Annotated in this window: 764 protein-coding genes, 6 tRNA genes, 3 pseudogenes and 3 riboswitches (2 of these 776 only partly in view); of the genes and pseudogenes, 386 read left to right on the plus strand and 387 right to left on the minus strand. The window is 53.0% G+C overall.

Annotated elements, in window-relative coordinates; all coding sequences use genetic code 11:
• The 5 genes from OQ371_RS01265 to OQ371_RS01285 form a co-directional block, all read left to right on the plus strand.
• On the plus strand, positions 1–591 hold the 3' portion of the coding sequence (locus OQ371_RS01265; RefSeq protein ID WP_265991843.1) for a transglutaminase family protein. Its footprint begins 252 nt before the window's first position; 591 of the gene's 843 nt are visible here — the last part of the coding sequence; its start codon lies beyond the left edge, outside the window; its stop codon occupies positions 589–591.
• Between the two features lie 207 nt (positions 592–798).
• Entirely contained in the window at positions 799–2,208 is a 1,410-nt protein-coding gene (gene glmM / locus OQ371_RS01270) for a phosphoglucosamine mutase (protein ID WP_265991844.1), read from the plus strand.
• A 139-nt stretch (positions 2,209–2,347) separates the two neighbouring features.
• Positions 2,348–3,517, plus strand: coding sequence for a cysteine desulfurase family protein (locus OQ371_RS01275; protein ID WP_265991846.1), 1,170 nt, complete (start codon positions 2,348–2,350; stop codon positions 3,515–3,517).
• Positions 3,518–3,649: 132 nt separating this feature from the next.
• The gene (locus tag OQ371_RS01280; protein ID WP_265991847.1) at positions 3,650–4,543 is read left to right on the plus strand and encodes an SDR family NAD(P)-dependent oxidoreductase; all 894 of its coding nucleotides are present in this window, start codon (positions 3,650–3,652) and stop codon (positions 4,541–4,543) included.
• A 10-nt stretch (positions 4,544–4,553) separates the two neighbouring features.
• A complete protein-coding gene (locus OQ371_RS01285; RefSeq protein ID WP_265991849.1) occupies positions 4,554–5,417 on the plus strand; it encodes an SDR family oxidoreductase in 864 nt (287 codons plus the stop codon).
• On the opposite strand, the gene OQ371_RS01290 is transcribed toward OQ371_RS01285, so the two are convergent.
• Complete coding sequence (locus OQ371_RS01290) at positions 5,414–6,547, minus strand: trans-sulfuration enzyme family protein (protein ID WP_265991851.1); 1,134 nt, start codon at positions 6,545–6,547, stop codon at positions 5,414–5,416. The genes OQ371_RS01285 and OQ371_RS01290 overlap by 4 nt on opposite strands.
• A 111-nt stretch (positions 6,548–6,658) precedes the next feature.
• Between OQ371_RS01290 and OQ371_RS01295 the strand changes: the two genes are divergently transcribed.
• The 4 genes from OQ371_RS01295 to rlmB all read left to right on the plus strand — a co-directional run bounded on the left by OQ371_RS01295 (position 6,659) and on the right by rlmB (position 10,687).
• Positions 6,659–7,543 (plus strand): SDR family oxidoreductase, encoded by an 885-nt coding sequence (locus tag OQ371_RS01295; protein ID WP_265991852.1) that lies wholly within the window; start codon positions 6,659–6,661, stop codon positions 7,541–7,543.
• 139 nt (positions 7,544–7,682) lie between these two features.
• Positions 7,683–8,450, plus strand: a complete 768-nt coding sequence (locus OQ371_RS01300) for a class I SAM-dependent methyltransferase (RefSeq protein WP_265991854.1) — start codon at positions 7,683–7,685, stop codon at positions 8,448–8,450.
• Between the two features lie 63 nt (positions 8,451–8,513).
• On the plus strand, positions 8,514–9,902 hold the full coding sequence (locus OQ371_RS01305; RefSeq protein ID WP_265991855.1) for a GWxTD domain-containing protein: 1,389 nt from the start codon (positions 8,514–8,516) through the stop codon (positions 9,900–9,902).
• Entirely contained in the window at positions 9,875–10,687 is an 813-nt protein-coding gene (rlmB, locus tag OQ371_RS01310) for a 23S rRNA (guanosine(2251)-2'-O)-methyltransferase RlmB (protein WP_265991856.1), read from the plus strand. The genes OQ371_RS01305 and rlmB overlap by 28 nt, the downstream gene beginning before the upstream one ends.
• Positions 10,688–10,764: 77 nt before the next feature.
• On the opposite strand, the gene OQ371_RS01315 is transcribed toward rlmB, so the two are convergent.
• Both OQ371_RS01315 and OQ371_RS01320 read right to left on the minus strand, forming a co-directional pair.
• Entirely contained in the window at positions 10,765–11,136 is a 372-nt protein-coding gene (locus OQ371_RS01315) for a c-type cytochrome (RefSeq protein WP_265991858.1), read from the minus strand.
• A 326-nt stretch (positions 11,137–11,462) separates the two neighbouring features.
• Positions 11,463–13,154: a VRR-NUC domain-containing protein gene (locus tag OQ371_RS01320; RefSeq protein WP_265991859.1), complete on the minus strand. Its 1,692-nt coding sequence runs from the start codon at positions 13,152–13,154 to the stop codon at positions 11,463–11,465.
• Positions 13,155–13,290: 136 nt separating this feature from the next.
• On the opposite strand from OQ371_RS01320, the gene OQ371_RS01325 reads away from it, so the two are divergent.
• The 8 genes from OQ371_RS01325 (at position 13,291) to OQ371_RS01360 (ending at position 20,512) form a co-directional block, all read left to right on the plus strand.
• Positions 13,291–14,280: a DUF2157 domain-containing protein gene (locus OQ371_RS01325; RefSeq protein ID WP_265991861.1), complete on the plus strand. Its 990-nt coding sequence runs from the start codon at positions 13,291–13,293 to the stop codon at positions 14,278–14,280.
• 51 nt (positions 14,281–14,331) lie between these two features.
• Positions 14,332–15,501, plus strand: coding sequence for a hypothetical protein (locus OQ371_RS01330; RefSeq protein WP_265991863.1), 1,170 nt, complete (start codon positions 14,332–14,334; stop codon positions 15,499–15,501).
• A 148-nt stretch (positions 15,502–15,649) separates the two neighbouring features.
• Entirely contained in the window at positions 15,650–16,042 is a 393-nt protein-coding gene (locus OQ371_RS01335) for a RidA family protein (protein ID WP_265991865.1), read from the plus strand.
• 19 nt (positions 16,043–16,061) lie between these two features.
• Positions 16,062–16,745: a hemerythrin domain-containing protein gene (locus OQ371_RS01340; RefSeq protein WP_265991866.1), complete on the plus strand. Its 684-nt coding sequence runs from the start codon at positions 16,062–16,064 to the stop codon at positions 16,743–16,745.
• Between the two features lie 80 nt (positions 16,746–16,825).
• Positions 16,826–17,671: a helix-turn-helix domain-containing protein gene (locus OQ371_RS01345; RefSeq protein ID WP_265991868.1), complete on the plus strand. Its 846-nt coding sequence runs from the start codon at positions 16,826–16,828 to the stop codon at positions 17,669–17,671.
• Between the two features lie 131 nt (positions 17,672–17,802).
• Entirely contained in the window at positions 17,803–18,396 is a 594-nt protein-coding gene (locus OQ371_RS01350) for a diheme cytochrome c-553 (RefSeq protein WP_265991870.1), read from the plus strand.
• Positions 18,397–18,464: 68 nt separating this feature from the next.
• Positions 18,465–19,088 carry a YceI family protein gene (locus OQ371_RS01355; RefSeq protein WP_265991872.1) on the plus strand — a complete coding sequence of 208 codons (624 nt, stop codon included), beginning with the start codon at positions 18,465–18,467 and terminating at the stop codon, positions 19,086–19,088.
• A 236-nt stretch (positions 19,089–19,324) separates the two neighbouring features.
• The gene (locus OQ371_RS01360) at positions 19,325–20,512 is read left to right on the plus strand and encodes a phosphoglycerate kinase (protein ID WP_265991873.1); all 1,188 of its coding nucleotides are present in this window, start codon (positions 19,325–19,327) and stop codon (positions 20,510–20,512) included.
• 328 nt (positions 20,513–20,840) lie between these two features.
• Here OQ371_RS01360 and OQ371_RS01365 read toward each other — a convergent pair whose 3' ends face one another.
• Entirely contained in the window at positions 20,841–23,294 is a 2,454-nt protein-coding gene (locus tag OQ371_RS01365; RefSeq protein WP_265991874.1) for a TonB-dependent receptor, read from the minus strand.
• 313 nt (positions 23,295–23,607) lie between these two features.
• Here OQ371_RS01365 and OQ371_RS01370 point away from each other — a divergent pair, with 313 nt between their 5' ends.
• From OQ371_RS01370 to OQ371_RS01420, 11 genes are all read left to right on the plus strand, one after another.
• Positions 23,608–25,068, plus strand: coding sequence for a nicotinate phosphoribosyltransferase (locus OQ371_RS01370; protein WP_265991875.1), 1,461 nt, complete (start codon positions 23,608–23,610; stop codon positions 25,066–25,068).
• 174 nt (positions 25,069–25,242) lie between these two features.
• Positions 25,243–25,677 (plus strand): MarR family winged helix-turn-helix transcriptional regulator, encoded by a 435-nt coding sequence (locus OQ371_RS01375; protein WP_265991876.1) that lies wholly within the window; start codon positions 25,243–25,245, stop codon positions 25,675–25,677.
• Positions 25,678–25,685: 8 nt separating this feature from the next.
• Positions 25,686–27,026 (plus strand): TolC family protein, encoded by a 1,341-nt coding sequence (locus OQ371_RS01380; protein WP_265991877.1) that lies wholly within the window; start codon positions 25,686–25,688, stop codon positions 27,024–27,026.
• Positions 27,027–27,044: 18 nt separating this feature from the next.
• A complete protein-coding gene (locus OQ371_RS01385; protein ID WP_265991878.1) occupies positions 27,045–28,178 on the plus strand; it encodes an HlyD family secretion protein in 1,134 nt (377 codons plus the stop codon).
• Between the two features lie 3 nt (positions 28,179–28,181).
• On the plus strand, positions 28,182–29,738 hold the full coding sequence (locus OQ371_RS01390; protein ID WP_265991879.1) for a DHA2 family efflux MFS transporter permease subunit: 1,557 nt from the start codon (positions 28,182–28,184) through the stop codon (positions 29,736–29,738).
• Positions 29,739–29,742: 4 nt separating this feature from the next.
• Positions 29,743–30,243 (plus strand): MarR family winged helix-turn-helix transcriptional regulator, encoded by a 501-nt coding sequence (locus tag OQ371_RS01395; protein ID WP_265991880.1) that lies wholly within the window; start codon positions 29,743–29,745, stop codon positions 30,241–30,243.
• Between the two features lie 123 nt (positions 30,244–30,366).
• The gene (gene nadE / locus OQ371_RS01400) at positions 30,367–32,391 is read left to right on the plus strand and encodes an NAD(+) synthase (protein WP_265991881.1); all 2,025 of its coding nucleotides are present in this window, start codon (positions 30,367–30,369) and stop codon (positions 32,389–32,391) included.
• 54 nt (positions 32,392–32,445) lie between these two features.
• Positions 32,446–32,595, plus strand: a complete 150-nt coding sequence (locus OQ371_RS01405; protein WP_265994368.1) for a DUF433 domain-containing protein — start codon at positions 32,446–32,448, stop codon at positions 32,593–32,595.
• Positions 32,596–32,654: 59 nt separating this feature from the next.
• Complete coding sequence (locus OQ371_RS01410) at positions 32,655–32,882, plus strand: DUF5615 family PIN-like protein (protein ID WP_265991882.1); 228 nt, start codon at positions 32,655–32,657, stop codon at positions 32,880–32,882.
• Positions 32,883–33,165: 283 nt separating this feature from the next.
• Entirely contained in the window at positions 33,166–34,770 is a 1,605-nt protein-coding gene (locus OQ371_RS01415; RefSeq protein ID WP_265991883.1) for a carbohydrate-binding domain-containing protein, read from the plus strand.
• A gap of 126 nt (positions 34,771–34,896) precedes the next feature.
• Positions 34,897–35,775 carry a DMT family transporter gene (locus OQ371_RS01420; RefSeq protein ID WP_265991884.1) on the plus strand — a complete coding sequence of 293 codons (879 nt, stop codon included), beginning with the start codon at positions 34,897–34,899 and terminating at the stop codon, positions 35,773–35,775.
• A 6-nt stretch (positions 35,776–35,781) separates the two neighbouring features.
• Here the strand turns inward: OQ371_RS01420 and OQ371_RS01425 are convergent, their stop codons facing one another.
• Positions 35,782–37,203, minus strand: coding sequence for a M56 family metallopeptidase (locus tag OQ371_RS01425; RefSeq protein ID WP_265991885.1), 1,422 nt, complete (start codon positions 37,201–37,203; stop codon positions 35,782–35,784).
• Positions 37,193–37,582, minus strand: coding sequence for a BlaI/MecI/CopY family transcriptional regulator (locus tag OQ371_RS01430; RefSeq protein ID WP_265991887.1), 390 nt, complete (start codon positions 37,580–37,582; stop codon positions 37,193–37,195). Before OQ371_RS01430 ends, OQ371_RS01425 begins: the two co-directional genes overlap by 11 nt.
• A gap of 290 nt (positions 37,583–37,872) precedes the next feature.
• Here OQ371_RS01430 and OQ371_RS01435 point away from each other — a divergent pair, with 290 nt between their 5' ends.
• Complete coding sequence (locus tag OQ371_RS01435; RefSeq protein WP_265991888.1) at positions 37,873–38,901, plus strand: hypothetical protein; 1,029 nt, start codon at positions 37,873–37,875, stop codon at positions 38,899–38,901.
• A gap of 54 nt (positions 38,902–38,955) precedes the next feature.
• On the opposite strand, the gene OQ371_RS01440 is transcribed toward OQ371_RS01435, so the two are convergent.
• The 4 genes from OQ371_RS01440 to OQ371_RS01455 all read right to left on the minus strand — a co-directional run bounded on the left by OQ371_RS01440 (position 38,956) and on the right by OQ371_RS01455 (position 45,784).
• On the minus strand, positions 38,956–39,522 hold the full coding sequence (locus tag OQ371_RS01440; protein WP_265994369.1) for a phosphonate degradation HD-domain oxygenase: 567 nt from the start codon (positions 39,520–39,522) through the stop codon (positions 38,956–38,958).
• A gap of 99 nt (positions 39,523–39,621) precedes the next feature.
• A complete protein-coding gene (locus OQ371_RS01445; RefSeq protein WP_265991889.1) occupies positions 39,622–41,067 on the minus strand; it encodes a SusD/RagB family nutrient-binding outer membrane lipoprotein in 1,446 nt (481 codons plus the stop codon).
• A 44-nt stretch (positions 41,068–41,111) separates the two neighbouring features.
• Positions 41,112–44,432: a SusC/RagA family TonB-linked outer membrane protein gene (locus OQ371_RS01450; protein ID WP_265991890.1), complete on the minus strand. Its 3,321-nt coding sequence runs from the start codon at positions 44,430–44,432 to the stop codon at positions 41,112–41,114.
• A 332-nt stretch (positions 44,433–44,764) separates the two neighbouring features.
• Positions 44,765–45,784 (minus strand): LacI family DNA-binding transcriptional regulator, encoded by a 1,020-nt coding sequence (locus tag OQ371_RS01455; protein WP_265991892.1) that lies wholly within the window; start codon positions 45,782–45,784, stop codon positions 44,765–44,767.
• 326 nt (positions 45,785–46,110) lie between these two features.
• Between OQ371_RS01455 and OQ371_RS01460 the strand changes: the two genes are divergently transcribed.
• The 9 genes from OQ371_RS01460 to OQ371_RS01500 all read left to right on the plus strand — a co-directional run bounded on the left by OQ371_RS01460 (position 46,111) and on the right by OQ371_RS01500 (position 62,078).
• The gene (locus tag OQ371_RS01460) at positions 46,111–49,152 is read left to right on the plus strand and encodes a SusC/RagA family TonB-linked outer membrane protein (RefSeq protein ID WP_265991893.1); all 3,042 of its coding nucleotides are present in this window, start codon (positions 46,111–46,113) and stop codon (positions 49,150–49,152) included.
• Positions 49,153–49,229: 77 nt separating this feature from the next.
• Positions 49,230–50,705, plus strand: a complete 1,476-nt coding sequence (locus OQ371_RS01465; RefSeq protein WP_265991894.1) for a RagB/SusD family nutrient uptake outer membrane protein — start codon at positions 49,230–49,232, stop codon at positions 50,703–50,705.
• A gap of 65 nt (positions 50,706–50,770) precedes the next feature.
• Complete coding sequence (locus tag OQ371_RS01470; protein ID WP_265991895.1) at positions 50,771–53,296, plus strand: glycerophosphoryl diester phosphodiesterase; 2,526 nt, start codon at positions 50,771–50,773, stop codon at positions 53,294–53,296.
• Positions 53,297–53,305: 9 nt separating this feature from the next.
• Positions 53,306–55,030, plus strand: coding sequence for a sodium:solute symporter family protein (locus OQ371_RS01475; protein ID WP_265991897.1), 1,725 nt, complete (start codon positions 53,306–53,308; stop codon positions 55,028–55,030).
• Positions 55,031–55,059: 29 nt separating this feature from the next.
• Entirely contained in the window at positions 55,060–57,105 is a 2,046-nt protein-coding gene (locus OQ371_RS01480; RefSeq protein ID WP_265991898.1) for a glycoside hydrolase family 2 protein, read from the plus strand.
• The gene (locus OQ371_RS01485) at positions 57,080–59,356 is read left to right on the plus strand and encodes an FAD-dependent oxidoreductase (RefSeq protein ID WP_265991899.1); all 2,277 of its coding nucleotides are present in this window, start codon (positions 57,080–57,082) and stop codon (positions 59,354–59,356) included. Before OQ371_RS01480 ends, OQ371_RS01485 begins: the two co-directional genes overlap by 26 nt.
• A 298-nt stretch (positions 59,357–59,654) precedes the next feature.
• Positions 59,655–60,209, plus strand: a complete 555-nt coding sequence (locus OQ371_RS01490; protein WP_265991901.1) for a peroxiredoxin — start codon at positions 59,655–59,657, stop codon at positions 60,207–60,209.
• 113 nt (positions 60,210–60,322) lie between these two features.
• Positions 60,323–60,913: a carboxymuconolactone decarboxylase family protein gene (locus OQ371_RS01495; RefSeq protein WP_265991902.1), complete on the plus strand. Its 591-nt coding sequence runs from the start codon at positions 60,323–60,325 to the stop codon at positions 60,911–60,913.
• Positions 60,914–61,073: 160 nt separating this feature from the next.
• The gene (locus OQ371_RS01500; protein ID WP_265991903.1) at positions 61,074–62,078 is read left to right on the plus strand and encodes a c-type cytochrome; all 1,005 of its coding nucleotides are present in this window, start codon (positions 61,074–61,076) and stop codon (positions 62,076–62,078) included.
• 125 nt (positions 62,079–62,203) lie between these two features.
• Here the strand turns inward: OQ371_RS01500 and hemH are convergent, their stop codons facing one another.
• Positions 62,204–63,268, minus strand: coding sequence for a ferrochelatase (gene hemH / locus OQ371_RS01505; protein ID WP_265994370.1), 1,065 nt, complete (start codon positions 63,266–63,268; stop codon positions 62,204–62,206).
• A gap of 277 nt (positions 63,269–63,545) precedes the next feature.
• Between hemH and OQ371_RS01510 the strand changes: the two genes are divergently transcribed.
• Positions 63,546–64,481: a hydrogen peroxide-inducible genes activator gene (locus OQ371_RS01510; RefSeq protein WP_265991905.1), complete on the plus strand. Its 936-nt coding sequence runs from the start codon at positions 63,546–63,548 to the stop codon at positions 64,479–64,481.
• Here the strand turns inward: OQ371_RS01510 and OQ371_RS01515 are convergent.
• The 4 genes from OQ371_RS01515 to OQ371_RS01530 all read right to left on the minus strand — a co-directional run bounded on the left by OQ371_RS01515 (position 64,478) and on the right by OQ371_RS01530 (position 68,846).
• Positions 64,478–65,746 carry a DEAD/DEAH box helicase gene (locus OQ371_RS01515; RefSeq protein ID WP_265991907.1) on the minus strand — a complete coding sequence of 423 codons (1,269 nt, stop codon included), beginning with the start codon at positions 65,744–65,746 and terminating at the stop codon, positions 64,478–64,480. The two genes, OQ371_RS01510 and OQ371_RS01515, sit on opposite strands and share 4 nt — an antisense overlap.
• Positions 65,747–65,834: 88 nt before the next feature.
• The gene (gene ybiA / locus OQ371_RS01520; RefSeq protein ID WP_265991909.1) at positions 65,835–66,380 is read right to left on the minus strand and encodes a riboflavin biosynthesis intermediates N-glycosidase; all 546 of its coding nucleotides are present in this window, start codon (positions 66,378–66,380) and stop codon (positions 65,835–65,837) included.
• Between the two features lie 13 nt (positions 66,381–66,393).
• Positions 66,394–67,476, minus strand: coding sequence for a complex I subunit 1/NuoH family protein (locus OQ371_RS01525; protein WP_265991910.1), 1,083 nt, complete (start codon positions 67,474–67,476; stop codon positions 66,394–66,396).
• A 200-nt stretch (positions 67,477–67,676) separates the two neighbouring features.
• Positions 67,677–68,846, minus strand: a complete 1,170-nt coding sequence (locus OQ371_RS01530; protein ID WP_265991912.1) for a lytic transglycosylase domain-containing protein — start codon at positions 68,844–68,846, stop codon at positions 67,677–67,679.
• Positions 68,847–69,131: 285 nt separating this feature from the next.
• Here OQ371_RS01530 and OQ371_RS01535 point away from each other — a divergent pair, with 285 nt between their 5' ends.
• Positions 69,132–70,736: a sensor histidine kinase gene (locus OQ371_RS01535; protein WP_265991913.1), complete on the plus strand. Its 1,605-nt coding sequence runs from the start codon at positions 69,132–69,134 to the stop codon at positions 70,734–70,736.
• 83 nt (positions 70,737–70,819) lie between these two features.
• Here OQ371_RS01535 and OQ371_RS01540 read toward each other — a convergent pair whose 3' ends face one another.
• Together OQ371_RS01540 and recQ are read right to left on the minus strand one after the other, a co-directional pair.
• Positions 70,820–71,782, minus strand: a complete 963-nt coding sequence (locus tag OQ371_RS01540) for a lytic transglycosylase domain-containing protein (protein WP_310586640.1) — start codon at positions 71,780–71,782, stop codon at positions 70,820–70,822.
• A 264-nt stretch (positions 71,783–72,046) separates the two neighbouring features.
• A complete protein-coding gene (gene recQ / locus OQ371_RS01545) occupies positions 72,047–74,179 on the minus strand; it encodes a DNA helicase RecQ (protein ID WP_265991914.1) in 2,133 nt (710 codons plus the stop codon).
• Between the two features lie 330 nt (positions 74,180–74,509).
• On the opposite strand from recQ, the gene OQ371_RS01550 reads away from it, so the two are divergent.
• On the plus strand, positions 74,510–76,423 hold the full coding sequence (locus OQ371_RS01550; protein ID WP_265991915.1) for a S9 family peptidase: 1,914 nt from the start codon (positions 74,510–74,512) through the stop codon (positions 76,421–76,423).
• 35 nt (positions 76,424–76,458) lie between these two features.
• Here the strand turns inward: OQ371_RS01550 and OQ371_RS01555 are convergent, their stop codons facing one another.
• Positions 76,459–77,658, minus strand: a complete 1,200-nt coding sequence (locus OQ371_RS01555) for a cytochrome-c peroxidase (protein WP_265991917.1) — start codon at positions 77,656–77,658, stop codon at positions 76,459–76,461.
• 161 nt (positions 77,659–77,819) lie between these two features.
• A complete protein-coding gene (gene asnS / locus OQ371_RS01560) occupies positions 77,820–79,274 on the minus strand; it encodes an asparagine--tRNA ligase (RefSeq protein WP_265991919.1) in 1,455 nt (484 codons plus the stop codon).
• Between the two features lie 253 nt (positions 79,275–79,527).
• Here asnS and rpoN point away from each other — a divergent pair, with 253 nt between their 5' ends.
• The 4 genes from rpoN to OQ371_RS01580 all read left to right on the plus strand — a co-directional run bounded on the left by rpoN (position 79,528) and on the right by OQ371_RS01580 (position 82,746).
• Positions 79,528–80,985, plus strand: coding sequence for an RNA polymerase factor sigma-54 (gene rpoN, locus OQ371_RS01565; protein ID WP_265991921.1), 1,458 nt, complete (start codon positions 79,528–79,530; stop codon positions 80,983–80,985).
• A 67-nt stretch (positions 80,986–81,052) separates the two neighbouring features.
• Complete coding sequence (locus OQ371_RS01570) at positions 81,053–81,742, plus strand: hypothetical protein (protein WP_265991923.1); 690 nt, start codon at positions 81,053–81,055, stop codon at positions 81,740–81,742.
• Positions 81,743–81,807: 65 nt separating this feature from the next.
• A complete protein-coding gene (locus OQ371_RS01575) occupies positions 81,808–82,602 on the plus strand; it encodes an enoyl-CoA hydratase/isomerase family protein (RefSeq protein WP_265991925.1) in 795 nt (264 codons plus the stop codon).
• Positions 82,603–82,672: 70 nt separating this feature from the next.
• Positions 82,673–82,746: transfer RNA gene (locus OQ371_RS01580), tRNA-Arg, on the plus strand.
• A 98-nt stretch (positions 82,747–82,844) separates the two neighbouring features.
• Here OQ371_RS01580 and OQ371_RS01585 read toward each other — a convergent pair.
• Positions 82,845–83,228 carry a DoxX family protein gene (locus OQ371_RS01585; RefSeq protein ID WP_265991926.1) on the minus strand — a complete coding sequence of 128 codons (384 nt, stop codon included), beginning with the start codon at positions 83,226–83,228 and terminating at the stop codon, positions 82,845–82,847.
• Between the two features lie 162 nt (positions 83,229–83,390).
• On the opposite strand from OQ371_RS01585, the gene OQ371_RS01590 reads away from it, so the two are divergent.
• The 3 genes from OQ371_RS01590 to OQ371_RS01600 all read left to right on the plus strand — a co-directional run bounded on the left by OQ371_RS01590 (position 83,391) and on the right by OQ371_RS01600 (position 85,403).
• Complete coding sequence (locus tag OQ371_RS01590) at positions 83,391–83,729, plus strand: winged helix-turn-helix transcriptional regulator (RefSeq protein WP_265991928.1); 339 nt, start codon at positions 83,391–83,393, stop codon at positions 83,727–83,729.
• 107 nt (positions 83,730–83,836) lie between these two features.
• Positions 83,837–84,532 carry a ferredoxin reductase domain-containing protein gene (locus tag OQ371_RS01595; RefSeq protein ID WP_265991930.1) on the plus strand — a complete coding sequence of 232 codons (696 nt, stop codon included), beginning with the start codon at positions 83,837–83,839 and terminating at the stop codon, positions 84,530–84,532.
• 4 nt (positions 84,533–84,536) lie between these two features.
• Positions 84,537–85,403, plus strand: coding sequence for an AraC family transcriptional regulator (locus OQ371_RS01600; RefSeq protein WP_265991931.1), 867 nt, complete (start codon positions 84,537–84,539; stop codon positions 85,401–85,403).
• Between the two features lie 255 nt (positions 85,404–85,658).
• Here OQ371_RS01600 and OQ371_RS01605 read toward each other — a convergent pair.
• Positions 85,659–86,237, minus strand: a pseudogene (locus tag OQ371_RS01605) (RagB/SusD family nutrient uptake outer membrane protein).
• Positions 86,238–86,424: 187 nt separating this feature from the next.
• On the opposite strand from OQ371_RS01605, the gene OQ371_RS01610 reads away from it, so the two are divergent.
• The 5 genes from OQ371_RS01610 to OQ371_RS01630 are packed head-to-tail and all read left to right on the plus strand — an operon-like array spanning position 86,425 to position 90,791.
• Positions 86,425–87,288, plus strand: coding sequence for an STAS domain-containing protein (locus tag OQ371_RS01610; RefSeq protein WP_265991933.1), 864 nt, complete (start codon positions 86,425–86,427; stop codon positions 87,286–87,288).
• Positions 87,289–87,295: 7 nt separating this feature from the next.
• Positions 87,296–87,694 (plus strand): STAS domain-containing protein, encoded by a 399-nt coding sequence (locus OQ371_RS01615; protein WP_265991935.1) that lies wholly within the window; start codon positions 87,296–87,298, stop codon positions 87,692–87,694.
• A 7-nt stretch (positions 87,695–87,701) separates the two neighbouring features.
• A complete protein-coding gene (locus tag OQ371_RS01620) occupies positions 87,702–88,088 on the plus strand; it encodes an anti-sigma regulatory factor (RefSeq protein ID WP_265991936.1) in 387 nt (128 codons plus the stop codon).
• Positions 88,081–89,091, plus strand: a complete 1,011-nt coding sequence (locus tag OQ371_RS01625) for an ATP-binding SpoIIE family protein phosphatase (protein ID WP_265991937.1) — start codon at positions 88,081–88,083, stop codon at positions 89,089–89,091. Before OQ371_RS01620 ends, OQ371_RS01625 begins: the two co-directional genes overlap by 8 nt.
• A 5-nt stretch (positions 89,092–89,096) precedes the next feature.
• Complete coding sequence (locus OQ371_RS01630; RefSeq protein ID WP_265991938.1) at positions 89,097–90,791, plus strand: ATP-binding protein; 1,695 nt, start codon at positions 89,097–89,099, stop codon at positions 90,789–90,791.
• Between the two features lie 142 nt (positions 90,792–90,933).
• On the opposite strand, the gene OQ371_RS01635 is transcribed toward OQ371_RS01630, so the two are convergent.
• From OQ371_RS01635 to OQ371_RS01650, 4 genes are all read right to left on the minus strand, one after another.
• Positions 90,934–92,532: a RagB/SusD family nutrient uptake outer membrane protein gene (locus OQ371_RS01635; RefSeq protein WP_265991940.1), complete on the minus strand. Its 1,599-nt coding sequence runs from the start codon at positions 92,530–92,532 to the stop codon at positions 90,934–90,936.
• Between the two features lie 30 nt (positions 92,533–92,562).
• Positions 92,563–95,739, minus strand: coding sequence for a SusC/RagA family TonB-linked outer membrane protein (locus OQ371_RS01640; RefSeq protein ID WP_265991941.1), 3,177 nt, complete (start codon positions 95,737–95,739; stop codon positions 92,563–92,565).
• A 446-nt stretch (positions 95,740–96,185) separates the two neighbouring features.
• Positions 96,186–97,844 carry a RagB/SusD family nutrient uptake outer membrane protein gene (locus OQ371_RS01645; RefSeq protein WP_265991942.1) on the minus strand — a complete coding sequence of 553 codons (1,659 nt, stop codon included), beginning with the start codon at positions 97,842–97,844 and terminating at the stop codon, positions 96,186–96,188.
• A 42-nt stretch (positions 97,845–97,886) separates the two neighbouring features.
• Positions 97,887–101,195 carry a SusC/RagA family TonB-linked outer membrane protein gene (locus tag OQ371_RS01650; protein WP_265991943.1) on the minus strand — a complete coding sequence of 1,103 codons (3,309 nt, stop codon included), beginning with the start codon at positions 101,193–101,195 and terminating at the stop codon, positions 97,887–97,889.
• 454 nt (positions 101,196–101,649) lie between these two features.
• Between OQ371_RS01650 and OQ371_RS01655 the strand changes: the two genes are divergently transcribed.
• Positions 101,650–102,621: a sugar phosphate isomerase/epimerase family protein gene (locus OQ371_RS01655; RefSeq protein WP_265991944.1), complete on the plus strand. Its 972-nt coding sequence runs from the start codon at positions 101,650–101,652 to the stop codon at positions 102,619–102,621.
• Between the two features lie 310 nt (positions 102,622–102,931).
• Here OQ371_RS01655 and OQ371_RS01660 read toward each other — a convergent pair whose 3' ends face one another.
• Positions 102,932–103,531 (minus strand): sugar O-acetyltransferase, encoded by a 600-nt coding sequence (locus OQ371_RS01660; protein ID WP_265991945.1) that lies wholly within the window; start codon positions 103,529–103,531, stop codon positions 102,932–102,934.
• Positions 103,532–103,653: 122 nt separating this feature from the next.
• Between OQ371_RS01660 and OQ371_RS01665 the strand changes: the two genes are divergently transcribed.
• The 3 genes from OQ371_RS01665 (at position 103,654) to OQ371_RS01675 (ending at position 107,434) form a co-directional block, all read left to right on the plus strand.
• Entirely contained in the window at positions 103,654–104,430 is a 777-nt protein-coding gene (locus OQ371_RS01665; protein WP_265991946.1) for a 3-hydroxybutyrate dehydrogenase, read from the plus strand.
• 107 nt (positions 104,431–104,537) lie between these two features.
• Entirely contained in the window at positions 104,538–105,983 is a 1,446-nt protein-coding gene (locus OQ371_RS01670) for an arylsulfatase (RefSeq protein ID WP_265991947.1), read from the plus strand.
• A 104-nt stretch (positions 105,984–106,087) separates the two neighbouring features.
• The gene (locus OQ371_RS01675; protein ID WP_265991948.1) at positions 106,088–107,434 is read left to right on the plus strand and encodes a hypothetical protein; all 1,347 of its coding nucleotides are present in this window, start codon (positions 106,088–106,090) and stop codon (positions 107,432–107,434) included.
• 103 nt (positions 107,435–107,537) lie between these two features.
• Here the strand turns inward: OQ371_RS01675 and OQ371_RS01680 are convergent, their stop codons facing one another.
• Positions 107,538–107,789 carry a hypothetical protein gene (locus OQ371_RS01680; RefSeq protein WP_265991949.1) on the minus strand — a complete coding sequence of 84 codons (252 nt, stop codon included), beginning with the start codon at positions 107,787–107,789 and terminating at the stop codon, positions 107,538–107,540.
• 15 nt (positions 107,790–107,804) lie between these two features.
• Positions 107,805–108,239: pseudogene (tnpA, locus tag OQ371_RS01685) on the minus strand (IS200/IS605 family transposase).
• A gap of 203 nt (positions 108,240–108,442) precedes the next feature.
• On the opposite strand from tnpA, the gene OQ371_RS01690 reads away from it, so the two are divergent.
• A complete protein-coding gene (locus OQ371_RS01690) occupies positions 108,443–110,548 on the plus strand; it encodes an alpha-amylase family protein (protein WP_265991952.1) in 2,106 nt (701 codons plus the stop codon).
• Between the two features lie 24 nt (positions 110,549–110,572).
• Here OQ371_RS01690 and OQ371_RS01695 read toward each other — a convergent pair whose 3' ends face one another.
• The gene (locus tag OQ371_RS01695) at positions 110,573–110,941 is read right to left on the minus strand and encodes a hypothetical protein (protein WP_265991953.1); all 369 of its coding nucleotides are present in this window, start codon (positions 110,939–110,941) and stop codon (positions 110,573–110,575) included.
• Between the two features lie 144 nt (positions 110,942–111,085).
• Between OQ371_RS01695 and OQ371_RS01700 the strand changes: the two genes are divergently transcribed.
• A complete protein-coding gene (locus OQ371_RS01700; protein ID WP_265991955.1) occupies positions 111,086–111,577 on the plus strand; it encodes a DinB family protein in 492 nt (163 codons plus the stop codon).
• 137 nt (positions 111,578–111,714) lie between these two features.
• Here the strand turns inward: OQ371_RS01700 and OQ371_RS01705 are convergent, their stop codons facing one another.
• Together OQ371_RS01705 and OQ371_RS01710 are read right to left on the minus strand one after the other, a co-directional pair.
• A complete protein-coding gene (locus tag OQ371_RS01705; protein ID WP_265991956.1) occupies positions 111,715–112,857 on the minus strand; it encodes a DEAD/DEAH box helicase in 1,143 nt (380 codons plus the stop codon).
• Between the two features lie 11 nt (positions 112,858–112,868).
• Positions 112,869–114,200, minus strand: a complete 1,332-nt coding sequence (locus tag OQ371_RS01710) for a DEAD/DEAH box helicase (RefSeq protein ID WP_265991957.1) — start codon at positions 114,198–114,200, stop codon at positions 112,869–112,871.
• Between the two features lie 68 nt (positions 114,201–114,268).
• On the opposite strand from OQ371_RS01710, the gene OQ371_RS01715 reads away from it, so the two are divergent.
• The 3 genes from OQ371_RS01715 to OQ371_RS01725 all read left to right on the plus strand — a co-directional run bounded on the left by OQ371_RS01715 (position 114,269) and on the right by OQ371_RS01725 (position 117,915).
• On the plus strand, positions 114,269–114,706 hold the full coding sequence (locus OQ371_RS01715; protein WP_265991959.1) for a DUF6526 family protein: 438 nt from the start codon (positions 114,269–114,271) through the stop codon (positions 114,704–114,706).
• A gap of 10 nt (positions 114,707–114,716) precedes the next feature.
• Positions 114,717–115,175 (plus strand): lipocalin/fatty acid-binding family protein, encoded by a 459-nt coding sequence (locus OQ371_RS01720; RefSeq protein ID WP_265991961.1) that lies wholly within the window; start codon positions 114,717–114,719, stop codon positions 115,173–115,175.
• A 268-nt stretch (positions 115,176–115,443) separates the two neighbouring features.
• Positions 115,444–117,915: a TonB-dependent receptor gene (locus tag OQ371_RS01725; RefSeq protein ID WP_265991963.1), complete on the plus strand. Its 2,472-nt coding sequence runs from the start codon at positions 115,444–115,446 to the stop codon at positions 117,913–117,915.
• Between the two features lie 193 nt (positions 117,916–118,108).
• Here the strand turns inward: OQ371_RS01725 and OQ371_RS01730 are convergent, their stop codons facing one another.
• Entirely contained in the window at positions 118,109–118,900 is a 792-nt protein-coding gene (locus tag OQ371_RS01730) for a 3-keto-disaccharide hydrolase (RefSeq protein ID WP_265991964.1), read from the minus strand.
• 179 nt (positions 118,901–119,079) lie between these two features.
• Between OQ371_RS01730 and OQ371_RS01735 the strand changes: the two genes are divergently transcribed.
• Positions 119,080–120,450, plus strand: coding sequence for a Gfo/Idh/MocA family protein (locus OQ371_RS01735; RefSeq protein WP_265991966.1), 1,371 nt, complete (start codon positions 119,080–119,082; stop codon positions 120,448–120,450).
• 64 nt (positions 120,451–120,514) lie between these two features.
• On the opposite strand, the gene OQ371_RS01740 is transcribed toward OQ371_RS01735, so the two are convergent.
• From OQ371_RS01740 to OQ371_RS01765, 6 genes are all read right to left on the minus strand, one after another.
• Positions 120,515–121,453, minus strand: a complete 939-nt coding sequence (locus tag OQ371_RS01740; RefSeq protein ID WP_265991967.1) for a glycerophosphodiester phosphodiesterase family protein — start codon at positions 121,451–121,453, stop codon at positions 120,515–120,517.
• Between the two features lie 93 nt (positions 121,454–121,546).
• On the minus strand, positions 121,547–122,398 hold the full coding sequence (locus OQ371_RS01745; protein ID WP_265991969.1) for an HD domain-containing protein: 852 nt from the start codon (positions 122,396–122,398) through the stop codon (positions 121,547–121,549).
• 37 nt (positions 122,399–122,435) lie between these two features.
• A complete protein-coding gene (locus OQ371_RS01750) occupies positions 122,436–123,356 on the minus strand; it encodes a helix-turn-helix domain-containing protein (RefSeq protein WP_265991970.1) in 921 nt (306 codons plus the stop codon).
• A 76-nt stretch (positions 123,357–123,432) separates the two neighbouring features.
• On the minus strand, positions 123,433–124,443 hold the full coding sequence (locus OQ371_RS01755; RefSeq protein WP_265991972.1) for an aldo/keto reductase: 1,011 nt from the start codon (positions 124,441–124,443) through the stop codon (positions 123,433–123,435).
• Between the two features lie 182 nt (positions 124,444–124,625).
• Positions 124,626–124,805 (minus strand): hypothetical protein, encoded by a 180-nt coding sequence (locus OQ371_RS01760; RefSeq protein ID WP_265991974.1) that lies wholly within the window; start codon positions 124,803–124,805, stop codon positions 124,626–124,628.
• A 132-nt stretch (positions 124,806–124,937) separates the two neighbouring features.
• On the minus strand, positions 124,938–125,870 hold the full coding sequence (locus OQ371_RS01765) for a M20/M25/M40 family metallo-hydrolase (RefSeq protein WP_265991976.1): 933 nt from the start codon (positions 125,868–125,870) through the stop codon (positions 124,938–124,940).
• 135 nt (positions 125,871–126,005) lie between these two features.
• Between OQ371_RS01765 and bla the strand changes: the two genes are divergently transcribed.
• On the plus strand, positions 126,006–126,758 hold the full coding sequence (gene bla / locus OQ371_RS01770) for a subclass B1 metallo-beta-lactamase (RefSeq protein WP_265991977.1): 753 nt from the start codon (positions 126,006–126,008) through the stop codon (positions 126,756–126,758).
• 34 nt (positions 126,759–126,792) lie between these two features.
• Here the strand turns inward: bla and OQ371_RS01775 are convergent, their stop codons facing one another.
• The 4 genes from OQ371_RS01775 to OQ371_RS01790 all read right to left on the minus strand — a co-directional run bounded on the left by OQ371_RS01775 (position 126,793) and on the right by OQ371_RS01790 (position 132,532).
• Positions 126,793–127,098: a helix-turn-helix domain-containing protein gene (locus OQ371_RS01775; protein ID WP_265991979.1), complete on the minus strand. Its 306-nt coding sequence runs from the start codon at positions 127,096–127,098 to the stop codon at positions 126,793–126,795.
• A complete protein-coding gene (locus OQ371_RS01780) occupies positions 127,079–127,429 on the minus strand; it encodes a type II toxin-antitoxin system RelE/ParE family toxin (RefSeq protein ID WP_265991980.1) in 351 nt (116 codons plus the stop codon). Before OQ371_RS01780 ends, OQ371_RS01775 begins: the two co-directional genes overlap by 20 nt.
• A 181-nt stretch (positions 127,430–127,610) precedes the next feature.
• Positions 127,611–131,033, minus strand: a complete 3,423-nt coding sequence (locus OQ371_RS01785; protein ID WP_265991981.1) for a ThuA domain-containing protein — start codon at positions 131,031–131,033, stop codon at positions 127,611–127,613.
• Between the two features lie 161 nt (positions 131,034–131,194).
• Positions 131,195–132,532: a Gfo/Idh/MocA family protein gene (locus OQ371_RS01790; RefSeq protein WP_265991982.1), complete on the minus strand. Its 1,338-nt coding sequence runs from the start codon at positions 132,530–132,532 to the stop codon at positions 131,195–131,197.
• 192 nt (positions 132,533–132,724) lie between these two features.
• Between OQ371_RS01790 and OQ371_RS01795 the strand changes: the two genes are divergently transcribed.
• Positions 132,725–133,258, plus strand: a complete 534-nt coding sequence (locus OQ371_RS01795; RefSeq protein WP_265991983.1) for a hypothetical protein — start codon at positions 132,725–132,727, stop codon at positions 133,256–133,258.
• A gap of 20 nt (positions 133,259–133,278) precedes the next feature.
• On the opposite strand, the gene OQ371_RS01800 is transcribed toward OQ371_RS01795, so the two are convergent.
• On the minus strand, positions 133,279–135,219 hold the full coding sequence (locus OQ371_RS01800) for an SGNH/GDSL hydrolase family protein (protein WP_265991984.1): 1,941 nt from the start codon (positions 135,217–135,219) through the stop codon (positions 133,279–133,281).
• 178 nt (positions 135,220–135,397) lie between these two features.
• Here OQ371_RS01800 and OQ371_RS01805 point away from each other — a divergent pair, with 178 nt between their 5' ends.
• The 3 genes from OQ371_RS01805 to OQ371_RS01815 all read left to right on the plus strand — a co-directional run bounded on the left by OQ371_RS01805 (position 135,398) and on the right by OQ371_RS01815 (position 140,319).
• Positions 135,398–136,879 carry an arabinose isomerase gene (locus OQ371_RS01805; protein WP_265991986.1) on the plus strand — a complete coding sequence of 494 codons (1,482 nt, stop codon included), beginning with the start codon at positions 135,398–135,400 and terminating at the stop codon, positions 136,877–136,879.
• Positions 136,880–137,128: 249 nt separating this feature from the next.
• Positions 137,129–137,368: a hypothetical protein gene (locus tag OQ371_RS01810; RefSeq protein WP_265991988.1), complete on the plus strand. Its 240-nt coding sequence runs from the start codon at positions 137,129–137,131 to the stop codon at positions 137,366–137,368.
• A gap of 152 nt (positions 137,369–137,520) precedes the next feature.
• Entirely contained in the window at positions 137,521–140,319 is a 2,799-nt protein-coding gene (locus tag OQ371_RS01815) for a TonB-dependent receptor (RefSeq protein ID WP_265991990.1), read from the plus strand.
• Between the two features lie 114 nt (positions 140,320–140,433).
• On the opposite strand, the gene OQ371_RS01820 is transcribed toward OQ371_RS01815, so the two are convergent.
• Both OQ371_RS01820 and OQ371_RS01825 read right to left on the minus strand, forming a co-directional pair.
• Positions 140,434–142,110 carry a RagB/SusD family nutrient uptake outer membrane protein gene (locus OQ371_RS01820; RefSeq protein WP_265991992.1) on the minus strand — a complete coding sequence of 559 codons (1,677 nt, stop codon included), beginning with the start codon at positions 142,108–142,110 and terminating at the stop codon, positions 140,434–140,436.
• Positions 142,111–142,177: 67 nt separating this feature from the next.
• Positions 142,178–145,240 (minus strand): SusC/RagA family TonB-linked outer membrane protein, encoded by a 3,063-nt coding sequence (locus OQ371_RS01825; protein ID WP_265991994.1) that lies wholly within the window; start codon positions 145,238–145,240, stop codon positions 142,178–142,180.
• A gap of 228 nt (positions 145,241–145,468) precedes the next feature.
• Here OQ371_RS01825 and OQ371_RS01830 point away from each other — a divergent pair, with 228 nt between their 5' ends.
• Positions 145,469–145,981 carry a PPC domain-containing DNA-binding protein gene (locus tag OQ371_RS01830; protein WP_265991995.1) on the plus strand — a complete coding sequence of 171 codons (513 nt, stop codon included), beginning with the start codon at positions 145,469–145,471 and terminating at the stop codon, positions 145,979–145,981.
• Between the two features lie 130 nt (positions 145,982–146,111).
• Complete coding sequence (locus tag OQ371_RS01835; RefSeq protein ID WP_265991997.1) at positions 146,112–147,161, plus strand: Atu2307/SP_0267 family LLM class monooxygenase; 1,050 nt, start codon at positions 146,112–146,114, stop codon at positions 147,159–147,161.
• Between the two features lie 67 nt (positions 147,162–147,228).
• Here OQ371_RS01835 and OQ371_RS01840 read toward each other — a convergent pair whose 3' ends face one another.
• The 9 genes from OQ371_RS01840 to OQ371_RS01880 form a co-directional block, all read right to left on the minus strand.
• The gene (locus tag OQ371_RS01840; protein ID WP_265991999.1) at positions 147,229–148,131 is read right to left on the minus strand and encodes a manganese catalase family protein; all 903 of its coding nucleotides are present in this window, start codon (positions 148,129–148,131) and stop codon (positions 147,229–147,231) included.
• Positions 148,132–148,296: 165 nt separating this feature from the next.
• Positions 148,297–148,860, minus strand: a complete 564-nt coding sequence (locus OQ371_RS01845) for a hypothetical protein (protein ID WP_265992001.1) — start codon at positions 148,858–148,860, stop codon at positions 148,297–148,299.
• A gap of 34 nt (positions 148,861–148,894) precedes the next feature.
• Complete coding sequence (locus OQ371_RS01850; RefSeq protein ID WP_265992003.1) at positions 148,895–149,491, minus strand: hypothetical protein; 597 nt, start codon at positions 149,489–149,491, stop codon at positions 148,895–148,897.
• A 135-nt stretch (positions 149,492–149,626) separates the two neighbouring features.
• Positions 149,627–150,316, minus strand: coding sequence for a deoxyribonuclease V (gene nfi, locus OQ371_RS01855; RefSeq protein WP_265992004.1), 690 nt, complete (start codon positions 150,314–150,316; stop codon positions 149,627–149,629).
• Between the two features lie 94 nt (positions 150,317–150,410).
• Positions 150,411–151,793 (minus strand): serine hydrolase, encoded by a 1,383-nt coding sequence (locus OQ371_RS01860; protein WP_265992005.1) that lies wholly within the window; start codon positions 151,791–151,793, stop codon positions 150,411–150,413.
• A gap of 61 nt (positions 151,794–151,854) precedes the next feature.
• Complete coding sequence (locus tag OQ371_RS01865) at positions 151,855–154,788, minus strand: M1 family metallopeptidase (protein WP_265992006.1); 2,934 nt, start codon at positions 154,786–154,788, stop codon at positions 151,855–151,857.
• Positions 154,789–154,904: 116 nt separating this feature from the next.
• On the minus strand, positions 154,905–156,041 hold the full coding sequence (locus OQ371_RS01870; protein ID WP_265992008.1) for a helix-turn-helix domain-containing protein: 1,137 nt from the start codon (positions 156,039–156,041) through the stop codon (positions 154,905–154,907).
• Positions 156,042–156,155: 114 nt separating this feature from the next.
• Complete coding sequence (locus tag OQ371_RS01875; RefSeq protein WP_265992009.1) at positions 156,156–156,563, minus strand: hypothetical protein; 408 nt, start codon at positions 156,561–156,563, stop codon at positions 156,156–156,158.
• Positions 156,564–156,681: 118 nt separating this feature from the next.
• On the minus strand, positions 156,682–157,149 hold the full coding sequence (locus OQ371_RS01880; protein WP_265992010.1) for a hypothetical protein: 468 nt from the start codon (positions 157,147–157,149) through the stop codon (positions 156,682–156,684).
• A 189-nt stretch (positions 157,150–157,338) separates the two neighbouring features.
• On the opposite strand from OQ371_RS01880, the gene OQ371_RS01885 reads away from it, so the two are divergent.
• From OQ371_RS01885 to OQ371_RS01900, 4 genes are all read left to right on the plus strand, one after another.
• On the plus strand, positions 157,339–158,133 hold the full coding sequence (locus OQ371_RS01885) for a sialate O-acetylesterase (protein WP_265992012.1): 795 nt from the start codon (positions 157,339–157,341) through the stop codon (positions 158,131–158,133).
• Between the two features lie 18 nt (positions 158,134–158,151).
• Positions 158,152–159,018: a CE1 family esterase gene (locus OQ371_RS01890; RefSeq protein WP_265992013.1), complete on the plus strand. Its 867-nt coding sequence runs from the start codon at positions 158,152–158,154 to the stop codon at positions 159,016–159,018.
• 113 nt (positions 159,019–159,131) lie between these two features.
• Positions 159,132–160,148 carry a bile acid:sodium symporter family protein gene (locus tag OQ371_RS01895; protein ID WP_265992015.1) on the plus strand — a complete coding sequence of 339 codons (1,017 nt, stop codon included), beginning with the start codon at positions 159,132–159,134 and terminating at the stop codon, positions 160,146–160,148.
• 34 nt (positions 160,149–160,182) lie between these two features.
• Positions 160,183–161,868 carry an arylsulfatase gene (locus OQ371_RS01900; RefSeq protein WP_265992016.1) on the plus strand — a complete coding sequence of 562 codons (1,686 nt, stop codon included), beginning with the start codon at positions 160,183–160,185 and terminating at the stop codon, positions 161,866–161,868.
• Between the two features lie 16 nt (positions 161,869–161,884).
• Here the strand turns inward: OQ371_RS01900 and OQ371_RS01905 are convergent, their stop codons facing one another.
• On the minus strand, positions 161,885–162,118 hold the full coding sequence (locus tag OQ371_RS01905) for a hypothetical protein (protein ID WP_265992017.1): 234 nt from the start codon (positions 162,116–162,118) through the stop codon (positions 161,885–161,887).
• A 234-nt stretch (positions 162,119–162,352) separates the two neighbouring features.
• On the opposite strand from OQ371_RS01905, the gene OQ371_RS01910 reads away from it, so the two are divergent.
• Positions 162,353–162,754, plus strand: coding sequence for a hypothetical protein (locus OQ371_RS01910; RefSeq protein WP_265992018.1), 402 nt, complete (start codon positions 162,353–162,355; stop codon positions 162,752–162,754).
• 167 nt (positions 162,755–162,921) lie between these two features.
• Entirely contained in the window at positions 162,922–163,413 is a 492-nt protein-coding gene (locus tag OQ371_RS01915) for an META domain-containing protein (protein WP_265992019.1), read from the plus strand.
• A gap of 126 nt (positions 163,414–163,539) precedes the next feature.
• Here OQ371_RS01915 and OQ371_RS01920 read toward each other — a convergent pair whose 3' ends face one another.
• The gene (locus OQ371_RS01920; protein WP_265992020.1) at positions 163,540–163,965 is read right to left on the minus strand and encodes a hypothetical protein; all 426 of its coding nucleotides are present in this window, start codon (positions 163,963–163,965) and stop codon (positions 163,540–163,542) included.
• A gap of 284 nt (positions 163,966–164,249) precedes the next feature.
• On the opposite strand from OQ371_RS01920, the gene OQ371_RS01925 reads away from it, so the two are divergent.
• On the plus strand, positions 164,250–165,281 hold the full coding sequence (locus OQ371_RS01925) for an SDR family NAD(P)-dependent oxidoreductase (protein WP_265992021.1): 1,032 nt from the start codon (positions 164,250–164,252) through the stop codon (positions 165,279–165,281).
• A gap of 133 nt (positions 165,282–165,414) precedes the next feature.
• Positions 165,415–166,485: an alpha/beta hydrolase gene (locus OQ371_RS01930; protein WP_265992022.1), complete on the plus strand. Its 1,071-nt coding sequence runs from the start codon at positions 165,415–165,417 to the stop codon at positions 166,483–166,485.
• A 64-nt stretch (positions 166,486–166,549) separates the two neighbouring features.
• Here OQ371_RS01930 and OQ371_RS01935 read toward each other — a convergent pair whose 3' ends face one another.
• Complete coding sequence (locus OQ371_RS01935) at positions 166,550–166,786, minus strand: hypothetical protein (RefSeq protein ID WP_265992023.1); 237 nt, start codon at positions 166,784–166,786, stop codon at positions 166,550–166,552.
• A 78-nt stretch (positions 166,787–166,864) separates the two neighbouring features.
• Here OQ371_RS01935 and OQ371_RS01940 point away from each other — a divergent pair, with 78 nt between their 5' ends.
• A complete protein-coding gene (locus OQ371_RS01940; protein ID WP_265992024.1) occupies positions 166,865–168,580 on the plus strand; it encodes an arylsulfatase in 1,716 nt (571 codons plus the stop codon).
• Positions 168,581–168,687: 107 nt separating this feature from the next.
• Positions 168,688–170,211, plus strand: a complete 1,524-nt coding sequence (locus OQ371_RS01945) for a GH3 family acyl-acid amido synthetase (protein WP_265992025.1) — start codon at positions 168,688–168,690, stop codon at positions 170,209–170,211.
• 42 nt (positions 170,212–170,253) lie between these two features.
• Here the strand turns inward: OQ371_RS01945 and OQ371_RS01950 are convergent, their stop codons facing one another.
• Entirely contained in the window at positions 170,254–170,895 is a 642-nt protein-coding gene (locus tag OQ371_RS01950) for a hypothetical protein (protein ID WP_265992026.1), read from the minus strand.
• Positions 170,896–171,102: 207 nt separating this feature from the next.
• Between OQ371_RS01950 and OQ371_RS01955 the strand changes: the two genes are divergently transcribed.
• The gene (locus tag OQ371_RS01955; protein WP_265992027.1) at positions 171,103–171,564 is read left to right on the plus strand and encodes a hypothetical protein; all 462 of its coding nucleotides are present in this window, start codon (positions 171,103–171,105) and stop codon (positions 171,562–171,564) included.
• Between the two features lie 75 nt (positions 171,565–171,639).
• Here OQ371_RS01955 and OQ371_RS01960 read toward each other — a convergent pair whose 3' ends face one another.
• Positions 171,640–172,221 carry a HEAT repeat domain-containing protein gene (locus OQ371_RS01960; protein ID WP_265992028.1) on the minus strand — a complete coding sequence of 194 codons (582 nt, stop codon included), beginning with the start codon at positions 172,219–172,221 and terminating at the stop codon, positions 171,640–171,642.
• Positions 172,222–172,241: 20 nt separating this feature from the next.
• Positions 172,242–173,801, minus strand: a complete 1,560-nt coding sequence (locus OQ371_RS01965) for a zinc-dependent metalloprotease family protein (protein WP_265992029.1) — start codon at positions 173,799–173,801, stop codon at positions 172,242–172,244.
• Positions 173,802–174,362: 561 nt separating this feature from the next.
• On the opposite strand from OQ371_RS01965, the gene OQ371_RS01970 reads away from it, so the two are divergent.
• Positions 174,363–175,625, plus strand: a complete 1,263-nt coding sequence (locus OQ371_RS01970; RefSeq protein WP_265992030.1) for an Hsp70 family protein — start codon at positions 174,363–174,365, stop codon at positions 175,623–175,625.
• 233 nt (positions 175,626–175,858) lie between these two features.
• Positions 175,859–176,320 (plus strand): Hsp20/alpha crystallin family protein, encoded by a 462-nt coding sequence (locus OQ371_RS01975; RefSeq protein ID WP_265992031.1) that lies wholly within the window; start codon positions 175,859–175,861, stop codon positions 176,318–176,320.
• Between the two features lie 245 nt (positions 176,321–176,565).
• Here OQ371_RS01975 and OQ371_RS01980 read toward each other — a convergent pair whose 3' ends face one another.
• Positions 176,566–177,804, minus strand: coding sequence for a DEAD/DEAH box helicase (locus tag OQ371_RS01980; RefSeq protein WP_265992032.1), 1,239 nt, complete (start codon positions 177,802–177,804; stop codon positions 176,566–176,568).
• Positions 177,805–178,097: 293 nt separating this feature from the next.
• Positions 178,098–178,490 carry a DUF3244 domain-containing protein gene (locus tag OQ371_RS01985; RefSeq protein ID WP_265992033.1) on the minus strand — a complete coding sequence of 131 codons (393 nt, stop codon included), beginning with the start codon at positions 178,488–178,490 and terminating at the stop codon, positions 178,098–178,100.
• Positions 178,491–178,951: 461 nt separating this feature from the next.
• Here OQ371_RS01985 and OQ371_RS01990 point away from each other — a divergent pair, with 461 nt between their 5' ends.
• From OQ371_RS01990 to OQ371_RS02000, 3 genes are all read left to right on the plus strand, one after another.
• The gene (locus OQ371_RS01990; RefSeq protein ID WP_265992034.1) at positions 178,952–181,072 is read left to right on the plus strand and encodes a M3 family metallopeptidase; all 2,121 of its coding nucleotides are present in this window, start codon (positions 178,952–178,954) and stop codon (positions 181,070–181,072) included.
• Between the two features lie 61 nt (positions 181,073–181,133).
• A complete protein-coding gene (locus OQ371_RS01995) occupies positions 181,134–182,096 on the plus strand; it encodes a hypothetical protein (RefSeq protein ID WP_265992035.1) in 963 nt (320 codons plus the stop codon).
• 68 nt (positions 182,097–182,164) lie between these two features.
• Positions 182,165–182,965, plus strand: coding sequence for an alpha/beta fold hydrolase (locus OQ371_RS02000; protein ID WP_265992036.1), 801 nt, complete (start codon positions 182,165–182,167; stop codon positions 182,963–182,965).
• Positions 182,966–183,036: 71 nt separating this feature from the next.
• Here the strand turns inward: OQ371_RS02000 and OQ371_RS02005 are convergent, their stop codons facing one another.
• The 5 genes from OQ371_RS02005 to OQ371_RS02025 all read right to left on the minus strand — a co-directional run bounded on the left by OQ371_RS02005 (position 183,037) and on the right by OQ371_RS02025 (position 188,615).
• Positions 183,037–183,540: an ankyrin repeat domain-containing protein gene (locus tag OQ371_RS02005; RefSeq protein WP_265992037.1), complete on the minus strand. Its 504-nt coding sequence runs from the start codon at positions 183,538–183,540 to the stop codon at positions 183,037–183,039.
• On the minus strand, positions 183,540–185,171 hold the full coding sequence (locus tag OQ371_RS02010; protein WP_265992038.1) for a catalase: 1,632 nt from the start codon (positions 185,169–185,171) through the stop codon (positions 183,540–183,542). The genes OQ371_RS02005 and OQ371_RS02010 overlap by 1 nt, the downstream gene beginning before the upstream one ends.
• 164 nt (positions 185,172–185,335) lie before the next feature.
• Complete coding sequence (locus OQ371_RS02015) at positions 185,336–185,920, minus strand: GrpB family protein (protein ID WP_265992039.1); 585 nt, start codon at positions 185,918–185,920, stop codon at positions 185,336–185,338.
• 61 nt (positions 185,921–185,981) lie between these two features.
• Complete coding sequence (locus OQ371_RS02020) at positions 185,982–186,812, minus strand: CvfB family protein (protein WP_265992040.1); 831 nt, start codon at positions 186,810–186,812, stop codon at positions 185,982–185,984.
• Positions 186,813–186,836: 24 nt separating this feature from the next.
• Complete coding sequence (locus OQ371_RS02025; protein ID WP_265992042.1) at positions 186,837–188,615, minus strand: DUF885 domain-containing protein; 1,779 nt, start codon at positions 188,613–188,615, stop codon at positions 186,837–186,839.
• Positions 188,616–188,741: 126 nt separating this feature from the next.
• Between OQ371_RS02025 and OQ371_RS02030 the strand changes: the two genes are divergently transcribed.
• The 5 genes from OQ371_RS02030 to OQ371_RS02050 all read left to right on the plus strand — a co-directional run bounded on the left by OQ371_RS02030 (position 188,742) and on the right by OQ371_RS02050 (position 193,477).
• Positions 188,742–188,990, plus strand: a complete 249-nt coding sequence (locus OQ371_RS02030) for a DUF6582 domain-containing protein (protein ID WP_265992044.1) — start codon at positions 188,742–188,744, stop codon at positions 188,988–188,990.
• A gap of 147 nt (positions 188,991–189,137) precedes the next feature.
• Positions 189,138–190,334, plus strand: a complete 1,197-nt coding sequence (locus OQ371_RS02035; protein WP_265992045.1) for a hypothetical protein — start codon at positions 189,138–189,140, stop codon at positions 190,332–190,334.
• A 47-nt stretch (positions 190,335–190,381) separates the two neighbouring features.
• Complete coding sequence (locus OQ371_RS02040) at positions 190,382–192,043, plus strand: DUF8832 domain-containing protein (protein ID WP_265992046.1); 1,662 nt, start codon at positions 190,382–190,384, stop codon at positions 192,041–192,043.
• A gap of 180 nt (positions 192,044–192,223) precedes the next feature.
• The gene (locus tag OQ371_RS02045) at positions 192,224–192,559 is read left to right on the plus strand and encodes a c-type cytochrome (protein ID WP_265992047.1); all 336 of its coding nucleotides are present in this window, start codon (positions 192,224–192,226) and stop codon (positions 192,557–192,559) included.
• Between the two features lie 81 nt (positions 192,560–192,640).
• Positions 192,641–193,477, plus strand: a complete 837-nt coding sequence (locus OQ371_RS02050) for a sugar phosphate isomerase/epimerase family protein (protein WP_265992048.1) — start codon at positions 192,641–192,643, stop codon at positions 193,475–193,477.
• A 70-nt stretch (positions 193,478–193,547) separates the two neighbouring features.
• Here the strand turns inward: OQ371_RS02050 and OQ371_RS02055 are convergent, their stop codons facing one another.
• From OQ371_RS02055 to OQ371_RS02100, 10 genes are all read right to left on the minus strand, one after another.
• Entirely contained in the window at positions 193,548–193,955 is a 408-nt protein-coding gene (locus OQ371_RS02055) for a DUF983 domain-containing protein (RefSeq protein WP_265992049.1), read from the minus strand.
• Positions 193,956–194,069: 114 nt separating this feature from the next.
• Positions 194,070–194,933, minus strand: coding sequence for a helix-turn-helix domain-containing protein (locus OQ371_RS02060; RefSeq protein ID WP_265992050.1), 864 nt, complete (start codon positions 194,931–194,933; stop codon positions 194,070–194,072).
• A 96-nt stretch (positions 194,934–195,029) separates the two neighbouring features.
• Positions 195,030–196,157 (minus strand): C40 family peptidase, encoded by a 1,128-nt coding sequence (locus tag OQ371_RS02065; RefSeq protein ID WP_265992051.1) that lies wholly within the window; start codon positions 196,155–196,157, stop codon positions 195,030–195,032.
• A 96-nt stretch (positions 196,158–196,253) separates the two neighbouring features.
• Positions 196,254–196,736 (minus strand): hypothetical protein, encoded by a 483-nt coding sequence (locus tag OQ371_RS02070; RefSeq protein ID WP_265992052.1) that lies wholly within the window; start codon positions 196,734–196,736, stop codon positions 196,254–196,256.
• 129 nt (positions 196,737–196,865) lie between these two features.
• The gene (locus OQ371_RS02075; RefSeq protein ID WP_265992053.1) at positions 196,866–198,149 is read right to left on the minus strand and encodes a serine hydrolase; all 1,284 of its coding nucleotides are present in this window, start codon (positions 198,147–198,149) and stop codon (positions 196,866–196,868) included.
• Positions 198,133–199,197: an aminotransferase class I/II-fold pyridoxal phosphate-dependent enzyme gene (locus tag OQ371_RS02080; RefSeq protein WP_265992054.1), complete on the minus strand. Its 1,065-nt coding sequence runs from the start codon at positions 199,195–199,197 to the stop codon at positions 198,133–198,135. The genes OQ371_RS02075 and OQ371_RS02080 overlap by 17 nt, the downstream gene beginning before the upstream one ends.
• 36 nt (positions 199,198–199,233) lie before the next feature.
• Positions 199,234–200,253, minus strand: a complete 1,020-nt coding sequence (locus tag OQ371_RS02085) for a dipeptide epimerase (RefSeq protein WP_265992055.1) — start codon at positions 200,251–200,253, stop codon at positions 199,234–199,236.
• 44 nt (positions 200,254–200,297) lie between these two features.
• Positions 200,298–201,401 (minus strand): DUF922 domain-containing protein, encoded by a 1,104-nt coding sequence (locus OQ371_RS02090; RefSeq protein WP_265992056.1) that lies wholly within the window; start codon positions 201,399–201,401, stop codon positions 200,298–200,300.
• 105 nt (positions 201,402–201,506) lie between these two features.
• Complete coding sequence (locus OQ371_RS02095) at positions 201,507–202,730, minus strand: molybdopterin molybdotransferase MoeA (protein WP_265992057.1); 1,224 nt, start codon at positions 202,728–202,730, stop codon at positions 201,507–201,509.
• 89 nt (positions 202,731–202,819) lie between these two features.
• The gene (locus OQ371_RS02100) at positions 202,820–203,674 is read right to left on the minus strand and encodes a pirin family protein (protein ID WP_265992058.1); all 855 of its coding nucleotides are present in this window, start codon (positions 203,672–203,674) and stop codon (positions 202,820–202,822) included.
• A gap of 250 nt (positions 203,675–203,924) precedes the next feature.
• Between OQ371_RS02100 and OQ371_RS02105 the strand changes: the two genes are divergently transcribed.
• Together OQ371_RS02105 and OQ371_RS02110 are read left to right on the plus strand one after the other, a co-directional pair.
• Positions 203,925–205,484, plus strand: a complete 1,560-nt coding sequence (locus tag OQ371_RS02105; protein WP_265992059.1) for an alpha-amylase family glycosyl hydrolase — start codon at positions 203,925–203,927, stop codon at positions 205,482–205,484.
• 105 nt (positions 205,485–205,589) lie between these two features.
• Positions 205,590–206,153 carry a hypothetical protein gene (locus tag OQ371_RS02110; RefSeq protein ID WP_265992060.1) on the plus strand — a complete coding sequence of 188 codons (564 nt, stop codon included), beginning with the start codon at positions 205,590–205,592 and terminating at the stop codon, positions 206,151–206,153.
• Here the strand turns inward: OQ371_RS02110 and OQ371_RS02115 are convergent, their stop codons facing one another.
• Entirely contained in the window at positions 206,154–207,101 is a 948-nt protein-coding gene (locus OQ371_RS02115) for a carbohydrate kinase family protein (protein ID WP_265992061.1), read from the minus strand.
• An 8-nt stretch (positions 207,102–207,109) separates the two neighbouring features.
• Positions 207,110–208,462 carry an MFS transporter gene (locus OQ371_RS02120; RefSeq protein WP_265992062.1) on the minus strand — a complete coding sequence of 451 codons (1,353 nt, stop codon included), beginning with the start codon at positions 208,460–208,462 and terminating at the stop codon, positions 207,110–207,112.
• A 152-nt stretch (positions 208,463–208,614) separates the two neighbouring features.
• On the opposite strand from OQ371_RS02120, the gene OQ371_RS02125 reads away from it, so the two are divergent.
• The 3 genes from OQ371_RS02125 (at position 208,615) to OQ371_RS02135 (ending at position 212,402) form a co-directional block, all read left to right on the plus strand.
• On the plus strand, positions 208,615–210,021 hold the full coding sequence (locus OQ371_RS02125; protein WP_265992063.1) for a BamA/TamA family outer membrane protein: 1,407 nt from the start codon (positions 208,615–208,617) through the stop codon (positions 210,019–210,021).
• Between the two features lie 21 nt (positions 210,022–210,042).
• Positions 210,043–211,869, plus strand: a complete 1,827-nt coding sequence (locus OQ371_RS02130; protein ID WP_265992064.1) for an ABC transporter ATP-binding protein — start codon at positions 210,043–210,045, stop codon at positions 211,867–211,869.
• Between the two features lie 161 nt (positions 211,870–212,030).
• The gene (locus OQ371_RS02135) at positions 212,031–212,402 is read left to right on the plus strand and encodes an iron chaperone (RefSeq protein WP_265992065.1); all 372 of its coding nucleotides are present in this window, start codon (positions 212,031–212,033) and stop codon (positions 212,400–212,402) included.
• A gap of 3 nt (positions 212,403–212,405) precedes the next feature.
• Here the strand turns inward: OQ371_RS02135 and OQ371_RS02140 are convergent, their stop codons facing one another.
• Positions 212,406–213,422 carry an App1 family protein phosphatidate phosphatase gene (locus tag OQ371_RS02140; RefSeq protein WP_265992066.1) on the minus strand — a complete coding sequence of 339 codons (1,017 nt, stop codon included), beginning with the start codon at positions 213,420–213,422 and terminating at the stop codon, positions 212,406–212,408.
• 171 nt (positions 213,423–213,593) lie between these two features.
• Here OQ371_RS02140 and OQ371_RS02145 point away from each other — a divergent pair, with 171 nt between their 5' ends.
• Positions 213,594–214,478 (plus strand): diacylglycerol/lipid kinase family protein, encoded by an 885-nt coding sequence (locus tag OQ371_RS02145; protein ID WP_265992067.1) that lies wholly within the window; start codon positions 213,594–213,596, stop codon positions 214,476–214,478.
• A gap of 84 nt (positions 214,479–214,562) precedes the next feature.
• On the plus strand, positions 214,563–215,597 hold the full coding sequence (locus OQ371_RS02150; RefSeq protein WP_265992068.1) for a hypothetical protein: 1,035 nt from the start codon (positions 214,563–214,565) through the stop codon (positions 215,595–215,597).
• A 9-nt stretch (positions 215,598–215,606) separates the two neighbouring features.
• Here the strand turns inward: OQ371_RS02150 and OQ371_RS02155 are convergent, their stop codons facing one another.
• The 8 genes from OQ371_RS02155 to OQ371_RS02190 form a co-directional block, all read right to left on the minus strand.
• On the minus strand, positions 215,607–216,023 hold the full coding sequence (locus OQ371_RS02155) for a hypothetical protein (RefSeq protein WP_265992070.1): 417 nt from the start codon (positions 216,021–216,023) through the stop codon (positions 215,607–215,609).
• 151 nt (positions 216,024–216,174) lie between these two features.
• Positions 216,175–216,843 (minus strand): SGNH/GDSL hydrolase family protein, encoded by a 669-nt coding sequence (locus tag OQ371_RS02160; RefSeq protein ID WP_265992072.1) that lies wholly within the window; start codon positions 216,841–216,843, stop codon positions 216,175–216,177.
• A 39-nt stretch (positions 216,844–216,882) separates the two neighbouring features.
• Entirely contained in the window at positions 216,883–217,992 is a 1,110-nt protein-coding gene (locus tag OQ371_RS02165; RefSeq protein WP_265992074.1) for a D-TA family PLP-dependent enzyme, read from the minus strand.
• A gap of 53 nt (positions 217,993–218,045) precedes the next feature.
• Positions 218,046–218,510 carry a RidA family protein gene (locus OQ371_RS02170; protein ID WP_111629873.1) on the minus strand — a complete coding sequence of 155 codons (465 nt, stop codon included), beginning with the start codon at positions 218,508–218,510 and terminating at the stop codon, positions 218,046–218,048.
• Between the two features lie 142 nt (positions 218,511–218,652).
• A complete protein-coding gene (locus OQ371_RS02175; RefSeq protein WP_265992076.1) occupies positions 218,653–219,972 on the minus strand; it encodes a gluconate:H+ symporter in 1,320 nt (439 codons plus the stop codon).
• 102 nt (positions 219,973–220,074) lie between these two features.
• The gene (locus OQ371_RS02180) at positions 220,075–221,337 is read right to left on the minus strand and encodes an McrC family protein (protein ID WP_265992078.1); all 1,263 of its coding nucleotides are present in this window, start codon (positions 221,335–221,337) and stop codon (positions 220,075–220,077) included.
• A 51-nt stretch (positions 221,338–221,388) separates the two neighbouring features.
• Complete coding sequence (locus tag OQ371_RS02185) at positions 221,389–222,258, minus strand: META domain-containing protein (protein WP_265992080.1); 870 nt, start codon at positions 222,256–222,258, stop codon at positions 221,389–221,391.
• Positions 222,259–222,315: 57 nt separating this feature from the next.
• Positions 222,316–223,392: a Gfo/Idh/MocA family protein gene (locus OQ371_RS02190; RefSeq protein WP_265992082.1), complete on the minus strand. Its 1,077-nt coding sequence runs from the start codon at positions 223,390–223,392 to the stop codon at positions 222,316–222,318.
• A 107-nt stretch (positions 223,393–223,499) separates the two neighbouring features.
• Between OQ371_RS02190 and OQ371_RS02195 the strand changes: the two genes are divergently transcribed.
• The gene (locus OQ371_RS02195; RefSeq protein WP_265992084.1) at positions 223,500–223,925 is read left to right on the plus strand and encodes a hypothetical protein; all 426 of its coding nucleotides are present in this window, start codon (positions 223,500–223,502) and stop codon (positions 223,923–223,925) included.
• A 69-nt stretch (positions 223,926–223,994) separates the two neighbouring features.
• Here OQ371_RS02195 and OQ371_RS02200 read toward each other — a convergent pair whose 3' ends face one another.
• Together OQ371_RS02200 and OQ371_RS02205 are read right to left on the minus strand one after the other, a co-directional pair.
• On the minus strand, positions 223,995–225,026 hold the full coding sequence (locus tag OQ371_RS02200; RefSeq protein WP_265992085.1) for a galactitol-1-phosphate 5-dehydrogenase: 1,032 nt from the start codon (positions 225,024–225,026) through the stop codon (positions 223,995–223,997).
• Positions 225,027–225,057: 31 nt separating this feature from the next.
• The gene (locus OQ371_RS02205; RefSeq protein WP_265992087.1) at positions 225,058–226,644 is read right to left on the minus strand and encodes an McrB family protein; all 1,587 of its coding nucleotides are present in this window, start codon (positions 226,642–226,644) and stop codon (positions 225,058–225,060) included.
• 190 nt (positions 226,645–226,834) lie between these two features.
• On the opposite strand from OQ371_RS02205, the gene OQ371_RS02210 reads away from it, so the two are divergent.
• Positions 226,835–227,617 (plus strand): hypothetical protein, encoded by a 783-nt coding sequence (locus OQ371_RS02210; protein ID WP_265992089.1) that lies wholly within the window; start codon positions 226,835–226,837, stop codon positions 227,615–227,617.
• A gap of 21 nt (positions 227,618–227,638) precedes the next feature.
• Here the strand turns inward: OQ371_RS02210 and OQ371_RS02215 are convergent, their stop codons facing one another.
• On the minus strand, positions 227,639–230,602 hold the full coding sequence (locus OQ371_RS02215) for an FAD-binding and (Fe-S)-binding domain-containing protein (protein WP_265992091.1): 2,964 nt from the start codon (positions 230,600–230,602) through the stop codon (positions 227,639–227,641).
• 156 nt (positions 230,603–230,758) lie between these two features.
• On the opposite strand from OQ371_RS02215, the gene OQ371_RS02220 reads away from it, so the two are divergent.
• Positions 230,759–230,941 (plus strand): hypothetical protein, encoded by a 183-nt coding sequence (locus tag OQ371_RS02220; protein ID WP_265992093.1) that lies wholly within the window; start codon positions 230,759–230,761, stop codon positions 230,939–230,941.
• Between the two features lie 10 nt (positions 230,942–230,951).
• Here OQ371_RS02220 and OQ371_RS02225 read toward each other — a convergent pair whose 3' ends face one another.
• Positions 230,952–231,449, minus strand: coding sequence for a DUF1648 domain-containing protein (locus tag OQ371_RS02225; RefSeq protein WP_265992095.1), 498 nt, complete (start codon positions 231,447–231,449; stop codon positions 230,952–230,954).
• A 12-nt stretch (positions 231,450–231,461) separates the two neighbouring features.
• Complete coding sequence (locus tag OQ371_RS02230; protein ID WP_265992097.1) at positions 231,462–232,841, minus strand: MATE family efflux transporter; 1,380 nt, start codon at positions 232,839–232,841, stop codon at positions 231,462–231,464.
• A 110-nt stretch (positions 232,842–232,951) separates the two neighbouring features.
• Here OQ371_RS02230 and OQ371_RS02235 point away from each other — a divergent pair, with 110 nt between their 5' ends.
• From OQ371_RS02235 to OQ371_RS02290, 12 genes and pseudogenes are all read left to right on the plus strand, one after another.
• Positions 232,952–233,722, plus strand: coding sequence for a DUF4290 domain-containing protein (locus tag OQ371_RS02235; protein ID WP_265992099.1), 771 nt, complete (start codon positions 232,952–232,954; stop codon positions 233,720–233,722).
• A gap of 92 nt (positions 233,723–233,814) precedes the next feature.
• A complete protein-coding gene (murA, locus tag OQ371_RS02240) occupies positions 233,815–235,122 on the plus strand; it encodes a UDP-N-acetylglucosamine 1-carboxyvinyltransferase (RefSeq protein ID WP_265992101.1) in 1,308 nt (435 codons plus the stop codon).
• A gap of 251 nt (positions 235,123–235,373) precedes the next feature.
• A complete protein-coding gene (locus OQ371_RS02245) occupies positions 235,374–235,565 on the plus strand; it encodes a hypothetical protein (RefSeq protein WP_265992103.1) in 192 nt (63 codons plus the stop codon).
• A gap of 639 nt (positions 235,566–236,204) precedes the next feature.
• Positions 236,205–236,837 (plus strand): ribonuclease H1 domain-containing protein, encoded by a 633-nt coding sequence (locus OQ371_RS02250; RefSeq protein WP_265992105.1) that lies wholly within the window; start codon positions 236,205–236,207, stop codon positions 236,835–236,837.
• A 52-nt stretch (positions 236,838–236,889) separates the two neighbouring features.
• Positions 236,890–237,597, plus strand: a pseudogene (locus OQ371_RS02255) (tRNA1(Val) (adenine(37)-N6)-methyltransferase); the annotation flags it as partial.
• Positions 237,598–237,679: 82 nt separating this feature from the next.
• On the plus strand, positions 237,680–238,648 hold the full coding sequence (locus OQ371_RS02260; RefSeq protein ID WP_265992106.1) for a glycosyltransferase family 2 protein: 969 nt from the start codon (positions 237,680–237,682) through the stop codon (positions 238,646–238,648).
• A gap of 154 nt (positions 238,649–238,802) precedes the next feature.
• A complete protein-coding gene (locus OQ371_RS02265; RefSeq protein WP_265992108.1) occupies positions 238,803–239,432 on the plus strand; it encodes an inorganic pyrophosphatase in 630 nt (209 codons plus the stop codon).
• A gap of 263 nt (positions 239,433–239,695) precedes the next feature.
• On the plus strand, positions 239,696–241,459 hold the full coding sequence (gene sppA / locus OQ371_RS02270; protein WP_265992109.1) for a signal peptide peptidase SppA: 1,764 nt from the start codon (positions 239,696–239,698) through the stop codon (positions 241,457–241,459).
• A 97-nt stretch (positions 241,460–241,556) separates the two neighbouring features.
• A complete protein-coding gene (locus OQ371_RS02275) occupies positions 241,557–242,753 on the plus strand; it encodes a helix-turn-helix domain-containing protein (RefSeq protein WP_265992110.1) in 1,197 nt (398 codons plus the stop codon).
• 75 nt (positions 242,754–242,828) lie between these two features.
• On the plus strand, positions 242,829–244,019 hold the full coding sequence (locus OQ371_RS02280) for an acyltransferase family protein (RefSeq protein ID WP_265992112.1): 1,191 nt from the start codon (positions 242,829–242,831) through the stop codon (positions 244,017–244,019).
• Positions 244,020–244,028: 9 nt separating this feature from the next.
• On the plus strand, positions 244,029–245,966 hold the full coding sequence (locus tag OQ371_RS02285; protein ID WP_265992113.1) for a pyrroloquinoline quinone-dependent dehydrogenase: 1,938 nt from the start codon (positions 244,029–244,031) through the stop codon (positions 245,964–245,966).
• Positions 245,967–246,245: 279 nt separating this feature from the next.
• A complete protein-coding gene (locus tag OQ371_RS02290) occupies positions 246,246–248,546 on the plus strand; it encodes a S9 family peptidase (RefSeq protein ID WP_374761433.1) in 2,301 nt (766 codons plus the stop codon).
• Here OQ371_RS02290 and OQ371_RS02295 read toward each other — a convergent pair whose 3' ends face one another.
• From OQ371_RS02295 to metE, 3 genes are read right to left on the minus strand one after another with little or no spacing between them, the layout of a single operon-like run.
• Positions 248,547–248,933, minus strand: a complete 387-nt coding sequence (locus tag OQ371_RS02295) for an acyl-CoA thioesterase (RefSeq protein WP_111629461.1) — start codon at positions 248,931–248,933, stop codon at positions 248,547–248,549.
• A 21-nt stretch (positions 248,934–248,954) separates the two neighbouring features.
• On the minus strand, positions 248,955–249,200 hold the full coding sequence (locus OQ371_RS02300; protein WP_265992114.1) for a cysteine-rich CWC family protein: 246 nt from the start codon (positions 249,198–249,200) through the stop codon (positions 248,955–248,957).
• A gap of 48 nt (positions 249,201–249,248) precedes the next feature.
• Positions 249,249–251,576, minus strand: a complete 2,328-nt coding sequence (gene metE, locus OQ371_RS02305; protein WP_265992115.1) for a 5-methyltetrahydropteroyltriglutamate--homocysteine S-methyltransferase — start codon at positions 251,574–251,576, stop codon at positions 249,249–249,251.
• A 161-nt stretch (positions 251,577–251,737) separates the two neighbouring features.
• A riboswitch (cobalamin riboswitch) is annotated at positions 251,738–251,939 on the minus strand.
• A 122-nt stretch (positions 251,940–252,061) separates the two neighbouring features.
• Between metE and OQ371_RS02310 the strand changes: the two genes are divergently transcribed.
• From OQ371_RS02310 to bioB, 4 genes are all read left to right on the plus strand, one after another.
• Entirely contained in the window at positions 252,062–252,514 is a 453-nt protein-coding gene (locus OQ371_RS02310) for a hypothetical protein (protein WP_265992116.1), read from the plus strand.
• A gap of 183 nt (positions 252,515–252,697) precedes the next feature.
• Positions 252,698–254,014, plus strand: coding sequence for a hypothetical protein (locus OQ371_RS02315; RefSeq protein WP_265992117.1), 1,317 nt, complete (start codon positions 252,698–252,700; stop codon positions 254,012–254,014).
• Between the two features lie 30 nt (positions 254,015–254,044).
• Positions 254,045–255,295: a hypothetical protein gene (locus tag OQ371_RS02320; protein WP_265992118.1), complete on the plus strand. Its 1,251-nt coding sequence runs from the start codon at positions 254,045–254,047 to the stop codon at positions 255,293–255,295.
• Positions 255,296–255,327: 32 nt separating this feature from the next.
• Positions 255,328–256,329: a biotin synthase BioB gene (gene bioB, locus OQ371_RS02325; protein WP_265992120.1), complete on the plus strand. Its 1,002-nt coding sequence runs from the start codon at positions 255,328–255,330 to the stop codon at positions 256,327–256,329.
• 68 nt (positions 256,330–256,397) lie between these two features.
• Here the strand turns inward: bioB and OQ371_RS02330 are convergent, their stop codons facing one another.
• The 9 genes from OQ371_RS02330 to gyrB form a co-directional block, all read right to left on the minus strand.
• Complete coding sequence (locus OQ371_RS02330) at positions 256,398–257,648, minus strand: glycosyltransferase family 4 protein (RefSeq protein ID WP_265992121.1); 1,251 nt, start codon at positions 257,646–257,648, stop codon at positions 256,398–256,400.
• A 60-nt stretch (positions 257,649–257,708) separates the two neighbouring features.
• The gene (locus OQ371_RS02335; RefSeq protein WP_265992122.1) at positions 257,709–258,206 is read right to left on the minus strand and encodes a metallophosphoesterase family protein; all 498 of its coding nucleotides are present in this window, start codon (positions 258,204–258,206) and stop codon (positions 257,709–257,711) included.
• 97 nt (positions 258,207–258,303) lie between these two features.
• On the minus strand, positions 258,304–259,761 hold the full coding sequence (locus OQ371_RS02340; RefSeq protein ID WP_265994256.1) for a TolC family protein: 1,458 nt from the start codon (positions 259,759–259,761) through the stop codon (positions 258,304–258,306).
• Positions 259,739–262,927, minus strand: a complete 3,189-nt coding sequence (locus OQ371_RS02345; RefSeq protein ID WP_265992124.1) for an efflux RND transporter permease subunit — start codon at positions 262,925–262,927, stop codon at positions 259,739–259,741. Before OQ371_RS02345 ends, OQ371_RS02340 begins: the two co-directional genes overlap by 23 nt.
• Before the next feature lie 109 nt (positions 262,928–263,036).
• The gene (locus OQ371_RS02350) at positions 263,037–264,197 is read right to left on the minus strand and encodes an efflux RND transporter periplasmic adaptor subunit (protein ID WP_265992126.1); all 1,161 of its coding nucleotides are present in this window, start codon (positions 264,195–264,197) and stop codon (positions 263,037–263,039) included.
• 146 nt (positions 264,198–264,343) lie between these two features.
• Positions 264,344–264,688, minus strand: coding sequence for a hypothetical protein (locus OQ371_RS02355; RefSeq protein WP_265992128.1), 345 nt, complete (start codon positions 264,686–264,688; stop codon positions 264,344–264,346).
• A 364-nt stretch (positions 264,689–265,052) separates the two neighbouring features.
• Positions 265,053–266,294: a NupC/NupG family nucleoside CNT transporter gene (locus tag OQ371_RS02360; RefSeq protein WP_265992129.1), complete on the minus strand. Its 1,242-nt coding sequence runs from the start codon at positions 266,292–266,294 to the stop codon at positions 265,053–265,055.
• Between the two features lie 259 nt (positions 266,295–266,553).
• Positions 266,554–268,749 carry a polyphosphate kinase 1 gene (gene ppk1 / locus OQ371_RS02365; RefSeq protein ID WP_265992130.1) on the minus strand — a complete coding sequence of 732 codons (2,196 nt, stop codon included), beginning with the start codon at positions 268,747–268,749 and terminating at the stop codon, positions 266,554–266,556.
• Positions 268,750–269,023: 274 nt separating this feature from the next.
• The gene (gene gyrB / locus OQ371_RS02370; protein WP_265992132.1) at positions 269,024–271,021 is read right to left on the minus strand and encodes a DNA topoisomerase (ATP-hydrolyzing) subunit B; all 1,998 of its coding nucleotides are present in this window, start codon (positions 271,019–271,021) and stop codon (positions 269,024–269,026) included.
• 351 nt (positions 271,022–271,372) lie between these two features.
• Here gyrB and OQ371_RS02375 point away from each other — a divergent pair, with 351 nt between their 5' ends.
• The 7 genes from OQ371_RS02375 to OQ371_RS02405 all read left to right on the plus strand — a co-directional run bounded on the left by OQ371_RS02375 (position 271,373) and on the right by OQ371_RS02405 (position 284,245).
• Positions 271,373–271,993: an LEA/WHy family protein gene (locus tag OQ371_RS02375; protein WP_265992134.1), complete on the plus strand. Its 621-nt coding sequence runs from the start codon at positions 271,373–271,375 to the stop codon at positions 271,991–271,993.
• A 598-nt stretch (positions 271,994–272,591) separates the two neighbouring features.
• Positions 272,592–275,756 (plus strand): SusC/RagA family TonB-linked outer membrane protein, encoded by a 3,165-nt coding sequence (locus OQ371_RS02380; RefSeq protein ID WP_265992135.1) that lies wholly within the window; start codon positions 272,592–272,594, stop codon positions 275,754–275,756.
• Positions 275,757–275,791: 35 nt separating this feature from the next.
• A complete protein-coding gene (locus tag OQ371_RS02385) occupies positions 275,792–277,411 on the plus strand; it encodes a RagB/SusD family nutrient uptake outer membrane protein (RefSeq protein ID WP_265992136.1) in 1,620 nt (539 codons plus the stop codon).
• Positions 277,412–277,579: 168 nt separating this feature from the next.
• Positions 277,580–278,158 carry an RNA polymerase sigma-70 factor gene (locus OQ371_RS02390; RefSeq protein ID WP_265992138.1) on the plus strand — a complete coding sequence of 193 codons (579 nt, stop codon included), beginning with the start codon at positions 277,580–277,582 and terminating at the stop codon, positions 278,156–278,158.
• Between the two features lie 182 nt (positions 278,159–278,340).
• Positions 278,341–279,321 carry a FecR family protein gene (locus OQ371_RS02395; protein ID WP_265992139.1) on the plus strand — a complete coding sequence of 327 codons (981 nt, stop codon included), beginning with the start codon at positions 278,341–278,343 and terminating at the stop codon, positions 279,319–279,321.
• A gap of 53 nt (positions 279,322–279,374) precedes the next feature.
• On the plus strand, positions 279,375–282,614 hold the full coding sequence (locus tag OQ371_RS02400) for a SusC/RagA family TonB-linked outer membrane protein (protein WP_265992140.1): 3,240 nt from the start codon (positions 279,375–279,377) through the stop codon (positions 282,612–282,614).
• A 20-nt stretch (positions 282,615–282,634) separates the two neighbouring features.
• Complete coding sequence (locus OQ371_RS02405) at positions 282,635–284,245, plus strand: RagB/SusD family nutrient uptake outer membrane protein (RefSeq protein ID WP_265992141.1); 1,611 nt, start codon at positions 282,635–282,637, stop codon at positions 284,243–284,245.
• A gap of 37 nt (positions 284,246–284,282) precedes the next feature.
• Here the strand turns inward: OQ371_RS02405 and OQ371_RS02410 are convergent, their stop codons facing one another.
• The 10 genes from OQ371_RS02410 to OQ371_RS02455 form a co-directional block, all read right to left on the minus strand.
• A complete protein-coding gene (locus OQ371_RS02410; RefSeq protein WP_265992142.1) occupies positions 284,283–285,086 on the minus strand; it encodes a LytR/AlgR family response regulator transcription factor in 804 nt (267 codons plus the stop codon).
• A 33-nt stretch (positions 285,087–285,119) separates the two neighbouring features.
• Entirely contained in the window at positions 285,120–288,251 is a 3,132-nt protein-coding gene (locus OQ371_RS02415) for a sensor histidine kinase (protein WP_265992144.1), read from the minus strand.
• A gap of 248 nt (positions 288,252–288,499) precedes the next feature.
• Positions 288,500–288,871, minus strand: coding sequence for a hypothetical protein (locus tag OQ371_RS02420; protein ID WP_265992145.1), 372 nt, complete (start codon positions 288,869–288,871; stop codon positions 288,500–288,502).
• A gap of 230 nt (positions 288,872–289,101) precedes the next feature.
• Positions 289,102–289,890, minus strand: coding sequence for a M23 family metallopeptidase (locus OQ371_RS02425; protein ID WP_265992146.1), 789 nt, complete (start codon positions 289,888–289,890; stop codon positions 289,102–289,104).
• A gap of 88 nt (positions 289,891–289,978) precedes the next feature.
• The gene (gene porG, locus OQ371_RS02430; protein ID WP_265992148.1) at positions 289,979–290,680 is read right to left on the minus strand and encodes a type IX secretion system protein PorG; all 702 of its coding nucleotides are present in this window, start codon (positions 290,678–290,680) and stop codon (positions 289,979–289,981) included.
• Between the two features lie 41 nt (positions 290,681–290,721).
• The gene (locus OQ371_RS02435; RefSeq protein WP_265992150.1) at positions 290,722–291,711 is read right to left on the minus strand and encodes a DUF6089 family protein; all 990 of its coding nucleotides are present in this window, start codon (positions 291,709–291,711) and stop codon (positions 290,722–290,724) included.
• A 197-nt stretch (positions 291,712–291,908) separates the two neighbouring features.
• The gene (locus OQ371_RS02440; protein WP_265992151.1) at positions 291,909–292,793 is read right to left on the minus strand and encodes an NAD kinase; all 885 of its coding nucleotides are present in this window, start codon (positions 292,791–292,793) and stop codon (positions 291,909–291,911) included.
• A gap of 83 nt (positions 292,794–292,876) precedes the next feature.
• Positions 292,877–293,545 (minus strand): CBS domain-containing protein, encoded by a 669-nt coding sequence (locus OQ371_RS02445; RefSeq protein ID WP_265992153.1) that lies wholly within the window; start codon positions 293,543–293,545, stop codon positions 292,877–292,879.
• A gap of 154 nt (positions 293,546–293,699) precedes the next feature.
• Positions 293,700–294,497 (minus strand): alpha/beta fold hydrolase, encoded by a 798-nt coding sequence (locus OQ371_RS02450; protein WP_265992155.1) that lies wholly within the window; start codon positions 294,495–294,497, stop codon positions 293,700–293,702.
• A gap of 52 nt (positions 294,498–294,549) precedes the next feature.
• Positions 294,550–295,125, minus strand: a complete 576-nt coding sequence (locus OQ371_RS02455; RefSeq protein WP_265992156.1) for an anthranilate synthase component II — start codon at positions 295,123–295,125, stop codon at positions 294,550–294,552.
• 81 nt (positions 295,126–295,206) lie between these two features.
• On the opposite strand from OQ371_RS02455, the gene OQ371_RS02460 reads away from it, so the two are divergent.
• From OQ371_RS02460 to OQ371_RS02475, 4 genes are all read left to right on the plus strand, one after another.
• The gene (locus tag OQ371_RS02460; RefSeq protein ID WP_265992157.1) at positions 295,207–296,496 is read left to right on the plus strand and encodes an NAD(P)/FAD-dependent oxidoreductase; all 1,290 of its coding nucleotides are present in this window, start codon (positions 295,207–295,209) and stop codon (positions 296,494–296,496) included.
• Positions 296,497–296,582: 86 nt separating this feature from the next.
• Positions 296,583–297,380 (plus strand): hypothetical protein, encoded by a 798-nt coding sequence (locus OQ371_RS02465; protein ID WP_265992159.1) that lies wholly within the window; start codon positions 296,583–296,585, stop codon positions 297,378–297,380.
• A 152-nt stretch (positions 297,381–297,532) separates the two neighbouring features.
• Positions 297,533–298,471 carry an esterase-like activity of phytase family protein gene (locus OQ371_RS02470; RefSeq protein WP_265992161.1) on the plus strand — a complete coding sequence of 313 codons (939 nt, stop codon included), beginning with the start codon at positions 297,533–297,535 and terminating at the stop codon, positions 298,469–298,471.
• A 238-nt stretch (positions 298,472–298,709) separates the two neighbouring features.
• A complete protein-coding gene (locus tag OQ371_RS02475) occupies positions 298,710–299,255 on the plus strand; it encodes a C40 family peptidase (RefSeq protein ID WP_265992163.1) in 546 nt (181 codons plus the stop codon).
• Here OQ371_RS02475 and argB read toward each other — a convergent pair.
• The 9 genes from argB to OQ371_RS02520 all read right to left on the minus strand — a co-directional run bounded on the left by argB (position 299,252) and on the right by OQ371_RS02520 (position 308,468).
• Positions 299,252–300,052: an acetylglutamate kinase gene (gene argB, locus OQ371_RS02480; RefSeq protein WP_265992164.1), complete on the minus strand. Its 801-nt coding sequence runs from the start codon at positions 300,050–300,052 to the stop codon at positions 299,252–299,254. The genes OQ371_RS02475 and argB overlap by 4 nt on opposite strands.
• A complete protein-coding gene (locus OQ371_RS02485; RefSeq protein ID WP_265992166.1) occupies positions 300,049–300,996 on the minus strand; it encodes an N-acetylornithine carbamoyltransferase in 948 nt (315 codons plus the stop codon). The genes argB and OQ371_RS02485 overlap by 4 nt, the downstream gene beginning before the upstream one ends.
• A 27-nt stretch (positions 300,997–301,023) precedes the next feature.
• Positions 301,024–302,151, minus strand: coding sequence for an aspartate aminotransferase family protein (locus tag OQ371_RS02490; RefSeq protein WP_265992168.1), 1,128 nt, complete (start codon positions 302,149–302,151; stop codon positions 301,024–301,026).
• Positions 302,152–302,298: 147 nt separating this feature from the next.
• Positions 302,299–303,468: a hypothetical protein gene (locus tag OQ371_RS02495; RefSeq protein WP_265992169.1), complete on the minus strand. Its 1,170-nt coding sequence runs from the start codon at positions 303,466–303,468 to the stop codon at positions 302,299–302,301.
• A 291-nt stretch (positions 303,469–303,759) separates the two neighbouring features.
• Positions 303,760–304,488, minus strand: coding sequence for an alpha/beta fold hydrolase (locus OQ371_RS02500; RefSeq protein ID WP_265992170.1), 729 nt, complete (start codon positions 304,486–304,488; stop codon positions 303,760–303,762).
• 151 nt (positions 304,489–304,639) lie between these two features.
• The gene (locus tag OQ371_RS02505) at positions 304,640–305,287 is read right to left on the minus strand and encodes a hypothetical protein (protein WP_265992172.1); all 648 of its coding nucleotides are present in this window, start codon (positions 305,285–305,287) and stop codon (positions 304,640–304,642) included.
• 226 nt (positions 305,288–305,513) lie between these two features.
• The gene (locus OQ371_RS02510) at positions 305,514–306,137 is read right to left on the minus strand and encodes a hypothetical protein (protein WP_265992174.1); all 624 of its coding nucleotides are present in this window, start codon (positions 306,135–306,137) and stop codon (positions 305,514–305,516) included.
• Between the two features lie 134 nt (positions 306,138–306,271).
• Positions 306,272–307,507 (minus strand): ATP-dependent Clp protease ATP-binding subunit ClpX, encoded by a 1,236-nt coding sequence (clpX, locus tag OQ371_RS02515; protein ID WP_265992176.1) that lies wholly within the window; start codon positions 307,505–307,507, stop codon positions 306,272–306,274.
• A gap of 286 nt (positions 307,508–307,793) precedes the next feature.
• Complete coding sequence (locus tag OQ371_RS02520; protein ID WP_265992178.1) at positions 307,794–308,468, minus strand: ClpP family protease; 675 nt, start codon at positions 308,466–308,468, stop codon at positions 307,794–307,796.
• 223 nt (positions 308,469–308,691) lie between these two features.
• On the opposite strand from OQ371_RS02520, the gene OQ371_RS02525 reads away from it, so the two are divergent.
• Positions 308,692–309,090, plus strand: a complete 399-nt coding sequence (locus OQ371_RS02525; RefSeq protein WP_265992179.1) for a helix-turn-helix domain-containing protein — start codon at positions 308,692–308,694, stop codon at positions 309,088–309,090.
• 60 nt (positions 309,091–309,150) lie between these two features.
• On the opposite strand, the gene tig is transcribed toward OQ371_RS02525, so the two are convergent.
• Together tig and OQ371_RS02535 are read right to left on the minus strand one after the other, a co-directional pair.
• A complete protein-coding gene (tig, locus tag OQ371_RS02530) occupies positions 309,151–310,512 on the minus strand; it encodes a trigger factor (protein WP_265992181.1) in 1,362 nt (453 codons plus the stop codon).
• 101 nt (positions 310,513–310,613) lie between these two features.
• Positions 310,614–310,695, minus strand: a tRNA-Leu gene (locus tag OQ371_RS02535).
• 255 nt (positions 310,696–310,950) lie between these two features.
• On the opposite strand from OQ371_RS02535, the gene OQ371_RS02540 reads away from it, so the two are divergent.
• The 4 genes from OQ371_RS02540 to OQ371_RS02555 all read left to right on the plus strand — a co-directional run bounded on the left by OQ371_RS02540 (position 310,951) and on the right by OQ371_RS02555 (position 316,566).
• The gene (locus tag OQ371_RS02540) at positions 310,951–313,197 is read left to right on the plus strand and encodes a RelA/SpoT family protein (protein WP_265994257.1); all 2,247 of its coding nucleotides are present in this window, start codon (positions 310,951–310,953) and stop codon (positions 313,195–313,197) included.
• A 120-nt stretch (positions 313,198–313,317) separates the two neighbouring features.
• On the plus strand, positions 313,318–313,836 hold the full coding sequence (locus OQ371_RS02545; RefSeq protein ID WP_265992182.1) for a Fur family transcriptional regulator: 519 nt from the start codon (positions 313,318–313,320) through the stop codon (positions 313,834–313,836).
• A 98-nt stretch (positions 313,837–313,934) separates the two neighbouring features.
• Complete coding sequence (locus tag OQ371_RS02550; protein WP_265992183.1) at positions 313,935–315,218, plus strand: adenylosuccinate synthase; 1,284 nt, start codon at positions 313,935–313,937, stop codon at positions 315,216–315,218.
• 106 nt (positions 315,219–315,324) lie between these two features.
• The gene (locus OQ371_RS02555) at positions 315,325–316,566 is read left to right on the plus strand and encodes a sulfite oxidase (RefSeq protein ID WP_265992184.1); all 1,242 of its coding nucleotides are present in this window, start codon (positions 315,325–315,327) and stop codon (positions 316,564–316,566) included.
• A gap of 3 nt (positions 316,567–316,569) precedes the next feature.
• Here the strand turns inward: OQ371_RS02555 and rodA are convergent, their stop codons facing one another.
• From rodA to OQ371_RS02575, 4 genes are all read right to left on the minus strand, one after another.
• Positions 316,570–317,850, minus strand: coding sequence for a rod shape-determining protein RodA (rodA, locus tag OQ371_RS02560; RefSeq protein ID WP_265992185.1), 1,281 nt, complete (start codon positions 317,848–317,850; stop codon positions 316,570–316,572).
• A 31-nt stretch (positions 317,851–317,881) separates the two neighbouring features.
• Positions 317,882–319,861, minus strand: a complete 1,980-nt coding sequence (mrdA, locus tag OQ371_RS02565; RefSeq protein WP_265992186.1) for a penicillin-binding protein 2 — start codon at positions 319,859–319,861, stop codon at positions 317,882–317,884.
• Between the two features lie 197 nt (positions 319,862–320,058).
• Positions 320,059–321,096 (minus strand): SMP-30/gluconolactonase/LRE family protein, encoded by a 1,038-nt coding sequence (locus tag OQ371_RS02570; RefSeq protein ID WP_265992188.1) that lies wholly within the window; start codon positions 321,094–321,096, stop codon positions 320,059–320,061.
• Between the two features lie 129 nt (positions 321,097–321,225).
• Positions 321,226–323,694, minus strand: coding sequence for a TonB-dependent receptor plug domain-containing protein (locus OQ371_RS02575; protein WP_265992190.1), 2,469 nt, complete (start codon positions 323,692–323,694; stop codon positions 321,226–321,228).
• A 79-nt stretch (positions 323,695–323,773) separates the two neighbouring features.
• Between OQ371_RS02575 and OQ371_RS02580 the strand changes: the two genes are divergently transcribed.
• The gene (locus tag OQ371_RS02580) at positions 323,774–324,424 is read left to right on the plus strand and encodes an oxidoreductase (protein WP_265992191.1); all 651 of its coding nucleotides are present in this window, start codon (positions 323,774–323,776) and stop codon (positions 324,422–324,424) included.
• 6 nt (positions 324,425–324,430) lie between these two features.
• Positions 324,431–326,359 carry a D-apionate lactonase family protein gene (locus tag OQ371_RS02585; RefSeq protein WP_265992192.1) on the plus strand — a complete coding sequence of 643 codons (1,929 nt, stop codon included), beginning with the start codon at positions 324,431–324,433 and terminating at the stop codon, positions 326,357–326,359.
• A gap of 28 nt (positions 326,360–326,387) precedes the next feature.
• On the opposite strand, the gene OQ371_RS02590 is transcribed toward OQ371_RS02585, so the two are convergent.
• Positions 326,388–327,626 (minus strand): DUF6786 family protein, encoded by a 1,239-nt coding sequence (locus OQ371_RS02590; protein ID WP_265992194.1) that lies wholly within the window; start codon positions 327,624–327,626, stop codon positions 326,388–326,390.
• Positions 327,627–327,714: 88 nt separating this feature from the next.
• Here OQ371_RS02590 and OQ371_RS02595 point away from each other — a divergent pair, with 88 nt between their 5' ends.
• Positions 327,715–328,155, plus strand: a complete 441-nt coding sequence (locus OQ371_RS02595; protein ID WP_265992195.1) for a GNAT family N-acetyltransferase — start codon at positions 327,715–327,717, stop codon at positions 328,153–328,155.
• A 4-nt stretch (positions 328,156–328,159) separates the two neighbouring features.
• Here OQ371_RS02595 and OQ371_RS02600 read toward each other — a convergent pair whose 3' ends face one another.
• The 7 genes from OQ371_RS02600 to OQ371_RS02630 all read right to left on the minus strand — a co-directional run bounded on the left by OQ371_RS02600 (position 328,160) and on the right by OQ371_RS02630 (position 332,706).
• Entirely contained in the window at positions 328,160–329,218 is a 1,059-nt protein-coding gene (locus OQ371_RS02600) for a CHC2 zinc finger domain-containing protein (RefSeq protein ID WP_265992196.1), read from the minus strand.
• Between the two features lie 147 nt (positions 329,219–329,365).
• Positions 329,366–329,902, minus strand: coding sequence for an ATP synthase F1 subunit delta (gene atpH / locus OQ371_RS02605; protein WP_265992197.1), 537 nt, complete (start codon positions 329,900–329,902; stop codon positions 329,366–329,368).
• An 84-nt stretch (positions 329,903–329,986) separates the two neighbouring features.
• Positions 329,987–330,481, minus strand: coding sequence for a F0F1 ATP synthase subunit B (locus OQ371_RS02610; protein ID WP_265992198.1), 495 nt, complete (start codon positions 330,479–330,481; stop codon positions 329,987–329,989).
• Between the two features lie 176 nt (positions 330,482–330,657).
• Positions 330,658–330,930 (minus strand): ATP synthase F0 subunit C, encoded by a 273-nt coding sequence (gene atpE / locus OQ371_RS02615; protein ID WP_111629403.1) that lies wholly within the window; start codon positions 330,928–330,930, stop codon positions 330,658–330,660.
• A gap of 40 nt (positions 330,931–330,970) precedes the next feature.
• On the minus strand, positions 330,971–332,068 hold the full coding sequence (atpB, locus tag OQ371_RS02620) for a F0F1 ATP synthase subunit A (protein WP_265992199.1): 1,098 nt from the start codon (positions 332,066–332,068) through the stop codon (positions 330,971–330,973).
• Between the two features lie 19 nt (positions 332,069–332,087).
• The gene (locus OQ371_RS02625) at positions 332,088–332,450 is read right to left on the minus strand and encodes a hypothetical protein (protein WP_265992200.1); all 363 of its coding nucleotides are present in this window, start codon (positions 332,448–332,450) and stop codon (positions 332,088–332,090) included.
• Between the two features lies 1 nt (position 332,451).
• Positions 332,452–332,706 carry an AtpZ/AtpI family protein gene (locus tag OQ371_RS02630; RefSeq protein WP_265992201.1) on the minus strand — a complete coding sequence of 85 codons (255 nt, stop codon included), beginning with the start codon at positions 332,704–332,706 and terminating at the stop codon, positions 332,452–332,454.
• Positions 332,707–332,944: 238 nt separating this feature from the next.
• On the opposite strand from OQ371_RS02630, the gene porW reads away from it, so the two are divergent.
• From porW to uvrC, 4 genes are all read left to right on the plus strand, one after another.
• Entirely contained in the window at positions 332,945–335,077 is a 2,133-nt protein-coding gene (gene porW / locus OQ371_RS02635) for a type IX secretion system periplasmic lipoprotein PorW/SprE (protein WP_265992202.1), read from the plus strand.
• 77 nt (positions 335,078–335,154) lie between these two features.
• Positions 335,155–337,509, plus strand: coding sequence for a penicillin-binding protein 1A (locus OQ371_RS02640; RefSeq protein WP_265992203.1), 2,355 nt, complete (start codon positions 335,155–335,157; stop codon positions 337,507–337,509).
• A 99-nt stretch (positions 337,510–337,608) separates the two neighbouring features.
• Complete coding sequence (locus OQ371_RS02645; RefSeq protein ID WP_265992204.1) at positions 337,609–338,742, plus strand: glycerate kinase; 1,134 nt, start codon at positions 337,609–337,611, stop codon at positions 338,740–338,742.
• Between the two features lie 26 nt (positions 338,743–338,768).
• The gene (gene uvrC / locus OQ371_RS02650) at positions 338,769–340,577 is read left to right on the plus strand and encodes an excinuclease ABC subunit UvrC (protein ID WP_265992205.1); all 1,809 of its coding nucleotides are present in this window, start codon (positions 338,769–338,771) and stop codon (positions 340,575–340,577) included.
• Between the two features lie 53 nt (positions 340,578–340,630).
• Here the strand turns inward: uvrC and porN are convergent, their stop codons facing one another.
• The 8 genes from porN to sucD form a co-directional block, all read right to left on the minus strand.
• Positions 340,631–341,695 (minus strand): type IX secretion system ring subunit PorN/GldN, encoded by a 1,065-nt coding sequence (gene porN / locus OQ371_RS02655; RefSeq protein WP_265992206.1) that lies wholly within the window; start codon positions 341,693–341,695, stop codon positions 340,631–340,633.
• A gap of 61 nt (positions 341,696–341,756) precedes the next feature.
• A complete protein-coding gene (gene porM / locus OQ371_RS02660; RefSeq protein WP_265992207.1) occupies positions 341,757–343,352 on the minus strand; it encodes a type IX secretion system motor protein PorM/GldM in 1,596 nt (531 codons plus the stop codon).
• Positions 343,353–343,394: 42 nt separating this feature from the next.
• The gene (gene porL, locus OQ371_RS02665) at positions 343,395–344,222 is read right to left on the minus strand and encodes a type IX secretion system motor protein PorL/GldL (protein WP_265992208.1); all 828 of its coding nucleotides are present in this window, start codon (positions 344,220–344,222) and stop codon (positions 343,395–343,397) included.
• 68 nt (positions 344,223–344,290) lie between these two features.
• Positions 344,291–345,361 (minus strand): T9SS ring complex lipoprotein PorK/GldK, encoded by a 1,071-nt coding sequence (porK, locus tag OQ371_RS02670; RefSeq protein ID WP_265992209.1) that lies wholly within the window; start codon positions 345,359–345,361, stop codon positions 344,291–344,293.
• Positions 345,362–345,624: 263 nt separating this feature from the next.
• A complete protein-coding gene (locus tag OQ371_RS02675) occupies positions 345,625–346,593 on the minus strand; it encodes a PorP/SprF family type IX secretion system membrane protein (protein ID WP_265992211.1) in 969 nt (322 codons plus the stop codon).
• A 258-nt stretch (positions 346,594–346,851) separates the two neighbouring features.
• Positions 346,852–347,637, minus strand: a complete 786-nt coding sequence (locus OQ371_RS02680; protein ID WP_265992212.1) for a uroporphyrinogen-III synthase — start codon at positions 347,635–347,637, stop codon at positions 346,852–346,854.
• 40 nt (positions 347,638–347,677) lie between these two features.
• Positions 347,678–348,832 (minus strand): DUF4271 domain-containing protein, encoded by a 1,155-nt coding sequence (locus OQ371_RS02685; RefSeq protein WP_265992213.1) that lies wholly within the window; start codon positions 348,830–348,832, stop codon positions 347,678–347,680.
• Between the two features lie 75 nt (positions 348,833–348,907).
• Positions 348,908–349,786 carry a succinate--CoA ligase subunit alpha gene (gene sucD / locus OQ371_RS02690; protein WP_265992214.1) on the minus strand — a complete coding sequence of 293 codons (879 nt, stop codon included), beginning with the start codon at positions 349,784–349,786 and terminating at the stop codon, positions 348,908–348,910.
• Between the two features lie 146 nt (positions 349,787–349,932).
• On the opposite strand from sucD, the gene OQ371_RS02695 reads away from it, so the two are divergent.
• Both OQ371_RS02695 and OQ371_RS02700 read left to right on the plus strand, forming a co-directional pair.
• Positions 349,933–350,583 carry a DUF6962 family protein gene (locus OQ371_RS02695; RefSeq protein WP_265992215.1) on the plus strand — a complete coding sequence of 217 codons (651 nt, stop codon included), beginning with the start codon at positions 349,933–349,935 and terminating at the stop codon, positions 350,581–350,583.
• Between the two features lie 51 nt (positions 350,584–350,634).
• Positions 350,635–352,488 carry a DNA polymerase III subunit gamma/tau gene (locus tag OQ371_RS02700; protein WP_265992216.1) on the plus strand — a complete coding sequence of 618 codons (1,854 nt, stop codon included), beginning with the start codon at positions 350,635–350,637 and terminating at the stop codon, positions 352,486–352,488.
• Between the two features lie 87 nt (positions 352,489–352,575).
• Here OQ371_RS02700 and OQ371_RS02705 read toward each other — a convergent pair whose 3' ends face one another.
• From OQ371_RS02705 to OQ371_RS02715, 3 genes are all read right to left on the minus strand, one after another.
• Positions 352,576–352,995 (minus strand): hypothetical protein, encoded by a 420-nt coding sequence (locus OQ371_RS02705; RefSeq protein WP_265992217.1) that lies wholly within the window; start codon positions 352,993–352,995, stop codon positions 352,576–352,578.
• 183 nt (positions 352,996–353,178) lie between these two features.
• Positions 353,179–354,165, minus strand: coding sequence for a phosphotriesterase family protein (locus OQ371_RS02710; RefSeq protein WP_265992218.1), 987 nt, complete (start codon positions 354,163–354,165; stop codon positions 353,179–353,181).
• 12 nt (positions 354,166–354,177) lie between these two features.
• Positions 354,178–355,287 (minus strand): tetratricopeptide repeat protein, encoded by a 1,110-nt coding sequence (locus OQ371_RS02715; protein ID WP_265992219.1) that lies wholly within the window; start codon positions 355,285–355,287, stop codon positions 354,178–354,180.
• A gap of 113 nt (positions 355,288–355,400) precedes the next feature.
• On the opposite strand from OQ371_RS02715, the gene OQ371_RS02720 reads away from it, so the two are divergent.
• From OQ371_RS02720 to OQ371_RS02750, 7 genes are all read left to right on the plus strand, one after another.
• The gene (locus OQ371_RS02720; protein ID WP_265992220.1) at positions 355,401–356,636 is read left to right on the plus strand and encodes a M16 family metallopeptidase; all 1,236 of its coding nucleotides are present in this window, start codon (positions 355,401–355,403) and stop codon (positions 356,634–356,636) included.
• 22 nt (positions 356,637–356,658) lie between these two features.
• Positions 356,659–357,135: a 2-C-methyl-D-erythritol 2,4-cyclodiphosphate synthase gene (ispF, locus tag OQ371_RS02725; RefSeq protein WP_265992221.1), complete on the plus strand. Its 477-nt coding sequence runs from the start codon at positions 356,659–356,661 to the stop codon at positions 357,133–357,135.
• Positions 357,136–357,180: 45 nt separating this feature from the next.
• Positions 357,181–358,332 (plus strand): amidohydrolase family protein, encoded by a 1,152-nt coding sequence (locus OQ371_RS02730; RefSeq protein WP_265992222.1) that lies wholly within the window; start codon positions 357,181–357,183, stop codon positions 358,330–358,332.
• Positions 358,333–358,431: 99 nt separating this feature from the next.
• Complete coding sequence (locus OQ371_RS02735; protein WP_265992224.1) at positions 358,432–359,529, plus strand: dipeptide epimerase; 1,098 nt, start codon at positions 358,432–358,434, stop codon at positions 359,527–359,529.
• A gap of 108 nt (positions 359,530–359,637) precedes the next feature.
• Positions 359,638–366,312: a polyketide synthase gene (locus OQ371_RS02740; protein ID WP_265992226.1), complete on the plus strand. Its 6,675-nt coding sequence runs from the start codon at positions 359,638–359,640 to the stop codon at positions 366,310–366,312.
• A 6-nt stretch (positions 366,313–366,318) separates the two neighbouring features.
• Complete coding sequence (locus tag OQ371_RS02745; RefSeq protein ID WP_265992228.1) at positions 366,319–371,571, plus strand: non-ribosomal peptide synthetase; 5,253 nt, start codon at positions 366,319–366,321, stop codon at positions 371,569–371,571.
• Between the two features lie 27 nt (positions 371,572–371,598).
• Positions 371,599–372,357, plus strand: a complete 759-nt coding sequence (locus OQ371_RS02750; protein WP_265992229.1) for a 4'-phosphopantetheinyl transferase family protein — start codon at positions 371,599–371,601, stop codon at positions 372,355–372,357.
• Between the two features lie 4 nt (positions 372,358–372,361).
• Here OQ371_RS02750 and OQ371_RS02755 read toward each other — a convergent pair whose 3' ends face one another.
• The gene (locus tag OQ371_RS02755) at positions 372,362–374,143 is read right to left on the minus strand and encodes an ABC transporter ATP-binding protein (protein ID WP_265992230.1); all 1,782 of its coding nucleotides are present in this window, start codon (positions 374,141–374,143) and stop codon (positions 372,362–372,364) included.
• A 134-nt stretch (positions 374,144–374,277) separates the two neighbouring features.
• Positions 374,278–375,243 (minus strand): NmrA family NAD(P)-binding protein, encoded by a 966-nt coding sequence (locus OQ371_RS02760; RefSeq protein WP_310586608.1) that lies wholly within the window; start codon positions 375,241–375,243, stop codon positions 374,278–374,280.
• A 294-nt stretch (positions 375,244–375,537) separates the two neighbouring features.
• On the opposite strand from OQ371_RS02760, the gene nusB reads away from it, so the two are divergent.
• From nusB to OQ371_RS02805, 9 genes are all read left to right on the plus strand, one after another.
• Positions 375,538–376,713 carry a transcription antitermination factor NusB gene (gene nusB, locus OQ371_RS02765; RefSeq protein ID WP_265992232.1) on the plus strand — a complete coding sequence of 392 codons (1,176 nt, stop codon included), beginning with the start codon at positions 375,538–375,540 and terminating at the stop codon, positions 376,711–376,713.
• A gap of 50 nt (positions 376,714–376,763) precedes the next feature.
• Positions 376,764–377,066, plus strand: a complete 303-nt coding sequence (locus OQ371_RS02770; RefSeq protein ID WP_265992234.1) for a YtxH domain-containing protein — start codon at positions 376,764–376,766, stop codon at positions 377,064–377,066.
• Positions 377,067–377,123: 57 nt separating this feature from the next.
• Positions 377,124–377,564 (plus strand): DUF1573 domain-containing protein, encoded by a 441-nt coding sequence (locus OQ371_RS02775; RefSeq protein WP_265992235.1) that lies wholly within the window; start codon positions 377,124–377,126, stop codon positions 377,562–377,564.
• Between the two features lie 55 nt (positions 377,565–377,619).
• Positions 377,620–377,937, plus strand: coding sequence for a preprotein translocase subunit YajC (gene yajC, locus OQ371_RS02780; protein WP_265992236.1), 318 nt, complete (start codon positions 377,620–377,622; stop codon positions 377,935–377,937).
• A 101-nt stretch (positions 377,938–378,038) separates the two neighbouring features.
• Complete coding sequence (locus OQ371_RS02785) at positions 378,039–378,821, plus strand: YbbR-like domain-containing protein (RefSeq protein WP_265992237.1); 783 nt, start codon at positions 378,039–378,041, stop codon at positions 378,819–378,821.
• Positions 378,818–379,438 carry a dephospho-CoA kinase gene (gene coaE, locus OQ371_RS02790; RefSeq protein ID WP_265992239.1) on the plus strand — a complete coding sequence of 207 codons (621 nt, stop codon included), beginning with the start codon at positions 378,818–378,820 and terminating at the stop codon, positions 379,436–379,438. Before OQ371_RS02785 ends, coaE begins: the two co-directional genes overlap by 4 nt.
• A gap of 115 nt (positions 379,439–379,553) precedes the next feature.
• Complete coding sequence (locus OQ371_RS02795) at positions 379,554–381,206, plus strand: amidase (RefSeq protein ID WP_265992240.1); 1,653 nt, start codon at positions 379,554–379,556, stop codon at positions 381,204–381,206.
• A gap of 30 nt (positions 381,207–381,236) precedes the next feature.
• On the plus strand, positions 381,237–381,803 hold the full coding sequence (locus tag OQ371_RS02800; RefSeq protein WP_265992241.1) for a pentapeptide repeat-containing protein: 567 nt from the start codon (positions 381,237–381,239) through the stop codon (positions 381,801–381,803).
• A gap of 76 nt (positions 381,804–381,879) precedes the next feature.
• On the plus strand, positions 381,880–384,093 hold the full coding sequence (locus tag OQ371_RS02805) for a S9 family peptidase (RefSeq protein WP_265992242.1): 2,214 nt from the start codon (positions 381,880–381,882) through the stop codon (positions 384,091–384,093).
• Here OQ371_RS02805 and OQ371_RS02810 read toward each other — a convergent pair whose 3' ends face one another.
• The 3 genes from OQ371_RS02810 to OQ371_RS02820 form a co-directional block, all read right to left on the minus strand.
• Positions 384,094–384,540: a PepSY-like domain-containing protein gene (locus tag OQ371_RS02810; RefSeq protein WP_265992243.1), complete on the minus strand. Its 447-nt coding sequence runs from the start codon at positions 384,538–384,540 to the stop codon at positions 384,094–384,096.
• 97 nt (positions 384,541–384,637) lie between these two features.
• Positions 384,638–385,384, minus strand: a complete 747-nt coding sequence (locus OQ371_RS02815) for a LytR/AlgR family response regulator transcription factor (protein ID WP_265992244.1) — start codon at positions 385,382–385,384, stop codon at positions 384,638–384,640.
• Between the two features lie 33 nt (positions 385,385–385,417).
• Positions 385,418–386,605: a sensor histidine kinase gene (locus tag OQ371_RS02820; protein ID WP_265992245.1), complete on the minus strand. Its 1,188-nt coding sequence runs from the start codon at positions 386,603–386,605 to the stop codon at positions 385,418–385,420.
• A gap of 263 nt (positions 386,606–386,868) precedes the next feature.
• On the opposite strand from OQ371_RS02820, the gene OQ371_RS02825 reads away from it, so the two are divergent.
• The 9 genes from OQ371_RS02825 (at position 386,869) to OQ371_RS02865 (ending at position 396,753) form a co-directional block, all read left to right on the plus strand.
• On the plus strand, positions 386,869–387,204 hold the full coding sequence (locus tag OQ371_RS02825) for a hypothetical protein (RefSeq protein WP_265992246.1): 336 nt from the start codon (positions 386,869–386,871) through the stop codon (positions 387,202–387,204).
• A 208-nt stretch (positions 387,205–387,412) separates the two neighbouring features.
• Positions 387,413–388,729 carry an NCS2 family permease gene (locus tag OQ371_RS02830; RefSeq protein WP_265992247.1) on the plus strand — a complete coding sequence of 439 codons (1,317 nt, stop codon included), beginning with the start codon at positions 387,413–387,415 and terminating at the stop codon, positions 388,727–388,729.
• Between the two features lie 34 nt (positions 388,730–388,763).
• Entirely contained in the window at positions 388,764–389,606 is an 843-nt protein-coding gene (locus OQ371_RS02835) for a 5'-methylthioadenosine/adenosylhomocysteine nucleosidase (RefSeq protein WP_265992248.1), read from the plus strand.
• A gap of 27 nt (positions 389,607–389,633) precedes the next feature.
• Positions 389,634–391,187 (plus strand): neutral/alkaline non-lysosomal ceramidase N-terminal domain-containing protein, encoded by a 1,554-nt coding sequence (locus OQ371_RS02840; protein WP_265992249.1) that lies wholly within the window; start codon positions 389,634–389,636, stop codon positions 391,185–391,187.
• A gap of 17 nt (positions 391,188–391,204) precedes the next feature.
• Positions 391,205–391,885 carry a response regulator transcription factor gene (locus OQ371_RS02845; RefSeq protein WP_265992250.1) on the plus strand — a complete coding sequence of 227 codons (681 nt, stop codon included), beginning with the start codon at positions 391,205–391,207 and terminating at the stop codon, positions 391,883–391,885.
• Positions 391,886–391,888: 3 nt separating this feature from the next.
• Entirely contained in the window at positions 391,889–393,265 is a 1,377-nt protein-coding gene (locus tag OQ371_RS02850; RefSeq protein ID WP_265992251.1) for a sensor histidine kinase, read from the plus strand.
• A gap of 115 nt (positions 393,266–393,380) precedes the next feature.
• Complete coding sequence (locus OQ371_RS02855) at positions 393,381–393,695, plus strand: hypothetical protein (RefSeq protein ID WP_265992252.1); 315 nt, start codon at positions 393,381–393,383, stop codon at positions 393,693–393,695.
• A gap of 169 nt (positions 393,696–393,864) precedes the next feature.
• On the plus strand, positions 393,865–395,502 hold the full coding sequence (locus tag OQ371_RS02860; protein ID WP_265992253.1) for a SulP family inorganic anion transporter: 1,638 nt from the start codon (positions 393,865–393,867) through the stop codon (positions 395,500–395,502).
• A gap of 189 nt (positions 395,503–395,691) precedes the next feature.
• Positions 395,692–396,753, plus strand: a complete 1,062-nt coding sequence (locus tag OQ371_RS02865; protein ID WP_265992254.1) for a DNA topoisomerase IB — start codon at positions 395,692–395,694, stop codon at positions 396,751–396,753.
• A gap of 13 nt (positions 396,754–396,766) precedes the next feature.
• Here the strand turns inward: OQ371_RS02865 and OQ371_RS02870 are convergent, their stop codons facing one another.
• From OQ371_RS02870 to OQ371_RS02880, 3 genes are all read right to left on the minus strand, one after another.
• The gene (locus tag OQ371_RS02870) at positions 396,767–397,462 is read right to left on the minus strand and encodes a DUF421 domain-containing protein (protein WP_265992255.1); all 696 of its coding nucleotides are present in this window, start codon (positions 397,460–397,462) and stop codon (positions 396,767–396,769) included.
• 18 nt (positions 397,463–397,480) lie between these two features.
• Positions 397,481–397,678, minus strand: a complete 198-nt coding sequence (locus OQ371_RS02875; RefSeq protein WP_265992256.1) for a DUF2188 domain-containing protein — start codon at positions 397,676–397,678, stop codon at positions 397,481–397,483.
• 83 nt (positions 397,679–397,761) lie between these two features.
• Positions 397,762–399,135 (minus strand): TolC family protein, encoded by a 1,374-nt coding sequence (locus OQ371_RS02880; RefSeq protein ID WP_265992257.1) that lies wholly within the window; start codon positions 399,133–399,135, stop codon positions 397,762–397,764.
• Between the two features lie 141 nt (positions 399,136–399,276).
• Between OQ371_RS02880 and OQ371_RS02885 the strand changes: the two genes are divergently transcribed.
• Complete coding sequence (locus OQ371_RS02885) at positions 399,277–400,914, plus strand: amidohydrolase (protein WP_265992258.1); 1,638 nt, start codon at positions 399,277–399,279, stop codon at positions 400,912–400,914.
• A 3-nt stretch (positions 400,915–400,917) separates the two neighbouring features.
• Here OQ371_RS02885 and OQ371_RS02890 read toward each other — a convergent pair whose 3' ends face one another.
• The 9 genes from OQ371_RS02890 to OQ371_RS02930 all read right to left on the minus strand — a co-directional run bounded on the left by OQ371_RS02890 (position 400,918) and on the right by OQ371_RS02930 (position 413,248).
• The gene (locus OQ371_RS02890; protein WP_265992259.1) at positions 400,918–401,703 is read right to left on the minus strand and encodes a M48 family metallopeptidase; all 786 of its coding nucleotides are present in this window, start codon (positions 401,701–401,703) and stop codon (positions 400,918–400,920) included.
• A gap of 99 nt (positions 401,704–401,802) precedes the next feature.
• A complete protein-coding gene (locus OQ371_RS02895) occupies positions 401,803–402,981 on the minus strand; it encodes an acyltransferase family protein (protein ID WP_265992260.1) in 1,179 nt (392 codons plus the stop codon).
• Between the two features lie 150 nt (positions 402,982–403,131).
• Positions 403,132–404,028 (minus strand): SAM hydrolase/SAM-dependent halogenase family protein, encoded by an 897-nt coding sequence (locus OQ371_RS02900; RefSeq protein WP_265992261.1) that lies wholly within the window; start codon positions 404,026–404,028, stop codon positions 403,132–403,134.
• A gap of 86 nt (positions 404,029–404,114) precedes the next feature.
• Positions 404,115–405,413 (minus strand): acetylxylan esterase, encoded by a 1,299-nt coding sequence (locus OQ371_RS02905; RefSeq protein ID WP_265992262.1) that lies wholly within the window; start codon positions 405,411–405,413, stop codon positions 404,115–404,117.
• Positions 405,414–405,640: 227 nt separating this feature from the next.
• The gene (locus OQ371_RS02910) at positions 405,641–407,305 is read right to left on the minus strand and encodes a beta-N-acetylhexosaminidase (RefSeq protein ID WP_265992263.1); all 1,665 of its coding nucleotides are present in this window, start codon (positions 407,303–407,305) and stop codon (positions 405,641–405,643) included.
• A gap of 17 nt (positions 407,306–407,322) precedes the next feature.
• Positions 407,323–408,462 carry an ROK family protein gene (locus OQ371_RS02915; RefSeq protein WP_265992264.1) on the minus strand — a complete coding sequence of 380 codons (1,140 nt, stop codon included), beginning with the start codon at positions 408,460–408,462 and terminating at the stop codon, positions 407,323–407,325.
• Between the two features lie 285 nt (positions 408,463–408,747).
• On the minus strand, positions 408,748–409,794 hold the full coding sequence (metX, locus tag OQ371_RS02920) for a homoserine O-acetyltransferase MetX (protein WP_265992265.1): 1,047 nt from the start codon (positions 409,792–409,794) through the stop codon (positions 408,748–408,750).
• A gap of 65 nt (positions 409,795–409,859) precedes the next feature.
• Positions 409,860–411,164, minus strand: a complete 1,305-nt coding sequence (locus OQ371_RS02925; protein ID WP_265992266.1) for an O-acetylhomoserine aminocarboxypropyltransferase/cysteine synthase family protein — start codon at positions 411,162–411,164, stop codon at positions 409,860–409,862.
• A gap of 234 nt (positions 411,165–411,398) precedes the next feature.
• Positions 411,399–411,517, minus strand: a riboswitch (SAM riboswitch).
• 252 nt (positions 411,518–411,769) lie between these two features.
• Positions 411,770–413,248, minus strand: coding sequence for a Gfo/Idh/MocA family protein (locus OQ371_RS02930; protein WP_265992267.1), 1,479 nt, complete (start codon positions 413,246–413,248; stop codon positions 411,770–411,772).
• Between the two features lie 328 nt (positions 413,249–413,576).
• Between OQ371_RS02930 and OQ371_RS02935 the strand changes: the two genes are divergently transcribed.
• Together OQ371_RS02935 and OQ371_RS02940 are read left to right on the plus strand one after the other, a co-directional pair.
• On the plus strand, positions 413,577–413,903 hold the full coding sequence (locus OQ371_RS02935) for a DciA family protein (RefSeq protein WP_265992268.1): 327 nt from the start codon (positions 413,577–413,579) through the stop codon (positions 413,901–413,903).
• A gap of 6 nt (positions 413,904–413,909) precedes the next feature.
• The gene (locus tag OQ371_RS02940; RefSeq protein WP_265992269.1) at positions 413,910–414,845 is read left to right on the plus strand and encodes a S66 peptidase family protein; all 936 of its coding nucleotides are present in this window, start codon (positions 413,910–413,912) and stop codon (positions 414,843–414,845) included.
• Here the strand turns inward: OQ371_RS02940 and OQ371_RS02945 are convergent.
• The 12 genes from OQ371_RS02945 to OQ371_RS02995 all read right to left on the minus strand — a co-directional run bounded on the left by OQ371_RS02945 (position 414,820) and on the right by OQ371_RS02995 (position 427,742).
• Positions 414,820–416,199 (minus strand): DUF4932 domain-containing protein, encoded by a 1,380-nt coding sequence (locus OQ371_RS02945; RefSeq protein WP_265992270.1) that lies wholly within the window; start codon positions 416,197–416,199, stop codon positions 414,820–414,822. The two genes, OQ371_RS02940 and OQ371_RS02945, sit on opposite strands and share 26 nt — an antisense overlap.
• Before the next feature lie 97 nt (positions 416,200–416,296).
• Positions 416,297–417,025 (minus strand): esterase family protein, encoded by a 729-nt coding sequence (locus tag OQ371_RS02950; RefSeq protein ID WP_265992271.1) that lies wholly within the window; start codon positions 417,023–417,025, stop codon positions 416,297–416,299.
• A gap of 70 nt (positions 417,026–417,095) precedes the next feature.
• On the minus strand, positions 417,096–417,689 hold the full coding sequence (locus OQ371_RS02955; RefSeq protein ID WP_265992272.1) for an SGNH/GDSL hydrolase family protein: 594 nt from the start codon (positions 417,687–417,689) through the stop codon (positions 417,096–417,098).
• A gap of 154 nt (positions 417,690–417,843) precedes the next feature.
• Entirely contained in the window at positions 417,844–419,583 is a 1,740-nt protein-coding gene (locus tag OQ371_RS02960; protein ID WP_265992273.1) for a sensor histidine kinase, read from the minus strand.
• Positions 419,580–420,707 carry a sensor protein KdpD gene (locus OQ371_RS02965; protein ID WP_265992274.1) on the minus strand — a complete coding sequence of 376 codons (1,128 nt, stop codon included), beginning with the start codon at positions 420,705–420,707 and terminating at the stop codon, positions 419,580–419,582. The genes OQ371_RS02960 and OQ371_RS02965 overlap by 4 nt, the downstream gene beginning before the upstream one ends.
• A 108-nt stretch (positions 420,708–420,815) precedes the next feature.
• Positions 420,816–421,949 carry a porin gene (locus tag OQ371_RS02970; protein ID WP_265992275.1) on the minus strand — a complete coding sequence of 378 codons (1,134 nt, stop codon included), beginning with the start codon at positions 421,947–421,949 and terminating at the stop codon, positions 420,816–420,818.
• 110 nt (positions 421,950–422,059) lie between these two features.
• Positions 422,060–422,623, minus strand: a complete 564-nt coding sequence (locus OQ371_RS02975; RefSeq protein ID WP_265992276.1) for a K(+)-transporting ATPase subunit C — start codon at positions 422,621–422,623, stop codon at positions 422,060–422,062.
• Positions 422,624–422,635: 12 nt separating this feature from the next.
• On the minus strand, positions 422,636–424,705 hold the full coding sequence (gene kdpB / locus OQ371_RS02980) for a potassium-transporting ATPase subunit KdpB (RefSeq protein WP_265992277.1): 2,070 nt from the start codon (positions 424,703–424,705) through the stop codon (positions 422,636–422,638).
• Positions 424,706–424,717: 12 nt separating this feature from the next.
• A complete protein-coding gene (gene kdpA / locus OQ371_RS02985) occupies positions 424,718–426,436 on the minus strand; it encodes a potassium-transporting ATPase subunit KdpA (RefSeq protein WP_265992278.1) in 1,719 nt (572 codons plus the stop codon).
• Between the two features lie 11 nt (positions 426,437–426,447).
• Positions 426,448–426,528, minus strand: a complete 81-nt coding sequence (locus OQ371_RS26335) for a potassium-transporting ATPase subunit F (protein WP_111629337.1) — start codon at positions 426,526–426,528, stop codon at positions 426,448–426,450.
• Positions 426,529–426,814: 286 nt separating this feature from the next.
• Positions 426,815–427,360, minus strand: a complete 546-nt coding sequence (locus OQ371_RS02990) for a GNAT family N-acetyltransferase (protein WP_265992279.1) — start codon at positions 427,358–427,360, stop codon at positions 426,815–426,817.
• 13 nt (positions 427,361–427,373) lie between these two features.
• Positions 427,374–427,742 (minus strand): DUF7674 family protein, encoded by a 369-nt coding sequence (locus tag OQ371_RS02995; protein WP_265992280.1) that lies wholly within the window; start codon positions 427,740–427,742, stop codon positions 427,374–427,376.
• Positions 427,743–428,034: 292 nt separating this feature from the next.
• Here OQ371_RS02995 and OQ371_RS03000 point away from each other — a divergent pair, with 292 nt between their 5' ends.
• Complete coding sequence (locus OQ371_RS03000) at positions 428,035–429,441, plus strand: mercuric reductase (RefSeq protein ID WP_265992281.1); 1,407 nt, start codon at positions 428,035–428,037, stop codon at positions 429,439–429,441.
• A 109-nt stretch (positions 429,442–429,550) separates the two neighbouring features.
• On the opposite strand, the gene OQ371_RS03005 is transcribed toward OQ371_RS03000, so the two are convergent.
• From OQ371_RS03005 to OQ371_RS03020, 4 genes are read right to left on the minus strand one after another with little or no spacing between them, the layout of a single operon-like run.
• The gene (locus OQ371_RS03005) at positions 429,551–429,892 is read right to left on the minus strand and encodes an L-rhamnose mutarotase (RefSeq protein ID WP_265992282.1); all 342 of its coding nucleotides are present in this window, start codon (positions 429,890–429,892) and stop codon (positions 429,551–429,553) included.
• Positions 429,893–429,918: 26 nt separating this feature from the next.
• Complete coding sequence (locus tag OQ371_RS03010; protein WP_265992283.1) at positions 429,919–430,731, minus strand: sugar phosphate isomerase/epimerase family protein; 813 nt, start codon at positions 430,729–430,731, stop codon at positions 429,919–429,921.
• Complete coding sequence (locus OQ371_RS03015) at positions 430,728–431,768, minus strand: zinc-binding alcohol dehydrogenase family protein (protein ID WP_265992284.1); 1,041 nt, start codon at positions 431,766–431,768, stop codon at positions 430,728–430,730. Before OQ371_RS03015 ends, OQ371_RS03010 begins: the two co-directional genes overlap by 4 nt.
• Complete coding sequence (locus OQ371_RS03020) at positions 431,765–432,718, minus strand: aldo/keto reductase (protein WP_265992285.1); 954 nt, start codon at positions 432,716–432,718, stop codon at positions 431,765–431,767. The genes OQ371_RS03015 and OQ371_RS03020 overlap by 4 nt, the downstream gene beginning before the upstream one ends.
• A gap of 234 nt (positions 432,719–432,952) precedes the next feature.
• Between OQ371_RS03020 and OQ371_RS03025 the strand changes: the two genes are divergently transcribed.
• The gene (locus OQ371_RS03025) at positions 432,953–433,201 is read left to right on the plus strand and encodes a hypothetical protein (protein ID WP_265992286.1); all 249 of its coding nucleotides are present in this window, start codon (positions 432,953–432,955) and stop codon (positions 433,199–433,201) included.
• Between the two features lie 17 nt (positions 433,202–433,218).
• Here OQ371_RS03025 and OQ371_RS03030 read toward each other — a convergent pair whose 3' ends face one another.
• Together OQ371_RS03030 and OQ371_RS03035 are read right to left on the minus strand one after the other, a co-directional pair.
• A complete protein-coding gene (locus OQ371_RS03030) occupies positions 433,219–434,301 on the minus strand; it encodes an NAD(P)H-dependent flavin oxidoreductase (RefSeq protein WP_265992287.1) in 1,083 nt (360 codons plus the stop codon).
• Positions 434,302–434,410: 109 nt separating this feature from the next.
• Positions 434,411–435,115 (minus strand): TetR/AcrR family transcriptional regulator, encoded by a 705-nt coding sequence (locus OQ371_RS03035; protein ID WP_265992288.1) that lies wholly within the window; start codon positions 435,113–435,115, stop codon positions 434,411–434,413.
• A 118-nt stretch (positions 435,116–435,233) separates the two neighbouring features.
• On the opposite strand from OQ371_RS03035, the gene OQ371_RS03040 reads away from it, so the two are divergent.
• The 3 genes from OQ371_RS03040 to OQ371_RS03050 are packed head-to-tail and all read left to right on the plus strand — an operon-like array spanning position 435,234 to position 439,058.
• The gene (locus tag OQ371_RS03040; protein ID WP_265992290.1) at positions 435,234–436,235 is read left to right on the plus strand and encodes an ABC transporter transmembrane domain-containing protein; all 1,002 of its coding nucleotides are present in this window, start codon (positions 435,234–435,236) and stop codon (positions 436,233–436,235) included.
• Complete coding sequence (locus OQ371_RS03045; RefSeq protein ID WP_265992292.1) at positions 436,228–437,583, plus strand: HlyD family secretion protein; 1,356 nt, start codon at positions 436,228–436,230, stop codon at positions 437,581–437,583. Before OQ371_RS03040 ends, OQ371_RS03045 begins: the two co-directional genes overlap by 8 nt.
• Positions 437,580–439,058: a TolC family protein gene (locus tag OQ371_RS03050; protein WP_265992293.1), complete on the plus strand. Its 1,479-nt coding sequence runs from the start codon at positions 437,580–437,582 to the stop codon at positions 439,056–439,058. Before OQ371_RS03045 ends, OQ371_RS03050 begins: the two co-directional genes overlap by 4 nt.
• A 65-nt stretch (positions 439,059–439,123) precedes the next feature.
• Here OQ371_RS03050 and OQ371_RS03055 read toward each other — a convergent pair whose 3' ends face one another.
• The 5 genes from OQ371_RS03055 to OQ371_RS03075 form a co-directional block, all read right to left on the minus strand.
• Complete coding sequence (locus OQ371_RS03055) at positions 439,124–442,648, minus strand: VCBS repeat-containing protein (protein WP_265992294.1); 3,525 nt, start codon at positions 442,646–442,648, stop codon at positions 439,124–439,126.
• Positions 442,649–442,761: 113 nt separating this feature from the next.
• Positions 442,762–444,294, minus strand: coding sequence for a RagB/SusD family nutrient uptake outer membrane protein (locus tag OQ371_RS03060; RefSeq protein ID WP_265992295.1), 1,533 nt, complete (start codon positions 444,292–444,294; stop codon positions 442,762–442,764).
• Positions 444,295–444,339: 45 nt separating this feature from the next.
• Positions 444,340–447,864, minus strand: coding sequence for a SusC/RagA family TonB-linked outer membrane protein (locus OQ371_RS03065; protein WP_265992296.1), 3,525 nt, complete (start codon positions 447,862–447,864; stop codon positions 444,340–444,342).
• An 11-nt stretch (positions 447,865–447,875) separates the two neighbouring features.
• On the minus strand, positions 447,876–448,856 hold the full coding sequence (locus tag OQ371_RS03070; protein WP_265992297.1) for a FecR family protein: 981 nt from the start codon (positions 448,854–448,856) through the stop codon (positions 447,876–447,878).
• Between the two features lie 84 nt (positions 448,857–448,940).
• On the minus strand, positions 448,941–449,558 hold the full coding sequence (locus OQ371_RS03075) for an RNA polymerase sigma factor (protein ID WP_265992298.1): 618 nt from the start codon (positions 449,556–449,558) through the stop codon (positions 448,941–448,943).
• Between the two features lie 273 nt (positions 449,559–449,831).
• Between OQ371_RS03075 and OQ371_RS03080 the strand changes: the two genes are divergently transcribed.
• Positions 449,832–453,671, plus strand: a complete 3,840-nt coding sequence (locus OQ371_RS03080) for a PVC-type heme-binding CxxCH protein (protein WP_265992300.1) — start codon at positions 449,832–449,834, stop codon at positions 453,669–453,671.
• A 16-nt stretch (positions 453,672–453,687) separates the two neighbouring features.
• On the opposite strand, the gene OQ371_RS03085 is transcribed toward OQ371_RS03080, so the two are convergent.
• The 6 genes from OQ371_RS03085 to OQ371_RS03110 form a co-directional block, all read right to left on the minus strand.
• Entirely contained in the window at positions 453,688–455,196 is a 1,509-nt protein-coding gene (locus tag OQ371_RS03085) for a glycosyl hydrolase (protein ID WP_265992301.1), read from the minus strand.
• A gap of 72 nt (positions 455,197–455,268) precedes the next feature.
• Positions 455,269–456,351 (minus strand): IPT/TIG domain-containing protein, encoded by a 1,083-nt coding sequence (locus OQ371_RS03090; protein ID WP_265992302.1) that lies wholly within the window; start codon positions 456,349–456,351, stop codon positions 455,269–455,271.
• A 92-nt stretch (positions 456,352–456,443) separates the two neighbouring features.
• Positions 456,444–458,012 carry a RagB/SusD family nutrient uptake outer membrane protein gene (locus tag OQ371_RS03095; protein ID WP_265992303.1) on the minus strand — a complete coding sequence of 523 codons (1,569 nt, stop codon included), beginning with the start codon at positions 458,010–458,012 and terminating at the stop codon, positions 456,444–456,446.
• Between the two features lie 99 nt (positions 458,013–458,111).
• On the minus strand, positions 458,112–461,330 hold the full coding sequence (locus tag OQ371_RS03100) for a SusC/RagA family TonB-linked outer membrane protein (protein WP_265992304.1): 3,219 nt from the start codon (positions 461,328–461,330) through the stop codon (positions 458,112–458,114).
• 204 nt (positions 461,331–461,534) lie between these two features.
• A complete protein-coding gene (locus OQ371_RS03105) occupies positions 461,535–463,316 on the minus strand; it encodes an ATP-binding protein (RefSeq protein ID WP_265992306.1) in 1,782 nt (593 codons plus the stop codon).
• A 93-nt stretch (positions 463,317–463,409) separates the two neighbouring features.
• Positions 463,410–464,057: a response regulator transcription factor gene (locus OQ371_RS03110; RefSeq protein ID WP_265992307.1), complete on the minus strand. Its 648-nt coding sequence runs from the start codon at positions 464,055–464,057 to the stop codon at positions 463,410–463,412.
• 399 nt (positions 464,058–464,456) lie between these two features.
• On the opposite strand from OQ371_RS03110, the gene OQ371_RS03115 reads away from it, so the two are divergent.
• The 5 genes from OQ371_RS03115 to OQ371_RS03135 all read left to right on the plus strand — a co-directional run bounded on the left by OQ371_RS03115 (position 464,457) and on the right by OQ371_RS03135 (position 475,473).
• A complete protein-coding gene (locus OQ371_RS03115) occupies positions 464,457–465,620 on the plus strand; it encodes an oxygenase MpaB family protein (RefSeq protein WP_265992308.1) in 1,164 nt (387 codons plus the stop codon).
• The gene (locus tag OQ371_RS03120) at positions 465,617–466,342 is read left to right on the plus strand and encodes a transmembrane-type terpene cyclase (protein ID WP_265992309.1); all 726 of its coding nucleotides are present in this window, start codon (positions 465,617–465,619) and stop codon (positions 466,340–466,342) included. The genes OQ371_RS03115 and OQ371_RS03120 overlap by 4 nt, the downstream gene beginning before the upstream one ends.
• Positions 466,275–468,182: a histidine kinase dimerization/phosphoacceptor domain -containing protein gene (locus tag OQ371_RS03125; protein ID WP_265992310.1), complete on the plus strand. Its 1,908-nt coding sequence runs from the start codon at positions 466,275–466,277 to the stop codon at positions 468,180–468,182. Before OQ371_RS03120 ends, OQ371_RS03125 begins: the two co-directional genes overlap by 68 nt.
• 154 nt (positions 468,183–468,336) lie before the next feature.
• Positions 468,337–471,759: a DUF7133 domain-containing protein gene (locus OQ371_RS03130; protein WP_265992311.1), complete on the plus strand. Its 3,423-nt coding sequence runs from the start codon at positions 468,337–468,339 to the stop codon at positions 471,757–471,759.
• A gap of 225 nt (positions 471,760–471,984) precedes the next feature.
• A complete protein-coding gene (locus OQ371_RS03135) occupies positions 471,985–475,473 on the plus strand; it encodes a CotH kinase family protein (protein WP_265992312.1) in 3,489 nt (1,162 codons plus the stop codon).
• A gap of 54 nt (positions 475,474–475,527) precedes the next feature.
• On the opposite strand, the gene OQ371_RS03140 is transcribed toward OQ371_RS03135, so the two are convergent.
• From OQ371_RS03140 to OQ371_RS03150, 3 genes are all read right to left on the minus strand, one after another.
• Positions 475,528–476,298, minus strand: a complete 771-nt coding sequence (locus tag OQ371_RS03140) for a glycosyltransferase family 2 protein (protein ID WP_265992313.1) — start codon at positions 476,296–476,298, stop codon at positions 475,528–475,530.
• Positions 476,299–476,366: 68 nt separating this feature from the next.
• A complete protein-coding gene (locus OQ371_RS03145) occupies positions 476,367–478,088 on the minus strand; it encodes an LIC_10190 family membrane protein (protein WP_265992314.1) in 1,722 nt (573 codons plus the stop codon).
• A 403-nt stretch (positions 478,089–478,491) separates the two neighbouring features.
• Positions 478,492–480,324 (minus strand): SGNH/GDSL hydrolase family protein, encoded by a 1,833-nt coding sequence (locus OQ371_RS03150; RefSeq protein WP_265992315.1) that lies wholly within the window; start codon positions 480,322–480,324, stop codon positions 478,492–478,494.
• 170 nt (positions 480,325–480,494) lie between these two features.
• Between OQ371_RS03150 and OQ371_RS03155 the strand changes: the two genes are divergently transcribed.
• The gene (locus OQ371_RS03155; RefSeq protein WP_265992316.1) at positions 480,495–481,361 is read left to right on the plus strand and encodes an NmrA family NAD(P)-binding protein; all 867 of its coding nucleotides are present in this window, start codon (positions 480,495–480,497) and stop codon (positions 481,359–481,361) included.
• A gap of 110 nt (positions 481,362–481,471) precedes the next feature.
• Here the strand turns inward: OQ371_RS03155 and OQ371_RS03160 are convergent, their stop codons facing one another.
• Complete coding sequence (locus OQ371_RS03160; protein ID WP_265992317.1) at positions 481,472–481,963, minus strand: hypothetical protein; 492 nt, start codon at positions 481,961–481,963, stop codon at positions 481,472–481,474.
• A 47-nt stretch (positions 481,964–482,010) separates the two neighbouring features.
• Here OQ371_RS03160 and OQ371_RS03165 point away from each other — a divergent pair, with 47 nt between their 5' ends.
• The gene (locus OQ371_RS03165) at positions 482,011–482,415 is read left to right on the plus strand and encodes a hypothetical protein (protein ID WP_265992318.1); all 405 of its coding nucleotides are present in this window, start codon (positions 482,011–482,013) and stop codon (positions 482,413–482,415) included.
• Between the two features lie 84 nt (positions 482,416–482,499).
• Here the strand turns inward: OQ371_RS03165 and OQ371_RS03170 are convergent, their stop codons facing one another.
• From OQ371_RS03170 to OQ371_RS03180, 3 genes are read right to left on the minus strand one after another with little or no spacing between them, the layout of a single operon-like run.
• The gene (locus OQ371_RS03170) at positions 482,500–483,633 is read right to left on the minus strand and encodes a serine hydrolase domain-containing protein (protein WP_265992319.1); all 1,134 of its coding nucleotides are present in this window, start codon (positions 483,631–483,633) and stop codon (positions 482,500–482,502) included.
• A 6-nt stretch (positions 483,634–483,639) separates the two neighbouring features.
• Positions 483,640–484,236: a hypothetical protein gene (locus OQ371_RS03175; protein ID WP_265992320.1), complete on the minus strand. Its 597-nt coding sequence runs from the start codon at positions 484,234–484,236 to the stop codon at positions 483,640–483,642.
• Positions 484,237–484,288: 52 nt separating this feature from the next.
• Positions 484,289–485,242 (minus strand): helix-turn-helix transcriptional regulator, encoded by a 954-nt coding sequence (locus tag OQ371_RS03180; protein ID WP_265992321.1) that lies wholly within the window; start codon positions 485,240–485,242, stop codon positions 484,289–484,291.
• 535 nt (positions 485,243–485,777) lie between these two features.
• Here OQ371_RS03180 and OQ371_RS03185 point away from each other — a divergent pair.
• Together OQ371_RS03185 and OQ371_RS03190 are read left to right on the plus strand one after the other, a co-directional pair.
• The gene (locus OQ371_RS03185; RefSeq protein ID WP_265992322.1) at positions 485,778–485,984 is read left to right on the plus strand and encodes a DUF4287 domain-containing protein; all 207 of its coding nucleotides are present in this window, start codon (positions 485,778–485,780) and stop codon (positions 485,982–485,984) included.
• 99 nt (positions 485,985–486,083) lie between these two features.
• Positions 486,084–486,749, plus strand: coding sequence for a GNAT family N-acetyltransferase (locus OQ371_RS03190; protein WP_265992323.1), 666 nt, complete (start codon positions 486,084–486,086; stop codon positions 486,747–486,749).
• A gap of 12 nt (positions 486,750–486,761) precedes the next feature.
• Here OQ371_RS03190 and tenA read toward each other — a convergent pair whose 3' ends face one another.
• The 7 genes from tenA to ggt all read right to left on the minus strand — a co-directional run bounded on the left by tenA (position 486,762) and on the right by ggt (position 493,675).
• Positions 486,762–487,412: a thiaminase II gene (tenA, locus tag OQ371_RS03195; RefSeq protein ID WP_265992324.1), complete on the minus strand. Its 651-nt coding sequence runs from the start codon at positions 487,410–487,412 to the stop codon at positions 486,762–486,764.
• A 9-nt stretch (positions 487,413–487,421) separates the two neighbouring features.
• Positions 487,422–488,228: a bifunctional hydroxymethylpyrimidine kinase/phosphomethylpyrimidine kinase gene (thiD, locus tag OQ371_RS03200; protein ID WP_265992325.1), complete on the minus strand. Its 807-nt coding sequence runs from the start codon at positions 488,226–488,228 to the stop codon at positions 487,422–487,424.
• A complete protein-coding gene (thiE, locus tag OQ371_RS03205; protein ID WP_265992326.1) occupies positions 488,228–488,845 on the minus strand; it encodes a thiamine phosphate synthase in 618 nt (205 codons plus the stop codon). The genes thiD and thiE overlap by 1 nt, the downstream gene beginning before the upstream one ends.
• The gene (gene thiM / locus OQ371_RS03210; protein WP_265992327.1) at positions 488,842–489,648 is read right to left on the minus strand and encodes a hydroxyethylthiazole kinase; all 807 of its coding nucleotides are present in this window, start codon (positions 489,646–489,648) and stop codon (positions 488,842–488,844) included. Before thiM ends, thiE begins: the two co-directional genes overlap by 4 nt.
• A 46-nt stretch (positions 489,649–489,694) precedes the next feature.
• Positions 489,695–489,796: riboswitch (TPP riboswitch) on the minus strand.
• Between the two features lie 32 nt (positions 489,797–489,828).
• Positions 489,829–491,073, minus strand: coding sequence for a beta-ketoacyl-ACP synthase II (gene fabF, locus OQ371_RS03215; protein WP_265992328.1), 1,245 nt, complete (start codon positions 491,071–491,073; stop codon positions 489,829–489,831).
• A gap of 123 nt (positions 491,074–491,196) precedes the next feature.
• Positions 491,197–491,808: a DUF6624 domain-containing protein gene (locus OQ371_RS03220; protein ID WP_265992329.1), complete on the minus strand. Its 612-nt coding sequence runs from the start codon at positions 491,806–491,808 to the stop codon at positions 491,197–491,199.
• Positions 491,809–491,875: 67 nt separating this feature from the next.
• Positions 491,876–493,675: a gamma-glutamyltransferase gene (gene ggt / locus OQ371_RS03225; protein WP_265992330.1), complete on the minus strand. Its 1,800-nt coding sequence runs from the start codon at positions 493,673–493,675 to the stop codon at positions 491,876–491,878.
• Positions 493,676–493,806: 131 nt separating this feature from the next.
• Here ggt and OQ371_RS03230 point away from each other — a divergent pair, with 131 nt between their 5' ends.
• From OQ371_RS03230 to OQ371_RS03305, 16 genes are all read left to right on the plus strand, one after another.
• Positions 493,807–495,051 (plus strand): ABC transporter permease, encoded by a 1,245-nt coding sequence (locus OQ371_RS03230; RefSeq protein WP_265992331.1) that lies wholly within the window; start codon positions 493,807–493,809, stop codon positions 495,049–495,051.
• Positions 495,052–495,101: 50 nt separating this feature from the next.
• Complete coding sequence (locus tag OQ371_RS03235) at positions 495,102–495,599, plus strand: DUF8785 domain-containing protein (protein WP_265992332.1); 498 nt, start codon at positions 495,102–495,104, stop codon at positions 495,597–495,599.
• An 84-nt stretch (positions 495,600–495,683) separates the two neighbouring features.
• Complete coding sequence (locus OQ371_RS03240; RefSeq protein ID WP_265992333.1) at positions 495,684–496,685, plus strand: oxygenase MpaB family protein; 1,002 nt, start codon at positions 495,684–495,686, stop codon at positions 496,683–496,685.
• Positions 496,686–496,772: 87 nt separating this feature from the next.
• Positions 496,773–498,149: a tRNA uridine-5-carboxymethylaminomethyl(34) synthesis GTPase MnmE gene (gene mnmE, locus OQ371_RS03245; protein ID WP_265992334.1), complete on the plus strand. Its 1,377-nt coding sequence runs from the start codon at positions 496,773–496,775 to the stop codon at positions 498,147–498,149.
• Positions 498,150–498,390: 241 nt separating this feature from the next.
• Positions 498,391–498,954, plus strand: coding sequence for a helix-turn-helix domain-containing protein (locus OQ371_RS03250; protein WP_265992335.1), 564 nt, complete (start codon positions 498,391–498,393; stop codon positions 498,952–498,954).
• The gene (locus OQ371_RS03255; RefSeq protein WP_265992336.1) at positions 498,951–500,066 is read left to right on the plus strand and encodes a site-specific integrase; all 1,116 of its coding nucleotides are present in this window, start codon (positions 498,951–498,953) and stop codon (positions 500,064–500,066) included. Before OQ371_RS03250 ends, OQ371_RS03255 begins: the two co-directional genes overlap by 4 nt.
• 17 nt (positions 500,067–500,083) lie before the next feature.
• Complete coding sequence (locus tag OQ371_RS03260; RefSeq protein WP_265992337.1) at positions 500,084–500,965, plus strand: hypothetical protein; 882 nt, start codon at positions 500,084–500,086, stop codon at positions 500,963–500,965.
• 81 nt (positions 500,966–501,046) lie between these two features.
• Positions 501,047–501,439: a helix-turn-helix domain-containing protein gene (locus OQ371_RS03265; protein ID WP_265992338.1), complete on the plus strand. Its 393-nt coding sequence runs from the start codon at positions 501,047–501,049 to the stop codon at positions 501,437–501,439.
• A gap of 68 nt (positions 501,440–501,507) precedes the next feature.
• Entirely contained in the window at positions 501,508–501,918 is a 411-nt protein-coding gene (locus OQ371_RS03270) for a VRR-NUC domain-containing protein (RefSeq protein WP_265992339.1), read from the plus strand.
• 121 nt (positions 501,919–502,039) lie between these two features.
• The gene (locus tag OQ371_RS03275) at positions 502,040–502,435 is read left to right on the plus strand and encodes a hypothetical protein (RefSeq protein WP_265992340.1); all 396 of its coding nucleotides are present in this window, start codon (positions 502,040–502,042) and stop codon (positions 502,433–502,435) included.
• Positions 502,436–502,443: 8 nt separating this feature from the next.
• On the plus strand, positions 502,444–504,081 hold the full coding sequence (locus OQ371_RS03280) for a hypothetical protein (RefSeq protein ID WP_265992341.1): 1,638 nt from the start codon (positions 502,444–502,446) through the stop codon (positions 504,079–504,081).
• Between the two features lie 315 nt (positions 504,082–504,396).
• A complete protein-coding gene (locus tag OQ371_RS03285) occupies positions 504,397–505,581 on the plus strand; it encodes a BT4734/BF3469 family protein (RefSeq protein WP_265992342.1) in 1,185 nt (394 codons plus the stop codon).
• Positions 505,578–505,958, plus strand: coding sequence for a hypothetical protein (locus OQ371_RS03290; protein WP_265992343.1), 381 nt, complete (start codon positions 505,578–505,580; stop codon positions 505,956–505,958). The genes OQ371_RS03285 and OQ371_RS03290 overlap by 4 nt, the downstream gene beginning before the upstream one ends.
• Before the next feature lie 122 nt (positions 505,959–506,080).
• Positions 506,081–506,551, plus strand: a complete 471-nt coding sequence (locus OQ371_RS03295; protein ID WP_265992344.1) for a phage terminase small subunit P27 family — start codon at positions 506,081–506,083, stop codon at positions 506,549–506,551.
• A gap of 420 nt (positions 506,552–506,971) precedes the next feature.
• On the plus strand, positions 506,972–507,445 hold the full coding sequence (locus tag OQ371_RS03300; RefSeq protein ID WP_265992345.1) for a hypothetical protein: 474 nt from the start codon (positions 506,972–506,974) through the stop codon (positions 507,443–507,445).
• Positions 507,446–507,451: 6 nt separating this feature from the next.
• Complete coding sequence (locus tag OQ371_RS03305) at positions 507,452–507,808, plus strand: hypothetical protein (RefSeq protein WP_265992346.1); 357 nt, start codon at positions 507,452–507,454, stop codon at positions 507,806–507,808.
• Between the two features lie 11 nt (positions 507,809–507,819).
• On the opposite strand, the gene OQ371_RS03310 is transcribed toward OQ371_RS03305, so the two are convergent.
• The 4 genes from OQ371_RS03310 to OQ371_RS03325 all read right to left on the minus strand — a co-directional run bounded on the left by OQ371_RS03310 (position 507,820) and on the right by OQ371_RS03325 (position 510,040).
• Positions 507,820–508,134, minus strand: a complete 315-nt coding sequence (locus tag OQ371_RS03310; protein WP_265992347.1) for an HNH endonuclease signature motif containing protein — start codon at positions 508,132–508,134, stop codon at positions 507,820–507,822.
• Positions 508,135–508,148: 14 nt separating this feature from the next.
• Positions 508,149–508,376, minus strand: coding sequence for a hypothetical protein (locus OQ371_RS03315; RefSeq protein WP_265992348.1), 228 nt, complete (start codon positions 508,374–508,376; stop codon positions 508,149–508,151).
• A 44-nt stretch (positions 508,377–508,420) separates the two neighbouring features.
• Complete coding sequence (locus OQ371_RS03320; RefSeq protein WP_265992350.1) at positions 508,421–508,735, minus strand: hypothetical protein; 315 nt, start codon at positions 508,733–508,735, stop codon at positions 508,421–508,423.
• A 510-nt stretch (positions 508,736–509,245) separates the two neighbouring features.
• The gene (locus OQ371_RS03325; RefSeq protein WP_265992352.1) at positions 509,246–510,040 is read right to left on the minus strand and encodes a DUF4760 domain-containing protein; all 795 of its coding nucleotides are present in this window, start codon (positions 510,038–510,040) and stop codon (positions 509,246–509,248) included.
• Positions 510,041–510,365: 325 nt separating this feature from the next.
• On the opposite strand from OQ371_RS03325, the gene OQ371_RS03330 reads away from it, so the two are divergent.
• From OQ371_RS03330 to OQ371_RS03340, 3 genes are all read left to right on the plus strand, one after another.
• Positions 510,366–512,909, plus strand: a complete 2,544-nt coding sequence (locus OQ371_RS03330) for a tape measure protein (RefSeq protein WP_265992354.1) — start codon at positions 510,366–510,368, stop codon at positions 512,907–512,909.
• A 412-nt stretch (positions 512,910–513,321) separates the two neighbouring features.
• Positions 513,322–513,636: a hypothetical protein gene (locus OQ371_RS03335; protein ID WP_265992355.1), complete on the plus strand. Its 315-nt coding sequence runs from the start codon at positions 513,322–513,324 to the stop codon at positions 513,634–513,636.
• Between the two features lie 261 nt (positions 513,637–513,897).
• Positions 513,898–514,473 (plus strand): hypothetical protein, encoded by a 576-nt coding sequence (locus OQ371_RS03340; protein ID WP_265992357.1) that lies wholly within the window; start codon positions 513,898–513,900, stop codon positions 514,471–514,473.
• Positions 514,474–514,624: 151 nt separating this feature from the next.
• On the opposite strand, the gene OQ371_RS03345 is transcribed toward OQ371_RS03340, so the two are convergent.
• From OQ371_RS03345 to OQ371_RS03360, 4 genes are all read right to left on the minus strand, one after another.
• A complete protein-coding gene (locus OQ371_RS03345; RefSeq protein ID WP_265992358.1) occupies positions 514,625–514,999 on the minus strand; it encodes a hypothetical protein in 375 nt (124 codons plus the stop codon).
• Positions 515,000–515,033: 34 nt separating this feature from the next.
• Entirely contained in the window at positions 515,034–515,771 is a 738-nt protein-coding gene (locus OQ371_RS03350) for a hypothetical protein (RefSeq protein WP_265992359.1), read from the minus strand.
• A gap of 82 nt (positions 515,772–515,853) precedes the next feature.
• Positions 515,854–517,284, minus strand: coding sequence for an SNIPE associated domain-containing protein (locus tag OQ371_RS03355; RefSeq protein WP_265992360.1), 1,431 nt, complete (start codon positions 517,282–517,284; stop codon positions 515,854–515,856).
• A 216-nt stretch (positions 517,285–517,500) separates the two neighbouring features.
• Positions 517,501–518,637, minus strand: coding sequence for an outer membrane protein assembly factor BamB family protein (locus tag OQ371_RS03360; RefSeq protein WP_265992362.1), 1,137 nt, complete (start codon positions 518,635–518,637; stop codon positions 517,501–517,503).
• 205 nt (positions 518,638–518,842) lie between these two features.
• Here OQ371_RS03360 and OQ371_RS03365 point away from each other — a divergent pair, with 205 nt between their 5' ends.
• From OQ371_RS03365 to OQ371_RS03400, 8 genes are all read left to right on the plus strand, one after another.
• Positions 518,843–519,031 (plus strand): hypothetical protein, encoded by a 189-nt coding sequence (locus OQ371_RS03365; RefSeq protein WP_265992364.1) that lies wholly within the window; start codon positions 518,843–518,845, stop codon positions 519,029–519,031.
• A gap of 270 nt (positions 519,032–519,301) precedes the next feature.
• Positions 519,302–520,258, plus strand: coding sequence for a hypothetical protein (locus OQ371_RS03370; RefSeq protein WP_265992366.1), 957 nt, complete (start codon positions 519,302–519,304; stop codon positions 520,256–520,258).
• Positions 520,259–520,820: 562 nt separating this feature from the next.
• The gene (locus OQ371_RS03375; protein WP_265992368.1) at positions 520,821–522,308 is read left to right on the plus strand and encodes a phage integrase SAM-like domain-containing protein; all 1,488 of its coding nucleotides are present in this window, start codon (positions 520,821–520,823) and stop codon (positions 522,306–522,308) included.
• A 187-nt stretch (positions 522,309–522,495) separates the two neighbouring features.
• Complete coding sequence (locus OQ371_RS03380; protein WP_265992370.1) at positions 522,496–522,792, plus strand: hypothetical protein; 297 nt, start codon at positions 522,496–522,498, stop codon at positions 522,790–522,792.
• 609 nt (positions 522,793–523,401) lie between these two features.
• Complete coding sequence (locus tag OQ371_RS03385) at positions 523,402–523,920, plus strand: outer membrane protein assembly factor BamB family protein (RefSeq protein ID WP_265992372.1); 519 nt, start codon at positions 523,402–523,404, stop codon at positions 523,918–523,920.
• A gap of 17 nt (positions 523,921–523,937) precedes the next feature.
• A complete protein-coding gene (locus tag OQ371_RS03390) occupies positions 523,938–524,609 on the plus strand; it encodes a PQQ-binding-like beta-propeller repeat protein (RefSeq protein WP_265992374.1) in 672 nt (223 codons plus the stop codon).
• Between the two features lie 1,123 nt (positions 524,610–525,732).
• Positions 525,733–526,707, plus strand: coding sequence for an ATP-binding protein (locus OQ371_RS03395; protein ID WP_265992376.1), 975 nt, complete (start codon positions 525,733–525,735; stop codon positions 526,705–526,707).
• A 47-nt stretch (positions 526,708–526,754) separates the two neighbouring features.
• The gene (locus tag OQ371_RS03400; protein WP_265992378.1) at positions 526,755–527,069 is read left to right on the plus strand and encodes an STAS-like domain-containing protein; all 315 of its coding nucleotides are present in this window, start codon (positions 526,755–526,757) and stop codon (positions 527,067–527,069) included.
• 110 nt (positions 527,070–527,179) lie between these two features.
• On the opposite strand, the gene OQ371_RS03405 is transcribed toward OQ371_RS03400, so the two are convergent.
• From OQ371_RS03405 to OQ371_RS03415, 3 genes are all read right to left on the minus strand, one after another.
• Complete coding sequence (locus OQ371_RS03405; protein ID WP_265992379.1) at positions 527,180–527,503, minus strand: hypothetical protein; 324 nt, start codon at positions 527,501–527,503, stop codon at positions 527,180–527,182.
• 146 nt (positions 527,504–527,649) lie between these two features.
• The gene (locus OQ371_RS03410) at positions 527,650–528,486 is read right to left on the minus strand and encodes a hypothetical protein (protein ID WP_265992380.1); all 837 of its coding nucleotides are present in this window, start codon (positions 528,484–528,486) and stop codon (positions 527,650–527,652) included.
• A gap of 240 nt (positions 528,487–528,726) precedes the next feature.
• Positions 528,727–529,344 (minus strand): hypothetical protein, encoded by a 618-nt coding sequence (locus OQ371_RS03415; RefSeq protein ID WP_265992381.1) that lies wholly within the window; start codon positions 529,342–529,344, stop codon positions 528,727–528,729.
• A gap of 129 nt (positions 529,345–529,473) precedes the next feature.
• Here OQ371_RS03415 and OQ371_RS03420 point away from each other — a divergent pair, with 129 nt between their 5' ends.
• The 5 genes from OQ371_RS03420 to OQ371_RS03440 all read left to right on the plus strand — a co-directional run bounded on the left by OQ371_RS03420 (position 529,474) and on the right by OQ371_RS03440 (position 534,749).
• Complete coding sequence (locus OQ371_RS03420) at positions 529,474–530,721, plus strand: M16 family metallopeptidase (protein ID WP_265992382.1); 1,248 nt, start codon at positions 529,474–529,476, stop codon at positions 530,719–530,721.
• Between the two features lie 137 nt (positions 530,722–530,858).
• On the plus strand, positions 530,859–531,524 hold the full coding sequence (locus tag OQ371_RS03425) for an O-methyltransferase (protein WP_265992383.1): 666 nt from the start codon (positions 530,859–530,861) through the stop codon (positions 531,522–531,524).
• Positions 531,525–531,530: 6 nt separating this feature from the next.
• Positions 531,531–533,822 carry a LysM peptidoglycan-binding domain-containing protein gene (locus OQ371_RS03430; protein WP_265992384.1) on the plus strand — a complete coding sequence of 764 codons (2,292 nt, stop codon included), beginning with the start codon at positions 531,531–531,533 and terminating at the stop codon, positions 533,820–533,822.
• A 16-nt stretch (positions 533,823–533,838) separates the two neighbouring features.
• The gene (locus OQ371_RS03435) at positions 533,839–534,402 is read left to right on the plus strand and encodes a DUF3109 family protein (protein WP_265992385.1); all 564 of its coding nucleotides are present in this window, start codon (positions 533,839–533,841) and stop codon (positions 534,400–534,402) included.
• A 20-nt stretch (positions 534,403–534,422) separates the two neighbouring features.
• A complete protein-coding gene (locus OQ371_RS03440) occupies positions 534,423–534,749 on the plus strand; it encodes an MGMT family protein (protein ID WP_265992386.1) in 327 nt (108 codons plus the stop codon).
• Positions 534,750–534,756: 7 nt separating this feature from the next.
• On the opposite strand, the gene OQ371_RS03445 is transcribed toward OQ371_RS03440, so the two are convergent.
• The 4 genes from OQ371_RS03445 to OQ371_RS03460 form a co-directional block, all read right to left on the minus strand.
• Positions 534,757–535,233, minus strand: coding sequence for a response regulator (locus OQ371_RS03445; protein ID WP_265992387.1), 477 nt, complete (start codon positions 535,231–535,233; stop codon positions 534,757–534,759).
• A gap of 220 nt (positions 535,234–535,453) precedes the next feature.
• On the minus strand, positions 535,454–536,254 hold the full coding sequence (mtgA, locus tag OQ371_RS03450) for a monofunctional biosynthetic peptidoglycan transglycosylase (RefSeq protein ID WP_265992388.1): 801 nt from the start codon (positions 536,252–536,254) through the stop codon (positions 535,454–535,456).
• An 89-nt stretch (positions 536,255–536,343) separates the two neighbouring features.
• Positions 536,344–537,495 (minus strand): radical SAM family heme chaperone HemW, encoded by a 1,152-nt coding sequence (hemW, locus tag OQ371_RS03455; protein ID WP_265992389.1) that lies wholly within the window; start codon positions 537,493–537,495, stop codon positions 536,344–536,346.
• Positions 537,496–537,560: 65 nt separating this feature from the next.
• The gene (locus tag OQ371_RS03460) at positions 537,561–538,013 is read right to left on the minus strand and encodes a GNAT family N-acetyltransferase (RefSeq protein WP_265992390.1); all 453 of its coding nucleotides are present in this window, start codon (positions 538,011–538,013) and stop codon (positions 537,561–537,563) included.
• A 332-nt stretch (positions 538,014–538,345) separates the two neighbouring features.
• Between OQ371_RS03460 and OQ371_RS03465 the strand changes: the two genes are divergently transcribed.
• Positions 538,346–538,786: a DoxX family protein gene (locus OQ371_RS03465; protein WP_265992391.1), complete on the plus strand. Its 441-nt coding sequence runs from the start codon at positions 538,346–538,348 to the stop codon at positions 538,784–538,786.
• A gap of 9 nt (positions 538,787–538,795) precedes the next feature.
• Here OQ371_RS03465 and OQ371_RS03470 read toward each other — a convergent pair whose 3' ends face one another.
• The 3 genes from OQ371_RS03470 to OQ371_RS03480 form a co-directional block, all read right to left on the minus strand.
• On the minus strand, positions 538,796–539,596 hold the full coding sequence (locus OQ371_RS03470) for a PhzF family protein (protein WP_265992392.1): 801 nt from the start codon (positions 539,594–539,596) through the stop codon (positions 538,796–538,798).
• Between the two features lie 15 nt (positions 539,597–539,611).
• A complete protein-coding gene (gene hxpB / locus OQ371_RS03475; RefSeq protein ID WP_265992393.1) occupies positions 539,612–540,298 on the minus strand; it encodes a hexitol phosphatase HxpB in 687 nt (228 codons plus the stop codon).
• An 84-nt stretch (positions 540,299–540,382) separates the two neighbouring features.
• Complete coding sequence (locus OQ371_RS03480) at positions 540,383–540,670, minus strand: YciI family protein (protein WP_265992394.1); 288 nt, start codon at positions 540,668–540,670, stop codon at positions 540,383–540,385.
• Positions 540,671–540,801: 131 nt separating this feature from the next.
• On the opposite strand from OQ371_RS03480, the gene OQ371_RS03485 reads away from it, so the two are divergent.
• The 3 genes from OQ371_RS03485 to OQ371_RS03495 all read left to right on the plus strand — a co-directional run bounded on the left by OQ371_RS03485 (position 540,802) and on the right by OQ371_RS03495 (position 545,036).
• Entirely contained in the window at positions 540,802–543,270 is a 2,469-nt protein-coding gene (locus OQ371_RS03485; RefSeq protein WP_265992395.1) for a prolyl oligopeptidase family serine peptidase, read from the plus strand.
• A 98-nt stretch (positions 543,271–543,368) separates the two neighbouring features.
• Positions 543,369–544,577, plus strand: a complete 1,209-nt coding sequence (locus OQ371_RS03490) for an alpha/beta hydrolase family protein (protein WP_265992396.1) — start codon at positions 543,369–543,371, stop codon at positions 544,575–544,577.
• 129 nt (positions 544,578–544,706) lie between these two features.
• Positions 544,707–545,036 carry a hypothetical protein gene (locus OQ371_RS03495; RefSeq protein ID WP_265992397.1) on the plus strand — a complete coding sequence of 110 codons (330 nt, stop codon included), beginning with the start codon at positions 544,707–544,709 and terminating at the stop codon, positions 545,034–545,036.
• 105 nt (positions 545,037–545,141) lie between these two features.
• On the opposite strand, the gene OQ371_RS03500 is transcribed toward OQ371_RS03495, so the two are convergent.
• Both OQ371_RS03500 and OQ371_RS03505 read right to left on the minus strand, forming a co-directional pair.
• A complete protein-coding gene (locus tag OQ371_RS03500; RefSeq protein ID WP_265992398.1) occupies positions 545,142–546,275 on the minus strand; it encodes an endo-1,4-beta-xylanase in 1,134 nt (377 codons plus the stop codon).
• Between the two features lie 54 nt (positions 546,276–546,329).
• A complete protein-coding gene (locus OQ371_RS03505; protein WP_265992399.1) occupies positions 546,330–547,508 on the minus strand; it encodes an aldose epimerase family protein in 1,179 nt (392 codons plus the stop codon).
• A gap of 529 nt (positions 547,509–548,037) precedes the next feature.
• On the opposite strand from OQ371_RS03505, the gene OQ371_RS03510 reads away from it, so the two are divergent.
• A complete protein-coding gene (locus OQ371_RS03510; RefSeq protein WP_265992400.1) occupies positions 548,038–548,286 on the plus strand; it encodes a MoaD/ThiS family protein in 249 nt (82 codons plus the stop codon).
• A 108-nt stretch (positions 548,287–548,394) separates the two neighbouring features.
• Complete coding sequence (locus OQ371_RS03515; protein ID WP_265992401.1) at positions 548,395–548,805, plus strand: molybdenum cofactor biosynthesis protein MoaE; 411 nt, start codon at positions 548,395–548,397, stop codon at positions 548,803–548,805.
• Between the two features lie 5 nt (positions 548,806–548,810).
• Here OQ371_RS03515 and OQ371_RS03520 read toward each other — a convergent pair whose 3' ends face one another.
• The gene (locus OQ371_RS03520; protein WP_265992402.1) at positions 548,811–549,992 is read right to left on the minus strand and encodes an endonuclease/exonuclease/phosphatase family protein; all 1,182 of its coding nucleotides are present in this window, start codon (positions 549,990–549,992) and stop codon (positions 548,811–548,813) included.
• Positions 549,993–550,235: 243 nt separating this feature from the next.
• On the opposite strand from OQ371_RS03520, the gene rimP reads away from it, so the two are divergent.
• From rimP to OQ371_RS03545, 5 genes are all read left to right on the plus strand, one after another.
• Positions 550,236–550,715, plus strand: coding sequence for a ribosome maturation factor RimP (gene rimP, locus OQ371_RS03525; protein ID WP_265992403.1), 480 nt, complete (start codon positions 550,236–550,238; stop codon positions 550,713–550,715).
• Positions 550,716–550,816: 101 nt separating this feature from the next.
• Positions 550,817–552,061 (plus strand): transcription termination factor NusA, encoded by a 1,245-nt coding sequence (gene nusA / locus OQ371_RS03530; RefSeq protein WP_265994260.1) that lies wholly within the window; start codon positions 550,817–550,819, stop codon positions 552,059–552,061.
• Between the two features lie 103 nt (positions 552,062–552,164).
• Complete coding sequence (gene infB, locus OQ371_RS03535; protein WP_265992404.1) at positions 552,165–555,518, plus strand: translation initiation factor IF-2; 3,354 nt, start codon at positions 552,165–552,167, stop codon at positions 555,516–555,518.
• Between the two features lie 75 nt (positions 555,519–555,593).
• Positions 555,594–556,304 (plus strand): metallophosphoesterase, encoded by a 711-nt coding sequence (locus OQ371_RS03540; RefSeq protein ID WP_265992405.1) that lies wholly within the window; start codon positions 555,594–555,596, stop codon positions 556,302–556,304.
• Positions 556,305–556,446: 142 nt separating this feature from the next.
• Positions 556,447–558,522, plus strand: a complete 2,076-nt coding sequence (locus tag OQ371_RS03545) for a BatA domain-containing protein (protein WP_265992406.1) — start codon at positions 556,447–556,449, stop codon at positions 558,520–558,522.
• Positions 558,523–558,536: 14 nt separating this feature from the next.
• Here the strand turns inward: OQ371_RS03545 and OQ371_RS03550 are convergent, their stop codons facing one another.
• Positions 558,537–559,028 carry a dihydrofolate reductase gene (locus tag OQ371_RS03550; protein WP_265992407.1) on the minus strand — a complete coding sequence of 164 codons (492 nt, stop codon included), beginning with the start codon at positions 559,026–559,028 and terminating at the stop codon, positions 558,537–558,539.
• Between the two features lie 4 nt (positions 559,029–559,032).
• On the minus strand, positions 559,033–559,944 hold the full coding sequence (fmt, locus tag OQ371_RS03555; RefSeq protein ID WP_265992408.1) for a methionyl-tRNA formyltransferase: 912 nt from the start codon (positions 559,942–559,944) through the stop codon (positions 559,033–559,035).
• A 311-nt stretch (positions 559,945–560,255) separates the two neighbouring features.
• Here fmt and greA point away from each other — a divergent pair, with 311 nt between their 5' ends.
• Both greA and OQ371_RS03565 read left to right on the plus strand, forming a co-directional pair.
• The gene (gene greA, locus OQ371_RS03560; protein WP_265992409.1) at positions 560,256–560,729 is read left to right on the plus strand and encodes a transcription elongation factor GreA; all 474 of its coding nucleotides are present in this window, start codon (positions 560,256–560,258) and stop codon (positions 560,727–560,729) included.
• Between the two features lie 92 nt (positions 560,730–560,821).
• Positions 560,822–561,211: an HIT family protein gene (locus OQ371_RS03565; protein WP_265992410.1), complete on the plus strand. Its 390-nt coding sequence runs from the start codon at positions 560,822–560,824 to the stop codon at positions 561,209–561,211.
• A 39-nt stretch (positions 561,212–561,250) separates the two neighbouring features.
• Here the strand turns inward: OQ371_RS03565 and OQ371_RS03570 are convergent, their stop codons facing one another.
• From OQ371_RS03570 to OQ371_RS03580, 3 genes are all read right to left on the minus strand, one after another.
• Positions 561,251–562,249, minus strand: a complete 999-nt coding sequence (locus OQ371_RS03570; RefSeq protein ID WP_265992411.1) for an NAD(P)H-dependent glycerol-3-phosphate dehydrogenase — start codon at positions 562,247–562,249, stop codon at positions 561,251–561,253.
• A 189-nt stretch (positions 562,250–562,438) separates the two neighbouring features.
• Entirely contained in the window at positions 562,439–563,857 is a 1,419-nt protein-coding gene (locus tag OQ371_RS03575; RefSeq protein WP_265992412.1) for an efflux RND transporter periplasmic adaptor subunit, read from the minus strand.
• Between the two features lie 110 nt (positions 563,858–563,967).
• Positions 563,968–565,488 carry a TolC family protein gene (locus tag OQ371_RS03580; RefSeq protein WP_265992413.1) on the minus strand — a complete coding sequence of 507 codons (1,521 nt, stop codon included), beginning with the start codon at positions 565,486–565,488 and terminating at the stop codon, positions 563,968–563,970.
• Positions 565,489–565,549: 61 nt separating this feature from the next.
• On the opposite strand from OQ371_RS03580, the gene OQ371_RS03585 reads away from it, so the two are divergent.
• Positions 565,550–566,377: an aminotransferase class IV gene (locus tag OQ371_RS03585; protein WP_265992414.1), complete on the plus strand. Its 828-nt coding sequence runs from the start codon at positions 565,550–565,552 to the stop codon at positions 566,375–566,377.
• Positions 566,378–566,386: 9 nt separating this feature from the next.
• Here OQ371_RS03585 and OQ371_RS03590 read toward each other — a convergent pair whose 3' ends face one another.
• The 7 genes from OQ371_RS03590 to rbsK form a co-directional block, all read right to left on the minus strand.
• Positions 566,387–567,076, minus strand: coding sequence for an ABC transporter ATP-binding protein (locus OQ371_RS03590; protein ID WP_265992415.1), 690 nt, complete (start codon positions 567,074–567,076; stop codon positions 566,387–566,389).
• Positions 567,077–567,175: 99 nt separating this feature from the next.
• On the minus strand, positions 567,176–569,545 hold the full coding sequence (locus tag OQ371_RS03595) for an ABC transporter permease (protein ID WP_265992416.1): 2,370 nt from the start codon (positions 569,543–569,545) through the stop codon (positions 567,176–567,178).
• A gap of 213 nt (positions 569,546–569,758) precedes the next feature.
• A complete protein-coding gene (locus tag OQ371_RS03600) occupies positions 569,759–571,312 on the minus strand; it encodes an ADP-ribosylglycohydrolase family protein (RefSeq protein ID WP_265992417.1) in 1,554 nt (517 codons plus the stop codon).
• A 17-nt stretch (positions 571,313–571,329) separates the two neighbouring features.
• Positions 571,330–572,910: a RagB/SusD family nutrient uptake outer membrane protein gene (locus tag OQ371_RS03605; protein ID WP_265992418.1), complete on the minus strand. Its 1,581-nt coding sequence runs from the start codon at positions 572,908–572,910 to the stop codon at positions 571,330–571,332.
• 29 nt (positions 572,911–572,939) lie between these two features.
• Positions 572,940–576,023, minus strand: a complete 3,084-nt coding sequence (locus tag OQ371_RS03610; RefSeq protein ID WP_265992419.1) for a SusC/RagA family TonB-linked outer membrane protein — start codon at positions 576,021–576,023, stop codon at positions 572,940–572,942.
• 147 nt (positions 576,024–576,170) lie between these two features.
• On the minus strand, positions 576,171–577,166 hold the full coding sequence (locus OQ371_RS03615) for a GRP family sugar transporter (protein WP_265992420.1): 996 nt from the start codon (positions 577,164–577,166) through the stop codon (positions 576,171–576,173).
• Positions 577,167–577,201: 35 nt separating this feature from the next.
• Complete coding sequence (rbsK, locus tag OQ371_RS03620; protein WP_265992421.1) at positions 577,202–578,140, minus strand: ribokinase; 939 nt, start codon at positions 578,138–578,140, stop codon at positions 577,202–577,204.
• A gap of 163 nt (positions 578,141–578,303) precedes the next feature.
• Between rbsK and OQ371_RS03625 the strand changes: the two genes are divergently transcribed.
• On the plus strand, positions 578,304–579,764 hold the full coding sequence (locus tag OQ371_RS03625) for a hypothetical protein (protein WP_265992422.1): 1,461 nt from the start codon (positions 578,304–578,306) through the stop codon (positions 579,762–579,764).
• A gap of 67 nt (positions 579,765–579,831) precedes the next feature.
• On the opposite strand, the gene OQ371_RS03630 is transcribed toward OQ371_RS03625, so the two are convergent.
• Entirely contained in the window at positions 579,832–580,872 is a 1,041-nt protein-coding gene (locus OQ371_RS03630; protein WP_265992423.1) for a DUF4097 family beta strand repeat-containing protein, read from the minus strand.
• A gap of 189 nt (positions 580,873–581,061) precedes the next feature.
• The gene (locus OQ371_RS03635) at positions 581,062–581,832 is read right to left on the minus strand and encodes a YdcF family protein (protein WP_265992424.1); all 771 of its coding nucleotides are present in this window, start codon (positions 581,830–581,832) and stop codon (positions 581,062–581,064) included.
• An 81-nt stretch (positions 581,833–581,913) separates the two neighbouring features.
• Between OQ371_RS03635 and OQ371_RS03640 the strand changes: the two genes are divergently transcribed.
• Positions 581,914–583,347 carry a TlpA family protein disulfide reductase gene (locus tag OQ371_RS03640; RefSeq protein ID WP_265992425.1) on the plus strand — a complete coding sequence of 478 codons (1,434 nt, stop codon included), beginning with the start codon at positions 581,914–581,916 and terminating at the stop codon, positions 583,345–583,347.
• Positions 583,348–583,356: 9 nt separating this feature from the next.
• Here the strand turns inward: OQ371_RS03640 and OQ371_RS03645 are convergent, their stop codons facing one another.
• The 3 genes from OQ371_RS03645 to OQ371_RS03655 all read right to left on the minus strand — a co-directional run bounded on the left by OQ371_RS03645 (position 583,357) and on the right by OQ371_RS03655 (position 585,993).
• Entirely contained in the window at positions 583,357–584,367 is a 1,011-nt protein-coding gene (locus OQ371_RS03645; RefSeq protein WP_265992426.1) for a hypothetical protein, read from the minus strand.
• Positions 584,368–584,482: 115 nt separating this feature from the next.
• The gene (locus OQ371_RS03650) at positions 584,483–585,394 is read right to left on the minus strand and encodes a DUF58 domain-containing protein (protein ID WP_265992427.1); all 912 of its coding nucleotides are present in this window, start codon (positions 585,392–585,394) and stop codon (positions 584,483–584,485) included.
• Between the two features lie 155 nt (positions 585,395–585,549).
• Positions 585,550–585,993 (minus strand): septal ring lytic transglycosylase RlpA family protein, encoded by a 444-nt coding sequence (locus OQ371_RS03655; protein ID WP_265992428.1) that lies wholly within the window; start codon positions 585,991–585,993, stop codon positions 585,550–585,552.
• A gap of 264 nt (positions 585,994–586,257) precedes the next feature.
• Between OQ371_RS03655 and OQ371_RS03660 the strand changes: the two genes are divergently transcribed.
• From OQ371_RS03660 to OQ371_RS03680, 5 genes are all read left to right on the plus strand, one after another.
• Positions 586,258–586,581, plus strand: coding sequence for a DUF3276 family protein (locus OQ371_RS03660; RefSeq protein ID WP_265992429.1), 324 nt, complete (start codon positions 586,258–586,260; stop codon positions 586,579–586,581).
• Positions 586,582–586,799: 218 nt separating this feature from the next.
• Positions 586,800–587,903, plus strand: a complete 1,104-nt coding sequence (ychF, locus tag OQ371_RS03665) for a redox-regulated ATPase YchF (RefSeq protein ID WP_265992430.1) — start codon at positions 586,800–586,802, stop codon at positions 587,901–587,903.
• 39 nt (positions 587,904–587,942) lie between these two features.
• Complete coding sequence (locus OQ371_RS03670; protein ID WP_265992431.1) at positions 587,943–588,770, plus strand: LytR/AlgR family response regulator transcription factor; 828 nt, start codon at positions 587,943–587,945, stop codon at positions 588,768–588,770.
• 113 nt (positions 588,771–588,883) lie between these two features.
• Positions 588,884–589,492 (plus strand): hypothetical protein, encoded by a 609-nt coding sequence (locus OQ371_RS03675; protein ID WP_265992432.1) that lies wholly within the window; start codon positions 588,884–588,886, stop codon positions 589,490–589,492.
• Between the two features lie 19 nt (positions 589,493–589,511).
• The gene (locus OQ371_RS03680; RefSeq protein WP_265992433.1) at positions 589,512–590,672 is read left to right on the plus strand and encodes a serine hydrolase domain-containing protein; all 1,161 of its coding nucleotides are present in this window, start codon (positions 589,512–589,514) and stop codon (positions 590,670–590,672) included.
• A gap of 1 nt (position 590,673) precedes the next feature.
• On the opposite strand, the gene OQ371_RS03685 is transcribed toward OQ371_RS03680, so the two are convergent.
• Positions 590,674–591,990 (minus strand): type IX secretion system plug protein, encoded by a 1,317-nt coding sequence (locus OQ371_RS03685; RefSeq protein ID WP_265992434.1) that lies wholly within the window; start codon positions 591,988–591,990, stop codon positions 590,674–590,676.
• A gap of 67 nt (positions 591,991–592,057) precedes the next feature.
• On the opposite strand from OQ371_RS03685, the gene OQ371_RS03690 reads away from it, so the two are divergent.
• Positions 592,058–593,005, plus strand: a complete 948-nt coding sequence (locus tag OQ371_RS03690; RefSeq protein ID WP_265992435.1) for a bestrophin family protein — start codon at positions 592,058–592,060, stop codon at positions 593,003–593,005.
• A gap of 60 nt (positions 593,006–593,065) precedes the next feature.
• Here OQ371_RS03690 and OQ371_RS03695 read toward each other — a convergent pair whose 3' ends face one another.
• Positions 593,066–595,015: an ABC-F family ATP-binding cassette domain-containing protein gene (locus OQ371_RS03695; protein ID WP_265992436.1), complete on the minus strand. Its 1,950-nt coding sequence runs from the start codon at positions 595,013–595,015 to the stop codon at positions 593,066–593,068.
• Positions 595,016–595,108: 93 nt separating this feature from the next.
• Here OQ371_RS03695 and OQ371_RS03700 point away from each other — a divergent pair.
• The 4 genes from OQ371_RS03700 (at position 595,109) to OQ371_RS03720 (ending at position 599,191) form a co-directional block, all read left to right on the plus strand.
• A tRNA-Thr gene (locus OQ371_RS03700) sits at positions 595,109–595,181 on the plus strand.
• A 183-nt stretch (positions 595,182–595,364) separates the two neighbouring features.
• On the plus strand, positions 595,365–596,702 hold the full coding sequence (locus tag OQ371_RS03705) for a site-specific integrase (protein WP_265992437.1): 1,338 nt from the start codon (positions 595,365–595,367) through the stop codon (positions 596,700–596,702).
• A 119-nt stretch (positions 596,703–596,821) separates the two neighbouring features.
• Positions 596,822–597,619, plus strand: coding sequence for a hypothetical protein (locus tag OQ371_RS03710; RefSeq protein ID WP_265992438.1), 798 nt, complete (start codon positions 596,822–596,824; stop codon positions 597,617–597,619).
• A 603-nt stretch (positions 597,620–598,222) separates the two neighbouring features.
• On the plus strand, positions 598,223–599,191 hold the full coding sequence (locus OQ371_RS03720; protein WP_265992439.1) for a hypothetical protein: 969 nt from the start codon (positions 598,223–598,225) through the stop codon (positions 599,189–599,191).
• A gap of 96 nt (positions 599,192–599,287) precedes the next feature.
• Here the strand turns inward: OQ371_RS03720 and OQ371_RS03725 are convergent, their stop codons facing one another.
• The 7 genes from OQ371_RS03725 to dinB form a co-directional block, all read right to left on the minus strand.
• On the minus strand, positions 599,288–601,915 hold the full coding sequence (locus tag OQ371_RS03725) for a restriction endonuclease (RefSeq protein ID WP_265992440.1): 2,628 nt from the start codon (positions 601,913–601,915) through the stop codon (positions 599,288–599,290).
• Between the two features lie 4 nt (positions 601,916–601,919).
• Positions 601,920–603,449, minus strand: coding sequence for an AAA family ATPase (locus OQ371_RS03730; protein ID WP_265992441.1), 1,530 nt, complete (start codon positions 603,447–603,449; stop codon positions 601,920–601,922).
• 63 nt (positions 603,450–603,512) lie between these two features.
• Complete coding sequence (locus tag OQ371_RS03735; RefSeq protein WP_265992442.1) at positions 603,513–605,390, minus strand: site-specific DNA-methyltransferase; 1,878 nt, start codon at positions 605,388–605,390, stop codon at positions 603,513–603,515.
• 1,192 nt (positions 605,391–606,582) lie between these two features.
• Positions 606,583–606,924: a hypothetical protein gene (locus tag OQ371_RS03740; RefSeq protein ID WP_265992443.1), complete on the minus strand. Its 342-nt coding sequence runs from the start codon at positions 606,922–606,924 to the stop codon at positions 606,583–606,585.
• Positions 606,914–609,871 carry a DNA polymerase III subunit alpha gene (locus OQ371_RS03745; RefSeq protein ID WP_265992444.1) on the minus strand — a complete coding sequence of 986 codons (2,958 nt, stop codon included), beginning with the start codon at positions 609,869–609,871 and terminating at the stop codon, positions 606,914–606,916. The genes OQ371_RS03740 and OQ371_RS03745 overlap by 11 nt, the downstream gene beginning before the upstream one ends.
• Before the next feature lie 13 nt (positions 609,872–609,884).
• The gene (locus tag OQ371_RS03750; RefSeq protein WP_265992445.1) at positions 609,885–610,310 is read right to left on the minus strand and encodes a YopX family protein; all 426 of its coding nucleotides are present in this window, start codon (positions 610,308–610,310) and stop codon (positions 609,885–609,887) included.
• Positions 610,311–610,321: 11 nt separating this feature from the next.
• Entirely contained in the window at positions 610,322–611,488 is a 1,167-nt protein-coding gene (dinB, locus tag OQ371_RS03755) for a DNA polymerase IV (protein ID WP_265992446.1), read from the minus strand.
• Between the two features lie 217 nt (positions 611,489–611,705).
• Here dinB and OQ371_RS03760 point away from each other — a divergent pair, with 217 nt between their 5' ends.
• The 5 genes from OQ371_RS03760 to OQ371_RS03780 all read left to right on the plus strand — a co-directional run bounded on the left by OQ371_RS03760 (position 611,706) and on the right by OQ371_RS03780 (position 616,949).
• Positions 611,706–612,539 (plus strand): LexA family transcriptional regulator, encoded by an 834-nt coding sequence (locus OQ371_RS03760; RefSeq protein ID WP_265992447.1) that lies wholly within the window; start codon positions 611,706–611,708, stop codon positions 612,537–612,539.
• A 61-nt stretch (positions 612,540–612,600) separates the two neighbouring features.
• On the plus strand, positions 612,601–612,819 hold the full coding sequence (locus tag OQ371_RS03765) for a hypothetical protein (RefSeq protein ID WP_265992448.1): 219 nt from the start codon (positions 612,601–612,603) through the stop codon (positions 612,817–612,819).
• A 466-nt stretch (positions 612,820–613,285) separates the two neighbouring features.
• Positions 613,286–613,681 carry a hypothetical protein gene (locus tag OQ371_RS03770; protein WP_265992449.1) on the plus strand — a complete coding sequence of 132 codons (396 nt, stop codon included), beginning with the start codon at positions 613,286–613,288 and terminating at the stop codon, positions 613,679–613,681.
• A 194-nt stretch (positions 613,682–613,875) separates the two neighbouring features.
• Entirely contained in the window at positions 613,876–614,214 is a 339-nt protein-coding gene (locus OQ371_RS03775; protein ID WP_265992450.1) for a PadR family transcriptional regulator, read from the plus strand.
• Positions 614,211–616,949: an ABC transporter permease gene (locus tag OQ371_RS03780; protein WP_265992451.1), complete on the plus strand. Its 2,739-nt coding sequence runs from the start codon at positions 614,211–614,213 to the stop codon at positions 616,947–616,949. Before OQ371_RS03775 ends, OQ371_RS03780 begins: the two co-directional genes overlap by 4 nt.
• A 388-nt stretch (positions 616,950–617,337) precedes the next feature.
• Here OQ371_RS03780 and OQ371_RS03785 read toward each other — a convergent pair whose 3' ends face one another.
• Positions 617,338–618,126, minus strand: a complete 789-nt coding sequence (locus OQ371_RS03785; protein ID WP_265992452.1) for a carbohydrate-binding family 9-like protein — start codon at positions 618,124–618,126, stop codon at positions 617,338–617,340.
• A 329-nt stretch (positions 618,127–618,455) separates the two neighbouring features.
• Here OQ371_RS03785 and OQ371_RS03790 point away from each other — a divergent pair, with 329 nt between their 5' ends.
• Positions 618,456–619,124, plus strand: coding sequence for a YdcF family protein (locus OQ371_RS03790; RefSeq protein WP_265992453.1), 669 nt, complete (start codon positions 618,456–618,458; stop codon positions 619,122–619,124).
• Positions 619,125–619,400: 276 nt separating this feature from the next.
• Here OQ371_RS03790 and OQ371_RS03795 read toward each other — a convergent pair whose 3' ends face one another.
• Positions 619,401–619,859 (minus strand): hypothetical protein, encoded by a 459-nt coding sequence (locus tag OQ371_RS03795; RefSeq protein ID WP_265992454.1) that lies wholly within the window; start codon positions 619,857–619,859, stop codon positions 619,401–619,403.
• A gap of 255 nt (positions 619,860–620,114) precedes the next feature.
• Here OQ371_RS03795 and OQ371_RS03800 point away from each other — a divergent pair, with 255 nt between their 5' ends.
• Both OQ371_RS03800 and OQ371_RS03805 read left to right on the plus strand, forming a co-directional pair.
• Complete coding sequence (locus OQ371_RS03800; protein ID WP_265992455.1) at positions 620,115–620,264, plus strand: hypothetical protein; 150 nt, start codon at positions 620,115–620,117, stop codon at positions 620,262–620,264.
• Complete coding sequence (locus tag OQ371_RS03805; protein ID WP_265992456.1) at positions 620,261–620,581, plus strand: hypothetical protein; 321 nt, start codon at positions 620,261–620,263, stop codon at positions 620,579–620,581. The genes OQ371_RS03800 and OQ371_RS03805 overlap by 4 nt, the downstream gene beginning before the upstream one ends.
• A 66-nt stretch (positions 620,582–620,647) precedes the next feature.
• On the opposite strand, the gene OQ371_RS03810 is transcribed toward OQ371_RS03805, so the two are convergent.
• Together OQ371_RS03810 and OQ371_RS03815 are read right to left on the minus strand one after the other, a co-directional pair.
• Complete coding sequence (locus OQ371_RS03810; RefSeq protein WP_265992457.1) at positions 620,648–620,902, minus strand: hypothetical protein; 255 nt, start codon at positions 620,900–620,902, stop codon at positions 620,648–620,650.
• Positions 620,903–621,227: 325 nt separating this feature from the next.
• The gene (locus tag OQ371_RS03815) at positions 621,228–621,710 is read right to left on the minus strand and encodes a response regulator (protein WP_265992458.1); all 483 of its coding nucleotides are present in this window, start codon (positions 621,708–621,710) and stop codon (positions 621,228–621,230) included.
• A gap of 217 nt (positions 621,711–621,927) precedes the next feature.
• On the opposite strand from OQ371_RS03815, the gene OQ371_RS03820 reads away from it, so the two are divergent.
• Entirely contained in the window at positions 621,928–623,217 is a 1,290-nt protein-coding gene (locus OQ371_RS03820) for a sensor histidine kinase (RefSeq protein WP_265992459.1), read from the plus strand.
• Here OQ371_RS03820 and OQ371_RS03825 read toward each other — a convergent pair.
• Positions 623,214–623,723, minus strand: a complete 510-nt coding sequence (locus OQ371_RS03825) for a hypothetical protein (RefSeq protein WP_265992460.1) — start codon at positions 623,721–623,723, stop codon at positions 623,214–623,216. The genes OQ371_RS03820 and OQ371_RS03825 overlap by 4 nt on opposite strands.
• Before the next feature lie 161 nt (positions 623,724–623,884).
• Complete coding sequence (locus OQ371_RS03830) at positions 623,885–624,844, minus strand: MBL fold metallo-hydrolase (RefSeq protein WP_265992461.1); 960 nt, start codon at positions 624,842–624,844, stop codon at positions 623,885–623,887.
• A gap of 158 nt (positions 624,845–625,002) precedes the next feature.
• Here OQ371_RS03830 and OQ371_RS03835 point away from each other — a divergent pair, with 158 nt between their 5' ends.
• Positions 625,003–626,031, plus strand: coding sequence for a 3-hydroxyacyl-CoA dehydrogenase family protein (locus OQ371_RS03835; RefSeq protein ID WP_265992462.1), 1,029 nt, complete (start codon positions 625,003–625,005; stop codon positions 626,029–626,031).
• On the opposite strand, the gene OQ371_RS03840 is transcribed toward OQ371_RS03835, so the two are convergent.
• From OQ371_RS03840 to OQ371_RS03850, 3 genes are all read right to left on the minus strand, one after another.
• The gene (locus OQ371_RS03840) at positions 626,028–626,351 is read right to left on the minus strand and encodes a hypothetical protein (RefSeq protein ID WP_265992463.1); all 324 of its coding nucleotides are present in this window, start codon (positions 626,349–626,351) and stop codon (positions 626,028–626,030) included. The two genes, OQ371_RS03835 and OQ371_RS03840, sit on opposite strands and share 4 nt — an antisense overlap.
• Before the next feature lie 107 nt (positions 626,352–626,458).
• Positions 626,459–627,394 carry a DUF4249 domain-containing protein gene (locus tag OQ371_RS03845; RefSeq protein ID WP_265992464.1) on the minus strand — a complete coding sequence of 312 codons (936 nt, stop codon included), beginning with the start codon at positions 627,392–627,394 and terminating at the stop codon, positions 626,459–626,461.
• A 51-nt stretch (positions 627,395–627,445) separates the two neighbouring features.
• Positions 627,446–629,800 (minus strand): TonB-dependent receptor, encoded by a 2,355-nt coding sequence (locus OQ371_RS03850; RefSeq protein ID WP_265992465.1) that lies wholly within the window; start codon positions 629,798–629,800, stop codon positions 627,446–627,448.
• Positions 629,801–630,444: 644 nt separating this feature from the next.
• On the opposite strand from OQ371_RS03850, the gene OQ371_RS03855 reads away from it, so the two are divergent.
• Positions 630,445–631,095, plus strand: coding sequence for a sugar transferase (locus OQ371_RS03855; protein WP_265992466.1), 651 nt, complete (start codon positions 630,445–630,447; stop codon positions 631,093–631,095).
• A gap of 94 nt (positions 631,096–631,189) precedes the next feature.
• Positions 631,190–631,558 carry a LytR/AlgR family response regulator transcription factor gene (locus OQ371_RS26340; protein WP_374761434.1) on the plus strand — a complete coding sequence of 123 codons (369 nt, stop codon included), beginning with the start codon at positions 631,190–631,192 and terminating at the stop codon, positions 631,556–631,558.
• Between the two features lie 1,166 nt (positions 631,559–632,724).
• On the opposite strand, the gene OQ371_RS03860 is transcribed toward OQ371_RS26340, so the two are convergent.
• From OQ371_RS03860 to OQ371_RS03875, 4 genes are all read right to left on the minus strand, one after another.
• Positions 632,725–636,861 carry a putative Ig domain-containing protein gene (locus OQ371_RS03860; protein ID WP_265992467.1) on the minus strand — a complete coding sequence of 1,379 codons (4,137 nt, stop codon included), beginning with the start codon at positions 636,859–636,861 and terminating at the stop codon, positions 632,725–632,727.
• A gap of 485 nt (positions 636,862–637,346) precedes the next feature.
• Positions 637,347–637,826, minus strand: a complete 480-nt coding sequence (locus OQ371_RS03865) for a group II truncated hemoglobin (RefSeq protein ID WP_265992468.1) — start codon at positions 637,824–637,826, stop codon at positions 637,347–637,349.
• A 35-nt stretch (positions 637,827–637,861) separates the two neighbouring features.
• Entirely contained in the window at positions 637,862–638,587 is a 726-nt protein-coding gene (locus OQ371_RS03870; protein WP_265992469.1) for a LytR/AlgR family response regulator transcription factor, read from the minus strand.
• Between the two features lie 41 nt (positions 638,588–638,628).
• Positions 638,629–639,747, minus strand: a complete 1,119-nt coding sequence (locus OQ371_RS03875) for a sensor histidine kinase (protein ID WP_265992470.1) — start codon at positions 639,745–639,747, stop codon at positions 638,629–638,631.
• 251 nt (positions 639,748–639,998) lie between these two features.
• Here OQ371_RS03875 and OQ371_RS03880 point away from each other — a divergent pair, with 251 nt between their 5' ends.
• Complete coding sequence (locus OQ371_RS03880; RefSeq protein WP_265992471.1) at positions 639,999–640,724, plus strand: T9SS type A sorting domain-containing protein; 726 nt, start codon at positions 639,999–640,001, stop codon at positions 640,722–640,724.
• Here the strand turns inward: OQ371_RS03880 and OQ371_RS03885 are convergent.
• Together OQ371_RS03885 and OQ371_RS03890 are read right to left on the minus strand one after the other, a co-directional pair.
• On the minus strand, positions 640,716–641,069 hold the full coding sequence (locus OQ371_RS03885; protein ID WP_265992472.1) for a DUF1304 domain-containing protein: 354 nt from the start codon (positions 641,067–641,069) through the stop codon (positions 640,716–640,718). The genes OQ371_RS03880 and OQ371_RS03885 overlap by 9 nt on opposite strands.
• Positions 641,070–641,301: 232 nt before the next feature.
• Positions 641,302–641,541, minus strand: a complete 240-nt coding sequence (locus OQ371_RS03890; protein WP_265992473.1) for a hypothetical protein — start codon at positions 641,539–641,541, stop codon at positions 641,302–641,304.
• A 262-nt stretch (positions 641,542–641,803) separates the two neighbouring features.
• Between OQ371_RS03890 and OQ371_RS03895 the strand changes: the two genes are divergently transcribed.
• Genes OQ371_RS03895 through OQ371_RS03905 form a run of 3 tightly spaced genes read left to right on the plus strand, consistent with a single transcriptional unit; the run spans position 641,804 to position 645,243 of the window.
• The gene (locus OQ371_RS03895; RefSeq protein ID WP_265992474.1) at positions 641,804–643,240 is read left to right on the plus strand and encodes a sensor histidine kinase; all 1,437 of its coding nucleotides are present in this window, start codon (positions 641,804–641,806) and stop codon (positions 643,238–643,240) included.
• 51 nt (positions 643,241–643,291) lie between these two features.
• Complete coding sequence (locus tag OQ371_RS03900) at positions 643,292–644,953, plus strand: NAD(P)/FAD-dependent oxidoreductase (protein ID WP_265992475.1); 1,662 nt, start codon at positions 643,292–643,294, stop codon at positions 644,951–644,953.
• 8 nt (positions 644,954–644,961) lie between these two features.
• Positions 644,962–645,243: a UBP-type zinc finger domain-containing protein gene (locus OQ371_RS03905; protein WP_265992476.1), complete on the plus strand. Its 282-nt coding sequence runs from the start codon at positions 644,962–644,964 to the stop codon at positions 645,241–645,243.
• Positions 645,244–645,284: 41 nt separating this feature from the next.
• Here OQ371_RS03905 and OQ371_RS03910 read toward each other — a convergent pair whose 3' ends face one another.
• From OQ371_RS03910 to OQ371_RS03920, 3 genes are read right to left on the minus strand one after another with little or no spacing between them, the layout of a single operon-like run.
• Positions 645,285–646,310 carry a glycoside hydrolase family 43 protein gene (locus tag OQ371_RS03910; protein ID WP_265992477.1) on the minus strand — a complete coding sequence of 342 codons (1,026 nt, stop codon included), beginning with the start codon at positions 646,308–646,310 and terminating at the stop codon, positions 645,285–645,287.
• A 21-nt stretch (positions 646,311–646,331) separates the two neighbouring features.
• Positions 646,332–647,261, minus strand: coding sequence for a D-2-hydroxyacid dehydrogenase (locus OQ371_RS03915; RefSeq protein ID WP_265992478.1), 930 nt, complete (start codon positions 647,259–647,261; stop codon positions 646,332–646,334).
• A 40-nt stretch (positions 647,262–647,301) separates the two neighbouring features.
• Positions 647,302–649,563, minus strand: coding sequence for an FG-GAP-like repeat-containing protein (locus OQ371_RS03920; protein WP_265992479.1), 2,262 nt, complete (start codon positions 649,561–649,563; stop codon positions 647,302–647,304).
• 106 nt (positions 649,564–649,669) lie between these two features.
• Between OQ371_RS03920 and OQ371_RS03925 the strand changes: the two genes are divergently transcribed.
• From OQ371_RS03925 to OQ371_RS03940, 4 genes are all read left to right on the plus strand, one after another.
• A complete protein-coding gene (locus OQ371_RS03925) occupies positions 649,670–650,956 on the plus strand; it encodes a UDP-N-acetylmuramoyl-tripeptide--D-alanyl-D-alanine ligase (protein ID WP_265992480.1) in 1,287 nt (428 codons plus the stop codon).
• 70 nt (positions 650,957–651,026) lie between these two features.
• Entirely contained in the window at positions 651,027–651,683 is a 657-nt protein-coding gene (locus tag OQ371_RS03930) for an SGNH/GDSL hydrolase family protein (protein WP_265992481.1), read from the plus strand.
• A 30-nt stretch (positions 651,684–651,713) separates the two neighbouring features.
• On the plus strand, positions 651,714–652,718 hold the full coding sequence (locus OQ371_RS03935) for a bifunctional heptose 7-phosphate kinase/heptose 1-phosphate adenyltransferase (protein WP_265992482.1): 1,005 nt from the start codon (positions 651,714–651,716) through the stop codon (positions 652,716–652,718).
• A 4-nt stretch (positions 652,719–652,722) separates the two neighbouring features.
• Positions 652,723–653,163, plus strand: coding sequence for a GNAT family N-acetyltransferase (locus tag OQ371_RS03940; protein ID WP_265992483.1), 441 nt, complete (start codon positions 652,723–652,725; stop codon positions 653,161–653,163).
• Between the two features lie 21 nt (positions 653,164–653,184).
• Here the strand turns inward: OQ371_RS03940 and OQ371_RS03945 are convergent, their stop codons facing one another.
• The 3 genes from OQ371_RS03945 to hemE form a co-directional block, all read right to left on the minus strand.
• A complete protein-coding gene (locus OQ371_RS03945) occupies positions 653,185–653,658 on the minus strand; it encodes a low affinity iron permease family protein (protein WP_265992484.1) in 474 nt (157 codons plus the stop codon).
• A 133-nt stretch (positions 653,659–653,791) separates the two neighbouring features.
• On the minus strand, positions 653,792–654,028 hold the full coding sequence (locus OQ371_RS03950) for a hypothetical protein (RefSeq protein WP_265992485.1): 237 nt from the start codon (positions 654,026–654,028) through the stop codon (positions 653,792–653,794).
• A complete protein-coding gene (gene hemE, locus OQ371_RS03955; protein ID WP_265992486.1) occupies positions 654,025–655,059 on the minus strand; it encodes a uroporphyrinogen decarboxylase in 1,035 nt (344 codons plus the stop codon). The genes OQ371_RS03950 and hemE overlap by 4 nt, the downstream gene beginning before the upstream one ends.
• Before the next feature lie 225 nt (positions 655,060–655,284).
• On the opposite strand from hemE, the gene OQ371_RS03960 reads away from it, so the two are divergent.
• Genes OQ371_RS03960 through OQ371_RS03970 form a run of 3 tightly spaced genes read left to right on the plus strand, consistent with a single transcriptional unit; the run spans position 655,285 to position 657,748 of the window.
• Positions 655,285–655,839 carry a TetR/AcrR family transcriptional regulator gene (locus OQ371_RS03960; protein ID WP_265992487.1) on the plus strand — a complete coding sequence of 185 codons (555 nt, stop codon included), beginning with the start codon at positions 655,285–655,287 and terminating at the stop codon, positions 655,837–655,839.
• A gap of 50 nt (positions 655,840–655,889) precedes the next feature.
• Positions 655,890–657,131, plus strand: coding sequence for a beta-ketoacyl-ACP synthase II (fabF, locus tag OQ371_RS03965; protein WP_265992488.1), 1,242 nt, complete (start codon positions 655,890–655,892; stop codon positions 657,129–657,131).
• Positions 657,132–657,190: 59 nt separating this feature from the next.
• Positions 657,191–657,748: a hypothetical protein gene (locus tag OQ371_RS03970; RefSeq protein ID WP_265992489.1), complete on the plus strand. Its 558-nt coding sequence runs from the start codon at positions 657,191–657,193 to the stop codon at positions 657,746–657,748.
• Between the two features lie 10 nt (positions 657,749–657,758).
• Here OQ371_RS03970 and lgt read toward each other — a convergent pair whose 3' ends face one another.
• The 7 genes from lgt to OQ371_RS04005 form a co-directional block, all read right to left on the minus strand.
• Complete coding sequence (gene lgt / locus OQ371_RS03975) at positions 657,759–658,613, minus strand: prolipoprotein diacylglyceryl transferase (protein WP_265992490.1); 855 nt, start codon at positions 658,611–658,613, stop codon at positions 657,759–657,761.
• A 2-nt stretch (positions 658,614–658,615) separates the two neighbouring features.
• Positions 658,616–658,819 carry a hypothetical protein gene (locus tag OQ371_RS03980; protein ID WP_265992491.1) on the minus strand — a complete coding sequence of 68 codons (204 nt, stop codon included), beginning with the start codon at positions 658,817–658,819 and terminating at the stop codon, positions 658,616–658,618.
• Entirely contained in the window at positions 658,810–659,334 is a 525-nt protein-coding gene (locus OQ371_RS03985) for an RNA polymerase sigma factor (protein WP_265992492.1), read from the minus strand. Before OQ371_RS03985 ends, OQ371_RS03980 begins: the two co-directional genes overlap by 10 nt.
• Before the next feature lie 66 nt (positions 659,335–659,400).
• Positions 659,401–659,670 carry a DUF167 domain-containing protein gene (locus OQ371_RS03990; RefSeq protein ID WP_265992493.1) on the minus strand — a complete coding sequence of 90 codons (270 nt, stop codon included), beginning with the start codon at positions 659,668–659,670 and terminating at the stop codon, positions 659,401–659,403.
• Between the two features lie 2 nt (positions 659,671–659,672).
• The gene (locus OQ371_RS03995) at positions 659,673–660,062 is read right to left on the minus strand and encodes a tautomerase family protein (RefSeq protein ID WP_265992494.1); all 390 of its coding nucleotides are present in this window, start codon (positions 660,060–660,062) and stop codon (positions 659,673–659,675) included.
• A gap of 52 nt (positions 660,063–660,114) precedes the next feature.
• Positions 660,115–661,287 carry an AIR synthase related protein gene (locus tag OQ371_RS04000; protein WP_265992495.1) on the minus strand — a complete coding sequence of 391 codons (1,173 nt, stop codon included), beginning with the start codon at positions 661,285–661,287 and terminating at the stop codon, positions 660,115–660,117.
• A 38-nt stretch (positions 661,288–661,325) separates the two neighbouring features.
• Complete coding sequence (locus OQ371_RS04005; protein WP_265992496.1) at positions 661,326–662,294, minus strand: Kelch repeat-containing protein; 969 nt, start codon at positions 662,292–662,294, stop codon at positions 661,326–661,328.
• 113 nt (positions 662,295–662,407) lie between these two features.
• Here OQ371_RS04005 and OQ371_RS04010 point away from each other — a divergent pair, with 113 nt between their 5' ends.
• Positions 662,408–663,268, plus strand: a complete 861-nt coding sequence (locus tag OQ371_RS04010) for a DUF481 domain-containing protein (RefSeq protein WP_265992497.1) — start codon at positions 662,408–662,410, stop codon at positions 663,266–663,268.
• A gap of 103 nt (positions 663,269–663,371) precedes the next feature.
• Positions 663,372–663,899 (plus strand): PAS domain-containing protein, encoded by a 528-nt coding sequence (locus tag OQ371_RS04015; protein ID WP_265992498.1) that lies wholly within the window; start codon positions 663,372–663,374, stop codon positions 663,897–663,899.
• 74 nt (positions 663,900–663,973) lie between these two features.
• Here OQ371_RS04015 and OQ371_RS04020 read toward each other — a convergent pair whose 3' ends face one another.
• On the minus strand, positions 663,974–665,500 hold the full coding sequence (locus OQ371_RS04020) for an aldehyde dehydrogenase (NADP(+)) (protein ID WP_265992499.1): 1,527 nt from the start codon (positions 665,498–665,500) through the stop codon (positions 663,974–663,976).
• Positions 665,501–665,504: 4 nt separating this feature from the next.
• Positions 665,505–666,344, minus strand: coding sequence for a fumarylacetoacetate hydrolase family protein (locus OQ371_RS04025; RefSeq protein ID WP_265992500.1), 840 nt, complete (start codon positions 666,342–666,344; stop codon positions 665,505–665,507).
• A gap of 232 nt (positions 666,345–666,576) precedes the next feature.
• On the opposite strand from OQ371_RS04025, the gene OQ371_RS04030 reads away from it, so the two are divergent.
• Both OQ371_RS04030 and recO read left to right on the plus strand, forming a co-directional pair.
• Positions 666,577–669,453, plus strand: a complete 2,877-nt coding sequence (locus OQ371_RS04030) for a PVC-type heme-binding CxxCH protein (protein WP_265992501.1) — start codon at positions 666,577–666,579, stop codon at positions 669,451–669,453.
• A 215-nt stretch (positions 669,454–669,668) separates the two neighbouring features.
• Complete coding sequence (gene recO / locus OQ371_RS04035; RefSeq protein WP_265992502.1) at positions 669,669–670,361, plus strand: DNA repair protein RecO; 693 nt, start codon at positions 669,669–669,671, stop codon at positions 670,359–670,361.
• Here the strand turns inward: recO and OQ371_RS04040 are convergent.
• The 5 genes from OQ371_RS04040 to mazG form a co-directional block, all read right to left on the minus strand.
• On the minus strand, positions 670,358–670,720 hold the full coding sequence (locus tag OQ371_RS04040) for a cupin domain-containing protein (RefSeq protein WP_265992503.1): 363 nt from the start codon (positions 670,718–670,720) through the stop codon (positions 670,358–670,360). The genes recO and OQ371_RS04040 overlap by 4 nt on opposite strands.
• A 4-nt stretch (positions 670,721–670,724) precedes the next feature.
• Positions 670,725–671,459 (minus strand): LPS export ABC transporter ATP-binding protein, encoded by a 735-nt coding sequence (gene lptB / locus OQ371_RS04045; RefSeq protein WP_265992504.1) that lies wholly within the window; start codon positions 671,457–671,459, stop codon positions 670,725–670,727.
• A 5-nt stretch (positions 671,460–671,464) separates the two neighbouring features.
• Positions 671,465–673,198, minus strand: coding sequence for a single-stranded-DNA-specific exonuclease RecJ (recJ, locus tag OQ371_RS04050; protein ID WP_265992505.1), 1,734 nt, complete (start codon positions 673,196–673,198; stop codon positions 671,465–671,467).
• 171 nt (positions 673,199–673,369) lie between these two features.
• A complete protein-coding gene (locus OQ371_RS04055; protein ID WP_265992506.1) occupies positions 673,370–674,524 on the minus strand; it encodes a T9SS type A sorting domain-containing protein in 1,155 nt (384 codons plus the stop codon).
• 71 nt (positions 674,525–674,595) lie between these two features.
• Positions 674,596–675,432 carry a nucleoside triphosphate pyrophosphohydrolase gene (gene mazG, locus OQ371_RS04060; RefSeq protein ID WP_265992507.1) on the minus strand — a complete coding sequence of 279 codons (837 nt, stop codon included), beginning with the start codon at positions 675,430–675,432 and terminating at the stop codon, positions 674,596–674,598.
• Between the two features lie 174 nt (positions 675,433–675,606).
• Between mazG and OQ371_RS04065 the strand changes: the two genes are divergently transcribed.
• The 4 genes from OQ371_RS04065 to OQ371_RS04080 all read left to right on the plus strand — a co-directional run bounded on the left by OQ371_RS04065 (position 675,607) and on the right by OQ371_RS04080 (position 677,705).
• On the plus strand, positions 675,607–676,272 hold the full coding sequence (locus tag OQ371_RS04065; RefSeq protein WP_265992508.1) for a DUF1361 domain-containing protein: 666 nt from the start codon (positions 675,607–675,609) through the stop codon (positions 676,270–676,272).
• Entirely contained in the window at positions 676,256–676,648 is a 393-nt protein-coding gene (locus tag OQ371_RS04070; RefSeq protein WP_265992509.1) for a diacylglycerol kinase family protein, read from the plus strand. Before OQ371_RS04065 ends, OQ371_RS04070 begins: the two co-directional genes overlap by 17 nt.
• 104 nt (positions 676,649–676,752) lie before the next feature.
• Positions 676,753–677,406, plus strand: coding sequence for a hypothetical protein (locus OQ371_RS04075; protein ID WP_265992510.1), 654 nt, complete (start codon positions 676,753–676,755; stop codon positions 677,404–677,406).
• Entirely contained in the window at positions 677,406–677,705 is a 300-nt protein-coding gene (locus tag OQ371_RS04080) for a winged helix-turn-helix domain-containing protein (protein ID WP_111628436.1), read from the plus strand. Before OQ371_RS04075 ends, OQ371_RS04080 begins: the two co-directional genes overlap by 1 nt.
• Positions 677,706–677,819: 114 nt before the next feature.
• Here OQ371_RS04080 and OQ371_RS04085 read toward each other — a convergent pair whose 3' ends face one another.
• Entirely contained in the window at positions 677,820–678,212 is a 393-nt protein-coding gene (locus tag OQ371_RS04085) for an Hsp20/alpha crystallin family protein (RefSeq protein WP_265992511.1), read from the minus strand.
• Between the two features lie 267 nt (positions 678,213–678,479).
• Between OQ371_RS04085 and OQ371_RS04090 the strand changes: the two genes are divergently transcribed.
• The 3 genes from OQ371_RS04090 (at position 678,480) to aspS (ending at position 682,043) form a co-directional block, all read left to right on the plus strand.
• Positions 678,480–679,169, plus strand: coding sequence for a polysaccharide deacetylase family protein (locus OQ371_RS04090; RefSeq protein ID WP_265992512.1), 690 nt, complete (start codon positions 678,480–678,482; stop codon positions 679,167–679,169).
• Between the two features lie 3 nt (positions 679,170–679,172).
• Entirely contained in the window at positions 679,173–680,210 is a 1,038-nt protein-coding gene (locus OQ371_RS04095) for a glycosyltransferase family 4 protein (protein ID WP_265992513.1), read from the plus strand.
• Between the two features lie 63 nt (positions 680,211–680,273).
• Positions 680,274–682,043 (plus strand): aspartate--tRNA ligase, encoded by a 1,770-nt coding sequence (gene aspS, locus OQ371_RS04100; RefSeq protein WP_265992514.1) that lies wholly within the window; start codon positions 680,274–680,276, stop codon positions 682,041–682,043.
• Between the two features lie 33 nt (positions 682,044–682,076).
• Here aspS and OQ371_RS04105 read toward each other — a convergent pair whose 3' ends face one another.
• Complete coding sequence (locus tag OQ371_RS04105) at positions 682,077–682,577, minus strand: DinB family protein (RefSeq protein WP_265994262.1); 501 nt, start codon at positions 682,575–682,577, stop codon at positions 682,077–682,079.
• 207 nt (positions 682,578–682,784) lie between these two features.
• On the opposite strand from OQ371_RS04105, the gene moeB reads away from it, so the two are divergent.
• Positions 682,785–683,930 carry a molybdopterin-synthase adenylyltransferase MoeB gene (gene moeB / locus OQ371_RS04110; RefSeq protein ID WP_265992515.1) on the plus strand — a complete coding sequence of 382 codons (1,146 nt, stop codon included), beginning with the start codon at positions 682,785–682,787 and terminating at the stop codon, positions 683,928–683,930.
• A 176-nt stretch (positions 683,931–684,106) separates the two neighbouring features.
• Here the strand turns inward: moeB and OQ371_RS04115 are convergent, their stop codons facing one another.
• Both OQ371_RS04115 and OQ371_RS04120 read right to left on the minus strand, forming a co-directional pair.
• Entirely contained in the window at positions 684,107–684,898 is a 792-nt protein-coding gene (locus OQ371_RS04115; RefSeq protein ID WP_265992516.1) for a hypothetical protein, read from the minus strand.
• Positions 684,899–685,027: 129 nt separating this feature from the next.
• Positions 685,028–685,984, minus strand: a complete 957-nt coding sequence (locus OQ371_RS04120) for a DUF6624 domain-containing protein (RefSeq protein ID WP_265992517.1) — start codon at positions 685,982–685,984, stop codon at positions 685,028–685,030.
• Positions 685,985–686,282: 298 nt separating this feature from the next.
• Here OQ371_RS04120 and fbp point away from each other — a divergent pair, with 298 nt between their 5' ends.
• On the plus strand, positions 686,283–687,284 hold the full coding sequence (fbp, locus tag OQ371_RS04125; protein WP_265992518.1) for a class 1 fructose-bisphosphatase: 1,002 nt from the start codon (positions 686,283–686,285) through the stop codon (positions 687,282–687,284).
• Here fbp and OQ371_RS04130 read toward each other — a convergent pair.
• Positions 687,256–687,609: a hypothetical protein gene (locus tag OQ371_RS04130; RefSeq protein ID WP_265992519.1), complete on the minus strand. Its 354-nt coding sequence runs from the start codon at positions 687,607–687,609 to the stop codon at positions 687,256–687,258. The two genes, fbp and OQ371_RS04130, sit on opposite strands and share 29 nt — an antisense overlap.
• Before the next feature lie 271 nt (positions 687,610–687,880).
• Here OQ371_RS04130 and OQ371_RS04135 point away from each other — a divergent pair, with 271 nt between their 5' ends.
• Positions 687,881–688,213 (plus strand): hypothetical protein, encoded by a 333-nt coding sequence (locus tag OQ371_RS04135; RefSeq protein ID WP_265992520.1) that lies wholly within the window; start codon positions 687,881–687,883, stop codon positions 688,211–688,213.
• A 95-nt stretch (positions 688,214–688,308) separates the two neighbouring features.
• Here the strand turns inward: OQ371_RS04135 and OQ371_RS04140 are convergent, their stop codons facing one another.
• Complete coding sequence (locus tag OQ371_RS04140; RefSeq protein ID WP_265992521.1) at positions 688,309–688,563, minus strand: hypothetical protein; 255 nt, start codon at positions 688,561–688,563, stop codon at positions 688,309–688,311.
• 337 nt (positions 688,564–688,900) lie between these two features.
• Complete coding sequence (locus tag OQ371_RS04145) at positions 688,901–689,437, minus strand: Rad52/Rad22 family DNA repair protein (RefSeq protein ID WP_265992522.1); 537 nt, start codon at positions 689,435–689,437, stop codon at positions 688,901–688,903.
• A gap of 440 nt (positions 689,438–689,877) precedes the next feature.
• On the opposite strand from OQ371_RS04145, the gene OQ371_RS04150 reads away from it, so the two are divergent.
• Entirely contained in the window at positions 689,878–690,612 is a 735-nt protein-coding gene (locus OQ371_RS04150; RefSeq protein WP_265992523.1) for a hypothetical protein, read from the plus strand.
• Positions 690,613–690,735: 123 nt separating this feature from the next.
• On the opposite strand, the gene OQ371_RS04155 is transcribed toward OQ371_RS04150, so the two are convergent.
• Both OQ371_RS04155 and OQ371_RS04160 read right to left on the minus strand, forming a co-directional pair.
• Positions 690,736–691,575 (minus strand): S1 family serine peptidase, encoded by an 840-nt coding sequence (locus tag OQ371_RS04155; RefSeq protein WP_265992524.1) that lies wholly within the window; start codon positions 691,573–691,575, stop codon positions 690,736–690,738.
• A 202-nt stretch (positions 691,576–691,777) separates the two neighbouring features.
• Positions 691,778–692,071, minus strand: a complete 294-nt coding sequence (locus OQ371_RS04160; protein WP_265992525.1) for a DUF3861 domain-containing protein — start codon at positions 692,069–692,071, stop codon at positions 691,778–691,780.
• 244 nt (positions 692,072–692,315) lie between these two features.
• Here OQ371_RS04160 and OQ371_RS04165 point away from each other — a divergent pair, with 244 nt between their 5' ends.
• Positions 692,316–692,459 carry a hypothetical protein gene (locus OQ371_RS04165; protein ID WP_265992526.1) on the plus strand — a complete coding sequence of 48 codons (144 nt, stop codon included), beginning with the start codon at positions 692,316–692,318 and terminating at the stop codon, positions 692,457–692,459.
• Between the two features lie 4 nt (positions 692,460–692,463).
• Here the strand turns inward: OQ371_RS04165 and OQ371_RS04170 are convergent, their stop codons facing one another.
• Positions 692,464–693,852 (minus strand): sensor histidine kinase, encoded by a 1,389-nt coding sequence (locus tag OQ371_RS04170; protein ID WP_265992527.1) that lies wholly within the window; start codon positions 693,850–693,852, stop codon positions 692,464–692,466.
• Between the two features lie 145 nt (positions 693,853–693,997).
• On the opposite strand from OQ371_RS04170, the gene OQ371_RS04175 reads away from it, so the two are divergent.
• From OQ371_RS04175 to OQ371_RS04190, 4 genes are all read left to right on the plus strand, one after another.
• A complete protein-coding gene (locus tag OQ371_RS04175) occupies positions 693,998–695,314 on the plus strand; it encodes a glycosyltransferase (protein WP_265992528.1) in 1,317 nt (438 codons plus the stop codon).
• A 240-nt stretch (positions 695,315–695,554) separates the two neighbouring features.
• Positions 695,555–697,213 carry a carboxylesterase/lipase family protein gene (locus OQ371_RS04180; RefSeq protein ID WP_265992529.1) on the plus strand — a complete coding sequence of 553 codons (1,659 nt, stop codon included), beginning with the start codon at positions 695,555–695,557 and terminating at the stop codon, positions 697,211–697,213.
• A gap of 273 nt (positions 697,214–697,486) precedes the next feature.
• Positions 697,487–701,407 carry a PAS domain S-box protein gene (locus OQ371_RS04185; protein WP_265992530.1) on the plus strand — a complete coding sequence of 1,307 codons (3,921 nt, stop codon included), beginning with the start codon at positions 697,487–697,489 and terminating at the stop codon, positions 701,405–701,407.
• 355 nt (positions 701,408–701,762) lie between these two features.
• Positions 701,763–702,467, plus strand: coding sequence for a TolC family protein (locus OQ371_RS04190; protein ID WP_265992531.1), 705 nt, complete (start codon positions 701,763–701,765; stop codon positions 702,465–702,467).
• Positions 702,468–702,470: 3 nt separating this feature from the next.
• Here OQ371_RS04190 and OQ371_RS04195 read toward each other — a convergent pair whose 3' ends face one another.
• The 10 genes from OQ371_RS04195 to OQ371_RS04240 all read right to left on the minus strand — a co-directional run bounded on the left by OQ371_RS04195 (position 702,471) and on the right by OQ371_RS04240 (position 714,316).
• A complete protein-coding gene (locus OQ371_RS04195) occupies positions 702,471–704,132 on the minus strand; it encodes an FAD-dependent oxidoreductase (RefSeq protein WP_265992532.1) in 1,662 nt (553 codons plus the stop codon).
• Positions 704,133–704,202: 70 nt separating this feature from the next.
• Positions 704,203–704,922, minus strand: a complete 720-nt coding sequence (locus OQ371_RS04200) for an SGNH/GDSL hydrolase family protein (RefSeq protein WP_265992533.1) — start codon at positions 704,920–704,922, stop codon at positions 704,203–704,205.
• A 66-nt stretch (positions 704,923–704,988) separates the two neighbouring features.
• Positions 704,989–706,422 carry a RagB/SusD family nutrient uptake outer membrane protein gene (locus OQ371_RS04205; RefSeq protein WP_265992534.1) on the minus strand — a complete coding sequence of 478 codons (1,434 nt, stop codon included), beginning with the start codon at positions 706,420–706,422 and terminating at the stop codon, positions 704,989–704,991.
• A 19-nt stretch (positions 706,423–706,441) separates the two neighbouring features.
• Positions 706,442–709,897 (minus strand): SusC/RagA family TonB-linked outer membrane protein, encoded by a 3,456-nt coding sequence (locus OQ371_RS04210; RefSeq protein WP_265992535.1) that lies wholly within the window; start codon positions 709,895–709,897, stop codon positions 706,442–706,444.
• Positions 709,898–709,924: 27 nt separating this feature from the next.
• Positions 709,925–710,929, minus strand: a complete 1,005-nt coding sequence (locus tag OQ371_RS04215; protein ID WP_265992536.1) for a FecR family protein — start codon at positions 710,927–710,929, stop codon at positions 709,925–709,927.
• Positions 710,926–711,660: an RNA polymerase sigma-70 factor gene (locus OQ371_RS04220; RefSeq protein WP_265992537.1), complete on the minus strand. Its 735-nt coding sequence runs from the start codon at positions 711,658–711,660 to the stop codon at positions 710,926–710,928. Before OQ371_RS04220 ends, OQ371_RS04215 begins: the two co-directional genes overlap by 4 nt.
• Before the next feature lie 677 nt (positions 711,661–712,337).
• The gene (locus OQ371_RS04225; protein WP_265992538.1) at positions 712,338–712,799 is read right to left on the minus strand and encodes a response regulator; all 462 of its coding nucleotides are present in this window, start codon (positions 712,797–712,799) and stop codon (positions 712,338–712,340) included.
• A gap of 28 nt (positions 712,800–712,827) precedes the next feature.
• A complete protein-coding gene (locus OQ371_RS04230) occupies positions 712,828–713,307 on the minus strand; it encodes a response regulator (protein ID WP_265992539.1) in 480 nt (159 codons plus the stop codon).
• 34 nt (positions 713,308–713,341) lie between these two features.
• On the minus strand, positions 713,342–713,770 hold the full coding sequence (locus tag OQ371_RS04235; protein ID WP_265992540.1) for a response regulator: 429 nt from the start codon (positions 713,768–713,770) through the stop codon (positions 713,342–713,344).
• A gap of 105 nt (positions 713,771–713,875) precedes the next feature.
• The gene (locus OQ371_RS04240) at positions 713,876–714,316 is read right to left on the minus strand and encodes a response regulator (protein WP_265992541.1); all 441 of its coding nucleotides are present in this window, start codon (positions 714,314–714,316) and stop codon (positions 713,876–713,878) included.
• 444 nt (positions 714,317–714,760) lie between these two features.
• Here OQ371_RS04240 and map point away from each other — a divergent pair, with 444 nt between their 5' ends.
• Positions 714,761–715,522 (plus strand): type I methionyl aminopeptidase, encoded by a 762-nt coding sequence (gene map, locus OQ371_RS04245; protein ID WP_265992542.1) that lies wholly within the window; start codon positions 714,761–714,763, stop codon positions 715,520–715,522.
• Positions 715,523–715,857: 335 nt separating this feature from the next.
• On the opposite strand, the gene OQ371_RS04250 is transcribed toward map, so the two are convergent.
• Complete coding sequence (locus tag OQ371_RS04250; RefSeq protein ID WP_265992543.1) at positions 715,858–716,310, minus strand: hypothetical protein; 453 nt, start codon at positions 716,308–716,310, stop codon at positions 715,858–715,860.
• A 691-nt stretch (positions 716,311–717,001) separates the two neighbouring features.
• On the opposite strand from OQ371_RS04250, the gene egtB reads away from it, so the two are divergent.
• Both egtB and egtD read left to right on the plus strand, forming a co-directional pair.
• Positions 717,002–718,180 (plus strand): ergothioneine biosynthesis protein EgtB, encoded by a 1,179-nt coding sequence (egtB, locus tag OQ371_RS04255; RefSeq protein WP_265992544.1) that lies wholly within the window; start codon positions 717,002–717,004, stop codon positions 718,178–718,180.
• A 6-nt stretch (positions 718,181–718,186) separates the two neighbouring features.
• Positions 718,187–719,143: an L-histidine N(alpha)-methyltransferase gene (egtD, locus tag OQ371_RS04260; protein ID WP_265992545.1), complete on the plus strand. Its 957-nt coding sequence runs from the start codon at positions 718,187–718,189 to the stop codon at positions 719,141–719,143.
• A 236-nt stretch (positions 719,144–719,379) separates the two neighbouring features.
• Here egtD and OQ371_RS04265 read toward each other — a convergent pair.
• From OQ371_RS04265 to OQ371_RS04275, 3 genes are all read right to left on the minus strand, one after another.
• A tRNA-Leu gene (locus OQ371_RS04265) sits at positions 719,380–719,465 on the minus strand.
• Between the two features lie 46 nt (positions 719,466–719,511).
• Positions 719,512–719,584: transfer RNA gene (locus tag OQ371_RS04270), tRNA-Gly, on the minus strand.
• 117 nt (positions 719,585–719,701) lie between these two features.
• Positions 719,702–720,580 (minus strand): UbiA family prenyltransferase, encoded by an 879-nt coding sequence (locus tag OQ371_RS04275; protein ID WP_265992546.1) that lies wholly within the window; start codon positions 720,578–720,580, stop codon positions 719,702–719,704.
• A gap of 96 nt (positions 720,581–720,676) precedes the next feature.
• On the opposite strand from OQ371_RS04275, the gene OQ371_RS04280 reads away from it, so the two are divergent.
• The 3 genes from OQ371_RS04280 (at position 720,677) to OQ371_RS04290 (ending at position 727,186) form a co-directional block, all read left to right on the plus strand.
• Positions 720,677–721,849, plus strand: a complete 1,173-nt coding sequence (locus OQ371_RS04280; protein WP_265992547.1) for a type III polyketide synthase — start codon at positions 720,677–720,679, stop codon at positions 721,847–721,849.
• A 96-nt stretch (positions 721,850–721,945) separates the two neighbouring features.
• Positions 721,946–723,019 (plus strand): TerC/Alx family metal homeostasis membrane protein, encoded by a 1,074-nt coding sequence (locus OQ371_RS04285; protein ID WP_265992548.1) that lies wholly within the window; start codon positions 721,946–721,948, stop codon positions 723,017–723,019.
• Between the two features lie 111 nt (positions 723,020–723,130).
• The gene (locus OQ371_RS04290) at positions 723,131–727,186 is read left to right on the plus strand and encodes an AAA domain-containing protein (RefSeq protein ID WP_265992549.1); all 4,056 of its coding nucleotides are present in this window, start codon (positions 723,131–723,133) and stop codon (positions 727,184–727,186) included.
• Here the strand turns inward: OQ371_RS04290 and OQ371_RS04295 are convergent.
• Together OQ371_RS04295 and OQ371_RS04300 are read right to left on the minus strand one after the other, a co-directional pair.
• A complete protein-coding gene (locus tag OQ371_RS04295) occupies positions 727,155–728,543 on the minus strand; it encodes an APC family permease (protein WP_265992550.1) in 1,389 nt (462 codons plus the stop codon). The genes OQ371_RS04290 and OQ371_RS04295 overlap by 32 nt on opposite strands.
• 60 nt (positions 728,544–728,603) lie before the next feature.
• A complete protein-coding gene (locus OQ371_RS04300) occupies positions 728,604–729,512 on the minus strand; it encodes a LysR family transcriptional regulator (protein WP_265992551.1) in 909 nt (302 codons plus the stop codon).
• A 122-nt stretch (positions 729,513–729,634) separates the two neighbouring features.
• On the opposite strand from OQ371_RS04300, the gene OQ371_RS04305 reads away from it, so the two are divergent.
• A complete protein-coding gene (locus OQ371_RS04305; protein WP_265992552.1) occupies positions 729,635–730,009 on the plus strand; it encodes a T9SS type A sorting domain-containing protein in 375 nt (124 codons plus the stop codon).
• Between the two features lie 84 nt (positions 730,010–730,093).
• On the opposite strand, the gene OQ371_RS04310 is transcribed toward OQ371_RS04305, so the two are convergent.
• Both OQ371_RS04310 and OQ371_RS04315 read right to left on the minus strand, forming a co-directional pair.
• Positions 730,094–730,975, minus strand: coding sequence for a hydroxypyruvate isomerase family protein (locus OQ371_RS04310; RefSeq protein WP_265992553.1), 882 nt, complete (start codon positions 730,973–730,975; stop codon positions 730,094–730,096).
• 111 nt (positions 730,976–731,086) lie between these two features.
• Positions 731,087–731,740: a 3-keto-disaccharide hydrolase gene (locus OQ371_RS04315; protein WP_265994263.1), complete on the minus strand. Its 654-nt coding sequence runs from the start codon at positions 731,738–731,740 to the stop codon at positions 731,087–731,089.
• A 239-nt stretch (positions 731,741–731,979) separates the two neighbouring features.
• Between OQ371_RS04315 and OQ371_RS04320 the strand changes: the two genes are divergently transcribed.
• From OQ371_RS04320 to OQ371_RS04330, 3 genes are read left to right on the plus strand one after another with little or no spacing between them, the layout of a single operon-like run.
• A complete protein-coding gene (locus tag OQ371_RS04320) occupies positions 731,980–732,534 on the plus strand; it encodes a GNAT family N-acetyltransferase (protein ID WP_265992554.1) in 555 nt (184 codons plus the stop codon).
• Entirely contained in the window at positions 732,531–733,469 is a 939-nt protein-coding gene (locus OQ371_RS04325; RefSeq protein ID WP_265992555.1) for a hypothetical protein, read from the plus strand. Before OQ371_RS04320 ends, OQ371_RS04325 begins: the two co-directional genes overlap by 4 nt.
• Positions 733,466–734,278 (plus strand): helix-turn-helix domain-containing protein, encoded by an 813-nt coding sequence (locus OQ371_RS04330; protein WP_265992556.1) that lies wholly within the window; start codon positions 733,466–733,468, stop codon positions 734,276–734,278. Before OQ371_RS04325 ends, OQ371_RS04330 begins: the two co-directional genes overlap by 4 nt.
• A 56-nt stretch (positions 734,279–734,334) precedes the next feature.
• Here the strand turns inward: OQ371_RS04330 and OQ371_RS04335 are convergent, their stop codons facing one another.
• Both OQ371_RS04335 and OQ371_RS04340 read right to left on the minus strand, forming a co-directional pair.
• Complete coding sequence (locus OQ371_RS04335; RefSeq protein WP_265992557.1) at positions 734,335–734,832, minus strand: hypothetical protein; 498 nt, start codon at positions 734,830–734,832, stop codon at positions 734,335–734,337.
• A 60-nt stretch (positions 734,833–734,892) separates the two neighbouring features.
• Positions 734,893–735,666 (minus strand): SDR family oxidoreductase, encoded by a 774-nt coding sequence (locus OQ371_RS04340; RefSeq protein WP_310586609.1) that lies wholly within the window; start codon positions 735,664–735,666, stop codon positions 734,893–734,895.
• A gap of 205 nt (positions 735,667–735,871) precedes the next feature.
• On the opposite strand from OQ371_RS04340, the gene OQ371_RS04345 reads away from it, so the two are divergent.
• Both OQ371_RS04345 and OQ371_RS04350 read left to right on the plus strand, forming a co-directional pair.
• Entirely contained in the window at positions 735,872–736,750 is an 879-nt protein-coding gene (locus tag OQ371_RS04345; protein ID WP_265992558.1) for a c-type cytochrome, read from the plus strand.
• An 83-nt stretch (positions 736,751–736,833) separates the two neighbouring features.
• Positions 736,834–738,123 carry a hypothetical protein gene (locus OQ371_RS04350; RefSeq protein ID WP_265992559.1) on the plus strand — a complete coding sequence of 430 codons (1,290 nt, stop codon included), beginning with the start codon at positions 736,834–736,836 and terminating at the stop codon, positions 738,121–738,123.
• Positions 738,124–738,312: 189 nt separating this feature from the next.
• On the opposite strand, the gene OQ371_RS04355 is transcribed toward OQ371_RS04350, so the two are convergent.
• From OQ371_RS04355 to OQ371_RS04370, 4 genes are all read right to left on the minus strand, one after another.
• The gene (locus tag OQ371_RS04355) at positions 738,313–739,332 is read right to left on the minus strand and encodes a DUF2278 family protein (RefSeq protein WP_265992560.1); all 1,020 of its coding nucleotides are present in this window, start codon (positions 739,330–739,332) and stop codon (positions 738,313–738,315) included.
• A 234-nt stretch (positions 739,333–739,566) separates the two neighbouring features.
• A complete protein-coding gene (locus tag OQ371_RS04360; RefSeq protein ID WP_265992561.1) occupies positions 739,567–740,799 on the minus strand; it encodes a PQQ-dependent sugar dehydrogenase in 1,233 nt (410 codons plus the stop codon).
• 138 nt (positions 740,800–740,937) lie between these two features.
• Positions 740,938–742,938 (minus strand): FAD-dependent oxidoreductase, encoded by a 2,001-nt coding sequence (locus OQ371_RS04365; RefSeq protein ID WP_265992562.1) that lies wholly within the window; start codon positions 742,936–742,938, stop codon positions 740,938–740,940.
• A 110-nt stretch (positions 742,939–743,048) separates the two neighbouring features.
• Positions 743,049–746,219 carry a PVC-type heme-binding CxxCH protein gene (locus OQ371_RS04370; RefSeq protein WP_265992563.1) on the minus strand — a complete coding sequence of 1,057 codons (3,171 nt, stop codon included), beginning with the start codon at positions 746,217–746,219 and terminating at the stop codon, positions 743,049–743,051.
• A 350-nt stretch (positions 746,220–746,569) separates the two neighbouring features.
• On the opposite strand from OQ371_RS04370, the gene OQ371_RS04375 reads away from it, so the two are divergent.
• Positions 746,570–747,115, plus strand: coding sequence for a hypothetical protein (locus tag OQ371_RS04375; RefSeq protein ID WP_265992564.1), 546 nt, complete (start codon positions 746,570–746,572; stop codon positions 747,113–747,115).
• A gap of 112 nt (positions 747,116–747,227) precedes the next feature.
• Here the strand turns inward: OQ371_RS04375 and OQ371_RS04380 are convergent, their stop codons facing one another.
• The 3 genes from OQ371_RS04380 to OQ371_RS04390 form a co-directional block, all read right to left on the minus strand.
• Entirely contained in the window at positions 747,228–748,916 is a 1,689-nt protein-coding gene (locus OQ371_RS04380) for a PLP-dependent transferase (RefSeq protein ID WP_265992565.1), read from the minus strand.
• Between the two features lie 405 nt (positions 748,917–749,321).
• On the minus strand, positions 749,322–749,645 hold the full coding sequence (locus OQ371_RS04385) for a hypothetical protein (protein ID WP_265992566.1): 324 nt from the start codon (positions 749,643–749,645) through the stop codon (positions 749,322–749,324).
• Between the two features lie 121 nt (positions 749,646–749,766).
• Entirely contained in the window at positions 749,767–751,329 is a 1,563-nt protein-coding gene (locus OQ371_RS04390) for an FG-GAP repeat domain-containing protein (RefSeq protein WP_265992567.1), read from the minus strand.
• A gap of 132 nt (positions 751,330–751,461) precedes the next feature.
• Between OQ371_RS04390 and OQ371_RS04395 the strand changes: the two genes are divergently transcribed.
• Together OQ371_RS04395 and OQ371_RS04400 are read left to right on the plus strand one after the other, a co-directional pair.
• On the plus strand, positions 751,462–752,940 hold the full coding sequence (locus tag OQ371_RS04395) for a gluconokinase (RefSeq protein WP_265992568.1): 1,479 nt from the start codon (positions 751,462–751,464) through the stop codon (positions 752,938–752,940).
• Between the two features lie 14 nt (positions 752,941–752,954).
• On the plus strand, positions 752,955–754,370 hold the full coding sequence (locus OQ371_RS04400; RefSeq protein WP_265992569.1) for an RtcB family protein: 1,416 nt from the start codon (positions 752,955–752,957) through the stop codon (positions 754,368–754,370).
• Here the strand turns inward: OQ371_RS04400 and OQ371_RS04405 are convergent, their stop codons facing one another.
• Positions 754,371–754,859 carry an RNA polymerase sigma factor gene (locus OQ371_RS04405; protein ID WP_265992570.1) on the minus strand — a complete coding sequence of 163 codons (489 nt, stop codon included), beginning with the start codon at positions 754,857–754,859 and terminating at the stop codon, positions 754,371–754,373.
• A gap of 529 nt (positions 754,860–755,388) precedes the next feature.
• On the opposite strand from OQ371_RS04405, the gene OQ371_RS04410 reads away from it, so the two are divergent.
• The 10 genes from OQ371_RS04410 (at position 755,389) to argH (ending at position 764,543) form a co-directional block, all read left to right on the plus strand.
• The gene (locus tag OQ371_RS04410; protein WP_265992571.1) at positions 755,389–756,099 is read left to right on the plus strand and encodes a LytR/AlgR family response regulator transcription factor; all 711 of its coding nucleotides are present in this window, start codon (positions 755,389–755,391) and stop codon (positions 756,097–756,099) included.
• Positions 756,100–756,230: 131 nt separating this feature from the next.
• A complete protein-coding gene (locus OQ371_RS04415) occupies positions 756,231–757,115 on the plus strand; it encodes a trypsin-like peptidase domain-containing protein (protein WP_265992572.1) in 885 nt (294 codons plus the stop codon).
• A 64-nt stretch (positions 757,116–757,179) separates the two neighbouring features.
• Complete coding sequence (locus OQ371_RS04420) at positions 757,180–758,262, plus strand: M20 family metallo-hydrolase (protein WP_265992573.1); 1,083 nt, start codon at positions 757,180–757,182, stop codon at positions 758,260–758,262.
• Positions 758,263–758,265: 3 nt separating this feature from the next.
• Positions 758,266–759,243, plus strand: a complete 978-nt coding sequence (locus OQ371_RS04425) for a type I phosphomannose isomerase catalytic subunit (RefSeq protein WP_265992574.1) — start codon at positions 758,266–758,268, stop codon at positions 759,241–759,243.
• 108 nt (positions 759,244–759,351) lie between these two features.
• Positions 759,352–759,795 (plus strand): DMT family transporter, encoded by a 444-nt coding sequence (locus OQ371_RS04430; protein WP_265992575.1) that lies wholly within the window; start codon positions 759,352–759,354, stop codon positions 759,793–759,795.
• An 8-nt stretch (positions 759,796–759,803) separates the two neighbouring features.
• The gene (locus tag OQ371_RS04435; protein WP_265992576.1) at positions 759,804–760,382 is read left to right on the plus strand and encodes a PD-(D/E)XK nuclease family protein; all 579 of its coding nucleotides are present in this window, start codon (positions 759,804–759,806) and stop codon (positions 760,380–760,382) included.
• Positions 760,383–760,473: 91 nt separating this feature from the next.
• Positions 760,474–761,118: a 3-keto-disaccharide hydrolase gene (locus tag OQ371_RS04440; protein WP_265992577.1), complete on the plus strand. Its 645-nt coding sequence runs from the start codon at positions 760,474–760,476 to the stop codon at positions 761,116–761,118.
• A gap of 60 nt (positions 761,119–761,178) precedes the next feature.
• The gene (locus OQ371_RS04445; protein ID WP_265992578.1) at positions 761,179–762,408 is read left to right on the plus strand and encodes an MFS transporter; all 1,230 of its coding nucleotides are present in this window, start codon (positions 761,179–761,181) and stop codon (positions 762,406–762,408) included.
• 102 nt (positions 762,409–762,510) lie between these two features.
• Entirely contained in the window at positions 762,511–762,987 is a 477-nt protein-coding gene (locus OQ371_RS04450; RefSeq protein ID WP_265992579.1) for a Dps family protein, read from the plus strand.
• Positions 762,988–763,184: 197 nt separating this feature from the next.
• Entirely contained in the window at positions 763,185–764,543 is a 1,359-nt protein-coding gene (gene argH, locus OQ371_RS04455; protein ID WP_265992580.1) for an argininosuccinate lyase, read from the plus strand.
• A 20-nt stretch (positions 764,544–764,563) separates the two neighbouring features.
• Here argH and OQ371_RS04460 read toward each other — a convergent pair whose 3' ends face one another.
• Together OQ371_RS04460 and OQ371_RS04465 are read right to left on the minus strand one after the other, a co-directional pair.
• A complete protein-coding gene (locus tag OQ371_RS04460) occupies positions 764,564–765,424 on the minus strand; it encodes an SMP-30/gluconolactonase/LRE family protein (protein ID WP_265992581.1) in 861 nt (286 codons plus the stop codon).
• Positions 765,425–765,521: 97 nt separating this feature from the next.
• Positions 765,522–766,766: an MFS transporter gene (locus tag OQ371_RS04465; protein ID WP_265992582.1), complete on the minus strand. Its 1,245-nt coding sequence runs from the start codon at positions 766,764–766,766 to the stop codon at positions 765,522–765,524.
• Between the two features lie 111 nt (positions 766,767–766,877).
• Between OQ371_RS04465 and OQ371_RS04470 the strand changes: the two genes are divergently transcribed.
• Complete coding sequence (locus OQ371_RS04470) at positions 766,878–767,531, plus strand: phosphoribosylanthranilate isomerase (protein WP_265992583.1); 654 nt, start codon at positions 766,878–766,880, stop codon at positions 767,529–767,531.
• 99 nt (positions 767,532–767,630) lie between these two features.
• Here the strand turns inward: OQ371_RS04470 and OQ371_RS04475 are convergent, their stop codons facing one another.
• Positions 767,631–768,062, minus strand: a complete 432-nt coding sequence (locus OQ371_RS04475; protein WP_265992584.1) for an Hsp20/alpha crystallin family protein — start codon at positions 768,060–768,062, stop codon at positions 767,631–767,633.
• A 384-nt stretch (positions 768,063–768,446) separates the two neighbouring features.
• On the opposite strand from OQ371_RS04475, the gene OQ371_RS04480 reads away from it, so the two are divergent.
• Positions 768,447–769,787 carry a tetratricopeptide repeat protein gene (locus OQ371_RS04480; RefSeq protein ID WP_265992585.1) on the plus strand — a complete coding sequence of 447 codons (1,341 nt, stop codon included), beginning with the start codon at positions 768,447–768,449 and terminating at the stop codon, positions 769,785–769,787.
• A 48-nt stretch (positions 769,788–769,835) separates the two neighbouring features.
• On the opposite strand, the gene OQ371_RS04485 is transcribed toward OQ371_RS04480, so the two are convergent.
• Positions 769,836–770,606 (minus strand): AMP nucleosidase, encoded by a 771-nt coding sequence (locus OQ371_RS04485; RefSeq protein WP_265992586.1) that lies wholly within the window; start codon positions 770,604–770,606, stop codon positions 769,836–769,838.
• Positions 770,607–770,705: 99 nt separating this feature from the next.
• Between OQ371_RS04485 and OQ371_RS04490 the strand changes: the two genes are divergently transcribed.
• The gene (locus tag OQ371_RS04490) at positions 770,706–771,149 is read left to right on the plus strand and encodes a type I restriction enzyme HsdR N-terminal domain-containing protein (RefSeq protein ID WP_265994265.1); all 444 of its coding nucleotides are present in this window, start codon (positions 770,706–770,708) and stop codon (positions 771,147–771,149) included.
• Positions 771,150–771,236: 87 nt separating this feature from the next.
• Here the strand turns inward: OQ371_RS04490 and OQ371_RS04495 are convergent, their stop codons facing one another.
• From OQ371_RS04495 to OQ371_RS04510, 4 genes are all read right to left on the minus strand, one after another.
• The gene (locus tag OQ371_RS04495; RefSeq protein WP_265992587.1) at positions 771,237–771,899 is read right to left on the minus strand and encodes a YceI family protein; all 663 of its coding nucleotides are present in this window, start codon (positions 771,897–771,899) and stop codon (positions 771,237–771,239) included.
• 61 nt (positions 771,900–771,960) lie between these two features.
• Complete coding sequence (locus OQ371_RS04500) at positions 771,961–772,422, minus strand: MarR family winged helix-turn-helix transcriptional regulator (protein ID WP_265992588.1); 462 nt, start codon at positions 772,420–772,422, stop codon at positions 771,961–771,963.
• A gap of 142 nt (positions 772,423–772,564) precedes the next feature.
• Positions 772,565–774,535, minus strand: a complete 1,971-nt coding sequence (locus OQ371_RS04505) for a BamA/TamA family outer membrane protein (RefSeq protein WP_265992589.1) — start codon at positions 774,533–774,535, stop codon at positions 772,565–772,567.
• Positions 774,532–775,059 (minus strand): GNAT family N-acetyltransferase, encoded by a 528-nt coding sequence (locus OQ371_RS04510; protein ID WP_265992590.1) that lies wholly within the window; start codon positions 775,057–775,059, stop codon positions 774,532–774,534. The genes OQ371_RS04505 and OQ371_RS04510 overlap by 4 nt, the downstream gene beginning before the upstream one ends.
• A gap of 85 nt (positions 775,060–775,144) precedes the next feature.
• Between OQ371_RS04510 and OQ371_RS04515 the strand changes: the two genes are divergently transcribed.
• From OQ371_RS04515 to OQ371_RS04535, 5 genes are all read left to right on the plus strand, one after another.
• Complete coding sequence (locus OQ371_RS04515) at positions 775,145–775,723, plus strand: Maf family nucleotide pyrophosphatase (protein ID WP_265992591.1); 579 nt, start codon at positions 775,145–775,147, stop codon at positions 775,721–775,723.
• Positions 775,724–775,827: 104 nt separating this feature from the next.
• On the plus strand, positions 775,828–776,298 hold the full coding sequence (gene moaC / locus OQ371_RS04520; RefSeq protein WP_265992592.1) for a cyclic pyranopterin monophosphate synthase MoaC: 471 nt from the start codon (positions 775,828–775,830) through the stop codon (positions 776,296–776,298).
• Complete coding sequence (locus tag OQ371_RS04525; protein WP_265992593.1) at positions 776,276–776,896, plus strand: NTP transferase domain-containing protein; 621 nt, start codon at positions 776,276–776,278, stop codon at positions 776,894–776,896. Before moaC ends, OQ371_RS04525 begins: the two co-directional genes overlap by 23 nt.
• 15 nt (positions 776,897–776,911) lie before the next feature.
• Entirely contained in the window at positions 776,912–777,388 is a 477-nt protein-coding gene (locus tag OQ371_RS04530) for a nucleoside deaminase (RefSeq protein ID WP_265992594.1), read from the plus strand.
• 120 nt (positions 777,389–777,508) lie between these two features.
• A complete protein-coding gene (locus tag OQ371_RS04535; RefSeq protein ID WP_265992595.1) occupies positions 777,509–778,171 on the plus strand; it encodes a thiamine diphosphokinase in 663 nt (220 codons plus the stop codon).
• 9 nt (positions 778,172–778,180) lie between these two features.
• On the opposite strand, the gene OQ371_RS04540 is transcribed toward OQ371_RS04535, so the two are convergent.
• A complete protein-coding gene (locus OQ371_RS04540) occupies positions 778,181–779,065 on the minus strand; it encodes a DMT family transporter (RefSeq protein WP_265992596.1) in 885 nt (294 codons plus the stop codon).
• A gap of 121 nt (positions 779,066–779,186) precedes the next feature.
• Positions 779,187–782,576 carry a putative type IX secretion system sortase PorU2 gene (gene porU2, locus OQ371_RS04545; protein ID WP_265992597.1) on the minus strand — a complete coding sequence of 1,130 codons (3,390 nt, stop codon included), beginning with the start codon at positions 782,574–782,576 and terminating at the stop codon, positions 779,187–779,189.
• A gap of 297 nt (positions 782,577–782,873) precedes the next feature.
• On the opposite strand from porU2, the gene OQ371_RS04550 reads away from it, so the two are divergent.
• The 3 genes from OQ371_RS04550 (at position 782,874) to OQ371_RS04560 (ending at position 786,734) form a co-directional block, all read left to right on the plus strand.
• Complete coding sequence (locus tag OQ371_RS04550) at positions 782,874–783,296, plus strand: PadR family transcriptional regulator (RefSeq protein WP_265992598.1); 423 nt, start codon at positions 782,874–782,876, stop codon at positions 783,294–783,296.
• 38 nt (positions 783,297–783,334) lie between these two features.
• Positions 783,335–785,902 carry a PspC domain-containing protein gene (locus OQ371_RS04555; RefSeq protein WP_265992599.1) on the plus strand — a complete coding sequence of 856 codons (2,568 nt, stop codon included), beginning with the start codon at positions 783,335–783,337 and terminating at the stop codon, positions 785,900–785,902.
• A 79-nt stretch (positions 785,903–785,981) separates the two neighbouring features.
• Positions 785,982–786,734: a head GIN domain-containing protein gene (locus OQ371_RS04560; protein ID WP_265992600.1), complete on the plus strand. Its 753-nt coding sequence runs from the start codon at positions 785,982–785,984 to the stop codon at positions 786,732–786,734.
• An 84-nt stretch (positions 786,735–786,818) separates the two neighbouring features.
• Here the strand turns inward: OQ371_RS04560 and OQ371_RS04565 are convergent, their stop codons facing one another.
• From OQ371_RS04565 to kdsA, 3 genes are all read right to left on the minus strand, one after another.
• Positions 786,819–787,853, minus strand: a complete 1,035-nt coding sequence (locus tag OQ371_RS04565; protein WP_265992601.1) for a phytanoyl-CoA dioxygenase family protein — start codon at positions 787,851–787,853, stop codon at positions 786,819–786,821.
• Between the two features lie 256 nt (positions 787,854–788,109).
• The gene (kduI, locus tag OQ371_RS04570; RefSeq protein ID WP_265992602.1) at positions 788,110–788,940 is read right to left on the minus strand and encodes a 5-dehydro-4-deoxy-D-glucuronate isomerase; all 831 of its coding nucleotides are present in this window, start codon (positions 788,938–788,940) and stop codon (positions 788,110–788,112) included.
• 56 nt (positions 788,941–788,996) lie between these two features.
• Positions 788,997–789,806, minus strand: a complete 810-nt coding sequence (gene kdsA, locus OQ371_RS04575) for a 3-deoxy-8-phosphooctulonate synthase (RefSeq protein ID WP_265992603.1) — start codon at positions 789,804–789,806, stop codon at positions 788,997–788,999.
• A gap of 385 nt (positions 789,807–790,191) precedes the next feature.
• Here kdsA and OQ371_RS04580 point away from each other — a divergent pair, with 385 nt between their 5' ends.
• From OQ371_RS04580 to OQ371_RS04595, 4 genes are all read left to right on the plus strand, one after another.
• A complete protein-coding gene (locus OQ371_RS04580) occupies positions 790,192–790,428 on the plus strand; it encodes an acyl carrier protein (RefSeq protein ID WP_038121612.1) in 237 nt (78 codons plus the stop codon).
• 23 nt (positions 790,429–790,451) lie between these two features.
• Positions 790,452–791,705, plus strand: coding sequence for a beta-ketoacyl-ACP synthase II (fabF, locus tag OQ371_RS04585; protein WP_265992604.1), 1,254 nt, complete (start codon positions 790,452–790,454; stop codon positions 791,703–791,705).
• Positions 791,706–791,722: 17 nt separating this feature from the next.
• Positions 791,723–792,502: a ribonuclease III gene (rnc, locus tag OQ371_RS04590; protein ID WP_265992605.1), complete on the plus strand. Its 780-nt coding sequence runs from the start codon at positions 791,723–791,725 to the stop codon at positions 792,500–792,502.
• Between the two features lie 458 nt (positions 792,503–792,960).
• Positions 792,961–794,487: a Do family serine endopeptidase gene (locus OQ371_RS04595; protein ID WP_265992606.1), complete on the plus strand. Its 1,527-nt coding sequence runs from the start codon at positions 792,961–792,963 to the stop codon at positions 794,485–794,487.
• Between the two features lie 88 nt (positions 794,488–794,575).
• Here OQ371_RS04595 and gmd read toward each other — a convergent pair whose 3' ends face one another.
• Together gmd and OQ371_RS04605 are read right to left on the minus strand one after the other, a co-directional pair.
• A complete protein-coding gene (gmd, locus tag OQ371_RS04600) occupies positions 794,576–795,688 on the minus strand; it encodes a GDP-mannose 4,6-dehydratase (RefSeq protein ID WP_265992607.1) in 1,113 nt (370 codons plus the stop codon).
• A 26-nt stretch (positions 795,689–795,714) separates the two neighbouring features.
• A complete protein-coding gene (locus OQ371_RS04605; protein WP_265992608.1) occupies positions 795,715–796,332 on the minus strand; it encodes an SPOR domain-containing protein in 618 nt (205 codons plus the stop codon).
• A 120-nt stretch (positions 796,333–796,452) separates the two neighbouring features.
• Here OQ371_RS04605 and murB point away from each other — a divergent pair, with 120 nt between their 5' ends.
• Positions 796,453–797,478 (plus strand): UDP-N-acetylmuramate dehydrogenase, encoded by a 1,026-nt coding sequence (gene murB, locus OQ371_RS04610; RefSeq protein WP_265992609.1) that lies wholly within the window; start codon positions 796,453–796,455, stop codon positions 797,476–797,478.
• Positions 797,479–797,563: 85 nt separating this feature from the next.
• On the opposite strand, the gene OQ371_RS04615 is transcribed toward murB, so the two are convergent.
• Positions 797,564–798,478, minus strand: a complete 915-nt coding sequence (locus OQ371_RS04615) for an ROK family protein (protein WP_265992610.1) — start codon at positions 798,476–798,478, stop codon at positions 797,564–797,566.
• A gap of 174 nt (positions 798,479–798,652) precedes the next feature.
• A complete protein-coding gene (locus tag OQ371_RS04620) occupies positions 798,653–799,393 on the minus strand; it encodes an SDR family oxidoreductase (protein ID WP_265992611.1) in 741 nt (246 codons plus the stop codon).
• Positions 799,394–799,540: 147 nt separating this feature from the next.
• Here OQ371_RS04620 and OQ371_RS04625 point away from each other — a divergent pair, with 147 nt between their 5' ends.
• The 3 genes from OQ371_RS04625 (at position 799,541) to OQ371_RS04635 (ending at position 803,328) form a co-directional block, all read left to right on the plus strand.
• A complete protein-coding gene (locus OQ371_RS04625; protein ID WP_265992612.1) occupies positions 799,541–800,269 on the plus strand; it encodes an MlaE family ABC transporter permease in 729 nt (242 codons plus the stop codon).
• Between the two features lie 82 nt (positions 800,270–800,351).
• Positions 800,352–801,104, plus strand: coding sequence for an ABC transporter ATP-binding protein (locus OQ371_RS04630; RefSeq protein ID WP_265992613.1), 753 nt, complete (start codon positions 800,352–800,354; stop codon positions 801,102–801,104).
• Positions 801,052–803,328 (plus strand): sensor histidine kinase, encoded by a 2,277-nt coding sequence (locus OQ371_RS04635; protein ID WP_265992614.1) that lies wholly within the window; start codon positions 801,052–801,054, stop codon positions 803,326–803,328. Before OQ371_RS04630 ends, OQ371_RS04635 begins: the two co-directional genes overlap by 53 nt.
• On the opposite strand, the gene OQ371_RS04640 is transcribed toward OQ371_RS04635, so the two are convergent.
• A complete protein-coding gene (locus OQ371_RS04640) occupies positions 803,314–804,867 on the minus strand; it encodes a polysaccharide biosynthesis C-terminal domain-containing protein (protein ID WP_265992615.1) in 1,554 nt (517 codons plus the stop codon). The two genes, OQ371_RS04635 and OQ371_RS04640, sit on opposite strands and share 15 nt — an antisense overlap.
• 388 nt (positions 804,868–805,255) lie before the next feature.
• Between OQ371_RS04640 and OQ371_RS04645 the strand changes: the two genes are divergently transcribed.
• The 3 genes from OQ371_RS04645 to folK all read left to right on the plus strand — a co-directional run bounded on the left by OQ371_RS04645 (position 805,256) and on the right by folK (position 808,771).
• Positions 805,256–807,244: a CHU_0125 family OmpA-like outer membrane integrity protein gene (locus OQ371_RS04645; protein WP_265992616.1), complete on the plus strand. Its 1,989-nt coding sequence runs from the start codon at positions 805,256–805,258 to the stop codon at positions 807,242–807,244.
• A gap of 71 nt (positions 807,245–807,315) precedes the next feature.
• A complete protein-coding gene (locus OQ371_RS04650) occupies positions 807,316–808,098 on the plus strand; it encodes a TspO-related membrane protein (protein ID WP_265992617.1) in 783 nt (260 codons plus the stop codon).
• A 181-nt stretch (positions 808,099–808,279) separates the two neighbouring features.
• Positions 808,280–808,771 carry a 2-amino-4-hydroxy-6-hydroxymethyldihydropteridine diphosphokinase gene (gene folK / locus OQ371_RS04655; RefSeq protein ID WP_265992618.1) on the plus strand — a complete coding sequence of 164 codons (492 nt, stop codon included), beginning with the start codon at positions 808,280–808,282 and terminating at the stop codon, positions 808,769–808,771.
• 26 nt (positions 808,772–808,797) lie between these two features.
• Here the strand turns inward: folK and gatC are convergent, their stop codons facing one another.
• The 3 genes from gatC to purH are packed head-to-tail and all read right to left on the minus strand — an operon-like array spanning position 808,798 to position 811,351.
• A complete protein-coding gene (gene gatC / locus OQ371_RS04660) occupies positions 808,798–809,085 on the minus strand; it encodes an Asp-tRNA(Asn)/Glu-tRNA(Gln) amidotransferase subunit GatC (RefSeq protein WP_265992619.1) in 288 nt (95 codons plus the stop codon).
• Between the two features lie 11 nt (positions 809,086–809,096).
• The gene (locus OQ371_RS04665; protein ID WP_265992620.1) at positions 809,097–809,831 is read right to left on the minus strand and encodes a lysophospholipid acyltransferase family protein; all 735 of its coding nucleotides are present in this window, start codon (positions 809,829–809,831) and stop codon (positions 809,097–809,099) included.
• A 2-nt stretch (positions 809,832–809,833) separates the two neighbouring features.
• Positions 809,834–811,351 carry a bifunctional phosphoribosylaminoimidazolecarboxamide formyltransferase/IMP cyclohydrolase gene (gene purH / locus OQ371_RS04670; RefSeq protein ID WP_265992621.1) on the minus strand — a complete coding sequence of 506 codons (1,518 nt, stop codon included), beginning with the start codon at positions 811,349–811,351 and terminating at the stop codon, positions 809,834–809,836.
• A 322-nt stretch (positions 811,352–811,673) separates the two neighbouring features.
• Here purH and OQ371_RS04675 point away from each other — a divergent pair, with 322 nt between their 5' ends.
• Positions 811,674–812,654 (plus strand): pyruvate dehydrogenase complex E1 component subunit beta, encoded by a 981-nt coding sequence (locus tag OQ371_RS04675; RefSeq protein ID WP_265992622.1) that lies wholly within the window; start codon positions 811,674–811,676, stop codon positions 812,652–812,654.
• Between the two features lie 54 nt (positions 812,655–812,708).
• On the opposite strand, the gene OQ371_RS04680 is transcribed toward OQ371_RS04675, so the two are convergent.
• Together OQ371_RS04680 and OQ371_RS04685 are read right to left on the minus strand one after the other, a co-directional pair.
• Entirely contained in the window at positions 812,709–814,241 is a 1,533-nt protein-coding gene (locus OQ371_RS04680) for a SusD/RagB family nutrient-binding outer membrane lipoprotein (RefSeq protein ID WP_265992623.1), read from the minus strand.
• A gap of 2 nt (positions 814,242–814,243) precedes the next feature.
• Positions 814,244–817,423: a SusC/RagA family TonB-linked outer membrane protein gene (locus OQ371_RS04685; protein WP_265992624.1), complete on the minus strand. Its 3,180-nt coding sequence runs from the start codon at positions 817,421–817,423 to the stop codon at positions 814,244–814,246.
• Positions 817,424–817,822: 399 nt separating this feature from the next.
• Here OQ371_RS04685 and OQ371_RS04690 point away from each other — a divergent pair, with 399 nt between their 5' ends.
• Entirely contained in the window at positions 817,823–818,974 is a 1,152-nt protein-coding gene (locus tag OQ371_RS04690) for a sigma-54-dependent transcriptional regulator (RefSeq protein WP_265992625.1), read from the plus strand.
• Here the strand turns inward: OQ371_RS04690 and OQ371_RS04695 are convergent.
• Positions 818,971–820,062 carry a LuxE/PaaK family acyltransferase gene (locus OQ371_RS04695; RefSeq protein ID WP_265992626.1) on the minus strand — a complete coding sequence of 364 codons (1,092 nt, stop codon included), beginning with the start codon at positions 820,060–820,062 and terminating at the stop codon, positions 818,971–818,973. The genes OQ371_RS04690 and OQ371_RS04695 overlap by 4 nt on opposite strands.
• Before the next feature lie 76 nt (positions 820,063–820,138).
• Between OQ371_RS04695 and OQ371_RS04700 the strand changes: the two genes are divergently transcribed.
• Positions 820,139–820,663, plus strand: a complete 525-nt coding sequence (locus tag OQ371_RS04700) for a hypothetical protein (protein WP_265992627.1) — start codon at positions 820,139–820,141, stop codon at positions 820,661–820,663.
• A gap of 21 nt (positions 820,664–820,684) precedes the next feature.
• Here OQ371_RS04700 and OQ371_RS04705 read toward each other — a convergent pair whose 3' ends face one another.
• Positions 820,685–821,935 carry a sensor histidine kinase gene (locus OQ371_RS04705; protein WP_265992628.1) on the minus strand — a complete coding sequence of 417 codons (1,251 nt, stop codon included), beginning with the start codon at positions 821,933–821,935 and terminating at the stop codon, positions 820,685–820,687.
• 322 nt (positions 821,936–822,257) lie between these two features.
• On the opposite strand from OQ371_RS04705, the gene hemA reads away from it, so the two are divergent.
• Both hemA and OQ371_RS04715 read left to right on the plus strand, forming a co-directional pair.
• Positions 822,258–823,571, plus strand: a complete 1,314-nt coding sequence (hemA, locus tag OQ371_RS04710; protein WP_265992629.1) for a glutamyl-tRNA reductase — start codon at positions 822,258–822,260, stop codon at positions 823,569–823,571.
• Between the two features lie 81 nt (positions 823,572–823,652).
• Positions 823,653–824,270: a DUF4230 domain-containing protein gene (locus tag OQ371_RS04715; RefSeq protein WP_265992630.1), complete on the plus strand. Its 618-nt coding sequence runs from the start codon at positions 823,653–823,655 to the stop codon at positions 824,268–824,270.
• Here OQ371_RS04715 and eutC read toward each other — a convergent pair.
• Positions 824,267–825,022 (minus strand): ethanolamine ammonia-lyase subunit EutC, encoded by a 756-nt coding sequence (gene eutC, locus OQ371_RS04720; protein WP_265992631.1) that lies wholly within the window; start codon positions 825,020–825,022, stop codon positions 824,267–824,269. The two genes, OQ371_RS04715 and eutC, sit on opposite strands and share 4 nt — an antisense overlap.
• A complete protein-coding gene (locus OQ371_RS04725) occupies positions 825,019–826,398 on the minus strand; it encodes an ethanolamine ammonia-lyase subunit EutB (RefSeq protein WP_265992632.1) in 1,380 nt (459 codons plus the stop codon). The genes eutC and OQ371_RS04725 overlap by 4 nt, the downstream gene beginning before the upstream one ends.
• A 184-nt stretch (positions 826,399–826,582) precedes the next feature.
• On the opposite strand from OQ371_RS04725, the gene OQ371_RS04730 reads away from it, so the two are divergent.
• Together OQ371_RS04730 and OQ371_RS04735 are read left to right on the plus strand one after the other, a co-directional pair.
• Entirely contained in the window at positions 826,583–827,344 is a 762-nt protein-coding gene (locus OQ371_RS04730) for an HAD family hydrolase (protein ID WP_265992633.1), read from the plus strand.
• Positions 827,345–827,356: 12 nt separating this feature from the next.
• Positions 827,357–828,499 carry a TIGR03364 family FAD-dependent oxidoreductase gene (locus tag OQ371_RS04735; protein ID WP_265992634.1) on the plus strand — a complete coding sequence of 381 codons (1,143 nt, stop codon included), beginning with the start codon at positions 827,357–827,359 and terminating at the stop codon, positions 828,497–828,499.
• A gap of 147 nt (positions 828,500–828,646) precedes the next feature.
• Here the strand turns inward: OQ371_RS04735 and OQ371_RS04740 are convergent, their stop codons facing one another.
• Entirely contained in the window at positions 828,647–829,132 is a 486-nt protein-coding gene (locus tag OQ371_RS04740; RefSeq protein WP_265992635.1) for a DUF5606 family protein, read from the minus strand.
• 144 nt (positions 829,133–829,276) lie between these two features.
• A complete protein-coding gene (yihA, locus tag OQ371_RS04745; protein ID WP_310586610.1) occupies positions 829,277–829,870 on the minus strand; it encodes a ribosome biogenesis GTP-binding protein YihA/YsxC in 594 nt (197 codons plus the stop codon).
• Between the two features lie 249 nt (positions 829,871–830,119).
• Here yihA and OQ371_RS04750 point away from each other — a divergent pair, with 249 nt between their 5' ends.
• Positions 830,120–830,662 carry a thioredoxin family protein gene (locus OQ371_RS04750; RefSeq protein WP_265992637.1) on the plus strand — a complete coding sequence of 181 codons (543 nt, stop codon included), beginning with the start codon at positions 830,120–830,122 and terminating at the stop codon, positions 830,660–830,662.
• A gap of 55 nt (positions 830,663–830,717) precedes the next feature.
• On the opposite strand, the gene OQ371_RS04755 is transcribed toward OQ371_RS04750, so the two are convergent.
• From OQ371_RS04755 to tgt, 17 genes are all read right to left on the minus strand, one after another.
• Positions 830,718–831,839 carry a glycosyltransferase gene (locus OQ371_RS04755; protein ID WP_265992638.1) on the minus strand — a complete coding sequence of 374 codons (1,122 nt, stop codon included), beginning with the start codon at positions 831,837–831,839 and terminating at the stop codon, positions 830,718–830,720.
• Positions 831,840–831,863: 24 nt separating this feature from the next.
• Positions 831,864–833,030 carry a DegT/DnrJ/EryC1/StrS family aminotransferase gene (locus OQ371_RS04760; RefSeq protein ID WP_265992639.1) on the minus strand — a complete coding sequence of 389 codons (1,167 nt, stop codon included), beginning with the start codon at positions 833,028–833,030 and terminating at the stop codon, positions 831,864–831,866.
• Positions 833,027–833,632 (minus strand): acetyltransferase, encoded by a 606-nt coding sequence (locus OQ371_RS04765; RefSeq protein ID WP_265992640.1) that lies wholly within the window; start codon positions 833,630–833,632, stop codon positions 833,027–833,029. The genes OQ371_RS04760 and OQ371_RS04765 overlap by 4 nt, the downstream gene beginning before the upstream one ends.
• Position 833,633: 1 nt before the next feature.
• The gene (locus OQ371_RS04770) at positions 833,634–834,239 is read right to left on the minus strand and encodes a sugar transferase (protein ID WP_265992641.1); all 606 of its coding nucleotides are present in this window, start codon (positions 834,237–834,239) and stop codon (positions 833,634–833,636) included.
• The gene (locus OQ371_RS04775) at positions 834,208–835,464 is read right to left on the minus strand and encodes a glycosyltransferase family 4 protein (protein WP_265992642.1); all 1,257 of its coding nucleotides are present in this window, start codon (positions 835,462–835,464) and stop codon (positions 834,208–834,210) included. The genes OQ371_RS04770 and OQ371_RS04775 overlap by 32 nt, the downstream gene beginning before the upstream one ends.
• Positions 835,461–836,660, minus strand: a complete 1,200-nt coding sequence (locus tag OQ371_RS04780) for a glycosyltransferase family 4 protein (RefSeq protein ID WP_265992643.1) — start codon at positions 836,658–836,660, stop codon at positions 835,461–835,463. The genes OQ371_RS04775 and OQ371_RS04780 overlap by 4 nt, the downstream gene beginning before the upstream one ends.
• Positions 836,657–837,544 (minus strand): glycosyltransferase family 2 protein, encoded by an 888-nt coding sequence (locus OQ371_RS04785; RefSeq protein ID WP_265992644.1) that lies wholly within the window; start codon positions 837,542–837,544, stop codon positions 836,657–836,659. The genes OQ371_RS04780 and OQ371_RS04785 overlap by 4 nt, the downstream gene beginning before the upstream one ends.
• Before the next feature lie 139 nt (positions 837,545–837,683).
• Positions 837,684–838,541 (minus strand): glycosyltransferase family 2 protein, encoded by an 858-nt coding sequence (locus tag OQ371_RS04790; protein WP_265992645.1) that lies wholly within the window; start codon positions 838,539–838,541, stop codon positions 837,684–837,686.
• A 15-nt stretch (positions 838,542–838,556) separates the two neighbouring features.
• Positions 838,557–839,456 (minus strand): alpha-1,2-fucosyltransferase, encoded by a 900-nt coding sequence (locus OQ371_RS04795; protein ID WP_265992646.1) that lies wholly within the window; start codon positions 839,454–839,456, stop codon positions 838,557–838,559.
• Positions 839,443–840,696 (minus strand): O-antigen polymerase, encoded by a 1,254-nt coding sequence (locus tag OQ371_RS04800; RefSeq protein ID WP_265992647.1) that lies wholly within the window; start codon positions 840,694–840,696, stop codon positions 839,443–839,445. Before OQ371_RS04800 ends, OQ371_RS04795 begins: the two co-directional genes overlap by 14 nt.
• 12 nt (positions 840,697–840,708) lie before the next feature.
• Positions 840,709–841,605: a glycosyltransferase family 2 protein gene (locus OQ371_RS04805; RefSeq protein WP_265992648.1), complete on the minus strand. Its 897-nt coding sequence runs from the start codon at positions 841,603–841,605 to the stop codon at positions 840,709–840,711.
• Positions 841,602–842,948, minus strand: a complete 1,347-nt coding sequence (locus OQ371_RS04810; protein WP_265992649.1) for an oligosaccharide flippase family protein — start codon at positions 842,946–842,948, stop codon at positions 841,602–841,604. Before OQ371_RS04810 ends, OQ371_RS04805 begins: the two co-directional genes overlap by 4 nt.
• 10 nt (positions 842,949–842,958) lie before the next feature.
• Positions 842,959–844,233, minus strand: a complete 1,275-nt coding sequence (locus tag OQ371_RS04815; protein WP_265992650.1) for a nucleotide sugar dehydrogenase — start codon at positions 844,231–844,233, stop codon at positions 842,959–842,961.
• Positions 844,234–844,245: 12 nt separating this feature from the next.
• The gene (locus OQ371_RS04820; protein ID WP_265992651.1) at positions 844,246–845,307 is read right to left on the minus strand and encodes a GNVR domain-containing protein; all 1,062 of its coding nucleotides are present in this window, start codon (positions 845,305–845,307) and stop codon (positions 844,246–844,248) included.
• Entirely contained in the window at positions 845,307–847,610 is a 2,304-nt protein-coding gene (locus OQ371_RS04825) for an SLBB domain-containing protein (RefSeq protein ID WP_265992652.1), read from the minus strand. Before OQ371_RS04825 ends, OQ371_RS04820 begins: the two co-directional genes overlap by 1 nt.
• 266 nt (positions 847,611–847,876) lie before the next feature.
• Positions 847,877–849,337 (minus strand): OmpA family protein, encoded by a 1,461-nt coding sequence (locus OQ371_RS04830; protein WP_265992653.1) that lies wholly within the window; start codon positions 849,335–849,337, stop codon positions 847,877–847,879.
• 232 nt (positions 849,338–849,569) lie between these two features.
• On the minus strand, positions 849,570–850,700 hold the full coding sequence (gene tgt / locus OQ371_RS04835) for a tRNA guanosine(34) transglycosylase Tgt (RefSeq protein WP_265992654.1): 1,131 nt from the start codon (positions 850,698–850,700) through the stop codon (positions 849,570–849,572).
• A 121-nt stretch (positions 850,701–850,821) separates the two neighbouring features.
• On the opposite strand from tgt, the gene OQ371_RS04840 reads away from it, so the two are divergent.
• From OQ371_RS04840 to OQ371_RS04865, 6 genes are all read left to right on the plus strand, one after another.
• A complete protein-coding gene (locus OQ371_RS04840; RefSeq protein ID WP_265992655.1) occupies positions 850,822–852,024 on the plus strand; it encodes a glycosyltransferase in 1,203 nt (400 codons plus the stop codon).
• Positions 852,025–852,105: 81 nt separating this feature from the next.
• Positions 852,106–852,726 carry a 16S rRNA (guanine(527)-N(7))-methyltransferase RsmG gene (gene rsmG, locus OQ371_RS04845; protein WP_265992656.1) on the plus strand — a complete coding sequence of 207 codons (621 nt, stop codon included), beginning with the start codon at positions 852,106–852,108 and terminating at the stop codon, positions 852,724–852,726.
• 60 nt (positions 852,727–852,786) lie between these two features.
• On the plus strand, positions 852,787–853,074 hold the full coding sequence (locus tag OQ371_RS04850) for a hypothetical protein (RefSeq protein ID WP_265992657.1): 288 nt from the start codon (positions 852,787–852,789) through the stop codon (positions 853,072–853,074).
• 110 nt (positions 853,075–853,184) lie between these two features.
• Positions 853,185–853,258: transfer RNA gene (locus OQ371_RS04855), tRNA-Asn, on the plus strand.
• Between the two features lie 84 nt (positions 853,259–853,342).
• The gene (locus OQ371_RS04860; RefSeq protein WP_265992658.1) at positions 853,343–855,982 is read left to right on the plus strand and encodes an HD domain-containing protein; all 2,640 of its coding nucleotides are present in this window, start codon (positions 853,343–853,345) and stop codon (positions 855,980–855,982) included.
• A gap of 180 nt (positions 855,983–856,162) precedes the next feature.
• Positions 856,163–857,392 carry a DUF5677 domain-containing protein gene (locus tag OQ371_RS04865; RefSeq protein WP_265992659.1) on the plus strand — a complete coding sequence of 410 codons (1,230 nt, stop codon included), beginning with the start codon at positions 856,163–856,165 and terminating at the stop codon, positions 857,390–857,392.
• Between the two features lie 3 nt (positions 857,393–857,395).
• Here the strand turns inward: OQ371_RS04865 and OQ371_RS04870 are convergent, their stop codons facing one another.
• From OQ371_RS04870 to OQ371_RS04890, 5 genes are all read right to left on the minus strand, one after another.
• On the minus strand, positions 857,396–858,085 hold the full coding sequence (locus OQ371_RS04870) for a hypothetical protein (protein WP_265992660.1): 690 nt from the start codon (positions 858,083–858,085) through the stop codon (positions 857,396–857,398).
• A 248-nt stretch (positions 858,086–858,333) separates the two neighbouring features.
• Positions 858,334–858,597, minus strand: coding sequence for a hypothetical protein (locus OQ371_RS04875; RefSeq protein WP_265992661.1), 264 nt, complete (start codon positions 858,595–858,597; stop codon positions 858,334–858,336).
• A gap of 94 nt (positions 858,598–858,691) precedes the next feature.
• Complete coding sequence (locus OQ371_RS04880; RefSeq protein WP_265992662.1) at positions 858,692–859,558, minus strand: DUF8464 domain-containing protein; 867 nt, start codon at positions 859,556–859,558, stop codon at positions 858,692–858,694.
• Positions 859,559–859,798: 240 nt separating this feature from the next.
• Positions 859,799–860,992, minus strand: a complete 1,194-nt coding sequence (locus OQ371_RS04885) for a VapE domain-containing protein (protein ID WP_265992663.1) — start codon at positions 860,990–860,992, stop codon at positions 859,799–859,801.
• Between the two features lie 68 nt (positions 860,993–861,060).
• Positions 861,061–862,317 (minus strand): site-specific integrase, encoded by a 1,257-nt coding sequence (locus tag OQ371_RS04890; RefSeq protein ID WP_265992664.1) that lies wholly within the window; start codon positions 862,315–862,317, stop codon positions 861,061–861,063.
• Between the two features lie 430 nt (positions 862,318–862,747).
• On the opposite strand from OQ371_RS04890, the gene OQ371_RS04895 reads away from it, so the two are divergent.
• The 3 genes from OQ371_RS04895 (at position 862,748) to OQ371_RS04905 (ending at position 866,408) form a co-directional block, all read left to right on the plus strand.
• On the plus strand, positions 862,748–863,191 hold the full coding sequence (locus tag OQ371_RS04895) for a helix-turn-helix domain-containing protein (protein ID WP_265992665.1): 444 nt from the start codon (positions 862,748–862,750) through the stop codon (positions 863,189–863,191).
• 221 nt (positions 863,192–863,412) lie between these two features.
• Positions 863,413–865,566, plus strand: a complete 2,154-nt coding sequence (locus OQ371_RS04900) for an AAA family ATPase (RefSeq protein WP_265992666.1) — start codon at positions 863,413–863,415, stop codon at positions 865,564–865,566.
• On the plus strand, positions 865,566–866,408 hold the full coding sequence (locus OQ371_RS04905; protein ID WP_265992667.1) for a DUF3226 domain-containing protein: 843 nt from the start codon (positions 865,566–865,568) through the stop codon (positions 866,406–866,408). Before OQ371_RS04900 ends, OQ371_RS04905 begins: the two co-directional genes overlap by 1 nt.
• Before the next feature lie 326 nt (positions 866,409–866,734).
• On the opposite strand, the gene OQ371_RS04910 is transcribed toward OQ371_RS04905, so the two are convergent.
• Together OQ371_RS04910 and OQ371_RS04915 are read right to left on the minus strand one after the other, a co-directional pair.
• Positions 866,735–867,601, minus strand: coding sequence for a T9SS type B sorting domain-containing protein (locus OQ371_RS04910; protein ID WP_265992668.1), 867 nt, complete (start codon positions 867,599–867,601; stop codon positions 866,735–866,737).
• Between the two features lie 417 nt (positions 867,602–868,018).
• The gene (locus OQ371_RS04915; RefSeq protein WP_265992669.1) at positions 868,019–869,335 is read right to left on the minus strand and encodes an esterase-like activity of phytase family protein; all 1,317 of its coding nucleotides are present in this window, start codon (positions 869,333–869,335) and stop codon (positions 868,019–868,021) included.
• A gap of 268 nt (positions 869,336–869,603) precedes the next feature.
• On the opposite strand from OQ371_RS04915, the gene OQ371_RS04920 reads away from it, so the two are divergent.
• From OQ371_RS04920 to OQ371_RS04960, 9 genes are all read left to right on the plus strand, one after another.
• A complete protein-coding gene (locus OQ371_RS04920) occupies positions 869,604–871,067 on the plus strand; it encodes an alkaline phosphatase PhoX (protein ID WP_265992670.1) in 1,464 nt (487 codons plus the stop codon).
• 70 nt (positions 871,068–871,137) lie between these two features.
• Positions 871,138–872,964, plus strand: coding sequence for a cytochrome c peroxidase (locus tag OQ371_RS04925; RefSeq protein ID WP_265992671.1), 1,827 nt, complete (start codon positions 871,138–871,140; stop codon positions 872,962–872,964).
• 217 nt (positions 872,965–873,181) lie between these two features.
• On the plus strand, positions 873,182–873,514 hold the full coding sequence (locus OQ371_RS04930; protein WP_265992672.1) for a hypothetical protein: 333 nt from the start codon (positions 873,182–873,184) through the stop codon (positions 873,512–873,514).
• Between the two features lie 45 nt (positions 873,515–873,559).
• Positions 873,560–873,805 carry a hypothetical protein gene (locus OQ371_RS04935; RefSeq protein WP_265992673.1) on the plus strand — a complete coding sequence of 82 codons (246 nt, stop codon included), beginning with the start codon at positions 873,560–873,562 and terminating at the stop codon, positions 873,803–873,805.
• A gap of 151 nt (positions 873,806–873,956) precedes the next feature.
• A complete protein-coding gene (locus tag OQ371_RS04940; RefSeq protein WP_265992674.1) occupies positions 873,957–874,928 on the plus strand; it encodes a Na/Pi cotransporter family protein in 972 nt (323 codons plus the stop codon).
• 294 nt (positions 874,929–875,222) lie between these two features.
• Positions 875,223–875,702: a hypothetical protein gene (locus tag OQ371_RS04945; RefSeq protein ID WP_265992675.1), complete on the plus strand. Its 480-nt coding sequence runs from the start codon at positions 875,223–875,225 to the stop codon at positions 875,700–875,702.
• A gap of 353 nt (positions 875,703–876,055) precedes the next feature.
• Positions 876,056–876,907, plus strand: coding sequence for a hypothetical protein (locus tag OQ371_RS04950; RefSeq protein ID WP_265992676.1), 852 nt, complete (start codon positions 876,056–876,058; stop codon positions 876,905–876,907).
• A 5-nt stretch (positions 876,908–876,912) separates the two neighbouring features.
• Positions 876,913–877,359, plus strand: coding sequence for a hypothetical protein (locus OQ371_RS04955; protein WP_265992677.1), 447 nt, complete (start codon positions 876,913–876,915; stop codon positions 877,357–877,359).
• A 131-nt stretch (positions 877,360–877,490) separates the two neighbouring features.
• Positions 877,491–879,662 (plus strand): outer membrane protein assembly factor BamB family protein, encoded by a 2,172-nt coding sequence (locus OQ371_RS04960; RefSeq protein ID WP_265992678.1) that lies wholly within the window; start codon positions 877,491–877,493, stop codon positions 879,660–879,662.
• Positions 879,663–879,724: 62 nt separating this feature from the next.
• Here OQ371_RS04960 and OQ371_RS04965 read toward each other — a convergent pair whose 3' ends face one another.
• Positions 879,725–880,642, minus strand: a complete 918-nt coding sequence (locus OQ371_RS04965) for a pirin family protein (protein ID WP_265992679.1) — start codon at positions 880,640–880,642, stop codon at positions 879,725–879,727.
• A 137-nt stretch (positions 880,643–880,779) separates the two neighbouring features.
• On the opposite strand from OQ371_RS04965, the gene OQ371_RS04970 reads away from it, so the two are divergent.
• From OQ371_RS04970 to OQ371_RS05075, 22 genes are all read left to right on the plus strand, one after another.
• Positions 880,780–881,148 carry a winged helix-turn-helix transcriptional regulator gene (locus tag OQ371_RS04970; protein ID WP_265992680.1) on the plus strand — a complete coding sequence of 123 codons (369 nt, stop codon included), beginning with the start codon at positions 880,780–880,782 and terminating at the stop codon, positions 881,146–881,148.
• Positions 881,149–881,929: 781 nt separating this feature from the next.
• Complete coding sequence (locus tag OQ371_RS04975; RefSeq protein ID WP_265992681.1) at positions 881,930–885,001, plus strand: SusC/RagA family TonB-linked outer membrane protein; 3,072 nt, start codon at positions 881,930–881,932, stop codon at positions 884,999–885,001.
• 24 nt (positions 885,002–885,025) lie between these two features.
• Positions 885,026–886,588 carry a RagB/SusD family nutrient uptake outer membrane protein gene (locus tag OQ371_RS04980; RefSeq protein WP_265992682.1) on the plus strand — a complete coding sequence of 521 codons (1,563 nt, stop codon included), beginning with the start codon at positions 885,026–885,028 and terminating at the stop codon, positions 886,586–886,588.
• Between the two features lie 36 nt (positions 886,589–886,624).
• Positions 886,625–886,777, plus strand: a complete 153-nt coding sequence (locus tag OQ371_RS04985; protein ID WP_265992683.1) for a hypothetical protein — start codon at positions 886,625–886,627, stop codon at positions 886,775–886,777.
• Between the two features lie 13 nt (positions 886,778–886,790).
• Positions 886,791–886,982, plus strand: coding sequence for a hypothetical protein (locus OQ371_RS04990; RefSeq protein ID WP_265992684.1), 192 nt, complete (start codon positions 886,791–886,793; stop codon positions 886,980–886,982).
• Positions 886,983–886,986: 4 nt separating this feature from the next.
• Positions 886,987–887,940: a sterol desaturase family protein gene (locus OQ371_RS04995; protein WP_265992685.1), complete on the plus strand. Its 954-nt coding sequence runs from the start codon at positions 886,987–886,989 to the stop codon at positions 887,938–887,940.
• 126 nt (positions 887,941–888,066) lie between these two features.
• On the plus strand, positions 888,067–888,219 hold the full coding sequence (locus tag OQ371_RS05000) for a hypothetical protein (RefSeq protein WP_265992686.1): 153 nt from the start codon (positions 888,067–888,069) through the stop codon (positions 888,217–888,219).
• A 65-nt stretch (positions 888,220–888,284) separates the two neighbouring features.
• The gene (locus OQ371_RS05005) at positions 888,285–889,712 is read left to right on the plus strand and encodes a sulfatase family protein (RefSeq protein WP_265992687.1); all 1,428 of its coding nucleotides are present in this window, start codon (positions 888,285–888,287) and stop codon (positions 889,710–889,712) included.
• A gap of 25 nt (positions 889,713–889,737) precedes the next feature.
• A complete protein-coding gene (locus OQ371_RS05010) occupies positions 889,738–891,573 on the plus strand; it encodes a sulfatase-like hydrolase/transferase (RefSeq protein WP_265992688.1) in 1,836 nt (611 codons plus the stop codon).
• A gap of 13 nt (positions 891,574–891,586) precedes the next feature.
• Positions 891,587–891,985 carry a rhodanese-like domain-containing protein gene (locus OQ371_RS05015; protein ID WP_265992689.1) on the plus strand — a complete coding sequence of 133 codons (399 nt, stop codon included), beginning with the start codon at positions 891,587–891,589 and terminating at the stop codon, positions 891,983–891,985.
• A 145-nt stretch (positions 891,986–892,130) separates the two neighbouring features.
• Positions 892,131–893,537: a sulfatase family protein gene (locus OQ371_RS05020; protein ID WP_265992690.1), complete on the plus strand. Its 1,407-nt coding sequence runs from the start codon at positions 892,131–892,133 to the stop codon at positions 893,535–893,537.
• 3 nt (positions 893,538–893,540) lie between these two features.
• Positions 893,541–894,950 carry a sulfatase gene (locus OQ371_RS05025; RefSeq protein WP_265992691.1) on the plus strand — a complete coding sequence of 470 codons (1,410 nt, stop codon included), beginning with the start codon at positions 893,541–893,543 and terminating at the stop codon, positions 894,948–894,950.
• Between the two features lie 28 nt (positions 894,951–894,978).
• Positions 894,979–896,649: an arylsulfatase gene (locus tag OQ371_RS05030; RefSeq protein WP_265992692.1), complete on the plus strand. Its 1,671-nt coding sequence runs from the start codon at positions 894,979–894,981 to the stop codon at positions 896,647–896,649.
• A 22-nt stretch (positions 896,650–896,671) separates the two neighbouring features.
• Complete coding sequence (locus OQ371_RS05035) at positions 896,672–898,372, plus strand: arylsulfatase (RefSeq protein ID WP_265992693.1); 1,701 nt, start codon at positions 896,672–896,674, stop codon at positions 898,370–898,372.
• Positions 898,373–898,392: 20 nt separating this feature from the next.
• The gene (locus tag OQ371_RS05040) at positions 898,393–899,451 is read left to right on the plus strand and encodes a glycoside hydrolase family protein (RefSeq protein ID WP_265992694.1); all 1,059 of its coding nucleotides are present in this window, start codon (positions 898,393–898,395) and stop codon (positions 899,449–899,451) included.
• Positions 899,452–899,476: 25 nt separating this feature from the next.
• Positions 899,477–900,193, plus strand: coding sequence for a thioredoxin domain-containing protein (locus OQ371_RS05045; protein ID WP_265992695.1), 717 nt, complete (start codon positions 899,477–899,479; stop codon positions 900,191–900,193).
• Between the two features lie 85 nt (positions 900,194–900,278).
• Positions 900,279–901,541, plus strand: a complete 1,263-nt coding sequence (locus tag OQ371_RS05050) for a mandelate racemase/muconate lactonizing enzyme family protein (protein ID WP_265992696.1) — start codon at positions 900,279–900,281, stop codon at positions 901,539–901,541.
• 23 nt (positions 901,542–901,564) lie between these two features.
• Complete coding sequence (locus OQ371_RS05055) at positions 901,565–903,064, plus strand: sulfatase (RefSeq protein WP_265992697.1); 1,500 nt, start codon at positions 901,565–901,567, stop codon at positions 903,062–903,064.
• A 75-nt stretch (positions 903,065–903,139) separates the two neighbouring features.
• Positions 903,140–904,528, plus strand: coding sequence for a sulfatase (locus OQ371_RS05060; RefSeq protein ID WP_265992698.1), 1,389 nt, complete (start codon positions 903,140–903,142; stop codon positions 904,526–904,528).
• 10 nt (positions 904,529–904,538) lie between these two features.
• Positions 904,539–905,861, plus strand: coding sequence for a sulfatase (locus OQ371_RS05065; RefSeq protein ID WP_265992699.1), 1,323 nt, complete (start codon positions 904,539–904,541; stop codon positions 905,859–905,861).
• A gap of 237 nt (positions 905,862–906,098) precedes the next feature.
• Entirely contained in the window at positions 906,099–906,956 is an 858-nt protein-coding gene (locus OQ371_RS05070) for a DUF2306 domain-containing protein (protein ID WP_265992700.1), read from the plus strand.
• A gap of 179 nt (positions 906,957–907,135) precedes the next feature.
• Positions 907,136–908,677: a sensor histidine kinase gene (locus OQ371_RS05075; protein WP_265992701.1), complete on the plus strand. Its 1,542-nt coding sequence runs from the start codon at positions 907,136–907,138 to the stop codon at positions 908,675–908,677.
• Between the two features lie 210 nt (positions 908,678–908,887).
• Here the strand turns inward: OQ371_RS05075 and OQ371_RS05080 are convergent, their stop codons facing one another.
• The 3 genes from OQ371_RS05080 to OQ371_RS05090 all read right to left on the minus strand — a co-directional run bounded on the left by OQ371_RS05080 (position 908,888) and on the right by OQ371_RS05090 (position 914,245).
• Complete coding sequence (locus OQ371_RS05080) at positions 908,888–909,829, minus strand: sugar phosphate isomerase/epimerase family protein (RefSeq protein ID WP_265992702.1); 942 nt, start codon at positions 909,827–909,829, stop codon at positions 908,888–908,890.
• A gap of 169 nt (positions 909,830–909,998) precedes the next feature.
• Positions 909,999–911,495, minus strand: a complete 1,497-nt coding sequence (locus OQ371_RS05085) for a DUF1501 domain-containing protein (RefSeq protein ID WP_265992703.1) — start codon at positions 911,493–911,495, stop codon at positions 909,999–910,001.
• A 5-nt stretch (positions 911,496–911,500) separates the two neighbouring features.
• Positions 911,501–914,245, minus strand: a complete 2,745-nt coding sequence (locus OQ371_RS05090; protein WP_265992704.1) for a DUF1553 domain-containing protein — start codon at positions 914,243–914,245, stop codon at positions 911,501–911,503.
• 457 nt (positions 914,246–914,702) lie between these two features.
• On the opposite strand from OQ371_RS05090, the gene nagB reads away from it, so the two are divergent.
• From nagB to OQ371_RS05105, 3 genes are all read left to right on the plus strand, one after another.
• On the plus strand, positions 914,703–916,661 hold the full coding sequence (gene nagB, locus OQ371_RS05095; RefSeq protein ID WP_265992705.1) for a glucosamine-6-phosphate deaminase: 1,959 nt from the start codon (positions 914,703–914,705) through the stop codon (positions 916,659–916,661).
• A gap of 124 nt (positions 916,662–916,785) precedes the next feature.
• Positions 916,786–917,943, plus strand: coding sequence for an acyltransferase family protein (locus tag OQ371_RS05100; protein WP_265992706.1), 1,158 nt, complete (start codon positions 916,786–916,788; stop codon positions 917,941–917,943).
• A 66-nt stretch (positions 917,944–918,009) separates the two neighbouring features.
• Positions 918,010–920,907, plus strand: coding sequence for a M16 family metallopeptidase (locus OQ371_RS05105; RefSeq protein ID WP_265992707.1), 2,898 nt, complete (start codon positions 918,010–918,012; stop codon positions 920,905–920,907).
• Between the two features lie 106 nt (positions 920,908–921,013).
• Here the strand turns inward: OQ371_RS05105 and OQ371_RS05110 are convergent, their stop codons facing one another.
• Positions 921,014–921,370 carry a VOC family protein gene (locus tag OQ371_RS05110; RefSeq protein ID WP_265992708.1) on the minus strand — a complete coding sequence of 119 codons (357 nt, stop codon included), beginning with the start codon at positions 921,368–921,370 and terminating at the stop codon, positions 921,014–921,016.
• A gap of 105 nt (positions 921,371–921,475) precedes the next feature.
• On the opposite strand from OQ371_RS05110, the gene OQ371_RS05115 reads away from it, so the two are divergent.
• Entirely contained in the window at positions 921,476–922,615 is a 1,140-nt protein-coding gene (locus tag OQ371_RS05115) for an amidohydrolase (RefSeq protein ID WP_265992709.1), read from the plus strand.
• 128 nt (positions 922,616–922,743) lie between these two features.
• Positions 922,744–922,746, plus strand: the start of a protein-coding gene (locus OQ371_RS05120; RefSeq protein WP_265992710.1) for a c-type cytochrome. The gene runs 876 nt beyond the window's last position; the window shows 3 of its 879 coding nt (coding positions 1–3); the start codon lies at positions 922,744–922,746; its stop codon lies beyond the right edge, outside the window.

The raw sequence follows: 922,746 nt of genomic DNA on the forward strand, positions 1-922,746 counted from the left end.
CTGTACAACGCCTACGATTTCGTCCTGTTTCCGTTTGAAACCCAGCGCATCCCGTTCAACTATTCCGAAGCCGACCGGAAACTGCTGGAACCCTACCTGGAACGCTCAGCCGTGACGACCCTGATTGAACAGTACGCCCGGCAGATTGCGTCGGAAGCCAAATGGCAGACCGTACCGTTTTTGTCGCACCTTTGCACGACGATTTGCAACAACTTTGTCTATGAAACCCGCGATGTGGGTCCGGCTACGTCGGCCGAAGCAACCTTGATCAACCGGAAGGGTTCGTGCCGCGACTATGCCGTGCTGTACATTGCCGCCTGCCGGAGCATCGGTCTGGCCGCCCGGTTTGTCAGCGGGTACCTGTACGGAAATCCGCAGCAGGAGCACGAACTCCACGCCTGGGCGGAAGTTTACCTGCCCGGCGCAGGCTGGCGCGGCTTTGATCCCACGGAGGGCTCGGTGGTCATCAATCACCATGTTTCGCTGGCCGCTTCTTTTTTTCACGACCGGCTGGCCCCCGTGGCCGGTATCTTCCGCGGGACCGCTCGCTCAACGTTGACGGCAACGGTGGCGATAACCGGCGAGGAATGACCAGCGGATGAAAAAAGCGACTATATTTGCTGCCGATGGCTGAATGACCAAATTGTTGCCGGGCCAAATTGTTAAATGGTTAAGAAGTAAATGACTGAATACTCTCTAGTTCTTCTCAAGTCATCCAACCATCAGAACTGTTTGACCATGCATATCATCTGACAATTAAATCATCCATCCATTTAGTGTTTTAATCATTCCTCTAACGTGGCATTAATCAAGTCGATTTCCGGGATACGCGGAACAATTGGTGGACGAAGTGGCGACGGTCTGACGCCTTTGGATGTAGTCAAGTTTACGGCTGCCTATGGACAATGGCTCCGGCAGCGGCATCCAAATAACCGCCTGGTTGTGATTGGGCGGGATGGCCGGCTGTCGGGCGAGATGGTGTCCAAATTGGTGTCGGGCACCCTGCAGGGGCTGGGCCTCAACGTGGTTGACCTGGGTTTATCCACCACCCCGACGGTTGAAATGGCCGTCACGGGCGAACAGGCCGCCGGTGGAATTATTCTGACCGCCAGCCACAACCCCATTCAGTGGAATGCCCTCAAGTTACTGAACGAAAAAGGTGAGTTTCTTTCCGAAAAGGACGGTTCCGAGATGCTGGCCATTGCGGAAGCAGAGGCCATCGACTTTGCGGATATTCGTAAACTGGGAAGCTGCCGAACCGATACTACCTGGCTCCAGAAACACATCGACGCCATTCTGGCCCTGCCCCTCGTGGATAAAGATGCCATTGCGGCCCGTAAATTCCGGCTGGTGGTCGATGCCGTCAATTCAACCGGCGGTATTGTCGTGCCGATGCTGCTCGAAGCCCTGGGCGTCGAAACCGTGCAGAAACTGCACTGTGAGCCAACGGGCAATTTTGCGCACAACCCCGAACCGCTGCCGGAAAATTTGCACGACATCATCCGCGAAATTCAAAAGAACGAATACGACCTCGGTATTGTCGTTGATCCGGACGTCGACCGGCTCGCGCTCATCTGCGAAGACGGTTCACCGTTTGGCGAAGAATACACGCTGGTTGCCGTAGCCGATTACGTCCTGAAAAACCGGGACGCAAGCCAGGGGCCCGGCAATACGGTGTCGAACCTGTCGTCGACGGTAGCGCTGCGCGATGTGACGCAAAGATACGGCGGCAAACATGCGGCTTCGGCGGTCGGGGAAGTCAACGTTGTGGAAAAGATGAAGGAAGTGGGCGCGGCCATCGGTGGCGAAGGCAACGGCGGTATCATTTACCCCGATTTGCACCTGGGCCGCGATGCGCTGGTTGGCATTGCGCTGTTTCTGACGCACCTGGCCAAGTTCGGCAAATCCGCTTCGATGCTGCGCCGGACCTACCCCAACTATTACATTTCCAAGAATAAAATCGAGTTGACGCCCAATATCGACGTCGACGCGGTGCTGGAGCAAATCAAGACCAAGTACGCCAAAAATCCCATCAACACGATTGACGGGGTTAAGATCGAATTTGACAGAGAGTGGGTGCACCTGCGCAAGTCGAATACCGAACCCATCATCCGGATTTATTCCGAATCCGATACCCTGTCAACGGCGGATTACCTGGCGAATAAAATCATTTCGGACATCAAGGAAGTGCTCGCAGCCAAGCGGTAACTTAGTTTTTCAAGGCCATCAGAAAGCGCTCGACGGGAGCGCTTTCTGATGGCCTTTTTCTCTCATTTCCAGATCGTCCAAAGAAATTGGGGGTAGCTTTCTAATTTCGTACCTTTGTGGTGTTATTACACGACATCACATGCGCGCTTACCTTGACAATGCCGCCACCACCCGGCTCGATCCGGCGGTGCTGGAAGCCATGCTTCCCCTGATGACCGAAGATTTCGGCAATCCGTCATCCATTCACGCCCACGGACGAAAAGTACGGACAGTGATCGAACGCGCCCGAAAAACCGTGGCAACGCTGCTCCATACCTCGCCAGCGGAGATCTTTTTCACTTCCGGCGGCACCGAAGCCGACAACACCGCCCTCCGTGGCTCCATTGAAACCTACGGCCTCACCCACGCCATCACCTCCCCGCTCGAACACCATGCCGTGCTCCACACGCTGGAACACCTGGCCAAGCGCGGAACCATCAAGCTAAGCTTGGTTGACGTTGATGAAAAAGGCCGTCTGAACCTGGCGCATCTGGAGGAATTGCTCCGCACCCACCTGGATACGCTCGTGTCGCTGATGCACGGCAACAACGAAATTGGCAATCTGCTCGATCTGGAAACCGTCGGCAACCTGTGCCGGGAATACAACGCCGTGTTCCATTCCGATACGGTACAGACGATGGGGCACTACCGCCATGACCTGCAACAGCTCCCGGTTGATTTCATTGTTGGTTCAGCCCATAAATTTCATGGTCCCAAAGGCGTCGGATTTTTGTACGTAAACGCCAACACCAAATCCGGACGGGGCCCGATTCATCCGTTTGTGCACGGCGGTTCGCAGGAGCGGAACATGCGGGGCGGAACAGAAAACGTGTATGGTATTGTGGGGCTGGCCAAAGCGCTGGAAATTGCCTACGCTGAAATGGAGCATCACCGGCAATACATCGAAAGTCTGAAGCTCCGGATGATTCAGCAACTGCGCGAAAAACTGGAAGGGGTGGCCTTCAACGGCTGTTCGGACAATCTTTCCGCCAGTTTGTATACGGTATTGAACGTCAGCCTGCCTTCTTCGGAAATGAGTGATATGCTGCTGTTCAACCTCGACATTGCCGGTATTTCGGCTTCGGGCGGCAGTGCCTGCACCAGCGGCTCTAACCTCGGCTCGCACGTCCTGTCGGCTCTCCCCGGCAACGATGCCGACCGGGGGGCCATCCGGTTTTCGTTCAGCAAATACAACACCCCGGAAGAAGTCGACTACGTTGTCCATACGCTGGTCGAACTGTTCCAGCGCGAACAGGAAGCGGTAAAGTGAAATTTTGAATGATAAACGATAAACGATGAATGGGCTAATCGTTCATCGTTTATCATTCAAAATAACCTTCTTCCTCCCCGGCGGGTTACTTACTCTGTTGAAACAAAGACCGTGTAAAACCCGATAACCGCCATGCAATCCCGAACATGCCTGATCACCGGTGCCAATTCCGGTGTTGGGCGAGTAACGGCCCTTGAACTAGCCAAAAAAGGCTTCAACATCATCATGTTGTGCCGCAACATGGAGCGCAGCCGACCGGTTCAGCAGGAAATACTGGCCGCTGCCCGTCAGGCCGGCCCGAATATTCCGACCGTTGCCTTGATTCCGTGCGACCTCGGCAGTCAGCAGTCCATCCGCCAGGCAGCCCAAAGGGTGCACAACCAGTTTGAGCGCATTGATGTGCTGATCAACAATGCCGGACGGGTGGTTGATCCGCTCCAGTACTCTCCGGAGGGCATCGAGTTGACGTTCCAGACCAACTACCTGAGTCACTTCCTGCTTACGCACCTGCTGCTGGATTTGCTGCGCCGTAGCGATGAACCCCGCATCATCAACGTAGCCTCCGAGTTTCACCGGCTCGCGCGTTTCAGGGAAATTCCTAACCGGGATGAAAAGCATTACAACGCAATCGGCGCCTACAACGATTCGAAACTGGCCAAAATGCTGTTCACGTTTGAACTGGCCGACCGGCTCATGGGCGAAGGCATCACGGTAAACGCCCTGCATCCGTGGCTGGTCGACACCCACTTCGCCGAAGACGGCGATGCGAAGGGCGTGTTGTACCTGACCTTTCAGTTTTTTAAGCTATTTGCGCCCGGTCCGGAAGTGTTGGCGAAAACGCATATCTACCTGGCCTCCTCACCGGAAGTGCGGCATGTAACGGGTTTGTATTTTGCCAACTGCCGCTGGGAGCCGCCGAGCCAGATGGCTCAAAACCGTGCGTTGGGCCGGAAACTTTGGACCCTGAGTGAACAATTGACCGGTATCTCCGAGTATGTAGCCTCACCCTATTCACTAACCTATTGATCTGAAATTCATGAATTCATCCCGAACATGCCTGATTACTGGCGCCAATTCCGGTATCGGGCGGGTAACGGCCCTCGAATTAGCCAGCAAGGGCTTTGATATCATTATGTTGTGCCGGAATCTGGAGAAAGCCCGGCCCATTCGTCAGGAAATTAAAAAGGTGAGTAAAACCGGCCATGTTGATCTGGTTTGGTGCGATATGGCGAGTCAGTTATCGGTGATGCAGGCCGCCCGCGAGGTCTCAGACCGCCATAACCGGCTGGACGTGCTGCTCAACAACGCCGGTTTGTACATCGACAAAGAACAGTTTTCACCCGAGGGCATTGAACTGACCTTTGCCACCAATCACCTCGGCCCGTTTTTGCTGACCAACCTCCTGCTGAATCTGCTCCGCAAGGGCACCGACCCGCGCATCATCACGGTTTCATCCGAAGCCCACCGCTGGGACGGCGGATTTATCCTTGAAGAACTGGCCAAACCGCGTAAATACAACGGCCTGTGGGCATACGGCGCGTCCAAACTGTGCAACATTCTCTTCGCAAGCGAGCTGGCAAAACGGCTGGCAGGCGACGGTATCACGTCCAACAGCCTGCACCCAGGAGCCGTCAAAACCAACTTTGGTCAATCTATCAGCAGTGTGCAAAGTTTTATCTTTAACCTGATGCGGCCCTTTTTCATCAGCCCAGAGAGAGGGGCCGAAACCAGTATTTACCTGGCTTCTTCCCCTGACGTACAGGGGCAAACGGGACTGTATTTTGCCAAATGCCGTCCTAAAGTGCCCAGCGCAGCCGCCCAGAGCCAGCACAATGCCAGCCAACTCTGGGCGCTGAGCGAGCAGTTAACCCAGTTGAAAAGCCGTCTGGTAGCGGTTTAGAGCGATTTTGCGTGAAAAAGAGCCTGCTCTAAATCCGCAATCAGATCGTCGGGGTGCTCAAGACCCACCGAAATACGCAGCAAATTCTGGGGCGTCTTGGTGGTTGGCCCTTCCACGGATGCCCGGTGTTCAATCAGGCTCTCGACTCCGCCCAAGCTCGTGGCCCGCGTGAAAAGCTGAACGTGCCCGGCCACCGCCATGGCGGCTTCGGCGCCATCTTTGATCTGCACGGAAAGCATGGCCCCAAACATGGCCATCTGTTTCTGCGCGATTTCGTAGCCCGGATGCGTTTCCAGACCCGGGTAATAAACGGCTTCCACCGCCGGATGCCGGTCCAGAAATTCAGCCAGTTGCAAAGCCGTGTCCGATTGCGCCCGAATGCGCGTCGTTAGGGTCTTGATGCCCCTCAGCAACATCCAGGAGTCAAACGGAGCGGCCACGGCTCCCCCCAGCGTCTGGCACCGCCGAACCCGCTGGTAAAGCTCGCCATCCTCCTTAAAGACCAGCGCCCCGCTGAGCACATCGCTATGGCCGCCGATGTATTTGGTGGTTGAGTGCATCACCACATCGCACCCCAGATCAAGCGGGCGTTGCAGGATGGGCGTCGCCCAGGTGTTGTCGCAGGCGCACCAGGCCCCGGCTTCGTGTGCCAGATCAGCGATGGCCTGAATATCGGCGATTTTCAGCAACGGATTGGAGGGCGTTTCAATCCAGATCAAGCGCGTATTTTCGTGAATGGAAGCCCGAATCTCGTCGAGATTGGTAAAGTCGGCGCGGGTGTAGGTCAGCCCCCACGGATGGAATAGCTCTTCGAGCAACGCCGGAGTTCCGTGGTAGGCATCGTCGCCAATGACAACGTGGTCACCGGGTCGCAGGCCCAGCAGCAGGGTCATGGTGGCGGCCTGTCCGGAGCTGAAGGCCAGTCCGGCAAAACCGCCTTCGAGAGACGCCAGCGCGGCTTCAAGCGCATCGCGGTTCGGGTTGCTGGTCCGGGCATATACGTGGCCGTGCGGAAAGGTTCCGTCGGCGTCCCGCTCAAAGGTAGTACTGAGGGAAATAGGCGGTACAACGGCCCCGGCATTGGCGTCGACCGCACGGTTCTGGTATATGGCAAGTGTTTCGGGATGCATACGATTTTGGTTTACGTGCGAAAATACGGTTAGTTTACCAGTAGTTTATCACTTGTGCCCCCAACGCATCGGATAAACGGTGAACCCTATCCAAATCCAAACTGCTCTGGTATGCTAAAAACAGATGGAATGCTTCGCGAGGACGCGTTGAAAGACAAAACTATACTTGTTACGGGCGGGGGCACTGGCCTCGGCAAGTCGATGACCCGGTATTTTTTGCAACTGGGGGCCAACGTCGTCATTTGCAGCCGCAAACTCCCCGTTCTGGAAGCCGCAGCCGCCGAACTGATGGACGAAACGGGCGGATCGGTGCTGCCGCTGGCCTGCGATGTCCGGAACCCGCAGGAAATCGAAACCGTCATCGCCCAGACGGTTGAACGGTTTGGCCGGATCGACGGCCTGCTGAACAACTCGGCGGGTAACTTCATCAGTCCGACGGAGCGGTTATCGTACAAGGCGTTTGATGTGGTGGTCGACATTGTGCTGCGCGGAACGTATTATTTTACGCTGGCGGTCGGCAAGTACTGGATTGAGAATCAGATTCCCGGTACGGTTTTAAACATTTCAACAACCTACGCCACCACGGGTTCGGGTTACGTGGTCCCGTCGGCGGTGGCCAAGGGCGGGGCGCTGATTCTGGTCAAATCGCTGGCGGCAGAATGGGCCAAATACGGCATCCGTCTGAACGCCATCGCCCCCGGTCCATTTCCGACCAAAGGAGCCTGGGACCGGCTTTTCCCCGAACCGCTGCTCAGGATGATGGACCCCGCCAGCCGCGTTCCGCTTAAGCGCGTGGGCGAACATCAGGAGCTGGCCAATCTGGCGGCCTACCTCCTGTCGGATTACTCGGCCTACATGACCGGCGAATGCATCACCATCGACGGCGGGGAAGTCCTGGCGTCGGGGGAGTTCAATCACCTCGACGCGCTCCGTCCGGAGCAATGGGATGAAATCGGGAAGGCTATTAAGCAGTCCAACAAACCCGATAAAGCGTAAGCCAACGGCCCAAAGAATTTTAAAGCTCTGGCAAATACCGTAACTTTACGTAAAATTCAGAACTGGAAGTAGGGGAGTTTTCCGGATGGGCGGTATCGCATTCCTCCCGTCCGCCCAATCTCGCCAATCCGGCCCAATTATGTATAAAACCACTGAAATTACCTCCGCCGAAATTGCTTCCGATAACCCCGTTCACCAGCGGTTGCTGTTTCCGTACGTTGAAGCCGCCCGGCTTGTGCGCGGCAAAGTGCTGGAAATCGGCTGCGGCTGGGGGCGCGGTCTGGAGCTACTGACCCAGGCGGCTGATCATTATACCGGGATCGACAAGAATGACGCCCTGATTCAGTCGCTGCGTCAGGAATACCCCAAATCAACGTTTATTCAGGCCAACATCCCACCCCTGAGCGGTCTGGCCGACAACACGTTCGATTACATCGTTACGTTTCAGGTAATCGAGCACATCCAGAACGATGATTTGTTTGTGAAGGAAGCCTACCGCGTGCTGAAACCCGGCGGTACGCTGCTGTTAACAACGGTAAACCGGCTTTTTTCGCTGACCCGCAATCCGTGGCACGTTCGGGAATACACGGCGGAAGAGCTGAAGAACCTGCTGCTGCGGTATTTTTCAACGGTCGAAACGCAGGGCATCCACGGCAATGGCAAAGTGATGGACTACTACGAGCAGAACAAAAAGTCCGTTGAGAAGATCACGCGCTACGATGTGTTCGATCTGCAACACCGGCTGCCCCGCTGGATGCTCCAGGTTCCGTATGATTTATTGAACCGTTTGAACCGAAACAAGTTACTGGAAGCAGATAGTCTGGCGGCCGAAATCCGGCACACGGATTATCAGTTAACAAACACCCCGGCCGGTAGTCTGGATTTCTTCTATCTGGCGAAGAAATAACGTCCTGAAGTTGACGGGTTTGGCGGGTTTGTTCGTTGTATGGAAGAATACCCCAAAATCAGTATGAGAATAGCAGTTATCCTACTCTGTGCGGCTTTGCTCGGAGCCTGCGCGTCCGGAAAACGGAATCAGAACACGGACAGTGCGGCCAACCGAATGGAACGTACCAACGAACGACCAGCCGAGCGGTCCAGCGAGCGTACGACCGGCCGGCCAACAGAACGGCCCGGCACCCGGACGGCCCCGGAATCCGCCCAGACGCCCCCGCAACCGGCTGAAAGCAACTGGCGCGTGGTGTCAACCAAAGGTCGGTTTTTAGGGAAAGATTCGTCCACGATCCGGATTTATATGAACGTGATGGTACGGAAAGGCAGCGACCACGCCACCGTGGAAGACTTTACGTCCCAGTTCATGTATAACTACGTGATCTACCCCGACTACAACAGCCGCGAACGGCTCGGTTACGGCAACATCCCGCTCAACGCCGAATCGGTGATCCGCGAAAACTCGCCGGAAACCGGCGACGTACTGACGGTTTTCTTCGATGTAAAGAAACCAGCCAATGCCGCCAACGGCGTGATGCTGAACGAAATCACCGAAATCAGCACCGGTCGGAAAGTCCTGAACGACCTGCCGGTTCGGTTTAAAACCGTTAAACTGAGCGACCGATTTGCGCTGTTTGACCCAAAAACCAACCTGCCGCAGCAGCACCACTTCATCAATGCCGGTGATACCGTCGTGATTCGGGACGTAAACGGGGCGGCTTCCAAATCGCTGCACCTCTACCGGTACCGGCACGATTTCGACCCCGCGCAGTCGCCGATGAATACTACGCCCCGACCTTCTTCCAAAACGCTGGACATTGACTCGACGATGAACATCACGACCAACCAGCCTTTTTCGCTGCCGGAAGAGGGTTTGTATTATTTTGTGGAAGATACCGCGGATGCATCGGGTATCGGGCTGGTTGTGGCCGACCGCCGGTTTCCCAAACTGACCCGCCCCGAAAAGCTGGTTAAACCCGTTCTGTATGTGAGCACCAACACTGAAATCAACGGGCTGAACTCGGCTACGGATTTCAAAAAAGCGCTCGATCGATACTGGCTGACCATGATGGGCGGTGATCAGAGTCTGGCGCGAGGAGCCATCAAAGCCTACTACGGGCGCGTTGAAGAAGCCAACCGACTTTTTACTACGTACAAAGAAGGCTGGAAAACCGACAAAGGCATGATTTACATCGTGCTTGGACCACCCGACCGCGTCCAACGCAGCCGCGACCGCGAGGTGTGGGTGTATAACCAGCGGGCCAACGTGTCGGAAATTAACTTTACATTTAATCGAAAACCTAATCAATTTGTGGAGGATCACTACGAACTGGTGCGATACGTTGAGTATCAACCCGTCTGGTATCCCGTCGTTGAAGCATGGAGAACCGGCGCAATTCGCGAGTAAATCCGTATCATCACAATAAGCCCAAACAATACTCCAGCGAGGAGATGGTGTTTGGCATTCAGTCTGTCACCGAGATTCTGCGTTCGGGCAAAGACATCGACCGGCTTTATCTGGTCAAAGAAGGCAGTTTTCCCGAAATTCAGCAGCTGGCGTTTGAGCGTCGCGTGACCATTCAGCGGGTTCCGGCCGAAAAGCTGGACCGGATTACGCGCAAAAATCACCAGGGGGCCATCTGTTTCGTATCGGCCATTCATTACGCCAAACTCTCGAACGTCATTGCGGGTGTGTACGAACAGGGGCAAATACCGCTCCTGCTGGTTCTCGACCGGATCACGGACGTCCGCAACTTCGGCGCCATTGCCCGAACGGCCGAATGCGCCGGTGCGCAGGGCATTGTTATTCCGGCGCGGGGCACGGCCCTGATCAACGCTGATGCCATGAAAACCTCATCGGGGGCATTGAGTCACTTGCCGGTTTGCCGCGAAGTGCATCTGGAAGAGACGATAAAATATTTAAAGGATTCGGGCATTAAAGTTGTGGCCTGTACCGAGAAAACTGATCACTACCTTTACGACGTGGATATGTCCGGCCCGACGGCCATCATCATGGGGTCGGAAGACGACGGTATTTCGGAAGACCTGATGCGTCTGGCCGATCACCACGCCCGCATCCCGCTGGTGGGGCAGGTGGAGTCGCTGAACGTGTCGGTCGCTACGGGTGTGGTTCTGTACGAAGCCGTTCGTCAGCGAATTTTCAACGAGCCGCCGATTGATGAAGGGTTTTAGCCATTGCTGACTCTGTACCACTCTAAACAAGAAAACCCGCTAGCAGCGGGTTTTTCTCGTTAGGAACAGTCAGAAGATTAGGCTTTCTTCTTGGCTGCGGGTTTCTTGGCCGGAGCTTTCGAACCGCCATCCAGTGAATTAATCCACTTGGCCATTTTAAGGGCTTCGTCCTTCGGCACGTTTTTCAGCGGAGCCATTGGAGGATAACCGGGCCAGTGTTCTGGTTTAGGGTCATAGATCAGCTCGACAATCTGAGCGTCGGTGTATTTTTTCTTCGCAACCTCTTTGTAAGGAGGACCCACCAAACGCGTATCCGGATTGTGACAGGCCAGACAAGCGTTCTTTTGCAGCAACGCTTTGATATCGTCAGGAATAACAGTTTGCGCGTTACTGTCGAAGGAGATTGCGGCCAAAACCCCTGCAATAAGGATTCCGAATGTTTTTTTCATGAAAATGCGATTAAAAGCTAATGAGTTAAGATTAATAACGATCATCCGACCAACAAAGTTACGAGGCAACGCCGTATACGCCAATACTCTATCGGGTTTTTAAACTTAGATTGTCAACTTCGCCGATAGTTTAATGACATCCAATAAAAAAGTTGATAAAACGGCCTCGAAGCCTTTCAACACAGGAGTCAAGAGTCCAATAAGTCGACAAATAGTTATCCGGATAGAAACAAAAATACGGGACACTCGCTAGAAATTTACATTTCCGGGCCAAAATTGAGGTAATACGTCTTTGCGATTCGCTTTTTTTTTCTTTCATGCGCGGATCAGGCCGTCCAGATCACCCGCAGGACTCGGGCGTGCACGCCGATCATCTGAAAGAATTCGAGCCAGTGGAGTTGCTGCGCGCCCAGGTGGTCGGTCGGTGATTTGACTTCAACAAACTCGTATTCACCCTGTTCGTTCCAGATCATTAAATCGGGAAAGCCGCGGGTGTTCTCGCGCAGGTTCCGGGAAATTTCGAGCAGAATTAGGCCCAACTGCTTTGGTTCAAGCAGATTGATCATCTGAAGATTGAGGTTCAGCAACTCCTCGCTCCAGTCGACGAGCACGTTGGTGATTCCGTATTTTTCGAAGAAAACCGTTTCGATGTGTCTCTTCCAGTCGTCGCGCGTTTGCAGGTCGGCCAGGCGTTTTTTTAACTGCGCTTCCCGCTTCACGTAAAAATCGGGCAGGTAAAAATCCGACGGCATCCGTTGCAGCGGGTGGTGAATGGCCTGCACGTTCGCGTCGTGGATGATATCCCAGAACACCAGCCCGAACAGCCCGCGCCAGGGGTAGTTTTCGGTAAAAGCCGCTTCCCAGCCCGCTTCCAGAAAGTGGTTCATGACGCCCGCTTCGACGTGGTGCCGGTAAATGGCCGGGATATCAACGCTTTCGGCATCCGACAAAAAGCGGGTGGTGGCCTTGCGGCTGCGTTTTTTCTCCCCCGCGCTCATGATCTTCTCCCGAAAATCGGTAGCGAAATACCGCTCATCGGCATTCTGCGGACTCAGGGCCATTTCGTCGCACAGCGCCAGGGCTTCTTCGACCAGACCCGAGCGGAAGAGCAGCCGCACACGCCGTTCGCGGGCCGGAACCCGGTCGGTGAGGTTATAAACCTGCATGGCCTGCTCGGGCATTTTCTGGCGTTCGAGATACCCGCCGACGTTTGTCACCAGCTTAGCGTAACCGGGCATCGCAATCTCGCTCAGGTCGGGCTTGACCTCGTCCCAGTTCATAAACCAGTTGTAGACGTCTTCCGGGGGCATCACCGAATCCCGCAGCTCCCGAAACTCTTCGCTTGTCAGCGAAATCAGCAACTTATCCTCCACTTCCTTACGGCTCCGGAACCGGGCCGACAGTTTCGATTCGTCATACCGCTCAAACGTGACCATTCCCAGATCGCGAATCACAAACTCCGTCATATCGGCCGAGCGGTTTCCGAAGAAAAAATATTTCAGCATCATCACCTCCGCGTCGAAATTCGGCTTTACCACCGTTTCGTACTGCGTCAGGCTTTCGACAATCCGGGCAAAATCCAACTCGTGGAGGGCATACCGTACGATGTTTTCCTTCTTGGCTTTTCCCAGCGGTTTGATTTCCTCCGGCTCCAGCGGGAGCAGTTCCAGCAGCTCGGGTTTCGTGAAGGTGTTCAGGACGTCCTCTCCCATGGCTTCGTGTACGGGGGTCAGCCGTTCCAGGAAACCGTTCAGGAGCAGTTCGCCCACGGCCGCTGGCAGGTCTTCGATTTCCTTGTACTGGAGTTTTTGAATCCGGAAAAACGTACCCCGGCGGTTGCTGAACCGAACGTACATGCACTGCGCATCTTCGGTCAGCGCCCGGAACCGATGGATAAATTCTTTCTCGTCGTCATTCAATAAATGATCATACATCCGCTGGACAAATCCGATCAGATAGCGGAAATATTCGAGGTAGTATTTAGGAGGTAGTTCGACCTGCTGCGGTTTTGTTGCCATGTTTTGCCCGAAAGAAAAGAAAAAAGACGCCGGGTGAAAAGCCAAATAGCGATTCCGTTTATCCTTTCACTGCCTTCTTTTTTCAATCCATTTGTTCATCTTTGCTGTTATATCTATAACACCATTTTTAGTTAATATGTCCCCGGAAAGGGTCTTACAAGAACTGACCGATCAGCAATTAATCAATGATCAGCAACGATCTGGCATTCAGCAGGTAGAAGACCAGAAACTATTCTCGGTTCACTGGGAATTGCGGTCGCTGATCTACGTCGGCATTCTGTTGTTTACCACCGGAGCGGGCTGGCTGATTTACAAATACATCGATCAGATTGGCCATACGGTGCTGATTATCACCCTGTCGGTGATCTGTGCCGCCAGCTTTGTGTTTGCCGTCCGTAACAAAGGCCCTTTCACGACGGGCCGCAGCCACAGCCGTTCGCCGTTTGGCGACTACGCCCTGCTGCTGGCCTGCCTGCTTTTCCTGACGCTCGAGGGGTACTTGCAATACCAGTATACCATCTTCGGTACGCGCTACGGTCTGGTAACCTTTATTCCCGCCATCCTGTTTCTGAGCCTGGCTTACGTGTTCGATCACTGGGGCGTCTTGGCAATGGGTCTAACGGCCTTGATTTCGTGGATTGGCGTAACGGTTCGGCCGCTGGAGTTTTACTTCAAAGGCAACCTGAAAGACATGACGGTGCTGCTCTCGGCCCTGGCCCTGAGTGTTTTCCTGATGGTTGGCGCCCTGGTCCTGGACCGTCAGCGCATCAAACAACATTTTACCATCACAACGCTCAGTTTTGCCGGAAACCTGCTGCTGGTGGCGCTGCTGGCGGGGCTTTTCAACTTCGAGAATCTCCACCTCCTGTTTGCCCTGGCCCTGGCGCTGGCCTGCGCGGGTTTCGACTGGTACGCCCGGCGGGAACGGTCGTTTCTGTTTTTACTGATGAGTACCTTTTACGGCTACATCGGCGCGACGTACTTGGTGTTTCATTACCTGCATTTGCGCGACGAAGCCACTTATCTGTACTGGCTTATAACCGGTATAGCCGTCACCGTTTACCTATCGGCCAACCGAAAGATCGACGCGGTTCCGAGGGCAAAAAGCGAAGAAAGCAAAGGCTAGCAGCCTGAGATTGGGGCCAAGAAGCTGGCCATTACTCAATGACGTAGTTCCATGAAAGCATATAACGAAACCTGGGTGCACAACAAACGCATTATGGAGTATGCCGCTCGCTGGCAACGGCAGGGGTTGTTCGATGCGGCCAAACTGGCGCAGATTCAGGAAAAATTTCCGGTTGGCTTTCGCGAGTCCAACGGTTTTATCGAGATCGGATTATTTGTTTTTTCCATCGTGGCCACCAGCGGGAGTTATTTTCTGCTGGCTACGTTGCTGGGGCAACTGTTTGATCACGACATCTTTTACCATTTTTTCAACATTGGCTTCGGCCTGGCGGTTGGGTTTCTGGCGGGCAGACTGATCAGTGGTCGGAACTACTACCGCTCGGGGGTTGACAATGCGCTCGTTATCGCGGCTGTTGCGCTCGTTACGGCGGGCGTTGTCGGTCTTCTTCCCAATAACCTTTCCACCTGGCAGTATTGTCTGGTCATTTTGCCGCTGGTGCTGCTCGGGGTTTGGTACTACAGTGATTTGCTGCTGACCATGGCCGCCTTTGCCACCCTCATCACGGCTTTGTTCGATTTTTTTCTGGACTTTTCTTTCGGGAAAACCTTGCTGCCTTTTGTCCTGATGGCCGTCTCAGCGGGCTTATACGTGCTGGCCCGGCTGTACGAAAACCGTGATCATCTGGTGTATTGGCGCGATAACTTCATTCTGCTGGAATGGCTGGCACTGACTCAACTGCTGGTTAGCTGCAATTATTTCGCCGTTCGGCAACTGAATTACTGGACGCTGGACCAACGGCCCGCCGAAACGCCCGAAATTACCCTGGCGCCCCTGTTCTGGCTCCTGACCACCGCTGTCCCGATTGCCTTTATCTACCTGGGTATTCGTCAGAAGGAACGCCCGTTGCTGATCATGGGGGCTATTGGCTGGGGCCTGGCCCTAGCGACCTGGCGGTATTACTACCCCCTGTTTTCGCTGGAATTTTACCTGATCAGCAATGGCATCGTCCTGGTCCTGATCGCCATTTTTTTGATTCGCTACCTGCGGGTGCCGCACAACGGTTTTACCGACCGGCCCGACGAAGATTCGCCCAAAGAACTGCTCCTGAACGCCGAAACGCTGTCAACCATCCAGACCACCTCGGGTCACCTCGGCCCCAAGGAAGGGATGCAGTTCGGGGGTGGCGACTTCGGCGGGGGCGGCAGCGGAGATCGCTATTGAAACTGGACTAGCATTGATTTTCTCAACGCGCCGGGGCCCCGGCGCGTTTTTTTGTCTCTAATCTTACATCTGTCGCATTTCTTCAATACCGGGGTTAGGCGCGGGCTTACTTTTGCATGCAGTTAGAAACAGTAAACAACAATCACTCATGCAAAAAGCGATCATCAATCCCTGGCAATGGCAGGACAACCTGGGTTACGCCCAGGCCATAGAAGTCAGCCACGCCAGCCACACACTTTACTGCGCCGGGCAGGCCGCCATGACACCTGACGGCCAACCCGTTGCTGCCGACATGGCCGAACAAATTGGTTTATGCTTCGATAACCTCGAAACGGTTTTGCGGCAAGCGGACTATTCCCTGGCGAATGTCGTGCGGCTGAATTTTTACACCACATCCACCGAGCAGTTTTTTGTGGCCTACGGGCATGTCCTGCGCCGACTGGGTGCTCTGGGCTGTACGCCCGCCAGCACGCTCACGGAAGTCCGGGCCCTGGCTTTCCCTGAACTCCTGATTGAAATTGAGGCTACCGCCGTGAAATAACCTTTTCCAAAACAAAATCATGCAAGAGCAACGCTATAACGTGTTTAATCAGATTCATAAAGGGCTACGGGGAATGCTGTACAACACAGCCCTCCAGTTGCAGCAAACCGATTTTACCCAGCCCGAAGCCAACGCCGTTGTCGAGCAACTTGAGCAGGTTCTGGCGTTTTTCGACGAACACGCCGAGAATGAAGACCGCTTCATTCTGCCCCACGTCCGGAAACACAATGCGTCGCTGATCGACGAACTCGAAAAAGACCACGAAATCGATCACCGCCTGACCCAGACGCTGTTCGATCACATCCGCGACTGGAAGGCGGCCCAGACCGCCGATCAGAAAGAAGCGGCCGGACAACGGATCAGCTTCGCTTTCAACGAGTTTATTGCCTTCAATCTGTATCACATGAACAAGGAGGAAAACGTACTGATGTATTTGCTCTGGAAGCACTATACCGATGCGGAAATCCGGCAGATGGAAGGTGAAATCCTCCAGTCTATTCCGCCCCAGACGCTGCTGGCCGAAAGCCGTTGGATGATGCGCTCCATCAACGACCGCGAAGTGATCAGGTGGCTGACCGGCCTGAAGCAGGGCGCTCCGGCGGAGGTTTTCAACGGTTTTCTGCGGATGGCCGAGGAAGAACTGCCCGCCGATCGGCTGGCAAAGGTACACACGGCGCTGGAGCTTGCTGAACCGTTTGCATGAATGTCGCTTTTTTTCAATACTCAGCCCAATTACCGTATTATTTTTGAAGTATCTTACGCAATGATACGACTGTAAACCAGATGCAAACGAGTTACCAGGAGTTTAAACCGTCAGCCGCGCTGCAACCTTTTGTTGAATGTTACTGGCTGCATCATTTTAAAGCCAACAGTAACGAAGAATCGCCGGTTCAGCGCTGTCTCCCCTTCGGTACGTTGGAACTCATTATTCACCTGGACGATACGCGTGCTTACGTCTATTTTGACAACATCTGGCAAAAACTGCCGCAGGCGTTTTTCGCTGGTCTTTATCAGGATACAGTGCAGTGGAAATCGGTGGGAACGGTGCGAAAATTCGGGATTCAGCTGAAGCCGGAGAGCCTGCCCCAGTTGTTCAAGGTGCCGGTTGCGTCGATGTTCAACAACTTCACGGACCTGGAAACTTTCTTCGGCAAAGAAATCAACCGGCTGGTCGACACTATATACGGTTTGCCGAACGTCGACGAAGTGGTTCAGATCGTCGAAACGTTTCTGCTGGCGCGGCTCCAGAACCTGAAGGCCGAACGAAACTACGTGTTTGAAGCAACCCGGCTGATCCGGCAGTCGAAAGGCAGCTTGTCGATTGAGGCCCTGAGCGAACACCTAGCCATCAGCAAGCGGCAGTTGGAACGCAGTTTCAAAGACAATTACGGGCCGACACCCAAGATGTACCAGCGCATCATTCGGTTCCGGAGCGCCTACGAATCGTTGCACCAGAAGGCCACGATGCCCAACTGGCTGGATGTTTCCTACCGCTTTGGTTATTCGGATCAGGCCCATTTTATCCGGGATTTCAAGGAATTTACCAACGACGCCCCGGCCACGCTCTTTCAGGATACGGACCAGTACTACCGGCAACCGGGGCGGCAACTGATCCGGATGCGGGCCTAGAAGAGTAGCCAGGCGTTGGCTCCGTCAGCTCCTTTTTCTTCCCATTTTTCAAGTTAATGACGGTCTTTCCGACCTGTGTCGGAGGGACCGCAGGAGTCTCTTTTTCTTCTCTAAAAACAAAAATACAAACCATGAAACGTATGTATCTGGCGGCCGTAGCCGTCGTGGGGCTGCTTTGTGCCTTTACTCAAGTGCAGGATGCTCCCAAACCAGCGAAGCGTCCGGCTTCCATCAACCAGCAACCGTCTCAGGGCGAACTGGTCAACCGGGGTGAATACCTGGTTACCATTATGGGCTGTGGCGACTGCCATTCGCCCAAGAAAATGACACCCCGCGGCCCCGCTCCCGACCCGGACCGCCTTCTTTCCGGCTATAACAGTACCCAGCCGCTGGGCGACTACGACAAAAATCTGGCGAAGAGCGGACAGTGGGTAGTTTTCAACGGCCAGAACACGGCTTTTGCGGGACCCTGGGGCGTGTCATTCGCGGCCAATCTGACGCCCGATGCCACCGGTATCGGAAGCTGGTCGCTGGAGCAGTTTATCAAAGCTATGCGGCAGGGCAAATTCAAAGGACTGGACAACACGAGGCCCCTGCTCCCACCCATGCCCTGGCCTAACTACGTCGGCATGGCCGATGCGGATATGAAAGCCGTATTCACGTATCTGAAGTCACTCAAACCCGTTGCCAATGCTGTACCGGCCGCCATTCCACCCGGTCTGTAACCGTATCCTCCGTAATCCATTGTAAACGCTTTAGCCACGTAACACAACAAATTCTAATGATCCAGTGCATGAAAAAAGTAGCTTTATTGAGTGCCATCGCCGTACTGGCAGCCGGGTTGTGGAATTGCACCACCGACCACCTGGACCCGTCGCAGGAAGCCTACCAACTCGACGAGACCAAATCTGTGGCAGTCTGGAAGGGCAGCCAGCGCACCGGTAATTTTAATGAAGGGGCCATTACCGTAAAAAGCGATCAGTTGACCGTGCAGAACGGCCAGGTAACCGGTGGGTCGTTTACCATTCCGGTTTCATCCATCGTTAACTACAATTTACTGGATTCGCTCAAACCAATACTGGTGGGCCACCTTCAAAGTGCCGACTTCTTCAACATGGCCCTGCATCCCAACATTACCTATACCATCACGGGTATCGCTCCTTACGCGGGCAGCAACGGCCTGGCGGGGTCGAACTACCAGGTTTCGGGTAACCTGACGATGCTGGGCAAGACGAATCCCGTTGTTTTTCCGGCCCGAATTCAGCTAAACGACAACCAATTAACCGTAGAAGCCACGCTCGAGGTGGACCGGACCAACTGGGGGATCACGTACGCATCCGATCCCGCTCTGCCCGACGATCACTATATCCTGCCGAATCTGGGCATTCATCTCAAACTGTTCGGAAATAAAAAATAACCCAGACCGTGCTCTTAAAAATGCCTGGCCCAGATAGGATTCGATCTCACGGTCAGGCATTTTATGCTTCATACCTACCAACAAAACTCGGCCAGAAGGCTGGTCTTCTGCCGGTAAAATTGCACCCATACCTTTAAAATTATGACAAATCCAATAAGCTGATTTACGGATTGCTTCGTTTGGTTAAAAACCCCTAAGTTCGGGCCGATTTTACTAGCCAACAGAGAATCTCTTGTATGAAAACATTAGACGCTTATAATTTTTCCGGCAAACGCGCCCTGATCCGGGTGGATTTCAACGTTCCGCTGAACAGTAAATTCGAGATTACGGATGACACCCGTATGAAGGCCACGCTGCCGACGATCACCAAAATCCTGAAAGATGGCGGCTCGTGCGTGCTGATGTCGCACTTGGGTCGGCCTAAAGGAGGGCCGGAAGATAAGTTCTCGCTCAAACACCTCGTTGGCCCGCTGTCGATCATGCTCGGCGTTGATGTCAAATTTGCCGACGACTGCATCGGTGAATCCGCGAAAGAGCAGGCCGACGCGCTGCAGCCGGGTGAAGTGCTACTGCTGGAAAACCTGCGTTTTTACAAAGAAGAAGAAAAAGGCGACGTTGGCTTCGCCGAAAAACTGTCGAAACTGGGTGATGTCTGGGTAAACGATGCCTTCGGTACTGCCCACCGCGCCCACGCTTCTACGGCGGTTATCGCACAGTTCTTTACGGATAAAGTTTGCGGATACGTCATGCAGGCTGAATTGGACAACGCCCAGCGGGTGCTGGACAACGCCGACCGTCCGTTCACGGCCATCATGGGTGGAGCCAAAATTTCGGATAAAATCCTGATCATTGAGAAACTGCTGGACAAAGTCGACAACCTGATCATCGGCGGGGGCATGGCTTACACGTTCTCCAAAGCTCAGGGCGGCAGCATTGGTAAATCGCTGCTCGAAGCCGATAAGCAGGATCTGGCGCTTGAACTGCTCGAGAAAGCTAAAACCAAAGGGGTTCAGGTTTATCTGCCGGTCGACAACGTGATCGCCGATGATTTCTCGAACGATGCAAACCGTCAGGTGGTGGCAACCGGCCAAATCCCCGACGAATGGGAAGGACTAGACATTGGCCCTGAAACCGTTAAGCAATTTGCCGAAGTGGTTTCAGCCTCAAAAACGATTCTCTGGAACGGACCGATGGGCGTGTTTGAGTTCCCCAACTTTGCCATTGGAACCAACGCCATCGCAGACGCAGTGGTAAAGGCCACGGAAGAAAACGGCGCCTTCTCGCTGATTGGTGGGGGTGATTCAGCCTCGGCCGTTAACAACGCCGGTTATGGCGACCGCGTCAGCTACGTGTCAACGGGCGGGGGCGCTTTGCTGGAATACATGGAGGGCAAAACTCTGCCGGGTGTTGCCGCTCTCGACTAAGCCATACGTCGTTGAGCGCTTAAAATTGTATTTTGCTGAATGAAAATTATTCATTCACATATTCACAAAAAAGGCCGTTTACAGCGGCCTTTTTTTATGACTTTTGAATTTAATTGCCCAAATCGCTACAATTTCATCAATCGTCGGGGAGGTGAATCACCAAATCATATTTTGAATTTCCTTGTTGATACATTATTTTTAAAAATGAAAAAGCCACTCCTCAACGTGGGAATGGCTTTCTGCTTTCTTAACCTAAACTAATTATCTGTATAGTGTAACGGCGGAGCGGTGAAAAACTGTCCGCCGTTTTCATTTATTTAACGTTTATTTAATTATTTCCACCCCCGGCGCGGTTCCGTTCGGCCTCCGTGCTGGTACTGCGCTGGCGAGCCGCTTTCACATTCTGGTTGCCGAAGCGGTACGTAAACGTCAGACGGGCAATCCGGCTTTCCCAACGCGCCCGAATCTTGAAATCAATATCCTGGTACTTGGCGTATCCCTGGAATTTATTCAGCCAGAACGGGTCGTTGACGTTCAATTTCAGCGTCGCCTTGTTGTTCATCAGCGATTTCTGTACGCCAAGTCCAAAAGCTCCCTGCGGACGGACCGTGTAAAAACCGTAGATGTTTTTTGAGTTGTACCACCCGAATACCTCGGCCGTAAAGCCTTTCGACAGGACAAAGTTTTGTGAAGTGTATACATTAAAGGCAACGAAGTCAACATTATACTGTGCTCCGAGGTACGGAGATTGGTATTTGTTGTAAAAAATGTTGACGTTGTTCTGCATATTCCACCACTTGGTCACCGCCACCGGGGCACTCATCGTCAAACTAACGTTATCCAGCGTTGCCAGGTTGTCCGTCGTTACGTAAGTGATGTTTTGGTCCGGAATCTGACCCGGCACTTCATCCACGATCACGTCGATGGTCCGGCTGTAACCCAGCGAGGTCGAAAACTTGCCTTTGTAGACGTGGGTCAGCTGAAACGAATTTGTAAACTGCGGCTTCAGGTACGGGTTGCCCTGCTGATACGTATACGGGTCGAGGTAAAACCGGAACGGGTTCAGATTTTGGTAGTTCGGGCGGTCGATCCGGCGGCTGAAGGAAAGGTTCAGCACGTTGTTGGTATCAAGTTGCCGCGACACAAACAACGTCGGGAACAGGTTGGTATAATCCCGGTCAACCACTCGGTTCAGGGTCAGCGAATTTCCCCGCGAGAACGTGTGCTCGAGCCGCAAACCGGCCTGAATGCTGGTTTTCTTGTCCAGCTTACCCGCAAAGTTGACGTAACCCGCGTTGATGCGTTCGGTGTACTTGAAGCGGTTGCTCTGGCCCGGATTCACGATCCAGCGGCCGTCGGTAAAGTCCTCGTAGATCAGGTTATTATCCGACTGCACCGAACTGCTTTTCACACCGGCCTCCAGTTTACCGCCTTTTTTCAGAGGGTGAACGTAATCGGATTTGAAGGCCCAGATGTTAATGGCCGACGGCATATCGTTCCGAACCAGGGCCGGGGCCTGGGCAATGCTGTCATTGGCGTTTCGGTACGTTGTATTCAGGCTGTTGTACGAATCGCCGTTGAAGCGCGAATAGTCAAGGTCGGCGGTCAGTTCACGGCCTTTCCCGTCGAAATCGTACTTGTAGTTGACGTTCCCCGTTAGGTTCGACCACTTATTTTTCACCGAGACGGCCGTCGTCGGTTTGAGTGTAATCTGGCCCTGTTCGTTCCGGATTATGGCGTTGTTGATCCCGTTATCCTGCCGCCAGTCGTTGAGAAAACCCGTTGCCAGCACCCCGATGGTGCTTTTCTTGTTCAGAAAATAATCGACGCCGGTCCGGAACGTGTGCCCATCGAAGCGGTTGGGGCGGTACGATGCCTGGTCAAAGTACGTAACCTTGCCGTTATATGGTATGATTCGGTTGAGTTCGTTTTCCTGAAAACGGCGGTTGTGGAAGTAGCTGTAGTTTCCGAAAGCGTTGATTTTACCGACCCGGTGGTTCAGGTTCAGGCTGGCGTTGGCTTTCTCGTACCGCCCATACCCTACCCCGGCAATGGCCGTTCCGTTGGTACCGAAGTTCTTGTTTTTCTTCATCCGGATGTTGATGATCCCCACGTTTCCGGCGGCATCGTATTTGGACGAAGGATTGGTAATAATTTCGATTTTCTCGATGTTGTCGCTCGGCGTGTTTTTCAGCAGATTAGCCACTTCCTGGCCCGACAGATACGTCTGCTTGCCGTCGATCATTACCATCACACCCGATTTACCTTTCAACTGGATGTTGTCGTTCTGGCGGTCGATGGTAACACCGGGAGCCTTTTCCAGCACCTCCAGAGCCGTGTTGCCGCTCGCAACAATGCTGTTTTCAACGTTGACGACGGTTCGGTCGATTTCCTGTTCAATGAACGGCTTTTTAGCCACCACCTTGACCTCGTTCAGCTTTTTACTTTCTTCCAGCATCGTCAGTGTTTTGACCTGAACATCTGGATTGGCCGCATCAATCGCGAACGGTTCTGAATATACTTTCTGGTATCCCATCAGGGAGGTCGCTACCCGGTAACGGCCTTCGGCCACATTGTCAAGTTCGTATAGTCCCTTATCGTTGGTAACGGCCCCTTTGACCAGCGTAGAATCCTTGGCTTTCAGGAGTAAAATGGTGACAAATTCCGCTGGTTTCTGACTCGGGTCGATAACCAGCCCGCGCACTTTTCCCTTGACGGGAGCCTGGGCTAGTGCCGATGTCATAACCAGCCACGCACACACGGCGGTGATAAACGTTTTCATGAGATGTAGTATTAGGCTGTTGTTTACTGCTGACGATTCAATGACGTTGTTTACTGTTCGGCTCCTGAGGAGTATGTGGCAAAGTTAAGTAGTATGTATTGCATAGAACCTGATCTTACATAGATGGTCAATTTACAAGGATGACCGGTCAAAGGCGGTAGACTGCCGGAAATGGTTTCGATTGGCAGATGCAAAGATGGGCAGCCAGGTTGCATTCATCAAGAAAAAAGATGTTAACGGGTGTTAAAAGAGGTTAAACGGAACCGGCGTTTGCTAGTTAATAAAGGATCACTGGAAACCCATTCGTATTAAAATGCTTCATTCCTTGTACAACACATCGCTCAGCCTCCTCACCGATCTTTACCAACTTACAATGGCCTACGGATACTGGAAATCCGGCACGGCCCAGAAAGAAACCGTATTCAATTTGTATTTTCGCAAACACCCCTTCCAGGGCGGCTTCACGGTGGCCTGTGGTCTGTCGAGCGCCATTGAGTATCTGAACGCCTTTTCGTTTTCCAGTGACGATGTTCGCTACCTGAGCACGTTAACCGGCACCGACGGCCAACCGTTGTTCGACCCCGCTTTTCTGGATTATCTGCAAACGTTGCGCTTTACCGGCGACATTGATGCCGTGCCGGAGGGAACCGTCGTTTTCCCCAACGAACCCTTGATCCGGGTGCGCGGGCCGATTCTGCAGTGCCAGTTGCTCGAAACGCCCCTGCTGACGCTAATCAATTTTCAGTCGCTGATTGCCACGAAAGCCGCCCGGATGCGGCTGGCCGCCCACGACGACACCCTGCTGGAATTTGGTCTGCGTCGGGCGCAGGGCATCGATGGGGGCATGACCGCCAGCCGGGCCGCCTACATCGGCGGGTGCGACGCCACGTCCAACGTACTGGCCGGCAAGCTGTACGGCATTCCGGTGCGCGGTACACACGCCCACAGTTGGGTGATGTCGTTCGACAGCGAACTGGAATCCTTTAACGTGTACGCGGACGTGCTGCCCAACAACGTCACCCTGCTGGTCGACACCTACGATACTATCCAGGGCGTCAGAAATGCCGTTGAAGCCGGAAAGAAGCTCAGAGAAAGAGGTTATCAGCTCAGCGCCATTCGGCTGGATTCGGGGGATCTGGCTTACCTCAGCATGGAAGCTCGTAAATTATTGGATGAAGCCGGTTTTCGGGAAACGGCCATTGTCGGCAGCAACGATCTGGATGAATACCTCGTTACCAGCCTGAAAGAACAGGGGGCTAAAATAAACATCTGGGGAATTGGCACCAAACTGGTGACGGCCTACGACCAGCCCGCGCTGGGTGGGGTGTACAAGCTGGCGGCCATTCAAAACCCGGCGGGGCAGTGGGACTACAAGCTGAAACTGTCGGAACAGACCATCAAGATTTCCACGCCGGGCATCCAGCAGGTGCGACGGTATTACAACGAACGCGGCTTTATTTCCGATATGATTTACAACGAGGAAACCCCGCCCGCCGGCCCGTCCACGATGATCGACCCCTACGATTTTACCCGCCAGCGTCGTTTTGCCGACGCAACCACGTTTGAAGATTTGCTGGTCCCCGTCTTCCGAAATGGACAAACCGTATATACTACTCCGGACATTCAGACGGTTCGGAACCGCGTCACAACACAACTGAGCCAGCTCCATCCGGGGATCAAACGGTTTACCAACCCCCATGCGTACCCCGTTGGTCTCGAACAGAACCTGCATCAGTTAAGAACCGATCTGATTCTCAAATTACGCCAGAAATAACGGTGAGGGGCTAACGAAAACTTAGCCCCTTCTTCTTTTCGTCCTATCAAATAGCGCCTTTTGGGCATCAAATCACTTTTAATTGAAATTTAATTCAGAAAAGACGTTAGGCATAAACCTGTTTAAACAAATTTTGTTTAAACATATATAAAACAGCACCACAGCCAACCTCCCATGAAAAGCCGTCCGTTTAGAAATAGCTATCACGAGTTACTGGTCAATCTGCATTCCACCCAGAGCCAGATTAGTAATGAATTTCAGAAGAAGCTGGAACCGTTCGATCTCTCCTCGCAACAGTATTTCATTCTGCGGCTTTTGTCGGAAGCCCACCCTCACCCGCTAACGGTGAGCGAACTGAAAAACCAGATGGTAGACCGGAGTTCTGACATCACCCGCCTGATTGACCGGCTCGTGAAGAAAAGTCTGGTGATCCGGGAGAACGATCCGGAAAACCGGCGCAAGGTAAACCTGCGGCTTAGCGAAGACTCGTACGCCTTTGCGCAAAAAGTCATCGGCCAGTTTCAAAACTTCGAATCCATCGTGAGTCACTTGAGCGAACCGGAGGTGCAAACCCTGAATGAACTGTTGAACAAAATCAGAAATCAGTAATTCTCAGTATGAAAACAATCCATAAACCGTTGCTGGCTCTGCTGCTCACCGCCGGAATTGGCGGGGAAATGGCTGCAGCCCAGACGCCCCCGGTTGTCTCGCTGGATCAGGCGGTGCAGTCCGCTCTCCAGAACAACAACGCGTTCAAACTTTCCACTACCCGGGTTAAACTGGCCGAAGCCCGGCTGCAGCAGACGAAAGAAAACGAACTCCCGCAGGCTTCGGCTTCGCTGTCGTATTCCCGTTATGACCTTTTGAACGCATTTTCGCTGGGTGCCCCCGGTTCGTCGGAAGCGGCCCTGACCATCCCGAAAGGTGCCTTCAACGCCACGATGGGCGGTGTAACCGTTCGGAAGGAATTATTTGGTGGTTTTGCCGAAAAATCGGCGCGGGTTTCGGCCGAACTGCTGGCCCAGGCCAGTCACCTGGATGCTGATAAAGATCAGGCCGAACTGACGTACAACGTAGCCGCATCGTATTTCAACATAGTCAAAATTATCAAATCAGCGTCCATCATTGCCCAGAACATTCGCCAGACGGAAGAGCGTGAGCGCGAAGTGAAGAACCTGGAAAAAGAAGGGATCGTGACCGCCAACGAAGTGCTGAAGATTCAGTTGCAGAAAAACAACCTTCAACTCAGTCAGCTTGAGGTAAATAAGGCGCGGGAAACGGCCCTGTTCAATTTTGCGTTACTGATCGGGCATCCGGAGCAGCAAGCCTTTACCGTAGATACGACCCTGAACGAGCAATTGGTGGCCCTGGCACCGGTGAACGATTACATCGTCCGGGCCCTGCGCGACCGCCAGGAAGTGAAAGCCAACGACCTGCGCATCCGGGCGGCTGAATCGGCATTCCGCACCACCAAAAGCGCCTTTTATCCGCATCTGGGACTCTCAGCCGGTTATAATTACATCAACCCCACGAAAGAATTGTTTCCCAAAGCCAATTCGTTTGTCAACGCCTGGAACGTCGGGCTGGGGTTGAGCTACAACATCGGCACGCTGTACGGCTGGAAAGGCCGGGTGCACGAATCCAAGCTGAACATTGAAGCGGCCAACCTGCAGCAGAATCAGCAGTCGGAGCAGATCAGAAATGAAGTATTCAGCAACTACAACGCCTATCAGCTCGCCCACGAGAAACTGACGGTAATCCGCACCGCCGTTACCCAAGCGACCGAAAATTACCGGCTGACCGAATCGCGGTTCCGCAACGGCCTGGTCCTCGCCAGTGATTTGCTGGATGCGGAAGATTTTCTGCTTCAGGCGCAACTTAACCTTGTCAACTCAACCATTGACGCCCGGCTGGCTTATCACCGGCTCCAGAAAGCCGTGGGCGAAACCATTAAATAACACACAGGAAGTAAAATCATGGAAAACAGTAGAAAAACCATCATTCGTGTTGTCATCGGCCTGGTGCTGCTGGTCGCTCTTTTCTTCGGCTACAGCGAGTTCCGGCAATTACAACGCTTCGAAACGACCGATAATGCCCAGATCGACGGCGATGTAGACCCAATCATCCCGAAAGTGGGTGGCTACGTCAAAAGCATCCGTTTCCAGGACAACCAACGCGTTAAAAAGGGCGACACCCTGGTCGTGCTGGACGATGCCGATTATAAAATTCGGGTAACCCAAGCCGAAGCCGCCCTGCAAAGTGCACAGGCCGGGCTGGGGGTCAGTCGCTCGAATATCGGTACGGCTTCGGCCACCATTCAAACTTCGCAGGCCGGGGTTCTGACCGCCCGCGAATCCGTGGCGTCGGCCCAGGCCAACCTGGAAGCCACCCAGGCGCGGTTGTGGAGAGCCAATCAGGATTACCAGCGGTACGAACGCCTATTGGCCGAACGGACAGTTCCGCAGCAACAGTTTGATGCCGCCAAAGCCGAACGGGATGCCGCCCAGGCGCAGGTGAATGCCGCCCGGGCGCAGGTGCAAACCGCCCAGGCCCAGGTCAATGCCGCCGGTACGCAGACGTCCGTAACCAGTGCCCAGCGCCGGTCGGTGGAACAGCAAATTACCGTGGCCCAGGCCACCATCAAGCAACGGCAGACCGAACTGGATCTGGCAAAATTGCAACTTTCGTACACCGTGCTGCTGGCTCCCGTCGACGGCGTGGTTTCCAAACGAGCCATTCAGGTAGGCCAGCTGGTGCAACCGGGCCAGGCGCTCTGCTCCGTGGTTCCGGACAAAGAACTGTGGGTAACGGCCAATTTTAAGGAAACCCAACTGGAAAAAATGCAGCCGGGCCAACCCGTTGACATCGAAGTTGATGCATTCCCCAGTGAGCCCATCCGAGGTTACGTGAGTTCCTTCTCGGGCGCAACGGGCGCCAAATTTACGCTGCTGCCTCCCGACAACGCCACCGGTAACTACGTGAAAGTGGTGCAACGCATCCCGGTTCGGATTGAACTGGACAAAAACAGTCCCCTGTTCTCCCGCATCAAACCGGGCATGAGCGTGACGGTGCGCGTGGATATTGAAAGTAAAGGCGAACGAAAAGGGTAATCCATGAAATTAGGCTTTGATAAATGGGTCATCATCTTTACGGTGACCTCGGCGGCTTTGCTGCAAATGATTGATACCTCGATTGTTAACGTGACGCTCACGCAGATGATGGGGAACCTCGGCGCATCGCTGGGGGACATTAGCTGGGTCGTGACCGGCTACGCGGCCGCCAACGCCGTAATGATTACGCTGTCGGGCTGGCTGTCGGCCAAGTTCGGTCGGCGCAACTATTTTGCGGCTTCCATCGTCCTGTTCACGATTGCGTCGATTTTCTGCGGAACGGCCACCAACGTCTGGGAACTGGTCTTTTTCCGGGTCATTCAGGGCATCGGCGGGGGCGGCTTGCTGACGACGGCCCAATCCATTCTGATCCAGACGTTTCCGAAAGAAGACCTGGGAATGGCGAACGCCATCTACGGGCTGGGGGTCATCATCGGTCCGACGATTGGCCCGACGCTGGGCGGATACATCACCGACAACCTGTCGTGGAACTGGGTGTTTTTCATCAACATCCCGTTTGGTATCTTGGCCACGGTCCTGACGTTCCTGTTCATTAAAGAACCGGCCGAAAAAATTCCCGCCGGACGCATGGACTGGCTGGCGCTGATTCTGCTGACGGCCGGAATCGGCGGTTTGCAGATCGTGCTCGAAAAAGGCGAAAGCGAAGACTGGTTTGAAACCCGGTACATCGTGGTCATGTCGGTCATGGCTGTAGTCGGCATTATCGGTTTTATCTGGCGTGAACTGGCCGTCGATAATCCGGTGGTCGACCTGCGCCTGCTGCGAAAACGACGGTTTGCCGTCGGAACGCTGTTCAACTTCATTCTCGGTTTCGGACTATTTGCGTCGGTGTTCATCATTCCGGTTTACTGCCAGAACCTACTGGGCTTTACGGCCAGTCAGACGGGTTGGCTGCTGATGCCGGGCGCATTGATGAGCGGGGCCATGATGCCCGTGGTCGGAACGTTGCTGCGGAAAAATTACATTTCGCCGGTTTGGTACAGCGCCCTCGGCTTTCTGCTTTTCTTTATTTTCTGCTACCAGTTATCCGGCCTGAGTCTGGATACGGGAGCCGATTCGTTTTTCTGGCCGCTGATCATCCGGGGCATCGGCATGGGCTTCATTTTTATTCCGCTGACTACCATCACCGTAGCCGACCTGAGCAACCTGGAAGTGCCGCAGGGTTCGGCCCTGACGAACATGGTCCGGCAATTGGGCGGTACGTTCGGAACGGCCATCATCACGACGTATATCTCGACGCGCTCGGTTTTTCACCAAACTATTCTGGCCGACAACGTCACGAATTACAACCCACTTTCGGTCGAGCGCATCCGGCAGTACACAGCCCTGTTTGTTTCGAGAGGCAACGATCTGGCCACGGCGACTCAGAAAGCCTACACCCTGCTGAAAGGGGCCGTGACGCGGCAGGCGATGGTCATGACGTACGGGGATGCCATGCTGATTATTGGCGGCTTTTTCCTGATCTGTCTGCCGCTGCTGCTGCTGTTTATTGGCAAGAAAATCAAGACGCAGGAACACATGGAAATGTCAATGGAGTAAGCGCATGAATCGAAAGCACAGGCATTCGGAGAAATGCAGTCCCGTGGAGCCGCCCGCCGAGAAAAAGCAACTGGTTGGGCGGCTGCTCCACAAATCATCGCGGTTTTTCCGGGAGCTGGCGGCCCAGCGGCTGGCGCAGGCGGGGTACGCCCACATCTGGATCGGCCACATTGTCCTGATGCTCCACATCCGTCCGGGCGGCTCGACCATCAACCAGCTGGCGCAGGAGACGAGCATCAGCAAACAGGCGGTTTCGCGGTTTGTGAAGGAACTGGAAACGAATCACTACGTGAGCACCGGCCAACACCCCGACGATGCGCGCTCTGTTCTGGTCGGCATTACCGCATCCGGGCATCAACTGCTGGCGGCCTGGCAAACCGCCACCGATCGGGCTTACCAGCAGTTTATCGAGATTGTGGGCGAAAAATCAATGCAGGAGTTGGTGGGCACGCTGGATAAACTGGTCACCTTTTTTGAAGAACCGCCGACGGATTCGGCAGCCTGATTGCTGCACGGCTAAAACTTCACAAAACCGTACCTGATGGGTACGGTTTTTTAGTATCATCTTTTCATTAAACCTATTTGCGCTTCATATTTGTTATCTACTTAAAGCAGAAAAACCACGTACATGAAGCTCATAAAAGTTGCCGCCGGTGTTGTCAACCAGATTCCCATGGCCTGGGAACACAATCGCCGGACGATCATCGACGCCATTGAAGATGCCAAAAAACAGAACGTCAGCATTTTATGCTTACCCGAACTGTGTATCACCGGCTACGGTTGTGAAGACATGTTCTTCTCGAACGAGGTCATCGAGCAGTCCAAACAAAGTCTGCTGGAGATTGTGCCGTACACCGGCGGCATCATCGTGGCCGTCAGTCTGCCGCTGCGGCTGGCCAACAACCGCACTTACGACACGGCCTGTCTGATTGCCGACAAACGCATTCTGGGCTTCGTTTGCAAGCAGGTAGTAGCCAACAACGGTGTTCACTACGAAAGCCGCTGGTTTCAGCCCTGGACGGCGGGGTTGCGCGACGAAATTCAGATTGGCGAATTTACCTATCCGGTCGGTGATTTGTTGTTCGACGTGTCGGGCGTGAAGATCGGCTTCGAGATTTGCGAAGATGCTTGGATTGCCAACCGACCGGGCCGCAGCCTGCACGAGCGCGGAGTCGATATTATTCTGAACCCGAGTGCGAGTCACTTTTCGTTTTTCAAATCCGTGGTCCGCGAGCGGTTTGTCATCGACGGCTCGCGGGCGTTTGGCGTGAGTTACATTTACTGCAACCTGCTGGGCAACGAGTCGGGCCGGACGATTTTCGACGGTGATGCCATGATTGCCGCCAACGGCCAGTTGCTGGTATCGGGGCCGCGCTTCAGCTACGCCGATCACATGCTGGTCTGCGCCGTCATTGATGTCGACGATACCCGTCTGAGTCAGGTGCAGAACAAGGCCAATCTGGCTTATTTGTACCCCAACCTGCGCGTAGCCGCCCAGTTCGATTTTCCGCCGATTAAACCCGTGGTCCAGAAGGCGGAACTGGAATATTGGGAGCGGGGTAATTACCTGAAAGAAGAAGAATTTGCGCGGGCCGTGGCGCTGGCGTTGTTCGATTACCTGCGCAAAAGCCGTTCGCACGGTTTTGTCCTGTCGCTGAGCGGGGGGGCGGATTCATCGGCCATTGCGGCTCTGGTGTCGCTCATGATCCGGCTGGCCGACGAAAGCATTGGTCTGGAAGCTTTCAAAAAGAAACTGAGCTACATTAAAGCGATTCAGGACCTGAATACCGTCGAGGAAATCTGCGGTGCGTTGCTGACGACCATCTACCAGGGTACCGAAAACAGCTCGACGGATACGCTGAATTCTGCCGAATCGCTGGCAAAATCCATTGGTGCCACGTTTTATAACATCAACATCAACGGGCTGGTCGAAACGTACACGAAGCTGATCGAAGACCAGATTGGCCGGAAATTAAGCTGGGATACCGACGACATTGCCCTGCAAAACATTCAGGCGCGGGTCCGGGCCCCAAGCGCCTGGTTGCTGGCCAACATCCACAACGCCCTGCTGCTATCGACCTCCAACCGTTCGGAAGCGTCGGTTGGGTACGCGACGATGGACGGCGATACGGCGGGCAGCATCTCGCCCATTGCCGGGATCGACAAGCATTACCTGCGAAGCTGGCTCCGCTGGGCCGAAACCGAGGGCGTGGGTGGCACCATCAAAGTGGAAGGATTAAAGGCCGTCAACAACCTGCAACCCACCGCCGAACTTCGCCCGCTCGACAAGAAGCAGACCGACGAGGAAGACCTGATGCCGTACGGGGTGCTGAACGCCATTGAAAAAGCCGCCATCCGGGACAAGCAGTCGCCGAAGGAGGTTATGCAGCACATGGAAGTCATCTTCGAGGGGCAGTACAGCCGCGAGCAGCTTTACGTATCGGTCGAGCGGTTTTTCCGGCTCTGGAGCCGCAACCAGTGGAAGCGCGAACGGTATGCGCCCTCGTTCCACGTCGACGACGAAAACGTTGATCCGAAAACCTGGTGCCGTTTCCCGATTCTCAGCAGCGGTTTTGAAAAAGAACTGGCCGAACTGAAGGAATACGTAGAAGGCAAGGACGGTCGGGGCCGGAAGGGAAAGATCGGGTTTTAAGCGTATAGTTGTCTAAAACAGAACGGCCATGAACCAATCAACTGGCGTGATTACATCACAACGGATCCCAAGATTATGATGGATAAGCCGATCATCAAAGGCACCCGGATTACCGTAGAATTGATTGTTGATAAAATCGCAAGCGGTGAACCCATTGACGAAATACTGATCGACTATCCACGTTTAACGCGAGAATCCATCTAGGCTTGCTTGCAGTATGCGGCAGATGCGGTTTGTAAGGATATTATATTTGACTTAGCAGCATGATAACCATTCTGGCAGATGAAAATGTTGAGAGTCGGATTGTCGATCTGTTACGTAAAAGTGGCTACCAGGTCAGCTATATATCGGAGTTAAGTCAGGGTATTTCCGATACAGACGTTTTGGATCAAGCTGTCAGGGATGTTCATATATTACTTACAGCCGATAAAGGTTTTGAAGAACTACCTTACATGGTCAAAAGCATCGGGGAGTTTTGTTTTATCGATTAGCTAAAATGACCACGTTAGAAAAAGCTCAACTTATTTTGGAAACAATAAAAGCCAATCACAAAGAATTAGAGGACGCTTTTACCGTTTTAACCAATAATAAAATTCGAATCCGCAGACTTTGAGGTTTGTTCAGCAGCGCGTTTTAGTTTGAGCTACACATCCAGTTGGTGATTCCTCACCTTACTGGGTGTGTAGCTGTTTTGGTGTTCTCATTCACCGCAAAAATCTTCATTCGAGCAACGTTTGCCCGGCTTTGAGCGTATGGGCAGATAGACAACCGAATATGAAGACCATAATGAAGAGCAACCCATCTCAAGTACGACGTTTTTTCCACCGGCTGCGCCAACAGGGCCTTGGCGCACTGGCCGTCAACCTGCTGGTTTTGACCGTCCTTTTTTCCTGTTCCAAGGAATCCGAAGAGCTAACCCCGGGTAGCACCACCACACCGGGCGGGTCGGCAACCGGCAGCACCATCGTCATCGACAGCACCACTACCTCGTCCGGCACACCGGAAGGCAGTACGGAAACGGCCGCCAACGAAGAAGACCTATTAGCCAACGCTCCGTTTTCTTCCACGGTAACCATCACGTTTGGCAGCACCGTCAGTATTTCTAACCCTCTGGAAGGCAGTGGTATAGCTGTGGCGGTAGCCAACGGCGATGTCGTTGTTAATGCTACCGTTGCGGAAGTGGCCTACGTCATTTCCGGAACCACCGCCAACGGCTCGTTGAAAATATACAGCGATAAGAAATTCAAGCTGACGCTGAACGGGGCCAACATCACCAACCCCGACGGTCCGGCCATCAACATCCAGTCCAGCAAACGGGCGTTTGTCGTGCTGGCCGATAACACCACCAGCACCCTGACCGACGGCGCAACGTATACGGCCAGCGGTGCCGAAGACATGAAGGGAGCCTTTTTCAGCGAGGGTCAGCTAATTTTCAGCGGCACCGGCACGTTGAACGTCACTGGCCACTCCAAACACGCCATTTGCAGCGACGACTACGTCCGGGTCATCAGCGGGACCATCACCGTACCGGCGGCCGCTTCCGACGGGATTCACACCAACGACGCGTTCATTGCCGACGGTGGCACGCTGAACATCACGACAGCGGGCGACGGTATTCAGTGTGAAGAAGGCTTCATCGTAATCAACAACGGTAGCTTTACCATCAACGTAGCCGATAAAGCCCTCACCGCTTCGTACGATACCGACGACACCATCGACCCTTACCTGACCATCAACGGCGGCAGGTTTACCATCAACTCGTCGGCGGGTGAAGGCATCGAAAGCAAAAGTACGCTGACGATCAACAACGGAAATTTTGTTATCAAAACCGCCGACGACGGTATCAACGCGGGCAAAGCCATCTACATCAATGGCGGCATCATGTATGTGTACGCAACTTCCAACGACGGCATTGACTCCAACGGACCGCTCACGGTAACGGGCGGCAACATCGTCTCTGTCGGAGCCGGTGGCGCGGAAGCCGGAATTGACTGCGACCGCAGTACGTTTAAAATAACCGGCGGTGTTCTGGTCGGTATCGGCGGATCCAGCAGCGTACCCACCGCGAGCGTCAGCAAACAAGCGTCGGTGCTGCTCGGCAGCGGATCGGCCAATCAGGTGATTCACATCCAGTCGAGCGACGGAGCCGAAGCGCTAACGTTCCAGATTCCGCGAAGCTACTCCACCCTGCTGTTTTCAAGCCCCAAGCTGAAAACCGGTCAAACGTATACAGTCTTTACGGGCGGTAGCGTCGCGGGCGGCACCAGCCTGAACGGCCTGTATACCAGCGGTACGTACACCGTGGGCACGCAGTCGACAAGTTTCACAACCGCCAGTCTGGTAACCCAGGCTGGCGGCAGCTCCGGGCCGGGCCGGTAACCCCCAGGCATTGCGATCACCCTGCCCGGATGGCTTAAACGGCGGTTTGGGCAGGGGGTCAAACGGTTTTCCGCAAATTCAGCGGGCCGACTGGTACAACAACAAGCTTCCCTGTACCTTTGCGGCATGAAATTTTTCCTTCCCGGTTTGCTCTTTGCCGCGCTTTGGGCTTCGGCATCGGCGGCCACCAAATTCGGCGTTCTGTCGGTCGACCCACTCATTCTGGCGCAAATGCGGTTTTTTATTGCCGGTCCGCTGATGCTGCTGGTAGCACACGGCATTCAGCGCCACGCCCTGCCCAACCGGCTGGAATTTACCCGACTGACAATATTTGCCCTGCTCAACACCACCATCTACCTCGGCGCTTTTGTGCTGGCGCTCAAGCAGGTTTCGGCCGGTATTGGCAGTCTCTCAACGGCCACCAACCCCCTGTTTATTACGTTGATTTCCGCCCTGTGGCTCCGACGGCCCATCCGATGGTACGAAGGGCTGGGCATCGCGCTCGGGATGGCGGGGGTGCTGCTGGCGACCTATCCCCTACTCGAAGGCAGTTACGCCACGCTGTCGGGTCTGCTGATTCTTCTGGCGGGGATGGTGTCGATTTCGGCGGCTACGGTTTATTACGCCCGGTTTACGTGGCAGTTGCCCAACCTGGTGATCAACGGCTGGCAGGTTCTGATTGGCGGTATTTTGCTGCTGCCCTTTACGTTGCTCTTTGCCAATTTTGAAAATTCGCACTACGACGCCCGGTTCTGGGGATCGGTGTTTTGGCTGATCATCCCGGTTTCGGTCATCGCGCTGCAGCTCTGGTTTTACCTGGTCCGGCAGGATGCCGTTCAGGCGTCGCTCTGGCTGTTTCTTTGTCCGATTTTTGGCTTTGCCTACTCCTCCCTTCTACTCGACGAACCGCTGACGGTTTACACCTTCCTGGGCACGGCGCTGGTGCTGGCGGGCTTGTATCTGGGCCAGCGCGAAAAGTTTAGCAAAGGCAAAAAAACGGCCTAAACGCTCCTATTTTTCGACCACGACAAACTCCAGATCAACGGTGTTGCGCTCCAGATTGGGAACGGGGTTGATACCAATTCGCGCTGGATCGAAGTGCCCGGATTCAGCCAAGGCCTTCTGCGACTGAACCAGTTTGGAACGGCTGAACAGTTCGCCCGGGCGGATGGCAACGGTTTTAAGCAATTGCTCGTTTGTAACCGTATTGTTTCCTTTGAAAACTACTTTTTCAATATTTACCGGCTTTCCTTCGTAAATCTGAATCTCCAGATTTACCGCATTCCCCGCGTGCTTTTCGTGCACCTCGGCGTTATAAAACAAATATCCTTTATCCATGTAAAGAGAAGCGAGGTCTGCGCCGGGGTGACCACTCAACCGATCGGCAAACGCTTCTTTGTCGTACAGATCCCCGGGCTGAACGCCCACTATCTGGTCTAAATAGTCAGCCGAATACAGCGTGTTTCCTTTCCAGGTAATGGTACCCATGGGAGTGCCTTTGTGCGATTTTACCGCCTGAAATGCAGGGTGGGTATCCTGCCGGAAGCAGGAACAGACGACCAGCGAAAGGGCCAACAGGGGCAGTATGATCAGGAATCTTAATTTTTTCATGGGTCCGGATGGTTTTTGAGTGAGCATGTGAATGCGTTGAAAAATGGGTTTGTTCGAAAAGGATGCGAGCAACGGAAGGGGATTTTGGGCCGTCATTTTCAGGAGCAAATAACCGTACTGCCTGACATTGCCCGATAGCCGGGTCACGACGGAATCGACGGTGTATTCGTGGACCTGACGAATGGCCAAATGCAGGTACCTGACAACCGGATGAAACCAGAACAGAATGCTCACCAGTTCGAAAAGCAGCAAGTCGAGCGTGTGCCAGTGCCGCACGTGAATTTCTTCGTGCAGCAACACCTGCGCCTGTTCTTCCGGCGTTAGCGAATTATGGTCGGGGTTGAGAAAGATAAATCGCCAGAAGGAAAACGTTGGCAAACGGGATTGAACGTAAACGGAATACATCACCCCTTCATCAACCTTCTGACTTGTTTGAATGAACCCGTAGACGGCTCTCAGGTTGCGGTAAAGTTGCCAGCTCCGGTAGAGAAAACCCGCCAGATACACGCCCAGAAAGGCATAAACAGCCCACTCCATCCCGCGCATGGTTTGGCCAGCCTGTGCCGCCGATTCCGCTGCAAACCCATCATGCAAAGGCGACGCGGTATTGAGCCGTAATTCCAGCCCGGCCGGAGCCACCGTTCCAAACAGGGCAAAGGCGGGCAGCAACGGCAGCAGGCAACTGATTAGCACGCCCGCCAGCAAGTACGCCCGGTTCCAGTGAAAGTGGGTAAGGCGGCAAAAGAAAAGCCGGTAAGCCAGGGCAAAAACCGTCAACAGCAGCGTGCCCTGCAGCAGATAGACAACGAAATCAGTGAGCATCTTCGTCCGGTTTAGCGGGTTTTTCGGCCTCGTCGAGTAAACTCTTCAGGCGCTGAACCTCCGCCGGGTCCAGCTTTTCTTCATTGACCATGAATGACACGACTTTCTCGGGCGAGCCTTCGAAGTAATTCATCAGAAAATTCCTGAAGGTAAATTTCCGGTACGCCAGCTTCGATACCGTCGGGAAATATTCGTGCGTTTTGCCGTAGGCTTTATGCCCAATAAATCCTTTCTTCTCCAGAATCCGGATCAGCGACGATACCGTGTTGTAAGGCGGTTTTGGCTCCGGCATCTGATCAATAACGTCCTTTACAAATCCCCTCCGGATGGCCCAGAGAATCTGCATAACCTTCTCTTCGGTTTTCGTTAATCCTTCCATGAAACAAAGATAAACGTACAAATCAGTTATTCAACTATCAACACAGTTAAATAACGTTAAAACCCGTTATAGTGCATAGAACGTCAGGCAATTTTTTGATGGAAAGTACCGAAAAGCAGCGGAGGAAAGCAGAAATAATGCGTTGTTTCCGGATCATTTTCTAAAGCAAATAAAAGCCGTACAAATTCGCTGTAATTCAACTAGTTAACCCCCTAAAATAATTGTCAAATCCGGAACACTGACTGGCTGTTTTTTGTTCTATTTACATGAACACGAACACAGACAATACAATGAACACGGAACACAAAATGGTGCCTTTTACACCTGGTCAACCTTCGGATGAAACCTGGCGGAAATCCATTCCGGCTCAGGTATTTCTGAACCACTTCTTCGCGATTGACTTCCACATTCAGCGACTGGACGACCTGTTTGATCTGGCCCGTTTTCCGCTGTTTCAGGAGTTTGCCCCGGCCATCACCGACGAGCAACGGAAGGCCCTGGAAAAGCTGTTGCTCAACAGCTGGAGCGCCGAATATGCGCTGCGGATTACGCCGGTCGTGAATGACAACCAGTACCTGCAAAGCTCCCTGCACTGGACGTTTCCGCAGGCGTATTACAGCGTCTTGTTCAGCGTACGGGCTTTTCTCCAAATGATGGGTGAACCCGTCAGCAACGAAGAGATTATCCGCCGTCGCATCGGCAACATGGTCGTGCGCGGTTATTACCCGGCTTCGATTGGCTTTTATGCCTCGGGTCCGCTCAACAATTACCGGACCATGCGGCTTCCGTTGGCGAAGTTTGATATTGCCAAACCGGATCTGACCCTGCCTTCGCGTGAATCGGCGGCTCAGATCGAGATTGCCCAATTCCTGAAAACCTCTCGCGACCGGCACATCAAAGCCCTGCGGCAGGCCATTCAGAACAACCCGAAGACCGCTTTACGCAGTCCCAAAACAGGGAAGATTCTGCAGAAATTTGGCGCCGATCAGTACAAGCAGCTGGGCAAACAAATCGGTTACACGACCTTTTTCGACGCCCTCAGCCGACTGCGGATTTCGTCTACCAACCGCGAGATCGAGCGGTTTGTGGAGTCAGAAATCGATGTGCGGCTGTTCCACGAAAGTTTGGTAAAGATTGTTTCACACATCAATGCCGTGCATGAAGCGTACATTGCCAAGGCATTGGGTATTCAGGGTTACAAGCAGTTGATTGCAAAACTGCCTTCGTACCTTCAGGAGGGTTTTCTGCGGGAGCGCCTGCAAAACGTCATCGAGCCGATGCTGGAATCGGGCGAACAGACACTCCGCATGGCGGCTTAATCCCGCATATCACATAGATGAAAAAGCCCCGGCCGTGTTGCCGGGGCTTTTGTTTTAGGAACGGCTTTCCAGGTAGGTTCGGCACAAGTCGAGGTAATGGTTGGCCGACGGCATAGCCACGTCCGTTTCTTTGGCCTGCTCATCCCAGCCGCGCACCTGCAGAATACCCCGGAAATACGGGTTCTGCTCGAAAGACTGCGCTTCCTCCCCGCTCATGGGTCCACCCTGAAATTCCAGTGTTTTCAGGCTGGCTTCCGAGAGTTTCTCCAAATAGGCCGGATGCTTGTACGTCAGATACCGCTTCGCGTTGACGTGGTGTTCGATCAGTTGGGCCACTTTCTCCGAAAATCCACGCTCCCGCAGCCAGTCGGCACCCAGTTTCTCGTGATCGACGCGGCCGTAGTTGTCCATGTGATCCTCCGCCAGCTCCGACGGCAGTAAATGCCCGATGTCGTGCAGAAAAGCCGCAATGATTGTCTCGTCGTCGGCCCCGGCCCGTTCGGCCAGCATGGCCGATTGCAGCATGTGTTCGAGTTGTGAAACCGGTTCGCCGTAATAATCATCGGCCCCGTGCTTTTCAAACAACTCCGTGATTTCGGAAATCGTCTGCTCGGTTGTCATGTTTTCATTGAGCGAATGAGTGATTGATTGAGTCAGATCGAAGAGCATGCTTTTGCTGATCGCGGTAGCCAATCACTCATTCGCTTATTCACAATTAATTTATTTATCCCACCATACGGGTGTGTTGATATCGTTCGGTCCCTGGCGCTTAACGGCTTCGTCGATCGACGGTTTGTTCAGGCTTAGCTCCGAGCTTGGATAGGTAAACCGCACCGGCACCCGGTTCTGGTTCAGGTTCGACGGTCCCGGCTTGATAGCGGGAATGCCCGTCCGGCGCCAGTCGAACCAAGGTTCCAGGCCGTTGTAAAATAACGCAATCCATTTCTGAGTTCCAATCAGTTCGAGCGCTTTTGCATCCGTAAAAGCCACATCCGGCTGCGTCAGGTAACCCGCCGGAACATCCAGCGCGTAGTAGTTGAACGACGCCGTAACGCCTTTTTCGTAATACTCTTTCGCGTTGCCGGTGATCAGCTTCTTCTGCGCGGCTTCGGCCAGAATAAATTGCAGTTCGGCATAGGTCATGATGATGCCCTTGGCGATGTTCAGGTTGGCGTCCGTGGGAGTGCCGAAACCGTCGATGTAATAGTTCGATCCCACGCGCGAAACATTCTGAGCCCCACCGTTGTACGTCAGCGCCGAGTTATCGTCAAGTCCGTTCGGAACACCCACATAGGCCGGTTTTCCGGCGGCTACCGAGGCAACGGTCGGACGGGCAAAAATACCCAGCCGCGGATCGCTCAGTTGCGTCAACTTGTCGCCCAGCGTTTTGCTCAGCCGGAATTCGTCGAACGATCCCACCCGCGAGGTGTACAGCGGAAACTGGTTGGGCACCGTCGGCAAATACCGCAGGGCCGCATTGTCGGCATTGCTGTCGAAAATCGGCGTGGCCGTCGGGTTGCTCAGAATGGCCTGCATGTCGGCCTTCACGTCGCGCTTGTTGGAAATCCGCATCAGATACCGCAGCCGCAGCGAGTTGGCCATCTTCTTCCACTTCGTTACGTCGCCCCCAAACAGAATATCGCCGTTGACCGCCCCGTTTTCCGTCGCCAGCAGACCATTGGCATCGGCCAGGTCCTTCAGAATTCCGTTATAAATGGTTTCTTGGGTGTCGTATTTTGGAAAATACGTCTGGTCTTTGCCTTTGGTAGCCTCCGTGTACGGCGCATCACCGTAGGCATCCGTCACCATCGACATCATCCACGACTTCATAATCAGCGCGATGGCCTGATAGTTTTTCTGAACCGGCGATGAGCTGGTGGCGATGTTGTACATGTTCTGCACTTCCCGGAGCGTCGAGTAGGTCGTGTTCCAGATGCCGTTCTGCTCCCCCCACAGATACCGGTCTTCGTTCACGAACTGAATTTTGGCCGTATACTGCATCACGCTGTTGCCGATTCCCCAGGCCGTTCCCATGTTTTCGTTGATCGGAGCCCGAATGATGTTCGGCAGCAGCAGATCGGGGGTTACCGTGTTGGGAACGTTTGGATTGGTGTTTACTTCTTCAAAATTGTTGTCGCAGGAGGTGCCGGCGGCTATCAGCAGCATACAAGCGAACAAACGGATGTATCTTCTTTTCATGAGTCAGTTTCTTAGAGGTTAAACGACAGGTTGACGCCGTAATTCCGCGCCGATGGAATAGCGACCGATTCGGCTCCCGGAATGACGGTTCCGCCCGCCACCGAGGACGTTTCCGGATCGATGTGCGGCACTTTCGTCCACAGGAACAAGTTCCGGCCTACCAGCGAGATATTGACGTTGCGGAACGGCAGTTTCCGGCCCATGATGCTGTTGGGTAGCGAATAACCCAGTTTGATTTCGCGCAGCTTGGTAAACGACGCATCGAAGATGGCACCTTCCAGCACCCGGCGGCCGAGGGTAAAAGCCGAATGCCACTCCCGGGCCGAAATCCGGCGCTGGTTCGGGGCAAACTGGCCCTCGCCGGTTTTCACCGCGCCCGGCACCACATAGTAGGTCCCTTCGGGCGCATTCTTGAATTCTGTATCCGTCGAATTGTCGTAATAACCGGTTTCGCGGCCCTGCAACGTTTCCACCAGCTGACCCGCTTCCCGGCCCACGACGTACGTGTGCGAGTACACCTCGCCACCCTTCCGGATATCAAACAGAAAGCTCAGGTTGAAACCTTTGTAGGTCAGGGAGTTGTTGATACCAGCCAGCCAGTCGGGGTTGTAGTTTCCGAGTTTTTTCAGGTCCGTGGTTGAAATGGGCCGCCCGTCGGTGGTGGTCACCATCTGGCCCACATACTGCCCCGTCGGATCGTAGTACGGGCTGCTGGGGTCGCTGCTTACGCGCTCATAGGCATAGCCGTACATATCGCCCATGCGCTCGTTGACGCGGGCCTGCACCGAGAAATACCGGTCGGCCAGTTCGTAGGTCGAAACCCCGTTGGCCAGCTCGAGCACCTTGCTGCGGTTGCGCGAGAAGTTAACGTTCATGTCCCAGCGGAACCCAACGTTGTCCAGCCGAACGGGCGTCAGGTTCAGCATCACCTCCACCCCACTGTTCTGAATCCGGCCGGCGTTCTGCACAATCTGGCTGTAACCTGTCGTTCCCGACAGCGGCAGGAAGATAATCTGGTTGCGGCTGATGGTGTTGTAGTAGGTCACATCCAGGCCAACCCGGTTTTTGAGGAAACGAATATCCACCCCGTATTCCTGCGAACTGCTGATTTCCGGTTTCAGGCTCAGGTTCGGAATCCGCGTCGATTCACCGAAGGTCGGGGTGGTCCCCCAGGGCGTTCCGGGGTTGTACGGCTGCGAAAACTGGTACGGATCGGTGTCGTTTCCCACCTGCGCGTAACCCGCCCGAACCTTGGCAAACGAAACCCACGACGGCATTTTCACCCAGTCGCTCACCACGGCGCTCAGCGTTCCCGACCAGTAGAAGTACGAATTGTCGGCCGCCCCCACCACGCCCGTCGGCAGGGTCAGCGTGCTCGACCAGTCGTTACGGCCCGTCATTTCGAGCGTCAGTTTATCCTGATAGGTCAGTTGACCCGATGCAAACAAACTATTGATCCGGCGATTCGAGTTGTTCTGCGAATATTCCAGCGGAACCCGGCTGTTGTTCAGGCTATAAACGCCCGGAACCGTCAGCTGGGGGGCAAAGTTATCGACGTAATCGTACGTGTTCAGGCGTTGGTTGCCACCGGCCGTACCGCTCAGTGTAAAGTTCTCATTGATGCGTTTGTCGACCAGAAACAGCAAATCCGTGTTGCGTTCCAGCGTTTTGACGGCTTCCCGGCGGTAGGAACCGTAGGGATAGCGTTGCGTACTGAACGCCCGGCGCCGGGTCCGCAATTCATCCTGGTAATCCACCTGCGTCCGGCCCTGCACCGACAGCCAGTCTGTCAGTTGGTACGACAGCGTCACGTTTCCGATCACGCGGTTTACATCTTGCCCGTTCGTATTTTCGTAGAGGTTGAAATACGGGTTGTCGTGGTAGTTGTAGTTGAAGTTAAACTGCTGAACGTCCTCCAGACCCGGCTGCCAGTAGTTCCGCATCGACTTCATATCGATGTGGCGGCCCCACCAGCAGTTGAGCAGGTACATAATGTTCTCGGTTCCGTAGCTCAGGTTGGGGCGGTTGTCGCTGTGGTTGCGAATGTAGCTGACGTTCGTGCGGGCCGTAAAACGGTCGGTCAGTTTGTAACCGGCATTGAGGTTGAAGCTGTTGCGGGTCAGATCGGTATTGGGTACGTAGCCTTTCTGCGCCAGGTTGGTGAACGACAGACGGAAATCGCCCTTGTCGTTGCTGCCCGTCACGGCCACGTTGTTGGTCAGGATGCGGCCCGTTTCGAAGAAGTCGCGGATGTTGTTCGGATGCGCAATAAACGGCGTTGGAGTAGCCACACCCGGGCCACCGGGCACGCGCGTATCCCCGGCGCGGTAGCCTTTGTCGGTGGGCGAATCGTGCTGAACGATCAGCCGTCCGTCCATTTTGGGGCCCCAGCTTTCGTCCACGCCGTCGCGCAAACCGCCCCCGGAACCGTCTTTAAACGAAAATTCACCGTTTAATCCCTGTCCGTACACGTTCTGGTAGTCGGGCAGACGCAAGACCGATTCAAACGTCAGGTTTGAGTTGACGCTCACGCCGATGCCTTTCGTACCTTTCCCGCTTTTGGTCGTAATCACCACCACGCCGTTGGCCGCCCGCGAGCCGTAGAGGGCCGTGGCGCTGGCTCCTTTCAAAACCGTCATGGTTTCTACGTCGTCGGGGTTGATAAAACCCGCCCCGTTGCCGTAGTCAGCGTCCTGGTTGTTGCGGCCCGACGAACCGACGAAGTTGTTGTTGATCGGCAAACCGTCGATCACAAACAGGGGCTGGTTGGCGTTGATGTTCAGTGATTTTTCACCCCGGATGGTTACGCGCGACGAGCCGCCGATTCCCGAAGGACTATTAACCACCGTTACCCCCGCAATTTTCCCCGCCAACTGGCTCACCAGGTTGGTTTCCCGCGCTTGAACCAAGGCCGAATTGTCGATTTTCTGGGTCACGTAACCCAGATTGCGTTGCTGTTTGGAAATCCCCAAAGCCGTAACGACCACCTCGTTCAGCGCCTGGGTTGAAGGGGTCAGGGTAACATTGATCGTTGTCTGATTGCCAACCGGCACCTCTTTGGCCTCAAAGCCGATAAACGAATAAATCAGCACCGCCGATTTATCGGGTACGGTCAGCGAGTAGGTGCCATCGTTGCGGCTGGTTGTTCCGGTAGAGGTGCCTTTCACCACGATCGAGACACCGGGCAAGCCTTCCCTGGCCTCAGCCGAAATCACCCTGCCGGTAATGGTTTGCGCCAGAAGGGGCAGTGCTAAGAATAGATTGGCCAGCGTGAGGAATGCACGACAGCAACTAGACCTTCGCACGTCAGTAGAAAGTAGCTTTTTTTTCATAGTTTAGTTAGGGATGTTCCGACACGGCAGAACCGTTGAAAAGATGACGAATAAGCAGGATTGATTCATTGCGAAACCGCAAAGGTATTGGGCACTTATTGCGCTAGTATTAAGGAAATATGAACTTAATACTACCAAGAAAGGATATATTACAAAATATGCATATTTCACTATCTGGCAGTATAATCAGGAAGTAATGTAGCAAATAAAAAAATATACTATCGATAATTTCGGAAAATATTACCAATACAATTCCGGGCGGCAATGAAGTATTGCCACCGGAATTGTATCCCTTCATTTCTAATCTGATTCTTGCCTTCGGAATACCTCCCTCAGCTCACCGTCGAGCCGCGTACAATCAGTTGGGTGGGCAGTACCACCAGTTCCGGCTCCGGTCGTTCGTCATCGGCAGCCAGCTGATGCAACAGCAGTTGGGCGGCCTGCTGCCCAATTTCATCAACCGGCTGGGCCACTGTTGTCAGGCCGGGTTCAATCAGGGCCGAAATCGGATCATCACTGAAACCTACCACGGCGATGTCATCCGGAATCCGCAGGCCCCGGCTTTTAATCACCTTCAGGGCTTCGATGGCCGTGGGGTCGTTGATGGCAAACAGGGCGTCGGGCGGCTGGGGCAGGTTAAGCAGGTGATTGACGTAAATGTTGGCCTTATCGAGCGTCAGGTCGTAGGAAATAATCAGCGCCGGGTCAATCAGTATCTGGTGGTTTGCCAGGGCATCCCGGTAGCCGTTGAGCCGGTGGCGGCTGTTCGTCAGCGAATCGGGTCCTGACAGGTGGGCAATGCGCCGTTTACCGGTTTTGATCAGGTGCTCAACCGCCCGGTACGCGCCCTCGTAATCATCCACGGCTACTTTCGACACACTCAGCTCCTCGACAATCCGGTTGAAGAACACCACCGGGATGCCTTTCCGCTCAAAGATCTTAAAGTGCTCAAAATTCCGCGTCTCTTTCGTGTGCGAAACCAGAATACCGTCTACCCGGCTGGCCAGCAGCAGCCGGGTGTTGGCGACCTCCGTTTCGTACGACTCGTTCGAGTGACAGATAATCACGTTATAACCGGCTTTCGCCAGCACCTCCTGCGCACCAATAATCACCTTCGGAAAAAAAGGACTCAGAAACTCCGGCACCATGATGCCAATCGTCTGCGTCCGGTTGGTCAGCAAGGAAATAGCCAGTTGGTTACGCTGGTAGTCCAGTTGATTCGCCAGTTCCAGTACCCGCTCGCGGGTTTTCGGCTTCACGTTAGGGTGTCCGGTCAAAGCCCGGGAAACCGTCGACTTAGACAGATTCAGCGTTTTTGCGATGTCAATAATCGTCGTCTGATGACTTTTCATAAACTATAACTATTCCAATTTTTACCAAATCCCCCAAAAATAACTACCAGGTTTCCCGCTCTAAATATTCCAGCTTTTTGGGAATGTTCCCATAAAATTGGGAACATTCCCAAAAATATAAGTCAATTTTTTCTTTGTAAAATTACTATCTGAGCGTAATATCAAGTAAAAGAAGCAAAAAACGGAGATTTCGCTGGTTATACGACGATTCTGAATCAATCCAACCCGCAAAATAGCCACAAGCTCTTCTTCAAAACCGCAACCCTAGAAATTGAACATTTTCCAGTACCAACCTTTAACCATAAGGACCATGTCCGACTTTACGTATGCTATTCTCTAAACCCGTCCGGGCAGCAAAGAGCCTGATTTGGCTCTTTTTACTGTCACTCACCCTTCCCTGCATTGCGCAGAACAACCGGAGTCTGACCGTTCGCGGTCGGGTTACGTCCGGAACCGAAGCCCTGCCGGGCGTCAACGTCATTATTAAGGGGACGCAGCAAGGTACCACCACCGATGTTGATGGGCAGTATAGCCTGGCCGTACCCAACAGCGGAGCCACGCTCACCTTCTCGTATATTGGCTACGTTTCGCAGGAAATTGCCGTGGGCAACCGCAGCACTATCGACGTTGCGCTCCAATCGGACGAACGGTCGCTGAGTGAAGTGGTGGTGGTGGGTTACGGAACGCAGCGCAAGGTGGAAACCACAGGTTCCATTGCCTCCATCAAAGCCGACGAACTGGTGCAAACGCCCGTGGTCAACGTGGCGCAGGGCCTGCAGGCCCGGGTGGCCGGGGTGCAGGTCAACCAGAACACCGGGGCGCCGGGCGGCAACGTCAGCGTCCGGGTGCGCGGTACAAACTCCATCAACGGCAACTCCGAACCGCTGTACGTCGTCGACGGTATCCAGATTTCCAACGGGGGCGGTATTACCGACGTGAGTCCGCTGTCGACCATTAACCCGAACGACATCGAGTCGGTTGAGATCCTGAAAGACGCTTCGGCCTCGGCTATTTACGGTTCGCGGGCGGCCAACGGGGTCGTGCTGATCACCACCAAACGCGGCAAAAGCGGGGCTACCCGGGTGACATTCGATAGCTACTACGGGGTTCAGAAAGTAAACAAGACCCTGCCGGTTCTGAACGCGGCCGAATTTGCCCAACTGGAAAATGAAGTATTCAAAAACAACTATTACCCCAATCCGGCGTCGCTGGGCGAAGGCATCAACTGGCAAAACGAGATTTTCCGGCAGGCCCCGATCCAGAACCACCAGCTTTCGATCAACGGCGGCAATGAAAAAACGCAGCTGGCCCTGTCGCTGAACTACTTCGATCAGGACGGCATCATCATCAGTTCCGGCTTCAAACGGTATTCGCTGCGGCTGAACCTCGACCACAAAATCAGCAATCGGTTCAAAGTCGGAACCAGCATCATGGGCAGTTATTCGATCAGCGACGGTATCACCACCGGCAGCCAGACCATCGGCGACGCGGCCGTGGTAACCGGCTCCATCCTGGGGGCGGCCCTGGGTGCGCCCCCGACGCTGCTGCCCTACCGCCCGGACGGCACGGTTTTCCCCTTCGGCGAACAGGCCGCGCAATACCGGGAAGTAGCCAACCCGCTGGGTTTTGCGGTGGCCCTGAACGAACGAAACATCAAACGGACGCTGGCGAATGTCTACGGAGAAGCCAACATTGCCAGGGGATTAACGTACCGGGCGTCGTTCAACGCCGATCAGCGCAGCGAGCTTTACAACGGGTATTCTCCGCGCTCCATCGTGAACCGTTCCGACCTGAACGACAACTCGGGTTCGGCGTCTAAAAACAACGTCAATTACATGGCCCTGCTGCACGAAAGCATCCTGACGTACAATACCGCCTTCGGCAAAGACCACACCCTGAAAGGAACCGCCGTTTTTGCGACCCAGGCCGAACTGTACAACGACAACACCATCAGTGCAACGGGTTTTCCGAACGATGCCACCCAGAACGAAGCGCTCCAGCTCGGCCTGACCCGCACGGTGAGCAGCAACCGCAACCGCCAGCGGCTGGATTCGTATATGGCGCGCGTCAATTACGGTTTCAAAGACAAATTGTTTATCGATTTCACAACCCGGATCGACGGTTCGAGTAAGTTCGGATCGAATCATAAATACGGCGTCTTTCCGGCGGTTTCGGCGGCCTGGCGGCTGATCGAAGAACCGTTCCTGAAGCCAATCACCTGGATTTCGGACCTCAAGCTGCGGGCCAGCTACGGCATTACCGGAAACGCGGGCGGTATCAGTCCGTACCAATCCCTGGCGACGGTTTCGGCTTCCGGCAGCGACTATAATTTCAACCACATGTACGTGACCGGCATCAATCCCTCCGGCATTGCCAACCCGGATCTGCGCTGGGAGCGTTCGGCCCAGACCAACCTTGGTTTCGATCTGAGCCTGTTCAACAACCGCGTCAGCCTGATTGCCGACCTGTACCACAAGAAAACCAACGACCTTTTGTACGTCAAGGCGCTGCCCCTGAGTTCGGGGTACGGCACCATTACCGGCAACTTTGCTTCGCTGGAAAACAAGGGACTCGAACTGGCCGCCAACGCCCGGATTCTGGACGGTCCGCTGAAGTGGGATGTTTCGGCCAACGCGACGTTTAACCGCAACAAGGTGCTGGGGCTGGACGGTGGCGTGACGAGCGAACGGTTTGTGACCACCTACACCATCCTGAAAGTGGGCGAGCCGCTCGGCCTGTTTAAAACCTACGTTTTCGACGGAATCAACCAGACGGGCGAAACCATTCTGCCGGGCTACGACGGACGGCTGGGCGGCCACAAAGTAAAAGATATTACGGGCGACGGCCAGATTACCGCCAATGATCAGGTTGTTACCGGCAACCCGAACCCCAATTTCATCTACGGTTTTTCGAGTAATCTTTCCTACAAAGGATTCGATTTGAGCGTGTTTTTTTCCGGTTCGCAGGGCAACGACATTTACAACGCCAGCCGGTTGTCGTTTGAGAATCCAGCGGGGCAGCGCAACCTGCTGAAAGGCGTGGTCAATCGCTGGTCGCCCACCAACCCGAACAACGAGTATGCCAGCGCCTTTGTATCGGGCCGTCTGCCGATTTCAGACTACGTCGTGGAAGACGGTTCGTACCTGCGGATGAAGAACCTGACGCTTGGCTACAACCTGCCGCGCATCAAGGGTATCCAGGGCGTCCGGGTGTACGTGAGTGGTAACAACCTGCTCACCTTCACCAAATACAGCGGTTTTGACCCGGAAGTAAACACCTTTGCGGGTTCCAATACCGTCATCGGTGTCGACAACCTGGTGTACCCGCAGGCCAAATCCTTTCTGGGCGGCATTCAAATCACTCTATAATCGTTGAACTGGGACTCTGTGAGAGTAAAGATGCCTTCGCCGTCCTGTTCAATCTTTCCAGTTCAGCAATCATTCCTATGAAAAAGATATTCCTCCCCTTACTCGCAGCCATCGGTCTGACGTCCTGCGAACTGGACGAAACGATTTACTCGTCCATTTATACGGAAGCCTTCTACAAAACGGCCGCCGATGCCGAGAAAGCGCTGGTGGCGGCTTACGGCTCCCTGGGCGATCTGGGCAACGGCCCCGCCCTCACGCTGGTGGCCGATATGAGCGATGATCAGACGTACCCGCGCTCGGTGGTGGGCCGCAGTACGCTGACGCTTTTTACCTACGATGTCAATTACACCAACCAAAAAAGCAACGGCCGATTGATGGAATCGCCCCAGCAAATCTGGCAGTCGTCGTACAGCGGCATCGAGAAGGCCAACTGGATTATTGCCAAAGTACCGGAAGCATCGATGGACGAAACCCGGAAAAAACAAATCATCGGCGAGGCCCACTTCCTGCGCGCCTTTTACCACTGGCTGCTGGTGAAAAACTTCGGCGATGTGCCGATCAAAACGACGCCCAGCTACACCGAAGCCGAAGCCATAACGGCCAAAAGTCCGAAAGCCGAGGTCTTCAGGCAGATTTACGCGGATCTGGAGCAGGCCGAAGCCGCGGGGCTCCTCTCCTACCCGGCCGTCGAGAAAGGCCGCCCGGCCAAGGAAGTCGCTACTGCGCTGTACGCCAAAGCGGCCCTCTACAACGAAGACTGGGCAAAGGCGCTGGAAAAAGCGCAGGCCGTCATCAACTCCGGCAAATACCGGCTGATGCCGGACGTACGCGACGTCTACCGGTACGACAAAGAAGACGAAGCCCGAATTGAAAACATGTGGGCCTACGAAGTCGATCCGGTCTCGCCGGGCCGGAGCCACCAGCTCGTGGGTTTGTTTGGCCCCAGTGGCAGCGCCGGAGCCGAGTACGCCCGGACGTCCTACGGGTCGATGTTTGCCTACCAGTCGTTTTTCAATTCGTTCGATCCAACGGACAAACGGCGCACGCTGCTGGACACCAACTACCTCAACAAGAGCGGCAAGATCGTGGCCCAGAAAGACATCACGCCCATCACGACCAAGGGTGTCCTGGTGAAAAAATACCAGGATCCGGTTTCGACCATCGGCTTTATTCCGAACGTCCCGATTCTGAGGCTGCCCGATATGTACCTGATTGCCGCCGAAGCCGAAGCCCGGCTGAACGGCCCGACCGCAGCGGCTTACGGTTTCGTCAATACCGTTCGCAAACGGGCCGGTCTGGCCGACCTGAAAACCGGTCTGTTGAAGGATGCCTTCGTGGATGCCGTGCTTCAGGAACGAGCCTGGGAGTTTTTTGCCGAGGGTGATCGCTGGTACGATCTGACCCGGACGGGCAAGTTCCTGACCGTGATTCCGAACGCCGTCAACGATGTGTATCCGGTGCGGAACGTCCAGCCGAAAAACCGGTACTTCCCGATTCCGCAGGACGAGCTGAACGCCAACCTGAAACTGGAACAGAATCCGGATTGGAAGTAACCATGAGTAGTTCGTTTACGGTATTCGGTTTATTCCGATAGCGTTCAGCAAACCAGACTTTTCCAATGAAATACAGTCTCAGTTTATTACTCACCGTATGGAGTCTTAGCGGTTTTGCCCAGAAGCCGAAAACCGTCAGCCTGACGAACGACCGGATTCAGTTGGTCTGGGAATCGACGGCCAGCGGCTGGCGGTTGCAGAAGGTGGCCGCGCAGAAAAGCAAACAATGGCAGACGCTGGCAAAGCCGTCGGGGGAAAACACCTTGTTGTACGCGGCCGAAAAACCCTCGGATAACGCCAGCGGCCGACCGTCCGAAACAACGTTCAAGACCATTACCGGCGAGGTTTTTCCGGGAAAAGAATACCATTATCAGCAAGTCCAATGGGCCGAATGCACCAGCCCGGTTGCGCTCAACACGGCCGGACAGGCCCTCCACTTTTTCCCGAAAGAAGCCCGGCAGACTGGCAAAAACAGCCTGACCTTCCGGCAGGAAACCGACGCGGCCACCGTCCAGACGGACTGGACCATCGACCCGAAATTCCCGCAGGATGTGGTGGTAAAGCAAACGCTGACGGCCAAAAAAGGGGGCTATTTTTCGCTAGCCAGCCCGACGCTTGCCGAGATTCCTGAACAGAACCTGACTTGGGCGACGGTGCCGGGGTATTTTCAGGGCAACAAGCTCCAGCCGAATTTTGTCTTGGCCTACGCCTACGGTCACGGCATTCCGACCCTGCCGGTGCTGTACCGCGAACGTTGCGCCAGCACGCTTTCGCCGATGATCAGCACCCAAAATGGCCTGACGCTCTCGGTCGTTCCCGAACCGGGTCTGGCGCGCGACCCGTGGGCAGCCGACAAAATCACGCAGCTCGACTGGAACATCGGCCTGTCGCACATGAACCGCAAGGCGCAGCTTTCGCCGACCTTGTATTTCCCCGTTCTGGGCGAACCAAAATCGGCGCTGAAACCGGGCGAAACCGTGAGCTACACCTTCCGCTACAGCCTGACCGACGGCGACTGGTTTAAAGCCCTGAACCACACGGTTTACGACATTTACCAGTTCAAAGAGACGCTGGCCCTGCGGAAAAGCAAGCAATCGCTGACCGACCGCATCCAGAAAATGCACCACTACCTGACCGACCCCAAAACATCGCTCTGGAACGTGGAAGAATTTGAGGACAAGAAAATCGGCGCGCAGTCGTACCTGGGCGGGGTCGTTGGTTCGAACAAAGACGCCATGAAAAACTCGGATTACGGCGCGATGTGGATGCTGGCAACGGCCACCGGCGACTCGCTCCTGACCCAGAATGTGCTGCCCTACGCCGAAAATTTCAAATTGGTTCAGCAGGAAACCGCCAACAACTTTTTCAAGGGTGCCGTTGAGGGCCAGTATTACCTGGCGAAATCGAAGAAGTTTGTCGAAGAATGGGGGGCGGTGGTCGAGCCGATTGCGCTGACGTATTACACCATGCTCGACATTGGTAACATGCTGTTGTTTGAACCCAACGATCAGGAATTGAAGGAGCGGCTGCGTCTGGGCGCCGAACGACTGCTGACCTGGCAGAAACCGGACGGTAGCTGGGCCGTGGCCTACGACAAACAAACCGAGCAGGAAGTTTTCAAAGACATTCAGGACGTTCGGCCGACGTTTTACGGAATGATCGTTGCAAACCGCATCCTGAAAGACCCGAAATACCTCGCGGCCGCCCGCAAGGGAGCCGACTGGCTAATCAAAAATGCCGTCGAAACCGGGAGTTTTCTGGGTGTTTGTGGCGACGCCCGCTACGCGCCCGACTTTGCCACCGGTCAGTCGGCCCAGGCGTTTCTGGATTTGTACGATTTGACCAAAGACGAACGCTACAAGCAAGCCGCCATTACCTGCGCCAAAATTTACACGACTTCGATTTATACGCACCCGATTGCCAGCCACCAACCAAAAACCGTCAACGGCACCCCGCGCGAGGATTGGGAAATCAGCCAGTCGGGCCTAAGTTTTGAACACGGCGGCATTTTCGGGTCGGCGGGTCGGCACGGTCCGATTCAGTTGTGCAGCCACGCGGGTTTGTTTATCCGGATGTACGGGCTGACCAAAGAGCCGATTTTTGCCGACATGGCCCGCGCCGGAGCCATTGGCCGGGATGCGTTTGTGGACGCCAAAACCAGCGTTGCTTCCTACTACTGGAATGCCATGAACCGGGGCGCGGGGCCGTATCCGCACCACGCCTGGTGGCAGATCGGCTGGCTGACGGATTACCTGCTGGCCGAAGCCGAACTGCGCTCGAAGGGCAACGTGACGTTTCCGCGCGGGTTTGTTACGCCCAAAGTCGGACCGCACCAGACGTACGGCTTTGCCGCCGGAACCGTCAACGGCGAAAAAGCAACGCTGCTGATTGATGAAAACCGGGTGAAGATCGACAACCCGTCGATTGATTACATTCTGGCGAAAGCCGAAAAGCAGGACAAGATTTTTGTCATCCTGCTGAACAACAGCGCCCAGGCGTCTGACTTTCAGCTCACGGCGTCAGGCCAACCCGCAAGTCGCAAACAACTGCCGCCGTTCGGCTTGGAAGTGATCACGCTCGAGAACAAGTAACGTACCGATATGAATACAACCATTGATACCCTCGTCATCCTCGTTTTCTCGGCTTTCGTGCTGGGAATCGGGATGCTGTTTGCCCGGACCGGCCGCAACCTGAAGTCGTTTTTCGCGGGCGGTGAAGCCGTGCCGTGGTTCATCGGCGGCTTATCGCTGTTCATGAGTTTTTTCTCCGCCGGAACATTCGTGGCCTGGGGCTCCATTGCCTACAAACACGGCTGGGTAGCCATCACGATTCAGTGGACCATGTGCATCGGCGCGCTGGTGACGGGCTTGTTTCTGGCTCCCCGCTGGAAAGCCACGGGCGCGTTGACAGCCGCCGAGTTCATCCGCGACCGGCTGGGCACGACGGTTCAGAAAGCATATATTTTCATCTTTACGCTGGTATCGCTGTTTATCAAAGGCTCAGTCTTGTATCCGGTGGCCAAGCTGGTTAGCTCGTCGCTGAACCTGCCGCTGGTGCCCTGCACGATTGGATTGGGTATTTTCATGATTGCCTACACCGCTGTGGGTGGACTTTGGGCCGTGATGGTCACCGACATTTTGCAGTTCGTGGTGCTCTCGGCCGCGGTGTTCATTCTCCTGCCGCTTTCGCTGGACCGCGTCGGCGGATTCGACGGTTTTACGCAGGCCGTTCCCGACGACTTTTTCAACCTCCTTAACGGCGAATATACCTTTGGCTTCGTCATGGCTTTTGTGATCTACCACATCTGTTACATCGGCGGCAACTGGACGTTCGTGCAGCGGTACACCAGCGTCGACAGCCCGAAGTCGGCCCGCAAAGTGGCGTTTCTGTTTGCCGGTTTGTACCTCGTCAGCCCCGTCATCTGGATGTTGCCGCCGATGATTTACAAAGCCATTAATCCCTCGCTGACGGGTCTGGACACGGAAAACGCCTACCTGATGATCTGTAAACTGGTTCTGCCGCCGGGGCTGCTGGGCCTGATGCTGACGGGCATGTATTTTTCCACCTCGGCCAGCGCCAACACGGCGTTGAACGTAGTCTCGGCGGTTTTTACCAACGACATCTACAAAGGACTCATCAACCCGCAGGCGTCGGACCGGCAACTGATGCGGGTCGCGCGTGGTTCGTCCTGGTTTTTCGGTTTGGGCATGATCGTCATTGCGCTGCTGGTTCCGGCGGCTGGCGGAATCGTGGAAGTGGTCTTGAGCATTTCGTCTATTTCGGGCGGGCCGCTGCTGGCTCCCCCGCTCTGGGCCTTGTTTTCCAAACGTTTGACCGGCAAAGCCACGCTCTGGATCACAAGCATCGGTTTGCTGGTCAACCTGTTTTTCAAAGCGGTTTCGCCCTGGCTGCTGGATTTCAAACTGACGCGTGGAGCCGAAACCATCATCGGCGTTGGCCTGCCGCTCCTACTTTTGCTGGCCTACGAACTCTGGGCGGCCCGTTCGCGCAGCAAAATAGCCGCGGAAGAACTGTCGTACCAACAAACTAAAACGCAAGCCGCCGAAACCGTCAGCCCGGAAGAAGCCATCGAAGTCAAAAAGCAAAACCGGTTTGGACTGCGGATCATTGCCGTCTCGCTGGCTTTTACGGCGGTGATGCTGCTCGGTCTAAGTTTCCTGACGACAAAAGGAGCCACGATAACGGCCGTCATTTCCGGGGTTGTTCTGGTGGCTTCGCTCATTCCCTGGCGGGCGTCCCGGCGCGTCCAGATCCCGTCGCTTCCATCCCATTCCGAAACGTTAGCCCAATCCAGTCACGAATAATTCAGGGAAAATCATTTCCCATATCTTCCATGAAATCAATTCATCACCTGCTTTTTTTTCTTCTTTTCCCCCTGTCCACGGTCTCGTTTGGGCAGTATTCTGTCCGCGATCCGAAGGCCATTCCGCTTAATGGCGAGTGGGTTTTTGCGATGGACCCGAACGACGTGGGCCAAACCGCCCAATGGTACCGGGAAGATGCCCCGCTCAATCGCTGGAACAAGGTGACGGTGCCGCATTGTTTTTCGGTCGATCCGCGCTACCAGTTTTACACCGGAACCGTCTGGTACCGCCGGGGATTCCCCTGGCAGCCGACCACCGGCAAACGGGTGTTGCTGCACTTCGACGCAGCCTACTACGAAACCGCCGTCTGGATTAATAACCAGAAAGTCGGCACGCACGAGGGCGGGTATACTCCCTTTCATTTCGACGTTACCGATTACCTGAAAGCCGGTACCAACACCCTGGCTGTTTCGGTCAATAACAACACCTGGCGGACCGGCACCATTCCCGGGTCAAAGGACAACAACCAACCCAACGACCCGTTTCCCGGCTGGATTAATTACGGCGGTCTGATTCGCCCGGTTTACCTGACCGTTGAACCCGCCGTTTACGTCGAAAACGTTAAAGTGGACGCCACGCCCGATCTGGCGAAAGGGACGGCTGCGCTGAAAATCAAAACCCGGATTCGCAACACCACCGGCCAACCGACCACGCCGAAGCTGACGTTCCGACTCGAACAAAACGGCAAACCCGTTAACGTTACCTGGAAACAGCAAGCCGGCCCGACGACCAACCAGACCACGGTTTGGGAAGCCGAAACGGGCCTGAAAGCCACCGACGTAAAACTCTGGAGCGTCGATCAGCCGACCTTGTATGAACTTCAGGTGGTAGCCGCAACCGATACCGTCCGCACGCATTTCGGCATCCGGAAGGTGGAAGTGAAAGGCACGCAGTTGCTGCTTAACGGGCAGCCGATCAAGGTTGCGGGCGGAAACCGGGTGGTCGATTATCCGAAGCTGGGGTCGCTGGAACCGGACTGGCTGGTGGAAAAAGACCTGCGGCTGATGAAGGAAGCAGGCATGGAACTGCACCGCCTGACGCACTACACACCCGCCGAAACCATCTACGACTGGGCCGACCGCAACGGAATGCTCATCATCACCGAAGCCGGTAACTGGCAACTGACGCCCCGGCAGATGGACAACGACACCATCCGCACCAAGTTTCGGCAGCAGTTTCGCGAGATGGCCGAGCGCGACTGGAACCACCCCAGCGTGATTGCCTACAGCGTGGGGAATGAATATCTTTCCGAGCAACCCGCCGGGCAGCGCTGGACCAAAGACATGATTGCCTACGCCCGCGAGCTCGACCCCACGCGCTTGTACACCTTCGCGTCCATGCGCCTGAACATTCTGCCCAAAAAGCCAGAAGACGAAGCCAGCCAGTACTGCGATTTTATCTCGACCAACACCTACGGCAATCACGCGCCGATTCTGAAACACATTCACGCGCTGTACCCCGACAAGCCAATTTTCATCAGTGAGTACGGCACCCGCGCCGACGGGAAAGACGGCGAAGCGGGGCAGGTCGCGCACCTCGAAAAGTTTCTGAGCGACATTCGCCAGTTGCCGTATGTGATCGGTGCGTCGTGGTGGTCGTACAACGATTACCTGAGCCGACACGACGGCACCAACCCGGACGGTACCCGCCCCTGGGGGCTGGTGCGGCACGACCGCTCGAAACGGCCTTTGTACGACACCCACCGCAGCGGCATGGCTCCCGTAACGGTCGAAAAAGTGAGTTGGACGCCCGGCCCGGAAGGTGTGCACCAACTCAAACTCCGGATCACGGCCCGAAACGACTTCCCGGCGTATGCCATCAAACAGTACCAGTTGAAAACCGGGGCTTCAACCCGGCGCATCCCCGATTTGCAGCCGGGCCAAACCGCCGACTTCACACTGCCGGTCAGCGGCTTTGACAAAACCCTGACCATCGAAATCTTAAAACCAACGGGCTTTTCTATTCTAGAACAAACGATTGATCTAACGAATGATACGCGAACAAGCAACCGATAAACGAACGCCAAAAACCGTTCGGTACGAAGCTGATTTGATTGTGGTGGGCGGAGGGCTTTCCGGTACCTGTTGCGCCATTACGGCCGCCCGCGCGGGCACCCGCGTGGTGCTGGTGCAGGACCGTCCGGTACTGGGCGGCAATTCGTCCAGCGAAGTCCGGCTGTGGGTGCTGGGGGCCACTTCCCACATGGGCAACAACAACCGCTGGGCCCGTGAAGGCGGTTTCATCGACGAGGTGTTGCTGGAAAACCTGTACCGCAATCCCGAAGGCAACCCGCTCATTTTCGACACCATTTTGCTCGAAAACGTGATGAATGAGCCCAATATTACCCTCCTGCTGAACACGGCGGTGTATGAGGTCGAGAAGTCGGGGCCGGAAACCATCAGCGGAATAAAAGCTTTTTGTACGCAAAACAGCACATCGTACGAACTGGTGGCTCCGCTGTTCTGCGATGCCTCGGGCGACGGTATTGTAGCGTTTCAGGCCGGGGCGGCTTTCCGGATGGGGGCCGAATCGACGGAAGAATTTGGTGAAAAATTCGCCCCTACGGCTGAATATGGCGAGTTGCTCGGCCATTCGCTGTATTTCTACACGAAAGATACCGGCAAACCCGTCCGGTTTGTGCCCCCGGCCTACGCCTTGCAGGACATTACCAAAATCCCGCGTTACCGGCGGTTCAACGCCAAAGAATTCGGTTGCCAGTTGTGGTGGATTGAATACGGCGGGCGGCTCGATACCGTACACGATACGGAAACAATCAAATGGGAACTCTGGAAAGTGGTGTACGGCGTCTGGAACCACATCAAAAATTCCGGCCAGTTTCCCGAAGCCGAAACCATGACGCTCGAATGGGTCGGCCAGATTCCCGGCAAGCGCGAAAGCCGTCGGTTTGAAGGCGACTATATGCTAAAACAACAGGACGTGGTCGAACAACGCACACACCCCGATGCCGTGGCTTTCGGCGGCTGGTCGCTGGATTTGCACCCCGCCGACGGCGTATTTTCCGAAAAACCGGGCTGTAACCAATGGCATAGCAAAGGCCTGTACCAGATTCCGTACCGTTGTTTATACAGCCGCAACGTTAAAAACCTGTTCGTGGCCGGGCGAATCATCAGTGCCTCGCACGTGGCTTTTGCCTCGTCAAGGGTGATGGGGACCAGCGCGCACGGCGGACAGGCGGTGGGTATGGCGGCCGCTCTCTGTACGCGCGACGGCCTGCTTCCCCGCGATTTAACCGAGCCCGTCCGGATGCACGAATTGCAACAGGAACTGCTCAAAACCGGGCAGCACATTCCGGGTCTGCACCTGTACGACAGTTCCGATCTGGCCCAGAGCGCTACCCTGACGGCTTCCAGCGAACTGCGGCTGAACGAGCTACCGGCCGACGGTCCGTTGACGCCGTTAACCTCGTCCGTTGGTCAGATGCTTCCTCTGCCTGCCGGGCCGGTTCCGCAGCTAACGGTTGGGGTGAGCGCCGACGAGGATACCACGCTGACCGTGGAACTGCGCCGGAGCAGCAAGCCGGAAAACCACACACCGGACGTGACGCTGCAAACCCTGACGGTTCCAGTCCCGAAAGGTCGGCAGGAAGTGGCCCTGAATTTTGAGGCAAACCTCGAAGAACCTGCCTATGTGTTTGTCTTGTTCATGAAAAACGAGCACATCCGACTGCCATACAGCACCTTGCGGGTAACGGGTATTTTGTCGGTTTTCAACAAGGTGAACGCGGCTGTTTCCAACTTCGGGAAGCAGGAGCCCACCGAAGACATTGGCGTAGAAGCGTTTGAATTCTGGACCCCGGAGCGACGGCCCAAAGGACTGAATCTGGCGATGAACATCAACCCCGGCATTGCGCTGTTCGGCGTCGAGAACCTGCGCAACGGGGTGCAGCGGCCCACGAATCAGCCCAACGGTTACGTAGCCAGCCCAACCGACCCGAACCCGACGGTAACACTGGCGTGGCCGGATGCGCAGCGCATCAGCCGCGTGGAACTGTTTTTCGACGGTGATTTTGACCATCCGCTCGAAACCGTCATCATGACGCACCCCGAAACGGAAGTGCCCTTCTGCGTCCGGGATTACATGCTCTGCAACGACCGGAAAGAACGCATTTTCCAGAAAACGGACAACCACCAGACCCGCAACACCATTCGGTTTGACCAGCCCGCTGAAACCCGGAGTCTGACGATTCATTTAAAAACCATGAACGGACCGGCCCCGGCGGCTTTAATGGAAGTGCGGGTTTATTAAAAAAACTGCTATTTGTTCCTCAAGATCGGATACAATCTGCCAAGAGCGCGGATTATATCCGATCTTTCTATTTTCATATTTTATAAACTCTTGTATCATTATTGCTACATCGGATTGGCTTATTCCAAAATATGATCTTGCAAAGCTGGAATAAATGTGCCTTAGCCGCTTATTTAATGACAATTCTCATCATTTTTATCTATCATAAATCAATTAATTCAATAAGGTCGGCATCGAATTTCTTCTCATTTTTGTCAGGAAATGATTTCCTGACAACCTGTATAAAATTCTTCAAACTATGAAAAATCATATTGTATCCGTAGGTTCACAGTTCCCGGAGTTCAAAAAACTGGCGGTTGTTTCCCTGGAGAAAGGCAACGAGTTTTACGAAATTTCTTCCGACGACCACAAATCGGCTGGCAAATGGCTGGTAATGTTCTGGTGGCCGAAAGACTTTACGTTTGTTTGCCCGACCGAAATCGCCGAGTTCAATAACAAATACGAAGACTTTACCGACCGCGACACGATGGTGATCGGTGCTTCAACCGACAGCGAATTTGTTCACCTGGCATGGCGTAAAAACCACGACGATCTGCGTGGTTTAAAATTCCCGATGCTGGCCGATACGTCGAAGTCACTGGCCGACGAACTGGGTATCCTGGAAGCCAACGAAAAAGTAGCTTACCGCGTAACGTACATCGTTGATCCCCAAGGCATCGTTCGTTGGTTATCGGTTAACGACCTGTCGGTTGGCCGGAACGTTAACGAAGTAATCCGCGTACTGGACGCCCTGCAAACCGATGAGCTTTGCCCCTGCAACTGGGTAAAAGGCGAAGAAACGCTGAACGCATAATTTCAATTTTGACCGGGTCACCGGCGCGATGATGGAATGAGTGAATGATAGAATATTCTTCCAGTGTATTTTATTCACTCATTCTATCATTTAGTCATTCTATCATTAAAACCATGACCACTTCCATTCAAAACGAAACGGTTCTGTCGTTACTGACCAATCTGGGGCTGGATACGACGGCTTCTTATCCGGTTCTGGAAACGCTCGCCCAGGTTGACCAACGGTATCTGCGCGATCTGAAAATCAACGTTGGCAACGTGCTGAATAACAGCCAGCACCTGACGAAGAAAGAAGCCAGCCTGCTGGCGTTGTCAGTAGCAGTCAACGAAAAATACCAGTCACTGATCGACAGCTTTTCGGCGCTGGCTCGTCAGGAAGGCGCTACGGACGCTGAAATTGCTGAAACAGTTGCCTGCACTTCGCTGTTAAGTACAAACAACGTTTTCTACCGGTTCCGGCATTTCACCGGGAAAGACTACTACCAGCAAACGCAACCCGGTATCCGGATGAGCATCATGATGAACCCGGTGTTGGGCAAAGAGTTTTTCGAACTGGTGAGTCTGGTGGTTTCCGCCGTAAACGGTTGCGAATTGTGCGTTCGTTCGCACGAAGAAAGTGTCCTGAAACACGGCGCTACGGAAGCACGGGTTTTCGACGCCATCCGGTTAGGTTCGGTCGTTAAAGGCTTAATTACCGTTCTATAAGTTATAAATTACACTTCATCGACAAACCGGCAGGGCTTCTCAAGCTCTGCCGGTTTTTTTGTGACCAGATAATCAGTTAGCGACGTCTGGTGGAGCCTGCACTAGTCCAGATTGGCTCCGCTGGCGTATTCTACCATACCTCCTCTTTTTTAACTATAGCATGAAAAAAGTTTTGCGTATTCTGGCCCTTGTCGTCGGCGTTTTTGTCCTGCTGATCGCCGGTAGTGTTGCTTACATCAAAACGGCACTCCCCAACGTGGGTCCTGCGCCGGCGTTAACCATCCAGGCGGACTCCGCACAAATTTCGCGCGGAAAGTACCTGGCCAATCACGTTGCGGTCTGCATCGATTGCCATTCTGAACGGGATTGGAAAGTAGTGGCGGGTCCGCTGGTGCCGGGAACGGAAGGAAAAGGCGGAGAACCCTTCACCCACGACATGGGCTTTCCGGGCAGTTATTACGCAAAAAACCTGACGCCGGCCCACCTGAGCGGCTGGAGCGACGGCGAAATTTACCGGGCCATCACAACCGGGGTGAGCAAAGACGGTCACGCCCTGTTTCCGGTGATGCCGTACCTGAATTATGGCAAGGTTGACCCGGATGACATCAAGGCCATTATTGCCTACGTCCGGACGCTGAAACCCATCGAAAATCCGTCCATTCCCGCGTCGCAGTCGGACTTTCCGATGAATGTAATTATCAACACAATGCCCGCGAAAGCCGAGGGCGGGAAGCGTCCTGACCCAGCGGATTCGGTGGCTTATGGCCACTATGTGCTAACGTTTGCGGGTTGTGGCGAGTGTCATACGCCGGTAGACGACAAGGGGCAACCGTTGCCGGGCATGACGCTGGCGGGCGGCCGCGCGTTTGCTATGCCGCCTGGTACGGTCCGCTCGTCAAACCTAACTTCCGATCCGGAAACGGGCATTGGCAGCTGGACCAAGGAAGCGTTTGTTTCGCGGTTCAAAGCAGCCCAAAAAGACGATTTTAAGCATCCTGCGACGCTTGAACACGCCGGATTCAATACGATCATGCCGTGGCGGATGTACAGCGGCATGAGCGAACAGGACCTGGGAGCGATCTTTGCGTACCTGAAAACCGTCACACCAGTAAAAAACAAGGTTACCGTGTTTACGCCGAGGGGAAAAGAAATTGCCTCACGCTAAAAGAAAAGACCCGCCGAGAAGCGGGTCTTTTTTCCTTCTATCTCTTCCCGAACGTCAACGTATCAATGCGTTCTGTACTTTTATATCGGCTAAAGTAAAGTTTGAAAATGGTCAGGCCGGTTCTATTACGCAGCCTTTTTGACCAAATCAACCAGTAATTCAATCCAGAGGGGGCTGTCGTTCAGGCTCTCGACCAGTTGCCAGCGTTTGCCGCCGTGTTTTTCAAATAACTCTTTGTACTCCTCTCCCACTTCAATCGTTGTTTCCAGGCAGTCGGCCACAAAGGCGGGTGAGAAAGCCAGCACACTTTTTACGCCTTTTTCGGCCAATTCCTGCACCACATCTTCGGTGTAGGGCCGAATCCAGGGATCTTTTCCGAGCCGCGATTGAAATGTCGTCGTGTACTTTCCCTCCGGTATGCCCAGCGCCCGCACCAGCAGCCGGGTGGTTTCAAAACACTGCGCCCGGTAACAATACTGGTTCATGGCGTGGAGCGATGAGCAACACTCGCCCAATTTGCAGACCTGCCCCGTCACATCACCTTTCCGGATTTGCCGTTCGGGCAGGCCGTGGTAGCTGAACAGGTAGTGCTCAAACGATTCCTTCTGCATGTACGGGCGGGCGCGCTGCACGAAGCCCTCAATAAACTTGGGATGATCCAGGAAGCTGTTGGTAAATTCAATCCGCGGAATAATCTGCCATTTCCCCACAATCTCCATCACCTTTTCGTACACCGAACCCGTGGTGGCCGAGGCATATTGCGGAAAGAAGGGAATGACAACCAGATCGGTTAAGCCCAACTTCTGAAATTCCGAAAGACCAGCTTCTATGCTCGGATTCTGATACCGCATCGCCAGTTTGACCACGTAATCGTCGCCCAGTTGCTTCTGCAGTTCCCGCTCGACAACCTCGCCGTAATACTTTAACGGGGAACCATTTTCGGTCCACACCTCCCGGTATACCTTCGCGGACTTGGGCGCCCGAAAGGGGGCAATGATGCCGTTCACCAGCGCATAACGCTGCACGTACGGAATGTCGATGACCCGCCCATCCATTAAAAACTCCCTGAGGTATTTCCGGACGTCCGGCACCGACGGGCTGTCGGGCGTTCCAAGGTTGACGATCAGAACGCCGGTTTTGCCGATCGACTTGCGGGCAGCCGGAGATTGTTTCAAGACGGGGACATCCATACCGGGTACTTCCATGACTTAATAGTGAATTGATAAATCAAAATTACAACGGAAAACCGTATCAATTCAATCAATATCTTTTATTTTTACATCGAAAAAATTTATATCCGTTCGATGATGCATCCTGACCGTTGACGGATGGCTAACAAAAAGCAGTTTAGAAAGTCTTTATGCCTTCGTACCGAACTCATCCGACCCAGCGTCGTCTTTTCATCCACCATCAATTTGACCATCCGATTCCTTTTCAAACCGTTTTATCACCACAACCACACTGTTAATGACTCTTTCGCAGCTCGAATACATTGTTGCCGTTGACACCTACCGCCATTTTGCCACAGCCGCCGACCACTGCCACGTTACCCAGCCGACTCTCAGCATGCAAATCCAGAAGCTGGAGGACGAGCTGGGCGTTCTGCTGTTTGATCGCTCGAAGCAGCCCGTCGTACCGACCGAAACCGGTCAGGTTATTTTAGATCAGGCGCGCGATGTTCTGCGGGCGGCCCGGCGTATTCCGGAAATTGTGAAAGAATCACGGGAAGATTTCAGCGGAGAACTCAGGCTGGGCATCATCCCGACCTTAGCGCCCTACCTGCTACCCTATTTCATTGGTCAGTTCATCGACCAGTATCCGGCCGTAACCGTACAAATCCAGGAAATGATGACGGAACAAATTCTGGAACGGCTTAAAAACGGTTTAATCGACGTGGGTATCGTAGTAACTCCGCTGGATGAAAACGGTTTGCTGGAAATTCCGCTGTTCTACGAACCGTTCGTACTCTACGCGGCCAATTCACACCCGCTTTTTGAGAAACCCGCCATTGCTTCCAACGACCTCAAAACTGAAGGATTGTGGCTTTTAACTGAAGGGCACTGCTTTCGGAACCAAGTAGTTAGCCTCTGCGGAACCGACAAACGGCAGAGCGGCAGCCAGCCGCTCCGCTACGAAACCGGTTCACTTGAAACCCTGATCAAACTGATTGATAAACAGAACGGTTTTACCCTTCTTCCTTATCTGGCAACGGTGGACATGGACGATACCCGCAAAGCTCGCATCCGGCCTTTCGAAGACCCTCAACCCGTGCGGGAAGTCAGCCTGGTCACGCATCGCAGCTTTCTCAAACGGAAACTGATCGACGCGCTCAAGCATGAAATTTTGGCTCACCTACCCGCCGAGCTGACTACAAAGAAAAAGAACACCGTTGTTCACATTTAACGACGGCCAAACCGGCGACGGTTGCCGTTGCGGAAACCGTTGCCGGCCGCTTCACTTCGGTTGCCGGTAGTATTTCCGGCCGTCTGCGGGCGGGTTGGCTGCTCCGGTGCTGCAACGGCCGGTGCCGTTCCCAGCGGATACGGGTGGTTATCAACCACCGGAATGGTCTTGGCAATCAGCTTATTGATGTCGCGCAGGTATTCTTTCTCCTCCGCATCGCAGAACGAGTAAGCGACCCCATTGTTACCGGCGCGGCCCGTCCGGCCAATCCGGTGAACGTAGGTTTCGGGAACGTTGGGTAATTCGTAATTGATTACGTGCGAAAGTTCTTCCACGTCGATGCCCCGGGCGGCAATGTCGGTAGCAACCAGTACGCGGGTCTGGCGGGTTTTGAAGTTGGAAAGGGCGCGTTGGCGGGCGTTCTGTGACTTGTTCCCGTGGATCGCTTCGGCCTGAATTCCCGCTTTCGCCAGATCTTTGGCCACTTTATCCGCTCCGTGCTTCGTTCGGGCAAATACCAGCGCCGAGCCAATCGTTGGGTCATCCAGCAGGTGAATCAGCAGCCGTTTTTTGTTGGCTTTATCAACAAAATAGACGGATTGCTTCACGGTCTCGGCGGTGGACGACACCGGTGTTACTTCTACTTTAACCGGTCTTTTCAGAATGCTATCGGCCAGTTTAGCCACATCCGGCGGCATGGTTGCCGAGAAAAACAGCGACTGCCGCTGGGCTGGCAGCTTGGCAATCACTTTCTTAACGTCGTGCACGAAACCCATGTCGAGCATCCGGTCGGCTTCGTCGAGTACAAAGAGTTCAATGGTCCGCAGGTCGATAAACCGCTGGTTCATCAGATCGAGCAGGCGGCCCGGCGTGGCAATCAAAATATCAACCCCAGCTTTCAGGGCCTGCGTTTGGGCGTGTTGCGATACACCCCCAAAAATAACCGTATGACGCAGGTTAAGGTATTTTCCGTAAGCCGTGAAGCTTTCGCCAATCTGAATGGCGAGTTCACGCGTAGGGGTCAGAATGAGGGCTTTAATGGGGCGTTGACCGCGCTCGCTCCCTTTCTGTTCGCTCAGAATTTGCAGGATGGGAATGGCAAAAGCAGCCGTTTTCCCGGTGCCGGTTTGGGCGCAACCCAGCAAGTCCTGGCGGTCCAATAAGACGGGAATGGCTTGTTCCTGGATAGGTGTGGGAGTGGTATAACCTTCGGCGCTCAGCGCCTTTAAAATAGGCTCAATGAGCGGTAATTTCGTAAAAGACATGTGTTGAAGTTAGGTACTTACATCTGTACAACTGTTTTGCGACAAATAAAGTGCCATGCAACTTCTACTCACCCATTCAATTGCCAGTTTAGGCTAATTCATCGCGGACTTCCATCAAGGCAAAACCTAATAAATTCTGGCCGGGCCATTTGACCGGAGTAGCCCGGTCGGGATGATCACTGGCCAGGCCGATACCCCATATCGGATCAACCGGACTAGCTTCAACCAGAATTTGTTCTTTCGTCCGCAACAGAAATTCTCTCAGTACCTGATTTTGAGAAAACTTATAGAAATTACCTTTCTTGACCACGCCGTAGCAGCTATTGTTCCAGACGATCGAATCGAAGTTTTGCACGGTTCTGCCCATTTTTTTCGCTTCGGCTGGCGTTTGACAACATAGAATAGCCATCAAGGCCGCTTCGTCTCCAAACAAGCGGGCCTTCTCAGCCATCATCCAGTGTTCAGCGGTTTTATAAACGACGTCCGAAACGGTAAAGGGAGACTCCCACCACTGACTAAAACAACTTTCGCTGATCTGTCCGTCTTTTCGGGGTTGATGTCCCCAGAAAAAAACGTATTCCAGCCGGTTCTGCCGGTTATACTGATCGATTAGCCAAGGCAAATTATAGTTCATATTCCTCCATAAATCAAATCATCAGCAACCGCCAGACGCCGGAAATCAGCAGCAGAACCAGGCTAATGGGCGTCAGAACTTTCCAGCACAGAAACATCATCTGATCAACCCGCACGCGGGGGAAAGTCCAGCGAACCCACATTTGCAGCAGAATCGCCAGCATGGCTTTGGAGAAAAGCCAGAAAAACCCGGTAATGTTGCCCCAGGCCGTACCCGGCAAACCGCTCGTCCAGTCGGCCAGCCGCAGAGGACCGATGTTGGGTAAAGGCGTATTCCAGCTTCCCAGAAATAGAATTGCGCCCAGAAACGACACCAGCAGCATCATGGCGTACTCCGACAGCATCAGCAGCGCAAACCGCATACCGCTGTACTCGGTATTATACCCCCCCACCAGCTCGGATTCTCCTTCGGGCAGGTCGAACGGCGCCCGGTTGCTCTCGGCCAGGGTGGTGATAAAGAAAATAACGTAGGCAATCAGCAGAAACGGGTTGCGAAAGATGTTCCAGCTAAAAATACCGCCCCAGTTGGTAACGTCAATGTTCAGAAATTTCAGACCAAATAGGTAGTTGGTTTCTTCGGCATAAATACCCTGCTGAAAGCTCATCTCCTGCAAATTCAACGTCTGCCCGATCATGACGGCGCACAGAATCGTCAGTCCCAGCGGTATTTCGTACGACACAATCTGGGCCACCGAGCGCATGGCCCCCAGGAGCGAGTACTTGTTGTTGGAACCCCAGCCCGCCATCATGATCCCGATAACATCGACTGACACAATCGCCATCAGGTAAAAAACCCCCACCTCGGTTGTGGCTCCCTGCAGATCGGGCGAAAGCGGCAGAACGGCATATCCGGCAAAAACCGAGGCAAAAATCACCATTGGCGCCAGTAGAAAAAGCCGTCGGTCGGCGGCCTTGGGCACAATGTCTTCCTTTTGCATCAGTTTCAGCAAATCCGCAATCAACTGCAGCAAACCGTATTTCCCGACTTCCATTGGGCCGAGCCGGTCCTGAATAAAGGCCGAAACTTTGCGTTCGAGATAAACCCCGACCACCACAAAACTAACGGCAAGCACTAACGAAATGGGAAGAGCGAGCATATCTGTACGCACGGACTTCAGCCCGTGTTTGGATCCTGAGCATCGGCGCAATTTCTGATTATCGCCGAAAAACCGTATTGGCTCTCAAAGATAGGTACGTCCGGGCAATATCGTGGACTTTAGCCCGCGCAGACATGAAACATTTCTGCCAAATAGCCCTTCCTTCCCGCAAACAGGTCAGGAACCAAACCAGCTTGAACTCACAAAACCTTCCAGCCCACCGCCCAGACCCGGCCCCCCGGCTTGAGTTGGTCTGCTTTCGGCAGCGGCACCCCCGCCAGCCCGGTCTGGGGATTCAGGCCGATCAGGGTGAGTTTGTAAGGCCGCTGGTCAGCGGCCGAAACCAGTTTAGTTGACCGTAGAAAAATCTGACCCGAACGCCGATCCACATCGTCTACGAGGGCGTACAACAGGTCATTTTTATCGAGTTTCTGATCGCCAATCTGCGTTGTTTCCGTCAACCGAAACTGCCACATTTGCCCAACGGCCACCTTACCCGGTTTGACGAGTTCGGCCTGCACATCCCCTTTGAACAAGGCCGAAGGAACGGGTTTCGGGCGCGACAAGGCCCCCAATAGGCTGTCCACCGAAGCGCTTTCAAACCGCAGTTCCAGACTTTCTTTCGGCTCGATGGCAAAACCGACCGGCTCCGGTTCTTCGGCCGGAATAATTCCTTTGGCAATGGCCTCGGCCCGTTCGCGTTCGTACGAGTTGGCTGCGGCCATCAGGTTACTGGTCAGGTACTGTCCCGGAAATTGAAAAAACTCCTTGACGGCCACAATCTTGTAGAGATAGTCGCTCGTTTCCTGGTTCATCGACAGAAAATAGTAATTCGTTTCGTGCTGCTTTTTCATGTGCGACTGCATCCGGCCAATGCCGCCGTTGTAGGCCGCGGCCACCATCGTCCACGAACCCAGGTTCCGGTATAGAATCCGCAGGTAGCGACAGGCCGCGTCAGTCGATTTGAGCAGATCCTTGCGTTCATCCACTTTATCGCTCAGTTTCAAACCCAGCTCCGTGGCCGTTTCCGGCATGAGTTGCCAGTACCCCACGGCCCCCTTATGCGAAACGGCATCGGCCTGCAAGCCACTTTCGACCACCGCCAGGTACTTAAAATCGTCGGGAATCCGGTATTTTTTCAGAATCGGTTCAATGATCGGGAAATACTGCGCAAGGGCCCGGCGACGGAAGCTGATGAGGTAGTTTTGCGACGACACATTCCGCATCAGCGCCACGGACAAGTTGTGAGCCACGGCCCCGCTTTCGACCGGAACGGGTTCCCCGCAGAAATGAACACCGGCTGGTTTGGGAACCGAAGCCGTTCGAACCGGCAATTTGCCCGGCCCACTGCGGGATTTACGTTGGCCCAACGCCGTGGTTGTAACACCAATACTGAAGAAACTAACGAGGAAAATAATACTATAAAACCGTTGTTGATGCACGCCCTAAAACCTTGGTTGTCATTGCAAAAACGCCCACAAATCGTGATGCGTTCCGGTTAGACGGATATTTTGTAAAAGGTCACGGCAAAGGGCCATGAAAATCAGATTATTCCTTTTAGTTGACTCGTAAGTTAATGTCTATTAATTTTTACAACCAAATTTGACACAAAAGCTCGCTTCTCGTAGTTACCCTACTGGAAGACGATGGATTCTATGACCACACCCATCAGTAATATAACTGCCGAAAGGCTGGCTACCCAACCGTTGCGGGAGCAAAGTACAATGATGCAGGCCGTTATGGATGCATCCCAGAATGCTCTTGTCTACTGCGTGGCGGTTCGGGATGAACAGGACCGGATTGTCGACTTCAGCTACCTGATTTTCAATCAACGGATGGTTGAACTCACCGGATTTAACCGCGATCAGCTCGCGGGCCAATACCTGACCAAGCTCTTTCCGGACGTCAAACCGAACGGCTTGCTCCAACGGTACATTGACGTAGTCGAACGGCAGCAATCCCAGACGGTTGAATTTTCTTTCCTGATTAACGGGCGTATCACCTGGTTTCTGATTTCCGCAAAGCCCTTGTACGACGGAGTTGTGCTTTCTTTCGAGGATATTTCCGACCGGAAATGGGTCGAGCAGATGCAACAGGAACAGGCCGAACGTCTACAGGCCACACTGGATGCTTCCCTGAGCAGCATCATTACCATGCGGGCCATTCGGGACTCCACCGGACAAATCGTTGATTTCCTGATGCAGACTGCCAACCAGGCCGTCGAACGCGATTTGTTTTTGAAATCCAGTGAAATTACCGGCCACCGATTGCTGGAAGTGTTTCCCGGTAATGTCGAGTCCGGTTTATTCGACTTCTACAAACAGGTTACTGAAACCGGCAAAACCGATCAGACAACCCAATTTTACATCGATGAGAACGGTCTGGAAGCCTGGTTCACGGTAGCGGCCGTTCGACACGGACCTGATCAGATTGTGATCACGTTCATGAACATCACGGAAAGCAAACTTCAGGAGTTGCAGTTGAAGAAATCCAACGAAGACCTGATCCGGTCGAATGAAGCTCTGGAGCAATTTGCCTACGCGGCCAGCCATGACTTACAGGAACCCCTGCGAAAAATTCAGGCGTTCTGCGATCTGCTGCGTGAAAAGCTGGGTGTTCAGGAAGACGACAGTGTCGATCTGATCGAGCGTATGCAATCGGCAGCGGGTCGCATGTCTGCCCTCGTCGCCGATTTGCTAACTTATTCTCGGCTTTCAACCCAGCAACCCGAGCCGGTTCCGCTTTCGCTCGACAATCTGATCAGCGATGTACTGACCGACCTGGAATGGGCAATTCAGCAGAAAAAAGCGGTGGTGCACGTCGATTCGCTCCCGATCATCAAGGGCAATGTGAGTCAGTTGCGGCAACTGTTTCAGAATTTATTGAGCAACGCCCTGAAATTTTCGTACCCCGATGTGCCACCCCACGTTCGGGTGTCGTTTCGGGAAATCCGATTGGGCGAACTACCGCCAGGATTGGCGTTCCCGGTTATGCCTGTTGTCCTCGAACCCTTACAAAAAAGTGTTCGGTTCTACGAGATTACGGTGCAGGATAACGGAATTGGCTTTAAACCGGAATACCGTCAGCAGATTTTCCGGGCTTTCCAGCGCCTGCACAGCCAGAAAGGGCCGTATTCCGGAACCGGGCTGGGCCTGACCATTGTCAAGAAGGTTGTTGAAAATCACTATGGCGCCATCATGGCCGAAAGCGAGGAAGGTCAGGGGGCGCTTTTCAAAATTTACCTGCCCATCAGCTACTGACCCGCATTTACTTTTTCCTGAGCAGGGGGTTACCAATCAAAAAGGGGCGCTAGCGCCCCTTTTTGATTGGATCGGTAAACCCGTTACACCCAGTCCCAATCGAACAGGGGCTGAATTTTCCTTCGGGCAGCCAGGAAAACCTGGTACAACCGCGACCGGCGGAACCGCAACACCCGACCACCCAGCAAGGCAGCTGCGGACATCGGCGCATGACCGGGCGATGTCATCATCGAACCTGAATCGTCAACCGGTACATCGCTGCCATCCGATCCGTTGACAATCTGCGCCAGGGCTTCTTCCAACAGGTTTCGGCTACGGGGTCCCCAGGTTGGCTCAGGTTCAACACCCGGCTCGGTGCTTTGCCGAACAAAAGGCATCACGCCCGGCTGGAAACGCTCGCCCGGCAGCGGCTTGGTCAGATCGGCCAGCACGGCCGGATGCAGCATATCGCTGTACATCCGCGGACGCGTCAGCAGTTCTTTGTAGGCCAGGACTCGGTACAAGTACGTACTGGTTTCGCGGTGGAGCTTCAGATTGTAATAACTCCGAATTCCCTGCTGATCGATGCGTTTTTGTACGTGGGTGACGCCACTGTTGTAAGCGGCTGCGACCAGCGTCCAGGAACCCAGTTCACGGTGTAATTCGCGCAGATACAGACAGGCAGCAACGGTTGATTTATACAAATCCCGCCGATCATCCCGGCCCGATCTGACAATCAGTCCATAATTTCGAGCCGTCTGTGGCATCAACTGCCAGTAACCACCGGCTCCCTTGTGGGAGGTACTGGATCCTGACAGGTCGCTTTCGACCAAGGGCAGGTACTTGAAATCCCGGGGGATTTTGTACTTTGCCAGGATAGGCTCAATGACTGGAAAAAAATGAACGGCTCGCTTCCGAAGCCGGAGTAAATAATCCCGGTGACGGGTTTGTTGTAATAAAACGGTTACCCAACGACGGGTAACATTAGATTGTCTAAGGGGAACGGATTCCCCGCAAAATTGAACCGGCTGTAAACTTTGAATGGTCGCGGTTCCGGGCACCCTCACACTGACGGTGCCGTTGGAATGGGACGTGAACTCTCTTGAATGAACGTCCTTCGCTGTCGCAAAACTGATTGATTTTAAAGTAGACAGCAGCAGAATTACACTCGCTTCTTTTATCAAAACAGACTTAGTTGTTGTTTACGTCAACACGACGGTCACGGATTAATAAAAAGACCTTTCTACGAAGCTAGTTGATTTTCTGCACTTTACCAAATATAGGTTCTATAAAAATTACTAAACGGCCTTCCTACTAACGCCATAGAGCACTCAGAGAATACGTCCCATCAGAGCCGCCACAATTCGGATTTTTGCGTAATCATACCGGCCGTGCAGCGAGTCGTAAACCGGCTTTAACCCGTTGTTTTCCACGCTGACACGGGCAATGGCGCGTTCGATATCCAGGCGTTCGGCCGTGTCGACCAGTTCGGCCAGCTCGACCTCGTAGCCGTTATCGGAAAGGTAGATCAGGTGCGACGCAACTGTGGAGGATGAAAGTTTTCGCTCCTGGGCGATTTCATCAACCGTCAGTCCCTGTAGGTAGAGGTCGTAGGTCAGCAAATGGGTCGCACCTCTGAGGTTCGTTCCCTCCCGCGCCTGTTCGGTGAGAAATGAGGCAATGGCCTGCATGAACGGTTTACCGAAAACCTGCAATTTTCGGTCGCCAACGCCACTTACGTTGCGAAACGCATCGGGCGTGGTGGGCCGCAAACGGCTCATTTCTTCCAGGGTTGAGTCCGTGAAGATAACATACGGTGGTACATTCTGCTCGTCGGCCAGCTGTTTCCGCAATTGCCGCAGCCGCTCGAACAGCCCGTCGCGTGCCGTTTCCGTTTTGGTTTTCGGTTTTTGCTCGGCTTTGAGCTGGGCAGCCTCCTCGGGCTTGATTAATTGTACTTTTCGGTTTTGAAACAATACGGCGTCGGCCAGAATACCCCGGCGTAGGAAATAGTGATCGTCGTAGGCAATTTCAACGACGCCGATGTTAATGAGCTGCTGCAGGTAACTCCGCCATTCGTCAAACTTCAAGTCGCTGCCAGCACCGTAGGTTTTGATCAGGTGGTAGTTATTCTGCATCACGGTCTGGTTACGCGAACCGCGTAGCACGTCAATCAGGGTATTCATGGGTACCTGCTCTTTCAACCGCACCAGCGCCGACAGGGCCTTTTGGGCCAGCACCGTGCCGTCGAAGGTCACCCGCGGATTCCGGCAAACGTCGCAGTTCCCGCAGGCTTCCGAAAAATCTTCGGAGAAGTAGCTCAGCAAAATCTGGCGTCGGCACGAGTGGGCCTCGGCGTATTGCTGCATCCGCTCCAGTTTGGCCATTTGCAGGCCCAGGTTGGCCGGGGCGTTTTCGGACAGCATGTCCTTCCAGTTGGCTACGTCGGCAAAGCTGTAAAACAACACCGTCTCGGCAGCCGAACCGTCGCGACCCGCCCGCCCGATTTCCTGGTAAAAACTTTCCAGGTTTTTGGGCATGTTGTAATGAATCACCCAGCGCACGTTGGATTTGTCGATGCCCATCCCGAAAGCAATGGTTGCGCAGATGATCCGAACATCGTCGCGGACAAACTCTTCCTGCACGCGCGAACGGTTTTCGGCGCTCATTCCGGCGTGGTAAAAATCGGCCCGAAACCCTTTTTCCTGCAGTTTAGCCGCCAGGCTTTCCGTCGATTTACGGCTCTGGCAATAGATAATCCCCGACTCATCCGGCTTCTGGGCCACAAATCGTTCGATCTGCTGCATCCGTTTCAGGCCGGGCAACACCCGCAGACTCAGGTTCGGGCGGTTAAACGACGCGATAAAAACCGCCGGATCGTTCAGGTGCAGTTGATTGATGATGTCCTGCCGCGTCAGTTTGTCGGCGGTGGCGGTCAGGGCCACCACGGGGACATCGGGAAAATGATTTTTCAGCAGGTTTAACTGGGTGTATTCCGGTCGGAAATCATGGCCCCAGGACGAGATACAGTGCGCTTCGTCGATGGCGAAAAAACTGATCTGCAACGTATTCAGAAACACAAAGAACGATTCCGATAGCATTTTCTCGGGCGAAACGTAAAGCAGTTTCAGCCGCCCGGCCTGACAATCCTGTTCAATTTCGCGCTGCTCCTTGCTGCTCTGCGTGCTGTTCAGGTAAGCCGCCGAAATACCGTTCAAAAGCAGAGCCTCGACCTGATCTTTCATGAGCGCAATCAGGGGTGAAACCACGATGCAGACACCGGGCTTTATCAGCGCCGGAACCTGAAAACAAACCGACTTCCCTCCCCCCGTCGGCATCAGCACGAGCGTATCCCGACCGTCGAGCAGCGTCCGGATGATTTCCTCCTGCATGGGCCGGAAACGATCGTAGCCGTAGTATTGCTTCAGAAAATCAACCGGTTGCCGTATTGCTGTTTCGTTCATTGTATTCTGTTTCTATTACCAACCTCTGAGTGCCGCTCTCCCGGACAACATGCAGTAGACGTTTTGACCTATCGTTTGTCACATACCCCTTACCCAAACGCCTAAAAGCGTTCCCATTGGTCGTTTCGCCAAAGAAAGAGAGGTACGCCGGAGTGGCTTCGGGAGATTTAACCCATCAGATTCAGTTTTCAAAAATACGAAAATCGGCCCGCTTATCCCACGAAACGGGCGATAAACATCCGGTCCGGCCGGACAAAACAGCGTAGCAAAAAATTGCGGATTATCTGTAAGTTTGAGGTTCAAACACTTCGCAATCTTTCCGAAACTCGCATGAAAAAAATAAGCTTGATGGGCGGTTTTCTGCTGCTGTCGCTGACCACCCAGGCCCAAACGCCCCTTACGCCCGAACAGCTCTGGAAATGGGGCCGGGTGTCGGGACTGGGCATTTCAAAGAACCAACAGTCGGTTGTTTATGCGGTCAGCACGCCCAACGCCGAGGAAAATAAAAGCGCGCGAAAAACCTACAAAATACCGCTGGCGGGTGGCCCGGCGGTGGAGGTGGCCAATACCGATGAACTGCTGACCAACTCCCGGATTTCGCCGGACAGCAAACACCTCATCAGCAGCGAAGCCGTGAAGCTGGAAGACCTAACCAGCACCGACAAATACCCGGACCTTAAGAAATCCAGTGCGTACATCTACACTTCGCTGAATTACCGCCACTGGGACACCTGGGAAGACGGCAAATACGACCATGTTTTTGTGGCTCCGCTGGTGAACGGGAAAGCCGGTAAAGCCAAAGACATCATGCCGGGCGAGAAGTTTGACTGCCCGCAGAAACCGTTCGGCGGTGATGAGGATTTTATCTGGCACCCCGATGGCAAACGCATTCTGTACGTCACCAAGAAAAAATCGGGAACGGATTACGCCGTCAGCACCAACACCGACCTGTACGAATACGACCTGGCGACCGGTGCTACCAAAAACCTGACGGAAGAAAACAAGGGGTACGATGTCAGCCCCGAGTACAACGCCAAGGGGCAACTGGCTTGGCTGCAAATGAAACGCGACGGTTACGAAGCCGATAAGCAGGATATTGTGGTCATGAACGGCCCCGCCAAACTGAACCTCACCCAGCAGCGCGACGATATTCACGTCAACAGTTTCAAGTGGAGCCAGGACGGCAAGGCGCTGTTCTTTACCGCAGCCGTCGATGGAACAATCCAGCTTTTCAACGTAACTTATCCGGGGCTGACGAAAATGATGCCCATCATCACGCAGATTACTAAGGGCGATTTCGACATCACCGGCATTGTCGGGCAGGTGGGCAACACCCTGGTCGTTTCCCGGACGGACATGAACCATCCAACCGAACTCTACACCGTCGATTTAGGCAACGGTTCGCTGAAACAACTCACGCACGTTAACGACGCGGTGCTGAAAAATACCGGTATCTGCAAAACCGAACGCCGGATGGTTAAAACCACCGACAACAAGCAAATGCTGGTCTGGATGATTTACCCGCCGGGCTTCGATGCATCCAAAAAGTACCCCACGCTGCTCTACTGCCAGGGCGGCCCGCAGTCGGCCCTGACGCAGATGTACTCCTACCGCTGGAACTTCCAGTTGATGGCGTCGCAGGGCTACATCATTGTGGCTCCCAACCGCCGGGGGATGCCGGGGCACGGCACCGAGTGGAACGAACAGGTCAGCAAGGATTGGGGCGGTCAGGTGCTCAACGATTACCTGAGCGCAATTGACGACGTAGCGAAAGAACCGTACGTGGATAAAAACCGGCTGGGGTGCGTTGGACCGAGTTTCGGCGGCTACTCGGTGTACGCGCTGGCCGGAAGGCACGACAAACGGTTTAAGACATTTATCTCGCACGACGGTATTTTCGACTTCCGGAGCATGTACGGCACCACCGAAGAAGTCTTTTTTGTCAACTGGGATTTAGGCGGACCGTACTGGGATCAGAAAAACAAGGCCGCCCAGCGTACGTACGAACAGTCGCCGAGCAACTTCGTGGACAAGTGGGACACGCCGATTTTTATCATTCAGGGGGGCAAAGACTACCGGGTTCCCATCGAACAGGGGTTGCAGGCTTTCCAGGCGGCTCAGTTGCGCGGCATCAAAAGCAAACTGCTCTACCTGCCCGACGAAAACCACTGGGTGCTGACCGCCCAGAACGCGCTGGTCTGGCAGCGGGAGTTTTTCGCGTGGCTGAAAGAGACGCTGCCATAAGCCAGGGATAACGGGCAAATCCGAGCATTTGCCCGTTAATCCACGTTTCCTTTGACGTTCAGGCCGCTGGGCACACGGGTCGGAACGGTTTTGTCGAACGAATCGTCGTTGAGCGTATTCAGAAATTCGACGATGCCGGAAATGTCCCGGAAATTCACGTCCATTTTCCGGGACAAAGGGTCCATCTGGTGGGCCGTAACGTGCGGATTTTCGATTTTCCCACCGGCCACATCCTCGTAAAACAACAGCACCTGGTCCAGCGTAGTGAATCGGCCACTGTGCATGTAGGGCGCCGTATACCGGAGGTTGCGCAGCGACGGTGTTCGAAAGGCGTAATTCCCCTGAATACCGGCGTCTGACTCCTGCCGGTTCTGCGTATCCGGAACGCCCAGCGTGTGAAGCTTAAAGTCGGACAGCATCGGGCCGTTGTGGCATTTGGCGCAGCCGGTTCGCAGAAACAGATTCATACCGTCCTTTTCGCTCAGCGAAAGCGCGTTGCTGTCCCCCCGCATGTACTGATCAAACCGCGACTGGTTGGCCACCAGCGATCGTTCGTAGGCAGCAATGGCTCGGGCCAGGTTTTGCGCGTGGACGGGATTGGTTTCGCCCGCAAAAGCCTCCCCAAACCGCGTTCGATATTCCGGAATGCTGCGAATCCGGGCAATCACCTCCTCCAGAATGGTTGCCTCCGAAAACGAATGGCCGCGCATTTCCTCCAGGGTTTTGATGGGAATCAGCGCCTGTTCTTCCAGCCCTTTCGCCCGTAAATCCCAAAACATGGGAGCCGATGCGGGATTATACGTACCGTGGTTGGTAATACCGTTGAACGCCGTATTCAGGATGGACTGCGAGTTGCGTTTGACAAACGGAATGGAATTGGGCGTTCGAAACTGCCGTTTGCTGCCGCTGCCGGCTCCGTTCACGCCAATCGACGTTTCCAGAAATTCGGCGTAGTTGAAATCCGGCTGGTGGCAGGTGGCACAGGCCACATCCCGATTACCGGACAAAATCGGATCGTAAAAAAGCAACCGCCCCAACTCGACTTTTTGGGGATTCGTCGGGTTGTCCGGCGGATCGACGACCGACTCGGGCAGGGCGGCCAACACGTCGATGGATTCGGAAACCTTCTTTTCCTTCTTTTTCAGGGTTTTGCCCTCGTTGCCGCACGAAATCGAGATCAGCAGAACAAGACTCAGGATGGGCAGCCGAAAGAAGAGAATGGAAAAGCACTTCATAAGAACCGGAATTCAACACCTGCAAAAGCAACTCATGCCTGAGATTTACTAGTGAAAAGGCCACTTTTAGTGTCCACATTCATACCACCTGGGTATGATATCAAAAAGGGGAATGATACCGAAACGGCCATTCCCCTGCTGTATGGTGCTTTTCTTCCGGTCTAGAACTCCGCGCTCTTGGGCGTTCTGGGGAACGGAATCACATCGCGGATGTTGCTCATGCCCGTCACGAACAGCACCAGCCGCTCGAAGCCCAGGCCGAAGCCAGAGTGCGGAGCCGAGCCAAACTGACGGGTTTCGAGGAACCACCAGATGTTGGCCGGATCAACACCGACTTCCTCTACCCGCGCCATGAGTTTTTCGTAATTATCTTCACGCTGCGAACCGCCAATGATTTCGCCAATGCCTGGAAACAGCACGTCCATCGCCCGCACGGTAGGCCCGGGAGCCGACGCCGACGGTTCGTCCTGCTTCATGTAGAACGACTTGATTTCGCGCGGGTAGTTGGTCAGAATGACGGGTTTCTTAAAGTGTTTTTCGACCAGGAACCGCTCGTGTTCCGATTGCAGGTCAATGCCCCAGCCGACGGGATACTGAAACTTCTTTTCCTTGTGCGGCTTCGATTGCAGCAGAATGTTGATGGCTTCCGTGTAGGTTACCCGTTCAAAGTTGCTGTTGACCACAAACCCGAGTTTTTCGAGCAGCGGCATCGGGCTTCGTTCGGCCTGCGGCTTGGCCTTTTCCTCTTCCTGAAGCCGGCTTTCCAGGAATTTCAGATCGTCGGCGCAGTGTTGCAGGGCGTAGCCAATGACGGATTTAACGAAATCTTCGGCCAGATCCATGTTGTCTTCCAGTTCATAGAAGGCCATTTCCGGCTCCACCATCCAGAATTCGGCCAGGTGGCGCGTTGTATTGGAGTTTTCGGCCCGGAACGTCGGCCCGAACGTGTAAATTTTTGATAACGCCAGGGCGCCCAGTTCGCCCTCCAGTTGTCCCGAAACCGTCAGGTTGGTTTCGCGGCCAAAAAAGTCCTGTTTATAGTCAATAGCTCCTTCTTCCGTCCGCGGCAGGTTATCTAGTTCCAGCGTCGTAACGCGGAACATCTCCCCGGCCCCTTCCGCATCGGACGCCGTGATGATGGGCGTGTGCAGGTAGAAAAAGCCGTTGTCGTTAAAATACCGGTGAATCGCAAACGCCAGCGCGTGCCGGATTCGGAGCACGGCACTGAACGTATTGGTGCGCGGGCGCAGGTGGGCAATTTCCCGCAAAAACTCCATGGAGTGCTTCTTGGGCTGCAACGGGTATTTATCCGGATCAGCAGGCCCGTAGATATGAATGTCAGTTGCCTTTACTTCTACTTTCTGCCCCGATCCCTGCGACTCCACCAGCGTTCCGGTAATGGCTACGCAGGCGCCCGTGGTTACCAGCCGGATGGTTTCTTCGTTGAACTGCCCCGGTTCGGCAACGGCCTGTACGTTGTGGATGGTTGAGCCGTCGTTGATGGCGATGAAAATGGCGTTTTTGCTTTCCCGCTTGGTTCGAACCCAGCCTTTGACGGTAACGGTTTGGCCGGTTGTGTCAGACGCGAGCAATTGTTTAACAGGTAAAAGACTCATTCTAAAAAGTAAATAAGTGAAAGACAGCCGCAAAGTTACGTCATTCGCCGAAATATGAAGCGAATTCTTACACGGGTTGGTGGGCGTTGCCTGAAAAATATCTCAAACAATATCTTAATTATCAGACTTAAGTAGTCATCTAAGATAAAATTAAGTAGGACGGATAACATTATTTTTTTAAAATTGGTCTGGAATTTGATAGGCGCGGCTAAAAACCGTGCGACGAGGTTGTGGACCCGAATATTGTTACCTTATGCAAAGACTTAGCCTTACCCAATCACTCCAGCAAAAGCTGTCCCCGCAACAGATTCAGTTTATTAAACTGTTGCAAATTCCGACGGCCGAGCTGGATACCCGCATTGAAGAAGAACTGGAAATTAATCCGGCTCTGGAAGAGGGTCTTGATACTGATTTTGACGAGCCCAATTCCGACGATCCGTTTGCGGATGACTATAACGACGACGACTACAAGGACCGAAACGACGAGGTTGACCTGGGCAGTTATCTGAACGAAGACGACTACAACGGGTATAAAATGCAGGGCGACGGCAACTACGGCGAGGAAGAACGCGAAATGCCGGTGGCCAACCGCTCAACGCTGACCGACACGCTGATGCAGCAGTTTGGCTACCTGAACCTTGACGAGCGGCAGGAACTCATCGGTATGCAGCTCATTGGCAGCATCGAAAACGACGGCTACATCCGACGGTCGATGCAGGCCATTGTCAACGACCTGGCTTTTTCGCACAGCATTTTCACCGATACCGAGGAACTGGAAACGGTGTTGAAGCGGGTTCAAACCTTCGATCCGCCGGGCATTGCCGCCCGCTCGTTACAGGAATGTCTGCTGCTGCAACTCCAGCGGAAAGATATGTCGGACCCCGCCGTTCCGCTGGCAATCCGGATCATTGAAGACCTGTTTGAAGAATTTTCGAAAAAGCACTACGACAAAATCCAGAAGCGGCTCAACATCAGCGAAGAACAGCTCAAGAAAGTTATTCAGATCATCACCAAACTGAATCCGAAACCGGGCTCAGTGGAGGGGGAAGACAGCGCGGTTCAGTACCTGATTCCGGATTTCATTCTGACCAACAACAACGGCAAACTGGAACTGACGCTCAACTCCCGCAACGCCCCCGAACTCCGCATCAGCCGGTCGTTTGCCGAAATGCTCGACACCTACGAGAAGAGCGATAAAAACAACCGGTCGTTAAAAGAAACCGTTTCGTTTGTCAAACAGAAACTCGACGCGGCCAAGTGGTTTATCGACGCCATCAAGCAACGCCAGGCTACGCTGCTCAAGACGATGAACGCCATCGTTAAATTCCAGTACGACTTTTTCCTGGAAGGTGACGAAACCAAGCTCCGGCCCATGATTCTGAAAGACATCGCGACCATGATCGACATGGACGTTTCGACGATTTCGCGCGTGGCCAACAGCAAATCCGTTCAGACGGAATTTGGCATTTATCCCCTTAAATACTTTTTCTCCGAAGGAATTTCGACGGATTCGGGCGAGGATGTCAGCAGCCGCGAGGTCAAGAACATTCTGAAAGAATTTATCGATCAGGAACCCAAAGGCAATCCGCTTTCGGACGACAAACTCGAGAAAATGCTCAACGAGCGCGGCTACAACATTGCCCGTCGGACGGTAGCCAAATACCGGGAGCAGTTAAACATTCCGGTAGCGCGTTTGCGGAAACAGTTATGACATTTTTGGTTTTCGGTTGACGGTTTTAGCGCTACGATTAATCGTTTCGCTTTGTTAATTTTGCTAAATGATTGAAGAGCAACGGTTGACCGAGGACCGAAATTTAAAAACCGGGAAGGTGAGCATTACACTGGCCCGCGCACTGTCGGTGGTTTTCCACCCGCTGTTGATGCCCACCATTCTGTTCAGCATTCTGTTGTTCCGGACACCGGCTGTCCTGGGCGTCGACACGTTTACTGCAACCTTCAGGCTGAGTCTGCTGGTGCTGATTGGCATCAGTACGTTCATCATTCCGGCCTGTCTTATTTATTTCATGCACCGCATGGGGCACGTCCGCAGCCTGCACATGGATGAGCTGCGCGACCGGCGGTTGCCGTACTTCCTGACCGCTTTGCTGTACACCACCACCACCCTGGTATTTGCGTTTCGGCTTTCTCCGCTTTCGGACATTGCGCCCGAAATCGGCATTGTGCTGGGCAGCATAACGGTATCGGTTACACTGGTGGGGCTCATTAGTCTGTTCTGGAAGATCAGCGCCCACAGCGTCGGCATCAGCGGCATGGTGGGCGCCCTGCTCGGAATGGCCATCAAAGCCAGCGAAATGACGCTGCTGCACCCGCTGCTGCTGCTGATCGTTCTGGCGGGTTTACTGGCCAGCGCCCGGCTGCACCTCAACGCCCACACGCCCGCCCAGGTTTCGGCGGGTCTGGCGCTGGGTCTGGTGGTAAGTCTGCTCACGGTCATGCTGATGCTTTAAGCAGGCGCTTCGGAGCTAAATGCCTGATCCATAGCCGTATCTCCTACCTTCAAACCAACTAACGCATGTTTCACCACCTGCTGTTTTCCGTTTCGAACGGTATTTGCCAGATTACCCTCAACCGCCCGCAGGTGCACAACGCGCTGAGTCCCGACTTGATCCGGGAGATTGCGAGCGCCTTCGAAACCGCCGGGGCCGACGAGACCGTGCGCGTGGTGGTCCTGACGGGGGCGGGCGACCGGGCATTTTGTTCGGGCGCCGATTTGAAAGAAGCCGCCGGGCAACTCCAGGGCACGGACGGCTTTTCGATGGGCGACCTGCTGCGCTCGACCTATCACCCCATGATCCGGGCGATCCGGAAGCTGCCCAAACCGGTGGTTTGCCGGTTGAACGGAGTGGCCGCCGGGGCGGGTTGTTCGCTCGCGCTGGCCTGCGACGTGGTGATTGCCGCCGAGGAAGCGTATCTGTCGCTCCTGTTCGTTGGGATCGGGCTGATGCCCGACGCCGGTTCAACGTTTTTCCTGCCGCGTCTGGTGGGTTCGCAGAAGGCGTTTGAGTTATGCAGCACCGGTCGGCGGGTATACGGCCCGGAAGCTGCGCAACTGGGGTTGATCACCCGCTCGGTTCCGGCCGCCGAACTGGACCAGGCCGTGGCCGAAACCGTTGCGTATTACGCCAGCGCCCCTACCCAAGCCATCGGTTTGATGAAATTAGCGCTGAACCAATCGCTGTACACCGATCTGGAAGCGCAGCTGGAGCAAGAAGCTCAGTATCAGAATCAATTGGGGCAGTCGCCGGATGCAGCTGAGGGCATCATGGCCTTTTTGCAGAAGCGAAAACCCATTTTCCAGGGAAAATAGGCTATAAATTTTTGCCGCTCATTTGAATCTTATCTTTTTTGTTTTACTTTTGCAGTCCCAACACGGGAATGCATTCGTAGCTCAATTGGATAGAGCACCTGACTACGGATCAGGAGGTTTGGGGTTCGAATCCCTACGAGTGCACAGAAATAACCAGCCACTTACCGCTACCATGCCGTGAGTGGCTTTTTTCATGCCCATTCAGCAGTAGCCTGGCAGCAGCTGGCGACCTTGAATCACCGCTATCCTTCAGACGATCCAGGCGATTTCCGGAGTCTTCCCCAGGCTATAAAAGCGGCTATGAGGGCAAAAAACAGATTGACCCCAATGACCGACGTTTCGCCCCGTATACTGTGAAAAACGCTGGCGCAGGCCATCAGGATTACAATGCCAATTGCAGCAATGGCTGTCAGTTTGGGTTTTACGCGAAGCAAGGTTGGTGCCAGTAGGCCAACCGCCCCCAACAAGTCCACCAGACCGGTCAGTTTTACCAAACTAACCGGAACCTGTCCGGCCCAGGGCCACAAGGCGGCTAACTTTTCAATCGGTTGAAACAATTTCAGGCCGGCAGCCCAGAACAGGCTGGCAGCCAGTATACCCTGCGCGGCCCAAAGGAGAAGGTGCATTGCGTTGAAAGACTTTTGTGGAGTGATCATTCGGTGTAGTTTTTTCGTGAATGACACAAAAGTCTTTACATTCGCTTTCTAATCGAAAGCACTTCCATAGGGGATAGCGCTTTCCCGTGAGATAGTAACGCGGAGACACACGTAGCTAAACCGTCAAAAAAAATGCTGACAGCCGAAGGATGCCCTAAAACCATGCTTTCCATCCGGGACGCCCTGGAAGCCGTGGAAGGGCGGTGGAAACTATTGATTCTGTTTGCATTAGCTCAATCTCCTAAACGATTCAAGCAACTGGCCAAAGAGGTGCCGGGCATTACGGATAAAACGCTTTCAAAGGAGCTGAAAAGCCTGGAGAGCAATAAACTGGTGCAGCGGAACGTCTACGATACCTTCCCTCCGACGGTCCAGTATTCCATTACGGCCCACGGCAAGTCACTGGAGAAGGTCATCGAAGAACTGCACTACTGGGGCCTGGCCCATCGCCGAGAAATCATGGGGAAATAACGCAGTATGCCAACGGCTCTTCCCTGCCATTCGTCCACCTATTCCGGCCATTTGTAGGACAAATACCGTGTTTCCGGTAGCTAGTTTTGCCGAAACATGTAGAGAAAATGGCCAATATTCTAAAAAAAACAGTTGCTGGTTTGCTGGATAAGATGCTGACACCCGCCCGGGTGTTAGCCGTTCGTGCCTGGCAACCCGCCACGCTGTATGAAGTCGATGCTCACCTTCCAACGGTTGATATGGCGAAGTGGGACACCATAAAACGGGTAAAGTGCAAGGTAGATGACTTTGCGTTCCGGGACTACACCCCGGCGTTGTGGAATGCCGACCAGAACATATGCACCCTGTACATCGAAGCCGGGCATAACGGCGCTGGTAGTCGGTGGGTGCAACGACTGAAAACGGGCGACGAAATTTTATTGAGCGTTGCCCATGCCGCCCCCCTGCCCGCTCAGGAAGGGAAAATACTGTGCCTTGCCGATGGAAGCGCGTTAGGGCATTGTCTGGGTCTGAAGCAATTAACCGATCGACAGAAATACCCCATGGACGTTGCCGTTTATTTGCATGATCCGTACGAAATACCGACCTCCCTGACCGAAAACAACACCGAGTTTGAGTTTATCACCCAGCCGCACGGTGATCGTCTCGCCCTGCTGGAAAAGTGGTATACCGCTAGAGATGTAAGCGCTTATTCCTCCATTTATATCGCGGGTAATATTCCGATGGTGACGGCTTTACGGAGAAAGTTAAAAGCGTTACCGGCGGTACGCGCCAGGATTTATTCGCACGGCTTTTGGTCCTAAACAAATGGCGAAAGAAGATATTCAGATTTATCATTTAGAAAAAACACTGTCCGGTATAGCCATTTTTTCGTTGTCGGATGAAATTATTCCGGCGCATTTGAATGAGAACGTCATTCTCCCCCACCGCCACGATCATTATTGCTGTTTTTTTGTTGAGAATGGGCACCTGAATTTCAATGTCGATTTCCAGAATCTGGCCATTCAACCGGCCTCGCTTTTGCTATCCTGCCCGGGGCAAGTTCATCAACCCGGCGAGGCCAAGGACCTTACTGGATGGGCTATGGCATTTGAGGCTCAATTGATTGACCAAAACGCCCGGCTGATCATCGAACAATCGTTTGCAAAAGTTGCCCTGATTTCATTACAGCCGTCCGAAAAAGAATGGTTTGCCAACGTGTTCCGCTTGATTCACTCAACGGTAGAAGACAAGTCTCCCAGTTTTCATTTTCAATTGCTCCAGACGTTATTAAACGCTTTTTTTTACAAAGCCGTCATCCTTTTTCAAACGCAGGAAAATGAACAGATCCGGAACCTGTCTTTACGCAGTATTGAGATCGTTAAAACGTTTCAGTTGTTAATCAGGAAGCATTTTCTTGTCCTGAAAAAACCAGCGGATTATGCGTCAAAAATGAACATAACCGTCAGCTATTTAAACGACACGGTAAAGTCAGTAACCGGTTTTTCCACTACTTATTTCATCCAGCAGGAAGTCTTCCGGGAGGCTCAGCGATTGTTGTTTTACACCGCGAAAAGTGTCAAGGAGATTGCTTATCAACTAGGTTACGACGATTATAAATACTTCATCCGGTTGTTCCGCAAAATCGCCGGTACGTCGCCCGCCCATTTCAGGAAAGCCACTAACCAACCCTGACCAGCCGACGGGATTCAACCAAAATTCAAAGCCCGGCCAAATGCCGGGCCTGAATCCACGTTGAAGAGGGTACAGAGAGGTTCTGCCGGAAGCCGCCAGCCTGTCTTCTATTGAGATGCACAATTCTATGACGCAACACGGAGCGGCAAGGCCCCGCTCCGTCCCCTCCGCACCTGGAAGGAGACCCTTCGTGGAGCAGGGACTTATAGGCCGGCCTAAAATTAGACCGAAACCGCCGTTCCGCAGGTTACCAAATCATGAAGGAATAATCAATTTTTTGCGATCGGACCGACAACGGTTCGGTCCAACTGCCCTTCGTCCGTAACCGGGATTCTGGTACATTTTATCCGGATTCAATTTGTACTCGTCGAACGGTATGGGATAATCATAATCTTTCGTACCGAAGTCGGAAAGCTTCGCAATTCCGAAATCAGCCTGCGATTTGGTTTTCATGTACGCGACCAGTTCAGCCGGGTTGAACGTCCGCAGCAGATCGAACCAGCGGTGGTTTTCAAACGCCAGCTCCACCCGGCGCTCGTGCAGAATAGCCAGCTTCAGCGTCGGTTACTTGCTGCTGTAGGCCGGGTTGGCTTTCGATAGCTCGTACCGGGGCAAACCGGCCCGCTCCCAGACCAGGTACTGAATGGCCGCGGCTTCTTCGCCCAGCAACTGGTGGGTTTCGGCCAGCATCAGCAGCACGTCGGCGTAACGGATCAGAACCCAGTCGTTTCCGCCGTAGCCGTTGGTTCCGGCGGCTGCGCTGGCATCCCGGTAGTTGGTAATGAAGTAATCCTTCACCGTTGCGGCATTGGCCGGACAAGGGCTAATCCTCATTCCGTAGTCGCTTCGACTTCCTTCTTTCTATATTAACGACGGAAACGTACGGAATGTCACTGCGCTTGGTGGATTTCCGGTCCTCCCAGGGAGGCCCTGTCACCGACTCATTTGGCAGTACCGCATCAAGAATTGACCTCAATCTAAATAATTCTGCTAATATTGTAGTTTGTCAATCACCTTCCTTATGGCTAATAGCGTTATTCAACTCATCCAATCAAACAGAGCACAATTGCTGGATCTCTGGATCCAACGACAACTGACCAGTGACAGTCTTCGGGACGACTTAATGACCAACGACGAACTGCGTGCTCAATCCGAAGAATTAGTAAATGCCTTAGCCAGGGGTTTGACGGAAGAAAACATCAACGAGGTTGATTCTCCTCAATTTGATGAAGTATACGAGATCCTATCCGGAATTTCGGTTTCCCGCGCCCAGCAGGGTTTTTCGCCCCGCGAAACAGGTTTGTATATTTTCAGTTTAAAGGAAGCCATCCTGGATTTGCTCCGGCAGGAAGTAACCGACGCCAACCAGCTCTTTGAGGAAAGCCTGAAAGTCAATCGTTTACTAGACGGCCTGGGCGTGATTACGTTTGAAACCTTCATCAAAGGCCGTGAAGAGGTAATTCTGCGGCAGACCGAGGAGATCAGCGACATTTCAACCCCGGTTATCCAGATCTGGGAAGGGATCCTGGCACTGCCGATCATTGGTACGCTGGATAGTTCGCGAACGCAGGTGGTGATGGAAAACCTGCTTCAAAAAATTGTCGACACGGGCAGCAACATCGCCATTCTGGACATCTCGGGGGTCCCCGCCGTTGACTCGCTGGTGGCCCAGCACCTGATCAAAACCGTAAGCGCTACGCGTTTGATGGGCGCCGAGTGCATCATCAGCGGTATCCGGCCCGAAATTGCGCAGACCGTCGTTCATTTGGGCATCGATTTGTCAAATATTATCACGAAAGCATCCCTGGCCAGCGCCCTTAAGCACGCCTTTGCCATGAGCAAAATGGTCGTCAAGCGGACCGATGCAGATAAGAAGTCCTTCTAGACTGTTTATGGATAAAATACCCATCCTGCGAATGGGGCCCTTTCTGCTGGTCACCATTCAAGTTGATCTCTACGACCGGCTGGCCTTAAACCTGGAAAGCGACCTGGTTCAGAGGGTTCACCAAACCGGGGCCCGGGGGGTGCTCATTGACATTTCGGCGGTATCCATCGTTGATTCGTTTATGGGCCGCATCCTGGGCAACATTGCCAGTATGACCCGCGTACTGGACGCCGAAACCGTTGTCGTGGGCATGCAGCCCGCGGTAGCCATTACCCTGATCGAACTCGGCTTATCGTTGAAAGGCGTCCATACCGCCCTCGACGTTGAACGAGGAATGGCCCTCCTGCAAGCGAAGCTTGACTGGGATAATGACGTGGCGGATGACGATGGTGATGACATTGAGTAAAGACCGAATGTCCATCACACGCGAACAGGACATGGTCCCCTTTCGAAATCGCGTCAAAGAAGCCGCCGTTAAAATTGGCATGGGCATTGTCAACCAAACCAAACTCATTACGGCCGCCAGCGAACTGGTCCGCAACATGTTTCGCTACGCGGGCGGGGGTGAAGTGCTGATCGAAGTGGTCAGCAAAGGGCGCGAATCGGGCGTACGGCTTACGTTTATTGATAAAGGACCCGGCATTGCCGACCTGAACCTGGCCATGCAGGACGGTTACTCAACCGGGAGAAGTCTGGGGCTGGGCCTTCCCGGCACCAAACGGCTGGTCAACGAATTTGATCTCAAAAGTACCGTGGGTCAGGGCACAACCGTGACCATTTTAAAGTGGAAGAATGGATAACTCCCCGCACGTACGATTTCAGGCCACGGATCGGAGTTATCTGGCGCTCGCCAAAAAAGGAATCACGCAAATTGCCACTCAAGTGGGCTTTGCTGCCCAGCGGTTGAACGAGGTCGATCTGATTACCGCCGAACTGGCCTCCAACTTGGTCAAACACGGCGGAGGGGGCGAAATTCTGGCCCGGGCTTTTCAGACCAGCAGCCAGGCGGGTCTCGAACTCATCAGCATCGACAACGGCCCGGGCATGGCCGACCCTGCGCGCATGATGCAGGACGGCGTTTCGACCACCGGCACGCTGGGAAACGGGCTGGGCTCCATCAACCGGCTGGCCGATCAGTTTCAGCTTTATTCCCAGAAAGGGTGGGGCACCATCCAATTGGCCCGGATTTTTAAAGACCCGGCACCGGATGTTCTTTCGACGGGCGGCTTTGAGTTTCGCTCCCTGCTGGTGCCCAAACCCGGCGAAACCGTCTGTGGCGACGGCTGCTACGTAAAACGCACCCCGGATCACATCAAACTGTTTCTGGGCGACGGCCTGGGGCACGGTCCGGAAGCAAACCGGGCGGTGCTGGAAGCGATCAAGGCCCTGCGTATTTGTCCGCACCACCATCCGGCGGACATCATTCGGTACATTCACCAGTCAGTTACCAAAACCCGGGGACTGGTCGGTTCGGTTATCGTCTTCGACGCGAAAACCCAGCAGTGGACCTGGTGTGGTGTGGGCAACATATCAACCCGGCTCAACGGCCCCTCGTATACCAAGAATGTGCTGTCCTACAACGGCATTATCGGCATGAACCTGCCCAATACCATGAACAACCACGTTATTCCGTTTACCCGCGGGCAGCACGTGGTGATGTGTTCGGACGGCCTGCAATCCCGGTGGGATGTTTCAAAATATCCGCAGATTCACCGGTACGATTTAACAATTTTGGCGGCTGCCTTGTATAAAGATTACGCCCGACGAACGGATGACACCTCGGTATTGATCGGACGTTTATAAACAGAATGGAGGAAATAGCGAAGGTATCCCTTGATAACGAGATGGATTTGATTCTGGCCCACAAACGGACCATGAAGCTGGCTGAACTGGCGGGCCTGTCCCTGGCGTCGCAGACCACGTTTGCCACGGCGGTTTCGGAAGTGGCCCGGTACGCCATGGAGCAGGGCACCCGGCCGCAGCTCACCCTGGGGGCAGTTACCGCCCCCAGAAAGCACTATTTAGCCGCCAGCATTGAAAGCCCGAATCTGCCCGTAGCCAATCCGCTTCATCAGGGGCTGTTGTACGCCCAGCGACTGGTGGAGAAACTGGAGATCGCCAGCAGCACCAAAGGAAACCGAATCACCTTATACTACAACCTGCCTCCAACCCGCAAAATCAGCGACGCTCACCTGACCACCTGGCGGGCGCAGTTCAGTACGGACCTGCCCCTGTCGGCGTACGATGAGATTAAAAACAAAAACGAGCAGTTGCAGGAACTGGCCGGAAGGCTTCAGGATAGTGAGCAGCATTACAAACGGGTAACCGACGCCCTGCCTCTCATGATTTTCACGGCCAACCAGACCGGGCAGCTGCTGTACGCCAACGCCTGGGTGAGCGAATTCACCGGGCAGTCCATTCAAAACCTGAACCAGACTAAATGGGCCAAGGTGATGCACCCGGACGATTATGCCGCCTATTGGAAAGAATGGACCAAACAGGCCGCCAAAGGTCTCCCCTTCCACTACGAATGCCGGCTCAAAGAACAGGCCGGTCAAGACTACCAGTGGCACCTTTTCTCGGCGTTGCCCGTGAACAGCGAACCGGCGCGGGTTGCCGCCTGGACGGGTTTCGCGGTCAACATTCATGCCCAGAAGATTGTAGGGCAGACCTTGCAGGAAAAAGAAGAGCTGGCACTGGCGAAAACCAAACTCGAACAATCGCAGCGCGAACTGCAGGCAACGGTCAGCGAACTCAACCGGAGTAATGCCGAACTTAGCCAGTTTGCCTACGTGGCCTCGCACGACCTCCAGGAACCCCTGCGCAAAATTCAGGCGTTTGGTGACCTGCTCATCAGTCAGTATGCCCCCAAACTCGACGAGCCCGGGGCGGATCTGATCACCCGGATGCAGAGTGCGGCCGGACGCATGAAAGTCCTGGTAAAGGATCTGCTTTCCTATTCCCGACTCACGACGCAGCAACAGCCGTTTGAACCCCTGAATCTCAACCAGATTCTGTCTGAAGTGCTCGTTGATATTGAAACCAGCATTCTCCAGAAACAGGCTACGGTAGAAACCCAGCAACTTCCTGTTATTCAGGGCGACCCGCTGCAGTTACGACAGCTTTTTCAGAACCTGCTGTCCAATGCCCTGAAATTCTCCAATCCCGGCCAGCGTCCGGTTATTCAAATCACCTCTTCCCTACTGCCAGCGGACCAACTCCCCGCGACGGTCGTGCCGAACGGTTCGCATACGTACGCTTTTATTTCTGTGACAGACAACGGCATCGGGTTTGAACAGAAATATGAAGACCGTATTTTCCGGTTGTTTCAGCGGCTGCATGGCAACAGCAAATACCAGGGTACCGGCATGGGACTGGCCATCTGCAAGAAAGTCATCGACAACCACCAGGGATTTATTGCCGTACGCAGCCAACTGAATCAGGGCAGTACGTTCATGATCTACCTGCCCACGGAGAGCCATCTGACCGGCTCACCAACCTAACGAAAAGAAGTCCAAACGCCCGGCCGAGCAGGCTGGAGCAGGCAGCTGAGCAACGGCCTGCTCCAACACTGATTCGGCAAACGCCCCTTTCACTTCCCGGCAGCACCCGCAAAAGGTCAAACCGTTCTTTCTGCTTTTGGGCTCACCAGCCGGAATTCTGGGATAAGTTCGGGTTCAGATCCCGTTCTTTCTGCGGAATGGGCCACAGGTAATGGCGGTTTTTGTCAAACACCCGGTTAGATGAAACCGCCTGCACCGTGATCAGCTTGCCGGTCTGGTCGGGGTACGTGATGCCGTATACAGGACCCACCATGACTGTTTCGGCCGTTTTCCACCGGCGGATGTCGAACAGGTGTTGTCCCTCAAAAGCCAATTCCACCGTCCGTTCGCGCCGGACGATCTCCCGCAGAGCAGCTTGGGTAGTGGCCGTTACGGAAGGCTGCTTCACGTCCGTCCGACCGTTCCGAACGGCATTAATGGCCGCCAGCACCGTGGGATCAATCTGATTGAGCTCGATTCGGGCTTCGGCGTAGGTCAGCAGAATTTCGGCGTAGCGCAGCAGGATGATGTTGATGCCGCCGTTGGCCGGATTCGCAAAATCTTCCGCGTTAATGTACTTCTTGATGTTGAAACCGGTCGTTGAAGCAATGTAGGTGCTGCCAATGGCGTCGGCGGTTCCACTGGTCGGGCGGGGCTGGAAGGTGATCCCGCTGGGCAACGGATCGCCCTCCAGGATGATGGAAAACCGCAGGCGATTGTCCCGGTTGACGTACGGTTTGGCCGGGTCGTAGCCGCTGGCGGCATCCGTTATCTGTTTCCCGTCAAGGGTTTCGTAGGTATCCACCAGCGCTTTGGTCGGCACCACGTTGCTGCTGCTGTTTCGCTGGCTGTAGGGCCCCAGGTACGCAAAAACGTTGTTTGGATAGGCATCTTTCAGGTACTGTTTGTCAAGAATCACTTCTTTGTTGTTTTCAGCCACATAGCTGAACAGTTTTTCGTAGGATTCGTACAAACCGTATACTCCCAGTTTCATCACCTGATCGGCTGCGTCGGCCGCTTTCTGATACCGCCCGGCGTACAGGCTGGCCCGGGCCAGCAGCCCCAGTGCCGCACCTTTGGTGATTCGGCCTTTGTCGGCGGTCCCGTACGAAAGGGGCAGCAGTCCGGCGGATTCGGTCAGTTCCTTGTCCACAAAATTCCAGATTTCCTCCACCGGCGTGCTGGTCAGGGTCCGCCCCTGCTCAATTGAAACGGAGGATGTAATCAGCGGCACCGACCCGAACAAACTGGCCAATTTGATGTACTGGTAAGCCCGCAGGGTTTTAGCCTCCCCTTTGTACTGGTTGATCAGCGCCGTGTTGGTCGACGGAATTTTATCCACGTTTTCCAGGAAATAATTGACGGCCCGGATTCCGCGGTAAGCCCGGCGCCATTCCCCGTAAATCTTGGAACTGGTTGCGTCGTAACTTCCCAGTTCAATGTAGGCTTCCACGTTAAAGTTGGTGTTGGTATGGGCGATGTCGGTCATCCCGTCCCACGAAATGACGTTGGTGCTGTCCAGGTCGGTGTAGAGCGAATTGACCGCCAGTTTCGCGTCGTTTTCCGTTCTCCAGAAAATATCCACGGAAAGCCGGTCGTTCGGCACCGTTTCCAGCAGTTCCCGGTCACAGGCAGTCAGGCCCAGGCCGGCAAAAACTGCCATTCCGGCGTACAAGACGGTTTTGGTTATATAAGTTTTCATACGAATCGAGGGAATCTTCAGGGCTTTCAATCAGAATTGCAGGTTTAATCCAAAGGTGTAGAGGGCCGTTTGCGGGAAATACACCGCCCGGCCCGACGGTACTTCCGGGTCCAGGTTCCATTCGTTGAGTTTGGAAATCGTGAACACGTTGGTGGCGGAGGTGTACACCCGAACCCGGTTTACCCGCAGCTTACTCGTCAGGCTGGCTGGCAGGTTGTAGGCCAGTTGCACGTTTTTCAGACGGAGGTATGAGCCGTCGATGATCAGCCGGTCGGAAGTAGCCACGTTGCGCAGATCAAACTTGACCGGGCGGGGAAACCGGGCACCCGGGTTTTCCGGAGTCCAGTAGTTGTTGGCGTAAATCTCGTGCGTAAACCCTTCCTGATTGCCCATTTCGGCCAGCGCACCCGCCAGCCGGGCGTCCACTTTAGCCGCACCCTGGAAGAGAATGTTCAGTTCGAAGTTTCGGTAGGAGAAGTCGGCGTTTACCCCAAAGGTGTATTTCGGAAAAGAATTTCCGATGGTGGTCATGTCGTTGGCGTCAATTTTCCCATCCCCGTTCAGGTCACTGTATTTGACATCACCCGGCTTGGTGTTGGAAGCGTACGTCGCCTTATAATCAATGATTTCCGGCTGACTCTGGAAAAGCCCGTCGGTTTTGTACCCCCAGAGTGTGTTGATCGGCAGGCCCTTGGCAATGATGTACCGGGGGTCAATGTCGGACCCGGCAATGTACGGCCCGGTGCCTTTCAGGTCGACCACCTTGTTTTCGTTGATGCTCAAATTTCCGCCCAGGCTGTACCGAAACCCGGAAGCCGCCGGATTACCCCGGTAATTGGCACTGAACTCCCAGCCTTTGTTTTCGACCGAACCGGCGTTCTGCGGTGGCGCAATCAGACCAACGGTGGCCGGAATATCCAGGTTTAGCAGAATGTCGTCGGTCAGTTTGCGGTAGTAATCCACCGTTACATTCAGCCGCCGGTTCAGCAGCGAAGCATCCAGCCCCAAGTCCAGCTGGGTGGTCGACTCCCAGCCTAAATTGGTGTTGGCCAACGTGGTCGGGCGGTACCCCTGCACCGGCAACCCGCCAAACGTATAACCGTTGGTCGTCAGGGCCGCGTAGTAGCTGTACAAGTCCACCGACTGGTTGCCGGTAATTCCCCACGAGCCGCGCAGCTTCAGATCGTTAACGCTGTTGGCCAGCCCCTGCCAGAAGGCTTCTTTCGAGATTCGCCAGCCCGCCGAGAAGGACGGGAAGAAACTGTATTGCCGGGCCCCCGTAAATTTGGAAGATCCGTCGTACCGGCCGTTGGCTTCAAACAAATACTTTTCCTGGTAGTCATAGTTGACCCGGCCAAAATACGAGCGCAGGCCATATTGGGCGTCGTTACCGGCGTTGCTCTTGGTGCCATCGTTGGCCCCCTGCCCGATCGACCCCAGGTCGTTGTTGTAAAACCGTTCGCGGTAGGCCGACAGGAAAGTCTGGGTGTTGCCAATCTGGGAGTACCCCAGCAAGCCCTTCACGTTGTGCGGCCCGAAGCCTTTTTCGTACGTCAGCAGGCTGTTGATCGTGTATTCGCGCAGGGTGTTGCGCACTTCCGTCAGCGAGTTGTTGACAACGGTTTTGACGATGTTGGTGTTTTTGTCAACGTTCGTGTAGGCGTTGGTAAAGTTCTTCTGGTAAATAAACGTTCCCCGGCCCGCAATCTGAGTCGAGAACGTCAGGCCATCCACAAGATCGATATCGCCTTTTACGTAACCGGCCAGGTAGTCGGTATTCTGGCGCGACATACCGCCGATCTCGTTGTACATCAACGGGTTGTTACCCTGCGTACTCAGTCCGTAGGTTCCATCCGCGTATTTGGGTACGGCCCACAATGAACCGTGGAAAAACGTATTCAAAGGTGTAGGATTAGCCCCACTGTTGTTAAACGTCGGGTTATCAGCGCGGCTGTATCGGTAATTGATGTCGCCACTCACCCGAATTCGTTTGGAAACCGTGTAATCCGAATTCAGACGAAACTCCCCAATTTTGTTGGAATATTCCTTGATAACGCCCTGCTGATCCTGATACCGAACGCTGAGCCGGGTCCGGAGTGCTTCGGTACCGCCCGCCACCGACAGCGTATGGTTTTGCTGGGGAGCCGCCTGCAGCATGGTTTCAAACCAGGTGTTGGGCAGGGGGTATTTCTCCCGATCCGTTGCGTTGATGTACGCCTGAATGGATTCCTCCGTAAACCGCGCCGGTAGCGTGGCCCCCGCGTTGGTGTAAGCCCTGACCTGCAAACGCATGTAATCCTCCAGTCCCATCATTTGGGGCACGTTATTGGATTTCTGAATGGCGTAATAACCGTGGTAATCGACCTGCACCTTGCCGCCTTTAGCCCGTTTGGTTGTAATCAGCACCACCCCGTTGGTAGCGCGGGAGCCGTAAATGGCCGTCGAAGAAGCATCTTTCAGGATCGAAACCGATTCAATGTCGTCCGGGTTGATGTCGCTCAGCCGCTGCTCAATACCGTCCACAATCACCAGGGCGTCATTTTTTCCCAGATCGTACCCGCTGGTGCTGCTGCTGTTGATGTTGAAGGTAGTAATCCCGCGGACCCGGATGTTGGTATTGGACTTCCCCGGCGAACCGCCCTGGTCGAGCACCGTCACCCCCGGCATCAGTCCCTGAAACGACTGCTGGACGTTCGACACCGGCCGGCGGGTGATTTCATCGCCACTGATCTGCGAAACGGAGTTCGTCAGGCTGTTGCGCTTCTGGGTGCCGTAACCCACCACCACCACTTCCTCCAACTGGCTTTGATCCGGTTCGAGCTGAATGGTCAGGCTGGTGCGGGAACCCACGCGAACTTCCTGCCTTTTGTAGCCCAGAAACGAGATCACCAGCGTTGCATTCTCATCCGGAACCACGAGTTGAAACTCGCCCTTAACGTCGGTTGACGTTCCCTTGTCGGTTCCTTTCAGGATGACGTTTACTCCCGGTAGCCCCTCCCCTTTTTCGTCGGTTATTTTCCCCGTCACCGTCGCGGCCACGTTCTGTTTAGGCGCCGTTACCATATTTGATTTCCGGGGCAGCTCCGTGAATCGATTGGCCAGGCTCACCTGCGTACCCAGCAGCAGGTAAGCGCTTCCCACAACCAGCCTGTCCCGGATTCTCAGCCGGAGAGCGGTTGTTGCATACTTTGATAGATGTAACTTCATAGAATTAATGGATTAATTGAGTATTAATGGCTTGATGCCGGTTAAATACGCGGGTATCAAAGATCGGTAAAATACTGATTAATAGGCGTGTGCCCTCTGTATCCCTGGTAAGGGCTTCCGGTAACGGTCCTAACCCACAGCACAGAACATCATCCCTATTCCTATATACTTTCTAGACAAAAACTTAAAAAGCAAAGCCAGCCGCAGAGAACTGGCTTTGGCCTGCAAACTTGAATGATTTCTTTCGATCCGCAAAAATAAAAGGCACAGCCCGGGGCAAAAAAGTCATAATTTACAATCATTAACTTGCAATATCCTATTCGTATGGCGTAAGCCTTCAGCCCTGTTTAAACGATAAAGGAGCAGCCAATGGATTTTTACCATAAAGCTGCTCCTTGAGGAAGTGATGAATAACCGGCTCCAAAAGCCGGAACGCTGCTCCCGGACTAGTTTTGCGTTAATACATTGGCACCCATGATGTCAATCTGGGCCTGCGGAATGGGGAAGTATTCATTTTTCCCTTTTACAAACGTAGAACCCGACAAGTACGTGCGCTTCTGACTTTCCTTGGCGATGTAGGCGTTCAACACCTGATCGGCCACACCCCAGCGCACCAGGTCAAAGAAGCGGTGGCCTTCCATCGCCAGCTCCACCCGACGCTCAAACCGGACCGCTTTGCGGGCGTACTCCTGGTTGGCAAAGGCCGGGTACGGCTTGACCAGGTAATTGGCCGCGGGTTTCCCGCTGGCGTCCATGACCACCACATTCCCGGCGCGGGTCCGGATCTGGTTGACGATTTTTAACGCCGTGGCCAGGTCGTTTTCCTCCACGGCCACTTCGGCGCGCATCAGCAGCAGGTCCGAGAACCGGAAAGCCCGGTAGTTGTTGGCGTTGGCCCGGGGCGATTCGGCACCGGCGTTTTCCCCGCTGTAGGCAAAGAATTTCTTGAACGTATACGGTCCCCCGAAGCTCTGGTCACGAATCCAGTTCCGGCCCGGATGCACGCCCCAGTTCAGAAACGGAATACCCCGGCGGCCCACCGTCCAGTCCAGGCGGGGGTCGAGCGTGCCTTCGTAGGGCGTAAACGCATCGGCAGACGCCAGACCTTCGTCATTCTTTACGTCCGCGTTGTTGAACGTATCGAGCAGCGGCAACCCGTTGGCGTCGGTTTTGAACGCGTTCACCAGATTCTGGGACGGCTGGTAAAAACCGCAGCAACCGCCCGGCGCCGACCCGTACGGAAAGTTCCAGTTGTCGCCCCAGCTTCCGTTTTCTCCGACTCCACCGTCGCCAACCGACATCTGCACTTCAAACACCGACTCGCTGTTGTTCTCGGTCGGAATCCGGAAGTTGTCGTGAAAGCTCGTCACCAGCGCGAACGGACCATTATTAATCACATCGTCGAGCAGCGGTTTGGCAGCTGCGTAATCCTGCTGGTACATGTGGGCTTTGGCCAGGTAGGCTTTGGCTGTCCATTTGCTGACGCGGCCCACCTGCGCCTTGGTGGCCGCAACATTGTCGATGGCATACTGCAAATCCGCTTCAATCAACGGCCAGATGTCCTTGTCGTTGGGCAGGTTGATGAAATCGGTTACGGTTTCGTCGACGAAAGGCACGCGGTTCCAGATTTTCTTGGCTTCAAAATGGTACCACGCCCGCAGAAAACGGGCTTCACCGGCCGCCTGCGCCTTTTCGGCTTCGTTCATATCCGTAACTTTCGGCAGCAGCTTCAGCACGTCGTTGGCCCGCGAAACCCCGTCGTACAGGGTTACCCATTTGTCGTTGTAAAGCCCCAGGTCGGCCTGAAATGAATACCGTTCGAGGGTGGTTATCTGGGCCTGATCGCCCACGTCGCTGCCCTTGTAGGCATCGTCCGACGCCACGGAGCCGAAGATCCAGTTGCTAACCGAGGAAGTCGTACTGAAGCCGGAACCGACGCCGTCCAGCAGGCTGTAAGCGGCAATCAGGACGGCATTGACCCCGTTTTTATTCGATAACAGCTGCTGGTTGGCTACCCCCAAGGGCGTTTTCTCCAGAAAGGTTTCGCTGCACGAGCTCATGAGCCCCATGCAAACCGTGGTTATAAGCAAGAACTTCTTTTTCATGATTGATGAGCCGGTTGACCGGGCAGAATATAAAGTCGTTAATTAAAACCCGAAGTTGATTCCAATCTGGTACATTTTGGCGTACGGATAGTTGCCCTGATCGACGCCCAGAACGGTGCTGCCGGGGGTTGATCCCACCGAGGTCACTTCCGGATCAATACCGCTGTATTTGGTAATCGTAAAGAGGTTCTGCGCCTGCAGGTACACCCTAACGTTTTCAAACTTGATTTTCGACGCCACGGCGGCCGGCAGCGTGTAGCCCAGAGTCAGGTTTTTCATCCGGAAGTACGAACCGTCTTCGATGAAGTAGCTCGACGGCTGCTGGCTGCGGCTGTCGTTGGCATCCAGAATCGGCAGAACAGCATCGGGGTTTTCGGGCGTCCAGGAATCGTACAGCATCCGCAGGCTTCGGTTACCGGCCTGGTTGTTGAAGTCCACCCAACGTTTGACCATGTTCAGCAGTTGATTGCCCTGCACCCCCTGGAAGAAAGCCGACAGATCGAAGTTCCTGTACCCCAGATTCAGGTTGATTCCGTACGTAAAATCGGGGTGCGGATTGCCGATGAACATCCGGTCGCTGTCGGTAATGGTGCCGTCCCCGTCCGTGTCGTGGTATTTGTACTTGCCCACAGCGGCATAACCGGGATACTTCGGACCCGCGTCTACTTCCCCCTGATTTTGGTAAATTCCGTCGATTTGCAGACCGTAGAACGAAAACAGCGGCATTCCGGCCACCGAGCGGGTCCAGGTGTAGCTCCGGATGGCGGGTCCGAGCAGCACCGCCGAAGCGCTGTTGTTCAGTTTGACCACCCGGTTTTTGTAGGTCGAGAAATTGACGCCAATGCCATAGGTCAGCGCCCCGTTCATGGCTTTGTCGTTGAAGTTCAGGGCCAGGTCAATGCCCTTGTTGTTCATCTCACCCACGTTGACAAACGGAATGGTGGCAACACCCTGCGTGGCAGGCAGCGCGACTTGGTAGAGCATGTCGGAAGTTGTCCGGTCGTAGAGGTCCAGGTTAAAGCCCAGTTTGCCTTTCAGGAACGTAGCATCCAGACCAATGTTGGTTTGGGTGGTGGTTTCCCATTTGGCATCCGGGTTACCAAACGCCTGTGTATCAAACCCGGCCTGCGTTGAGTTGTTCGACCCGTCAATGGCGTACGACGACTGGTTGAGGCTGGAGCGGTAGGTACTAAACCCGTTGTAGTTTCCAATTTCCTGATTTCCCGTCTGGCCCCAACCCGCTCTCAGTTTCAGATCGTTGATCCAGGTCAGACCCTTCATGAACGATTCTTCCGAAACACGCCAGCCGAGACTGAACGCCGGGAAGGTTCCGTACCGGTTGTTCTGACCAAACCGCGAGGAGCCGTCGCGCCGGACGGTCGCTTCGAGCAGATACCGGTCTTTCAGGGAGTAGTTTACTTTCCCAAACAGCGAAAACAGCGCCCATTCATAGCCCGCGCCCGAGTTGTTGATCCCGGCCGTTCCGGAGCTCAGGTACATGTACTGCGGGTCTTCGGAAAAAAAGGTGGTCCGGGTGGCGGAGAAATCGCGGCCCATGCCCTTGATGGCTTCGCTTCCGACCAGCACGCTCAGCCGATGATCCGTGCCGAAGGCTTTGTTGTAATTCAGCGTATTCGACCAGGTCCAGTTGATGTCGTAGGCGTTGGCGTTGGTCATGGCGTTGTTCGCTTCAATCTCGGCTTCTTCCAGGTCCAGCAGGGTGTACCCAACCCGGTTGCCGCTGGTGATGTCAATGCCGATGCTCGAGCGGGCCGTCAGATCTTTTATGATGTCAACTTCCGCGTACGCGTTCCCGAAGGCCCGGAACGTATTCAGCTGGTTGTTCCGGGTTCGCCACAACTGGGCTACGGGGTTGGTGGCGGGTCCGAGACCGGCCGCGCGGGTTGCCGCAAAGTTACCCATGATGTCGTACACCGGAATGATGGTCGGAATGCGGTATCCGTTCCCGATGGGGTTGCCGTCCTGGTTATTGCTCGAACTGGCCGTACCGTTGTTGTTGTAATAGCCTTTGTTCTGCGTGTAGCTCACCTCCAGATTTTCGCCCAGGCGAATCCGTTTCAGAAACTGAAATTCGGTGTTGGAACGGAGCGAATAGCGGTCGAATGAGGTATGAATCAGCACCCCGTCCTGCTTGAAGTAGTTCAGGGCGATGGCGTAGCGACCGTTCTCGGTACCGCCGTTGGCGCCGATGTTGTAGTCCTGAATGGCGGCCGGGCGCAGGATTTCCTGGTGCCAGTCGGTGCCTTCCTTGTTGGCCCGCACGATCTGGTAGAAGCCGTTGCGGTTGTAATTGTACAGGGCCGGATCGGTTCGGGGATCGCCCTCCTTCAGACCGTAGCTGGCACCGGCCAGGATGTAATCCGGCACCACCGCCGACGGGCCGTTGCCGTACTGCTGGTGCGACGGGTTGCCGTTGGTCAACACCCCGGCGTTCCGGCGCTGAATCCAGAGCAGGTTTCCAAACTCCTGCGGGTTCTTGATCAGGCCCAGGTCTACTTTACCCACCTGCACCCCGGTCCGGGAGTTGAACGTAAACTGCGGTGCGCCCACCTTGCCTTTTTTGGTAGTAATGATAATGACCCCGTTACCGGCCCTCGAACCGTAAATGGAAGCCGCCGACGCATCCTTCAGCACCTGCATCGACTCGATGTTGCTCGGGTTGATGCTGTTCAAACCGCCTTTGGTCGGCACCCCGTCAATGATGTACAGCGGGTCGTTGTTGTTGATCGTACCGAAACCCCGAATCCGGACGGTGGCCTCCCCGCCCGGTGAGTTGTTGGACGTGACGGTTACCCCCGAAACCCTTCCCTGCAATTGCTGGGCCACGTTCGGAGCGGTTACCTTCGTTAGTTCTTTGGTATCAACCGTAGCGACGGCCCCCGTGATGTCCCGGCGCGATTGAGACGAATACCCCGTCACCACCACTTCACTCAACGCCTTGACGTCGGATTGCAGCGTCACCTGAAGCTGGCTCTGGTTACCGATTGTCACTTCCTGCGTTACAAACCCGATCGACGACACCACCAGCGCGGTACTGCCTTCGGGTACATTGAGCACAAAACTTCCTTCACCATCCGTGCTCGTTCCGACGGATGTACTGCCCTTGAGTACTACCGTAGCACCGGGAATGGCCGCGCCGGACGCATCGACGACTTTTCCCCGAATCGGCAGGAGAGCCGCCTGCCCCACCCTGGTTGTGGTCGCCGTTGCCGTCGGAACGGTCTCGGCGGCATAAGAAATCCCCGAAAACTGGCTAAGCAGCACCAATTGGACTAGCCCCATGCGTTTGATGTGCGGCCAGGAGTTCTGCGGGTAGAAGCGTTTTTTCATAATAGGCTGATTTTTTAAATCAAAACAGTAAGCACAATAGGATTTCTGTCTCTTTCTGAAAGAGATTAAGACAAGCTGATAAAATCGGATTTACAGACAAGCGACTACCGAAGACGCTTTGCTCGATTTTTTACTGCCGGAAAAAAATTAATCTATCCTGAGCTGGATCATGAAAATGAGTTGGGGTTAAAAATAGGCGATGGTTTGTAGACTGCGCATCCGTCCAAAAATAAGAACTCGCCGTTGTATTCAAAATATAATTCTGACTGTTATTAGAATATCAAAATTTAATTACGATATTTTTCAAATAACATGACCCATGTTCACCTTTTAATCTAATTTTTTGCCCGCCGGCTTTGTAACTATGTCTTTTCGCAACAACTTGCACCCCGTCAACCGCCGATGTTCCTTCAACGTCTCTTATCTTCACTTGCAACAATTAACCGACATACTCATGCAGCATATTGATGGTACTTCAGCCCCGAACGCCCGGCGGGAATGGCTTAAAAAAGCGTCCTTGCTGGGATCGGCCCTGCTGGCTGGCCACGCCCCCGAAGCCGCACCTCAACCGGCTCCCGTCGTCCGGCGGATTCCGATCAGTGTTTCGAGCTATTCGTACTGGCATTTTACCCCCGATAAGTTTCCGATCGAAAAAGTCATTGAAGAAGCCGCCCGGCTGGGGTTTGACGGCGTTGAAGTACTCCACCGCCAGATGGCCGACGAATCCGTTGCCTACCAGAACAAGCTGAAGCGCCTGGCTTTCGACAGTGGTCTTTCCATGCCGCTGCTCTCGATTCACCAGAATTTCCTTCAGCCGGATCTGACGAAACGAAAAGCCGATATTGAGCATACGTTTAAGTGCATCAACATCGCGACCCAGATGGGTATTCCCTGCGTTCGGATGAATACCGGCAGTTGGGGAACCATCAAGAATAAACGGCAAACGGATTATTATCAAACCGGTATTGAGCCGCCCATTCAGGGGTATACGGACGAGGACGGCATCAAGTGGGTGATTGACGGCATGGGTGAATGCCTGAAATACGCGGAAAAGGCGGGCGTCGTGCTGGCGCTGGAAAATCACTGGGGCCTTTCGTCGAATACGGAGTATCTGCTGCGCATGTACAATGCGCTAAAAAGCTCCCCGGCTATGGGCCTGAACGTCGACACGGGCAATTTTGTCGGGGAACCGTACAGCGGCCTCGAAAAACTGGCCCCCTACGCCACCATCGTTCAGGCGAAAACCTACTACGGCGGGGGCACCTTCTACGACAAGGACATGGACTACACCCGCATCGGGCGAATTTTCCAGAAAGCCAATTTTAAAGGATTTGTTTCGCTGGAGTTTGAAGGGAAAGAGGACCCGAATACGGCCGTTCCGAAAAGCCTGGAAGTGCTCCGGAAAGCGTTTACCTACACGGTTTAAAATAGGCCGGATAACATCATCGAACCAAACCGGTGAAGCTCCACCGGTTTGGTTCGTTTTGGGCGGGTGCATACCATTTCGCGCTCGGATGTTTCAACGCCAGCTTGGGTAAGTCGCTGGGAAACAGCGCATCCATGAAGGCCAGAATGTCCTCACCGGATTCCTTTCCAACTCCGGTGAGGCAAAAAAGTCCATTTTCCCATCGGTCCCCGCGGCAAAGCCGTCGATGGTGACCCACTCCGGAAGAATTAAGTTTCTCATGAACCGTTTCGGACGGTTGTCGCAATCCCGGTGTCAGTGATTGATTCGTTCAGACGGGTTTTTCCTCTGCCCCCGGCCGCCCCTGCTCGTCGGAACTCAGGTGGCGGATTACCCGGCAAGGATTCCCGGCGGCAAACACATCCGACGGAATATCCCGCGTCACGACGCTACCCGCTCCAATAATGGTCCGGTCGCCGATGGTGACGCCCGGACAAATGACGGCACTGCCCCCCACCCAGACATCCTCCCCGATCACAATCGGTTTGGCAAACTCCAGCCCCGACGCCCGCACCTGCCAGTCGGTCGGGTGGGTTGCGGTGTAAATCTGGACGTTTGGTCCGAACAGGGTCCGGCTGCCGATGGTCACGTACGTCACATCCAGCACGATGCAGTTGAAATTGAAAAAGACCCTTTCCCCGGCGATGATGTTGCTGCCGTAATCGCAGTAAAAGGGCGGTTGTAACCACAACCCTTCCCCCGCCTGCGGAATGAGTTCCTTCAGGATGCGGGCCCGTTCGTCCGGCTGATCTTCCGGGCAGGCATTCAGTTCCTGAATCAACAGGCGGGTGCGAACCCGTTCTTCGGCCAGTTGCGGATCCACGGCATCGTACAACTCGCCGGCCAGCATTTTTTCTTTTTCCGTTTTCATCCAATAAGGGAAAGTAGCAATACGGTATGAACCGGGGAACGCGGGTCACGGTTTTACGAAATTTCCGGGTATGCCATTAGGTTGCGGTTCAAATGCGCTTTATTGACGAAATACGTCATGAAATGATGCCGAAGAAAACCGTTCTGATCACCGGAAGCACCAGCGGAATCGGACTGGCCCTGGCCCGCGCCTTTGCCCGCGAAGGGTATAACCTGATTTTTAACGGGCTCGAACCGGATGGTGACCAGATTGCCGCCACGGTAGCCCGGGAACACCGCATCGAGCATGTTTTCGACGGGGCCAATATGCTGAATCCTCAGGCCCTGCGGGCTATGATCGGACGGGCGCAGGAGCGGTTTGGTACGATTGACGTGCTAATTAACAACGCCGGAATTCAGCATGTGTCGCCGGTCGAGACGTTTCCGGAGGAAAAATGGGACGCCATTATCGGCATCAACCTGACGGCGGCTTTCCACCTGACGAAAGCCGTCTGGCCCGCCATGAAGGAGCAGCGGTTTGGCCGCATCATCAACATCGCGTCGGCCCACGGCCTGGTGGCTTCGGCGTACAAAAGCGCCTACGTGGCCGCCAAACACGGTCTGGTGGGTTTCACCAAAACCGTGGCCCTGGAAGGTGCACCCCACGGCATTACCGCCAACGCCATCTGCCCCGGTTACGTCCGGACACCGCTGGTCGAAAAACAGATTGCCGACCAGGCCCGAACGCACCAGATTCCCGAGCAGGATGTGGTTGAAAAAGTAATCCTGACCAAACAGGCTATCAAGGATTTTATTTCGCCCGAATCCATTGCGGCACTCTGCCTGTTTCTGGCTTCCGACGGGGCGGCTACGCTCACCGGCGCAGCCCTGCCCATCGACGGGGGCTGGTCGGCTCAGTAACCCAATCAAACCCAGCGTTTGTCTACAAAGTAAGTAGAACTAGTAGCCCATTCTTTTTTTGAAGAAATAGGTTTCTTACTTTTACCGCTCCTTGTCCCAGCCGAATTATGTCTAAACGCATCGTCACCCTCCTTTTACTGCTTGCCCTGTCGCCCCTTGCAATCGCCCAGAACCGCCCGAATGCAACGGCCCAGCGACCCAACATCATCTTTATTCTGGCCGATGACCTGGGCTACGGCGACATTGGCGTCAACGGCCAGAAGCTGATCAAAACCCCGAACATCGACCGGTTGGCGGCTGAGGGAATGCGGTTTACGCAATTTTACGCGGGCACCTCGGTTTGCGCCCCTTCGCGGTCGGCGCTCATGACGGGCCAGCACACGGGTCACACCTACATCCGGGGCAACAAAAGCGTGGAGCCGGAGGGCCAGCAACCCATCGCCGACTCGGTCGTTACGATGGGCGAAATTCTGCAAAAAGCGGGTTACACAACGGCGGCTTTCGGCAAGTGGGGGCTGGGGCCGGTCGGGTCGGAAGGAGACCCGAACAAGCAGGGGTTCGACCGGTTTTACGGCTACAACTGCCAGAGTCTGGCCCACCGCTATTACCCCAACCACCTCTGGAACAACAGCGAAAAAATCGTTTTAAAGGAAAACGAAAATCTGACCCGGCAGAAGCAGTATGCACCCGATCTGATTCAGCAGCAGGCCCTGAATTTTGTGCAATCCAGCGACGCGCAAAAGCCGTTTTTCCTGTTTTTACCCTACATCCTGCCCCACGCTGAACTGCTGGTTCCCAACGACAGCATTTTCCAGTATTACAAAGGCCAGTTTGCGGAGAAGCCGTTCAAGGGGGCTGACTATGGCCCCGACGCCAAGGATGGCGGCTACGCATCGCAGGAATTTCCGCATGCCACCTTCGCGGCTATGGTAACGCGGCTCGACCTGTACGTCGGGCAGATTCTGGCGGCTCTGAAAGCCAAAGGGCTGGACCAGAACACGCTTATAATTTTTTCCAGCGACAACGGTCCGCACCTGGAAGGGGGCGCCGATCCGAAATTTTTCAACAGCGGGGGCGGGTTTCGCGGGTTTAAACGCGACCTCTACGAAGGCGGTATCCGCGAACCAATGATTGCCCGCTGGCCCGGAACCATCAAGGCCGGCACCCAGAACGATTACGTTGGCGCCTTCTGGGATTTACTGCCCACCTTTGCCGAACTGGCCGGTACGAAAGCCCCCGCTCCCGTCGACGGCATTTCGTTTGTGCCGGCGCTGACTGGCAAAGGCAAGCAACCAAAACACGATTTCCTTTACTGGGAATTTCACGAGCAGGGCGGGAAGCAGGCCGTGCGGCAGGGCAACTGGAAAGCCGTGCGGCTCAACGCAGCCGCCAATCCGGGCGGTGCTGTCGAGTTGTATGACCTGGCGAAAGACCCGACCGAAACAACCAACCTGGCCGCGAAAAATCCGGCCAAGGCTCAGGAACTGGGTCGTCTGATGAACCAGTCGCACGTAGCGTCGGCCCTGTTTCCGTTCGGGAGTGAGAAGAACTGACCGGTTTCGCCCAATCCGTTTCGCGTAGGTTTTGTTCCGGCCCTCGTAGTTTCGGTCCGTTTCGGCCCCTTACCTTTGTACCGAACAACCAATACGATGCTACGATGAACGTTAAACACTTCCTGCTGGCGGGCTGGGCTTTTCTGGCTGCGCTGACCTCCTGCAAACACGAACCTTCCAAGATTGAACCCGTTGAAAAACCGCCGGCTGAAGAAAGTAAGCCGTTTCCCATTGGCAAACCTACCGGCGTCCTGAAAACGTTTGCGGTTGGCCCGGCCGGGGGCGAGTTGAACGACCTGGACAATGGCCTTAAACTAACAGTTCCAGCGGGGGCGCTGAAAACCGAAACCGTTATTTCCGTGCAAACGGTCGAAAGCACCTGTCCGGCGAGGGTTGGAAAAAGCGTACGGTTACTGCCCCACGATGTTGAATTTGCCAAACCCGTTACGATCGAGTTTTCGTATGCGGCCTTCAAAGATTCCCTGGCTTCGACCAAGGCACTGAGTCTGGCGTATCAGGACGAAAAAGGCGTCTGGAGCCTGATGATGAACCGGGCCGTCAACCAAAAGACGCAGACCGTTCGGGTGGCAACGACCCACTTTAGCGACTGGAGCCTTGCCACGGCGGTTCGTCTGTTGCCTTTTTCGGTGACGTTGTCGGAAAAACAGGAACAGAAGTTTCAGCTCATTCAGTACGTCAAGATTAATTCATACGAAGAGTTTGCTACTACCCTGGAAACGGATGAAGAACTGGCTCCGCTGGTTCAGCCGGAAGTAAAGGTGATTTACGAAGGTCAGCCCCTAAATCCTGCCTACGCCAAAGAAGGCGCCTGGCAACTGCATAGCGTCGACCCAGACGCTGAGGAAGGGGAAATTCACCCGCAAACCAACCAGTCATACGCGCTTTACAAAGCGCCGGCCTTTATCCCCCAACCGCAAAACGTCGGTGTTTCGGTCGGCTTCAACGTCAGAAAAGGAAAAGTCATATTCGTTGCCAACGTGATGCTGATGCCGAAAAATTCGCTGGTCTATCGAATTGGCAACGGTCCCTGGAAAACTATTCACGATACGTTTGTGGTCCGGCAGAAAGGCGAGTATGCGCTGGGTGGATTTGATGCCGTTAGCGACATCAGTGTTGCCATCATTTGGACGGGGGAAGTTGGCACCTACCGCTGGTCGATGGTCGATCAGCCCAAAAATGCGACGACTTTTGGCCTCAATGACATGAAAGGAAATAATCATTACGAAGCTCGATACTGGAAGGAAAAAGAAGGATTTCTCAACAGTGGAGGTTCACTGACCATCACGAAGGTTGGAAAAGTTACCGAAACCGTCAGCGGCAAATTTACCGTCTCGCCCACGGGCCTCGGAAAAATCGGGGTGCCCAACGGCATGATCGGGCCCGCCATCGAGGGCTATTTTACGGTCACCCGAATGCCGGACGTTCAGTAAACCAAACCAGCGGGCGTTTTCTTCTGCGGAGAGAAACGCCCCACTTTTTATTATTCCGGCCAAATTTCACCCAGCGGATTGGCACCGCTCACTGCGGTGCTGATCAGGACGATAAACCCAGCTTCCGGGCTTCCTGGTTGGAGATGCGTCTCAGCCGGGCAAACGCATCTTTACGGCCTTTCACCGATGCATCATCGAAGCGTTTGAAGGTGACCCAGTCGACATAAGCCCGGTTGGATTCCGGGTCCAGAAAACCACCATACTCAAGCTGATGACGATCCAGTTCGGCAACGTAAAAGACGGTGAGGGTAATCGCCGGTTCCGTTTTGGAGTAGAAAGTCCAGGTGAGTTTCATGGCCTTTGATTCGTTTTACAACGATACGAATTTTTCATCGTATGCGATACCGTGTTCGGCCAGTAACGCTTTGCATTCGTCCGTAAACGGAATTTTCTGATGATGCCGTTTTTGCTTTTTAATGTATCGGATAACGGTATCGCGCTCCCGAATTGACTACGTAAAAGCGCTGTAGCCAACGGCCCACCCTTCAAAATCAGGAAACAATCCACTTTGTTTCATCCAGATCGAACTGCCGGCTTTGACGTCTTTGACCAGATTGGCGAGGGCAACGGCCGGGTGCAGGTCGCAGAGGATATGAACGTGATCTCCGACGCCGTTGATGCGGAACAAGCGGCAGTTCTTATTTTCTAGGACGCCCCAGATGTACCGGTACAACGCTTCGTTGGTGGTTGGCTTGCGGTATTTGGTTCCAAACACGATTTGGTAGAGGATTTGCCAGTACGCCATAGCATAAGGTGGTTTGATGCATTGTCTAGAACGTTTGTCTCACTGGCCTGGTCACTTTTTGACATCGTGTGTCCACGGGGCTGGTCAACGACGACACCAGGAACCGTTGGTTAACGATTACTTTCTCGCTATTTTTAGTCCCGTCGTTCACCCTGAGCCATTCGCCCGTGAGAAAAATACCGTTCCTATTCCTTCTGTCTTTTTTGCTTTTCTTCCATACCGGTTTTGCCCAAAAAACCGCTTCGCCTGTTACTACGGCTAAATGGCCCAACAACCTTCCGTGGTGGAAACCGAATAACCTGCGCGTTATCCAGACCAACCTTCCTGCCTACGAGGCCGCCACGCTAAACCCGGATTCGCTGCTGCAAGACCTGCTGGACTGCTCGGCCAACACCCTGCTGATCAACGCGGGCGGCATCATGGCCTTCTACCCGACTCAGCTTGATTTTCAGTACACCAACCCGTACATGAAACCCAACACGCTGGCCGAGGTCATCCGGAAATGCCACCAGCACGGCATTCGGGTCATCGTCCGGTTTGACTTTAGCCGGGTACACGAAAGCATTTTCAAAGCCCACCCCGACTGGTGTTACATTTCCCCCAAAGGTGAGCGCATCATCAACACCGATATGTATGTGGTGTCCATCAACGCGCCTTACGTGCAGGACCGGGCGTTTAAGATTATCGGGGAGGTGATCGACCAATTTCCGGTCGACGGAATTTTCCTGAACATGCCCGGCTACCAGGTCAACAATCCTTACGAGGGGAAATACCACGGAATCGACCAGAACGAGTACGACAAAAAAGCCTTCGCGGCTTACAGCAACGGCCTGGCGCTGCCGACCGCCGAAAACAAAGCCGATCCGGTGTTTCAGAAGTACTTGGCCTTCAAGAAAGCAACCGTGGAAGACTGGTCGAAACGGCTGCACGAACTCGTAAAATCCAAAAACAGTCAGATCGCCATCTGCACCTACATGGACAAATACGTGGACATTATCCGGCACGAGTCGCAGTCGAACACCAGCCTTCCCTACTGGCCGTATACGGCATCCGACAACGTGGGAAATGCCGTCAACTCTTTTCCCGACCACGTCATCAGCAACGCCAGCATCCAGCAGATTTCGTTCCAGTCGCGCTACAACGCCGTGGAACCGGAGGAAGTCGGCATTCGGCTGTACGAGAATATCGCCAACGGTTCGGGTCTGGATATCAGCCTGATGGGCGATCTGCGCGGCTACGAAGACGAGCGCAACTTTGGGGTGGTAAAAAAGATCTACGCCCACCACAAAAAGTATGAACCGTATTTTGGCAAGTATAAATCGGTTGCCAAAGTTGCCGTCGTGGCGCCGGGGGCCTGGCCCAGTGGCGAACCCATGCAGGAATACCGCGGCATTCAACTCATGCTGAAAGAAGCGCACATTCCGTTCGACATCATCGAAGACGCCCAACTGGCCAACCAGGCCGAAAAAGTTAAATCGTACCAACTCCTGATTCTGCCGGAAATCACCTACCTGAGCGCCGACGCCATCCGGACGCTGAAAGAAGCGAGTCAGCAGGGCACCAACCTGATTGCCACCAACCGCACGCTGTTCGACAGCCCCGAAACCTTGCTGGAACTATTTGGTGCCAAAATCGTCAACAAAGATCATGACGGCGCCGGTTTTTACCTGAATCCGGATCAGAAAACCGTTTTTAAACGGTTTCAAAAGCAGAAAATGCTGTTCTGGAAATTCAATCTGGGCCTGTACGACCTGAAGGGCGCCGACCAGACGTTTTTGCCCGTTCTGGCGAAGGGCCGTCCGGGTCCGCCCGAAATCATCGGTGGTCACGATCCAACGGGCTATTTCGCGATGGGCGTTAAAAACCACCCGAAGAGCAAAGCCGTCATCCTGCCGGTCAACCTGGGTCGGCTGTACTACATGCACGGCTACGAACAGCACAAAAACATTCTGCTGGATGCCATCGATTCCGTTTTTCCGGAAGCGACCCACCTGGTAACCACCAATGCCCCGGAGCGCGTTGAAGTGATTTTGCAGGAATACACCCGGAACGTTCCGGCCAACCTGACCAAGAAAACCACCGACGGCCAGATTCTGCACCTGGTCAACCTGACGGGTTTCAGCGGGAACACCTACTTCGAACCGCTGCCGGTGTACGACCTGACCTTCCGCGTCAAATCCGCCTTCAAACCGTCAAAAGTCTTTTCAATGGTAACCGAAAAACCGATCCCGTTTACCTGGAAAGACGGTTTTGTGGAGTTTAAGCTCGGAAAACTGGGTGCGTTTGAGGGCCTGGTAATGGACAAATAACCCTTCCGAACTCCACCGGGGACCTTACGTTTTCCTTCGTTCTTCCGCGTGGGCGTCGGCCAGGTAAAAGCCGTACATGCTGATTCCGGCAATGACCACCGCCAGGATGCTGGTGATTGAAAGCTTATAGGGGTGCATTTTCCCGGCTTCGTCGGTACGGCCCCAGTCGTCCGGGATAAAATCCAGAAACTGGCGTAGGCCCCCGTACAGCAAAATCGTCAGCACCATGAAAATCAGAAAGCGATGAAACAGGCCCGACCGCATTTTCTTGACGATAGGCAGTTTTTCGTTTAGCCACGTTCCGGTGAGCAGTTTCCAGCCAAAGTCAAGGTAGTGCACAACAAAGCAAATGATTCCGTACAAAATCAGAATGGCAAGAACTATGTACAGCACCGTACGCCCGGTTTCCAGCATCTTTCCTCGTTAATTTAAATTCGTCATTAGCGCTCAAATTTATCGCTTTCGGGCGAAAAGCTACTGACATAGGGCTGTCACCCGGTCGCGTTTACTTTGCATAGTAAACAAACCCCAACAACTATGTCACCGATCGAAACGCTTTTGAAGGAAATGGATCAGGAAGCTCAAACCACCCGGAAGATGCTGAGCCGCGTTCCGGACGACCAATTCGACTGGCAGCCCCACCCCAAAAGCATGACCGTCCGCTCGCTGGCAACGCACATTGCCGAACTGCCCTCGTGGGTCACGCTGACCCTGACCACCGACGAGCTGGACTTTGCTACCTCGCCGTACCAACCCGTCCAGATCAACGATACCAACCAATTGCTGGATTACTTTGAACGTTCGCTGGCCGACGGGAAAACGCATCTTGAAAAAGCCACGGAAGAGCAACTGGAAGGGCGCTGGGTGCTTCGCGACGGCAATGCCATTTTCAGCGATACCTCGAAGGGAGAAATGATCCGGATTTCGTACAGCCAGATTGTCCACCACCGCGCCCAGCTTGGCGTTTACCTCCGCCTGCTGAACATCCCCATTCCGGGCAGTTACGGCCCCAGTGCTGATGAACAATAAGGATTAAAAAGTGAAGACAAGGAAACAATAAACGAGATGAGACAAGGGGCAAAAGAAGTTACTGCATACCGGAGGATTGTCGCGTCGGTTTCATTGTTCCCTTGTCTCTGCTCACTTTTCGCTATTCTGCTGCCCCATCAATATCCCGTTAGGCTCAGGTCTTCGGTATCGATCATCTCCACCCGTTTGCCCATTTTTTTCTGGATGATTTTAAAATGGTGTTCGTCGTCGGGCGTAATCAGGGAAATGGCTTCGCCTTCGGCTTCGGCGCGGCCCGTGCGGCCAATCCGGTGTACGTAATCTTTGGGCGAACGCGGCAGTTCGAAATTGACCACGTAGGGCAGCAACTGGATGTCGATCCCCCTTGAGATCAGGTCCGTTGCGACCATTACCGGCAGCGATCCGGCTTTGAACTTCCGCAGCGTTTCGGTGCGGGCGCCCTGGCTTTTATCGCCGTGGATGGCCTCGGCCTGGATCCCGTTCTTGCGGAGTTTCCCCACCACATTGTCCGCCGTCCGGGTAGACGAAACAAACACCAGCACCTGCTTCATTTTCTTTTCCTTGATCAGATACCGCAGCAACGGCCCTTTGCGTTCGGGGTCGATGCGGTAAGCGACCTGCTTGATCTGATCCAGGTTTTGCGGTTCCTCGGCGATTTCAATCTTGATCGGATTGTGCAGAACATGATCCCGAATTTCCTGAATGGAATCTTTCAGCGTGGCCGAAAAGAGCAGCGTCTGCCGTTTTTTGGGCAGCATTTCGAAAATCTGGTTCATCTCGTCGGCAAAGCCCAGTTCCAGCATTTTATCCGCTTCGTCGAGCACCAGCACTTCCACATCCCACAGATGCAGGGCGTTGGAAGCCACTAGGTCCAGCAAACGCCCCGGCGTAGCCACCACCACTTCGGCATCGCGCACGCCAATCATCTGCGGGTTGATCGACACCCCGCCGTAAACGGCCAGCGTTTTTATTTTTCGGGGCAGGTACGTTCCCAACGCCTGAAAAACTTCGGCGACCTGAACGGCCAGTTCGCGGGTCGGCGCCAGCACCAGGGCTTTGACACTCCGGTTAATCGTGGTTTTCCGGCGCTGCAACCGGTCCAGAATCGGCAGGACGAAGCTGGCGGTTTTGCCTGATCCGGTTTTGGCGATTCCCAGCACATCGTGGCCTTTCAGAATCACCGGAATGGCTTCCTGCTGAATCGGGTACGGGTTGATGTACTGCTGGGCCTCAATGGCTTTCAGCAGGGGTTCGGCTAAATTCAGAGAAGAAAAAGACATACTTGTAATCATCAGTTGTTCTTCCGCGTTTTTTTGATCGGCTTACCGTATTTTTTCATCATTTCCTTGGCGTGGTCCCGGCGGACGTTCACCTTCTTGTTTTTCTCGGCTTTTTCGTGAAAAGCCCCGCCAAACGTCTCACTTCTGTGGATCTTCTCGACGGCGTTTTTCATGGTAACCCGCGGCTTCTCCTCGTCGATCAGCTCGTCCGAAATTTCAAGCCCTTTCGGCAACGCCAGCATCGGAATTTCGTAATTCATCAGGGCTTCTATGGCCGCCTGCCGCTCTTTCTGCGATTCGGTCACAAACGCGATGGCAATCCCGTTTTTGTCGGCCCGACCCGTACGGCCAATCCGGTGGATGTAGTTTTCCGGCGTTTCGGGCAGATCGAAATTGACCACGTGCGATACCTCGGCGATGTCCAGCCCGCGGGCAATGATGTCGGTCGCGATCAGAATCCGGTACGTGCCGTCCTGAAACTGCCGGACGGCGTTGAACCGGTAATTCTGTTCTTTGTTGGAGTGAATCACACCGACCCGGTCCGGAAACTCCTTGATCAGTTCGTCGTAGAGGTGATTGGCCAGTTCTTTCGTGGCCACAAATACCAGCACCCGGTTCATCTCGTCATCGCGGAACAGCAGAGCCTCCAGCAGGTTGACTTTCGTGTAAAAATTCGGCACTTCGTAGGCCGACTGCTGAATGTTTTCCAGGGGCGTTCCGACCGGCGCGGCTTCCACCCGGGCCGGGTTGTTGAAATACGTCTGGATCAGTGTTTCCACCTCCTCGGTCAGCGTGGCCGAAAACAGCAGGTTCTGGCGCTTGGCCGGCAACAAATCCAGAATGGTTTCGAGCTGCGTCCGGAATCCAAGGTTCAGCATTTCATCCACCTCATCGATCACCAGCCGCTTGACGCTTTTCGTTTTCAGCAATCCCTTGATCGACAGGTCAATCAACCGGCCGGGCGTCGACACCAGCACGTCCATGCCTTTTTCCACTTCGGCAATCTGCGGTTTGATATTCACCCCGCCGTACAGCCCCACGACCGTCAGACTCAGGTATTTGCTCAACTGCTGCACCGCTTCCACCACCTGCACCACCAGCTCGCGCGTTGGCACGATGATCAGCAGTTGCGGAGAACGATCCTTCGAAAACTGGAATTGCCGCAGACTCGGTAACAGGTACGCAAACGTTTTCCCCGTTCCGGTTTGGGCAATACCGCACACATCCTTGCCCGACATCACCACCGAAAACACCTTCTGCTGAATGGGCGTGGGGGTGGTATAGCCTCCATCCGCCAGGGCGTTCAGGAGCGGTTTATTTAAATTTAAGTCCTCAAATATCATATCCGTAAACAATGCAGGTCATTTTGTTCTTTACAAGGAAAGCTGCCTACAACGTTCCATCGACCCGCATGAAAACGCAAAATTACGAAAACCACGTTCGATATTACCCTCCCCATCATTTTGTATTTTATCCGGTTGTGCTGCTTTTGCTCGGCGTCAGTATCTATTTCACCCTGAACGACAAAGAGCATTCGGCGCTGTGGCTCTTTCTTGCACTTTTGGTGGCGGTCGTCACCGGACTGGCGCTGATGCTCCGACAACACTACGCCCTCAACAACCAGAACCGCCTTGTGCGGCTGGAAATGCGGTTTCGGTATTACGTCCTGACGCACCAACGGCTTGAACTTTTGGAAGACCGGCTTTCCTTCGGCCAGCTTGCCGCCCTCCGGTTTGCCTCCGATGCCGAACTGCCGGGTTTGGTGCAGCGCGCGCTGGCCGAGAATTTAAATCCGGACCAAATCAAGAAATCAATTACCCACTGGCAACCGGACCACATGCGGGTGTAAATTCCGTTTCATGAAATCCCTCCTTCACACCCTGGCCGGTACCTGGTTTATCTGTTCCACCAACTTTCCCATGTGGCTGAAGGGCGACAAAACGCACCCGACCTTTACCTACACGGTTGTTCAGAAAGACAACGACATCGTTTTGCTGGATGAAGTCCGCTACCTGAAAAACGGCAGCTCCAAAACCCTCATCGGCTACGATTATCCCGACAAAACCGACCCGATGGGATTTGTCTGGCGCGGGAAAGGATTTTTGAGGATCGCCAAAAGCAACTGGAAAGTGGCCCTGCTGGACCCGGCCGGTCAGTGGGCGGTAATCTGGTTCTCCAAAACCCTGTTTACCCCGGAGGGCGTCGACATCATCAGCCGTACGGCCAAGTTATCTCCCGAAACGCTCCGCTACATCCATGCGCTGATGGAAAAAGACCCTCTGTTGAAGAAACAGCTACCCACCCTGAAAGCGCTTTGATTTTCAAGGCTCCCCTGCTTTTTTCGGTCCGAATAACAACCGGCCCCGCTGGTTGGATGACTATCATTAAATCGGCCGGACGAGATCACTTTTATTGTATCCAATTCCAGAAAAATCCTATTTTTGCTCTACCATACGGTTTGACCCCGTAAATCCCATCTCTATCATCTGAATACGGGCCGGAAGAATGATCCGACGGTTCGGACCTGCGCAGTAAAAAAGGCTCTTCCGCGCCTTATGATCGTATATTTTTAGAAACTAAAACTGAATGAACCCAACCTTTACGACCTTTTCGGGCCGGTTGCTGCTGACTGCCCAACGGTATTTTCTTTGCCTGCTGCTCGCCGGACTGCTATACGGTCTTACCCTGCCCTCCGCCCAGGCGCAGGAAAGTAAGCTGAAAGTGAAAGGCAAAGCCCTCGATGCGCAGTCCAACGCGCCCCTTATTTACGCCAGCATTCGGCTTTTCAAACAAACCGACAGCTCGTTTGTGGCGGGGGCTATCACCACAGAAACCGGTGATTTTTCGGTTGATGCCGCAGCCGGAAATTACTACGCCGTGCTGGAATTCATCGGGTATAAATCGCTGAAGAAGCCCGGCATCCGCCTGAGCCGCGAAAATTCCCCGCTTGACCTAGGCACCATCAAACTCGCGGCTTCGGCCAGCACGCTGGCCGAGGTGGTGGTGCAGGGCGAAAAAAGCACGATGGAATTTTCGCTGGACAAACGCATTTTCAACGTCGGCAAAGACCTCGCCAACGCGGGCGGAACCGCCGTGGATATTCTGAGCAACGTGCCGTCGGTGGCTGTGGACGTAGAGGGCAACGTCAGCCTGCGGGGCAGCAGCAGCGTCCGGATTCTGATCGACGGAAAGCCGTCGGGGCTGGTCAGCTTCAAGGGCGGCAGCGGGTTGCAGCAGTTGCAGGGCAGCATGATCGAACGCATTGAGGTCATTACCAACCCGTCGGCCCGCTACGAAGCGGAAGGCATGGGTGGAGTGATCAACATCGTTCTGAAAAAAGAGCGGAAAGAAGGTTTTAACGGTTCGTTTGACGTGATTCTGGGCAATCCGGCCAATTACGGGCTGGCGGCCAACGTCAACTACCGGCGCAAAAACCTGAATTTCTTCGTCAACTACACGGCTTCGTACCGCAACACGCCGGGCCGGAGTTCGCAGTATCAGGAAGTGTACCGCAACGACTCGACGTTTCTGACGCAGCAAAATTCGACGAGCAAACTGAAAGGCCAGAACAACAACGCCCGCGCCGGAATTGACTATTTTTTCAACGACAAAAATGTCCTGACGGGTTCGTACACCTGGCGCATCAGCAAGGGAAAACGGTTTACGGATATTCGTTACCTGGATTTTCTAAATAGCCTAAGCAATCCGCTGAGTACCACCTACCGCACGCAGGATGAAACCGAAACCGAACCGAACTCAGAATATGCCCTCACTTACAAACGGTCGTTTAAACGCCAGGGCCACGAACTAACCGCCGACGTGCGGTTTCTGGACAACTGGGAAAAATCCGACCAGTATTTCAGCCAGCGGACGGTGTTGCCCAGCGGCCAGCCTTCTTCCATCCCGAACAGCCTGCAACGGTCGGTCAACGACGAAACCGAAAAGCAGCTTCTGGTACAGATCGACTACATTCAGCCTTTTGCCAAAGACGGAAAATTCGAAGCCGGTTTGCGAAGCAGCTTCCGGGACATGACCAACGACTACTGGGTTCGTGAGCAAACGCCGGAAGGCGGCTGGGTTCCGCTGCCGGGCCTGACCAACGACTTTCTCTACGAAGAAAACATCAACGCCCTGTACGGTATTATTGGCAACAAAACCCGTAAATTATCGTACCAGGCCGGTTTACGGGCCGAGTGGACGGACGTAACCACCACGCTCCGGCAAACCAACGACGTTAATCCGCGCAGCTACGCCAACCTGTTCCCGAGCGTCCACGTCACCTACGACCTGCCGCGCCAGAACGCCCTGCAGGTGAGCTACAGCCGCCGGGTCCGCCGGCCCACGTACAACGACCTAAGCCCGTTTTCGACTTTTAGTGACAACCGGAACTTCTGGAGCGGCAACCCCGACCTGAACCCCGAATTTACGGACGCTTTCGAGGTTGGTCACATCAAGTACTTTCCGAAAGGCTCCATTGGTTCGTCGCTGTATTACCGGTATACCACCGGCAAAATCGTGCGGATTCGTCGGGTCGACGCCAACGGTTTTGCCAACACGCGCCCCGAAAACCTGGCTACAGAAGATTCTTACGGAGCCGAATTCACAACTTCCTATTCCTTTTTCAAGTGGTGGAAATTGGATGGCAGCGTCAACTTTTTCCGGGCCATCATCAACGGCGACAATCTCGACACCGACTTCCAGAGCGATACGTATAGCTGGTTTGTGCGGGCCAACAACCGGGTAACCGTCTGGAAAAACACCGATTTGCAGTTCCGGGGTAATTACGAAGCGCCCCAGCTAACCCCCCAGGGCCGTCGCAAAGCCATTGCCACCCTGGATTTTGCCGCCAGCAAAGACATTATGAAGGGCAACGCCACGCTGACACTCAACGTGCTCGACGTGTTCAACTCGCGCCGGTTCCGCTCGATCACCGAAGGCGGCAATTTTTACACTGAAAACAACTCGCAGGGCCGACTCCGGCAAGTGAACCTGACGTTCAATTACCGTCTGCGGCAGGCCAAGAAGAAAACCAAAGACGTGGGCGAAGGCGATTATTAGTCGCACGGTTTATGACTCCACCCGGACTCACGCGGTGTTATCAGCCAGAAAGCGCAGGGGCTGTCGGCACCGCTGAAACGTAGCGGAAGAAGATGGAACGGTATCCAGCCGAAAGTCCAGAGAAGACCTGGGCTGGCGTCCTGCTTTCCGGTTAATATCAAATTGCAGTTCTGAAAAACCGGCAGCGATTCCGTCAAAAGTTCGTTTCCGGTTTTTTCAGGTCCAGTTCTTTGATCCAGATATTGCGGTACAGAACATCGTGCCCTTCAGCCTGGAGTTTCAGTCCTCCCGGTGTGTCCGTAATGCCCTTGCCACCGTCGTTTCCCCCGTCGATGCCGGAATTGGCCCCGCCCCAAACCTGGTTGATCGGCTGATTGGTATGAACTTTTTTGCCGTTGAAGTACATCGTCAGCATGGCTTTCTCGGTGCGCTTGCCATTCTCGAATCGGGCCGCCCGAAACACGATGTCGTACGAATTCCACTGACCAACACCGTTGTAGGCATGGTACGGCGAAGGCGTTTCGTTGATCACCGCTGCCATACCGTGCGAAGTGGTATCACCGTCGAGCACCTGAATTTCGTAGCGATTTTGCAGGTAAACACCGCTGTTGCCGCCCGGTTTGGTAATGTAAAATTCGACGTGCAGCCGGAAGTCCCGGAACGCTTGCTTGGTCACAATGTCGGCGGTGCCGTATTTACCACCGGCTGCCGATGGGTCGTTGCTGTTCAGAACCGTTCCACGGCCCGCCGGATCCTTTTCAATCGTCCATTTGATGGGCAGCGTAGCCGCAAAGCGCGGCCCTTCCCAGTAGGTCCACTTCGAGTCGAGCATCTGCCGCGATCCGTCAAACAGCACCTCGGCCCCTTTCGGCGCTTTTGTGCCTACCCCTACCTGCGCACTCACCGTCGGAATGCCGCCCAGCGTAAAGAGCGCCAGCAATAAAACATGGAAAAGCAGAGGAAAAGCAGGGGTCGAACGTTTCATCAGGAACCGGGTTTAGTTGTAAATGCCGTAAGGTCGACTAAAGATAAGCGGCTTTCCCCTAAAGTGCTCATTGGATCTTTCGAAATCTCCGAGTAACTTACAACTACCTGTGCGTGAGCGCAACAACGGTCTTCCCGGTTTTGCGACCGCTCACCTAGTTTACTAAACCCGCATCCTTCATGAACGAAAATCCCTTTACCGTCTCCCGGCGGAAGTTTCTGCTGGCGGCTGCCGCAACCGCCCTGGCTCCACCCCTGGCCCTGAAGGCGTCAAAGCGAAAACTCGGCCCCGGCGACAAACTCAACCATGCCTGCATCGGCGTAGGCGGCATGGGCGGGGTTGATTTGCAGAATTTTGCCAAGCACCCCAACGTCAACATCGTGGCCCTGTGCGACGTGGACGAAATCCGGCTGAAAAGAGCCGCCGAAGCGTTTCCGCAGGCCCGTACCTACACCGACTGGCGGGAACTGCTCGAAAAAGAAAACACCAACATCGACTCGGTCAACGTGACGGTGCCGGACCATAACCACTTCGCCATCGCCATGCAGGCCATCCGGGCGGGCAAGCACGTCTATTGCCAGAAACCGATGTGCCACGACGTGGTGGAAGTCCGGGTGCTGACCGAAGCCGCCGTCAAAGCGGGCGTTGTTACCCAACTCGGTACACAGATCGCTTCGGGCCAAGGCGACCGCACGGCCGTGCAGTGGATCAGAGAAGGCGCCATTGGGAAAGTAAAGCACGCGTACCTCTGCTCCAACCGGCCGGGGGCGGTCAAGGATTACCGGCTCGTTGGCCCGCGACCCGCCGAAGGCCAGGATCCGCCTTCTACGCTGAACTGGGACCTGTGGATCGGCACGGCCCCCCAGCGTCCGTTCGCGCCGGACATCTACCACCCCGCCAAATGGCGGGCCTGGCAGGATTTCGGAACCGGCTGGTCGGGCGACATTGGCTGCCACATTTTTGATGCCGTCTGGAAGGGGCTGGGTCTGAAAGCGCCCAAAACCGTTATCGCCGAGGTGCAGAAATCCTGGGAGGAATCCCCCGAGCGCCGGGGCGACACCTGGCCGCAGGGCGACCACATTACCTGGGAATTTCCGGGAACAAAACGAACCACCCGGACACTGACGCTGGAATGGTTCGACGGGGAATTTTATCCGCCCGAAGAAATCCGCGCGCTGTATCCGGGACCGGAATACCCCGCCGAATCGGCCATGCTGGTTGGAACGAAAGGGGCGCTGCTGATTCCGCACGGCGGGATGCCCGTGTTGCTGCCGGGCGACCAATTCAAGGAATACAAAGCGCCGGAGCTGGAAGAACGCAATCACTACCACCATTTTGTGGATGCTTGTTTAGGCGGCCCCAAAACCGAGTCGCATTTTGCGCAGTCCGGCCCCATGACCGAAGCCATTATTCTGGGTACGGTAGCCATCCGGGTGCCGGGTAAACGGCTGGAGTGGGATGCCGCCAACTTAAAAATTCCGAATCATCCCGAAGCCGAAAAATACCTCAGCCGCATCTACCGCGACGGCTGGCAGATTGCCGGACGGTAAGAAATAACCAACGGGGTAAAGATTGGGACCATGATCATCTGGCCCAGTTTTTACCCCTCTTCTGTCAAAACCGGTCGCTGATGACGGCTTTTTTGAAGTACACGGCTTTCGGGCTTTTGGCCGGAATTAGCGCCTGAATGGCCTCGGCGGTTTCGATGGGCCGGTCGGATTCCAGGATGCTGGCGCCGTCGGCAAAGATAGCGCGGTAGGCGTCGGCCCGCTCCGCCGGGGTGTTGAGTTTGTCGTAGGTGGGCGCGGCCGAAATCATGCACATCACCCCTTTTGCGTTCAGCAGTTTGTACATTTGTTTGTTTTCGGGTTTAATGTCCGGCCCGATGTAGGCAATCAGCTGCGACCACGGAATACCGGCTTTTTCGTATTCCTTCATGGCTTCCGGTGTTTTGACGAAGGCCGAAAACATGCGGCTTTTGTTGTCCTTGTAGTAATAGGCGGCTTCGGCGGCCGTGTGGACCGTCAGCATCATGAACGCGTCGGCCTGGCGTTCCCGAATGATGGCGGCAATCATCGGAAAGGGTACGTCTTTCTTGTCCAGGTTCAGAACGGTTTTGCCCCGCGCCCACTCGATGGCTTCGGCCAGCGTCGGAATGCGGTGTTCGGTTAGGTTGCCTTCGGCGTCTTTCAGTTTCAGTTTCTTCAGTTCGGCCCAAGTGTAGTCCGCCACTTTTCCGGTGCCGGTGGTGGTGCGGTCGAGGGTGGCGTCGTGCATCAAGACAATCACGCTGTCTTTGGTCAGCCGCGGGTCAATCTCGAAGAACGCCGGGGTGTGCTTCAGCGTATTTTCAAACGTCGCCAGCGAGTTTTCTGGGAAACCTTTCACCATGCCGCCCCGGTGGCCGCTGACGATGGGAACATCTTTGCCGGTCCATCGAAAAAAACTGTGCAGGTCTTTGGGCGTTTTGAGCGCCAGTACATGCAGGGGTTGCTGGGCGCGTAAAATAGTCGTGGTGAGCAGAAAGCCAAAAAAGCAGATTATTCGCAGCATAAAACGTTGCGGTTTGGGTCCGTTAAGAAAAACTGGTTCAGGATTCCCAAAAGTACGGCGCAGGGGCCGCTCCGACAAGCAAGGCCCAATTTCTTACGAAACCACCGTCGGCTTTAAACTTCGCGGCTTGAAAGCCGCGCCTTCGTCCGGCGCAAACGCTTCGATACCTTCCCGCTTTTGAATGGCTTCCAGCCGACGCCGTAGTTCCGCATCCGTGCGAAGTTTGGCGAGCAGTTGAAAATCATCACCGAGCAAATCCGCGGTGGTAATGGTTGCTTTCGCGAGTGCCAGACTCAGCAAGTCGGCAAACCGGGTATTGGCGTAGACGTGTTCTTTTTTCCGGAAATATTCCTTGTTTAGCACTTCGTACTGCCGCGTAATCCAGTCCGCCATGTCGGCGGAGTTGACCACCATTTTGTGCTGATAAACAGAAAGGCTATTCAGGAAACGGTGAATTTGGTCGATGGAAATGCGATTGGCGTAAAACAGATCGCGCAAGGTATAATCAAGCCGGTCGGCGCACAAATGCGGCAACGGCAGCTCCAGTAACGTGTAGGAATCGTCCGCCAATACCGACGGAGTAAAGCCGAATGTTTCCAGGATCGAGGGAATCTCGGACTGATTAATAATCTCGTCAAAAATGGCTTCGTGGTAGTCCTCACCCTCGTTTTTAAAAACGTAATCGGTGACGTGCGAAAAGGCGGTATGGGAAACATCGTGCAGCAGGGCAGCAATTTGTTCTTCCAGTGATCCGCCGAGCTTTCTGACCAGATAGTATACGCCAATGGAGTGCTCAAATCGGGTGTGATTAAGTGTAGGATCAACCAGAAAAATGGCTCCGCCCTGGTGCACCGACTTCAGCCGCTGAAACGGTTTTGACTGAATTAATGCTTCAATAACCGGCTGAACCGCAAACGTTCCGTACAATTTGTCGTTGATTACCATTAATTTACTGAGTTGCGTTTCAATCCAGCTTTTCCGTTTAATTAAACGATTGCCGAAACTCCAGCGGGGAGATATTCATTTTATTTTTAAACAGTTTGCTGAACGATTGCGGGTACTCAAAACCGAGCTGGTAGGCAATTTCACTAACGGATAACGAGGTGGTGGTCAGAATCTGCTGGGCCTTCTCGATGAGTTTGTTGTGAATGTGTTGCTGGGTATTCTGGCCGGTTAGCGAGCGCAGCATGTCGCTTAAATAATTGGGTGAAATCGCCAGCTGCTCCGAGACGTACTGAACGGTCGGCAGGCCCAGTTCCTGCACTTTGTCGCCGTCGAAATAATCGTCCAGCATGGTTTCCAGCTTGACTAACAAATCGTTGCTGGCGCTTTTTCGGGTAATAAACTGACGGTTATAAAACCGGTTGCAGTAGTTGAGCAGCAGTTCGATGTGCGAAATAATAACATCCTGGCTAAAGCCGTCGATAATCGAGCGGTATTCCTGGTCGATTTGCTGCATCAGATTGGTGATCAGCACTTCTTCCCTTTCCGAAACGTGCAGCGCTTCATTGACCGCGTACGAGAAATAACCGTAGGTTTTGAGTTTCTGCCCCAACGTAGAATGGCGGATATAATCCGGGTGAAACACCAGCCACCAACCAACACAGGACCGATCTTCTTCCGTGATTGTTGACAGAACCTGCCCCGGTGAGAAAAAAGTCATTACGCCGTGGTCGAAATCATAATAATGCTGACCGTACTTCATTTTACCTCGAAAATCTTTTTTGATGCAAACCGAATAAAAGTTATACATGTAACTCTTCATAACTTCCTCGGGAAAGCACATCGTCTGGCCTAAATCAATAACGCTGACCAGCGGATGCGCCGGTGTGGGCAAGCCCAGCAGGCGGTGCAGTTCGGAAATAGAATGAATCAGATAGGGCGATTGGGCCGTTTTTTTCATCGCGGGTTCACGGTTATACCGAATGGGTAAAGCCGTCTGCAACAGACGGCTTTACCCATTCGGTTTTAGCTGTATTTTACAAGTTTATCATAGCCATACCACTGCCGTCGTAGCGGTCGCCCACCGAAAGTCCCACCGGAACAATGGCTTCCAGTTTCGCCAGTTCTTGCGGGGTTAGCTGAACGTCAATGGCCGCGATATTTTGCTCCACGTACTCAACGTGTTTGGTACCGGGAATGGGCACAAATCCTTTGGAAATCACCCAGGCGATGGCCAGTTGCGTAGGTGTTACGCCTTTCTGGTCAGCCAGTTCTTTGATGGCATCGACCAGTTCGATGTTTTTGTAAAACTGCTCGCCCTGAAACCGCGGAATGCTGCGCCGGAAATCGTCCGCCGGGAAATCGTCCGGACTTTTAATTGCGCCCGTCAGAAACCCACGACCTACCGGCGAATACGCCACGAAACCGATGCCCAATTCCTGCAACACCTCGCTAATCCCGTTTTCCTCCACGCTGCGTTCGAAAAACGAGTACTCGGTTTGCACTGCCGTTATCGGATGAACACGATGCGCTTTGCGAATGGTTTCCGCCGACACTTCCGAAAGCCCAATATACCGTACTTTTCCTTCTTTGACCAGTTCAGCCATTGCGCCGACGGTTTCTTCAATGGGCGTGTTCGGGTCCTGGCGGTGCAGGTAATATAGGTCGATGTAATCCGAGCGCAGGTTTTTCAGCGACCGCTCAATGGACTTTCTGACGTAATCCGGCTGGCCGTTGATCCGCCAGGTCAGTTGTTCGTTGTCATCGATCTCAAAGCCAAATTTGGTGGCAAGGATGTATTGGCTGCGGTTGCCCTGGATGGCTTTGGCCACCAGCCGTTCATTCAGCATGGGGCCGTACAGATCGGCGGTGTCCAGGAAGTTACCGCCCAGTTCGAGCGAGCGGTGAATGGTGGCGATGGACTCGGCTTCGTCGGCTTTTCCGTAAATATCCGCCCCGGCAAGGGTTGTCATGCCCATGCAACCTAAACCAATTTTGGGTACTACCAGCCCTTGGCTGCCCAGTTTCGTTGTTTGAATACCGTTCATGATTTGTTTTTAAGTCTGTGTTGTCACGAGAACGGTACAAAGGTCCGGCGGCTGACCCGGAAAAAAGTAACCAAATCCCTTGGGATTGTATCCAAAATGGAGAAGCGGATACCGGGAGGGTTGAGCCGGGTTTTGGTTGTTGTCCGGGACTCATCGAACGGACAAGCCCCGGACAAAAGCCGTTAATCGACGCTGTTGGCGTTTTTTTTCGTGGGCTGAACCGAGTCGTCGGGCTTCTCGGTGGTTTTCTTCGTGGTGCGCGAGTTCGCCCCGTCCTTACCCGCTTTGCCTTCTTCCTTTTGGTTCTTTGAACTGTTTCCTCCACCCGACTGCGGAGAATAGTACTTGATGAATCGGTTCATAACGCTTGTGGTTTTATGGTGCAACGGCTTCATCGCGAAGCTTTTCCTAGTAACCCGCCAGTGCACCGGCTGTTGCCCCAAGTAATCGAATGGTTCCCGCGAAACCGAAGCCACGGAACCAATCCGCATTTGTCACTTCACCGGCGTAAACGTCATTTTGGGCAGTTTCATGGCGTTATCGATCACCTTGATTTCCAGCCGCAGAATTTCCTCTTCCGCCTTGGCGTCGATTTTCTCGGGATCGTCGCCCGGCTTGTGGTAATCCGGGTGACCGCCGGTATGGAAAAACAGCACGGGAATCTGTTTGGCGTAGAAAGCCGCATTGTCGGAGCCACCGTTTCCGGCCCGGTCGGTAAAGAATTTAATGCCCGCCGTCACGTCTTTGAACACGTCCGGCCAGGCGTCGGCGGTGCCGTAACCCCCGATACCCACGCCCCGGTTTGGGTCATACCGGCCAATCATGTCCATGCAAATCATGAAATTCAGCCGGTCCAGCGGCAGCGTCGGGTGGTTCAGAAAGTGCCGCGAACCCAGCAAACCGAGTTCTTCCGCGCCAAACCCCATAAACAGGATGTTGTACGGTTCTTTCACGCCATTGTTGGCGTAATACTGGGCCAGTTCCAGCAACCCGGCCACGCCCGAAGCATTGTCGTCGGCGCCGTTGTGAATCTGCCCCTGTGCGTTTTCCGCCAGCGAACTGCCCTGATTGCCCGTGCCCAGGTGATCGTAGTGAGCACCGATCAAGATGGTGTTGGTGGCGCCGTTGTCCAGAAACCCGATGACGTTGGCGGCTTTGCGCACGCTGTCGGTCACCACCACCCGCCGGACCCGGGCCGTAAAGTGCTGGTAGTAGCCATCGTCGCCCAGCGGTTTCAGGCCGTATTTTCGGAAATGCCGGGCGATGTAGGTAGCCGCTTTGGCATTTTCGCGGCTGCCCGTTCCCCGCCCTTTCATTTTATCGGAAGCGAGTTTTTCAATGTGTTTTTGAATGCGGTCGGCCGAGGGTTCCTGCGCCAGAAGCGGGGCCGTCAGAAAAAGTAAAAAGGCAAGCAAGCGGTAGTTCATGCCCGCAAAAGTAACGGATTTTGGCGGTTCCGAAACCGTGGTCAGGGGCCGATGATATTCGGAAACATTTTTGCAACTTTGCCCTTACGGGCATCCAGGGTGCCACTCATCAGCAATTTCTTCCTCTTCAGCCTCATGCGCATTCTGACAGCATTCCTTTTGGCGGTCCTTTTTCACGGCTTTACCCAGGCGCAAACGGCGTCGAAACCCAAGCTGGTGGTTACGCCCCTTAACGACCAGGTGCTCGTTCATACGACCTACGGGGTTTACCAGAACAACAGCATTCCTTCCAACGGACTAATTATCAAAACGAAAGACGGCATTGTCCTGGTGGACACGGGTTGGGACAGCGACGGCAATACCGACAACACCCGGCAACTGCTCCAGTGGGTGGCCGACAACCTGCATCAACCCGTCCGGCTTTGCATTGTCACGCACGCCCACGAAGACCGCATCGGCGGGGTCAGCGAATTGCGAAAAGCGGGGGTCCGGGTGGTTGGTACCCCGTTGACGGCTCAGAAAACCGTTAAGCTGGGTTACGAAGCGCCCGAAGGCAGCCTACCAAACGATACGACTTTCACGATCGGGCAGGAACCGATTCGCTGTTATTTTCCGGGCGAAGGGCACACCAGCGACAACATTGTGGTCTGGCTACCCAGGCAGAAGATTCTGCACGGCGGCTGTTTTGTCAAAAGTGTGGCGGCTTTCGGCATGGGCAACGTCGCCGACGCCAACCTGAAGGCGTGGTCTACCTCCATCCGCAACGTGATGCAGCAGTTCGGTACGGCGACGATTGTGGTGCCCGGTCACGAGGAATGGAGCGACACCAAGGCGCTGGAGCACACGCTGCGGTTACTGGAGAAGCATGGTGCAAAGCAACAGCGGTGAGAAAGCGGAGCTTTTGTTTACAGAACGCTGAGTATTAAAGTTTAATCGATAGCTCTAAATGCCCGCCCAAACCGCTTTCAACAATTTTTTGAAGCGTTGAAAGGCGAACCTCTTTTACGTTGTTCTCGATTTTTGAAATGTAAGACTTTGTCGTTCCCACTTTTTCGGCAAGCTGCTCTTGAGTCAATCCTTTTGCAAGCCGAGCTTCGTGAAGTAATGCACCAATTTTGAAGTTCTCGTAACCTGCTTCGAGGGCCTCCCGTTTTGCCGTACCCCGCTGACCGTAGTGCTGATCCTTAAACTGTTCCAGCGTGGTAAAATTATTTTCTTCCGTCTTCATATTCTTCCTTTATGTTGAGTGCTTTCTCAATTTCTTGTTTTGGAGTCTTTTGCGCTTTCTTTTGAAAACCGTTTGCCAAAACCACCAATTTTCCTTGATCGAAGAAGCAAAAGATTCGGAAAATATCACTACCTACCTGAACCCGAATTTCAAAAAGTCCATCCGTATTTTCGATGTGCTTGAGGTATGTTTCCGGAACTCGTGGGAGATCTTCGATCAGCTCCAGTGTCCAGATGATCTTCTCTTTCACTTTGTCCCGCTGCTTTACGAAGAACTCCTGAAAGAAATCCCTGTAAAAAATAATGGTCCGGTGCTTCTGATTTTCACTCACAAAGCAAATATACGAAAGTTGTCCTTAAGGGCAACTTTTAAGTAGCTCCTTTGAACTGGCTAAAATCAAGCAAATTGTTACTCTTGTAAGATTAGCCAATTTGCTCGTGATACCATCAAATAAAGAAGCCACCGCAGTTTTCCAACCACGGTGGCTTCTTCACTCAAAACCGTATCTCAACTTACTTCTCAAACGCCACCCAGCTCAGGGCGCCGATGTTCTGGGCTTTCGGGTCGTCTTTCAGGAAAACGAAGTAGAGGTCCTGCTTGCCGCCGGGGTTCTGAATCGGGGCGGTTAGCTCGGTGGTTTTGTTCCAGGCACCGGTGGCCGTGTAGTTCACCGTGCTGATCACCGGCCCTTTCAGCGACCCCGTCCGCACCTCAATCGTGCCGTCCTGGTCTTTCGACGCAATCTCGTAGGTCAGCTTCTGGATGCCTTTCAAATCCACCCCCTTCAGCACAAAATACGCCTTGTTGCGGGTGGCCGCCAGCCGTCCGCGCTGACGGTTCATGTTGTACACCTCGTCGGCTTCCCCCGCCGACACTTTGGCCGGACGCAAAATCAGGCTCTGGCTGCTGGTCAGGGGCGTAATGGCCCCGCCCCGGTCGGTGTACGACGCCGACAGAATGTAGCGGCCCGTCTGCTCCTTGCCCACGTGCTCCTTCAACACCGTTGCGCCCTGCTGCGGCAAGGTCACGTCCGGCTGCTGCATCGACAGTGCCAGCACGTACTTCACAATTTCGGTGGCGTCTTCCTTCGACAACTGCGGGTGGGCATTCATGGCGTGTTCTCCCCAGACACCGCCCCCGCCGGTAATCACCTTGTTGGCCAGCCGCGCCACCGCGCCCTTGTCGCCCCGGTATTTTTTGGAAACTTCCATAAACGCCGGTCCAACCGATTTGCCGTTGATCTGGTGGCAGGCTTTGCAGTCGCTGCCCTGCATCAGACTCTTGCCCAGGTTGAAGGTGCTCGTAATCTGCTGGTGGCCCACCAGCGGCTCGTTACCGGCCACTTTCGGGATGTAATTCAGGGCCACTTTGACCTTCTTCTTATCAATCGTTTTATCTTCGTTGTCGGTCACGTTCACCGTGTATCTGAACGGCGTCTGATCGGCGAAGAAGAACGTGCTGTTGTCGGTTGTGGCGATGGCCACCTGCGGCAGTGTGTTTCCAACTTTGATTTCCAGCGTGTCCACGGAACTGGCTCCCGTTGGGTCGGTTACCTTCAGCGTGACGTGGTAAATACCGTTCTTCTGGAACGTATAGGTCGGATTGGCCTCGGTCGAACCAATCTGAGCCCCTTCAAACCGCCATTCGTAACTCAGTTTGTCGTCCTCGTCAAAATCGTAGCTCTGGCGACTGTTGAAAGCCACTTTCAACGGAGCCAGACCGATGGTATCCCGCGCCATGACCCGGGCGACGGGCGCGCGGTTGCCGGGGTTGTATTCGATCTTGACCAGCCGCGCATCGTCGTTGTCAATGCCGTACACCGACCCGTATTCCAGCATGTAAATCTCGCCTTTCGGCCCAATTTCCATGTCAACCGGACGGCGGAAATCCCCGCGGGCGGGCATGAAGGCTTCCATCCGTTTGTAGTTCTGGTTTTCGTCCAGCCGCACCGCATAGACCCAGTTCCGCATCCAGTCGTACATGAACAGCGCCTTGTCGTAGTACTGCGGCAGTTTCACGTCCGATTGCAGGTTCGCGTTGAAGTGGTACACCGGACCACCCATGGCGCACCGACCGCCCGTTCCCAGTTCCGGAAACTCCGTCGATTTGCTGTACGGGTACCAGACCATCGCCTTCGTCACTGGCGGCAGATTTTTCAGCCCGGTGTTGTTCGGCGAATTATTGACCGGTGCGTTCGGGTCGAACTCCGCGCCCACGGCTTTGGTCGCAAAATCGTAGGCTTTGTACGGTTTGCTGTCACCGACGAAAAACGGCCAGCCGAAATTCCCGGCTTTTTTAGCCTGGTTGAATTCGTCGTAACCGCGCGGTCCCTGGGGGCCGTCGGTACCCGAATCCGGGCCAATTTCGCCCCAATACACCACCGACGTTTCCGGATCGACCGAAATCCGGTACGGGTTCCGGCAGCCCATCACGTAGATTTCGGGCCGCGTTCCGGCCGTACCTTTCGGGAACAGGTTGCCGTCAGGAATGGTGTACGAACCGTCGGGTTCAACGTGAATGCGCAGGATTTTGCCCCGCAGATCGTTCGTGTTTCCCGCCGAACGGGCCGCATCAAACGTCAGCCGCCCGGCCTGCCAGTCGGTTGGTGAAAAGCCGCTCGACTCAAACGGCACGGTATTGTCGCCCGTCGAAATAAACAGGTTGCCGTGCTTGTCCCAGGCCATCGACCCGCCGGTGTGCGCGCTCACTTCCAGATCAATCGGAAACTCAATGATGGATTTCTCCGACTTGAGGTCCAGCGTGCCGTCGTCATTCATCACAAACCGCCCGATGCGCTGCTTCGTCTGCTCGCCATCCTGAATCGTGTAGAAGAAATACAGGTAGTGGTTTTTGGCAAAATTCGGGTCGATGGTCATGCCCAGCAGACCGTTCAGGTATTTCTCCACGGCTTTGACCGGAAAATCGTAGACCAGTTTGGTGCTTTTGGTTTTCGGGTCGTACATGTAAAACTTACCGGGCCGCTCGACCATAAACACCCGGCCATCGGGCGCCACGGCCAGTTCCATCGGTTCGTTGAGATCATTGGACAAAACGGTCTTGACAAACCGCGTTTCGTCCGGTGTTTTCACGGCGTACGACTTCGAATAATCGAGGTCTTTGTTGTCGCCCATCACGTATTTCAAACCGCCGAGCAGGTGCTGCACAAACAGCGGTTCGCTGAAGCTCTCGTGGGTATGGCCCCCGCCCGTGTAGAAAGCCCGGCCCCCGTCAAACTCGTGGTACCAGACAAACGGGTGGTTATCGCCGTTGCGGCCTCCTTCGTACGTCGTTTCGTCGAGTTTCGCCAGCACCTTCACGTCGGGATTAATGCTTTTGTAGCTGTAGAGTTCGTCAAAACGCTCCCATCGGTCGGGCAGAAAGCTCGTCGACGGGTGGTTTTTGTCGACCACATCAATGGCGGCTTTCTGCTGTTTGGGGTGGTGCAAAAAGTACGCGCCGGCGAGTTTGTTGTACCAGGGCCAGTCGTACTCAGTATCGGCAGCCGCGTGAATCCCCATGTAACCGCCCCCGGCCTGAATGTAGCGTTCAAAGGCCACCTGCTGATCGGCATTCAGGACGTTGCCGGTGGTGCTCAGAAAGACCACGGCGCTGTAATTTTTCAGGCTGTCTTCCACGAAATACGCCCCGCTCTTGGTCGTATCCACCCGAAAACCGTTCTCCTGGCCCATCTTCTGGAGAGCCGCGATGCCGGTCGGAATGGATTCGTGGTAAAAGCCTTTGGTCCGTGAGAACACCAGAATGCGGGGCGTTTTCGGCGCCGGAGCCGGAGCTGCGGCAACGGTTTGCGCAGCCGCTTGATTTTGGTTTTGGCCAGTAGCCGCCCTGGGCGATTTACAGCCGTAAAAACTCCAGGCCGTTGCAGCCGTCACAAGTAGAGCGGTCGCAATCGTCCTGGTTTTAGTAGAGGTTAGCATAAAGGGATTGGTAAAAATTCAGGTAAATTAAACGGTTAAAACCGTCCGTAAAAAATGGATGACCGGATAATATTAACCCACGGTTGAATCGCACCGGCGACTCCTCCGTGGGCTGATCCTATAAAACTGTTATCACTATCCGTTTCAGCGGTTTTGGTTTGTTACAACTTGATGGCCCACTCGTCTCTGAGTGACCGTTCCAGCCGGGCGTTGGCGTCTTTGTCTTTTTTAAACTGCTCCTTCTTCGGGTTCCATTCCAGCGGACGTTTCAGCTCGTAAGCGATGTTGCCGATGGTACAAACCGTGGCCGTGCGGTGCCCGATTTCCACGTCGCAGATCGGTTTGCTGCGTTTGCGCATCGCATCCAGAAAATCCTTGTAATGGTTTTCGCTGCGGTAAACGTGTTTTTCGTCCGGGCCAATCACTTTGGCTGCGAGCGTAGCCGGATTGGTTTCGAGCTTTTTCCGCTGGATGTTCAGGGTTCCTTCCGAACCGACAAACTGAATGGCGTTGTTCCACTCCCAGGGCTCGTGGGTCATTGTGATCCCGTTGTCGTAGCGGTAGGTCAGGAACTTGTGGTCTTTGCCGTCCGGCGGAATCACCTCGACCGGTCCGCTGTCGTCTTTGTCCAGCGCCCACTGCACGATGTCGAACATGTGCGCGCCCCAGTCGGTCACCATGCCGCCCCCAAATTCCTTGTAATTCCGCCAGTTGGGAAACACGTCCTTCGACAAGGGCGGAGCCAGTTCAGTATTGAAGGCCACCGGCTGATTGGGTCCCAGCCACAGGTTCCAGTCCAGCCCTTCCGGAATCGTTTCGGCCGGTAAATCATACGCTTTCGGCGGAGGGCCAACGTTTACCCGAATGTTCTTGATGTCACCCAGATACCCGTTGCGGACCAGTTCGGCGGTTTGCCGGAATTCGGGCCAGGAGCGCTGCATGCTGCCGGTCTGAAACACCCGGTCGTGTTTGCGGGCCGCGTTCACCATGGCCCGGCCCTCCTTGATGGTTAGGGCCAGCGGTTTTTCGCAGTAGATATCCTTCCCGGCTTCGGCGGCTTTGACGGCCATAACGGCGTGCCAATGATCGGGCGCGGCAATAACCACGGCGTCGATGTCTTTGCGGTCGAGTAGTTGACGGAAGTCGTTATACGCCTGAATGGCGGGGTGCTCGCCCTTTACTTTTGCCCTCCCCTCCTCACTGGTATAATACGTTTTGGTCTGTTCGATAAACAAATCCCGTTTGGCCTTGTACACCTCGGCAGCCGCCAGGATTTTGGTTTCGCCGGTCGCCAGAAAGTTGCGGGCCAGTCCGCGGCTTTGTTTGCCGGTTCCGATAAAACCGAGGCTGATGATGTCACTCGGTGCCAGATAGGCCGAACCGTCCGCCCGTTTTCCACCCAGCACAAACCGGGGAACAATCAGAAAAGCCGACAGGGTTGCCGATGCCTGACCAATGAATTTACGCCGGGACAAGGCGCTGAACGTGTCTTTTTCCATGTGGTTTGGAATGAGGGTCTTGATTTCCTACTAAAAGCGTTCAAGCAGCCGGATTTACTACTCTGATTTTCTCTATCTGGCCCTCAAAACCCGCTTCACATCCTTCTTTTTACGTTTCAACTGACTTGTTATTAACAATTTAACCGCAACGCTCCAACTTTGACCATTCAGTAAACACAAATCACTACGCCAATGAAAATGATTCTGATGACGCTGCTGGCGGTTGTTCTGCTTGGCAGTTGCAAAAAAGACCCCGACGCCGTGATTCCGGGTGGTTATGTACCGACGGCAACCGCCGGAAAATGGATGTATGGCTCGTTTGCCATGAGCGAGTTCTGGTCGTACGACGGCACCTACCAGGGCAGCCCCTTTGAACTGGCTGTGATGTTTGATTTCAAAACCGACGGTACTTACGAGAAGTATTTCGTAGCCCACACCCGCGATTATGCCGGATGCAAAACGGAAACGCTCAGCTTTGAGAAAGGCAGCGTGGACTTTGACGAAGCCAACGGCTCTTTTACGACCACCCCAACAGAAGGGCATTACCGGGCCTTTTATTCCTGCTTTCCGAAGCAAAACGTCAACCAGAAAATGAACCGCCCGGATTTAGAGCCGCAGACCTATTATTACGAAACAACGACGGCCCCCAACGGCCAGCCCAACCTGGTGGTACGGTTTAAAGAGGGCGATACCAACACAAGCCTTTTTCAGCCCACCTCCTGGTGATACGAAGCGGAAACCGGCGCCTAATTAGCCAGAAAATAGACAATCCGGCAGGCGGTGCCGGTGCTTTTGGGATTTTTGGTGGTCGCCATCCGCAGGTGCAGCACGTGCTTTTTATCCGGCAAATTTCCGGCGAACAGCTTGTACCAGGGCAAGTGCAACTGCTGGCTCCACTGCGTTTGCAGGTCCATTTTCTGATACGGGCCGTTGTCGATGCGGTATTCCACCTCGCCTGCGTCCGGCCCCGACACGATGGCCATGCCCACGGCGCTCCCCGTAAAATTCAGCGTCAGCGTGGCGCCCGGCGTGGTGGCTTCCAGCATGGGCCGGTCGACAAAACCGGCCCGGGTGCCAACCTGATCCGCCGGTTTCCAGCTTTCGACCCGTTTCCAACCGCTGCCGAGCTTAGCGTCCTGAATCGGCACGTACCGCCCCCGCTCGAAATTGCCCCGGTTCAACGGAGCAATTGACACCGACGGTTTGCCGTCCTTGTCGGCTGATCGAAAACCGGCCTCCAGCAAATACCGGATCGTCTGAAAATAGATTTCCTGCCCAAACGGCGAGGGGTGCAGGTCTTTGAAATCAAATTCCCACGTAAACTCTTTGGCGGCAATGCGGTCGTAAACTTCGCGCGCCAGATCGATGGAAGGCAGGCCGTAATGGGCGGCCACGCGCTCGTGGTTGGCCAGCTCGACCGGTTTTTTGCCCTGCCGAAAGTCACCAAACTTATCCGGGTCGGCGAATTCCATCAGCACCACGTCCGCCAGCGGATTATTCCGGCGGGTGTGCCGCACAATGCCTTCCAGCGCCCGGAGCTGCGTCAGGCTGTCAGTTTCGTTGGTGCGGTCGTTGACGGCGGCTTCCAGAAACAGCAGGTCAATTTTTCCCTGGCTCAGCACATCCTGCTCCACCCGGAATGCGTGCGGCAAACTCCCCAAAGACGGGATTCCGGCCCGGATAAATGTGAATTCTGTTTGCGGAAACCGTTCCTGCAAATACCGGCTTACCTTGTCACGCCAGCCCGGATTGTGCGTAATGGAACCGCCCAGAAACGCCACCGTGGCCTTTTTCTGCTCTGTAATGGCTCGGTACACGTTCGGCAAGCCGTTCCGGAGTTGCCCGTACGGTTGGTGTTCCAGCGGTTTTTGAACCGGGTAGGAATGTTGCTGAATGAAATCGGCCCACCATTCGGGGTGTTCAATCGGGAAGTGGTGGCCTTCCAGCGTTTGCCCTCCCCGCGACATCGAATAAACCGTGGCCGGGCCTCCCAGTTTCTGATACCGTTCAACGAGCGGGAATGTATTTTCATCATTCGGCACCAGCTTGTCGTGCAGGCTGATGACGTGCAGAATGGGCACTTTGTAAGCCGCCAGTCCGGCCAGGTTGTCCATCGGCTGATCGGCGTAATCCAGCGCCTGCTGCTCCGAAAAGCCGTAGACTTCCAGCAATTGCTGCCACGACTTGGCGTCGCCTTTTCCCCCGCCTTTTCCGCCGGGCCAGCTTTTGAAATCGCAGACCGGCGCTTCGGCGTAAATGCAGCTCACCCTGGCGGGGTTGCGTTTGGCCCAGCCGTAGACGTACAGTCCACCCCGACTCACCCCTTCGAGCGCCACTTTGGGGGCAAACCCTTTGGCTGAGACGAGATACTGGTAAAAATCGTCCCAGGTCATCATGGCTTTGGGCGCACCGTATTGATCGTTGGTGTTGATGTAGGCGATGTGAAAGCCGCGTTCGAGCAGAATGCTGTCCATTTCGACGTGCCAGTCGGGAAAGTGCGCCCGCCAGACCCAGGGATTCCCGGGCAACGGCTTTCGGGGTTTGACGTACCGGGCCGGGATGCCGTTGAGCTTAAATTCTACTTTTTCGAAGCTATGCCACGGCGTGGTTGTTTCTTGAACTTGAGCCGACAAAACCGTCGCGGATGCGATCAGAAAAAACGTACAGAAAACAAGAGGAAAACGCATGGTGGAATAAAGAATCAACGTATCTTGGTAAGCCGCCCGGTATGACATTCTACTCAATTTAAGGGTTTTGCGGGCAATAAAAAGAGAAATCCGCTTCGTCGGTATACGGCATGAGAGTTCTGTACCGTCAGACCGTACTTTTGCTGCGTAATCACGTTGACGCACCCATTCCTATACTATGCCTACTTCTTCCCACGACCGAACCGCCCAGACAACCTCCCCAATAAGTGCGTCCTTGTTTCCCTTTAAAATCGGCTTATTCGGCATTGGCCTGGACACGTACTGGGCGCAGTTCGACGGCCTGGAAGAGCGGCTGAAAGGCTATCTTCAGCGGGTGGAAGACCGGTTTTGGCGCCCGGACGTGGACGTGGTGAATCTGGGACTGGTTGATTCCCCGGAAAAAGCGCTGGCGGCTGGTCACCGGTTTCGGCAGGCCGACATTGACCTGCTGTTTGTTTACGTGACGACATACGCGCTCTCGGCCACGGTATTGCCCGTCGTGCAGCGGGCCAAAGTGCCGGTAATTATCCTGAACCTCTCGCCCGAACCGGCCATCAACTACGCGTGGTTCAACCAGTTAAACGACCGCACCCGCATGACCGGCGAATGGCTGGCTTACTGCTCGGCCTGCCCCGTTCCCGAAATTGCCAACGTGTTCCGGCGGGCCCACATTCCGTTTCAGCAGGTGACGGGAATGCTCGAAAACGACCCCGAGGGCTGGCGAGAAATCGACGACTGGATTGAAGCCGGGCGGGTGGTCCACATCATGGCGCACAATTGCCTGGGCCTGATGGGCAACTACTACAGCGGAATGCTCGATATCTATTCGGACCTGACGCTCCAAAACGCCACCTTCGGCGGGCACATGAAAATTATCGAAGTCGATGAACTCTCGGCGCTGCGCGAAGCCGTCTCCGCCGACCAGATTCACGAACGGACGCATCTCTTTGCCGAAACCTTCGACGTGCAGGACGACTGCCTGCCCGAAGAACTCGACCGGGCCGCCCGCACGTCGGTAGCGCTGGATCAACTGGTCGAAACGCACGGGTTGGGCTCGCTGGCGTATTACCACAAAGGCAGCGGTAACCCGGCCAACGAAGACACAATGAGTTCGGTTATTCTGGGTAATTCGCTGCTGACGGCGCGGGGCATTCCGGTAGCCGGGGAATACGAAGTCAAGAACGCCCAGGCTATGAAAATCATGGACAGCTTTGGCGTGGGCGGTTCTTTTACCGAGTATTACGCGATGGACTTCGCCGACGATGTGGTGCTGATGGGCCACGACGGCCCGGGCCACATCCGGATTGCGGAAGGCAAAACCAAAGTTCGTCCGCTGTACGTCTACCACGGCAAAGTCGGGAAAGGGCTTTCGGTGGAAATGTCGGTAAAAAACGGGCCGGTGACGCTGTTGTCGGTGGTGGAAAACGGTAACGGAAAAATCAGTCTGCTGGTGGCCGAGGGCGAATCTGTGCCCGGCCCCATTCTACAAATCGGCAACACCAACAGCCGCTACCGGTTCTCGCTGGGTGCCCGGCACTTCGTTCAGACCTGGAACAGCCACGGTCCGGCCCACCACTGCGCGGTCGGAGTAGGTCACATTGCGGCCAAGCTGGCGAAGCTGGGGGCTCTATTAAACATTGAGGTGATTCGGGTTTGCTAACCCCCCAGCCGGGGAATGTGCTGTAAGCCAACTCTCTCTTCTCCCCTTCTTTACGGCGCCCATCCGTTGGCTCAATCGTCTGCTTTCCGCACCATCTTGCGTTCTGGCGGACGGCTTTAGTCGGCCCGCTACCGTGTCCATCCGCCAGCTGCTCCAGCTTCCGCTACCTTTGTGACAACCGCAATCGGATTGTGCTTTCGATCGGCACGCCCGGATAACGGCGGTCAGCTAGTTCACACCTTTGCAACTATGACACGGATAACCACACTGCTCTTTACCCTCCTGCGACGCCCCGAAGCGAACAATCAGGAAGCCCCTCTCGTTTTAACCGGCGCCGTTTTATTGGGTCTGGCAGCTCCGTTTACTACGTATTGGATCTGGATCACCGGTCAACCGGCTGCCGCCCTGTGGGTGGGCCTGACGCTCTGGCTGACGATCCTGGTTGCTGGCACAGCTTTCTGGCTGCTGGCGCTCGGCCGACAATCCTAAAAAGCGCTTTGATAGGCTGAATACCCCACCGCTCCCCGCTAGTTTATCAAACACCGTCTTTTAGAACCGGAACAAATGCGCACTTTATTGAAAAGTTTGCATCTAAAACTTCGCTTCGGTAGTTATACCACTACTTCAAAACCATAGAACCTATGAAGAAGCGTTATCTCCGTTCTAAAATCAACTTTTTATTCACATTCAGTCTTGCCTTATGGAGCAGTTGGGCTCTTGGACAAGGCGTTCGCGGGCGCGTACTGGACGCCCAAAGCCGAGCAGCACTGCCGGGCGTATCCGTCGCGGTCGAAGGAACCAATAACGGTACTTCTACGGATCCCGACGGCAATTTCACCCTTGCGCTTCAACCGGGCAGTTATTCCCTCCGCGTTAGCTTCATTGGGTACTCAACCCAAACCGTCAACGCTCAGGTCAGCGGCAGCGAGTTCACGACGGTGAACGTTGCCTTGCGGGAAGAAGCCTCCAGCCTGAGCGAGGTGGTCGTGATCGGTTCGCGGTCGACCCAGACCCGCACCAGCACCGAAACCGTATCGCCGGTGGACGTCATCCAGTCGCGCGATCTGCTGGCGACGGGACAAGTAGAGCCTACCCAGCAGCTCAATTTTGTAGCGCCCTCCTTCAACTCGTCCCGTCAGACCATTGCCGACGGCACCGACCACATTGACCCGGCCACCCTGCGCGGCCTCGGCCCCGATCAGGTGCTGGTCCTGCTGAACGGCAAACGGCGACACAATCAGGCGCTGATCAACATCAACGGAACCGTCGGACGCGGCTCGGTGGGCACCGACCTGAACGCCATTCCCTCGGCGGCCATCGAACGCATTGAAGTCCTGCGCGACGGGGCTGCGTCCCAATACGGTTCTGATGCCATTGCGGGCGTGATCAACCTCCGGCTGAAGGAGCGACCCGGCACCTCCGTCAACGCCCAGTTGGGCCAGCAGTACGAAGGCGACGGCGAAGTGGCCCAGATCGGCGTCAACCACGGTTTTAAACTGGGAAAAAGCGGTTTTCTGAGTCTAACCGGCGAATTCCGGCACCGGGGCGCCACCAACCGCGCCGGTACCTACAACGGGCCGGTGTACGTAAACTGGAACGTGGGCCGGGCAACGGGCGAATCCGATGCTGCTTACATCGCCCGTCGGCAGGCCCTGTACAATCAGGATCAGTCCCTGATTCAGCAGAACAATTTTAGTCTGGAAAACAACATGCAGGTCGGCAATTCGCGGGTCGACAACGCCGGTTTGTTTCTCAACATGCGGCTTCCGCTGGGAGCCACAACCAGCTTCTACGCGTCGGGGGGCCTGAATTACCGGAAGGGCAAGGCCGCCGGTTTTTACCGGTATCCCTTCCAGACCACGCAGGTTATCGCGGAAATTTACCCAAATGGCTTTCTGCCCAACATCGAGTCGACGATCAACGACCAGTCGTTGCTGGTGGGGGTCAACGGGGAGTCGAACGGCTGGCGGTGGGACATCAGTAACGTTTACGGCGGCAACGCATTCCGCTACGACATTACCAACACCAACAACGCATCGCAGTTTGCGCTCGGAGCCAACGCCCCGACCGATTTTTATGCCGGTACACTGAGCTTTTACCAGAATACCGCCGACGCCAGCGCGGCCAAAGACTTCGGTTCGCAACTCGGCCTGAAATCCTTCAACGTGGCCGCCGGGCTGACGTACCGCAATGACCGGTACAAGATCGAAGCCGGGGAGGAAGCGTCTTACACCAACTACAATCCGGCTTCGGGCCGTGGCGGGGGTGCGCAGGTTTTTCCGGGTTATCAGCCCGCCAATGCCATCAATGCCAGCCGGAACATGGTGGGCGGCTACGTCGATCTGGAAACCGACCTGACGGAAAAACTGCTGGTCAATGCCGCAGCCCGGTATGAATACTACAGCGATTTCGGCGGAAATCTGGCGGGTAAACTGGCCGCCCGTTACAAATTCAGCGACGCCTTTTCGCTGCGGGGTTCCATCAGCAACGGCTTCCGGGCACCTTCGCTGCACCAACGGTATTTCAGCGCCATCAGCACGGTTTTCGTTTCTACGGGCCAAGGACTCGAACCCCGCCAGACCGGCACGTTCCGCAACGACAGCCCCATCGCCCAGGCGTTTGGCGTGCCGGAGCTGACGGCCGAACGCTCGACCAACTACAGCATCGGGATTACCTCACAGCCCGGCCGGGCGGTCAGCATTACCCTCGATGCGTATCAGATCAATATCCGCGACCGGATCATCTACAGCAATCAGTTTGCGCGCGGCACCTCGGCAGCGGGCGTCATTATTGGCAACATTCTGAACCAGGCCGGCCAACAGGAAGTACAGGCGGCCCAGTTTTTTGCCAACGCGATCAACACCCAGACGCGCGGCATCGATCTGGTGGTGGCAACCAGTCCGCGGCTGGGTAAAGGCTCGATTGACCTGACGCTGGCGGCCAATTTTAACGAAACGAAAGTAGTCGGCAACATTCAGCGGCCCAGCGCCCTGCCCAACGATGCGGCCCTGGGCAACTTTCTGTTCAACCGGCAGGACAGCGCCCGGCTGACGGTGGGCCAGCCCCGTAGCAAAATCGCTCTGACGGCGAACTACCGGCTGAATAAATTCGGGGCGGTGCTCCGGCTGACGCGGTTTGGGGAAGTACAGGCGTTTGACCCTGCTAATCCCCGGCTGGATGAATTTGCCGATCCCCGACTCGTAACCGATTTCAGTGTTTCCTACCGGATTCAGCCAACCATTACCCTGACGCTGGGCGCGAACAACATTTTCGATGTTTACCCGGACAAACTCCGGATGACGCAGCAACCGACGCCGGAACGGTTTGGCACAGCCGTGCTGGACAATTCCTCCTTCGGACGGTTCGTCTACGGTCGGTCGGCCACGCAATTCGGCTTCAACGGCGGTTATTATTTCCTGAACGTATCGGCTAATTTCTGAGTTAATCAACCTCTAAACGAAGAAGGAGCGCGGACTTCCGCGCTCCTTCTTCGTTTTTCCAGCCAGCTCCATGCACCGGTTTCGGGACAGAGCTTTCTGCACCAATCGGCAAAATCAATACCCCGGATTCTGAACCAGGTAACCCGGCAAACTCGAGGCTCCGTCGATGGTGGTTTGCGGAATCGGGAAAATACGTTTTTGCGGGTTAGCATCCGTTTTTTCCGTCCACTTGCCCTCATACTTTCCGAAGCGGATCAGGTCGGTCCGGCGCACCATTTCCCAGTACAATTCAAAACCCCGCTCCCGCAGCAGCAGGTCAAGGTTCATGCTGGTCAGCGCGGGGGCGGGCGTGCTCGAGGTTCGGGCGGCTCGAACCGTGTTCACATCGGCCAGCGCAGCCCCCGCATCGTTGCCTTTGCGCAGTTTGGCTTCGGCCCGCATCAGGTACACGTCGGCCAGCCGCACAATGGGAATATCAACATCACCCAGGTTTCGGCCCGATTGTGATTTGGGGCTGAACTCGTATTTCAACACCCGGTAGCCGGTGTTGTAGTCACTGCCCACAACCGTAAAGTCAACCTTCTCCGTGAAAGTGACCGGCAACGTGGGTCGGTTACGCGTTACGTTAAACAGCCTCCCAACCCGGTAGTTGCTGCCGCAGCGGACAAACGCGCCGTTTACCCGCACCAACCCGTATTGCTGCCCGCGCAAAATACCCCGGTCCATGGCGATGTCAGCGGCCGCCATGCAGGAGTCGGCGGGGATATTCATGTTTTTCTTGTAGAAACGCGGATCACGACCGGCGGGGTCTCCCGGGGCGTAGGCCCCTACCCAACTCTGGTAAAAATCGGGCGTGATGGCCGGTCCATCGGTACCGTTGGCGCCCGGAAAAGCCGGCAGCGGAAACTGGTCGCCCGACAGGGAGAAGTACGCCAGCCGGTTGTGGCCGTTCAATTCGGCCCGCTGATCGACCGCAAAAATTAACTCTTTGTTGCCGTGGTTGTCGGCGTTGAAGATCGAGAAGTAATCCGCCGACAACTGATACTGACCGGAACTGATGATCTTGTCGCAGTATTCAACCACCTTGTCCATGTCTTCCGCCTTAAAAGCAAACTGCGTGGCGTAGCGATCGCGGTACACACTGGCGTTCAGGTGCAACCGGGCCAGCAAACCCCAAACACCCGCCTTGGTCAGTCGGCCGGGGCCCACGTTCGTCGCCAGGTCCGGTTCAGCGGCCAGAAACTCGGCCTTGATGTATTCCAGCGCTTCTTCACCCCGCAGGATTTGCGAAACGCCCTGCGGATCGTCTTTGACAAACACCAGGCCGAACAGATCGAGCAGCACCATGTTGTAGTAGGCCCGCATCCCCCGCGCTTCGGCAATGTACGTTTTCGCGTTGGAATCGTTGATGCCCGGCAAGGTGTTGATGGCCGTAACGGCCCGCGAAATACCCTGGGTCAGGTGCCCCCAGGTGTTCCGCAGGTTCGGGTCGGTGCTCGTGTGCGTGTGCTGGTGCAGGGCCAGGTAAATTCCGTTGTCCCCCCAGTCGGTTCCACCCCGGTACGGCAGAATGGCTTCGTCGGTTGAAATCTCCTGGATGGCGAAGTAATTAGTATGGTAGAAAATATCCGGCAGACGGGCATACACCGGGGCCAGGTTTCCATCGGCGGCCTGTTTGTCGGTCAGGCCGGTGGACGATGATTCGTCCAGTACGTTTTCGGTCAGATTCGTACAGCCGTTCAGCATGGTGAGCCCAACGAGCACGGCGGTTGAAATGAATAATCGTTTCATAATTTGGGTACGGGAAGCCGCTTTCATCAACGTATACCGTCTTTAAAAGCTGCGTTCTATCGTTTTTTTAGAATGTCACATTTAAACCAAAGACGAACGAGCGGGCTTTGGGGTAGCTCAGATAATCAATCCCGTACGAGGAGATTCCGTTGACGGTCCGGTCGGTATTTACTTCCGGATCGTAGCCGTTGTACTTGGTAATCACGAACAGGTTCTGACCGGTGGCCGAGAGCCGAACGTTCGAAATCCACCGCTTCATCCCGATCAGTTGGGGGTTCAGGTTGTAGCCCAGGGTCAGGTTGTTCAGCCGGAAAAAGCCGCCGTCTTTCAGGAAACGGGTTGACACCGGTGCCGAGTTGTTGATCGACTCGTTCGGTTCGCCAATTCCCTCGGGTGTTGTGTTAAGTCCTTTGACCAGCCGGGCCCGGTAGAAAAGCGAATTGGCCGTGTTGTCGTAGATTTTATTGCCGGAAACACCGTTGAAGTTGGCCGTCAGGTCGAAGCCCTTGTAAGACGCACTGGCGTTGAAGTTGAATTGCCGGGTGGGCAAGGCGCTACCAGCCGCAATCCGGTCTTTGTCAGTTCCGGCGTTGCCATCGCCGTCCGTATCCCGGTACCGGCTGATCCCGTTTTCGTCGATGCCCAGGTATTCGCGCAGGAAGAAGGTCCCGATGGGCTGGCCGTTGACGTAGCCGTTAACGGTTGCCGACGTCAGGCCCGAACCCGAAGCGGACCCCGATGTAATGACGGAGTAGGGCGATTTATTGACCCGGTTTTTGATGAAGGTGATGTTACCGCCCAAATCGAGCCGAAAACCGCCCTTGCTGGCATACCGATAGTTCAGGCCCAGTTCCACGCCCTGGTTCGTGATGGTCATATCCGGCACGTTGGTCCAGTAAGTGGCCGCCGGTTGAATGGGGTCAGCGGGAATCACTTCCAGCAAGATTTTACCCGATACCTTGCGGAAATAATCCAGCGTACCCGTCAAAGCACCCTTGAACAAGCCAAAATCCAGTCCTACGTCGGTTTGGGTCGACACCTCCCACTGAATGTCGGGGTTGGCAAACCGGGTGTAAGTCGTACCGGCCGGATACGTTGTTGTGCCATCGAGCGGATAGCTGGTTGATGCACTCACCTGCGAGGTAAACAGCGCCTGCGTGATTTTTGCCGGAATCTCCTGGTTACCCGTCTGGCCCCAGCCCGCCCGAATTTTCAGATCCGTGAAAGGACCGGACCGCAGGAACGGTTCATCCGACAACCGCCAGCCCGCCGAGAACGACGGGAACACCCCGTATTTGTTGTTGGCGCCGAATTTACTCGAGCCGTCGGCCCGCACCGTGGCCGTAAGCAGGTAGCGGTCCTTGTACTGGTAGTTGACCCGCGAGAAAAAAGATTGCAGTTCGTTCTCGAGCGCCGAACCACTGGGTCGGTTGTTGGCCAGCGTCAGGTCCTGCCCCAACCCGGCGTTGTTGATGGGCTCAATGGGCGAAATGGGGAATTTGTTGATGCTCCAGATGCGCTCCCGGATCATAAACTTCTGGTATGAGTGTCCCAACAGCGCCGTCAGGCTGTGGTTATCCCAGCTCCGGTTGTAGGTGAAATAATTCTCAATCAGGATGTTCTGGTTGGTTCCGTAGATACTCTCAAGCCGCCCGTCCTGCTGGGGAACCAGATTCGCCAGCGATTGCAGATCGCGGGTCGAGCTGGCGTTGTCTACGCCCAGATTCAGCTTGTAAACCAGGTCATCCGTAATTTTGAACGAAGGCGATATGTTGGCCACAACGCGGTTGATGGTCGTGATGTCTTTCTGTAAATCCAGCGTCAGCACCGGGTTCGTGAAGGCCTGATACCGCGCCGGGGCGCCCGTCGCATCGTAGGCTGGGAAGGTTGGGTTGGCCGCCAGAGCCGCTCCCACAATACTTTCGGTGGGTGGCCGCTGGTTGCGGGTCTGCGAAGCCGTCAGGTTCACATCCAGGACCAGCCGGTCTTCCAGAAATTTCTGGGAAGCATTGAAGCGGCCCGTGTAGCGGTTGAACTGGCTGTTTTTCAAAACGCCCTCCTGATTCTGAACGCTCAGTGAGCCGTAGTACGTCAGCTTTTCGGCGCCCCCGCTCAAACTCAGGTTGTAATCCTGGGTGATGGCCGTCCGGCTGATTTCCCGCTGCCAGTCGGTCGAAGCCTTCTGGTCGTCCAGGGTGCCGTTGAGCCCAGTTACCTGCTGGCGGTACTCATCCGCCGAGAACACAGGCAGGTAATTTGCCACGTTCGAGACGCCGACGTTGGCCGAAACCGTCAGGTTGGAAGTTCCGGACTTGCCTTTCTTGGTTGTGATCAAAATAACGCCATTGGCACCGCGGGCCCCGTAGATGGCGGTGGCCGAAGCGTCCTTCAACACGTCAATGGATTCGATGTCCTGCGGATTCAGAAAGTTCAGCGGGTTCAGCGGACTGGAAGACCCGCCGGTGCTGGAATTATCGAGCGGAATACCGTCGAGGACAAACAGCGGTGTGCTGCCCGTGCGAACGCCACCCGGCCCGCGCACCGTAATCGTTTGCCGCCCGCCCGGTTCGCCACTCGCCGAGGTCACGTTTACCCCGGCCACTTTGCCTTGCAGCAACTGCTCCGGTGAGTTAATAATCCCCCGGTTGAACTCGGTGCTTTTCAGGGTGGTCAGGGCGCCCGTGGCGTCTTTCTTGGTGGTGGTTCCGTAGCCGATCACGACCACCTGATTCAGCTCGGAGGCCGACGCTTTCAGCGCCACATTGATGGTGGTGCGACTCCCCACCGTCAGTTCCTGAGAAACAAAACCGATGAATCCAAAAACCAGAACAGAGCCAGCATCGGGGACCGCGATGCGGTAATCGCCGTTGGCGTCGGTGGTGGCGCCCCGTTGGGTGCCTTTCAGCACAACGTTACAACCGGCCAGGGGTTCGTTGGTTGCCGCGTCGGTTACGCGTCCGCTGACCGTTATTTCAACAACCGTCTTATTCTTTGAAGAAACGGGCGTTTTAGTGGCCGCCAGGATTTGGCTTTTGCCCTCCACCGTCAGCAACAAGATCGCCAGCAGAATACAGCAGATTCTCCTCGCAACATTCATGGCTGGAGGAGAAAACAGGTAAAAAATCATCATAGTTGGTAAATGTTAAGGGTGGCAAAGTTCCTGGAATCTGCCTGATTCCAACTTCCGTCGTCAAATATTTAAAAATAATTTAACATAGCAATAAGTCCCCCAAAAGGTTCAGCTGCCCGACCTTTGGCACGTTAAACGGGATGGTGGTAAGCACGTTGGGAAACTTTTATACTCCTTCCCGGTTCATTTTGATGGGTAATTCCTCACCACTCCTCTTAAACGGATGCTATGAAAAGTAACAAATGGCTTTTACTGCTGCTGTTTACGCTCCAGACGGCGCCAATTCTGGCACAAAACGAAAATAGAACATCCATGAAACGGTATATCCAAGTCCCGGCGGGGTATCTGATGGTGTTGCGGCAGGGAGATGATGTGTTTGCGCACTTGGAAGAACTGGCCCAGAAAGAAAAAATTCCGTCGGCCAACTTCACCGGCATGGGCTTTGTCAACGCCAAGTTTGGGTATTTCAACCGCAAAACGAAGCAGTACGACCCCAAAGAATTCGACGATGTGGAGTTGGCGAGCCTGAGCGGGTCGATTGCCTGGCAGGATCAGAAACCGTCACTGCACGTGCATGGCGTCGTAACGGACAAGAATTTTCGGGCGTTTGGCGGTCACCTGCTGGAGGCTACCGTCGGCACCGGATCGGTGGAAATTATGGTGACGGTTCACGACAAACCGCTGAAACGCGTGATGGAACAGCCGCTGGGCGCCAATGTGCTGAATCTGGAGTCGAATTGATTTTGCCCGTACCTACCTTTCTTATACGTTGAAACCACCAATCTGATGGCCGGTCAACTTTTCTCCGATCAAATTTGTTGTAGCTACATCAAATAGTCTTGAACCACCTTCCGTTTTAACGCGAAACACAATGGAATTAGGAATCAGTAGCTTCGGGGAAGTTGTACCCGACAACGGGGCCGGGAAAGCCGTTAACGCCCACCAGCGGATGCAGGACCTGCTGGAAGAAATTAAGCTGGCCGACGAAGTAGGGCTGGATGTATACGCCCTGGGTGAACACCACCGGCCCGATTTTATGGTATCGGCGCCCGAGGTGATCCTGGCGGCTGCGGCTGCGCAGACCAAAACCATCCGGCTGTCGAGTTCGGTCACGGTATTGAGTTCTGCCGATCCGGTGCGGGTTTTTCAGAACTTTGCGACCCTGGACCTGATTTCCAGCGGCCGGGCCGAGATCATGGCCGGGCGCGGGTCGTTCATCGAATCGTTTCCGCTGTTCGGCTACGACCTTAAAGACTACGACGAACTGTTTACCGAGAAACTTGATCTGCTGATCAACATCAATAAAAACGAAGTGGTCACCTGGCAGGGCACACACCGGGCCGGTATCGACGGGTTGGGCGTTTACCCCCGCCCCTTCCAGGCCGAACTGCCCATCTGGCTGGCCGTGGGCGGCACGCCGGCTTCGGCGGTCCGGGCGGGCACGATGAACCTGCCGATGACGGTGGCGATTCTGGGTGGAACGCCCGACCGGTTCGTGCCGTTTGTGAACCTGTTCCGGCAATCCGCGCAGAAAGCGGGGCACGATGTGTCGAAATTACCGCTGGCGATCAACTCCCATTTCTATTTGTCCGACGATTCCCAGCAGGCGGGTGATGAACTTTTTCCGGCCTACGCGTCGATGATGAACCGGATTGGCCGGGAACGCGGCTGGTCACCGCTGGGGCGGGAGCAGTACGAATACATGCGGCAATACGGCCCGTTGATGGTAGGCAGTCCGCAGCAGATCATCGATAAAATTCTGTATTTCCACGAGCTATTCAACAACACCCGTTATCTGGCGCAGGTGATTGGGGGAGCCCAGCTTCCGCACGCGAAAATTATGCGCTCCATTGAGTTGTTCGGGACGAAAGTAGCGCCGGAGGTACGAAAAGCTCTGAAAGCCAAGGAAGTCAGCGCGTAAGCGGGCTGCGTGTAATGTTATTCGCAGAAAATCAGGGGCGCAACGGTTTGTTGTGCCCCTGATGCATTTATAATTTGATGCCCAGCTTCTTGGCGATGTCCGCAAACATTTCCGGATCGATTTCATCGTCGCCGGGGGCGTTCAGTTGCGGCTCTTCTTCCAGATCCGGCACCGGGAAGCCTTCAGGATGGCCGAAAACCACCTCCACTTCCTGGCCGTCGTCGGGGTGTGTACCGTTCCAGATCAGCCCCGCTTTCTGGTAATCGTCTTTGCTGAATGTATACAGTTTCAGGTGCAGTTTGTTTTCCATGAACTTCTTCGCTTCCGGGAAAGCGTTGTTGCTCAGGTTGGGGATCGGCAGCAGCTTGGTCACTTCCACGCCGGTTAGCTTTTCGAGCGCTTTGGCATACGCCACGACGTGTAAACCGCCCCGCACCAGCAGGTAACCGATCATGGTCCGGGCCGTCGGGTCGCTGACCATTTCGTAGACCCGCATCTTATTGGCGCGTGCCCCACACTCCAGGAAGAAATTGTGCAACAGATCGAGCTTCAGGTTACCGCTGTTGAACACATTTTGCCCCGTCCAGAAGTGCCCCATCGAGTCCATCGGCAACGCCGACTGTCCACTGGCAATAAAATGGTGTGTGTTGCGCGCGTTTACGGCATCGGCCAGGGGTGTTGTCGTCGGGTCCATACCGCGTTTGCTGGTGCCGGTCAGCAGCAGATTGACGGTGTAAGCGACCACCTCGATATGGCCGTACTCCTCGCCCGCGATGCTGCTGATGACATCGTAAAAAGGACGGATTTTCTTGCGGCCTCTGAAGTTGAACGACTGGTAGGTGTAGTTCATCAGGGTCGACATCTCTCCGAACTTTCCACCAAGAAGTTCCTGTACGGCAGCCGCATCGTTTGGCGACGGGTTACTCGGGGTAGGCAGCTCAATCGGCAGCCGGTCCATCTTCAAAATCATAACTTGAGTTGATTAGAGTAAGAACACCATGTTTCACTTCTTCAACTCTTCCTGCATCAGATGGTTAGTAACGACCCATTCTGAAAAAGGAACCACTCGCTAACTCGCTAAACAAAAGCCCTTTTCACCGTACTCTCAAAAAACTTATTAGCCAACGGCCCATTTTTAAACTTTTGAAATCGCCACCCGTTCCTCCGCGGAATAAACCGCATAGCCCATTAAAAACCAGGTGACGGCCGAGTAAATGCCCCCGATGTACATGCCGACCGGCGCCCGCCCGACAACCACCATCAGCACCATGCCCAACGGAAACCACAGCCCCACCAGCAGCGGCACAAGGCGTCGCCAGCCATTCAGTCGCCGAGCAACCCAGACGGTAATACCCAGCGGTAACATCAGAATGTTGCTGATTGGCCAGAAGGCGTCGATGGCGTAGAAGAATTGGTTCTTCTGGCCCGGCCATACGATTTGGTATACATTTGAAACGTTAGCGATGGTCAGACATCCTACTACCGCCCACAGCATGGCGCGACCAAACCGCGTCGTTCCGGGTCCTTCCAACTGGTGCAATCCTACCAGACTCGCTGTCCAGCCCAGCATATACAGTAGCCCCCAGGCACCGGTAAACCAGGAAAAGTTTAGATTCCGCATCTGGTCTTCCAGCGAAAATCCAATCAGCAAAAAGGGCGCGCCCACCATCGCCAGGGCGCCTAATAGTTTATGGTTCATTGGTTTGTTGTTGACGACACAAATGAAGGAAGCTTCAACGGATCTCGTCAGTGTCCTGCTGCGACGGAACCAGCGACAGTTCAGGCTGGCTCGTGTACACGACGTACGCCAGCAACGTCCAGGTAATGATCGAATAAACCGCCGAAAGACTACCCGCCCACGTTCCCTGCGCCCCTCCGCCGGGAATGGATACCAGAATTGAAAACGGCAACCACAGCCCGACCACCAGCGGGATGTAACGGTTCCAGCCCGTCAGCCGCCGGGCCCGGATCACCGCAATACCGATTACCAGCATCATCAGATTGCTCAGTGGCCAGTTCAAATCCAAGGCCCGGTACAGAAAGGTGTTGGCGTTAGGCACAAGGGCATCGTATACGTTCCAGACGTTTGCCAGGGTAAGTGAGCCAAAAATAACCCCCAGACTGGCGCGCCCGAAACGGCTGTCGCCCGTGGCCCGGATGTTCCACAGACCCACCATGCTGCACAGCCAGCCCGCCATGTAGAGAACGCTCAGGACTCCGCCAAAAAGGTCCGATTCAAAGTTGTCGTTCAGGATGAGAGCCCGGATCATGCTCAGGCCCAGACAGGGCGCGCCGAGCATAGCCAGGGCGCCGAGTAAGCGATTGTTCATTGTCGTTGTGTTGTTGTGTAAGGGTAAAACGCATGGGGCAAAGATACGGTAGACCCACGCCCGCTGTCAATGTACCTTACTACAACTCAACCACTTAAAACCGCAACTCAAGCATAAACCGCCGGGCCGGAGTCTTTAACTCGGGGCTCGCTCGCCCCGGCGCAGGGCATTGACGAGGTTGTGCGCCCGGCGGGTGGGTTCGGGGATGCGGTAGCCGCCATCGCAGCGCAGGGTCAGGTCGATGGCCGTCTGGAAGTCGATCCGATGGCCGGACGAAACGTAGACGGGATTGACCTTATTTTTCGTCCGCAAAGCCGCGCCGATGGTTTCGCCGTAGTGCTTCATGGGCGACCAGGCGCCCCGCTCCGGTGCCGGTTCGTCGTACTTACCCACCAACACCGACTTGGCGCATCCGAATGTAGGCCGGTCCAGAAACAAACCGCCGTGGGAGGCAATTCCGATCCGGCGCGGGTGGGCAATGCCCTGCCCGTCGAACATCACCACATCGGGTTCGGTCCTGAGTTTTGCCCAGGCTTCGAGCAGCGACGGTATTTCGCGGAACGACAGCAAACCGGGAATGTACGGGAAAGTCGCTGAACTGATTACGCCCGCTTCTTCGATCACCTGCAAGGTCGCCAGTTCTAACACCACAATCCCGGCATACACCGTCTCCTCGAACTTATTGAACGAAATATCGCAGCCCGCAATCGTCTCGACCGGTTTGGTCAGCGGTTCAATCCGAATCTGGTGCCGCAGTTGCTGTTGCAGGGCCACGGCTTCGGTGGGGGTAACGGTCCAGTCGTGGAGGAGTTGGTAGCTTGCCATAGGGTTGCTCGTTGTCCCTCCCTAACTCCAATTCCGGCGCTGTGGTTTGCAGACGTGCGGTAATAAACGGCCTGTAGCCGGAACCTGCTCCGGATTACAGGCGCTTGGCAACGTGATCTCCACCCTGATGGACAACCACTTGCGTCACCTTCCCGGCAGCGTCTTTGAAGAAGGTTAGTTGCGCATCCACGGCTTTGAGGAAAAACCGGGTTGGGCTCTCGGCAAACAACTCAAATTTGGGTTGCCCAGTCACCTGCAGAAAGAGACTTCCGGTTTCGTAGGTGATGGCGATCGTACGCGCGGCATCCAGCCTGTAGGTGCCCGCATACTGCCGCAGGACGGTTTCATCGACCCGAACAACCTTCCGGTTGATTGGCAACTTATACGGTTCCTCGTAGACAATTTTCAGCACGTCCGTTGCAATCGGGTCCAGCGTCGTCAGGTCCGACGCATCGTCGACATTGCACAACAGAATCACTACCACGTCATCCTCGGGCACCTGTACGTAGAACGTTGCAAAACCGTAGATGTTACCGTTCTGATAAATAAGCTTTTTCCCTTCGGCAAAGTAACTGATGCCCCAGCCGTAACCCCAATGTCCCTGGTTTGGTGGCGTCAGGGCCGCTTCCCAGGTTTCCGGTTTGAGGAGCTGACGGTTTTGCACCACCCGCGACCAGCGGTATAAATCCCCCACCGAACTGTACAGGCCACCGGCCGCGTAAGCCACGGTGGAATCAACAATCAGCGTTTTAACCAGCACCGAATCTTTCCGGAATGTGTACCCCGTTGTTTTTCCACGGTCTTTCAGATTGATAAAATCAAAACCCGTCCGGGTCAGTTGCAGGGGTTTCAAAAACCGTTCGCGCACGACGGTTTCAAACGGTTTGCCGGTTATTTTTTCGACGATCAGGCCCAGCAAATAATACCCGGAGTTGGTGTAATTGACGGCCGTTCCCGGCGGGGCCGCCAGTGGCTTGTCTTTAAACTGAGCCACCACCCATTCTTTGGCAACCGGCCGCGTCACCCGAACGCTGTCCGGGCCGTAGAGGATGCTCTTGAAATCATAAATACCGGACGTGTGGAAAAACAACTGTTCCAGCGTGATCTGATCGCCCTGCGGATAGTCCGGCAAATACTTCGTCAGCTTGTCGTTCAGCGACAGTTTTTTTTCTTCCTGCAATTGCAGAACGACCGCCCCGGTAAACGTCTTGGTGATCGAACCGAGTTGGTAGAGGCTGTTGGTATCATTGGGAATTTTACGGTCAACATCCCGCCAGCCGAAGCCCTTTTTGAGTAGAACCGTGCCTTTCTGAGCCACCAGCGCCGTGCCGTTGAAGCGGTGTAGATGAGCCGAAACCGTCAGGTATTCTTCTAACTTTTGGACCGTCGTTTTCGGATTTGGCCGCTGCTGCGCCCCGACCGGGACCAATGGTATACAGACCAGCAAACTGAGTATGAGTCGAATAAGGTTTTTCATGGCTAGGTTGTCAGGGACAAAAGTAGGATCGAAACCGGTCTTTAGCCGCCATCGTTCGGTATTATTGTTTTAGAAACTCCGGCTCAATTTCTTCAATGTTTACGTAAAACCGGATTTCGTCTGCTTCAAAATCGTCGGCGGTCATGTTGGGCAGCGTCATGGTCTGCCAGTCGTTCGTGGGCGTGATGAATTCGAACTGATCCGGCTTCTGGGTGACCAGAATTGGCATCCGGAAATTCGGCACGTCGGTCTGCCAGCGGTAATTCACTACCAGCGCCTGCGGTTTTTCCACCAGTTTGACCTGCAGGGTGGGCGGGGCCGTGTGGTTCAGGTACTGGTCAAAAAACGGGGTGTAGTCGGCGCAGGTTCTTTCGTTCAGGTAATCAATAAGGTCCTTTGTGGAAACCGTCTGAAGCCGAAACCGCTCCTGAATGTCTTTCAACATAGCCGCCCAAAGCGAATCATTCCGGAGCGTATGGCGGAGCGTATAGAGCACCAAGGCACCTTTGGCGTATAGATCCCCAATTTCGTAGTGGATATGGTTTACATCGCGAACGCCGATGATGGGTTCCCGACCGATGACCTGCGGTAACAACGAAGCGACATACCCTAACTCACCGTCCTCGACCACCGAATCCAGGTAAAACCCTTCCGAATACGTCGCAAACGCTTCGTGAATCCACAGGTCGGCCATGTCGCGGCAACTGACGTTGTTGCCCCACCATTCGTGCGACACTTCGTGCCAGACCAGTTTCATCAAAGCCAGGCTATCGGCCGCCGTCAGCGAATCGGGCCGGCGGGCGGGCAGCTTCCCAAACGATACGGCGCTCTGGTGCTCCATCGGATACAGTGATTCCATCAGCGTAAAGCCGTCGCGCGGGAACGGGTAGTTGCCGTAGTGCTTTTCCAGCGTCGCCAGCATCGGTTTAACGCCGTCGAAAACCCAGCGAAACTGTTCCGCATTGTAGGGCATATAATAGTAATTCAGCGTCAGCGAATCCGGGCCGTAAGTCTCCCGCCGGTGGGCGTATTTCCCAATGTTCAGGGTCACGTTGTAATTGTTGATCGGGTAACTAACGTACCAGTCATATTGCGTCCAGTTGCCCGGCAGGGCGGTTTTGCCCACCAGCCGCCCGTTGGAAATATTCATCAGTTTTCCCGGAACGGTCACGCGGATTCGCATGCTGTCGGGTTCGTCGGACAGGTGGTCTTTGTTGGGCCACCACAGGCTGGCGCCCGACCCCTGACAAACCACCTGCACCCACGGATTGCCGTCCCGGTCCTTTTCCCATAGAAAACCGCCCATCATCGGCACGGCTAAATCCGGCACCTGCGGTTTTCCGGCGTACTCAATTTCCAGTTCGTGCTCGCTGCCCGCTTGTAAGGTTTCCGGAAACTGCACAAAAACCGCATCATGTTCCCGCGTGTAGGTAAGCGGCTTTCCGGCGTGCTGAATCCGGTGAATCGCCATATTGGCGTATAAATCCACCTGGAGTTTATCCAGCGCAGCCAGCACCCGAAAGCGCATTTTATTGGTTCCGCTGATGGCCTGGTCGGCAATGTCTACTTTCACAGCCAGGTCGTAGAAGGTCACGTCGTAGTTGCTGCGCAATGGCGTCAGTTTGCCCCGCAGCGTGTCGGCCCGGGTAAAGCCGTTCTGCCGATTTCCAACCGGGTTTCCAACCCGGTTTTTTGACGAGTCCGGTTTCGAGACGGCTCTTGGCGGTTCGGGTAGCCCGGAATGGGTCGCCGGCTGCTGCGGGGTAAGGTTACTTTCCCAGGAATTCAGGTTACTCTCGTTGTTGACCAGGGAGCTGAAGGGGCTCTGGTTTTCGGCCAAATTGGCCTCCGTAAACGGCAATACGCCTTTGGGTCCTACTTCCGTGATGGTGAAACGGGTTGCTACCTCCCAGGCTTTTTCGATTAGATTTCGTGATCTGCTGTCAATCTGAAAGCTGTATTGCCGCTCGGCATGGCTCAGGTTCCACTGGCCCGACCCCTCGGGCTGGCTGTAGGTCACCACTTCTTTGAGCCCCGTAAACTTCAAATTCATTCTGTGCACCGCCGACGCCAGCTTCTTTAGAAGCCACTGCCGCTTGTTCTCCGCGTCAACGCCCGCTTGCGTCATCTGAAATTCGGCCCGGACAAACACCATCGTTTGAGCGTCAATGTATAGCTTACCCGTACCAAACGCTTTTCGCTTCCGTTTACCCGGTTTAAACGTGATGAGATACATCAGCCGGTCGCCTTTGAGGGTGCTCAGCGTAAAATCGTAGTACTTGAAATTTCGTTCGTTAATGATGTTGCGTTTATGCGAAGCCAGCTTTACAAAATCGCTGTATAGAAGCAAATTCCGCGCTCCGTTGCTTAAGTTGATGATGAGCGGAAGTTTATGAATGGCCCGGTCATACTCTTTTTTCCGGCCTTTAATCAACTTCAGGCCATCTTTGATTTCGGCCTGGTTGTAGGCCGCTTTGTAGACGGACAGCACCGCTTCGCTGGAAACAACCGGTTGAGCGTCAAATTGCTGGTCTTCCCGGTATAAAGCCGTTAGCTGCCTGGAGGTCGTATCGTAATTGCGCGGTATGGCGGCTACGGCTTCTCGCAGAATGTCGACGGCGGTTTTCCGGCGGGCTCGCACCCGCACTTCGTCCAGCGTCACGGCGGCCGGTTTCAGCCGAATGGTCAGCTTTTGCCGCCCAACTTCCGGAATTTTCCGGGTCACGGACCGAAACCCGACACTCGAAATCCGTAGGCTATCGGAGGCAGACACCGACGGAATCGTGAGCCGGAATGCGCCATTGTCATTCGTCACCGCCCCGGCGGTTCGCCCGACAACCGTGATGTTTGCCGAAGGGATTGGCTCGCCGGTGGCCTGGCTGACAACCTTTCCGGCCAGCGTCAGGGAGCCGGATTGGGCCCGGGCAAACAAGGTAAAAAGTGCAAAAGAGATTCCCGACAGAAGGCGGTAGAAGAAATGGGCTAAATATGGCATTGTCGTATTGTTTGGGCCAAAACAGGCCAAAAACAATGCGACAATCTGCTCAAATCCGGATTTGAGAGGTAATTTCGAAAAAATAAGGTTCCACAACCCTGCAAGGGTTGTGTAGCTTAAGCGGTTTCGCGGTTGAGGTATTCTTTGGGTGAAACGCCGGTCATCTGCTTGAACGTCCGCTGGAAGGTGGCCTGGGAGTTAAAGCCGCACTCGAACGCAATACCGGTTAAGGTCAGGTTGGCATTGCCCGGATCGTTTAGCCGCCGTTTAACTTCCTCCAGCCGGTATTCATTCACAAAGGTGTTGAAACTCTTGCCGAGGTGCTGGTTCAACACGGCGGAAATCGTTTTGGGCGATACCTGCAAATGCCGCCCCACTTTCTCAACGCTCAGTTCCGGGTCAAGGTACAGCCGGTCGGTTTCCATCGCCCGGATTAGTCCGCCCGACGTTTCCCGAACAAGTTCGTCGGCCAAGACCGTGGCGCTTGCTTTCCGCACCGGTTCGGGCAGCACCGGCGTCCGCGAATGCAGGTACCCCCACAAGCCCAGCCAGTAAATCATGACCACAATGGGAATGTAGATTGGATACCAGCCCAACGCATCGAGCAGGCCATTGCGGGTTGCCGGAATGATGTACGGAACCAGATGAATAAACCAGATAACCTGAAAGCCCAGAAACACCTTGAGAAACATCCGTAACCAGCGCAGGTTTACCCGTTGAGGTTCATTGAGATACGGATTTGCGTTCTGAAACCGGGTCAGCCAGCGGTAGGTCAGGAGCAGGTAAACCGTTACCGAAATCCAGCGGGGAATGTCGGAGTAAACATTGTATTCGTCTATCAGATAGCTCACCTTCTGATTGTCGCGCGGATCAAATTTGCCGATCAAAACTCCGATGACAAAAACCCAGGCAATCAGTTTGGCCCCCAGGTCAATGACAACCGGCCAGAAATGCCGCCGTTCGCGTTTGCCCAGCCGAAACTCTAGATCAAGCAGCGATCGGGTATAAAAATAGATTAGCGGCCCAAAAGGCATCGTTATGATCAACGGGACCAGATCTATAAACAGGCTGATTTGCCAGTTCGCAACCGGAATACCGACGGCCAGGCTCGCCAGCGCCAGCAAACCGACCAGCGCAGCCAGCAGCCGGTTCGAGAGCCGGTTGCCCTTTCGGTTGAACCACAGCAAAATCGCCAGGATGAAGCCCTGCGCCGTCCCGAGCAGGAGAATTAAATTCAGGGGTGGAATCGTCATACGGCAAATTACCGAAAAGATAGCCACTGCTCAAGAGCCCCGGAATCACTTTTCTAAAATAGAAAAACCCGTCCTCCGGTTGAGAAGACGGGCTTGGGGAATCAGCGCCGGACGTTAGCTTCTGCGGCCGTAACCGTTGCCGCGATCGAAGCGGTTGGACTGCTGAAATGCAAACCATTTTTCACGCTGCTTGTTGGTCAGCACCTCCAGGATTTCTTTCTGTTTTTGAACCTGAAACCGTTGGTACATCTTCGGATTGCGACGTTGCTGGCTCGCCATTTCCATTCGGTCGTAACGGTCTTCGATGCGCTTGATTTCTTTTTCCTGTTTCCGCGACAGATTGACGATGGCATCCAGACGGTCGATCTTGATATCTTCCTTCACGTCGTCGTAGCGCGAACCGGGCAGTGTTTGCGGAGCCGGATGGCGGTTTACATTGGGGTTGTTGTATCCGCGTTGCGCCATGGAAACACCGGTGCTTAACAGGGCTATGGTTGCGAGGGCGAAGATTGTCTTTTTCATGGTCGTAAATGGTTTATTTGTTCGTTTCTGTTGGTTAGAGGCCCTTTTTGCCCCCGCGTTTAACGACCTTTTCCTCCATTCGACCAGCAGACGGTTTTCACCGATTAGCCGGATGTTTTTACCGATTACTGCGTCCAAACAACTGATAGACGGCAGCCGCAGCCAGCCCACCAACCAGATACCAGCCAATGGTCATGGCCGCCGTGGCCGGCGTGCGGGCACTTGGCTCCGTTCCCAGGCCCATCGGACCGGGCAGCGCCACCGCCCCTACCCCAGCCGCAGCCCCCAGCGTGGAGCCAAGCAGCCAGGCATTCTCGCGACCGCCAAGGCCCACCAAACTATAATACAAGGTATTGGCTACAATATCCCCGCCCAGCGCCAGGGTATGTAGTTTGTCGTCCGGTGGCGGTTGTTGCCCGGCGGCTTTTAGTCCTTTGGCAATGGCCCGCATTCCCAGCAGGTCGGCCCGGGGGGCTTCGGGTACCACCCGGCGAACCGATTCGTGCAACACCGTTAATACGAAAGCGCCCGCCAGTCCGCTGCCGAGCGATTGAGCGATCGTTTCAGCCGTCAGTTTTTCGTTCATAGCATTCAACTTGAAAAGATTTGTTTCCTTGATTTCTGTATGCTAGTAACCACACGGACCGTCAGAAGTTGGGCCAAGGCCAAATTTTCTACCGTCCCGCCCCGGGTTTCATTCGTGGGGCGCTTACCAGACTTCGGGTAAAATACAGTATAATTGAAAGTCCGACGGATTTTACCGAAAACCGAACCGATGAAAACAGTCTCCAAGCTTGCTTTTTTCTCGTTGATGGGCTGCCTGCTGCTGGCGTTCCAACAGGGTGGGCCGCCCCGCCTGAAGGTGTTTCTGCTCATTGGACAGTCGAACATGGCGGGACGCGGAGTGCCCGAAATCGCCGATCAGCAGACCCATCCGCGCATCTGGATGCTGACCAGCGACCAAACCTGGACGCTGGCCCGCGACCCGATGCACTTCGACAAACCGGCCGTGATTGGCGTCGGGCCGGGTTTTTCGTTTGCCAAGCGCCTGGCCGACACGTATCCGAAGCTGAACATTGGACTGGTACCCTGCGCGGTGGGCGGCTCGGGCATTGATGTCTGGAAACCGGGTGCTTATTACGAACCGACCAACTCTCACCCGTACGACGACGCCCTTCGCCGGGCGAAAAAGGCGCTGGAAAACGGCGAGCTGGCCGGTTTTCTCTGGCATCAGGGTGAATCGGACTCCAAACCGGAGCTTACCGCGGCTTACGGGCAAAAACTGGCCGAACTGGTGCAACGGTTTCGGACTGACCTGAACGCGCCCGACGTGCCGTTTGTCGTCGGAACGCTGGGGGATTTCATCGTTAGCCGCAACCCCGACGCCGGAGCCATCAACCAAACCCTGCAAAATGCGACCAAACGCATTCCGAATTCGTATTGCGTTCTGGCAACCGGTCTGACGCACAAGGGCGATTCCACCCACTTCGACACGCCTTCCGCCCGGAGCCTGGGCCAGCGGTATGCCGACGTGTTTATTCAGCACAAACTTCTTAAAACCAACCCCTGATTTTCTTTCGCATTGATCATGAATTGCATTCGGTTAACCCTACTTTTTTTATCCATAATCAGCGGTTCAGCTTACAGTCAGACCGTTACAGACTCCGTTTTAATTGAAGGTCATTACCGTACCTTTCATTTCTTAAAACCGGCCAAACCCGGGGCGTCGCTGGTTTTTGTCCTGCACGGTTCGGGCGGTAACGGCTTGGGCAACCGCAAGGGGGCCAGCAAACTCGAAGCCATCGCGCCGGATGAAAACATCCTGCTCGTTTATCCCGACGGTTACAAACGCTACTGGAACGAATGCCGCAAAACCGCCCAGTCGGCGGCCAATCTGGAGAACATCAACGACAACGCGTTTTTTGACGCCATGATCGCTTATTTTCGCAAAAACCACCGGATTGATCCGAAGCGGGTTTTTGCCGTCGGCACTTCCGGAGGTGGCCACATGGCCTACAAGCTGGCCCTGACGATGCCCGAAAAATTCCGGGCGGTTACGGCCCTGATTGCCAACCTCCCCGACACGAATAACCTGGATTGCCCCGAAAAACGCGTGGCCGTTCCGATCCTGATCGTCAACGGAACGGCGGATCAAACCAATCCGTACGAAGGCGGGGAAGTCCGCAGCAACGGCATCAGCCTGGGCCTGGTGCGGTCAACGGATCGGACGTTCCGTTACTGGTCCGAACTGGCGGGGTATCGCCAGCAACCCACCCAAACGCTGCTGCCCGACAATGATCCCAACGACGGCAAAACCATTGAACGGTATACCCATCAGGCGAAGGGCAAACCCGAAGTTACGCTGCTGAAAGTCATCGGCGGCAAGCACGATTACCCCAACGACATCGACGTGTACCTGGAAGCCTGGGCGTTTTTCAAACGGCAGATGAAGTAAACACAATGTTTATTGCGCAAGTTATTCCGTGGAACGAAGATCACCGGAATAACTCCGCTTAACGCGGATAGACTCCGTTCGACTCTGCGCAATACGTTACAACCCGAAAGTCAGTGAAAAATCAACCCGCTTCCTCTTTTTCGTTTTCCTCCATCAGTGCCCTGGCCGCCAGAGCCGGATTAGACTGGTTTTTGCTGGCGCTGCTCGGCATGATCGGGCTGGCGTACCTCTGGCCGACACCCGGTATTCAGGAAGGGCCGTTTTCGTTGTCGAATCTGGCCAACATCGGCGTCTCGGTCATCTTTTTTTTCTACGGCCTGCGGCTCAGTGGCGATAAACTGCGGGCGGGGCTGAGCAACTGGAAACTGCACTTCACAATCCACCTCACGACGTTTGTTATCTTTCCGCTGGTTGTTCTGGCCGGGCTACACCTGTTCGGCACCGACGAAAACCGGCTGCTGTGGCTGGGGGCTTTTTACGTGGCGGCCCTGCCCTCAACGGTTTCGTCGTCCGTAGTCATGGTGTCTCTGGCGGGCGGCAATATTCCGGCGGCCATTTTCAACGCCAGCATCTCCAGCCTGATCGGCGTCTTTATAACGCCCCTGTGGATGGGGCTGTTTCTGTCGACCGATTCGGCAGATTACGACCTGGGCAGTGTCATCGGCAAACTGGCCCTGCAGGTCATTGTGCCGGTGGTGCTGGGAATTGTGCTCAACCGCTGGCTGGGTGCCTGGGCCGAACAATACAAAAAGGCGCTGAGTAACTTCGACAAAATTGTCATTCTGGTGATCGTCTATACTTCGTTTTGCGAGTCTTTCGAGCGCCGGATGTTTCAGAGCCTGACGGCTTCGGATCTGGTGGTAGTGGGTGCCTGCATGCTGGGCCTGTTTTTCTTGATCTACGGCCTGGTCAATCTGGCGAGTCGGCTGCTGGGCTTCAACCGCGCGGACCGGATTACGGCCTTATTCTGCGGCTCGAAAAAATCACTGGTGCAGGGCAGCGTCATGGTGACGGTTCTGTTTCCGGACAATGTTGTTGGTATCGTCCTGCTGCCCATCATGATGTACCACGCCTTGCAGTTAATTGCCGCCAGTGTGTTGGCGCAGAGCATGGCCCGGCGGCTGGCCTAGTTCTACGCAAAAATATCTCTTGGCTGATTGATACATGAAAAAGAAGCGCTTCCCATCCTCTTTCGTCGGCGTTCTGCTGCTGGCGGCAACGGCTTTTCTGATGGCTTTCAGCACAAGCCGATTGTATTTTCCGACGGCTGACAGCGGTTTGTCGTCTCCGAAAGCCGGCAAACGGCCCAACATTGTCCTGATCATGGCCGACGACATGGGTTACTCGGATCTGGGCTGCTACGGTTCGGAGATTCCAACCCCGAACCTGGATCAATTGGCGGGCAACGGTGTCCGGTTCACCCAGTTTTACAACACCGCCCGCTGCTGCCCCACCCGGGCGGCCCTGATGACCGGTTTGTTTCAGCACCAGGCGGGTATCGGCCACATGACCAAAGAACCCGCCAACACCGTCAATTACGACTACGGCGTGTACGGCTACCGGGGCGAACTCAACCGCAACTGCGTCACGCTGGCGGAAGTACTGAAGTCGGCGGGCTACCATACGTACATGGCCGGTAAGTGGCACCTGGGTTCCAGCAATCCGGATTTGTACCCCCGCCAACGCGGATTCGACCGGTTTTACGGTTTGTTGTCGGGCGCCAGCAGCTACCTGAACCCCACGCAACCGCGCGGCATCTGGAACGAAAACGAACGGGTTGAAAAAGTAAACCAGCCGTTTTACACCACCGACGCCTTCACCGATAAAGCCATCTCGTTTCTGAGCGATCAGAAAGACGACCAGCCGTTTTTCCTGTACCTGGCCTTCACGGCTCCGCACTGGCCGCTGCACGCCCTGCAAAACGACATTGACAAATTCCGGGGGCACTACCGGCAGGGCTGGGATGCGCTCCGGCAGCAACGGTTTCGGAAACAGGTAAAAATGGGCCTGGCGTCCGAGAAGTGGGGTCTTTCAGCGCGCCCGGAAACGTACCCGGCCTGGACGGCGCAGGACTCAGCCAAGCAGGGAGAAATGGATTACCGCATGGCGGTGTATGCCGCCCAGATTTCCCGCATTGACCAGAACGTCGGCAAGGTGGTTAGTTACCTTAAAAAGGCCGGACAGCTGGACAATACGCTGCTGGTGTTTCTTTCCGACAACGGCGCCTGTCAGGAAGGCGGTATCCTGGGTGGCGGCAAGGTGACGGATATCAACGACGCGTCGAAGTGGGGCGCTATTTCGTACGGGGCGGTGTGGGCCAACGCGTCGAACACGCCGTTCAAGGGTTTCAAGCACGTTTCCTACGAAGGCGGTATTTCCACCCCGCTGATTGTGCATTACCCGGCAGGATTTAAACAGAAAGGCACAATTTCGACCACGCCGGGGTACCTGATCGACATCATGCCCACGTTTATGGAAGTCAGCGGAGCTACTTACCCGACGGAAGCCAACGGGCAGGCGATTCAGCCGATTGAGGGCAAAAGCCTGATGCCGGTGCTGACGAAGGGCGCGCGGCAGTTGCACGAGTACATGTACTGGGAGCACGAAAATCACCGCGCCATCCGGTTCGGCAAGTGGAAAGCCGTGAGTGCCATCGGTGCGCCGTGGGAATTGTACGACCTGGAAGCCGACCGCAGCGAGCAGCACAACCGGGCCGATGAGCAGCCCGACCTGATTAAAAAGCTCGACCAGCAGTGGACGACCTGGGCCAACACCCACCACGTTTTTCCGAAAGGAACCATGAAGGCCGACTTCCGCAAGGAGTGGAATTTCTTTAAAACGGCGGAGTGATAGCCACGGGCAATTTTTAGAATTCAACGGTTACATCCAGTTTACCTTCTTTCGCACTAATGGGTACGTAGACAAAACTCAGTGAATAGTTTGTCGGCAAGGTGATGGTCCGGCTTTGTGTTTTTCGGTTTCGGCCTTTGTGTATTTTGATTTCGAAGTTACCCTTGCCTGATGGTAGAATCTCCCGTTCGGCCCCTCGGAGGTAAATGTAACCGTCGCCGTCCACTTCTCCTTCAACGGACAACTTCATTGGACTGTCAAACCGGGCTCTTCCTTCGTTTTTGAAGGAAAAGTACTGAACCTTACTCACATCTTCGATAGTATACTCTCGGGTCGATTGACAGCTTATAAGTAAAAGGAGGAATAAATAGAAAATATTTCGCTTCATTGCTGTAGTATGGCGGTTCATAACCCCGCCAAAGTTAAAGAGAAGGTTTCTGTTCCTATGCGACTCTAACTTGTTAGAATTGTCAAACCATTTGTAATGGATCTTTCAACGGGCAGATTTTCAAAAACGATTAGTCATGAAAAAAGTCCTTCTCCTATTCAGTTTTTAGCCGCCCTCTCTTATCATGATTTGCCCTCTAATGCAGCAACCCATCCGTTTAGCAATCCAATAAAAGACTTAGGTTGGCTAGAAGACACGCTAGCCAATTATGATAGATACCCCGGAAGCTTAGTAGTTATGCAGGCTACGTATCAAAAACAACCCGTTTTTTGGATTAATACTTTTTCGCGTCCGGACGGCGGAATCGCAACTATGTACCGGTGTAACGGGTCTATCCTCTGCAAGTTTAGCTTCACCAGATGGGGTGAGTCAGGCGGTTGTGGCGCTATTTTCAAAGCACTGAAATGCTCGAAAATGATTTACGAGGAGAAACGGTAACAGTGTCCTTCTGCCCCACCACAATAAATCCCATCGCCCAAACCTCGAACTCATGACCAACTGAGTTTTGAATGGTCAGGCTGTTCTTGCTTCAACCAGGGGCATTCCCCAACCTTTCTACGCTTATGGGAATCTCTATACCAAAAGTTATCTCAAATGCCGGAAGAATGCGCCTGTCAACATTTGCCTCGCTACTCGCCGTAGCCGCCCTGTTCGGTCTTGGGGCCTGCAACAAAAGTAACGACGCAGTGACCGGGGGACCGGCGGTGGCCGCCATGCGGGCTAGGCTGCAGTTACTGGAGGGAACGTGGCGCCTGGCCAACTACCGGAAGCAGCCGTTGCCGCCAAAGCAGCAGAACCGGGTGACGCTGAACCTGGCCAACCATTCGGGCGACTCCCTGCCGGCTCGCGGTACCAGCTTTGTGAATCGGTACGGAGGAACCCTGAAAATCGACCAAGCCAACGGGTTGTCGGTTCTGAAAGACGGCTTCTTTACCACCGAAAGAGCCGGGCCGCGGGACGATCAGCAGGCCGAAGAGCAGTATTACCGCAACTTGTCGAAAGCAACGTATTTCGATTTCAATGGTTCCGGTCAGTTGCTGCTGTACCTCGGCGATAAAGATCACCCCGACACGGAAGTGCTGATTTTCGCGCGGTAAAAACAAAAACGGGAAAGCGAAAACCGCTTCCCCGTTCCAACGAGACGGTGGGTATGCTACTCAGGAAACGGCCTGATCCTCCAACCAGAACCGTACCCTGAGTATGGACTCAACTACTACTGTTCATTAGTACCGGCGACCGTAGTAACCCCGGTCGTTCCGGCGGTATTGTTGTTGGTAAGCAAAAAGTCTTTCGCGTTGCGACGGGGTCAGTACCGACATCATTTCCTGATTTTTCCGGCGCAGGGTATATTGATAGGCTCGCGGATCACGACGGCGGGCCGCTTCCATTTCGCGGTAGTCGTACCGGTCTTCAATGCGTTTCAGTTCGCGCTCCTGCCGACGCGACAGGCCGACAATGGCGTCCAGCCGGTCGATCCGGATGTCTTCCTGAAAATCGTCACGCCGTTGGTTGTCATAATCCCGCCGTTGGTTATCGTAACTCCGGCTGTCGTACCGGGGGTCGGGGTAACGATCATATCCGCGTTGCGCCATGGCGCTTCCAGTGCTTAATACGGCTAAGGTAAAGAGAGTGACGAGGGTCGTTTTCATGGTTGGTCGTGTTAACTTGTTGTTTATGTCTCTTAGAAGCACAACCAGAGAAAACGTTTAATCCACTTTTATCTTTTTTTCTCACAATCCGGTTTTCACCGACCAACGGCTCTTTTTTACCCCTTAACTCCGGATTTTTATCGGTTAATAATTTATGGCCAATCCCGGCAACAGAAACAGTCGGGATTGGCAAGCGTTTTAAGCTGTTTGCTCAGAAAAGCGGTTGATTGGCAACATTCCGCGGCCGGGGCGGTTGAGTATAATCAACACAAAGACAAGACACAATGAATTTATCCAGCACGAACAAAATAGGCTTGTGGGGATTAGCCGGAATCGGCGCCATTCTGGCGACCAAGGCGCTGCTGAACCACTTGCGGAAAATGGAATTTCGGGGTAAAACCGTAGTGATAACTGGCGGTTCGCGGGGGCTCGGCCTGGTGCTGGCCCGTCAGTTTGCCCAGGAAGGGGCCAATCTGGCCATTTGTGCCCGGGATCAGGACGAACTGGAACGTGCCCAGGCCGATCTTGAGTTGAACGGCGTCACGGTTTTTACGTATACCTGCGATGTTACTGACCGAGACGAGGTTACCGAATTCATTCAGACCGTTGAGCAGGAAGTCGGCCCGATCGACGTGTTGGTCAACAACGCGGGTACCATTCTGGTAACTCCTGTTGAACACGCCACGGAAGAAGATTTCCGGGAGGTGATGGAAACAAACTTCTGGTCGGCTTTTCACACGATCAACGCGGTGTTGCCCCGAATGCAGACACGCCGGGCGGGCCGCATCGTCAACATTGCGTCCTTTGGCGGAAAAGTATCTTTCCCGCATCTGTTGCCCTATACAACCAGCAAGTTTGCGCTCGTGGGCTACTCCGAAGGTTTGCGCGCCGAATTGATGAAAGACGGTATTTATGTCACGACGGTTTGTCCGGGACTGATGCGGACGGGCAGCCCGCGGAACGCTTACTTCAAAGGGCAGAACGAGAAGGAATACGCCTGGTTTAAAATTGGCGACTCGCTGCCGGGTTTGTCGAAAAGCGCCGAGGAAAGCGCCCGGCAGATTCTGGAAGCGTGCCGTTACGGCCAGGCCGAACTGATTATTTCGCTGCCCGCCAAACTGGCCACGGCCATACACGGTTTTGCGCCGGGTCTGACGGCCGAAGTCTTATCCGTTATTAACATGTTGTTACCGGCTCCCGGTGGCATCGGTGATCAACGCGCTCAGGGCAAAGACAGCGAAACGTCCGTCACCCGTTCGGTGTTCACAACCCTGACCGACGATGCGGCCGAAGCCAACAACCAGTATCAGTGGTAACCACTCAAGCGGCTTCTAAAAAAGACAACACCTAATAGTCTGGCGATTGCCCCTGGGGTGATCGCCTTTTTTGCATTTGCTCCTTCCCAAACTTCTCTGTAAGTTGTCCGTCCAATGCATTCCTGAACGGCCTATGAAACGATTTATTCTACCCGCGCTGACCCTCTTTTTGGCGCTTCTGATCACCTGCCGCGCCCATAGCCAGACCGCTCCGCCCCGTAAAGGCACCGCCGAACGCATCAACGTGCACGGTAAGGGACTGGAGGGTAACCTCTCCGGCGATTCGCCCGACCGCGAGGTTTCGGTTTACCTGCCGCCGAGTTACAAAAGCGATAAAAACCGTCGCTACCCGGTGCTGTACCTGCTGCACGGTTTTACGGACAACGACGCGCAGTGGTACGGCTTCACCAAACACTGGATCAACCTGCCGGACGTGGTCGATAAAGCCTTTGCGGACCCCGCCGTGCGCGAGATGATCATTGTAACGCCCAACGCCTACACCCGGTTTTTCGGTAGTTTTTACTCCAACTCCATCACCACCGGCAACTGGGAGGACTTCGTCGCCAAAGAACTGGTGAGTTACATCGACAGCCACTACCGCACCATCCCGAATGCCGCCAGCCGGGGCCTGACGGGCCACTCGATGGGCGGTTACGGTACGATGCGGATCGGCCAGAAATACCCGGAGATTTTCTCCAGCATCTACCTGCTGAGCCCTTGTTGCATGAACATCGGCATTCACACCAACCGCTCGGAAGAAGCCGCCCGAAAACTGGAAGCCATCCAGACGATTGAGGAAGTTCAAAAGGCCGATTTCGGCACCAAAGCCGCTTTTGCGACCTCGGCTTCCTGGTCGCCCAATCCTTCAAACCCGCCTTTTTACCTGGATTTACCGACGAAAAACGGCCAGCTTCAGCCGATGGTCATGGCCAAGTGGGCCGCCAACACGCCGTTGGCGATGATTGATCAGTACATCCCGAATTTAAAGAAATTAAACGCGATTGCGTTCGATGCCGGCTCGAAGGACGAGAGCATTGCCGCCAGCATCAAAGTTCTGGACGGTGTGCTGAACGAATACAAAATCAAACACACCTACGAAGAATACGAGGGCGATCACGTTAACCGGATTGCGGAGCGGATGGAGAAAAAGGTGCTGCAATTTTTTTCAAAAAATCTGTCGTTCGAGCAGCCCAAACGAAAGTAAAATCCATAAGAAAGCCCAATGCAGTTTCTTGATGAGACTACACTGGGCTTTTTGTCAACAAAAACTACTCTTTGCGTGTCGAGTCTTTTGCCAATTCTCTATAATCCTGACGAGCGGAGTCCAGCTCGGCCTGTTCTTCTCTTACCTCGCTGGTGTCGCCTTCTTTCTGTTCCTCAACGACATCTTTGTATTCTTCCCGGACTTCTTCGGATTTTTTCTCCGTCTTAGACTGACAGGCCAACTGGGTGGTCGCTGCCAAAAGGGCCAGTGACAGCCCGCATATCCATTGTTTCGTTTTCATAGCCTTGCTAAAAATTGCTTTCGGGAATAACTTCCGGCCCTTGCGGTTTGTTTGAAAACCGGCTAACAAATTGATAGGATGAAAAAAAGACCATTCGTTGCCTTATTTCCCCTCCTGCTCCTCGTGTTCGTTCTGGCGCTGGGTGGCTTTAGCCTGAAAAAGGGTCACACCGGAGTAACTCCGGCGGTCCGTCGCCCGAACATTCTTTTGATCATGGCCGACGATTTGGGCTACTCGGATCTGGGCTGCTACGGCAGCGAAATCAAGACGCCTAACCTCGATTATCTCGCCCGGAACGGCATTCGGTATACCCAGTTTTACAACACCTCGCGCTGCTGCCCCACCCGGGCGGCCCTGCTGACGGGTCTGTACAACCACCAGGCCGGAATTGGCAAAATGACCGACGCCGAAGACCAGCCCGGTTACCGGGGGCACCTGACGGACAATACCGTAACGCTGGCCGAGGTGCTTAAATCGGCGGGCTACCAGACGGCGATGGTGGGTAAATGGCACGTTTCCAACACCACCGTTCAGAAAAATCCGCAGGACCAACTGGCCTGGCTCAACCACCAGAAGGATTTCGGCGATTTTGCGCCCATCGAGCAGTACCCCACCCGGCGCGGCTTCGACAAATACTTTGGCAACATCTGGGGCGTGGTCGACTTCTTCGATCCGTTCAGTCTGGTAAACGGTACCGAGCCGGTGAAAACCGTTCCGAAAAACTACTACCACACCGACGCCATCAACGACACGGCGGTGGCTTACATTCGCTCCTACGCAAAAACGGCCGCTCCGTTTTTTATGTATGTGGCCCACACGGCTCCGCACTGGCCGCTGATGGCGCTGCCCGAAGACATTGCCAAGTACGAGGACACCTACAAACCGGGCTGGGATGTAATCCGGAAAAACCGGTACGACCGCATGGTCAAAATGGGGCTGATCGACCCGAAAACAACGCCGTTTTCCAGGCGCTGGCAGGATGATCTGAGCTGGGAAGCCAACCCGGACAAGGAATGGGACGCCCGGGCGATGGCGGTTCACGCGGCCATGATCGACCGGATGGATCAGGGCATTGGCCGGATTATCAAAACACTGCGGGAAACCGGTCAACTGGAAAACACGCTTATTCTGTTTCTGTCGGACAACGGCGCGAGTCCGGAAAACTGCGCGGCTTACGGCCCCGGCTTCGACCGCCCGAACCAGACGCGCGACGGTCGCCCGATCAGCTACGACTTGAAAAAGCAGGTGATGCCCGGCCCGCAGACCACCTACGCGTCCATCGGTCAGCGCTGGGCGAACGTTGCCAACACACCCTACCAATACTGGAAAGCCGAATCGTCCGAAGGCGGAGTTCGCACCCCGCTGGTGGCTTTCTGGCCCGCCGGAATCTCGGCTAAAAAAGGCGGTTTCAGCGCTCAGGTTGGCCACGTCATGGATTTTATGCCGACGCTGGTGGCCGTGGCCGGTGCCACCTATCCGACCACTTTCCGGGGACACACCATCACGCCAACCCCCGGCCTGAGTCTGGTGCCATCGTTCCAGGGCAAAAAAGCCGCCGGACACGAAGCGCTCTTTAACGAGCATTTTGGAGCCCGCTTTGTCCGTTCCGGCCACTGGAAGCTGGTTTCCGGCAGCCGCGACACCACCTGGCAGTTGTACAACCTGAGCGCCGACGCCAGCGAAACGCAGAATCTGGCCGCGCAGCAGCCCGAAAAGGTCCGGCAACTGGCTGCGTTGTGGCAGCAGTGGGCCGCTGAACACCGGGTATTTCCGAAGCCGGGTAAAAAGAACTGAGTTGCTTTCGTCCGGCCGGTTCGCAGGTTGCTAATTTGCCGAGCCAGCCGCCGAACAATAGGCCAGAAAAGCGGTTTTATCGGTTGAAATCCTATCCGAAATCACCGATGGCTGTTATTGGCGAATTAATTAGAAAAGCAATTGACATGTATGGCTTTATTGCGTCCGATACCGATCCGGTAAAGGCGCAACGGGCCGAATTGAAAAACCTCCTGGAAAAAGCCAGGCTGACGGCTTTTGGCAAAAAACACAACTTTACGGACATCCTGGCCAGCGCGGATATCGTCAGGGCTTTTCAGCAGGCGGTTCCTGTTCACGATTACGATAAACTGTACAACGACTGGTGGCACTACCTGCTGGAAGGCCACCAGAACGTTACCTGGCCCGGTGGGCAGAGCTATTTCGCCCTGAGCAGCGGCACGACCAGCAACAGCAAGTCCATCCCGGTGACGGACGACATGCTGGACTCAATCCGGAAATCGGGCCTTCAGCAGGTAATGAGCCTGAAAAACTTTGGTATGCTGCCCTCGGATTTCTTCGAAAAGCAGATCATGATGCTTGGCAGCAGCGTCAGCCTGATCGAAAAAGACGATCACCAGGAGGGCGAAATCAGCGGCATCAGCGCGGCCAATCTGCCGGCCTGGTTCCGTACGTTTTACAAACCCGGTGCAGAGATTGCTTCGATCAAGGACTGGGACCAGAAAGTGCGACGAATTGCCCAGGAAGCCCCCAAATGGGACATCGGCAGCATGAGCGGTATTCCGTCGTGGGTAGAAATGATGCTCAAAGAAATCGTTTCGTACAACCGGGTCAACACCATTCACGACATCTGGCCCAACCTGCACGTTTACACCACCGGCGGGGTGGCGTTTGAACCGTACCGGAAAAGCCTCGAAAAGTTGTTTGCCCGCCCGCTGATTTACATTGACACCTACCTGACGTCGGAAGGCTACCTGGCAACCCAGAAACGGCCCGATACCTCGTCGATGGCCCTGATTCTGGACAACGGTATTTTCTTCGAGTTTGTGCCGTTTACCGACGACAACATGGACGAGCAGGGCCGCGTCAAACCGGATGCGAAGGTGCTTTCGCTGGAAGAAGCCGAAGAGAACGTCGATTACGTGCTGCTGATTTCAACGGTTTCGGGGACCTGGCGGTACATGATCGGCGATACGATGATGATTACCGACAAACACCGCTCCGAAATCAAAATTACGGGCCGGACAAAGCACTTCCTGAACGTGGTGGGCGAGCAGTTGTCGGTGTTTCAGATGAACCAGGCCATGGAGCAAATGCAGCAGCAGTTCGACGTAGAAATCAAGGAATTTGTGGTTTCAGCCGTTCAGCGCGATGGGGTTTACATCAACAAATGGTACATCGGTGCCAACCGCGTCATCGACGGCCCGGAGTTTATGAACGCGCTGGACCAGGCCCTGTGCGAAGCCAACAAAAATTACAAAGTTGCCCGGAGTAAATCGTTGAAAACCGTGGAAGCTGAGGTGATTCCGGTTGAGAAATTCTACCGCTGGAGCGAGGAATTTAAAAAGCTGGGCGGCCAGGCCAAAATTCCGCGGGTTATGAAGGAAGCCGATTTTCTGGAGTTTGAACAGTACATTAAAAGTCTTGCCTAAAAGCCGTTCCGGGTTGCGGTTGTGTTATAGCCGCAATCCGGACTACCCTCCGAGCGCCTTTTTCTGCCTTTCAACTTTCTCTTCTTCCAGCTTTTTCACCTGCTCCACAATCTCCTCCGGCGACACATACAGCCGGGCGATTTTGGCCTTATAAGACTGCGGCAATTCAGCGTGGTCGAGAATAAACCGTTTGGTTTCAACCAGGTATTTCCCAAGGCCGTGCGTGACGGCGTACCAGTCGGCAATGCGCTCAACTTTTTTGATGTACTCGGCCGAGAAAACGTAGCCAATCCCAAACTTGACCATACCGAAATTACTCCGGCATTCGTAGTCCATGATATGGCCCAGTTCGTGGCCGATCCAGCCGATCATGATTGAATCCGGGATCTGGTGGATGGGAATGGCGGTGTGGGTGAGCTTAAACATCGCGCTGATGTTGATGCGGTACTGACGGTCTTCCCGACGCTTCAGCAGGCTGCGAAAAACCGGCTGGGCCTGCATCACCGACGACCGTATTTTTTGCTTGAAACAAAAGCGGATGCAGGTATTTTTCAGCTCCGGATAGAACGACAAGGCCGTCAGGACATTTTTTTCAATCACGGACGGAATGATCTTGTTGGCTTTAAACTTCGCCAGCTCGGGCGTGATTTCATTCTTTTGTGCGTTGATGTCGGATGCCAGCATAACCGTTGTTGTGAGTCCAGGTTTTTTCTTAACGCTTGAGACACCGATTGGTTTTTGCAGCGGACTCAACCCGTCGTTTGGATGGTTTGCTAATCACCCTGGCGGGCTGACAATCCAAACGGCAAAACTGACGCTTCATGGCGTTTGTCGTTGATCTCCAGGGTGCTTGTTTCGTACGTTTGCAACGAACGATAAACAACTACTCTAATGAAAAAAGTCTTAATTTTCCTGTTTGCACTGGTTACCTTTGCCGCCTGTAAGAAAGACACCGAGAAAGCGGAAGTGACGCCCAAAGACCCGGCCTCCGCCATCGCCGGGAAATACAACCTATCGTCATTCTCACTCGAAAACGACGGCGAAACCGCCCTGGAATACAGAAGATTACCCGTTACCGAAGACGGTGTGACGGTATCGGCCATTGCTACCGTCGAGAAGATAGCAGACGGTAAGGTTTCGCTGGTTCTGCTGCTCAAAGCTACCGGCGAGCAGGATCGGGAACTTGATTTGAGCGAGTACGAAGTACGGGCCAACGGTTCTACCTACGGCCTTTATTTCAGCGGAACGGGCGATCAGATTGGTGAAATCAAAGATGGTCGGCTGAGCTATCAGGCGTCTGCCACTTCGACCGACGGGTCGTCCCTCCAGATTCTGTTCGAGGCTAAAAAATAAAGAATTGTTTTCCAATAAAAGAAGCCGGCCCCGCGGGGCCGGCTTTTTACGTTTCTGCCACCAAGTAAGCCCCACTCAGTGCAGCCGCCCGTTCAGGTTCCGATCAGGTTGCGGGACCGCCTGCCGGCCACTGGGCTTTTGGCTCTGTTCCCAAGCCTGCCGGATGCGTTCATTCTTCCTGAGCGCCAAAAACCGGTCCGCCAGTTGACGGCCTTCCGGCTCGCCGGTCTGGTACAGGTAACGCACAATCGACAGGGCCAACTCGGGCACGCCGGCATTGAGTTGTTTCTCCAGCATCACCCGTCCCAGGCGCGGAGACATGCGGTGAATCGCCTGCAAGGCTTCGGTTCGGACACTGATCTCTTCGTGGTCCGTTTCGGCCAGCTGCACCAGGTCGTCCACGGTTTCGACGCTTTTCTGTTGGCCCAGCGCGGCAATGGCGCGTTTTCTCCGCAGGGTATTGACCGAGAAGCGCTCGGAGGCCATGACCTTCAACACCGGAAGTTCGGCTTCCCGAAACGCCAGTTCCAGCGGTTTGGCAAAAGCGCAGGTTCCGGCCATCAGCTTCTGATTCAGCTCCATGCGCAACTTGATGGCCGCTAACTGATCGAGGTTCACCAGGCGCGAAGGCCGGGTGGGAAGTTTGGTATTTTCCATTGTGATTAAAATACAGTTGCTTAAACAAAGACCATAAACCCGTGTCCCATCATTGTCCGGTACTGCTCATAATTGAGGACCGGCCCGCGCACCCCGGTATTGGAACGCATCAGATTGTCGGCATCTTCCAGGTGAGAAAGGCCCAGGTAGTGCCCGACTTCGTGCCCGATCAGTTTGCTGAGCACATCAGTATTGAGCCGCCGAACACCCAGCGCATCGGTGTAGCCGGTTTTGTCAACCGCCACGCCATCGGTGTTTCCGGTTTTGGAGGTCGGCCCCGGAACGTCGCCCGCGTACCCGTTAAACGTACTCCAGTTGAAACCCTGGCAAACGTAGACGTCCACAAAATCGTTGGCAACCGACCAGTCCCTCAGCAGGTTCCGAAATTCGGTTTCGCTGTCGATGGTCGTGTAGCCGCCAGCCAGCGAATTGTTGATGATGTAGCGTTGCACCCCGCGAAAGGTAATGTCCCGCTGCTCAAAAATCTGGCGCATGATGTTGACCGAATCGTAGAGATCGATGTGCTCCTGCGCGTCAAAATCACCGACCTTGATGATGTTCACCCCGTAAGCGAGCATCACCCGGCAGGTAATCTGCCCCCTGATGATTCGCCCGTCGTTGGCTTCCATCTGAATTTCCAGCGCCAGATCTTCCTTGGCGTGGTACTTGTTGTAAATACCGCTGCCGCTGGGCGAACTAAACCAGAACGAACCCTGCCAGACGGAATAGGCCGGTACAACCGGATTGCTGGACAAATCGAAACTGCCCGCTTCCACCAGAGAGCCGCTGCCGATACCGCCGTCCCAAAAGCTCCAGTTGACCCGCCGTTTCATGGTGACGTCCGACGCGTCGCCGTTGGCGATGGTCACCTGGCATTCGGTCAAGAATGTGTTGCTACTCGGCTGAAAGGCGCCCCGGGCGCTCCACGTTCCCGTTACGGTAGCGCCCGCCGGGTTCACCTGGAGCGATAGCGGATTGGAAGGCAGCACGTAAAACGATTTAATAAAAGAAGCCTGTCCGCCGTCCCGACGGTATAAATCGACGATGAACCGCACCAGCCCCACCGGCAGTGTCTGCGTTTCGTCGAACGTCACCGTCACCCGATTGTTGCGCCGGTCTTCGTCGGTTAGTGTCTGCTGGATCGTGAACGGTTCGCTCGCCCAGTCAACCTCCATGTTCACCAGTTCAACCGGCTGCTCGAAGTCGTTCTGAAAGGTGATTTGGAGCGCGAAGGGAAGATTACTGAGCACCTGGGCTTTTTCCGCTTTTACATCGGTAACAATAAATTTGGGCGTCGTCCGGAACGCAAAATGACGGTCCAGCAATTCCGCCGTTGCTTGGCTGACGGCGCGGGGTCGGCGCAGGGCTCTTTGCAGTTCCTCCGGACTGGCGTGTTGCTGGGCCAGCCTTTGGAGCTTTGCCCCCTCCGCCCTGGAAAGGCCGAACGTCCGGACGATGTCTTCGGTGGAAGCCTTGGTGAAATCGGGCACTTGATACGCTGGTGTATCGCTCAGCGCGAACGCATTGCCGGGAGCCGTTCGCAGAAAAGCCGTCCGGACAGTTGTTGCAGTTGTTGCCATAAGGTGTAGATTAATGTACGAGCTTAAATGCAACACCAAGGTAGGAAGCTATCCAACGGATGGATAGAGGGCAAGTACGGCTTTGCGAGCGTATAAATACCTGATTTGTTGGAAAGTAGGAAGCGGCTGTAAAATAATCGGAATCATAAAATGGCGCTTCTGGCCCTCCACGCTAGACGTTTCCAGGTAGAAGAGGTGCCCGTTAAAGTCCTGATCAGGTTATTTTTTAGCGGGCCACAGTGTCTTTTTCAACAACCCGTTATCCAAGCAAGGTGACGTTGTTTCTCAGATCGAGCTCGACCAGGATGTAGCCAGATAAGAATCGTGGTACCCTTGTAGTTAATTATCCAATCCTTCCCGATTACGGAACGTGGCACTTGGCGGAGCGCTTCATTCCAGACGGTAAGTCATAAAACTGGGCGCTTTTTCGAACCAAATCCATTTTTAATCGTAGATTTGCCGCCCTTTTATCCACCAACAGCTGTCTTGTGCCGTCTTCGTCCGATTTCGTTTTCGGAGGTTAGGCGGCTTTTGCCGGTAAAAAACTTCTTGTAAACAACAATGACCCGGTTATCCTGCGGAATCGACTTCGGTACTTCCAACTCCAGCATCGCCCTTGCTAAAGACGGCACCATCAGCCTTGTGCCGGTTGAACAGACACACGTCACCATTCCCAGTGCCATTTTCTTCCAGCTCGCCGACAACAAAGCCTTCTACGGCCGAACGGCTATTAACCTGTTTTTCAGCCGGCAACCGGGCCGGTTTATGCGAAGTTTAAAGCGGGTATTGGGCACTCCCCTGATGAAGCAGGGCACGGTCGTCAACGGCACGGCCATGAATTTCTCCAACATCATTGCTTCTTTTCTACGGAGCCTGAAGCAGAAAGCCGACGCCGTGGCCGGTCAGGAACTCGAAAATGTGGTGATGGGGCGGCCCGTCCATTTTGTGGATAATTCGCCGGAGTCCGACGCCCGGGCCCAGAACGAGTTACTGGAAATTGCCCGGCGCATTGGGTTTAAAAATATTGAGTTTCAGTTTGAACCCATTGCTGCGGCCTTTGCGCACGAAGCCCGGATTGCCGGCGAAAAACTGGCGATTGTCGTTGACTTGGGCGGGGGTACTTCCGATTTCACGGTAATTCGGTTGTCGGGCCAGTCTGTTCATAAAACCGATCGTTCGTCGGACATTCTCGCTAATACGGGTGTGCGGGTCGGGGGCAATGATTTTGACAAGGATCTGAGTCTGGCCGCCATCATGCCCGAACTCGGCTACCGGAGCACATACGGCGAGAAAAACCTCGAAGTGCCTCTAAAACCGTTTCACGATCTGGCCGAGTGGAGCAAAGTTAATTTGCTGTATACGCCCAAACTGATTACGCAAACCCGGCAATTACTTTACCAATCGCACGACAAACAGCGGTACCGGCGGCTGTTGAGCGTGCTTGAAAACGAAACCGGACACGCGCTGCTGGCGGCTACCGAAGGAGCTAAAATCGCTCTGACAGACCAGGAGGTGTACGAAACCCCGTTTGATTTTGTGGAAGAAGGCTTTATGGTGCCCGTTAAACGGTTGCTGTTTGAGGACGCCATTCGTCTGGAAGTCGAGAAGATTGTGGCTTCGGCCACGCAGTGTCTGCAGGATGCGGGTGTCAGCAACGAAGCCATTGAGCTTGTCATTCTCACGGGCGGCTCCACTGAAGTACCGCTTGTGCAGGCTGAGTTTCGGCGGCTTTTCCCGAATGCGGCCGTAGCCGACGAAAATAAACTTTCCAGCGTCGGTCTGGGGTTAGCCTACGATAGCCAGAATAAATTCGGCTCTATCTAACAGCAAAATGAAAAAGCTGCTTAGCGGACAGGTTAACGCAGTTACAGGCATTTTCAATCTTCCATTCTGACAAAAATTTCTTCTTAAAAAGGTCTTTAATGACTTCTTTTCAGCCTAAAAATGACATTTTGTCAGAAACGTGCGGAGTCAGAAAAGCAAGATGGCATTGGCATTCAAGTTGTTTGAAGAAAGGGTGAAAACGCTTCATGTTTCACTTTAAACTTTAACAAACAATGTCACTGGTTAAATTCAATGGAAACGGGAACCGCCCCTCTCTGCTGGATGAATTCATGGGCAGAGACATGGACGAATTGTTTAACTTCAACTGGCCGGGCGTAACCCGGTCGCGGGTAGGTGCTACGGTACCGGCAGTCAACATCAAAGAAGATGCCGACCGGTACTCCCTTGAGTTAGCAGCTCCGGGCATGAGGAAGGAAGATTTCAACCTGACCCTCGATAACGGGAAACTGACGGTATCTTCGCAGCAGCAACACCACAACGAAGAGAAAGACCCGAACGGTCAGTATACCAAACGGGAATTCAGCTACCACGCGTTCTCCCGTTCATTCTGGTTGCCGGAAACCTGCGATCAGCAGCGGATTGAGGCCCGTTACATCGACGGTATTCTGCACATCTCGCTTCCCAAAAAAGAAGAAGCGAAACAAAAAGCGCCCACTCAAATTCAGATTTCGTAAAAATGCCCTGCTATTTCACCGACCGGACGTACCGTTCCGGTCGGTGAAATAGCATTTTTGATTCAATAGTTCGGGCGGTAAGCCGCTCTTCAGACCATCCGTTTACACACAGGAAAATAGGAAGACGCACGGTTTGGGTCAACTTTGCAAGCACCCTCACCAAATTCGTCAGGCCATCTGACCGCTCTTGATTGGCCCTATCCTGAAAATGTGCCGCGAAACGGACTTGTGGCTGATTACCTCTCCTACTTCTTCCGCTTTTTCCGGCTCCGGTTCATCTCAAACTCCTCAGCTTCCTTCATCAAGGCTTTCAGGTCAAACTGAGCCGCGTCGCTGGTATCGACAGTTTCCTTGTAGGTATTGTTATCAATGTAAACGACCTTGATCGGCTTGGTCAGGTATTGTTCTATTTCGGCCAGAATCGGCTTTTCATCCGGACTACAGAACGAAAACGCCTGCCCTTTCTGCGTACCCCGGCCGGTTCGCCCGACGCGGTGCACGTAGTTTTCGGGTTGCTCCGGCAGGTCATAATTCACCACGTAGTCTACGTTGGCAATATCAATACCGCGTGCGCTGACATCCGTGGCAATCAGCACTTTAACTTCCCCGTTTCGAAACTGGTTCAAAACCTGCAACCGGTCTTTCTGTTCCTTGTCGCCGTGAATCGTCTGGCTCGAAATAGTAACGCGTTCCAGGGCTTTCATCACCCGCTCGGCGCGGACTTTCGTCCGGACGAATACCAGAATTTTGCTGTCGGGGTGTTCGCGGATAAGTCGTTCCAGAAAAAACCGTTTGTCGTCCATGCCGACGAAAGCCACTGAATGGTCGATGTTTCTGGCCACCGGGTCTTTGGGCGAAATCTGAATCCGGATGGCGTTATGCACCAGCGAATACGCCAGTTTTTTGATTTTTTCGTTGATTGTAGCCGAGAAAAACAGCGTTTGCCGCTTGCGGGGCAAAAATTTCATCAGATCCTGGATGTCCTTGATAAAACCCAGATCGAGCATGTGATCGGCTTCGTCCAGAATCAGGATTTCAACGCGTTGCAACCGAATGTAACCCTGGCTGACCAGATCGAACATGCGGCCCGGCGTCGCAATCAGAATATCAATTCCGTTTTCCAGCCGGGCAATCTGCGGTCCCTGTTCCACTCCCCCGAATACCGAAAAAACTTTCAGGCTGGTGTAGCGGGCAATTTTTTCAAACACACTCGTAATCTGGATCGCCAGTTCGCGCGTCGGCACCATCACCAGACATTTAATGCCTTCGATGCGCCGGGCCATTTTACGTTCGTGAAGGATACTAACCACCGGAATGGCAAAAGCTGCGGTTTTTCCGGTGCCGGTCTGGGCAATCGCCAACACATCCTCCCCTTTCAGAATGGGCGGTATCGACCGATACTGAATGTCGGTGGGTTTGGTGAAACCTAAACCTTCCAGGTTCCGCTTGATTTCGGGGGCAATATGGTAATCCTCAAATTTCATGATAAAGCACGTTGAAGTCGGGTCCGTTGCCGGTTTGCCCCGACGTACCGCGAAGTAAAGAGAATATTTTCGAAAACCGTTCCAACCCTTTCTACTTCCCCGGAGTCATTCCTTAAAACAACAGATACGTAATGAATAAGTTTCCTGCGTAACCGGAACAGTCACGTAAGCGAACTAACCTGATTCTCACCGGTATTCTTAAATTATCCACACCGAATAAGCGCCAGTCTGGCAAAAAACAAAAAACCACCTCCGGACAGCCGGGGTGGTTTTTCTGTTTTTATAATCTTCTATTATTCCGCCGGCGCGTTCATAACGACCATCCGGGTCGGGGCGGTTACGGCTACGGGTTTGGTGGCCAGATTCACCTGCTTCCGGATGGCGCCCTGCGACGATTTGAATTCCAGTTCGTACGCACCATCTTCCAGGTTATGCACATCCAGCTTGGCCGCGTATTTCAGTTCTTTTTTCGAGATCGTTTCCTGAAAAACGATTTGATTTTGTTTGTTCCGCAGCAGCAGTACCACCGACTCAGGAGCCGACTTCTGAACGGCCACCCGAATATGATTTTGCGAAGTTACGTACGCACTCACTTCAAAAGGCAATGCCTTCGGGGCAGTTGTTTCACCATTGGCAGGAACGCTCAGAAGAGCTGTGCAGATCAGATTACTCAGGAGATTTAACATGGCGTTTCTTGTTTAGTATTTGTTGTTGTTTGTGGTTACTTATGTTCAAAAGTGCTGTTTACGTGTTCGTTCAGTAAGAATCCAAATGCCGTGCCATTTATATAACATACTCATAATCAATTATTTAAAAAATATATCAGATTCTAAACTGTACGCTGGCGGACATTTGCTGTTCGCTGGCGGACAAAATACGGCGGCCATTAGTTACCGCGGGCCAAAGTCTGTCAAACCGATGACCTCTTTGCCGGGCAATTCGCTCACGACCCGAAATCCGTTGCTCTGGCCTGCTTTGTACATTACAAAGGTAGAGACACACCGAACCGGCTTTCAACTACTCCCTACTGAAGTCGCTAAAAAACCGGATGAAGTGGCCGGTCCGGTGTACCAACCCGACGGGACTTTGCTTGCCTTTCGCCCTGCGATTCTGTAGTTTTGAATCACCCCAACCAACGCGTTCATGTATGAAAGCAACGCATCTTTTTCTGGCATCCACTATGTTTCTGACGGCTTTCGCATCGGCAAACGGTCAACCGACGGCCAACAACCCTTTTTTTAGCGCCTACACGACTCCGTTTGGCGTACCGGATTTCACTAAAATCAAACCGGAACACTACGAACCGGCTTTTGACGAAGGCATCAAACAGCAGGCGGCTGAAATTGCGAAGATCACCGGCCAGACCCAGGCCCCGACGTTCGCCAACACCATTGAGGCCCTGGAAGCCAGCGGTGATCTGCTCAACCGGGTCAGTACGGTCTTTTTCAACCTCAACAACGCCAATACGAGCGATGCGCTTCAGAAAATTGCGCAGGCCGTTGCCCCCAAACTGGCGAAAAATGGCGATGACATTTCGCTCAATCCGGCCCTGTTCAAGCGCGTCAAAGCCGTATACGACCAACGGGCTACGCTCAAACTAACCGGCGAACAACAACGTCTGCTCGAAAAGACGTATAAGAACTTCGTGCGGGGCGGTGCCGCCCTGACACCGGAAAAACAGGAACGGCTGCGAAAAATCAATGGTGAACTCTCGGTATTGACCATAAAATTCGGGCAAAATCTGCTGGCCGAAAACAACGCCTATACGCTGGTGATCGACAAACCGGAAGACCTCAGCGGTCTGCCAGCTGCTCTGGTCAGCGCAGCCGCCGACGAAGCCAAAAAGCGCAGCCAGCCGAACAAGTGGATTTTTACCCTGCAAAACCCCAGCATCATGCCGTTCCTGGAGTATGCCGACAACCGGGCGCTCCGCGAACAGATTTTCAAAGCCTACCTCGAACGCGGTAACCACAACGACGAACGCGACAACAAGGCGATCATGGCTCAGATGGTAAAGCTCCGGGCCGAAAAGGCGCAGTTGCTGGGGTATGAAAACCACGCTGCCTATATTCTGGAAGAAAGCATGGCGCAGACGCCGGCGAAAGTAAGCGAACTGCTCAACCAGCTCTGGGCGGCCACCGTGCCCGTCACCAAACAGGAAGCCGCCGAATTGCAGGCCCTGATGGACAAAGAAGGGAAAAATCAGAAGCTGGAAAGCTGGGACTGGCGGTATTACGCCGAAAAACTGCGCAAGGAAAAATATGCTCTGAACGCCGAAGAACTCAAACCGTATTTCTCGCTCGACAACGTGCGAGACGGTATTTTCATGCTCACCAACCGGCTCTACGGACTGCGCTTTGAACTTCGGAAGGATTTGCCGGTTTACCACGACGAGGTACTGGCGTACGAGGTTAAGGAAGCTGACGGACGGCACGTGGGCATTTTTTACATGGATTTTCACCCGCGGGCCAGCAAACGCGGAGGTGCCTGGATGACCAGTTTCCGGCGGCAGGAAGTCCAGAACGGCAAGAAAATAACGCCGGTGGTGTCTATTGTCTGCAACTTCTCGCGTCCGGCGGGCGACGCTCCGGCCCTGCTCAGTCTGGACGAAACCCGCACGTTCTTCCACGAATTTGGTCATGCTCTGCACGGTCTGCTTTCTAACGTTACCTACGGCAGTTTGTCGGGAACATCGGTACCGCGCGACTTTGTGGAATTGCCCTCGCAGATCATGGAAAACTGGTCGGAGGAAGCGCAGATGCTGAAACTGTACGCCAAGCACTACAAAACCGGTGAAGTGATTCCGGACGCCCTGATCGACAAGATCAACAAAAGCAGCCTGTTCAATCAGGGTTTTGCCACGACCGAATACCTGGCCGCTTCGCTGCTCGATATGAATTATCACACGCTCAAACCCGACCAGACGCCCACCGACGTGCTGGCGTTCGAGAAAGAGTCGATGGACAAAATCGGGTTGATTCCGCAGATTCCCCCGCGTTACCGGAGCACGTACTTCCAGCACATTTTTGCGGGTGGTTACTCGGCGGGCTATTATAGTTACATCTGGTCGGCGGTGCTGGATGCGGATGCCTTCGAGGTCTTCAAACAGAAGGGCCTGTTCGATCCGAAATCGGCGCAGTCGTTCCGGAAAAACGTCCTGGAACGCGGAGGAACCGACGAACCGATGACGCTCTACAAAAATTTCCGGGGGGCCGAACCCGACATCAAACCGCTGCTCCGGCGTCGGGGGTTGCTAAAGGCTTTATAGTGTGTCCGTATTCCAAACTCATAACCCGTTCTAAAACACGGCTAACGTCCATCGTACGAAAATGACAAAATACCTGCTTGGCCTGCTGACGGCTTCTTGCCTGGTTGCGGCCACCCTCGTTGACATTCCGCAAGCGCAGATTTCCAACGATTCCGTCAAAGCGACGATCTATCTGCCCGATGCCGAAAACGGGTACTACCGGGGTACGCGCTTCGACTGGGCCGGGGTTATTGCGAACCTGGAGTACAAAGGCCACACGTACTTTGGAAAATGGTTTCAGCAGTATGATCCGTATCTGCACGACGCCATCATTGGTCCGGTTGAAGCCTTCGACCCCATCGGCTACGATCAGGCCAAACCGGGTGAGTTATTTGTCAAGATCGGGGTGGGCAGCCTCCAGAAAATTGACGACGGCCCCTACAAGTTTGTGGCCCCCTACAAACACGTCGATAGCGGCAAATGGTCGGTGCAGAAGAAAGCCGATCAGGTCCGGTTTACCCACGTGTTGAAGGATGCCGCCGGGTATTCGTACGAGTACGAAAAAACCGTTAAACTCACCAAAGGCAAACCCGAACTGGTGCTGGAACACCGGCTGAAAAATACCGGGAAGCAGAAAATCGAAACCGCCGTTTACAACCACAATTTTCTGGTGATTGACGAGCAGCCATCGGGTCCGGATTTCCGGGTGCAGTTTCCGTTTGCCATTAAACCGACTGATGATTTGAAGGATATTCTGGCCAGCACCCGTCAGGAACTGAAGTTTTTACGCCCGCTCCAAAGCCGGGAAAGCATCTACACGATCATCGAAGGGTACGGACCCAACGCCAGCGATTATGACATCAAGGTAGAAAACACTAAAACCGGCGCGGGCGTCCGAATTCGAGCCGACCGACCGCTGTCGAAACTGGCTTTCTGGTCAAATCCGAAAAATCTCTCGCCCGAACCGTTCATTGCCGTCAACGTGGAGCCGGGCAAGGAGTTCACCTGGAAAATCATGTACGAATTTTACACGCTCGACAAGTAATCACGCCCGTTATCCGGGGGTTCGGCCCCGCCGGTTGACGATTGACCGAAAAACCAACACCGGTTCCTATGAAAGAAATTCAGCGCGACGGAGCAACGATCCACTACCGCATGGAGGGCGAAGGCGACACGACGCTGCTGTTTGTGCACGGTGCGTTTACCAACCAAACGTACTGGGACAATCAGGTAGCCTTTTTCAGTCCTGATTTTAAAGTTGTCACGCTGGATTTGCCGGGTCACGGGGAGTCGGGCCGCGACCGCACGGAATGGTCGGTCGAAGGCTTCGGGCAGGATGTAGTAACGGTCATCAGGGAACTGGAGCTGCAAAACGTGATTCTGATCGGGCATTCGATGGGAGCCTGCGCTACGCTGGAAGCGGCCGTGGCGTATCCCGACCCCATCATCGGCTTTATTGTCGTCGATATGTTCAAGACTGCCGGGACGCCCCTGCCCGACGAGTACCAGGATCAGGTCGAAGCGCTGAAGGAAAATCTGAAATCGGATTTCGGGAACACCAGTGAGCAGTATGCCTATCTGGCTCTGGTGACGCCCCAAACGCCCGAGCCCGTTGCCAAGCGTGTGGCGGTTGATTACCGTTACGCGCATCCGCCGATGGGCCGTCCCATCATTGCGCAGGTTTTCGACTATTACCAGCGGGAGCGCGAACTGCTGCCCCAGCTGAAATTCAAATTTTACGTCATCAACGCGGATTACATGCCGTTCAACGAAGAGCCGCTGAAACGGTATTTAACCGTCGATTACCAGATTTTTCACGTTCCGAGCACCAGCCACTACCCCATGCTCGAAGATCCTGACCGGTTTAATCAGACGCTGATGGAAGTAATCGACAACGTTCTTGCCGGTAAATAACCAGAGGGCACCACTGATAAGATGGTGCCCTCTTTGCATTTTTTAATTATTATGTTCTGCCTAACCAGCTATCAGTTCTGGTAGGCTTCCATGATTTCAATGGCTTCTACGTTTCCCTGCTGAACGGCCAGATCGATGGCCGTTAAACCACGATTTTCCCGCAGGGCTGGATTCGCCCCGTGTTCCATCACCAGTTTGACCAAGTTGTTTCGGCCAAACATGGTCGCAAACATCAGCGCCGTTCCGCCATTCCCGTGTTGCAGGTTGAGGTCTGCACCGTGGGCGATCAGGAGTTCCGCGATGGGCGCGTACCCTTTGAAGCAGGCCCCCATCAGAGCGGTATTTCCGCCCGCATCACCGGCATTCACGTCGGCTCCCGCTTCGAGCAAAACCCGGGTAGCTTCCAGCTGCTCATTATACGCAGCCAGGATGAGGGGCGTGTACCCTCTGGCATCCCGGATGTTGGTGTCCACGCCCGCAGCAATTAATTCGTTCAGCAGGGCAATGTCGCCGTTTCTGGCCGCATTGAACAGGGCATTAACCTGGCTATCCATGCTTGTCTCGTGCGACGACATCAGTACGGTTTTGATTCGGTTGACTCCTGTTCAGCCTGCTGTACCGCCTGCCCTTCTTTTTCTACCAGGGATGCTTCCACCTTCTGACCATTGGAACCAGCGGCCGCTTTCAGCCCTTCCGCTACCTGCCGACCGTAGTCTTCGTCGCATTTCGTGAACATCTCGACCATCTTTTCCTGGATGTGCTTTTCGGACGCCGAGAGTGCCCCAACCAGGTTGGAGATCAGCTCATCCCGCTCCCAGTCCTCAAAATTGCGGTACGTTTCGCCAGCCTGTTTGAAATCGTTCTGCCGACTGATTTTCTCCCGGACCAGCCGGGCCTGATACAGCGGGGTGTGATCCTTGCCGGAACGCGGTGCTTCTTTCAGGCCGCCCAAACTGGAGGGTTCGTAATTGACGTGCGGGTTAGTGCCGGGGGCAATATCCTGGTGGTAGGCCATTTGACCGTCCCGCTGGTTGGTAGCCGCGTGTTTGCGGGGTGAATTGATCGGTAATTGCAGGTAGTTGGTTCCAACCCGGTAACGCTGCGTATCCGAGTACGAGAACGTTCGTCCCTGCAACATTTTATCGTCCGAGAAATCCAGTCCATCGACCAGAACACCCGTACCAAAAGCCGACTGCTCCACCTCGGCAAAGTAGTTGACCGGGTTCCGGTTCAGGGTCATTTTACCGACCAGGTGCCAGGGGAACTGCTCTTTGGGCCAGAGTTTGGTGTCGTCCAGCGGATCAAAATCCAGTTCATCGTGTTCGTCGTCGCTCATGATCTGGACGTACAGTTCCCATTCCGGAAACTCCCCGCGCTCGATGGCTTCATACAGATCCTGCGTGGCATGGTTGAAGTTTTTGGCTTGTATTTCTTCCGCCTGCTTCTGGGTCAGGTTTTTGATGCCCTGCACCGGTTCCCAGTGGTATTTCACCAGAAAACCCTCACCCTCGCTGTTGACCCATTTGTAGGTGTTGACGCCGGAACCCTGCATGTGCCGGTAATTCGCCGGAATCCCCCAGGGCGAAAACAGGAAGGTAATCATGTGCATGGCCTCGGGCGTGTGACTGATGAAGTCAAATTGCCGGTTTGGGTCCTGCCGGTTGGTGACTGGATCGGGCTTAAAGGCGTGGATGAAATCCGGAAACTTCAGAGCGTCGCGAATAAAGAAGATCTTGAGGTTGTTGCCCACCAAATCCCAGTTACCGTCTTCCGTATACATTTTTACGGCAAATCCCCGGGGGTCCCGCAGGGTTTCGGGCGAATGACCGCCGTGAATAACCGTCGAAAAACGCACGAACAACGGCGTGACTTTTCCTTTTTCAAAAACTTTGGCCCGCGTATATTTTGAAACGGGATCGTCGCCAATCGTTCCGTAGGCTTCGAAGATGCCGTGAGCACCGGCCCCCCGGGCGTGAACCACGCGTTCGGGTACCCGTTCCCGGTCGAAGTGAGACATCTTTTCCAGCAACTGATAATTTTCAAGTGTTGCGGGTCCGCGGTTGCCCACCGTCCGGGTATTCTGATTATCGTAAATTGGGTGGCCCTGCCGGGTGGTCAGGATGGTTGTGCCTCCACCTGCCGATTCCTGCTCAGGCAGTTTATTGTTTTCGGAGGTGTTTTGGTTGTTGTCCTTTGGCTCGATCATGGCGTTCGTTTTTAGTGTGCTACAGTAAGCAACAATCGAATTAAGCAACAATCCAGAAAGTAGTTGGTTTAAATTTTTTCCACCTTTTTTACTAAAGTTTTTTTTCAGCCCGCCTTTGGCGGCCTTCTAATCCTCACAAGCCAGAAGCCTGCTTCCCGCTTCTGTTACTGTCCGGAAAATGCCCGCTCGTAGATCTCATAAATCAGGGAAGCCTTGGCATTGTTGTACTCATAGATATACGTAAAGGGCTGCCTGGCTACTTCTTTTTTCAATTGGCCATACCGTTCCCGATCTTCGGGATGGGTCCGCAGCCAGTCGCGAAAGACCACATGCCGCTGGGCTTCGATGCTGCCCAGGGTCCACACGTGCAGGTTAATGTCGGTTGCGGGGCCTTTCAACATACGGTGTTGCTGCCAGTCCGGTTCCCGGATGAGCAGTCGGTAACCAGCCCGCTCCAAAGGGGGCAGGTAGCTGGCTTCGTCGGCAGAGTCGGCCACCATCAAATCCATGTCGATAATGGGTTTGGCCGCTAAACCCGGCACCGAGGTCGACCCCACGTGTTCAAGCCCTAACACGACCGGGCCGAGTAGCCGGCGGATTCTGGTGGCTTCCTGCTGAAACAACGCGGGCCACTGAGGCTGGTAATCAACCACCTCAACCCGGTCTGTCAGGGGCGGCATTTCACCGACGAAAGCCGCCCGGGTCTGGCTTTCATCAACCAGCTGAAAGGGTTGGTGCAACGGATGCATAACAGTCAAAATTCGTCGGTGTTCACGCCGGGGTTTTAGCGGTACGGACGCCCAAGCGCCATCAGGCCCGGTAAATACCGTCGTACTTGATCACAATCTTGCGTTCTTTAAACAGCGCCCCTACGGCCTTCTTGAAGGTTTTTTTGCTCATTTCCAGCACCCGGTAGATTTCGTCCGGGTTGCTTTTGTCGTGGAGTGGCAGAAAACCGCGCCGGTCGTCCAGAGCTTCCAGGATGCGCTGTGCGCTCGACTCAACGTTTTCGTAACCCGGTTTTTGCAGGCTCACATCCACGCGGTTGTCTTCACGAATCTGCTTGATGTAGCCCGTCATCCGGTCGCCGGGGTACACTTCCTGGAAAATTTCGTTGGCGTACACCAGCCCCCGGTACCGGTTGTTGATGATGACATTGATGCCGAGGTCGGTGGATTCGTAGGCCAGCAGCGATACTTCCTGCCCTTCGTCCAGGTTTGGCTTGGCCGTGTCCAGAAATCGGTTCAGGCGGTTGGAAGCCACCAGCCGGTCGGTTTCGTGGTCGAGGTAAAGATAAACCACGTACCAGCGCCCGACTTCCATCGGGCGGACCTGCTCCCGGTACGGCACCAGCAAATCTTTTTCCAGCCCCCAGTCCAGAAACGCCCCCACCCGCGTGACCGAAACCACCTGCAACCGCGCAAATTCATTGCGTTTGATTTTGGGTGTCAGCGTAGTTGCGATAATGCGGTCTTCCGAATCGGTATAGACAAACACATCGATCGAGTCGCCGATTTGCAGCGTCCGGGGCACGTATTTGTTGGGCAGCAGGACATCATTTTCTTCGTCGTCGCCCAGAAAAACACCAACGCTGGTTTCGCGCAGGGCTCTGAGGGTATTCATTTTTCCAATCTGTATCATTCGCCACTCACGTTCAACCGTTTGTTATTTCGCCTGCCGACTGGCCCAGGCATCCATTTTGCGTTCCAGCACATCCAGCGGCATACAACCGTCTTTCAGAAATTCGTCGTGGAAAGCCGCCAGACTAAACTTGTCGCCCAGTTGCTGCTCGTATTTAGCGCGCAGTTCCCGGATTTTCAGCGCCCCGATCTTGTACGACAACGCCTGACCGGGGAGGGCCATGTACCGTTCAATTTCGGCCACCGCGCCATCTTCCGCAATCGGTTCGTTGGCCATCATGTACTGAATGGCCTGCTCGCGGGTCATTTGTTTGGTATGAATCGCCACGTCGACCACCAGCCGGATGGCCCGGTGAATTTCGTCGTTCAGCGCGCCCATGTACTGGTACGGATCAGTGTAAAGACCCAGCTCCCGGCCCAGCGACTCGCAATACAGCGCCCAGCCTTCGCCGTAGGCCCCGTACCACGCAAACCGCCGGAACTTGGGCAGATCGGTGTTCTCCTGTTGCAGCGAAATCTGGTAGTGGTGCCCCGGAATGGCTTCGTGCAGAAACAGCGACTCCATGCCCGAGGTCACGTTAAACTTGGTCGCATCCGGAATGGGCACGTAGAAAATGCCGGGACGGCTGCCGTCGGCCGAAGCCGGGTTGTATTCGGCGCTGGCCGATGCCTCCCGAAACTTCTCCGTCTGCCGGATTTCGAATTTCGACTTCGGCGTTTGGGTGAACATCGTTTCCAGGTGCGGCTCAATTTTGGCCAGAATGGCGTTGAAAGCCGCCAGCACGTCCTTCGGTTGTTTGTAGGGATACAGCTTCGGATCGGTTTTCAGGTGCGTAAAAAACCGGTCCAGCGTGCCGGTGAAGCCCACCTGCGCTTTCACCTTTTCCATTTCGCCCCGAATCCGGGCCACTTCTTTCAGGCCGGTCTGGTAGATTTCTTCCGGCGTTTTGTCGGTGGTCGTCCAGGTCCGGACTTCATACTGGTACAATTCTTTCCCCCGCGGCCAGACATCGACGCCCGACGTGGTGCGCGCTTTGGGCAAGTATTCGTTTTTGAGAAAATCGCCCAGCTTTCTGTACGTCGGCACCAGTTCCTCCAGGATGGCGGTTTTGTAAGCCGCCGTCAGCCGGGTTTTATCGCTTTCGCTAAAGTCTTTGGGTAATTTATGGATCGGTCCGTAGAACAGGCTTTTGGTCGGGTCGGTCACCACCAGGTCGGTCATCTGCGGAATCATTTTCTCCACCAGACTTTTGGGCCACACCTGCCCGGCGGCCACGCCCTTGCGGAAGTTAGCCACGGCCGTGTCGCCCCACACCCGGAACGCCGAAACCCGTTTGAGCCAGTCGTCGTAGTCCTTCACGGTTTTGAACGGTTGCGCCCCCGCTCCGCTGCCCAACTGCCCGAAGGTCAGCGTCAACCCTTCAAACTGCGAAAACGGCACGTATTCGAGGTTGAATTGAAACGACTCCAGTTGCAGTTCGAGTTCGCGTTTGAGAATATCGTACGAAATCTGATCGGGATCCGAGAGCTTCTCCCGGTCAAAAGCGGTCAGTTTCTTCAGATAGGCCGTATAAAAGGCCCTGGTCTGATCGATAAATTCCTGCGAGATACTGTTTGGAAGCTGGTCGTTGTACCGGTTATCGCCCTGAAACGTTGCTTCCAGCGGAAACAGCTTCAGCCGCTCTTCGTAATAATCGTCCACGGTTTTCGCGAAATCCGCGTTGGAGGCAGCGTGGTCCTGCCCGTTGTTGTTACAAGCCATTACGGAAGCCATCATCAAAACGGCAATTGCTATTTTTTTCATAAAGTCATCTCATGCCGGAAAGGTTCGGGCCGGAAAGTTAGAAAGAAACCGCTGAAAAGCCTGACAACGGCTTTCAGCAACTTTCTGCCGCCGGCAAGGTTAATCTAAAAACAACTTGACAACGGTATGAGCAAAATTGATCGACGGGAGGATGTTAGTCCGAAAGAAGGATTGCACCAATACGGTGACGTAACGTTTGCCGACCCGACCAACAAAAAATATCCGATCGATACGCCGGAACACATCCGGGCGGCTTGGTCCTATATAAACCACAAGGACAACGCGGCCAAGTACGCTGCCGATGAGGTTGAAACCATTAAGGACCGGATTCGGCAGGCTGCCAAAAAGCACGATATTGAAATCAAGGCCGAATAGCGAGCCTCAACCACCTTCAATAAAAAAGACCCGGCAACGGGTCTTTTTTATGAAACGACCAGCCACATAGAATAGGCATAGGGGTAAACGAGTCTTCCGGGGTCTTTTGCCTATATTTAACCGTGTTCCTTAACCGATAGCGTTTCAATGCAAACCAGCCTTTCGCCTTCCTCTCAACTGGCTAAAATTCCTACTTACATCTACGCCGTGGTGTTTTCCTCGCTGTGCATCGTCTGGGGCCTGCTCTGGGACATCATGTGGCACATGAGCATCGGCCGCGACGGGTTGTTTGCGCCCCCGCATCTCCTGATGTACGTCGGCGCCGTGGTCGCCGGTTTGTTTTCGGGGTTCAAGATTTTACAGCTTACGTTTGCCCGCACGAATCCGGAGCGGTCCGTTTCGGTCCGGTTTTGGGGCGTTTTCTACGGGTCGCTCGGGGCGATGTACTGCGTATGGGGCGCCCTGACCATGCTCACCTCTGCCCCCTTCGACGACTGGTGGCACAACACCTACGGCCTGGATGTGCAGATTCTGACGCCCCCGCATACGGTGCTGCTGATTGGCATGATGACGGTGCAGTTCGGAGCCATGATTGGGGTTCTGGCGCTGCAAAACCGGTTTTCGCAAACCGGCCTGATCGATCCATCGCGGGCGGAACGACCAACCCGACGGCTTAAGATCATGTTCACCGTGGCCGCCGGGTTGCTGCTGAGCATTCTCTACACGATGCTGGCCGAAAAAATGGGCAGTTGGGCCTCCCATCACTCCTCGTCGTACATCGCCATGAGCATCGCCTTTCCGTTTTACCTGCTGGCGGTGGGCCGGGCGTCGTCGCTGCGCTATCCGATCACCATCACGGCTGCGGCTTACATGCTGACCATGCTGATTCCGAGCTGGATTCTGCCGCTTTTTCCGGCGACCCCCCGGCTGGGGCCGGTCCTGAATCCGATCACGCACTACCAGCCGTTTGTCTTTCCGCTGCTGCTGATCGTCCCCGGCTTTGTGCTCGACAAACTGCTGCACCGGTTCGACCACAGCCCGCTCAACGACTGGTGGCTGGCGGCCCTGACCGGCACGGCGTTTGTCCTCATGATCATCCCGGTTCAATGGTATTTTGGCGGCTTTCTGCATACGTCACCCAACGCCCAGAACTGGTTTTTCCTGGGGTCATCCATGTCGTACGACACCGATCCGAACTGGCCGTATCACCACAAATTTCATCCTTACTGGCTCGAACCGCTGCCCGACTTTCTGAAAGGCACCGGAATTGCCCTGGCCTGCGCCATCCTGTCGGCCCGGGTGGGTCTGCTCTGGGGCAACTGGATGAAACGCGTTCAACGCTAGGAGCTAAAAGTTAGAAATTAAGAGTTAGGAGTTAAAAATTAAAAGTAATGGGGAGCTTTCGGTTCAGGGTACTTATTTATTCCCTCATTCTATCATTCACTCATTCGCTCATTGCCTTCGGACACGTCGGCAGCCCGGGGGTGTTGGTGCAGAAACAGGCGGGAAACTATCAGATTCTGGTGAGTGTGGTGCCGCCGGACGTGGTGCCCGGCACGGCTAAGGTGACGGTTTTTGTGGAGAGCGGTCGCGCCAGAACCATTCAGGCCCGGCCCGTGTATTTTTTCGCGGGCGACGAGGGCGCTCCGGTTCACGACGAACTGACTCCGCTGGGCGACAACCGGTTCGAGGGCGTCGTCTGGATGATGGACTCCGGATCGTCGAGCGTTGAACTGCTCTTCGACGGCCCCGATGGCAAAGCCACCATCGTGGCCCCGGTCGTTTCGGTTCCGACCAAAATGGAGCCCATGTCCACCGGAACCAGCCTGGGTCTGGCGGCCCTCGGTGTGCTGTTGGTCGTTCTGCTGATTACAACCGTTGGCGCCAGTCTGGCCGATGGGACGCTGAAGCCCGGACAAGCCGTACCGGCTTCCTTTCGCCGGAAACGCCTGATCGGGATGGCAACTGCCGCCGTTTTGCTGACGGTCGGGTTAACGGGTTGGCGGACCTGGTGGAACAGCTGGGCCGACGATTACCGGACCGAACAATTATACGCTCCCCTCCCCATTACGTCAAAAGTGGAACCCGTTGACGGACGGAATCATCTGACGATCCGGATTGATACGTCGCATTTCGCGGAAAACCGCAGCAAACGCCGTCAGTTGAATTTCTTGGTTCCGGATCACGGCAAGCTGATGCACGCTTTTCTGGTCCGCACACCCAACCTCGACGCCTTTGCGCACCTTCATCCCGACCGGCGCACGGTCACTGACTTTCGGGCCGCCGTGCCCGATCTCCCGGCGGGGCAGTATCTGTTGTACGCCGATATTGTGTACCGCAACGGCTTTACGGAAACCCTTACCGATACCGTCACCATTCCCAAACAGGCGGCACCCGCGGTGAGTCAGTTACCGGACCCGGATGATAGCTGGCTGGTGGCACGACCGATGGGGGTAAAAGAAAACGCCGTCGGGCTGCCCCACCTCGACGACGACATGGTCTTGTGCGGTATTCCCGGCGCCAGTTCCAGACTGGCCGACGGCTCCAGCATGTTCTGGACCGACAAACCCGCGCAGGTTCTGGAAGTTGGCAAGCCCTACCGGCTGAAGTTCGCCGTGGCTGACGCGCAGGGCAAACCGGCCGCGCTGGAACCGTACCTCGGCATGGGGGGGCACGCGGCCATTGTTCGCTCCGACGGCACGGTTTATATCCACCTGCACCCGGTCGGCACCTATTCGATGGCCGCCGAAACGTTTCTGGTGGATCGCATTGCCGACACTACCCGCTATTTCCAATACCCCGACCCGACGGTTTTCCGCGACAGCATCGACCGGTACGTGACCCACCTGAAGCAACTGCCCGAACCGGAGAAAAACCAACAACTGATGGCCGGAATGCCCACCATGTCGCACCCGATGAAGGTTAACAACATGGTTGAGTTTCCGTATGCATTTCCGCGCGCGGGGCACTACCGCATCTGGGTGCAGGTGAAACGCAACGGCCGGGTGCTGACGGGCGTTTTTGACACACAGGTAAAGGAAAGTCTGATGTGATGGGCAGTAAAGTTGCGGGATTTTAAATAGCTTTTTGTCCGCACCGCCCTCACTTAACCCGCATTTTTGGCTTTCCTCTTTATCTTTACAAAAAGTCAAATCTGCGTCATGAGAATCGTGTTTGTATTGGGTCTTTGCTTTTTAACGTTAACCGGTAGTGCACAAACGAAAAAACCTGCATTGAAATCGGCGCCCGGAGCGGGCCAGCAAATCTATGAACAGTACTGCCTGACCTGCCATCAGGTCGACGGCTCGGGCGTTCCGAACCTAAACCCACCCCTGAGACAAACCGACTGGGTGCAGGGCGACAAAACCCGGCTGATCAACGTGATTCTGAAAGGGTTGCAGGAACCCATCGAAATCAACGGAGAAACGTTCGACAACGTGATGCCCGCGCATGACTTCCTGTCCGACAAGGAAATTGCCGACGTGCTGACCTTCGTGCGCAGCAATTTTGGGAACAAAGCCGATGCCATCACGGCCGAGGATGTGAAGAAAGTAAGAGGGGTAAAATAAACTGAACGGAGGATGCCCCGTTGGATTATGCGGATTAAATGACTAACTAGGATACTGGTTTGTTTACAGTACTCCTGCCCCATGAAAACGCTTCTTTTTTCTACGCTGCTCGCCGTTTGTTTAACGGTTTCTGGATTTGCCCAACCCAAGTCGCCGGTTGGCCTGCAATTGTATAGTTTTCGGGAACAGTTTCCGAAGGATGTCGAAGGGACGCTGGCGAAGGTCCGGGAGATGGGCTTCCGGGAGGTCGAACTGGCGGGCACCTACGGCCTGGCACCGGCTGATTTCAAGAAATTACTCGACAAATACGGCCTGAAACCGATCAGCACCGGCGCTTCTTTTGAAGACCTGGCCGGCAACGTCCCGAAAGTACTGGCCGAGGCCAAAGCCCTGGGCGTCAAATACGTGATGTGCGCCTGGATTCCGCACAACGGCGACAGCTTTACCCTCAACGATGCCAAATATGCGGTTGACGTTTTCCACACCGCCGGTAAGTTGCTGCGGGACAACGGTCTTTCGTTTTGTTACCACATCCACGGCTACGAGTTTCAGCCCTATCAGGACCAAACCTTCTTTGATTACCTGGTTGAAAACCTCGACCCCCGGTATGTCAACTTTGAAATGGATGTTTTTTGGGTGAAGCACCCCGGCCAGGACCCCGTTGCGCTTCTGAAAAAATACCCGGGTCGTTTTCCGCTCATGCACCTGAAAGACCGCAAACCCGGCACGCCCGGCAACAACACCGGCCACGTCGATGTGGAATCGAACGTCGCCATTGGGAAGGGTGATTTAGGGATTTCCGAGATCATGAAACAGGCCCGAAAATCAGGCGTCAAGCACTACTTCATTGAGGACGAATCCTCGCGTTCGATGGAACAGATGCCTGAAAGTGTGGCTTATCTGCGGGAAGTCCTGTAGGTTTTATTCAGCGCCAGGCAGACAGAGCGCGCAGCCTGCCCGGCATTCCTCTTGCTTTTTACCAGTCCCGTCAGGCCGGAACGTTCAACGATTTGCCGTTGGCGCGGTGCTTTTTCTCTGGATCGTAGGCGATGAAGAACGTCAGCCAGCTCCGCCGGGCCAAACGGAAGAAATACGGCGTCAGCAACACCAGCGTCGGCACCAGACCGATCAGGTAATAGTCCAGATCAACATTCAGCCATTTGACGGCCACAAAGAACGTGAGCAGGGTATAAATCGTGTAAAACGCATAGCTCACGAACATCGCTCCCCAGTAGAATCCGGGCTCGGGCATGAGCACTTCCCCACAATGCGGACATTTCTCGTGCATTTCATCAAAATGCCAGCTGTAAGCACTTTTGGTTACGAAGAAATCGCCCTGATGACAACGGGGGCATTTGTTGAACACAACGCTGTATAATCGATTGTCTTTTAACATGGCTATCGGAGTTTAATGTACCCTGGGTGGTGGTCCGTGAGTACAATGCAAAAGTACCCCCCAGAAGTGTTTTCCGGAAAGACAAAACCGGAGCGGTATGGTACAAATCAACGATCAGGCCAGTAGTGTCTGCCGAAACTCCGCGGGCGTTTGCCGGGCGTGTTTTTTGAAAAAACGAACAAAATAGGAAGGATCCTCAAAGCCCAGCTGGAAACCTATTTCCTTGATCGACTGGGCTGTATGCGTCAACAGGCGCTGCGCTTCAATCACCTGACGCTCGTGGAGCAGTTGGCTGGCGGTTTTTCCGAGTACTTTTTTGCAGATGGCATTGAGGTAATTGGGCGTCAGGTTCATCTGATCGGCGTACTGGCTTACCTCCCGCACGGTTAGAAACTGCCGTTCCAGCAACTCTTCGTACTGACGGATGCGGTCGTACAGATTCGTGTCGACCGTGGGCCGCTGCTCGGTATACAGCCGACTGGCGGTTTCCAGAATCAGGTGGACGAACGACAGAAAAACCTCCGACCGGTTGGGCAGATGCGCGTCGTACTCCTGCCAGGCATACTGAAACAAATCCTGAAAAAGCCCCGGCGAACCCGCCACCTCCAGCAGCGGCTGGTGCTGGTGCGAATGGTAAAACGGGTACTGAAACAACCGGCTCCCGAAACGGCTGCGGAAAAAATTGGCTTCGAAAAACAGGTTGAAACCTTCAATATCGGCCGATAATTGCCAACTGTGTACCTGCCCCGGCGTCAGAAAGTAGAGTTGGTGAGCCGCTACCGGGTACGTTTTGAAGTCGATGGTGTGCGTACCGCTTCCGCGGGTGATCCACATGACCAGATAAAACGTGTGCGAATGCGGTTTGTCGATGCCCTTAAACTCCTGCACCAGTTTCTCCAGCCGGGTCATGTAAAAAAGCGCGTTGGGCTCGTGCCGCGGAAATGCCTGGAGTTTATAGACGGGTACGGATACTGACATGGCGTTGGAAAAGGAGAAGCTAGACAAAAGAACGAAGATTCAGCAAAAATAGAACAATCGGATCTTTACTCTCTTATCTGCCTTCTCTGGGCTTTTTTACTGCACACTTGTTTTGGCGACCCGCTTCGCCCGCAAAAACCGGTTTAATTCATAGGCGTCGAAATTCGGGGCGGCCGGGTCCAGGCTCGAAATCCTGATCTGCCCCGATGCGTGAATAAACTCGTTGTTGCCGATCCACATGCCCACGTGAACCACGCGCTCGGGTTTGTCGAGGGTGGCCGGTTCGCCGAAGAACAGCAGGTCGCCGGGCCGGAGCTGGCTGAAGTTTTTGCCGGGGGTTTCAATCAGTTCGCCCACATTGACCTGCTGCGAGGCATCGCGCGGCAACTGCTGGCCGTTGAGCATGTAGACGGTTTTGGTGAAACCGCTGCAATCCATGCCTTTCACCGACGTGCCACCCCATAAATACGGTATTCCCATCAGGCTTTTGGCCGTGCTGACCAGCGCATCTTCGGTGGGCCGGGCCATCGCCTGCCAGCGATCCAGCCGCTGCGCATCCCGCTTGAGAACGTAGCCCGTCCGGCCGTCGGGGTAGCGCACCTGGTAGCACTGGCGCTGCTCGCTGACCAGTGCCAGCATGTCACCGGCCACAATGTCGGATACGGTTTGTGAACGCTTGCCGGATTCGCTGTACACAAAGCCGAACGGACTCGTGTAAATAATCTTTTCGGCCGCCTGCCACTGGTCGTAATCGGCTTTGGTCATGAGCTGCAGCGCGCCGGAATCCGTCCAGGAAATGTATTGATCAGGCGTCTGGACCTGGTACCAACTCCGGTCTTTATCCCATATTTTCAGCGGCATGCCCAGCAGGGCCTGCGTGGCCAGTTCGCCGGAATGGCGGGCGTTGGTGCGCAGGTTAGCCACCGATACATTAACAATGGCGTACACCTTTTCGCCCAAAGCCGGAGACGGCAGCAGTTGAATCTGATCCACCACGGGCCGGTCAGCCGCCTTAAGCTGGCTGAGCAACGCCTGTTTGGCTTCGGGCAGGTTGGTAAAGCCGGTCAGGTTGCCCGAGGAGTCGGCTTCGACGTTAAAAATGGCAACCCGTTTGTCGGGTGCATATTGCTTCTGAACGGCCTCGATAATCTGGCCGATGGATTGCGCAAAACCGTTGGCCGAAACCAGCAGAAGCAACAGGAATCCGGTAAAAATTTGTTTCATGATCGCCCTCTTGACAGATTATACAAAAATACAAAAGCCAGAGACGAATACGAATCTGGCTTTAGAGTATATAGGTGTATTTTTTCCGTTGGTGCTTTATTTCTTGGCGTGGAAAGCCAGCTTTAATTCGTCGCCCGTACTGGAGTCGGTGCCGGAGACGTTGAAGATAATAAAACCGCCGTCCGCGTCACCGATCCGGTCGCCACCGGCGTAGAGCCCGTAGTTGGAGCCGGATTTGCGCACTTCAACTTCCAGCTTTTCAATCAGTGCGACGGTTCCTTCCCCTTCAATGAACAGGTTCAGGTCCAGTACCACTTTTCCGTCGGACTTCTTCGCCATTTTAGCCGTTCCGGATGCAACCGTTTTGCCGCTCTCCACCAGGGGCAGGGTCGGCATTTCGATTTCGTTGGCTCCCTGGATAAAGTGGAAGGAGGTCAGTTTATAGGTTCCCGCTACTATTCCCGCCGGGGTTTCTACCGGTTCATTCGGTTGCGGGTCGTTGGGTTGCGGATCGTTGATGTCTTTTTTACAGGCCGTAAAAGCGACGAGGGCAAACAGGAAAATAAAGACTTTCTTCATCAGTAGAGTTGTTTTTGTTCGCTGCAAACCTAGCGCTCAGCCAACCCGTTATCAACTGATGGTTACATGAATCGTCATTTTGAGCATCTGAACCGTTTCCAAACGCTCTTGAACTCTACGTGGTGATTTTTAGTCGTCGTACTTCACCCGAAAGCGGCTCAGGTCGGGCGGATTGAGTCGTTTCCGGGTTACTTCGTAGTCAAAAAGAACCCGGCCCAGATTAGCCATGAACGGATGGCCAACGGTTTGGTAATCGTATCGGTTGTCGTTGAAGATACCGTCCTCGTTGCAGTAAATTACCGCCGATAGCAGAAATTCGATATTCTTTTCAAAATCAACGATGTAGGCGTTGTCGATCATGTAGCCGTACGCATCGCCGGCTTTGTTAAAAATCCGCACCGACGCCGGTATCCGACTCCTGGCGTCGCCAAACACCAGAAACTTGCCGTAGCTGTCGTAGTAGGTCGAATCGTATTTCGGGAACTTCGTTTCGCGCGGCCACTGCGAGAGGTAGCGGTATAAAAACCGGTAATCGTCGGCGGTCAGATCGAACTTGTTGCGGGCCGGTACCTCATCGGGAAACAACACCGCCCGCAGCATATCCTGCTGATCTTCCAAGGAGAAAAAGTTTTTCTCGGTAAAATCAAACGGCTCTTTCACCAGCGTGCCGCCTTTCAGGTAGCCAACACCCCGGCGAATGGGTCGGTCGGGCCGGAACAGTTTTTCGCAGACCTGCTCCGGTTGCCCGTACAAAACCGTATCCCCTCGCACGAACCGTACGGCATTGGTCCGGCGGTTCTGATCGGGCGTCAACGAAATGGAAAGCCGGTGTGTGATCCGCGTATTTTTGTAGCCTTTCTCGCGCAGCCGCTCGTTCAGTTCGCACGGGCCGATAAACTCATACAGGCGGTTGAAGGCGTCATTGTCGCTTACCAGCAGGATTTTTCGGATGTACTGCGCCACCGACGGCAAACCGGTTTCGGCCGTTGAATCCCTGCGAACGCCGATCTGGTAACTCGTGGAGTCGGTAAACATCGGCGTTTCAATCGACAGGTCAGGCTGTTTTTTTCGAAGCTGGTTGATTTTTTCCAGCGCCAGCAAAACCGTCGGGAGTTTGACGGTGCTGGCCGGGTAAAAATACCGGTCTTTGTTGAGCCGGTAGCGGTACGTCTTGAACAACGGACGGTTTTTCTCGTCGCGGTTGATCTGCGTATACAGGATCTGAACGTCGTATTTGGCCGGGTTATCCAGCACTTTACCAAACAGCTCCGGATTTTTCTTCAGCAGCTGTTCCAGAAACTTGTCGGTCTGCTGCGCCCGGGCAGGCCAACCACCCGTCAGCAGCGCCACGAGCAGCAGCGCGCGTGTCAGTGGTCCGACGCATTTTTTTTCGATATTACCCCGTTTTTCCATACAGGCAGTCGCCTAGTTGTTCGATGTCTTCCGGCTGATGCAAGGCGCTGATGACGATGCGCGTGTTGGGTTTGTCGGCGGGTGTTGGATAGGCAAACGAATAGATCAGAATCCGATTCGCTAACAAATACGAATATAACTGATCCTGCTCAGTATAAAAGACCGGATAAGCGGGAATATGCTGAAAGCGATCAGAAAGCCCAATGCGGTTTTCAAACCGGGCGATGTTGGTCTGTAAGCGTTCGAAAGCCGTGCGGTACAGCGCCTGCGCCCGGCCAAAGGCGTGGAGATAAGCCGGTGGTATGGGCGAGCACGCGCCGAAAAAAGCCGTGTGCCGGATGGCGCGAAGCGTTTCAGGGTCGGCAAAAATGACCCCGCCCGGCATTCCCATTGCCTTCGCCAGTGAAGCCGTCACAATCAACCGGACGTTCGCCCGGCGCGGAATCAGCGCCCCGACGCCACTGCCTTCCGGTCCGATGACGCCAAAACCGTGGGAATCATCGACCAGCAGCGTAACTTCCTGGCCGTCGGGGAGCCGGTTTACCCAATCGAACGAATAATCCACCGAACAGAGGGCATCCAGCGAGTTGAGCGCAATCACGACGTTTGGCGTAGCGGCTGCGGCCACCAGTTCGGGCAGTTGGTCGGTCCAGTCGGTAAACGAGACGGTCGGCAGGCTGGTGCTGGGGTCCTGCCAGATGGCCGGATGCGCCTTGGGGCCGTAAATAAACCCAAACCCCTGCGCCTTCAGCCAGTTGACCACGGCCTGCCCCGCCAGCATGCCGGATGAGAGCGTTAGGGCGGCTTCGGCCCGGGCAAAGGCGGCCAATTGGGCTTCTGCTTCCCCGTAAATGTTCAATTGCAGGTTGCCGTTGCGCGACGATCCGAACATGGTTCCGTACCGCGCCATGCCCTCGGCCAGCAGGGCCTGAAACGCCGGATGCTGCGCCATACCGAGGTAAGACGTACCGCTGAAAAACAAATAGTCCTGCCCATCGAGCTGGATGGTCCGGCCGGGCAGGTGATCAATGGTATAATAACTAGTCATACGTTCACAAAGCCGTGGGAGTCTTCTTCCGGCTGGTTACTTTCGCAAAGCGGCTCCCGTTCCGTTTTCCTGGGCGTAAACAACCCGGCCAAAGTCAAAGGTTACCCCCGTGGCGGGGTCGTTGGTGATGAGCAGCGTGCCGTCCATGTCCACGTAATCCAGCAGCGGCAACAATTGCCCGATGGCCGAGATTCCGACGCTGGTTTCGTTCATGCAGCCCACCATCACCTTCAGCCCCCGTTGCCGGGCATTTTCGATCATGCGCCGGGCGGGCGTCAGGCCACCGCATTTGGTTAGTTTGATGTTGATTCCGTGAAAGTACCCGGCGCAGCGTTCCACATCGCTTTCTACGATGCAACTTTCGTCGGCAATAATTGGCAGCACACTCTGCTCCATCACCCGTTTCATGCCGTCCCAGTCGTCGGCTTTGAGCGGCTGTTCGATAAACTCCACGCCCAGTTCTTTCAGGGCCAGCGCGTTTGAAATGGCGGTATGGGCGGTCCAGGCGCAATTGGCATCCACCCGGAAAACCGCATTGGTATGCTTCCGCAGTTCACGAACAATGGCCAGATCATCGGACGTACCGAGTTTTACTTTGTAGAGCGGCCAGGGCAGTTCCTGCATTTTCCGCACCATTGTTTCCACCGAGTCGATGCCGATGGTGTAATTGGTCAGCGGATTGCGGTCCGGGTCCAGATTCCAGTAGCGGTAAAGCGGTTTTCCGGCCCGTTTGGCCACCAGGTCATGTGCGGCTTCGTCCAGGGCACACTGCGCAAACGGGTTGTCTTTCAGGTGTTCATGCACCTGCTGCCAAAGCTCCTCGGCGGTCGTCCAGGCACCCGTTTCAATCCGCTCCCGAATGCTTTCCAGGTCGTCGATCATCCGGTCGATGGTAATGCTGTAGTATTTGTTGGACGTGGCCTCACCGAATCCGCTCCAGGAACCGTCCCGCAACTCGACAATGAGCGTCGGCTGGACATCGCGGGAATCGTGGGCAATGGTGAAGGTATGCTTTAATCGCAGGTCGAAACGGTGGAAATGAAGTGAAACAGGCATGAGGTAATGAATGCCGAATCCGAAAATCCGGCGTAAAAGTTGGTTTATTGGCGGTTGGCGACCATAATGGCCGTTAAGTCTTCGGCATTTTTCAGGTCTTGGGCAATCTTGCGGTTCCAGCGGTCCTGCTCGGCGTGGTTCAGGCCGTGCTGGGTTTCCGAATCGTACTGCTCCTGCCAGCGGTTCATGTCCCGGTACGCATCCAGGTACAGAAACTGCACGCGGCTGTTGTAATCGTCGAGATCCATCGCGTCGTCGGACACAATCCGCTGCTTGAACCGTTCGACAATCAGTTTGACAATATCGAAATGTTTCTGTTCATGGAGCAACCCGTAATCCGTCTTGCTGCCGGGCCGCACCCACGACATGCTTTTGACCATGAACGTCTTGAACGTCAGCTCCACCTGAATGTAACCGTTCACCCAGCGGCTGCGACCTTCGTACGAAAAAGTCGGAAAGATAGTGGCTGCATTCCGGCTGCCCAAACGGGGCTCGGCCTGAAAATCATCCCAGATCAGCGGACGCATCGGGCTGTAAAAAACCGTATCGCCCGACGCCTGCTGTACGGCGTGGTCGATCAGGACAAACTTGATTCCCTTTACCAGCGCCGGGCTTTTGTCGCGGTTGATTTTAACCCAGTTGGAAAGGTACTGCACCGCGCTTTCGAAAGCTTTGCGCCCCACCAGCTCCAGCCGGTCAGTCTGCCCGAACGACCGGGTGTAAATGGTTCGGGCGGTGTACGTCGTAAGCTGAACGGGTTTGCCGTCGCGCAGCACATCAAACGCCAGCTCCAGCCGACAGACCCCTTCGGCCTGGGTTTCATTCTTTACCTTTTCGGAAAATACAAACTCGCGAACCCGGATGATGATGGGCACCCGCGACGAATCGGGCCGGAAGCCGGAGCGCAGCAGTTCGGTAAAAACGTCGCTGACCTCGTCATTACTGCGCACGGGCATACTGCTTTTTGTGCTGGTCAGAATCGTGCCGAGGCTTGATTTGAGGGAACGTTCATCCCGAATCCGCAGCAGCGAAAACGTCGGCGCTTTCACGAAGACAGGATCTTTCCGAAAGGCAACCCATGCCGGTTGCTGCCACGCCAGCGACAGGTGCGGAAGCAGGAAAAAGAGTATGATATGCCTTAGTTTCACGTTACGTCTCCACAAGCGTTGGCCGGTGTTCTGAAAGATGCGGCTTTCATCTTCCCATACTCTTCACGCTTAACCGCTTGCGTTTCAAACCGAACGGTAGCCGTATCAGCGGAAGGTATAAACCGGAAATGCTTCGCCTTCAGCAAACTCGCTCCGGTCTGGCGGCAGTTCCATAAAACCGTCGCAACGGAGCAGGTTGGCGTAATCGGCCGAGCCACTCCCCGGTAAAGGTTCGGCCTGCCAGATGCCATCGGCGCTCACCGATAAACTCACGGGCAGAAAATAAGTTAGCTTGGGGATAAACGAAATCGAACGTTTTAATCGTACGACCGACGGCTGCACCACCGACAAACCCAGCGAAGCCCGCAACCACGGCAGCAGATAGCGGTATGCACACAAAAAGGTAGAAACGGGATTACCGGGCAACCCGAAAACCACTTTTCCCGCATCCGACGTACCAAACCAGAGGGGCTTGCCGGGCCGCTGTGCCACCTGATGAAACTGCTGCCGGACGCCCAGCCGCTCCATCACCCCGGGCACAAAGTCGGCTTTCCCGGCCGAAACGCCCCCACTCAGAACCAGGGCATCGAAATCCGTCAGCAAAGTTTTCAGGTCGGTTTCCATCGTATCGGCCTCGTCGGGCAAGTGCAGCAACACGGTTTCGGCCCCGGCGGCTTGCAGCACCGTTTGCAGCAGGTATGTATTCGAGCGCCGGATCTGGTACGGTTTGGGGGTTGCCGCCACATCAACCAGCTCGTCGCCCGTCGAAATCAGGGCAATCCGCGGCAGTTTACTCACCAGCACCGTGGCCTTTCCGACCGATGCCGCAACGGCCATCTCCGGTGGTCCCAGCCGCGTTCCTATGGGCACCAGCTCCTCGTTCTGCTTCCGGTCCGTAGCCTGGTGGTGCACGTTTTGCCCCGGCTTGATGTCGTCGATCTGGATCTGGGCAACCCCGTCGGTGATCTGAACATCTTCGTAGCGAATGACGGTATCGGCTCCGGCGGGCAGCATGGCCCCCGTCATCACCTCCAGGCACGCGGTTTCGTCCGCCAGCGTTTGCGCGGGTTGACCGGCAAACTGCGCTCCCGCCACCCGAAACTGCCGCTGGCCGCTCGTCCAGGTCCGGTAGGCAATGGCAATACCGTCCATCGAAACCCGGTTGAAGGGCGGCAGGTCGCGGTCGGCGGTCAGCGGTTCGCGTAACACCCGCCCGGCGGCCTGGACGAGCGGTATGGCTTCGGTCGGCAAGACCAGCGGGTTATTCAGAACAATCGAGTAAGCGTCGGCAACGGAGATCATCGGCAAGTTTTTTGCAAAAGAACGCATTGATGGCTACGCAAGAAACGCGAAAGGCGGAGAATTTACCAGAATCTTAGTAAAAACTCCGCCAGTCGCGTTCAAAACAAGACCACCCGTTACTCCTCGATCAGAATGCCCATTTTACCGATCCGGAAATCGCGGTAGGCTTCCATCACTTCGATTTCACTGTTCATCACAAAGGGTCCCTGCGCAACGATTGGCTCCCCAATCGGTTCGCCCGTCATCAGCAGCAGGCGCGTATCGTCCAGGGCTTCGATGGTAATGCCTTCGCCGTCGTTTTCGAGCACCACCATATGCCGGGGTTTTACGTCGGTTTGCTCCCCCACGCGCAGTTTGCCGTCCAGCAAATAGAGAAACGCGTTGTGACTCACCGGCAGCGGCAGGTAGATGTTACCTCCGGCTTTCAGCGACAAAGTGGCCGAGTTGACGGGCGTAAACGTCGGAATCGGCCCCTGGTTGCCCAGCAATTCCCCCGAAACCACGTTAACCGTCACCAGGCCATCTTCGCTGACGAACGAAGGCGTTTCTTCTTTCAGCAACGGGTAATAGGTCGGCTGATCTTTTTTACGGGCGGCCGGCATGTTGACCCACATCTGAATGATTTCCAGTTCTTCGGCCAACGGACGTTCGCTGTGCATAACTCCCAGGCCGGCGTTCATCCACTGCGTTCCGCCCGCGTACACGCTCCGGTCGTTACCCCGGCTATCGCGGTGACGCACCCCGCCCTTGAACACAAACGTCACGGGCGAGAAGCCACGGTGCGGATGTGGCCCTACTCCCGCGTGGTTAGGGTTTTCGCCGTCCCTCAGAAAACTGTGGCTGTGATGCAACAGAACAAAGGGATCGAAATAGGGCAACTGAGCCGATGGCAGCGGCTGCCGAAGCCGATTTTCACCCATGCTTTGTAAAGGAGCCGGTATCAATTGCTGGATGGTGCGTTCCGTTTTCATGCATTTATAAATTTAACCGTAATTACATTTAATGTATATACATATAAATTACAGAATTAGTTTCTTCTTGTACTTAAAATACCCCCCTACGCCACCACAAGCGGAAGAACCTATAACTTAACAACTTCGGATGCCACAAGAATCGCTGACTTATTACCAGATTTTGTTGTCAAATTTAGAGAAAAACACTTCTTTGCGAACCCTGGCTGAGTCTCGGCCGTTTAAGCAGACAGGATCTATTTTTTAAACTATGCTTGCCGACGTATCCGCTCAATCGACTGCTTCAAATCCAACCCAATTACCTTCAGGCCAATCCGTTACCGGTCATACCGGAGTGCACTACGAAATTTTCGTTCGTGCTTTCTGTGATTCCAACGGCGACGGCATTGGCGATCTTAACGGCGTTACGTCGAAACTGGATTACCTGAAAGATCTGGGGGTTTCGGCCATCTGGCTGATGCCCATCAATCCGTCGCCCAGCTACCACATGTACGATGTGACGGATTACTACGGCATTGCTCCCGAATACGGCACGATGGACGATTTTCGGCGGTTGATTCGGGAAGCCCACCAGCGCGGCATTAAGGTGATCCTGGATTTTGTAATTAACCACACCAGCCGCAAGCACCCGTGGTTTGTGGAAGCCTGCAAAAGTAAAGACAATCCGTACCACGATTGGTACGTCTGGATGAGCCAGAAAGAGATCGATGCGCTGAACATTGCCACCCGCGAAATCACCGCCGATTCGCAGGAGAAAAACCCGTGGCACCGCGTTCCTGGTGCGCCTTTTTCCGAGAAATACTACGCCCTGTTCTGGAGCGGGATGCCGGATTTGAACTACGATAACCCGAACGTTCGGGAAGAAATTTACAAAGCCGGTAAATTCTGGCTCACCGACGTAGGGGTAGACGGTTTTCGGCTCGATGCGGCCCGGCACATCTATCCGGATTGGGAAGAACCCAAAAACCACCAGTTCTGGGAGGAGTTCGGGCGGGAGATGGAATCGGTCAAACCGGGGGTCTATACCGTGGGCGAGGTCTGGACGCGGGCCGAGCGGATTGCTCCGTATTTCCGGGGCCTGAAAGCCAATTTCAATTTTGACCTCAGCCTGGCGTTGCAGGAAATCCCGTTTAAGGAGCGGGATACGGCGGGAATCGTTAAAGTCCTGCTACAAAACCACGCCATTTTTGCGCAGGTGAACCCCAATTTCATCGACGCCATCATGCTGTCCAACCACGACCAAACCCGGATTGGCAGCTTTTTGAACGGCAATCAGAATCACCTGAAAGTAGCCGCCAACCTGCTGCTGACGCTACCCGGCAACCCGTATATTTATTATGGCGAGGAGATCGGTATGCTGGGCGCCAAACCCGACGAAAACATCCGGGAGCCGTTTTTGTGGAACATCGGCAAGCAGGACCCGCAGCGCGCCCGCTGGCGACGGGCCCACTATTCGACCAGCCGGACGGTGACACCCCTGGCCCAGCAGCAGGCCGACCCGAACTCCTTATTTAACCATTACAAACGGCTCATCCACTTCCGCAACAGCCACCCGGTTCTGAACGACAACCTAAGCAAATTGGAAGCAAGCGAGATTCAGCACAAAAACGTGATTTCGTTTATCCGCCGATCCGGCAACCGGTCGGTGCTGGTGATTCATAACCTCAGCAAGCGTGGAATCGACGTCGTCCTCTACCCGATTGAAACTGCTGAAGGCAAACAGGTTGTGCTGGATACGGCCGGTGGTGCAAAGTTGTTTAAAGACGGTAAAGTGCGCGTACCGGCGTACGGCTGTGTAGTGCTGGAATAAACCCCAGCCGAATTCAAAGTATCCGTTTCCGATTACTAATTAATGGCTGGTTATCAGACGCTTTTACCCGGATAAATTCTATCTTGTCAGAAAAAAGATAGAGCGATGGATAGAATTTATCTTTCAAAAAGCTATTTAAAAAATCCGATCCATGTTATTAGTATCCTGCTGATCGCGCTGGTAATTTTTGAATCGTTCAACTGGACATTTTCTTTTGAAAGGAAATTAGCCATCGTAAACCGGTTCGGGGGTATTTTTGGCTACCTGTATGTCGTCCTGCGCGGTATGATTATTCCCGAAATGGCTACAATCGCCATCATTATTCTGCTCCTGGACCTTTCCCACAAAGTATTTAGAATCCATTCCGTGCCATTGTCTTGGACGGGTGTGCTGCGGTATGAGCTTACCTTTTTGCCCATCCTGGCAATTTCTTTCCTCTTTTTTAACCCTGTTTCTCAGTCGATCCGTTATCTACTGGTTGAGTTTCCTGCGTACAACTTTGATTTTTACTGGAATCACTACATAGTCGGCACATTTACGATCCGGGTTTATTTCATGTACCTTATCCTCGTACTGCTTTCAGGTTATCTTTCTCTTAATGCGTCGCTTCTGAATGATTTCATCAAAAGTGCCAGAATCTGGAAATACCAGAATCCGGCCGCCAGTTAACTAATCAGCATTCCGAAACAACTCTTCTTTCTTCAGTCCGCCCGGCAACGGTCCCTGCCGGGTTAATTTTTTCTCGGCAAGCCTGGCTCCCGCCCGGGCGCACCCTTCCGGATCGTACCCCTCGAGCCAGGCCGTCAGGAAGCCCGCCCAGTAGGCATCGCCCGCGCCGGTGGCGTCAATCACCTGGATAGCCCGGCCGGGAACCCGAATGGTCTGGCCGCCCTTTTCGTAGGAGATGAAACTGCCGTCAGCGCCCAGGGTCAGGCAAACCAGCCGGGCACCCAGCGCGTGAAAATAAGCGGCAATCTGCTCCGGCTCCTGCCGAATCTCAAACAACCGCACGGCATCGTCGTCGCTAAGCTTGACCAGTGCGTTGGCCGCGCAATACTGTGCCAGAACCCGCTGAGCCTGCGCCCGGTCGGGCCAGATCGCGGGGGCGTAGTTGGCATCAATACTGACCTGACAACCGGCTTTGTTTGCCCGGTGGGCCGCCTGAACGATGGCGTCCTGTGCGGGTTGGCGGCTCAGGGCAAAGCAGGTGGTGTGAAAAATGGCCGTATCGTTTAACAGGCTTTCCGGCAAGTGCTCCGGCAGAATGCAGCAGTCGGCCTGCCGGTACGCAATAAAATCCGGTGTGCCCCGGGTGCGCGAGACCACCACCAGGCTCGTGGGCGTTGCGGGGTCGACGGCGATGAATTGCGGATCGACGCCCGCTTCGGCTACCCGGTCTTTCAAATAGACGCCCAGGTTATCGTTGCCGACACAGGCGACCAGGGCAGTCCGGTTGCCCAGCCGGGCCATGTTAGCGGCCATATTTGCCGGGCTTCCCCCCTGATACCGGTGAAAATCCCGCGTCTGAAGCAGGTTATCCGCCAGTTCATGGCCAATAAAATCCACCAATAACTCGCCTACGGCGAGCAAATCATACGAACGGTTCTGAAAATTCATACGCAAAATTAATGACCTCCGGCTCCGATTGGAAAGGCCGCCTGCTCGGCCTTGGGCGATTCTTTCACCAGGAAACAGGCTCCGGCCGCCAGAATCAGGCAAATACCGCACAACGTCAGCGCATTCAGGGGGTCGCTGTTCAGGACGGTTTCGTACAGGAAGCCAATGGTCATGTTGTTGATGATCTGCGGCACCACAATAAATCCGTTAAATAGTCCCATGTACACACCCATGCGCTCTTTCGGTACCGAAGTCGACAGCATCACGTACGGCATGGACATGATGGAGCCCCAGGCCAGCCCGACCATCGTCATACCGATCAGGAAAATGTTTTTATCCGACGACAACTGCATGGACAGGAAACCCAGCCCTCCGATGGTCAGAAAAGCCGCGTGGGTGCTGCGCCGACCCAGCCGGGCGGCAATCGGTGGCAGCAGGAACGAAATCCCGAAACAGCCAACGTTGAACAGGGCAAAGCACAGGTTGCTCCACTCCAGCCCTTTCGCAAAACCGGTGGGGTTGGTCGTGGCGTTGGGAGCGTCGAACGCATGGCGGGCAATGGCCAGCGAGAGGTATTGCCACATCAGCGGCAGCCCGTACCAGGTAAAAAACTTCACCCACCAAAGCTGTTTCATCGTCGAGGGCATCTGCCGCAGGGCGTCGAAAACTTCGGCAAACGCGTGAAAAACGCCCTTTTTCTCGCGCTTCATGCGCTCAAATTCTTCCATGTCTTCGGGCGGGTACTCGCTGGTGGTATACAGCGTCCAGAAAACCGCCCCCAGGATGGCAAACGCCCCGATGTAGAAGGAATATTTAACAAAATCCGGTATATTGTTTCCGCCGGAAGCCGCCAGCGTAACCCCAAAGATGGGCAGGATAAACGGCATGAGATTGGCCAGCGTTTGCCCGAAACCGACAAAAAAGCTTTGTACGGCAAACCCCAGGTTGCGTTGCTGCACATTTAGCTTGTCGCCAATAAACGCCCGGAACGGTTCCATCGTCACGTTCAAACCGGCATCGAGCAGCCACATCATACTGGCCGCCATCCAGAGCGCCGACGAGTTGGGCATCATCATGAGGGCAAAACTGGTGATGAGCGCCCCCACCAGAAAATACGGTTTTCGACGCCCCCAGCGTTCTGACCAGGTGCGGTCGCTCATGGCACCAATGACGGGCTGAACCAGCAACCCGGTTACCGGTCCGGCCAGCCACAAAATAGGAATGGCCGATTCCTCAGCGTTTAAATAGCGAAAAATGGGACTCATATTGGCCTGCTGAAGACCAAAACCGTACTGAATACCCAGAAAGCCGAAACTCATGTTCCAGATCTGCCAGAACCGCAGCCGGGGCTTGTCGTTCATGAAGAGAAGAATGTTAGTTAGGTTAGCATCCGAGCGGGAAACTGCTCAATTCTGACAATAATAAGGATTTTATTGCAAGATTTTAAGATCGTTTTTACCTATTTTTTTATTGCGGTACTTTTGAAGATTGTTCGGTCAAGACCGCGTGTTTCATGCTTCTCTCCATCCTATTCTGGTCGTTGTCGCTGGCGGACACAACCGCTAATCCGCAGCCCGTTGCCGACTCGGTACAGGCGGATTACTGGGTGGTTCGGTCGGTCCAGATTCGCGGTAATCAGCGGACGCGGGAGCGCATTATTCTGCGCGAAATGGAGCTGAAAGCGGGCGATACCATCCGACGACCGCAATTAACCGGGAAGCTGGCCTGGGATCAGCGGAAGATTACCAACACCAACCTGTTTGTAACCGTCGATGTGGCGGCCCGGGAAGTGGACACGCAGCAGATCGACATCGACGTAAACCTGAAAGAACGCTGGTACTTTTTTGTTATCCCGATTTTTGACCTGGCCGACCGCAATTTCAACGAGTGGTGGTATGAACGGGGCCGCAGTCTCCGGCGAACCATTTACGGAGCCCGGCTGAACTACAAGAATGTAACCGGCAATGCCGACCGGCTCAACGCGATTTTTGAGTTTGGTTTTGCCCGCCGAACCCAGGTGCTGTACACGCTGCCGTACATCGACCGGGCGCAGAAAACGGGTCTGAGCGTGGGCGCTTCCTACCAGACCAACAAGGAAGTAGCGTACCGCTCGGCGCTGGATAAACTGGTGTATTTCCGGAGTGAAGACCTCATGCGCGAGCGGTTTTACACCAACGTCATTCTGACCCGCCGAAACCAGTTTTATAACTTCCACCGCCTGGAACTCCGCTACGTTCGCAATTCCATTGCCGACACCGTGGCCCGGCTCAACCCGGACTATTTTCTAGACGGTCAAACCCGCCAGCGGTATTTTCTCTTAAGTTACCTCTTCACCCACGACCGACGCGACGCCGTGGCTTACCCGCTTCAGGGCCACTATTTTAACGCGGCCGCTAACCAATACGGTTTGTTACCTTCGGATAATCTGCGCCTGTTCGAGCTAACGGCCAGCTACACCCGGTACTGGCCCGTGGGGGCCCGGTTTTACGCCAGCAACAGCCTGCGGGGCAAATTGTCGTGGCCGGAACGACAGCCGTATATCAACCTGCGGGGGCTGGGTTACACCTCGGATTTCGTTCGGGGCTACGAACTGTACGTGATCGACGGGCAACGGTATGGCCTGTTGCGAAACACGCTGAAATACCAATTGCTCAACACGCGAAAGCACCTGCGCTGGATGCCATTAAAACAATTTAATACGGTGCCTTTGGCATTATATTTGAACGTATTCGGTGACATGGGTTACGTCAATAATTCCATGGCTCAGAAATACAACAGCCGATTGGCAAATTCGTTACTGTATGGCGGGGGACTGGCGTTGGATATCGTTACTTTTTACAACATTGTCGGGCGAATCAGCTACTCCGTAAACCGGCAGGGACAAACTGGTATTTTTTTCAGCTTCACCTACGATTTATAATTTAATAACACCGTAACTTTCATGCAAAATCCCTACCTGGCCCTGCTTCGCACGGCCTGGCAATACGCACGTCAGGAGAAACGACGGTTCGTATTTGTTTACTTCTTATTTATTCTGGCAAATATCATTGCCGCTTTACACCCTCTTTTGTTTGGGTGGTTTGTTACCACGATTCAGCAAAAAGACGCCCCGGTTCTTTCCATCGTTTTATGGTACGCTGCCGGTTACCTCGGTCTGCGGTTGGTCGAATGGTGTTTTCACGGACCGGCTCGGGTTATGGAGCGGGAACTGGCGTTTACGCTTAGCCGTAACTTTCTGATGGAGCTTTACCACCAGACGCTCAACCTGCCCGTCAGCTGGCACAAAGACCACCACAGCGGCTCGACCATCAACCGCATCCGGAAGGCCAACGACGCGCTTAAGAACTTCTTTCAGAGCGGCTTTGTATACCTGCATACGATTTTCAAATGCCTGTTTTCGTTCGGCGCCATGATGTATTTCTCGCCGATTTTTGGCACCATCGGCGTTCTGCTCGGTGCACTGACGGTCTGGCTGATCATGAAGTTTGACAAACCGTTTATCAAAGCCGTCGACGAATCCAACGAGCGCGAACACCAGGTATCTTCTACGCTTTTCGACAGCCTTTCCAACATCATCACGGTGATTACCCTGCGGCTGGAAAAACAGATGGAAACCAGCCTGCTGGGCAAAGTAATGGCCGTCTTGCCACCGTTCCGGCGTCACGTCCGCATCAACGAATGGAAGTGGTTTGTGGCCAGCATGATGATTGCCCTGATATACGGCGTCATTACGTCGGGTTACGTTTACCAGCATTACGTGCCCGGCGAGGTGTTTGTGATTGGGGGGCTGGTGACGCTGCTGGGCTACATCAACCAGTTTAACAGCGTGTTTACCGATATTGCTTTCCAGTATACGGAGATTGTTCAATACAACACCGACGTACAAACGGCCCGCAGCATTGGTCAGGCTTACGCCCAGCAACACCGCCCGGAAACCAGCGAAACGCTGCCCGCTCGTTGGCAGACCATCGACATTGAGGGCCTGAATTTCAGACACACGAAAGACGGCGACTTCTTCCAGCAACTCGGCCGGTACAAGCGGGCGGGGCTGCACGACCTCAACATCCGCATCCAGCGCGGTCAGCGCATTGCCCTGATTGGCGAAAGCGGCAGCGGAAAAAGCACCCTGCTGACCCTACTGCGCGGTCTTTACAAGCCCGAACCGGGAATGGACCTGCGGGTCGATGACCAGGCCTATACGGATTTGAGCCTAATTGCGGATACCGTTACGCTGATGCCCCAGGAACCGGAGATTTTCGAGAATTCCATCGAATACAACATCACGCTCGGCCTGCCGTTCAGCAAAGAAGATATTCAGCAGGCCTGCGAAACGGCCCGGTTTACGGGCGTAATCAACCAACTGCCCAACGGCCTGGAAACCAGCATTCAGGAGAAGGGCGTTAACCTGTCGGGTGGGCAGAAGCAACGGCTGGCCCTGGCCCGGGGCGTCCTGGCGGCCCGCAGCAGTGACATCATCCTGCTCGATGAACCGACCAGCAGCGTAGACCCGAAAACCGAATTTGAGATTTACCACCAGATGCTCAGCAACTTCCGCGGAAAAGCCGTCATTTCGACGCTGCACCGGCTGCACCTGCTGACCATGTTCGACCATATTTACATTCTCGGCAACGGCCACGTGCTTGATGAGGGGAGCTTCGTGGAACTGCGTGAGCGCAGCCCGATTTTCCAGAAGATGTGGGAGCATCAGAAAGTCCATCAATCCGAAACACCGGAGGTCGAACTGGTGCCGACGGAGGTTGCGGTCTAAGGTACTTCCCGCACCGAGGAGCCCGTAGAAAATCAATCCGAAAAAAGTCAGTAAATGACGAAGCGGATGCCCTTTTAAAACCGGAAAGCCGTGCGGCCTTCCGGTTTTTTTGTGTGCTTATTTTGAAGCTTGATAAACCGGATTCCCATCCCCCCTATGCCATGACGACCGCCAAGCCCCAAACCATTGATGAATACATTGCCAGCTTTCCCGCCGACGTTCAGACGCTTCTCGAGCAGGTTCGGCGCACCGTTCAGGCCGCAGCTCCGGACGCGCACGAAGCCATCAAATATGCCATGCCGACGTTTGTGCTGAATGGGAATCTGGTTCATTTTGCGGCTTTCAAAAATCACATCGGTTTTTATTCGACGCCTTCGGGGCATTCTTCCTTTCAAGACGACCTCTCGGCTTATAAAGGGGCCAAAGGTTCGGTGCAGTTTCCGCTGGACAAACCCCTGCCGCTGGACCTGATTACCCGCATTGTGGAATTCAGGGCCAGGGAAAATCAGGAAAAAGCCGGAAAGAAAAAGTAAACCCTACTCCCGCACGTGGACCTGCTCAACCAGTCCAATTTGCACCGAATGCCGGATGGCTTCGGAACTGTGTTTGAAGTAACAGCAGGGCACCCCGGCCGCCACGACCTTGTCAACGAACCCCTGCGTTCGGACTTCGTTTTTCTCATGCACCCGGCGCAGGTACACACACCGAATCTGCCGCGGAAAGTGTTGCACCAGCGAGGCATAAATGTTGGGATCTTCCTGGGTATCGTCGCCCAGCAGCACAAACTTCATCTCCGGGAAAGCTTCCAGAATCCGGACAATCCGCGTAAACTTGGTCAGGTGTTTGTTTTGACCGGTTTTCCAGACTTCGCGCAATTGTTTGATCTGGTTCAATAGGAAAACCCCGTCGGGAATGCCGTTTTTCTCGCAAAAAGTCAGAATGTAGTCGTACAGGTTCCACTCGCTGCTCGACACGTAAAAAAACGGGTTGAGGGCCTTCTCGTCGGTACCGGCCCGGGCCAGGAGTTGGTAGTGTTCCACCACGTCCTCAAACGGATCGCGGCTGTAAGCATTTTCGGTCAGCAGAACGTGCAGCCGTTTGCGGAGGTTGGCCGAGTGGGAAATCAGAAAGGTATCGTCAATATCGGAGATAAAACCGTACTGCGTTGAATGCGCCTGAAAAACTTCCCCCTCCCCGGCCGTGATCGGATCGTGCTGGCCCAGATTAGCCGTGATCAATTCAACTTTCACCGGATGCCAGCCAGGCGACAACGGTTTGTCGGGTTTCCACTCCAACCGAAAAAAACCGTCTTTTTCGGTAATGTGCCGCACATCTTCTTCAATACCGGCCACTTTTACCGTCATACCGGCCACGGGCCGCGCCATAAAAAGCCGGAGCAGCGCAAAACTATTGGACCAGAAATTCTGACGGTATTTTTTGCGGGGCAGTGCGCTCCTCCGCAGGACATGACCAAAGACGACGATGGTTCCCTGATGAACATACCCCCGATAAACTTTTACGACGGGCTTGTCACTAATCCGCAGCCACGTCAAGATTTTACTTTTTGTTCCGCCACTTGCCTCCATTCTTTGTTTATTGTAAGTAACTGGTCGTACATCGGCTCTAACGCATTATAAACCGATATTTGAGTACGTTAGCTATCGAAAACGGCAAATTTTACGTTTATTTCACTTCATACACCTAACCATTGCTGAATCAGGAACATGCCGGAAGCTAAAAAGTTAAAATTTCTGTTCGCCATCAATCCTATTTCCGGCGGGCAGGATAAATCAGTCTGGGAAACGGGTATTCAAGAATTTTTTGAGAAACAACCTCATTCGGCCGATCTGTTCCTGTTGGATGGCAAAACTGACCAGGAAAAACTTCCGCAACGAATCGCTTCCTTCCAACCCGACCGGCTGGTGGCCGTGGGCGGTGACGGCACCATCAAAATGGTGGCCGAACACGCTCTGAACGCCAACCTGCCGCTGGGCATCCTCCCGGCCGGTTCGGCCAACGGCATGGCCCGCGAGCTGGGTATTCCGCCCGCGCTGGCAGACAGCCTGGAGGTGGTGGTCAACGGTACGGCCAAACCGATCGATCTGATTTGCATCAACGGCACCGAACACTGCCTGCACCTGAGCGACATCGGCATGAACGCGCAACTGGTGAAATACTTCGACGAAGGAAACATGCGCGGTAAGCTGGGGTACGCGCGCGGGGTGCTGCGGGTACTGATGCGTCGGCGGCTGCTGAATCTGCAAATTCACCTGGGTGATCATGTGGTGCGTCGGTCGGCGTTTATGGTGGTGCTGGCCAACGCCCGGATGTACGGAACCGGGGCCATTATCAACCCCGACGGCGACGTGGCCGACGGCAAATTCGAGGTCGTCGTCATCCGGAAGCTGTCCTTTCTGGCCATCCTGCGGATGTTTATCCGTTTCCGGCCCTTCGACCCCAGCCACATCGAAATTTTTCCGGCCACCTCGGTCCAGATCGTAACGAAGCGGAAGGCGTATTTCCAGATCGACGGGGAGTATCGGGGAAAAATCCGGGAAATTGCCGCCGAAATCTGGCCCGGGAAATTGCAGGTGATCCTGCCGGACTAATTGTTAAAAATTCCTAAGAAACGTTAAATAGGTTTCAGATAAGCGAAACAAGCTTCTTTTTTGCCGAATCATTTCGCTCGTTCCATGAAAACCCGTTTCGTTCTCCTGATCGCCCTGCATCTGGCGGTCTCCACATATGCCCAAACAACCCGTCTGGAAGATCTCTGCCAGGTTTTCCACCTGCCGGACGGGAAAGACACCACCACGTTTATCGTTTTTGGCACCAAGGACGATCTGAAAGTAAAGAAACCGCTTTTCCTGTTCCGGCAGGGCTCGCAGCCAACGCCTTTTATCCACCTGGACGGGGGAAAGTATTACCTGGCTGCTCCTTTTCATTTCCGGGATTATCAGCGGGAATACCATTTTGTCATCATCCAGAAACCGGGGGTTCGGCTGGTGGCCGATACGACCTTCCTGAACGACTATTACCAGGCCCTCCGGCAACCCAACCCGTCCGAAAAGTTCGTCAGCCCGACGTATCTGCAAAACAATTACCGGGAAAAATACACGGCCCAGTGCAATCAGGTGATTAATTACCTGGTCGAACAGCCCTGGATCGACCGGCAGAAAGTTGTGTTCTGTGGCGGCTCGGAAGGACTTACTGTCGGGGCGGATCTGGTGGCCAATCACAACCGGTTCGTAACGCACACCATCCTCTTTTCCGGCCGCAACGGACGCCGTTATGAGTACGAAATCTGGAACACCCGCCAGCAGGTCGCCCGGGGTGAACTGACGCCCGAACAGGGGCAACAGCAGATTGAAAAGCTGTATCAGATCTGGGAGGACATCTGCCGCAACCCGACGGCCGTCGACAAGCGTTTTGGCGACACCTACCGCGCCTGGCACTCGTTTTCGATCCATAACCTCGACAACCTCTTAAAAATCCGCACGCCCCTCTACATCGCCTACGGAACCGCGGATGAAGAAATGGCCCCCAGCCTGGACGCTCTGCCGCTCGAATTTATTGCCAACGGCAACAAGAACCTGACGCTGAAAGCGTATTACAACCACGATCATCAGTTTTTCGAGCTCAAGAAAGATGCAACCGGCCACGTCGTCGATAAAATATACCGGGGTGACGAGGTGGCCAGAGACTGGATGGAATGGCTGCGGAAGTAGCTGCTTCCGTTACGGCGTCGTGGCGAACGGTTTTTTCCGGAACGACACCTGGCTCATGGCGTCTTTCTCGTATACGGCCAGGCAATACGGTTCAAATTGGCGGTCGAAATTCGGTTGCTTCGGAAAGAGTTCGAGGGGAGCCGGTTTGCCGGCCGGGAAGAAATATACTTTGGTGTTTCCGTATTTGGTGTACAGCATCAGGTCGCCGTATTGCTGCATTTCGTCCCAGCGCGTGGTATCGCTGACCGTCACGGCGTAAATCCGGATGATGGGGCCGGTGTTGTTTTCATTCCGGTACATGGCCACTTCCTGGTACGTTCCTTTCAGGTCGTCAATTCCCGGTTCTTCACTCGCATCGTAGATGATGTAGCCCACCAGCAACGCGACCAGACCCAAAAGAATGTATTTAACTCGTTTGCTCAGCATGATACCGCAAAGGTAGCGTATTGGTCAAAGCGTATCACCAACGCACCGCTATTAAAACCGTTAACCGAAGCGACGGCGACCCGCAAACCCGACTACTAAAAAAGGCTACGATGTTCATCGTAGCCAGTAATACCGTAAACGGTTTCGGGATTTATTTGGCCGAAACCATCAGCTTGTACATTTCGTCAGCCACCAACTGGTTACCGGCGTCGTTGAGGTGGACGCGGTCGGTCGTCAGAATGCCTTTCTCCTGATTTTGGGGATTGTTTTTCAGGTTATAATCCAGAAACGCTTTTCGGAGATCACACAGCGGCAGGTTGTGCTTGGCCGCAATTTCGCGAATCAGTTTGGAATACTGCTGCAAATCACCGTCCTGGTCGTTGGAGTAATCGGTTTTTTCGCCAATCACGGCGGGCGTACACAGGATCACCTTGCTACCGGCCGCCTGGAGTTTCTTGATAACCGCATCGTAAAACTTCACAAACTTGTCCGGATCGGTGCCGGTGCCGAAGCTCCGCTTGTGCCAGACGTCGTTCACCCCCACGTACACAAACGTGATGTTCGGCTGCTTGGCCAGCACATCCTCGTCCATGCGCAGAAACAGGTCGTAAATTTTATTACCGCCAATCCCGGCCCCAATCAGCTCGTACGCATTGGCCAGGTTGTTTTTTTTCAGCATATCGCCGATGCGGGTGATGTAACCGCCGGGTTGAACGCCAGCCTGCGTGATCGAGTCACCGAAAAAGACCACCCGGGTCGGTTTACTTGGAGTCAGGGCCAGCCACATAAACGTCAGCAGCAGGATAGGAAACGTACGCATGATTCAGCTTCAGAAGTAGGGTTTGGTTTTGTTGCTTTGTTAATAGGTGATCCGGCGTTTGCGGGCGTCGATAAGCCAGCGCCCGGCTACTTCGCCCTCCAGAATAACCTGGGCTTCGTCGTGGAGCGCCACGGTCGGGCAAATGTGGTAGGGCACACCGTACAGCACATCGCCAATCTGAATCGAATCCCAGTTCTGGACCTGCAACACGAGGTGTTCTTCGCTTTGTCCGGTGATTTCGTACCCGTTCAGATTCAATAATTTCACCCGCTTGTTCAGCGGATTTTCGGCGGCTACGGCCTTGTGGCCCAGATCGGTCGTCACGATACCGGGAGCCGGTTTCGACACCACCCGCGTAATCAGCAGCGCGGCCCACTCAAAACCCTGTTCGGTCAGCAGGTCGCCGTATCCCCAATCCCACAACAGGCAGGTTCCGGGGCTGCACCAGACGTTGGGCCGGTGGGCGTGATTCGAAAACGTCGGTGTTCCCCCCACCACCATCAGCGGCCGGGTTGCGCCTTCCTCTTCCAGCTTGTCGGCCAGTTCTTCCAGCGGTTTCAGGGCCGCATCGGCCTGGGCCTGCCGAACGACAACGTCCGGATCGCGCAGATGGCCGTCGTAGGCGTGAAAGCCGCGAACATCAAACCGTTCGTCGGCTTTCAGCTGACGGTATAATTCTTCCAGGTTTTCATCCACCACGTGGCCCGTCCGGTTCATCCCGAGGTTAACGTCGATGTACACCACGGGCTTGTGGGTGGTTTTTTCAAACTCGTGGGCCAGTTCCTCCGCCGACACCCAGTTGTCGACCAGTGATGCCCACTCGACCCAGTTGTAAGCCTGTACGAGTTCGCAAAACCGGTGCAGTTTCGGGCCGGTCAGCTGGTAGGCAATCAGTACGTGCCGCGCGCCGGTATCAGCCAGCATTTCGGCTTCCGCAACGGTGGCGCATTTAAACTTGGTAATGCCCGCTTCGACCTGCATCTTGGCAACTTCGGCCATTTTGTGCGTTTTGACGTGCGGAATCAACTTGTCGGCGTCGCCGTCCACTAGGTCCAGCATTGTCTGGATGTTGTGGGCAATGCGCTCAGGGTACAGCACCAGGGCTGGAGAATCGATTAGCTGAACGTTCTGAATCAGGTAGTCATCCATAAAAAAGCTACCCCAACCCTTCAGAAATCGCTTCGGGGGTTGGGGTAAAAGGTTTAGTCGGCCAGCTCAAACATGACTTCAATTTCCACCGGGATGTTATCAGGCAACGTTCCCATGCCCACGGCCGAGCGAACGCCGATACCGTTTTCTTCACCCCAGACTTTCGCAAACAATTCGCTACAACCGTTGATGACGTACGGATGGCGTTGGAAGTCCGTGGTACCGTTTACCATGCCCAGGGTTTTTACCACCCGCTTGATTTTGTTCAGGCTGCCCAGATTGGCTTTGAGCGTCGACAGAATGGTTAAACCAACCTGCTGGGCGGCCAGTTTGCCTTTTTCCATGTCCAGGTCGGCACCCACGCGGCCAATGATCAGGCTACCATCGTCCTGTACGGGGCCGTGGCCGGACACGTACACGAAGCGGTCAACAATCAGGAACGGTTTGTAAACGCCCAACGGCTTGGGGGCGGGCGGCAGATTCAGGCCCAACTGGGCGAATTTTTCGTCTGGAGTCATAAGCGAAGCATCAACACTATCGTCAGTAGCGTCCGGTTCTAGTTCAAAATTTAAATTTTTATCTGGTTCGAACCCGAGGTTCAGGTACATATGCGAGGTGTATTCCATGGCGTAAAGTGGTTATAAATCTTGCCTATCGTGATTAAACCACCAAATTTAACGCTAAAACCCCGAACAGACCGATAATCGACACAATTGTTTCCATGACGGTCCAGGTTTGCAGGGTTTCCCGGATGCTTAAATTGAAATATTCCTTGAACAGCCAGAAACCGCCGTCGTTCAGGTGCGACATCATCAGGCTGCCAGAACCAATCGCCAGCACCATCAACTCGGGTTTTACGTTGGTCTGGTTTTCAATCAGGGGCAGGATGATCCCGACCGTCGTTAAACCGGCCACCGTTGCCGACCCCACACAAACCCGGATAACGGCGGCAATGCCCCAGCCGAGCAGCAGGGGTGAAATTGAAACATCCTGCAGAAGAAATCCGATGTATTTGCTTGTTCCGCTGTCGATGAAGATCTGCTTCAGCGCCCCGGCACCGGCAATGACCAGCAGCACCGGCGACGCGGCTTTGATGGCTTCTTCGAGGTCTTTCATCACGGCTTTCATCGTCAGCCCCCGCTGAATTCCCAGGGCGTACACCGCCACGAGCACCGACAGCAACATCCCGATGTACGGTTCGGCCAGCAGCGTAATGAGTTTGTCGGCAAACGACCCTTCCGGAAAAACCGTTTTGAGCGGCCCCGTCAGCGTCAGCAGCAGCACCGGCAACAGCGCAACGAAAAAGCTGATGCCCGCACCCGGCAATTCGTGGTCCGGAATCTGGCGGATTTTAAACAGGTCGCGGTCGATCTGAGGACGGTATTTGGTCAGGGTTCTCCCGAAAATTGGCCCCGCAATGACGATGGCCGGAATGGAAACAATGATGCCGTAGATCAGTGTACGACCAATGTTGGCGCCCAACTGACCGGCAATGGCCGCCGGAGACGGGTGCGGAGGCAGGTAACCGTGGGCGACCGACAAGGCCGACAACATCGGAATGGCCACCGTCATCATGGGCAACCCCGAAGACGCGGCAATGGTGATAATCAGGGGAAAAACAATGATAAACCCGGCGTTGTAGAACAACGGTATTCCGATGATGAAGCCCGCCAGCGCCAACCCCCAGCGCAAATTTTTGACCCCGAAAACTTTAATCAGCACATTGGTGATGCGCATGGCGGCTCCGCTTTCGGCCACCAGCCGGCCCAGCATGGCCCCGAAACCAACGATCAGGACCAGCTCGCCCAGGGTGCCGCCAATCCCGGTCTGAATGGACTTGCCGATGGCAACCACATCCATGCCCGCTGCCAGGCCAATACCGAGGGAGACCAGCACGAACGCAATAAACGTATCAATCTTGACAAATGCGATCAGAAAGACCAGGGCCAGAATGCCCAAAAAGGTAAGTACAAGTGGCATTTAGGGAAGACGAGGTTGTTTAGGAGCCCGTAAGATAATCAGGAATGATTAGTTATGAATGATGGGCCGTGAATTATCTGCATTCGTGGCCTCCATCGTCCATCATTTCTCATTCGTTGTTACCTTCAGGACGGCTTCCTCCAGCGGCCGATTGATGTCAAACGGTACAACGCGCAGGTGCATGGTTTCGTCGTAGCCAAACAGGTCGAGCGGCTCCTGAAACTGCTCGGTGGCCGGGTAAATAAGCACCAGTTCCGTGGCGTTGTATTTTTTGCCGTACGCGTAAAGCTGGTACAAATCGCCCTGATCGATGCCGTAATTTCCGGTGGCATGGGTTGCGTCGATGCGTTTCCATTTGGTATCCAACACCGTCGTAACCCCGTTCCGGCGCAGAAGAATGTCCGGTCGTAGCCGGAATTTCCGACTCCCCACGTGATTCTCAATCAGGTGCTGTGTGGATTCCTGAAGCGTCACATCGGCATCCTGAACGTACCGTTTGAAACCGGCGGCAACGTATTCTTCAAACACTCGTTCCATCGGAAACAGCAGAGCCAGGGTCAGGTGCCGTCCGGCGGTCAGGCCAAACGCCCGGCCGCTCAGCAGCGCTTCGGCCCACTGCAAAGCCGGTTGGTAGTGGGCAAAAAGCCGGTTTTGCCCAGCGACAGCCCGTAAATCCTCCAAAAGCCGCTCCGAAGGCGGAATCTCATCCATGGCAAACAACAGTTGCCGGATGCGGCTCTGGCTGGGCACCGTGCGGGCGCGTTTCTGCACGAATTCGAGCGCGGATTTCAGCAACCGATTCTGCGGCAGGTTGGCGGTCTGTTCATCGAAGGTAGTGACCATCCGTTCGGCGTGAAAACCGTTCTGCCGAATCTGCTCGGCCAGTTCCAGTTTACCCTTCAAAAACCGCTGGTTGGCCGTCCGGGCTACATACGACTTCTGGACGCCTTTGGTAATAACCGGCGTTACCGCATCCAGAAACAATGTGACAAAAACCTCCCATAATGGCAGCCGGTTGGCGCCCTGCCAGGCCGATTCGACGGGCCGAAACGGGCTGTTGCGCCCATACCGCAGCATCCGCAGCAGCGTCCGGCGGCCCTGTTTGGCATCAACGGCTTTGGGCAAAATTTCGAGTTGGGTGCCGTCCCGGGTTTCGAGCAACCCGACGTAGTTCTTCACCCGAATGCATTCCCGGCCTTTTTGCAGAAAAAAACTCAGAACGGCATCGGCTTCGCTTTCGGTTACGAAGTTTCTCAGGGCTTCGAACGGCGCATCCGGCAGGTACAATTCCGTCAGCGAATTAACCGCGTCCGGAAAATCCCGGTTGCGTCGAATAAGGCCGTATTCAGTAATAACGAGAGACATTGCGTACTAACAATCGGAACGGATTCGGCCAGGGCTGGTTACCGGGCCGGATTACGGGCCGGTGGCGGGGGTTTCTTTTTTAATGGTTTTCCGAAACGTCATGACGTACTTGCCGTCGGCCAGCAGCGTCAGGCGGTTGTTGCTGACGCGGTAGAGCGTCACACTCTGCAAGGCCGTCAGAAAACCGGTTTCAAAATTGTACGGACACGCCCGGCGCGTGGTGGAGACGGCTTCGAAACGGACGTTATCGCCGTCGGCCCGGACCTGTCCCTGCATCGTATTGCACCCCGTAAACCCCTGCAACCGCTTTTCTTTCACGTTGATATCCAGCGTCGGCAGCTGCCGGTTGACGAACTGTTCGGCGTGAAGCCGCTGCCCGCGGTAAGTTTCGAGCACCCACTGGCTGTTGAGCCGGGTCATGCCGTTCAGAAAGGTTCCGCAGCCGCTGTAGCGCTGGCCGTTGGTTTCAACGGTTACACCATAGGCGTACGTTTGTCCGTTGCGATTGTCGCGGCACACCACCGGGCTGATGATGATTTTGAGCCGGTCATTCCGTCGGCGGGATGCTGCCGATCGGCTGGCGGTCCGGCGGGTCGACTCGGCGGGGTCCGGCAGGAGTTGGGCCTCGAAGAGGATGCCGCTTCCGCCCGGTTCGCGCTGCGATTTGGGCACGGCGGCCACAAGTAACGGCCCGTTTTGAGTCTGGAAACGAATGGCCTTGGTAAAGTCAATATCCAGCGACCAGCCGGGGGTGGCACCGTGCGCGGTAAAATCAACTCCCTGCCGCCGTTTGCTGCCCAGATCCGTTGCAAGGGTTGGGGTTGAGGCCGCCGGCTGGGTATTGCCGACGGGCGTTTTCCGGCACCCGTCGGCTACTATCGTGATGAGGATGAGCGTTAAAAACCGTGTTAATTGCTTCATAATCCGATGACTTACTCTCAAAACGACGATCCATCGGTTTTTGTTGAAACGGAACGGCTAAAAGCGAACGGGCTGCTTCGTGCGGGTTGACTCGTAAATAGCCGCAAACAAGGCAACTACTTTTCGGCCTTCCTCACCCGTTACCAACGACGGACGGCCTTCCTGGATCGCCTGGCAAAAATCGGCCAGTTGGCGGGCAAAGTAGTGGCTCGACGAATCGACGCTGTTAAAAACGGCATCATCCTCCACCTTCCAGACGCTCTGCCTATCGGTCTCGCCCGGCACCGACCAGATGTCGTTGTAGGGCGCATCCTGAATGGACGTCATGCCGGCAATGAACATCGATCCACCGTCGGTCTGCACCCCAATTGAAGCGCCGTTCTGCCCGTGAATATGGACTTTTCCGTAGAGTCCGGGCTTCTGCGAATTGCTGACGATCACATTGCCTACACCGCCGTTTTTGAAACGAACAACGGCCACCGCCGTGTCGTCGACTTCAATTTCCGGGTGGTTCAGGTTGGACCAGACGCCGTACACTTCTTCCATTTCGCCCATGTACCACAGCAGCAAATCCAGTTGGTGCGGAGCCTGGTTGACCAACACGCCCCCGCCTTCGTGTTCCCACGAACCGCGCCAGGGGTCGCTGCGGTAATACTCCTCGCTGCGCCAGCCGAACAACTGAGCGTGTCCCAGCACCGGCTTGCCGATTTTGCCCTCATCAATGGCCTGCCGCATCCGCATGCAAGGCTCGTAGAAACGACGCTGGCTTACCACGGCGAGTTGCCGGTTGGCCTTCCGGGCGGCTTCAATCATGGCATCGCAATCCGCCAGCGACGACGCCAGGGGTTTTTCGACCAGCACATTGGCGCCGGCTTCAAAAGCGGCTACGGTAACCTCTCGGTGGGCCGGATGCGGGGTGCAGACAATGCAGACATCCACCTTCTCGCGGTTCACCATGTCAGCGATGTCGGAGTAGGCGGCAATACCGTATTTACCGGCAAACTCCGTGGCGCGCGCGTGATTGCGGCCGTAAATCGCGACGAGTTGGGTATCCGGCGTTTCAAGTACGGCCCGGGCGTGGTTATGCGCCACTTTACCGGGGCCAATCAAAGCAATGTTGAGGGTTTTCGGCATGTTAAAAGGGAATGAATCGCGGAGGAGCCGTCAGGAAGCATGATTATTACCATGAGCTCCAACGGTTCGCCCGCGAAATGACTCTTGCTTACAAATGTAGAAAAGTCATGAAACAACTGATTCTATTTGTCCTGTTTTTGGGCCTGTCAATTTCCTGCCGCAAAGCCGACCAGGACGCCCCCCCTTCCGATCCGTTGTATCAGAAGTGGAGGCTGATCGAAACGCGGAATGGTACGGGAACGTGGGAGCCGGTTTCGTCCGAATCCGTAATGGAATTTCGTGCCAACGGAAATATTCTCTATCCGAAATCCGAACCGGCCTGCTGCTCGCCCATTCGTTTTGAGCGTCAGGGCGAAACGCTCAGCATCACCGAAACCTACGGCGGAGAAAGTTGCATTTACGTTGATTGCGCGGCACCGGCGGCTTATAAAATACTATCGTTAACGGCCAGCGAGCTGATTATGGAAATGGTGTACAGCTTCGACCAGCCGGTCCTGGCCGGAATCAGAATGAAATATTCGGTGTCGAAGTAAACTTGGTAACGGTTTCAGGTTGACTGGCACCGGCTTATGGAGCTTCGGCCAACCTGAAACGACCGCTTTTTACGGTTTCAACACCACCTTGATGAGTCCTTTTTCCTTGTCGTACAACCGCTGAAACCAACTGGCGCCCTCTTCCAGCGGCACTTCTGCGCTCAGAATTGCTTCTACGTTGATTCTTCCGGACGAAATCAGATCCAGGGCCGCTTCGTATTCGCCGTTGATGGCGCAGGACCCCTGCAACCGCAACTGCCGCGTCACGACAGCCTGCAACGGGATATTGACCGATTGGGCCAGATTGCCCACCAGCGTAACCGTGGCTCCCTTGCGCACGCAGTCAATGGCGGTTTTAACCGTGGGTTCAATGCCCACCACTTCAAACGAAACGTCAGCCCCGCGTCCGTGCGTCCGGGCCTGAACTTCCGCCGTTACATCCTGCCGGCTGGTGTTGATTGCTACGTCTGCCCCCAGTTGCTGGGCTAGCGCCAGCCGGTCGTCGTCCAGATCGACGGCGATAATTGAACCACAACCCGCCAGTTTCAGCGCCTGAATAACAAACAACCCGATCATGCCGGCCCCCACGACCACCGCCGTATCATTGACCAGAATGGGCGTCAGGCTCAGGGCGTGCAGCGCCACCGCCACCGGTTCCACCAAAGCCGCCTGCGTAAAGCTGACGTTGTCGGGAACCTGGTAGAGAATGTGCTGCGGCACCACAATAAACTCGGCAAAAGCGCCCTGCCGCCGGAAATCCGGTGTTGAAACGCCCAATACCTCACGACCGTCACTGAGGTTGTACATCCCCCGGCGGCTGTACCAGTCGTCCAGCGCATACACCGTTGAATCGAAAGTGACCCGGTCGCCCACCTGCCAGTTTTTAACGGCGTCCCCGGTTTCAACGATGATCCCCGAAGCTTCGTGGCCCATGACGATCGGCGGAATGCGCCGGCCGCTGCTGCCGTCCATGCCGTGAACGTCGCTGCCGCAGATTCCGACGGCCTGGACTTTCACCAGCACATCGTTCGGACCGGGTTGCGGACGGGAAAGTTCCTGTAATTCAAACTCCTTATAGTTTGTTAAGACGAGTGCTTTCATATTTTCTACGCACCTGCTATTCGCAGGTTCATTATGGTTTTTGATAAATGGTCGTAAAGGCTTCCCTGGGTATCTGGTGGTATTCGCGCCGGAGCAGATGCGGGTTTATTTCAAACGTAACGACTTCCGTCAGTTCGTCCGGTTCCTCGCCAAACAGTTCCTTCGTTAAAGCAGGACGGTACTGCTTTTTTACCCAAATTAATTTCTGATCGGGCGCTTTTCTCCAGGCCGGATTGTCGCCCAGCACGAATTGAATCTTTCGCCAGTCGTTGTAAAAGTATTCTTGCAACAACGGGATTATCCGGTCACTGAACACCTCACAAAGCTCCTCGTGCGACTGAACGTTCATCAGATACGCATGACCCAGCAGGTGATCGCGGTCGTAAAGGTACTCAATCCGTTCATTCAGCGTACGCAACAACGTGCCCAGATCAACGCCATCGACCACCGAAAGCAGTCCCACATCCGGTAATAGCTCCCGAAAATGAAACCGGCGACGCAGGGCAATATCCAGCAGAGCAATCGAACGGTCGGCGGTGTTCATGGTGGCCACCAGATACAGGTTGGCCGGTACCGCAAACCGCTCCTGCGAGTACGGTAGCGTCAGCCACAGTTCGTTGGTGGCTCCCAGTCGTTTATCGGGTTCAATCAGCGTGATCAGTTCCCCAAACACCTTGGAAATGTTCGCCCGGTTGATTTCGTCGATGATCAGTACCTGCGCATCGGCGCGCGCAATCTTCTGCCGACGGGTTTCGGACTCATCGTTCAGGCAGTCGGCCATGGTTGCATAACCGGCCTTCTGCAAAGCGGCCAGGCAGGCTTTGTGAAAGACTCCCCGGGCAATTTTGTAGCTGATCTGATTACCCCGGGTTTCGGGCCGGATCCCTTCCACAAATTCTTCGTAGCCAAACGAGGGGTGAAACGTAATCCATTCGCTGTCGTAGGTACGGCTTAATTCGCGGGCTTCGAACGACTTGCCGGTTCCGGGCGGACCATAGATAATCAGATTCAGCGGGATGGAGGGCCGCGCCGGTTCGGTTTTCTCGTAAACCGCCGGGGCTTCCTCCACGCTATTCCACTCGTCGGCGGGTTGCTCCGACCGAAACGCATCCGCCATGATTTCACCCCGAACGGCCTCATCGTCGGCCGCCTGGTAAATAAACCGGTTGTGGCTGGCCGTGTGCGGACCGCGTTTGGTTGTCACCAGCAACTCCGCCAGACAGTCTTCCCAGCAGCTTCGCAGGACGGGGTGATTCAGCAAATGATCCGACGACTGGCCGACGATCACGGAAATGTAATCTGACTTTTCGGACAACGGCTTTACATCCACCACCGCCAGCGATTCGATTCGTTCGCGGCAAGCCTTTTTGACGGTAAGCCAGAACTCCAGCTCGCCCTGCCGGGGCCGGTAGAGCCGCAGCGCCAGAAAAAAGTTGATGTGCGCCGAAATGGCTTTCTGATCCCGGTTCACAACAAACGCCAGCCGACTGTCGCCGTTGGGCAGGTTGACGGTTTCAATCAGTTCCTTCAGCAACCCAAGATATTTCCGGATGGCTTCCGGCTGATCAATCGCCCTTATTTTTTCAATGAGTTGGTGTCGTTGCTGAGTTAAGGTCATGGTATTATTGGGCCTCTCGCCCATCGAAACTACGACATTTTGCCAAATAGTTCGTATTTTGGTGGTCTAGATGTTTCCTGTTCTATTGATGATGAAAAATTGGTTTAGTTACGGATGGATTACGCTTGCGTTATTAGCTTGTACACTCAACGACACCAACCCAACCAACACGGTTTGTTTCGTAACGGAAATGATCCGCTACCAAACGGATCAAAATGGCCAACAGGAAATCAGCCGCCAGACGTTAAACTACCAGAATGGCCGATTATTGTCTTACAGCGACCGAAGCTCGGACCGCGCCATCTCGTTTGATTTTAAATACATCGGCGGTAAAGTTGCCTCTGCCTACACGCCCGATCGCAGCACCGTACTCAGCCTCGACTATGACGAATACGACCGGGTCAAAACCGCGTCGTACATCATCAACAACAAGGAGCAGTCGGTTTTTTCGCTTTATTACGATACCGATGATCGCTCGGTTCGCCTGATTCGCCTGGTGGAAACGCGGGTCACGCTACCCACCAGTTCCTTCATTTCCAGCCGGATTTTCCAGTTCTCATACGGCGAGATCGCTCCCAATACCGTCGATATTGTCGCCCAGACGGTTCAGAATGGTTACAAAGACGGTTCCCGGACGGAGGAGGAAATGACTTTTGTGCAGAGCGCCGACAATCACTCGCCCTTTTACGATTCGGCCCAGACCATCCTGCTGGCTTTGCTGGCGCTGACCAACCATACCGAATCCGATGCGGCCCGGTACCTGCAACGATTTGATAGCCGATCCCACACCCGCCAAATCATCGCGGCCAACGGTGGTATTACTTTACGGGAAACCAGTCAGTTTACGACGGAGTATGACAACCATTTCAACCCGGTTCGGTCCACCCAATCTTCTCACCTGACGGCTCCGGCCGACTCGGTTCCCGCCGATCGCACCTACCAGCATACGTTTCAATACCTGTGTGAAGAGTAGGCGCGCGCCAGCCGTCCGGATTCAGTTCAGCGCATCGAACAGGATTTCGGCCGGGTGCCGGGCAATCCGGCCCGTTCCGTCTTTGATCTGGTGGCGGCAACTGGTGCCGGGCGCGGCAATCAGCACATCGGCGGGCTGCTGACGAACCGTCGGAAACAGCACCAGCTCCCCGACCTGCATGGAAACTTCGTAGTGTTCCTTTTCGTAGCCAAACGACCCCGCCATGCCGCAACAGCCCGACGGAATCAGGTGCACCTCGTAATTCTCGGGCAGCGACAGCATCCGTTTCGTCGGCACCAGCGAAGTCAGCGCCTTCTGGTGGCAGTGGCCGTGCAGTTTGATGAGCCTTTTTTCCGTCGTGAAGGCGGTTTTCGCAATCCGCCCCTTGTCGATTTCCTGCGCAATAAACTCCTCAACCAGCAACGAATGGCTGGCCAGGTGTCGGGCGTCGGCTTTCAATTCCTGCGGAACCAGATCGGGGTACTCATCCCGAAAGCCCAGGATGGCCGAAGGTTCAATACCGATCAGCGGAGTCTCCGCCGTAATCAGGCTTCTCAGCCGTCTGACGTTCTCGGCAGCAATCTTCTGGGCATCCCGCACGAGGCCCTTCGAGAGGTACGTTCGGCCGCTTTCCAGGTGGTCGGGAATCACCACTTCGTACCCCAGCCGCTCCAGCAGTTGCACGGTTTTCATGCCAACTTCCACGTCGTTGTAATTCGTAAACTCATCGCAGAAGAGGTACACTTTTCGCGGCAAGCCCGCCTGGGGCCGTCCTTTCGCCCACTGCCGCAGCGTTGTTTTTCCCAGCTCCGGCATGGTCCGCTCGGGGTGAAAACCGGCCATTCGGTTGGCGATCCGGCGCAGGGCGGGCGTGTCGTAAATTGCGTTGTAGGCCCAGGGAGCCAGACTCGCCAGCGACATCAGTTTGGTAAAATTACCGACCAGTCGGGAGCGCAGCGGAACCCCGTTGGCGTCGTAATAATGCTGTAAAAATTCCGCCTTCATCCGGCTGATGTCGACGCTCGACGGGCATTCCGATTTGCACCCCTTGCACGACAGGCAGAGGTCCATCACATCCTTGATTTCCTCGTGGTCGAAGCGGTTGACCTTATCGGAATGGGTCAGAAACTGCCGGAGGATGTTGGCCCGCGCCCGGGTGGTGTCGTGCTCCCGGCGGGTGGCCATGTAACTCGGGCACATGGTTCCGCCCGTTACGGCGGTTTTGCGGCAATCACCCGAACCACTGCATTTTTCGGCCAGATTCAAAATATTTTCTTCCGCCGAAAAGTCAAAAATGGTGTCGATCGCCACGGGTTGCTGATCGGCCTCATACCGCAGGAAAGCGTTCATGGCGGGCGTATCGACAATCTTGCCGGGGTTGAAAAGGCCGTTCGGGTCCCAGGTCCGCTTTACCTCCTGCACCAACTGAAAATTGGCCTCCCCGATCATAAACGGAATAAATTCGCCCCGCAGCCGACCGTCACCGTGTTCGCCCGACAGCGAGCCGCCGTATTTTTTGACCAGAGCCGCCGTATCGGCCAGCAAATCCCGGAACTGCCGACGGCCCTCCTCCGATTTGAGGTTGATCAACGGCAGCACGTGCAACTCCCCCGCCCCGGCGTGGGCCGAGTACTCGAGCGTCAGACCGTGTTTTTCGGCGGCCATCCGGTCCAGTTCATCGATGTAATCCGGCAGGTCGCGCACATCCACGGCGCAGTCTTCGATGACGTTGGCCGGTTTATGGTCGCCCGGAATGTTGTACATGATGCTCAGCCCCGCTTTTCGCAGATTCCAGGCCTTGACCGCATCGGTACCAAACAACACCGGATAGGCATACCCCAGCCCCCGCTGCCGCAAGGCCGCAACAAGCTCCGCTGCGTTCCGGGTAACCTCCTCCGCCGTTTCGGCGAAGAACTCGACCATCAGCACGGCTTTGGGGTCGCCCTCCACAAAATCGCGGTTTTTGGCCTGCTCAATATTTTCTTTGGTCAGTTGCAGGATGTAATCATCGACCAGTTCGGACGCAGAGCAGCCGTGTTCCAGCGCCACCAGGTTGGCCTCCAGCGACTGCCGGATGGTATTAAAGTGGGCGCAGACCAACGCGCTTTTCTGCGGAGGCAGCGGCAACAGGTTCAGTTTGGCTTCAGTAACAAAACACAGCGTTCCCTCCGAACCCGCAATCAGGTTGCAGAAATTAAAGTGTTCATCGGACGGGTACTCATCCGGATGGTGTTCAAAAAACGGCACCAGTGCATCCAGCGCGTAACCCGTATTCCGGCGCGTAATGGTCGGTTTGGGAAAGCCGTCGCGCACCTGCTGCTGAACCGCCGGGTTGCCGAGCACATTCCGGATTTGCTGATATAGTTTCTGTTCCAGCGGACTCACCACGTTTTCGCCCCGGCATTTCTGTTCGAACTCATTGCGGCTCAAACGGCGGAACGTCACTTCGGCCCCATCGCTCAGGATCGCCCGGACTTCGAGCAAATGATGCCGCGTCGTCCCCCAGATAATGGAATGCAGCCCGCAGGAATTATTGCCGATCATCCCGCCGACCATCGCCCGGCTGGCCGTTGAGGTTTCCGGCCCAAACATTCGTCCGTGCAGTCTCAGGAGGGCATTCAGGTCGTCGCGGATGACGCCCGGCTGGACCCGCGCCCAGCCTTCTGACGCGTTGATTTCCAGCACTTCCGTGAAGTATTTGGAACAATCGACCACAATGCCACCGCCCACCACCTGCCCGGCCAGGGACGTACCGGCGGCCCGGGGAATCAGCGACGTGTGGTTCTGGCGGGCAAACCGCACCAGCCGTTTGACGTCTTCCACGGTTTTGGGAATGGCCACGGCCAGCGGTTTTTCCTGATAGACCGAGGCATCGGTGGCGTAAAGCAGGCGCATGGCCTGGTGTTCGGGCGAGTCGTCGAAATACAGATCGCCTTCAAACGTGGGAGCAAGCGACGAAAATGTGGGGGCGGGAATTCTAAACATACGAGGTTAAAGCCGGGCTGGAAATCGGCAAAATTAGGGTCTAATTTACCGAAAAAAAACAAAACTCGGACCTTCCACTAAGATACCGTGCCGGTTCACAGCCATTTTTTGCGGAAAATAGTTTATACCCGTACAAACCATTTTCAAGTCATAAAAATGAGCGTAAAAAGCATCTTCGGAATCATCCTGACGCTGGCCGGATTAGTGGGTCTGATCTACGGAGGCATGGACCTTACCAGTGGGGGCGTAGCCCGGGCCTCATGGGTTTACTTGCTGCTGGGCGGTATTTTCTTTTTTTCCGGAATCAGTCTGATCCGGAACACCCGGGACGCCACCTAGCCGATCACCGTCAAACCCGACGGTAAGCCCGCCGGACGTAGAAGAGGGTGGTGCCCGCAATCGCCAGCAGCAAAAGAAGGTTGGGAAGCATTTTTCCGGCTACCGGTTCGGACCCGGAGGCTGCCTGCAGCCAGTTCCAGAATGTCCAGGTCATAAAGACCATGACAACGAACAGGAGCATCGCCAGCATCTGGTGCGTGTTGCGAACCAGCCGGTCCCGGTTTTCGGGCGTCTGCGGAACGGGCTGGTTGTAAAACTCGGCCGGAATCTGGCGTATTCCCCAGAACAACACAAAAAAGAAAACCGAAAGCCCTGGAACCACAAACAGGTTTCCGCGTCCACCCCAGCGATCGGGTTTTCCCGCCAGCCCGAAATGAACCGGAATGGTTTCGGGCAATTGGGGATAATAGCCAAAAATCAGCGCCAGCTGGCCTATGATTAACAGCAATGCCAGCACGTTCAAGAGCCGTTCGGTCGTCGGGACGGTGGAGGATGACAGGGCTTTCATGTCTATCAAAATTTAGTTGTACAGCGGTTTTTCACTGGTTTCGATCTTCATCCGGCCAATGAGCCGGAAAAACCGGACCGGCAGCAGGATGGCCGCCATCGTCAGGCCGGCCAGCAGGCCCACCCAGATACCGGCCGCATTCAGGTTCATCCAGAAACCCAGCACGTAGCTGAGCGGTAACCCAACAATCCAGTAGGCAAACAGCGTAATGATTGTAGGCACATTAACGTCGGATATGCCCCGTAAAATACCCACGCCAACCACCTGCACGCCGTCGGATAACTGGAAAAAACCGCCCATGATCACCAGCGAAGCCGCCACGGTAGCCACCTCGGCATTGTCCCGAATGTACAGGCTGACCAGCCAGTCGTTGGCCGTCAGGAAAATCAGGGCGGTAAAGCCCATAAAAGCCGTTACCAGCCACAAAGCCGACACCCCCGCCCGGCGAACCGCCGTCTGGCTGGACCGGCCCAGGGCGCTACCGACCCGGATGGCCCCCGCCGACGAAATACCGGTGGCCATCATGTAGGTCGTTGAAGCCATGTTGATGGCAATCTGATGGGCCGCCAGTTGGTTGGAACCCAGCCAGCCTGCCATCATGGCCGCCAGTGAAAATGTGGCCGCTTCAAAGAAATACGTAAAACCCCCGGGCAGGCCCAGGCGCAGAATTTTTCGAATATAATCCGCCATCCGAAACGCACCAAAGGTGGGCTGAAAATACCGTTGAAACAGGTCGGACCGCCGGACGTAAAGAATGATGGCAACCGCCATGTAAACGCGCGATAATAAGGTTGCCACCGCCGAACCGTAAACGCCCCATGCTGGAAACGGCCCAACACCCGTAATGAGCAGGTAATTAAACACCGCATTCAGCACCAGCGCCGACAGGGTTATGGACATGGCGACCCGCGGCTGAGCCAACCCATCGCACAACTGCCGGGCGGCAATGAAGAGAAAAAGCGGAATGTTCGACACGCTGAGAATCAGCATGAAGTTCCGGCCGATTTCTGTTACCTCCGGTGTTTGCTCGAAAACCTCAAAATGATAGGCAAATACCATTCCGATAATTCCCAGAACTACCCCCAGCAGGAGAGCCACCTGCAAACCGGCCCGAAATAAGCGATTAATCTCGGCCGTGTCGCCACGCCCGTTGGCCTGGGAAACCAGGGCTGCAACGACCGACAAACCGCCCACGCCGATGCTCGACACCAGAAAAGTCAGCGACACCGACAACCCCGCCCCGGCCAGAGGAACCGCGCCCAAGAGCCGCCCAACGAACAAATTGTCGGTCACGCCCATCAACACCACACCCAGTTGCGCAATCACAATCGGAATGCTAAGCCGGAGGGTATCCGCCAACTCTGGTTTATAAATCTGGTACCACTGCTTCATACTTTTTCAACAGCAATGTCCTGTTCCCTGTTCCGGTCTAGAAAGGATTAATATTGTACAAGACTTTTTCTTACTTTTGTCTCAACACACTTTAAAGATGCCCCAAGCGATTGAAAGAGTACGGCAGCAATATCCAAAAATTAGTCGAATATCTACAGACTATTGAAGACCGCGAGAAGCGCACCCGCTACGCGCACATCTTGGTGGAACTGATGCGGCAAATCCATCCCAACATGCGGGATAATCAGGACTACTATAATAAATTGTGGGATGACCTCTACATCATTTCGGATTTTAAACTGGATGTAGACAGCCCCTACCCGCCCCCGACCGCCGAGGTGCTGGGTAAAAAACCGCAGCCCGTTCCGTATAACACGCACGGTTTGCGTTACAAGCACTACGGCCAGAACATTAATCTGCTGATTGCCAAAGCCATTTCGCTGGAAGATTCGGAAGAGCGGCTGGCATTTGTGTCGTACATGGCCCGGCTGATGAAAACGTTTTACTCGACCTGGAATAAAGAAGCCGTTGAAGACGAAACGATCCTGACCAACCTGGACGAGATGTCGAACGGCAAGCTCCACGACGACATTCAGTCCATTCGAACCAACGGTTTTGTTGACGCTACTCCGCGCGAACGGACGGGCGATCAACCACCCCGGCGTAATCCCAGCGGCCCGTCCTACGGTCGCAACGAAGGTTCGGGGCAATCGTACAGCCGAAACGAAACGTCCGGCAATCGCCAGAATAACAATTACTACCAGAATCAGGGGCGTGGGCACCGCGATGGCGGCAACAACAACCGTGACAATCGCAACGACGGTCACCGCAACGACCGCTTCCGGGGAAATAATCCCAATAATCGCAACAAAAGACGTTAACAGAGTAAAGAATTAAGCGTTAAGAGTTGGTTAACACATGAGTTGGCCAACTCTAACTCTTCATTCTTTATTCTTAATTATTAACTCCCCATATGGCATCATTCCGCATTGCCGGTGATCAACATTTAAAGGGCGAAATCAATCCACAAGGCGCTAAAAATGAAGCCCTTCAGATTCTATGTGCGGTTTTGTTAACCGCCGAGCCGGTCACCATTCACAATATTCCCAACATCCGCGACGTCAACAAACTCATTGAACTGCTGGGCGATCTGGGCGTTAAAGTCGAACGACTGTCTGATTCGTCGTGCCGTTTCCAGGCCGACCAGGTAGATATCTCCGTCTTGGACACGGCCGCTTACCGAGAAAAAGCCTCCGCCCTGCGCGGCTCGGTGATGCTGCTGGGACCAATGCTGGCCCGCTTCAAAACCGGCCGGATTCCGCGGCCCGGGGGCGACAAGATTGGCCGTCGGCGACTGGATACGCACTTTCTGGGTTTCGAAAAACTCGGTGCGAAATTCAACTTTGATTCCGAAGAAAGTGGCATGTACAACGTTGATGCCAGCCACCTGCAGGGCACGTATATGCTACTGGATGAAGCTTCGGTGACGGGCACAGCAAACGTAGTGATGGCCGCCGTGATGGCCGAAGGCAAAACGACCATTTACAATGCCGCCTGCGAACCATACCTGCAACAGCTTTGCTCGATGCTGAACCGCATGGGTGCTAAAATCAGCGGCATTGCGTCGAACCTGCTCACGATCGAAGGCGTCGAGAAACTCGGAGGTACCGAGCATACCATGCTGCCCGACATGATCGAGATTGGTTCGTTTATTGGTCTGGCGGCTATGACGCAGTCGGAAATTACAATCAAGAACTGCCAGATTCCGCAGTTGGGCATCATTCCGGAGGTTTTCAAGCGGCTGGGCATCAAAATGGAATTCCGGGGAGACGACATTTATGTACCGGCTCAGGAACACTACCAGATCGAAAGTTTTCTGGATGGCGGTATGATGACGGTTTCGGACGCTCCCTGGCCCGGTTTTACCCCCGACTTACTGAGCATTGTGCTGGTAACGGCTATTCAGGCACAGGGTACGCTGTTGGTTCACCAGAAGATGTTTGAAAGCCGGTTGTTCTTCGTCGATAAGCTGATTGAGATGGGCGCGCAAATGATTCTCTGCGATCCCCACCGGGCTACGGTTATCGGGCTGAACCGCCAGCAACAACTGAAGGGCATTCGTATGTCGTCACCCGATATTCGCGCCGGAGTTGCCCTGCTCATTGCGGCTCTCTCGGCCAAAGGCGATAGCATCATTGATAACATTGAGCAGATTGACCGGGGTTATCAGAATATTGATGGCCGGCTGAACGCCATTGGCGCAGTCATTGAGCGGCTCTAACGCCTGAAAATGAAAACAAAAAAGCCGTTCGCTGCGCGAACGGCTTTTTTGTTTGTCGCGATATCAGACAAAACCTGATGCCGCAACCAAGAAACATTTTAACCTATTGCGCCGGCTTCATGTGATGAGCGCACTTTTTTTTTTGATGAGCGGTAGGTATTTTTTGTCAAAACGGCCGTTATGGTTCTAGATAGGATGCGCGGCAGATCCTCTCGATCGTTTTCTTCGTTTTATTTCTAAACAACAAGACAATGAACCTCACCAGTGAACTCTACCAGCGGCTGAGCGCCCGCCGGAATGCCCTCTTAGTGCACTACAGCCACAATAACTCCTTGAAAGCCAACGATCCCACCACGTACCGAAAATACCAGAGTGAACTTCGGGATTTAAATCGAAAACTGCGTCTGATCCGGGGTCAGCTCGACGATAATCCGATTCTGTAACCCATCCTTTCTTCTTTGTTGGTTTATGCCGCTCCGATCCTCCCCTGCTCAACCGCAGGTCGGTATACGCCATTACCAGATTGGTTAATACTAAGAGTAGGAATTCTTCGGTTTGGGTGACGAACTTTTCATCGTTTCCGGTTCGGAATCGGGCGTATCCAGATGCAGGAAAAACGTCCGGTGGCAGCGTCGGCAACGGAAATATTTCAGAGGAAGATAGTCATAAAGCCGACGAATGTACAGCGGCCGACTCGCCCGCTCCAGGTGCATGGATGTCCGACAATGTGTACAGGTACACCGTTTCTGCACAGTTAACATGATGATTAGCAGGCCAAGAATGTACAAGCCCACTAATCCTACTAGTGTGTAAAGTAAAAAACTCATCAATAGGTAGACAGTGTTAGATAGTTGATGGATAGGAAGTCAACAAATATACGATTTCGATTGTGCTTTAGTTTCCCTGATTATCCATTAATTTCTTCCTTTCTTACAAGCAAATTTAAAATTAACTTAACATTGATCTTGGCCATGTCTGATTAATTTATTCTGTGAGCATCGCTGAACCTGTGGACCAGCGAAAATTTTCATAGCATCCACGCTCCTGCTCGTATCTTTGCCAGATATTGATGAAGGATTACAATGGCAAAATCGCCCAAATATTACGTTGTCTGGAAAGGACGCCAGAAAGGAGTTTACGATACGTGGGAAGCCTGCCAGGAGCAGATTCAGAACTTTCCGGGTGCTCTCTACAAATCGTTTGAAAGCCGCACGGTGGCCGAAAAAGCGCTGGGCGAAAAGCCGCATATTCACTTACAGGGCAAAGGCCCCGGGGCTGCGGGGTCGGAAAAAAAATTATTCATTGGCTCGCCCGTCCGCGACAGCATTGCCGTTGATGCGGCCTGGAATACGGCCACCGGCGACATGGAATACCAGGGCGTTCACACCACGACCAAACAGCTTTTATTCTGCCAGGGGCCTTTCGCCGACGGAACCAACAACATCGGCGAATTTCTGGCCATTGTTCACGCTCTGGCCTGGCTCAAACAGCGCAACAGCGATCTGCCCATTTATTCGGATTCCCGCACCGCCATCAGCTGGGTGTCAAAAAAGAAAGCCAACACCAAGCTGGAAGAGACGCCCCGCAACGCCCAGTTGTTCCAAATGATCGACCGGGCCGAAACCTGGCTGCAAACCAATACGTATTTCAACAAAATCCTGAAATGGGAAACCGAACACTGGGGCGAAAACCCGGCAGACTTCGGACGTAAGTAAGAGTTACCAGTTGAAGAATTAAATTGTTAACTAACTCCCCAGTCATTATTCTCAACACATTGTGTTTCGTTTCAAGCAATTTACGATTCAGCAGGACCGGACAGCTATGAAAGTGTGCACGGACTCGTGCATTCTGGGGGCCTACGCCGATGTTAGCGCGGGCAACCGGCTGCTGGACGTTGGAACCGGAACGGGTTTGCTGGCGCTTATGGTCGCCCAACGCAATCCGCTGGCTCAAATTGATGCCGTGGAAGTGGATGATGCGGCTTTTGAACAAGCGACCGAGAATGTTCAGGCCAGTCCGTTTGCGGAACGGGTGCGGGTGATGCACACGCGGGTTCAATCCCTTTCGGCACAACAATACGACCGGATTATTTCCAACCCGCCTTTCTACACCAATCACCTGCGCTCACCCGACTCGGCCGTTAGCCGGGCGCTCCACAACGACGAACTGCCCTTTGACGAGCTGATTGCCAGTGTGGTGCGGTTATTAAAACCGGATGGACAGTTCTGGGTTTTGCTGCCCCCGTTTGAAATGGAAAGGTTGATGCTGCTGGCTCAGGGCGCGGGGCTGCACCCGTTCCGGCACCTGGCGATCCGGCATCACGACCGCAAACCGGTATTCCGGACCGTTACAGGCTTCTCTCTGACCCGTTCCTCGGCCCCTGAAACGGATGAACTTTCCATTTTCGAGCTTGACGGACGGGCGTACACGCAGTCATTCCATCAGTTATTGCAACCTTTTTATCTGAATTTCTAAAAACCTTACGACCTTTGCGTTACCCTTTGTGCGCCCAACGGTTTATACGCCACAAAGTCTGTCTCTAGAGGAGGCTATTTACATGACTGATAAACTTCAACTTTCCGTCGTCATTCCGCTTTACAACGAAGACGAGTCATTACCCGAATTGCACGACTGGATTGTGCGCGTGGTGACGGAACAGCGTTATACGTACGAAATTCTGTTTATTGATGACGGCAGCACCGATCGGTCCTGGGAGGTGATCACCCGGCTTTCCGAGCGCAACCCACACGTTCGGGGGGTGCGGTTTACGCGGAATTACGGCAAAACGGCGGCTTTGCAAACCGGCTTTCAGGCTGCCCGGGGGCAGGTTGTCATTACACTGGACGCCGATTTGCAGGATAATCCCGACGAAATTCCGGCACTGTACCGCATGATTACCGCTGATGGTTACGACCTGGTTTCGGGCTGGAAGCAGAAGCGTTATGACCCGCTGTCGAAAACCATCCCGACCAAGTTTTTCAATGCCGTATCGCGCTGGGTGTCGGGGGTTCAGCTGCACGATTTCAATTCGGGCATCAAAGCCTACCGCCTGCCGGTGGTTAAATCCATGAATCTGTACGGCGAGATGCACCGGAATCTGCCGATTGTGGCCAAGTGGAACGGTTTTACAAAAATTGGTGAGAAAGTCGTGAAGCACCAGGCCCGCAAATACGGCAGCACCAAATTTGGGCTCGACCGGTTTATCAACGGCTTTCTGGATTTGCTTGTGATTGCCTTCGTTCAGAAGTTCAGTCGGCGGCCGATGCATTTTTTCGGCACCTTCGGAACGCTTTCGTTTTTTATCGGATCGCTGATTACCGTCTACCTCATTGGTGAGAAGCTGTACAACATCGCCAACCAGCAACGGTACCGCAATGTGACCGATAACCCGCTGTTTTTTCTGGCTTTAGTCGCCATTATTCTGGGCGTTCAGCTATTTTTGGCCGGATTTTTGGGCGAGATGCTCGTCAGACAATCCACTCATAAAACCGGAGATTACCTGATTGCCGAAAGGGCTGGATTTTGAAACTCAACAGATTATAGCGTTTAGCAACCACCTCGAAATCTTATCGTTAAAACCATCAACCCATTTTTAACCCTTTATTCTAGACAATTATTAACCATACAATTATTAACCATTGTTAACCATACAACCGCCTAGCGATTTACCCGAATTAAGTATGAACAACCAGTTTAAAGCCCATCCCTGGCACGGAATTCCCATTGGTGAGCAAGCGCCGAAGCAAGTAACCGCTTTCATTGAAATTGTACCGACTGATACCGTTAAATACGAGGTTGACAAGGATACGGGCTACCTGAAAATTGACCGGCCCCAGAAATACTCCAACATTGTTCCGGCACTCTACGGTTTTATTCCGATGACGTACTGCGACGAGCAGGTGGCTTCATTGGCCCGCGAACGGTCTGGCCGTGAAATCGAAAAAGGCGATGGTGACCCCATCGACATCTGCGTACTGAGCGAACACGCCATTACGCACGGAAACATCATTCTGCAGGCCATCCCCATCGGTGGGTTCCGGCTGCTCGACAAAGGCGAAGCCGACGACAAGATCATTGCCATTCTGAAAGGCGACGGGATGTACCAGGCCTACGACGATTTGAGCCAGCTCCCGGAAAGCGTGGTGCAACGTTTGAAGCACTACTTCCTGACCTACAAGAACTTGCCCGGCGAGCCCATGACCTGCGAGATCGTTAACGTTTACGGCAAGGAAGAAGCCCACGATGTCATCCGGCGGTCGGTTGAAGACTACTGGCTGCTGATGCGGAATCTGGCCAAGCAGAGCAAATAAGGAGAAACCGCCGAACCAGAAGAAAGGTAGCAAAGGGTGGTCCGGATGGGTACCATTCCTCCCTTCCGCCCCTGGTTCCATTCCTCCTTAAATACTCACACTCAACACAAATTTGGGAGACGGGGAGCCGTCTCCTTTTTATTTTTGTTATGGTAGTAACGTGAATACGTATCTTTCTTGTAGATTAAGACAGGCGATGGAAGAAGTTTGAAAATTGCCTCCTGTCTCTGATCTGTTGTCTCATTTATCCGTTGACCTAAAACATGCGTCAGTTTTTTAAATACGTCCTTGCAACTATAGTCGGTTTAATGCTCTTTTCTTTCGTGGCTTTTCTGATGCTGCTGGCAGTCGGCTCCGTTTTTTCGGCCGCATCGGGTGATGAGATTGCGGTGAAGGAAAACTCCGTTCTTAAAATTAACCTCAACAGCCCCATCCGGGAGATCGGTGTCGACAATCCGTTTGGCGGTTTCGGTGCCTTCAATTCAACGGGCAACGTGATTGGTCTGCTCGATTTGAAACAGGCACTGGCCAACGCCAAACTCGATCCGAGCATCAAGGGCGTCTACCTTCAGACCGAATACCCCCAGACCGGCTGGGCTTCGCTTGAAGAGATCCGGAATGCGCTGATTGATTTCAAAAAATCGAAGAAGTTCGTGGTGGCCTACGGGGAAGTAATGACCGAAAAAGGGTATTACATCGCGTCAGTGGCCGACAACATCTACCTGAACCCCGCCGGAGCGCTGGAATGGAATGGTCTGGACGCGGAATACACGTTCTTCAAGGGAACCTTCGACAAGCTGGGCATTAAGCCGGTCATTTTCCGGGTTGGTGAATTCAAAAGCGCCGTGGAGCCTTTTATTCGCGACAACATGAGCGAAGCCAACAAAACCCAAACCACCTCCTTCCTGAATTCGCTCAACAACCATTTCCTGGCCAATGTGGCCCAGAGCCGCGGTTTGCCGGTTGCCCAACTAAAGAAACTGGCCGACGACCTATCGATCCAAACGGCCGGTGATGCCCTGCGGGCCAAGCTGGTAACGAAGGTGGCTTACTACGACGAGGTGGAAACCGACATTCGGAAATCCCTGAAAATTGACGAGAAGAAAAAAATCGACTTCATCACGCTCGGCAAATACGAAAACGCCAAGAAGTACGTCGAAGAAGGAAACATCAAAAACCGGGTGGCCGTTATTGTGGCCGATGGCGAAATTGTATCCGGCAAAGATGATGACAACATCGCGTCCGACCGCGTGGCCGAACAAATCCGGAAGGCTCGCCTGGACGACAAAGTGAAAGCGATCGTTATCCGGGTCAACTCGCCGGGGGGCAGCGCGCTGGCGTCGGATGTGATGTGGCGCGAAGTGGTCCTGGCCAATAAGGTCAAGCCCGTGGTTGCCTCCATGTCGGATTACGCGGCCTCGGGTGGGTATTATCTGGCAATGGGCGCCCGCAAGATCGTGGCAGAACCCAACACCATCACCGGCTCGATCGGTATTTTCGGCATGGTGTTCAACACCGAAGGTTTCTTTAAAGACAAGCTCGGCGTGACCTACGACCGTGTCGTAACCAACACCCACTCCGATTTCCCGTCGTTCACCCGTGAAATGAGCGATTTTGAGAAAAACGTACTGCAACAGAGCGTGAACCGGGGCTACGAAATCTTTACGAGCAAAGCCGCTCAGGGACGCAAAATTCCGATTGATAGCCTGAAGGCGCTGGCGTCGGGTCGGGTCTGGTCGGGTGTGCAGGCCAAAGCCAATGGTCTGGTGGATGAATTGGGCGGACTCGACAAAGCCGTTCAACTGGCCGCCAAAGCCGCCAACCTGAAAGAAGGTGATTACCGGATACGGTATACGCCCGAGAAGAAAAACGCCTTTGAAGAATTGATCAAATCCTTCACCGGCGACGAAGAAGAACAACTCCAGGCCAAGCTGGGCGATCTGGCTCCCTACGTTACCTACCTGAAAATGCTGAAACGCATGGAAGGCACCCAGGCCCGTCTGCCCTTCGGACTGGATATAAAATAACGAACAGCGTAAAAACCGTCAATCAAACGAGACCTGCAGGGCGTAAAAAACCTTGCTGGTCTTTTTTTGTATCTTGCAGACAGATTGCTGGCGTTTTATGAAGATTCTCCCGGTTCAGATTGATGTTTACGCGCTCATTATCCTGCTGGGTGTGGTACAGGGGTTGTTCCTGGGAATTTTCTTTCTGACGGGCAAGCGCGGCCAGAGCATAGCAAACCGCTGCCACGGCTGGCTGACGCTGGCGTTGGCGGCCCTCAGCGGTGAAATCTTCCTGAACTACACCAACTACACCTTCCAGGCGCTATGGACGGTGGACTTCTCCGAACCGCTCAACTTCGTTATCGGTCCGCTGTTTTATTTTTACACGTTCAGCCGGATCTGGAAACGTCTGCCGCGCCGGTGGGGCTGGCACCTACTACCGTTCGCGATCTGGCTCGTCAACTCCGTGACCTGGTTTTACCAACCGCTCGAGTACAAATACAACTCCTACCTTCACTCGCAGCATCCGGAAATGCCGTACATCGATGCGGACGAATACCTGGAGGAAGATTTTACCGAGTTACGGCGGTACATCAACGAAATGACCCTGGTCAGTTGCCTCATCTACGCGGCCATCTCCCTGCTGACCATTCGGAAGGCGACCCAACGGAAGCCCGACCTTCGGTCGTCCGACCAGTTACAGTCGCTACGGTTTCTGAGCTGGATGTTTGCGCTGGTTCCGCTGCTAATCGTGATCGTAAAACCGCAGTTTCAGCGGGATGTGGGCGATTACCTGCTGGCTACCTACATCGCGACAACTATTTACGCAACGAGTTTTCTGGTTATGCGGGGTTCTGTTTTTTTTCGGGAAGACCTTCTTCCCGAAGCTCCGGCGCCGGAACCCGAGCTTCCGGCCGATTCCCGAAAAAAGTACGAGCGTTCGTCGTTGTCCGAAGAAGTTGAAGAAAGCCTGCTGAACCGATTGAACCGGCTTTTTGAAGCAGAAAAACCGTACCTTGAAAGTGACCTCTCGCTGCCCAAACTGGCCCAGCGGCTTAACACCTCGCCCCACCACCTGTCGCAATTGCTGAACGACCGGCTGGAACAGAACTTCTTTGATCTGCTGGCGACCTACCGCGTACGGGAAGCGCAGCAACTTCTGTGTGACCCGGCCACCGTCAACCTGAAAATTGACGAAATTGCCGAGCGCGTCGGCTACAATTCCACTTCGGCGTTTCACACGGCTTTCAAGCGCCTGACGGGCCAGACTCCAGCGCAATTCCGGGCCACGGCGACTTCGTCCCGTTCGGCGTGAACTTCGTGATGATCGGGAAATGGCTTTTTTAGCGCAACGGACGGCCATCTTTATTCCGTTCACAACGAAAACGCCATGCAACCCATCAGCGCCCCCATCGCCCCTTCTTCACAAAAAACTTCGGCAAACCGTCGCTACGACCTCGACTGGCTGCGCGTGTTTGCCATCCTTATTCTGCTTTTTTACCATACCGGCATGATCTACGTGAGCTGGGGTTTCCACATCCAGAGTTCGGCAACCAGCCCGTTGTTTGAGGATGTCATGCGCTGGCTGCACCGCTGGCGAATGCCGCTGCTTTTCTTTATCTCGGGTGCCGGAACGTACTACGCCCTCCGCCGACGCACCACGGGCGAATACGCGGGCGAACGGTTCAAACGGCTTTTCATCCCGTTGTTGTTTGGGATGTTTGTTATTGTGCCGCCCCAGATTTACTACGAGTGGCTGTTCCGCGGACGGTTTTCCGGGAGCTACGCCGACTTTTACCCCTACGTGTTTGGCTTCGAACCGTATCAGGATGGTGGCAAGGGGGGCGCGTTTAGTTGGCATCATCTGTGGTTTGTGCTGTACCTTTTTCTCTACTCGCTGCTGAGCATCCCCGTTTTCCGCTACCTGAAATCGCCCGGGGGCCAGCGCCTGACCGACCGGCTTGAAAGGCTCGTTGCGAAACCGGGCGGGGCCATGACTTTCGTTGGCCTGATCATTCTCAGCCAGTTCCTGCTAAGGCCGTTCTTTCCGGACGACACCCACGCGCTGGTAAACGACTGGGCTTATTTCGTCTTCAACCTGCTCCTGTTCTGGTTCGGCTACGTGCTGGTCAGTCGGCCCCAATTTGCCCAGCTTTTATCGAATCAACGGCGCATTTTTCTGTTCGGAACGCTGCTCTGCACCATTTACCTGTATGCGTCCCGGGCTTACCTGAGTCGGCATCCGGAACTGGAAGATCAGGTCCGGTGGGAAATTTTGTACCACCTCAACGTCAACTGCCTGACCTGGTTTTCGGTCCTGACTTCGGTGGCGTACGGGTATCGGTATCTGAATGTCAACCGCCCCATCCTCTCCCACCTGACCGAGGCCGCCTACCCGTTTTACATTCTGCACCAGACCGTTATTATCGTCCTCGGTTACTACGTCCTGCAATCCGGGCAGTTCGGCATTTACGACGGTTTCGGGCTGATCAGCCTTTCAACGCTGACCCTTTGCGTCCTGATTTACTGGTTCCTGATTCGTCCGTTCAAACTAACCCGGCTTCTGTTCGGCCTGAAATAATCCTAACTTATGATCAAACAGCCCCTTTTCGCCCTGGCATCCCTTCTTTGTTTCCTAGCCACGCCCGGATCGTCGCAATCCGTTTCCAGTCAGGAATGGCCCGCTTACGGCAACGATGCTGGCGGTATGCGGTATTCGCCCCTGAAACAAATCAACCCCGAAAACGTCAAGCAGCTCCGCGTCGCCTGGACCTTCCGTACGGGCGAACTGGAACACTATAAAGGAACTAATACCGACGAAAAAGCAGCTTTTGAAGCTACGCCGGTCATGGTAGATGGAATGCTCATTTTTACGACTCCCTCCACCCGGGTGTTTGCCCTGGACGCGGCCACCGGGACGAAAAAGTGGGAGTACGACCCCGACGTGTATCTCCGGCAGGACTTATCCGAAGTCACCTCGCGGGGTGTTTCCATCTGGCCCGCAGCGACCGACAAAGCCAACGCCCGTGCCCCCAAACGGGTCATTGTTCCCACGCTCGACGGTCGGCTGATCGCGCTGGATGCGGCCACGGGCAAACCGATTTCGTCGTTTGGCAAGAACGGTTCCGTCGATCTGCGGCAGGGCGTCGGCAACATCAGCGTGACTTCCCCGCCCGCCATTATCGGTAACACGATTGTCGTCGGTTCATCAATGGGCGACAACCAGCGGTTCAACTACGAACGGGGTGTTGTCCGGGCCTACGACGCCCTGACCGGCCAGATTCGCTGGAGTTGGGACCCGATTCCGCGTTCCAGAAAAGACCCGGGATTCAAAACCTGGCAGGGCGACAATGCCACGCAAACCGGAGCAGCCAACGCCTGGTCAGTGATTTCGGCAGATGCGGACCGGGATCTGGTGTTTGTACCGACCACCTCCCCCAGTCCGGATTATTACGGCGGTGAGCGGCTGGGCCAGAATCTGTACGCCAGTTCCATCGTTGCCATTCGGGCATCTACGGGCAAAGTCGTCTGGCATTTTCAGACCGTACACCACGATTTGTGGGATTACGACAATGCCGCCCAACCGCTGCTGTTTACCTTTAATAAAGATGGGAAAGACACGCCTGCCGTGGCCGTTGGCACCAAAATGGGCCATATCTTCATTCTCCACCGCGAAACCGGCGTTCCGTTGCTGCCGGTCGAGGAGCGGCCCGTTCCGGCGTCGACGGTTCCGGGCGAAGAAGCCTACCTGACCCAACCCGTTCCGGCCACGCTTCCGGCCCTGGGCCTGCATAAGCTGGAAGCCTGGGGCGCTACACCGGCCGAAAAAGCCGCGGCCCAGAAACGGATTTCGGCGCTGGAATATAACGGTATTTTCACTCCGCCTTCCCTGAAGGGTTCGATCATCACGCCGGGCAACGTGGGCGGCATCAACTGGAGCGGCATGTGCTACGACCCCGAATCCGGTTTGCTGATTACCAACGTCAACCGCCTTGCCGCCGTCATTCGGCTTCTCCCCCGCGAGGGACTGGCGGTGGCTATCAAGGACGATCAGGAGTTGCTGCGCTCCGAAACCGGTTTTCAGGCCGGAACCCCCTATGTACTGAAACGCAGCTATCTGTTTACAAAAAGTGAAGAGGGCCTGTCGATGCAAACCGCTCCGCCCTGGGGGACGCTGGCGGCCATTAATTTGAAAAAAGGTACATTGGAATGGGAAGTCCCGCTGGGCTTTATGTACAGTCCGGCTCATCATCCCGAAGCGAAAAAATGGGGTTCCATCAACTTCGGCGGGGCCATCACCACGGCGGGAGGGCTCGTGTTCATTGCCGCTTCGCTGGACGGCCATTTCCGGGCCTTCAAAACGAGCGATGGCAGTTTGCAGTGGGAAGTGCCGCTACCCGCCGGAGGGCAGGCCACCCCCATGACGTATCAGCTCAACGGGAAACAGTACGTCGTCATTGCCGCCGGAGGACACGGAAAAATCGGAACAAAATTGGGTGATTACCTGATCGCGTATGCGCTGCCCTGATCCCGTTTTAGCCCAATCGTCGGCTTCACGTTACTTTTTTAAAATCTTTTTCATCCTCACGCAACCGTTTGGCCCTCTGGTTCGTATATGTGTCACAGAAGCCTTTGACTCGACCTACCTATGATAACGAAGCGCCAGGGGAACCGCTGATGTTACCGGTTCGCGTCATGAGGTCTGCTTGATTACGCCCGGTCCTTCCGATCCTTTCGGAGTGGCCGGGTGTTTTCTTTTTTTGTATTTTCGTGGAAATAGCCCTGAATTCCTGAACACGCTTCCGTTATGAGCCGCCCTTTACATCCCTCCTTTCTTTGCCCCGTGCTGTCCATTTTATTTTTTCTGATGTTCGGCAATACGGTTTCGACCCGGGCGCAGGGACAACTGGAAGACTATAAACGGTCGGCGGCTTTACGCGAAAAGATACAGGGCAAGGTTTACAACGCGCCCGCCAACGTCTACTGGACGCCCGGCCAAAAGCTCTGGTACCTGATCCGTACCGCCCGGGGCCGCGAGTTTGTGGTGGTCGATCCCCGAAAGAAAACCCGTCAACCGGCGTTCGATCAGGAGCAGCTGGCGAAAAAATTGACCGAAGCCACCGGCAAGAAAGTCGATCCCTTCAACCTCCCCTTCACCTCAATTACATTCGGGAAAGACGATGAAGAGGTGGAGTTTGTGGCTGAAGGTACCACCTGGCAATACGCCACCGGCTCGTTTGCGTTCCGGAAGAAAGGACCGTTCCGGGCCGAACCCACCGACCGACGGTATTGGGGCAGCAGCCGCGATGAACTCGACGAAAAGCCGGTTTTCTCGCCCGACAGCACGCAGACGGCTTTCATCAAAAACTACAACGTCTACGTCCGTTCCGAAAAAACGAAGCAGGAAACGCAACTGAGCTTCGACGGCTCAGAGGGCGACTACTATTCCGGCAACATTCAGTGGTCGCCCGACTCTAAAAAACTGGCGACCAACAAAATTCGCCCGAATAAAAAACACCTGATCCACTTCGTGCGCTCCTCACCCGACGATCAGCTTCAGCCCAAACTGGAAAGCCGGGAATACCTGAAGCCGGGCGACGCCCTGCCCATTCGACGGCCCCAGTTGTTTTGGGTTGAATCAAAAAAGCAGATTTCCGTAGACGATGCGCTGTTTAACGAGCAATTCAGCTTATCGCGGCTGGAATGGCGCAAAGACAGCCGGGCTTTTACCTTTGAATACAACCAGCGCGGCCACCAGGTGTACCGGGTTCTGGAGGTCAGCGCGACGACCGGGGCGGTAAAATCGTTGGTTGAAGAACGCAGCAATACCTTCATCGATTACAGCGGCAAGCGCTCCCGGCACGACGCCAACGACGGCCAGGAAATCATCTGGGCGTCGGAGCGCGACGGCTGGAACCACCTGTACCTGGTTGATGGTGCCACCGGGAAAGTGAAAAAGCAGATTACCAAAGGCGAGTGGGTGGTGCGAAATCTGGTGCATGTCGACGACAAAACCCGCACCATTCTATTTGCCGCCAGCGGTCGCAACGCCGATCAGGACCCGTATTTCGTTCACTACTACAAGGTTAACTTCGACGGCTCGGGCCTAACGGCTTTGACGACGGAGAATGCCAACCACACGGCCACGTTTTCACCCGACTACCAGTTTTTTGTTGATACCTATTCCCGCGTGGACCTGCCGCCGGTAACGGTGTTGCGGAACTCGGCCGACGGCAGCGTGGTGCTGGAACTCGAAAAAGCCGACATCAGCGAGTGGCAGAAAGCGGGCTGGAAAGCGCCGGAAGTGTTTACAGCCAAAGGGCGCGACGGCAAAACCGACATCTGGGGCGTTATCATCCGTCCGACCAACTTCGATCCGGCCAGGAAGTATCCGGTGATTGAGAATATCTACGCCGGGCCGCACGGTTCGTTTGTACCGAAGACGTTCATGACCAACAACCTGTCCATGCACGAACTGGCCGAACTGGGTTTCATTGTTGTGCAGATCGACGGGATGGGCACCTCCAACCGTTCCAAAGCCTTTCAGGATGTGTGCTGGAAAAACCTGAAAGACGCCGGTTTTCCCGACCGGATTCTGTGGATGAAAGCGGCCGCCCAGAAATACAGCCAACTGGATTTGAGCAAAGTCGGCATTTACGGCACGTCGGCGGGTGGGCAAAGTTCGACGGGGGCGCTCCTGTTTCATCCCGACTTTTACAAAGCCGCCGTTTCGTCCTGCGGCTGTCACGACAACCGCATGGATAAAATGTGGTGGAACGAGCAGTGGATGGGCTACCCCATTGGCCCGCACTACGCCGAGTGTTCCAACGTGACGAACGCCCACAAACTACAGGGCAACCTGCTCCTGCTGGTCGGTGAAGTAGACGACAACGTGGATCCCGCTTCGACCTACCAGCTCGCCAACGCCTTGATTAAGGCCAACAAAGATTTCGAACTAGTGACCTTGCCGGGCATGAGCCACACCACGGGAGGTGAATTCGGCGAACGCAAACGGCGGGATTTCTTCGTCAAAAACCTGCTGGGCGTCGATCCGCCCAACTGGAATGAAATGAGCAAAGACGTGGCGGGTTCAGAAGCGGGAAAATAATCAGAGAATCTTGACCGGATTTTTGTGTTCGTCGATGGCCACGAAGGTAAACGACCCATGAACGGCCCGTTCGCGGTGTTCGCTGTACATTTCTTCAACGAAAATCTCAACGTCAATTTTAATGCTCGTGTTGCCGATATGGGCCACATTGCCGATTAGTTCGACGATGGTTCCGGCGGGAATGGCTTTGTTGAAATTGATTTTGTCCGACGAAACCGTTACGACCCGTTTGCGCGTAAACCGGGTGGCGGTAATGAACGCAATTTCGTCCATCATCTGCATGGCCGTACCGCCAAAAAGCGTATCGTAATGATTGGTTGTATTCGGGAAAACGGCTTTGAAAACGCGGGTTTCAGCCTGCTTAATTCGTTCTTCGAGTGAATCCATAGGGTTAAAAATAGGCCCGTTTCAGTGCGCATTCCGAAATTTCTCCATCTTTTTTTGATGGGCCATCCGGTTGTATTCGGTCCGCACTTCCCGCAGGCAGTTGGCACACAGGCAATTGGCAAACTGCGAACGCACGTAGTTTCGCTGTTCTTCGGTTAGCTGAACCGCCACACACTGGCACAGGTTGATGCTGCCGACCTTGCATTCGAAGGCCGTGCCGCAACGCGGACAGCCAACGGTTTCGTGCTTCCTGACTGGTGTCTCCATGTGCTTATAACCAATTCCGGCCAGCCGTGGCCGGCCGGAATGAGTAATTTATACGTTTTCGGTTACCAGATGACGGGCGGTTTGGGCCGCCTGCACCATGTTTTTGAGCGCCTGTTCCGTTTCCGGCCACCGACGGGTTTTCAGCCCGCAGTCGGGGTTGACCCACAGGTTGCGTACCGGCAGCACGTCAGCGGCTTTATTCAACAACGCCACCATTTCTTCTTTCGTCGGCACGCGCGGGCTGTGAATGTCGTAAACACCGGGGCCAATTTCGTTTGGATAATTGAATTGCACAAAAGCGTCCAGCAACTCCATCTGCGAGCGCGACGTTTCAATCGTGATCACGTCGGCATCCATGTCGGCAATCTGCTGAATGATGTCGTTGAACTCCGAGTAGCACATGTGCGTGTGAATCTGCGTTTCGTCCTGCACCCCCGACGCCGACACCCGGAACGCCTTCACGGCCCAATCCAGGTAAGCCGCCCAATTTTCGCGACGCAGCGGCAAGCCTTCCCGAATGGCCGGTTCGTCAATCTGAATCACCCGGATGCCGGCCCGTTCCAGATCAACCACCTCGTCCCGGATGGCGAAGGCAATCTGCATACACGTGTCCCGGCGCGGCTGATCGTCGCGCACAAACGACCATTGCAGAATCGTCACCGGCCCGGTCAGCATTCCTTTAACGGGTTTGTCCGTCAGCGATTGCGCGTACTCGGCCCAGCGAACCGTCATGGCCTCGGGCCGGTAGACATCGCCGTAAATGATCGGCGGTTTAACGCAGCGCGAACCGTAGCTCTGCACCCAGCCATTCTGGCTAAAGGCAAAACCGTCGAGCAATTCGCCGAAGTATTCAACCATGTCGTTGCGTTCAAATTCACCGTGTACGAGCACGTCCAGCCCGATTTCTTCCTGCCAGCGGATGGCTTTCTCCGTTTCGGTCCGGATGAAATCTTCGTATTGTTCCAGCGTCTTCTCCCCTTTTTTGAATTTGGCCCGGTTTACCCGAACGTCTTCCGTTTGCGGAAACGAACCAATGGTTGTGGTCGGGAAAAGCGGTAAATGGAGCCGCTGGTGTTGCAGGGCCTGCCGTTGCCCGAAAGCGCCCTGACGGTGCGTATCGGCATCGGTGAGCTGATTGACCCGCTGCTGAACGGCCGGGCGATTGATACGTGTGGATTGTCGGCGGGCGGTTAGCACGGCTTCGTTTGCGCGGAGCCACGTTTGTGCCTGTTCACTGTTGGGGTCGGTGGAAATCGTCGCCAGTTTGACCACTTCGGCCAGTTTTTGTTTGGCAAACGCCAGCCATTGTTTGATTTCGGGCGTTAGACCGCTGGCGTCGGTTTCCGAATCCAGGTCGCAGGGCGTGTGCAGCAGCGAACACGAAGGAGCCACCAGCACGCGGTCGCGGCCCAGCGCATCGATGGCTTTCCGGATCAAATCCAGCGAACGGCTTAAGTCGTTAATCCAGATGTTCCGCCCGTCGACCACGCCCAGCGACAGGGCCGTGCTGCCATTGACAAAATCGGTGTTCAAAATATCATCCAATTGGCTCGGGCAGCGTACCAGATCCAGGTGCAGGGCATCGACCGGCAATTGCGTTGCCAGGGTCAGGTTTTCGCCGAAACACTCGAAATACGACGCCACCAGCAGTTTCAGCTTTGGAAACCGTTCGCGCAAAAACCGGTATGCCGTGGCGTAGGCCAGCTTCTCGCGTTCATCCGAATTCAGCACCAGGCTGGGTTCGTCCAACTGAATCCATTCGGCCCCCTGCTCCTGCAGGCGGTTCAGAATCTGTTCGTACACCGGCAGCAGGCGGTCCAGCAGATCCAGCCGGTGGAAACCGTCTTCTTTTTCCTTGCCCAGCAGCAGATACGTCACCGGCCCGAGCAGTACCGGCTTCGGTACCGCGCCCAGCACGGTTTTGGCTTCTTCAAATTGAGCGAAAAGCTTTTCGGACCGGAGCGAGAACGTTTGGTTCTGGGTGAATTCGGGAACGATGTAGTGGTAGTTGGTATCGAACCACTTGGTCATTTCCATCGCAATCAGGTCCAGACCGTCTTTCTGGTAGCCCCGGGCCATGGCAAAATACAGGTCCAGCTCGTTGGCGGATGGCTTTTCGGCGAGGGGTTGAAACCGTTCCGGAATGGCGTTGACCGTCAGCGACCAGTCGAGTGTCTGGTCGTAAAACGAGAAGTCGTTGCACGGAATCAGCGCGATTCCGGCCTGTTGCTGCGTCAGCCAGTTGTCGCGCCGAATGCGCTGCCCGGCTTCGAGCAGTTGATCATGGGAAATTTTTCCGGCCCAGTACTGTTCACTGGCCTTTTTGAGTTCGCGGTGGCTACCGATTCGTGGATAGCCGAGGTTGTGTGCGACCATTTTTGGAATGTTGGTTAAATAATGGTACCGAGCTCTTTGCCGAACTCCCTGTACCCGCACGCTGCGAAACACCCAAAAATAATGACACACCTACCCGGCCCGCTCAAGACAGGAAGGATAAGAAGCGTCAATGGTTGATGGAAGCCCAGAAGCGTGTGGGCGTAATCAAGTAGGCTAAGGCAAGTCTCCTGGCTTGTGACGGTAATTTGCCGTCCTTCTCATTCCGCGGGCGGAACAATGGACATCGAGGGCAAACCCTTTTCTAAATGGTCACTGACAGTAGCAACGTCTGCTCGTGATTCTCACACGATTCCTTTTTCATTCCCCAACCCTCTTGGGGAAACCGTAGCCTGTTTGACGGAAAACAAAGAACAACACCGCAAACTAACGGCAAACCGTCGGGAAAAACAAACGGCCCTTCCGGAACCTGTTTTCAACCTTACCGTCGATTCATTATTTTTACGCTTCACTAATCCGGTCAATTTATGCGGCTTATCCTGCTTTTTGGTGCGTTTCTAACGGTGTTAAACAGTTGCAACAGCGGCTCTCAACGGGCCGACACATCGACCAGCGAGGCCCCATCTGATTCTTCCGCGTTGCGGGATACGGTTTGCTACCAGCAGGTCACGGGCCGCGATACCACCACGCTCCGGCTCGTCATCAACGGCTCCAACGTAACGGGCGAACTGGCCATTTTGCCTTACGAAAAAGACCGGGCGCGCGGCCCCATCAGCGGTACGCTGGCAGACAACCAAATCCGGGCCGACTGGCAACGTTCGGGCGAAGGCGTCACGCAACCGTACGAGCTTACCTTCACGCTGGCGGGTGATGCCGTTACCTGGCGGGAAGGCGAACGGGTGGAGCAGCAGGGGCGCTGGGTGTTGAAAAGCCCGGAAAGCGGTTTTGAATACAAGGTATTGAAGTCGGAATGCCGGTAAAGGGTTTGTTTTACGGAGAGAAGCGGAGAACCAGAGAGTTTAGCGGAGGCTCCGCTTCCCTCTTCGACCCTTCGCCTGACTGCGCCAAACAACCCCTCTCCTCCGTGCAGGATCATTTCCAAAATTTGGTAGCTACCGTGGGTTTAGCGAACTTTGCCCTAAAATCAAACTACACCTACCTGGATGAACTTTTTTGAGGATACGGTTTCGATCGTCAAAGTAGCCGTGTCATTGCTACTTGCCGTTTTTAGTTGGCTGCTGATTCGCTTTCCCGCTCCCTTTCAACGCTTGCTGAATCCCCGGCCGGGCTTAACACTCTGGGGTTTTTTCATTGTTTTTCGAATTCTTCCCTTTATCCTAGTTTATCTCGTTCTGGATTTTGCCCCCCGCAGCGATACGGAGTTTTTCTATAAAAAAGCATTTTCGGCCTACCAGGGAAAAATGGTTTACCGGGATTTCCTCTCCTACCACGCGCCCTTGTTTGGTTACCTGATCAGCCTGCCGCTTTTTTTGTGGAATAATGCTAAGATTCTGATCCCGTTCATGGCCATCTTCGAGTTTGTCATCGTCTGGGCCACCTGGCAGTATTACCGCGCGGTTCGGCCGGATGCCCTGCTGATCGCGGCCCTGTATTTTGTGCTGCCGATGACGTTCGTCGCCATGGTCCTGAGCAGCGAAGAAGACATCTGGTTCTGGGGAGTCGGGCTTATTACGCTCCACTACGCCAGCCGCCGGCAAAGCAGCCTCTGGATTGGCGTGATCTGGGGGCTGTCGATGATTCTGATCAAAAGCATGGTAATCGTGCTGCTGATTCCAATGTTTTTCCTGGTCGACAACAAGTTTAAATACGTCCTGGGACTGGCCCTCGTCGGCATTCCATCCATTGTCATTCTGTATCTGCTGATGGGCGACGCCTTCCTGATGCCGCTGCAACACTCGGGCTACCACATGACGCCCAACCTCGTCAGCATCACGCGCCCGGTCCTCAGCGGTTTGTATAATCAGATCAGCCTGACCAACCTTAACACCATCAGTCTGTTTATCACCATGGCGCTGTCGTCGTGGGTTGCCATCCGGTACAAACACCTGGGCTACCAACGGCTCTTTCCGACGCTGTTTGTGCTCACGTTCGGTATTTTCATGCTGGTACAACCCAGCGCCCCCGGCTTTTACCTCTACCTGCACATGATCGTTGTGCTCTTCGAGGTGATGCGAAGCGAGGACCGCGCTTTCGGCTTTCAGCTCATCCTGCTCAACTTTCTGCTGGTCATTCAACCAATTATCTGGGTAATTTACATCGGCATGAAAAACTACGACGACTGGCAAACCGTTTTCTCTTCGTCCGTCACGGCCGCCGATTATTTCATTCAGGTTGTTGAAGTTGCCCTGCTGATGGTGCTGGTCTGGAAGACGTATCTTCACTTGAAAATGCTCGATCGCACCGCAAGCCCGGCCTATTCGATTCCGTCGCAGCGTGCGGGCAGTTCTTCGGTATCATAATCGCGATTGTCCATTTTCGCTGTCTCTAGCATGTTTGTAGTTCTTTCGAAGGCAGTTGTTTCGGTTTTGCTGGGGGCTTTGGCGCTGCTGATGGCGTTTCGACGCCCGGTTGTCGAGTCGTTTCTAAACCAAAGCCAGCGACCCTGGCTGCTGATTTTCTGGCTGGCGCTGCGGCTGATTCCGTTCGTGGGCATCTACCTGATTCTCAGTTTCACGCCCCAGTCCGACGTTGCCAATTACTACTATCCCATCGGGCTTTCGGCCAAGGCGCTGGAAGTACCCTACCGGGATGTCGTCAATCCGTATTCGCCCTTTTACGGCTTCTGGATGGCCATTCCGTTGCTGTTCTGGAACAACACAAAGGCCCTGGTTCTGTTTCTGACGCTGCTGGAATTGCTGACCGTTTGGCTCACCTACCAGACGTATGAGGGGCTGTTAAGCCGGGGTGAACGGCTTTTCCGGACTTTGTTTTACCTGCTGCTGCCGGTGCCGTTCTGCATGTCGGTGCTGAGCGGGCAGGAAGACGTGATGCTCTGGATCTTCGCCCTGCTGGCGATTGTCGTTTTGAAGCGGTACAACAACGATTACCTCTGCGGGCTGGTTCTGGCCTTCGGCATCTTGTCGACGAAGGCCGTCTTTATCCTGATTCTGCTGCCGTTCTTCCTGCTGAGCCGCCGGCCAGTTCCGTTCCTGGCGGGGCTGGCCACGCTGGGGCTACCGGTTCTTGTTTTTCTTTACCTCAAAACCGGCGTTCTGTTCATCGAACAACCGCTGCAGGAAGGGGCCTATCTGAAAGCTCCCAACTGGGCCTCGGTGCTGCACCCCTGGATTTCCGGGTTTACCAATTTTGAATTGTCGGTCTGGAACTACGCCGGGCTGCTCATCAGTTTGCTGGTGGGTATCCAGACGCTCCGGCTGCGCGGTCAGCACGATTACCGAACGTATTTCCCGCTGTTTTACATCGCTACGTTCAGCATCATGACAGTGGTTCAGAAAAACGCCATCGCCAATTACGCCTACCTGTTTATGCTGCCGCTGGTCTTCCAGATGCTTGATTTTCGGAACCGCACCGGGCTGGTTTTGCTCATCGTGTTTAATATCCTGGCGGCCGTTCAGCCGTCTTTCTGGTGGCGAATCGGGCAGCCGTATTACCAATCGGTGGGCGAAATCCTGAGTCGGCCGGATTATACGCTGGATTACGGCATGGAGCTTTTTATCGTTGGTTATTTTCTGTACCTGGTTGTAAAAGCGCAAAAATTACTCAAACTGCCCTATATTTGATTTTCATACCGTGAATTACGCTATAGACTGATATGACTGACGTACGCAATGACTGGACCCGCGAGGAAATCGCAGCCATTTATAACTCACCCGTTCTGGATCTCATCTATCGCGCAGCTACCGTTCACCGCCAGCACCACGATCCGCAGGAAGTACAGGTTTGTACGCTGTTGTCCGTGAAAACCGGCGGCTGCCCCGAAGACTGCGCCTACTGCCCGCAGGCTGCTCGCTACCATACCAACGTGAAAGTCCATAAACTGATGGAAGTGGACGAGGTTCTGTCGGCCGCCCACCGGGCGAAGGAATCCGGCAGCACGCGGTTTTGTATGGGTGCCGCCTGGCGCGAAGTGCGCGATAACCGCGATTTCGACAAGGTCCTGGATATGGTTAAAGGGGTTAATCAGATGGGCCTGGAAGTTTGCTGTACTCTCGGTATGCTGACCGAGAGCCAGGCCGAAAAGCTGAAAAATGCCGGTTTGTACGCCTACAACCACAACCTCGACACGAGCGAAGAATACTACGGAGACATCATCTCAACCCGCACCTACGACGACCGGCTGGACACGCTCGGTCACGTTCGGCAGGCGGGTATTTCGGTCTGCTCCGGCGGGATCATCGGTATGGGTGAATCGCATCAGGACCGTATCGGTATGCTGTATACGCTGTCTAACTTACCCGAACATCCGGAATCCGTACCCGTCAACGCGCTGGTGCCGGTAGACGGAACGCCCCTGGAAGACCAGCCCCGGGTGTCGGTTTGGGAAATGGTGCGCATGATTGCAACGGCCCGGATTATCATGCCCAAGGCGATGGTCCGCTTATCGGCGGGACGCGTCCGGATGAGCATCGAAGAACAGGCGCTTTGCTTCCTGGCCGGTGCCAACTCCATTTTTGCGGGTGACAAACTACTGACGACGCCGAATCCGGAAGAAGATCAGGACCGCCAGCTGTTCCAGACTCTGAACATCCGACCCCGGAAAGCGTTCAAGGATGCCGAACAACCGTCCGTCGTTTTCGAGCAAATACCGTTGTAAGCAACGAAATCTCCCTAAAGCAGAAGCGGCACGATTGAGAATCGTGCCGCTTCTGCTTTTTAAGGCCATCAAACCGTAACTTTTTCCTTCGAAATTGTGCTAATCAGCGCGTCTTCGATCCGGTCAATGGATTTTTCAAACGTCCATTTTTCCTGAACCACCCGCCGGGCATTCCGCGAAAGCCGGTCAGCCAGCGCCTGATCCGTTAAGACTCGCTCAACGGCTTTTGCCATCTCCTCGGGTTTGCGGTTGACCAACAGACCGTTGTAATTGTCAATGATGGTTTCGCGCACCCCGCCCTCGGCTACGGCCACAACCGGCAGTCCGCAGGCGTTGGCTTCCAGCGGAGCCAGCCCAAAGGGTTCCAGCGTTGAAGTGTACAGCAGACAAGAAGCCGTATTGAGCAGCCGGACCAACTCTTCGTGCGGTATTTTTTCGCGCGGTTCGAAGTTCACGCCCAGCTGCTGGCTCAGGGTTTTCAACTTACTCACGTAAGCCTTGTCCCCCATATCGCCCACCCATACGAGTTTGGGCCGGATGCCCTCCGGAATCAAAGCCAGCGACTCGATGGCCAGATCCGGCCGTTTGTGCTGAAAAAAGGCTCCCAGGCCCATCACAAACGGCTCCCGGGGCAGGTTCAGAAACGGGAATAAACCCGAATCGATTCCCAGGTAGCAGACTTCCCCCGCTCCGCCATAAGCCCGAAGCAGATTTTCGTTACTGAAATACGAATTAACCAGCACTTTGTCGTAGTTCCGGTAGTTTTCGATCTCTTCACGCACCCGCACCCGCGCCTGACGAATTTTAAAAATATCGTCCCAGTACTGACTCCGGTAATCGGCTTTCTTCCAGTTGCCATTGGCCGCCGGTAGCCCTTCCCAAATCAACTCGGGTGACGACTCGAACAGCGTCCGGTTGGGTTCGCCGAGGTAAAGGGCCTTGGGAATGTTGATAAACCGCCCGATGTAGGGCATGGAGAAGATGATGCAGGAATTGGCAAACAAGACATCGAAGCCGCCCGCATTAATCTGGTCGGCGCACTGCCGACAAAACTCGAGCATTCGCCGGATGCGGGTTTCGGGCTCAAACTTGACCGCCCAGACTTTATCCCGGTATTCATCACGAATTCGAATATCCATCGAAAATGGCAATACGTGCGTTTTGGTCACGTATTGATCCACATCCAAAAACTGAGTATCGGCAATGGACGAGGTCCACACCTCAATGGTATGTCCCCGTTGTGCCAGCCCCTTGATGTGCTGGTGTAAAGCCCGACTTCCTCCCCCGCTTCGCAGGTTATGCCAAACTGCAATTTTCATTGATTACCGCTTAATCCAGGTAAAACGGTTGCCAATATAGTATTTTTTTCTGATAACTCTCTACCGGTTACCCAATTCGAGCACTTCCATATTCGTAACCCGCCCCGCGTCAAGGGTAAAGCGGACGCCCGTACGAACCCGGTGGAAACCATGTTTACCGCACGCTCCTGGATTGATAAACAACAGATTATTCATTTTCGGGTCTCTGGTAACCCTTAAGATATGCGAGTGGCCGCAGACAAAAATATGAGGAGGATTTTGTAACAAACTGGGCCGAACAATAGGATTATACCGGGGTGGCGCTCCACCGATGTGTGTCATCCAGACGGATAGCCCTTCGATTTCAAACCGCTGGTGTTCGGGACATTCCTGCGCAATCTGTGCGTTGTCGATGTTACCATAAACGGCCCGAAGCGGTCTGAACGCCCGTAACTGGTCAATAATTTCCAGCGAGCCGATGTCTCCGGCATGCCAGATTTCGTCGCACTGGGCAAAATGCGTGAAAAGGTGCGGATCTAAAAAGCCGTGGGTGTCCGAAAGCAGGCCGATGCGGGTCAATGGTATTACGCAGAGTTTAACCGAAAGTACCAAAGGTAATCAGCGTCCTCCTGATAACCACGGATGTTTCCGGATAAACTCTGCGTAAAAGCTTCATTTATTGCCAGCCGCCACCCAACGCCCGGTACAGGTCGATCAGCGAAAGAAACTGGGCGCGTTTGGTGTTGATAAGCGATAACTCGGCCGTTAGAACGCTCCGCTGCGCCGTAATTACTTCCAGGTAGTTGGCGTAACCCGTAGCAAAAAGCTCGTCGGAAATGGTAGCGGCCTGATTCAGCACCGTCACCTCCTGCGTTTGCAGGTCAGCCACTTTCCGGTAATTTTCTATTCCGCGCAAGCTCGTCATCACCTCACTAAAGCCGGTCAGCACGGTTTTCCGGTAGTTGTAAAAAGACTCCCGGCTCTGCGCGATCGACAAATTCAGATTCGATTTGAGGTACCGCCGGTTGAAAACCGGAGCCGCCAGACTCCCCAACGCCCCCAGCGCCAACGAAGCCGGATCGAGCAAGACCGACGCCCGGAACGAATTCAGCCCAATGTAAGGGGTTAGATTCAGTGAAGGCAAGAAATCGGCACGGGCCACATCAACGTCGATGTTAGCAGCCTGCATTTCGAGTTCGGCCTGCTGGATATCGGGTCGGCGACGAAGCATCTGACTCGGCACCCCCGCCGAAATCTGAGCCGGCAACTCCTGATTCGTGAGGGTTTTACTGCGGGGAATCGGTTGCGGAAACCGGCCAAGGAGCTGATTCAACTGGTTTTCCGCTTCCACGATCTGCTGCTGCACCTGGGCTTCCAGACTCCGCGTGTTGATCAACTGCGCGTTGAATTGCTGCACCGCCAGTTCCGTCACGCGTCCGGCCGCTTTCTGCACCACAACCAGTTCGACGGCCCGCTGTTGCAGCGCTTCGTTTTCCCGGATAATTTCCAGCTCGCTATCCAGCCCCAGCAGGGTGTAATACAGGCGACCCACCTCCGCAATGAGCGACGTAACAATCAGGTGACGACCTTTCTCGGAAGCCAGAAAGCGCACATAAGCCGCTCGTTTGCGGTTGCGCAGCTTGCCCCAGAGGTCAATTTCCCAATTGCTCCGAAAACCCAGAAAGTACTCCGGCGTGGCATCCGGGATGCGCTGTTTGCCGTCGATGTTCGGTGACAGGTTGGTATCGAAGTTCCCCACCCCGTTGAGCGTGTAGCGTCCAAACCGGTCGATTCCAGCCGCGGCAACGGCATTGACCGACGGCACCAACGCTCCGCGCGTAAAGTCGAAATTGGCCCGGGCCACTTCAATCCGCTGCGTGGCAATCTGCAAATCCGGGTTCCGGGCCAGGGCCGTGTCGATCAGGCTTTCCAGATCCGGATCCGAAAAAAAGCCTTTCCAGCTCAGATTACCGATGGAAGTGGAATCCGCACTTCCCGTGAACGAGGTGGGTATTGGCGTCGTTGCCGGCAACCGAAGCGGTTCGGAAACCCGGCAACTACTCAACAATAAAAGCGGAACGAAACAACAAAGAGCGTTAACGTAATTGAATTTATGAATGAACTGTCGTACCATTTTCATGAGTTTGAGTGAATACCGGAACCCGTTCAGAGTCATCGTCTTTGGGCGGTTTGGATTGTAGCTTCTGCGCCAGTTTGGCAAACACCACGTATAGACCGGGAATCAGGAACAGCCCAAACAGCGTTCCGATGAACATCCCACCCGCGGCTGCCGTACCAATCGACCGGTTACCCAGGGCACCGGCACCGGACGCAATACAGAGCGGAATCAAACCGGCAATGAAAGCAAAGGAGGTCATCAGAATCGGACGAAGACGCGACAACGCCCCTTCCATAGCCGCTTTCAGAATGGACAGGCCCTCCTGCTGCTTCTGGTTGGCAAATTCGACGATCAGAATGGCGTTTTTACCCAGCAAACCGATCAGCATGACAAGCGACACCTGCGCGTAGATGTTGTTCTGCAATCCGGCCAGTTTCAGGCAAAGGAACGAACCGAAAATCCCGGCGGGCAACGACAGCAACACCGCCATCGGCAGAAACAGACTTTCGTACTGCGCCACCAGCAGCAGGTACACGAAAACAAGACAGATCACAAAAATCCAGATGGCCTGGTCGCCCGAAAGCACCTCTTCCCGCGTCATTCCCGACCACTCAAACGAAAAACCGCGGGGCAGCTTCTCCTTCGCCACTTCCTGAATGGCCCGGATGGCATCCCCGGAACTGTAACCGGGTGCGGCTTCTCCGTTGATCATGGCGGACGTAAACATGTTGTACCGGGTCAACTGTTCCGGTCCGTACACCCGCTCCAGCGTCACGAAGTTGGAATACGGCACCATTTCGCCCTGATCGTTTTTCACCCGCATGTTCAGCACGTCTTCCGGTTTGGCCCGGTAGCTCGGGGCCGCCTGCACCATCACTTTATACATCTGGTTGAACCGGATAAAATTGGACGCGTAAAAACTACCCATCAGCGTCTGGAGTGTACTCATCGCGTTGTCGATGGACACGCCTTGCTGAGCGGCCTTATCCTGATCGACGTGGAGCAGGTACTGCGGGAAGCTGGGGTCAAAACTGGTAAACACCCGGCTGATTTCCGGCCGTTTTTCAAGTTCCGCAATGAACGAGTCAGCTACCTTTTTCGTGTTTTGCAGATCATCGCTCCGGGTTTTGTCCAGCAAACGAATCTCAAAACCACTGGAGTTACCAAAACCGGGCACCGTGGGGGGCGAGAAGAACTGAATGCTGGCGTCGTTGATGTGCTTGGTTTTTTCGGCCAGAACCGCAATGACGTCATCAACGGTTTCCTTTCGTTCGTCCCAGCTTTTGAGGTTGATCATGCCCATCCCGTACGACGCTCCGGCTCCGTCGGTCATCAGGCTCAAGCCCGCCAGCGTCGAAACGTTCTCCACCGATTCGAGCTTGGAAGCCGCCTGTTGCACCTGGTCCATCACCTCTTCCGTCCGCTCAACGGTAGCACCCACGGGGGTTGTCACGTTGACATAGATCATCCCCTGATCTTCCGTTGGAATAAATCCAGAAGGCAGTATGGTATTGACACCCCAGGTTGCCGCCACAAACAACAGCAGAACGCCCCAGGTAACAACGCTCCGGTTCACGAAGGGCCGCACTCCGCCCATGTATTTCCGGGCCAGCGCATCGTAGCCCCGGTTGAATTTGGTAAAAAACCGTCCGAGCCAGCCGGTTTGCTCCCCGTGAACGGGCCGGAGCAGCAGGGCACACAAAGCCGGGGTCAGTGTTACGGCGTTAATCCCCGAAATCACGATGGAAATGGCAAGGGTCAGCGAGAACTGCCGGTAGAAAATCCCGACCGGCCCCGACAGGAAGGCTACCGGAATAAACACCGCCGACATAACCAGTGTGATGGCAACGATGGCTCCGCTGATTTCTTTCATGGCCGCAAACGTAGCCGCCCGCGGAGACAGGTGTTCTTCGGTCATTTTGGCGTGCACGGCCTCCACAACCACAATCGCATTATCGACGACAATCCCGATGGCCAGTACAAGCGCAAACAGGGTCAGCAGGTTGATGGAAAAGCCGATGGTCTGCATAAACGCAAACGTACCAACCAGCGCCACCGGTACAGCCAGCGCACAGATCAGCGTTGAACGCCAGTCTTGCAGGAAGAGGAAAACGACGATGAATACGAGGATAAACGCTTCGAACAGCGTCCGGACTACTTCATGAATCGACGCGTCGAGGAAGCGCGAAACGTCGTAGGCAAAATTGTAGGTCATACCGGGCGGGAAGGTCGTTTCCTTCAACTCGGCCATTTTTGCCTTTACGTTGTTAATAACTTCCTGCGCATTGGAACCGGGCCGTTGCTTCAGCATGATAGCCGCCGAAGGCTTCCCGTCGTTTTTCGACAAAATGCTGTAATCCAGCGAACCAAACTCCACATCCGCAACATCCTTCAGACGGAGCAGCGAGCCGTCTTCTTCGGTCCGGAGCACCAGGTTCTCGTACTGCGCCGGGTCGAAAAACTTCCCGGTATACCGGAGGACGTACTGCAACACCTGAGCATCACGATCGGAACTTTCACCGGCTTTACCCGGTGCAGCTTCAACATTTTGTTTCCGAATGGCATTGATCACATCATCCGGCGATACGGCATACGCCGTCAAGCGGTCGGGTTTAAGCCACACCCGCATTGAATACTCGCGGGCACCCAGAATATCAACAAAACCAACGCCGTCGATCCGCTTCAGTTCCGGGAAAATATTGATGTCGGCGAAGTTGTAGATAAATTTCTCGTCCGCCGTGGTATCGCTACTGATCAAGTTGAGATATAGCAGCATACTGTTGACTTCCTTTTCGGTGGTTACCCCGGCTTTAATTACCTCTTCGGGCAACTCATCCAAAACCGTGGTTACGCGGTTCTGCACGTTCACGGCCGCCAGGTCGGGGTCTGTACCCACTTCGAAAAAGACCTGGATCAGGGTTGAACCATCGTTTCCCGAAATAGACGTCATGTAGGTCATGTTCGGCACACCGTTGATGGCCCGCTCAATGGGCATGGCTACGGCTTTCGTACTCACCTGCGCATTGGCCCCCGTATACATGGCCGTTACGGTCACCGACGGCGGAACAATGTCAGGAAACTGGGTGACGGGAAGGTTCATGAGCGCCAATAAACCCATCAAGGTAATCAGCACCGAGATTACCGCGGAGAGTAGAGGCCGTTTTATGAAGGTATTGAACATAATGGACGGTTAGTAAGCCTACATAATACGATGCCAACCCTCCAGATCGCGGCTGCGCTGAAAGGTTGCTTCGTACGTGTAGGATGGGTTAGTAATCAATAGGCGACCCTTAATTGGTCGCCACTTGCGTATCCGCCTTCTCGGGGTTTAACGTCAGCAGACTGTCACTTGACATTTCCTGGGGCACGATTTGCATGCCCTCCCGAATGTTCTGGATGCCTTCGTAGACAACCCTTTCACCCGGCTCGAGTCCTGATTTGACGAGGTAGAACTGCGCCAGACGGCTCTGGGGCACAAAACTGCGCATCTTCACTTTATTGGCCGTATCGACCACGTAGACGTAATTCTTGTCCTGAATTTCGAAGACGGCTTTTTGCGGAACCAGAACGGCGTTATCGACCTCGTTTTTCAGCCGGATTTTTCCCGTAGCCCCGTGTTTGAGAACCTTGTTGGGGTTTGGAAAGCGGGCGCGGAAAGCAATGGTACCAGAACCGTCGTCAAACACACTTTCCATGGTTTCGATTTTACCCGGTTGTCCGTACGGCGTGTTGTCGGCCAGCAGCAGATCCACTTCCTGACTGCTTTGTTTGGTCCGGTTTTTGGCTTTCTTGATGTACTCGAGGTATTCTTTTTCCGAGACGTGGAAATAGGCATAGACTTCCCGAATATCCGAAACCGTCGTGAGCAGGGAACCTTCTTCGATCAGGCTGCCCATTTTAAACGGAATCCGGTTAATTACGCCATCAAACGGCGCCCGGACGCTGGCTTGCGATAACCGCAGAGAAGCATTCTGCGCAGCCGACTGGGCTTCTTCAATCGCGGCTTTGGCGGCATCCAGTTTCGATTTCGCCAATTCCAGCTCAGACGGTGAAATCACTTTTTTATCCACCAGCATTTTCACCCGTCCGAGTTCGACTTCGGCGGTTTTAGCTTCGGCCGTCGCGCTTTTCAGATTGGCTTTGGCCTTGGCCAGTTCAGACTGGTATTCGGCCTGATGAATCTGGAACAGCAATTGTCCTTTGGTAACCTGCTGACCTTCATCAACATATATTTTATCGAGGTAGCCCCCAACGCGGGCCCGCAGTTCTACATTCCGAACGGCCTCGACATTGCCGGCGTATTCCCGTTGTAGCGTAGTCGACTGCCGGGTTACTTCAAAAATGGGTAAGGTAGGCTTTTCAGCTTCGCCCTTTTCTTCGGTTGTTTCTGACGAACAACCAAACAACAAGCTACTGATAGCCAGAGCACTTACAATGCTATATCCTTTCATAGTTCTGTGTGATTTCCTGTTAAGCGTATTTAGGTATAGTCACGACGCAGCGCATCCGGCTGGATGTCCGCCCTGTAATTTCAACGCAGGTGTTGACTGGGTTTAGTGTATTTTATAACAACAAAGCTCGCCGAAGCGAAACGCTTTTATTGCTGGGGCGGAGGTGACGTAATTTCCAGGACGTGCGAAAAGACACGAATGAAAGTGAGCCCGACAGGCCGTGGAATCAGATGCCAGCTGGCTGGCTGCAGAGAAAATGAGAAAAGCGGGGCAGAAAAATAGTCGTGCTCGATGTTGAGAACGTCAGAATCTTTGTCGGATTCATCCTGTTCCGGGCAGGCATCGAAAATGCCCAGCCAGTCCTCCAGAACCAACTCACCAATGCTCTCAATTTTGTTAACGGATAAGTCTGCTTTATTGGCACCGTGAAGCCTTCTGGGTGAATAATGCTCAGGCACATCAACACTAATGTTGATGATGTGCAGCGCCATCAGCCAGCAGAATAAGCGGTGCAGAAAGAAACTTTTTCTCCGTTTACTCATTTGAGATCCTAATCTTTATATTTCAAAATTAAGCACATATATCGGAAATATGCAAATTCTGTTTCAAAAACAGGCCATAATTGCAATTATATACTGGTTTTTCTCCGATCATTACAATTTTGTATCGAGCTTTAACTTAATAAACCCGGCCGCAAAATCGTTTGAAATCAGAGTTTTAAACCCTGTGCTTATTATAAAACAACGTGTAGGAGCAAAAAGAGTTCAGGGTAAATACTATAAGGTTTACCATAGAGCCAATCGGAAACACCTGACTTAGTAAGAATTTCCGCTTGGCTCTATGGTCAATGTAATATTACAGCAGCAAACCGGCCAGCGTGGCCGACATGTAGGAGGCTAACGTTCCGCAAATGAGGGCTTTAAAACCCAACTTGGCCAGATCGCTCCGGCGCGAAGGCACCAACTCCCCAATACCGCCAACCTGGATGGCGATGGAGGAGAAATTGGCAAAACCGCAAAGGGCAAAACTGGTAATGGCGATGGTTTTGGGATCGAGTGTTTCCCTGATTTTCACTAGCTCGAGGTAAGCCACAAATTCATTGACCACCATTTTTGTGCCCATCAGTGCCCCGGCAGATTGAATATCCTGACTCGGTACGCCCATTGCCCAGGCAAAAATGGCAAAAACGTGGCCCAGCATGTAATTCAGGCTCAGGTGCGGAAAACCGAAAATATAATAACCGATCCGGAACAAAACGCTGTCGATCAGCGCAATAAGGGCGATGAAACCAATCAACATGGCAACTACATTGAAGCCGACTTTTAGTCCTTCGCTGGCTCCGGCGGCAATGGCGTCCAGCAAATTGGCGTAGATCTTCTTGATTTCCAGCTTGACGGTTCCCTGCGTTTCGGATACTTCGGTTTCGGGAAACACAATCTTGCTGATGACTAGGGCTCCTGGAGCCGCCATCAGACTGGCCGCCAGCAGGTAAGGAGCCGGAACGCCCAGTGAAATATAGACGGCCATTACTCCACCGGCGATGCAGGCAAAACTGCCCGTCATCGACGCCAGCAGCTCGGAGTTGGTCATGGTTTTCAGATATGGCTTAATCATAATCTGCGCTTCGACCTGTCCGACAAATGTGCTCGATACGTTCGATAGAGCCTCCGCTCCACTCACCCCCATCAGCCATTTCATGAACCGGGCCAGCACAGCAACCACCCGCTGCATGACGCCCAAATGGTAAAAAATATTCACCAGAACAGCCACGAAAATAATCGTCGGGATGACCTGGAAGAAGAAAATAAAACCGTTTTCGGGTCCGAAAGCCCGCGTGAGTGCCTCCCGGTTGACCAGGGGAGCAAAAACAAATTCGGCCCCCTTCACTGATTTTTGCAACAGCCGGTCGACCCACTGGCCCAGTGTCTGGAAAACATGTTGACCGATGTCGGTTTTCAGGATGAATACGGCCAGACCAAATTGAAGCAACAACCCTACTCCTACGGTTCGAAAATTGATTGCCTTGCGGTTATTTGACATGGCATACGCAATGCCTAAAATCAGGACGATGCCAATCAGTCCGGTAAAACGGCTCATTCGGTAAGGTGGTTAATTGAAGTGTACGGTATTTTACAAAAAACCTGTGAAGATACGAAGGTTTGACCGGTCATGAATTGGAAATTTCATGTTTTTCTCTGCTTCATTCTCAGGTTATTCGATACACTACCAGACCCCTCCAGTTGCGATTAGTAAAACCGCCTGTAAGCAGATTTGATTTTCGTATGATAGTAAAGTGATCGAAATGGGGTGGAATTTCGTTTTCGTGAAAAAAGCCGCTCTTAGGCGGCTTTTTGATTTATTCGTGGACCTCTTCGGCGGGCTGAGACTGCACCTCCGGCGGTTCTGGTTCCTGCGGTGTTTCTTCCGCAAACAGCTTTGCCTGCATGACTTCTTTCTGCGTCACTTCAAAGAATTTCTTTTGGATGTTAAACGGCTCTTCCACACCTTCTTTCAAGCAGCATTTCGTATAAGAACCATCCTCCTGAAGTTCATAGGCATTGACGTTATCGCGCAGGTTGTAATCCAGAATCTGAATGGTCTGTTGCTTCACCCGCTTATCGACGAGCAAAAACAGGGATTCGATTCGTCGGTCGAAGCTGCGGACCATGACATCGGCGCTTCCCCCGTAAATTTTGGGATCGTTGTTATTGTGGAAATAAAACAACCGCGTGTGTTCCAGAAAATCACCCACGATTGACCGGACAGTGATGTTATCACTTAACCCCTGCCGGTGGGGCCGCAAACAGCAAATGCCGCGCACAATGAGCCGAATCGGCACCCCCGCCTGCGACGCTTTGTACAATTCGTCGATAACCGCTTGGTCTTCCAGCGAATTAATTTTAATGCAGATACCGCTGGGCAGCCCCTGCTTGGCATTTTCGGCCTCGTTCTGAATCAGCTTGATGAGCTGTTTCCGCATATCACGCGGAGCCGTAATCAGGTACTCGTAATCATTAGGGAGGGAATGACCGGTTATAACGTTGAAAAACTCTGAAATATCGTGCGTATAAACCTCGTCAGTGGTTAATAATCCGATATCCGTATAGAGTTTTGAAGTTTCCTCATTATAGTTACCGCTCGACAGGTGCGCGTACCGAACCACTTTCTGGCCTTCGCTCCGCACCACCAGCAGGAGCTTCGTGTGCGTTTTGAAACTGCTGATACCGTAGATTACGAAACACCCGGCTTTTTGCAGCCGTTGCGCTTCCCGAATGTTGTTTTCTTCGTCGAACCGGGCTTTTACTTCAAACAGCACCGAGACGTGTTTACCGTTTTCGGCGGCTTTCAGCAGCGCTTCCGTCACCCGCGAGCGTTTGGCCAACCGATAGATTGTCAGTTTGATGGCCAGCACGTGAGGGTCTTCTGCAGCCCGCTCGAGCAACGCAATCACCGGTTCGAAATTGTTGTAGGGATGATGGAGCAGAATGTCGCGCTCCTTCATCATTTCGAATATGTCGGTATTCTTTTCCCGGCGGATTCCCAGCGCCGGAACGGGAGCCGGGGGCGCCGGCAATTCATCACGAAACTCCGGATTGCGCACAATCTGCCACAGACTCGTGTAATCGATCAGCAGGTTGTTTTCAAACAGGTTGTAATCGTCAATTTCCCACTTTTTCTTGAGTAGGTTGACCATCCATTCCGAAGCATCGGGTTCTATTTCGACGCGAACTACCCGGCCTAGCCGACGGTTTTTGATTTTCTGCTTGATTTCGTCGATGAAGTCGGTTTCCAGGTCGTCGCTTTCCTCCAGCGTAAAATCCCCGTTACGGGTGATGCGCAGCAGATTAACCGCTACTATATCCACATTGCGATACAACTTCTTGATTTCCTGCCGGACGATCTCTTCGATGGGCAGAAAGCAGGTTACGTCTTTCCGCTCGAACTGCATAAACCGGGGCAGGTTGGCCGGAATCTGAACGAACGACAGCCGGTGGTGCTCGTCATCGTCCCCCGCCTTAACCGGGCGATTCGGGTCCTGCGTTACTACGCAAAAGATCAAAACCTTCGCCAGCAATACCGGAAAGGTATGTGTATAGTCGTAGACCATTGGCGTCAGCATCGGGTAAATCGTACGGTCAAAGTAATCGACCGCTTTCTCCCGCTCTTCGTCCGTCAGATCGCTCAGGCCGACAAATCGAAAATCGACTTCATGAAACGATTCTTTCAGCTCTTCAAACACCGCGAGTTGCTCCTTGCTGAATTGCTGGGCGGCCGACATCAGGGCTTTCCGAAAGGGAATTTCCCGCAGGCCGGAATAGTCAATACGTTCCTTGCCGTAATCAAGGTAATTATACAGACTGCCGATTCGGATGGTAAAAAACTCATCCAGATTCGAAGCCGTGATGGCGAGAAACTTCAGGCGGTCGAGCAGGTGCCGTTCGGGGTTGCGGGCCTGATCCAGTACCCGGGCGTTAAATTTCAGCCAGCTCAGGTCGCGGCTGATGTAGTTACTCTGGTCGATTACGTTCGCCAGCTTTTCGTTTATTTTCATGGCTTTACCGTCTTCTGAATCCGCCGGTAAAGTTACTTTACGTCCCGAAAAAAACGAGAAGAAGCTCCCGAAAGAGCCCTTGCGATCTATATTATCTTTTTGTGAAGAATTTTTGTCTATCATAGGTTGGGTGGACTATTTGTAATCGATAACGTACAATAATACAACTTCGTACGAAGTTTTTAGTTTTTGCCTCAAATCACCGCTTTTACACCAATAAGTCCGCCTGTCAAAAATCTACCCTAAAAAAAAGCGGGCTTTCGGCCCGCTTTTTCTATACATCTACTTTTGCGTACTTGGCGTTTCGCTCAATAAACTCTCGGCGGGGGGCTACTTCATCGCCCATCAGGGTGGAAAAGACGTGGTCAGCTTCGGCGGCTGACTCGATGGTCACCCGCTTCAGGCTTCGTTTATCGGGGTCCATTGTGGTGCTCCACAACTGCTCGGGGTTCATCTCGCCCAAACCTTTGTAGCGCTGTACGTTCACATTTTCTTCCCGACCCGCTCCGGCCAGTTCCCGAACGGCGGCTTCGCGTTGCAGCTCAGTCCAGCAATACCGTTCTTCTTTTCCCTTTTTCACCAAATACAAAGGTGGTTGGGCGATGTAAACAAACCCGTTCTCAATCAGCGTCCGCATGTGCCGGAAGAACAGGGTCAGAATCAGCGTCCGGATGTGGCTACCGTCCACGTCGGCATCGGTCATGATGATCACCTTGTGGTACCGCAGTCGCTCCAGGTTCATCACGGTTTCGCCGTTAATGCGTTCGAAACGGACGCCGAGCGCCGTAATGATATTTTTTATCTCGTCGTTTTCGTAAATCTTGTGCTCCAGGGCTTTTTCCACGTTCAGGATTTTACCCCGCAACGGCAGAATAGCCTGAAATGCCCGGTTCCGTCCCTGCTTGGCCGAACCACCCGCCGAATCCCCTTCCACGAGGTAAATTTCGCAGTTTTCGGGATTGGTGTCCGAACAGTCGGCCAGTTTGCCGGGTAAACCCATACCGCCCATGAAATCCTTCCGATCGGTCATGATGCGTTTGTAAGCCTGATCGGCCGCAATCCGGGCCTGGGCCGAGATCAACACTTTCCGGATGATGGATTGGGCTTCTTTCGGGTGTTCTTCAAGCCACATCTCGAGCATTTCGGCAACGGTCGAGCTAACTGCGCCCACTACGTCGCTGTTACCAAGTTTCGTCTTGGTCTGCCCTTCAAACTGCGGCTCGGCGACTTTCACGGAAATCACGGCGGTCAGCCCTTTCCGGAAGTCACTTCCGTCAAAAACAACTTTCCCGGCGTTCTTTCCCAGCACCTGCGCGTTGCGCTCGGCGTAATTTTTCAAAATCCGGGTCAATGCCGTCCGAAATCCCTGAACGTGCGTTCCGCCTTCAATTGTGTTGATGTTGTTGACGTACGAGGAGATGTTCTCGCCCGCTTCGAGGTTATACACCATCGAAACCTGAACGGGGGTTGAACCGGTTTCGCGCTCCATGTAGATTGGCTGCATGCCTTCGAGCGACTGCCGGTTTTCGTCGAGGTATTTTACAAACTCGATCAAGCCACCTTCCGAGTAAAACTCGGTTTTCAGTGGCTCTCCCGCTTCGTTCATGTCACGCAGGTCCGTCAGGGTAATGCGAATTCCTTTGTTAAGGAAAGCCAGTTCGCGCAAACGGCTGGCAACGGTATCGTATTTGTAAACCGTTTCGGTAAAAATGGTTTCATCAGGCTTAAAGCGTACGGTTGTACCGGTATCGCTGGCGGTACCGATTTCCCGAACGTCGTACAACGGATGACCGATGCTGTACTCCTGCTCAAATATTTTGCCCTCGCGGTGCACTTCTACCCGCAACGAGGTTGAGAGGGCATTCACGCAGGAAACCCCCACACCGTGCAGACCGCCGGAAACTTTGTAGGTATCTTTATCAAACTTACCACCCGCGTGCAGAACCGTCATGACCACTTCCAGGGCCGACTTACCGGTTTTGTGCATCCCGGTCGGAATGCCCCGCCCATTATCGCGTACGGTGATGGAATTATCTTCGTTAATCGTTACATGGATGGTGTCGCAATAGCCGGCCAGGGCCTCGTCAATCGAGTTATCGACTACCTCCCAAATCAGGTGGTGTAATCCCTTGATTCCCACATCCCCAATGTACATGGCCGGTCGTTTCCGGACGGCTTCAAGCCCTTCCAGAACTTGGATGTTGCTGGCTCCATAATCGCCTTGTACGTGACCTTCTGGTGTGATGTCGGTTTCAATTAATTCGTTTGTCATAGAATGCAACCAGTATGCTTCCGTTTTACGGAATTGTTATAGGAAAGACGTTTAAAAATACGTTTCCGGATAGTAAAAATACAAAATTTTTAGGCCATTTCCTAAACTAAATCGGCTTAACGTATAAATATATCACCAAAACAACGGACCGCAAAATTTTACGATCCCAAAAACGGCCAAAATAGCGAAGAATGTATTTTTCCGCTGCACAGAGCCCGAATCGGACTGACCAGAAGAAGGGAAATTTGAGAAATATTCACGCCGGAAGCTGGATCAATTTAATTTTTCCAAACTAAACCAATCTCTTTTTCGTCTATCTAACGTCAGTACAACCTAATCGAATAACAAGGAATGAAAAAATTCGCGTTTTTTTTGGCTATTTCAGCCCTTGCGCTGGTTTTCAGCCAGTGCGCCGTCAACCGGCAGCTCTCGCAGGCCAAAGCCCTGGGCGACTGTAAATTCAACATCGTCTCGGCCGACAGCGTCTACCTGTCCGGAATTGACATTCGGAAGCTGAAAAATATAGACGATCTAAACCCGCTGCGGTACCCGCAGATTGCCGCCGGTCTGCTGTCGAAAAGCATCCCGCTGAGCGCCCGCATCAACATCGACATCACAAACCCGACTAATAAGCTGGCGGCCATCAATCAACTGGAGTACAAAATTCAACTGGCCGAACAGGAATTGTTCAACGGCTTCATCAACCAGCGCATCGAAGTAGCGCCGGGGGGGGGCAGCACGCGCGTTCCGGTCAAACTGAATGCGAATGCCTACCAGCTGCTGACGGACGACAGAACCCGGTCGGCGTTTACGGACCTGATGCGCAACATGAGCGGCACCAACAACACCAAACCGTCGGTGCTGACCATCAAGATCAAGCCAACGCTGGCGCTGGGCAATAAAAAGATTGATTATCCCGGCTACATTACCATCAATCAGGAAGTAACAAACAAAATCCTGACGGGTCAGTAAACTCCGGCGAAAATTCGCCTACCCCAACCGCTTTATCCATTCAGGGTGGGCTAGCTCATGGTATTGCAGGGTTCTGCACCATCGGCTGGTCCACCCTTTTTATGTTCAATGCCCTTTCAATCGCCAAATCGGGTATCCTTTTTAGCAACAATTCACATCCTATATTTTAACCGTTCTGTTAAATAAAATACAAGTATAATCATATTTAAGACCGAGTAGGATACCGAAATAAGATACTTTATTAGTAGAAAAAGAATACTTATGACCTAACCCTGAAGGCGGTTCGGTTCTTTTGAAGAGATTCCTCCAAAGGTTCCGCTCCCAAACTAGTATGCCAGTAACCATTCTTCAGCTACCGAAACGGAATCCGGCGTTTGCCCGCCATTTCGATTTCCATCCTTCTTCAGAACGCAGCTTTTGAAGTGAACTCTGCACGGATTTGTTGGGCTGTAATCAGCCTTTCCGGAACAGCTCAGGCGATAGCCTGACGCCAAGCTTTTTTATTCCTTAATCAATTTCAAAACCCCGTCAATGGATCTTGACCCGCAGGAAAACTGCGCTTACAAAACGCGTATAAACTTCTACTCCATGTTTTCGTATGAAAAGTAACATTCAGTACTTCAGTTGGCTGCCTACGCTGCTGAAAACGTCTTTTTTACCCCTGCTGGTCGCAGGGGTCAGCCCCATCGTGGCTAAATCAAACGGTTTACCCAGACCAGAACGACGCATAACCGTTACCGCAGAGCAGCCGATTTCCGGCAAGGTAACCGACGAAAAAGGCGAAGGCTTACCGGGTGTAAGCATCGCCGTGAAAGGCACAACCCGCGGAACCACCACCGACGCCAACGGCGAGTATAAGCTGACGGTTCCGGACGAAAACGCGGTGCTGGTCGTCAGCTTCGTGGGCTACCAGCGGCAGGAGCTTACCGTTGGCAACCGGTCAGTTATTAACATTCCGCTAGCCGTTGACGACAAAAGCCTGGAAGAGGTGGTCGTAGTTGGCTACGGCGTGCAGAAAAAAGTCAACCTGACCGGCGCCGTTTCAACCATTGAGTCCAAAGCCCTCGAAAACCGCCCCTCGCCCAACCTGGCGAATGGTCTGCAAGGGGTTACGCCCGGCCTGATCATTACCCGCCAGAATGGCCAGCCCGGCCGCGACAACATTGCCATCCAGATCCGGGGCGCTACCTCGGCCAACGGAAACGTGAACCCGCTGGTCCTGCTGGATGGCGTGAGTGTGCCCATCTCGACCATGCAAACCATGAATCCCAACGACGTGGAAAGCATCAGCGTACTGAAAGATGCCGCGGCAGCCGCGATTTATGGCGCTCAGGCGGCCGGGGGTGTCATTCTGATCACCACCAAAAAGGGCAAGTCCGGAAAAGTAACCTTCGACTACCTGGCGCAACAGGGAATCGACTGGGGAATCAACATTCCGGGCCGAATGCCGCTGCTGGAAGAAGCCGAGTTTTCCAACCTGGCCCGCGTCAATTCGGGAAGCGCGCCCGAATACACGGATTTTGAAATGGAGAACATCCGCAACGGCGTTCCCTACGCCATCAATCCGGCCGACACCAGCAATTACCTGTATTTCAACCAGGAGCCGATTGCCAACAGCGTCCTGCGGAAATACACGTCCATGTCGACCCATAACATCACGGCCCGGGGCGGTACGGAAAAGCTCAACTTCCTGATTTCAGGCGGCTATTACAACAAACAGGGCGTTTTTAAAGTCGGCCCGGATAATTACAAACGGTATAATCTGCGGGTCAACCTGGGCTCCCAACTGACCCGGCACCTTTCGCTCGACAGCCGGTTGTCGTATTCCAACGAGCGAACCAAGAGCCCATCCGCCGATGCCAACAACAGCGGTTTGCTGTATCAGGTCTACCGCTTCCGGACCCGAAACCCCATGTTTACGCCCGAAGGCCGTTACAATTCGGCCAACAACACGTACGCAACGCTGGCCGAAGGTGGTTACAACAACTACACGCGCAATTTCTTTGACGGCGTTTTTACCCTGACGGCGGCTAATTTTATAAAGGGTCTGCAACTGCGGGCGGTGGCCGGAACGCAATACCGCCGGGGTGATCGCCAGCTTTTCAACCGCACCGTTCCCGTGTGGGCCAAATCCAAGATTGCGGGGTACGTCAATCAGATCAATTCCTACCAGCTTGACAACGAGTTGACAAAGAACACCAACCTTCAATTCCTGGCCAATTACGACTTTAAAGCGGGTGAAAACCACAATTTCGGGTTGTTTGCGGGCTACCAGTGGGAGAATTACCGGGAAGACAACCTCTGGTCGAGAGCTACAAACCTGGTGAGCAACGACCTGCCGACGCTGAACCTGGGCGACGACAAGACCAAGACCAACGGCCAGACCATCCGGACGTACGCGTTTCAGTCGGTGTTTGGGCGTTTCAATTACAACTACGCCGATAAGTACCTCTTTGAAGCTACGGTCCGGCTGGACGAAAGCTCCAAGCTGGCCCCGGGTATGCGGCAGAAGTTTTTCCCGGCGGCTTCGGTGGGCTGGAATGTACACCGGGAGTCGTGGTTTGGCGACGCCGTGCCGTTTGTGTCGGAGTTAAAACTGCGCGGGTCGTGGGGCCGCTTGGGGGGTGCGCTGGGCGACGCCATCGGTTATTACGACTACCTCAGCCAGCTAAGCCGGGGCAACAACCTGGTCCTGGGCGATTCCCGGACGTCGTACATTTACCAGGGCTCCATTCCATCGGCCGCCCTCTCCTGGGAAACCATCGAAACCACGAACGGTGGTCTGGACCTCGGCTTTTTCCAGAACCGGCTTCAGTTCAACGGTGATTACTACGTGAAATTTAACCGAAACATGCTAACGGCCCAGCAACTACCGGGCACCATCGGCATCGGTACACCCCGCAAAAACATTGGCGAGCTGAAATCGTGGGGCTGGGAAGCCGAAATCCGTTACCGGGATCGCATCGGCAAGGAGTTTACGTATTCGCTGGCGGTCAACGTTTCCGACAACAACAACCGGCTCGTCAGCTTCTCAAACCGCAATGTCGTAGCCGCAGGAACCAACGGGTTGATTGAAGGCTATCCGCTCAACACCATCTGGGGGTACCAGACCGCCGGGTATTTTGCCACCGCCGATGAAGTTAAAAACTGGGCTTTCCAGGATAACCGGGCCGGTGCGGGCGACGTCCGATACGTGGATCAGAACGGCGATGGCCGCCTAAGCGTGGGCAAGGGGACCGTGGCTGATCACGGCGACCTGGTGTTTCTGGGCACAACCAACCCGCGTTACCTATTTGGAATTACCCTGGGAGCGCAGTGGAAAGGCTTCGATTTCACGGCATTTTTCCAGGGTGTAGGCAAGCGTAGTTACCGCTCAACCGCCGAATCCATTGCCCCGCTGCTGGTGACCTGGAAACAGCCACTCGCCATCCACCGCGATTACTGGACGCCCGAAAACCAGGATGCCCTGTTTCCGCGGCCTTACACCGGTGGTACGCACAACTACCTGGCTTCCGACAAATGGACACTGAACGCCAGCTACATGCGGCTGAAGAATTTGCAGATCGGCTATACGTTACCGGCTACCCTGACGCAGAAAATCAACGTTTCCCGCGCCCGGTTTTTCTTTTCCGGTCAGGATATCCTGACGATCTCCGGGCTCGGTCCGTTTCAGGGTTATTTCGATCCGGAAACCCGCGACAATGTCGAAAACGACTATCCGTTTTTCGCCACGGCTTCAATCGGCCTGAACGTATCTTTCTAATGCTTGATTATTAACAAGTTTAAAACCGATTTTCCATGAAAGTGCTTATAAAAAATAGCTTTGCTGCGCTGGCGCTCCTGGCGTGTCTGACGGCGTGCGAAGTGGACCGGTTGCCCGAAACCAACATTGCGGACGAAACCTTCTGGCAGTCGGAATCCGACATCAAACTAGCCAACAATTACCTGTATACGTTTTTGCCGGGCTTCAATACGGAAGATAACTGGTCGGACGACGCCTTTGGACTGGCAGCCAACAACATCAGTGACGGCTCACGGCTGGCCCCGGCTACGGCAACGAATGAGTACAATAACGTCTACAACTTAATCCGGGCGGCCAACAACACCCTTGAGAAAGCTCCCCGGGCCGCAGGTGCCGTTAGCCCCGCCGTACTGGACCGATACCTGGCCGAAGCACGATTCTTTCGGGCCTGGGGCTATTATTCGCTGGTGCAGAAATATGGCGGAGTGCCGCTGATCCTGAAAACCCTGACCGAAGATTCGCCCGAACTGACCCAACCCGCAGCCAGCCGGGATGAAATTTTCCGGCAGATTTACGAGGATCTTGACGTTGCGATTGCGAAACTCCCGACTCCCACGGCCCTGGGAAATGCCGATTACGGCCGAATCTCGAATACGGCGGCTCTGGCGTTCAAGGCGCGGGTAGCCCTTTTTGAAGGTACCCGATCGAAGTACCACCAGTACGGCACCCCCAATACCCACCTGACACTGGCCGTCAATGCCGCGAAGGCCGTAATGGACAGCAAAGAGCACGATCTGTTCGGCAATTATTTCGACCTGTTCCAACTGGCGGGTGAAGGGCGGCAAAACCGCGAGAACATCATCGTTCGGCAATACGGGGTATCGAATACCGACCGCGTATCGACCCATAATTATTACCGGGGCAGCCTGGAAACGGGGAACATGAGCCCGACGAAGAGTCTGGCCGATTCGTACCTGATGAAAGACGGTTTGCCGATTTCGAAGTCTCCCCTGCACAAAGCACCGGTAAAATCGACGGACGTTTTCACCAACCGCGACACCCGGATGAATGCAACGTTCATGAAAGCCGGCGATCCGTACATGACCACCAAACCGGTATTTGACATCGCGAATCTGGTGTTCAACAAAACCGGTTTTACGTTCCGGAAATACGCCAACATCGACGACTGGAACACGCAGGCTTCCACTACGGACCGGGCCCTGCTGCGATACGCTGAAGTGCTGCTTACCTACGCCGAAGCGAAATACGAACTGGACGGTACCATCAGCGATGCCGACCTGGACCTGACCATCAACCGCCTGCGGGCCAGGGGTGGTGTGGCCAAGCTGACCAACGCCTTTGCTGCGGCCAACGGGCTGAACATGCGGGACGAAATCCGCCGGGAACGACGGGTCGAACTGGCGCAGGAGGGCTTCCGGTACTGGGACCTGATCCGCTGGAAAACCGCCGAGACGGAACTGGTTAAACCCGTGCTGGGCAACTACTTCTTCAAAACGGAATACGTCTCCTCAACGGTAAACCTGACCCCGGACAATTACATCGTCGTGCAGGATGCCAGCTTCCGGAGGTTCGATCCCGCCAAGGACTACCTCTGGCCCTTACCCGTTAACGAATTGGCGCTAAACCCGGCATTGCAGCAAAACCCGGGTTGGTAACAATACCTTGACAAACGGCGCCGGGCCACCGAGTCTGGTGGCTCAGCGCCGTTTTAATGGAGTACTTGAAATTAAAATGCTTTTTTCAAGTACCTAACGCCAGAGATATCTTTCAAAAAAAAGCAGCAATTTTTATATTTCGGGATATTTTCAAACAAAGCGACTCCGGTGATTAAGCCAATAGGAAATAAAGAAGTGTTGGATTTGAAAGAAGGCTGTCAGTCAACCTTTGAGCAAATCTTTCATGATTATTTTCCCAGATTGGTAAAATTTGCTTACTCATACATTTCAGACTGGGAAGAAGCCCGCAACATCGCCCAGGAAGTTTTACTTACTCTCTGGCGCAAACGCGAGGACCTGGACGATAACAGTAACATCAACGGGTACCTTCTAACCCTCACCCGCAATCATTGTCTGAATTACCTTAAAAGCTTTCACCACAAAGTTCGCCGGTCGGCGGAACTGGAATTGAACCAACAAGCCCTCCAGCAACTGGATGAGAATTGGCTGTCATTTAAGGAATTAGAAGAGGCCATTCAGGCGGCTATTGATTCGCTACCGGCTCAATGCCGCCAGGTATTTGTCATGAGTCGTTTCGAGCATCTTTCTCACAAGGCAATTGCCGATCAACTGGGCATTTCCCACAAAACCGTCGAAAACCATATTGGCAAAGCCTTGTCGATTCTTCGCCATAAGCTGAAACCCTATATGGGTATGATAATCTTTCTGCTTGAACAAGAACTGTGAAACGCTTCTGGCAAATTGCCCACAAACCGCTCATTGTTAATGATTTGCTGGCAAAGTTATCGCTAATCGTTCTTCGTGCTTCTTTTCTCATCAACTTTATAATATAAAAAATCAATTATTTTTTATCATTCCGATAGGGGCTAGTGCCGGTTGCATTGTTTTTACGCACAAATCGGTACGCCATGAACGCAACACAAATAGCCAGGTACCTGGCCAATGAACTCTCCGAAGAAGAAGCCCAAACACTTCTGCGCTGGGTTGAAGACTCTCCAGAAAATAAACGACTGTTTATCCAGATCAAAAATGCCTGGTCAATCGCCAGCCTGGAAAAAGTGAACGCGGCTGACATGGAGTACACCCAAAGGCGTTGGCAGCTGGTCAAACGGCAATTGAATCAGGAAACCGTCCGACCGTTGGGGACCGGCGGCTGGCGGTGGGTGCAAGTGGCGGCCACGATTCTTCTGGTAGTCGGAGTTGCTCTACTGGCGTATTTCATTCCAACCTCCTCACAGCCGGAAAACAGCTATCAAACCGTAGAAACTCCAATTGGAAAACGGAGCCGAATCGTCTTGCCGGATCAGTCTGTTGTATGGCTCAATGCCCGCTCCAAACTTCGCTATCCAACCCGGTTTGATCATTCAAACCGGGAGGTGAGCCTTGAGGGAGAAGGATACTTTGAGGTCCGATCCGCCCCGGAGAAACCGTTTTTTGTCCATACTGATCGCACTACGGTACGGGTTACGGGCACAGCATTTAACGTTTATGCGTATCCCGCCGAAACTGACCAACGGGTTATTCTGGTGCACGGTCAGGTCGCCGTTTCGCACACGGGAAGCCCCGCTTTTTCAATTCTCAAGCCAGGCTTTTCCGCCACAATCCGGAGTACGCGCGATCCTATTGTCATTCAAGCCGTCAATGTCGCTGAACATACCGGCTGGACAACGGGCAAACTCGAATTCAAACACCTGGCTTTTGAAGAGCTGGCCCGGCGGCTCGAACGACGTTTCCATATCCACATCCTTTTTGCCAACCCCAAATACCGCCAGGAAACATTCAGCGGAAGTTTTGACGAAAACGAACCCCTTGAGCAGGTTTTGCAGGTCATTCAGGCCAGTAGCGACTTTAACTATTCCATCCAAAAAGACACGCTGCTAATCCGCTAGCGTAACCATCCAGTTTGATTCGATCAACGACTCTATTTCTAAATCCATTTTTTATGAACCACAAGTACGTTACCGACTCCGGTAGAAGTGGCTTGCGTATTGTACAAAAGCTACTGTTTGTCACCCTGCTGACGATTCAGGCGGGCTTTTCTCAAGCCAAATCAGATCCCGTTCGTGAACTTATCCGGCGAAAACCGGAACAGATGCAACTACGCGACTTCATTCAACTGGTCGAACGAACAACAGACTACCGGTTTTTCTACAGTGATAAAGAAGTTGACGTTAATCAATTCGTTACGGTTCAGAGTAAAACCGGTGAAATTGCGTCCCTGCTAGATCATACGCTCAAAAAATCAGCCTTTACCTACCGGCTCGTCCACAACCACATCATTTTAAAACCAAGAAAGCCCAATACTACCGCGTTACCGGCTAAAACATCCGCCCTTGATACCGTCCGGATCCGGGGAAGGGTGCTGGATCAGAAAGAGCCGCCCGGACCGCTGCCGGGTGTTACGGTTATTGTCAAAGGAACCACCCAGGGTGTCACGACCGACGGGGACGGCTTTTTTGACATGGGCGTTAAAGCCGGTGACCTGCTGGTTTTCTCGTACGTTGGTTTTTCAACCAAAGAATACACGGTAACGGGCCGGGAGCGTAACATGACAATCTCGTTGGAAGAGAATGTTAACGCCCTGAACGAGATTGTAGTAACCGGCTTTTCGGAGCAGAAAGTCAAATACCTGGCGAGCTCGGTCAGCACGGTTGATTTGGCTAACGTCAATAACAAGCCGATCACGCAATTGTCGCAGGCGCTGCAAGGTGGCACGACGGGCATCAACGTGACCCAGGGTTCAGGTTTGCCAGGCGGGGATGCCGCTTCGATTAAAATCCGGGGCATTGGCTCGCTGCTGGGTTCATCGCCCCTGGTTTTGGTGGATGGTGTGCCGTTCGACATGAATAAGCTTGATCCGAACACCATTGAAAATATTTCCATTCTAAAAGATGCTGCAGCCGCTTCCGTATACGGCGCCCGGGCCGGTAACGGCGTCATTCTGATTACGACCAAACGGGGCGTTGCCGGTAAAGTAGATGTACAATACAACGGTTTTTACGGTATCCAGACCCCCATATCCACACCTGATTTTGTCGACGCTCCCACGTATATGCGCATGGTCAACGAAGCCCGGCGCAATACGGGGGGCGATCCGACCTATTCGGAGGAAGTAATTACCAATACCGCGAACGGCACCGATCCCAACCGGAACCCGAATACCAACTGGGGTCAACTACTACTCCGGCAGCAATCTCCCCTGCAACAGCACGCCCTGCTGGTATCGGGCGGAAACAGCACGGCCCGTTTTTCATTGTCGGCCAACTACCTCAAACAGGACGGTTTGGTCACCAATTCGGGATTTAACCGGGCTACCGTCCGGGCCAACACCAGCGTCGATTTGCGCAAGGACATCGTTGTCTTTATGGATTTGTTTGCTTCTCGTGATGCGCAGATGGAGCCGTATGCGTACGGCGGAAATACATCCCGCTTACTGAACTGGATTTTTACGGCCCCTCCTAATATCATGGCCAGATTTCCGGAAAAGTCTGAGCGGCCCGGCTATGCTTATTACGGAACCTACGGCGAAAGCTGGAATCCGCTGGCGCAGGTTGAAAAAGGCGGCACGGTTCAGCGGATTCGGGATGAAGTGCTCATTAACCTACGTCCTAAATGGGATATTAACCGGGACTTAACCCTGAAGGGCCAGTTCAGTTACCGAGTATCTTCCGGTGCGGACAAAACCGACCGGGAAGCTTACGTCTTTTTCGATTACTTCACAAACGACAAAGCCGGTTGGGATTATGGAACCATTAAATCGGCCGGACCGACGAACCGCTCAAGCTACTATTATGCAGGCGGTAACCTGGACTACACCAAAAATATTGGTAATCACCGGCTGAACGTGTTGGGGGGCTATTCGCAGGAAATGAATAATGCCGATGCCTGGCAGGAAATCAATCTCATTTCTTTTTTTGGTAAAGCCTATTACAGTTACGACGATCGGTACCTGGTGGAGTTAGGGATGCGTCGGGATGGATCGTCCCTCTTCGCTCCAAACCGTAAATGGGGAAACTTTCCATCGATGGCGGTGGGATGGAACGTGAGCAACGAAGCCTTTTTGAAGGAGATACCGGTCTTGAGCCAATTTAAAATTCGGGGATCATACGGTATGCTGGGAAACAACGCGATTAGCCCTTACATGTATCAGTCGACGATCAACACGGGAAACGGCACGGAAAACTCGATTGGCAACCCGAACATAACCTGGGAAAAAGTGGGGATTACCGATATTGGTGCGGACGTTAGTTTGTTTGACCGGCAATTGGACGTCACATTCGACTGGTATAGCAAACGGACCGACGACCTGATTCTAAGTCCTCAACCGACGCTCACTTCAGCCTTACTAACCGGACCGCTCAACATCGGCAGCGTAAAAAACACGGGTTGGGAGTTGAAAGTAGGCTTTAACAAAAGCATTACAAAGGACATCAGCTTCAGCATCAACCTAGGCTACTCCCGCAACCGCTCCGAATGGCTGAAATTGTCACAGGAAACACCCATTATCAACGGGAACAATATCTGGGCTAAAGGTCAAGCCATTACGGAATACTACGGTTTTCGAAGCATGGGCCTGATTCAGCAGGGTGATATCGATAAAGGCATTGCCGTGTTTTCCGGCCAGCAGACAGGCGACATTCGCTATGAGGATATTAACAAAGACGGCGTCATCAACAACGACGACCGGGTGTTACTGGGGCCGACGGATCCGCTGGCGAACTACTTCGGAAATCTCTCGTTCAAAATCAAAAATTTTGATGTCGAAGCACTCCTGACGGGGGTTGGCAATGTGGCCGCCTTTTATACCGGACGCATTGCCTTGCCCCTGAACGTATCCGGCGAAGGGGGAACGCCGTTAACCTGGCATTTGGATTACTGGACGCCCGAAAATACCGGCGCCCGCTTCCCCCGCCTGATGCCCACGCCCGGTAATAACGGCCTGCTTTCGGATTTCTGGCAGGTCAACGGAGCCTTTACCCGGGTGAGGTACATTCAACTAGGGTACACAATTCCGGCAACTATAACCAACCGGGTTGGCGTTAAAAACGCCCGGATTTACTTCAACGCCCAAAATCCCCTGACCTTCACGAAAATGAAAATTATTGATCCGGAAACCAAAGGAGATCAGGGTACTCACCCGATTTTCAAGACCTATTCGCTGGGCCTGAACATCCGGTTTTAATCCTCAACCTGAAACTGACTATGAAAACTCCTATTCGCCTTTTTGTCGCTATCATTCTGCTGTCTATAGGAACGGGTTGCCAGGAATTTCTGGAACGTGACAATCCAACCGCTACCACCGACGAGAAGTGGTGGAACCTGGAAACCGATCTAAGAAACGCCCTGGAAAGAGTGTACGAGGGCGTTCCTACGGGCGTTATCATCTACAATAATTTCTACTCCAACGCCCGGGTTCACCTCTCCGGCGCATCCGACGAATCGGTTTTTCGCGCCAATTACACCGACTTTGAAGTGTTTACGCTGGGAACGGCAACCAGTTCTTCGGGCATTCCGCTGGCGCATTACCAAAACCGGTATAACTCCATCCGGAATGCCTGCCGTTTTCTGGAAAATTACCAAAAGGCGTACGTGCAGGACCCCACCCTGAAAGAGCGGTATGCCGCCGAAGCCCGGGCCTTGCGTGCCTGGTATCACTTTGAATTGTTTACCCTGTTTGGCCCTATTGCCATCGTTGATCATGCTTTAACCCCCGCCGAACAGTATGTGGGAAGAAATACGCAGGATGAGGTAGTGGCGTTTATCATCTCCGAGTTGAACAAGGCGGCTGAAGTCTTACCCGAGCGGTATCCGGATAGCGATATGTATCGGATAAACAAGGGAGTGTGCTATGCCATCCAAACAAATTTGTACATGTTTATCGGTGATTACAAAAATGCCGCCGTTACCGCTAAAAAAGTCATTGACCTCAATGTGTATGAACTTTACCAAAGCGCCGACCCGGCCATAAACAGCTATGCCGCCCTGTTTACCTACACCGGTTTGGTGAATCGAGAGCGGGTATTCTTCTTCCGCAGCGGCCAAAGACAGGCGTTTCTGCGTTTAGCGCCCAAGAGCTTCGGCGGAGCCAACGCCACCACGAGTCCGACTTTAGCCATCGTTAATACCTACGAGACCAAACAGGGAAAAACATTGCAGGAACTCGGGCCGGATAGTCTGGCGATTTATACGAAGAATCCGAATCATAACAACAACCGCGACCCTCGCTTTACGGCTTCCATTCTGACACCGGGGGAAACGTTTCTCAACCGAAAAATGGATCCGTTCACCACGACCAGCATCGATTTGATTGGTCAGACCCAATCGACTCAAACCGGATTTTGGATTAAAAAGTGGCTGGATGGGCGTGATGTCAGCAATCAGGAAAACGGCTCGCTCGATTTTTTTGTAATCCGTTATGCAGAAATTTTGCTGAACTACGTTGAAGCCCTCGTAGAAACCGGAGACTGGCAAAACCCGGATGTGCTTCGTTACCTGAACCAGATCCGTAAAAGGGCCGGGATGCCTAATGTTGACACGAAAGTATACAACTCACAGGCTAAAATGCGCGAATTCATCCGGCGCGAACGGCAGGTTGAACTCGCTTTTGAAGGACAACGGTTTTACGACATCCGCCGTTGGAAAATCGGGGAGCAAGTGCTAAACGGCACGGTATACGGAGCCGTTGATCCCGCGACCGGCAAACCGGTAGTCGTTGAACAGCGGAAGTTTAACCCGCAACGGGATTACCTGTGGCCTATTCCGCTGGCTGAAATTAACGCCAATCCAAAAATGACCCAGAATCCAAACTGGTAAGTCGAAGCTGCACGGCTAAAAGTCCTTAGCCGTGCAGCTATGAATAACTCTCCTCGACCTTCCAGACGTTGCTGGCGTAGATGAGCAACTCGCGGACGCGGTTGCCCAGCACGAGCCGGCACTTGGGCCGGGCGCCTTTTTCGAGGTAGCTGATGGCGCCTTTGTTCAGAATGTGGCTTTTACCGATCCGGACGAAGTGATCGGCAGGCAGCAGCTTTTCGAGCGAATCCAGCGTTAGGTTCGGCACGTTCAGATGTTCCTGTTTGGAGCAGTACACGTTGATTTGTTTGTTGGCCGATTCGCAGTACATAATGTCGGCTACTTCGATGCGGTGAAGCGCCACGGAATTCTGAAACGTCAGAAATCGCGGCCCCGACAGAGCCGCCAACTCCGGATTCTGGCTGAAGGCCTTCTCCAACTGGAGCGTCAGTTCTATTTCGTGCTCTTTATCGGCCCGCCATTTGGTGTAAAACAGCCGAAACTTGTCTTTCAGAATCAGCGGATCGATGGGTTTGACCACAAAATCGGAGTGCAGGTGCGGGGCGGCTTTCTGCACGGCGGTCAGGGCATCGTCTGGGTAACCTGACACGAAAATAACGCCGTAAAACTGCTGTTGCCGCGTCAGCTCGTCCAACAGTTCAAACCCGCTCCGGATGGGCATTTTGATGTCCAGAAAGATCAGGTCCGGCTTTTGCTCCGCAATCAGGTCCAGCCCTTCGGTTACGTTGCCGGCTTCGCCTACTACCGTTACTTCCGGCAACGAACTCAGCATGCTGCGTAACGTCCGCCGAACCGGAAGTTCGTCGTCGGTAATGACGGATTTAACAATTAGTGGATTCATGGTGACGAGTAGGCAATAAAGTATCACTAGAAATTAAGAATCGACCGTGACTTCCTCCGGCGGCAAGACCGGATAAAGAGGAATCTGCGCTTCCAGCCGCACGCCCGAGATACCGGTCTGGGGTTCGGTCAGGTCAATGATCTGCTGGGAGCTTTTCACCTCATTGAACTGATTCAACTGGTCGAAAACCGCCTGATTGATGTTGAGGCCACGGCCCGTACTCCGACGCCGGTATTGCCGGGCTTTCTCCAGCCCCACCCCGTCGTCCTGTACCTGAATTTCCAGATGCTGGTCCGACTGGCAAACCCGTATGCAGACGGTTCCGCCCTCCGGCTTGTGTTCCAGCCCGTGTTTGATGGCATTGGAAACGTAGCCCTGAATCAGCATTTTCGGCAGATTGGTGTCCATCGGGATTCCTTCGGAGACTTTCACCGCGAACCTGATCCGATCGCCAAAACGCAGCCGCTCCAGGTCCAGGTAATTCTGGACAAACTCCAGTTCTTCGCGCAACGTCCAGAAAACCCGGCTTTTACTCATCAACTGATTTCGGAAGATGGAACCGAATTTTGCCAGGTAACTGACCACCGTATCCGGGTCGGACTCGTAGGTAATCGACTGAATGGCTGTTAGGAAATTGGCGACAAAATGCGGGTCGATCTGGTTGGTGATGGCCTTGACTTCCAGCAACGCCCGCGCCCGGCTGGCTTCGGCCAGCTTCCGCCGGATTTCAGACTCCTGCTTCTCGCGGTTGGCCGCTTCAACCTCCAGTTGCGACATCCGGCGCTGTAGCTGAAGCCGGTTCAACCGCCGTTGTGCCGCCCTTCTTATTTGCCGCAACCGCCAGTAAAATACCGTTCCGATAATCACCAGCATCGCCAGCGTCCGAAACCACCAGGTGGCATACCAGGGCGGAGCAATCCGGAATTCCTGCACGATGGAACGGGTGTTCCACAAGCCCTCCGCCCGTAACACCTGAATAGTCAGCCGGTAAGACCCGTCACTCAGGTTTTGCAGGGCAAAAAAATTATCATGAACCGGCTCCGACCATTCCGGGGCGGTGGGATTACCGTCCAGGCGTTCCAGCCGGTACTGGTAAGACGTACTCGCCAGCAAACCTCCCGACTCCGGTTCCCGAAGCCGAACTTCCAGGTCGTTCTGGCTGGACTTAAAGGCAATGGCTTCCTTCTGGGGTTTGATAATCTGCCCGGAACGCATGTCCCGAAACGCCTGGATGCCGGTTGGCACGGGTTGCAGCAACTGAAAAAGCCGTCTTTCGGAAATCATCATCATGCGGTCGCGCGTGGCTACCCACAACCGCCCGCGCGAGTCGAGCAAAATTCCATTGAAGATGCATTGACTGCCCCGAAACCCGTTTTGCCGGTCGAAGTAGGCCACCCATTCTTCACCCGTCTCGTAAAACCGTTCCATATCGAACACATACAATCCCTCCAGCGTCCCCACCATCAGAAACCGGCCCAACGGTCGGCAATAAGTGATCGTTCGCTGAATGAACCCCGGAGCAATGTGCCGGTACTTTTTGTAGTCATAAAACCAAAGCCCCTCCCCCGACGCCATCCACAAATTTCCGCGTTTATCACGCTTGACTTCGGCCAGGATCCGGGTCGGCAGCTTGCCATTCTTTCGGGTTAACGGATCAAAAGAGCGGCTCTTGCCGTCCCACATTAAGGATTTATCCAGACCGCAGATCCAGAATCGCCCAAACTTATCGGCTTCTATATTGCTGTACAGGTCGGGTGGTAACCGGATTACAGCCGTCAGGGCCAAGGTCTGGCGGTTGTAAATAAACAAATTATGGCTCGAAACAATCAGATACCGGTTTCGCCGAACATCGTCATAGAAGCCCAGCGCCAGCGTGGCCGTATCAGAACCGGGCAACAGGCGGTAGTGCTGTCCGTCGAACCGGTAAACTCCTTTCCGGGGTTCGGCTACCAGCAGTATATTTCCGTCGGCATCCATCCGGCTGGTCGGGTGAAAATGGTCCACCGGCAAGGCTTTTCGGTAAGAACGGTCGGGCACAACACCAGTCGGGCCCAGCCGACTCAATCCCTGCCCCCAGGATGCAAACCAGATCTCGCCGTTGCGGTCTTCACCAATGTTATTGGTCTCTTCCTGCCAGCCTTCTGATTCATCGAAATACTGCCAGCCGCTCATTTTGATCTGCACCAGCCCGTCGTGGGACGTTCCCGCCCACAGATCTCCCCGGCGGTCGAACATCAGGCGATTGACCGGCGAGGAACTGATGTGCGAATTGGTCACGGTTTTTCCATCAAACCAGCAAAGATCCCGGTCGCCCTGCGTTTTCTGAAAAGCCAGTTCGCCATTCCGACCAATGGCGCAAACCGTTAATTCCGAAGCCGGTACCGGCACATCGTACATTTTGCTAACGGTCTGGCCCTCGATTCGGTAGACGGCAGTTCCGGCCAGCGCATAAAACCGCCCGGCCGGGTCAGCCAGGAGTTGATCCAGCGGCAGTTGGTCCACAATCAGCGTCAACTGCTTATTTTTCAACTCCCACAACCGGCCCTCTTCGGTCAAAAACAGAATCCGGCGGTTGGGCCAGTCGGTCAGAATGCCCCGAAAGCGTTGCTCGGGATTGGTGAAGTACTTTTTGGTAACGTCCAGCATCCGGTCGTTCTGCCAGCAGTAAAGCCGTTGCCCAACATTCCTCTCACTGGCGCGGGCCGAAAACCAGAGGTTGTTTTCGTGGTCGGCGGTCATAAAGATGACTTGCTGCTGCGGCTCCTTGCGTCCGTAGTTCACCGAAAACTCCTTTACTTTCAGACCAGTGGACGTAATGGTATTCATTCGGAACAGCCGGTTACCGGCGCAGGCCCAAACGGTTCCGTCGGGCGAGTCGGTGATGTTATCGCCCCCGTCGGGCAGCTCCGGTATTTGCCGCTGGTTGATGATTGGCACGACTCCGTTGAAGACGTTGAGTCCGTAGTACGTTCCAATCCAAATCCGCCCAACCCGATCCTGGTGCAGCCCCGAAACGTAGACGTAGGAAAGCCCGTCGTAAACCCCGTAGTTGCGGTCGGAAAACTGCTGCGCCAGCCCCGTTGCGGTCCAGCAGCAAAGCATCAGGCCGATCAGGAGCCTGGCCAGATACCGGTTGCTGGGTTGCCTAGAAATTGGGGACGACATTTTGATTATCAGAGCGATGGATGATTCAGTTAAGTTACAAAGGATAAAGAGCATCGCAAGGTCCGGATGCATTGAACCGATGAAAAGAGGCTTTGAGAAGACATAATCAACTCATTCCCCGCCGTAATTTGTACCTGACCAAACAGCATCAAAGCCGTACGGTCAGGCACGGCTTTGATGCTGTTTGGCTGGTGTGGATAAGATGACGCATGGGATGGCAGCTAGGCGGAAACCGCCATCGACAAGACTTACAGCTTTGATGTCAACCGGGTTTTGCTGCAGTACCCGGCTTCAATGCGAATTGAATCCGACCATTTGGTTACGGCTTTTCCTTTCATGGTGGCAATGGCATCCAGCGAATAGCTTCCCGCGGGCTGGCTAATGCGCAAAATGCTGGCGGAGGTTTCCGTCTCGCAGGCGGGGGAGCTGGCCTCTGCATACGATTTTGTCAGGACGCCGACGGTTTTGCCGTTTAGCTTCACTTCAACCTGATCGAATTTAGCGCCATTCAGGCTGGTGTAAATCAGGTACGTACCAAGGTTTTCCGGTTTAATTTCTTCCTTGTCTTTACAGCTGACAACGGCGAAAAGCGTAACGAGGGCTAACAGGACTTTTTTCATGACAGTAGTAATTTGTTGTTTGTGTTTGATTAATGCATCAAAAGTAGCCACAACAACTACCGGCAACGGACACCGCCCGCCGACCCGGATGAATTACCCCCTACAGCCGATGAAAATGAGACGAGACGTACCGTATTATTGAACGGCAAGAGCCAAAAGTTAGCAGGCAAGAGTTACGAATGATGCGTTGTGAGCTGGCTACCACAGCGCTTTTCATACCGCATCCTTCCCTAGAAGTTTCGGGCGGAGAGGAGCCACGAGTACGGATTTCGGGGAATTGGGAGCCCGTCTTCCTGAATTTGCAGGTACATCAGGTGCAAGTGAGTCGGTGAGCGGGTAGCGTAGGCGTTATAACCGGTGCGGCCCACTTCACTAATTTTCTGACCCGACTGAACCCAATCACCCGGCCGCACGAGCACGGCATTGTTGTGGGCGTAGTACCACAAACCGTCGAGGATGGGGTCGTAAATCCAGATCCAGTTGCCGCCCCGGTATTCCTGACCCGGCGTCCAGGCAGTTTCGATGGCCAGCACCACTCCGCTGGTCATGGCCAGCACATCGGCGGGGCGGTCGGTATGGTCGTCGATGCAATCCTGATCGCGGTCAACAATAAAAATATCCTGCGCGGGATGGCTCCCACGAACGTTGTAATCAAACAAATCGAAGCCTTTGCCCCGGTATCCCTCTCCGTGTCGCCCCCCGATGGCGTCGGCCGTGTAGTTGCGCAGCGGAAAGGAAAAATAAGCCGTCCGCAGCAAACTATCCCGGTGCGTACTGTCGAGTCGGAACGGTTCGGCGGAGCGAAATTTAGTCCGCAGGCCCAGCATAATATCACTGAAGATTTTCCGGGCGGAATCCGGCAGTACGCTTTCTTCCCGAATCTGCGTGTAAAGCTGCTGGAATTGCTGACACATGGAATCGACGCGCGGCAGGTCCGATCCTGACCAGACCACGGTTTGCGAAGAGGCCGAGTTTGACAATCCAATCCATAAAGCACTGAGGATGCCGACCCACCGCATAGTTTTCCAAAATCCTGATTTCACCTTGATTGGCTGTATTCTATCTTATTTCAAGATCGAAAAATAAGAAAAAAGTCGTAAACAACGGTTATTCAGGACACGTAATGCGGTAGAATCGGTAGGTCAGGCTGAGGCCCACGTAGGTGTACGTATCTTTGGAGTTGGGATTGCCGTTCCGCAGTTTGTCCGATCCGCCGAATGTATTGGGTCCGAAATTATCCAGGTAATCCGAGCCCGAAAAACGGGTTCCGTATTCCAGTCCCAGACTCCAGGGCCGCTTAAACTCGTACTTAATACCAACGCCGAGCGGAAAATTGAAGAGTGATTTACGCTGGTAACCCGGACTTTGGGGATTGGGCTGGAAAGTAAACAAGCCAAGCCCGCCGAAGACGTACGGGGTCCAATTCTTTACTTTGCGCAGATCTTTGTAGTTCAGGAAGTTGTACTCCATCAGCACATTCAGCTCCCGGATATTGGTTTTGAACGCCAGGTTGCGAGCCTGCTGAAACGGGTCATTGAACCGTCGGTCGCTACCCGCAATCTGGCCCAGCCCGAGGTTCAGCCGCACTGTAAACGGCTGGCTGACGTTGTAGCGCACCAGCAGGTTACCCGCCGGGCGGACGTTGCCCGGAATCAGGCTGGGTGCCAGATCGCCTTTGTAGATCATACCGCCTAACCCCGCGCCCACCTCCCAGGTAGACTGCGCCCGGGCTACCGGCCCCAGCAGGAGCAGGCAGCCAACCAATAGCCCAATAGCCCGGCCTGCCGCCTTCATGGATGCGGCTCCCATCGGATCGTTACGTAAAAAATAGGATATTGACACTGAACTATTTATCGGATTGGAGGGCATTTAATGCGTGGTGTCAAAATGTAATGGAGCTGAAAGTTAATCAGCATGTACCCATCTTTCAGACGCCCGTCGGCGCCCCGCGCGGTATAATTCTGGTCGGTCGCAATGACGGCAAACGGATCGTTGGTTCCCAGATGATTCTGCAACTCGGTCAGCCGGTCCCCTCCTTTTCGGGCGGCTGTTGGTTCAAACCGCCGGTCGGCCATAACCCGCGAAAGATCGTCCTTCAGGATCGTCGGATCCGGAAATGGTCCGCCCACATCATCCAGGTAGTCGGTTGTGGTCATCCGGAATCCAATTTCTCCGCCCAGATCAAAGCGCTCGTTTAGTTTGTAGCGAACCCCAAAGCCAAACGGAATGGCCAGCGTGACGAGCGAATACGGCTTCACCCCGTTCTGGCCCTGCCCTTCGGTTCCGAGCGGTTGCAGCTTCACCCAGCGCTGTTCGGTATCATCCGGGGTTGTGCTGAACCCAACCGGCGTCCGGGCTTCCGGGCTGTGCGCCACGGCAGCCAGTCCTAAAAAGACGTAAGGCGTTAGTTTGGAGCGGAAATTTGAATTACGGCCGTCCGGTACAAACTGATATATACCGGTGAGTCCGAATTCTTTCAAGTCATTGCGGAAGTGCAGGTTACGTACGTACTGCGCAATTCCCGAAGCCATATCCTTGCGGTTGTACGTGTAGTCGTCGCCCGCAATCCGCGCCCAGGTAAAGGAAGCCCGGGCCGACAGCCGGGGCGTAAAGTGACGCGTGTACATGGCCGCAGCACTCCAGCGCATCATCAGAAACGTGGATTTGATGGGCTTGCGGTAACCGGAAATCTCGCCGTAGTAGCTGGACGTTCCCAGCCCCAAACCTACTTCCGAATACGGGACAAACTGACTCCGGCGGCCCTGCGCCTGTGCATTAACCGGCTGCAATGTTGCACACGCCGACGCAATCAAACTGACAATCAGTAAGTTATTCTTCATATTTCTTTGCATACTACCGCACCTGCGATCCGGCGCTTCTGATTCATTGGGTTGAAAACCGGCAACGCTGCCCAATCTTCTCCTCTGAAACGCCCACTTTTAGTATTTTATTGGATCAGTGGGTAAAACTGTTCGGGAATTAGGGTTAAAATTAGGTACTGACACTGCTTTATCCGCCCGGCCGATCACGACCCGACTCAATTCCGAATATCCCAGCCCCAACTTAACTTGTTTCGCAGGGTATTGAGAAAGCTGTCATCGCTCATTTTGACCAGTCGGGCCGCGAATTTTTCTTTCCGAACGGCCAGACGGGTGCCCGTATTAACGGTCCGGAACCGCGAATCAACCGAAACCAGAAAGGTGTTGCTCCGGCTTTCGACTTCAAACGACAACTGAGAGGAATCCGGCACCACCATTGGACGGACGTTTAGGTTGTGCGGACTGATGGGGGTCACGATGAAATTGCTGTTGTGGGGCAACAACAACGGCCCTCCGCAACTCAGCGAATACCCGGTAGAACCGGTCGCGGTTGAGATGATCAGCCCGTCGGCCCAGTAGGAATTCAGGAAATCGCCGTTCAGGTAGGTATGCACCGTAATCATCGACGACGTTTCGGTTTTGGTAATGGTAACGTCATTGAGTCCAAACGGAACCCCGTCGAACAAGTCCTCGTCCGATTGCAGCGTCACCAGCGTCCGTTCGTCAATCCGGTAATCCCCAATTGTCAGGGCTTGCAGGAGTTTCGGCAGTGACTCGGGGTTTTCGGGGGAGATGGTGGTCAGAAAACCAAGCCGACCGATGTTGATGCCTACGATGGGAATGCTGCCCGGTCCGGCGTGGGTGAGCACTTCAAGCAAGGTGCCGTCGCCCCCCAGGCTGAACGCGAAATCGGCGTCAAAAATATCGAGATGTGACGTGTAGGTCTGCGTCGTATGGTGAGCAACACCGGCAAGATCGAGGGCGGAACGGTAGACTTCTGATAACTGTATTTCAATTTGCCGCCGGGCCAGCTCATCAAACATGGATTGAATGAAGGGCGTAGCCAGATCGACAACATTACGTCCGTGAATTGCAATTTTCATAAAGAGCGTCCGTCAGTCCGATTGCAAAGATGGCTGAAAAGTCCAATATTTTGCTAGGAACTGCCGACTGATTGACTGCAGATTTACGAATCCAGATACCGGAGCAGCATTTCGAGCCGCCCCTGATCGATGGTTTCAATGGGAGTATTGGCAAAAGCCGCTTCGATGGTGTAGCCAAAGCGTTCGAGCGTAGCCACAACGGTGGTGATGTCTTTGCGGTTGAGTTTGAGCGTCAGCCGTGACTTGTCGGGCATACCGTAGGCGGCTCCGGCGAAATAGCTGCTGATGATCCGGACGTTATTCGACTCGACGAGCCGACTGATTTCGGCCATGGAATAATCACGCTCGTTGATGGACAGGATCAAAATGGCCCCGGCTTCCTGAATGCCGAGCAACTGGGCAAACTGTTTGAGCAGTTCGTTGGCTGATACCGTCCCCATGAATTCCTGCTCTTCGTTGACCACCGCAATAACTTGGAGTCGGTGTTCCGCAATCAGGCTGAGCAATTCGTAGAGGTGCTGGTTTTCGTGCACCGACAGATGTTCGAAAAGCCGCATCACATCGCTCAGCGGGTGCGTGTCGTCGGGCACATCCATCAGCAGGTCTTCATTGACCAAACCTTTGTATTGCCCCTGATCAACGATTACTAACTGCCCAACGCGGTGTTCCTGCATCCAGTCGAGGGCCTGCCCAACGGTGTCCGTCGGCTTCAGGGCCGGTATCATCGGGTCTATTAATTCAGAGGCCAGCATCGGTGTCGGAAGTTTACTGTCTGATTACTGTTTACTTTACCTAAACACACTAACGAAGCGAACCTGCTGAGCAGTATAGGCAACTACAGTATAGCTGAAAACTAAGAAAATTCCCTTAGAGTTTCAAAAACTTTCCGGAAAATTCTTTAAGATGTCAGGCAACGGTCAGATCACTCCGGCGACTGATTTCGGTCAGCGGCTGCTTCTCCAGCCACTCAATCAGCAGACGATTGAACCGATCCGGGTGCTCCATCATGGGAGCATGACAGCATTTATCAATAAAGTGCAATTCCGAGTTTGGAATCAGCCGGTTAAATTCGTGCGCAACTTCCGGCGGGGTGATGGTATCGTTCAGCCCCCAGATCAACAGGGTTGGAATCGTAATGTTGTGAAGCTCCTTGGCTACGTTGTTCCGCTGAGCGGATTTGGCAATGGCCACGATGCGCAGGCACTTGGGAATGCTGTTGGTAATTTCGAACACCTCGTCGATCAGTTCTTTCGTGGCAACTTTCGGATCGTAGAACGTGTAGGCTACACGCTCGGCGATGTAATCGTAGCTACCGCGTTTCGGGTATGACCCCCCCATCGAGTTTTCAAATAACCCCGAACTGCCCGTCAGCACGAGCCGTTTTACCATATCGGGGTGCTTCAGGGTGTACAATAAACCGACATGCCCCCCCAGCGAATTGCCCAGCAGCGTCAGATCCGTCAGCTTTTTAAAATCCAGAAAACTTTCAATAAATCGTACTAATCCTTCTAATCCGGCTTCGCGGATGGGCATCTCATAAATGGGCATCACGGGAATAACAACCCGGTACCGGTCGGCAAATGCGTTGATCACCCCATCCCAGTTGCTCAGAGCACCAAATAATCCATGAAGCAACAGCAACACATCGCCTTGTCCTTCGTCAATGTAGCGGAAGTTGCCTTCTTTCCGAACACGATAGTTCATAGCGGTCTTTGTTTTGTCGTAGAAAAATTGGAAAAATACAATAAAAAAGGCATCATCTGGTCGTATTCACAAAGGTAATCCAATTTTTTAATATTTCGAAGCCGTATTGAGTCAATACCGCTTCCGGATGAAACTGAATACCCCAGATTGGCAAATTACGGTGTCGAATCACCATATTTTCGCACTCAACTGTAGCAGCCAGTTCGACCAGATCAGCGGGCAGTTTCTCCAGCACCAGCGAATGATAGCGGGTTACCGTAAATTCCGCGGGCAGATCGCGTAGTAAAGCATCTTCCGATAACTTCCTAACCACCGATAATTTTCCATGCATTGGTTTTGCCGCATTTATCAGACGTGCTCCGAAAAATTCCCCCAGCGCCTGATGCCCTAAACAAACCCCCAGGACAGGCAGTTGCTCATGGTAATGCTCAATGACTTCCATCATACAACCAGCTTGCCGGGGGGTTCCGGGGCCGGGCGACAGCACCACGCCGTCGTACGATTCAGTTCTAATTTCGCTGAGCGAAGCCGTATTGCGTATTACCCGACACGTCGCTCCCGCTTGCTTGAGGTAATCCACCAGCATGTAGGTGAATGAATCGACATTATCCAGAACCAGTAAATTCATATTGGTAACAAACAAAAAGCGCAAAAATAACCATCCTATTGGGTAACCCGTATTTTTGTAACAACTAGAACTGACATTCTGATGCAATCCAGACCTTCTGTAGTCATTGTGGGAGCCGGCATGGCCGGATTAACCTGCGCCGTTTACCTCCGCCAGGCGGGTATTGAAGCCCAGTTGCTGGAAGCTTCGGACCGCGTTGGCGGACGGGTCTGCACGGACGTTGTCGACGGTTTTCGACTCGACCGGGGTTTTCAAATCTTGCTGACGGCTTATCCCGAAGCCCGACGGTTGCTGGATTACGACGCACTGAAGCTGCAATGCTTCCGGCCCGGGGCGCTGATTCACAGCACCATCGATCAGGCTTCCGCCCGGTGGGTTTCGCTGATTAACCCGCTGCGCGAACCTTCAGGACTCTTTCAGACCCTGGCGTCCGACGCAGCCACATTCAGCGACAAGATCCGGATTGTTGAACTGATTCGGAAGGTGGGTGGTTTTTCGACCGACGAGTTTTTTCAACAACAAGCTACGGATACCGAAACGTTTCTCGAAGAATTCGGCTTTTCGGAACAGGTTATCAACGGTTTCTTCCGTCCGTTCTTCGGGGGGATTTTTCTCGAAGATGCCCTGACGACCTCCAGTAATTTTTTCCAGTTCTGTTTCAAAAATTTTTACTCCAGCGATGCCGCTGTTCCGGCCGCCGGGATGGAAGCTATTCCGCGCCAGCTGGCCGCCCGGCTGAGTCCGGCGCAAATCCGGCTGAACACGCCGGTGCGGCAAATTCAGGATTCGATTTTGTATTTGGAAAACGGCGAAACCATCCAGGCCGATCTGGTGGTGCTGGCCGTCGATGCAACTGCCGCTGACCGTCTGCTGGGCGCTACTCCTCCGGTGCGCTCGTTTAACCACACCACGAACACGTACTTCGCAGCACCCAAGCCGCCTAAACCCGATTATTCCAATGCCGAAAAATTACTGATTCTCAACACCAACCGTCAATCGGCCATTCACAATCTCGCCATCTTGAGTGATGTTGCTCCCTCCTACGCGCCCGATGGGCAGTCGCTGATCTCGGTCAGCACACAGGGGCTGGAGGTTGTGAACGAAAAAGCCCTAGCCGACCGGATTCGGAAAGAACTGGCGGGCTGGTTTGGCCCGGAGGTTGAGCACTGGCGCTGGCTGAAGACGTACCACCTTCCGGAAGCCCTGCCGAGCTACCTGCCGGATGCCACGCACGCCCCGTTGAAACGGAGCGAACGGCTTTTTCAGTGCGGTGACCAGACGGCCTATCCTTCGCTCAATGCGGCCATGCAAACCGGTCGGAAGGTGGCCGAACTGATCAGTCAGCACGCAGAAAACGCCGGATCGTTCTAAACGATTCGTTCCACGTCGATGGTTTTCCAGGATACCGCTCGCTGCCCTCGGAAAACCATCTATCAACTACCGTAACTTTATCACGAATGCGTTGGGTTGTTCGCGTCCTGTTGTTTTTACTGATTCTACCCCTGGCGTATTTTGCGGCTTTTCCGCAGATTTTTCGTTGTCAGCTGATCGAGTACGGTTCTGACTTTCAGAAGTTTGCCAGGGGCGTCTGGGTTGATAAAACGACCCCGGAACACCAGCGTGTTTTTCTGCTTTTTGAAATCCATCAGGCCCGCAAACGGCTGGCAAGTCTGTGGACCAGCCCCCCGCAGAGCCAGGCCACGGTTATTTTCTGCCAGACCCCCGAACAGTATCAACAGTACTGCCAGGACAGTGAAGGTGCCGGATGCAGCCTCGGCACACCCTGGGGCGAATCGTGGATCATCATCAACCCCTACGGCCGAAATCCGGACGTGCTGGCCCACGAAATGTGTCACGACGAGCTGTATACCCGCCTGGGCTGGCTGACTACCCAGCGACAGATTCCGCAGTGGTTTAACGAAGGGCTGGCTATGATGATCGACCAGCGGTTTACCACCGCTACGGACAGCCTGCACCGCTACGAAGAATTTCGGGATCACTGGCAGCTGCAATCCCACGGGCAACAGATCGTGCTGGAGCTGGAAGAACTCAAATCGCTAGAAGGCTTCTTTTCGGGCGGCACCAATCGGGTCATGCTGGCTTACATGACCGCCGGTCAGGAAGTAGCGCGCTGGCTTTCCATTGTCGGACGAAGTGGCTTGCGCAGACTGGTCGACGCAATCCAGGCGGGCGAGGATTTTGAAGTAGCTTATCAGCGGCTGGAACGGGAAGCCCAACCCCGCAACGCAAAGTAAATACCGTTACTGACAGTGCATCCCGCAAATAGCCCAGCTCAGCCGGTTCCACGATTTAATTCGGCCAAAGAATTGTAACTTGAAACGCCAAGCGACTCATACCCGTCGTTTGTCAACCATCACCAGTACCATACGCGCCGAATTCTCCTTACATGAAATACCTGCTGAGCCTTCTTTTTTGTTGCCTGCTTTCCGTTGCCGCCCATTGCCAAACCGTGTCCTTTTCGTTCAACGATTACCTTACCTTTCCGCACAGCCGCAATCTGCACGGTATTTCAGGCATGGAATTTATCCCGGCCCGCCAGGAGTGGCAACTGGCCGCCGACCGCGGCAACTACTACGTTTTCCGAAATCTTCACCAGATTACAGACTGGGTCTGCGCACCCGATTCGGTTTTTCAAACGGGTCTTTATGTTGAATCGGTCCGGTATGACGCCCCAACGGACACCTATTTTTTCTCCGTCGAAACCGATGACGAATCGTATGTAGGCTTCAAAAAACACGCCATGCCGGGGTTGGGAGAAACGTTCGGGCGCATTCCCTTACCGCATCCGCTACCGGTGGACCGTAACAAGGGAATTGAAGCGCTGGCACTAACGCCGAACTACCTCTGGGTCGCTCCCGAAGCCGGATCGGTTGAGGAAGCCCGGATCGACAATCCGCTAATTCATTTTTACCGTTACAAGAAAACGGGAGACTCGGTGGTGTTCGATGCCGAATTTAGCTATGAAATCGACCGAAACGTGTGCCCGACGGACAGCAACGAAAAGCTGGGTGGTATTTCAGAAATGATTGCCCTGCCAGGTGACGAATCCCGGCTGCTGGTCTTGGAACGGTGTTACGAGCCAACCACCAGATCCGTCACGGCGAAATTGTACGAAGCGCAAATTGACGAAGCCCGCAAAAAGCTGATTAAGCTAAAAGACAAACCCGCCTTTGATTTTAACAGCCGCAGCGGCTTCCGGCCCGATAACCTGGAAGCGATGACATGGGGGGAGGATAATGACGGTCACAAAACGCTGTTTATCCTGTCCGACGACAACATCAGCAAAAACCAGTGGACGCAGCTAATCATCCTCGAAATGAAATAAAACAGAAGAGGCAGTACGCTAAAAAAACCGCATAAACTCCTCCTTCACTTATAAAACCGTAACCGGTCTTTGAACAACTTAGTAGTCAACCTTTTATAAACACTGTTAACTGCAAGTTTTTCTCGCTAGCAGAATATTTACTTATTGTTACCGAGTTGACAAAAACAGTAAAATGTTTGGATTTGTTAGTGAACGGCCATAGGTTTAAGTATCGAAACTTGACTTGACCTACTAATTTATGATTAGAAAAGTGCTCCTGACAGCGCTTTGCGCTGTCTCGTTTGGCATTGCTCAAGCCCACCGCCCGCTAAAGAACCTTGTTAAAAAGTCCTCGGCCCTTCCATCCGTTGTTGCCGATTCAGCCGCTTCCGACTCCGCTTTTTACGAGCGCATTCCGCTGGTTCAGGACCTTCTCAGCTACGCCCGAAAGCACCTTTCTTCGCGATACCGCTCCGGCGGATCTTCTCCCCGAGGTTTCGATTGTTCCGGTTTCACCCGGTTTTGTTTCCGTAAATTCGGAATTTCCCTACCGCATTCCAGTGCCGCCCAGGGCCGGGTCGGCGTTAAAATTGGGCAGAATATCGCCAAACCCGGTGATCTCATCTTCTTCAAAGGCCAAAGCTCCCGCAGCAAACGCATCGGTCACGTGGGTATGATCGTGGAAGTGGCCGGCGACCGCATCAAATTTATTCATTCGGCCTGGAACGGCGGGGTTCGCTACGACTGGCTGCACGCCCGGTACTACCAACGGCGGTTTATCGGCATCCGGCGCGTCATCAGTTAAGCTTTTTCCTCCGTCAAACGCAGCACGGTTCCTACCCCGCTTCCGCTGATCGCTTCGGCGACCTGATCGGCGTGGCAGATAATCACGCGCTTAACGCCTTTTTCGAGGGCTTTGAAGGCATTGTCCAGCTTCGGAATCATGCCTTTGTTGATAACGCCCCGGCTTTTGTAGTCAACGTACTTTTCGGGGGTCAGCTCGTTAATGACGCTATCGTCGTTCGTGGGGTCCGATAAAACGCCTTTTTTCTCGAAGCAGTACACCAGCGTCACCTCGTTCCGAACGGCCGTATCAACCGCCATTGCCGACGCCATCGTATCGGCGTTGGTATTCAGCAGACTTCCGGAGCGCTCGAAGGTGAGCGGAGCAAAAACCGGCACCAGATTCTGGCGGATAAAATACTGGATCTGGCCGGAGTTTACTTCTTCAATATCGCCCACAAAACCGTAGTCGATTTCGCCCACGGCCCGCTTTTTCGACCGAACGGTATTGGCATCCGCCCCGGTCAGGCCGATGGCATCAACGCCGATGGCCTGCAATTGAGCCACAATCTGTTTGTTCACCAACCCCCCGTAGACCATCGTCACCACGTCGAGCATGGGTTGGTCGGTAATCCGGCGCCCCTCCACCATCGTGGTTGCAATGCCCAATTTTTCGGCCACCTGCGTGGCAATTTTCCCGCCCCCGTGAATCAGAATTTTGTGGCCCTGAATCCCGCGAAACGAGGTCAGAAACCGTTTCAGCGCATCGGGATTGTCGATGACGTTGCCGCCTATTTTAATAATAACGAGACTGCTCATAACCCTTGCAAAACGCCTTTTAATACGGCCTGCGCCGACCATTCGCGGTTAGCCGCCTGCTCAATCACTATCGACTGCGGGCTGTCGAGCACCTCGTCGGTCACTTTCATGTTGCGCCGGACCGGCAGGCAGTGCATAAATTTCCCGTTGTCGGTCAGCCGCATTTTGTCCATTGTTACCATCCACGACGGATCCTGAGTCAGCACCTGCCCGTACTGCTGGTAAGACGACCAGTTTTTGCCGTAGATAAAATCAGCGCCTTCGAAGGCTTCGTTCTGGTTGTGAATGATGCGCGCATTACCGGCAAATTCCGGCGCCAGTTCGTAGCCTTCCGGGTGCGTAATCACAAAATCAACGTCCATGTGATTCATCCACTCCGAAAACGAATTGGCAACGGCCTGCGGCAACGGCTTAAAGTGCGGTAGCCAGGTCAGCACCACCTTGGGGCGCTTTTTGACCTTAAATTCCTCGATAGTGATGCAGTCGGCCAGTGATTGCAGCGGGTGCCGCGTGGCCGATTCGAGGTTGACGATGGGTACCCCGGCGTACTTTTGGAATTGGCTCATCACCACTTCGCTGTAATCCTGCTCACGGTCCTTCAGACCGGCAAACGCCCGAACGGCAATGATGTCGCAGTATTTGCCCACCACGGCGGCAGCTTCCTTGACGTGTTCGGCTTTGTCGCCGTTCATCACCACGCCTTCCTCCATTTCCAGGCCCCAGCTATCCTGCCCCACGTTCATCGTGATGACGTTCATGCCCAAGTTTTGAGCCGCTTTCTGCGTGCTCATGCGCGTGCGCAGGCTGGAGTTGAAGAAAATCAGGCCAATGGTTTTATGGTGACCCAGCGCCTGGTCGGCAAAGGGATTTTGTTTAGCATTCAGTCCCTCCTGAATGAGGGCGTTCAAATCGGGTACGTCGTTGTACGTTACGAAATTGGTCATTCCGGTAGCAAAGTCGGGTTAAAGCGGTTACGAAATTACGCGCACTTCTTTGCTCAGTGCTTCCAGAAATACATCGACTTCTTCCCGGCCCAGCGCCAGCGAAGGCAGCAAACGAATGGTATTTTTACCGGCCACACCCGTAAATATATGGTGCTCAAACAGCAGCGAATTCCGCAGCGTTTCCACAGGAAAGTCGTATTCGATACCAATCATCAGGCCGCGTCCGCGCAGGTCTTTGTAACCGCCGATCTGGCGAATCCCGTTCATGACATATTCCCCCATCTGGGCCGCGTTTTCAATCAGGTTCTCGTCCTTCATGATGTCCAGAACCGCGATACCCGCCGTACAGGCCAGGTGATTTCCGCCGAACGTTGTTCCCAGCAGCCCGTAGCTGGCGTTAAATTTGGGCGAGATCAGCACGCCCCCGATCGGAAAACCGTTGCCCATGCCCTTCGCTGTCGTAATCAGATCCGGCGTAATACCGCTGAACTGGTGGGAGAAAAACTTGCCCGAACGACCGTAACCGCACTGCACCCCGTCCAGAATCAGAATAGCACCGGTTTCGTCGCACTTCCGGCGCAGGGCCTGTAAAAACTCATCGGTCGCAACCTGAATACCACCCACGCCCTGAATCCCTTCGATAATGACGGCGCAGGTTTGATCGGTAATACCGGCCAGAGCGGCTTCAACGTCGTTAAACGGCAGAAAGGTAACGTGTTCGTTGTAGTTAACGGGGGCAACAATCGCCGGGTTGTCCGTCGCGGCAACGGCTCCGGCCGTGCGCCCGTGGAACGACTTTTTAAAGGCCACTACGTTTTTGCGGCCCGTGTGGAACGAAGCCAGCTTCAGCGCATTTTCGTTGGCTTCGGCCCCGGAATTGCACAAAAACAGGGCGTAATCCGGATACCCCGATAGTTCACCCAGCTTTTCCGATAATTCTTCCTGCTGCCGAATCCGGACCGAATTGGAGTAAAACGAAATCCGGTTCAATTGCTCCGTCAACGCCCTGACATACCGTGGGTGCGTATGGCCTACGGAAATAACCGCGTGCCCACCGTATAAATCGAGATAACGGTCACCTTTGGTGTCCCACAAATAGCTGCCCTGCGCCCGAACGGGTTCGATGTCGTAGAGCGGATAGACGTTGAAAAGCATTTTGAAACGGGATTAAGCGAAAAACTAATTTCTGGCTGCTTGATTTTCAGCCTGCAATTTTACGCATTCTGACGGGAATATTCGCGAAAAATGTAAAAAGCAGGCGTGAGCACCTGCTTTTGATAACCGTGAATTGCGAGCAGACGTTCAAAGACGGCCTTCGGGTCGTTTGCCCTGCCTTAGAACGGCTACCTGCTCGGGCGAAAAAGGAGCGTCGAAAAGCGCGGTGGTTTCGTGATAACACCGGAACAGATCGGCAATGAAATGAATCCGGTCGGCCAGATCGGCCCAGTCTGAGGCCCCGCTGTCCAGCAGGCTGTCGGCGGTGGGGTCAATCTGCAGCAGCAATTCCTGCAGGTCCGGGTTGGTAATTACGCGAAGCGACACCGGAAAGCTGGCTTTCAAGTCCTGACCTAACCGCAAGCGTACGTCGGCTGGCAACGTCATGGTCATTAGCTGCTCGGTCACCATCAGCCGGACCTGCTGGTGCACCAGGGCAATTAGGTTGTCAATCGCCCGTTCCAGGGGAGAAAGCTGCCCGAGCAGGTCCAGAAAAAATAAACGTCCCCGCGCCATCCAGCTATCGGCCGGAAAAACCAGCTCGATCAGCCTTTTTTTCAACGCTGCGGCATCAAGGGGCATCATGGTGAGCGATTCGACAATTTCAGGCTGCAGGCGGTTTTGTTCGTGGTAACCAATCTCCAGATTGGCCAGAAGCCGTAGTTCAGCCTGTTGTTTCGGATCATTTAAGAACCAGGATTGATAATAGGCCGTAAAAGCCTGACGCAGATAATACTGGCCATCGGGTGGGTCACCGGGCCTGAGTTCCCGTAAAAACTGGTCGAGATGATCGGCGTTGTAGGCGGTATCCGGCGCGCAGAGGGCCAGAAAGCGGGCAAATTCGCGCCCAATTTCCATAAAGACTTTCCGGTTGCCCCGGCTCACGGCGTCGCTGGACCGATTCAGAGCGGCCACCACCACACTGTCCCAGATGACGTGGCGTATCTGATCGGAGTGTTGCCTGGCCCCGAGTTGCTTGACCAGACCGACGAGTTTCTGGATGGCCTTACTGGCTTCCGGCTGAATCCGTAACCGGGTTTCCAGTTCCCGCGTCAAATCCTCCCGGCGGATGGTTTGTCCGGCCTGCTTGGATGCCCAGGTCGCGAACGTACACCAGTTCGCTCCAGCCCCCGCGCGTTCGCTGAAAGCCGACGAAAGCTCATAGTAACAATACGTAATCTGTAAATTCCGAACGACGGGGTCTGTCAAAGCCGTAATCTGCTCGACATCGGCAACCGTCGGTATGCGTCTGTTCAAAATCTTCGTAAGGTTGTTTACTGGTTCTACCATGATCTCTGCCTAGAAAATCATGCTCCAAACTACAGCAAACTACCCAGAACCAGGGGGGTGATTTATTGACCGGCGACTGACTGTCAGCCCCTTCGCGAATTTGCAAACAGTGGGGCTAAACGTTACCGGAAATACTTCGGTGTTTATGTGCAGGATTTTGGCTTTCGAGCGAACGAAACCGTCATGAAATCCAACAAAAAGCGGTCCTGGTTTATCCAGAACCGCTTCCAGCAGTGTATTTTCTTCAGAGCCTAACCGTTATAGAGTCCCCACGAACTCCCGAATGGCCTGGATTACCTCATCCGGACTTTCGATCATGCCCAGATGACCGGCTTTTTCCAATACGACGGTTCTGGCCTGCGGAGCGGCTTCAAACAACTCCTGACTTTTAGCAAACGGTATGATCTGATCTTCCTGCCCCGCAATCAGCAGCACCGGAAAGGAGGCCTCTTTCAGAACGTGGGTGCGATCCTGACGCGACGCCATTGCCTTAACACCCGCAATGAGCGCTTCCGCGGGCAGGGCCGAAAATACCTCGACCTGTTTTTTGACGCCTTCCGACTGGCTCTGGGTGTAACTTTCCCCGAACATTTTGGGCACGGTTTGTTCAATAAAGGCACCAGCCCCGTTTTGCTCCATTGTTTCTATGGCTTTCTGACGGCTCTGCTTTTTGGCTTCGTCGTCCGCGAAAGCCGTCGAGTTGATCAGCACCAGCCCCTTCACCATTTCCGGATGCTGCTCGGCAAACGCCAGAGCAATATAACCGCCCATCGAGTGGCCGATCAGCACGCTCGACTGAATCTGCGACGTTTGCAGCTGGCTGAATACCTCCTCCGCGTAAGCATCGATGCTCTCGTGGCCGGTGTGCGCGGAGAAATCAGGTTTAACAATGCTGAAGTCGGCGGACAGGTTGTCATAAACGCCATCCCAGATGGAAGCATTCACACCATGACCATGAATCAGGACAATAACGGGTTTATCGCTCATAGCTCAATTGCGTTGAAAAGGTCTTTCTAGTATAACCAGCAAGTCTGAAAACAGTTTGGCGTAGTCACCGAGCCGGAGCCGATAACTACGCCAACGTTTTTAACGGAACGAACGGTTACTCTTGGAGTAATCATTCACATTTTGGGGTTCGTTATGCCTGCGCGAGCACATCGACCAGGATCAGTACCAAGCCGGCGATCAGCATCAGCACACCGATCAGCGACAGCACACCACCCAGCAGCGACAGGATCAAACCGATAACGGCCACAATGATACCGGCACGAAGCGTGCGGCTCATGGCTTTGGTATCATCCGGTGCCAGCGAGTTTTTGATCTTTTTGTCGAGCTTTTTCATCATCATCCGCTCCGCCAGGTTCATTTTCTTGGTGGTTTTCAGAGCAGATGCAGCCGACTGATCAGCGGGCGCACTGGCGGCTTTGGCACTGGCTTCGGCCAGCATGTTCTGCACGCGGGCCATCCGTTTTTCCAGCTTCTTGTTGCCAGCCAGTTTGTTATCATTACGAGCCACTGCTTCCTGTAACTTCTGTTCAACGTTTTTCAGCGCTGCAGCTGTAGTCAGAGGAGTAGCTTCCTGGACGGGCGTCAGGGCCGGCGTCTCGGCAGTAACCGCAGCTACTTGTTCGGCTGGCGTTGAAACGGTTTGAGGAGCCGCAACTTCCTGACGGCTGCCGAACCGCTCAACCGGCATTTTCTGATACGTTGCATAAGGACGGCTACAAGCACTGAGTAGAGCTGAAGAGAGCAGTGCATACACTGCCAATTTGGAAAGTGTTCTCATGTAATTAAAATGTAGATTAGATAAACTGATACTGTATTCGTTGTAACTGGGGGCAAAAAAGCAGAATGATTGTTAACCCTGCAATGTTTGACCCTTTTTTTTACCGAAAAGTCGATCAACGGTTTGAAAATTTTATTTACCGCATCCGAATCTCCGGTCTGGAGGTTGAAAGTGGCCTAAAACCGGCCCAATTCGTTGGAGCCAGGCCGGTTCAAGAACAAATTCATCAGACAATTAGGCCGACCAGCAGCAGGAGCAGACCGACGACGAGCAATGTGGTCCCGATGGCATCGGAAGTAGTCGCCAATACCAGGATCAAACCGATCAGGGCGACCAGCGCACCAATGGTTACGACCACATTGACGGCTTTGGGGGCGTTGGGGTTGTGCGGGGCTAACGCTCTCTTGATTTTTTTGTCGACGTTTTTCAACATCAGCCGCTCGGCCAGATTTTTCTTCTTGGCCACTGTAGTGTTTGCCGCAGCCTGCGCATCCTGCCGGGTTTCCGCTCCCAGCATTGATTTAATACGCGCCATCCGTTTCTGAAGTTTGTTGGCCGCTACCTTGTTGTCGGTGCTGGCAACAACCTGATCAATCGCCTGTTGGGCTTTTTCGAATTCAGCGGCTGGAGAAGTGGCAACGGCGGCCTGGGCGAGCGAAGGTTCAGGAGTTAGCTCCTGTTTTACATCAGCCGTAACGGTTTCAGCGGGTAAAGCGGGGGTAACGTTGGCTTTACTGCGGCTGAAATGCTCGACCGGCATTTTTTGGTACGTAGCGTAGGGACGACTACACGCGCTGAGTAGGACCGTGGCGACCAACGCGTAGAACACGTTTCGGGAAGAAGTTTTCATACGGTATGTGCTTGAGTTTTGATGAAGCATGAAGGTTGCTTCGTATCCAAAACTGCGCAAAGCCGTATTTGTTCGGTTTCGTAAAAAAATCTGAATAAGCTGAACCAGCAGCGCACTGGTTCAGCTTACTGAAATCAGGCAGCCGACCGGAGTATGTGCAGGGAAGATTTACCAAATTTCTCCCGGGCATAATCGGCGGTAATCGTTAATTCTTTAACGCCATCCGCCGACGGTAGCTCATACATGGCATCGGTGATAATGGACTCGCAGATGGAACGCAGCCCCCGGGCACCCAGGTTGTAAACCATTGCCTGGTCTACTACGTAATCCAGGGCCGAGTCGTCCCAGTTTAATTGAATGTCTTCCATCTGGAACAACTTGGCGTACTGCTTCGTAATGGCGTTTTTCGGCTCCGTTAAAATCCGACGCAGGGCTTCGGCGCTCAGCGGCTCGAGGTACGTCAGCACCGGCAAACGGCCAATCAACTCCGGAATCAGGCCGAATGATTTCAGGTCCTGGGCCGAAACGTGGCGCATCAGGTTAGCGCGCTCCAGCGAATGGTGCAGACGGCGGTCGCCCGAGAAACCGATGGGGCGGGCGTTGATGCGCTTGCCGATGTGCCGGTCGATGCCGTCGAACGCTCCTCCGCAGATGAACAGAATGTTTTCGGTATTGAGGGCAATCATCCGCTGGTCGGGGTGTTTGCGGCCGCCCTGCGGTGGCACGTTCACAATGGAGCCTTCGAGCAGCTTCAGCATGGCCTGTTGGACGCCCTCTCCGCTCACGTCCCGCGTGATGGACGGGTTGTCGGACTTCCGGGCAATTTTGTCGATTTCGTCGATGTAAACGATACCGCGCTCGGCGTTTTCGACGTTGTAGTCGGCCGCTTGCAGCAGACGCGTCAGAATGGTTTCAACGTCCTCGCCCACGTAACCGGCTTCGGTAATTACCGTGGCGTCGGCGATGCAGAACGGAACCTGCAAAATTTTAGCGATGGTGCGCGCCAGATAGGTTTTACCGGTTCCGGTGTCCCCTACCATAATGATGTTCGATTTTTCAATCTGAATTTCGTCATCCGAAGGCGGTTGCATCAGGCGTTTATAGTGATTATAAACGGCAACGGTCATGACCTTTTTGGCTTCGTCCTGACCAATGATGTACTGGTCGAGGTAACGCTTCATCTCCATCGGTTTGATGAGGTTGAAGTTGGGCCGGTCTTCCGGATTGGAGCGTTTGGGTCGGGTTTCTTCCAGCACAACCTGATGCCCCTGCTCAATGCAGAAATTACAAATATGGGCATCGATGCCCGATAGCAGGAGTGTCACCTCGTTTTTCCGTCGTCCGCAGAACGAACAGCTCACTTGTGGCATATTAATAATTCTAAACGGTATTGGTGGTAGCGTATTGGCCTTAACGTTGGATTTCAGCGGCCGGGTTCCGGCCCGACCGATAAAAGTACCCGACCATTCGGGGAACAAGGTCGTACTAAGACAAATATACTAGAAATTTTCGTGCCCTATTTTGTGCCTCCCCTACCAAATTCAATCATTCATCCAAAATCAGCCCTTATTTCATCTGGATCAGCATAATTCCCAAAAAAATAAAAAGGCAACCGTTCTGGGCGGTTGCCTTTTTATAGCTCAGCGAAACGGCTTATTATTTTTCCCGACGCAGTACTTCGTCGATCAGACCGTATTCTTTTGCTTCATCCGCCCGGAACCATTTGTCACGGTCGGAGTCTTTCTCAACCTGCTCTTTGGTTTTGCCGGTGTGCGAAGCAATGATTTCGTACAGTTCATCGCGGAGTTTAACGATCTCGCGGGCCGTGATCTCAATATCAACCGACTGGCCTTGCGCGCCCCCCGACGGCTGGTGAATCATAACCCGGGCGTGTGGCAGGGCCGAGCGTTTACCGGCGGCTCCTCCGCACAACAGGACCGCTCCCATCGACGCGGCCAGGCTCGTACAAACCGTAGCAACGTCGGGCCGGACGTACTGCATGGTGTCGTAAATTCCCAGACCGGCGTAAACCGAACCACCCGGGCTGTTGATGTACATCAGGATGTCTTTCTTCGGATCAGCCGATTCCAAGAAAAGCAACTGAGCGACAATAATATTGGCGATATTGTCATCAACGCCCATCCCCATGAAAATGATCCGGTCGGCCATCAGGCGGGAAAACACGTCCACTTCACGGAAGTTCATCGGACGCTCTTCAATGACAGAACGGGTCATGTTTTCAACGGTGTGGTTCATGTAGCCGTCGACCGTCAGTCCGTTCAGCCCCATGTGGTGAACGGCAAATTTGCGGAATTCATTTCCTTGATTCATACTGGTTAATCTTTCTGTTTAGCGCAACGAAAATACAAACTTAACGGACTCGCCAAAACCGTTGTCAGGCTTTCCTCTTTTTTTACCGACGAGCCCTCTTCTGCGGCAATCCGTTTTGGAAACCAACTTCCCTATTGCCGTTGTTGTGTTACAAAAATGAGTAATCGAACCCGTTTTGATAGTCGGTTTGACTTATTATCTTATCAGAATTACTTGAGATCTTATGACTGTAAGCGCCCAAATCCGTTTATTACGCCAACAAAAAGGCTATTCGCAGGAAAATATGGCCGATATGCTGGGCCTCTCCACTACGGCTTACGGGGATATTGAGCGGGGAAAAACCGACCTGACCCTTTCGCGCCTGCAACAAATTGCGACGGCCCTGGGGACCACGGCCACCCAACTGCTGTCGGGCGAAATGGCTCCCGAACCGGAACTGTACCCGGCCGAAGTTGTCCATCAGGTTGAAACGCTGAAGGCGGAGCAGGAACGCAAAGACCGCGAAATTGAGAACCTGCGCCTGGAAGTGGCATTCTGGAAACGCAAGGCCGAAGAAATGGCGCTGGTCGAAGTGGTTCGTAACCTGACGACGCCAACCGAACGAAACCGAATCGGGTTTTAACGCCCCACCGCGAACCGCGGAGGGAATTAAAACCCGATGGTCAATCTGTATGCGATGGGATTAAGCCTGCGGCTGGCGAGCGCTGACCAGTTCCTTAAACTCATCAACTGAAATCGTTTTCGGTTCCAGCGTCAGCTTCTCTTTGATCAGTTCAATCACTTTATCATCGAACATGCGGTTATACATCTGCATGTAGTTGTTGCCTTTTTCGTCCATCAGGTACTGCCGGGCAATCTGGTCGATGCTTTGCTTCATCTGCTCATCGTCGCCGTAGAAACCGAACTGCTCCCGCACCATGGAACGGGTGGTTTCCATCACATCTTCGTAGGAAACGTTGATCTCGTTCTCGCTGGCAATCTTATTTTTGATCAACTGCAATTTGACCGACCGGGCAAATGTATCGTACTGCTCTTCCACGTCGGCTTCAGTAATGTTGCCTTCATTGTTGGTCAGCAGCCACTGTTTCAGAAACTCGGTCGGTAGCGAAATAGCGATGTTGTCGAGCAGCGCCTGTTCAATCTCAATCCGTTGCAGGGTTGTGGCTTCGCGGCCATAGTTGCTTTTGATGATTTCCAGCACTTTCTCGCGGAACTGTTCTTCGTTTTCAACGGCATCTTTGCCCAGTACCTTATCGAAAAACTCCTGACCGATTTCGGCCGGTTCGTTGCGGGTGACGTCATCCACCGTAAACGTAAACTCGCCCTCCAGGCTGGTAGCTTCCTCGGCCTTCAGCCCCGTCGCCAGCGCGCGGGCTTTCTCGTCGGGGAAAGCTTTCTGAATATCAAACGTAACGACATCGCCTTTTTTCAGACCGATGAATTTCGGCAGTTCGTTGGCGGCAATCTGCTTGGTGGGCAGGGCGGTTTTCGTCGAGAACGGTTCGCCCTCTTCTTTGGCATCCTGCTTCAGCTCGCCATAAATCATATCGCCTTCCGCCGACTCTTCGGCGTGCGTATGACCACTAAAACGGGTTTTCAGTTCCTCAATGGTGCTGTTTAATTCCGTTTCACCGGCTTCAATTTCGTACGCCGGAACGGGCGGCAGTGCGTTGAAATCAACCTCAAAATCGGAGGCCAGTCCCAGGTTATAGTTGAATTCAAATTCGCTTTGCGTATCCCAGTCGATGGCGTCGGCCTTCTCCCGGTCGGGCAGCGGGTCGCCCACTACCTGAAGTTTATTATCGCGGATGTAGTTATTGACCGTATTCTTCAACAATTCGTTGATTTCATCGACCAGGACACTCTTACCGTACATTTTCTGAATCAACGAGGTCGGTACTTTGCCCGGACGGAAGCCCTTAATGCTGGCCCGGCGGCCGTAATCTTTCAGTTTTTTATCTACTTCGCTCTGGTAATCGCTCTTCGTCAGCTTAATTCTCAGCGAAGCGTTGGTTTCCGTCGATTTCTCTAATGCAATTTCCACGATTTACTTATTTATAGGAGTGAAAGAGAGAAAGAGTGGAAGAATGAAGATCGCATCGAAACCGATTCGCTCTTTCACTCTCTCACTCTTTCGTCATTTAGTACGGGCGGAGGGACTCGAACCCCCATGCCTTGCGGCACCAGATCCTAAGTCTGGCACGTCTACCAATTTCGCCACGCCCGCAAATACACCTTGTTTACAGCGCTGACGGTACGGTTTTTGAGTTTCCTGGTTGAACACCGACTCATCAACCTCCCGGCGCTTAAACTATTTTGGCCTGCAAAAGTACAAATGATTTCTGTATTGCACAACCTCTAACTACGAGAGGATTATTTTTTATTAATATTCCTTTGATTTGCTGAGTCGGTTTTTCTAAATTTAATGTACATCCTTTACCTGAAAGTGATGCAGCGTATTAGAGAAGGAGAGCACACCCTTATGGACGTAACCGCGGAACCGGTCAATGAGCTTGACCTGGAACGTAAAGAAATTTTGAAGCGCTACCGCCGATTATTGCGGGAAGCCAAACCAATGTTGAAGGATAATGACGCCAAATTGATCAAGAAGGCGTTCAATACCTCCCTGGAAGCCCACCAGAGTATGCGTCGCCGGTCGGGCGAACCGTATATTTATCACCCACTGGCCGTGGCCCAGATTGCCGTTGAAGAAATCGGGCTGGGTACGACCTCGATTGTGGCCGCGCTGCTGCACGATGTTGTGGAAGACACCGACATGACCATTGCCGATATCGACCGGCTTTTTGGTCCGAAAGTGGCCCGCATCATTGACGGTCTGACGAAAATTTCGGGCAAATTTGAGTACGGCACCTCGCAACAGGCCGAGAATTTCCGCAAAATGCTGCTGACACTCTCGGATGACGTGCGGGTTATCCTGATCAAACTGGCCGACCGGCTGCACAACATGCGGACGCTCGATTCGATGCCCCGCGATAAGCAGCTTAAGATTGCCTCCGAAACGATTTATATCTACGCGCCCCTGGCCCACCGGCTCGGTTTGTACGCCATTAAATCGGAATTGGAGGACCTGTACCTGAAATACGCCGAACCGGAAGCCTACAAAGACATTGCCCGTAAACTGCGGGAAACCAAAACATCCCGGGATCGCTTCATTGCCCGGTTCATCGAACCGATTGAATCCGATCTGAAAGACATGGGCTACGAGTTTGTAGTCAAAGGCCGTCCGAAGTCCATCTATTCCATTTACAACAAATTAAGCAAGCAGAAAAAACCGTTCGAGGAAATCTTCGACCTGTTTGCCATCCGGATTATTGTAAATGTGCCGCACGACAGTGAAAAATCGGCTTGCTGGCAGGCTTACTCCATTGTAACGGATCATTACAAACCCAATCCGGATCGGCTGAAAGACTGGATCAGTACGCCCCGCGCCAACGGGTACGAATCACTGCACACCACGGTCATGAGTAAAGCCGGGCAGTGGGTCGAGGTGCAGATCCGGACGTCCCGCATGGACGACATTGCCGAAAAAGGGTACGCGGCCCACTGGAAATACAAAGGCAACGAAACCCAGACCGGGCGCGGCATCGAAACCTGGATCAGCCAGGTCCGCGAAATGCTCGAATCGGCTAGTAACGAAAAAACGGCCGCTATCGAGTTCCTTGATGATTTTCGGAGCAACCTCTACAGCGAGGAAGTTTTTGTGTTTACGCCCAAAGGTGATCTGAAAGTCCTTCAGCGGGGCGCTACCGCCCTGGATTTCGCGTTCGACATTCACACTCAGATTGGGGCACGGTGTATGGCGGCCAAGGTAAACAGCACGCTGGTGCCGCTCAGCCACGTCCTGAACAACGGCGATCAGGTTGAGATCATTACCTCAAACAAACAGAAACCCAATGAGGACTGGTTGCGGTTTGTGGTGACGTCGAAAGCCAAGACCAAGATTAAGGACCTCATTAAAGAGGAAAACAAGCAACACATTACGGACGGGCGCGAAGCCGTTGCCAAAAAGCTCAAAACGCTCCGGGTGGAAATGACGAACGAAGTGGTCAACCAGCTTCGGGCGTATTTCGGGTCCAAAACCACCAACGATTTCTTTTACCGGGTTGGCAAAGGCCACATTGACGTTCAGGAGCTTAAGCGATTTAAAGCGGACAAGGACGCCAAGGAAAACCGGCAGAACAAGCTCAACACGGACACGCTCCAGGACGGCAAGCAGTTTGAAAAAGAACTGAAAAAAATCCACGGTGAACGCGCCGATGCCGATATGTTGTTGATTGGGGAAGACATGGACCGGATCGACTACACGCTGGCCAAGTGCTGCAACCCAATTTCGGGCGACGACGTATTCGGCTTTGTAACCGTGAATGAAGGCATCAAGATTCACCGGACCACCTGCCCCAACGCCGTAGAACTGATGTCGAACCACGGCAACCGGATCATCAAAGCCAAGTGGACCTCGCAGCGGGATCTGGCCTTCCTGGCGGGGCTACGGATCACGGGAACCGACCGCGTCGGGCTGGTCAATGATGTCACGAAGATTATCAGTAACGAACTGCATATCAATATCCGTTCCATTACTATTGACTCCAAGGATGGGATTTTTGAAGGGAGTTTGAAGTTATATGTTCATAATACCGGGCACCTGGATGAGTTGATGAAAAAGCTCGAAAAAGTAATCGGAGTCGTGAAAGTAGCCCGGTTTGATTAATTTTGTATTTCTTTAGCGGGTTTAAAACTTGGGATGCCAACAAAGACAGCAACCCGGTGATTAACAAATTACTGACTGCCAGCATATTGCTCCAAGATTTAAGCTCATACCTGTGAAGTTATGCCAGTAGCGAAACAAGCCAACCTCGAAGCCGCAAGAAAAATTTTTACGGCTTATTTAGAAAGCAAAGCCCTCCGGAAAACACCGGAACGCTTCGCGATTCTGGAAGAGATTTATAACCGTGAGGATCATTTCGATGTGGATGAACTCTACATTTCGATGAAAAATAAAAAATACCAAGTCAGTCGGGCAACGGTTTATAACACGCTCGACGTGCTGGTAGACTGTGATTTGGTAACAAAGCACCAGTTTGGCAAAAATCTGGCGCAGTACGAAAAATCATACGGCTACAAGCAGCACGACCACATTATCTGCACGGATTGCCACCACGTGATGGAGTTCTGCGACCCCCGCGTGCAGAACATTCAGTCGCTGGTGGGCGAGATGCTGAAGTTCAACGTAATGCACCACTCGCTCATTTTCTACGGAAGCTGCCAGCGTGACAACTGCGAAAACCGTACGAAAAGCGAAGAGGAAAAAGACCTTCAGGAGCACGGCGGACGGCCGCTGGTTTCTTAAACCAATGAACAGCAAGCGGCTGAGTAACCGCTTAAACACTTCGCTTCAACGACAAAGACCGACTAAAACAAAGTAGTCTTTATCTTTTATTTATTATCATGGTAGATGTATTACTCGGCCTTCAATGGGGCGACGAGGGCAAGGGGAAAATTGTGGATGTACTGGCCCCGCAGTACGAAGTAGTCGCCCGGTTTCAGGGTGGACCAAACGCCGGTCACACGCTTGAGTTCGACGGTTTCAAACACGTGTTGCACCAGATACCGTCGGGTATTTTCCGGACTGATATCAAGAACATCATCGGCAATGGCGTTGTGCTCGACCCGATTGTGTTCCGGAAAGAAATTGAAGGTTTAGCCAAATACAATCTCGATCTGACCCGTAACCTCTTCATTTCCAAGAAAGCGTCGATTATTCTGCCGACTCACCGCTTGCTGGATGCCGCCTATGAGCAGGCCAAAGGTGATTCTAAAATTGGCTCAACCCTACGCGGAATTGGACCGACCTACCAGGATAAGGTAGCCCGCCAGGGTCTGCGCGTCGGCGATGTGCTGTCGCCCAATTTCCGTGCGAAATACAACAAACTGGTTGATATCCATAAGCTCACGCTGGACCATCATCAGTATGATTACCAGTCGGTATTGCCCCAGGCCGAAACGGACTTTTTTGAAGCCGTGGAATTCATCAAGCAATTCCAACTGGTGGAAAGCGAATACGAAGTAAACCAGGCGCTGAAAAACGGTCAGAAAGTACTGGCTGAAGGTGCTCAGGGTTCCCTGCTTGACATTGACTTTGGCTCCTACCCGTTCGTGACGAGTTCGAACACCATGACGGCGGGTGCCTGTACGGGCCTGGGGATCGCTCCCCGGCAGATTGGCGAAGTCTACGGTATTTTCAAAGCTTACTGCACGCGGGTGGGCAGTGGCCCCTTCCCCACCGAATTGCTGGACGAAACCGGCGAACGGATGCGGGCAGAAGGCCGGGAATTTGGCGCAACCACGGGCCGGCCGCGCCGGTGTGGCTGGCTGGATTTGCCGTCTCTGAAATACGCCATCATGATCAACGGCGTTTCGCAATTGATTATGATGAAAGTGGATGTGCTGAACATCTTCGACACCATCAACGTCTGCACGCATTACCAGCTTCCCGATGGCACAACGACCGAGCAACTGCCTTACGATCTGTGTGACACGACCGTTACGCCGATCTACAAAGAGTTCAAAGGCTGGCAAACTTCACTGACGGATTTCCATACGTATGAGGAAGTTCCGGCTGAACTGGCCGCTTACATCGACTTTCTGGAAGCTGAATTGGGCCTCCCCATCAGCTTCATTTCGACCGGACCAGACCGCGAAGCGATCATTCACCGCGAAGCCGTTGTCTGACGGCTTTCTTCCGGGACATATAATTTGCCCGACCTGCCCGGATTTAACCCCGCGGCAGGTCTTTTTTTGTTATTTTTGATTGATTAAACCCGCTTTTTATACCTGAATGAACCAATCACCGCTCTTTAACCGCCGGGGTTTTCTGAAAAAAAGTGCGCTGGCGACGATGACCAGTGCGCTGGGCACCCAAATTGTTTTTGCCAAAAGTCTGCCCGCCGGATACCTTCCGCTTGCTTTTGAGCCGCTGGCCGACCCGAATCCGATGGTAAGCAAGCACAAAGACATGTCGGTATTGAATGATAAACCGTGGAATGTTGAAGCACCCGCTCACCTGCTGGACGACGCCGTTACGCCCGCCGATAAAATGTTTATCCGCAACAACGGGCTGATTCCGGAGAAAATCGACGTTACCAACTGGAAGCTGACGATCAACGGTGAGTCGGTGAAAGCCCCAAAGACCTACTCCCTGAGCGATCTGAAAAAACGGTTCAAAACCTATACCTATCAACTCGTGCTTGAATGCGCCGGAAATGGCCGCGCAGGCTACGTTCCCCAAACGGCCGGAAACCAGTGGACCGATGGTGCCGTCAGTTGTGCCGAATGGACGGGGGTCCGGCTGAAAGACATTCTGGCGGATGTGGGCCTGAAAGATGATGCGGTTTACATTGGCTATTACGGCCAGGATCTGCACGTCAGCAAAGACCCCACCAAGCCGGTAATTTCCCGGGGGGTTCCCATCAAAAAGGCGCAGGAAGACGAAACGCTGGTGGCCTGGGCCATGAACGGGCAGGACATTCCGCTGACGCACGGCCATCCGTTGCGGCTGGTGGTAGGCGGCTGGCCCGCGTCCACGTCGGGTAAATGGCTGCATACCATTGCCGTGCGGAACAAGGTGCACGACGGTGCAAAGATGACCGGCAAAAGCTACCGGGTACCCATCAACCCCGTTCAACCGGGGGTCGATCCGCCGGAAGACCAGTTCAGAATCATTGAAGCCATGCCCGTGAAATCGCTCATTACCTTTCCCAGAACCGGCGCAACGGTGGAACTGGGCCAGTCGGTTCCCGTACGGGGTCATGCCTGGGTGGGCGACCGGGCTGTCAAAACCATGTACGTTTCAACCGACTTTGGCGCCACGTGGCAGGAATGCAAGCTGAAAGCGCCCAAAAACCGGCTAGCCTGGCAGCAGTGGAACATCGACTTGAAGCTCCCGCAAAAAGGCTATTACGAAATCTGGGCGCGGGCCGTCGATGATGCGGGAGTATCGCAACCCATGGTGATGCCGCAATGGAACCCGGAAGGCTACTGCAACAACGCCTGCCACCGGATTGCACTGAAGGTGGTTTAACCGTTAACGGGCAAACAATCCAACCCGGCGAGAATCCAGTTTCAGAAAAACAAACAACAGAATTGAAAACGACCAGAGTGACGACCCACCGTAGCTGAAAAACGGCAGGGGAATCCCGATGACGGGCATCAAACCGATCGTCATGCCGATGTTGATCATGATGTGAAAGAAAATGATGCCCGCCAGTGAATAACCGTATACCCGGGCAAAGCGCGTTCGCTGTTTTTCGGCCAGCAACACAATCCGGCACAGCAGAAAGACAAACAGCGTCACGACGATCAGACTGCCGATAAAGCCGTGTTCTTCGCCGATCGTGCAGAAAATAAAGTCGGTGCTTTGTTCGGGCACGAAGTCAAACTTGGTTTGGGTCCCTTCCAGAAATCCCTTGCCCTGCAAGCGCCCCGACCCAATGGCGATCTTGGCCTGCGTTACGTTCCAACCCGCCCCCAGCGGATCGGCTGCCGGGTTGATCAGCACCTTTATCCGGTTTTGCTGGTGCGGTTGCAGAACATCATTCACAAAGAAATCGACGCCCGCGACAATTAAAATCATGGACAAAGCCGCAACACCGATCACGATCACGTTCTGAACCGAACGCTGGTAACGGGGTGTCATGAAGAAGATCAGCAGTCCCAGAGCCAGAATGGCGATAAACAGATAAAGTTTCGGAACGATCAGCGTCAGGATAAACAGCGTCACCACCACAATGGCGATCAGCGGATAAATGCCCGGCAACCCTTCCCGGTACAGCATGATGATGAACGACGCAAACACCAGCATCGAGCCGGTTTCGTTCGACGCGATGATCAGTACGGCCGGCAGCGCGATAATTCCGGCGCACCAAAGCTGGTCTTTCAGCTTGGTCAGGTTAACGTTGGGGTAATCGATGTAGCGGGCCAGCGCCAGCGCCGTTCCTAGCTTGGCAAATTCGGCGGGCTGAATGGAAAACGCCCCGAATTTAAACCACGATCGCGATCCATTAATGTTTGATCCTGCTACCAGAACCAGCAGCAGCGACAGAATGGTAATGCCGTAAATGACAAACGCGAACGTATCCCAGAAACGGTAATTAATCACCAGGATGGCAATGATCAGCAGGACCGTTGTGCCAATCCACATCAGCTGCTTGCCGGCGTTGGTCGACAAATCGAATAGGCTCGTCTGGGTTTCCGGGCTGTATACGGCTGCGTATACATTCAGCCAGCCCATGAACACGCAGGCAATATAGAGCAGGAGTGTTACCCAGTCGATGTTTTGCGTAATTTGTGGTTCTCTGGAAACCAAAGGAGTACTAATTAGAAACAGTGAGTAATGATTAATTTTCGCTGGTTGGCGCGGGTCGGGAAGCAATTGATGACTTTGCTTCGGCCGTTGCGGGAGCGGTCGGCTGGGGTGGTGTGGCTTTCACCATCAACGGTTTGGCAACACTGTCTTTCCGGGGTGGCTCAATCTTTTTAGGCGCAGGTTTCTGGGGCGGAGTAATGGCCGGCAGGTAATTGGCCTCTTTCACTTTCTTGTCCAGTGCGTGGTCAAACACCTGGCGTTTGATGTATTTTTCAATCACCAGCGAAGCTACCGAAGCCGCAGCGATACCGCCCCAACCGGCATTCTCAACAAAAACGGCAATGGCGATTTTGGGATTTTCACGCGGAGCAAACGCAACAAAAATCGAGTGATCCTTGCCCTTTTTGTTTTGTGAGGTTCCGGTTTTGCCACAAATTACAATGTCCGGTATGGTGGCGGCTGCCGTAACCGTCCCGTGCTCAACGGCCCCTTGCATTCCTTCAATCACGTGCTCAAAATATTGGGGATTGATGCCCACCTCGTGTTTTTCCACGTATTTCGGATCGATTCCTTCTCCCGCTTTACCAATACCGCTGACGATGTGCGGAGTGTAATACCACCCCCGGTTGGCAATAATAGCCGCCACGTTGGCCATCTTCAACGGGTTGATCAGCAACTCCCCTTCGCCAATGCTGAGCGAATAGACCGTAGAGAACTTCCAGTGATTTTCGCCGTACATCCGATTGTAATAATCTGCGTCGGGCAAACTTCCTTTCAGCTCGCCGGGCAGGTCGATGCCCAGCTTCTGCCCGATTCCAAACTTCGACACCATATCGTGCCAGTGCTGAAGCCCCGTTGCCGATGCTTTGAACGTGTTTCGCTCCGCGTTGTTGTAGAGTAAACGTCGGAAAACGTGGTAAAAGTACGGATTACAGGAATATTGAACAGCTCCGGAGATATTCAACCGGCCGGAACGGTAACAGTGGCATTTCATGGGTACGCCCGCGTGGCTGAAAATTGAACTCGGCATCACGGCTCCGTCCTGCATCGCCACCAGTGCCTGAATCAGCTTGAAGGTAGAACCCGGCCGGTAACTCGCCATGATTGGGCGGTTAATCAGCGGTTTGTACGGATTCTTGGCCAGTTGAGCGTAACTTTTTGAAAAGTGCCGGCTTGAAAGGATATTGGGGTCATAGGTCGGTGCCGAAACCATGCACAAAATCTGGCCGGTTGACGGCTCGATGGCCACAACACTGCCAACTTTATTTTGCATCAACGTATCGGCATACTGCTGAATTTCAACGTCGATGCCCGTGTGCAGGTTCTTGCCAGCAACCGCCAGCGAATCAAAGGCACCGTTTTTCCAGGAGCCCTTCACCACCCCGCGCACATTCTGCATAACAAACTTGATGCCCCGCTGCCCCCGCAACACCGACTCGTACTGCTTCTCCAGGCCGCTGCGGCCGATGTAATCGCCCTGCCGGTAATACGGTGTTTCCTGCGCTTCAAGCTGTTCTTTGCTTACTTCGGCCACGTACCCCAACGTGTTGGCCATCGTATGAGCCGGATAGGTGCGCATGGAGCTGGTCACGTGCTCGAAACCTTGGTAGTCGACCAGGGCATCCTGAATCCGGGCAAAATCCTCCTTGGATAACTGCCGCAGAAACAAAGACGGCTTGACGTATGAATACGCCTTGGCGTGATTCATAATGCTGTCAAATTCCGTTTGTTCCAGCCCGACCAGACGGCAGAAGGCCAACGTGTCGGGAATCGAAACTTTTTTGGGTGTAACGTAGAGATCGTAGACGGGGCTGTTGTAAACAATAAGTTTTCCGTTGCGATCGTAAATCTGACCACGGTACGGAATTTCAATCACCCGTTTGATGGAGTTACTCGAAGATTCCAGCGAATAACTGTCATCCAGGATCTGCAGATAAAACAAGCGCGACAGATAGACCAGTCCAATCAGACAGAAAACGCCGATGATGATATATTTTCTGTTCTCAATCATAAAACTCCAAGAATCCTTGCTGCCCGTTTCGTACTAATTTAAATACAAATATAACGAGAGAAGACTTAGGAGTGATGAGTGATGCGACAAGATTTAAGCGTTCATGAGCGAAGAAATCCATTGCGACGCACTTTGGCGGTCGTTGCGGGTCAACTTTAACGAATCAGTCGGGCACTATGAGCTGGTTACTGCCCCAGCTAAAAACCTTTAGCAAGCGTTTTTAACCGGATGAGGTACATGTCGGCAGTGATGTAAAGCGTCGAACCGTCGTTGCCAAAGGCGCAGTTGGCGGTTGCAACGCCCGTTTTGAGCGTTCCCAGCAATTTGCCGGTTCCGTCGGCCTGGCCCGGAGCGATGACCAGTATACCGCCCGGCCCGCTTGACCATACGTTCCCGTTTTTATCCACTTTCAGACCGTCGGGCAGACCCGGTAAATTCTGCTTGACTCCGTTGCTGGCATCATAAAAAATGCGCCCCTTCCCTACGGTCCCGTCGGTCTGCACGGGATAAGCCATGATGTACGGTTTTTCGGGGTCCGACTGGGCGATGTACAACGTTTTTTCGTCGGGCGAAAATGCAATACCGTTCGGACGGGTCAGGTTGTCGATCAGCAGCGTAACTTTGCCATCGGGGCTAACCCGGTAAACGCCGTGGATCGCTAGTTCACGCGTTTTGGTGTCTTTCTCGCGCTCCGGTAGTCCGTACGGCGGATCCGTAAAATAAACACTGCCGTTTGAGTGGGGAGCCACATCGTTCGGGCTGTTGAACCGTTTTCCGTCGTACCGATCGGCCAGCGTCATTTTGCCCCCGGCCCGCTCCGCCAGCGACAGGGCCGAAATGCGCCGGTCACCGTGCTCGGCCGAAATCAGCCGCCCCTTTCCGTCGACGGCCAACCCGTTGCTGCCGGGTTCCCCGCTGTAGGGAGCCACGCCCGTGTAGCCCGACGGTTTCATAAACGCCTGGCTTCCCTCTTTCTCCGACCATTTGTATACCGTATTCTGAGGAACGTCCGAAAACAGCAGGTAGCCGTTGCCCCCGCCGGAGCCTTTGATCCAGACCGGCCCTTCGGACCAGTCGAAACCACTGGCGAGTACTTCCAGTTTGGCATCTTTAGGAATCAGGGCATCCAGTTTCGCATCAAGACGTTCGATGGAACCGATGGTTGGATACGGCATTTGCGCGAGCGCGCAGTAGTGGATCGACATCAACAGCAGCAACAAAGCACTTTTTTTCATGAGATTCCGTCAGGGTTTGCGGGCAAATTACAAAAATAGTAAACGGGATAAGAGACGGTAGACAAAAGACAAGAGAGGGCCCAAGCTTTTGTCTCTTCTCTTTTCTCTAATGGTCACCTTCCACGGTCTTTACTTAACATCAAAAACCGCTCTGCCGACACCCGGCTGGCCGGCGGTTGTGGCACCTTCGGCCATAACCCGGACGGAAGAGCGGGCGTCGGAAGCGAAGAAGCTAACCTGCGCTTTCCCATCGTCGTCGGTCTGAATCATGGGTGCCCAATGCAACGTGGGCCGGTAGTCGGGGCGTACCTGTTCGGGTTTGTTCTCGTCGTAACGCGGGGCATAAAACTCCCGGGCCGCCCGAAAACCCGGCAGCGTGACAACCAGCGTGCCGGGCGATTTTTCATTACTGAAATCATAATTCGGTGAACCGCGCTTGGTGTAAATGGCAATGACGCCCCCACCGGCCCGACTTCCAAAAATGGCCGCGTTAGCGCCCTTCAGCACATCAATGTAATCGACATCGAAAATAGGAATTGAAACAATGCTTTGTTTATCAACCGGGGTGCCGTCCAGCGTAAACAGCGGTTCGACCACGCCCGAAAAATTGGCCGACCCGCGAATCTGCACCGTTGGGTTCATGGCGCTTCCCGTCACGCTGACGCCTGGAATTCGTCCCCGCAGCAGATCCAGCACGTTCATTCCCCCCGCAACCATCGTCTGATCAACCTTCAGGGTGTTGCTGGCCTGGCCGTAAATCTTTCGCGAATCCGACGGGGCCTCCCGTTTCTTCCGGACCGTTACTTCCTTCAGCATAATCTCCCGGTTTTTACGGATTTGCTGTTCAATTTCCAGGTACTCCTTCGTCCGCTTGAGGTAGTCGGCCAGTTCGTCGCGCTGGAAAACAAGCGGATTGTACGGAATCTGCGTCAGTTGCAGCGTCGGACTGAACCAGTCGTCAAGTTTAATTTCCAGGTTGCGGTTGTTTTTCCCAATCACTCCCTGAATCATCACCTTCGTCGAGTCGCCAAATTGCAGACCAAGCGCGCTGAACCGACCGTTTTCGTCGGACTCGCCCATGAACACATCGCGGGTGCTATCCGGCTGCGCCACAAAGAAGGTTAAATTCACCACGCCGGGTGCTTTCTGGTTGGGCCGGATCACCCGCCCCGTTATCGACAGTCCCTCTTCAATCGGATACTTTGGCGCCGGATGGGTATCCTGCAGGACATCTTTCCAGACAAACCGACGCCAGCCCTGCGTCATCATCAGCACATCCAGATCCGTCGTCCGCTCCTTGTTGTTAGCGTCGAAATAATAGCCGGGTTGCTCAATGGTGCCTTTCAAGTCGGAATCAAGGAGCAGGTACGACACCAGATCGGCCTTATACGGTTCTTTTTCCAGCACCTGACCCGCATCGGTAGCCGCCAGCGAGAGATTCGCCTTTACAGGCTTCCCGGCCGCATCGGTTACCGAGATGTCCACCTGAATTTTTTCGCGCGGCCGGAAAGCGGGCTTGGACGGTTTTAACTGCACCGTCAACCGTTCCTTTTTCTCCGCAAAAAAGAGCCGCTCACAAACCGGCTGATTCGTTTCGTCAAACAACGTAATCTGCGAAATTCCCTCCGGAAGCAGCTGCCGGGGAATCTGCATGACAATAGCCTTCTTGCCGACCTCTCCCTGCACCACCTGCACCACCCGGCCCCGCGATTGCACCATCATCGTAAAACGCCCCTGCACACTTGCAGGCTTGTTATTTTTAACGTACGCCCGTACATTATCGCGGTTGGTGATGTTGTCAACCAGCAGCGTGTATCCTTCCGGGCGGGCTTCAGGCAGTGGGTATTTGTGCGTGGTTTCGTCCGCGAGTTTAAGAAAGGCCGTATACGTATAGCCAGCTACCGGCTGGAACGAAAAGTACCCCATGCCCAGGTGCTTGGTGGAAAAACCGGTTACGGTATCCCCCGCCGAGCTTAACACAAAGCCGCTGGCATCCAGGCCCTTCCCCGCCGGACTGACGACTTTAAACGCGACCCGGCCTTCCAGCCCGTTGACCAGCTGGCCTCCTTCCGGAAAAAACTGCACATCGGGTTGCGGCCCCGACGGCCGGTTCGTTGTAACCTGAGCCGGCTCTGCGTCGGTCCGCAACAGGGTCAGCGGCTTGGTAAAATAATAGTCTTCCGAAAAATTGCGCATCCAGCCCGTATATGCCCGCAGCATGTAATTCCCGGCGGCCAGCGAATCACCCAGAGCGATATCACCAACGGCATACCCATTTGCTGCCTGAAGAATCCGGTGCACAACCACGTTACGGCTTTCAAGCTGCACCAGATCCACGTACAGAACCTTGCTGACGGAATCGGCGAGGTGCTCGGGGCCATCAAACAAATAACCCTTCAGCCAGATGGTTTCCCCAACGGTGTAATAAGGCCGGTCGGTCTGGAGGTAAACTTTTTCTTTGGGATAAGCGACATTAAAGGCGCGTAACCGCTCAACCAGGCGGTCCGGAAAATCGGGTTCGGTAAAGCCCAGGACCAGCGCCAGTGGGACAAGCATCACCACAGCAACACGTCCAAACGAAGTGTATAGTCGCTTCATTGAGTAGTTTTTCGAAGAAAAATGGTAAAAAACAAATACTCGCCCATAAATTAGCAAACTTATCGGTAACAACCCTAAAATGCCCAGACTCACTTCGAAAACTGCGCTTGTTGTTGGTGCGACCGGCCTCGTCGGCAACGCGCTGACCCACCGCCTGATAGATTCATCCGCCTACGAAAAAATAAAGGTGCTGGTCCGTCACTCACTGGGTTGGCAGCACCCTCGCGTTCAGGAGATTCAATACGATTTTGATCATCCAAACGGGTTACTGGTTCAGGCCGATGATATTTTTTGCTGCCTCGGTACAACCATGAAAAAGGCGGGTTCACGCGAAGCTTTCAAGAAAGTCGATTACCACTATCCTTTAGCTATCGCAAAACGGGCGCTGGCCAACCAGGCGCAGCAATTTTTACTGGTTTCATCGCTGGGTGCCGATTCTAATTCATCGTTCTTCTACAGCCGCGTAAAAGGCGACCTCGAGCGCGACCTGCGGGCGTTGAATTATCCGAGCCTTCTGATTTTCCGGCCTTCGCTTCTTGTGGGTGAGCGGAAGGAATTTCGGCTCGGTGAGCGCATCGGAGAAGGCTTGATGAAGGTACTAAACCCGCTCATTCCGTCGAAATACAAAGCCGTGCGGGCCGAAAGTGTAGCCAATGCGATGTACCAGAAAGCCCAGGACGAGTTGAGCGGAACGCATGTTTTTGAATCCGATCAGTTGCTGAATTACTAATTTCTTATGTACGCCCCTTCCCTGATGCGTTACGGCCAGACCGAGCCGTTGCCCGAACCCCGTATCCTCCGCGCCGGACCGCTGACGATGCTTTATGAACGCGGTTTTCTGCGGTATATCCGGCTCGGCGACCACGAAGTGCTCCGGTTGCTGTACCACGCCGTCCGCGATCACAACTGGGCCACGGCCAGTCACGTGATCGAGGATGAGGTTGTTGAACAGCGGGACGATTCCTTCCACATCCGGTATGCCTGCGTGTGCCGGAACGAAACCATACACCTGCGCTGGCAGTGCGAAATTACCGGCGACCCGGACGGTACGATTCAGTTCAACATCGACGGTGAAGCACTGACCACTTTTCAGCGCAACCGGGCGGGGTTCTGCATTCTGCACCCCATTCCGGAATGCGCCGGGCAGCCCTGCACGCTCACCCATCCCGACGGCAGTCAATCGGTGGCCCCGTTTCCGGAAACCATCAGCCCGCATCAGCCGTTTTTCAACATCCGCGAGATGCAATGGCCCACGGTTAACGGCGGGGCCGCGGTGTTGTGGTTTGTTGGTGATGTGTTTGAAACCGAAGACCAGCGCAACTGGACCGATGCCTCCTACAAAACGTACTGCACGCCGTTGGCCAAACCGTTTCCGGTAACGCTCAAACCCGGCGACAAAATCCAGCAATCGGTTGAATTACGTCTGGTCAATCCGGATTCGACACCAGGCATCAGCGATTCTAAACCGTCCGAAACCATTGTTTCGCTCGGTTCGTCCACATTGCCTTTGCCCGTGATTGGCGTCGGGGCCAACCACGAGACGCTCACCGGTTCGGCGGTGCAGTGGCTCCAAGAAGCGAATTTTCACCACCTGCGCGTCGACGTTAATTTTCAGCAACTGGACTGGGCCGACACGTTCCGCAAAGCCGTCGACGACGCGGTTCTCCTGAACGCAAAGCTCGAACTGGTTTTGATTTTTAATCAGCTCGCCAACTATGAGTTGTACACGTTTCTGAAGCAACCCGTTGACCCGGCGCTGATCGACTCCGTGCTGATCGTTAGCAACTTTGCCAAAAGTACCCCGGCTACGCTCATCAACGAGGTGGTCCCGCCCCTCCGTCAGGCTTTTCCCAACGCCCGAATCGGGGCCGGAACCAACGTCTTTTTCGTGGCCGTTAACCGTGAAACGCCCCCGCTCGATGCCGTCGATTTTGTTGCGTATGCCATCAGCCCGCAGGCCCATGCCGTGGATAATCTGACCCTGACCGAAAACACGACCGCCCAGGCCGACACCGTCCGCGACGCCCGCCGGTGGATTCCGGATGTACATGTGTCGCCCGTTACGTTGCGCCCGCGTTTCAACCCCGACGCTACCGGCAACGATGCTGAATCGGCAACTAACCAGATGCCTTTTTCGACGGACCCCCGGCAGATGTCGCTTTTCGGAGCCGCGTGGACGCTGGCCAGCCTGAAAAATCTGATTCAGGCTGGCGCCCGTTCGCTGACGTACTACGAAACGCTGGGCGAACAGGGAATGCTACAGGGTGATTTTCCAACGGCTTACCCGGATCAGTTTTTCACCGAAGCCAATACGGTCTTCCCGCTGTACTGGGTGTTCCGGACGGTAAATCGTTTTCATGGCGGACGGGTCATTCCCACCACCAGCAGCCATCCCCTTCAAACCGAATGCCTGTGTCTGCAAAATGAATCACACACGGTATTCATCCTGGCGAACCTGACCGACAAACCACAAACCGTCCGGGTTCCGCTCAGTCACCCAGTCATTGTGCGCGTTCTGAATGAAGCCTCTTTCCACCACGCCGGTCTTTCACCCGATGCCTTCTGGGCGGAATCGGCGCAGGAAATGACACCCGCTGACGACGCATTCGTGCGGCTCGAATTAGCACCTTACGAGACGGTTTTTGTGGAGTGTAAACGAAATTGACTCCGGAGTTCCAATACCGTTCTGGCTCTCAAAAAGCCCGGACGATTTCGTCCAGCGAAACGCCCAGCCATCGACGGGCGATTTCATCGAGTTGGGCCGGTTTTCCCTGGATGTGCAGCGTGGTGTGCCGGTGGGTCAGACGACCGCCGGGCGACAAAGCAGCCGCGGGTGAAGAGCTTTCCAGTTCGTAAAACTTCCCCATTTGCGGCTGATCTGGTTTCATTGGGCCGTCGTTGTACGCGTTGGCGACATCACCGGCATACGGCTCTTTTTGAATCTCCCAGGCGGAGTTGACGTAGTCCTGATTGGCCGGATTGAAAGTAAAAGTAACCAGTGTCAGGGTCTGGGAATTGGGATCGTAGCTACCGAGCCAGTTTTTAGCCCGACTAGGTGGTACACCGATTTTACCGCGCTCGTTTGCGTCAGCCCGAAAAAAGCCAACGCTATCCTTCTGAATCAACCGGGAAGCCGGGACATTCCCAAAATAACTGTCATTGATGGCCGGTTCTTTGCCGGGCTGAAACGGCACAACAATCGTAGCGTCCGGTGCCGCGTTAAACATGCCCAGAATCCAGACCGACAACAAGCCGTTCTCCTTCTTCCACGGTTCTTTACCCCTATTGATCAATGTATTGACCGATTCGACGCCCACAATTTTGAGTGAATCACTCAGCGGCACGCCCGTGGCACCCAGCGCCAGATTGATCTGTTTGGACCGCAACAGGTGAACTTCCCGTTCAACGCCCACGCTAAACTTCGTTCCGGAGTAATTTGTCAGTTCAAAGTCCCGGCTGAATCGGGCAGAGCGCTCGTCTTTCGACACCAGCGTAAACGGTTCGGAGTCGATGGGCGCTGGCGTTTGCCAGTTGTCACCGTTGAATTCCGCACCGGGCTTGAAGTAGATGGCAAATTGGCCGCCTTCCGGCCCTAACCAAAAGCGGTCTTCTCCACCAAAAGCGTTCATGTGCGGCTGCAGTTTACCGGATTCGATCAACTCCCGGTTGATCCAGCCGTAGCTGGTTTCGCCGTCGGCGGTACTGGTCATGATGCGGCCCTGGTATGCCGGACAGATCAGTACCTGGGCGTTGCCATCTTTCAGGGTTACTAAATCGGGGTGGTGTTTCTTGAGAAAGGCTGCGTCGGAAGTAAACATGCGGGTTTGGGTTGTATCGGTTGCGGTGGTTTGATCGTCGCGCGACGAGTTGGATTGGCAGGCGATAGCACCCGCCAGCACGGGCAAAATGGCCCAATGAGTTATTTTTTTCATGATTGAGGTTTAGGATTCGTCGGAATTTCCCGAAATTTAGCCACATCTTGTTCACTTCCCGAAGACACCACCTAATCTTTCTCCGATCATGAGCGTTGCAGCCTACATTCGTCCGGCAAACTTTCAGGATGTTGGACCAATCTACCGGTTTATTTGCGAACTGGAAGAAGCCCAACTCAATGCTGTGGCTTTCCGGGCGGTTTTCCAGCGGAACCTAACCGACCGCCGGGTGCACTATCTGGTGGCCGAAGTCAACGGCGAGGTGGTGGGGTTCATCAGTTGCCACGTTCAGTACTTGTTGCACCATACCGGCAAGGTGGGTGAAATTCAGGAGTTATACGTCGAGCCGGAATACCGGAATCAGCAGATTGGACGCCAACTGGTGGCGGCTTTGGAGCAATTGGCCGAAGCGCACGGTTTTGTCAATCTGGAAGTGACGGCCAATCAGAAGCGAACGCATACGCACCGGTTTTACCAGCAGCTGACGTTTCAACCTTCGCATTTCAAGTTTGTGAAAGAATTCCAGTAAACCGCTACTCGCGTTTGGAAAAGTAGTCGTTTACGTCTTTGTAGCCCTCCTTCACGGTTTTCACCCGGGTCGAAACCCCGTACTGGCTGAATACTTCGCCGTACTCGCGGGCGGCTTTCTGCCCGGCAGCGTCATTGTCGAAGTAAAAACAAACCTCAAATCGCCGAAACAGCTTCATCCATTCCCGCTTAAACATTGTCGCACTGCCCAAGCTCACGGCGGGCATTCCTTCCTGCATCAGCGTCATGCAGTCAAGAGCGCCTTCCGTAACGTACAGGATCTTCCCCGTTTTCAGGATGTCCATCACATCGGCGTTGAATAACTCCACCGGCACACCGCTCAGAAACTGATAACGAGAAACCGTATCGGACGGGTTACCAATAACGCGGCCTTGCAGAAAGACGATTCGTCCTTTGCGGTAATACGGAATGATGATTGGATGTCGGTAAAAAATCAGGTTCCCTTTCTCATTGAACAACCCGCTTTCCTGCAAATCCAAAACGTTGTACGTATTCCGTAAATAGGCCTGCACGGGGTGATACTCGTTGACGGTGAAGATCTGAAACTTTCGCAGCGTCGATTCGGAAAAACCACGTCCGGTCAGGTACCGCCAGGTTTCCTCTTGTACCGAATTGGCTGGTTGCAGGCGACAGACCCGGGCAAAATCCTCGTAGATCTCGCTGTGGAGTGGCTTGTATTCGTAAATTTTGGTATCCGTCGGCAGCGCGATTTTCTCCGCTTTATGGGGTGCTGAAGGCTGTATTTTTTTAAGGTGGCCGCGTTTGTATAGCTCTGGTTTGTAATCCGGTAGGTAATTGAACGCCAGCTCGTGCATGGCCGTCGTGTAATCCAGATTGGCGATTCCGGCGTAAAAATTAATTACATCCCCGTGCCGGCCACAGCCAAAACAGTGGTAGGAATTGTTCTGCGGATAAACCACCAGAGATGGTGTCTTCTCGACATGGAAGGGGCAGATAATTTTACGGTTTTCGTGCAATACGTAGCCCAAGTCCGTCACAACACGGATGATATCGACCGTACGGGTTTGAGCGAGAATATCCATAGGCTAACCGTTGAATGTGCATATTACAAAAAAACCGGATATCCGTGCTGGGCACAAACATCCGGTTTTTATGAAGTGAAGCAGGTAGCGATAAATACAGCGAGCTTTTCCTGCTCTTCTATCGTCTGATTTTTTGTTAGTTACAACTTAATTCAGGAAATTCAACCGCAACTCGGCCAACTGAGTGCGGATTGAAGCATCTACCTGCTGGTCATCGATCCGGAGGATGTAACCACCGATTAATTTGGGATCGATTGTTTCTTCCAGTTCAATCTCCTTGCCGGTTGCCTTAGCAACCAGAGCGGTGAATTCCTTACGCAGTTCCTCCGTCAGCGGCACCGTTGTTATCACCTGAACCTTTTGAATGCCTTTTAAGAAGTTATACTGCCGAATGAATTCATCGGCGATAATATCCATAATGCCTTCCCGGTTTTTCTTCGTAATGATGTTGAAAATAGAGAAAGACAAAGGATCAACCCGGCTTTCGAATATCGCCCGCAAAACGGCCAGCTTCTTTTCGTGCCGCAGAATGGGGCTTTTCAGGGCCAGCATCAGGTCTCGGTTCTTGGTGACCACGTCCCTGAAGAAAGCCATATCTTTATAGACCTCTTCAACCTTGTCCTTTTCCTGGGCCAGATCGATCAGGGATTTAGCGTATCGAAATGCAACTGTAGATTCTGCCATCTTAAGAGAGATGAGTCAAGAGTTAAGCGTTAAGAGTTAAAAAGGCGTTGCCCAACACTTAACGCTCAATTCATAATTCTTAACTTAATTTAGTCTTGAGTCAGCGACCAGACTTTTAACCAATTCTTCCTGCGATTTTTTGTCGCTCAATTCCTTGCGGAGAACTTTCTCTGCAATACTCAGCGACAGATCAATCACCTCACGCTTCACCTCAGCCACCATGGCCTGACGTTCGGATTGCAGTTCTTCGCGGGCTTTCTCGATGATCCGTTTGCCCTCTTCCGTTGCCCTGTTTTGAGCTTCAGATACAACGCGGTCAGCGGTTTCTTTTGCACCCCGCAGAATAGCATCGCGTTCAGCGCGGGCTTCGGCCAGCAACTTCTGGTTGTCGGCTTGCAGTTTGGCCATTTCGACGCGGGTCTTCTCGGCCATGTCCAAAGCACTTTGAATGTCGTGCTCGCGCTCTTTCAAACTCTGCGTGATGGGCTTCCAGGCAAATCGGGACAGCAGAAAGAACAACAGTAAAAAGACAACTAACTGCCAGAAGAGAAGGCCAATGTCGGGGGTAAGTAAGTCCATTGAGGTAAAAAACTAAGCTATGTTTTGCAACGTTTAAGGTCAATCTTTCGCCTTGTAAGCTATAGATAGCCCGCCAGCTGGCTAGCCCAAACTGGCGGGTTTTCTAATGAGATCGAGTGTTGACGTCGGTGCCTAATGCAACCAACCACTCTACTTGCCTCTATTCAACGCTGTTTTTACAGGTTGAACGAAATGAGCAGACAGATAACCGCAGCAAACAGGGCCACGGCCTCAATCAGAGCTGCGATGATCAGCATGGCGGTTTGGATCCGTCCAGCCGCTTCCGGCTGACGAGCAATACCTTCCATTGCGCTACCACCGATACGGCCGATACCCAGACCAGCACCGATAGCAGCCAGACCAGCACCTAAACCAGCACCGATAGCGATTAATCCTGAGCCACCTTCAGCAGCCGCTTGTAACAAAATTGATAGCAGTGTAGCTAACATGTGTGAAAGAAACGATTTATATAAAACAAAAGATTGCTAATTAATGATGCGGCTCCACGCCCGCTTCCAGGCCCGAACCACCACCGTGATGGTGTTCTTCTACGGCACTACCGATGTACATGGCCGACAGCAGCGTGAAGATAAACGATTGCAGGAAGGCTACCAGTAACTCAATCAGGTTCATGAAGATGGTAAACGGAGCAACAATTAAACTAACTCCCCAACCCGTTCCGGCACCGCCCAGATTCCTCGCGATAAAGATCAGGCCCAACAAGCTCAGGATAATGATGTGACCGGCTGTGATGTTGGCAAACAACCGGATCATCAGCGAAATCGGTTTTACGATAATCCCAACAATTTCCACAGGAACGATAACCGGCAAAAGTGGCAGCGGAACCCCGGTAGGTTTTACAATGTGTCCCCAGTAGTGCTTGTTACCGCTGAAGTTGGTAATCAGGGCGGTAATAACCGCCAGCACCATCGTAACCGTGATGTTACCCGTCAGGTTGGCCGCGCCCGGCAACAGACCCAGCAGGTTGTTGACCAGGATAAAGAAAAACAGGGTCAGTAGGTAAGGCAGATACCGCTCGTATTTCGGACCCAGGTTGGGCTTTGCAATTTCATCCCGAACAAACAGGATAATGGGTTCCAGGAAAGACTGGATTCCCGAGGGAGCCTTGCCTTTATTTTTCTCATAGCCGCTACGAACCGAGAAAAACACCGTAATCAGAATGATGGCACTCAACAGCAGAGAAGCCACATTCTTGGTGATGGAGAAATTATAGAGGTGAGCCGAATGATCCTCTTTGCCGTCCGCTGTCACCCGGTGAATCTTTCCGTGTTCAAGCTTATAGTCGTTATATACTTCACCGTGGGCCAGTCTGGACGAAGAGAAAACTTCCAGACCCCGATCGTTGCTGTAAAGTATAACGGGTAGAGGCAGGGTTAGGCCGTGGGCAAATTCCCAACCGTGATCATCTTTAATGTGGTGCATTATCATATCACCTACATTGAACTCTTTTTCGCCTTCAGCAGCAGCGTGGGCGCTATGATCTTCATGCTGGGCATTGACAGCCACCAAAGCACTCAGAAACAGGGCAATACTTAAAAATACTTTACGAATGAGGAGACGAAACATATGAAGTGGATGGCATATATCACAAATCGCGTCGCAAGTTACGATTCAAAATGTAGATTTCAAAGGCCGTATAAAATATATATAATGCAAGAAAGTCCAGAACAAACAGCTTCTTCGCGCCAACGCCCTGCCAGAGAAAGACGCCGACAAAGATGATGCATAAAACCAGCCGGGCCACAATCGACGCCATGTAAAACTCCACGAATTTTTCACGATTATTCTGAAAACCAATATCCATCAATCGGTGAAGCAGAAATGAGATGCACAGAAAAAAAATAAGCATGTATTTCCAGTGTGGATGCAGCCAGACGGCGGCTCCGTACTGCTCGGCTATAAAAAATACAATTGCCAGGAGGGCGGTAAACCCAATGCTTGGTAACATACTAAGGTTGTTTGGGTAAACTACGGATAAACAGGTACAAGGATGAACCAATCGCAAATAGCGACAACACCAGCGTCCAGATCGGTTTCTGGTTGCCCTGCCATTCATCCAGTTTTAAACCGCCCCAAACTCCCAGACCAATGGTAGCCAGCATCTGGAAACCAATAGACGAGTACTGAATAAACGTATTAGCGCGTCGGGGATCTTCTTTAAACGGTTTTTTAGGTTCGTCGGAATTTGGCTGATCGGTTTCCATATAGCCTGCCTTCTGTTTTTGATGGAAGTAATTTCGTATTTTTGTCTGAGTGGCACGTTTTTCGATACGGTTTTTACGCGAACGACGTTACTAAGTAGGTTTGGTTTCGCGAAGGTAAAAAGCCTTTGGCCGGTTACCAAGAATCTCACTTTTTTCCATGCAAGGCAGGTTTTTCAACCGATATATCTTTTGCCATTCCATTCCTGGCTGGTCGCGGACCCACCTTTTCTGGGTTGCCATGACGGTTTGGCTATGTGGCTGTTCACAATATAGCACCAAAAAATTACCGGTTGCCTACCATAATTTGAACGCCCGCTTCAACGCTTACCTCATCGCCCGCGACCGACTCCGGGATGTGGAACGGTATCGACTCAAGACCTATCAGGAAAATTATAACCAGCCGCTGCCCATTCTGTTGCCGCTCGATTCTACAAAATTAGAGCCGGTTAGGGCGCAGCTCGACGACGCCATCAAGAAAGCATCGCTGGTTGCCGAACGGCACCAGAACAGCAAGTGGCTCGACGACAGCTACATTCTCCTCGGCATGGCCCGTTTATACCGCCAGGACTACGGCAATGCCATAGAAGTTTTTAAGTACGTTAACACGAAAGGCGAAGGCGTGGACGAAAAACACGAAGCGCTGATTGGTCTGATGCGAACGTACATTGAAGTTGGAGATTACACGAACGGCTTAAACGTGGCCGAATACCTGCGCGCTCAGCCGTTGAACACGATAAACACGAGGAATTATTACCTGACCAAAGCTTATCTGCACCAGAAAAGACAGGAATACGCCGTTTCGGCGGCCCTGCTGGATGCCACTTTTCCGCTCCTGAAAAAGGGCGAAACGACGGCCCGACTGCACCTGATCGCGGGTCAGATGTACGATCTGATCAAAAAGCCCGACCAGGCCCTGGAGCATTACCGGCAGGTATTGCGAAACAGCCCGAATTACGAACAATCCTTTTACGCGACTATTTATTCTATTCAGGGGGGCAGAACCAGTAGCGAACGGTTTAGCCGAATGCTGAACGACCGCAAGAATAACGACCTGCGCGACAAGATTTATTATACGATGGGTTTGCTGGAAGCCCGCAACCAACGCTACCCCAAAGCCATCGAATACTGGAAAAAGTCGATTAAGGAAACGACCACCAACACCAGCCAGATTCCCTATACCTATCAGGAAATGGGCCGGGTGTATTTTGAGAATCTGCAGGATTTTCCGACCGCCAAAGCCTATTTCGACAGTGCCCTGGCCCTCTTGCCCCAGCAGTCGGCCGATTACCGGGCTCTGGCCGATCGGAAAGTTTCCCTGGATGATTTGGTGGAGCAGCAGCAGACCATTCAGGTAGAGGACAGTTTGCAACGGCTCGCCCAACTGAATCCGGCGGCTTTGGACCGCAAGCTGGATCAGGTTATCGATCTGAAGCTGAAACAACAGCAGGACATGATCGCCCAGGCACAGGCCCTGGCGGCTCAGGCGGCTAACCGCCCCGCAACGACCTCAGACATCCCGGCCGATCAGCGGTGGGTATTGTACAATCCGATCCTTGTTACGCAAGGACGGGCGGAGTTCAACCAGAAGTGGGGTAACCGGCCGCTGGAAGACAACTGGCGACGGATTCAGAAAGAAACGGCCGCTCAGGCGCTGGCCGAACCCGCCCCGCAGACCGGTTCGTTACCCAATGCTCCCCTTTCCGATGGTACCAACAGTACGCTGACTACCTTGTCGGAATCGGAGCGGAGAGCGCAGAAAGACGCTCTGTACGCCAGTCTTCCCTTAACGCCTGAAGCGTTGAAGCAGTCTAACCAACGGCTGGAAGAAGCGTATTACCGGCTGGGTAAGTTGTATAAATTTCAGTTTAACCAGCCCGACCAGGCCATTCCGACGTTTGAAACATTGCTGAGCCGGTATCCGAACACACCTGTCAAACCGGAAGTTTACTACCTGTTGATGCTTTCGAACGACCAGTTGAATCGCCCGTCAAGCTGGAAGGAAAAATTGCTGGCCGAATTTCCGACCTCCTCGTATGCCCGCCAGGTTGGAAAGGGTACAAACGAAACGCACACGGCTACCGGCGAAAGTGAGGCTCAGCGAACCTACACGCAGGTTTACAACCTGTATAAAGCCAACAATTTAAGCGAAGCCCTGAGCCGGGCCGAAGCCTCCATGAGTGCCCTGACAGGCAGCCTGATTGAAGATAAAATGGCCGTTTTGCGGGTCATTCTAATTGGAAAAGTCCGGGGGGTTGAGCCCTACCGTCAGGCCCTGATTGAGTTCATCCGCGATTACCCGACCAGCCCATTGCTTCCGAAAGTGAAAGAAATGCAGGTAGCCGCCGAGCAACCTACCGCCAAACGAAAATAGCGTTTTTGGTTAAAATGCGTACTTTTGGCAAATGCGGAAGCGTTTCGTAATCTAAAGTTTAATTTCTTATTCTCTCTATGTTTGAGCTACAACCGGGGTTGTATCGGCGCCTGATTGCAAGACTCTGGAAATGGACCCTGGCCGGTATTTTGCTGCTGGTTCTGTATATTGTTGCCGTTAGCTTTAACTTTCTGTGGCTGTTTGGCGGTATGCCCGGCCTGAAGGCCCTCGAAAACCCGCAGAGCTATCAGGCCTCCGAAATTTACACCGAAGACGGGGTGCTCCTCAGCAAGTATTACCTGGAAAACCGGACGCCCATCGAAATCTCCCAGGTTTCTCCCAACGTCATTTCGGCTCTGCTGGCCACCGAGGATGCCCGTTTCATGAAGCACTCCGGCATCGACGCCCGCAGTATTTTCCGGGCTGTCAACGGGGTTTTGACCGGCCGCAGCAGTTCGGGGGGCGGAAGCACCCTGACGCAGCAGGTTGCCAAAAACCTCTTTGAGACCCGTACCGAGAAGTTCCGCGGTCTGTTGGGCAAAATACCTTACGTGCGCGTGCTGATCGACAAAACCAAAGAGTGGATTCTGGCCGTGCGGCTGGAGCGCAACTACACCAAGCAGGAAATCCTGATGATGTACCTCAATACGGTATCGTTTGGCAACAACACCTTTGGCATCAAGACGGCGGCTAAAACCTATTTCAACAAAGAGCCCTGGCAACTGAACGTGGAGGAAGCGGCTCTGCTGGTGGGTATGCTTCAGAACCCTTCCCGCTTCAATCCGCGGCTCTACGAAGAACGCTCGCAGGTGCGCCGGAATGTGGTCCTGTTTCAGATGCGGAAGTACGGCTTTCTGACCGATGATCAATTCAATACCTATAAGCAGAAACCGATCAGCCTGGACTTCAACATTGAAAACCAGAACACGGGCCGGGCGGCTTACTTTCGTTCGGTGATCCGGGAGGATATTCAGAAGTGGCTGGACAACTACAACGAAACTCATCCCGAAGAGGAGCTAGATCTCTACACGAGCGGTCTGAAAATCCGGACCACCATCGATTCGCGGCTACAGAAGTACGCCGAAGAAGCCGTATATGAGCACATGCGCGAGCAGCAGCGGAAATTTTACGAACACTGGCGTGGGCGCAACCCGTGGGTGTTCAAGGCCAAAGACGGCAAATTCCGCGAGATTCCCGGTTTTGTTGAGCAGGCTGCCCGGCGTACCCCCCGCTACATTGCCCTGAAACGCGAATACGGCGATGATGAAAAGGCAATCTGGGCCGAAATGCGCAAACCCGTCAAGATGAAAGTGTTTGTGTACGGAGGCCGCCGGAATGAGAAGGACACCGTCATGAGTCCGCTCGATTCGATCAGGTATTACAAGCGGTTTCTGAACGTAGGCTTTATGTCGATGGACCCGCGCAACGGCCACGTCAAAGCCTGGGTGGGCGGTATCAACTTCAAGTACTTTAAGTTCGACCACGTTAAGCAGGCCAAGCGCCAGCCCGGATCGACCTTCAAACCGTTTGTTTACCTGACGGCCATTGACAAAAACTTTCTAACGCCCTGTGATCGGGTTACCGACCAACCAGTGCGCTTCGAACCGTACGAAGACAACAACGGCCCACGGCCCTGGGTCCCACACAATTCCAACAACAAGTGGAGTTACCAGCCCCTGTCGCTGCGGCAGGCGCTGGGTCGTTCCATCAACTCCGTAAGCGCCCAGCTGATCAAGCAGGCCAAGTCGGCTTCCGTTGTCGAATACGCGCACAAACTGGGGATTGAGAGCGACCTGACGGCGAATCCTACCCTGTGTCTGGGCACCAGCGATGTATCGGTATACGAAATGGTGGCGGCCTACTGCACCTTTGCCAACGCCGGTTATCGGGTAAAACCGTTGACGGTTCTGGAAATAAGGGACAAAAACGGCAATCTGCTGACGAGCTTCTTTGCCGAAAACAAGCTGGTGATTAACGCCAATACAGCGTATCAAATGCTGTATCTGATGCGGGGGGCCGTAGAAGACGCCGATGGTACGTCGCAGCGGCTCAGGACCCAGTACAAACTGATGGAAGGTGGCAATGAAATTGCGGCCAAAACCGGGACGACCTCCAGTTACTCGGATGGCTGGTTCATGGGCATGACGCAGAATCTGGTGTCGGGCCTGTGGGTGGGTGGCGATGAGCGGAGTATTCACTTCCGGGATATGGCCCTGGGCCAGGGAGCTCGGGTGGCGATGCCGGCCTGGGGCATGTACATGCAGAAAGTGTACACGGACCCTTCCCTGAAACGCTCCTACCCCCGCGTTCCGTTCCGGAAACCCGATGGGTTTAATCTTTCGCTCGATTGCAGCGGGTATGCCATCGACTCCAGCCAGCGCTACATTCCGCCCAAAGTGGTGGAGTCGGAAGAAGAGGAAATTTTGAATTAGAAAATAGAAAAAAAGTGAGGTAGAAGGTGAGGTACGCTCACACGTCTATTATTTTATATTTTAGCCTTTTGTCTCACTTCTTTTCTTGTTTTCCGTTCAATGAAAATTCTGCTGGCTCCGGATAAATTCAAAGGCTCTCTCACCGCCCGCCAGGTTTGTGACGCCATGACCGAAGGAATCCGGCTGGCCACCCCCGAAGCCCGCATCATCGCTCTCCCAATGGCCGACGGAGGAGAAGGTACCGCGGAAGTTCTCACCCTGGCGACTGCCGGTGCGTGGCTTCCCGTTCCGGTACTGGACCCGCTCGGGCGACTCATCGAAGCCTTTTACGGTATTTCCTCCGACCAACGGACGGCTTTTATCGAAATGTCGCAGGCGTCCGGTCTGCGCCTGCTGCAACCACAGGAGTACAATCCGCTACAGACCCATACGTTCGGAACGGGTCAACTGATCCTTCACGCGTTGCAACAGGGGGTATCACACCTGATTCTCGGCATTGGGGGAAGTGCAACCAACGATGGTGGGACTGGAATGGCAGCTGCGCTCGGGTGGCGGTTTTTAGACAACCAGGGGGAACCGCTTCGCCCTTGTGGCGGAAATCTCACCCAAATTAGCCGCATCCTCCCTCCTGCTCAACCTCTTCGTTTAACGGTAGAGGTAGCCTGCGATGTAACAAATCCGCTCATCGGTCCGAACGGAGCGGCCGCGATCTATGGCCCTCAAAAGGGCGCATCCGCCGAAGAGATAACTATTCTGGACAAGGGTCTGCGTCACCTGGCCGGCTTGATTTACGATCAATTCGGGATTGCATTGGCTGAAGTTCCGGGGGCAGGAGCCGCCGGGGGCCTGGGAGCCGGAGCCTTATTCTTTTTGAACGCTACTCTAAAAGAAGGTGTCAAGCTCGTGATGGAACAAACTCATTTTGCTGACCACCTGCCGGATACCGACTTGGTGTTGACCGGCGAAGGAAAATTTGACCACCAAACGTTACAGGGCAAGCTGATCAGCGGTATCGCCGGTCAGGCCCATCAGGCGGGTGTTCCGGTTATCGCTCTCTGCGGAACGCTCGAAGCCCATCCGGAAGCTATTGCTGCGCTGGGCCTGACGGCGGCCTTCTCGGTCTTAACGCATCCCCAGTCGCTCGACGAAGCGCTCAGCTCCGCTTACCAGGCTGTTCGGCAGACAACTTTTAACCTCATCCGTTTGTTTTATAGTAGTAGTGAACGTGCCTAAGAAGCGTTCTTATTTCTTTTAAAAGCATGGCTGAATTCGACTATAAAAAAGAATTAGCAAAGGTCCCGCACGAACCGGGGGTTTACCGGTATTTTGATGCATCTGGTGAAGTCATCTACGTAGGAAAGGCTAAAGATCTGAAAAATCGGGTTAGTAGCTATTTTGTCAAGTCCAATCAGCATGATCGTAAAACTCAGCGTCTGGTCAGCCAGATTCGTAAGATTGAATTTACGATTGTTCATACCGAATTCGACGCGCTGCTGCTGGAGAATCAGCTGATCAAACGGTTTCAGCCCCGCTATAACATTCTTCTGCGGGACGACAAAACGTATCCTTTCATCTGCGTCACAAACGAGCGTTTTCCCCGCATCCTGACGACCCGACGCATTGACCGGAAGATGGGCACCTTTTACGGACCCTACGCTCAACTAAGGCCTATGTACGCGTTGCTGGAGATGTTTAGCCAACTCTTCACACTCCGCACCTGCAACCTCAATCTGTCGCCCGAAAATGTTGAAGCGAAGAAATTTAAAGTTTGCCTGGAGTACCACATTGGTAACTGCAAAGGACCGTGCGAAGGGTTAATCAGTGAAGAAGAATACCTGAAGGATATCGACCAGGTGCATTCCATCCTGAAAGGAAACGTCTCGCCCGCCCAGAGTTACTTCAAGGAGCGAATGGTGGAAGCCGCCAGCCAGCTGGCATTTGAACAGGCTCAGCATTATAAAGAAAAGCTACATGTCCTGCAAAACTTTCAAAGCAAATCAACGGTTGTCAATCCCAAAATTCTGGATGCCGATGTGTTCACGATTGCCTCGGATGAGTCGGCGGCTTACATCAATTTCATGAAGGTGGTCAACGGAACGATCACCCAGACCAATACCGTCGAAGTTAAGAAAAAGCTGGACGAGCCTGATGCCGATCTGCTGACCATGCTGGTCGTAGAGTTTCGGACCATGTACGGCAGCGAGGCTAAAGAGATTATTACCAATATTCCGTTAGACGCTGATCTGAAAGCCGAGATCACTGTCCCCCAGATTGGCGACAAGAAGAAGCTGCTCGATATGTCGTTGAAAAATGTTCTGTATTTTCGGCGTGAGCGGGCCGAACGGGCGGCCGCTGAAGCAACCGGGAATGCCAGCCGAAAAGACCGGGTCTTGATTCGGCTGAAGCAGGACTTACAACTAAAGACGGTGCCGCATCGGATCGAGTGTTTTGATAACTCCAACATCCAGGGAACAAACCCGGTTTCGGCGATGGTCTGCTTCATCGACGGAAAACCATCGCCCAAAAATTACCGTCATTTTTCAATTAAAACCGTTATCGGTCCCAACGATTTTGCGTCCATGCACGAAGTGGTGACCCGCCGGTATACCCGTGTGCTGGACGAGCAGGCTGGTTTGCCGGACTTGATTGTTATTGACGGTGGCAAAGGGCAATTAAGTGCGGCCTGTGAAGCTCTTAAAGAGCTAGACCTATACGGTAAGGTGCCCATCATCGGCATCGCCAAGCGCCTGGAGGAAATCTATTTTCCGGAAGACAGCCTGCCACTTTACATCGATAAGAAATCCGAATCGCTGAAACTGATTCAGCGCATTCGCGATGAAGCCCACCGGTTTGCCATTACCTACCACCGTGACAAACGCAGCCGGAACAGTCTGATTAGTGAACTGGAAAATATTGAGGGAATTGGCAAGAAAACGGCGGCTAAGCTACTCAAAGTTTTTAAGGGTGTTAAGAAGATCCGGGAAGCACCCATCGAAGATGTAGCCACCGTGGTTGGCAACGATAAAGCCCAGAAGATTAAAGAATACTTTACTACCATTGATCAATAAAACGAAAAAGGGACGCCGACGGCGTCCCTTTTCTATGTTATAAACTCGGGGTTCTAGTATTCCCACAAGCTATGTTCCTGCTCCATCAATTCCTGTTCGATTTGGTACGACTTCATTAAGCCTTCCCGCTCGCTACCGTATTGACCAATCAGGTCCCGATCTTTCGGGTTTGATACTTTATAAATGCGGCCCCAGAATAAACGTAAGTCGAACGCGTCGGCCAGGTTTTTGTGTTGAGCCTGGTTCTGGAAGTTATACCAGATAAACTTCTTTGGATCGCTGCGGAACAGTTTATCCAGATCCTTGTACTTAAAGTAAGCTACCGGCTGCTCCAATCCTGACGGAGTTTTATCCGCCGGAATGATAATACCGACCGTCTGAATATCGAAGTACAAGCGAGAACGCTTACGGTCAAAAACCCAGTCTTCTTTAATATCCAAAACGCTGTACTCATCAGCCAGGCGTTCGTTCGCGCTGTTGAAAGGGGATGCCGCTTTTGCCATCGCTGCTGAATCAACTTTAGGCGGTTCGGGTACAACCGGTGCAGGTTTAGCCCCTTTCTTTCCTTTCGTATTTTTGGCGGTCGTTTTCTTTTTCGGTGCGGGAGTTCCCCAACCGTCATCTGCGGGTTGCGCTTTTGCCGTTTTGGTCGGAGTTCCCCAACCATCATCTACAGGTTGCTTGGCAGCCGGTTTTTTATCCTTTGGCGTCGCGTTTCCCCAACCATCGTCGGTTTTTGCTTCATCGCCAAAACCAGCGGCTTTTTCCTCAGCGGTCAACGCGACTGCCTGATCGGGGACAGCCAGTTTTTCGGCAAACTTACTCACATCCATCGGAGTGCTCACCGAATCGTTAGGATAGGCTACTAAAACGCCCGCTTTAACGGCGTCAATCAGGTATTTGGTAATCTGATTGTTCTTGGAGAACATCGCCTGATTCTGCTTTTCGTTAAGATCGACCCGACGCCACAATGTTTTCTTCATCATGATGTCGCTGTCACTGATCTCCCGAACCGACAACGGATTGGTTTTGGTGCTTTCCTTTTCCTGCGCTTGTGCCACCCCTCCTGCCAGTACTGCCAACACTGCAGCAACTGCTACACTTCCCGCCTGTTTCATGACCTTGTGCTTTTTGCTAATCTTCTCCACAATAACGAATTAACTGTGAGTTCTCGTACGCTTAATACAAGTTAATTGTATAATATTTTTGAGTAACCGGAACTTCACTGATTTCGCCCCTAAAGTTCTGACGTTCTACCCCTTCTACTTCAATGCTGTACCGCATACCAGGTTGCGCTTCGGAAGCCAATGATCCAATGGAACCACCGTTAGGCCCCAGTGTAACGGGAGGACCAATGGGACGGCTTCCCTGAGCCAAACGAACCGTAAAACCCTTTACCCGGAACTTAGCATCGTCCGGCATGAAGTTTTTAAAGCTTTCATCAGGAATAGCCCGAACCTGAATAGACCGAACCGCTGAAACGGGCATACCCCGGCGCTCGTCGATTTCGGCTCCACCAGCGTACACTCGCAGTGTCGGACGTGGTACGCGGTTTACTTTAAACTGGTTTGTACCCAGCAAGCTACCACCGTTGTTAACGTTCAAGCTAACTTGGGCAGACGTTGGAATAACCGTGATTTTTCCCCGCTCTCCGCTTTCCAGAACCGTGGCTCCATTGGCCGTAAACGACGGATTCCACAGGGCCCCTAATTGCGGGCTTTGAATGCTCAGTTTGTTGGCGCAGCCCAGGTACAAAGGAGGCATAGAAGCCGTCTCGATTTCGTACGACGGTTTGGCCACAAAATACTCCTGATTAAAGTTGACGGTTTTCATACCGTCTGGTGCCTGATAGCTAATTGAACCAGTCAGTGCACGACGCGCCAAACCGTTTTTATCATAGGTACCACCCTGAGCAGTAAACTCAATGTTACCCACACCGTTTACCACACGAACGGCTCCTCCATTCAGACTCATACGGGGTGTGATACCGCTTGACGAAGCCGCCAGGAACATTTGGCCTTTGAACTTCGTACCGGCTACTACAACCTTCGACTCCATACTGACCATTGCCAAAATTTTGTCGAATTTAATATCCTGCGCCCCCACTTTGCCAGCCAGGTAATCCAGTACTTCGCCTTCCATCCGACGGACATCCGATTGGCGCTGGCTCAGTACGGCCAAAGCCGCCGGAACCGGCGTCTGCTCAAAGTTTAGCTCAGCAAAGTCTTTATTACGTTGCTCTTTCGAACGGCTGGCGATTGGATCATCTTTTGCATCGACGGCCAACGGCGTAAACTTCGCATTTGGATTGTATTTTTGTAATTGCTGTGTGTACTGGTTCAGTTTGTTCTGCAACTCGTACGCTTTACCATTTTTGTTGTTGCCAATCATGATAGCTCCAACTTTGGTTTCTTCGCTGGGATTTTTGATGTTGCCCTGTTCGTCAAGCCCACCGCCCGCTTCGTTGATGATTTGCTCTTTGAGCGCGTCCAACTGAGCAACGATGTCTGAGGTAATTTCACGAACTTCCTGGGCTTGCTTTACAATTGCTAAATCTGAAGCTCGATTACCCGATTTGTCAACCGTAGCTTTGATATTATCGAGCGTCGACTGGTTAATTCGGCTGGCTGAACCCGTAGACGTTTCAAGGCTATTGTTCAGCAGAATAAATTTTTCCAGCAAGGCCGAACTAACCTGCAAAGCAAGCATAGCCGTCAATACCAGATACATCATCCCGATCATCTTCTGCCGGGGTGTTTCTTTTCCTCCTGCCATTAGTTTATGGTAGTGTAAGCTGTAATGTAGTTAAATTGGAAGTTATTTCGCACCGTTGCCTGAACCCCGCATAGCCGTTAACATGCTGCCATATACGTTGTTCAACGAAGCCAGGTTGTTAGTCAGCTTCGACAATTCATTTTTGAACTGTTGCGTATCGCGGCTTGCTTCTGACATGTTTTCCATCGCGCTTGTCAGGTTGCTGTAGAACGCGTTCATGGCTTTCAAATGCTTGTTGGTATCCTGTAGCTCCAGTTCGTAAACGGCATTCAGGGCCCCCATGCTCTGCGTAATTTTTTGGAACTGAGTCCGGTATTCTTTTGCATCCTGCGTAGCGTCCGCCATAGCGTTCATAGACGTTACGGCGACACCGTACGATTTGTTCATCTCGTTGATCGAGCTGGCAGCCTGCCGTACATTCTGCGTGTATTCGGTGGTGGCAATGGTGGCGTCAGATACATCACGCATTTTGCCAACGGTATCCGTGAAGCTGCGCAACCCCGTACCCAATTTTTCAAAAACATCCGGCGTCACTTTCGCGTCAGCCAGCATTTTATCCATGTTCGCTGTCAGACCGTTGCTTTGCAGCGCTGGGCTCCGTTTTGGCAATTCACCTTTATAATCATCCGCTAATTCCGGGTAGACCCGCGTCCAATCCGGCTCCGTTGAAGCGGGTTGGAAAAATGTTTGTAATGCAAAAAGAGCAAAAATGGCGGCTTCTATCGAAAGACCGATGGTTAGCATCGGGCCACCCCAATCAAAGTGTTGAATTTTACCTAAAGCTCCAAGGACAACAACCGCGGCCCCGGCACTGTATATGGTTGGAAGAATTCTGTCGAAAAAAACACTAGAACCGTTACTTTTAGCCATGGTATTAAGAAATAATAATTAGTCTATTATTATGATTAGTTAAAGATTGCTGGTTTGAAAGAATCAGCTTAACGCCGGGATCCCGTTCTTCCCTGGAAATTATCCATCACACAGCGGAAACCGATGTAAGAACGTTTGGTGTTTTCATCTTCATAATACCGCGTTCCTGTTTCCAGGTAATAAGCAATATCTTTCCAAGAACCACCGCGTACTACTTTCTTCGGTTCGTCGGCGTTCTGGTTGTCCGGGTTCATATCCCAAACAATCGCTGAAGCATTTTCCGCATAAGCATCGCGCGTCCATTCGGCGACGTTACCCGCCATGTTGTACAAACCGTAGTCGTTCGGGTTGTAGGCGTTTGCCGGTGCGGTGTAAGGATAACCATCCGCATCGAAATTACCGCGCTGTGGTTTAAAGTTCGCCAAATAGCAGCCTTTTCCGTTGGCTACGTAAGGACCACCCCAGGGGTATTTTGCCGAGTTGTGTCCACCGCGAGCAGCCCATTCCCACTCCGCTTCCGAAGGCAGCCGGAACCGGGGTGATACAAATTGCCCTTCTTTTGTGCGGTAATCGTTGTACAGATTGGAACGCCAGTTACAAAAATACTGCGCTGCGTTCCAGCTTACACCCACCACCGGATACGTATCAAACGCCGGGTGCGAGAAGTAGTATTCGAGCATCGGGTCACCGTTGTGGTACGTAAAGTCGTTTTTCCAAACGGTTGTATCGGGGTAATACTTGCTCATAATTTCTTCCTCGCCCAGAACGGAAACCGAGTCCGTTAAGAGGGCATTGACGAACTGCCGGTATTCGTTGTTGGTAATTTCGGTGTCATCCATATAGAATGAACTGATCGTTACCCGACGGTTCATGTTGGCTTGGCTGGCAGCCAGATCTTCGTCGGCCTGCCCCATCATGAAAGACCCTGACGGAACCAATACCATACCGTATGGTGTGGTTTGTTTCCAGCCCTTCCGGCCCCCGGCAGTGATCTCACCGTTAACGACGCCGACATCTTCACCTTTTCCTTTTCCCCCGCCAAATTTGGATTTGATAAACCCGCAACCCTGCATCAGCAGAATCGTTGCCACCACCATCACCCCACGGGCTGCGTTGCCGGTAAACCACTTGTTACTCATAGTTGTATGATACGTTAAAATCTGTTTCGCGTGCAAACCAGTCTTAGAACGAAAATAAAGCAATTTATTGTATACGTACATTTGAATTGATTAAATGCAGTTATAATTCAGAAAAAGTACAAAGTTACACCCGATCCGTTCTATCAGCCGATCTGCTCCATTTTTCAAAATTATCACTTTAGCTTTAAACAGCCTAACAATAATTAAGCCAACGTTGATCGTAATAATCAGAGGCTGAAACAATAGCAACTTCGTAGCTGATCTCAATAACGGAAACGGGGGGTTCGAATAATGGGTTTTCGTCCAGACCGGGGTTCAGGAAGTGAATACGAAAGCAATATTTCGTGCGAAGTTGGGCTCTTAGCGTCGCGGTTACTTACCACGAAATCAAACGCATACCCAAACCGCAGGGAATTGTTGCGCAATAAACTGATGCCAGCCGTTGCGCTGAACGCATCCCCCTGACGGTATCCCAAACCGGCCCAGTAACGCTTATCGTACATGGCCAGCACGCTTACCTCCAGCGACGAAAACGTGCCATCGGTATTAAATTTATAAATCGCCGACGGCATGAAATCAAGGGCGTAGTTCCATTCGTAACGGTACCCGGCCGTGATGTAGGCCGTTTGGTACAACGGGTTCTGCCCGATATCGGTTCCTACGGTATAGTCCGGTTGGTTGAGGTGTTTCATACTGGCCCCAACGTAATAGGTATCGGTGTTGTAATAAACCCCCGCTCCAATATCCGGTCTGGTCTGGTTGACCCGCCCGTTCTGAATCAGCGGATCTTCCGGATCGTTGGGCCGGAAACGGTCGTAGTTAATCGACCAGTTGTGCAACCCTGCTTCGGCGCCCAACGACAGCGTTCCTTTTTTCAGCGGTACCCGAAACGCGTAGGCAAGCTGCACTTTCTGAAATCCCTGCGGACCGAATGTTTCGTTGACCGCGTATAACCCGACTCCACTCCGGATTTTGTTCAACGGCATGTTGAACGAAAAAAGTTGGGTACTGGGTGCTCCCCCTGCATCGTACGTGCCCTGATAAGCCAGGTATTGGGTTCGATGGACCAGTTGAAACCGGGTAACGCCCTCCGAGCCAACGGCGGCCGGGTTGTAATACACCGGATTAAATATGAACATACTGAACTGTGGGTCCTGATTTTGCGCTTCGACGGTTGAAGCCAATCCCATACCAACCACCAGCAATAAGACAGCGTATAACTTACGATTCATATAATCTCAGACAAATCAACCGATTATTTTCCGATAGCCATTCGAACGTTAAACTAAAAGAGCAACAATCTGTTCGGCGGCAAGACTACCAAAGCGGCATGTTACCTATTAAACGGAGTTTTTCCAAAAATATTGGTATAAAAAGAGACAGTTTAAAACTATAATTGCGCGGGTTGAATGATGCCAAGATTCCAGCGAAATCCGTGCCCTCTTCATTCAACCCGCGCAATTTCACGGCCCGGCAATGCAGCAATTGATTTACTGATTGTTGGCCTGCTTTATGTAAATTTCCAGTGCACCCGCCATTGAGGGCGCGTTAGGCAAGGGAGCCTCAATGTCCAGAATAAAGCCCGCTTCGGATACTGCCCGCGCCGTGGTTGGACCAAAAGCCGCCATCCGAATGCCGTTCTGCTCAAAATCCGGGAAGTTGTGACGCAGCGCATTCACCCCCGACGGACTGAAAAACGCGATGATGTCGAACGACTTAATATCCAGATCCGATAAGTCGGCCGGAACGGTTTCATACATGATGGCTTCGGTCAGGTGCAGACCACTGGTGTCCATGAAATCCGGAATGTCGTTACCCCGGATGTTGGAGCAGGGAAACAGAAACTTTTCGTTCTTGTGCTTCCGAATCAGGTCAAACAGGTCGGCGGCTGTTTTGTTGCCGGTGAAAATTTTCCGTTTGCGAATAACGATGTATTTCTGCAGGTAATTGGCCGTTTGCTCAGTTACACAGAAATACTTCATATCGGCCGGCATTTCCATCCGGGCTTCCTGACAAATTCGGAAGAAGTGATCGACGGCGTTACGGCTGGTGAAAATAATGGCCGTGTGGTCGAGGATGTTGATTTTCTGCTTTCGAAAGTCTTTGTAGGAGACGCCCTCGATCTGGATGAATGGGCGAAAATCAATTTGCAGGTTGTATTTACCGGCAATCTGAAAATAAGGTGAATTATTGTCGGCAGGTCGGGCTTGGGTTACTAAGATGCTGGCAACTTTTGTCAGCCTTTCCTGGTCGTACTTCGCAGAAATCTCACTCATCGAATACCTCGCGTTTTGTGTTTAAATCTTGCCTAATTGGCTACAGGGCGAACCGCACCCCAATGGTTAACGGAATCAATTCAACGATGCAAAGGTACGAAAATAAATAGAGATTTTTGACAACACCTTTGTTTGCAATCACAACATACAAGAGTGCCAATCGAAGTACGTAAAAGCTTACAAACGGCACCATCAGCCAGGTACTCGACCAGGTAGCGTTGACGGGTGTATTGGCGGAAAGAATGGCGACCAGAATGGCCCCCGCCGTAAAAAAAATTAGTGACGACTGAATGGCTTTGAAAAAATGCAGATTGACTACCTGTTCAAGCCGGTACAGCCCGCCAATGACGGCAATAAATACATACTTCGCCACCAGCAACAGAAAGGCCAGTGCGCTTAGCTCAAAGAAGGTAACAATAAGGTCGAACAGGCTCTGTCCGCGCAACAGCAGTGCCCTCGACAGAAACAAATCAATGTTTTTGCTCTGAACGATCATGTACAGGTAGGCCGTTATGAAGCTTAGATTCAGCAAAAAGAGCAGATTGATGAGGCCGAGCGGGCGGTTAACCAGAAATAGTTCGTCCCGATCGGTTATGGACAGCAGATCCGTCAGATCAAAAAAGCGGATGAAGGCCCGGTGGTGAAAATTAAAAAGATAGGCGTTGAGGGCCGCAATAAATAGCAGGCTTAACGTGAAGAAATTTGCGTAAGCCGACGGCCGGCGCGGCAGAATGCTCAGGCGGGTTTCGGCGGCTGCGACTTCTTTCTGAGCCGCTGATTTAAGGTGCCCGATGAAAACCTGCTTATCGTCCACTCCCGGACTTCCGTGGACTGTCAGGAACAATTCGGGTTTGCGGTAGGCCCGGTATAAACTATCCAGATTCATGACCAGCCACTCGTTGGCGTTCAGCCTGCGCTTGAGGGCCGCATCAATAAACAGGTACCCGGTCTGGCGGGTTGAAATTAGGAGGTAGTACCGGCGGTTACTTTCGGCATCCAGAAAAAAGCTGACCGAATTGACCAGCGCGTGCTGTTCGTCAATGAAAGGCACGTAGGATTTATAGGTCTGATCATAGACCAACCAGTCATTGCGGAAGTCGTGGACGGGAAAAAACTGTTGATTCGGTCCAACTCCCTGCGCCCTACTCCCCAAAGCCCACAGCAGCAACGTGGACACAATCAAACAAAACCGCACAAAAAAACAGAGTTATGAATGATGAGTTATGAACGATGCATTCATACTTCATCATTCATAACTCATCCCTTTATTTTAATTTTTTCCGAGTGCTTTCAGCATCGTTTCTCCGATCAGAGCGGGTGATTCAACAACGTGAATACCGCATTCGGCCATAATACGCATTTTAGCGGCTGCGGTATCGTCCGCTCCGCCAATGATGGCACCGGCGTGGCCCATCCGGCGGCCTTTGGGGGCGGTTTGTCCGGCGATGAAACCGACCACCGGCTTTTTGTTACCACTAGCCTTGATCCAGTGGGCGGCTTCCGCTTCCATACCCCCACCGATTTCACCGATCATCACGATTCCTTCGGTTTCCGGATCGTTCATCAGCAGTTCAACGGCTTCCCGCGTGGTTGTGCCGATGATGGGGTCCCCCCCGATACCGATGGCCGTCGTCTGGCCCAGTCCTACTTTTGAGAGTTGGTCAACGGCTTCGTAGGTCAGCGTACCGGATTTTGAGACAATACCGATGGTGCCTTTTTTGAAAATGAAGCCGGGCATAATTCCCACCTTGCACTCTTCGGACGTCATAACACCCGGGCAGTTAGGTCCAATCAGCCGTACATCTTTATCTTTCAGGTATTCTTTCGCTACCATCATATCCTTGGTCGGAATGCCTTCGGTGATGCAGATGATTACTTTAATTCCGGCATCCGCGGCTTCCATGATCGCATCGGCAGCAAACGCGGGTGGAACAAAAATAATCGAAACATCAGCCCCCGCCTTTTCAACGGCTTCCTTCACGGTGTTGAATACGGGCCGATCGAGATGCGTCTGTCCGCCTTTGCCCGGTGTCACACCGCCAACGACGTTTGTGCCATACTCAATCATCTGCTGAGCATGAAATGACCCCTCAGAGCCCGTAAAGCCCTGTACGATAACCTTGGAATTCTTGTTAACTAATACGCTCATGATGAATGGAAAGCTATGCTATGCGTGTGAAGGTATAAGCTTTTGGAACCGGCGCAAAAGTAGAGCGAAATGGGTAAAGAACAAAGTTAAGAGTGAAGAGTTAAGAATTAAGCGTTAAAAGAGCGGCCTTCAGCTCTTTCCGCGCCGTGCGTAACGCTCAAGACTTTTGCCTTTTTCTTCTAAAAATTGTTATTTCCAGCATGAACCTATCAAATATGCTTTCAGAGGCCGTGCTGGCTTTTACAGGAATTTGGGTCTTTTGGCGGTACTTTCAGGGGTTGAGTTGGTATAATCGAATTTTGTGGGGGCTTTTTTTAATGACCATTTCCATGACGGCGCTGGTCGGAATTCTGAAATATGCTGGGGTTCAGAGCATCATTCCGCTGCATTATTCCCTGGAAACGCTGGCCGGTAGTCTGGGGGTAGTGTGCGTCATTGTCGGAGTCTGGGGAATTGTCCTAAAGCAGCAGATTCCAAAAAGCAGTTTCTTGATCACGATCTTGCTGGGAATCGGTTTGTTTCTTCTCTTGTTACTGAACCCGACGGTAGGCGCCTTTCGCGCTGTGGTTCCTTCTTTGGGGATGGTAATCGTTCTCCTAATCGCTTTTCTGGGCGTTATTCGCCGGGATTCGCGCGCTTCCTGGATCGTGGTCGCCGTCATGATTCTGGCGCTGGCTACCCGCGTCGGCCGGTTAAATAATTTACCCATCCATCCAGCCGACTTTTATCATTATACCCTTTCATTATCAATCCTTTGCTTCGGCAAATCCGTCAAGGGCCTGCGTGAGCAAATGTAGCGGACGGAGATTTTAACCAGCAAGGTTCCAACTTTTTGGCTAACTTGCACCATGGATAATTTTGTTGTCTCGGCCCGAAAATACCGTCCGGCAACCTTCGACACCGTCGTCGGGCAGGCACACATAACGACTACGCTTAAGAATGCGATTTTAACCAATCACCTGGCGCAGGCTTTTCTGTTTTGCGGACCGCGCGGGGTTGGAAAAACAACGTGTGCCCGCATCCTGGCTAAAACCATCAACTGCCAGAATCTGGGTAAAATTCAATCGGCGGATGCCGTCGAACCCTGCGATCAGTGCGAATCGTGCGTCAGCTTCAACCAGAACGCGTCGTTCAACATTCACGAACTGGATGCGGCTTCCAACAATTCGGTGGAAGACATCCGGAACCTGATTGACCAGGTGCGCTACCCACCCCAGTCGGGAAAATACAAGATTTACATCATTGACGAGGTTCACATGCTCTCGCAGGCCGCTTTCAACGCGTTCCTGAAGACACTCGAAGAACCTCCCTCCTACGCCATTTTTATTCTGGCGACCACCGAGAAACACAAGATTCTGCCCACAATCCTGTCGCGCTGCCAGTTGTTTGATTTCAACCGGATCCAGCCCCGCGACATCAGCAATCACCTGGCCAATATTGCCCAGAAAGAAAGCATTCAGGCGGAATACGAAGCCCTCGAACTGATTGCCCAGAAAGCGGACGGCGGTTTGCGCGACGCCCTCTCGATGTTCGACCTGAACGTGACGTTTTCGGAAGACCGCATTTTGCGTTACAAGGAAGTGCTGGAAAACCTGCACATTCTGGATTACGACTATTACTTCCGGCTCACCGACCTGCTGCTGGCGGCCAATCTGCCACAAAGCCTGCTGTTGTTCGACGAAATTCTGCGGAAAGGATTCGACGGTCATCAATTTATCGTCGGCCTGAGTGAGCATTTCCGGAATTTGCTGGTGTGCAAGGATGCGACTACTGTTGAGTTGCTTCAGGTTACCGAAACCATTCAGCAGAAATACCTGCAACAGGCCGCCGAAGCGCCCATGAGCTTTCTGCTGTCGGCGCTGAGCGTCGGAGCCCAGTGCGACATGAATTACAAGGCCGCTAAAAACCAGCGGCTGCACGTGGAAGTCTGCCTGATGAAGCTGGCGAATCTGCCGAACGTCCTTGATGTGTCGGCGCTACCGGCTTCGCCCGATCAATCGAACCAAAGCAATCCTCAACCTGCCGAGCGGGTTGAAAAAAAAAAGGACAGCTCACCTGACCACCAGCCCGTAAGTACAAACGGGACAAACGGAGCAGCGGCCCCCATCCCGTCGCATCCGGGTGAGCCTACGAACGGTAATCACCTGAAAACGAACGGAAACGGCGCGGTAAAAACCGTTGCGGAGCGTCCTCCCGTTGTTGCCGAAATTCCCAAACCCGTCAGCAGCCGACTGCGCACGACAACCAATTTGGTTTCGATGGAGCGGCCGGCCCTGGTTGTGGATACTGGTGCGGCAACCGCTGTGGTTGAAGCGCCCGAACTGCCGAAAGTTGACAAACCGTTTATTTTCGAGCAGCTCAAAGGGGCCTGGAATACGTTTACCCGCCTGCGCGATCAGCAGGGTGGTTCGCAGACGGAGCAGGTGATGCTCAACCGGGAGTTTGTCCTCGACGGCACAACCATTCACATTGCCCTCGACAATTCCCTGCAGGTTGATTTGCTGAACGATTTGCGGCAGGATTTGCTCACCTACCTCCGGCGGGAGTTGCAGAATAGCCAGATTCAGCTTGTTCATTCGGTTGCCGTGCAGGAGACGCGCCGGATGATCTACACTCCACAGGACAAATTCAATTACCTGGCCGAAAAAAACCCGGCCCTGCTGGAGTTGAAGCGGACACTGGGGCTGGATGTGGATTACTAAGAGTGACTTGGTTTAGAATTAGAACGGCCTTCATCTATCCGACTCATTTAGGGAGGAATCGGGATCAATGAAGGCCGTCGCCAAAATTTACTTTTGGAAAGTAAGCGTAACTGGCTCTCCGTCTGCAGTTACCATCATCTGAAGCGTTTGCCCTGCTTCGTTCAACTGAATCCCCGCATCGCTCCGTTGCCCGTTGGCAACCATATAATATTTACCGCCGTCTTTTTCCCACTGGGCCGACTGCGATTGCGTCTGGCAGTCTGTTGACCCTTGTTGTTTGGGGGCAGATACCGTCAGGGTCAGCGTTTTTTCATCCGCCACAAATCGGGTGTCTTTGTAACAAGCCAGATTAGCAACATCGGCGGTTTGACCATTTGCCTGAAGCGTTTTCAAATACCACGAACCAATGATTGGGTCCTGGTTAGGTTGTGGATCATCATTTTTCTCTTTGCAGGAAAACTGAACGAGAGCAATAGCGAGCAAACCGGATAAAATGCGTGTTTTCATGGCGTTGACAGATTACATTTTGTGAATGGATAGACTGCCGCCTAACCCTCAACCGATCGGGCGTCAGTGGTAAGACAACGGCAAAGTTCCGGCAGAAACGGACTTCGCACAATCCACGAAAACCAGTAATTTACAGGTGATTGCTGCGAAAATCAGCGGTTTGAGAAGAAAATCAGGCAGCGTTTAAGCCGAAAAAACCTTCGCCGGATTATCCACCAGAAGCTGTTTCCACTCTTTCTGGGTGAATCCTTTTTTGTTTAATTCAGGCATCAGTCGCCGGAACAAAACCGTGTAATCCCGCCCAATGGAGCCGCCTTCGGGCTGGGCCGGATCGTACCAACCGGCATCGTGGGAAAGCAGGGTGCGGTGCAAAAGCCGGTTTTCTTTCATCAGCAGCAGGTTCTCCGCGTACTGCCCGACGTTGCTGTCGTCCAGCCCATCCAGGCTTACCCAGGCTCCCTCCCGAACGGCGCGGGCGTAATGCACCATGTTCTGCCCCTGCGCATGAACCCAGACAAAGGCCGCCGGATCAACCCCTTCCTGCTTGAGCACGTCAATTTGCTCAAACGCCGGAACGTAAGGCCCCGTATGGGAGTAGATGGGCAGTCCGGTGCGCTTGTGCGTGCGGGCGGCTGCCGTAATCAGTTTGCGGTGTAAGTCCGATAGAGGGCCGGGATTCACGCCAATCTTCAGGAAAGCCGGTCGGATGCCGGTTCCGTCAATCCCGTTCTGAAATTCGGCCACCCAGCGGTCGGCCAGTTGGTCGGCGGTTTCGGTGCGCGCGTGGGCGGGCAGGTACTTGTCGTTCGACGCGCCGTAGTAGCCGGTGTTGGTCAGCAGTTGAACTCCCGATTTTTCAGATAATTCCTGCAGCAGCCGCGGATCCCGGCCCAGGTAAGCCGGTGTACACTCAACCAGCGTTCGGACGCCCAGTTGCCGCAGGGTTTGCAGATACGGAAGCATTTTTGCGACGACTACCGGGCGCTCCCAGCGATCTAAGCTGCTTTTATCCGCCCCGATGAAATCGACCAGAATGTGTTCGTGAATGAGCGTCATGCCCAGTTCCGACGCCCGGATGCTCCCCCTAACGGTGTTAACCCGCGGTTTTGCCGCAAGAACCGACCCGAATCCGGCGGCTAACGAAGTTTTCAGGAAGGTCCGGCGTTTCATAGCAGTCGGCGATCAGGATTTCAGGTAGTTCTTGGCTTCGCGGATGGTGGATTTGTATTCGGCCACACTCAGGGCCTTCTTGTACATGGCCTTGGCCCGGTTTCGGTCGCCCGCCCGGGCCGCAATACGCGCCAGGCCGCTGTAGGCCTGAGCCGCAAATTCTTTGGTGTGTACGTCGTCGACCGGCAATTTAATAGCGGCCTGGTATTGTTCCGTCGCCAGTTTGAGATCACCGTTCATCTTCTCGGCCACCAACCCTTCCAGCACGTGTACCGGCATGGCCAGAAATTTCTGCGGAAGTTTCTGAAGCCGCTCGATGTAAGGCTGTGCTTCGCGGTAACGCCCCGCCAGCACCAGCGCTTCGGCCCCCATCAGGTTGAAAATCGGATTCTGGGGATACTTATCGGCCAGCGGTTTCATTACCGCAGCCGCGCGCGCGGGCTGTCCTTCGTGTTCCAGGTAGATATGGCCCAGGTAAATAGCCGTTTCGGTCCGGGTAAAAAGCCCTTGCCGGATCGCCGTTTCCATTTGTTTCATGCCCAGCGGCATATCGCCGTCCTGAAAAAAAATCAGCAACGGTTTCGACGCCGGGTGATCCAGCGGATACCGTTCCCGGTAATAATTATAAAGTCCGGTTGAGAAATAAAATTCCGGATTTTTTTCCATCAGCTTAAACCCCTTTTTCAAATACCCGTACGCTTTCTGCGCTTCGCCAACGGCTTTTAGCGTTTCGTCGTCGTAGTGGTATTTCATGGCCAGATACCCGTGCGACGCCAGTGAAAAGAAGACGCCTTCCGGGTCATTCGCGTTGCGATCCAGTAGTTTTTTCGACAGCGCAATGCCCTGATTGAGGTTGTTGACGTATTGGGTGGTTGCGGCTTTGTTTTCTTTCAGCGGCAGGTGCTGCCAGTAAAGTTGGATGGCTTTCATGACCGGCACCACCGGATGCTGCGGATATTTTGCCTTTACTGCCCGGATATATTCGTCGGCTTCGTCGAATTCGTAGTTATAAATTTTGTCTGTCGCCTTCAGAATAACCTGCTGAATGCCAGCATCTTCCAGCAACTGTGCGGAGGAGAAAATCGGCGTAAGGAGGAGGAGCAGTAGAGCGATCTTTTTCATGAGATGGTGTGTTACGACGGTACGGGAATGTTCTTTTTTGAAGAGAAGGATTTGCCCCGTATTTTTGTTTGTTCTCAAAACGCCTAACGACACCCCCGGCGAAAAAGTTTGCTATGATTCAATTTGAGCACTTTGTTCTGGACAACGGCCTGAAGGTCTACGTTCACGAAGATCCGACCAGCCCGATGGCCACGGTCAATATTTTGTACAATGTCGGGTCGCGCGATGAGGATGCGAATAAAACCGGTTTTGCCCATTTGTTCGAACACCTGATGTTCGGCGGTTCCAAAAACATTCCGGTTTACGACGAACCCCTGCAAAAAGTAGGGGGCGAAAACAACGCCTTTACGTCACCCGATATCACCAATTATTACATCACCCTTCCGTCTGCCAACCTCGAAACGGCGTTCTGGCTCGAATCCGACCGGATGCTGGGGTTGTCGTTCGATCCGACGGTTCTGGAAGTACAGCAGAAGGTGGTGATTGAAGAATTTAAGCAACGGTACCTGAACCAGCCTTACGGCGATGTCTGGCTTAAGCTTCGGCCGCTGGCTTACCAGGTTCACCCCTACCAGTGGGCCACCATTGGCAAAGACATTAGCCACATCGAAAATGCCACGCTGGATGATGTCCGCGAATTTTTCTATACGCATTATATCCCCAACAACGCCACGCTGGTTGTAGCCGGAAACGTTACGGTGGAACAAGTGAAGCAGTTGTGTAAAAAGTGGTTCGCCCCCATTCCGATGGGGAAACCGGCCGTCCGCAACCTACCGCAGGAGCCGGTGCAGACCGAACCGCGTTTTCTGGAAACCGTGGCCGAAGTGCCGCTCAACGCCCTGTATAAAGTCTACCACATGCCGGGCCGGTTTGCCGACGACTATTACCGGGCCGACCTGCTCAGCGACGTGCTGGGGCGCGGTAAATCATCGCGGCTGTACCAGAAACTGCTGAAGGAGCAGTCCCTTTTCACCAATGTTTCGGCGCACGCAACCGGATCGCTGGACCCCGGGTTGCTCGTCATCAGCGGATCCCTGAATCAGGGGGTGTCGCTGGAGGAGGCCGATGCCGCCATCGAAGCGGTGGTCGACGAAATTGTCAGCCAGACCATGCCCGAGGAAGAACTGGCGAAGGTGAAAAATCAGGCTGAAGCAACGCTGGTTTTCTCGGAAGTCGAACTCCTGAACCGGGCCATGAATCTGGCGTATGCCGCCAACGCGGGCAATGCCGACTGGGTTAACCAGGAAGCCGAACGGATTCAGGCTGTTACGCCGGACCAGATTCAGGCAACCGCCCAAAACCTGCTTCGCAAAGAAAATCGCTCCACGTTGCACTACCGGGCCGCGTGAACACCCGGCCAATCAAAATAGCATGAAAATTCGCGTTGGACAAGGATACGACGTTCATCAGTTGGTCGAAGGCCGGGCGTTTTGGCTCGGCGGTATTTTAATTCCGCACACGCACGGTGCGCAGGGGCATTCGGACGCCGACGTGGTTTGCCACGTCCTCTGCGATGCGTTGCTGGGGGCGGCCAACCTGCGCAACATTGGCTACCACTTTTCCGATAAGGACCCGCGCTGGAAGGGCGTCGATAGCAAGCTGCTGCTGGCCGAGGTGCTGCGCATGATCCGGGAGAAGGGCTATGAGGTATCGAACGTTGACGTGACGGTCGTGTTGCAGGAACCCAAACTTAACCCGCACATTCCGGCCATGAAGACCTGTTTATCGGGCGTGATGAACGTCCCGGAAGATGATATTTCGATCAAGGCGACAACCTCTGAACACATGGGGTTTGTGGGCCGAAAAGAAGGTATTGCGGCTTTTTGCGTCGCCCTGATTCATTCCTGAATCCGGACGGCGAATGGTTTTACTATACGGTTTTTCTGATCTAGCATGATGGCATCGCTCCGACATCTCCGCTTTTATTCCGCGTTTTCTGCCCTGACCCTGGCACTGGCTGTGGCCCACGCTCAACCGAAAGTCTCGACGCCCAGCGGGCCGATTGATTTTGAAGAATACGATCCGGTTTCGACGCTCAAGACGCCGGAGCACAAACTGACCCGCGCCAAGTATCCCTTTATTGACGTTCATAACCACCAGTACGAGATGGATGCCGCCGACCTGCGGACGTTGGTTGCGCAGATGGACAGCCTGAACATGGGCATCATGGTCAACCTGAGCGGACGCGGTTTTACTTCAAACGTAGCCGAAAGCACCAACTTTCTGGACAAAACACTGGCGAACGTTCAGAAAGCCTACCCCAAACGGCTGGCGATTTTCACCAACATCAACTTCGCCAACCTGGGCGAACCCAGCTGGACGGAAAAAGCGGTAAAACTGCTGGAAGACGATATCAAGAAAGGCGCTAAAGGGCTGAAAATCTACAAGAGTTTAGGGTTTAATGTCAAAGACACCCAGGGGAAACGCGTGCAGGTGGATGACCCGCGGCTGGACCCGATCTGGGCCAAATGCGGTCAACTGGGCGTACCGGTCCTGATTCACACCGCCGACCCGAAACCGTTCTGGGACCCGATGGACCGCTTCAACGAACGCTGGCTCGAACTCAAAACGCATCCCGGCCGTAAGCGGTCGGATGATAACCCGATCTCCTGGCAGCAACTTCTTGTGGAACAGCACAATGTGTTCCGGAAACATCCGAAAACGACGTTTATCAACGCCCACATGGGCTGGTACCCGAATGACCTCGTCAAGCTGGACAGCCTGATGCAGGTGTTCCCGAACATGATGGTTGAGATCGGGGCCGTCATTGCCGAACTGGGCCGCCAGCCCCGGGCTTCCCGCAAGTTCTTCGAGAAACACCAGGACCGGATTCTGTTCGGAAAAGACAGTTGGGTTCCTTCGGAGTATGCCACTTACTTCCGCGTGCTGGAAACGGACGACGAATATTTTCCGTACCACAAAAAATACCACGCTTTCTGGCGGATGTACGGCATGGCCCTGCCGGATGAAGTGCTGAAAAAAGTATACTACAAAAACGCCCTGCGGATTATTCCGGGTCTGGATAAATCGCAGTTTCCACAGTGAGGTATTCACGGCTTTGGGGCTAGGTCACAGCGCACATTGGCCACTTTGTGCCGTCACGTTATTTCAACTCTCACGGACGAAAGGCCGGGGGTCCAGAACATGAAAATCAACCAGATCGACGTTTTTAAGTACAACATTCCGCTCAAAGCCCCGATTGCCATTTCGCTCGGTACGATTGAAAACGCCCGGAATCTGCTCATCCGGATTCAGGCCGACGGGCTGATGGGCTGGGGTGAAGGCTCGCCGTTCTGGATGATTGTTGGCGAAACGCAGGAAACCGGTTTTGCAGCCGCCCAGGATTTTGCCCGGCTGCTGATCGGCCAACCCGCGCTGGACCTGGAAGGCAATCTGAACCGCCTGGATGCCTACCTGCCCAACAACCCGACCATCAAGAGTGCCTTCGATATGGCGCTCTACGACCTGGCCGCTCAGGTCGCCGGAATGCCTCTGTACGCTTTTCTGGGCGGGAAACGGCGGACGCTGATCACCGACGAAACGATTTATATTAACACGCCGGAACGCATGGCCGCCGACGCCATTCGGATTCAGAGCCAGGGTGGGGTAGCCATCAAGGTAAAGCTGGGCACCAACCAGCGCGACGACATCCGGCGCGTGGAAGCAATTCGGGAAGCTGTCGGAGACGCCATTCCGATCCGGACGGATGCCAACCAGGGCTGGAACTACCCGACGGCGGTTGCCGTCCTGCGCACCATTCAGAACTGGAATATCGAATACTGCGAACAACCCGTCAAGCGGGGAGCAATCGCCGACCTGAAACGCCTGCGCGAGAAAACCACCGTACCGATCATGGCCGATGAGTCGCTGTTCGACCACCGCGACGCCCTCCGGCTGGTGCAGGAGCAAGCCGTCGATTACTTCAACATCAAGCTTTCGAAAAGCGGGGGGATCTTCAACGCCCAGAAAATCAACGCCATTGCCGAAGCCGCCGGGATACCGTGCATGATCGGCTGCATGTCGGAATCCCGGCTGGCCATAACCGCCAAAGCGCATTTTGCTTCGGCTCGTCAGAATGTAACTTTTTTTGATCTGGATGCGCCCTTCGAACACGCCATCGACCCGGTGATTGGCGGGGCGGTTTACAACGGTTATCAAATCGAACTGCCCGAAACCGCGGGCCTGGGTGCCGAAATTGATAACCAGTATCTCCAATCATTGGAAAAGTGGTCAACTACTTAATGGAAAATTAAGTAAATCCTGCTATTCTTACGTAAAAGTTGGTACCAAATTTGCACTGTTTGGTTGTTCAGCGCGAAAACAACCAAGCGGATGCAAACACCGGATAATTTGGAAAACCTTGATCCCCAACTCTACCCATTATCCGTCCATCAACTATTTGAGCAGCAAGCCTTAAAGACGCCGGAAGCACTTGCGATCATTGATTCTCAGCGTACCATCTCCTTTGGCGAACTCCACCGCCGGTCCTGCCAGCTAGCGAATCATCTGCTCGTCAAAGGCATACAGCCCGAGCAGTTTGTTGGAATTTGTCTGGAACGTTCGGTGGAAATGATAACGGCCGTTCTGGCCATTCTGAAAGCAGGGGCGGCTTTCGTTCCGATTGACCCGGCCTACCCCGCCGAACGAATCAATTACATCGCAACGGATACGGCCATGCCGTTGATCCTGTGCAGCCGCCCGTCCAGTCTCAAACTGGCAGATGCCCTAAGCGTTCGATCATCGCCAGCCCTCATCGAGATTGACTACACCAACCAAACCAGTTACGCCTTTCCCGACCAGGTAGCTCCGATTCCGCATTCGCCTTCGCACCTGGCCTACGTCATCTATACCTCCGGCTCGACCGGGAAACCCAAAGGCGTCCTGATCGAACACCGGTCAATCAGCAACTACATTCACAACAGCATTGAGCACTATGCCACAACCGGGCAGCAGTCGGGCAGTTATTTTCACCTTCCCCTCACGTTTGATGCCTCGCTGACGGCTTTGTTTGTTCCGCTGTTGACGGGGAAGCCCATCGTGATCAGTTCTTCCGGACCGCTCGACGTTTTCAACGACGACCTGCTGATTCAGCAGGCCCCTTTTGATTTTTTGAAACTGACCCCCGCCCAGCTTTTGCTGGTAGACAGTTCCAGAAACGAACAGGCGAAACGGTGTTCCAAAACGCTGGTGGTGGGCGGTGAGGCTCTGCACCCGCGGCATTACCAGTTTCTGGTTGATAATCAGATCGAAGCCAATATCATCAACGAATACGGTCCTACGGAAGCAACGGTTGGCTGCATTTCCTACCGGTTTTCAACGCAGGACAACATTCCGGCTTTTCCCAACGGTGTCCTGATTGGCACGCCAATGCCGAACGTGGTCGTTTACCTTCTCGATTCGGCGATGAATCCGGTTCCGGCTGGCCAGGAAGGCGAAATTTACATCGGTGGTGTGCAGGTCGCCCGGGGGTACCTCAACAACGAGCCACTAACCCACGAACGGTTTCTGGCGGATCCCTTTTCAACGGATAAAAGTGCCCGGATGTACAAATCCGGTGATTTAGGCCGTCTGCATCCCGACGGAACCATTGAATACCTGGGCCGGATTGACGAGCAGGTCAAAATACAGGGGTTCCGGATTGAACTGGGAGAAATTGAAAATGTGCTGATTCACTACCCGGGCATCAGCCAGTGCGCGGCCCACGTCGATGAAAGTGCTTTGTCCGAAAAACGGTTAGTGGCTTACTACGTCAGCAGCGAAAAACCCAATAAAAATAGCCTCATTTCCTTTCTGAAAAACCGGTTGCCGGACTTCATGATTCCGGCTTTGCTGATTGAAGTCGACCAGATACCGCTTTCTCCCAACGGCAAAGTCGATCGCCGGTTGCTGCCAAAGCCCGAAACCAAACGTTCGGCGATCAACAACCTGTTTGTGCCCCCCGTTACACCCACGGAAAAGGCGGTAGCAACGGTATGGGCCTCTCTGCTCCAGCTCGATAAAGTGGGTCTGGACGACAATTTCTTCGAACTGGGCGGTACGTCCATGCTGAGCGTCAAAGCTGTCAGCCTGCTCAAGCAGCACCTGCAACGCGATTTGTCTGTAACGAAAATTTACACCCACCCCACCGTCCGGGCACTCAGCCAGTTTATCGATGGCGAGCAGCGTACGGCAACGAGGTTTCCGAAAAACCGAACCGTAAACCGGCAAAATTCGCAAGATGTGGCGGTAATCGGAATGGCGGGTCGTTTTCCGGGGGCCGATACCCTGTCCGAGCTCTGGGAGTTGCTGAAGCAGGGCCAAGAAACCACCCGGTTTTTCACTGACGCCGAACTGGATACTTCCATTCCGGATGCGGTAAGAAATGACCCGAACTACGTAAAGGCCCGTGGTACGCTCCGCAACGCTGATCAGTTTGATCCGGCCTTTTTCGGTTTAAGTCCCCGCTTGGCCGAAGCCATGGACCCGCAGCAGCGTATATTTCTGGAAATTGCCTGGGAAGTCCTGGAGGAAAACGGTTACCTGCCCCAGCACCACCAGGAAAGCATTGGGGTGTTTGCCGGATGCGGAAACAACACCTATTACCTCAACAATGTCCACGGAAACCAGTCGGTTCATAACCAGCTGGGCAGTTTTCAGGTGATGGCGGTCAACGAGAAGGATTACATCGCTTCCCGAACGGCCTACCAGTTAAATTTAAAAGGACCGGCCGTCAGTGTGTATTCGGCCTGCTCCACGTCCCTGCTGGCCATCACGCTGGCGGTGGAAAGCATCCGGAACGGTCAGTGCGACCTGGCGTTGGCCGGTGGGTCGAGTGTTACGGCCCCTGTCAACAGCGGTCATCTGTACGAAGAAGGGGCCATTTTAAGCCGGGATGGACACTGCCGCCCGTTTGACGCCAACGCCAGCGGTACGGTTTTCAGCGACGGCGCAGGCGTTGTTTTACTGAAAAACCTGGATGCGGCCCGGCAGGACGGCGACCGGATTTATGCCGTCATCAAAGGAATTGGCGTCAACAACGACGGCGCAGGAAAAGGCAGCTTTACGGCCCCCAGCGCCGAAGGACAGGCGGGTGCCATTGCCGCAGCCATCGCCGACGCCCGGATCGCGCCCGCAACCATTCAGTACGTCGAAGCCCACGGAACCGCCACTCCGCTCGGCGATCCCATCGAAATGGAAGGGCTGACGATGGCGTTCGGCCCCGCGGTTTCCCCGCATTCGTGCGCAATCGGCTCCATCAAAAGCAACATGGGCCACTTGACGGCGGCTGCCGGAGTGGCCGGTTTCATCAAAACCGTACTGGCCCTGCATCACCGCCAGCTTCCGGCTTCCATTGGTTATTCCAAACCAAACCCGCACATTGACTTTGCCGGCAGTCCGTTTTTTGTCAATACCCGCCTGACCGACTGGACCGCGGACGGACCGCGCCGGGCGGGTGTCAGTTCATTTGGCGTCGGGGGAACGAACGTGCACGTGGTTCTGGAAGAATTCTGGCAGCAAGAAACGGTTTCGTCGCCGGGCCGGGACTTCCAATTGCTAACCTGGTCGGCCCGAACCGCCACCAGCCGGGAAGCCTATGCCCACCGACTGGCCGATTATCTCCGGCAACACCCGGACACTAGCCTGGCCGATCTGGCCTGTACGCTGCAAACCACCCGGCCCGACTGGAATCAACGCCGTTTCGTGGTGCTGCCGACCGATGCGGCAACCCCCGAAAACCGGCTTCTGGAAAAACCAGCTTCGGCGCAGGTAAAAGTCGTTCAGGAGAAACCGGCGGAGGTGGTTTTCCTCCTTCCGGGTCAGGGGGCGCAATACCTCAACATGGGCCGCCAGTTGTACGAAACCGAACCCGTGTTCCGGCAGGCGATTGATGCCTGCGCGGACCTGCTGACACCGCATTTGCAAACCGATATTCGTCGCGTTATTTACGCCCCGGACGGTGACGCAGAAGCGGAAAACCGGCTGAAAAATACCCGCTATACCCAACCGGCTCTGTTTGTTACGGAATACGCCCTGGCGCAGTTGTGGATGAGTTGGGGCATAGAACCCAGTATCTTCTGCGGACACAGCGTTGGCGAGTTTGTGGGCGCCCATCTGGCCGGAGTTTTCACGCTGGCCGACGCGCTCAGGCTCATCGCCATCCGCGGCCAACTCGTCAGCGACCTCCCGACGGGCGGTATGCTCTCGGTGCGGCTGGAAGCCGAAGCGCTCCAGGAAATTTTACCGGCCAACTTATCCGTAGCCGCCATCAATAGCCCGAAACTCTGCGTGGTAGCGGGTTGCCACGAAGCCCTTTCAAGCTTTGCGGATTCGCTGACTGAGAAAGGAATTGCGCACCGGCTTTTGCTGACCAGCCACGCCTTTCATTCGGCGATGATGGACCCGATTGTAACGCCGTTCCGGGATGTTGTAGCCACGACACCGTTAAACCGCCCCCGGAAACCCATTGTATCGACCGTAACCGGAACCTGGCTCACCGATGCTCAGGCCACCGACCCCACGTACTGGGCGGACCATCTGCGGCAAACCGTTCGCTTTGCCGACGCTATGCGGGTGGTTCTCGAGCAACCCCATTCGCTTTGTCTGGAAGTAGGGCCGGGTAACGTCCTGGCGACGCTGGCGCGGCAACATCCCGATTCCGGAACGGGCACCGTGGTTACCAGTCTCGGCACCAGCCAGCGTATTGAAACCGAAACCCAGACGATTTTGCAGGCGTTGGGCCAACTCTGGCTGGCGGGTCTGCAACCGGACTGGAACGCGTTTTATGCGCCCCAGAAGCGCAGGAAATTAAGCTTGCCCACCTATGCGTTCGACCGGAAACGCTGCTGGCTTGATCCGCCGGCAACCGTTCCACCGACCTGGCCGTCGCCGGTACCAATCCCCGAAACCGCCCTTGTTCAAACCGTTCCACCTCCGCAAGAACGTACTATGAGAAAAACCACCTTAATCACCAAGGTCAAAGAAATATTGGAAGACGCATCGGGTATCGAGATGGACGGCATCTCCCCCGATCAGACTTTCTTGGAAATGGGTCTCGACTCCCTGCTGCTCACGCAGGTAGCCGCAACCCTGAAAAAAGCGTTTGGCCTGCCCATCACGTTCCGGCAACTGAACGATGAATACGCAACGCTCGATCAGTTGGCGACCCATCTGGATCGGAATCTGCCCGCCGACCTGTTCCAGCCCGCGCCGGTTTTGCCGCCCCCGGTACCAGCGCCAGCCGCGATGCCTGCGCCCGTTGTTCAGAAAGAACCTATGCCCGTTTCCCCAGTTAACGATTCGGCGCTCGGCCTGATCGCCCAGCAACTGCAAATTCTCGCCAAGCAGGTTGCACTGCTCCAGGGCGAGGGTTCGGTGCTTCCGGCAGCAACACCCGTGGCCCCCGCGGCCTCGAACGGCCAAACGGCTTCCAACACCAAACCCGTCGTGCCCGAGTCGACCGACCTGACGGCCGAAGAAGCCATTGAGATCAAAAAACCGTTTGGCGCTACCGCCCGGATCGAACGGAAGGCCACCGAGCTTACCGCCCGCCAGCAAACTTTTTTACAGCAGCTTACGGACCGGTATAACCAGAAGACGGGCGGTAGCAAAGCATATTCCCAGCAACACCGGGCGACAATGGCCGATCCTCGGGTGGTTTCGGGATTCAAACCGCTAACCAAGGAAATCGTGTACCCGCTGGTTATGAACCGGTCAAAAGGCAGCCGCTTGTGGGACGTTGACGGCAACGAGTACATCGACGCCCTCAACGGTTTTGGCTCCAACCTCTTTGGCTACCAACCCGATGTTTTGAAAGAAGCGCTGCACGAACAGATTGAGAAAGGCTACGAAATTGGTCCGCAGCACGAACTGGCCGGGGAGGTCTGTGATCTGATCTGTGAATTTACGGGACTCGACCGGGCCGCCCTGTGCAGCACGGGTTCCGAAGCCGTTCTGGGAGCAATGCGGATTGCCCGCACCGTGACGGGTCGTTCGCTGATCGTGGCGTTTTCGGGTTCCTACCACGGAATCATGGACGAGGTCATTGTGCGGGGCACGCGAAAGCTGAAATCCTTTCCGGCGGCTTCGGGCATCATGCCGGAAGCGGTGCAGAACATGCTGATTCTGGACTACGGCACGGAGGAAAGCCTGCGAATCATTCGGGAACGGGCGCACGAACTGGCGGCCGTTCTGGTGGAACCGGTCCAGAGCCGTCGGCCCGAGTTCCGGCCGGTTGAATTTCTGAAGCAGGTTCGAACGGTGACGACCCAGTCGGGTACGGCCCTGATTTTTGATGAAGTCATCAGCGGCTTCCGGATGCATCCGGGCGGGGCACAGGCCCTGTTCGGTATCAAAGCGGACTTGGCTTCGTACGGAAAAGTGGTGGGGGGCGGACTGCCCATTGGGGTTATTGCCGGAAAAAAAGACTTTATGGACGCCCTCGACGGAGGTTTCTGGCAATACGGCGACGATTCGTTTCCCGAAACCGGCGTTACTTACTTTGCCGGTACATTTGTCAGGCACCCGCTGGCGCTGGCAGCCGCCAAAGCCTCGTTGCAGTACATGAAGGCGTTGGGGCCGGCTTTGCAGCAGGGCCTGACCCGCAAAGCCGAGCGGATTGCCCAAACCCTGAATGCCGAACTGGAGCGCCAGCAGCTTCCAATCGTTGTCGCGCAGTTCGGTTCGCTCTGGAAACTGAAATTTCACGAGGAAATTCCGTACAGCGAACTTCTGTTTACGCTCATGCGGGACAAAGGCATTCACATTCTGGACGGTTTCCCGTGTTTTATCACCGCGGCCCATACCGATCAGGAAGTCGATTTGATAATCAAAACCTGCCTGGAAGGTATTCATCAAATGACCGAAGCCGGTTTTTTCAAAAGAAATCTGCCGTCGAATTCGTTAAAGGACAATGCACTACCGTATCGCTCGTCGGATACGCCCCCGGTTCCTGGTGCAAAATTGGGCCGGGATCGCGCTGGCAATCCGGGATGGTTTATTGAAAACCCCGACCTGCCCGGTAAATACTTGCGCGTCGAAATAAACTAATCTGGCATGGTTGATCACGCGGTTTCCCCACCCTACACCCCCGTTGATTTTGATCCCTTTGCGGGTCCGGAACTTATTCATCTGGCTCCCGCTACGGAACCCCAGATTGAGATGTGGTCGGCCTGCCTGCTGGGCGGTGACGACGCCAACCGGGCTTACAATGAGTCGACTTCCATTCGGTTCAAGGGTTCCCTGAACCGCCTAGCGCTGGAGGATGCGTTGCACGCGTTGATTCGGCATCACGAAGCGTTGCGCTCGGCGTTCAGTGCGGATGGACGCCAGATTCTGGTTTTTCGCGATGTTCCGATCGACCTTTTTTACGAAGACATTTCCCACCAATTGTCGCCTGAGCGCGACCAATGGGTGAGCGGCTACGTAAAACAGGACATGCTGCACCGGTTTGATCTGATCAACGGCCCGTTGCTGAAGGCTGGTCTGCTAAAACTGGCCGACAACGAGCATCATTTTGTGCTAACGGCCCATCATATCATCTGCGACGGCTGGTCGACCGGGACACTTTTGCAGGATCTTTCGGCTCTTTATTCGGCTTACGTTCAGAACAAGACCGCTACCCTGTCGAAGCCCCTGGCCTTTAGTCAGTACGCGCAGGAACAGCTTGCTTTTTTAAACAGCGAAGAATACCGCCAGATTGAAGCCTACTGGCTTGATCAGTACAAAGACGATATTCCCGCGCTGAATCTGCCGACGGATTTCCCGCGCCCTCCCCTGCGGACCTTCAAAAGCCAGCGTCGGGATTACACCCTTGACCCGGAGCTGGTATCGGCTTTAAAAAAGCTGGGCATTCAGGCCGGTTGCAGTTTTGTAACCACCCTGCTGGCCACGTTCGAAGCGTTTCTGGGTCGGTTTACCGGTCAGGAGTCCATCGCCCTGGGGCTACCGGCAGCCGGGCAGCCGGTGGCGGGTTACAACCGGTTGGTAGGACACTGCGTTAACCTGCTGCCGGTGCGGAGCTACCCAAAACCGGACTTATCCTTTCTCGATTTTTTGAAGCAGTGCCGAAAAACCGTGCTGGACGCTTACGACCACCAGCAACTGACGTTTGGAAGTCTGCTCAAAAAGCTCAAAATCCCCCGCGATCCTTCCCGGATTCCGCTCGTGCCGGTGGTGTTTAACATCGACATGGGGCTGACCGAGGGCGTCACGTTTCACGGGCTGACCTACCAACTCGCCAGCAATCCGCGGGAGTTTGAGAGCTTCGAAATTTTCCTGAATGTTACCGACTCTAACAAAGTTCTGACGCTGGAGTGGTCGTATAATACCCAATTGTTCCGGGCGGGCACCATCGACCGGATGATGGCCGACTTCGAGTCGGTGCTGAAAACGGTGGTAGCCAATCCCACCATCCGGCTGGACGCCCTCCGGCTTTCGGATGCCAACGGCATTCTGGAAAAATTAAACCAGTGGAATGCCACCCAGACCGCCTACCCGCGCAACACGCCCCTGCACCATCTGATTGCGCAGGCTGCCGCCCGTTACGCCGACCGAACGGCTTTGTCGTTCAACGGGCAGACGCTGACGTACAAGGCGTTGAACGAAACCGTCAACCGGCTCGCCCATTACTTGATTGCGCAGGGCATCCGGGTTGGTGATCTGGTGGGAGTAGCGGTTGATCGGTCGCCGGAGATGCTTATTACGCTGCTGGCGGTGATGAAAGCCGGAGCGGTTTATGTTCCGACGGACCCGGATTATCCGCAGGAACGCGTCCTGTTTATGCTGACCGATTCGGCGGCCAAATTGCTTATCCTGTCGGCGAAGTACCAAAACCGGTTTGGCGCTCCCATCCCCGAGTTAGCCATCGAACAGGCGCTGGCCGATTCCACCCGGTTTTCGGCGGATGAACCCAACGTAACGGTTTCGGGAACCGATCGGGTGTATGTTCTTTACACGTCGGGATCGACCGGCAAGCCGAAAGGCGTTCAGATTGAACACCATAATCTGGTTAATTTTCTGCTCAGTATGCAAAAAGCGCCCGGAATAAAAACCGGCGACAAGCTCCTGGGCGTAACGACCATTTCGTTCGATATCTCCGGGCTGGAATTGTACCTGCCCTTGATCAGCGGGGCTGAACTGGTGCTGACGGATGCGGAATCCAGCAAAGATGGCCGGATTTTGCTGGACCTGATCCGGTCGGAAAAGATAACCATCATGCAAGCCACGCCCTCGACCTGGCGCATGATGCTGTCGGTGGGCTGGTCTGATCTGCCGCCGTTGAAAATCCTGTGCGGGGGCGAAGCACTCCCGAAAGACCTGGCAGCCCAGCTAACCGAAGCCGGTAATGAACTGTGGAATATGTACGGTCCGACCGAAACCACCATCTGGTCGAGCCTGAAGCGGATTCAGGGCGGAGATGACCTGATTTCCATTGGCCGCCCCATTGCCAACACGGTTATTTACATTCTGGACGAAAACCGACGGCCGCAACCCGTGGGCGTTCCGGGAGAGATCTACATCGGGGGCGACGGGGTGGCCCGGGGGTACCTGAACCGGCCCGAACTGACCGCCAAGCGGTTTGTCAAGAATCCGTTCAAACCGGCCAAAAAAGACATTCTCTACCGGACGGGCGATCTGGGGCAATTTACGGAAGACGGCGAAATCATCTGTCTGGGCCGGATCGATCAGCAGGTTAAAATTCGGGGTTACCGGATTGAACTGGGAGAAATAGAACACACGCTTGCCACGCTCAACGATGTGCGGGAAGCCGTCGTGGTGGCCCGGGAAGACCGCCCCGGCGATCAACGGCTGGTGGCGTATGTGGTTCCGGAGCAGGAACTGCACCCGACCCAGCACCCCAACTGGCTGGAGCGCTGGAATATTCTGTACGATCAGGGCGTCAATTACGAAAGTAAAATCAAGCTTTCGGACCAGAACCTGGATGTGGTTATTACCGAGCTGATCAGCGATCGAAAAGACATTCGAAACGAAGTCAGCGACTGGCTGAAGCACTCCCTGGACCGGATTAAGGCCTTAAAACCGGTCAACGTCATGGAAATCGGCTGCGGGGCGGGTCAGCTGGTCTTTCAAATTGCCCCGGACACCGAGTCGTACATCGCCACCGATTACGCTCAGGCGCCCATTGACAAATTAAAGCAGAAGCTGGCCCTCCAGCCGGAAAAATGGCAGCACGTTCAGGTCGAGAGAGCGGTGGCCGACAACTTTTCGATGGTGCCCCCCGCATCGCGCGATCTGGTTTTAATTCACAGCGTTGCGCAGTATTTGCCCACTGCCAATTACCTGGTGAAAATTCTCCGCGAAGCCGCGAAAGCCGTTAAATCGGGCGGCTGTATTTTCATTGGCGACATGCAGGGCAAAGAAACCCTGCGGATGCACCACGCATCCGATCAGCTTCAACGGTCGGGCGGAGAAACGAGCCTGGAGGAGTTTACCGAAATCGTGGACCGGCGGGTGAAACTGGAAGATGAATTCATTGCCGACCCGGCTTTCTTTTACCTGCTGCCGTCCATTATTCCGGAAATTACGGCCGTTGACACCCAGCTCCGGCGCGGGGCCTATCTGAACGAAACAACCAAGTATCACTACGACGTCTGGCTGTACATCGGCAATCCGCCCAGCATTGTTACGCCCACCAAGCAGATGGAGTGGACGGCTGATCTTTCGCCGGCTGAACTGGAAAAGGAACTGCTGGCCAATCGGCAGAACGTCGTGCTGGTGAGGCACATTCTGAACAGCCGCACCACCCGGGACCTTACCTTTCTGACGATTCTGGCCAATGCCGCCCCCGGTTCAGTCCTGAACGACCTGAAACCCAGAATCAATGCGGCCCCGGCCGGCGTCGATCCCGAGCGGTTTTTTGACCTGGGCGCCCGGCTGGGTTTTCAGACGCACGTTCGGTGGACAGATACGGGAGCAGATGGTACGTTTGAGGCTGTTTTTATACCAGAATCCGAAAAAAAAAGCATTCCGGCAAAACCCGAAAAAATCCAGCTCAGCAACCCGTCTATTGATACCTCCGTCCGCTACGCCCCAACAGCGGCTGAGGCTGCTTCCGAAGACCGGGTTCAGCAGTGGAAACACGTGCTCAAAGCGGTATTACCCGAGTACATGGTTCCGTCGGAATTTGTGCTCCTACCCGCCCTGCCACTCACGCCCAACGGCAAGATAGACCGCAAAGCGCTTCCCAAACCCGCCTTGCCCGCCAACCGGAATCCGGAGACGCCCCAGTTGTTGTCGGCCGAAGAAAAGCTGTTTCTGCGCATCTGGCAGAACGTGCTTGAACTGGAAAATATCAGCGTGACCGATGATTTCTTTGCGCTGGGCGGCCACTCACTCATTGCCATTCAGGTGATGACCCAACTGGAAAAAGAAACCGGCACACGCCTGCCGCTGGCTACGCTTTTCGAGTACCCAACGATTCAAAAGCTGGCGGGTTTGCTGCAGAAAGACCAGAAAACCTGGACGTCGATCATTCCCATGAAGCCGACGGGCCGGAAAATGCCGTTGTACCTTGTACACGGATATGATCTGAATTTGCTTTACTTCAAAAATCTGATTATCCATCTGGACGACGACCAGCCCGTGTATGGCCTTCAGAAGCTGGGGCCCGACGGCAAGGCTGAACCCATGAAAACGCTGGAAGACCGGGCGGCTGCGTACATCAGCGAAATCATCGAACACAACCCCAAAGGCCCATATGCCATCGCTGGTTATTCATCGGGCGGCTACATCGCCGTTGAAATGGCCCGGCAACTGAAAGCAATGGGCAAAGAAGTCAGGCTGGTGGGCGTGATCGATACCAACGCTGATGCTTATTCGGAACATCAATACCTGGCAACCCAGCCTGCCTTTTACCGAATCGCCAAGAAAATCATGCGGCAGGGGCCGAAATTCATCTGGTTTACCCGGTCGTTGCTGCACAAGCCGGTTGATACGTTGATCTACCAGAAGAACTATTTCAAAAGAAAGTACAACGAACTGCTGGTTGCTCTGGGTCTGGATGAGCGGCCAAAACCGGAAGGCCTGACCGACGATATGCTTCCGGTTATTCAGAAAAACGAAGAAGTGTTCCAGCAGTACATCATGGACCCCTACGACGGTATTATTGATTTATTTCGGGCGCGGGAGCGGCCCTACTACGTCTACGATTTTACGCACCTGGGATGGCGCCGGTTTGCGCCCGTGGTGCGCGTCCACGATGTTCCGGGCGATCACAGAGCGATGCTGTACCCGCCCTACGCCGAAGAATTTGCCCGCATCCTCCAGCAGGCGCTGGACAATAGTTAGTTGAAAACCCAGTTCCGTCTTGCCGTTATGCGTTCAGCCCGCGTTGTTTACGATACAATACCAACAGTAACGTGGGAGCCGCTCTGGGAGCGGCTCTCATCATCCGACCTGGTGATTTTTCGCATTGAACTGGTTCGGTTTACGACCTTTATTTCTACCTTTTCCACCTGGTTGTCAACCGATGAACACCACCGGGCGCAACGGTATTTTCACGAAAAAGACCGCAATCGATTTGTGATTACCCGGGGAATCTTACGGCTTATTCTGGGCAGGTATACGCACCGGAACCCGTCCGACATCCAGTTTGGAAGTCAGGGAAAAAAACCGGTTCTCCGGGCGGACGACAACTGGCAGTACAATGTGTCCCATTCCGGCAACTGGGCCCTTATTGCCGTCAGCGCCCAGCCCGTAGGGGTTGACATTGAAAAAATAGACGATGCTTTTCGGTTTCAGGACCTTCTACCCGAAACGTTCGGTCTGGCCGATCAGCTTTACCTTCAACGGCATCCGGACGCCCGGCCGTTGTTTTATCACTGGTGGACCCGTAAGGAAGCACTGGTAAAAGCAACCGGTCAGGGTATTGATGACTACTTCAAGGAAATTCCCGCCCGGGATGGAACACACGAAGTCCAGGAATGCGTGCTGGGCCAGAGGGGCCATTGGACCGCCAGAAACTTTGAGGTCACGGAAGGGTATACGGCGGCCGTCGCGTATGAATCGGCGGATCGGCATCCCCGCTTCGTTGAGGTTACGCCAGAATTGTTACCACTTCTCAAGGCCGTCTGAAGGGTTAAACCTCCTCGGTTTGCAACTGTTTTTCGTAGAGTTCGCGGTAAACGCCGTTGGCCGCCAGCAGGTCTTCGTGGGTTCCCTGTTCCACCACCTCGCCCTCGTCGAGCACGATAATTTTGTCCGCCAGCTTGGCCGACGACACCCGGTGGGAAATCACAACCGACGTGCGGTTTTCCATGATCCGGTGCAGGTTGTTCAGGATAATATTTTCCGTGTTGGTATCTACAGCCGACAGGCAGTCGTCCAGAATCAGAATTTTGGGATCGCGGGCAATGGCGCGGGCGATGGAAAGCCGTTGTTTCTGCCCACCCGACAACGTAACGCCCCGTTCACCAATCCGGGTGTCGAACTGCTCTGGAAAGCCGGTGATGTTCTGGTATAAATCCGCGTCTTTCACGGCCTGTTCCACCTTCTCCTGCGGCATGTCCGGCATACCGAACTTAACGTTGTTGCTGATGGTTTCGGAGAACAGAAATACCTCCTGCGGTACGTAGCCCATTTGCCGACGAATTGAAGTCAGGCTGTAATCTTTCAGCGGAATACCGTCAATCAGGATTTCCCCCTCGGTGGGGTCATACATCCGCGTGATCAGGTTGGCCAGTGTACTCTTGCCCGAACCCGTCGTTCCCAGAATGGCCACGGTTTCGCCCGCCTTAACGTGCAGGTTGAAGTTTTTGATGGCGGTGATGCCCGAATCGGGGTAGACAAACCGGATGTTCCGGAGTTCTATTTCCCCTTCGATGGAGCGTTCCAGCGATTTTTCGGAAACAATATGGCTCTGAACCGCCAAAAACTCGTTGATACGTTGCTGAGAAGCAGCCGCCCGCTGGGTCTGGCTGGTGGTCCAGCCGAGAGCCATCACCGGCCAGGTCAGCATGTTGACGTACAGGATAAACTCCATGATGTTGCCCGGCGTGAGTCGCCCCGTCAGGATTTCCTGACCGCCCACGTACACCACCAGGACGTTGCTCAGCCCGACGAGCAGCATGATCAGCGGAAAGAACAGCGAATCCACGCGCGTCAGTTGCAGCGATTTAAACTTGTAAACATCACTTTCCACCGTAAAACGCGTAGCCGAGTTTTCCTCGCGAACAAACGCCTTAAGCACCCGGATTCCCGAGAACGCTTCCTGCACGAACGTGGAGAGCTTCGAAAGGCTCTGTTGAATTTCCTCCGAGCGTTTGATGATGATCGTGTTCACTACATAAATGGCTACCGAAAGCAACGGCAACGGCAGCAGCACATACAGACTCAGCCGGACGTTGATCGATACCATGTAACTGATTACCAACAAAAAAAGCGTGATCAGGTTCAATCCGTACATGATGGACGGACCGACGTACATCCGCACCTTACTGACGTCTTCCGAAATCCGGGCCATCAAATCGCCGGTGTTGTGCTGACGGAAGAAGCTTAGCGGTAACGTCTGGTAGTGTAGGTAAATCTCATTTTTCAGGTCGTATTCAATGTGCCGCGACATGACAATCAGCGTCTGCCGCACCAGAAACAGGAAAAAACCTTTCAGCAGCGCCATTGCCAGAATCAGCAGTCCATAAAATAGAATGCTGTACGCAAACACGTCGTAAAGGTTGTTTTGCAGCCCGGTCCCGTTGTAGAGGAAATATATATCGAGCGTTTCCTTCACCAGATCGAGCGAATACCGCACCAATTGGGCCGGAATGATCCCGAACAGGTTTGAAATAATCGTGAAAGCGGTGCCCCAGATGAGGTACCATTTATATTTCAACAAATATTTATTGAGATGGGAAAGTGCTTTCACAAATCAGGAGACGTCTTTCAATGAAACAAATTGCGGTTCTGGCTGGGTAACAGCAAACCGGCCGGAAAGGTTGCAACGGAGAAAAGGAAGAGCGCAGGAATGAAAGAAACGTCCGAAATTTTACGCAAACGGTATCAGGAAGAACGGTTTTTCAGGACTTCCTGCACCGATGTCCAGCGAATGTGCGGGTAGCGGTCGTTGTCGAGCGGGTCCAGCTTTGGTTGCCCGCTCAGCATGTTGCGCAGGTACTGCATTCCCTGCCAGGGCGGAAACACTTCCTGGTTTTGCGGAAACAGCGTACGGGTTACGTTGATCATAAAATCAAGAACGCCCAGGCCACCCATCCGAAACAAACCAAACTCGTTTCCGGTGGCTGCGCTGGCGGCTTTCCGCAGGTCCCTGACCGTGGCCACCTCACCAGCAATCCGCAGAAACCGGGGCGTATCAGGGTCAAGAGCGGCCGCTGCGGTGAAAGCTGCGGTATTGTCGATGGTCGTGAAATCCATTGGCTGGTCGGCATCTCCCCAATACAGCACCCGTTTCAGGCCAAACAGAACGACCGGCGCCTGGCCGTTCAACAGGTCGGTAAACATCCCGTTGAGAATGGAAGTAGCCGCAATCGGTGCCCGGTCGAGCCGCTCCTGAAATTCCCGGCGCAGATCCAGATTTCGGTTCGAACCCGGCGCAAGTTTGGTAAAATCAATGCAGTAATCGGACGGAATGAAGCGCGGAACACCGGCTTCCACGGCGGCCCGGAGCAGTTTCGTCTGCAACTCCACAATTACATCCCGCAGCCCCGACAAGGCCGACACGAGGCAGAAACCGCCCGTACAGGCCTGGGTCAGTGCCGCTGCATCCGAAAAATCAACCGCGACGACGGCTACGCCCTGCTGCCGCAACGCGTCCAGCTTGCGAGGATCGCTTCCCGGACGAACCAGCGCCCGCACTGTTGCGCCACTTTTTAACAAATAGTCGGCGATGCGCTGCCCCAAATCGCCGGTAGCTCCGGCCAGAATGATCAATGGATTACCCGTTGTACGGTCTGACTTGCGTTCTTCCCGAGGTTCTTCCTCGTTCGTCACGATGCGGTCGTTGGTCAAGTTCTTTGTTTGTTAATGATGCGTGTGCGCCGTTGCGGCTTTGTGAAAACCGGCCGCCGGAGTTAGTAATACCGCCATGTCCTCAAAATGTTTCCGTCTGGCGGGGTGTTGGTGGAAATCCGCCGGATAACAGCACTTTTTGCCGGTTGCCTCCCGACCCGGCCGCGGTTTCGGGAATCTGCGGGCTTATCCTTTTCCTTCATTTTCCCTTTTCGCCATATTTTCCGTACTTTTGTACCCAATTATCAATATTTCGAAATATCGAACCCAGTTCTTTGTTTCTTGCCGGATAGCATGTTAAACAGACGCTTATTGCGGATTAAAGTCATGCAGGCTTTTTACGCCCTGCGACAATCCGAATTATCGAGTCGACAATTAGCCGTCGATGCCATTACCGAAACGTTTCAGCCCGACCTGAACTCCATGGAGGTACAAAACCTCCAGCAACTGGAAGGGTTCCGCCGGTTGGCGACGGTATTGTTTGAGGAAGGACTGACGAAGGGGAAACCGTCAGAGGAAGAGGACGTTCCGCGCAATGTGCTGATAGCGGCCAACCAGGCGCTGGCCGAATACCGCAATAATCAGACCCGGGAACGGCACCGCGTGTTTCAGTCGCTGCTCGAAGATGTCCGGATGCTGGACAATTCGCTGATCCGGCTGCTGACGCTGCTGCTGGAGTTGGCGCACGTTGCCCAGGTAGACCGCGAACGGATTCGCCGGTATGAAGCCGTCGACGCCCGGTCGATTGCCAAGGAATCGGGGCTGGACCGCAACCGGATTATTCAGGCCCTGCGCGAGCACAAGCCGCTGGAGGTGGAGAAGATTCGCCGGAAAGTCGACTGGGGGGATGATCCGCAGATGATTCGCTCGATTTACAATGACATCCTGAAAGAAGATGAAATGTACCGGGCTTATTGCGAAACGGCCCAGCACACCGCCGATGAAGATCAGCAACTGGTTCAGCATATTCTGCGCAACGTTTTATTGAAGCAGGACCCGGCCAAAAACTATTTCGAAGAAACCGACCTGAGTTGGGCCGAGAACGGCGAGCTGGTTCGGAGCATGGCCATCAAAACGCTGAAATCCGTTCAAAGTCCCGAAGGCCTGAAGCTGACGGAGCTGACCGACGACTGGGAGGAGGATCGTCTGTTTCTGGAAACGTTGTATAAAAAGGCGCTGGAAAACGACGCCGAATATGAAGCACTGCTGGCCGAGCAACTCAAAAACTGGGATGTGGAACGGGTGGCCCAACTGGATAAAATTATTCTGAAACTGGCGCTGGCGGAGCTGCTGAATTTTCCGAATATTCCGGTGAAGGTAACCATCAACGAATACATTGAACTGGCAAAGCAGTACAGTACACCCAAAAGTGGCAAATTTGTCAACGGTATCCTGGATAGCTTGTCGGAAAAATTAAAGAGCACCGGCCAACTCCGCAAAAGCGGTCGGGGCTTATTGGACAACAAGTAAGTTTTCCCGTTGTTTATGGAAACGTAAACAACTGCCAACAAAACAAAACCATGAGCAAAACAAGCCAAACCTTGATAGCGTTCGTAGCGGGCTGCGCAACTGGAGCCGTAGTAGGATTACTGTACGCCCCCGAAAAAGGAGCCGTCACCCGCGATCGGCTAACCTACCGCCTGTCTAAATACCGCGATCAACTCCGTGATTTGCTAGAAAATGTCTTGAATTCGGACTCTCTGCCCGAAAGTCTCGCCAAAGTGGAAGGCCAGCGGGTGGTAAACGACGCGCGGGAAAAAGCCGAAAAACTGCTGGAAGACGTGGATCGTCTGATGGCGCAAATCAAACAACAGGGTTCTTAATCCACTACTAGCCGGGGAGCCGAGTCTCCCCGGTAACTTGATCGTTTTCAAACTGAAATGAAAAATTTTGCCATCGGTCTGTTGTTTCTCCTTGGCGTCTCTGCCTGCAACCAGACTCAGAAAGATTCGAAAAGTGAATTATCGGATAAAATGCCGAAAATCGTTTTTGCCGATAAGGGAGTATATGATTTCGGCGAAATTACGGAGGGTGACAGCGTTGTTCGCAACTTCAAATTCAAAAACGAAGGCGAATTTCCGCTGATCATTAACAACATCAACACCTCCTGCGGTTGTACAACCCCCGAATGGCCCAAACAACCGATTGAGCCCGGCAAGGAAGCGTCCATCAAAGTGCTGTTCAACAGCCAGGGCAAGCGGGGTGTCCAAAACAAAACCGTTACGGTCTACGCCAACACCGATCCGGCTTATACGGAACTGTCTTTCCGGGTTATGGTGAACCCGCGGGCCGAATCGAGCCCCACCAGCGCCGTTCAATAAGCCTATTTGCTGCCCTAATCCAATTGATCTTACATTTTAACTACTCGTTGTCATTATGACTTTCCTTTCTGTATTACTACAGGCACCGGCTGGCTCACCGAACTCCATGGTCTGGAACATCGTCCTGTGGGTCGGTATTTTTGTTGTTTTCTACTTCTTCATGATCCGTCCGCAGCAAAAAAAGCAGAAGGATCAAAAAGGTTTCATCGAAAATCTGAAAAAAGGGGACGATGTAGTAACAATTGGCGGTTTACATGGAAAAGTGTATTCGGTGGAAGGAACAACCGTTACGCTGGAAGTAGACAGGGGGTTAAAGCTAACGTTTGAAAAAACCGCCATTTCCCGCGAAGCGTCTGCCAAAACAGCATCGTAATCTCATCCTAATGGTGAATGATCGATGGTAAATGATGAACACCAGCGTTGCCGCCAGTTTATCGTTTAGCCCCGGTTGTTCACCATCATTTTATACCGCTCGTGTCGTTAACGACTACCCAACCCCGTCCCATTCGACTGCCGACGCTGATTCTGTGTCTGCTGGCGGCTGCCCTTATCTGGCTGCTCAACGCCCTCAACAAGAACAACTACACGGTAAACGTTCAATACCCGATCGAATTCGTTTACGACCAGAAGCTTTACGTCCCCACGTCCCCTCTGCCCAAAACCATTACCGTTAACATTACCGGCAACGGCTGGAAGCTCTTTCGAAAAACCTGGTTGCCGTTCCGGTCGCAGGCCATTCGGTACCCCATCGAACGGCCCCTGCAAACAAAATTCATCAACACGGCTTCGCTGGCGGCTTCTTTAACCGAGCACGCCAAAGATGTGCGGGTCAATTTTGTAGCGGGCGATACCCTGGCCCTGAATTTCGACCGGCTGGCGGTTCAGGAAGTACCCGTTGTGGTCGACAGCGCCGGTATTGACTTGGACGACCGCATGGTGGTGTCCAGTCTGATTAATGTGTCACCCCGGATCATCCGGTTTGAAGGCCCGGCCCGGCTGCTGCGGGCGGTACCCGATACCATCAAAGTAAAAATCCCGGCCCGACGCCTGGCCCTCAGCTACGACGAAGAACTGCGCCTGCCCATTCCGCGCCATCCGCTTATCCGGGCCAGTGCCGACCAGGCCGCCGTCAGCTTCGAGGTAGCCGAGTTGCTACAGCCCCTGCCGGTTACGCCCGTATCCCGGCCCGCCGAACCGGAGAAAGAAACAAAGTCCGCAAAGACGACGAAAAAGGCCAAATCAAACCGCAGGAAATGAGCGTAGCGTCGAAAAAGCCGTTGTTGATCGGCGTCACCGGCGGCATCGGTTCCGGTAAAAGCCTGGTTTGCCGCGTGTTTGAAACCTTCGGTATCCCAGTTTATTACGCCGACGAGCGGGCCAAATGGCTGGTGGATCACGATACCATTCTGAAAGCGGACGTGACCCGCCTGCTCGGTCCGGAAGCCTACGATCCGATAGGCCGTTACAACCGGAGTTGGGTAGCCACCCAGGTGTTTGGTCAACCGGAGTTGCTGCTGCAATTGAATGCTCTGATTCACCCGCGGGTGTATGCCGACACCGCGCGCTGGGCCACCCAATACACTCATAAGCCGTACGTAGTCAAGGAAGCGGCCTTGCTCCGGACGGCGGGGGAAGACGGCAACAACCTCGACAAACTGATCGTGGTGCAGTCGCCCCTGGAACTGCGCATCCAGCGCATCAAAAAACGCGATCCGCACCGCACCGAGCAGGAAATCCAGAACATCATCAGCCGACAGATGAGCGACGACGAACGGCTTCAAATGGCGGATTACGTTATCTACAACAACGAGTCGCAGTTGCTGATCCCGCAGGTGGTACGGCTTCATGAACTCTTTTCCGGGGCAGAATTATAATTTACGGTTTTTTCGTACCGACGGCATTTCGTCCGTATTTTAGGCGAGACTTACTCGATTCGTTAAATGCAGCATGGGCAAGCGCCTGCGTGGCCCCGCCCATCGGTACGTACCTATGAAAAAAATTATTCTACCCGTAGCCTGTCTGCTGAGCTTTCTGGCGGGCGCCTTCATCACTGATAACGACCCTAAAAAACCGCTTACTACCGACATCCTTGATGCGGCCTCCAGGGTGTTTGGACTGGAATTCAGCCCCGCCGAACGGGATTCAATGCTGGAAAACCTCACCAGCTACCGGAACAATTACGAAGCCCTCCGAAAAATTGAACTGACCAATGATGTTGCACCGGCGCTTTATTTTAATCCACTCCCCCACGGTTTTAAACTCCCACAGGGTGCTCCGTCATTTAAAGCCAGCCCGATTGGAAAAGTAACGTTCCCGGCCAACCGCAACGACCTGGCCTTCTACTCCGTGGCCCAACTGGGTGAACTGCTCCGAACCCGTCAGATTACGTCGGTTGAACTAACCAAATTCTTTCTGGAACGGCTGAAAACCTACAACGACAAGCTTCTCTGCGTTGTCACGCTGACGGATGAACTGGCGTTGCAACAGGCCCGGCAGGCCGATGCCGAAATCAAGGCCGGAAAATACCGGGGGCCATTGCACGGCATTCCGTACGGCGCGAAGGATCTGTTTGCCCGCAAAGGTTACAAGACGACCTGGGGATCGGTCCCCTATAAAAACCAAACACTGAATTACGACGCCACCCTCATTCAGCGGCTGGAAAAAGCCGGGGCCGTTCTGTGCGCGAAGCTGACGCTGGGCGAACTGGCGATGGGTGATGTCTGGTTTGGCGGAAAAACCCGGAATCCGTGGGACCCCTCCACCGGCTCCAGTGGTTCGTCGGCGGGCTCGGGTGCGAGCGTCTCGGCGGGGCTACTCCCGTTTGCGATCGGTACCGAAACGCTGGGTTCCATTGTGTCTCCTTCGACGGTCAACGGGGTGACGGGGTTGCGGCCCACCTACGGCCGGGTAAGCCGGTACGGGGCAATGGCGTTAAGCTGGTCGATGGATAAAATTGGCCCCATGTGCCGCTCGGTGGAAGACTGCGCCCTGGTTTTCAACGCCATTTACGGCCCGGACGGCCACGACCCAACGGTGATTGCGGCTCCGTTCCGGTATGCTCCGCTGCCCTCCCTGAAAGGAATTAAAATTGGCTACCTGAAAAAAGCGTTTGACGAAGACCACCCGACGAAAGCCAGCGATGAAGCCGCGCTGGAAACCCTTCGCAAACTCGGTGCGACGCTGATCCCGTTCGAGTTGCCCGACATTCCGGTGGGCCGCATGAACATGATTCTGAGCGCTGAAGCCGCGGCTGCGTTTGATGAGCTGACGCGCTCGGGCAAAGACGACCAACTGGTGCGGCAGGTCCGCGGAGCCTGGCCCAACGCCTTCCGTTCGGCGCGGTTTATCCCGGCGGTCGAGTACATTCAGGCCAACCGCATTCGCACCAAACTGATCAACGAGATGGCGGAAACGATGAAAGGCTTCGATGTGTACATTACGCCTACGTTCGGCAACGCAAACCTGACGCTCACCAACCTGACCGGCCATCCGTGTGTGGCGTTACCGAACGGTTTCAATGCCAACGGGCTGCCCACCAGCATCACGTTCATGGGCCAGTTGTTCGACGAAGGCCGTTTGCTGGCCGTTGCCAAACTCTACCAGGACGCTACGGCTTTTCACAAAAAACATCCGGCCCTCTAAGTGCCTATTTTTCACTCGTAAACACCAGAGATGGACTATTACAACCAGGTCTTCGACTCTTTCGGTGCATCGCCCGATTCGTGGACCCATCAAACGTATGAACAGTGCACCTTCAAAAATCTGGATTTGGCCGGTGCCCTGCTGTTCAACTCAAACTTTATTAATTGCCACTTTGAATCCTGTGACCTGACAAAAATTCAGGTCAAAAATGCGCGATTCGATGACGTATCCTTTGCGGACTGCAAGCTTAATTACGTTGATTTCGGCCACTGCAACCCCTTCGGTTTTCACACTGATTTTCAGAATTGCCAGCTCAACAACACGGTTTTCCTGAACCGCAAGCTCAAGAAAGCCAAGTTCATGGAATGCTCGCTGAAGTCCGCTCAATTTCTAAAATGCGATCTAACCGGAACCCACTTTAAAGAGTGCAATTTTGATTCGGCCCGCTTTGAAGACAATACGCTCATTCAGGTGGATTTTTCCAGTTCCTACAACCTGGAACTGGACCCGGACACGAATCGAATCAAAAAAGCCCGGTTTTCCCTGCACAACCTGCCGGGCCTTTTGACCAAACACGATCTGGTCATCAGCCCGTAACGACCGGGTCAAGACACGGTTGCGTCCAATTTTTCGTTATTTTTGAAAACACTTCATACGCCAAGAACCTGCTTTTATGCTTCGTAACTATTCTTTATACGGGTTAGTTTTTCTGCTTTTTGTTCACATCCCGGGATTTCCCCAGCAAAAACAACGCTTCCAGAACTTGCAACAGGCGCTGGCCGCAACGGGGCGGTTAGCGGGCTCGCAGGGGCCCGCCAGCGTCAACTGGATTGATGGCGGTACCCGGTTTTCGTTTACTGAAAAAGGCGTCATCAAATCATTTTCGCCCAAAGACGGGCGGGAGGAAGTGGTTTTCGATGGCAGCAAACTGACCCTTCCCGGCACCGATAAGCCGTTTGCCTACGAATCTTTTCAGTGGTCGAAAGATTCTAAAAACCTGTTTTTCCAGACCAATTTCCGACCGGTCTGGCGTCGGTCGGGCATTTCGGATTATTACGTGTACTCGGTTACCGATAAAAGTCTGAAACTGGTTGCCAAAGATGCCCAGACCGCCGAACTGTCGCCCGACGGCAAAAAAGTTGGTTACGAGCGGGATGGGAACCTGTTCGTCTTTGACTTTGCCAGCCAGAAAGAAACGCAACTCACCAACGATGCCGCTCCGTACTTCTACAACGGACGGTTTGGCTGGGCTTACGAAGAGGAATTTGGGCTGGCCCAAGCCTGGGAATGGTCGCCCGACAGCAAATTTATTGCGTACTGGCAGATCGACGAGCGCCAGGTGCCCATCTACGCCATGACCGACTACAAAGGCTTTGACGAAAATTTTGTTAAACTCCCCTACCCGCGCGTCGGCGACAACAACCCCACCGCCCGCATCGGCGTGGTTGAACTGGCCAATAACAAAGCCCAGTGGATGAAGGTGGACCTGGGCGACGGCTACATTCCGCGGATTTACTGGACCTCGCAGGAAGGCCAGCTGGCCGTGGTGCACCTGAACCGCAAACAAAATCACCTGCGGCTGTTTCTGACCAACGCCCGTACCGGCGAAGCGAAGCAGATCATGGAGGAGAAAAACAACGCCTGGATTGACGTGTTCGATTTCTTCGCCGGCATCATGCACTACTTCTACTTTCCGGCCGATTCGCGGGAGTTTTTCTGGGTTTCGGAGCGCGACGGATTTGCCCACATTTACCGCTACGACTACACCGGCAAGCTGCTGAATCAGGTCACCAAAGGCAACTGGGAAGTGGTTTTCGTCTATAACGTCGATGCCAAAAACAAAAAGATTTATTACACCTCCACCCAACAGTCTCCGCTGGACCGGCAGTTATACGTGGTTGATTTCGACGGCAAAAACACCCGTAAACTGACCCAGGCGGCTGGTCGGCATAAAATCGATTTTGCGCCCAACGGCCAGTATTACATCGACAATTATTCGAACACAACCACGCCCACGCGCGTCGAACTCTGGGACACCAAGGGCAAACTGCTCAAGACGCTGGAAGCCAACACCAGCGTTACGGAGTTTCTGAACAATTACGTCTACAGCCCCAAGGAACTCACCCGCTTTACCACGTCTGACGGCCAGAAAATCGACATTTCGATCATCAAACCGCTGGATTTCGACGCGACTAAAAAATATCCGGTGGTGCTGGATATTTACGGCGGACCCGGTGCGCAGTCGGTTTACAACGATTTCAGTTTTACGGGTTGGCACCAGTTCCTGGCGCAGCAGGGTTACGTGGTCGTCAGCGTTAACAACCGGGGTAGCGGGGGCTACGGCTACCAGTTTGAGAAAATCGTTTACGAAAAACTAGGGTTATACGAAAGCCGCGACTTTGCCGAAACCGCCAAGTATTTAGCAACTCAATCGTGGGTGGATGGGGGCCGGATTGCGATTCGCGGCCACAGCTACGGCGGTTACATGAGCAGCTACACCATGCTGACCCATCCCGACGTTTTCAAAGTATCTCTGGTGGGCGCGCCCGTCACCGACTGGCGGTTGTACGACAGCATTTATACGGAACGGTATATGGGCCTGTTGCCCGAAAATGACGCCAAATATCAGAAGAGCGCGGTATCGCCCAACGCTAAAAACCTGCAGGGCAAGATGTTTATCGCCCACTCAACGATGGACGAAAACGTGCACATCCGGAACACCATGCAGTTGATGAACGCGCTGGAAGACGCCGGTAAAGACGCCGACCTGCGCATTTATCCTCCCGGAGCCCACGGTGTTGCCTACAACAGCACAAGCTCACTTTTGCTTTATCAGCAGTACACCGATTGCCTGGAAAAGTACCTGAAAAACGGCACGGCTAACTAGTTAGTCGTCCACCCGCCGAAAATCGCCGTTTGGGTCGAACCTCAAATCAAGACCGTTTGCCAATTCAACGCTGTACCGGTCGCGGTCGTCTTCGTCTTTCTCCCAACTGACTACGGTTTGTTGGGAGAAATTCGTTTGGAGGTAGGTCCGAATTTTTTCCGGGTTAATTACGGCGTCCGGAATGGCCTTGTTGTTACCGTCTACCTGAATGCATTCACCCGTGCGGGTAAAGTCCAGATCAAAACCGTTGCTTAAAATAACGTCGTAGCTGGTTTTCGACCCATCGCGGTCTCTGACAACCCGGCTGATGGTTTCCTGCGGAAAGTGCGTTGAGATAAAGCTCTGAGCGTTTTGCGGCAACGATTCCGGCGTTACGGCTTTCTCCTGATCGCAGGCCACACTGGCCCAACCCAGCAAACCGGTAACAATGATGATTGCTTTTTTCATGCGGATAGGGATTGATTGTAAGGTGTATTCCCTACCATAACACCCAAGTTACCCTCCTCCCCTACGCAGCCCCTTTTTTCTTTTCGCACCCGGACGGTCAGACTTCCATTTTCAGGGCCTTACCGACGTCTTTCTGGTGCAAACGGCCAACCGGCAGTTCCTGACCGGCCACCTCGATGTGGTTGGGCGACCAGGCCGAAATCTTGTCAATGGCGACGATAAACGAGCGGTGAATCCGGAGAAAATCCCGGTGCGGCAGCATGGACTCCACCGAGCTGATGGCCTGTTTGACAACCAGCGGTTTGGCGGTGTTGGTGATGATCTTGATGTAATCTTTCAGGCTTTCAACGTAGAGAATGTCTTTCGTGTAAACCTTCACCATTTTCCGGTCGGCCCGGAAATACAGGAACGCGTCGCGCTCGGAGGGCACCAGTTCTTTTTCTACCAGTGGCTGCTCCGGCTCGGTCGGCAGGTGCGGACCGGCCTGGGAATCAAGACGCATGACCTTGGCAACCGCCCGCAAAAACCGTTCGAACGGAATGGGTTTCAGCAGGTAATCAACCACGTCGAGATCAAACCCGTCGAGGGCATATTCGCGGTACGCCGTTGTAAAAATAACTTTGGGCGGGTTTCGCAGACTCCGCAGGAAATCCGTGCCCGTCAGCTTCGGCATCTTAATATCCAGAAACATCAGGTCGACCGGCGTGGACTGAAGCAAACTGAAAGCCTGAACGGCATTGTGGCATTTTCCGACAATTTCCAGTCCATCGATCATTTCGATGTACGATTCGATGATTTCCAGCGCGTGGGGTTCGTCATCGACGAGTAGACAACGTAAATTCATTTTATCGCACGTATTTGTTGTTGTTTATTCTTTTTACGCCGGCAGTTCGGCCAGCGGGGCCGGATGCCGTTTGGCTACTGGCGAAACCTCGGGCAACCGCAGGGCCAGATCGACCAGAAACGTCTCTTCTTCCGGTTGAATCTGCAACTCGTACTGCTGGGGATACAGCAGTTCCAGCCGCTTGCGGACGTTCTGCAAACCGATGCCCCCAACGGATGCGGCCCCGGCCGACTGGGATTTGAGGGTTTCCGCGTCAGCATCCCGGCTATTGACCAGTTTAAACGTCAGGACATTGTCCTCAACCGCTAAATCCAGAAAAATCCAGGCCTGCTCCAGTTGCTCGCTCGTTCCGTGTTTGAAAGCGTTTTCCAGAAACGGAATCAGCAGCAGGGGCGCAATCTGCTTGCTCTGCAAATCGCCGTGAAAATTCATCGAAACCTCCAGCCGCGCCCCGTAACGCAGTTGCTCCAGACCAATGTAATTTTTCAGGAAAGTGATTTCCTTTTCCAGCGGCACTTCTGACGCGTTGCAGTCGTAGAGCATGTAACTCAGCAACTGCGACAGTTTCATCACCACCGCCGGTGACTGTTCCGACTTCCGCAGCGTCAGCGCGTAGAGGTTGTTCAAGGTGTTAAACAGAAAATGGGGGTGAATCTGCGACTTCAGCAGTTGCAGCTCCGCCTGAAACTTCTCCTTTTCGATTTGCCGGAAAGCCTGTTCCTTCAGATACCAGATTTTGACCAGTTTGATGGCCGCTACAAAACCTGCCACGGTAATGCCGCCCCGCAAGCCGGCCATCAGCAAGTAACTCAGGCCACCACCCCGCGCCCGGGCCGTTCCCAGCCAGGTGTGCAGCGGAGTCACAATCCAGGTCGAAAGAGCGGCCGAGGTACAGGCACTCAGAAACGAAAAAAAGATGACGCCGATCACCATCTTCCAATACTGCCCCTTGTTCAGATACCGGGGAAACAAGATGTAGGTGATTCCGTAAGCCAGTACCATGTGAGCGGGCATAAAAACAACGGAGCTTACCCCCGACGCCAGAAAGCCCATAAAAAAAGCGGTCGTTTTCCCGTATCCGCGGTACAGGAAGTCCTGAATCGGAAAAACCCCGTACAATACCGTGAAATACAACCAGACGACGCCCCAGAAAAGACCGTGACGCGCCAGGCGGTACCGGGGCCGATTGGAAAAGATGAAGTTGCTGTCCGACAGTTGCATACGATGGCCGAATGGGTGATCGAATTTAGACAAACGACACCAAACCCGCTACGAAACCAACGAATTGTAGACGAACGGCAAGGAATCGTCGCCAAATGACTCTTTTTGGCGTTCCGGATACGCTCGTCGCCGGTTGCCTGCTGTATTGACGTCAAACCTCGTCACCGGGCGAAAATGCGGGCAACGAGTAGCCAGCCGCCTTACTTTTGACCGTCAATAACGACAGACAACAAATACTGATGATCCGCTCCGGCGATACAACCATGAAAACTTACTCATTCATCCGATTGGCGCTTGTTGCCACCTCTCTGCTGCTATCGGCCGCTACGTTCGGGCAAAACCCTTCTACCAACGCCCCCCGCGAGGGGTTCTGGGTTGTTGAATCGCAACCCAAAAAGCCGTGTACAGCATACTTTTATACCAATGACAATCAGCTCATTTACCAGGAAGCTCTGGCAAAAAAGCAGCTCAACATCAAACGCGCCACCACCCGGCAACGGCTGAATGCCGTGCTCGAGCAGGCGCTGCGCCAATGGGCCTTGAACCAGCAAGCCGTTCCGGCCAACCAGCAATGGCTGGCAAGCGAATTTAAAAGGTAAACCCATGAAGCTTGGTACTTGAAACCTACGGCTCAGGCCGTCTGTAACCTGGCTTCCGGCTCCGATGATAATTTGGTTAAATTGGTTTAGGTCCCCCGGGCCGGTTGATCTGGCTCGGGGGCTTTTTGGGGAAATAATTGACGGAAACCCCGTTGGCGGTTGATCGGGAGTCTGGAATCCGTATTTTCGGACCTGAATCCATTTCCCGATGCAAACCAGCCTGTCTTCTCCTCCCGCCCGCACGGAAATCCTGGCGGGAATTTCCACGTTTCTGGCAACCATGTACATCATTGTGGTGAATCCTGCCATTCTGAGTCAGGCCGGATTACCGTTCAGTGGGGTGCTGACGGCCACGGTTTTGCTGTCGTTCGGCTGTAGCCTGCTGATGGGCCTGTACGCCCGCAACCCGCTGGTTGTTGCGCCCGGCATGGGCCTGAACGCGTTTTTTACCTTTACCGCCGTCAAAGGCATGGGCATACGGCCTGAAGTCGCCTTAGGAGCGGTGTTCTGGGCGGGCGTCCTGTTCCTGATTCTGTCGGTTTTCAACGTGCGTTCGGCCGTTGTCCGGATTATTCCCAGACCGTTGCGGTACGCCATTTCGGCGGGAATTGGCCTGTTTATTACCCTGATCGGTTTCGAGAATGCCCGGTTTATCGTGGCTAACCCGGCCACGCTCGTCAGCATTGCCAGCCTGAAAGACCCGGTTATTCTGACCTTCATTTTTGGGCTGCTGCTCACCTCCGTTCTTGTCGCACGAAATTTCCCGGGAGCCATCATCATCGGTATTGTTCTGACGACGCTGGCGGCCGTACCCATTGGCCGGTGGTGGGGCGATGCCTCGGCGGTCAATTTTGGGGCAAAAACGCTCGTTAATTTTCAGGGGATTCTGGCCGCGCCGGATTTCAGTTTAATAGGTCACCTCGATTTTGTCAACTCGCTGCAGTGGGCGCTCTGGCCGGTTATTTTTGCCTTCGTCTTTACGGACCTCTTCGACAGCCTGTCTACCTTTGTGGGTGTGGCCGAAGCGGCTAACCTGTACGATGAAGACGGTAATCCGCGTAACCTGAACCGCTCGCTGACGGTAGACGCCGTCGCCACCGCCGTCGCGGGTCTGCTCGGTACCAGTCCGGGTACCTCCTACGTCGAATCGGCGGTTGGTATTGCTCAGGGCGGACGCACGGGTCTGACGGCCATTGTCGCCGGAGCTTTGTTTCTGCCGTTCCTGTTTTTGTCGCCCCTGCTGTCGGTTGTTCCGGCAATTGCCACGGCCCCGGCGCTGGTGCTGGTCGGCGCCTTCATGATGAAACCCGTTACCCGCATCAACTGGGATCAACTGGACGAGGCCTTACCGGCTTTTCTGGCCCTGGTTCTGATTCCGTTTAGCTACTCCATTACGCAGGGCATCATCTGGGGTTTTCTGACTTGGACGGTGGTTAAACTGGCGCTCGGCAAAACCCACGAGGTACCGGCTGGCCTGCTGATCGTGGACGCCTTCTGCGTTCTGGCCCTATTTTCCGGTCATTAAATCCGGACCGGGTCCTTTTTTATCGTAAAATTCAATGACAATGCAACCTGACAACGTACCATTAAAACGCTTCTTATTTTCCCTTATTCTCCTTTTCAGTGTCGTTTCTACGAATGCCCAGCACTACAAGCCCCAGCCCATTACGGCCCTGCTCGGCGCTTTTGACGAGGAGGTAAAACTCGTTCAGCAGTCGTTGGAAAATCCGAAAACGCACACGCTCAACGGCATCCGGTTCATGACCGGCCAGATCAACGGCCATGAGGTGGTGGTGGCGGAAACGGGTATCGGCAAAGTGAATGCCGCCATGACAACGGCTTTCGTACTCGCCCACTTCAAACCCCAATGGGTTTTGTTCACCGGCATTGCGGGTGGTGTGAATCCCGACCTCCAGCCCGGCGACATCGTTATTGCCCGGCAAACGGCGCATCACGATTACCGCTCCATTACGTTTGAACAGCAGCCAACCAACCAGACCCGCAACGCCATCACGAAAGAAATGAACCCGGCGTATTTCTCCGCCGATTCGGTCATGATGAAAACGGCGCAGGAAGCGGCCAAAACCGTTTCTTTCGAAAGCATTCCGCTGACCTCACGCCCGCCGACCGTTGTGGTGGGTACCGTCGTAACGGGTGATCAGTTTATTTCGTCCGAAGAGAAAGTGGCTAGCCTCTGGTCGGAATTTCGGGCCGACGCGACCGAAATGGAAGGGGCCGCCGTTGCGCAGGTTTGCTACCAGCAGCAGGTGCCCTGCCTGGTTATCCGGAGCCTGAGCGACAAGGCCAATTCCAACGCCCGCCAGGATATGCTGACGTTTTTCCGGATAGCCGCCCGAAATTCGGCCAACCTGGTTATGGCGATTGTTGGAAAGTTACGCTAATATGCGCTCACCAAAACCCTGATCATCGTGCGCAAGGTCCTGCTCGGCATCCTGTCTGTTATTGGCCTTCTGCTCCTGCTGCTGGCAGGCTACGGCTATCACAACAGCCGTGACCGACACCCCGGCTACGCGCTCGACCTCAGCATTCGGCCACCGGCCCAGCCCCAGGACCTGAAAGCCGGATTTGCCGCCCTGAAAATCACGCCCCACCTCCCCGACCGCTGGACTGATCAGAACGGGAATGCGGCATACCAACCCGACGAGGGGGACACTTACACCGATGGCAATCATAACGGACGGTTTGACGCCTATTGGATGGCGGGCTTTGACCAAAAACGGGCAGCAAACGGTGTCCATGATGATCTTTGGGCACGGGCCACGGTCATCGACGACGGCAAAACGCGGCTGGCCCTTGTTGCCGTGGACTTGCTCGGTTTTATGCATAAAAACGTGATCAACGTTCGAAAAGCCCTGCCCGCCAGCGCGGGAGTCACGTACGCCATCGTCTGCAGCACGCACACGCACGAAGCGCCTGATTTCCTTGGCATGTGGGGAGGCAGCACCCTGAAAAGTGGAGTTAACAAATCTTACGAACTCTTTGTTGAACAACAGGTTACGCGGGCTATTATCCAGGCCGTGAAGAACCTTCGCCCGGCCCGGCTGCGGTTTGCACAGGACCTGACGGGTGCGGATTCGCTGCTCACGGACACCCGCCAACCGGTTGTGAAAGATCCCGGCCTGTATATGATGCAGGCGTTGGATGCCACGAAAGACAGTACCTTAGGAACGCTGGTCGTCTGGGGCAATCACCCCGAAACGCTATGGAATAAAAACACGCTGCTAACCTCCGATTTTCCGCATTACGTTCGGCATTATCTGGAAAAGGGCATCACGAAGGGCGACTCGGTGGTTCAGCAAGGGCTGGGCGGTACGGTGGTGTACGCTTCCGGCTGCATAGGCGGCCTGATGACGACTTCCCCCAAAGTCGTCATTCAGGACCCGTTGACGGGCGAGCGGTTTCAGGAGCCTACCTTTGCCAAAGCGGATGCACAGGGCAAACACCTGGCCATGCTGATTCATCGAGCTTTGGAGCAGGACACGACCACCTTCCGACGGGCGGGAATCAGCCTGCGGGCACAAACGGTGGAGATACCCCTGGACAACAAATTGTTTCAACTGGCTATTGGCCTCGGTGTTCTGGATGCAGGTTACAGCCGCTGGGGGAACTTAAGGACCGAAATTGCGGCTTTCCGCTTAGGAGAAGCAACGTTTCTGTGTGTGCCGGGCGAAGTATATCCCGAAATTGCCAACGGTGGAATTGAAAATCCGCCGGGTGCCGATTTCCGGATGAAGCCGTATGAGACCCCGCCCCTTCGGAGTTTAATGCGGGGAAAATACAAATTTATTCTGGGTCTGGCAAACGACGAGCTGGGGTATATTATCCCAAAAAGTGAATGGGATACCGAAGCTCCTTATACTTACAATTCGAAAGATAAACCGTACGGTGAAATCAACTCTACCGGACCGGAAACAGCCCCTCGGTTATACCGGGCGATGACGGAGTTGTTGCGTACGTTATAAACCGTAGTGTTAGTTTTATGCAGATTTTAATTGTAGAAGACGAGCAGGAAGTTGCCTCATTTATCAAGAGCGGCCTGGAGGATTACGGTTTCAGTGCAGACATCGCTAATGATGCCTTGCAGGCCCAGGTGCTGCTGGCGGGTAAGGAGTACACAACCGTTATTCTGGATGTAAATCTTCCGGTAATCAACGGTTTTGAGTTGTCTAAAATCATCCGGAGCCGCTACGAAGATGTGTCAATCCTGATGCTGACGGCCCTGAGCAGCACCGACAGTAAACTAAGTGGTTTTGACGCCGGAGCGGATGACTACTTAATTAAACCATTCGAGTTCAGGGAGTTAATTGCCCGGCTCCGCGCCCTCAACCGGCGACGCTCTTTGCCGTCGTCGGACACCGTACTAAAAATCGCGGACCTGGAATTCAATCAGGAAAGCAAAACCGTCAAACGGGGCAATCAGAAAATTCTGCTGACCGCCCGTGAGCTGGCCCTCCTGGAATTTTTTATGAAGAACCAGAACAAAGCCCTTTCCCGAAATGAAATTACCGAGAAAGTCTGGGATGTCAACTTTGATACGGGCACGAATGTCGTGGATGTTTACGTCAATTATCTTCGCAAAAAAATTGATAAAGACTTTTCGCCTAAATTGATTCATACCATCAGCGGCATTGGTTACATCATGCAGGCATCAGACGAATAACGGATGAAAATACGAGCCCGCATTTCGCTAACTTTCCTGATTACTGTTGCCGCCAACCTGGTGGTTTTTTCATTTGTTATTTATTTTATCTCGGAATATTTTCGGCAACGGGATTTTTATAACCGCCTGGTTGACAAAGCCAAAACGACGGCTTCCTTGCTCATTGAAGAGAACGAAATCAACTCGACTCTTCTGCAATTGATTGAGCGAAAAAACCTGACCTCGCTGCCCGAAGAACACATCATCATCTACAACCAGCAGAACAAAATCATGTACGCCAGCGCCGACACGGCGGGCGAAATGCCGGATCGGAACAACCTATTGGCCCGGGTTCGCGAGCGAAAACAACTCTATCTGCGCCGGAACAGACGAGAAATTGTCGGTATTGCCTATACCTATCAGAAGCAGGAGTACATTATTATTGCCTCGGCTTACGATGAATACGGCTTGATTGAAATGGCGCACCTGCGCAAGATTCTCGGGTTTGGGCTGGCGTTCAGCCTGGCGCTGGTTGGGGTGTCGGGCTGGGTTTTTGCCGGACGGTTTCTGCGCCCAATCTCCAACGTCATCCGGCAGGTGGACCAGATTAAAGTATCGAACCTCAACCAGCGGGTGGATGCCGGTGATAACAGCGACGAAATTGCTCAGCTGGCGCATACGTTCAACTCGATGCTCGACCGTGTGCAGGAAGCCTTCGAGGTGCAACGAAACTTCGTCGCCAACGCATCCCACGAACTTCGGACGCCACTCACCATCATCACCGGCCAGATTGAAGTTACCCTGATCAAACGAAGAACCGTTGAAGAACACGAAGCCAAGTGGAAGTCGGTGCTGGAGGTTATAAAACGGCTGAACCTGCTGGCTAATAACCTGCTCGAACTGGCACAGGTCAGTCTGGATGACACAGCGATGAAATTTAACGAGGTGTCACTCGACGAAGCCATTTACCAGGCAACCAAAATGCTGACCACCCGCCGACCGGATTACCACGTCATCTTTTCCTTCGAAAAAGCAACCGAAGCCATGCAGTCGTCGCTGACGGTTCAGGGCAGTCCCTCCCTGTTGATTTCGGCGTTTGTCAACCTGATGGAAAACGGCTGTAAATTTTCCGCCAACAACCGGGTGGAAGTAATTATGGGCGCTGACGATCAGTGGGTTACCATTCAGTTTAAAGACCAAGGAATCGGTATTGACGAAGCCGATATCAAGTACATTTATGAACCGTTTTTCCGGGCCGAAAACGCCAAACGAATTCACGGTTACGGCATTGGCTTACCCCTGACCTACCGCATCATTCAGCTCCACCGCGGTCAGATCAGCGTTTCTTCCCGAATCAATGAAGGAACCAATTTTTTATTGAAATTCCCCAAAAAGCTCTAATCGATTTCTAATCGGATTATAATCATCCTCTCATGAACTTCTAATAGACTCTTAATTAAGCCCTTGCACGTATACCTTACTTTTGTAATAGTCACACCAATGAATATTCTGAATTATGGCAACGAGCACGAATTCCAAAAGAAGAAGCAACGAGTTGCTCAATTGGGGCATCGTCTGGGGCTTGATTTTCTTCGCCATCGGGCTGGACATTTACATTAACTACAACGAACACAAGCAAGATAAGGAGACGTACCGCTCCCAATACGAGGCCAAAGCGTTTGAAGCAGACTCCCTGCGCGCCGTGAAAAGCCAACTCGAACGCGAGTTGTTTGAAATAAAAACCCTACGCAATACCGAAGCCAGCAGTTCTCTGTCCGGCTCTGCCCAAACGGATAAAACAACTCTGGTTGCGTCCGGAACTTCAAACTGACCCTAACTTAACTTTTCAATCCGGCAAAACCATTCTTACCCGAAACCGTCTAGCCGGAAACCCGTTTTGGACTCTTAACTGACCCAGGTTAACCGACAGCGGCATTAGAGCGACTGTCTCATCACAGGCCGGTCAAAACCTGTACTAAAACCGGGAAACAACCACATCAATGAATTACGCAAAAACAACTCATAGGAGCGCCCGGACTCTTGACTTCAGCAATGCTGTCGGCGACCTTCGCGGTGGGGCAGTATCCTTTCTGGTGGCAGTCCCGCTGTGTCTGGGTATTGCTTTGGCGTCCGGAGCCCCCCTCTTCTCGGGGATTATTGCCGGAATTGTCGGCGGGTTAGTCGTGGGTATATTCAGCCGGTCGGCGCTGAGTATCTCCGGGCCGGAAGCCGGTCTGATTGTGGTCACGCTGGCGGCTATCGAATCCCTCGGCTCATTCCCTGCGTTTCTGCTGGCAACCTGTCTGGCCGGCCTGATTCAGATTGGACTGGGTTACCTGCGGGCGGGCATCATCAGTAATTTCTTTCCGTCTTCGGTGATCAAAGGAATGCTCGCCGGTATCGGTATTATTCTGATCATCAAGCAAATTCCTCACCTGGTGGGCTACGACGCCGATTCGGCGGAAGAAATATCCCTGTTTCAACCCGAAGGTTTCAACATCCTCAGCCAGTTCCGGATGGCGCTCGAGCAACTCAACGGAGTAGCGATCCTGATTGCGGCCCTTTCGATAACGATTCTGCTGTTGTGGGAACGCCCGATTTTCAAGCAGAACGCATTGCTGAAAAATATTCCGGCGGCTTTGGTCGTCGTTGTGCTCGGCATTAGCATCAACGGCTTGTTCGGGATCATGGCTCCCCAATTGGCCCTGAGGGACAATCACCTGGTTCAGTTGCCAGTGGCCGATAGCTTGAGCGGCTTTTTCGGTCTGTTCACCATGCCCGATTTCGACCAGTGGAACAATCCGCAGGTTTACGCATCGGCCCTCTCCATTGCTCTGGTTGCCAGCCTGGAAGCGTTGCTGGCCATCGAAGCGTCGGACCAACTGGACCCGCTCAAGCGCAAAACACCCACCAACGCGGAATTAAAAGCCCAAGGCATTGGTAATCTGGCCAGCGGGCTGATCGGCGGTATTCCGCTGACGTCCGTAATTGTCCGGAGCTCGGTGAGTATCAACGCCGGGGCGCGGACCAAACTGGCGGCTCTGATCCACGGAACCCTGTTGCTGGTGTGCGTCATTGCGCTGCCAACGGTCTTGAACCAGATTCCCTGGGCGGCCCTGGCTTCCATTCTGCTCATTACGGGGTACAAACTGTCCCGGATTAGCATCTTCAAAGAACTGTTCAACGAGGGCATCGATAAATTTATTCCGTTTGTGGTTACGATTGCGGCCATCCTGCTAACGGATCTGTTAACCGGTATTGCTATCGGTATGCTGGTGGCGCTCTTTTTCATCCTGCGGGAAAATTACCGAAATGCCCACCGTATCCATGTTTTCCAGAATGGAGAAAAAGAGCACATCCGCATTAGCATGGGCGATTACGTGTCGTTTCTCAGCAAAGCCAGCATGGTGAAGCTTCTGACGTCGATTCCCGACAACGCAGTGGTGGAAATCGACAGCAGCCAGTCGTCGTACATCGACAGTGACGTCATGAACACGATCTATAATTTCAAAGAAACGGCCCAAAAGCGAAACATTCAGCTGGTCTTTTTACGCGAACCAACCGCAGACCGCGACCCCATTCCTGAATCTATTGTAGCCAAACGCAATAAATACCTGCGTGAGATCGAGAAAATGTAAATGTAATAAGTATTCTTTGTGTGACAAATGTCGATGAGACTGAGCGGCTTCCGCTCAGTCTCATTTTTTTCTGCACGACCCGTACTCTACCAAAACGGTACAACCTGCGCTCCCCAATATTAAATATCCTTCCGGCGGTTTAACCATTTGCCCACCTAGCAAGTTAATGGTAGACTTGAATCGAATCGCATGAATCTCGCAACACTGGCCCAGGACCCCGTAAAAGCCGCTAGGGCCGTCAAATTAGTCTATGTGAATGACTCCGCTCCTGGCATCCAGCGAAAACGAGCAGGGGATCATTTTAAGTATCAGGACTCAAAAGGTGACGAAATCGACGACGAAGAAACCCTCGATCGCATCAAAAAGCTGGCCCTGCCCCCCGCCTGGGAAAACGTCTGGATTTGTTCCAAGCACAACGGACACCTTCAGGCCACCGGAATTGACGCCAAAGGAAGGAAACAATACCGCTACCACACCAACTGGAACGCCATTCGCAGCGAAACCAAATTTTTTCGGATGGTGGCCTTCGGGGAGCAGCTTCCGGCTCTTCGCGCCCGCATTGAGCACGATTTGAAAAGCCGGGATCTGACCAAGGAAAAAGCAATTGCCATTGCCCTCAGCGTGATGGAACAGACGCTGATCCGGATTGGTAACGCGTCGTACGAAAAAGAATACGGTCACTACGGCCTGACGACGCTGAAAGACAAACACGTTGACGTGGTTAAAACAGACATCCGGTTTCGATTCAAGGGGAAAAAGGGTGTCTACCACGACATCACGGTTCGCGACCGGCGGCTGGCCCGGCTGGTCAAAGCCTGCCGCGATATTCCGGGCAAAGAACTGTTTCAGTATTACGACGAAAACGGGGACCACCGCAGCATCGATTCCGGCATGGTGAACGAATACCTGCGGGAATGCACCGGCACGGAGTTTTCGGCCAAAGATTTTCGGACCTGGGCCGGAACCGTCAACGCCCTGCGGCTGCTGGCCGAACTGGAACCGTGCACAACGGATAAGGAAGCGAAGAAGAATATCAATACCGTATTAGAACAAGTGGCGCACCGGTTGGGCAACACCCGCACCGTCAGCCGGAAGTATTACGTCCATCCGCAGGTGCTCGAAGCCTACGAGTGCCAGGATTTGAACCCGTACTTCAAGCGCAAAAACCAGTTTCGCCAGACCTCCAAATACGGACTCGACTCGATTGAAAAGCTGTTGCTGAAGTTCTTGAAAGACAAGGTGAAAGCATGAACGGTTTCAGAGCTTACTTCTCCGCCCGTACCCACTCATGATGATCGCAGCGCTGGCAGGTTTCCACCGGTTGCTGCCCGTACTCGACAACCTGCCCGCACTTGCAGCAGGCATAGTGTCCGGCTTCCGAAAGGTTTTCGATGGGATTTTTTAACTTGTGGGGAAAAATTGGCAGGCCGATTCTTACCTGATCGGGTTCAAATTGAAAAACGCTGACTTCACCGTTGCGCTCCAGAATCGCCGTTTCTACCTGACCGAGTTGCTTGATGCCCGCCAGACGAAGTTCGGCAAAAAGCTCGTCCAGCCCCAGGTCTTCATCGTTAAAGTTCTGCACCAGAATACACCCGTTCTGAATGACGTAAACCGGCTGGCCTTCCAGGGCTTCCCGAACGGTTTTGTTTTTGTCGGACAGCCGGGTAAAAATCTTGTAGCAGGTCATCATGACCACAAAAACCACCACAGCCGTCAGCAGGGGCACGTCGTCGTAGAACATGGGATCACCCGCAGCCGACCCCAACCCGATAACCAGAACCAACTCAAAAACCGAGAGTTGCTTAACTTCCCGTTTTCCCGAAACTTTCAGCGCAAGCAGCAGGATCAGAAACATCACGACCGTTCGCAGCGCCACCTCTCCCAGGTAGCCTACCGGAAAGTCGTGAAGAAACATGCGTTGCCAATCGAAGGGCTGAATGGGCTCTTCCTTGTTCATGAATAGCGTTTTAAGGGATCAGGCAGCTTTATTTTTCCGTATTTTCATGTTCCGGTTTGTCGCCCACTCCTCCGCACGGGCGGTCGCAATGGGAATCGCCCGCTCCTCCGCCATTCCTTCGTTCAATAAAGCATTTGCGATTTCAATCGCTTTATTCCGCACCGGCGCCATAAAATTTTTCAGCGACACCGGGTAATTGTCTTTCGTCCAGGGCATGACACAGCTAAGAGTTAAGAGCGATGAGTCAAGAGTTTGCTTTCTACTTCTTAACTCATCATTCTTAACTCTTAACTCCTAACTCATTTCGTTTGTTGCAGAATCTGGCTACTGAGCCGGAGGAGTTCAATTTCGGCGATCTTGGCATTGTATTCGGCGTCGATCAGTCGGGTTTCAGCGGCAACGGCATTGCGCTGCACATCGCGAAACTCAACGGGCGTGGAGTTGCCGACCCGGTACCGTTCGAAGGCAATTTCTACGTTCTGATTGGCAATTTTGAAACTTTCCACTTCCAGATTCACCAGAATGAGGTTGTTACGGTATTGCGAATAGGTTTGTTCGAGGGCCTGCTGGAGCTGCAGCCGTTGGTCAGCCTCCTGATACTCCGTAATGAGCGCGTTGGTCTGGGCGTTGGCGATCAGCCGGCGCTGGTTAAAACCGGTAAAAATAGGAACGCTGGCCTGAACGCCGTACACCAGCGCGTCGTTGCGGGCGCTCCGTACGCCAAAACCGCCCTGGTTGTTGATGGCCGTAAAGTTGTAGCCACCCAGGAGATTGACAACGGGCAAACGCGCCGAACGGGCCAGCCGAACATTCAGGTCGGCTACCCGACGGTTCAACGACGCGGCAATCAACTGCGGGTTGTTGGTTCCCAGCGACTGCCGAAGCTGATCGAGCGAAATATCCGTCCGAACAATAATTGTATCCCGAACGGCAAACTCCGTGGCCGGGTCCCGAATCAGAAGTGTGTTCAGGAATATCTTGGAATTGCGCACGTTTTGCTGCTGTGTCACCAGGGCGGAACTGTCGGCGTTGTAGTCAACCTGCGCGGTCAGAAAATCCGCCCGCGACCGCGTGCCTACTTCAAAATTGGTGCGGGCCAGTTCGAGCCGTTCGCGCGAGATGTCGAGTGCCTGCCGCAGCGATACCAGTTGCTGCAACTGCCGGATTACGTCGTAGTAAGCCGTGGCAACATCGGCCACCGTGGTTTCAATGCTGGCGCGGGTGTTGGCTTCGCTGACCTTGACCACTTCTCCCAGCCGGTCGTAGGCGATGAAGTTTCCAAACCCGTTAAAGATCGTCCAGTTGACGGCTACCCCCACCTGCGTATTTCGGTTGGTAATGCCATACAGGTTTTGTGGGGGACGCAGGCCGTCCAGAAACTCCTGACGCAGATTTTGCAGGTTGTTGTTGTTCGTCAGGTTCCCCGTCACAAACGGGAAGAAAGAAGCTTTAGCCGTTTTAAAATCTGTCCGGGCAATCTGCTCCTGCGACTTAAAAATTCGAATCTGGTAGCTCTTGTCGAGTGCGGCAGAAATGGCTTCCTGGAGCGTCAGCGCAGGCCCTTCCTGCGTAATGACCGAGTTTCGGCGGAGTCGGGGCGCAAGCGATTGCGTTGGCTGAGCCCAGGTGGTTAAAAACGAAATGCAAAGGCTTAGGGATAGAAGAAAGCGCATTCTGGTATTATTTTCGGGTAATAAGCCATCAAAATTAAAAGATATTCTGTCATTCTTAGTATCCCCGAATTAGATTTGGGCCGAATCTTTCCGGTTGCGCCATTTCTATACCGCCTTTTTAAGCCGATAACATATAAACGCATGCTATACCGCTACCTTGTTTTGGGCTCATTCCTTTTCTTTCTGGCGGCCTGTTCGTCGAAAAAGAACGCTGACCTGATTGTGCATCATGCCGTGGTCTACACTGCCGATTCGGCTTCGAATACAGCGCAGGCATTTGCGGTGAAAGACGGAAAGTTTCTGGCGGTGGGTTCCTCCGAAACCATCCTGAACGGATACACGGCCGACAGCGTCATTGATTTGGGCGGTCAACCCGTCTATCCCGGCTTTTACGATCCGCACGCCCATTTTCTAGGGTTAGGGCAGGTTCTTGATCAGGCCGATCTGGTCGGTACGGCTTCGTTCGATGAAGTCATTCAGCGGCTCAAAGTGTTTCAGGCTAAAAACCCCACTGCGATCTGGCTCGTTGGCCGGGGTTGGGACCAGAACGACTGGCCGGACAAACAATTCCCGACCAAGGAAAAACTGGATGCGGCCTTTCCCAACATTCCGGTTTGCCTCACCCGGGTCGACGGTCACGCAGTGATGATCAACTCCAAAGCGCTCCGGCTGGCGGGCGTCACCAGGAACACCCAAATACCCGGTGGCGAAATTCTTCTGGCCGCTGGTGAACCGACGGGCGTGCTGATCGATAATGCGATGGGGATGGTTCGGCGGGTTATTCCGCAGCCCGACGCCAAAGACAAGGAACGGATGCTGCTGGCGGCCCAACGGGTTTGCCTCTCGCTGGGTTTGACAACGGTTTCCGACGCCGGGCTCGACCGAAAAGACATTGAGCTGGTCGAGCAACTGCACAAGGAAAATAAACTGAAAATCCGTGATTACGTAATGGTAAGCCTTGGCGAGCCGAATCTGGAGTATTACCTCAAGCGCGGTCCTTTTCAGACCGATCGCCTAACGGTGCGTTCGTTTAAGCTGTACGCCGATGGGGCGCTGGGCTCGCGCGGAGCCTGCCTGCGGAAACCGTACAGCGACCGGCCCGAAACCGGCGGCTTTTTGCTGCTCAGCCCAAAAGAACTCAAACGGGCGCTGACCCTGCTGGCCCAGAGTGAGTTTCAGGCCAATACCCACTGCATCGGCGACTCGGCCAACCACCTCATTCTGGACCTGTACGGTAAACTGCTGCAGAAGCCAAACGGACGGCGGTGGCGGATTGAACACGCGCAGGTGGTTTCGCCGGACGACTTCTGGAAATTCAACCGGTATTCGGTTATTCCGTCCGTGCAGCCCACCCACGCGACCTCAGACATGTACTGGGCCGCCGACCGCCTGGGACCAATTCGGGTCAAAGGAGCTTACGCCTTCAAAGATTTGATGAAGCAGAACGGTTTGATCGCGTTCGGCAGTGACTTTCCGGTCGAAGCGCCCAATCCGCTCTACGGCTTCCATGCCGCCGTGGCCCGGGTTGATGCCAAAGGATTTCCGGCGGGCGGGTTTCAAATGGAAAATGCCGTTGATCGGGCCGCTGCCCTGAAAGCCATGACGAGTTGGGCCGCCTACGCCAACTTCGAAGACCACCTGCGCGGCAGCATCGAACCCGGCAAACAGGCCGACTTTGTCGTTCTGCAACAGGACATCATGAAAATACCAGCGCCTGAAATCCGCGGGGCGACGGTGCTGCAGACGTGGGTTGGTGGCGAAAAAGTATTCCAGAAATAGCGATTACTTGGCGCCTTTGTATTTGTCAATCGCTTCCTGAATCCGGGCGATCCGGTTGTCGGGATCGGGGTGGCTGCTCATGAATTCGGAGGGGCGGTTGGGTCCACCGGCGGCCTTCAGGATCTCCATTACGTCGATCATGGCTTCGGGTTTGTAACCACTCTCGACCATCCAGCGTACGCCCAGCTGATCCGATTCAATCTCATCGTCACGGCCGTATTTCAGCCCGATCAGGTTCGCCACGTAGGCGGCAATGGCGGCATTGCGCCCAGGGGCGTCGGGGTCGGAGGTGGCGATGGCTGCGGCTCCGGCCAGCCCCTGCGTGAGTTGCTGTTTGGCCATTTGCTCGGCGGAATGCCGGCCCACCACGTGGGTAATTTCGTGGCCCAGGACGCCCGCCAATTGATCTTCATTCTTCAACTTGTCGAGCAAGGCCGCCGTAATGAAAATCTGCCCGCCCGGCACGGCAAAGGCGTTTACCGTCCGCTCGTCGGCCAACACGTGAAAGTCGAACTGGTAGGGACTGTTTTTAACGCTGGTTGAATTGACAATTTTCTGACCGACGCGCTTTACGGACTGCTGCACTTTTTCGTCGGGGTACAACCCGCCGAATTGCTGAGCCATTTGCGGAGCACTTTCGATACCCAGCCGCACCTCCTGCTCGGGCGTCATGCTGACGTGCTGTTTTTCACCCGTCACCGGGTTTTCTTGGGTATTTGTAAAATAGGTGAACAGGGCCACCAAGGCCATCACCAAACCGATAACAATTTGTGTGACTCGGGAACGCATAGTAGACAGATGAGCGGTTTCTTCAGTAATCGTAGTACTAAACCAATTCTGCGCGAAAAGTTCTTTACTTCTTATTTTTTCGTTCGCGGCTTTACCCGTTCAAGCCGTGACCCTTGGCCTTTTCAGGGCCTTATTTCGCCATTGCTGCTGAAGCGGAATTTCAAAATAGCGATACGACAACCAACTCAGACTAAGTAACACCGTAAAGAAAAGCAGCAAACTCCATGGCGTATTGAAAACCGTATTTGAATACCCCAGCGTTTGAACGACCAACACCGCCACCAGTTGAAGCGGAAAGTGCAGCAGATAGGACGAGTAGCTCAAATCGCCCATAAAGGAGACCCGTTTTCCCAGATGCCCCCGCCTGATTTCCCAAACCACTAGCGCCAGAATGGTCAGCGGAAACAACACTGCTACCATGAAAAAATGGACACCCCGGTCATACAGAAACGCATACCGACTCGCCAGAGAAAAGTGCGCCAGTACAGTCAAGAACAGCGTCTTAAAAACGGGCGTGTGAAATTCCAGCAAGGTGACAAACCACGCCAGCCCGGCGCTTACACCAATGAGTGCACGCCAGGGGCTGTGCATAATTTCCCGGAAATATAACCGGAATATTTTATACAACACCCCACCGATAAAAAAGGAAAACATCCCCCGCGCTACCTGGTAACCCTGATAATAAAAAACCGCGTAACTAATTAAAGCAACCAGCAATAGAATGCCTGTTCTGTCTCGTTGCAGCCAGCATATTCCAAAAAAGACCATGTATAGCATTACTTCAACGGATACCGACCAGACCGGTCCGTTGAACGAAAAGCCTTCGTGGAAACCCCAGTTGGACGCAAAAAACAGTTGCAGTACAAAATGGTAGAGATCATTATTGCGATAAACGAAATAGCAGCCGAAATCGGACCTGTAGAGGGTCTGGAGCAGCAGAACCGTAAGCAGGGTTGCCGCATGAAGGGGATATAACCGGGACAAGCGCAGGATAGAAAAGTCCCGGAGCGCAATCGTACGCGCCCTGATTTTATCCGAATACAGCCAGAAGAAAATAAAGCCCGACAACGTAAAAAACAACTCTACGGCTCTATCCCCAACTTCGTAAAAAAAGTAGAAGATGCTGTAAAGGGGTTGCTGCTCCGGTTCAAAACCGGGACGACTCGAACAGAGGTTGTAGCTATGCCGCCAGTGGTACAGAACCACCGATAAAGCGGCAATTCCCCGTAACACGTCAAGGGAATAAAAACGGGTAGGAATACTGTACTTTTTACTCATTCTACGCTTCTTTCCTGCCCCGAATACCGGGCCGCGAAATTAGCAGAAAATCTTCAATCCGAAAGAATCGCTCTTCTTACTATGCTTGTTATCAACCGAAACCCCACCTTCTTTTACTATATGGCAGAGTACTTTATGCAATTCAGGCAATTATTTCTCCACCTCAACCCGCCAGTCAGGACCGCTGTTCACGTTGTATTTTTCGGCGAAATTGCCCATGTTGACCGCGACAGAAAAGTTAAGCAAACTGTTGAAGTAGGCCACATTTTCTCCCGCCTTCGACTCGCCAAATGTATTGACAAGGGGAAGCCGGTTGTCGAAAACGAGCTGATCCTGGTGGTAAATCCGGACTCGTACGGTTTCGCCGGTTTTGGTGCCCAACTGCCCGAAAAGCTGTTTGGGAATGCTGGTCCAGAGGTTGCCGTATTGCACGTCCAGAACCGGGATGTTTCCTTTCAAAACACCTTTCTCCAAAACCGGCCGCTGGTACGGTAGTTTGGTAACCTCGGCGGGCAGCTCTCTGCCAACCTGCGCGAAGGTGATCATTTTGGCCGCTAACCGGGCTCCCGTGTACGCATACACGTCACGGCCGTGAAACGTGTAGGATTCACTGGAGTTCCGGAGCCGATTGACGGCTTCGTCGATTTCGCGCACCTGCCGGATGCCCAGCTTTTCGGCGATGAGCGTGAGAGTCCCGTTGTCGGGCGTTACAAAATAGTGGCCCGATTGGGTCAGCAACACCACCGATTTTCGTTCCGTACCCACACCGGGATCGCATACCGAGACGAAAACCGTACCTTTGGGGTAATACGGGGCCGTTTGCAAAAGCCGGTAAGCCGCTTCCCAGATGTTGTACGGCGGTATTTCGTGAGTCAAATCAAAAATCCGGAGGTTGGGCGACACCCCCACTGCCACGCCCTTCATGGCCGAAACCGCCCCGTCTTTCGTTCCAAAATCCGATTGAAATACCAATACGCCATTCTGCGCTAACAGCGCCGTTGTTGTTAACCAACCGTAAAACACCAGAAAGACGGTTTTGCGGATCATAGTTTTCAGTACATGTAAGTCCGGAATGATGAAGGATGGGTGGAGGGCCGCATCGTTCCTGACCTATCCTTCATCGTTCCTTTTGGCTACTTGTTTGTTCCCTTTAACTGTTGAATCAGCCAGGCCGTCATGAGTTCGGTTTGCTCGGGATACGTCCAGTGGCCGGTGTCTTCGTACGGTTTCAATTGCTTCGGGGCCGAAATTACGTTGTACGACGCATACATTGAAGTGGGCGGGCAGGTTTCGTCGTTGTAACCCCACGAGTAATAGCCGGGCACTTTAACCTGCCGCGAGAAATTGACGACATCATAATACCCCACGGTTTTGATTTTGGCCGGGGTGTTGTTGAACGCCAGCGCCTTGCCGGTAAACAAGTGCGGCCAGCCACCCGCCCGGCCTTTCAGATACCCCGTCATATCGGCCAGCGCCGGGTAGTACGCGCCGAGCCATTTCACGCGCTTGTCGAGTCCGGCGGTGATGATGGACAACGCCCCGCCCTGGCTCCCGCCCGTAACGGCCAGGTTACTACCGTCATACTGCGGCAAACTGACCAAAAAATCGTTGGCCCGAACGCAGCCCAGGTAAACGCGTTTGTAGTAATACCGGTCACGGTCGTCGAGGTTAAAATTCATGTAACCGCCCAGGGCGCCGGCACTCAGGTTTTGGTAGACCGCCGGGTCGAGGTTGACCGGAATGCCGTGAATCCCGATTTCCAGCGTAATGATTCCTTTTTCCGCATCGGCGATGTTGCCTCCGTACGGCCGAATTCCGGCGCCGGGCACCCGCAGCAACGCCGGGTATTTGCCCTCCTGCTTCGGAACGCACAAAATACCGTAGAGCCGCGAGTTGGCGTAGTTCTGAATATTGACGTGGTAAACGTTGACTTTCTCGGTGCAGCGTTCCGGAAGCAGCATCAGGCGGGCGTCGAGCGGAATCCGGCTGAGTTCGGCTTTGGCGCTATCCCAGAACATCTGAAAATCCGCCGGATTTTCAACGGTCGGTGTAATCTGAAACGGATTGAATCCCGCCGTAGCCAGGTTGCGGTACGTTTTACCGTTGATTTCGGCGGTGGCAATGCAGCGCAGGAAACCCGGTGTTTTCATCGTGCCGCCGTCGACGGTCGTGGTGCCGTTGGTCAGCGTTACGGTTTCCTGTTTGGTCGGGTCCATTTTCTCCGGACCGATTTCGTAACGAACCCTGGCTCCCTTGACCGGGTTGCCGTTCTGTAGCACCGAAATGGTAAACTTAACGGATTCACCGGGGCGGTAGAGCCAGTCGAGGTGATCGGGTGCGACAACAATTTTGATGGGTCGTTCGGCGGGCTGGGCCAGGGCGCAGGCCGTTACAAACAAGTACAGGTAAATCAACAAGGCATTTTTCTTCATGGAGCTCAGGTATCAAATTAATTCCAGGTTTCGCAGCAAAGAAGTCTTCTTACCAGGCAATTCTACTAGTTAACCGGCATCCGTTTTACGAAAAGGCCGTTTATTCGAAAAGCCACGAGCCTTATCATCAAGGATGTAATGCTTACCATTGGCAAGTCAAGACCCTAAAAAACAGCGAAGCCCGGAAGTTAACTTCCGGGCTTCGCCATGACTGAATCAGGGAAGACTTACAGCTTTGCCGTTGAACCGTCGGGTTTTACGTACTCAAAATTAGCGTTGATGGGTGCCCCGCAGTAATTAATTTGCAGCGCATCCAACCGCTTTTTGTGCACTTCCAGACGCTTTTTAAAATCGTCCAGGTTTCGGCGCTCCCGGGGTGTCCAACCGATCTCGGCCATCGCAATCGCCCGCGGAAACATCATGTATTCCAGGTGATGCGGAGTTTTCATGTATTCGGTCCAGACGTTGGCCTGCACCCCGACGATGTGTTTCCGGATGTCGGCCGACAGGCTATCCGGTGCCGGTTCGTACGAATACGTTTTTTCCAGCGGCAACAAACCGCCGATCGAAATGGGCTGCGAGGTTGTTTTGGGGTCGGCCTGGTAATAGTCCAGGTAAAAGTAGGTGGTCGGCGTCATGATGGCATTGTGGCCCAGTTTGGCCGCGGCAATACCGCCGTCAACACCCCGCCAGCTCATCACCGTTGCGTTGGGCGACAAACCGCCTTCCAGGATTTCGTCCCAGCCAATCATTTTGCGGCCTTTCGAGGTAATAAACTTGTCGATGCGCCCAATGAAGTAGCTTTGCAACTCGTGTTCGTCTTTCAGCCCCTGCTTTTTGATGAGGTCCTGGCAAAAACGGCTTGCTTTCCACTGCGTTTTAGGGCATTCGTCCCCGCCGATGTGAATGTACTGGCTCGGAAACAGATCGATCACTTCCGTCAGAACTTCCTGCAGGAATTGAAACGTTTCCTCGCGCGGAAACAACACATCCTCGTGAACACCCCACTTGCCCGTAACCGGCACAATTTTGTCGGCACTGCTGCCCAGTTGCGGATAAGCCGCCAGGATCGCCATGGCATGACCCGGCATTTCGATTTCCGGTATTACCGTGATAAACCGGTCCTGCGCGTAGTTAATCACCTCCCGGATTTGCTCCTGGGTGTAAAAACCACCGTAGGGCGTTTTATCGTACTTGTTGTTCCGGTAATGGCCCAGCATGGTTTCCTGACGGGTTGAGCCGATTTCGGTCAGTTTCGGGTGTTTCTTGATTTCAATCCGCCAGCCCTGATCGTCGGTCAGGTGCCAGTGGAACGTGTTGATTTTGTGCAGGGCAATCTGGTCGATCACTTTCTTAACGGCCGGTACCGGATAAAAATGCCGGGCAACGTCCAGCATAAAACCCCGGTAACCAAAACGGGGCTGGTCTTCAATGGTGCAGCACGGCACCGACCAGTCAACGCCCTGAGCGACGGCAGCGTTAAAGACTGGAGCGGGCATGAGTTGCAACAACGACTGAACGGCGTAGAAAAAACCGTTCGGCTGCTGGGCCGTCAGGGTAATGCGTTTGGGTGTCACGTTCAGAAAATAGCCCTCTTTCTCCAGCTTGGGACTTTGGGCGGTTTCGAAAACGATGCTTCCCCCTTTACCGGTTTTGATCTGGGGCGTCCGGCCGGTGGATCGGGCCAACTGCTCGGCCAGCATCCCGGCAACCCGCCGAACTTCGGCGTCTTCCTTGCCGATGCTGATTACGATCTCGTTCGGCAATTTAAAATTCCCTTGCTTTTCTTCCAGCCGAACGGGCTGAGGGACAAGGGCATAACGAGGAGTCTGCGCTGTGGCAAACTGAATAGTCAGACAAAAAAATACGAAACGGGCAATCAGGATTCTCATTCAGCAAGAGGGATTATCTAGGGAATTTCTTCGTATTCGAGCAGCGACTGTACAACGTAAGCCTGCGTGCCGCAAAGCTTCGCCATTTCGCCCAGACGCGAGACGGTAATGACGAGTTTGTTACGGAAGTCGGCCAGGCAATACTTGTCGATGGCCTGCTCAATCGGGCGGGTAATAAGCCGTTCGGCTTTGGCGACAACGCCGTTGACAATAATCAGTTCAGGATTAAACAGGTGGACGGCGATGGATAACCCTTTGCCCAGCTCACTGCCTACTTCGTTCAGCAGGTCGATGGCCATTTCGTCACCCGCTTTCGCTTTGTTGATGACCATTTCCACGTCGATGTCCTCGAAATTTTCATCGGCCAGCTTCGAAACGCGTCCTTCCTTCAGGCCGTTTTTAACCCGCCGAATCAGCGACGAAGCGGAGGTTAACGTATCCAGGCAACCCACTTTTCCGCACGAACACAGTTCGCCGTCGGCCTGGAGCTGAATGTGACCCAGCTCGCCCGCAAATCCGGCCAGTCCCTGCAGAATTTCACCGTTGTTGATAACGCCCAATCCGACGCCCCAATCGATGTTGATGGACAACACGTGGTTTTTTCCTTTCGCCAGCCCAAACCGGTGTTCGCCCAGAATGGTGGCTTTGGTGTCGTTGATGAGGTAAACCGGCGCGTCAAAACTGGATGCCAGCAATTCCTGCAACGATGCTTCCGGCTGGTTCAGATTTTTGTACGTGTAATTGGTGCCCGTTTTCGGATCGACCAGGCCGGGCAAAGCGCAGCCTACGCCAATGATGTTCAGTTGATTTTCCTGGATTCGGAGGGCGATGGCTTCCAGAGGACCTCTCAGGGCTTCCAGAAAGACAACGGAGTCTTCTAAACGCAAATTTACGTCGATCCGGTCGAGTACCCGGTTTGTCAGATCAAAAACCACCAATTTCACGTCGTGGAGGCTGATATCGATGACCAGAATGGCCTGATTGCCGGCCCGTAGTCCGAATAAAGCGGGTTTTCGGCCATACTGAGCGTTACCGGTGCCGATTTCCTGCACCCAGTTCTCGCTGGAAAGTTCGTCGATCAGCATGGTAATCGAAGGAACACTGGCGTGAAGTGCTTTGGCCAGCTGAGCCAGCGTCTGGGCACCCGAGCTGTACATTTCTTTCAGTATACTGCGCTTTAAACGACTCTTTTTTCTATCAACAACAGATATCGTATAATTTGCCTCCATAAAAGTTAAGGATGGGTATAGGGAACTAGTAGATAAAAAGGTGGTGAAAGATAAGCCTTATATTTTAAAATAATTTACAAATAGCGTTAGACTATTAAATTATTTACAAAATAATAAAGAGGGTTTCGAAAGATCTCTACTGATCGGTTCGAAAGAATATGAATGTAGAAAAAAGCAGGAGAAAAGCCGGAATGCAAAGATATATTTTTCCGGCTACTTTACTTCGCTGTTAACCAGAGCCTTTTGCTCTTCCAGCCAATTACGGATCAGTTGAGTCAGGGGTTTGGTTTCAATCAGAAAACCGTCGTGGCCGTAGAGCGAATCGATTTCTTCATAACGGGCATCGGGAATCAGCCGGGCCAGTGACTTCTGTTCGACCGGCGGAAACAGGATATCGGATTTGATACCCACCGACAGCGTTCGGGCAGCAACCTGTTCGAGCGCCCGGCTGATGCTTCCGCGATTCCGCCCGACGTTGTGCGAATCCATCACTTTTGACAAAATCCAGTAGGTAAAGGCATTAAACCGGTTAGCTAACTTCTCGCCCTGGTACTGCTGGTAGCTGGAGGCCTTGAAATTATCCAGTTGTTCGTTGTTGTCCAGCGCCTGGGTAAATCCGTAGGTATCGTAGTTGCGGTAGGAGATCATGGCCATGGCCCGGGCCGCTTTCATGCCGGCCCGACCCGCATCATCCCGGCTTTCAGACCAGGTTGGATCCGCGCTGATGGCCATGCGTTGTGATTCGTTAAAGGCAACTCCCCAGGGCGACATCACGGCGTTGGTGGCAATCAGAATGAGATTCTGAATCACTTCCGGTTGCTGAATGGCCCATTCCAGCGCCTGCTGCCCGCCCAGCGAACCGCCGATGCAGGTGTGAATTTTTTCAATACCCAACTCCTGACGCAGCAAATCCAGCGCCCTTACAATGTCGTGGATTGTCACGAGCGGGAAGTCGTGATAGAATGGCTGACCCGTTAACGGATTGATCGACAGCGGACCGGTTGATCCGTAGCAGGAACCCAACACATTGGCGCAGATGATAAACTGGTGCGCCGGGTCGTAGAACTTACCCGGGCCAATCATGCCGTCCCACCAGTCGCCCGGATCAGCACTCCCTGTTAGGGCATGACAAACCCAGACAACATTGGAACGATCACTGTTCAGGGTTCCACGCGTCGTATACGCCAGCCGAAAGCCCGGTAAGGCCGCGCCCGATTCCAGGGCAAACGTGTATTTGTAGTCGAAAAATCGGGTTTCCAATCGAAAAAAGAATTTCAGGTTGCAGGCACCGGCCAATCCGATTCCTGCAACCCGTTTACTGTTTGTTAAGCACCAATGGCCGCAAAAGCCTGTTCGAGATCCGCTTTGATATCGTCGATGTGTTCGGTTCCCACCGACAAACGCAACTGGCCCGGTTGCACCCCGGCACTGACCTGCTCTTCGTTGGTCAATTGCTGGTGGGTGGTGGCCGCCGGGTGGATGATCAGCGTTTTGGCGTCACCCACGTTGGCCAGGTGGCTGATCATTTTCAGGCTATCAATAAATTTATCGGCGGCTTCCTTACCGGCCCTCAGCTTGAACGTCAGTACACCCCCGAAACCCCGCTTGAGGTATTTCTGGGCGCGCGCGTGGTACGGGCTGCTTTCCAGACCCGGGTAGAACACTTTTTCGACCTGCTCGTGCTGCTCCAGCCACTGCGCAATTGCCAGGGCGTTCTGAACGGTCCGGTCAACGCGCAGCGACAGCGTTTCGAGTCCCTGCAGGAACAAAAATGAGTTGAACGGACTCAGGGCCGGTCCCCAGTCGCGCAGCCCCTCAACGCGGGCGCGGATGATAAACTGGATGTTGCCAAACGGCCCGCCAATCCCGAATACATCGTTGAACACCAGGCCGTGGTAGCCTTCGGCGGGTTCGGTAAACTGCGGAAACTTGCCGTTACCCCAGTTGTAATTACCGCTATCGACAATGACGCCCCCGATGCTCGTGCCGTGGCCGCCAATCCATTTCGTAGCCGATTCTACCACCACAGCCGCGCCGTGCTCGATCGGGCGGAACAGGTATCCTCCCGCGCCAAACGTGTTGTCCACGATGAGGGGTAGATCGTATTTCTGGGCCAGGGCCGCGAAGGCTTCAAAATCCGGGATATTGAACTCCGGGTTGCCGATGGTTTCCAGGTAAATCGCTTTTGTTTTTTCGTCGATCCGCTTTTCGAAACTTTCCACCTTGTCGCCGTCGGCAAAGCGGGCTTCAATGCCCAGGCGTTTGAACGACACTTTGAACTGGTTATAGGTGCCGCCGTAGAGGTAAGAAGTCGTTACAAAATTGTCACCGACGCTCAGGATGTTGTTCAGCGCTACAAACTGTGCCGCCTGCCCCGACGCCACCGCCAGAGCCGCCACCCCGCCTTCCAGAGCCGCAATCCGCTTCTCGAAAACGTCGGTGGTGGGGTTCATGATCCGGGTATAGATGTTGCCAAATTGCTGCAAAGCAAACAGTTTGGCTCCGTGTTCGGCGTTATCGAACACGTAAGAAGACGTTTGATATATGGGTACCGCCCGGGACTTGGTGGTGGGGTCGGGTTCCTGCCCGGCGTGGAGTTGCAGCGTTTCAAAATGCAATGGTGTTGACATGCGATTGATGCGTATGAATGTGAGGAAGTTTAAATGTGTTTAGGAATTCGCACGGACCGTCAAACTACAGTCCGATCGGGAATGCACAACTGACAATGATGCTCAATTCGGGTAGAATCAAACATCAGGCAGTCCATAGCCGATAGCCTCTCCCGGTTGTCGGTTCGCTTGAAGTGTGTGAGATTAGTAGCCCGCTGGGGGGCATACAGCACCGGATGTTGATCATATTGGTTCGATTTATATCTCCTATCGAACTCACCGGAGCGAATTCGTAGGCGGGATGTAGCACCTTGCCGCGCGGCAGGTTGCCAGAGGTTCACCGAGCCCGGTCTCTTGCCTCTTCTTTATAAATCAAGCGCAACAGAAAACTGCTGCAACGATTCGAGGTCCGAATCGAGTTGAGAACTTGATTTGAGCCGCAAGTATAGTGAACGGAGTCCGTTGCTGCAAATTTTTTGGAACGAAACCACAAGAAGGCTCCGGAATGTCTACGGTCCCATTCAACAGAAAACCTCCCGCCTTGTAGCCATTGTCTACAAAACAGGAGGTTTCTTATTGAACAACGCTCCCCCAATAAAGCCGGAACTGAGCGGCTATCGGTTTTCTTACATCGACAGCTTCCAGCCCTCACGGTATTGCCGCGATACAAACTGGTTGGCCTCGTCGAAGTTGGTAATTTTCATGTTCTTACCGTCCCACAACAGACGCTGACGACCGGGGTAGTCGAAGCCCTTGCCGTCGGCTTTGGGCGTCCGGAGCATGTAGCTGCGAATAGCTAGGTTACCCATCAATACCGACTCAGTCAGCGGGCCAGCGAAGTCGAACGACGACGTCAGGGCTTTGTGTTCCTTGCTGTTGAAACCGGCTTTGCAGGCTTCAGTCCACAGAATCTGGTGACCATTTTCTGGCCAGGGTTTGCCGTCAACGGGTTTTGGTTTCGCCGGCGCTTCCTGTTTTTTACCGTCTTTGGTGTACAGTTTCGGATCGTCGCCGTACATGCCGCAGGCAATCAAGCCTTTATCTCCGATCATGAACATACCGTTTTCGCCCCCTTCCGGATACGCTTCACCGACGGGCAGGAAGTCGGGCCGGAACGGACGAATACCGCCGTCGGACCAAACCAGTTTCACGTCCGATTTATTCTTAGACGAAGCCGGGAATTTCAATTCGACGTGCGATGCGGGCGGGCAGCCTTCGGGGTTATATTCCGCCGTCCAGTCTTTCAGGAACACCGAACTGATGCTGCTTTCTACTTCGGTCGGATAACCCAGCCCCAGCACGCGGAACGGAATATCCATGATGTGGCAACCGATGTCACCCAGCGCACCCGCGCCGAAGTTCCACCAGCCCCGCCATTTGAACGGGTGATAAGCCGGAGTATAGCCCACTTTCTGCGCGGGTCCGAGCCACAGATCCCAGTCCAGATCCGCTGATGGTTCGCCAGCGGGTTGCGGTACCGGAATGCCCTGCGGCCACACGGGGCGGTTGGTCCAGATCTGAATTTCGTGGACTTTCCCGATCAGTCCTTTGTCGAACCACTCAACCATTGTTTTCTGCTGCGGATTCGAAGAACCCTGGTTTCCCATCTGCGTCACCACCTTGTATTTGCGGGCGGCTTCGGTCAGCATGCGGGCTTCGTGGATGTTGTGCGTCAGCGGTTTCTGTACGTAGACGTGCTTACCCCGCTGCATGGCGGCCATCGCCACCACGGCGTGCGTATGGTCGGCGGTCGAAACCGTTACGGCATCGATGGTTTTGCCTTCTTTATCGAGCATCTCCCGGAAGTCTTTGTAGCGCTTCGCGTTGGCATGCTTCGTAAAATTTTCCTTCACACGGGGCAATCCCCAGTCCACGTCGCACAGCGCGACAACGTTGTTGGCTCCGTTGTTGAAAGAATTATTGATATCACTGGAACCTTTACCCCCAAAGCCGACAGCGGCCAGATTCAGTTTATCGCTCGGTGCAATGAAACCTTTTCCGCCCAGAACATGGCGCGGCACGATGAAGAAACTGCCAGCGGCTAGCGCCCCGGCCTGAATAAATTTGCGACGCGATGGTTGCGACGGTTTTTCGGAAGATTGCATAAATCAGATAAGGACTATAGGTAAATCAATACAAATAAAGCTCAAAATAGGGAAGATCTACCGGAAAAAACGAATCCTTTGGTTAGCTTTTCGTGATTTTTTATTGGCGACCGTCCCAACCTTTTCTTTTCGCAGGTAAAACGGATTCTTTTTCCTCTTAGATGCCGTTGACAATCAAAATCTTTCGGTCCTATAAACGCAACCTGCCGGATGCGGGCGGGGCTCATCACCGGTAGATCAACCCCACCCGCATCCGGAAAATTTTTCCCGAACCGGCTTGCCAATGCTTCGGGTGGTTCGTTACCTTTGTGTTAAGACACCGTTTCGTATGGCCCAATATTATCGTTTTGACAAAGAAAACGCGTCCCGGCGCGCCGGAACCGTTGCCCTGAAAGATGCCATCGGCCAGATGTTGAAATCGTATCAACTCCAGACCCGGTTCAACGAAACATACCTCGAAGCTTTCTGGGAGAAGATGATGGGTAAAGGGATTGCCTCCCGCACCAACCGGCTCTACGTCCGCGACCGCGTCCTGCACATTGAGATCAATTCCGCTCCGCTCCGCAGTGAACTGGTAATTGCCAAGCAGAAAATGATTCAGCTTATCAACCGCGAAATGGGCACCGACGTGCTCGATGATGTCATTTTTATCTGATTTAGTTTGATACGTCCCCCCTTCCTACAACCCGGCCAGCAAGTCGGCCTGATGGCAATGGCCAGCCGTCTGGATTACGAAACCCTTAGACCGTCCCTCCGGATTTTGCGCGATGAATGGCAACTGGAAGTCGTGGAAGGCGAATCCCTCCAGAGCAGTCACTACCAGTTTGCGGGCGACGATTTTGTCCGTGGGCGCGACCTGCAACAGATGCTCGATAACCCCGATATCCGGGCTGTTTTTTCGGCCCGAGGGGGCTACGGCAGTTACCGAATCCTCGACCAGCTTGATTTTACCCAGTTTCTGAAAGCACCCAAGTGGATCATCGGTTTCAGCGACATTACCGTTCTGCACTGCCACCTGCACCGGATGGGCGTTCAAAGCCTGCACGCCATCATGCCCAAACTCTTCGGTACCGAAGGTGCTGAGGAGTCCATCGAAACCCTGCGCCGGCTGCTCTTCGGCGAACCGGTCGATCCGTATACGAGCCCAGCCGATTCGCTCAACCGCCCCGGCACGGCCAGCGGTCAACTCGTGGGCGGCAACCTGACGCTCCTGACCCACACGCTCTGCACGCCTTCCGACGTTGATCTGAGCGGCAAAATCCTGTTTATTGAAGACATCGACGAAACGCTGTATTCCGTCGACCGCATGATGATTCAGTTCCGGCGCTCCGGCCGACTGGCGGGCCTGGCGGGCCTGGTGGTGGGGCAGTTCAGCGAAATGCGCATCAACGAATCGGCGCCGTTTGGCAAAACCGTCAATGAAATCATTGCTGAGCAGGTGGCCGGTTTCGACTTTCCGGTTTGCTTTAATTTCCCCGTCGGTCACGTTCCCCGCAACCTGGCGATGCCCGTAGGCCGGGTGGCGCAGCTTGAGGTAACCGAAGCCGGCAGCCGCTTGCTTTTCGGAGAAACTACTGCCGGGCCACCCAGGCAATAATGGCCGGATACAGATCCGCAACGGTTTGGCCGGGTTGACGGGTCTGGTAAAGCCGCAGCAGTTCCTGGTCGAACTCCCGGAATCGCTTGAACCCCCGGTTGGTCACCATGTTGTTTTCAAGTCCGGCTTTGATTTTTTCAAAGTCATCTTTCCCAAAAACGTCGGCGTAAAACAGCGTAACCAGGCCGTAATTCATGTACTCTTCAAAGCAGGAAAGCGGATTGTTGTAGTTGGCCGACGGTTTACCCGGCGTAATCCAGTCCGATAGCTCTTTGTAGGCCAGTACGATTTCCTTGTTGTAGCGATCGGCTTCCGGGTTCAGGTAGGTGTGGTTGATCTCCGTAAACGCAATCATCATCCGATCGGCTTTGACCAGGGGCGCGGGCATTTCTTTCAGTTTATTGTTCACAAACGGAAAATTAACGTGAGCCTGCGCTTCCTTAAACCCGTTGTCCTCGAACTGATTGGCCGACTGGTTCCAACCCACCAGGGGCGTAAAGATCACCTTTATGGCCGCGTATTGCGTCCGGGGAAATTGCTTTTCCAACCAGCTTTTCATGCTGGACACATCAACATTCTTTTGATAATCAGCCACGAGGCTCTTGTAATAATCCGCGTGCTGCTGATAAAACCGCCGGAAGCCTGCTTTTTTCGAAAAGTCGTCCAGCAACTTAATATACGGAGCGAGTTCATTGACTTCTCCCCAGCTCACCCGGTCGTAAACGGCCCCCTTCTGAATAGTGTCGCCCGCAAACTGATAGGCATACGCGTCCATTTTCAAAGGATAGTAATTGCCGTCGGACTGCTTCAGCAGCGAATCGATGGTCCGAACGGCGGGGTGGTTTCGGTGCGGGGAAAAGTGGTCCATGACAGCCCGGTAATAATCTGTCCCTTTGTAAATCGCTTCGGTTTTGCCGTAATCGGTCAGGGCAAAAACGACATTGACCAGTTCGTAGACTTCCGGAATCTGAATAATGGTCTTATTCTGGTTCTCCTTTTTATAGGCGTCGCTGAAAACAGCTGCTTTCACCAGCTTGTGCGCCGTAAACGAAGCCGTTATGGTATCGCCTTTGGCTTGCCGAATGACCCGAATAACCGTTTGTTGCCCCTGCCGCAGGGTTAGGCTAACCGAATCCTGCTCGGAAACCAGTTGCAGAGGCACGGTTTCCGGTTCGATACCAAAACTGTGCTGAAAGGTATTAGGCAGTTCGTTGATGCCGTTGAAATTGCCCCGCTCGTTGTTTACGTACAGGATCAGGCTGTTTGTCTTTGTACGGATAATCGGCGGCTTGTGCTGGGCAACTACCTGAGTGATTCCCGATAAAAGAAGGAGCACGGTAACAAAAGGTTTCATAGGGCGTCGGTCATGATTAACCAAGTATAAAGAAACGGTCTGGCTATTCAAAAACTGGGCGCACCGGAAAACGGCCGTGCGGTGTTGGGCGGTAACGCTACAGATAAATTTTGACCATCTCCTGCCAGTCGGCGGCCTGATGAGCCCGGCCCTCCCAGATGTAGAGATCGTGCGGAATCTGTTTTTCGGCCAGAGTTGCGCTCAACGCCTGGTTGTTTTCAAGAAACGGGTCTTCCCGGCCGATGGCAAGCAGAAAATGCATCCGGCGAAGCAGGGCCAGCGTACATTCGTCGTGCAGATTGGGCAGAAAATGCGACGGGGTGTTGTAGTAGATGGTTTCGTCGTAGTACGAATCGAACAGCCCCCGGAAGAATTCAACCGGGGTCGACAGATCGTACCGACCACTCAGAGCAACCACTTTCCCAAACCATTGGGGATGCCGTAGGGCAATATTGACGGCGTGGTAGGCGCCAAAACTGCACCCGAGCGCAATCATGTACGGCTGCGGATTTTTCAGGCGGGTGAAAGGCAGCACCTCTTCCAGAATATACTCTTCATAGCACAAGTGCCGCTGAACCCGTTCGTGCGGGGGGATTTCTTTGCTGTACAGGCTGTCGGCATCGATGCTGTCGACGCAGAACAATTGCAGGTGGCCGCTCTCTAATTTATCCGCCAGCGCTTCAACCAGACCGAAATTCTCGAAGTCAAAAAACCGTCCCCGGCGAGTTGGAAAAACCAATACCCGCGCACCGGCGTGGCCAAAAACCAACAGTTCCATGTCCCGCTCCAGACGCCGACTAAACCATTTGTGGTATTCCCGATGCATATCAACCCCGTTGTGTTAGCAATATGCACAGTTTTGGGGTACCGAAATAACTTACCGCTTAAAGGATTTGTTAAAAAATCTGGGGGTGCTGCTGTAAAATCTGCTGCCACAGGGCATACCCTTTCGGACTCAGGTGCAAGCCGTCTTTTTCAAACAACTCCCAGCGCGGGTGGCCTTTGCTGTCGAGCATCGACGTAAAAACGTCTACGTAGTGGTAGGTGGGCAACTCCTCAATTTTTTGCCGGATCAGGTCATTGGCGAGCCGAATGCGGTCGATGATGTACCAGCGGGCCGGGCTGGGCTTGATGGACACAAACGTGAAGGGAACCTCAGGAAGATGCTGCTGCATTTTCGTAACCAACGCGCTGAAAAACAGAAACACTTCTTCCGAAAACCGTCCGTCGCCCAGATCATTGTCACCGGCGTAGAAAATCAGTGAACGAGGTTGGGTCGGGATGACCAGCCGTTCAAAAAACCAGTCGCAGGCCGCCAGTGTCGAGCCGCCAAAACCGATGTTCAGTACTTTTTTGTCCGAAAAGTCACGCTCTAGAGTATTCCATAGCCGGATGGTTGAACTGCCGTAAAAAACGGTGCGGCCGGTCAGATCGGCGGTGGACTGAATCTTTTTTTCGAGTTGCTGAACTTCCTCTTCGTACCAAGTCATGCGTATTGTGTGATGATTCCGACAAAGGTACGTACCCGTAGACGTTTGTCCGTGTTTTAATTTTTTATTCAACGGAGAAGCATCCGGGCGCAAAATCAGCCTCCCGGCACCCGGCTGTACTGCGCTTGGCGCTCATCATAAAGTCCGTTGTGCGTCAGGCAATGGCCAGCCGGAAGTAGAAAGCGGCCCCCGGCTCAATGCCGTCTTTCAGACCAATTTCACCGCCCATCGACTGAATAAACTCTTTGGAGATGGCCAGCCCCAGCCCCGTCCCCCCCGACTGCCCGTTAGGCCCCGGCGCGCGGAAATACCGTTCGAAAACCCGGGCCCGGTGTTCCGGACGCAGCCCCGGGCCGTAATCCCGCACCGTAAACTCCACCTGGTTGCCAAGCTGCCGAGCCGCAATATCGACGGTATTTTCTTCCGGACTGTGCCGCACGGCGTTTGACAGCAGATTGACCAGCACCCAGGTCGCCTTATCGGGATCGGCTTTGATGGCGGGTAGCTCCTCCAGGCCCGAAACCGCGAACCGGATGTGCCGCTGACTAGCCGCCACTTCCAGGGCCTTCGTCGCGTACTGCACCAAATCCGCGGGACTCACGGCCTTGATCGTCAGTTGAATCTGTCCGGATTCCACCTGCGCCATGTTCAGCAGTTCGCCGGTGATGTTCAGCAGCCGGTCGGCGTCGTTGCGCACGTGACCAACCAGTTCCTTCTGTTCTTCGTTCAACGCGCCAATTCGCTGGTCGTCCAGCAACTTCAAACTCATTTTGATGGCGGAAATGGGTGTTTTCAACTCGTGCGAAACCGTGGCGATGAAGTTCGTTTTGGCCAGATCGCGCTCCTGATACGCCGTGATGTTTTCCAGCACAATCACCCACCCGGCGGCCACCGGCTGCTCTTCGCCCGTGCGGGTCAGCGTCACTACGTGGGTCTGGCGGTTAAAGTAGCTTTCTTTGCCTTCATCGTAGATTTTGAGCAGTTTACGATCAGTCTCCGGCTCCGTTTTCGCATCCGTCAGGTTCTGAAGCAGCGTCCGGAGCAAGTCGTTGGTCAGCGCCACATCCGGGGCATACCGCCCGACCAGTTCGGCTTCATCGACCCCCAGCAACCGGCTGGCGACCGGATTGACAAACCGGATGTTCTTTTTCTCATCCAGACCGATAATGCCGTTGTCCATCAACTGGATGAGCGTGTCGATGCGTTTTTTCTCAAACAACACGTCGGCCAGTTGTGTATGCTCGTACTCGTCCAGCTTGTGGGCCATCGAGTTAAACGCCCGCGCCAGTTCACCAAATTCGTCGTTCGACCGGAAATGCAGCCGTTCTTCGAAGTTGCGGCTGGCCACTTCCTGGATCCCGCGGGTCAGCTCCCGCAGCGGGTTGGCGATGTAACCGGGAAAGTTGATGATGAACGAAAAGAGAATTAGAAAACAGACCGTACCCGTCACCACCAGCCAGAGCAGGGCATCGTTGGCGGTTTGCTCGGCCACGTTGTTTTTGCGAAACATGGCCTGTTGGTTTATCTCGCCCAGTTGCAGCAGATTCTGCCCGATGCGGGCCAGCGTCAGCGAGTCGTTGGGGTTTCCCGATCGAAGCCGGCCAAAATCCACCCGAATGGCCTCGGCCAGCTCCTCTTCGCCTTCTTCCGTCAGGTTTATTTCCTGCTGGCGGAGCGCCTGATCAAAGCTTTTCAGGGCGTTCGGGTCGGTATTACGCGTCAGCAACGCCTTCTGCATACGCCCCACGAACTGCAACGAGGTGTAATTGTCTTTCAGGATGGCCTGCGAATCGTCGGCCAGCTGGTTCAGGTAATACATTCCCGAGCCGCCCAGCAACAGCAGAACGGCAAACAGAAAGACCAGGGCCAGCGATATTTTTAACTTGATGGTCATGACAGAATTACTAAGTCAATGTCCGATTCCGATAACTTGTTCAGCAGCCGGTTGAAGGCATTGGTCCGCCAGATTACCTGTAGCAGGTTAAAATGCGGCTTGCCGATGCAAACGGTTGTGATCTTGCGTTTCTCACATTCCTCAACCAGCGCGTTAAAGATACTCCGGTTTTTAACCTGAATCACTTCCGCGCCCAGTTCGGTGGCCAGTTTTAAGTTGTTGATCAAATGCCGCTGCACTTCCAGTTTGATACGGTTGGGATCTTCGGCGGGCGTCTGCACGTACAGCACAAACCAGCGGGCCTGGTAGTAAGCCGCCAGCCGGGCGGTTTTGCGGATCAGCTTCCGACCCACAACGTAATTGCTGCTGATCGACGCCATCAGCCGTTCGTGTTTGAACTGCGTGTTGACCGGCAGCATCGTTTCGACCTTTCGCTCTACGGCCGTGGCCACTTCCTTGAGCGCCAGTTCGCGCAGTTGCAGAATTTTGTCGGCCTGAAAAAAATTGCGCAGGGCCATTTCGACCTTGGCGGGCTCGTAGATCTTCCCTTCTTTCAGTCGCGTAATGAGCTCATCGGCGGGCAAATCAATGTTCACCACCTCGTCGGCCGCCTGCAACACCCGGTCGGGCACGCGCTCGCCCACCTCGATTCCGGTAATGTCGTGTACTTCTTCGTACAGGCTTTCAATGTGCTGAATGTTGACGGCGCTGACCACGTTGATGCCCGCATCCAGAATATCGAACACATCCTGCCAGCGCTTTTCATTTTTGGAACCCGGCACGTTGGTATGCGCCAGCTCATCGACAATCACCAGTTCGGGGTGGCCGTTGAGGATGGCCTGCAAGTCCATTTCCTCCAGCTCGCGTCCCCGGTAAAACAGCTTCCGGCGGGCAATGAGGGGCAATCCGTCGATCAGGGCGTGGGTTTCGGCCCGGTTGTGCGTTTCCACAAACCCGATTTTCACGTCGATACCGCCCCGCAGCAGCACGTGCGCTTCCTGCAACATCCGGTAAGTTTTGCCCACCCCCGCACTCATGCCGATGTAAATTTTGAACTTTCCCCGGCGCGACTCCTGGATGAGTCGGAGAAAATGCTCGGCCGATTGATCGCGACTGTTTTCCATGTTTGTTGGAGCGGTGAGAAGATAGACAAAAGAGTGTAGACAGGAGAATATTGACCCTGATCTAGCTGGATTCATCTTTTCTCTTTTGTCTATCTTCTCTTGTCTGCGTTAAAAACTGATTGCCAACGAGGTCGTCAGTGCATTGTTCGTCCGGCGGGCCGGGCCCGTTGCGGTTTCGGCGAAAATGGCGTCCTTGCTGCTGAATCCGCGGTATTCAATGCGCCAGACGGCCGAGGGGAAAATGGCGTAATCGTAGTTGATGGAGTAGCCCCAGGTTTTGAAACCGTTGGCACTGCCGGTGCTGATGATCACGCCATCTTTGTCATCATAGTATTCAACGCGTCCGGCAACATAGCTTCTTGAACTGGTGGCATACCGGGCAATGACCACCGGCGTGTACCAGACGTAACTCCCCGTGCCAAGGCGTTGTCCTCCGCGGGTCAGCGGTTTGCGGTCGGCCCCGATGTCGAAGCCCAGCGTTACGCCAAACTTGTCGGTGGGGTTGATGATGGCGTAGAAATTATTGTAAAACCGGGTTTGCTTCAGGGAATCCGGGCGGTCGGAACCCAGGAATGTGCTCCAGTTGAGCGTAAGGGCAGAACCGGTTTTGTACTGCACCTGCGTACTCAGCGACGGTTTGGTGTAACCCGGCAGACGGTTGATTCGCTGCCAGCCGTTGAGCACCGAACCCAGCAGCGTCCATTTGCCGTTGGGTGTATTATAAGTCAGCTTGGCCCCGGCCAGGTAATACGGTGAATTTTCGGCCACCAGGCTGCGGGTCAGCGTCCAGCAATCTTTCGAGATGGCGCTTTCAAAACCGATGTGGGAGGTAAAAACCCCGGCGTCCAGCCATAAATCACGGTTTTTGGAAAGTTTAACCCCAGCATTCGCTTCGTAAATATTCCGCAGCAGCGGTTGTTCGGCGGCATAATTGTATTGGGCGTACGTGCCTACCTGAATAGCCAGATTGCCGCGCAGCCGTTCGCCCGCGTAAGCCGCTTTGAGAAACGCCAGATTCACGTTGACTTCCCGATTGCGCTTGTGGTTGTAGAGAAATCCGGGGCGCTCCTGTGCGTTGGGCTGGTCAAAATCCTGCCCATAATAGAGCTCCGCGTACCCCGAAAAGGTTAATTTGGGCGCGGGCGCAGCCGCTGAATCCGTTGGTGGTGTGGTTGATTGGGCCACTAGGCTGCCTGTATTCAAAAGCAATCCAATAAATGTACTTACTAACGTTTTTTTCATGGTGCTAAACGGCTTTTCGAGGAAACCGCATTCTGGGTTGTATGCTGAGTCGTACACGGCATTTACACCGTCATAAACTCACGGTAAAAGACATACGTGGCAAACAAGGTTTATTTAACTTCAGCCAGCGCGATGTTCAGCGCCAGAACATTCACTTTTTGCGGACCAAAAAGCCCGAGCAGCGGGCCGTCGGTGTGTTCATCAACCAGCTGATTCAGCCGACTGGCGGAAATACCCCGTATTTTGGCGATGCGGGCCACTTGAATTTTGGCCGCTGCGGGCGACAGATCCGGGTCAAGGCCCGAGCCGGAAGCCGTCACCAGTTCGGCCGGAATGTCGGCTTTCTGCACACCGGGGTTATGCACCAGAAACGTGTCGATGCGTGCCTGAACGGTTTTGAGGTAATCCGGGTTGCTCGGCCCTTTGTTCGAACCCGCCGAACCAGCCGCGTTGTAATCCACCGCCGAGGGGCGGCCGTTGAAATACCGGTCTTCCGTGAAGGCCTGACCGATCCGGGCGTAGCCGACTACTTTCCCGTTTACCGATACAGTTTCGCCCTGACCACCGCCCGGGGCCAGACGGGAAACGGCGGCAACGAGCAGGGGATAAATGACCGCTAACAGGACCAGCATCACGAGGGTCAGTCGAAGAGCAGGGGCAAGATGCGTTTTCATGATTTTGACGATTTATACAAAGAGTCCGACGACTAAATCCAGTAGTTTAATACCAATAAAAGGGGCCACCAGCCCGCCAAACCCATAGATGAACAGGTTCCGGCGCAGGAGCGCACTGGCCCCAATCGGTTTGTATTCCACCCCCCGCAGCGCCAGCGGAATCAGCAGCGGAATGATGACTGCATTGAAAATGACTGCCGACAGAATGGCCGACTCGGGGCTGTGCAACCGCATGATATTCAGGCTTTGCAGCGCCGGGATGGATAGCGTAAACAAGGCCGGAACGATGGCGAAATACTTCGCTACGTCGTTGGCAATTGAGAAGGTGGTCAGCGTACCGCGGGTGATCAGGAGTTGCTTCCCGATTTCGACCACTTCAATCAGCTTGGTGGGGTCATTGTCCAGGTCCACCATGTTCCCGGCTTCTTTGGCCGCCTGCGTACCGCTGTTCATGGCCACACCCACGTCGGCCTGCGCCAGTGCCGGGGCGTCGTTGGTGCCGTCGCCCATCATGGCTACTAGCTTGCCGCCGGTTTGCTCGTGGCGGATGTAGTTCATTTTATCCTCGGGTTTGGCCTCGGCAATAAAGTCGTCGACGCCAGCTTTCTGAGCAATAAAGTTGGCCGTCAGTGGGTTGTCGCCCGTAACCATAACGGTTTTGACGCCCATTTTCCGCAGTCGTTCAAAGCGTTCGGCAATGCCGGGTTTGATGATGTCCTGCAACTCGATGACGCCCATCACCTGCTCATTCTGGGCTACAATCAGGGGCGTTCCGCCGTTGGCGGCAATCTGCTCGGCCTGTTCTTCGGTTTCTTTCGGGAACCCGTTGCCCGCCCGCGTGACCAGGTTGCGGATGGAATCGGTGGCCCCTTTGCGAATCCGCAGCCGCTCACTTGCCTGACCATTTTGCGGCAGGTCAATGCCCGACGAGCGGGTTTCAGCCGTAAACTTAATCAACGTGGCCCCCGCCGTGCTCAGGTTACGCGTCACGTCGGCCCCAGCCAGCTCCACGATGGACTTGCCTTCCGGTGTTTCGTCGGCCAGCGAACTCAGGGCGCTCGACCGAATCATGTCGGCTTTTGAAATGCCCGGTGCGGGGTAAAACTGGGTGGCTTTCCGGTTGCCGATCGTGATGGTACCGGTTTTGTCCAGCAGCAGCGTATCCACGTCGCCCGCCGTTTCGACGGCCCGGCCCGATTTGGCAATGACGTTGGCGCGCAGGGCGCGGTCCATCCCGGCAATCCCGATGGCCGATAAGAGCCCGCCGATGGTGGTCGGGATCAGGCAGACGAAGAGTGAAATCAGGGCTGCGATGGTGATGGGCGTGTTGGCGTAGTCGGCAAACGGTTTCAGCGCCACGCAGACGATGATGAAGATGAGCGTAAACCCGGCCAGCAGAATCGTCAGGGCAATTTCGTTCGGCGTTTTCTGGCGGGAGGCTCCTTCCACCAGCGCAATCATTTTGTCCAGAAACGACTCGCCCGGCTGGGTGGTCACCTGCACTTTGATCTTATCCGAAAGCACCTTGGTACCGCCCGTCACCGAGGATCGGTCGCCCCCGGCTTCGCGAATAACCGGCGCCGACTCCCCGGTAATGGCCGACTCGTCGATGGTAGCCAGGCCTTCGATGATCTCGCCATCGGTCGGAATGATGTCGCCCGCTTGACAAACAAACACATCGCCTTTTACGAGTTGCGAAGAAGGAAGAATTTGTATCTCAGCCACTTTCATGTTACCCACCGCGCGAATCACTTTGGCGGGTGTTTCCTGCCGGGTTTTGCGCAGCGATTCGGCCTGCGCCTTTCCGCGGGCTTCGGCGATGGCTTCGGCAAAGTTGGCAAATAAAACCGTCACGAGCAGAATGAGCGTAACGACCCCATTGTAGCCCAGCGTACCCTGCGATTGATCACCCGACAAGGCGATGTAAGCCGTTACCAGCACCATGACCAGCGTGCCGACTTCGACGGTGAACATGACCGGATTCTTGATCAGAACGGCCGGATTTAATTTCACGAATGACTCCCGGATGGCTTTTCCAACGAGCTCGCGCTGGAAGAGGGAGGTCTGTTTTGGCTGTGCCATTATGATAATTTCTTAGTGTAAGCTGAAAAATTCCGCCAGCGGTCCCAGCGCCAGCGCAGGAAAGAACGACAGGGCCGTGATGATGAAAATAACCGCGAAAATCATCAGGCCGAACGTCGGCGTATCGACCGGCAGGGTACCCGATGACTCCGGAACGTATTTCTTATTGGCCAGCAAACCGGCAATCGCGACGGGGCCGATGATGGGGATAAACCGGCCCAGAATCAGGACAATGCCAGTGGCATAATTCCAGAAGAAATTGTTGTCACCCAGCCCTTCGAAACCCGAGCCGTTGTTGGCGTTGGCCGAGGTAAACTCGTAGAGAATTTCCGAAAAACCGTGAAAGCCGGGATTATTCAGCCAGGCCGACGGTTTTACCGCCCAGCCGGTCGCATCACCGTAGTTTAAGAAAACCCAGGCCCCCAGCGCCGTACCGCCTTTCACCAGCAGGGCACTCAAAAGGGCCACGATGGACGCAATCTTGATTTCACGCGCTTCGACTTTCCGGCCAAACAGCTCGGGTGTGCGGCCCACCATCAAACCGGCTACAAAAACCGAGATGATCAGGAAGTAATAGAAGTTGAGCAGCCCCGCGCCGACCCCGCCGTAGAAGGCATTGACCATCATGCCCAGCAGTTGCATCGCCCCCGAAAGCGGCATCGAACTGTCGTGCATGCTGTTGACGGAACCCGTCGAAATGATCGTGGTAACAATGCTCCAGTACGAAGACGCCAGCGCCCCGAAACGCACCTCCTTGCCTTCCATCGCCCCCGACGCCTGCGCAATTCCCATCTGCGCAATGGCCGGACTTCCACCCAGTTCAGAAACAAGGGTGGGCAGCAGCAGGCCAAGCATCCCGACGGTCATCACGCCGTAAACAATCCAGGCAAACCGCTTTCGGTTGATGTAGAAGCCCAGTGCAAAGATCATGGCAATCGGAATAATCATCTGGGCTATCATTTCCACCATGTTGGTCAGGTAATTGGGGTTTTCCAGCGGGTGCGCCGAGTTGGCCCCGAAATACCCGCCCCCATTTGTTCCCAGGTGCTTGATGGCAACAAAGCCAGCCGCCGGACCGCGCGAAACCCCAACGGTATCGCCTTGCATCGTCACGATGGTGTCTTTGCCGTCGAACGAAGCCGGCGTTCCGTTGAAGGCCAGAATTAGCGCGACGATGATCGAACCGGGCAACAAGAGCCGGGTAATGGCACGGGTGAACAGCACGTAGAAGTTGCCGACGGTTTCGGTGCTTTGGGGCAGAAACGAGCGGAACAGCAGCACCGCAGCCGCCATACCGGTAGCCGCCGAAACAAACATCAGGAAGGCCATGACGGCTACCTGCGTCAGATACGTCGCGCCCGACTCGCCCGAGTAGTGCTGCAAGTCGCAGTTGACCAGAAAGCTGATCGCCGTGTTGAATGCCAGATCCGGGGTTTGCGAGGGGTTGCCGTCGGGGTTGAGCGGCAGACTGCCCTGGGTTAGCAGCAAGACAAAGGCGTAAACCAGCCAGACGGCGTTGATCGTCAGCAGGGCCACCAGATTTTCCTTCCAGTGCATGTCCCGGCTGGAGTCGATGCCGCCCAACCGGTAAATCAGTCGCTCCAGCGGAGCCATGAAGTCGAACACATTCGGTTCGCCCTTGAAAACTTTTGCAAGATACTTGCCGAGTGGGATGGCCAGCAGGACGGTGAGTCCGTACATAGCCACGACGCCAATCCATTCCGTATTCATAGTGGGTTATCTTAGAATTTTTCCGGTTTAATCAGCACGTACAGCATGTAGGCGAAAACCAGCAGTGCAATGCAGAAAATGAGCGTAATCATGGTAGATTGAATTAGATTTTCTCAAACCAGTCGATGGTTTTGTAAAAGAAGCCGAAGCAGAGCAGGACGGTAACGATCAGAATTAAGTAGGTTTCCATTTTTAAGTTGGTCAGTACGGATTAGCTAATTGGCAAAATGAAGCCCGAAGCGAAATCTGGCTAAACGAAAAAATCCATTTCCCTAATTTTCAGCACGTTACTGGATCTTTTTTTTCTCCAAGCCTTACCACCCGACGGGCGAATCTTTCCATTTTGATAAGGCTGGATTTTCATTTTGGCAAGGTACCTTACGCAACGTTCTCCGGTTCCAGCAGCATTCCCGTACACAGGCAATACTTGCCCGCCGTCCGGTTGAGAATGTCGTGGTGCTGGCAACCGGCGCACTGCTTCCAGAACCGCGGGTCTTTGGGCAGTTCGGAAAAGGCCACGGCGTGGTAGCCCAGTTTGGTGTTCAGACTCATGACGGCCTGTGAGGTTGTGATGCTGAACAGACGGGCCTGGGGGTAAGCCGCCCGGGTCAGTTCCAGTAGCTTGTGTTTGAGCAAATCGGCCACCCCCTGCTGGCGATAAGCGGGGTTGACAATCAGGCCCGAGTGCGATACGTACCGCCCGTCTTCCCACACGGCCCAGTAGGCAAATCCGGCCCAGTCGCCGTTGCGGTGCAGCGCCACGACGGCCTGGCCGGAACGGATTTTCTCCCGAATGTCGTCGGGCGTCCGGCCCGCGATGCCCGTTCCGCGGGCCAGCACACCTTCTTTGATGGTTTCGCAAATGAGGTCGGCCAGGGGCAAATGATTGTCCGAGGCCACCTCCACACTAATATCCATATTCATGCTGGGGAACCGCTTAGGGCAGACAGGTTTTAAGTTGGCGGTTGTATTCGCTTCGCAGGTCGCGGGGCAGCAGGTATTCGAGCATTTCGGCCCGGTTGTCGGCCCGGTCGATCAGGACGGATATCCGGTGGATGTAGACGGAGCCGATGAATGTTTTGATGGCTACTCCCCCGTGCAGCAGCAGTTCTTCAGCCGCCAGCAGACAATGTTTGACGGCCCGAAAGCGGTTCTGATACAACAAAATCGTCGTTACCTCGGCCAGCTTGTGGGCGATGGTGCAATCACTGGCCTGGCTGGATAAGGACGTAAATTCCTGCTGGGCCTCGGGAATCTGGTTGACCAGAAAGTTGATCAGTTCCGTTTTTTGGATAACGATTTCCATACATGGTGTTGGCTTGGTATGCCAATGGAATTACGAATCCAGTGCCACCTTCCGAAAGCCGTTGACAGTTAAATAGTTCTACAAAGCAATCCGCTCTGCAATCGATTTTACCCTTACCATTTTGGTACGTTTCTTTTTCAAACTGGAAATACAGGAAGCCCTCTTTTTTAACTCGCTCTGTTTTTTCTTCCAAATAGGCCGCTATTAGGCCCTGTCTCTGGTTATAAGAAGATTGGTTACTTACTGTACTAAAGGCCATCTCAATAGATGCCACCATTCGATCCGACTTTTTATGAATGTAAACTCATCTGAACAATTCGATGCCATCCTGATTGGAGTTGGGCAGGCCGGAAACCCACTGGCTTCGGCGCTCGCTCATCAAGGCTGGAAAATTGCCGTTATTGAACGAAAATACGTGGGTGGAACCTGCGTTAACGTGGGATGTACACCGACCAAAACCCTGATTGCTTCCGCCCAGGTGGCTTTTCAGGCCCGCCGGGCGGCCGAATTTGGCGTAGAAACCGGTGAGGTTCGGGTCGACCTGAAAAAGGCCATGGAGCGCAAGAACAAGATGATTGAGACGTCCCGCCAGAAGATTGAGGATAATCTAACCCAGACCGAAAACCTGACGCTTATGTACGGCGAAGCTCGTTTTAGCGGCTTCAGACAGGTTGATGTCACTTCGTCCGATGATCAGAAGCGGACGCTGACGGCCAACTTCATCTTCATCAATACGGGAGGCCGCCCGACCACGCCGGACATTGCCGGTCTGGATCAGGTTCCCTGGCTTACGTCCGACTCCATCCTGGATCTGGAGCAGCTACCAGACCACCTGATCATCCTGGGTGGAGGTTACATCAGCCTGGAATTCGGACAAATGTTCCGGCGGTTTGGCAGCCAGGTGACCATCATCGAACCCGGAGAGCAGCTTTTAAGCCGGGAAGACAAGGATGTTGCCGACGAAATAAGCACCATCTTGGAAGAAGAAGGCATCGAAATTCGCCTGAACACCGAGGTTCAGCGGATTAGTCGGGCAACGGACGGCACGCTCGAATTACAATTATCGACGGATCAGGGGGCGGCTCGGCTCAGCGGAAGCCATTTGCTGGTAGCCGTTGGCCGGACTCCCAACACCCAATCCCTAAATCTGGCGGCAACGGGTGTGGAAACCGACGACAAAGGATATATCCAGGTCAATAACCATCTGGAAACCACCCAACGCGGTATTTATGCCCTCGGCGACTGCAAGGGCGGCCCCGAATTTACCCACATTTCCTACGATGACTTCCGGGTGGTGCAGCAAAATCTGCTGGAAAGCGGCCATGCCAGCATCGCCGATCGGCCGGTTCCTTACACGGTTTTTACCGACCCGCAACTGGGCCGCATTGGTTTGAGCGAGCAGGAAGCCGCGAAACAGGGAAAGTCGTTTAAAGTAGCGAAGGTTCCGATGTCCATTGTCGCCCGGGCGCAGCACCTGAGTCAGACCAAAGGTTTCATGAAAGTCATTGTTGATGCCCAGACGGACCAATTACTCGGCGCGGCCATCCTGGGAACGGAAGGCGGTGAGATCATGTCGATGCTGCAAATTGCGATGATGGGGCAACTTCCGTATCAGCGGCTGCGAGATGCCATATTCGCCCACCCCTTGCTGGCCGAATCCTTCAGCGTTTTGTTTAGCAAAATGGAGGAGGAATCATAAAGCCTGACGGAACGATGTGGTATGAACCGATACCAATAGATTAGCCGGTCAGCCGACAAGCCGAATTGATGCCCTCATCTTCGGCTTGTCGGCTTCCGAAAGCAACCGTTTATTTTTCAAACTGGAAAATCTGCTCCATCCTGACCCACTTTTCGCCTTCTTTGGCCCAGGGCAACGGCTGCTGGAATTTCCACATGAGTTCCTCCCACTTCTGGACGTGCGGATTATCAGCATCCAGCGCGGCTTTTTTCTCGAATGTAAAATCGTCATCTGTTTCCAGAATCATCACCATGCGGTTGCCGGTGCGGTAAATCTGTAAATCCTGAATACCGGCGGCCAGGTCGTTCGCCCGAACTTCCGGCCAGCCGCTGCCGGGCGCGTGCCATTGTTCGTATTCAGCCATTAAATCGGGGTTGTCTTTCAGGTCAAGCGCCAGACAGAATCGTTGCATGGTTTCGGGTTTATGGTTGAGGGCGTTCAGCCAAAGTACTGCTTAAAAGCCGTGATGGTTTGCTGCGCAGCCTGGTCGGGATCGGGCCAGGGAAAAGCTTCGGCGGAAATATAACCTTCGTACGGAATGGCTTGCAAAGCCGTTGCAACCTCACGCATGGTCGTGTGGCCAAACCCCACCGGCCGCCGGTTGCTATCGGCAAAATGCACGTGGCCAATGGACGAACCCGCCGACCGGATGCTGTCGGCCAGCGATGTTTCTTCGATATTCATGTGGAACAGATCAGCCAGCAGTTTAACCCCCTGCGTTTCCAGGGATTTCAGCAAGGTTACTCCGTCTTCCAGCCGGTTAATCAGATTGGTTTCGTACCGGTTCAGGGGTTCATAAATCAGCGTAACGCCCTGTTCGTGGGCCTGTTTACCCAGAATGTTCAAACCGTCGGCCAGCCAGGCCAGGGCCTGTTCGCGCTCCACCCCCGGAACCGCGTTTCCCTGCATCGACCCAATGATGGCCGGCGCTCCGAAACCGGCCCCGAACGAGATCATGTCGGCAATAAACGCCACGGCTTTCGATCGCACGTGCGCATCCGGGTCGGTTAAGGTTAAGCCGTGCAGCACTTTTCCAGCCCCGGTGCCGACGGCGGCAATTTTAATTCCGAACTGGTCACCCAGGGCCGTCAGCCGGTCGGGGGCCACCGCATCCGGCGAAGCCGTAAACAGCTCAACGGCATCAAAGCCGAGGGAAGCCGCTTTAGCCATGCTGGTTTCCAGGTCGTGCCAGTAAATCCAGGGGCCGGTTTTGATATCGGGTACTAAAGCGATGGTAACCGCAGCTTTCATTGCGTAAGGCTGTTATCGAAATCCACCATAATTTTGGTAATCGGTCCCGGATTCTTCGACCATTCGGCCAGAGCCTCCCCGGCTTCGTCCAGCGAAACGACCCGGCTCACCACCGCATCAACCGGAAACCGGCCGGACTCCAGGTAGCTGATTACATCCGGAAAATCGCCCAGGCAGTTGCGCGATCCCAGAATCTCGATTTCCTTCCGGACAAACGTACCGGTGCTGTAATCCACCGGTTTTTTGGCGTAACCGATGTAAACCACCCGCCCGGTATAGGCCACTTCGTCCACGGCCGCGCGGTAGGTCGCCGGATTTCCCACGGCTTCGATGATCACATCCGGACCGTCGCCATCGGTGATTTCCATGAGGGCATCATGCAGGTCAACGTTTGTCGTGTTAATGGTGTGGGCCGCGCCCGCCAGTTTGGCAATCCGCATTTTGGCGTCGTCAATATCAACCGCGATCACTTCGGCGCCCCGATTGACGGAAGCGGCAATGGCCCCCATCCCAACAATGCCGCAGCCAATTACGGCCACCTTTTCGCCGGCTGCCACCCGCCCCCGCGCAGCCGCGTGAAAGCCGACGGTCAGCGGTTCGACCAGCGCCAGTTCCCGCGTCGATAGCTGCGATGAAGCATGGAGCTTTTGCCAGGGCACGGCCATAAAACGGGTCATCGCACCCGGACGCCGGACGCCCATCGTCTTGTTGTCCTGGCAGGCATTCGGGCGGCCTTTCCGGCACGAAACGCAGTGCCCGCAGTTCAGGTACGGATTCAGGGTGACCCTGGTACCCGGCCGGAATTCTTCCGGTACCTGATCACCGACTTCCCGGATGGTTGCCCCCACTTCGTGGCCCAGCACATTCGGATATTCCTGCAATTCAAACAACCCGCGGAAACCGTTCAGATCGCCCCCGCAGAAGCCAACCATGTTGATTTCCAGCAAAGCTTCGTCGGGTTTCGGCGACGGTATATCAATCTCGCGAACCTCGGTTTTACCGGGTTCGACCAGCACCAGCGCGCGTTGTTTAGTCATGATTGTAAAGTCGGCTTGGGAATGTTGTTTTCCGGTTTTCCTTCAAACCACAGTTGATTTTTAACCGGGGCCACGAGCGTTTCAATGCGCTGCAGCAGTTCGTCGGGAATGTGGATATCGAGCGCCCGGACGTTCTGCTCCAGGCGGTGCTGCTCGGAAATGCCGACGATGGTGGTAGCAATGACGGGATGGCTCACGGCGTATTTCAGGGCGACATCGCTCAGTTCCAACCCGTATTCGCGGCACAGGGCCAGCAGTTTGGGCTGCGTGTCTTTCACGGCCTGCGGAGAACTCTGCCAGACCGGAATGGGCGCATCCGATAGAATCCGCTGCATCAGCGGGGCCGCATTGAGCAGGCCGAATCCTTTCTCCCGGGAAAGCGGCACCAGTTCGTCGTTGATTTCGTCGGCCAGCAGGGTGTAGTGTCCCCACGACAACACCGTATCGACCGCTACCTCGCGGGCGACCTTCGCCAGATACCGCACCGGCAGACCCGAAAAACCCACGTAGCGGGCTTTACCCGTCTCCTTGATTTTCAAAGCCGCCGGAATTGCTTCGTTAAGAACCTGATCATGATCACCGAATTCGATGTCGTGCACCGTGAGCAGATCCACGTAATCGGTTTGCAAACGGTCCAGCGATTCGTCGATGCTGCGCAGGATGCGGTCATACGAAAAGTCGAACACGCCGTTGCCGTATCGCCCGCATTTGGTAGCCAGATAAACGGAGTCCCGCTTCGTTTTCAGGGCCTTTCCCAACCGGGTTTCGGCCAGCGTATCACCGTAAAAGGGGGCCACATCAAAAAAATTAATTCCGAGATCAATGGCCGCATGAACGGCTCGTCGGCCTTCTGCTTCGTCCGTTTCGTCAAAAACATTGCCCAGGGGCGAAGCTCCGAAACTCAGGAGCGAAACGTTCAGGTCTGTTTTTCCTAACTTGCGATACTCCATTAGCTGCTTATCAAAATCAAAACCGGGGTTCGAGCGTAGGTTCAGAAATCCATCCGGCTGACCCTAGTAAGTTTGTTTCCCCTTTTTTCTACTACCGTTTTCCATAAATACTCCGGGCAATCAGCCAGATTGCGGAATTGAAATTTGCCACTGTCAGCAAGTTCTTTATATTTGCACAAGCAATAAAAATACTATTCCGCAGCGCAAGCGAGGTGTTTCCTACTTAACTTGACCATGACAAACTTCTTCCAAAAGCCGAAAGAAACCGTTGTAACGGGGGCTTTCAAAAGCCAGACTACCATATTCTCCATCACACCAACAACCCGGTTTGAGCGGAGGTGCCATGTCCTGTATGAGTCTTACACCCGCCTGGTGGAAGACGGTGAAAAAATGCTGGCGGCCGACATCCTGAACATCATGAAATCGGTGCTGGACGAAGAAATTAAATCCCTCCACGCTTCCTGCGTTACCAACCGGGAATAAACCCCTGGCCAACACCCCTACCCCAGCGACCGGTAAGCCGCCAGTTTTCCGAGGGCTTCTTCGGCCAGCAACCGGGTCAAGTCACCAGCAGGAAGTTCGCGCCCTAACCGCGCAGCCTGCCCCGACCACAAAGACGTAAAATCGGACGATCCGGTCGGTTCGGCTTTAGACCGCAGGGGAGCCAGCGCACCGCCCGCCAAGGGAAATGCCGGTGCCGCGTCGGAAAGAGGGCCTACCTCGCCAACGAGCCGGTTTACAATGCCGCGCGCGGGGCGGCCGGTGAACACATTGGTAATGGCAGTGCTGGTGTCGGTCGCGCTTCGCAGGGCCGACCGGTAGAGTGGTGAAATTTCGGCTTCCGGGCAAAACAGATAAGCCGTACCGAGCTGAACGGCCGACGCCCCGAGCGCAAAGGCGGCCACAATACCGCGCGCATCGGCTATCCCACCGGCCGCAATAACCGGCAATTTAACGGCATCAGCCACTTGCGGCACCAGCGCCATCGTTCCGACCTGCGTGGCCACCGCTTCGCTCCGGAACATCCCGCGATGCCCACCCGCTTCGGACCCCTGGGCAATGATCGCGTCGCAGCCGTGGTCTTCAAGCCAAACGGCCTCCTCCACGGTGGTTGCCGACGACAGCACCCGGGCCCCACTGGCCTTCACCCGCGTCAGCAGGTGCGGCTCCGGCAGACCAAAGTGAAAACTGACCACTTCGGGCCGGAGTTCTTCGACCAGTTCGCACAGCGCACCGTCGAAGGGCGCACGGTTGGAAGCGGGAATCGGTGCCTGGGGATCAATCTCAAGTTCCCGGTAGTAGCGTTCCAGCCGCTTTCGCCAGCGGGTTTCCCGGTCCGGGTCGGCGGGGGGTGTCTGATGACAGAAGAAATTGAGGTTGACCGGCTTATCGGTATGCTGCCGTATGGTAGTATACTCCTTCCGGATTTGCTCCCCGCTGAGCAGGGCGCAGGGCAGCGAACCCAGCCCACCCGCTTCGGCAACGGCTATCACCATTCTGGATAAAACCGATCCGGCCATCGGCGCCTGAATAATTGGCAGCTCAATACCCAGCAATTCCTGAATCCGCTTATCTAGCCACATGGTTTGCGCAGATTTAAGTGAACACGTTAGTCCGCCGGGGCCAAACCGACGGCTGCCGGTTTGGCCCGATTGTATCACCGTGTTAAGTTTTAAAAGTACGTATCCGCTCTTAGAAATTTTCGGTATCCAGCGACGAAAACAGCAGATGGCGCAAAAAGCTCAACAAACGCTCGTCGTTTCCGGCTGGCTGTTCCGTGTCGGTCCCTAAATCGGTTAATGAAGGCAGATATTGCATAAAAAAAGCCTGATAATGAGCCGTTTCGATAAGCGAGCTGGCCCGCGACTGGGCGTAGGGATAATTTGGGCAGTATTCGTGAATAATCCCGGCGATGCGTCCGCAGAGGTCTTTATAGGGCTTGAAAAGCTGCTCCTTGTTGTCTTCCGTAACGTGATGAGTCAGATAAGCTTTACTCGATTCCTGAATGACGATACTGTACAGCGCCTTGATGTCGATGGCGTCGGGTGAAGTCTCCAACTCGGTGTAATCCTTCAGCAACAAAAGCCGCAGGACGCGTTCCAGCTTTTCGCGCGCATCCCTCAGGTTGTTTGTCTGAAACAGGACCTGGTATTCCAGCCACTGCCAGTACCAGGCCACCAAATAAACCAGCAGCCGGTGCTTGTTTTCAAAATACCGGTAAATGCTGGCTTCGGTCGTGCCGATTCGTTCGGCCAGTTTGCGGAACGTCATGTCTTCAAAACCGATGTCCGCAATGAGACGAATACTTTGCCTGATGATCCGACGGCCTAGTTCTGAACTTTCCGGATCGCGGAGAAAGAGCTTTTCATTCATCCGGACCCGAACCGTGTATTCCATTTTTAGTCTTCTTTGTGTTTCAGGGGAAAATATTTTTACAAAGAAACAAACTTTCAGATATAAAAGTTATGTTTGCAAGAAAGATAGTATTACTATCAATGAAGAAAGCAATTAAATCATGGCCACCGATAATCAGAAACAACTTCCTCCCTCACCCCTCCGCCGGTTACTGCGTCTGCTGGGAACCGAAAAAAAAGATATTGGCTACATTTATTTATACGCCATCGTAACGGGCTTAATCAGTCTCTCACTGCCTTTGGGTATCCAGGCGGTATTTAACCTCGTATCCAGCGGGTTGGTCTTCAGTTCGGTGTACGTTCTGATTGGTCTGGTTGTGCTGGGGGTCATCGTGGCTGGTTTTCTGATGGTCGCTCAGATGACGCTGGTTGAGATCATGCAGCAGCGAATTTTTGCGAAAGCGGCTTTTGAGTACACCTACCGGCTGCCCCGGATCAAGCCCGAAGCTTTTTCGGGCTATCACCCCCCGGAGCTGATGAACCGTTTTTTCGACGTACTGACGGTTCAGAAGGGATTACCCAAACTACTAATTGACCTGACTGCAGCTTCCATGCAGATTCTGTTTGGCATCATTCTGCTGTCGTTTTACCACCCTGTCTTTCTGGTATTTGGTCTGTTTACCCTGATCACCATCGTCGGTATCTGCTGGATTTACGGCTCTCAGGGGATTCAAACCAGCCTTAGCGAGTCGAAATACAAATACCGGGTTGTGGGCTTTCTGGAAGAATATGCGCAGGATATTTCCCGTTTCCGCCAGCAGAAATCCAGTGAGCCCATTGACCGGATGGACGAACTGGTTGCCGGGTACGTTTCCTACCGCAACGCCCACTTCCAGGTGTTGAAGCGGTTTTTCTACAGCGCCATCGGGTTCAAGACCATCACAACCGGCGGTTTGCTCATCCTGGGTACTTCACTGGTGGTAGCCCGCCAGATGACGCTCGGCCAGTTTGTGGCGGCTGAACTCATCATCGTATTGATTTCCGGTTCGGTCGAGAAACTGATTTCGGGGATCGATACAGTATTCGACATGCTGACGGCTGTTGAGAAGATTGCCAACGTAACTGATTTACCCCTGGAAACCGAATCCATCGACCATGCTTAACTTATCCAATCAGCGGGTAGACGAAGCGCTTCTGACGCATTACCCGCTCAAGACCTTACGAACACTGCCGGAGCCCAACAGCGGTCGTCGACTGGGGCGCTGGCTGATGGCTTTGCTGCTTATCGCCCTGATTACGCTGTTTCTCCCGTGGCGGCAGAACATCAGCGGGGAAGGCAGCGTAACGGCCCTCACCCCCCGCGACCGCCCCCAGACGATTCAGAACGCCATTGCGGGCCGGATTGAGCGCTGGAAAATTCAGGAGGGACAGTTTGTTAAAAAAGACGATACACTACTGGTTATCTCCGAGATCAAGGATGAATATTTTGACCCGAATCTGCCCAAGCGACTCGACGAACAGCTCGACGCCAAGCAAGGCAGTCTGGAAGCCACTGACGCTAAAATTGCCGCCCTGGACGGGCAGATTCAGGCCCTGAAAACCGGCTTGCAGGTCAAACTGGAGTCGGCCCGCAACAAAGTCCGGCAGTCGGCTTTCAAAGTTGCGAGCGACAGCACGGACCTGTTGGCCGAGCGCAAAAATTACCAGATTGCCCTCGACCGGCTGGATCGTTACGAAAAAGGGTATAAAAACGGCCTGTTCTCGCTGACGGATCTCGAATCCCGACGCCTGACAGTGCAGCAGGATTACGCCCAGGTCATTGCGCAGGAAAACAAGCTCAACGTTTCACGGCAGGAACTGGTCAATGCACGGCTTGATTTAAACACCATCCAGGCGGATTACCAGGAAAAACTAGCCAAGGCGCTCTCCGACCGCAGTTCGGCGGTTTCGTACCGGGCCGAAGCCGATGGCGAGATTTCCAAGATTCAGAATAAAATCAGCAGCGTCGACGTACGCCGGGGCTTATACGTTGTGCGCGCTCCACAGGATGGCTTCGTGGTTCGATCGTATAAATTCGGGATTGGCGAAACCATCAAGGAGGGGGAATCCATCGCCATTCTCCAACCCGCTCAACCCGCCATTGCGGTTGAACTCTACGTCCGGGCCATGGATGTACCGCTGATCCAACGGGGGCGGCATGTACGGCTCCAGTTCGATGGCTGGCCGGCCATCCAGTTTTCGGGCTGGCCATCGGTGGCGGTGGGGACGTTCGGGGGTGAGGTTGCCGTGATCGACGCCGTGAGCAGTATGAACGGTAAATACCGGTTGCTGGTCAAACCCCAGACCCTGAAAGGTGATCAGAACTGGCCCCAGCAGTTGCGGGTCGGGTCAGGCGTCTACGGATGGGTCATGCTCGATGATGTACCAATCTGGTACGAAATCTGGCGTCAGTTGAACGGTTTCCCGCCTAATTTGCAGGAGGAACCCAAAGATGTTGAAGAGAAAAAATGAAAACCATACTCGTTAGTATCTGGCTTTTGCTCAGTGGCGCCGTTGCCCATCTGGCACTCGGACAAGCAGCCAATACCCAACGCGCCGACACCCTTTCATCGAATGAAAACGTCTTTTCGGCAGCCGACTTTTACGAAGTTGTTCTGGAACACCACCCCATCGTCCGGCAGGCGGCCCTGCTGAGCCAGGAAGCCCGGCAGGAGGTTCGTCAAGCACGGGGCGCTTTTGATCCGAAACTCTTTTCGACCTATGATCGAAAAGAATTCGGTAAAACGCTCTATTACGACAAATGGCTGTCCGGGCTGTCAATTCCGGTTTTGCCGGGTGGGATCGATGTCAAGATGACTTACGACCGCAACGGGGGGCAGTATCTGAACCCCGAGGAGCGCGTTCCTTCGTCGGGACTGGCTGCCGTGGGCGTGAGTGTGCCGATTGGACAGGGATTGCTGATCGACGCCCGGCGGAACGCGTTGCGGCAGGCCGAACAGGCCATTAATCTGGCCGAAGCCGACCGGTTGAAGTTAATCAACAAAACGCTGTTTGATGCCGCCAAGACCTACTGGGACTGGTACCAGACCTACCAGCAGTTCCGGCTCATTCGTCAGGGTTACCAACTGGCCGACACCCGGTTTCTGGGCATTCGCCAACGGGCTTTGCTGGGCGATGCCGCCCCGATCGACACCACCGAAGCGCTCATTACGGTGCAGGATCGGCTCTTGCAGGTGCAACAGGCGGAAGTGGATTGGCAGAATGCCCGGCTGCGGCTGACGGCTTTTCTCTGGCGCTCGGATGAACGAGGCACTTCGCTCCCGGTTGATTTACCCCCGCTTGTGATTCCGCAAACCAATCCCCTGATGGCAATTAACGAGGATCAGTTTCAGAACCTGCTGAGCCGGGCCGCCGAGCAGCATCCAGAACTGTTGAAGCTAAGGGCCAAAAGGGAACAATTGGTCATTGAAGAACGGTTTCGGCGTTCGTTGCTGCAACCCCAGATCAACCTGAGTGCAAATCTGCTGAGCCGGACGCCTTCGGCCAACGAAGGGTACGACTGGGCCAGTTATTACGCGTTCCGGGCCGAAAATCACAAAATTGGTGTTGACTTCACCTTCCCGCTCTTTCTGCGGAAAGAACGCGGGAAGCTCCGGCAGGTTCAGCTGAAATCCCAGCAACTGGCGCTCGAACGGCAGCAAACCGGCCGCGATATTGTCAACGGCGTTCAGGCAGCCTGGAATGAGCTGAAAGCGCTGGAAGGGCAACTCACCCTGCAACGGCAAACCGTTACCAACCAGCAGGCGCTTTTGCAGGCTGAGCAGCAAAAATTCGACATGGGGGAGAGTTCGTTGTTTTTGATCAACAGCCGGGAAACCAAACTGATTGACCTACAAGTAAAACAGGCTGAATTGCAATCAAAATACCAGAAAGCCGTTGCCAACCTCTGGTACGCAGCAGGTACAAACACCCGTGCGCTTGACTAATCCGGCGCACGGGTGCAGCTCCCGCTTCCTTGTACGGTGGAACTGCCAGCCGGTCCCCTGGGCGCTCAGGGCTGGTGGCTATCGTGCCTGGAACGACGGGCTATTTTAGCCGATTGGTGGACGGTTTTCACGACCAGCGGAGGCCGGTACCGGTTCAATTGCAACCCCTGCCCGTTAACCGCCGTGACCAGCAACGTGTCCAGGCCTTTTCCCGATAGCAAAACCGACCGCCGGGCGTCGCCGGTCACCCGCAAACCGCTTTCCCGCGGCAGCATGGGCTTGAAATTACCGCGTCCGTCGCCCAGCAGCACCAGCCCGAAGGAAGCGTCCTGACGGCCCATGTTGACTTCGTTCGGGTAGAAATTGCCGGTCAGCACCGCATCGAGTTTTCCGTCCTGATTGAAATCCTGCACCACAATGCCAAAAACCGGCGACTGCTGCGCCATTCGCGGCAGTGGCCTCATTCTGAACTCGCCGTTGCCGAGGTTTTCGATGTAGGCGCTTTGCAGGTAAGTGGCTTCGGCCTGGTAAGCCCCGTCCAGATCGTCTTTGCTCAGCAAATCGTCAAACGTCACCTTGGCGTAGTCGGCATACCGCTGGTATTTTCGCCGGAATTGAATCACCTGCTGGTTCAGGGCGTCGCGCGGCATGGCCGGATACCGCACCCCTTTGATAAAATACCCTATCAGCGGATCAAACGTACCGTCGTTGTTGAAGTCCTTGGCAACAATCTTGATCGGTTCCTGCTCCGACGCCCGGTACAACGTGTTCAACCCTTCATTGCCGGCTATGTAATCCAGATCGCCGTCCTGATCAAAATCGCCCTGCGCCAGGCAGTTCCACCAGCCGGTGTAATGAGTGAGTGAGCGAAGGAGGGAAGGCGTGAAGGCTTTTCCCCGATCATTTTTTATCAGGGTTATCGGCATCCATTCGCCGGAGATTAACAGGTCGGAAAAACCGTCTTTGTCGGGATCGGTCGAGAGAACGGAGCAAACCAGACCAGCTTTGAGCAGCGACGGGCACAGCTGAGCGGTTGCGTCGGTGAACCGGCATACACCGTTCCGGCCGTCGTTGCGCAATAAATAACTGCGGGCCGGAAGCGGGTATTGACCGGGAATCTGCCGCCCGCCGACAAACAAATCCAGATCGCCATCCCGGTCAAAATCGGCAGCTGCGACGCAGGAACCACTGCCCGACACATCCGGCAGCGCGTTGGCCGGAGCCGGACTGAACTCCCCCTTGCCGTTGTTCAGATACAAGCCGTCCTGGTAAAACGCCCGGTCGGACGCGGGTCGCTCGGCTCCTCCCGCAACTACGTACAAATCCAGATCATTATCGCCATCGGCATCGAACAGCAGGGCCGCCGTATCGTCGTGATTTTTATGAATTGGAAACGGCTTTTTGGTAAAACCGCCCGACGGTGTTCGCAGTAGAAAACAGGCTTCACTGCCCCGGTGCGTTCCGCCCACGAAGCAGTCGTCCAGGCCGTCGCCGTTGACATCGCCGGTGGCCAGCGCAAAACCCGGGCGCGACAGCATTTTGTGCAAAGCCGCCGTTTGCTTGAAGTCGACAAAAGCAGACGTGCGGTGCTGAAAGTCCAGCGGAATTTGCCCGGTTGCGCCAGTGAAAAGCGGTTCAGTGGGTTCTGGCGCGGGTTTCGCCCCTTCGCTCTTAGCGTGATCGAAACGGGCCGCAATTCGCTGATCGGCCCTGATCCGGTAGTTTGTTTCGGACCTTCCGCCGGGCCATTCGATCCGGAGCGAATCCACTACGGAGGATTTTCCTAAACCAAAATGCAAGACCGGCTCAACCGACGATTGGAAGCCGCGCACCACCGAAAGTTCAGCGTATTGCATTTTCCCGCCCGCCCAGAGCGTTACTTTTGTTCCGATCCCCTGCCGGTTGCCGGAGTCGCCCTGGCACCGAACGGATAAATAGTGGGCCGGCTGCTGCTGCTGTGCCCGGTTCTGGTACACCAGCGCTTCCGAATCGACGGTATTGACCACCAAATCCAGATCGCCGTCGCCGTCCAGATCCGCGTAGGCGGCCCCGTTGGAATACGACAAATCGGCCAGCCCCCAGGCTTGCGAAACATCGGTGAACGCCAGATCGCCGTCGTTGCGAAAGGCGTAATTCGGTACTTTTACCTCCGGTACTTTCTGAATCAGTTCCTCGCGCTTGTCCTTCTGAAATTCTGCGGTTCCAAACCCTGAGAACTCCTCCGTGAACGAAATAAAATCCCGGTCGGTCACGTCGCGCCGGTACCCGTTGGTGATGTATAAATCCTTTCGGCCGTCGTTGTCGTAATCCGCCAGCAGAGCCGCCCAGCTCCAGTCGGTTTTGGCCACCCCCGCCAGCAAGCCAATTTCACTGAACTGCGGCAGCGGGGCCTGGGTGGTGGTGGCGGCTGGGTGAATGAGCCCTTGCCCCTCCCCTTTTGCCGCGGGGCGCACATTCCAGGTTCCCAGATTCAACTGCAACGAATTCCGCATGTACTGCATCTGGTAACGATACGGTTCGGCAATGCTGAGTTCCTTGCGGTCGTAATCCTGTCCGGCCAGCATCTTTTTCTGACGGGCATTTTCTTCTGGCAGCATGTCGAGCTGGAAAATGTCGGGCAAAGCGTCGTTGTTGAAGTCGGCAATATCGACGCCCATGCCGTACAGGCTGGTGTGGGCGGTGGCCTGCCGGATGACATTGGTGAAGGTAGGCCCGCCCGGAGACGACTTGCCGTTATTTAAGTAGAGAATGTCACTGCTGATGAAGTCGTTGGAACAATAAATATCCGGATACCCGTCTTGGTTCAGATCACTGACGGCTAGGCCAAGCCCCAACCCTTCGTAGACAATTCCAGCCGACTTTGAAACGTCTTTAAACACCGGATGCCCCCGCGGGCCGACGCCTTCATTGCGGTACAGCTTGCCGGTGCTGGGATACGACCCGTCGTTGATGGTGGCCCGCAGGTAGTTGGGATTTTGGAGATCAGGACCGGTATTGAGCAGGTACGCATCCAGATCGCCGTCGAGGTCGTAGTCCAGAAAGGCCGTCTGGGTGGTAAATGACGCATCTGACAAACCATATTGGGCGGCCATTTCCCGAAAAACCGGTTTGCCGTTGCTGACCCCCTGATTAATAAACAGTAAGTTTTCGGACTGCGGTAAAGCCGGGTGTTTGGCTACACTCACGTAAATATCCATCCAGCCGTCGCCGTTGATGTCCACCATCGAAATCCCGGTGCACCAACGGTTAGTCGTCAACCCAGCCGCTTCAGTTACATCTTCAAATTTCCATGTGTGCGTGGTGGTGTCGATGCGGTTGAGGTACAGCCGGCAGCTCACCTGATTGCCGCCGAAAAACACATCGGGTCGGCCGTCGTTGTCCACGTCTCCCACGCCGACGCCCCCGCCGTTGTAAAAATTGGTGAACGTAAAAGCGTTGAAGGCCTCGGTGGGTTTGAGGTTATTGGCAAACGTGATCCCAGTCTGGCTGGACGGCATTTGCTCAAAAAGCGGTTGAGCCGATTTCCGGCAGCCCGCGTAAACTACCAGTAGCAGGGGAACGATCCGGTAAAACAAGAAGGAAGGACGCATGAGGCTCGCTGGCAATGAACGCATTATAAAGCTAATAAAGCGAGGAACAACCGGTATTATACCGTTGCTCCCCGCTCCGTATTTCCTATTTCATCCGTTTAAACACCGGTGAATTAATAGCCCGGGTTCTGGTCAGTCGGTTCAATTTTCGGATTGTTGTCTACTTCCTGCTGCGGAATGGGCAACAGCTCGTGTTTCCCTTTCTGGAAGTACGAGAAGGGTTCGGCCTTCAGCTTATTGGCTTTCCGCCAGCGCAACAGGTCGCGGTTCCGGATTTGCTCTCCGCTCAACTCCACCCGCCGTTCGTGCACAATGGCGCTAAACACCTGGTCTTTGGTACCAACCGGATAAGCCGCCGTTGGGTAGGGTGGCATGTTGACGCTCTTCCGCGCCCGGACCATGTTGAGGTACTTGATGGCTTCGGCCGTGTTGCCCAATTCGTTTTCCACCTCGGCCATTGACAGCAGCGTTTCGGCGTAGCGCATAATCCGCTGGTTAATTCCGCCGGTCAGATACGACTGATCGGTTTTGTACATCAGCGAAAATTTCCGCCAGCTTACTTTCATCGTCTGCCCATCGACCGTCGAGGAGTTACCGTTCTGGGCCGCATCCGTGAGCGTGTTTTTGTCGTTGTTGTATTTGTCGCCAGTCATGTAAAACGACTTGGCAAACCGGGGATCGCGGCCGGTAGCGGTTTTCTCGAACTCATTGAGCAGGCTGTTGGACGGAATGACGTTCCGCCAGCCGATGGCCGAATACTCCTGCGTCCGCACGGTTTCGGTCCCGGCCGTAGCACCGTTGCCGTCTGCATCCCAGTTGTAGTTACCACCCGCCGGAAAGAAATTAATTTCAAAGATCGACTCTTTATTGAATTCCGTTTCTTCCAGGAAGTTATCCAGGTACTCATCGACCAGTCCATAAACGCCCGAGGTAATGATTTTCTGCAACTCGGTTTTGGCGTTGGTGTAATCGGCCTGCTGCAGATAGACCCGGGCGAGTAGCATCTGCGCGGCTCCTTTGGTAGCCCGTCCCAGGTTGTCGGCATTGTACGTAGCTGGCAGCGCTTCCTGAGCGGCTTTGAGGTCGGCGATGATAAAGGCGTAGACATCCCCCTCGGACGAACGCGGCAGTGCCCCTTCTACCGACGTAACGTAGTTTTTGTACAACGGCACCGCCCCCCACAATGTAACCAGATCGAAATACGCCCAGGCCCGTAGAAACCGGGCTTCAGCCAAGAGCCGGGCTTTGTCGGCCGCCGGAATATCCGCGACTTTTTCGGAGAGATCGATGGTGGCGTTGGCCCGGTGAACGAGCCGGTAGAACCCCTGCCAAACGCTTCCCGACACGCCATTATCGGTCGTGTAGCTTCCCAATAAAATCTGGTTTCGGGGCGTTTCCAACTGGCCACCTCCGGCCGCCACATCGTCACTGCGTAAATCGTGCAGGAAAAACCACTCCCGGGAGGTAAGTGCATTGGCTTTAGCCAAGGCATAAACAGCATTGACGGCACTGGACAGTTCGGCTCCGTTTTTGTAAAAGGTATCGACCGTTACTCCGTTGGGATTCAGCTTGTCCAGATCACTTTCCTGGCAGCCCACCACCAGACCCAGAAAAAGAATACCGGATAAAAGAAGTTTATTTTTCATTGAAATTGTTCGTTAGTAGGTTCTCCAAATCAGCACGGGGTTCGACTAGAAACCGATATTCAGACCAATCAGCAGCGTGCGCGGTTGCGGATACTGCCCGTAGTCAATTCCGTTGGTCAGCAATTTACTCGTATCACCAGCCCCACCGTTCACGCCGATTTCCGGATCAAGGCCCGTATACCCAGTAAATGTCAGCAGGTTTTGGGAAGAGACGTAAATACGCGCTCTTGTGAGCGTGTTGGCGGTAAACTTGCTCAGGATGGGCGCCGGGATGGAATACCCAATACTCAGATTTTTTACGCGCATGTAGGAGCCGCTTTCAATAAACCGGTCAGAGGTTCGGCTGTTGTTGTTCGGGTCACCGCTGATCGCCCGGGGCACATCCGTATTTGTATTAGTGGGTGTCCAGGCATTCAGTACGTCTTTCCCGGCATTAAACAACCGCAACATTCCCTGCTCAATTACTTTCGTACCATTGTAGAGCTTATTACCGTAAACACCCTGCAGATAAAGCGTCAGATCGAAGTTTTTGTAGTTGGCGCTGAAATTGACGCCGTAGCTGAATTTCGGAATGTAACTGCCCAGATAAACCCGGTCGCTGGCATTGACAACACCATCACCATTGATGTCTTTAAACTTGATGTCGCCTGCGGAGGTATTTTTGGTCGGGTCGTGAGCTTCACGGTTGTCGGGCCGGGATTGCGGTTTGGGTGAATTATACACTTCATCGACCGTCTGATAAATCCCTTCCACGAGATAGCCATAGAATGACTGGATGGGTTGACCCGCTTCTGTTTTTGTAATATCAGCACCGCCGAAATCCGAATTAGCGCCGGAATAGATGGTCGCACTTGGTGTGGCCAGACTCAGCACTTTGTTGCGGGTCATATCCAGGTTCCCGGATAGGTTCCAGCGAAAATCACCTTCGTTTTTGCTGTAGCCAATCTGGAATTCGTAGCCCCAGTTTTTCATGCTGCCGATATTAGCCAAGGGTGCCGTCGAATACCCGATGGAATTCGGAATAGGAACATTCAGCAGCAAGCCATCGGTTCTCCGGTTATAGGTTTCAGCCGTGAAGGTCAACCTGTTACTGAAGAGTCCCAAGTCAATTCCGAAGTTGGTCATGGTGGTAGATTCCCAGCTTAGCTTGGTATTCCCTAAGGCGCTGAAATAAGACCCCAATACTTTGTTGGCACCAAAGACGTAATTAGTATTGTCGGCGGAGATCAGCGACTGCCAGGCATAATTTCCAATGGAATTATTTCCAGTTTCACCGTAACTGGCCCGAATTTTTAATTCCGAAATGGAGGGAACTGATTTTAGGAATTCTTCTTCACTAATCCGCCAGCCCACCGAAGCCGCTGGAAATGTACCCCATTTTCTACCGGGTGCAAACCGCGAGGAACCATCCCGGCGCACCGACCCGCTGATCAGGTATTTCCCGCCGAATTCGTAGTTGACCCGACCAATGTACGAAATCAGGCTGTTTTCTTCCAGAACGCTGGTAACACCGGGGTTCGAAATACCCTGCAAAACATTAATGTCGTTGTTGGGACGGTAGCCGTTTCCATTCAAACTTGAGCCGCGGGAATTCTGTTTCTCAGCGACTGCGGTAGCGGTTACGTAATGCTTACCGAACGTTTTCTCAAATGTCAGCTGGTTGGTCAGGATGGGTGAATAATAGGAGTTTCGATTGTCCTGAATATTGTTCTGAACCCGGCTTTTATAACCGTCATTGTAAATCGGGAAAATATTTTGCCCTATGTTGGTCACGACATCCGCTCCGAAGCTAAACCGGTACTTCAGGAAGTTCGTAAATCGTACCTCAGCAAACAGCGTTCCCAGGAGTTTGATTCGCTGGGTATAGCTTTGATCCTGCAGGGCAATCCGCACCGGGTTGTCGGGATCAGAGCCATCAGCCGCCGTTGGAGAACTGTAACCGCCTACTTTGGTTGGGTCCGAAACCGGCCAGTACGGCAAGTTTCGGATGGCCTGCATGACCGCCGTCCGGCCACCGCCAAAGCCCTGCTCACCCCGCATTTTGTCGTACGAAATCATCAGCGTCTGCCCGAACGACAGAAATTTATTGATCTGATGATCCGAATTCAGCCGGACGTTCCCCCGCTTGTAGTTCGTTCCGATCAAAATTCCTTCCTGGTCGAAATAACCCACCGAAGCGAAGAACCGTGACAGGCTGTTGCCACCGGATACCGAAACCTGGTGCTGCTGAATCGGTGCCGTGCGGAGCATCACGTCCTGCCAGTTGGTTTCGGTTTGGGCAAACGTCTGCGAAGCGCCCTCGTAAATGGGGGTGTTCAGATTGCTTAACCGGGCGGGCATTGCGATACCGGCATTGCCCAGCAACGCCGTTGCGTACTGAATGTATTCCTGCGTATTGAGCAAATCCAGCTTTTTCCAGGCGCTCTGCGTACCAAAATAGGTATCCAGGCTAACGTGTATTTTTCCGTCTTTCGAACCCCGTTTGGTAGTAATAATCACAACCCCATTGGCCCCCCGTGATCCGTAGATAGCCGCTGAACTGGCGTCTTTCAGAACTTCTAGCGATTCGATGTCTTTCGGATCAAGGTTGTTGAGATCACTCGACGGGACGCCGTCAATTACGTAGAGCGGCCCCGATGCGTTGTTGATCGAACCGACTCCCCGGATGCGGACAATCGGTGCCTGTCCCGGGCTTCCGTTGTTGACCACCCGCACGCCTGGAACCCGGCCCTGCAGGGCAGACTCCGCGCTGATGACCGGCAAAGCCGTCAGTTCTTTCGGCGTTACCGAAGAAACCGCCCCCGTAACCGACGCCCGCTTCTGCGTTCCGTATCCGACAACGACTATTTCTTCCAGCGCTTTCTCGTCCTGCGCCAGAGTTACATTCAGCGTCGTCCGGCCGTTGATCGGAATTTCCTGCGAAGCGTAGCCGACGAAGCTGAAAACCAATGTGGAATTGCCCGGAACATTGAGCGAATATGCCCCCTCGCTGTTGGTGGTCGTTCCCCGGGTGGTGCCCTTGATGACGACACTCACCCCCGGCATAGCATCCCCGTTAGCATCAGAAACCTTGCCCTTGATGTCTTCCAGCGGTCGCTCGGCCGAGCTGACGGAATAGCCAATGCGCTCCAGCTTAGTCAGGTTCAGGTCGCCCAGTCCGATGGGTTCGTTTCCTACGGGTGCTTCAAAGGCCTTCTTTTCAATCTGGCCTATTTTGCGCAGAAACCGGGTGCTTTTGTCCTTACTGGCCACAATAATGTAGAAGTTCGCCTGGATTTTCTCAAACGTCAACCCTTTATCAGCCAGCAAGTTGTTTAACGCTTCCTCCACTGTACGCCCCCGGTTGGCGTTCAGCGCAACTTTCATATCGACCAGATCCGTCCGGTAGATAAATGAAACGCGATAGTGTTTCTCCAGTTCCGATAACGCAGTCCGAAGCGTTACCATGGGTGCGGCTACATCCTTCTCCTGCGGCCAAACCCGGTGCCCATTCGATGCAATCATCTGGGCGCGGGTCGGCAGGGCCCCGGCCAGCAACGCTCCTCCCAAAAGTAAAACTATTTTTTTCATGCGTGAGGGGTTTATTCTATGATAATATGGTTGGCTTTTCGGGTGATTTTCAGGTCGAACAGGGCCGAAAGCCCCTTCAGGATGGTGTTGGCGTCCTTACCCGGAATGGTACCCGTCACTTTCTGCTGCAGCAGGTCGCGGTCCCGGATTTCTACGTCCAACCCGTAGGTATCCTTCAGCAACTGGGCAACTTCGGTAAGGGTCGTGCCCTCGAAAATCAGCTTGTCCGTACGCCAGGATGATTGAGCCAGCGCGTTTACCCGTTTCTTGCAGAAGGCTTTCGTTTCGGTATCGGCAAAGAACATCTCGCCCGGCTTCATCTCCAGGTGGTTGGCCGGATTGTCAGCAACCCGCATCTGGATACGGCCTTCGTTCAGCACCACCTTGGTTTTTGTCTTTCGGGTATACACGTTGAAGCGCGTTCCCAGTACCTCAACGTTCATCTGCGTGGGCAGGTGAACCTGAAAACGCTGGTGATTTTGGGTGTGGACAACTTCAAAAAACGCTTCCCCTTCCACCCAGACTTCGCGGGGCTGATCGGCTTTCCAGTGCTCAAAATACCGGAGCGTGGTATTGCCGTTCATGGTCACCACCGACTGATCGGGCAGCACCACCCGGCGGGTCTGCCCAAAATCGGTATGCAGGGAAATGGGCGGGGGAGTGACAAACTGCCGGTAGAAAAACAGCGAGCCCGTCGCCAGCAGAATCAGCCCGACCGTAGCCGCAGCCATCCAGCGCCACAACGGTCGCAGCGGTCGAACGGACGCTTCTGCGGCATCTTGTTTACGGGCCTGAATCCGGCTGAAAAGGCGCTGGGCCTGCTGGCGTTCGACAACGTCCAGGTGCAGTTCGCCCGGATCGGCCAGATCCGTTTCCAGCAGGAGCTGCAACTGCCGCTGACCGTCCGTGGTTGCCAGATACCGCAACACCGACCGGGCTTCGTCAGAAGTGCATTCGTTTTGTAAATACTTCTGTAAAAGTTGTGTCTCCATTCAGGCGGCTTAGGAATAGTTCTACTCTTTCCTAAATAGATACACACTTCCTGACCGGAAGTATTATTCACCAAAGAAAAAATATTACGGGAGCAATAAATAAAACAGAATGGGCAGGATGCCTTCCAGATCGGCGTGTTTACTGAGGTAGTCTTTGAGGAACTTCGTGGCCTGCGAAAACTGGACTTTGACGGTATTGATCGAAACGGCCAGATGGCGAGCAACCTCTTCGTTGGTCATGCCGTTGAAGACCCGCAACCGGAACACGTTGGCCCGCTGCGGAGTCAGTTCCTGTATGCCCTTCTCCAAAATGGCCCGGTACTCCTGCAATTGAAAGGCATCGCTGGTTGTATCGTGCCCCAGCTTTTCCTCCACTTCGCAGGAAAGGTACTCCCAGATGGTTTCGTGATGATCCCGAATCACGTTGAGTACGTGATTTTTCATCGAAATCGACAAGAAGCTTTTGATGGCGTAGGTCTCGTTGAGGGCTTCGCGGTGCGCCCAGAGTTTAAGGAAAATATCCTGAACCGCATCCTCGGCCAGATCCGGGTTTTTCAGAAACTTGATACCGATGGCATACAGATGTTTGTAGTAACGGTAAAAAATCTCCTCAAAGGCCTGCTCGTCACCCGCTTTCAAGCGCAGGGCAACCTCCTTTTCAGCGTTCTGGCCCAGCCGAATGGGTAGTTTTCGAATCCGCATGAACTGGCCTTGAAAGTGGTTTTATTAAATAGAGAAAAGTTACTTACAAGTAGCTAATGTATACATTAAAATCGTACAATTCCAATAAAAAAATTTCCTTCTGGCGAAGTAATTTGTGGAAACGATGACTAAATACGGTTTGATCCACACCGGAAACCGTTTTCCTATCTTTACTGCTTGCCAGCTATATGCGCCCGTTCAATAAGTAGTTGTATAGAGGCTTCGCTCTTTCTTACAAAACCGGACGACAAATCGTCTTTTTCCTAAACCGTCATGAGATTCGTTTCGCTTCTTTTAGCCCTGTTTATTCTTTGTTCGGGCAGCGTTTTTATTCATTCACGCTACACTTCGCCGGGCGAACCACCACCGGGTGCAGCCAGTAAATTGCAAATCCGGCAGGACCTTAAAACCGGTACCCTATCGGTTTTTCGCGTTGGTGGTAAAACGCCAATTCTGGTTCAGAACGCCAGACCCGACTTCCGACCTTACATCCACCCCATCGCGGCCCCCGACGGCAAAGGGATTCTGACCGAATACAGCCCGGGCCACCACAAACACCAGACGGGTTTGTACTGGGGCTTCACGCGCGTCAACGGCCGGGATTACTTCCACCACCCGCAGGGTGACTACTGGCGCCGGGTTTCGGCCAAAGTGATTCAGGCCAGTGGTTCGGAAGTCAAGTGGCAGACCGTCTACGACCTGCTGGACGAAAAAGGGGTTGCCGTGTTGACCGAAACCCAAAACTGGTCGATGCGCGAGAAACAGGGCAAGTTCCTGCTGGACCTGGAATGGAAAGGCAAAGCCAACACCGATGTCACAATCGGCAAATACGATTACGGCGGTTTATTCCTGCGGATGCCCTGGCGGGAAGGCATCAAGGGCGAAGTGATCAACGCGGCCCGGCAGCGCAACGAAAAAGCCGAAGGCCAGCGCGCCATGTGGGTGGATGTTGGTATGCAGGTGGAAGGCCGGAACGACCTGGCCCACATCGCCATTTTCGATCACCCGGAAAACAAAGGGTATCCGCAAACCTGGCGCGTAGATAACCAGCTCGGCATCGGTCCGGCCCGCGCCCGAAACGGCGACTGGAAAATTGAGAAAGGCGATACCGAAGTGATTCGCCACCAGTTGGTAGTTTACACCGGAGAGCTGAACGATGTAAAACTGACCCAAACCTGGAGCGAGTTTACCGGCAATACTTCACTGTTCAACACGGCGACCCTCTGGGGACTGGCGCAGAAAGAGGGTCTGGAAGCCAAATTTCTGACGCCCGAAGAAGCCGTTAAAAGCATGACGCTCAAAGACGGTTATCAGGCCACCGTCTGGGCGTCGGAGCCAATGATTACCCAACCGATGGCCTTCTGCTGGGACGACCGCGGGCGGCTTTGGGTGGCCGAAAACCGGGATTACGAATCGCGCGGCTACGGGTTTTCCAAAGCCGGTAACAGCCGGATTCTGATTCTGGAAGACACCAACCACGACGGCGTGGCCGACAGCCAGAAAGTGTTTCTGGACAGCATCCCGTTCCCGGCGGCAATGGCCGTTGGCTTCGACGGTTTGTTTCTGGGTGCCCCCCCGAATCTGCTGTTTGTGCCGGATCGCAACGGCGACGACAAGGCTGACGTAAACAACATTGAAGTTCGGCTGACGGGCTGGGGCATCCGCGACCGGCACGAAACCCTGAACAGCCTGCACTGGGGACCCGACGGCTGGCTCTACGGCCTACAGGGTTTTGCAACCCCCTCGAAAGTGCGCAAGCCAGCAGGTAAAGGCAAGCTTTACAAACACAACGACCCGTTTCCCGAAGATATTCTGGAGGGCGAGGGCACGGACATTAACGGGGGCGTCTGGCGGTATCACCCCATCAAAGACCGGTTTGAGGTGGTGGCCCACGGTTTCAGCAACCCCTGGGGTATTGATTACAACGCCAAGGGGCAGCTCGTGATGACGGCCTGCGTTATTCCGCACCTCTGGCACGTTATTCCGGGCGGTATTTACCACCGGCAGGGCGGGCAGCACTTTAATCCGTACGTTTACGAAGACATCAAAACCATCACGGATCACAGCCACCGCTCGGCCCACGGTGGAGCGCGGGTGTACCAGTCCGATGCCTTCCCCCAATCGGAACAGGGACGGCTTTTCATGGCAAATATTCACGAACACGCCGTACTGTCGGACATTCTGGAGCCGAAAGGGTCGGGCTACGTCGGGCGCCACGGCGACGACTTTTTGCAGGCTAACAACGCCCAGTGGGTCGGTTTCAGCATGGAAATCGGGCCGGATGGCGGCCTTTACGTGCTCGATTGGCACGATGCCGACATTTGCGGCAAGGAAGTGCTCAACGGCGAAACGGGACGGATTTTCCGCGTTATGCCCAAAAACTCACTGGCCGAAAACTGGACCGGCCGGTATTCCGACCTCAACAAGGTGACCGATGCGCAACTGGTTAATCTGCAAACCAGCAAAAGCGACTGGCACGCCCGACGCGCCCGGATTATTCTGCAAAAACGGGCCGCCAAGGGCAAACTGGACGGACAGGCCCTCACGCAGCTCCGTCAGTTGTTTGAAACGAATCCAAATCCGGACCACCGGCTCAGAGCGATGTGGGCACTGCACATTACGGGCGGTTTTGACAGCAATGCGCTCGTGAAAGCCCTTGACGACCAGGACCCGTACGTTCGCGCCTGGGCCATTCAGTTGGTCTGTGAAGACCGGTCGGCCCCCGCATCGGCGCAGGAGAAATTCGTCCGGATGGCCCGCGAAGATCAGTCGCCCGTGGTGCGGCTCTACCTGGCGTCGGCCCTGCAACGGGTAGATGCCGAAACCGGCTGGAAACTGGCTGGCGAACTCATGCAACACGGCGAAGACAAAGGGGATCACAACCTGCCGAAGATGATCTGGTACGGGTTTGAACCGCTCGTTAAGCAAAACCCCGAACGGGCTCTGGCGATGGCCGCCCGTTGCGAGATTCCGATGGTAACCCGCTTCCTGGCCCGCCGAACGGTTGATGCCGATCAGATACCGGCGCTCGTCACGGCAATTGGCCGCTCCACGAAAACGCCAACCAGCCTGCTTGAGGGAATGCGTGACGGGTTGGAAGGTCGGTCTGATCTGGTAGCACCCACCAACTGGAAAACAGTTTACGCCAAACTAAAAGCCAATCCCAAAACGGCCTCACTCGCGCAGCAGGTGGCGCAGCAATTTGGGGACACCGAAACCGCCCGGCAATCGCTGGCAACCCTGAAAAACCAAAAAGCGCCCCTCGACCAGCGCCTGAAAGCGTTGAAATCCATTGCGGGGCAGCAACGGCCTGAACTGCTGACCGAATTTCCGGCTCTACTAAACGAACCCCAGTTGCGAACCGAAGTCATCCGGGCCGTTGCCGGTTACGACCACGAACCCCTGGGTGAACTGCTACTGGCCCGCTACCCGAATTTTAGCCCGGCCGATAAATTACAGGTCGTTCAAACGATGTCTTCCCGCCCGAAATACGGCTGGCAACTGACGCAGGCGCTGAAAACCAATAAAATTCAGAAGCGGGATGTGCCCACGTATGCCGCCCGGCAACTGCTCCGGGTGGTCGGCAGCGGTTTTGTTGAAGTATGGGGGCCAATCGAGCAGAACGGTATTGACGAGAAAGCCTACGGGCGGTACCAGAAACTGCTAACGGACCGGGCCCTGCTGGCGGCCAATACGACGAAAGGGCGGTTAGTGTTCCAGCGCACCTGCGGCCCCTGCCACAAAATGTACGGCGAAGGCGGTATCATCGGGCCGGATATCACGGGCTCCAACCGGGCTAATCTGGATTACCTGCTGAGCAATATTTTGAACCCGAGTGGCGAAATTCAGGACGATTACAAAATGGTGGTGATCACGACCCGCAACGGTCGGACGTATACGGGCAATATCGCCGGGGAAAACGAGCGGCAGGTGACGCTGCGGGTGGTTGGGCAAGACCCGGTAGTGCTGAATAAATCGGAGATTCAGTCGCGGGAAGTAACGCCGAATTCGATGATGCCCACCGGCCTGCTCGATGGGCTGACGGAAGGCGAAATCATTGACCTAATTGCATTCCTGCGCACCACCGAGCCGGTTAAACAGGCGAAAAAATAAGCCGGTCGGCACGGTTTCAGCGATTGGCCGAAACCGTGCCGCCGTTACCGCTCCATTGTCGCCAGTCGGGCAGTTCGTCGCGGGTAATCACGTCTTTGTCGGTATAGACGGCTTTCAGGTTCTCAACGGGTTGCTTTTTGATGTAATCTGCGCCGGTCCAGACCGAAAACCAGGACCACCAGCTACCGAAATCCCGAATTTTACCCGCATCCGGCAGGTTACCCGTCTCGGTTAAGGCCACCATCTTTTTGCCGTTGAAAGCCGTCTGCGCGTTGCCCCAGTTGCCGCTCAGGCTGGCCGTGGGATCGGTGTAGATATCGAGCCCTACGATGTCAACGTATTGATCGCCGGGATACCAATCGGGATGAATCGAATCTGTTCCGGCATACACCCAAATCAGGTTGTGCAGCTGGTGGTAGTTCGTCAGCCGGTCGTACAGCACCCGCCATAGCTCCTTGAACGGCTCCGCTCCCTTGGCTCCCCACCAGAACCAGCCGCCGGACGCTTCGTGCAGGGGCCGCCAGAGTACGGGCACATCGGCGGTCTGAAACTTCTTCAATTCTCCGGCGATCACGTCGATGTCGCGGAGCAGCAACTGATACCGTTCGCCCTGTTTGTCGGCCAGCACAGCGGCCAGGTCGAAGGTAGTCGCCCGGGTATAAAATCCGCTCCACCAGCGCTTATCGGGTTCTTCATCAATCAAATCCGTCGGTGCGTTCCAGTGCCACAACAGGCTGACGATGCCGCGCCCCTCCCCTTTTTTAGCCCAGGCAATGCAAGATTCGCTGGATCGAAGGGGAACAGCGCCACGCTGCATCCGGTTGGGCGAATAATCCATCAAATCAAAGGAGCCGATGGCGGGTTCTTTGCCGGTTTTCTCGAGAATGTACTCGACATCATCCTGCTGGCCGGAGATGACTTTGGTACCGTATTGATCAACCAAGTACGCAAACAAAGCGTTGGTCGATGCCGTTGCGCGGGCATCAACGAGTGTTTTGGCGGGTTTGGCAGGCGGCACCACGGTTGCGGGGCTGAGTTTCAGATTGTCAATGTGAAAATAACCCCAGCCCCGGAGAATTGTCACGGTATTCTGCCCGTTGCGCAGACGAAACAATCCCAGTTTGGCCGGACTAAACCCGGAGCTGGTCTGCTTGAGCGTACTGCTTCCTTTTTCACCGTTCACCTGAAAATCAACGCCTTTGTCGCCCATGGGTGACGCGTAGTCAACCGTTAGCTCATACAACCCGGCGGTGGCTCTGAAGGTCAGCGTCAGTTTGTCGGCGGCATCATCAAAACCCGACACGTAGCCGGTTCCGGAGAAACCGGCCAGGCGGGTGGCCACTTCCACACCGGATAACAGCCCGGTTTCAGCTTCAATCTGAACGGTTTTGGGGTTGGCCGGCGTCAGATCGGGTTCCGGGCTGGTGGAGGAAACGCACCCCAACAGGGCCGTCATAAGGACTAAAAACAGCCGTTTCTGCACCTTAAAAGCTCCCATCCGGGTGGTCCGTAAAACAAGTGCCATAGGAATGTATGGATACGAAAAGAGGCAAGTGTCACCCTGCCTCCTTCGCTTTACCGGTAGAATAATGAGTTTTTATTTAATCAGTACGATATCGTCGAAATAGAACGTCTCGTCCTGTTTATCCGGCCCTTGGATCCGGAAGCCAACTTGAGACAATTTCTTGCCAGCCGACCAGAAGTCGATGTCGGAAATTTTGAACTTGAAGTAATTCCAGACGCCGGCCTTCACGTCAATTTTGTTTTTGTCGTCGAAGTTGCCAAAACCGGCTTTGCTGGCGTCGGTGGTCAGGTACAGCGTGTAATCTGCCGAAGCTCCTTTGATCCAGCCGGAAACGTAGGTGTAGTCCGGTGAGTACGAAATGGCCGACGCAGACCAGTTGGCAAACGCGATCAGGTGCCAGTTGCCTTTCTGGTAGGTTTTACCGACCGAAGCCGTGCCCGATTTAAACTCTTTCGTTGATACGGCACCCGCATCCCCCCAGGAGCCATCGGCAAAACCGGTTCCGTAGGCATCCGTGAAAATCTGGTAAGCTCTGTCGATGTTCACCAGTTCCTGGGTGGTGCGCAGCAAACCCGTCCCGTTGGTGATGTCCAGTGTCGCGCGGCTTGCCGTCGTTGTGGGCATTTTCACGACCAGTTTACGTTTCTCCTTGGAAACCACCGTCGCCATGTCCGACGTGCCGGTCAGTTTCACCGAAACGACATCGTCCAGGTTGTTGCCCGTAATCGTGATTTCGGAATCCTTCCGGAAGTTGTAGTTCGAAATATCGGAAACCGTCGGATACGCCAGCACCCGCAACGGCACCGATACCGACCGCCCGGCGCTGTTGGTGAACGTGATGTTCTGCACACCCCCGACGACATCTTCCGGCACCCGGAAAATCAGCGCCTGATCGGTATTCAGCGTGGGCTGGAAACCGGCGGGTACGTTGTCTTTTTCGAAAACGATGGTGCGCATATCGCCCAGGCCCGAACCCGTCAGGGTGATCACCGTTCCAGCCGCTGCGGAGTCGGGGGCAATGGCGGCCGCCACGGGGGTACCCGCTTCGTACTGCGGACGCCCGTCGGTATCTTCTTCGCAGGAAGTCATCACAAAACCTGTTGCCAGCGTCAGGAATGACAAGCCCACCCATTGATTGAATTTATTGAATTTCATTGGAATCGCTAGTTTGGAAGAGACATGAGAGGTCAGAAGTGAGACAAGAGAATAATGAAGGCATCTTTCATCTCTTGTCTCCCAGCTTTTGCCTAGTTATAATACGGCACCGGATCTTTGCCCAGCTCGGGGTCCTGAACAATTTCGCCCGCCGGAATCGGCAGATACATCTTGTCTTCGGTGAAGTTGGTGATGTACGTCGGGTTGCCGGCCGATCCCCGGTTTTGCTTCTGGATCATTTCTTTCGCTTTGGCAAAGCCCTGACGCTGAATATCGTACCAGTAATCCCCCTCGAACGCAAACTCTACCCGGCGTTCGTGCAGAATCTGGTCCAGTGTCACCGAAGTCCGGGGCGCCAGACCGGCCCGGGCCCGAACGGCGTTCACCGCCTGCAACGCTTTCGCATCCGTGGTGGAAGCCGCACCGCCCAGGGTAGCTTCGGCGTAAATCAGCAGAATGTCGGCATAGCGCAGCAGCACGACGTTGTTGCCCGAGTTCTGACCCAGCACCGCATCGCCCCCGAAACTCTTGCCGGGACCGGCGAAGTACTTGGCAATGTTGGCGCGTGTCGGGCTCAGGCTACCCCCTTCTTCCGTCGGTTGCAGCGTGTCGTATTTAAATCCGTTGGCCATGAACGCGTTGTACTTGGGAGCGTTCACGCGTTGCGGCTTCCATTCCGGTTTCGTCCAGCCGTGTTCCATTACCGACCACTTCCGGCGCAAATCGCCAAATTCGTATTCTTTCAGCAGGTCCAGCGACGGTACGTACATTTCCCAGGCATCGGCTTCGGCCGTCCGCAGGGCGCTGGCTCCGCGATCCGGGTTTTTGATGTTACCGGTCCCCCAGGGGTCCTGTGCCAGTTGGTGCTGAATGGAGAATAACGATTCCGCGTTGTTGTTCATGCTCATTTTGGTGAACATGCCGTTGTAGTCATCCACGAGGGTGTATTTGCCGGAGTTGATCACTTCCTCGGCCTTCGCTTTGGCGTTCGCGTAATCTTTGTTGTACAGATGCAGCTTCGCCATCATGCCCTTCGCCGAGTATTTTGTCAAACGGCCCGGCACATCTGATTCCGGCAAACCGGCTTCGGCCAGTTGCAGTTCTTCCAGGGCAAACCGCATCACGTCTTTTTGCAGGTAACGCGGAATGTTGAAGTTGCCCGACAAAGCCGTTGCTCCCGGATCGGTGATGATCGGCGCGGCTCCCCAAGTGCGGGCGATGTAGAAATAGATCGTCCCCCGGATGAAGTGACATTCGGCAATGGCGGGATCGAGGTAGGCAGCTCCCCCACCGGCGGCTTTCTTCTCCTCAAACGTCTTGATCATCACGTTGGCGTACCCGATGATCTTGTAAAACGCCCCCCAAGTTGCCCCGATCCGTTCGGAGGCCGATGAAACCGTGAAGTTCAGGTAGTCGACATCGGTATAGGTAAACATGTTACCGGACATTACATCCCCGATGGCATCCTGCGCCCGGCTTTCGTAGTTCCGCCAGGGCAAACCGCTATAGAGTGTACTGGTTGCGGCCCGGACTTCCTCCGCGTTGTTGTAATAGTTGCCGGTTGTAGTGCCCGACAGCGAAGGCCGCTCGATGAAATCTTCTTTGCAGGAAGACAGCATCATCGCCGAAATCGCCAGGGCATATATGGGTTTTAATTTCATGACTTTTGCTATTGAGTGATTTAGCGAATTAGCGATTGAGGGACAAGCGTATGAGGGATAAAACTGGGCATCGCTCAACCACTAATTCGTTCAATAATTTTAGAACTGAACATTCGCGCCAATCGTAAACGTCCGCGGGTTCGGGTAGTGGCCCATGTCGACGTTCATCAGCTTGATGCTGTTGTTGAACGAGCCAATTTCCGGGTCGTAACCTGAGTACTTCGTGAAGGTTTTCAGGTTCTGGATGGAGCCGTAAATCCGCAGGTTCGTCATTTTTACCTTACTCAGGATGTTTCTCGGAATCCGGTACCCCAGCGTGATGTTCTGAATCCGCCAGTACGAAGCGTCTTCTACGTAGCGATCCGACATGGCCGTGTTGTTTTTGTTGGTCGTTGTAAACCGGGGCAGTGCACCATCCGTGTTGGTTTCGGTGTAGCGGTCGGTTACGGTCCGCATCTGGTTCGACCAGGCGTTGTTCAGACCTTCCAGCTGCCAGCGCAGGAAGTTGTACGCCTTGGCGCCCTGGCTGCCCTGCAAAAAGATCGAGAAATCAATATCTCTGTAATTCAACGAGTTGGTCAAACCCCAGGTAAATTTCGGAAGCGGACTGCCGATGAGAGTCAGGTCGTTGGCGTCAATTTTGCCGTCACCGTTGATATCCTTGTAGCGAATATCGCCCAGCCAGGTTTCGTTCTGATTCACCTTGTAACCAAACTGCGGCAAGCTCTGATCCAGTTCAGCCTGCGTCCGGAACAACCCGTCTGTTACCAAACCCCAGAATGAACCCACCGGGTTGCCGGGCGTCGTGTGCGTAATCAGGTAGTTGTTGTAGTACACTTTCCCGTCGAGCGCCGAAGCTGCACTGGCCGCCCGGTCGTAGGTATTCTTGAAGTGCGTAAACACCGCGTTGGTTTTCCAGGTGAAATCGCCCTTCTTGATGTTGGTCGTCGTAATACCGATGTCCACCCCGGTGTTGGTCATCTGACCGGCGTTGCCCAGCGGAGCTTTCAGATCATCCCACTGGTCGCCCACCCCGATCAGGTTCGGGCCGGTCAGGAAGATAATCATGTCGGACGTTACTTTCTTGTAGACGTCGATCGTTGCATCGATGCGGCCGTTCAGGAAGCCCAGATCAACCCCGGCGTTGGCGGTTCTGACCGACTCCCATTTCAGGTTGGGGTTCGGAATACCGTTGATCATGTTGGACGAGCCAAAGCCGACCGGGCCGGAGAAAAACTGAACCGCACCCACGTAAGCCGGGTTTGGCGCACCGCCCGGGAAGTTCTGGTTACCCACCGTTCCGTAACCAACCCGTAGTTTGGCAAAGTTCAGGACGTTTGCAACGCTTCCTTTCATGAATTTCTCGTTTGAAATCGTCCAGCCCGCCGACACGCCCGGGAAATAGCCCCAGCGGTTGTTCGGACCGAAGTTCGACGAACCATCGGCGCGGAAACTGGCCGAAAGCGAATAGCGATCATCAAAGGTGTAGTTGGCGCGGGCAAACCAGGATTCCATCGCCCAGTGGCCTTTGCCACCGCTCAATCCCCAGGTAGTCTGATCGGAGCTACCGGTGTTGAGGTCAAAAATGTTGGCCTGCAAATCCACTTTGGTGCCCGAAATAGACTGGTAGTACGAGGTTTGCGCCTGGTGGCCCACTGTCGCCTGAATACCGTGTTTGCCGACGTATTTGTTGTAGCTCAGGTAGTTCGTCAACGACCAGTAGTAGCTGTCCGAGCGCGAATCGATTAGTTTGCTCCGGAACGACGTTCCACCCACGTTCCCGGATTTCTGGAATGCGATGTTGTTATCCTGCCCCAGCGAATACGACAATTCGTTGCGCAGCGACAGGTCTTTCATCAGTTGCAGTTCGGCGTAGAGGCTACCAAAGACGTTGTTCGAAGTTTTGGTGTTGCCCCGGTACTGGCTGTTTCCAACCAGGTTGGAGTTACTGTATTGCACCCCGCCAACCGTCTGGCCACCACCCCAGGAACCGTCCAGGTTTTTCACCGGAACCAACGGGCTCGTTACGGCCCCCCACCAGATCGTACCTTCGGCGGCATCGGCCAGCGATACATCCTGAATGCTGCGGGATACGTTGGCGCTTATCCCAACTTTGGCCCAGCTTTTCAACTGATTGTCCAGACTGAAGCGGGATGAATACCGTTTGAAGTTGGAGCCAAGCAGAATTCCCTTGTTATCGAAGTAGTTCAGCGACAGGTAGTACGTCGTTTTGTCTTTTCCACCCGAAAAACTCAACTGGTGGTTGTTGATCGCTCCGCGCTGGAACATGGCATCCTGCCAGTCGGTTCCGCGGCCCAGCAAATCCGGATTCTTGAACTCGTCGGCTACCGGGTTGCCAATGATTGGCAGCACTTCGTTTTGATAGCGGGCAAAGTCCCGAAGGTCCATCAGGTCCAGCTTTCTGGCCACTTCCGACACCCCGGTGTACATTTCGTAGTTGATCTTGCCTTCGCCCTGCTTTCCTTTTTTGGTGGTCACCAGAATAACCCCGTTGGCCGCCTGCGAACCGTAAATAGCCTGAGCGGAAGCGTCTTTCAGTACGTCGATCGACTCAATGTCGTTCGGGTTCAGCATGGCCATGACGCTGTTACCGGTTTGACCGTCGCCCCCGCCCAGCCCCGCGTACCCGCTGCTGGATGACGTGTTTCCACCCACAAACGGTACGCCGTCGATGACAAACAGCGGGTCGTTGCTGTTGATGGACGTTACCCCGCGAACCTTCACCGAAACCCCGCCACCCGGCTGCCCCCCATTGCTGGTTACCGTTACCCCGGCGGCTTTCCCTTGAAGTAACTGGTCAACCCCGGCCGCCGGAATGTCTTTCAGCTCCGTTGCTTTTACCGTCGTGATTGAAGACGTTACGTCCGAACGCTTGGCGGTACCGTAACCGATAACGACAACCTCATCGAGAGATTGGTCATTGGCCAGCAGCGTAATGGTCAGGTTCGTCCGGTTGCCCACCTGAACTTCCTGCGTTTTCATCCCGATAAACGAGATGACCAGCACGTTATTTCCGTCAGGCATGTTGATCGTGAACCGGCCTTCAGCGTCCGTTGTGGTGCCCTGCGTCGTGCCCTTAACAGACACCGTCGCACCCGGAAGCGTATTGCCTTTCTCGTCGGAAACCACCCCTTTGACCAGGGCGTTCACATCGGATTTTCCGACGTTCGCATTTTTCAGTGACGCCATCACCACCGGAGTTTTCGCCGGAACGGTGACGGTATTGGTTCGGGTCTGCGCGTGGACGGCCGTCCAGTAGCTCAGCACCAAAACCCCCGAAAGCACATGTTTTATCATAAGTATTGGAAAAAAGGGACAAAAATTGGGCTACTCTCCAAAGAGCAAAAGCCGGAGAGCGCTGGATAAAAAATCAAGTTTTTATGATTGCGTATAATTTATACAAGTCGGAGGTTCCAAGGTTGGAGCAACCTTACCGACGGATAAGGAAGTTAATTCGGCATAGCCTATAAGCGTTGATTAAGGGTTTAGGATTACATTTTATCAGACAACAGCCTGGCTTAAACTCTTGACCAGTTTCTGCATGGGCAGCGAAATCATGACCGACGTTCCCTTGCCGGGTTCGCTCTGCCACATGACCTGTCCGCCCAGGTACGCAATTCGCGATTTAATGTTGGCAATACCGTTGCCCTTCGCGGGATCGGTTTCAAAATTTCCACCTTTCCCATCATCGTCAACGCTGATCAGAACGGCTTCGTCGTTCGCCATCATTTGCACGGTAATGAATTCGGCTTCAGCGTGTTTTAGGGCATTGTTCAGCAACTCCTGCACAACCCGATAAATCATCACCGATGCTTCGTCACCCAGATCCGGAACCTCGCCGTAATGCTCGAGCGTCAAGGCGGTTTCGTTCACCAGATTCAGTTTCTGCACCAAGTCTTCAAGCGCCGGAATCAGCCCGAAAGTCGACAAAGCGTAGGGACGCAAATCACTGGAAATCAAACGGGTTTCAGTGCAGGCTTCGTCCAGAAACTGGTTCAGCGGCTCCTTCACCGACAAGGGCAACTGTTCCTGATGCGCTTCCACAAACAGCTTGATTCGGGACAACTGAATGCCCAGGCCGTCGTGCAGATCCCGGGCAATCCGACTCCGCTCACTTTCCTGCCCCTCAATCATGGCCTGCAACGATTTCAATTCCAAATCCCGAATCTGCTGCTGTGCAATAACCGTTTGTTGATGATTAATTAATTTCTGCTGCCGCCGTCCAAAGATGAGCGCAAAAACGCCCAGTACGCTGATCAGCAACCCGCCCGCCAGCATCAGATTAAGCATGTGCTGATGACGGCTTTGTTCTTCTACCAGTTTCTTTTCAACGGCCAGCGTCTTCACCTGGCTGTCGAGTTCCTGCAAACGGATACTTTTAGTTTGCTCCGAATAGTAAAACTGATTCGTAAAGTCCAACGTTTTCAGGGCACTTTCGTACGCCTTTTTGTAGTCTCCCTTGTGGGAATAACTGTCGGCGGTATGCCGCGATAATTCCCGCATCATGGCCACATTCTTCTCCTGCTCCGATAATTGATAGCTTTTTCGGTAAGCCGCAATGGCTTCGTCCGAATGATCTCTAAACTGCTCGACCAACCCTAAGTAAAAGTAATTCAGCGCGATCAGCCAGTTGATGTCCAGTCGTTGCGACAGGACCAGACTCCGGCTTGCAAAATACTGCGCTGAATCCGGCTGTTTATTCCGTAAATACGTATTTGCCAGTAAGTTCTGGGCGTAAGCCTGGGAATAATCCTGCTTGTAAAGCGCACTCATCTGCTCGGTTTGGCGCAATCCGGTAATGAGACTTTTGGGAATTGATTCTTTTTTTTGAGCCAGATTCGCAAAGGCCAGCCGACACTCAATGACTTTCGGACCGTTGCTGGTTCGTTTAAAATACTGAAGTGCTTTGCTCAGGTACTCCCGGGCGTACGGTTGCATGAATACGTCCTGCGTGTAGTAGTCGCCAATCTTGATATGAACATTGTAATACCCCAGTGAATCGCCCCGCAGGTGGAAGTACTTCATCCCGTTGAAGAAAGCATCCAGCGTATACTTGTTGTAACCGTACTGCTGGTGATAAAGTCCCCCCAGGTACTCATACGATTGGGCTAACTTTCCGTACTCCTGGTTTTGCACCAACTGCCGGATCTGGTTTTTGACGCTGTCAATGGAAGCCACTTCCGATCGGGCCTGCACTTTTGGCCATAAGCTGCTAACCACCAGGAGCAACACCGTGCTCAGGTATTCTTTTCGCAACCGCCTGTACCGTAGAAATGCCCCCATTGAATTTCGTAATCCCAAAAAGTAAGCTTTGTACCTAAAGTCTATAAAACCTATTGATATATGTTTTTATTGTATACCGAAACAATCCTTTTTTTAATCAATACACTGCATTTCCATTGCCGTTTTAATCAGCAGCGCGGTATTCGGAACGCTGAATTTCATGAGCAGGCTACTGCGATGAAACTCAATGGCTTTCACACTGACAAACAACTGCGTGGCCATCTGTTGCGTGGTCAGCCCCTGCGCAATGAGCGTCAGCACTTCCGACTCGCGGGGCGTCAGGTTGGGTTTCAAACCCGTGTTTCCGCCCGGCTTCCGGCTCTTCGGTTCATCGTGCAGCAGAATATTCGTGACGGTTTCGTTAAAGTACGGTTTTCCGTCGTGGACCGTCCGGATGGCCTGTAATAACTCGACTTTAGTGGTGTTCTTCAGCAGGTACCCACGCGCCCCTTTCTTTACCACCCGTTTGATCAGACTGGCATCGTCGTGCATCGTCAGCGCAATCACCCGGGTGTTGGTATACGTGCGGGTGATGTGTTCGCAAAGTGCCAGTCCGTCCTCTATCCGCGGAAACGAAATATCCAGTAAAACCACGTCAATTGGCGCACCATTTAACTGCCCGACCACCGACGACACATCAAAACACCGCGCCGTTACTTCGATCTCGGAAGAACCGGAAATAAGCGCTGCGATCCCTTCAACAAACACATTGTGGTCATCCGCAATCAATACTCGTATCATCAATTCGTTTCCTTTATCAACACTGGACGCCAAGGGAGATTTTTTTAGCGTTGCTACAAAATCGACAGAAGCTTTTTAAACCAACTGGTCGTATCACTGTAACACCAGATCGGTTCTTAAAATTTACCGGCTTAACAATCAATTTACCTTCTGTAAAATTGAATATTGTTTAGCAAAAATAGGACAAAGTAGGTACCTTTTGAAATAGGGGAAACCCCGATTTTTAGAAATCTAGGGAAAACCCTAGTTCAGCCTTTTACAGGTAATAACAAACATCTTCTCCGAACTATCCTATACAGTCCTTGAATTAATAGTTTTTGAATAATAAAAAATACTTACTTAATGGTTAAATATGGACAAAATTGACCATATTTGTCAGACAAATTCTCTCCCCCCATCATGTCTTTTACCCTCACTGAATTGGAAGCGTTTCGCTCCCGACAGGATCCGATTGCGGATACCCTGGTGGCCGACCTGATTCGAGATCACGGAGTCAGTGTCGTTAATCAGCTACTGCCGACACTCACGCGCAATTATGAATTGAAACAGGAGCTTTTTCCGGATGCAATCGGCCAGCGGATTGGTCAGTACCTGGACGAAACTGCACAACCTCCTTCCTGGGCCAACCCGGAGGCCATCCGGATTGCTCAGAATCTGTTTGCAGACCACGGTATCACCATCGCCCTGCTGCTCCAGCTTCGCTCCTTACCGATGACCTACGCCTGCGCCCACGGCGCCCGGGTTTTGTACGAAACGGGGCTGATGACGGCGCGCGACGGGAAAGCCAACCTCGTCCGGCGGCTGATGGAAACAGCCCAGTTTGTGATTTTTTGCATGGAACCCGGCGGTCTTGATCCCGGCGGACGCGGCATTGTGACCGCCCAGAAAGTCCGGCTGATTCATGCCTGCATCCGGCATTACCTCAACCACCGGGGGTGGGACCACGCCATCTACGGCGCGCCCATCAACCAGGAAGACATGGCAGGCACCTTACTGGCGTTCAGCGCCCTGATCATTGAAGGTCTGGAAATGAGCGGCTTCACGCTGAGCCAGGAGCAGAAAGACGCTTACATTCACTGCTGGAACGTCATCAGCCACTGGAACGGCCTGGATCCGGCTCTTCTGGCTCCCGACTACGCGAGCGCCCTGCAACTAGGCTACGCCATTTTAGATCATCAGCAGGCTGCTTCTACGGCCGGAACCCAACTCACGGCGGCTCTGATTACCGAAGCCCAAACCCAGGTTGGTGGTTTATTGAAAGACACCATCCCGGCGCTGATCCGGTATTACTGCACCGATCAGATCGGCGATCTGCTGGGCGTGCCCGCGGAGCCCCTGGCGAAAGAACATCAACTTGCCGACCACATCAAACTGCTGGAGGCCAAAATCCAACACGTCGAAGAGAAACACGCGTTCCTGCGCTGGATGCTCGGCCGGATGTCTGTTGACTTCCTGCAACTTTCGACAACGATGTTTAATCACTTCAAAAACGTTCAGTTTTACATTCCCACCTACCTGACCGAAGGCGCTTCGGAATTTGACGCATTAAACCACCACCGATGAAAACACCTTGTACTTTTTCACCCACCGACTGGATTAACACCTGCGATTACACCCCCCTCGAACTCAGTCTGATTCTGATGGGAACCCTGTTCTGGAACCTGGCGTACGTCTTTATCATCCGCAACGGAATCCGCTACCGGTACGTCGAGATGCCCTGCCTGGCGGGGTCAGCTAACTTTGCCTGGGAGTTTGCCTGGAGCTTTCTGCTTATTACGGACATGGGAGCGTTATTTTCCTGGGGCTTGCGCGGCTGGTTTTTCCTGGACATCGTCATTTTCGCCCTGCTGCTGCGGTTCGGCAACAAACAGCTTACCAGCCCCATCATCCGCCCCTACCAACCCCTGATTGAGTGGACGGTTTTTCTGTTCTGGATTCCGGTGTTTTATTATTTCTACCAGGAAGGATACGATACCAGCATGGGCGCCACTTCGGCCTACGTCATTACGGTTGTGATGGAAGCCATGTTTATCTACCACTTCGTAAAACATCCGCCGGGCAGTTATTTTGAACCCGCCGTCGGCTGGTGCCGCCTGTTCGGTAACGGAGCAATGAGTATATTTGTTGGGATCAAATACCCGTCGATGCATTTTCTGCAATTACTGGCCGTCGCCGTCTTTGTTCTCGACCTGATTTACGTCATTCTTCAACACCGTCATGCCACGTTCAACTCTAATCAGGTCGCTGTTGTTAAGCAGCCTGCTGATCCTACCCTGGCTCTTTGATGCCCAGGCCGCCAAGCCGATTGTGGTCACCGACGTCCGGCAATCCTATAAGGTGGATGCGCAGGCCGACTTTGTGGAATCGACCGCCGGAGCCGGTGAGTTAGCGACAATCTGGCATTCGTTCCGGCCGTTTGATTACCTCCAGATCAGGCTGGATGTGGACACCAACAACGTCTACTGGTTTCGCTTCACGGTCCGCAACCAAACCGATCATGACCTGTACGCGGTGGTTCCCTCCCTGGGTTTTGCCAGCATTCAACTGTACGAATGGGATCAGGGTCGGGCCACGTTGGTGGGCAAGGGGGGCTCAAAGTATTCGGTATCGGAGAAATACCTTGTTACCAACGACGACATCATGCGGCTGGCCTTGCAACGGGGCCAGCAGAAGACTTATCTGATGCGGATCAGCCGGTTTAACTGGAAGTCCTTTCCGGCGTTCATTTACCCCGAATACGCCCTGATTCAGAATGCCCACAAATTCAATACGGCATCGGGTGTGCTCTTTGGCGTCATTCTGGCGGTTGTTCTTTACCAGTTGCTCACGTATTTTCTCACCCGCGAACGCGACTATCTGCGGCTTTCGGCTTACCTGCTGTTTCTTGGCATCCAGCTCACTATTTTTTCCGGCCACTTTTACGAGGTATTTCCATTTATCCCGTTTTCCCTAAACGAACGAATTTTCTTTGGCCTTCCCATCATCACGGCCCTGCTTTCCAACACCTTCGCGTATTACTTTCTGAAAATCAATGAACAGGGCGACCGGATCATGAAAATTGGTTTCCGGGTCACCTTCGCCTTTTTTATTACCACCTTTGTTGCCGCCTGTCTGGGTATCTCCAGCATTTCGGCGCTCTATCAACAGGGTTCCCCCCTGTCGGCGGCTTTCTTGTTTTTTACGGGCTTCCGGCTTTACTTCAAGGGGTTCAAACCGGCCCTGCTGTTTCTGGTTGCCTACTCCATGCCGGTGATTGCCATCCTGTTTTTATCGCTCTACATCTACGGCTTTATTACCTATTCGTGGACCATCCAAAACTTGCTTCTGATGAGCGCCGATGGCCACGCTATCCTGTTTTCGGTGGCCGTTGCGCACAAGATCATCGATTACCGCAACCAGACCGAGCAACTGATTAAAAACCAGAATACCGTGCTGGAACAGAAGGTTGCGGCCCGCACCTACGAACTGGCGCAGGACAAAGCCCGCATCGAACAGCAGGCGCAGCAGCTGCGGCTGGTAATGAAAGAACTTCACCACCGGGTTAAAAACAACCTCAGCATCGTTTCGAGCCTGCTTCATTTGCAGGCCGGTCGCCTGACCGACGAACAGGCCATCAAGGCGTTTCAGGAAGGGCAGCAGCGTATTGAGGTCATGGCCCTGATTCACCAGCGACTCTACAAGACCGACCAGATCACCACCATTGACATCGTTCCCTACATTCGGGAATTGACCACCAGCCTGAGCCACGCCTACGGCTTTTCCGACGACCGGCTCACGTTCCGGTTTCGCAGCGATTACGAACAGATCAACATCGACCTGGCCATTCCGATGGCCCTTATCCTCAACGAGCTACTGACCAACTCATTCAAATACGCCTACCGACAGACGAAGCATCCGCTGCTGGAAATTGAACTGCGAAACGAGGGCGACATGGTGATGCAGGTACGCGATAACGGCCCGGGCCTGGACCTGGAGCAGTGGAAACGACGGGGCAGCTCGTTTGGAAAACGGTTGATCGGTGGCCTAAGCGACCAGCTCGGCGGCCGCTACACGATGGAAAACCAGCACGGCACCCTCTTCCGGCTTCACATTCCGGTTGAAGAAGTCACGGAAGTGCTGGCTTAGTGAACCCATCCGCAACCGCAACGGCAAAGCCTTTTGTACGGATAAAAAGCCACCAACAGTATAGTTACTCCGGCCGATGCTTTATCTTTATAGACCCCAAAAACGAATTACGGATTCGTGGGGCCTGAAACTATTGCCTTAACACTGCTAACCAATGATTTTGCGTAAACGCTTTCGAACACCGCTGCTCTTTTCGGGTGTTATTACCGTTGCGGTCGTTTCCTGCATGAAAATGGGTCCTTCCGGTACGTCCCGGACTGCCGCCAGTGCCCCGCTAGTTGTGAAGGAAGATCCCGCTCAGGCCCGCGCCCGGGCCAAGGAAATTCGGGACAATACCGTAGTCAAACTGGCCGACGGTCTGAAACTCGACCTCTGGGCGTCGGATTCGCTGGCCCCCGACCCGGTAGCCATGTCCATCGACGATCAGGGCCGGGTGTACCTGACCCGTACCAAACGCCAGAAAAACTCCGAATTTGACATCCGCGGTCACCGTAACTGGATGACGCCTTCCATCGGCCTGAAAACCGTTGAAGACCGGCGGGCCTTTCTGCGCAGCACCTTTGCCCCCGAAAAAAGCAAGGAAAACGAATGGTTGAAAGACCTGAACGGCGACGGCAGCCACGACTGGAAAGACCTGACCGTTGAGAAAGACGAAGTCTGGCGACTGGAAGATACAACCGGCGACGGGATTGCCGACAAAGCAACCCGCATCCTGAACGATTTCTTCGAAGAAGTTTCCGACGTGGCCGGTGGTCTCCTGATCCGGGCCGAAGATGCGTTTGTGGCCATTGCGCCGGATATGTGGCGACTAAAAGACACCGACGGCGACGGTATTCTGGATCAGAAAACGTCCATCAGTCACGGCTATGGTGTACACATCGGTTTTGGCGGCCACGGCATGTCGAACCCGATTGAAGGACCAGACGGCAAGATTTACTGGAACATCGGTGACATTGGCGCCAACATCACCACCAAAGAGGGCGTCAATCACAACCGCTCCAACGAAGGCATCATCGCCCGCTCGAACCCCGACGGGTCGGATTTCGAAATCTTTGCGGGCGGTTTGCGTAACACGCATGAGTTTGTATTTGACGAATACGGTAATCTGATCAGCTCGGACAACGACGGCGACCACCCCGGCGAAAGCGAGCGGCTGGTGCACGTCGTGGAAGGCTCCGACGCAGGCTGGCGGGCCAATTGGCAGTACGGCAAATACACCGATCCGAAAAACAACAGCTACAAGGTCTGGATGGACGAAAAACTGTACAAACCCCGCTGGGACGGTCAGGCCGCGTACATCATTCCCCCCATTCAGAACTTCCACAACGGCCCGACTGGCATGGTGTACAACCCCGGCACGGGGTTGGGCAAGGAATGGAAAAACAAATTTTTTCTGGTTGAATTCGTCGGAAACCCCGCCCGTTCGCCCATCTGGTCATTTGGCCTGAAACCCAAAGGCGCGTCGTTCGTGCTGGATGGGGAGAAAAACATCCTGACCGGCATTCTGCCCACCGGTATTCGCTTCGGTCCCGACGGGGCCCTGTACATTGCCGACTGGATCAACGGCTGGGATACGAAAAACTACGGCCGCGTCTGGAAGCTGGACGTTACCGACGACAAAAATGACCTGAAAGACCTGCGCGCCGAAACCAAGCGCCTGATGGTCCTGAACTACGGTTCGCAAACGGAAGACCAACTCTTTACGCTGCTGTCGAATACCGACATGCGCATCCGGCAAAAAGCGCAGTTTGAACTCGTGAAACGCGGAGCCAAAGGAGCCGCCGTGTTGCAGAAAGCCATCGCCCAGACCGGCAACCAACTGGCCCGGATTCACGGCATCTGGGGCCTGGGCCAACTGGAACGCCAGGATAAATCCTATACGGCTTCGCTGTTGCCCCTGCTGAACGATTCCGATTCGGAAATTATTGCCCAAACTGCCAAAGTGCTCGGCGATGCGGACGCTCCGGAAGCCGGTCCGCTGCTGGTTCCGTTGTTGGCAAATCAGCATCCACGCGTTCAGTTTTTTGCCGCTCAGGCCCTTGGCCGCGTAAAATACCAGGCCGCCGTGGAACCGTTGCTGAACCTGATCAAGGCCAACAACGACGAAGACCTGTACCTGCGCCATGCCGCCGTGCTGGCCCTGTCGCGCATTGGTCAGGTGGAGCCAATGGTGGCGCTGGCCAACAACCCCAACAAATCGCTGCGGCTGGCGGCCGTGCTGGTACTGCGCCGACTGAGCAGTGACCGGATCAGTGCGTTTTTGCAGGATAAGGACGAGTACATCGTTGCGGAAGCAGCCCGCGCCATCAACGATGATCTGTCGATTGAAAAAGCCCTGCCCGCGCTGGCGGCTACGCTGAAAGAAACCCGCTTCACCTCCGAACCGCTGCTGCGACGAGCCATCAACTCCTGTCTGCGCGTGGGTGGCGACGAGCAACTGAATACGCTGGTGGCGTTTGCCCAGCGCAAGGATGTCGCCAAGGAACTGCGCGCCGAAGCCCTGGCAACCCTCGGCACCTGGGCCAATCCGTCGGTCCTCGACCGGGTTGATGGCCGGTACCGGGGAGCGGTTGAACGCAATCCGGCGGTGGTAAAAGCGAAACTTCAGCCGCAAATTGCTACTTTCCTGCAGGATTCCGACCCCGCGGTGTTGATTGCAACGGCACAGATGATGAGCAACCTGGGCCTGGCGGATCAGGCCGAAAGCCTGGCCAAAATCATGGCGGAGAACTCTTCCGGCGATGTGCGGGCGGCCATGCTGACGGCTTTGCAACAGTTGAACTACAAAGACATCGAAGCCGTCATCAAAAAAGGCATGAACGATTCGGATGCCGACGTTCGCACCACGGCCCTGGGTCTGGTCAGCGGGTTGAACCCGTCGGCCGAAACGCTGGCGGATGTTTCGAAAGCGGTTTTTGACAAAGGCAGCGTAAAGGAACAGCAGCAACTGCTGCGGGTTTTAGGCGGGATGCCCGTCGCGAAAACCGAGCCGATTCTGGCCGGACTCCTCGATAAACTGGCCAGCAAACAGTTGTCGTCCAGTCTGGCGCTGGAATTGAGCGAAGCCGTCGATGCGACCAAATCCGCTGCGTTGATTGCCAAACTAGCTCCCCTGCGCTCAACCGGAACCGGCATCGCCGACTACCAGGATGCGCTTTTTGGGGGTAACGCGCAACTGGGGCGTCAGATTTTCAACACCAACTCCACGGCGCAGTGCGTTCGCTGCCACGCCATCCACGGGCAAGGCGGGGCGGTCGGTCCGTCGCTGACACGCATCGGAAACACCCTGACGCGGGAGCAACTGCTTCAGGCCCTTATTGAGCCCAGCGCCCGGCTGGCCCCCGGTTTCGGGATGGTTTCACTGACGCTGAAAGACGGCCAAACCGTGAGCGGAATCTTAAGTGAAGAAACGCAGCACGAGTTGATCCTGAAAACGTCCGAAGCCGAGCCCCTGAAAATACCGTTGTCCCGCATCGAAAAACGGGAAAACTTACCTTCCAGCATGCCGCCCATGGGCTATATTCTATCCAAACGCGAAATCCGGGATGTGGTGGAGTTTTTGGCAAATTTGAAATAGCCGAACAATGTAAACGCTTACTCAGCGAATAGCCAGCCAATAAATCATTGGCTGGCTATTTCATTTTAATACCCTTGTTAATGTTACTGCTCTTGCTCGATATTTAACAAAATATATAAATAATCTAATAAGAATCTGTATGTTTATGACACTAGTTTATTTTCCGGCTGTCCCTACTCTTCGGCGCCAGCTCAGGAATAGTTCTTTACCGAAAAACTTTACGTTATGTCCCAAAACTTTACGCTTACCCGGTCGTGGTACGTCTTTTTTCTGGCCTTCTTTCTTCAGTTTACCGCCACACTCGCCCAGCCGGTTTCGGTTTCGACTGGACGTTACCAGATTGACAAAAACCTGAAATTAATTGTTTGCAACCAGGTACCCGCTTTTCCGGCGGGGCAGCAGTACCCGGTTCTGCGGCTTGACGCAGACTATACTTTTACGCAGCCAGTCAGCGCCTTCGAAGCGGGCAAGGCGTACAAGGTTAAAAACGGCAGCAACATCTTTACGCTGTATTTCACGGGTTTTCCGCTCGTTGAAATCAAGACACAGGGTAATCAGACCATCAGTAACACCAGTAAACGGACGAAAGGCAGCTTTAGCCTCGCCAACGGAACAGACCCTCTTTTTACCTCCCACATGGGCATTCGGATCCGGGGCAATATTTCGCGCCGGTTTCTCAAAAAATCCTACAACATGGAGCTTTGGCAGGATCCGGAGGGGGAGGAAGAACGCGAAGTTTCTCTGCTGAACTTGCGGGAAGACAGCAAATGGTATCTGCTGGCTATGTACAACGAACCGCTCCGGCTCAACAACGCGACCTCACACGCCATCTGGCTGGACATGCACAAGGTCTACTATGCCGCGCAGGAACCGAAAGCCAACTCGGCCATCCGGACCAAATACTGCGATGTGTTTATCAACGGTGCGTATACCGGGGTTTATCTGTTTACGGAGCCGATGGACCGCAAACAGCTTCAACTGAAGAAAACGGCAGACGACGGTACGATTCGCGGTGAACTCTACAAATCCGGTGGCTGGACCGGCGCGACCACCTTCACTGGCCTGCCGGCGCCCCCGACCAATCCGGATGCGGAAGAATGGGCCAGTTGGGAAATGGATTACCCGGACCCTTATTGGAACAATCTGTACGAGCTGGTAAAATTTCTGGTGAATTCACCCGCCAATGAATTCAAAAACACGGTTTCTCAGAAGTTACGGATTGATAACCTGATCGATTACTTCATTTTCTTTAACCTGACCTACGCGACGGACAACACCGGCAACAACCAGTTTCTGGCGCGTTACAAGGCCGACGAACCGTACTTTTTTATTCCGTGGGACTTTGACGGCACGTTCGGGTATTCAACAAACTTCGACCGGTCGGAAGAAACCCGCACGGTACTCAGCAACGGTCTTTTCGATCGTCTGCTGGCGCTTGACCCAACTGGTTTCAAAAGCAAATTACGCAGCCGCTGGTTTGCCCTGCGCAACAATCAGTTGTCCGTCAGAAATCTAAAAAGCAAGTTTGCGGGTAACTACAATCTGCTGACAACCGAAGGAGCCTACGCGCGCGAAACCCTGAAATGGAGCGGTACCGTCAACACCGGCGACATGGCCACTGTCAATGCCTGGCTGGAAAACCGGTTGCGTTTTCTGGACGAGTATTTTGCACTTTTCCCGGAAGGCAATTCCCAGACGGAACTAGCTTCTTTTCGCGGACAAACGGCGGGCGGAGGAAAAAGCCTGAACTGGTCAACCCGCCGGGAAGTTAACCTGAAACAGTTTGAACTGGAAGTTAGCACCGACGGCACCAATTTCAGTGCGGTAACAACGGTTACGCCCACGGGCGGCACCCAGCGTGGGCAGACGTATGCCTTTGTGCACAACAACACCGCTCCGCTGGCCTTCTATCGCCTGAAACTGGTGACGAACGACGACCAGATTACGTACAGTTCTTTCGTCCAGATCGGGGCCAACAACTGCGCATCAGCTCCGGCCGCGCCCCAGATCAGCGCCAACCTAACGGAGATTACCAAAGGGCAGACCGTCGTTTTATTGGCCAGCGGCTGCGATCAGACCGTGGTTTGGAGCACTGGACAAACGGGTTCTTCGGTCCTGGTGAATCCCGAAATCACGACGACTTACACCGCCAAATGCCGTCAGAATGCCGGTTGTGAAAGTACGCCGTCCGCTTCGGTACAGGTCAACGTTTACCCGGCTGGTTCACTGCCGGGCAACTTTGAAGGCTACCTCGGCGGCCTTGACTGCAATTTGCTGCGCGGCTGGGCCTGGGATCGCCGGAAACCCGATTCACCCGTTTACGTCGAAATTCTGGATGGACAGAACGTTATTGCCACGGTCATCGCCGATGATTTCCGGCAGGATTTGAAGAACGCGGGGAAAGGCAACGGCGCCCACGGGTTTAACTTTTCGATTCCCGAGACACTCAAAGACAATACCGAACATTCCCTCAGCATCCGCATACTTGGAAGCAGTTTTACGCTGAGAGATTCGCCTAAAAAACTCAAATGCCAGGGGACCATTCCAACGCCACCGACCAATCGGCCGCCGGTGGCCCCTGCGGTTTCTACGTTGTCCGCGACGGTTAATACGGCGTTCTCGGTGGTTCTGCCTGCCTTCACTGATCCGGAAAATCAACCGCTCACGCACAGCCTGACGGGCTTGCCCGCCGGTTTGACGTTTGCCGCCAGTACCCGAACCATCAGCGGTAAACCCACGGCAAAAGCCAGCCTGAGCCTGACCTACAGCGCCACAGACGGGACTAATGCAACCACTATACCGGTTTCACTGGTGATCAACGATGCCTCCGCTCCAATCAATCTGCCCCCGGTTGCTCCTACTGTTTCGGTCTTATCGGCGACGGTCAACACGGCATTTTCGGTTACTTTACCCGCCTTCACCGATCCGGAAAACCAGCCGTTGACGTACAGCCTGACGGGACTGCCCGCTGGTCTGAATTTTACGGCGGCTAACCGCCAGATTACCGGAACGCCCCAGACAGCGGCCAGCTACACCCTGACCTACGCAGCCAGCGACGGCCCCAACAGCCGTTCGATGAGTGTCGCGTTGACGGTAAGCTCCGCCAACACGCCGGTTACGGGCAATTTTGAAGGCTTTCTGGATAAAGTGGAATGCGGCTCGATTCGCGGGTGGGTCTGGGACCGCAACAAACCCAACGAGCCGCTGACCGTCGAGTTTTTTGCCAACGGCGTTTCCATCGGCACGGCCAAAGCAGACCTGTTCCGGCAGGATATTCTGGCGGCCGGAAAGGGCAATGGCTACCATGTCTACGACTTCCCGACGCCGGCCCGGATAAAAACCGGCCAGACGTTCCAGATCAGCGCCAAAGTGCAGAACAGTACTTACACGCTGAAACAGGCTCCCAAACCGCTGAATTGCGCACCTAACGCCCGCTTAAGCGATTTTGCAGCAACGACGGGCAACGAAGACGAGATCCTGATAACGCCCAACCCAAGCAGCGGAACGTTCGAAGTGCAGTTTTACACCGCTACGCAAACCGTCAGTGAGGTATCGGTCGTGGACGAAATGGGGCAGTCGTGGTACCAGAAAAAACTAGAAGGGATGGGCCATCAGCGGCACAAAATCAGCCTGACCGGAGCCAACGGTGTTTATCTGGTGGGCATTCGGCAGGGCAACCAGGTCCGCACGAAGAAGATTCTGATTGTGAAATAAAGAGATTGCTTCTTCTAAATAAAGAAAGGCCAATCCCTGATTGGCCTTTCTTTTTTACTTGTTTTCCAGCACCACGGCTGGTTGAGCCGCGGGAATCGCAATCCGATCCGACGACGAAGAAAACAGGTTGTATTTCAAGATGCAGTAAATGGCGCGAAAACCGTCTTTCCAGCCAATTTTCTTTCCTTCCTTGTAGGTCCGGCCGTAGTAGGAAATCCCGACTTCGTAGATGCGGATATCCGGAATGCGGGCGATCTTGGCCGTCACTTCCGGCTCGAAGCCAAACCGCTTTTCTACCAGCTTGATTCCTTTGATGATGTCGCTGCGGAACGCTTTGTAACAGGTTTCCATATCCGTCAGGTTCAGATCGGAGAGCATGTTGGAGAGCAGCGTCAGAAACGAGTTTCCGATGGTGTGCCAGAAGTACAGAACCCGGTGGGGCCGTCCGCCCATAAACCGGGAGCCGTAGACCACGTCGGCCCGCCCCGTCAGCATGGGCGCCAGGATGTGCTGGTACTCGGCGGGGTCGTACTCCAGGTCAGCATCCTGAATAATGATGTAATCACCGGTAGCCCGCTGAATACCTGTGTGAAGGGCCGCCCCTTTTCCCTGATTTACTTCGTGTTTGGTGTAGTTCACGAGTACATCCGGCCGATCCAGAATAAAGCGTTTGATGACATCCTCCGTACGATCCGACGAGCAGTCATTAATGACCACCAGCTCACGCGTCATTTGCTCTGGCAAGTCAACATCGGCCACGCGATCGAGCAATACACGGATTGTCTTTTCTTCGTTGTAGGCCGGAATAACAATAGATAATCTCATGCTATTATCAGACAAAAAGTAAATAGTAAACCCCTCATTTAATAAATTAAACGTTATCTTTAACTACCTTATTTATTAAGCGATACTGGCTCCTGTACCTGTAGAGAACTGCGAAAACCGTCCTCAATTTTTGCACCCCGCTGCTCCAGATCCGGGTAAAAAAACGGAGCGCAAAGCCGGCCTTCTTCGTCGTAGCAGTTCTGCTCCAGCGGGCTGCCAACCGGGTTTACTACTTCCAAACCACTTTGGGTGTGACGCAGTGTAAAAAGCGATTCATAAGATCCTTTTTCCCGATAACTCAGTGGCTTCGGAATGAATGCGTACTGTTGAATCGGAAAGTGATTTAGCACCAGATAATATGCAATAAAAAAACCGATCAGAAGCACTGATGCAAGGCCAGCCAGCCGATTCCACCACAGCCCCAGCACCCGCTCGCCGGTTGGCTCGGAAAGAACCGGCAGCCACGGAATAAGCACTGTTAACCAGATGAATGCGTAGCCGAATCGGAAATCGGGCGCTGATAAGAACCAGAACAAAAAGCCTGCCAATGTTACCAGATACGGCATTAAGAGCACATTAAAGGCCGCCCGGCGACGGGCCGAAAAAAGATGGCTTCCCATCACCACCGGCGACAGCACGGCCATCACCCAAATAGGACGGTTGAAAAAATTTCCCTGGCGGTCCCACCACATCGGAACCCACTTGGCGAAGGACATTTTCAGGTAGTTGACGTTCATGTAGGCTTCGTGAATCCGGAATTTGGCCCAGAACTCCACGTAGTCCCGCTCATGGTGCGTCCGCTCGATGGGGATTTTCCAGTCAAACGAAAACAGATCGAGGCCGGGGAACGGATAGATCAGGTAGCCCGACAGGATAATATTGCGCAACACCCAGGGCACCGCGAAGGCCAGGCCGATGCCGATAACCAACGCCACCCGCGAAACCGTGAGGTAGGGCCTGAGGGCCCAGCCGATGGGCAGCAGCGCCAGAACGATCGGAATGGTTGCCAGTTTGATCGTCACGCAAAGCGCAATCAGCAGAACCATGGTGACCAGTTGAAATCCGAAACCCGGCTTTTGGTCCAGCCACATCAGCACGATCGTCATGGGCAACAACGTAGCGGGCAGGTCCGGCGTCGGCGAAAACACGTGACGCGTCAGGTAGTAGAGCACCAGCAGAAGCAGCAACAGCGACAGAACCTGATAGTGGGTTTGTTTCCACGCCAACAGCCGCCAGCAGACAAGCAGAAAAATGGCTCCATTGAGCGGATACAGCGTTTGCCCAACCAGATCAGTTAACCCCCAGGCCGCCGACACTACGAAAAAGCTGGAGTTGAACGCCAGACGACCGTGCAGGTTCCCCAAGCCGGGAATAACCGGAAACCGCTCGTTCCAGCGAATGGAAGGAAGGTGGTAAATTCCGCTGTCAAAGTGATCCGGACTAAGCGTAGAATACAGCACGATGGCCAGAAACAGGAGCCAGAAAACCGGAATCTGCTTTTGTTTCACCCAGAACTGACCAACGTAAGCGGCCATTTCGGACCGAAAAAAAACGGCAATCAACGCAGCGCCACCGAGCCAGATGGCGGATAAATAATAATTGGTGGGCACGAAAAGGGATGCGATTTGCAGCGCTCCCACCAGCAGACTCAGCCCCGCCAGGATTAACTCACTCCCCCGAACCGGGCCGGTTTCGTCAATCAATCGGGAAACCGTTAAGACATTGTAAAGAAATAATCCATAGGCAAGACATCCGAGCAAAATGGCTACCCACAAAAGAACTAGTATCATTGAAAACGAGGCTGGTTACTATTCCGGCAAGTCAGGTCAATTACCGGTTTTAGTTTATACTTTTAAAATAATTTCTGCCGACCTAAAGGCTGAATCAAATAACTAATTATAAGACGAGTTATTTTCAGCTTTACACCTTCAAATCAATGGATTGATAGGACAGTAAGACACAAGCAATAAATTTGCCAAAGCTGGTTCCGGTAATCTTAAGTTTGTATTTAAACCACAGACGGTTACTTTTTGGCGGACGGTGCTGGGCGGTGCTGATTCGTTTTTCATCCGAACCAAAACCGCCGACGTCGTTTCACTCAAGCGAAAAAAAGAGGCCCGGAGACTCCGGGCCTGATAGGCAGAAAATACGAATTGACAATTTTTAATGATTCCCTGTACTTTGTGCTCAGGGCTATTTGACCCGCTTTGCGGCATCGCCCTTTCGGGTTTTGGAAACGGGCTCTGGTGTTTTCTTCAGCAGTGGCTGAAGCTGGGCCGCCAGCCGCCGGTAGCCCTCGGCATTGGGGTGCAAACCGTCGGTGAAAAGCGACTCGTCAATCTTGCCGTCTGGTTTCAGGAAAACCGTGCCGGGCTGGGCAAATTTGACGTTGGTTTCACCCGCCACCTGCGCCAGTTCTTCGTTGAGCGTCGCCAGCCGCTGTTCTTCGTTTCGGCGTGGCAGAATACCAATCAGCAGGATTTCGGCCCCCGGTTGCCGTACCTGAACGGACTGAATCAGGGACTTCAGACCGGCCGCAATCTCCGCGTTGGAATTCCACTGGAGGTTGTTGGTGCCGATCATCAGCACGACCTGCGCGGCCTGGTACCCGTCCAGTTCGCCGTGGTACACCCGCCAGAGAACATTTTCAATGCGGTCCCAGCCGTAGCCGAGATTTTGTACGCCCAGCGGTTCCATCACGGCTTTCCAGGAATCAGCCCCCTGGGCGAGCGGGGCTTTGGGCTCGCCACCCCAGTAGTGCGTAATCGAATTGCCGATGTAAACGATGCGGGGCGGAGTGGTTTTCAAACGGGCCAGAATCTCGCGGTGCCGGGTTTCCCAATCGTAAATCCGGGAATCGCGGGACTGCGGCACCGGTTTCGTGGTGGAAACATCGCCGGACGGTTCGTTCAGGATGGTGCGTAGACTGCGTTCGTAGGCGTCGGCGTATTGCTGCATCCCCAAATCCGACGGGTGCGTCCCATCGACCATCGCATCGTCGCTCAGGTTGATTTGCGATTTGGGCAGCAGGTACAACTGGCCGATGCCCTCGCTCTTCAGTTGCGCAAACGCCTGACGCATGACTTCGTTGACTTCACTATAGGCTTTTTTTCGAATCGGGTTGATGTCGCCGTCCGTGTAACCCGCGTGTTCGACCAGCAGAATGGGGGTCGCCGGGCGTTGTTGCCGCAGCACCCGGACCGATTCCAGGATCCGGGTTCTCACTTCTTCGGCAGATCGCTCGGGCGTCTTAATCAGGTTGGGCAGACAGTCCAGCACGTAGATTTTGGCGTCAATCTGCGGCAACAACTCGATAATTTCCTTTTCCAGCCGCCCGTTGCCGGAAAACGCCAGGTTGATCAGCGGGCGATCCAGTTTACGACCTACGATTGCCGTCCAGGCCATGCCGGGCCGCGACGCACAGGCCCCCTGCGCAATGGACGTGCCGTAAACCACAATGGGTTTGTCGGCCCGCACAGGCAACGGAGTGACCGTTACGCCCTTCGGCACGCCAATTTCGAGCCATTTTACGGAATTGTAGAGCGGCAGGTATAGCCGGTATTCGCGCCCCTTCTGGTGGTACGGGTCGTTTGCTTGCAGGTTGGTAAACTGGTACTGAATCGTATCGCCAAAGGTATATTTGCCGTTGCACCACAGCCAGTTGCCGTCGCTGTTTCCGGCGTAGAGATCCACCCCGCTAACGCCCGTTGCGGGCATGTGCGGCATGGCCTGCTTGCCGTCTACCGCGTACCGAACCGTGATCCGGTCGGTGCTGGCCCGAAAGCGAATCAGCAGCCCGGCAGCATTACGCGACAGGTTCCAGACGACTTTCCGAACGCTTTTCTCGGCTTCGGCCGGCAAACGGTCGTATGGACTTTGAATGGTTTTACCGCTCCATGCCTGGCCTTCGATCACCGAAGGCTCGGCACCGGCGGGGTTCCACCACGTTAATTCGTCGGCCGTCTGGGCAACGGCGAAACGGCCGGTCAGGCAGGTAAGCGCAAAAAGCAGAAAGATTTTTTTCATCGAAGTCAGGTTCAGGAATAAAAGTGATCGGTGCTGCGGAAAACGCCTAAAAATACGGAGTATCGGCGTAAATCCGGCCAGTCAGGTGGGCATGTAAACAAAATACCGTCGTCCCGGCTTTATTTCTAAAATCTATTCTTCAACCGCTTTTTGCGCTAATTTTTTAAGCTATGTACATTATTCTTGGCGCTACGGGCCACGTAGGTTCGGCGGTAGCTAATGCGTTGCTCGAAAAAGGAGAACCCGTCACAATGGTTACCCGGGATGCCCGAAAAGCGGATGCCTGGCAGCAGAAAGGAGCGCAGGTGGCCATTGCTGATGTGCACGATACGGTGCGTTTGAAACAGATTTTCCGTCAGGGCAAGCGGCTGTTTTTGCTCAATCCGCCCGCTCCCCCGTCGACGGATACGGCCGCGGAAGAACGCCGAAGCCTACGGGCGATTCTGGACGCGCTGGACGGATCGGGTCTGGAGAAGATCGTGGCCCAGTCGACTTACGGAGCGCAGCCCGGCGAGCGGGTCGGCGATCTGGCCGTGTTGTACGAACTGGAACAGGCTTTAGCCCGGCAGGATATTCCCGCCAGCATCGTCCGGGGAGCGTATTACATGAGCAACTGGGAACACGCCCTGTACTCGGCTCAGGATGAAGGAAAAGTGTATGCCTATTATCCGGCCGACTTCCAACTGCCGATGGTGGCCCCTCAGGACATTGGCGAGGTGGCGGCCCGGCTGCTCACCGAACCCACCGGCCAGATGGGACTGTACCACGTCGAAGGGCCTGAACTGTATTCACCAGCGGATGTGGCTGCGGCTTTCGCGACGGCTTTGCAGCAACCCGTTGAAGCCGTTGAAATCCCGCGGGATCAGTGGGAAGGGTCGTTGAAAGCGGTGGGCTTCTCCGATGCAGCCGCGGAATCGATGGCGAACATGACCGCCGTTACGCTGAAAGGACCGGAGCTGCCGGAAAAACCGATACGGGGGGCCACCTCGTTGCAAAGCTACATTGCGGACCTCGTCGCCGGAAGCCAGCGCGGGTAAGCGCAGTCGGGCTTTGGGGAGGTTCCGGCATGGATAAAAGAAAAGCGTCATAATCGGATTGATTATAACGCTTTTGCAATAGCGCAACCGGCCGTTGCTGATGAAGCGGCTTAGTGAAACAAGTGGATACCGATGACCAGCAGGTGGAGCAGTACATTAACGGCAAAAAGCTTCATGCAAAACCGTACTGACAACAGACCCAGGTTAGAAACCAGTACCGCAAAGAACGATACGACGGCAAATCCGGCGAACAGGTCGCTGTACCCAAAATCAAAGTATTGGAAAATCAGCAGGGCAACCGGCGTCAGGATACAGCCCTGGAGCATCAGCATGGCGCCCATCATGGTAAACCGGTAATCGCCGGATTCAAGTAACGCAATCAGATTATTATATCGGGTGGTCCAACTTTCGCTCAGGTTTTGTTCGGCAACGGGTTGGGCGGGAAAAGCAAGTTTCGTGTTCATCGTCGTAGTGATTAAGAATTTGATGACACAAAGATTGCCGACAAACTCCGCCCGACCGATGACCACCGTCAACCCGGTAGCTGATCTTAACCGGGCCGCCACCTGAGCATCGTCAGTTTCCGATCTGATCCAGGTCATGGAAAAAAACCGGTCAAACCGGCAGCTTTACGGAAAATATCGACAGGATGGAAACACCAATCATTTACCTGGAACGGCGCCAACTGGAGCATTGTCAGACCGAAAACCAGCGCTGGGCCGTCACGCTTACAAATCTTGAGCAGGAGATCAACCAGTTGCTCACGCTGCTGGAAGATGTTCTGGCGCAGTACAATCACCAGAACCTCCGCCACCGGGCTATTGATTATTACCGGGGTCTGAATCGGCTGAAAGTCTGGTTCAACCGCCTGCGCATGGATCTTTGCGAAAAATCCGATTGTGCTTCCAGTAACCTGCTTCCGTGCGAAAAACCACGGTTTGGGCGTCAACCGGTTCTTCCATCCCAATTTGCCGACTTGTCCGACGAATTTATCCGCACCAAAACCGGTTGCTACCAGTTTTTGTCGGGACTGGTGCAACTGAACTTATTGTAACCGTTTTATCGGGCGCAGTCCGTTTATTTCCCACAAAAGGAGGTTCCCTTTCGGCCGTTCCCTTTTGTGGGATTACGGTATTGCTTACTGCGCGATCTTCTCCAGAAAGGATTTATCCGACCCTCCGCCCAGGTTTTTGTACAGCACAACCGTTGTTTTCGTTTCCGGGAAATACAGCGCGTTGGCTTCGATACCGATCAGGGCACCGTTATGACCAAAGCCCGTCTTGCCCCCTACGTGCCAGATTTCCAGCCCCAGCCCGTATTCACAGTCGGGGCCGGTGCAGTTCGCCAGCTGCTGTTTCTGCATATCAGCCAGCAACGACGCCGAAATGATTTTCCCGCCGAACAAAGCCGTATAAAACCGGTGGATATCCCCCACGGTACTGACCAGCCCCCCCGCGGCCATGCCATTGCCTTCGGCCACATCCCAGGTTGTCACATCCCGCACGTTGCCGGGCGTTGTAACGGTATAGCCCCGCGCCACGTTGTTGTCGGTGCCCCGGTCCAAATGCGTGCGGGTTAACCCCAGCGGAATCAGCAGTTTTTCCGCCATCTGTGCCGACAGACTTTGGCCCGAAACGTTTTCGATTATCAGTTCGAGCAGCCAGTAACCGGGGTTAGAGTACGAATAGTTGCTGCCGGGCTGAAACAGCAAAGCCTGGTTCGTCACGTACTTTTGCAGCCGTTCCTGGGTGGTCAGGCTTTTCAGGGCACCGGGGTCGTTGACAATGTCGGTCTGGTAGCGCAGGCTCTGGTTGGGCGGGTCAATAACGCCGGAGGTGTGGGCCAGCAACTGCCGAACGGTAATCTGGTCGGACGACGGAATGGCGCCCGCCAGTTGTGGCAACAGCGTGGCCAATTTGTCGTCCAGCCGCAGCCTGTCTTCTTCCACCAGTTTCAGCACCAGCGCACTCACAAACACTTTGGTGATGCTGCCAATCCGGAACGGGGTTTCGGTGCCAAACGGCGTACGGTGTTCGAGGTTGGAAAAACCCACAGCCCCGGCCCACAACGGGTCGTTGCCTTTGGCGACCAGCATCACCGCCCCCGGCGACTGGCTTTTTTGCTGATAATCCTTAACATACGCCAAATATTCAGCGTTTTTCGGGTGCTGGCTGTAATCAACCGTCGAAACCGCCGACGGTTGCGGAACCTCCAGCTCACGGCAGGCAAAAACCGAGAGCAGCAACACGATGGGGAGAATGATCTTTTTCATGGCGACTTAGCGGGATGTGGAACGACGGATCTTTTTGGCAACCCCGATCTGGAAAAGCTGGTGGGGCAGGTACAGGGAGTTGTTTTGCAGGAAAGGCGCTTGAATCATCACGTTGTAGGCCACAAAGGGCGTAACGCCCCCTACTTCGACGCCCAGACTAACGCCCGACGTTGCCACCAGCCGGTGCTGAAGACCAGCCGTTTTTGCGTACGTTTCGCCATCGTAGCGGTACAGCTGAGCCGCCGACCTGTTCAGCATATACCCCGGCCCCATTTTTAGATCAAGATGGATGTTGCGGGCGAAAAACCGGTAGCCTACTTCGGTAGTGAGCAGGAAGGACGTAGCCAGTTCGTTGTGGTGAAAACCGCCCAGGTTCAGGGTTTGAATCCACTGGTGTTTTTTACCTTGCCGGTAATAAAGCTCCGTTCCGACGCTTACGCCCGGATTCAGACGGGCCGTCAGGCGGCTGACCGACGGCAACGTGGCCGTTTCGTTGAACAGACTAACCCGAAGCGGCAAACCGTTTCCCGAACGCTGCCCCAGCACGGTATGGGTAATCAGAAGGTGGAAGGCCACCGCAACTCCCAGGAAGATTGTTTTCATGGTATTTGTTCATTTGTTGTTTACGTTGGCGGAATCCGGCCCGTCATACCGACTAGGCATAAGCGAGCGGACGGACGGGTGCCTTTCCCTGTAAGTACTGAGAAGGCGTCAGCCCGGCGTATTTTTTAAAGGCAATCGAAAAATGCTGGGCGTGTTCATACCCCAGCCGGTCGGCCACCTCATCGACCGACAGCGCGTAGTTTCGTAGCAGTTGCGCGGCATGTTCCATCCGCAGCTTACGCAGGTAGTTGAAAACCGTAGTGTTGAACAGTTGCTTGAAGCCTTTCTTGACCTTAAACTCGTTCAGCAGGCAATACCGGCTTAGTTGCGCCAGCGAATGGTCCGACAGAAAGTTGGCATCCAGGTACCGTTTTAACTGGTGCAGCTTTTCGACTTCATCGGCCGGAATGGCCTCCAACGCCAGAACCGGCGTTTTGAACTGCTCGATCTCCAGCGCCACCAGCTCCAGCACCCGCGACTGAATGAGCAGATTGCGCATAGGCCCCAGGGCTTTGCAACTCCGGATATCATCGATCAGATGCCGCATCTGGGGGGTGATCGTCGACGTGCCCGAAATGCCGGAAAAAGGCCGCTCGTGGTGTAACTCGTTCAGAATCCGTTCGCTCCAGCTATCGTCCTGTCCGATGGCCGACATAAAAAATGCCTTGTCCAGACTCACCAGCAGCATCGAAAGGGATTGCCCGCGCTTCAATCGGTTGCGGTGGCTTGCTTCCGGAGCGTGCACCAGATTGTGCGTACCGGGGCGCATGTTCAGTTCCTGACGTATGCCCCGAAACTGCGTATCGATGGTTCCACCGAGCATGAAATTGATGGAAATTCCTTCGGAGGGATTAACATCTTGCAGTTCAATGTCATTGGCCGTCTCCCACTGCGTCTCCATGATCTGCATGTGTGGAAATACAATGTTTTTAACCGCAACATTGCCGGCTTTTCGATTTTGAAAGCGCAGGAAACCGTCGGCCGCTAACCCCTCTGAACCGGGCATTCGGTTAAATTCAAATAAGTCCGTCGTTTGTAAAACCGTAGCTGCCATGCGCTGTGTCTGTTTAGGGAGAAAATGGTAGATCCCGGTCGGTTCGGGCGTAAAACAAAACTACTGGAAGGAAACCCCGTACGAAGCTGGATTGCTTCTCAACCGGCAGAAGAGCGTTCTCAATTGTGAAAGCGGGCGATTGAGTTGCGGTGGCTAAAATCCGCTTCGGGTAGGTGATTATCCGTTATTCGTAGGTAGCGAAGGACAGCCCCGGCTTAATTTTGCGGCCCGAGACAAGTTGTCCCGATTGCAGGCAGTGAATCAACCCCTTCAGAGCTGGCTTTCAATTCAGTAGCTACGAGCACGCTCCGGTCGGGCTGAGCGTGTAATTTCGAATTTTATTTCCTGATCAGCTTACCAACAAATTCCACCCTGGTTTGTCGTTTTTTCTGTCTACACCACCTGAAAGATTCCTTCCTGGGAACTGGTATATGTCTGCGACTTTCCTATTTTTACTTCGTCTGTTGTAGTTAAACTATTCGCTCTTATGTCATTTCAGGCTTATCTCGACAACATCGAAAAGAAAACGGGGCAACAACCGGATGATTTCAAGCGACTGGCCGGCGAGAAAGGGTTGCTCAAACCTGGTACAAAAGCCGGCGAAATTGTAGCCTGGCTAGCGAATGATTTTCAGTTGGGGCACGGCCACGCCATGGCGATTTACAAGCTTTTTAAAGACGACGGTTTGCTTTAAGCGGACCGAATGATAATCCATGTCCAAAACGGCTGGTTGTCGACACTTTCGTATTAACTTGTAGGCCAATCACGCGTGGCCTGTTTATACGCCCTAACCATGAGAGGAAGTGAGCTGGATTTGTACCTGAGCCTGGGCTATTTCCGGATGCATCAGGATATTTTCACCTGCCGGTACCTGATTTACGACAACACAATTTTACCCGTTCACTGGCTGCGGTTCGACCTGGCAAACGTCGAGTTCGGCAGTAAGCAGCGCGCGCTGCTCCGGCGTAATGCCCCGTTTTCGGTCGTTGCCAAACCCTTTGCGCTGACAAACGAGGTACGGGCCCTTTACAATCGGTATCGCAACGCCGTAGACTTTGAAGCGCCCGAATCGGTGGAGTTCTGGCTCATGAGCGGTTCGCCCTATAACGCCTTTGACACTTACTCCGTTGAAGTTCGGGACGGCGATCACCTGATTGCGGTCGGAATTTTTGACCACGGTGCTGAAAGCATTGCCGGTATCATGAATTTCTACGATCCGGAATACCGCCGGCACAGCTTGGGCAAGTTTCTGATGCTGCAAAAAATCATCTACGCCCGGCAGCAGCAAAAACTCTACTATTACCCGGGCTACCTCGTCAGCAATTATCCCAAGTTTGACTACAAGCTGTTTCCGTGCGAAGAAGCCACCGAAGTATTCGACGACAACACGGGCCAGTGGCTGCCTTTTTCGTGGGAAACCGTCAACGCCCTGGCCGCCGACATTCTGGACGACAGGTAACGGCAACCGGTTTTACACCAACCAGCCGCTCTGGGTATACGCGTCGTTCCAGAAATACCATTCCAGCCGACTCGACATCCGGAAGGCTTCCCGCATCATCTCCCGTTCCACCGGGCCAGCCTGCTCCGCAAACCGGTCGGTCAACTCCAGCATTTGCGTCACCGACTGATCAAAGGCATCGCCCGCGTACGTATCGATCCAGGCCCGGTACGGATTGGCCAGAATGGCCCGCTGATAAATAAACTGGCCCACTTCCCGGTAAATCCAGAAGCACGGCAAAACAGCCGCGGCCCCTACCGCGATGGACTGCAACGAGGTGGTGGCCAGCAAATAATTGGTGTAGGCAAAACAGGCGGGCATCTTTACGGTTTGCGGTTCAATGGCATACAGCGTAAAGTAGGTTTCGTGCAGCGCCCGTTCAACAAGAATGGCGTTCTGGGCAAACTGGGCAAACTGCAGCATGTCGCCGGGCTGGGTGGCCCGGGCCGCCAGCTGACTCAGCGCCCGGCCGAAATCGGCCAGATACAGCGCATCCTGCTGAATGTAGTACTGAAACGTGGGCGAGGGCAGGCTCCCCGCCGTTAATTTCTTTACAAAACCGTGTTGTAGAATTGAGTCATAAATGGGCGAAATATCCTGCCAGAGTTGTTCCGTAAACAGCATTGAGTAGAGTTATTGCCAAACGTTGAAAAAGTGGTGGACCGGTCCGTGTCCGTGACCTAATGTATAAACCGCTCCCGTCTGAAGGGCGTGTGTTAAATACGATTTGGCCGCCGATACAGATTCTTCCACCGAGCGTTTTTTTGCCAACCCGGCGGCAATGGCCGATGAAAGGGTGCAGCCCGTTCCGTGCGAATTCTCCGTTGCAATCCGGGGCGTTGCAAACCAGTGGTGTTCGCCCGTGGCCAAATACAGCAAATCAGCGCTCTCCTCCGTCGTGAGGTGACCGCCCTTGACCAGAACCGTACGGGACCCGAAACGGGCCAGATCGACGGCTGCTGGCAGCATATCGGCCTGCGTCTCTACCGCCCGGCCCAGCAACACACTGGTTTCGGGAAGGTTGGGCGTAATCACCGTGGAAATTGGCAACAGGTAGGTTTTGAGCGCATCGACGGCTTCATCCTGCAGCAGTTTGTCCCCACTTTTGGCCACCATCACCGGGTCGAGCACAATGTTCGTGGCACCGAATTCAACCAGCGTTTTGGCAACCACCTCAATCACCTCCGGCGAATGCAACATCCCGATTTTGACGGCATCGGCCCCGATGTCGCTCAGAACGGCTTTGATTTGTTCCGCAATGAAGGCGGGCGGCACCGGAAAAATACCGGTTACGGCTTTGGTATTCTGGGCCGTGAGCGCCGTCAGCACCGACATGCCGTAACAGCCCAAAGCCGCAAACGTTTTGAGGTCGGCCTGAATACCGGCCCCGCCCCCGCTGTCGGAACCCGCGATGGTGAGCGTACGTGCGTAGGTTTTCATCACTGAATTAGTTGAATAAGTTCGCGCGTGCCTTCGTAGGGCGACGGATGGCCGCAGATGGCCGATACGACAGCCGCCCCCGTAGCGCCCGCCCGAATCACGTCCTGAATATTCCCGGTGTTGATGCCGCCAATGGCAAACGTGGGTAGCTGGGTCTGGCGGCAAAGTTCCCGGAGACCCTCCAATCCCAACAGGCTGGACGTATCCTGTTTCGTAGCGGTTGGAAAAATGGCCGCAACGCCCAGGTAATCAACAGCCGTCCCCCGGGCTTCCTGTAACTCGGCCAGGTTATTCACCGAAAGCCCCAGGATTTTGTCAGGTCCGATCAGCTTCCGGACCAGTTGGTGAGGCATGTCATCCTGCCCCACGTGTACCCCGTCGGCATCAACGGCCAGCGCCACATCGACGCGGTCGTTGATGATCAGCCGGGCACCGTAGGTTTGCGTAATTCGTTTCAGTTCCGCGGCCAGTTCCACGAAGGCGCGGGTCGATGCGGTTTTCTCCCGTACCTGCACCCACCGAACTCCGGCCCGGCACGCTTCCTCGACAACATACGGAACCGTGTGACCCGCCCGACAACCAATGTCGGCGTCGGTCACCAGATACAATTCGCTCATCGTTCCGACAGGTTTAACCGGCTCTGAATAGCCGATTCGGTGAGTTGATACAGGCAATCCAGGAAGTTAAGCTGCAAACTGCCGGGGGCCGCCTGTTTTTCAGCCGCCAGCTCGCCCGCGATTCCCATCACGGCCATCGCGTGGGTCGCAGCCCGAAAATAGTCGGCATTGATTGCGGCAAACGCCCCCGTCAGGGCCGTAGCTGTGCAACCCATGCCGGTTACTTTCGCCATCAGCGGATGACCATTGCCGATGGTAGCGGTTTGATCGCCCTGAACGATGTAGTCCGTCGCCCCGCTGACGACCACCACGCCCCCCCAGGCTTTGCTCAGTCGCCGGGCAGCCTCTACGGCGGCATCGGAACCGACGGTGCTATCAACGCCCTTGGTCTGCGCATTCAAACCGGCTAGGGCCATGATTTCGGACGCATTGCCCCGGATAATGTCGGGCGTTGCCTGCGTCAGAAGCTCCTGACTTACCCGGTTGCGGTAGGCCGTTGCGCCCACCCCCACCGGATCGAATACAACCGGCTTGCCCAGGTCTTTGGCCCGGCGCATGGCGAGTTTCATTCCCGCTACGAAGGTGGCATCGAGCGTGCCGATGTTGACGACCAGTGCGCTGGAAATAGCAACAAAATCTTCCACTTCCTCGGGCGCATGAACCATGGCGGGCGACGCACCCAGGGCCAGCAGGGCGTTGGCCGTGTTGTTCATGACTACGAAGTTGGTGATGTTATGAATCAGGGGAGCCTGCGCCCGAATCCTTGCGAGGTCAGTCCAGATGGATGGCGGTGTTGGAAACATGTTGCTGTCAATGAGTTAGCTACAGCAACTTTAGAGGAAAGCAAACGGCTTCTCGGTAACTTTTCCCTACGGCAGTACAAACTGCATCAGGTGATGAGGGTATCCTCTCAGTCAGCCCGTTTCGGCACTGACACCCCTAAAGTTGCCCGACAAAGGTAGGCGATTTTCCGGTTACGGTCTTTATATTTTTTTAAAAACCACAATCCCGTTGTGTCCGCCAAAACCAAAGGTGTTGCTCATGGCGGTATGGACCGGCGTAGACTGGGCTTCCCGGAAAACGATGTTTAGATTTTCCGGAATGGCCGGATCGCGCACCTCGGTGTTGATCGTGGGCGGAACCACGTTGTCGCGCATCGCCAGCAGACTGATGAGCGCTTCGATAGCCCCGGCGGCTCCCATCAGGTGCCCCGTAATGGACTTGGTAGCGCTGATGCGCAGCTTCGTTTTTCTATGGCCGGTCAGCCGGGCGACGGCATTCATCTCCGACAGATCCCCCACCGGCGTGGAAGTCGCGTGGGCATTCAGGTAATCCAGCTCTTCGATGGTCAGTTGGGCTTCCTTCAGGGCGAGCTGCATGGCTCGGGTGGCGCCGATGCCCTCCGGATGCGTGGCCGTGATGTGGTATGCATCGGCGGTCATGGCCGCGCCCACCACTTCCCCGTAGATGGTAGCGCCCCGGGCCCGGGCGTGTTCGTATTCTTCCAGCACCAGCGCCCCCGCCCCTTCGCCCATCACAAAACCGTCGCGCTCCACATCGAACGGCCGGGAAGCGGCCTGCGGGTTGGCGTTGCGGGTCGACATGGCTTTCATGGAACAATACCCGCCAAAGGAAGACGGTGTAATGGCCGCATCGGAGCCACCGCTGACAATAATTTTGGCTTTGCCCAGCCGGATGTAGTTGAAGGCATCCATCAGGGCCGAATTGGAACTGGCACAGGCCGAAACCGGCGTGTAATTGATGCCCATAAAACCGTGCCGGATGGAAATCAGGCCGGATGCCAGGTTGACCAACACTTTCGGAACCAGAAACGGACTAAAGCGTGGGTGGCCGTCGCCCCGGGCAAATTCGGTGGTTTGTTCCTCCAGCGTTTCGGTACCGCCCTGACCCGACGCCCAGATCACGCCCACATCGAAGGGGTCCATCGCCGACAGATCAAAACCGGAATCAGCAATGGCCTGGTCAGCCGCTATCAGGGCGAATTGCGTGTAGCGATCGGCCCGCTTGCTGTCCGTGCGGTTTAAAAACTGCGCGGGGTCATAACCGGTGATCTCGGCGGCAAATTGGGTACGGTATAAGGAAGCATCAAAACGCGTAATGGGTGCGAACGCCGAACGGCCTTCAACGGTATTTTGCCAGAATGTGGGAATGTCTTTACCGATGGGCGTAAATGCGCCGATTCCGGTAACAACAACGCGATGTAACATATGCGGAACAGTGAGTACGGAAAATTGTCTGCAAAGAAAGCGACTTCCGCGTAAAATAAAGTACCCACGGATTGAGCCGCGTGGATGGGCCCGTCCGTGGGTACGCTGTTGGTCTTCCGAAAATTACTTTTTCACCCCCATCCGGGCCAGGTAGGCCGACATGGGTTCCAGGTCCATCTCTTTCCGACGCTGGTCCAGATTGCCCTCGTCCTCAACCGGGTACACGTCTTTTTTGCCCTGGTTGTTGATGTGAATCTGGGTGCCGTAAATCTGTTTTTCCTTTTTCTGAACCTTCACCTGATCGGTCAGAAAGGCCACCCCGGCTTTATCCAGCTCGCCTTTCTGGGCAGCTTCGGTCAGCATCGGCAGGTATTTTTCGTGAACCGCCCGGTCGGTGCTGTGCTGAATGATCAGGAACGCCACCTGATCGAGCGGCTGACCGACCACACTCCGGCCCGGATAACCACCCACCTGATCGATCACTTTCTCGACTTCGGCCAGGTGTTCTTTGTCCATGTCTTTGATTTTCTGACGGGTATCCTGAGCTTCTTTGGCGCCCCAGCCGTACTGTCGCTCTACGGCGTCGTAAGCCGCCCGTTCTTTCTGATCTTTTTCGTAAATCTGCGTCAGACGTTTGCGCACGTCGGCCAGATTAGCGGTATTTTTCGTGGCCTGCGCCCATCCACTCACCGTAACAACGCACAGGACAAGAAGAGAAAAGAATTTCGTTTTCATGTTCACAAAGGGACTTAATAAACTGGTCATCTGATAAAAACCCGTTTCGGTCCGCAAGGTTTAAAATTCAGTAGCCTACCGAGGTGTTATCCGCCCGGGGGTCCGAAGCGCCCTCCAGCGTGCCGTCAGGTCGGCGCAGAATGCAGTCCATGCGCCCCAGCGAATTGGTCAGTTGTTCGAGCACGTAGCCGCGCGACTGGAGTTTCTGAATGGTCTCGTCCGAAAAAGCGCCGTTTTCAAACGTAGTTTTGTCGGGCAGCCACTGGTGGTGAAATTTCAGCGCGTTGACGGATTGCTGCATGGTCATGCCGTGATCCAGCACGTTCAGGATGGTTTGGTAAACGGAGGTGATGATGGTTGAACCGCCGGGCGTACCGACCACCATGTACAGTTTGCCGTCCTGCTCAACAATCGTGGGCGTCATCGACGACAACATTCGTTTGCCGGGCGCGATGGCATTGGCCTGATTGCCAATCAACCCAAACATATTCGGAACGCCCGGCTTGATGCTGAAATCGTCCATTTCGTTATTCATCAGGAAACCGGCTCCGCCCACCACCACGCGGCTGCCGTAACCGCCGTTCAGCGTGGTGGTGATCGATACGGCATTTCCGTCTTTGTCGACCACCGAAAAATGCGTGGTTTCCAGGCTTTCGTACCCCGGCATATTCCCCCCTTTCACGTTACGGCTGTCGGTAGCTCGGGCAAAATTAAAATCCGCCCAGCGCGTTTGCAGGTAATTTCTGTCGATCAGCTGCGCCACCGGCACTTTCACAAAATCCGGGTCGCCCAGAAATTTGGCCCGGTCGGCATAGACGCGTCGCTCCGCTTCAATCATTACCTGCACCGTCGAATCGCTGTTCCAGCCCCACCGGCGCAGGGGATACGGTTCCACCAGCTTCATCAGTTGCAACAAGGCCACGCCCCCGCTGGATGTGGGCGGCATGGTAATGATTTTGTAATTGCGGTACGTATCCACCAGCGGATCGCGCCAGACGGCGTGGTAATTTTTCAGATCAGCCTCCGAGATGATCCCACCTCCGCGCTGCATTTCGGCCGCCAGCAGTCGGGCGGTTTCGCCTTCGTAAAAACCCGCCCGGCCCTGTTGCTGAATCCGGCGCAGGGTCTGGCCTAAATCTTTCTGGATCAGTAACTCTCCGGCTTTCCAGTCGGTCGTGTCGGCTTTCATGAAATACCGTTTGTCTGGATTCACCGCCAGAAATGAACTTCGGGTACGGTTGAGGCCAAGGGCTTCGCGTTCGGTCAGGGCCACTCCTTTCTCGGCCAGATCAATGGCCGGTTGCAGCACCTGCGCCCAGGTCAGCCGGCCAAACCGCCGGTGGGCTTCCACCATTCCGTCGACCGAGCCAGGCACCCCGCTGGCCAGGTGGCCGGTGATGCTCAGCCGCGGAATGACGTTCTGGGCCGAATCGAGGTACATATCTTTATGCGCTTTTTCGGGCGCTTTTTCCCGGTAATCGAGCGTGTAAGCCTGGCCGGTATTGTCGCGGTAGACCATGAAACCGCCCCCGCCGATGTTGCCCGCTCCGGGGTACACCACCGCCAGCGCAAACTGCACCGCCACGGCCGCATCGACCGCGTTGCCGCCCGCTTTCAGAATATCAACCCCAACGCGCGAGGCTTCCGGGTGCGCCGACGCTACCATACCGCTTCGACCAACGACGGCCTGCCGGTCCGAAAAATACGGTCCTGCCCGGCGCGCGACAGCCTGTTTTTTTTCGTTGTCGTACTGGTAAACGCCGGAACTCTGACGCACATCCGGCGCTTTCTGCCCCGTTCGGCAGGCTCCCAACAGGGCCAGAAACAGAATAATTGCACAATGAATAGATAGAGTTACCTTTTTCATACGGGCTGGGTGTCGTGAACCACTAATCTACAAAAACAAACCAAACATCCGCCGAAACGACCTTCGCTTGCAATTCGTTTGGAAACTAGCCAACGGCCTGGTACCTTTAATTAGCGATAAACCGTACTCCCTTGAAATTTCTCCGTCAGACCTACGAAAGCTTCCGGTTCGCGTGGCAGGCCCTGCGCTCGAACCTCCTCCGGACCACGCTCTCGCTGCTGGGCGTGACCATCGGTATTTTTGCCATTATTGCCGTATTCACCATCGTCGATTCGCTCGAACGGAACATCAAAGACAGTCTGGCCGGAATTGGCGACCGGGTGATGTACGTTCAGAAATGGCCCTGGGGGTTTGGTGGTGGCGAGTACCAGTGGTGGAAATACTTCCAGCGCCCCGAACCGTCGCTGACCGAGTTTAAATTTCTGCAGGAACGACTCGAAAACGCCGAAGCCGTTGTGGCGATGGATTTTCGCGGGCAAGTGACGGTTAAGAACGGCAACAACAGCCTCCAGGCCCTCATTCAGGGCACATCACTGGATTATAACAAAATCTCGAACGTCCCCGTCGAGCAGGGACGGTATTTTTCCCAGCAGGAGATTGACGCGGCCCGCAACGTGGCCATCATCGGCGCCGACGTAGCCGAAACACTGTTTCCCGACCAGGATCCGATTGGAAAGGAATTCAAGCTAAACGGTTTGAAATATGCGGTCATCGGCGTTCAGGAACGCAAGGGGGAGAGCCTGGTCAACTTTGGCGGCAATCCCGATAAAAAATGCCTGATTCCCATCGGCGCTTTCGCCAAAATGTATCATTCCGTTTACCCCAGCATCGACATTGCCGTGAAGGGCTACGAAAACGACGAAGGCCTGCTCGAGGTAGAAAGCGAAGTACGCGGACTGCTGCGGGCGCGCCGGGGGCTCAAACCGATGCAGGAAGATAATTTCGCGCTCAACCGCCCGGAAGCAGCCGCCCAGGCCATTTCGGGCCTTTTTGCCGTTCTGACGGTAGCCGGTTGGGTCATTGGCAGCTTCTCCATTCTGGTCGGTGGTTTCGGAATCGCCAACATCATGTTCGTGTCCGTTAAAGAGCGCACCAACATCATCGGAATTCAGAAATCGCTGGGGGCCAAAAACTACTCCATTCTGTTCCAATTCCTGTTTGAAGCGGTTTTTTTAAGTTTAATTGGCGGTGGCGTCGGCATTTTGCTCGTTTATTTGTTGTCATTTATAAAGCTGGGTACGCTGGAGATTATTTTATCTCCCGCCAACATTATGCTGGGTCTGGGTGTATCTAGTATTATCGGTACAATTTCCGGTATACTACCAGCCCTGGTGGCGGCCCGGATGGACCCCGTTATCGCCATCCGATCAAAGTAAGGTGGCGGTGCGGATTGACTGTTAATGTTATCCAAAACTGACAACGATTCATGAGACGCATTCTATTTCTACTGTTTTTTTTACTGCTGATTTTTGGTATCTTCTATTACCTGACCGTCTGGAGCTACAGCGATGGCGAACGCGCCGGTACCATTTCCAAATACAGCCGCCGGGGCTACGTTTTCAAAACCTGGGAGGGCGTTCTAAACGTCGGGGGCTTTTCGGGCGAAACCGGCTCGCTGACTCCTCAGTATTTTGACTTCTCGGTAGAAGACGACTCGGTAGCCCAGCAGATTAACCAGGCGGTCAAAACCGGTCAGCGCGTGACGCTGCACTACGAAGAAAAACTGGTTAAACTCCCCTGGAACGGCGAAACCAAGTACTTCGTGACGGATGTTGAAATTGTTGACCCGCAATACCAGTACGGTATGCCCGGTCAACGGTATTACCCGAACCAGCCCGCTCCGCAAACCCAGCCCGCGCAGCCGTCTGCACCCACGCAGGTAGATACCGTGGATACGGTCCAGACGCCAGACACTGCGCTGTAACTCGCCCGGACCGGCAGACCCGCTTTCCCGTATTTCTCCGAACCTCAGTGCTAAAAACGCGGACTGACCTCCGTGGTCTACGTGATGTTGAAAACCGTTAATTCAAGCCGGACTTTTTCGGACGAGCTGCTGGACCGCTACCGTCAGCAGGGCGACCCGCCCGCCGATGCCGTCATCGAAGCAGTGGCCCACCACCACGGGCGGGAAGGTGTCGGTGAGCTGATGCGCTGGCTCGCCAATACCGCGGAGCTGGATGGCTCGGAACAACACCCGGCGGTTCAGGAATTTCTGCGTGCCTACGCGCCCCTTCCCGAGTGGGCGGACCGTCGGCAGATGGAAAGGGCCATGCAGTTTTTCCAACAGAATATTGTCAACATCTGCCTGATTCTGGGTTATTACTCGCTCCCTTACTGCTACGCCGGAGCCGATGGTGCCCGGGTCCTCTGGTTTTCTGAACGTGTTCGGAACGACACCCAAAAGCGGCTGGAAGAAACCGTCGAATGGGTGTTTAACATCATGAAAAAGCGGAATTGGGCAACCGGCAAGGCGGTGGTTGGTACCCTGAAAGTCCGGCTGATGCATGCCGCCATTCGGTGGTTTACCCTGCACAGGGGCAATTGGAACTTCGACTGGGGGTACCCGATTAATCAGGAAGACATGGCCGGTACTAATCTGGCGTTTTCGTACATCGTCATTCGGGGGATGCGCAGGGCGGGCCTGGCAATGACGGAAGAAGAGGAAGAAGCCTACCTGCACCACATCAACGTAACCGGATACCTGCTGGGAGTGTCCGACGACCTGCTGGCCCGCAACCGGCGCGAAGCTTTTCACATCGACCGGGCCATTGTCCGGCGGCAGTTTCGTTCGTCGGAGCAGGGCCAGGGCCTGACCCGCTCGTTGCTCCAGACGTTTGAAAACCTGTCTCCTGCTCCTTTGCGGAACCTCCCGGCGGCCCAAATGCGTTTCTTCCTCGGTGATGAGCTAGCCGATGCGCTGGCGGTTCCCGCTGTACCGCTGGAAAAACGGCTGGTCGGCGTGGTTAATTCACTTCCTATTTTTTCCAAATTGATTGGTAACAATCTCTGACAAATCCGGATTGGCTCTGATGAACGCGGTGTAACCAGTTAGTAATCAGCGTTGACCAGCGATAAGCAGAGAACACCAGAGTTTTTGATGGATATTCTACAACAGGAGCCCATTGCTGCCTTGGCGACAGCGCCGGGGATTGGGGCAATTGCCGTGATTCGGGTTTCCGGGGAGCGGGCGGTCGAGCGAACCAACCGGCTTTTTCGGGGCAAGGACCTGACGCAGCAGGCTTCGCATACCGTTCACTTCGGTACCATTCGCGATCAAGCCAACACGATTATCGACGAGGTGCTGGTCACTATTTTCCGCAGTCCGGCATCGTTTACCAAAGAAGATGTGGTCGAGATTTCCTGCCACGGATCGGAGTATGTGATCCGGCAGATTTTGCGTTTGTTGCTGAACGAAGGCGTCCGGATGGCGCAGCCGGGCGAATTTACGCAGCGGGCGTTTCTGAACGGCCAGTTTGATCTGGTGCAGGCCGAAGCCGTGGCCGACCTGATTGCCGCCGACTCCGAAGCCACCCACCGGGCCGCGCTGACGCAGTTACGGGGCGGTTTTTCGCGGCAGCTCAAAGCCCTCCGGCAGCAGCTCATTGAGTTTGCCGCCCTGATTGAACTGGAACTGGATTTTGGGGAAGAAGACGTGGAGTTTGCCCAGCGCGACGACCTGCGCCAGCTCGTCTGGTCGATTCAGCGGGTGCTGCGGCCGTTGATCGAATCGTTTTCAGTGGGCAACGCAATCAAAAACGGCGTGGCCACGGTACTGGCCGGCAAGCCCAACGCCGGGAAATCGACGCTGCTGAATGCGCTGCTCAACGAAGAAAAAGCCATTGTTTCGGACATTCCCGGCACAACCCGCGACGTGATTGAGGACGAGCTGTTTATCAATGGCATCCGGTTTCGCCTGATCGATACCGCCGGCCTGCGCGAAGCCACCGACGCCATCGAAGCCATCGGCGTGGAGCGCACCCGTCAGCAACTCGACAAAGCCGCGATCATTGTGTACCTCTTCGACGCGGCCGAAACCCCGCTTCCCGAAGTGCAGGAAGTAAAAACGGAGTTGAGCCAGCGGAACGTCCCTTATCTGCTGGTAGCCAACAAGATGGATAAACTATCCGGCGATCAGTTGGCGGAGTGGCAGCAGCAATTTGGTCATGAGCTGGTTGCCATTCAGGCCAATACCGGCAAGAACCTGGACCAGATGACCCAGCGACTGACCGATTTCGTCCGGTCGAATGCCGTCCCGGGCAGCACTGTGGTGACCAACCTGCGCCATTATGAACACCTGACGCAAACGGATGCGGCCCTCGCCCGCGTGCTCGACGGCCTGGATGCCGGATCAACCCAGGACTGGCTCGCCATCGACCTCCGTGATTCCCTCCGCCATTTGGGTGAACTGACGGGCGAAATCACAACGGACGATTTGCTGGCGACAATTTTCAGTAAGTTTTGTATTGGAAAGTAACTGCGCTCAATAACGTTTTTGCATCTATTCTCTATCTCATTGCAAATACCTGTTTAGCCGATATATAGCTGCTAAATACTACTATTTTACCGAGTGATACCGCTGGGTTATTCAGTAATACTTTGTACCTTGCTTGTACCTTTTTGACGGACCTGTAATAGCAGCCCGTTTTTTAAGCGAGATAATGGCACATACTGACACGCTATGTCACATAATGGCATATTCTGGCATTTACTGACCCATGAGTTCTAACCTGCGTATCAACCGCATCTGTGAGCAGTGCGGTAAGGAGTTTGAGGCCCGTAAAACGACGTCTAAAACGTGCAGTAATGACTGCGCAAAAAAGGCTTATAAAGCCCGTAAACGTGCCGCCAAGATTGAGGTTAGCAACGAGCAGGTTAACCGAATCAAAGCTAAGCCGCTCGAAGATCTACGGGCTCAGGAGTATCTGACCGTCGATGAAACAGCCCGCTTAGTTCGCATCAGCCGACGAACACTCTACCGCATGAATGAGCGGGGTGAACTGGTATTTATGAAGTTGAGCCGCCGGACAGTAATTCGTCGTTCGGACATTGACCGGCTATTTGATCAAGCAAAGCCAGCAGGCGCTCCTGAACCAGTTATTATTTCTCTGTCAGAATGCTATACCATGAAGGAAATCATTCAGAAGTACGGCATTTCGGATAAGGCCCTCTACGAGCTGATTCGTCGTAATGATATTCCCAAGCAGTACAGCGGTATCTACGCTTACGTGCCCAAAATACGGATTGATGAACTTTTAACCTCCGCAGCTTCGCAGTCATGATAAAAGTTAAGCTACGACGTAAACCAATCACCGATGGGCGCTCCAGCCTATACCTTGATTTCTATCCGGCTATTCCGCATCCTGATACTGGTAAACCAACCCGGCGGGAGTTTTTAGGGCTCTACATTTTCAATAAGCCCAAAACAATTATTGATAAGGATCAAAACCGGGAAACACTTTCTCTGGCGGAGGGCATTAGGGCCAAACGCCAACTTGATGTCCAACAAGGAGCATACGGCTTTTTGTCCGACCGGCAACGTAAGACCTGCTTTGTCGACTATTTCAGACAGCAGGCGGCCAAACGCAAGGGCAGCAACCGTGACAACTGGGTTAGTGCACTGGCGTACCTGGAAGAGTTTACCGGCGGTACTATTAAAATGTCGGATCTGACGGTAAAGAAATGTGCCGACTTTCGAGAGTACTTGCTATCGGCTCCTAACCGGCGCAATGGGGAAACGCTGGCTATCAACTCAGCCCTCTCCTACTTTACTAAATTTAAGTCTGCCCTCAAGCAGGCTTACAGTGACGGGCTCTTGGTTATGAACCTAGACTCAAAAGTATCGTCGATTAAACCGGAGGAGACGAGCCGGGAGTTTCTAACTCTGGAGGAATTGCAGGCTGTGGCAAATACCGAATGCGCAATGCAGGTGCTTAAAGTTGCTGCGCTGTTTTCTGCCCTGACCGGCCTGAGGTTTTCGGATATTGAAAATCTGACCTGGGGAGAAGTTCGCCATACGGCCGCAGGCGGTTACAGTATTCAATTTCGGCAGCAGAAGACTCAAGGGGTTGAGGTATTACCCATTCCGGAGCAGGCTTATGAGCTGCTAGGTCAGAGAGGAGAGGCAAACAATCGGGTATTCCCGGATCTGTCCTATTCGGCTTACCATAACCAGCTTTTAAAGCATTGGATTAAAGACGCCGGAATTACAAAAGACATCACATTCCACTGCTTCCGGCATACGTATGCAACACTGCAACTGACGCTAGGAACGGATATTTACACTGTCTCCAAAATGCTAGGGCACCGAGAGTTAAAGACTACTCAGATTTATGCCAAAATTATAGATGAGAAGAAGCGGGAAGCTGCCGACAAAATCAAACTGAACCTATAACTATGTATCCACCTGGAATGGATCCCAGGCTTGATGGCCATGGGAAATATGTCCGCATTGCGATGCGCCAGACCCCACAAGACTACTTTTTTGATTTTGTGAACGCCGATTTTGAAACATCTGCATATTTACTTTTTATGGATGTTGAACGGACAGGCTTTTTTGACGACCCCAGAGTTCCTCTATGTATGTTTGAAAATGCCACTGAATTGATTGATGTCTATATCGGCAACCCATTTCGGGCGGTAGCTGGCATTTCTCAACTAATGGACGAGGATAGATACCCCGATTTGCATCGATACTACATGTTAAAATTTCTGGCAATGTTCTACGAGCAATTCCCTAGTCAGTCAGACGTAGCGAATGTATTAAAGGTAACCGCCCAATCTGTCTGGGATAGGGCAGCTAAAAAGAAAAAAGAGGAGGGTTCAATTCAGAAAAAGGATGCAGACTCTAAAGACGAGGTATTACAACTTGTCCATACTGCCGTTAAGATAACAATTACAGAAGTCGCGCTTACGGATTTATATGAAGCATTGAGTCCATATTTTCAAGAAAGCCAGCGAGACGGTTTGGAGAAGTGTTTAATGGGAAAAGGGCAAGATGGCAATAAATTATTGTTCCTAGAGGAGGGTAACAAACTCGCTGACGTGTTTAAGCAGCTATACAGAGAAAATGGCTTTATAGGTTCATCAAAAAAGGATGTTGAGCGGTGGATTGAAAGGAACTTTCAGTATACAGAGAAAGACTCAGCAAAAGATTATACAGCAGCTTATCTTGATAAAATCATTTCCGGATCAAATAATTGTAAAAGCCCAATATTGAAAATAAGGCAAGAAGGAAATGGGCATGTGATCGCTCCTTTACCAAGAAACGACCGGAAAAACTTAAATAACTAGTAGTGTTATAGTGGGGTTTTAATGAAAATGTTGATACCCCACTATAACCCCATTGTAACCCCACTTAAAACCCCTCTACTATTGCTGACAAGTTTCACAAAAGAACTGTCAGCAATGGAAAGTCCACCAATTACATTCGATCAACTTCCAGCCTATGTCTATCAATTAGGCTGTAAGTTTGATCAGTTATTAAATCTTCTTCAGGCGCAGGCGGGCCAGCCTAACGACGCACCAGAGCAATTTTTTACCATTGAACAACTTTCGGATTATCTGCCTGGTAAGCCAGCTATCACTACTCTTTATGGTAAGGTGCAGCGCCGTGAAATCCCGTTCATCCGCAAAGGCAAACGCCTTACTTTTCGTCGCGCTGATATTGATCAATGGTTGATAGACGGTCGGACGAAAACAAGCACGGAGCTAGCTGACCAATATGTTCAATCGAAAGAGCGCAGAGGAGGGCGTCGGGCAGCATGAACCGGCAGCAACTCTTAAACTACCTCTCGGAGCTGGATCACCAGGAGAAGTGCCAGAAGGCTCCCAACATGAAAGCCGCCTATGTGCCGAAGACCAAGTTCTCGGATAAGACGGCCAACGATCTGACGCAAGCGGCCATTCGCTCGATTCAACTGCTGTTTGAAGACAGCTTCGCCACCCGGCTTTCCTCGACGGGCACCTACCGGCAGGATGTGGGGCGGTTCGTTCCCAGCCAGCAGCGCAAAGGGCTCCCCGATATCTTCGGCGTGGTGGAAGGCCTGGCCGTCTTTATCGAAATCAAGATGCCAGGCGACCGTCTGAGCGCTGATCAGGTGCAAACCATCACCGAACTGAGAGCCGCCGGCGCCTGGGTGCTGATCGCATCTAATTACGAAGACGTCTACAACAGCCTCACCGTTGATTTTCGCGAGCACATCTTCAATCACTACGCTTTAGGCCGCACTCTCCCCGAATCATGACCCGACGTCTTCCGAGTACCGGGCCCGCTCCAGGAGCGTGTCAGGGCCGCGCCTTGCCTGAGTTCATCGAATCAGACCGCTTTCCGACTATCAACACACCACCCCTAAAACCGTAACGACGATGATAACTGTGATCAAAACCGCCCAGTCCCTGCTGGACTTAAACGGCGCCCAACGCGGGCTGTGCAGCCAGCTTCAGAAAAAGACGCTGGGCACCAATGAGTTTGTCAATGCCTTCAACCAACTCCACGAACGGGCCAAAGAATGCGGTATGAAGTACTACTCCCGCTTCAGCAGCTTCGCCCCGCTGTTTGTGGATCATCGCCAACTCGAACAGATGCAATCGGCCATGGCGGATCTGATGGACCGTTCGGAATTGCAGGCGGAGGCGGATCTACTGCGCTCGGGCGTGCTGCCCCTGGAAGATCATCTGTGGCATCTGCGCTGGCATTTCCTACTGGAGCGGGCGGGTGAGCTGGGCTACTACTGGAACAGTGAAGAGAAACGGTTTAACTAAAAGGGACGATGACGAGCTACCATAACCGCCCCTTTGAAGAGATCAAACCGCAGGGGCAATTTACGAAAAAAAGGGTACATATTGACCACCAGGACCTGAGTGATTTACTGCACGATGAGCCCATTGATTTCCTGAGCGAGAAAGTTGTGCTGAGCGAGTCGCTGGTGGTCTACGGAATCTGGTACTGGGAGTACAACTACAAAGCCGGTAAATGGATATTCAAGGGGCTCTACCGCAACGGCTTCTTTGACCTGCTGGCCTCCCGGGGCTACTACAAGCGCTACAGCTCCGATGAGAAGATGGTCATGTGGATTAAGGACACCAATGGCATCATTGAAGAGGTGACCATTGCCCATTTGATGGATGTGGCCAAAGACTGCGTAGCCCAGCAGACGGATATCCAGTTCGAACACGACCGCGATATCCTCACGGCCACGGCCGAGCTCTGCCAGGAGAAGTTTAAGGCCCAGCATCACCTGATCTTTAACGCCAGCAGCCTGCTGAACCTGGAAACGCACCGCAAGCAGTTCTTTGTCGATACACCCACCTCAGCCTATTTCTTCTACCAGAACGGCATTGTGGAGGCTACCGCTGACCAGGTGGTCGTTCATCCTTACAACCTGCTAAAAGATCGCTGCGTGTGGAAAAGCCAAGTCATCAAGCGGGTCTTCGATCCTGAAGCCGACGGCCCCAACAGCCAGATGGCACTGTTTGATTATAACACCTGCAACGGTTCGCCCGAGCGGCTGAATACCCGGCGCACAGGCTGCGGCTACCTGCTGCACCGGCATAACTCGCCCATCCGCAACCAGGCCATTATCTGCAACGATGAGGTGATTACCTCGGCCAAAGAAGCCCGGGGACGAACCGGAAAGGGCCTCTGGTTTCACGCCATCGCGCAGGTGCGTTCGGGCTGCCTGCTGGACGGGAAGGGCTTTAACGAAGAGGATCGGTTTTGCTTTCAGCGGGTGGAGGCTCATCATAACTTTGTCTGTCTGGATGACCCCAAGCCCAAGCTGGACTTTAAGCGCTTCTTTTCACTAAGTACGGAAGGCTGGGTAATCGAGCGAAAAAACAAGCTGTCGCTGCACATTCCACCGGCCGAAAGCCCCAAGCTGCTCATCCTGAGCAACACGATTCTGGACAACGAAGGCACCTCCAACAAGGCTCGACAGTTTGTCATTGAGTTCAGCAATCATTACTCCAAACAGATTATTACCGGCACTGAAGAGCCGATTCGGGCCGAGCATGGCTGTGTGTTCTTCTCGGATGACTGGGGACCGGACGAGTGGGCCTGCTTCGACCAGTACATGATCAGCAACTGCCAGCTCTACCTCAAACATGGACTGATTCCGGGGGATATGTCAAACGTAGCGGCGAACCGGCTGCGGCAAACGGCGGGGGATGACTTCTTTGAGTTTGTGACCCAGCATGACAATGGGAAAGGCCTACAGGCTAACACGTATTACGATTCTACCCAGTTGTTTGGGCAGTTCAGAACCATCTACCAATTCGATGAGAAGGAGCTTAAGCAACGAGGATTTACCGAGCGACTCAAGAAATATGGAGCCTCGAAGGGATGGGACTTCCAGCGTAAAACGGGTGGACCCAGCGGAGGGTTCTGGTATGTCTCAAAAGCAGGCTAAACAGGCTGATTTATGTTACAACTACCCCGGAAAAGGACGAGTTGTAACGCTTGTAACGCTTGTAACATACCCTTGTAACATAGGGCAGCTTGCTGAATATAAGGTACTTATCTAGAAAAATGTCACAATGTTACAAGAAAACGGAAGTAGTCGGGGTGTGTGCTATTATAGTAGTATACACCACCATAATAAGCAAAAGCTTGTAACATTGTAACGTGCCACCCATTAAGTATCAGTAATACAGTAAGTTATCTCTTGAAAAACGTGTTACAAGCCAATTTTTCTTGTAACATCTTGTAACGCTGTAACATAATTATGACTAGCATTTTAGACGTTCAGGTAAGCTGCTTTAAGTGCTGCAAAGCGCCCAGCGAGCCCCGCCCGGTAAACATGCTGACCTGGCTGCGATCGCCGAAGTACTACGACGAGCAGTTACGCCTGCGTGAACTAGCCGCCAGTGATCCCGAGCAGTACCGCCAGGAGAAGATTGTGAAGTTGCCGGCCGTTACCCCGTTCGCCGAGTTTACCTACCGAAAGAACGACGCCTTCAAAGGGGACGATGCCGAAACGTCCTACAGTGGCCTGTACTGTTTGGATATTGATCAGAAAGACAACCCGCATATTGAAAACTTCCACCAGCTAAAGCAGGAGTTCTGCAAGATCAAAAACGTGGCCTACTGCGGCCTATCGCTCAGCGGTAACGGTTACTTCCTCCTGATTCCGGTTGCCGAACCCAGGCGGCATCTAGAGTACTTCGAAGCCTTCAAAAAGCTATTCGCTGCGTGGGACATAACGATTGATCGCGCCTGCAAGGATAACTCGCGGCTGAGGATTTACAGCCACGACCCGGCGGCTTATTACAACCACCGGGCCGAAAAGGTCGTGTTGCCGCCCCCCAAACCGAAGCCCGTATATAGGCCACCGGTTAGCCGTCAGCAACGGGCTACCGATCCGGCCAGTACACAGCATAAGATCGAGCAGTTGATTCAGAAGATTGCGGCTCATCGCATCGATATTACCGATGGCTACCAGAACTGGCGAACCCTGGGCTTTGCTTTGGTGGATGAGTTTGGCGAAGGGGGACGCGACTACTTTCACCAGATCAGTTACCACAACGCTAAGTATGACCACGCTTACACGGATAAGCAGTATACGGATTTCCTGAAGCACCATCAGGGCCACGGCGGCAAGCGGATAACGATTGGTTCCTTCTTTGCCATCTGCCAGGACTATGGGATTGCCTATGAGCGGCCCGACAAGTCTACTGCCGAGCGCCGGCCAAGGACCGAGAAGCCCCGCTCGAAATGGGATAACCCACCCATTGAAGTCATTCCCATTGTGCAGGCGGAGGAGGATTACCCGAAGTCCTGGGATGGGTCACCGGGTCAGCCGCCCACTGCCCGCCTGGTCGTGAGCCCACGAAGGGCCGAGTTTGCCACCGCCCTGAATCTATCGGAAGAAGCATTACAACTATACACTTTAGAACCTATTACGCCATGAGATGGACCCAGCAATTTGAAAATACCACCGTCGATCTGGATCGAGTTAAACACGCGATTGCGATGCCCGCCTTTAGCTTCTATGACCATGCCAGCCAGACGATGAGCTTAACCAGCCATGAGATGGGGGTAATGTATTGCATTGACCGAATCAACCTGTTTCTGGGCTGGTATGTGTTAGGCACCGAGAAGACCTTACGAGAGGTATACTGGACCATTGGGGAAGCCTACCGGTATGACGCCCGGTTAGCCCAGGCGACTCTACCCGTCTACCTGGATAGCTACTTCCCTAATCTGCTCACGGACCTGGAGCTGTACGAATTGATGCCCCGCTTTGAGAAAGCCCGGGTAAAGATCAGAAAGCGGTTTGATTTCTAGGCGAACCAAGCCCCCGGGGGAGGGGTGGGTTAAATCCTTCAGGACCTCGGTTTGCTGAATCGTATGTCCAGTCTTTCACACATGATGTCAAAATTACATAGGGGGGTACCCCAAACATTCATATGAATAACCGTAGACCACGTAAGCCAGACAATATTAAGAAGCTGCAGGGTACGCTGCGTACCGATCGACTGCTGCGTAACGCCGTCAATCCGTCCGCCGTCTCCCTGCCTCCAGCGCCCGACTGGCTCTCGGAGTACGCCAAAGAAGAATGGCAACTGATGACCCATGAACTTGAGCAGCTCAGGATCCTGACCAACATGGACCTGTCCACGCTGGCGATGTACTGCGTTCAGGTGGGGATTGTTCGAAAGGCCAATGAGCAGCTCCGCAGCATGGACTATGCGTTAACGGTGGAGACCCCCAATGGTCATCTGCAAACAAACCCGCTGCTAACGATCATTAATAAGGCCTCGGAGGTGGCCTTGAAAATTGCCGGGCAGTTCGGCTTTTCGCCCTCCGCCCGTACGCGCATTGGCACGCCGGACCAGGCCGAGGACGATCCGTTCGAAAACTACCTGAATAACAACTAAACCGGGAAAATTTAGGGGGTATTTCACCAAACAGAGGGGTTTCATGGCGTTTTAGGGCCATATCTACTTGATGAAGCCTGGCTTCACTGCCCTACAATGGGCTTTCGATAGGGCTTCGGTACCGGTTCGAAGGGTGTTCGATGGGGATACTCTGTAGGCAAAAACAGCGTTTCTAACGCATAAGAGCCTGTTTTAAGCTCAGAGATACCCCCCCTCCCAAAAATTTTGCACGAGGAAAGCTAAAACTAGGCATACGATTCAGGGCGGGGGTTATTCAGAGATTTCACCTACCCCTCCCCCTTCGGGTGGCCCGACAATGGCGGGAGTTTTCCGTTTACACAAAGGTTGGTAGATAACGCTTTCTTTCTCAGTACCTTTAGTTAAACCTTGCTTCTTTAAACGCATCTAAACCTGAGAAAAATGAAGACGCTACTGATTCTAGCGGTGCTTATGCTGACCGTTTACACAGGCTATAGCCAGGAAGTAGTTGATAACACACCCCAATACCAAAACGAGGTGCCGATTGCCTATGGTTTATCCGAAAAGTCCATCATGTCAATGTGCATCTTGCTGATTGGACTACTGGTCATCCTTTGTGAAGTGATCTTTATCCGTATGATTGGCGAGAAGCTAAAGATGGAGGGATTGGATGCAATCCGGCTGATCACAGTAACACTGATCATCTTTGGGGCGCTCTTTGTGGCTAACGGCAGCTATCCTGAATCGGGTACGGCCGCCGTGACGGGTTTACTGGGAACCTTAGCGGGGTACTTACTGGCCCGCGGGGCCCAGACTCCGCCCAAGTCCGATCAGTCTACCTCCCCCGAAACAAAAGCGCACGCCAATGGACAGGAAGTAGCCAAGAGTAGCCCAGTGGATGCACTTAAACCATGAACCTCAATGCGAGCGCTACTGATTATGCTTTGCCTGTTTTCATTGCCTGTTCTGGCCCGCGCACAAATTACCCGGCGCTTTTACAACCCCAACCAGATCGTGCTGCGCAATGTAAGTAATCAAACTGTTTCCTTCACCGTCAGACCCGCTAACTCAGCCAGTCAGACTTCCATTACTTCCTGGACCACGCTCTCGCTGGCGCCGAAAGAAATGAAAGTACTGCCCGGCAGGGGGCTTGAACAGGTGATCATCTTGAAGACGGCCAATCAGCGGGCGTTCACCTACCGGCTGATACCCGGCAAGACTTACGAAATCTTCTGGAGTACTCCCCGGTCAGTGTTTGATATTGCTTTAGCAAAATGAACGCCTGCCCGCTAGCCGTGCTTAGCCTCCCTGGCCGACTTCTTAGCGTGGCAGCGATCACACAGCGGCTGGCAGTTGTCGGCATCCAGCGGGGCACCTCCCAGGCGGATAGGTTTGATGTGATCCACCATGGTAGCGGGTGTCAGGCGTTTGTTGCCTTTGCACTCCCGGCACAATGGCTCGGATTGAAGTATCGAGGCCCGTAGACTGCGCCAGGGTTTTCGCCGGTAGAATTTAAGGTCAACTCCGCCCTGGCTAACAGGCGTCCCTCTGCGGGCGTTTTTGGGCTTTGGCTCGGGCATCCAGGGCCGGCGAATACTCTTCACAGTGGGCATAGCCTTTACTTCTTGTAGACGATAACCATATTGATGTTGGGAAACCGCTTGACTTCCCGGTTGGTGACACCCATCTGATCCAGAATAAAATTGGAAGCTGCCGCCAGCGCGGGTACTTGATCTGGGGTATCGTACCGAAACAGCAACACGGCGTTTTCCAGGCTGTGTGGGAAGAATACCCCCACCCTGGGCTCGTTTTTAATGTCGGCGTAACCAATGAGAATCTTTGCCATCTGTAGAGAACCGTTGTTAGCTCTCAAGATACAAAATCACCCCATCAGTTACAGGTACTTAACGGGTAGTTAGTTAGCACCTGTGGGGTTGTTTCGGCATCGTGGCCGTAATAGTCCGGAAAGTGCATCTTCAGGATATGATCCAGTTCCAGCAGCTCTCCCTCAAAAGCAATCCGGCGGTGTACGCTCATCAGACAGTCCAGGAAGGTTTCCACCATCGGATCAACCGGCCCCTGGCTGGTTTCCTCGTACATCATATCCAGCAGTTGGTGCAGATAGCCCACATACTTATAAAGCTCCGGATTGGTCAAGAGGTACTCGGATAGCGGCTCTTCTTCAGCACTATTAACACCTTCCATAAATTAAGTTTATCTGATGTGAAAACTTGCCTGCCTAGCAGCTTCAAATCTTTCTTAAAATACAAAAATTTTACTACATAACCAACTGATTATATGTATCTTAAACTAAATATATATGTGTTTTTTAGTACAGAGTAGAATATGTAACACGCTGATTAATTGGGTACGGGAAGTTGGAACAGGAAAGTTAGCTGGAGGTGGTTGAAAGGACTGACGACATAGAGAAGGTCTACGCAATTGCCAGTGCAGAACTAGTGTATGATAAGTATAGTGGATTGGTAGCTAGGCAATAATAAAGCCCGGTCATAACACCGGGCTTTATTTCGTCTCAGGACGAAAAAGGATTAAAAATAGTAGGATTTGCTTGTGACAGCCTAGGCCTAGCTGTTAATCAACAATGATGTCGTTGACATAGCGTTAGATGTTAATCTTCCTTAAATTCCTCCGGCACTACGGATCGATTTGACCATGGTTTTCATACAGTTAAAGTGAAATGGTTTTAGATTTGGATTACTTAGCTCTCCACTCCTTTACCACATTTTCGTAACAAATAAACAATTTATGATTTTCTTTTTCTTTCCGGGTTCGATGAATGTATTCTTCAAATCCCGTATAGTACAGGCTAAACAAATAACGAAAGTACTCCTTCATTAACGAATTATCAGCCATATTAGTTTGGTAGGCCAAACTCAAACGCTCAAAGTAGTTGAGTAATATCATGACTGACTGTCTGATTTCAATGTTAGCCGGATCATCAATTAGCTTGGTAATATCACTAGGATGGTCCCTCATGAAATTCCTAGCTATTGTACCGTGCTCGATCATTTCGGCGCTATGCCAATCCCGCATTAGGGCAAAGGCATAAACTTTTGCTTCATACTCACGACGAAACGCTTCTATTTCATCTTCTCTCCGAATTCGTTCTGCTAATAATTCTACCTCCCGTCTAATAGCCTCATCTTCTCTGCGAATCTTTTCTAGTCTTACTTCTTCGTCTTTAGCAACCTTCTCTTCCTCTAAAAGTAAACGATAGTTATTTATATAACTATTATGTTCAAAAGTTTTTGAGGTGTACCATAAAGTTGTGCAGGCGAACCCCACTAAACAAATGGTCAAAATGTCTCTGTACTCAATTGGCCGTGATTCTGGATGATTATACAACCATAACCATGCCACAGTAGCAACAGCAATAGTAGTACCAGCGCCTATAAGAACTACCCTCGCACGAACGCTAAATTCAGCTTGATCATTCTCTTTTATTTTGTCTACAAGAAATTTCTTTCTGGCTCCCAAATCAGATGCCATATACTATCTTATCGGTTTAGGGTAGGTTATAGGTGTAAATATAACTACCTAAACAATAGACGCAACAGCCGCTTAGTAAATTAGGCAAAGGTCCAAAACGCGTCCGCCAGCAGGCTTTATTATTGTCTTTGTCTCCTGTTTTGATAACTGGTACAAGCCCCTCATAGCTAGGGAGTAACTTCGAAAAATACTGCCTTACTAACAAGCTTTTACTTCAAACAGATGGAATAATCTGTCTTATCTTGTTTTGGCAAATGGCGCAAATCCTACATTGCTAGGGAGTAACTTCGGAAGCATACAAAGTGTCACTCATAACGACTCAGAAATGGCAGTTGGAGCAATCAATATAACACTGGGCGCAACCGTTGGCGGGTTTGTGTCTGCCATGGGTACGGCCCGTGCGGCCGTCTCTCAGTTAACCTCAGACCTAAACGGCAAACTAATAACCGCCTTTAACAATGCTGACCGGCAATCCCGTTTTTTTGAGCGGGGCATCGGTCGGCTGGGCACTGGACTTCAGGATGTGGGCAGCAAACTCTCGACGTTGGTAACCCTTCCCCTGGCTGGTCTTGGGGCGGCTGCCTACAAAACGTATGCCGACATCAATGCCCTGCAATTAGGACTGGAGAACATAACCGGTTCGGCGGCGGCAGCCAAGGCTCGTTTTGAAGAGCTTAAGGAAGTGGCCCGGCTGCCAGGCTTAGGGCTTGAAGAAGCGGTTCAGGGCGATGTAAGGCTTCAGGCAGTTGGCTTTTCGGCCGAAACCTCAAAGCGGGCTCTGTTGGAGTTCGGAAACGCCCTGGCGCTAACCGGTGGTGGCCGGGTTGAACTGGATGCTGTCATTACACAGTTAAGCCAAATGGGATCTTCGGCTAAAGTGTTGGCGGAAGACTTAAAGCCCATCCTGCGGGCGTCGCCTGCGGTAGCCAAAGCCGTTCGGGGTATGTTCGGCACAGTCAGTAGTGAAGCTATTTCCAAGCAACTGACCGCGGCCGGCAAGGGCCCTGCGGATTTCATAAAAGAGCTTATTGAGAGTCTTAGCGGACTCGAGCGGGTTAAGGGTGGCCCTAAAAACGCCATTGAAAACTTTGGTGATTCTATAAAGTTAGCCGCCTTTAGTTTTGGTGAGGCCGCTGATAAAGCCCTTAACATGACGGGCTTACTTACCCGTGTCGGTGATGCGGCCGGGCAACTGGCAAAACGATTCGCGGAGCTACCGACAGGGACGCAATCCGCTATCATTGGGGTGACGGGGTTTGCTGCCGCCATTGGACCGCTAACCCTGGGGATTGGTTCACTGGTAAAACTAATGCCGGTGATCAGCAGCGGCTTTGCGCTGCTGGGTGGACCGATCGGTATCGCGGCAGCGGCCGTCGTAGGGGCTACGGCGCTAATCGTTACCAACTGGGATAAGCTAAAGGTCTACTGGGAGCAGCTTAAGCAATCGCTGGCCAAAACCGGTGTGTGGTCAACAGTACAGAATGTAGTCAGCTCCGCCATGGAAGCCATCGGGGCTGTTTCGGGCGCTTACATCGGCTATATCACCGAAGTATGGAACGGATTCAAGGGATACCTGATCCCGACGGCTAAATACATCTTCGGCGTCGTTGCCGAGGTCTTCAAGGTTGGCATGGGCATCCTTTCTGGCATCTTCAAGGCTATTACGGCCGTCTTTACCCTGGATTGGTCGAAGCTGCGGGACGCGATGCAAAACATTACCATCTCCCTGTGGAACGGGGTCATTGGTCTTACTTCTAAATCGATTGCTTTTGTAGGGTCACTGTTTGCCGCCTTCCTGAAAACGGTGGGCGCTAGTGACCTTTCTTCGGCCCTGAGCGCCAATCTGGACCGAATGACCGCGGGAGCCGAACGAATGAAGTACGCTCTGAAAGGTGTTAACCAGGCCGCGCAGGAAACAAAAAAGAACATGCCCTCTACTTCTGGCATTACCCTGCCAGAAGTAACAGTACTGGGTAGGCGCCCAACCAGGGTGATCAATCAACCCGGCAAAAAGAACGAAGCGGATTCTGCCATTGAAAAGCTCAACAAACAACTCTCGGCAACGGAGGAACGCCTTCAGAGTCTGCGCCTGGTCGCCCCGTTCAGTTTTGCGCTACGTCAGGCGGAGTACCTGCGGGCTGAATTGTTAGACCTGAAGAAAGTAGCGGATCCGGATTTTAAGTTACCAAAACGGGATACGCCGGGGGAGGTAGAAATGATTCATGGCCGGTTTGATTTTAAGTCATCCTTAAACGTCCAGAACGCAATCCTACCTCTGAATGCCAAAGCCGCAGCAGCGCAGGTTGGGGAGGTTAGTAGCAGTATCGTGACGGCCATTGGCCAGCTTGGCCAGGAGGTCAGCAACGCCTTTCGAGGAGCGGCAGCCTCGGCGGCTGAGGGCGTGGGCGAATTGGTTGGCGGGCTGATGAGCGGCACGGCGTCTTTGGCCTCGATTCCGGCCCTGTTTGGGAACATCCTGGGTAATCTGGCGCAGCAGATTGGTAAATCCATGATTGCGTTTGGGACTTCGGGTCTAGCCATCAAGAACCTGATTAAAGATCCGGCCCTGGCGATTGTGGCGGGAGCTGGCCTGATTGCTGTCGGGGCCGCACTGAAGAACACGGTCAGCAATAGCATTAATAGCATCCCCAAGTTTGCCGATGGTGGTATTGTTTCTGGACCGACGCTGGGCTTAGTTGGCGAATACGCAAACGCCCGTTCCAACCCGGAGGTCATTGCGCCCCTCGACAAGCTGAAGCGTATGGTCGGCGGTGGTACGCAAGTATTCATTCCGGAAATGCGGCTTGCTTATGACGCCTTGTATATAGCATTCAAGCGCGGAGAGAGAGACGACTACGAGTTCAATTAGGCAGTAAACGCCCCAAATCCGCCCTGTGTTCAACAATCTCGCCAAAGTAAGCCGAAGTATGATTCTCTTTCCAAACGTCCCCTACAGCCTCTTAAACCTCGATGGCTTTTATGAACACTTCATTGAGCTAAGCCGGAAGATAAGGCCGGCTGAGGCCTATGAAGAATGCGAGCGGGCGGTAATGGCTTTGTGCGGGCATCGGCGATATGGGACGTTCATGGAGTTTCAGGCGGTGGTGGAGGGGTGGACAGACAAGTGAGATCGTTAGCCAAGATACCTTTGTAGAAAAATCGCTAACAACGGCTAATTTAATCTCTCCGCCGAACGTTTTACTATGGCTGATAAACAAACCGCGCCATTATGAATTGTTCGTGTCGTTTTATTGTTGCTCCCTAAAACAAGCTCTGTTTATATGGAAAATGAAGAAGAGGACATTTGGGAAGGTACCACAGCCCGAGTAAACATTATTAACAAAGACGCGCTTTTAGCTGAATTGCTAAAAAGCCCTAGAACGACATCGGGAAGCACAAATACGAATTTAGACCACCTATTGCAAACATTGGAGAAACGAGTTCTTGATCGCTGGTTCTCGCTTAACAGGCCAGGGACGCTCTCACCATTGACTTTTCAATTGCCCGGGAAAACTGCGTTTTTAACCCACAATAAAAATACATTTGATCCAGATAGCAAAACTTATACGCTCCATATGCTTTTGCAGATACCTTAACACATTATAACATTAACGTTATGGCCATTACGCCGGATCTTTTAAATTGAAAAATGGCTAGTATTATTTACTGCAATGTTATTTCATAAATGCTAAATACAGCTTAGGGGTGAATATTTTTTTTCAAACCTAATTTGCTATTTTAAGCACCTTAAATGCTTTAATTGAGGTGAGTAGAAATTAAGGATTTGAATTTTTGGTCGGACGTACAGTAAATTGCGATCCTTTTTCTATTGTATTAATTATATTAAATTATCATATATGAACGCCGATTTGCCCCAATTTAACTATCGTAATGAAATTCATTTTAGAAATAATTTCAGGGATATAGTAGATTATTTTAACGAGCATCAGAGTATTTCAGCTTGGCAGTTTTTTGCATCAATTGAAAATAGTTACCAAAACCAGGTGGCGCAGAATTTTGGAGAAATTAATCCTTTGGGAAATGGAAGCCTTATGGTTTCTATTCAGTTTGACCAGAGAAAAGAAACAGGAGAAAGAAGATTAGACTTAGTGCTTTCCGAATTTGTACACGCAACCCCCAATAAAGAATTCACTGGGCAGCCAATATTGGTTATTGTCTTAGAAAATGTTGATCAGTTTATTACCGATTTCCAGCCATATAATAATCAATATAGTGAACTTGGGCCTTACAATATATTATTTGCAGCAGAACAAAACGCTCTGAGTGAAATTCGGGCTGGACAGTTTTATCCTCAATTTATAATTAATGCTCAGCATTCTAGCATAGCACCAAAAAGGAGCTTCGTTTTTACATCAGTCGGAATTGATACAAGTGACGATCGATTTATAAAATATCGTTTTAGATATTCGTAAACAGTTGCTCCAACAAAGCTTTCGGAGCAATTGTTTATTTTGATATAATCTAGAAAGCATAACTTTAAATGTAACGGCCTGTGACATTATCGGTGCAATGCCAGAATGGTTACAATATGATAGAAATTGCTGTAAATATTTTATTCGGTGCTTACAATTTCATTATTAGCCTTTCCATCTCATCAACTATTCGATTTAGTTCAATGATTTCAGATTCTCTACTTAAATTGAAATACAAACGAGGGTCTAGCCAGAAGCGCGATTTATTATACAGCATTTTACCTAATTCTAGATCGACTTTCATGATAGCAGCGGAGGCTTTGTTCCATACTTCAGCCAATTCGGTGTTTGGCTTATATTCTCCATTGTTATTGCGCAAATAATCGTAAGTCAATATAAAGGCAGTATTAATTGCCTTGTGTCCTTCAATAACATTTTCTTTTTTCTTATCAGCCTGTCCAGTCAGATAGGTCGTAATATCCTTGACCACGTTCCATAAAATCCTTATATTGAATACTGCACTCATGTTTTATTTAACGTGTTTTTTGTGAAAAGTAAATCTACTTTTTTAGATGATTAACACCGAAAATATAAGATGTCTCATCTATTCTCTCTAACGTGACTTTAAGTATCCCACCAGAACCGGTATGAATTATAGCCGTATCACCTGACAACATATTTTTAGTTCTTCCGTCAAAAACGCCATAAACACCCGTAGATTGTCCACTCCTAAATTCACCCTGCACACCAACATAATATTGGCCATCAATTGGCTTAGATTGAATTATTTTGCTGCCTCTGGGAAGTACTAATCTTTCCAGATTATTAGGCAATTTAAGCTGGTTTTCATATATCTCTGCAATACTTTTGGAGGTATTTGCTTTTTCTGAGATGGCATTACTTGTACTGGTAATATTTCTGACTTCATCTAATATGTTGTTAATTATTTTAGCTATATTAGTTGTATCAATAGTTGGGCTTCTGTAGGCCATTTCTAAATCAGAAATTCCAGTAGTTATTGCTTTTGTCTGATCCGAGATCAATGTTGAGTGTGATTGAAGCTCTACTATAATTCTGCTTAATTGTTGGTTGCTCGTGCCAACCTGCTGATTGTTATTTTGCAGATGTATGTTTGTTGAATCTATTTTCGCCGCGAACTTATCTCGTTCTACTTGTTCCTGTGGCGCCTTCCACTGATCATAGAAATAGGTTCCTAGAACGGCTAGTATAGCACCAGCAAAGAGAGATATCCATTCTTTTACTGTCAAAAAAAGTACTGTAGAATTGCTACGAGACATAAGATCAAGAATTAGTAAGTGAAGAGATTTAGGCTTTTTTTATGTTTTAAACATTAATATAGTGTATTATATTTTAAATAAATTAATCGAGCGAAATGGGCAATTGCTCTTGCAACATAATTTGACTTTCCAATAGCAATGGTTTATTCTTTGTTTCTCGAATAGAAAGTGTTTCTCTATACTCTCTGGCCTCTGCAAGTTTAGTTAGCGTTAGGCTGTGACCCATTCCGAGTAAAGTCTGTTCAATCTGATCAATATTCACGTGGAAGAACTCTCGTCGATTATTAATCAGATTCAAGCGATTGTCAGCAAACTTCCGGTGAAGGGCATTTTCCAACTCGGGGGCATTATCGCAATAGACCAAAGCATGAACATCAAAGGAGAAGGGGACAGAAGCATCCCCCAATTCACGCACTCGGTCCATCGGATCTAGGCGTCTAGTCATACCGATTTTGTATACGTTTTCACCAAATGAACCGATATTGGAAATTACGTAGACATGGCCAGACTTAGTCATTTGAGCCATTGACATGGCTTTTTCTTTCTGTTGGTGAGCCGCGCTCAACAAGATCTCTAACTCCTTGATTTTGTCAGCTAACCTTTCCATTTGGGCGCCAGTGGCATACTGAACATCTTGCCTCGCCTTTTCCAAAGCTTTCTGATAACGCAGTTCCTCGTCGGCCGCTTTTTTCTGAGCAATTTCAATCTCACGAAGCGCTTTTTCTTCTTCGCGCATCTGCTCCTTGATCAACTTCTGCTCTTCTTTCTCTTGGTGGATTTTTTCCTGAAGTTCAAATTCAAGTCTTAATTCGGATAGCTTCAGTTGATAATAATCGTAGGTAATCGAAATCTGATGAGATTCTCCAAGCGCGTTGAGAGCCGTAAATGACTTCTCAATGCGGGCCTCCATATTCACAATATTATTCCAACTCACCTTCGCAATGGCGGAATCGCACTCACCATTGAACGCCCGAAGCATTAATTTGGAGTACCTGCTGGTCATTTTAGCCCCTTCAGCGTAACTACCGCTAACAGACCAGGTGGTAGCGCAGACGATAGCCTTGCCTTCTTTTATTAATCTTTTCTCAGCGGCCCAGATTCTATCTAATTCTGCTTTGTATCGTTCCGAACTGGCAAAGTTGTAATGCGGTTTATATAAGCCATAGGAAATGTCTCCTAAGTTCTCCTCTACAATGGCAACCTCCTTCAGAAGGTTTTCATAAATAGCCCGCTTAGCCCTGTATTCCTCGGAAAGATTTTTGGCATCAAGATCATGCTTTGCCTGCAAGGCTTCGATATACATTTTAATGAGGTCAATCTTCTTCGTTTTACTCTCAATTTCCTCATCCAGATTAATGATAGGCGCATATTTCTCTTGCAGGCGTTGCACCTCATCAGTTTTGTCCTCTAACTCTTTTCTTAATTGACGCTGGCTGCTGATGGTAAACATACTTACCAAAATCAGAGCGATTGAAAGACCAGCGATGATTGCCAAAAGTAAAGTAGTATTCATAGTCAAGGTCTTATTTGACAATGGTAATAATTACTCATTCAAATGTCAATCAATCTATCCCTGACTTCGTAAATGGTAGAGCCACGCATGTGTAGTAAAATAGTATGCTTGTATGTAAGTAGTGCGGATTAGAATTATTAGTCATCCTGATTGCAGGCGGAAACCGCCAGTCAACCGTTAGGGTAGTAAGAGTCTACAGAAGGATCATACCTTTCATCAGGGCTGATCTCCACTTGTGCCGGGATGATATACTACCCCTTTTTGACTTACGACGCACGGACCCCAGAACATGCGAACTCGGGTGTCCCATTTGCTTGTCCCAGTATTGGCATCGAGGGCATACATGGTATTAAGTTGTGTGCCGAAATAAACTATTCCATTAGCAACGGTTGGCCCATACTTAACAGCCGTGCCTGCTTCAAAAGCCCATTTTTCGGCGCCACTTGCCGCATCCAGTGCATATAGCTTTTTATCATTGCTCCCAATGTAAACCGTCCCGTTGTCTACAATCGGGCTTGAATCGATAGAATTACCGGTTTTAAAAGACCATTTCTTAGCCCCAGATGTAGCATCAAGCGCATAAACACTGCGATCATTAGAGCCAAAATAGATTAACCCGTTTACCAAGGTTGGACAACCTGTAATCCCGTTACCAGGGGTTTCAAATTGCCATTTCTTCTGGCCAGTCTGAGCATCCAAAGCATAAACAAAACCAGTATAGGTAGAAACATAAACATAACCATTGGCAACAGTGGGATTGCCCGCAATAATATTATTATTAGTTTGAAACACCCATTTCTCCTCTCCCGTTTTCGCATCCAAAGCGACGAATTTAGCTGAGAAGTAATTACTCGTATAGACAATTTTATTGGCGACAGTTGGACTACACCAGATTTCATTGGGCATTTTTTTGCTCCAGATCAACTCGCCAGTTTGGGAATTAACAGCATAGAATCGGCCAGCCTCAGTACCAAAGTAGATGATTCCGTCCACAACAGTTGGTGTTGTTCGAATAATGTGATCAGCTTCGAAAGCCCATTTCTGCTTTCCGGTAGCGGCATCGACTGCATACATCTTTTTATCGAAACTGCCTACATAAACGACTTTATCAGAGACTGTAGCTCCAGTGGAGATATAACCGTTGGTTGCAAAAGTCCATTTTTGATTGCCTGTCAAAGCGTCTAAGGCCCAAAGAGACTTATCGTCTCCTATATACAGCATTTCAACTTGATCGGGTTTCGCTTCCGGATCCTTTTTCTTTGAACAGGAAGACGTTATCAGCAGGCAGATTACGATTGGAGAAATGCGGGCAATCTGCCCAATGATGTCTTGAATAACCACTTTGAGGTTCATGATTGAGAAGGTAGGATCTATTGGTATGGGCAAGTATAACTAAAAGCCCCTAGAGTCCTGAGGTAACCTACTTTTCGGCGGTACTTCATTGAGATTGGTGTGTTGCAGGGAGACTTTTCGAGACGGCGGGGCTTGTTGTTGTTGAGGATAATTGCAATATAAAGCAAGTATATGTATATTTACTTACATACAAAGCAATACTGTAATGGCTACTGAAAACAAGGCTCGCACGTTTAGATGGGAAGACGCTACAAATGTGAAGATTAAGGAGATTGGCAAATTGTTGAACCTAAATGATACCGAGGTCTTAAAGAAAGCCGTTGATTACCTTCATGCCAATTTGAAAGAAGTTGCTGAGGCTGATTTCAAAGCGAGATTGAGCGGATTGAAATAAAATATGTATCTCTAGGCAGGCAAATGGTGTCTATAACGCCAATAAGTGAATAATTAGCCCTATAGGTGCAATATGGATATTGCTTTGTATTTCTGATTTTAGTATATTCGCTTATTCAATATAAAAACACGTCCGAAAAGCTGCATAGTACCGAGGAGGTTGCCCGGTAAAATAGGATTGTTGTTGCCAAAAAATAGTAAACCCGTGTCGCGATAGCTTGGCGGCAGAGCGGCACGGGTCTCATGTCGAACATTTTAAACTTACATTCAAATGTCAACGGGACAAATGTACTCGGGGAAAGGGGAAACTACAACCCAAAGCCAACAAAATGAGCAATCGGTAGCTAATCCTACCGCTCAATCAGTATCCCCCTCTATAACAGTAGTCAACGCACGGGTAGATGCGGCAATCTCTAACCTCTTCGCTGATTATGTAGGGTATGAGATCCCGCAAGATGCTTTTCATGCATTCGGGCTTCACATCAAAAGCATTTTTGCCCAATCACTTTCCGGCGGCTCCGCATTGGTGGACACGCCCACGCCTCTCTTCGTACAGATGCCGGATTTTCTTGTTGAATGGGTGTCAGACCCCGAAAAGCTCTATTCCATCCGCAGAACGCTAGAGGAGATGGAAAAGACGGCCGTAAGGAATAGCGAACCTTGTCAGGATAGTATTAAGTTCGAGTCTGTAGCAAGCTCCTTTCAGTCTATCCTCACCGCTGCCGAACACACCCTTCAGGGTCGTCAGCTAGGGTTTGACCCTACGGTCGCTGTGGCTCCACCTGTTGAGCCTGAACAGCCAGCAAATCAGACGAAAGCGGCCTCGCAGAAGGAGTTCAACCACCCCGGCAGTAAAATGATTCTGAAAGCCGACCTAAGCCTGAGCGTGTCGAAGAATCACCCAAAGTCCCTGTCTGAGCTCCAATTGGTAAACCTCGCGTTGCGCAAGCTACAGTATGACCACACTCGCAAGTTAACCTTTTACCTCAGCGAAGAGTGGTCAAAGGATGCGGCGCATATCGCCTACGAGCTACGGGTTGTTGATGGGATTCTGGGTAGACTTTTTGACGCCACGGCTGCCTCGGTTAACGAGTTGAATAATGTGCTTTTAGACGCATCAGGCAAGGCGTTAGATGTTGCGTATTCTGGCTTTGAGGACAACATTCAACACGAGCTTCAAGAGTTATACCTCGACTACAACGACGACGCTTTAAAGCCCGGTGTATGACCACCACAGACAACGCCCCCGTCCCGCTTAGGGTCGGGGGCGTAAAGTCCTACGCGGACTTCTTCGACGGACAACGTTTAATGGTTAAGGTTCCGGATCTTTTATACCAGGCGCTCAAAGATCCCGGCGATTTATTCGCCCTTCGTGACAGCCTTAAATCTTGGTTCGTAATCTATCTACAGGAGGTTGGCGGAAGCAAACAGGACTACTGGTTCTATGACTACCTCGACCAATTTCTAACCGAGTTAATCAAGCCGGTTCTGTACCGAGATTTTCTTCAGTCTCACAACATCGAACCAGATTCTAACAATGAACAGCATAAATCCGAACGTCCTCGGGATCTTTTACCGTGTCCATAGGAATAAAAACATTGTCACCCGAAAAGCAGATAAAGTGGCTACTACCGTTTAGTCAATTTGCGCTACGTCCCGGATGATGATTGAATATATTTGGGACGTAGCTGCTCCTTTCTATGTATTGGCCCTTGTCGTTTAACATGTAAGTGACTAACATACAATGCGCCTCTTCCACCTTAAATCCTGGTTACTCAACCGGCAATACTATGTCCTTATTACTATTAAATGCATTTGATGTAACCTGCCAGTTTTGGTTTCGCAAAACCCGCAGTAAAGAAGGTTCTAATGAAGGAGTTGTGCAGGTCAACATATACTATAGACCTATCTCAAAGCGGGAAGTGTTCGGCCCGGTTTCAAGCGAGATTCGCACTACCAGAGATTGTTGGGACCGCCGAAACGAACCGATTAAAAAAACACCAAATCGGGAGTTGCCCAATGGACAGAAAGTCTACGACCCCAATTTGGACCCGTTGGCTCGTCTTAAGAAACAACTTGATGAATACGAGAAAAACTTTGAACTAGCCCGTATTGAATTTTATTCCCGGCGCAGACAGTACACCCCGGAAGCTTTGCATACGGTAACTATGGCAATGGTAAAACGGGATGCTGCACTTCTTCAGGAAAAGATTCATGGGGAACAGTCGGTTTCTTACCGGATTGCGGCTTCGTACTGGGAGCAAAAGATAAATGCGCTAGTTGGTATGCAGACGCGACCTTTAGACCGTACCCTTTTAATGGTGCATGAAGAGTTTATTAAGGTTCAAGAGAAATTCGTAAATGACAACCAGTTTACCCGCACGCCGGGCCAGATCGGTGCATCTACATTTACGGGCTATGTAAATCACTTTAACCCTATTAAAGCTTACCTAAAAGCCACAAACCAAGAGGATGTTTTAATTACACACATCACTCCAGGCTTTGTTGATCGGCTTCAAGAGTGGCTAATGACTCAGAATTCCCCCAAGACAAAAAGGCAGTATCAAATTGGCTCCATCAATATGTTTGTTCAGACCTTGCGTGCCGTTTGTCGGTTTGCTGTTCGAAGGGAGTATATTCAGTACGACCCAACCGCTGCAATCAGGCATTGGAGTGCGCCGAAGTCTGTTGCCAAGCCATTACCCCCGGATATTCTACATATTCTGAAAACTGCCGAACTGCCTGAACATATGCGGTGGATGATAGATAGCTGGCTGGTAGCTATGTATTTGAATTTGCACTATGCTGATTACATGAATCTGCCCAAGATGGAAATTCGCACCTTTAACGGGCTAGGGGTCCGCTACATCGACCACCCGCGCAAAAAGCAGCGCGGTACAGCCTTGCGGCTAGTTTCTCACCTAACCCCGGAAGTAGAGGAAATCTTGGCTAAGTATGGCGGGCCTCATAAATTGTACTATCGAACTCTAGGGGCTTTTATTAAAGGCTTTGAGCAAGTCTGTGAGCTTTTAGACTTACGAAACGGGAATGGAAGCCGATTTCATATTCAATTCGGTATGGCCCGCGATACGGGTATGTCAATGGGAGCTGCCGAAGGTCGTTCAGCAGAGGTATTGAAAAATAACGCAGGACACAGCAATGTGTCAATGCAGTCAAAGTATATTAATGCAGCACCTTCTATTTTGGAAGAACATTTGAAACGGCAAGTATCCGTTAGTAACTCAAAAATTATCCCTCTTCAGTCGAACGCAGCTTGACTTCTTAATTTACCCAACTCGCCGGAGGGGTAATTGCGCCCTTCCATTCATCTGCACAAAATAGGGCTTCTACGCTTATTAGGTTTTCAAGGAAATTACTTGATTAAATTAGAGCGTTGCCGAAAAATAAAATTGGTTGTCACCGCCGGTGTAATTTGCGTAATTGCTGAAGCAACTATTTTATTCGATGGCAAATTTAAGCGATTGGACCGTAGTTTGGGTTGATAGTGCTAGTCCAAAACAAGACAAGCGGGCTCATCCCATGATTGGGCGAGTGTTTTTTGTTGACAAGGATTTTGCATCCCGTCTCCAGGTTGGCGATTACCTCATTATTGGAAACTCCCAGCTATTGCCAAAATGGTTTAAGGCTATTGATGGCGATGCGATTGAAGATATCAGCGGATTGGTTGTTAAAATAACATACAGGATTTTCACAGATAAGCTGGAGTTACGTTCAGTCTTTATTGAGCCTCCTAAAAACTAGTAATATCCTAGGGGTAGGTTAAATCCTTATAACTTTGACCCGCGCGACCGCTTACACTCTTGAAAAAAATCGGTGTCAAAACTCAAAGGGGAAGTAGCACCTGTGCTGAGGTATAACCTTGTTTAACAATAGGTTGACTGGAAACATTTTTGTCTGCTAATTGCAAAAATGATGTCTTTAGCCCGGCTATCGGTCAGAATATTGTAGGAATACTTTGTGAGTAGGAAGTCAGCTACACGGCTGGCTTTTTTGTTGTCTATGTTTTTCACGAGGGTGCATGATTAATCTTTGGTTAGCTATACAAAACCTGTACATACAAGTGCTTCCGCTATTGCCAGCTGAAACCTTCAGAATATAAAAGTCCGGAGCCAAATACTCACGCGGCTCGATGAGTTGCTCGGATCTTTTTTGTATAACTAATTTTAATGTCAATTCAGGACCAGTTGTTGAGAACCTTAAAGCAATCACATTCTTTGTTTTGCTCACTTAATATCAATCCCGGCTTTTACCTTAAACTAACTTTACAAAAAAGTGCAGCATATTAAACATGATTAGAAGAACGTAACTAAATGGATTTATTTACATTCGTTATCGCTAGTTATCTACCGTATGCGAAATTTTTTATCGATCTTTTTTATACTGCTTTGCCTTTTGTCAGGCTGTAAAAAACGCCAACCAGATATTGACCCAGTTACTCCACCAGCGACTTATACTTTATACGGATCTGATGAATTAACTTGCTATGCTATCAATGCTAGTACTGGACTTAAACGCTGGGTTTTTAAAAGCGAGTATAGCCTTGTAGGCCCTCCCCATGTCAAAAACGGTATGGTTTTCTTAAAAACCGAGGAAAGCTTATTTGCACTTGATGCTGTTACTGGCACGAAACGTTGGGAATCAAAAACCCGACCCGTGCTTTTTACAATTACCGACAAGGTGGTATATATAGTCAATTCCAAAAGAAAGCTTTATGCACTTGATGCTATCACTGGCACGAAAAAATGGGAGTTCACCTCGGACTTGAACGGAACGGCTTATACAATGTCTCCAACCATAGCCAATGGTTTGGTTTACTGGGTACCTATGCAAATACAATCTATGCTCTTGATGCAGTATCGGGCACAGTAAAGTGGAAACTGACTGATATGCCTCCAAAGGATGTGCATCTTAAAATAAGCAACGGGCTCTTGTATACGACTAGCGATTACATTACAAAAGTTCGAGCTTATAATGCCTCGACCGGCGTTAAATTGTGGGAGTTTGAACTAGGCGATTATAGGTCCAAAGCCTCGGATCCGCTTCTTAGCAACGGAACACTATATGTGGTTATTGCCGGAAAACTATTCTCTTTGGATGCTACAACAGGTACAAAGAAGTGGGAGTATACTGCTAGCAAAGGTCTTTTTGATGCACCCCCGACTCTGGCAGATGGTGTCTTATATGCGACTACTGATTCAAAGACCTTACATAGCATTGAGGCTGCAACGGGGAGGGAGTTACTAGAGTCTCCTATAGGGCTAGATGAACCTATCTATGCCAGCCCGCTTGTGGATAGTGGCTTGATCTTTTTAAGCGGTTACATGCAAATTTGTGCCCTTGAGGTTGGTAGTGGCAAGGTAAAGTGGAAAGTAGACAACGGCAATCGGACATATTACTATCATCCAATGCTGGCTGGTGGGCTTATTTATTCTGCTAGCATGTCACATTGGTTCAGCATCGTTAAGTTCTACGCGCTAGATGCAGCTACAGGCTCCACTAAGTGGGAGTTTCCAACCCCATATGTTATTTCTTACAATCTTGTAGCGGTCAAAGATTGATTAACAACTTAAGACTTTTGAAGCACCTCCCCCGAAAACGTGATCGAGGTACCGGAACTAAACGGACTTCGACTGATTAAGGCTGTACAGTACCGTTAATCATCGCTACCCTAGGTATATGGTTTAGCCCCCGACCTACCAAGTCGGGGGCTTTCTGTTTAGCCTACAAGCCACAGAAACAACTCAACCGCTACGATCATTAATTCCACGGTTACGACAACTAGATCAACCCAATCAACCTTTTCTGATTTTGCGGGCTGTTGCACCAAGAACACATTTACCACTGTGTTGTATTGGTTAACAACCTCAGGTGAATGGAATGCGGAATTAACAAATTGTTGGTTTGATTGCTGGCCCTCTGTAGACTGATCCTTTGGGGCTACTCGCTCTCCTGCCATATATTGGGAGGTTTGAACCAACCCGGCAGTCCAGAATCAAAAGAAGTTAGCATGGGCGCTGGATTGGTTCTATGTTTGAACTTCCGGCTACCCCTTAGCTTGTGGAACACCCTGATCAGGATGCGCAGTAAATATAGGAATATGCCTTACTTATATCAAGTAAATAAGCAAAGTATTGAGATATTGGGGAAGTCAAAAAATCTGACTTTGACTTCATGTTAAAATACAGTCAATAATGGTTAAAATAAGATCAGGATAATTTTTGACATAATTATCATTAATTTAGGCAGTAGAAGACCCGCGTTTGAATCGAACACTGATAGCCAGCGAGTTACCTAGGCTTATTTTTTACCCGAGCGGGTAAATATTCGAGATCAGCATTTTCCCGCAATATTGCGGAAAATTTAGATAGAGGAAGGCCGCCGTTTGAAACGGAGCTCTTTGCTTAACCTTTTGGATAGGCATACTATATTTCCCACCTGTCGGCGGAACACTTAATCGTGTCGAGGATCTTCTACCTATTCATACAGATAGATCATAAGGCGGAAGAATCCCACCTTTACGGCTAATTCGATCTGAAGAAGCCATACCCTCTTGTGTATTAGGACGTATAGAATTCTCATATCAGAAAAGCACATCAATCAATACTTAGATTATCATTGTTAGATAAATGACTTCATTTCTTATTTTTGCTTAGCTGGTTTGCAAACGTCAGCTGCATCGAAATGTCATCACAGGTAAAGCAAGTTACTATCCAAATTGTCGATAATGTTACCCATTTAGAGGTTGTTAGTCAGCTTTCAACCATCATTTTTGCTAAAAAAGGCGATTTATTAGATGTAACTATAATTATTATTCCCAATAGTGGATTTGTCTATCCTGACCACCTTTTGTTGATAACATCAGCACTGAATAGCGCAATCGACAGGGGAGTAGTTGTCTCTGGACGATGTCGGTGCCATCACCGGTGTCGAAATTATGTTAGCCGGATGGATTTCTTCCAGAGCTTAGGAATAAGTTTTGAGGAATGTTTTGCAAGACAAAGTTCTTCAGGACGTTTTCTAGCTATATCAAAATTCCAAGGCTTCTCACAGGGCAATAGTTACATAAATGAGATTGTTGAAATACTAAAAGGCATGCAGCTTGCAACCTCTGGAATGCTTGATATTATATCTTTCAGTCTAGGAGAACTACTTGGAAATATCACTGAGCACTCTTTAGTCGACGAGGGTTGGATGGTAGCCCAGTATTATCCATCAAAAGAGGTAGTAAGAATAATGGTCGCGGACACAGGTCAAGGGATACACGCTGCACTAACAACAAAACCTAGAGATGCAAAATATACAAGCTATTCTCCACACCAGGCAATCGAAGAGTGCATTATAAAAGGAGTAACAAATGGCAATGGACGTGGCAACGGACTATACGGCGTCGCTAATTTTGTTAAAGAAAATGGTGGTATATTGACAATCTGCTCAGGAAATTGTACACTTATGTATTCAAATACAGAGAAGAGGGTACTAGACTCTCCTTTTTGGCAGGGGACAGCAGTGTATTTAGAAATTAATTCAAACAAACCCGTCAAGCAAGAGTTGATTCTGGACGGGCATGTAGGCTTTGCAGAAGACTTTGATGATTGGTTTGGTGAGAGCCAACCAGTTAATCAAGAATCTAACAAAAATCTAGATTCTTTGTGGTAAAAACCCTAAATTTGCAGCTCGAAACTTCAATTTAACCCTATCGTTCAATGATTATGCAATTCCAGAGGTTCGGTAAGATCCTCGCCACTCGTCCCCTGGGGAGACAGGTACGGAGTGAAATCATCAATGAATTGCGAAAAAATGATGTAATCATTTTTGACTTGGAGGGCGTTGATACTGTATCTAATTCATTTGCTGACGAATGCTTTGCAAAATTATTGTCTGAGATGGACCTTAGCACTCTAAAGCGTCGAACCACATTCAGAAACGCCTCCCCTTTTATAAAAGGCGTTATCACTTATGCTATTAAAGAGGGTCTTGCTTCTCAGTCAGAGCACTCCTCTTACAAAGCAGCAGCTTGATAGTAGTTGACTTTACAACAATATTTACCTCAGCATTAGCTGAGGTTTTTTATTTTCCCCTAAAGCTTTGTACAACGACTATCTCAATAGAATGATTAACTGATTTTTGGTTACTCTGATCTCGATTGATTATCTAAACAGATATCACAAAAATGAGGGTAATCAGCATGTATACTAACTAATAATAATGTACTACACGATGCACATTCGACTAGGTTGTATTTACTCAATTCTTTATTAAGTACAGCTAATTGTTTAGAAGACAAAACACTAGTTCCTCTGTCAAAAGCCAGTTTTGCAATACCAGTTGCTTTATCATCAGCACCTTTTCCAATAAACTCCTCCAACATAGTGTCGAAAGTGGCATATAAATTATCGCCTTCGGCCAATGCATAGCCTATTTGTTCTTTGCTGTAAATTGGTATTTCCATCATGCTATATTTTATTATAATATAAACTCTTTACAATCGTATTATTAGCCGCTGAATAAAAATAAAAGCCAACATTCGCACCCACTTATTAACAAACGGTTGAAATAATACCTCTTTTTATATAACAGCTACACCTTATTGTCAGTGAACTATTTATCATTTTTACCCTTATTACCAAAATTAAATATTGAAAATCCAATCCCTAAACCTAGGAAAGGCTGATTACGATAAATCCACTTTCGGCCGAGTTCCCCAGGCATATAGTCTATTCCAGTCACTAAATTTAATTGCAAATCTATATCGTCAAAATTTACTAGAAAACCTAAAGTTGGGGAAAAGGCAGCTACATTGGTCTTGCTTTCAATAAAATCTTTTGTAGTTGCAGCCTCAACGGGAATCGAGGTAGTACCAATAGAACCAATTACAAAAATCTTAGTTGGCCAAGTTCTCGGGGTAATTTTATAGGCTAGAGACAAGCCAATATTCACTTCAGAGGTAAAGTCGAATGATCTTAAATTGTTGCCTTTAGAATCAGTGTCACCAAATCGCAATTTTAAGGGCATTATAACAGTACCAAAAGCCCATCTACCTTCTGGCTTACGAGTCGATGAGGTAAAAACATTAGGAGAGATCAGAAAAAAAATAGTTGGTGTTAAGCTACCATCATTTTGTGAAAAATAATTTTTATTAGTTTCAGTGTCGTTGAATTGATTTAAATAAATTGTTTTTTTCCCATCTGTTAACTCGTTGGCAACAGTAAATTTCCAATGTTTTTTGACTAATACTTTGGGAGCATCTTTAGTAGTTTTACCATCAATATCGCACTTATCAAGCAACAAGTTTGTAGAAAACTCAAATGTCTGTCCAATTAAAGTCGCTGCCTCTTGAGCTTGAGATTTAGCTATAAAGAAAAAAATAAATAGGGTAAATAGAGTCGCTTTCATAGTTATCAGTTTTGAAACGCAAGCTTCAATATTACCCATCATAAAATCAATGGGTAATTTACCCTATCTGTCAATCTTAAAGCCCATTTACCTCGCTATACTTAATTTGCAAAACTTCTATTAAGATTCTGCCTCTAAAACAAAGGCCATGAACATTGTAGTACCTTATTTGTACCTCGTTTCTAGCAAACATATATTAACCTACTGTATTCCAAGTACTTGATTAACATAGTTACTTTCTGTATTGGAAAGTAATCAGCAACCCCACAAACCCAACCGCTGCTATTTTCCTTCGAGAATGTAATGCAAAGTCGCCACGGCCTGCAAAGGCTTTCGGCCGTAGCCCGGTATGTAACTATCCTTGTCCATCAACTCCGGCTTTCCGCCGACGAAAGCGTTGAGTTGCGTGCCTACTTCAAGGGCTAAACGCTGCGTGATGCTGGTCCGGACTCCGCCGGAAAACCCGGCGCTCAACACGTATTTCTCCTGCTGCCCTTCGCTTTCCAGGGCCGGGCAAGGCGCCGTGAAGCAATTTAGAATCGTGATATTTTTACCATTCTGTTTCAGATACCCGTTGGTGACGTGAAAGCCAAGAAAAAGCCGGAATCGGTCAGACCCGTTAAAAAACGCCCGCGCGCCCAGCCGGAGGTAAGCTCCACGCGTTGTGCCTTCCCAATTAAAATCCTGAAATCCATTTCCATTTGAGGAAAACGTCGGAAACGTGTAACCGCCCTGCGCAAAAAATTCATGGTCCGGGCTTTTCGTCCAGGTCGCGTTCAGTTCGAGCGTGCGGTTGAACAACGGGACACCGTTGAGCCCGATTCCTGTGGTGACGCTTTGCGCCAGTAAGACCCTGCTCCCGAGAACCATGATGACCAGCAGCGTAGAGATTGTCTTCATACTTGCATTGGGATGAAATTTTCTTTCATTAAATTTAGTTCTTAATTCTACACCCGCAAGGTTCGTAGAATGGACTTCGGGATAGGAATGGTTATTAGACCTTGTGCAGGTAATCAGGGTTGGAAAAGAATGGAAGATTACGAACTATACACTTTACCGAACGGCATTCGGATTGTTCATAAACAAGTACCGCATACCCAAATTGCCCACTGCGGCATCATGCTCGACATCGGCAGCCGCGACGAATTACCCCAGCAGGAGGGCCTAGCCCACTTCTGGGAACACATGGCCTTCAAGGGCACGAAAAAACGCAAGTCTTTTCACATCATCAACCGGCTGGAAACCGTCGGTGGTGAACTGAACGCGTACACGACCAAGGAGAAAGTCTGTTTTCACGCGTCGGTGCTGGGTCTGCATTTCGAAAAAGCCACCGAACTGCTGGCCGACATTGCGTTTCATTCCGTTTTTCCCGAAAAGCAGATCGAAAAGGAACGCAGCGTAATTCTGGAAGAAATGGCGATGTATTACGACTCGCCCGAAGACGCCCTGCAGGACGATTTTGACCAGGTGGTTTTCCAGAATCACCCGCTGGGCGGCAACATTCTGGGCCGGCCCGAAACCGTGCGCTCGTTTACGCGCGAACAACTTCAGCAATTCATCGCGGAGAACCTGGACACCGAACGGGTTGTGTTTGCGTCGGTCAGCAACCTGCCCTTCAGCAAGGTTAAAAAGATGGCGGCCAAATACCTCAGCGACATTCCGCACCGCACCTCGGAACGCAAACGGCTGGCCCCCGACCACTACGAGCCCCAGCGCGTAACGGTCGAACGGCCCATTACGCAGGCCCAGTGCGCCATTGGCCGCCCGTCGTACGCCCTGAACGATCCGCGTCGGCTGCCGTTTTTCATGCTGGTCAACCTGCTCGGCGGACCGGGCATGAACTCCCGGCTGAACATGAACCTGCGCGAGAAATACGGCCTGGTTTACTCCGTTGAAGCCAGCTACACCCCTTTTCTCGATACGGGTTTCCTCGGTATTTACTTCGGCACCGACCAGAAACACCTCGACCGCAGCAGCACGCTCATTAGCCGCGAACTGAAAGCCCTCCGGGAAAAACCGTTGACGAAACTCCAGTTGCACAACACCAAAGAGCAGTTGATGGGGCAACTGGCCATGTCGGAAGAAGGCAATCAGAGTTTCATGCTCACTATGGCCAAAAGCATTCTGGATACGGGCAAACTGGAATCACTGAACGAAATTTTCAGCGAAATCCGCCAGGTGGAAGCCGGTCTGCTCCAGGACCTGGCCAACGAAATGTTTGACGAAAACCGCCTGAGCTACCTGACCTTTCTGCCGGAGCCGGATGAGGATGAGTAACCACCGCCGGTTACCGGCTTGGCCGCCTTCGCAAAAAATTGACAAAATAGGATTGCGGTATTCCCGTTAACAGTTTAATCGTACCTTTACAAAAACCACCGGCTTTCGTTTCATCGCCAAAAGCCCCGTAAACCGGCATGGATTTTTTGCCACCCGACATTTCTGCCTACGCCGATGCGCACACCTCGCCCGAAAGTGAGTTGCTGCGCCAGCTCAACCGCAACACCTACGCCCGCGTGCTGTATCCCCGTATGTTGTCGGGCCACATGCAGGGGCGTTTGCTGTCGATGTATTCCCGGATGATACGCCCCCGCCGGATTCTCGAAATCGGCACCTTTACGGGGTATTCGGCCCTTTGTCTGGCCGAAGGACTGGCCGACGACGGCACTCTGATTACCATCGAAAAAGACGATGAGCTGGAATCATTCACCCGCTCCTACTGGAACCAGTCGCCGGTTGGGCACCTGATCGACCTGCGTATTGGCAATGCCGTTGCGCTTATACCGGCGCTGGACGGACCATTCGATCTGGTATTTATTGACGCCGACAAAGAAAATTACAGCGTGTATTATGACCTGGTTTTCGACAAAGTGCGAACGGGTGGCATCATTTTGGCAGATAATGTGCTGTGGAGTGGCAAGGTAGTGAAGCCGGTTGGCAACGCCCGAACCGCGGCCCAACGCCGGGCTGACAAAGACACGCAGCATGTTCTTGATTTCAACCGCAAAGTAAACGAAGATCCCCGCGTCGAGCAGGTTCTACTGCCCGTTCGGGACGGGTTAATGATGATTTACAAAAAATAACAACGTATGAAAAAAAGCCTGCTGACTTTCTCTCTGCTCCTGTTCCTGACCCCCGTTTTCGTCTTTACCGGCAACGCCCAGAATCCCGTCGATGTTCCGCCCTCGATTCGTTTCGCGGACCTGACCGTCCGGTTTGACGACGGTGCCCGGCGCATTATCCAGCGGGATATTGCGTCCCTGGTGCAGTCGAACCGCAAATACTGGGAAGCCAAGCTCGACCGGGTGGTGCTTTATTTTCCGTTGATCGAGTCTATTCTACTGCAGGAAGAGGTACCGGTGGATCTGAAGTACCTGGCCGTTCAGGAAAGTTCGTTGACGCCCGATGCGGTGTCGGCATCAACAGCAGTAGGCTACTGGCAATTTAAGAAAGAAACCGCCACCGACCACGGGCTGCGCGTAGACGACGAAGTGGACGAGCGCAAGAGCATTGTAGCCTCAACGCGCGGAGCAGCCCGGTATTTCAAGCGCAACAACGCGGTTTACAACAACTGGGTATCGTCGCTCTTTTCGTACTACCTCGGCACGACCGGCATCAGCAAACTGGTTCCGGCGGACTGGGCCTACGCCAAAGAAGTTACCCTGAATGAAAAAACCGACCGGTACATCCTTCGTTTTTTTGCCCATAAAATTGCCCTCGAAAACGTTTTACCAAACTACCGCACCACCAATGCCTTCGCGCTGGTGGAATACCCCAACGGCAGCGGCAAAAAGGTGGCGAAATTGTCGGAGGAACTGAACATTGACGAAACCGAAATCCGCAAGTACAACCGCTGGATTCTGGGCGACGACATCCCAGACGACCGGGAATACGTGCTGGCCATTCCGGCATCGGGCGATCAGGCCGCGGCTCTGCGTCGGCAGGTACAGCGAACCAAGGCCCAGCCGGTAAGTTCCACGCGCGCTGCCGCTGCCGCAGCGCCCAGGTACGATACGGGTTTCCCGATTCTGCGAAAGGTCAACTACACGAAGGGAAAACCGGACGTGGTTTTGTACGAAATCAACGGTTTGCCGGGTATTCAGGCGCTCGCGGGCGACAACGTGTCTACCCTGGCCCGCAAAGCCCGCGTCAGCGTCTCGAGTTTCATGCGGTACAACGACATGACCGATCGCACGCCCATTACGGCCAATGAAGTGTATTACCTGTCCAAAAAAATGCGGAAAGCGACGGTGCCCCATCACACCGTTCAGGCGGGTGAAACCTCCTGGAGTATTTCGCAGATGTACGGCATTCGGCTCAAAAGACTTCTGCGCTTCAACCGCATCGACCGCTCGGAGCGTTTGCAGGTGGGGCGGGTCATGTGGTTGCGCGAACGCCGTCCCGGCAATCAGCCCGTTGAAATCATCAAAACACCGAACACACCCGCGCCGGCTTCCCAGCCCATTGCATCGCAACCCGGTAGCGAACCGGACGATTCACGGCTGAGCCAGTCGGCTAGTCCCAATCGTCCGGCCAACAACATTCCCCGCAATGCGTCGGAGCGGAAACTATACACGCCCAAACTGGTGGAATCAAAGGATTCGCCGGTTTCAACCGAATCGCGGATAGCCAGCTCAGGGCCCGTCAGCACGCCCGCCAGTCGACCTGCTGAAAAACCGGTTAGCCCAACAACCAGACTAGTGGAAGAAGAAGCGGAACCGGTTAGCAACCCGAAAATGACAATGCAAAGCTCCGGTACTACCCAACGGGTCGTGATTGTTCGCCCGGAAAATTCGGGATCTTCCCCTTCCGACTGGGATGCTACGCCCATGCGGTCTACCACCCCGGCACCGGCTCCCAGCAGCCGCCCCGCCGAGCGCAAACCCGCCGAGGTTCCGGTTACGGCCAGCGCGAAACGCCCGGTTACGGAATCTTCCGAAGAGGTTTCGGCACCCGTTACCCGTTCCACACCGGCTCCTAAAACCAGTTCCCCCGCCCGGACGACCAGTGCGTCGCGGTCGATGACGCACAAAGTAGAACCGGGACAAACCTATTACAGCATCTCCCGGCTGTACGGGGTTACGATTGATGAGTTGCTGGCCTGGAATAACCTGACGCCAAACGACAAGCTGGCGGTGGGTCAATCGCTGGTGATCAAAGGCGAAGGCGACGCGGTCAAAACCCCAGCAGCCACGGGCAGCAGCGCGTCCGCGGATCCGCAGGTAAGCGAAGAAATTATTTACCATACCATACAGAAGGGTGAAACCCTGTACCGCGTCTCAAAACAGTACGGCGTTACGGTTGAACAAATTCAGAACTGGAACCAGCTATCGAGTGGCGGTGTTACCGTAGGTCAGCAGTTAAAAATTATTAAGAAATAAGCACGGCTTCAAACCGATGATACTCATTGACAACACCTGCATCAGCGATGATGTAGCCGAAAAATTTTTTGTTTGCAACCTGGATAAATGCAAGGGCGCCTGTTGCGTCGAAGGCGATCTGGGCGCTCCTCTGGAGGAATCCGAACTGGAAATTCTGGATCAGATTTATCCCCAGGTGAAGCCTTATTTGATGCCCGAAGGTGTAAAAGCCATCGAAGAGCAGGGCCTCTATGAATCCGACGGTGACGGCGGCTACGTGACAACCACCATCAACGGACGCGAGTGTGTTTTTGCCAACTACGACGAGCGCGGTATTCTGAAATGCGGCATTGAGCAAGCCTACAAGGAAGGAAAGGTAGATTTTAAAAAGCCGATTTCTTGCCACCTGTACCCGATTCGCATCACGAAGTACGACCACTTTCACGCCCTTAACTACGACCGCTGGCCCATCTGCAGCCCGGCCTGTGACTTTGGCAAAGAACTCGGCGTGGAAGTTTATAAATTTCTGAAAGAGCCCCTGATTCGGATGTACGGCCCGAAATGGTACGACGAACTGGTGCACGAAATTGAAGATAAATAACCGATCGGTCTGCAACAGACATGGAACGGCGTGACTACTTCGAGGATGTCTACGAGGTGGTGCGGCTCGTACCACCGGGCCGCGTCACCACCTACGGGGCTATTGCCCGCTACCTGGGCCTGCGGGCGGGGGCCCGGATGGTGGGCTGGGCCATGAACGCGGTTCATGGGCGGGATGTACCGGCCCACCGCGTGGTCAACCGCATCGGCGTTTTGTCGGGAAAACACTTTTTTGGCAGCCCCACGGCCATGCAGGATCTCCTGGCCGCCGAGGGCGTGCGGGTGACAGACGACCGGGTCGAGCAGTTTGATAAGCTGCTTTGGGACCCCACCACCGAATTGCAGTAAGTACTTTTTAAAGCTGCGACCAGCGGACGCTGGGCACTTCCAGGAAACAAGCCTGCATGCTGATGACGAGGTGGTTGTAATCGTCCATCAGGTTGGGCTTTTGCAGGTAACCGTTGGCACCCAGGCTATAAGCGCGCTGCACCAGATCTTCTTCGATGGAAGTTGACAGCATCACGGTCGGGATATGCTTGAGTTCCGGACTGCTTTTAATGGCTTGCAGCACTTCAATTCCGCTCATCCGGTGCATATTAACATCCAGAATGATTAAACCGCAGCAGGCAATCTTTTCTTTCGCATCCTCGCTCTCTGTCAGGCTCTTCATTAATTTTTCGCCGTCTTCAAATTGCAGGATCTTGTGTTTGGCCCCTACATTCTGAAAAGCCCGGTGAATGAAATGACGATCATCCTCGTCATCATCTACGATAATAACACAGATTTTACGCTGTAAAGAAGGGGATCTCAGTAGCCCGGCTGACTGTGGCATTTGCGTAGAGATAGGTTCAAGATACGGTACTCGTCACGAGATTGGTAATGACAGAATTTTATTCGATAACTCTGCGGGGCGCTACTTTGTGTAAGACAAAACAGAATCGACATTTTTTTCCTCAATAGCAGTAACTAACCTTTTTGTAAGAAATAAAAAGTCTTTTCGATTTTGCACACTAGTTGCATCTCGAATTAAAAATACAATTATTTCAAGCAATTCACAAATTTTCCAGATAGCGACGACCACCCAGGTAGCGCATTTGGCGACTGATCTGCCGGGTTCTTTTCTGCGTATAGGCCGACGGCTTTTTAATGGAAAACAAGCGGGGATTAGGCAGCACAGCGGCAATCCGGGCGGCCTCCGTACGGGTTAGATACTTGGCGGCATGGCCGTAATACCGGCGTGAAGCGGCTTCCACCCCGAAGGTTAGCGGACCTGTTTCGGCAACATTCAGGTAGACTTCCAGAATCCGCTCCTTGCCCCAGATGAGCTCAATTAAAAAAGTGAAGTAAACTTCCAGCCCTTTGCGCAGGTAACTGCGGCCATTCCATAAGAATACGTTTTTGGCCACTTGCTGGGAGATGGTACTGGCACCGCGCGGCCGCTTCCGCGTTTTGTTTTCTTTAATGGCATCCTGAATCTCGTCGAAATCAAAGCCCCAGTGCCGAGGAAAAGCCTGATCTTCCGACGCAACAACCGCCAGCGCGGCTTCTTTGGAAATTTCTTCGTAGGGTGTCCAGTCTTTATACAACTTACTGTCGTGGCCCTCAGCCTTTGCTTCCATTTTTCGGGAAATCATCAGGGGTGTGATCGAAACCGGCAGGTATTTCAGCAGGACAACCCAGCCAAACGAAATCAGAAGGGCCAAAAGAAGCAGTTTGATCAGCAACTGTCCCACCCGCAGCAGCCACGGACGCTGACGAATGAGAGAATCAACCCGCGGGGAACGGCCCGAACGGGAAGAAGCCGGCTGGGGGGCAGCCGTACGCAAACGATTGACCGGGCGAGGATTGCTCATTGAGCGTAAAAATAGCAAAGAGTGACGAGTTAAAAAGTAAGAATTGGGCGTTATTGTTCGACGCGCCTTCCTGCTTTACGCTTCCTTCATCACTTATCGTCCTCAACCAGAAACAGTTCGGCGGCCACGCGGTCGGCGAAGAGCTTGCCGGCTTCGGTTAATGTTAGCAAATGGTTTTCGAGGGAAAGCCACCCCTTTTCGTAGAGATTCTGAAGTTCGGTCCGCTGAAGGGCCTGAAAATCGGTCCCGGCCAGTCGGGAAAGTTCCCTCAGGTCGCAGCCCCATTTGGTCCGCAGACCCGTCAACAGATAGTCGTTTACCTGGTCGGCGGTCGACAACGGCTCAACGGTTCCCGGCACTTCGCCCTTGTCGATCGCCCGCATGTACTGCGTATTGTGGGCAATGTTGTACTGGCGGCTTACTCCGTTGAACGAATGGGCGCTGGGCCCAATGCCCAGATAAGGCCGTTGCTTCCAGTAACTGCTGTTGTGCCGGGCTTCCCAACCCGGCTTTGCGAAATTCGAAATCTCGTACTGCTCGTAACCGTTCTCCCGCAACGTTTGCACCAGCCTTGAAAACTGCTCGGCGGCAAATTCATCTTCGGCGGCCTGCAAACGGCCTTTTTTGTGCCAGTTTCCGAATACCGTGCCCGGTTCAATCGTCAGGCAATAGGCCGAAACATGCGGTACTTTCAAAGACACGGCTTTCGCCAGATCCGCCTGCCAGATAGTGTGCGTTTCGGCCGGAACTCCGTAGATCAGATCAATGGTCAGGTTGGAAAAACCGGCTTCCTGCGCCAGGTGCACGCAGGTTTCCGCTTCCGTCGCGGAATGCGCCCGGTTCATCAACCGCAGGTGGGGTTCGTGAAACGACTGAATTCCGATGCTCAACCGGTTTACGTACTTCCGGAAAAGCCGTAGCTGACGCAGCGGGTCCGACGCGGGTCCGATCAGATCATCCGGGTTCGCTTCGAGGGTGATTTCGGCGTCCGGCGCAACGGTATAATGGCGATGAATGGTATCAAAAAGGGCCTGCAACTCCGTTTCGGTCAGCAGTGAAGGTGTTCCTCCCCCCAGATAAATAGTTTCCAGATGCCGGGTTGGCAGATACGCTTTTTGCACCTCGATTTCCCGGCAAAGCGCATCCACCAAAGCCGTTTTCTGCTGCAAACTGGTACTAAAATGGAAGTCACAGTAATGGCAGGCCTGTTTACAGAAGGGAATATGGATATACAGATGCATCAGCAAAATTACAAATCCTGACGCAATCCAGTTCCCGACGGCACGAAGCGCGGTGTCGAACCGGTTTAAAGCGCTTTTTCCAGGACAAGGGTGGTGTGGCTGTTGGCACTCGTAACCGTGCCGATGATGTCGAAACCGTGCCGGATGTTCAGAATCAGCATGTCGCGCCACTGGTTGCGGGTATGCGTTCGGACGGTCCGATACCCGTTGCTTTTGCACCAGTCGTGCTGCAGCCTCATCAGTTCGCCCGCAATGCCCTGCCGCCGGTGGTCCGGACTTACGCATCCCAGCCAACTGTAAAAATGGCCCGGTTTGCGCTGATAGCCCATTTTGTAACCAACCACGGTCTGGTCGTCGAGCGCCACAAGGGTAAGCATGTGCCGGCTCTTTACGTCCTCAAACTCCTGGAGAAGTTCCTCGGGCGTCTGCCCCACAAATACACGTTGATGCAAGAAAATAATAGCCCGCAGAAGAGATTCGGGCGGGAAACCAGCGTAGATTTCATAACGGATTTGCATACCACAAATTTGGCAGAAATCCAGCTTGTTTACTGAACAGACAGGGTAAAAACGGAAAAGATTATTTTTCAGGACACTTCTTGCAGTGTTTTCCTTTCTTTTTCCACTTTTTGCAGCACTTTTTAAACACACATTCCATCTCCCCCATAAAAGGATTCGAGCCGAATGCTTTGGGTGTTTCGACTACACAGGGAGACTCAAACGATTTTTCTAGGAATTCATTCATGGCGCTTTCAGCATGTCGTATCAAAAGTATTAGTTATTTAGAATAATTACAAATATTATTAGGAAATGGTCTCATTATTTTAACGTAAGCTCTTGACAATGTAGCGATGAAGACAGCTAAGAAGCTTGACCAATTCCGTCCCTACGCTCCTTTTCTGCTCCGGCTGGCGTTCGGCTATCAGTTGCTCGATGTGGTCGGGCATACGGCGCTGCACCCTACGGAAGGCATTCCGTGGTACGCCGACTGGCTGAAAAGTCTGGGTTTTCCGCTTCCCGTTCTCAGCGCAATCCTGTCAGCCTACACCGAATTCTTCGGGGCGCTGCTGATGATCGTTGGGTTCCGGACGCGCTGGGCAGCTTTTTTTCTAATGATTAACTTTTTGTTCGCCGTTCTGATGGGGCATCTGGCGATTCAGGATACGTACAAAAATACCTTTCCCGCGCTCAACCTGCTCGCCATGAGCGTATTTCTCCTGCTGAACGGTCCGGGCAAACCGTCCTTTGATGAAGGATTCCAAGCCGACAAACCGGCAAACGGCCCCGCATGAGCCAAACCGTCAGAGTTCAAACTCGCCGGTCAGGTACAGCTTCACCTGTCCGGAAATCTCAACCCGTTCGTCGACCAGCTTACAACGCAGGTAACCGCCCCGTTTGGAAATCTGGCGGGCCGTCATGGTGGTTTTTCCCAACCGCTCAGCCCAGTACGGAATCAGGGTCGTGTGCGCGGACCCCGTCACCGGATCTTCATCAATGCCGGATTGCGGGCCAAAAAAGCGGGACACGAAATCAATCGAATCGCTTCCTGGAGCCGTCACGATGATCCCGCGTGCGGGAATGGTCGCCATTTCCCGGAAGTCGGGCTTTAACTCCAGCACCTGCTGCTCGTTTTCAAAAACAATCAGGTAGTCGGTTTTCCCTTTCAGAACCTCCACCGGTTTGATGCCACCCAGGCTGGTTTCGAGCGCTGGCGGATGAATGGCGATGTGGGTCGTATCGACGGGGAAATCCAGAATCAGCCAATCCTCTTCGCGGCACACTTTCAAAATGCCGCTGCGGGAATCAAAGGTAATGACATCGCTATTCGTCGTTTTTTCCAGATGAAAGACAACGTAAGCCGACGCCAGCGTGGCATGGCCGCAGAGGTCAACCTCCACCGTGGGCGTAAACCAACGAATGTGGTACGCGCCGTTTTCGGGGTCTATCGGCACGTAAAAAGCCGTTTCGGCCAGGTTATTTTCAGCCGCAATGGCCTGCATGGTTTCGTCGGGCAACCACTCCGTCAGAGGACAAACGGCGGCAGGATTACCGCAAAAAAGTTGATTGGTGAACGCATCCAGTTGATAAAGGCGAAAAGGCATAGTGAGTCTAGATTTTCAGCGGATTGCCGATGCAATGGACAGTTGATTTTCTAACTCCCTGAGTTGAGCCAGGGTAAATTCAGTCAGCGACGGAACCTTCAGCGTGGCCATCTCGAATTTAGGGTCGTTGAATTCGTAGTCTGCCGGTACCGAAACCGTCAGCATCCCGGCAGCGTGGGCTGACTTCAGGCCGTTACCGGAATCCTCAAACGCCACGCAAACGCGCGGCTCAACGCCCAGTTTGCTGGCCGTTCCCAGGTAAACATCCGGATGCGGCTTGTTGCGTTTTTCCAGCGTAGCCGAGTGCCAGATCGTGAAATACGACCGGATCTGCAGGCGGTCGATAACCGCTTCGATCAACTGCATGGGCGAAGCCGAGGCAATTGCCATTGGAATGCCCTGCTGCTGAAACAAATCCAGGATGGCCGGAACACCTGGCATGGGTTGCGCCTGGGTTTGAATCCGTTCGTGAACCCGGTCAATAATTTCTTGGGCTACCTCATCCAGACTGCGGTTGTGCCAGGGGTGCCTTTCGTGCCAATACCGCACAACGGCGTCGGTGGGCAAACCCGTGGTCCGTTTGCACATCTCATCGTCCATCTCCAGCCCCACGGTGCGAAAGACTTCAATTTCTATTTCCCGCCAATGCGGTTCGGAATCGACCAGAAGGCCGTCCATGTCAAAGATCGCTGCCTGAATCATTGTTTTTATGGTATTCGGTTTCCAGTTAACGGATGGGAACAAAAATGTGTTGCTACCATAAACTATAAACCGTGAACTACAACGTTAGATTTCCGCTTGCCGGAAGGGTTTAATATCGATTCGTTCCCACACCTTACCGGTAATATATACTTCAGCCTGCAGCCAGTTATTCAGGTGTTCTTCCGAATCAAAATCCAGCAGCATCATGGAGCCGATCATTTTACCGGCGTCATCGAGCAAAGCTCCACCGAGGATGAAATGACCGGCGACTTTCAGTTGGCGGGCGCCATCGAAGTGTTGACCTCGAACCGCCATCCGCCGGTTCAGTGCCTGTTTGTCGGTATAATCGTAAGCGTGAAGAACGTACTGCATAATATTGACAATACTACAAAAATGCCACCGATGCTGGCTAAATGTGGGCTTGTTTTTATCCAAAGCTAACCCTTTTCCTATTATTCTGGCTAATTTCAGGATTTAAATAGCGCACTCCCTCTTATTCATCAATGAAACAACTATTTACCGGATTGGTTTGGCTAGTGACCTTCCGGGCCGTAGCCCAGGCGCCAACTTCCAACCCCTCTCCGCTCACCGTGGAGAAAATAATGCAGGACCCCAAAAGCTGGATCGGAACCTCGCCATCCGATGTTTTCTGGTCCGAAGACTCTAAGACAATCTATTTCAACTGGAACCCCACCCGGGCCAAAGGCGATTCCCTCTACAAAATTGCGTTGGCGGGCGACCGCAAACCCGTGAAAGTCAGCCCCGCCGACCGACGCAACCTGCCCAATGCTACGGGCAGTGTTTACAACCGTAGTCGAACCCTGAAGCTGTACGAAAAAGAAGGCGACCTGTTTCTGCTCGACTGCAAACCGGCAAAAAACGGCTCACCAACCCCGCGCCAGCTCACCAATACCGTAGAGCGGGAAAGCAGTCCGGCGTTCAGCGGAGATGGCCATAAGGTTGTTTTCACCCGCGGTAACAATTTATTTACCATTACACTGGCTACCGGTGAGCTCACCCAGATCACCAATTTTGATCCCAATGCCAGAAAAACGGAGCCAAAAAACAGTGAGCAGGAAACCTGGCTGAAACAGGATCAACTGGCGCTGTTTGACGTGCTGAGGGAGCGAAAAGCCAAAAAAGACGAAGGGGAAAAAATCACCAAAAACGGGCAGTTCAAACGTCCAAAGCAGTTTTATACGGAAGGGCGGCAGATGCTCAATCAGAAGCTCAGCCCCGACGGTCGGTTCATTACCTTCTCATTGGTAAAATCGGCGCAGGGGGCTAAAACCGCCATTGTTCCCAATTACGTAACGGAATCCGGCTTCACGGAAGACCTTACCGCCCGGACAAAGGTGGGCGCTCCCGCGGCCAGTTCCGAACTTTACGTCTACGATATTCAGCAGGACACCATTCAGGCGGTTTCGACTAAAGGCATTCCGGGCATTTCCGATTTGCCGGATTACGCCAAAGCTGCTACGACGCCGAGGCCCGTGCCCGATAGCAGTCTGCGACGCGGGCCCTCGGCAATCGAAACCGTTGCGGATACGACCAAAAAAGCAAAGAAACCAACGGAACGGAGCGTCGCCATCAGTACGCCAATCTGGTCGGAAGATGGCAAACAGGCCGTTGTGATCGTTCGGGCGTCCGACAACAAAGACCGCTGGATCATGCGGCTCGACCCCGCAACCCGCCAACTAAAACTACTGGACCGTCAGCGCGATGAAGCCTGGATTGGCGGCTACGGAGCGTCAACGGCCACGACCGGTTTTCTGGCCGACAACCAGACGCTTTACTTTCTGTCGGAGGCCGACGGGTACTCGCACCTCTACACCGTCAATGTCGTTACCGGAGAGAAAAAACAGTTAACCAAAGGGAAATTCGAGGTCCAGCAGGTGCAACTGTCGAACGATAAAAATTTCTTCTACCTGACCACGAACGAAGTTCATCCCGGCGAACAGCATTTTTACCGCATGGCGGTCAACGGCGGAGAACGGCGGAGACTCACTACCCTGACCGGCGCCAACGACGTGACCCTTTCGCCCGATGAAACGAAACTGGCGATCCGGTATTCGTACAGCAACAAGCCGTGGGAACTGTTTCTGATCGCCAATGAACCCGTAGCGAACGATCGGTGGAAGGCCGCCAATGCCACGCAGCCACTTCAATTGACTCATTCGCTGACGCCCGAGTTTCAGGCGTACCCCTGGCGCGATCCGGCGCTGGTGACGATTCCCGCCCGCGACGGACAAACCATCTACGGACGACTCTACAAACCCGCCAAACCCAACGGGAAAGCCGTGCTGTTTGTACACGGGGCGGGGTACCTGCAAAACGCACATAAATGGTGGAGCCAGTATTTTCGTGAATACATGTTTCACAACCTGCTGGCCGACAAGGGGTATACGGTTCTGGACATCGACTACCGGGCCAGCGCGGGATACGGTCGCGACTGGCGGACCGGCATTTACCGGCACATGGGCGGCAAGGACCTGACCGACAACATTGATGCGGCCCAGTGGCTGGTCAAAACGCAGGGCGTCGATGCCAAACGGATCGGGCTTTACGGCGGTTCGTACGGCGGTTTCATCACCCTGATGGCGATGTTTACCACCCCCGACGTGTTTGCGGCTGGGGCGGCCCTGCGGCCCGTCACCGACTGGGCGGCTTACAACCACGGTTACACCGCCAACATCCTGAACGAACCGTATAGCGACACGCTGGCCTACCGCCGGAGCTCCCCCATTTACTTTGCCAATGGCCTGAAAGGACACCTGCTGATTTGCCACGGTATGGTTGACGTAAATGTCCACTACCAGGACGTGGTGCGCCTGACGCAGCGGCTCATTGAACTACGAAAAGAAAACTGGGAGGTTGCCACTTATCCCCTTGAAGATCACGCTTTTGTTGAGCCGACGAGCTGGATGGATGAATACAAGCGGATTCTTAAATTATTCGAAGAACGACTGTAAACGACACGAACTAAGCCCTTTTCTGCGTTGTTACTTAATCAGGCGCCCTTTACGAATATGCGCCCACTTTCTACCCCATCTATACGCAACCTATACAAATGGCACTTAATCGCAAGGAGTTCCTGCTGTCACTCCTCCTGTCCACTACGGTCTTTCTGTCCGGTTGTAAAAGCAACAACGGAAAAGATCCAGACCCCGAGCCTGATACCTATTTAGTAAGCAGTTCGGAGATTCGGTCCTTCACCCGCGATCAGTTGGTGGATCAGGTCGGACGGCAACTTCCGGCTTCGGTTCGGGCGTTGATTTCAAGTCTTTTGCGCTACGAAATCAAAGTTTATAAAATCGTTTATAACACCAAATTGCCCGATGGAACGGCCGTCAAGGCGTCGGGAGCCATCATTGTTCCCCAGGCGTCCACCGCTGTTCCGATGCTCAGCCAGCAGCACGCTACCATCCTGAGCGATGAAGATGCTCCTTCGAATTTCGGGTCCAACAGCGATGCAGCTTTTGGCGGTACGCTTCTGGCCTCTACGGGGTTTATTCTGGCCTGTCCGGATTACATTGGTTACGGGGAAACGAAAAACCTGACGCACCCCTATGAACACCGTGAGAGCCTGGCTACGGTTTCACTGGATTTGCTCCGGGCGACCAAGGAGTTTGTTAAGAAAAATTCGATCAAATGGGACGAACGGCTGTTTCTGACCGGTTATTCCGAAGGTGGTTTTGCAACGATGTCGTTGCAGAAAAAAATTGAGGAAGAGTTTCCGTCTGAATTTAATCTGGTCGCTTCCAGCATGGGTGCGGGTGCCTACCACAAATCGGCATTCATGAATTACATCATCAACCAGAAAACGCACGGTATTGCCAGCTACAACCGGTTGTATTTGTGGGTGCTGCTCACCTACAACGACGTGTACAAGCTGAACAAGCCCATGAGTTACTACCTGAAAGAGCCGTATGCCACCCAGGTAACGCAGAACGGTATCAACACTGACATCCGGGTGAGCATCAGCGACGCCTTCACGGATAGCTTCAAAAAAGCCATCAACGACGGCACGGACACCGGTTTTTTAAACGCCGTCAAAGACAATGATGTATACGACTGGAAGCCGAAAACACCGACGACGCTGTACCACGGTACGGCTGACAACCTGGTATTTTATTTTAATTCGAAAGATGCCCTCGACGCCATGAAAGCCCGGGGTGCAACCAACGTAACGCTCAATTCACTGGAAGGCCGGGATCATTATACGGGAGTAGCCGATTATTTACTCTATACATTTCTGGCATTTACCAATCTTCAATGATTCAATCGTTTAACAGACTTGTCAGTAAAAAAAACCTTCCCGATTGGGAAGGTTTTTTTGTTTTTGCTCAACATTTTCCGCACTCCGCTAGTTATTTACTGCAGACTATAAATCATACCAACGAACGTCATGAAAAAATTGTGGATAGCTGCCGCGCTGACCGTATTCGGATTAACAGCCAACGCACAAACGGTAAAAGAAGAAGCAAAAGAAAGCGCACACCACGCAGGTCAGGCCGTTGATAAGGCCGCCGACAACGTTGCTCAGGAAGCCCGCGAAACAAAGCAGGAAACCAAACAAAAAGCGAAAAAGGCGGGTAGAAAAATAGACAAAGCAGCCGATGACGCGGGCGACGAAATCCGGGAAACATCAAAAGAAACCAAACAGAAAGCCCGGGAAGCGAAGAAAAACGCTGGCAAGAAATTAGAAAAAGCCGGTGAAAAAATGCAGGATAATTAATCTGTAGTTCGGAAACGGTAATAAGCTGGATGGTTTAAAGGGGTAAAAAGGCTGATTGGTAACCAAACCGTTCAACCACTTCTCTCCTTTGAACCATCCAGTTTTTTATTTGCCCGTCATCTTCTTAATGAAAGCCGTTTCGGCCGGAATGTAGGGCTGGCCGTTTTCCCGAAAAATATCGTGGAACCAGACCGGCGGCTCAGCGGTATACTGCTTCTGCCACGAATCCCATGGGTAGTTTGTGTTGGATTTACCGGCTACAAAGCCCCAGTTGATCATACCCACTTTCTCGGCTTTAGCCATCGGCAGGCAACCCTCGAAGGTGCTGCCCGCCGGACGCGCCATATACTCCGTGCAGATCAGCGGCCGACCAAACTTCTTCAAGTCTTCAATGCGCTTTTGAAATTCGGCGGGCGGAGCGTAGTTGTGGAACGTGATGATGTCGGAGTTCTGCACCAGAAACCGGGTCATGTCATCCATTTTTTCCAGGGATGACCAGTCGCCTTTCCAGGGGGCCGCTGTAATTGGTTGGGTCGGATTGACTTCGCGGGCCCAGCCAAAACCGGCTTTTACCAGCTCAACACCCAATTGTGCTTTGTTGGGCAGTTCGGTTTTGATGCTACCGTTCCGGCCATAACTATTCGCATTGTCGTTATCCGGCTCGTTGACGATATCCCACGCCAGAATCCGATCATCCGTCCGGAACGAACTTACGATGTCTTTCACGTAACTACGCAAGCTTTCCCACTGATTTTTGTCGCTCAGGATGGCGGCACCGGGGCCCTGCACCCAGCCGGAGTTGTGGCGACCCTGCACCGGTTCCCGCTGTTTGCCCAGCTTCGGCTGCGGATCCCAGCACGAATCAAACAACACCAGCATGGGCTTGATCTTGTGATTGGCACACAGCTTCAGAAACTCATCAATCCGCTTTTTATACCCCGCAGCATCCTGCCGCCAAACCATGTCGTGCAGAAAAACCCGCATGGTGTTCATGCCCAGGCTCTCGGCGTAGCCCAGTTCTCTGTCGATGGTTTTCGGATCAAAACTCTCCGCCTGCCACATTTCCAGCTGATTGATGGCATTGGCGGGCATGTAGTTGCTCCCCACCAGCCAGGGTTGGCGGCTGTACCATTCGTTCGCTTTCTGCACCGTCCACTGCTGCGCCATCGTCTGCAACGACAACAGAGCCAGCAAAACGACGGCTGCAATCTTTACCTGAAATCCAATCCTGTTCTTCATACGGCTAGGAATCTGGTAGCCAGCGGCTGGTGAAGCCACTGGCTACCCCTGTTCTTATTTTACCGAAAACCGGTATTCGGTCGTCGTTTTATAGGTTTCGCCCGGTTTCAGCACAACACTCGGGAAGTTGGGTTGATTGGGAGAATCGGGAAAATGCTGCGTCTCCAGGCAGAAGGCGTTGCGTTTTTCGTACGGTTTGCCGGATTTGCCCGTTGCCTTCCCGTCCAGGAAGTTACCGCCGTAAAACTGCACCCCCGGCTCCGTGGTCAGCACGTCCATCGAAATACCGGTCTTGGGGGAAGTTACCGTGGCAATCAACCGCGGCTGGGCCGTTTGGCCGCCGTTCAGAACGAAGTTATGGTCAAAACCGCCCCCGTTTTTGATCTGTACGTGCTCAGCATCCTGACGTTCTCCGATGGCAACGGGTTTCCGCAAATCGAACGGTGTGCCTTCTACCGGGGCCAGTTCACCCGTTGGAATGAGCGTAGCGTCAACCGGGGTAAAACGGTCGGCGTTAATCTGAACCAGGTGATCGGCCACCGAACCGGAGCCTTCGCCGTTCAGGTTGAAATAGGCGTGGTTGGTCAGGTTTACGACGGTATTCTTGTCGGTTGTAGCCTGGTAATCAAGCTTGATACCGTTGTCGTCGGTCAACGTATAGGTTACATCGACCGTCAGCGTACCGGGGTAGCCCTCTTCGCCGTCTTTCGAAACATAGTGCAGTTTCAGGCCGTTATTGCCAACCGGCGTAGCATCCCACATCCGGGCGTTGAAGCCTTTTTTGCCCCCGTGCAGCGAATTGGGCCCGTTGTTAATCGGTAGGCTATACGTTTTACCGTCGAGCGTAAACTTTCCCTTCGCAATCCGGTTGCCATACCGCCCGACGAGCGTTCCGAAAAACGACTCGTTGGCCAGGTAATCGTCGATGCTGCTGTGGCCCAGGTTTACATCCACCAGGTTGCCGTCTTTGTCGGGCACCAGAATGCTGACAATCCGACCGCCGTAGTTGGTAATGGCGACTTTCATGCCTTTGGCGTTGGTCAAAACATACAGATCATTCTGTTTGCCCTCAATTTCTTTCTGAAAACGCGAGCGTTCGGGCAGGCCGCTGGCTGAATCGGCGGCCGCTGTGCTTGTACTATCCGACATGGTTGATGATTCTTGTTTCTTTTGGGAATTATTGCAGCCGACCAGCATGCCCAGCAGGACGGCAGAAAGGAGGAATTGTTTCATAAGGACTTTATAGGTGTTGGGTATTGCTTCACTGGTGGTTGGCCCATCGCTACCGATTACAAAGCCAACTGCCAAATATCAAACTTATTTTGTAAAAACTACAATCCTAATTCTTTCGGATTGACACCGGTGTCTTTAGCCGACATGGAAAAATCTCCAGGATCTCTCCGTAGCTGACCAATCGCCCGCTGATGTAGTCCTGCTCCTCGGGGTCAGCAAAACCTTGTTTTTCATGCAAATCCCGAATGTTGGCGTAAACGGTAATCAATACGTCCTGAAAAAATTCTTTGAATTGCGAGTCCGTCATAATATTGAAATAAAAGATTTACAGGTTCAACCAGACAGAGCGTACGGATGGTCAAATGGAGTAATCTAACGGCATAATGACGCTTCGCGGCTTTCAATCGTCTAAATAAATCAACCTTTTTAATCATTTACTCATCCGTTGGTTGAACCATCCAGCCGATTCAACCATTAAAACCGTCATCAACCCTCTCTTTTCAACCATTCCTTTTGTATCTTTGATGATATGAGCAACCGAGTTTCTGTTCTGCTTTTTGGTATTACGCGTGAGATTGTCGGCTCGTCGGCTCTTACGCTCGACCTACCCCAAACTGGTCAGGTGGGCGATTTACTGCTGAATCTGAAAGAGCGTTACCCTGCCTTGAACGGCCTTCGTTCGCTGCTGGTGGCCGTCAACGGCGAGTACGCCGAAACGGACCAGCGGCTGCGTCCCAACGACGAAATCGCCCTCATCCCGCCCGTCAGCGGAGGATAACATGCCTGAAGCAGGAAGCGTTACGAGTGAAGAATTTTATTGTGGCTTACTCCAGCAGGTGACCCTTTCCTAACTCTCAACTCCTGACTCCAAACTCTTAATTCCTTTATGGTTTCAATTACAACTGATCCGATTGATATGAATGCGGCTTATCAGTACGTGTCTACGGATGCGGCTGGAGCCATCACGTTTTTCTTTGGCACGGTTCGCGACAACACCAAAGAGCGCCCCGTTGAACGGCTGGAATACGAAGCCTACGACCGGATGGCGCTGGCGAAAATGCAGGAGATTGCCGACGAAGCCTGCGGGCGGTGGGATGTTCGGAAGTACGCGATTATTCACCGGAAGGGCAACCTGACCATTGGTGAAATTGCCGTCCTGATTGCCGTAGCGACCCCGCACCGGGCCGATGCGTTTGATGCCTGCCGCTACATCATCGACACGCTCAAACAGCAGGTTCCGATCTGGAAAAAAGAAATTTTTGAAGATGGCCAGGTCTGGGTGGATGCCCATCCCTGATAACGCTAAAAATCAAATTCGACGTGGGTTCTCGGGCGACGATCCCGACTGATTTCGCGCGGCTTGATGGCATACTGCGCCATAATCGGGTAATGGTCAGAATATTTGACCTCGCGGTAGGTCACGTAATTGAGCGGTTCCAGGAAGCGGGCGTTGTAAAACTGATTGTCGATGCGTAAGAACCCTGGAGCCTTGTTGTAACTGAAACCAAATCCGCGGCCCGCGTCTTCGAAGGCGTTTCGCAGAATCCGGCGTAATTTTCCGTAACTGAAGCTGTACGGGGTATCGTTGAAGTCACCACAAATAATGACAGGGTGCGGACTGTTGCGGTAGTATTCCTCGACCCGGTCGATCTGATTACGGCGCAGCGTCAGCCCCTGCCGAAGCTGGCGTAGCACGCCCTGCGTCTTTCGTTTCACCCGGTTGGTTTCCCGCTCTTCCAGCATACCGCCCACCCGGATTCCCATCGACTGCAAATGCAGGCTAATGACCCGGATGGTATCCGCTTTCACCTTTACATCCGCCCAGACCAGGCCGTTGAAATTATCAAAAACCTCTTCGCCCCGTTTCACGATTGGGTGACGTGAAAACAGCGCTACCCCGATGAAATTTCCGTCTTCACCTTCCATGCCCTCGCGGGTGGGTGGGTGCAGGACGGCGTAATAAGGATACCCGGCGCTTTCCAGCCGCCGGATGGTTTTGAAGACCACCGAACGATCGTTGTTATAAAATTCCTGGAAGCATTTCACATCCGACGGTTCTTTCAGCACCCAGTCGATCATGGCGTTGGCATCGTCGGGGCGCTGCGTATCTACCACATCGTATTTGTTGAAGCCCATAACGTTGTAGCTCATTACCTGAAAGGTCGTCCGTTTTTCGGGGTTCGTATCGGGTTGGCTATAGGTAAATGTACGTCGCCAGAACGGCATTCCGATCAGCATGGTTACGACCGGAAGCACCGCCCGCCAGGGTCTTACCAGGAGCCAGAACAAGATAAAAAACACATTGAAGGCCCAGGCTATTGGTAACGAAATCATGAAAATGCCGCCCACCCAATGTCCGATCGGGACTTCGTAGAGAAGGTAATAAACCAGAAGTGTATATAGAAACAACAACAAGTTTAACGACCAGAACAACGACGAAAAAAATGACGATACCAGTACGCCAAGCCTAAGCGAAAATTTCATACGACAAGTAAGATGGGTGCGGGTCAGGCAAACCGACTTTATTTCAGTAACGAAAGGCGAAGGGCGAAAGGGTACAAAGTTACGAACGTTTGTTTGGAAAATAGTCCATTTAATCAGCCGGAAAAATTGTTAGAGGCCGATTATCAAATTGATTGGGAAACAATTTATAAAATGTTTATCTTTGCAAGACTTATCAGCATTTATGCATGGCAGGGAGTTTTTGACTCCCTTTTTTGTTAATTTATGGATGTAAAGGCGAAAGTTAACGAACTGTTACAGCCGTATCTGAACGAAGATCAGTATTTTGTCGTTGATATTCAGGTATCCCCTTCCCGTACTCGTGCTAAAATAACCGTTCTGCTGGACAGCGATACCGGGATTACGATTGACGAATGCGCAAGGATCAGCCGGAAGTTGGGTGCCCAACTGGAAGAGCTGGAAGTTTTTGACGGACAGCCTTTTACGCTGGAATTATCATCGCCCGGAGTCGACGAACCACTGGTTTTCAGACGTCAATACCTGAAGAATGTAGGTCGTGAAATCGAAGTATTACTGAACGACGGGCAGACGCGCAAAGGAAAGTTGGAAAGCGTTGGCGAATCATCGATTGTTATTACCGAAAAGCCGCTGAAAAAACCGAAGAAAAACGATCCGCCGATTGAACCTACGGAAATACCATTTGCTGAAATCAAAAAGAGCACAATACAAATATCATTTAAATAAGCGTGTCGGTTTCAATGTAGCATTTTCAGTTAGTAGTTTCTGTTTGTTCTGACTGGAAGCCCGCTACTGAAAACTATACCTAAAAACCGGAAATTGCTATGATGGATAGCGGAATACTCATTGAGTCGTTTGCAGAATTTGCACGGTCGAAAAACATTGACCGCCCGACCATGATCAAAATTCTGGAAGACGTATTCCGGACGATGATTCGCAAAAAATACGGCACGGATGAGAACTTTGATGTGATCATCAACGCCGAAAGTGGTGACCTCGAAATGTGGCGCACCCGCGAGATTGTCGACGACGATTCGGAAGACATCTGGGATTATGACAAAATCCCGCTGGCCGAAGCCCGCAAAATTCAGTCCGACTTTGAAGTCGGTGAAGAAGTAGCCGAAGAAGTTAAATTAGAAGATTTTGGTCGGCGGGTGGTGCAAACGGCCCGTCAAACGCTGATTCAGAAGATTAAGGATCTGGAAAAAGAGATCCTGTACGATAAATACAAAAACCAGGTAGGCGATTTGGTGAATGCGGAAGTCTACCAATTGCTTAAAAATGAAGTAATTTTGCTCGACAGCGAAGGCAATGAAATCAGCCTTCCAAAAGGCGAGCAGATTCCGAAAGACCGGTATCGGAAAGGCGAAACCACCAAAGCCGTTGTTCACCGCGTTGAAATGATCAACGGTACGCCCAAGATCATTTTGTCGCGCACGTCGCCGGTATTTCTGGAGCGCCTGTTCGAAAACGAAATTCCGGAGATTTACGACGGTTTGATTTCCATTCGCCGGATCGTTCGGGAACCGGGCGAGCGGGCGAAAGTAGCCGTTGAATCGTACGACGACCGGATTGATCCGGTTGGTGCCTGCGTTGGGATGAAAGGGTCACGGATTCACAGCATCGTCCGCGAGCTGGGCAACGAAAACATCGACGTTATCAATTACACCGATAACTTCGAACTGTTGATCAGCCGGGCGTTGAGTCCGGCTAAAATCAGCTCCATGCAAATTGACCGCGACGCCAAACGTGTATCGGTTTTTCTGAAGCCCGATCAGGTATCGCTGGCCATCGGAAAAGGCGGGCAGAACATCAAACTGGCCGGACGGCTAGTAGGTATGGAGATTGATGTGTTCCGTGATGTCGAAGGACAGGAAGATGATGAAGACGTTGATTTGTCAGAATTCAGCGACGAAATCGACACCTGGATGATCGACGAACTGCGTCGGGTGGGTCTGGACACGGCCAAAAGTGTACTGGCCCGTTCGAGAGAAGAACTCGTCCGGATGACTGATCTGGAAGAGGATACTATTGAAGAAATTCTGGGGATTTTACGCCAGGAATTTGAATAAAATGATGTCGATGAAGGGTGAACGGTGAATTAACTTTATCCATTCATCGTTTATCATGTATAGGCCATCATTTAAATGCTATTTTTCATTCTAAACCATTTGTATGGCAGAAGATAAATCCATGCGCCTTAGCCAAGTGGCAAAAATACTCGGAGTAGGTTCGTCTACTGTGGTGAGTCGTCTTTCTGCCAAAGGGATTAAGGTTGATAGTAACCCTAACGGCAAGATTTCCAACGAACAGGTGGAAATCTTGGCAAAAGAATTCGGTAATACAGAACTATTGAATGGTGGAGCGACTCGTAAGCCCGCTCCAGAACCCATCGTACCCGAACCAAAACGTCGGGACGACGATGATATGCCACAATATTTCCGCAGTGAGCCCGCTCGGCCTTCTCAGCCGACCCCACCGCCACCGGCGCCCACTCCGGTTGTTCCAAAACCCGCGCCCGTTCAGGAAGCGCCGGTCGTGCCAACACCACAACCCGTTGCTCCGCAACCCGCGCCCGTTGTTGCAGAAAAACCCGTAATGCCCGAGCCAAAACCTGAACCGAAGCCGGAGATTCCATCACCGGCGCCCGCTCCGGTTGAAGCTCGTCAGCAGCCCGCACCGGTTGAACCACGCGAAACCCCGGCTCCAAAGCCGGAACCGGTAGCGCCCGTGGTTGAGAAGAAACCAGAACCGGCTCCGCAACCCGCGCCTGTAACACCGGTAGCGCCACCGCGCCCGGTTGAAGCACCGCAGGCAGCCACCCCGACCCCGGCTCCTCAACCGGAACCCAAGGAAACAACCGCCCCCGACCTGTCCAGCCCTCGTTTGCCTGGGTTGACGGTGTTGGGCAAAATTGATCTGGAACGTAAACCCGCCCCGCGGCCCAACGATTCGAACCAGCGGCACCAGCACTCCAACCGGGGTGATGGAAATCGGCATAATGGTCCCCGACCAGACGGCCCACGGCAGGAAGGTTCACGCCCGGATAATCGACAAGGACAATACCCGAATCGGAACGACGGTTCCCGTGACCGGCGACCCGATCGGCCGACCGGACAGGATAACCGTCCGGATCGCGACCGGAACCGGCCGCAAGACAACCGGCCGCAGCCGCCCCAACCGCCCCGTCCGGTTGAACCGCGCCCAACTCCTGCACCCCAACCGCGTGCAGAACAGCCGGAAGCAGAACCGAATGTTCCGATTGAAACAATCCGTGGCCGAGGAGAACAGCTCCGTGGGCTTACCGTTTTGGGTACTATCGAACTACCGTCTGAGCGCTCTAAAAAGCAAACCGGTCCGGTGGCATCAACCGACGACCGCGATAAAAAGCGGAAACGCAAGCGGTTACGCCGTGACCCCGTCGGTGGGGCTGCGCCCGCCAGCGGAGGAGCCCAGCCGCAACAAGGTCAGGGTGCCCCGCGCAACCGGGATGCAAATCGCAACCAGCCTGGCCAAGCTCCGGGACAAGGACAAGGACAAGCCGCGAAGCCAGCTAACACCGGTGGAGCTCAGAATAAAAACAAAGCCGGTGGCCGCAATACCCGCGACCGTCGGGAAGAGCCGACCGAACGCGAAGTAAAAGATTCAATCCGCGCTACGCAGGCCCGGATGACCGGTAATAAGCCGAACCGCGGAGCCGACCGTCGTCGGGATCGCCGTCTGGAACGGGCTGAACGCGAACGCGAACGGCTTGACCAGGAAAGCGAAGAAGCAAAAATCCTGCGGGTAACCGAATTCGTGTCGGCGAACGATCTGGCTTCGTTGATGAATGTCTCGGTCAACGACGTTATCGCTACCTGTATGAGCCTGGGTATGTTTGTATCGATCAACCAACGACTCGATGCGGAAGCGATTACGGTAATTGCCGACGAATTCGAATACGAAGTGCAATTTGTATCGGCGGAAGAAGAGATTGAATCCGGGCTGGTAGAAGAACCAGATGACGAGGCTGATCTGGAACCGCGCGCTCCGATTGTAACCATCATGGGTCACGTTGACCACGGTAAAACGTCTTTGCTTGACTACATTCGCCGGACGCGCGTTGCGGCCGGAGAAGCCGGTGGAATTACGCAGCACATTGGTGCTTACAGCGTAAAAACTGAAGACGATCGGATGATTACCTTCCTCGATACGCCGGGTCACGAAGCGTTTACGGCCATGCGGGCACGGGGAGCCAAGGTTACCGACGTGGTTATTATCGTGATTGCTGCCGACGATAGTGTCATGCCGCAAACCCGTGAAGCCATCAACCACGCACAGGTAGCTGGTGTTCCGATTGTCTTCGCTTTCAGTAAGGTTGACAAACCGGGAGCAAATACCGATAAAATTCGGGAAGAACTCTCGCAAATGAATATGCTCGTGGAAGAATGGGGTGGTAAATACCAAACCCAGGAAATTTCCTCGAAATCAGGTCTGGGTATTTCGGAATTGCTGGAGAAAGTCCTGCTCGAAGCCGAACTGCTCGAACTGAAAGCAAATCCGAACAAACGCGCGACGGGTACCGTTATTGAAGCCGAGCTCGACAAAGGCCGGGGGTATGTTACAACCATGCTCGTTCAGAATGGTACGCTTCGTCAGGGTGACATCATCCTGGTTGGCGCCCACTTCGGTCGGATCCGCGCCATGACAGGTGATACAGGGCAACGCCTGAAAGAAGCCGGTCCTTCAACGCCGGTTCAGATTCTGGGTCTGCCCGGAGCACCGCAGGCAGGTGATAAGTTTAACGTAATGGAAACGGAGCGTGAAGCCCGCGAAATTGCCAACAAACGGGAGCAATTGCTGCGTGAGCAAAACCTGCGGACTCGTAAGCACATTACACTTGAGGAAATCGGTCGCCGGAAAGCTATCGGTAACTTCAAAGAACTGAACGTTATCGTGAAAGGTGACGTGGACGGTTCGGTGGAAGCACTCTCCGATTCGTTGCTGCAGTTGTCGACCGAAGAGGTACAGGTGAACATTATCCACAAGGCCGTTGGTCAGATTTCCGAGTCGGATATTCTGCTGGCGTCGGCGTCGGATGCAATCATCGTCGGCTTCCAGGTTCGGCCATCCGTTGGCGCGCGCCGTCTGGCCGAGCAGGAGCAGATCGAAATTCGTCTGTACTCCATCATCTACGACGCGATCAACGAAGTCCGCGATGCCATGGAAGGTCTGCTGGCCCCCACAACCGAAGAAGTTATCGTTGGAAACATCGAGGTTCGGGATGTGTTCAAGATCAGCCGCGTGGGAACCGTCGCTGGTTGTATGGTCACAGAAGGTATCATCCGCCGGAACAACAAAGTCCGGGTGGTTCGCGACTTTATCGTGGTGCATACCGGCGAGATCAGCGCCCTGAAACGATTCAAGGATGACGTTAACGAAGTTCGGAACGGGTACGAATGTGGTTTGAGCATCAAGAATTTCAACGACATCCAGGTGGGCGATACCATCGAAAGCTTCGAGTTGAAAGAAGTGAAACGGACGTTATAAGTCGTTATCGATTATTAGATCAAAAAGCCTTTGCCGCCCCGTGCGGTAAAGGCTTTTTTGATATATTGGTAATGTATGAAAATCATTACTATTTCGGATCTCCACGGACTTTCCAGCTGGCTCCGTATCACCATAGATCAGTACGACAAAGTGATTTTTCTGGGAGATTACACGGACAGTTACGAACTGAGCGATGAAGCTATTTTGGAAAATTTACGGCAAATCGTTGCCTTAAAGAAACAGCATCCTGAAAAAATAATTCTGCTGATTGGCAATCATGATGCCCAGTACATCCATTTTCCGCATTACCGATGTTCCGGTTTCCGCCCGTCGATGCAACCGGCCTTGAGTGATTTGTTTCATGCGCATCAATCGCTGTTTCAGATTGCCCACCAGGAAGCATCGTACCTGTTTACGCACGCGGGGGTGTCAAACCGCTGGATAACGCAGTTACCCAAAGCCAATTTGCGTTCAAAATTAAACCTTGATCCTCTGGACCACAATCAATTGGCGGCTTTACTGAATCGAATGCACCAGGATCGGATGCTGCGTACGGTTCTGTTTGACGTGAGTTACTTCCGGGGCGGTTCCGACGAAGCCGGGGGACCGGTATGGGCCGACAAACGGGAAACGGCCACGGATTACCTGACGGGTCTGCATCAGGTGGTCGGTCACACTCCCGTGCCGGAATTTGTGACCATTGGCGACGAAAACAGTTCTATAACGTATACGGATGTGTTGCAAACCCAGGAAACGTTCTATACGCTTGAAGTAGAAGGGGCATAAAATAGCTTTTGTCTATTTATTCGCTGAAATCCGGCTTATCTGCATGGTTCGTATGCTATTCTTGCTAAATTCGTTACAGCCCGAACAACATTGATTTGTTTGGCCGTTATAAAAGAAAATAATCGTTCCAGCGAACTGTTTGATGAGTTTCCTATATCCTTCTTTTCTGTTTGGGCTACTGGCTGTCTCTGTCCCTGTTGCCATTCACTTATTTAATTTCCGCCGGACGCGCCGGGTGTTTTTCACCAACGTCGCCCTGCTGAAAACCGTCCAGACCGAAACCAAATCGTTCCGGCGGCTGAAACACTACCTGATTCTGCTGTTCCGGTCGTTGTTTGTCATCTGTCTCGTACTCGCGTTTGCCCAGCCGTTTATTCCCAGCAAAAGCCGATTGGGTTTGTCAAGAACGGGCCTGACGAGTCTGTACCTGGATAACTCGTACAGTATGCAGAACGAGCTGAACGAAAAACGGTATCTCGACATTGCCACCAGTAAGCTGGATCAACTCCTGGGACTTTTTCGCAATGCAACTTCGCTACAGCTGGTTACCAATGATTTCAGCAGCCAAGAACAAACCGTTGGTACGGCCGATGCCCTCCGCGACCGCGTCACTACCATCCGGTTTGCGCACACGCCCCGCACCCTGGCTGATGTATACCGTCGGCAGCTAAACCTGCTGGCCACCAACAACCCGAGTGGTCCGAACCAGTTGTTCTGGTTTTCCGATTTTCAGAAAAGCACCGTTGGCGACCTGTCCCGGCTGAGCATTGACACCACCAACCGGCTTTTTCTGGTACCGCTGGAGACCCAGCCTACCAAAAACGTTTTCGTAGATTCAGTCTGGCTCAGCACCCCGTTTATCCGCGAATTGCAGAATAACACGCTCAACGTTCGCGTCCGGAATAGTGGCGAAGAATCGGTGCGCAACCTGCCCATTAAACTCTTTATCGACCAAACTCAGGTGTCGACGGCTTCGGTTACCTTGCCGGGCAAGGGAGAGGCCACGGCCAGCCTGAACTTCAACGTCACCCAAAAAGGGTTTCGGCGGGGCCGCATCACGTTTGAAGACTATCCGATTACCTTCGACAATGAATACTACTTCGTCATTCAGGCGTCGCCGTCCATTCGGGTTCTGCACCTGTACGACCAGAAGAGCGAGGCCAATTACGTCGAGAACGTTTACGGCAACGACAGTTTGTTTGTCCGGCAGAGTTTTAGCGCCCAGAACGTGGACGTGGGCCAGTTTAAAACCGCCGATCTGGTTGTGCTGGAAGGACTCAATCAGGTTGGCGGCACCTTGCGCAGTGAACTCGAACGGTTTGTGCGTCAGGGCGGCAGCCTGATTGTGATTCCGCCCACCACGCCAAACGCCACCGCCTGGTCGTCGTTTCTGGCAAGTTTGGGCGCGGGTGGTCTGCAAACCCAGACCCCTCCCCTGCCTTCATCTCAACCGCTTTCGGCTCCCAACCGTCAGAGTCCATTCTTTCGGGATATTTTCGAGCGGACCAGCCAGCAGGGCATCGAAAATCTGCCCAACGCCGTGCCGGTATGGCAATGGCGGGTGGTGGGCGAACGGCTGCTGACTCTCCGCAACGGCACGCCTTTCCTGACGCAATCCCGGACGGGCGGTTCGGCTGGTGGTCAGGTTTATATTTTTGCCAGCCCATTGAATACCGACTACGGGAATCTTGCCCAGCACGCGCTGTTTGTGCCCATCATGTACAAAATTGCCGCGTTGAGCGTACGGCCCCAGCGTACGGCCTACTCGTTTGACGAAAATACCATTGATATCGGGGTCAGTAATGCCTCCCCCAACGCCGTCTATAAGTTGAAGCGTGACAAACTGGAGATCATTCCCATCCAGCGCGTAAACGGCACGCAACTGATTATGGAACTGCCCAAAAGCAACCAGTTGAACGACGGCCAGCAACTGGCTTCGGGGTATTACGAATTGCAACTGAACGGTAAAACGGAGAAGTTGCTGGCGTTTAACCACGGCAACCGGGAGTCGCAGATGGATTTTTATACATCCGACGAACTCCGGCGCATCTTTGCGGGCCAGCCCAATGTACAAGTCTTTGACAGCATTCAGGACGATGATTTTGTCGACGAACTCCGGCAGCAAAATCTGGGCACCAACCTGTGGAAATACTTTATCATTGCCGCCCTGGTTTTTCTGCTGGCGGAGGTAGCCGTGATCCGGTTTATGAAAGGGTAATGGCTCTCAGCAGGCTATCTGCGCTCCCAGACCACAAAATCAAACGCTACGGCGTGCCGGTCGTCGGTGGGATGATGCCGTCGGCTCACTTCCCGCCAGTTGGCTTTGTCAAAATCTGGAAACCAGGCGTCGCCGTCAAAAGAAGCCTTCACTTCCGTGAGGTACAGTCGGTCAGCGAAGGGAATGGCCTGTCGGTAGATCTCGGAACCCCCAATCACGAATATTTCCGGAACAGCGGTTTTTCGGGCTTCTTCCAGCGCTTTTTCCAAGGAGTCAACCACCACAACGCCTGCGGGCTGGTAATCTGGATTGCGGGTGATGACGACGTTCAGGCGGTTAGGCAGCGGCTTTCCCAGCGACTCGAATGTTTTCCGGCCCATCAGGATCGGGTGCCCGGAGGTAGTTTGTTTGAAGTATTTGAAATCGTCAGGCAAGTGCCACACCAAATCATTTTCCCGTCCGATGACCCCTTTTTCGGCAACGGCGGCAATTAAGCTAATCAGCATTCTCTCAGATTTTATTCCCCCTAAAATAGTCTCCAATCGTCATTTTCCGCTTTCCCTCGGCCTGCAGTTCGTCTACCGACAACCAGGCATCCTCGGCTTTGATGAGCAGCGTATTTTTGCCATCCGAATAAGCCTCCCCGGGTTCTGCCGAAAAAGGGGATTGGTTGGCCACCGAAACGGCGTAAATCTTGTAGGCTTTCCCGTTGATTTTCGTCCAGGCCGTTGGATAAGGCGACATGCCCCGCACGAAATCCCGAACAGCTTCCGCCGATTGAAACCAGTTGATTTCACAGGTTTCGCGGTGAATTTTTGGAGCCATTTTCAGTTCATCCACCGCTGGCTGCGGAATACGCGGATACGTCCCCGACTCAATTGCCCGAACGGTTTTCAGCACCAGCCCCGCACCCCGTTCCATCAGCCGGTCGTGAAGCGTTCCGGCGGTGTCCTGCACATGAATCGGTTCGGTTTCCTGAAAAATCATCTGGCCGGTATCGATTTCTTTTTCGATGAAAAACGTCGTCACACCGGTTTCTTGTTCGCCGTTAATGATGGCCCAGTTGATCGGAGCCGCTCCCCGGTATTGCGGGAGCAGCGAAGCGTGCAGGTTGAAGGTGCCAATCCGGGGCATAGCCCAAACCACTTCCGGCAACATCCGAAACGCAACAACTACCTGTAAGTCGGCCTGATAGCTTTGCAGTTGTTCCAGAAAATCCGGATCGCGCAGCTTTTCAGGCTGCAATACTGGAATACCGGCCGCCACCGCTGCCCGCTTCACGGGCGATTCGGTCAGTTGCTGTCCGCGTCCGGCCGGTCGGTCGGGGGCCGTCACAGCTGCCACCACCTGACAGCCGTCGTCAAGCAGTTTTTGCAGGCTGGCAACCGCGAAATCGGGCGTCCCCATAAATACGATGCGCAAAGAATTACTTCTCAAAACCGTAACTAGTTATTTGCTCGAATTGCTGATTAGAGCGTTGGGAGAATCCCACGGAATTGTTATTTTTGTCCTCCTAAGTTCCACTATGAGTAGTCGAACAGCTATCCATACGATTCCGCAGAAAGGTTCCTGACGCTTCCTACAAAGAAACAAGATTTTGTATGGAGAACGGTCAGCGAACCGTTCTTTTCTTTTTTGTAGCCAAATCAACCGCTGGTGGTTTGCTGCAGCAGGACCGTAAGTGCTTAGGAACAATGAAACTAAAGGCAAAAGAATTTATAGAGTAATGTAACATGGGTAAAATTTCGTATTACACCGAAGAAGGACTTTCGAGGCTGAAAGCCGAATTAAATGAGCTCAAAACCAAAGGCCGAACTGATATTGCCCGCCAAATAGCCGAAGCCCGCGATAAAGGTGACCTGAGCGAAAACGCCGAATACGACGCAGCAAAAGATGCACAAGGTTTGCTGGAAATGAAGATTTCGAAGATGGAAGAAATCATTTCGAACGCTCGTCTGCTGGATGAATCCTCGATTGACACCTCACAGGTATCGGTTTTATCGACTGTAAAGATTAAAAACCGAAAAAACGGTGCCACCGTGACGTATACGCTGGTATCGGAAGAAGAAGCCGATCTGAAGTTGGGGAAAATCTCCGTAGGATCTCCCATCGGTAAAGGCTTACTGGGCAAAAAAGTGGGCGATACTACTGAAATCAAGGTTCCGGCCGGTACGCTGGAATTTGAAGTACTCGAAATCGGACGTTAATTTTTAATGACCAATGAACAATGAACCAGGCAGCTACCCGGGTAGCATTGCCTCTTTTACTGTTCATTATTCATTGGTCTTTATTGCATCCTATGGCTTCCATCTTCTCCCGCATTGTCAACGGCGAAATTCCGGCGCATAAAATTGCCGAAACCGACGACTACCTGGCTTTTCTGGACGCATTTCCCGTCGTGAAAGGACATACCCTGGTTATTCCGAAGCAGGAAATTGATTACCTGTTTGATCTGGATGACGAGTTGTATGCCGGGCTGATGAAATTTGCCAAACAGATTGCCCCCGCCATCGAAAAAGCCATTCCCTGCCAACGAATCGGCGTATCGGTCATTGGCCTGGAAGTGCCGCACGCTCACGTTCACCTGATTCCGTTAAACAGCATGGCGGACATGAACTTCAATAATAAACTGAAAATGAGCCAGGAGGAGCTGGCCGAAGTAGCCGCTCACATCCGGAGCTTCCTCTAACGTTCCCACCTGCACAGCCGGGTTGACAGGTACAGCGTGTTATTTCAAAACCGCTTTCAACGCATTCGTCGCCGAAACCGGCGACGTTTTTTCGTATAAAACCGTATAAACCATCTCCACAATCGGCATCGAAACACCGTAGTGCTGGTTGATTTCGTGAATGCTTTTGACGGCATAATAGCCTTCTGCAATCATATTCATTTCCATTTGCGCCGATTGTACGCTGTACCCGCGCCCAATCAGGTGCCCGAATGTCCGGTTGCGGCTGAACGGCGAATAAGCCGTCACCAGCAAATCGCCCAGATAAGCCGACGCGCTCAGATCGCGCTGCATCGGGTAAACCGTATCCACAAACCGACGGATTTCCTGCATGGCGTTGGACACCAGAACCGCCTGAAAGTTATCGCCGTAGCCTAATCCGTGCGTAATCCCGCAGGCCAGCGCAATAATGTTTTTCATGACGGCGCAGTATTCCACCCCGTAGATATCGTCGAGCGGAGAAGTTTGAACGAAACGGCCGTTGAACAAGTGCGCCACTTCCGAAGCAAATTCCAGATTTTGGGAAGCAATGGTCAAATACGACTGTTTTTCGAGAGCAACTTCTTCCGCATGGCAAGGCCCGGCAATGACGGCAATCCGACCGGCGGGCACTTCAAAGCTCTGCTCCGCCCAATCCGTGACCAGTTGGTTTTTTTCGGGAATCATGCCTTTTATGGCAGAAATAACACTTTTTCCGGCCAGGTGCGCGGGCTTCACCCCTTTCAGCGCATCACTGACAAAAGCCGCCGGAACCGCCAGAATGATGTGGTCGCTCACGCTCAGCGCATCCTTGATTTTCGTGCAGACCCGCACTTTCCGGGGGCTGATCTGAACGTCGCTCAGGTAGCTGGGGTTGTGGTGAAATTTCTTGATGTGGTCGGCGTCCCGCTGGCTTCGCAACCACCAGCGAACGTGGTTGTTTCCTTCCGATAAGATTTTAATGATCGCGGTGGCCCAACTGCCACCACCCACAACGGTTATCCGAGCGGCTTGATTCATAGGTGTTTTGATTGAGAAGATAGAACAGAGAACAGAGAGAAAAAACTTTCGACGCGTCAATCGGTCCGTCTTTTATCTCCTGTCTACCCTCTTTAGTCTTTGAGTAAAGGTCCGCAAAATACAAAAAACGCCCGCACCTCTCAATTGGGCAGGCGTTTTCGCTTTCTCAACCTAATCGTTCAATTATAATTATTCAGCCGGTTTTTCCGGTTTTTTGTCTTTGTTGGGATCCCGTTTCACCACCAAATCGCCATCTTTCAAGCGCTTCGATACCGCAATGAATGGCCCGGAAACGACTTCTTCACCGGGCTTCAGCCCCGATTTAATTTCGATGTTGTCAAAATCACTGATACCGGTTTTGACTTCCCGCTGAACTACCTTGTCGTTCTGACGAACAAACACAATCTCCTTAACTTCCTCTTTTTTAGTGGGTGCCTGATTGGCCGGTTTATTTTCCTGGTTACCATCCTCATCATTCGGGTTGCGGTTCATTGCTTCCTGAGCGGCTCCCCGGGTTGTGACGGCGGCAATCGGAACGGCCAGAACGCCGGGCCGCCGGTCGGTAATTACTTCAACGGAGGCCGTCATGCCCGGTTTTAAGGGATACGTCCGCTTGGCCCGCTGCGCCAGCAGGTCTTTGTAAGAGCTGTTGAGAACTTTGATCCGGACTTCGAACTCGGTTACGGCATCCGTTGAAAGGCTGGAGGAAGCACCACTGCTCGAACCGGTAGCGGCCAGCCCATTGGCAGTATTGGCTATTTCGGTAACAATCCCTTTGAATTTGCGGTTTGTCGTTGAGTAGGCATCCACATCAATATCAGCGGTATCGCCCACACTGACACGTACGATGTCGTTTTCGTTGACATTCACCCGAACTTCCATGTTGTTCAGGTTGGCAATCCGGAGCATTTCCGTACCCGCCATTTGCGACGTTCCGACCACGCGCTCGCCCAACTCAACGTTCAGCTTGGAAACGGTGCCGTTTACCGGCGCATAAATGGTTGTTTTTCGCAGGTTTTCGGTGGCGTCCCGCAAGCCTGCTTCGGCTCCGGCCACGTTAAACTCAGCCGCCTTGATGTTAGCCTGAACCGACTCGATTTCCTGTCGGGCCACGTTGTAATCCGCTTCGATCTGTTCAAAATCGGCCGCAGAAATTACTTTATCAGCCAGTAACTTTTTATTTCGCTCATACGTGGCTCTGGCGCGAATAAGCCGGGCCTGGGCCTGGGCCGCCAATGCTTTGGTTTGCTGGAACTGAGCCCGGCTGGAATTGACCGTAGCGCGGGCGCGGGCCAGCAGCGACTCGTAGTTATCCGGACGAATCTTTAGCAGCAGTTGCCCTTTTTTAACGGAGTCCCCTTCGGCAATGTACAGGGCAATGATTTCTCCGGACACATCCGGACTGATTTTCACTTCGACTTCCGGCTGAACCCGGCCCGAAGCGCTGACCCGCTCGATAATGTCAACTTTCTTGACTGCGGTAAAATCAACCTCGGTTGGTTTTTCTTTCCCAATCAGCCCAGCTTGCTTGGCGGCTACCAACCCGCCGATCAACAGGACCACAACACCGCCTAATATCCACCAGATGCGGTTTGATTTACGTTTCATACGCGAATGTTGAACAATGAATAATGAGCATGGATAGGATATTGAACACGCGATCTTCACATGGAAAGATGCAAATTATTCAATATTCATTATTCAATGTTCATTATTCGCTAAAAAGATAATGGTTTGTTTTGGTAAAAATCAAGGATTTTTGTCCGGAAAATATAATCAAATTTCGCTTGTACCAAGTTAGCCCGGGCTTTGTCCAGGTTATTTTTGGCAATATTATAATCTACTGAATTTAAAGCACCGGCGTTGAATCGACTTTCGGCCGCCCGAAAAGCCTGCTCCAGCGACTCCACTTGGATTGATGTAGCCCGGAATCGATTGGCCCCGGCTAACATATTGGTGTACGCCGTTTCAATGTTTTGCCGCAACGTCAATCGGGCATTCTGCGCATTCAACTCGGCGGTTTGCTGCTGAATCTTGGCGGTAGTAATCTGATTGCGCGACTGAAAATTTGTAAAAATTGGAATGCGCAAGCTAACAGACAAGGAGCGGTTCAGGTTATTGGTAACTTGATCGACGAAACCAACTCTTGAAGAGTTTGATCCATAAACCGTTTGGAAAATGGGTTCTTGTATACCATTGACTAAAATAAACTGACCGGGTATCTGCTGTTGTGTCACACGGCTGGTGTCACGCGAACTTTGACGGTTTGTACTTGATACAAAAGTGTAGAGGCTGGCATTCAACGTTAGAGAAGGATACAGTGCCCCCTTGGCTACTTCAACACCGGCAGCCGCACTGCGTACTCGCAAATCGGCACCTTGAATATCTGGCATATTTTCCAGTGCTATGTTATAGACCTGTTGGGCTGTGGCCGAGTACGGAGAAAACGTCGGATCGGGTACTTCCATGCGTTCGACATCGATATTCTGTCCACCCGGCACATTCATGGCTTGCAACAAAGCTAGCTTAGCCAGATCGAGATTATTTTGAGCCGTAACGATGGCTAGTTCATCATTGGCAACCTGAGCCCGTAGATCAAAGAGTTGAGCTTCCGCCAAAGTACCGGCATTGACCAACTTTTCCGTCCGTTCGAGTTGCCCCCGCGTGGTAGCCACCTGCCCCCGCGCGATTTCCAGTTGTTCCTGATAAGTCAATACGTTCAGATAGCTCTGAACAACCGTTAAGGCTACGGTATTATTGGTTGCTAGTAATTCTTTCTGACTGGCGTCCCGCGCTAAATCATATTGCTTGATCGTGTTGCGCTGGGAGAATCCATTGAAAATTGTCAGCGATGAATTAAGCTGGTAATTACTTGAACTTACGCTCTGCTGAGGAATAACAGTGTTGGTAAACGGGTCAATCTGCCGCCCCCCACCACTCAAGGATTGATTCGCACCAAAAGAAGCATTAGGAAGCAGATTCAGACGGGATTGGCGCAACTGCAAATCGCTGCTTTCCACTTGCAACTGACCCCGGCGGGCCTGAATATTGTTCTGCAAGGCAATTTCAACACATTGCCGCAGCGAGTAAACGGTTGAGCCCGTTGAACTAGCCGCTGCCGGCGTGTTTTGCACAGTTGTCTGAGCATCTGCTACATGCACGCTAAGCCCCAGTAGCGATGCCAGGATCGTCAATCTAAACCGGTTCACCGGGCCTTTGTTGGTAGTAAATCGCTTCATGGTTGTTCAATGTTACAAAGTATCTTGCGTACTCTTTACTTATTTTAGATAAACGGTGAAAATGCAAACGAACGTGGTTTTAAACGGGGATATACTGCGGGAAGAAGCCGTCTGGCTGTTGCCCAGCAACCGGGCATTCCAGTACGGCGACGGATTGTTTGAGACGATCCGTTACGAACACCACGAAGTCCAGTTCTGGCCCGACCATTACGACCGGCTTACCCGTGGCATGGCCGCCCTTTCGCTCCAACCCCTCCCCCTGCTCGATCAGGATCTTCTCCTGAGTCAGATTAACGACCTTCTGAAAGCCAACCAGCTCCTCGGTCAGCCCTCCCGCGTCAAGCTGCAAGTCTGGCGCCAGCCCGGCGGCCTGTATACGCCCACCAGCTTCCAGACGCACTACCTGATTACGGCCCGCTCCGGCCCGGCTTTCGCGCTTACGGAGAAAGCCCGTGTCGGTTTTTTTGATGCGTTTCGGCTGTCGCCTTCGCCGGTTTCGGCCTACAAAACGCTGAGCGCACTACCGTACGTACTGGCCGGTATTGCGAAACAACAGCAACAGGCTGATGACATGATCCTGCTGGATACCGGCGGCAACCTGGCCGAGTGCATTGCCTCCAACCTGTTCTGGCTCCTTGGCGACCAGCTTTTTACGCCCTCCCTCGACAGCGGCTGCATCGACGGAATCCTGCGTCGGCAACTCCTCCGCCGGGCTCCGCAACACGGCCTTACCGTTCGCGAAGGGCTTTTCAAGCCGGATGCGCTGGGTCAGGCGGATGCGGTATTTTGCACCAACGTCGCGGGTATTCAATGGATCCGGCAGATCGGTGAAACGGTCTATAATGAAAAACCGGTAGACCGAATCAAATCCATACTGGCAGGACCCTAGCCGACGGCTTTATTCGCTTTCCAACGATACGGGAAAGGATTCGAGCCAGCCGTCTTTCAGCCGCAGAATCCGGTTGCCATATTCGGCGTTGACTTCCGAGTGGGTCACCTGCACAATGGTGACGCCATCTTCCTTGTTCAGCTTTTTAAACAGTTCCATGATCTCCTTCGCCTGATCGGAATGCAGGTTGCCGGTGGGTTCATCGGCAAAGATTACCTTGGGCTGCGAAGCAACGGCGCGGGCAATGCCGACCAGTTGCTGCTGACCACCCGAGAGCTGCGTTGGAAACAGGTCTTTCTTAGCCACCATATTAAACCGGTCGAGCAGTTCGGCCACGCGGCTTTTCCGTTCCGACGACGACATGCCTTTATAGAGCAGCGGGGTTTCGATGTTTTCGTAAACCGTCAGTTCGTCGATCAGGTGGTACGCCTGAAACACAAATCCAATGTAGTTACGGTGTAACTCGGTACGACGTTTCTCCGATAGTTTCTGCACCGGCTGATCGTAGAACAGGTATTCGCCCTCCGACGGCTCCTCGAGCATGCCCAGGATGTGCAGCAGCGTGGATTTTCCCGATCCCGACGGCCCCATGATGGAGACAAACTCCCCTTCGCTGATATCGAGGGTGATGTTACGCAGCACGTACGTCTTACCGAAACCGGCCGGGTAGTACTTAGAAACGTTCTGTAGTGAAATCATACTTTGGTATAGTTGTAAAACAGTAAACTTCAGTTATCAGAGGATGAATAACAACCCATTAATTTACAGTTTATCGTTCATCCTTCATCATTAAATCACTTATTCGTTCCTCAGGCTGTCGGTCGGGTTTGCCAGGGCGGCCCGGTACGTCCGGAAACCGATGGTCAGACCGCCAATGAGCAGCATGGCCCCAAAACACACAGCCAGCGTTTCGGCGCCAACGGAAACGTGGTACGCAAACTCCTGCAAGAACAACCGGCCCAGGCTATAACCTGCCGGTAGGGCGATTAATCCGGCAATCAGCAACAGACTGACGAAACTTTTCGACAATAGGACCACGATCTGCATTACCGTTGCCCCCATCACCTTCCGGATTCCCACCTCCTTGGTCCGGGTTTCGGTGGTGTACGTAACCATTCCGAGCAAGCCCAGACAGGCGATGGACAAAGCCATCCCGATCAGCACGTAAAAGAACAGCTGGTCATCCCAATGCATGTGCTGCTCGTACAGTTCTTCTTGATACCAGCCATACGACAACGGTTCCCGCGGATTGATCTGTTTCCAGAGTTTTTCAATCCGTGACACCACCGTTTCGGCGGCTCCGCCAGCCACGCTCACCTGCAACACCCGGAAGCGTTTCGGCTCGTAGCGGACCATCAAGGGCATGATGGTCCACTTAAAGCTCATAAAGTTAAAATCTTTTAGCACACCGGCCACCTGTACATCCGTACTATCCAGCCAGAGCGTCTGCCCAACGGCTTGCTGCGGGCTTCCGAATTGCAAGGCCTTGACGGCCGTTTCGTTGATCAGGATAAAATGACCCGCCGAATCCGATACCGACTCGGGGAGGTTTTGCCCGGCCACCACCGTCAGCCCCATGCTCGGCACGAAATTGTGATCGACCGCAAAATTCTGAATCGGCACCGCATCCCCCCGTCTTTCGCGTCGCATTCTCCGGTCATCGGCGTAATGCCCCATGCTCTCAGACACAGCCCCAACCCGTTCGACGCCCACCTGTTTGGACAGACCGTTCGCCAGAAGTCGGTATTTGCCCACATCAGCCGCCGAGCCCGTCAACGGAATATTCAGGATGTTTTCGCGGTTAAAACCGTAATCGCCCGTGCCCATGTACGAAAACTGCCGGTACATCACCAGCATGAAAACAGCCGCCGTTAACGTCACCGAAAACTGAGCAACAATCAGGGCTTTCCGCCAGCCCACCCCCCGAAACAGGCGCGGCCCAATTTGACCCCGCAGGACCTGCATGGGTTGGTAAGCCGACAGAACCCGCGCGGGAACCAGCCCGGCCACCGCCCCCGTTGCCAGCGCAAACAGGCAAAAGTAGAGCCACAACGCGGCATCGTAACGCGTATTCTGCGTCAGTCGCTGCACAATCGGTAACGGCTCAACGGCCATTAGCAGGAGGTAGGCCAGTCCCAGAGCAAGCAGGGCAAGCACCGTTGATTCGATCAGAAACTGCCCGATCAACTGCGACCGTAGCGCCCCCGTTGCCTTCCGAACACCCACTTCCCGCGCCCGGCTCAGCGACCGGGCCAGCGTCAGGTTGACGTAGTTGAATCCGGCCAGCAGCAGGATAACCAGCGCCACCACCCCAAACGACAGCAAACTTCCGATCGTGGTTGCCCCGGCCCCGGTAATGCTGATCAAATCTTCCAGGTCGGGCGTAATTTCCGACATTGCCTGCGCCCGGAATCCGTATTGAATGGGTGATTTAGTGCCTAATAAGCGGTTAATTCGGGCCGACACGACCGGCAGAGCCTGATCAAGGGTTTGCCGCGTCATTCCTTTTTTCGCGAGAATGTATGTGCAGGCCGAATACGTATCGTTCCAGTTGGTGAGCTGCGCGTCGGTCTGACGGGTTGCCATCGACGCCAGCATCTCGAAATTCAGGTGGGATTTTTCGGCGGGAGCCAAAACGCCCGTCACGGTAAAATGGCCCTGGTCGCGAATCAGGACGGTTTTACCCACCGGATTGGCAGCTCCGAAAAACTTTTGTGCCGTCGCCGACGTCAGCACGACGGTATTGGGTTCAAGGGCCGGGCGGCCCGCTGATAGTTTGTACCCAAACATTTCAAAAAAAGTCGGGTCCACAAAAGCGCCCGACGCGTACAGCGTTTTGCCGTTGCCGCTGACTTCTCCCCGCAGCCCAAAATAAATCCGTGCGCTTTTCTCGATAAAGCCGTACTCCCGCGGCAGAAGATCGCCCAGCGGCAGGGGCGTCATGGCGAACGATTGTTTGTTTCCGTTCTGGCCGGTAACGTCGGTGATAATCCGGTACGTCCGCTCCGGATGCGGATGAAACAGATCGTATTCAAACGTGCTCTTTACCTGCATCAACGCCAGCAGACAAACCATTATTCCGGACGCCAACCCCACGACGTTAATGAAGGAAAACAGCTTATGCTTCCAGAGATTTCGAAACGCAATGACGAGGTAGTTGTGAAACATGTTGTTGCCAGATGAACGGACTGACTAGCCAAGCTCAAGGCTTATGCCAGAAAAACAATCCGTTGATAATTAACTGAATAAGTCCATCAAAAACAAAAGAGTGTCCGTCACCGGACACTCTTTTGTTCACAAACGGACAAGGTCGGCAAGGAGGCATAAATCCGGAAGCGTTGGGAGTTAATTGGCTGCCGTTTGTCCAAACCTCACCGGCTCCTATATTTCGGTTTTGAGCGGTTTATCGCCGTACGTCAGCAGGCTGCTCATCCGAATGGTATACTCCGGATTGGGGTTCAGCACTTTTACGCGGATGGTATGTTTCCCCTTGGGCATCTGATACTTCCAGAACAACTCGTGCCGACGCGCAATGAAGCTCACCGGCAGTTTAGCGGTTTCCACCAGTTTGCCGTCTACGTGAAGTTCAGCGTTGAATACAAAGGAGGTGTTGGACCGTTCGCGCGGGGCCGACGACCTTGCCGACGCATGGCCCATCAACACAAAGCCAATACCGTCGAAATCAGCGGTGTACTCATCCGCCAGCTCTTTCTGAATGCTTTTTTTCTCGATTGGGAAATGACCGGTAAAGGACTGCTCGAGCCGCACGGCTTTCGGCGTCTGGACCGCAATCGTTACGTTGTCGCCCGATACCTGACCGCCGTTTTTCTGCACCACCTGCAGGGCGTGTTTCAACCCCATCTGGTAAACGTCGTTCAGCGACATCGTGGTGTATTTGAAGTCGATGTCTTCCGCTTCGGCCAGCCCCATTTTCCAGTAAGCCGGTATTTTATCGTACCCCATCATCGTTCCCAGAATACCGCCCGCCGATGACGGGTTGCAGTCGGAGTCCTGGCCGCAGCGCGTGCTGATTTCCATCGTTTTGGTGAAGTCGCCCCCGCCGTACAGCAGGCCGATGACAATGTAAGCCGCGTTGATTTTGGCATCGATGTTGAACGGAGCGTGCACCCCGTCCGGGCAACCTGCTTCATCTGCCCATTTGCGCTGGGTTTCAAACCAGGTCTGTTTCCAGTCATTGGGGTATTTGGCGTGCCACTTGATTACATCGGCGATGCACTGGTAAAAGGTGCTCTGCGCCGGAATGGTTTTTAAGGCTTCCTTCACCACGTAATTTACATCGTTCGAAACAAAAGCCAGCGAATACATCGCGCCCACATACACCCCGCCGTACCAGCCGTCGCCGTAGTTCATGATGTGCCCAATGCCATCGCCCAGTTGAGCCGCCGTATTGGGCATACCGGGAGCCATCAAACCGGAGAAGTCGGCTTCGATCTGGAAATCAATGTCATCGGCGTGCGGATTGTTCAGCCAGTGCCCGGATTCGGGGGCTTTGATCCCGTTCAGAATGTTATAGCGCCCGGCCTGGTTGGCGTGCCAGAGCATGTACTCGGCGTTGGCGTAGGCTTTGGCGTGCGATTCCGTCGGTGCGTTCAGTCCTTCTTTCTCGTATACATCCACAAACGTGAGGTCCATGTACAGATCGTCGTACAGCCCGGGGTTGTTTACCATCGTGTGCTTGATATACCCGTCGTACCACGGTATTTTCTGGTAATCATTGATCATGGTTCCGGGGTAACGAAATTCCGTCGGTCCGCCGAACGTACAGCCAATGACCTGACCGGCCCAGCCGCCTTTGATTTTGTTCTGCAAAGCAGCTTTGGATAGGGTGATGGCTCTCGGGGCCACCGCTGGCTTCGGTCGCTGAAAAGCAGCGAAAACAACCAGACTTAGGGCTAACAAAAAGACTTTTTTCATCGAATGATCAGGTTAAATTACCAGTTAGGGTTTTGCGTTAAATTCGGATTGAGCTCCCGTTCCCGCTGCGGAATGGGCCACAGATAGTCACGGTCTTTGTTGAATACTTTCACAAAAGCGGGCAGGGAAATCGTGACCTGCTGGCCCGCCGGATTGGTGTAGGTCATGCCGTAAAGGATGCCCGGCACCACGGTTTCGGCGATCCGCCAGCGCCGGATGTCGAAGTACCGTAAGCCCTCAAACGCCAGTTCAACCTGCCGTTCGTTGCGCACCAGTTTCCGCATTTCAGCCTGCGAACCCAGCGTGGTGATGGCGGGCATTTTTACATCCGGACGGCTTCGCACCTGATTGATAGCCGCCAGCACACTCGGGTCAAGCTCATTGGCTTCAATTTTGGCTTCGGCATAGATGAGTAATACCTCGGCGTAGCGCATCAGAATCAGGTTGATGCCGCTGTTGTTGGGCTGCACCATATCGTCTTTGTTGAGGTACTTCCGGGTGTTGAAGCCCGTTCCGGTCGAGTTTTCAGAATTACCGATGGCGTCGCCCGTACCGCTGCCGGGCCGGGAGTCGTACGTTTTTCCGTTCGGGAGTTCAGAACCCAGCACGTAAATCGAATACCGAAGCCGGGGGTCGCGGTTGGCGTACGGGTTTTTCGGATCAAAACCGCTGGTCGGATCGGTGATTTCCTTGCCGTTGGCCATCCGGTACGCATCGACGGCCTGCTTGGTCGGCACGAAACTGTTGACCTGCGGAAAAACGCTGTTTGGCGTGGTGAGGCTAAAAATGTTGTTAGACTGGATATCCTTGACGTGCTGTTTGTCAAAAATCACTTCCGCGTTATTCTCGGCGGCATACGTAAACAGGTTTTCGTAAGACGGATACAAACTGTATACATTCAAATCCATGACCTGTTTGGCCGCAGCAGCCGCGTCTTTAAACCGTCCGGCGTAGAGCAAAGTGCGGGCGTTGATGGCCAGGGCCGCCCCTTTCGTTACCCGGCCTTTTTCGGTGGGGGTGGTGGGTAGCAGGGCCGCGGCTTCCGTCAACTCCTTGCTGATAAAATCCCAGATCTGGGCCACGGGCGTCCGGGTAATCTGACGACTTTCCTCCACCGTCATCGATTTGGTCACGAGCGGAACGTCACCGTATAAAATGGCCAGCTTAACGTAAAAATAGGCCCGCAGGGTGCGCACTTCGCCCTTCAGGCGGTCGATGAGCGCCGTGTTGGAGGTCGTTACGTTATCAACATTGTCCAGAAACGCGTTGGCCGCCTGAATGCCTTTGTAAGCGTCGTTCCACTCGTTCAGAACTTTGCCGTAGGTGGCATCATAAGCGCCCTTCTCGATTACGGATTCTTCGCGCCACATGAGCGTCACGTGCCCAATGTCCGACATGGCATCCCAGTTCGTGAAGTTAGCCGCCGTTTCCAGGTAGGTATACACGGCATTGGCCGCCAGCGTTGCATCTTTCTCGGTTTTCCAGAAAATTTCGGACGAAACCCGGTCGTTGGGAATCGTCTCCAGCAGGTCCGGGTTGCAGGCCGAGAGAAGGGCCGATACCGCGGAGACAAACAGGGAGGTTATTAGTTTTTTCATCGGTTTTTGCTTTTGGGTGAACAGGAAACCTAGAATTGGACATTGAGGCCCAGGGTGGATAATGCCGTCTGCGGGTACTGCTCGGTGCGTCCGCCGGGAATGGTTTCCGGGTCAACATTCCACTCGTTGAGCGACGCAAACGTCAGCAGGTTGGTGGTGGCAACGTATACGCTCGCCCGGCCAATGCCCACCCGTTTGGTGAGCGTCGACGGAATCTGGTACATGAGCTGGATGTTTTTCAGCCGCAGGTACGAACCGTTCATCAGGTCGCGGTCAGCCATCACAAAATTCCGCAGATCGTACTTCAGCGGTCTCGGAAAACGGGCATCCGGGTTGTCGGGCGTCCAGTAATTGTCCGTAATCAGTTTGTGGGTAAAACCGCCCCAGATGCCCATTTCGATGATGGCGCCACCGATTCGGGCCTTATGCCCCGCCGTGCCCTGAAAGAGCATACTCAACGAAAAGTTTTTATAGGAGAAATTCAGGTTGGAGCCGAAGGTGTAAATCGGGAAGCTCTGGCCCAGGTAGGTCATGTCCAACGGCGTTATTTTGCCGTCGCCGTTCAGGTCCAAAAACTTTACGTCGCCGGGCATCACCCCGGTTCGCATAGTCGGGTAGTTCTGAATTTCCTCCGGCGTCTGAAATAACCCGTCGGTGCGGTAGCCCCAGAACGAGTTGATCGGGTAACCCTCCGCCGTGATGTAACGCGTTTCGTTGCCGCCCGTGATGTACGGCCCGGTTCCCGCCAGATTCACCACGTTGTTGTGGTTGATCGTGAAGTTCAGGTTGGCGTCGAAGCCAAATTGCCCAAACTTGTTGTGCGCACCGACCGTAAACTCCCAGCCTTTGTTATCGACCCGACCGGCGTTCTGGGGCGCGGGCAGCAGCCCGAGCGTACCGGGCACCGGCAGGGTCAGCAGAATGTCGTCGGTTTTTTTGTTGTAATAATCGACGCTCAGCGAAAACCGGTTGTTCAGAAACTGCGCATCAATCCCCACATTGGACTGCGTCGTCGTTTCCCAGGTCAGTCCCTGGTTCGCAATCCGGGTTTGCTGGAACGTCTGCGCCGGAAGCCCGTTGAAGGAATATACACCCAGACTCAGCGTCGCCAGACCGCTGTACAAATCGACGGCTTGGTTACCGGTTTTGCCCCACGAACCGCGCAGTTTCAACTCCCCGATGTATTGCCCCAGATCCCCCCAGAATTTCTCTTCCGAAATCCGCCAGCCCGCCGATACCGACGGGAAGAAGCTGTAGCGATTATCGCCCAGAAACCGGGACGAACCGTCGTAGCGCCCGTTGGCTTCAAACAGGTATTTGTCCTGGTACGCGTAGTTCACTCGCCCGAAGTAGGACCGCAACCCCCAGGTGTATTCTACCCCGCCGTTGTTCTTGGTGGCGTCGTTGGTACCGGAGCCAATCGACTCAATACCATTGCTGTAGAACCCCTGCCGGTAGGCGCTCAGCGAACGGCCCCGGTTCGAAATCTGCGAATAACCGGCCAGCACATTGACGGTATGATCCCCAAAATTGGTGGTGTAATTCAAGAGATTATTGAGGGTGTACTCCCGAACGTCGTTGCGGTTTTCGGTCAGGCTGTTGAGCGGCACATTTCTCCGAATCACCGACGGGTTGAAATAATCCCGGACTTCGTAGCTGTTGGCGTAATTTTTTCCGGTTGTCAGGGTAATCCGGGCGCCGATCTGCGTAGTAAACTTCAGCCCTTTCACGATTTGCCATTCGCCCTTGAAATTTCCAAACAGGTACTCATCCAGCGTCCGGGCCGTACCGGCCAACTCCGCCGACACGAGCGGATTGTAGCCGTCGGAGCTGATGCCGTAGGTGCCGTCGGGGTAACGCGGAACCGTCCACTGCGACGTTTGCAGCATCTTGTTGAACACGTCGTTTTCGTTGATGGGCGACAGAATGTTATTCGAGCGGTAATTGACATCCGTTCCGAATTTCAGTTTGGGCGAAAGCTGGTAATCCGTGTTCAGGCGAATCTCGCCGATCTTCGAATCGGAATTCGGGATGATCCCTTTCTGCCCCTGATACCGTACACTCAGCAGCGCCCGGATGCTTTCCGTTCCCCCACTGACCGACAGCGAATGGTTCATCTGGGGCGCCGTCCGCAGCACCTCGTCGTACCAGACGTTCGGCAGCGGGTACTTCAGGCGGTCGGTGGCGTTGAGGTATTCCTGAATGTACGCGTCCGTGTAGATTCCCGGGCCGCCGGTTGAGTTGGTCCAGGCGATCTGCTGGAGTTTCAGGTAATCGGCCAGCTCCATGTGCACCGGGTTGTTGTTCGAATTTTGCAGGGCGTAATACCCGTTGTAGGAAATCGCCAGTTTACCCGCAGCCGCCCGTTTGGTGGTGAGCAGCACAACGCCGTTGGCCGCCCGCGAACCGTAGATGGCCGTCGAAGAAGCATCTTTCAGGACCGAGACGGATTCGATATCCAGCGGATTAATATCGCCCAATCGCTGTTCAATACCGTCCACAATCACCAGTGGTTCGTTGGCGCCCAGTGTTGTAATGCCCCGAATCCGCATCACCATGTTGGTTTTGCCGGGCCCCGCTCCCTGATCCAACACCGTCAGGCCCGGCACTTGTCCCTGCAAAGCCTGCTGCACGTTGGAGGTGGTTCGCTTGATGAGGTCCGTGCCCTTGACGGCGGCCACGGCCCCGGTCAGCGATTCTTTTTTGATGGTTGAATACCCCACCACCACCACTTCACCCAAGGCCTTCTCGTCGGGAGCCAGCTGGATGTTAATCGTAGTGCGACTGCCCACCACCATTTCCTGTGAAGCATACCCGACAAACGAAAAGACCAGCGTTGCACTGGCATCCGGAACGTCCAGCCGGTAGGCACCGTCCGCATCGGTATTGGTCCCGCGGGTGGTGCCCTTCAACACGACGCTAACGCCCGGAATGGCTTCGCCCTTGTCGCCCGTCACCCGCCCCGCTACCTGAATGACAGCGCGTGATTGGTTTAATTCATGATTGGAAAGCGGTGGCCCCGACGCCCAGACCGGAGTCAGGCAGAGCAGTTGACTAAAGAACCCAATTCCCGTCAGGAGATGCAGGGTTCTGAATCGTTGAGATGGCTTCATTGCGGTAAAAAGTAAGGGTTTGCATTGGATGGTTAGGAATAGAAGGAATGTACTGTCGGTGGGCAACTCATATTTTTTGGGGAAAGCGGATACGGACACGGCTTCATGCAGCCGGTTATGGTTATTTGGTAGAGTGGTCCTGGGCGGTTAGCGGGCGATAATCAGCAGGCTCAACCCCACCACGTAGCAAAGAAGCATGACGTTCAGGATGCGATAGGTGCTCTTTGGCGCGTTGCGAAACTCCCGCCAGACGTAAATGCCCCAGATGGCGGCCACGACGGTTGCGCCCTGGCCCAGACCGTACGAAATGGCAGGGCCGGCCTGATCGGAAGCAATGATGCTGAAGGCAAATCCGATGCACCAGATCATGCCCCCCAGAATGCCCATCAGGTGATTGCGCAGGCCACCCCGGAAATAGTCCGCGTAGCTGACGGGTTTTCCCACGAAAGGCCGCAGCATCAACAGCGTATTAAACAACAGGTTGCTGACCAGCACCCCGACCGAAAAAAAGACCACCGCCGTGTAGGGACTGAGTTTGCCGGGTTCGGGCGTGTTAAAATCCGGAAACATCGACTGAGCGACGTATTTGTAAAACAAACCCATCAGGCAGCCACTGACAATCGCCAGCGCTAATCCCTTGGTGGACACCCCCGCGGCCTTGTCTACGCTTTTCCGGTAGGCGTTGGCATTCAGGAGAATAGCCACCACAATCAGGGCGACCCCGCCAAAAAGAATGGTTGCGTTGCCAACGGGCGCGTCCAGGTAATTGACCACCACGCCAATGACCAGCGCCAGCCCGATACCCACCGGAAACGCCACCGCCATCCCCGCAATGGCGGTAGCGGCACCAAGCAGAATATTGGCTGCATTGAACACAATACCGCCCAGTATGGCCAGCAACACATTCGCCTGATCGGCCTGGGCCACATCCGCCAGAAAAGGCCGTCCACCACTCCCGCTACTGCCGAGCGTAAAGGCCGATAGGAGCGCCAGAAGGGAAATACCCAGGACGTAATCCCAGTAAAATAGTTCAAAACGCCAGTGGCCCGCGGCCAGTTTCTGCGTGTTGGCCCACGAGCCCCAGCAGAGCATGGTAATGAAACAAAACAGAACGGCCAGGGTGTACGTTGGAATGATAAACATACGGGTTTAGGAAGTTAAGGGTTAGGAATGCACGCTTAATAGGAAACAGGATTGATCAGCGGCAGGCTGTTCACCTCCTTGCGGTACGGCATGGAAGCCTGGGCACCCATCCGGGTGACACAGATCGAAGCGGCTTTACAGGCAAAGGCCACGGCCTGTTCGAGCGGCTGGTCTTCGGCCAGCGCCACGGCCAGCGCTCCGTTGAAACAGTCGCCGGCCGCCGTTGTATCGACCGCCGTGACGGGCGGGGCCGGGATACCCCTGGAAACGGAATCCGTATACAGGTAAGCGCCTTTTCCGCCGAGTGTGATGATAACGTTCGGTACGCCCTTCGCCCGGATGGCCCGGGCGGCCTGTTCAGCCGTCGACAAATCCGTGACCCGAATGCCGGTCAGGAGTTCGGCTTCCGTTTCGTTGGGCGTAATCAGGTGCAGGCAACCAAACAGGTCGGAGGCAAGCGGTTGGGCCGGGGCCGGATTCAGGATGACGCGGACGCCCTTCTGGAAGCTCCGCCGAATAACGTAATCGACGGTGGGCAGCGGAATTTCGAGTTGCAGTAAGACCAGATCGGCCGGGTTTAAATCATTCAGGATCAGCTCCACATCTTCCGGCTTTAGGCGGCTGTTGGCACCGGGCGCAACGGTAATGCAGTTTTCCCCCCTGGCATCCACATTGATCAGGGCGACGCCCGAGGGCGATTCGCTGTCCGTCGTGATGTATTTGGGGTTGATTTTCTCCCGCTGAAACTGCTGGATGGCCTGTTTGCCAAATACATCGTTTCCCACTTTGGCCGCCAGGGCCACCTGTCCGCCCATCCGGGCAGCCGCAACGGCCTGGTTTGCACCTTTACCGCCGGGATTCATCAAAAATTTTCCGCCAATGACGGTTTCGCCCGGAGCGGGTAGTTTTTCGGCTTTCACAACCATATCGGTGTTGGAACTGCCGACCACACAGATTAAAGAGGAAGGGATCATCGGATCGGAATTGCTATTGTGACAGGTCAAAAATATCTGGAATAAATTATATTATCGCTCCAACTTTTTGTAGTTTTAGCTAAAGCCAATTATTCAGAAAATTCCTTAAAACCAGTACAAAGACAGTAGAAAGCCTTATTTGTGCGTCAAGTTAGCTAATCCTATGATTCCCATTGAAGTCCTGCACCCGCTGATCCAATCATTGACCAAATCCGAAAAACGGTATTTCCGGCTACTGGCTTCCGTGCAGCAGGGCGACAAAGCGTATCTTCGCTTGTTTGATTGCCTGGAACGTCATGAGTTGTTTACGGAAGAACTCAAACAGGAATTGAAAAGCCTTTTTCCAGCTACGGCGCTGGAACCCGCCCGCAAACACCTCTACCGGGTACTGATGAAAAGTCTCCGGCAGTTTGAGTCCGATAAATCCATCGACGAAAAGCTCATGAATCTGATTCAGGACAGCCAGATTCTGTTTAACCGTGGCCTGATCAGCGCCAGTTTTGAACAGCTCGAAAAAGCGAAAGCGCTGGCGCTGGAACACGAAAAATTTCTGTTTTATGTTCTGGCGGCCCGGCAGGAATTGCAATTCATTATTCCGCAGCAGTTTGTGGGGTGGAATGAATCCAAACTCGTTGAAAAACAGGAGAGAATCCGGGAACTGCTCGAGCATGAACTGACGGTTCAGCAACATGCCGCGCTGTATGAAGTGTTGCTCCTACGGTATTGGAAAACCGGGGTTGTGCGGAGTTTGCAGGAAAGTGTCCGGCTGAATGACCTGCTGCTGGAAGAACACCAGGTGCTCAACAGCCAGCGCCTGGAATCGTTTGCATCGCAGCAACTGCACCTGCATTTTCAGTCGGCCTATTTTCTGATGACGGACGATCCGGAGGGAAGTTTGCGGGTTTTGTACGAGTTGGACAACCTGTTTCAGTCACACGTTCAGCTCTGGGCCGACCGGCCCGTTTACTACCTCCACCTGTTGAACGGTATTTTGCAGACCCTGCGCGCCACCGAGCAATACGATAAAATGAATTACTTTCTAGAGCGCTTGCAGTGCGTCTCCACCCCTTCGGAGAGTCTGGCGCTGACGGCCCGGTATCAGGTGTTGGAACACCGGCTGCACAGCGCGGTTAACCTCAGTCAAGCGCAACAAGCCCTGCGTATGCTCCACGAGCAAGGCGAAGCCATCAGCCGCGACTTTCCTAAACTTTCCCTACAAATTCAGGTGCAGCTCTGGCTGACGATTGCCCGTATTTACTACAATCTGGGCAATTACTCGCAGGCCCTGTCGTACATCAACCATGTTCTGAACCAGCCAACCCGTTCACTGAGCCGCATCCTATACATCAGTTGCCGGTTGATGCATCTGCTGATTCACGTAGCGCTGAACAACCGCGATTACGTGCACTACGAGCTCCGGTCGATCGAGCGAAAACTGAAGAGTGAAAAACTGGGGTACCGCACGGAGCAGTTTGTGCTAACCCTGCTGAAAAACTGGCTTAAAAATAAGCCGTTAAAGTCGTTCCGCGAACAATCCCTCCAACTCCTGGAAGACCCGTTCGAAAAGCAGTTAATCCTGGAACTGGGACTCAGAGACTGGTTTACTTCGATAATCAAAAGTTAAGCATGATGAGTGAAGAGTTGCTAATGCGTCAGCTAACTCTTCACTCATCATGCTTAACTCTTCACTCTTACCGGTTGACGTATACGCTGCCGCTGCCCGCCGTAATGCGAACCGGAACACCGCCCCCGTTCAGCCGACCCCGTACACGGTCTTTTTCAACGGTACCGTCGAATTTGCTCAGGGGAATATCCACCCGGTTGCCCGACAGATCGAGGTCGATGCCCTGATCGAGCGGCATTCTGACGTTGACGCTGCCCGGACCACCCGACAAACGGACGTACTCACCCAGTTTCGTGATTTCAACGTCCATGCCACCTCCGCTCGTGCTGGCTTCGACGCTGCCGGAGATGCCCGACAACCGAACCGAACCACCGGAAGTTCCGGCCATCAGTTCCCCCTTCACACCGTCGGCCTTGACGCTGCCACCACTGGTGCGGGCGTTGATCCGGCCGCTCAGGTTAGCCAGGTGGACGCTGCCGCCCGAGGTCCGCAAATCCAGGTTTCCGTCGGAATCTTCCGCGTGAATGGAACCGCCACTGGTTGCCAGGTCGATGTCTTTCCGGCACCGCTCAACGTGAATGCTGCCGCCCGACGTGCGGCCTTTGATCAATCCTTCAACGCTGGTTACGTGCAGGCTGCCCCCGCTGGTGGCAAAATTCTGGCTCCCAATCAGGTTGCTGATGCGGATGCTGCCCCCGCTGGTGTGCAGGTCGGTAGCGAAGTTTTTGGGGCTGTAAATTTTAAAGGCAATGTTAAGCGACCGTTTCCAGTCCCAATCGCTGTTCTTCTTACGCTTGGCCGTGGCAACGACGGTATTATTTTCAACCCCCAGCTTGATGTCGTATTCTTTCAGCCGTTCTTCAATTTCTTCTTTAGAAAGTTTATTGTTCGGCCAGTTATTGCCCCGCACATACATCTCAACTTTGACACCACTGGACTGGCTGCCTTCCACGGAAATGCTCCCGCCGGACGTTTCAACCCGTGCCGTATTGAGATTCCCGGAGAAGTTTTTGGTATCGTAGGGCGTTTCGTTCCGATCCTGAGCGAAGCTAGTGACGGTTAAGGAAAGGGCGCCGAGAGCGGTTAATAGGAAAGATGAACGTTTCATACAGTATTGCGTTTTCTGTTTTTCAAAAGATGCAGCAGCCGATACAGAAGTTGCACGCACCTGCCTATCCGGTTACAAAGAACATACCACTCAATACAAATGCCTAATTATCAACGTATTACACAAAAAGACATTTTGTAAAATGTCCGGGATCGGACGGGTGGGCGTACACTTTAGGACAGTTATGGCTCAGATATAGCCCACAATCCGGTACGTTGTGTACCCGACCACTTCGTGAACCAGCCAGTATAAATCGAAAAGAGACTGTTCGGAAGGAAACAGGAGATGGTTGGGGGCAAATTCGCGCTGTCCGCTGATGAAGGCCGCCGGGTAAGGCGTTACCGCGAGCCGTTGTTTTTCGAAACACCCGATGGCCCGGCGCATGTGCCAGGCGGAGGTGATCAGCACGTACTCGTAGCCTTTAAAGGTGCGTTGGAGAATCGGAGCCGAGAACCGGGCATTTTCGTACGTGTTTCGCGAACGGTTTTCGAGGATGATGTCCCGCGCCGGAACGCCCGCAGTCAACAGAAATTGCCGCGAAAGCTGCCCTTCGTCGCCCACATCCCGCCGGATGATGCCGCCAATACCGCCACTAATCAGGATTTTCTGAATCTGACCGGACTTGTAGAGCAGCAACGCCTGAGCCACGCGGTCGCCCTGGTTGCCCAGGTGAATGGCTGGCCGGACGCGGGGGTTCACATTGGCCAGCCCGCCCGTCAGGACAACGCCCACCCGTGGCCGGGTGGACGCGGGCAACACCGCAGGCGGCACTTCCCACCAGATCATTAATTCATTGGTAATAAATCCATTACCCGCAACCATCAGGAGTATCAGGGCCGCAATCAGGGCTTTGCGCTGGTGGGCACGGTTTTTGGAAATAACGGCAAACAAGAGGGCAATGGTCAGCAGCCCCACGGGCATGAACAGGAACGTAAGCGTTTTTGAAAGAAAGTAAAACATCGTGTATGCGAAGGCCACCGCCCCAATCGTTATAAGTAGTAACTTTGTATGTCCAACTCCGGTCAACCAACCGCTTTATTCATGAATCGACGATTCAGTTTTACGGCTCTTCTGCTGTTGCTTTCGACCTCCCTCCTGCTGGCCCAATCGCCCGGAGGCCATCTGGTAACGGCTCACATCAAAGGACTGGCCAACAAAACCGCTTACCTGGCCCATTTCTACGGCGCCACGCAGTTTACCCCCCTGGACACGGCTACGGCCGATGCCGAAGGCCGTCTGGTGTTCGACGGCCCCAAAGAACTGCCGGGTGGTCTGTACATGATTGTCGTCAATGCCAAGCCGGTGCTGCAACTGGTGGTTGGCGAGCAACGGTTTTCGATTGAAGCCGATACCCTCAACACCATTGAGTCGATGAAAGTAACCGGCTCACGGGAAAACGAGATCTTTTACGGCTACCAGAAATTCATGAGCAAAAAGTACGGAGAAATCGGTGCTTTGCAAAAACAGGGCGGTTCGGCCGCGCAGCTGGCGGCTCTCAAGAAAGAAGTAGAAGCGTACCGCAAAGACTTTCTGGCAAAAAACGCCAATACACTAACCGTCAAACTGTTCAAAGCCGCCGAAGAACCCGAAATACCGGAAGCGCCCAAGCTCGCCAACGGTCGTCCGGATTCCAACTGGGTGTTTAATTATTACCGCAATCACTACTGGGACGGTTTTGATTTCTCGGACGAGCGGCTGCTCCGAACGCCATTTCTGCAAAATAAAATTGACCGCTACATCAAAGAGCTGACGGTGCAGACCGTTGATTCGCTCATTCCGGCGGCTGATTATCTGGTTAACAAAGCCAAAGCCAATAAAGAAATCCTGCGGTATACAATCTGGTACGTCACCAACCAGTATGAGGAGCAGAAAAAAGTCTTGAACACCGACGGGCTGTTTATCCACATGGCCGAGAAATACTGGCTGACCGGCGTAATGCCGCTGAGTGATACCTCGACGCTCACCAGCATGCGCGAACGGGTGGCTATTTTAAAGCCGCTGCTGGCCGGAAAAGTTCTGCCTAATGTAAGCCTGCAGGATACGCTCGGACGCTGGCGGCCCCTGCACGAGGTGAAGGCGAAATATACCGTTACTTTTTTCTACGATCCCGAGTGCGGGCACTGCCGCGAGTCGGCCCCGGCGCTCAAGAAATTCTTCGACCAGAACAAAGCGAAAGGAGTGCAGATTTACGCGGTGGCCATCGGCAAGACGGAGGCTCAGTGGAAGAAGTTTATCCACGAGTTTAAGCTGCAAAACCTACTGAACGTGTTTGGTCCCAGCGCCCCCGTCGATTACAAGAAGAAATACGACGTGTACTCGACGCCGACGGTTTATGTGCTCGACAAAGACAAAAAAATCCTGGCCCGGCGCCTGCCGGTCGAAGATCTGGAAGGTTACTTTAATTTCCTCTATCAGCAAAAGCAGAAAAAAGCCGCCCCGATCAAAGACGCTAAGGCAAGTGTGAAAGGTGAATAACTACCCATCTTATCTATTTTTCTGACAGGAAGGACGCACAATCTTTCCTGTCGTTTTTTCGGACGTACTGCTTGGCCTGGTTATACACCGAATGCAGTTGATAGCCCACCAGCAGCGACGCATCCAGCGCGTGGAGCCGTAGCTGATACGGTTCATAGCCGGTATCTTCAACCAGAAACCGGGGCGGATTCTGGTGTAAATCGCTCCGGTAACGTCCAGAAAATACGGTTGCAGGCCGGACGGATTGATCTGACGGGATGCGAATACATCGCGCGTGCCGGGCAGCAAACCCGTGTAACAATGCAACCGGGCCAGATCTCCGTGTCCCCAGATGCTAACCCGGTCGCTGGGCCGGGCGAGTGACTGAATCGCAGAGACTAGGGGATCCGCCGGTTTTTGAAAAGCGTGAGCACACTCAATTCCTTTGTTTCTGGAAAAGAGCGCTAAGCCAAAAAAGACGGTGTAAAGAAACACCACGGTGACTGCCCAAGGCCGGGATGCCGTACCGGACGCGGTTTCCCCGATAACAATACCGAGTCCCCAGAACAGAGGGGCAGAAAAGAGAAATAAGTAATGGTGGAAAGATTGCCCCGACCGGATGATCGAAAACCAGGCTACAACCAGCAGAATCAGAGCATACAGAACCGGCCGGTTCCACCTCCTCACCCTCAAAAGCCGGATGCCCAAACCGAAGACTGCGAACAAGGTAAAACCCAGAAAAAAGAACAGGTTGAACACATCGGACCGTTTGTCCGCTTCCAGCAGTAGACGGACGGGGATGTCCCACCTAAGTTCTCTGAATAGAGAACTATAGCCCAGATTGAAGCGGGTGTAGGCGTAGTAGAAATCCGTGAAGAGATTCGTACAGTACAGATCAATACCAACGAAAACCGTTCCCAGCAGTCCCGCGGCCACGCAAGTCAGCATTGGCCGGAGTAAGGACCGTTTGTAAAGTTCAATAAACGCAAAAAGCGCCAGGGTGGCCGCCAGCGGAATACCCTGAATTTTTGCGTACGGCATCAACCCGGCGGCAAAACACAGCAGATAGGCGTACTTGGGTCCGCGAGGGCCGATAAGAGCTGACAGGCAAAACAACTCGTTTTATGAAAAGTAGCCAAATACCTGTTGAGGGGGATTACTTCATCTTGGTCCGTTTAACGAGGTAGCTCGTCAGGATTTGGTCGAAGCCCTTGGCGATGTCGGCTTCAATGAAATCAATCCGGTATTGGCCGCAACGCAGTTTTAGTTCGTGGTAAAAACTCTTGACGGCCTGCTGGTAGTTGTCGCGCACCTGATTCGGCTGGACCTTCACTTTCTCGCCCGTTTCCAGGTCGATAAATTCATAAGGGCGCTCGTCGAACGCAAAATCCTCTTCGGTTTTTTTGTCCGTCACGTGGAAGATCAGCACTTCGTGAAGGTTGTGGCGCAGGTGCTGCAGGGCCGAAAACAGGTGATCCACCTCGGAGACGTTTTCAAACATATCGCTGAAGATCACCACCAGGGAACGCTTGTTGATCTTCTCGGCCAGCTGGTGAATGACCTCGGCGGCTGACGTTTTCCGCTGGGGAGCGGGCTGTTGCAGCAAATTACTGAGCTGCTGAAAAATTTTATGGACGTGCGAAGGTGTCGATTTGGTCTGCGTTTGCAGATCAATATTCTCCGCAAAAGTGGTCAGGCTGACAGCATCTTTCTGGCGCTGCAATAAATACGCAATGCAGGCAGCCGCCAGAATGCTGAACGTGATCTTGCCGTAGCCCGGTTCGGGGTAATACATCGTCGACGACGTATCGAGCAGCAGGTGGCAACGCAGGTTAGTTTCTTCCTCAAACCGTTTGACAAACAAACGCTCGGTTTTGGCGTACACCTTCCAGTCGATGTAGCGGGTACTTTCGCCGGTATTATAGAGCCGGTGTTCGGCAAATTCGACCGAAAAGCCGTGAAACGGAGACTTATGCAAACCGGTAATAAAGCCTTCCACCAACTGCCGGGCCAGAAACTCAACATTACCGTACTCCCGGACTTTGAGTAAATCTATTTGCGCTGCCATAGTCTAAAAATAAATATCGCGGCCGGGTCTTCCAACGGATGCATTTTGTTGGTTCGTAACCGGAACAACAATCGGCCTTGTGTCTGAAAGGCGTCCGGTGCAACTTACAAAATGTTTCCGAGATCCAGCCGCGATACGAAAACGTATTCCGCGCTCTAAATGTTGCCAGCGGGTACTACTACTTCAGGTTCCGTCGGAGCGAGTGCAACGGCCGCCGGAATACTCATCGCCCGTCTCTGCCCCACTACCCGGACGGCCACGTTGGCAATGCCCGAGCTGACCATTCCAATGGTTTTAGCCGCTCGGTAGGTCAGATCAATGATACGGCCTTTGCGGTGGGGGCCCCGGTCGTTGATGCGAACGACAACGGACTGATTGTTTTGTAAATTGGTCACTTCGACCAGGGTATTCATGGGAAGAGAAGGGTGAGCTGCCGTGAGTTGATCACTTTGGTGGCGTTCTCCGCTGGTGGTTTTTTTCCCATGTAAGCGTTTTGCGTAGAAAGAAGCCTTTCCTTTCTGTATGAGACTCGAATGAGCCTCCGTCGGTTTCATTTTCATGCTGGTAAAAAGCAGCATGATCGTTACGATGATACTCATACAGTTTGGGGTTTGGTGGAAAACAAAAAGAGGCTGAGCGTCAGACACATACGCCCCACCTCTTCCTGGAATACGATCATTCCTTATTTACAAAGATAACAGTAACTCCTTAAGAAGCAATATGTTTTCCCTGTTTCACGGAGTCTTATACCAAAATCGTACCGATTAGGCCGTACGCTATGAAAATTAATTTGAGGCAAAGTTTTTGCTAGTTATACTAATCCGACTATTTTAGCGTTTAAATCACCCAAACCACCAGAGATTGTGGAAGAAAAAGAGAAAGAAAAAATCTTTTCCAAGCGCGTAAGGGCCGGAAAACGTACGTATTTTTTTGACGTTAAGTCCACCCGCGCTAACGACTACTATCTGACAATCACCGAAAGCCGTCGGCATCCGCAGGGTGACGGTTTCATTTATGAGAAGCACAAAATGTTTCTCTATAAAGAAGACTTCGACAAGTTTTCCGACGCCCTACACGATACCATCCAGTACATTAAAACGGAATTGATGCCCGACTTCGACTTTTCTCAGTATAGTGCTAAGGATGAACTGGAAGACGTTGGTGGTAGTGATCTCAAGTGGGACTGATTCGCGCAAAGCTTCACTCGTAATTTGCCTCTGATGCCCGGAGGCTTTTTTGTTTTTCGCCCCTGAATGTCCGAACTTTGCGGAATAATTGTGGATGAGTGAATGATAGAATGAGTGAATAGAACCAACGATCACACTTTTGTGGCGAACCTATTCACCCATCCGCTCATTCACTCATTCACCCATCGTACCGGCGACCCGGTCAAAATTAGAAATTCATGAGTTTACAATGCGGTATTGTTGGGCTGCCTAACGTCGGGAAGTCCACGCTGTTTAATGCCATTTCGAGCGGAAAAGCCGAAGCTGCTAACTACCCGTTCTGTACCATAGATCCCAACGTCGGTGTTGTGACGGTTCCCGACGAGCGGCTGAATACGCTGGAAAGCCTGGTGAACCCCCAGAAGGTGGTGCCCACCATCATCGAGTTTGTCGACATCGCCGGGCTGGTGAAAGGGGCCAGCCAGGGACAGGGCCTGGGCAACAAGTTTCTGGCCAACATCCGGGAGGTTGACGCCATCGTCCACGTGATTCGCTGCTTCGAAGACGATAACATTGTTCACGTCGAAGGACGCGTTGATCCGCTGTTTGATAAGGAAATCATCGACGCCGAGCTGCAACTGAAAGACCTCGAGTCGGTGGACCGTAAAGTTCAGCGCACCGAGAAAGCCGCCCGCGCCAGTGGCGATGCCAAAGCCAAGGCCGAGCTGGAAACGCTGCTGAAATACAAGAAAGCGCTGGAAGCCGGCCAGAACGCCCGCGCCGTGGATGCGACGCCCGAAGAAAGTCAGGCCGCCGTTGGTGAACTTCAGTTGCTGACCATCAAACCGGTTATTTACGTAGCCAACGTTGACGAAAAATCGCTGCCCGACGGCAACCAGTATTCCGATCGACTGAAAGAAATGGCCAAAGCGGAGGGCGCGGAAGTGGTTGTGGTTTGTGCCGCCATTGAGGCTCAGATTGCCGAAATAGAAGATCCCGAAGAACGCCAGCTGTTTCTGGAGGAATACGGTTTGCAGGAATCCGGTCTGGACCGGCTCATCAAAGCGTCATACCGCCTGCTGAACCTGATCACCTACTTCACGGCGGGGGTCAAGGAAGTTCGGGCCTGGACGATTCAGCGCGGCTGGAAAGCTCCGCAGGCTGCGGGTGTGATTCACTCCGATTTTGAGAAGCATTTCATCCGGGCGCAGGTTATTAAAATTCCGGATTTTGTGCAGTACAAATCGCAGGCCGCCGTCCGGGAAGCCGGGAAGCTGTCGGTCGAAGGCAAGGAATACGTCGTGGAAGACGGCGACGTGATGGAATTTTTACACAGTGCATAACAACAGCGGGCTTCGGCCCGCTTTTTTTTAGCAATCAGTATGGCTGATGTAGCCGCCCAACCTGCCCGCCCCGACCGGTTTCGCGACGTACCGCTGTTTCTGGTCCTGATTCCGCTCATCAACGTCCTCAATTATTACCTCACGTACACCAACATCCCGTCGGGCTGGCGGCTTCCGGCGACATTTCTGATCGACACGCTTCAGGGCTATGCGGCCTGGCTGATCATCCGGCTGCTCATTCAACGGCTCGATGAACGGTTTCCCTACCAGCAAAGGTTTGCCCGGCGCATCGTCTTGCAGTGCCTGCTCACATCGGTTGCCGGGGTGCTGGTGATCGCGGTTTCGACGGAAATCATCAACTTTCTGGCGACCGACAAACCCGTTCCGCGCACGTTTTACACGCACGACATTTTTATTTTCTTTATCTGGATTCTGGCCGTCAACGGTATTTACATCGGCGCCCATTTTTACCACCAGTTTCAGCTGGCCGACCTGACGAAACTCGAAGCCCTCCGCATCCGGCAGGAGGGCTTCAGGGTCCGTTCGGGCAAACAGAACGTTGCGGTTCCTTTCGACGAAATTGCCGGGTTTTATGTCGACGATGCCTACACGATGCTCCTGACCAGTCAGCAGAAACGCTACGTGATCGATCAGTCGCTGGATAAACTGGAAGAAGAACTTCCGTCTGAATGGTTTTTTCGACTCAACCGCCAGTTTATTCTCCACCGTCAAACGCTGGCGGGTTTCGACCGGATCGAGAACGGTAAACTCAATGTCCGACTAAAATCCACACCCGGCTTTCCGCAGGCCATTCAGGTCAGCCGCACCAAGGCTCCGGCGTTTAAAAAATGGTTTACCGCCGACTAATTCCGGCAACACTTCACGGTAATTTTTGCTACACTTCACCGAAAAACGGTCTTCCCGACGATAATCAGGCGGTTTCGGCGACGGTATTTTGCAGAGCCAAAAATTACCGCACCATGATCAAATCGTTTTTATTCAACCTCCTTCTCTACCTCTTGACGAGCCTGCTGCCGGTTACGGCCCAACCCGGCTCGTCAGCCGAACGCCCGAAACGCGACTGGCCGCTTGTGGTCAGCCTGCAGTTTCAGTCGGTTTCCATGCCGTTTCGGGACCTCAAAAGCACCTTCTCCAATATCGGCATCAGCCTGGGTACCGAGGTTGCTTACAACCGCCGGGGCAATCTGCTCCAGCAGGTTCAGGTCGGCTTTTTCCGAAACGCCAACGCGGGCAACGGCCTGTTTATCCATACGCAGGCTGCTTACCGCCCGCGGTTCGGACCGGTCTATACGGAAGTCAAAGCGGGGCTGGGCTACCAGCTTGCCTTTCACCCGAATACCACGCTCCGGTTCAGAAACGGCGAATGGCAACCGGCTAATCAGGTCGGAAAAGGGATGCTGTTGGTGCCGGTCGGCGTTTCGCTGGGCTATCGGGGTTTGAAGACCAGACCGACGTTTGAGCCTTTTGTCAGCTATCAGTTTTTTGTGCTGCAGGGCTACAACCCCGACGTTCCCCTCCTGCCCAACCAGTTGATTCAGGTCGGCTCCCGAATCCATCTTTCGCACTAATTTACCCACCCCATTTTACATGAAGTCTTTTTTAATCACGGCCCTGTTGGTGGGGCTCCTCTCCTGCACACCCAACGACTACGCCGTTCCAACGGTTTCCTGTCTGGAATCGACACCCGTTAACTCTAATTATTCCAAAGCGCAGGCCATTCAGGAACTATTAAACCAGTACACGGCCGAAGGCATTCCGGGGCTTGCGGTGGCCGTTTACACCCCGCAGGAGGGCTATTGGGCGGGGGCGGCTGGCTACGCCCGGCTGGAAGATAAAACCGCCCTGCAAATCTGTCATTTGCAATACGGCCAGAGCGTTGCCAAAACCTACACGGCCGTTGGCATCCTGAAACTGGTGGAAGCCGGTAAACTGGAACTGGATGCACCCATTACGAAGTACCTGCCCGCTCACCTCACCGACTACATTACCGATGCGGCCACGATAACGGTTCGGATGCTGCTCAACCACACATCGGGCATTCCGGGTTACTCGCTCGACAACGATTACGTGACGGTTTTGCTACAACATCCCCTGCGGACGTTTACCGCCGAAGCTTACCTGTCGTACATCCGGAAAGCGCCGTTGCGGTTCAAGCCCGGCCTTTATTTCGAGTACTCTGACACCAATTACCTGCTGCTGGCGCAGATTGCCAACCACGTTCACGGCAATTACGACCAGTTGATTCAGGAAAGCATCCTGACCCCGCTGAACCTGCGCCAAACGTTCTACGACAACATGCAGCAGCAACCAAATCTCGTCAACAGCTATTTCGACCGGTTTGGCGACGGCAGGCTGGAAAACGTTTCTCAAATGCAGCAGGCTAACGTTAATTCACTGATGGGCGACGACGGGATAACGGCCTCCCCGCTGGACTACATCAAATTTCTGCAAGGGCTCTTTTCCGGCCAGTTGCTGTCCCAAAAAAGCCTGGTTGCCATGACCACCTGGATCAACAATAAGGACGGGAGGCCCAATTATGGTATGGGCCTGTACTACAGTCATTTAGCTAATCAGGTCGCTTATGGCCATGGCGGAGCAGGTCTGGGTGCGGGGTGTGCGCTCTATTATTTTCCCGAGAAAAATATCTACGTCTTTCTGGGTACCAACCTGGGTACGCTGACCGACGGGCCGTACGTCCGTAAAGTGGGCGAAATGCGCGATAAACTATTGGATCTGCTGCTAAAATAACTCACTTCCGCTTGTTGTAACCGATTCGCCGGTAACCGACCAACTGATCGGCCCGCGCAGCCGGTGGGCGGTGATACACAAAGAGTTCGTAATCGTTTTCCGTCTCCGAATAATTGCCTTCTATCAGCATCTCGTTGCCCGTCAGGTTCATACCCGAGCGGGTGACGGGCGGTGGTATGCCTTTCACGGAATAGTTGTAATTGTAAACGCCCTGCTTCAACGGAATCTCGGCCTGATAGGCCCGCAAGTCCGGCATGTACGTCATGCGGTTGAGATTATCCAGCCGCCAGAAATTGAAGGCGCTGTTTACATACACCTCCGCGTTGGCCAGTTCGTCCATGCGCAGCGTGAAAACCGTCGTGATGTAATCGGCCTGGGTAGCACCGATGCGGGTTTCCAAAATATCAATCACGTACTGCCCGTTGAAATCGTCGGTCTGAACGTAGGCCCCTACACTGCGTATCCCATCGGGGTTAACGAAAGCCGTGTTACGGTCGTCCCGCCGTTCGACCTGCTGGATGTAATTTCCGCGCGACAATACCGTCCGGGTGTCGAAATACCGGTATTCATTGCCGCCGGGGAAGGTGTTCTTCAAATCGAAAATCCGGTACTCCAGGATGTTGTCAAACGCCCGGACGTTGGTGGGGCGCAGGCCCGTGATCACGCGGTCGTCACGGTAATTCTGCCGGACAACGATTTTCAGGTCTTCCTGCGGAGAAATAAGCGGATAACCCCGGTAACTAATCTCAAAATTGATCTGCTGGTCAGTAAACCGCTGCTGCGGATCATTGGCAAACTGCACCGTAGCCGCCAGCCCCACGCGGTTGACGTAGGTGACAAACCGGCGGCTGAAGTAAACCTGCCGCGGGTTGCGCTCGTTATAAACCACCAGCACGTAATTGCCCGGCAGCTTCATCTTCGGGACCGGAAACCGGTAGTGGTAATACGGTATTTTGGTGTTCTGCGAAATCTGGTAATCCTGAATTGGGTAATCGTTGTATTCGTAGGTAAACTCAATATCGCTCAGGATAGACTGCTGCCAGTCGGCGTTGCAATGCACAAACTTTGCCCGAAACGGCCGGTAGTCGGCCGTCAGGTCGTCAAATTCCAGCATCAGCTGGGTGTTGGTTGCCTGATCAATAACGGGTGGGTTGAGCGTTTGCGCCGGGTCGGTCAGGTCGCTGCCAATGACGGGGTACAGCAGTACGGTTTTGATGGTATTATCAAAAATACGATCTTCCGTCGGCAGTTTCTGGGCGGAAACCCGCACCAGCGTCAGGACGTTCAGCAATAGAAAAAAAGGAAAGAATGGCTTCATACGGATAGAATCTCATGAGTATGAACGAAATTTGGACCTCAGAGTTATACAAAACCAGACTACTGTTTTGAGAAAGAAAGATATAAACTCCGAATCGCTCGTCACGTATAACCCCAAAGAATGGCTGCGGTTTCTGATTAACTTCCCCAGGGCCGACACCGTTCGCAAACTATTGCCCTACCTAGGGCTCATGGCGATGTATTCGCTGCTGGTGGCGTTTCTGATTCTGGAGGTGTTGGGATTGAAAGACAACTCCGATCTGAAGCAAATCTCGCTGATGCACTCGCTGCTGGGGTTTGTAATTTCGATGCTGCTGGTTTTCCGGACCAATACGGCTTACGATCGCTGGTGGGAAGGCCGTCGGCAGTGGGGTGCGCTGGTCAATAACAGCCGGAACCTGGCCCTGAAACTGGACCCTTTGCTGGACGCAACGGAAGAGCGGGATTTCTTCCGGACGATGATCCCCAACTTTGCCTACGCGATGAAAAACCACCTGCGCGCGGGGTTCATTGAACGGGAGTTTATCGAGTCACCCCTGTTTCACCTGACCGACCTAAGACGGAGTGATCACATTCCGGCCCAGATCTCGGCGGCCATTATCCGCAAAGTTTACGAGCTTCAGCGGAGGGGGGTGCTGCTGCCGGAACACCTGATTTTTCTCAATCCGGAGCTACTGAGTTTCATGGACATCTGCGGGGCCTGCGAACGGATTCATAAAACGCCCATACCGTACTCGTACAGCTCGTTCCTGAAGAAATTCATTTTCATTTACTGCATTACACTACCGCTGGGCTACGTTTTCAACCTCCACTACCTCGTCATTCCGTTCGTTGTCTTTATCTTTTACGTGCTGGCGAGTCTGGAAGTTATTGCGGAGGAAATTGAAGATCCGTTTGGAACCGATGCCAACGATTTGCCCGCCGAAACGATCTGTACCAACATCCGGAATTCGGTTCAGCAACTGATGCCGGTGCTGCCACCGGCCTCCCCCACGATTTCCGGCGGCCAGTCCTGAGTGATAGGTACGGCCCCGAATCGGGGGGGAGTCAATGATCGGTGTAGTTGAAGGTTTGGCTTACGCCAGCTTTTTTTCCAGTTCTTCGGCTTCCAGCATGGCTCCCTCCCACTGCTCCTGAATGGTATCAAGCTGGGTTTTGAGTCGTTGGTAATCGGTGGTTTTGGCCTTAAGTTTCTTACCATCGGACACCACTGCCGGGGTGGCCAGCTCGGCTTCCAGTTGCTTTTTCTGTTGCTCCAGGTTGGCAATTTTCTGCTCAAAGTCGTCGGCCTGCTGCGTCGCTTTTTTCAGGGCCCGTTGCAGTTCCTTGCGCTCGTCGTCGTTGGTAGCGGGTTTGGGGCTTGGAGGAGTTGCCTTAGCGACCGTGGGCGCCGGTACTCCCGCTGCTTTGCCGTCTCCCCCCTTCGACTTGCGCTCTTCCGTCCACCACTCGTATTCGTCGTACGTACCGGGGTATTCTTTCACCTGTTCGTCTTCGATGTACCAGATCTTGTTGGCAATCCGCGAAACGAAATACCGGTCGTGCGATACAATTACGTAGGTACCTTCGTACTGCTCCAGCGCCTGAATCAGAATGTTCACCGACTGCATGTCCAGGTGGTTGGTCGGCTCATCAAGCAGCAGGAAGTTGGCCTGCGACAGCAGCACCTTTGCCAGCGCCACCCGCGATTTTTCACCTCCGGACAGCACTTTGATTTTCTTGAACACATCGTCGCCCGTAAACAGGAAACAACCCAAAACCGTCCGTAATTCGGCTTCTGACTTGGTGGGATTGGCCGATTTGAGCTCTTCCAGCATGTTGTCCTCCACGTTCAGCGACTCCAGCTGGTGCTGGGCGTAGAAGCTGAACGAGACGTTGTGGCCAAGCCGCCGTTCACCTTTGGTCGTCGGTTCGGTTCCGGCAATGATGCGCAGCAGGGTTGATTTCCCTTTCCCGTTGGCCCCAATCAGCGCCACGTGATCACCGCGTTCCAGCCGGGCGGTGCTGTGGGTCAGGATTTTTTTATCGTCGTACGATTTGCTTACATCGTCGAGGTGCAGAATATGCCGGCCGGGTTGCGTCGAGAAGTTAAACCGGAAATTAACGCGGGCGTTTTCGTCGATTACCGCATCCACCAGCTCCATTTTTTCCAGCATCTTCACCCGGCTCTGCGCTTGCTTTGCCTTGGTCGCTTTGGCCTTAAACCGTTCGATAAACCGTTCGGTCTGCCGGATTTTGGCCTGCTGGTTTTCGTAAGCCCCCTGTTGAATTTCGTTGCGCAGGGCTTTTTCTTCAACGTAGTAGGAGTAATTGCCGCCGTAATAATGCAGTTTCGCGCCCGAAACTTCTACGATGGTATCCACCACATTGTCGAGAAACTCGCGGTCGTGGGAAACCACAATCACGGCTCCTTCATAATTCTGAATATATTTTTCAACCCACTGAATCGACGGTAAGTCCAAGTGGTTGGTCGGTTCGTCAAGCATCAGCAGCGACGGCTTTTGCAGCAGTAATTTCGCCAGCATGACGCGCATCCGCCAGCCCCCGGAAAACTGCCGGAGCGGTTTGTGCAGGTCTTCCGTCGTAAAGCCCAACCCTTCCAGAATTTCTTCGGCTTTCGACTGGATCGTATAGCCGTCCAGAGCCGCAAATTCATCCTGCGCCCGCGCCAGCTTGTCGACCAGCACATCACGGTAGTTAACCTCCATTTCGTGCAGCAGCGCATCGATCTGCTTCTGCAGCTGGTTTTCCCGCTCGAAAGCCTGCATGGCTACCGACAGAATCGAGTCATCTGTTTGGTAGGAAAGCAAATCCTGGTTCAAAAAGCCGATGGTCACGTCGCCCGCTTTGGAGATAATTCCGCCATCGGACTGGTATTCCCCGATGATCAACCGCAGCAAGGTTGATTTGCCGGTTCCGTTGAGGCCAATGAGACCAATTTTCTGACCGGGTTTGATGTGCATCGACGCATTTTCGTAGAGCGCCCGGCTTCCGAGATAATAAGACAGGTTTGTAATCGAAATCATACGGCAAATTTACGCAATTTTACCGCGTTTGCTTGCATGATTTGTGAATAACCCGTTATATTTGCACCCACAAAAATGGCAATTACCCATTTTGCCTCCTTAGCTCAGCTGGTAGAGCGACGCATTCGTAATGCGTAGGTCGCAGGTTCGAATCCCGTAGGAGGCTCATTTTTTGAACAAGGGTTAATCAGTTTTCGAGCGTAAAACCTCAAAATCAACTGATTAGCCCTTATTTCTTTATTGCACTTTATAGAAATATATACACTTCCGTAAAGTAAATCTGTCCCCTGATCCGTCCCCCACATTACATTAATTATTAAATTGGTAATGACTAAAACAAGTTATTACTGTGAAAACCATATCCGATAAGGACATTAAGTTCTTGCTGAAGGACGCCCGCGCGGACCGACCTACTCTTATTAACCTTGTATTCCGGTACGAAAACGCCCGTTTTAAGGCCTCAACTGGCCTCACTATTGAGCCTTACCAATGGGATACGGTAAACCAACGTGCGTATAATAATCAAAAGAGCCGGGCTTCCCGTGAACCTTTTGAAACCATTAACGCTCATCTCGACCGGTGGCGGTCGGCTACTAGAAAGGTATTGAACGCATTACAACTCGCCCAAATACCTTTCAATAATGAAACGATCAAACAGCACTTAGACACGGAATTAGGGCGGGTTAAAAAAGTCAGAGTAGTTGAGGCGAAAACAGAATCGTTTGCGGATTATATAGAGCGATTTGTTAAGGAGGCTGAGGTAGGAAAACGGCTGAACTCTAAGAGCATACGGTACGCTCGCTATACGTTGGCAGGATATATGAAGTTGAAACGAGTTTTGGAGCGATACCAAGCCGAAACAGGTAAGGGTATTGATTACAAAGACTTCTCACTCGATTATTACCATGCCTTCAAACTCTGGTTGACCGGCCGGGGCCTGACGCTCAATTACGTAGGTACTTTGCTAAAAGACCTTAAAGTTATGTTAAAACAGGCCCACTCTGACGGAATGCACAGTAATAACGTTTATCAACATCGGGATTTTAAAAAGTTGGTGGAGGATGTAGATAACGTTTACCTAACTGATGATGAATTAACGGTGCTCTATAATCTTGACCTAACCACTAACGCTCGATTGGACCGAGTTCGTGACTTGTTTCTGATTGGCTGTTACACGGGTTTACGGTTTTCCGATTACTCAGAGTTACGGCCAGAAAACATTACCCATAATGGGCGTATTTTGACTCGTAAGACGCTCAAAACATCAGAGCGTGTCTCTATTCCCCTCAATTCCAAAGTCCTTTCTATTATTAATAAATATGAAGGTATTCCTCCGCGCACGATCACAAATCAGAAAATGAACGATTACCTGAAGGAGTTGTGCCATCGAGCTGGACTGACTCAATCCGTAGAAGTGAGTCGAACAAAAGGAGGTAAGAAAGAGACCCGTTACATCCAAAAATGTGAAATGGTAACTACTCACACTGCTCGCCGTTCTTTTGCAACCAATGCATATTTAGCAAAGGTTCCTACCGTTGCTATAATGAAGATTACCGGCCACCGTTCAGAGGCCGTATTTTTACGCTATATAAAAATTTCTTCGGAGCAGAATGCATTATTAATGCTGGAACATCCTCACTTTGGCGGTGTAGAAATAAATAAAAATTCTACGTTGCAAACAGTCTAACCGATTTCTCTTTACAGCGTTCCTACTGGTGATCTAATAATAAATTCAAAAAAGAATTAATCTATTAAAACCGAAATACTATAAGTTTTGGTAGACCAAATAGCAACACTAAACCTATCATGGAAATTTACACTATCAGAGTGGTTTGTATTTCAAATGCACTAAGCAATCTTTTATTTGATGCTGAAAATAGTATGGATAGGTACTTTGGTGGAAGGCAAATAGATGCCACATTCATAAAAACTTATATGAATTATCGACAAGGCATTTTGCCTTTGGAAGATAACGTACATTGTAAAAATGTACTAGATACTGTTCTTTTAGAGGGTGAAGTAAGGGATAACTTTTTACGCTTAGACGAGGTAACAAGATCAAACTACATTCGATTTTTGGATTTAACGCTTCTCCCGCTTTTTGAAAATGCTAAAAGGGTAGAATTGAAACTCTCTAAATTGAAAGACAGAATAAAAAAAAAGGAAACAAATAGAAATGAACTGATTGATGATGATTCTTATAATCTAAGAATATACGATTTTGAAAGTAATCTTGATATTACTTTGTCGATAATCCAAGATGTACAGAATATATATTCTCGTTATGTTAGAGCATATAATTATTCAACAAATTTGGATAAGCATAATCAGCTGTCAGTATCGGGCGTCAAACTCCAATGGAATGCTAATAAACGTGCACTTTATGACCTTTTTGCACAACTGACTTTGATGGATGTTGAGCCGGGCAAACACCTTGTGGGTAATACTATTAAGGAATTAGCTCGTTTCCTTGCCGACAATGTAGAAGGGTGTCCAAAGGCGAGTACAATTGAACGGGAATTGGAAAAAATGAGAGAACCACAGGGTATAGAAAAGGCTAAAAGGGGCCGAATCGACTTAAATATTACAATAGATAGAACTTAACTTTACTTGTTACGGTAAACGTTACACCCGTAATAAGTAACTCCAGTTGTACATCAATCTTTGAGCGCAAATCAAGAATATTTATAATGATGTACGGCACAATCACACAAATTCAAATTACTCCAGAACAGTTAACCGAATTGATCCGGGTTGCTGTTCGCTCGGAGTTAGCAAATTACATACCTCCAACTCCTGAAGGTTTTGACCTTCCTGACCTCTTAACACGTAGGCAAACGTCAGAAATGTTACAAGTTTCCTTAACTACTTTGCATGAGTGGGCAACGGATACTACTGAACGAGCTGCTATTCTTACTCCCCACAAAATCAATGGGCGCGTCCGCTACCGTAAAATTGACGTGTTAGCTGCGCTAAAACAGTCGCGTCGATTCAAAAAGAGAAAGTAAACGAAGTTTAGGAACGTATCGTATATTTAGTTCCTCCCAACATATACCTGCCATTTCCAAGTAGTTATTACTTAATTAGGAAGACCCCAGCAATTTTACACTAATTTAATAACCGCCCCCACCCTATACGGGGGCGGTTTGATATCTAATGTTCGACGGAATAAAAATACAGGACGCATCGGTAAGTGCCGAAACTCTAATGGCACATGAACGGCTAACGTTTGCACTACCCATTAATGAAAAAACTGGAGAAATTCTCAATCTTCCACGCCGTGATAAAGATCTGGGCATATTGTTCGCACTCATACCCAGAAAAATGGGTGGGTATCGAGTTGAAATAAAAGGAAGTTTGCACAAGTTTTATAGCGAAAGTCAAAACCGAGCTCCATTAGGTAACTCAAATGATTTTACTGTCTACAACCTTCTAACAGCACTTGAACTGCTTGTTAAAGACTATAAGATTAACCCGTTTAGCTCGAAACTCAACAATTTAGAATTTGGGGTAAACGTCTTATTGCCTTTTCCAGTTAACAAAATTCTAAAAAGCTTAGTGACTTATAAGAACTTACCATTCACCCGCGATACTCGTAGTAGGACATTATATTATCAATGTCAGATGCAATGCTATATAATAAAGTTATATGATAAAGGTCACCAATACGGATCAGATGCCAGCATATTACGGGTTGAAATTAAAGTGTTGAAAATGTCATATTTGAAAGGGCGTGGTATCCAACTCGTTACATTAGCAGATCTGTTAACTGTTAATAACTTTAGACTACTAGGCGCATTACTCGTTGACACATTCGATAAGATACTATTTGACGACTCAACGATCAATGCCGCAGATTTGACTGTGAAAGAACGAAATATCTACCAGAACGGGCGAAATCCTAAATTTTGGATAATGCCCGATGATCTAACTGCAACTCAAGCAGGTGCCCATCGTCAAAGATTACACCGCGCTAAAAAGGAATTTAGAGATTTGCTCGAACGACACAGTCAAGGCAGGAACTTACAAACTTTAGTATCTGAACTCATTGACCAAAAATGGAAGCAATTGACAACCATAAATGAAGAACTGCTGAACTGTATCAACGAACGGAAAATTTCATGGAAAACATTGAGAAATATTGAGATTTTAGAGATTTCTGAATTCTCAGTTTAAAGTGGAATTACTACAATCAAGCTTGGAAATTGTCACGTATTAACACCTTGTATTTAATTATAAAAAGTGACAATAAATACAATGACTAAAGTGTTTTTAAATTTCACTAGCAGAAGTGACCACATCATAATCTACGCCTAAGGCGTCAAAATGTGCTTTACCACATCGAATCTTTGCCCATTCAGATGCCCTGAGTTTTAACTCTTCTTTACTGCCCTTAGTCTCGCGAACTAAATAAACTTTTTCATCGTGCTCTTTCACAATAGCCCAATCAGGATTATACTTGCCTAACGGAGTATCTATCATGAACCAGCCAGGAAGCTTGATAAAAAGTTTGATATCCTGACGCCCGCGCATGCTTTCAACAAACTGGCGTTCAGTATTCGAGTCGACTTCAATGCTGTCGAAAATACTATTTTCGACATCTATCATATTGGTTAATGCACCATTGACTTCTCGATTCTCAAATAAAAGCATTTCATACACTTTGCCATCAACACATTCATATTTGATGCCGTCCACCATCAAGGTGCGCAATTCAGTAGTAATCGCGCTCAGTGCCTGATCTAAAAATTGCTGAGGATTTTGCTTCACTTCATCAAGTCGTCCTGATTTTATTAGAATTTCTGCCAACGTCTGACGTGTCAATTCTGTTTTAGCTTGTAGGTATCCCAATATATCAGGAATCTCAAATGCAGCTTCAGGATAGATTTCAGCTTCACGAACACTTACTAATTGAGTTTCCAAGCCTACATCAGTCATAGTCATTTGACTCTTTTGAACGCTGATACGCGCAGGTTTAAGTTTATTGCTAGTAGCAAGTTTATGAGCGGCACGTTCTATAAGTGTATGAGTATCGTACCTTACTGAATATCGAGTATGGCGTTTTATTCGATCCCACAAAGCATGAAAATCAGCATTCAGACGCCAGCCAGGTTTAAGGTTCGCCAAGCGTGTTTCTTTTTTATTTGTTAATCGCCCTATAAAACTTACACCACATTCTTCCTCGATTTCAGTTTGAAGTTGACGTGCGAACTCATCGTAATGCTCATTAGCAACGACCGTTAGACGGTTTATAGCTTCATCAAAGCAGCGTTCACCGTTCGACATTACAGGAAGCCGAAGACCACGACCAATCTCTTGACGTTTTTTTAATTCAGATTTTGTTTCATTCAATGTGCAAATTTGGAATACATTAGGATTATCCCATCCTTCACGAAGTGCAGAATGACTAAAAATAAAGCGTAGAGGTTCTTCTACTGACAAGAGTCTCTCTTTATCGCGCATGATCAATTCATAAGCCTCATCATCGGCGGCCGTATCTCCTCGTGTATCTTTTGGAATACCTTTATAGGTCGCGAAATAGCCACTATGGACTTTCTCAACAGGTAAAGGCTCTAATTCAAGGTATTTTGGCAGGATTGACAACTCTTTATATGCTTGCTCGAACCAGTACCGAATTTTACCATCTTCAGCAGCATAGTTTATTACACGATCAATAAAAAAAAGGGAGAGTATTTTGAGTTTTACATCAGGTCCGGCTATGCTCGGAAGCAATTTTTTAACTTTTAGCTCTCGGTCAAAATGTTCGCGAATTGTCTCTTTTATCTGTACCCGTAATACCTCGTCGGTACGCCCACCATACGATTGACCAACATAGAGCAACAAACCATTTGTGAAGCTTATATAACCATCAGCTGCATTAATTTCATCCACAATAAAATTTTTATAGTTAGCACGTCCGCCGGAAAGGTCAAATAAATCAGCGCCACTGCCTTTAATTGAAACGGTTTTTCGTTGCGGACCAACTTTGGAGTTATAATCAAGTATCATCTTTGCAGATACTTGTGTCTTTGTTGCACTAATACCTTGAATTTGAATAAATGGCTGGTTAAAATCAGGATCATCCAGCACCGAATTTACATCTATCCGTTTAACGAGTTTCAGATCATAAGCGCGCACAGGGTCCAATTTGTATACCTGATTATATAGATTGCGATGCGTAGCTGAATAACGTAACGTACAAAGAGGATTTAAACTAGCAATCGCATTCTTTGCCTGTTCGCTTTCCATATTTTGTGGTTCATCTAAAATCACTATAGGGCAGGCTGCTTGTATAAATTCAATGGGCCGCCGACCTGATAGTTGATCACGCTCTTGGTGAATAACGTTATTTGCCTGTTTATTAAACGAATCAATATTCATAATTAGAATTTGAAGCGTATTACTTTGCGCAAACTGTCGTAATTTGGTGACTTGACGTGAATCATAGATCCAAGTATCAAACGCTACATTATCATACAACTCCCGGAAATGATCGCCCATTAATCGTTGGCTAGTCATGACTCCTTCACGAATGGCCACACTAGGTACGACAACGATAAATTTTGCGAATCCATAGCGCTCATTGAGAGCAAATATCGTTCGCAGATACACATATGTCTTACCGGTACCGGTTTCCATCTCCACCGAAAAATTTAATCCATTTAGTACCTCACTTTTCGGCAAACTGTTCGCCTGCTGTACGGTACGTAAGTTGGTTAAAATCGTGTCATTATCGATTGTCAATTGATTACCTAAACCCAGTTCAGAAACTAATTCATTGGAAGCAGAAAGAGTAAGTTCAAAGGTTCCTGCCTTTAACCGTTGCCCCTCGAACAGATTAATAACTGAGTTTAAAGCTTCGCGTTGATAAGGCTGCCTACTGTCAAATTTGATTTTCATGGCATTAATATTGTTCTAAAATGCGAGGCTTTTTATCTTCAAGCCATACTTTTATTGGTTCGATATAAGCTGACCAATTTTCTGATAGAGCAGCTGCATCAATAAAGTGTCCGAGTGCTCTTGAACGTTCTCCACCAATGTAGTCCAAGATTTTTTCCACTTTCTTTTTAGGTTGAACTTCACCCTGAGCATTAGCAGCGGCTGTCAAAACTTGATCGATTTCAATACTTATGCCCCAATTCACACTCCGAACCATATCATAGAGAGTTTCTTCTGGACACTTACAACCTGGTGAATTAAATGAACAGAGGAGAGTTAGCGCTTTCTCCCTTCTCTTATCACCTAGACCGCCGGGACCACCTTCATTACCTGTTAATACCCTTTGGATTTGCAGTTTTTGTTCTTCTAGAGTTGCATATTCATCCCCATCTAATACAAATAAGGTTTTATTGAGAGACTTGCCGTCATTTTCCTGTTTCAACACAAATGCTGATGCAAAAGTGAAGCTATTAATAGCTGGTCCATAAGAAGATACGGATAAAAAGCGGCTAACATTAATTTGAAATGCTAACTTCTCAATTACCGCTTTCGCCATCTCATCTTCACAAAATATTTCTAACTCTTTCTCAAGAACACCTCTCAATCGTGCTAATGCTTCCGGTTTCGTATCGTTGAAACACAAAGTTTTATAAGGGGGTACTAGGCTATGGTACAGATGTCGCACCGCTATATAATCACCGAAATTTACATCTGCTACGCTTTCGCGGTGAGTGGTAAATATTACTTGTAAACTTTTCGATGAGGCATACTCTTTTAAAACTTTTAATAATCTGTGTAGCGCATCAGTATGCAGAAGAAGGTCAAGTTCATCAATTAATATTAATGAATACTTGCCTGCTTTTTCAAGGACTTCAAGCAGTTTGAATAAGCGCTGTTCACCAGCACCCATTGACAGAGCAGAATAATTTATCGTACCATGTTTTACACCTAAGAGTGAGCGTTTTTTACTCAACCGATTTATATATGATTTGCTATATTCTCTATTTAAGATTTCACCTACCTTTTTTCGAATTTTTTCTGATTGGCTATCTGCTTGATCTTTTGTTTTGTATTTAATATTTTTTATTACGCGTTCTCGCTCTATTTCTGGAACACATTCCTTCACTCCAATATAATATGTTTCTCTCTGGGGTTTACTTTTGATTTTTGGCAGCCAATACCTTATACTCTTACTAATAGCTAAATCCTCGCGATTTACCGTTGCACCTGTTCGGTAAGTATGAGTGATTGAAACCTGGGAACTGCTCCAAGTACCATCGGGAGTGCTGGGAAAGAAATTTACATAGTGCCACTCCTCACCTTGTATTGTCTGTGTATTTCCTGTACGAACGTTTGTAGGGCGGAAGCTAGCAGCTAACAGATGAAGTATGGTCGATTTCCCAAAGCCATTTGGCCCCATTATAGCTGTTAGGGGCTTATCTTCGTCAAATGATATTTGTAGTTCGACCAAATTCTTTAGCCGAATTATTTGCATACTAACCAGTCGTTGTTGGGTAACCAATATTGGTGTAGCTAGTTGGTTGGGTTGTACCACTACTCATACTGTTTTAAGTGTAATACCATGAGATTGTGCTTCTAAAATGGAGTTTGTTTTAAGTGAATCATCACCGTGAAAGGCGTTGTCGAGGCAGATAATTACTTTAGGAGTTGAACGCTCTATTGATGTTGTCGTGCTGAAAATCTCTCGGAAGATTTCGATTGAAAGGCGTGGTCCCAAACAAATAATTACACTTCCGTCTTGAACCGAGTAAGCAATATTGTTTGAAACCATTATAGAGTGGACTTTGGTTTCTAATGGCAATCCACTTTTTAAAATGATTTCATACAGTAAATCTTCGTCAGTGCGTCCTATTTCTATGTTATTTGCAAATATTGCCAGTTGTTGAGAAAGTGTAAGATTAACATTATCTGGTTTCCAAATTTTGAAATTACTAGAATCTAATTTTAAAGCGCGGAACCCTAAACGTTCAATACGCTCTGGCGAAAAATTTAGCTGACTTTCGTTAGCCTTTAATACTCTTCTTATAACCCTTTTAACTCGCTCGCGAGTTAAATGAGCAATCGTAGGATATTTTTTGTACCCAGTCGATTCTGGCAGTTGAATTAAAATGAATCTCCTAGAGTTATTATCTTCTTGGTTGGCCTCAATCACTGCCTGTGCAGTAGTACCAGAACCAGCGAAAAAATCCAGAATAATATCGTTACTCTCAGTTGCCTGTTGAATTATTGTTTTTATTAAACTTACAGGCTTAGGAAACGGAAAAACTTTTTCTTCAAAAAGATCTTGTAAAAGCTTTGTGCCTTCTGTGGTAAACCCGACTTTAAGAAGAGTAGAAAAACCTGTTTGAAAATTTTCGACTTCCTTTAAAAATTTTTTAAGTCTTGGACGCCCATCTGGACTTTTTGGCCAAAGTATTTGATCCTTGTTAATAAGATCTTGGAAGGTGCTTGAAGAGCATGACCAGCCACGGGTGGGAGAAGGTTTATAAATAATTCCTGTTTTAGGGTTAACTACGTCATAGTGAAGATTAGGTCTTTGCTCTTTATTCGCTAACCCTGTCAAGTCTGCACTAAACCATGCTCCCCTTGGGTCATTATCTGGATTTGTATACTTCGTTACATCAATTTCTTTTCCACGTAGGCTTGCTTGGAAGCGTTTGTAAAGCAGAACATATTCATGATCAGTTGAAACTCTATCTTGATTGCGATTATCTGCATTTTGCCGTCTATGCCAAATGAAGCATCCTAAGAAATTTTCTTCTCCAAATATTTCATCCATTAGTAAACGTAGATTATGTATCTCATGATCATCAATGGAGACGAAAATCATTCCATCTTGTCGAAGTAGATTTCGGGCTAAAAATAAACGTGGATACATCATTGAAAGCCAAGCAGAATGATAACGTCCGTTAGTTTCTCGATTTGTTGAAACTGCAGTACCCGTTTCGGTCTGCTGTTTGGAGTAGCGCAAATAATCATCCAGCCCCTCTCGAAAGTTATCGGGATATATAAACTCATTACCAGTATTATACGGTGGATCTATATAAATGAGCTTTACCTTTCCATAATAAGACTTCTGTAAAAGTTTAAGGATTTCCAAGTTATCGCCCTCCAGAATCAGATTATCAGTCGTGTCCCAGTTCTGGCTTGCTTCAAACTGAGGCCGAAGGGTTCCGACACTTGGTGATTGCACATTACGGAATGCTTCACGTTTGCCTGCCCAAGTTAAACCATAGCGTTCAGCCGACTCATCAACAACATCGCCTAAAGCGGTACGAAGCTTGTTAAAATCAACCTTGTTCTCACTGAAGATTTGTGGAGCCGCGTCACGCAGAGTTCGTAAAAGCTCCTGTGTTAAGTCTGGCGAGGCAAGAGGCAACTTATCAGTTACTTGTTTGAATTTCTCGGACTGCATTTGATTGTTAGTGTTGGAAGTGACTTATGAAGGTAAGTGGATAGACAAACCATATTAATAACTTCAAAATAAAACTTTAAAGTCGCTTTGCGAACCGACAGAAGACTTTCGCGATTAGACGAAAGCATAAAGGCCCTTAATTTAATGATTATAAGGCGTTTGTATAAAAGAGAGTAGGGCTTGAGACTGCCTAACTAATTATTATCCATCAAAAATGTGTTATTGATAATAAGTACAAAATTATGATATATCCCCTGATTCCGAGATATGTTGGTCTAATAATAGTAGAATACAAGGTACCAAAAAAGTCTTATTGAATTGAAGTCAGCAGGTTAGCATCATAATGTCTATGGCTCAAATTTTTTAGATTTATTTTTTTGCAACTATATTTAAAATCAAGAGACTGTTTGCGAGCCGTCTTCTCCTTTACTTCCTAATTCGTCCCCTATTCCGTCCCCTATTATTTTCATAAAAATCATTCTTTTAGTAATCAAACACTTATCACTACCAGTTCGAGTCCCGTAGGAGGCTCATTTTTCGAATTAGGGTTAATCAGTTTTCGAGCGTAAAGCCTCAAAATCAACCGATTAACTCTTTTTGCTTCATGATACTTTATCATTAGTAATACGGTTTGATAAAGTAAATCTGCCCCCCTCACTTCAAGCTTATTCGTCTGATTGGATGCGCCAGGACAACAATAGGCGATACTTCTATCGTAGTTTATCAGAGTTAAATATCCCCCGAACGGCCTAAGCTAGTAATACTCGCACCTGCACTTTTATCCCGATAGGTTAGAAAAAGATTTAAATGGAAAGGTGATGTTTGGCGTCCATTAGAAAGTGCTTAGATATGCGTTAGAAAGCCCTTAGAAGCTTGCCTGCTTTAAAACGTCGTTCTAGTTTTGGGCAATAACCGTCTCTGTCGATGAACAATTTATTGAACCGCGCAAGCGACTCCCAACTGTGGGTACTTTTCTTGATGGTATCTGGCTTGCTGGTGATCGTGATGATGATCAGCTTCCTGGCATAAAATCAAAACGGCTTTCTGGCAGGTCAGCGTCCCGCGCCCTACAAACCGCGCCGGATGCCCCGTTGTTAAGGGTACATTGTGGGGCTATTGCTGTAGATTACATTACCTCTCCCCTGGACTGGTTAAAGGATATACAGCCAACAAGGATCGTTTGATAGACTTGTTACCTCGTTTTGGCTTTAGCCGTCAATGCAATGATCAACCAACCCTCCAGATCAGCCTGTCGGTTGGTTCCGCAGGGATCAATGAGTAGCCAGCCTTTCACCGTCCGCTTACCCCTGATGTAAGGACTAGCTCCCGTTCGGGCCGATAGCTCGTCGGTCATCTGCTTGTCACAGCGTATGAGTAACTCATCTCCGATGACTTGCACGACCCGTTTCTGATCGATCCAAAACGACAAGCCATCCTTCTCTACTTTTTCCTCCAGGGTTGGAAACAGAGCAAGCTCTTCCCGGACCCGGTTGGCCAGCTTTCCGTTGAAGATTATTTTTGATTCAGCCCACATACCGATACAGCCCCAATCCACCCCTGGGGTCGGGTTTAAAGGGTAGCCGCTCCAGACGATGCACTTCCAGGCTGACGACCCCAAACTCCGCGACGGCCTTGCCTTCCAGCTGGTAGATCCCCCCGCCCCGAAGGGGGTAACGGGCCAGAGAACCCGGAAAATGGGTGGTATTAAAATAACGGCCTTCCCGGTCCACGAAATACCCAAACGCCATGCGCTGCCCGTTTTTGGCCAGCAGGGGCTTGGTGGTGACCAAATACCCCATGAGTGTCACGATTCGGCCCACCTGCTCAACAAGGTGTCGCGCCGTACTGCCACCGCCGGGCTGGGCCAGCAACTCAAAGGGTGAGCACAGGGAAAAACCCAGCAATTCGATTTCATCGTAAGCATCTTCGAGCGGATCCTGCCACAGGGAAGGCAGATTCCAGGACGTTTCCGAAAGTTCAAACAACTCGGGGACGCCCTCGTGCTGGGCGTAGGCATTCACCAGGGCATGAGCATGCCATAAGAGTTCTTTCTTCGACAGACCAAAGCTGCGAAATACGCCCGCCCGAATCAGAATGATCAGTTGCTCCAGACCCGCCGGTACCCGTTTGCAAAAATCCTCCAGGTCGGTAAAAGGCTGCTGACTGCGCTGCTGGAGCAGTTGCTGGACCATCTTTTTCTCCAGGCCTTTCAAGAGGACGAAACCCAGCCAGATGGTCTTGCCTTCCACCCGGGCATTGTACTCACTTTGAAGAATATCCGGCGCTTCAATCCGGGCACCCCAGCGCCGGGCTTCGTGCACGTAAAATTCGGTGCGGTAAAAGCCACCGAAGTTATTCAGCACCGCGCACATAAATTCGATGGGGAAGTAAGTCTTTAAATACAGGCTCTGGTAGCTCTCAACCGCAAAAGAAGCTGAGTGGGCCTTCGAAAAGCTATAGCCCCCGAATGATTGAATCTGCCGCCAGACCTCGGTGATGAGGGCTTCACCGTACCCCCGCTCCCGGCAACTGGTAAAAAACTTTTCCTGAATGCGGGCAAACTCGCCCTTGCTACGGTATTTGCCCGACATCGCCCGCCGGAGCACGTCGGCTTCCGCCAGCGTCAAACCCGCAAAGTGGTGCGCTACTTTGATGACATCCTCCTGGTAAATCATCACCCCGTAAGTATCGGCCATCAGCTCCTGCATTTTGGGATGGAGGGGAACATAACTGGCGGGGTTGTAGTGCCGCCGGATGTACTCATCCATCATCCCTGAAGAGGCCACCCCAGGTCGGATGATCGACGAAGCCGCCACCAGCGTGGGGTAATCTGCGCACCGCAGCTTGGCAATCAGTTGCTGCATGGCGGGGCTTTCAATGTAAAAGCAGCCCATCGTCTCGTTTTGCTGCAACTGCCGGCGAATCCGCTCGTCGCCCACAAAATCCTGAATGCGGTGGATATCCAGGTGAATTTGCCGGTTCTGCCTAACCAGGTCAACCGCTTCCTTGATGTGGCCCAGCCCCCGCTGGGATAAAATGTCCCACTTGGCAAAGCCAATCTCTTCGGCCACGTACATATCCCACTGGCAGAGGGCAAACCCCTTCGGCGGCATCGTCAGAGCCGTATAGTGATACAGAGGGAGTTCGGAGATCAGAATGCCCCCCGCATGTACGGATAAATAATTGGGGAATTCTTCCAGCAGAGGGGCGTAGCGGGCAATCAGGCGGCTATGCGGGTTGTTCAGAGCGTTGGTGGGATCCAAAACCAGCGCGTCAATCTCAGCTTTAGGGAGCCCAAACACTTTACCCAGCTCTCGCCAGGCCGCCCGATCCCGAAAGGTGACGTACGTGGCCATCAGGCACACGTGCTCACGGCCCCATTTCTTAAAAATGTAATCAGTCAATTCGTCGCGGTCGGTCCAGGAAAAGTCAAGATCGAAATCGGGGGGCGAACTGCGGTGCGGGTTGATGAACCGCTCGAAGTAGAGGTCCAGTCGGATGGGGTCGACGTCGGTGATGCCGATGCAGTAGGCCACGATACTGTTAGCGCCCGAGCCGCGCCCGACGTGGAAGTATCCCCGACTGTGGGCGTACTGAACAATGTCCCAGGTAATCAGAAAATAAGCGGTAAAATCCAGTTCTTCGATGATTTTCAGCTCCCTCTCCACTCGTCTTTGAGCCTCGAGGTTGCGGACACCGTAACGCTGCGGCAAGGCATCGAAGGCCAGTTTACGCAACAGGGCGGTGTCGTCGGCCGGGCTGCGCGTGTAAAGCTTGCGATTCTTAGGGGCCCCAAAATCAAAGTCAAATGAGCAGCTTGCCAACAGCTTTCCACTGTTTTCCAGCAATTGCGATCGATCGCTAAAAGCGGCCATCAATTGCTGGGGGGAAATCAGGTATTCGTCGGTGGCGATGGTCTCGTACTCGGTCAGCCGCGAGCCCAGACAATTGTGGGCGATGCACCGCAGCAGTTTGTGGAGATTAAAACCAATACCGTCAGCATAAGTAACCGGTTGCAGCACCACGGTTTGGCCGGTACCTAGTTTTTTCTGATACCGCCAGAGCTGCGTCACCTGAGAGGCCCGTACCCCCACATATTCACCCGCCTGGAGGGATTCCAAGTGGTCCAATCGCATCAGGGGGTAAATGACTACCGCGTTTTGAAACTGGGGCGCTCGTAAGGGAAAAGCTCGGCCCGTGAGCAGATGATCGGATAGAAACCGGTTGATCTCCGCAAATCCGTCGGTGCTGCGGGCCAGGCACACATACAGCAGCTCCCCCAAATTGCGAACCTCAACGCCCACCACGGGTTTGATGCCGGCGGCCCGGCACAGCCGGACAAACTCAAAAACGCCCGAAACCGTATTGATATCGGTTAAGGCCAGACAATCTATTCCCAACGCCTGAGCCCGATGGACCAACTGCTCGGGCGAAAGCGTGCCGTAGCGAAGGCTGAAATAGCTGTGGACGTTGAGGTACATAACCGGCCGGAGATTAAGCCGCCAGGCGGTGGGGGGCCGCCAGCAAATCGGGGTCCTCAAAACAGTTGCCCAATACCGTCAGCGAGCGGGCCAGGTTCCGGTCCAGAAAAATGGCGGGCGGCTGGTTGATGGCGTAGGGCAGAAACAAACTGTAGCCGCAGCGCTCGGAGTCGGTTCGGACCACCAGCCGCTCGCCCTGGCAATCGACAATGTCCCAGTCAAAAATGAGCGTTTCGTGCCGGTCAAACTGACCGATCGACTGCATCAGCCGCCAGGGCCTGGTGGGTTCGTACCGGCGCTTGTCCTGGGGGTTAAACCGGTTGATTAACACGGCGGCATCCTCCAGCCAGACGCCAAAGAAGTCTTCCGACTCAAACAGCAGGTTGTTCAAATAGTGCATGGTCTGGCCGTCCCAGACGCGGCAGTGGGTAAAGCTCATGGTATGAAGGGTTATATGCCTAGTTGATAGCTGTGGGCCCGGCCAATCTTGTCTTCGCCATGCCGGTCGCGAATGCGGTCCGTTTTCTGGTAGAGACCGGGCAATTTCGAAGGAATTACCTGGCCGGCCGCGTCAAAGAGCGACAGTTGCTCGGTCCCCCGCACCAACTTGCCGAAGCTGACGCCCATCAGCCGGACCAGCACCCGCCGGTTGTAGAGGGTGTCAAAGGCTTTCAGGGCCGCCAGCGTCAGCGTGTGATCCGAAGCTGTCACCGGCAGTGTTACTTGCCTGGTGTAAGTCTGAAAGTCCGAATACCGGACTTTAACGGTGAGCTTACCGGCGCAGAAGTTTTGTTTCCGCAGGTCGTAGGCCAGCGTCTCCACCATACGGCTCAGGGTAGCTCTCAGCACAGTTACATCGGTCGTATCGGTCTGGAAAGTCAACTCCCGGCTCATGCTCTTCTGCTTATGCGACGGCAGAACGGGCGTCGGGTCGATGCCGTTGGCGCGGTCCCAGAGAAACAGGCCCGTTTTGCCAAAGGTGCGCTCCAGCAGCCGGCGGGGAATCTGGGCCAGCGTGCCGAGTTTGGTTACACCCATGCAGCGCAACGTGTGCGCCATCTTCTCGCCAATGCCGGGCAGGCGGCTGATGTCCAGGCTCCACAGAAACGGCTGTACCTGCCCGGGAGCTATGTGCAACGCTCCGTTGGGTTTATTGGCATTGGCGGCCATTTTGCTCACGCACTTATTGACCGATAGCCCCCAACTGACCGAAAGTCCCGTTTCCCGGATGATGGTTTGCTTCAACTCCTTCGCCCACTTCACACAGCCGACAAACCGTTCCATTCCCGTCATGTCCACGTAAAACTCATCAATGCTGGCCTTCTCGACCACCGGAGCCTTTTCGGTCAGAATGTTCGTGACGCATTTGGAGTAGCGATCGAAGGCCTGATAGTCGCCTTTGACCACCGTAGCTTCCGGACATAACCGACGGGCCAGCCGCATGGGCATGCCGGATTGGACGCCAAACCGGCGGGCTTCGTAACTGGCACCCGAGACCACGCCCCGCTCGCTGGCCCCACCCACCAAAAGAGGTTTCCCCTTCAGTTGAGGGTTTTGCAGGACCACCACCGCCGGAAAAAAGGCGTCAAGGTCCGTGTGAAGAATCGTCCTTTCCATCACTGAGTTAACTACTAATTTACTATGTCAGCAATTTTTACAAATGTATGTCAATAATTTTTACATATGCAAGTCAGGATACTTAACAATTTTACCACGAAGATGTTTTGCCAGCGTCCTGAATGGGCAAATCCGACCACACTGATGTAAAAAAAGCTGACAGACAGGATAGGTTTTTCGGTCAAAAACCTTAGCTTTGTTTACTAGTTATTCTTACATGAAGTTTATGCATCTGGCTGGAAATCTGGTCTTTCTACGGCAACACTGGGGTTTATCCCAAAGTGAAGTGGCTTCGACCATCGGTATTAGCCGGCCGTCTTTGATTGCCTACGAGAAGGGCGCGGCCAAGCCCACGATCGAAACCGCCGGGGGACTGGCTTCGCTTTACAAAGTGACGATTGACACGCTGCTCTACCGGGACCTCACCCAGCTATCCCCCCCGCAGATCGAGCTCTTATTTGAAGGCCCTGACATCGCCCAGCGGGGACAGACGCTACGCATCCGGGAGCTTATTCATACCATCGGCGACGATAAAGAGGAAAATATCGAGATGGTGCCCGTCAAGGCGGCTATGGGTTACTGCCAGGGTGGCTTTAACGATGAGGTATTTATTGCCGAATTGCCCTGGTTCCGTTTGCCATTTGTGTCAAAAGACCGCAAATACCGCTTATTCCCTACGATTGGGGATTCGATGCTACCGATTCCGGAAGGCTCCTACGTTTTGGGCGAATACATTGAGAAATGGAACACGATCAAAGACGGTACGGGGGTGGTGGTCGTCAGCAAGGAAGGTATTGTGGTTAAGAAGGCCATTAATGAACTGGCCCGGAACGGTCGTCTGATTCTGCATTCGCTCAATCCCATGTACCAGCCCTACGAAATGCCGGTGGATGATATTCTGGAACTGTGGCGGTTTGAGTTGTACATGTCACGGGCATTTCCGGATCCTGAGCCGCCGTTGAGCGCCATTCTCTCGGAGATGCGCCGGTTGCAGGATGGCCTGGCCGATTTGCAGAGTGGGCAGGAGAAGATTCTGGAGCGCGTTCAATAGAAAAAAGATCATCACCCTGACAAGAGCCGGTCTTGGGGCCGGCTGCTCTTTTTGCTTACTTATGATTATCATTTCGGGTGCCCACTTTGCTGCCATGCTTCCCGGCCGAAGCTACCGCATCATTGCCAATGATTCGATGAACGGCAATGAAGCGTTGCTGTTTAGTCAGCAACTAAATGTGTCTTTTTCTGTGGCTCAATTGCTACTGGATGAAACCATTCGTGATCAGGTTTTTTCCAGCCTCCGGATTGCCATTCCCGAAAGCGCCCCGAGCGTCTAAAATCATCCGTCTACCGGAGAATACGCTTTTTGCAGAAATAATAAATAAGTTCAGAACCCAGGCATTGGCTATCTATTCGCAGCCGTATTATGGCTGCCGGTTCTATACTTTTTCCTGCAAACTGATTTCACCTCAGGTCTTAGTAAGTTAAGGTCTATCCTCATCATCATTTCCGCCATTCGGGCGTGTCCTATACACCTGACTACCGGTGCAAAACATCTCTCTACCTCTGGATTCGGCTAATGACAGTTCGGTATTCCGTTTAACCAGGATTGACACGCGTCTAAAATTTCCGTCGCTTAAAAAGTTGGCTTCTTTCCTCCAGCTCAAAGTCTACACGTTTGCGCAGCAGTGGTTACGCCAGCCACCCCAGCTAGTCGCATACAAATTTTGCAGTAATCTAAACACTCGCATACGGATTCAGCTTAACAGCGTAACCACATCAAAAATTACAAGCGCCATAATCATGGATCAAATCCTCTCTACCGACGAATTAGATGTATTGGAAAAATACCTGACCGAAATCAGCAAGCCCAATTCTGAAGAAGCTATTTTACAAAATAACCCCGCTCTGCTAGGCGCCATTGTCTTTCCTGCCTTGGAAAAGCTGATCCGCCATAAACAGAACAGGATCGATCCAGAGTTTGACGAGTGGCCCGACTTTACACCCGCCTGGCTGACGGCATATGGGCATCAGAACACTAAAGAGTTAAAGAAAACCATTAAGGAGTATCGGGCCGAAAAAGTGGTTTGGGAGAAGCAGCAACTTTACAACAAAGAACTCCTAAAAATGACGGGCGGTGATCTGCTGCAACTGGTCAAAAATATCCTGGATGACCTCAACCTCCGCAAAGACGCTTAAGCCCATCGGATCCGTAACCAACTCCTGACTCCGTTGGGATGTCCTGAATCGTACAGAATCTGTCCACTTACGGACAACCAGCGGTATCATCCCGTCACCAAACCGGCTCTGGTTTGGTCCTGAGGTCGGTTTCGATAAACTGGCAATTTATTTGCTATGCAAATGAGAAAGTAAAAGCCAGATAACGATAGCTGATGAAAGGCACTCAGTTGGGCGAATTTGAAGAGTTGGTCTTACTGACCATCGCACTGCTCTATGATGACGCTTACAGCGTGGCCGTGGTTGAAGAAATGGGGCAGCGACTGGAGCGACCGATGAGTTTAGGCGCTATCCACCGCACCATGCAACGGCTCGAAGAGAAAGGGCTGGTCCACTCCCGGTTTGGAGAATCCACCGCCGAACGGGGTGGGCGTCGTAAACGGTTATTTACAGTGACCACCGCCGGTGAGCAAGCTCTGCAGGAAGCCCGTCGGCTGCGGAACGAACTGTGGGCCGGAATTTCGAAAACCGCTTTTAACGGTCCGACCCTATGAGGCATCCAGCAAGACCCCAGCCACCCAAATGGGCGCAGCGGCTACTGGCATGGATTGCCGCGGCTCATCTGCGCGAGGAGATTCTAGGCGATCTCGACGAATTATTTCACAAACGGGGTAAACACGGGGGCTACAACAAAGCCCGATTATGGTACCTGTTTGACATTCTGCTGCTCCTGCATCCCCGGCTCTGGCGCCGACAAAGCACCCAAGCGGTCTTTTTGTATCCCTCCCTTACTAGCTCTTCCCAACCCTTTTTACTCAGCCCGGCCATGTTACGCAACTACCTAACCATCGCTTTTAGAACGCTAAGCAGAAACAAGCTCTACACAGCCCTCAACATCGCGGGGCTCACAGTTGGACTCTCCTGTTTTTTGTTCATTGGGCTGTATCTATTTGATGAACTCACTTTTGATCAACACCACCGCCGGGCCAACCGCATCTACCGGGTTATTGAACACAAGGTTGTCAAAGGCGAGGCCACTACCATTGCCGCGGCCAGTTACAAACTAGCCGCCGAATCCAGAAAAACGATTGCCCACATTGAAAACACCACGCGGGTTTCCCGGATCGGGCGGGCGAACCTGATCAACCCCGAAAACCCGGTGAACTTTCAGGAAACCATCACCAACGCTGATGAAAACTTCCTGCAAATCTTTGATTTCCCCCTAATATCCGGCGACAAACACACCGCCCTAAAGGAGCCCAATTCAATTGTCATCAACGAAGAACTGGCCATGCGGCTGTTTGGTCACCCCCAAGTAGTGGGCAAAACGCTCCAGTTTAGCCACCTGGACGCCCCGCTGAAAGTGACGGGTATTCTCAAAAATCATCCGCCCAACTCCAGTTTCGACTTTAATTCACTCGTTTCTGAAGCTTCCTATCAGAATGCTGATTTTTATAAACAAACCGTGGCCAGTGATTGGTCGTCCACCGATTTTTCCGTCTACGTTCTGCTGAGACCCAACACAAATGCCGAAGCGGTTTCCGCCGAATTAACCAGACTCGCGCTGGCGAATATCAAACCCGAACCTGGCACCAGCCTGGCATACCGCCTTCAGGCGCTGAGCGATATTCACCTGCGCTCGGAGGGCATCATCGATGGCGCCCGGAATACGAACGTAGAGGCTATGGCGCAGGGAAGTCCTTTTTACATCCGAATTTTCTTGTTTATCGCGCTATTTGTTCTGGGCATTGCCGGTATCAATTACATGAACCTGTCGACCGCCCGGGCCTCCAATCGCCTGAAGGAAATAGGAGTCCGGAAGTCAATCGGGGCCCAACGAAACCAACTGATCTATCAATTTCTGGTAGAAGCTCTGCTGATAACGGCCTTTTCGTTGGCTGCTGCCCTGATTCTGGTCAACTTTCTTCTGCCCTCCTTCAATTCGTTTGTCAAAAAACAACTGACGTTGGGATTGGGTACGGATTACCGAATCTGGCTAATGACTTTGGGCGCAACCCTACTGATTGGGCTGTTGTCGGGCAGCTACCCCGCCTTGCTTTTATCCGGCTTCAAGCCGGTGCTCCTGTTGAAAGGCATGAAAATCAATCCGCGGGGTAGTCTGAGTTTGCGAAAAGCCCTGGTGATTTTTCAGTTTACAATCTCGACGGTTCTGATTATTGGCACCATCGTTTTGTATTGGCAGGTACGGTTTATGAATACGACCCACTTGGGTTTTAACAAAGACCAGTTGGTGGTCATCGATGTCAATACCGGTACAGCACGAGACCGTTTTGAGACGATCAAAGCCGAGATGGCGAAAGTTCCTACGGTAAAAAATGTATCGGTCACCTCGCGAGTACCCGGCGAATGGAAAATGATTCGGACGGTTAAGATCAACCCGCAGAGTAAAGCGGATGATCACCAAATTGCCTACCTGATCGGGGCAGACAAGGACTTTCTCAACACGTTTGAACTCACCCTGCTGCGGGGACGAAACTTTGCCAATCCGGCGGATTCCATGTCCGTGCTGCTCAATGAAACAGCGGCTCGCCTGTTCAACATTGTCGAGCCTTCGGGCCAATGGCTGGAGATTCCGGCCGTGTCGCGCGGCAGTGAGTTTCGGCCGGTTAACCCCGACAATACGCCCTTCAAAGTCCGGGTCATTGGCGTCGTCAAAGATTTTCACTTTCAGTCGCTAAAGGCTAAAATTGAACCGCTGGTACTCGCTTATCACCAAAATCCGGTTCATGGCATTGACTATTACACGGCACGTATTGACCCTAGCGGTATTCCCGAAACGCTGGAAAGGCTTAAATCCATCCTGCAGAAAGCCGATCCAGACGAGCCCTTTGAGTATCATTTTCTGGATCAGCAACTGGCGCTCTTCTACCAGGAAGACGCCCGCCGACAGACGCTGCTAATCTGGGTTGCACTGGCCACCATTTTCATCGCCTGCCTGGGCCTGTTCGGTCTGGCCACTTACTCAACCGAACAACGCACCAAAGAAGTAGGGGTTCGAAAAGTGCTGGGAGCCAGTACCGTCAGCCTGGCTACGTTGCTCTCGGGCGATTTTCTCAAATTAGTGTTAATGGCCAACGGGATTGCCTTCCCGATAGCATGGTGGGCCACAAACCAATGGCTACAGGAATATGCTTATCATATCGAACTGGAGTGGTGGATGTTTGCGCTGGCGGGTATACTGGCCGTACTCATTGCATTCCTGACGGTCAGCTACCAATCGATTAAAGCGGCCCTGGTCAATCCCGTGCGAAGTTTGCGATCGGAGTAAAAGAGTAAATTGGATGTAAACTCAGGTCAGGCGGGAAAGTGCACCCCCGAAGAAGAGCAATTAATCCAAATCGGGTATAATTCTTTCGGATCGCTTCCGGACTTAGTCACCATTCATCCGCATACGGCCAGTTGAAGTACCTTCGGGAAAATTGGGAGAGGATTCAAAGCAAAATCTCCGTAAAGAATCAAAAGCCTGATTGACCATTTTTTTAAAAAGCAGCACTTAAACTGCCCTTTAAGCCGCGGTTTTGTACTGACATGAAAGTCCCTAAAACGAGAGAGTTTAATCAACAAACCCGTCACATCCTTCCAAGGATGTGATCCGTTCAGGAACCCGGCGGCTCAGCAAGATTTTTTGACGCTGCCCTTTGCCGTAATGTAACCTTTCAGCCGGCAAACTCAATTTCGCTCCAGCGCTCGGGTAGATGCGTATCAAGAACACCGTGCGGAGTAAGTACCATGGCCTGTTGAACCGGTATACCCGAAACCGATACCTTCTGGAAACGGCCCAGAAACATCTTCCACCGGTCACCGTTCTGGGGCGGCAGCGAACGACCATTGGCCAGCCACGTCAGGCTCTGCCAGGGAATAGCGATCTCCAGACTCCACCCCCGGTCGATATCGCGGTTGTCATTGAGCGTTCCCTCCAGCTTTACCGCCGTTTGCAGGCCCGGTAAGTCATAATGGAGAAAGGCCCAGCGCACTCCGCGTGGATGCGTACCGTACCAGAAAGTTTCATCAGTGCGGTCGAAGTTGCCGCCGAAGGTCAGCGTCTGGGGGTGGTAAACATCAAAGAGCGGCACGTCAAACCGCCCGCCTTTCTGATACGCATCCCGCCAGATGAAAAACACCTCGTAGACGGTATTGCGGGCATTGACCTCCAGCTCATAATAGCAGTCCCCTCCATCGATCAATAGTTCCAGGTCGTTCTCCAGAAAGATAATTGAATCACGCTGGGTCAGATGAGCCTCTAAAAACGGTTCTTCGGCCCGAAAGGCGACGTAAAGGTGGGTGTCATTCCAGAGCATGGCGGCCCGCGTGTCGTACAAACCGGGTGCAGCCGTCACCATGTCGGCAAAGCGCTGGCTCCAGGTAGCCGACTGCCAGGCGGGTTTGGTCAGGTCTCCGTTGATTTCCAGGGTCTGGCTGATTTTCTGAGCGGTATAGTGAGGCATAGGAAGTCTGTTTTGGCAAATATACACGAAGCACCAAAGAAGCACACGGGGTTAGGGTACGGTTTATGCGGCCGTTGGGTTAAACTGCCTGGAAACAGGCTGCCTACAGTTGGTCGTCCGCGTGCCTGGGAATGAGTCAACGGCGAAAACCAATGCCTGATCAGGCGCAAGAAGTACAAGTAACTCAAGCCACTTGCTTTCAGCAACCCTAACACGCTCTCCCTTACGCCAGTATGAACGATGCCAAGAATTTGCGTCTATTCCCGCGTATCTTTCCTTATTTTTGGGTTTTGTAACGACTCAGCAACGCACGAAGAAGCCTTTCCTGTATGGCTCAGATTCCCGCTTCCATTCACAACCTGGCTAAAATCCTGTGGAATTACCACCGGCTTGACCAACCTCTTGAACCCGCCGATGCCATCCTGGTTCTCTGTAGTTACGACAAACGGGTGGCCGAACGGGCCGCCCAGCTTTGGCTTGACGGCTGGGCCCCGCTGCTCATTTTTTCCGGGGGTCTGGGGGTTATTACCCGGGCTCTGTGGAGCGAACCCGAAGCAGATCAGTTTGCCCGGATTGCGTTGGACATGGGCGTTCCGGCGGAGGCTATCCTCATCGAAAACCAATCGACCAACACCGGCGAAAACGTCCTGTTTACCCGGCAACTGCTGGCCGACCGAAACCTGGACCCGGCCAGCTTCCTGCTGGTCCAGAAACCCTACATGGAACGCCGGAGTTATGCCACCTTCCGGAAAGTCTGGCCGCAAAAAACAGCCCGGGTTACGTCCCCGCAAGTTCCTTACGAAGAGTATCTGGACAGCTACTCGAATCCGGATCTGTCGCCGAAACAGATCATTCATATCATGGTGGGTGATTTGCAACGCATCAGGGAGTATCCCGCAAAAGGATTTCAGATTCCCCAGGAAATACCGCAGGAAGTTTGGGAAGCGTACGAAACCCTGGTGAAGGCCGGTTACAATCAGCACCTGATCAAGGAATAAAGCCTGGCTGACCGCACAACTGGATTTCTTCGTGTTGTTTTCCACAGGCATATAAAAACGGCCGGGTCAGTAACCCGGCCATTTCTCGTAGCTGTTGTCGATCCTATATTTCTGCATTGAAAACAGAAGATTGAAATACAAAGGATGATAAAAGCTGAAACAGTGAGTTAACGGCCTTCATGCTGCCAAACCAGCCTCATCGACCTTCCATAAAAAGAATGAACGCAGCCGTGCGCTGGCTGCGTTCATTACGTATCACCAATCAACCATTTGTTTTTACTTCAACGAACCACCATCCGGGGTTTTGTTGCCGCGTTTGTTCGCGCGCTTCGTTTTTTTGTTGGTATCCGTGCCAGAGGTGGTTCCCTGCGTACCTGCTCCTGAAGTGGTGCTGGAGTTTATCTGGGCATCCGACTGCTGACCCGAACGCTGTTCACGGCCTTGCTGGCCGGTCGTGCCCGTTCCAGATGTGCTCGTTGTGCCTGACGTATTCTGGCCGCTGGTTCCCGATTGAACGCCCGTTCCCGTCTGTCCGCTGGTGCCCGAGGTCTGGCCACTCGTCCCTGTAGTTTGCCCGCTAGTGCCGGTAGATTGTCCCGTTTGCCCAGTCTGTCCGCTGGTACCGGGCTGCTGCTGCGAGGAAGTGGATGAACTACTTCCGGTTGTTGACTGTGCTTGCGCCTGAATTGTAGTCATTGCTACGATCATCGCTGCCACTATTACTACCTTTTTCATCGCTGTTTGAACTACAATATTTTAAAGTGAATAATCCTTGTAACCCGCATTCTTCGTAGTAAATCACTAAAAATCAATGAGGAATGAGGATTCGGTCTCGGCAGCAAAACGAGATGTTTGTAAAAACGAGTACGGTTTGGATACGCTTCCGCACCAGACGGGCCAGATCCTCATTCGTTTCGCATGAATCCGTCTCCGACCGGAGGCAGACGGTTTTGCAGTTGCTTTTTAGGCATAGAAAACCCTGACAACCCAATGGAAACGTTACATGATATCGCATTGCCGCTAATTGTGCTCCTGGTGGCAGCGGGTCTGCTGACCCTGATTGTGGAGGCTACGGAAAAGAAAACCGACCGTAAAAAAAACAAAAACAAAAAACGCAAAACGGAATTAATAAAACCGTGATACCGATAATTCCTTTTAAAGATGCTTGTGAAGCAGAGCCCGCTGCGATGGGTAACGCTAAACAACGGATTCAACGAATCATTCTGGACTATTACCAGTCCATTCCCTTTGAACCGACCCCGCTTGATTTTGATGAATGGCTGCAAACCATGTCCACGGCGGAGCGCGAAATTTACCAATGGATGGGACTGGACACGTGTCGGAACATACTGGCCTTTCGGCGGTATTGTTTTCGAAAATCAGGACACCGGCTGGAGTCCTATCTGGCGGAACGGCTTTCGCTGGACGATTTCAGGTGCTGGCTGGCCATGGAATAACTTACCATAGCTTTACACATAGGAATTTGCCACGCATGGGCCACTCTCTTCCGGGGAGTGGCCTTTTTAGTATACAGCCAGAATCTGCTGATATTCTTTCTGCAACTCCTTTAGCTGATTACTCATCGGCTGACCGTCAAAGGCTTCCAGCGGCAAATCAAACCGTCTGCCGTCATCTTCCTGCATCCAGGCGCAGAGCAACTGATAGCCGGTCGCAACAAAGTCGTTTAAAACATCCAGGTGGTGTTCCAACCGGGAAGAGCAGAAACTATGACAATCCAGGTTGCCTTCTGAAGATAAAGCCGAAAAGTAAAGCCACATAAGTGAGTAGTAATTTGAATGCTGCAAAAACAAATGACTTAAAGTCAAACCGCATTGCTAAGTAAATACAACTAACGGTCGATAAACGTTCAAGAGCGAACGTCGGCTTATCGTCGTTGGCGGCATCACTTGGCCCCTCGTTTCAGGATAATGATGGTTGTATGGTATGAAGCAAAACCAGTGCCATTTTAAAAAGCCGCGTTACGGCTCTTTATTGCAGCTTTTAGCATCGCGTTACGTCCCCCTCGAAGGGGCTTTAACGATTCAATTTGAAAGCTTCGGTAGGAGAGAAAGTAGAAAAACAGGGTTCACTCAAGCACAAATCTTACTGAAACGAACGGCTTTCTGGCAACCGAACGGCATCCCACCAGTATTCTGACAAGGTTTGAAAACAAATCTGCCAGGCCTTCAGGTCTGATGGTTTGGTCAGGTACGAAGACGCACCCCGGTCGTAGGATTCAATAATGTCGGCCGGATCCGTCGAATGGCTCAGCACCACAACGGGTATCAGGCTCACCGGTGCAGGCTGACTTTTGATAGTTCCCAGCACTTGCCACCCCTGATGCCGCGCGGGCAGGTACAGATCCAGGAGAATAACCTGGGGCAGCGGAGTTCCCATATCCTGAGCGTCCTGCAAATACTCAAGGGCCTCTTCAGCGCTGGACACCCGAACCGCCACCGGCGAATCAAAGCTTTCGCTAATGGCATTCTGAATGATGGTCCAATGATCCGGGTTATCTTCAATAATCAGAATCCGGGCTTTCTTGGGCTTATTGGCCGCCGTATTCGCTGTCTCGGAATGGCTCATATTCTCATTTCGTATATTATAGCACTAAGTTAATAGAATACCTCGAAATATAAGGCCAAAAGCCATCTTCTTTCCGAATAAGCCGAAAAACTGAGCGAAAATCCCATAATTTTGGGGCATCCGGATCAATCTTAAAACAACGGAAGGCGTTTTGATCTTTATCTTCATCGAGTACACAAACATCTAGCTGAAACTTGACATTTACTGACTTTTCCTGATGAATGATTCAAACAACTCTTCCCTGGATGCACTGGCGGTTTACCTGGCCGCCCGCCGGGAAGCCTTGCTGAATAATTGGCGGACAGTTTGCGAAAAGGACACCAGTATTTACACCATCGGCAACATGAGCCGTGAAGAATTCAACAACAAGGTTCCTTTCATGCTCAATGGCCTCGAACAGCGAATGCGCCAGATGCCGTCCGACATTGACGTTAAACTGATGGCCAGCGAACACGGTCTGCACCGCTGGCAAAAAGGCTATTCGTTGCACGAACTGTTGTCGGAAATGAATCACCTGAGCCAGCTTGTGCGCGACGAACTCCGGCAATATTGGAAACGGTTTCCAACGACCGATATGGATCTGGTCGGGCAATCGTATGATCTGGTCGCCTGGTTTAGCCTGCAAAGTACCAACGGCAGCGTCGAGCAGTACACTGAACTGCAGCGCATAGCGGCCAGCAGCCGAACGGAAGCCTTGCAGAAAACCCTCAACGAACTGGAGCATTTGTCCCGGCAGCGGGGTGATTTGCTGCGCAGCTCCTCCCATGACCTGCGCAGTGGATTTGGCGTTGTGAAGGGAGCGGCTTCGTTGCTCGAACTGGATGGGAAATCGGACGAGGAGCGAAAAGAAATGCTGGAGATGCTTAACCGCAACCTCAGCAGCGTTCATGAGTTAGTAACTCAACTGATGGACTTGGCCCGGTTGGAAGCCGGACAGGAATCCATTTCGGTTCAAACGTTCGACGTGAGCGAACTGCTTCACTCGCTGGTGAAAACGTACCAGCCAATAGCCGAAGAACAGAGCCTGATGCTTCAGGCAAACGGTCCATCGAAGCTGATGATCGAGAGCGATCCCATTCAAGTGCAGCGCATCGTGCAAAACCTCGTCCTGAATGCGCTGACCCATACGGAATCTGGCTTTATCTCCGTATCGTGGACCACCGAAGACACGCTGCGCTGGATCCTGAGCGTTCAGGACTCCGGACCCGGCTTAACCAATCAACAGCCTGGTTCCTTTGCGGAAATATTGGCTCCCACCGTAGAATCTACGGCGGCCTTTGGACTCTCCTCGGCGGAGGCCGATGCGCGGGAAGCCGCCAACATCAACGCGTCAAAAGCCGCGTCCTCGGGCGAGGGCATCGGTTTATCAATTGTCAAACAATTGTGTGAATTGCTGGGGGCCAGTCTGGAAATTGAAACCCGCCGGGGGCAGGGCACGTTGTTTCGCATTCGTTTGCCCATACAGCGTTATACGCCCGGCGGAGAGCACACTCATGGAGTAAATTAATCTGCCGGACAAAGTACTGCCTGGTAAGCCGCCTGCGCCCGGGCGACCAGCTCCAAATACCGGTCAATCAGCCCTTGGTATCGGTTTATCAGGCGGGTTTTGCTGGGTCCTTTCGGCATTTCTTTTCGGGTATTGGTCAGCAGTTGCTGCATCTGACCCAGTGAGTCCTGAAGCTGCTCCAACCGCCTTTGCCGAAGGATAACCAAACGGTAAAACCATTCGGCGTCTGGTGCACGTTCGATGCCTGCCTCAGGTCTGGGCTGGGTCAATATAGACTCCCAGTCCTTTTTGAGTTCCCGGACGGCTGCCGATACCGATGATTCATCAAACACCTCCGTCGGCAGTTCAATGCGGCCGCTTTCGTCAGTTATCAACGCCTTGATGGGCTGGTCGCCCTGTCGAACAATACCGTTCAGGATATCGAAAGCAACTTCTAATTCATCAACTTGGCAGAAGAAACTTCGCCATTGCTGCTGTCGGTCAATAGCGGTTACAGTGAGAATCATACGTGAATTCATCGGGAAGCTTTAGTGGCTAACATCACACGATTCATTAAATATACAGAAGTATCGATCAAAATGAGTGATTAAATAAGGATACGGCCCTTTATTTATTTCTTACGTTTATACAAGGCCTATATACGCAATGCCGTTATTGGTGCGCAGATTCAGAACTCCAGCACGTTTCCCTGCTCCGGAAAAATCAGTTTTACGTTCAGCCGATTACCCTTTTGAAGCTGCGACCTGATCAGTTCCTCGTTGTTTCCGGTAGGCTTTATGTGCGTAATCACCACCGGCAAACCGTTCAGCGCGTCGGCCCCCGTCAATTTACCCAGCGCCGTGAGCTCATGCATCAGCCAGTTGGGGGTTAAATGACCGTAAAGCTGGTTGTCGGGCTGTTCGTTGGGATACGAAACTTCCATGAAAATAGCTTTCAGTTTCTTTGACTGGACCAACGGCGCCACCTCCTGCCAGAGCAGGGATAAATTCCTCGATTTTTCAATGAGATCAGGGCCGGTGTCGCCCAGGTACAAGGCGTAATTTCCTTCGTTTTTCACCAGAAAGGCTGCGCTCTGGTAGGCCATTCCGTGACTCAGCGGAAACGCCCGTACACTCATCCCCGTTGCTTCAATGGGCACTTCCGTTCCGGGTGCCAAAACCGTATACCGGTATTTGCTCAGCGCGGGCTGATCTCCTTCATTGGCCATATTCGGCCAGCTTTTCCAGTTGAAATAATTCTTTTTCAACACATCAATGCAACCGGCCAGCGCGTAAATTGGCTTGCGGGCGTCATCCGTCGAATTGATGATTAAACCCGCCAGATGATCCAGGTGCGCATGGCTGATCAGGTAAGCTTTGATGTATTCCTTCAGAACGGTTTCAGAACCAACTCGAAACACGCCATGCTGGACAGCTTTCTGTATCCCGGCATGAAGCGTTCCGGCATCGAGACAAATGTAGGTGTCCGTTCCCGGCGCAGCCAGCAGGTAGGCCGACAGATTACTCTCGTCGAGGCCGCCCCGGACGCCCAGCGGCACCACCTTAAAGGCACTTGCCGACGGCTTTTGCGCACAGACGTTGAAAAAAAATGAAACCAGAAGAAAGCAGGAGATCAGTCGGGCGGGCATACGGCGGGCGAATTAAAGCTTTAAAGCTACAGGTTTCCCGCTACCAATTCAAGAAACCGTATTCACCGCGTTCATTTTTGTAAATACAGGTAACGGAAAAGTATAACGCAGGCCCTTAGCGCCTTTCTGGCAGTAGAAACCCGTGGTTTGATTGAAGAATGACAACAGAAAGTAACGAACCTTTTTCGACCGACCCAACCGGCATTCCGGTTGGCGTTGTCGGTTTGGGGCTTATGGGATGCAGCATTGTCACCTGTCTGCTCATGGCCGGTCATCCGGTGGTAGCCGTTGCTCCGATTCCGAGCGATCTGGAAACCGCCGAGCCCCGCGTTCACGAACACCTTCAGAAATCGTTTGCTGAAGAACTGTGCCCGGAGCGACCCGACGTTTATCTGAACAATCTGACGATCACGGCGGATTATGGTTTGCTGCAAGAGGCCCGTCTGGTCATTGAGTGCACGCTGGAAGATCTTGCTATCAAGAAACAGGTTTACCAGAAAATTGAGGCCGCGGTGTCGCCCCAGACGGTTATCACCAGCAATACATCGGCTATTCCCATCAGCGTGTTGCAGCAGCAAACAACTCATCCCGAACGATTTCTGGGCCTTCACTGGGCCGAACCGTCGCACACAACCCGCTTTCTGGAAATAATCTGCGGAGACGCCAGCGATCATCGGTTTGCCGAATGGTTGTATCAGCTTTCGCACCATTGGGGCAAAGAGCCAACGCTGGTGCGCAAAGACATCCGGGGATTCATTACCAACCGGCTGATGTATGCCCTCTACCGGGAGGCTTTTTATCTGGTGGAAAACGGTTACGCCACCATCGATGATGTTGACCGGGCGTGTCGCAACAATGCCGGTTACTGGATGACCTTGGTGGGAATTTTCCGCTGGATGGACCTAACCGGTGTTCCGGCCTATCATGCCGTGATGAAGGACCTGTTTCCTACTCTCAACACGAGCACCGAAGTTCCGAAGCTGATTGACAATCTTGTCCAGAATGGCGGTAAAGGCGTTCAGAACGCCCACGGTTTCTACGACTACACGCCGGAAGAAGCCGTTCTCTGGCGCGAAACCTTTGAAGAGTTTAGCTACGAAATTCGGCGCCTGGCGCTGAAATACCCGGTTGATGTTGTAAAAAAGAAAGTAGCCGCCCGGAAAAAAAGCGACGACCCGGCTCCTTAACGACTTCCGGCCACAACGCCCAGGCTGACCAGTTTATTACTCCATTTCGTAAGTAATTCCTGCGCAGAACCAAGCCAGAATTCGCTCCAGTTCAGAGCCGGCTGGGCCTGTTTTTGCAGAAGTGTCTCCAGCGAATGGCTCCGGTTGCTGTAGTAAACAAGCGAATCATCGCACACCCGGACGATGGACAAAGTGTGGTTTTTACGGACCTCCCCACTGGTAATCAGACCGGCTAGGTGAGTCCGGGCTTCGTCTTCCGTGCTGGTATATGTCAGAATGGAAGTGTTACCATTATAGTGGACAGCGATGTAATTATTCATAGTTTTTATAGCTTTGAGAAACGTTGGGCAATATTACATATTTTCTAAGTATATTTACGCAATATTGTTTGATAATTTTTTTCCTCCCGCTATAAAGTCACCGAATGTTATTTTAAGGTAACAGTCAGGAAGGCTTGATTATAGGCGGCAAAACACCCCAGCCCTCCCTGAATGGTGTTGGTGAGCAAAACTGGCTCGGCAAACGGATTGCCATCCGCCCTTTTCTGCAATTCCAGCGCCTGATGGTATTTGTAATAGGCCTCATCGACATTCAATAAGGCAGCTTTGACGGTGGCTTTCTCGTAGAGATTCGCGAAATTCAGCTTATCTGCTGAAGACGAAGTAGCTGCCGCTTCATTCAGGAGGCCCCGGTGCGACTCCAGCCGCTTGCCGTCCTGGGCCTGATCGGTTAGCAAAGTATTACGCTGGCCCGCCGACTCAAAAAGAACGGGCACAGTCCGGGCTTCAGGTTTGGCATTGGCATCCGTTTTACAGGAAGGACACGGTTTGGCGTAAGCAAACAGACCGGCCGTCTGGTAGTAATTTGTCGTCTGCGAATCGTCCTGCCAATAATACCGAACGAAGTATTGTTTGCGATGATTCGAATCCTCGACCGAATCGAGCCGGACCTCTTGCAATTTCGCGGGCTGTGGGACGGTACACGTTCCCGAAGCCTGCAAACCCGCCGGATTCTGAGCCGTAATTCGGTAGGTTTCGCCCGACCGAATCGGAAACTTCTTCGGATCAGCCTGAAAATATTCATACTTCCCGTTGTAATGAAGCTGAATCGATCGGTTCCCGCTCGACAAAATCACCGTTGCATCCGGTGCAATTCCGTAATTCTTGGTGTGATTGGCATCAGTGACGGGCCGGGTGATGTTTACTTTTACAGCCAGTACCGTGTCCTGAGGAGAAATAAATCCAATGATTACCAGTTTCTTGTCGATTTCTCCTAGACTGGCCGGGTCAATCTCCTGGCGCATACTCCCACAACCCGAGGACAGGAAAATGAGGAGCAGAAATATAGCGTAAATCCGTTTCATGATGTTTTAAGAATTAAGACAGAGAATGTACCAAAAGCAATTAATGCGTACTCAGAACCTGAAACTATAACTGACTGTGGGCACAACGGGAAAAAGTGAATAGCGGTAAAGCACCGTTTTTGACGCGATGCCCTCGGAACCACCCTTGCCCTCCAGCGAATAATAAAATGGGTTACGCCGGTTATAGGCATTATAAACACTTAGTTCCCAACTGCTTTCCCACGCTTTTTTTCGGGTATGGAACTGCAGGCTAAGGTCCATGCGGTGATACGGCTCGGCCCGGAAACTGTTTTTAGCCCCATAATCCTTTACGTTGTGGGTGTCGATAAACGGGTTGGTGTTGGGCGTCGTGTGATCCGGGTTATTGGCGCTGGCGTAATAGCGCGACAAGGGAACCGTTAACGCCTGCCCCGTGCCGTACACCCAGGTACCGGATAGGCTTATACGCTTGCTCAGTTCGTACACCCCCACCACCGACAAATCATGCCGGCGGTCGTAACGCGGGAAGAACCTGCGCCCCCCGTTCAGATCGGCAAACTGCCACTGCGTCCACGACAGCGTGTAACCGATCCAACCCGACAACCGGCCCGTTTTCTTCTGGAGCATCACCTCCCCGCCGTACGACCAGCCCCGGCCCGCCGTTACGTTATCCTCCCAACGCGCCTTTTGCCCCGTTGCTGTCATATCCGTAACGAGAAACGTTGCTCCTTCCCGATAGCTGATGTTGTTCTTCATGGTTTTATGATACCCTTCCACCGTCAGAGCAAGGTCGGAATCAAAGTCTTTGACCAGCCCCAGCGCTACCTGCTCCGACTGCTGGGGTTTGACCCGGTCGGTCGTGGGCACCCACAGGTCCGTGGGCAGGCCAACGCCTGTGCTCGACAGCATGTGTACATACTGGTTCATTTGGGCGTAGGCTCCCTTGATGGTCCAGTGGCCGGGCAGTTTATAGCCCACCGACAGGCGGGGTTCGGGCCGCAGGTATTGGGCTTTGGGGTGGAAGAAGTAGCTCAGCCGCAAGCCGGCGTTGATCCGCCAGCGGTCGGTGGGCTGCCAATAATCTTCTGCGTAAACGCCCGATTCAACGACACGGATTTGCTGACCGGAGGTTCGGGCCAAAGTGGCGGTTTTAGCTTCGGCAGTCACAACTGCGCTGGGCGTAAACTGATGAGATGTTGCCTGAACGCCCAATCGAAACTGGTGATTCAAACCCGCCTGAAGGTCCCAATCCTGCTTGAATGTAAAATCCCGAATGTTCGACAGGTACTCCAGACGAAGCACCACGCCCGACGGATTCTGGCCTTCCGCCTTAACGGTTTCTTCACTAACAACTTGCATACGGTACTGACTAAAGATCAATGCCGCGTGGGCCGAGGCCCGGTTCGAGAACCGGTGGCTCCACCGCAGCGTACCCGTGGTGTTGCCCCAATTCAGACCTGCATCCAAGACCTGCTTGTCGTACATTTGCTGGCTTTTAAACTGATCGGCACTGGTGTAACCACTGACGTACAGCTGATCCCGCGCCCCCAGCTCAAACGATAGCTTGGCGTTGTAGTCCCCAAAACCCAAACGCGACGGAACACCCGACTCCCTGCCTTTGGCAACCAGACCCGTCAATGCCCCCAGATAACACTGACGAGCCGACACCACAAATGAGGATTTGCCCTGCTGCAGGGGGCCCTCCAGCGTCAGCCGCGAGGCAATCACCCCTATACTGCCCGTGCCGTGCAACGCCTGACGGTCGCCCGCCTTCAGACCCATCTCGATCACCGACGACAGCCGACCCCCGTAACGGGCCGGAAAACCGCCCTTGGTCAGTTCCGCGCCCTGGAGCGCATCGCCGTTGAAGACCGAGAAGAAGCCCAGCAGGTGGCTGGGGTTGTAGACCACCGCTTCGTCGAGGGTAATCAGGTTCTGATCCGGTCCCCCACCCCGCACGTACACCCCGGCGTTGCCTTCGGAGCCTTTCTGCACCCCGGGCATGAGTTGCAGCAGTTTCAGCACGTCTTTCTCGCCCATCAGGGCGGGTATTTTGTTGAGCTGCTCGAGGGGCACGTCGATGCGGCTCATCTGGGCCTGGTCGCTGGCTTTGGGGGCAGCGTGAGCTTTGACGGCCACTTCGGCCAGCTGCTGGCCGGGCGTCAGGAAGATGTCCAGGGTTTGGCAGTGAGCGGGGAAGATGGTGCGCGTCAGAGGCTGGTAGCCCACAAACGAAAACGTGATCGTCAGACTGTCCCTGGTGGGTAGGGACAGGGTATAAGAACCGGTTTCATTGGTGACAGTGCCTAAATGATGATCAGGCACATAAACGTGAACACCCTGAAGCGGCTCATTGGTGGTCGTTTCTTTGACTAAACCCGAGAATAACACCGAAGTTTGTGCACGCGCGGCAATAGATACCAGCATAAGCACAACCCCTGCAAGGGTAATAAATCTTTTCAAAATATAAATTAAGACAGAGAATAAGTAATTTTACCTACCACAAGGTAAGTAAATTGCCAGACATATTTACTAAATAAAAGCAAAAAACATTTACCCTTTCTCATCAGAATTTAGTATACGGCTTCACCAGTTAACGTAAGTATCTAAAAGAGAAGGAGATACAATAAATCAAAAGGGTAAACCCTTTTACGTTTATGCGAAAGAAAGTAAAACCGCAAAGTTTATGCGCCTATAACCTGCACAAAAAATTATCAATTCTGTGAAACGCTGCTTTCTATTTATCTTTTGCTACTCTTAGATTAACCTGAAACTTTCTGGCGGTATCCTGGCACTGAACCTTCATCTCAAACCACTAAATCACTTTTAAGATAACCCGTTGCCAACCTGCTTACAAAGAGGTATTATTGTCTGATAAAATCACTGATAAAGTCGTCGCCAATTACTCGCTATCGGTATTTTAAGCCGCTATATCCACACCAACTTCAGCTTTTTTTATTACTTTCTTTGATATACTGCTACCCTTACTGTCGGTTAAATTCACCAAAAGCGGTCAAATTTAGCGGTGCTACCAGGGAGTATTCATGTAGTTAGTTTAATGCTCAACGTTTATGCTTAGTCTCGATTCGGGAGTTTACACACTTCCGTCTCCCACCAACTATAGTTCGAAAGACCTTCCTTCACAAGCCGGAAAAAGGCTATTTGATCTTGTAATTACTTTTCTGCTCCTAGTATTCTTTCTGGCTTGGGCTGTGCCCCTGATTGCTATGATGATTCGTCTGACATCCCGGGGCCCCGTTTTTCTTATTCAGCTGCGCACAGGCAAACATGGCCGACCCTATCGCTACTTTCGGTTTCGCACTACCCCTTGTATCGCCCAAAAAGGGCTTTCGACCACCTCCTATCCGCCCGCTCAGGTAACGGCTCTGGGTCGATTTCTCCGTGCTACGCACCTGGATGAATTGCCTTTGTTTTTCAATGTGCTGCTTGGAGATATGAGCATCGTTGGTCCCCGTCCTCATACACTTCAATACGACGCTCAACACTGGACGTTACCGGGCTACCGGGATCGGTATCGGATGCGTCCTGGTATTATAGGTCTCTCCCAAATTCGCGCCCGCCGGGTGAAGTTGCAGCAGCCGGATTCGGTTCACAACGGAATTCGGTACGACCGCTGGTACCTCAGCCAATATTCGCTCGGCTTGGATTTAAAAATCTGCTGGTGGAAAATTAGCCGCCCCTATCCTATCGCCCACAATTAACAGACAAAAGGTTCGCATTTATCAGCCAGAATTAGTAACATAATGGCATAGAGTTTGCTATCCTAATGAAAGTTATGGATCAACATTACTTTCTATGAATAGCACACGTACTAGCGTTAAAGTTCGAGACAGAAGAGGCAGAGCGATTACGATTTCGGCTAAACAAATCTTATTTTTCGAGGGATGGAGCAATTATAGCCGCATTTTCCTCAATAAACAGACTAGTTTTGTCTCCAGTTATACACTCAAAGAGCAACAGGAGTACCATCCCAGCTTCTGGCGCATCTCAAGGTCCTACCTGGTTAACCCGGAACATATTGTCCACACGGAACTACACGATATGCACAACAGTTGGGTTGAATTATCAGACAGTACCCGTCTTCCGGTGAGTCGTCGGAGAGTGAAATCCGTTATTTTGCTGGCCAAGTTCTTTACGACGTCCCTCTCTCAGGTCACTGAATAATCGGTGATGGGCACGTATCACTTCTTTAACCGGTCGAGTAAGTCTTCTTGTTGACAGCGTAAAACTGTTCCGATCAAATAGCGTTAGAAGTTTATTCTTTGTGATGCACCTCCTGAATTCTTTTAAAGCGGATGCGCAACTAGCCATTACCCTGTTTTAGATACGGTTTGTTGACTAGTTTGCCATCTGTTAAACCGCTTACTCCTTTTTGTACCGTTTGCGTTTCTTACGCTTCTCTGCCTACCTTCTTTTATTCCCTGATTCGTTTAAAAGTGTCACCGGCGTTTGCTCATCGTCTGTCCTGCCCCGGTCATCTTTCCTGTAAATGCCTAATTCGCAAAACCGGCTTCTGGAAGGGGTGTGAAATGAGTTCGTCAAAGTAAGCCCATACAACAGATTAATTGCCTTTTTAAAGCCCGATTTACTCAAAACGGTAAAGAAGGCAGACCACCTTATTGCCGTTGACCCTGTGCGGTTAAAACCTCCACCCCATACCAATAAATAGAAGTAACATGGATAGTTAATTTAGAAAAAAACCAGTCAATTGACTGGTTTTTTCTTGCTATCTAACCTGATTTCTCCGGTCTTCCCGGTAAAGACGTTTTGATTTAGTTTCCATAAATCAATTGAAATCCCTTTGTAAACATCCGACTAGCAATATCGGGTGAAACAACCAAAAATGCGCTTTTATCCCGGGCAACGATCTGCGCGTTTAGCCCTTCCATAAAGAATTGATTAGCACAACTAATTGCTTGAGGTAAGCTCGTAAAACAGCAGGACGACAAGTGATTGCGTGCCAGAGCGGGTGCCATAAGAGCCGAAGCCTCGGTGATTGCATTCATTAAAATAAGTACAGTTACGGTGGACAATTCAAAGATACTAACAAAATTATAAGTTAAGTAGTATTACTTAACAATGTTAGTTTACGGCTTCTTATAAAAGATACAAAACACTCTAAATTAAGCTAAAAATAGACATTGATACACTACATCAAATATATTTTCCTATTTTCCGCCAAACCAGATATAAGTAATTATGTCTTATAATCTGCTTCGATCATACTTGAAAAAGCGGCTCATGATTTATAAAAGCACAAAAAAGCCTGCTCTCAACGAAAGCAGGCTTTCCGGTAAATCCAGGTTATTTATTGTCTTACGAGAGCATTACTATTTTACTACCTTCAGCGTATGCATCAGGCCTTCTCCCTGTTGAATCTTCAGCAGATAAAGTCCGGATGATAGTCCGTATGGCTGCATATTTAAAATTACTTTTCCAGCCTCAACGCGTGTGTTGTTTTCTGAGATTAGCAGTTGCCGCCCTGAGGTCGAAACAATCGTGAATCGATAGGGAGCTTGCGGGGGAAATCGCTCCAGTGTCGTCGGCAAACTTATTTCAATCAGATCGTTGAACGGGTTGGGGAAAGCCCCCCAGCTTCCTTCAACCGATTCCGCCGACAAACGCGCCGACGACGGGCAAGTCAGTGTTTTAGGCGCATATTTCAACGTATAGGCGCTGTTTAAAACCCTGGCGCTGATCTCGTGCGGTTTGTTGTCTTTCAGGCTCGCCGGAGTCGTAAAACTGTACGCGTGATTCCCGTTGCCTTTGCCCGCATTCAGCAGATCTCCTCTGAAGATAGCTGCCTCAACACTGCCGATTGGCTGTCCATCAGCGTAAAACTCCACCGTCAGGGGCGTATTCGGCTTGTTCCGATCCCATACCCAGCCCCGGATCGTGCTGCACTCAACCTTGTCCAGATAACCGTCAAAATTACCCGTCACCAGCTCCGGCGCGGCCTGTATTTTCAATTGAAAAGTAAGACGCACCGTGGCCCCTTCATTATCGGTCGCCGTTACAAGAACCGTAACCGCCGTCGCCGACGTAGGTGTACCTGCAATAAGATTGGCTTCGGCATCGTAACGCAGTCCAGCGGGTAAGCCCGTAACCTCAACGCTGGCAATGCGACCGTCCACATCCGCAAACACCGTTGGCCCAACGGCATAAGCGAATGCCTTGCCAACCGTGGCGGTCTGGTCGGGAATGGGCTGTGCAACGACCGGCGCCCGGTTTTCGCCCGCTGGGGCCGGATTGATCGTCAACTGAAAAGTTGTTGTAACCCAGTCGCCGTAGTCGTCGGTCGCTTTAACCGTAACCGTGGTCGCTTCGCCCATCGTTTCACTCGCCAGATTCCGGTTGTTGGACGCCAGCGTGGGCGTCCCGCTGATCGACCGAACGGTTCGGGTATACGTAAGCCCGCTGGGCAATGGACTTGTAAGCTCGACGGTTGCGATCGTTCCGTCGGAGTCGCTGAAGCTATCTTCGGCAATGGTATAGGCGAACGGTTGGCCCGCTGTGGCTGTCAAATTCGGAATGGTCCGGCTAACGACCGGCGGCTTATTGACAACGGCATCAGCAGCCGCAACCGCTATTTTGAAAGTTGTTGTGGCGGTAGCGCCCAACCCGTCCGTCGCTTTAAGCGTAACTGTTACTGTCCCGGCAGTCGTTGGCTGACCACTAATCAACCGGCTCGACGAACTGTAAGACAATCCGCCGGGCAAACCACTCACCTGAACGCTGCTCAGGTTATTATCCGGATCGGTAAACGTACCGGCGTCGAGCACCAGTGAAAAAGCCTGCCCCACCTTCGCCGACTGATCGGCAACGGTTTTGGCAACAACCGGGGGGCTATTGGCCGGAGCAGCCGTTACCACAACCGTTACAAGCGCGGGTGTGTATCCACCCTGACCGTCCGATACCACCAAGCTGGCCGTAAACGTACCGATCTGGTTGGGCAAGCCACTGAAGGTTCGGGTTGCCTGGTTGTAAGCCAGACCGGCAATTCCACCGCTAATGGCGTACAACAGTGTCTGCCCGTCTTCATGCGAGAACGCCGGCAGCGTGTAGGTAAACGGCGTGTTGAGGTACCCGTATTGAGTCGGAATTGGCACCGCTACCGGCGGATTGTTAGTCGGGTCCGATACCGGGGCCGTGCTGGCAGGACACGTTAGCGTCCTGGGGGACCCCTTCAGGTAGTAATCCGAATTTTCGATCCGCAGGCTGATGACGTGTGGCAACCCGTCTTTGATGCTGGCCGGTATGATAAACTGATAACCGTGTTGTCCGTTGCCTTTTTTAACCGCTACCAGATCGGGGCGTACTACATCCGCTGTAAACGTACCGATCACGTTCGAACCATCGAGAACTTCAATGGGCAGGGGCGTGTTAGGCAAATTCCGGTCCCAGACCCACCCCCAGATATCTCCTTCACAGGTGTAGGTGTCAAGGTATCCCTCAAAGTTACCGGTTCGTTTGATCACTGGTGCAGCTTCGTTAATCGTCAGTTGAACTAGCGTTGTCCCAATACGGTTGGATGGGTCAGCCGCCGAATAGGTCAGCGAATAAACGCCAGCCGTTGTTGGTACACCACTGATCGTGCCAGTTTGGGAGGAAAACGACAAACCGGGTGCAATTCCGGCCAATTTGTAAGTTAACGGTAATTCCTCCGGATCCGTAAAGGGGGGTAGTGTATACGTAAACCCCTTGCCCACCTGCCCGGTTTGCGCCCCGATTACCGGAGCCACCGGCGGCTGATTGGTTCCCGCGGCATCGGCAACCGTCAGCCGGAAACTCGCCGTTACCGTCGCATCCAGGTTGTCCCGGGCAATCAGGGTAACGATCCGGGATTCGGCCCGGGTGGGCGTTCCGGCGAGCTCGCCCGTGGCACTCACCCACCGAATCCCTTCCGGCAAGCCGCTGACCTGAATGCCCACGATGGTTCCGTCGGCATCCGAAAAAGGCTGCCCAATCGAATAACTGAACGGCTCACCCACCATGGCGGTCTGGTCAGGAATGGGCTGTTTCAGGATCGGTAAACTATTCAGGACCGGCGGCTCATTCCGGAGCAGGTCTTCGTCGATTTCGATGCGCACGGGCTTGTTTCCGTTCTGGCTGTACCGCTGGTTCCAGCGTTCCTGCGCAATCGAATTATTCTTCAAAATGTCCGAAAGTTTGTAACCGATGGCGTTACCGGCGGTTTGTACCTGCGTAACGGGCTGGCCCAGTAACCCTCTTGAGGTTACCATTGCAATCAAATCCGTCAACTTCTGGCGGGCGTCTTTTCCACCAAAGTTGGCCAGCGTCAGCATTTTCGCCCCGTGTTCGAAACACTGCGCAATTTGCTCATAGTACTTTTCCAGAGACACCGAATTATGGAACATTCCGTCAACGGCGTTGATCATAAACGCGCCGGGTTTGAGGTTGCTCCGGACGAGGTCCATCGAGAAGCGGTGGTTGTAGTCCGGTCCATCGTTGAACTTTAAACCGTCGGCGGTCTGGCCCAGATTTTTGAAGGCCAGCGTCGCCCGTAAGCCCGACAGACGGTCCCAGACGCAACCGTGCTGGTTGACCATGACGATTGCGGGGTCAACGGCTTTGACGGTTTGGTTTACTTGGTCGATAAACGCCTTGAGCTGCCGGTGCCGGAAAACGTACCAGTCGTTGCCCCGCGTACCGAGTTGAGAAGCATACGGGTTGGATTTATCGTTGGGCGGTGGCATCACCCGGTTCCACTGGCTGAAATCGGTTCCCCAGCGTTGATTGAGCTGCGACAAACTGAAACGGGCCTGAAGGTACGTGCGAAAAGCCGTTAGTTCGTGGATGCTGTAATCGTAAGGAACCACGTACTTCGCGCCGGTCGGGGGGTCGTAAACCGGTGAATATTCCGATTCCAGAGCGGGTGAAACCACCACCGAGAAAAACAAAAGCTGCCCCTGTTCCTGAAGGTAGTGATACCGGTTTGCAACCTCGCTTACGAAGGTACTGGCCCGATCAACGGTGGGCTGATGGGAAAACGAAAATTGAATGATTCCCTTTGCGGCCCGCCGGGAACTGTCGGCGGCCTGCATGGTTTCGTGAACCGTCCAGAACCCGCCCAATCGCTCAAACTCCCGCCCGACGTGCACCCGCAGGGCGATTTTCAAACCCAGCCGCTGGGCAGTCTGCACGTGCGAATCAACAACATCCCACATCGGGCGGCTGTCGGTAGCCGGGTAAATCTGATCCCAGTTTATGGTAATTTCTACCGCGTTACAGCCCGCCAGCGCAGAGTGTTCAATGCGTTCATCATCCACGCGGGGATCGCTCTCAAAATTGAAAATGGTGACGCCGATGTACCGTTTGTCGTCGGTACCGGAGGGTGAAATCCGGGCCTGTTTTCGCGGACCGGGAAGCGGAAGATCAACCGGAATAGCTTTTACCAAACTTGACGAGGCAACCAGAAATAACGCCACACCCAGGGTACTCTTCAACGCGTGGACAAGTCGATTTAAACCCGTCCTGTGGATAGGTAGATTTAAAAACATAATTACGTAACGGTGAGTAGATTGATTACAATTCTTCACTGACTTCAGCAGAAGCCGTTCCCGTTTCTTCACATCATCCCGAACACCTTGCAAATCGACCAAAAACGATGAAATCGTTGCGATTTCTAATTGGTCGATTGCCTGGCGAACCGTTTCCAGTGATCAATCGTGAAAATCAACTCTGCAAAAGCGGTGCCAACAAAGACGTTTTGTTAGTTACCGGTATACGTTTCTGTAAACTAATGGCTTATACCAAGGCAAAGAGTGCTTGAAAAAGCAGCAAGCGACAAGAGATTGTCCTGCCGGGAATGCAGGAATTATTCCCGCGTAACGCTCACCCGGCGATTTTCGGAGTGCGGTATACGTCATTAAATACTAACAGCACCGGCCGACCGGAGGCAGCGACAAACCGTTTCGGGAAAAACTCAGCATCAGTCGCCCGTATAGGGTCCGCCAGTCTCCCCCCAACCCCAGATCGGCATGGGCGCATCCGGCTGAATTGGGTTGCTCACGGTCGTTGAATTGAGGACGGCAATCCGGCTGCCCCACTCCAGGTAGCCCAGTAACGCCGACTGAAACTCCGGGTCATCGGGCAGGCCGATTTCGTCGGCACTTTCCAGCAACAGGCTCATCCACCGACGGCGTTTGGCTTCATCGAGGTGCTTGCCGAGGTGGTGCGCCACCATGCGGGCGTGGCTGCCGCCATCGGTTTCGGTGTACTGCTTTGGACCGCCAAAAACTTCGCCGATAAAATGAGCAACGTGACGGGCGTGTTCGGGCGACATGTGCCGAAAGACCGGCTCGAGCAGATCGTCCTGCAACACTTTCCGGTAAAAAAGTGTGGTGAGTTGTTCCAGCCGGTCGGTTCCGCCCAACCACTCGTGCAAGGTAGGAATTGTCCGTTCACCCATAGAAGTTTAGTGATTAGTGGCCCACAACCGGCAGTTTATAACATTACATTCTCACTGTGGAACGCTTTCAGTGCCTGCTGCTTGTAATTGCGGCCCAGCGGCAGTGTCTTTTCACCAATCTGCACCGACAGGGGTGTGAAAGCCGTTACTTTTTCAATCGCCACCATAAAAGAACGGTGAACCCGGATAAATTTATTCTCGGGCAATTTCTGCTCTAAGTAACTAATTTTCTGGTAAGTAATGATCTGCCGATCGTGCGTTTTAACCCGGACGTAATCCCGCAGGCTTTCGATGTAAAGAATGTCTTTCAGGTACACCTTGACCATCTCGCGGTCTTCGCGCAGAAAAATGTACGCCCGGTCGAAGTCGTGGGTCAGTGGGTTGGCGGCCATTTCTACACTGGCCGACTGGCTTCCCTGATATACCTTGCTGATCGAGCGCAGAAACCGTTCGAACGTCACGGGTTTCAGCAGATAATCCACCACATCAAGATCGTAGGCATCGACGGCGTAATCGCGGTAGGCCGTGGTCATGATCACCGGCGGACGGTTTTTGAGCGATTTCAACAGGTCCAGACCCGAAATCTGCGGTAATTCAATATCCAGAAACAGAAGATCAACGGCTTTGGATTGCAGAAACGTGAAGGCTTCCACCGCATTGGTGTAGCTTTTCACCAGCGTTAGGCCGTCCACCTGCCGCACGTATGATTCCAGCAAACTGAGCGCCAGCGGCTCGTCTTCAATGATCAGGCATTTTTTCATAGGTCAGGAGTTGCATACATCTTGGGGCATCGCGTAAACCATTAAACCGACACGGTTTTCTCCCGGTGTGCAACCGGCCCGGTCGGGACCGGGTCCAGCTCGATTTTCAAAACAACCAGAAACGATTCTTCGTCGTCGAACAGTTGCAGCGAATACCGTTGTCCGTAAATAATATCGAGCCGTTTGCGCACGTTTTGCAGCCCGATTCCGCCCTGAACACCCGGCCTCGGCGTTGGTGGGCCGCTTACTTTGCTGTTTTCGATTTTGAAGAGCAGCGTGTTGTCGTTCGTCAGCACATCGACCCGTACCCAAACGCAGTCGAGCTGGCGGCTTACACCGTGTTTGAAACTGTTTTCCACGAAAGGCAGTATGATCAGGGGCGCAATCTGAATACCGTCGAGCGGAGTGTAGAGGTTGAGTGAAACGTCCAGCCGATCGCCGTACCGAACTTTTTCCAGCGTAATGTAATTTTCGATGTACTGAATCTCCTTGCCCAGCGGCACCCGTGCCAGGTTGCTGTCGTACAGCATATAACTCATCAACTCCGAGAGCTTCAGCACAATCTCCGGGGACTTGGGCGACCCATTCAGCGTCAGCGCGTAGAGGTTATTGAGCGTATTGAAGAGAAAATGCGGGTGTATCTGGGATTTGAGCAATTTTAGCTCGGCCTCCAGTTTTTCGCGCGCCAGGAGCTGCGTCATTTCGTGAAGTTGCTGGGCCGACTGCTGATCAACATACCACTTTTTCATCAGGTGGACCGTAGCTGCTACCGCCACCATCGCGTAGGTAGCAAAGGTGTAAATGAGAATTTTCGCCGGAAAAATGACCGGCGTTGCCAGGCCCTGCAGATAAAAGCGTGGGTAGATGACATAGTAGCCCACCAGCCGCTGAGCCACCCCGACGACCACCATCGACAGCAGCAGATAGGCCAAAAAATACCCGTAGCGCTTCCGCAGCAGCAGCTTATCGATCAGCAGGTAAAGCGTCACGTAGGTGGCCAGCATTTTAAGCGGCAATTCGATCAGCGAAATGGTAAACCGCTGACGGTATTCATCGTCGATGTTTCCCCAGATTACACCTTCGTACACCAGCAACGACAGCCAGAACAGAGCGTGCCAGGCAATGCGGTAGCGAAACAAGAGTTTGACGAATGATTCCATTAGTCTGGACAACGGTTTTTCAGAAGGTTACTTAAAGGTATCGTTTTCGCCGGTCTCCCGAATCGCAAAACCCGTTTTTTTAGACAAACGACGTTACTGCCCGACGAAAGGTAGTCGAACCCTGTAGACGCTCTTTGTCAGCCCAGCCAAGCGTCTGTCTGATCCGGTCGGTGTTGGCCTAACAAGCCGGTTTCGCGTCCCGATAGCCGCTTTCTTAGCCTGAAAATAAACACGCCTTTGTTCTGAATCCGATGAAACCGCTCACGTTCTTCTCAACAATGACTTTTTACGGCTGGAGCCTGCTGAACAGCCTGTTAGCACTGGCCCAATCCGATGGGTATTACCAGTCGAAAGGCCACTGGCAAGTCCGCACGGATGCCATTTCGCACACAACCGTTGTAACGTTTTACGATGCCTACCACCACCCGATTTACCAGGAAACCCTGCCCGGCCAGCACATCCGCCTGAGCCGGAAAAACATTCGGCGGCTCGACGCAATCGGTGCGCACCTGACCACCCGCCAACTGGTTGCTTCGGCGGTTCGGTCCGACGAGTTGCCGCCCAACCCGGCTCCGATTCGGTCGGAGTTCGCAGCCGACCCGACGGCTTTTTCGGCCGAACCTGACACGGCTTTCGGCGGTTTTCGTACCAAGGTCATTCCGGTGGCACCCAACCACCTGACCGTTTATTATGTTCAGGCCGATACCGAGCCGGTTTCCATTCAGTTACTGGATCAGTCCGGCCAGCCCGTCCACCGGGAAGTTCACCACGTTGCGAAGTACAAGCGGTCATTTGATCTTGAGCAACTGAACCCGGGCCTTTACGAACTGGCGCTCTCGACGGCCCGGTATCGGTATATTTACCGGTTGCGCCTACCCGCGCCAAACGACCTGAACCGTCCGGTTGTGCTATCCGTCTTTGATGGACCAACGCAACCCAAAACACGTACCGCTCCGCGTCCGGTTACGCTACAGTAGCATCAGACCGATCGCAACCAGCGCCGGAAGCGCCTGAATCAGAAAGATTTTTTTATCAGCCGTAGCCGCCCCGTAAATTCCGGCCACCGCGACACAGGACAGAAAGAAGAGGGCAACGTTGCGCTGCCATACCGGGTCGGTGATCAACAGCGACCAAATCAGACCCGCGGCCAGAAAACCGTTGTACAAACCCTGGTTAGCCGCCAGGGATTTGGTTGCCGGGAACAGGTGCGGTGGAAAATTTTTGAAAACCTTCGGGCCGCGGGTCGTCCAGCCAAACATTTCGAGCCAGAGAATATAGACGTGGATGGCCGCCACCAGCCCAATCAGGATTTTGCTCAGCATCAGCGTACGGTTTTAAATGTCACTTAAAGTATCATTTTTACGGACAAAAGCCGCTGGCCTGCCGGTGGTTGTGCATATTTTGGGAGGAAACACAAAAAGCCACGACTAAAATCGTGGCACTCCAAGGGCGGTGCTGAAAACGGAACCCTTGTACTGATTTTTGACTCCCTAAAATTGGAACACAAATCCGGTATTTAGGCCATCATTCCGCCGGGCGTTGCTCGTCCGGAAATCAATACGCCTTGCTCCGTTCCAACTGCTCCTGAACGGCTCTGGCAAAAGCTACCTTGTCGTTTTTCTTGTATTGCTCAACGGGCTTTCTGCTGGAAGAAGGGGTAAAATCCTGGTTAATGGCCTGGCAGGCACCCCATATTTCCGGATTTAGTTTGATTTTGTATTGGCGAAGGGGCGTATCGACGCTGAACCAAAGACTAATAATGTTATTAACGGTCGGTTTAATACGAGCACTCATGATGAATGGAATGGAATAAGTCGGTTTACTAGTTACTTGGTGCAAAGATATTCAGCGAAAGCGTTGTTTGTCAACTTCTTCTGTGTCAGCGGTAATATTGGCTGAGCGAGATGCTGAAAAGCCGGTATGAAACGTCCGAACCGTCTCGGTTCCAACCTCCTGCTACTGTTCTGCTGCTCCTGAAAAGCCGGGTTTTGCGGTCAGCTACTCATTGTAAGTCGCCGTCAATTGCTTACCTTTTGAGTTTAAAACCATTTTTCTCATGGATTGCCTGACTTCGCTGAAAAACAATCCGAACTTCCAGACCGTACCGGAGGAGCAACTCCGCTGGCTGGTGGACCGCTCCGACTGCCGCGAGCACCCAACGGGCGACATTCTTTATAAACCCGGCGACCCGACGGACCACTTCCTGATCGTGCTGACGGGCCGGATTCGGTTTTACATCGTTCAGCAGGGGCAACAGCAGGAAATTCGCGTCGCCGAAGAAGGCGCGCTGGAAGGCGTGTTGCCGTTCTCGCGCATGGTTGAATCGCTGGCGTACTGGCAAACCACCGAACCCACGGCCCTGCTGACGCTGCACCGCGATTACTTCCGCGAAATGATCCAGACCCAGTACGAACTGGCGCAAACGCTGGTGCACGTCATGACCTCACGGGTGCGGGAAACCACGCGGACCCTGCAGCAAAACGACAAAATGATGGCCCTGGGCCGCATGTCGGCGGGGCTGGCGCACGAGCTGAATAACCCGGTTTCGGCGGTCATCCGGAGTTCACACACGCTGAAGACTCACCTCCAGAATACGCCCCAGCGGTTTAAGGACATCATGGCGCTGCGGGTCACCGATGAGATGGTAGACCGCGTCAGCCACCTGTTGTTCCGCAAGATGGCCGACCAGACGGCGGGCAAGCGCCTGTCGTTGATGGAGCGCAGTAACCTGGAAGATGAACTTCTCGACTGGTTTGACGACAATGGGGTGTCGGACGGCGAAGACCTGACCGAGTCGCTGATTGATTTTGGCATTACGACCGACGATCTGGACACGCTGCTGGCCGATGTTGCGCCGGACAACCGAACCACCGTGCTGAACTGGCTGGTCAACAACCTGGTGACGGAACGGCTGGTCACCGACATTGAACAAGCCTCCAAACGCATTGCGGTACTGGTGGAAGCCATTAAATCCTACACGCACATGGACCGCGGGGTCGGCCGGGAATGCATTCACATTCGCGAAGGCATCGACAGTACGCTCGTGCTGCTGAAGCACAAACTGAAGGAAAAAAACATTCAGGTCGACCTGGCGATTCCGGACGATTTGCCGACCATTGAAGCATTTCCCAGTGAATTGAACCAGATCTGGACGAACCTCATCGACAACGCCATCGACGCCATGAACAACGGTGGTCATTTACAGATTACCACCGAAGTCGACCATGAATTTCTGTTGACGCACGTCATCGACGACGGTTCGGGCATTCCGGCCAGCAGTATAGACCAAATTTTCGATCCATTTTTCACCACCAAACCCATTGGGAAAGGAACGGGGCTGGGGCTTGATATTGTGCAGGGCATCATTCGGCACCACAATGGCCGGATTTACGTCAACTCCCAGCCGGGCCGAACCGAATTCAAAGTCTGTTTGCCGATTCACAACGAAGAACGGGAAGAACACCAGGAAACGGTTACGGAAGCGGAGGAATAAAAAACCGTTTGCGACCCTTTTTCGACCCCGTTTTCTTCCCATACTTAACTCATGAAACCACCCATCATCATTGCCGTCGACGACGACCAGGCGGTTTTGCAGGCCATTCAACGGGATTTGCGGCAGCAATACCGGAAAAATTATAAGATTCTGTCGAGCACCTCGGCCGATGAAGTACTGGAAACGCTGCACGAACTCCGCAAGAAAAACGAAGAAGTCGCGCTGTTTTTGTCGGACCAGCGTATGCCGGACATGCTGGGCGTCGACTTTCTGATCAAAGCCCGCAAGGTGTATCCCCACGCTAAAACCGTGCTGCTGACGGCGTATTCCGATATTGAAGCCGCCATTCGCGCCATCAACGACGTGCAGCTGGATTACTACCTGAACAAACCGTGGGACCCACCCACCGAAAAGCTCTATCCAATTCTGGACGAATTGCTGAACGACTGGCAGTCGAACTACCGCCCGCCGTTCGAAGGGCTGAAGTTGGTAGGCTACCAATTTTCGCCCCGTACGCATGAGCTGAAGGACTTTCTGGCGGGAAACCTGTTCCCGTACCAATGGCTGGACATGGAAACGAATGCGGAAGCCCGGCAACTGGCCGAACTGCACCAGCTCGACGCCAAAGAACTGCCCGCAGTGGTGATGCAGGACGGGGCGGTTTTGAAACAACCAACGATGCTGGCCGTGGGTGAAAAACTGGGCCTGAAGCCCCGGGCGACCCAATCGCTGTACGATCTGGCCATCATTGGGGCGGGTCCGGCGGGTCTGGCCGCAGCCGTGTACGCGGGTTCGGAGGGGCTACGGACGCTCCTGATCGACAAACGGGCGCCGGGCGGGCAGGCCGGTACCAGTTCGCGGATTGAAAATTACCTGGGTTTTCCGTCGGGTCTGAGCGGATCGGAACTGACGCGCCGGGCCATTACGCAGGCCACCCGCTTCGGCGTCGAGTTTCTGGCCCCGCAGGAAGTGGTCGCCATCAAACCGGAGGGGCAGTACAAACACATCGAGTTCAGCGACGGCAGCCAGGTCGTAACCCGGAGTATTGTGCTCAGCACGGGGGTTTCGTACCACAAACTCGACTGCCCGGGGCTGGATGAACTAACCGGTGCCGGGGTGTATTACGGAGCCGCCACCACGGAAGCGGTCGCATTCAAGGACAAACCGGTCTACGTCGTCGGTGGGGGCAATTCGGCCGGTCAGGGGGCCATGTATCTTTCCCGAACGGCTTCGGAAGTTTACATCATCATCCGTCGGCCCGACCTCACCGCCACCATGTCGCAGTATCTGATCGACCAGATCGAAAAAACGCCGAACATTCACCTGCTGCCCTGTACAGCAGTGGCCGAAGGGCTGGGAGAATCACACCTTGAATGCCTGGTTCTGGAAGACCTCATCACGCAGGAACGCCGGAAAGTACCCGCCAGCGCCCTGTTCATTTTTATCGGTACCAAACCGTACACCGACTGGATCAAAATGAACATCATCAAGGATTCCAAGGGCTTTATTGAAACCGGCCGCGACCTTGCGAAATACAGCGATTATAAGGAGTTTTGGAAACTGGACCGCGACCCTTACCTGCTCGAAACCTGCAGTGCCGGTATTTTTGCCGCCGGCGACGTGCGGGCGGGGGCCATGAACCGGGTGGCTTCCGCCGTGGGCGAGGGCGCTATGGCGGTTAGTTTTGTCCATAAATACCTGGCGGAAACCTAGACGATACGATGTTGAAACGAAAAAGTTGTTCCCACCTGAACGAAGTCGAAACCGTTGCGCTGCCCGGCCAACCGGCAGTCTGTGAAGAGTGCGTCAAAACCGGAGATTCGTGGGTGCATTTGCGTACCTGCCAGACCTGCGGTAAAACACACTGCTGCGATTCATCACCCAACCAGCACGCAACGAAGCATTTTCACGGCACGGGTCACCCGGTTATTGCCTCGGCCGAGCCCGGCGAAAGCTGGCTGTGGTGCTACGTCGACGAGCTGATTACACCCTACGCAACCTGAGTGTCCACGCACCGGGCCCTATGGCCCGGTGCGTAAGATTGTTACTTTGGAACCGGAATGGTAACATTGGTCGGGAGTGGCTGCCCAAACTGCGGCATCCCGTCGGCGGTCCAGGTAAATTTCTGCACCCTGGGTGAACGCTCTCTGCCGCACCCCTGCCCCGCTTCGGAATTAGCGTGGTACAGAATCCAGTCTTCCGTACCGTCGGGGGATTTGAAAAATGAGTTATGACCGGCGGCATACGTGCCGGTCACGTTTACGGCTTTAAACACCGGCTGCGGGGATTTGGTCCAGTTGCTGGCTTTCATCAGGTCTTTATCGCCGTCGATGTGCAACATTCCTAGGGCGTAGCTGTCCGTCCAGCAACCGCTGGCCGAAAAAATCACGAACAACCGGTTGCCGTGCTGAAGGGGTTGCGGACCTTCGTTGACCAGTACCACGGATTTATCGTCCGGACCGGGTCGCGAAATGTTTCCGTCTACCTCCCAGGCGTAAGTCGGTGACGAAATCTTCACGCGCTGGCCGGTGGCCGTCCAGGGGTTTTCCATCTGGCAGAGGTAAATGTCCTGCTCGCCGTTTTCGTCGCCCTCCCAGCCCGACCAGACCAGGTACAACTTGCCTTTATGCTCGAAAACAGAACCGTCGATGGCCCATTTATCGTCGGGCGTTTTGATCTGACCTTTCAGAGCCCAGGTCCCTTCCAGCGGGTCGGCGGATTCGTTTTCCAGCACCCACAGCCGGTGGTTGCGGTTACGTCCGTCGTCGGCCGCAAAAATCAGGTACCATTTCCCACGAATAAAATGAAGTTCGGGCGCCCAGATGTTTTTGGAATAAGGCCCCGTCTCGGGGGGTGTCCAGACCACTTTTTTTTCGGCCGTTTTCAGGTCGGCCAGCGAACGGGTTTTCCACAGCGTCAGGTTACGCCCGGTCGTATGGGTATAGTAATAGAAACCGTCCTTGTGAATGCTCCACGGGTCAGCCCCCGACGGCAGCAACGGATTGGTCAGCGTCTGCCCGAAACAAAGGGAGGCACAGCATAAAAAAATAAACAGGAAGACTTTTTTCATGGCATAAAAAGCAGCGCAATATCAATATCCTTTCGACAGCTCGACCTGGTTTTCCAGCGGCTCCCCGTTCCGGAACCGTTTCAAATTTTGCAGAAACAGGTCCATTTTGCCCTGATCTTCGGTGGCCTGTCCCCCGCCCGTGTGCTGGGTCAGAATTACGTTGGTCATTTCCCACAGCGGGTTATCAATCGGCAGCGGTTCGACTTCCGTCACGTCCAGCACCGCCCCGGCCAGGTGCCCCCGTTGCAGGGCGTCGATCAGGGCTTTCTCGTCGGTCGTGCTGCCCCGGCCAATGTTGGCGTAGAGGCTGCCGGGCTTCATGGCATTGATAAGTTCCGCCGTAAAAAAGCCTCTGGCCGTGCCGGGTAAGCAATTGACGACCAGATCGGTTTCGGGCAGGGCGGCTTTCAGTTCTTCGGGCGTGTGCAGTTCGGCGTCTGGGTTGGTACGCGCCAGCATTTTTACCTCGCATTGAAACCCCGTCAGCATTTGCCGCACGGCCTGGCCGATGGTACCCGCACCCAGGATAATTACTTTCTTGTCTTTAAGCAGATGCAGTTTAAACCGCAGCGGCACCCCCACCCACTTTTTCTGGGTCTGTAAAACCGCCAGTTCGTGAATATCCCGGTAAAAAGCCATGATGCCGGCCACAATGGTTTCGGCGCACGGCCAGGCGAAATAATCGCCCATGTTGGTGACCGGGGCGTTCAGCTGAACGTTTTTATAAGCGTCGAACCCCGCTGAATCCAACTGCCACCATTTCAGACTATTGCCTCCCGAAAACCAGGCTGCGGGCGGATTACCGAGCACAAAATCGGCGCGCCGGAAAGCCGCGGGCTGCTCTTCTTCGGGAAGGTCTTTCTTGAAAATCACCTCGAGATCCGTCGGCGATTGCTGGCGGAAATAGGCTTTGTTGGAATCCGACAAGGGGGTGTTTACAAAAACAATCATGCTGCAGGGTTTTGCGGCAAAAGTAATGAATCACCCGTTTTTATTTCGACAATATTACCTTCTGGTGCCGAACAGGTTGCCCGTCGCGCAGCAAACGCACCAGGTAAACGCCTTTCGGCAGAGTCCCCAGATCAATCGTTGCTTCGCTTTGCGCCTGCACCGCCTGCCGGGCCGTAACGGGTTGGCCGAGCAGGTTCAGGACCTGAACAACACCGTTGTGGGGCGATTTTACCCGCAAAAACCGGCTGGTCGGGCTCGGAAATACCCACGGCATTCTCATTTCTTCTTCATGGCCCGTAATAACCACTTTCTCTGACGTATTTTCCAAATAACGAATCCCGCCGTTGGTGGTGCCCGCCAGTACATCGGCCAGCCCGTCACCGTCCAGATCAGCGGCCGTGAGCGCCAGATTGCCGCCGGGGGTGGCCTTGTCCACCGCTTTCGTTAAATCGTTAATGACCAGTGTCGAGTCAAGCAACTGCATCTTGTCGGTGGGCTGGGCAGGCAGTTCATAGAGCCTTAAAGCGCCATCGCGGGTGCCCGTCAGCAGTTCCGGCCGCTGGTCACCGTTCAGGTCGACAATCAGAATGGAAGGGCTGTTGGCGCCGGTTGCGACGTTCATTTGCCCGTAATTCTGCTGCTGCAATTCGTATCGGGGCGCGGTGGCCGTGCCGGTATTGCGGTGGTACTCAATGGAACCGTTCTGTTTCCCGATGAGCAAATCGGTTTTTCCGTCACGGTCCACGTCAAACCAGGTCGGCATGTCGATAACGCCCAGGCGGTCGGGCGACGGAATTTGCTGCGCTCTGGCCGCATCGAGCTGGAAGGCCGCCCCCCGGGTTGCCTGGTTCAGGATGTAGCGGATCTCCGGCGCGCGGTTGATTGAATTGCCCGTAAAAACCAGATCGGGGCTGTTGTTGCCATCAATATCCGCAATGGCGAGCTTCAACTCCGTCAATTGAAACCGTTCCGACAGTTTCAAATAATCCGTGGTTCGCAGTTCAAATACCGGTTTGCTGGCGGTTCCGGTGTTTTCAAACTGCGCAATGCTGGCCCGGTAGCCCGTTGCGCCCCGCACTCCCGCGTTGCCCACTAGCAGATCCATATCGCCATCGCCGTCGAGATCCACCAGGACCGGTGTGGCTCCTTCGCCGAAATCGATCATGTCTTCCTGCAAAAAGCGTTTGGTGGCATACTGGAAATTTGGCCGCTGGTTGGTTCCGGTGTTGCGGTAAAACCAGTTGGACGCCCGAAAGTCGATCAGGCTGCTGTAGGTGTTCGACGAAGCCACCAAGTCCTTAATGCCATCGAAATCAAGGTCTTCGAAATACAGGGCGGGGTAAATATCAAACGAGATCGGGTTGATCAGCGGAAAGCTGTTGGATGCACTCGTAAACGCGGCCGCGGCCCCGTTACCGCCGACGTTGGTCAGCAGCGAAACGTGGGGACAGGTGACGTGGGCTGTCAGCAGGTCTTTTTTTCCATCGCCGTCCACGTCGATCAGCAGCATGGAATTGCCGTTGTGCATCTCCCGCGCACTCGAATGCCCGCCCTCCGCCGGCGTTCCGTTGCCGACGTACACGCAGTCGAGGCCAAACGCAAACTCACCGCAGTCGTCGTCGCTTTTGAAACCGCCCCAGCAAAAACCGATGCGCTTGAAGTCCAGGCCGTTCGGATCGTTTTTCCGCTCGACGCTCATGTTCTGGTACAGGTTCGCCGTTCCACCGTTGATGTCGTAGGTCAGAATATCAACATCCCCGTCGCCGTCCGCGTCCAGAATAGCCGGGATGTCCACCGAGTTGATGTACAGGTTCAATGTTCCCGAAAGCCCCTCGTGATAAACCGGTTCGGCAATGGTTTCCCAGGACAAACGGCCGTTCGAACCGGTATTTTTCAGGATCCGCAGCCCCCCGTTGGCGTGGGTAAACAAGTCTTTCTTACCGTCGTGGTCGTAATCCACCAGCAACATCCAGGTGCTGTAGGTAATCGTCGGAAACTGCTCTTCGTACTGGGGCGCATACTGCCAGCCGTACGTTCCGGCCGGCTGTTTGGCCGCCAGAAACGTCATGATCCGGTTGGTCTGCCGGTCGTAGACGACCAGGTCCGGTATAGTGTCCGTATCCAGGTGAATGGTTGAGTATTGGGCTCCGTTGAGACCGCCCGCCCACGGGTTGCGCAGGGTACGGCCCGCGATATTGACGGTAGCCTGGGAGTCGTACCGAAACGAGAAGGAACCGTTCGCGGTTTGAGCCTGCGCCCGTTGAAGAATCAGGAAACAAAGTATGGTAAACAGCTTTTTCATGTAACTTTGGCCAATTAACTGCCCGCATCAGGCCGCCTGGGCCCGTTGTCGTCCGGTTAATGGATAACGAACAGATTCACAACGTTGGTTTACTCGCTGCCGGAAAATGGTTATTTCCATTCCTGATTTGTACGATCGTTACCGCGAATGCGCGGGCGTTTCGACCGATACCCGTAAAATTACAGAAGGCTGTCTGTATGTCGCGCTCAAGGGCGACAAGTTTGACGGAAATTTATTTGCCAATGACGCGCTCGAAAAAGGCGCCCGTTACGCCGTCGTCGACAATCCCGATGTAGCCACCGACAGCCGGTATTTGCTGGTCGATGATGGGCTGACGGCCCTGCAGGAACTGGCCCGCCACCACCGCAACACGCTGACCATTCCCGTGATCGGACTGACGGGTTCAAATGGCAAAACCACAACCAAAGAACTGATTCTGAACGTACTATCCAGAAAATACGTCACTTATGCAACGCAGGGAAACCTCAACAACCACATCGGTGTTCCGCTGACGCTGCTGGCCCTTGACGATCATTACGAAATGGCGGTGGTGGAAATGGGCGCCAATCATCAGGGCGAAATCCGGCTGCTGAGTTCGATTGCCCAACCCACCCACGGTTTAATTACCAACGTTGGCAAGGCCCACCTGGAAGGCTTCGGCGGCATCGAGGGCGTGCGAAAAGGCAAAGGCGAACTCTTTGATTTTCTGGCCGAAACGGGCGGTACGGTTTTCGTCAATGCCCAGAGCGAGGTGCTGGTGGCGATGCAGAAAGAACGGCTTTTCCGCGAAGCGATTTTTTACCAACTGCGCGACCAGTACGAAATTCTTGCCGACAACCCGGTTGTGGTTTTCAAGGATGAAGCTGGGCGGGTTGTGACCACGCATTTGACTGGTCGCTATAATTTTGACAACATCGCGGCAGCCCTCAGCATCGGTAAGTTTTTCGGCGTTCCGGCGGAGGATGCCAACGATGCCGTGGCTGCTTACAACCCAACCAACAACCGTTCGCAGGTGATCCGGAAAGGGAGCAACACGCTGCTAATGGATGCCTACAACGCCAACCCAAGTTCGATGGCCGCGGCCCTCCAGAATTTTATCAAGCTGGACGCCCCAAAAAAGGTGGTGATTCTGGGCGATATGTACGAGCTGGGCGAAGAAAGTCCGGCCGAACACGCGGCTTTGGGTGAACTGATCGCGCAGGGGCAGTTTGATACGGTTATTCTGGCCGGGCAGGATATGCGTTACGCGCTGGCGTCGTTGCCCAAAGCGTATTATTTCCCCGACAAATTTTCGTTGCACAACTGGATCATGGACAACCCGTTTGAAAACACGGCGATCCTGATCAAAGGCTCACGCGGTATGGGCCTTGAATCGGTTGTGCAGTTTTTGTAATCATCCACGCAAGGTTTTAACCGCTGTGACCGACAACAAACCCGATTTCGCCCGATACCTTACGATTTCCATGAGAAAAATTTCGTTCTACTTCCTGCTGGCCTTTGCCATTCAATCCATTGCCCTGGCGCAACAACCCGTTCCGTTTGAAAATGAGATCAAAGCGTTTGAGGAGCAGGACAAAAAGGCTGCTCCCCCGAAGGATGCCATTCTGTTTACGGGCAGCTCGTCCATCCGGCTCTGGGAAAGCCTCAAGACGGATTTTCCGGACAAGGTGGTGCTAAACCGGGGCTTTGGCGGCTCCACGCTGCCCGATGTAGTTCATTTTGCCGACCGCGCCATCATTCCCTATAAACCCAAACAAATCGTTATTTACGTGGGTGAAAACGACGTGGCCAGCGGAACCGTAACGGCCCAGGAAGTGCGCGACCGTTTTGTCACGCTGTTTACCAAAATCCGGAAGTCGTTGCCTAAAACGCCGATTGTCTTTATTTCGATGAAGCCCAGCCCGTCGCGCCGGAAGTACCTGCCGATTACCCAGGAGGCTAACAAACTGATCAAAGACTACCTGGCGAAGCAGTCGCGGACGGACTATCTGGACGTTTACACTCCCATGCTCGACGCCAACGGGCGGATTCGGGGTGAACTGTTTCGGGCCGATAGCTTACATATGACCCCGAAAGGGTACGAAGTCTGGACCGAAAAGCTTAAACCGCTGTTAAAATAAACGGTATTTACTGACAACCATTTTTCCCATATGACCCAAACGGTCAAGACCACATCGATCCAAGAAATTTTCGAAGCGTTTAATTCGCTCCGCGTGCTGATCGTTGGCGACGTTATGCTCGATTCCTACGTATGGGGCCGGGTCGAGCGGATTTCGCCGGAAGCGCCGGTGCCCGTCGTTACCGTCCAACGGCGGGAAGTTCGGCTGGGGGGAGCCGGTAACGTCATCCTGAACGTTCAGGCACTGGGTGCCGAACCCATTATCTGCTCGGTAATCGGTACCGACGAACCCGGCGACCGGCTGGTTGGCCAGCTGGAAGAGCGGGGCCTTACCTGCGACGGGTTAATTCGGAGCGGTGCGCGCATCACCACTATCAAAGAACGGATCATGGCCGGTTCGCAGCAGGTGGTGCGGGTGGATACCGAAACCGATAAAACCATTACTGATCAGGAACGCAAACTGCTCATTGATAAAGTAAAAGAACTGATTCCGACGTGTCAGGTGGTTATTTTCCAAGATTACGACAAAGGGGTTCTGAGCCCGGAAGCCATTGCCGACATCACGGCTTTTGCCAACGAGCAGGGCGTCCCCACGGTAGTTGATCCGAAAAAGCGCAATTTTCTGGCCTACCACCACACGACGCTTTTCAAACCCAATCTGAAGGAACTGAAAGAAGGGCTGAAGATTGATTTCGATGTCAGCCAGGCGGGTGCCCTGCAGGACGCTATCGACCAGCTAAAATCCCGGCTGAGCATTCAGGGGGCCTTGATTACCCTTTCCGAACGGGGCGTTTTCATTGACTTTCGGGGCGAAACACACCGTTGCCCGGCGCACGTTCGCCAGATTTCGGACGTATCCGGTGCGGGCGATACCGTCATCAGCGTGGCGGCCTGTTGCGTAGCCCTCGGTTTGCCACCCCGCTTCATCGCCGGTTTGTCGAACCTCGCGGGTGGACTGGTCTGCGAATCGCTCGGGGTGGTTCCTATTGATAAACAGCGGCTGCACGAGGAAGCCGTTGAGAAAAACTTGCTGTAAAAGAATGGACGTACAACGAGACCGCTACACCATCTCAACTGATCCGGCACGACTCCAGTTCGATGTTATTCACGACTTTCTAACGAACCAATCTTACTGGGCAACCGGCATCAGCCGGGAAACCCTGCAAAAACAGATTGATCATTCCACGCTGAATTTCGGTCTCTACGATGAGGACCAACAGATTGGCTACGCGCAGGTGCTCACCAACTACACTTCGTTTGCTTACCTAGGCAACGTGTTCGTGCTGGAAGCGTACCGCGGCCAGGGACTCTCGAAGTGGCTCATGGCAACCATCATGAGCCACCCCGAGCTTCAGGTGATCCGGCGCTGGCTGCTGGCCACCCGCGATGCCCACGGCCTTTACCGGCAATTCGGTTTCACGGAACTTACTAAACCGGAAACCATTATGGAAAAATTCGACGACAGTGCCATTCGGCAGTAAGATTCCCGCCGTTCATGTCGTCTAGGCGTTGCCTTCTTCCTTGAGTTTTTCCTTTGTTTCTTTGATCGCTTCCTCAATGGAGTGCGACTTGCGCAGGTCGCTGGCCCGTTTGGTTACCTCAGCCATCGTGCAATAGTGCTGGTAGAGAATCGCAAGCTCTTCTTCGCTCAGATCTTCGCTGTCGATCAGGCGGTTGCTAGCTCCTTTGGTGGCCGCAATCAGTTCGTTCAGCTTTAACTGCACCGACAGGGACTCCTTGTTCTGCGCTTTCTGAATAACAAAAACCATCAGAAACGTAACGATGGTGGTACCCGTGTTGATGACCAACTGCCAGTCTTCGGAAAAGCCGAAGAACGGGCCGCACAATGCCCATAAGAGAACCGCGCTCAGGGCGCTCACAAACGCCAGCGAAGATCCGGTGGCTTTCGCAACTCCGGTCGAGAAACGCTCAAAAAAGCCTTTGCCATTCGAGCCTTTTGAACTATACTGCTTCATACACGGTAAGGTTAAACAGGTTGAAAAGCGTCGGGGGCCACCGGAATGGTCTCCAAACGTGCACGTGATTCAAACTTCTGTTGATATACCTTAACCGTGTGTATTTTGTTTAAAAGACAAGAGTAACCCCCTGTTACAGAGCCTTTTTGCGCGTTTCTTTGATGTAATCGTCCGTATAGGCCTTACCCCGGTTGTTGTGGTGCCGCCAAACCACTTTGTAGTTGGCAATCACCGCGACGGGCTGAATTTCTTTGGCCTCCAGCCCCTGTTCCAGAAACTGAATGGCTTCTTCCGGCGTGTCAAAATAACTGATTTCTGCTTCGGCGTGCCGGTTGTATATCGCTTCCACTTTTTTTGCCGTCCCGCTCATACCGTGTATTCTTTAACGGTTTGAATAAAGTACTTTACCTTTTCCGGGTCCGTATCGGGATACACCCCGTGGCCCAGATTAGCAATATACCGCTGTGTTCCGAAGGCTTGCAGCATCTTCTTCACTTCGGCTTTGATCTGATCGTAATCGGCGTAGAGCACACACGGGTCCAGGTTGCCCTGCAACGTCTTGCCCGGGATTAACTGCCGCGATTCGGCCGCGTCCATGTTCCAGTCCAGCCCCACCACCGAGCAGTTTAACTGACCAATTTCCTGACGGGCAAAAAAAGCACCCTTGGCAAAAACCGTAATTGGTACGCCCGTGGCTTCCGCAACGGCGTCGCAAATCTGCCGGATGTACGGCAACGAAAACGTACGGTATTGATCGGGCGACAGGATACCGGCCCAGGAATCAAAAATCTGCACCAGATCGGCTCCCGCGCGGACCTGCGCTTTCAGGTATTCAATGGTGCTATCGGTAATCTTCTGAAGCAGCGCGTGCGAAAACGCCGGATCAGCGTACAGCAGTTTTTTGGCAACAGAAAACGTTTTGGAGCCCCGGCCTTCGGTCATGTAACAGAAAATCGTGAACGGCGCTCCGGCAAAACCGATCAGCGGCACCCGGCCGTTCAGCTCTTTTTTCACGATCCGGATGGCTTCCAGAACATACGCCAGATCGCTTTCGGCGTCGGCAACTTTGATGCGCTCCAGTTGCTGCTGCGTCCGTACGGTTTGCGGAAAAACCGGCCCCCGCTGCTCCACCATTTCGTAGGGTAGCCCCATCGCTTCCGGCACCACGAGAATGTCTGAAAAAATAATGGCGGCATCAACGCCCAGAATATCAACCGGTTGAATGGTCACCTCGGCTGCCAGCTCCGGTGTGGTCGCCAGTTTGATAAAGCTACCGGCTTGTTCACGCACAGCCCGGTATTCAGCCAGAATCCGGCCCGCTTGCCGCATCAACCAGATGGGAACGCGTTCTACGTTTTCGCCACGGGCTGCCCGCAGCAACAAGTCATTTTGTAAAGTCATGCTGCAAAGATAATTCGTCGGAACGGATTACACGGATTCAGGGATTAACTATCTGAGCGGAGATTGAGGATGAACCCGTAGACGAAAGGCATCAGTCATCTTGCCGCCGGTTTTCCTCCGGCTTGGAGCCGTCGGTCCTGCACGCCAATAGCTATATGACTCCAGTTTAGCTAATTTACCAAACAAACGTTTGGTAAATTGATTTGGGCCTGTTACTTTTACGCCATGCCAACCCAGAAAGTCACACGGGATGAGATTTTGGAAAAGTCGATGCTGGTATTCAAGCGGCAGGGCTACCACCGGACCACGATGGATGATCTGGCGCGGGCCTGCGGGTTGCTGAAAGGTAGTTTCTATCACTACTTTCGCAGCAAAGAAGTGTTGATGAAAGAAGTACTCCAGCGCGCCGTCGACCTGAACGAAAAGCACCTATTTTCAATCGCCTACGACGAAACCAAACCGCCCGGGCAGCGTCTGGACCAGTTGCTGAGTGCCCTGTTCAACGGTGTTATGCGGTCGGAAGGGGGGTGTCTGATGGGCAATACGGTTCTGGAAACGGCGTTGGTAACCGAAGAATTTAAGGAACCGTTACGCGCCCATTTCAACAGCGCCATGAATGCGCTGGCGCACATTTACCAAACCCACCACCCGGAGGACAAGGCGCGGGAGCTGGCGCAGCAGGCCACCGCCGAAATCCAGGGTTCGCTGTTGCTGGTCAAGTTGTTCGGCCAGGCGCAACTGCTGACCGATTGCCGCAACCGGGCCGTTGAACGCTTGTAATTTTAATTTTTATCTATACCACAACGACGGCTTTCAAACCGTCCTGCCAAATGAAACGAGTTGTTGTAACGGGATTGGGCGCCCTGACGCCGATTGGAAATACCGTAGAAGAATACTGGAACGGGCTGGTACAAGGCCGCAGCGGGGCCGCCCTGATCACCAAATTTGATCCTGCTCACTTCAAAACCAAGTTTGCCTGCGAGGTAAAAGGCTTCGATCCGCTCCAGTTTTTCGACAAGAAAGAAGCCCGCAAGATGGACGAATACAGCCAGTATGCCCTGGTGGTGGCCGACGAAGCCGTAAAGGACGCGGCTCTGGTTGACGACAAGGTAGACCCGAATCGCGTGGGCGTAATCTGGGCGTCGGGCATTGGCGGGATGTACAGCTTCCAGGAAGAGGTGATTGCCTACGGTGCCAACAACCGCAACCCGCGCTTCAACCCATTCTTCATCACGAAAATGATTGCCAACATGGCCTCCGGTCTGATCTCGATCCGGTACGGGTTCCGGGGTGTCAACTTTGCGCCGGTTTCGGCCTGCGCGTCGGCAACCCACGCGCTGATCGACGCGTTCAACTACATCCGGCTGGGGAAAGCCGACGCCATCATCGCCGGGGGGTCGGAAGCCGTCGTAACGGAAGTGGCCGTGGGCGGTTTCAATGCGATGAAAGCCCTGTCGGAGCGCAACGACGATCCGGCAACGGCCTCCCGCCCGTTCGACGCCGACCGCGACGGCTTTGTGCTGGGCGAGGGGGCAGCCGCCATCGTGCTGGAAGAATACGAACACGCCAAAGCCCGGGGGGCCAAAATCTACGCGGAACTGGTGGGTACGGGTGCCACGGCGGACGCCTACCACATGACGGCCACGCACCCCGAAGGACTGGGGGCCACACTGGCCATGACCGAAGCCCTGCGCGAAGCCAACCTGAAACCGGAAGAAGTAGACTACCTGAACGTTCACGCGACCTCCACGCCTATCGGTGACCTGAGCGAAGCGCAGGCCATACAGAAAGTATTTGGTGAAAGCCCCGAACGGCTGCACCTGAGCGCTACCAAGTCCATGACGGGCCACTTGCTCGGAGCTGCCGGGGCCATCGAAGCCGTTGCCGGTATCCTGGCAATCCAGCACAACACCGTTCCGCCGACGATTAACCTGCAAAACCGCGACGAACGCATCAGCCCGAATCTGAATCTGACACCGAACGCAGCGGTTCAGAAACCGGTGGACGTGGTGATGAGCAACACCTTTGGATTTGGTGGACACAACGCCATCGTAGCCTTTCAGCGGGTGTAAGTCGTTAGAATGATCTCCTAAGATTTCCTAATTTTGGTAAAATTTGGAAATCTTAGGAAATGCCTGCCATCGAAAAAGACCTCAAAAAAGAGATTCTGAAATTACCGTCGAACGAAAAGGACAAGCTGCTGTTGCGGCTCATCGCCAAAGACAAGGACCTGGTCGAACGGCTGCATTTTGTCTTGATCGAAGGCGAAACCACGACCGAAGAACGGCGGCAGGAATTGAAAGAGAAGATTGCCCAGACGGCCAATGGTCATTACAACCACCCCGACGGCTGGATGCTGAAGGCCATGCGCTCGCTGGCGTCGGCCGTGACCCATCACGTCAAGATTACCAAAGACAAATACGGCGAAGTTGAACTGAATCTGTACCTGCTGACGGCTTTTTTTGCGACACAGCCGAGCCAGTTCGCCCATTTAAACCACCACAACCAGAATTCGTGCGCGTTTGTCGCCAAGAAAGCGGAGTCGATTCTGAAGAAACTTCAGAAGATCGATTCGGATTACTACATCGAGTTTGAAACCGATGTCAACCAGGCGCTGGATTTCATCCACACGCGCGGACCGGGATTGTATGCCCGACAGATTGGATTATCCCGCCACTGGAACCCGTAAACCGGCGGTGTCAGGCCTTTGCTATCGAAACCGGTCGGTTTCTCCGGATGCTGATCAGAATAATCAAGCCGGTCAGTATGGCCGGAATGCTCAGAATCTGCCCCATATTCAAGGCGATGCTATTCTCGAAGCCTTCCTGATTCGCTTTTAAAAATTCCACTAAAAACCGGAAGCTGAAGAGCAGCACCAGAAACAGACCGGCGATCAGGCCATCGGCGATCTGATGGCGTTTGCGTTGCCATAAATAGAATGTTAGTCCCAGCAGAAACAGGCAAAAGAGCGACTCGTAAAGCTGGGTTGGATGGCGCGGAACCAGAGGCAGTAGAGCCGGGTCCGTTTCCCGAACGAAAACAAAACCCCAGGGCAAAGCAGTCGGGCGTCCGTAAATCTCGGAATTGAACAGGTTTCCCAGGCGAATCAGCGCCCCGGCCAGGCTGACGGCTATGACAACCCGGTCGAGCACCCACAGAAACGGCTGATCGGTCCGCTGCCGACTGAACAGGTACAAAGCCCCTAGCAGCGTAAGGGTTGCGCCATGACTGGCCAGTCCGCGGAACGGCAGACTGAGCATGGACTTCACCCACTGACCGGGATCGGCAAGCAGCAATTCCCACTCGTAAAATAGGTAATGGCCCAGCCGGGCGCCCACAACGGTCGCAACGACCAGGTACAGCATCAGCAAATCCACATCGGCAACGGGTTTGTGATCCCGTTTGTAGACGTGCGCCATCAGTTGCTGCCCCCCCAGAAAGCCGCCCGCGAACAACAGACTGTACCAGTTAATCGGTATTTCCAGACCGAAGAGTTTCAGCGTTGCGATTTCGGGAGCCACATCCCAAATGATAAAACCCAGTATCGTGTTCATGATCAACAACCGGATGTAATGCCCAGTAACAGGCAGCTCACGCAAAAATTAAGGAGGGCGTGCCGGTGCATTTTGTACCACGGATCGGCGGGCGTTACGGTTTTAACCAATTCCAGCAGTTCCTCTTCGTGCCATTGCGACTCCGCTCCTATCCGTTCCCGGTAGGCCCTCCACAACGGTTTTAATTCATCGGTATTCATTGCCATTCTTTCTTTAACAGTTTGCCGAGTTGGATTTTAATTCGATTGATTCGGGTGCTGATGTTTGTGCGGCTCATTTCCAGAATATGCGCCATCTCTTCGTAGGTGTGTTCGTCCAGATAAAGCATAATGATGGCCTTGTCAACGTCGGAGAGCTGGCTGATGGCCTGGTACAACTCCTGCGTTGTCTGCGTAAGTTCGCCGTCCGAGTCCGCCACTTGAAAGGTCCGTTCGGAAAATGACTCGCTTTTGGGGCGCGTTTTTTCCTTCCGAATCCGGGCGAATACCGTGTTCATCGCCACCCGGTACATCCAGGTGCTGATTTTCGACTGATGTTTAAACGAGGGGTAAGCCTTCCAGAGTTGGAGTACGATCTCCTGAAAAAGATCCTGTCGATCTTCCGGCAACGGATAATACAGGCTGCAAAGGCTGTGCAGCAACTTTTGATGATGCGCGATGAGGTGCGCAAACTCTTTTTGTAACGATTCCCGGGCCACGACTGAAGTACGACTGGATTTCAAGCCAATTAGTTGCTCAAAGCCGGGAAAAGTCACACCGGCACCAAAAAATTTTCGGCGGGCTATTTTCTACCGGCACCCTTCCAGATTCACCAGAATTTTCCTGACGATGTCCTCATCGGCGTTAATGGTCAGCTTTTTGTGCGGATTGGTAAAACCGGAAACGATCTCAACCGCCGATTTGGCAACGCCGAACTGGCGCGCCAGGTACTCCACCAGATAAGCGTTTGCTTTCCCGTCCTGGGACGGGGCCTTAATTTTAACGTTCAATTGGCCGGAAGCGTCGTAGAGGAGTTTATCCACTTTGCTGCCGGGTTTGACCTTGATGTGAAGCACCATGATTATACGTTAATCGGGTAGGTCAGGGAGGCTTCATCACCCGTCTTGCCCCGGAAACCCCAGTTGTGGGCGGGGCTTTCCAGGATACAGATTTCAATGTCGTTTACCGACAGGCCAATCTGCGCGCTGATGCGTTCAAAGAGCAGGTTGATCAGCTTCTTTTTGGTCTCCACGGTCCGGCCCTCCATCATCAATACCTCAATGATCACGTATTTTTCCGAGCGCCCTTCGGGCATGAAAAAATCCTCCGCTTCCAGGTACAGAAATCGGTGAGCCCGTTTGTTTGGCGGAAAGTGGAGCGCTTCCACCACGCACGCGTGAATCACGTCCGACAAACGGTCCCGAATCGCCCGCAGCGGCTCCTTAACCCCGTAAATCTTGACCTGACTCATTCGATAGACAGGAGAAAACAGAAATTAGCTTAAAGAAGACGGCTTTTCAGACTTAATAAATGAACGTGCCAACTTCGCTTTGCACCGTCACCCGCTTGCCTTCAAACGCTTCGACGTGGCCAATGACTTTTCCTTCAATACCAAACTGGGCGGCAATGTCGATCACCCGCTGGGCGTGCTGCTCGGGCAGGTAGATTTCGAGCCGGTGGCCCATGTTGAACACTTTGTACATTTCCTGCCAGTGCGTGCCGCTTTCCTTCTGAATCAGCTCGAACAGGGGCGGAATCGGGAAGAGGTTATCTTTCACAACGTGCAGGTCGTCAATAAAATGCAGCACTTTCGTCTGGGCTCCTCCGCTGCAATGCACCATGCCGTGAATCTGGCTTCGCAGTTCGTCCAGCAGCACTTTGGCTACGGGCGCGTAGGTTCGCGTGGGCGAGAGAATCAGTTGCCCCACGTTCAGGCCCGTCCCGTCTACGGGATCGGTGAGACTCTTGGAACCGCTGTAAACCAGGCTGCGGTCTACGGCGGGGTCGAAACTTTCGGCGTATTGGTCGGCCAGATAATGCCCCAACACGTCGTGCCGGGCGGAGGTCAGGCCATTGCTGCCCATGCCGCCGTTGTAGGTTTTTTCATACGTTGCCTGCCCGAACGACGCCAGACCGACAATCACGTCCCCGGCCTGAATCCGGTCGTTGCTGACCACATCGGCCCGGCGCATCCGCGCAATCACCGTGCTGTCGACAATTACCGTCCGGACCAGATCGCCCACGTCGGCGGTTTCGCCCCCGGTGCTGGCAATGTCGATCCCGTGTTGCCGCAGCATGTCCAAAACTTCCTCGGTACCCTCGATGATTTCGGCAATCACTTCGCCCGGAATCAGGTTTTTGTTCCGCCCAATGGTCGACGACAGCAGCATCGGCCCCACCGAACCCACGCAAATCAGGTCGTCGGTATTCATCACCACGGCGTCCTGCGCAATACCCCGCCAGACCGACAAATCGCCGGTTTCTTTCCAGTACAGGTACGCCAGCGACGACTTGGTTCCGGCTCCGTCGGCGTGCATAATGGTGCAATACGCCGGATCACCCGCCAGGGCGTCGGGCACAATTTTACAGAACGCCTTGGGGAACAGCCCCTTATCCAGTTTCGCAATGGCTTTGTGAACGTCTTCTTTGGAAGCCGAAACACCGCGCTGTGCGTATCGATCAGTTGGTTGACTCATTTCAGGTATTCCTGATAACGGTTTATTACCAGGTTGATTTATTTCAAAACTTCAACACTATTCAATTCCGGACCTCCGCCGTGATTGGCCGAACCGGCCACGATGTAAATGCTGTTTTTGTACACCACTGCCTGCGTACCGTGCCGCCCGTCGTTGAGTTTCGGCCCTGATGTCCAGCGGTTGGTTTTGGGATCGAGGATTTCGGCTTCGCTGTGCGATTTGAGTTGCTCGCTTTCTCCGCCGATGATCCACACTTTGTTGTCTTTTGTTATCGCCGTGCTGCCCGCCCGCAGGGTCGGAAAGTTGCTCTCTGCTGGCAGGGTTTCCCACTTTCCGGTTTTAAAATCGTACACATCCACTTCCGGCAGGGTTGTGTCGATCACTTTACCGGTTTTGGCCGACGACCGGCGTCCGCCCGCCAGATACATTTTGTCGCCCACGACGGCCGCGCTGATGTGGTCGCGGGACCGGGGTGCATCGGCCAGTTGCTTCCAGGTGTTGGTTTTCGGATCGTACTCATCCAGGCGCGAAACGTGGCCGTCGTAATGGCCGTCGATAATGCCGCACACCATGTAAATCTTGTCCTTATACACCACCACACCCGCCGATCCGCGCAGTTGGTCCTTCGGAATTTCCGGCCCTTTCCGCCAAATACCGGTTTTGGGACTATAAATATAAATGTTGGGAATCGGGGTTTCGTGCGGATACTTGCCCTCAAAAGCGCCCATCACGTAAACCTCGCCTTTGTAGTTGATGGCCTGGAAGTGGTTCATTTCCACCGGTGGCGTCGGCAGTTTTTTCCACATCAGAGTTTTCAGGTTCAGGGCTTCCAGTGGTTTCATCCCCCGCCCGCCGATGGCGTACAGGCTGTCGCCCACGAGGGCGGCTGCGTTTTCGTGGCGCTTTTCGCACTCGTTTTTGGTCGCAACGGTTTGCCAGGATTGAGCCATTACCCACGAATGGCCGAAGACGGTCAGGATTGAACAGGCAAGTAGTTTCTTGTTCATAATAATCGGTCTGATTTTAACGATTCTTGGGCGATTGAATCATTTTGGTAACAATCCGAAGTCAAATGTACGGCATCAGGCGTTATAGACAAGAAACCATCCTATTTTTGCCTATGACCTACTTTAAAATCAGCCTCCTTTTTTGCCTGTTTTTATCGCTCAACGGCATCTGTCAAACGGTTAAACCCACCCAATCGGACACACTAAAAGCCGTTGCTCCCGCCGATTCAGCCGCGGCTGCCGACTCAACGGCCCGTCTTAAAAAGGAAGAAGCCGCCAAAGCCGCCCCCGTTGCCGCCAGCGATCCGAGGGGTTTTCACTACAAAATTACCGCCGACGGCACCGTTACCGCCGGGAACGTCAACCGGGCGCTCATCCAGGTGGGAGGTTCGTTCGACTGGGCCGTCAGCAAAATTTTTCGATTCGCCAGCAGCCCAACTTTCGCCTACGGACAGCAGAATCAGCAACTGAATGAGCGCGAGTTCCTGGCCGATTTCCGGGCCAGTTACCTCCACGAACGGCGGTTTTATTACCTGGGCTTCGGGGCCACCGAAATCAGTAACCTGCGTAAAATCCGGAACCGGCTCACCGGCGGTGCGGGGGTTGGCTACAAAATCATCAGCCAGAAGAATGCCTATTTGTCCGTCACCAACGTGCTTTTGTACGAATATACAGATTTCCTCACCAACACCGCCGAAGTGCAGGACGTCAATGTGTTACGAAATTCGACGCGGGTGTTTGGGGAGTACCAGTGGGACGATGGACGGTATTCGGTCAACCATACCGTGTTTCTGCAACCGGCCCTCAACCAGCCCAACCTGCGGTGGAATGGCAGCGTTTCGTTTCAGATGCGGCTAACGGCACTGATCAGCGTTCGCACCACGGTTCAGAACTCCTACGAGAGCGTGGTGGCCGTCGGTCGGAAAAACAACGACTTTCGGTGGACAACGGGCCTCGTGCTGGAAGTGAAATAAGAAGAACTCATTTTCCCGAAAACAAATCTTAATGCGCTTTCATTAGTTATGAGTTGGTATCGCATGAATTATTCTCTTTTCGTCAACTTGTCCACAAAAGCTTATGCAGACAAATCAATCCTACGCGGAATATTTGCGGCATACCGCCGTCTCGACTCGGTCCTTTCCGGCGGCCTCGCTGGAATTTTTCCTGCTCGATCAGGCCCAGGAACGTCGGCATCGGCGCGAAATGGAACAATTGGCGAAGTTGGCCCAAACATTTGACTGGAAACTAACGCGGAATTACGCCAAAGCCCTGAGCAAAGGGTATACGCTCGTTATTGCCGACCGGTCCAGCTCCATTTTGTGGGTAAGTGACCGTTTTTTTTCGATGACAGGTTACAAACCGCAGGAAGCGATTGGCCAGTCGCCCCGCTTTTTGCAGGGTCCGGACACCGACCTGGCACTGCTCCGGCAGTTGTCGGACGACCTGTCCCGGGCTCATCTTCAGGCGCGCCCCCGCCCTATCCGGCAGCAGTTAATCAACTACCGGAAAGATGGAGCAACGTACCGCTGCGATATCGAAATTGATCCCATCTGGACGAAACAGGGCGAACTCACCCATTTTATTGCAGTGGAAAAAGAAATATAAAAGCCGTATCGCAGCCTTACGCGGGGCCGTCCGATTTGGTCAGGAGTTCCGCATAAGGTTGCGATACGGCTCTTTTATTTTTTCCACTCCCCGTCCACCAACCGATAAATTCCCAGCGGGTTGTCGGCTTTCAAAGCATCAGGCAACAGGGCATCGGGGAAATTCTGGTAACAAATCGGCCGGGCAAACCGTCGGATGGCGTTGGTACCAACCGAGGTCGAGCGAACATCCGTGGTGGCCGGATAAGGACCGCCGTGGTTCATGGCGTGGCTTACTTCTACTCCCGTCGGGAAACCGTTGATCAGCACCCGCCCCACTTTTTGTTCCAGCACCTCCAGTAAGTCAGCGTATTCCAGCAATTCGTCAGGCGTTCCGAAAACCGTGGCCGTCAGATGGCCTTCCAGACCGTTGGCAACCGACAGCATTTCTTCTTTCGTATCGGCCGTAACCATCAGGCTGCTCGGACCAAACACCTCTTCCGCCAGTTCGGGGTTTTCCAGCAACACATCAGCCGTAGTCGACAACAACGTGGGGTGCCCCGACGCGTAGCTTTCCACGACGGCCTCGGCCTTGCTGGCCACTAAAACGCTCGAATACGAATTGAGCTTTTCAATGCCAGCTGTGTAAGCCTGATAGATCCCTTTGGTCAGCATGGGCGTCGGTTGCGCCTGCGTCATCGCCAACCGGGCCTGGCTGATAAAGGCATCCCCCCCGTCTGACTGCTTGACGATGGCCAAACCGGGATTAGTACAAAACTGTCCTACTCCCAGCGTCACAGAGTCGACGTACGCTTTGGCCAGATCCAATCCTTTCTGTTTCAGAATGGCGGGCAGAAAAAACACCGGGTTGGTACTGCCCATTTCGGCGTACACCGGAATCGGTTCCGGACGGCGGACGGCGGCATCGTAAATCGCTTTTCCGCCCTTGAACGACCCCGTAAAACCGATGGCTTTGATCAGCGGGCTTTCGACAATCGCCATGCCCACATCCACCCCCGTGCCGTGAACCATCTGGAAGACACCTTCCGGCAACCCGCAGGCTTCCACGGCTTTCCGAATGGCCTTGCCGACCAAATCCGACGTACCCGGGTGGGCCGGATGGGCTTTAACAACCACCGGGCAGCCAGCCGCCAGCGCCGAAGCCGTGTCGCCACCCGCTACCGAAAACGCCAGCGGGAAGTTGCTCGCGCCGAAAATACCGACCGGCCCCAACGGAATCAGCATCTGCCGCAAATCCGGGCGGGGCAGCGGTTGGCGATCGGGCAGCGCCGTGTCGATCCGGGCATCCACCCAGGTCCCTTCGCGGAGGTATTGAGCAAATAACCGCAACTGGCCCATCGTCCGGCCGCGTTCGCCCGTCAGCCGGGCCAGGGGCAGGGCCGTTTCCTGATTGGCGCGTTCGAGCAGTTCGTCGCCCAGCGCCATGATTTCGTCGGCGATGCGCTCCAGTAACTGGGCTTTGGCTTCACCGGAAAGTTTACGATACGTGTGAAAGGCCGCGGCTGCCTGCCAGCAGGCGTGGGCAACTTCTTCGGGGGTTGATTCTTCGAATACACCGGCTAATTCTTCACCGGTGGCGGGGTTGATGGCTTGAAAACTCATGCTTTTAACGTTGTACGGTATTTACCAATGTACCGATTCCCTGAATTGAAATACGCACTTCGTCACCGGCCTCCAGCGTGAAATCATCGCCGGGAACAATACCGGTGCCGGTCATTAAATAACACCCGTGCGGGAAAGTGGTTTCGCTAAACAGGAAAGAAACCAGTTCGTCGTGCTTCCGCTTCATGCGGTTGATGGCAATTTTTTCGTCAAAAACCGGCTGGCCGTCCCGCCGGATTTCGAGCCGGATTTCGGTATCGGACGAGATGGGCGCGCCCGGCACGTAAAGGCACGGCCCGACGGCCGCCGATCCGTCGTAGGTTTTGGCCTGCGGCAGGTACAGCGGATTTTCGCCCTCAATACTTCGCGAACTCATGTCGTTGCCGACGGTATAGCCCACGATTTTGCCGGTCGACGTAATAAACAGCGTCAGTTCCGGCTCGGGTACGTTCCAGGTCGAATCTTTCCGGATGCGGACGGCATCGCCCGGTCCTACCGCGCGCGCAGCCGTTGACTTAAAGAACAATTCAGGGCGCTCGGCGTCGTAGACCCGTTCGTAGAAATCACCGCCCCCGGCATCTTTCGACTCTTCCATCCGGGCGTTGCGGCTGCGCAGGTACGTTACGCCCGACGCCCAGATTTCCTGCTGGCTGATCGGTGGCAGTAACTGCGTTTCGGTCCAGCTGCGGAACTCGTCGGAAGCGGTGGTAGAGGGCACTTCTTGTTGGAGAAAGTTGAACAGATCATCCTGATTAACGAGGTAGTCCCAGTCGTCGCTGGGTGCACGGTGGAAGCGGTTTTCGTGTTCAACAACAATGCCCTGGCGGGTACGGTATAGTTTCATGGAAGATTGAGGAGTTGAGGGTTGCTGTAAGAACCGCAAAAATGGACAATTTTACGCAGGTTTTCAGGCCGTACCCGTAATTAATGTAACCAAAAGTAACCTTTTCTAGATCGCCAGCCCGAAAATGACGGCCTGACTCAGTCCTGATTTTCGGCAGGTACTCCTTTGACTGCGATAAATTTTCTCCTAATTTTAACATAAATATTCCTAAGCAATTACGATTTTCAGCCTCATGTGTAAATCCTGCTCGCTCATAGCGTTGCTATTTGCCATCCTTTTGATGCCCGGCGCTAGCACGGCGCAATCTGCTAAAAATAAGCCCAAAGCCATTCTTCAGGATACTGCCAAGTTTGACCGCGATTACAAGCTGGAAGCGACCATGCTGGGCTATTTTTCCAAAGACGGCGCCCGCAATCCCACTCTGAAAGCCCAAAAAGGCGACCGCGTCCGGATTACAATCGTCAACGGCGAGGTGATGACTCACGATATTACCCTGGAAAAGCTTAAACTGAAGAGCAAGACCATTCTGGAAAAGGGCTCCAGCACCAGCATTACGTTCACGGCTGACCAGAACGATACGTACTACTGCTCGGTGCCGGGCCACCGCGCGGCTGGGATGGTCGGTAATTTTGAAGTCGTCGAAGGACCGATTTCGGACGCGACGATCGCCGGGCAATTGCCCGCGAAAGACGGTCGGCCCCTGAACCTGAATTTTGAAACGGGTACGTTAAAAGACTGGACGGCCACGGGCGACGCCTTCGCCAATCCGCTTTTTGCGCAGGATGACCCATCTCCCGTTCACGAGAAAGACATGCACATCGGTTTCGAGGGCAAGTATTTTCTGAGCAGTGGCGGAACCACCCACTACAAACAAACCGGCACTTTAACTTCTGCGCCGTTTAAAGTCACCCAGCCGTTTGCGGCTTTCAAAGTGTCGGGGGGCGCTTTGCAGGATACGCGCGTGGAGATTGTGCAGGCCGGAACAGACAAGGTGATTTACCACATTACCGGTCAGGGCCGGGCCACGCTGCAACCCGCCGTAGTGGACTTGCAACCGTATCAGAATCAGGAGATTTTTATTCGAATTGTTGATAACGAAACCGGTATTTCGCAGATACCGTACATTCCAAACGATAAATGGGCGCACATCAATTTTGATGATTTTCAGTTCTACGCAACGCGCCCCAATTTTCCGAATGAACTAAAGCAGAAAGATATCATCATCCTGCCGCCCCTGGACCCGGTCCTGAATGCCGGTCTTTCGGGTGTTGAAGCGGCCAAAGCCATGACGCTGCCCAAAGGCTTTAAAATCACGCTGGCAGCCGCCGAACCGGAGATCGTGAAGCCCATCTGTTTCACCATCGATTCGCGCAGCCGGCTTTGGGTGGTAGAGTCGCACACCTATCCCGTTCCGGCACCGGAAGGACAGGGTCGGGACCGTGTTCTGATTTTTGAAGACACGAACGGCGACGGCACGCTGGACAAGAAAAAGATCTTTGCGGAGGGGCTGAATCTGGTTAGCGGAATTGAGGTCGGCCTGGGCGGTGTGTGGCTAGGTGCGGCCCCCTACCTGCTTTTTATTCCCGCTGATTTCAGAAACGACAAACCGTCGGGACCGACTCAAAAACTACTCGACGGCTGGGGAACGCACGACACGCACGAAACCCTGAACAGCCTGCGCTGGGGGCCAGACGGCTGGTTGTACGGCAACCACGGTGTCTTTACCCATTCGAACGTCGGCAAGCCGGGTGCCCCGGATTCGGAGCGTACAAAACTCAACGCCGGCGTCTGGCGCTACCACCCCACCACCCGGCAATTTGAAGTTTTCGCCGAAGGAACCAGCAACCCCTGGGGCCTCGATTTCAACGACTACGGCCATGCTTTTATTACGGCCTGCGTGATTCCGCACATGTACCACATGATTCAGGGTGGGCGCTACCAGCGGCAGGCTGGCAATCACTTCAACCCCTACACCTACGACGACATCAAAACCCACGCCGATCACGTTCACTGGGTGGGTGAACGGGGACCTCATGCCGGAAATTTCCGCTCGGCGTCGGCGGGTGGTGGACACGCCCACGCCGGGGCCATGATTTACCTCGGCAATAGCTGGCCGCCGGAATACCGCAACGATATTTTCATGAACAACATCAACGGCGCCAAGCTGAACCAGGATCACCCAACGCGCGCGGGCTCGGGCTACATGGTTACGCACAAGCCGGATTTCCTGGCCATGAACGATTCCTGGTCGCAGTGGCTAAATATGAAATACGATGCCAGCGGCTCGGTCTGGGCCATCGACTGGTACGACAAAAACCAGTGTCACAGCGCCAATCCGGATGTGCACAATAAAACGATGGGCCGGATTTTCAAGATTACGTACGACAATGACAAATGGGTACAGGTCGATCTGGCGAAAGCTTCGGACAAAGAACTGGTTGAGTACCAGTTGAACGGCAATGAATGGTACGTTCGACAGGCCCGAATCATTTTGCAGGAACGCGGCCCGAACAAGAAGGTCCACAAGGCGCTGAAAGACATCCTGGCTAAGAATCCGGATGCGACCCGTAAACTCCGCGCGCTGTGGGCGCTTCATGCCACGAAAGGGCTAACGGATAAAGAATTGGAGGATTTATTGGGCAATGAGAACGAATACGTTAGAAGCTGGGCCATTCAGCTGCTGGCCGAAGACAAGTCTGTTTCGCCCGAAACCCTGAAACGGTTTGCGGCTCTGGCCCAGAACGACAACTCGGCCCTGGTACGGCTCTATCTTACCTCAGCCATGCTGCGGCTGGAACCGGGCCAGCGGTGGGACGTGCTGGATGCCCTCGTGCAGAAGTCGGCGGATAAAGAGGATCATAACCTGCCACTGATGGTTTGGTATGCCTCCGAACCCCTGGCGGCTATCGACATGAAACGGGCGCTGGAAATGGCCCAGAAATCAAAATTGCCAAAGCAACTGCCGTACACGATTCAGCGAATTGCCGCCATTGGCACCGACGATGCGAAAAAGTTGCTGAAAGAACTGAATGATCGGGTGGGCCAACGGGAACACTCCCACGAAAACCACGAAATCCAGATGGTGCTCGCTGAAGCGCTGAAGGAGTAAGACGGAGTTGAACGAAAAAGCCGGAGGTGTACCCGCGGCTTTTTACGTTCACTGCATCCTACGCAGTAATGTCGTTTAAACGTAGCCTTTAAATTATCGCTAATCGGTCGCCCGTTTCGAACGGAAGAGTGCGTAAAAAGTGTTAAATTAGTAAGCAATCGCCCGTTTTGGGCAGGTGCTTTTTACTGGCCCGTTGAGAATTCTTATTTGATAAAATGCTGCACAAAACCCGGGGAATCGTTCTGAGTTATTTCCGTTACCGCGAAACTTCCATTATCGTTCGTGTTTATACCGAGGAGTTCGGTCTGCAAAGTTACCTCGTCAACGGTGTGCGTTCGGCCAAGAGCAAAACAAACCGGATCGCCTTTTTTCAGCCGTTAACGTTGCTCGATATGGTGGTCTACTACAAGCCGGATAAAGACCTCAACCGACTCTCGGAAGTTAAAATCAATTACCCCTTCCAGCACCTTCCGTTCGACATTGCCAAGTCCAGTCTGGCGCTGTTTGTGAGCGAAATGCTGACTAAAACGCTGAAAGAAGAAGCCAGCAACCTGACATTGTATCATTTTCTGGAAGATAGCGTTCGGTATCTGGAAGAAGCCGAAGCCGACTACGAAAATTTCCACATTGCTTTTCTGCTGAAACTGGCGTTTTTTCTGGGGTTTGGTCCGGCCAGCGCCCGCGAGTTTGAGGAGCAGTTGCAGGAACAGAAATATCCGTTTTTACCCGATGAGGCTACGGAAAAGGCCCTGAATGCATTTCTGCGTCAGCGGTTGGGAGCGCCCGTGAAAGTTTCCCGCCAAACCCGGGCAGAATTGCTCGATGCCCTGGTGGCATTTTACCGGATTCACATTGATAGTCTGGGGGAAATCAAGTCCTTGTCGGTCTTGCGGGAGGTGTTAAGCTAAGGATCGCGGTGCACGGTGTCTGGCGCAAATGCGGGCAAACAAACGGCGATGTATTCGGCACCACCCGGCTCGGGACTGCTGTAACGCACCCATTCACCCGGATGCGCCACCACGGCCTGACCCGCCCGTACCTCCAGCGAACCGCCTTCGTGTTCCACGCGCAGCATCCCGCTCAGTACGACGGTAATTTCCTCAAATTCCGGGCGCTGACCGGGTTCTTCCCACCCCTCGGGCGATACCATCCGGGCCACGCTCACGGTCGAATGCCCACTATTGACCCGCCCGGCGTATTCTTCAATCCGTTTGGGTTTATTGCCAGCGGCTTCAATGAGAGTCGGTTTTTGGATTAAGGTAGGCATAGTGCTAAAATTCTTTTCGCTTCAACTCAAAACTCTGACCCAGGTACACGCGCCGAACCTGTTCATCATTGGCCAGATCTTCAGCAGTGCCCTGTTTCAAGATTTTACCCTCAAACAACAGGTACGCCCGGTCGGTAATGGAAAGCGTCTCGTTTACGTTGTGGTCTGTAATCAGAATACCGATGTTTTTGTGTTTAAGCTGCGCCACTATGCTCTGAATGTCCTCAACCGCAATGGGGTCAACGCCCGCAAACGGCTCATCCAGCAGAATAAACTTCGGATCGACGGCCAGGCTCCGGGCAATTTCGGTCCGCCGACGTTCCCCGCCCGACAACACCTTGCCCTTGTTCTTGCGAACGTGCGTCAGGCTGAATTCTTCCAGCAGCTTCTCCACTTTTTCCTTCTGGGCCTGCTTTGGCAAATCGGTCATTTCCAACACGGCCAGCACGTTTTCTTCAACCGTCAAATCCCGGAACACCGACGCTTCCTGGGCCAGATACCCAACGCCCAGCCGTGCCCGCTTGTACATGGGCAGATCGGTAACATCCTGGTCGTCAATATAAACTTTGCCGCTATTCGGTTTAATCAGGCCAACGGCCATGTAGAAGGAAGTGGTTTTGCCCGCACCATTTGGGCCGAGCAAACCGACAATTTCGCCCTGTTCGACCTGGTACGAAACGTGATCGTTGACCAGCCGGGAGCCGTATTTTTTAACTAAGTTTTCGGTTCGGAGAATCATGTTGCTTACTGCTCAGCGCCTACCGTCGCCTTTATATCTTTCAAATATAACTGCAACGATTTATTCCCGTTATAATTATTCTCCTCAATCTGGTAACAGATCGAAAATGGCTTGTCGCGCTGGAGAAAGAGCGCGTGGTGGGCCATGTTGAAACCGATGGCGGTGAATCGTTTGTAGGAACCGGCCTGCTGCACGGTCATTTTCAAGTGTTTCTCCTTCATAATGTACGGTTCTCCGACCAGGTAAACATCGCTGGTGGAAAAAACGGGCGCCATGTTTTGGGGGCCAAACGGCGACATTTGTTTGAGAACGTTGTAAAATTTCTGGTCGATCGCATCCAGATCCAGCTCCATGTCAATTTCAATCATCGGAATAAGCTGTTCCTCCTGAATGCGCCGGGTTACCACTTCCTCAAACTTCTGCTGAAACGCTTTGATATTCTCCAGTTTAAGCGTCAAACCAGCCGCGAACGTATGTCCGCCAAACTGTTCAAGCAATTCGGCGCACTCTTCAATGGCTTCGTAGACGTCGAAACCCGGCACCGACCGTGCCGAGCCAGCCGCCCGGTTGTGCGATTCGGTCAGAATGATTGTTGGCCGGTGGTATTTCTCGATGCAACGCGATGCAACTATACCGATCACGCCTTTGTGCCAGGTATTGTTGAACAGTACCGTGCTCTTGGCATTGAGCAGCCATTCATCACTCTGAATCATGGCCAGAGCCTGCTCGGTGATGCTGGTGTCGTACTGCCGACGGCTGTTGTTGTGTTCGTTGATTTCAAACGCAAAATCACTGGCCTCCTGCTCGGTTTCGGCCAGCAACAGTTGTACGGCGGCTTTGGCGTGCTTGATCCGGCCAGCGGCATTGATTCGCGGCCCTAACCCGAACACCACATTGGTGATATCCAGCGTGGAACTGAACCCAGCCACTTTAATCAGCGCCTGCACCCCAAAACCGGGCGAAGAATTTAGTTTTTTCAAACCGTAATACGCCAGAACGCGGTTTTCACCCGTAATCGGCACAATATCCGATGCGATGCTGATGGCTAATAAATCCAGGTAATCATATAACTGTTCGAGCGGAATTCCTCTGAACAGGCAAAGGGCCTGCAAGAGCTTAAAACCGACGCCACAACCCGTCAGATCCTTGCAGGGATATTCACAATCCGAGCGTTTCGGATCAAGCACGGCAACGGCTCTGGGAATTTCAGCCCCGGGCCGGTGGTGATCGCAGATAATGAATTCGATGCCTTTTTCCCAGGCTTCATCGACGCGCTCCACGGATTTTATTCCGCAGTCAAGACTAACAATCAGCGAGAACCCGTTTTCTGCGGCCCATTCGATGCCCTGTGTTGAAATCCCGTACCCTTCTTTGTACCGATCAGGAATGTAATAATCCAGCTCAGCGTGGATGGTTTTCATGAAACCGTAGAATAAGGCAACCGACGTGGTGCCGTCTACGTCATAATCACCATAAACCAGGATTTTCTCCCCCCGGACCATTGCCATCTGCAGCCGTTGCACCGCCTTGTCCATATCTTTCATCAGAAAAGGATCGTGAAGATGCGGAAATTCGGGGCGGAAATACGTCCGGGCCTGGTCGAAGTTGTATACACCCCGTTGCACCAGCAGCATGGCCATAAACGGGCTTACCTTCAGGTCACGGGTCAGGCTTTCCACAGCCAGTAACTCCTCGGGCGACTCCGGTATCGGCCGGTATATCCAGCGTTTCTCACTCATACTGCAAGTTAAAAAAGAAAAAGGTAGTACGAAACAGAAAACCTGCAAGCTCCGGCCAACGGCTCCAACCGGAACGCTCCGCTTCCCTTACCCATCAACTAAAAAATGACGAGTCCGTGTTCCCGTTATCAGGAGAGGAAAACAAATAATTTATCATTTTGTACAAGCAATTTACTTAACCAATATTCGAACAGATTCATGCCCTTTTGCATGGAGCAAATAAAAGCCAGACTTCAAAGGCGCGGAGGGTTCCAGGGTGATCTGTCCGGTGTTTTTTTGGATTACCCGAAAGTCAATCGGATAGCCGCTCAAATCCGTTAGTCGCAGCGCCGAAGGCTCGATTTCATTCATTTGAACCCCAATGGAGCGCCCGTCGGCGGGGTTGGGATAAACCGAGAGCGCGGACAATCGTTCGTCGTGCCGGACAGCAATGATTTTAGAATAGTGTCTGGTTCCATCTTTATCGACCTGCTGCAACCGGTAATAATTGGTCGTCTGATGGGATTGATCATCCACAAAAGAATATAACTGGCGCCGACTGACATCACCAAAGGCCGTTACCCGGCCAATGGGGGTGAATTCGGTTACGTCCAGGCTGTGTTCGACAATAAAATGGCTTGCGTTGCGCTCCGATGTGGTTTCCCACAAGAGTTGAATAACACTGCGAATGGGTTTTGCCCGAAAATTCGCTAATTCAACCGGCAGCACCACCCCCGCCCACTCCATATCACCGATGGTAAAGCCCTGCGGGTTGGGATCAGGACCGGCTAACGGACCATTTCCGTAAACAATCGTCACATTTTTCACTTTGTCGGGAAAACGCACTTTGTTGACATCCGACCGGGTGCTGGAAGTGGCCAGAATTTCGTTCCCGTTGACGCTATAGCCGGCTCCGGCCGGAATGACAGGCATTACGGTATTTCCGGCTTCGTCTGTTGCAAGAATGATAATCTTGTCCTGATAGTTATGATCCTTGTTGGTGAAATCGGTTTTGTACTGAAGAGCAAGCAGCGAAAACTCCAGACCCATGACCGGGTCCCCGAAGGTGAAGCTGTAATTTTTGGTTTCACTCACACTGTTGAAGTTGACGCTGGGAGTATTCAAACCCGTTCCCGCCCGGCGTGGGGATAAATTCGAAAACAAACCGGGACCCGTGATGCTGATGTCCACATTGACCGCTGGCGTACCAATACTGACGTACGAATGCGACGTGGCCCCGTCTGGATAAAGCGGGGCCGTGGTATTAAAATCCAGATCCTGTCCCAGGGAATATGTACAACTCAACAAGGCTACCAGCCCGGCAAAAAGTAGAGAACGGCAGTGCATACGTTACGGTAAGATGGTGTGAATAATTTTTTACCGTAAGACAGGCAACTCTCTAAAAGTCACAGGGTAGCTCAAACAAATTGCTTGGCTTCCTGCCAGTAAACTTCCATTTCGTCGAGCGTCATGTCTTTAAGCTGTTTGCCGTTTTTTCGGGCCTGCTCTTCCAGGTATTGAAAACGCCGGATAAACTTTTTGTTGGTGCGCTCCAGAGCCGTCTCGGGATTGATATCGATAAAGCGGGCGTAGTTGACCAGCGAAAACAGCACATCGCCGAACTCTTTCTCCGCCCGCTCGGCATCGATTTTCTCGTCGGTTTCGGCATTGAACTCCGCCTTAAATTCCTGCATTTCTTCCTCCACTTTTTCCCAGACCTGTTGTTTTTCCTCCCAGTCGAACCCCGCCCCCCGCGCTTTTTCCTGAATCCGCATCGCTTTCACCAAAGCGGGCAGCGAACCCGGTACCCCGGCCAAGACGGATTTGTTGCCTTCCTTGAGTTTCAACTGCTCCCAGTTCTGCTTCACTTTCTCCTCCGTATCGGCCACCGCGTCGCCGTAAATGTGGGGATGGCGGGCAATCAGTTTGTCACAGACTCCGTTCAGCACATCGGCGATATCAAAAGTGGCGCCCGACTGCGGCTCGGAAGCAATCCGGGCGTAAAAAACCAGGTGCAGCATCACGTCGCCCAGCTCCTTCCGGATTTCGGGCAGATCCTTCTCCAGAATAGCGTCCGAAAGTTCGTAGGTTTCTTCGATCGTCAGGTGGCGCAGGCTGTCCATAGTTTGCTTGCGGTCCCAGGGGCACTGTTCGCGCAGTTCATCCATGATGGTCAGCAGGCGGTCGAAGGCCAGCAGTTGCTCCTGCCGCCGGGCGGGCATCGTTTCCAGTTGTTGATTCAGGTTGGTTTGCATCAGACGTCTTTTTTACAAAGTTACCACGTTTGAACCACCCCAAAAAGCATTTGATTGGAACGCCATCAAATAGAAACGCAACGGTCGGCCAACCGCTTCCTAAATATTTTCGACCATCTGCTTGTTCCGCACCTTTTCCCTTCGCTACTTTGCAACTCAAAGTTCTTTTACGCCATGCTAAATAAATTACTTGCCGTTTACCGCTCCGGCGAAGGCCTGCGGCTGCTCATTCTGCTATCGGTCATGAGTATGGCCCTGGTTGTTGTCCGGCTGAACCCGTGGTACATCAAGATGTTGAGCTGGAATTTATTTCTGGCCTGGATTCCGCTCATCGTCGCCCTGTCGCTGCGCGAAGGTCTGGAAAACCGACGCCTGTCCAACTGGGTCTTGTGGCCGGGTTTGGCGCTCTGGTTGTTATTCCTGCCGAATTCTCCGTATATTATCACCGATCTGTTTCACGTCCGGCGGGTTCCTGAGGAAACGCTCTGGTTCGACACCATGATGTTCTTCATGTGCGCCCTCACGGGGCTGCTGGCGGGCCTGTACTCTCAGGTGCTGGTGCACCGGATTCTTAATCAGCGCCTGGGACGTACCCGGACGTGGATCGTCATGATCGGATGCCTGATCCTGACCAGCTTCGGCGTCTATCTGGGTCGTTATATCCGGCTCAATAGCTGGGATTTGTTCACCGATCCGCTGGAATTGGCGCAACTGGTCACCCAAAGTCTGTTCAATCCTTTTGCATTGAAACTTACTCTTTCGTATACTTTCGCGTTGGTGACACTCTATACCGGTTTCACCCAGTACGTTCAACGCCGTACGCATGAGTCGCTGGATTGACGTTCGGAAAAATTTGCGAAGCTTTCGGTTTGCCGCCGACGGTATCATCGCTCTGTTCCGATTCGAGAATAATGCTAAAATTCACCTGCTGGCGGCTCTGGCTGTTGCTGTAGCCGGTTTCTGGCTTCGGCTGGACCGGATCGAGTGGGCGCTGATCCTGACGCAGGTTGCTCTGGTGTGGGCGGCAGAAGCCTTCAATACGGCCATCGAAAAACTCGCCGACGTGGTTTCGCCGGAACGCCATCCGCAAATCAAAGCCGTCAAGGATTTATCCGCGGGGGCCGTGCTGTTGGTGGTGATGCTGGCCGTCGTTGTCGGTATATTGATTTTTGGTACGAAATTATTAGCGTGGTTAGAACGGATCGGATGGTTTTGAACGAAAAGAATGGCCGTACTTTTAGCCTTTTATCGTAAAAATTATCCAACTAGTAACCCGGAGAAAGTATAACAAACCATCTTTACCATTCAATTTCCTTTTCGATGTCCGAATCGCACGAACATTTACAAACCCTGACGGAAATCCGGAGCCTGATGGAACGCTCCTCAAAGTTTCTGTCGTTAAGTGGACTATCGGGGGTTTCAGCGGGAATTGTGGCCCTTCTGGGTGCCGGAGCAGCGTATGTAAGGCTGCAGAATAATCACCTGACACTGCTCAGCTACGAACGCATAAGCCGGCTCAATGGTCCGGCGCGTCAGGAAATGGTTGATTTTCTGATCCTGGACGGAACCGCCGTTCTGGTGATGGCGCTGCTGCTGGGCATCTTTTTTACGGTTCGCAAAGCCCGGCGCCAGGGACAGAGCGTCTGGAATAGCACCTCGAAACGATTACTCTGGGCATTGATGGTTCCGCTGGTAGCGGGTGGTATTTTTTGCCTGGCTCTAATCCGGTTCAACCTGATCTGGCTGACGTTTCCGGCAACGCTCATTTTTTACGGAATGGCCCTTTGCAGCGGCAGCAAGTACACCGTCCGCGACGTTGAATACCTCGGTTTATCGGAAATTCTGCTGGGTCTGCTGGCGCTGTTCTGGACCGGCTATTCCCTGTTGACGTGGGCCGTCGGATTTGGCCTGCTGCACATTATTTACGGTACTGTGATGTACCTCAAGTATGAACGAGACGAACGAAAGCGCTAATGCGAGAGTTCCTGATAGGTTTTAATAAAGCGTTTGAAAGTAAAGCCCGATTGGGAATCATGTCGGTTTTGATTGTGAATGAAACCCTGAGTTTCAACTCCCTCAAAGAACTGCTGGACATGACCGATGGGAATCTGGCGACACACCTGCGTGCGCTGGAGGAGCAGGGCTATGTCTCAGTAAAAAAACAATTTGTAGGCCGCAAGCCCAACACAACGTATTCGGCCACCCCCACCGGTCGCCAGGCTTTTACCGAGCACCTCAACGCCCTGGAAGACTTTATTCGTGGCTCCGTTTAAACGAAAAAGACCTGCAACCCGATCGCCATTGAGCCGCCGAAGCGGAACGGTTTCAGAGTACAGGTCTTTTCCAGGTACGGTTAAATCCAGAAACCGTCCGCGCGTTTGCCGGACTCAGAACAGATTCTGAATCTCTACCCGGCGCTGGAAATGCTGCCCGTCTTTGAACGGCAGATGAACCAGCACATGGCCTTCTTCCTGGGTAGCCTCGATATGCTCAGCATCAACAAAATCCGGGATATCAATAACCCTCAAAAACATCGGTACAGCCAGACTTTGACCTTCCGACACGTTTTTTTGTTGAAGTAATGTATATAAAACCAGTTTTTTCCCGTCGATCAACACGTTAAACGCATCCGGACCAACGCCGGGCGCGGATAACTTAATTACCAACCGGTCTGATTCCTGCTCGGTTTCCATACGGGTCATGCTCGATCCACCATACAGAGTATTCAGTAAATCAAACTGTCCTCCCATTCCCTGCAGTGTATTTTCTATCGGTTTCATAAGCGTACTTATTGGTTGTATGGTTACTGTTGTTCAAATTGCGTACCTAACTTGTAATATCTCCTTTTAACGCCATATTGGCCGGCGATATCGCACCCAGCTAAAAAAGGCTGCCAATTGGGCAGTAATTTGCTATTTAACGCAAATAATCCTGATTTTTAAGCCGGAAAAATGATAAAATAATCTATGATTTGGCTAATTGCCGCTTTTGTGAGTGTGTATGTGGTGTGGCGTTTTTTCCGCACTGGCAGCGGTATACCTGTGTTAATGTTCCACAAAATTGATCCAGAATTACAAGACGCCTTAACCGTTTCAGCCCCCCAATTCGAGCAGCAGTTGCAGTGGCTTCAAGACCATAACTACCAGACCATTACGCTCGAACACTTTGCAACTTCGCTTCACCAGCGAAAATCATTGCCCGACCGATCGGTGCTGATCACGTTCGACGATGCTTACCTCAACAACCTGACTCACGCGCTACCGATTCTGCAACGGTTTGGAATGAGTGCCGTGCTGTTTGTGCCAACGGCTTTTGTTGGCCGCTGCAACGAATGGGACGGCTGCACCGATCCGCTCATGAGCATCGACCAGCTCCGGCAATTACTTCCTACGTTTGAACTGGCGTTGCATTCACACCGGCATTTAAATTACAAACACCAAACTGCTGCGGTTATTCAGGCGGATTTGACGGAAAACATAGCGGCTTTCGATGCCCTCCACCTGCCCTACACCCGGGCTTTCGCCTACCCGTATGGGGGTCGCCCGAAAGACGCAGCTACCAAACAGGCCATGCAGCAGGCAATGGAGCAGTTACGCATCGAAATGGCCTTCCGGATCGGCAACCGCCTGAACCGTTTGCCGACGAGCAACCGCTTCGAACTGCAACGGCTGGACATTCGCGGTACCGATTCCATGGCTCAATTTGCGCGGAAAGTACGGTTTGGCAAACTACTCTAACGAATGAACATCTTCATCGATACCGAACGATTGCGGGATTTAAACAGCGGCCTGGGGCAATTCTGTCTGCGGCTGGGGCAGGAACTGGTCCGGCAAAAACCGCCATCGGCCCGGCTTACGTTCCTGGTTCCGAAAGGACAGGAGGGCGTTTTTGGTTCGAACGTCCAGTATCAAACGGCCGTCTGGTGGCGGAGATGGTACAATCCGGGTAAGCACGACCTCTGTCACCTCACCCACCAGGACTCCCGGTTCTGGCCCGTGTCCCGGCAAACCCGAACGGTCTTAACGATTCACGACCTGAATTTTCTGGAACGGCCGGATTACGATGACGCCAAAAAGAACCGCCGCCTGACGGTTGTACAACGCGCGGTCGAACGGGCCTCGGCCCTCACCACCATTTCGGAATACACAGCCTCCGTGGTCCGCCAGCACTTGACCCTGCCGCCGGTTCCGCTGACGGTTATTTACAACGGTAATTCGCTCCGTCACGACGCTACCCAGCCGCTCGCGATTCCGGGTCCGTTTTTCCTATTCGTCGGCGTCATCCATCCCAAAAAAAACCTGCACACGTTGCTGCCACTGCTGGAAGCCTTCCCGGAATGGAGGCTGGTCCTGGCCGGTCCTGATGCCCATCCCTACGCGGCCCACCTGCGTGAACAGGCACAACGGCTGGAAATTGGCGACCGGCTGGTGATGCCCGGCGCGGTGACGGAGGCCGCCAAAAACTGGCTGTACCAGCACTGCGACGGCTTTCTGTTTCCGTCGCTGTCCGAGGGATTTGGGTTGCCAGTGGTTGAGGCCATGAGTTGTGGCAAACCGGTTTTTCTGTCGCGCCTGACAAGCCTGCCCGAAATTGGTGGGAAAGAAGCGTATTATTTTGAATCGTATGAATCGGAGGAGATGGCCGAAACCGTGTTTGCGGGCCTCAACGACTTCCGGGCCAATCCGTTCCGGGCCGATCGGCTCCGCCAGCAGGCGGCCCGCTTCAGTTGGGAACGGGCTGCTCAACAATATTGGCAGTTGTATACTGATTTGTTGTAAACGGGTTACGGTATTGGATTTACTTTGGCTACCTTTGCGGCTTATTGAACCATTTTGAAGAGTATGCTTCGAACGCACACCTGCGGAGAAATCCGCATCGAACACGTTACTACCCAAGTTATTCTCTGCGGCTGGGTGCAACGCATCCGCGACAAAGGCGGTTTGATCTGGATTGACCTCCGCGACCGCTACGGCCTGACCCAACTGCTGCTCGAAGAAGGCCAAACCGATCCGGCTATCCTTGAGACCGCCCGGTCGCTGGGCCGTGAGTTTGTGGTAAAAGCCTCCGGCGAAGTGATCGAGCGTAAATCCAAAAACCCCAACCTGCCTACGGGTGATATCGAAGTCCGTCTGGAAGCGCTGGAAGTTCTGAATCCGGCCAAGCTACCGCCCTTCCTGATCGAAGACGAAACCGACGGGGGCGACGACCTGCGGATGAAATACCGGTACCTGGACCTGCGCCGGAATCCCGTTCGGAGAAACCTCGAACTGCGTCACAAAATGGCGCAGCAGACGCGGATTTACATGGACGGCCAGGACTTTATTGAAGTCGAAACGCCGGTTCTGATCAAATCGACGCCGGAAGGCGCCCGCGATTTTGTGGTACCGAGCCGCATGAACCCGGGTGAGTTCTACGCCCTGCCTCAGTCACCCCAGACGTTCAAGCAACTGCTGATGGTATCGGGTTTCGACCGGTATTACCAGATCGTCAAGTGTTTCCGGGACGAAGACCTGCGCGCCGACCGCCAGCCGGAGTTTACGCAGATCGACTGTGAAATGTCGTTTATCACGCAGGAAGATATTCTGCAAATGTTCGAAGGGCTGGTGCGGCATCTGTTCAAAACCGTGAAAGGCATCGACCTGGTCCAGGTGCCCCGCATGACCTACGCTGACGCCATGCGACTGTACGGTTCCGACAAACCCGATACGCGCTTCGGGATGGAGTTCGTCGAGCTGAAGGGAGCCTTCGACACCGTCGATCTGACGTCGGGCAAGAACTTCGTCGTGTTTGATTCGGCGGAACTGGTCATTGGCATCAACGCCAAAGGCTGCGCTGAATACACCCGCAAGCAGGTTGATGAATTAACTGACTACATCAAACGTCCGCAGATTGGCGCGAAAGGGCTGATTTACGTGCGCTACAACGCCGATGGAACCATCAAATCATCGGTTGATAAATTTTACACGGAAGACGATCTGAAACAATGGGTTGCCCAGTTTCAGGCCGAGCCGGGCGACCTGCTGCTCATCATGGCGGGCGATGCGGCTAAAGTTCGGAAACAACTGAACGAATTGCGGCTGGAAATGGGTACCCGGCTGGGCCTGCGCGATCCGAACCAGTTTAGCGCCCTGTGGGTGCTGGATTTCCCGCTGCTCGAGTGGGGCGACGAAGAAAACCGCTGGTTTGCGATGCACCACCCGTTTACCTCGCCCAAACCGGAAGATATTCCGCTGTTGGAAACCAACCCCGGTCACGTGCGGGCCAACGCCTACGACATGGTGATCAACGGAACGGAAGTCGGCGGGGGTTCCATCCGGATTTTCCAGCGGGACTTACAGTCTAAAATGTTTGATTTTCTGGGCTTTACGCCCGAAGAAGCCAAGGCGCAGTTCGGTTTCCTGCTGGACGCGTTCGAGTACGGAGCTCCTCCCCACGGCGGTATCGCGTTCGGTTTCGACCGGTTGTGCTCCATCTTCGGGGGCGCCGATTCGATCCGCGATTTCATTGCCTTCCCGAAAAACAACTCGGGCCGCGACGTGATGATCGATTCGCCCGCTACAATCTCGCCGGCGCAACTGAATGAGTTGCAGATTGCCGTAGCGAAGAAGTAACAAAAAAGGGCCGACATTGTCGGCCCTTTTTTGTTAAAACAGTTTTTCGTTCGGCGGTTTGACGCCTTTCATCCGGATATACACGGTCGTTTGGCCCCGGTGGTGCGTCTGGTGTTCAAACGCTTTGGCCAGCATCGTTTCGCGGGACATTTCGCGCGGCCCCATTTTCACGTTTTCGGCCAGTTGCGCATCGCTTAAGCCTTTGACCCCGTCGATCACAAAGTCATAACTGTCCATCACGGCTTTCGTCAGACCGGCTTTGGTCTTGAACTCTTCCATGGTTTCCATTTTCTTGCCCTGCATCGGATTGAACTTTCCGGTAGCGCCCGACGCAAAGTTGTAGTTTGCGTTGGCCAGGTGCAGCATCTGCTCGGCAAAACTCCGTACTTCGGGGGTCGGCTTGAAACCGATGCCGTCTTCCGGCATCGCATCCAGGTATTCTTTCGTATACTCTTTAGCGCGCTGCCATTCCGCCGTAATCTGGCTCACGGTTGCCAGTTTGGTCGAAAAGCCGCTGAAGGTTACCCAAAGCATCAGGGTTAGGGCGGTGAATCCAAATTTTTGTTTCATAGCGAGAAGTAATGGTTTGAGAACCAAAGTTAAATCCGGTAGGCAGGTTTGCAAGCCTTCGCCCGGATTTCTACTCAAAAACGAGCGTAAAATAAAAATCGAACCGAAAATGTGATTTGCATCGCTTTTTCGTTTAAAATGTAGATCCGTTTAGCAAGCAACAAATCAACTATGTTATTACCCGCCGAATACACCCGCTACGAAAAACATCTGAACCTGCCAGAAATTGGCGTGGAAGGACAATTGAAGTTAAAACAGGCTCGTGTTCTGGTGGTAGGCGCCGGTGGATTGGGTTGCCCGGTTTTGCTGTATTTAACCGCGGCTGGCGTCGGTTCCATTGGTGTTATTGACCCCGATACGGTTGCCATTAGTAACCTGCAAAGGCAGGTAATTTACACTACAGAACAAGTAGGTAAACCGAAGGCAACGGTAGCCGTAAATTCACTCAAAAAAATCAACCCGGAAATCAGCTTCAACGCCTACGCGTATGCGCTCGACCGTTCAAACGCCCGGACGATCATCGACGAATACGATTTGGTGGTGGACTGTACCGACAACTTTACGGTTCGCTACCTGGTCAACGACGTCTGCGTGATGCAGGAGAAGCCGTTTATTTATGGAGCCATCCACCGTTTTGAAGGACAGGTGGCGGTTTTGAACGCCCGGCTGGCACCTTCCGAGTTCCAGCCCGAGGAAATTCGGCGCGGCCCGACGTACCGCTGTCTGTTTCCGGAGTTTCCGAATCAGATGGAAATTCCGAATTGCGCCGAAACGGGCGTCCTTGGCGTTTTGCCCGGTGTGATCGGCACTTACCAGGCCAACGAGGTCATTAAACTGATCACGGGCGTTGGTCACTCGCTGAGCGAAGAACTGCTGATGGTGGATCTGCTGGCGATGTCGTTTCAGAAAATTCGGGTTCGCCGACGGCTTGACGCCGAAACAGCCGCCCAGAACGGATGGGAAGAAGGCCAGCGCACCGTTGCAAAAACCGAAATCCGCCAGAGCATCACCGCCCTGGAACTGGCCCAACGGCTGACGAAGGACGAAGATATTTTTCTGCTCGATGTCCGCGAACGACCCGAATATAACATTTGCCACCTGGAAAATGCGGTTCTGATTCCGGTCAACATCATCGCCAATAACGTTAAACGCATTCCGGTTGACCGGCCGGTAGTGGTTTACTGCCACCACGGTATTCGCAGCCAGTACGTGGTTGATTACCTCCAGAAGGAATTTGGTTTTACGAACCTGATGAACCTGCAGGGCGGCATCAACAGCTGGGCGCGGGATGTAGAACCCGAAATGGAAGTCTATTAACGTTAAAACATGCTACCTAACGCCCGCTTGCTGTCAGCCAGAGCAGCAAGCGGGCTTTTTTTATTCCATTCAAAACAGGACCGCCGTACGCGGACTCAGAATCGGTCAGTCTGCTGCGGCTTAGCAGAAAATGACTGATACAGTAAGCGGCAGTTTTGACAAAAGGGCATTGACGACTAGGCCTTTGTCAGGTGTTTGAGACTTTTTGCTTTGCCATTCAGCCCGGCCTTTTTCTTCTCCGGAACCGGGTCTTCCTCTTTTTGCACCGGATCGGCAGTTGGGCTGGCCGGAACGGCTTTTCCCGCAAATTCTCCTTCGAGTTGCCGCCGACCGTCTTTGATTCGCATATGCCCGGCAAAATCAGTTGCTTTTCTTCCGCCGATGTTCAGGGAGCTGACTAAGCGCTGCAATTGCGTAGGGTCGTATCCTACCAGATAAGACAGCAACGAAACCGTTACGGCAAATTTGAAATAAGAAGCCGCCGACATGCCGAGAATTGGGGTAGAGGTATCACTCGCATCCACCGGAACGGAAAAACTGGCTACGTATGAACCGGCTACCAGAATCAGGTACGCCAGAAAACCGCGAAACATCGAAACTACGGGGTGTTCGGTCATATAAACAAGACTCCGGTATTCGAACGAATCCGGCTCCAATGCATCCATGTCAATGTGGGGCTTTTCGTTAACTGCACTGAGATTACTGGACAGGCCCCCAATCACCCCCGCCAGAGCCGCCAGCAGGGCGGTATTGGTTGGCGTAAACGTCAGGGCGTACAACCACAACGTATCCCAGATGACATGCCCTGCTTTGTCAAGAGGTTGCAGCTTCGACGCCGGCACACTCAACCCCATAAAAAATAAAACCAGCCAACCGAAAAAGAGGAAAATCCCCATCAATCCACGGTTGCGGACGTAGTGTTTACCAACAGCCGGATTTTCGACAGTAAGCGCATCGTCTGTTTTCATAGCGGTAAGGGTTAACCTAATGAAGTTACGCCCATTAGCTACTCATTGTCAACATATTACTTGAAATCCAGGTACAACTACGCGTCGGTATCCGGTAAAATACGCGCGTCGGCAGGCCGTCTGATAAGGCTACTTGATGCCCGCCTGTTTGTCCAGTTGCGGTAGTTGTTTTTTGTATTCGGCAACGTTCCAGACAATGTCCCAGTGCTTTACGTAATCGGCCAGGGGCGGCAAACCGACTTCCGCCCGCCGTTGATCAACGTGGTCGGGATCGTTCAGCGGCAGGACGTACGCTTTCCCGGTTTTGCTGTCCTGACCGATTTGGCTGCCGTACGTTTGCCGTCGCCCTTCGCCCAGTGCCACCCGATCTTCCAGTAACGCCAGCGCACTGGGTTGCGCCTTTTGGGCTTTCACGGCTTCACGCATCATGGGCAGGTATTTTTGCTGCGTGGCCAGATCAGCGTGCTGAATCACCAGAAATAGGGTTGTACTTGCCTGAGGCCCCACTTTGTCTTCTCCAACCCAACCGTGCTGATCCAGAATAGCCTTCACCTGGATGAGATTAACGCTGTCTTTTTCTTCGATGGTTTTCCAGAGATTTTTAACTTCCGGCGACTCAAAACCGTGTTTTTGCCCCACCTCATTGAGTTGCTGCCGGTATTTCTGATCTTCATCATAAATTGCCAGCAGCTTGGCCTGCAACGGTTTATCGTAACTGGCTTCGATTTTATCCACCTGCGCCTGTAGGTTGGCCACTAGGTCCTTCCACTCCTGCCGGTCGTGCAGCCCGTTCAGATCGCTGTCCGTTTTCAGGTGCCGGATGTTGATAAATCCCTTTTCAACGGCCTGATTCAACCACTTCATCGCCAGTTCAGTATCCTTCGTTAAAGCGGCCGAACAAGCTGCATTGTAAAAATCAGAACGGTTTTTCTGCTCGAGTTTAAAAGCCCGTTGGTAGAGATTAACGGACTCTTTATAAGACTTATCCTGGTATTTTTTCTCGGCCTGACTAATCAGGGAGGCATAATTTTGCCCAAAAGTCAGCGAATAGAAAAGACTGAATGATACGAAGAGAAAGAATTTCATACGGTTTGAAGCGGTTTATTCCGCAATATAACTACAAGGCTAGTTAATATTAAAAAAATTGCTTGTACCGTCTATTCAAAATGAGTTTCAGTCTGTTCGCGGTACTGGATGAAAACCCGCTGCACCGCTCCTGGCTGCAACAAGCGGTATTTATCTCATAATCAGTCTTCATTCAACTAACAGGTTAGGTGAAAACTGCAATAAGGAACACTCGACAGGCATGACGGTACATGACGAAAACCCCGAATCCATTCGCTTTCTTCCCCTAAATCCGTGTTCCTTTCTCATTTCGGACAGCATGAACGTACGAACCTCCCATCCCCTGGCCTTACCGGTCGGCACAACCCTCGACCGGTACATTATGAACCGCCAATACGCCTTCGCGTATGCTACGGGCGAACTGTCGCAATTGCTGCGTGACATTGCGCTGGCCGGTAAAATCATCAACCGGGAAATCAACCGGGCCGGTCTCATCGACCTGACCGGCGGTATGGGCGTACAAAACGTCCAGGGAGAAAGTCAGCAGAAACTGGATGTAATTGCGGATATTCGGTTCAGTCGGGCGCTAAAAAATGGCGGGGAGGTATGCGCCATCATTTCGGAGGAGGAAGAGGAAATCATCCTTACCGGTAACAACAACGCTAAGTACGTGGTAGCCATCGACCCGCTCGACGGTTCTACCAACATCGACGTGAATGTGTCTATTGGTACGATTTTTTCCATTTACCGACGCGTAACGCCGATTGGCAGCGAACCCACCGTCGAAGATTTTTTACAGGGAGGCCACGAGCAGGTGGCTGCCGGTTACATTCTGTACGGCTCGTCAACCATTCTGGTGTATACAACCGGCCACAGCGTCAACGGCTTCACGTACGATGCCTCGCTGGGTGAATTTATCCTGTCGCACGCTGACATCAGAAGCCCGCTGGACGGAACAATCTACTCCTGTAACGACGGCAATGTCGATGAGTATGAAGAACCCGTCAGAAAGTACCTGGCCAGTTGCCGGGAGAAACACCATACCGCTCGTTACATCGGCTCGCTGGTGGCCGATTTCCACCGAAATCTGCTGAAAGGCGGGATTTACCTGTATCCGCCCACGGCCAAAAACCCGGACGGCAAACTTCGGCTATTGTATGAGTGCTATCCGCTGGCGTTCATTGCCGAGCGGGCGGGTTGCCGGGCGGTTACGCACAGGGAGTCGATTCTGGACATCAAGCCGCGCAGTTTGCACCAGCGAAGCTCCCTATACATGGGCGCTCCGGCTATGGTCAGCGACTTGCTGTGCCTGTTTCCGTAGGCAAAAACCGTATCCGGACCCACTGCGTTCGCTGGCTGTCCATTCCCGCGTTATTGATTTGTCTCCCCGTTAGATGGTGCGCGACCGCCGTGTTGAACTCCTGATCGCAGGTGTATACCCGTAAGTCGGTCAGCCGCTCGCGGGCATCGACCCGAAAACTGATGAGAACGAAGTCGATACGGCTACTCTGACAAACTAGGACCGGATCGGTCAGGTACCGCGACAACTGAACCACCAGGCTCTCCTCCGGAACCGACCGGAGTGCAAAGGCCTGCACGGCGCAGAAAAGCAGCGAAAGCACAAAGAAGAATACCAGCGTTGGCATGGTGCAGCTTATTAACGCACCAAAAATAGAGGGCTTTAACAGGCCCGACGAAGTTCCACACCATTCGCCGGTCGAAACCGCACGCTGGACGGTTGAAAGTACGGTCTGGAGCGTTGCATTTTTAAACGGTTACCGCCGGATAACGTTACCTTTACTTTACAAACCGCGGTGAAAGGTCACAAAAACATAATTCGGAATGAGCCCGTAAATTCCGGAACTCCGTGCAATTTTGCCACCGGTATTGATCTGCAAAACTTCCTGTTTCTACGCTATGGCGACGCCTGATTTTTCTGCTCTACCGTCGGTCGACGAGTTCGTTGATCGGCTGGAAACCCTTCGAACGGCCCTCAAAAACGCCATTGTTGCGGTGGTGACGGCGCAGGGCGAGGAAGCTGATGCTGCGGAGTTTGATTTACGGTTTCTGCCCCTCACCCTGAGCGATTCTGACCTGGAAATTACGGCACTCACCCTGAACAACGACGAAACCGATCCCCTGACGCTGCATTTCAGCGACCACAACGACGTTGAACTCGACGGGCTTTCAACCGACGATCTGGTCAATTTGTATCAGGTGGTGCGCCACGCAACCGAACCTGACGCCTGACACCGTTCATGTAAACTTCTCATACATAATTAGGATAATCAGGACAAACCCCGGCAATGCCGGGGTTTTGTTTTAAAAGGTCGTCAAAACGGCATCTAGACATAAAAGCTGTGCGACGACAGAACCAGGTTGGTTTCGTGGAAGTGTTCCTCAAACAGATCCTGCAACTCGTGAACGTACTGGATATACCGGCGCGACTTAATGCACAGCCAGCAGTTCATGCCGGCCACCAGACGTGCATTTCCAAACCTCCAGGAATACGCCGATGGATCGGGCTGAAAGCCGAAGGCCTGCAACCAGGGCCTGGTTAGCTTGATGGGTTGCAGTTCATCGGACGAGAGACTTTTCACATGCTGTTCGGTTAACAGAACAGGTTCTTTGTGAACAACGTAATAGCGGTCTATCTTTGGACTTAGTGTTGCGTTCATCGTAGGAGTCAATCTAATTAGTTACCCATTTTACGTAAAGGGATAAATAATATTGCTTTTCGAAGACGCCTTTCTGCGTAAGATTAGTTAATGGGAAAATAAACGCACATTCCCTTAACAAAGCCTTGACTATCAAAAACTTGATAATGAGTTTATTAAAAACAGTAAGTGGACAATCTAGCAGACATGCGACCAGTTTGGGCACAAAAAAGCCCGGTTTCAGCCGGGCAAAAAGTTTAGATTTATCGAATCAACAAGGTCAGGCTGCGGCCCGCACCTGAGGCTGAGGACGTTGCAATTGGCGAACGTGTTCTTCTTTCAGCACGATCACATCACGCTGCGGTTTGCCGCTGTTGATGGAATCGACCAGCGCGTCCAGCAGCCGATTGGCCCATTCCGGTATGTATTTGCCTTCTGCTTCGACAAATACTTTGGGGAAGTTGTATAAACCCCGACCCAAGCCGAACTGCACGGCAGCCCGCTTCATGGCATCAGAAATCCCGCCCTTCACGGGTTCGATAGCCGTCCGGCTGGCACCGTCGGTTTTGCTGATCACCTGGCCGGAAGGCAACGTGACGGTTATCGTGCACAGAAAACCGCCGTCGATTTCCCTGATTTCGTTGCTCCAGTTGGCCCAGCCAAATTGCTCGTCAAATCGCTCCATGACGGAACGGTTGGTGATGTAAGGCACAACGATCAGTTTGGCCGGTTTGCCGTTTTTCGCTTCAATTACCTGCTGCACCCGCCATTCGATCTCTTCCGCCTGCAAGGGGTTTGTTAATTTGTGGAGTTCCATTTCGTTAGTATTTGCTTGCTTAAATATAACAAATTACCGCCAGATTTCATTCAAAAACCTCCTGAAATATTCACTTAAAAGTGCTAGGATAAGCAACGCAAAAAAGCCTGATTTTAGCTACTCAACCCTGTAAAATGCAAAATGTTGAGTAACATTTAAGTAACGTAAATTCACAGCCGGTAGGTTACCCGGTTGCACAGAACCTTCACCCCGAATTACGGGTTAAGCAGATCATCCCGTTTTCGCGTAACTTACCATCCAAATTCCCGCAAACTTTGTCATTCATGAATTCATTTCAACCTGAACTGGCTCGCGCGCATTCGTTCCAAGCTCTTCCCAAAGCGGGTTGCTCTCTGCTCGGGCCTTGGGGTCGGTCAGCAACTGTTGGGCTTGCGTGGCTCAGTTGTTTGCTGGGCATTGTAATGGGCGGCTGCACCCGCATGTATCATACGCGACGGAGCATTCAGGAATTAAACCAGACGTTCGTGGTCAACAAAAAGCAGGCGCTTTTTTATGCAGACCAGCGCAAGGTCAAACAAAGCAAACGGCTTACCAAGCCCGCAACGGCGGCTCTTTACCTGCAAAACGACACGCTGTTTGTGGAGTTGGTCAAAACGTCGCTGCCGGCTAACGACGGTCGGCCCGCAACCATCGACATCTCCGATTCAACGTACGTTTTTTTCGTTAATCCGCGGCTGGGCAAACCGTCGGTGGATGAAAAAAGCGCCTGGTTTCGGTATCATTTCACCTCGTTCGATGCCGACCTGATTACCATTCCTTTCAAGTACCGGATAGGTCAGCAGGGCCAGCCGCCCGAGATGATCACCACGCCCAATGCAGCCGTGTACCTGGGTTTGCGCTACGACCAGGGGTTTCATCGCAATGTGTTTTACCACCACCAGCAGCGTTCCGAAATTCGTTCGTACAGCATCGGGGCGGGCGGTCTGCTGGGGCTGACAGCCGCGACGGTACGGTCTTTTTCAACCGCCGGGCAGTATCTGGACGAGTACGAGGGGGTTTGCCTGAGCTACGGTTTTGCGGCCATTTTCGGCTATCGGGCCGTTAATCTGGGCCTGGCCGTCGGATTCGATTACCTGATTGATCAAAACAAGAACCTCTGGATTTACCAGAACAAACCGTGGCTAGGCGTTACCATTGGCTTGAACCTTAACTAAAAACACGGCATTTCAGGCCCGAAACCGACTGGCGAAGACCTTGAAACAACGCTTCGAGTTCAATGGGGTAACTCATAGACAGCATAAGGTTACTCTTAGTTGTATTGCCGTTTGGGCAAACCGTCAGGCCAGCATCTTTTCAAAGTCCAGCAATTTGCTGTAGTGGATCACCGCACCCAGGTGATTAATGGTCTGATTGGACTGGCGGATAGGCAGGTCATCGCAAGCCAGCGTTTTGATCACCTCCTCATCCGACTGAATCAAAACAAAGCCGATGATCCCGACCAGACGAATCTGTTTTTCAAGAATGTACTGATCGTCCACCCGGCTGACTTTGTTGACAACCATGAAAACGGGCGAACCACTGGAGCACTGAAACAGGCCCGTATCGATCAAAAACTGCGGTCGGTCGGCATACCGGAAGTTTATATCGGTGGCCGTGATTCCTTTGCGGTAGATGGGTGTTCCCGTAGCCGAATCCTGTAAACTGGTGGGATACCCCACCATGTATACTTCTTCGACGGCGTCGATATTGGCAAGTTCGTGTGCTGAGGGCATCCGGTATAGTTCCGTCGAGGGGATGTAGATCGAGGTTCCTTCCTGTTCGGCTTTGTTCAATACCCGTTGCAGGGGATAGATGCAAAGATCAACTTTCGGATCGGGATGCGGAATGCAAGCTTGCCAGAAATCGGTGCACGTAATCTCTACCTGATTTTCGTGATCGGGTTCACCGTTGGGCTTCCGGCTGGTAAACCGGATCCGGGTCCATTTGGCATCCTGAGCCAGGTGCCGGTTGGTTACGATAGCCTGAAAAACCGTTCCGCCCTCGCGTTGACAGAGTTCGTAAATAAGGCCGGTTCCCCGGCGGATTTGTTTGGACGCCAACGTGCATTCAATCATGACGATCGAACCCGCAACGCTTTTGAAAGGCTTAAATTCCTGAGTGACTAGTCCACTTCGCATTTTCAACGTGTAAGCAATTTTACTTATAGATAGGAGTACTCAAGCAAGAGTCAATCTTCATGCCTGAATTGCACACACGAAGTATTTGTGAGTAAGCGGTAACCGATTATCAATTTTCAGTAACCTCCAAGACCATTTGGGCAGCCGGGCAAATCAACCGAATTACCATCGGCGGTTTGCTGGTTTTCGTTTACCAAGCCAATTACGTGCTTTTCAACCGCTTCATGAAGCTTTGGAACGCCGGTTTCAGTTCTTCAAACAAAGGGTGATTCCGGTTTTTTAGCATCACTTCACTGAACATTTTGAGGCCAATTGCAAATTCAGTCGCTTGTTCCTTGTTGTCGAATGGGTCCTTTTCCCGCAACCGTTCGATGATGCCAAACACTTCATCGTGGTTGTCGAATGTTAATTCCAGCTGCTTGTCGGGGACGCTTTCACCGTTGGCGAGTTCCACGAGTTTGAGCGTCAACTGATATTTGTTTGTCTTCTTTTCCATGGATTTAACAACGTGTTTCTGCCATAACCTTACTCGAACAGAACAAAGTTGCGCTATAGCGCATTAAATAAATCATCGGGATAAAACCATTACCAAAGAACTTCAACCAGAAGCTTTATCGGGCAAGAGCGGCCTTTAAAATTGGTTCAGATTTATTCGTTGGAAGTCGGGTGAAGTTAAGTTTACAGAAGCAACGCGGAAACGCCGGTGAACCGGGCCGGCGGTAGGGCAGACTCCGCCCCAGGTGCTGCACGAACTTGCCTATACGCCACACGCCGGAGACCGCAGCCTGATGGGGTATAACAGCCATCGACGCAATTTATGGTCGCCCGCTTCGGTCCTGACGCCCGCCGGAGTCAGCGCAATGGGATTCAGTATTGCTGATTGAGCGACTACTTTACGATGGCTTCCTGAATGCGAATTGGGGCTGTTTGTACCAGGGGTAACGTAACCCGGAACCAGCCACCCGCTTCTTCGATGCGGGGAGCCGGATGGTTCAGGAGCCGGTATTTGTCGGTGATGTTCGACAGCCCCACGCCGTTGGATTCGACCCGCACGGCCCGGCGCTGGATGTTGTTTTCGACCAGCAAGTGCCCGGTTTCGGTCGTACAAATCCGGATCGTCAGCGGTTCTTCAAGCAACGCCCGGTTGTGCTTCACGGCATTTTCAACCAGCAGTTGCAGCGTGAGGGGCGGAATGAGTGCATCCTGTAACGCGTCGGCTACGGCAATTTCCGGGCAGACGCTCCGTCCATACCGGGTTTTAAGCAAATGAAAGTAGGACTGAATAAACGTTAGCTCTACGCTTAATGAAGTCAGTTCCGAATCACCCGCCCGCAGCAGGTACCGATAAACGCTCGACAGCTCATCGACGTAATCAGTGGCCTGCTGGGGATTTTCTTCGATCAGGGCGGAGAGCGTGTTGAGCGAATTAAACAAAAAATGCGGGTTTACCTGACTTTGCAGTGCCCGCATCTGGGCCTCAGTAAACTGCTGTTTGAGCCGTTGAACCGTCAGATCGGCTTCCAGTTGCCGACGCAGGTACTGCTCCCGTTCGCGGGCCAGTTCCTGTTCAGCCATTACCTGCCGGAGAGTCTGCTGCCGTTGCCGGTACGACAACCCCAGCGATACACAGACCAGATCGAGCAGGATACCCACTTGCATAATGAAAGCAGGATGCTTGGGCAAGGGTAAGCGAAGAACGACCTCAAGCCCCTGGTCAATGTACCTGTTCAGCATGATTGTAGAGAAAACCTGACCAAGCCATATCGCCAGAGTCCCGACAAAAAAGAACCGGGCTAACACATCGGTGCGCTTCAGGTAGATCAGAAAGGTGTAGAGGATGGTCAGGTTCGTAGCAGTCATCACAAGCCCCCGTTCCATATCAAGCAGAATGGCGTGCCAGCCGGTTTGCCAAAACGACGAAAACAGATTGAAATACGTTTCAGGCAGGGCCAAGACCAGCCAGGCTTTCTGCATGATGCGGTACCAGCGCAGCAGACGAGGGTGGCCGTTTAAGTCCATAAAGGTTAGGGCCAACTCCAGGTGGAGCGCCGAGAACAGGAAGGGTGGGACCGTCCGGACAAACGCCATCACGGCCGGTTCCAAATGCAGGGCATCTGTACCAAATGAAATAACCCACAGAAAAATATAAAGACTGTAGAGCGCATAGATTCGTTCCCGGCGAATTATCCACTGAATCAGGTTAGCCGCCATGATCACCATTGTGGCCCCAACGAACAGCAAAATCCATTGGTCGTAAGCTGGTAAAGTCAGGTGCATATAGCGCAATAAATTGAAGTTCAACGAAAATAGGAAAAAGTTGCTTTACCTGTCGCTTTTTACGGTTCATGGCAAAAAAGGTTGGGAAACCAGGGACATACCAGCAACTTCGGCCGTAGAATCAACCAGTTAACAACAGCTGCACATGAACCCTCACCGCATCCTTTTTGCAACCGTCCCGTTCGACGGTCACTTTAGTCCCCTGACCGGCCTGGCCGTTCACCTGAAGCAACTTGGCCACGATGTCCGCTGGTATGTGGGCGGCCATTACGGCGAACGCGTCCAGGCCCTCGGACTGCCCCACTACCCCACCGTAAAGGCTCCTGTGATCAACCAGACGAACATGGATGAACTGTTTCCGGAGCGCAAGACCATCCGAAACCCCATCAGTCGTGCCCGGTTCGACGTCAAACAAACGTTTCTGAATCCGATCCCGGGTTACGTGGATGACCTCCTGGCCATTCATGCCGAGTGGCCTTTCGACCTGATTATTTACGACCTGGCCTGCCTGGGAGCCTTGTTTGTGCAGGAGTTGCTGGCCATTAAAGGTGTGGCCGTGGGGGTATTGCCCTTGTTTGAAAGCGAATCCAATCCCCCTTCCGACAATCCGCATCAGGCTCCGCTCAAACGTTGGCTGATCCGCCAGGCGAAACAGGCAAAGCTTTATCTAACCTTCCGGGTGATGATGAAGCCCTGCAACGTGCTCTACAATAAACTACGCCACCAGGCTGGCCTGCCGCCCGAGTCGGGTTTTATGTTTGAATCGGTATTCCGGAACGCCCATCTGTACCTGCAAAGCGGGGTACCGGGTTTCGACTATCCGCACCGGCAGCTTAGCCCCAACGTTCGGTTTGTGGGGCCCCTGATGCCGCATCGGTCGGGTAGGAAAGCGCCGTTTATGCAGGCCGAACGCACCCTCGCTTACAAACACGTAGTGCTAGTCACGCAGGGAACATTCGAGCGCAACGTAGAAAAAATCCTTGTACCGACCCTGGAAGCCTATAAAAATGACCCCGACACGATGGTTATCGCCACAACGGGCGGATCAGACACCGAAGCATTGCGGGAGCGTTACCCACAGCCTCATTTCCTGATCGAAGATTTCATTGACTACGACGCCGTCATGCCTTACGCAAACGTCTACGTCACCAACGGGGGCTACGGGGGCGTGATGCTGGCCCTTAAACACAGGTTACCTATCGTGGTCGCCGGGATTTACGAGGGCAAGGAAGACATTGCCGACCGGGTCCAGTTCAACCAGGTGGGCATAAACCTCAAAACCGAAACCCCCAAACCGGTGCAGATCCAACGGGCGGTGGCCCAGATCCTCACCAATGACACGTACCGGCAACGGGCGCAGCAACTGAGCCAGGAACTCGGACAGTACCAGGCCAATGCGTTGGCCGTGGGCTACATCAACGCCCTGATGACCGAAAAGACCGGCACACTGGTCAGCCTTTAACCAGCAGGCCCGCGAAGAAAAGTAGCCCATTCTTTATCAGCTTCTTAGGTACCGGGTTTTGAAACGCACAGCACCACGAACGGAATGTCCAGTTCGGGCGGGCGTTTGCGTTGCCATAAACCCAGACGTAAGTACTTTTTAAATAACTTTTTGCATTATATATTTCCGGTAAAGCATACGAAGTGCTATTTGCCGACCAATGGTGGCTACTTTTCTTCAACCCTTAATGCGTATTCTACGATGAAACCTTCAAGACGAAATTTCTTACAGTCACTGGGCGTGAGCGTGGCCGGTATGGGCTTGTCGCAGGAATCCACTGCGGCCCCTTCACACGCACATAAAGCCGTCAAACCCACTGGAGACGAGCAGGTTCTGTTCGTGGGCGACAACATTGCCATTGCCAATACCGAGTACGGAAAAGTACGGGGCTTTATCCTCCGGGGGATTCATCAATTTTTAGGGATTCCGTACGGGGCCGATACTTCGGGGAAAAACCGGTTTATGCCCCCGCAGAAACCCGCCCCGTGGACCGAGGTTCGTCCGGCCCTGTGGTGGGGCAATTCAGCGCCCCAGATCATGGAAAAACGGTATGCCAATCCGTACGCGTCGTTTGTGGACCACTGGAACTACGATGACGTGTCGGAAGATTGCCTGAAACTGAACGTGTGGACGCCCGCCCTGGATGCCCAGAAACGGCCGGTCGTCGTCTGGCTGCACGGGGGCGGGTTCGTTAACGGCAACGGCATTGAACAGGACGGCTATCACGGCGAAAACCTGGCCCGGCTCGGCAACGTTGTTTTCTGCTCCCTCAACCACCGGCTGGGTGCACTGGGCTATACGCACCTGAAAGCCGCCGGGGGGCATCCGGCCTCCGGTAACGTGGGAAATCTGGACATGGTGGCCGCCCTCGAATGGGTTAAAAACAACATTGCCAACTTTGGCGGAGACCCCAACAACGTCACCATCATTGGTCAGTCGGGCGGTGGGGCCAAGGTAACGACGCTGATGAACATGCCGTCGGCGAAGGGGTTGTTCCACAAGGCCGTTGCCCTGAGCGGCAGCTCGCTTGCCGGCGTCAATAAAGAGTATGCCGAAAAATTAGGGCTCAAAGTAGTAGAAGAAGCGGGCCTGAAACCCGGCGAAATCGACAAACTTCAGCAGATTCCCTGGCGGGACTACATCGATATTGCCAACCGGGCCGTTGAAAAAATGGCCGACGAAGCCAAACGGCTCAATCTCCAGCGCGGGGGCTACGCACCGGTTGCCGACGGCGTAGCCCTGAACGCCGACCCGTTTTTTAAAGACGCCGATCACTTCTCGGCCGACATTCCCCTGCTCATCTGCTCGACGTTTCACGAGCAAAGCCCCAGCCGGACCGATGCCGCGTTGGAAAGCATCTCGCTGGCGGACGTGAAGGAACGAATTAAACCCCGGTTTGGCGACAAGACGGGCGAAATTGTGGATGCGTACGCCAAAAACTTCCCGAAGGCGCGCCCCATCGAGATTTGGGCGCTGGTCGTTTCCAACCGCAAGAATGCCATTGCAACCGCCAATGCAAAGGTATCGCAGCAAAAAGCCCCGGTTTATGTGGCCTGGTTTGGCTGGCAGCCGCCCCTGTTCGATGGCCGGATGCGGGCGTTCCACTGCGATGATATCTGTTTCTGGTTTTACAACACGGACCTGATGCTGACCCATACGGGAGGAGGAAAACGGCCCCGGGCCTTGTCGGAGAAGATGGCGAAATCTTTCTTGAATTTTGTCAAAACCGGCAATCCAAACGGCGGTGGTCTACCAAACTGGAAACCGTATACCGTTCAGAACGGCGAGACGATGGTGCTGGATGATGCTCCCATGCTGGTTAACGATCCGGACCGCGAAGCCCGAAAAACCCTGGCTTAATTTCCAGCCTGCCTGGCCGAAAATAGGCAAACCGTATAATCACCCCGGTAAGCAGATTTTTTGTGCTTACCGGGGTGATTTTTTGCTCTTGCTTCCCGTTACGGATGGGCTCCGTCGCAAGCACGAGCGTGCACTCAACTCCTGTTTTTACGCTACGAAAGACTCAAAAGTGATAGTTAGGTCCAAAAAACACGAGTAGAGGCAAGGCAAAACGGCAAAGTTGGTACCTTTTTTGGTAGTTATTCTATACTCAACGGTTATTCAACAAAGTCGATGCCTTTTCCTCCAAATGAAACCGAGCGGTTAAGAGCCCTCCATCGTTACCAGATTCTGGACACGTTACCGGAGCAGGATTTTGATCACCTTACGCAACTGGCTTCGATGATTTGCCAGACTCCTATCTCGTTGGTTTCGCTGCTGGACCAGCAACGGCAGTGGTTTAAATCGCGGGTTGGAATAGACGTTTCTGAAACCAGCCGGGATCTGGCATTCTGCAACTACACCATTTTAGATGATACCATTCTGGAAGTAGAAGATACTACGCAGGATCGGCGCTTTCAGGAAAATCCGTTTGTTACCGAAGCTCCTCACCTGCGGTTTTATGCCGGCTTTCCCCTCATTGATGCCGACGGTTACGCCCTGGGCGCCCTTTGCGTAATGGATCATACGCCCAGAAAGCTAACTCCAGACCAGCAAAAAGCGTTGCAGATGCTGGGCGAAATGGCGACCAAACTGATTGTGGAACACCGGCAAAAGCAGGAGCTGCACTACCTGGAGAATCTGTTCGCCATGTCTGCCGATTTGATTTGTATCGTCAGTGCAGACGGTTTCTTCCAGCGGTTAAACCCCGCTTTTCACAACGTATTGGGCTGGACCAACAGCGACGTGCTTCAGACTTCGTTTCTGGCGTTGGTTCACCCGGACGACCGGGAACCGACCCGGCAGGAGCTGAATCGGCTAGCACTGGGCGAACCGACCGTTACTTTTGCGCACCGCATCCAGTGCCAGGACGGCGACTACCGGCACATTCAATGGGTTATAAGCCCGGAGCCCGGTGCGGGCTCCCGCTTCGCCATTGGCCGGGATGTAACCGAGGAAAAGAGAAACGAAGTCCGGCTTTTTCATTCCGAAAACCGGTTTCGCTCGTTCTTTGAGAATTCGCAGGGCTGCATGAGCATTCATGATCTGGCAGGAACCCTGTTGAACATCAATAAGGCCGGCGCTCAGGCGTTGGGCTACGAACCTCAGGAGCTGATCGGTCGCTCCTTGCGTTCAATTGTACCACCGGTTCAGCAGACAGAGCTGGAATCATACTTAAAATCCATTCCGCAAACCGGAAAAGCCAGCGGACACGTTCATGTTCTTCACCGGGGCGGTTCAATACGGACTTATCTGTTTAACAACATTCTCGAAACGGACTCCAACGGCTCGACGTACGTTATCAGCAATGCCATCGATATTACCGACCGGCATCAGCTGGAAGCCGATTTGAAGTGGACGAAGCAGATGCTGGAACAAACCAACGAGGTGGCTCGCATCGGCACCTGGGATGTTGACCTGCTCCAAAACACGGTTTACTGGTCGCCGGTTACCAAAGCCATACACGAACTCCCCAGCGACTATGTTCCCAACCTAAAGGAAGCCATTAACTTCTTCAAGGGCGTCCACCAGGATCAGATCCAGGAATGCCTGAATCGGGCGGTCCAGCACGGCGAAACCTACGATATCGAGTTGCAGATCGTCACGGCGACCGGGCGGCCAATCTGGGTGCGCGCCATCGGTACGCCGGAGTTCGAAGAAGGCGTATGCCGCCGTCTGTATGGTACTTTTCAGGATATTAACGAGAAAAAAATTGCTGAGCAGACGCTGCTCAACGAAAAATCCAGACTAGCCGCTTTTGTTGAACACGCCCCCGCTGCGGTGGCCATGTTCGACCGGGAGATGCAGTATATCGCCGTCAGCCGACGCTGGATGGAAGATTACCGGCTACCGGGCAGCGTGCTGGGAATGTCGCACTATGATGTTTTTCCAAACACAACCGAAAAGTGGAAAGCTACGTATGCCCGTTGCGTGCAGGGTGCCGTTGAATCAAATGCTGAAGAGTGGGGGAAGCCTTACGGCTGGGAGCAGGAACAATGTCTGCGCTGGGAAGTGAGGCCCTGGTACCAGTATGACGGGACCATCGGGGGCATCATGATGTTTACCCAGGATATTACGGAAGCCAGTTTGCAAAAGCAGGAGTTGAAAAAAGCCAAGCAACTCGCCGAGCAGGCCAGCATTGCCAAGTCGGAATTTCTGGCCAACATGAGCCACGAAATTCGAACCCCTTTGAACGGTGTAATCGGGTTTACCGACCTGGTTCTCAAGACCTCGCTCAACGAAACGCAGTTGCAGTATTTGACGCTGGTCAATCAATCTGCCAACGCCCTCCTGAACATCATCAACGATATTCTGGACTTTTCGAAAATTGAAGCCGGTAAGCTCGAACTGGCTATTGAGAAAGCCGACCTCTACGAGATGTGCGGCCAGTCGGCCGACATTATTACCTACCAGGCTCAGCAGAAAGGGCTTGAAATGCTGCTGAATCTGCCTGCCAACCTGCCCCGGTTTATTCAGGTTGATTCCGTGCGGCTCAAGCAGGTGCTGGTCAATCTGCTGAGCAACGCCGTTAAATTCACCGAAGAAGGCGAAATCGAACTCAAAGTCAGTCCGCTGAGTGACCTCGCGCAGCGTTCCATCCTCTACCGGTTTGAGGTAAGAGACACCGGCATTGGCATCAAACCGGAGATGCAGGCGCGTATTTTTGAAGCCTTTTCTCAGGAAGATATTTCGACCACCAAAAAATACGGCGGAACCGGCTTGGGCCTTACCATTTCCAACAAATTGCTGGGCATGATGGGCAGTCGACTGGAGCTCAGCAGCGCTCCCGGACAAGGAAGCCGGTTTTTCTTCGACATCTGGCTTGAATCAGAGGTGGGCGATCCGCTACCGGGTCGGGATCTGAGCCTCATCAAAAAAGTATTGATTGTCGATGATAACGAAAACAACCGCCTGATTCTGCGTCAGATGTTCGGTCTGAAAAGCATTCAGGTCGAAGAAGCCCACAACGGATTTGAAGCCCTTCAGAAACTCGGCCAGCACGATGATTACGACGTTATTCTGATGGACTACCACATGCCCTACATGGATGGCCTGGAAACGGTGGAGAAAATGCGGGCCCATTTTCCCTCATTCCCCAAAAACCAGTCCGTCATTTTGCTTCATAGCTCTTCGGATGACCACCGGATTATCAAAGCCTGTGAATCCCTGGCGATCAGCCAGCGGTTGCTGAAACCCGTGAAAATGACGGAGTTGTACCAGGCCGTATCCAGTCTGACGCACACCCACCCGCACAAGGATACCGTCGTTGCCGACGAGCCGTTTCCGCTCCAGACGGCAGCGGTGAACGTCCTGCTGGTGGAAGATAACAAAGTGAATCAATTGCTGGCCAAGACAATCGTCACCCGGATTGCCCCGAATTCCATACTCCGAATTGCCAACAATGGCCTGGAAGCCATTGAAGCCTATGCTCAGGAGCGCCCCGACCTGATTCTGATGGATATTCAGATGCCGGTGATGAATGGCTACGAAGCCACCCAGCGCATCCGGCAACTGGAGTCGGAGGGCCATGTACCCATCATTGCCCTGACGGCAACAACCGTCAAGGAGGAAATGGAACGGTGCCGGGCCGTCGGCATGGATGATGTTATCACAAAACCCATCATCGAACAGACGCTGTTTGGCATCTTCCACAAATGGCTCAGCCCGGCGGAAGACGTCACCCCGGCCTCCAGCCTGCCCGTCGACCCTGCGGATCACTTTGACTTTCAGGTGCTGAAAATGCTGACGGAGGACGATCTCGACTTTATGCGCGAGCTAATTGAAGCTCTTGAAATGGAGCTGACCAACTCCTCCTCCGACCTGATCCAGCGGACGAAAGAATGGGACCTCAACGGTTTGAAAGCCGCCGGGCACAAACTCAAGGGAATGTCCCTAAACGCCGGTATGAACCACCTGGGTCAACTGGGTCACACGCTGGAAATACTGGAAATAACGGAACCCGAAGCCGTTCACGAGCTGGTCGACCGCATTCAGGCTGAAATTGAACTGGTTTTTTCGCTCCTTACGGAAGTAAAAAAAGCCCAATCCTGTTAGTCCCCGCAGGCAGCCCCGTCTCCCTGAAGCCCCAATTTAATGACCGGGGGATGATCGCCCGTGCGCATCCCCAGTCGGCTTTTTTATTACTCACTCCACCTGGTCACGGGCCTGAAAGCGGCCAGTTCCCCGTCCCAGAAAAGAGCCAGAAACCTTGATAGAATGGCTAGAAGCTGCCCTACCCTTCCAAATAACTCCTTGTTAATCAGAAAATAACCGTACTGGCTGCGTATTCATCGGTTAAGAACACAGAACCTAACAGGAACCGGAGCCACTGCCTCACTTTCCCCTCCCTTTCATTGCCCTACGTAAAGGGTCACGGTTCAAGTTCATCGATACCCGTTCATTAGGCGCTATGAAAAATGAATTAGAACGTGCGGAGTACATCGGCTGCGATCGGGGCAACGGTATTGGCCGAATGGCCGAACCAGGTGCCGTTTATCGAATCCTTCGATCGGGCAAGGCAACGGTATTCCTGGAGCGATGCCGCCCTCCCGCCCAGTTGCTGGCCAACCGCCCCGACGTGCAGCAGGACGACCAGAACTACCGGTATTACTTCGAGCTAACGAACGTTGCCCGGGCTTATTTTTATCCGGCTTTGACCATTTCCGGCTCGGCGGGCTATTCGTCGCTTTCGTTCGTGAGCCTGTTCAATCCGATTTCCAATGCCGCCAGCATTGGCATCGGTCTGGCGCAACCCATTTTCAACCAGCGGCTCAACCGAACCCGCCTGGCCGTGGCTCGCGCCCAGCAACAGGAAGCCGCCCTGAACTTTCAGAATACGTTGCTGGTGGCCGGACAGGAAGTATCGGATGCCTTGTCCCTGCACGAACGGGCGCTCGAAAAAATGCGCATCCGTTCCAATCAGATGGTGGCCCTTCGTAGGTCCGTCGAGTACTCCCAGGAATTGCTGCGCAACGGTTTTGCCAACTACACGGAAGTGATAACGGCGCGCCAGAGCCTGCTCCAGGCCGAATTAGGCAGCGTAAACGACCGATTACAGCGGCTGCAATCGGTCGTCAATCTCTACCGGTCGCTGGGCGGAGGATGGCGTCCGTAGCCGTTACAATGTCAGGCGCTGCTTGTCGTTGAGCAATGCCTCTTTCAGCTTCTGATACGGCAGCCGCTGCGGGGAAATCTTGCTGTTGAGCGCTAAAACCGCTGCCGTGGCCGCCGATTGACCCAGGATCATGAACACCGGCTCCATGCGAATCGAGCCGTAGGCAATGTGCGAACTCGACACGCATACCGGTACCAGCAAATTGCCGCACTCCTCCTCCTTGGGCAGAATCGAACCGTAGGCAATCGAATACGGTTTATCCGGATGTACCCCAATATCCCCCTCGTTCTGCACAAACCCATCCGACTTGACGTACCGCTGCGAATTGTGCGCATCCAGCGCATACGACCCCATCCCCACCGGATCAGGGACCACCGTTTTGCCCAACGCATCGGCTTCCTTCATCACAAACACACCTTTCATCCGCCGGGCTTCCCGGATGTAGAGCTGATGGGGCCAGTTGCCGTTATCGGTAAATTCATCCCTGGCCAGCCCCCATTCTTTCACTTTCTCCTGCACCTCCTTGGGCATCCGCGGGTCGTTGGCCATGAAGTACAAAAGCCCTTTCTGGTAGCGTTCGTGGTCCTGGATGATCTGCTTCCGGCGTTCGTAACTGGCCTCGGGGTAGTCGTAATTCTTGCCGATGTAGTCCGAGCTGAAGGGGCCGTGGTTGTTGGTGTCGGTTTTGCGGTTGGGAATGGGGTCAAACTTCTGGAAGGTCTCCCGCCAGCCCGCGTCGAACACCCGCGCCAGCAGCTCATAGCGGGCCGGATCGTAGCCCTCCGGTTTGGGGAAGGGCACGCGGTTGTCGGGGTGGTTGCTCAGGCACAGCCGGAAGCAGTAGGCCTGAATTTTGTGGTCGCCCGCGCCTTTCGCACCGGGGGGGTCCGCCGACACTTCGGGCAACAAGCCACTTTGGGGATCGCCCGGCACGTTGTAGGGACTCACGTTGGCTTTGAAATAGTGGCCGTGCTGAAAGACCTCCGTCTGCACGCCGTTCCAGGTTTCCCCATACACCTGATTGGCTTCCCGGCCCACGTGGTAGCTCACGCCGGCAGCGGCCATCAGATCGCCCTCGTAGGTGGCGTCGATGAACATGGCGCCCTGATAAACCGTTCCGCTCAGGGTGCGGAAGGACTGAATCTTGCCGTCTTTCTTGGTGATGCCGTTGGGGGAGCGATCGAGCCATTCGTTGCGGTAAACCGTCAGCTTGTATTCCTGGACAAAGTCTTCGAACACCTGCTCGGCGGCATGGGGCTCAAAGATCCACATGGTGCGGTTGGAGCCGTCGAGGGCGGGGGTCCCCTGGCCCTTGTTGCCGTACTCTTCGCGTTTTTGCCATGTCCAGGAGTCGGGTTTCTGGTAGTGCTGGTAGAGCCGCTGGTAGAACTGGCGGGCCAGTCCGCCGATCACTTCCTTATTGCCGGTGTCGGTGAAGCCCAGCCCCCCGGAAGACAGCCCGCCCAGGTGCTTGTCGGGCGAGACAATGATAACGGTTTTGCCCATCTTTTTGACCTGGACGGCGGCCGTGACGGCCGCCGAGGTGCCGCCGTAGATGATGACATCGGCTTTTCGCACGGCCAGGGGCTTTTGTTTGGATGGGGTAAAACTGGCGAAGGTGGCCAGCAGGCCAGCCAATAGGGTTAGGGCGGATCGTGTTTTCATCGTGGAAATAGGAGTCAATACATAAAAGCAACTGGTTCCGTAAACTTACCGGGGTCAGGGTGAGCTGTCTTTATGGGCTGGTCAATTGTTGCAGGTAAGCCGGGTAATTTTTGCCATTGCCGTCGCCAATCGTGATGCTGTCGCCAAAACAAACGATCCGATTTTTCAGGAGCTGGTTCTGGGTTAGAAAGGTATGGACCGCGACGGCCATCGTCCGGTACCCCTCGGGCGTCGGATGAATACCGTCCGTTTTCTGGCTGTTGGCTTCGTTTTTGATCAAACTGCTGGCCTCCAGTCCAATGTTGCCAACTTTCTCGAAAATATGGTGCATATCAAGCAGGGGCAGCTTGTGATCGGCCGCAACGTTCCGGATGGTTTCATTGACCCGCACCTTTCGGGCGGCATGGCCTTCCGGCTGGTAAAACGCCGGATCGTGCCGGGTCATCAGATACGGTTCGTAAACCGGCAAAATGGTCATCAGCATCACCTGGCTCCGAGCCGCCCGCAGAGCCGACACAATCTGCCGAAGGCTCTTTTCGTACTCGGGCAGCGGCACGTGCTTTTTGCTGTTCATATCGTTGGTGCCCACCATCAGGATGGTCAGCTCCGGCCGGTGCGCCAGACAATCTTTTTCCATCCGCGCCAGCAGGTCAACCGTGTTGTTCCCACCCACACCAGCGTTAATAACCGTCACCAAATCCTGCGACGGAAAGGAATTAGTCATCAAATCCGGCTGCCCGACCAGCGGGGCGGCCACGAGGGCGTGTTGCAGAAACGTTCGGCGTTGCATAGAGAATAAACGTTAGCAGCAAGCCGGATAAGGCATCTGGCTTGCTGGCAGGAAACAATCAGCGTATCAGTATCCCCGATTCTGCGTCAACAGCGGGTTAACATCCCGCTCGGTTTGCGGAATCGGGAACAGGTAATGGTGTTCGCCCACGGCAATGCCAGGATTCTGTGCTTTCAGGGCGGCAACCAGCCGTTTAGTGCGGGTCAGATCGTACCAGCGGTGTCCTTCAAAAGCCAGTTCCAGCCGCCGTTCCAGCAGCAAACTGTCTCGGAATTGAGCCTGGCTCAGGTTGGGCGTCAGATTGGGTAAACCCGCCCGGTTCCGGATCCGATTAACGACCGCGTAGGCGTCGGCGTTGTTGGGCGTCTGCTCGTTGAGGGCTTCGGCGTACATCAGCAGCACATCGGGATACCGGATGATGGGGTAATTGTTTCCGCCGTCGCCGTTGCCGGTTGCCGTGGGGTCCAGGTACTTGTTAACGTAGCAGGGGAACAGGACGCTGGCCGGGGCTGCGGGGGTTCCGGTTGCCGAGTAGAGCCGCAGGGTAACATCCCGGCGTTTGTCATCGGGCCGGTACGTGCGGTACAGGTTTTCGGTCGGGGGATCATCACCAAAACCCGCCACCCCGTTAACGCGGTCAAAGTTGGGCCGCATGTACCCCTGCATCCAGCTTCCTTCGCCAAAACCGCCACTGAGCGCCTGCATCTCGAAGACGGCTTCTTTGCCGTTTTTGTTTGCAATCACGAAGGCATCGGCAAAGTTTGCCCACAGGTCGTAAGTGCCCAGGTCGATCACTTCCTTAGCTTTGGCCGACGCTTTACCCCACTCCTGGCGGGTCAGGTAGACTTTCGCCAGAAACGCTTTGGCGGCTCCCCGAGTGGCCCGGCCCCGGTCGGCAGTGGTGTACGAAACCGGCAATACGCTTTCGGCTTCGGTAAGATCCTGAATAATTTGCGCATAGACCTCGTCCACCGACGCCCGGGACACGCTCAGGTTATTGAGGGAAGTGGTTTCCGTCGTGATCAACGGAACGCCCCCAAACAGCCGCACCAGCGTGAAGTAGTAAAAACCCCGCATGAATTTGGCTTCGGCCAGATAACGGTTTTTCAACTCGCTGTCCATATCAATCGCCGGTACGCGCGTCAGAACCGTGTTCGCCCGGTTGATGGCGGCATAGACGGCCGACCACAGCGATTGAAACGTGCTGGTCGCGGGGGTGAAAGTGTATTTATCAAGGTCATTTTTAGGCTGGTTGGCCGTCGACCGCCCGTTGCCCCACTCGGCATCGTCGGTGGCCTGATCCTGAATAATCCACATCACCTGACCGTACAGGTTCTGGGTGTTCAGCGGATCATACACCGAGCTGACGGCGGCTTTGGCATCGTCGGCGTTTTTGTAAAAATTGGTTGGCGAAAAATTGGATTCGGGACGCTGGTCCAGCACTTCGCAGGCCGACAGGAGCCCCAGAAGCAGGAGGAATAAGGGAATATTCTTTTTCATCGAAATACGCGGTAAAGATTTAGAAGCCAACGTTTAAACCAAAAAGCAGCGTCTTGGCGGCCGGGTAGCTGGCGTAGTCGAAGCCCTGGCTGCGGCTATCCTGTCCGAAACGGTTTACTTCCGGATCAAACCCGGAGTATCGGGTCCAGGTCAGGAAATTCTGCGCCGTCACATACACCCGTACCGACTGAATTTTCAGGCTTTGCAGCACCGGGTTGGGCAGGTTGTAGGCCAGTTGCAGGTTTTTCAGGCGGAGGTATGAGCCATCTTCAATCTGCCGGGTCGAAATCCGGTTGGCCGGCCGCACCGTCGAAGCGCGCGGAATATCGGTATTGGTGTTGGTCGGCGTCCAGCGGTTGAGCATGTCGCGGTTCTGGTTGTTGGTACCGTTCAGGTATTCCAGTTCAAACCGGTTGGCGTTCAGGATGTCGTTGCCGTAAACGCCCTGAAAAAAGGCGGTCAGTTCAAACCCTTTGTAAGCAAACGTGTTGCTGATTCCACCGATGAACTTGGGTTGCGCCCGGCCGATGATGGCGCGGTCGTTGTCGTCAATTTTCCGGTCACCGTTCAGGTCCAGGTATTTGCGGTCGCCGGGTTTCCGGGCCTGGGGGTCGCTCAGGGCAGCCAGTTCGTCGGTCGTCTGGTAGAGCCCATTCGTGGTGTAGCCGTAAAATGACCCCAGCGGCTCCCCGACCCGGATGATCCCCGAGTTCAGGTTCTGGCCGATGTTGGCCACGCTGCCCGCAAAGATCTGGGAGACTCCGCCAATGTCGAGTACTTTGTTGCGGTTGAGGGCAAAATTAACGTCGGTATTCCAGCGAAACGCGCCGTCGATGTTGCGCGAAGACACGCTCAGTTCAATGCCTTTGTTCTGTACTTTTCCCAGGTTTTTAATGGCACTCGCATACCCCGACGTGCTCGGCACGGTCACGTTCAGCAGCAGGTCGCGGGTGCGTTTGAGGTACGCGTCGGCGGTCAGCGTAATGCGGTCGTTCAGAAGGCCTACGTCAACCCCAATGTCGGCCTGCGTGGTGGTTTCCCACGACAAATCCGGGTTGGCAATCTGGTTTGGCCCCAGACCGGTTGAAACCGTACCGCCGAAAACGTAATTCTGCGTGCCGAGCAGCGAGTACGCCGGATAGTTACCAATGCCATCTTGGTTTCCCGTCAGGCCATAGGTAGCCCGGAGTTTTAAATCGCTCAGGACCCTGACGCCTTTCATAAACGACTCTTCCGAAATCCGCCAGGCCAGGGCCGCCGAGGGGAAGTAGCCGTAGCGGTTGTTGGAACCGAAGCGCGAGGAACCGTCGGCCCGGAACGAAGCCGTCAGCAGATAGCGGTCTTTATACCCGTAGTTGACCCGCGCCAGATAGGATTGCAGCCCCCAGGTGCCAATCCCGGATTCGGGCGTCAGCGGCACCGACCCCGACGCCAGGTTGCTGGACCCGAGGTTATCGTTGACGAAGTTGCGGGCCTGGGCGCGGCTGGTTTCGGTTCGGTTGGCCTGCTGCGTAAAGCCCAGCAGGGCCGTCAGGTTGTGGTCTGTCCCGAAAGCGCGGGTGTAGGTCAGCAGGTTTTCGTTCAGCCAGGTCAGGGCCTGTGAGTTGTAGATAGAAGCACTTCCGCCCTGCGCCAACCCGCTGGACACGGAGCGGGGCAGGTAGGCATCCTGCTTTTGCAACACCCCGTCAATGCCGAGCGAAATGCGCAGGTCCAGCCCCTGAATGATCTGGTACTCCCCAAACACATTTCCAAAAATCCGGTAGGCCGTATTGCGGTTTTTGCTGTCCCGGGCCAGCGCCACCGGGTTGTCGGCCGTGAAGGTCAGGGCGGGGTCGGTAATCAGGTAGGCTCCACTGGCGGTACGCACGGGCAGAATGGGCGGAAATTGCAGGGCCGCCATCGTTACCTGCCCCGCACTGCCCAGATCACCGTCCGTCCGCGACTGGTTGGTCAAGGTCCGGTTGACGGTCAGGCTGTTGCCGATTTTTAGTTTATTGGTCAGCTTCCGGTCCAGGTTAACCCGCAGCGAGTAACGGTCAAAGTCGGAGTTGACGACAATACCGTTTTGCTTGAAATACCCCCCGCTGATGGAATACTGCGTTTTTTCGTCGCCCCCGCTGATGGAAAGCTGGTAGTTCTGCATCGGAGCCTGCCGGAAGATTTCGTCCTGCCAGTCGGTTCCTTCGCCAAACGCTTCAATCTGGGCCGGGGTGTACACGGCCGGTCGTCCCTCGTTGGTGTTGGCTTCGTTGACAAACTGAGCATACTCCCGGGCGTTCAGGACCGGGTACTTCCGGCGGACGTTCTGAACACCGTAGTATGTTTCCAGGCTGATGGTCGATTTGCCCGCTTTCCCGCGTTTGGTCGTGATGATCACCACACCGTTGGCCCCCCGCGATCCGTAGATGGCCGTCGAAGAAGCGTCTTTCAGGACCGAAATGGACTCGATATCGCTCGGATTCAGCGTACTCAGCACGTTGAAACTCGACCCGCTCCCAGCGCCGTCATTTTTGAACGGAATCCCGTCAATCACGTAAAGCGGCTCATTGTCGCCCTGAATCGAGTTGCCGCCCCGGATCCGAATGCTCGTGCTCCCGCCCGGTGCGCCGGAGTTCTGCGTGATCTGAACCCCCGCGGCCCGGCCCTGGAGCGCCTGATCGAGCGACGTAACGGCCACCTTGCGCAGCTCCTCCACCGGCACACTGGCGACGGCCCCGGTCAGGTCGCTCTTTTTTACCTGACCATACCCCACCACCACCACTTCGTTCAGCGATTTGGTATCAGGTACCAGCTGGACATTGATGAGGGAACGAGCTTTAACAATCTGCTCCTGACTCACATAGCCCACAAAACTGAAAATCAGCGTTGTTTCGTCGGTCGGGACGACGATCCGGTAGCTTCCCTGCGCATCCGTCGTGGTGCCCCTCGTCGTTCCCTGAATCACCACGCTAACGCCCGGCAACCCTTCACCGGTTTCGCTGGTGACGGTGCCGGTAATGGTTTTATCGACGGCCTGCTGCGCAAAGCTGTTCAGACTTTGCAGGGGCGTGAGGGCAGGCAGCTCCAGACGGCCCGTGGGCGACGAGATCGATGAAGACTCGTCGGAGCCGGTTTTCAGGCCACTTTTTGCGGGAAAAATAACGTAGGCATCCCGGCTGACTTTTTTATACCGCAAGCCGACGGGTTGTAAAAGCCTGAGCAGACTGCGTTCGAGCGAGCCTTTCGTGTTCAACTGATCGGCGGGTATGCTGAGCCCTTCCAGCAATTTTTCCTCAAAAAGAAGATCAATGCGGTGCTGCTTTTTAAGCTCCATCAGTGCTTCCCGCAGGCTCAACGTCCGGGGTTGCTGTTTCTCCACCGTTCGCTGCGACGAGGGATGGTGCGCCAGCAATTGTGCCGACGAGGGGCCAGGTATTGACAGCCCCCAGGCGATTCCGGCCACCAAAACGGGTAACTGTAAGGGTTTAATCATAGGGAATAAAACAAGGGTGAAAGCGGGTTATGGGAGAGAAATAAGCTCGTAGGTATCCGGGGCGTCCGGCCCGTGCCGCACCTCCAGGTTGAGCATGTCGCACAAAATGGGCAGAATTTCGTCGGGCGTCCGGGCTTTAAAGGTGCCGCCCAGGGTGCGCCGGGCCAGGGTGCTGTCCCGAATGACAAACCGCACGCCAAACCGTTCGGTGAGCTGGCTGGCTACTTCCGACATGGTCGTGTTATTAAAGATAAACCGGTGATCTTTCCAGGCGCCGTGCTGACTGACCGGCTGTTGGTGGCGGAGCGTTAACCGGCCCTGCCGGGAAAGATTGACAACGTCGCCCGGCCTGATTACCAGCGGGGGCGCCGTCTGGTCTTTCAAGCGAATCTGCACCTTGCCTTTGTTGAGAACCACCTTGCTGCCCCGGTTGCGGCTGTAGACAATAAACTCCGTACCCAGCACCTGAACTTCCAGGTTGTCGGGCGTGGACACCACAAACCGCCGGTGGTCTTTTGTATGTTTTACCGAAAATTCCGCTTCCCCGGACAGCCAGGCCCGACGATCGGTCTGGCTTAGGTCAAAACGCGGTATTTTCAGGGTTGTGTTCGCATTCAAAACCACCCGGCTTTCGTCCGGAAGGGTAAACGTGCGGATCTCGCCGTAGGAAGTTTCGTAGTGCCGGTAAAGCAATTCGTCCTTGAAAAATAAAGCCGTTCCGCTGCTCAGCAGCAACAACACGGAAGCCGCCAGTCGCCAGATATATCGTCCGGATCTAACTCGCTTTCCCTCAGCCGCTTCATCCAAAAAAGGTGTAGCGGGGTTCTGGCGCTGTTGCAACGATTTGCGGTAAGCGGTTTCCTGATCGGGGAAGAACTGCGGATTGTCCCGTTCCCATTCTTCCAGCCACTGAAAGTAAAGCTCCTGGTTTTCCGGCACTTCCAGCCATTCCTGCACCAGACTTTTCTGCAATGGCGAAGCTTTCCCTTCGAAGACATTGACAATCGTCTGCTTGGATAAAGTGGGTTTCATACGTTGAGAAAGATCGCTGACGGTAGGAGTTGAAAAAGTAGTGTTAATCCCCGCTCAAGTACCCAGAAACTGACGCCCGCCAGCGCAGACAATAACCCGTATTCCTGCAAAACCCGACGTAAAATGGTCAGGACTTTCGTGATGTGCCCCTCTACAGTTTTGATGGAAAGTTGTAATTCCTGGGCAATCATGCCGTTCTTTTTGCCTTCAAACCGGCTCATCATAAAGACCTTCTGGCTCTGGGGCGGCAGGGAGCGGATAATTTCTTCAATTTTTAGGGCTAATTCGCTGTATTGCAGCAATTGCTGAGGGGTGTTGACCGTGTCGGGTTCCAGCCGATCGTCGGTGATGGCTTCGTGGCCCAATTCGGAGCGCAGGTGCGCAAAAGCCGCATGCCGGACGGATGTAAACAGGTAGGCCCGGTATGAAGTCGTTACGGCCCGATGCAACTGCTTTTGCCAGAACTGCGCAAAAATATCGACCACCAGATCCTCCGCCACTTCCCGGGAATACACAAACCGGACTGCGTGGCTGCACAGGGGATGGTAATACCGTTTGAACAGGAGTTGATAGCCCGTTTCGGGATTTTCTTCAAACGCTTTGCGGATAAACAGTTCCGAATCCGTAGGGATGGGGATTTTTCCTGCCGGCTCTTCCCCTTCCGGATGAACGGGTCTGCCGGGAAGGCGGGAAAGGTGGAGGGCATTTTCCGGGTTGGCCGAACGATTCATGAGGGTTTGCGAACAGTCTTTTCCTTAAAGAGTGTTTTTCCCGCGAATACCCTTGCCCCCGCCAATAAATTTTCACAATTCCATCTGGAAATAATACCGAAGTCGAAAATCAACTCTTTTTTGACGGGGACTCAAGACAGCCGCATGGTGCCCGAACAAAGACTTCAATGAAAAATAAAGGGGTAGCGGAGAGGCCAGTGGACTCCCATTTAGCCCGGCGCCCGGTTGCTTGCGGTTGGGACTGCCGTTTGAAGAGGTGGGAGGTCGAACAACGGCTATTTCTTTAAGTATAGGAGGGCTTGCAACGAACCGGATCGATCTGTGGATGTGTTGTTTAAATCCAGCCGCACAAGTGGTGACAAAACTCCACATCTTTCTCTTTATTCGTTACCCACCACTGAATTATACAACTGAAATTCAATAACTTATAAAATTCACCAAAAATGGCACAATTTCAGCCTCTAAGGAAGTAACTTCAACTTCAGGTGTTCGCTACAGTACTGTAGCCTAACGATAGATCAAGTACTTTCCACTCAACGTTATGACCGTCCGAATCCCAATACGCGTGCTGGGATTCGGACTTTTTATTTGAACTTCAGGGATGTTTACGTGGTGGATCACAAACCGATCCCTTTTTGCTGGTCGTCATTGTGTCTTGCTAGAAAACCGGCGGCTGCTTACGGGTTCATCCGACTCGCTTTTGTCTGATCGCCAAACCAGATGACGGGCAGGCTGGCCATCCCGAACCAGTAATTCTGCAACTGGCTGGCATACGACTTCCAGTCCTGGTAGGAGAACGGTTTCACCGTGAAAGCCGTTGCCCCCTGGCGGTAGGCTTCTTCCATCTTTTTAGGATCGCGGCTAGCCGACAGGATGACGATTGGCAAATACCGGCCCTGCGGATGGTTACGCATCAATTTTAAAAAATCCATCCCGCCATGCTCACTTTGCAGGTCCAGATCCAGCAGAATCAGACGGGGGCCGGGTCCATTCAGGGAATCGAAATGAGCCACGGCCTGATCAAAACTGCTCAGGTAGGTAAATTCCGCTTCCGGAAAAACTTGCTGGGATGCCCGGATCAATACGTCGGCAATTAAAGGATCATCGTCCACCAGCAGAATGGAATATTGAATACTCATTGACTCCTCCTCGTTACGTCCAGTTTAATCAATCCGTTAGCGCCGAGGTCGGTTTATCAAACCAGAGCTTGGGCGTGCTGGCCGTCGTAAACCAATATGTGCGCAGATAGCGAACGTAGGCTTTCCATTCCTCGTATGAGAAAGGCTTATTGGTAAAAATATTAGCTCCTCGGGCGTAGGCTTTGCGCACCGTTTCTTCCTCGTGAATTACGGACAGAACCACCACGGGCAAAAGACGGTATTTTTCGTGCCCGCGAATCCAGGTCAGCAAATCCAGACCGGTCTTGTCGGTCTTCAGATCAATGTCCAGCAGCGCCAGGCGAGGTCCCCAGCCGGTTATGGTATCCAGGTAGGTAATGGCTTCTTCCACCGTCGCCCGGTGAATAAACTGGCATTGGGGAAATTCATGACGGGCGGCCTGGTTCAGCAGGTCAACAATCTGAAGATCATCGTCGACCAAAAGAATGGAAAACTCCGCTGCTTCGTTCAAGGGCATGTTCGTTGTCATTCGTGTAAAGGCCCGCTTTGCGGGCGGGTTTTATTCAATCATTCATACGTGAGGTTGGAATACGGGCCAGCGAGAACCAGTACATCCGCACCAGGTTTGCTAATTCCATTAAGTCCTGGTGGGAAGAAGGTTTGACCATAAATGTATTGGCCCCCAACTCATAGCAACGGTTTACGTCCTGTTCGTCGTCTGATGTCGACAGGATGATGACGGGAATATGACGGTATAGAGACGAATTTTTGATATTTCTGAGCACTTCAAAACCATTGATAATGGGCATGTTCAAATCCAGAAAAATCAGATCTGGCAAGCGTTCGGATTTATCAATGTTTTCCAGTACGTTGGAGCCGTTGGTAGCAAACCGGAACTGGTAACGCTCGCGATCGGCCAGAAAAGCCGACTGGATCAAGAACTGATCATCCTCATCATCATCGATCACCAGAATGTTGAAAAGTTTATTCATCAATTTGTCAAAGACGATGTTGAAAGGTGCTCAACCAGCCTTTTCGCCCGAAGTTAGGGCAAATTTTTCGGGTATTCAACTCACCATATTGGCTCCGGATCGAGATTATTTACTAACAACTTGGTTAGGATGCGCGCACGTTTGCCAGTAGCGAACCACCAATTCCAGTTGGCTTTTTAAAGCTTCATAACCACTGGTTTTGATAAAGAACCCCTGGATGGGGCTATTGTAAGCCTGGTTGATCTGGGCGTCACTGGCCTCGGTGCTAAAAAAGATGAAGGGGATGGCTTTTTGCCGAAGTTCCATGTCGGCATCAATTAATTGCCTGAGTTCCAGACCGCTCATACCAGGTAGATTTACATCGCAGAGGACTAGCAGCGGTTTGTCGGGTGTGGTCTGCAGATAAGCAAGCGCCTGATCACCCCGGCTGAAAAACAGAATTTCATGCGTCAGTTTCAGGTCCTTGCTGGCGGATTGAATCAGCAGTTGATCGTCTTCGTCATCCTCAATATAAATGATGGGACTCTTGATATTAGAATAGGACATAGAGCAAAAGTAGCAAAGCCGTTAATCACCCCGATTGGCATCGCTCCAGGCTGGGATGAATGAAACAAAAAGGTTGATTCTATCAATAAACACTGATCAAAACGAAGAGACTAACCTAAATGTTTGTGTTGTTTTAACGGAAGGTAAAACCTGTAGCAATTCCGGGAATCCCACCGGGTACCAAACTCAAATTACTCACAAAAATCCGGGGCGGTTGCGCAACTTGTTTTTGTTGAAATGCGCTGCTTGGTATTTTGAGGGAAGTTGGAGGAAAGTGATTAGGAGTTAGCACCTACCGGTGATTTGGTCTTTCACCTGGGCGCAGAGGCCGATTTGTCCGACAAACGTTTTTATTAAAAACCAACAAAGTCACGTTGGCCGCGTGACTTTTGAGAGCCGATCGGTGTTTACTTAGTTTTACAGCCTAACCAAAAACACAAATCAATGTCACTGCAATCTCAGGAAGACTTTATTGGCATGCAGGAAATCAGCCAGATTGTTGGCTCCACCCTGCGGCTTATGCAGCAGTATGCCCAACCCGGCATGTCAACGCTGGAACTCGATCAGTATGGTCGAAAACTCCTGGAACAACAAGGCGCCAGATCGGCACCCAAACTTGCCTACCGCTTCCCGGGCTGGACCTGCATCAGCCTCAATGATGAGGTTTGCCACGGCATTCCTTCCGCCAAACGATTGATGAAGGAAGGGGATCTGGTCAATATCGATGTATCGGCGGAACGGAATGGGTATTGGTCCGACAACGGGGGTTCCTTCGTTCTGGGAAAAGACATCCATCAACACAGCGATCTGGTAGAAGCTTCCAAACGAATCCTGGCCAAAGCCATTGATCACATCAAAGCCGGTGTGCTGATCGCCGAGATCGGTCGTTTAATCGAAACGGAAACCAAACGGGCAGGTTACCGGGTGGTCAAGAATCTGGCCGGACACGGTATTGGCCGAAGACTGCACGAAGAGCCGCGTGAAATTCTGTGCTATTACGATCCGTCGATCAAAACCCGTTTCCGCAAAAACTCCGTGGTAGCCATTGAAACGTTTTTATCAACCAAAGCCAGTATGGCGCACGACAAAGGAGACGGCTGGACGTTGGTGGCCAAAGACAGCTTTGCCGTGCAGCATGAGCACACCATTGTTGTGACGGACAAGCAACCCATTATTCTGACGGCCGCCAATCAAATCTGGAATTAACCTCATTGAATACAACCGGTCTTCGTTTTCGGGATGTATCCGTGGGAAGGGTCTGGAAAAATAAAAACCCCGACGGATTGACCAGCGGGGCAGATGAGACGCAATACCCTATAAACGGTATTTTGGAGTCTTTATTGTGCCAGGTGAAACGATACCCTGTTATTTTTCACTTTTTTTACTCTTCGCAAGACTTGCCTCAGATGCCGCGGCCGTTGGCCTCTTTCTCCTGAAAATGGATAGAGCCGTAGGCGGTAAATGATGATGGATTGAAGTAATCTTTGAGGGTCTTTCGAGTATGCCGGAACGGTTTGCCTTGCCGTTCCGGCCCTTGTGCACTATTCGTCGGAGTCGTCCTCAGTACCTTGGCGAGGTGTTGCCTGGTCGGACACTAGTTCAAAACCGGATACACCTTCCCCGAATTCATAGGGCTCAACCGTAAACGAATACTCCTGATTCTGGAAATCGAGGCCAATCTTTTGCAGGATCCCCTTCAACTGGATCGAGTAGCCCCGACCGGTTTTGGACAATTCAAACGCTTCGGGGTCGCCTTCCTGGGTCGGAACCAAATACAAGGCTTTGACGCCCTTCCGGCGGTTGACCGTACCAACTTTGTAGTAGGGTTTGGAAGGGTCGATCTCGAGTCCTTCCATTAGTTTTTGGGGAAAAGTTAACCGTCCGGTTTTCGTAACGGTAGTAATAAACGTTGATTTTTTGGGGGCTGCTTTGGGGGCTTGCCCCTCGTTTTCCTGGGGAGAAAAGAAACGGATTTTGTTCGCTTTTACCTTCATGGGGTTAGTTTGGATAACTTACTATTTGGCGGAGATAACTTATTATTCGGCAAAGTAAACAAGGCATTTATAAAGTCAAGTAGAAAAGGCCATCTTTTTGCATAAAGAAAATCAGGCAGTTGAGTTCGTTTGTTGCCAACAATCAACTTATGCCAAACCTACTTACCCAATTAAGCCGAACCAACCCGGTCGACGTTGTCATCGATTGCAGTCCATAACAAACGACAATATCGTCCTGGTAGCGGCTTGCAAAGAACACCGCCGACTGGTTTGTAAATCAGTGCCTTCAAGACTTTCTAACACTCATTTTTACTGCCTTCACTTTCGGCGGATCCAACCTTTCCTCCGCTGACTAAATGGGTAAGCCCGGTTCAGCAGGACTCGTTTTTTTATAGATATAACTGCCAGTTATGTAAAATCCCGTCTTCTGTAGTAATGCGCCGTTCGTTGCCGGGTAGCCAGCCTTTTTAAATGAACCTTCAAAAGGGAATTAGTTAATCCGAAGCGTTAGATACTTGTTTTTAAATAAAACCAAACTAAACAACAACCGCGCGGAAGTGTTCCTAATGCTAGGACGCTGGGCCGTTATGCATTCGATTCGTTCGACAGACCAATTATTCCGTAAATCCACTCCGCTTTTCTATATTCTGGCCCGTACCGCAAGTATAGAGAGCGAATCATCAAACCGTTTATGAACTTAGCAGAGCGCTACCGGCAAGTACGAGCGCGTAGTGAATCAATTTGTCAGGGTCTTGAGGCCGAAGATTTTGTGGTTCAACCCGTGGTGGATGTCAGCCCTCCCAAGTGGCATCTGGGCCACACCACCTGGTTTTTCGAAACGTTCGTGCTCCTGCCCCATGCAACGGATTACCGCGTGTTCAATCAGCAGTACAACTTCGTCTTCAACAGTTATTACGAAACCGTGGGCGCGCGGGTAGTACGCACCGATCGCGGCAATCTCTCCCGGCCTTCCGTGGCGGATGTGATGGCCTACCGCGCTCACGTCGATGCGGCCATGCACCGCTTCCTGACCGAGGAGAGCCGCTTTTCGGACGACTTAACAAACATCGTCATACTGGGCTTCCACCACGAGGAACAACACCAGGAACTGCTCATTACCGACATCAAGTATATTCTGGGCCATAATCCGCTCCTACCCGCCTACCCAACGGATTATTCCAAACCTAAGGTGCCTACCATCGCCGGAGAGCAGTGGATCAGCCAGGACGAAGGTATTTACCCGATTGGCTACGCGGGCAACGGCTTTTGTTTCGATAATGAATTAGGACGCCACAAGGTTTATCTGGCCCCTTACCGGATTCGCCAACAGCTCGTCAGCAACCGGGAGTACCTGGACTTCATCCAGGCCGGTGGCTACCAGGACTTCCGCTACTGGCACGCCGAGGGCTGGGATTGGGTCAAAACCCGGACTATTCAGGCGCCGATGTACTGGTTTCTAATCAACGGTCAGTGGCACCACTATACCGGGCAGGGGCTCAAACCCCTGCCGCTCGATGAGCCGGTCGCTCACGTGAGTTATTACGAAGCCTGGGCCTATGCCCAATGGCGGGGCCTGCGGTTGCCCACCGAAGCCGAGTGGGAAACCGCTCAGGACCGGCTGGAATGGGGTTCGCGCTGGGAATGGACCGAAAGCGCCTACCTGCCCTACCCGGGTTTTGCCAAAGCCGAAGGCGCCATCGGGGAGTACAACGGCAAATTTATGGTCAACCAGATGGTGCTGCGGGGGGCCTCCGAAGCCACCACACCGGGCCACAGCCGACCGACTTACCGAAACTTTTTCCATGCCCCCCTCCGCTGGCAGTTTACCGGTATCCGGCTGGCTCAATCACTTTCATCAACGCCATTTTAAAACGGAATGAACACAACACTGGTTGACAGCCCCTTTCGAACCGATGTACTGCAAGGGTTATCGGCTTCGCCCAAATACCTGCTGTCAAAATACTTCTACGATGCCCGGGGTGATGAGCTGTTCGGGCAGATCATGCGCTGCCCGGAGTATTACCTCACGCGTGCGGAAGCCGAAATCCTGTCTCTGCAGAGCGGGGCGATTCTTGAGCGCTGTGGCGGGATGCAGGGGTCGTTCGACATCGTTGAACTGGGGGCGGGTGACGGTTCCAAAACGGTTTTCCTGCTCAGGGAAGCGCTCCGAATGCAGGGCAGCGGGCGGTATTATCCCATTGACATTTCACCGGGCATCATCAACTACCTAAGTCAGACGCTGAGCACCAAACTGCCCGGCCTGGAGGTGCATGGTCTGGCCGGGGAGTATTTTGCCATGCTGGAGCAAATGCAAGCGCTGACCGAGAGTCCCAAGCTGGTCTTGTTTCTGGGAGCTACCGTTGGTAACATGCTGCCCGAAGAGGCAGCCGAGTTCTTTCAGCAACTAAAAACCTACTTACGGCCGGGCGACTACCTGCTGGTGGGGTTTGATTTAAAGAAAAATCCACAAACAATTCTGGACGCCTACAACGATAAAGAAGGATTAACCAAAGCCTTCAACCTGAACCTGCTGCAGCGCATCAACCGGGAGCTGGGGGCGGACTTTAAACCGGGTCAGTTTGAGCATTTTCCGGTGTACGATCCGTTGTCGGGCAGTTGCAAAAGCTACCTGATCAGCCGGTGTTCCCAACGGGTAATTTTTGATGACGACACCGTCATTGAGTTTGAGCGGGACGAACCGATCTACATGGAAGTATCCCAGAAATACAGCAAAACGGAAATTCAGGCACTGGCCCTGAAGGCGGGGTACGAGCCGGTGGATGCCTTTTTTGACTGCCGCCATCAATTCACTGATGTGCTATGGCGGGTTTAGAATGATGCAGGGTAACAGTTTCCAGGTTGATTGGCACTCAGCAAAGAACTGACTTCAGGGTAGGAGAAAACCGCTCCGCCACAGCTATTCGCACGGATTGCCAACGGGAAAAAATGAGAAGGATACGGGCGATCTATTCAGCCCTTGTTTGAGCGAAGACATTCTTGATGGAAACGCCGGGAAAACAAAATGCCTTACAAGCGACGGACTGTCAATAGCTTGTAAGGCATAATTAGTACCGGGAACGGGAATCGAACCCGTACGGACATTACTGCCCACAGGATTTTAAGTCCTGCGCGTCTACCTATTCCGCCATCCCGGCGCGGGGGTACCGCATTTACAAAAAAAGCACCCCGAAGGTGCTTTTGAGCGAAAGACGGGGTTCGAACCCGCGACCTCGACCTTGGCAAGGTCGCGCTCTACCAGCTGAGCTACTTTCGCGTTTCACGCCGTTTCCTGGCGTTTTGTGGATGCAAATATAAGGGGTCTCCGGCTTTTGGCAAGCACTTGCCTGAAAAAAATTTCACTTTCTTGCCGCTCAGGACACTTTGGCCTTGATTATGAATCGGTTAAAATCAGCAAAAAAAGAAAGAAAAAATTCAGGCCCGTGCCCGATAGCAGCGTCATCGTCATCGCCGACCGGAAATTGGCCTGCCCCACATCCCGGTGTACCCGCCGGTACCAGAAGAGAAAATAAACCACCCCTGGCAGCAAACAAACCGGCAATAGCCAGAACATTGTGGCTCCTCCGAAATACCGGTAAAACCCCACCAAGGACAACGCAAACCAGCAGACGGCATTCAGAAAGGTACCGCCAACCCCCAGCAACCGGCTCATGGTCAAATCGCCCCGGCGGCTGTCTTCTTCGTGCTGATAAATCTGGGTGATGGGGTAAACCGCTAGCAGGTTCATCGTACAAAGCAAAGCCGCCAGCAAAGGCTGCGGCTTAATCAAGTCCGCAACCGGCAACCGGTCAAATGCCTGGAGCGTCATCAGGTACGTAAAACCGCCCTGAAACAAGCTGACAATGAGCCAGCTCGCAATGGGGTACTTCTTCAGCCGAACCGCCGGGTGGCTGTATGCTTTGGAAATAAACCCGTAAACAAGCAGATACACCACAAACGGCCACCCCACCCAAACGCCGAGCAGCAACGCCAGCCCGTCGAGTCCCCAGGCCACGTAAAACAGTGTCTTGTCGACCGGTGGGGGCGTTTCCAGAATACCGATGCTGCCTTCGTCTTTATCAAAATAACTGTTGTAGGCGTTGCTGGCCGGGTACAACAGCAAATGAATGGCTACCCAGATCACCGCCACCCGAACCCAGTCGAGCGCCCCCGACCGAAGCGCGTCCGACTGCGTCAGCGCAAACAGGAAAACCGGCAGCAGAAAAAACGAAAAAGGCACCCGCAAATGGAGCCAGACGGTCCGGAAGGTCATACAAATTGTAGAAAGTCTAACATTAATGGGAAGCGTTGGTTATAGTCAACGGATATGAGATGAACCGGACAAGCCGTTAATAAGGACCTGGACTACATGGATAGCTACATCACCGCCATTGGCACCGCCGTACCCCGCTACGGTTTTTCGCAGGCACAAATTGCTTCGTTTATGGCGGAGGCTCTCCAGTTCGACGAGCGCAACCGGCGCAAGTTACAAACCCTGTACCGCCTGACCCGGATCGACCGACGACACTCGGTGCTGCCCGACTACGGTACTTCACCGGGTGAATATACATTTTTTCCGAATACCCCTGATCTTGAACCTTTTCCAACGGTCGGTCAGCGGATGGATATTTACCGAAAGGAAGCCCTGCCATTGGCATTAGCGGCCATTGAAGACTTATACCCGATCGGGAAAGCCGTTCAGCCGACGCATTTAATCACGGTCAGTTGCACGGGAATGTACGCCCCGGGGCTGGATATTGACCTGATTGAAGCCCTGAACCTGCCCACCACCCTGCACCGCACGGCCATCAACTTTATGGGATGCTACGGCGCCTTTAACGCGCTGAAAACCGCGGATGCCTTCGTCCGGGCCGATCCGTCGGCGCGCGTTCTGGTGGTTTGCCTGGAATTATGTACGCTTCACTTTCAGAAAAAAACGGACGATGACCAGCTTCTGTCGAATGCCCTCTTTGCCGACGGTGCGGCCGCGGTTCTGATTGAAGCCCAGCCCGAACGGCAATACCCGGCACCCGCGTTTCGGATGCGTACCTTCTTTTGCGACCTCTGGCCCGACGGGAAGAAGGACATGGGCTGGATTATCAACGATCACGGTTTTGAAATGACGCTCACGTCGGATGTGCCGACGGTTATTCAACACGGTATTGGAAAAGCGTTGTCCCGGTTGCTCGAGCACAGCGGGCTGGCCATCCAAGACATTACCCATTACGCCCTGCACCCCGGCGGCCGGAAAATTCTGGAGGTCATCGAGGAACAACTGGGCATTGACTCCCACGAAAACCGCTTTGCCTACGAGGTTTTGCGGCAGTACGGCAACATGTCGTCGGCAACGGTTTTGTTTGTCCTGAAAGCCATCCGGAATCACCTGCTGACCGAGCCGCAAACGGGCAATATCTTGAGCTGCGCCTTCGGACCCGGCCTCACGCTGGAATCGATGATTCTCGAAATTATACCCGCCACCCACCCCATCCAAAAAGCCAAAGTTGCCGACCAGGTAGCCGCTGATCCTGCGTTCATTCCGTAAGTCCATAAAATTGTGAATTGAGGAATCAACGGAAATCACTACCTGTTACTTGAATAGCGTTATATTGCACTTTTATTCCGTTTTTTCACGAATCTCATGAGTTACGAAACCATATTCTTCGTTTGTTTTGCGCTCTTCGTTCTGGTAGTGATGGCCTTCGACTTAGGGGCATTCACAAAGCAGAAAAGCCACATAGTGAGCTTTAAAGAAGCCGGAACCTGGAGTGCCATCTGGGTAGCGTTGTCCATCGGGTTTTACTTTTTCATCAAAAACTTTGGCTACCTCGTCCACGGTATTACCGACATGGCGCGGCTGGAAGAAATCCGCAGCCGTTACGCCGACCACCTCACGCTGGTTCCGGGCAATTTCGAGAAAAGCCTCGCCATTTTCCAGAACAACATGGCCCTGGAATACATCACCGGTTATCTGGTGGAATACTCCCTGTCGGCCGACAACATTTTCGTGTTTATCATGATTTTTGCGTCGTTCGGCGTACGGGAGCGGTTTTACAAAAAGATTCTGGTCTGGGGAATTTTGGGAGCCATTATCCTACGGTTTATTTTCATCTTCGTGGGGTCGGCCCTGTTGCAGCGCTTCGACTGGATTATTTACATTTTTGGCGCGTTTCTGGTGTATACCGGTGTCAAACTGTTCTTTGAGAAAGACGAAGACGAGCACATGGAACCGAAAAATCACCCCGTGGTGAAGCTTTCGGCCAAGTACCTGAACGTTTATCGCCGGAACGTCATCGATCACTTTTTCGTCCGCCGGAAAAGCGACCGCAAGCTGTTTGTAACGCCCCTGTTCATCGTCGTGATCGTGGTAGCGTTTACGGATCTGGTGTTTGCCGTCGACTCGATTCCGGCCATTTTCTCGATTACCAAAGATCCGTACATCGTCTTTTTCTCGAACGTTTTTGCCATTATGGGGCTGCGGTCGATGTTCTTCTTCCTATCGAGCATCATGAGCCAGTTCCGGTTCCTCAAAACCGGTCTGGCGGTGCTGCTGACGTTCATCGGTTTGAAGATGATCTTCCACAGCTGGCTGGAATCCGTTGGTTTTGAAACGGTTTACTCGCTGTATGTCATTCTGACCATTCTGGGCGTTAGTATTGTGGCCTCCTGGCTGATCCCGGAAAAGAAAAAAGAGCGGGAGGAAATTCAGGTTTGACAAGCCAGACGGGCAGACCGCCGGTTGCCCCCGCTGGTCTGCCCAGAAACAACCAAGTTGAACTTAATGACGTCAATCGGCCCACGGACCTGAGTCCGTGGGTCTGTCTCTATGCAATTAGCGCAGTCCGTTCTCAAAGCTTACCTCAAACGCCTGACCAACCTCAGCAGCCGCAACCGTTCGCTGCTGCTGACAAGCTTGCCCGTCGAGCAGTTTCTGGATCTGCACGAAACGGATTTTCTGGACAGCAAACCGTCTTTTGACCTCATCCGGCAGTTGATCGCCCGACGGCCAACGATTCCGCTTTGCGATGTGCTCGACAGCCGGATGGAAAAAGTCAACGAGGTTAGCCGGAAACTTCGGAAAATTGCCCGGACCGACCGGTTTATTGAAGCTGAACGCGGTTCGGAGGATTTGTACGTGGGCTATCCGTTCGTGCGGGGAAAACTGGCCGACGGTACGGTCATTCACGGCCCGCTGATTTTCTTCCCGGTTCACCTCGAACAACAGGGCAACAAGTGGCTGCTGGTGCGCCGGGCCGATGAGCCGATTGCGCTCAACCGCAGCTTCCTGATGGCCTACGCCTACTACAACCAGTACATCCTGCCCGATACGGTTCTGGAACACACGCTGGACGAGTACGACAAAGATGCCACGGTTTTTCGCACCCAACTGTACGAATGGCTGAAAGACAGCCCGCTGGAAATCAACTTCAATCAGGAGCTGTTCACCGACCAGCTGCAGTGGTTCAACGCCCTTAAAAAGACGGATCTAGATAAACTCGAACGCACCGGCGAGCTAAAACTTTATCCCGAAGCCGTGCTGGGCATTTTTCCCCAGGCGGGTTCGTACCTCGTGCCGGATTACGAAGAGTTGTTGACGGCGGACAGGGAAGAAACCGGCGAACGGCCGGATGGTGATGCCTTTTCACTGCTCCCGTTTGCGCCTTCTGCCCATCCCCCGCTGACTTCCATTCGCGAGGAAACCATTCATACCCCCCTGCCCATTGATGCCTCCCAGGAGGAAGCCATTCGGCGCATTAAAGCCGGGGAGTCAATGGTGGTACAGGGCCCGCCGGGAACCGGAAAATCGCAGTTGATCGGAAACCTGATGGCCGATTTTGCCGCGCAGGGAAAACGGGTTTTGCTGGTTTGCCAGAAACGGGCGGCTCTGGACGTGGTTTACGAACGACTGCGGCAAGTCGGGATGCAGCCGTTCTCGGCCCTGATTCACGATTTCAAGAACGACCGCAAAGCGCTCTACGACCAGCTGGCCGGGCAGATCGAACGCGTAGAAGATTATCAGAAACAAAATTTTGGCCTGGACGCCATTCTGCTGGAACGTCATTTTGACCAGGAAAGCCGCCGGATCGATCAGACCCTAACGGAACTGCAGGCTTTCAAAGATGCCCTGTTTGACGAATCTGAAGCGGGCGTGTCCGTCAAACAATTGTACCTGACCAGCGACCCAACGGCCCCAACCATTCCGCTGGACGATAGCTACACGCAGTTCCGGCCCGATTCGGTGGCAGGTTTTGTGGAGAAACTTCGGGAATACGGCGCGTACCTCGACCGGCTGGGTGCCGACCATCCGTGGGCCGACCGGCTTTCGTTTGCCCCGTTTTCGTTTAATCAACTACCGGCTCTCAAAAAACTGCTGAACGCGTTGCCTGGCTTTGTCCGCACCACCAGTGAAGCGGCTCAGGCCCTGACCGACCGGCCATTTTCGCTCGCCGACTGGCAGACCGTACAGGAAGACGAATGGGAAACTACGGCGCTGCTCACCCTGCTGAAACCTGAACCGTCGGCGCAACGCTGGCAATGGGTCCGCCGGTTACAGCAAGAGCCCACGCACCCGCTTTTTAGCACTGAACCCGACGAGCTGGAACGCCTGGAAGTGGAAATCAGCGACTGCCTGAGCGGTAACGGTATTGAAAAGAGCTTGTCGGTCAGCGATTTGCCCAACACGGCGCAGCGGTTGCAGGAAGCGATCCAAAGCCGTTCGTCGTTTGTCGGGCGGACGGTTTGGGGATTGTTCAGTAAAGACAAAACCGGTTTGCAGCAACTGGCAGCCGTCAACGGTTTAACGCTTTCCGACGAGGCCCTGCCGGTATTGCTTGACCGCGTGCAGCGCCGAATCCGGTTTGAACTACTCCGCCAGCAGATTGAGCAGAAAACCAAACAGGACGTAACGCCCGAAAACGCTTTCCTGACCGTTCGGCTGGCCCGTCAGGCGCTGGAAATCGTCCGCCGACTGAAAGCCGTTCCCTGGCTGGCTTACCTGCCGGAATCCAGGCTGGAAACCGCCGAAACATTCGCGAAAACCGCCCGCCAGCTCGTGGAAACCGGGCGGGCCGTGGCTGCTCAAGTGGGTCAGTGGCAGGTTTTTCTGAGTGAATCGCAAATCCAGCGACTCTGGCAGCAGCCGACTCAATCCGAAACGCTCATTCGGTCGCTGGAGCAGGATGTTGATTTGTTGATTGAAGCCGACCGGTTGAAAGAACGGTTTACGCCCATCGAACACGAAATTGTGCAACGCTTGGGCGTGCCGCTATCCGTAGACCGGTTTCTGAACAGCCTGCACCTGGCCTGGATCGAACACCTTGAGCTCAGCCACCCGATTTTGCGGGGCGTTTCTTCGCTAAAAATCAACCAGCTGGAAACGGCGCTTCAGGAGAGCGTTCAGCAGAAGCAGGCGCTGAGCCGCCAGATTCTGCTGGTCAAACTCCGCGAACGGACGTACCAGAACCTGGCCTTCAACCGGCTGAACAACCTCGTTACGTACCGGGAATTAAACCACCAGGTCACCAAAAAGCGCAACATCTGGCCGGTCCGGAAGCTGATGGAACAGTTTTCGGATGAAGTGTTTCAACTGGTGCCCTGCTGGATAGCGTCGCCGGAATCGGTGTCGGCCATTTTCCCGATGAAACCGGGGCTGTTTGATCTGGTGATCTTTGACGAAGCCTCGCAGTGTTTTGCCGAGAACGGTATTCCGGCCATGTACCGCGCCAGGCAGGTGGTGATTACCGGCGACAGCAAGCAGTTACAGCCCAGCGACCTGTACCGCATTCGGTTCGAAACCGCCCCCGACGAAGAGACGCCCGTGGAGCTGGAAGTGGAATCGTTGCTGGACCTGACGACGCATTACTTTCCGCAGTCCCAACTGCGTGGGCACTACCGGAGCCGCTCGATGGATCTGATTGATTTCTCGAACCGGCTTTTCTACAAAAACTCGCTGCAACTCCTCCCCGATTTTCACCAGCTCAACCGCCAGGAACCCGCTATCCGGTATCTGAACGTCAAAGGAGTTTGGGATAACAACACCAACGAAACCGAGGCCCGCGCCGTGGTTGACCTCATCGATCAATTGGCGACCGAACTGCCGGGGCGCTCTATGGGCGTTGTGACGTTCAACTTCCAGCAGCAGCAGCTGATTCAGGAATTGCTGGAAGAACGCACACTGGCGACAAGGACCGCCCCCCCGGAGCCTGAGAACCAAACGGTTTCGAATGTAAGCCCCGATTTGAAAGCCGCAGCCGCTTCGTCAACCGCCCGGGAAGCCACGTTCGTTAAAAATATTGAAAATGTGCAGGGTGACGAGCGGGATGTGATCATTTTTTCCATCGGCTACGCGCCTGACGCCCGTGGCCGTTTGTCTGCGCAGTTTGGCAGTTTAAACGCCAAAGGGGGCGAAAACCGGCTGAACGTGGCCGTCACGCGGGCGCGGGAACGGATTTACGTCGTCACGAGTATCTACCCCCAGCAACTGACCGTCGAAAACACCGTCAACGAAGGGCCAAAAGTCCTGAAGCAATACCTGGAGTACGCCCTTTCGGTGGCCGAAGGCGCGTATTGCCCGCAACCCCGTCAAACCGACCGGATTCGGGGTGCCCGGTTGCTGAAAGATGAACTGAAAGATGCAAAAACGGGTCTGGTTGAGGAACTGCCCTTTGCCGACCTGACCCGGAAATCGGCCGATCAGTACGCCGGACTGCTGCTTACTGACGATGATCTCTACTACGAAAGCAGCCCGAAAGATGCCCACGCCTACACGCCATTTGCACTGCGGATGAAAAACTGGCCCTTCCAGCGGGTCTACAGCCGCGAATTCTGGCGGGGCCGTCTGGAAGTTCCGCTTACGGTTCCGCCGGGTCCACCAGCGGATTAGCGGGCTGGTCGGCCGCGCCAAACGGCCACTGCTTCCGGATTCGGGCGGTGATCAGAAAAACCACGACACCCAGCCCAATAACCGTCAGACCCGACAGCATAAAAGCCGTGCCGGTGGAAAAGAAAATGAAGGTCCAGATGGCGATGACCACCAGAACCGGTATGGGGTAAAGCGGCATTTTAAACGGAAACGAATCGGCCTGTTTGCGCCGGTGCAACAGCAGCAACCCGATGGCCTGACCGATGAACTGCACCACAATCCGCATCGCCAGAATGGCCGTAATCACGTCGGATAGCCGAAACAGCAGGCTAAAGCCGAAGCCCAGACCGCCCAGAAACAGGAGCGAAATGTAGGGAAAATGACGGGTGGGGTGCAGTTTGGCAAAGATGCGGAAAAACTGCCCGTCGGCGGCTGCCGCGTACGGAACCCGCGAGTACCCCAGCAACACCGCAAACAGGGACGAAAACGCCACGATCAGCACCATGAAGGTAGCGATGGAACCCGCCCGCGTGCCGTACAACCGCTCAATGACTGCGCTGATGATGAATTCGCTGTGCTGCGCTTCCTGCCAGGGAATCACTTTGACCACGCTCCAGTTCATGGCCAGATACAACACCGCAATGCCGACGACCGAGATGAGCATACTGATTGGGATGATGCGCGACGGGTTGCGGATTTCCCCGCCCAGGTGGCAGACGTTGTAGTAGCCCAGGTAGCAGTAAATGGTTTTCACCGACGCAATCCCCAAACCCGCGCCAAACAATCCGGAAAGGGTACCGCCTTCGGGGAGAGCCAGCGAAACGGTTTGCTGGCCACCCGTCAGACCGCCCCAGATGATCCAGCCGAGCGTAGCCAGGACGCAGACCCACAGCAGGATGCTGATGCGGCCGATGGATTCGATTTTACGGTATAAAAGAAGGGTAATCAGGATCACCACGCCACCAGACACGGCTTTGCGCTGCCATTCATCGAACGGAAGCAGGTAAGACGCGTACTGCGCGAACCCGATGGCCCCGGATGCCACCACCAGCGGAGCCTGAATCATGGTTTGCCAGACGTACAGAAAGGACAGCAGTTTGCCCCAGCGTTTTTCGCCGTACGCAATTTTCAGGAAGTTGTAACTCCCACCCGCCTGCGGATAAGCCGCGCCCAGCTCCGACCACACCAGCGCGTCGATCAGCGAAATCACCGCGCCCAGAATCCACGCCCACAGAAAATGCGGTCCGCCCATGCGTTGAATCACCAGCGGCAGGACAACAAACGGCCCGATACCGACCATATCGATCATGTTCAGGGCCGTAGCTTGTAACAATCCCAGTCGCCGGGGCAAAGGGGCAGAATCCGTAGAAACAGACACAATTCAGGTTAGTTAAGAAACAGTGAATAAATGGGTTAGCAAGCGCCCGCAACGCGTTACTCAGGCCGAACACATGACAGCGTATCCGTCGAGCTCTTTCATGTACGACGCCAGCTTTTCGATAAACGCGCCGGTGTAGGGCGGGAGTTGCTTGTTCTTCAAGGTGGCGGCATACCAGGTGCGCAACAGGCGTTTTTCGGTTAGCGCAACAGCCGCCAGTTCGCCCGACCGCAGGTAAGGCCGGACTACCCAATTGGGTAACATGGCTACGCCCATGCCGGCTTTCACCATTTCCAGAATCGCTTCGGTCAGCGTCATTTTGTAGACCCGCGGAGGTCTGAAATTTTTATACAGCATTTTAAAATTGGAGCTTTGCTCATCCGGAATGTTGTACATGATGTAATTCTGATTGGCAAACTCATCAATTTCAACCCAGTCGCGGTGTGCCCACTCGTGGTCCGGGGCCACAATGACCATGAACTCGTCCTGAAACAAAGGCGTATAACTCAGCTTGGGGTTTTCGGCTTCTTCCAGAATGGCGACGTCGATCTTGTTTTCGAGCAAGTGCTGCTCGGCAAAATGGGTGGCTTCAATGTCAATTTTCACGTCCACTTTGGGGTATACATCCCGGTAGGCCCGCAGAAACCCCGACAGCCAGTGGTAGGACGTGTAGCATTCCGTGCAGAGCCGCACCTCACCGGCATCTTTCTCAGTCAGGCATTTTACCTTCGCCCGGGTTTCGGCCACTTCCTGCAAAATCTTCTCGGCGGCTTCCAGAACCACCGCTCCGGCATCCGTCAGCAGCATCTGCTTTTTGTCGCGGATAAACAGCTGCGTGTTGAAAAACCCTTCAATTTCTTTCAACTGGTGGCTTAACGCCGATTGAGTCAGATAGAGCCGGTCGGCGGCTTTGGTCAGGTTGCCACAGGCAGCCACCTCCTTTACCATCTGAAGATGCCGGATTTCCATGATGAGCAAATTTCATGATTTTGACAAAAATAATTCGTTTTGTTAATAATCCAAAAGGCCGCAATTTTGTCGCATCACTTAAACAACATACCACGATGAAAACGATTACGCAACAACTACTAATGACACTTCTCCTCGGGTTGATCGTACCGGTATCCAATGCCCAGCCAACGAGAACCGACGGGACCAGCACCGAAAAAAATGCCTTTGACGTAAACCTGTTTCTGGGGCAGCGGGAGAAGATCAACCTCATGCTGGCCGTTCGGCAACCCAAACGCGTGACCATCCGGCTGAAAGATGCCCACAATGCCGTTCTGTACAAAGAATCGCTGACCAAACTACCGGCCAACCACTGGCGTAAATTCAATTTCGAAGGCATGAAAACCGGTACGTACTACCTGGAAATCAGCAACGGAGATCAGGTAGTGATTCGCCAGATTGAAGTCGGAGCCATTCCGGCAACGGAAACGCAGCGGTTTATCAGCTACGCGAATTAAACCAAACCTAACCGACGCAAAAAAGGCTTCCTCATACCGGGGAAGCCTTTTTTGCCTGTTTATAGTTTTTAATCCGCCGGTGCGCTACACATCGCAGATCTGGATGCTCTCGCGCAGCGACGTCAGCGGGTCACGCTTGGGGATAAATTCCTGGGCCACAAAGCCCTTGAAGCCGGTGTCAACAATGGCCTGCATAATGGCCGGGTAGTAGAGTTCCTGCCCATTATCGATCTCGTTCCGACCGGGATTGCCCCCGGTGTGGTAGTGAGCGAAGTATTGGTGGTCGCGCCGGATGGTGCGGATGATATCGCCCTCCATGATCTGCATGTGGTAGATGTCGTACAGCAGCTTAAACCGCTCCGAGCCCACCCGTTTGCACAGCTCAACGCCCCAGGCCGACTTGTCGCACATGTAATCCTTGTGATCAACCCTGCTGTTGAGCAGTTCCATCACCATCGTCACGCCGTGTTTTTCGGCGCTGCTCATGAGCTTTTTCAAACCCACGGCGCAGTTTTCCAGTCCTTTTTCGTCGTCCATACCCCGGCGGTTGCCCGAGAAACAGATCACCTGCGTCAAACCCGCGTTTTTCAATTTCGGGAAAATGGCTTCGTAGCTGGCAATCAGTTCATCGTGGAATTTCGGGTCGTTGAAACCGTCGTTGATGCCTTTGCCGGCTCCCTGCGCCATCGAGCAGGTCAGGCCGTATTTTTTCACCACATCCCACTGGTTCGGGTCCAGCAGGTCGATGCCCGTAATGCCCATGTCTTTGGTGGCTTTGGCAAAATCCTCCAGCGGAATTTTACCGTAACACCATTTGCAGACGGCGTGGTTAATCCGGCCTTTCAAAGCCGGGGACAGGCTTGTTTCGGTAGCTTCCATTTGTGCAGCAAAGGAATCGATGACAGAAAAGGTTAGTGCGGTTCCGGCGAGTGTTTTGAGGGCCGAACGGCGGGAGGAAGGTTTCATAGCAGTTTGAAGGAGTGAATGGGTGAATGAATGAATGAGTGAATAGCTTCGCCGGGATTTGACTTTAGTAGCGTTATTCACTCAATCGCTCATCCATTCATTCAAAATTGGTTAAAGTTCCCGGATTCGGATGTTGCGGTACCACACTTTATCGCCGTGGTCCTGCAAAGCGATGTGGCCAGTGTTGTATTTGTTGAACCCTTCCCAGCCTTTGAATTTGCTTTCGCTCACCATTTTCTCCCATTCCGGGCCGCTGGTTTGGTATTCCACCACTTTCTTGCCGTTCAGGTAATGCTCCACTTTGCCGTTGTTGACCACCAGCCGAACCTTGTTCCATTCTCCGGCTACTTTCTGGGCGGAGAAATCCGACGGCGGTAACATATCGTACAAGGAACCCGACGTACGGTTGCCGTTCTTACCGGCTTTGGCGTCCGGATGGCGCTCGTTGTCAAGCACCTGCATTTCCGGACCGGTTACGTACGTGGTCCGGAATTTCGGATCTTCGTGTACCCGGTAGATAATTCCGCTGTTGCCTTTTTCCGAAATTTTCCACTCGATCTCCAGTTCGTAATTGGTGTATTCCTTGTCGGTAACAAGGTCACCACCGCCCCGACCGGTGAGCGTAATGGTGCCGTCTTCCACCTGCCATTTGTCCGAAACGGGCTGCCCCGCTTTCAGGTAGTTATGCCAGCCCGTCAACGTTTTTCCATCAAAAAGTTTAACCCACTTCCCCTTTTTGGGGCCCGACGCAACCGTTTTAGGCATACTCACAACACTAACAATCAGTGCCAACAAGACCACGCGGGTCATCATGCTGAGCGAAATTTTCATAAAATGTCTTTGAGGTCAAGATGAATCCACTGCACCATTGCAGCAGAACAATATTAGAAAACAGGGACGGTTGCGGCAACTTTTTTGGTAAAAAGCTTTACAAAATGCGTTTTTTAAAAGATTGATCGATTTTTACACCAAAACTTCCGGGCGTTACCGGCAACTTTACGGCGATGGAATCAAGAACCGAAATCAACTGCGGAAACGGCATTACACTGGCGCTCCCCACACGCGCCGACGCCGAAATCATGGCCCAACTGGCCAACAACCGCGCCATCTGGCTTAACCTGCGCGACCGCATACCCCATCCCTACACGCTGGCTGACGCCGTTTGGTTTATCGAAAACGCACAGGAAGGTGCTTTAGACTTAGTTTTCGGTATCTATGTGACTGGTAAATTTGCTGGTGTAGCCGGCGTGGTGATGCAAACCGATGTTCACCGGCTGTCGGGCGAAATCGGTTACTGGCTGGGCGAACCGTATTGGAACCGGGGCATCGCTACTGTTGCCATTCGGCACCTGATTAAATATACGTTCGCTAACACAGATCTGATCCGGCTGTTTGCGGGCATATTTGCGTACAACAAAGCGTCGATGCGGGTACTAGAAAAAAACGGTTTTACGCTGGACATCATTCAGCGGGCCGCCATTTACAAAAACGGGAAGGTGCTGGACGAATACCGGTACAGCCTGATTGACGAGAAAAAATTAGCCGCTCTTCTGCCGTGACCATCGCTGAAAAAATACTGCACCGCATCAACCGCCCGGAGTTGCTCCAGCTCCTGGCCGAAGAACTGACGCCCTCGGAACTCAACTCGCTGCTACTCGAAGTTTTCGACCGGCACACCGAACGGCTTTCTCCGGCCGAACTGCTGCAACACTACCAGAAAAACCGTTTCGTCAAACCCGCCGATCTGAACGTAATGCGCCTGCGGGAATTGGAAACGCAGATTTTGCAGATTTTCGAAACGTTTCAGTTCCGTCCGGTCGAACTGTCGCCGGTCGCTCCGTTGGGTTCCTGTTCGGTGGTTGCCACGGCCGATCAGAAGAAAGTGCTGTCGGCCCTGCGCGGCACGGAAGTGCTAGCCGACGCCACCAACGCCCTGGCGCTGCACGCGGCCGATTTGAAAAAAAGTGGACAATGGAAGCCCGATCAGCCCAGCGATCAACTCCGGTTCAGCGCCCTACAGCGTCACCTCCGAACGCCCCCGGTGGCCGTGGCGGGTCACACGCAGCACTTCAAAATCGGCTGTCTGGCGTCGTCCGGGCGCGACACGGGTGACTTTCAATTTGAGCGCGAAAGCCTGGCCGAGCACCTGGCGGTTATGACGGCGGTGTTGCGCGACGCTTTACAAATCAGTAGCTTGCGTTTTAAACTGATTCAACGCGCCGGGCCGGACCAGACGCGGTTGCTGGACGCGGTGGCCGACCACATTCGGCAACGACGGACGGATCTGATTCTTGAGACCGACCCCGCGCCAGTTCGGCAAAACCAGTACTATAAGGGGTTGCAGTACAAGATTCTGATTACCGTCCGCGGGCAGGAATACGAGATTGGCGACGGCGGGTTTGTGGATTGGACGCAACAGCTATTACAGAATAAAAAGGAGCGGTTTCTGATTACCGGTATCGGGGTCGAACTGCTGTTTCGATTGGTGCGATGAACAAAGGGCGGGTTATATACGAAGACGAAGCAGAACCGCATTTCCGGCTGGCCTATCCGCATCCGGCCCTGGCCCCTTTTGTCGAGTATTATTTTGAAGTAAACCAACCGGCTACGTTGGCCAATCCGCTGTACGTGAACGCCCTGCCGAACCTGTCTAACCTGCTGTGCATTAGCCTGCGCCCGCAAAGCTGGCTGTCGATTAACCAGCGAAGCGGGGTGCTTAACTCCGTAAAAGGCTCCCGGTTTCTGGGCAATCTGACCGATTTACACCTGTCTATTTACCCGGCCAGCGTGCACGAATTTTACGTTAAATTCAAGCCGGGGCTACTCGGCCGGCTCTTCCGGATCGACCCGGCGGAGGTTGAAAATGCGAATGCCGATTTGACGAACTTCATGCGGTTGCCAGCACTTGAGGAGCACCTGCAAACGGTTTCGTCGTTTCAGGCTCGGGTGAGCCGGATGGAAAGTTTTTTGGTAAAACACTGCACCTCCTTTGAGCCCACCTACCGGTTTAGAATCGTGCAGACGGTCTTGAACCGGTTTGACCAGATTAGCGGCAGTAATTTACATTTGAACCAACTCTGCCATGAATTGGGTGTTTCGTACCCCTCTCTGCACCGGTATTTTACCGAAGTGCTGGGTTATTCGCCCAAATACTGCCAGAAATTACTTCGTTTCAAAAAGGGGCTGCACCTGTACAAACGCTACGGGAGCGGCTACGCATTTGAAGAAATTGGCTATACCGATTTTTCGCATTTTGCGAAAGACGCCCGGCAGCTCACCCAGCGCTCCCCGGTTGAGTTGTAAAAAAGGCCTACCAACTGGCAGGCCCTTTCTACAGACGGTTCAACTTAACTTATGACTTACTCTTTTTTAGTGTCGTCGTCTCCGTTTCCATACCCCATCTGGTGCGGATCGTACCCTTTCGAGGGGTTATCGCCTTCTTCCAGATACGTTGCTCCCTGACGGTTGAACAGCGCTTCATCCGACGGGTTATCCGGCAGTCCTTCAACGCTGCTGGGCAAACCGCTTTCAACGCTATCGGGCGCGTTGGCCGCATCCTGCCGGTTCTGGGCAATGACGTTCGGATCAACATCCCATTCCTGGAACGATCCGTGAGAATCCGGACGGGACTCCTGCTGATGACTTCCCCGGTATTTTTCTTCCCGGTCAACCGTCAGATCGTACGCCGTCTGGCCCCGGTCGGTCGGTGTCGTCGTAGTGGCTTCGTTTCCAACTCCCTCACTGGGTTTGCCGTAATCGGACGTCCCGTGCTGGTATGGATTTCCCGAATAGTATTTATCATCCCGCGCTTGCGGATCGAATTTCTCCTGATTATTTTTTTCTTCGTTCGTTTCCATGATTGATGGTGAGGGTTGTTTCCTTACCATAACCGGAAAACCGCTGCAAGTGTTTGAAAATTATCGTCCCATCCAACCGCCGTCGACGGTTAGGATGGTGCCGTGTACATAATTAGAAGCCTGCGAAGCCAGGTACACAACGGCTCCTTTCAGGTCGTCGGCTTCCCCCCAGCGCCCGGCCGGAATGCGGGACAGGATAGCCGGATTCCGGTCAACGTCGGCGCGCAGGGCTGCGGTGTTGTCGGTGGCGATGTACCCCGGCGCAATGGCGTTTACATTGATGCCCTGCGACGCCCATTCGTTGGCCAGCGCCTTCGTCAGTGACCCGATGGCGCCCTTGCTGGCGGCATAGCCCGGCACGTTTACCCCGCCCTGAAACGTCAGCAGCGAGGCCGTAAAAACAATTTTCCGGTTGAAGTCGACCTCCCGCGCCAGCATCTCCCGGCCCACTTCCCGGCTCAGAATAAACTGGGCGTTCAGGTTGACATCCATGATTTCGTCCCAGTACTCGTCCGGATGTTCGGCGGCCGGTTTTCGGCGGATGTTACCGGCATTATTGACCAGAATATCGATCGGCGGGCATTCGTCGCGAACGGTTTCCAGAAACATATAGAGGGCCGACCGGTCGGTAAAATCGACGGGAAACGGATAAAATTTGCGTCCCAAAGCCGTTACGGCCTGCTCCACCTCGCTGCCCGGTTCGAGCGTGGCTGACACACCAATTACATCCGCACCGGCTTCGGCCAGCGCCACGGCCATGGCTTTCCCAATTCCGCGTTTGGCACCCGTTACCAGTGCGGTTTTATCCTGAAGGGAGAATAAATCGAGGATCATAAAGTAGAAAGAAACGTACGAGCGGTAAAGGTAAACGATGCCGCGCTTTACCCGACTTATCGGTCTTTTCAATCGGCGTTTTTTATCCGACCGCGGCAAATCCGTTTGGCGTAGGTCATCAGCACCGGTTTCTTCGGACTTTTGTTGCACCCAAAGCCGCGGGGGTTGCTCCAAGGCAGACAACACAACAACAAATACACTGAACATGCTACGCAAAATTTTGAAATGGACCGGCCTGGTGCTGGGGTCCCTGATCGTCCTGCTCCTGATTGGCTATCTATTTATTTCCAACAACATCGCCAGCCGAATCGACAAAACGTACCAATTTGCTGCGGAAAGCCTGGCCATTCCGACCGATACGGCCACCATCCAGCGGGGTAAGCACCTGGCCGTGATCAAAGGCTGCACCGACTGCCACGGCGACAATCTGGGCGGAAAAATCATGATCGACGATCCGGCACTGGGTCGGCTGGTCTCGACCAACCTGACCGACGGCCAGGGCGGCCTCCCGGCCGATTACAGCACCACCGACTGGCTACGGGCCATGCGCCACGGCGTTGGCCGCGACGGAAAACCGTTGCTGTTTATGCCCTCGCACGAAACCACGCTGCTTTCCCAGCAGGACATGGCCGCCATCATTGCTTACTGCCAGCAGGTACCCGACGTTGCCAACGACCTGCCAACGAACGATCTTGGCCCGGTGGTCAATATCATGACTTACCTGGACAAAATGCCGCTGCTGTCGGTCGAGAAAATCGACCACAAGCTGCCGATGGTCGCCAAAGTCGACTCAACCGAAGGCATTGCGCAGGGTAAATACCTGGCGGTTTCGTGCAGCGGTTGCCACCGGCCCACGTTCAAGGGGGGCGATCCGGTTGCGCCCGGCTTTCCGCCCGTACCGGACCTGACCCTGACCGGCAACCCCGGCAAATGGACAAAAGACCAGTTCATTGCCACGCTCCGAACCGGTAAAACCCCCAGCGGTCACCAGATTAACAACGACAACATGCCCTGGAAAATGACGGCTCAGTACACCGACAAGGAGCTGGCGTCCCTCTACCAATTCTTTCACTCCCTCAACTAATCGCACCCACGGGCTGGCGTCTCCTGAGCAGCTAGAATTTATCACCACCTGAGCAGGACCGCCCGCCGTGGGTTCAGAATTATATGAAACTCAGTCATTACCTTTTAACAGGGTTGGCCGTGATCGGTTCGCTGACCGGCTGCAAAACCAATCCGGACGTGGACCCGGTTGGCAGCAATCCGCCGGTACAGGAAACCGGCACCGGTACGGTTACCGAGGTGGGCCAGCCGCAGGGCGCGCTGGTCAGCAAAATGATTGGTCCGGAAGGAGGCACAATTGCCACCGCCGACGGAAACGTGCAACTCGTCATTCCGGCGGGTGCCGTCAGTCAGGCCACCAACATCACGATTCAGCCGATTACCAACCACTTGCCCAACGGCATCGGACAGGCGTTCCGGTTTTCGCCCGATGGTTTACAGTTTGCCAAACCGGCCACGCTGACGTTTGCGTACAGCAACGAGAAGGTATCCGCCAACGATGCGGACCTGCTCAAAATCGCCTACCAGGGTACCAACAAAATCTGGTATAATGTGCCGGGCGTGCAGGTGGATACGCAAAAGAAACGCATCAGCGTGCCCATGCCCCACTTCAGCGACTGGAGTGCCTACGAAATAGCTTACCTAGAGAGTCTCTTGCTGCTCTCCGGTAGCAGTATACGGACCGAGTTTGTTCAATACGGTCAAACCATGAACCTTTTAATTTGGGAAGATCTACTCGTAGATGACGCCCTACAGCAAGTGGCCGATAACAAATTCGGGGACATTAAAGCGGTAACATGGTCGCTGGTTGGCCCTGGAGAGTTGAAAAAATCACAGTCCATTAAATCCGTTTTTTACGAGGCCCCTAAAACGGGCAAAGACCGTATTCAGGTGACAGTCAATGCGGAAATTACATTTCAGAAAAATCAGAAAAAGCTGATTCTCGTAAAAAACATTACAGTTGGCAATAACTACGTGGAAGTCGTTTTCAACGGTCAGACGCGGGTCTACACGGATGTGAGCCTCGACACAGCCGGTGGTGAGGTTTGGGTAATCAGTGGTGGTGACCGCGAAGATGATTACCTGTACTTATCGGTATTTGGAAGCAGCGCGGGTAGTTTTCCTTTTGGCAACCCGCTGAAAACGGAAACCGGCATCAGTTCTGGGCACTATAACCAGGGGGATTATGCCTACCGGACGCACTATGCCTGCGTCGGCGATATCGAACGCGGTGTGCAGATCATGACCGGTTCGGTGAAAGTAGACGAGTTTGTCAGAGGCAAGGTAGCCCGCGGCACGTTCTCCGGCAGCCTGATGAAAGACGATCCGAAGAAGGACTGCCCCAATGAAGCGCTGCCCATCAGCGGCACGTTCTTCCTCACCCCGGAAGAATAAAAACCTTCAACGATTACTAAAAATACCCATGGATTACTGAAGAGTAGCGTTCATAGCCGAAAAGCGCATAGCAGTTGCCGTGCGCTTTTTTATTGCCGCGTTGGTCCGCTGAATTCGGACAGGAGCTGCGGCTTTAGCCCTTGTCCAATTTCGCTGGTTTTTTATAACCCGTCTGACGAGGTTTAATCTCTAAAAAACGACCCACTCATTTTCCGGGCGGGCCTGCTCTTTGGTGTAGCTAACGCCGTGAATTTTCAACCCGGCTTCGTCCACCAGTGTCAGAATTCCGCCCTGGTTCGACAGGCGGGCGTTTTGCCCCGTCAGCCGCACCACCAGCGTGGCACCGGATGCGAGTTCGGTAGCGAGCGTTTCTTTCTTTTTCTGCGAATCCAGCAAGCCCCAGCCTTTGAGCGAGATGGCAGCAGCCAGCGGATTAAAGAGCAACACCTGCTCGTGCCCAACATCTTCGGGGGCCGGATTCACCAGAGCCGCCAGAATCCGAACACCTTTCGTCACCTCGGGCTGGTTGCCGGGGTCGGTATCAATGGGTGTACCACCCGGATTTTCGCCCCCGCCGTCTTCCGAGTGAACCGTCTGCGACTGAAATTTGAGAAAATAAGCAATCCAGCGGTTTTCTTCGGGAAAGTGAATCAGCACCCCGCCATCCTGCCAGACGCCGTTGTCCCCTTCGTAGCGACCCGGCGGGTTTCCCTGGTTCATGTGGATGTCGTGAATACCGTTGCCGGGTTCGAACTGAAAATACTGGTCAGGGCGCTCCGGTTCCGGCCCCCACTTCTGCCCGAAGGCATACACATCGGCCTGCCGGTTGATGGCCTGGCTGATGTAAAAACCGATTTTGTCATTCAGATCATTATCAGGTCCATCCTGCGAAGGCGGTAGAATCTGCATCCGGCTGATGTCGAACAGATTGCCCCGGATAAAGTCCAGCGCCATCCCGCCGGGTTGAGACGGTACGGGGGTGAAGCCTTCCGGCAGGTCCTTGATACGGTCGCAGATGGGATGCTGAAACGGATCGAGCACCAGAAATTGCAGTTCACGGTTGCGCGTATCGCTCGAATAAACGTTGATCGCGATGCGGTGACTTTCACCGTTGGCCCGGATGTGGACCTGAAAATGGTTGCTCCGGGTGCTCCCGGGTTTCGAATCAATGGCTTTCCCTTTCAGGATACCGTAACGATCAAGTGGCATACGAATCGGGTTTATCAGTGAAGTATGATTCCAGCCGGTAAGCTACGGAAATAGCCGCATCGACGCCTAAACCGGTTTAGGCAATGGCTGATTAAATTTTTGTTACCTACCCTAACCCGTTCTTCGCCAGCGCGGTATGGGCACCCGGCTTTGAGCTTAATTCGGCGTAAAAAACCAGCCCCCGAACCGCACTCACGCAGTTCGGGGGCCAACAAGAAAAGCCTGAACGATTGCTTATTTTTTGTCTATCCGGTATAACCTACCCTGGTCGGTAACCGCGTACAGAGCGCCGTCTTTGCCCTGAGTAACATCCCGGAAACGCTGTCCTTCATCCTCCAGCAGTCTTTCTTCACCGACTACTTTGTTGTTTTCAATCACCAGCCGTACGATGTGCATGCTGCTCAGACCGCCGATGAACAGGTTGTTTTTCCACTCCGGAATGCGATCGCTGTTGTAGAAGGTCATACCGCTCGGCGAAACGACGGGATCCCAGTAATAAACCGGTTGCTCCATTCCCTCTTTCTGCTGAATGGGCGCACCTATTTTTTCGCCACTGTATTCAATTCCGTAGGTAATGGTCGGCCATCCGTAGTTTTTACCCGGCTGAATCCGGTTGAGTTCATCGCCACCGCGCGGGCCAAATTCAACCTCCCACAGATCGCCGGTTACCGGGTGAAACGCCAGTCCCTGCACGTTCCGGTGGCCGTACGAATACAGTTCCGGTTTGGCGTTGGCCTGCCCCTGGAACGGATTGCCGGCTACCGGTTTACCGTCTTTGGTGATCCGGATCACTTTCCCCAGGCTTGAATTTAATGCTTGCGCCTGCGGCCGGGTCACTTTATCCGAACGCTCTCCGGTGCTGATGATCAGGTTGCCGTCTTTGTCGAAAACAATCCGTCCGCCGTAGTGGAGCGTGCCTTTGTAAGCCGGAGTAGCCCGGTAAATCACCGTAGCTCCCTCAATCTTCTTCTCGTCGGCCGCAAGTTTACCTTTAGCAACCGCCGTCAGGTTTCCTTCGGGCAGCGATTCCGAAAACACCCAGTAAACCATCCGGTTCTGCTCAAAAGCCGGGTCGAGCCGGATGCCAAGCAACCCGCCCTGCCCATCGGAATTAACTTTTGGAATACCGGCGATGGGAGCGCTCAGGGCACCGGCCGTGGTTGCGATGCGCATGCTTCCCGACTTTTCGGTAATGATGAATCGGCCATCGGGCAGGCTCGTGATGCCCCAGGGATTTTTGAGTTCGCTGGTCAGCACTTTTCCTTCGTAAGCCGTCCGCGATTTTACCCCGCCAATCCGGGTTTGGCCCGCAAAGGCGGGTTTGTAGTTTGTATTGGGCGCTTTGGTTTCTACCGGCGCCTTGGTGGTGTCCGTTTTAGCCACTTCCGATGTCTCGGAAGTATTTTTTCCGCAAGCCGTAAAAGCAAGCGCACTTCCGGCAAGAAGTATGGGCAGAATTTTAGTCATCGTGCTTTTTTGTTTCAGGTTAACGTGGCCTCAAAAATAGGGGTTTTATCGGGGAGGTAACAGCAGATTATGAAAAAGCGTTTGGCCCCGGAAACGCGTACGATAACTTTTAAGTCTTTTCCTTCCGCGACCGGTTCGTCAAAACGCCGGAACAAACAGAACGGCATCGGCCACCACCGGTCCGTCGGCTTGCCGGGCCGCAATGTCAACCGATGCGGTTTTGCCTTTGGGCAATTCGTACTCCCCCAGCGCAACCCATTCGCCGGAGGTCTGGCCCACCACCACGATTTCCGCCGGTTTGATCGGAATTGTCCTGCGCACTTTTCCGTCAAACACCGTGATCGTCACTTCGCTGGCGCTTTTGGCCAGCCGCGGAAAATACGTGTAAAGACGGTATTTACCAGCCTTGACCACCTCCGGCGTAAACCGCACCGACGCCCCCTCCGCACCCGCACCTTCGTGAACCAGGTACGAAGGTCCGTAGCCGGCTTTGCTCTTGTTTTCCAGCCGCCACGAACCCGTGGTTGCCGTCAGGGCCGGGTTTTCATTATCCACCAGCATTTCGGGCGTGCTGCCGTCGGCCAGCGGATCGGCCTTCAGGCGCTGTTGCAGTTTCGGTACGTCAATTCGCTGCACACTGGTGTTGCCGTCAATCGCCATGACGGCCGCCAAAGCCGTTGACTGGCCCAGAACCATAAATACCGGCTCCATGCGGATCGACCCGTAGGCAATGTGCGAAGCCGACAGACAAACCGGCACCAGCAGGTTCTGGCACTCGTTTTCCTTCGGAATCAACGCCCGGTAAGCGATCGGATAGGGACCAAAACCGCCCACCTCCACGTTGCCCTCGTTCTTTGCCATCTTCTTGCCGTCTTTCTCAATGACAATCCGCTGAATGTTGTGCGAATCCATCGTGTAAGCCGCCATTCCTACCCCATCCTCCACCACTTCTTTGCCCTGACAATTGGCCTGCGTCATCACATACGCCCCGACCATCCGGCGCGCTTCCCGCACGTACAACTGCGGGGACCAGTGGCCGGTATCCGTGTACTCGTCTTTGGGATAGCCCCACTTGCGCATTTCCTGCCGGAGTTCCTGCGGCACCCGCGGATCGTGGCCGAAGAAGTACAGCAGGCTTTTGGTGTATAATTCGTGATCGCGGATGATCTGCGCCCGTTGCTGGTAACTGCCGTCGGGGTATTCGTAATTCATCCCGATCATATCCGTTGAAAAACCGTTGCGGTTGTTGATATCGGTTTTCTGGTTGGGCATCCCACTCCAGATGAAATAATCGTTGAGCGTCCGTTTCTGCGGCTGGGCCGCAATGAGCCGCACCAACAAGTCGAATTTGGTAGAATCGTAGCCCGCCGGGCGGGTGATGGGCACCTGGTTGGCGGGATCGGAAGTCAGGCAAATGCGGTAGTTGTACGCTTGGACTTTGGTGTCGCCGGTGCCGTTGGGTTCCAGTTTCGCCGGGCTGACGCCCCAGAGCAGCCCGGAATCCGGATTGCCCGGTGTTTTGTAGGGATCGATGCCGTCGGGCAGTTGGTGGCCCGTCATCAGTTGCACCCCGCTGAGCGTTTCGTTGTATTTTGCATTGGCTTCCCGGCCCACAAAGTACGACACCCCGGCCTGGGCCATCAGATCGCCTTCGTAGGAGCAGTCAATAAACATTTTGGCCCGAACCGTGCGTTTGGCCGACGGATTATCCGAATTCTCCAGCGTGATTTCCTGAATCCGGCCCCCGCTTTTCCTGACACTGGCCAGCCGGTGCGAAAGCAGGACATTTACGTTGCCGCGTTTCACATACTCTTTGAACAGGTCTTCGGCCACGTGGGGCTCAAAAATCCACTGTTCAAACTTACCGTAATGCTGACCAATGCGCCGGTAGTAATCGCGGGCCAGACCCGTGATGGCGTATTTGTTGCCGATGTCGGTGAGGCCCAGGCCGCCCGAGGTCATGCCGCCCAGGTGCTTACCGGGTTCGATCAGGAGCACGGTTTTACCGGCTTTGCGGGTAGTATAAGCTGCAATGACCCCGCCCGAGGTGCCGCCGTAGACGCAGATATCCACCGCTTGCTGCGCAAGGACCGAGTTAATAATGAGCAGGTTGAAACAAATAATAAGAACGTAGCGCATGTTTGAAAAAGTTGAGACACCGCATCAACCGAAAAGCTCCGATTCGCTCGGCGTCATACAAAGAAATAAGGACCCGCCTTATAGCGGGTCCTTCCTCCATTTCCAATGGTTTATTTCTCCATCGGATGTTCTTTCAGCAACTGATCCGGGGAGTAGAAATCCTTTTTGTTTTCGGTAGCCATCCTGACTTTTTTGACCTGCTCCGGCGAAATGGCCGCGGCCTGGTTGCCGAATGAATTCCGCACGTACGTAAGAACCGCGGCCAGCTCGTCATCCTTAAGCAGCCCGCCAAACGGCGTCATCGGAACCTGACCGGGGTAGTTTTTGCCCTGCACTTCAATCGGTCCCAGAAGCCCTTTCAGCGCCAGTTTGATCAACCGTTCCTGGTTACCGGTTACCCAGTTGGTACCCGTCAGCGGGGGGAAACCGGAAGCCGCCAGCCCTTTGCCGTCGGCCTGGTGGCAGGTGACGCAGTAGCCTTCCTTGCCGTAGATTTCCTTGCCCTGGTTGTACAGCGCCAGTTCGGCCCCTTTCAGGCTGGAAGCCACCACTTTCTCCTTCAACGGTTTCACGTTCTCGCCCTTCAGGTGGGCCACGGCGGTGGCGTGGGCGTGAACCATCCACTCGTCCAACGGTTTCTTGGCGGCTTCGTCCAGGATGGGTAACCCTTTTTCGGGCCCGATCCAGGAAGCGGCTACGATGGCAGCCAGCCGAACCCGGCCGTTGTCATCGCGGGCAGCCTGCATGAGCAGGTCAGCCTGGTCGGCCACCTGATGACCCGTATACCGCACCACCTGCACGGCCGCAGCCCGGGCGTGGTAATCCCTGGCCTTCAGCATTTGCCGCAGCAGCGGCTGGTCTACTTTGTTCATGCCCCAGCTTACCCACAACCCTTCCAGCAGATGGTGTTCGTAGCGGGGATCGTTTTTATCCAGTTTGGCAACCCAGGTTTTAAGTTTAGCCAGCACCTGGTTTGCATCCCGTCCGCGCAGTTCGCGCCGGGTCCGGTAGCGGGTCCGGTATTCGGGCAGTTTCAGGTTTTCAAAAAGTTCGTCAATGCTGGCTCCGTCAATTTTAGCCGGTTTCACCAGCGGCCGCGACGGGTACGTAATCCGGTAAACCCGTCCGTGCGAGTGGTCGCGCAGGGGGTCGCGGGCGTTGTGCTGCATGTGGCCAATCAGGATGTTGTGCCAGTCAATGAGGTACAGCGAACCGTCGGGGGCAAACTCCATGTCAACCGGACGAAAATTGCGGTCATCGCTCACAACCAGATCCATGCGGTGTTTGCTTTTGTAGCCCGTGCCATCGTCGACCAGCGTGTGTTCCTTCGTTCCCAGAAATCCGATGGTGTTGTTGATCAGGAAATCGCCCTGCAGCTCATCCGGGAAGTGACGGCTCGACACAAACTCCAGACCAGACGTCGGGCGGACCCGGTGGGCCTCCTCGACCAACTGGGCCGACTTGTGCGTGGCCTGTCCGTAGCGCGGAAACACCGACCCCGGCATCATCCAGCGCACATCGGGGCTGGAGGTTTCGGCAAAAAACGGTTGCCCCCAGTCGTCGAAGGCAATGCCCCAGGGGTTCGGAATGGAGAGCTGCGCCGTCCGCTCCAGTTTTTTTAGCTGCGGTGCATACCGGTAAAAACCGCCGTTGGTCGCCCGAACCGGCCCGTAGGACGTTTCGACGTTGGTATGCAGAAACACGCCCTCGCCCGAGTAGATGGCCCCGGACGGATCGACCGTAAAGGCGTGGCTGTTGTGGTGGGTGTCGTGGTCGTCAAAACCGCTCAGCAGAATTTCAACCTTGTCGGCCTTGTTGTCGCCGTTGGTGTCGGTAAAAAGTTTCAGGTTGGTTCCCTGCGAAACGTAAACGCCCTCCTTGGCAATTTCGAAGCCCAGCGGCAGGTGCAGCCCGTCGGCAAAAACCGTCTCCTTATCGGCTTTGTTGTCGCCGTTGGTGTCTTCCAGAATAATGATTTTATCGTTCGGCTTGGTGTCACCGGGTTTGTAGTGCGGGTAGCTCGGCATACACGCCACCCAGAGCCGTCCTTTGCTGTCGAACGACATCTGCATCGGTTTGGCCAAATTCGGAAATTCCTGTTCGGTGGCAAAAAGCTCAATTTTGTAGCCCTGAGGCACTTTCAGTTTCGCCAGTGCGTCGTTGCCGTAGAGGTACGTCAGGCTACCGTTTTTCTCCGGGTTAAAGTTGGTTTTTACGGGCGGCAGTGGAGATGTGTTTTTATCGGCCGCGGCCAAATCTGTTTTTTCGCCCTTCGATGCTGCCAGCCAAATGGCCTGATCCCGGATGTCGGTCATTTCCCGGATTTTCTGAATTTCGGCGGGGTAGTTGTCGGGGCCAAACGGATTGTACCGGCGACCGTAGACGTGCACACCGTTCGGAATTTTGAAGTCGTTGTGCCACATCCAGTTTTTCTCCATCACCATATCATGCACCAGCTTACGATTGGCCTGGGCCTTGGGGGCCACTTTCCCAAACAGCTGATCGGCCAGCAGCAGGCCCAGTTTTTGATAACCCGCTTCGTTCAACTGCGAACCGTCAATGGTTAAATCCTCCTTGCTGGCGGCATACCACTGCTGCGACGGCGTGAAGGCATCCACAAACAATACGTTATTCTGCTCGGCCACTTCCTTCATGGCGTTGGTGTACAGCGCCAGGTTTGCGTTTTCCTTCTTGCCGTTGGGCAGGTCAAACTTGGCCGACAAATCTTCGAAGGCGATGGGCGACACCAGGGCCAGCTGCGGAGCTGAAACGCCGTTGTACTTCTGGCTCAGCGTCCATTTAACAAACGCATCCAGCTCGGCTTTGTAGTTGTCCAGGTTTGCTTTGCCCTGAAACGATTCGTTGTAACCGAAAAAAGCCACGATGATGTCGGTTTTCAGGCGGGTCAGCCATTGGTCGGGTGCATCGAAATGCCCCTCGCTCTGGGACGGGTTGGCGTATTCGGTCTGAAATTTTTCGGCACCCGGGAAAGCCCAGGGCGAGTTGCGGCTGGCGTGCGGACGAAAGCCGGGCGTATCGCCCCCGTCGCACATGTTACGGATGAAGAGCTGGTTATCCGGATACCGAACCTGCATCTCGGTTTCGAAGGCACCGTAGTTCATCATGCGCGACCCCAGGTTGTTACCCAGCAGCACAATGTGCGCTCCTTTTTTGATCTGTAAGGTTTTAGATTCATTCACCTGAAACGCACTGAATGCGATCAGCGCCAATCCAACTGCGGTGAGCAGTCCAATAAGGCTTCTTTTTCTGGGTTTAGACATTTTGCTTTTTGCGAGTAGAATCCAACTTTTTAAACCGATTTTTTTCAACGACCCGCTGGTTCAAAGCAGGTTATGGGATAGGATACTATTCATCATGGTATTAAGTCAACTGGGCGCTTTTTCTACCTGTGAGCGCCTGTTTTAATCATACAGGCCCACCGCTTTTTCATCCCTGGCGTGCTGGCTTCCGCCCCGATTCCGGAGAAATCAATTCATGCGTTCATTTCGCCAGTTCAGTCAGCAGTTACGGCCTTTCGAAAGCGCGGTTTTTGGGCGTGTGCAGGCGCTTGCCTTGTTTTGTACCCACTCTGACGCACAGAGTACCAAACAACAAAAACGACTGAACAAGTATGAAAATGCGTTTTCTGGCGCTTATGGCGCTGGTTATCCTCTCGGTGGCCTGCAAGAAAGGCGGAAGTGACATTGATCCGGAAACGGGTGAACCATCCGGTGGTACCGGTAAAATACCGTCGGAACTGGTTGGCAAGTGGTCGTACGGCGTTTTCTCACCGACCAACTTCTGGGATTACAACGGCAAATATTCCGGCAACGCCTACGAGCAGGCGCTGGTGTTCGAATTTCATCCGAACGGCACGTACGAACAGTATGTCATCAATTCAACCACGAGTTACAACTGCCGGACGGAAGCTTATAGCTACTTTAAAGGAACGGTGAAGGTCAATGAAGCGAATCATACGTTCACGATTACACCCACCCGCGGCAACTACCGGGGTTTCTATTCCTGCGCCCCCAGAAGCAACATCAACCGCGATGCCCGCAAGGAGGAATTGAGACAGGAAACCATGAATTATCAGGTGGAAGCCGGTAAAACAGGCATCAAACTTTCCGACGCGGAAGCTCCGCAGGGCGTACGGCTCGAGGCCATTTCCTGGTAAATAAATACCGATTCCCGCGCACCCGGATGACCTGAAAATCCGGCGGTAGGCGGACACTACAAAACGAAAGCCCGGTTGTATCGGGCTTTCGTTTTGTAGTGTCCGGCTTTTTCTAGGTCGAAAACGGTCTGCCGGACGGAACGACGATCCGCTGGCGACCGGAAGAGGATGAAACAACCGGCCGCTTGGCCGTAAACTTGGCGTTGATGTACTCGACCATATCGATTTCTCCGGTGATGGTATCGCCCGAGAGCTTTCCGTAAAACGTCATCACCAGGTTGTCGCCCGGTACGCTGTACCGACTCTGGAACCGCACCTCGTCTCCTTCGATGGAACCGATCAGATCGCGGGTGGCAAACTCGCCTTTATGCGTACCTGTCAGCCAGTTGCCATCCTGTTTTTCGATGATGAACGTGTGCTGGCTTTTGCTGGTGTAAAAATCAATATTAACCTCCCACCGGCCGCTCAGATCGGCTGCGGGTGCTTTCATTTCGGCCGGTGTAGCCGCTGCGCTGCGTTTGCGGGTCAGGATTTCGTGAACCCGCTTGGCCACAATCACCTCGTTGCCCGCTCCCATCATGTAGGCGGCAATCGTAATGGAAGTGGTCGGTGGTGTCGAGCCGGAAGCGGGCTGCCCCCGCCGAAAACCGGTTCCGACCGCCACGCGGGGCTTGGTGGTGGCCAGTTCGTCGGCCACTTCCTGCCCGGTGATGTGCAGCTTCGTTGGGTCCCAGCTAATGGTCAGCATGGGGGTCGCGTTATCAAGGGCGCCTTCTTCCGGTCGGCGCACGTTCAGCTGCACACCGTCGATGCCGGAAAGCTTTTTCGAGATCGTCTCCAGCCAGGAAACCCAGGTATCCATTTCGGCTTTGTGATCCCGGACGGCCCAGGCTTCTACGGCCGCCAGCATTCCAATTTGCTCCTCCCGTCCGATTTTGTTGTTCCGGCAGGGCCCGTGGTGCGGGGCGCTGGCCTGCCAGGTCGCCATCAGAATGTCTTTGTTGCCCAGCAGCAGACCGGCACTCTGAGGCCCCCGGATCACTTTCCCCCCGCTGTAGCCAACCACCGATGCTCCGGCCTGAAGGTGGATGTTCGGAATGGTCAGCCGTTCGGCGGCCGCGTCAACCAGGATGGGGACGTTTTTGGGTTTGGCGATCTTGGCAACATTTTCCACCGTCCAGGGGGCCTGGCCCGGCATCATATAAATCATGGCCGTCCGCGGATTGATGGACGTTTCCAGTTCTTCCAGGGTGTTGACCGTAATGACTTTCACTCCGCAATTCCGGATCGCGTGGTCGTAGACGTTGCGGGAAGACCGGGGAATGATAACTTCCGTTTTTTCAAACCCTTCCAGATTGGGGATGCGGATGAGTTTTTCGGGATTGCCGCCCGCCAGGATGCCCGCCGTTACCTCGTTGAGCCCCGCAGCGCAGCCCGACGACACCATGCCCCACTCAGCCCCGGTAATTTCAGACAGCCGTTTGCCAATTCCGAAGGCCAGTTCGTCGATCTGAACGTTGTACCGGCTGGCGTATTCCATCGCTTCCTTTACTTCCGGCAGCTCCATTGACGCCCCGATGATGGTGAAAGTGCCGCGGCAGTTAATGATCGGTTCGACGCCAATGGATTGGTAAATCTGGGGTCCGGCCTTGAGCGGTCCCATAGCGGGTGCTACCTGAGCTGCGGCCTTTCTGAACCAGTTCGACGCCGGACGGCTTTCCGCAAAAGCCTCCACACTGCTGACCATACTGCCGGCTAATGGAAGAAGACTCAGCTCTTTCAATATTTCTCTTCGTTTCATGCTCTTAAAAAGCTAGTTTTCAGATATAAAAAAGGGGTTTGAGCTTTTGATCACCTGTAAATTCCGGCATGAGTAGCGCAGGGATCACCTAAGAGATGGTCTAATAAGCGTAGTATGGCTATGGGGACAATTGAATCAATCGTAATTAAACAACAAGTATAATAATACAGCAGGAATTTATCGTAATAAGCAGCCTATTTTTCAGATTATTTGCCACAGAAGCCGATTGTCCAATCATTCTTTGGCCGCTGCATTCGGCCCACTAATTGTAGTAAATGGGAAGCGAAACTGCCTCTTACCGGGTGGCATTCTCATTGCCCCGGAGGAAGATGAAGGCTGCGGATAAGCCATACTAAGATAGGGCAAACCCTTGTTTAATAAGTTGCAGAAAAAATGCCGTTCTTGCTAACTGGCGGACAGGTAGTAACCGTCTTTGAAACTATTGGCGTAGACGTAAAGAATGGCCCATTTGGCGTTGGCAGGTGGCGTTTTGAAAGGGATAAAATCAATGCAGGTATTTATGGGGATCCGGCAGTCCTCCAGGTCATGTTCAATGGCATTCAGTCGTGCTTCAAGTTGCGCCAACCGTTGGCTGATATCCCGTTGCCTCTGGGCTATTTCCGCCACTTTCGCCAGCAGTTCCTGACTTCTCTTGCAGATCAGGTAGCTCCCTTGTGATGATGCTTGCTTAGACAACGGTTTAGACTGGTTTTTTCCTGCTTGTTCCATATCCCGTCAATATTGCACCAATGTTACCATTTTAACGGACAATGCCTAATTAATAAACTTATATTTCCAGCCCGGGAACTGCTTGTTAGTCAATACCCCAATTATAGAGACAACACAAGCTTTATTTCTTTGTCTGGTTTTCGAGCAGCATCACGCCCGCTTTCGCATTTCGCCAGCGATCCAGTAGTTCTTTCGGGGTAGGCGTCACCCGAAACGCAAACGACCCCAGCAAAATGTCTTCGTCTCCATCCCGATCCACATCGGCAGCGTCCATCGTCAGCCAGGCGCCCTGGTTGGCTTCCGGAAACATCGCGGGCCGGAACCGGTTGTTTCCCCGGTTTTCCAGGTAGACAAAGTTCTCCAGTCGTTGACGGGAAAAATCCGGAAAGAAAGCAATGGCAGCCACGTCCAGATCGCCATCGCCGTCGAAATCGCGGGCCAGGGCTTTGGTGGCGCCGTGCATGGGGTAAAACCAGACCTGCCGAAACCGAAAATTACCGTCGTTGCGAAAGAGCCGAATACCGTGATACCGCTTCGGAGAGCTCGAGAAATCGGCATTATCCCCGTTGGTGTAAAGCAGGTCCATATCGCCATCCCGGTCAAAATCAACGACATCCAGGTGGCTTGATCCGAACACGGGCGGAAAACGCAGCACGGTTTTTTTCCAGAACCGCCCTCCGCCTTCGTTGTTAAAAATAGCCACCTGTTCATCGCTTTGAGACAGCAACGTCACAATGTCGGCCCGGCCGTCGGCGTTCATGTCGGTTACTACGGTTTGGATTGCCCCCGGCACGGGTTCCAAAACGTGTTCGATGTAGGCGGTTCCGGTGTTTTCAAACCAACTCAACTGCCCCAGGTAGTAGCCGAACTGGCACACCAGAATATCCTCTTTGCCATCCCCGTTCAGGTCGGTATAGGTGGCTTCGACCGGGCGTTGCAGTTTTTGCAGCAACACCGTCCGTTCCATTTTCTGCGTCGCCGGGCTCCGGTGTAGGTGCAGCAATTCGCCATTCATTCGATCGTTGGGATCCATGTTGCCCATCGTCAGGACATCCAGGCTGCCATCGGCCCGAACGCGCAGGTTAGACGGTGGGTTGAACGTTACCATCGAATCCACTTTTTGCAGATTCTGGTCGAGGAAAAACATTTTCCCGCGCCGACTTCCCACGGCAATACGCTGGCTACGGGGTTCGTACTTCAGCAGCGTAATCAGGTTATCGATCGGTTGGGCGGGCTGACGAACACTAAAAAGCGGTAACTGATTGGCAATGGCGGGTTTGGGAGCCTGGGGCAGCGGCTTGTCCGGCGCATTGCTGACGTAATAATCCGTGATCTTCTGCCAGTCTGCGGGGTGGAGCATGGGTACGTCTGCAAAAGCACTGGAGTGGACAACCCGCTCGATCTCTTCCGGACCGCTCATTTGCCGGAACGGCGACAACGAGTCGGCAAAAAAGCCCATGCGGAGGGCCATTTGTGGCAACACCTTTTGTTTCCAGAGTTTTTTTTCCAGCAAATCCGGCGTCGGCACGGTGTGGCAACTGTTGCAGTATTTTTGGGCAAGCTCCCGACCGTTTAAGCCCGATGGCTCGGTGGGCGTGGTCGACTTTGGACTTTGGTTGCAGGCAAACAGACAGCTTACAAAAAACAAAAAGGCAAGACCCGAAATTGATTTATTAAAAGACATCTTATAAAAAAAGGCATTTGACAAACTTATCACAAAACCGCCTGTTTTCAAACTGAAAAGATAAGCCGCAGGCGGTTTTAGAACGCATTACGGCTTTTTCTTTTTTCTTTGCACGGCACTAATCCCACTCGAATGAACTGTATTCTCGGCGTCGACATCGGAACCACGAACGTTAAAGCTCTCGCTTTTCATCCGGAATCCGGCGAGATCGTTGCGCACGCATCGGAACCATTAACCACCCTCAACCCGCAACCTGGCTACGCGGAACAAGACCCGGAAGAAGTCTGGAAGAAGTTGACGGACGTGCTGGAAGAGGTTTGCCGGGAAGTCGGGCAGCAAAAGGGGACCGTGGAAGCGGTGGGGTTCAGCGCAGCCATGCACAGCATTCTGGCCGTTGACGACCACGGAAAGCCGCTTACGAACGCCATTCTCTGGTCGGACAACCGTTCGGAAAAACAGGCCGACGACCTGCGCCACGAGCAGGCCGAGCTGGGCAGGAGCATTTATCAGCAGACCGGTACTCCGCTGCACCCCATGATTCCGTTGTGTAAACTGGCGTGGTTTCGCGAAAATGACCTGCGGCTGCTACGACGGGCCACCGGCTGGATTTCAATTAAAGAATACATCTGGCATAAACTGACCGGCCAGTATCAGGTCGATTATTCGATTGCCACCGCCACCGGCCTTTTCGACAGCCAGCAGAAGGCGTGGTATCCGGTCGCCCTTGAGTATGCCGGCATTCGTCTGGAGCAGCTCTCGGAACCCGTACCGACCACCCACGCCGGTAAACTTACCAGTGCCAACCTGCCCAAAACCATAACGGACTGCCTGAACCCTGCAACCTTGTACATCGGAGCCTCGGATGGTTGCCTGGCCAATCTGGGCGCGGGGGCCATTGGGGCCGGTATTACCACCATCACGATTGGCACCAGCGGAGCGATCCGGCGCACGGTTCAGCGGCCGCTGCGCGACGATCAGGGACGGCTCTTTAGCTACATCCTGAACGTCGATGACAAAACCGACAAGAATTATTTCGTGGTGGGCGGACCCACCAACAACGGTGCGAACGTACTGCAATGGGTATCGGAGAAGCTGACGCAGTCGGAAACCGACGCGGTGCTGGAGGAAGCCCAAACGGTGCCGGCCGGTTCCGACGACCTGCTGTTTTTGCCCTACCTGCAGGGCGAACGGGCTCCCCTGTGGGATGCCGGAGTGCGTGGTTCTTACCTGAATGTCGACTGGCAGCACGGGCGGGCGCATTTTGTCCGGGCGGCTCTGGAGGGCGTGCTGTTCAATCTGCTCCGCATCGAGCGAATCCTATCACGGCATACCGGCCCAACGCAGGTAATTCACGCCAACGGCGGATTTGCCCAGTCTGAATTCTGGGTGCAGATGATGGCCGATATTTTTGGCGTCCCGGTCCGGCTCAATGAAAGCAACGAAAGCGGGTCCATTGGCGCAATTTTATTAACCCTGAAGGCCACCGGACGAGTTACATCCCTGGGCGACGCGATGCGCTACGTTGGTTTTGGCCGAACGTTCGAACCCGACGCCGAGTGCCACCGGCGGTATCGCCAGGTCTATCAGCGATTTGAGCAGGCACTGCCTTAATCTTATCCATTGCCATGAAACTAAAACTAACCGGTAAGGATCTGCGCAAGATTGGCTATCCGGAAGGAAAAGTCATTAGCATTGCCATCAGCGTCATGCAGCAATCGTTCAAGCACACTTCCCATCGGGAAGCCCTGGAACTGCTGGAAAAAGTGCTGCAGAATCCGGCCGACTTTCTGGACATTGAAACCCTCGGAACCATTGCCGCCGAACTGGTTGAGAAGCCGGCTCCAAAGGTTACCGCCGAAATTCCGCTGCACGAAGAACGGAGGGAATATACGGTTTTCGGGGCCGACCACATTGACACCGGAGCCATCAACCAGATGGAGATTGCCATGCGGTTGCCAGTAACGGTTGCCGGAGCCCTGATGCCGGACGCCCACCAGGGGTACGGCCTGCCGATTGGCGGGGTCCTGGCGGCCCACAATGCCGTCATCCCGTACGGTGTGGGTGTGGATATTGGCTGCCGGATGTGTCTGAGCATTTACGACTTACCCGAAAACACGGTTTATGGCGAAACTAAAAAATTGAAAAACATCCTTCAGCGCGAAACCCTTTTTGGGGCGGGCCGGGAGTTCAGCAAGCCCCTGGATGATGCAGTGCTCGACCGGCCCGAGTTTCGACAGATTCCGTTGCTGCGCGGGCTGCACGACAAAGCCGTTCGGCAAATCGGTTCGTCGGGATCGGGGAATCACTTTGTAGAGTTTGGCATTGCCGAAATCACCGACCCGGACAACGAGTTTGGCATTCCGCTTGGCTCGTACCTGGCCCTCCTGTCGCACTCGGGATCGCGGGGCCTGGGCGCCAGCATTGCCAATCACTACACGCGCGTAGCGATGGAGACCACCCCGCTACCGGGTCAGGCCAAACACCTGGCCTGGCTGTCGTTGGACAGTGAGGCAGGACAGGAATACTGGTTATCCATGAATCTGGCCGGCGATTATGCTTCGGCCTGCCACCATCAAATTCACCACAAAATTGCCCGATCGCTGAGCCAGAAACCGCTGGCCGTTGTGGAAAACCACCACAATTTTGCCTGGAAAGAGCGCCACGCCGGTCCGGGTGCCGAGCCGCAGGAGCTGATTGTTCACCGCAAAGGTGCTACTCCGGCCGGTAAGGGCGTGCTCGGCATCATTCCGGGTTCCATGACCCAGCCCGGCTTTATTGTGCGGGGGCGCGGTGAAGCGACGTCACTGGATTCGGCTTCGCACGGAGCCGGGCGCAAGCTCTCGCGTTCGGCCGCGAAGAACAGCCTGACGTGGTCGCAGGTTCAGGATGTCTTGAATCAACATGGAATTACGTTGCTCGGTGGGGGGCTCGACGAAGCGCCGATGGCTTATAAGGACATCAATCAGGTAATGAGTTTCCAGCGCGACCTGGTTGATGTGGTAGGGCGTTTTCAGCCCAGGATTGTCCGGATGGACGATTGATCATTCCGCCACAAACCGTCGCTGATAGGCTTCAGCGACCTGATCGCGGGTGCGTTTCAGGCGCATTTTAACCGCGCTGTTGTTGATGTTGTATTGCCGCGCGATTTCTGAAATATCAATGTTTTCTATGTACTTAAGTTGCAGCAAGTCCTTTTTATCCGGCTCCAGCGTGTCTAAAACTACGGCTAGCTGACTCAGCATCAGATGCTTGCCATCGATCATATCCGCATCCGGAAAGTTTTCAACGTCAACTTCATTCATCGATATTACATCCATCCGACCGGCCGCCCGGGCCCGTTGCCGACAGTAGTTCTGAGAAATGGCAAACAGCCAGGTTGAAAAAGCGGAGCGTCCCTGAAACTGATCAATTTTCACAAAAACCTGGAGAAAAATGTCGTGCGTATAATCTTCGGCTTTGATCGGATCCCGGGTGAATGCCAGACAACTGCCGTATACTTTCTGCGCATACCGTTTGTAGATCGCAGACAAACATGCTGCTCGATTACTAACTAGGTAAGAACCAATGAGTTCTTCGTCGCATAACAGACCTTTCATCGGACAGAACAAATTATAATGGTAAATATTTCTCTTTACTAATCAGGGTAAAAATTCCTTTGCGGCCTGCTTTATCAGACGTTAACTGTCTGCTATGTTACTGATTTTAGATGACGTTTGGGTACATATCCCTGCCCGTATACGCCAAACGAGCACAATAACCGTATCAACAGAGATTTAAACTGTACCAAATGGCACTCTTCAGCCAAAAATAGCCCTACTTAAGTATAATCACTTAACATTCAATTGTGCGATAACTTTACATTTGTTACCTATACCATAAATAATATAACATAAACCCTTTCGGAGTGGACGGACTTAGCTAATTTCATATGTTGCTAACAGGTACTAATACTTTTTGACGAATTCTTTGGACAAACAAAACGTTTACGTACATTTACTAGACGTCAAACGATGGTCAGCGCTAATTGTAAACTCTGTCAAATACCACATTCGCTCGCTTATGAAATACCGCCATTGTCTCATAGTTGAAGATTCGGGTCCTGACGCGGACATGCTCAGAGAGTATCTAGCCCGAACGCCGTTTTTTTTACCACCCCAAGTATGCTCCAACCTATTGGAAGCAGCAACCCTCCTGCAGCAACAGTCATTTGATCTTATTCTTCTGGATATCAAGCTTCCCGACCAGCCGGGCCTGGATCTTCTGCGGTTATTTCCAAGTCCCCTGCCCATCATCGTCACAACGGCTTATACCGACTTTGCCGTTGAATGCTACGACCTTTCGGTGGCGGATTACCTCCTCAAACCCTTTACCTTCAGCCGGTTCACCCGAGCCCTCAACCGCGCCCTGGGCGTTCAGTTGTCCTCCAACAGCTTGACGGAGGATAAATACATTTTCCTGAAAGTAGGACATTCCATGCAGCGTTTTGATTACGACGCCATCGACTACATTCAGGCTTTCGGCACCTACTGCAAAGTATTTATCAATCAGAAAGTAGTGGTTGTCAACGAAATTATTTCTAACCTGGAAAACCTTCTTCCCAAGCAAAAATTTCTACGAATTCATAAGTCTTACCTGACGAATCTGTCCAAGATCAACAGCTATAATTACCGGAGCGTTGTTGTCGGTTCGGCCAAGATTCCCCTGGGGGCCTCCTACCGCGAGAAGTTTGAAGGCTTCCTGAGCCTGCTCGACCGCCGGTCGGAAGTATAAGCGCCCGGCAAAAGCTCCTGGTCGTACGATGGTGAGGTTATTGATGCGTAACCGGTAGCAATTGAATCCCGTTTGACGCTAATCAAGCGGTGGATTTATTATCTTGCGCTCCCGTTTTTTACACCGACATTATGTTTGTTGAAGCCATTGAACGGGTCGACTCTTTCGTGCGTCCTATCCTGTCGATCGTCCGGCGGTATGGCAGCAGCGAAGTGATCCCGGCCTGTTCGACCATGTTTTTCGTGAATGAGCAGGCGTATGCCGTTACCTGTAAACACGTTGCCGAGCAACTGCTGCAGTCGGAAAACATCCACCAGAACTACCTGAAGTTTCAGGGAGAACGCCGTTCGATCATGCGGGCGCCCAATTCGGCCCGGCGGCTGGAAGATCTGGAAAAGAAATACAACCTGCGGCAGGAGAGCATCATCCAGATCAAAAATCAATTCGGAAGTTCGTTCGATCAGTCGTCGAGAATTACGTACCACCTGCACCCCACGCAGGATCTGGCAGTGATTCATTTTGAAGGCTACAACCAGCTTAAATACAACTCCTGCGCAGTTTTTCTGCGCGACAGCAGCAAGATCAGGCAGGGCCGGAGCCTGTGCCGGCTGGGTTACCCCTTTCCCGAATTTACCAATTACCGCTACAACGCTGAACGCGACGAGATCGAGTGGACCACCGACGGACGCACCAGCACCCCGCGCTTTCCCATCGACGGCATCATCACCCGGCTGCGGGCGGAAAACAACGAGGTCGTGGGGATTGAAATGAGCACGCCCGGGCTGCGCGGACAAAGTGGCGGCCCGCTTTTTGATACCAACGGTATTATCTACGGCATGCAGAGTTCAACGCGTCACTTACACCTCGGATTCGACATTGAAGACCGGGAAGTGATCGTTAACGGACGCCTGACGCGGGTTTCGAATTACCCGTTTCTGAACGTCGGGCAATGTGTTCACGTTGAGATCATCAAAAAATTCCTGCGGGAACTGAATATTAAATTTTACGAAGGATAGACCCGTTCTATCCGCCATTACCCAGAATACCTAGTAAGTGCTTATACCGTAACTTGAACACGTAATGATTTCACAATTAACGGCGTATTCGTTGGAGACACAAACCGAATCGGCGATTGACTTGCTTAAACGCCTTATAGCAACGCCTTCCTTCAGCCGGGAAGAGGACCGCACGGCCCTGGTAATCGAAGATTTTTTCCGGCAACAAAACATTCCTTACCGGCGGACCAAAAACAACGTCTGGACGCACAACCGCCATTTCGACCCGGCCAAGCCCACGCTGCTGCTTAACTCGCACCACGACACCGTCAAACCCAATGCCTCCTGGACGCTCGACCCGTTTCAGCCCATCGAACGCGACGGCAAACTCTACGGCCTGGGCAGCAACGATGCCGGGGGCGCACTGGTGTCACTGATTGCCACGTTCTGCCACTTTTACCACAAGAAAGACCTGGCCTATAACATCGTGATGGCGGCCACGGCGGAGGAAGAAATCTCGGGCCGCGATGGTCTGGAACTGGTTCTGCCGGAACTTCCCCCCATTGATTTCGCCATCGTGGGCGAACCGACGCAAATGCACCTGGCCGTCGCCGAAAAAGGGCTGCTGGTGCTGGATTGCACGGCCAAAGGCAAATCCGGTCATGCCGCCCGCGACGAAGGAGACAACGCCATCTATTACGCCATCAAGGATATTGAGTGGCTGACGAGCAACCCGTTTCCGAAACTCTCGCCGACCCTGGGGCCGGTGAAGCTGTCGGTGACGGTCATCAACGCCGGTTCGCAGCACAACGTAGTGCCCGACACCTGCACCTTCACGGTCGATGTGCGCGTGACCGAGCAGTACACCCTGGAAGAGATTGTCGACACGATTCGCCGGAATATCCGCTCCACGGTGCAGCCGCGTTCCATTCGGCTAAAGCCGTCGAGTATTCCGCTCGATCACCCGATTGTACGGGCCGGTATCCTGATGAACCGCGAAACCTACGGATCGCCAACCACCTCCGACCAGGCCCTGCTGGATTGTCCCTCGCTCAAATGCGGCCCCGGCCACTCCGAACGCTCACACACCGCCGACGAATTTATTTATTTGCGGGAAGTTGAACAGGGAATCGAGTTATATATTCGAATGTTGGAACAAATCCTGTAAACCATGCTCTACCCACTCACATTTGAGACCATTTTTAAAGACAAAATCTGGGGCGGCCAGAAAATAAAAACCGTACTGGGCAAAGATTTCGCACCCCTGCCCAATTGCGGAGAAACGTGGGAAATCTCCGGGGTTTCGGGTAATATCTCGGTGGTGGCCGAAGGTCCGCTGAAGGGGAAAAGCCTTCAGGAATTGTTGGAACACTACAAGGAAGAACTGGTTGGCAAGCACGTCTACGAACGGTTTGGCAACGAATTTCCACTGCTGGTCAAATTCATCGACGCCAACGACGACCTGTCGATCCAGGTACACCCGGACGACAAACTGGCGAAAGAGCGGCACAACAGTTTCGGGAAAACCGAGATGTGGTACATCCTCGAAGCCGACCCGGGCGCTACGCTCAACTCGGGGTTCAACCGGGAAGTAACAAAAGAAGAATACGTTAAAGCCGTTGAAGACAACACGCTGATGGACATTCTGAACATCGAGAACGTTCAGGCTGGTGACGTGTTTTTTCTGCCCGCCGGGCGTGTTCACTACATCGGGAAAGGCATTCTGCTGGCCGAAATTCAGCAAACTTCCGACATTACGTACCGCATCTACGATTTCGACCGCACCGACGACAAAGGGCAGAAACGCGAACTGCATACCGAACTGGCCGTCGACGCCATCAACTATAAACATTACGACCATTACAAAACGCAGTACGATGCGCAGCCGAACCACAGCGTCAACGCCGTGGCCAGCGACTACTTCGTCACCAACGTCTTGAATTTCGATCAGGAAGTGCTGCACGACTACACGCACCTGGATTCATTCGTCATTCTGGTCTGCGTCGGCGGCTCCCTGACCGTCGAAACCGGCGAAGGCTACCGCATCCCGCTGAAAATGGGCCAGTGTGCGCTGCTCCCCGCTTCGACCAAGAGCGTCACCCTGGTGCCCGACGGCGACATGACGGTTCTGGAATCCTACGTTCCCTGACGGAGTGATGAGGGATGAGTTAAGAAGGAAGAGTTTACCGCTCTGTTCGGTCATCCGCGAAGCGGCCCCGCCACTCATCACTCATCATTCTTAACTCATCCCTCCTTTATGAATCTTATCTATTTCATTTTCGCCTTTCTGGTTGGGGTGGCTACGAGTGTGCAGTCGGGCGTCAATTCCCAGTTGCGGCAGTTGGTGGCGCATCCAATTCTGGCGGCCATGATTTCATTTGGATCCGGTTTTCTGGTTTTGGCGGTTGCCAGCCTGGCACTGCGGGCTCCCGTACCGGCCTGGGAAACAATGCGCGAAATCAGTTGGTGGAAATGGACCGGTGGGCTCCTGGGCGCTATTTACGTAACCACGGTGATCATTACCGTTCCGCGAATTGGCGCGGGAAACATGCTAAGTCTGAGCGTGGCCGGTCAGTTACTGGCCGCCGTGATTCTCGACCATTACGGCTTGCTCGGGTTCCGGGAACACGGGCTGACGGTATGGCGGTTGGCGGGTGTGCTGCTGATTGTGCTGGGGGTGGTGCTGGTTGTGAAGAACTAACGCAAATTATGATCAAATACCGTTTTTATCCAACGCTGCTGAACGTCTTTTCCCGCTACCTGGCCGGGGGCAATTTCTCACAGCAACAGTTGCTCGATACCATCAACCGGGTGCCAACGCCCACCACGGCGGCTCAGGAACGCGGGGTGCGGTTTGAGGATGCGGTTGTCAAAGGCGAGCAGGAAGAACGGTTCAGCGCCGACATTCTGGAGAAGTTTCGGCGGTATCTGCCCCGGCCCATCGTCGAAACGCAGGTCTATTGCCAGTACGAAATCGACGACGTGCTGTTTTACGGGTACGTTGATCTGATCGGGAAATTCAAAGCCGTTGACATCAAAACGACGGCTTCGTACCAGCATCCGCGCTACACCTTCAACCACCAGAACCTCTACCTGCACGCGCTCAAAAAACGCGGTATCCGGCTGATGGAATACCTCATCACGGATTTCAAGGACGTGTACGTCGAAAGTTATTCGCTAACGCATCCGATTGAAAAACAGCTTGAAGAAATCCGGCTGTTCAAACAATTTCTGGAAGAACACCGGGAGCTGATTACCGACCCGAAGATTTTTGTGAATCCGGAATGAGTAGAACGGGTTGTTATCCGGAGTTTATCCGAAAACGTCAACGTTAAGCGGAGTTTCGGATCAACTTCGCGAAGAAATCCCCTGAAAAACCATGAAAAAGCTAATCATCTGGCCCGCCCTCGCGTTTTCGCTTGTTTTCTGCACGTTTCAGAAAGAACAGGATCAGCCCTTTTTCAACGGAAAAGACTTCAGCGGCTGGACCATTCGCGGGGAGCAGGTCAAGAACGATTACCGCATCGAAAACGGCGAGATTGTGGGAATTTCAAAACCCCAGTCCCAGAATACGTTTCTGTGCTCCAATAAAAACTACGATGATTTCATTCTGGAACTGGAAGTAAAGGTCGATACCGGCATGAATTCCGGCATTCAGTTCCGCAGCGAAAGCCGTCCGGATTACAAAAATGGCCGGGTTCACGGGTACCAGGCCGAAATCGATCCGTCGGCGCGGGCCTGGAGTGGGGGTCTGTACGACGAAGCCCGGCGCGGCTGGCTGGCCGATCTGAAAAACAACCCCGCAGGCCAAAGGGCGTTTAAAAAGTTTGATTGGAACAAATACCGCATCGAAGCCGTCGGCAAAACCGTTAAAATTTCCGTAAACGGTGTGCAGACAACGGATTACACCGATACGCTCGAAACACGCGGCTTCATTGCCCTGCAGGTTCACGGCACCAACGTTCAGCGCCCGATGGAGGTCCGCTGGCGGAATCTCCGTTTGCAGGAACTGGCCCGAAAATAATCGCTTCCCATACCGAAAATTCTGCTTTTTTATTCCCCGCCAGCGGCTGACCTTTGCGGCATGTTTAGCCGTAGTATCCGTTTGTATCGGGACGCCTACCGGGGCCTGCCCGCGACAGTCTGGCTGTTGAGCGGAGTTATGCTCATCAACCGCAGCGGCACCATGGTGTTGCCTTACCTGACGTTGTACCTGACGCAGCACCTCCATTACACAGTCGCCGAAGCGGGTGTGGTGATGGCCGTTTACGGAACCGGCGCGCTGGCCGGAACCTACCTGGGCGGGCGGCTTTCCGACCGGTTTGGCTTCTATCCGATTCAGTTTTTCAGCCTGCTCATTTCGGGCTTTTTTCTGCTTCTGCTGCAATTTGCCCATACTTTCTACACCATGTGCGGGGTGGTGTTTGTCTACACGTTGCTCGGCGAAACCTTCCGACCGGCCTTGTCGACGGCGGTTGCCTACTACAGCGTTCCCGAAAACCGAACCCGCGCTTATTCCCTCAACCGGCTGGCGATCAACCTCGGCTGGTCGCTGGGGGGCGGTTTGGGGGGCTACCTGGCGGGTATCGACTACCAGCTCCTGTTTTGGGTCGACGGCATTACCTGCATCGTGGCGGCCATTGTCCTGCGGATTTATTTGCCCCCACCCGATCCCGCCCAGCCCGTCAGCACGGAAACGGAGTTGGTACCCGACGAAAGCCGAACCCCGTACCGGGACTGGATTTTTCTGGTTTTCATTGGTGCCACTACCCTTTTTGCCATCGGCTTCTGGCAATTGTTCAGCATGATTCCGCTGTATTTCAAACGGTTTCTGCAATTGACCGAAAGCCAGATCGGGCTGCTGATGACCATGAACGGCCTGATGATTGTTTTCACCGAAATGCCGTTGGTATACGTCATCGAAAAACGGTATTCGAGGTTTAAAGTATTGATCATCAGCACGGGCGTTTTACTGATTGGCTTTTCGTATCTGTTACTGAACATCGGGCAGTGGGCCTTTCTGGCGCTCCCGACGGTCTTCTTCAATACCATTGGCGAAATGCTGGCCATGCCGTTCATGCTCTCGTTTACGGTGGAGCGAGCCAGCGCCCAGAACCGGGGCCAGTACCTGGCGCTTTACTCGATGGCCTACGCCGTTGCCCAGATTACCGCTCCCGCCCTGGGGTCGCAGGTGGTGGCGTGGGCTGGCTTTCCGGTTCTGTGGGGAATGGTCATGGGATTATGCCTGGTGTCGGCGGGCGGCTTCTGGTGGCTTTGGGGGAAAGTAAAACCGGCCATTCCCGAAACCGTGTGAGTAAATACGGTGTTACTTATTCGTCGTTATTTGGCTCAGGAGGAAGATTTCTTTACTTTCCGGCCGAAAAACGCTTTACTCATTTACCACGAACACACAAACATGGAGACGCTGAATCGAATTGGACTCGATACCGAAAAAAGCGAAGAACTGGCTAGCCTGCTGAACGAATTACTGGCCAACTATTCCGTATTTTATCAGAACACCCGGGGTTACCACTGGAACATCAAAGGCGATAAATTCTTCGAGCTGCACCTGAAGTTTGAAGAATTATACAGCAGTTCCCTGCTCAAGATTGACGAAATCGCCGAGCGGATTCTGACGCTGGGGTATACGCCCAACCATAAATATTCGGATTACGCCCAGCTATCGACCATCCAGGAAAGCAACGAAGTATCGGACGGTCGGAAGGCCATCGCTGAGATTCTGGATGCGTTCAAGGTTCTGCTGCAGAAAGAACGCCATCTGTTGACCCTCTCGGCCGAAATCGACGACGAAGGAACCAACGCCCTGATGAGCGACTACATCCGGGAGCAGGAAAAACTGGTCTGGATGTACTCAGCCTTCCTGAACCGCTAAGAAAACAGGTTCTTTTTAAAAGCCTGCGAAGCCTGACTATGGATGGCCCCGGGGTAGCACCCGGGATTATCCACAGTTAAGGCCTTTGGGCTTGTGGGGACGGTTTGCTTTACACTTTTAGCGGTTTTTAGCGATTTGGTTCAATAGTCCGGAAAGAACCGCTTAATTTTGCCCCTTCCACTGACTTCATTACTGTCTTGAAACTCTGGCAAAAAGCAACTTCCGATACCGAATCCAAAGCGATCGCCGATAAAATCGAACAGTTTACGGTTGGGCGCGACCGCGAAATGGACCTTTACCTCGCCCCTTTCGATGTGCTGGGCAACCTCGCCCACGCCACCATGCTCGAAACCATCAACCTCCTGACAAGTGAGGAACTGAGCGTGTTGCGGGCGGAGTTGAAAAACATTTATCAACAGATTCAGGACGGCCAGTTTGTGATTGAAGAGGGCGTGGAAGACGTTCATTCACAGGTGGAACTGATGCTAACCCGCACGCTGGGCGATGTTGGCAAAAAGATTCACAGCGGCCGGTCGCGCAACGACCAGGTGCTGGTTGATCTGAAACTCTTCACCCGCGATCGGCTCTGGCAGGTGGCCGAAGCTGTTCAGCGGGTTTTCGACCGGCTGATTATCCGGTCTGAACAGCATAAAGCGGATTTGCTGCCGGGTTACACCCATCTGCAAATTGCCATGCCCTCGTCGTTCGGGTTGTGGTTTGGTGCCTACGCCGAAGCCCTGGCCGACGATATGCTGACCTTACAAACCGCCTACCGATTGGCCAACCGCAATCCGCTGGGTTCGGGCGCGGGCTACGGTTCGTCGTTTCCGCTCAACCGAACCTTGACAACGGAATTGCTGGGCTTTGAGGGAATGCACGTCAACGTGGTCTACGCGCAGATGAGCCGGGGTAAAACCGAGCAAACCGCCCTGACGGCTTTGGCCGCCGTGGCCGCAACCCTGTCGCGGATGGCGATGGACATCTGTCTCTACAACAGCCAGAACTTCGGTTTTCTGACGCTACCCGACGCCCTGACGACGGGTTCCAGCATCATGCCGCACAAGAAAAATCCCGATGTCGCCGAACTGCTGCGGGCCAAAACCAACCGTTTGAAAGCCCTGCCGATGGAAGTGACGCTGGTGATGAGCAATTTGCCTTCGGGCTACCACCGCGACATGCAGATTCTGAAGGAAATCCTGATGCCCGCTTTTGAAGAAATCTTGAACTGCCTGCAAATCACCGATTTCATGCTCGAACACCTCCAGGTTAAAACCAATCTGCTGGATGATCCGAAGTACGATCCACTGTTCAGCGTGGAGCGGGTGAATGAGCTCGTTTTGCAGGGGGTGCCGTTCCGGGAAGCGTATTTGCAGGTAAAAACCGAGGTAGAGGAGGGAAGTTACACGGCTTCGCGTACGCTGAAACACACGCATGAAGGCAGCCTTGGCAACCTCGGCAACGACCAGATTGTGAAGCAGATGAATACGGCTTTGCAGGGCTTTGGGGCGGAGAAAGTAGCGAGCGCCCTGCGTCAATTAGTAGGAACGCAGCCTTAAGGCTGCGTTCCGGAGTTTATCTACTCTACGCGATACGCGACGAGTTTGTTCTTGAAAAATGTGGGTACTACCACCAGCTTTTTGCTGGGGACATAATCGATATCGGCTGAATTTACCTTTTCGTTGCGGGTATCGAGCAGCTGCTGCTTCTGCCCGTCAGCCGTGATGTAGAAAAGCCGTCCGCTCCAGTCCGAAACCATGTAATCCTTGCCGATGGCCACAATACCGTCGGTGTTGGCCATGCCGTCAGCGATTTTGGTCAGTTTCTTGGAAGCCACATCCAGCGATTGCAAGGCGCCGATTTTGGTGCTGCCCACCATGAGCGTTTTGGTTCCGACGGCCAGTAAGCCGTTGGGATTGTTCAGGTCGCCACCGTCCATCCATACCTCCCATTTGTCATCTTTCAGGCGGTAAATTTTGCTGTTCCGACTGTCCGACGCGTACACGGTGCCTTCTTTGTCAATCGTCACATCGTTCAGAAACGCCTTTTTATCGACGGCATCCCAGGTTTGCTCAGCCTGGCCGTTGCTCAGGTTGATCGCTACCAAGCGGTAGACATCGGTAACGTACAAACGGTTTTTGTGGATGCCCATGCCTTTGGGTGCGTTCAGGCCCGTCGTCCACTTGAGGTTTTCAATTTTACCGTCGAGCGACACTTTCGAGATGAATCCATCACCATCCAGCGAATCGGATTTACCGACAATGTTGGCCACGTACAGGATATTTCCTTTTGAATCATATAGCACCGATTCCGGCACGCTCAGCGTTGAGTCGGTTTCCCAGACTTTGACAAGTTTCTTTTCTTTCTTCGGCGATTCAAATGCCGATAGGGTAACGGTCAGTAAGATACTGCCGCCCAGCAGGAGGTTCAGTAAACGCATGGTTCGATAGCAGATGGATTTACGCTTTTTTGTCGTAAGTAACAATATGCTCAGCTTTATTCCAACCGTTGCCCCGCTTTGTTACCAACGAGCCTTTTTAGCTCAACCGAACCGCAAAGAGTTCTTTGGAATTATAATAGACGTAAGCCACCACCAGCAGCGTCACCAAGCCGCCCAGTGCGACCGAAGGAACAACGCCCAGAAACCGGGCGGCCACCCCCGATTCAAAAGCACCAATTTCGTTCGACGAGCTGACAAAAATACCGTTGACGGCCGCCACCCGTCCCCGCATGTGGTCGGGCGGGAAAATTTGCAGGATCGTATTCCGGATCACCACGCTGACACTATCGAACGCACCCGTCGCCAGCAACGCCAGTACCGACAGCCAGAAGTGAGTTGAAAAGGCAAAAATCAGGGTGAAAATACCGAATCCCAGCACGGCAATGAGCATGTTACGCCAGGCATTGTGCGTGGGCGGAAACCGCGTCAGCAGCAGCATGGTTCCGATGGCGCCGATGGCCGGAGCCGCCCGCAAAATACCCAGGCCCTCGGCCCCCACTTTCAGAATATCCTCGGCAAAAATGGGCAGCATGGCCACCACCCCGCCAAACAGGACCGAAAACAAATCCAGCGAAATGGAGTAGAGAATAATCTTGGTTTGAAAGACAAACCGGATGCCTTCGCGCAGGCTGGTCCACAGGCTATCCTGCTGTCCTTCCATCACGGGTACCGGTTTTCTCTTGATCATGGAGATCAGAACCAGACACACCAGCAGCAGGCCGATCACCACCAGCAGCGAGTTGTCTAGCCCCAGCCAGACGTACAGAAATCCCGCCATACCCGGTCCGGCAATCGCCCCGGCCTGATAAAACGATCCGCTCCAGGTCGACGAATTGGCGTACAGTTCGCGCGGCACCAGAAACGGTTTCAGCGACGAACTGGTGGGCGAGTAGAATCCTTTGGCCGTACCGATTAATACCAGAACGCTGTAAATAACCGTCAGTTGCGCGGTTTGCGACAAATGCGCCACCACCGACGGCTGAAAAACAAGGTAAAGAATGACCGACCCCAGAATGATAACCGATAAACTGATTTGCAGAATAGACCGCTTCTCCCGCCGGTCGGCCAGGTGACCGCCAAAGAGCGACATCGCGATAAACGGCAGGGCTTCGGCCAGCCCCACAAAGCCCAGCGCCAGCGGGTCGTGCGTCATTTTGTAGAGCTCATAACCCAGAATCACTTCCTGGATCAGGAGGGTTGCAGTAATCAGGAAACTGTTGGTAACGAAAAAGCGAAATTCAGGATAACGAAGAGCAGCGTAGCTATCATTTGGTGTATTCATACTACAAAAGTAACTGTTCAACCAGGATTCTGCTTTTTATAAAGTCCCCGGGTGATTTCTTTGTTCATTAATTTGCCATTATAACTAGTCAAGCAGCCAAAATAATTCGATATGCACGTTAAAATCTGTTGCATCAGCAGCGTCGAAGAAGCTCGCCTGGCCGTAGCCGCCGGAGCATCAGCCGTAGGGCTGGTCGGAAAAATGCCCAGTGGTCCGGGCGTAATCGGGGATGACCTCATCCGGACAATCGCGCTGACCGTCCCACCGCCGGTCGCCACATTTCTGCTAACCAGCGAACCCACCGCCGAAGCCGTTATTGAACACCAGCGCCGGGTCGGAACCAATACCGTTCAGCTCGTCGATGCCTTGCCCACCGGCAGTTACCGGGTTTTACGGGCCGCCTTGCCGGGGATCAAGCTGGTGCAGGTCATTCACGTTCTGGACGAGCTGAGTATCGACGAAGCCCTTGCGTCGGCGGAGGAAGTGGATGCCCTGCTGCTGGATTCGGGAAACCCCACATTGGCGGTGAAGGAACTGGGCGGTACGGGTCGGCGGCACGACTGGAAACTAAGCCGCCGAATTGTGGAACAAAGCCGTGTGCCCGTCTTTCTGGCCGGGGGTCTGAAGCCGGAAAACGTCCGGGAGGCCATCGATACCGTGCAACCCTTCGGCCTGGATCTGTGCAGCAGCGTCCGGACGGGTGGGAAACTGGACCCGCAAAAATTAAGAGACTTTTTCTCGCAAGTCCGCGCTCACGGATTTTAGCTTCGGTGAGTATGTAGACACGGGCTTAAACCGTCCAGATGAAAACACAAAAACCCCAGTCCGAGCGGACCGGGGTTTCTTTCTATGCGTCTACTTACCTTACGCTACTGCAATTTGTTTGGGTTCAACCACCGTTTTTTCAACTTTCGGCAGGTCGATTTTCAGGATACCGTCGGTATAAGCTGCCTGAATTTGTTCGTTGTTTACGTTCTTCGGTAACCGGAAGCTACGCTCGAAAGAAGTATAGCTGAACTCTTTCCGGGTGTAGTTTTCCGTTTTTTCTTCGCTGGCTTGTTCCTGTTTGGCCGAGATGGTCAACTGGTTGTTGTTCAGATTAATGTTGAAATCTTCTTTTTTCAAACCAGGAGCGGCCAATTCAATGTGGTAAGCCGTTTCATCTTCTTTAATGTTGGCGGCTACCGGTGTGGCAGTTTTAGCAACCGCTGGTGTGTTGTGTTGCCGGTTGAACTCGCGGGTTACCAGGTGATTAAACAACGAAGGCAAGTGGTTGTATTGAACTAAGGTTCTCATGACTTTATGTTGGTTATGTTTTAATTTCTTGGTTACGGTATCCATTTATTCAACTTGTGTACCAATTCAAAAAATTAAAAATAACCAGACAAAATGACACTATTTTTCATTAAATCTTAAGGATTAATGACATTTTGTCTTATTCAAAAGCTCATATTGTCAGAAATGTGCCCACGATGGGCCAAGGGCTCCATTCTTTCCACTATTCTAGGTTAAAAAGCTCCACCGCAGATTGGTGCGAATTTTCCCTGCAGTGATTTTTTCATCCATAAAATTTTTTGATCCCAATGCGTAAAAAATATCCTGGATTAGTTTTTGTTGTATACGCAAACAATAATTAACTTTATCCTTATTAATACGTTTTATTCAATCGCGATCACACGTATGTATAATCTTCGCCGTTCTCTCCCCTTTTTGCTGTGCGCCCTGTTGACTACCACGATCTTACGGGCGCAATCGACCGGAGCCAACTTTTTTGAAGCTGGCATTACAAAAAGTAAAACAGGCGATTTTATGGGGGCGCTGCAAGCGTTCAGCATGGCCATTGGCGCCAACCCGGAAAACGCCCCCAGCTACTACAACCGGGGACTCGCCAAAGCCATGCTGAAGGACCACCGGGGGGCCATTCTGGACTACGACCGGGCGATTGAGCTGAATGGAAAAGATGCGCTGGCGTACTTGAGCCGGGGTGTCAGCAAGAGCAAGCAGGATGATTACCGGGCGGCTCTGATGGACTTCAGCCGGGCTATTGAACTGGCTCCCGACGACGCTCAGGCGTATTACAACCGGGGAGTTAGCCGAAGCCGCCTGGAACAATACCGGGGCGCTTTGCAAGACTTCTCCAGAACCATTGAACTGGATCCCAACAACGCTCCGGCGCTTTACGCCCGCGGCATTACCAAACAGAAGCTGGATGATTACGCCGGTAGTCTGCCCGACTTCTCGAAAGTTATCGAACTCAATCCCAAACGCGCCCAGGCATACGCGGGCCGGGGGGCTTCACTGATTCAGTTAGCCCAGTATCAGAAAGCCATTGAGGACCTCAACAAAGCCATTGAACTGGCTCCCGAAGACGGAGAATCGTTCTATAATCGGGGATTTGCCAAAAGCAAACTGGAAGATTACAAAGGGGCACTCAGAGACTATGACCGCGCCATTACCATTGACGGCACCCATTACCAGGCTTATTACGGTCGGGGTTTCAGCCGCGGCAAGATGGGCGACCAGAAAGGGGCTATTCAGGATTTCAATACCGCTATTGAAATCAATAACGCGAACGTGGAGACAAAGGTGGTTTACAACGGTAAAATTTCCCGGGCGGTTCTCGATGAGTTACGGAATGCTGTGCAACAACGCAACAAAATCGACGCCCTGACCTCCGAGCGCTCGGAAGCATACTTCAACCGGGCCATCAGCCGCAACAAAATGAACGACATCAAAGGCGCCACCGCCGACCTGAACAAAGCGATTGAACTAAACCCCACGTATTCGGAAGCCTATTTTACCCGGGGCCTGATTCGCTCGCAGCAGGGCGACCAGAAAGGAGCCATTCAGGATTGCAACAACGCCATTCAGCTCGATTCCAAATACGCCGAAGTCTACTACGTCCGGGGCCTGATTCGCCACAGCCTGGGCGATGAAAACGGCGGTTGCCTTGACCTCAGCAAAGCCGGTGAACTCGGCTATACGCCGTCGTATAAGGCCATCAGTGATTATTGCAACTAAGTGTAAACGATGAGTGATGAATTAATTATGATGTTGATTCATCACTCATCATTCAAATCGCAGGTGTTTCACCGACTCTCCCGACGTGGCCAGTTCCTGTAGGGCGTCGATGCCAATTTGCAGGTGCTTTTCCACGAACAGGCTCGTAACGCGCTTGTCACTTTCTTCGGTTTTGACCCCTTCCGGCACCATCGGGTTGTCGGATACCAGCAACAGCGCTCCATGCGGTATGGAGTTGGCAAAACCGACGGTGAAGATGGTAGCGGTTTCCATGTCAATTGCCATTGCCCGGATTTCGACCAGGTAATTTTTAAACGTTTCGTCGTGCTCCCAGATGCGCCGGTTGGTCGTGTAGACGGTTCCGGTCCAGTAATCCATCTCGTGTTTTTTGATCATCGACGACACGGCCCGCTGCAGCCGAAACGACGGTAAAGCCGGGATTTCGGGCCGCAGGTAGTCATTGCTCGTTCCCTCGCCCCGGATGGCCGCAATGGGCAGAATCAGGTCGCCAACCAGCGTTTTTTTCAAACCACCGCATTTTCCCAGAAACAGAACGGCTTTGGGGCTGACGGCTTTCAGCAAATCCATCACCGTTGCGGCCATGGCGCTGCCCATTCCGAAATTAATGATGGTAATATTGTCGGCGGTGGCCGTTTGCATGGCCCGGCCCAGACCGTGAATTTCTACCTCAAACTTCTGCGCGAACAACTCAACGTAATTGATGAAATTCGTCAGCAGAATATATTCACCAAATTGCTCGATGGGTGTACCGGTATAGCGGGGCAGCCAGTTCTGGACAATCTCGTCTTTCGTTTTCATAAAAAATGAGGAGTGGATGATTGAAGAGTCAAGGATTGAAAGGACTAATTTTTTCGTTACTCCCCTGCGCCTTCTCCCCTTCAATCCTTATTTTTGATGATGGACTCGTTAAACCTACCGGTTTTTGATTACAATACGAAGCAGATCGACGGGAAACCCTACATTTTCGATGTGCTGCGTAAGAAATATGTCCTGATTACTCCAGAAGAATGGGTACGTCAGCACGTTGTTCACCTCCTCCTGAATCAGTACGGTTATCCCAAAGCCCTCATCCGGAGCGAAGGGGGCCTTAAGCTCAATCAACTCCGCAAGCGAACGGACCTTCTGGTGTTCGACCGCGCCGGCAAACCGTTTTTGCTGGTGGAATGCAAGGCACCCCAGGTTTCGGTCAGCCAGCAGGTGTTCGATCAGATCGCCCGCTACAATCACATCCATCAGGCGCCGTATCTGGTCGTCACAAACGGCCTGACGCACTTCTGCTGCTGCGTCGACCACAAACTCAATACCGTTAATTTTCTGGATGACCTGCCCCGGTTCCAGTGAAAAAGGCAGCCCGGACTTCCGACTGCGGACATAAAAAAACCGCACCCTGGTTGCAGGGTGCGGCCGTTGATGAAGTTACGGTAGTACTTATTTTGCTTTAGCAGCAGAAGCGTTATCGGCCGTAGCAACAATGTTCATATCGACGGTGAAATCATCGTAAATCACTTTGTCGCCCAGGTTATCGAAGAACGACTTCGAGCCGTATTTGATGTCGTATTTCGCGCGGTTGATGGTTGCTTTACCCGTAGCAGTCAGCGTGTTACCAGCAACATTAACCGTAACGGGGAACGTCACGGGGTTGGTGATACCTTTGATCGTCAGATCACCGGTTACTTCAGCCGTGTTACCGCTGCCTTGCTTTACTTTCGTGATTTTGAAGGTAGAGATGGGGTGTTTGGCTACGGAGAAGAAATCGTCGGATTTCAGGTGGTTGATCAGCTTGTCGTGGTATTCTTTGTTGTCTTTCAGGTCCGTGCTGGTCATGGTCCGCAGGTCGATTGCTACCAGACCGCCGGTCAGTTTGTTGCCGTTCAGCGTCAGATAACCTTTCTCCGCCTTTACAGGACCATTGTGTTCACCCGTTACTTTTTTACCATTCCAGGTCAGAACGCTCTTATCAACGTCGATGTTGTACGTCGTCGTTTTGGCTACGGCTTTTTTGGTGTTGTCGGTATTCCGGTCGATAGCAGTAGCGTGGCTGTTAACGGCCAGCGCGAGGGCCACAAATCCTACAATAAATTGCTTGTACATGAGATTGAAGTTTGGTTAATTGATTGGTGCAAATTGAATTTATTACTCAAAACTAAAAGTGCTATTCCGAAGAACCACGAAGTTTGTCCAGCAGGCGGTTCAATTCATTGGCTTCGGCCTCGGTCAGATTGTGAAACCGTTTCTCCCACTGGTTCTGGTGCTGATCCAGAATTTTCAAAAGATCCAGCCCTCTCTGCGTAATCACGACGTCAACTGCCCGCCGGTCGTTGGGACATTCAGTCCGTTGAACCAGCTCTTTGAGCAGTAACTTGTCCACCAGACGCGACGCGTTCGACATTTTGTCCAGCATCCGCTCGGTAATGTCGGCCACTTTTACCGGGTTGGGGTACTGGCCCCGCAAAATCCGCAGAACGTTATATTGCTGGATGGTCAGTCCGTGGGGTTTCAGCAAGTGCATCTGCTCATCACAAACCCATCCGTTGGTATACATCAGGTTGACCGTCATCCGATGATACGGCGATCGGAACGAGGTCGTTTGTTTTATGTCATTTTCGATTGCCATGTCCGTCTGTGCAAAGGAGAAAAGATTGTTACCGGTTTGGTGTCGCAAAAATATCAGTTGCCAAGTAACAATCCGTTTCTATTCCCATTGCAAATATAATGTCTATACATTTAATGTAACAACACTATATGCTAAAAAAGTTTCAACGGAATGGAATTATTTCCGGAGCGGAAATATCAAAATCCCGGAAGCGGGCCGCCGGAACGCCTTCAAACCCCGGTCGCAGGGGAGCCGAGTTGCCCGGAATGTTGGGGTACCACGCTACACGTATCTGGAAACTGTTGAACGTCAGGTTTTCGTTCCGCAGCCGAAAAGCAAGGCCATACCCCTGATACAAAGGCCCTTGTAACAAGCGTTTCGTCTGGTAGCTAGCCAGGCCCAGGTTGGCAAACGTAACGATCGCGACCCGAAAACCAATGATGTTCAGGCGCGAAAAAAGGATGGTTTCAACTTTCGTCAGCAACAGCTTGGTGCCGCGCATGTTGTCGTTGTTGATTCCGATCTGATCGCGACCGCTCAGTGTGAGAAACTCGTTGTCGAACCGCTGCGCTCCCATAGTATAGCGAAGGTTGAGGAAATGCCGCCAGTTGCCCCAGCTGCTGGTCCGGAGCCGGGTGAAGTAACTCGATTCGAGCGACAAAACGCCCTGCTCAAGATCGTTCTTATTCCGGATGAAACCGCCAATGTCCAGAGAGCCGTAGAGATACCCGAACGATTTCAGGTAATGTGCTTTGGAATACTTGAACCCCAGGTACTGGCGTTGACCGAGTTCTGCATTATCGTACCCAAAAATAATGGACGCCAGGCTGCCGTACGGAACGTCTTCGGTCCGCCCGAAACCGTAAATCAATACATCCCGCGTATAACGACGGCGCGACAACCCGATGGTAAACAGCGTAGCGTTGGTATTCTGGAAGAATTGATTGGTGTCGGCTCTCACCTCGGGTCGGTCGTTGAAGGCCGTTCGCGTAAACCGGGCGGCCACCACCAGCCGCGTCCGGTCGTCGCCCTCACCAAGAAAGCTGAAAAACGGTTTGAAGGCATAACCGGCCCAGACGTCGTTGTAAAAATACCGGATATTGGTCAGTTGGAGACTGTCTTCGGAAAAAACTCGGTAGCGGGGATACCGGTTGTAGCTCAGCTCGGCCGAACCCGCCCACCTGGTATCCGGCGTCAGAAAGGGGCGGTACACCCGGACGGCATATTGCTTCAGATCCCGGGTCTGAATCAGGTCAGCCTGGCCCGTCAGAAACGTTTTCCCGATGTACGGAATCAGATAACGGCCCCTGTACTCGAGCTGCTGATAAGGGTCCCGGGCGTTGTAAGCGATCTGATTACTGAGTGAATGCGTTAAACCGCGGAAGTTTCGCTGATCCAGCCGCAGGTCGAACCGATCCAACCCGCCCACACTCCCCGACGGCAGCAGCGACCAGACATCCTGCGTAATCACGTATACATCCACAAAGCCGCGGCTATTGGCGTGCGGCACCACAATAATCCGGGCGTCGTGAAAAACGTTGGAACTCCGCAGCAGCCGTTCGTTGTCGCGCAGGGTGTCGGGGTTAACCCGGTCACCTTCTTCAAATAGCAGAAACGACTTCCGAATGACGCCCTCTCGGGTGTCGGCGTGAAGCCGGTTCGCAAACCGTTCGAGCCAGCTCCGGGGCTGACGCAGCGTGTCGTAAACGCTCGGCCCGAAAACTTCCAGCCGCCGAACGTAAATGTTACTGATAATTCGTCCCCGGTATCTGGCAAACGGGTTAATTTCAATCTGATTGACATCCTGGTTGACGTCCCCGGTTTTAATCCGGCTGTTGTACATATCGTGGAACAACAGTTTGTGCAGTTCGCGCGTGATTTTCCGTTTGGACATGCGCTTTTTCAGATTCGTGTAAAATACGCTGTCGCGCACGGCCAAAGCACTATCCCGGGCGGCCTGACTCAACGAATCAGCGTGGGTAAGCGAGTCCGCCTTCGTGTCAGGAACCGGAATTTTTATTTTTTGTGCACGGGCTACCGAAACCGTTATCAGCAGCCAACAGCCAGCCAGCCACCCGATTCGGCAGAATACGGTGGTCACGGAGACGATCGCAGGGCGCAGGAATGGTTTCACAGGTCTTTTTTCATCCAGAAATCGCGTTGCCGCTCGGAGCCAAACTGGAAATAATGCCAGCCACAACGTTGAAACCCCATTTTTGTATAAAAGTCAATAGCCCGCAAATTACGTTCCCAAACCCCCAGCCAGGCGGTGGCGTATCCTTCCTGCCGGGCCTGATTCAGGCAGTACTCCATCAGTTGCTTTCCCAACCCTTTGCCAATTTGCTGTTCTGCTACATATAAACGCTGAATTTCAATAGCGTGTTGACCTTTCAACTGCCGGGGCGGACGGTTTCGGCGTAACTTGGCGTACCCCACCAGTTGCTGATCGGAGTCGAGGGTCAGCAAAAATGTATTCCGGGGGTCCAGCAATTCCTGCCGGACCTGATCAACGGAGAACGCTTCACGAATGTAGGCATCAACCAGTTCCGCCGGATTATGCGGGGGACCAAAGGCTTCCCGCATCGTTCGGATGGCCAGATCGGTCAGTTCCGCAGCATCATCCGGCCCACCAGTTCGAATCGGAAAAGATGTTTTCAAGACCTTTTAGTTGTTAAGTTTGCAAGGGATAGATGCATTTCGCCCCAAAACAGTTTAAAGTATACGAATAATAATTCAGAAATCCATGCAATTGACCCGGCCCCTGGTATTGGCATCCAATTCGCCCCGACGCCAGCAACTGCTGCGCGAAATGGGCTGTACATTCCGTGTTGACGTCCGGCCGACCGACGAAGTTTTTCCGGCCGACATGCCCGTTACCGAAGTTCCGGCCTTTCTGGCCCGCCAAAAAGCCGACCGTTTCCGGGATGACCTGGGCGATCAGCTCGTGCTGTGCGCCGACACAATTGTGGTGGTCGATCACGATATTCTCAACAAACCCGCCGACGCCGACGAGGCCGTGAAGATGCTCCGCCGACTGTCGGGCCGGCCCCACCGGGTTATTACGGGCGTTTGTCTGCTGTCCGCGGAACAAACCGTTTCGTTTATTGACGAGGTAAACGTTTATTTCAACCCGCTGGACGATTACGAAATCCAGTCGTACGTTGAAAAATACCGTCCGTTCGACAAAGCTGGGGCCTACGGGGTGCAGGAGCCCATCGGCATGATCGGCATTCAGCGCATCGAAGGTTCGTTCTATACCGTCATGGGTCTGCCCGTTCACCTCGTCTACCAAGCGTTGAAGCGGTATGAGGTAAGAATTTAGAGGTAAGAATTAAAAACGCCCTGCAGCTCCGCACTTTTAAGTTGGCCGCACCATCACTCTGCCATTCAACTCTTAACTCATACCTCTTAACTCATTCTTCTTTTATGTTTTCTCACGTAGATTCGACGGGTAATCCGTCTATGGTTGATGTTGGCGACAAAGCCGTAACCCGGCGGGTAGCCCGCGCCCGGAGTGTTGTGGTGCTCAACGACGAGATTATGCAGCACTTGCAGGGGCAGGACATTCAGACGAAGAAAGGTCCGGTGTTTCAAACGGCGATCATTGCGGGTACGATGGCCGCCAAACGCACTTCCGACCTGATTCCGCTTTGCCATCCGCTGGGTCTGGATAGCTGCAAATTTTCCGTCACCACCGCGGGAAATGAAGTAATCATTGAATGCACAACGGCCCTCGAAGCCAAAACCGGCGTCGAGATGGAAGCGCTGGTGGGGGCGTCGGTAGCGGCCCTGACGGTTTACGACATGTGCAAGGCGTTTTCGCACGATATTGTAATCAAAGAAACCCGGTTGCTGGACAAAACCGGCGGGAAACATGACTTCCACCAGGCAAGCTGATCGACCCGTTGCTCCCCTGCTAGGACTGGTGCTGGTCGGTGGTCGCAGCACCCGCATGGGCGTAGACAAGAGCCGGATCAATTACCACGGGAAACCGCAGTTTGAGTACCTGCACGATCTGCTGGCTGCCTACTGCGAAGATGTTTTTCTGTCGGTCAACGCGGAACAGGCCGACCAATTTGCCAACAGCCGGTTTAAGCTTCTGGTGGATCAGTCGCCCGTTGCCGGACCGCTGGCCGGTATTCTGACGGCTTTCCAGCGGCAATCTGCCCAGCATGCCTGGCTGGTGGTGGTTTGTGATTTACCGCTGCTGTCCGAACGGTCGATCCGGAAACTGACCGCCAGCCGCAATCCGGAGAAACTAGCAACGGCTTTCTGGGATAGCGACCACCAGTTTCCGGAACCCTCTATCTGCATTTGGGAGCCCACGGCTTACCCGGCGATGCTCCGGTCCATTGACGCCGGAAAACCGTATCCCCGGACGATCCTGATGCAGAATGACATCGATTTAGTGGAGATGGACGACATCAGCGAGCTGACCAATGTGAATACTCCGGATCAGGCGGCCTCAATTCGGCGAAACCTGCAAGCGGACTAACAGCGTTATACGAGTATGAACCAGCAAGAAGAAGTTTTTTTACGGGAAGCCATCCAACTGGCGAAGGAAGGCATCCGCACCGGGCAGGGCGGCCCCTTCGGCGCGGTGGTGGTTAAAGATGGTCAGATTATCGGGCGCGGCTGCAACCAGGTCACCTCGACCAACGACCCCACAGCCCACGCCGAAATTGTGGCCATCCGCGACGCCTGCCAACACCTGAATACGTATCAGTTGACGGGTTGTGTGCTCTACACTTCCTGCGAACCCTGCCCCATGTGTCTGGGGGCCATTTACTGGGCCCGGCCCGAGCGCATTGTCTACGGCTGTTTCCACAGCGACGCGGCCCAGGCGGGTTTCGACGATCATTTTATTTATCAGGAACTCGAAAAACCCCGCGAAGCGCGCCGTATTCCCATGCAACAACTCCTCCGCTCGGAAGCTTGGACGGTATTTGAAGAGTGGATAGCGAAAACGGATAAAACCAACTACTAAGGGAGTTATGAGTTAAGAGTTGAATGGTAGAGCGATAGTGCGGCCAAATTAAAAGTGCGGAACCGCAGGGCGTTTTTAATTCTTACCTCTAAATTCTTACCTCATCATTCTTCACTACCTATGTCTTCTCATCATATCGTACGGGATAAACAGGAACCGGCTTTGCTGATTGCCAACGGCGAAAGCTGCGATCCGGAATTATTGGGGCAACTGCTCGAATGGAATCCGTTCGTGGTGGTGCTGGATAACGCCATCTGGCGCGTGCTGGATCTGGAAATAAAGGTCGATGCGCTGCTCGGCGATTTCGACCACCCGCCTGATTTTGAACTGATCCGGCAGCGGCAGTACCCGATTGAAATCATTCATACGCCCGATCAGAACAAAACTGATCTGGACAAAGGCATCGAATTTCTGATCGAACGGGGCTTCCCGGCGGTAAATATTGTCTGGGCCACGGGCCGCCGGGCCGACCATACCGTCACGAATCTGACCAACATCATCCGGTATAAGGACCGCATTAAAATCGTGCTGATCGACGACCACTCAAAGGTGATTCCGCTCAGCGGTTCGTTCGAGAAGTGGTACGCCAAGGGAACGCCCATTTCCCTGATTCCGGTGGGCGCAGTCGACGGAATTATTACCGAGGGCCTCAAATACAACCTGGCCCACGAAACCCTGACGCTCGGCTACCGCACCGGCAGCAGCAACGAAGCCGCCGAAGACGGTTTTGTCAAGATTCAATACCAGAACGGCGATCTGCTACTGATGGAATGCTGGGATTGACCAAGGGCATCAGTCTACTTTTTTGGCAATGTAAATCTGGGCAATCACCAGCAAGGCAATGCCGTATTCGAGCCATCCGATGCTTTCGCCCAGCAGCCAGGCGGAAATAAGCAGCGTGAAAAATGTTTGCAGCAGTTGCAACTGCGAAACCAGTGCCACCCCGCCCATCGCCAGTCCTTTGTACCACGGCACAAAGCCAAAAAGCTGGCTGAACAGGGTCACGTAGATGAAACCGGCCAGCGCGCTTCCCTGCACGGTTTGCGGGGGCTCATACTGCCAGGCCACCAACGCAGCGGGAAGCGTTAGAGGCAGCACAATGACCAGCGCGCAACAAATCACATCCAGCCCCGAAATTTGCTTGCTAAGCTGAGCGCCCAGCGCATACGCAAAACTGGCAAAGAGGGCCGCAGCCAGCAGCAGCAGGTCGGCCGCCTGAAGTTGCACCTGATCGCGGAACAAAACGTAGCCCAGCACGGTCAGGCAACCGCTGGCGGAAATAGCCCAAAATAGCCTGCTGTGCGTTTCGCGGTGAATGATGGCGCCGAAGATGGCCGTCGTCAGCGGCAACAGAGCCAGCACAATTCCGGCGTGGGAAGAGGACGTTGAGGCCATTGCGACGCTCATCAACACCGGAAAACCCAGGCCCACGCCGAGTGATACGCCCGCCAGCAGGCGGAAGTGTTTCCGGATTAGCGGGAGCTTGTTCTGCTGCTGCAAAATGACGAACGAAATCAGGCCCGCCCCGGCCAGCCGCCCAAAACTAACCAGCCAGGGGTTGAAGCTCGCCAGGGCCAATTTGGTCATCGGAACGGTGAAACTGAAACAGATGACCCCGATCAGCCCGAGAAAAAGTCCGTATTGAGTAGTTGTTAACGTTTGTTCTGTCGATTTCATCGGCTCATTGCTTTCACCCGTCTTGACAGGGCGTACAGCGGGGCAAAGAAAATAAATCCTTGTAGCAATCCGCGAGCTCCAACGAATTTAAGCAGACCACCCAACCGAACAACCAGCACCGTTAACGACTTATCACCACCCTCCCGCTTTTTTCCCGCCCGTCGCTCAGCAGCAGGCGGAACAGATACAAACCGTTGGGCAGGTGCACCCCACCCTGGTCTGTACCATCCCAGAGGAAACTATTTTCGCCAATCCGCACGCCCTGCCGAATCGTCCGGACCAGTTGGCCTTTCAGGTTTCGGATCTGGATTTGACCCTCCCCCGGCGTATCCTGGCCGGAAAGGGTAAACCGAAACCGCGAAACGGTTGAAAAAGGATTGGGCGTCGGCAAAACGACCGACAAACTATCCCCATTTTTTACGCGAAACTCAATCTCGAAGGGCACCGGACCTACCCGGTTTCCGCTTACATCGGCCGCGTGAACCTGGAGTGTATAGAGGCCGTCGGTCAGGTGGCGGGGCATCAAGTCGATTACAAACCGGTTGTCGGGGCCGGCGGGTTTCCAGCTTACGTCCGGGCCGCTCAGGGCCACCCGCTCCAGCGCACAGCTTTCGCACGGCCTTTTCAGATACACCTCAATCCCCGCGGTATCCTGGCGGATGCGGTACGGATCTTCGTCCTGCAGGATAATCTGGATCGCCGGATTGGGCGAAACCAGCGCTCCGTTCCGGATGATCTGCCGGTCGAACGTCACGTCCAGCAGCGGGTTGAAGCGGTCGGGCGGATAGCGTTGGCCCGAATCCGGTAACACGACCGTGTAGCCGTTCGCAGCGGATTTCAAGTCAAAAACCACGACGTTGTTGGTTTCGTCCACCTCCTCAATCAATGTGTCGGGGTCCACCACGATTTCAAACCGATTCGGCGTTGCAACGGTATTGGCGTCCTGCTTCGCATCAGGGTTAAAGGCATAATAAAGGGTGTCGCGAAACGCAATCGCCCGGTGCAGTTTAGCCCCGTACGACCGCGTTTTTCCGTCGACCAGCCGCTGCCGGACCACCAGCCCGACCCGCTGGCTAGCCTCGAAGCGACCGGCGTTGATTACTACCACCCCCAACCGCACCGAATCTTTTTGGGTTCCGGTTTGGAATACCCCCGATGAGGTCAGGCTGAAATCCGGTTTTTGAATGGGATACATTCGCAGCACGGGATCGCCCTGCAAGACCATCTGCTGCGCATTTGTGATGTCAAAGGGACCGTTGTAAGCTGCCAGCACCCGCCGGGTAGTCTCCTGCTGGACCAGACCGATTGATTTATTCAGAAAAGAACTGTCGGCAAACAAGGTGTGGTAAAACTGCTGGGTGTAGGTTTCGAGCGGCCCCGAAAACCCGGAGCCGCTGTGGGCCAGAATCGCAATGGCGCCTTTGTCGGCCGTCAGCAGCCAGTCGGTAGACAGGTTGTTAGTAGCCCCGAAGAAAATGTTCCCGACGCCACAGCCGTTGAAAAACATTAGCGGATACCGTCCTTTGTTATGATACCCGTAAGCCGGTTTGGAAACATAGCCGAAGTCCAGGTCCGTCACAATGGGCGACGAGTGCCCGAAAAAAGTCATGAGCGAAACGCCGGAATTGACAATGCCGCTCACGTCGATGCGCTCCACCGGTTCGTCGGTTAATTTGCCTTTGAGCGTAATACTGGCCCCCACATACTGCTGCTGAGCGGTTTGGCTTGGTTGGTCCAGAATCCGCCGGAACGTCGACAGTTCCGGAATGGAGCGCCCTCCGCTGAGGTGCAGCACCTGCTTGCGCCAGGGCTGGTTGACCGGCGTTTTTTCAAATTCCTTCACTTTTGCGAGGTACGTCAGGATTTCCTGCGGATTGAGGGTATTGATCCGCCCGGTCGGAATGGCCGGCACGTTCTCCGGAAAACCCGCCAGCCCTTCGGTCAGCAGCAGATCCGAACCGGGCACGTTGCCGATGGTTGGCACCAGATCGCGAAAATACTGGTCGGGATGGGTCCGGTTGGGGTAATAAGCATTGGCCCGCCCGATCAGCAGCAGGTACTTGGTCGAATCGGGCGACGCGGCTTTACCGGTCAGCATGTAAGCGGCAAACCGGCGAATGGCCAACGGAGTCCGTTCGCCGTAGCTAAACTGATTGAGCAGTTCTTTCGTCGTTATAACCAGGGTATCGTATTTTCCACCCGCCACCGACGCCCGGTATCCCGCGTATTCTTTGACCGGGTTAACAACGTCCCCGACCGGTTTCATAAGAACTTCATGGCTTACGATCAGGTAATTATGTCTGGCCGGATTGATCTTCCGAAAAACTGTTCTCTCCAAACGGGCGGGCGTCATGGCCCCGGCACTGACAAAAATCCGGCGCGACGTTTCGGTATCAGGCACCACCAGCTTCAGCGTATTTCCCTGGCGGGCGGCTGTCAGACGGCGGGGGTTGACGGGGTCGGTCAGGTCGTACAGCAACGGATCAGCGGGGGCGTTTGGTAACTCGAGGTAAGACCGTTTCTTCGGATTGAGCAGCAGGTTCAGCGTTTGCCGGGTCAGATTACGGAGATCAAACTCCTGCGGATACCGAAGCCGATAATAACTAAACGAATAGCGATCGGTATCAAAAGAGCCCTGCGATTGCGTTGTCAGCACCAGTTCGTTGGTTGTCGATACCGTCGTTAACGGAATTTTAAACGATAGACGGGCCGTTTTAAACCACTCAAACTGGACGGTTGCCAGCGGTTGCGCCGAAGCGGTTTTACCAGCGAACACGTTGACCAAGTGGGTTGTATTATCGCGTCCGTTCAGCATCATTTCCATTTCGGGTTGAACGGACGCGGCCCGTACCAACCCATCCAGTCGGAATGCATGAGTAACCAGGCTGTCTTTTTTCAGCATCGGCCCAGTAAAGCCTTCACCTTCTTCAAAGTACAGTTCGTGAGCCGTCGGAAAAGGCGACGGACCACCGTTGGCCTGGTTGTTGGAAATTTCGCTGGTCAGCAGCGTTAGTTGTTCGGCGATGTGGTAGGGCTCCGGGCTCAGCCCGCCGACGTCGGTATCAGCTATTACCTTCATGCGCTTGCCCGGTTTCCCGTCCAGCCGCCAGGTCAGAAAGTAAGCGGCCGTGTCCGAATACAGGCTGTAATACGTGTGGGGCTGCGTTCCCAAAGGCCGGTAAAGCAGGGAGTCCTGCTGCCCGTCGTTTCGTTCGCCAATGAATTCCAGGTAATCCTCCGGGTCGAATTTGTTGTCCGATTCGCCCGCTACGTAAACAGCCAGTTCCACACCCCGGCGAAAAAGTTGCAAAGAGGTCGGGTTGATCGTCGCCAGCGGAACACCGGCCTTCTGCAAATCTCCCGTAGTCAGCCGGTATACCCCTGCCTGGGTCACCGGAATGCGGTAGTAGGTCTGTTCAAAATTAATCCATTCGTTGCCCGATATATTTACTTGAGCAAACAACTTAAAAATAACAAGAAGGAATACCGAAGACAGGATAGCTCTTTTCATAGTGGAAATTTATAGCAAATTACGGGCCGATCCGATTATAATCTGGTAAATAACAAATTGAATTCTGCCATTCATCGCTTCATTTTTTCCGTTCATCACTTCAGAGCCTGATAATTACTAAAGTACCTTGCATTGCATAGTACCTTTTTGTACCTTTGAGATATCAAAACTGGAAAAGAACAGGAGCTGGTTGGGCGCTTGAACCAAGTAAACAACAACTGATGAACAAGATTTCCAAACGATCACTAAACCGATCAGCTCCTGCCTCCATCAACTTTTTTAACGTCATGCAGTGATATGAATATTGAAAATGCTCAAGTGCAAATGCGGAAGGGAATCCTGGAATTCTGCATTCTGCACATCATTTCGCGGGGCGAAGTATATGCTTCCGACATGCTGGAGGAGTTGACAGCCGCCCGCATCATGGTGGTGGAAGGCACGCTTTACCCCCTGCTCACCCGGCTCAAAAACGCCGGGTTGCTTGATTATAAGTGGGTGGAATCGACCTCCGGCCCCCCGCGTAAATATTATCTGCTAACCGACATTGGCCGGGCGTCGCTGAAGGGAATGAACGATACATGGCAGGAATTGTCCGACTCGGTGAACTCAATTGTTAGCAAAACCGAACAACACAAGGCCGCTACCAATGGATTAACGCCGGCTGAAACGCCGGTTGCCCCCGCTAGTGGCAGCCCGAACCCGCCAGCAACGGAAAACTGACCTAAACTCTCTCTCGACTCTTTCACACGCTTTTTGTCATGAAAAAGACCATTAGTATAAATATAAGCGGAGTGATCTTCCACATCGAGGAAGATGGCTACGAAAAATTAAAAGGCTATCTGACGTCCATTCAACACTACTTTTCGACCTACGAAGACAGTCAGGAAATCATTACCGACATTGAAAACCGGATTGCCGAAAAACTGCTCAATAAGCTGAAAGCCGCCGAGAAGCAGGCCAATCCGCGTCAGGTGGTTACGCTGGAAGATGTCAACGAGCTTATTCAGTCGATGGGTACGGTTGCTGATTTCGAAGCCATCGAAGAAGAAGACGTGATCGGAGCTACCCCGGCGGGGGCCAGCCGGCCGCAACCGGTATATGAATCGGTACCGCCCGTTGGAGAAAGCCGGGGGCCGGGGGCGGGCAACTTTACGGGCAGCGGTCCAGTGCCACCGCGGCCGAGCCAAGGGCCTCCCCGCAAACTCTACCGCGACCTGCGCCGGAAACTTGTCGGTGGCGTAGCTTCCGGGATTGCCAACTACTTCAACATTGACCCCGTCTGGGTGCGGCTTATTTTCGTGACCCTGATTCTGGCCCTGCCGCCATTTAGCGGTGCTATGGGCGGTGGTAGCACGGAGTTTTTCGGAAGCCTTTCCGGTTTTACGGTCCTGCTATACATCGCCATGTGGATTGCCTTCCCAGGTTCTACAACGCTGGAAGACGACAAAAGCGTCAAGAAGTTTTACCGCAACCCGGACGACAAAGTGCTGGGCGGGGTCGCTTCGGGAATTGGTGCCTATTTTGGCATTGACTCTGGCGTTGTCCGGCTGCTGTTTGTCCTGACGATCTTCCTGTTCGGAACGGGTTTGCTGGCGTATATCGTTCTGTGGATCATTTCGCCGGAAGCCAACACACTGACCGAAAAGATGGAAATGCAGGGGGAGCCCATCACGCTCTCGAACATCGAGAGCAATATCAAGCGTAGCCTTGATATCAATGAATCCGCCGAAGAAAGTACGCTGGCCAAAATTCTGCTGTTTCCGTTTCGGTTAATTGCCACCATCTTCAACGGCCTGGCTAGTGCATTGGGGCCGCTGGCCCGCGGCATCGTGTCGATCATCCGGGTTCTGGCCGGGGTATTTCTGCTGCTGGTCGGCTTTGGAATCATGATTGCAGCATTAGGGGCGCTCGGAACGGCTTTTGGTCTGAAAGGAATCCAGTTCGGCGGCAGTGATATTCCGTTCCTGATTCAGCGCGAAATCAGTCCGCTGATGATGCTCTCGGCTTTCGTTACGGCTTTTCTGCCGGGCCTGGCCATTGCCATTCTGGGTTTAATGATCATTTCGCAAAAATCGCTGGTTACAACGGGCGTATCTCTAACGCTGCTGTCGATCTGGTTTCTGGGACTGATCGGTCTGGCGGCCACGGTTCCTCCGCTGGTCAACGAGTTCAGCCGACGCAGTACGGTCGAAGAAACGCAGAACATTCAACTTCCGGCCCCGATTCCGACCCTGGATATCAACGACCAGGACGATGATGGCAACATTGATTTTCATACCTCTATCGACCTGGAGGGCGCCGAAGGAACGGCCTGGACGTTAACCAAACGGCTGTCTGCCCAGGGGCCTACCCGCCAGACGGCCCAGCGGAACGCCCGAACGATTGTATACAACTGGACGGTCCGGGATTCGACGATTCGCTTTGATAACATTTACGAACTCAAGCCGGGAGCGCGGTATCGGGGTCAGGATATTGATGTAACGATCAGCATCCCCTACGAACGTCCGTTCCGGATGACCGAAGAATTTGCCCGCCACATCCGCAACGAATTTGGTGATCAGGAACTGGGACGGATGAAAAACAGCATCTGGAAGTTTAGCCGCGCCGACGGTCTGGTTTCTCTCACCCACCCGCGTGAGCTGAATGAAGACAGTTACCAGGAAAACTTTGACACCAATGACGCCATCGATGAAGTGCTGCGTAACGAACTGGGCGATGATTTCTTCGATAAAGGCGAATACACCCGGCAGTTTGAAGCCGCTAATTTTTCCCGAATTGACATGGGTGGAGCCTTCGCCGTTCGGGTAAAGCAGGGAGCGGCCTTCAAGGTAGTGGCCGACGGTCGCGAGGAAGACATTGACGATCTGCGGGTCCGGGTTGAGAATGGGGCCCTGCGCGTCGATTTCCGCAACGAAGGGATTTTGCAGTGGCGCAACCGGAAACGCATCGGAATTACCGTTACGATGCCGAATGTGGAATCCATCCATTTTTCCGGCGCAACCCAGTCGATCATCACTGGTTTTGAAAACATCGACAAGCTGGATGTTACGCTGAGCGGTGCCTGTAAATCGCTGCTGGACCTAAAAACAACCCAACTTGATATTGACCTGACCGGCGCGTCGAAGGCAACCGTGCGGGGCCGGGCCAATCAGCTGGATGCCCAGTTGTCGGGTGCCTGCAAGCTGGATGCAATGAATATGACGGTGGTTCGGGCGAACGTAAACGCCGTGGGAGCCAGCAGCGCCGATTTTGGCAAGGTTGAGAACTTAAGCTCCAAAACCAGCGGAGCCAGCAGCGTCAACGGCCCAACGCAGCAGCCTGAATAATTTATCAAATAAAGATGCGGTGCAACGTTTTACCCGTTGACCGCATCTTTACTTAAACTCTACAACTCATCACTTAGTAATGAAAAAGTCCTTTGCTCTCTTTACCTCTCTTCTGCTGTCAACGGTTCTTATCTCCGTAGCGGCCGTTAGTCCTTCGGGAAGCCAGTTGGCAGAAATCATGAATACCCTGACCATGCAGGAAGAAAGCCGTACGTTCAACGTCAGCAACTTCGACAAACTGGATTTGGGTAGCGCCTTCACGATTCATGTTTCGCGGGGCAGCGGCTACAAAGTAACGGCTTCGGGCCGGAGTTCCGACCTGGAAGAACTGGAAGCAAAAGTTAGCGGAGGAAAGCTCCAGATTCGCTACAAGGACAAACTAAACTGGAACCGAAACCGCCAGCGGGTCACGGTCAACATAACGATGCCCGAACTGAGCAGTGTTGAATTTTCGGGCGCTTCCCGTTCGGATGTAACCGGTTTCCGAAACATAAAAGAATTGGGCATCAGCATTTCAGGCGCGTCTTCCTCAACCATCGAAGTTGACGCGGAACGCGTTATGGTTGATCTGTCCGGTGCGTCGAGTGTTACCCTCAGCGGCCAGGCCAAACGGCTCCAGGGCGAAGTTTCCGGGGCCACGACGCTGAAAGCTTACGACCTGAAGGTAGCCAGCGCAACCGTCGATCTGTCGGGTGCCAGCAGCGCCCGGATGCACGTCACCGACCGGCTGGAAGCCGAAGCCAGCGGAGCCAGCAACCTGACCTACCGCGGTTCGGCCTCCCTCCGCTCCAACACGTCCGGCGCCAGCTCCATCAAAAGTGCCGACCGTTGATTTTAAATTAGTTAATAGTATAGATTGGTAGAATCAAAAACGCCCTCTGACTCGGAGGGCGTTTTTTTGAAGGGATATTAGGGATCAGCTCACGTGATCTCCCCGCTTAAATATGTTCTCGTACTGCGTCAACTTGGGATCGGCAAAAACGTCGGCCCCATTCATCTCGTAGCGAACGGGTTCGTTGACCAGATCATGCCGGTGCCGGAAGTAACCCAGGGCCGATGAGTAATGGCAAACATACGATTTACGGGTTAGCCGCTCATCCCGAATGGGTTCTCCGCCGTGCGCCAGGGCCGCATGCCAGATCAGTACGTCTCCTTTCTTGATCAGCAGTGTTTTCTTTTCCAGTCCCAACCGCTCACATTCCCGACTCAGGTAGTGACCGAAATCGGTTGGGTTCTTGGTCGATTCTCCATTAAAGAAAATACCGTTGCCCCAGTTAAATTTCGGAATCGTGTGCGAACCCACGTAATAGTGCAACTCGCCCGAACCAGCCTGCACATCCTCCAGAGCGATCCAGGCAGCGGCCAGATGGCTCGGAACCTGCGGCACCACATACGGAAAATCCTGATGGGTCTCCTGCTGCGAACCGTACAAAAACGTCAGGCTCTGCATGGCTACTACTTTCTGGTTGAAGATCGCTTCCAGAAACGCGACGATGGCCGGGTGGAGCATGAGCTTTTTACCAGCCACGGAAGCATTGTGGAAGTCCATGATTTTGATGTACTGGCCTTCAATAATTTCCCGGGGTACATCGCGCACTTTCATCACGGGGTGTTGCCGGTACTCCGGCCGGTCGATCCGGATGTTGATGTCATACTCCTGGTGTCGGTCGATCAGTTCCTGAACATCGGCCAGGTAGGCATCAATCAGATCGTCAGAAATGATCTGCTCGAAAATAACAAACCCGTTCTTTTTCCAGAAATGCAGTTTTTCAGCCAGATCATACGGCAAGTGGGCCGCTTTGGGGAATTGCTTAACGAAGCCTTCTATATCCGGATTTTTCCCGTCGATCCAGGGGAGATCTTTAGCCGGAAAATCACGCAGGACCGGGGCAGGAAATAACTTGTTATAAACCTGCCGAACTTTAGCCACACTCTGTTTTACAATGGACATGGTTTCAGGAAAATGCAAGTGAGATAAAGATAAATTTATTCACTTGATAATCCGGCGCCCCCCATAAAACAGTTCACAAACTACCCTTATTACCCCCCGTTACGCCCTGATTATTACCTGACTATCAACCATATTACCGCTTAGTAACTTTTATTAGTATCAAACTATATATCTTTTTCTAAATCAGGTAACAAGTTGCCGTACACCGGTTATCCGAGTTACTTTTGGATAACCGGTAAAACTGGCAAGTATTCATTTATCGCACCTCTGCCAACGGCACAAAATCCATGTCAGTGAAGGTATAATTTTCACCCGCCATTGCCCAGATAAACGAATAATGGCTGGTTCCGGCCCCCGCATGAATCGACCAGGGCGGGGAAAGGATAGCCTGCTCGTTGGCAACCAGCAAATGCCGCGTTTCCTGCGGATGCCCCATCAGGTGAAAAACACGCTGGTTGTCGGCCAGGTCGAAGTAGATGTAAGCTTCCATCCGGCGGTCGTGGACGTGGGGCGGCATGGTATTCCAGATGCTGCCGGGTTTCAAGGTCGTTAATCCCATAACCAGCTGACAGCTTTCCAGCCCGTCGGCGTGAATGTATTTGTAGATCGTGCGTTGGTTAGCGGTTTCCTGTGCGCCCAGATCGCTGGGCGAAGCTTCCGCCGAAGTCAGCCTGGCCGTCGGGCAGTTGCGGTGCGCCGGGGTCGAAAGCAGCGCGAACTTGGCCGGTTGGTTGGCCTGCTGACTGGCGAAAACCACCTCTTTGCTGCCCAGGCCCACGTAAAGGCAATCCTTCTTGGCCAATTCAAACGACTGTCCATCAACCGTTACCGTTCCGTCGCCACCAATGTTAATGATGCCTAGTTCCCGTCGTTGCAGGAAAAAATCAGCCTTCAGCTCGTCGTAGGTTGGCAGCGTCTGTGGCCCTTCAACCGGCATCACCCCGCCCACGATCATGCGGTCATACTGCGAATACACCAACGCGAAGGCATCGGGCTGAAATAGACTTTCAATAAGAAATTCACGACGGATGCGATCGGTATCGTATTGTTTAAAATCCGTTGGATTCGTGGTATAACGGGTTTGCATAAAGAGAAAGTCTGGTTACATGATGCCGAAATAAACAACTGTTTTAAACAAAACCGCTACAAGATGGCCTGCCGGATGCGGAGTAACTTCTCCAAGAGTCCTTCCAACTGATCAAGCGGCAGCATGTTGGCCCCGTCCGATTTGGCCTCCGACGGTTTGGGGTGCGTTTCGATGAACAGGCCGTCGGCCCCCACCGCAATCGCGGCTTTGGCAATGGTAGCAATTAGGGCGGGTTTGCCACCCGTAACCCCCGAAGATTGGTTGGGCTGCTGCAGCGAGTGCGTGCAATCCATCACCACCGGTACGCCGTGGGCCTGCATCGCTGGTAAATTGCGGTAATCGACGATCAGATCGCCGTACCCGAACGAATTGCCCCGGTCGGTCAGAAAAACGTCAGCTGCGGGATTAACGGATTTCACTTTCTCAACGGCAAAGGCCATCGAGTCGCCCGACATAAACTGTCCTTTCTTGATGTTAACGACCTTGCCCGTCTGGGCAGCCGCCGTCAGCATATCCGTTTGACGGCACAGGAAAGCCGGAATTTGCAGCACATCCACATAGTCAGCTGCCATTGCGGCTTCCGGCGATTCGTGAAAGTCGGTCAGCGTGGGCACCTCAAACCGCTCCCCCACTTCCTTCAGGATTTCCAACGCCGGAATGTCGCCGATGCCGGTAAACGAATCCAGTTTAGTCCGGTTGGCTTTGCGGTACGATCCTTTGAATATGTACGGAATTTTCAGCTTGTCCGTCAGACTGACCAGCTTTTCGGCGATGTGTAGAGCCAGATCACGGCTTTCGATGGCACAGGGCCCGGCAATCAGAAAAAAGTTTCCCGATTCCTTATGCTTCAGTTTGGGAATATTCACAGGCGTTTTTTCGAACAAAAATACACAAATGCCCCGTTCAACGTGAAGAAATCTACGCAAACGTGGCGGCTTATAACTTTTGCCTTGTTTCGGTAGTTATTGAAATCAAGCTGGTTAACTGACAGCGATTCGGGGCTGCTTTGGTGGTGCATCTGGATGGGAAAGAACCTGTTTACTGCAGCACCGAATAAGCTCCCAACCAACCCGACCAGAATTTATCCAATTATTTGAGAACATGATTTCATTTCATAATGGACTGTTAATCTGACGTTTCTCAAAAAAAAGGAGAGGTTTTTAAACGATTTTAGTTCGAAAAAATTATTTGACAATCCTATTTTAAATCTCTTTCTTTGCACAGTTTTTAGAACCCCAAACGCATACAGAAATGTCAGAAATTGCAGACAAAGTAAAAGCAATCATTGTTGAAAAACTGGGTGTTGAGGAGTCGGAGGTAACGCCGGAAGCAAGCTTCACCAACGACCTGGGCGCGGATTCGCTCGACACGGTTGAACTGATTATGGAATTTGAAAAAGAGTTTAACATCTCTATTCCGGACGATCAGGCGGAAAACATCGGTACGGTAGGCCAAGCCATCACGTACCTGGAAGAGAATGTGAAATAAGCGTTTCTTTTTGAGTTTAATCTATGCCTTTTAAACGAGTAGTAATCACCGGCCTGGGCGCTCTTACGCCGATTGGTAATACAGTACAAGAGTTCTGGAACGGCTTATCTGCCGGTGTAAGTGGCGCCGGTCCGATTACTAAATTTAATGCCGAAAAATTTCGGACAAAATTCGCCTGCGAAGTCAAGGGCCTGGACGTCAACCAGTTCATTCCTCGTCAGGATGCTCGTAAAATGGACCCCTTCGCCCAATACGCGCTCATCGTGGCCGACGAAGCGGTGAAGGATGCCGGGCTTGATCTTACCAAGCTCGATTTAACCAAAGCCGGTGTCATCTGGGGTTCCGGAATCGGAGGGCTTAAAACCTTCGAAGACGAAGTCAAAACCTACGCAACCGGCGATGGCACTCCCCGCTACAATCCTTTCTTCATTCCGAAAATGATTGCCGATAGTGCGTCGGGGATGCTCTCGATCCGCTACGGGTTTTACGGAGTCAATTATGTGACGGTATCGGCCTGTGCTTCGGCTACCAACGCCATGATTGATGCCTTCAACTTCATTCGGCTGGGCCGCCTGAACATCGCCATTTCCGGCGGTTCAGAAGCTGCCGTAACGGAAGCGGGTGTTGGCGGATTTAATGCCCTCAGGGCGTTGTCGGAGCGGAACGATTCGCCCGAGACGGCTTCCCGTCCTTTCGACAAGGACCGCGACGGTTTTGTGCTGGGCGAAGGGGCCGGGGCGCTCATTCTCGAAGAATACGAACACGCCAAAGCGCGGGGGGCCAAAATCTACGCCGAGCTGATCGGTGGTGGTATGTCATCCGATGCCTACCACATTACAGCACCGCACCCCGAAGGACTCGGAGCGGTGAATGTAATGAAGGATGCGCTCAACGACGCTCAGATTGGCCCGGAAGATGTGGATTACATCAACGTGCACGGAACGTCAACCCCCCTGGGCGACTTTAGCGAAGCAACCGCCATTGAAAAAGTTTTTGGCGATCATGCCTACAAACTGAACATCAGCTCGACCAAGTCAATGACGGGTCACCTGCTGGGAGCGGCCGGGGCCATTGAGGCTATTGCCTGCCTGATGGCTATGCAACATGGTCTTGTTCCACCGACGATCAACCACTTTACCGACGACGAGCAATTCAACTCAAATCTGAACTTTACGTTCAACGAAGCCCAGCAACGCCCCATTCATGTTGCCCTGAGTAATACGTTTGGTTTTGGCGGACATAATTTTTCTGTTATATTTCGTAAACTTGAATCCTAACAGTTGCTATTAGCCGCGTGCAAGCCGCTTCATCCAACACCGTCCTCGACCCCATCCTCAGCTTCTTCCGGCTGCGGGGGAATAGTGAACGCAAGAAATTCAAGCGTTCCATTGAGCACATCATTGGAGAAGCGCCTTCCAATATCGGCCTGTATCAGCTCGCTTTTCGGCATACTTCCGCATCCCGCGAAACGGGAATAAAGGGTTTTAAGGAGTCAAATGAGCGGCTCGAATACCTGGGTGATGCGGTGTTAGGGATGGTGATTGCGGAATTTCTTTTTAAAAAATTCCCCTACAAGGACGAAGGTTTTCTGACCGAAATTCGCTCCCGGATTGTAAACCGCGAAACCTTGAACGGAATCGCCCGGAAGATTGGCCTGGAAAACCTGATTGAATACGATGGAAGCCGCAGCCGGGGCATCGTGCCTTCCCGTACGTCGATGTACGGCGATGCACTAGAAGCCCTGGTTGGTGCGATCTACCTGGATAAAGGCTTCCGGTTTACCCGCCAGTTTATCCTCAAAGAATTATTGGGGCATTATGACCTCGAAGCGTTGATTAGTAACAACGCTAACTACAAAAGCCGCCTGATCGAATGGGCGCAGCGCGAAGGAAAAAAAGTGGAGTTCACCATCATCTCCGAACGGGGCAACAACCACTTCCGCGAGTTTATCTCTCAGGTAACCGTAGATGACGAGCCGTTTGCTCAGGGCAGCGGGTACAGCAAGAAAAAAGCTGAGCAATCGGCTGCTGAAAAAGCTTGCGAGCAACTGCAAATGAAGCCCGTTTCCAACTAGGACGCTGTTTCTCAATGAGAGAACGGCCCTCTTGGTATGTTTGAACCATCTTTTCTTAGAATCACAATTCACAATTTTCGAAGGATCTGCCGGTTTGGTATGAATTTCAGAAATGATCTCTGCCTTTTTGGGGCATTTCTGTCAATCTGACTGCCACCTCTCCTTAAAAACCAATTATAAGCCGCCATAATGACATAATTTCGAATAAACATTCGACTGGTACAGATGTTGTCTTTAAAGAACTGGAACTTCCGAATCCTAACCCAAAAGCCATGGCCTTGATCCTGAATTTCTACTTGTTCAGAGTGTGGTTTTTGAATTTCAGCGCAATCAACATTCGTTCGTTAAAATTTGTTAATTGCGTTATTAATGCGAATTTTTGGTGAAGCGGATTTCGTTATCTCTGTGAACTGATACGAAAGCAGTAAACGACCCCTTTAGAATCTTAGAATCAAGTCATGAAAAGCAACTGGAAAACTTTAGCGATTATCGCTCTTCTATCGAGCTTTGTTACGCTGGCCGCTTACAACATTCTGGGCTTTAACAAGCAGGATGTTGTTTTCAATGAATCGGCTCCGGCCTCACAGCCCATTGGCCGTCTGGCCGCCCTGACCGGTCCGCAATCTGCGCCGGGTGATTTTGCCTACGCGGCCGAAGCCTCCACCCCGGCGGTTGTCCACATCAAAACTACCATCACCCGGACGGTTCGCCAACAGCAAATTCCGGATATCTTCCGCGACTTCTTCGGCGACGAATTTGGCCGTGGTAACAACGCTCCCCAACGGCAACGGGGGCAAGCTTCCGGTTCCGGTGTGATCATTAGCCAGGACGGGTATATTGTCACCAACAACCACGTTGTACAGGATGCCGACGAAGTGGAAGTGATCCTGACGGATAAACGTAGCTTCAAAGCGAAAGTAATCGGTACTGACCCCCTGACTGACCTGGCGGTTATTCAGGTTAGTGCCAAAAACCTGCCATCGATCACCCTGGGTGATTCAGATGCCTTGAAACTGGGTGAGTGGGTACTGGCCGTTGGTTATCCGCTGGATCTGGAATCAACCGTAACGGCCGGTATCGTGAGCGCCAAAAGCCGCCGGATCGGTATTTTGGACCAAAATATCAACCGGAACGAAGAGAAACCTGAAGCGCCCGTTGAAGCCTTTATTCAAACGGATGCAGCCATCAACCCGGGTAACTCCGGTGGTGCCCTGGTGAACCTGCGCGGTGAGCTGGTCGGTATCAACTCGGCCATTGCTTCAGCAACGGGTTACTACAGCGGCTACGGTTTTGCGGTTCCCGTCTCACTGGTAAAAAAAGTTTCGGCTGATCTGGTGAAATACGGCGCTGTACAACGCGGCTATCTGGGTATTATCCCGGTCGAATTAAATAGCCTGCGCGCTCAGGAACTGGGCTCTAAAATCGGCCGCGGTATTTACATCAACGAAGTAGTAGAAGGCGGTGCCTCAGCGGTTGCCGGCCTGAAAAAAGGTGATGTGATCGTGAAAATGGAAGGTCAGGACGTTGACTCCGATGGCCAGATGCGTGAAATCATCGGTCGCCGTCGCCCGGGTGATGTGATTGCCGTCACCGTAAACCGGAATGGTGATCTGCGTGACTTCCGCGTCGAACTCCGCAACCGTAACGGTGGCCGCGACATTATCAAGAAAAGCGAAAACGTCTCGGTATCCAATGCCGCTAAAAGTCTGAGCTCGTTGGGCGCTGATTTCGAGGACCTGACGGCTGCCGACGCCAAGCGTCTGGGTGTTGCCGGTGGTGTTCGTGTAAAACGAATCCGCGATGGCAAACTGGCCGAAACGGATATCGAAGAAGGTTTCATCATTGTGAAAGCCAACGGTAAAAACGTTCGCACGGTGAAAGACCTGCAGACAGCCATGACTTCCACCAATGCCGGTGACGGTCTGATGCTGGTGGGTATGTACCCGAACAGTTCACGGATGTACTACTACGCCGTGCCTGTCTAAGGTTTAGCCAACCGATAAACAAAAATGGCCCGCTTCTCGGAAGCGGGCCATTTTTGTTTATAGTATCCTGCAAAAAGGATCGTTCTGGTTATTCGAAGTAATTCATAACCCGGTGACCGCTCTTCTCCAGCAACTGATCGCGCCGGAACAGATCGATATCAGCAGCGATCATCTCTTTCACCAGGGCTGCCAGGTCGTACTTGGGTTTCCAGCCCAGCTTGGTCATTGCTTTGGTCGGATCCCCCAGAAGCAGATCAACTTCGGTCGGACGGAAATACCGTTCGTCGATGCAAACAACCTCTCTGCCTGCTTCCAGCGCATAAGCCGGGTTGTTCGATTTGGCAACAATCCCGGTTTCCTTGACGCCCTCGCCCTTAAATTCCAGTTCAACGCCAATCTCGGCGAAGGCCATCCGGATAAAATCGCGGATGTGGGTCGTGATGCCGGTTGCAATAACGAAATCTTCCGGGTTTTCCTGCTGCAACATCAGCCACATGGCTTCCACATAGTCCTTGGCATGGCCCCAGTCGCGCTGAGCGTCCAGATTCCCCATGTAGACTTTATCCTGCAACCCGAGCGCAATCCGGGCAACGGCCCGCGTAATTTTCCGGGTCACGAACGTTTCACCGCGCAGGGGCGATTCGTGGTTGAACAGAATTCCGTTGCAGGCATACATGCCGTAAGCTTCCCGGTAGTTAACCGTAATCCAGTAGCCGTACAGCTTCGCTACGGCATAGGGCGACCGCGGGTAAAACGGTGTTTCTTCCGATTGCGCGTGGCCCTGCACCCCACCATACAACTCGGAGGTGGAAGCCTGGTAGATACGGGTTTTGTAGGTCAGGCCCAGCAAACGGACAGCTTCCAGAATCCGGAGCGTTCCGATTCCGTCGACCTGAGCCGTGTATTCCGGTTCTTCAAAACTCACCCGCACGTGCGACATGGCCCCCAGGTTGTAGATCTCGTCGGGCTGTACTTCCTGAATGATTCGAATGATGTTGGTTGAATCGGACAAATCACCATAATGCAACCGGAACCGAACGTGCTTTTCGTGCGGATCTTCGTAGATATGATCAATCCGCTGGGTATTGAAAAGCGAACTCCGGCGTTTGATACCGTGAACTTCATACCCTTTCGACAACAGAAGTTCGGCCAGATACGTGCCATCCTGCCCCGTGATGCCGGTAATAAGTGCTTTTTTCATGGTGATTTGGTAAAATTTACTTTCTATTATTTAACTGCCAGACTCTTCCGAATTTCGATTCGATCGGGCAAAAGCGTTGCCGACGAAAACTGCTGACGAAGCTGCGCCAAATACCGTTCCGCGTCCATCCTGCGCATAAAATCGCCGACCTTCAACCGGTACGTGGGAGCCCGGTACGTAGTGTACGGGTTCAGCTCCGGAAAATTCTGGTACGTAAACCGTTTCAGCCGGTCGACCTCGGTCCGTTCGTTACCGACATAAATTTGAATCCGGTAGCCCTGTGCATAACGAATCGCGTGGTTCCGGATGGAAATCGTATCCAGAATGGCGTCTAGTTTTTTATTGATGTGCATCGGCTCGGCCATTGGCATTGTCCGGCGGGGTTCGGTGGTTGAACGCGCTGGCGGGGCGGAAGGTGCGGGATTGGCTGCCGTCGGCGACGGGATCGTGTACGTCGGGCGGGTCGCCGATAAGTCGTAATTAAACGAATTGTAGTCGGCCGATGAGGAAGCCGGTGAATCCGACGAACCACCGGAGGTCACCTTTTTGATGGCGGCACACGAGCTCAACCAGCCCGAGAAGGCCACTAAGATGATCAGGACAACGGTGTTATCCAACTGAATTTTATCCCTGTATGCTTTCATTCCCTATCTGCAAAGTTAGCAACTATCTGGTTATGCAACAATCTGCCCGATCCGATGTTGAGCCATACCGCTGTTTTCCCTTCTTTTTACTTATTTTGAGGCAGCATTCTAAGCTAACCTATGTTAGATATTCAGAGCCACGTATCGCTAAAACCTTATAACACATTCGGCATCGATGCCAAAGCTCGTTACTGGGTTGAAATCCAAACCGAAGAACAACTCAAAACGCTCTTCCAATTAACCGAATACCTCACCGTCCCGAAGCTGGTGCTGGGCGGTGGCAGTAACCTGCTCTTTACACGAGACTTCGACGGTCTGGCCATCAAAATAGCCATCCCGGGCATTGAGGTTGTTCGCGAAGATGAGTCGCACGTCTACGTCAAAGCCGGAGCGGGCGTCAACTGGCACCAGCTTGTGATGCACTGCGTGGAAAATGGGTACGCCGGTATCGAAAACCTTGCCCTCATTCCGGGCACGACCGGCGCAGCTCCCATGCAGAACATCGGGGCTTACGGTGTCGAGATTGAACAGGTTTTCGACCAACTCGAAGCCGTGGCTATTCAAACGGGCGAAACCCGCGTCTTCAGCCATGCCGAATGCCGGTTTGGCTACCGCGAAAGCATTTTCAAGCACGAAGCCAAGGGGAAATACATCATCAGCAGCGTCACCCTGCGCCTGAACAAACAACCGGTTTTTCACGTCGAATACGGTGCGATTCGGGAGACCCTGGCCGAGATGGGTGTCCTGGAGGACCAACTCAGTATTGAAGCCATTAGCAAAGCCGTTATTCACATCCGGCAAAGCAAGCTTCCCAATCCCGCCGAGATCGGCAATGCCGGCAGTTTCTTTAAAAATCCGGAAGTTTCGAAAGGGCAGTTTGAAGAACTAAAGACGACTCACCCCACGATGCCGGGCTACCCTACCGGCGACCTGACCGTGAAGGTGCCAGCCGGTTGGCTGATCGAGCAGTGCGGCTGGAAAGGCAAACAGATCGGCCATGCGGGCGTCCATGCCAAACAGGCGCTCGTGCTGGTTAACCTCGGCGGAGCTACGGGTGCCGAAATTCTTAACCTGGCTCAGAAAGTCCAGCAGTCGGTGGAAGAAAATTTCGGAATCCGCCTGAACCCGGAAGTAAACATTATTTGATAGTAGAAACAGAGAATGGCTGACAGGTTAAAACGATTTAGTAGCAACTCGTTTTAACCTGTCAGCCATTGAATTATTGGTCGTTCTATTCAAAACACAGCGATGCCGCCCCCAGCAGCCCCGCGTCATTGCCGAGGGTAGCGCGCTTGAGCGAAAGTCCGTTCTGATAATACGGAGTCAGCCAGAAATCCAGTTGCTTCTGAACCGCGGGCAGAATGTAGTCATAGGAAGCGGACAAGCCGCCCCCGATCAGGACTTGCTTAATGTCCAGTACCCGGATAAGTGCCACCAGACCGTCGCCCAGCATCTCTCCCACTTCTGTCCAGATTTGCAGTGCCAGTTCGTCGCCCACGGCGGCCGCAGCGACCAGACTGGTTGTTGAAATGCTGCCATCGGCGGGCAGTTGGGTAGCGCCTTCAAATTCTTCCCGGCGTTGGTTGGCCAAATCCAGCAATTCTTTTTTGCCGATGTTGCGCTCCAGCACCCGGTTGTTCCGCGAGGGAATATGTCCGGGCTCCATGGCGTTGCCATCGCCCCCGACGAATACTTTTTTATTGATGATGGCCGCTCCTCCTACGCCCGTACCGAGCGTAATGAAAATGTAGTTCTCATCGATTTTTTCGTCGGCAAAATAAAATTCGCCGAGCGCGGCCGCATTGGCGTCGTTTTCCAGAAAAAACTGAACATCCGGAAACCGTTTGTTGAGCTTTTCAACCAGCGGAACACCGTTCAATTCGGGGATGGCAGTGATTTCCAGGGGGACGGTGCGCTCCCGGTTGATCATCCCGGGTAAACCAATACCCACTTTTTTGATCTCTTTGTGTGCGTACAGTTGAAGCGCAATGGCGTCGGCAAACCGCTCGACAAAATGCCCTGATTCGCGCCAGCTGGCGGTATCATGACTGTAAAAATTGGAAATATTGCCCGTTTGTGCGTCGACAATTCCCATTTTAACATTGGTACCACCGACGTCGATACCCAAATATTGAACAGATTCCATTACTGGAGTTTTATGTTTAAAAGAATACTTTTCTGTTAAATTTTTGCTGATGAGGGCGCAAGATACGAAGGAAGCATGGAATCAGTAGCGTATTGCAATCATTCAATCGTGGTTAGTTACACTAAGGTTACACCAGCGCTGTGTTCGTTGGCCCGGCCGCTTCCCTGTTACGTTCTATTTAATATCCCCCATTTGGGGCCGGAGTAGAATTTCTTCAACCACGGCTCCGGCTGACAAATGATAGGCCGACCAAATCACCTCGGCAATATCGGCAGCCTGCATAAACCGTGTTTCGGGCAAACCGGATGCGGCCCAGCTATCCGTATACGTAGCCCCCGGCAGCAGCGTCGTGACTTTCACCCCGTATGGTTTCATCTCCTCCCGGAGTTCTTTGGCCAGCCCCAGCAGGGCAAACTTGGAAATGCAGTAGGAGCCGCCATTAGGGTAGGCCGTAATGCTGGCGGTGGACCCCATCATGAATATATGACCACTACGCTGGTTCATCATGTCGCCGATGAGGCCGCGCGTCAGGTGATAAACGCTGGCTACGTTGAGGTTCATGGTGGTTTCAAACGTTCCCTCCGGCTCGCTGTAAATCTGGCCCGGCAGGAAAATACCGACGTTGTTGACCAGCGCGCTGACCGGACGGGCCAGGCTCCGGATAAACTCGATCAGCCGATCAACCTCGGTGCGTTTTTCCAGATCAGCCGCAAATGGAAAAATGGTTGGAACGACGGCATCATCGAAGCCTTCCAGCACCTCCGCAACCGATCCCTCAATATCGTGCTTAATCTGCCGCAAATCCTGCTCGTTACGGGCGCAGACTACGGCGTCGAAACCGCCCTCCGCAAACCGTTCAACCACGGCCCGGCCAATGCCTTTTGTGCCGCCTGTTACTACTAGTAATGGATTCATAGAACCAGCCAATGGTCATTAGCCCTTTCCAATCTATACTATCTACGAAAGATTGTTCATTAATGACTATTGACTCTTTGATGTTTTTTGGCAAGATACGCACAAAACCGTTCTATCTTTACGGTAGTTTTGTTGTTATTTGTGCTTATGCATTATCTCGGACGTTATTTTATCTTCTTAGGCTCCTTATTCCGGAACCGTGAAAAATTTGGGGTTTACACCAAGCTGGTTCTGGACGAATGCATCCAAATCGGCATCAACTCCGTCTTTATCGTTTCCATTGTATCCACATTCATTGGAGCAGTAACCTGTGTTCAGACGGCTTATAACATGGTGAGTCCGTTTGTTCCGACGTACATTATATCGCTGATTGTTCGGGACATGACGGTGCTTGAACTGGCCCCTACTATTACCTGTGTAGTGCTATCGGGAAAAGTGGGGTCCAACATCGCGGGCGGTCTGGGCACGATGCGCATTACGGAGCAGATTGACGCGCTGGAAGTCATGGGCATTAACTCCAGTTCGTACCTGATTCTCCCCAAAGTGCTGGCGTCCATGATCACCTTTCCGATGCTGGTGATTCTAGCCGGTTTCTTATCCATTTACGGCGGGTACATTGCCGGTACGTTAGCCAAACTCATTACGTCAGAAGAATACATTTACGGGCTGCGTTCCGACTTCAATCCGTTTAACATCGCCTTTGCGCTCATTAAATCCGTTGTATTTGCCTTCCTGATTTCGACCATTTCGTCCTTCAAAGGCTACTATACGTCGGGGGGCGCTCTGGAAGTGGGCCAGGCATCGACGGCCGCTGTCACCAATAGCTGCATTGCGGTGCTCGCTGCGGACTTTTTATTAGCGCAGTTGTTGTTGTAAAAAGAGATGGTTACACAGAACAGAAATTTTTCCGGCACACGTTGATAGCCTCGGATGAACTCTGTGTAACAACCCAAGCATCATGATCGAAATTAAAAATATCCAAAAAACCTTCGGCGATCGCACGGTGTTGGCGGGCGTTTCCGGGACATTCAAGCCCGGCGACACCAGCCTGATCATTGGGGGCAGCGGTACCGGAAAAAGCGTTTTGCTCAAATGCATGATCGGCCTCGTCAAACCCGAGGTTGGTCAGGTGCTCTACAGCGGCCGCGATTTCCTGACCGGTGACCAGGACACGCAAAAAGCCATCCGGCGTGAAATGGGCGTTCTGTTCCAGGGTGGGGCTTTATTCGATTCCAAAACCGTGCTGGAAAACGTCCGGTTTCCGCTCGATATGCTCACCAATATGTCGTCGGCCGAGAAGCGGGAACGTGCCCAGTTTTGTCTGCAACGGGTGGGGCTGGAAGCGGCCGCCGACCGCATGCCGTCAGAAATCAGTGGCGGGATGAAAAAGCGGGTCGGTATTGCCCGGGCCATCGTGATGAACCCCAAATACCTGTTTTGCGACGAACCCAACTCCGGCCTTGACCCGCTGACCTCCATCAAAATCGACGAGCTAATCCGGGAAATCACCGACGAATTTCAGATCACGACCGTTGTCATCACCCACGACATGAACTCCATGATGGAAATCGGCGAAAAAATCATGTTTCTCTACAAAGGAAAGAAGCTTTGGGAAGGAAACAGCGCAACTCTTACGCATTCAAACGTTCCTGAACTGAATGAGTTTATTTACGCGAACAAGCTCCTGCGTGACCCCAGCTCCCGGCACTAAGACCGAGAAAAACGGGTTTTACATTCATGTATGGGGTAAGGCAGGCGCCTTTTTTGCCTTCTGGCTGGGTTTGCTGTCCGTCGGTGTTGCCCAGCAACCCTGGCCACCGGTTTTCGAGATTAAAAAGGATACGGGTGTTTATCAAATTGATACCGCCCATTTTCAGCTGCTCGAAGACCGGGCGGGCGATCTGACTTTCGACCAGGTACGGCGCCGTTCTGACTTCCATTTTGACGCCAACAGAAACCCCAACCGAAACACCCACGTCTGCTGGCTTCGGATGCGGATCAAAAACTCGCTCGACCACGACCTGAAGTTGTTTCTGTGCGAGTTCAATGCCGCTTATTTTGACCTGTACGCACAAACCACCAACGGACGCTGGCACCACCAACGGACTGGAGAGCTGATCCCGCGCAGCCAGCTACCGGTTCACAACGCCGATCAGGAACGCTACCGCTTGTTTTTCCAGCTCCGGCCCGGCGAGCAAATCACATTCTATCAACGTTCCGAAAATCCGTTCTGGTACCCAAAGCTCACGTTCCTTGCGCCCCGGCTGGAAACCGAGCAACAGCGTATTCATTCCGTCTACAAGTCAATTCGGGTCGATCGGCAATGGGAGGACTACTTTTTTGAAGGAATTACCATCGGAATTCTCTTCCTGGCGGTCTGTTATAACCTGTATATCTTTTTTTCGATCAGAGACAAAGTTTACCTCTATTTTGCCATTTGCCTGCTGTTCTTCAATCTGGACCGCAACGGATTCAACCTCCAATTAACGCTCTTTCCCGAACAGCCTTACCTCTACAAGGCATCACAGGTCTTTTTCTTCCTCGTTTTTTACACCTTTTTTATTCAGGCCATCCGAAATTTCATCCAGCCTGGGCCGGAGCTGACCCGGTTGAACAAAGCCATTACTTTTTCCCTGGTGCTGTTGGCGTTGATGAATGTGGTTCAGTTTTTTATGTTCCGCATCTCTTTCATTGCACCGGCAATCGCGATTGATTTGTTGGAAATTTTGATTCGGGTCATCTATGTTTTACTAACCATCGTCATCGTAAAAATGATCCGACGGGGTTCGCATGATGCCCGTTTTACCCTCATCGCAACGGCTCCTCTGTTTACCCTCTGGCTCTTCACGCTGATGAACCTCTTGTTGTACAGGCTGTACAAAATCAATCTGACCGACCAGTACTGGTATAATTTTGGGTACATTGAAACGTTCTGCTTTGCCTGGATGATCATCTTTTTCTCCGGTGCGCTGCTCAACCGCTATAACCTGGCCCGGAAACGGGTAGTTCAGCAGGCCATTGAGAAAGAGCAGCTCGAAAAAGAGCGCGAAATAGAGCGGAGTCGCCTGATTGCCAGCCAGAACGAACGGCTGGAACAGCAGGTAAAAGAACGGACCGCCCAGCTACAGACCTCGCTCGAAAACCTGCGGGCAACGCAGGACCAACTGGTTCAGAAGGAAAAACTGGCCTCCCTGGGTGAACTAACCGCCGGTATTGCCCACGAGATTCAAAACCCGCTGAACTTTGTCAACAACTTCTCGGAAGTAAGTACGGAATTGCTGACCGAACTTGAAGAGGAGCAGCAGAAGCCGGATCGTGATCCGGAACTGGAAAAAGAACTTCTGGGTGATCTTAAGCTGAATCTTCAGAAAATTTCGCACCACGGCAACCGGGCCAGCCACATCGTTCAGAGTATGCTGGCGCATTCCCGCAACAGCACGGGCGAACGGCAGGCCAGTAACCTGAATCAGCTCTGTGATGAGTACCTGCGGCTGGCCTACCACGGTTTGCGGGCCAAAGACAGTACATTCAATTGCGAGTTGGCGACTGATCTTGATCCGAATCCGGTGCCGGTTCACATCATTCCGCAGGAAATCGGGCGGGTGTTGCTGAATTTGTTTAACAACGCCTTTTACACCGTTCAGGAAAAACAGAAACAGACTACGGAGCCTTACCGGCCCACCGTGGCCGTAAAAACCAGATTTACCGACCGGCAGGTCGAAGTTCGCGTGATCGACAACGGTATGGGCATGACCGACGCGGTAAAAACAAAGCTCTTTCAGCCGTTTTTTACCACCAAACCCACCGGTGAAGGCACCGGGCTGGGTCTGTCGCTCAGTTACGACATCGTCACCAAAGGGCACGGCGGAACCCTAACCGTGGAAAGCCGGCCGGGGCAGGGCTCGGAGTTTATCCTCGTGCTACCCGTTGTTTGACTCCTGAACGATGTTCTTGCGGCCGCCCCGGTTCCGCACCCTTGCCAGCAGCGGCATAAACGTTTTGCGCTCCATGACCAGCATCGTTCCGATGTACAGCAGAAACAGCAGCAGGTGGTACGGGATTGAAACCCAGAGGTTGGAGATTTCAATCTGGGAGGCCATGTAAATGAGCAAACCGCCACTGAATACGTAAATCAGCGCCGAAGGAACGTCGTAGGGAACGGGGTAATGCTTTTCGCCCAGCACGTAACAGGTCACGCACATCACGACGCTAGACACGAGGTACGCAACGGCGCAGCCCATGTAGCCCATGATTGGAATGAGCAGAACGTTCAGAATAACCGTCACCCCGGCCCCCAATACCGTAATAACGGTTCCGTAGGCAGTTTTGTCGCTTAGCTTGAACCAGAAAGCAATGTTGTAATAAACGCCCAGCACCAGGTTGGCCAGCAACAAAATGGGCACCACATCCAGCCCCTGCCGGTACGTCTTCCCGATAAACAGCCCAATCCAGTCCAGATTCAGGCTGATGCCGACCCAGATAATCACGCAGATGATGATGAACCACTTGTTGACCTCGGCCAGCAAACCAGGCGCGTTTTTGTCTTCGGCGCGGGAGAAGAAGAACGGATCAGCCGCAAACTTGAACGACTGAATGGCCAGCGCCATAAAAACCGATAGCTTATAACAGTTTCCGTAAATACCGAGTACGTCCTCCGAAGTCAGACCCGGGTAAAAGCCCTCCGGCAGCAGCGGGCGCAGAAACCAGCGGTCGGTCAGCATGTTGATGCTACCGGCCAGCGCCGTCAGCATCAGTGGAAAGGAATACGTCAGCAGAACCTTTACCTGCGGTTTATCGAGTTGGAAGCGGAATCCGGCAAACGTTTTACGCAACAGCACGAAGTACAGCAAATTGGCAATCAGGTTGGCCAGAAAGATGTAGCCGGGGCCAACGGACGGGTCGTAGAACAAATCAATGGCGGGTTGCAGGAAAAGCAGGTAGTCGCCGTTGTAAATCTGCGGGCAGATGACCAGAAAGAAAACGTTCAGGGCAACGTTCAGGGCGATATTGATCAGTTTTGCCTTGACAAACTCCCGGGCTTTGTTTTCGACCCGTAGCCGGGCAAACGGAATGGCAACAATTGCGTCCGTGGCGGCAATCATGGCCACCCAGCTAATGAAATTCTCCTGCCCCGGATAATCAAGCCAGTCGGCAATCTGGGAGGACAAGAGGACAATGAGGGCCGTAGCGACGATGCTGATGGTTAGAACAATACTCAGCGTTTCGTTGAACACCTTCTGCTTGTCTTCCTTTTGCCGGGTCGCATACCGGAAAAAAGCCGTTTCCAGGCTAAGTGTGTAAACCAGGAGCAAAACCGGCACGTAGGAAAACAACTCCACGTTTGAGGCTAGTTCGCCGGTGCGGGGAAACACCCGCGTGTGCAACGGTACCATGAGCCAGTACAGCATTCGCCCCAGTATCGTGCTGATCCCGTAAAGCGCCGTATCGCTCGCTAACTTTTTAAATCCGCTCATATTATTTCGTTAGTACAAAGATAGGTTTTCCGGCATTAACCAACGGTGTTTTTCTGCCAGCAACCCGATCTGAATCAGCCGCAATCTGCCTGACAAAACCGCCTTCGTTCGAAGTAATTACAAAACATGCCGGATAGCTGAAGTAATTTTGAAAAATAATTCACCTATTTTTCAGCCCCTAAACTTTTCGGCTTCAACCAATGTTTACTATTCAATTGCGTCATTCTCGAAAAATCCCGCTGGTATCCGGCGGGATTTATTATTTCTACCGGTCCCGTTTCCCACCCGATTTTTCGCCAATAAAATGGACTTCTTGTCGTTAAAATGTAGAGCCAAGCGATAAATAATTAACTTGGCGGTAAACTCAGCATACCATTACAGTAACCCTATGAAAATCAGTACCTCCTATTCGCTGCTGGTGGCGCTGGGGCTGGCCGTCGGGCTGGCTGGATGCAACTCCGCCATGCAGATGTATAAAAAAGGCGTTCGACAGTTCGAACAGGGCGAATACAACCTGGCCATTGAAAGTTTACAGAAAGCCGCTGACGGGAAAGGTGTGGAGGATGCAGCCCGGCTGAACTACCTGCTGGCCGAATCGTACCGCCTGTCGAACCGTTTTCCGCAGGCGGCACCGTTCTACCAGAAAGCCATTGAATCCGGTACGACGGAAGCCAACGCCAAAATGCATTACGCCTACGCCCTGAAGGCGCAGGGCCGCTACCTGGAAGCGCTCGCTCAGCTCGACCAGTACGTATCTTCAAAACCGGCCAGCAAAGTAAACCTCGAAAAAGCCCGGCGCGAAGCCGAAACCCTGCGGGCTATCGAGGTAATCAGTCAGAAGAAAATTGCTTTTCAACCCAAAAACATCGGAAACCTTAACTCTCCGGGTTCGGAATATGCGCCGGTGATTCGGGGGGAGGAGTTGATTTTTACGTCGTCGCGGAAGGAAAAGGTTTACAAGAATAACGGCCTGCCCATGTCCGGTATTTACAAAATCAAGCTGGGCCAAAAACCCGACGAGACCGGCAATAACCCGGAGAAGTTTAGTTCAAACATTTTTAAGGAAGACGTCAACGAAGGCACGCCCGCCTTTTCGAAAGATGGCAAAACCATGGTGTTTGCGCGGGGGAATAACGGCAAACGCAAAGGCGGGCTGGATGTTGATCTGTACATCAGCCGCTTAACGGACAATACCTGGAGCGAGCCTACCCGACTGCCCATCAGCGACTCGACGGCCTGGGACGGCAGTCCGGCGTTCTCGGCCGACGGCAAAACGCTGTACTTTGCCTCCAACCGCGCGGGCTCCGTGGGCGGCATCGACCTCTACCGCACCAACATGGACGCATCGGGCCGGTTCAGTCGCCCCGTCAACATGGGCCGCGACATCAACACGCCCGGTGACGATATGTTCCCGTACGTGGCCGAAGACGGCAAACTGTATTTTGCCTCCGACGGGCACCCGGGGCTGGGCAAGCTTGATCTTTTCGTAGCTACCCGGTCGCAGGGCGTCATTTCCGTTGAAAACCTGGGCGTGCCAATCAATTCACCGGCGGACGATTTCGGGCTGGTTTTGATCAATAACCACAAAGGCTATTTTGCCTCAAACCGTGAAGGCGGCAAAGGCGACGACGATATTTATTACTTCGACGACTCGGAAGGCACCACCGAAAATCCGCCCATCGCGACCAACCCGCCAGCCGAAGCGCCGAAACGGGTACGGTATTTCCTTGCCGGTACGGTTTCGGAAAATGCTTCGCCCCAGGCCCCGCTGGATTCGGCCACGGTTCGGATTATCGAAGACGGGGTTGAGACGCCCATTGCCCAGACCTTGACGAGCAAGCCCGGCACGTTCGGGAAGTATCCGTTGAAAGAAGGAAAGGACTACACCATTCTGGTTGAGCGGCCGGGCTACCTGACCAAACGGGAACAGTTCACGATGCAGGGCCGGAGCATTCCGCCGATTTTTCTGAAAAAAGCCGAAACCGACACGACGTTTGAAGTACCGGTTCTGCTCGACAAAGTAACGCTGGGCAAAACGTTCGTACTGGAGAACATCTACTACGATTTGGATAAATACAACATCCGGCCCGATGCCGCCGAGGAGCTGGATAAGCTGGTTACGATTCTGAAGGACAACCCAACGCTCAAAATTGAGCTGAGTTCGCACACGGACGTTCGTGCCGCTGACGCTTATAACATACGCCTGTCGCAGAACCGGGCGAAGGCGGCCGTTGATTACATTGTATCGAAAGGAGTCGACGCCGAACGAATGATTGCGAAAGGCTACGGGGAAACGCAGCTCATCGTCAAAAACGCAAAAACCGAAGACGAACACCAGCGCAACCGCCGGACGGAATTCAAAATCCTGAGTTTTTAAATTCGAAAGGGGGTCTAAACTTTACCGCATCAAACGGGTTAAATAGGCAGCTATTTAACCCGTTTTTTTGTATGAAAAGCGATAAAACCCGACAATTTTTGGTTGTTTTCATCGTCATCTCAACCATCATTATGAACTACCTGTCGAACGCACTGCCGTTCGGTGGGCAGACGAACGCGCAGGTATCGAATAAACACTTTACCGACTTCACACCAGCCGGTTTTGCTTTTTCTATTTGGGGCGTCATCTATCTTGGCTTGCTGGGCTTCGCGGTTTATCAGGCGCTGCCTTCGCAGCGAACCAATCCGCGATTCCGTGCCATTGGTCCGTTGGTGCTTCTAAACGGTTTATTCAACAGCTTGTGGTTACCAATTTTTCAGAATGAGTGGCTTTTTGTTTCCGTTCTATTCATTGCCGGTCTTCTGTATACCCTGTATGGCATTAACCTTGGTCTTCGTCTGAACGTAGGACAAATCCCGGCGGCCGAAAAATGGCTGGCCCGCGTTCCGTTCGGACTTTATTTCGGCTGGGTTACCGTTGCCACCATTGCTAACGTGTGCGTATGGCTGCAATCCAGTGGCTGGAATGGCTGGGGAATCAGCGGTCCGGTTTGGGCTCAGATCATGATTGTCGTTGGTCTGGTCATCGGTCTTTACGTCTTCAGTAGAATCCGCAGTTTTTCTTACCTGACGGTGTTTGTCTGGGCATATTCCGCCATTGCGGCCGGTCAGCAGGGCAACGGCTCGGTATCATTCGTAGCGGTTTTTGGGGCCATCGTTGCCGCGGCCGTGCTGCTTTTCAGTTTTTTCCAACGGCCGAAGTCGCCTTCCCACCCAACCCCTACCTTCAGCTAATCCGGCAGAGGGCAAAACCCGCGTGCGTAAAACCTTGCGGGTTTTGCCCATTTTTTGCACGTTTGCGGGTTCGTTGCCGGTATTGACTAATCAACCCGAAAACCGCCAACGGCAGAACCAACATGATTATCCCGAAAAAACCGATTTCCTTCAAAAGACTCGGCCCAAACCGTGTTGACGCATGACCACCTATACGGTTTTTCTTCTGTTAGGCGCTAACCTGGGCGACCGGGTTGCCACCTTACAGCAAGCGCAGGAGCAGATTCGTGTTGACGTAGGGCCGGTTTTGCAGCAATCGTCGCTGTATGAAACCGCAGCCTGGGGCGTCACCGACCAGCCCGCTTTTTTAAATCAGGTTCTGAAGGTTTTGAGCGTTTTTCCGCCCGAAGAAATCCTGGAGAAAACGCAGGCCATCGAAAATCGTCTGGGCCGGGTCCGACGCGAGAAATGGGGCAGCCGCGTCATTGATATTGATTTGCTGTACGTCGATGATAGGGTGCAGCAGCGCGATACGCTAACCATTCCGCACCCTTTCCTGCACGAGCGACGCTTTACGCTGGTGCCGCTGGCGGAAATTGCACCGGACTTTGTTCACCCGGTATTCCAGAAAACAAATGAGCAATTGCTGGCGGAATGCCAGGATACGGGCGAGGTAAAAAAGTGGACGCCGTAGCCATCTGGCGTCCACACACTCTTTTTTTATTCGATCACTTTCGGCACCTGAAAGTATTGATCCGTCTTGTCGGGTGCGTTTTCAAGTGCCTGCTCGCGCGGAAGCTGGTGCGCAACGACGTCTTCGCGCAGAACATTCAGTTCGCTTGAAATGTGCGTCAACGGCTCGACGCCGGTGGTATCAATTTCGTTGAGCTGCTCCATCCAGGTCAGCACGTCATTCAGACTTTCGACTAAAGGCTGTTCTTCCTCGGGCCGCACGTCAAGCCGGGCCAGGTGCGCAATTTTGTGTAAGGTTTCGTGATCAACTTTCATAGGTTAGCCAATTAATTCACTACCACCCGGGCCGACTGATTCATCAGCGATTCGTCGATCACCCGGTACGTTTCTTCTTTTAACCGCTCGATATCCGCTTGAGTCAGCCCTTTCGTCTCAATGGGCGGATGAACGACCGCCCGAATCGGTTGCCAGTGCATCCGGAGCTTTTTCTTATCCGGAAAAATCTCGTGATTGTTCAGCAACGCAATCGGAACAATCGGTACCTGCTGCTGAATGGCCATCGTAAAAGCACCATCCTTGAACGGATGGAACATTTTGGGCGGGTGTTTGGCCTTGATGCCCCCTTCCGGAAAAATCATAATGCTGCGGCCACTTTTCAGCGTCCGGATGCCCTTCGACAAGGAATAGGCCCGGCTGTTGGCCTGACTCCGGTCCACCTGAATGTGCAGTTTGGCAAACATGTACCCAAAAAACGGCGCACGTTTGATCGCGCTTTTGCCGACAAAGGCGTAATAGTTCCGGATGATAACGCCCATCACGGCAATGTCGAGGTACGAAAAGTGGTTGGAGCAAAAAACGTACGTCTGCCCCGGGTCGGGCCGGAAGCGGTATTCAACCCGAACCGGCATGCCGATGACCCAGAAGAATAACCGCCCCCAGACGTAATTCATTTTATGCGCGTACGGCTTCCATTCTTCCCGTTGCAGAAAAATGAACATAAAGGGAAACAGCACGGCAAACAGCGCCAGAAACCAGAAACCGCACCAGATTGTGTATATCATAATTAATGCTTGAAATGGCGAACGCCCGTGGTCACCATAGCCATACCACGCTGGTTACAAGCATCGATGCTGTCTTTGTCGCGGATGGAACCGCCCGGCTGCACCACCGCCGTAATACCAGCTTCTCCGGCAATTTCAACGCAGTCGGAGAACGGGAAGAACGCATCGGACGCCATGACCGCGCCTTTCAAATCAAACCCAAACACCCGGGCTTTTTCGATCGCCTGCTTCAACGCATCGACCCGGCTGGTTTGGCCTACGCCACTGGCCAGCAACTGTCCGTCGTTGGCCAGCACAATGGTGTTTGATTTGGTGTGTTTACAGATTTTCAGCGCAAATTCGAGCGCTCGTTGTTCACTGTCGGAAGGAGCTTTTTCCGTTACCGTTGTAAACTGGCTAGCGGTTTCGGTCTGGTTGTCTTTATCCTGTTCCAGCACCCCGTTTAACAGCGTCTTGAACATCTTCGGGCTGAATTCTACCGGTTTGCGTTTCAGCAGGATACGGTTTTTCTTCGAACCCAGCAACGTCAGGGCTTCCTGGTCAAAATCCGGCGCAATCAGGATTTCCATGAACAGCTTGTTTAGTTCTTCCGCCGTTTCCAGGTCAACTTTCGCGTTGGTAATAATCACCCCGCCAAACGCCGACACCGGATCGCAGGCCAGCGCGTTCAGATACGCTTCTTTGGCCGTTGGAGCCGTTGCCACCCCGCACGCATTCGTGTGCTTGATGATGGCAAATGTCGTATCCGTAAATTCGTCGATCAGGCTCACACAGGCATCCACGTCAACCAAGTTGTTGTACGACAACTCCTTCCCGTTCAACTGGTCGAACAGGGCGTTCAGATCCCCGTAGAAAGTGGCCTGCTGGTGCGGGTTTTCGCCGTACCGCAGCGACTGAGCCGGAAGCTGGCGGAAATCACTGCCATTGGCAGTTGAGCCGGCAAAATAGTTGTGGATGGCCCGGTCGTAGCCCGACGACATGGCAAACGCTTCTTTCGCAAACCGGCGACGGTCTTCCAAGTCCGTAGCGCCTGCTTTTTCCGTCAGCAGGTTTACCACATCAGCGTATTGATCGCGCGAGGACACGATCAGGACATCTTCGTAGTTCTTGGCAGCGGCCCGGATGAGGGAGATACCGCCAATGTCGATTTTCTCGATAATGTCTTCGTCCGAAGCCCCCGACGCAACGGTTTCTTCAAAGGGGTACAGATCAACAATCACCAGATCAATCGGGTTGATATCGTGACGGCTGGCCTGGGCAACATCCTCGGCCAGATTCCGGCGGTAAAGGATTCCGCCGAAAACGACGGGGTGCAGGGTTTTGACGCGTCCGCCGAATATGGACGGATACCCGGTGATGTCTTCCACCGCCGTTACCGGAATGCCCAGTTGCTCGATGAACGTCTGGGTTCCTCCCGTTGAGTACAACAGAACGCCGTTTTGGTGCAGCAGCCGGACCAGCGGCTCCAGACCGTCTTTGTAATAAACCGAAATGAGTGCTGATTGAATGGTCTTCGACATAAAGAGAATTATTTCCCTGGTGCCCTCCGATGTTCTCTGTTTTATCCGCATAACCGCCTAAAAAGGTATGCCACAGAGTTGATCCGAGAACATCAGAGGTAATCAGAGTGTTAAATGCCTGCAAAGATAATTGAAAGCTTCGGAACGCAGACTTCTGAGCCAAAAGGAGTTTTAACTTTCTGAAATTCTCAGTTCTAATCGGGTATACGAACCACCGTAAACGACGGGTTTGCTACCCGCATCAAATCTGAATTGCTCTTTTAGACCGTTTTCCCTATTTTTGACCGTTTTTTAAAAGCAGACGACAACTAACTCACATACAATGAGAGAAATACAATTCCGCGAAGCCCTACGCGAAGCCATGTCGGAAGAAATGCGCCGGGATGAAAGGGTCTTCCTGATGGGCGAAGAGGTAGCCGAATACAACGGAGCGTATAAAGTTAGCCAGGGTATGCTCGATGAATTTGGTCCTCAGCGGGTCATCGATACGCCCATTGCCGAGTTGGGTTTTGCCGGTATTGGTGCCGGTGCGGCCATGAACGGCTTGCGGCCCATTATTGAGTTCATGACGTTCAACTTTTCACTGGTTGCCATCGACCAGATTATCAACGGCTCGGCCAAAATCATGTCGATGTCGGGCGGTCAATATTCCAACCCGATCGTGTTCCGCGGACCGACCGGAAACGCCGGGATGCTGTCGTCGCAACACTCACAAAACTTCGAAAACTGGTACGCCAACACCTCCGGTCTGAAAGTGGTGGTGCCGTCGAACCCGTACGACGCCAAAGGGCTGCTGAAGTCGGCCATCCGCGACGATGATCCGGTTATTTTCATGGAATCGGAGCTGATGTACGGTGATAAAGGCCAGGTTCCGGAAGAAGAATACCTGATTCCGATTGGCAAAGCCGACATCAAACGCGAAGGCAATGACGTGACGATTGTTTCCTTCGGCAAGTTCATGAAAGTGGCCCTGCAAGCCGCCGAAGAACTGGCTAAAAACGGCGTTTCGGCGGAAGTGATTGACCTGCGTTCGGTCCGGCCGATTGACTACGATACCGTCGTTAATTCGGTCAAGAAAACCAACCGCTGCGTTGTGGTGGAAGAAGCCTGGCCGCTGGCCGCTATTTCGTCCGAACTGGCGTACACCATTCAGCGCAGAGCCTTCGATTTTCTGGATGCGCCGGTCATTCGGGTCAACAGCCTGGACCTGCCGCTGCCGTACGCTCCCACGCTGATCGAGGTGATTCTGCCCAACGTAAAGCGCACGCTGGAAGCCGTTGATGCCGTGATGTACAAAAAATAAGAACATTCTTCCTGACGAAAAAGGGCCGCAACTGCGGCCCTTTTTCGTTTGACACTACGGCTTATCCCACCAGACGCGGGTGTCCAGATTGTCCGGGCCCTGCCGCGACGTCGCTTCCCTCAAATTGGCCGCATTCACCGACAGTTCGGAATCCGGATACGAAATGCGGTTGATAAACTCACCCTTGATTTCCTTGCCGGGATACGGGTTGGGCGTCAGTTTCGGGAAATCACTCCGCCGGAAGTTGGCAAAGGCTTCCGGGCCGTTGAGAAACGAAGCTACCCAATACTGCGTGTTGATTTGCTCCAGGCCGTTAGCCGCCACGTACGGATGTTTCTGGAGGTACGCCGTAATGGCAGCCGCCGGAACCGCCGAATTGGCGTCGGCATCGCCCAGTTGCTGCATGTGGGCCGTGATGCCTGCTGCGTAAAAATCAGCCGCGCTGCCGGTAATCCAGCCCCGCTGAGCCGCTTCCGCCAGCAGGAGCTGCGTTTGAGCCGTTGTCACCATAAACGTTGGCGCATCGAGCCGGGCCAGCCGGGTGCGGTCCACCTGCGAATAATCGTAGAAACTCGCCAGTTTATCCGCCGTAGCCTGCGCCGGAATGGTCCCGTTGTCGAAGCCGAGCGGCATTCCGATCTGCACCGACGGATCGCGGTTCAGACGGGCGGCTGTCTGTTCTGCCCCACTTTTGGCTCCTACGTACCGCGCGGCAATGGAAGCCAGCCGGGGGTCTTCGTTGGTGCGGAGGTAATCCACAAAACTACGTGTGAGGTAGAAGTTAGCGGCTTCCGTTGAATTGAGCGTTCCGCCCACCGGGTTCTGGTAGTTGGGGTTGTTGCGAATCAGGGCGTTGTCGGTATTGGCCGTCATGACTCCGCCGGCAAAGGCTTTGGCCGCGGTTGATTGCGCCAGCGTCGGGTTTACTTTGACCAGCCGCATACCAGCCCGCAACAAAAGGGAATTTCCCAATTTTTTCCACTTCTCGATGTTTCCGCCGTACATAATATCCCCGGCCTCGGTGGGCTTGGTGGCATCCAGGGCCGCCGTTGCTTCCGTTAATTCCTTCAGGATATCGTTGTAGATACTTTCCTGCGTATCGTACTTGGGGGTTACGTTGGCCCCCAGAAAACCTAGCCCAGCCTGCGAATAAGGAATATCGCCATAACTGTCCGTCAGCACCATCGACGCGTAGGCCTTCCAGATTCGGGCCATGTTGTAGAGATTGGTCCGGTTGGCATCGGCTTTGGTTTTGTCAATTACATCCACCAGGTAACGCACGACATCCCGGTAATACCGTTGCCAGATGCCCGTATTGGCCCCCGTGGGCCCCCGGTTATCGATGTTGTAGTTAGCTCCGGCAACGATTCCTGAGTTAGGTGTAAATATCTGTTGCACAATGGCGGTTTCAAAAACCAGCGTCTGCCCGGGAAACGTAGTGTTAATCATCGCGTTGTTGAAGGTAAACAACGGATTTAGCGCGGTCGCTGCGGTGGGGTTGACGTTCAGCCCGTCGAACCCTTTTTCGCACGAACTAGACCCCAGAAACAAGGCAACTAACGGTATATAAATAAGTGATTTTCTCATGATTAGAATCGAACGTTAAGGTTGAAGCCGATGCTGCGGGTGATGGGGAGGCCCGTTGACTCAAGACCGATCAGGTTGTCGGAGCTAAAGCCGAATTGCTCGGGATCGATGTTGGGGACCCATTTTTTCAGAACCGCAACGTTGTTGGCCACGGCGCTCAGCCGGATTCCTTTGATAAATAGATTGCTGGGCAACATCTTGGTGAAATCGTAGCCCACCGAAATCTGGCGGAGTTTCCAGAAACCGGCGTCGTACACCACCTGCTCGCCCAGACTTTTCGACCGGCCCACCGAGTAATAATCCTGCACGAAGGCCCGGACGGCATTGGCTTCTCCGCGTTCGTTGACGCCCACACCCACCATTTTGTTGTCGGCTTCTCCCCGGCCCACCAGCGTCTCTTTCTGCAAACCGTGCCGGAACGCATTGAGGTTGGTACCCGAAATCATTTTGCCACCCAGTTTGAAGTCGATCAGGAACGACAGATTAATTCCCTTGTAGGTAAACGAGTTGGTGATACCGCCCACGTATTTGGGCAACGCCGAACCAAAGGAAATTGGCGTTGAGGTCCGAACCGGCAGACCATCCCCGCCGTGAACGATCCGGCCCTGGGCGTCGCGCTGATAGCCGAACGTATAGAGTTGAGCGAGCGGTTGCCCGACTACGTGTCGCAGGTCACCGACGTAAATCCCGTTTCCGACCACAATCTGTTCATTTGGAATCGTATCACTCAACAACCGGAGCAGTTTCGTCTCGTTATACGAACCGTTTACCGTAATATCCCAGGAGAAATCCTTCGTCCGAACGGGCGATCCCGTCAGCAGGAGCTCTACGCCCCGGTTGCGGCTTTTACCACTGTTAATCAATGTGTTCGTATACCCCGAAGCATCGGATGTCTGAGCTGCCACGATCTGGTCGCTGGTCGTTTTGTTGTAATACGTCAGGTCCACCCCAACGCGGCTGTTGAACAGCTTCAGTTCAAGCCCCACTTCCGATTCGGCGGTCCGGCTGGGTTTTAGCGTAGCGTTGGGCACGGTACCCGAGGTAATGTTCCCAACGGGTTGACCCAGCCCCGACGGATTCGGGAACAGGTTGGCCGCTACACTGTAAAACAGGTTGTTGGAATAGGGCGCAACGTCCCCATCGCTACCAACCTGTGCGTAGGCCGCCCGAACTTTCCCGAAATTCAGCCAGCCGGGCAGGTTGTTGAAAGCCTGCGAAAAGACAAAGCTACCAGTAACGGACGGATACAAAATACTACGGTTGCCCGGCGCCAGCGTCGAAAACCAGTCATTTCGCGCCGTGACGTTCAGAAACAGAACTTCGTTGTACGACAATTCGGCGGCTCCGTACAGCGAGTTGACTTTCCGTTCGTTCAAACCGTACGTCGGGTCTTTCACGCGGCCGTTCTGCGGAATGTAAAGCCCACGTACAATAAAGTCTGTCACCAGCACGCTGTTTACGTCGCTCCGGCGGTACAACTGGTTGCCCCCGGCCGTAATGTCGATGCCGAATTTGCCGAAGGTCCGGTTCAATCCAATCAGGAAGTCGGCGTTGATTTCGCGGAACCGGCGGGCTTCCTGCACGTACGCTCCGTTGACGAAACCGGCCGGGGCGGCCGCCAGCGAAGCCTGGCCCGTCGGGAAGTTGTAATCCTGATCGCGCGACCAGAAATCCTGCCCAACGCGCCCTTGCAGGTACAGCCAGTCGGTGAAGTTGTAGCGGGCGGTCAGATTACCCAGCAGCCGGTCGCGCCGGATGTTTTCAAACTTCTGACTCAGAACGAAATACGGGTTTGTCCGATTCTGGAACCGCGACCAGATGTACTCATTACCGGTTGCCGGGTTGATCTGGTTGGCCTCCAGGACGTCGAGCGGCATGGAGTTCGACATGGTATACACAACCGTTGGCGTACTGTTGTCCTGCTGGGCAATCTGGGGCGGGTTTTTGTTGTATTCGTTCGAATAATTGATTGTTCCTGTTACCGTCAGCTTGGGCGAAAGGTTGTAGCTAAAGCCGAGGTTGGCGGTTTTCCGGTTGAACGTGTTGTTCGGCGTAATTCCTTTGTTGTCGGTATTGGATATGGACAGGTTAAAGCCTCCCCGGTCGCTGCCCGACGAAACCGAAACGGAGTTGGTCCAGGTCGATCCGGTGCGGTAAAATTTCTTGATGCGGTCACGAACGGGTTCGTACGGCACCGTCACTCCGCCGAACAGGACCTGCGTTTGCCCGTTAAACTTTTCCCCGAAACTCCATACGCCCGAGGTCGGGTTGGGCGCCGTTGGCCGAACGCCGTATTCGCCCTGCCCGTATTCGTACTGGTAATCCGTAAAATCCATCGGCTGGTCGGTGGTGAAGTTGGTGTTGTAAACCACCCCGATGCCCTGTCCGCTGCCTTTGGTTTTGGTGGTGATCATGATGACCCCGTCCTTGGCCCGCGATCCGTAGAGGGCCGCAGCCGTCCCCCCTTTCAGCACGGTCATGCCCTCGATATCGTCGGGGTTGATGGACGAAAGCCCGTCACCGCCGTCGGAATAGTTACGATCCCGGCTGCCAACCGAGCCGTCGCTGCCGGTATTTCCGTTGTTCTGGCCGAAGTTGGTGTTATCAATGGGCACCCCGTTGACCACAATCAGCGGGTTGTTCTGGCCGGAAAACGACGACTGGCCCCGAATCCGAATCTTGCTGGTTCCGGCCGCCCCGGTTCCCAGACTGGAAATATTCACCCCCGCAACTTTGCCTTGCAGGGCGTTCATGAAGTTAACCGTGCGGTTGGTGGTAATCTGTTCGGAGCTTACATTGGCTGTTGCGTACCCAAGCCGTTTGGCTTCTTTTTTAATACCGAGGGCCGTTACAACCACTTCATTGAGGTTTTGAGAGCCTTCTTCAAGCGTAACGGTTAACACGGTCTGGTTACCAATCGGTACCTCCCGTCCCAGAAAACCGATGGAACTGAATACCAGAACTGCATTAGCGGGTGCGCTGATAGTAAATTTGCCGTCAGCATCGGTAGAGGTACCCAGGGTTGTATTTTTGATTAAAACAGAAACTCCGGCAATCGGCTGCTGGTCTTTACTGGAAACAACAGTTCCGGTGACTCGCCGGTCTTGTGCCTGAACCCCTGCTACCAATAAGGCACTGAGCCATAAGGTTAACAGGCTACATAGGAAGGTAGAATAACGCATAAAGAGATGGAGGTTTAAAAATAAATGGTAAAAAGGCAAGCGTACAGAATTTAAAGGATGGGTACCTGTCCTGAGAGGCCCATTACCCTAATTTGCATTTACATTTAGGATATTACAAGGCTTTTATTAGATATTTTCTACTACTCACTTTTGGTTTAAGGATTAAATAATTTTTAAAAATTGAATTATCGTACAGGAAATGTCTGTTTATTTGTCTTACTTAATTGCTTCATTTTAGAACAAAAACCCTTTATGAATGTATTTCTTTCATGCGCGCTAAAAAAACAGGGATGCGCTTGCTTATTGAAATCTGTTTCTATTATTTTCCGCTAAAATTCAGATCAGTACGTGTCATTTTCCGGACAATAAGCCGGGTTATTTTTAAAGAAATTTTGATTTATGGCTAGGTTAGTCATCATTGACGACGAAAAAAGCATCCGGGATGCACTCCGCGATATTCTTGAGTATGAGGGCTATGAAGTTGATGAAGCCAAAGACGGCGAAGAAGGGTTGGAGCTTATTAAACAGAACAGCTATGATGTAGCCCTTTGCGATATCAAAATGCCCAAAATGGATGGGCTTGAACTTCTCCTGAAAGCAGCGGATATCGGCAAGGGAACCCAGTTTATCATGATTTCCGCCTATGGCAACGTCGAAAACGCGGTAGAAGCGACCAAACGAGGAGCTTTTGACTTCATCATTAAACCCCCGGATCTGAATCGTCTATTGGTGACCGTACGAAACGCCATCGAAAAATCGAAGCTGGTCGCGGAAACCAAAACCCTGAAGCGGAAGATTTACAAGCTCAACGAAATTGTGGGCGACTCCGAGCCCATTCGTCGGGTGAAGGAAACCATCGAACGGGTAGCTCCCACCGAAGCCCGCGTCCTGATTACGGGCGCAAACGGAGCCGGAAAGGAGATGGTGGCCAAGCAAATCCACGAAAAAGGCAACCGGACGTCCATGCCGCTGGTAGAAGTAAACTGCGCAGCCATCCCGAGCGAGCTGATTGAAAGTGAATTATTCGGCCACGAAAAAGGAGCTTTTACGGGCGCTGCCAGCCGACGTGCCGGGAAGTTTGAACAGGCCGATGGAGGTACGCTGTTTCTGGATGAAATTGGGGACATGAGTCTCACGGCGCAGGCCAAAGTGCTGCGGGCGCTGCAGGAAAGTAAAATCACCCGCGTGGGCGGTGACAAGGAAATCAAAGTCAATGTCCGCGTGATTGCCGCTACCAACAAAGACCTTCGCCGTGAAATTCAGGAAGGCAACTTCCGGGAGGACTTGTTTCACCGATTGAGCGTTATCCGCATCCACGTGCCCCCGCTGGCCGAACGCCGGGAAGATATTCCGCTGCTGGCCGAAAAATTCCTGAACGATATCGCCAACGAATACGGTGCACCGCCCAAAGAAATCACGAAGGATGCCATGGAGTACCTGCAATCGCTGCCCTGGACCGGTAACGTCCGCGAACTTCGGAATGTGATTGAGCGGCTGGTTATTTTGTGCGGTGATAAAATTACACGCTATGATGTAGAAATGTACGCTTAAAGTACCATCAGATTACACCCTCGAACATCTGAGTTATCGAAACGCCCGATGACACGAAACGCATCGGGCGTTTCTTGTTCGTATTGGCCCAAATCCTGCGTTTCGATAAAACTGCAGGAATCAAGATTTGCCAGATCGATCACGTTAATTCCACCCGTCAGCCGGACGGTTTGTTCCGAAGCCGACCGCTCGTCCGGTTCCGGATAAATGGAAAATGGATCGTTAACATCCCGAAGCAGAATCCGCAGCGTCGATGACATCCGGAAAACGCCCCCCCCGGTTGAATACGCCTGTGAAAGCAGTTCGGTCATCCCGTATTCCGAGTGAACGGCCGAAACCCCCAGCCGCCGGGTCAGCACTTCGTGGACTTCTTCGCGGAGCAATTCCTGCCGCCGGCCTTTCATCCCGCCGGTTTCCATCACGATCAACTCAGGTAATTTTTGCAGAAATGAGAAATCCGTGTCGGACTCGGCCCAGTCGAGCAACCCAAACGTTACGCCAATGAGCAGGATCTTACGGCCGGGTTCGGATTGTTCGGCCAGTTGGCGGAGTGTTGCCGTTAAATCAGCCGTATTGTGCAGAAAAAAACCGGAAACGGAAGAGCCAGTTTTTTCAATAAACCGCTGAACCATATACACCAACGACGAGTTATTTCGTTCAAGGTATGACGGCAGCAGGGCCAGAATATGGAAGCGGCCGAGCGGACCATACACCTGTTCGAACAACTGCTGGCTAACGGTATCGTACAGAGCCGGATCGACTACGTAGTGGCGGCTGGTTACCGCCCCGGTTGTTCCGCTGCTGGCAAACGTCAGCAGGCTTTCGAGCGACGGTTTTGCACCGGTCTGCGACCGGGTCAGTATGGGGTGGTGTTTGAAAAAAGCGATCGGCAGAAAGGGAATCTGCTCAATCCGTTGTATATTTTCAGGCTGAACCTTGAGGAATTTCAGGTAGCGGCTGTAAATCGGATTGAATTGGGCCTGGTATCGAAATACGGCCAGCGCCGTGGCGGTAAACGCCGACCGATCAGCCGGTTGTAACCGGGCAATCTGGTTGCGAAGGTCCTGACGAATGCTTGATGGTGACAACTTAATGAAAAAATGGGCTGGCGACGCGGGCGCCAGTCGGGTAAACACTAACTGGTAACAATAGTCTATTAACACAATGTCTACGCGAATTATTCGGCACGGTCTGTTTTTTTTCGGCATTGCGGCCCTGCTCGTGGGTTGTCTTGAGCCGCCTGATTTCAGCAATGTGCCCTCCATCAGTGCGCCGGTAGTAAGTTCTTACCCGGCTTTCGACGATTTTTCCCAGATTCCGAAAGATTCGGTTGTTATTACGGTGAAGTTTGAGGATGGCGACGGCGATCTGGGCGAAGTACCGGATGCCCGCAACGATACCATCAAATACGCGGAATGGGGCAATTACGAGCTGAAAGTTTATCAGTTGGTCAATGGCCGGTTCGAGTATGTTGATCTGCCCGTCCTGAACAAACTATTTTTTCCGCGTCTGAAACCCGATGACAAAGCGAGTCCGCTGGAAGGCAAGCTGGATTTTTCCCAAAGTTTCCTGCGCTCACGGAACGCCAAACTAACGCCGGTCAAATTCGCCATCCGGATTCGCGACCGCAGCATGAACGTCAGCAACGTCGTGGAAACCGACACGATCTCGATTCCTTTGAGTTTCTAACCGAAGTACGCAGTGCTTTTTTCAGGAGGCACTGCGTACGGTTTTTTGGCCTTTCACCACCGGTCCTTCGCTCATCACGTTCTCTTTCAGCAGAATCCGAAACGTGGTTCCTTTGCCTACCTCGGAGCTTTTCACAAACAGTCGGCCTTCGTGGTATTCTTCAATAATTCGCTTGGCCAGCGTAAGCCCAAGCCCCCAACCCCGTTTTTTGGTGCTGTAACCCGGCGTAAACACCTTCTGTAAATTTGCCTTGTTGATGCCTTTGCCCGTATCGGTAATATCGATGGCGATTTCATTTCGGGGCAGTGGCATGAGCCGAACCGTCAGTTTCCCGACTCCGCTCATGGCGTCGACGGCATTTTTACAAATGTTTTCGATCACCCACTCAAACAGCAATTTGTTGATTTTGACTTCTTTGCCGTCGACCAGAAAATTCTCGACGTGGATTTTCACTTTCGTGGAAATCCGTCTTTCGAGGTAAGACACAAACTGGCTGACGGTTTCGTAAATGTTCTCACTTTTCAGCGTCGGCACGGAGCCAATGCTTGAAAACCGGGTCGCGATAGTTTCCAGCCGTTTGACGTCCTTTTCCACTTCATCGGCCACCGACTGGTCGACGGCCGGATCGCTGCGGAAGTACTCAACCCAGGCCATGAGCGACGACAGGGGCGTGCCCAGCTGGTGCGCGGTTTCTTTCGCCAGCCCCACCCAGACGCGGTTCTGCTCCGCCCGCCGGGCCGAACTGAACGCCAGATAAGCCAGAAACCCAAGGGTGACCATCACGGCCAGCAGGACGTACGGAAAAAAACGGAGTTGGGTCAGTAATAGCGAGTTGTGATAATAAATGTAGCCGTTTACTTTCCCATCCATTTCCACCACAATCGGCTGGTGTTCTTCTCTCATTTCGGCCAGCTCCTCCTCCAGGATACCCAGAATCTCTTCGTCGGATGTACCCGGCGGGAACGTGTAATTGTGGATGGGAATTTTGGGAATTTTATGGTTTTCATCCACATAAATCGTCGGGACCTGATTTTTCTGGTTGACGAACATAATTTCGTTCGTGATAAAAGTCAGGTCTTCGTCGGCATTCTCGTCGTACACATTGACGAGGGCTCTGGCATACAGCTTTACGTCATTTTCCTCCCGTTCTTCCAACTTTGCAATCAGACTGTTGGTATAAAGCAGCGAGGCCGTACCGACCAGGAGTAAATTCAGGGCAAGAACAATTTTCAGCGTGTTGCGCTGACCATATATCTCCAGTGACTTCAACATAAATTTCGGTTCAAAGCAACCCGGCTACGGCTTTCTGCGTATCTATTGAAAATGATCAGGTTGCCGGCTGATTAACGTCATCGTACTCCAATCTCTACCGTGGTAACTTCGCATGAATTTACGTCATAACGCACAATTCTGGCAATTCAATGCCTTTATTTCCCATCTCACCGGAATAATATTGTAAATAGGATATAAAGGGGAGAACTTTGCAATAGTTTATAGAGATTCTAAATAAGTACGGAGTAAACTGAAACTACCACATTAGTGTTTTCAGTGAAAGAATTGTATTGTAATTTTGGGCATTATTTGAATAGTAGCAATGCACGAGATCTTTAAATCAATTAGTTTATCGTATAAAACCGCCCCGCTGGCCGTTAGAGAGCTAATTGCATTAAACGAAGATGAGTCCAAGCAGTTTCTGATTAAACTTCGGGAATTTTTCGGTGCCTCGGAAGCGCTGGTACTCTCAACCTGCAACCGTACGGAGATTTACTACATTTCCAATCAGAACCTGAACCAGGAGGTTGCCCGCCTGTTGCTGGCTGAAAAAGGAATTACTTCCTCCGACGAATACCTGCCTTATTTTCATTTTTTTGATACCCAGGCCACGGCAGTTCGCCATCTGTTCGAAGTTTGTACAGGGCTGCACTCTCAGGTCGTGGGCGATATGCAAATCCCGAACCAGGTCAAACATGCTTACCAGTGGTCGGCCGACCTCGACATGGCGGGGCCGTTTCTGCACCGGCTGATGCACACGATTTTCTTCACCAACAAACGCGTTGCCCAGGAAACCAGTTTCCGCGATGGAGCCGCTTCGGTGTCGTATGCCGCTGTTGAATTAATTGAAGAACTGGTTGGTAACAACGGCTGCCCCTACCTGGCCGAACATGGCTCGGCCGCTCCGTCGATTCTGGTGGTGGGTCTGGGCGAAATTGGTGCAGATATCTGCGAAAACCTGGCCGCCCGCAAACTAAACCGAATTACCCTCTGCAACCGCACCCGCTCCAAAGCCGATGCGCTGGCGGAGAAACACAGCTTCCGGGTTGCCGACTTTGCGGACCTGACGCAGGAAATTGCGAAAGCCGATGTGATTATTTCGTCGGTGCTGGTGGAAAGACCGATGATCACCGCCGAGCTGTTGTCGGACTTGAACTCGCTGACGTTTAAATATTTCTTTGACTTATCCGTTCCCCGGAGCATCGACGTCAACGTTGAACAGGTGCCGGGCGTTCTGCTGTATAACATTGACCAGATTCGGACCCGGGCCGATGAAGCCCTGAGCCGCCGGCTGGCCTCTATCCCGCAGGTGGAAGCAATCATTGATCAGTCGATTGCCGACTTCAACGATTGGTCGCGGGAGATGACCGTTTCACCGACCATCAACAAATTCAAGAATGCGCTGGAGCAGATTCGGAAAGAAGAAATTGCCCGCCACTTGAAACACATGACTGCCGAAGAATCCGAAAAAGTTGAAAAGATTACGCGCAGCATCATGCAGAAAATCATGAAATCACCCGTTTTGCAACTCAAAGCGGCCTGCAAACGGGGCGAAGCCGACACGCTAATTGATGTGTTGACGGATTTGTTCGACCTGGAAAAACAACCGACCGATGCATCCCAAAGCTTTCACTAACCTATGATGAATTAGTTGACCGAGATCCCAGACTAAGCAATTGGTTTGGGATTTTTCGTTTATAGTCTATCTGCTCTATTTATGACCCGTTTTATCAACTCTTTACTCCGTTTTTTTCTCATTATTCTGCTGCTAGTCGGCCTGATCGTGTCGTGGGAACAATTGCGCGGCTGGTCGGTGTTCAGCGGCTTGACCAAAAAAGAATCATCGGTTCAAACGGTTGTTTTGCAGGAAGTAACCGAGTTGGGCAAACTGGAACTGGTTAAATACCGCTTCAAAGATATCATTGAACATCAGTTGGTCCGGGAGTGGCTGCCCAACCCGAAAGCCGTCCTGATTGTGGAAGGTGAAGCCGTTGGCTGCCTGGACCTGACCAAGATTACCGCCGAAGACGTTACCGCCCAGGGCGATAGTCTGATCGTTCACCTGCCCGACGCCGAACTGTGCTCCTACAAAATCGACCATCGGCACTCGCGGGTTTTCAACACAGAATACGCTTTTTTTGAAGAAGCCCAGCTGGTCAGTGAAGCTTACCGCCGGGCCGAAACCCAAATCCGGCGAGCAGCCCTCAATAGCGGCATTCTGGAACAAACCCGTCAGAACGCCGACAAAATTCTGAAGCCCATGCTGGAGCGAATTTCCGGCAAAAAAGTTTTTCTGACCACCCGCATGAAAGCTACCTTGCAACCACTCCGCTAGTGCGTCAGCAGGTTGTCGTCAAATTCATCTTTCAACTGCACCCCCGACAGTTTGCGGGTTTTCATTTCCGTCAGCAAATACACCAGCTTTTGCACGGCCGCTTCATACGGCAATCCTTCGGGCCGGATGTTGGAGATGCAGTTGCGGGCTTCGTCGGTCAGGCCCGGCTCCGGGCGGAAGGTAAGGTAAGCTCCCATACTGTCGGGCGAGGTTAGGCCGGGCCGCTCTCCGATCAGCACAACCACGGTTTCGGCTTGCAAGGCGTGCGCAATTTCGTCCCCGATGGCAACGCGCCCCTGTTCCACCACACACAACGGCGCCAGCGACCAGCCCAATTTCCGGACTTCCTCCACCAGGCGGGTCACCACCGGCAGGGCATGACGGTTGATTGCCGTTGCCGACAGTCCATCCGCAATGACCAGACAAAGGGCAAAACCGCTTGATGCCGACAGCGTCGCCCGGCTTTGCTCATCCAGTCGGCGGCCCAGATCGGGCCGTTGCAGGTATTGCTGGCGATCGGCGGCCCGGCTGTGAAGTTGCCGCAACGGCTCATGGATGGCTTTCAGTTGCCGCACCAGTTCTTCCGGTTCCAATTCTGAATAGACCGCATCGCGGGCGCGCGCGTGGTCGAGCTGAAAATCCAGCAGGGCGCGGGTCGGCAGGCTGTGCCCGGTGCGCCCCCGGGCAATGCGGGCAGACGTGTGGCTTTGCAGGAAAGCCCACGGATCGGGCTGTTCGGGAAGGGGGTTCATAGGCCGGCGGCTTGCAGTAAACGGTGCGTATTTTTGGCCGGCAGCAGCCGACCATCGGTACTGATTAAATCCATGCGCAGCAGCCAGTCTTCAAATTCCGGTGCGGGCCGCAGATGGCACAAGTCCCGTACGTACAGTGCATCGTGAAACGAGGTGCTCTGGTAATGCAGCATGACATCATCAGCGCCGGGAATGCCCATGATAAAGTTAACGCCCGCCGTACCGAGCAGCGTCAGCAGCGTGTCCATATCGTCCTGATCGGCTTCCGCGTGGTTTGTGTAGCAAATATCAACGCCCATTGGCAGGCCCAGCAGTTTGCCGCAGCAATGGTCTTCCAGCCCGGCCCGGATAATTTGTTTGCCGTTGTACAAATACTCCGGACCAATAAATCCAACCACGGTATTGACCAGCAGCGGCTCAAAAAGCCGGGCCACGGCGTAAGCCCGCACCTCACAGGTCTGCTGATCAACACCGTGGTGCGCGTTGGCCGACAGAGCACTCCCCTGCCCCGTTTCGAAATACATTACATTCTGGCCCACCGTCCCCCGCTTCAGCGACCGACCCGCATCCAGCCCTTCGCCCAACAGAGCCAGATTAAGGCCAAACGACGCATTGACGGCTTCGGTCCCGCCGATGGATTGAAACACCAGATCGACCGGGGCACCTTGTTCAATGGCCTGGAGCGAGGTGGTAATGTGGCTCAAAACGCAGGTTTGCGTGGGAATTTCGAAGCGCTGACGAATCTGATCCATCATATCGACCAGCCGCATCACCGTCCGAACATGATCGGTAGCCGGGTTGATCCCAATGACTGCGTCGCCACTGCCGTAAAATAGCCCATCAACGATACTGGCCGCCACACCCCGAAAATCGTCGGTGGGGTGGTTGGGTTGCAACCGGGTTGAAAACCGTCCTTTCAGGCCGATGGTGTTCCGGAATCGGGTCACTACTTCGCACTTGGCGGCAACCGTAATCAAATCCTGATTCCGCATTAGCTTGCTTACGGCCGCCACCATTTCGGGCGTCAGACCCGCCTGCAGGCTCGTCAGCGTTTGGGTACTAACCTCGTCCGACAGCAAGTAGTTTCGCAAGTCCCCGACCGTCAGGTGTCGAATGGGCGCAAAGGCTTCGGCATCGTGCCTGTCCAGGATCAACCGGGTAATTTCGTCGGTTTCGTACGGGATGACGGCTTCGGTCAGGAAAGTCGTCAGCGGCAGGTCGGCCAGCGTCATCTGAGCCGCCACCCGTTCCTCGGCGGTTCGGGCCGCTATCCCCGCCAGTTGGTCGCCCGAGCGCAGGGGCGTAGCTTTCGCCAGCAGGGTTTTCAGGTTGTCGAAGCGGTAGGTTACGTTACGAACAGAACAGCGGTACGCCATAGTGGTAACAAATGCGTAAAGAATTGTAGAAAACAGGGACATCAACATCCCGTAGCACGGAAAATGGAATCTACAAAGAAGCGCGGATAAGCCCAAGGATTACAGGAATTTAATACACCAGTAACAGTTTATAAACCGGGCTTTTGTAAGTTTGGCGTTTGATCATCTCTCCCGTTTCTAACCCATGAACTCTTTTCAACTGGTAGTATTCGATATGGCTGGCACGACGGTCCAGGACCAGCACGAAGTAGAACGCTGCTTCGCCCAGGCCGCTTCACAAACCCATCTGATCGTCAGCGACGAGCGGATTCTGGCCATGCAGGGGTTGTCCAAACGTTTTGTATTCGAGACGCTCTGGAGCAAACAACTGGGTACCGCCACGCCGGAAGAACTGAAAGCGAAGGTGGATCATTCCTACCAGCTTTTTACCGAGATCCTGGAAAACCACTACCGTACCCAGCCCGTTCTGCCGACCGCCGGTTGTCTGGAGACGTTTGTGTTTCTGCGTAGCAACGGCGTCAAAATCGCTCTGACAACCGGTTTTTACCGGAAGGTTACTGATATTATTCTGAGAAAGCTGGGCTGGCTCGAAGGTTTGGACGAAAACTACATGGGCAACGGGCAAACCCTCATTCAGGCGTCCATTGCCAGCGATGAGGTGGAGCAGGGCCGTCCGCAGCCGTTCATGATTCAGAAGGCAATGCGGTTACTAGGCGTTACTGATCCGAAACGGGTAGCCAACATTGGCGATACACCCTCCGACCTGCTGTCGGGCCAGGCCGCCGGGGTCGGCCTGAACCTGGGTGTGGTGAACGGTACGCACAGCCGCAGCCAACTGGAGCCGTACCCGCACGACCGTCTGCTTCCATCGCTCGCGGAACTACCAGCTACCCTTTCCCTGTCGTCGGCGCAGGCGTTGACCAACCCTTCCAACCCATCCCTATAACCGTTTTTTCTCTTGGCTTCTTTCGATTTTATTTTCGTTGGTTCGGGCATTCTGGGTACGTTTCACGCCTTGCACGCGGCCCGTGCCGGTCAGAAAGTCCTGATTCTGGAAAAAGACAACCGGCCCGTCAGCGCTACGGTCCGCAATTTTGGTCAGGTGGTACCGTCCGGACTGAGCGGCCGCTGGTACCATTACGGTCGGCGCAGCCTGGAGCTGTACCGGGAAATTCAGAAGGAGCACGACATTACCGTTCGGCAAAACGGCTCGGTTTATGTGGCCTCCGACGCCGACGAATGGACGCTGGCCAACGAACTCTACGACCAACGACGGGCCGACGGTTACCCGTGTGAACTTTGGTCGAAGGCCCGGACGCTGGACAGCTACCCGGTTTTGCGGTCGGATTACGTGCAGGGAGCCCTGGTTTTTCCGGAGGAAATCAGCGTAGAACCCGATCAGATGATCCACCGGCTCATCGGTTACCTAACCACGAAATACCCGAATGTAACTTACCGGAACAACGCTGCGGTGGTCGGCTGTGAGTCGACGGCAGCGGGCGCGCGGGTCCAGTTGGCGAACGGCGAACGATTTGAAGCGGGCAAGGTATTCCTCTGCAACGGCAGCGAGTTTCGGCTGTTGTTTCCCGACTTGTTTGCCCAGAGCGGACTGGTGGTGAGCAAACTGCAAATGATGCAAACCGCGCCAATGCCGGAAATTACGCTGCCCGGCAATATTCTGACGGGCCTGACCATCCGGCGGTATGAGTCCTTTACCGAGTGTCCGTCCTACGCCAATCTGCAAGCGCCGGACCATCTGGCAGAATTGAAAAAGTGGGGCATCCATGTTCTGTTTAAGCAGGCGCTCGACGGCTCGATCATCATCGGCGATTCACACGAATACGCTCCGGCCACGCAGACCGACGACCTGGGCTTCGACACGAAAGATTACGTCAACCAGTTAATCCGGCAGGAAGCCAGCCGGATTGTCAGTTTTCCCGTCGACCGCATCCAGCGCACCTGGGCCGGGTTTTACGCCCAGACCACGCAGGAGATTTTCGAAGCCGATCTGAACAATATCCACATCGTCACCGGCATCGGCGGCAAGGGCATGACCTCCAGCGCCGGGTTTTCGGAGGAAAATATAAAGCGGTTTTTGTAGAGACAAAAGATAAGAAAGATAAAAGAGTTGTATCGTCGTTCGGTCTTTTGTCTCCTGTCTTTCCTCGCTCGTCTACGCTTAAAACTAAAAAAAGCAGGAAAGCCAAAGGCCAATTCCTGCTTTTTCAATTACTGAAAAATGGAAAATCTACGCTTTCTCTTCCTGCGTTTCGGCAGTTTGAGAGGACGTTTCGGTTGATTCAGCGTCGGTATCGGGCGTTTCTTCCGCCTTTGTCTCAAACGCTTCCGGCAGGTTCTTCCGCAGAATATTATACCAGCCGATCATTTTCTTTACATCCGACATATGCACCCGGTCGCGGTCGTATTCCGGCACGATTTCGGCCATGAAGTCCGCCAGTTCGGCGTTTGAAGCCGCCTTGGGAGTAATCGGCAACTCATCATTGTATTTTTCATAGATCACCATGAACACATCCCCCAGGGGCTTCGATTGTTCATCGTCATCCGTGTAAATTGAAATGTCTTTCAATACCGATACACGTGCCGTGGGTCCAATCATCGACTTTTCTTTTTTCTCGTCGAGCGATTCCACAATCACACCCGTTCGGCTGGGTTTTACAATCCGGTATAAGCCGCCTTTTCCGGCAATATTCGCAATTTCTTTCAGCGCTTCCATGCTGCCTAGTTTAATGGGTAACGGTCAATTTGATTTGGTTATTGCCAATGTTTCTAAAAACTGAAGGGCAAAGATACGGCGAATCCCCTGCTAATCGTACTGATCAAACGGTTTTGCCGCGATTTTAAACCCTTTATCTAGCAATTATTTTTTTGCGTCGTCCTGTTCGTGAAACGCCTTGTTTAACTGATCGATGTACGCCAGAATTTCCTCTCTCCCGCGCCCGCTCACGGCTGAAGAAAGAAACATCGGCGGCAATTCGGCCCATGTTTTCCGCATGGTTTGTTCGTACCGCTTCACGGCCTGCTGCACGGCATTCGTGTTGCTTTTTTCGGTTTTTGTGAAGATGATGGCAAACGGCAAGCCGAGTTCCCCCATCTTTTCCATAAACTCCAGGTCGATGCGCTGCGGATCAATGCGGCTATCGACCAGCACAAACGTGCAGATCAGATTCTGACGGTTTTTGAGGTAACTGTCGATCATCCGCTCCCATTTTTCCCGCTCACGCTGCGGTGCCCTCGCAAAACCGTAGCCCGGCAAATCGACCAGATACCACTCACTGTTGATCAGGAAATGGTTGATCAACTGTGTTTTTCCGGGCGTCTGCGAGGTTTTCGCTAACTTATGCCGGACGGTCAGCATGTTGATGAGCGACGACTTTCCGACGTTGGAGCGGCCAATGAAGGCATACTCCGGCCGGTCCGGCTTGGGGCAGCGGGACGGGTCGGAATTGCTCATGACAAACTCAGCTTGTTTTACTTCCATAGTGCTTCAGAAGAACGATTTTAAAACCGTTCTCCGGCCGCAAAGTTCGTAAAGAATTGACAAGAGTACTATTGCATCCTGAAATTGGAGCGGGATCGACCCTTTACAAATCCTTTTTTTTGCTTAAAATTGTAGGGCCTTAAGCGGAAAAATCCGGCTAAAGAAACCAATCAGAACTCATCTGTCGTTATAACCTCATCAGAACGAACCGATCTAAAAGTTATGAAGAATACAAGTTTGCTCTCCCTGCTGCTGGCGTTTGCGCTGGTATTGAACGCCTGCAACTCCCAAAGTAAGTCAACTGACGAGCAGTCGGCCGTCACCGAAACTTCGGCGGATAATACGGAGGTCGTCAGCGAAGAAAAGACCGTACCCGACGCCAGCGCCACCACCGCCGGTACCGAGCCGGGTATTCAGTTCTCGGATGCCGCCTGGAAAGCGCAGTTAGCGAAAGCCAAAGCGGAGAAAAAACTTGTGTTTCTGGACGCCTACACCAGCTGGTGCGGTCCCTGCAAACTGTTGCAGAAAAACGTTTTTACCCAGAAGGAAGTCGGCGACTTTTTCAATAAGGAATTCATCAACGTGAAAATCGATATGGAGAAAGGCGAAGGACCGGAACTGGCGCTGCAATATCCGCTGGAAGGCTACCCGACCCTGCTGTTTATCGATGGCGACGGCAAAGTGGTAAAGAAAGTCCTGGGCTACCAATCGCCAGAAGAGTTGCTGACCATCGGCAAAGGCGTTAAAGGTCAGGCTGCATTATAAAAGAAAGCTGCTCTTTTTTGCAAAAAGCCGTAAGCGAGATCCGCTTACGGCTTTTTTAGTGAGCAATCACCTTCTGATAAAGGTCCATCAGCTTCGCTTCTTCCGTGGTCCAGTTGTAGGTTGACTCCGTTGCCCGCCGGCCCCGCTGGCCCATCTCCTGCGCTTGCTGCGGGTGCTCGATCAAATACCGCATCCGGTCGGCAAACACCCGAGGGTCGGTTGGATCGATGCAGAACCCGCAGGCATGTTTTTCCACGACATCGCGGTATAGTTGAAAATTAGCCGTAATGACCGGCAGCCCGAGCGCCATGTATTCAAACATTTTAGTGGTATACGACTCGGGGTAATCGCCAACGGGTTTCAGAAGCGCCAGCCCGCAGACTGATTTTGCAGCATACGCCAGGGCTTTTGCCTGATCGGTATAGCCGTAAAAAATCAGGTTTTCGCCCAGCTTGTGATACGCCGGAATGTTTTCCAGTTCCGCCTGGGTAAACGTACACCGCCCAAACAGGTGCACCTTGAAATCCGGGTAGTCGGTTTTCAACAGGACTAAACCTTCGAGCAGGGTTTCGATGGCCCGGTCGAAGCTCAGCAAACCGATGTAAAAAAACTCAATTGGATCGGCCAGCTTTCGATAGGGCCGCCGGAAGGCCTCCATAAAAGGCAGAACCGGATAATTGTAGATGACGGCCTGGGGCTTGACCAGGTTTGTGTACGTGGTCAGGTAGCCGTGTTCGGTAAAGATCAGCGAGAAATGCCGCCAGGCCAGCCGGTCGAAAAACCGAAACGCCTGTTGCAGCAGCCAGCCCCGGTTCTGTTTTTTCAGGTGAATCTTTTTGTGCAAATTCTCCTGTACTTCGTAGATAACGGCCGCTCCCAACAACCGGTAGACATACGCAAACGGCAGAAATTCCGACGAGTACACGTGAACCAGAACTGGACGAAGCCGCAGGGTTTTCCACAAAATAACCGGGCAGGTGATCAGAAACCGCAAGACAACCCGGCGAAAATGTGGCAACTTGATAAAGCGCACCGCCGGAGCAACCGTGGCATCGGGCTTGGGCAGGGCGCAGTACACCTCATACGCTCCGGTCAGCGTAGGAAAATATTTATAGACAATACGAGGGTCGTAGGTGGGGTGTATGGTACTGACGTGTAAAACCCGTTGACGCGGCATAGAATCTGCTTTTTTACCCGGTATTTAGGCCGTCTCGGACGGCAGATGTTCGTCCTGCGGCAGGGAAAAGGTTTCCTCGATGCAGGCGCTTATTTTACTAAGCTGCCCAGCCGTCAGGTTGGAGCCCGACGGTATGCAAAGTCCGTTCTCAAAAAGCTGCTCCGACACGCCGGAACCGTAGAAGGGTGCCCGGGCAAAAACCGGCTGCTGGTGCATGGGTTTCCACAAAGGCCGCGCTTCGATTCGCTGTTCAGCCAGAGCCAGCCGAATATCTTCGCGGGTAACACCATCGGACAACGCCGGATCGATTGTGATGCAGGTCAGCCAGCGGTTCGAAAAAAAGCCGGTGGGTTCGGGCTGAAAACCGACGCCCGGCAATGCATTCAGTCGCTCAACGTATTGGTCAAAATTAGCCCGGCGCTGCGCAACCCGCGTCTCCAGAACCGCCAGTTGCCCCCGCCCGATGGCCGCGCAGACATTGCTCATCCGGTAGTTATAGCCAACGACCGAATGCTGATAATGCGGGGCCGGGTCGCGGGCCTGCGTCGCCAGGAAGCGGGCTTTTTCAACCAGCGCTTCGTCGTTTGACAACAAGGCTCCTCCGCCGGACGTAGTAATAATTTTATTGCCATTGAACGATAAAACGGCCAGTTTGCCCCAGCTCCCGCACGGTTTTCCCCGGTAAGACGACCCCAACGCTTCGGCAGCGTCTTCGATCAGCGGGAGTTCGTACCGCTCACAGATGTCCATTATTTCCGCCATGCGGGCTGGCATTCCGTAAAGGTGTACGACAATGACGGCTTTGGGGCGTTTTCCCCGGGCGATACGGTCTTTCAGAGCCGTCTCGAGCGTGTCGGGGCACATGTTCCAGGTGCTGGTTTCGCTGTCGATAAAAACCGGGTTGGCTCCCTGGTAGATAATCGGGTTGGCACTGGCCGCAAACGTGAACGACTGACACAACACTTCATCGCCGGAGCCAACCCCCAGCAAGACCAGCGCCAGGTGCAAAGCCGCCGTTCCGGACGACAGAGCGGCCGCATAACCGGTTTCGGTTGCTGCGCAAAGTTCCTGTTCAAAGCCGTCGACGTGTGGGCCAAGCGGGGCAATCCAGTTGGAGGAAAACGCTTCCTGCACGTACTGAAGCTCCAGTTCGCCAAGGTGCGGTGAGGAAAGGTAAATCTCTGGTGTCATAGCGGTTGGTTTATTTTTATAATTCGGGCCGGATTACCGACCACCACAGCATAATCCGGAATCGGGCGCGTCACAACGGCCCCGGCCCCAACAGTCGCCCACCGACCAATGTTCAGGTTAGGACAAACAACGGCCCCGGCTCCGATGAGGGTTCCGGTGCCAACCTGGATGCCACCGCATACGACGGCCCCCGGAGCAACGTGCACAAAATCGGCCACCGTGCAATCGTGATCGACCGATGCGCCGGTATTGATAATGACGTGGTTTCCAACGCAGGTGTCGACCTGGAGGATTGCCCCGTGCATCACGACAGAGCCATTCCCCAGCATTACGCTGGAATCGATCAGGGCCGACGGATGGACGGCGGTTCCGAAGGGGTGCTGAATCCACTGCGCCAGACGGCACCGAACGCGATTATCCCCAATCGCTACCACCAACGGCTCACCGGGGTTATACTCGGCGCGATAGCCGCCCACCACGGGAATCGTCAGGAGCTTCTTCTTGTCCGGGTCATCGTCGAAAATGGCATCTACAGCGACTCCGGCCGCTTGCAAACAGCTAATAATCACTTTGGCATGACCGCTGGCTCCGTACAGTAACATCCTAAATCGTTCCCGTAAATTTTTCCATCGTAGCCGCCGACGCGGACGAAATTCCTTCCGACTTCAAGACCTTTTGAATGGTCAGCAGAATGATTTTGCAGTCCAGACCCAAAGACAGGTTATCGACGTACCAGGTATCAAACTCAAACTTTTTCGCCCAGGACAAGGTGTTCCGCCCGTTAACCTGCGCCCAACCCGTGATTCCGGGTCGAACCTCGTGCCGTCGGCGTTGCTCGGGGCTGTAGAGTGGCAGGTACTCAATCAGCAACGGACGCGGCCCAATCAGGCTCATGTCGCCCTTCAGAACGTTCCATAGTTGGGGCAGCTCGTCGAGGGACGTCTTACGAATCATTCGGCCAACCGGCGTCAGACGCTCGGCATCGGGAAGCAAAAATCCGTTGGCATCCCGCTGGTCGCTCATGGTTTTGAGCTTGATCAACCGAAAGATGTGCCCGTGCCGACCGGGCCGGAACTGCACGAAGAAGGGCGTTCCCCCGTTGGCCAGCGCCAACGCAGGTATCAGCGCCAGCATCAGGGGCAACACCATCATGATGGCCAGTAAGGATACACTAACATCAATCAGACGTTTTCCGGTTTTTCGGTACATCGGCAAGACATTGTAAATACTCGTCAGCTAATCGTTTCCGATCAAAGTGTATTTTGGCGTACTCGTACCCATTTTGCCCGTGTCGGCAGCGCAGCTCGGGCTGGTTCAGATAGAGCCTGATCCTTTTGGCCACCTCAACGGGTTTCTGAAGATCCACAAACATTCCGGCATTCGACCGTTCTACTACCAAGCGTGAAATGCCATCAATTGCCGTCAGAATCGGAAGCCGGGCCGCCATGTATTCGAACATCTTGTTGGCGTAGATGGTCTTGAATATATCCAGCCGCTGCATGGTCATCATCCCGACATCCGACGCCAGAATGTATTGAAAAGCCACTTCGCGGGGCAGCGCATCCATGAACCGAACGTTTTGCAGCGCCCGTCTTTCGACTTCGGCCCGAACGGTATTTTTAGCCATGCCATCGCCAATCAGTAAAAAACGGACGGGCTGATTCTGCAAAAGAGCCGCCGTTGCCACGAGTTGGTCCAGTTGGTTGGCGACGCCGTGCGCTCCTGCATATACGATCCACAAAAATCCTTCCATTTTCTGCGCCTGGCGAAAAGCCTTGCGGTCGAACGTTGCCCTTAGCTGGTCGGTTCGTTGAAAATCGGCCGCGTTCGGAATGACTATAATCTTCGAGAGTTCAACGCCCTTGCGCTCCCGCAACACCTGCCGGAATGCCGGGGTCAGCACCACCACTTTTTCCGAGCAGTTATACAGCCAGCGTTCCAGCGCATAAGCCGCCCGGATCAGGAAGACGCCTTTTAAGACGCCCATCTGAACGGGTGTATCGGGCCACAAATCCCGAATTTCGGTTACCAAAGGCAGGCGCTTCCACCAGGCCAGGACGATACCCAGTACGCCAAGCAGTAGCGGTGGTGAGGTGACAATTAAAACGTCATACCCGGTACTCACCCGGAATAGTCCCGCCCAAGTGCCGGAAAACAGGAATGTGAGGTAGGCCCACAACCGCCCGGCCCAGTTCACATTATGCCATTCCGACACGTGCGTCCGGACGACGTGCACCCCGGCAATGTCGTTTTCTTCCACCACCCACCTTCCCCGGCAATGTTCGTATTTGCGCCCCCGGTTGTAATGAACCATACCGGCGATTACGGTAATCTGATGGCCTTGCTCAGCCCATAACCGGCACAATTCGTTCCAGCGGTTGCCGCCCGCTTCGTGCGGAGGAAGGTAATACTGGTGCAGCAGCAAAATCCTCATACCGGTACAGTTGGTTTTTCGGAATCAGCCAGCGGTAGGCCCGCCGACTGCAAGGCCCGCTGATAAACCGCAAACTTTGCGTTCCAGACATCGACGGGGTTGAAATCACGCAGCACCCACCGCCGGGCGTTCTGACCGTGTTGCCGTACCAGGTCCGGATTATCCAGATAAACACGCATCTGACGGGCCAGACTTTCGGCCGAATAGGCATCACAGAACAGGCCGGTTTCATCCTCAACGAGCGCGTCAACGGTTCCCGTTACGCGGCTGGCAATGGCCGCTACTTCCATCGCACCGGCTTCCAGCAGCACGTTTGGCAAGCCCTCCCGGTAGGTCGGCAACAGCATAAAATCCAGCAGGGCGTAATAATAAGCCATTTCCGACACAAAGCCGATCTGACGAACCTGGGGGTCGCGCAGCATCTCGTCCACCACTTCTTTTCCGGGAAACGACTCCAATTCTGACGAACCAATCAACAGCAGGGTGACGTTCGGGTATTCTTCCCGGAGCAGTTGCCAGGCCGATGCCAGTTCGACCACGCCTTTATCGCGCGTGAGCCGGCCCACAAACCCGATCACGGTACCATTTAAGTTCAGTTCTTCCTTAAGCTGCCGAAGTTTTCGGGCATCCAGCTTCGACGGGTTAAACTTACCGAGAGATTCTACCCCGTTGCAGCTTCCGTGATGCGGTACCGTTAGCTTCTCCGCTTTTGCAATTTCCAGCCTGATGGCCTGTTTCCGAAGCGAATCGCTGACGGCCAGCACATGAGTAGCCGCCCGACACGATAAACGCTCCATGCTTATCAGTAACCAGCGGCTGAGTCTCCGCCGGCTCTCAAACGGAAAACCGTGGATCTCGTACACGCGAACGGTTACGCCCGCTAACCGGGCCGCCAGCATGGAAAGCAAGCCGGCCTTGGGCGTATTTCCGTGAACAATGGCCGGTTTGACCCGCCGAAAAAGCCGGTAAGTCTGCCAGAGACAAATCAGGTCATGGAAAGGGGTAATGGCCCGTTTGAACGAAACAACGTGATAAGTAACACCGTGTTTACGGGCAAAAACGGGTAGTGCCTCTCCGTCAGCGCAGACAATTTGGACGGCTAATCCTTTTTCCTTCCAATAAGAAACCTGCCCCTCGATAAATCCGAGCGAAACAGGTACTGTAAACGTTTGAATTACCGTGAGTAATGGTTTCATAAATGGGTAGAGGAGCCGGTTTTGTTTCGGGCAATAGACCGGGCAAGTAATGATTGAGCGCGGGTCTGTTCCTCGCGGTTTAGAGTACGGTTCCGCAGCGTCAGGAGCCAGGTTTCCGCATCCAATAGGGCCAGTACCCGGTAAATTAACTCCTTTGCAAAGTAGCCAAGCCGAGCTTTCGCATAGCATTTGAAACACAGCTTTCCGCGCTGCCGATAGTCTCTCAAGAGCGTGTGTATGGTTGTTATGCCCCGCGTATATTTTTCCAGATAAGGAATGCCTGCTTCCCGGTAAAAAATCAGCGGTTTATCGATGATCGCGAATTTGGAATGCTCGATGGTTCGCAGCCAGAGCTCAAAATCATGGCAGCGCCCAATCTGTTCGTCGTACGGATTGGCCAGAAACCATTCGCGCCGGGCCATAACCGTCGGCTGGGCAATCGGATTTTTGCGAATCGCTTCGTGAATGGTATCCGGTACATACGTGGCTCCCCGGATGCCATACACAGTATTATCAATTGTGATGGTGTATAGATACGAACCGACGATGTCAACCTGCGTGTTTTGTTCTAACCAGGATACCTGGTCCCACAAACGGTTGGGCGCCATGATATCATCGGCATCGAACAAGGCGATGTACCGTCCGTTAGCCAGTTGGTTAATTTGATTGCGCCGGGCGGCTCCACCCAGATTGTTACCATCCGAAATAACTTTTACACGTGGATCGGTAAAACTTCGTGCAATAGAGAGCGAATTGTCACGTGAACCATCATCGATTAGCACTAATTCCCAATCTGTAAAAGATTGATTAATAACCGACTGAATAGCATCGGCCAGAAAAGGCTCTGCATTGTAAACCGGTAATCCAACAGTGATAAGTACCATATAAAGCTTTGGGTCAGTTGGCTTAACTATGGGCACATGTATTCACGCTATCCGCCCGAACTTGTTTCCCTTCAAACATCCCGCAATGGTCTTATCAAGCGCTGTTTTATTCTCCCCAAGGAAAAAACGGCCTTTATTGTTATTTAATAATTGCTTGATCAAGCAATTTCTGAGCTATAATCTGTTTTTCTCGATCCAATCGCTGGCTCCGACGAAGCAGCAGTTGATCTTCGCTTTTAAATAGATTAAAGATCGAATATAATGCATCATTACGCGCCGTCGTTGCCATAACCTGGTATAATTTTTTCCTGCCCAGCTGGTGCCGGTATTGCTGACGTAAAACAGATCGTATTTCGGCCGAGGAGCGCAAGTATTTATTTCTATACGGCAAACCAATTTCACGGTAAAACAAGAGAGGACGCTCAATGACAGCAAACGTACTGGTAGACATCGTTCGAAGCCAGAGTTCATAATCCTGCACCCGAAGTAACTGTTCATTATACGGATTAGCCAGAAACCATTCGCGCCGGGCCATCACAGTGGGATGGACAATTGGAAAACCCCTGACTGCTTCCTGCAAGGTTTCAGGCATTCGAGAAGCCTTCCGCATACCCTTTATTTTATTATGGATATCAATCGAATATGCAAACGAGCTTATAACATCAACACGGGGATGGTCTTTCAGAAAATCACATTGAGTCTGTAAGCGATCGACCGTCATAATATCATCTGCATCCATCCGGGCAACGTACTTGCCAACAGCCATCTGGCAAATTTGGTTAAGCCGTGCACTTTGGCCTTTATTTTTACCATCAGCAATTACTTTTATGCGAGAATCCGTAAACGATTGAGCAATAGAGACAGAACTATCCGTTGAGCCATCATCAACCACCCATAATTCCCAATCTGTAAAGGATTGATTGATGATGGATTGAATAGTATCTCCTAAATAAAGAGAGCTATTATAAATTGGCAAGCCGATAGTAATCGTAGTCATAGAGGAACTAGTTCTTTAAATAGTAAGCCAACCGGGATAAATTAATTCATCCGAACCAATAAAACTTTGATGAACATAGGCCCACTTCTTCGGTACAACAACTATCTTATTTAAACCAGGACTTAGCCAGGCCGCCCACCAACCAAATGTACTATTGGGTATAATAAAATGTTGACAAAACGTCATTAACTGCAGGTGTAACTGAGCCCGGTTACCCGCCCACTCATCACCAACAAACACCGTAGGTGCGCAGAACCGAATATGAGTCCGGCACCATTCAATATCATCAGAAAATACGTAAAAGGTTGGTGAGTTTACTCGGGCTAAAATAAGCTTCTCCGCTTCTTGGTAATACACAGGCGGAACAACATCATGACGCCGGTTATTTATAAAATCACTCCGCCGGACATGCACACAAACGGATGACAGATTGCTTTTAATCTCTTCAGCTAATTCAGATGCGTAAGCAGGAATAGACTCGGCAAATTGCAACTCCGCTCTTAGTTGTTGTTGGATCGCTTGAAAATATTGAGTACTTTGCCAATAACCACTCAAGTAGACATTATCCGTAAGATCCCCAAATTGAACGTCATACTGATAAGGTCTTCGCTCGGCAACATATTGTAAAGGACCAGCATTTATAAATCGATTAAACAATCTCTTTACGGGTCGAAAAACCAATGAAGCGCTAATACCGTACCGTAGCGAAGCAGAGGCCGCAGCTAAAGGTGGATTTATTTTAAAAATATCAAGATCATAGTTTCGATAAGTAACTTTTCGGCTCTCTACATTTCGATTCATTAAAAATCGGGCATCTACATATAACTCCGACTTACTTTTATAAGCCAGGCTTTTACCTGCCGCATATTGAAATAATTGATTCCCCAAACCGCCCATTAATTCAACTACGATCATACACAACCTGAAGTGATTTCTTTAAAAGAGAAGAATCTGAAAAAGGTACAGATGCAGGCTTTATTATTGCCCTAATAATCAACAATTCAGCCAGTAAGATAAAACCATTGATCCGAATCAACTCATTGTTCATAAAAGAAATGGCAATTGTATAATTGATAAAACAATAATATGATACATACAAAACATCTCTTGTAACATGAGCTTTATGATGAATATAAGCGGCAATGGCGCCCAATATTGAAGCCGACAAAATAGCGCCTGCCACGCCAAAGTCTAATGTACCTGCATCCAAGTAAGTATATACATTTGTAGAAGGTGCATACGTATATTCTCGCACCAAGGATGGATACCGTTCGATGAGACTAGCTTTTTTAAGAATGTAATTTATAAAATCAATACTGTACAATTTGACATCATAGAAAGACATATCCGGGTACTTCCCGGACAACACGGTTTCGTAAGCTTTTATCCCGCCAAAGATATAGAGCTTCGCCATCTCCAGTAACTCCTCGTTATCCATCCCAAACAGCATTGTTGTTATAATAACCGGCGAGATGAGGAAGAATATATACGTATAGAATCTTCTCTGCGTAACATTGAAGCAAACACTACTAGCTGTAATAATGGTGACAGCCCATGATAATATAGGCGCTCTAGTCAGTGTTATAATACAAGTAAATAGTCCAATAAAGCAAGCAGAAAACAAGGTAAGTTTGCTGATGTATTTATATTTATAGCCTATCATGGCTAAGGGGACATAAATTATAAAGCATTTCGCAAAAAGCTGATAAAGAATTGTTGACTGTTCGTCCAACAGTTTACGACCTTGTAATCTTAGTGCGACCAAGCCAAATTTAATAAAGTTTAAACTGCCTGAAAGCGAGTACACAGTTACTACATTAACGAGCAGGCTTATTACCATTAAAGCCAGCAGCGTCAATCTTAACCGATTCGCGTTGGGAACGTAATTATGAATAATAGGTCCTACCGAATTACTTTGACCATAAAAGAATAACGATGGAAGCAAAAAGAAAATCCAGGCAAGGTAAAAAACAAACAAAGTGGAAACATTAGCAGAATAAGGATATCCCGCCCATTGCGAACCTATTAGTAAAATAAACCATAAAGAAGAATAAATATCTAAATATCCAGGCTTATCTATCTTCTTTTTGAGAATAAACAAAAGTAGGCCAATGAAAGCTAGAAAGAAGACGTTAAACCCTATCTGAACAGCCATATCGTTCGTTATCTATTTAAAGCGATACAAGAGCGACTTAATTGCAAACTCGAACAAGCGTATACGCCGTATGACAGAAAGAGCCCATTCTGAAAAATTATGGTATTTCCTCAAAAGATACGCTTCACTATCTATAAAAAAATAAAATGATTTTTTCGCATTCTCTCCTTGTTTGCTACCTGAACTAGCACCTTGTAAATGAGGAACGATAACTCCGCCATGCAGTAAGCATACTTTATTTAGCCTTTGGACTTGCTCTCCCAGTATCAACTCTTCAAGGTATAAGAATGTACCTTCGTCCAATAGATTAATACGGTGCATAAATTCAGCTTTAACCATAAACACAGCCCCATTGATACTATCAGTACGGTATACCTTTTCCTGGTAAGGCACCAGGTCATTATAAATAAAACGTAAATACCGCTGTTTGAAGAACGGCAGACGACGTAGAATAGGACTTTGGCAAACGATCAGCCAGCCGGGGGCTATTACTCTCCTGACCTGAATCTGAAGGCGAACAGGTGTAGAATTGGAAACGGTGTGAATTAATGGGGAAATAGCAACAGCTTTTGATTCTTTAGCTAGTTCGTTGCGTAATTCCTGAATGCTGTTAGCCTGCGTCAGAAAAGCATCACTGTTGATGAATAAATAATAGTCAGCATCTGGCAATCCGCCGATCTTACCACAACCACGATTGTTTCCGGCAGAGAAGCCTATATTGTTGTGGATCTTTATTAGTTTAACTGAACAGGGTAAACTTTCTTCCAAAATCTGACAATGTTCTTTTGTTGACCCATTATCAACCACCACAATATGCGTAAGCTCATCTTCCTGCTGACGAATATAATCAACACACTGAAGGGTTAAATCAGCTGTATTATAGTTTAGTATGATGACTCGCGTAATCATTCGATAGCAATAAAATTTATTAGTAAGTACAAGCAAATAGTCGCAACCATAAAAAAGTACCTCTTTTTTTGTTTCAGTTTACATTCAGGCTTTATCGTGCATAACAACCAATCGCCAACTGCAAACCAGCCATAGGCTAGTAAAACAGAAGACAAGGCTATCATAACTAGTGGTACTTTAGTCAGGGCCAATAGATATTCTACACTGAGACTCAGGACAAAAAATACCGTCGCCAGAATCAAGAAGACACGTTGTTTATTTAATAATTTAAAGACGCTGAACTGAATTAATTGAACCAGTAAATAAGGTCCAATAAATCCGGACAAATAGCGTACATAAACTGTCGATGCTGAATAGGCAGGCAAAAACGTTTGAACCAAGAATTGAAGAGGAGTTACACTGAAAAATAAAAATGGTATTAGCAGTAAAATTGAGAAGACAGCTTTATCATAATAGAGTTCTAGCGAATGACGATAAGGGGCTAACTTTTGCATCATAAAGTTAGCAACTGAGGAAACAACCGTCAGGCACACATTCAATAATGTTGCGGCAAAAGCGTAAAAACCAAATTGACGCGCTGGATAAAAGCCGGCAATGAGTAATTTATCGATATTTTGAAAGCCTAAAAAAAGTAAGCCAACAAGTAGAATAGGCAACCCCAAGCTGATGAATTCCTTTGTTTTTCTAAGAATATTAGTCAGGTAAAAATCTTCTGGCTGTATCGCCGGCCAGCCCTTGGCTTTCTTAGATGCCAAATATACCATGAGTAGAACCGTAACCGCTATCTGAATATTACTAAGCAATATAAGGTCCAGTGATTTCATGTAACCTGTCTTGCAAGCAGTAAGCCCTACTAGAAAAACCACCTGACTAAATAACGTTAACAGAGGACCGTAATAGAATTTATGATGACGGTTAAATAAAGATTGAAGCAGACCTGATAAATTTTGCAAGGCAATCTGATTGGCCACCAATACCGCTGGATTTGTCTGGTACACTTGTGGATATATTCCGCTGCCTCCTACAACAACGATAACAGTGTAAACACACACCTGTTGAATAACCAGGTATGAAAAGTCGCGTTTAGCGGACTTTTGCCAGTCTGTACCATCTTTGAAGAGCCACTGAATTGTAATACCGTCCGTTAGCCCGAAATGAAACAGTCCGGAAAAGGACGTTATCGTAAGAAATAACCGCCATGTACCGTATTTTTCGGGGCTTACCTGATCGGCTAAGAGGTAGTTGATATACAACGTAACAACAACGCTGACACCCGTTAATGCTATCAACTTAACGGGTGTTGCATAGGCGGAAGACACTTTATTTAGGCTACCAATCAACACAGATTTGAGATTACAATCGGCTATCTACTATGCTTTTATCCAACAATCCTTTCAAATCATAAATAACCGTTTTATCGGTGCGTAGGGCCGCTTGATCCAGCTGCCGGAACTGCTCGTGAGCGACCGCCATTACGATGCCATCGTAGGGCCCGCTTAGCTGATCAATAAGCCGGAAGCCATACTCATGCTCCACTTCGTCTGCGTTTGCCCACGGATCATACACTTCAACGTTTATGCCATATTCGGTCAGCTCCCGGTAAATATCAATGACCCGCGAGTTGCGGATGTCCGGGCAGTTTTCTTTGAACGTAATTCCCAACAGCAGCACCCGTGTGTCCTTGATGGTATGCCCTTTACGAATCATGAGCTTCACGAGTTTGCTGGCAACAAAGACGCCCATATCATCGTTGATGCGCCGACCCGACAGAATAACCTGCGGGTAATAGCCCAGGCTTTCGGCCTTGTGGGCCAGGTAATACGGATCAACACCAATGCAGTGGCCACCTACTAAACCGGGCCTGAACTTCAAGAAATTCCACTTGGTTCCGGCGGCCTCCAGCACCTCCAGCGTATCGATGCCCATCCGATCAAACATCAGAGCTAATTCATTAACAAAGGAAATGTTAACATCCCGCTGGGCGTTTTCGATGGCCTTGCTCGCTTCGGCCACTTTGATCGACGAAGCCAGGTGCGTGCCCGCCTGAATAATCGACGCATAAAGCTGATCCACAAACCGAGCGGCTTCCGGGGTTGAACCAGACGTTACTTTCCGGATAGTCGTCAACGTGTGCACCTTATCGCCCGGGTTGATGCGCTCCGGCGAATAGCCGCAGAAAAAATCAACGTTAAAGGTCAATCCGGATTCTTTTTCAAGGACTGGCACGCAGTCTTCCTCCGTACACCCTGGATAAACCGTTGACTCGTAAATAACCACATCGCCTTTCTTCAGTACCTGCCCGATGGCGCGCGTAGCCCCCAGCAGAGGCCGCAAATCCGGTTTTTTGTACGCATCAACGGGTGTTGGCACCGTAATGATGTACACCGTACAGCCGGCAATGGCCTCCAGATCCGAGGCAAAGCGCAGGCGGTTTGCCTGCCGAAGGGCAGTTTCTTCCGTCTCGCGGGTCCGGTCGTATCCACTTTTCAGTTCTGCCACCCTTCGTTCATCGATATCGTACCCTACTACCTCGTATTGTTTCCCAAATTCAACGGCCAGCGGCAACCCCACATAGCCCAAACCAACAACGGCAATGCGCGTGGCCTTTATATCTTGATTCTCGCTCATCATGTTCCAGCTTTACAGCCGCCAATCTATGTGTCTTATCAGTACAATCATAGTACCGATGATTCCTCCGACAAAGGTATATAGAATAACCATGATGGTGCGACGGGGTTCGCTGCGTTTAGTAGGAACCTGCGCAGGTTCCAGTATTTTCAGAATGGGCGTTTCTTCCTGAATTTTGATTCGTGTTTGTTCATACTGCTGCGTGATGTTGCTGTACAACCCCTGCGCCAGGTCAAACTCGGCCTGCAATCGGCGTTCCTCAATGGTACCAAGCTGCGTTACCATGTACCGGTGCTGGTCTTTGTAGGCCGATAGGTTGACCATAGCCCGGTCGTACCGTTTGCGGGATTCCCGAAACCGTTCTGAAAGAAATTTGAGGTCTTCCCGCGTTTTCTCAGTTCGGTAGGTAATAACGTAACGGGTCAGGTAATCAATGGCCACCTGACTGACCTGGGCCGCAACTTCCGCATCCGGCATCTTCACTTTGATGATAATAACGCCGGATTGCTTGTCGAGATCGGACAAAATCCGTTCCTTGGTATCCTTAACCAGCAATTCCTGATCACGCGTCAGATGCAACGTTTGCCGGTCATTGAGCGCTTTGGGCACCCTCAACGGTTCTTTCTCCTTAAACCAGTCCAGCCACGAAGGATCTTTCGTCAGAAAAGCCGCCAGCGAGGAATATCGCTGTCTGTCAACGGTTCTTACCGGCTGATTCAGCAGATGCAGGATAAACGGCGTACTCTTCAGGACATCCGGGTAGAGGTCAGGCCGAATCGCTTCCGTATTGCCAACTCCCTCCAGGTTAATACCGGCTAATTCAGCCAGCGCCCCGAACCGTTTCAAGTTCATGGCCGACCGCGCCTGCAACTCCGGCATGACCTGCACTTCCGAACTAAACTCAACCGGACTGACCAGGGCCACAACAACCCCAATCAGCGCGAATAGAAAGGCGACTTTCAGTATGTTGTCCTTCTGACGCCAGACGGTCAGCAAAGCCCACCGTGGCTCCACCTGCGAAGATGGCCGAAGACTACCGGCATCTCGGGGGGACAGCGTTATCCACTTTTTCATCAGAACAACCGGATAATTGTTAACACCACAGCCGCCAGGGAAGTAATCCCGGTCATCACCGCAATCCGTTCCGCCGACGACAGTCTGCTCTCTGTTTTAGGCGGTTTTGACGGAACAACCACCTCCATCCCCGGTTCAGGGTCGGGATAATCCCGAACGCCCAGAAAGCCCCGGGTACGGTTTACTTTCCCGTTGGCATAAATGACAAACAGCTTCCGACGCAATGCCTTTGAATTAAAACCACCGGCTTCATTGATGTACGCTCTGATCGACTTCCGGTAATTGAAGTCCACAACCGACGGATTGAGCACTTCGCCCCGTATTTTAACCAGCTCCGTTTTTCTGGGAATGTGAATGGAATCGCCTTCCAGTAAGAGTAAATTCCCGCTGTCAGACGGTCTGGCAATGATTTCACTAAGATTTACCGACACCAGTTCCCGGTTCCGGGTAAAGCGGGTTGCTTTTAAGTAGGCTTCTGACCGCAAACCGCCAGCCCGTTCGATCAAATCCGTAATCCGTTCGGATTTGTCACGAATTGAGTAGGCACCCGGGTAGCGAACCTCGCCGGTCAGGGCTACGGTTTTCTGGGCTTCGTAGCGGGGCGATTTCCGCACAAATACCTGATCGAATGGGCTAAGGGTAAAACGAGCATCGGCTTCGGTCAGTCGCAATCGTTCATTGAGTTCAAACTGAAAAATCCGCACGTTCTGGTTTTGCGGTAAGCCCGCAGTATCTTTTCGGACCCGCCGGGCAATCTCAACCCGGGAGGCCGTGGCCCCATCGGTAAAACCACCCGCCAGCACAATGAGGCTGGCCACGCTCATGCTGTCAGCGTAAGCATACGGGCCCGGCCGGTTGACCGCCCCCAGAATCGTCACTACCCTATTTTCGCGCAAATCGCCGTAGGACGGTATGTCAATTACATCCTCCCGTTGAAGCACAATGTCCGGCACTTCGTCCCGCATCAGCTTACCCAGATCTACGCCAATCAGCGCAGGGTCCAGATTTTCCCGCAACCGCCGGATGGTGGCCCGGTTGAGAAAGGCGTCCTCCCGCAGTCCTTCGGCGGTGGTAATAAGCTGGCGCAGGCTCGCGTTTTTTTGCAGCGCGTAGATCCCGGGCCGAAAAACCGCTCCGTTGATCGTCACCCGGTTTTCATAGCGGTCAATAATGGCGCCAACGGTGTATAAATCGCCCCGCTGCGGCAAAAATGCTGGAATGTCAGCCGCCGGAACGGTGATGACCTGCAACTCTTTGGGTGTATTCCGGCGCAGGGTCAGCGAAGCCGTATACGCTTTTTCCGTGAATCCGCCCGCAAAGGCTAGCAAATTCTTCAGGAGTTCGCCCTTCTGCACTTCGTAGATCGCCGGTTGCTTTACTTCACCGGTTAACTGAACGCGGGTATCATAGTGGTTGATAAAAACAATATCCTGATCCTGCAACCGAATATTATCTTTCTGATCGGCCCGGAGCAGGAAATCGTAAATATCCAGCGTACGGACCAGCCGATTGCCGCGGTATACCCGGATGTCACGGAATGAACCCCGGTCCGGATCCGGCCCGCCCGATACATAGAGCGCATTGAAAACAGTGGCCAGTGACGAAAGTGTGTAGGTGCCGGGTTTAACAACCTGGCCGATCAGCGTTACTTTAATGCTCCGGATGCTGCCCAAACTAACACTGGCAAAAATGCCACTGGCGGTTGTATTTAATCCGGCATACACCTGCCGGAGCCGGCCAATGATTCGCTGTTCTGCTTGTTCAATGGTCAATCCGTTGACATAAATGGGGCTTAAATTTTCCAGCTTCACCGCCCCTTCCGGACTAACTTTGGTATGGTAATTCCGCTGCGCGTTTCCGTAAACGTCGATGATCAACTCATCGTCGGGGCCGATCTGGTAATTTTTGGGGGTCGGTATCCGCAGATTGGGTTCAAACGTAAGATTGGCGTTGGCAAACAGATTCGCGCCAAACACGGTCAGTTTGTTTTCGGCCGCTTCCGGGCGGGAGAGCGGGGCAACAGCGGTGCTCAAACTGGCTTTGTCGGTTTGTTCGCGGCTTTCTCCCATTGAAACCATTTGCAATTCCTGAGGTGTATATTTGCTTAGCTCAGTAACTTTGGCACGCATTTTTTTTATATCGGATGGTGCAAATCCACGAGTTAGGGCCAACTGCTCGATCTGCGCTTCGGACATCCTGCTTTTTTTAGCCTGCTCGATGAATTGACGAATCTGCTCTTCCGATAGGTTATCCACTTTTTGGGCGTATGCCGTGGATTGCAACAGGAAAGCGCTAAAAATCATGAATAGGCTAAACAATAGTTTACCCCTACCAACTTTCATACCTGGACTAGACACGCTGTCAGTAATTGAATTAAACGTAACCAATGGCAAAAACTAGATACTACTAGCAAACAGTGAACTAAATTACTATAACTTATGCGAATTTGTGTGTACACTATAATATATTATTTCTTGTACATATTTCATGCCATTGTGGTGTAGTTTAGATGCAAAAAGCCCCGAAGGTAACACCTTCGGGGCTTTTACTTTGTGAAGCTTTAGATCACTTACGGAACAAGCCGCAATTCAACCCGACGGTTTTTCGTCAGACCCGCGCGGGAGTTGTCACCGATGGGCTTGAAGGAACCGAAGTAGTCGATGATGATCCGGTTCGGATCGTTCAGACCTTGTTTAACCAGGTAGTTCTTAACGGCTTCAACACGACGGCGTGACAGGGCGATGTTGTACCGGTCAGAAGCCCGGCGGTCAGCATGACCTGACAGTTGCAGACGGCATTGAGTTTTGTTCAACAACTCAACTACCTTGTTCAGCATGTCGTAGAACTGCGGTTTGATGATGTTTTTATCCGTATCGAAAGTTACGTTCGTCAGGATCTCGGCGCAGGCAATACCGGGCAGCGCTGCACTTACGTATTTATCGAAGTCGATCGCTTCACCAGCTCCAGAGACGATGCTACCGGCTGGTGTGTTGGGTTGGCGGTCGAAGTAATCCGATACACCGTCGTTGTCAGTATCCATCAACAGTTTCGGATCGATGTCTTTCGGACGGTTTGCTTTAGCAACGGAGTCGATTTGCTCCAGCGTCAGGATGACCGGCGGTTTGATCAGGTTTTTCGGATCGGTCCAGCGCAGGTGGTAAGTACCCCGCGTGGTGTCGTAGTCGTACTTGCCGTTCACTTTCTGAACTTTAACGGCATTTTTGCCTAGCTTGTAAGTAACTGACAACGCTGCGTAGCCCAGTTTATCCATGTTCGATTCCCCTTTGCGTTCGAACGGGTTATCAAACTGGCCGCGGGTTCCATAACCGTCGAAGTAGCTTGAGCTGTTGCCACCGATGGTTGCATCCAGGCGGTCGGTGTTTACGTTCGTAAGCCGGAAATCAAGACCCAGATCAAAGCGAGAGCTCAGTTCATAGTTCACGGCTACACCAACGGGGATGGCCCAGTCTTTCTCGTATTTGGCTTCCCGCAGAATACCGTCACCGTTGTTGGTTTTGGTCCAGCGACGTACCCGGCCGGTTCCTAATTCATACGCGGTCGATTTGAAGAATACTACACCCAGACCGGTGTAGGCATCAATCTTCCAGCGTTTCATTTTATTGATTCCAAACAGCAGACTTTTCAGGTTAACGCTCCCTGTCAAATCGGTTTGAATGAAGTTGGAACGGAAATAAGAGTAATATAACCGGCGTTTCATCCCAACCAGATTACCGTATTGCCCATCCAACTGGAGGCCAAACAGGTGAGACAACTGCTTTCCGACGGCTACACCGATGAACGCCGAGTTGCGCTCACTGTAGCTATCAGAGTTGGTTTTCCCAACTGGATAGAAGTCATACTCTCTAAGGTCTCCGAAGAATTGAGTGGGTCCGCCCATGACCGAAACCGACCAGGTGTTCAGTTTGGCTGGGCCTTCATACGAGGCTTTCGGGTTATACTGAGCACTGGCACCTGTCGCTGCCAGAAGAGCCAGTCCTATTGCCCTCACGAACAGGGATACTTTTTTCATACTTATCAGGTTATTGTTTGACAGTTAATAAACCATTGAGTGTGGTGAAACAACTTATCTCGGATAGTTTAGCCGGTTTTTTAAGCCAGTTTTAACGCTTTGCCGCAAAACTATAGATTTTCGTCTAGTTTGCAAACAAGATATCAGTAGTTTACAAACAAGTTATCTACTGCATTGTTCAACGAAACTATATTAGTTTCTCCGACACAAGAAAAACAGGATTTGGCTATCATCAAAGACGTTGCATCAGTTTTTTTGTCATAGCACCTTTCCATTTAGCAAAATTACCTCCAATGATCTGTTGTCGGGCCTGCTTCACTAACCATAAATAGAAGGTAAGGTTTTGCAGACTGGCAATTTGTGCCCCTAAAATTTCTTCCGACCGCATCAAATGCCGAAGATAGGCTTTTGAATAAAAGGTACTGGCATACCCGCCAAGTTCTTCATCAATTGGGCTGAAATCGTCTTTCCAGCGTTCGTTTTTGATGTTGATGATGCCCTGCGTGGTAAACAGGACACCGTGCCGGGCATTGCGGGTCGGCATTACGCAGTCAAACATATCAACGCCCAGGGCAATGGCCTCCAGAATATTTTCGGGCGTCCCGACGCCCATCAGGTAACGCGGTTTGTCAGACGGCAGAATCGCGTTCACCAGTTCAATCGTTTTGTACATTTCCTCCGCGGGTTCGCCCACCGCCAAACCACCGATGGCATTCCCCTCCCGCTGCTGCTCGGCTACGAACTCCGCTGATTGCTGGCGAAGATCCTTGTAGGTACTCCCCTGAACGATCGGAAACAACGTCTGCTGGTAACCGTATTTGGCGGGTGTGGAGTCGAAGCGTTCAATGCAGCGCGTCAGCCAGCGGTGCGTCATCTCCATAGACGTGCGAGCGTACCCGTATTCGCAGGGATACGGAGTGCATTCGTCGAAAGCCATCATAATGTCGGCGCCAATGGTTCGCTGAATGTCCATCACCCCTTCCGGCGTAAAAATATGTTTTGAGCCGTCGATGTGGGATTTAAAAGTAACTCCGTCTTCCTTGATTTTACGGGTATTCGATAACGAATAAACCTGATACCCTCCGCTATCGGTCAGGATAGGCCGGTTCCAGCCATTGAACCGGTGCAACCCACCGGCTTTTTCCAGTACGCTAAGACCAGGCCTTAAATAGAGGTGATAGGTGTTGCCCAGAATAATTTCCGCCCGCACATCCTCCACTAACTCCCGCTGGTGGACGGCTTTAACGGTTCCGGCGGTTCCTACGGGCATAAAAATCGGAGTTTCGATCAGTCCGTGATCGGTTGAAAGAACCCCCGTGCGCGCTTTCGACTCCGGGTCGGTCGCCTGTATGGTAAATTGCATTTTGTTTGCTCCTGCTGACTTTTATGACTGCAAAGTTGGAAAGACCTGCGACGAAAATCAAAAGCTGTATATTTGCCGACGTATTCAACGGCTGTCTGTCAGCCAATTATTTCCTTATTGCGTGACATCTATTGTGGTGGTTGTGTGCCTGTTAGCCGTCGGCCTACAACTTATATATATACTCGGTATTTTTTCCCGGCTGGTTTTCCATTCCAGCCGGAACAGCAGCGAACCGCCGGATTCGGCCGTTGCCCTTCATTCCTATCCTCCAGTCAGCATCATTGTGTGTGCCTGGAACGAGCTGGACAACCTTCAAACCCTGTTGCCCCTGCTCGACAGCCAGGTCTACCCTACTTTTGAAGTGCTGGTTATGGACGACCGCTCGACCGATGGCAGCCGGCAGTTTCTGGAACAGGCCGCGCAGGAACTGCCCCACCTGCGCTTCATGCGCGTTGACCGCGAACACGAGCACGTTACACCCAAGAAATACGCCCTGACAACGGGAATCCGGAACGCGGCTCACGACATTATTCTGCTTACGGATGCCGACTGTCAACCGGCCAGTGAATACTGGCTGGCGGGGATGGTGGCCCAACTCGACGGGTCGGAGAAAGAGATCGTGCTGGGATTTGGCCCCTACACCCGGGAAAAAGACGGCTGGATCAATCGGTTGATCCGATACGAAACTTTATTTACGGCCGTGCAGTATCTTTCGATGGCGCTGGCGGGATTGCCCTACATGGGGGTTGGCCGGAACCTGATGTACCGGCGGCAGCTGTTTCTGGAAAACAAGGGCTTTTATTCGCACATTCGCGTGTTGGGGGGAGACGACGACTTGTTTATCAACGAAGTAGCCACATCCCGCAACGTGGCCGTTAGCCTGCATCCGACAACGTTTACGTATTCAAGGCCCAAGGCCACGTTTGCGGAGTGGTGGCATCAGAAGCAACGGCATTTGTCGGTAGGTAAGTATTACCGAACGGGTCATAAAATTCGGTTGGGGTTGCTGTCGCTGTCGCACATCGTAAGCTGGCTCACCGGGCCAGTTGTCGGCTTGATTGCGCTGATCCGCATTCTGGATACGGGATTGCCGGCGTTGGTCCATCAATCAGACGGGCGGTTGCTGCTAATCGCATCCGGCCTGTTTCTGCTGCGGCTGGTGCTGTTTTGGATCATCGTCGGACGAATTAGTTACCGGCTCGGCCACACGGTCAAATGGATGACCATACCGGTTATGGACCTGACTCTGGCCGTGTATTACGCCATTATGGGCTTTGTAACCCTGCGGCCCCGTAAAAAGAAACGAAAAATGACCTGGAAATAGCTGGAAAATGATGAACAAAAGTCATCACAGACTGTCTCCATTCAGCATTCATACTCCAACATTCATACTAGTAGATTCGCTTTGGAACTGATAAAAAAATATTTTCCGAACCTCACCAAGCAGCAATTAGACCAGTTTGCGGCTTTGGAAGAACTCTACCGTCAGTGGAACGCTCAGATCAACGTCATCTCACGGCAGGATATCGATTCATTGTACGAAAAGCACATTCTGCACTCGCTCGGGATCGCAAAAGTGATTCAATTTGTACCGGGCACCGAAATTCTGGATGTCGGTACGGGGGGCGGTTTTCCGGGCATTCCGCTGGCAATTTTGTTTCCGCTGGCCGACTTCCATTTGGTTGACAGCATTGGCAAGAAAATAAAGGTAGTTACGGAGGTGAGTTCGGCTCTGGGCCTCACTAACGTCCGGGCCGAACAGGCGCGGGTTGAACACCTGAATACGACGTACGATTTTGTGGTAAGCCGGGCTGTTACGCGCTTGCAACCCTTCCTGGGCTGGGTTCGTTACAAGATTCTCAAAGCTGGCAACAATAAACTACGGAACGGTGTTTTGTACCTGAAAGGCGGTGATCTGGCTGAAGAGCTAGCGGAAATCCGGGATAAATACCAGGTTTACGAATTGTCCGACTATTTTGACGAGTCTTTCTTTGAAACCAAAAAAGTAATTTATATCCCTAAATAAACCACGGTTTCGGGCGTTTGCAGCGACGCTAGGGCCTGGTACTACCATCCGACAAACCATATGGCAGAAGTTTTCAAATCCAGCGGCTTTAAAGACCCGATCAACCGGGACGTCGTCGAGTTCAACGATAAAGGAGTTTCCTTCCGCGTAAACCGCCTGATTGGCGGCACGGACAACTTCGTGTTTTACAGCGATATTTCCGGGGTAGAAATAGACAACGGAATGTTTTTTTCGACAATCCGCATCATTCCCCGGGCCCGGCCCGAAATTATCATTAAAAATTTTACGCGCGGTGATGCCCGTAAGATCAAGGAGTTAATTCTGATGCGGGTGCCGTCGCTCGGTTAGGGACAGGGATGCCGGACCACTTCTTGCGTAATTTTTGAAAAAATGCTTGCAAGAATAAACGCCGACCATTACTTTTGCACCCACAATGACCCACCACAACGGGTTAACACTCCCGAATAGCTCAGTCGGTTAGAGCATCTGACTGTTAATCAGAGGGTCGCTGGTTCGAGCCCAGCTTCGGGAGCAAAAAGCCTCAAATCGTTTGATTTGGGGCTTTTTTGCTATACTATGTATATAAATTTGCCCAAATGTAACTCTCTACTAGAAGATGGATTCATACGAATTAACTTCACTTTGGAAAAAGACTCTTTCCAATCAAGGAAATGAAGATCCATATTCGAGTCACAGAGATTTATTGAGGAATACGTATATCTCCTTTCGAAAAAAAGCTAAAGTGCTAGCCAGTGAAATAAGTAGAAGTCTACCTTTTTTTACCGTCCACGATATTACGCACATTGATGCCTTATGGGATACAGCAGATCTTTTGGTAAATAAGAACTACTTTCTCACTCCTACGGAAGCATTTATTTTAGGAAGCGCTTTTTTAATACATGATCTTGGAATGGGACTAGCTGCATATCAAGACGGAAGTGCTCAACTCAGGAATCATCAAATTTGGAAAGATACAATAGCAGCTGGTTTGAAAAAAAATGGATTTCCAATTGACACACCGATTGAAAAGATTGAAGTTGAAATATTAAAAGAAGCTGACGAAGCAGTATTACGTGACCTTCATGCTAAACATGCACTAGAACTAGCACTCAAGCCATTTTATTATGAAGGAAACCAATATTATTTAATCGATGATCCAGAGATAAGAGAAGCTTTTGGTTATTATATTGGCCAAGTTGCATACAGTCATTGGTGGGATATTGATAAAGTAGAAACAGAACTCCGCCAAGAAATAGGAGTATCAGGATTATTCCCTCAAAATTGGTCGATTGATTTGCTTAAATTAGCTTGCCTCATCCGTGCTGCTGATGCCGCTCAAATTGATGACAGGCGTGCTCCACTATTTTTAAAAATTATCAGAAAACCGTTAGGCTATTCAAAAACTCATTGGGACTTTCAAAGCAAACTAAACCAACCTACAAAAATTAATAGTAGATTAAGATATACTTCAAAATCTCCGTTTAAAAAAAAGGAAGCAGAAAGCTTTTGGACGTGCTATGAAATACTGCAAGTTATTGACAAAGAATTAAATGATGTTGATTCAATATTAGCATCAATAAGGCCTGATTTAAGACTTGATGTGTTCGGAGTCGAAGGTATAGGAGCTTTACACCATCTCACTAGAACTGTAAAAACTGAAGGATGGACACCGATTGATACTTCTCTAACGGTAAGTAATGTGGCAGAATTAGTTGCAAATCTAGGAGGGCATCAACTTTATTCAGGCAATAAATATGTAGCAATACGTGAATTAATTCAAAATAGTATTGATGCTGTACACGCTAGGCGGTTTTTAGACAACCATTCCCAAGATTGGGGTGATATCACCATTTCATTTGGAGAAGACCAATATGGCTGCTTTATTGAGGTTGAAGATAATGGAATAGGTATGTCCACTAATGTTTTAACAAAACCCTTTCTTGACTTCGGCAAAACATTTTGGAATTCATCGTCAATGCACGGTGAACTACCTGGGCTACAAGCATCAAATTTCAAACCTATAGGTAAATATGGTATAGGCTTTTACTCAACATTTATGCTTGGCTCGAAAGTTAAGGTCATAACTAGAAGATACGATAAAGGTAGAAACGAGACAATTGTCCTAGAATTCACTGATGGAGTAAAAGCTAGACCCCTATTAAGACCTGCTCAAGTAGATGAGCAATTGAAAGATGGAGGCACTAAGATCAGAGTTTGGCTTGTTGATTTCACCTCCTTTCAAACAGATTCCGATCGCTTTTTAAAGCCCAGAAATTATGCTAACCTTGATACCCTCGAATCTGAATTAAAAATATTATGCCCTGCCTTGAGTGTAAACCTCCATCTTAATGTTAGTGATATTAAGCGCACTATTATAAAAGCAAATGATTGGGAGACTATAGACCCTTTATCATTCTTCTTTCGCCTTAATAAAAAAGAGGATTACGACCTTAAAGACGCTAATACTAAGGAAGAGATCAACCTCTATTTAAATAACATTAGGTTAATTAAAAATGAGAATGGCGAAACGATTGGAAGAGCATTTCTGTGCAAAAATGATTTTTTTGTCTTTGACAGTGATTTAACACATGGCATCATAGCAGTTGGTGGAATAAGAAGTAACAGAATGAATGGTATTGGCGGCATATTACTAGGTGAATCAATCAACGCTGCAAGAGATTTAGCAATACCAATAGCAAATGGCCTCCCTCTTCAAAAATGGGCTACTGAACAAGCGGAACTCTTATCAAAATTAAAGCATCATTTTGATGAATATGACTTATTAAATTTTTCAAATATAATTACAAAGCTTGGAGGAGACGTGAAAGACTTGCCTATCTGTTTTCTAAACGAAAGGGCAATAAGTTCCCAAGAACTCTTAGCATACTTGATTAATGAGGATAGTGATAATGTTACAATTTTGGAAAATAAAATAGATCAATCTATTATACCAGAATCTTTAAAATTATTTAGAATACACAACAATTTGACAACTTCTATTGTAAAAGCAAAAACAGGATTAGAGTCTATAAGTTGGCCAGCAAATAATACTATTGACTGGTATCTTTCTCAGTTAGAGGGGCTGTTTGCCCAAATACTTTTGGTAGCATGGAATATTTCAGAATTTGATGAAGTAGTTGTTAAAGCTGGCTTGCTTCACAAAAATAACAAATTAACTATAACTTTAACTGATAACAATGGCGAACCACTTGAAGTTCAAGCTTATTCAATATTAAAGCCTTCTGTGAGTACATAGTTAGCTCATATCAGCCTATCGACGTAATAATATCAAAACTTAAATAGGGCATGAATATTAGGATGCAAGAAGTATTGCTTATATTATTAAAAAGCTTTACCATCACAAAGGATCATATATCAAAAAAACAAGTAGCATCAACATTTGAAGAATCTATTGATTTAAATATATCTTAGAAAAATGAATGCAATTCAAAAGATATTTGATTCAATTATTGAAGAAACAATCACATTAGAAAAACTTTCTGAAATATTTGTCAGAGAAAAATTAAAAAAGCTGAATATCACTTTAAGCGATGAAAAAATCAATGAATTACTTAACACTATTAAGAACGGTGAAGATAAAGAGCTCTTTATTAATCATACAATTAATGGTATCGAGCAAAGGATTAATTTACTTGATAATGAAGATGATACAGATGAAATTGTGATGCCAATTGTTGAAAATGCCATACTTAGAACAAGCGAATCGTTAAAAAGAAAGTACGTAAAAATACTCTTAAACCGTTTTGATAAAGAGGCCAGCTATAAACTGAAGAATTATTTGAATAGTAATATAGAATTCGAAACATATTTAAAAAGTATTTGGGGGGAAGCGATTGACCTTCTCGAGCTATTCATTAATGTTATTGTAGAGACAGGAGCGGCTTTTACAGAAGAATATGAGAAAAATACTGATATTGAGCAAGATTTTGTATATGAGGCAGCTGCTAGATTGCATGCCCGTTCCTGCCAGATTGCATACGAAATACTTACTTTAATTAAAGCAGGCTATGCTAATGGGGCTCATGCACGTTGGCGTTCTTTACATGAATTCTCTGTGATATTATTTTTCATTAAAGAGAAAGGTCAAGATGTTGCTGAACGCTTTTTAAAACATGTACACATAGAGAACTACAAAGCTGCTGAAGAACACCAGAAGAATTATATTAAATTAAATAAACTGCCAATTTCTGAGATAGACATGAATAAACTGAAAATAGATTATGAATCGTGCATTCAAAAGTATGGGCAGTCATTCAGTGGAGATTATGGTTGGGCGGTTTCGGCACTTAACGCTAAAAGACTCACTTTTAAAGATATTGAATCTCATGTTTCTTTATCACATTTGCGCCCTAATTATAAAAAAGCCAGTTCCAATGTACACGTTTCATCAAAAGGACTACTTTCAAAATTAAATTTAGAACCGGTAAGGAATAATCTACTTTCTGTTGGCCCAAGTATCTTTGGACTTGTTGAACCTTCTCATTCATTAGCAGTTTCACTTTCGCAGGTTACTACAGCATATTTACTCTTAAAGCCTAATATTGATCATTTAGCTATTTGTGAATTTATTTCTAAAATAGAAAAAGACATCAGAAAAAAACTTATAGCAGCTGAATGGAAATTAGTTGAATTCAACAAAACGTGATCTTTATTTTGGTTGAGTTAGCAAGGCCTTACTTCTCCCATTCTTATTTTTGATAAGCGTATCTTTATCTAAAGTTACAGGCAAAACTTTTGATGATTTATATATTTTGTAAATACTATCTAACTTCGATTCTAATTTAGTCACCACTTTTTCATTCTTTTCTCCCTTACTACTTATATAAAAAGAATAACCTAAGCTTATTGCTGAAACAACTAGTGAGAACAGGGAAATAGTTGAAGCGCGTATATTTGCTTTTTTCTCTTGAATTTCCAGCCTATCTTTTTCTTCTTGCCTTATTCTCTCCTTGAAATAATCAATTTGAATACCCTGAGACGCTAACTCAGCTCCTTTATTCGAAATTTGTATTTCGTACTTTACATTTTTCTGTTGATCATCAATTATGTGAAGTGATTGTTTATAAACCTTAATCAACTGCTCTTTTCTCAAAAATTCTATAGTTTTTCTAATCTCGTTTCTTTTCCATCCCAGTGTAGGGATATCAACAGAAGAGACTACAATTCTTCCATATATAGTTTGGCCACTAAAGCTTTTATGATGAGTTTTATAAGCTTTCCCAAGAACTTGGCTCATTCCAAATAATTCATTTTCTGTAAAGCTCTTTTCTCTCTTCCTGAATAACTTTTCGTATAACTTGGTTTTTCGCTTCATCAAAGTAACTTGTACTACTTTCATTTCAGTATTGGTTAAGGTGTATACTGCCATTTAATGAGTTTCTCAATTAATTTAGAACTTTCAATTATCAAAAAAACTTTTAATACAAAACTATAGAAAGAAGGTAGAAGGAAATTATGGTCTAATTAAACACAATATTGTTCATATTATGTTAATTATAATACGTCTAGCGAATAAGTCACCTTATCCCCTCACATTAAAATATTATTAATATCTGCATCTCACTTCAGCTTTTACTTAATTTAATTTTATATTGTCTTAATCGTAGCTTTTTTTCTTAATCTTAAGTGTGCCTTTTGGCAGCTTTGGCAGCAAAAAGATGCATCCACCCTTCTTGCTTCAAACTCATTTTCACAGTATAAGCATTTTTTTTTATAAAACATGCCGATTGTAACTTCTGTATAAATACCAAGCCTATAATCGCAACGGTCAATTTCTTTGTTTTTTTGAACAGAGCTGAAACCATAGTTTCGTAAACCATTTTTACCTTGTTCGATTTTTTCGTTTTTCATTTTGTGTACGCGTTAACGACTCGTTAGTGATTCGTAAATGGTGTGTCATATCGTCAAACTACTTCAAAAACTACCCCGAAATCTACCCTAAAAACTACTGCTGCATATAGTAAGTATTATAGTCTTTATAAGAAGCGTATAGATATGAGCAGTTGGTAACTGACAAGCCATACTGCTTTAGTTTCTCAAGTGCTTTCTTCCCGGCAGCGTCATTGTCGAAAAAGGCGTTCACACTTCGACATTGGTCAAGTGCTGGCAAAGTCTCTTTTAGCAAGGAAAGCGAATTCAGGATGATTGTTGAGTTGTTTAAACGGTTTGCGTTGTGATGTTGACAGCAGGACAGAAAATCAAAAACACCTTCGAACACATTAATAACTCCCGTTTGCTTACCTGGTAAGGTTGTAAACCATTTCGGAGAGGTAGCTCCCTTGAAGTATTGGCTTCTCAGTTCAAAACCTCCTTTGTCGTTTTGAAAGCCAAGCGCATAATAATGCTTATTGTCTACTGTATAGTGCACCTCCTGTAAATAATGACTGCCAACTTCGTACGAAATACGGCGACTAGTTAGATAGGCCAGCAATGCTCTGTTACGTAAGGACTGAATGCTTATTAACTCCACACTGTTCTTAGCTGCTTGATTAAGTTTTAAGCCGCTAAAAGAAAAAGGAACGGTTTCCTGGGAGCTTGTGAACTTTTGCAGCGTTCGGATAGCTTTTACAAACGAATAGCCATGTAAGTATTGTAGCAGTCGGATAATATCCCCTTTTTGCCCTTCTCCACTGAAATCATGGAAAACGTTTTTAACCGGGTCTACCAGAAAAGAAGGTGTCTTCTCTTCATGACAAGGTGAATAATAGACTAGCTGTTTTCCAGCTGTTTTTACTGGCATATGTCCTTTGCTTAACAAATAATCCGTAATGGCTATCTGTTTTATTCGTTCAAGTTCTTGTGATGCTATCATTGTTTTTTCTTTTAGCGGCTTAAATTCTTCTTACTCGTTTACTCAGTGCAATTTCCATCTTATTTTCAATTAGTTAGCTTCAAAATGTCGAGTAATGACTATTTGATGGCTACTCGCTTTTATGCTAATTTTCGAGCTTTCAGTAACTACGAGTAAATAATTATTTACTCAGTATTATACTTTATAAAATATTGATTTACAGAAGCATGTCAACTATCGAGTAATCGAGTAGGTAGTTTATTATTTCAGTCGAATGTAATACCCTTTCTCAGTGTATTTCTTTTGAGTGTTGTACGTTGAAACCTGGTTGAAGCCTAATATTTGAAGTGCTTTACCAATCTGATTCCGGTAAAGCTTTAAGGTGACTTTCGTGCGTAGATTTTCTTCAATGTCTGCTGCGGTATAGAACTCCGCCCCCTGCTCTCCTTTTTCCGCTGGTTCGTAAAACTTGCTAATCGTTTCCATTTCCGTTGTCGTTCGTAAGAACTTACGGTTGTAAAGTTCTAAGGTTTTGGTTTCGTCATTTGTCATATCCTGCTTAAATGCCGAATCCTTTAACAGGGCATATGCTTGGGACCAAACTAAATCAATATTGACTTGAGCCATATAGCCGTTTGAACCGCCATTATCATGCTGTATTTCCTTGACAATGAACGGTAACCAGCGTACGTTACCTGTCTCATCTGTGAGAAACTCAAACTGGTTTGTACTAGCTACAAAGCTAGCTCTTCTTTGAAAGGCCGTTTCCACATTTTGAAAGAGAGGACGGTACTTCACAATACTTTCTGATAGAACCGTTTTAAACTCGTTATTCAGCTCTTTCTTGTCAAAGGAAGCTAGTTCATCCAGGTTCACCATGAAGTTCTGCACCAGTGAAAATTTGCCTTCTTTGGAGCCAAAATCAAACCCTTTCTTCGCATAGTTTTTTAAAGCGTTGGGAATGAGAAAATCTAAAAACGTAGTTTTGCCATCATTCTGTTTGCCGACTAATGTTAAGCATTGTTTGTTAAAAGGTGCACCACCAATTGCCTGCCCTACACAACGCACTAGCCACTTTTTAAACATGGCTTTCCACCAGATACTATCCTCAGTTTTTACATAACTGGCTAATATGTCAATGTAGTCTGGCTGAGTCAAATTCCAGTTTGGCAAACTTTGAAAATACACCTCGAAGGGGTCATATCGTGGAATCGCTTTTGAACCGAACAAAGCTCGTAAGGCATCCTTGAACCCTTTTAAGCCACATTCATAAAGCTCCAATTCAACATCACATAAATTCACTAATTCCCATTCGGTGACTTTTTTTGGTTTTCGTTCTAACTGGTTTGAAACCACATCAACCCTATAATCATATTCAGCAAATAAATAATGACGGATTCGGTATATAATAGGCTGAATTTCAACCTTTTGTTTGCTATTTTGACTGAATTCCATAAATTTGTTCCATTAATTACCATAAGATTTATGTTGAAAGCCACTCCCTTCTAGGGAGTGGCTTTTTATTACATGGCTTTCCGGCCAATACCCTCATTCTCCTTCCGTTCCCGAAACTCCTGAATATGCCGAATAACCGCTTCCTCGGTTCGCTCCGTATAGTATTGCTCCGTTGTGCTGGTTTTTTTGTGGCCTAACATGGTTGCCACACTGGTCAAAGGGACACCATTAGCGATGTAATAAGAAGCGCAGGTTTTGCGAGCTACATGGGTTGTAAGCCGAACTGAAATAAGACAAGTGGCTTGAATCTCTTTTAGAATTCGGTTCATGACCTGATTGGCATAAACGGGCAGCAAACGGTTTCGCCGAAGACAATCTTCATGATTGGCATACTTCTTTAAAATTTGTAAAGCTTGCGGCACTACTGGAATGATACAATCATTGCCGTTCTTGCTCCGTTTAATCTTGATGAGCTGGTCACCATTCTCTAAGGTGAGAAGGTGAGTTGAGTTGAGTTTGCTTACATCAACATACGCTAGCCCCGTATAGCAGCAAAACAAAAACACGTCTCGAACGTAATTATATTCTTGGCTGAAGAACTGCGTTTCTTGTAGAAGGAGAATATCTTTTTCTTTGAGAGCTACAACCGCTTTCCGTTCTCGTTTAGGCCGAAAGAAAGCAAAAGGGTTTTTTTCAAGCCACTCATTAGCAATCGCATAATTTAGCGTTCGTTTTAAGAATTCAGCGTGTAAAACGGCGTGATTGTGTCCATGTCCGAAAGTCTTCTTACAAAAGGTGACAATTGAGTATGCGTCAATTGGCTTAAGGTCTGAAAGCTTCAAATACGGATTTTGACGAGATGTAAGAATGTACTGCTTAATGCGCTCAACCAAATATCGCTTTTTTTCAACCGTCTTGCGTTCAAAATCAATACCTAACAGTGCTTCAAATTCATCTTTATAGAATTTATCCAAGCACTCAATTACAGTGGGTTTATTGGGCTCTATACTTGATTTGTCTACCACTACCTTCTTAAGCTCTCTTAAGTCGGGAGTCCGTTTGGTCAGTAAAAAGTCCGTAAATGCACGCTGAAAGTCTGATTTTAACGCTTGCAAATAAGCCGTTGCCGATTCATCATTCAAAACCGTAAACGTTTTTGTATCAAGCTGTCTCGGACTACAAGTAACACCTGTACTAAAAGCCAAGTTACGACCATTGTAATGAAGCTTTAGGTAAATAGTCAAACCGCGTTGATAGAGTTGAACTGTTAAACGCTTCATTCGAACTTTTTCAGTGGCATCAGGTAAATGCTTTATCTTTGCCATAATCAATCAATGTTTCAATGGATGTTGGTTGAAAAATGAAGCCCGTACTCGTTGGCAGACGATTACGGGCATTTTGTTTACAGAAGACTTTCCAAGGGTACCTCAAAAAAATTAGCCAGATTACGAGCTTCAAAGCCAAAAATTGGCTTCTCCCCTCTTACCAACTGTCCAAATCTTTTTTGATTAATCCCTACAGAATCATAGAATCGACGATCTGGTTTAAATTTGCCTTTGATAGAGTCTTCGTACCTAGTCAAGGCTCTAGAAACAGATGTTTGCTTATTTGTTTTCATTATCATCTTTTTTTGATGACAATATTAGGTATAAACTTTAACAATTATCAAAAAATGATAACAAAATTATTATCATTTTTTGATAATTGCTTGACAATCAGAATATATCTATCATTGCATATTATCAATTTTTGACTATGAATATAGCGGAAAATATAAAAGCTATACGCGAGAGTAAGGGCATCAAGCAGAGCGAATTGGCACGAGCCTTGGGTGTAGAACCGACAAATTATCCTCGAATTGAAAAGAGAGATAAGCGTCTTACCATTGAAATGTTAGAGAAAATTGCCAAAGCTCTTGGAGTATCAGTGTATGAATTATTGGACAACAACTCAAACCAAGATATTGTCAGATTACAAGAGTTAGAAAATAAGGTACTGAGGCTAAGAACCGCCAACAAGGTCCTAAGGAAGAAAAATGACTTACTTTATAAATTGATGTCCTTGTTCCACCGTCAATCAAACCTTTTTATTGATGAGTACAACAAGAGAATTGACGAAGATGATGATTATATGGACTATGAAGAAATAAAAAGACAGGCGAAAGAGTTAGGGCTAGACATAGAAGAGGATGAGGTATGACAAGTATTGGCTTATTGCACATTAATTGAGATAAATAGAGCTTATGTTTGCGATTGGCAACTATAAAAAATATATTGAAATACTAAAGCAAAGCTTAAAACATCGTAAGGAGCTAAAATAATTATTTACCTCTTGCATAATATCAAAACATGAGTGATTATGCTTGGAAATGAATAACATGATTGTAAGCTTAATTAAAAACTTTACTATTAACTCGTAAAATGATGGATTTAGGGAGTAAGGAAGAAGAGAGAAAGACGGTCAGCTTGCATAGATTGTACTTGGACCCTAATAACTTTAGGTTTATTGATAAGGCTGATTATGTCAAGGTATCAGATGAAAAAATTAAAGATGCGCAAATACAAAAGCGGACTAGAAGATTTATTTCAGGCACAAATAATGAAGAAATAGATGACTTGATCCGAAGCTATAAAACGAATGGCTACCTACCTGTTGATCAAATCCAAGCAAGGCCGTTAGATGATTCTTCTTATCTAGTAATTGAAGGCAATAGACGAATAACAGCTCTGAAGTATTTAGAAGAGAGATTTGAAGCAGGAGATGATATAGGAAACTTAAATCCATCGATATTTGCAAAGGTACCAATTATAATTACTAGAGGGGTTGATGAAAGCCATTACAAAATACTTATGGGGCTAAAGCACATAAGTGGAAATAAAAAGTGGCCATCAATTAATCAAGCTCAGCTTCTTAGGACTCTTTTGAATGAGGGTATGACAAAGCAAGAGATTAAAGATGCTCTTGGTATTTCTACGGTCACTCTTAACAGATATTTAAAATCTTTAGCCTTAGTAGACCAATATAAAGACAGCGAACTCGGTGATCAGTTCAGATCAGAAAAATTTAATATATTTTCAGAGGTCATTAAACAACCTAAAATAATGTTCTGGCTAGGGTGGGACGACTACGAAGCTAAAGCCAAGAATGTTTTTAACCTTAACAGGTTTTTTTCGTGGATATCAAGTGAAGACGATTTGCAGTTAGACGGAGATGACGATGTTGTTAAAACTCTTGAACCAATAATAAATCGCGGAGATGATATAAGAGAACTGGCACAATTGATTAGTGATGAAAAGTTGCTAGAAAAGATGGAATTATCACGATCAATATCGCAAGCTTATTTAGCAAGTGATAAGATAAGCAGTGATAAGTTTTCAAACAGTCTAGAAATAATTGAAAAACAACTTGGCGATGCGTTTAACTTTGTTAATTATGCTAACGACGAAAGTAAAGAAAAACTAAAGTCAATTAGAAGAAAGTTTGAGGGTTTATTAACTACTCAAGGTTCTTCAGAAGTACTTGTCAATAGAGATATAAAAAGGGATATCTTTATAAGATACACTGATTCACATTTCTCATCTATCAATGTAGAAAATTACAAAAGGTTAAAAACATTGTCTTTAAATAACTTAAATAGGATAAACCTTATTGGAGGGGATAACAACTCAGGAAAATCTTCATTACTTGAAGCGGTTTACCTTTTATGTATATTAAATGATATATTTTCTTTTACTGAGATTTTCAGGAGAAGAGGCAAATTCTTTAATGATTTGCCCTCATTGTGGCTAGCAAAACAGATTTCAGGAAAAAAATCAGTGAGTGGGGTGTTTGATGGAAAATCAGTGAGTAGCAGTTTCAATACTAGCAATGAAAATGATGACTTTGATAAGTCATCTTATTTAACATCAATATATTTGGAATCGTTTATTGGCAATGCAAGATTTGATAGTAGATTGCGATTATTTGAAAATAAAGATAGCCAAGCTTTCTTTCCACAAATACTAAATTTATGCAACGTTAAGTATTCGAGCCCTTTTTCTATTCATAATAGAGAAGACCTGATCGCTAGTCATGAAAGAAGTATCGAAACAAAAGCTATTGATAAAATACTAGACTTCATCAAAAACAAGATTGATAAAGATATTCAAAATATAGAACTAACAGGTGAGGGTGATACACAAAGGTTTTTAGTTTCCCATAAGCATTTTAAGGAGGCAATTGATATTACTCAGTTTGGTGATGGGTTACAACGGGTGTTTCATATTGCATTGCTATTTGCCTCTGCCCAAAATGGGATATTACTTATTGATGAAATAGAAAATGCGATACATCACGATCTTTACATAGAATTTACTCGCTTCATTGAAGAAATGGCCAGTGATTTTAACGTTCAACTCTTCATCACATCTCACAGCAAAGAATGCATAAATTCTTTCTTCATAAATGGTAATACTAACAATAATATCTCTGCTTATCGTCTTATAGAGCAAGATGGAAACTTAGTTTGCCTTTATACAGAAGGATCTCGTTTCGGAAGATTAATTGAAAACTTTGATGCAGATTTGAGAGGCTGATGAAAATACTTATAATTCTTTGTGAAGGCCCTCACGACGTTGCCTTCATATATAAAGTTTCACGCTTGGCACTAAACGCTCAAGATATAACAGGGACTAAATTAAAAGATTTTCCGTCTCCTTTAGGCTCTCATTTTGTTAGACTACTTCAAAATTACAGATATGAAGATTCACAATTAACAGGTAGACCAGAAATACCTACTACTCTTTCTTTGACTCCACATGAAGATCAAGAAATTGTATATTTGCTTATTTATCCAATGGGAGGGGATTCAAAAATTGAAAGCTGGAAGGATCAAATTCAAAAATTTCAGGACATAGCTATAAATGACTTACCAGAAATGAAAGCAGAAATCTCCATTGGATTGATATTCGATGCAGACGATGGATTAGCGGATAGGGTTAAAAAGTGTCATGATAACTTTAACGATATTTTACCAGAAATTACGGGTTTAAATGCAACGGAACAACATATATGCTTAACGAAATCCTTTAAATCCCTGGGACTACATTTGTTTTGTAATGATGAAGGGACTGGTAATTTAGAGGAAATTCTTATACCCTTAATGAAGCTAGGTAATGAACAGATATTTAATGAAGCTCTTGAATATTTAAACAGGAACAAAGACAACAAAAGACCAACAGAAAAAAAATTCAAATCAAATTATGACGAAAATAAGTCATTGCTAGGAGTCGTAGGACAGTTACAATGTTCAGGGGTAGCAAACAACAGTATAATTAAGCAATCTGATTATATTACAAATGACAAATTAAGTGTTAGTGAAAAAGCAAGTGAACTTGTATCATTTTTAAAAAGCTTAATAAACAGCTTGTACGAATGAAAAAATTTATTTTCTTATTTACATACTAACATGAAAAATAGTAGCATTTAAAAGCCTGATTTATAGGACATTAATATACTCAGTCGATATACAATTAAGAGCAATCACAGGGCTCCTTAACTCACCTTTATATAAACTGCTGAAAATCAATACAATACACGACCCATTAACCCCAGCTTCGGGAGCAAAAAGCCTCAAATCGCAAGATTTGGGGCTTTCTTATTTTATTCCATCCGGCTAGGCTCAATCGTAGTTTATCCCAAACGCAAAAAGCCGACCGGGAATCCCAATCGGCTTTCCAATTTATTGCGAGATGTAAAAAGGTATTACCGGGAGAGTGTCAGCGCACGGGTAAATTTCCGTCCATCGCTGAGCTGAATGCTGTAGAAGTACGTTCCGACGGGTAAGAGTTTGCCCCCATTACGTCCATCCCAATCATTTTGGTATTCTTTGGACTCATAAATCACCGTACCGTTGCGGTCAAAAATGGTCACCTCGGCCTTGAGTTGGCCTAAATTTCGGATGACAAACTGATCATTTTTACCATCACCATTGGGCGAAAAGCCCTCCGGAATAGCCACCTCACCCGACGATTCGGTGCTGGTCCCCGAACATAAATTGGCCATGGATGCGATGCTGATGTTTTCAAATACACCGCCCGCTTTAGCCACATACGAATCGTAATCAAATCCGGATCCATTTTCTTTCAAAACCACCTCACTCAGCCCCGTGACTGGGAACGACTGATCATTATGCCATTCAAGGTTCATACCGCTCTTTTCCGTCAGGCTGACTACATCAAACTGGAGCGTAGCAACAGGCATCCAGTTGGTTGTTACCAACGTAGCCCCCTGCTCTGAACCGCTGTACAGAACGTTCAACGAAACGATGCCTTTGGTGCTGCGCTCCACCGAACCGTTAAGCGACAACGGGCTATAATTCAGATTGCCGGTTACTCCCTGACTGGTAAAGTTCTGCTCCTCAACGATAACCGGACTTTTCACCAGCCGGGTGTCGTAAGAAAAGCGTAGATTGGCGTTCCCCATCAGAAAAGAACTGCTCTCATCGTGCGCTTTCAGTTCAACCGCTACGAACAGTTTCTGATTGGCACAGTCAGCCTTTTTAAGTTGAAGTCGAACATCGAACCGACCATTTTGTGCATTCGCTAGCAGCGACGAGCAGACTGCCAACATGAAAAAGACCCGTTTCATACTTATTTCTTTATGTTCTCTTTTATACGAAATCGCATCAGACAAACCCTTATTTTGAACGAGCTTCATGCTCAGAATATCAAACCGAACGCAAAAAGCACCAAGCCAATTTGTTCCGGTCCACCCCCCGTAGGTAGTAAAACCGGAAGAAAAACCCGTAAAACACTTACTTGCCTAAACCTCCAAAATGGCAACGCAGAATTTCTTGTTCGCTTATCTAGACTTGAAATGGGTAGGTTGGTCACATTGTACAGCACCTAGCGTTACTTCCTACTCTGACACCTTCTTTCTTTCCAACTTCCCAAGACAGGATACTTGGGCAAAAGTTCAGAAAACAAAAAAAGGCTGGGAACCAGCCTTTTTTCATAGATTCACAAGTACTTCCTGAAGAATAGCCATTTATTTTAGCGGAACTTTCGGATTAATAAAGTAAATCCGGTTGCGATCAACGGTGCCGGTTGCGGGTAGAATCTTGTTCATGAAGCTATTCAGACCATTATCGACCACCCCGAAATCATCGTCGTTGGCAATCGCCAGACGGTTTCCGCCGAGCAGGGCAATGCCTTCTGCCTTGTCGTGCGGATAGATGGGTGAAATTTCCGTCAGCAAATCAAACACCAGCGTTTTGGCAACCGGCACAATACCGGCGCTTTCCAGGCCAGCCTTGTTCTTCAACTGCTCAACCGTCTGGCCGTTGTAAAGTTTACCGGTTTGGCCATTCGTCGGATCGGAAATATCGGTCGCGCCCGTCAAATCAAACTTGTAAACACGCTTGAAGGCAGCGGGTTTCGAGGCATTACCGCCGTAATCGCCATCGCGTTCCAGCGCCAGGAACGTTGTATTGGTGATAGCCGCAATTTCACTGCAACCGGTCAGGCTGGCATTTTCCATCAGGTAGACAAACTGCCTGGTGACCCCCGTCGCAATATTAAAAGTGAGCACCCGAAGCACCATCGAGCCGGATACGGCGGCCGATGAAGGGTTGTACAACGGCGACTGCATCAGCCCCACCAGCGTTTTACCGTCCGGCGTAATCGTCAGCCCTTCCATGCCCCGGTTGGGCCAGCGTTTGGCCAGAACGCTCGGCAGGGTGCGTCCCCCCGTACCGCTGCCGAAGGGATTGATCCGCTCCAGGGTTTTGCCGGTCGCGTCAAAGTGTACAATGTGCGGACCGTATTCGTCGCTCACCCAGAATGAGCCGTCGCTGGATCGCACCAGCCCCTCCGAATCAATACCGTCGGCGTCCGGGGTAATGGGTTGCCCGTTGAGGTCAAGGGCTATTTCGCCCGTATTCCCCTGCCCCACCGGATTGGGCAAACCCGTCAGCAACTTCCCGGCGGCATTCTTGAGCAGGATGGTTTGCTCCAGCACCAGTTCGTTGTTAACAAGCCGGAACTTACCAATCTGCGGAGTGAAGTCGGCCTTGCCAAAGATGATGGTATTGGCGGCTGAGCCGGCTGCGTTCGGCCCCCGGTCGGTCAACAGATAAAAGACGTTTGGATCATTGGGATCGGCGGCCACGGCAGACCCAAACCCGCCGTTGTAAAGAACCGTGCCATTCGCGGCTGTCGACAGGATGGCGGGATGAGTGGCTTCCGCGAAAAGCGGATAGTCCGCCGGTATCTGGTGATCCTGCAGGCTACAGGCCGCTACGAGAAACAAGCCAGCAACCACACTGAACGACGATTGGAAAAAAGAGGATAACGGTGTTTTCATGAAAACGGAATGCCAGGTAGATAATTAGGCAAACCTACGCTCGCTATGTTATCCTTGTGTAATGGCCTACCCCGTTGGTGTTAATTTACCGTGAAATTAACGCCGTCGTTGGCAGCGCCTTCACTCCGTCCGGCGCGTTTCGGACTTTACTGTTCTGTTAAGTTTTGGCCGCCCGATTTCTCCCAGCCTTCATTTTTCGGTAATCGTTGAGTAACAGCCCGTCGGCTTCTTTGCAGTATCGTTTATTCCCTCACATAGCTACTTATTCATGAAAATCTTTCCTCTTGGTTACCTGGCCCAGGCCACGGCCCTTGTTATGCTGGGCATGGCGGGTTGTACGCTCCAGGACCACGACTTGGCGTCCTCGAAGGTCGAACTCAAGAACCATTCTGTCACGCCGGCGCTGGTCAAAAAGCACTCTGGATTTGAAAATCTGGACGTTTACTCCCTGCTTAGCTCGGACGATAAACTCGGCCAATCGACCAATTACATTTTCGGAGGTTCGTCCGATGGGGCGGGTTTGCTCAAAAACAACGACAACACGTTTACGCTGCTGGTCAACAACGAGGATAACTTTGCCGTATCCCGGCTGACGCTCGACGAAACGTTTAAACCGGTCAAAGGCGAGTACCTGCTCAACTCAGACGGGGCGCAGTGGCGGCTTTGCTCGGCCACGATGGCGACGCCCGAGGAACACGGCTTTGGTCCGCTCTTTCTGACCTGCGGAGAAAGCGGGGAAGAATCCCGCATTCACGCCCTTAACCCATACGGCGACCCCATGACGGCGGCTGTCACCAAAGAAAAACCGGCCCTGGGACGCCAGAGTGCGGAAAATGCCGTGCCGCTGCCCAAGACAGCCTATCCGGGTAAAACGGTTATTGTTATTGGTGACGACGACAGCGCCATCTACGGCGGTCAGGTACTGCTTTACATGAGCAACTCGGTGGGTGATCTGGACAACGGAAGCTACTACATCCTGCGCCGGAAAGACCTCAACCAGCAGGAAATGACCATGAAAGCTGGGGAGTACCACGATGTGGAGTTCGTCAAAATTGAGAACCAGGCCACGCTGACGGGCCTGCAGCTCAACCAGAAAGTGGATGAAGTGAAAGCCATCAAGTTTGGCCGGGTGGAAGATGTCGACTACCGCAAGGGAGGAGCTGCTCACGGCCGTGAGGTTTATTTTACCGTAACCGGCCAGAACAACACCGGAGTCAACGCGGATTATTCGCGCTCCAAGTACGGCCGTATCTACCGCCTGAAACTGGATGAAACCGATCCGACCAAAGGCAAACTCGAAGTCGTACTGGACGGCGACGACCGGAGCGGTATTGCCAAAATCTTCCAGGACCCGGACAACATTCTGGTTACTGAGAACTACGCTTACATCCAGGAAGATCCCAACGGTTACGGCACCGAAACCCACGACGCCTACATCTACCAGTACAACCTGAATACCGGTGCGCTGAAAGTTGTTTTTGAACTCGACCACCGCCGGAACCAGCCCGACGCGGCCAAGTACAACGTCGGCGGCATGTCCAAGTTTGGCGATTGGGAAAGCAGCGGTATCATCGATATTTCCGACATCATTGGCGTACCCAACACCTTTATGTTCGGGGTGCAGCCGCATACCTGGACCGGCGACCAGTACAAGGGCGTCGACGGTGGTTCCAAACGCGTCAACGAAAAGCAGGCCAGTCAGCTTCTGATTGTGAAAGGGCTGCCCCGGTAAGTAAGCTGACTCTTTTTCTCCAATTCCTGCCGGTATGCACCGGCAGGAATTTTTCGTATTCTTAATTGTCATGAAACGTACATTGTTTATTGGCCTGGCGGGGCTCTTGCTGTTGGTGGGTTACCTGGGTTTTCGTCGGCTCAACACCCCGGTTCCGACGCCGGTACAACAGGTGCAGGCCCAGTTTCTGCGCGATGTCGTAACGCTGGATTCAACCGTTCAACGGCTGCTGGTGGTGGTAAAACAGGGCGATGCGCGGGCGCAGCAAACGGCTTTCCGGCGCGCCCGGCTCGCCTGGAAAAACGTGGAGTGGCTGGCGGAATACTATTTTCCGGCTACGGCCAAAGCCATCAACGGAGCCGCCATTCCCGAGTACGAGGAATCCGACGCCAAAACGATTGACCCTGAAGGGTTCCAGGTCGTTGAACCGCTGCTCTTTCCGGAACCCGATCCCGAGCGATACGACGAGCTGGTGCAGCAAACCGCCACCCTGGCCGCCAACGTCAAACGGCTTACCATCGTTGCGCAGAACAACCCAACCACCGATGCCCACCTTTTCGACGCTTTCCGGCTGGAAGTCTTCCGCATCATCAGCCTGGGCATCACCGGTTTTGATTCGCCCGTCGCTCAATATTCTCTTCCGGAAGCCAAAGCCGCTCTGGACGGTTTGCAACGGTATCTGGCTTTTTATCAACCCGAACTCCGACACCGTGATGCGCTGGTAGCGGACAGCCTGCAGCGGCTTTTCCAGCAAGCCCCCCGGCGGCTAAACGCAACGGGCTCTGAGGCATTCAATACTTTCGACCGACTGGCCTTCATCACCCGGATTGCCAACCCGCTCAGCAGTCTGCTGCTCGACGCGCAGACGGCGCTGGGCATCCAGCCGTTCAACGAATCGCGCGGGCTGCGGTCGAACGCCCGGACCCTTTTCGCGGCCAATGCCTTTGATGTCAACCACTACACCCCCGGCCCGGACCACCGGATGACGCCCCAACGGGTAGCGTTGGGAAAAAAGCTTTTTGCCGATCCCATTCTGTCGGGAGATGGACGCCGGGCCTGCATCAGTTGTCACCAGCCCAAGCAGGCTTTTACCGACGCCCTACCCCGTAACCGGGCACTCGACGGCCGCCGGTCGATTCTGCGCAACACCCCCACTCTCTGGAACGTAGGATTGCAACGGGCGTTGTTTGCCGATTCGCGGGTTACGTTTCTGGAAGATCAGGCAACCGACGTCGTGACCAGCACCGACGAAATGCACGGTTCCTTCGAGAAGGCCGCCCATACGCTGAAAACCGATCCGGACTACCGTCGGCAGTTTGCGGCCGCGTATTCCGACGGCATCACCTCGTTTACCATCCGCAACGCACTGGCCAGCTACGAGCGGTCGCTGGTGAGCTTCAACAGCCGGTTTGACCGCTACGTCCGGGGAGACCGGGCGGCTTTGAACGAACAGGAAATCCGGGGTTTTAACCTGTTCACGGGTCAGGCCAAGTGCGCGACCTGCCACTTCATTCCGTTGACCAACGGGCTGGTCCCTCCGCATTTCGAGAAAAGTGAAAGCGAAAACCTGGGCGTGCCTGAGAAGCTGCGGTGGAAAGGCGGCAAGCTGGATTCCGATCTGGGCAAATACAACCATACCCGGGGCGACATTCACCGGCATTCTTTCAAAACGCCCAGCCTGCGGAACGTTGAGCTTACCGCTCCGTACATGCACAACGGCGCCTTTCGAACGCTGGAAGAAGTCATTGATTTTTACGATCGCGGGGGCGGCAACGGCCTTGGCCTGCCGCAGGAAAACCAGACCCTGCCCACTGACGAACTCCGCCTAACGGCCCCCGAAAAAGCCGCCCTGATTGCCTTCATGAAAGCCCTGACGGATACCGGAGTTGATCCATAGTTCTGGAAAGTAGGAAGTTGGAAAGTCATCGCCACGGAAAAGCCGCTTGTCTGTTAATAAAATCAACAATCAGCGGGACATAGTGACGAATACCGGTTGGCAGGTTCCTCCACTGAAAGTAACCGTTTTATCACAACTAGAAATTAAATCGTGTATTTCGCTCACAATCAAGCGTTAATTCTGTTTACTAAAAAGCCCACGTTTCAATATCAAAGCAATGGCTATTCCTAAAAGTCCGAAACGGCCCTCGTCCGGCTTGTTGATCCTCCAGTTGGACCGATTTCGCGCCGAGGTCATGCGTTCCATTATCCAGGTGGTCGCTGAACTGGATGGCGATTTAAATGATCAGCTTTTCGATCTGAATTACCTGCCTCCGTCTCTCAGCAGTTCATCCGCCGAGATCAGCGCCCTCTCGAAGCCCGATGACGAGTCGTTGATTCTGGGCCTCACCGATGGCAACACCCTCGATCTGGACGACCTTTCCACCGATGATCTGGTAAAACTGTACCAATTATTAACGGATCTGGCCACCGAAATCACCGAAGACTGACCGTCTTTACCCATTTATATCACCCTGACACAACAACAAAGACCGATGGCCCAGCGAATTAAAGCAACACCCGCAAACATTATTAACCTGTGGTTTGGCGCCGATACGCTTCTGCGCCAGCAGAAAATAGACTTCAATCCCGAGTTATGGGAAGCCTGCTTGCAGGTCAGCCAGACGTTCATTCCGCCTTCCGGGGCTGTATCTGCAGAGCGTTACCGTAAATCCGATAAAGTTGCCTTCGCCCGGGCGGTGCAGCAGGAACTGGAAGTTCACCAGCTTGAACTGGCCTGAAAAGCCGCCCGTTCTTTTGAACGGAATCGGCCCACGCAAGACCCGGCGCTGGACGTCATAACTGCATTGTTAACAGAAACATAATTTAAGCGAGCAAACAAGGCCGGAACGGAATGCGTATTTTTCATAACGTTCTAAATGCTCGATGACAATGCCGTACGTAAAAATTGGGTTGTTGATGTTAGCCGGACTGGTGCTGTTTCTGTTTGCGCTCAACTACCTGGCCGAGGGACTCAAAGCCGTTTCGGGCGAAAAAATGCAGGAGTGGCTCCGGAAATTTACCCGAACGCTGGTTTCGAGCATCCTCGTGGGCGTCATCGTCACTACTCTCCTGGATTCTTCCTCCGCCGTCATCATCATGACCATTGCGCTGGTCAACTCCCGCGCGCTAACCTTTCGGCAGGCCGTCGGTATTGTGCTGGGGGCCAACATCGGCACTACGTTTTCCAGTCAGTTGATTGCGTTTACTATCGGCCAATGGTCGGGGGTACCAATGGCCATCGGTTTGGGGCTGATGGTGCTGGCCCGGCGCGAATCGTTCGTTCAATGGGGGCAGGTTATTCTGGGCTTCGGCCTGCTGTTTCTGGGTTTATTTCTGATGGAAGAAGCCGTTGAGCCGTTGAATCAACTGCCCCGCGTGGTCGATTGGATGAAAGGGCTGGCCGACCCCTGGCGCGGTGTCCTGGCGGGAGCGGGCGTAACGGTATTGCTGCAATCATCTTCCGCAACGGTCGGCATGTCGGTTGTTCTGGCCGGGCAGGGTCTGCTGACACTCGGTGCCGGTATTGCCGTGATGATGGGCGCCGAACTGGGTACCTGCGCCGATACGCTGGTAGCTTCGATTGGCCGAACCAAAGCCGCCGTCCGTACGGGTTTGTTTCACCTGTTTTTTAACCTGTTCTCCATCCTGCTGGGTTTACTGCTGATCGGCCCTTTCACAGACCTGGTGCACGCGCTCAGTAGGCAGGCTTCGGCGGAACGTCAATTAGCCAACGCGCACGTGCTGTTTAACGCGCTGGGTGTGTTGCTCGTGGCTCCGCTGGCCCCCTGGTTGGCCACCCAGATGGAACGCTGGATACCCGACAGCCAGACTTCCCGGAAGCAGCCGGTTTTATCCTCCTGAACAGTTGCCTTTGGATTGTTGAAGTACCACCGGGCTGGACCAGTGTAGCGGTACCCTTGCCTGGCGGGTACCCCGTTCGTATAGACGGGTAAGTGAGTTTCCGGTACCGGCTGGAGATTTGGCGCCCGGAATCAACAAAAACGGGTATGCTGCCCTCCGTTAAGCGATTAAAAACCGGTCAGAAAATAAAATTTTGCTTTGTTTGAGGCTAATTTAGTCAGGCTGCTGTTGGTCGAAATCGCGTCTGTGCTTTAAATTAGCAGCCTTCTTCGCTCACGGAAGATTCTTCAAAACATGAAAAACTGGCTTTTTTCACTGGCTTTTTTGCTGGCCTTCTCTTTTACCTGTTTTGCTCAGGACCAGTACATCGGCCAACCGATTGGGGAAGTTAAAGCCCAATTGGACAAAAAACGCATTGTTTATACTGAACAATCTTCACCGACGGGTGATGCCATCATTCTTTCCTACAGCGTCTCGGAGATTCAACCCGGGCGGGTGGACTTATTTTTCAATCACTCCCTCATCTTCCAGCAGGCGGCTAAAGACCACTGCGTTCAACTCATCAGTACGCCCATGCTGCAAAAACCCTGGGTTCCGGATACGCTTAAAAACCGGTTGACGACGGCGGGCTACCGAAAAATCGACGAAACCCGGTTCGTCAATGACCAAATTGGTTCTCAGGCCGTCCTGGAATACATCAGGGACACCCAGCAGCCAAACGTCCGAATGTTGCGGGTTGTGTACCGCCCGCAGCCCAAACAAGCGGAAAAATAGGTGCCTTGGCGGTACCTTTTGGATGACAACGCACAGTTTCCGACTGTAGCCCTATTTCTCTTTCTTTTTCTGATACGGCAAACACGGTCTGCAGACCCGGGCCGGTACGCGGTGGTCTTTCCCGGCTGCCACAATGCCGTCCTGCCCAAGCCCGGACTGAGGGTCATTGCTGGCCGCGCCAGCAATGATCGGCCTGCCGTTTCAACGCCGTATACGGTTTTACGGGGTGCAAAATCGGTCCCGGCGAACCGTTAAAAAAATTCCGGAAAACGGTCCGGACACCGTTGGTATCTCGTTTTAATTTCCGCTTCTTGTGTCCGATTAAGGCGATTTTTCCCCTTACTATCCTTTCCATGAAGTCAATCATTCTACCGTTTATTCTGCTGGCCTTTCTCGGCAATGGATGCGTTTCGTTTGAGTCGGTCAAAACCGTGGGAAAAGTCGGCACCGCGTTGACCGACTACAAAGCCGTTAACGAGGACGTCACGTTTTTATGCACCGAAATCAAGTCTATGCAGGGTTTTGAAAAGTTGCCCTGTGACAGCCTGGCCGACCGCAGCAAGCGGATCAACCGGGGGGTTGATATTTTGGTCGGCTACAGCGATGCGCTCCTGCTGGCCACGCAGGACGGGGATTTCACCCTGAGCGATGTGGTCGAGCAAACCGTCAGAGCCGGGAACGCGGCCCAGTGGATGGCCGTTAACGAGAACCAACTGGCAGGCGCGAAAGAAGTGTCAGACGGTATTCAGCAACTCATCACCGGCAGCATCAAACGCCGGGCCATTGGACAGGCCGTCAAAACGCAGGGGTCTTCGGTCGACCGGGTTTGTACCGGTCTACTCGAGCTGATCAGTCTCCAGCGGCAACTGTTCCAGACCTATTTAACCAGCGTTCAGCTCAGAGCCAACGAGAACGCCGGTTTTCAGCTGGCCTTGGCGCGCAAGAATAACATCGACCTGACCCCGCTCAACCTGGACAAGGACGTTCTGACGCTGGTCAAACTATACGTCAATGCGGAAACGAAAAAGCTGGACCAGGTTGAAACTACCGTTAAAGCCTTCCGGATCGGGCATCAGGAGCTGGTGAAGCAGGCCGGAAAAGTGGGCCGCAAAAAAGACGGAGAAGTTGTCAAACAGATTATTCTGTCGCTGAAAGGAATCTACACCGGTATCGAACAGTTCACTACGCCCCTCACCGCCAACTAAACGCCATGAACCGTCAGGAAATTTCCGCAACCGTCGTAGCCACCTCCCAACTCTACAATGAGATGGCCTTGTCGATCTCGCAAAAGCTGCTGGCCGACCTGCAGAACAACAAAATTGATTTTGATCATTTCATGAGCGTGAACGCCAATGTGGTCCGGCCTTTAACGCTCGCGTCGACCAAGATGGTCATTGATTCGTCCATCGCGGTCATCGACGGGCTCGACGAGCATTTTCAAGCCATTCTGGAAGGGTCAACCCGTTTGAAAGACGCCATTAACCGGCTTGAACGGGTTGAAAAGATCATCCAGACAGCCTCGCTCGTGCTGTCAACGGCGGCCCTGATTGTTACGTTCGTGGCCGCTCCCAACCTGGCATCGGCCACGGCGGCCGTTTCATCAATCGGCAACCTGGCCAATTCCCTGAAATCCGACTCTGGGGATACGGAGGAATAAACCAATAAGCCGCTCCCGTTTGGAAAACCGACGGCCGGACGCAGGCCCATTCTGTCGGAAAACGGGCCCGATGAAACACCTTAGGCTTTTTAGCCCTTTCTGCTTACCTTTCCCACAACCTTTAACCAGTTATGATTGACGTTACGAAGCGCCGGAAGCTCGTTCGGAACCGAAACCTCGTGGCCATCCTGACGGCTTTGGTATTTTGGGGTTTTATGGCTTACCAGACCAAAGACGATGGCCGGACCTGGAGCATCTACAAAGCCGACTCCCACAGCACCAGCTACGCCCGGCTCGACCAGATCAATACCACTAATGTAACCCAGCTCCAACCGGCCTGGACGTTTTCCATGCAGGACATGAAAACCGGCGCCCGCCCGGGCCGGAGCGAATGCAACCCGATTGTGGTCGACGGCGTGCTGTATGCCACCTCCGCCAAGCATTGGGTGTACGCGGTCAATGCCGCTTCCGGCGAACCAATCTGGTCGTTCGATCCGTTTGACGGCGCAGAAGGCGGGGGCGTCAGCCGCGGGGTCACCTACTGGGAAGACGGCAACGACAAGCGCATTCTGGTGACCGGGGGCGATCAGTTGTTTGCCCTCAACGCCCGCACTGGTCAGCCGATTCCCGGCTTTGGCAAAAACGGGCGTGTCAGTATGAACGTCGGGATGCGCGACGACCCCGAAACCATCTCCGTCATTCCAACCTCCCCCGGAATTGTGTACAAAGACCTGCTCATCATGGGCGCCGAGGTATCCGAGCTGTACGGGGCCCAGCCGGGGTATATTCGGGCCTATCACTGCAAAACCGGCAAGCTGGTCTGGACGTTTCATACCATTCCGCTGCCCGGTGAGCCCGGCTACGAAACCTGGCCGAAAGATGCCCATAAATACGCCGGAGGAGCCAACGACTGGGCCGGTATGAGCCTAGATTTGGAGCGGGGGATGGTTTTCCTGGCGCTGGGTTCTCCCTCTTACGATTATTACGGGGCCGACCGCATCGGGCAGAATCTGTACGGCAACAGCGTGGTTGCGCTCGACGCGGCCACGGGCCACTACCGCTGGCATTTTCAGACCATTCACCACGACTTATGGGATTACGACCTGCCCGCCCCCCCGAATCTGGTGACGGTCGAACGCGACGGTAAACGCGTTGATGCAGTGGCCCAGGTGACCAAGCACGGTTTCATTTTCGTTTTTGACCGCGTAACCGGCCAGCCGCTGTTCCCGATTGAAGAACGCCCGGTTCCCGCTTCCACCATTCCCGGCGAACAGGCCTGGCCCACGCAGCCGTTTCCGTTGAAACCCAAGCCGTTTGCCCGGCAGTACATGAGCGAGCAGGACCTGACGCACTATACCGATGCGGGACACGATTCAATTGTGAAAAAATACCGCTCCATGCGGTATGAAGGACTTTTTACGCCCCCGGATTTGAAAGGAACGCTCATGCTGCCCGGCTCCCGGGGCGGGGCCGAATGGGGTGGTGCGGCTTACGATCCGGCCAGCAGCGTGCTTTTTGTCAAATCCAACGACTCACCCGAGATTGAATCGATGGTCAAAGTTGATCCCGAGCAGGAGGCCCAGAACATGACCGTATTTCAGCAGGGGAAAGCCTTGTATATGACCTACTGCGTGGCCTGTCACGGCAAGGACAAAAACGGCGACGAACCAAACTACCCGTCGCTGATCGGCTTGAAAAACCGGATGACCCGGGAAGCGGCTCTGGACAAAATCAAAAAAGGGGGCGGAAAAATGCCCGCGTTTGCCAGCGTTGTCAAAGGCAAGGAAAAGGGCATCATCGCTTTTCTGTACGAACGGGAGCAGCAGGCCAGTGACGCGGTAACCAAATTCGAAACCGGCAAAACCAAGAAAGGTGCCGACCGTTACCTCAATCTGACGGCCTACGGTCATTTCCGCGACCCTGACGGTAACCCGGCGCTCCGTCCGCCCTGGGGCACACTAAGCGCCGTTAACCTGACCACGGGCGATTACGTCTGGCAGATTCCGTTGGGAAATGACGAAAAACGGCAGGAAAAAGGCGCGCCGGAAACCGGTCAGGAAGGTTCGGCGGGGCCAATCGTCACGTCCGGCGGACTGGTTTTTATCAGCGGCACCAATGACCGAAAACTGCGGGCTTTCGATAAAAACACCGGAAAACTCATTTGGTCGACCACCCTGCCGGCCGTTGCCAACGCCACGCCCTGCACCTACATGGTCAAGGGGAAACAGTACGTGGCCATCTCCGTTGGGGGTACGGAAAAGAACCCTTCCGGCTCCATCATGGCTTTCGCACTGCCACGCTGACAATAGGGAATTGTCTAAAACGCCAGAGCCTCCAACGGAGGCTCTGGCGTTTTAGCGAAAAATCAGTAGCTCAGCCGCTGGGCTTCGGGCAGCGTGGATACATGATTCATTTGACCGTGCCGAAACGCCCGGTAAAGTTCTCTGATCTCATCGGCTGTATCGGCAATGAACGGACCGTGCGAAACAATCGGATCGTTTTGCGGCTGGGCGGCATACAACACCACCCGCCCTCCGGATGCACCCGCCGTCAAACGCAGTTCACTGACCGCATCGCCCGTAAGCCGGTTGAGCCAGCCCACCTGATTCGGTTGCAAAACCGTCTGTTCATCGCCGACGGCTACGCTGCCTTCCAAAACGTACAGAAAGGCGTTGAAAGCGGCCGGGAGTTGCTGCGTGGTGCCGACACCCGGCCGCAGGTGAAGATCAGCCACGATAAGCGGAACGTAATTTTGTACGGGCGACGTAATCCCCGCCAGCGAACCGCTGTACAACCGGATGGTAAGTCCATCCTGCGATACCGTGGGAACCTGCGCCAGCGGAAGATCCTGCACGCGGGGAGCGGCCCAGCGATCTTTCTTCGGCAGGTTCAGCCACATCTGCAAAAGCCGCATTTTTACTTTCTTCTCAATGCTTTCCGTATGAACAATGCCGCTTCCGGCCGTCATGATCTGAAAGTCACCCGCTTCCATTCGGTGCCCCGAATCGCCGACTTCACCCTCCAGCAGCAGGGAGACGGTTTCAAAACCAGCGTGGGGGTGCGGACCGCCCACGGGTTCGTCGCTCTTTTTATCGAGTACATCGTCCATCAGCACAATAAACGGATCGCTTTGCGAAAAATCGGTTTGAATGACCGCCCGGGCGGTGTGCTCGGGTCCCAGAAAACCGGGTTGGGCGGGTGGTGTATGGACGGCAGATAACGTTCTTTTCAGAGCTGTCTCCGGTTTTGCAATCAGTTGTGTTTCCATGATCTTGGTATTCATTTAGTAAATTTCAACGGTAATCCACTGAAGCAGAAGATCGTTGTCATTTATGAAACAAATGTATCCTTATTTACTATACATTTGTAAGCCCTATACTTCTTGATAGCGCTATCCTCTATGATAGTACAGTAAGCCTTATGGAAAATACAGTCATTGAACCCGAACATTCGGAATCAGCGTGCAAAGGCACGTTGCGTCCCATCCGCGACGCGCTGGACATTCTAAACGGAAAGTGGAAACTTCCGATCATCGTAGCGCTCACCTTCGGCGAAAAGCGGTTCAGCGAAATCGCCAAGGAAGTTGACGGCATCACCGACCGGATGCTCTCCAAAGAATTGCAGGATCTGGTCACCAACGGGCTGGTTCAGCGAACCGTGGAAGAAACTTTCCCCGTCAAAGTGACGTACTCCCTGACCCCGCACAGCAAATCGCTGAACGAGGTGATTGAAGCGCTCCGGAAATGGGGGCTTTTGCACAAGTCTTATCTGGTAAACCGGGACCGATGACCGTGCCGACTGCTGTTCAATAACGAAGCGGAGCCACAGTTGAGACGGTCTTGAAAAGTCTTATTGAGCTTCAGAATGCCCTTTTGACGCAGCTGTATCCAACTTATCCTGAAATCCCCCCGAAAAATCCAATCACTAACGAATTGGTTGTCAATTTGCTAATAAAAGAGGCAAATTCCTTGCATTTCGATTTTGCTTTACATTACTTTGTCGCGTGACTTAGTAGACTAAGTCACCCCCAACGCCGACGCCCCCAGTTCGGTTTTCGGCTATGTTTAACCTTTCATTTTATAAAAATGAAAAACAGGTTTACCGTTCCGGCATCGTCTACTCAATCTGTTGATTGGATGCTCTCTTCTTCAGGCAAGTTCCTATCGGTATGGAGTGCGGATGGCTGCTGTTGTTGCTAGCCGTCTGAGTTTTCCCGTAACGTATTGTACGTTCATCCTTTTCTGCCCCGGTTGTCGATTTATTTCCCAATACGTGTAAACACTACGGCTTACCGTAAACCGTTTTACACGGCTTGCGACGGCTCTCTTCTAAGAGCCGGATAACCGCTGCGTCGTATGGTACGGAAGCACCAGCATATTCTATATAAAATCCATAGACATTATTATATTCACACAAAACTCAACCATAACGCTATAGAACAACACAAAAAAGCCAGCCCTGCGGCAACAGGGCTGGCTGGTTAACACAAGGCTCACTTTGGCAAATGATTCAGGCAGTCGCTTCAACGACTGTCCCAGTACCTTATTTTTTATTTAACCAGTACAAAACAATGAAAAAAAGTTTATTTTTCGTACTTGGGCTGGGCTTTTTGCTCCATGCTTTTGGCCTTTCGGCCCAGGATACAGGCCCCGTCATTAACGCTACCCTCTCTGGCAAAATCATCGATTCCAGGACCAAAGAACCGCTCCCGGGCGCTTCCGTCCAGATCAAAGGAACGACCAACGGTGCCATTACCGATGCCGAAGGAAAATTTGCCCTCAAGACCGGCCAGAAGCTTCCTTTCGTTCTGCTTGTTAACTACATCGGATACATTTCTCAGGAAGTCGTCGCAGCGACCAATAGCATTGATATCCAACTGGTTGAAAGTGTTAACCAACTCAGCGAGCTAGTCGTTGTTGGGTACGGCACCCAGAAACGGAGCGACATTACCGGTTCCATTGCCTCCATTCCGGCGGAGGTTAAAATGCAACCGGTGGCTTCGGCCGAACGGCTTTTGCAGGGAGCCGTCGCCGGAGCCGTCGTTACCCAGACGTCCGGCCAGCCGGGCGGGGGCGTCAGCGTTCAGATTCGGGGCAACAACTCCATCACGGCGGGCAGCGATCCGCTCTACGTGATCGACGGTTTTCCGATTAACAACGATTACACCCTCAACGACGCGGGCGTGACCAATGGGGCAAAGATCAACCCCATGTCGACCATCAACACGGCTGACATTGAATCGATTGACGTTCTGAAAGACGCATCCGCTACGGCTATTTACGGTTCCCGGGGCGCCAACGGCGTGGTCATCATCACTACCAAAAATGCCTCCAAAGGCAAATCGTCCATTACCTACGACGGCTATTATGGGATTCAGAGCGTCATCCGGACCGTGCCCGTGCTCAACGCCGGTGAGTGGTGGCAACTGCGGAAGGATGCGGCCCGCAACTCGGGCAAAAGCGTATCGATTCCGTCGACCATCGGTTACTCCCTCGATACCAGCGGAGTCGGCACCGACTGGCAGGCCGCAGCCTTCCGGGAAGCGCCCATCCAGAGCCACAGCCTTTCGATTCTGTCGGGTTCGGACAAAACAAAACTGGCGCTATCGGGCAATTACTTCAGCCAGCAGGGCATTTTGCAAAACACCGGCTTCGACCGGTTTTCGGCCCGCATCAACATCATTCACGACTACAGCAAAAAACTGCGGCTGAGCGCCAGCATTACCGGGAGTACGAGCAAGGCCGATGTGGCCCCGGCGGCCATTGTGGGCAATCTGCTGCTGACCCCGCCCGCCCTTCCCATCTACCGGCAGGATGGTTCGTTTGTGGTCAACAGCCCGTTTGAATCCAGCCTGCAAAACCCGATCAACTCACTCTACAACCAGTTGAACGAAACCCGCACGAACCGGTTTCTGGGGAACATCTCCGCCGAGTATACCCTTGCCGACGGACTGATCGCCAAAGTCCTGTTCGGAGCCGACGTGGTTGACAACAAACAAAACCGCTACCTGCCCATCGCCACCGCCGAAGGCCAGAACTTGCAGGGCAATGCGCTGGTCGGTTCGGCTTTCACAACCAACTGGCTGAATGAAAACACGTTGAGCTACACCCGGGAGATCGACGCGAAAAACAAGATTGATGCCGTTGTCGGGTTTACGGCCCAGCAGTCGGATTCAAAAGGGGCCGTGGCCGAAGCCGCCGGTTTTGCCACCGATGCCTTTTCGTACAATAACCTGGGAACCGGAATTACCAACCGGACGCCCAGTTCATTCGCCACCCGATGGGCGCTGGCTTCGTACCTGGGCCGCGTCAATTACGCCTACGACGACCGGTATTTGCTGACGCTGACCCTGCGCGCCGACGGTTCTTCCCGGTTTGGCCAGGGCAACAAGTGGGGCTATTTCCCCTCGGCGGCTTTCGGCTGGAACGTCAACAATGAGTCGTTTTTCAAGAATGTCCAGCACGTGAGTTTGCTGAAAGTCCGGTTGAGCGCCGGTCTGACGGGGAACCAGAGCATTCCGCCGTACCAGTCGCTGTCGCAACTCGCTTATTTCCGGTACAACTTTTCCAACACCACCGTGGCCGGTTTTGCCCCGAACACCATTCCTAACCCCGGTTTGGGCTGGGAAAAAACCTTCCAGGTCGACGGCGGGGTTGATGTGGGCCTGCTGAACAACCGCATTCAGCTGGTGGCCGATTATTACTACAAAAAAACCACCGACCTGCTGTTGTCGCGCACGGTGCCGGGCACATCCGGACTTTCGAACTTCTACGGCGGACAGGCTTCCACGATTTACCAGAACATCGGGGCCGTTTCCAATCAGGGCATCGAACTGTACCTCAACTCGCGTAACCTGACGGGCGATTTCAAGTGGAACACGATTCTGGTGTATTCTAAAAACACGAATAAAATCTTGAGCTTGGGCGACGGTGTTACTCAGATCATTCCGAATATTTCGCAGGCTTCCATCGCCAAAGTTGGCTACCCACTCGGTTCGTTCATCGTTTATCAGACTGACGGGGTGATTCAGAACGGCGACGCGGCCCTGACGCCCCAGGCCAACAAAAGCCCGGGTGGTCAGAAGTACAAGGACATCAACGGCGACGGCGTCATTACCCAGGCCGGCGACCGGATCGTCATTGCCAACCAACCGGGTTTTACGGCCGGTTTGACCAACACCTTCAGCTACAAAGGCTTCGACCTGACGGTTTTCTTCCAGGGCAATTTTGGCGGAAAAATTTATAACGAGAACCGCGCCAACCTCGAACTTGGAACCGGCTACGTGAACGCATCCCGGGATTTGTTGAACCGCTGGACACCCACCAATACGGACACGGACGTAAAAGCGGCTTACCAGGACCCGGCCATCACCATCTCGGACCGCTTCATCGAAGACGGTACCTACGTGCGACTGAAGAACATTTCGCTGGGTTACTCGATTCCGAAAAGTCTGCTGGCCAAAGCCCGGATTACTAACCTGCGCATCTACGTATCGTCACAGAACGCCGTCACCTGGACCAACTACACGGGTTACGATCCCGAGGTCAGCCTCAATGGTCAATCGCTGATCAACAAGGGGGTGGATTCGGGCGTGTACCCCAACAGCAAATCATACCAGGCCGGAATCTCCCTGACTTTTTAATCAAGAATTTTAAAGTAACCGAAAATGAAAGCGTTAACTTATACCGCCGTCGCCCTGCTTTTTCTGGCAACGGCATCCTGCTCCGAATTTTTGAAAGAAAGTCCGGAAGCGTTTCAGTCGGAAGATCAATACTACAAGACGCAGGCCGACGCGATCACGGCCGTCAATGCCGCTTATTTTCTGCTTAATTCGGGCGGCACTATCCAGACGCCTTACAACACGCTGTTCAACACCGGGATGAACATGGCCAGCGATGACGAAGACCCGGGGCCGGGTGCCACCAACCCCGACGTACGGTCGCTGTCGGTGCTGGCCCACTCCTCCACCAACCTGCGCGTCTACGAAATCTGGCAGCAGCATTACGCAGCCGTCAAAAAGACCAATGTGGCGCTGGAGAAAATTCCGGCGATTGAATTTGACGCGACCCTGAAGGCCCGGCTGTTGGGCGAGGCCAAGTTCCTGCGGGCGCTCTACTACTTCAACCTCGTGCGCCTGTACGGTGACGTACCGCTGATTACGGAGTACCAGAAGGCCGTTTCGGCGTCGGACTACGCGGTTGCCAAATCGCCATCGACGGCGGTTTATGCGCAGATTGAGAAAGACCTTACCGAAGCGGCCAGCGTTTTGCCCGCTTCCTACAGCGCCCCGGATGTGGGCCGGGCCACGGCCGGAGCGGCCAAAGCTCTGCTGGCGAAAGTGTACCTGACGAAGGCGTCGCTGCCGCTCAACATCGCGGCTCATTACCAGGATGCCGTCAAAAAAGCAGAGGAAGCGTTGTCGTCGGCCGACGGTGGAACGGGCACTTACGGTTACAACCTGATTCCCAACTACGCCGACGTGTTTTTGCCCGCAACGGAAAATGGCGTGGAGCATATTTTCTCCGCCCAGTTCAAATCCAATTCGCAGGGTCAGGGAAACAACGAAATGTCGCGGGCCATTCTGTCGGCCATTCCCGGACTTCCCGGCAACTACGCCCACATGGTCCGGTTTTACACGGAAGGAGCCGACAAGTTTTACAGCATTTACAAGATGTACAAGCCCGCCGACAAGCGCAAACGCGCCACATTCGTCACGAGCTTTACCAGCCCGACCAACGGTCGTAAGTACGCGCTGCCGTTTGCCAACCCGGCCGTTCCGAACGATTCGACGCCCTTCTTCAACAAGTGGTGGGACCCCAACTCGCTGGCCGTTAGCAGCGAAGCGGGAACCAACGTGCCCATCCTGCGCTACGCCGAACTCCTGCTGATTCACGCCGAAGCCGAAAACGAAGCCAACGGCCCCACCGCCAAAGCCTACAAATCGCTGAACCGCGTGCGCAACCGGGCCGGATTGCCGGATTTAACGCCGGGCCTGACCAAGGATCAGTTCCGGGATTCGCTCTACCTCGACCGCCGGCTCGAACTGGTCTACGAGTACCAGCGCTGGTTTGACCTGATCCGGCAGAAGGACGGGGCCGGCAACAGCACGTTTGTGCGGAACCTGCATAAAGTAGGCAAAACCAACGCAACGGATAAAAACCGGCTGTACCCCATCCCGCAGTCGGAAATCGACAACAACGCGCTGCTGACGCAAAATCCGGGTTGGTAACCCATCCGATTGTGACCCTAAAACCAATAAACCGCTATGACCCGATCCGACTTTGTTCTGCTGGCGAAAAAGATTGCCGTTGGCATTCTAGTCACGCTGATTCCTTTTCTGATTTTGTTCTGGGGCCTGCGCCTGACGCAGACGCTGCTGAAGCCCTCGCCCCAGAACACCCAGGTTCATCACCCTTAAACCGTCGTCTCGTATGAAAATGGAACCCCGAATTGCCCGGCGCATCGTTCGCAATGCCCTGCTCAGCGTGCTGCTCTACGCGCTGCCGGTGCTGCTGATGTTTGCTACGTTCTACGTAACCGGACAGCGCCCCTGGGAGGAAAAGGCCCGGCAAAAAGCGGCCAAGGCAGCCGCCGTGACAAAAGTTACACCACAAACCCGTTAACGCCATGATTCATTTCTTTGAAGAAGTTTTCCGAAATCTGAACTCCTGGGGGCTGCCCACGCTGGTTCTGCTGATTGGTATTGTTGAGTTTTCGTTTGGCCTGTACAACAAGCACTGGGACAAAAACGAAAAGCTGCTGGACATTGCCTGTTTTACGCTGCCGAAGCTGGTCATCCGCCCGCTGGTGACGTATTTTAGCCTGAAATTTCTGCCGCTCGCGCTACCGGATTTCAAAGATGCGTTCGATTGGGTGCCGTTCTGGTGGGGCTTCGCCATCATTGCCGTGGCCGACGACCTGACGCAGTACTGGTACCACCGGCTGCACCACGAAGTGCCCTTCCTCTGGCGTTTTCACCGGACGCACCACTCCGCCCCGTACATGGGCATGGCGATGGCGAGCCGGCAGAACATCATCTACACGATGTTTTTTTCGCAGACGTATCTGACGGCCGTTCTGGTGTATCTGGGATTAGGCTACCCGGCCCTGTTCGTTCGGGGTATCAAGTCGATGATTACGACGCTGGCGCACTCGAGCATTCCCTGGGACAAACCGTTCTACGACAACAAGTGGCTGCATCCCGTCGCCTGGGTGCTTGAACGGCTCATCTCGACCCCGGCCACGCACCACGCCCACCACGCCGATACAACCGACGACGGTGTGGGGCACTACAAAGGCAATTTCGGTAACATGTTCTTTTTGTGGGACGTCATTTTCGGGACGGGCCTGATTACCCGCCAATACCCGAAGTCGTACGGTATTTCCCACTACCAGCAGGAGGAATGGTACGCCCAGTTTATGTGGCCCATCCTGAAATCAAAGAAAGAAGGCAGTGAACTCGCGCACGGCGGTCCGATGGTAAAGGAAGAACCCAGCAAGGGCCAGACTCCTGTGGCGATTGAAACGCCGTTGATTTCGCCGGGCCTGGCCGCGATTGAGCCCGAATTAAAAGTCATTTGAATCTTACTGTTTTTCACCGCCCAGGTAGGGCGGTGAAAAACAGTAAGGCATACCCTTACCAGCTTTTGTCGAACAAATGGGAGTTGATGAGTCACACGACCAAGTTAATCTTATGCCCTTTACGGGTTGCTTACGAACGTCGTCCAGGCGTCGCCCAACAAGGTGCACATCGACACGAAATTCACCCGGTACCGGAAAGACGGCAGCCAGGTCGCTTCCTACGAATCGCTGTACGTCCTGACCAAAGAAGAAGGCCGGTGGGGCCAAATTGCGGTCTAGTTTCGCCGAGTAAATAAGAAAACCATCAAAAACGTATGGGTTTATCCTGCATCCGAAACCCGTTTATGATTCGATCAAACGCCCTGATTTTCCTGTTGGCCGGGCTGTTCCCGCTCCTGCTCTCCGCCCAACCGAAGAGCAAACCGCAGCCCGCCAACATCATTTTTATTCTTTCCGACGACCACAGCGCGCCGTTCGTGAGCAGCTACGGCTATCCGAGCATCAAAACGCCCAACATCGACCGGCTGGCGCAGGAAGGCATTCGCTACACCCGGGCGTACACCACCGCTCCGCAGTGCGTACTGTCCCGGGCCGCCCTGATGACGGGTCGCTCGACGCTGGATATTCAAATGACGCGCTTTTCGGCACCCCTTCCGGCGGATGTCGTTACCTACCCGGAACTGCTCCGGAAGGCGGGCTACTACACCGGAATCTGCGGCCGGAACTTCCACCTGGACGGTAACCGAACCATCCCGGAGTCGGCGGAGGTCTACGACAAGTACGGTCTGGAAACCTTTAAAAACCGGGTGGATTACCTGCGGGTTTCGGCCAACAGCGACACCATTTACCGGCAATACGCGGAGTTTCTGGACAAGACGCCCAGAAACAAGCCATTTTTCCTGCAAGTGGGCTACAGCGACCCGCACCGCGTCTTCACGGCCAAAAACTTCGAGCCGGACCCGGCAACGCTGAAACTACCGGAAGGCTGGCCCGACACCAAACTGGTCCGCGAAGATTTTGCCGCCTACCTGGGCGAAATCCAGCGCCTGGACGGTGATGTGGGGCGCTTGCTGGACGAGCTCAAGAAACGCGGCCTGGAACAAAGCACGCTGGTGGTGTTCATGGGCGACAACGGCGGAGCCCTGCTGCGGGGCAAAGGAACGCTTTACAACCTCGGCATCAACGTGCCACTCATCGCCCGGCATCCGGGCCGGATCAAAGCCGGTCAGGTCAGCAACGCCATTCTGTCGGGGGAAGATCTTGCCCCCACGTTTCTCGACATAGCGGGCTTACCCATCCCGAAGAATATGACCGGCAAAAGCCTGGTGCCGTCTTTTCAGCAGCCATCGTACGAACCCCATGCGTCCGTTTTTTCGGTGCGGGGTGCCCACGGGCACGGGTTGCCCACCAGCACCGTTCATTTCGATCTGGGCCGGACGGTCATCACCAGCAAGTACAAGCTGATTTACAACGTATTGTGGCAATTACCGTATACACCCGTCGATTTTGCGGCTCAACCCTTCTGGCTGGATTTATCGCAGCGCCACGCCGAAGGCAAACTGGAGCGGAACGTTGATCAGCGCTTGTTTGCGTCCCGCCGGGAGCTATTCGAACTGTATGATCTGGACAAAGACCCGAACGAGTTTAACAACCTGGCGGGGGATGAGCCGTACCAGGAGATTGAACACCAGCTCAAAGCGCAGCTTCAGGAATGGATGATTCTGAACCGCGATTATGTCCCGTTGCCGATTCCGCCCGCCGGAAAGTATTGACGTATTACTTACCCTCAAGAATCGCATGAATTTCGTCAGGAGATTGCTTTTTTGCCTGTTGATTCTCCCCGTTTTCCGGAGCAACGCCCAAACCCCGGCCGACCGTCCGAACATTCTCTGGATTGTCAGTGAGGACAACAACACTTCGCTCATCGGTTGTTACGGCAACGCCTTTGCCACCACGCCCCACATCGACCGGTTTGCCCAAGAAAGTATCCTGTATAAAAATGCCTTTTCGACGGCTCCGGTTTGTGCCCCTTCGCGCAACACGCTGATTACGGGGATGTATCCGCCCTCGCTGGGCACCGAGCACATGCGCAGCACGAACCCCGTGCCGTCGTTTGTCAAATTCTTCCCGAAATACCTGCGGGAAGCGGGGTATTACACCACAAACAACGCCAAGAAAGATTACAATACCGTTGACCAGACCGATGCCTGGGACGAGTCGAGCAATTCGGCAACGTACAAAAACCGCCAGCCGGGGCAGCCGTTCTTTGCGGTGTTCAACCTGAATGTATCGCACGAAAGCTCCATTCACCAGCCCGCGGCCCGTCTGCAGCACGACCCGGAAAAGGTACCGCTGCCGCCCTACCACCCGGCAACGCCCGAGTTCAAACGCGACTGGGCGCAGTATTACGACAAGGTGGAGGAAATGGATGGACAATTTGGCCAACTCCTGACCGAACTGCAGGAAGCGGGTCTGGCCGAGAACACCATCGTTTTCTACTACGCCGACAACGGCGGGGTGCTGGGCCGCAGCAAACGGTTTATGTATGAATCCGGGCTGCACGTTCCGCTGGTGATCCATTTGCCGAAAAAGTGGGCGCATCTGGCCAACAGTAAAGCCGGTTCGCAAACTGATCAGCTCGTGACGTTTGTGGATTTTGCGCCCACGATTCTGAGTCTGGTGGGCATTCCGATTCCCGGCTACATGCAGGGGCAGGCGTTTCTGGGTACCCAGCAGAAACCCGAACGCGCCTATGCCTACAGTTTCCGGGGCCGCATGGACGAAGCCATTGATCTGTCGCGGTCGGTGCGGGACAAAAAATACCGCTACACCCGCAACTACCTGCCGCGCAAACCGTACGGCCAGCACCTGGATTACCTCTGGAAAGCGCCTTCCATCAAGTCCTGGGAAGCCGAATATAAGGCCGGTCGGCTGAACGAGGTGCAAGCCCGGTTCTGGCAACCCAAACCCGCCGAGGAACTTTACGACGTAGACGCTGACCCGGACAACATTCGCAATCTGGCAGCCGATCCGCGCTACGCCCGGGAACTGGCGCGTCTGCGCAAAGCCAACGACCAGTGGCTCCGCGAAAGCCAGGACGTGGGCTTTATTCCCGAAGCGATTCTAACGGACATTGCCCGCCAAACGCCCCTTTTCGACTACGCACGACAGGGAAAGTACAACGCCAACCGCATCATCGAAACCGCCACGCTGGCGTCTTCCCGCAACCCGGCGGACGGCAAAATCCTGATCAAACGCCTGACTGATGCCGACCCGGTTGTCCGGTATTGGGCGGCCACGGGTTGCACGGTTTTGAAACGGCCGGAAGCCCGGGAACCGCTCCGAAAATTATTGCAGGACTCCGAAGCCGCCGTCCGGATTGCGGCCGCTGAAGCGTTGTACGGGCTGGGCGAGAAAGAACAACCGATTGCCGTGCTGAAAACCGCGCTGTCGGACCCCAGTCGCCCGGTTCGGCTCCAGGCGCTGAACGTGCTGCAAACCTTCGGCAAAGATGCCGCTTCGGTGTCTTCGATGGCTAGAGAGATTATTGCAAAAACACCCATGACCAATCCCATCAACGATTTCTATGACGTCCGGGCGGCTCAAACGCTGCTGGACGCCATCGGGCAATAAACCGTTCAAACGCATGAAAACACCCTTTCTGTTTTTCGTAACGCTCCTTTTTTCCGTCGGGGCATGGGCGCAGGAAAACCAAGAAAAACGGAGCAACCCGCCGAAAGCACCGGAAACCATTTTGAAGGAAGTAAAAGCCGGGCAAGCGTATCTGGTGGATGTCCGGACGCCGGAAGAATACCGGGAAGGCCATCTGAACTACGCCCAGAACATCGATTTCAGAGCCGCCGATTTTAAGCAGCAAATCAGCAGGCTGGACAAAAACAAGCCCGTTTACCTCTACTGCCGTTCGGGCAACCGCAGCGGAAAAGCCGTGGACACGCTGCAAACCTTAGGCTTCAAAGCACCTTACAACATCGGTGGATTTGTCGACCTGAAGACGGCCGGCTTACCCGCCGACCCGCAGCCCTGATGTCAACGTCGGCGACACCAGTCACTGTCCGTCGACAAAGGCGGGCAATTGCTTCCACTCGAACGGAAAGCGTTGCCCTACATACGGCGCCGGAGAACGTTAAGAATGCGATCGTTGACGCTTTCTTGCGAAAAACCCATAAACAATGAACATCAAACTGCCCCATCGAAATCAACTCATCCCGCTTCTGCTGGTCCTGACCGGTTGGCTGAGCGCTGCCGTAGCCAAGCAACGTCCGGCTTCCAAACCCAACGTGATCATCATCATGGCCGACGATCTGGACAGTCGGCAGCTGAGTTGCTACGGCGGCAAAAATCTGAAGACAACCCACATCGACGCGCTGGCTGCCGAGGGCCTGAAATTCAATCAGATCTATGCCTCCGAAGCCATGTGCGTGCCCACGCGGGCGTCGCTATTTACGGGGCTGTACCCCGTGCGGCACGGGTCGTTTCAGAACCACAAACCCGTGTACGACACGCTCAAAAGCGTCGGGCATTACCTGGGTGGCTTGGGGTACCGCGTTGGGCTGACGGGCAAAGACCACGTTACGAAACCCAAGTCCGTTTTTCCGTTCGAGATCGTCAACGGCTTTGAACCGAACTGCGTGGCCCCGACGGACGAGTACAGCCTGGACGGGGTGAAGGAATTCATTACCCGCGACGCCAAACCGTATTGCCTGTTTGTGATGAGCATCAATCCGCACACGCCCTGGACCGTCGGCGACACCACCGAATTTAACGCGGACAAGCTGATTCTGCCCAACAACTGGGTTGATACGAAAGTGACCCGCCAGCAGTTTGTCAAGTACCTGGCCGAAGTCCGGCGGCTCGACAACCAGGTGGGCGATATTGTTCGGCTGCTGAAAGAAACGGGTCAGGACAAAAACACCATTGTGGTGTTCCTGGGCGAACAGGGCGCGCAGTTTCCGGGGGCCAAGTGGAATTTGTGGGACGTGGGCCAGAAAAGCTCGATGCTGGTCAAGTGGCCGGGCGTGGTCAAACCCCGTACCGAAACCAATGCGCTGGTGCAGTACGAAGACATTACCCCCACGCTCATCGATCTGGCGGGCGGCAAACCCATCGCCGGGCTGGACGGGAAGAGCTTCCTGCCGGTGCTGTTCGGCAAAACCCAGCAGGCGCGGACGTTCGCCTACGGGATTCACAACAACATTCCGGAGGGCAACCCCTACCCCATCCGCAGCATTCGCGACACGCGCTACAAACTGATTCTCAACCTCACGCCGGAGGCCGATTATTACAACCGGTTCATGATGAACGCGCAGCAACGAGACCGCAATTCCGTCTGGTTCTCCTGGACCGATCAGGTAGCTCGTGATCCGAAGGCCAAGCAAATCACCGAGCGTTTTGTGAAACGCCCCGCCGTCGAGTTCTACGACACCCAGGCCGACCCCTGGGAATTGAAAAACCTGGCGACCGAACCGGCTTATCAGGCCCGCATCCAGCAGTACCGTCAACGACTGGCAGCGTGGATGAAACAACAAGGCGACCCGGGGGCCGCGCTGGACATTCGGTACGCTAAAAAAGCAGAATAGACGATGAGAACGGGGCTAAAAATCAATACGCTCTTTCTGGCTTTGCTCTTCGCGGGAAGCGCTGTTTTCGGGCAATCGGCAACGTCCAGACCCAACATCGTTTTCATCATGGCCGACGATCTGGGGTATACGGACCTGGGCTGCTACGGCAACCCGTACATCCGAACGCCCCACATCGACGCGCTGGCAAAAAGCGGCTTGCGGTTCACCCAGGCGTATTCGGCCTGCCCGGTTTGCTCGCCATCCCGGGCCGCCATCCTGACCGGCAAACACCCCGCCCGGCTGCATCTCACCAACTTCATCGCGGGCGACCGGAAGGATACGGCTTCCCCGCTGCTGCCCGCGCCCTGGACCAAGTACCTGGCTCCTTCGGAAACAACGCTGGCGGAAATCGTGCAGCGCAACGGCTACCAGACCGGCATCGTCGGGAAGTGGCATTTGGGCACCGGCAGCGCCGATTCCACGGCTCCGGCGGCTCAGGGCTTTATCTACGACCGCATCATTGCCAAAAACGGGTTGGATTACTACAACTACACCATTACGGCGCGGGGTCAAACGGTATTCGAAGACAAAGGCACGCACTACCTGACCGACAAACTGACGGATTACGCCGTGGAATTCATCGACCAGAACAAAGACCGGCCGTTTTTTCTGTACCTGACGTATTCCGCCCCGCACATCATGCTGGTGCCGAAAGCCGATAAGCTCAAGTACTATTTCGATACCTACGCCACCCGGTCAAAGGGCCGGTTTAACCCCAATTATGCCGCCATGATTGAGAGCATGGACGACGGCGTAGGGCGGGTCATGGCGCAACTGTCCAGGTATCAATTACTCGACAACACCCTCATTGTTTTTACCTCCGACAACGGCGGTCTGGGCTTGCCCGAGCTCGGTCCGACACCGACGAACCTGGCTCCGTTGCGGGCCTGGAAAGGACACGTTTACGAGGGCGGCATCCGGGTTCCGCTGATTTTTTCGTGGAGAGGGCACATCGGCGAGCGGGCCGAAACCGCCAATTACATCACCGGCACGGATTTCCTGCCCACCTTTCTGGAGGCACTCAGCATTGGCAACCAGCCCGCCAGCCCGGACGGCCGAAGCTTTTACGGGGTGCTGAAAAATCCGGCCCAACCCGTGGACCGGGGACCGATTTTCTGGCACTATCCGCATTTCAGCAACCAGGAGGGTCGGCCCTCGGCGGCCATTCGCTGGGGGGATTACAAACTGGTGGAACTGTACGAGACCGGTAAGCTCGAGCTGTACAACCTGAAGGAGGACATTTCCGAGCAGAAAGACCTGGCTGCGGCCTTACCCGACAAGACCAGGGAGCTGGCCGACCGGCTGAAAAAATGGCGTTCGGAGGTCAACGCCAACATGCCCGTACCGAACCCCGCCTACAAAAAACGGTAAAGTATTACCTGATTTGACGACAACATACATGATGAAACGAGTTTTAATCAGTCTGACGCTGGCGACCCTGTTGGTCAATGCCTCGGTCGCACAACCGAAAAAACGGTCTACGGGCTCGGCCAACGCCGGTAAGCCCAACATCATTCTCGTCATGGTGGACGATCTGGGTTACTCGGACTTTGGGGCTTACGGCTCCGAAATCAGGACACCCACCATTGACAAGCTGGCGGCCGAAGGATTGCGGCTGCGGGAGTTCTACAACAACTCGATCTGTGCCCCCACGCGGGCGTCGCTCATTACGGGGCAGTACCACCACAAAGCCGGGGTTGGGTACTTCAACGTCAACCTGGGACTGCCCGCTTATCAGGGCTGGCTGAACAAGGAGTCGCTGACGTTCGGCGAGGTGCTGAAAAGCGCAGGGTACAACACGTATCTGTCGGGCAAGTGGCATGTGGGCAATGATAGTCTGTATTGGCCCAACCAGCGCGGCTTCGACCGGTTTTATGGGTTTATCGGCGGTGCCAGCAACTTCTATGACATCAGTCCGTATAAGGACAAGGTGCCGCCCGTCGAACTGGTGGAGAACAACAAACGGATCCGGCTGGAACCGGGCAAATACCTGACCGACGAGATCACGAACCACGCCATTTCGTACATCAACGAGTCTGGAAATAAGCCGTTTTTTCTGTATCTGGCCTACAACGCCCCGCACTGGCCCCTCCAGGCCCCGGCCGAAGACATTGCCAAGTATAAGGACCGCTACGCCATCGGTTGGGATTCGCTCCGGAAAGAGCGGCTGGCGAAGCAGATCAAACTGGGCATTGCCGACCCGAAACAATCCATCGCCGAGCACGACCCCGAAGTGGTGGACTGGCAAAGCCTGACTTACGACGAGCAGCAGCTCTGGCAGCGCAAAATGGAAGTGTACGCGGCCATGGTGGACCGGGTAGACCAGAATCTGGCCCGCGTCCTGGCCGAACTCCAGCGGCTCAACAAGGCCGACAACACGCTCATCGTGCTGATTTCCGACAATGGTGCGCAGGGTGGCCTGATCCCCACCGGCCGGAAACGCCCTCGTAGTTCGGGACCAATTGGCTCGGCTGGATCATATGATTACCAGGAACAAAACTGGGCCTACGTTTCCAATACGCCCTTCCGCAATTACAAAGCCACGCCCTACGAAGGCGGTATCAGCTCCCCCTTCATCGCCTGGTTTCCCAAGAAAATTAAGGGCGGCACGCTGGCCAAAGGTACCGGCCACCTCATTGACCTGGCTCCGACCTTCTACGAACTGGCGGGTGCGGCCTATCCCCAGACGTTCAAAGGCGTGAAAACCAATCCGCTGCCCGGTGTGAGCCTGACCAACCTGCTGTTCCAGCAAACCGAACTACCGGCCGATCGGGCGCTTTTCTGGGAACGGGCGGGCAACCGGGCCGTGCGCAAAGGTCCCTGGAAAATTGTCTCTATATTTCCGCAGAACAAATGGCAGTTGTTCAACCTCGAAACCGACCGGGGCGAAACCACGGACCTGGCCTCACAGCACCCCGACGTCGTCAAAACGCTGAACGCGGAGTATGAAGCGTGGGCGAAACGAACCGACGTAGAACCGTACGAAAAACTCCGGCCCCTCGTTCAGGGTGGCCCCGGCGGTAATCCGTCCGGAGCAGCGCCGACGCGGCCAACCGCCCGGGTCGAATAACACCGATTGACGAAAACCGATCATGACACGTAGATTCATAAAACAATCCCTAGTAGCTCTCTCGATCATCTGCGCATCCAACGCGCCGGGACAGGCTCAAACGAAGAAAGCAACCAGTGCACCGGGAAAAGTGCGGCCCAACATCATTCTGATTATGGTGGACGACATGGGCTATTCCGATCTGGGTTCGTACGGTTCGGAAATCCAAACGCCCAACCTGGACCGGCTGGCCAGCGAAGGGCTGCGGCTGCGGGAGTTCTACAACAACGCCATTTGCGCGCCCACCCGGGCGTCGCTCATCACGGGGCAGTATCCGCACAAAGCCGGCATTGGGTATTTCAACGTCAATCTGGGGCTGCCCGCTTATCAGGGGTATCTCAACAAGGAATCGCTAACGTTCGGTGAGGTGCTGAAAGGGGCAGGTTACAGCACGTTGCTTTCGGGCAAATGGCACGTTGGAAACGACAGTCTAGTCTGGCCCAAGCAGCGCGGTTTCGACCGGTTTTACGGCATTCTGGGCGGGGGTTCCAACTACTTCGACGCGGGTCCCATGCCGACGGGCCGAAACTCCCCGGTGGTGATTCTGGAAGGCAACCAGCGCCAGCACCCCAAACCCAACTCCTACTACTTCACCGACGAGATTACATCCCACGCCCTGACGTACCTCGACGAGCAGAGCAAAGAAGCCAAACCGAACGCGGCCCGACCGTTTTTTCTCTACTTAGCGTATACCGCGCCCCACTGGCCTCTGCAAGCCCTGCCGGAAGACATTGCCAAATACCGGGGCAAGTACGACGCGGGTTGGGACAACATCCGGAAGCAGCGGCTGGACCGGCAGGTCAAACTCGGCATCATTACCCAAAAGCAGGCCGACGCAGCCGCCGTCCGCGATGCCGATATTCCGGACTGGGACGCCCTGACCTACGACGAGAAGACCCTCTGGAAAGCCAAAATGGAAGTCTATGCCGCCATGCTCGACCGCGCCGACCAGGGCGTCGGCAAAATCCTGACCAAACTGAAAGAACTCAAACAATACGAGAATACACTGATCATCTTCATCTCGGACAACGGCGCACCGGCCGAGGACGTAGCGCACTGGGGTCCCAAAGCCGGTCGGAACAGCGGGCCGGTCGGGACGGCGGGTTCGTTTGAGTCGCAGGGAAAAAACTGGTCGTACGTCTCCAACGCGCCCTTCCGCTCGTTCAAGGCGTTCTCCTACGAAGGGGGCATCAGCTCACCGTTCATCGCCTGGTTTCCCGGAAAAATCAAACCGGGTCGGCTAGAAAAAGGCACCGGCCACCTGATCGACATTGCCCCCACCCTCTACGAAGTGGCCGGGGCAGCCTACCCCACCACACACGGGGGAACGACCACCAACCCGCTGCCGGGCGTGAGTCTGGTGAATCTGCTGTTCAACGAAAAACCGTTGGACGAACAACGGCCGCTGTTCTGGGAATGGGCGGGTAACCGGGCCGTCCGCCGGGGCAAGTGGAAACTGGTGTCCATCTACCCCAGCTACCAGTGGGAACTCTACGACCTCGACACCGACCGGGGGGAGACCAAGAACGTGGCTGCGCAGAATCCCAACGTCGTGGATGCGCTCTCGCTGCTGTATTTCGACTGGGCCAAACGCACCGACGTGGTGGATTACGCCAAAATCAAACCGCAACAACCGCTGCTGCCCACGCCCCGAAAACCGTCGGTAGGAAGCCGGAATTTTTAAGCCCCAACCCCACTCCTGTCATGAAACGATTGGTTCTGTACACGCTAGCGCTAACTCTCTGGTTAATCAATAGAGCAAATGCGCAAAAAATCACTCTGGAGCGGTTTCCCGGCAATCCGATTATCTCCGCCGGTATGCTGCCGAAGCTGGAGGGCGACGACCTCAACGGCCCCTCGCTCATCAAAGCGCCCGACTGGCTGCCCAACAAGCTCGGCAAATATTACCTGTACTTCGCGCACCACAAGGGCAAGTACATTCGGCTGGCCTACGCCGACGATCTCCGCGGTCCCTGGAAAATTTATAAACCCGGCACGCTCCAAATCACCGATTGCCGCTGCAACGACGCTCCGTTCCCGGCCACCGAAAGCGTCCGGCACGAGGGCGCCGAAAACGCGGGCGATGGCGTCACGCACGTGGCCTCGCCCGATGTGCACATCGATGAGCAGCAAAAGCAACTGATTCTTTATTTCCACTGCCCGCTGGAACACAAGGGGCAAAAAGGGCAGTACACGCTTCGGGCGACCACGAAAGACGGCATCCATTTTCAGGCCGACACGGCCGTTCTGGGTGAATCCTACTTCCGGGTTTTTCAGTGGAAGAACACGTACTACGCCATTGGTCGGTCGAGCGCCATGTACCGCTCCAAAGACGGCAGGACCGAATTTGAGAAAGGGCCCAACCCGTTTGCTAAAATCCAGAAGCCCAACTCCCTCCGGCACTCGGCGGTCAAGTTGGTGGGCGACACGCTGTGGGTGTTTTACAGCCGCGTCGGTGATACGCCCGAGCGGATCCTGCTCACCAAGATCAAGCTGACCGACGACTGGACCAGCTGGACGCCCACCCCGCCCCAGGAGGTCGCCCAGCCCGAAACCGACTACGAAGGGGGCAATCTGCCACTGACTACCTCCAAAATTGGTCTCTACTACGGCAAAGTCCGGGAGTTGCGCGACCCGTATGTTTTTGAAGAAAACGGAACCTGGTACCTGCTCTATTCGGCCGCGGGCGAAAACGCCATTGCCATGGGCCGCCTGCAGGTCGACCCGCAGCCCACCGCCCGCCAACCTTCGCGAAGCAAGTAATTTCCAATTCAAACCATATACGCTTATGAAAACCAGAACCTTATTGTCCCTCAGCCTGATTCTGTTTATTGCGGTCAGCCTGAAAGCCCAGACGGGCGAGCCCCGTCAATTGCCCACCTTCGATGCGTTTGAAGCGAAGCTGGCCCAGGCCGGCAGCCGCGCCCAGATTCTGGATGCCCGCTCGGAGGAAGAATACGAACAAAACCACCTGAAAGGCGCGGTGAGCTTCAGCGTCGCCAACGACGGTGATTTTCTGGAGCAAACCCAGAAGTTGAACAAAGAGAACCCGGTGTTTATTTATTCGATCGGCAACGGCCGGAGCGGGCAACTGGCCAAGCGGCTGCGGGAATCCGGGTTCAAGGACGTGACCGAACTGCCCGGCGGCCTCAGCAAATGGATCGGTTCGGGGCGGCCGGTGGTGTCGACGGTGGGCAACGGCCTGTCGCTGGCGGATTACCAGGCTCAACTGAAATCCGACAAGCTGGTGCTGGTCGATTTTGGTTCGCGCTACTGCGGTTCGTGCAAAAAACTGGCTCCGATTGTCGATGAAGTGGAGAAGGAACAGGCGTCCAATGTGAAAGTCATTCGGATTGAAGCCTACGAAAACAAGGCGTTGGTGAAAGAACTGGGCATCAGCGCCCTGCCGACGCTGGTTTTGTACAAAGGAGACCAGGCGGTCTGGAAGAAGGTTGGGGTAACGCCGAAAGCCGAAATTCAGGCCACCATTGCTGAATCACTCTAACGGCTGTTTTCTTACCCTAAACGCACCACCTTTTCTACCGACGGATAGCGAAGGTGGTGCACCCTTTCCCAACAAACTGACTGGAATGTCCCCAAAAACACCATTTTCCCGGCGAGACTTTCTGAAAACCACCGCCCTGACGGCCGCGCTCCCCACGGCTTTCAACGCCAGCGCAAGCAAGGCCGCGGTGCCAAAACTGGTGATCACGGCGCTGAAAGTGCATACCGTGAAGGTCAACCAGCGCGGGAATTGGTATTTTGTGGAGCTCCTAACCAATGGAAGCATTAGCGGGCTGGGCGAGGCCTCCCACGGCTTTACTGTTTCAGACGCAGGCGGAGAAACCCGGTTAAAAGCCGAGCTGTCCGCTTTTTTCGAACTGATTAAAGGCGAAACGCCCTTTGTTGTGGAGCAATTCCGGCAACGCGGCTTACCCCGGGCGCGGTCGGGTGGAAAAACGGCCATTACGGCGTTCAGTGGCATCGAGCAAGCCCTCTGGGATCTGGCGGGCAAGGCGCTGGACGTGCCGACCCATACCCTGTTCGGGGGTAAAATTAGGGACACCATCAAGGTGTACGCCAACATCAACCGCGCCACCAATGAACGGGATGCCAACGGTCGGCGGCTCATCGCATCATTTCAGAAAAACGCAGAAGGGGCGCTAAAAAGCGGTTTTAAAGCCGTCAAGCTGGCTCCTTTCGACGACATGAAACCGCTAAAAACCGCGTCGCCGGAACAGATCGAAGCCGACTTGACCTACGCCATTGCCTGCACGGAAGCCGTTCGGCAAACCATTGGTCCCAAAGTGGATTTATTAATCGATGTACACAGCCATTTAAACCGTGCTCTGGCGATTGAAACGGCCCGGCGGCTGGAAAAAGCCAATCTCTACTGGTTTGAAGAAGCCGTTGACCCGCAAACCCAGCCGGAGGATACCAAAGCCATCACGGAAGCCATTCAGCAGCCCGTAGCGGGCGGGGAAGCTATTTTTGGGCGGGAGGGTTTTGCCGCGCTCATTCAGAACAAGGCCCTCGATATCATTATGCCCGACGTTAAACACTGCGGGGGTTTGCTGGAATGCCGGTTCATTGCGGCCCTGGCCGAGTTCAGTGGCGGCATCCAGGTATCACCCCACAACCCCAGTGGCCCGATTTCGACGGCAGCCAGCGTGCAAATTTGTGCCGGAATGCCCAACTTTTCGATTCTGGAATTTGCTTACGGCGAGGTGCCCTGGCGCGCGGAGTTGATCAACCCCGCCGAGGAATTCCGGGACGGTTACCTGTCCGTGCCCACTGGTCCGGGGCTGGGCTACACCCTGAATCATTCCGTTCTGAGCCGGCATGTCCAATAATCTCCTTCTCTTTAAATTTTTGCATGAAACGCTTCCAAAATCCCCTTTCCATTCCTTTGCTGCTGACACTCGTTGGCGTGCTGTTCATTGGGTTTGTCTACCGAAAAGGCACGCATCCGTCCCCGCCAGCACAAGTCCCTGACCGGCCCAACATCGTGGTCATTCTGGCCGATGATTTGGGCTACGGCGACATTTCCGCCAACGGGAAGAATTTCGTTCAGACGCCTAACATCGACGCCCTGGCAAAATCGGGCGCGCTCTGCACCAACGGCTATTCCAACGCGCCGTTCTGCTCGCCGTCGCGGGCAGCCATCCTGACGGGGCGCTACCAGCACCGCTTCGGTTTTGAGTTTCTGTATCCGGCAACGGCCAAACGGGACACCATCGTGGGACTACCTTTCGACGAAATTACGCTGGCCGAGCAGTTGAAAAAACAAGGCTATGCCACCGCCATGTTTGGTAAATGGCACGTCGGCAACCGCAAAAACAACACGCCCACCGACCGGGGCTTCGACCAGTACTACGGCACGCTGGGCGGTCACACGGCGTTCAAGGACAGCTCCGACGCCGATGTGGACAACTTCCCGCATCCCTGGTGGCCGGGTTCCGCCAACTCTTTTCACCGCCACGATTACTCGGCTATTTTCGACGGAAAGAAAGAAGTAGCCGAGAAAGACTACCTGACCGATGTGTTCGCCCGCAAAGCCGGGGAGTTTATCGACCAGCACAAAAAGAGCCCGTTCTTCTTGTACGTCCCGTTCAATGCGGTTCATTTCCCGTTTCAGGCTACCAAAAATTACACGGAGCGGTTCAAGGCCGAGCCGGACAAAAACAAGAGGGTCTATTACGGCATGATTGCGGCCCTCGACGACGCCGTTGGTCAGATCGTCCGGAAGCTGAAAGAAACCGGGCTGGATAAGAATACCCTGATTGTGTTTACGAGCGACAACGGCGGAGCGGGTTTCCTGAAAGCGCCCTATAATGGCCCGCTATCCGGCGTGAAGGGCCTATTGTTCGAAGGCGGCATCCGGGTTCCCTACATCGTTTCGTGGGCGGGTAAGATTCCGGCTGGAACGGTTTACAACCAGCCGGTTGCGGGCATGGACATTTATACGACGGCGGTGGCAGCCGCCCACGGAACGCTCGCCAAAGACCGGCCCTACGACGGTGTCGATCTGCTACCCTACCTGAGTGGCCGGAACAAAGCTGCTCCCCACCCGACCCTGTTCTGGCGTTTTGGTAAAAACAAAGCCGTTCGGCAGGGTGCGTGGAAATTGTTTTACTACGGCCAGGAGGATCAGTACTATCTGTTCAATCTGGAGAAGGACCTTGCGGAAAAAACCAACCTGGCCGCTTCCAACCCGGCGAAAGTAGCCGAACTGAAACAAGCCCTGGCGACCTGGGAAAAAGGCACCCGTCCACCGGCCTGGTCGGACGGTAATCTGCCCCAGTTCAAACCCGGCAAGGACGGAAACGCCCAGTACCGCGTTGGCCCCGAGAACAACCTGTTTTATATTTACTGATTCTGATCACCCATTGGCAGGCAGGTTAGAAATCCTGTTTGCCAAGAACCCAACCGCAGAACCCGCGGACCAACGATGCGTCTTTTTCTGATCTACCTTTTCCTGCTGGGGTACCATTTGGCCGTCGGCCAGCCACCCAGGACGGCCCGGCCCAACATCGTGCTGATTGTCGCCGACGACCTGGGCTGGAAGGATGTGGGTTTTATGGGCAGCCCGTTTTACGAAACGCCCCACCTCGACCGGCTAGCCCGGCAGGGCATGCGGTTTACCAGCGCCTACGCGGCCGCGGCCAATTGCGCGCCCAGCCGGGCCAGCCTGCTGTCGGGGCAGTACGGACCCCGGCACGGTATCTACACGGTGGCCAACGCCGACCGGGGCGACGCCAAAACCCGGAAGCTGATTCCGGTGAAAAACAACGAGACCTTGCCGGACAGCGTCTATACCCTAGCCGAAGCCCTGCGGGATGCGGGCTACCGAACGGCCAGCGTCGGCAAGTGGCACCTAGGAAAGAGCCCGGTCAGCCAGGGCTTTACGTACTCAATAGCCGGTGATGAGCGGGGCATGAACAAACACGTCAGTCCGTACGGAATTTCCAGCCTGCCCGACGGCCCGCCCGGTGAATACCTCACCGACCGATTATCCACCGAAGCCGTGAAATTTCTGGATCAGGCCAACGACCAACCGTTCTTTTTGTACCTGCCCTACTACGCCGTTCATACCCCCCTCCAGGCCCCAGCCGAGCTAGTGAAAAAGTACCAGAACAAGGCAAAAACGGCTGGGCAGCAGGATGGCACCTACGCAGCCATGATTGAGTCGCTGGACCGCAACGTGGGCCGGATTCTGGAAAAGCTCGACGCATTGGGGCTGACCAACAACACGATGGTCATCTTTACTTCCGACAACGGCGGCATCCGCTCCATTTCCCGGCAGGACCCGCTGCGGGCCGGGAAGGGATCGTACTACGAAGGGGGTGTACGGGTACCGCTGGTGGTACGGTGGCCCGGTACGGTAGCCGCCGGAACCGTCTCCTCTACGCCGGTCATCAACCTGGATTTTTACCCCACCTTGCTGGATATTCTCAAACGCCCCAAACCCCGCCAGCCCCTCGACGGCATCAGCATCCTGCCCTTGCTAAAGGGAGGAAAGCTGCCCGATCGGCCGCTGTACTGGCATTTCCCGATTTATCTGGAAGCTTATAACCCGCAGTTGGACGGTGGACGCGATCCCTTGTTCCGAACGCGGCCGGGTTCGACCATTCGGCTGGGTGACTGGAAGCTGCACGAATATTTTGAAGACAACGGACTGGAGCTGTACAACCTCAAAACGGACCTGGGCGAACAGCACAACGTAGCGTCGGCGAACGGGGCAGTAGTAAAAAAGCTGCACGCCCTTTTGAAGAAATGGCGCGCCCAACAAGCCGCCTTTGTTCCTACGGAATTGAATCCGGCGTACCGCGCAAACTAAGTCATCCTTCATGCTTCAACGGGTTATCCATTTACTGCTTTGTCTACTGACGTTACCGGGTCTGGCGCAGAAAGCGCAGGTTCCCCCAAACATCATCATTATTCTGGCCGACGATCTGGGCTGGTCGGAACTCGGCTGTTACAGCACCCGCAACGACCGCTTCAACGAAACCCCTAACCTCGACCAACTGGCCGCGGGCGGGATGCGCTTTACGCAGGCTTACGCCACCGCGCCCGTCTGCACGCCCACCCGCATTGCCCTGATGACCGGCCAGCACCCGGCCCGCGTCGGCATTACGGATTACCTCGACGCGAAGGACGAAAAGTTTCTGTCGCCGGACTATGTGACCTTGAACGAGCAGTTGAAAAACTGGGGCTACCACACCGGTCTGGTTGGCAAATGGCACCTGACAGGCGATTACGGCAAGAGACGGGGTGAACCGGCCAAACATGGCTGGAACGAAGTGATCTGCTCCGAAACCGGCTACATCGCTAACGGGGATTATTTTCACCCCTACTTTTTTATGCCCGAGGTCGCGGCCCGCAGCGAAGGGGAATACCTGACCGACCGCTTGAACCAGGAAGCCGTTGACTTCATCAAACGCAACGCAACAAAGCCGTTCTTTCTGTATCTGTCGCACTATGCCGTTCATACCAAACTGGCGGGATGGCCGGATAAAGTCGCCAAATACCGGCAAAAGCCGGGTGCGGGCCCGAAACAGAACAACCCCGAGCTGGCGGCCATGCTCGAAAGCATTGACGACGGCGTGGGGCAGATCGTCCAGACGCTGAAGGAGTTGAGCCTGAGCGACAATACCCTGATTCTGTTTACATCCGACAACGGGGGCGAACTAAACGTAACCTCCAACGCCCCGTTGCGGGGCGGTAAATCAGAGCTATATGAAGGGGGTATCCGGGAGCCATTTATCGCCCACTGGCCCAAGGGCATCAAACCGGGGCAGGTTTCGGATGCGGTAATCAACACGCTGGACATTTACCCCACCCTGCTGGAACTGGCGGGCGTCAAACCGGCGAAGGAGCAACCGCTGGACGGCATTAGCATCGTTCCTATACTGAAAGGCCGTTCAGCACCCCGAACGCGCACACTCTATTGGCACTACCCGCTGCCCAAACCGCATTTTCTGGGCGGGCGTTCGGCAGGGGCCATCCGGAGCGGCAACTTTAAACTGATTGAATACTTCGACAAAGAGCAGGTGGAACTGTTCAACCTCGCCGAAGACGGCAGCGAACAGACCGATTTGTCGGAAAAGCTGCCAGCCAAACGAACGCAATTATTGACTCAACTGCGCGAATGGCGAAAAACACTGGATTAAACCCCACGGATGATGGCTGGAGCAAGTTTTTGCTCCAGCCACCAGACTATGGATTTTCCCCACCGACGGTTTGCATCGAGCCGGATCGCGGTAAAAACCGGACAGGTTACAACGAAAGTTGTAACCTGTTTTTGTTCAGGGGAGTCAAATTCCGGTATCCGCTTCGTGCGGAGCAGGATAATGTTATGAATTTTGATAACTTAAGAATTATTTTGTCAACCGATACCAAACGCAACGATGACCCAACTTCTAACGGACACCCTTCCGCAACCGGCCACTCCCACGTTGAGCAGATTCAGCCGTAACGTCCTAGACTGGTCCGGTATTTTGTTGGTCGCAACCGTCTGGGTTAGCGCGGCCTTATTTGGCCTTTACATTCTGGCCTTTTACGCGGCTGCCCTGTACGAAGGCAACATGGAACGGTGGAATGAGGTTTTGCCCAAGCTGTATGAACGCGGGACCACCACCGCCACCAGCGGCATTGGACTCCATTTCGCTACGGGGGGAATCATTCTGGTGCTGGGGAGCATTCAGCTAATCAAGGCCGTCCGGGACCGTTTTCCGGCCCTGCACCGCTGGATTGGCCGTTTATACGTGCTTTCGTCCCTGCTGGCGGCCCTTGGCGGACTTACGTTCATTGTTCTCAAAGGAACCATTGGCGGCCTGGTTATGAACCTCGGCTTTGGTCTCTACGGTGTCCTGACGTTTGTTGCCGCGATTGAAACCTACCGACATGCGGCCGCTGGGCGGATGGAGAAACACCGGCGCTGGGCACTCCGCCTGTACGCACTGGCCATTGGCTCCTGGCTGTTCCGCATGGATTATGGGTTCTGGCTGATGCTGGCCGACGGCCTAGGCCACACCCGTTCGTTTACCGGTCCGTTCGACCAGGTGATGGCATTTTTCTTTTATATTCCGAACTTACTGGTCGCTGAAGCTTTCGGTCGGGCCCGCCAGTACCAGGCTTCTACGGCCCTGCGACTGGGCGCGAGTCTACTGCTGCTGAGCGCTACGGGCTTTTTACTGATCGGCACGTATTATTTTACCCGGTACTACTGGGGCCCGGAAATTGTGGGCTGGCTGATGGGCACTTAGGCCACCACTGCTTTATCGGACATTTTGATCAACTATAGGTACCTAAAATGATCCCTTACAGAACAGTTCACGACGGCTTGGCCTTCTGCTGATTTTATCCTAAAATACAGAATTTATCTACTAACAAATAGGTAACCTAACCGTTATAGCAAACAGCAGTAGCCAGATAGTTGATAGGTATGACCACTTCCTCTACCGATTACTCCGATAATATTTCTCTTTTCCACCAAATCGTAACCGACAGCCAGTCCGGTGTGGTTGTGTTTGAGGCAGTTTATAACAGTGAGGGGCAGTTTGTAGACTTCCAGTTTGCCTTCATCAACCCGGCTGGTGCGGCCATTCTGGGCAAACCCGCCGAGCAACTGATCGGGCAACGCTACCTGGCGTATTTCTCCCAGGCCGAAAACAGCGGTCTGTTTGGTCTGTATCGGCAGGTATTGGAAAGCGGTAAACCGGTCCATTTATCGGAGGTGGGCTATCAGGCTGATGGCCTGGATGGCTGGTTTGATCTGTGGATCAGCAGGTTTGGCAATGCAGTAGTGGTTACCTACACGGATGTCACGTCCATAAAACAAACTAAACTGGCCCTGGAAACGCAGGCTTTCCAACTGCGGACCACCCTGGATGCTTCCATCAGCAGCATTTTTTACATGACTGCCATCCGCAACGAACAAAACCGGATCGTTGACTTTCTGATGGTGATGTCCAACAAGGCGGTCTTGCGCAGCAACAACATGACGCCGGAGCAGGTGGAAGGAAAGCAACTGCTGAAAGTATTTCCGGGAAATGCCGACAACGGTTTTTTTGACCTGTATGTGCGGGTGACGGAAAGCGGGGAACCCGAAAGTAGCATCAGCTATTACCGCGACGATATAGGTCTCGAGGGTTGGTTTGAGGTATCAGCCGTTAAGCAGGACGACGGGGTGGTGGTCACGTTCATGAACATTACCGACCAGAAAAAAGCCGAATCGGAATTGCAGCAGAAAAACGAAGCGTTGGTGCAATCCAACCAGAACCTGCAATCGTTTGCTTACATTGCCAGCCACGATTTACAGGCTCCGTTGCGCAAAATACGCACGTTTTCCGACGTACTGCTGCATCAATACAACAGCGGATTGCAACCGGAAGCGCAGGATATTCTGCACCGCATCAACCTGGCGGCTACCCGCATGTCCAGTATGGTTCAGGATTTGCTGACTTATTCCCGCCTAACCACCCAACCGCCTGAACACCACACGGTTTCGCTTTCGAGCATTCTTTCCGATGTCGTCGGCGATCTGGACCCGGCCATTCAGGAAACCGGCGCGTCGATCCGGCTCGATTCACTGCCGGAGCTTGCCGGTGACCCCGTGGAGCTGGGCCAACTGTTTCAGAACCTGCTCAGTAACGCCCTGAAATTTCGGCGGCCGGGTATTCCCCCTCGGGTCAGAATCACGTGTTTAGGCGTGGCTGCCGCCGACTTACCCGAGTCGGTCAAGCCGTCCAGTTCGGTCTCCCGGTTCTACCGAATCAGCGTATCCGACAACGGAATTGGCTTTAAAGCCACCGACACCAAACGCATCTTTCAGATGTTCCAGCGGCTGCACAACAAAAATGAATACGAAGGAACCGGCATCGGGCTGGCGATCTGCCAGAAAGTGGTCGAGAATCACGGCGGGGCCATTCGGGCCACCAGCCAACCGGATCAGGGAGCGGTTTTTGATGTGTATCTGCCCGCTTAAACGACGGCTCTTAAACGAATATTTTTCAGACGCTATCAGTAGTTAAGGCACTATTCCGGGCTTTTAGTCTTACCAGTACCACCAAACCGTTCACGGAATTTCAGCGGGTGCTAACCAATAAAAGTCCACTTACCGTCTCTATTGAAACCAGCCCGGACCAAGCTCCGGGCTTTTTCATGGCTTCTGGTCTACCGACTCGCTTTCAGCGGTTCAACCCCATTTTGCGTTCTGGATGTTGTCAATGCTGATCTTGATACTTTCCAGCGGGGGACGCTTGCAGATGTCCTGCTCAACGAAATAATGCTTCATGCCGGCCTTCGCAGCTTCCTCAAAAATAGCGGCAAAATCAATCGTTCCGGTGCCCACTTCAGCAAACTCTTTCTCGGGCGTGTTGGCCATGTCTTTCACGTGCCAGAGCGGAAAACGGCCGGGGTATTTAGCGAAGTAATCGGCGGGTTTCTGGCCGGTCCGGGTAATCCAGTACAGATCCATCTCCATCTGGACGGTCGTCTTTTCCAAGATCAGCTCGTACGGCATTTGCCCGTCGACGCGCTGGGTAAATTCAAAGTCGTGGTTGTGGTAGCCCAGCGTCAAACCCGCTTTCCGGGCGGTTTCCTGGCCTTTCGACAGCAGGTTAACCAGTTGTTTGTAATCGTCCGGTTTTCGTTCATCGTCGAACAAATACGCGATGATGATGTATTCCTGACCAACAGCGGCCGCGTCGTCCACCACCCGCTGCCAGTTTTTCGTCAAGCCATCTGCGCCCCCCGCCTGTTTGGAGCGCCCGGTTAGGGTATGCCCGCTTACGGCCGACAAGCCGGTATCTTTCAGAATCTTGGTGTATTCTGCCGGAGTTTTCCCGAAGAATTTCCCTTCGTTGTAGCCAAAGTTTTCTACTTCTTTGTACCCTAGTTTGGCAACCTGGGCCAGAATGGTTTCAATGCCCTGCTTCTGAATGTCGTCCCGGAGGGTATACAGCTGCAAACCAATGGATTTGGTCTTTACTTCGGCTGCGGCTCCGGAACTGGCCGTCGAGTCGGTGCCCGATTCAGCGTTCGAGTTGGAGGTAGAACTGTTGCAGGCATTCAGTGCGAGGGCGGAAAAAGCCCCAAGCCCCAGGGACGTTCCAAGAAAATTTCTGCGATTCATCATTCGTGTATCATTACGTAACAAGTACGCAATGATACACGTTTTTGGGGACGAAAAAATAGCCGGCAGACCGGAATAGCCTACTATTTTCTCAATTTAATACACAATTAATCCTGGTTACGTACCCGAAAACGGAAGAAACCCATTCAGACAGGCTTTCGTTTTTGGGTAACTAAGCCAGAACAGGCTTGACTACTTTCCCGGCCACGTCCGTCAGCCGGAAGGGGCGGCCCTGAAACTGATACGTCAGCTTCGTATGATCGAAGCCCAGCAGGTGCAGAATGGTTGCCTGAAGGTCGTGAACATGCACTTTGTCTTTGGCCGCGTAGTAACCAATGTCATCGGTTTCGCCGTAACTGAAACCCCGTTTAACCCCGCCCCCGGCCATCCAGACCGTGAACGCATCCAGGTGGTGGTCGCGGCCCATGAACGGCATCGCCTGCCCGTCCCGGTTTTCCTGCATCGGTGTTCGGCCAAACTCACCGCCCCAAACCACCAGCGTTTCGTCCAGCAAACCGCGTTGTTTGAGGTCCTTAAGCAAGGCCGTAACGGCCTGATCAGATTCGGTGCACTTGTCGCGCAAGCCGGTTTCAATAGAGCCGTCTTTGCTGGTGCCGTGCGTGTCCCAGCCCCAATCGAAAAGCTGCACAAATCGAACTCCTCGCTCGATCAGCCGTCTCGACAACAAACAATTACGAGCAAACGACCCCTTGCCCGGATCGACGCCGTACTCCTTCAGAATGTATTCGGGCTCGCTCTTAATGTCCATCGCATCGGGCACCGACATCTGCATCTTGAACGCCATTTCGTACTGCGAAATCCGGGTCAGAATTTCGGGATCTTTCACGTCTTCGTACTGCTGGCGGTTGATGTCGTTAATGGCGTCGATGGTTTGCTTCCGGATGTCGCGGTTCATCCCCTGCGGATCGGACACGTACAGAACCGGATCGCCGTCCGTGCGGCACTGAACGCCCTGGTACACCGTCGGCAGAAAACCGCTGCCCCAGACCGACTTGCCCGCGTCCGGCTGCTTTCCGCCCGACGCCAGCACGATGAAACCCGGCAGGTTGTCATTTTCCGACCCCAACCCGTAGGTCACCCACGAGCCAATGCTGGGCCGCCCCAGCCGCGCGTTGCCGGTGTGCATCAGCAACTGCGCCGGGGCGTGGTTGAACTGGTCGGTATACATCGACTTGATGAACGTCAGCTCATCGGCCACGGTTTGCAGGTGCGGCAGGTAGTCGGAAATCCAGGCGCCCGACTGGCCGTGCTGCGCAAACTTGCCCTGCGGCCCGAGCATTTTCGGCACCCCCCGGATGAACGCAAACTTCTTGCCCTCCAGCAACGCCTGCGGACAGTCTTTGCCGTGGTACTTCGCCAGTTCCGGCTTGTAATCAAACAGCTCCAGTTGCGAGGGCGAACCGGCCATATGAATGTAAATCACCCGCTTTGCCTTCGGTGAAAACTGCGCCGGACGGGGCATCATCGGCTCGTTGGAGGCCGTTGCACCCAGCGCCGGTTTTTCCTCTTTTTTATCAAAAAAACCGCAGCTCGTCAGGGCCGAACCCAAGGCCATCGCCCCCAAACCCGTGGAACAGGTATGCAAAAAATGCCGACGGGTTTCGCGCTGCAAAGCCGCTTCCTGAAGTTCTCTGAGTAATTTGTTCATCGGGTTTATTCTTTTGTAATCACTTCATCCAGGTTCAGCATGGTGTTGGCCGTCACGGTCAGAGCCGCCAGTTGGGGCGTTGCGTCTTCGCAGGCCAGCAGTTTTTTCGCTTCTTCGGGATGCTGCTGATAATAGGTCTGGGTGTTGCGGTATAAATCCGTCAGCACCGCCAGTTTTTTCGGCGCCAGATCCCGCAACATAATGATTCGGAAACCGGATTGAATCTGTTGCGCGGGCGTTTTACCGCGCAGTTTCATGGTTTCGGCCAGCCGCTGGGCCGCTTCCACGTACACCGGGTCATTGAGCGTCACCAGCGCCTGCAGGGGCGTGTTGGTCCGCAACCGGCGCAGTTGGCAGAACTCCCGGCTGGGGCTGTCGAAGGTAATCATGGACGGATAAGGGGCCGTGCGCTTCCAGTAGGTGTACAACGCTCGTCGGTAGCGGTCCTCGCCCTCGCTCAGTTTCCAGCTTTCCCCGCTGTAGGGCGACTGCCAGATGCCGTCTGGCTGGGGCGGCATCACGCTCGGGCCGTACAATTTATGGCTCAGCAACCCCGTCACGGCCAGCGCCTGATCGCGCACCTGCTCGGCCGCCAGCCTGACGCGTGGCCCGCGCGCCAGCAGTTTGTTGAACGGATCTTTCGCCAGCAGGTCGGGCGACACTTCGGAGCGTTGGCGGTAGGTGGCCGACAGCACCATGCGCTTCAGTAATTTCTTGACGTGCCACCCGTCGGTTTCCATAAACTCAGCCGACAGCCAATCCAGCAATTCGCGGTGCGTTGGCGGAATGCCCTGTGTACCCACATCCTCAACGGTTTCAACGACTCCGGTACCGAACAGCTGCTCCCAGAAGCGGTTGACGGCTACGCGGGCGGTGAGCGGGTGTTCCCGGCTGACCATCCAGCGGGCCAGCCCGAGCCGGTTTTTGGGCAACTCCTTCGCCATCGGTGGCAGCGATTTCGGAACGTCGGGGTTCACTTCTTTGCCTTTCACCAGCCAGTTGCCGCGCTCAAAGACGTGGGTTTTCCGGGCCAGATCGCCGGTACCTTCGTACAAGATGGGGGTTGCTTCGGGCCGGGTGTTTAGAATGGCCGCCAGTTTCAGGTCCATTTCGCCCAGTTCGTGAGCGGGTTGATCAGGCAACGCGGGCTGGAACGACACCCATTTAATCTGCACCCAATCCTTCGGCGTTTCAGGACTGCTCAACGTCCAATAGAGATGATGCCGCCCCGAAACCGGCGGCAGAGCAAAAATCATGGTGGTGTCGCGGCTGGCCGGTGTCGGACTCGTCAGCAGAACCGGGCCGGTTGGGCTATCCTGGTGCAGCGTCAGTACGGCATTTTTCGCCTTGGTTCCCCACTGCATAATCAGCCGGTTTTTGCCGGTCAGATCAACGCTTTTGATCCGCCCGGACCCCGCATCCTGCAGAACGAAAAACTTGGCATCCAGCAGCGACGCATTGACGTACTCATCAAAATCGTGGGAATTAATTTTAGGCTCGGTAATCCGGACGAATTGCATCACCTGCTGAACTTGCCGGGGTTGTTTGAGGTGCGCCTTTAACCAGTTATTCAGCTCCCGCACTTTCAGGGAGTCTTCATTTTTGTAAAACCGCAACGTCGGCGTTTCGGTCGTTACGTCCTCGTCGCGGGTGTTGTTGAAGAAAGCCAGGTACTTGTAGTATTCTTCGTTGACGAACGGATCGTAGGGGTGACTGTGGCACTGCACACAGGAGAAGGTGGTTCCCTGCCACACATCCCAGGTTGTATTCACCCGGTCGATAACGGCCGCCACCCGAAACTCCTCGTCCTGCGTTCCGCCCTCGTCGTTGGTCATCGTGTTGCGGTGAAATCCGGTCGCAATCAGCTGAGCATCCGTCGGGTTGGGCAGCAAATCACCCGCCAGTTGCTCGACAGTAAACTGGTCAAACGGTTTATCTTCGTTAAAGGCGTTGATCAGCCAGTCGCGGTAGCGCCAGATGCTGCGTCCCGGGTCGCGTTCGTAGCCTTTCGTATCGGCATAACGCGCCAGATCGAGCCACATGCCCGTCCAGCGTTCGCCGTAGGCGGGTGAAGCCAGCAGCCGGTTTACCACTTTTTCATAAGCATCCGGCGATTGATCGGCCACAAAGTCCGCCATTTGCTGCTCGGTCGGCGGCAGCCCCGTCAGGTCGAGCGACACCCGCCGGATCAGCGTGGCTTTGTCGGCTTCGGGCGACGGTTTCAGGTTTTCTGCTTTGAGTTTATCCAGAATGAAATGGTCAATTTCGTTTTTCGCCCACGTCAACTCGTCGTTCTCTACCAGTCCGAGCCGGGACCAGAGTGTACCAATCTGGGGCACTTCCGGTTTTTCGACGGGTTGGTAGGCCCAGTGATCTCCCCACTCAGCTCCCTGGTCAATCCACTTCCGCAGCAGTTCGATTTCGTCCGGTTTGAGCGGGGGCGCATCCAGCGGCATCCGTTCATCGGGATCGGTGAGCGTCAGCCGGCGGATAAACTCACTGGCGTCGGCATCACCGGGCACGATGGCGTGTTTGCCGGACTTGGCCGGAGCCAGGGCTTCGTGTTTAAAGAGCAGGCTGAAGTTGGACGCCTTCTTGACCCCGCCGTGGCAGGCAATGCAGTTTTTATTGAGCAGCGGTTTGATTTGAGTATTGAAATCCACCTTGTCCTCGAAAATCCCAAGGAACGAGGAGAGGGTAAGCGCAACTACCACGGTCAACCCGCCAGCCACCAGGAGTTGAGGTTTCATAACAAAGGGTTCAGTTTCTAACAAACAACTCTTTATAAAGAGTTGAAAAACGGTAATGTACTGTATAGTAATACAAAAATTATAAAAATTCCGGACTTTTCCTCGTTAAAAATTGGCAACGGGCTTAATTTGTTCCAACAATCCTGTTCGCTACCACCGCCAACCTCGTCAGGGCTTAACGCCAGCTAAGCCCGTACATAAGTGCGGGTCATAGAAAAGGACTCCAACCTTGAAAGGTAAGCCACTCCTGACGGCTGCTGGGATGAGGAGATTCGTGAGGGAAGAGAATAGTACTTGACGGCTCGAAAACCGTATTGAGATGGGAAACTATTGCGGGCGATTCCGTAATTTGAAAAGGATTTGGAATTTTTAAAAAATTTTAAAATATTTTTATTGGTGTTCCGGCTCAATATACCGAATTTTGACGCACCGCTCGAACTACAATCTACCATTCGTTATGATTTCTGAACCTTCGGTTTCCGAAAACGCGTTAGGTCGCCAGCCGGGAGATCCGGTCCAATCGGCCATTACCTACGAGAAAATTCCAACGCACATCTACGCTGACGCCAAAGATGCTTCCCGCGCCGTCGCCCGCGAAATTGCCGAACTGATTCGCGAAAAGCAGCAGAAGGGCGAGCCGTGTGTGCTGGGTCTGGCAACGGGTTCATCCCCCAAGACGGTTTACGCCGAACTGATTCGTCAGCACCGCGAGGAAGGTCTCAGCTTCCGGAATGTGGTTTCCTTTAACCTGGACGAATACTATCCCATGGAGCCCGATTCGCTGCAAAGCTACGTGCGCTTCATGAAGGAGCAGTTGTTCGACCACGTCGACATCCCGGAAGGCAATTATTTCATTCCGGACGGAACGATTGCGCCGAACAAGGTTGCTGAATTCAGCCGGGCCTACGAAGAAAAAATGCAATCGTACGGCGGTCTGGATTTTCAACTGCTCGGCATCGGGGGGAACGGTCACATCGGTTTCAACGAACCGGGTTCGCTGATCAATTCGCACACCCGCCTGATGATGCTCGACCACTCAACCCGGGCCGCTGCGGCCGGCGATTTCGGTGGTCTGGCTCAAACGCCTAAAAAAGCCATTACAATGGGGGTTGCGCCGATTCTGAGCGCCCGCCGGGTGGTCCTGCTGGCCTGGGGCGAACGCAAAGCACCGGTTATTCGGGCGGCTCTGGAAGGAACCGTTACCGAGCAGATTCCGGCTTCGTACCTGCAAACCCATCCCAACGCCCTGTTTGTCATCGACCAGGCTGCAGCTTCGGACCTGACCCGGATGCAAACGCCCTGGCTGGTGGATACGGTTACCTGGGATAAGCAAATGGTAAAAAAAGCCGTGACGTACCTGTCGCGCACCCTGGGTAAACCCATTCTGAAGCTGACCAACAAAGATTATAACGACAACGGGATGAGCGATCTGCTGGCGCAAGTGGGCCAGGCGTACGATCTGAACATCGACGTTTTCAATCAACTTCAACACACCATTACGGGCTGGCCGGGCGGTAAACCCAACGCCGACGACACAAACCGGCCCGAGCGTGCCCAGCCCGCCAAGAAGCGCTGCCTGATTTTCAGCCCGCACCCCGATGACGATATCATTTCGATGGGGGGAACGTTCCAGCGGCTGCACGACCAGGGCCACGAGGTACACGTGGGCTATCAGACGTCCGGCAACATTGCCGTGGCCGACGACGAAGCCCTGCGTTTCGCCGATTTCGTGGTGGACTTCAACGAGAAATTCGGCATCGACAGCCCGGAAGCCACCAAAATTTTCCGGGATGCTGCCGAGTCGCTGCGCAAGAAAAAAGGCAGCGAAATGGACACGGAAGAAGTACGGTATGTAAAGGGTCTGATTCGGAAAGGGGAAGCCAAAGCAACCTGCCGCTTCGTCGGAATTCCGGTCGAAAACGCCCACTTTATGAACATGCCGTTTTACGAAACCGGCAAAGTAGAGAAAAAACCGCTGGGCGAAGAAGATATTCAGGTGGTAATGAACGTGATCCGGGAAGTGAAACCGCACCAGATTTATGCCGCCGGTGATCTTGCCGATCCGCACGGAACGCACAAGGTGTGTCTGGACGCCATCTTCGAAGCCGTTCGCCGGTTGAAAAACGAAGATTTCATGAAAGACTGCTGGGTGTGGCTCTACCGCGGTGCCTGGGCCGAGTGGGATATTCACGAAATCGAAATGGCCGTACCGATGTCGCCCGACCAGTTGGTGCGCAAGCGTCTTGGTATCTTCAAACACCAGTCTCAGAAAGACGGTGTGGTCTATCAGGGCAGCGACGCACGCGAGTTCTGGCAACGGGCCGAAGAGCGCAACCGGGCCACGGCTGGCCTTTACAACCAGTTGGGACTGGCCGAGTACGAAGCCATGGAAGCCTTCGTCCGCTGGAAATATTAACCCGTACCCATCAATCACAATGCCTGCCCCAACCCTACCCGGTTGGGGCTTTTTTGTACCGTTCAGCTTAAATCCGCCCCAAAATCTGTAACTATACCAAGCAAACACGAACCCACCCTCCCTCATGGAACCAAGAGCCATTTCGCCCGGTCATAACCTGAATTCCGACGCTCACCAACGCACGGGCCAAGTGCGGCTTCTTTCCCTCGACACCTTTCGGGGCCTGACCGTAGCGGCCATGATTCTGGTCAATAACCCCGGTGACTGGGGGCACATCTACGCACCGCTGGAACACGCGCACTGGCACGGCTGGACGCCCACAGACCTGATTTTCCCATTTTTCCTGTTCATCGTCGGCGTGTCCATTGCGTATGCACTGCCGGATAAAACGCGGGCGGGACTGGCGGGAAAGATTGCAAAGCGCAGTCTGATTCTGTTCGGATTGGGCCTGTTTCTGAACCTGTTTCCGAAGTTCGACTTTTCCACCGTCCGAATTCCGGGTGTTTTGCAACGGATTGCCCTGGTGTACCTGGCCACTTCGCTGCTTTATATCAAAACCGCCACCCGAACGCAGGGCTGGCTGATCGGCGGTCTGCTTGTCGGGTATTGGCTGATTATGGCGTTTGTGCCGGTACCGGATTTTGGCCCGGCCAACCTGGAACCCGAAACCAACCTTGGCGCCTGGCTCGACCGCACGGTGCTGGGCGGCCACCTCTGGAAAACATCCCGGATCTGGGACCCGGAAGGTTTACTCAGCACCCTGCCGGCAATTGCCACCGGTCTTTCGGGCATTCTGGCCGGAACGCTCCTGAAATCGAAGCGCCCGGAAGCCGAAAAAGCCGTCTGGCTGTTTGTGGCCGGTTGCCTGGCCTTGCTGGGCGCTTACGTCTGGAACGGCTTTTTCCCCATTAACAAATCCCTCTGGACCAGTTCATTCGTTCTCCTGACGTCGGGATTGGCGTTGCAGGCGCTGGCCTTGTGTTTCTGGCTGATTGATGTGCAGGGCTACCGGAAATGGACCAAGCCGTTTGTGGCCTTCGGCGTCAATGCAATTACGGTTTTCTTTCTTTCCGGCCTGATTCCGCGTGTTCTGAACATGATTCGGGTACCACAGCCGGACGGTTCTGACCTCGGCGCGAAGGAATGGCTGTACCAAACGTTTTTCGTGCCCTATTTTGCAAGTCCGTACAACGCGTCACTGGCGGGAGCGTTGACGTTCGTCCTGATTTGGTTTGTGATTCTTTATGGCATGTATCAGAAAAAAATCATTATTAAAGTATAAATAATACCACTAATTTCGGGTTAACTACGGTAGATACGCAACAAACCGTATAACCAACCTGAAACGATGAACAAGATTTTAGCTACCGGGCTCGTGCTGGCCCTGCTGGCAACCGGTGCGAGTGCCCAAAAACCCGTTAAGAAAGCTCCCAAAAAAGCCCCCGCTTCCATTAAAACCCTCCCGGCCAAAGCCGTAGCCGCCGGTATTCCGGCCGAGCTGAAACAACCGATTCCGTTTGATCCGGAGGTTAAAGTCGGGAAGTTAGCAAACGGATTGAAGTACTACATCCGCAAAAATACCGAACCCAAAAACCGGGCGGAACTGCGCCTGGTGGTCAATGCCGGGGCTATTCTGGAAACCGACGACCAGCAGGGGCTGGCGCACTTTCTGGAGCACATGGCCTTCAACGGCACCAAAAACTTCCCCAAGAATGAGATCATTAGCTTTCTGCAATCGTCGGGGGTGCGGTTTGGGGCCGACCTGAACGCATCGACGGGTTTCGACGAGACAATCTACCAATTGCCCGTACCGACCGATTCCGCCCAGCTTTTCGAACAGGCGTTTCAGATTCTGGAGGATTGGGCACACAATGTAACCCTGGACCCGGCCGAAATTGACAAAGAGCGTGGCGTCGTGCTGGAAGAAGCCCGGTCTGGACGCGGGGCCGGGCAACGGATGCGGGAGAAATTCTTTCCGCTGATTCTAAACAACTCGCGCTACGCCGACCGGCTGCCGATTGGCAAGGATGAGATCATCAAAAACTTCAAACCGGAAGCTTTACAACGGTTTTACAAAGACTGGTACCGCCCGGATCTGATGGCGGTGGTGGCCGTCGGCGATTTCGACGTGGCGCAGGTGGAGGGAATCATCAAGGAGAAATTCAGCCGGATTCCGGCGGTGAGCAATCCGAAGCCGCGCTTGCAGTACGCCATTCCGCCCCACAAGGATACGAAGATCGCTATTGTAACCGATCCCGAACAGCCCAATACCGTGGTCCAGATCATGTACAAACGGCCCGAGATCAAGGAGAAAACGCTGTATGATATCCGCGAAGCCATCAAACGGATCCTGTTCAACTCCATGATCGGCAACCGGATCAACGAACTCACGCAGCAGTCGGACCCGCCGTTTCTGGCCGGTTACAGCAACTACGGCAGTTTTCTGGGCGACCAGGATGCGTTCAGTTCCTACGTCATTGCCAAGGATGGGGATGTAAACCGGGCCGTAACGGCCATTCTGGACGAAAACGCCCGCGTAGATCAGTTCGGATTTACGGAAACCGAACTCGACCGCGCCAAGAAACAGTACCAGAAAGCCGTAGACCGGGCCTACCGCGAGCGCGACAAAACCCGTTCGGGCAGTTACGTGAACGAATACGTCGAAAATTTCCTGCACGGCGACATCCCGGTCGGCATTTCGTTTTACAACGATTTCACGAAAAAATACCTGGACGGCATCACCGTTGGCGACGTTAACAACCTGGCCAAGCAATTCATTACGCAGGAAAACCGGGCCGTCGTGATCATGGCGCCCGAAAACCGGAACGCCGGCTCCGGACAAGGTAAGCTCCCGACCGAAAAGCAGATCCTGGCCCTGATTGATAACGCCGGTAAAAAACTGACGGCCTACGTCGACAAAACGCTCGATAAACCGCTGCTGTCCACGTTGCCCGTCGGGAATCCCGTAACGAGTGAGAAGCAAATCCGCGACATTGACGTGACCGAGTGGACGCTCCGTAACGGCGTGAAAGTGGTTTTAAAACCGACGGATTTCAAAAATGACCAGATCATTTTCTCGGCCAGCAGTCCGGGCGGTACGTCGCTCTACCAGGATAAGGACTTCGAATCAGCGCGGTTTGCCTCCACGCTGACGCAAATGAGCGGCATCGGCGATTACAACCAGATTCAGTTGGGCAAATACCTGACCGGCAAAACCGTCAACGTGTCGCCGTACATTGGGGAAACCACCGAAGGTATCAGCGGCAGCACCACGCCCGACGATCTGGAAACGGCTCTGCAACTGGTTTACGCGTATTTTACCGCTCCCCGCCAGGATACCGATGTGATTAAGGGTTTTCTGTCGAACCAGAAGAGTTACCTGCAAAGCCAGCTGGCAACGCCGACGCCCCAGAAGGTATTTCAGGATACGGTGCAATCGTTGCTGGGGGCTTATAACTTCCGCCGGTTGCCGCTGACGCCAAATCGGCTGGACCAGGTAAACGTAGACCGCGCCACGGCGATTTACAAAGAGCGGTTTGCCGACGCCAGCGACTTCACGTTCTTCTTCGTCGGTAACTTCAAGGAGAAAGACCTCAAACCACTGATCGAAAAATACCTGGGCGGTTTGCCGGTAACGAACCGCAAGGAAACGTACCGCGATCTGGGCATTCGGACGCCCGCCGGAAAAATTGAACGAACCGTGACCAAAGGCATTGAGCCCAAAAGCACCGTGCAATTGGTCTTCAGCGGTGATTTTGTCTGGAGTTCCGAGAACGCCACCCAGATCGATGCCCTGGCCGAAGCCCTGGAAATTAAGCTGACCGAAACGCTGCGGGAAGAAGAAAGCGGGGTGTACGGGGTGAGCGTGAGCGGGGCCTACGCCAAAATTCCGGCCCAACGGTATACCTTCCGCATCGGGTTTGGCTGTGCGCCCGAGAATGTCGACAAGCTGATTGCCCGCACACTGGCCGAAATCGAGAAGATCAAGCAGAACGGCGCCGATCCGAAAGACATCGACAAGTTTAAAGCCGAAACCCGGCGCGAAACAGAGGTGCAGTTGAAGCAGAATAATTTCTGGCTGGGGTATCTGTCCAATCAGTATTTCAACAACGAGGACCCGACCGAGATTTTGCGGGAGGCCGAGCTTCTCAAACAAGTGACGCCCGAAAGCACCAAACAGGCCGCTAACCAGTATTTCGGCAAGAACTTCATCAAGCTGCTGCTGCAACCCGAGCGGAAACAGTAAGCGGACCACGCCCCCCAAGCCGTCGTTCGGGAGAAGGTGATTCGTTGTCACCGAAACCGGACGACGGCTTTTTGCTGGGTCGCTTTCATAGAAAACGTGCCGCCTTTCAGGCTGTAAACTGCAACAATTCGAACCGGTTGCCAAACGGATCGTGGAAGAAAAACCGCTGCCGCCCGTCGATTTCCGAAGAATAGGTGATTTCGATTCCCCGGCTTTCCAGTTCCCGCTTCGCTTCTTCCAGGTTCGTGATTTCAAATGCCGGATGCCGTTTGGAGTACGTACCGCCGGTTTCTTCGCGAAGGTGCAGTTCAATACCGGCAACCGAAAACCAGAGCGCTCCGCCAGGATGCGGGCCGGGTACCTCTTTTAGCCCCAGAATTTCGCTGTAGAAGTTCCGCGCTTCTTCTTGTTTACCTTCCGGAATCGGAATGAGCAGATGATCGAACCGTTTGAAATGAATCATGATGAAATAAGCAGACAAATACCGTTTGCCAACCGAATGACGGCCCGCAATATCACACTTTTTAGCTACCTTTCGCCGTTCTGACCACCCACTTTTATCCGTTTCATGACTGCCGAAAAATCAGCCAGCTTTGTTGCGTTTCGCCGGGACCTCCACCGTTTCCCGGAAATCTCCGGCCAGGAAGTTCAAACGCAGCAGCGGATCAAAGCGTTTGTGGCCCCGTTTACGCCCGACCAGACGACGGAGATCGCCACCACCGGCCTGCTGCTGCAGTACGGAACCGCCAACTCCGGCCCCGTTACCCTCATCCGGGCCGACATCGACGCGCTACCGATTCAGGAGGTGAATACGTTCGGCCACAAATCCCAGGTTGAAGGCGTTTCGCACAAGTGCGGGCACGATGGCCACGCGGCTATTCTGGCCCGGCTGGCCTCGTTGCTGGCCGAAAAACCGTTGCAGAAAGGCCGCGTTTACCTGCTTTTTCAGCCCGCCGAAGAAACCGGCCAGGGGGCCGAAGCCGTCCTGAATGACCCCGAATTTGCCACCGTTCGGCCCGACCGGGTTTTTGCGCTCCACAACCTGCCGAGTTTTGCGCCGGGAACCGTCGTTTGCAAACCCGGGCCGTTTACTGCGGCAGTGCAGAGCCTGATCGTCAAGTTTAAGGGGAAAGTGTCGCATTCGGCCGAACCGGAGAAAGGTCTTAATCCGGCTTATCTGATGGCCGACTTCACGCTGAAAAGCCGTTCCCTGATTAACCCCAATCCGCAGTCGGACGACTTTGTCTCGATTACGCCCGTTTACACCACATTGGGCGAAAAATCGTACGGTATCTCGGCGGGTTACGGCGAAGTTCACCTGACCCTCCGGACGCGCACGAGCCAGAAGATGGAACGCCTGACCAGCCAGTTGCTCAATATTTTAGCGATTCTCAGCGTAGGCACCGGCATTGAGATTGAAACCGGCACCACGGAAGTGTTTTTTGCCAACCAAAACCACCCCGACGCCTTTGAAGAGGTCAAAAATGCGGCCCACAAACTGGGTTTTCCCTTCTCCGAAAAGCAGGAACCGTTTCGCTGGGGGGAGGATTTCGGACTTTTTACGCAGCGTTATCCGGGAGCCATGTTTGGGATTGGCAACGGCGAAAACTCCCCGGCGCTGCACAACGACGACTACGATTTTAATGACGACCTGATCGAACCGGCAGCCCGGCTTTTTCTGGCACTCCTCGACCGGCATTATCAATAACAGCGCCTACCGATTAATCAATTGGCCTTTAGAAGATTACCGCAAAATCAAGACTTTACACCAACGATAGAACAAAGCATTACATTTTGGCCTGAATGCGTTTTAGACAATCTTAAACGATTAGGGTCATG

The sequence above is a fragment of the Larkinella insperata genome (genome assembly GCF_026248825.1).
In the GTDB taxonomy this organism is placed as follows: domain Bacteria; phylum Bacteroidota; class Bacteroidia; order Cytophagales; family Spirosomataceae; genus Larkinella; species Larkinella insperata.

What these genes read in the sequence shown, in the direction of transcription:
- OQ371_RS01275 (WP_265991846.1), top strand. Translation starts at nt 2,348, where the DNA reads ATGCGCGCTTACCTTGACAATGCCGCCACCACCCGGCTCGATCCGGCG.
- OQ371_RS01280 (WP_265991847.1), top strand. Translation starts at nt 3,650, where the DNA reads ATGCAATCCCGAACATGCCTGATCACCGGTGCCAATTCCGGTGTTGGG.
- OQ371_RS01285 (WP_265991849.1), top strand. Translation starts at nt 4,554, where the DNA reads ATGAATTCATCCCGAACATGCCTGATTACTGGCGCCAATTCCGGTATC.
- OQ371_RS01290 (WP_265991851.1), bottom strand. Translation starts at nt 6,547, where the DNA reads ATGCATCCCGAAACACTTGCCATATACCAGAACCGTGCGGTCGACGCC.
- OQ371_RS01295 (WP_265991852.1), top strand. Translation starts at nt 6,659, where the DNA reads ATGCTAAAAACAGATGGAATGCTTCGCGAGGACGCGTTGAAAGACAAA.
- OQ371_RS01300 (WP_265991854.1), top strand. Translation starts at nt 7,683, where the DNA reads ATGTATAAAACCACTGAAATTACCTCCGCCGAAATTGCTTCCGATAAC.
- OQ371_RS01305 (WP_265991855.1), top strand. Translation starts at nt 8,514, where the DNA reads ATGAGAATAGCAGTTATCCTACTCTGTGCGGCTTTGCTCGGAGCCTGC.
- rlmB (WP_265991856.1), top strand. Translation starts at nt 9,875, where the DNA reads ATGGAGAACCGGCGCAATTCGCGAGTAAATCCGTATCATCACAATAAG.
- OQ371_RS01315 (WP_265991858.1), bottom strand. Translation starts at nt 11,136, where the DNA reads ATGAAAAAAACATTCGGAATCCTTATTGCAGGGGTTTTGGCCGCAATC.
- OQ371_RS01320 (WP_265991859.1), bottom strand. Translation starts at nt 13,154, where the DNA reads ATGGCAACAAAACCGCAGCAGGTCGAACTACCTCCTAAATACTACCTC.
- OQ371_RS01325 (WP_265991861.1), top strand. Translation starts at nt 13,291, where the DNA reads ATGTCCCCGGAAAGGGTCTTACAAGAACTGACCGATCAGCAATTAATC.
- OQ371_RS01330 (WP_265991863.1), top strand. Translation starts at nt 14,332, where the DNA reads ATGAAAGCATATAACGAAACCTGGGTGCACAACAAACGCATTATGGAG.
- OQ371_RS01335 (WP_265991865.1), top strand. Translation starts at nt 15,650, where the DNA reads ATGCAAAAAGCGATCATCAATCCCTGGCAATGGCAGGACAACCTGGGT.
- OQ371_RS01340 (WP_265991866.1), top strand. Translation starts at nt 16,062, where the DNA reads ATGCAAGAGCAACGCTATAACGTGTTTAATCAGATTCATAAAGGGCTA.
- OQ371_RS01345 (WP_265991868.1), top strand. Translation starts at nt 16,826, where the DNA reads ATGCAAACGAGTTACCAGGAGTTTAAACCGTCAGCCGCGCTGCAACCT.
- OQ371_RS01350 (WP_265991870.1), top strand. Translation starts at nt 17,803, where the DNA reads ATGAAACGTATGTATCTGGCGGCCGTAGCCGTCGTGGGGCTGCTTTGT.
- OQ371_RS01355 (WP_265991872.1), top strand. Translation starts at nt 18,465, where the DNA reads ATGAAAAAAGTAGCTTTATTGAGTGCCATCGCCGTACTGGCAGCCGGG.
- OQ371_RS01360 (WP_265991873.1), top strand. Translation starts at nt 19,325, where the DNA reads ATGAAAACATTAGACGCTTATAATTTTTCCGGCAAACGCGCCCTGATC.
- OQ371_RS01365 (WP_265991874.1), bottom strand. Translation starts at nt 23,294, where the DNA reads ATGAAAACGTTTATCACCGCCGTGTGTGCGTGGCTGGTTATGACATCG.
- OQ371_RS01370 (WP_265991875.1), top strand. Translation starts at nt 23,608, where the DNA reads ATGCTTCATTCCTTGTACAACACATCGCTCAGCCTCCTCACCGATCTT.
- OQ371_RS01375 (WP_265991876.1), top strand. Translation starts at nt 25,243, where the DNA reads ATGAAAAGCCGTCCGTTTAGAAATAGCTATCACGAGTTACTGGTCAAT.
- OQ371_RS01380 (WP_265991877.1), top strand. Translation starts at nt 25,686, where the DNA reads ATGAAAACAATCCATAAACCGTTGCTGGCTCTGCTGCTCACCGCCGGA.
- OQ371_RS01385 (WP_265991878.1), top strand. Translation starts at nt 27,045, where the DNA reads ATGGAAAACAGTAGAAAAACCATCATTCGTGTTGTCATCGGCCTGGTG.
- OQ371_RS01390 (WP_265991879.1), top strand. Translation starts at nt 28,182, where the DNA reads ATGAAATTAGGCTTTGATAAATGGGTCATCATCTTTACGGTGACCTCG.
- OQ371_RS01395 (WP_265991880.1), top strand. Translation starts at nt 29,743, where the DNA reads ATGAATCGAAAGCACAGGCATTCGGAGAAATGCAGTCCCGTGGAGCCG.
- nadE (WP_265991881.1), top strand. Translation starts at nt 30,367, where the DNA reads ATGAAGCTCATAAAAGTTGCCGCCGGTGTTGTCAACCAGATTCCCATG.
- OQ371_RS01410 (WP_265991882.1), top strand. Translation starts at nt 32,655, where the DNA reads ATGATAACCATTCTGGCAGATGAAAATGTTGAGAGTCGGATTGTCGAT.
- OQ371_RS01415 (WP_265991883.1), top strand. Translation starts at nt 33,166, where the DNA reads ATGAAGACCATAATGAAGAGCAACCCATCTCAAGTACGACGTTTTTTC.
- OQ371_RS01420 (WP_265991884.1), top strand. Translation starts at nt 34,897, where the DNA reads ATGAAATTTTTCCTTCCCGGTTTGCTCTTTGCCGCGCTTTGGGCTTCG.
- OQ371_RS01425 (WP_265991885.1), bottom strand. Translation starts at nt 37,203, where the DNA reads ATGCTCACTGATTTCGTTGTCTATCTGCTGCAGGGCACGCTGCTGTTG.
- OQ371_RS01430 (WP_265991887.1), bottom strand. Translation starts at nt 37,582, where the DNA reads ATGGAAGGATTAACGAAAACCGAAGAGAAGGTTATGCAGATTCTCTGG.
- OQ371_RS01435 (WP_265991888.1), top strand. Translation starts at nt 37,873, where the DNA reads ATGAACACGGAACACAAAATGGTGCCTTTTACACCTGGTCAACCTTCG.
- OQ371_RS01440 (WP_265994369.1), bottom strand. Translation starts at nt 39,522, where the DNA reads ATGACAACCGAGCAGACGATTTCCGAAATCACGGAGTTGTTTGAAAAG.
- OQ371_RS01445 (WP_265991889.1), bottom strand. Translation starts at nt 41,067, where the DNA reads ATGCTGCTGATAGCCGCCGGCACCTCCTGCGACAACAATTTTGAAGAA.
- OQ371_RS01450 (WP_265991890.1), bottom strand. Translation starts at nt 44,432, where the DNA reads ATGAAAAAAAAGCTACTTTCTACTGACGTGCGAAGGTCTAGTTGCTGT.
- OQ371_RS01455 (WP_265991892.1), bottom strand. Translation starts at nt 45,784, where the DNA reads ATGAAAAGTCATCAGACGACGATTATTGACATCGCAAAAACGCTGAAT.
- OQ371_RS01460 (WP_265991893.1), top strand. Translation starts at nt 46,111, where the DNA reads ATGCTATTCTCTAAACCCGTCCGGGCAGCAAAGAGCCTGATTTGGCTC.
- OQ371_RS01465 (WP_265991894.1), top strand. Translation starts at nt 49,230, where the DNA reads ATGAAAAAGATATTCCTCCCCTTACTCGCAGCCATCGGTCTGACGTCC.
- OQ371_RS01470 (WP_265991895.1), top strand. Translation starts at nt 50,771, where the DNA reads ATGAAATACAGTCTCAGTTTATTACTCACCGTATGGAGTCTTAGCGGT.
- OQ371_RS01475 (WP_265991897.1), top strand. Translation starts at nt 53,306, where the DNA reads ATGAATACAACCATTGATACCCTCGTCATCCTCGTTTTCTCGGCTTTC.
- OQ371_RS01480 (WP_265991898.1), top strand. Translation starts at nt 55,060, where the DNA reads ATGAAATCAATTCATCACCTGCTTTTTTTTCTTCTTTTCCCCCTGTCC.
- OQ371_RS01485 (WP_265991899.1), top strand. Translation starts at nt 57,080, where the DNA reads ATGATACGCGAACAAGCAACCGATAAACGAACGCCAAAAACCGTTCGG.
- OQ371_RS01490 (WP_265991901.1), top strand. Translation starts at nt 59,655, where the DNA reads ATGAAAAATCATATTGTATCCGTAGGTTCACAGTTCCCGGAGTTCAAA.
- OQ371_RS01495 (WP_265991902.1), top strand. Translation starts at nt 60,323, where the DNA reads ATGACCACTTCCATTCAAAACGAAACGGTTCTGTCGTTACTGACCAAT.
- OQ371_RS01500 (WP_265991903.1), top strand. Translation starts at nt 61,074, where the DNA reads ATGAAAAAAGTTTTGCGTATTCTGGCCCTTGTCGTCGGCGTTTTTGTC.
- hemH (WP_265994370.1), bottom strand. Translation starts at nt 63,268, where the DNA reads ATGGATGTCCCCGTCTTGAAACAATCTCCGGCTGCCCGCAAGTCGATC.
- OQ371_RS01510 (WP_265991905.1), top strand. Translation starts at nt 63,546, where the DNA reads ATGACTCTTTCGCAGCTCGAATACATTGTTGCCGTTGACACCTACCGC.
- OQ371_RS01515 (WP_265991907.1), bottom strand. Translation starts at nt 65,746, where the DNA reads ATGTCTTTTACGAAATTACCGCTCATTGAGCCTATTTTAAAGGCGCTG.
- ybiA (WP_265991909.1), bottom strand. Translation starts at nt 66,380, where the DNA reads ATGAACTATAATTTGCCTTGGCTAATCGATCAGTATAACCGGCAGAAC.
- OQ371_RS01525 (WP_265991910.1), bottom strand. Translation starts at nt 67,476, where the DNA reads ATGCTCGCTCTTCCCATTTCGTTAGTGCTTGCCGTTAGTTTTGTGGTG.
- OQ371_RS01535 (WP_265991913.1), top strand. Translation starts at nt 69,132, where the DNA reads ATGACCACACCCATCAGTAATATAACTGCCGAAAGGCTGGCTACCCAA.
- recQ (WP_265991914.1), bottom strand. Translation starts at nt 74,179, where the DNA reads ATGAACGAAACAGCAATACGGCAACCGGTTGATTTTCTGAAGCAATAC.
- OQ371_RS01550 (WP_265991915.1), top strand. Translation starts at nt 74,510, where the DNA reads ATGAAAAAAATAAGCTTGATGGGCGGTTTTCTGCTGCTGTCGCTGACC.
- OQ371_RS01555 (WP_265991917.1), bottom strand. Translation starts at nt 77,658, where the DNA reads ATGAAGTGCTTTTCCATTCTCTTCTTTCGGCTGCCCATCCTGAGTCTT.
- asnS (WP_265991919.1), bottom strand. Translation starts at nt 79,274, where the DNA reads ATGAGTCTTTTACCTGTTAAACAATTGCTCGCGTCTGACACAACCGGC.
- rpoN (WP_265991921.1), top strand. Translation starts at nt 79,528, where the DNA reads ATGCAAAGACTTAGCCTTACCCAATCACTCCAGCAAAAGCTGTCCCCG.
- OQ371_RS01570 (WP_265991923.1), top strand. Translation starts at nt 81,053, where the DNA reads ATGATTGAAGAGCAACGGTTGACCGAGGACCGAAATTTAAAAACCGGG.
- OQ371_RS01575 (WP_265991925.1), top strand. Translation starts at nt 81,808, where the DNA reads ATGTTTCACCACCTGCTGTTTTCCGTTTCGAACGGTATTTGCCAGATT.
- OQ371_RS01585 (WP_265991926.1), bottom strand. Translation starts at nt 83,228, where the DNA reads ATGCACCTTCTCCTTTGGGCCGCGCAGGGTATACTGGCTGCCAGCCTG.
- OQ371_RS01590 (WP_265991928.1), top strand. Translation starts at nt 83,391, where the DNA reads ATGCTGACAGCCGAAGGATGCCCTAAAACCATGCTTTCCATCCGGGAC.
- OQ371_RS01595 (WP_265991930.1), top strand. Translation starts at nt 83,837, where the DNA reads ATGGCCAATATTCTAAAAAAAACAGTTGCTGGTTTGCTGGATAAGATG.
- OQ371_RS01600 (WP_265991931.1), top strand. Translation starts at nt 84,537, where the DNA reads ATGGCGAAAGAAGATATTCAGATTTATCATTTAGAAAAAACACTGTCC.
- OQ371_RS01610 (WP_265991933.1), top strand. Translation starts at nt 86,425, where the DNA reads ATGGCTAATAGCGTTATTCAACTCATCCAATCAAACAGAGCACAATTG.
- OQ371_RS01615 (WP_265991935.1), top strand. Translation starts at nt 87,296, where the DNA reads ATGGATAAAATACCCATCCTGCGAATGGGGCCCTTTCTGCTGGTCACC.
- OQ371_RS01620 (WP_265991936.1), top strand. Translation starts at nt 87,702, where the DNA reads ATGTCCATCACACGCGAACAGGACATGGTCCCCTTTCGAAATCGCGTC.
- OQ371_RS01625 (WP_265991937.1), top strand. Translation starts at nt 88,081, where the DNA reads ATGGATAACTCCCCGCACGTACGATTTCAGGCCACGGATCGGAGTTAT.
- OQ371_RS01630 (WP_265991938.1), top strand. Translation starts at nt 89,097, where the DNA reads ATGGAGGAAATAGCGAAGGTATCCCTTGATAACGAGATGGATTTGATT.
- OQ371_RS01635 (WP_265991940.1), bottom strand. Translation starts at nt 92,532, where the DNA reads ATGAAAACTTATATAACCAAAACCGTCTTGTACGCCGGAATGGCAGTT.
- OQ371_RS01640 (WP_265991941.1), bottom strand. Translation starts at nt 95,739, where the DNA reads ATGAAGTTACATCTATCAAAGTATGCAACAACCGCTCTCCGGCTGAGA.
- OQ371_RS01645 (WP_265991942.1), bottom strand. Translation starts at nt 97,844, where the DNA reads ATGAAAAAGAAGTTCTTGCTTATAACCACGGTTTGCATGGGGCTCATG.
- OQ371_RS01650 (WP_265991943.1), bottom strand. Translation starts at nt 101,195, where the DNA reads ATGAAAAAACGCTTCTACCCGCAGAACTCCTGGCCGCACATCAAACGC.
- OQ371_RS01655 (WP_265991944.1), top strand. Translation starts at nt 101,650, where the DNA reads ATGCAGCATATTGATGGTACTTCAGCCCCGAACGCCCGGCGGGAATGG.
- OQ371_RS01660 (WP_265991945.1), bottom strand. Translation starts at nt 103,531, where the DNA reads ATGAAAACGGAAAAAGAAAAAATGCTGGCCGGCGAGTTGTACGATGCC.
- OQ371_RS01665 (WP_265991946.1), top strand. Translation starts at nt 103,654, where the DNA reads ATGATGCCGAAGAAAACCGTTCTGATCACCGGAAGCACCAGCGGAATC.
- OQ371_RS01670 (WP_265991947.1), top strand. Translation starts at nt 104,538, where the DNA reads ATGTCTAAACGCATCGTCACCCTCCTTTTACTGCTTGCCCTGTCGCCC.
- OQ371_RS01675 (WP_265991948.1), top strand. Translation starts at nt 106,088, where the DNA reads ATGAACGTTAAACACTTCCTGCTGGCGGGCTGGGCTTTTCTGGCTGCG.
- OQ371_RS01680 (WP_265991949.1), bottom strand. Translation starts at nt 107,789, where the DNA reads ATGAAACTCACCTGGACTTTCTACTCCAAAACGGAACCGGCGATTACC.
- OQ371_RS01700 (WP_265991955.1), top strand. Translation starts at nt 111,086, where the DNA reads ATGTCACCGATCGAAACGCTTTTGAAGGAAATGGATCAGGAAGCTCAA.
- OQ371_RS01705 (WP_265991956.1), bottom strand. Translation starts at nt 112,857, where the DNA reads ATGTCTTTTTCTTCTCTGAATTTAGCCGAACCCCTGCTGAAAGCCATT.
- OQ371_RS01710 (WP_265991957.1), bottom strand. Translation starts at nt 114,200, where the DNA reads ATGATATTTGAGGACTTAAATTTAAATAAACCGCTCCTGAACGCCCTG.
- OQ371_RS01715 (WP_265991959.1), top strand. Translation starts at nt 114,269, where the DNA reads ATGAAAACGCAAAATTACGAAAACCACGTTCGATATTACCCTCCCCAT.
- OQ371_RS01720 (WP_265991961.1), top strand. Translation starts at nt 114,717, where the DNA reads ATGAAATCCCTCCTTCACACCCTGGCCGGTACCTGGTTTATCTGTTCC.
- OQ371_RS01725 (WP_265991963.1), top strand. Translation starts at nt 115,444, where the DNA reads ATGAACCCAACCTTTACGACCTTTTCGGGCCGGTTGCTGCTGACTGCC.
- OQ371_RS01730 (WP_265991964.1), bottom strand. Translation starts at nt 118,900, where the DNA reads ATGAAACGTTCGACCCCTGCTTTTCCTCTGCTTTTCCATGTTTTATTG.
- OQ371_RS01735 (WP_265991966.1), top strand. Translation starts at nt 119,080, where the DNA reads ATGAACGAAAATCCCTTTACCGTCTCCCGGCGGAAGTTTCTGCTGGCG.
- OQ371_RS01740 (WP_265991967.1), bottom strand. Translation starts at nt 121,453, where the DNA reads ATGCTGCGAATAATCTGCTTTTTTGGCTTTCTGCTCACCACGACTATT.
- OQ371_RS01745 (WP_265991969.1), bottom strand. Translation starts at nt 122,398, where the DNA reads ATGGTAATCAACGACAAATTGTACGGAACGTTTGCGGTTCAGCCGGTT.
- OQ371_RS01750 (WP_265991970.1), bottom strand. Translation starts at nt 123,356, where the DNA reads ATGAAAAAAACGGCCCAATCGCCCTATCTGATTCATTCTATTTCCGAA.
- OQ371_RS01755 (WP_265991972.1), bottom strand. Translation starts at nt 124,443, where the DNA reads ATGAACGGTATTCAAACAACGAAACTGGGCAGCCAAGGGCTGGTAGTA.
- OQ371_RS01760 (WP_265991974.1), bottom strand. Translation starts at nt 124,805, where the DNA reads ATGAACCGATTCATCAAGTACTATTCTCCGCAGTCGGGTGGAGGAAAC.
- OQ371_RS01765 (WP_265991976.1), bottom strand. Translation starts at nt 125,870, where the DNA reads ATGAACTACCGCTTGCTTGCCTTTTTACTTTTTCTGACGGCCCCGCTT.
- bla (WP_265991977.1), top strand. Translation starts at nt 126,006, where the DNA reads ATGCGCATTCTGACAGCATTCCTTTTGGCGGTCCTTTTTCACGGCTTT.
- OQ371_RS01775 (WP_265991979.1), bottom strand. Translation starts at nt 127,098, where the DNA reads ATGAAGACGGAAGAAAATAATTTTACCACGCTGGAACAGTTTAAGGAT.
- OQ371_RS01785 (WP_265991981.1), bottom strand. Translation starts at nt 131,033, where the DNA reads ATGCTAACCTCTACTAAAACCAGGACGATTGCGACCGCTCTACTTGTG.
- OQ371_RS01790 (WP_265991982.1), bottom strand. Translation starts at nt 132,532, where the DNA reads ATGGAAAAAGACACGTTCAGCGCCTTGTCCCGGCGTAAATTCATTGGT.
- OQ371_RS01795 (WP_265991983.1), top strand. Translation starts at nt 132,725, where the DNA reads ATGAAAATGATTCTGATGACGCTGCTGGCGGTTGTTCTGCTTGGCAGT.
- OQ371_RS01800 (WP_265991984.1), bottom strand. Translation starts at nt 135,219, where the DNA reads ATGCGTTTTCCTCTTGTTTTCTGTACGTTTTTTCTGATCGCATCCGCG.
- OQ371_RS01805 (WP_265991986.1), top strand. Translation starts at nt 135,398, where the DNA reads ATGCCTACTTCTTCCCACGACCGAACCGCCCAGACAACCTCCCCAATA.
- OQ371_RS01810 (WP_265991988.1), top strand. Translation starts at nt 137,129, where the DNA reads ATGACACGGATAACCACACTGCTCTTTACCCTCCTGCGACGCCCCGAA.
- OQ371_RS01815 (WP_265991990.1), top strand. Translation starts at nt 137,521, where the DNA reads ATGAAGAAGCGTTATCTCCGTTCTAAAATCAACTTTTTATTCACATTC.
- OQ371_RS01820 (WP_265991992.1), bottom strand. Translation starts at nt 142,110, where the DNA reads ATGAAACGATTATTCATTTCAACCGCCGTGCTCGTTGGGCTCACCATG.
- OQ371_RS01825 (WP_265991994.1), bottom strand. Translation starts at nt 145,240, where the DNA reads ATGATGATTTTTTACCTGTTTTCTCCTCCAGCCATGAATGTTGCGAGG.
- OQ371_RS01830 (WP_265991995.1), top strand. Translation starts at nt 145,469, where the DNA reads ATGAAAAGTAACAAATGGCTTTTACTGCTGCTGTTTACGCTCCAGACG.
- OQ371_RS01835 (WP_265991997.1), top strand. Translation starts at nt 146,112, where the DNA reads ATGGAATTAGGAATCAGTAGCTTCGGGGAAGTTGTACCCGACAACGGG.
- OQ371_RS01840 (WP_265991999.1), bottom strand. Translation starts at nt 148,131, where the DNA reads ATGATTTTGAAGATGGACCGGCTGCCGATTGAGCTGCCTACCCCGAGT.
- OQ371_RS01845 (WP_265992001.1), bottom strand. Translation starts at nt 148,860, where the DNA reads ATGAACCATAAACTATTAGGCGCCCTGGCGATGGTGGGCGCGCCCTTT.
- OQ371_RS01850 (WP_265992003.1), bottom strand. Translation starts at nt 149,491, where the DNA reads ATGAACAATCGCTTACTCGGCGCCCTGGCTATGCTCGGCGCGCCCTGT.
- nfi (WP_265992004.1), bottom strand. Translation starts at nt 150,316, where the DNA reads ATGGCAAGCTACCAACTCCTCCACGACTGGACCGTTACCCCCACCGAA.
- OQ371_RS01860 (WP_265992005.1), bottom strand. Translation starts at nt 151,793, where the DNA reads ATGAAAAACCTTATTCGACTCATACTCAGTTTGCTGGTCTGTATACCA.
- OQ371_RS01865 (WP_265992006.1), bottom strand. Translation starts at nt 154,788, where the DNA reads ATGCCATATTTAGCCCATTTCTTCTACCGCCTTCTGTCGGGAATCTCT.
- OQ371_RS01870 (WP_265992008.1), bottom strand. Translation starts at nt 156,041, where the DNA reads ATGACGATTCCACCCCTGAATTTAATTCTCCTGCTCGGGACGGCGCAG.
- OQ371_RS01875 (WP_265992009.1), bottom strand. Translation starts at nt 156,563, where the DNA reads ATGAAAAAGACAATCTTCGCCCTCGCAACCATAGCCCTGTTAAGCACC.
- OQ371_RS01880 (WP_265992010.1), bottom strand. Translation starts at nt 157,149, where the DNA reads ATGAACGAAAAACTGACGGCTGAAACGATCGCTCAATCGCTCGGCAGC.
- OQ371_RS01885 (WP_265992012.1), top strand. Translation starts at nt 157,339, where the DNA reads ATGAAAACAGTCTCCAAGCTTGCTTTTTTCTCGTTGATGGGCTGCCTG.
- OQ371_RS01890 (WP_265992013.1), top strand. Translation starts at nt 158,152, where the DNA reads ATGAATTGCATTCGGTTAACCCTACTTTTTTTATCCATAATCAGCGGT.
- OQ371_RS01900 (WP_265992016.1), top strand. Translation starts at nt 160,183, where the DNA reads ATGAAAAAGAAGCGCTTCCCATCCTCTTTCGTCGGCGTTCTGCTGCTG.
- OQ371_RS01905 (WP_265992017.1), bottom strand. Translation starts at nt 162,118, where the DNA reads ATGAAGTTGTCCGTTGAAGGAGAAGTGGACGGCGACGGTTACATTTAC.
- OQ371_RS01910 (WP_265992018.1), top strand. Translation starts at nt 162,353, where the DNA reads ATGGATCTTTCAACGGGCAGATTTTCAAAAACGATTAGTCATGAAAAA.
- OQ371_RS01915 (WP_265992019.1), top strand. Translation starts at nt 162,922, where the DNA reads ATGCGCCTGTCAACATTTGCCTCGCTACTCGCCGTAGCCGCCCTGTTC.
- OQ371_RS01920 (WP_265992020.1), bottom strand. Translation starts at nt 163,965, where the DNA reads ATGAAAACGACCCTCGTCACTCTCTTTACCTTAGCCGTATTAAGCACT.
- OQ371_RS01925 (WP_265992021.1), top strand. Translation starts at nt 164,250, where the DNA reads ATGAATTTATCCAGCACGAACAAAATAGGCTTGTGGGGATTAGCCGGA.
- OQ371_RS01930 (WP_265992022.1), top strand. Translation starts at nt 165,415, where the DNA reads ATGAAACGATTTATTCTACCCGCGCTGACCCTCTTTTTGGCGCTTCTG.
- OQ371_RS01935 (WP_265992023.1), bottom strand. Translation starts at nt 166,786, where the DNA reads ATGAAAACGAAACAATGGATATGCGGGCTGTCACTGGCCCTTTTGGCA.
- OQ371_RS01940 (WP_265992024.1), top strand. Translation starts at nt 166,865, where the DNA reads ATGAAAAAAAGACCATTCGTTGCCTTATTTCCCCTCCTGCTCCTCGTG.
- OQ371_RS01945 (WP_265992025.1), top strand. Translation starts at nt 168,688, where the DNA reads ATGGCTGTTATTGGCGAATTAATTAGAAAAGCAATTGACATGTATGGC.
- OQ371_RS01950 (WP_265992026.1), bottom strand. Translation starts at nt 170,895, where the DNA reads ATGCTGGCATCCGACATCAACGCACAAAAGAATGAAATCACGCCCGAG.
- OQ371_RS01955 (WP_265992027.1), top strand. Translation starts at nt 171,103, where the DNA reads ATGAAAAAAGTCTTAATTTTCCTGTTTGCACTGGTTACCTTTGCCGCC.
- OQ371_RS01960 (WP_265992028.1), bottom strand. Translation starts at nt 172,221, where the DNA reads ATGGAAAATACCAAACTTCCCACCCGGCCTTCGCGCCTGGTGAACCTC.
- OQ371_RS01965 (WP_265992029.1), bottom strand. Translation starts at nt 173,801, where the DNA reads ATGGCAACAACTGCAACAACTGTCCGGACGGCTTTTCTGCGAACGGCT.
- OQ371_RS01970 (WP_265992030.1), top strand. Translation starts at nt 174,363, where the DNA reads ATGACCCGGTTATCCTGCGGAATCGACTTCGGTACTTCCAACTCCAGC.
- OQ371_RS01975 (WP_265992031.1), top strand. Translation starts at nt 175,859, where the DNA reads ATGTCACTGGTTAAATTCAATGGAAACGGGAACCGCCCCTCTCTGCTG.
- OQ371_RS01980 (WP_265992032.1), bottom strand. Translation starts at nt 177,804, where the DNA reads ATGAAATTTGAGGATTACCATATTGCCCCCGAAATCAAGCGGAACCTG.
- OQ371_RS01985 (WP_265992033.1), bottom strand. Translation starts at nt 178,490, where the DNA reads ATGTTAAATCTCCTGAGTAATCTGATCTGCACAGCTCTTCTGAGCGTT.
- OQ371_RS01990 (WP_265992034.1), top strand. Translation starts at nt 178,952, where the DNA reads ATGAAAGCAACGCATCTTTTTCTGGCATCCACTATGTTTCTGACGGCT.
- OQ371_RS01995 (WP_265992035.1), top strand. Translation starts at nt 181,134, where the DNA reads ATGACAAAATACCTGCTTGGCCTGCTGACGGCTTCTTGCCTGGTTGCG.
- OQ371_RS02000 (WP_265992036.1), top strand. Translation starts at nt 182,165, where the DNA reads ATGAAAGAAATTCAGCGCGACGGAGCAACGATCCACTACCGCATGGAG.
- OQ371_RS02005 (WP_265992037.1), bottom strand. Translation starts at nt 183,540, where the DNA reads ATGTCGTCGCACGAGACAAGCATGGATAGCCAGGTTAATGCCCTGTTC.
- OQ371_RS02010 (WP_265992038.1), bottom strand. Translation starts at nt 185,171, where the DNA reads ATGATCGAGCCAAAGGACAACAACCAAAACACCTCCGAAAACAATAAA.
- OQ371_RS02015 (WP_265992039.1), bottom strand. Translation starts at nt 185,920, where the DNA reads ATGCATCCGTTGCACCAACCCTTTCAGCTGGTTGATGAAAGCCAGACC.
- OQ371_RS02020 (WP_265992040.1), bottom strand. Translation starts at nt 186,812, where the DNA reads ATGATACAGATTGGAAAAATGAATACCCTCAGAGCCCTGCGCGAAACC.
- OQ371_RS02025 (WP_265992042.1), bottom strand. Translation starts at nt 188,615, where the DNA reads ATGAAAAAAATAGCAATTGCCGTTTTGATGATGGCTTCCGTAATGGCT.
- OQ371_RS02030 (WP_265992044.1), top strand. Translation starts at nt 188,742, where the DNA reads ATGAGCAAAATTGATCGACGGGAGGATGTTAGTCCGAAAGAAGGATTG.
- OQ371_RS02035 (WP_265992045.1), top strand. Translation starts at nt 189,138, where the DNA reads ATGCAAACCAGCCTTTCGCCTTCCTCTCAACTGGCTAAAATTCCTACT.
- OQ371_RS02040 (WP_265992046.1), top strand. Translation starts at nt 190,382, where the DNA reads ATGGGGAGCTTTCGGTTCAGGGTACTTATTTATTCCCTCATTCTATCA.
- OQ371_RS02050 (WP_265992048.1), top strand. Translation starts at nt 192,641, where the DNA reads ATGAAAACGCTTCTTTTTTCTACGCTGCTCGCCGTTTGTTTAACGGTT.
- OQ371_RS02055 (WP_265992049.1), bottom strand. Translation starts at nt 193,955, where the DNA reads ATGTTAAAAGACAATCGATTATACAGCGTTGTGTTCAACAAATGCCCC.
- OQ371_RS02060 (WP_265992050.1), bottom strand. Translation starts at nt 194,933, where the DNA reads ATGTCAGTATCCGTACCCGTCTATAAACTCCAGGCATTTCCGCGGCAC.
- OQ371_RS02065 (WP_265992051.1), bottom strand. Translation starts at nt 196,157, where the DNA reads ATGAAACAAATTTTTACCGGATTCCTGTTGCTTCTGCTGGTTTCGGCC.
- OQ371_RS02070 (WP_265992052.1), bottom strand. Translation starts at nt 196,736, where the DNA reads ATGAAGAAAGTCTTTATTTTCCTGTTTGCCCTCGTCGCTTTTACGGCC.
- OQ371_RS02075 (WP_265992053.1), bottom strand. Translation starts at nt 198,149, where the DNA reads ATGGAAAAACGGGGTAATATCGAAAAAAAATGCGTCGGACCACTGACA.
- OQ371_RS02080 (WP_265992054.1), bottom strand. Translation starts at nt 199,197, where the DNA reads ATGACTAGTTATTATACCATTGATCACCTGCCCGGCCGGACCATCCAG.
- OQ371_RS02085 (WP_265992055.1), bottom strand. Translation starts at nt 200,253, where the DNA reads ATGCCTGTTTCACTTCATTTCCACCGTTTCGACCTGCGATTAAAGCAT.
- OQ371_RS02095 (WP_265992057.1), bottom strand. Translation starts at nt 202,730, where the DNA reads ATGCGTTCTTTTGCAAAAAACTTGCCGATGATCTCCGTTGCCGACGCT.
- OQ371_RS02100 (WP_265992058.1), bottom strand. Translation starts at nt 203,674, where the DNA reads ATGAAAACGGAACGCACCATCCAGCAATTGATACCGGCTCCTTTACAA.
- OQ371_RS02105 (WP_265992059.1), top strand. Translation starts at nt 203,925, where the DNA reads ATGCTTGCCGACGTATCCGCTCAATCGACTGCTTCAAATCCAACCCAA.
- OQ371_RS02110 (WP_265992060.1), top strand. Translation starts at nt 205,590, where the DNA reads ATGGATAGAATTTATCTTTCAAAAAGCTATTTAAAAAATCCGATCCAT.
- OQ371_RS02115 (WP_265992061.1), bottom strand. Translation starts at nt 207,101, where the DNA reads ATGAATTTTCAGAACCGTTCGTATGATTTGCTCGCCGTAGGCGAGTTA.
- OQ371_RS02120 (WP_265992062.1), bottom strand. Translation starts at nt 208,462, where the DNA reads ATGAACGACAAGCCCCGGCTGCGGTTCTGGCAGATCTGGAACATGAGT.
- OQ371_RS02125 (WP_265992063.1), top strand. Translation starts at nt 208,615, where the DNA reads ATGCTTCTCTCCATCCTATTCTGGTCGTTGTCGCTGGCGGACACAACC.
- OQ371_RS02130 (WP_265992064.1), top strand. Translation starts at nt 210,043, where the DNA reads ATGCAAAATCCCTACCTGGCCCTGCTTCGCACGGCCTGGCAATACGCA.
- OQ371_RS02135 (WP_265992065.1), top strand. Translation starts at nt 212,031, where the DNA reads ATGACGACCGCCAAGCCCCAAACCATTGATGAATACATTGCCAGCTTT.
- OQ371_RS02145 (WP_265992067.1), top strand. Translation starts at nt 213,594, where the DNA reads ATGCCGGAAGCTAAAAAGTTAAAATTTCTGTTCGCCATCAATCCTATT.
- OQ371_RS02150 (WP_265992068.1), top strand. Translation starts at nt 214,563, where the DNA reads ATGAAAACCCGTTTCGTTCTCCTGATCGCCCTGCATCTGGCGGTCTCC.
- OQ371_RS02155 (WP_265992070.1), bottom strand. Translation starts at nt 216,023, where the DNA reads ATGCTGAGCAAACGAGTTAAATACATTCTTTTGGGTCTGGTCGCGTTG.
- OQ371_RS02160 (WP_265992072.1), bottom strand. Translation starts at nt 216,843, where the DNA reads ATGCGTACGTTTCCTATCCTGCTGCTGACGTTTATGTGGCTGGCCCTG.
- OQ371_RS02165 (WP_265992074.1), bottom strand. Translation starts at nt 217,992, where the DNA reads ATGGATGACTACCTGATTCAGAACGTTCAGCTAATCGATTCTCCAGCC.
- OQ371_RS02170 (WP_111629873.1), bottom strand. Translation starts at nt 218,510, where the DNA reads ATGACTCCAGACGAAAAATTCGCCCAGTTGGGCCTGAATCTGCCGCCC.
- OQ371_RS02175 (WP_265992076.1), bottom strand. Translation starts at nt 219,972, where the DNA reads ATGCCACTTGTACTTACCTTTTTGGGCATTCTGGCCCTGGTCTTTCTG.
- OQ371_RS02180 (WP_265992078.1), bottom strand. Translation starts at nt 221,337, where the DNA reads ATGTCTCTCGTTATTACTGAATACGGCCTTATTCGACGCAACCGGGAT.
- OQ371_RS02185 (WP_265992080.1), bottom strand. Translation starts at nt 222,258, where the DNA reads ATGAAGCAATTAACACGGTTTTTAACGCTCATCCTCATCACGATAGTA.
- OQ371_RS02190 (WP_265992082.1), bottom strand. Translation starts at nt 223,392, where the DNA reads ATGCCGAAAACCCTCAACATTGCTTTGATTGGCCCCGGTAAAGTGGCG.
- OQ371_RS02195 (WP_265992084.1), top strand. Translation starts at nt 223,500, where the DNA reads ATGAAACAACTGATTCTATTTGTCCTGTTTTTGGGCCTGTCAATTTCC.
- OQ371_RS02200 (WP_265992085.1), bottom strand. Translation starts at nt 225,026, where the DNA reads ATGAAAGCACTCGTCTTAACAAACTATAAGGAGTTTGAATTACAGGAA.
- OQ371_RS02205 (WP_265992087.1), bottom strand. Translation starts at nt 226,644, where the DNA reads ATGACCTTAACTCAGCAACGACACCAACTCATTGAAAAAATAAGGGCG.
- OQ371_RS02210 (WP_265992089.1), top strand. Translation starts at nt 226,835, where the DNA reads ATGATCCGCTACCAAACGGATCAAAATGGCCAACAGGAAATCAGCCGC.
- OQ371_RS02215 (WP_265992091.1), bottom strand. Translation starts at nt 230,602, where the DNA reads ATGTTTAGAATTCCCGCCCCCACATTTTCGTCGCTTGCTCCCACGTTT.
- OQ371_RS02220 (WP_265992093.1), top strand. Translation starts at nt 230,759, where the DNA reads ATGAGCGTAAAAAGCATCTTCGGAATCATCCTGACGCTGGCCGGATTA.
- OQ371_RS02225 (WP_265992095.1), bottom strand. Translation starts at nt 231,449, where the DNA reads ATGAAAGCCCTGTCATCCTCCACCGTCCCGACGACCGAACGGCTCTTG.
- OQ371_RS02230 (WP_265992097.1), bottom strand. Translation starts at nt 232,841, where the DNA reads ATGAAGCAGTGGTACCAGATTTATAAACCAGAGTTGGCGGATACCCTC.
- murA (WP_265992101.1), top strand. Translation starts at nt 233,815, where the DNA reads ATGGCATCATTCCGCATTGCCGGTGATCAACATTTAAAGGGCGAAATC.
- OQ371_RS02245 (WP_265992103.1), top strand. Translation starts at nt 235,374, where the DNA reads ATGAACCTCACCAGTGAACTCTACCAGCGGCTGAGCGCCCGCCGGAAT.
- OQ371_RS02250 (WP_265992105.1), top strand. Translation starts at nt 236,205, where the DNA reads ATGGCAAAATCGCCCAAATATTACGTTGTCTGGAAAGGACGCCAGAAA.
- OQ371_RS02260 (WP_265992106.1), top strand. Translation starts at nt 237,680, where the DNA reads ATGACTGATAAACTTCAACTTTCCGTCGTCATTCCGCTTTACAACGAA.
- OQ371_RS02265 (WP_265992108.1), top strand. Translation starts at nt 238,803, where the DNA reads ATGAACAACCAGTTTAAAGCCCATCCCTGGCACGGAATTCCCATTGGT.
- sppA (WP_265992109.1), top strand. Translation starts at nt 239,696, where the DNA reads ATGCGTCAGTTTTTTAAATACGTCCTTGCAACTATAGTCGGTTTAATG.
- OQ371_RS02275 (WP_265992110.1), top strand. Translation starts at nt 241,557, where the DNA reads ATGAAGATTCTCCCGGTTCAGATTGATGTTTACGCGCTCATTATCCTG.
- OQ371_RS02280 (WP_265992112.1), top strand. Translation starts at nt 242,829, where the DNA reads ATGCAACCCATCAGCGCCCCCATCGCCCCTTCTTCACAAAAAACTTCG.
- OQ371_RS02285 (WP_265992113.1), top strand. Translation starts at nt 244,029, where the DNA reads ATGATCAAACAGCCCCTTTTCGCCCTGGCATCCCTTCTTTGTTTCCTA.
- OQ371_RS02290 (WP_374761433.1), top strand. Translation starts at nt 246,246, where the DNA reads ATGAGCCGCCCTTTACATCCCTCCTTTCTTTGCCCCGTGCTGTCCATT.
- OQ371_RS02295 (WP_111629461.1), bottom strand. Translation starts at nt 248,933, where the DNA reads ATGGATTCACTCGAAGAACGAATTAAGCAGGCTGAAACCCGCGTTTTC.
- OQ371_RS02300 (WP_265992114.1), bottom strand. Translation starts at nt 249,200, where the DNA reads ATGGAGACACCAGTCAGGAAGCACGAAACCGTTGGCTGTCCGCGTTGC.
- metE (WP_265992115.1), bottom strand. Translation starts at nt 251,576, where the DNA reads ATGGTCGCACACAACCTCGGCTATCCACGAATCGGTAGCCACCGCGAA.
- OQ371_RS02310 (WP_265992116.1), top strand. Translation starts at nt 252,062, where the DNA reads ATGCGGCTTATCCTGCTTTTTGGTGCGTTTCTAACGGTGTTAAACAGT.
- OQ371_RS02315 (WP_265992117.1), top strand. Translation starts at nt 252,698, where the DNA reads ATGAACTTTTTTGAGGATACGGTTTCGATCGTCAAAGTAGCCGTGTCA.
- OQ371_RS02320 (WP_265992118.1), top strand. Translation starts at nt 254,045, where the DNA reads ATGTTTGTAGTTCTTTCGAAGGCAGTTGTTTCGGTTTTGCTGGGGGCT.
- bioB (WP_265992120.1), top strand. Translation starts at nt 255,328, where the DNA reads ATGACTGACGTACGCAATGACTGGACCCGCGAGGAAATCGCAGCCATT.
- OQ371_RS02330 (WP_265992121.1), bottom strand. Translation starts at nt 257,648, where the DNA reads ATGAAAATTGCAGTTTGGCATAACCTGCGAAGCGGGGGAGGAAGTCGG.
- OQ371_RS02340 (WP_265994256.1), bottom strand. Translation starts at nt 259,761, where the DNA reads ATGGTACGACAGTTCATTCATAAATTCAATTACGTTAACGCTCTTTGT.
- OQ371_RS02345 (WP_265992124.1), bottom strand. Translation starts at nt 262,927, where the DNA reads ATGTTCAATACCTTCATAAAACGGCCTCTACTCTCCGCGGTAATCTCG.
- OQ371_RS02350 (WP_265992126.1), bottom strand. Translation starts at nt 264,197, where the DNA reads ATGAAAGGATATAGCATTGTAAGTGCTCTGGCTATCAGTAGCTTGTTG.
- OQ371_RS02355 (WP_265992128.1), bottom strand. Translation starts at nt 264,688, where the DNA reads ATGGCGCTGCACATCATCAACATTAGTGTTGATGTGCCTGAGCATTAT.
- OQ371_RS02360 (WP_265992129.1), bottom strand. Translation starts at nt 266,294, where the DNA reads ATGAGCCGTTTTACCGGACTGATTGGCATCGTCCTGATTTTAGGCATT.
- ppk1 (WP_265992130.1), bottom strand. Translation starts at nt 268,749, where the DNA reads ATGAAAATAAACGAAAAGCTGGCGAACGTAATCGACCAGAGTAACTAC.
- gyrB (WP_265992132.1), bottom strand. Translation starts at nt 271,021, where the DNA reads ATGACAAACGAATTAATTGAAACCGACATCACACCAGAAGGTCACGTA.
- OQ371_RS02375 (WP_265992134.1), top strand. Translation starts at nt 271,373, where the DNA reads ATGAAAAAATTCGCGTTTTTTTTGGCTATTTCAGCCCTTGCGCTGGTT.
- OQ371_RS02380 (WP_265992135.1), top strand. Translation starts at nt 272,592, where the DNA reads ATGAAAAGTAACATTCAGTACTTCAGTTGGCTGCCTACGCTGCTGAAA.
- OQ371_RS02385 (WP_265992136.1), top strand. Translation starts at nt 275,792, where the DNA reads ATGAAAGTGCTTATAAAAAATAGCTTTGCTGCGCTGGCGCTCCTGGCG.
- OQ371_RS02395 (WP_265992139.1), top strand. Translation starts at nt 278,341, where the DNA reads ATGAACGCAACACAAATAGCCAGGTACCTGGCCAATGAACTCTCCGAA.
- OQ371_RS02400 (WP_265992140.1), top strand. Translation starts at nt 279,375, where the DNA reads ATGAACCACAAGTACGTTACCGACTCCGGTAGAAGTGGCTTGCGTATT.
- OQ371_RS02405 (WP_265992141.1), top strand. Translation starts at nt 282,635, where the DNA reads ATGAAAACTCCTATTCGCCTTTTTGTCGCTATCATTCTGCTGTCTATA.
- OQ371_RS02410 (WP_265992142.1), bottom strand. Translation starts at nt 285,086, where the DNA reads ATGAATCCACTAATTGTTAAATCCGTCATTACCGACGACGAACTTCCG.
- OQ371_RS02415 (WP_265992144.1), bottom strand. Translation starts at nt 288,251, where the DNA reads ATGTCGTCCCCAATTTCTAGGCAACCCAGCAACCGGTATCTGGCCAGG.
- OQ371_RS02420 (WP_265992145.1), bottom strand. Translation starts at nt 288,871, where the DNA reads ATGAAAAAAGTCCTGTTAGCCCTCGTTACGCTTTTCGCCGTTGTCAGC.
- OQ371_RS02425 (WP_265992146.1), bottom strand. Translation starts at nt 289,890, where the DNA reads ATGCGGTGGGTCGGCATCCTCAGTGCTTTATGGATTGGATTGTCAAAC.
- porG (WP_265992148.1), bottom strand. Translation starts at nt 290,680, where the DNA reads ATGGGAGCCGCATCCATGAAGGCGGCAGGCCGGGCTATTGGGCTATTG.
- OQ371_RS02435 (WP_265992150.1), bottom strand. Translation starts at nt 291,711, where the DNA reads ATGAAGAATAACTTACTGATTGTCAGTTTGATTGCGTCGGCGTGTGCA.
- OQ371_RS02440 (WP_265992151.1), bottom strand. Translation starts at nt 292,793, where the DNA reads ATGAAAATTGCAATTCACGGACGTAATGTTGTCGATCTGGCTACGCCC.
- OQ371_RS02445 (WP_265992153.1), bottom strand. Translation starts at nt 293,545, where the DNA reads ATGCTGGCCTCTGAATTAATAGACCCGATGATACCGGCCCTGAAGCCG.
- OQ371_RS02450 (WP_265992155.1), bottom strand. Translation starts at nt 294,497, where the DNA reads ATGAACTATCGTGTTCGGAAAGAAGGCAACTTCCGCTACATTGACGAA.
- OQ371_RS02455 (WP_265992156.1), bottom strand. Translation starts at nt 295,125, where the DNA reads ATGAATTTACTGGTTCTGGATAATGTCGATTCATTCACCTACATGCTG.
- OQ371_RS02460 (WP_265992157.1), top strand. Translation starts at nt 295,207, where the DNA reads ATGCAATCCAGACCTTCTGTAGTCATTGTGGGAGCCGGCATGGCCGGA.
- OQ371_RS02465 (WP_265992159.1), top strand. Translation starts at nt 296,583, where the DNA reads ATGCGTTGGGTTGTTCGCGTCCTGTTGTTTTTACTGATTCTACCCCTG.
- OQ371_RS02470 (WP_265992161.1), top strand. Translation starts at nt 297,533, where the DNA reads ATGAAATACCTGCTGAGCCTTCTTTTTTGTTGCCTGCTTTCCGTTGCC.
- OQ371_RS02475 (WP_265992163.1), top strand. Translation starts at nt 298,710, where the DNA reads ATGATTAGAAAAGTGCTCCTGACAGCGCTTTGCGCTGTCTCGTTTGGC.
- argB (WP_265992164.1), bottom strand. Translation starts at nt 300,052, where the DNA reads ATGAGCAGTCTCGTTATTATTAAAATAGGCGGCAACGTCATCGACAAT.
- OQ371_RS02485 (WP_265992166.1), bottom strand. Translation starts at nt 300,996, where the DNA reads ATGACCAATTTCGTAACGTACAACGACGTACCCGATTTGAACGCCCTC.
- OQ371_RS02490 (WP_265992168.1), bottom strand. Translation starts at nt 302,151, where the DNA reads ATGCTTTTCAACGTCTATCCGCTCTACGACATCGAACCCGTTCGGGCG.
- OQ371_RS02500 (WP_265992170.1), bottom strand. Translation starts at nt 304,488, where the DNA reads ATGAGCGATAAACCCGTTATTGTCCTGATTCATGGTCATGGTGTGAAT.
- OQ371_RS02505 (WP_265992172.1), bottom strand. Translation starts at nt 305,287, where the DNA reads ATGAGAACACTTTCCAAATTGGCAGTGTATGCACTGCTCTCTTCAGCT.
- OQ371_RS02510 (WP_265992174.1), bottom strand. Translation starts at nt 306,137, where the DNA reads ATGAAAACTTCTTCCCGAAACGTGTTCTACGCGTTGGTCGCCACGGTC.
- clpX (WP_265992176.1), bottom strand. Translation starts at nt 307,507, where the DNA reads ATGCCACAAGTGAGCTGTTCGTTCTGCGGACGACGGAAAAACGAGGTG.
- OQ371_RS02520 (WP_265992178.1), bottom strand. Translation starts at nt 308,468, where the DNA reads ATGAATCAAGGAAATGAATTCCGCAAATTTGCCGTTCACCACATGGGG.
- OQ371_RS02525 (WP_265992179.1), top strand. Translation starts at nt 308,692, where the DNA reads ATGACTGTAAGCGCCCAAATCCGTTTATTACGCCAACAAAAAGGCTAT.
- OQ371_RS02540 (WP_265994257.1), top strand. Translation starts at nt 310,951, where the DNA reads ATGGACGTAACCGCGGAACCGGTCAATGAGCTTGACCTGGAACGTAAA.
- OQ371_RS02545 (WP_265992182.1), top strand. Translation starts at nt 313,318, where the DNA reads ATGCCAGTAGCGAAACAAGCCAACCTCGAAGCCGCAAGAAAAATTTTT.
- OQ371_RS02550 (WP_265992183.1), top strand. Translation starts at nt 313,935, where the DNA reads ATGGTAGATGTATTACTCGGCCTTCAATGGGGCGACGAGGGCAAGGGG.
- OQ371_RS02555 (WP_265992184.1), top strand. Translation starts at nt 315,325, where the DNA reads ATGAACCAATCACCGCTCTTTAACCGCCGGGGTTTTCTGAAAAAAAGT.
- mrdA (WP_265992186.1), bottom strand. Translation starts at nt 319,861, where the DNA reads ATGATTGAGAACAGAAAATATATCATCATCGGCGTTTTCTGTCTGATT.
- OQ371_RS02570 (WP_265992188.1), bottom strand. Translation starts at nt 321,096, where the DNA reads ATGAAAAAAAGTGCTTTGTTGCTGCTGTTGATGTCGATCCACTACTGC.
- OQ371_RS02575 (WP_265992190.1), bottom strand. Translation starts at nt 323,694, where the DNA reads ATGAAGCGACTATACACTTCGTTTGGACGTGTTGCTGTGGTGATGCTT.
- OQ371_RS02580 (WP_265992191.1), top strand. Translation starts at nt 323,774, where the DNA reads ATGCCCAGACTCACTTCGAAAACTGCGCTTGTTGTTGGTGCGACCGGC.
- OQ371_RS02585 (WP_265992192.1), top strand. Translation starts at nt 324,431, where the DNA reads ATGTACGCCCCTTCCCTGATGCGTTACGGCCAGACCGAGCCGTTGCCC.
- OQ371_RS02590 (WP_265992194.1), bottom strand. Translation starts at nt 327,626, where the DNA reads ATGAAAAAAATAACTCATTGGGCCATTTTGCCCGTGCTGGCGGGTGCT.
- OQ371_RS02595 (WP_265992195.1), top strand. Translation starts at nt 327,715, where the DNA reads ATGAGCGTTGCAGCCTACATTCGTCCGGCAAACTTTCAGGATGTTGGA.
- OQ371_RS02600 (WP_265992196.1), bottom strand. Translation starts at nt 329,218, where the DNA reads ATGGATATTCTCGCTCAAACCCGTACGGTCGATATCATCCGTGTTGTG.
- atpH (WP_265992197.1), bottom strand. Translation starts at nt 329,902, where the DNA reads ATGGCAGAATCTACAGTTGCATTTCGATACGCTAAATCCCTGATCGAT.
- OQ371_RS02610 (WP_265992198.1), bottom strand. Translation starts at nt 330,481, where the DNA reads ATGGACTTACTTACCCCCGACATTGGCCTTCTCTTCTGGCAGTTAGTT.
- atpE (WP_111629403.1), bottom strand. Translation starts at nt 330,930, where the DNA reads ATGTTAGCTACACTGCTATCAATTTTGTTACAAGCGGCTGCTGAAGGT.
- atpB (WP_265992199.1), bottom strand. Translation starts at nt 332,068, where the DNA reads ATGTTTCGTCTCCTCATTCGTAAAGTATTTTTAAGTATTGCCCTGTTT.
- OQ371_RS02625 (WP_265992200.1), bottom strand. Translation starts at nt 332,450, where the DNA reads ATGTTACCAAGCATTGGGTTTACCGCCCTCCTGGCAATTGTATTTTTT.
- OQ371_RS02630 (WP_265992201.1), bottom strand. Translation starts at nt 332,706, where the DNA reads ATGGAAACCGATCAGCCAAATTCCGACGAACCTAAAAAACCGTTTAAA.
- porW (WP_265992202.1), top strand. Translation starts at nt 332,945, where the DNA reads ATGACGGTTTGGCTATGTGGCTGTTCACAATATAGCACCAAAAAATTA.
- OQ371_RS02640 (WP_265992203.1), top strand. Translation starts at nt 335,155, where the DNA reads ATGTTTGAGCTACAACCGGGGTTGTATCGGCGCCTGATTGCAAGACTC.
- OQ371_RS02645 (WP_265992204.1), top strand. Translation starts at nt 337,609, where the DNA reads ATGAAAATTCTGCTGGCTCCGGATAAATTCAAAGGCTCTCTCACCGCC.
- uvrC (WP_265992205.1), top strand. Translation starts at nt 338,769, where the DNA reads ATGGCTGAATTCGACTATAAAAAAGAATTAGCAAAGGTCCCGCACGAA.
- porN (WP_265992206.1), bottom strand. Translation starts at nt 341,695, where the DNA reads ATGAAACAGGCGGGAAGTGTAGCAGTTGCTGCAGTGTTGGCAGTACTG.
- porM (WP_265992207.1), bottom strand. Translation starts at nt 343,352, where the DNA reads ATGGCAGGAGGAAAAGAAACACCCCGGCAGAAGATGATCGGGATGATG.
- porL (WP_265992208.1), bottom strand. Translation starts at nt 344,222, where the DNA reads ATGGCTAAAAGTAACGGTTCTAGTGTTTTTTTCGACAGAATTCTTCCA.
- porK (WP_265992209.1), bottom strand. Translation starts at nt 345,361, where the DNA reads ATGAGTAACAAGTGGTTTACCGGCAACGCAGCCCGTGGGGTGATGGTG.
- OQ371_RS02675 (WP_265992211.1), bottom strand. Translation starts at nt 346,593, where the DNA reads ATGAATCGTAAGTTATACGCTGTCTTATTGCTGGTGGTTGGTATGGGA.
- OQ371_RS02680 (WP_265992212.1), bottom strand. Translation starts at nt 347,637, where the DNA reads ATGAGTGAGATTTCTGCGAAGTACGACCAGGAAAGGCTGACAAAAGTT.
- sucD (WP_265992214.1), bottom strand. Translation starts at nt 349,786, where the DNA reads ATGAGCGTATTAGTTAACAAGAATTCCAAGGTTATCGTACAGGGCTTT.
- OQ371_RS02700 (WP_265992216.1), top strand. Translation starts at nt 350,635, where the DNA reads ATGGATAATTTTGTTGTCTCGGCCCGAAAATACCGTCCGGCAACCTTC.
- OQ371_RS02705 (WP_265992217.1), bottom strand. Translation starts at nt 352,995, where the DNA reads ATGAAAACACGCATTTTATCCGGTTTGCTCGCTATTGCTCTCGTTCAG.
- OQ371_RS02710 (WP_265992218.1), bottom strand. Translation starts at nt 354,165, where the DNA reads ATGAAACGCCGGACCTTCCTGAAAACTTCGTTAGCCGCCGGATTCGGG.
- OQ371_RS02715 (WP_265992219.1), bottom strand. Translation starts at nt 355,287, where the DNA reads ATGAAAAAGATCGCTCTACTGCTCCTCCTCCTTACGCCGATTTTCTCC.
- OQ371_RS02720 (WP_265992220.1), top strand. Translation starts at nt 355,401, where the DNA reads ATGATTCAATTTGAGCACTTTGTTCTGGACAACGGCCTGAAGGTCTAC.
- ispF (WP_265992221.1), top strand. Translation starts at nt 356,659, where the DNA reads ATGAAAATTCGCGTTGGACAAGGATACGACGTTCATCAGTTGGTCGAA.
- OQ371_RS02730 (WP_265992222.1), top strand. Translation starts at nt 357,181, where the DNA reads ATGATGGCATCGCTCCGACATCTCCGCTTTTATTCCGCGTTTTCTGCC.
- OQ371_RS02735 (WP_265992224.1), top strand. Translation starts at nt 358,432, where the DNA reads ATGAAAATCAACCAGATCGACGTTTTTAAGTACAACATTCCGCTCAAA.
- OQ371_RS02745 (WP_265992228.1), top strand. Translation starts at nt 366,319, where the DNA reads ATGGTTGATCACGCGGTTTCCCCACCCTACACCCCCGTTGATTTTGAT.
- OQ371_RS02750 (WP_265992229.1), top strand. Translation starts at nt 371,599, where the DNA reads ATGCGTTCAGCCCGCGTTGTTTACGATACAATACCAACAGTAACGTGG.
- nusB (WP_265992232.1), top strand. Translation starts at nt 375,538, where the DNA reads ATGTTAAACAGACGCTTATTGCGGATTAAAGTCATGCAGGCTTTTTAC.
- OQ371_RS02770 (WP_265992234.1), top strand. Translation starts at nt 376,764, where the DNA reads ATGAGCAAAACAAGCCAAACCTTGATAGCGTTCGTAGCGGGCTGCGCA.
- OQ371_RS02775 (WP_265992235.1), top strand. Translation starts at nt 377,124, where the DNA reads ATGAAAAATTTTGCCATCGGTCTGTTGTTTCTCCTTGGCGTCTCTGCC.
- yajC (WP_265992236.1), top strand. Translation starts at nt 377,620, where the DNA reads ATGACTTTCCTTTCTGTATTACTACAGGCACCGGCTGGCTCACCGAAC.
- coaE (WP_265992239.1), top strand. Translation starts at nt 378,818, where the DNA reads ATGAGCGTAGCGTCGAAAAAGCCGTTGTTGATCGGCGTCACCGGCGGC.
- OQ371_RS02795 (WP_265992240.1), top strand. Translation starts at nt 379,554, where the DNA reads ATGAAAAAAATTATTCTACCCGTAGCCTGTCTGCTGAGCTTTCTGGCG.
- OQ371_RS02800 (WP_265992241.1), top strand. Translation starts at nt 381,237, where the DNA reads ATGGACTATTACAACCAGGTCTTCGACTCTTTCGGTGCATCGCCCGAT.
- OQ371_RS02805 (WP_265992242.1), top strand. Translation starts at nt 381,880, where the DNA reads ATGCTTCGTAACTATTCTTTATACGGGTTAGTTTTTCTGCTTTTTGTT.
- OQ371_RS02810 (WP_265992243.1), bottom strand. Translation starts at nt 384,540, where the DNA reads ATGAAAAAAGCAATCATCATTGTTACCGGTTTGCTGGGTTGGGCCAGT.
- OQ371_RS02815 (WP_265992244.1), bottom strand. Translation starts at nt 385,384, where the DNA reads ATGAATTTACGTTGTCTACTCGTCGATGACGAACCCCACGCGCTGGAA.
- OQ371_RS02820 (WP_265992245.1), bottom strand. Translation starts at nt 386,605, where the DNA reads ATGCAACTGTCGGACAGCAACTTCATCTTTTCCAATCGGCCCCGGTAC.
- OQ371_RS02825 (WP_265992246.1), top strand. Translation starts at nt 386,869, where the DNA reads ATGAAAACTTACTCATTCATCCGATTGGCGCTTGTTGCCACCTCTCTG.
- OQ371_RS02830 (WP_265992247.1), top strand. Translation starts at nt 387,413, where the DNA reads ATGCAAACCAGCCTGTCTTCTCCTCCCGCCCGCACGGAAATCCTGGCG.
- OQ371_RS02835 (WP_265992248.1), top strand. Translation starts at nt 388,764, where the DNA reads ATGACAATGCAACCTGACAACGTACCATTAAAACGCTTCTTATTTTCC.
- OQ371_RS02845 (WP_265992250.1), top strand. Translation starts at nt 391,205, where the DNA reads ATGCAGATTTTAATTGTAGAAGACGAGCAGGAAGTTGCCTCATTTATC.
- OQ371_RS02850 (WP_265992251.1), top strand. Translation starts at nt 391,889, where the DNA reads ATGAAAATACGAGCCCGCATTTCGCTAACTTTCCTGATTACTGTTGCC.
- OQ371_RS02855 (WP_265992252.1), top strand. Translation starts at nt 393,381, where the DNA reads ATGGCAACGAGCACGAATTCCAAAAGAAGAAGCAACGAGTTGCTCAAT.
- OQ371_RS02860 (WP_265992253.1), top strand. Translation starts at nt 393,865, where the DNA reads ATGAATTACGCAAAAACAACTCATAGGAGCGCCCGGACTCTTGACTTC.
- OQ371_RS02865 (WP_265992254.1), top strand. Translation starts at nt 395,692, where the DNA reads ATGAATCTCGCAACACTGGCCCAGGACCCCGTAAAAGCCGCTAGGGCC.
- OQ371_RS02870 (WP_265992255.1), bottom strand. Translation starts at nt 397,462, where the DNA reads ATGAACAAGGAAGAGCCCATTCAGCCCTTCGATTGGCAACGCATGTTT.
- OQ371_RS02875 (WP_265992256.1), bottom strand. Translation starts at nt 397,678, where the DNA reads ATGCCCTGGACGAAAGACAATTACCCGGTGTCGCTGAAAAATTTTATG.
- OQ371_RS02880 (WP_265992257.1), bottom strand. Translation starts at nt 399,135, where the DNA reads ATGCGCTTTCTTCTATCCCTAAGCCTTTGCATTTCGTTTTTAACCACC.
- OQ371_RS02885 (WP_265992258.1), top strand. Translation starts at nt 399,277, where the DNA reads ATGCTATACCGCTACCTTGTTTTGGGCTCATTCCTTTTCTTTCTGGCG.
- OQ371_RS02890 (WP_265992259.1), bottom strand. Translation starts at nt 401,703, where the DNA reads ATGCGTTCCCGAGTCACACAAATTGTTATCGGTTTGGTGATGGCCTTG.
- OQ371_RS02895 (WP_265992260.1), bottom strand. Translation starts at nt 402,981, where the DNA reads ATGAGTAAAAAGTACAGTATTCCTACCCGTTTTTATTCCCTTGACGTG.
- OQ371_RS02900 (WP_265992261.1), bottom strand. Translation starts at nt 404,028, where the DNA reads ATGATCCGCAAAACCGTCTTTCTGGTGTTTTACGGTTGGTTAACAACA.
- OQ371_RS02905 (WP_265992262.1), bottom strand. Translation starts at nt 405,413, where the DNA reads ATGAAGAAAAATGCCTTGTTGATTTACCTGTACTTGTTTGTAACGGCC.
- OQ371_RS02910 (WP_265992263.1), bottom strand. Translation starts at nt 407,305, where the DNA reads ATGAGAATCCTGATTGCCCGTTTCGTATTTTTTTGTCTGACTATTCAG.
- OQ371_RS02915 (WP_265992264.1), bottom strand. Translation starts at nt 408,462, where the DNA reads ATGTACAGCTCGGGTGCCCAGACGCTGGCTCAGCTGGCCAAAGCACTT.
- OQ371_RS02925 (WP_265992266.1), bottom strand. Translation starts at nt 411,164, where the DNA reads ATGTCAACACCATTGCATTTTGAAACGCTGCAACTCCACGCCGGGCAG.
- OQ371_RS02930 (WP_265992267.1), bottom strand. Translation starts at nt 413,248, where the DNA reads ATGCAATCTTCCGAAAAACCGTCGCAACCATCGCGTCGCAAATTTATT.
- OQ371_RS02935 (WP_265992268.1), top strand. Translation starts at nt 413,577, where the DNA reads ATGGCCCAATATTATCGTTTTGACAAAGAAAACGCGTCCCGGCGCGCC.
- OQ371_RS02945 (WP_265992270.1), bottom strand. Translation starts at nt 416,199, where the DNA reads ATGAAACCTTTTGTTACCGTGCTCCTTCTTTTATCGGGAATCACTCAG.
- OQ371_RS02950 (WP_265992271.1), bottom strand. Translation starts at nt 417,025, where the DNA reads ATGCATCGGGAATACCACAAATGGTTTAGTCGGCGTCTGGAGCGGGAC.
- OQ371_RS02955 (WP_265992272.1), bottom strand. Translation starts at nt 417,689, where the DNA reads ATGACTTGGTACGAAGAGGAAGTTCAGCAACTCGAAAAAAAGATTCAG.
- OQ371_RS02960 (WP_265992273.1), bottom strand. Translation starts at nt 419,583, where the DNA reads ATGACCATCAAGTTAAAAATATCGCTGGCCCTGGTCTTTCTGTTTGCC.
- OQ371_RS02965 (WP_265992274.1), bottom strand. Translation starts at nt 420,707, where the DNA reads ATGGAAAACAGTCGCGATCAATCGGCCGAGCATTTTCTCCGACTCATC.
- OQ371_RS02970 (WP_265992275.1), bottom strand. Translation starts at nt 421,949, where the DNA reads ATGAAAAAAACGTTAGTAAGTACATTTATTGGATTGCTTTTGAATACA.
- OQ371_RS02975 (WP_265992276.1), bottom strand. Translation starts at nt 422,623, where the DNA reads ATGAAAACGCATCTTGCCCCTGCTCTTCGACTGACCCTCGTGATGCTG.
- kdpB (WP_265992277.1), bottom strand. Translation starts at nt 424,705, where the DNA reads ATGGCACAGCCAAAACAGACCTCCCTCTTCCAGCGCGAGCTCGTTGGA.
- kdpA (WP_265992278.1), bottom strand. Translation starts at nt 426,436, where the DNA reads ATGAATACGGAATGGATTGGCGTCGTGGCTATGTACGGACTCACCGTC.
- OQ371_RS26335 (WP_111629337.1), bottom strand. Translation starts at nt 426,528, where the DNA reads ATGATTACGCTCATTTTCTGCATTGCACTGCTGGTTTTCGCCTACATG.
- OQ371_RS02990 (WP_265992279.1), bottom strand. Translation starts at nt 427,360, where the DNA reads ATGAATATGGATATTAGTGTGGAGGTGGCCTCGGACAATCATTTGCCC.
- OQ371_RS02995 (WP_265992280.1), bottom strand. Translation starts at nt 427,742, where the DNA reads ATGGAAATCGTTATCCAAAAAACGGAACTGATCAACTTTCTGGTCAAC.
- OQ371_RS03000 (WP_265992281.1), top strand. Translation starts at nt 428,035, where the DNA reads ATGAATGTAAACTCATCTGAACAATTCGATGCCATCCTGATTGGAGTT.
- OQ371_RS03005 (WP_265992282.1), bottom strand. Translation starts at nt 429,892, where the DNA reads ATGCAACGATTCTGTCTGGCGCTTGACCTGAAAGACAACCCCGATTTA.
- OQ371_RS03010 (WP_265992283.1), bottom strand. Translation starts at nt 430,731, where the DNA reads ATGAAAGCTGCGGTTACCATCGCTTTAGTACCCGATATCAAAACCGGC.
- OQ371_RS03015 (WP_265992284.1), bottom strand. Translation starts at nt 431,768, where the DNA reads ATGACTAAACAACGCGCGCTGGTGCTGGTCGAACCCGGTAAAACCGAG.
- OQ371_RS03020 (WP_265992285.1), bottom strand. Translation starts at nt 432,718, where the DNA reads ATGGAGTATCGCAAGTTAGGAAAAACAGACCTGAACGTTTCGCTCCTG.
- OQ371_RS03025 (WP_265992286.1), top strand. Translation starts at nt 432,953, where the DNA reads ATGACAAACTTCTTCCAAAAGCCGAAAGAAACCGTTGTAACGGGGGCT.
- OQ371_RS03030 (WP_265992287.1), bottom strand. Translation starts at nt 434,301, where the DNA reads ATGTGGCTAGATAAGCGGATTCAGGAATTGCTGGGTATTGAGCTGCCA.
- OQ371_RS03035 (WP_265992288.1), bottom strand. Translation starts at nt 435,115, where the DNA reads ATGGAATACACGGTTCGGGTCCGGATGAATGAAAAGCTCTTTCTCCGC.
- OQ371_RS03040 (WP_265992290.1), top strand. Translation starts at nt 435,234, where the DNA reads ATGGCCACCGATAATCAGAAACAACTTCCTCCCTCACCCCTCCGCCGG.
- OQ371_RS03045 (WP_265992292.1), top strand. Translation starts at nt 436,228, where the DNA reads ATGCTTAACTTATCCAATCAGCGGGTAGACGAAGCGCTTCTGACGCAT.
- OQ371_RS03050 (WP_265992293.1), top strand. Translation starts at nt 437,580, where the DNA reads ATGAAAACCATACTCGTTAGTATCTGGCTTTTGCTCAGTGGCGCCGTT.
- OQ371_RS03055 (WP_265992294.1), bottom strand. Translation starts at nt 442,648, where the DNA reads ATGCGTCCTTCCTTCTTGTTTTACCGGATCGTTCCCCTGCTACTGGTA.
- OQ371_RS03060 (WP_265992295.1), bottom strand. Translation starts at nt 444,294, where the DNA reads ATGAAAAATAAACTTCTTTTATCCGGTATTCTTTTTCTGGGTCTGGTG.
- OQ371_RS03065 (WP_265992296.1), bottom strand. Translation starts at nt 447,864, where the DNA reads ATGAAAAAAATAGTTTTACTTTTGGGAGGAGCGTTGCTGGCCGGGGCC.
- OQ371_RS03070 (WP_265992297.1), bottom strand. Translation starts at nt 448,856, where the DNA reads ATGGAGACACAACTTTTACAGAAGTATTTACAAAACGAATGCACTTCT.
- OQ371_RS03075 (WP_265992298.1), bottom strand. Translation starts at nt 449,558, where the DNA reads ATGCGGATTCGAAAACTACCCATTCGGCTGGGCCAGAACGCTGAAAAG.
- OQ371_RS03080 (WP_265992300.1), top strand. Translation starts at nt 449,832, where the DNA reads ATGAGATTCGTTTCGCTTCTTTTAGCCCTGTTTATTCTTTGTTCGGGC.
- OQ371_RS03085 (WP_265992301.1), bottom strand. Translation starts at nt 455,196, where the DNA reads ATGGCACTTGTTTTACGGACCACCCGGATGGGAGCTTTTAAGGTGCAG.
- OQ371_RS03090 (WP_265992302.1), bottom strand. Translation starts at nt 456,351, where the DNA reads ATGAAATTCAATAAATTCAATCAATGGGTGGGCTTGTCATTCCTGACG.
- OQ371_RS03095 (WP_265992303.1), bottom strand. Translation starts at nt 458,012, where the DNA reads ATGAAATTAAAACCCATATATGCCCTGGCGATTTCGGCGATGATGCTG.
- OQ371_RS03100 (WP_265992304.1), bottom strand. Translation starts at nt 461,330, where the DNA reads ATGATAAAACATGTGCTTTCGGGGGTTTTGGTGCTGAGCTACTGGACG.
- OQ371_RS03105 (WP_265992306.1), bottom strand. Translation starts at nt 463,316, where the DNA reads ATGGGGGCATTTCTACGGTACAGGCGGTTGCGAAAAGAATACCTGAGC.
- OQ371_RS03110 (WP_265992307.1), bottom strand. Translation starts at nt 464,057, where the DNA reads ATGATACGAGTATTGATTGCGGATGACCACAATGTGTTTGTTGAAGGG.
- OQ371_RS03115 (WP_265992308.1), top strand. Translation starts at nt 464,457, where the DNA reads ATGTCTTTTACCCTCACTGAATTGGAAGCGTTTCGCTCCCGACAGGAT.
- OQ371_RS03120 (WP_265992309.1), top strand. Translation starts at nt 465,617, where the DNA reads ATGAAAACACCTTGTACTTTTTCACCCACCGACTGGATTAACACCTGC.
- OQ371_RS03125 (WP_265992310.1), top strand. Translation starts at nt 466,275, where the DNA reads ATGCCACGTTCAACTCTAATCAGGTCGCTGTTGTTAAGCAGCCTGCTG.
- OQ371_RS03130 (WP_265992311.1), top strand. Translation starts at nt 468,337, where the DNA reads ATGATTTTGCGTAAACGCTTTCGAACACCGCTGCTCTTTTCGGGTGTT.
- OQ371_RS03135 (WP_265992312.1), top strand. Translation starts at nt 471,985, where the DNA reads ATGTCCCAAAACTTTACGCTTACCCGGTCGTGGTACGTCTTTTTTCTG.
- OQ371_RS03140 (WP_265992313.1), bottom strand. Translation starts at nt 476,298, where the DNA reads ATGAGATTATCTATTGTTATTCCGGCCTACAACGAAGAAAAGACAATC.
- OQ371_RS03145 (WP_265992314.1), bottom strand. Translation starts at nt 478,088, where the DNA reads ATGATACTAGTTCTTTTGTGGGTAGCCATTTTGCTCGGATGTCTTGCC.
- OQ371_RS03150 (WP_265992315.1), bottom strand. Translation starts at nt 480,324, where the DNA reads ATGAAAAAAATCTTTCTGCTTTTTGCGCTTACCTGCCTGACCGGCCGT.
- OQ371_RS03155 (WP_265992316.1), top strand. Translation starts at nt 480,495, where the DNA reads ATGTACATTATTCTTGGCGCTACGGGCCACGTAGGTTCGGCGGTAGCT.
- OQ371_RS03160 (WP_265992317.1), bottom strand. Translation starts at nt 481,963, where the DNA reads ATGACCTGGATCAGATCGGAAACTGACGATGCTCAGGTGGCGGCCCGG.
- OQ371_RS03165 (WP_265992318.1), top strand. Translation starts at nt 482,011, where the DNA reads ATGGAAACACCAATCATTTACCTGGAACGGCGCCAACTGGAGCATTGT.
- OQ371_RS03170 (WP_265992319.1), bottom strand. Translation starts at nt 483,633, where the DNA reads ATGAAAAAGATCATTCTCCCCATCGTGTTGCTGCTCTCGGTTTTTGCC.
- OQ371_RS03175 (WP_265992320.1), bottom strand. Translation starts at nt 484,236, where the DNA reads ATGAAAACAATCTTCCTGGGAGTTGCGGTGGCCTTCCACCTTCTGATT.
- OQ371_RS03180 (WP_265992321.1), bottom strand. Translation starts at nt 485,242, where the DNA reads ATGCCCGGTTCAGAGGGGTTAGCGGCCGACGGTTTCCTGCGCTTTCAA.
- OQ371_RS03185 (WP_265992322.1), top strand. Translation starts at nt 485,778, where the DNA reads ATGTCATTTCAGGCTTATCTCGACAACATCGAAAAGAAAACGGGGCAA.
- OQ371_RS03190 (WP_265992323.1), top strand. Translation starts at nt 486,084, where the DNA reads ATGAGAGGAAGTGAGCTGGATTTGTACCTGAGCCTGGGCTATTTCCGG.
- tenA (WP_265992324.1), bottom strand. Translation starts at nt 487,412, where the DNA reads ATGCTGTTTACGGAACAACTCTGGCAGGATATTTCGCCCATTTATGAC.
- thiD (WP_265992325.1), bottom strand. Translation starts at nt 488,228, where the DNA reads ATGAAAACCTACGCACGTACGCTCACCATCGCGGGTTCCGACAGCGGG.
- thiE (WP_265992326.1), bottom strand. Translation starts at nt 488,845, where the DNA reads ATGAGCGAATTGTATCTGGTGACCGACGCCGACATTGGTTGTCGGGCG.
- thiM (WP_265992327.1), bottom strand. Translation starts at nt 489,648, where the DNA reads ATGTTTCCAACACCGCCATCCATCTGGACTGACCTCGCAAGGATTCGG.
- fabF (WP_265992328.1), bottom strand. Translation starts at nt 491,073, where the DNA reads ATGTTACATCGCGTTGTTGTTACCGGAATCGGCGCATTTACGCCCATC.
- OQ371_RS03220 (WP_265992329.1), bottom strand. Translation starts at nt 491,808, where the DNA reads ATGAAAACGAAATTCTTTTCTCTTCTTGTCCTGTGCGTTGTTACGGTG.
- ggt (WP_265992330.1), bottom strand. Translation starts at nt 493,675, where the DNA reads ATGAAAAAGGTAACTCTATCTATTCATTGTGCAATTATTCTGTTTCTG.
- OQ371_RS03235 (WP_265992332.1), top strand. Translation starts at nt 495,102, where the DNA reads ATGAGACGCATTCTATTTCTACTGTTTTTTTTACTGCTGATTTTTGGT.
- OQ371_RS03240 (WP_265992333.1), top strand. Translation starts at nt 495,684, where the DNA reads ATGTTGAAAACCGTTAATTCAAGCCGGACTTTTTCGGACGAGCTGCTG.
- mnmE (WP_265992334.1), top strand. Translation starts at nt 496,773, where the DNA reads ATGGATATTCTACAACAGGAGCCCATTGCTGCCTTGGCGACAGCGCCG.
- OQ371_RS03250 (WP_265992335.1), top strand. Translation starts at nt 498,391, where the DNA reads ATGAGTTCTAACCTGCGTATCAACCGCATCTGTGAGCAGTGCGGTAAG.
- OQ371_RS03255 (WP_265992336.1), top strand. Translation starts at nt 498,951, where the DNA reads ATGATAAAAGTTAAGCTACGACGTAAACCAATCACCGATGGGCGCTCC.
- OQ371_RS03260 (WP_265992337.1), top strand. Translation starts at nt 500,084, where the DNA reads ATGGATCCCAGGCTTGATGGCCATGGGAAATATGTCCGCATTGCGATG.
- OQ371_RS03270 (WP_265992339.1), top strand. Translation starts at nt 501,508, where the DNA reads ATGAAAGCCGCCTATGTGCCGAAGACCAAGTTCTCGGATAAGACGGCC.
- OQ371_RS03275 (WP_265992340.1), top strand. Translation starts at nt 502,040, where the DNA reads ATGATAACTGTGATCAAAACCGCCCAGTCCCTGCTGGACTTAAACGGC.
- OQ371_RS03280 (WP_265992341.1), top strand. Translation starts at nt 502,444, where the DNA reads ATGACGAGCTACCATAACCGCCCCTTTGAAGAGATCAAACCGCAGGGG.
- OQ371_RS03285 (WP_265992342.1), top strand. Translation starts at nt 504,397, where the DNA reads ATGACTAGCATTTTAGACGTTCAGGTAAGCTGCTTTAAGTGCTGCAAA.
- OQ371_RS03290 (WP_265992343.1), top strand. Translation starts at nt 505,578, where the DNA reads ATGAGATGGACCCAGCAATTTGAAAATACCACCGTCGATCTGGATCGA.
- OQ371_RS03295 (WP_265992344.1), top strand. Translation starts at nt 506,081, where the DNA reads ATGAATAACCGTAGACCACGTAAGCCAGACAATATTAAGAAGCTGCAG.
- OQ371_RS03300 (WP_265992345.1), top strand. Translation starts at nt 506,972, where the DNA reads ATGAAGACGCTACTGATTCTAGCGGTGCTTATGCTGACCGTTTACACA.
- OQ371_RS03305 (WP_265992346.1), top strand. Translation starts at nt 507,452, where the DNA reads ATGCGAGCGCTACTGATTATGCTTTGCCTGTTTTCATTGCCTGTTCTG.
- OQ371_RS03315 (WP_265992348.1), bottom strand. Translation starts at nt 508,376, where the DNA reads ATGGCAAAGATTCTCATTGGTTACGCCGACATTAAAAACGAGCCCAGG.
- OQ371_RS03320 (WP_265992350.1), bottom strand. Translation starts at nt 508,735, where the DNA reads ATGGAAGGTGTTAATAGTGCTGAAGAAGAGCCGCTATCCGAGTACCTC.
- OQ371_RS03325 (WP_265992352.1), bottom strand. Translation starts at nt 510,040, where the DNA reads ATGGCATCTGATTTGGGAGCCAGAAAGAAATTTCTTGTAGACAAAATA.
- OQ371_RS03330 (WP_265992354.1), top strand. Translation starts at nt 510,366, where the DNA reads ATGGCAGTTGGAGCAATCAATATAACACTGGGCGCAACCGTTGGCGGG.
- OQ371_RS03335 (WP_265992355.1), top strand. Translation starts at nt 513,322, where the DNA reads ATGGAAAATGAAGAAGAGGACATTTGGGAAGGTACCACAGCCCGAGTA.
- OQ371_RS03340 (WP_265992357.1), top strand. Translation starts at nt 513,898, where the DNA reads ATGAACGCCGATTTGCCCCAATTTAACTATCGTAATGAAATTCATTTT.
- OQ371_RS03345 (WP_265992358.1), bottom strand. Translation starts at nt 514,999, where the DNA reads ATGAGTGCAGTATTCAATATAAGGATTTTATGGAACGTGGTCAAGGAT.
- OQ371_RS03350 (WP_265992359.1), bottom strand. Translation starts at nt 515,771, where the DNA reads ATGTCTCGTAGCAATTCTACAGTACTTTTTTTGACAGTAAAAGAATGG.
- OQ371_RS03355 (WP_265992360.1), bottom strand. Translation starts at nt 517,284, where the DNA reads ATGAATACTACTTTACTTTTGGCAATCATCGCTGGTCTTTCAATCGCT.
- OQ371_RS03360 (WP_265992362.1), bottom strand. Translation starts at nt 518,637, where the DNA reads ATGAACCTCAAAGTGGTTATTCAAGACATCATTGGGCAGATTGCCCGC.
- OQ371_RS03365 (WP_265992364.1), top strand. Translation starts at nt 518,843, where the DNA reads ATGGCTACTGAAAACAAGGCTCGCACGTTTAGATGGGAAGACGCTACA.
- OQ371_RS03370 (WP_265992366.1), top strand. Translation starts at nt 519,302, where the DNA reads ATGTCAACGGGACAAATGTACTCGGGGAAAGGGGAAACTACAACCCAA.
- OQ371_RS03375 (WP_265992368.1), top strand. Translation starts at nt 520,821, where the DNA reads ATGTCCTTATTACTATTAAATGCATTTGATGTAACCTGCCAGTTTTGG.
- OQ371_RS03380 (WP_265992370.1), top strand. Translation starts at nt 522,496, where the DNA reads ATGGCAAATTTAAGCGATTGGACCGTAGTTTGGGTTGATAGTGCTAGT.
- OQ371_RS03385 (WP_265992372.1), top strand. Translation starts at nt 523,402, where the DNA reads ATGCGAAATTTTTTATCGATCTTTTTTATACTGCTTTGCCTTTTGTCA.
- OQ371_RS03390 (WP_265992374.1), top strand. Translation starts at nt 523,938, where the DNA reads ATGCCTCCAAAGGATGTGCATCTTAAAATAAGCAACGGGCTCTTGTAT.
- OQ371_RS03395 (WP_265992376.1), top strand. Translation starts at nt 525,733, where the DNA reads ATGTCATCACAGGTAAAGCAAGTTACTATCCAAATTGTCGATAATGTT.
- OQ371_RS03400 (WP_265992378.1), top strand. Translation starts at nt 526,755, where the DNA reads ATGATTATGCAATTCCAGAGGTTCGGTAAGATCCTCGCCACTCGTCCC.
- OQ371_RS03405 (WP_265992379.1), bottom strand. Translation starts at nt 527,503, where the DNA reads ATGATGGAAATACCAATTTACAGCAAAGAACAAATAGGCTATGCATTG.
- OQ371_RS03410 (WP_265992380.1), bottom strand. Translation starts at nt 528,486, where the DNA reads ATGATGGGTAATATTGAAGCTTGCGTTTCAAAACTGATAACTATGAAA.
- OQ371_RS03415 (WP_265992381.1), bottom strand. Translation starts at nt 529,344, where the DNA reads ATGAAGACAATCTCTACGCTGCTGGTCATCATGGTTCTCGGGAGCAGG.
- OQ371_RS03420 (WP_265992382.1), top strand. Translation starts at nt 529,474, where the DNA reads ATGGAAGATTACGAACTATACACTTTACCGAACGGCATTCGGATTGTT.
- OQ371_RS03425 (WP_265992383.1), top strand. Translation starts at nt 530,859, where the DNA reads ATGGATTTTTTGCCACCCGACATTTCTGCCTACGCCGATGCGCACACC.
- OQ371_RS03430 (WP_265992384.1), top strand. Translation starts at nt 531,531, where the DNA reads ATGAAAAAAAGCCTGCTGACTTTCTCTCTGCTCCTGTTCCTGACCCCC.
- OQ371_RS03435 (WP_265992385.1), top strand. Translation starts at nt 533,839, where the DNA reads ATGATACTCATTGACAACACCTGCATCAGCGATGATGTAGCCGAAAAA.
- OQ371_RS03440 (WP_265992386.1), top strand. Translation starts at nt 534,423, where the DNA reads ATGGAACGGCGTGACTACTTCGAGGATGTCTACGAGGTGGTGCGGCTC.
- OQ371_RS03445 (WP_265992387.1), bottom strand. Translation starts at nt 535,233, where the DNA reads ATGCCACAGTCAGCCGGGCTACTGAGATCCCCTTCTTTACAGCGTAAA.
- mtgA (WP_265992388.1), bottom strand. Translation starts at nt 536,254, where the DNA reads ATGAGCAATCCTCGCCCGGTCAATCGTTTGCGTACGGCTGCCCCCCAG.
- hemW (WP_265992389.1), bottom strand. Translation starts at nt 537,495, where the DNA reads ATGCATCTGTATATCCATATTCCCTTCTGTAAACAGGCCTGCCATTAC.
- OQ371_RS03460 (WP_265992390.1), bottom strand. Translation starts at nt 538,013, where the DNA reads ATGCAAATCCGTTATGAAATCTACGCTGGTTTCCCGCCCGAATCTCTT.
- OQ371_RS03465 (WP_265992391.1), top strand. Translation starts at nt 538,346, where the DNA reads ATGAAGACAGCTAAGAAGCTTGACCAATTCCGTCCCTACGCTCCTTTT.
- OQ371_RS03470 (WP_265992392.1), bottom strand. Translation starts at nt 539,596, where the DNA reads ATGCCTTTTCGCCTTTATCAACTGGATGCGTTCACCAATCAACTTTTT.
- hxpB (WP_265992393.1), bottom strand. Translation starts at nt 540,298, where the DNA reads ATGATTCAGGCAGCGATCTTTGACATGGACGGCCTTCTGGTCGATTCC.
- OQ371_RS03480 (WP_265992394.1), bottom strand. Translation starts at nt 540,670, where the DNA reads ATGCAGTACGTTCTTCACGCTTACGATTATACCGACAAACAGGCACTG.
- OQ371_RS03485 (WP_265992395.1), top strand. Translation starts at nt 540,802, where the DNA reads ATGAAACAACTATTTACCGGATTGGTTTGGCTAGTGACCTTCCGGGCC.
- OQ371_RS03490 (WP_265992396.1), top strand. Translation starts at nt 543,369, where the DNA reads ATGGCACTTAATCGCAAGGAGTTCCTGCTGTCACTCCTCCTGTCCACT.
- OQ371_RS03495 (WP_265992397.1), top strand. Translation starts at nt 544,707, where the DNA reads ATGAAAAAATTGTGGATAGCTGCCGCGCTGACCGTATTCGGATTAACA.
- OQ371_RS03500 (WP_265992398.1), bottom strand. Translation starts at nt 546,275, where the DNA reads ATGAAGAACAGGATTGGATTTCAGGTAAAGATTGCAGCCGTCGTTTTG.
- OQ371_RS03505 (WP_265992399.1), bottom strand. Translation starts at nt 547,508, where the DNA reads ATGAAACAATTCCTCCTTTCTGCCGTCCTGCTGGGCATGCTGGTCGGC.
- OQ371_RS03510 (WP_265992400.1), top strand. Translation starts at nt 548,038, where the DNA reads ATGAGCAACCGAGTTTCTGTTCTGCTTTTTGGTATTACGCGTGAGATT.
- OQ371_RS03515 (WP_265992401.1), top strand. Translation starts at nt 548,395, where the DNA reads ATGGTTTCAATTACAACTGATCCGATTGATATGAATGCGGCTTATCAG.
- OQ371_RS03520 (WP_265992402.1), bottom strand. Translation starts at nt 549,992, where the DNA reads ATGAAATTTTCGCTTAGGCTTGGCGTACTGGTATCGTCATTTTTTTCG.
- rimP (WP_265992403.1), top strand. Translation starts at nt 550,236, where the DNA reads ATGGATGTAAAGGCGAAAGTTAACGAACTGTTACAGCCGTATCTGAAC.
- nusA (WP_265994260.1), top strand. Translation starts at nt 550,817, where the DNA reads ATGGATAGCGGAATACTCATTGAGTCGTTTGCAGAATTTGCACGGTCG.
- infB (WP_265992404.1), top strand. Translation starts at nt 552,165, where the DNA reads ATGGCAGAAGATAAATCCATGCGCCTTAGCCAAGTGGCAAAAATACTC.
- OQ371_RS03540 (WP_265992405.1), top strand. Translation starts at nt 555,594, where the DNA reads ATGAAAATCATTACTATTTCGGATCTCCACGGACTTTCCAGCTGGCTC.
- OQ371_RS03545 (WP_265992406.1), top strand. Translation starts at nt 556,447, where the DNA reads ATGAGTTTCCTATATCCTTCTTTTCTGTTTGGGCTACTGGCTGTCTCT.
- OQ371_RS03550 (WP_265992407.1), bottom strand. Translation starts at nt 559,028, where the DNA reads ATGCTGATTAGCTTAATTGCCGCCGTTGCCGAAAAAGGGGTCATCGGA.
- greA (WP_265992409.1), top strand. Translation starts at nt 560,256, where the DNA reads ATGGGTAAAATTTCGTATTACACCGAAGAAGGACTTTCGAGGCTGAAA.
- OQ371_RS03565 (WP_265992410.1), top strand. Translation starts at nt 560,822, where the DNA reads ATGGCTTCCATCTTCTCCCGCATTGTCAACGGCGAAATTCCGGCGCAT.
- OQ371_RS03570 (WP_265992411.1), bottom strand. Translation starts at nt 562,249, where the DNA reads ATGAATCAAGCCGCTCGGATAACCGTTGTGGGTGGTGGCAGTTGGGCC.
- OQ371_RS03575 (WP_265992412.1), bottom strand. Translation starts at nt 563,857, where the DNA reads ATGAAACGTAAATCAAACCGCATCTGGTGGATATTAGGCGGTGTTGTG.
- OQ371_RS03580 (WP_265992413.1), bottom strand. Translation starts at nt 565,488, where the DNA reads ATGAAGCGATTTACTACCAACAAAGGCCCGGTGAACCGGTTTAGATTG.
- OQ371_RS03585 (WP_265992414.1), top strand. Translation starts at nt 565,550, where the DNA reads ATGCAAACGAACGTGGTTTTAAACGGGGATATACTGCGGGAAGAAGCC.
- OQ371_RS03590 (WP_265992415.1), bottom strand. Translation starts at nt 567,076, where the DNA reads ATGATTTCACTACAGAACGTTTCTAAGTACTACCCGGCCGGTTTCGGT.
- OQ371_RS03595 (WP_265992416.1), bottom strand. Translation starts at nt 569,545, where the DNA reads ATGTTTCACAACTACCTCGTCATTGCGTTTCGAAATCTCTGGAAGCAT.
- OQ371_RS03600 (WP_265992417.1), bottom strand. Translation starts at nt 571,312, where the DNA reads ATGAAAAAAGTCTTTTTGTTAGCCCTAAGTCTGGTTGTTTTCGCTGCT.
- OQ371_RS03605 (WP_265992418.1), bottom strand. Translation starts at nt 572,910, where the DNA reads ATGAAAAAACTAATAACCTCCCTGTTTGTCTCCGCGGTATCGGCCCTT.
- OQ371_RS03610 (WP_265992419.1), bottom strand. Translation starts at nt 576,023, where the DNA reads ATGAAGCCATCTCAACGATTCAGAACCCTGCATCTCCTGACGGGAATT.
- OQ371_RS03615 (WP_265992420.1), bottom strand. Translation starts at nt 577,166, where the DNA reads ATGTTTATCATTCCAACGTACACCCTGGCCGTTCTGTTTTGTTTCATT.
- rbsK (WP_265992421.1), bottom strand. Translation starts at nt 578,140, where the DNA reads ATGATCCCTTCCTCTTTAATCTGTGTGGTCGGCAGTTCCAACACCGAT.
- OQ371_RS03625 (WP_265992422.1), top strand. Translation starts at nt 578,304, where the DNA reads ATGATTCCCATTGAAGTCCTGCACCCGCTGATCCAATCATTGACCAAA.
- OQ371_RS03630 (WP_265992423.1), bottom strand. Translation starts at nt 580,872, where the DNA reads ATGAAACGTTCATCTTTCCTATTAACCGCTCTCGGCGCCCTTTCCTTA.
- OQ371_RS03635 (WP_265992424.1), bottom strand. Translation starts at nt 581,832, where the DNA reads ATGTTTTACTTTCTTTCAAAAACGCTTACGTTCCTGTTCATGCCCGTG.
- OQ371_RS03640 (WP_265992425.1), top strand. Translation starts at nt 581,914, where the DNA reads ATGAATCGACGATTCAGTTTTACGGCTCTTCTGCTGTTGCTTTCGACC.
- OQ371_RS03645 (WP_265992426.1), bottom strand. Translation starts at nt 584,367, where the DNA reads ATGCCGTACGCAAAAATTCAGGGTATTCCGCTGGCGGCCACCCTGGCG.
- OQ371_RS03650 (WP_265992427.1), bottom strand. Translation starts at nt 585,394, where the DNA reads ATGGCAGCGCAAATAGATTTACTCAAAGTCCGGGAGTACGGTAATGTT.
- OQ371_RS03655 (WP_265992428.1), bottom strand. Translation starts at nt 585,993, where the DNA reads ATGAGTATCATCGTAACGATCATGCTGCTTTTTACCAGCATGAAAATG.
- ychF (WP_265992430.1), top strand. Translation starts at nt 586,800, where the DNA reads ATGAGTTTACAATGCGGTATTGTTGGGCTGCCTAACGTCGGGAAGTCC.
- OQ371_RS03670 (WP_265992431.1), top strand. Translation starts at nt 587,943, where the DNA reads ATGGCTGATGTAGCCGCCCAACCTGCCCGCCCCGACCGGTTTCGCGAC.
- OQ371_RS03675 (WP_265992432.1), top strand. Translation starts at nt 588,884, where the DNA reads ATGATCAAATCGTTTTTATTCAACCTCCTTCTCTACCTCTTGACGAGC.
- OQ371_RS03680 (WP_265992433.1), top strand. Translation starts at nt 589,512, where the DNA reads ATGAAGTCTTTTTTAATCACGGCCCTGTTGGTGGGGCTCCTCTCCTGC.
- OQ371_RS03685 (WP_265992434.1), bottom strand. Translation starts at nt 591,990, where the DNA reads ATGAAGCCATTCTTTCCTTTTTTTCTATTGCTGAACGTCCTGACGCTG.
- OQ371_RS03695 (WP_265992436.1), bottom strand. Translation starts at nt 595,015, where the DNA reads ATGATTTCGATTACAAACCTGTCTTATTATCTCGGAAGCCGGGCGCTC.
- OQ371_RS03710 (WP_265992438.1), top strand. Translation starts at nt 596,822, where the DNA reads ATGGAAATTTACACTATCAGAGTGGTTTGTATTTCAAATGCACTAAGC.
- OQ371_RS03720 (WP_265992439.1), top strand. Translation starts at nt 598,223, where the DNA reads ATGGCACATGAACGGCTAACGTTTGCACTACCCATTAATGAAAAAACT.
- OQ371_RS03725 (WP_265992440.1), bottom strand. Translation starts at nt 601,915, where the DNA reads ATGAAAATCAAATTTGACAGTAGGCAGCCTTATCAACGCGAAGCTTTA.
- OQ371_RS03730 (WP_265992441.1), bottom strand. Translation starts at nt 603,449, where the DNA reads ATGCAAATAATTCGGCTAAAGAATTTGGTCGAACTACAAATATCATTT.
- OQ371_RS03735 (WP_265992442.1), bottom strand. Translation starts at nt 605,390, where the DNA reads ATGCAGTCCGAGAAATTCAAACAAGTAACTGATAAGTTGCCTCTTGCC.
- OQ371_RS03740 (WP_265992443.1), bottom strand. Translation starts at nt 606,924, where the DNA reads ATGTGGGCTGAATCAAAAATAATCTTCAACGGAAAGCTGGCCAACCGG.
- OQ371_RS03745 (WP_265992444.1), bottom strand. Translation starts at nt 609,871, where the DNA reads ATGTACCTCAACGTCCACAGCTATTTCAGCCTTCGCTACGGCACGCTT.
- OQ371_RS03750 (WP_265992445.1), bottom strand. Translation starts at nt 610,310, where the DNA reads ATGAGCTTTACCCACTGCCGCGTCTGGGACGGCCAGACCATGCACTAT.
- dinB (WP_265992446.1), bottom strand. Translation starts at nt 611,488, where the DNA reads ATGGAAAGGACGATTCTTCACACGGACCTTGACGCCTTTTTTCCGGCG.
- OQ371_RS03760 (WP_265992447.1), top strand. Translation starts at nt 611,706, where the DNA reads ATGAAGTTTATGCATCTGGCTGGAAATCTGGTCTTTCTACGGCAACAC.
- OQ371_RS03765 (WP_265992448.1), top strand. Translation starts at nt 612,601, where the DNA reads ATGATTATCATTTCGGGTGCCCACTTTGCTGCCATGCTTCCCGGCCGA.
- OQ371_RS03770 (WP_265992449.1), top strand. Translation starts at nt 613,286, where the DNA reads ATGGATCAAATCCTCTCTACCGACGAATTAGATGTATTGGAAAAATAC.
- OQ371_RS03775 (WP_265992450.1), top strand. Translation starts at nt 613,876, where the DNA reads ATGAAAGGCACTCAGTTGGGCGAATTTGAAGAGTTGGTCTTACTGACC.
- OQ371_RS03780 (WP_265992451.1), top strand. Translation starts at nt 614,211, where the DNA reads ATGAGGCATCCAGCAAGACCCCAGCCACCCAAATGGGCGCAGCGGCTA.
- OQ371_RS03785 (WP_265992452.1), bottom strand. Translation starts at nt 618,126, where the DNA reads ATGCCTCACTATACCGCTCAGAAAATCAGCCAGACCCTGGAAATCAAC.
- OQ371_RS03790 (WP_265992453.1), top strand. Translation starts at nt 618,456, where the DNA reads ATGGCTCAGATTCCCGCTTCCATTCACAACCTGGCTAAAATCCTGTGG.
- OQ371_RS03795 (WP_265992454.1), bottom strand. Translation starts at nt 619,859, where the DNA reads ATGAAAAAGGTAGTAATAGTGGCAGCGATGATCGTAGCAATGACTACA.
- OQ371_RS03800 (WP_265992455.1), top strand. Translation starts at nt 620,115, where the DNA reads ATGGAAACGTTACATGATATCGCATTGCCGCTAATTGTGCTCCTGGTG.
- OQ371_RS03810 (WP_265992457.1), bottom strand. Translation starts at nt 620,902, where the DNA reads ATGTGGCTTTACTTTTCGGCTTTATCTTCAGAAGGCAACCTGGATTGT.
- OQ371_RS03815 (WP_265992458.1), bottom strand. Translation starts at nt 621,710, where the DNA reads ATGAGCCATTCCGAGACAGCGAATACGGCGGCCAATAAGCCCAAGAAA.
- OQ371_RS03820 (WP_265992459.1), top strand. Translation starts at nt 621,928, where the DNA reads ATGAATGATTCAAACAACTCTTCCCTGGATGCACTGGCGGTTTACCTG.
- OQ371_RS03825 (WP_265992460.1), bottom strand. Translation starts at nt 623,723, where the DNA reads ATGATTCTCACTGTAACCGCTATTGACCGACAGCAGCAATGGCGAAGT.
- OQ371_RS03830 (WP_265992461.1), bottom strand. Translation starts at nt 624,844, where the DNA reads ATGCCCGCCCGACTGATCTCCTGCTTTCTTCTGGTTTCATTTTTTTTC.
- OQ371_RS03835 (WP_265992462.1), top strand. Translation starts at nt 625,003, where the DNA reads ATGACAACAGAAAGTAACGAACCTTTTTCGACCGACCCAACCGGCATT.
- OQ371_RS03840 (WP_265992463.1), bottom strand. Translation starts at nt 626,351, where the DNA reads ATGAATAATTACATCGCTGTCCACTATAATGGTAACACTTCCATTCTG.
- OQ371_RS03845 (WP_265992464.1), bottom strand. Translation starts at nt 627,394, where the DNA reads ATGAAACGGATTTACGCTATATTTCTGCTCCTCATTTTCCTGTCCTCG.
- OQ371_RS03850 (WP_265992465.1), bottom strand. Translation starts at nt 629,800, where the DNA reads ATGCTGGTATCTATTGCCGCGCGTGCACAAACTTCGGTGTTATTCTCG.
- OQ371_RS03855 (WP_265992466.1), top strand. Translation starts at nt 630,445, where the DNA reads ATGCTTAGTCTCGATTCGGGAGTTTACACACTTCCGTCTCCCACCAAC.
- OQ371_RS26340 (WP_374761434.1), top strand. Translation starts at nt 631,190, where the DNA reads ATGAATAGCACACGTACTAGCGTTAAAGTTCGAGACAGAAGAGGCAGA.
- OQ371_RS03865 (WP_265992468.1), bottom strand. Translation starts at nt 637,826, where the DNA reads ATGGGTGAACGGACAATTCCTACCTTGCACGAGTGGTTGGGCGGAACC.
- OQ371_RS03870 (WP_265992469.1), bottom strand. Translation starts at nt 638,587, where the DNA reads ATGAAAAAATGCCTGATCATTGAAGACGAGCCGCTGGCGCTCAGTTTG.
- OQ371_RS03875 (WP_265992470.1), bottom strand. Translation starts at nt 639,747, where the DNA reads ATGGAATCATTCGTCAAACTCTTGTTTCGCTACCGCATTGCCTGGCAC.
- OQ371_RS03880 (WP_265992471.1), top strand. Translation starts at nt 639,999, where the DNA reads ATGAAACCGCTCACGTTCTTCTCAACAATGACTTTTTACGGCTGGAGC.
- OQ371_RS03885 (WP_265992472.1), bottom strand. Translation starts at nt 641,069, where the DNA reads ATGCTGAGCAAAATCCTGATTGGGCTGGTGGCGGCCATCCACGTCTAT.
- OQ371_RS03890 (WP_265992473.1), bottom strand. Translation starts at nt 641,541, where the DNA reads ATGAGTGCTCGTATTAAACCGACCGTTAATAACATTATTAGTCTTTGG.
- OQ371_RS03895 (WP_265992474.1), top strand. Translation starts at nt 641,804, where the DNA reads ATGGATTGCCTGACTTCGCTGAAAAACAATCCGAACTTCCAGACCGTA.
- OQ371_RS03900 (WP_265992475.1), top strand. Translation starts at nt 643,292, where the DNA reads ATGAAACCACCCATCATCATTGCCGTCGACGACGACCAGGCGGTTTTG.
- OQ371_RS03905 (WP_265992476.1), top strand. Translation starts at nt 644,962, where the DNA reads ATGTTGAAACGAAAAAGTTGTTCCCACCTGAACGAAGTCGAAACCGTT.
- OQ371_RS03910 (WP_265992477.1), bottom strand. Translation starts at nt 646,310, where the DNA reads ATGAAAAAAGTCTTCCTGTTTATTTTTTTATGCTGTGCCTCCCTTTGT.
- OQ371_RS03915 (WP_265992478.1), bottom strand. Translation starts at nt 647,261, where the DNA reads ATGATTGTTTTTGTAAACACCCCCTTGTCGGATTCCAACAAAGCCTAT.
- OQ371_RS03920 (WP_265992479.1), bottom strand. Translation starts at nt 649,563, where the DNA reads ATGAAAAAGCTGTTTACCATACTTTGTTTCCTGATTCTTCAACGGGCG.
- OQ371_RS03925 (WP_265992480.1), top strand. Translation starts at nt 649,670, where the DNA reads ATGGTTATTTCCATTCCTGATTTGTACGATCGTTACCGCGAATGCGCG.
- OQ371_RS03930 (WP_265992481.1), top strand. Translation starts at nt 651,027, where the DNA reads ATGAGAAAAATTTCGTTCTACTTCCTGCTGGCCTTTGCCATTCAATCC.
- OQ371_RS03935 (WP_265992482.1), top strand. Translation starts at nt 651,714, where the DNA reads ATGACCCAAACGGTCAAGACCACATCGATCCAAGAAATTTTCGAAGCG.
- OQ371_RS03940 (WP_265992483.1), top strand. Translation starts at nt 652,723, where the DNA reads ATGGACGTACAACGAGACCGCTACACCATCTCAACTGATCCGGCACGA.
- OQ371_RS03945 (WP_265992484.1), bottom strand. Translation starts at nt 653,658, where the DNA reads ATGAAGCAGTATAGTTCAAAAGGCTCGAATGGCAAAGGCTTTTTTGAG.
- OQ371_RS03950 (WP_265992485.1), bottom strand. Translation starts at nt 654,028, where the DNA reads ATGAGCGGGACGGCAAAAAAAGTGGAAGCGATATACAACCGGCACGCC.
- hemE (WP_265992486.1), bottom strand. Translation starts at nt 655,059, where the DNA reads ATGACTTTACAAAATGACTTGTTGCTGCGGGCAGCCCGTGGCGAAAAC.
- OQ371_RS03960 (WP_265992487.1), top strand. Translation starts at nt 655,285, where the DNA reads ATGCCAACCCAGAAAGTCACACGGGATGAGATTTTGGAAAAGTCGATG.
- fabF (WP_265992488.1), top strand. Translation starts at nt 655,890, where the DNA reads ATGAAACGAGTTGTTGTAACGGGATTGGGCGCCCTGACGCCGATTGGA.
- OQ371_RS03970 (WP_265992489.1), top strand. Translation starts at nt 657,191, where the DNA reads ATGCCTGCCATCGAAAAAGACCTCAAAAAAGAGATTCTGAAATTACCG.
- lgt (WP_265992490.1), bottom strand. Translation starts at nt 658,613, where the DNA reads ATGAACACGATACTGGGTTTTATCATTTGGGATGTGGCTCCCGAAATC.
- OQ371_RS03980 (WP_265992491.1), bottom strand. Translation starts at nt 658,819, where the DNA reads ATGGCAATGAATACCGATGAATTAAAACCGTTGTGGAGGGCCTACCGG.
- OQ371_RS03990 (WP_265992493.1), bottom strand. Translation starts at nt 659,670, where the DNA reads ATGGTGCTTCACATCAAGGTCAAACCCGGCAGCAAAGTGGATAAACTC.
- OQ371_RS03995 (WP_265992494.1), bottom strand. Translation starts at nt 660,062, where the DNA reads ATGAGTCAGGTCAAGATTTACGGGGTTAAGGAGCCGCTGCGGGCGATT.
- OQ371_RS04000 (WP_265992495.1), bottom strand. Translation starts at nt 661,287, where the DNA reads ATGAGTCAACCAACTGATCGATACGCACAGCGCGGTGTTTCGGCTTCC.
- OQ371_RS04005 (WP_265992496.1), bottom strand. Translation starts at nt 662,294, where the DNA reads ATGAACAAGAAACTACTTGCCTGTTCAATCCTGACCGTCTTCGGCCAT.
- OQ371_RS04010 (WP_265992497.1), top strand. Translation starts at nt 662,408, where the DNA reads ATGACCTACTTTAAAATCAGCCTCCTTTTTTGCCTGTTTTTATCGCTC.
- OQ371_RS04015 (WP_265992498.1), top strand. Translation starts at nt 663,372, where the DNA reads ATGCAGACAAATCAATCCTACGCGGAATATTTGCGGCATACCGCCGTC.
- OQ371_RS04020 (WP_265992499.1), bottom strand. Translation starts at nt 665,500, where the DNA reads ATGAGTTTTCAAGCCATCAACCCCGCCACCGGTGAAGAATTAGCCGGT.
- OQ371_RS04025 (WP_265992500.1), bottom strand. Translation starts at nt 666,344, where the DNA reads ATGAAACTATACCGTACCCGCCAGGGCATTGTTGTTGAACACGAAAAC.
- OQ371_RS04030 (WP_265992501.1), top strand. Translation starts at nt 666,577, where the DNA reads ATGTGTAAATCCTGCTCGCTCATAGCGTTGCTATTTGCCATCCTTTTG.
- recO (WP_265992502.1), top strand. Translation starts at nt 669,669, where the DNA reads ATGCTGCACAAAACCCGGGGAATCGTTCTGAGTTATTTCCGTTACCGC.
- OQ371_RS04040 (WP_265992503.1), bottom strand. Translation starts at nt 670,720, where the DNA reads ATGCCTACCTTAATCCAAAAACCGACTCTCATTGAAGCCGCTGGCAAT.
- lptB (WP_265992504.1), bottom strand. Translation starts at nt 671,459, where the DNA reads ATGATTCTCCGAACCGAAAACTTAGTTAAAAAATACGGCTCCCGGCTG.
- recJ (WP_265992505.1), bottom strand. Translation starts at nt 673,198, where the DNA reads ATGAGTGAGAAACGCTGGATATACCGGCCGATACCGGAGTCGCCCGAG.
- OQ371_RS04055 (WP_265992506.1), bottom strand. Translation starts at nt 674,524, where the DNA reads ATGCACTGCCGTTCTCTACTTTTTGCCGGGCTGGTAGCCTTGTTGAGT.
- mazG (WP_265992507.1), bottom strand. Translation starts at nt 675,432, where the DNA reads ATGCAAACCAACCTGAATCAACAACTGGAAACGATGCCCGCCCGGCGG.
- OQ371_RS04065 (WP_265992508.1), top strand. Translation starts at nt 675,607, where the DNA reads ATGCTAAATAAATTACTTGCCGTTTACCGCTCCGGCGAAGGCCTGCGG.
- OQ371_RS04070 (WP_265992509.1), top strand. Translation starts at nt 676,256, where the DNA reads ATGAGTCGCTGGATTGACGTTCGGAAAAATTTGCGAAGCTTTCGGTTT.
- OQ371_RS04075 (WP_265992510.1), top strand. Translation starts at nt 676,753, where the DNA reads ATGTCCGAATCGCACGAACATTTACAAACCCTGACGGAAATCCGGAGC.
- OQ371_RS04080 (WP_111628436.1), top strand. Translation starts at nt 677,406, where the DNA reads ATGCGAGAGTTCCTGATAGGTTTTAATAAAGCGTTTGAAAGTAAAGCC.
- OQ371_RS04085 (WP_265992511.1), bottom strand. Translation starts at nt 678,212, where the DNA reads ATGAAACCGATAGAAAATACACTGCAGGGAATGGGAGGACAGTTTGAT.
- OQ371_RS04090 (WP_265992512.1), top strand. Translation starts at nt 678,480, where the DNA reads ATGTTCCACAAAATTGATCCAGAATTACAAGACGCCTTAACCGTTTCA.
- OQ371_RS04095 (WP_265992513.1), top strand. Translation starts at nt 679,173, where the DNA reads ATGAACATCTTCATCGATACCGAACGATTGCGGGATTTAAACAGCGGC.
- aspS (WP_265992514.1), top strand. Translation starts at nt 680,274, where the DNA reads ATGCTTCGAACGCACACCTGCGGAGAAATCCGCATCGAACACGTTACT.
- OQ371_RS04105 (WP_265994262.1), bottom strand. Translation starts at nt 682,577, where the DNA reads ATGCTTTGGGTAACCTTCAGCGGCTTTTCGACCAAACTGGCAACCGTG.
- moeB (WP_265992515.1), top strand. Translation starts at nt 682,785, where the DNA reads ATGTTATTACCCGCCGAATACACCCGCTACGAAAAACATCTGAACCTG.
- OQ371_RS04115 (WP_265992516.1), bottom strand. Translation starts at nt 684,898, where the DNA reads ATGAAAACAGACGATGCGCTTACTGTCGAAAATCCGGCTGTTGGTAAA.
- OQ371_RS04120 (WP_265992517.1), bottom strand. Translation starts at nt 685,984, where the DNA reads ATGAAATTCTTTCTCTTCGTATCATTCAGTCTTTTCTATTCGCTGACT.
- fbp (WP_265992518.1), top strand. Translation starts at nt 686,283, where the DNA reads ATGAACGTACGAACCTCCCATCCCCTGGCCTTACCGGTCGGCACAACC.
- OQ371_RS04130 (WP_265992519.1), bottom strand. Translation starts at nt 687,609, where the DNA reads ATGCCAACGCTGGTATTCTTCTTTGTGCTTTCGCTGCTTTTCTGCGCC.
- OQ371_RS04135 (WP_265992520.1), top strand. Translation starts at nt 687,881, where the DNA reads ATGGCGACGCCTGATTTTTCTGCTCTACCGTCGGTCGACGAGTTCGTT.
- OQ371_RS04145 (WP_265992522.1), bottom strand. Translation starts at nt 689,437, where the DNA reads ATGGAACTCCACAAATTAACAAACCCCTTGCAGGCGGAAGAGATCGAA.
- OQ371_RS04150 (WP_265992523.1), top strand. Translation starts at nt 689,878, where the DNA reads ATGTATCATACGCGACGGAGCATTCAGGAATTAAACCAGACGTTCGTG.
- OQ371_RS04155 (WP_265992524.1), bottom strand. Translation starts at nt 691,575, where the DNA reads ATGCGAAGTGGACTAGTCACTCAGGAATTTAAGCCTTTCAAAAGCGTT.
- OQ371_RS04160 (WP_265992525.1), bottom strand. Translation starts at nt 692,071, where the DNA reads ATGGAAAAGAAGACAAACAAATATCAGTTGACGCTCAAACTCGTGGAA.
- OQ371_RS04170 (WP_265992527.1), bottom strand. Translation starts at nt 693,852, where the DNA reads ATGCACCTGACTTTACCAGCTTACGACCAATGGATTTTGCTGTTCGTT.
- OQ371_RS04175 (WP_265992528.1), top strand. Translation starts at nt 693,998, where the DNA reads ATGAACCCTCACCGCATCCTTTTTGCAACCGTCCCGTTCGACGGTCAC.
- OQ371_RS04180 (WP_265992529.1), top strand. Translation starts at nt 695,555, where the DNA reads ATGAAACCTTCAAGACGAAATTTCTTACAGTCACTGGGCGTGAGCGTG.
- OQ371_RS04185 (WP_265992530.1), top strand. Translation starts at nt 697,487, where the DNA reads ATGCCTTTTCCTCCAAATGAAACCGAGCGGTTAAGAGCCCTCCATCGT.
- OQ371_RS04190 (WP_265992531.1), top strand. Translation starts at nt 701,763, where the DNA reads ATGAAAAATGAATTAGAACGTGCGGAGTACATCGGCTGCGATCGGGGC.
- OQ371_RS04195 (WP_265992532.1), bottom strand. Translation starts at nt 704,132, where the DNA reads ATGAAAACACGATCCGCCCTAACCCTATTGGCTGGCCTGCTGGCCACC.
- OQ371_RS04200 (WP_265992533.1), bottom strand. Translation starts at nt 704,922, where the DNA reads ATGCAACGCCGAACGTTTCTGCAACACGCCCTCGTGGCCGCCCCGCTG.
- OQ371_RS04205 (WP_265992534.1), bottom strand. Translation starts at nt 706,422, where the DNA reads ATGAAAAAGAATATTCCCTTATTCCTCCTGCTTCTGGGGCTCCTGTCG.
- OQ371_RS04210 (WP_265992535.1), bottom strand. Translation starts at nt 709,897, where the DNA reads ATGATTAAACCCTTACAGTTACCCGTTTTGGTGGCCGGAATCGCCTGG.
- OQ371_RS04215 (WP_265992536.1), bottom strand. Translation starts at nt 710,929, where the DNA reads ATGAAACCCACTTTATCCAAGCAGACGATTGTCAATGTCTTCGAAGGG.
- OQ371_RS04220 (WP_265992537.1), bottom strand. Translation starts at nt 711,660, where the DNA reads ATGAATCGTTCGGCCAACCCGGAAAATGCCCTCCACCTTTCCCGCCTT.
- OQ371_RS04225 (WP_265992538.1), bottom strand. Translation starts at nt 712,799, where the DNA reads ATGAGTATTCAATATTCCATTCTGCTGGTGGACGATGATCCTTTAATT.
- OQ371_RS04230 (WP_265992539.1), bottom strand. Translation starts at nt 713,307, where the DNA reads ATGACAACGAACATGCCCTTGAACGAAGCAGCGGAGTTTTCCATTCTT.
- OQ371_RS04235 (WP_265992540.1), bottom strand. Translation starts at nt 713,770, where the DNA reads ATGAATAAACTTTTCAACATTCTGGTGATCGATGATGATGAGGATGAT.
- OQ371_RS04240 (WP_265992541.1), bottom strand. Translation starts at nt 714,316, where the DNA reads ATGTCCTATTCTAATATCAAGAGTCCCATCATTTATATTGAGGATGAC.
- map (WP_265992542.1), top strand. Translation starts at nt 714,761, where the DNA reads ATGTCACTGCAATCTCAGGAAGACTTTATTGGCATGCAGGAAATCAGC.
- OQ371_RS04250 (WP_265992543.1), bottom strand. Translation starts at nt 716,310, where the DNA reads ATGAAGGTAAAAGCGAACAAAATCCGTTTCTTTTCTCCCCAGGAAAAC.
- egtB (WP_265992544.1), top strand. Translation starts at nt 717,002, where the DNA reads ATGAACTTAGCAGAGCGCTACCGGCAAGTACGAGCGCGTAGTGAATCA.
- egtD (WP_265992545.1), top strand. Translation starts at nt 718,187, where the DNA reads ATGAACACAACACTGGTTGACAGCCCCTTTCGAACCGATGTACTGCAA.
- OQ371_RS04275 (WP_265992546.1), bottom strand. Translation starts at nt 720,580, where the DNA reads ATGACCTTCCGGACCGTCTGGCTCCATTTGCGGGTGCCTTTTTCGTTT.
- OQ371_RS04280 (WP_265992547.1), top strand. Translation starts at nt 720,677, where the DNA reads ATGGATAGCTACATCACCGCCATTGGCACCGCCGTACCCCGCTACGGT.
- OQ371_RS04285 (WP_265992548.1), top strand. Translation starts at nt 721,946, where the DNA reads ATGAGTTACGAAACCATATTCTTCGTTTGTTTTGCGCTCTTCGTTCTG.
- OQ371_RS04290 (WP_265992549.1), top strand. Translation starts at nt 723,131, where the DNA reads ATGCAATTAGCGCAGTCCGTTCTCAAAGCTTACCTCAAACGCCTGACC.
- OQ371_RS04300 (WP_265992551.1), bottom strand. Translation starts at nt 729,512, where the DNA reads ATGGAAATCCGGCATCTTCAGATGGTAAAGGAGGTGGCTGCCTGTGGC.
- OQ371_RS04305 (WP_265992552.1), top strand. Translation starts at nt 729,635, where the DNA reads ATGACACTTCTCCTCGGGTTGATCGTACCGGTATCCAATGCCCAGCCA.
- OQ371_RS04310 (WP_265992553.1), bottom strand. Translation starts at nt 730,975, where the DNA reads ATGAAACCTTCCTCCCGCCGTTCGGCCCTCAAAACACTCGCCGGAACC.
- OQ371_RS04315 (WP_265994263.1), bottom strand. Translation starts at nt 731,740, where the DNA reads ATGCCTAAAACGGTTGCGTCGGGCCCCAAAAAGGGGAAGTGGGTTAAA.
- OQ371_RS04320 (WP_265992554.1), top strand. Translation starts at nt 731,980, where the DNA reads ATGGAATCAAGAACCGAAATCAACTGCGGAAACGGCATTACACTGGCG.
- OQ371_RS04330 (WP_265992556.1), top strand. Translation starts at nt 733,466, where the DNA reads ATGAACAAAGGGCGGGTTATATACGAAGACGAAGCAGAACCGCATTTC.
- OQ371_RS04335 (WP_265992557.1), bottom strand. Translation starts at nt 734,832, where the DNA reads ATGGAAACGAACGAAGAAAAAAATAATCAGGAGAAATTCGATCCGCAA.
- OQ371_RS04340 (WP_310586609.1), bottom strand. Translation starts at nt 735,666, where the DNA reads ATGATCCTCGATTTATTCTCCCTTCAGGATAAAACCGCACTGGTAACG.
- OQ371_RS04345 (WP_265992558.1), top strand. Translation starts at nt 735,872, where the DNA reads ATGCTACGCAAAATTTTGAAATGGACCGGCCTGGTGCTGGGGTCCCTG.
- OQ371_RS04350 (WP_265992559.1), top strand. Translation starts at nt 736,834, where the DNA reads ATGAAACTCAGTCATTACCTTTTAACAGGGTTGGCCGTGATCGGTTCG.
- OQ371_RS04355 (WP_265992560.1), bottom strand. Translation starts at nt 739,332, where the DNA reads ATGCCACTTGATCGTTACGGTATCCTGAAAGGGAAAGCCATTGATTCG.
- OQ371_RS04360 (WP_265992561.1), bottom strand. Translation starts at nt 740,799, where the DNA reads ATGACTAAAATTCTGCCCATACTTCTTGCCGGAAGTGCGCTTGCTTTT.
- OQ371_RS04365 (WP_265992562.1), bottom strand. Translation starts at nt 742,938, where the DNA reads ATGCGCTACGTTCTTATTATTTGTTTCAACCTGCTCATTATTAACTCG.
- OQ371_RS04370 (WP_265992563.1), bottom strand. Translation starts at nt 746,219, where the DNA reads ATGTCTAAACCCAGAAAAAGAAGCCTTATTGGACTGCTCACCGCAGTT.
- OQ371_RS04375 (WP_265992564.1), top strand. Translation starts at nt 746,570, where the DNA reads ATGAAAATGCGTTTTCTGGCGCTTATGGCGCTGGTTATCCTCTCGGTG.
- OQ371_RS04380 (WP_265992565.1), bottom strand. Translation starts at nt 748,916, where the DNA reads ATGAAACGAAGAGAAATATTGAAAGAGCTGAGTCTTCTTCCATTAGCC.
- OQ371_RS04385 (WP_265992566.1), bottom strand. Translation starts at nt 749,645, where the DNA reads ATGGAACAAGCAGGAAAAAACCAGTCTAAACCGTTGTCTAAGCAAGCA.
- OQ371_RS04390 (WP_265992567.1), bottom strand. Translation starts at nt 751,329, where the DNA reads ATGTCTTTTAATAAATCAATTTCGGGTCTTGCCTTTTTGTTTTTTGTA.
- OQ371_RS04395 (WP_265992568.1), top strand. Translation starts at nt 751,462, where the DNA reads ATGAACTGTATTCTCGGCGTCGACATCGGAACCACGAACGTTAAAGCT.
- OQ371_RS04400 (WP_265992569.1), top strand. Translation starts at nt 752,955, where the DNA reads ATGAAACTAAAACTAACCGGTAAGGATCTGCGCAAGATTGGCTATCCG.
- OQ371_RS04410 (WP_265992571.1), top strand. Translation starts at nt 755,389, where the DNA reads ATGAAATACCGCCATTGTCTCATAGTTGAAGATTCGGGTCCTGACGCG.
- OQ371_RS04415 (WP_265992572.1), top strand. Translation starts at nt 756,231, where the DNA reads ATGTTTGTTGAAGCCATTGAACGGGTCGACTCTTTCGTGCGTCCTATC.
- OQ371_RS04420 (WP_265992573.1), top strand. Translation starts at nt 757,180, where the DNA reads ATGATTTCACAATTAACGGCGTATTCGTTGGAGACACAAACCGAATCG.
- OQ371_RS04425 (WP_265992574.1), top strand. Translation starts at nt 758,266, where the DNA reads ATGCTCTACCCACTCACATTTGAGACCATTTTTAAAGACAAAATCTGG.
- OQ371_RS04430 (WP_265992575.1), top strand. Translation starts at nt 759,352, where the DNA reads ATGAATCTTATCTATTTCATTTTCGCCTTTCTGGTTGGGGTGGCTACG.
- OQ371_RS04435 (WP_265992576.1), top strand. Translation starts at nt 759,804, where the DNA reads ATGATCAAATACCGTTTTTATCCAACGCTGCTGAACGTCTTTTCCCGC.
- OQ371_RS04440 (WP_265992577.1), top strand. Translation starts at nt 760,474, where the DNA reads ATGAAAAAGCTAATCATCTGGCCCGCCCTCGCGTTTTCGCTTGTTTTC.
- OQ371_RS04445 (WP_265992578.1), top strand. Translation starts at nt 761,179, where the DNA reads ATGTTTAGCCGTAGTATCCGTTTGTATCGGGACGCCTACCGGGGCCTG.
- OQ371_RS04450 (WP_265992579.1), top strand. Translation starts at nt 762,511, where the DNA reads ATGGAGACGCTGAATCGAATTGGACTCGATACCGAAAAAAGCGAAGAA.
- OQ371_RS04460 (WP_265992581.1), bottom strand. Translation starts at nt 765,424, where the DNA reads ATGCGTTTACTGAACCTCCTGCTGGGCGGCAGTATCTTACTGACCGTT.
- OQ371_RS04465 (WP_265992582.1), bottom strand. Translation starts at nt 766,766, where the DNA reads ATGAATACACCAAATGATAGCTACGCTGCTCTTCGTTATCCTGAATTT.
- OQ371_RS04470 (WP_265992583.1), top strand. Translation starts at nt 766,878, where the DNA reads ATGCACGTTAAAATCTGTTGCATCAGCAGCGTCGAAGAAGCTCGCCTG.
- OQ371_RS04475 (WP_265992584.1), bottom strand. Translation starts at nt 768,062, where the DNA reads ATGAGAACCTTAGTTCAATACAACCACTTGCCTTCGTTGTTTAATCAC.
- OQ371_RS04480 (WP_265992585.1), top strand. Translation starts at nt 768,447, where the DNA reads ATGTATAATCTTCGCCGTTCTCTCCCCTTTTTGCTGTGCGCCCTGTTG.
- OQ371_RS04485 (WP_265992586.1), bottom strand. Translation starts at nt 770,606, where the DNA reads ATGAAAACGAAAGACGAGATTGTCCAGAACTGGCTGCCCCGCTATACC.
- OQ371_RS04490 (WP_265994265.1), top strand. Translation starts at nt 770,706, where the DNA reads ATGGACTCGTTAAACCTACCGGTTTTTGATTACAATACGAAGCAGATC.
- OQ371_RS04495 (WP_265992587.1), bottom strand. Translation starts at nt 771,899, where the DNA reads ATGTACAAGCAATTTATTGTAGGATTTGTGGCCCTCGCGCTGGCCGTT.
- OQ371_RS04500 (WP_265992588.1), bottom strand. Translation starts at nt 772,422, where the DNA reads ATGGCAATCGAAAATGACATAAAACAAACGACCTCGTTCCGATCGCCG.
- OQ371_RS04515 (WP_265992591.1), top strand. Translation starts at nt 775,145, where the DNA reads ATGCAATTGACCCGGCCCCTGGTATTGGCATCCAATTCGCCCCGACGC.
- moaC (WP_265992592.1), top strand. Translation starts at nt 775,828, where the DNA reads ATGTTTTCTCACGTAGATTCGACGGGTAATCCGTCTATGGTTGATGTT.
- OQ371_RS04525 (WP_265992593.1), top strand. Translation starts at nt 776,276, where the DNA reads ATGACTTCCACCAGGCAAGCTGATCGACCCGTTGCTCCCCTGCTAGGA.
- OQ371_RS04530 (WP_265992594.1), top strand. Translation starts at nt 776,912, where the DNA reads ATGAACCAGCAAGAAGAAGTTTTTTTACGGGAAGCCATCCAACTGGCG.
- OQ371_RS04535 (WP_265992595.1), top strand. Translation starts at nt 777,509, where the DNA reads ATGTCTTCTCATCATATCGTACGGGATAAACAGGAACCGGCTTTGCTG.
- OQ371_RS04540 (WP_265992596.1), bottom strand. Translation starts at nt 779,065, where the DNA reads ATGAAATCGACAGAACAAACGTTAACAACTACTCAATACGGACTTTTT.
- porU2 (WP_265992597.1), bottom strand. Translation starts at nt 782,576, where the DNA reads ATGAAAAGAGCTATCCTGTCTTCGGTATTCCTTCTTGTTATTTTTAAG.
- OQ371_RS04550 (WP_265992598.1), top strand. Translation starts at nt 782,874, where the DNA reads ATGAATATTGAAAATGCTCAAGTGCAAATGCGGAAGGGAATCCTGGAA.
- OQ371_RS04555 (WP_265992599.1), top strand. Translation starts at nt 783,335, where the DNA reads ATGAAAAAGACCATTAGTATAAATATAAGCGGAGTGATCTTCCACATC.
- OQ371_RS04560 (WP_265992600.1), top strand. Translation starts at nt 785,982, where the DNA reads ATGAAAAAGTCCTTTGCTCTCTTTACCTCTCTTCTGCTGTCAACGGTT.
- OQ371_RS04565 (WP_265992601.1), bottom strand. Translation starts at nt 787,853, where the DNA reads ATGTCCATTGTAAAACAGAGTGTGGCTAAAGTTCGGCAGGTTTATAAC.
- kduI (WP_265992602.1), bottom strand. Translation starts at nt 788,940, where the DNA reads ATGCAAACCCGTTATACCACGAATCCAACGGATTTTAAACAATACGAT.
- OQ371_RS04580 (WP_038121612.1), top strand. Translation starts at nt 790,192, where the DNA reads ATGTCAGAAATTGCAGACAAAGTAAAAGCAATCATTGTTGAAAAACTG.
- fabF (WP_265992604.1), top strand. Translation starts at nt 790,452, where the DNA reads ATGCCTTTTAAACGAGTAGTAATCACCGGCCTGGGCGCTCTTACGCCG.
- OQ371_RS04595 (WP_265992606.1), top strand. Translation starts at nt 792,961, where the DNA reads ATGAAAAGCAACTGGAAAACTTTAGCGATTATCGCTCTTCTATCGAGC.
- gmd (WP_265992607.1), bottom strand. Translation starts at nt 795,688, where the DNA reads ATGAAAAAAGCACTTATTACCGGCATCACGGGGCAGGATGGCACGTAT.
- OQ371_RS04605 (WP_265992608.1), bottom strand. Translation starts at nt 796,332, where the DNA reads ATGAAAGCATACAGGGATAAAATTCAGTTGGATAACACCGTTGTCCTG.
- murB (WP_265992609.1), top strand. Translation starts at nt 796,453, where the DNA reads ATGTTAGATATTCAGAGCCACGTATCGCTAAAACCTTATAACACATTC.
- OQ371_RS04615 (WP_265992610.1), bottom strand. Translation starts at nt 798,478, where the DNA reads ATGGAATCTGTTCAATATTTGGGTATCGACGTCGGTGGTACCAATGTT.
- OQ371_RS04620 (WP_265992611.1), bottom strand. Translation starts at nt 799,393, where the DNA reads ATGAATCCATTACTAGTAGTAACAGGCGGCACAAAAGGCATTGGCCGG.
- OQ371_RS04625 (WP_265992612.1), top strand. Translation starts at nt 799,541, where the DNA reads ATGCATTATCTCGGACGTTATTTTATCTTCTTAGGCTCCTTATTCCGG.
- OQ371_RS04630 (WP_265992613.1), top strand. Translation starts at nt 800,352, where the DNA reads ATGATCGAAATTAAAAATATCCAAAAAACCTTCGGCGATCGCACGGTG.
- OQ371_RS04635 (WP_265992614.1), top strand. Translation starts at nt 801,052, where the DNA reads ATGAGTTTATTTACGCGAACAAGCTCCTGCGTGACCCCAGCTCCCGGC.
- OQ371_RS04640 (WP_265992615.1), bottom strand. Translation starts at nt 804,867, where the DNA reads ATGAGCGGATTTAAAAAGTTAGCGAGCGATACGGCGCTTTACGGGATC.
- OQ371_RS04645 (WP_265992616.1), top strand. Translation starts at nt 805,256, where the DNA reads ATGAAAATCAGTACCTCCTATTCGCTGCTGGTGGCGCTGGGGCTGGCC.
- OQ371_RS04650 (WP_265992617.1), top strand. Translation starts at nt 807,316, where the DNA reads ATGAAAAGCGATAAAACCCGACAATTTTTGGTTGTTTTCATCGTCATC.
- folK (WP_265992618.1), top strand. Translation starts at nt 808,280, where the DNA reads ATGACCACCTATACGGTTTTTCTTCTGTTAGGCGCTAACCTGGGCGAC.
- gatC (WP_265992619.1), bottom strand. Translation starts at nt 809,085, where the DNA reads ATGAAAGTTGATCACGAAACCTTACACAAAATTGCGCACCTGGCCCGG.
- OQ371_RS04665 (WP_265992620.1), bottom strand. Translation starts at nt 809,831, where the DNA reads ATGATATACACAATCTGGTGCGGTTTCTGGTTTCTGGCGCTGTTTGCC.
- purH (WP_265992621.1), bottom strand. Translation starts at nt 811,351, where the DNA reads ATGTCGAAGACCATTCAATCAGCACTCATTTCGGTTTATTACAAAGAC.
- OQ371_RS04675 (WP_265992622.1), top strand. Translation starts at nt 811,674, where the DNA reads ATGAGAGAAATACAATTCCGCGAAGCCCTACGCGAAGCCATGTCGGAA.
- OQ371_RS04680 (WP_265992623.1), bottom strand. Translation starts at nt 814,241, where the DNA reads ATGAGAAAATCACTTATTTATATACCGTTAGTTGCCTTGTTTCTGGGG.
- OQ371_RS04685 (WP_265992624.1), bottom strand. Translation starts at nt 817,423, where the DNA reads ATGCGTTATTCTACCTTCCTATGTAGCCTGTTAACCTTATGGCTCAGT.
- OQ371_RS04690 (WP_265992625.1), top strand. Translation starts at nt 817,823, where the DNA reads ATGGCTAGGTTAGTCATCATTGACGACGAAAAAAGCATCCGGGATGCA.
- OQ371_RS04700 (WP_265992627.1), top strand. Translation starts at nt 820,139, where the DNA reads ATGTCTACGCGAATTATTCGGCACGGTCTGTTTTTTTTCGGCATTGCG.
- OQ371_RS04705 (WP_265992628.1), bottom strand. Translation starts at nt 821,935, where the DNA reads ATGTTGAAGTCACTGGAGATATATGGTCAGCGCAACACGCTGAAAATT.
- hemA (WP_265992629.1), top strand. Translation starts at nt 822,258, where the DNA reads ATGCACGAGATCTTTAAATCAATTAGTTTATCGTATAAAACCGCCCCG.
- OQ371_RS04715 (WP_265992630.1), top strand. Translation starts at nt 823,653, where the DNA reads ATGACCCGTTTTATCAACTCTTTACTCCGTTTTTTTCTCATTATTCTG.
- eutC (WP_265992631.1), bottom strand. Translation starts at nt 825,022, where the DNA reads ATGAACCCCCTTCCCGAACAGCCCGATCCGTGGGCTTTCCTGCAAAGC.
- OQ371_RS04725 (WP_265992632.1), bottom strand. Translation starts at nt 826,398, where the DNA reads ATGGCGTACCGCTGTTCTGTTCGTAACGTAACCTACCGCTTCGACAAC.
- OQ371_RS04730 (WP_265992633.1), top strand. Translation starts at nt 826,583, where the DNA reads ATGAACTCTTTTCAACTGGTAGTATTCGATATGGCTGGCACGACGGTC.
- OQ371_RS04740 (WP_265992635.1), bottom strand. Translation starts at nt 829,132, where the DNA reads ATGGAAGCGCTGAAAGAAATTGCGAATATTGCCGGAAAAGGCGGCTTA.
- yihA (WP_310586610.1), bottom strand. Translation starts at nt 829,870, where the DNA reads ATGAGCAATTCCGACCCGTCCCGCTGCCCCAAGCCGGACCGGCCGGAG.
- OQ371_RS04750 (WP_265992637.1), top strand. Translation starts at nt 830,120, where the DNA reads ATGAAGAATACAAGTTTGCTCTCCCTGCTGCTGGCGTTTGCGCTGGTA.
- OQ371_RS04755 (WP_265992638.1), bottom strand. Translation starts at nt 831,839, where the DNA reads ATGCCGCGTCAACGGGTTTTACACGTCAGTACCATACACCCCACCTAC.
- OQ371_RS04760 (WP_265992639.1), bottom strand. Translation starts at nt 833,030, where the DNA reads ATGACACCAGAGATTTACCTTTCCTCACCGCACCTTGGCGAACTGGAG.
- OQ371_RS04765 (WP_265992640.1), bottom strand. Translation starts at nt 833,632, where the DNA reads ATGTTACTGTACGGAGCCAGCGGTCATGCCAAAGTGATTATTAGCTGT.
- OQ371_RS04770 (WP_265992641.1), bottom strand. Translation starts at nt 834,239, where the DNA reads ATGTACCGAAAAACCGGAAAACGTCTGATTGATGTTAGTGTATCCTTA.
- OQ371_RS04775 (WP_265992642.1), bottom strand. Translation starts at nt 835,464, where the DNA reads ATGAGGATTTTGCTGCTGCACCAGTATTACCTTCCTCCGCACGAAGCG.
- OQ371_RS04780 (WP_265992643.1), bottom strand. Translation starts at nt 836,660, where the DNA reads ATGAAACCATTACTCACGGTAATTCAAACGTTTACAGTACCTGTTTCG.
- OQ371_RS04785 (WP_265992644.1), bottom strand. Translation starts at nt 837,544, where the DNA reads ATGGTACTTATCACTGTTGGATTACCGGTTTACAATGCAGAGCCTTTT.
- OQ371_RS04790 (WP_265992645.1), bottom strand. Translation starts at nt 838,541, where the DNA reads ATGACTACGATTACTATCGGCTTGCCAATTTATAATAGCTCTCTTTAT.
- OQ371_RS04795 (WP_265992646.1), bottom strand. Translation starts at nt 839,456, where the DNA reads ATGATCGTAGTTGAATTAATGGGCGGTTTGGGGAATCAATTATTTCAA.
- OQ371_RS04800 (WP_265992647.1), bottom strand. Translation starts at nt 840,696, where the DNA reads ATGGCTGTTCAGATAGGGTTTAACGTCTTCTTTCTAGCTTTCATTGGC.
- OQ371_RS04805 (WP_265992648.1), bottom strand. Translation starts at nt 841,605, where the DNA reads ATGATTACGCGAGTCATCATACTAAACTATAATACAGCTGATTTAACC.
- OQ371_RS04815 (WP_265992650.1), bottom strand. Translation starts at nt 844,233, where the DNA reads ATGAGCGAGAATCAAGATATAAAGGCCACGCGCATTGCCGTTGTTGGT.
- OQ371_RS04820 (WP_265992651.1), bottom strand. Translation starts at nt 845,307, where the DNA reads ATGAAAAAGTGGATAACGCTGTCCCCCCGAGATGCCGGTAGTCTTCGG.
- OQ371_RS04825 (WP_265992652.1), bottom strand. Translation starts at nt 847,610, where the DNA reads ATGATTTTTAGCGCTTTCCTGTTGCAATCCACGGCATACGCCCAAAAA.
- OQ371_RS04830 (WP_265992653.1), bottom strand. Translation starts at nt 849,337, where the DNA reads ATGAAAAAAGTATCCCTGTTCGTGAGGGCAATAGGACTGGCTCTTCTG.
- tgt (WP_265992654.1), bottom strand. Translation starts at nt 850,700, where the DNA reads ATGCAATTTACCATACAGGCGACCGACCCGGAGTCGAAAGCGCGCACG.
- OQ371_RS04850 (WP_265992657.1), top strand. Translation starts at nt 852,787, where the DNA reads ATGGCAGAAGTTTTCAAATCCAGCGGCTTTAAAGACCCGATCAACCGG.
- OQ371_RS04860 (WP_265992658.1), top strand. Translation starts at nt 853,343, where the DNA reads ATGGATTCATACGAATTAACTTCACTTTGGAAAAAGACTCTTTCCAAT.
- OQ371_RS04865 (WP_265992659.1), top strand. Translation starts at nt 856,163, where the DNA reads ATGAATGCAATTCAAAAGATATTTGATTCAATTATTGAAGAAACAATC.
- OQ371_RS04870 (WP_265992660.1), bottom strand. Translation starts at nt 858,085, where the DNA reads ATGAAAGTAGTACAAGTTACTTTGATGAAGCGAAAAACCAAGTTATAC.
- OQ371_RS04875 (WP_265992661.1), bottom strand. Translation starts at nt 858,597, where the DNA reads ATGAAAAACGAAAAAATCGAACAAGGTAAAAATGGTTTACGAAACTAT.
- OQ371_RS04880 (WP_265992662.1), bottom strand. Translation starts at nt 859,558, where the DNA reads ATGATAGCATCACAAGAACTTGAACGAATAAAACAGATAGCCATTACG.
- OQ371_RS04885 (WP_265992663.1), bottom strand. Translation starts at nt 860,992, where the DNA reads ATGGAATTCAGTCAAAATAGCAAACAAAAGGTTGAAATTCAGCCTATT.
- OQ371_RS04890 (WP_265992664.1), bottom strand. Translation starts at nt 862,317, where the DNA reads ATGGCAAAGATAAAGCATTTACCTGATGCCACTGAAAAAGTTCGAATG.
- OQ371_RS04895 (WP_265992665.1), top strand. Translation starts at nt 862,748, where the DNA reads ATGAATATAGCGGAAAATATAAAAGCTATACGCGAGAGTAAGGGCATC.
- OQ371_RS04900 (WP_265992666.1), top strand. Translation starts at nt 863,413, where the DNA reads ATGATGGATTTAGGGAGTAAGGAAGAAGAGAGAAAGACGGTCAGCTTG.
- OQ371_RS04905 (WP_265992667.1), top strand. Translation starts at nt 865,566, where the DNA reads ATGAAAATACTTATAATTCTTTGTGAAGGCCCTCACGACGTTGCCTTC.
- OQ371_RS04910 (WP_265992668.1), bottom strand. Translation starts at nt 867,601, where the DNA reads ATGTTGGCAGTCTGCTCGTCGCTGCTAGCGAATGCACAAAATGGTCGG.
- OQ371_RS04915 (WP_265992669.1), bottom strand. Translation starts at nt 869,335, where the DNA reads ATGAAAACACCGTTATCCTCTTTTTTCCAATCGTCGTTCAGTGTGGTT.
- OQ371_RS04920 (WP_265992670.1), top strand. Translation starts at nt 869,604, where the DNA reads ATGAAAATCTTTCCTCTTGGTTACCTGGCCCAGGCCACGGCCCTTGTT.
- OQ371_RS04925 (WP_265992671.1), top strand. Translation starts at nt 871,138, where the DNA reads ATGAAACGTACATTGTTTATTGGCCTGGCGGGGCTCTTGCTGTTGGTG.
- OQ371_RS04930 (WP_265992672.1), top strand. Translation starts at nt 873,182, where the DNA reads ATGGCTATTCCTAAAAGTCCGAAACGGCCCTCGTCCGGCTTGTTGATC.
- OQ371_RS04935 (WP_265992673.1), top strand. Translation starts at nt 873,560, where the DNA reads ATGGCCCAGCGAATTAAAGCAACACCCGCAAACATTATTAACCTGTGG.
- OQ371_RS04940 (WP_265992674.1), top strand. Translation starts at nt 873,957, where the DNA reads ATGCCGTACGTAAAAATTGGGTTGTTGATGTTAGCCGGACTGGTGCTG.
- OQ371_RS04945 (WP_265992675.1), top strand. Translation starts at nt 875,223, where the DNA reads ATGAAAAACTGGCTTTTTTCACTGGCTTTTTTGCTGGCCTTCTCTTTT.
- OQ371_RS04950 (WP_265992676.1), top strand. Translation starts at nt 876,056, where the DNA reads ATGAAGTCAATCATTCTACCGTTTATTCTGCTGGCCTTTCTCGGCAAT.
- OQ371_RS04955 (WP_265992677.1), top strand. Translation starts at nt 876,913, where the DNA reads ATGAACCGTCAGGAAATTTCCGCAACCGTCGTAGCCACCTCCCAACTC.
- OQ371_RS04960 (WP_265992678.1), top strand. Translation starts at nt 877,491, where the DNA reads ATGATTGACGTTACGAAGCGCCGGAAGCTCGTTCGGAACCGAAACCTC.
- OQ371_RS04965 (WP_265992679.1), bottom strand. Translation starts at nt 880,642, where the DNA reads ATGAATACCAAGATCATGGAAACACAACTGATTGCAAAACCGGAGACA.
- OQ371_RS04970 (WP_265992680.1), top strand. Translation starts at nt 880,780, where the DNA reads ATGGAAAATACAGTCATTGAACCCGAACATTCGGAATCAGCGTGCAAA.
- OQ371_RS04975 (WP_265992681.1), top strand. Translation starts at nt 881,930, where the DNA reads ATGAAAAAAAGTTTATTTTTCGTACTTGGGCTGGGCTTTTTGCTCCAT.
- OQ371_RS04980 (WP_265992682.1), top strand. Translation starts at nt 885,026, where the DNA reads ATGAAAGCGTTAACTTATACCGCCGTCGCCCTGCTTTTTCTGGCAACG.
- OQ371_RS04985 (WP_265992683.1), top strand. Translation starts at nt 886,625, where the DNA reads ATGACCCGATCCGACTTTGTTCTGCTGGCGAAAAAGATTGCCGTTGGC.
- OQ371_RS04990 (WP_265992684.1), top strand. Translation starts at nt 886,791, where the DNA reads ATGAAAATGGAACCCCGAATTGCCCGGCGCATCGTTCGCAATGCCCTG.
- OQ371_RS04995 (WP_265992685.1), top strand. Translation starts at nt 886,987, where the DNA reads ATGATTCATTTCTTTGAAGAAGTTTTCCGAAATCTGAACTCCTGGGGG.
- OQ371_RS05005 (WP_265992687.1), top strand. Translation starts at nt 888,285, where the DNA reads ATGATTCGATCAAACGCCCTGATTTTCCTGTTGGCCGGGCTGTTCCCG.
- OQ371_RS05010 (WP_265992688.1), top strand. Translation starts at nt 889,738, where the DNA reads ATGAATTTCGTCAGGAGATTGCTTTTTTGCCTGTTGATTCTCCCCGTT.
- OQ371_RS05015 (WP_265992689.1), top strand. Translation starts at nt 891,587, where the DNA reads ATGAAAACACCCTTTCTGTTTTTCGTAACGCTCCTTTTTTCCGTCGGG.
- OQ371_RS05020 (WP_265992690.1), top strand. Translation starts at nt 892,131, where the DNA reads ATGAACATCAAACTGCCCCATCGAAATCAACTCATCCCGCTTCTGCTG.
- OQ371_RS05025 (WP_265992691.1), top strand. Translation starts at nt 893,541, where the DNA reads ATGAGAACGGGGCTAAAAATCAATACGCTCTTTCTGGCTTTGCTCTTC.
- OQ371_RS05030 (WP_265992692.1), top strand. Translation starts at nt 894,979, where the DNA reads ATGATGAAACGAGTTTTAATCAGTCTGACGCTGGCGACCCTGTTGGTC.
- OQ371_RS05035 (WP_265992693.1), top strand. Translation starts at nt 896,672, where the DNA reads ATGACACGTAGATTCATAAAACAATCCCTAGTAGCTCTCTCGATCATC.
- OQ371_RS05040 (WP_265992694.1), top strand. Translation starts at nt 898,393, where the DNA reads ATGAAACGATTGGTTCTGTACACGCTAGCGCTAACTCTCTGGTTAATC.
- OQ371_RS05045 (WP_265992695.1), top strand. Translation starts at nt 899,477, where the DNA reads ATGAAAACCAGAACCTTATTGTCCCTCAGCCTGATTCTGTTTATTGCG.
- OQ371_RS05050 (WP_265992696.1), top strand. Translation starts at nt 900,279, where the DNA reads ATGTCCCCAAAAACACCATTTTCCCGGCGAGACTTTCTGAAAACCACC.
- OQ371_RS05055 (WP_265992697.1), top strand. Translation starts at nt 901,565, where the DNA reads ATGAAACGCTTCCAAAATCCCCTTTCCATTCCTTTGCTGCTGACACTC.
- OQ371_RS05060 (WP_265992698.1), top strand. Translation starts at nt 903,140, where the DNA reads ATGCGTCTTTTTCTGATCTACCTTTTCCTGCTGGGGTACCATTTGGCC.
- OQ371_RS05065 (WP_265992699.1), top strand. Translation starts at nt 904,539, where the DNA reads ATGCTTCAACGGGTTATCCATTTACTGCTTTGTCTACTGACGTTACCG.
- OQ371_RS05070 (WP_265992700.1), top strand. Translation starts at nt 906,099, where the DNA reads ATGACCCAACTTCTAACGGACACCCTTCCGCAACCGGCCACTCCCACG.
- OQ371_RS05075 (WP_265992701.1), top strand. Translation starts at nt 907,136, where the DNA reads ATGACCACTTCCTCTACCGATTACTCCGATAATATTTCTCTTTTCCAC.
- OQ371_RS05080 (WP_265992702.1), bottom strand. Translation starts at nt 909,829, where the DNA reads ATGATGAATCGCAGAAATTTTCTTGGAACGTCCCTGGGGCTTGGGGCT.
- OQ371_RS05085 (WP_265992703.1), bottom strand. Translation starts at nt 911,495, where the DNA reads ATGAACAAATTACTCAGAGAACTTCAGGAAGCGGCTTTGCAGCGCGAA.
- OQ371_RS05090 (WP_265992704.1), bottom strand. Translation starts at nt 914,245, where the DNA reads ATGAAACCTCAACTCCTGGTGGCTGGCGGGTTGACCGTGGTAGTTGCG.
- nagB (WP_265992705.1), top strand. Translation starts at nt 914,703, where the DNA reads ATGATTTCTGAACCTTCGGTTTCCGAAAACGCGTTAGGTCGCCAGCCG.
- OQ371_RS05100 (WP_265992706.1), top strand. Translation starts at nt 916,786, where the DNA reads ATGGAACCAAGAGCCATTTCGCCCGGTCATAACCTGAATTCCGACGCT.
- OQ371_RS05105 (WP_265992707.1), top strand. Translation starts at nt 918,010, where the DNA reads ATGAACAAGATTTTAGCTACCGGGCTCGTGCTGGCCCTGCTGGCAACC.
- OQ371_RS05110 (WP_265992708.1), bottom strand. Translation starts at nt 921,370, where the DNA reads ATGATTCATTTCAAACGGTTCGATCATCTGCTCATTCCGATTCCGGAA.
- OQ371_RS05115 (WP_265992709.1), top strand. Translation starts at nt 921,476, where the DNA reads ATGACTGCCGAAAAATCAGCCAGCTTTGTTGCGTTTCGCCGGGACCTC.